905 protein-coding genes, 9 tRNA genes, 17 pseudogenes and 3 riboswitches (2 of these 934 running past the window's edge) are annotated in these 897,559 nt (G+C 63.3%); of the genes and pseudogenes, 396 read left to right on the plus strand and 535 right to left on the minus strand.

The annotated features are described in order from the left end of the window. Positions 1-152, plus strand: partial view of a TetR/AcrR family transcriptional regulator gene (locus ACKWRH_RS25985; protein ID WP_445222480.1) — the 3' portion only. It extends 457 nt beyond the left edge of the window; the window shows 152 of its 609 coding nt (coding positions 458-609); the start codon falls outside the window, past its left edge; the stop codon is at positions 150-152. Between the two features lie 327 nt (positions 153-479). Here ACKWRH_RS25985 and ACKWRH_RS25990 read toward each other — a convergent pair whose 3' ends face one another. Both ACKWRH_RS25990 and ACKWRH_RS25995 read right to left on the minus strand, forming a co-directional pair. Next, complete coding sequence (locus tag ACKWRH_RS25990; RefSeq protein WP_014494679.1) at positions 480-1,853, minus strand: PleD family two-component system response regulator; 1,374 nt, start codon at positions 1,851-1,853, stop codon at positions 480-482. A 14-nt stretch (positions 1,854-1,867) separates the two neighbouring features. Continuing rightward, complete coding sequence (locus tag ACKWRH_RS25995; protein ID WP_008566616.1) at positions 1,868-2,233, minus strand: response regulator; 366 nt, start codon at positions 2,231-2,233, stop codon at positions 1,868-1,870. A gap of 228 nt (positions 2,234-2,461) precedes the next feature. Here ACKWRH_RS25995 and ACKWRH_RS26000 point away from each other — a divergent pair, with 228 nt between their 5' ends. Continuing rightward, positions 2,462-2,773 (plus strand): DUF3572 domain-containing protein, encoded by a 312-nt coding sequence (locus ACKWRH_RS26000; RefSeq protein WP_445215836.1) that lies wholly within the window; start codon positions 2,462-2,464, stop codon positions 2,771-2,773. Next, positions 2,770-4,062: a DNA polymerase IV gene (locus ACKWRH_RS26005; RefSeq protein WP_445215837.1), complete on the plus strand. Its 1,293-nt coding sequence runs from the start codon at positions 2,770-2,772 to the stop codon at positions 4,060-4,062. Before ACKWRH_RS26000 ends, ACKWRH_RS26005 begins: the two co-directional genes overlap by 4 nt. Before the next feature lie 16 nt (positions 4,063-4,078). On the opposite strand, the gene ACKWRH_RS26010 is transcribed toward ACKWRH_RS26005, so the two are convergent. Beyond that, complete coding sequence (locus ACKWRH_RS26010; protein ID WP_445215838.1) at positions 4,079-4,234, minus strand: hypothetical protein; 156 nt, start codon at positions 4,232-4,234, stop codon at positions 4,079-4,081. 188 nt (positions 4,235-4,422) lie between these two features. Between ACKWRH_RS26010 and ACKWRH_RS26015 the strand changes: the two genes are divergently transcribed. After that, on the plus strand, positions 4,423-4,824 hold the full coding sequence (locus ACKWRH_RS26015; RefSeq protein ID WP_445222481.1) for an ACT domain-containing protein: 402 nt from the start codon (positions 4,423-4,425) through the stop codon (positions 4,822-4,824). A gap of 77 nt (positions 4,825-4,901) precedes the next feature. Here ACKWRH_RS26015 and ACKWRH_RS26020 read toward each other — a convergent pair whose 3' ends face one another. Next, complete coding sequence (locus tag ACKWRH_RS26020; protein WP_014494674.1) at positions 4,902-5,303, minus strand: RidA family protein; 402 nt, start codon at positions 5,301-5,303, stop codon at positions 4,902-4,904. A gap of 167 nt (positions 5,304-5,470) precedes the next feature. After that, positions 5,471-6,316, minus strand: a complete 846-nt coding sequence (locus ACKWRH_RS26025; protein WP_445215839.1) for a cell envelope integrity EipB family protein — start codon at positions 6,314-6,316, stop codon at positions 5,471-5,473. Positions 6,317-6,549: 233 nt separating this feature from the next. Between ACKWRH_RS26025 and ACKWRH_RS26030 the strand changes: the two genes are divergently transcribed. The 4 genes from ACKWRH_RS26030 (at position 6,550) to ACKWRH_RS26045 (ending at position 9,670) form a co-directional block, all read left to right on the plus strand. Next, positions 6,550-7,017 carry a RidA family protein gene (locus ACKWRH_RS26030; protein ID WP_014494672.1) on the plus strand — a complete coding sequence of 156 codons (468 nt, stop codon included), beginning with the start codon at positions 6,550-6,552 and terminating at the stop codon, positions 7,015-7,017. A 16-nt stretch (positions 7,018-7,033) separates the two neighbouring features. Then, positions 7,034-7,780 (plus strand): glycerophosphodiester phosphodiesterase, encoded by a 747-nt coding sequence (locus tag ACKWRH_RS26035; protein ID WP_445215840.1) that lies wholly within the window; start codon positions 7,034-7,036, stop codon positions 7,778-7,780. Positions 7,781-7,951: 171 nt separating this feature from the next. After that, positions 7,952-9,193: a GNAT family N-acetyltransferase gene (locus ACKWRH_RS26040; protein ID WP_445215841.1), complete on the plus strand. Its 1,242-nt coding sequence runs from the start codon at positions 7,952-7,954 to the stop codon at positions 9,191-9,193. Positions 9,194-9,244: 51 nt separating this feature from the next. Further along, complete coding sequence (locus ACKWRH_RS26045) at positions 9,245-9,670, plus strand: HIT domain-containing protein (protein WP_441259956.1); 426 nt, start codon at positions 9,245-9,247, stop codon at positions 9,668-9,670. Positions 9,671-9,787: 117 nt separating this feature from the next. Here the strand turns inward: ACKWRH_RS26045 and tsaA are convergent, their stop codons facing one another. The 4 genes from tsaA to ACKWRH_RS26065 form a co-directional block, all read right to left on the minus strand. Beyond that, positions 9,788-10,279: a tRNA (N6-threonylcarbamoyladenosine(37)-N6)-methyltransferase TrmO gene (tsaA, locus tag ACKWRH_RS26050; RefSeq protein ID WP_014494668.1), complete on the minus strand. Its 492-nt coding sequence runs from the start codon at positions 10,277-10,279 to the stop codon at positions 9,788-9,790. Between the two features lie 31 nt (positions 10,280-10,310). After that, positions 10,311-10,661 (minus strand): AzlD domain-containing protein, encoded by a 351-nt coding sequence (locus ACKWRH_RS26055; RefSeq protein WP_445215842.1) that lies wholly within the window; start codon positions 10,659-10,661, stop codon positions 10,311-10,313. Then, positions 10,658-11,398 carry an AzlC family ABC transporter permease gene (locus ACKWRH_RS26060; RefSeq protein ID WP_282520949.1) on the minus strand — a complete coding sequence of 247 codons (741 nt, stop codon included), beginning with the start codon at positions 11,396-11,398 and terminating at the stop codon, positions 10,658-10,660. Before ACKWRH_RS26060 ends, ACKWRH_RS26055 begins: the two co-directional genes overlap by 4 nt. 107 nt (positions 11,399-11,505) lie before the next feature. Further along, positions 11,506-12,456 carry a transglycosylase SLT domain-containing protein gene (locus tag ACKWRH_RS26065; RefSeq protein WP_445215843.1) on the minus strand — a complete coding sequence of 317 codons (951 nt, stop codon included), beginning with the start codon at positions 12,454-12,456 and terminating at the stop codon, positions 11,506-11,508. Between the two features lie 89 nt (positions 12,457-12,545). Between ACKWRH_RS26065 and ACKWRH_RS26070 the strand changes: the two genes are divergently transcribed. After that, on the plus strand, positions 12,546-13,184 hold the full coding sequence (locus ACKWRH_RS26070; RefSeq protein ID WP_445215844.1) for an HAD family hydrolase: 639 nt from the start codon (positions 12,546-12,548) through the stop codon (positions 13,182-13,184). On the opposite strand, the gene ACKWRH_RS26075 is transcribed toward ACKWRH_RS26070, so the two are convergent. Further along, positions 13,181-14,221 (minus strand): phenylacetaldoxime dehydratase family protein, encoded by a 1,041-nt coding sequence (locus ACKWRH_RS26075; protein WP_445215845.1) that lies wholly within the window; start codon positions 14,219-14,221, stop codon positions 13,181-13,183. The two genes, ACKWRH_RS26070 and ACKWRH_RS26075, sit on opposite strands and share 4 nt — an antisense overlap. A gap of 28 nt (positions 14,222-14,249) precedes the next feature. Beyond that, positions 14,250-15,266 carry a carbon-nitrogen hydrolase family protein gene (locus ACKWRH_RS26080; RefSeq protein ID WP_445215846.1) on the minus strand — a complete coding sequence of 339 codons (1,017 nt, stop codon included), beginning with the start codon at positions 15,264-15,266 and terminating at the stop codon, positions 14,250-14,252. A gap of 196 nt (positions 15,267-15,462) precedes the next feature. Here ACKWRH_RS26080 and ACKWRH_RS26085 point away from each other — a divergent pair, with 196 nt between their 5' ends. The 5 genes from ACKWRH_RS26085 (at position 15,463) to ACKWRH_RS26105 (ending at position 20,083) form a co-directional block, all read left to right on the plus strand. Beyond that, on the plus strand, positions 15,463-16,419 hold the full coding sequence (locus ACKWRH_RS26085; RefSeq protein ID WP_445215847.1) for an AraC-like ligand-binding domain-containing protein: 957 nt from the start codon (positions 15,463-15,465) through the stop codon (positions 16,417-16,419). Positions 16,420-16,518: 99 nt separating this feature from the next. Next, on the plus strand, positions 16,519-16,755 hold the full coding sequence (locus tag ACKWRH_RS26090) for a hypothetical protein (RefSeq protein WP_354095843.1): 237 nt from the start codon (positions 16,519-16,521) through the stop codon (positions 16,753-16,755). A gap of 116 nt (positions 16,756-16,871) precedes the next feature. Beyond that, positions 16,872-17,897 (plus strand): aldo/keto reductase, encoded by a 1,026-nt coding sequence (locus tag ACKWRH_RS26095; protein ID WP_445215848.1) that lies wholly within the window; start codon positions 16,872-16,874, stop codon positions 17,895-17,897. Positions 17,898-18,080: 183 nt separating this feature from the next. Further along, positions 18,081-19,502 carry an MFS transporter gene (locus ACKWRH_RS26100; RefSeq protein ID WP_445215849.1) on the plus strand — a complete coding sequence of 474 codons (1,422 nt, stop codon included), beginning with the start codon at positions 18,081-18,083 and terminating at the stop codon, positions 19,500-19,502. 122 nt (positions 19,503-19,624) lie between these two features. Beyond that, positions 19,625-20,083, plus strand: a complete 459-nt coding sequence (locus ACKWRH_RS26105; protein WP_445215850.1) for a PEGA domain-containing protein — start codon at positions 19,625-19,627, stop codon at positions 20,081-20,083. Between the two features lie 71 nt (positions 20,084-20,154). On the opposite strand, the gene clpA is transcribed toward ACKWRH_RS26105, so the two are convergent. Both clpA and clpS read right to left on the minus strand, forming a co-directional pair. After that, on the minus strand, positions 20,155-22,569 hold the full coding sequence (gene clpA / locus ACKWRH_RS26110; RefSeq protein WP_014494656.1) for an ATP-dependent Clp protease ATP-binding subunit ClpA: 2,415 nt from the start codon (positions 22,567-22,569) through the stop codon (positions 20,155-20,157). A gap of 291 nt (positions 22,570-22,860) precedes the next feature. Further along, positions 22,861-23,193, minus strand: coding sequence for an ATP-dependent Clp protease adapter ClpS (clpS, locus tag ACKWRH_RS26115; protein WP_014494655.1), 333 nt, complete (start codon positions 23,191-23,193; stop codon positions 22,861-22,863). A 450-nt stretch (positions 23,194-23,643) separates the two neighbouring features. Here clpS and ACKWRH_RS26120 point away from each other — a divergent pair, with 450 nt between their 5' ends. Beyond that, positions 23,644-23,901, plus strand: coding sequence for a hypothetical protein (locus ACKWRH_RS26120; protein WP_445215851.1), 258 nt, complete (start codon positions 23,644-23,646; stop codon positions 23,899-23,901). A gap of 146 nt (positions 23,902-24,047) precedes the next feature. Here the strand turns inward: ACKWRH_RS26120 and ACKWRH_RS26125 are convergent, their stop codons facing one another. Continuing rightward, positions 24,048-24,386, minus strand: coding sequence for a phasin family protein (locus ACKWRH_RS26125; protein ID WP_014494653.1), 339 nt, complete (start codon positions 24,384-24,386; stop codon positions 24,048-24,050). A gap of 386 nt (positions 24,387-24,772) precedes the next feature. Between ACKWRH_RS26125 and ACKWRH_RS26130 the strand changes: the two genes are divergently transcribed. Then, positions 24,773-26,617: a serine hydrolase gene (locus ACKWRH_RS26130; RefSeq protein WP_445215852.1), complete on the plus strand. Its 1,845-nt coding sequence runs from the start codon at positions 24,773-24,775 to the stop codon at positions 26,615-26,617. A 217-nt stretch (positions 26,618-26,834) separates the two neighbouring features. On the opposite strand, the gene ACKWRH_RS26135 is transcribed toward ACKWRH_RS26130, so the two are convergent. The 4 genes from ACKWRH_RS26135 to ACKWRH_RS26150 form a co-directional block, all read right to left on the minus strand. Further along, positions 26,835-27,560 carry a DnaJ domain-containing protein gene (locus tag ACKWRH_RS26135; protein ID WP_445215853.1) on the minus strand — a complete coding sequence of 242 codons (726 nt, stop codon included), beginning with the start codon at positions 27,558-27,560 and terminating at the stop codon, positions 26,835-26,837. 59 nt (positions 27,561-27,619) lie between these two features. Continuing rightward, positions 27,620-28,363 (minus strand): VWA domain-containing protein, encoded by a 744-nt coding sequence (locus tag ACKWRH_RS26140; RefSeq protein ID WP_282520960.1) that lies wholly within the window; start codon positions 28,361-28,363, stop codon positions 27,620-27,622. Between the two features lie 161 nt (positions 28,364-28,524). Continuing rightward, positions 28,525-29,385: an alpha/beta fold hydrolase gene (locus ACKWRH_RS26145; RefSeq protein ID WP_445215854.1), complete on the minus strand. Its 861-nt coding sequence runs from the start codon at positions 29,383-29,385 to the stop codon at positions 28,525-28,527. Between the two features lie 342 nt (positions 29,386-29,727). Further along, complete coding sequence (locus tag ACKWRH_RS26150; RefSeq protein ID WP_445215855.1) at positions 29,728-30,651, minus strand: division plane positioning ATPase MipZ; 924 nt, start codon at positions 30,649-30,651, stop codon at positions 29,728-29,730. Positions 30,652-30,934: 283 nt separating this feature from the next. On the opposite strand from ACKWRH_RS26150, the gene panC reads away from it, so the two are divergent. Both panC and ACKWRH_RS26160 read left to right on the plus strand, forming a co-directional pair. Continuing rightward, the gene (gene panC, locus ACKWRH_RS26155; protein ID WP_445215856.1) at positions 30,935-31,786 is read left to right on the plus strand and encodes a pantoate--beta-alanine ligase; all 852 of its coding nucleotides are present in this window, start codon (positions 30,935-30,937) and stop codon (positions 31,784-31,786) included. Positions 31,787-31,861: 75 nt separating this feature from the next. After that, positions 31,862-32,611 carry a hypothetical protein gene (locus ACKWRH_RS26160; protein ID WP_445215857.1) on the plus strand — a complete coding sequence of 250 codons (750 nt, stop codon included), beginning with the start codon at positions 31,862-31,864 and terminating at the stop codon, positions 32,609-32,611. Between the two features lie 9 nt (positions 32,612-32,620). Here the strand turns inward: ACKWRH_RS26160 and ACKWRH_RS26165 are convergent, their stop codons facing one another. The 5 genes from ACKWRH_RS26165 to ACKWRH_RS26185 form a co-directional block, all read right to left on the minus strand. After that, on the minus strand, positions 32,621-33,061 hold the full coding sequence (locus ACKWRH_RS26165; RefSeq protein WP_445215858.1) for a DUF1489 family protein: 441 nt from the start codon (positions 33,059-33,061) through the stop codon (positions 32,621-32,623). Between the two features lie 43 nt (positions 33,062-33,104). Then, positions 33,105-34,091 carry a hypothetical protein gene (locus tag ACKWRH_RS26170; protein ID WP_445215859.1) on the minus strand — a complete coding sequence of 329 codons (987 nt, stop codon included), beginning with the start codon at positions 34,089-34,091 and terminating at the stop codon, positions 33,105-33,107. A gap of 157 nt (positions 34,092-34,248) precedes the next feature. Next, on the minus strand, positions 34,249-34,440 hold the full coding sequence (locus tag ACKWRH_RS26175; RefSeq protein ID WP_014494643.1) for a hypothetical protein: 192 nt from the start codon (positions 34,438-34,440) through the stop codon (positions 34,249-34,251). 205 nt (positions 34,441-34,645) lie between these two features. Continuing rightward, entirely contained in the window at positions 34,646-35,014 is a 369-nt protein-coding gene (locus tag ACKWRH_RS26180) for a YidB family protein (RefSeq protein ID WP_445215860.1), read from the minus strand. 88 nt (positions 35,015-35,102) lie between these two features. Next, entirely contained in the window at positions 35,103-35,765 is a 663-nt protein-coding gene (locus ACKWRH_RS26185; RefSeq protein WP_445215861.1) for a glutathione S-transferase family protein, read from the minus strand. Between the two features lie 124 nt (positions 35,766-35,889). Between ACKWRH_RS26185 and ACKWRH_RS26190 the strand changes: the two genes are divergently transcribed. After that, positions 35,890-36,606 carry a DUF599 domain-containing protein gene (locus ACKWRH_RS26190; protein ID WP_445215862.1) on the plus strand — a complete coding sequence of 239 codons (717 nt, stop codon included), beginning with the start codon at positions 35,890-35,892 and terminating at the stop codon, positions 36,604-36,606. Positions 36,607-37,061: 455 nt separating this feature from the next. Here ACKWRH_RS26190 and ACKWRH_RS26195 read toward each other — a convergent pair whose 3' ends face one another. Beyond that, positions 37,062-37,211, minus strand: coding sequence for a hypothetical protein (locus ACKWRH_RS26195; protein WP_161495942.1), 150 nt, complete (start codon positions 37,209-37,211; stop codon positions 37,062-37,064). On the opposite strand from ACKWRH_RS26195, the gene ACKWRH_RS26200 reads away from it, so the two are divergent. Next, a complete protein-coding gene (locus tag ACKWRH_RS26200; protein WP_445215863.1) occupies positions 37,201-37,599 on the plus strand; it encodes a hypothetical protein in 399 nt (132 codons plus the stop codon). The two genes, ACKWRH_RS26195 and ACKWRH_RS26200, sit on opposite strands and share 11 nt — an antisense overlap. Before the next feature lie 253 nt (positions 37,600-37,852). Here the strand turns inward: ACKWRH_RS26200 and ACKWRH_RS26205 are convergent, their stop codons facing one another. The 4 genes from ACKWRH_RS26205 to mgtE all read right to left on the minus strand — a co-directional run bounded on the left by ACKWRH_RS26205 (position 37,853) and on the right by mgtE (position 41,672). Beyond that, complete coding sequence (locus ACKWRH_RS26205) at positions 37,853-38,833, minus strand: hypothetical protein (RefSeq protein ID WP_445215864.1); 981 nt, start codon at positions 38,831-38,833, stop codon at positions 37,853-37,855. 49 nt (positions 38,834-38,882) lie between these two features. Beyond that, entirely contained in the window at positions 38,883-39,701 is an 819-nt protein-coding gene (locus ACKWRH_RS26210) for an aldo/keto reductase (protein WP_445215865.1), read from the minus strand. A gap of 145 nt (positions 39,702-39,846) precedes the next feature. Then, positions 39,847-40,182, minus strand: a complete 336-nt coding sequence (locus ACKWRH_RS26215; RefSeq protein ID WP_445215866.1) for a helix-turn-helix domain-containing protein — start codon at positions 40,180-40,182, stop codon at positions 39,847-39,849. Between the two features lie 68 nt (positions 40,183-40,250). Then, positions 40,251-41,672 (minus strand): magnesium transporter, encoded by a 1,422-nt coding sequence (gene mgtE, locus ACKWRH_RS26220; RefSeq protein ID WP_039147656.1) that lies wholly within the window; start codon positions 41,670-41,672, stop codon positions 40,251-40,253. A gap of 82 nt (positions 41,673-41,754) precedes the next feature. Between mgtE and ACKWRH_RS26225 the strand changes: the two genes are divergently transcribed. Next, positions 41,755-42,561: a polysaccharide deacetylase family protein gene (locus ACKWRH_RS26225; protein WP_445215867.1), complete on the plus strand. Its 807-nt coding sequence runs from the start codon at positions 41,755-41,757 to the stop codon at positions 42,559-42,561. Positions 42,562-42,722: 161 nt separating this feature from the next. Next, a complete protein-coding gene (locus tag ACKWRH_RS26230) occupies positions 42,723-44,048 on the plus strand; it encodes a polysaccharide deacetylase family protein (protein ID WP_445215868.1) in 1,326 nt (441 codons plus the stop codon). 3 nt (positions 44,049-44,051) lie between these two features. Here ACKWRH_RS26230 and ACKWRH_RS26235 read toward each other — a convergent pair whose 3' ends face one another. Then, positions 44,052-44,426 carry a hypothetical protein gene (locus ACKWRH_RS26235; RefSeq protein WP_445215869.1) on the minus strand — a complete coding sequence of 125 codons (375 nt, stop codon included), beginning with the start codon at positions 44,424-44,426 and terminating at the stop codon, positions 44,052-44,054. Positions 44,427-44,641: 215 nt separating this feature from the next. Between ACKWRH_RS26235 and ACKWRH_RS26240 the strand changes: the two genes are divergently transcribed. The 5 genes from ACKWRH_RS26240 (at position 44,642) to ACKWRH_RS26260 (ending at position 48,246) form a co-directional block, all read left to right on the plus strand. Further along, the gene (locus ACKWRH_RS26240; protein ID WP_174770120.1) at positions 44,642-44,899 is read left to right on the plus strand and encodes a hypothetical protein; all 258 of its coding nucleotides are present in this window, start codon (positions 44,642-44,644) and stop codon (positions 44,897-44,899) included. 225 nt (positions 44,900-45,124) lie between these two features. Next, positions 45,125-46,339 carry a zinc metallochaperone GTPase ZigA gene (zigA, locus tag ACKWRH_RS26245; protein ID WP_445215870.1) on the plus strand — a complete coding sequence of 405 codons (1,215 nt, stop codon included), beginning with the start codon at positions 45,125-45,127 and terminating at the stop codon, positions 46,337-46,339. Then, complete coding sequence (locus tag ACKWRH_RS26250; protein WP_445215871.1) at positions 46,336-46,521, plus strand: hypothetical protein; 186 nt, start codon at positions 46,336-46,338, stop codon at positions 46,519-46,521. The genes zigA and ACKWRH_RS26250 overlap by 4 nt, the downstream gene beginning before the upstream one ends. Positions 46,522-46,745: 224 nt before the next feature. Continuing rightward, positions 46,746-47,375 (plus strand): DUF1326 domain-containing protein, encoded by a 630-nt coding sequence (locus tag ACKWRH_RS26255; RefSeq protein WP_445215872.1) that lies wholly within the window; start codon positions 46,746-46,748, stop codon positions 47,373-47,375. A 49-nt stretch (positions 47,376-47,424) separates the two neighbouring features. Continuing rightward, a complete protein-coding gene (locus ACKWRH_RS26260) occupies positions 47,425-48,246 on the plus strand; it encodes a DUF2182 domain-containing protein (RefSeq protein WP_445215873.1) in 822 nt (273 codons plus the stop codon). Positions 48,247-48,356: 110 nt separating this feature from the next. Here the strand turns inward: ACKWRH_RS26260 and ACKWRH_RS26265 are convergent, their stop codons facing one another. After that, entirely contained in the window at positions 48,357-48,734 is a 378-nt protein-coding gene (locus tag ACKWRH_RS26265) for a nuclear transport factor 2 family protein (RefSeq protein ID WP_028150516.1), read from the minus strand. A 277-nt stretch (positions 48,735-49,011) separates the two neighbouring features. Continuing rightward, positions 49,012-49,899 (minus strand): helix-turn-helix domain-containing protein, encoded by an 888-nt coding sequence (locus ACKWRH_RS26270; protein ID WP_445215874.1) that lies wholly within the window; start codon positions 49,897-49,899, stop codon positions 49,012-49,014. Positions 49,900-50,037: 138 nt separating this feature from the next. On the opposite strand from ACKWRH_RS26270, the gene ACKWRH_RS26275 reads away from it, so the two are divergent. Then, entirely contained in the window at positions 50,038-50,403 is a 366-nt protein-coding gene (locus tag ACKWRH_RS26275) for a nuclear transport factor 2 family protein (RefSeq protein WP_445215875.1), read from the plus strand. A gap of 71 nt (positions 50,404-50,474) precedes the next feature. Next, a complete protein-coding gene (locus ACKWRH_RS26280; protein ID WP_445215876.1) occupies positions 50,475-50,801 on the plus strand; it encodes a putative quinol monooxygenase in 327 nt (108 codons plus the stop codon). An 820-nt stretch (positions 50,802-51,621) separates the two neighbouring features. On the opposite strand, the gene ACKWRH_RS26285 is transcribed toward ACKWRH_RS26280, so the two are convergent. The 3 genes from ACKWRH_RS26285 to ACKWRH_RS26295 form a co-directional block, all read right to left on the minus strand. Continuing rightward, the gene (locus ACKWRH_RS26285; RefSeq protein ID WP_445215877.1) at positions 51,622-52,392 is read right to left on the minus strand and encodes a hypothetical protein; all 771 of its coding nucleotides are present in this window, start codon (positions 52,390-52,392) and stop codon (positions 51,622-51,624) included. Between the two features lie 76 nt (positions 52,393-52,468). Then, the gene (locus ACKWRH_RS26290) at positions 52,469-53,194 is read right to left on the minus strand and encodes a hypothetical protein (protein WP_445215878.1); all 726 of its coding nucleotides are present in this window, start codon (positions 53,192-53,194) and stop codon (positions 52,469-52,471) included. Between the two features lie 323 nt (positions 53,195-53,517). Further along, complete coding sequence (locus tag ACKWRH_RS26295) at positions 53,518-53,748, minus strand: hypothetical protein (protein WP_445215879.1); 231 nt, start codon at positions 53,746-53,748, stop codon at positions 53,518-53,520. A gap of 487 nt (positions 53,749-54,235) precedes the next feature. Here ACKWRH_RS26295 and ACKWRH_RS26300 point away from each other — a divergent pair, with 487 nt between their 5' ends. Next, positions 54,236-54,538: a hypothetical protein gene (locus ACKWRH_RS26300; RefSeq protein ID WP_445215880.1), complete on the plus strand. Its 303-nt coding sequence runs from the start codon at positions 54,236-54,238 to the stop codon at positions 54,536-54,538. 595 nt (positions 54,539-55,133) lie between these two features. Here ACKWRH_RS26300 and ACKWRH_RS26305 read toward each other — a convergent pair. The 5 genes from ACKWRH_RS26305 to ACKWRH_RS26325 all read right to left on the minus strand — a co-directional run bounded on the left by ACKWRH_RS26305 (position 55,134) and on the right by ACKWRH_RS26325 (position 58,774). Beyond that, positions 55,134-56,513 carry a hypothetical protein gene (locus ACKWRH_RS26305; RefSeq protein WP_445215881.1) on the minus strand — a complete coding sequence of 460 codons (1,380 nt, stop codon included), beginning with the start codon at positions 56,511-56,513 and terminating at the stop codon, positions 55,134-55,136. Beyond that, positions 56,513-56,764, minus strand: a complete 252-nt coding sequence (locus tag ACKWRH_RS26310; RefSeq protein ID WP_445215882.1) for a spike base protein, RCAP_Rcc01079 family — start codon at positions 56,762-56,764, stop codon at positions 56,513-56,515. Before ACKWRH_RS26310 ends, ACKWRH_RS26305 begins: the two co-directional genes overlap by 1 nt. Before the next feature lie 94 nt (positions 56,765-56,858). After that, entirely contained in the window at positions 56,859-57,194 is a 336-nt protein-coding gene (locus ACKWRH_RS26315; protein ID WP_445215883.1) for a hypothetical protein, read from the minus strand. Positions 57,195-57,392: 198 nt separating this feature from the next. Next, positions 57,393-57,893 carry a hypothetical protein gene (locus ACKWRH_RS26320; RefSeq protein ID WP_445215884.1) on the minus strand — a complete coding sequence of 167 codons (501 nt, stop codon included), beginning with the start codon at positions 57,891-57,893 and terminating at the stop codon, positions 57,393-57,395. Further along, positions 57,890-58,774: an N-acetylmuramoyl-L-alanine amidase gene (locus tag ACKWRH_RS26325; RefSeq protein ID WP_445215885.1), complete on the minus strand. Its 885-nt coding sequence runs from the start codon at positions 58,772-58,774 to the stop codon at positions 57,890-57,892. Before ACKWRH_RS26325 ends, ACKWRH_RS26320 begins: the two co-directional genes overlap by 4 nt. A 97-nt stretch (positions 58,775-58,871) precedes the next feature. Between ACKWRH_RS26325 and ACKWRH_RS26330 the strand changes: the two genes are divergently transcribed. Then, positions 58,872-59,276 carry a hypothetical protein gene (locus ACKWRH_RS26330; protein ID WP_445215886.1) on the plus strand — a complete coding sequence of 135 codons (405 nt, stop codon included), beginning with the start codon at positions 58,872-58,874 and terminating at the stop codon, positions 59,274-59,276. On the opposite strand, the gene ACKWRH_RS26335 is transcribed toward ACKWRH_RS26330, so the two are convergent. The 32 genes from ACKWRH_RS26335 to ACKWRH_RS26490 all read right to left on the minus strand — a co-directional run bounded on the left by ACKWRH_RS26335 (position 59,273) and on the right by ACKWRH_RS26490 (position 86,804). Further along, positions 59,273-60,343, minus strand: coding sequence for a phage late control D family protein (locus tag ACKWRH_RS26335; RefSeq protein WP_445215887.1), 1,071 nt, complete (start codon positions 60,341-60,343; stop codon positions 59,273-59,275). The genes ACKWRH_RS26330 and ACKWRH_RS26335 overlap by 4 nt on opposite strands. Next, positions 60,340-60,546, minus strand: a complete 207-nt coding sequence (locus ACKWRH_RS26340; RefSeq protein WP_445215888.1) for a tail protein X — start codon at positions 60,544-60,546, stop codon at positions 60,340-60,342. Before ACKWRH_RS26340 ends, ACKWRH_RS26335 begins: the two co-directional genes overlap by 4 nt. Further along, positions 60,546-60,932 (minus strand): phage tail protein, encoded by a 387-nt coding sequence (locus tag ACKWRH_RS26345; RefSeq protein WP_445215889.1) that lies wholly within the window; start codon positions 60,930-60,932, stop codon positions 60,546-60,548. The genes ACKWRH_RS26340 and ACKWRH_RS26345 overlap by 1 nt, the downstream gene beginning before the upstream one ends. Positions 60,933-60,934: 2 nt before the next feature. Then, positions 60,935-63,493 (minus strand): phage tail tape measure protein, encoded by a 2,559-nt coding sequence (locus ACKWRH_RS26350; RefSeq protein WP_445215890.1) that lies wholly within the window; start codon positions 63,491-63,493, stop codon positions 60,935-60,937. Position 63,494: 1 nt separating this feature from the next. Next, positions 63,495-63,632: a hypothetical protein gene (locus ACKWRH_RS26355; RefSeq protein ID WP_179734779.1), complete on the minus strand. Its 138-nt coding sequence runs from the start codon at positions 63,630-63,632 to the stop codon at positions 63,495-63,497. 20 nt (positions 63,633-63,652) lie between these two features. Continuing rightward, positions 63,653-63,937, minus strand: coding sequence for a phage tail assembly protein (locus ACKWRH_RS26360; protein ID WP_445215891.1), 285 nt, complete (start codon positions 63,935-63,937; stop codon positions 63,653-63,655). 63 nt (positions 63,938-64,000) lie between these two features. After that, positions 64,001-64,504 carry a phage major tail tube protein gene (locus ACKWRH_RS26365; protein ID WP_179734783.1) on the minus strand — a complete coding sequence of 168 codons (504 nt, stop codon included), beginning with the start codon at positions 64,502-64,504 and terminating at the stop codon, positions 64,001-64,003. A 12-nt stretch (positions 64,505-64,516) separates the two neighbouring features. Beyond that, a complete protein-coding gene (locus ACKWRH_RS26370; RefSeq protein WP_445215892.1) occupies positions 64,517-65,926 on the minus strand; it encodes a phage tail sheath C-terminal domain-containing protein in 1,410 nt (469 codons plus the stop codon). Between the two features lie 81 nt (positions 65,927-66,007). Then, positions 66,008-66,493 carry a hypothetical protein gene (locus ACKWRH_RS26375; protein ID WP_445215893.1) on the minus strand — a complete coding sequence of 162 codons (486 nt, stop codon included), beginning with the start codon at positions 66,491-66,493 and terminating at the stop codon, positions 66,008-66,010. Between the two features lie 2 nt (positions 66,494-66,495). Beyond that, positions 66,496-67,086 (minus strand): hypothetical protein, encoded by a 591-nt coding sequence (locus ACKWRH_RS26380; RefSeq protein WP_445215894.1) that lies wholly within the window; start codon positions 67,084-67,086, stop codon positions 66,496-66,498. Continuing rightward, the gene (locus ACKWRH_RS26385; protein ID WP_445215895.1) at positions 67,086-67,886 is read right to left on the minus strand and encodes a hypothetical protein; all 801 of its coding nucleotides are present in this window, start codon (positions 67,884-67,886) and stop codon (positions 67,086-67,088) included. The genes ACKWRH_RS26380 and ACKWRH_RS26385 overlap by 1 nt, the downstream gene beginning before the upstream one ends. A gap of 113 nt (positions 67,887-67,999) precedes the next feature. Beyond that, a complete protein-coding gene (locus tag ACKWRH_RS26390; protein WP_445215896.1) occupies positions 68,000-71,215 on the minus strand; it encodes a DUF4815 domain-containing protein in 3,216 nt (1,071 codons plus the stop codon). 2 nt (positions 71,216-71,217) lie between these two features. Further along, positions 71,218-71,856, minus strand: a complete 639-nt coding sequence (locus tag ACKWRH_RS26395) for a hypothetical protein (protein WP_445215897.1) — start codon at positions 71,854-71,856, stop codon at positions 71,218-71,220. A 43-nt stretch (positions 71,857-71,899) separates the two neighbouring features. Then, positions 71,900-72,751: a hypothetical protein gene (locus tag ACKWRH_RS26400; RefSeq protein WP_445215898.1), complete on the minus strand. Its 852-nt coding sequence runs from the start codon at positions 72,749-72,751 to the stop codon at positions 71,900-71,902. Continuing rightward, positions 72,751-73,608 carry a baseplate J/gp47 family protein gene (locus tag ACKWRH_RS26405; RefSeq protein WP_445215899.1) on the minus strand — a complete coding sequence of 286 codons (858 nt, stop codon included), beginning with the start codon at positions 73,606-73,608 and terminating at the stop codon, positions 72,751-72,753. Before ACKWRH_RS26405 ends, ACKWRH_RS26400 begins: the two co-directional genes overlap by 1 nt. Further along, positions 73,608-74,021, minus strand: coding sequence for a GPW/gp25 family protein (locus ACKWRH_RS26410; RefSeq protein ID WP_445215900.1), 414 nt, complete (start codon positions 74,019-74,021; stop codon positions 73,608-73,610). Before ACKWRH_RS26410 ends, ACKWRH_RS26405 begins: the two co-directional genes overlap by 1 nt. A gap of 53 nt (positions 74,022-74,074) precedes the next feature. Beyond that, a complete protein-coding gene (locus ACKWRH_RS26415; protein WP_445215901.1) occupies positions 74,075-74,896 on the minus strand; it encodes a hypothetical protein in 822 nt (273 codons plus the stop codon). Between the two features lies 1 nt (position 74,897). After that, complete coding sequence (locus ACKWRH_RS26420; protein WP_445215902.1) at positions 74,898-75,425, minus strand: hypothetical protein; 528 nt, start codon at positions 75,423-75,425, stop codon at positions 74,898-74,900. Between the two features lies 1 nt (position 75,426). Continuing rightward, the gene (locus tag ACKWRH_RS26425; RefSeq protein ID WP_166342184.1) at positions 75,427-75,780 is read right to left on the minus strand and encodes a head-tail joining protein; all 354 of its coding nucleotides are present in this window, start codon (positions 75,778-75,780) and stop codon (positions 75,427-75,429) included. Then, complete coding sequence (locus tag ACKWRH_RS26430; protein ID WP_445215903.1) at positions 75,780-76,223, minus strand: hypothetical protein; 444 nt, start codon at positions 76,221-76,223, stop codon at positions 75,780-75,782. The genes ACKWRH_RS26425 and ACKWRH_RS26430 overlap by 1 nt, the downstream gene beginning before the upstream one ends. A 1-nt stretch (position 76,224) precedes the next feature. Beyond that, positions 76,225-77,283 carry a major capsid protein gene (locus ACKWRH_RS26435; RefSeq protein ID WP_445215904.1) on the minus strand — a complete coding sequence of 353 codons (1,059 nt, stop codon included), beginning with the start codon at positions 77,281-77,283 and terminating at the stop codon, positions 76,225-76,227. A gap of 38 nt (positions 77,284-77,321) precedes the next feature. Continuing rightward, a complete protein-coding gene (locus ACKWRH_RS26440) occupies positions 77,322-77,684 on the minus strand; it encodes a head decoration protein (protein ID WP_445215905.1) in 363 nt (120 codons plus the stop codon). Positions 77,685-77,695: 11 nt separating this feature from the next. Then, the gene (locus tag ACKWRH_RS26445; RefSeq protein WP_445215906.1) at positions 77,696-78,994 is read right to left on the minus strand and encodes a S49 family peptidase; all 1,299 of its coding nucleotides are present in this window, start codon (positions 78,992-78,994) and stop codon (positions 77,696-77,698) included. Next, entirely contained in the window at positions 78,991-80,601 is a 1,611-nt protein-coding gene (locus ACKWRH_RS26450) for a phage portal protein (protein ID WP_445215907.1), read from the minus strand. The genes ACKWRH_RS26445 and ACKWRH_RS26450 overlap by 4 nt, the downstream gene beginning before the upstream one ends. Beyond that, the gene (locus ACKWRH_RS26455; protein ID WP_028181390.1) at positions 80,598-80,804 is read right to left on the minus strand and encodes a hypothetical protein; all 207 of its coding nucleotides are present in this window, start codon (positions 80,802-80,804) and stop codon (positions 80,598-80,600) included. Before ACKWRH_RS26455 ends, ACKWRH_RS26450 begins: the two co-directional genes overlap by 4 nt. Positions 80,805-80,856: 52 nt before the next feature. After that, a complete protein-coding gene (locus ACKWRH_RS26460) occupies positions 80,857-81,726 on the minus strand; it encodes a macro domain-containing protein (RefSeq protein WP_445215908.1) in 870 nt (289 codons plus the stop codon). Next, positions 81,723-82,229, minus strand: a complete 507-nt coding sequence (locus ACKWRH_RS26465) for a TIR domain-containing protein (RefSeq protein ID WP_445215909.1) — start codon at positions 82,227-82,229, stop codon at positions 81,723-81,725. The genes ACKWRH_RS26460 and ACKWRH_RS26465 overlap by 4 nt, the downstream gene beginning before the upstream one ends. Positions 82,230-82,442: 213 nt before the next feature. Next, positions 82,443-82,715: a hypothetical protein gene (locus ACKWRH_RS26470; protein WP_445215910.1), complete on the minus strand. Its 273-nt coding sequence runs from the start codon at positions 82,713-82,715 to the stop codon at positions 82,443-82,445. A 15-nt stretch (positions 82,716-82,730) separates the two neighbouring features. After that, entirely contained in the window at positions 82,731-84,677 is a 1,947-nt protein-coding gene (locus ACKWRH_RS26475) for a phage terminase large subunit family protein (RefSeq protein ID WP_445215911.1), read from the minus strand. 171 nt (positions 84,678-84,848) lie between these two features. Then, entirely contained in the window at positions 84,849-85,430 is a 582-nt protein-coding gene (locus tag ACKWRH_RS26480) for a terminase small subunit (protein WP_445215912.1), read from the minus strand. Positions 85,431-85,432: 2 nt separating this feature from the next. Further along, entirely contained in the window at positions 85,433-86,014 is a 582-nt protein-coding gene (locus ACKWRH_RS26485; protein WP_445215913.1) for a deoxynucleotide monophosphate kinase, read from the minus strand. Between the two features lie 514 nt (positions 86,015-86,528). After that, entirely contained in the window at positions 86,529-86,804 is a 276-nt protein-coding gene (locus ACKWRH_RS26490) for a hypothetical protein (RefSeq protein ID WP_445215914.1), read from the minus strand. A gap of 854 nt (positions 86,805-87,658) precedes the next feature. Here ACKWRH_RS26490 and ACKWRH_RS26495 point away from each other — a divergent pair. Together ACKWRH_RS26495 and ACKWRH_RS26500 are read left to right on the plus strand one after the other, a co-directional pair. Then, the gene (locus ACKWRH_RS26495) at positions 87,659-88,162 is read left to right on the plus strand and encodes an inclusion body family protein (RefSeq protein WP_445215915.1); all 504 of its coding nucleotides are present in this window, start codon (positions 87,659-87,661) and stop codon (positions 88,160-88,162) included. A 295-nt stretch (positions 88,163-88,457) separates the two neighbouring features. Then, on the plus strand, positions 88,458-89,012 hold the full coding sequence (locus ACKWRH_RS26500) for an AidA/PixA family protein (RefSeq protein ID WP_445215916.1): 555 nt from the start codon (positions 88,458-88,460) through the stop codon (positions 89,010-89,012). Positions 89,013-89,713: 701 nt separating this feature from the next. On the opposite strand, the gene ACKWRH_RS26505 is transcribed toward ACKWRH_RS26500, so the two are convergent. From ACKWRH_RS26505 to ACKWRH_RS26520, 4 genes are all read right to left on the minus strand, one after another. Next, positions 89,714-90,013, minus strand: coding sequence for a hypothetical protein (locus tag ACKWRH_RS26505; protein WP_445215917.1), 300 nt, complete (start codon positions 90,011-90,013; stop codon positions 89,714-89,716). 404 nt (positions 90,014-90,417) lie between these two features. After that, positions 90,418-91,062 (minus strand): hypothetical protein, encoded by a 645-nt coding sequence (locus tag ACKWRH_RS26510; protein ID WP_445215918.1) that lies wholly within the window; start codon positions 91,060-91,062, stop codon positions 90,418-90,420. Then, positions 91,062-91,439, minus strand: coding sequence for a hypothetical protein (locus ACKWRH_RS26515; RefSeq protein ID WP_445215919.1), 378 nt, complete (start codon positions 91,437-91,439; stop codon positions 91,062-91,064). The genes ACKWRH_RS26510 and ACKWRH_RS26515 overlap by 1 nt, the downstream gene beginning before the upstream one ends. Positions 91,440-91,491: 52 nt before the next feature. Continuing rightward, complete coding sequence (locus ACKWRH_RS26520) at positions 91,492-92,343, minus strand: hypothetical protein (RefSeq protein ID WP_445215920.1); 852 nt, start codon at positions 92,341-92,343, stop codon at positions 91,492-91,494. A 496-nt stretch (positions 92,344-92,839) separates the two neighbouring features. On the opposite strand from ACKWRH_RS26520, the gene ACKWRH_RS26525 reads away from it, so the two are divergent. From ACKWRH_RS26525 to ACKWRH_RS26580, 12 genes are all read left to right on the plus strand, one after another. Continuing rightward, positions 92,840-93,226, plus strand: a complete 387-nt coding sequence (locus ACKWRH_RS26525) for a hypothetical protein (protein WP_445215921.1) — start codon at positions 92,840-92,842, stop codon at positions 93,224-93,226. An 11-nt stretch (positions 93,227-93,237) separates the two neighbouring features. Continuing rightward, the gene (locus ACKWRH_RS26530) at positions 93,238-93,516 is read left to right on the plus strand and encodes a hypothetical protein (RefSeq protein ID WP_445215922.1); all 279 of its coding nucleotides are present in this window, start codon (positions 93,238-93,240) and stop codon (positions 93,514-93,516) included. A 44-nt stretch (positions 93,517-93,560) separates the two neighbouring features. Beyond that, on the plus strand, positions 93,561-94,028 hold the full coding sequence (locus ACKWRH_RS26535; protein WP_445215923.1) for a hypothetical protein: 468 nt from the start codon (positions 93,561-93,563) through the stop codon (positions 94,026-94,028). Then, positions 94,025-94,285: a hypothetical protein gene (locus tag ACKWRH_RS26540; RefSeq protein ID WP_445215924.1), complete on the plus strand. Its 261-nt coding sequence runs from the start codon at positions 94,025-94,027 to the stop codon at positions 94,283-94,285. Before ACKWRH_RS26535 ends, ACKWRH_RS26540 begins: the two co-directional genes overlap by 4 nt. Beyond that, entirely contained in the window at positions 94,282-94,536 is a 255-nt protein-coding gene (locus ACKWRH_RS26545; RefSeq protein ID WP_445215925.1) for a hypothetical protein, read from the plus strand. The genes ACKWRH_RS26540 and ACKWRH_RS26545 overlap by 4 nt, the downstream gene beginning before the upstream one ends. A 43-nt stretch (positions 94,537-94,579) precedes the next feature. After that, a complete protein-coding gene (locus ACKWRH_RS26550; protein ID WP_445215926.1) occupies positions 94,580-94,777 on the plus strand; it encodes a hypothetical protein in 198 nt (65 codons plus the stop codon). After that, positions 94,777-94,983 carry a hypothetical protein gene (locus ACKWRH_RS26555; RefSeq protein ID WP_445215927.1) on the plus strand — a complete coding sequence of 69 codons (207 nt, stop codon included), beginning with the start codon at positions 94,777-94,779 and terminating at the stop codon, positions 94,981-94,983. Before ACKWRH_RS26550 ends, ACKWRH_RS26555 begins: the two co-directional genes overlap by 1 nt. A 10-nt stretch (positions 94,984-94,993) precedes the next feature. Beyond that, positions 94,994-95,341, plus strand: coding sequence for an HNH endonuclease signature motif containing protein (locus ACKWRH_RS26560; RefSeq protein WP_445215928.1), 348 nt, complete (start codon positions 94,994-94,996; stop codon positions 95,339-95,341). A 15-nt stretch (positions 95,342-95,356) separates the two neighbouring features. Beyond that, on the plus strand, positions 95,357-95,776 hold the full coding sequence (locus ACKWRH_RS26565) for a transglycosylase SLT domain-containing protein (protein ID WP_445215929.1): 420 nt from the start codon (positions 95,357-95,359) through the stop codon (positions 95,774-95,776). Between the two features lie 199 nt (positions 95,777-95,975). Next, positions 95,976-96,350 (plus strand): hypothetical protein, encoded by a 375-nt coding sequence (locus tag ACKWRH_RS26570; RefSeq protein ID WP_445215930.1) that lies wholly within the window; start codon positions 95,976-95,978, stop codon positions 96,348-96,350. 116 nt (positions 96,351-96,466) lie between these two features. Further along, positions 96,467-96,724, plus strand: coding sequence for a hypothetical protein (locus ACKWRH_RS26575; protein WP_445215931.1), 258 nt, complete (start codon positions 96,467-96,469; stop codon positions 96,722-96,724). A 286-nt stretch (positions 96,725-97,010) separates the two neighbouring features. After that, positions 97,011-97,271, plus strand: a complete 261-nt coding sequence (locus ACKWRH_RS26580) for a hypothetical protein (protein WP_445215932.1) — start codon at positions 97,011-97,013, stop codon at positions 97,269-97,271. 15 nt (positions 97,272-97,286) lie between these two features. Here ACKWRH_RS26580 and ACKWRH_RS26585 read toward each other — a convergent pair whose 3' ends face one another. From ACKWRH_RS26585 to ACKWRH_RS26630, 10 genes are all read right to left on the minus strand, one after another. Beyond that, positions 97,287-99,797 carry a bifunctional DNA primase/polymerase gene (locus ACKWRH_RS26585; protein ID WP_445215933.1) on the minus strand — a complete coding sequence of 837 codons (2,511 nt, stop codon included), beginning with the start codon at positions 99,795-99,797 and terminating at the stop codon, positions 97,287-97,289. A gap of 11 nt (positions 99,798-99,808) precedes the next feature. Next, positions 99,809-100,159 (minus strand): DUF6511 domain-containing protein, encoded by a 351-nt coding sequence (locus ACKWRH_RS26590; protein WP_445215934.1) that lies wholly within the window; start codon positions 100,157-100,159, stop codon positions 99,809-99,811. Further along, on the minus strand, positions 100,146-100,412 hold the full coding sequence (locus tag ACKWRH_RS26595; RefSeq protein ID WP_445215935.1) for a hypothetical protein: 267 nt from the start codon (positions 100,410-100,412) through the stop codon (positions 100,146-100,148). The genes ACKWRH_RS26590 and ACKWRH_RS26595 overlap by 14 nt, the downstream gene beginning before the upstream one ends. Positions 100,413-100,423: 11 nt before the next feature. After that, positions 100,424-102,370 carry a DEAD/DEAH box helicase gene (locus ACKWRH_RS26600; protein ID WP_445215936.1) on the minus strand — a complete coding sequence of 649 codons (1,947 nt, stop codon included), beginning with the start codon at positions 102,368-102,370 and terminating at the stop codon, positions 100,424-100,426. A gap of 54 nt (positions 102,371-102,424) precedes the next feature. Continuing rightward, the gene (locus tag ACKWRH_RS26605) at positions 102,425-103,066 is read right to left on the minus strand and encodes an MT-A70 family methyltransferase (RefSeq protein ID WP_445215937.1); all 642 of its coding nucleotides are present in this window, start codon (positions 103,064-103,066) and stop codon (positions 102,425-102,427) included. After that, positions 103,063-103,317 (minus strand): hypothetical protein, encoded by a 255-nt coding sequence (locus ACKWRH_RS26610; RefSeq protein ID WP_445215938.1) that lies wholly within the window; start codon positions 103,315-103,317, stop codon positions 103,063-103,065. The genes ACKWRH_RS26605 and ACKWRH_RS26610 overlap by 4 nt, the downstream gene beginning before the upstream one ends. 5 nt (positions 103,318-103,322) lie before the next feature. After that, on the minus strand, positions 103,323-104,435 hold the full coding sequence (locus tag ACKWRH_RS26615; RefSeq protein ID WP_445215939.1) for a hypothetical protein: 1,113 nt from the start codon (positions 104,433-104,435) through the stop codon (positions 103,323-103,325). Between the two features lie 105 nt (positions 104,436-104,540). Beyond that, positions 104,541-105,119, minus strand: a complete 579-nt coding sequence (locus tag ACKWRH_RS26620; RefSeq protein WP_445215940.1) for a DUF669 domain-containing protein — start codon at positions 105,117-105,119, stop codon at positions 104,541-104,543. Positions 105,120-105,164: 45 nt separating this feature from the next. Further along, entirely contained in the window at positions 105,165-105,947 is a 783-nt protein-coding gene (locus tag ACKWRH_RS26625; RefSeq protein ID WP_445215941.1) for an ATP-binding protein, read from the minus strand. Between the two features lie 12 nt (positions 105,948-105,959). Next, positions 105,960-106,358 carry a helix-turn-helix domain-containing protein gene (locus tag ACKWRH_RS26630; protein ID WP_445215942.1) on the minus strand — a complete coding sequence of 133 codons (399 nt, stop codon included), beginning with the start codon at positions 106,356-106,358 and terminating at the stop codon, positions 105,960-105,962. A gap of 253 nt (positions 106,359-106,611) precedes the next feature. Between ACKWRH_RS26630 and ACKWRH_RS26635 the strand changes: the two genes are divergently transcribed. From ACKWRH_RS26635 to ACKWRH_RS26675, 9 genes are all read left to right on the plus strand, one after another. After that, positions 106,612-107,289 (plus strand): XRE family transcriptional regulator, encoded by a 678-nt coding sequence (locus ACKWRH_RS26635; protein WP_445215943.1) that lies wholly within the window; start codon positions 106,612-106,614, stop codon positions 107,287-107,289. A gap of 90 nt (positions 107,290-107,379) precedes the next feature. Next, a complete protein-coding gene (locus ACKWRH_RS26640) occupies positions 107,380-107,781 on the plus strand; it encodes a DUF7768 domain-containing protein (RefSeq protein ID WP_445215944.1) in 402 nt (133 codons plus the stop codon). A gap of 49 nt (positions 107,782-107,830) precedes the next feature. Then, the gene (locus tag ACKWRH_RS26645; RefSeq protein ID WP_445215945.1) at positions 107,831-108,055 is read left to right on the plus strand and encodes a hypothetical protein; all 225 of its coding nucleotides are present in this window, start codon (positions 107,831-107,833) and stop codon (positions 108,053-108,055) included. Further along, positions 108,052-109,206, plus strand: coding sequence for a DNA-directed DNA polymerase (locus ACKWRH_RS26650; protein WP_445215946.1), 1,155 nt, complete (start codon positions 108,052-108,054; stop codon positions 109,204-109,206). Before ACKWRH_RS26645 ends, ACKWRH_RS26650 begins: the two co-directional genes overlap by 4 nt. Continuing rightward, positions 109,199-109,690 carry a hypothetical protein gene (locus ACKWRH_RS26655; protein ID WP_445215947.1) on the plus strand — a complete coding sequence of 164 codons (492 nt, stop codon included), beginning with the start codon at positions 109,199-109,201 and terminating at the stop codon, positions 109,688-109,690. The genes ACKWRH_RS26650 and ACKWRH_RS26655 overlap by 8 nt, the downstream gene beginning before the upstream one ends. Next, the gene (locus ACKWRH_RS26660; protein WP_445215948.1) at positions 109,677-109,886 is read left to right on the plus strand and encodes a hypothetical protein; all 210 of its coding nucleotides are present in this window, start codon (positions 109,677-109,679) and stop codon (positions 109,884-109,886) included. Before ACKWRH_RS26655 ends, ACKWRH_RS26660 begins: the two co-directional genes overlap by 14 nt. Continuing rightward, positions 109,886-110,119, plus strand: coding sequence for a hypothetical protein (locus ACKWRH_RS26665; protein ID WP_445215949.1), 234 nt, complete (start codon positions 109,886-109,888; stop codon positions 110,117-110,119). The genes ACKWRH_RS26660 and ACKWRH_RS26665 overlap by 1 nt, the downstream gene beginning before the upstream one ends. Positions 110,120-110,198: 79 nt before the next feature. After that, on the plus strand, positions 110,199-110,621 hold the full coding sequence (locus tag ACKWRH_RS26670) for a hypothetical protein (protein ID WP_445215950.1): 423 nt from the start codon (positions 110,199-110,201) through the stop codon (positions 110,619-110,621). Then, complete coding sequence (locus ACKWRH_RS26675; RefSeq protein WP_445215951.1) at positions 110,618-110,842, plus strand: hypothetical protein; 225 nt, start codon at positions 110,618-110,620, stop codon at positions 110,840-110,842. Before ACKWRH_RS26670 ends, ACKWRH_RS26675 begins: the two co-directional genes overlap by 4 nt. On the opposite strand, the gene ACKWRH_RS26680 is transcribed toward ACKWRH_RS26675, so the two are convergent. The 3 genes from ACKWRH_RS26680 to ACKWRH_RS26690 form a co-directional block, all read right to left on the minus strand. Further along, on the minus strand, positions 110,832-112,187 hold the full coding sequence (locus ACKWRH_RS26680) for a DUF6538 domain-containing protein (RefSeq protein WP_445215952.1): 1,356 nt from the start codon (positions 112,185-112,187) through the stop codon (positions 110,832-110,834). The two genes, ACKWRH_RS26675 and ACKWRH_RS26680, sit on opposite strands and share 11 nt — an antisense overlap. Before the next feature lie 139 nt (positions 112,188-112,326). Next, positions 112,327-112,411: transfer RNA gene (locus tag ACKWRH_RS26685), tRNA-Leu, on the minus strand. A gap of 179 nt (positions 112,412-112,590) precedes the next feature. Continuing rightward, on the minus strand, positions 112,591-112,833 hold the full coding sequence (locus ACKWRH_RS26690) for a FliM/FliN family flagellar motor switch protein (protein WP_015685538.1): 243 nt from the start codon (positions 112,831-112,833) through the stop codon (positions 112,591-112,593). Positions 112,834-112,915: 82 nt separating this feature from the next. Here ACKWRH_RS26690 and lipB point away from each other — a divergent pair, with 82 nt between their 5' ends. Together lipB and ACKWRH_RS26700 are read left to right on the plus strand one after the other, a co-directional pair. Next, positions 112,916-113,653 (plus strand): lipoyl(octanoyl) transferase LipB, encoded by a 738-nt coding sequence (gene lipB / locus ACKWRH_RS26695; RefSeq protein WP_445215953.1) that lies wholly within the window; start codon positions 112,916-112,918, stop codon positions 113,651-113,653. Between the two features lie 198 nt (positions 113,654-113,851). Then, positions 113,852-114,558: pseudogene (locus ACKWRH_RS26700) on the plus strand (DNA helicase). A gap of 45 nt (positions 114,559-114,603) precedes the next feature. Here the strand turns inward: ACKWRH_RS26700 and ACKWRH_RS26705 are convergent. Continuing rightward, a complete protein-coding gene (locus ACKWRH_RS26705) occupies positions 114,604-115,026 on the minus strand; it encodes a tautomerase family protein (protein ID WP_445215954.1) in 423 nt (140 codons plus the stop codon). A 113-nt stretch (positions 115,027-115,139) separates the two neighbouring features. On the opposite strand from ACKWRH_RS26705, the gene ACKWRH_RS26710 reads away from it, so the two are divergent. Continuing rightward, positions 115,140-115,991 carry a LysR family transcriptional regulator gene (locus tag ACKWRH_RS26710; protein ID WP_445215955.1) on the plus strand — a complete coding sequence of 284 codons (852 nt, stop codon included), beginning with the start codon at positions 115,140-115,142 and terminating at the stop codon, positions 115,989-115,991. 8 nt (positions 115,992-115,999) lie between these two features. On the opposite strand, the gene ACKWRH_RS26715 is transcribed toward ACKWRH_RS26710, so the two are convergent. From ACKWRH_RS26715 to ACKWRH_RS26730, 4 genes are read right to left on the minus strand one after another with little or no spacing between them, the layout of a single operon-like run. Further along, complete coding sequence (locus tag ACKWRH_RS26715; RefSeq protein WP_445215956.1) at positions 116,000-116,428, minus strand: hypothetical protein; 429 nt, start codon at positions 116,426-116,428, stop codon at positions 116,000-116,002. A gap of 9 nt (positions 116,429-116,437) precedes the next feature. Next, the gene (locus ACKWRH_RS26720) at positions 116,438-117,874 is read right to left on the minus strand and encodes a TIGR01777 family oxidoreductase (protein WP_445215957.1); all 1,437 of its coding nucleotides are present in this window, start codon (positions 117,872-117,874) and stop codon (positions 116,438-116,440) included. After that, positions 117,871-118,536, minus strand: coding sequence for a DUF4166 domain-containing protein (locus ACKWRH_RS26725; RefSeq protein ID WP_445215958.1), 666 nt, complete (start codon positions 118,534-118,536; stop codon positions 117,871-117,873). Before ACKWRH_RS26725 ends, ACKWRH_RS26720 begins: the two co-directional genes overlap by 4 nt. 16 nt (positions 118,537-118,552) lie before the next feature. Then, positions 118,553-119,110 carry a GbsR/MarR family transcriptional regulator gene (locus ACKWRH_RS26730; protein ID WP_028153219.1) on the minus strand — a complete coding sequence of 186 codons (558 nt, stop codon included), beginning with the start codon at positions 119,108-119,110 and terminating at the stop codon, positions 118,553-118,555. Between the two features lie 151 nt (positions 119,111-119,261). Between ACKWRH_RS26730 and ACKWRH_RS26735 the strand changes: the two genes are divergently transcribed. Continuing rightward, positions 119,262-120,782 (plus strand): ATP-binding protein, encoded by a 1,521-nt coding sequence (locus ACKWRH_RS26735; protein ID WP_445215959.1) that lies wholly within the window; start codon positions 119,262-119,264, stop codon positions 120,780-120,782. A gap of 55 nt (positions 120,783-120,837) precedes the next feature. Here the strand turns inward: ACKWRH_RS26735 and ACKWRH_RS26740 are convergent, their stop codons facing one another. The 4 genes from ACKWRH_RS26740 to ACKWRH_RS26755 form a co-directional block, all read right to left on the minus strand. After that, the gene (locus tag ACKWRH_RS26740) at positions 120,838-121,137 is read right to left on the minus strand and encodes an acylphosphatase (RefSeq protein ID WP_445215960.1); all 300 of its coding nucleotides are present in this window, start codon (positions 121,135-121,137) and stop codon (positions 120,838-120,840) included. Then, positions 121,134-122,000: an isocitrate lyase/PEP mutase family protein gene (locus tag ACKWRH_RS26745; protein ID WP_445215961.1), complete on the minus strand. Its 867-nt coding sequence runs from the start codon at positions 121,998-122,000 to the stop codon at positions 121,134-121,136. The genes ACKWRH_RS26740 and ACKWRH_RS26745 overlap by 4 nt, the downstream gene beginning before the upstream one ends. 157 nt (positions 122,001-122,157) lie before the next feature. Further along, positions 122,158-124,173, minus strand: coding sequence for an acetyl-CoA carboxylase biotin carboxylase subunit (locus ACKWRH_RS26750; protein ID WP_445215962.1), 2,016 nt, complete (start codon positions 124,171-124,173; stop codon positions 122,158-122,160). Positions 124,174-124,348: 175 nt separating this feature from the next. Continuing rightward, the gene (locus ACKWRH_RS26755) at positions 124,349-125,419 is read right to left on the minus strand and encodes a zinc-binding metallopeptidase family protein (protein ID WP_445215963.1); all 1,071 of its coding nucleotides are present in this window, start codon (positions 125,417-125,419) and stop codon (positions 124,349-124,351) included. A 213-nt stretch (positions 125,420-125,632) separates the two neighbouring features. Here ACKWRH_RS26755 and ACKWRH_RS26760 point away from each other — a divergent pair, with 213 nt between their 5' ends. The 4 genes from ACKWRH_RS26760 (at position 125,633) to ACKWRH_RS26775 (ending at position 131,191) form a co-directional block, all read left to right on the plus strand. Then, positions 125,633-128,110: a PAS domain S-box protein gene (locus tag ACKWRH_RS26760; RefSeq protein ID WP_445215964.1), complete on the plus strand. Its 2,478-nt coding sequence runs from the start codon at positions 125,633-125,635 to the stop codon at positions 128,108-128,110. A gap of 10 nt (positions 128,111-128,120) precedes the next feature. Then, on the plus strand, positions 128,121-128,561 hold the full coding sequence (locus ACKWRH_RS26765; RefSeq protein ID WP_445215965.1) for an EamA family transporter: 441 nt from the start codon (positions 128,121-128,123) through the stop codon (positions 128,559-128,561). Positions 128,562-128,628: 67 nt separating this feature from the next. Beyond that, the gene (locus ACKWRH_RS26770; RefSeq protein ID WP_445215966.1) at positions 128,629-129,915 is read left to right on the plus strand and encodes an MFS transporter; all 1,287 of its coding nucleotides are present in this window, start codon (positions 128,629-128,631) and stop codon (positions 129,913-129,915) included. A gap of 25 nt (positions 129,916-129,940) precedes the next feature. Beyond that, complete coding sequence (locus ACKWRH_RS26775) at positions 129,941-131,191, plus strand: arsenic transporter (protein ID WP_445215967.1); 1,251 nt, start codon at positions 129,941-129,943, stop codon at positions 131,189-131,191. A 9-nt stretch (positions 131,192-131,200) separates the two neighbouring features. On the opposite strand, the gene ACKWRH_RS26780 is transcribed toward ACKWRH_RS26775, so the two are convergent. Beyond that, positions 131,201-132,565, minus strand: a complete 1,365-nt coding sequence (locus ACKWRH_RS26780) for an MFS transporter (RefSeq protein WP_445215968.1) — start codon at positions 132,563-132,565, stop codon at positions 131,201-131,203. A gap of 25 nt (positions 132,566-132,590) precedes the next feature. After that, on the minus strand, positions 132,591-133,358 hold the full coding sequence (locus ACKWRH_RS26785) for a GntR family transcriptional regulator (protein WP_445215969.1): 768 nt from the start codon (positions 133,356-133,358) through the stop codon (positions 132,591-132,593). A 174-nt stretch (positions 133,359-133,532) separates the two neighbouring features. Between ACKWRH_RS26785 and ACKWRH_RS26790 the strand changes: the two genes are divergently transcribed. Genes ACKWRH_RS26790 through ACKWRH_RS26800 form a run of 3 tightly spaced genes read left to right on the plus strand, consistent with a single transcriptional unit; the run spans position 133,533 to position 136,569 of the window. After that, positions 133,533-134,732: a mandelate racemase/muconate lactonizing enzyme family protein gene (locus ACKWRH_RS26790; RefSeq protein WP_445215970.1), complete on the plus strand. Its 1,200-nt coding sequence runs from the start codon at positions 133,533-133,535 to the stop codon at positions 134,730-134,732. A 12-nt stretch (positions 134,733-134,744) separates the two neighbouring features. Continuing rightward, positions 134,745-135,512, plus strand: a complete 768-nt coding sequence (locus tag ACKWRH_RS26795; RefSeq protein ID WP_063982668.1) for an SDR family oxidoreductase — start codon at positions 134,745-134,747, stop codon at positions 135,510-135,512. A gap of 25 nt (positions 135,513-135,537) precedes the next feature. Further along, positions 135,538-136,569 carry an L-idonate 5-dehydrogenase gene (locus ACKWRH_RS26800; RefSeq protein ID WP_445215971.1) on the plus strand — a complete coding sequence of 344 codons (1,032 nt, stop codon included), beginning with the start codon at positions 135,538-135,540 and terminating at the stop codon, positions 136,567-136,569. A 14-nt stretch (positions 136,570-136,583) separates the two neighbouring features. Here ACKWRH_RS26800 and ACKWRH_RS26805 read toward each other — a convergent pair whose 3' ends face one another. Next, positions 136,584-137,450 carry a DUF2380 domain-containing protein gene (locus tag ACKWRH_RS26805; RefSeq protein ID WP_445215972.1) on the minus strand — a complete coding sequence of 289 codons (867 nt, stop codon included), beginning with the start codon at positions 137,448-137,450 and terminating at the stop codon, positions 136,584-136,586. Positions 137,451-137,638: 188 nt separating this feature from the next. Here ACKWRH_RS26805 and ACKWRH_RS26810 point away from each other — a divergent pair, with 188 nt between their 5' ends. Next, entirely contained in the window at positions 137,639-139,024 is a 1,386-nt protein-coding gene (locus ACKWRH_RS26810; protein WP_445215973.1) for a HAMP domain-containing sensor histidine kinase, read from the plus strand. Continuing rightward, positions 139,021-139,668 (plus strand): response regulator, encoded by a 648-nt coding sequence (locus ACKWRH_RS26815; protein WP_028154958.1) that lies wholly within the window; start codon positions 139,021-139,023, stop codon positions 139,666-139,668. The genes ACKWRH_RS26810 and ACKWRH_RS26815 overlap by 4 nt, the downstream gene beginning before the upstream one ends. A gap of 13 nt (positions 139,669-139,681) precedes the next feature. Here ACKWRH_RS26815 and ACKWRH_RS26820 read toward each other — a convergent pair whose 3' ends face one another. Both ACKWRH_RS26820 and ACKWRH_RS26825 read right to left on the minus strand, forming a co-directional pair. Next, positions 139,682-140,644: an MBL fold metallo-hydrolase gene (locus tag ACKWRH_RS26820; protein WP_445215974.1), complete on the minus strand. Its 963-nt coding sequence runs from the start codon at positions 140,642-140,644 to the stop codon at positions 139,682-139,684. Between the two features lie 44 nt (positions 140,645-140,688). Continuing rightward, a complete protein-coding gene (locus ACKWRH_RS26825; protein WP_445215975.1) occupies positions 140,689-141,672 on the minus strand; it encodes a VOC family protein in 984 nt (327 codons plus the stop codon). Between the two features lie 147 nt (positions 141,673-141,819). Between ACKWRH_RS26825 and ACKWRH_RS26830 the strand changes: the two genes are divergently transcribed. The 4 genes from ACKWRH_RS26830 to ACKWRH_RS26845 all read left to right on the plus strand — a co-directional run bounded on the left by ACKWRH_RS26830 (position 141,820) and on the right by ACKWRH_RS26845 (position 146,326). Further along, positions 141,820-142,611 carry a DNA-binding transcriptional regulator gene (locus ACKWRH_RS26830; protein ID WP_445215976.1) on the plus strand — a complete coding sequence of 264 codons (792 nt, stop codon included), beginning with the start codon at positions 141,820-141,822 and terminating at the stop codon, positions 142,609-142,611. 76 nt (positions 142,612-142,687) lie between these two features. Next, on the plus strand, positions 142,688-144,196 hold the full coding sequence (mhpA, locus tag ACKWRH_RS26835; RefSeq protein ID WP_445215977.1) for a bifunctional 3-(3-hydroxy-phenyl)propionate/3-hydroxycinnamic acid hydroxylase MhpA: 1,509 nt from the start codon (positions 142,688-142,690) through the stop codon (positions 144,194-144,196). A gap of 22 nt (positions 144,197-144,218) precedes the next feature. Further along, a complete protein-coding gene (locus tag ACKWRH_RS26840; RefSeq protein WP_445215978.1) occupies positions 144,219-145,070 on the plus strand; it encodes a fumarylacetoacetate hydrolase family protein in 852 nt (283 codons plus the stop codon). A gap of 44 nt (positions 145,071-145,114) precedes the next feature. Next, the gene (locus ACKWRH_RS26845; protein WP_445215979.1) at positions 145,115-146,326 is read left to right on the plus strand and encodes an ABC transporter substrate-binding protein; all 1,212 of its coding nucleotides are present in this window, start codon (positions 145,115-145,117) and stop codon (positions 146,324-146,326) included. Between the two features lie 4 nt (positions 146,327-146,330). On the opposite strand, the gene ACKWRH_RS26850 is transcribed toward ACKWRH_RS26845, so the two are convergent. From ACKWRH_RS26850 to ACKWRH_RS26860, 3 genes are all read right to left on the minus strand, one after another. Then, the gene (locus ACKWRH_RS26850; RefSeq protein WP_445215980.1) at positions 146,331-147,173 is read right to left on the minus strand and encodes a hypothetical protein; all 843 of its coding nucleotides are present in this window, start codon (positions 147,171-147,173) and stop codon (positions 146,331-146,333) included. A gap of 204 nt (positions 147,174-147,377) precedes the next feature. Further along, positions 147,378-147,869: an SRPBCC family protein gene (locus ACKWRH_RS26855; RefSeq protein ID WP_445215981.1), complete on the minus strand. Its 492-nt coding sequence runs from the start codon at positions 147,867-147,869 to the stop codon at positions 147,378-147,380. Next, complete coding sequence (locus ACKWRH_RS26860) at positions 147,869-148,258, minus strand: ArsR/SmtB family transcription factor (protein ID WP_166097165.1); 390 nt, start codon at positions 148,256-148,258, stop codon at positions 147,869-147,871. Before ACKWRH_RS26860 ends, ACKWRH_RS26855 begins: the two co-directional genes overlap by 1 nt. Before the next feature lie 280 nt (positions 148,259-148,538). Between ACKWRH_RS26860 and ACKWRH_RS26865 the strand changes: the two genes are divergently transcribed. Further along, the gene (locus ACKWRH_RS26865) at positions 148,539-149,594 is read left to right on the plus strand and encodes a serine hydrolase (RefSeq protein WP_445215982.1); all 1,056 of its coding nucleotides are present in this window, start codon (positions 148,539-148,541) and stop codon (positions 149,592-149,594) included. A 66-nt stretch (positions 149,595-149,660) separates the two neighbouring features. Here the strand turns inward: ACKWRH_RS26865 and ACKWRH_RS26870 are convergent, their stop codons facing one another. Then, positions 149,661-150,497, minus strand: coding sequence for an outer membrane protein (locus ACKWRH_RS26870; protein WP_445215983.1), 837 nt, complete (start codon positions 150,495-150,497; stop codon positions 149,661-149,663). Between the two features lie 269 nt (positions 150,498-150,766). Continuing rightward, the gene (locus ACKWRH_RS26875; protein WP_445215984.1) at positions 150,767-151,471 is read right to left on the minus strand and encodes an SDR family oxidoreductase; all 705 of its coding nucleotides are present in this window, start codon (positions 151,469-151,471) and stop codon (positions 150,767-150,769) included. Positions 151,472-151,578: 107 nt separating this feature from the next. Between ACKWRH_RS26875 and ACKWRH_RS26880 the strand changes: the two genes are divergently transcribed. Beyond that, positions 151,579-152,421, plus strand: coding sequence for a GNAT family N-acetyltransferase (locus ACKWRH_RS26880; protein ID WP_445215985.1), 843 nt, complete (start codon positions 151,579-151,581; stop codon positions 152,419-152,421). 18 nt (positions 152,422-152,439) lie between these two features. Here the strand turns inward: ACKWRH_RS26880 and ACKWRH_RS26885 are convergent, their stop codons facing one another. The 7 genes from ACKWRH_RS26885 to ACKWRH_RS26915 all read right to left on the minus strand — a co-directional run bounded on the left by ACKWRH_RS26885 (position 152,440) and on the right by ACKWRH_RS26915 (position 156,260). Beyond that, complete coding sequence (locus ACKWRH_RS26885) at positions 152,440-152,892, minus strand: hypothetical protein (protein WP_445215986.1); 453 nt, start codon at positions 152,890-152,892, stop codon at positions 152,440-152,442. Positions 152,893-153,272: 380 nt separating this feature from the next. After that, the gene (locus ACKWRH_RS26890) at positions 153,273-153,563 is read right to left on the minus strand and encodes a hypothetical protein (RefSeq protein WP_445215987.1); all 291 of its coding nucleotides are present in this window, start codon (positions 153,561-153,563) and stop codon (positions 153,273-153,275) included. Positions 153,564-153,582: 19 nt separating this feature from the next. Continuing rightward, complete coding sequence (locus ACKWRH_RS26895) at positions 153,583-154,089, minus strand: curlin repeat-containing protein (protein WP_445215988.1); 507 nt, start codon at positions 154,087-154,089, stop codon at positions 153,583-153,585. Beyond that, positions 154,079-154,456 (minus strand): curlin, encoded by a 378-nt coding sequence (locus ACKWRH_RS26900; RefSeq protein WP_445215989.1) that lies wholly within the window; start codon positions 154,454-154,456, stop codon positions 154,079-154,081. Before ACKWRH_RS26900 ends, ACKWRH_RS26895 begins: the two co-directional genes overlap by 11 nt. 26 nt (positions 154,457-154,482) lie before the next feature. Then, on the minus strand, positions 154,483-154,875 hold the full coding sequence (locus tag ACKWRH_RS26905; RefSeq protein ID WP_445215990.1) for a curlin: 393 nt from the start codon (positions 154,873-154,875) through the stop codon (positions 154,483-154,485). Between the two features lie 119 nt (positions 154,876-154,994). Beyond that, positions 154,995-155,387: a curlin subunit CsgB gene (locus ACKWRH_RS26910; protein WP_445215991.1), complete on the minus strand. Its 393-nt coding sequence runs from the start codon at positions 155,385-155,387 to the stop codon at positions 154,995-154,997. A 165-nt stretch (positions 155,388-155,552) separates the two neighbouring features. Beyond that, positions 155,553-156,260, minus strand: a complete 708-nt coding sequence (locus tag ACKWRH_RS26915) for a response regulator transcription factor (protein ID WP_445215992.1) — start codon at positions 156,258-156,260, stop codon at positions 155,553-155,555. Between the two features lie 551 nt (positions 156,261-156,811). On the opposite strand from ACKWRH_RS26915, the gene ACKWRH_RS26920 reads away from it, so the two are divergent. From ACKWRH_RS26920 to ACKWRH_RS26940, 5 genes are all read left to right on the plus strand, one after another. Beyond that, positions 156,812-158,242 (plus strand): efflux RND transporter periplasmic adaptor subunit, encoded by a 1,431-nt coding sequence (locus tag ACKWRH_RS26920; RefSeq protein WP_445215993.1) that lies wholly within the window; start codon positions 156,812-156,814, stop codon positions 158,240-158,242. Further along, entirely contained in the window at positions 158,239-158,964 is a 726-nt protein-coding gene (locus ACKWRH_RS26925) for an ABC transporter ATP-binding protein (RefSeq protein WP_445215994.1), read from the plus strand. The genes ACKWRH_RS26920 and ACKWRH_RS26925 overlap by 4 nt, the downstream gene beginning before the upstream one ends. Continuing rightward, positions 158,961-160,184, plus strand: coding sequence for an ABC transporter permease (locus ACKWRH_RS26930; RefSeq protein WP_445215995.1), 1,224 nt, complete (start codon positions 158,961-158,963; stop codon positions 160,182-160,184). The genes ACKWRH_RS26925 and ACKWRH_RS26930 overlap by 4 nt, the downstream gene beginning before the upstream one ends. A gap of 50 nt (positions 160,185-160,234) precedes the next feature. Continuing rightward, on the plus strand, positions 160,235-160,552 hold the full coding sequence (locus ACKWRH_RS26935) for a response regulator transcription factor (RefSeq protein ID WP_445215996.1): 318 nt from the start codon (positions 160,235-160,237) through the stop codon (positions 160,550-160,552). Between the two features lie 283 nt (positions 160,553-160,835). After that, positions 160,836-162,701 carry an alkaline phosphatase family protein gene (locus tag ACKWRH_RS26940; protein WP_445215997.1) on the plus strand — a complete coding sequence of 622 codons (1,866 nt, stop codon included), beginning with the start codon at positions 160,836-160,838 and terminating at the stop codon, positions 162,699-162,701. Positions 162,702-162,771: 70 nt separating this feature from the next. On the opposite strand, the gene ACKWRH_RS26945 is transcribed toward ACKWRH_RS26940, so the two are convergent. Beyond that, a complete protein-coding gene (locus ACKWRH_RS26945) occupies positions 162,772-163,344 on the minus strand; it encodes a hypothetical protein (protein WP_028154483.1) in 573 nt (190 codons plus the stop codon). Between the two features lie 392 nt (positions 163,345-163,736). Here ACKWRH_RS26945 and ACKWRH_RS26950 point away from each other — a divergent pair, with 392 nt between their 5' ends. After that, complete coding sequence (locus tag ACKWRH_RS26950) at positions 163,737-164,396, plus strand: peroxiredoxin (RefSeq protein ID WP_014494579.1); 660 nt, start codon at positions 163,737-163,739, stop codon at positions 164,394-164,396. A gap of 166 nt (positions 164,397-164,562) precedes the next feature. On the opposite strand, the gene ACKWRH_RS26955 is transcribed toward ACKWRH_RS26950, so the two are convergent. Beyond that, a complete protein-coding gene (locus ACKWRH_RS26955; RefSeq protein WP_445215998.1) occupies positions 164,563-166,293 on the minus strand; it encodes a methyl-accepting chemotaxis protein in 1,731 nt (576 codons plus the stop codon). Positions 166,294-166,462: 169 nt separating this feature from the next. Between ACKWRH_RS26955 and ACKWRH_RS26960 the strand changes: the two genes are divergently transcribed. Continuing rightward, the gene (locus tag ACKWRH_RS26960) at positions 166,463-167,854 is read left to right on the plus strand and encodes a cryptochrome/photolyase family protein (RefSeq protein WP_445222482.1); all 1,392 of its coding nucleotides are present in this window, start codon (positions 166,463-166,465) and stop codon (positions 167,852-167,854) included. 66 nt (positions 167,855-167,920) lie between these two features. Next, positions 167,921-168,226: a histone gene (locus tag ACKWRH_RS26965; protein ID WP_445215999.1), complete on the plus strand. Its 306-nt coding sequence runs from the start codon at positions 167,921-167,923 to the stop codon at positions 168,224-168,226. Between the two features lie 57 nt (positions 168,227-168,283). Here the strand turns inward: ACKWRH_RS26965 and ACKWRH_RS26970 are convergent, their stop codons facing one another. From ACKWRH_RS26970 to ACKWRH_RS26980, 3 genes are all read right to left on the minus strand, one after another. Beyond that, complete coding sequence (locus ACKWRH_RS26970; RefSeq protein ID WP_212486482.1) at positions 168,284-169,030, minus strand: hypothetical protein; 747 nt, start codon at positions 169,028-169,030, stop codon at positions 168,284-168,286. A gap of 97 nt (positions 169,031-169,127) precedes the next feature. Further along, the gene (locus ACKWRH_RS26975; RefSeq protein ID WP_445216000.1) at positions 169,128-170,000 is read right to left on the minus strand and encodes a DMT family transporter; all 873 of its coding nucleotides are present in this window, start codon (positions 169,998-170,000) and stop codon (positions 169,128-169,130) included. Between the two features lie 98 nt (positions 170,001-170,098). After that, the gene (locus ACKWRH_RS26980; protein WP_063982650.1) at positions 170,099-170,545 is read right to left on the minus strand and encodes a hypothetical protein; all 447 of its coding nucleotides are present in this window, start codon (positions 170,543-170,545) and stop codon (positions 170,099-170,101) included. A gap of 291 nt (positions 170,546-170,836) precedes the next feature. Here ACKWRH_RS26980 and ACKWRH_RS26985 point away from each other — a divergent pair, with 291 nt between their 5' ends. Continuing rightward, a complete protein-coding gene (locus ACKWRH_RS26985; RefSeq protein ID WP_445216001.1) occupies positions 170,837-171,100 on the plus strand; it encodes a hypothetical protein in 264 nt (87 codons plus the stop codon). 30 nt (positions 171,101-171,130) lie between these two features. On the opposite strand, the gene ACKWRH_RS26990 is transcribed toward ACKWRH_RS26985, so the two are convergent. Then, positions 171,131-171,592: a host attachment protein gene (locus ACKWRH_RS26990; protein WP_445216002.1), complete on the minus strand. Its 462-nt coding sequence runs from the start codon at positions 171,590-171,592 to the stop codon at positions 171,131-171,133. 292 nt (positions 171,593-171,884) lie between these two features. Between ACKWRH_RS26990 and ACKWRH_RS26995 the strand changes: the two genes are divergently transcribed. From ACKWRH_RS26995 to ACKWRH_RS27010, 4 genes are all read left to right on the plus strand, one after another. Then, positions 171,885-172,163: a hypothetical protein gene (locus ACKWRH_RS26995; protein ID WP_038945498.1), complete on the plus strand. Its 279-nt coding sequence runs from the start codon at positions 171,885-171,887 to the stop codon at positions 172,161-172,163. Positions 172,164-172,300: 137 nt separating this feature from the next. After that, the gene (locus tag ACKWRH_RS27000; protein ID WP_445216003.1) at positions 172,301-172,519 is read left to right on the plus strand and encodes a hypothetical protein; all 219 of its coding nucleotides are present in this window, start codon (positions 172,301-172,303) and stop codon (positions 172,517-172,519) included. 146 nt (positions 172,520-172,665) lie between these two features. Beyond that, positions 172,666-173,631 carry a helix-turn-helix domain-containing protein gene (locus ACKWRH_RS27005; protein WP_445216004.1) on the plus strand — a complete coding sequence of 322 codons (966 nt, stop codon included), beginning with the start codon at positions 172,666-172,668 and terminating at the stop codon, positions 173,629-173,631. Positions 173,632-173,819: 188 nt separating this feature from the next. Then, positions 173,820-173,972 carry a hypothetical protein gene (locus ACKWRH_RS27010; RefSeq protein ID WP_014494567.1) on the plus strand — a complete coding sequence of 51 codons (153 nt, stop codon included), beginning with the start codon at positions 173,820-173,822 and terminating at the stop codon, positions 173,970-173,972. Between the two features lie 50 nt (positions 173,973-174,022). Here ACKWRH_RS27010 and ACKWRH_RS27015 read toward each other — a convergent pair. The 3 genes from ACKWRH_RS27015 to ACKWRH_RS27025 all read right to left on the minus strand — a co-directional run bounded on the left by ACKWRH_RS27015 (position 174,023) and on the right by ACKWRH_RS27025 (position 175,481). Beyond that, positions 174,023-174,099, minus strand: a tRNA-Arg gene (locus tag ACKWRH_RS27015). 152 nt (positions 174,100-174,251) lie between these two features. Beyond that, the gene (locus ACKWRH_RS27020; protein WP_445216005.1) at positions 174,252-174,755 is read right to left on the minus strand and encodes a hypothetical protein; all 504 of its coding nucleotides are present in this window, start codon (positions 174,753-174,755) and stop codon (positions 174,252-174,254) included. A 153-nt stretch (positions 174,756-174,908) separates the two neighbouring features. Continuing rightward, positions 174,909-175,481: a hypothetical protein gene (locus ACKWRH_RS27025; protein ID WP_445216006.1), complete on the minus strand. Its 573-nt coding sequence runs from the start codon at positions 175,479-175,481 to the stop codon at positions 174,909-174,911. A gap of 181 nt (positions 175,482-175,662) precedes the next feature. Between ACKWRH_RS27025 and ACKWRH_RS27030 the strand changes: the two genes are divergently transcribed. Beyond that, positions 175,663-176,049, plus strand: coding sequence for a VOC family protein (locus ACKWRH_RS27030; protein ID WP_028151149.1), 387 nt, complete (start codon positions 175,663-175,665; stop codon positions 176,047-176,049). Positions 176,050-176,111: 62 nt separating this feature from the next. Here the strand turns inward: ACKWRH_RS27030 and ACKWRH_RS27035 are convergent. Then, positions 176,112-176,621, minus strand: a pseudogene (locus tag ACKWRH_RS27035) (hypothetical protein). Between the two features lie 260 nt (positions 176,622-176,881). Between ACKWRH_RS27035 and ACKWRH_RS27040 the strand changes: the two are divergent. Then, positions 176,882-177,235: a GrlR family regulatory protein gene (locus tag ACKWRH_RS27040; RefSeq protein ID WP_445222483.1), complete on the plus strand. Its 354-nt coding sequence runs from the start codon at positions 176,882-176,884 to the stop codon at positions 177,233-177,235. Positions 177,236-177,243: 8 nt separating this feature from the next. Here ACKWRH_RS27040 and ACKWRH_RS27045 read toward each other — a convergent pair whose 3' ends face one another. The 10 genes from ACKWRH_RS27045 to ACKWRH_RS27090 form a co-directional block, all read right to left on the minus strand. After that, positions 177,244-179,931 (minus strand): PAS domain S-box protein, encoded by a 2,688-nt coding sequence (locus ACKWRH_RS27045; protein ID WP_445216007.1) that lies wholly within the window; start codon positions 179,929-179,931, stop codon positions 177,244-177,246. A gap of 124 nt (positions 179,932-180,055) precedes the next feature. Further along, a complete protein-coding gene (locus ACKWRH_RS27050) occupies positions 180,056-180,970 on the minus strand; it encodes a DMT family transporter (RefSeq protein ID WP_445216008.1) in 915 nt (304 codons plus the stop codon). 80 nt (positions 180,971-181,050) lie between these two features. Next, complete coding sequence (locus tag ACKWRH_RS27055) at positions 181,051-181,845, minus strand: NUDIX hydrolase (RefSeq protein ID WP_445216009.1); 795 nt, start codon at positions 181,843-181,845, stop codon at positions 181,051-181,053. A 4-nt stretch (positions 181,846-181,849) separates the two neighbouring features. Next, positions 181,850-182,803 (minus strand): dihydrodipicolinate synthase family protein, encoded by a 954-nt coding sequence (locus ACKWRH_RS27060; RefSeq protein WP_445216010.1) that lies wholly within the window; start codon positions 182,801-182,803, stop codon positions 181,850-181,852. A gap of 141 nt (positions 182,804-182,944) precedes the next feature. Then, complete coding sequence (locus ACKWRH_RS27065) at positions 182,945-183,823, minus strand: SDR family oxidoreductase (RefSeq protein WP_445216011.1); 879 nt, start codon at positions 183,821-183,823, stop codon at positions 182,945-182,947. A gap of 231 nt (positions 183,824-184,054) precedes the next feature. Continuing rightward, entirely contained in the window at positions 184,055-184,915 is an 861-nt protein-coding gene (locus ACKWRH_RS27070; protein ID WP_445216012.1) for a MaoC/PaaZ C-terminal domain-containing protein, read from the minus strand. 205 nt (positions 184,916-185,120) lie between these two features. Further along, complete coding sequence (locus ACKWRH_RS27075) at positions 185,121-185,510, minus strand: Zn-ribbon domain-containing OB-fold protein (RefSeq protein WP_018322310.1); 390 nt, start codon at positions 185,508-185,510, stop codon at positions 185,121-185,123. Next, positions 185,510-186,667, minus strand: a complete 1,158-nt coding sequence (locus tag ACKWRH_RS27080; RefSeq protein ID WP_253571758.1) for a thiolase domain-containing protein — start codon at positions 186,665-186,667, stop codon at positions 185,510-185,512. The genes ACKWRH_RS27075 and ACKWRH_RS27080 overlap by 1 nt, the downstream gene beginning before the upstream one ends. 147 nt (positions 186,668-186,814) lie before the next feature. Then, complete coding sequence (locus ACKWRH_RS27085) at positions 186,815-187,156, minus strand: hypothetical protein (RefSeq protein WP_445216013.1); 342 nt, start codon at positions 187,154-187,156, stop codon at positions 186,815-186,817. Positions 187,157-187,427: 271 nt separating this feature from the next. Continuing rightward, positions 187,428-190,919, minus strand: coding sequence for an indolepyruvate ferredoxin oxidoreductase family protein (locus ACKWRH_RS27090; RefSeq protein ID WP_445216014.1), 3,492 nt, complete (start codon positions 190,917-190,919; stop codon positions 187,428-187,430). A gap of 272 nt (positions 190,920-191,191) precedes the next feature. Between ACKWRH_RS27090 and ACKWRH_RS27095 the strand changes: the two genes are divergently transcribed. Continuing rightward, entirely contained in the window at positions 191,192-192,400 is a 1,209-nt protein-coding gene (locus tag ACKWRH_RS27095; protein ID WP_445216015.1) for a c-type cytochrome, read from the plus strand. 39 nt (positions 192,401-192,439) lie between these two features. On the opposite strand, the gene ACKWRH_RS27100 is transcribed toward ACKWRH_RS27095, so the two are convergent. Further along, positions 192,440-193,084 carry a trimeric intracellular cation channel family protein gene (locus ACKWRH_RS27100; protein ID WP_445216016.1) on the minus strand — a complete coding sequence of 215 codons (645 nt, stop codon included), beginning with the start codon at positions 193,082-193,084 and terminating at the stop codon, positions 192,440-192,442. 166 nt (positions 193,085-193,250) lie between these two features. On the opposite strand from ACKWRH_RS27100, the gene ACKWRH_RS27105 reads away from it, so the two are divergent. After that, entirely contained in the window at positions 193,251-193,646 is a 396-nt protein-coding gene (locus tag ACKWRH_RS27105) for a hypothetical protein (protein ID WP_445216017.1), read from the plus strand. A gap of 162 nt (positions 193,647-193,808) precedes the next feature. Here ACKWRH_RS27105 and ACKWRH_RS27110 read toward each other — a convergent pair whose 3' ends face one another. Genes ACKWRH_RS27110 through ACKWRH_RS27120 form a run of 3 tightly spaced genes read right to left on the minus strand, consistent with a single transcriptional unit; the run spans position 193,809 to position 195,353 of the window. Further along, a complete protein-coding gene (locus tag ACKWRH_RS27110; protein WP_445216018.1) occupies positions 193,809-194,618 on the minus strand; it encodes an isocitrate lyase/PEP mutase family protein in 810 nt (269 codons plus the stop codon). 51 nt (positions 194,619-194,669) lie between these two features. Beyond that, complete coding sequence (locus tag ACKWRH_RS27115; protein ID WP_028151163.1) at positions 194,670-195,020, minus strand: antibiotic biosynthesis monooxygenase family protein; 351 nt, start codon at positions 195,018-195,020, stop codon at positions 194,670-194,672. 24 nt (positions 195,021-195,044) lie between these two features. Beyond that, positions 195,045-195,353 (minus strand): NIPSNAP family protein, encoded by a 309-nt coding sequence (locus ACKWRH_RS27120; RefSeq protein ID WP_028151164.1) that lies wholly within the window; start codon positions 195,351-195,353, stop codon positions 195,045-195,047. 167 nt (positions 195,354-195,520) lie between these two features. Here ACKWRH_RS27120 and ACKWRH_RS27125 point away from each other — a divergent pair, with 167 nt between their 5' ends. From ACKWRH_RS27125 to ACKWRH_RS27135, 3 genes are all read left to right on the plus strand, one after another. Then, entirely contained in the window at positions 195,521-196,219 is a 699-nt protein-coding gene (locus tag ACKWRH_RS27125; protein WP_445216019.1) for a metalloregulator ArsR/SmtB family transcription factor, read from the plus strand. Between the two features lie 194 nt (positions 196,220-196,413). Then, the gene (locus ACKWRH_RS27130) at positions 196,414-197,424 is read left to right on the plus strand and encodes an alpha/beta fold hydrolase (protein WP_445216020.1); all 1,011 of its coding nucleotides are present in this window, start codon (positions 196,414-196,416) and stop codon (positions 197,422-197,424) included. Between the two features lie 302 nt (positions 197,425-197,726). Then, positions 197,727-197,966 carry a GCG_CRPN prefix-to-repeats domain-containing protein gene (locus tag ACKWRH_RS27135; RefSeq protein WP_445216021.1) on the plus strand — a complete coding sequence of 80 codons (240 nt, stop codon included), beginning with the start codon at positions 197,727-197,729 and terminating at the stop codon, positions 197,964-197,966. A 151-nt stretch (positions 197,967-198,117) separates the two neighbouring features. Here the strand turns inward: ACKWRH_RS27135 and ACKWRH_RS27140 are convergent, their stop codons facing one another. Continuing rightward, positions 198,118-198,396, minus strand: coding sequence for a twin-arginine translocation signal domain-containing protein (locus ACKWRH_RS27140; protein ID WP_445216022.1), 279 nt, complete (start codon positions 198,394-198,396; stop codon positions 198,118-198,120). A 121-nt stretch (positions 198,397-198,517) separates the two neighbouring features. Next, on the minus strand, positions 198,518-198,847 hold the full coding sequence (locus ACKWRH_RS27145; RefSeq protein WP_445216023.1) for a hypothetical protein: 330 nt from the start codon (positions 198,845-198,847) through the stop codon (positions 198,518-198,520). Between the two features lie 106 nt (positions 198,848-198,953). Here ACKWRH_RS27145 and ACKWRH_RS27150 point away from each other — a divergent pair, with 106 nt between their 5' ends. Together ACKWRH_RS27150 and ACKWRH_RS27155 are read left to right on the plus strand one after the other, a co-directional pair. Continuing rightward, a complete protein-coding gene (locus ACKWRH_RS27150) occupies positions 198,954-200,918 on the plus strand; it encodes an alpha/beta hydrolase domain-containing protein (RefSeq protein ID WP_445216024.1) in 1,965 nt (654 codons plus the stop codon). A 184-nt stretch (positions 200,919-201,102) separates the two neighbouring features. After that, positions 201,103-201,783 (plus strand): glutathione S-transferase family protein, encoded by a 681-nt coding sequence (locus ACKWRH_RS27155; protein WP_445216025.1) that lies wholly within the window; start codon positions 201,103-201,105, stop codon positions 201,781-201,783. A gap of 60 nt (positions 201,784-201,843) precedes the next feature. On the opposite strand, the gene ACKWRH_RS27160 is transcribed toward ACKWRH_RS27155, so the two are convergent. Further along, positions 201,844-201,972: a hypothetical protein gene (locus ACKWRH_RS27160; RefSeq protein WP_445216026.1), complete on the minus strand. Its 129-nt coding sequence runs from the start codon at positions 201,970-201,972 to the stop codon at positions 201,844-201,846. A gap of 202 nt (positions 201,973-202,174) precedes the next feature. Here ACKWRH_RS27160 and ACKWRH_RS27165 point away from each other — a divergent pair, with 202 nt between their 5' ends. Further along, positions 202,175-202,360 (plus strand): hypothetical protein, encoded by a 186-nt coding sequence (locus ACKWRH_RS27165; protein WP_445216027.1) that lies wholly within the window; start codon positions 202,175-202,177, stop codon positions 202,358-202,360. Next, positions 202,357-202,629: a VOC family protein gene (locus ACKWRH_RS27170; protein WP_445216028.1), complete on the plus strand. Its 273-nt coding sequence runs from the start codon at positions 202,357-202,359 to the stop codon at positions 202,627-202,629. The genes ACKWRH_RS27165 and ACKWRH_RS27170 overlap by 4 nt, the downstream gene beginning before the upstream one ends. Before the next feature lie 131 nt (positions 202,630-202,760). On the opposite strand, the gene ACKWRH_RS27175 is transcribed toward ACKWRH_RS27170, so the two are convergent. The 4 genes from ACKWRH_RS27175 to ACKWRH_RS27190 all read right to left on the minus strand — a co-directional run bounded on the left by ACKWRH_RS27175 (position 202,761) and on the right by ACKWRH_RS27190 (position 206,083). Beyond that, positions 202,761-203,507 (minus strand): protein-L-isoaspartate(D-aspartate) O-methyltransferase, encoded by a 747-nt coding sequence (locus ACKWRH_RS27175; protein WP_445216029.1) that lies wholly within the window; start codon positions 203,505-203,507, stop codon positions 202,761-202,763. Between the two features lie 80 nt (positions 203,508-203,587). Further along, on the minus strand, positions 203,588-204,073 hold the full coding sequence (locus ACKWRH_RS27180) for an adenosine-specific kinase (protein ID WP_445216030.1): 486 nt from the start codon (positions 204,071-204,073) through the stop codon (positions 203,588-203,590). Positions 204,074-204,134: 61 nt separating this feature from the next. Next, positions 204,135-204,482: a hypothetical protein gene (locus tag ACKWRH_RS27185; RefSeq protein ID WP_445216031.1), complete on the minus strand. Its 348-nt coding sequence runs from the start codon at positions 204,480-204,482 to the stop codon at positions 204,135-204,137. 68 nt (positions 204,483-204,550) lie between these two features. Then, positions 204,551-206,083, minus strand: a complete 1,533-nt coding sequence (locus tag ACKWRH_RS27190) for an acyl-CoA carboxylase subunit beta (RefSeq protein WP_445216032.1) — start codon at positions 206,081-206,083, stop codon at positions 204,551-204,553. A gap of 149 nt (positions 206,084-206,232) precedes the next feature. On the opposite strand from ACKWRH_RS27190, the gene ACKWRH_RS27195 reads away from it, so the two are divergent. From ACKWRH_RS27195 to ACKWRH_RS27205, 3 genes are all read left to right on the plus strand, one after another. Then, entirely contained in the window at positions 206,233-206,637 is a 405-nt protein-coding gene (locus ACKWRH_RS27195; protein ID WP_445216033.1) for a DUF4260 domain-containing protein, read from the plus strand. 144 nt (positions 206,638-206,781) lie between these two features. Further along, positions 206,782-207,378: a hypothetical protein gene (locus tag ACKWRH_RS27200; protein ID WP_445216034.1), complete on the plus strand. Its 597-nt coding sequence runs from the start codon at positions 206,782-206,784 to the stop codon at positions 207,376-207,378. Between the two features lie 73 nt (positions 207,379-207,451). Next, a complete protein-coding gene (locus tag ACKWRH_RS27205; protein WP_445216035.1) occupies positions 207,452-208,441 on the plus strand; it encodes a dienelactone hydrolase family protein in 990 nt (329 codons plus the stop codon). Between the two features lie 270 nt (positions 208,442-208,711). On the opposite strand, the gene ACKWRH_RS27210 is transcribed toward ACKWRH_RS27205, so the two are convergent. From ACKWRH_RS27210 to ACKWRH_RS27230, 5 genes are all read right to left on the minus strand, one after another. Then, positions 208,712-209,368, minus strand: a complete 657-nt coding sequence (locus ACKWRH_RS27210) for a carboxymuconolactone decarboxylase family protein (RefSeq protein WP_282521048.1) — start codon at positions 209,366-209,368, stop codon at positions 208,712-208,714. 63 nt (positions 209,369-209,431) lie between these two features. Next, positions 209,432-210,250, minus strand: a complete 819-nt coding sequence (blaOXA, locus tag ACKWRH_RS27215; RefSeq protein WP_445216036.1) for a class D beta-lactamase — start codon at positions 210,248-210,250, stop codon at positions 209,432-209,434. A gap of 127 nt (positions 210,251-210,377) precedes the next feature. Continuing rightward, a complete protein-coding gene (locus ACKWRH_RS27220) occupies positions 210,378-210,641 on the minus strand; it encodes an EscU/YscU/HrcU family type III secretion system export apparatus switch protein (RefSeq protein WP_445216037.1) in 264 nt (87 codons plus the stop codon). Beyond that, positions 210,638-212,230: a flagellar hook-length control protein FliK gene (locus ACKWRH_RS27225; protein WP_445216038.1), complete on the minus strand. Its 1,593-nt coding sequence runs from the start codon at positions 212,228-212,230 to the stop codon at positions 210,638-210,640. The genes ACKWRH_RS27220 and ACKWRH_RS27225 overlap by 4 nt, the downstream gene beginning before the upstream one ends. A 55-nt stretch (positions 212,231-212,285) precedes the next feature. After that, positions 212,286-213,080, minus strand: a complete 795-nt coding sequence (locus tag ACKWRH_RS27230; protein ID WP_445216039.1) for an ATP12 family chaperone protein — start codon at positions 213,078-213,080, stop codon at positions 212,286-212,288. Positions 213,081-213,154: 74 nt separating this feature from the next. On the opposite strand from ACKWRH_RS27230, the gene ACKWRH_RS27235 reads away from it, so the two are divergent. Further along, complete coding sequence (locus tag ACKWRH_RS27235; protein ID WP_445216040.1) at positions 213,155-213,601, plus strand: hypothetical protein; 447 nt, start codon at positions 213,155-213,157, stop codon at positions 213,599-213,601. 138 nt (positions 213,602-213,739) lie between these two features. Here the strand turns inward: ACKWRH_RS27235 and ACKWRH_RS27240 are convergent, their stop codons facing one another. The 3 genes from ACKWRH_RS27240 to ACKWRH_RS27250 are packed head-to-tail and all read right to left on the minus strand — an operon-like array spanning position 213,740 to position 217,735. Further along, entirely contained in the window at positions 213,740-214,942 is a 1,203-nt protein-coding gene (locus ACKWRH_RS27240; RefSeq protein WP_445216041.1) for an RluA family pseudouridine synthase, read from the minus strand. Positions 214,943-214,994: 52 nt separating this feature from the next. Then, the gene (locus ACKWRH_RS27245; RefSeq protein ID WP_445216042.1) at positions 214,995-216,332 is read right to left on the minus strand and encodes a replication-associated recombination protein A; all 1,338 of its coding nucleotides are present in this window, start codon (positions 216,330-216,332) and stop codon (positions 214,995-214,997) included. Continuing rightward, positions 216,329-217,735, minus strand: a complete 1,407-nt coding sequence (locus ACKWRH_RS27250) for a DegQ family serine endoprotease (protein ID WP_445216043.1) — start codon at positions 217,733-217,735, stop codon at positions 216,329-216,331. Before ACKWRH_RS27250 ends, ACKWRH_RS27245 begins: the two co-directional genes overlap by 4 nt. A gap of 313 nt (positions 217,736-218,048) precedes the next feature. Between ACKWRH_RS27250 and ACKWRH_RS27255 the strand changes: the two genes are divergently transcribed. Then, positions 218,049-219,680: an OprO/OprP family phosphate-selective porin gene (locus ACKWRH_RS27255; RefSeq protein WP_445216044.1), complete on the plus strand. Its 1,632-nt coding sequence runs from the start codon at positions 218,049-218,051 to the stop codon at positions 219,678-219,680. A 41-nt stretch (positions 219,681-219,721) separates the two neighbouring features. On the opposite strand, the gene ACKWRH_RS27260 is transcribed toward ACKWRH_RS27255, so the two are convergent. Further along, entirely contained in the window at positions 219,722-220,105 is a 384-nt protein-coding gene (locus tag ACKWRH_RS27260) for a winged helix-turn-helix transcriptional regulator (protein WP_028151187.1), read from the minus strand. Between the two features lie 133 nt (positions 220,106-220,238). Between ACKWRH_RS27260 and ACKWRH_RS27265 the strand changes: the two genes are divergently transcribed. Continuing rightward, a complete protein-coding gene (locus ACKWRH_RS27265; RefSeq protein WP_445216045.1) occupies positions 220,239-221,252 on the plus strand; it encodes a zinc-binding alcohol dehydrogenase family protein in 1,014 nt (337 codons plus the stop codon). 138 nt (positions 221,253-221,390) lie between these two features. On the opposite strand, the gene ACKWRH_RS27270 is transcribed toward ACKWRH_RS27265, so the two are convergent. The 33 genes from ACKWRH_RS27270 to rpsL form a co-directional block, all read right to left on the minus strand. Then, positions 221,391-222,179: an SDR family NAD(P)-dependent oxidoreductase gene (locus ACKWRH_RS27270; protein ID WP_445216046.1), complete on the minus strand. Its 789-nt coding sequence runs from the start codon at positions 222,177-222,179 to the stop codon at positions 221,391-221,393. 211 nt (positions 222,180-222,390) lie between these two features. Then, positions 222,391-223,230: a c-type cytochrome gene (locus ACKWRH_RS27275; protein WP_445216047.1), complete on the minus strand. Its 840-nt coding sequence runs from the start codon at positions 223,228-223,230 to the stop codon at positions 222,391-222,393. A 120-nt stretch (positions 223,231-223,350) separates the two neighbouring features. Next, positions 223,351-223,767: a 50S ribosomal protein L17 gene (rplQ, locus tag ACKWRH_RS27280; protein ID WP_014494513.1), complete on the minus strand. Its 417-nt coding sequence runs from the start codon at positions 223,765-223,767 to the stop codon at positions 223,351-223,353. 123 nt (positions 223,768-223,890) lie between these two features. After that, entirely contained in the window at positions 223,891-224,922 is a 1,032-nt protein-coding gene (locus ACKWRH_RS27285; protein ID WP_008136316.1) for a DNA-directed RNA polymerase subunit alpha, read from the minus strand. A gap of 110 nt (positions 224,923-225,032) precedes the next feature. Then, the gene (gene rpsK, locus ACKWRH_RS27290) at positions 225,033-225,422 is read right to left on the minus strand and encodes a 30S ribosomal protein S11 (protein ID WP_007603045.1); all 390 of its coding nucleotides are present in this window, start codon (positions 225,420-225,422) and stop codon (positions 225,033-225,035) included. Between the two features lie 121 nt (positions 225,423-225,543). Then, positions 225,544-225,912, minus strand: coding sequence for a 30S ribosomal protein S13 (gene rpsM / locus ACKWRH_RS27295; protein WP_014494511.1), 369 nt, complete (start codon positions 225,910-225,912; stop codon positions 225,544-225,546). 187 nt (positions 225,913-226,099) lie between these two features. Then, the gene (locus ACKWRH_RS27300) at positions 226,100-226,993 is read right to left on the minus strand and encodes an adenylate kinase (RefSeq protein WP_445216048.1); all 894 of its coding nucleotides are present in this window, start codon (positions 226,991-226,993) and stop codon (positions 226,100-226,102) included. Positions 226,994-227,269: 276 nt separating this feature from the next. After that, positions 227,270-228,601: a preprotein translocase subunit SecY gene (gene secY / locus ACKWRH_RS27305; protein WP_071912844.1), complete on the minus strand. Its 1,332-nt coding sequence runs from the start codon at positions 228,599-228,601 to the stop codon at positions 227,270-227,272. A 148-nt stretch (positions 228,602-228,749) separates the two neighbouring features. Then, positions 228,750-229,235, minus strand: a complete 486-nt coding sequence (gene rplO, locus ACKWRH_RS27310; protein ID WP_014494508.1) for a 50S ribosomal protein L15 — start codon at positions 229,233-229,235, stop codon at positions 228,750-228,752. Positions 229,236-229,310: 75 nt separating this feature from the next. Next, complete coding sequence (rpmD, locus tag ACKWRH_RS27315; protein ID WP_011088137.1) at positions 229,311-229,505, minus strand: 50S ribosomal protein L30; 195 nt, start codon at positions 229,503-229,505, stop codon at positions 229,311-229,313. Positions 229,506-229,530: 25 nt separating this feature from the next. After that, positions 229,531-230,127 (minus strand): 30S ribosomal protein S5, encoded by a 597-nt coding sequence (gene rpsE, locus ACKWRH_RS27320; protein WP_014494507.1) that lies wholly within the window; start codon positions 230,125-230,127, stop codon positions 229,531-229,533. Between the two features lie 47 nt (positions 230,128-230,174). Beyond that, positions 230,175-230,537 carry a 50S ribosomal protein L18 gene (rplR, locus tag ACKWRH_RS27325; RefSeq protein ID WP_007603036.1) on the minus strand — a complete coding sequence of 121 codons (363 nt, stop codon included), beginning with the start codon at positions 230,535-230,537 and terminating at the stop codon, positions 230,175-230,177. 11 nt (positions 230,538-230,548) lie between these two features. Next, positions 230,549-231,082 (minus strand): 50S ribosomal protein L6, encoded by a 534-nt coding sequence (gene rplF / locus ACKWRH_RS27330; RefSeq protein WP_028152982.1) that lies wholly within the window; start codon positions 231,080-231,082, stop codon positions 230,549-230,551. Positions 231,083-231,098: 16 nt separating this feature from the next. Continuing rightward, positions 231,099-231,497 carry a 30S ribosomal protein S8 gene (gene rpsH, locus ACKWRH_RS27335; protein ID WP_014494505.1) on the minus strand — a complete coding sequence of 133 codons (399 nt, stop codon included), beginning with the start codon at positions 231,495-231,497 and terminating at the stop codon, positions 231,099-231,101. Between the two features lie 14 nt (positions 231,498-231,511). Beyond that, entirely contained in the window at positions 231,512-231,817 is a 306-nt protein-coding gene (gene rpsN, locus ACKWRH_RS27340; protein WP_014494504.1) for a 30S ribosomal protein S14, read from the minus strand. A 46-nt stretch (positions 231,818-231,863) separates the two neighbouring features. After that, a complete protein-coding gene (rplE, locus tag ACKWRH_RS27345) occupies positions 231,864-232,421 on the minus strand; it encodes a 50S ribosomal protein L5 (protein WP_011088141.1) in 558 nt (185 codons plus the stop codon). Continuing rightward, positions 232,414-232,728 carry a 50S ribosomal protein L24 gene (gene rplX / locus ACKWRH_RS27350; RefSeq protein ID WP_014494502.1) on the minus strand — a complete coding sequence of 105 codons (315 nt, stop codon included), beginning with the start codon at positions 232,726-232,728 and terminating at the stop codon, positions 232,414-232,416. Before rplX ends, rplE begins: the two co-directional genes overlap by 8 nt. After that, positions 232,728-233,096 carry a 50S ribosomal protein L14 gene (gene rplN, locus ACKWRH_RS27355; RefSeq protein ID WP_007603030.1) on the minus strand — a complete coding sequence of 123 codons (369 nt, stop codon included), beginning with the start codon at positions 233,094-233,096 and terminating at the stop codon, positions 232,728-232,730. Before rplN ends, rplX begins: the two co-directional genes overlap by 1 nt. 84 nt (positions 233,097-233,180) lie before the next feature. Further along, positions 233,181-233,429, minus strand: a complete 249-nt coding sequence (rpsQ, locus tag ACKWRH_RS27360; protein ID WP_445216049.1) for a 30S ribosomal protein S17 — start codon at positions 233,427-233,429, stop codon at positions 233,181-233,183. A 13-nt stretch (positions 233,430-233,442) separates the two neighbouring features. Beyond that, complete coding sequence (rpmC, locus tag ACKWRH_RS27365) at positions 233,443-233,649, minus strand: 50S ribosomal protein L29 (protein ID WP_011088144.1); 207 nt, start codon at positions 233,647-233,649, stop codon at positions 233,443-233,445. A 5-nt stretch (positions 233,650-233,654) separates the two neighbouring features. Next, positions 233,655-234,068: a 50S ribosomal protein L16 gene (gene rplP, locus ACKWRH_RS27370; RefSeq protein ID WP_008136349.1), complete on the minus strand. Its 414-nt coding sequence runs from the start codon at positions 234,066-234,068 to the stop codon at positions 233,655-233,657. A 30-nt stretch (positions 234,069-234,098) separates the two neighbouring features. Further along, the gene (rpsC, locus tag ACKWRH_RS27375; RefSeq protein WP_014494500.1) at positions 234,099-234,824 is read right to left on the minus strand and encodes a 30S ribosomal protein S3; all 726 of its coding nucleotides are present in this window, start codon (positions 234,822-234,824) and stop codon (positions 234,099-234,101) included. Between the two features lie 18 nt (positions 234,825-234,842). Continuing rightward, positions 234,843-235,229, minus strand: coding sequence for a 50S ribosomal protein L22 (rplV, locus tag ACKWRH_RS27380; protein ID WP_008136353.1), 387 nt, complete (start codon positions 235,227-235,229; stop codon positions 234,843-234,845). A gap of 10 nt (positions 235,230-235,239) precedes the next feature. Beyond that, the gene (gene rpsS / locus ACKWRH_RS27385; protein WP_008136357.1) at positions 235,240-235,518 is read right to left on the minus strand and encodes a 30S ribosomal protein S19; all 279 of its coding nucleotides are present in this window, start codon (positions 235,516-235,518) and stop codon (positions 235,240-235,242) included. Positions 235,519-235,530: 12 nt separating this feature from the next. After that, positions 235,531-236,364 (minus strand): 50S ribosomal protein L2, encoded by an 834-nt coding sequence (gene rplB / locus ACKWRH_RS27390; protein WP_028152985.1) that lies wholly within the window; start codon positions 236,362-236,364, stop codon positions 235,531-235,533. 12 nt (positions 236,365-236,376) lie between these two features. Further along, positions 236,377-236,679 (minus strand): 50S ribosomal protein L23, encoded by a 303-nt coding sequence (locus ACKWRH_RS27395; RefSeq protein ID WP_007603019.1) that lies wholly within the window; start codon positions 236,677-236,679, stop codon positions 236,377-236,379. Beyond that, positions 236,676-237,296 (minus strand): 50S ribosomal protein L4, encoded by a 621-nt coding sequence (rplD, locus tag ACKWRH_RS27400; protein ID WP_445216050.1) that lies wholly within the window; start codon positions 237,294-237,296, stop codon positions 236,676-236,678. The genes ACKWRH_RS27395 and rplD overlap by 4 nt, the downstream gene beginning before the upstream one ends. Before the next feature lies 1 nt (position 237,297). Beyond that, a complete protein-coding gene (gene rplC, locus ACKWRH_RS27405) occupies positions 237,298-238,011 on the minus strand; it encodes a 50S ribosomal protein L3 (protein WP_445216051.1) in 714 nt (237 codons plus the stop codon). A gap of 53 nt (positions 238,012-238,064) precedes the next feature. Further along, complete coding sequence (gene rpsJ / locus ACKWRH_RS27410; RefSeq protein WP_002712302.1) at positions 238,065-238,373, minus strand: 30S ribosomal protein S10; 309 nt, start codon at positions 238,371-238,373, stop codon at positions 238,065-238,067. Between the two features lie 83 nt (positions 238,374-238,456). Beyond that, positions 238,457-239,647 carry an elongation factor Tu gene (gene tuf / locus ACKWRH_RS27415; protein ID WP_014494497.1) on the minus strand — a complete coding sequence of 397 codons (1,191 nt, stop codon included), beginning with the start codon at positions 239,645-239,647 and terminating at the stop codon, positions 238,457-238,459. A gap of 40 nt (positions 239,648-239,687) precedes the next feature. Next, complete coding sequence (fusA, locus tag ACKWRH_RS27420; protein ID WP_282521065.1) at positions 239,688-241,760, minus strand: elongation factor G; 2,073 nt, start codon at positions 241,758-241,760, stop codon at positions 239,688-239,690. Between the two features lie 30 nt (positions 241,761-241,790). After that, positions 241,791-242,261 (minus strand): 30S ribosomal protein S7, encoded by a 471-nt coding sequence (gene rpsG, locus ACKWRH_RS27425; RefSeq protein WP_028152987.1) that lies wholly within the window; start codon positions 242,259-242,261, stop codon positions 241,791-241,793. A gap of 15 nt (positions 242,262-242,276) precedes the next feature. Next, on the minus strand, positions 242,277-242,648 hold the full coding sequence (gene rpsL, locus ACKWRH_RS27430) for a 30S ribosomal protein S12 (protein WP_007603006.1): 372 nt from the start codon (positions 242,646-242,648) through the stop codon (positions 242,277-242,279). Positions 242,649-243,331: 683 nt separating this feature from the next. Here rpsL and ACKWRH_RS27435 point away from each other — a divergent pair. After that, positions 243,332-244,441, plus strand: a complete 1,110-nt coding sequence (locus ACKWRH_RS27435) for an FAD-dependent oxidoreductase (RefSeq protein ID WP_445216052.1) — start codon at positions 243,332-243,334, stop codon at positions 244,439-244,441. Here the strand turns inward: ACKWRH_RS27435 and ACKWRH_RS27440 are convergent. From ACKWRH_RS27440 to ACKWRH_RS27495, 12 genes are all read right to left on the minus strand, one after another. Next, positions 244,360-246,387: an ABC transporter ATP-binding protein gene (locus tag ACKWRH_RS27440; RefSeq protein ID WP_445216053.1), complete on the minus strand. Its 2,028-nt coding sequence runs from the start codon at positions 246,385-246,387 to the stop codon at positions 244,360-244,362. The genes ACKWRH_RS27435 and ACKWRH_RS27440 overlap by 82 nt on opposite strands. Positions 246,388-246,519: 132 nt before the next feature. After that, entirely contained in the window at positions 246,520-248,583 is a 2,064-nt protein-coding gene (locus tag ACKWRH_RS27445; protein ID WP_445216054.1) for an FAD-dependent oxidoreductase, read from the minus strand. A 192-nt stretch (positions 248,584-248,775) separates the two neighbouring features. Continuing rightward, positions 248,776-252,972, minus strand: coding sequence for a DNA-directed RNA polymerase subunit beta' (gene rpoC, locus ACKWRH_RS27450; protein ID WP_445216055.1), 4,197 nt, complete (start codon positions 252,970-252,972; stop codon positions 248,776-248,778). 129 nt (positions 252,973-253,101) lie between these two features. Next, complete coding sequence (rpoB, locus tag ACKWRH_RS27455) at positions 253,102-257,220, minus strand: DNA-directed RNA polymerase subunit beta (protein ID WP_028152884.1); 4,119 nt, start codon at positions 257,218-257,220, stop codon at positions 253,102-253,104. 485 nt (positions 257,221-257,705) lie between these two features. After that, entirely contained in the window at positions 257,706-258,083 is a 378-nt protein-coding gene (gene rplL / locus ACKWRH_RS27460; protein WP_028152883.1) for a 50S ribosomal protein L7/L12, read from the minus strand. 54 nt (positions 258,084-258,137) lie between these two features. Next, complete coding sequence (rplJ, locus tag ACKWRH_RS27465; RefSeq protein ID WP_445216056.1) at positions 258,138-258,656, minus strand: 50S ribosomal protein L10; 519 nt, start codon at positions 258,654-258,656, stop codon at positions 258,138-258,140. A gap of 584 nt (positions 258,657-259,240) precedes the next feature. After that, entirely contained in the window at positions 259,241-260,194 is a 954-nt protein-coding gene (locus ACKWRH_RS27470) for a 2-hydroxyacid dehydrogenase (protein ID WP_445216057.1), read from the minus strand. A gap of 118 nt (positions 260,195-260,312) precedes the next feature. Further along, a complete protein-coding gene (gene rplA / locus ACKWRH_RS27475; RefSeq protein WP_014494487.1) occupies positions 260,313-261,005 on the minus strand; it encodes a 50S ribosomal protein L1 in 693 nt (230 codons plus the stop codon). 6 nt (positions 261,006-261,011) lie between these two features. Beyond that, positions 261,012-261,440 carry a 50S ribosomal protein L11 gene (gene rplK, locus ACKWRH_RS27480; RefSeq protein ID WP_006611824.1) on the minus strand — a complete coding sequence of 143 codons (429 nt, stop codon included), beginning with the start codon at positions 261,438-261,440 and terminating at the stop codon, positions 261,012-261,014. 131 nt (positions 261,441-261,571) lie between these two features. Beyond that, the gene (gene nusG, locus ACKWRH_RS27485; RefSeq protein ID WP_129268045.1) at positions 261,572-262,132 is read right to left on the minus strand and encodes a transcription termination/antitermination protein NusG; all 561 of its coding nucleotides are present in this window, start codon (positions 262,130-262,132) and stop codon (positions 261,572-261,574) included. Beyond that, the gene (secE, locus tag ACKWRH_RS27490) at positions 262,132-262,323 is read right to left on the minus strand and encodes a preprotein translocase subunit SecE (protein WP_007611620.1); all 192 of its coding nucleotides are present in this window, start codon (positions 262,321-262,323) and stop codon (positions 262,132-262,134) included. The genes nusG and secE overlap by 1 nt, the downstream gene beginning before the upstream one ends. 345 nt (positions 262,324-262,668) lie before the next feature. Beyond that, positions 262,669-262,744, minus strand: a tRNA-Trp gene (locus ACKWRH_RS27495). A gap of 152 nt (positions 262,745-262,896) precedes the next feature. Between ACKWRH_RS27495 and ACKWRH_RS27500 the strand changes: the two genes are divergently transcribed. Further along, on the plus strand, positions 262,897-264,120 hold the full coding sequence (locus tag ACKWRH_RS27500; protein WP_445216058.1) for a serine hydrolase domain-containing protein: 1,224 nt from the start codon (positions 262,897-262,899) through the stop codon (positions 264,118-264,120). A gap of 150 nt (positions 264,121-264,270) precedes the next feature. Here ACKWRH_RS27500 and ACKWRH_RS27505 read toward each other — a convergent pair whose 3' ends face one another. Together ACKWRH_RS27505 and ACKWRH_RS27510 are read right to left on the minus strand one after the other, a co-directional pair. Then, positions 264,271-265,038: an SDR family NAD(P)-dependent oxidoreductase gene (locus ACKWRH_RS27505; RefSeq protein WP_028152878.1), complete on the minus strand. Its 768-nt coding sequence runs from the start codon at positions 265,036-265,038 to the stop codon at positions 264,271-264,273. Positions 265,039-265,107: 69 nt separating this feature from the next. Further along, entirely contained in the window at positions 265,108-265,806 is a 699-nt protein-coding gene (locus tag ACKWRH_RS27510) for a histidine phosphatase family protein (protein ID WP_445216059.1), read from the minus strand. Positions 265,807-265,940: 134 nt separating this feature from the next. On the opposite strand from ACKWRH_RS27510, the gene ACKWRH_RS27515 reads away from it, so the two are divergent. Then, positions 265,941-266,726 (plus strand): SDR family NAD(P)-dependent oxidoreductase, encoded by a 786-nt coding sequence (locus ACKWRH_RS27515; RefSeq protein WP_445216060.1) that lies wholly within the window; start codon positions 265,941-265,943, stop codon positions 266,724-266,726. 594 nt (positions 266,727-267,320) lie between these two features. Here the strand turns inward: ACKWRH_RS27515 and ACKWRH_RS27520 are convergent. Continuing rightward, positions 267,321-267,803 carry an anthrone oxygenase family protein gene (locus tag ACKWRH_RS27520; protein ID WP_445216061.1) on the minus strand — a complete coding sequence of 161 codons (483 nt, stop codon included), beginning with the start codon at positions 267,801-267,803 and terminating at the stop codon, positions 267,321-267,323. Between the two features lie 94 nt (positions 267,804-267,897). Here ACKWRH_RS27520 and ACKWRH_RS27525 point away from each other — a divergent pair, with 94 nt between their 5' ends. The 3 genes from ACKWRH_RS27525 (at position 267,898) to ACKWRH_RS27535 (ending at position 270,337) form a co-directional block, all read left to right on the plus strand. After that, entirely contained in the window at positions 267,898-268,548 is a 651-nt protein-coding gene (locus tag ACKWRH_RS27525) for a TetR family transcriptional regulator (protein ID WP_445216062.1), read from the plus strand. A gap of 104 nt (positions 268,549-268,652) precedes the next feature. After that, positions 268,653-269,840 (plus strand): acetylornithine deacetylase, encoded by a 1,188-nt coding sequence (gene argE, locus ACKWRH_RS27530; protein ID WP_445216063.1) that lies wholly within the window; start codon positions 268,653-268,655, stop codon positions 269,838-269,840. Positions 269,841-270,031: 191 nt separating this feature from the next. Beyond that, positions 270,032-270,337 carry a hypothetical protein gene (locus tag ACKWRH_RS27535; protein WP_445216064.1) on the plus strand — a complete coding sequence of 102 codons (306 nt, stop codon included), beginning with the start codon at positions 270,032-270,034 and terminating at the stop codon, positions 270,335-270,337. Positions 270,338-270,704: 367 nt separating this feature from the next. On the opposite strand, the gene ACKWRH_RS27540 is transcribed toward ACKWRH_RS27535, so the two are convergent. Together ACKWRH_RS27540 and ACKWRH_RS27545 are read right to left on the minus strand one after the other, a co-directional pair. Further along, entirely contained in the window at positions 270,705-271,763 is a 1,059-nt protein-coding gene (locus ACKWRH_RS27540) for a phosphotransferase family protein (protein ID WP_445216065.1), read from the minus strand. A 148-nt stretch (positions 271,764-271,911) separates the two neighbouring features. After that, positions 271,912-273,147, minus strand: a complete 1,236-nt coding sequence (locus ACKWRH_RS27545; protein WP_014494478.1) for an acyl-CoA dehydrogenase family protein — start codon at positions 273,145-273,147, stop codon at positions 271,912-271,914. Positions 273,148-273,356: 209 nt separating this feature from the next. Between ACKWRH_RS27545 and ACKWRH_RS27550 the strand changes: the two genes are divergently transcribed. After that, positions 273,357-274,019: a TetR/AcrR family transcriptional regulator gene (locus ACKWRH_RS27550; protein WP_445216066.1), complete on the plus strand. Its 663-nt coding sequence runs from the start codon at positions 273,357-273,359 to the stop codon at positions 274,017-274,019. Between the two features lie 4 nt (positions 274,020-274,023). Here the strand turns inward: ACKWRH_RS27550 and ACKWRH_RS27555 are convergent, their stop codons facing one another. The 13 genes and pseudogenes from ACKWRH_RS27555 to ACKWRH_RS27615 form a co-directional block, all read right to left on the minus strand. Next, a complete protein-coding gene (locus ACKWRH_RS27555; RefSeq protein WP_038942317.1) occupies positions 274,024-274,416 on the minus strand; it encodes a RidA family protein in 393 nt (130 codons plus the stop codon). A 98-nt stretch (positions 274,417-274,514) separates the two neighbouring features. Continuing rightward, on the minus strand, positions 274,515-274,730 hold the full coding sequence (locus tag ACKWRH_RS27560) for a hypothetical protein (protein WP_014494475.1): 216 nt from the start codon (positions 274,728-274,730) through the stop codon (positions 274,515-274,517). Positions 274,731-274,954: 224 nt separating this feature from the next. Then, positions 274,955-276,184 carry a CaiB/BaiF CoA transferase family protein gene (locus ACKWRH_RS27565; protein ID WP_445216067.1) on the minus strand — a complete coding sequence of 410 codons (1,230 nt, stop codon included), beginning with the start codon at positions 276,182-276,184 and terminating at the stop codon, positions 274,955-274,957. Between the two features lie 219 nt (positions 276,185-276,403). Then, positions 276,404-277,090 carry an outer membrane protein gene (locus ACKWRH_RS27570; protein WP_445216068.1) on the minus strand — a complete coding sequence of 229 codons (687 nt, stop codon included), beginning with the start codon at positions 277,088-277,090 and terminating at the stop codon, positions 276,404-276,406. 136 nt (positions 277,091-277,226) lie between these two features. Next, positions 277,227-278,432 carry an MFS transporter gene (locus ACKWRH_RS27575; protein ID WP_445216069.1) on the minus strand — a complete coding sequence of 402 codons (1,206 nt, stop codon included), beginning with the start codon at positions 278,430-278,432 and terminating at the stop codon, positions 277,227-277,229. A gap of 125 nt (positions 278,433-278,557) precedes the next feature. Next, positions 278,558-279,400, minus strand: a complete 843-nt coding sequence (locus ACKWRH_RS27580) for a 3-keto-5-aminohexanoate cleavage protein (protein WP_445216070.1) — start codon at positions 279,398-279,400, stop codon at positions 278,558-278,560. A gap of 120 nt (positions 279,401-279,520) precedes the next feature. Next, entirely contained in the window at positions 279,521-280,918 is a 1,398-nt protein-coding gene (locus ACKWRH_RS27585) for an MFS transporter (RefSeq protein WP_445216071.1), read from the minus strand. 360 nt (positions 280,919-281,278) lie between these two features. Further along, positions 281,279-281,482, minus strand: coding sequence for a hypothetical protein (locus tag ACKWRH_RS27590; RefSeq protein ID WP_282521087.1), 204 nt, complete (start codon positions 281,480-281,482; stop codon positions 281,279-281,281). A gap of 10 nt (positions 281,483-281,492) precedes the next feature. Next, positions 281,493-282,827 (minus strand): PQQ-dependent sugar dehydrogenase, encoded by a 1,335-nt coding sequence (locus ACKWRH_RS27595; protein WP_445216072.1) that lies wholly within the window; start codon positions 282,825-282,827, stop codon positions 281,493-281,495. Then, positions 282,824-283,276 (minus strand): DUF2231 domain-containing protein, encoded by a 453-nt coding sequence (locus ACKWRH_RS27600; protein WP_445216073.1) that lies wholly within the window; start codon positions 283,274-283,276, stop codon positions 282,824-282,826. Before ACKWRH_RS27600 ends, ACKWRH_RS27595 begins: the two co-directional genes overlap by 4 nt. A 63-nt stretch (positions 283,277-283,339) precedes the next feature. Next, positions 283,340-283,504: pseudogene (locus ACKWRH_RS27605) on the minus strand (GDP-L-fucose synthase); the annotation flags it as partial. A 293-nt stretch (positions 283,505-283,797) separates the two neighbouring features. Continuing rightward, the gene (locus ACKWRH_RS27610; protein WP_445222484.1) at positions 283,798-285,735 is read right to left on the minus strand and encodes a vWA domain-containing protein; all 1,938 of its coding nucleotides are present in this window, start codon (positions 285,733-285,735) and stop codon (positions 283,798-283,800) included. Positions 285,736-285,934: 199 nt separating this feature from the next. Beyond that, positions 285,935-286,525, minus strand: a complete 591-nt coding sequence (locus ACKWRH_RS27615; RefSeq protein ID WP_445216074.1) for an RNA polymerase sigma factor — start codon at positions 286,523-286,525, stop codon at positions 285,935-285,937. Positions 286,526-287,282: 757 nt separating this feature from the next. Between ACKWRH_RS27615 and ACKWRH_RS27620 the strand changes: the two genes are divergently transcribed. Together ACKWRH_RS27620 and ACKWRH_RS27625 are read left to right on the plus strand one after the other, a co-directional pair. Further along, entirely contained in the window at positions 287,283-287,435 is a 153-nt protein-coding gene (locus tag ACKWRH_RS27620; protein ID WP_156527619.1) for a hypothetical protein, read from the plus strand. A gap of 382 nt (positions 287,436-287,817) precedes the next feature. Then, a complete protein-coding gene (locus tag ACKWRH_RS27625) occupies positions 287,818-288,000 on the plus strand; it encodes a hypothetical protein (RefSeq protein ID WP_445216075.1) in 183 nt (60 codons plus the stop codon). 1,357 nt (positions 288,001-289,357) lie between these two features. On the opposite strand, the gene ACKWRH_RS27630 is transcribed toward ACKWRH_RS27625, so the two are convergent. Next, positions 289,358-291,196, minus strand: coding sequence for an ATP-binding protein (locus ACKWRH_RS27630; RefSeq protein ID WP_445216076.1), 1,839 nt, complete (start codon positions 291,194-291,196; stop codon positions 289,358-289,360). A 483-nt stretch (positions 291,197-291,679) separates the two neighbouring features. Between ACKWRH_RS27630 and ACKWRH_RS27635 the strand changes: the two genes are divergently transcribed. From ACKWRH_RS27635 to ACKWRH_RS27660, 6 genes and pseudogenes are all read left to right on the plus strand, one after another. Then, complete coding sequence (locus tag ACKWRH_RS27635; RefSeq protein ID WP_445216077.1) at positions 291,680-292,078, plus strand: HupE/UreJ family protein; 399 nt, start codon at positions 291,680-291,682, stop codon at positions 292,076-292,078. Positions 292,079-292,085: 7 nt separating this feature from the next. Beyond that, a pseudogene (locus tag ACKWRH_RS27640) lies at positions 292,086-292,205 on the plus strand (HupE/UreJ family protein); the annotation flags it as partial. Between the two features lie 56 nt (positions 292,206-292,261). Beyond that, complete coding sequence (locus ACKWRH_RS27645) at positions 292,262-292,441, plus strand: hypothetical protein (RefSeq protein WP_445222627.1); 180 nt, start codon at positions 292,262-292,264, stop codon at positions 292,439-292,441. A 106-nt stretch (positions 292,442-292,547) separates the two neighbouring features. After that, positions 292,548-293,582 carry an amino acid ABC transporter substrate-binding protein gene (locus ACKWRH_RS27650; protein WP_439035013.1) on the plus strand — a complete coding sequence of 345 codons (1,035 nt, stop codon included), beginning with the start codon at positions 292,548-292,550 and terminating at the stop codon, positions 293,580-293,582. Positions 293,583-293,601: 19 nt separating this feature from the next. Next, on the plus strand, positions 293,602-294,492 hold the full coding sequence (locus ACKWRH_RS27655) for a L,D-transpeptidase (protein ID WP_445216078.1): 891 nt from the start codon (positions 293,602-293,604) through the stop codon (positions 294,490-294,492). Between the two features lie 636 nt (positions 294,493-295,128). After that, complete coding sequence (locus tag ACKWRH_RS27660) at positions 295,129-295,332, plus strand: cold-shock protein (protein WP_354081238.1); 204 nt, start codon at positions 295,129-295,131, stop codon at positions 295,330-295,332. A 146-nt stretch (positions 295,333-295,478) separates the two neighbouring features. On the opposite strand, the gene ACKWRH_RS27665 is transcribed toward ACKWRH_RS27660, so the two are convergent. Beyond that, complete coding sequence (locus ACKWRH_RS27665; protein ID WP_445216079.1) at positions 295,479-295,877, minus strand: hypothetical protein; 399 nt, start codon at positions 295,875-295,877, stop codon at positions 295,479-295,481. 667 nt (positions 295,878-296,544) lie between these two features. On the opposite strand from ACKWRH_RS27665, the gene ACKWRH_RS27670 reads away from it, so the two are divergent. After that, positions 296,545-296,787, plus strand: coding sequence for a hypothetical protein (locus ACKWRH_RS27670; protein WP_445216080.1), 243 nt, complete (start codon positions 296,545-296,547; stop codon positions 296,785-296,787). Between the two features lies 1 nt (position 296,788). On the opposite strand, the gene ACKWRH_RS27675 is transcribed toward ACKWRH_RS27670, so the two are convergent. Together ACKWRH_RS27675 and ACKWRH_RS27680 are read right to left on the minus strand one after the other, a co-directional pair. After that, positions 296,789-297,166 carry a hypothetical protein gene (locus tag ACKWRH_RS27675; RefSeq protein WP_445216081.1) on the minus strand — a complete coding sequence of 126 codons (378 nt, stop codon included), beginning with the start codon at positions 297,164-297,166 and terminating at the stop codon, positions 296,789-296,791. Between the two features lie 622 nt (positions 297,167-297,788). Beyond that, positions 297,789-298,038 (minus strand): annotated as a pseudogene (locus ACKWRH_RS27680) (recombinase family protein). 502 nt (positions 298,039-298,540) lie between these two features. On the opposite strand from ACKWRH_RS27680, the gene ACKWRH_RS27685 reads away from it, so the two are divergent. Continuing rightward, positions 298,541-298,975, plus strand: a complete 435-nt coding sequence (locus tag ACKWRH_RS27685; RefSeq protein ID WP_445216082.1) for a hypothetical protein — start codon at positions 298,541-298,543, stop codon at positions 298,973-298,975. Positions 298,976-299,097: 122 nt separating this feature from the next. On the opposite strand, the gene ACKWRH_RS27690 is transcribed toward ACKWRH_RS27685, so the two are convergent. Continuing rightward, positions 299,098-299,685, minus strand: coding sequence for a TetR/AcrR family transcriptional regulator (locus tag ACKWRH_RS27690; protein ID WP_445216083.1), 588 nt, complete (start codon positions 299,683-299,685; stop codon positions 299,098-299,100). Between the two features lie 62 nt (positions 299,686-299,747). On the opposite strand from ACKWRH_RS27690, the gene ACKWRH_RS27695 reads away from it, so the two are divergent. The 8 genes and pseudogenes from ACKWRH_RS27695 to ACKWRH_RS27730 all read left to right on the plus strand — a co-directional run bounded on the left by ACKWRH_RS27695 (position 299,748) and on the right by ACKWRH_RS27730 (position 306,456). Next, the gene (locus ACKWRH_RS27695; protein WP_445216084.1) at positions 299,748-300,797 is read left to right on the plus strand and encodes an alpha/beta fold hydrolase; all 1,050 of its coding nucleotides are present in this window, start codon (positions 299,748-299,750) and stop codon (positions 300,795-300,797) included. 479 nt (positions 300,798-301,276) lie between these two features. Continuing rightward, positions 301,277-302,146, plus strand: a complete 870-nt coding sequence (locus ACKWRH_RS27700; protein WP_445216085.1) for an alpha/beta fold hydrolase — start codon at positions 301,277-301,279, stop codon at positions 302,144-302,146. A 35-nt stretch (positions 302,147-302,181) separates the two neighbouring features. Beyond that, positions 302,182-302,670: a VOC family protein gene (locus ACKWRH_RS27705; RefSeq protein ID WP_445216086.1), complete on the plus strand. Its 489-nt coding sequence runs from the start codon at positions 302,182-302,184 to the stop codon at positions 302,668-302,670. Between the two features lie 85 nt (positions 302,671-302,755). Beyond that, entirely contained in the window at positions 302,756-303,250 is a 495-nt protein-coding gene (locus ACKWRH_RS27710; RefSeq protein WP_445216087.1) for a cupin domain-containing protein, read from the plus strand. A gap of 50 nt (positions 303,251-303,300) precedes the next feature. After that, on the plus strand, positions 303,301-303,522 hold the full coding sequence (locus tag ACKWRH_RS27715) for a hypothetical protein (protein WP_445216088.1): 222 nt from the start codon (positions 303,301-303,303) through the stop codon (positions 303,520-303,522). Between the two features lie 297 nt (positions 303,523-303,819). After that, positions 303,820-305,355 (plus strand): MFS transporter, encoded by a 1,536-nt coding sequence (locus tag ACKWRH_RS27720; protein WP_445216089.1) that lies wholly within the window; start codon positions 303,820-303,822, stop codon positions 305,353-305,355. A 325-nt stretch (positions 305,356-305,680) separates the two neighbouring features. Beyond that, positions 305,681-306,050: pseudogene (locus tag ACKWRH_RS27725) on the plus strand (Hsp20 family protein); the annotation flags it as partial. Between the two features lie 76 nt (positions 306,051-306,126). Continuing rightward, positions 306,127-306,456, plus strand: a complete 330-nt coding sequence (locus ACKWRH_RS27730; RefSeq protein ID WP_445216090.1) for a hypothetical protein — start codon at positions 306,127-306,129, stop codon at positions 306,454-306,456. 86 nt (positions 306,457-306,542) lie between these two features. Here the strand turns inward: ACKWRH_RS27730 and ACKWRH_RS27735 are convergent, their stop codons facing one another. From ACKWRH_RS27735 to ACKWRH_RS27860, 26 genes and pseudogenes are all read right to left on the minus strand, one after another. Beyond that, positions 306,543-306,767, minus strand: coding sequence for a DUF2274 domain-containing protein (locus ACKWRH_RS27735; RefSeq protein WP_445216091.1), 225 nt, complete (start codon positions 306,765-306,767; stop codon positions 306,543-306,545). A 3-nt stretch (positions 306,768-306,770) separates the two neighbouring features. Continuing rightward, positions 306,771-308,054: a TrbI/VirB10 family protein gene (locus ACKWRH_RS27740; protein ID WP_445216092.1), complete on the minus strand. Its 1,284-nt coding sequence runs from the start codon at positions 308,052-308,054 to the stop codon at positions 306,771-306,773. Continuing rightward, positions 308,051-309,061, minus strand: coding sequence for a P-type conjugative transfer protein TrbG (gene trbG, locus ACKWRH_RS27745; RefSeq protein WP_445216093.1), 1,011 nt, complete (start codon positions 309,059-309,061; stop codon positions 308,051-308,053). The genes ACKWRH_RS27740 and trbG overlap by 4 nt, the downstream gene beginning before the upstream one ends. A gap of 11 nt (positions 309,062-309,072) precedes the next feature. Next, positions 309,073-309,777, minus strand: coding sequence for a conjugal transfer protein TrbF (gene trbF / locus ACKWRH_RS27750; protein WP_445216094.1), 705 nt, complete (start codon positions 309,775-309,777; stop codon positions 309,073-309,075). Positions 309,778-309,780: 3 nt separating this feature from the next. After that, entirely contained in the window at positions 309,781-310,950 is a 1,170-nt protein-coding gene (trbL, locus tag ACKWRH_RS27755) for a P-type conjugative transfer protein TrbL (protein WP_445216095.1), read from the minus strand. A gap of 11 nt (positions 310,951-310,961) precedes the next feature. Next, positions 310,962-311,711 carry a P-type conjugative transfer protein TrbJ gene (gene trbJ / locus ACKWRH_RS27760; protein ID WP_445216096.1) on the minus strand — a complete coding sequence of 250 codons (750 nt, stop codon included), beginning with the start codon at positions 311,709-311,711 and terminating at the stop codon, positions 310,962-310,964. A gap of 35 nt (positions 311,712-311,746) precedes the next feature. After that, positions 311,747-314,338 carry a conjugal transfer protein TrbE gene (trbE, locus tag ACKWRH_RS27765; protein ID WP_445216097.1) on the minus strand — a complete coding sequence of 864 codons (2,592 nt, stop codon included), beginning with the start codon at positions 314,336-314,338 and terminating at the stop codon, positions 311,747-311,749. Beyond that, entirely contained in the window at positions 314,332-314,589 is a 258-nt protein-coding gene (locus tag ACKWRH_RS27770; protein WP_445216098.1) for a VirB3 family type IV secretion system protein, read from the minus strand. The genes trbE and ACKWRH_RS27770 overlap by 7 nt, the downstream gene beginning before the upstream one ends. Next, entirely contained in the window at positions 314,586-314,954 is a 369-nt protein-coding gene (locus tag ACKWRH_RS27775; RefSeq protein ID WP_445216099.1) for a TrbC/VirB2 family protein, read from the minus strand. The genes ACKWRH_RS27770 and ACKWRH_RS27775 overlap by 4 nt, the downstream gene beginning before the upstream one ends. A gap of 17 nt (positions 314,955-314,971) precedes the next feature. Then, positions 314,972-315,910 carry a P-type conjugative transfer ATPase TrbB gene (gene trbB / locus ACKWRH_RS27780; RefSeq protein WP_445216100.1) on the minus strand — a complete coding sequence of 313 codons (939 nt, stop codon included), beginning with the start codon at positions 315,908-315,910 and terminating at the stop codon, positions 314,972-314,974. Between the two features lie 37 nt (positions 315,911-315,947). Next, positions 315,948-316,499 (minus strand): CopG family transcriptional regulator, encoded by a 552-nt coding sequence (locus ACKWRH_RS27785; protein ID WP_445216101.1) that lies wholly within the window; start codon positions 316,497-316,499, stop codon positions 315,948-315,950. Positions 316,500-316,511: 12 nt separating this feature from the next. Further along, positions 316,512-318,533 (minus strand): conjugal transfer protein TraG, encoded by a 2,022-nt coding sequence (locus ACKWRH_RS27790; RefSeq protein WP_445216102.1) that lies wholly within the window; start codon positions 318,531-318,533, stop codon positions 316,512-316,514. A 312-nt stretch (positions 318,534-318,845) separates the two neighbouring features. Next, positions 318,846-318,977, minus strand: coding sequence for a hypothetical protein (locus ACKWRH_RS27795; protein ID WP_445216103.1), 132 nt, complete (start codon positions 318,975-318,977; stop codon positions 318,846-318,848). A 78-nt stretch (positions 318,978-319,055) separates the two neighbouring features. Next, entirely contained in the window at positions 319,056-320,201 is a 1,146-nt protein-coding gene (locus ACKWRH_RS27800) for a nucleotidyltransferase family protein (protein ID WP_445216104.1), read from the minus strand. A gap of 129 nt (positions 320,202-320,330) precedes the next feature. Then, positions 320,331-322,301 (minus strand): relaxase/mobilization nuclease RlxS, encoded by a 1,971-nt coding sequence (gene rlxS / locus ACKWRH_RS27805; protein ID WP_445216105.1) that lies wholly within the window; start codon positions 322,299-322,301, stop codon positions 320,331-320,333. A 585-nt stretch (positions 322,302-322,886) separates the two neighbouring features. Continuing rightward, positions 322,887-323,934 (minus strand): annotated as a pseudogene (locus ACKWRH_RS27810) (IS110 family transposase). Positions 323,935-324,220: 286 nt separating this feature from the next. Continuing rightward, complete coding sequence (locus tag ACKWRH_RS27815) at positions 324,221-328,363, minus strand: hypothetical protein (RefSeq protein WP_445216106.1); 4,143 nt, start codon at positions 328,361-328,363, stop codon at positions 324,221-324,223. Continuing rightward, positions 328,336-329,724 (minus strand): lipase/acyltransferase domain-containing protein, encoded by a 1,389-nt coding sequence (locus ACKWRH_RS27820; RefSeq protein WP_445216107.1) that lies wholly within the window; start codon positions 329,722-329,724, stop codon positions 328,336-328,338. The genes ACKWRH_RS27815 and ACKWRH_RS27820 overlap by 28 nt, the downstream gene beginning before the upstream one ends. Positions 329,725-329,914: 190 nt before the next feature. Next, the gene (locus tag ACKWRH_RS27825; RefSeq protein WP_445216108.1) at positions 329,915-330,454 is read right to left on the minus strand and encodes a S26 family signal peptidase; all 540 of its coding nucleotides are present in this window, start codon (positions 330,452-330,454) and stop codon (positions 329,915-329,917) included. Beyond that, a complete protein-coding gene (locus ACKWRH_RS27830; protein ID WP_254137934.1) occupies positions 330,444-330,662 on the minus strand; it encodes a helix-turn-helix domain-containing protein in 219 nt (72 codons plus the stop codon). The genes ACKWRH_RS27825 and ACKWRH_RS27830 overlap by 11 nt, the downstream gene beginning before the upstream one ends. A 177-nt stretch (positions 330,663-330,839) precedes the next feature. Next, positions 330,840-331,658 (minus strand): DNA -binding domain-containing protein, encoded by an 819-nt coding sequence (locus tag ACKWRH_RS27835; protein WP_445216109.1) that lies wholly within the window; start codon positions 331,656-331,658, stop codon positions 330,840-330,842. Positions 331,659-331,758: 100 nt separating this feature from the next. Beyond that, on the minus strand, positions 331,759-332,082 hold the full coding sequence (locus ACKWRH_RS27840) for a DUF736 domain-containing protein (RefSeq protein ID WP_445216110.1): 324 nt from the start codon (positions 332,080-332,082) through the stop codon (positions 331,759-331,761). 1,037 nt (positions 332,083-333,119) lie between these two features. Further along, a complete protein-coding gene (locus ACKWRH_RS27845) occupies positions 333,120-334,085 on the minus strand; it encodes a hypothetical protein (protein ID WP_445216111.1) in 966 nt (321 codons plus the stop codon). Next, positions 334,076-334,936: a hypothetical protein gene (locus ACKWRH_RS27850; RefSeq protein WP_445216112.1), complete on the minus strand. Its 861-nt coding sequence runs from the start codon at positions 334,934-334,936 to the stop codon at positions 334,076-334,078. Before ACKWRH_RS27850 ends, ACKWRH_RS27845 begins: the two co-directional genes overlap by 10 nt. Continuing rightward, positions 334,933-335,805, minus strand: coding sequence for a DUF1353 domain-containing protein (locus ACKWRH_RS27855; protein WP_445216113.1), 873 nt, complete (start codon positions 335,803-335,805; stop codon positions 334,933-334,935). Before ACKWRH_RS27855 ends, ACKWRH_RS27850 begins: the two co-directional genes overlap by 4 nt. Before the next feature lie 90 nt (positions 335,806-335,895). After that, a complete protein-coding gene (locus tag ACKWRH_RS27860) occupies positions 335,896-336,966 on the minus strand; it encodes an SLOG cluster 4 domain-containing protein (protein WP_445216114.1) in 1,071 nt (356 codons plus the stop codon). Between the two features lie 131 nt (positions 336,967-337,097). Here ACKWRH_RS27860 and ACKWRH_RS27865 point away from each other — a divergent pair, with 131 nt between their 5' ends. Next, positions 337,098-338,012 carry a S1/P1 nuclease gene (locus ACKWRH_RS27865; RefSeq protein ID WP_445216115.1) on the plus strand — a complete coding sequence of 305 codons (915 nt, stop codon included), beginning with the start codon at positions 337,098-337,100 and terminating at the stop codon, positions 338,010-338,012. An 89-nt stretch (positions 338,013-338,101) separates the two neighbouring features. Beyond that, a complete protein-coding gene (locus ACKWRH_RS27870) occupies positions 338,102-338,740 on the plus strand; it encodes an SGNH/GDSL hydrolase family protein (RefSeq protein ID WP_445216116.1) in 639 nt (212 codons plus the stop codon). A gap of 86 nt (positions 338,741-338,826) precedes the next feature. On the opposite strand, the gene ACKWRH_RS27875 is transcribed toward ACKWRH_RS27870, so the two are convergent. The 6 genes from ACKWRH_RS27875 to ACKWRH_RS27900 all read right to left on the minus strand — a co-directional run bounded on the left by ACKWRH_RS27875 (position 338,827) and on the right by ACKWRH_RS27900 (position 344,755). Next, positions 338,827-338,976 carry a hypothetical protein gene (locus ACKWRH_RS27875; protein ID WP_445216117.1) on the minus strand — a complete coding sequence of 50 codons (150 nt, stop codon included), beginning with the start codon at positions 338,974-338,976 and terminating at the stop codon, positions 338,827-338,829. Positions 338,977-339,331: 355 nt separating this feature from the next. Then, entirely contained in the window at positions 339,332-340,291 is a 960-nt protein-coding gene (locus ACKWRH_RS27880; protein WP_445222485.1) for an ArdC family protein, read from the minus strand. A 650-nt stretch (positions 340,292-340,941) separates the two neighbouring features. After that, positions 340,942-341,478: a hypothetical protein gene (locus ACKWRH_RS27885; protein ID WP_445216118.1), complete on the minus strand. Its 537-nt coding sequence runs from the start codon at positions 341,476-341,478 to the stop codon at positions 340,942-340,944. Positions 341,479-341,512: 34 nt separating this feature from the next. Continuing rightward, positions 341,513-342,151 (minus strand): acyl-homoserine-lactone synthase, encoded by a 639-nt coding sequence (locus ACKWRH_RS27890; RefSeq protein WP_445216119.1) that lies wholly within the window; start codon positions 342,149-342,151, stop codon positions 341,513-341,515. A gap of 193 nt (positions 342,152-342,344) precedes the next feature. After that, positions 342,345-343,073, minus strand: a complete 729-nt coding sequence (locus tag ACKWRH_RS27895; protein WP_445216120.1) for an autoinducer binding domain-containing protein — start codon at positions 343,071-343,073, stop codon at positions 342,345-342,347. 158 nt (positions 343,074-343,231) lie between these two features. Then, a complete protein-coding gene (locus tag ACKWRH_RS27900) occupies positions 343,232-344,755 on the minus strand; it encodes an aldehyde dehydrogenase family protein (RefSeq protein WP_445216121.1) in 1,524 nt (507 codons plus the stop codon). A 189-nt stretch (positions 344,756-344,944) separates the two neighbouring features. On the opposite strand from ACKWRH_RS27900, the gene ACKWRH_RS27905 reads away from it, so the two are divergent. Further along, entirely contained in the window at positions 344,945-346,009 is a 1,065-nt protein-coding gene (locus tag ACKWRH_RS27905) for an alcohol dehydrogenase (RefSeq protein WP_445216122.1), read from the plus strand. A 45-nt stretch (positions 346,010-346,054) separates the two neighbouring features. Here ACKWRH_RS27905 and ACKWRH_RS27910 read toward each other — a convergent pair whose 3' ends face one another. From ACKWRH_RS27910 to ACKWRH_RS27935, 6 genes are all read right to left on the minus strand, one after another. Next, positions 346,055-347,230 carry an ABC transporter substrate-binding protein gene (locus ACKWRH_RS27910; RefSeq protein WP_445216123.1) on the minus strand — a complete coding sequence of 392 codons (1,176 nt, stop codon included), beginning with the start codon at positions 347,228-347,230 and terminating at the stop codon, positions 346,055-346,057. Further along, a complete protein-coding gene (locus ACKWRH_RS27915) occupies positions 347,230-348,000 on the minus strand; it encodes an ABC transporter ATP-binding protein (RefSeq protein ID WP_445216124.1) in 771 nt (256 codons plus the stop codon). Before ACKWRH_RS27915 ends, ACKWRH_RS27910 begins: the two co-directional genes overlap by 1 nt. After that, positions 347,997-348,758 (minus strand): ABC transporter ATP-binding protein, encoded by a 762-nt coding sequence (locus tag ACKWRH_RS27920; protein WP_445216125.1) that lies wholly within the window; start codon positions 348,756-348,758, stop codon positions 347,997-347,999. The genes ACKWRH_RS27915 and ACKWRH_RS27920 overlap by 4 nt, the downstream gene beginning before the upstream one ends. Beyond that, complete coding sequence (locus tag ACKWRH_RS27925; RefSeq protein WP_445216126.1) at positions 348,755-349,606, minus strand: branched-chain amino acid ABC transporter permease; 852 nt, start codon at positions 349,604-349,606, stop codon at positions 348,755-348,757. Before ACKWRH_RS27925 ends, ACKWRH_RS27920 begins: the two co-directional genes overlap by 4 nt. Continuing rightward, a complete protein-coding gene (locus tag ACKWRH_RS27930; RefSeq protein WP_445216127.1) occupies positions 349,606-350,478 on the minus strand; it encodes a branched-chain amino acid ABC transporter permease in 873 nt (290 codons plus the stop codon). The genes ACKWRH_RS27925 and ACKWRH_RS27930 overlap by 1 nt, the downstream gene beginning before the upstream one ends. Before the next feature lie 72 nt (positions 350,479-350,550). Continuing rightward, a complete protein-coding gene (locus ACKWRH_RS27935) occupies positions 350,551-351,510 on the minus strand; it encodes a polysaccharide deacetylase family protein (RefSeq protein WP_445216128.1) in 960 nt (319 codons plus the stop codon). A gap of 87 nt (positions 351,511-351,597) precedes the next feature. On the opposite strand from ACKWRH_RS27935, the gene ACKWRH_RS27940 reads away from it, so the two are divergent. From ACKWRH_RS27940 to ACKWRH_RS27965, 6 genes are all read left to right on the plus strand, one after another. Beyond that, positions 351,598-352,293, plus strand: coding sequence for an isochorismatase family protein (locus ACKWRH_RS27940; RefSeq protein ID WP_445216129.1), 696 nt, complete (start codon positions 351,598-351,600; stop codon positions 352,291-352,293). After that, the gene (locus tag ACKWRH_RS27945; protein ID WP_445216130.1) at positions 352,283-353,059 is read left to right on the plus strand and encodes a maleate cis-trans isomerase family protein; all 777 of its coding nucleotides are present in this window, start codon (positions 352,283-352,285) and stop codon (positions 353,057-353,059) included. Before ACKWRH_RS27940 ends, ACKWRH_RS27945 begins: the two co-directional genes overlap by 11 nt. 151 nt (positions 353,060-353,210) lie before the next feature. Beyond that, positions 353,211-353,726 (plus strand): MarR family winged helix-turn-helix transcriptional regulator, encoded by a 516-nt coding sequence (locus ACKWRH_RS27950; RefSeq protein WP_445216131.1) that lies wholly within the window; start codon positions 353,211-353,213, stop codon positions 353,724-353,726. Between the two features lie 74 nt (positions 353,727-353,800). Then, entirely contained in the window at positions 353,801-355,315 is a 1,515-nt protein-coding gene (locus ACKWRH_RS27955; RefSeq protein WP_445216132.1) for a 4-hydroxyphenylacetate 3-hydroxylase family protein, read from the plus strand. Between the two features lie 100 nt (positions 355,316-355,415). Further along, positions 355,416-355,922 carry a flavin reductase family protein gene (locus tag ACKWRH_RS27960; protein WP_445216133.1) on the plus strand — a complete coding sequence of 169 codons (507 nt, stop codon included), beginning with the start codon at positions 355,416-355,418 and terminating at the stop codon, positions 355,920-355,922. Between the two features lie 49 nt (positions 355,923-355,971). Next, complete coding sequence (locus ACKWRH_RS27965) at positions 355,972-356,565, plus strand: site-2 protease family protein (RefSeq protein WP_445216134.1); 594 nt, start codon at positions 355,972-355,974, stop codon at positions 356,563-356,565. A 77-nt stretch (positions 356,566-356,642) separates the two neighbouring features. Here ACKWRH_RS27965 and ACKWRH_RS27970 read toward each other — a convergent pair whose 3' ends face one another. Beyond that, positions 356,643-356,909: a metal-sensing transcriptional repressor gene (locus ACKWRH_RS27970; protein ID WP_445216135.1), complete on the minus strand. Its 267-nt coding sequence runs from the start codon at positions 356,907-356,909 to the stop codon at positions 356,643-356,645. A gap of 844 nt (positions 356,910-357,753) precedes the next feature. On the opposite strand from ACKWRH_RS27970, the gene ACKWRH_RS27975 reads away from it, so the two are divergent. The 3 genes and pseudogenes from ACKWRH_RS27975 to ACKWRH_RS27985 all read left to right on the plus strand — a co-directional run bounded on the left by ACKWRH_RS27975 (position 357,754) and on the right by ACKWRH_RS27985 (position 362,797). Further along, positions 357,754-359,730 carry a carbohydrate porin gene (locus tag ACKWRH_RS27975; RefSeq protein WP_445216136.1) on the plus strand — a complete coding sequence of 659 codons (1,977 nt, stop codon included), beginning with the start codon at positions 357,754-357,756 and terminating at the stop codon, positions 359,728-359,730. A gap of 16 nt (positions 359,731-359,746) precedes the next feature. Next, the gene (locus tag ACKWRH_RS27980; RefSeq protein WP_445216137.1) at positions 359,747-361,480 is read left to right on the plus strand and encodes an ABC transporter permease; all 1,734 of its coding nucleotides are present in this window, start codon (positions 359,747-359,749) and stop codon (positions 361,478-361,480) included. A 13-nt stretch (positions 361,481-361,493) separates the two neighbouring features. Beyond that, positions 361,494-362,797 (plus strand): annotated as a pseudogene (locus tag ACKWRH_RS27985) (ABC transporter ATP-binding protein). 792 nt (positions 362,798-363,589) lie between these two features. Here the strand turns inward: ACKWRH_RS27985 and ACKWRH_RS27990 are convergent. Next, positions 363,590-363,814, minus strand: a complete 225-nt coding sequence (locus ACKWRH_RS27990) for a hypothetical protein (RefSeq protein ID WP_445216138.1) — start codon at positions 363,812-363,814, stop codon at positions 363,590-363,592. 39 nt (positions 363,815-363,853) lie between these two features. On the opposite strand from ACKWRH_RS27990, the gene ACKWRH_RS27995 reads away from it, so the two are divergent. From ACKWRH_RS27995 to ACKWRH_RS28030, 8 genes and pseudogenes are all read left to right on the plus strand, one after another. Continuing rightward, positions 363,854-364,204, plus strand: a complete 351-nt coding sequence (locus tag ACKWRH_RS27995; RefSeq protein ID WP_445216139.1) for a hypothetical protein — start codon at positions 363,854-363,856, stop codon at positions 364,202-364,204. Positions 364,205-364,342: 138 nt separating this feature from the next. Beyond that, positions 364,343-364,534 carry a hypothetical protein gene (locus ACKWRH_RS28000; protein ID WP_445216140.1) on the plus strand — a complete coding sequence of 64 codons (192 nt, stop codon included), beginning with the start codon at positions 364,343-364,345 and terminating at the stop codon, positions 364,532-364,534. Further along, entirely contained in the window at positions 364,531-364,683 is a 153-nt protein-coding gene (locus tag ACKWRH_RS28005; protein ID WP_445216141.1) for a hypothetical protein, read from the plus strand. The genes ACKWRH_RS28000 and ACKWRH_RS28005 overlap by 4 nt, the downstream gene beginning before the upstream one ends. Next, on the plus strand, positions 364,671-364,826 hold the full coding sequence (locus tag ACKWRH_RS28010; RefSeq protein ID WP_445216142.1) for a hypothetical protein: 156 nt from the start codon (positions 364,671-364,673) through the stop codon (positions 364,824-364,826). Before ACKWRH_RS28005 ends, ACKWRH_RS28010 begins: the two co-directional genes overlap by 13 nt. A gap of 895 nt (positions 364,827-365,721) precedes the next feature. After that, positions 365,722-365,948 (plus strand): annotated as a pseudogene (locus ACKWRH_RS28015) (hypothetical protein); the annotation flags it as partial. 636 nt (positions 365,949-366,584) lie between these two features. Then, positions 366,585-366,722 (plus strand): tyrosine-type recombinase/integrase, encoded by a 138-nt coding sequence (locus ACKWRH_RS28020; RefSeq protein ID WP_445222486.1) that lies wholly within the window; start codon positions 366,585-366,587, stop codon positions 366,720-366,722. Between the two features lie 530 nt (positions 366,723-367,252). Then, the gene (locus ACKWRH_RS28025; RefSeq protein ID WP_445216143.1) at positions 367,253-368,569 is read left to right on the plus strand and encodes an O-antigen ligase family protein; all 1,317 of its coding nucleotides are present in this window, start codon (positions 367,253-367,255) and stop codon (positions 368,567-368,569) included. A 270-nt stretch (positions 368,570-368,839) separates the two neighbouring features. Next, on the plus strand, positions 368,840-370,123 hold the full coding sequence (locus tag ACKWRH_RS28030; protein ID WP_445216144.1) for a cellulase family glycosylhydrolase: 1,284 nt from the start codon (positions 368,840-368,842) through the stop codon (positions 370,121-370,123). A gap of 79 nt (positions 370,124-370,202) precedes the next feature. On the opposite strand, the gene ACKWRH_RS28035 is transcribed toward ACKWRH_RS28030, so the two are convergent. Then, entirely contained in the window at positions 370,203-371,756 is a 1,554-nt protein-coding gene (locus ACKWRH_RS28035) for a hypothetical protein (protein WP_445216145.1), read from the minus strand. A gap of 226 nt (positions 371,757-371,982) precedes the next feature. Between ACKWRH_RS28035 and ACKWRH_RS28040 the strand changes: the two genes are divergently transcribed. After that, positions 371,983-372,264 carry a hypothetical protein gene (locus ACKWRH_RS28040; protein ID WP_445216146.1) on the plus strand — a complete coding sequence of 94 codons (282 nt, stop codon included), beginning with the start codon at positions 371,983-371,985 and terminating at the stop codon, positions 372,262-372,264. A gap of 12 nt (positions 372,265-372,276) precedes the next feature. Here the strand turns inward: ACKWRH_RS28040 and ACKWRH_RS28045 are convergent, their stop codons facing one another. The 3 genes from ACKWRH_RS28045 to ACKWRH_RS28055 form a co-directional block, all read right to left on the minus strand. Next, positions 372,277-373,275, minus strand: coding sequence for a glycosyltransferase (locus tag ACKWRH_RS28045; RefSeq protein WP_445216147.1), 999 nt, complete (start codon positions 373,273-373,275; stop codon positions 372,277-372,279). A 153-nt stretch (positions 373,276-373,428) separates the two neighbouring features. Further along, a complete protein-coding gene (locus tag ACKWRH_RS28050; protein WP_445216148.1) occupies positions 373,429-374,913 on the minus strand; it encodes an undecaprenyl-phosphate glucose phosphotransferase in 1,485 nt (494 codons plus the stop codon). A 361-nt stretch (positions 374,914-375,274) separates the two neighbouring features. Next, entirely contained in the window at positions 375,275-375,940 is a 666-nt protein-coding gene (locus ACKWRH_RS28055) for a transglutaminase-like cysteine peptidase (protein ID WP_445216149.1), read from the minus strand. Positions 375,941-376,405: 465 nt separating this feature from the next. Between ACKWRH_RS28055 and gmd the strand changes: the two genes are divergently transcribed. From gmd to ACKWRH_RS28100, 9 genes are all read left to right on the plus strand, one after another. Next, the gene (gene gmd, locus ACKWRH_RS28060) at positions 376,406-377,503 is read left to right on the plus strand and encodes a GDP-mannose 4,6-dehydratase (RefSeq protein WP_445216150.1); all 1,098 of its coding nucleotides are present in this window, start codon (positions 376,406-376,408) and stop codon (positions 377,501-377,503) included. Then, positions 377,484-378,446, plus strand: coding sequence for a GDP-L-fucose synthase family protein (locus ACKWRH_RS28065; protein ID WP_445216151.1), 963 nt, complete (start codon positions 377,484-377,486; stop codon positions 378,444-378,446). The genes gmd and ACKWRH_RS28065 overlap by 20 nt, the downstream gene beginning before the upstream one ends. A gap of 134 nt (positions 378,447-378,580) precedes the next feature. Next, positions 378,581-379,774: a polysaccharide biosynthesis/export family protein gene (locus ACKWRH_RS28070; RefSeq protein WP_445216152.1), complete on the plus strand. Its 1,194-nt coding sequence runs from the start codon at positions 378,581-378,583 to the stop codon at positions 379,772-379,774. A gap of 67 nt (positions 379,775-379,841) precedes the next feature. Continuing rightward, positions 379,842-381,212, plus strand: coding sequence for an O-antigen ligase family protein (locus ACKWRH_RS28075; RefSeq protein WP_445216153.1), 1,371 nt, complete (start codon positions 379,842-379,844; stop codon positions 381,210-381,212). A gap of 159 nt (positions 381,213-381,371) precedes the next feature. Then, positions 381,372-382,007, plus strand: coding sequence for a hypothetical protein (locus ACKWRH_RS28080; RefSeq protein ID WP_445216154.1), 636 nt, complete (start codon positions 381,372-381,374; stop codon positions 382,005-382,007). A 96-nt stretch (positions 382,008-382,103) separates the two neighbouring features. Continuing rightward, positions 382,104-384,428 carry a polysaccharide biosynthesis tyrosine autokinase gene (locus ACKWRH_RS28085; protein ID WP_445216155.1) on the plus strand — a complete coding sequence of 775 codons (2,325 nt, stop codon included), beginning with the start codon at positions 382,104-382,106 and terminating at the stop codon, positions 384,426-384,428. A gap of 8 nt (positions 384,429-384,436) precedes the next feature. Continuing rightward, the gene (locus tag ACKWRH_RS28090; RefSeq protein WP_445216156.1) at positions 384,437-385,198 is read left to right on the plus strand and encodes a hypothetical protein; all 762 of its coding nucleotides are present in this window, start codon (positions 384,437-384,439) and stop codon (positions 385,196-385,198) included. A gap of 36 nt (positions 385,199-385,234) precedes the next feature. Then, positions 385,235-386,401, plus strand: coding sequence for a glycosyltransferase family 4 protein (locus ACKWRH_RS28095; protein ID WP_445216157.1), 1,167 nt, complete (start codon positions 385,235-385,237; stop codon positions 386,399-386,401). Positions 386,402-386,587: 186 nt separating this feature from the next. Further along, the gene (locus ACKWRH_RS28100; RefSeq protein ID WP_445216158.1) at positions 386,588-387,379 is read left to right on the plus strand and encodes a WecB/TagA/CpsF family glycosyltransferase; all 792 of its coding nucleotides are present in this window, start codon (positions 386,588-386,590) and stop codon (positions 387,377-387,379) included. Positions 387,380-387,704: 325 nt separating this feature from the next. Here ACKWRH_RS28100 and ACKWRH_RS28105 read toward each other — a convergent pair whose 3' ends face one another. After that, positions 387,705-388,082, minus strand: a complete 378-nt coding sequence (locus ACKWRH_RS28105; RefSeq protein WP_445216159.1) for an H-NS histone family protein — start codon at positions 388,080-388,082, stop codon at positions 387,705-387,707. A gap of 1,468 nt (positions 388,083-389,550) precedes the next feature. Continuing rightward, a pseudogene (locus ACKWRH_RS28110) lies at positions 389,551-389,709 on the minus strand (glycerol-3-phosphate dehydrogenase); the annotation flags it as partial. Between the two features lie 63 nt (positions 389,710-389,772). Here ACKWRH_RS28110 and ACKWRH_RS28115 point away from each other — a divergent pair. After that, on the plus strand, positions 389,773-390,519 hold the full coding sequence (locus ACKWRH_RS28115) for a class II aldolase/adducin family protein (protein WP_445216160.1): 747 nt from the start codon (positions 389,773-389,775) through the stop codon (positions 390,517-390,519). 283 nt (positions 390,520-390,802) lie between these two features. Here the strand turns inward: ACKWRH_RS28115 and ACKWRH_RS28120 are convergent, their stop codons facing one another. Beyond that, entirely contained in the window at positions 390,803-391,210 is a 408-nt protein-coding gene (locus ACKWRH_RS28120; RefSeq protein ID WP_445216161.1) for a LysR substrate-binding domain-containing protein, read from the minus strand. Between the two features lie 674 nt (positions 391,211-391,884). Here ACKWRH_RS28120 and ACKWRH_RS28125 point away from each other — a divergent pair. Beyond that, a complete protein-coding gene (locus ACKWRH_RS28125; protein WP_445216162.1) occupies positions 391,885-393,135 on the plus strand; it encodes a hypothetical protein in 1,251 nt (416 codons plus the stop codon). 72 nt (positions 393,136-393,207) lie between these two features. On the opposite strand, the gene ACKWRH_RS28130 is transcribed toward ACKWRH_RS28125, so the two are convergent. Next, positions 393,208-393,281 (minus strand) — tRNA-Gly (locus ACKWRH_RS28130). Between the two features lie 332 nt (positions 393,282-393,613). Then, positions 393,614-396,031: an ATP-binding protein gene (locus tag ACKWRH_RS28135; protein ID WP_445216163.1), complete on the minus strand. Its 2,418-nt coding sequence runs from the start codon at positions 396,029-396,031 to the stop codon at positions 393,614-393,616. A 310-nt stretch (positions 396,032-396,341) separates the two neighbouring features. Here ACKWRH_RS28135 and ACKWRH_RS28140 point away from each other — a divergent pair, with 310 nt between their 5' ends. Then, positions 396,342-397,055 (plus strand): substrate-binding periplasmic protein, encoded by a 714-nt coding sequence (locus tag ACKWRH_RS28140; protein WP_445216164.1) that lies wholly within the window; start codon positions 396,342-396,344, stop codon positions 397,053-397,055. A gap of 10 nt (positions 397,056-397,065) precedes the next feature. Here ACKWRH_RS28140 and ACKWRH_RS28145 read toward each other — a convergent pair whose 3' ends face one another. Both ACKWRH_RS28145 and ACKWRH_RS28150 read right to left on the minus strand, forming a co-directional pair. Beyond that, on the minus strand, positions 397,066-397,269 hold the full coding sequence (locus ACKWRH_RS28145; RefSeq protein ID WP_445222487.1) for a hypothetical protein: 204 nt from the start codon (positions 397,267-397,269) through the stop codon (positions 397,066-397,068). A 25-nt stretch (positions 397,270-397,294) separates the two neighbouring features. After that, positions 397,295-397,504 carry a hypothetical protein gene (locus ACKWRH_RS28150; RefSeq protein ID WP_445216165.1) on the minus strand — a complete coding sequence of 70 codons (210 nt, stop codon included), beginning with the start codon at positions 397,502-397,504 and terminating at the stop codon, positions 397,295-397,297. 166 nt (positions 397,505-397,670) lie between these two features. On the opposite strand from ACKWRH_RS28150, the gene ACKWRH_RS28155 reads away from it, so the two are divergent. Then, positions 397,671-398,051, plus strand: a complete 381-nt coding sequence (locus ACKWRH_RS28155; protein ID WP_445216166.1) for a YciI family protein — start codon at positions 397,671-397,673, stop codon at positions 398,049-398,051. Positions 398,052-398,060: 9 nt separating this feature from the next. Here the strand turns inward: ACKWRH_RS28155 and ACKWRH_RS28160 are convergent, their stop codons facing one another. After that, positions 398,061-398,651 carry a TMEM175 family protein gene (locus tag ACKWRH_RS28160; protein WP_039147407.1) on the minus strand — a complete coding sequence of 197 codons (591 nt, stop codon included), beginning with the start codon at positions 398,649-398,651 and terminating at the stop codon, positions 398,061-398,063. 128 nt (positions 398,652-398,779) lie between these two features. Here ACKWRH_RS28160 and ACKWRH_RS28165 point away from each other — a divergent pair, with 128 nt between their 5' ends. Beyond that, the gene (locus tag ACKWRH_RS28165) at positions 398,780-400,837 is read left to right on the plus strand and encodes an ATP-dependent helicase (RefSeq protein ID WP_445216167.1); all 2,058 of its coding nucleotides are present in this window, start codon (positions 398,780-398,782) and stop codon (positions 400,835-400,837) included. Between the two features lie 62 nt (positions 400,838-400,899). Here ACKWRH_RS28165 and ACKWRH_RS28170 read toward each other — a convergent pair whose 3' ends face one another. From ACKWRH_RS28170 to ACKWRH_RS28180, 3 genes are read right to left on the minus strand one after another with little or no spacing between them, the layout of a single operon-like run. Further along, positions 400,900-402,147: an amidohydrolase family protein gene (locus ACKWRH_RS28170; protein ID WP_445216168.1), complete on the minus strand. Its 1,248-nt coding sequence runs from the start codon at positions 402,145-402,147 to the stop codon at positions 400,900-400,902. Between the two features lie 12 nt (positions 402,148-402,159). Next, positions 402,160-402,663, minus strand: coding sequence for a GAF domain-containing protein (locus ACKWRH_RS28175; RefSeq protein ID WP_445216169.1), 504 nt, complete (start codon positions 402,661-402,663; stop codon positions 402,160-402,162). Then, a complete protein-coding gene (locus ACKWRH_RS28180; protein ID WP_445216170.1) occupies positions 402,660-404,018 on the minus strand; it encodes an MFS transporter in 1,359 nt (452 codons plus the stop codon). Before ACKWRH_RS28180 ends, ACKWRH_RS28175 begins: the two co-directional genes overlap by 4 nt. A 114-nt stretch (positions 404,019-404,132) precedes the next feature. Between ACKWRH_RS28180 and ACKWRH_RS28185 the strand changes: the two genes are divergently transcribed. Further along, positions 404,133-405,056, plus strand: a complete 924-nt coding sequence (locus ACKWRH_RS28185; protein WP_445216171.1) for a LysR family transcriptional regulator — start codon at positions 404,133-404,135, stop codon at positions 405,054-405,056. A 140-nt stretch (positions 405,057-405,196) separates the two neighbouring features. After that, positions 405,197-406,228, plus strand: a complete 1,032-nt coding sequence (locus tag ACKWRH_RS28190) for an LLM class flavin-dependent oxidoreductase (RefSeq protein WP_445216172.1) — start codon at positions 405,197-405,199, stop codon at positions 406,226-406,228. A 25-nt stretch (positions 406,229-406,253) separates the two neighbouring features. Here the strand turns inward: ACKWRH_RS28190 and ACKWRH_RS28195 are convergent, their stop codons facing one another. Continuing rightward, positions 406,254-406,496 (minus strand): GIY-YIG nuclease family protein, encoded by a 243-nt coding sequence (locus tag ACKWRH_RS28195; RefSeq protein WP_445216173.1) that lies wholly within the window; start codon positions 406,494-406,496, stop codon positions 406,254-406,256. A gap of 94 nt (positions 406,497-406,590) precedes the next feature. Then, positions 406,591-406,676: transfer RNA gene (locus ACKWRH_RS28200), tRNA-Tyr, on the minus strand. A 206-nt stretch (positions 406,677-406,882) separates the two neighbouring features. Here ACKWRH_RS28200 and rlmB point away from each other — a divergent pair. Further along, on the plus strand, positions 406,883-407,713 hold the full coding sequence (rlmB, locus tag ACKWRH_RS28205; RefSeq protein ID WP_445216174.1) for a 23S rRNA (guanosine(2251)-2'-O)-methyltransferase RlmB: 831 nt from the start codon (positions 406,883-406,885) through the stop codon (positions 407,711-407,713). A gap of 124 nt (positions 407,714-407,837) precedes the next feature. Here the strand turns inward: rlmB and ACKWRH_RS28210 are convergent, their stop codons facing one another. After that, complete coding sequence (locus ACKWRH_RS28210) at positions 407,838-408,374, minus strand: hypothetical protein (protein WP_445216175.1); 537 nt, start codon at positions 408,372-408,374, stop codon at positions 407,838-407,840. A gap of 70 nt (positions 408,375-408,444) precedes the next feature. Beyond that, complete coding sequence (locus ACKWRH_RS28215; protein WP_445216176.1) at positions 408,445-408,930, minus strand: hypothetical protein; 486 nt, start codon at positions 408,928-408,930, stop codon at positions 408,445-408,447. Positions 408,931-409,237: 307 nt separating this feature from the next. Here ACKWRH_RS28215 and ACKWRH_RS28220 point away from each other — a divergent pair, with 307 nt between their 5' ends. The 8 genes from ACKWRH_RS28220 to ACKWRH_RS28255 all read left to right on the plus strand — a co-directional run bounded on the left by ACKWRH_RS28220 (position 409,238) and on the right by ACKWRH_RS28255 (position 418,190). Further along, the gene (locus ACKWRH_RS28220) at positions 409,238-409,711 is read left to right on the plus strand and encodes a hypothetical protein (RefSeq protein ID WP_445216177.1); all 474 of its coding nucleotides are present in this window, start codon (positions 409,238-409,240) and stop codon (positions 409,709-409,711) included. A 380-nt stretch (positions 409,712-410,091) separates the two neighbouring features. After that, positions 410,092-411,360, plus strand: a complete 1,269-nt coding sequence (locus ACKWRH_RS28225; RefSeq protein ID WP_445216178.1) for a tyrosine-type recombinase/integrase — start codon at positions 410,092-410,094, stop codon at positions 411,358-411,360. 317 nt (positions 411,361-411,677) lie between these two features. Beyond that, complete coding sequence (locus ACKWRH_RS28230) at positions 411,678-412,313, plus strand: hypothetical protein (RefSeq protein WP_445216179.1); 636 nt, start codon at positions 411,678-411,680, stop codon at positions 412,311-412,313. Between the two features lie 402 nt (positions 412,314-412,715). Continuing rightward, a complete protein-coding gene (locus ACKWRH_RS28235) occupies positions 412,716-412,943 on the plus strand; it encodes a hypothetical protein (protein ID WP_445216180.1) in 228 nt (75 codons plus the stop codon). A 95-nt stretch (positions 412,944-413,038) separates the two neighbouring features. Beyond that, positions 413,039-413,431 carry a helix-turn-helix transcriptional regulator gene (locus ACKWRH_RS28240; protein ID WP_445216181.1) on the plus strand — a complete coding sequence of 131 codons (393 nt, stop codon included), beginning with the start codon at positions 413,039-413,041 and terminating at the stop codon, positions 413,429-413,431. A gap of 72 nt (positions 413,432-413,503) precedes the next feature. Continuing rightward, on the plus strand, positions 413,504-416,029 hold the full coding sequence (locus ACKWRH_RS28245; RefSeq protein ID WP_445216182.1) for a phage NrS-1 polymerase family protein: 2,526 nt from the start codon (positions 413,504-413,506) through the stop codon (positions 416,027-416,029). Positions 416,030-416,168: 139 nt separating this feature from the next. Then, entirely contained in the window at positions 416,169-416,936 is a 768-nt protein-coding gene (locus ACKWRH_RS28250; RefSeq protein WP_445216183.1) for a hypothetical protein, read from the plus strand. Between the two features lie 219 nt (positions 416,937-417,155). Next, complete coding sequence (locus ACKWRH_RS28255) at positions 417,156-418,190, plus strand: IS110 family transposase (RefSeq protein WP_445216184.1); 1,035 nt, start codon at positions 417,156-417,158, stop codon at positions 418,188-418,190. Between the two features lie 525 nt (positions 418,191-418,715). On the opposite strand, the gene ACKWRH_RS28260 is transcribed toward ACKWRH_RS28255, so the two are convergent. Further along, complete coding sequence (locus ACKWRH_RS28260) at positions 418,716-419,750, minus strand: IS110 family transposase (protein ID WP_445216185.1); 1,035 nt, start codon at positions 419,748-419,750, stop codon at positions 418,716-418,718. A gap of 499 nt (positions 419,751-420,249) precedes the next feature. Here ACKWRH_RS28260 and ACKWRH_RS28265 point away from each other — a divergent pair, with 499 nt between their 5' ends. The 4 genes from ACKWRH_RS28265 to ACKWRH_RS28280 all read left to right on the plus strand — a co-directional run bounded on the left by ACKWRH_RS28265 (position 420,250) and on the right by ACKWRH_RS28280 (position 422,637). Further along, complete coding sequence (locus tag ACKWRH_RS28265) at positions 420,250-421,134, plus strand: hypothetical protein (RefSeq protein ID WP_445216186.1); 885 nt, start codon at positions 420,250-420,252, stop codon at positions 421,132-421,134. Positions 421,135-421,375: 241 nt separating this feature from the next. Further along, on the plus strand, positions 421,376-421,810 hold the full coding sequence (locus ACKWRH_RS28270; RefSeq protein ID WP_445216187.1) for a hypothetical protein: 435 nt from the start codon (positions 421,376-421,378) through the stop codon (positions 421,808-421,810). Beyond that, positions 421,797-422,141: a hypothetical protein gene (locus ACKWRH_RS28275; RefSeq protein ID WP_445216188.1), complete on the plus strand. Its 345-nt coding sequence runs from the start codon at positions 421,797-421,799 to the stop codon at positions 422,139-422,141. The genes ACKWRH_RS28270 and ACKWRH_RS28275 overlap by 14 nt, the downstream gene beginning before the upstream one ends. Next, complete coding sequence (locus tag ACKWRH_RS28280) at positions 422,131-422,637, plus strand: hypothetical protein (protein WP_445216189.1); 507 nt, start codon at positions 422,131-422,133, stop codon at positions 422,635-422,637. Before ACKWRH_RS28275 ends, ACKWRH_RS28280 begins: the two co-directional genes overlap by 11 nt. A gap of 421 nt (positions 422,638-423,058) precedes the next feature. Here the strand turns inward: ACKWRH_RS28280 and ACKWRH_RS28285 are convergent, their stop codons facing one another. The 3 genes from ACKWRH_RS28285 to ACKWRH_RS28295 form a co-directional block, all read right to left on the minus strand. Then, on the minus strand, positions 423,059-423,703 hold the full coding sequence (locus ACKWRH_RS28285; protein WP_445216190.1) for an MAE_28990/MAE_18760 family HEPN-like nuclease: 645 nt from the start codon (positions 423,701-423,703) through the stop codon (positions 423,059-423,061). Continuing rightward, entirely contained in the window at positions 423,681-424,754 is a 1,074-nt protein-coding gene (locus ACKWRH_RS28290; protein WP_445216191.1) for a DUF262 domain-containing protein, read from the minus strand. The genes ACKWRH_RS28285 and ACKWRH_RS28290 overlap by 23 nt, the downstream gene beginning before the upstream one ends. A 128-nt stretch (positions 424,755-424,882) precedes the next feature. Further along, a tRNA-Thr gene (locus ACKWRH_RS28295) sits at positions 424,883-424,958 on the minus strand. Positions 424,959-425,289: 331 nt separating this feature from the next. Between ACKWRH_RS28295 and ACKWRH_RS28300 the strand changes: the two genes are divergently transcribed. Together ACKWRH_RS28300 and ACKWRH_RS28305 are read left to right on the plus strand one after the other, a co-directional pair. After that, positions 425,290-425,592 (plus strand): hypothetical protein, encoded by a 303-nt coding sequence (locus ACKWRH_RS28300; RefSeq protein WP_445216192.1) that lies wholly within the window; start codon positions 425,290-425,292, stop codon positions 425,590-425,592. Beyond that, positions 425,589-426,665, plus strand: a complete 1,077-nt coding sequence (locus ACKWRH_RS28305; protein ID WP_445216193.1) for an AAA family ATPase — start codon at positions 425,589-425,591, stop codon at positions 426,663-426,665. The genes ACKWRH_RS28300 and ACKWRH_RS28305 overlap by 4 nt, the downstream gene beginning before the upstream one ends. Positions 426,666-427,315: 650 nt before the next feature. On the opposite strand, the gene ACKWRH_RS28310 is transcribed toward ACKWRH_RS28305, so the two are convergent. Next, positions 427,316-428,071, minus strand: a complete 756-nt coding sequence (locus ACKWRH_RS28310; protein ID WP_445216194.1) for a hypothetical protein — start codon at positions 428,069-428,071, stop codon at positions 427,316-427,318. A gap of 661 nt (positions 428,072-428,732) precedes the next feature. Then, complete coding sequence (locus ACKWRH_RS28315) at positions 428,733-429,236, minus strand: DUF4760 domain-containing protein (RefSeq protein WP_445216195.1); 504 nt, start codon at positions 429,234-429,236, stop codon at positions 428,733-428,735. Positions 429,237-430,074: 838 nt separating this feature from the next. Between ACKWRH_RS28315 and ACKWRH_RS28320 the strand changes: the two genes are divergently transcribed. The 9 genes from ACKWRH_RS28320 (at position 430,075) to ACKWRH_RS28360 (ending at position 439,252) form a co-directional block, all read left to right on the plus strand. Beyond that, positions 430,075-431,691 (plus strand): hypothetical protein, encoded by a 1,617-nt coding sequence (locus ACKWRH_RS28320; protein ID WP_445216196.1) that lies wholly within the window; start codon positions 430,075-430,077, stop codon positions 431,689-431,691. A 171-nt stretch (positions 431,692-431,862) separates the two neighbouring features. Next, positions 431,863-432,387, plus strand: a complete 525-nt coding sequence (locus ACKWRH_RS28325) for a hypothetical protein (protein ID WP_445216197.1) — start codon at positions 431,863-431,865, stop codon at positions 432,385-432,387. Further along, positions 432,380-433,561 carry a phage portal protein gene (locus ACKWRH_RS28330; RefSeq protein ID WP_445216198.1) on the plus strand — a complete coding sequence of 394 codons (1,182 nt, stop codon included), beginning with the start codon at positions 432,380-432,382 and terminating at the stop codon, positions 433,559-433,561. The genes ACKWRH_RS28325 and ACKWRH_RS28330 overlap by 8 nt, the downstream gene beginning before the upstream one ends. Beyond that, positions 433,558-434,073, plus strand: a complete 516-nt coding sequence (locus ACKWRH_RS28335) for an HK97 family phage prohead protease (protein ID WP_445216199.1) — start codon at positions 433,558-433,560, stop codon at positions 434,071-434,073. The genes ACKWRH_RS28330 and ACKWRH_RS28335 overlap by 4 nt, the downstream gene beginning before the upstream one ends. A gap of 11 nt (positions 434,074-434,084) precedes the next feature. After that, a complete protein-coding gene (locus ACKWRH_RS28340; RefSeq protein WP_445216200.1) occupies positions 434,085-435,212 on the plus strand; it encodes a phage major capsid protein in 1,128 nt (375 codons plus the stop codon). 265 nt (positions 435,213-435,477) lie between these two features. Continuing rightward, positions 435,478-435,696 (plus strand): hypothetical protein, encoded by a 219-nt coding sequence (locus ACKWRH_RS28345; RefSeq protein ID WP_445216201.1) that lies wholly within the window; start codon positions 435,478-435,480, stop codon positions 435,694-435,696. 82 nt (positions 435,697-435,778) lie between these two features. Continuing rightward, positions 435,779-436,654: a bifunctional DNA primase/polymerase gene (locus ACKWRH_RS28350; RefSeq protein WP_445216202.1), complete on the plus strand. Its 876-nt coding sequence runs from the start codon at positions 435,779-435,781 to the stop codon at positions 436,652-436,654. 149 nt (positions 436,655-436,803) lie between these two features. After that, positions 436,804-437,889: a nucleoid-associated protein gene (locus tag ACKWRH_RS28355; protein ID WP_445216203.1), complete on the plus strand. Its 1,086-nt coding sequence runs from the start codon at positions 436,804-436,806 to the stop codon at positions 437,887-437,889. Continuing rightward, the gene (locus ACKWRH_RS28360) at positions 437,846-439,252 is read left to right on the plus strand and encodes a hypothetical protein (protein ID WP_445216204.1); all 1,407 of its coding nucleotides are present in this window, start codon (positions 437,846-437,848) and stop codon (positions 439,250-439,252) included. The genes ACKWRH_RS28355 and ACKWRH_RS28360 overlap by 44 nt, the downstream gene beginning before the upstream one ends. Positions 439,253-439,701: 449 nt before the next feature. On the opposite strand, the gene ACKWRH_RS28365 is transcribed toward ACKWRH_RS28360, so the two are convergent. Both ACKWRH_RS28365 and ACKWRH_RS28370 read right to left on the minus strand, forming a co-directional pair. Next, positions 439,702-440,340, minus strand: a complete 639-nt coding sequence (locus ACKWRH_RS28365; RefSeq protein ID WP_445216205.1) for a hypothetical protein — start codon at positions 440,338-440,340, stop codon at positions 439,702-439,704. 109 nt (positions 440,341-440,449) lie between these two features. Further along, on the minus strand, positions 440,450-440,686 hold the full coding sequence (locus tag ACKWRH_RS28370) for a helix-turn-helix domain-containing protein (RefSeq protein ID WP_445216206.1): 237 nt from the start codon (positions 440,684-440,686) through the stop codon (positions 440,450-440,452). Positions 440,687-440,740: 54 nt separating this feature from the next. Here ACKWRH_RS28370 and ACKWRH_RS28375 point away from each other — a divergent pair, with 54 nt between their 5' ends. Next, positions 440,741-440,932, plus strand: a complete 192-nt coding sequence (locus ACKWRH_RS28375) for a hypothetical protein (protein ID WP_445216207.1) — start codon at positions 440,741-440,743, stop codon at positions 440,930-440,932. 10 nt (positions 440,933-440,942) lie between these two features. Beyond that, the gene (locus ACKWRH_RS28380) at positions 440,943-442,511 is read left to right on the plus strand and encodes a recombinase family protein (RefSeq protein ID WP_445216208.1); all 1,569 of its coding nucleotides are present in this window, start codon (positions 440,943-440,945) and stop codon (positions 442,509-442,511) included. Between the two features lie 10 nt (positions 442,512-442,521). Here ACKWRH_RS28380 and ACKWRH_RS28385 read toward each other — a convergent pair whose 3' ends face one another. The 5 genes from ACKWRH_RS28385 to ACKWRH_RS28405 all read right to left on the minus strand — a co-directional run bounded on the left by ACKWRH_RS28385 (position 442,522) and on the right by ACKWRH_RS28405 (position 448,358). After that, a complete protein-coding gene (locus ACKWRH_RS28385) occupies positions 442,522-442,935 on the minus strand; it encodes a GFA family protein (RefSeq protein ID WP_445216209.1) in 414 nt (137 codons plus the stop codon). A 20-nt stretch (positions 442,936-442,955) separates the two neighbouring features. Then, positions 442,956-444,788, minus strand: coding sequence for an outer membrane protein assembly factor BamB family protein (locus ACKWRH_RS28390; RefSeq protein ID WP_445216210.1), 1,833 nt, complete (start codon positions 444,786-444,788; stop codon positions 442,956-442,958). Positions 444,789-444,893: 105 nt separating this feature from the next. Continuing rightward, positions 444,894-445,607, minus strand: coding sequence for a class I SAM-dependent methyltransferase (locus ACKWRH_RS28395; protein ID WP_445216211.1), 714 nt, complete (start codon positions 445,605-445,607; stop codon positions 444,894-444,896). An 81-nt stretch (positions 445,608-445,688) separates the two neighbouring features. Next, positions 445,689-446,408, minus strand: a complete 720-nt coding sequence (locus tag ACKWRH_RS28400; protein ID WP_445216212.1) for a class I SAM-dependent methyltransferase — start codon at positions 446,406-446,408, stop codon at positions 445,689-445,691. Positions 446,409-446,660: 252 nt separating this feature from the next. After that, a complete protein-coding gene (locus tag ACKWRH_RS28405) occupies positions 446,661-448,358 on the minus strand; it encodes a methyl-accepting chemotaxis protein (protein WP_445216213.1) in 1,698 nt (565 codons plus the stop codon). A 218-nt stretch (positions 448,359-448,576) separates the two neighbouring features. Here ACKWRH_RS28405 and ACKWRH_RS28410 point away from each other — a divergent pair, with 218 nt between their 5' ends. Then, positions 448,577-448,795, plus strand: coding sequence for a hypothetical protein (locus ACKWRH_RS28410; protein ID WP_445216214.1), 219 nt, complete (start codon positions 448,577-448,579; stop codon positions 448,793-448,795). Positions 448,796-448,798: 3 nt separating this feature from the next. Here the strand turns inward: ACKWRH_RS28410 and ACKWRH_RS28415 are convergent, their stop codons facing one another. Continuing rightward, positions 448,799-448,963, minus strand: coding sequence for a hypothetical protein (locus ACKWRH_RS28415; protein WP_445216215.1), 165 nt, complete (start codon positions 448,961-448,963; stop codon positions 448,799-448,801). A gap of 102 nt (positions 448,964-449,065) precedes the next feature. Here ACKWRH_RS28415 and ACKWRH_RS28420 point away from each other — a divergent pair, with 102 nt between their 5' ends. Next, the gene (locus tag ACKWRH_RS28420; RefSeq protein ID WP_445216216.1) at positions 449,066-449,452 is read left to right on the plus strand and encodes a hypothetical protein; all 387 of its coding nucleotides are present in this window, start codon (positions 449,066-449,068) and stop codon (positions 449,450-449,452) included. 296 nt (positions 449,453-449,748) lie between these two features. After that, complete coding sequence (locus ACKWRH_RS28425; protein WP_445216217.1) at positions 449,749-450,003, plus strand: hypothetical protein; 255 nt, start codon at positions 449,749-449,751, stop codon at positions 450,001-450,003. A 44-nt stretch (positions 450,004-450,047) separates the two neighbouring features. On the opposite strand, the gene ACKWRH_RS28430 is transcribed toward ACKWRH_RS28425, so the two are convergent. The 4 genes from ACKWRH_RS28430 to ACKWRH_RS28445 form a co-directional block, all read right to left on the minus strand. After that, on the minus strand, positions 450,048-450,290 hold the full coding sequence (locus ACKWRH_RS28430) for a DUF6719 family protein (protein ID WP_038935984.1): 243 nt from the start codon (positions 450,288-450,290) through the stop codon (positions 450,048-450,050). A gap of 251 nt (positions 450,291-450,541) precedes the next feature. Further along, complete coding sequence (locus tag ACKWRH_RS28435; protein WP_445216218.1) at positions 450,542-451,249, minus strand: outer membrane protein; 708 nt, start codon at positions 451,247-451,249, stop codon at positions 450,542-450,544. A 287-nt stretch (positions 451,250-451,536) separates the two neighbouring features. Beyond that, the gene (locus ACKWRH_RS28440) at positions 451,537-451,971 is read right to left on the minus strand and encodes a hypothetical protein (protein WP_445216219.1); all 435 of its coding nucleotides are present in this window, start codon (positions 451,969-451,971) and stop codon (positions 451,537-451,539) included. Between the two features lie 212 nt (positions 451,972-452,183). Next, positions 452,184-452,552, minus strand: a complete 369-nt coding sequence (locus tag ACKWRH_RS28445) for a His-rich protein BRANT (RefSeq protein WP_445216220.1) — start codon at positions 452,550-452,552, stop codon at positions 452,184-452,186. Positions 452,553-452,803: 251 nt separating this feature from the next. Between ACKWRH_RS28445 and ACKWRH_RS28450 the strand changes: the two genes are divergently transcribed. Both ACKWRH_RS28450 and ACKWRH_RS28455 read left to right on the plus strand, forming a co-directional pair. Beyond that, positions 452,804-453,346 carry a tetratricopeptide repeat protein gene (locus tag ACKWRH_RS28450; RefSeq protein ID WP_445216221.1) on the plus strand — a complete coding sequence of 181 codons (543 nt, stop codon included), beginning with the start codon at positions 452,804-452,806 and terminating at the stop codon, positions 453,344-453,346. A 110-nt stretch (positions 453,347-453,456) separates the two neighbouring features. Then, a complete protein-coding gene (locus ACKWRH_RS28455; RefSeq protein ID WP_445216222.1) occupies positions 453,457-454,845 on the plus strand; it encodes a serine hydrolase domain-containing protein in 1,389 nt (462 codons plus the stop codon). Here ACKWRH_RS28455 and ACKWRH_RS28460 read toward each other — a convergent pair. Then, the gene (locus ACKWRH_RS28460) at positions 454,832-456,400 is read right to left on the minus strand and encodes a S10 family peptidase (RefSeq protein WP_445216223.1); all 1,569 of its coding nucleotides are present in this window, start codon (positions 456,398-456,400) and stop codon (positions 454,832-454,834) included. The genes ACKWRH_RS28455 and ACKWRH_RS28460 overlap by 14 nt on opposite strands. Before the next feature lie 249 nt (positions 456,401-456,649). Between ACKWRH_RS28460 and ACKWRH_RS28465 the strand changes: the two genes are divergently transcribed. After that, positions 456,650-457,429: an NAD kinase gene (locus ACKWRH_RS28465; protein WP_014494357.1), complete on the plus strand. Its 780-nt coding sequence runs from the start codon at positions 456,650-456,652 to the stop codon at positions 457,427-457,429. Between the two features lie 13 nt (positions 457,430-457,442). Here the strand turns inward: ACKWRH_RS28465 and ACKWRH_RS28470 are convergent, their stop codons facing one another. The 3 genes from ACKWRH_RS28470 to ACKWRH_RS28480 are packed head-to-tail and all read right to left on the minus strand — an operon-like array spanning position 457,443 to position 458,882. Beyond that, positions 457,443-458,027, minus strand: a complete 585-nt coding sequence (locus ACKWRH_RS28470) for a hypothetical protein (RefSeq protein WP_445216224.1) — start codon at positions 458,025-458,027, stop codon at positions 457,443-457,445. A gap of 34 nt (positions 458,028-458,061) precedes the next feature. Further along, the gene (locus tag ACKWRH_RS28475) at positions 458,062-458,316 is read right to left on the minus strand and encodes a helix-turn-helix domain-containing protein (RefSeq protein WP_135216513.1); all 255 of its coding nucleotides are present in this window, start codon (positions 458,314-458,316) and stop codon (positions 458,062-458,064) included. 2 nt (positions 458,317-458,318) lie between these two features. Next, entirely contained in the window at positions 458,319-458,882 is a 564-nt protein-coding gene (locus ACKWRH_RS28480) for a DUF2975 domain-containing protein (protein WP_445216225.1), read from the minus strand. A 172-nt stretch (positions 458,883-459,054) separates the two neighbouring features. Between ACKWRH_RS28480 and ACKWRH_RS28485 the strand changes: the two genes are divergently transcribed. Continuing rightward, entirely contained in the window at positions 459,055-459,600 is a 546-nt protein-coding gene (locus tag ACKWRH_RS28485) for a response regulator (RefSeq protein ID WP_008549760.1), read from the plus strand. Between the two features lie 31 nt (positions 459,601-459,631). Next, positions 459,632-460,210, plus strand: coding sequence for an Hpt domain-containing protein (locus ACKWRH_RS28490; RefSeq protein WP_445216226.1), 579 nt, complete (start codon positions 459,632-459,634; stop codon positions 460,208-460,210). 235 nt (positions 460,211-460,445) lie between these two features. On the opposite strand, the gene ACKWRH_RS28495 is transcribed toward ACKWRH_RS28490, so the two are convergent. The 4 genes from ACKWRH_RS28495 to folE form a co-directional block, all read right to left on the minus strand. Beyond that, positions 460,446-461,621 (minus strand): DUF2336 domain-containing protein, encoded by a 1,176-nt coding sequence (locus tag ACKWRH_RS28495; protein ID WP_445216227.1) that lies wholly within the window; start codon positions 461,619-461,621, stop codon positions 460,446-460,448. A 242-nt stretch (positions 461,622-461,863) separates the two neighbouring features. Then, entirely contained in the window at positions 461,864-462,883 is a 1,020-nt protein-coding gene (locus tag ACKWRH_RS28500) for a lytic transglycosylase domain-containing protein (protein ID WP_445216228.1), read from the minus strand. Between the two features lie 134 nt (positions 462,884-463,017). Next, positions 463,018-463,440 carry a phosphoribosyl-AMP cyclohydrolase gene (hisI, locus tag ACKWRH_RS28505; RefSeq protein WP_028150232.1) on the minus strand — a complete coding sequence of 141 codons (423 nt, stop codon included), beginning with the start codon at positions 463,438-463,440 and terminating at the stop codon, positions 463,018-463,020. 46 nt (positions 463,441-463,486) lie between these two features. Further along, a complete protein-coding gene (gene folE, locus ACKWRH_RS28510; RefSeq protein ID WP_354117657.1) occupies positions 463,487-464,179 on the minus strand; it encodes a GTP cyclohydrolase I FolE in 693 nt (230 codons plus the stop codon). A 241-nt stretch (positions 464,180-464,420) separates the two neighbouring features. Between folE and ACKWRH_RS28515 the strand changes: the two genes are divergently transcribed. After that, positions 464,421-464,876, plus strand: coding sequence for an iron-sulfur cluster assembly scaffold protein (locus ACKWRH_RS28515; RefSeq protein WP_445216229.1), 456 nt, complete (start codon positions 464,421-464,423; stop codon positions 464,874-464,876). 112 nt (positions 464,877-464,988) lie between these two features. Here ACKWRH_RS28515 and ACKWRH_RS28520 read toward each other — a convergent pair whose 3' ends face one another. Continuing rightward, positions 464,989-465,885 (minus strand): hypothetical protein, encoded by an 897-nt coding sequence (locus ACKWRH_RS28520; RefSeq protein ID WP_445216230.1) that lies wholly within the window; start codon positions 465,883-465,885, stop codon positions 464,989-464,991. A 248-nt stretch (positions 465,886-466,133) separates the two neighbouring features. On the opposite strand from ACKWRH_RS28520, the gene yidD reads away from it, so the two are divergent. Together yidD and ACKWRH_RS28530 are read left to right on the plus strand one after the other, a co-directional pair. Next, on the plus strand, positions 466,134-466,475 hold the full coding sequence (gene yidD / locus ACKWRH_RS28525) for a membrane protein insertion efficiency factor YidD (protein ID WP_445216231.1): 342 nt from the start codon (positions 466,134-466,136) through the stop codon (positions 466,473-466,475). Positions 466,476-466,576: 101 nt separating this feature from the next. Continuing rightward, positions 466,577-466,786: a hypothetical protein gene (locus ACKWRH_RS28530; RefSeq protein ID WP_085405563.1), complete on the plus strand. Its 210-nt coding sequence runs from the start codon at positions 466,577-466,579 to the stop codon at positions 466,784-466,786. A 128-nt stretch (positions 466,787-466,914) separates the two neighbouring features. On the opposite strand, the gene ACKWRH_RS28535 is transcribed toward ACKWRH_RS28530, so the two are convergent. Together ACKWRH_RS28535 and ACKWRH_RS28540 are read right to left on the minus strand one after the other, a co-directional pair. After that, entirely contained in the window at positions 466,915-468,129 is a 1,215-nt protein-coding gene (locus ACKWRH_RS28535) for a hypothetical protein (RefSeq protein WP_445216232.1), read from the minus strand. 2 nt (positions 468,130-468,131) lie between these two features. Then, positions 468,132-469,499: an APC family permease gene (locus ACKWRH_RS28540; RefSeq protein WP_445216233.1), complete on the minus strand. Its 1,368-nt coding sequence runs from the start codon at positions 469,497-469,499 to the stop codon at positions 468,132-468,134. A gap of 329 nt (positions 469,500-469,828) precedes the next feature. Between ACKWRH_RS28540 and ACKWRH_RS28545 the strand changes: the two genes are divergently transcribed. Then, the gene (locus tag ACKWRH_RS28545; protein WP_445216234.1) at positions 469,829-471,154 is read left to right on the plus strand and encodes an alpha/beta hydrolase; all 1,326 of its coding nucleotides are present in this window, start codon (positions 469,829-469,831) and stop codon (positions 471,152-471,154) included. Between the two features lie 168 nt (positions 471,155-471,322). Continuing rightward, the gene (locus ACKWRH_RS28550) at positions 471,323-471,649 is read left to right on the plus strand and encodes a hypothetical protein (RefSeq protein WP_445216235.1); all 327 of its coding nucleotides are present in this window, start codon (positions 471,323-471,325) and stop codon (positions 471,647-471,649) included. 41 nt (positions 471,650-471,690) lie between these two features. Here the strand turns inward: ACKWRH_RS28550 and ACKWRH_RS28555 are convergent, their stop codons facing one another. Next, positions 471,691-472,068 (minus strand): hypothetical protein, encoded by a 378-nt coding sequence (locus ACKWRH_RS28555; RefSeq protein ID WP_445216236.1) that lies wholly within the window; start codon positions 472,066-472,068, stop codon positions 471,691-471,693. A gap of 90 nt (positions 472,069-472,158) precedes the next feature. After that, positions 472,159-473,328 (minus strand): MFS transporter, encoded by a 1,170-nt coding sequence (locus ACKWRH_RS28560; RefSeq protein WP_445216237.1) that lies wholly within the window; start codon positions 473,326-473,328, stop codon positions 472,159-472,161. 186 nt (positions 473,329-473,514) lie between these two features. On the opposite strand from ACKWRH_RS28560, the gene thrS reads away from it, so the two are divergent. The 3 genes from thrS to ACKWRH_RS28575 all read left to right on the plus strand — a co-directional run bounded on the left by thrS (position 473,515) and on the right by ACKWRH_RS28575 (position 477,537). Continuing rightward, positions 473,515-475,557 carry a threonine--tRNA ligase gene (thrS, locus tag ACKWRH_RS28565; RefSeq protein ID WP_445216238.1) on the plus strand — a complete coding sequence of 681 codons (2,043 nt, stop codon included), beginning with the start codon at positions 473,515-473,517 and terminating at the stop codon, positions 475,555-475,557. 93 nt (positions 475,558-475,650) lie between these two features. Next, complete coding sequence (locus ACKWRH_RS28570; protein ID WP_282521145.1) at positions 475,651-476,214, plus strand: nitroreductase family protein; 564 nt, start codon at positions 475,651-475,653, stop codon at positions 476,212-476,214. A 63-nt stretch (positions 476,215-476,277) separates the two neighbouring features. Next, on the plus strand, positions 476,278-477,537 hold the full coding sequence (locus ACKWRH_RS28575) for a serine hydrolase domain-containing protein (RefSeq protein ID WP_445216239.1): 1,260 nt from the start codon (positions 476,278-476,280) through the stop codon (positions 477,535-477,537). Here ACKWRH_RS28575 and ACKWRH_RS28580 read toward each other — a convergent pair. Further along, positions 477,523-479,985: a putative bifunctional diguanylate cyclase/phosphodiesterase gene (locus ACKWRH_RS28580; protein WP_445216240.1), complete on the minus strand. Its 2,463-nt coding sequence runs from the start codon at positions 479,983-479,985 to the stop codon at positions 477,523-477,525. The two genes, ACKWRH_RS28575 and ACKWRH_RS28580, sit on opposite strands and share 15 nt — an antisense overlap. A gap of 474 nt (positions 479,986-480,459) precedes the next feature. Continuing rightward, on the minus strand, positions 480,460-481,320 hold the full coding sequence (locus tag ACKWRH_RS28585; protein ID WP_445222488.1) for a LysR family transcriptional regulator: 861 nt from the start codon (positions 481,318-481,320) through the stop codon (positions 480,460-480,462). Between the two features lie 120 nt (positions 481,321-481,440). Between ACKWRH_RS28585 and ACKWRH_RS28590 the strand changes: the two genes are divergently transcribed. Continuing rightward, entirely contained in the window at positions 481,441-482,415 is a 975-nt protein-coding gene (locus tag ACKWRH_RS28590) for a zinc-dependent alcohol dehydrogenase family protein (RefSeq protein WP_445222489.1), read from the plus strand. A gap of 44 nt (positions 482,416-482,459) precedes the next feature. Here the strand turns inward: ACKWRH_RS28590 and ACKWRH_RS28595 are convergent, their stop codons facing one another. Together ACKWRH_RS28595 and ACKWRH_RS28600 are read right to left on the minus strand one after the other, a co-directional pair. After that, positions 482,460-482,690, minus strand: a complete 231-nt coding sequence (locus ACKWRH_RS28595; RefSeq protein WP_014494328.1) for a hypothetical protein — start codon at positions 482,688-482,690, stop codon at positions 482,460-482,462. Between the two features lie 264 nt (positions 482,691-482,954). Then, complete coding sequence (locus ACKWRH_RS28600) at positions 482,955-483,938, minus strand: aldo/keto reductase (RefSeq protein ID WP_445216241.1); 984 nt, start codon at positions 483,936-483,938, stop codon at positions 482,955-482,957. 103 nt (positions 483,939-484,041) lie between these two features. On the opposite strand from ACKWRH_RS28600, the gene ACKWRH_RS28605 reads away from it, so the two are divergent. Next, positions 484,042-484,935, plus strand: coding sequence for a LysR family transcriptional regulator (locus ACKWRH_RS28605; protein WP_445216242.1), 894 nt, complete (start codon positions 484,042-484,044; stop codon positions 484,933-484,935). 131 nt (positions 484,936-485,066) lie between these two features. Here ACKWRH_RS28605 and ACKWRH_RS28610 read toward each other — a convergent pair whose 3' ends face one another. After that, the gene (locus ACKWRH_RS28610; RefSeq protein ID WP_445216243.1) at positions 485,067-486,140 is read right to left on the minus strand and encodes a hypothetical protein; all 1,074 of its coding nucleotides are present in this window, start codon (positions 486,138-486,140) and stop codon (positions 485,067-485,069) included. 244 nt (positions 486,141-486,384) lie between these two features. On the opposite strand from ACKWRH_RS28610, the gene ACKWRH_RS28615 reads away from it, so the two are divergent. Then, positions 486,385-487,428 (plus strand): patatin-like phospholipase family protein, encoded by a 1,044-nt coding sequence (locus ACKWRH_RS28615; protein WP_445216244.1) that lies wholly within the window; start codon positions 486,385-486,387, stop codon positions 487,426-487,428. A gap of 6 nt (positions 487,429-487,434) precedes the next feature. On the opposite strand, the gene ACKWRH_RS28620 is transcribed toward ACKWRH_RS28615, so the two are convergent. Beyond that, positions 487,435-487,863: a CBS domain-containing protein gene (locus ACKWRH_RS28620; RefSeq protein WP_445216245.1), complete on the minus strand. Its 429-nt coding sequence runs from the start codon at positions 487,861-487,863 to the stop codon at positions 487,435-487,437. 190 nt (positions 487,864-488,053) lie between these two features. Beyond that, a complete protein-coding gene (locus ACKWRH_RS28625) occupies positions 488,054-488,860 on the minus strand; it encodes a rhomboid family intramembrane serine protease (protein WP_071912648.1) in 807 nt (268 codons plus the stop codon). A gap of 468 nt (positions 488,861-489,328) precedes the next feature. On the opposite strand from ACKWRH_RS28625, the gene ACKWRH_RS28630 reads away from it, so the two are divergent. The 3 genes from ACKWRH_RS28630 (at position 489,329) to ACKWRH_RS28640 (ending at position 491,472) form a co-directional block, all read left to right on the plus strand. After that, positions 489,329-489,883: a PAS domain-containing protein gene (locus tag ACKWRH_RS28630; RefSeq protein WP_445216246.1), complete on the plus strand. Its 555-nt coding sequence runs from the start codon at positions 489,329-489,331 to the stop codon at positions 489,881-489,883. Between the two features lie 63 nt (positions 489,884-489,946). Further along, entirely contained in the window at positions 489,947-490,369 is a 423-nt protein-coding gene (locus ACKWRH_RS28635) for a cupin domain-containing protein (protein WP_445216247.1), read from the plus strand. Between the two features lie 308 nt (positions 490,370-490,677). Next, positions 490,678-491,472 carry a Crp/Fnr family transcriptional regulator gene (locus ACKWRH_RS28640; RefSeq protein WP_445222490.1) on the plus strand — a complete coding sequence of 265 codons (795 nt, stop codon included), beginning with the start codon at positions 490,678-490,680 and terminating at the stop codon, positions 491,470-491,472. A gap of 277 nt (positions 491,473-491,749) precedes the next feature. Here the strand turns inward: ACKWRH_RS28640 and ACKWRH_RS28645 are convergent, their stop codons facing one another. Together ACKWRH_RS28645 and ACKWRH_RS28650 are read right to left on the minus strand one after the other, a co-directional pair. After that, the gene (locus tag ACKWRH_RS28645; protein WP_445216248.1) at positions 491,750-492,235 is read right to left on the minus strand and encodes a phasin; all 486 of its coding nucleotides are present in this window, start codon (positions 492,233-492,235) and stop codon (positions 491,750-491,752) included. Between the two features lie 535 nt (positions 492,236-492,770). Further along, entirely contained in the window at positions 492,771-493,157 is a 387-nt protein-coding gene (locus ACKWRH_RS28650) for a COG4315 family predicted lipoprotein (protein WP_282521159.1), read from the minus strand. 147 nt (positions 493,158-493,304) lie between these two features. On the opposite strand from ACKWRH_RS28650, the gene ACKWRH_RS28655 reads away from it, so the two are divergent. Beyond that, positions 493,305-493,811, plus strand: a complete 507-nt coding sequence (locus ACKWRH_RS28655; protein WP_445222491.1) for a GNAT family N-acetyltransferase — start codon at positions 493,305-493,307, stop codon at positions 493,809-493,811. 127 nt (positions 493,812-493,938) lie between these two features. Next, positions 493,939-494,235 (plus strand): hypothetical protein, encoded by a 297-nt coding sequence (locus tag ACKWRH_RS28660; protein WP_445216249.1) that lies wholly within the window; start codon positions 493,939-493,941, stop codon positions 494,233-494,235. A 77-nt stretch (positions 494,236-494,312) separates the two neighbouring features. Here ACKWRH_RS28660 and ACKWRH_RS28665 read toward each other — a convergent pair whose 3' ends face one another. Further along, the gene (locus ACKWRH_RS28665; RefSeq protein WP_445216250.1) at positions 494,313-496,286 is read right to left on the minus strand and encodes a DEAD/DEAH box helicase; all 1,974 of its coding nucleotides are present in this window, start codon (positions 496,284-496,286) and stop codon (positions 494,313-494,315) included. A 284-nt stretch (positions 496,287-496,570) separates the two neighbouring features. On the opposite strand from ACKWRH_RS28665, the gene ACKWRH_RS28670 reads away from it, so the two are divergent. Continuing rightward, positions 496,571-496,924 (plus strand): cupin domain-containing protein, encoded by a 354-nt coding sequence (locus ACKWRH_RS28670; protein ID WP_445216251.1) that lies wholly within the window; start codon positions 496,571-496,573, stop codon positions 496,922-496,924. A 14-nt stretch (positions 496,925-496,938) separates the two neighbouring features. Here ACKWRH_RS28670 and ACKWRH_RS28675 read toward each other — a convergent pair whose 3' ends face one another. The 5 genes from ACKWRH_RS28675 to ACKWRH_RS28695 form a co-directional block, all read right to left on the minus strand. After that, a complete protein-coding gene (locus ACKWRH_RS28675; RefSeq protein WP_445216252.1) occupies positions 496,939-497,451 on the minus strand; it encodes a hypothetical protein in 513 nt (170 codons plus the stop codon). 113 nt (positions 497,452-497,564) lie between these two features. Next, a complete protein-coding gene (locus ACKWRH_RS28680; RefSeq protein ID WP_445216253.1) occupies positions 497,565-497,981 on the minus strand; it encodes a VOC family protein in 417 nt (138 codons plus the stop codon). 105 nt (positions 497,982-498,086) lie between these two features. Beyond that, entirely contained in the window at positions 498,087-498,569 is a 483-nt protein-coding gene (locus ACKWRH_RS28685; RefSeq protein WP_445216254.1) for a DUF5680 domain-containing protein, read from the minus strand. A gap of 3 nt (positions 498,570-498,572) precedes the next feature. Continuing rightward, entirely contained in the window at positions 498,573-499,724 is a 1,152-nt protein-coding gene (locus tag ACKWRH_RS28690) for a zinc-binding dehydrogenase (RefSeq protein ID WP_445216255.1), read from the minus strand. A 131-nt stretch (positions 499,725-499,855) separates the two neighbouring features. Beyond that, positions 499,856-500,494, minus strand: a complete 639-nt coding sequence (locus ACKWRH_RS28695) for a Clp protease N-terminal domain-containing protein (RefSeq protein WP_445216256.1) — start codon at positions 500,492-500,494, stop codon at positions 499,856-499,858. Between the two features lie 326 nt (positions 500,495-500,820). Between ACKWRH_RS28695 and ACKWRH_RS28700 the strand changes: the two genes are divergently transcribed. After that, on the plus strand, positions 500,821-501,300 hold the full coding sequence (locus tag ACKWRH_RS28700; RefSeq protein ID WP_445216257.1) for a GNAT family N-acetyltransferase: 480 nt from the start codon (positions 500,821-500,823) through the stop codon (positions 501,298-501,300). Here the strand turns inward: ACKWRH_RS28700 and ACKWRH_RS28705 are convergent. Continuing rightward, positions 501,284-502,045, minus strand: coding sequence for a class I SAM-dependent methyltransferase (locus tag ACKWRH_RS28705; RefSeq protein ID WP_445216258.1), 762 nt, complete (start codon positions 502,043-502,045; stop codon positions 501,284-501,286). The genes ACKWRH_RS28700 and ACKWRH_RS28705 overlap by 17 nt on opposite strands. Before the next feature lie 69 nt (positions 502,046-502,114). Between ACKWRH_RS28705 and ACKWRH_RS28710 the strand changes: the two genes are divergently transcribed. The 6 genes from ACKWRH_RS28710 (at position 502,115) to ACKWRH_RS28735 (ending at position 507,808) form a co-directional block, all read left to right on the plus strand. After that, on the plus strand, positions 502,115-502,714 hold the full coding sequence (locus ACKWRH_RS28710) for a LysE family translocator (RefSeq protein ID WP_445216259.1): 600 nt from the start codon (positions 502,115-502,117) through the stop codon (positions 502,712-502,714). A 33-nt stretch (positions 502,715-502,747) separates the two neighbouring features. After that, positions 502,748-503,554 carry an alpha/beta fold hydrolase gene (locus tag ACKWRH_RS28715; protein WP_445216260.1) on the plus strand — a complete coding sequence of 269 codons (807 nt, stop codon included), beginning with the start codon at positions 502,748-502,750 and terminating at the stop codon, positions 503,552-503,554. Between the two features lie 155 nt (positions 503,555-503,709). Next, the gene (locus ACKWRH_RS28720; protein ID WP_445216261.1) at positions 503,710-504,957 is read left to right on the plus strand and encodes an MFS transporter; all 1,248 of its coding nucleotides are present in this window, start codon (positions 503,710-503,712) and stop codon (positions 504,955-504,957) included. Between the two features lie 50 nt (positions 504,958-505,007). Continuing rightward, positions 505,008-506,174: an MFS transporter gene (locus ACKWRH_RS28725; protein WP_445216262.1), complete on the plus strand. Its 1,167-nt coding sequence runs from the start codon at positions 505,008-505,010 to the stop codon at positions 506,172-506,174. Positions 506,175-506,242: 68 nt separating this feature from the next. Then, positions 506,243-506,854, plus strand: a complete 612-nt coding sequence (locus tag ACKWRH_RS28730) for a PilZ domain-containing protein (protein ID WP_028154094.1) — start codon at positions 506,243-506,245, stop codon at positions 506,852-506,854. 330 nt (positions 506,855-507,184) lie between these two features. After that, on the plus strand, positions 507,185-507,808 hold the full coding sequence (locus ACKWRH_RS28735) for a transglutaminase-like cysteine peptidase (RefSeq protein WP_445216263.1): 624 nt from the start codon (positions 507,185-507,187) through the stop codon (positions 507,806-507,808). Positions 507,809-507,926: 118 nt separating this feature from the next. Here the strand turns inward: ACKWRH_RS28735 and ACKWRH_RS28740 are convergent, their stop codons facing one another. The 3 genes from ACKWRH_RS28740 to ACKWRH_RS28750 all read right to left on the minus strand — a co-directional run bounded on the left by ACKWRH_RS28740 (position 507,927) and on the right by ACKWRH_RS28750 (position 511,756). Further along, positions 507,927-509,690: a CYTH and CHAD domain-containing protein gene (locus ACKWRH_RS28740; RefSeq protein WP_445216264.1), complete on the minus strand. Its 1,764-nt coding sequence runs from the start codon at positions 509,688-509,690 to the stop codon at positions 507,927-507,929. 451 nt (positions 509,691-510,141) lie between these two features. After that, on the minus strand, positions 510,142-511,497 hold the full coding sequence (locus tag ACKWRH_RS28745) for an amidohydrolase family protein (protein ID WP_445216265.1): 1,356 nt from the start codon (positions 511,495-511,497) through the stop codon (positions 510,142-510,144). 19 nt (positions 511,498-511,516) lie between these two features. Next, complete coding sequence (locus tag ACKWRH_RS28750; RefSeq protein WP_445216266.1) at positions 511,517-511,756, minus strand: hypothetical protein; 240 nt, start codon at positions 511,754-511,756, stop codon at positions 511,517-511,519. Between the two features lie 371 nt (positions 511,757-512,127). Here ACKWRH_RS28750 and ACKWRH_RS28755 point away from each other — a divergent pair, with 371 nt between their 5' ends. Further along, complete coding sequence (locus tag ACKWRH_RS28755) at positions 512,128-512,337, plus strand: hypothetical protein (protein ID WP_445216267.1); 210 nt, start codon at positions 512,128-512,130, stop codon at positions 512,335-512,337. A 17-nt stretch (positions 512,338-512,354) separates the two neighbouring features. Here the strand turns inward: ACKWRH_RS28755 and ACKWRH_RS28760 are convergent, their stop codons facing one another. Next, positions 512,355-513,062 carry a GntR family transcriptional regulator gene (locus ACKWRH_RS28760; protein ID WP_445216268.1) on the minus strand — a complete coding sequence of 236 codons (708 nt, stop codon included), beginning with the start codon at positions 513,060-513,062 and terminating at the stop codon, positions 512,355-512,357. Between the two features lie 268 nt (positions 513,063-513,330). On the opposite strand from ACKWRH_RS28760, the gene ACKWRH_RS28765 reads away from it, so the two are divergent. The 6 genes from ACKWRH_RS28765 to ACKWRH_RS28790 all read left to right on the plus strand — a co-directional run bounded on the left by ACKWRH_RS28765 (position 513,331) and on the right by ACKWRH_RS28790 (position 518,916). Then, positions 513,331-514,317: an ABC transporter ATP-binding protein gene (locus ACKWRH_RS28765; RefSeq protein ID WP_445216269.1), complete on the plus strand. Its 987-nt coding sequence runs from the start codon at positions 513,331-513,333 to the stop codon at positions 514,315-514,317. Between the two features lie 42 nt (positions 514,318-514,359). Then, positions 514,360-515,649, plus strand: a complete 1,290-nt coding sequence (locus ACKWRH_RS28770) for an ABC transporter substrate-binding protein (protein ID WP_445216270.1) — start codon at positions 514,360-514,362, stop codon at positions 515,647-515,649. A 4-nt stretch (positions 515,650-515,653) separates the two neighbouring features. After that, positions 515,654-516,613, plus strand: a complete 960-nt coding sequence (locus ACKWRH_RS28775; protein WP_445216271.1) for an ABC transporter permease — start codon at positions 515,654-515,656, stop codon at positions 516,611-516,613. Between the two features lie 3 nt (positions 516,614-516,616). After that, positions 516,617-517,495, plus strand: a complete 879-nt coding sequence (locus ACKWRH_RS28780; protein ID WP_445216272.1) for an ABC transporter permease — start codon at positions 516,617-516,619, stop codon at positions 517,493-517,495. 20 nt (positions 517,496-517,515) lie between these two features. Further along, positions 517,516-518,247 (plus strand): aspartate/glutamate racemase family protein, encoded by a 732-nt coding sequence (locus ACKWRH_RS28785; protein WP_445222492.1) that lies wholly within the window; start codon positions 517,516-517,518, stop codon positions 518,245-518,247. A 177-nt stretch (positions 518,248-518,424) separates the two neighbouring features. Then, the gene (locus ACKWRH_RS28790; RefSeq protein WP_445216273.1) at positions 518,425-518,916 is read left to right on the plus strand and encodes a hypothetical protein; all 492 of its coding nucleotides are present in this window, start codon (positions 518,425-518,427) and stop codon (positions 518,914-518,916) included. A 234-nt stretch (positions 518,917-519,150) separates the two neighbouring features. Here the strand turns inward: ACKWRH_RS28790 and ACKWRH_RS28795 are convergent, their stop codons facing one another. Both ACKWRH_RS28795 and ACKWRH_RS28800 read right to left on the minus strand, forming a co-directional pair. Next, positions 519,151-519,492: a hypothetical protein gene (locus tag ACKWRH_RS28795; RefSeq protein WP_445216274.1), complete on the minus strand. Its 342-nt coding sequence runs from the start codon at positions 519,490-519,492 to the stop codon at positions 519,151-519,153. 103 nt (positions 519,493-519,595) lie between these two features. Further along, positions 519,596-519,901: a hypothetical protein gene (locus tag ACKWRH_RS28800; protein WP_445216275.1), complete on the minus strand. Its 306-nt coding sequence runs from the start codon at positions 519,899-519,901 to the stop codon at positions 519,596-519,598. Between the two features lie 158 nt (positions 519,902-520,059). Here ACKWRH_RS28800 and ACKWRH_RS28805 point away from each other — a divergent pair, with 158 nt between their 5' ends. Then, positions 520,060-520,224, plus strand: a complete 165-nt coding sequence (locus ACKWRH_RS28805; protein WP_445216276.1) for a hypothetical protein — start codon at positions 520,060-520,062, stop codon at positions 520,222-520,224. On the opposite strand, the gene ACKWRH_RS28810 is transcribed toward ACKWRH_RS28805, so the two are convergent. Together ACKWRH_RS28810 and ACKWRH_RS28815 are read right to left on the minus strand one after the other, a co-directional pair. Then, positions 520,221-520,751 (minus strand): gamma carbonic anhydrase family protein, encoded by a 531-nt coding sequence (locus tag ACKWRH_RS28810; RefSeq protein WP_041958647.1) that lies wholly within the window; start codon positions 520,749-520,751, stop codon positions 520,221-520,223. The genes ACKWRH_RS28805 and ACKWRH_RS28810 overlap by 4 nt on opposite strands. Positions 520,752-520,879: 128 nt before the next feature. Continuing rightward, positions 520,880-521,209: a DUF6949 family protein gene (locus ACKWRH_RS28815; RefSeq protein WP_014494286.1), complete on the minus strand. Its 330-nt coding sequence runs from the start codon at positions 521,207-521,209 to the stop codon at positions 520,880-520,882. A gap of 223 nt (positions 521,210-521,432) precedes the next feature. Here ACKWRH_RS28815 and ACKWRH_RS28820 point away from each other — a divergent pair, with 223 nt between their 5' ends. Further along, positions 521,433-522,140 carry a hypothetical protein gene (locus ACKWRH_RS28820; RefSeq protein ID WP_445216277.1) on the plus strand — a complete coding sequence of 236 codons (708 nt, stop codon included), beginning with the start codon at positions 521,433-521,435 and terminating at the stop codon, positions 522,138-522,140. 195 nt (positions 522,141-522,335) lie between these two features. Continuing rightward, on the plus strand, positions 522,336-522,737 hold the full coding sequence (locus ACKWRH_RS28825; protein ID WP_445216278.1) for a PaaI family thioesterase: 402 nt from the start codon (positions 522,336-522,338) through the stop codon (positions 522,735-522,737). An 80-nt stretch (positions 522,738-522,817) separates the two neighbouring features. On the opposite strand, the gene glyA is transcribed toward ACKWRH_RS28825, so the two are convergent. The 5 genes from glyA to ACKWRH_RS28850 form a co-directional block, all read right to left on the minus strand. Next, positions 522,818-524,119: a serine hydroxymethyltransferase gene (glyA, locus tag ACKWRH_RS28830; RefSeq protein WP_445216279.1), complete on the minus strand. Its 1,302-nt coding sequence runs from the start codon at positions 524,117-524,119 to the stop codon at positions 522,818-522,820. Between the two features lie 63 nt (positions 524,120-524,182). After that, complete coding sequence (locus ACKWRH_RS28835; RefSeq protein WP_445216280.1) at positions 524,183-524,977, minus strand: amino acid ABC transporter ATP-binding protein; 795 nt, start codon at positions 524,975-524,977, stop codon at positions 524,183-524,185. Then, complete coding sequence (locus ACKWRH_RS28840; protein ID WP_445216281.1) at positions 524,974-526,107, minus strand: amino acid ABC transporter permease; 1,134 nt, start codon at positions 526,105-526,107, stop codon at positions 524,974-524,976. Before ACKWRH_RS28840 ends, ACKWRH_RS28835 begins: the two co-directional genes overlap by 4 nt. After that, positions 526,104-527,297 (minus strand): ABC transporter permease subunit, encoded by a 1,194-nt coding sequence (locus ACKWRH_RS28845; RefSeq protein WP_445216282.1) that lies wholly within the window; start codon positions 527,295-527,297, stop codon positions 526,104-526,106. Before ACKWRH_RS28845 ends, ACKWRH_RS28840 begins: the two co-directional genes overlap by 4 nt. Positions 527,298-527,350: 53 nt before the next feature. After that, entirely contained in the window at positions 527,351-528,379 is a 1,029-nt protein-coding gene (locus tag ACKWRH_RS28850) for a transporter substrate-binding domain-containing protein (RefSeq protein WP_445216283.1), read from the minus strand. Positions 528,380-528,572: 193 nt separating this feature from the next. Here ACKWRH_RS28850 and ACKWRH_RS28855 point away from each other — a divergent pair, with 193 nt between their 5' ends. After that, positions 528,573-529,490 carry a LysR family transcriptional regulator gene (locus tag ACKWRH_RS28855; protein WP_445216284.1) on the plus strand — a complete coding sequence of 306 codons (918 nt, stop codon included), beginning with the start codon at positions 528,573-528,575 and terminating at the stop codon, positions 529,488-529,490. A gap of 202 nt (positions 529,491-529,692) precedes the next feature. Here the strand turns inward: ACKWRH_RS28855 and ACKWRH_RS28860 are convergent, their stop codons facing one another. Together ACKWRH_RS28860 and cysE are read right to left on the minus strand one after the other, a co-directional pair. After that, positions 529,693-529,911, minus strand: coding sequence for a DUF3126 family protein (locus ACKWRH_RS28860; protein ID WP_007602550.1), 219 nt, complete (start codon positions 529,909-529,911; stop codon positions 529,693-529,695). A gap of 124 nt (positions 529,912-530,035) precedes the next feature. Then, positions 530,036-530,860, minus strand: coding sequence for a serine O-acetyltransferase (cysE, locus tag ACKWRH_RS28865; RefSeq protein ID WP_014494283.1), 825 nt, complete (start codon positions 530,858-530,860; stop codon positions 530,036-530,038). Between the two features lie 277 nt (positions 530,861-531,137). On the opposite strand from cysE, the gene ACKWRH_RS28870 reads away from it, so the two are divergent. Next, complete coding sequence (locus tag ACKWRH_RS28870) at positions 531,138-532,514, plus strand: hypothetical protein (RefSeq protein ID WP_445216285.1); 1,377 nt, start codon at positions 531,138-531,140, stop codon at positions 532,512-532,514. Here the strand turns inward: ACKWRH_RS28870 and ACKWRH_RS28875 are convergent. Then, entirely contained in the window at positions 532,500-533,255 is a 756-nt protein-coding gene (locus ACKWRH_RS28875) for an alpha/beta fold hydrolase (protein WP_445216286.1), read from the minus strand. The genes ACKWRH_RS28870 and ACKWRH_RS28875 overlap by 15 nt on opposite strands. A 37-nt stretch (positions 533,256-533,292) precedes the next feature. Then, complete coding sequence (locus ACKWRH_RS28880) at positions 533,293-534,429, minus strand: hypothetical protein (protein ID WP_445216287.1); 1,137 nt, start codon at positions 534,427-534,429, stop codon at positions 533,293-533,295. Positions 534,430-534,759: 330 nt separating this feature from the next. Here ACKWRH_RS28880 and ACKWRH_RS28885 point away from each other — a divergent pair, with 330 nt between their 5' ends. Both ACKWRH_RS28885 and ACKWRH_RS28890 read left to right on the plus strand, forming a co-directional pair. Further along, positions 534,760-535,005 carry a zinc-finger domain-containing protein gene (locus ACKWRH_RS28885; protein ID WP_007602543.1) on the plus strand — a complete coding sequence of 82 codons (246 nt, stop codon included), beginning with the start codon at positions 534,760-534,762 and terminating at the stop codon, positions 535,003-535,005. Between the two features lie 19 nt (positions 535,006-535,024). Then, positions 535,025-536,227: an FAD-dependent monooxygenase gene (locus ACKWRH_RS28890; RefSeq protein WP_445216288.1), complete on the plus strand. Its 1,203-nt coding sequence runs from the start codon at positions 535,025-535,027 to the stop codon at positions 536,225-536,227. Between the two features lie 21 nt (positions 536,228-536,248). On the opposite strand, the gene ACKWRH_RS28895 is transcribed toward ACKWRH_RS28890, so the two are convergent. Continuing rightward, positions 536,249-536,674 (minus strand): twin-arginine translocation pathway signal, encoded by a 426-nt coding sequence (locus ACKWRH_RS28895; protein WP_445216289.1) that lies wholly within the window; start codon positions 536,672-536,674, stop codon positions 536,249-536,251. A gap of 175 nt (positions 536,675-536,849) precedes the next feature. Between ACKWRH_RS28895 and ACKWRH_RS28900 the strand changes: the two genes are divergently transcribed. Next, a tRNA-Leu gene (locus ACKWRH_RS28900) sits at positions 536,850-536,938 on the plus strand. Between the two features lie 17 nt (positions 536,939-536,955). Here the strand turns inward: ACKWRH_RS28900 and ACKWRH_RS28905 are convergent. From ACKWRH_RS28905 to ACKWRH_RS28930, 6 genes are all read right to left on the minus strand, one after another. Further along, positions 536,956-537,453: an RICIN domain-containing protein gene (locus ACKWRH_RS28905; RefSeq protein WP_445216290.1), complete on the minus strand. Its 498-nt coding sequence runs from the start codon at positions 537,451-537,453 to the stop codon at positions 536,956-536,958. A gap of 19 nt (positions 537,454-537,472) precedes the next feature. Next, entirely contained in the window at positions 537,473-538,066 is a 594-nt protein-coding gene (locus tag ACKWRH_RS28910) for a class I SAM-dependent methyltransferase (RefSeq protein WP_445216291.1), read from the minus strand. Further along, positions 538,066-538,992: an SDR family NAD(P)-dependent oxidoreductase gene (locus ACKWRH_RS28915; RefSeq protein ID WP_445216292.1), complete on the minus strand. Its 927-nt coding sequence runs from the start codon at positions 538,990-538,992 to the stop codon at positions 538,066-538,068. Before ACKWRH_RS28915 ends, ACKWRH_RS28910 begins: the two co-directional genes overlap by 1 nt. A gap of 2 nt (positions 538,993-538,994) precedes the next feature. Then, positions 538,995-539,546, minus strand: a complete 552-nt coding sequence (locus tag ACKWRH_RS28920; RefSeq protein ID WP_445216293.1) for a TetR/AcrR family transcriptional regulator — start codon at positions 539,544-539,546, stop codon at positions 538,995-538,997. 384 nt (positions 539,547-539,930) lie between these two features. Then, positions 539,931-541,214, minus strand: a complete 1,284-nt coding sequence (locus tag ACKWRH_RS28925) for a hypothetical protein (protein ID WP_445216294.1) — start codon at positions 541,212-541,214, stop codon at positions 539,931-539,933. Positions 541,215-541,462: 248 nt separating this feature from the next. Then, positions 541,463-542,242, minus strand: coding sequence for a crotonase/enoyl-CoA hydratase family protein (locus ACKWRH_RS28930; protein WP_445216295.1), 780 nt, complete (start codon positions 542,240-542,242; stop codon positions 541,463-541,465). 98 nt (positions 542,243-542,340) lie between these two features. Here ACKWRH_RS28930 and ACKWRH_RS28935 point away from each other — a divergent pair, with 98 nt between their 5' ends. Beyond that, complete coding sequence (locus ACKWRH_RS28935) at positions 542,341-542,922, plus strand: TetR/AcrR family transcriptional regulator (RefSeq protein ID WP_445216296.1); 582 nt, start codon at positions 542,341-542,343, stop codon at positions 542,920-542,922. Between the two features lie 180 nt (positions 542,923-543,102). Beyond that, a complete protein-coding gene (locus ACKWRH_RS28940) occupies positions 543,103-544,305 on the plus strand; it encodes a multidrug effflux MFS transporter (RefSeq protein WP_445216297.1) in 1,203 nt (400 codons plus the stop codon). Positions 544,306-544,508: 203 nt separating this feature from the next. Here the strand turns inward: ACKWRH_RS28940 and ACKWRH_RS28945 are convergent, their stop codons facing one another. Together ACKWRH_RS28945 and ACKWRH_RS28950 are read right to left on the minus strand one after the other, a co-directional pair. After that, the gene (locus tag ACKWRH_RS28945; RefSeq protein WP_445222493.1) at positions 544,509-546,104 is read right to left on the minus strand and encodes a glycosyltransferase family 39 protein; all 1,596 of its coding nucleotides are present in this window, start codon (positions 546,102-546,104) and stop codon (positions 544,509-544,511) included. A 229-nt stretch (positions 546,105-546,333) separates the two neighbouring features. Then, positions 546,334-547,944, minus strand: coding sequence for an ABC transporter substrate-binding protein (locus ACKWRH_RS28950; protein ID WP_028154710.1), 1,611 nt, complete (start codon positions 547,942-547,944; stop codon positions 546,334-546,336). Positions 547,945-548,210: 266 nt separating this feature from the next. Between ACKWRH_RS28950 and ACKWRH_RS28955 the strand changes: the two genes are divergently transcribed. The 9 genes from ACKWRH_RS28955 (at position 548,211) to ACKWRH_RS28995 (ending at position 560,091) form a co-directional block, all read left to right on the plus strand. After that, entirely contained in the window at positions 548,211-549,341 is a 1,131-nt protein-coding gene (locus ACKWRH_RS28955) for a M20/M25/M40 family metallo-hydrolase (protein WP_445216298.1), read from the plus strand. A gap of 96 nt (positions 549,342-549,437) precedes the next feature. Then, a riboswitch (glycine riboswitch) is annotated at positions 549,438-549,541 on the plus strand. A 3-nt stretch (positions 549,542-549,544) separates the two neighbouring features. Then, positions 549,545-549,658: riboswitch (glycine riboswitch) on the plus strand. Positions 549,659-549,725: 67 nt separating this feature from the next. After that, positions 549,726-551,027 (plus strand): D-amino acid dehydrogenase, encoded by a 1,302-nt coding sequence (locus ACKWRH_RS28960; RefSeq protein WP_445216299.1) that lies wholly within the window; start codon positions 549,726-549,728, stop codon positions 551,025-551,027. A gap of 181 nt (positions 551,028-551,208) precedes the next feature. After that, positions 551,209-552,150, plus strand: coding sequence for an ABC transporter permease (locus tag ACKWRH_RS28965; RefSeq protein WP_014494267.1), 942 nt, complete (start codon positions 551,209-551,211; stop codon positions 552,148-552,150). 19 nt (positions 552,151-552,169) lie between these two features. Beyond that, entirely contained in the window at positions 552,170-553,057 is an 888-nt protein-coding gene (locus ACKWRH_RS28970; protein ID WP_028150021.1) for an ABC transporter permease, read from the plus strand. 14 nt (positions 553,058-553,071) lie between these two features. Further along, positions 553,072-554,721, plus strand: coding sequence for an ABC transporter ATP-binding protein (locus ACKWRH_RS28975; protein WP_445216300.1), 1,650 nt, complete (start codon positions 553,072-553,074; stop codon positions 554,719-554,721). A 213-nt stretch (positions 554,722-554,934) separates the two neighbouring features. Continuing rightward, positions 554,935-556,440 carry a M81 family metallopeptidase gene (locus ACKWRH_RS28980; RefSeq protein WP_445216301.1) on the plus strand — a complete coding sequence of 502 codons (1,506 nt, stop codon included), beginning with the start codon at positions 554,935-554,937 and terminating at the stop codon, positions 556,438-556,440. A 13-nt stretch (positions 556,441-556,453) separates the two neighbouring features. Continuing rightward, positions 556,454-557,617: a M20 aminoacylase family protein gene (locus ACKWRH_RS28985; RefSeq protein ID WP_445216302.1), complete on the plus strand. Its 1,164-nt coding sequence runs from the start codon at positions 556,454-556,456 to the stop codon at positions 557,615-557,617. A gap of 2 nt (positions 557,618-557,619) precedes the next feature. After that, positions 557,620-559,041 (plus strand): amidase, encoded by a 1,422-nt coding sequence (locus tag ACKWRH_RS28990; protein WP_445216303.1) that lies wholly within the window; start codon positions 557,620-557,622, stop codon positions 559,039-559,041. Positions 559,042-559,200: 159 nt separating this feature from the next. Then, positions 559,201-560,091, plus strand: coding sequence for a crotonase/enoyl-CoA hydratase family protein (locus tag ACKWRH_RS28995; protein WP_014494261.1), 891 nt, complete (start codon positions 559,201-559,203; stop codon positions 560,089-560,091). Between the two features lie 107 nt (positions 560,092-560,198). Here ACKWRH_RS28995 and ACKWRH_RS29000 read toward each other — a convergent pair whose 3' ends face one another. From ACKWRH_RS29000 to ACKWRH_RS29010, 3 genes and pseudogenes are all read right to left on the minus strand, one after another. Continuing rightward, the gene (locus ACKWRH_RS29000; RefSeq protein WP_445216304.1) at positions 560,199-561,176 is read right to left on the minus strand and encodes an NADPH:quinone oxidoreductase family protein; all 978 of its coding nucleotides are present in this window, start codon (positions 561,174-561,176) and stop codon (positions 560,199-560,201) included. Further along, on the minus strand, positions 561,176-561,784 hold the full coding sequence (locus tag ACKWRH_RS29005) for a 2-hydroxychromene-2-carboxylate isomerase (protein ID WP_445216305.1): 609 nt from the start codon (positions 561,782-561,784) through the stop codon (positions 561,176-561,178). Before ACKWRH_RS29005 ends, ACKWRH_RS29000 begins: the two co-directional genes overlap by 1 nt. Positions 561,785-561,918: 134 nt before the next feature. Next, positions 561,919-562,619 (minus strand): annotated as a pseudogene (locus tag ACKWRH_RS29010) (glutathione S-transferase N-terminal domain-containing protein). 134 nt (positions 562,620-562,753) lie between these two features. Between ACKWRH_RS29010 and ACKWRH_RS29015 the strand changes: the two are divergent. Together ACKWRH_RS29015 and ACKWRH_RS29020 are read left to right on the plus strand one after the other, a co-directional pair. Continuing rightward, on the plus strand, positions 562,754-563,776 hold the full coding sequence (locus ACKWRH_RS29015; RefSeq protein ID WP_071912555.1) for a methionine synthase: 1,023 nt from the start codon (positions 562,754-562,756) through the stop codon (positions 563,774-563,776). Next, positions 563,776-564,006: a hypothetical protein gene (locus tag ACKWRH_RS29020; RefSeq protein WP_038959595.1), complete on the plus strand. Its 231-nt coding sequence runs from the start codon at positions 563,776-563,778 to the stop codon at positions 564,004-564,006. The genes ACKWRH_RS29015 and ACKWRH_RS29020 overlap by 1 nt, the downstream gene beginning before the upstream one ends. A 39-nt stretch (positions 564,007-564,045) precedes the next feature. Here ACKWRH_RS29020 and ACKWRH_RS29025 read toward each other — a convergent pair whose 3' ends face one another. The 3 genes from ACKWRH_RS29025 to ACKWRH_RS29035 form a co-directional block, all read right to left on the minus strand. Then, complete coding sequence (locus tag ACKWRH_RS29025) at positions 564,046-564,666, minus strand: hypothetical protein (protein WP_445216306.1); 621 nt, start codon at positions 564,664-564,666, stop codon at positions 564,046-564,048. A 140-nt stretch (positions 564,667-564,806) separates the two neighbouring features. After that, positions 564,807-565,334 (minus strand): xanthine phosphoribosyltransferase, encoded by a 528-nt coding sequence (gene gpt / locus ACKWRH_RS29030; RefSeq protein WP_445216307.1) that lies wholly within the window; start codon positions 565,332-565,334, stop codon positions 564,807-564,809. A 38-nt stretch (positions 565,335-565,372) separates the two neighbouring features. Then, positions 565,373-566,110 (minus strand): competence/damage-inducible protein A, encoded by a 738-nt coding sequence (locus ACKWRH_RS29035; protein WP_445216308.1) that lies wholly within the window; start codon positions 566,108-566,110, stop codon positions 565,373-565,375. 279 nt (positions 566,111-566,389) lie between these two features. Here ACKWRH_RS29035 and ACKWRH_RS29040 point away from each other — a divergent pair, with 279 nt between their 5' ends. The 7 genes from ACKWRH_RS29040 to ACKWRH_RS29070 all read left to right on the plus strand — a co-directional run bounded on the left by ACKWRH_RS29040 (position 566,390) and on the right by ACKWRH_RS29070 (position 573,251). Next, positions 566,390-567,808 carry a circularly permuted type 2 ATP-grasp protein gene (locus ACKWRH_RS29040; protein WP_445216309.1) on the plus strand — a complete coding sequence of 473 codons (1,419 nt, stop codon included), beginning with the start codon at positions 566,390-566,392 and terminating at the stop codon, positions 567,806-567,808. Positions 567,809-567,812: 4 nt separating this feature from the next. After that, entirely contained in the window at positions 567,813-568,757 is a 945-nt protein-coding gene (locus ACKWRH_RS29045) for an alpha-E domain-containing protein (RefSeq protein WP_028150006.1), read from the plus strand. Between the two features lie 169 nt (positions 568,758-568,926). After that, entirely contained in the window at positions 568,927-569,775 is an 849-nt protein-coding gene (locus tag ACKWRH_RS29050; protein ID WP_014494250.1) for a transglutaminase family protein, read from the plus strand. A gap of 149 nt (positions 569,776-569,924) precedes the next feature. Beyond that, complete coding sequence (locus ACKWRH_RS29055) at positions 569,925-571,124, plus strand: flavin-dependent monooxygenase (RefSeq protein WP_445216310.1); 1,200 nt, start codon at positions 569,925-569,927, stop codon at positions 571,122-571,124. 54 nt (positions 571,125-571,178) lie between these two features. Continuing rightward, complete coding sequence (locus tag ACKWRH_RS29060) at positions 571,179-571,586, plus strand: carboxymuconolactone decarboxylase family protein (protein WP_028154692.1); 408 nt, start codon at positions 571,179-571,181, stop codon at positions 571,584-571,586. 114 nt (positions 571,587-571,700) lie between these two features. Further along, positions 571,701-572,459 (plus strand): proteasome-type protease, encoded by a 759-nt coding sequence (locus ACKWRH_RS29065; RefSeq protein ID WP_028150003.1) that lies wholly within the window; start codon positions 571,701-571,703, stop codon positions 572,457-572,459. A gap of 33 nt (positions 572,460-572,492) precedes the next feature. Then, positions 572,493-573,251, plus strand: a complete 759-nt coding sequence (locus ACKWRH_RS29070; protein ID WP_135216890.1) for an SDR family oxidoreductase — start codon at positions 572,493-572,495, stop codon at positions 573,249-573,251. Positions 573,252-573,485: 234 nt separating this feature from the next. Here ACKWRH_RS29070 and ACKWRH_RS29075 read toward each other — a convergent pair whose 3' ends face one another. After that, positions 573,486-574,724 (minus strand): MFS transporter, encoded by a 1,239-nt coding sequence (locus ACKWRH_RS29075; protein ID WP_445216311.1) that lies wholly within the window; start codon positions 574,722-574,724, stop codon positions 573,486-573,488. Between the two features lie 159 nt (positions 574,725-574,883). On the opposite strand from ACKWRH_RS29075, the gene ACKWRH_RS29080 reads away from it, so the two are divergent. Then, positions 574,884-576,134: a NupC/NupG family nucleoside CNT transporter gene (locus ACKWRH_RS29080; protein ID WP_445216312.1), complete on the plus strand. Its 1,251-nt coding sequence runs from the start codon at positions 574,884-574,886 to the stop codon at positions 576,132-576,134. A 117-nt stretch (positions 576,135-576,251) separates the two neighbouring features. Here the strand turns inward: ACKWRH_RS29080 and ACKWRH_RS29085 are convergent, their stop codons facing one another. Both ACKWRH_RS29085 and ACKWRH_RS29090 read right to left on the minus strand, forming a co-directional pair. Then, complete coding sequence (locus ACKWRH_RS29085) at positions 576,252-576,791, minus strand: cupin domain-containing protein (RefSeq protein WP_071912540.1); 540 nt, start codon at positions 576,789-576,791, stop codon at positions 576,252-576,254. 161 nt (positions 576,792-576,952) lie between these two features. After that, positions 576,953-577,240 carry an usg protein gene (locus tag ACKWRH_RS29090; protein ID WP_014494242.1) on the minus strand — a complete coding sequence of 96 codons (288 nt, stop codon included), beginning with the start codon at positions 577,238-577,240 and terminating at the stop codon, positions 576,953-576,955. A 378-nt stretch (positions 577,241-577,618) separates the two neighbouring features. Here ACKWRH_RS29090 and ACKWRH_RS29095 point away from each other — a divergent pair, with 378 nt between their 5' ends. From ACKWRH_RS29095 to ACKWRH_RS29105, 3 genes are all read left to right on the plus strand, one after another. Next, complete coding sequence (locus tag ACKWRH_RS29095) at positions 577,619-577,933, plus strand: co-chaperone GroES (protein WP_008139213.1); 315 nt, start codon at positions 577,619-577,621, stop codon at positions 577,931-577,933. 45 nt (positions 577,934-577,978) lie between these two features. Then, a complete protein-coding gene (gene groL / locus ACKWRH_RS29100) occupies positions 577,979-579,619 on the plus strand; it encodes a chaperonin GroEL (RefSeq protein WP_445216313.1) in 1,641 nt (546 codons plus the stop codon). Between the two features lie 146 nt (positions 579,620-579,765). Continuing rightward, entirely contained in the window at positions 579,766-580,053 is a 288-nt protein-coding gene (locus tag ACKWRH_RS29105; protein WP_445216314.1) for a GIY-YIG nuclease family protein, read from the plus strand. A gap of 71 nt (positions 580,054-580,124) precedes the next feature. Here the strand turns inward: ACKWRH_RS29105 and lepB are convergent, their stop codons facing one another. The 5 genes and pseudogenes from lepB to ACKWRH_RS29130 form a co-directional block, all read right to left on the minus strand. Then, positions 580,125-580,871 (minus strand): signal peptidase I, encoded by a 747-nt coding sequence (gene lepB / locus ACKWRH_RS29110; RefSeq protein ID WP_445216315.1) that lies wholly within the window; start codon positions 580,869-580,871, stop codon positions 580,125-580,127. A 164-nt stretch (positions 580,872-581,035) separates the two neighbouring features. After that, positions 581,036-582,199: pseudogene (locus ACKWRH_RS29115) on the minus strand (slipin family protein). Positions 582,200-582,525: 326 nt separating this feature from the next. After that, positions 582,526-582,591, minus strand: a tRNA-Asn gene (locus ACKWRH_RS29120). Between the two features lie 4 nt (positions 582,592-582,595). After that, a tRNA-Phe gene (locus tag ACKWRH_RS29125) sits at positions 582,596-582,665 on the minus strand. A 193-nt stretch (positions 582,666-582,858) separates the two neighbouring features. Next, on the minus strand, positions 582,859-583,692 hold the full coding sequence (locus ACKWRH_RS29130; protein ID WP_445216316.1) for a LysR family transcriptional regulator: 834 nt from the start codon (positions 583,690-583,692) through the stop codon (positions 582,859-582,861). 128 nt (positions 583,693-583,820) lie between these two features. Between ACKWRH_RS29130 and ACKWRH_RS29135 the strand changes: the two genes are divergently transcribed. The 3 genes from ACKWRH_RS29135 (at position 583,821) to ACKWRH_RS29145 (ending at position 586,527) form a co-directional block, all read left to right on the plus strand. Next, positions 583,821-584,414: a cysteine hydrolase family protein gene (locus ACKWRH_RS29135; RefSeq protein WP_445216317.1), complete on the plus strand. Its 594-nt coding sequence runs from the start codon at positions 583,821-583,823 to the stop codon at positions 584,412-584,414. 12 nt (positions 584,415-584,426) lie between these two features. Then, positions 584,427-585,065, plus strand: a complete 639-nt coding sequence (locus ACKWRH_RS29140; protein ID WP_445216318.1) for a glutathione S-transferase N-terminal domain-containing protein — start codon at positions 584,427-584,429, stop codon at positions 585,063-585,065. A gap of 109 nt (positions 585,066-585,174) precedes the next feature. Beyond that, positions 585,175-586,527 carry a caspase family protein gene (locus ACKWRH_RS29145; RefSeq protein WP_445216319.1) on the plus strand — a complete coding sequence of 451 codons (1,353 nt, stop codon included), beginning with the start codon at positions 585,175-585,177 and terminating at the stop codon, positions 586,525-586,527. A gap of 39 nt (positions 586,528-586,566) precedes the next feature. On the opposite strand, the gene ACKWRH_RS29150 is transcribed toward ACKWRH_RS29145, so the two are convergent. The 7 genes from ACKWRH_RS29150 to ACKWRH_RS29180 form a co-directional block, all read right to left on the minus strand. After that, a complete protein-coding gene (locus ACKWRH_RS29150) occupies positions 586,567-588,003 on the minus strand; it encodes an NAD-dependent succinate-semialdehyde dehydrogenase (protein WP_445216320.1) in 1,437 nt (478 codons plus the stop codon). Positions 588,004-588,015: 12 nt separating this feature from the next. Beyond that, a complete protein-coding gene (locus tag ACKWRH_RS29155; RefSeq protein WP_028147410.1) occupies positions 588,016-588,663 on the minus strand; it encodes an ATP-binding cassette domain-containing protein in 648 nt (215 codons plus the stop codon). After that, entirely contained in the window at positions 588,664-589,365 is a 702-nt protein-coding gene (locus ACKWRH_RS29160) for an ABC transporter ATP-binding protein (protein ID WP_445216321.1), read from the minus strand. Then, positions 589,362-590,105 carry an ABC transporter ATP-binding protein gene (locus ACKWRH_RS29165; RefSeq protein ID WP_445216322.1) on the minus strand — a complete coding sequence of 248 codons (744 nt, stop codon included), beginning with the start codon at positions 590,103-590,105 and terminating at the stop codon, positions 589,362-589,364. Before ACKWRH_RS29165 ends, ACKWRH_RS29160 begins: the two co-directional genes overlap by 4 nt. Further along, positions 590,102-591,145 (minus strand): branched-chain amino acid ABC transporter permease, encoded by a 1,044-nt coding sequence (locus tag ACKWRH_RS29170; protein WP_445216323.1) that lies wholly within the window; start codon positions 591,143-591,145, stop codon positions 590,102-590,104. Before ACKWRH_RS29170 ends, ACKWRH_RS29165 begins: the two co-directional genes overlap by 4 nt. A 3-nt stretch (positions 591,146-591,148) precedes the next feature. Beyond that, positions 591,149-592,069, minus strand: coding sequence for a branched-chain amino acid ABC transporter permease (locus ACKWRH_RS29175; protein WP_445216324.1), 921 nt, complete (start codon positions 592,067-592,069; stop codon positions 591,149-591,151). A gap of 103 nt (positions 592,070-592,172) precedes the next feature. Further along, positions 592,173-593,420 carry an ABC transporter substrate-binding protein gene (locus ACKWRH_RS29180; protein ID WP_445216325.1) on the minus strand — a complete coding sequence of 416 codons (1,248 nt, stop codon included), beginning with the start codon at positions 593,418-593,420 and terminating at the stop codon, positions 592,173-592,175. Positions 593,421-593,604: 184 nt separating this feature from the next. Here ACKWRH_RS29180 and ACKWRH_RS29185 point away from each other — a divergent pair, with 184 nt between their 5' ends. Both ACKWRH_RS29185 and ACKWRH_RS29190 read left to right on the plus strand, forming a co-directional pair. Continuing rightward, positions 593,605-594,438 (plus strand): MurR/RpiR family transcriptional regulator, encoded by an 834-nt coding sequence (locus ACKWRH_RS29185; RefSeq protein WP_028147416.1) that lies wholly within the window; start codon positions 593,605-593,607, stop codon positions 594,436-594,438. A gap of 22 nt (positions 594,439-594,460) precedes the next feature. After that, positions 594,461-595,285: an SDR family NAD(P)-dependent oxidoreductase gene (locus ACKWRH_RS29190; RefSeq protein WP_445216326.1), complete on the plus strand. Its 825-nt coding sequence runs from the start codon at positions 594,461-594,463 to the stop codon at positions 595,283-595,285. A gap of 60 nt (positions 595,286-595,345) precedes the next feature. Here the strand turns inward: ACKWRH_RS29190 and ACKWRH_RS29195 are convergent, their stop codons facing one another. Beyond that, a complete protein-coding gene (locus ACKWRH_RS29195) occupies positions 595,346-596,428 on the minus strand; it encodes a DUF2778 domain-containing protein (RefSeq protein WP_445216327.1) in 1,083 nt (360 codons plus the stop codon). Positions 596,429-597,087: 659 nt separating this feature from the next. On the opposite strand from ACKWRH_RS29195, the gene ACKWRH_RS29200 reads away from it, so the two are divergent. Together ACKWRH_RS29200 and ACKWRH_RS29205 are read left to right on the plus strand one after the other, a co-directional pair. Beyond that, positions 597,088-597,612, plus strand: a complete 525-nt coding sequence (locus tag ACKWRH_RS29200) for a FecR domain-containing protein (protein ID WP_445216328.1) — start codon at positions 597,088-597,090, stop codon at positions 597,610-597,612. A 61-nt stretch (positions 597,613-597,673) separates the two neighbouring features. Continuing rightward, complete coding sequence (locus ACKWRH_RS29205; protein ID WP_445216329.1) at positions 597,674-599,560, plus strand: CHASE2 domain-containing protein; 1,887 nt, start codon at positions 597,674-597,676, stop codon at positions 599,558-599,560. Positions 599,561-599,573: 13 nt separating this feature from the next. Here the strand turns inward: ACKWRH_RS29205 and ACKWRH_RS29210 are convergent, their stop codons facing one another. From ACKWRH_RS29210 to ACKWRH_RS29225, 4 genes are all read right to left on the minus strand, one after another. Then, a complete protein-coding gene (locus ACKWRH_RS29210; protein WP_445216330.1) occupies positions 599,574-601,076 on the minus strand; it encodes a glycosyltransferase family 39 protein in 1,503 nt (500 codons plus the stop codon). A gap of 6 nt (positions 601,077-601,082) precedes the next feature. After that, positions 601,083-602,216, minus strand: coding sequence for a glycosyltransferase family 2 protein (locus ACKWRH_RS29215; RefSeq protein WP_445216331.1), 1,134 nt, complete (start codon positions 602,214-602,216; stop codon positions 601,083-601,085). A gap of 271 nt (positions 602,217-602,487) precedes the next feature. After that, positions 602,488-602,688 (minus strand): hypothetical protein, encoded by a 201-nt coding sequence (locus tag ACKWRH_RS29220; protein WP_445216332.1) that lies wholly within the window; start codon positions 602,686-602,688, stop codon positions 602,488-602,490. A 154-nt stretch (positions 602,689-602,842) separates the two neighbouring features. Then, positions 602,843-603,226, minus strand: coding sequence for a hypothetical protein (locus tag ACKWRH_RS29225; RefSeq protein ID WP_445216333.1), 384 nt, complete (start codon positions 603,224-603,226; stop codon positions 602,843-602,845). Positions 603,227-603,326: 100 nt separating this feature from the next. Between ACKWRH_RS29225 and ACKWRH_RS29230 the strand changes: the two genes are divergently transcribed. Together ACKWRH_RS29230 and ACKWRH_RS29235 are read left to right on the plus strand one after the other, a co-directional pair. Then, positions 603,327-604,163 carry a DUF72 domain-containing protein gene (locus ACKWRH_RS29230; RefSeq protein ID WP_445216334.1) on the plus strand — a complete coding sequence of 279 codons (837 nt, stop codon included), beginning with the start codon at positions 603,327-603,329 and terminating at the stop codon, positions 604,161-604,163. Between the two features lie 9 nt (positions 604,164-604,172). Then, positions 604,173-604,634 carry a DUF488 domain-containing protein gene (locus ACKWRH_RS29235; protein WP_445216335.1) on the plus strand — a complete coding sequence of 154 codons (462 nt, stop codon included), beginning with the start codon at positions 604,173-604,175 and terminating at the stop codon, positions 604,632-604,634. A gap of 15 nt (positions 604,635-604,649) precedes the next feature. Here ACKWRH_RS29235 and ACKWRH_RS29240 read toward each other — a convergent pair whose 3' ends face one another. From ACKWRH_RS29240 to ACKWRH_RS29285, 10 genes are all read right to left on the minus strand, one after another. Next, positions 604,650-605,564: a PhzF family phenazine biosynthesis protein gene (locus ACKWRH_RS29240; RefSeq protein ID WP_445216336.1), complete on the minus strand. Its 915-nt coding sequence runs from the start codon at positions 605,562-605,564 to the stop codon at positions 604,650-604,652. 132 nt (positions 605,565-605,696) lie between these two features. After that, the gene (locus ACKWRH_RS29245; protein WP_445216337.1) at positions 605,697-606,596 is read right to left on the minus strand and encodes an amidohydrolase family protein; all 900 of its coding nucleotides are present in this window, start codon (positions 606,594-606,596) and stop codon (positions 605,697-605,699) included. Positions 606,597-606,618: 22 nt separating this feature from the next. Next, complete coding sequence (locus ACKWRH_RS29250) at positions 606,619-607,860, minus strand: MFS transporter (protein WP_445216338.1); 1,242 nt, start codon at positions 607,858-607,860, stop codon at positions 606,619-606,621. Positions 607,861-607,909: 49 nt separating this feature from the next. Continuing rightward, complete coding sequence (locus ACKWRH_RS29255) at positions 607,910-608,641, minus strand: GntR family transcriptional regulator (protein WP_445216339.1); 732 nt, start codon at positions 608,639-608,641, stop codon at positions 607,910-607,912. Positions 608,642-608,768: 127 nt separating this feature from the next. Then, positions 608,769-608,996 carry a hypothetical protein gene (locus tag ACKWRH_RS29260; RefSeq protein ID WP_445216340.1) on the minus strand — a complete coding sequence of 76 codons (228 nt, stop codon included), beginning with the start codon at positions 608,994-608,996 and terminating at the stop codon, positions 608,769-608,771. 145 nt (positions 608,997-609,141) lie between these two features. After that, positions 609,142-610,449 (minus strand): adenylate/guanylate cyclase domain-containing protein, encoded by a 1,308-nt coding sequence (locus tag ACKWRH_RS29265; protein ID WP_445216341.1) that lies wholly within the window; start codon positions 610,447-610,449, stop codon positions 609,142-609,144. Positions 610,450-610,478: 29 nt separating this feature from the next. After that, positions 610,479-611,642 carry an ABC transporter permease gene (locus tag ACKWRH_RS29270; protein ID WP_445216342.1) on the minus strand — a complete coding sequence of 388 codons (1,164 nt, stop codon included), beginning with the start codon at positions 611,640-611,642 and terminating at the stop codon, positions 610,479-610,481. After that, entirely contained in the window at positions 611,639-612,571 is a 933-nt protein-coding gene (locus tag ACKWRH_RS29275) for an ABC transporter ATP-binding protein (protein WP_445216343.1), read from the minus strand. Before ACKWRH_RS29275 ends, ACKWRH_RS29270 begins: the two co-directional genes overlap by 4 nt. Further along, entirely contained in the window at positions 612,568-613,356 is a 789-nt protein-coding gene (locus ACKWRH_RS29280) for an HlyD family secretion protein (protein WP_014494207.1), read from the minus strand. Before ACKWRH_RS29280 ends, ACKWRH_RS29275 begins: the two co-directional genes overlap by 4 nt. Next, positions 613,353-614,042 (minus strand): TetR/AcrR family transcriptional regulator, encoded by a 690-nt coding sequence (locus ACKWRH_RS29285; protein WP_094184412.1) that lies wholly within the window; start codon positions 614,040-614,042, stop codon positions 613,353-613,355. Before ACKWRH_RS29285 ends, ACKWRH_RS29280 begins: the two co-directional genes overlap by 4 nt. 109 nt (positions 614,043-614,151) lie before the next feature. On the opposite strand from ACKWRH_RS29285, the gene ACKWRH_RS29290 reads away from it, so the two are divergent. From ACKWRH_RS29290 to ACKWRH_RS29300, 3 genes are read left to right on the plus strand one after another with little or no spacing between them, the layout of a single operon-like run. Beyond that, on the plus strand, positions 614,152-614,487 hold the full coding sequence (locus ACKWRH_RS29290) for an ArsR/SmtB family transcription factor (RefSeq protein WP_018645834.1): 336 nt from the start codon (positions 614,152-614,154) through the stop codon (positions 614,485-614,487). After that, positions 614,484-614,957 carry an SRPBCC family protein gene (locus ACKWRH_RS29295; protein WP_445216344.1) on the plus strand — a complete coding sequence of 158 codons (474 nt, stop codon included), beginning with the start codon at positions 614,484-614,486 and terminating at the stop codon, positions 614,955-614,957. Before ACKWRH_RS29290 ends, ACKWRH_RS29295 begins: the two co-directional genes overlap by 4 nt. 15 nt (positions 614,958-614,972) lie before the next feature. Continuing rightward, positions 614,973-615,386 carry a GFA family protein gene (locus ACKWRH_RS29300; protein WP_445216345.1) on the plus strand — a complete coding sequence of 138 codons (414 nt, stop codon included), beginning with the start codon at positions 614,973-614,975 and terminating at the stop codon, positions 615,384-615,386. Positions 615,387-615,516: 130 nt separating this feature from the next. Here the strand turns inward: ACKWRH_RS29300 and ACKWRH_RS29305 are convergent, their stop codons facing one another. From ACKWRH_RS29305 to ACKWRH_RS29345, 9 genes are all read right to left on the minus strand, one after another. After that, positions 615,517-615,906: a DUF4189 domain-containing protein gene (locus ACKWRH_RS29305; protein ID WP_445216346.1), complete on the minus strand. Its 390-nt coding sequence runs from the start codon at positions 615,904-615,906 to the stop codon at positions 615,517-615,519. 223 nt (positions 615,907-616,129) lie between these two features. After that, positions 616,130-617,734, minus strand: coding sequence for an NTP transferase domain-containing protein (locus ACKWRH_RS29310; RefSeq protein ID WP_445216347.1), 1,605 nt, complete (start codon positions 617,732-617,734; stop codon positions 616,130-616,132). After that, a complete protein-coding gene (locus ACKWRH_RS29315; protein WP_445216348.1) occupies positions 617,731-618,432 on the minus strand; it encodes an XdhC family protein in 702 nt (233 codons plus the stop codon). The genes ACKWRH_RS29310 and ACKWRH_RS29315 overlap by 4 nt, the downstream gene beginning before the upstream one ends. Before the next feature lie 2 nt (positions 618,433-618,434). Next, a complete protein-coding gene (locus ACKWRH_RS29320; protein WP_007602422.1) occupies positions 618,435-618,758 on the minus strand; it encodes an XdhC family protein in 324 nt (107 codons plus the stop codon). Between the two features lie 11 nt (positions 618,759-618,769). Then, a complete protein-coding gene (locus ACKWRH_RS29325; protein ID WP_445216349.1) occupies positions 618,770-619,972 on the minus strand; it encodes a vWA domain-containing protein in 1,203 nt (400 codons plus the stop codon). A gap of 140 nt (positions 619,973-620,112) precedes the next feature. Beyond that, positions 620,113-621,021 carry an AAA family ATPase gene (locus tag ACKWRH_RS29330; RefSeq protein ID WP_014494196.1) on the minus strand — a complete coding sequence of 303 codons (909 nt, stop codon included), beginning with the start codon at positions 621,019-621,021 and terminating at the stop codon, positions 620,113-620,115. Between the two features lie 62 nt (positions 621,022-621,083). Next, positions 621,084-621,890, minus strand: coding sequence for an FAD binding domain-containing protein (locus tag ACKWRH_RS29335; protein WP_014494195.1), 807 nt, complete (start codon positions 621,888-621,890; stop codon positions 621,084-621,086). A gap of 32 nt (positions 621,891-621,922) precedes the next feature. Continuing rightward, the gene (locus tag ACKWRH_RS29340) at positions 621,923-622,408 is read right to left on the minus strand and encodes a (2Fe-2S)-binding protein (protein WP_027560187.1); all 486 of its coding nucleotides are present in this window, start codon (positions 622,406-622,408) and stop codon (positions 621,923-621,925) included. 135 nt (positions 622,409-622,543) lie between these two features. Next, positions 622,544-622,990, minus strand: a complete 447-nt coding sequence (locus ACKWRH_RS29345) for a CoxG family protein (RefSeq protein WP_282523152.1) — start codon at positions 622,988-622,990, stop codon at positions 622,544-622,546. A 169-nt stretch (positions 622,991-623,159) separates the two neighbouring features. On the opposite strand from ACKWRH_RS29345, the gene ACKWRH_RS29350 reads away from it, so the two are divergent. The 3 genes from ACKWRH_RS29350 to ACKWRH_RS29360 all read left to right on the plus strand — a co-directional run bounded on the left by ACKWRH_RS29350 (position 623,160) and on the right by ACKWRH_RS29360 (position 625,907). After that, entirely contained in the window at positions 623,160-624,515 is a 1,356-nt protein-coding gene (locus tag ACKWRH_RS29350; protein WP_445216350.1) for a 3-carboxy-cis,cis-muconate cycloisomerase, read from the plus strand. A gap of 75 nt (positions 624,516-624,590) precedes the next feature. Then, on the plus strand, positions 624,591-625,373 hold the full coding sequence (gene pcaD / locus ACKWRH_RS29355; protein ID WP_085404329.1) for a 3-oxoadipate enol-lactonase: 783 nt from the start codon (positions 624,591-624,593) through the stop codon (positions 625,371-625,373). Positions 625,374-625,514: 141 nt separating this feature from the next. Next, positions 625,515-625,907 carry a carboxymuconolactone decarboxylase family protein gene (locus ACKWRH_RS29360; protein WP_445216351.1) on the plus strand — a complete coding sequence of 131 codons (393 nt, stop codon included), beginning with the start codon at positions 625,515-625,517 and terminating at the stop codon, positions 625,905-625,907. On the opposite strand, the gene ACKWRH_RS29365 is transcribed toward ACKWRH_RS29360, so the two are convergent. Both ACKWRH_RS29365 and ACKWRH_RS29370 read right to left on the minus strand, forming a co-directional pair. Then, complete coding sequence (locus ACKWRH_RS29365) at positions 625,869-626,405, minus strand: hypothetical protein (RefSeq protein WP_014494189.1); 537 nt, start codon at positions 626,403-626,405, stop codon at positions 625,869-625,871. The genes ACKWRH_RS29360 and ACKWRH_RS29365 overlap by 39 nt on opposite strands. Before the next feature lie 182 nt (positions 626,406-626,587). Further along, complete coding sequence (locus ACKWRH_RS29370; RefSeq protein WP_212453679.1) at positions 626,588-626,761, minus strand: hypothetical protein; 174 nt, start codon at positions 626,759-626,761, stop codon at positions 626,588-626,590. Positions 626,762-627,053: 292 nt separating this feature from the next. Here ACKWRH_RS29370 and ACKWRH_RS29375 point away from each other — a divergent pair, with 292 nt between their 5' ends. The 5 genes from ACKWRH_RS29375 to ACKWRH_RS29395 all read left to right on the plus strand — a co-directional run bounded on the left by ACKWRH_RS29375 (position 627,054) and on the right by ACKWRH_RS29395 (position 632,149). Next, positions 627,054-627,971, plus strand: a complete 918-nt coding sequence (locus ACKWRH_RS29375; protein ID WP_445216352.1) for an ABC transporter permease subunit — start codon at positions 627,054-627,056, stop codon at positions 627,969-627,971. 11 nt (positions 627,972-627,982) lie between these two features. Beyond that, positions 627,983-629,302: a high-affinity branched-chain amino acid ABC transporter permease LivM gene (livM, locus tag ACKWRH_RS29380; RefSeq protein WP_445216353.1), complete on the plus strand. Its 1,320-nt coding sequence runs from the start codon at positions 627,983-627,985 to the stop codon at positions 629,300-629,302. Continuing rightward, positions 629,299-630,132 (plus strand): ABC transporter ATP-binding protein, encoded by an 834-nt coding sequence (locus ACKWRH_RS29385; protein WP_445216354.1) that lies wholly within the window; start codon positions 629,299-629,301, stop codon positions 630,130-630,132. Before livM ends, ACKWRH_RS29385 begins: the two co-directional genes overlap by 4 nt. Further along, the gene (locus ACKWRH_RS29390; RefSeq protein WP_014494184.1) at positions 630,129-630,869 is read left to right on the plus strand and encodes an ABC transporter ATP-binding protein; all 741 of its coding nucleotides are present in this window, start codon (positions 630,129-630,131) and stop codon (positions 630,867-630,869) included. The genes ACKWRH_RS29385 and ACKWRH_RS29390 overlap by 4 nt, the downstream gene beginning before the upstream one ends. A 161-nt stretch (positions 630,870-631,030) precedes the next feature. Further along, positions 631,031-632,149: a branched-chain amino acid ABC transporter substrate-binding protein gene (locus tag ACKWRH_RS29395; protein WP_445216355.1), complete on the plus strand. Its 1,119-nt coding sequence runs from the start codon at positions 631,031-631,033 to the stop codon at positions 632,147-632,149. A 74-nt stretch (positions 632,150-632,223) separates the two neighbouring features. Here ACKWRH_RS29395 and ACKWRH_RS29400 read toward each other — a convergent pair whose 3' ends face one another. Then, positions 632,224-632,610, minus strand: a complete 387-nt coding sequence (locus ACKWRH_RS29400) for a response regulator (RefSeq protein ID WP_038933973.1) — start codon at positions 632,608-632,610, stop codon at positions 632,224-632,226. Positions 632,611-632,805: 195 nt separating this feature from the next. On the opposite strand from ACKWRH_RS29400, the gene ACKWRH_RS29405 reads away from it, so the two are divergent. Next, entirely contained in the window at positions 632,806-635,658 is a 2,853-nt protein-coding gene (locus ACKWRH_RS29405; protein ID WP_445216356.1) for a PAS domain S-box protein, read from the plus strand. 58 nt (positions 635,659-635,716) lie between these two features. Further along, positions 635,717-636,715: a P1 family peptidase gene (locus ACKWRH_RS29410; protein ID WP_445216357.1), complete on the plus strand. Its 999-nt coding sequence runs from the start codon at positions 635,717-635,719 to the stop codon at positions 636,713-636,715. A 214-nt stretch (positions 636,716-636,929) separates the two neighbouring features. Here the strand turns inward: ACKWRH_RS29410 and ACKWRH_RS29415 are convergent, their stop codons facing one another. Then, positions 636,930-637,718 (minus strand): EF-hand domain-containing protein, encoded by a 789-nt coding sequence (locus ACKWRH_RS29415; protein WP_445216358.1) that lies wholly within the window; start codon positions 637,716-637,718, stop codon positions 636,930-636,932. A 252-nt stretch (positions 637,719-637,970) separates the two neighbouring features. Between ACKWRH_RS29415 and rpe the strand changes: the two genes are divergently transcribed. Next, positions 637,971-638,672, plus strand: a complete 702-nt coding sequence (gene rpe / locus ACKWRH_RS29420; protein ID WP_135215441.1) for a ribulose-phosphate 3-epimerase — start codon at positions 637,971-637,973, stop codon at positions 638,670-638,672. Between the two features lie 502 nt (positions 638,673-639,174). Continuing rightward, positions 639,175-639,366, plus strand: coding sequence for a hypothetical protein (locus tag ACKWRH_RS29425; RefSeq protein ID WP_014494175.1), 192 nt, complete (start codon positions 639,175-639,177; stop codon positions 639,364-639,366). Positions 639,367-639,372: 6 nt separating this feature from the next. Here ACKWRH_RS29425 and ACKWRH_RS29430 read toward each other — a convergent pair whose 3' ends face one another. The 5 genes from ACKWRH_RS29430 to ACKWRH_RS29450 form a co-directional block, all read right to left on the minus strand. Next, complete coding sequence (locus ACKWRH_RS29430; protein WP_445216359.1) at positions 639,373-640,806, minus strand: serine/threonine protein kinase; 1,434 nt, start codon at positions 640,804-640,806, stop codon at positions 639,373-639,375. Positions 640,807-640,811: 5 nt separating this feature from the next. Further along, complete coding sequence (locus ACKWRH_RS29435; protein WP_445216360.1) at positions 640,812-641,552, minus strand: metallophosphoesterase family protein; 741 nt, start codon at positions 641,550-641,552, stop codon at positions 640,812-640,814. Between the two features lie 117 nt (positions 641,553-641,669). Next, on the minus strand, positions 641,670-642,275 hold the full coding sequence (locus tag ACKWRH_RS29440; RefSeq protein ID WP_445216361.1) for a hypothetical protein: 606 nt from the start codon (positions 642,273-642,275) through the stop codon (positions 641,670-641,672). Continuing rightward, the gene (locus ACKWRH_RS29445; protein WP_445216362.1) at positions 642,268-642,954 is read right to left on the minus strand and encodes a hypothetical protein; all 687 of its coding nucleotides are present in this window, start codon (positions 642,952-642,954) and stop codon (positions 642,268-642,270) included. The genes ACKWRH_RS29440 and ACKWRH_RS29445 overlap by 8 nt, the downstream gene beginning before the upstream one ends. Beyond that, on the minus strand, positions 642,951-643,721 hold the full coding sequence (locus ACKWRH_RS29450; RefSeq protein WP_445216363.1) for a MotA/TolQ/ExbB proton channel family protein: 771 nt from the start codon (positions 643,719-643,721) through the stop codon (positions 642,951-642,953). Before ACKWRH_RS29450 ends, ACKWRH_RS29445 begins: the two co-directional genes overlap by 4 nt. A 200-nt stretch (positions 643,722-643,921) precedes the next feature. Between ACKWRH_RS29450 and ACKWRH_RS29455 the strand changes: the two genes are divergently transcribed. From ACKWRH_RS29455 to ACKWRH_RS29470, 4 genes are all read left to right on the plus strand, one after another. After that, positions 643,922-645,292, plus strand: coding sequence for a sensor histidine kinase (locus tag ACKWRH_RS29455; RefSeq protein WP_445216364.1), 1,371 nt, complete (start codon positions 643,922-643,924; stop codon positions 645,290-645,292). Between the two features lie 7 nt (positions 645,293-645,299). Continuing rightward, a complete protein-coding gene (locus ACKWRH_RS29460) occupies positions 645,300-645,950 on the plus strand; it encodes a response regulator (protein WP_028158452.1) in 651 nt (216 codons plus the stop codon). 218 nt (positions 645,951-646,168) lie between these two features. After that, a complete protein-coding gene (locus tag ACKWRH_RS29465) occupies positions 646,169-647,200 on the plus strand; it encodes an MBL fold metallo-hydrolase (RefSeq protein WP_445216365.1) in 1,032 nt (343 codons plus the stop codon). A 102-nt stretch (positions 647,201-647,302) separates the two neighbouring features. After that, positions 647,303-647,593, plus strand: coding sequence for a hypothetical protein (locus ACKWRH_RS29470; protein ID WP_445216366.1), 291 nt, complete (start codon positions 647,303-647,305; stop codon positions 647,591-647,593). Between the two features lie 36 nt (positions 647,594-647,629). Here ACKWRH_RS29470 and ACKWRH_RS29475 read toward each other — a convergent pair whose 3' ends face one another. Next, positions 647,630-648,217 (minus strand): TetR family transcriptional regulator, encoded by a 588-nt coding sequence (locus ACKWRH_RS29475; protein WP_445216367.1) that lies wholly within the window; start codon positions 648,215-648,217, stop codon positions 647,630-647,632. 569 nt (positions 648,218-648,786) lie between these two features. Between ACKWRH_RS29475 and purB the strand changes: the two genes are divergently transcribed. Together purB and ACKWRH_RS29485 are read left to right on the plus strand one after the other, a co-directional pair. Continuing rightward, on the plus strand, positions 648,787-650,094 hold the full coding sequence (gene purB / locus ACKWRH_RS29480; RefSeq protein ID WP_445216368.1) for an adenylosuccinate lyase: 1,308 nt from the start codon (positions 648,787-648,789) through the stop codon (positions 650,092-650,094). A 118-nt stretch (positions 650,095-650,212) separates the two neighbouring features. Continuing rightward, positions 650,213-651,385, plus strand: coding sequence for a M20 aminoacylase family protein (locus ACKWRH_RS29485; RefSeq protein ID WP_354175015.1), 1,173 nt, complete (start codon positions 650,213-650,215; stop codon positions 651,383-651,385). 66 nt (positions 651,386-651,451) lie between these two features. Here ACKWRH_RS29485 and ACKWRH_RS29490 read toward each other — a convergent pair whose 3' ends face one another. Beyond that, a complete protein-coding gene (locus ACKWRH_RS29490; protein ID WP_445216369.1) occupies positions 651,452-653,305 on the minus strand; it encodes an ATP-binding protein in 1,854 nt (617 codons plus the stop codon). Positions 653,306-653,503: 198 nt separating this feature from the next. On the opposite strand from ACKWRH_RS29490, the gene ACKWRH_RS29495 reads away from it, so the two are divergent. Then, positions 653,504-654,865, plus strand: a complete 1,362-nt coding sequence (locus tag ACKWRH_RS29495; protein WP_445216370.1) for an ABC transporter substrate-binding protein — start codon at positions 653,504-653,506, stop codon at positions 654,863-654,865. A 69-nt stretch (positions 654,866-654,934) separates the two neighbouring features. On the opposite strand, the gene ACKWRH_RS29500 is transcribed toward ACKWRH_RS29495, so the two are convergent. The 3 genes from ACKWRH_RS29500 to ACKWRH_RS29510 form a co-directional block, all read right to left on the minus strand. Beyond that, complete coding sequence (locus ACKWRH_RS29500; protein WP_445216371.1) at positions 654,935-656,260, minus strand: LVIVD repeat-containing protein; 1,326 nt, start codon at positions 656,258-656,260, stop codon at positions 654,935-654,937. A gap of 183 nt (positions 656,261-656,443) precedes the next feature. Beyond that, a complete protein-coding gene (locus tag ACKWRH_RS29505; protein ID WP_445216372.1) occupies positions 656,444-658,285 on the minus strand; it encodes a caspase family protein in 1,842 nt (613 codons plus the stop codon). Positions 658,286-658,457: 172 nt separating this feature from the next. Then, the gene (locus tag ACKWRH_RS29510; RefSeq protein ID WP_445216373.1) at positions 658,458-660,365 is read right to left on the minus strand and encodes an acyl-CoA synthetase; all 1,908 of its coding nucleotides are present in this window, start codon (positions 660,363-660,365) and stop codon (positions 658,458-658,460) included. Between the two features lie 247 nt (positions 660,366-660,612). Between ACKWRH_RS29510 and ACKWRH_RS29515 the strand changes: the two genes are divergently transcribed. Both ACKWRH_RS29515 and ACKWRH_RS29520 read left to right on the plus strand, forming a co-directional pair. Next, complete coding sequence (locus ACKWRH_RS29515; RefSeq protein ID WP_445216374.1) at positions 660,613-661,725, plus strand: SecDF P1 head subdomain-containing protein; 1,113 nt, start codon at positions 660,613-660,615, stop codon at positions 661,723-661,725. 260 nt (positions 661,726-661,985) lie between these two features. Continuing rightward, positions 661,986-662,792 (plus strand): Crp/Fnr family transcriptional regulator, encoded by an 807-nt coding sequence (locus tag ACKWRH_RS29520; protein WP_028147473.1) that lies wholly within the window; start codon positions 661,986-661,988, stop codon positions 662,790-662,792. 13 nt (positions 662,793-662,805) lie between these two features. Here the strand turns inward: ACKWRH_RS29520 and ACKWRH_RS29525 are convergent, their stop codons facing one another. Together ACKWRH_RS29525 and ACKWRH_RS29530 are read right to left on the minus strand one after the other, a co-directional pair. After that, positions 662,806-663,447 carry a glutathione S-transferase family protein gene (locus ACKWRH_RS29525; RefSeq protein ID WP_445216375.1) on the minus strand — a complete coding sequence of 214 codons (642 nt, stop codon included), beginning with the start codon at positions 663,445-663,447 and terminating at the stop codon, positions 662,806-662,808. 179 nt (positions 663,448-663,626) lie between these two features. After that, positions 663,627-664,178 carry a cytochrome b gene (locus ACKWRH_RS29530; RefSeq protein ID WP_445216376.1) on the minus strand — a complete coding sequence of 184 codons (552 nt, stop codon included), beginning with the start codon at positions 664,176-664,178 and terminating at the stop codon, positions 663,627-663,629. Between the two features lie 170 nt (positions 664,179-664,348). Here ACKWRH_RS29530 and murI point away from each other — a divergent pair, with 170 nt between their 5' ends. The 6 genes from murI to ACKWRH_RS29560 all read left to right on the plus strand — a co-directional run bounded on the left by murI (position 664,349) and on the right by ACKWRH_RS29560 (position 669,281). Then, complete coding sequence (gene murI, locus ACKWRH_RS29535) at positions 664,349-665,146, plus strand: glutamate racemase (RefSeq protein WP_445216377.1); 798 nt, start codon at positions 664,349-664,351, stop codon at positions 665,144-665,146. A gap of 62 nt (positions 665,147-665,208) precedes the next feature. Continuing rightward, positions 665,209-665,982: an HpcH/HpaI aldolase family protein gene (locus tag ACKWRH_RS29540; protein WP_445216378.1), complete on the plus strand. Its 774-nt coding sequence runs from the start codon at positions 665,209-665,211 to the stop codon at positions 665,980-665,982. A gap of 69 nt (positions 665,983-666,051) precedes the next feature. Continuing rightward, positions 666,052-666,435 carry a cupin domain-containing protein gene (locus tag ACKWRH_RS29545; RefSeq protein WP_445216379.1) on the plus strand — a complete coding sequence of 128 codons (384 nt, stop codon included), beginning with the start codon at positions 666,052-666,054 and terminating at the stop codon, positions 666,433-666,435. Positions 666,436-666,541: 106 nt separating this feature from the next. Further along, a complete protein-coding gene (locus ACKWRH_RS29550) occupies positions 666,542-667,309 on the plus strand; it encodes an acyltransferase (protein ID WP_445216380.1) in 768 nt (255 codons plus the stop codon). 199 nt (positions 667,310-667,508) lie between these two features. Then, positions 667,509-668,126, plus strand: a complete 618-nt coding sequence (gene rpsD / locus ACKWRH_RS29555) for a 30S ribosomal protein S4 (RefSeq protein WP_018316575.1) — start codon at positions 667,509-667,511, stop codon at positions 668,124-668,126. Between the two features lie 87 nt (positions 668,127-668,213). Then, the gene (locus ACKWRH_RS29560) at positions 668,214-669,281 is read left to right on the plus strand and encodes a threonine aldolase family protein (protein WP_445216381.1); all 1,068 of its coding nucleotides are present in this window, start codon (positions 668,214-668,216) and stop codon (positions 669,279-669,281) included. 63 nt (positions 669,282-669,344) lie between these two features. Here the strand turns inward: ACKWRH_RS29560 and ACKWRH_RS29565 are convergent, their stop codons facing one another. The 4 genes from ACKWRH_RS29565 to grxD are packed head-to-tail and all read right to left on the minus strand — an operon-like array spanning position 669,345 to position 672,824. Further along, complete coding sequence (locus ACKWRH_RS29565) at positions 669,345-670,607, minus strand: serine hydrolase domain-containing protein (protein ID WP_445216382.1); 1,263 nt, start codon at positions 670,605-670,607, stop codon at positions 669,345-669,347. Between the two features lies 1 nt (position 670,608). Beyond that, a complete protein-coding gene (locus ACKWRH_RS29570; RefSeq protein ID WP_445216383.1) occupies positions 670,609-671,895 on the minus strand; it encodes a serine hydrolase domain-containing protein in 1,287 nt (428 codons plus the stop codon). Between the two features lie 46 nt (positions 671,896-671,941). Beyond that, entirely contained in the window at positions 671,942-672,493 is a 552-nt protein-coding gene (locus ACKWRH_RS29575; protein ID WP_445216384.1) for an O-acetyl-ADP-ribose deacetylase, read from the minus strand. A 4-nt stretch (positions 672,494-672,497) separates the two neighbouring features. Further along, on the minus strand, positions 672,498-672,824 hold the full coding sequence (grxD, locus tag ACKWRH_RS29580) for a Grx4 family monothiol glutaredoxin (protein WP_014494143.1): 327 nt from the start codon (positions 672,822-672,824) through the stop codon (positions 672,498-672,500). A gap of 240 nt (positions 672,825-673,064) precedes the next feature. Between grxD and egtB the strand changes: the two genes are divergently transcribed. Further along, the gene (gene egtB, locus ACKWRH_RS29585; RefSeq protein ID WP_445216385.1) at positions 673,065-674,363 is read left to right on the plus strand and encodes an ergothioneine biosynthesis protein EgtB; all 1,299 of its coding nucleotides are present in this window, start codon (positions 673,065-673,067) and stop codon (positions 674,361-674,363) included. Positions 674,364-674,412: 49 nt separating this feature from the next. After that, positions 674,413-675,384 carry an L-histidine N(alpha)-methyltransferase gene (gene egtD / locus ACKWRH_RS29590; RefSeq protein ID WP_445216386.1) on the plus strand — a complete coding sequence of 324 codons (972 nt, stop codon included), beginning with the start codon at positions 674,413-674,415 and terminating at the stop codon, positions 675,382-675,384. Positions 675,385-675,409: 25 nt separating this feature from the next. Here egtD and ACKWRH_RS29595 read toward each other — a convergent pair whose 3' ends face one another. Both ACKWRH_RS29595 and ACKWRH_RS29600 read right to left on the minus strand, forming a co-directional pair. Beyond that, positions 675,410-676,603 carry a low temperature requirement protein A gene (locus tag ACKWRH_RS29595; protein ID WP_445216387.1) on the minus strand — a complete coding sequence of 398 codons (1,194 nt, stop codon included), beginning with the start codon at positions 676,601-676,603 and terminating at the stop codon, positions 675,410-675,412. A gap of 25 nt (positions 676,604-676,628) precedes the next feature. Next, positions 676,629-676,865, minus strand: a complete 237-nt coding sequence (locus ACKWRH_RS29600; RefSeq protein WP_028147489.1) for a BolA/IbaG family iron-sulfur metabolism protein — start codon at positions 676,863-676,865, stop codon at positions 676,629-676,631. A gap of 179 nt (positions 676,866-677,044) precedes the next feature. Between ACKWRH_RS29600 and ACKWRH_RS29605 the strand changes: the two genes are divergently transcribed. Together ACKWRH_RS29605 and ACKWRH_RS29610 are read left to right on the plus strand one after the other, a co-directional pair. Then, positions 677,045-677,404 (plus strand): DUF427 domain-containing protein, encoded by a 360-nt coding sequence (locus tag ACKWRH_RS29605; protein WP_014494138.1) that lies wholly within the window; start codon positions 677,045-677,047, stop codon positions 677,402-677,404. A 57-nt stretch (positions 677,405-677,461) separates the two neighbouring features. Beyond that, positions 677,462-678,565 (plus strand): alpha/beta fold hydrolase, encoded by a 1,104-nt coding sequence (locus tag ACKWRH_RS29610; protein WP_445216388.1) that lies wholly within the window; start codon positions 677,462-677,464, stop codon positions 678,563-678,565. A gap of 39 nt (positions 678,566-678,604) precedes the next feature. Here ACKWRH_RS29610 and ACKWRH_RS29615 read toward each other — a convergent pair whose 3' ends face one another. Further along, positions 678,605-678,778, minus strand: a complete 174-nt coding sequence (locus tag ACKWRH_RS29615; RefSeq protein WP_148742381.1) for a DUF1328 domain-containing protein — start codon at positions 678,776-678,778, stop codon at positions 678,605-678,607. A 184-nt stretch (positions 678,779-678,962) separates the two neighbouring features. On the opposite strand from ACKWRH_RS29615, the gene ACKWRH_RS29620 reads away from it, so the two are divergent. Beyond that, the gene (locus ACKWRH_RS29620; protein WP_445216389.1) at positions 678,963-680,150 is read left to right on the plus strand and encodes an acyltransferase family protein; all 1,188 of its coding nucleotides are present in this window, start codon (positions 678,963-678,965) and stop codon (positions 680,148-680,150) included. A gap of 149 nt (positions 680,151-680,299) precedes the next feature. Here the strand turns inward: ACKWRH_RS29620 and purL are convergent, their stop codons facing one another. Then, a complete protein-coding gene (purL, locus tag ACKWRH_RS29625) occupies positions 680,300-682,510 on the minus strand; it encodes a phosphoribosylformylglycinamidine synthase subunit PurL (protein ID WP_445216390.1) in 2,211 nt (736 codons plus the stop codon). A 185-nt stretch (positions 682,511-682,695) separates the two neighbouring features. Between purL and ACKWRH_RS29630 the strand changes: the two genes are divergently transcribed. Both ACKWRH_RS29630 and ACKWRH_RS29635 read left to right on the plus strand, forming a co-directional pair. Then, positions 682,696-683,175, plus strand: a complete 480-nt coding sequence (locus ACKWRH_RS29630; protein ID WP_038933935.1) for a PaaI family thioesterase — start codon at positions 682,696-682,698, stop codon at positions 683,173-683,175. Positions 683,176-683,250: 75 nt separating this feature from the next. Beyond that, the gene (locus ACKWRH_RS29635) at positions 683,251-684,210 is read left to right on the plus strand and encodes a DMT family transporter (RefSeq protein WP_445216391.1); all 960 of its coding nucleotides are present in this window, start codon (positions 683,251-683,253) and stop codon (positions 684,208-684,210) included. A gap of 101 nt (positions 684,211-684,311) precedes the next feature. Here the strand turns inward: ACKWRH_RS29635 and ACKWRH_RS29640 are convergent, their stop codons facing one another. Together ACKWRH_RS29640 and ACKWRH_RS29645 are read right to left on the minus strand one after the other, a co-directional pair. Then, a complete protein-coding gene (locus ACKWRH_RS29640; protein WP_445216392.1) occupies positions 684,312-685,667 on the minus strand; it encodes an NAD(P)H-dependent oxidoreductase in 1,356 nt (451 codons plus the stop codon). 212 nt (positions 685,668-685,879) lie between these two features. Further along, positions 685,880-686,770, minus strand: coding sequence for a LysR substrate-binding domain-containing protein (locus ACKWRH_RS29645; RefSeq protein ID WP_445216393.1), 891 nt, complete (start codon positions 686,768-686,770; stop codon positions 685,880-685,882). 280 nt (positions 686,771-687,050) lie between these two features. On the opposite strand from ACKWRH_RS29645, the gene ACKWRH_RS29650 reads away from it, so the two are divergent. Further along, the gene (locus tag ACKWRH_RS29650; RefSeq protein ID WP_445216394.1) at positions 687,051-688,073 is read left to right on the plus strand and encodes a TRAP transporter substrate-binding protein; all 1,023 of its coding nucleotides are present in this window, start codon (positions 687,051-687,053) and stop codon (positions 688,071-688,073) included. A 14-nt stretch (positions 688,074-688,087) separates the two neighbouring features. Further along, positions 688,088-689,940 (plus strand): annotated as a pseudogene (locus ACKWRH_RS29655) (TRAP transporter large permease). A 38-nt stretch (positions 689,941-689,978) separates the two neighbouring features. Here ACKWRH_RS29655 and ACKWRH_RS29660 read toward each other — a convergent pair. The 3 genes and pseudogenes from ACKWRH_RS29660 to purQ form a co-directional block, all read right to left on the minus strand. Then, a pseudogene (locus tag ACKWRH_RS29660) lies at positions 689,979-690,715 on the minus strand (tetratricopeptide repeat protein). A 176-nt stretch (positions 690,716-690,891) separates the two neighbouring features. Next, positions 690,892-691,882: pseudogene (locus tag ACKWRH_RS29665) on the minus strand (tripartite tricarboxylate transporter substrate binding protein BugD). Continuing rightward, a complete protein-coding gene (gene purQ, locus ACKWRH_RS29670; RefSeq protein WP_445216395.1) occupies positions 691,879-692,580 on the minus strand; it encodes a phosphoribosylformylglycinamidine synthase subunit PurQ in 702 nt (233 codons plus the stop codon). Before purQ ends, ACKWRH_RS29665 begins: the two are co-directional and overlap by 4 nt. Positions 692,581-692,751: 171 nt before the next feature. Between purQ and ACKWRH_RS29675 the strand changes: the two genes are divergently transcribed. Then, entirely contained in the window at positions 692,752-693,768 is a 1,017-nt protein-coding gene (locus ACKWRH_RS29675) for a magnesium and cobalt transport protein CorA (protein WP_445216396.1), read from the plus strand. A 13-nt stretch (positions 693,769-693,781) separates the two neighbouring features. Here the strand turns inward: ACKWRH_RS29675 and purS are convergent, their stop codons facing one another. Next, positions 693,782-694,021 carry a phosphoribosylformylglycinamidine synthase subunit PurS gene (gene purS, locus ACKWRH_RS29680; RefSeq protein WP_014494125.1) on the minus strand — a complete coding sequence of 80 codons (240 nt, stop codon included), beginning with the start codon at positions 694,019-694,021 and terminating at the stop codon, positions 693,782-693,784. 12 nt (positions 694,022-694,033) lie between these two features. Then, positions 694,034-694,801 (minus strand): phosphoribosylaminoimidazolesuccinocarboxamide synthase, encoded by a 768-nt coding sequence (gene purC, locus ACKWRH_RS29685; RefSeq protein ID WP_172782948.1) that lies wholly within the window; start codon positions 694,799-694,801, stop codon positions 694,034-694,036. Between the two features lie 319 nt (positions 694,802-695,120). On the opposite strand from purC, the gene ACKWRH_RS29690 reads away from it, so the two are divergent. Then, the gene (locus ACKWRH_RS29690; RefSeq protein ID WP_014494124.1) at positions 695,121-695,444 is read left to right on the plus strand and encodes a DUF1476 domain-containing protein; all 324 of its coding nucleotides are present in this window, start codon (positions 695,121-695,123) and stop codon (positions 695,442-695,444) included. A 116-nt stretch (positions 695,445-695,560) separates the two neighbouring features. Here ACKWRH_RS29690 and cynS read toward each other — a convergent pair whose 3' ends face one another. Both cynS and ACKWRH_RS29700 read right to left on the minus strand, forming a co-directional pair. Continuing rightward, the gene (gene cynS, locus ACKWRH_RS29695; protein ID WP_445216397.1) at positions 695,561-696,049 is read right to left on the minus strand and encodes a cyanase; all 489 of its coding nucleotides are present in this window, start codon (positions 696,047-696,049) and stop codon (positions 695,561-695,563) included. An 89-nt stretch (positions 696,050-696,138) separates the two neighbouring features. Beyond that, entirely contained in the window at positions 696,139-697,707 is a 1,569-nt protein-coding gene (locus ACKWRH_RS29700; protein WP_445216398.1) for an alpha/beta fold hydrolase, read from the minus strand. 148 nt (positions 697,708-697,855) lie between these two features. Here ACKWRH_RS29700 and mddA point away from each other — a divergent pair, with 148 nt between their 5' ends. From mddA to ACKWRH_RS29715, 3 genes are read left to right on the plus strand one after another with little or no spacing between them, the layout of a single operon-like run. After that, positions 697,856-698,605: a methanethiol S-methyltransferase gene (gene mddA / locus ACKWRH_RS29705; RefSeq protein WP_445216399.1), complete on the plus strand. Its 750-nt coding sequence runs from the start codon at positions 697,856-697,858 to the stop codon at positions 698,603-698,605. Then, positions 698,602-699,579 (plus strand): NADPH:quinone oxidoreductase family protein, encoded by a 978-nt coding sequence (locus ACKWRH_RS29710; protein ID WP_445216400.1) that lies wholly within the window; start codon positions 698,602-698,604, stop codon positions 699,577-699,579. The genes mddA and ACKWRH_RS29710 overlap by 4 nt, the downstream gene beginning before the upstream one ends. A gap of 34 nt (positions 699,580-699,613) precedes the next feature. Then, complete coding sequence (locus ACKWRH_RS29715; RefSeq protein ID WP_445216401.1) at positions 699,614-700,363, plus strand: PaaI family thioesterase; 750 nt, start codon at positions 699,614-699,616, stop codon at positions 700,361-700,363. A gap of 74 nt (positions 700,364-700,437) precedes the next feature. Here ACKWRH_RS29715 and ACKWRH_RS29720 read toward each other — a convergent pair whose 3' ends face one another. Continuing rightward, complete coding sequence (locus ACKWRH_RS29720; protein WP_445216402.1) at positions 700,438-701,637, minus strand: TrmJ/YjtD family RNA methyltransferase; 1,200 nt, start codon at positions 701,635-701,637, stop codon at positions 700,438-700,440. Between the two features lie 353 nt (positions 701,638-701,990). On the opposite strand from ACKWRH_RS29720, the gene ACKWRH_RS29725 reads away from it, so the two are divergent. After that, complete coding sequence (locus ACKWRH_RS29725) at positions 701,991-703,202, plus strand: NADP-dependent isocitrate dehydrogenase (protein WP_028147510.1); 1,212 nt, start codon at positions 701,991-701,993, stop codon at positions 703,200-703,202. A 99-nt stretch (positions 703,203-703,301) separates the two neighbouring features. Next, on the plus strand, positions 703,302-703,805 hold the full coding sequence (locus ACKWRH_RS29730; RefSeq protein ID WP_445216403.1) for a DUF3455 domain-containing protein: 504 nt from the start codon (positions 703,302-703,304) through the stop codon (positions 703,803-703,805). Positions 703,806-703,809: 4 nt separating this feature from the next. Here ACKWRH_RS29730 and ACKWRH_RS29735 read toward each other — a convergent pair whose 3' ends face one another. Together ACKWRH_RS29735 and alaS are read right to left on the minus strand one after the other, a co-directional pair. After that, positions 703,810-705,036 (minus strand): cyclic nucleotide-gated ion channel, encoded by a 1,227-nt coding sequence (locus tag ACKWRH_RS29735; RefSeq protein WP_445216404.1) that lies wholly within the window; start codon positions 705,034-705,036, stop codon positions 703,810-703,812. A 6-nt stretch (positions 705,037-705,042) separates the two neighbouring features. After that, a complete protein-coding gene (gene alaS, locus ACKWRH_RS29740; RefSeq protein ID WP_445216405.1) occupies positions 705,043-707,721 on the minus strand; it encodes an alanine--tRNA ligase in 2,679 nt (892 codons plus the stop codon). Between the two features lie 232 nt (positions 707,722-707,953). Next, positions 707,954-708,042, plus strand: a riboswitch (glycine riboswitch). 146 nt (positions 708,043-708,188) lie between these two features. On the opposite strand from alaS, the gene gcvT reads away from it, so the two are divergent. Genes gcvT through gcvP form a run of 3 tightly spaced genes read left to right on the plus strand, consistent with a single transcriptional unit; the run spans position 708,189 to position 712,602 of the window. Then, a complete protein-coding gene (gcvT, locus tag ACKWRH_RS29745) occupies positions 708,189-709,337 on the plus strand; it encodes a glycine cleavage system aminomethyltransferase GcvT (RefSeq protein WP_445216406.1) in 1,149 nt (382 codons plus the stop codon). 11 nt (positions 709,338-709,348) lie between these two features. After that, complete coding sequence (gene gcvH / locus ACKWRH_RS29750; protein WP_445216407.1) at positions 709,349-709,717, plus strand: glycine cleavage system protein GcvH; 369 nt, start codon at positions 709,349-709,351, stop codon at positions 709,715-709,717. 17 nt (positions 709,718-709,734) lie between these two features. Further along, positions 709,735-712,602 (plus strand): aminomethyl-transferring glycine dehydrogenase, encoded by a 2,868-nt coding sequence (gene gcvP / locus ACKWRH_RS29755; RefSeq protein ID WP_445216408.1) that lies wholly within the window; start codon positions 709,735-709,737, stop codon positions 712,600-712,602. Between the two features lie 127 nt (positions 712,603-712,729). Here gcvP and ACKWRH_RS29760 read toward each other — a convergent pair whose 3' ends face one another. Both ACKWRH_RS29760 and recA read right to left on the minus strand, forming a co-directional pair. Next, positions 712,730-713,725 carry a hypothetical protein gene (locus ACKWRH_RS29760; protein ID WP_445216409.1) on the minus strand — a complete coding sequence of 332 codons (996 nt, stop codon included), beginning with the start codon at positions 713,723-713,725 and terminating at the stop codon, positions 712,730-712,732. A 98-nt stretch (positions 713,726-713,823) separates the two neighbouring features. Continuing rightward, the gene (recA, locus tag ACKWRH_RS29765; RefSeq protein WP_445216410.1) at positions 713,824-714,912 is read right to left on the minus strand and encodes a recombinase RecA; all 1,089 of its coding nucleotides are present in this window, start codon (positions 714,910-714,912) and stop codon (positions 713,824-713,826) included. 591 nt (positions 714,913-715,503) lie between these two features. Here recA and ACKWRH_RS29770 point away from each other — a divergent pair. The 7 genes from ACKWRH_RS29770 to ACKWRH_RS29800 all read left to right on the plus strand — a co-directional run bounded on the left by ACKWRH_RS29770 (position 715,504) and on the right by ACKWRH_RS29800 (position 722,140). Continuing rightward, entirely contained in the window at positions 715,504-715,671 is a 168-nt protein-coding gene (locus ACKWRH_RS29770) for a hypothetical protein (RefSeq protein ID WP_445216411.1), read from the plus strand. Between the two features lie 1,101 nt (positions 715,672-716,772). Next, on the plus strand, positions 716,773-716,973 hold the full coding sequence (locus ACKWRH_RS29775; protein ID WP_445216412.1) for a hypothetical protein: 201 nt from the start codon (positions 716,773-716,775) through the stop codon (positions 716,971-716,973). A 738-nt stretch (positions 716,974-717,711) separates the two neighbouring features. Then, positions 717,712-717,888 carry a hypothetical protein gene (locus ACKWRH_RS29780; RefSeq protein WP_445216413.1) on the plus strand — a complete coding sequence of 59 codons (177 nt, stop codon included), beginning with the start codon at positions 717,712-717,714 and terminating at the stop codon, positions 717,886-717,888. A 588-nt stretch (positions 717,889-718,476) separates the two neighbouring features. Further along, the gene (locus ACKWRH_RS29785) at positions 718,477-719,490 is read left to right on the plus strand and encodes a glycosyltransferase family 2 protein (RefSeq protein WP_445216414.1); all 1,014 of its coding nucleotides are present in this window, start codon (positions 718,477-718,479) and stop codon (positions 719,488-719,490) included. A gap of 1,472 nt (positions 719,491-720,962) precedes the next feature. Continuing rightward, positions 720,963-721,199, plus strand: a complete 237-nt coding sequence (locus ACKWRH_RS29790) for a DUF6894 family protein (protein WP_445222494.1) — start codon at positions 720,963-720,965, stop codon at positions 721,197-721,199. A 334-nt stretch (positions 721,200-721,533) separates the two neighbouring features. After that, positions 721,534-721,725: a hypothetical protein gene (locus tag ACKWRH_RS29795; protein WP_445216415.1), complete on the plus strand. Its 192-nt coding sequence runs from the start codon at positions 721,534-721,536 to the stop codon at positions 721,723-721,725. A gap of 124 nt (positions 721,726-721,849) precedes the next feature. Beyond that, positions 721,850-722,140 (plus strand): hypothetical protein, encoded by a 291-nt coding sequence (locus ACKWRH_RS29800; protein ID WP_445222628.1) that lies wholly within the window; start codon positions 721,850-721,852, stop codon positions 722,138-722,140. Between the two features lie 880 nt (positions 722,141-723,020). Here the strand turns inward: ACKWRH_RS29800 and ACKWRH_RS29805 are convergent. Together ACKWRH_RS29805 and ACKWRH_RS29810 are read right to left on the minus strand one after the other, a co-directional pair. After that, a pseudogene (locus ACKWRH_RS29805) lies at positions 723,021-723,179 on the minus strand (DUF2798 domain-containing protein); the annotation flags it as partial. 7 nt (positions 723,180-723,186) lie between these two features. After that, positions 723,187-723,438 (minus strand): hypothetical protein, encoded by a 252-nt coding sequence (locus ACKWRH_RS29810; protein ID WP_445222629.1) that lies wholly within the window; start codon positions 723,436-723,438, stop codon positions 723,187-723,189. A gap of 438 nt (positions 723,439-723,876) precedes the next feature. Between ACKWRH_RS29810 and ACKWRH_RS29815 the strand changes: the two genes are divergently transcribed. Continuing rightward, positions 723,877-724,065 (plus strand): hypothetical protein, encoded by a 189-nt coding sequence (locus tag ACKWRH_RS29815; RefSeq protein WP_028158398.1) that lies wholly within the window; start codon positions 723,877-723,879, stop codon positions 724,063-724,065. Between the two features lie 147 nt (positions 724,066-724,212). Next, entirely contained in the window at positions 724,213-724,452 is a 240-nt protein-coding gene (locus tag ACKWRH_RS29820; protein WP_014494096.1) for a DUF6894 family protein, read from the plus strand. A gap of 3 nt (positions 724,453-724,455) precedes the next feature. Here ACKWRH_RS29820 and ACKWRH_RS29825 read toward each other — a convergent pair whose 3' ends face one another. Beyond that, on the minus strand, positions 724,456-724,710 hold the full coding sequence (locus ACKWRH_RS29825; RefSeq protein WP_085404272.1) for a hypothetical protein: 255 nt from the start codon (positions 724,708-724,710) through the stop codon (positions 724,456-724,458). A 102-nt stretch (positions 724,711-724,812) separates the two neighbouring features. Further along, positions 724,813-725,109: a hypothetical protein gene (locus tag ACKWRH_RS29830; RefSeq protein ID WP_445216416.1), complete on the minus strand. Its 297-nt coding sequence runs from the start codon at positions 725,107-725,109 to the stop codon at positions 724,813-724,815. 363 nt (positions 725,110-725,472) lie between these two features. Here ACKWRH_RS29830 and ACKWRH_RS29835 point away from each other — a divergent pair, with 363 nt between their 5' ends. Continuing rightward, complete coding sequence (locus tag ACKWRH_RS29835) at positions 725,473-725,937, plus strand: PaaI family thioesterase (protein ID WP_445216417.1); 465 nt, start codon at positions 725,473-725,475, stop codon at positions 725,935-725,937. 123 nt (positions 725,938-726,060) lie between these two features. On the opposite strand, the gene ACKWRH_RS29840 is transcribed toward ACKWRH_RS29835, so the two are convergent. Then, a complete protein-coding gene (locus tag ACKWRH_RS29840) occupies positions 726,061-726,354 on the minus strand; it encodes an HdeA family protein (RefSeq protein ID WP_014494092.1) in 294 nt (97 codons plus the stop codon). A gap of 178 nt (positions 726,355-726,532) precedes the next feature. Here ACKWRH_RS29840 and ACKWRH_RS29845 point away from each other — a divergent pair, with 178 nt between their 5' ends. Beyond that, a complete protein-coding gene (locus ACKWRH_RS29845; RefSeq protein WP_445216418.1) occupies positions 726,533-726,781 on the plus strand; it encodes a PilZ domain-containing protein in 249 nt (82 codons plus the stop codon). A 46-nt stretch (positions 726,782-726,827) separates the two neighbouring features. Here the strand turns inward: ACKWRH_RS29845 and ACKWRH_RS29850 are convergent, their stop codons facing one another. Both ACKWRH_RS29850 and ACKWRH_RS29855 read right to left on the minus strand, forming a co-directional pair. After that, on the minus strand, positions 726,828-728,876 hold the full coding sequence (locus tag ACKWRH_RS29850; RefSeq protein WP_445216419.1) for a pyrroloquinoline quinone-dependent dehydrogenase: 2,049 nt from the start codon (positions 728,874-728,876) through the stop codon (positions 726,828-726,830). After that, positions 728,877-729,101 carry a hypothetical protein gene (locus ACKWRH_RS29855; RefSeq protein WP_028152662.1) on the minus strand — a complete coding sequence of 75 codons (225 nt, stop codon included), beginning with the start codon at positions 729,099-729,101 and terminating at the stop codon, positions 728,877-728,879. 151 nt (positions 729,102-729,252) lie between these two features. Here ACKWRH_RS29855 and ACKWRH_RS29860 point away from each other — a divergent pair, with 151 nt between their 5' ends. Further along, on the plus strand, positions 729,253-729,657 hold the full coding sequence (locus tag ACKWRH_RS29860) for a hypothetical protein (protein ID WP_445216420.1): 405 nt from the start codon (positions 729,253-729,255) through the stop codon (positions 729,655-729,657). Between the two features lie 114 nt (positions 729,658-729,771). Continuing rightward, positions 729,772-730,101, plus strand: coding sequence for a hypothetical protein (locus tag ACKWRH_RS29865; protein WP_445216421.1), 330 nt, complete (start codon positions 729,772-729,774; stop codon positions 730,099-730,101). A 59-nt stretch (positions 730,102-730,160) separates the two neighbouring features. On the opposite strand, the gene ACKWRH_RS29870 is transcribed toward ACKWRH_RS29865, so the two are convergent. Both ACKWRH_RS29870 and ACKWRH_RS29875 read right to left on the minus strand, forming a co-directional pair. After that, positions 730,161-730,628 carry a DUF6691 family protein gene (locus tag ACKWRH_RS29870; protein ID WP_445216422.1) on the minus strand — a complete coding sequence of 156 codons (468 nt, stop codon included), beginning with the start codon at positions 730,626-730,628 and terminating at the stop codon, positions 730,161-730,163. A 5-nt stretch (positions 730,629-730,633) separates the two neighbouring features. After that, on the minus strand, positions 730,634-731,062 hold the full coding sequence (locus ACKWRH_RS29875; protein WP_445216423.1) for a YeeE/YedE family protein: 429 nt from the start codon (positions 731,060-731,062) through the stop codon (positions 730,634-730,636). A 161-nt stretch (positions 731,063-731,223) separates the two neighbouring features. Between ACKWRH_RS29875 and ACKWRH_RS29880 the strand changes: the two genes are divergently transcribed. After that, positions 731,224-732,393, plus strand: a complete 1,170-nt coding sequence (locus ACKWRH_RS29880) for a GNAT family N-acetyltransferase (protein WP_445216424.1) — start codon at positions 731,224-731,226, stop codon at positions 732,391-732,393. Between the two features lie 7 nt (positions 732,394-732,400). Here the strand turns inward: ACKWRH_RS29880 and ACKWRH_RS29885 are convergent, their stop codons facing one another. From ACKWRH_RS29885 to deoC, 10 genes are all read right to left on the minus strand, one after another. Continuing rightward, positions 732,401-733,066 (minus strand): DsbA family oxidoreductase, encoded by a 666-nt coding sequence (locus ACKWRH_RS29885; RefSeq protein WP_445216425.1) that lies wholly within the window; start codon positions 733,064-733,066, stop codon positions 732,401-732,403. 76 nt (positions 733,067-733,142) lie between these two features. Beyond that, positions 733,143-733,964, minus strand: a complete 822-nt coding sequence (locus tag ACKWRH_RS29890; RefSeq protein ID WP_445216426.1) for a helix-turn-helix domain-containing protein — start codon at positions 733,962-733,964, stop codon at positions 733,143-733,145. A gap of 430 nt (positions 733,965-734,394) precedes the next feature. Then, on the minus strand, positions 734,395-735,486 hold the full coding sequence (locus ACKWRH_RS29895) for an ABC transporter ATP-binding protein (protein WP_445216427.1): 1,092 nt from the start codon (positions 735,484-735,486) through the stop codon (positions 734,395-734,397). An 85-nt stretch (positions 735,487-735,571) separates the two neighbouring features. Beyond that, positions 735,572-737,011 carry an extracellular solute-binding protein gene (locus ACKWRH_RS29900; RefSeq protein ID WP_306326732.1) on the minus strand — a complete coding sequence of 480 codons (1,440 nt, stop codon included), beginning with the start codon at positions 737,009-737,011 and terminating at the stop codon, positions 735,572-735,574. Positions 737,012-737,060: 49 nt separating this feature from the next. Then, positions 737,061-738,098 carry a carbohydrate ABC transporter permease gene (locus ACKWRH_RS29905; protein ID WP_445216428.1) on the minus strand — a complete coding sequence of 346 codons (1,038 nt, stop codon included), beginning with the start codon at positions 738,096-738,098 and terminating at the stop codon, positions 737,061-737,063. Then, complete coding sequence (locus tag ACKWRH_RS29910) at positions 738,095-738,970, minus strand: carbohydrate ABC transporter permease (RefSeq protein ID WP_445216429.1); 876 nt, start codon at positions 738,968-738,970, stop codon at positions 738,095-738,097. The genes ACKWRH_RS29905 and ACKWRH_RS29910 overlap by 4 nt, the downstream gene beginning before the upstream one ends. 7 nt (positions 738,971-738,977) lie before the next feature. Continuing rightward, positions 738,978-739,901: a ribokinase gene (gene rbsK, locus ACKWRH_RS29915; protein ID WP_445216430.1), complete on the minus strand. Its 924-nt coding sequence runs from the start codon at positions 739,899-739,901 to the stop codon at positions 738,978-738,980. Between the two features lie 5 nt (positions 739,902-739,906). Then, positions 739,907-740,362: an RbsD/FucU family protein gene (locus ACKWRH_RS29920; RefSeq protein ID WP_014494077.1), complete on the minus strand. Its 456-nt coding sequence runs from the start codon at positions 740,360-740,362 to the stop codon at positions 739,907-739,909. Positions 740,363-740,445: 83 nt separating this feature from the next. Continuing rightward, the gene (locus ACKWRH_RS29925) at positions 740,446-742,836 is read right to left on the minus strand and encodes an aldehyde dehydrogenase family protein (protein ID WP_445216431.1); all 2,391 of its coding nucleotides are present in this window, start codon (positions 742,834-742,836) and stop codon (positions 740,446-740,448) included. A 2-nt stretch (positions 742,837-742,838) separates the two neighbouring features. After that, a complete protein-coding gene (gene deoC, locus ACKWRH_RS29930) occupies positions 742,839-743,756 on the minus strand; it encodes a deoxyribose-phosphate aldolase (protein ID WP_245344240.1) in 918 nt (305 codons plus the stop codon). 340 nt (positions 743,757-744,096) lie between these two features. Here deoC and ACKWRH_RS29935 point away from each other — a divergent pair, with 340 nt between their 5' ends. Continuing rightward, a complete protein-coding gene (locus tag ACKWRH_RS29935; protein ID WP_445216432.1) occupies positions 744,097-744,891 on the plus strand; it encodes a DeoR/GlpR family DNA-binding transcription regulator in 795 nt (264 codons plus the stop codon). Between the two features lie 80 nt (positions 744,892-744,971). On the opposite strand, the gene ACKWRH_RS29940 is transcribed toward ACKWRH_RS29935, so the two are convergent. The 12 genes from ACKWRH_RS29940 to ACKWRH_RS29995 form a co-directional block, all read right to left on the minus strand. Then, complete coding sequence (locus ACKWRH_RS29940; RefSeq protein ID WP_445216433.1) at positions 744,972-746,123, minus strand: substrate-binding domain-containing protein; 1,152 nt, start codon at positions 746,121-746,123, stop codon at positions 744,972-744,974. A 101-nt stretch (positions 746,124-746,224) separates the two neighbouring features. Continuing rightward, positions 746,225-747,217, minus strand: coding sequence for an ABC transporter permease (locus ACKWRH_RS29945; protein ID WP_445216434.1), 993 nt, complete (start codon positions 747,215-747,217; stop codon positions 746,225-746,227). Further along, on the minus strand, positions 747,214-748,794 hold the full coding sequence (locus ACKWRH_RS29950; RefSeq protein ID WP_445216435.1) for a sugar ABC transporter ATP-binding protein: 1,581 nt from the start codon (positions 748,792-748,794) through the stop codon (positions 747,214-747,216). The genes ACKWRH_RS29945 and ACKWRH_RS29950 overlap by 4 nt, the downstream gene beginning before the upstream one ends. 732 nt (positions 748,795-749,526) lie before the next feature. Beyond that, positions 749,527-750,930, minus strand: a complete 1,404-nt coding sequence (locus ACKWRH_RS29955; protein WP_445216436.1) for an amidase — start codon at positions 750,928-750,930, stop codon at positions 749,527-749,529. An 86-nt stretch (positions 750,931-751,016) separates the two neighbouring features. Further along, positions 751,017-751,778, minus strand: a complete 762-nt coding sequence (locus tag ACKWRH_RS29960; protein WP_445216437.1) for an SDR family NAD(P)-dependent oxidoreductase — start codon at positions 751,776-751,778, stop codon at positions 751,017-751,019. A 47-nt stretch (positions 751,779-751,825) separates the two neighbouring features. Then, the gene (locus ACKWRH_RS29965) at positions 751,826-752,551 is read right to left on the minus strand and encodes an ABC transporter ATP-binding protein (protein WP_445216438.1); all 726 of its coding nucleotides are present in this window, start codon (positions 752,549-752,551) and stop codon (positions 751,826-751,828) included. Then, positions 752,541-753,260 carry an ABC transporter ATP-binding protein gene (locus ACKWRH_RS29970; RefSeq protein WP_445216439.1) on the minus strand — a complete coding sequence of 240 codons (720 nt, stop codon included), beginning with the start codon at positions 753,258-753,260 and terminating at the stop codon, positions 752,541-752,543. The genes ACKWRH_RS29965 and ACKWRH_RS29970 overlap by 11 nt, the downstream gene beginning before the upstream one ends. Before the next feature lie 2 nt (positions 753,261-753,262). Beyond that, positions 753,263-754,336 (minus strand): branched-chain amino acid ABC transporter permease, encoded by a 1,074-nt coding sequence (locus ACKWRH_RS29975; protein ID WP_445216440.1) that lies wholly within the window; start codon positions 754,334-754,336, stop codon positions 753,263-753,265. A gap of 12 nt (positions 754,337-754,348) precedes the next feature. Then, entirely contained in the window at positions 754,349-755,215 is an 867-nt protein-coding gene (locus ACKWRH_RS29980; RefSeq protein ID WP_445216441.1) for an ABC transporter permease subunit, read from the minus strand. A gap of 98 nt (positions 755,216-755,313) precedes the next feature. Continuing rightward, positions 755,314-756,555 (minus strand): urea ABC transporter substrate-binding protein, encoded by a 1,242-nt coding sequence (locus tag ACKWRH_RS29985; RefSeq protein WP_071912298.1) that lies wholly within the window; start codon positions 756,553-756,555, stop codon positions 755,314-755,316. Positions 756,556-756,589: 34 nt separating this feature from the next. Next, positions 756,590-757,588 (minus strand): acetamidase/formamidase family protein, encoded by a 999-nt coding sequence (locus tag ACKWRH_RS29990; protein ID WP_445216442.1) that lies wholly within the window; start codon positions 757,586-757,588, stop codon positions 756,590-756,592. A 17-nt stretch (positions 757,589-757,605) separates the two neighbouring features. Then, on the minus strand, positions 757,606-759,006 hold the full coding sequence (locus tag ACKWRH_RS29995) for an amidase (protein ID WP_445216443.1): 1,401 nt from the start codon (positions 759,004-759,006) through the stop codon (positions 757,606-757,608). Between the two features lie 409 nt (positions 759,007-759,415). On the opposite strand from ACKWRH_RS29995, the gene ACKWRH_RS30000 reads away from it, so the two are divergent. Continuing rightward, on the plus strand, positions 759,416-760,591 hold the full coding sequence (locus tag ACKWRH_RS30000) for a transporter substrate-binding domain-containing protein (protein WP_445216444.1): 1,176 nt from the start codon (positions 759,416-759,418) through the stop codon (positions 760,589-760,591). Next, positions 760,588-761,163, plus strand: coding sequence for an ANTAR domain-containing response regulator (locus ACKWRH_RS30005; protein WP_445216445.1), 576 nt, complete (start codon positions 760,588-760,590; stop codon positions 761,161-761,163). The genes ACKWRH_RS30000 and ACKWRH_RS30005 overlap by 4 nt, the downstream gene beginning before the upstream one ends. 183 nt (positions 761,164-761,346) lie before the next feature. On the opposite strand, the gene ACKWRH_RS30010 is transcribed toward ACKWRH_RS30005, so the two are convergent. Further along, positions 761,347-762,081 (minus strand): IclR family transcriptional regulator, encoded by a 735-nt coding sequence (locus tag ACKWRH_RS30010; RefSeq protein ID WP_445216446.1) that lies wholly within the window; start codon positions 762,079-762,081, stop codon positions 761,347-761,349. Positions 762,082-762,171: 90 nt separating this feature from the next. Here ACKWRH_RS30010 and ACKWRH_RS30015 point away from each other — a divergent pair, with 90 nt between their 5' ends. The 10 genes from ACKWRH_RS30015 (at position 762,172) to ACKWRH_RS30060 (ending at position 771,733) form a co-directional block, all read left to right on the plus strand. Next, entirely contained in the window at positions 762,172-762,852 is a 681-nt protein-coding gene (locus ACKWRH_RS30015; protein WP_445216447.1) for an RraA family protein, read from the plus strand. 2 nt (positions 762,853-762,854) lie between these two features. Continuing rightward, positions 762,855-764,117, plus strand: coding sequence for a 3-isopropylmalate dehydratase large subunit (locus tag ACKWRH_RS30020; protein WP_445216448.1), 1,263 nt, complete (start codon positions 762,855-762,857; stop codon positions 764,115-764,117). Beyond that, on the plus strand, positions 764,114-764,611 hold the full coding sequence (locus ACKWRH_RS30025) for a LeuD/DmdB family oxidoreductase small subunit (RefSeq protein ID WP_445216449.1): 498 nt from the start codon (positions 764,114-764,116) through the stop codon (positions 764,609-764,611). The genes ACKWRH_RS30020 and ACKWRH_RS30025 overlap by 4 nt, the downstream gene beginning before the upstream one ends. After that, a complete protein-coding gene (locus ACKWRH_RS30030; RefSeq protein ID WP_445216450.1) occupies positions 764,608-765,786 on the plus strand; it encodes a pyridoxal-phosphate-dependent aminotransferase family protein in 1,179 nt (392 codons plus the stop codon). The genes ACKWRH_RS30025 and ACKWRH_RS30030 overlap by 4 nt, the downstream gene beginning before the upstream one ends. A gap of 31 nt (positions 765,787-765,817) precedes the next feature. Continuing rightward, positions 765,818-766,825 carry an extracellular solute-binding protein gene (locus ACKWRH_RS30035; RefSeq protein ID WP_354114846.1) on the plus strand — a complete coding sequence of 336 codons (1,008 nt, stop codon included), beginning with the start codon at positions 765,818-765,820 and terminating at the stop codon, positions 766,823-766,825. A gap of 4 nt (positions 766,826-766,829) precedes the next feature. Further along, positions 766,830-767,891 (plus strand): ABC transporter ATP-binding protein, encoded by a 1,062-nt coding sequence (locus ACKWRH_RS30040; protein WP_445216451.1) that lies wholly within the window; start codon positions 766,830-766,832, stop codon positions 767,889-767,891. Further along, the gene (locus ACKWRH_RS30045; protein ID WP_354114848.1) at positions 767,888-769,525 is read left to right on the plus strand and encodes an ABC transporter permease; all 1,638 of its coding nucleotides are present in this window, start codon (positions 767,888-767,890) and stop codon (positions 769,523-769,525) included. The genes ACKWRH_RS30040 and ACKWRH_RS30045 overlap by 4 nt, the downstream gene beginning before the upstream one ends. A gap of 17 nt (positions 769,526-769,542) precedes the next feature. Continuing rightward, positions 769,543-770,598: a threonine aldolase family protein gene (locus ACKWRH_RS30050; RefSeq protein ID WP_445216452.1), complete on the plus strand. Its 1,056-nt coding sequence runs from the start codon at positions 769,543-769,545 to the stop codon at positions 770,596-770,598. 455 nt (positions 770,599-771,053) lie between these two features. Beyond that, positions 771,054-771,284 carry a hypothetical protein gene (locus tag ACKWRH_RS30055; protein ID WP_175618045.1) on the plus strand — a complete coding sequence of 77 codons (231 nt, stop codon included), beginning with the start codon at positions 771,054-771,056 and terminating at the stop codon, positions 771,282-771,284. A gap of 50 nt (positions 771,285-771,334) precedes the next feature. Next, entirely contained in the window at positions 771,335-771,733 is a 399-nt protein-coding gene (locus ACKWRH_RS30060) for a hypothetical protein (protein ID WP_445216453.1), read from the plus strand. Between the two features lie 131 nt (positions 771,734-771,864). Here the strand turns inward: ACKWRH_RS30060 and ACKWRH_RS30065 are convergent, their stop codons facing one another. Next, a complete protein-coding gene (locus tag ACKWRH_RS30065; RefSeq protein WP_445216454.1) occupies positions 771,865-772,422 on the minus strand; it encodes an SET domain-containing protein in 558 nt (185 codons plus the stop codon). Between the two features lie 162 nt (positions 772,423-772,584). Here ACKWRH_RS30065 and ACKWRH_RS30070 point away from each other — a divergent pair, with 162 nt between their 5' ends. Continuing rightward, complete coding sequence (locus ACKWRH_RS30070; RefSeq protein WP_445216455.1) at positions 772,585-773,190, plus strand: hypothetical protein; 606 nt, start codon at positions 772,585-772,587, stop codon at positions 773,188-773,190. On the opposite strand, the gene ACKWRH_RS30075 is transcribed toward ACKWRH_RS30070, so the two are convergent. Beyond that, positions 773,187-773,792: a DUF6321 domain-containing protein gene (locus ACKWRH_RS30075; protein WP_445216456.1), complete on the minus strand. Its 606-nt coding sequence runs from the start codon at positions 773,790-773,792 to the stop codon at positions 773,187-773,189. The genes ACKWRH_RS30070 and ACKWRH_RS30075 overlap by 4 nt on opposite strands. 48 nt (positions 773,793-773,840) lie before the next feature. Continuing rightward, positions 773,841-774,578, minus strand: a complete 738-nt coding sequence (locus tag ACKWRH_RS30080) for a TetR/AcrR family transcriptional regulator (RefSeq protein WP_445216457.1) — start codon at positions 774,576-774,578, stop codon at positions 773,841-773,843. A 106-nt stretch (positions 774,579-774,684) separates the two neighbouring features. On the opposite strand from ACKWRH_RS30080, the gene ACKWRH_RS30085 reads away from it, so the two are divergent. From ACKWRH_RS30085 to ACKWRH_RS30110, 6 genes are all read left to right on the plus strand, one after another. Next, positions 774,685-776,082 (plus strand): carotenoid oxygenase family protein, encoded by a 1,398-nt coding sequence (locus ACKWRH_RS30085; protein WP_445216458.1) that lies wholly within the window; start codon positions 774,685-774,687, stop codon positions 776,080-776,082. A 74-nt stretch (positions 776,083-776,156) separates the two neighbouring features. After that, complete coding sequence (locus ACKWRH_RS30090) at positions 776,157-776,420, plus strand: hypothetical protein (RefSeq protein WP_445216459.1); 264 nt, start codon at positions 776,157-776,159, stop codon at positions 776,418-776,420. A gap of 76 nt (positions 776,421-776,496) precedes the next feature. Continuing rightward, positions 776,497-777,072, plus strand: coding sequence for a hypothetical protein (locus ACKWRH_RS30095; protein WP_445216460.1), 576 nt, complete (start codon positions 776,497-776,499; stop codon positions 777,070-777,072). A 14-nt stretch (positions 777,073-777,086) separates the two neighbouring features. Continuing rightward, positions 777,087-777,638, plus strand: coding sequence for an inner membrane-spanning protein YciB (locus ACKWRH_RS30100; RefSeq protein WP_445216461.1), 552 nt, complete (start codon positions 777,087-777,089; stop codon positions 777,636-777,638). 107 nt (positions 777,639-777,745) lie between these two features. Further along, a complete protein-coding gene (locus tag ACKWRH_RS30105; protein WP_445216462.1) occupies positions 777,746-778,042 on the plus strand; it encodes a hypothetical protein in 297 nt (98 codons plus the stop codon). A 14-nt stretch (positions 778,043-778,056) separates the two neighbouring features. After that, positions 778,057-778,977, plus strand: a complete 921-nt coding sequence (locus ACKWRH_RS30110; protein ID WP_445216463.1) for an SH3 domain-containing protein — start codon at positions 778,057-778,059, stop codon at positions 778,975-778,977. 148 nt (positions 778,978-779,125) lie between these two features. On the opposite strand, the gene ACKWRH_RS30115 is transcribed toward ACKWRH_RS30110, so the two are convergent. After that, complete coding sequence (locus tag ACKWRH_RS30115) at positions 779,126-780,781, minus strand: fumarate hydratase (RefSeq protein ID WP_445216464.1); 1,656 nt, start codon at positions 780,779-780,781, stop codon at positions 779,126-779,128. Positions 780,782-781,027: 246 nt separating this feature from the next. On the opposite strand from ACKWRH_RS30115, the gene ACKWRH_RS30120 reads away from it, so the two are divergent. From ACKWRH_RS30120 to ACKWRH_RS30130, 3 genes are all read left to right on the plus strand, one after another. Further along, entirely contained in the window at positions 781,028-781,501 is a 474-nt protein-coding gene (locus ACKWRH_RS30120) for a hypothetical protein (protein WP_445216465.1), read from the plus strand. Between the two features lie 330 nt (positions 781,502-781,831). Then, on the plus strand, positions 781,832-782,002 hold the full coding sequence (locus ACKWRH_RS30125; RefSeq protein ID WP_014494035.1) for a hypothetical protein: 171 nt from the start codon (positions 781,832-781,834) through the stop codon (positions 782,000-782,002). A gap of 117 nt (positions 782,003-782,119) precedes the next feature. After that, complete coding sequence (locus ACKWRH_RS30130; protein ID WP_445216466.1) at positions 782,120-782,794, plus strand: methyltransferase family protein; 675 nt, start codon at positions 782,120-782,122, stop codon at positions 782,792-782,794. A 293-nt stretch (positions 782,795-783,087) separates the two neighbouring features. Here ACKWRH_RS30130 and ACKWRH_RS30135 read toward each other — a convergent pair whose 3' ends face one another. Both ACKWRH_RS30135 and ACKWRH_RS30140 read right to left on the minus strand, forming a co-directional pair. After that, positions 783,088-783,795, minus strand: a complete 708-nt coding sequence (locus tag ACKWRH_RS30135; RefSeq protein ID WP_445216467.1) for a glutathione S-transferase — start codon at positions 783,793-783,795, stop codon at positions 783,088-783,090. A 199-nt stretch (positions 783,796-783,994) separates the two neighbouring features. Next, positions 783,995-784,381: pseudogene (locus tag ACKWRH_RS30140) on the minus strand (lectin); the annotation flags it as partial. Between the two features lie 3 nt (positions 784,382-784,384). Between ACKWRH_RS30140 and ACKWRH_RS30145 the strand changes: the two are divergent. Beyond that, entirely contained in the window at positions 784,385-784,612 is a 228-nt protein-coding gene (locus ACKWRH_RS30145; RefSeq protein ID WP_445222495.1) for a helix-turn-helix domain-containing protein, read from the plus strand. Positions 784,613-784,622: 10 nt separating this feature from the next. Here the strand turns inward: ACKWRH_RS30145 and atzF are convergent, their stop codons facing one another. The 9 genes from atzF to flgB all read right to left on the minus strand — a co-directional run bounded on the left by atzF (position 784,623) and on the right by flgB (position 793,633). Then, the gene (atzF, locus tag ACKWRH_RS30150) at positions 784,623-786,008 is read right to left on the minus strand and encodes an allophanate hydrolase (RefSeq protein WP_445216468.1); all 1,386 of its coding nucleotides are present in this window, start codon (positions 786,006-786,008) and stop codon (positions 784,623-784,625) included. Positions 786,009-786,176: 168 nt separating this feature from the next. After that, positions 786,177-787,193, minus strand: coding sequence for a Tim44 domain-containing protein (locus ACKWRH_RS30155; RefSeq protein ID WP_445216469.1), 1,017 nt, complete (start codon positions 787,191-787,193; stop codon positions 786,177-786,179). 217 nt (positions 787,194-787,410) lie between these two features. After that, complete coding sequence (gene cckA / locus ACKWRH_RS30160) at positions 787,411-789,993, minus strand: cell cycle histidine kinase CckA (protein WP_445216470.1); 2,583 nt, start codon at positions 789,991-789,993, stop codon at positions 787,411-787,413. A 154-nt stretch (positions 789,994-790,147) separates the two neighbouring features. Beyond that, positions 790,148-791,227, minus strand: coding sequence for a flagellar biosynthesis protein FlhB (flhB, locus tag ACKWRH_RS30165; protein ID WP_445216471.1), 1,080 nt, complete (start codon positions 791,225-791,227; stop codon positions 790,148-790,150). Positions 791,228-791,234: 7 nt separating this feature from the next. Then, the gene (gene fliR, locus ACKWRH_RS30170) at positions 791,235-792,005 is read right to left on the minus strand and encodes a flagellar biosynthetic protein FliR (RefSeq protein ID WP_445216472.1); all 771 of its coding nucleotides are present in this window, start codon (positions 792,003-792,005) and stop codon (positions 791,235-791,237) included. A 17-nt stretch (positions 792,006-792,022) separates the two neighbouring features. After that, on the minus strand, positions 792,023-792,286 hold the full coding sequence (gene fliQ, locus ACKWRH_RS30175; RefSeq protein WP_014494021.1) for a flagellar biosynthesis protein FliQ: 264 nt from the start codon (positions 792,284-792,286) through the stop codon (positions 792,023-792,025). A gap of 173 nt (positions 792,287-792,459) precedes the next feature. Further along, the gene (gene fliE, locus ACKWRH_RS30180; protein WP_039152240.1) at positions 792,460-792,768 is read right to left on the minus strand and encodes a flagellar hook-basal body complex protein FliE; all 309 of its coding nucleotides are present in this window, start codon (positions 792,766-792,768) and stop codon (positions 792,460-792,462) included. A gap of 16 nt (positions 792,769-792,784) precedes the next feature. Next, positions 792,785-793,210, minus strand: a complete 426-nt coding sequence (gene flgC / locus ACKWRH_RS30185; RefSeq protein WP_445216473.1) for a flagellar basal body rod protein FlgC — start codon at positions 793,208-793,210, stop codon at positions 792,785-792,787. Between the two features lie 18 nt (positions 793,211-793,228). Beyond that, positions 793,229-793,633 (minus strand): flagellar basal body rod protein FlgB, encoded by a 405-nt coding sequence (gene flgB / locus ACKWRH_RS30190; protein WP_445216474.1) that lies wholly within the window; start codon positions 793,631-793,633, stop codon positions 793,229-793,231. Between the two features lie 349 nt (positions 793,634-793,982). On the opposite strand from flgB, the gene ACKWRH_RS30195 reads away from it, so the two are divergent. Both ACKWRH_RS30195 and fliP read left to right on the plus strand, forming a co-directional pair. Next, the gene (locus ACKWRH_RS30195; RefSeq protein ID WP_445216475.1) at positions 793,983-794,951 is read left to right on the plus strand and encodes a flagellar biosynthetic protein FliO; all 969 of its coding nucleotides are present in this window, start codon (positions 793,983-793,985) and stop codon (positions 794,949-794,951) included. Next, complete coding sequence (gene fliP / locus ACKWRH_RS30200; RefSeq protein ID WP_028158333.1) at positions 794,948-795,706, plus strand: flagellar type III secretion system pore protein FliP; 759 nt, start codon at positions 794,948-794,950, stop codon at positions 795,704-795,706. The genes ACKWRH_RS30195 and fliP overlap by 4 nt, the downstream gene beginning before the upstream one ends. Positions 795,707-795,934: 228 nt before the next feature. Here fliP and ACKWRH_RS30205 read toward each other — a convergent pair whose 3' ends face one another. From ACKWRH_RS30205 to ACKWRH_RS30225, 5 genes are all read right to left on the minus strand, one after another. Continuing rightward, positions 795,935-796,171: a hypothetical protein gene (locus tag ACKWRH_RS30205; protein WP_445216476.1), complete on the minus strand. Its 237-nt coding sequence runs from the start codon at positions 796,169-796,171 to the stop codon at positions 795,935-795,937. 81 nt (positions 796,172-796,252) lie between these two features. After that, positions 796,253-799,960 (minus strand): tetratricopeptide repeat protein, encoded by a 3,708-nt coding sequence (locus tag ACKWRH_RS30210; protein ID WP_445216477.1) that lies wholly within the window; start codon positions 799,958-799,960, stop codon positions 796,253-796,255. A 231-nt stretch (positions 799,961-800,191) separates the two neighbouring features. Next, positions 800,192-800,386: a hypothetical protein gene (locus ACKWRH_RS30215; protein ID WP_445216478.1), complete on the minus strand. Its 195-nt coding sequence runs from the start codon at positions 800,384-800,386 to the stop codon at positions 800,192-800,194. A 36-nt stretch (positions 800,387-800,422) separates the two neighbouring features. Further along, positions 800,423-801,235, minus strand: a complete 813-nt coding sequence (locus ACKWRH_RS30220) for a tetratricopeptide repeat protein (RefSeq protein ID WP_445216479.1) — start codon at positions 801,233-801,235, stop codon at positions 800,423-800,425. A 105-nt stretch (positions 801,236-801,340) separates the two neighbouring features. After that, the gene (locus tag ACKWRH_RS30225; RefSeq protein ID WP_445216480.1) at positions 801,341-802,033 is read right to left on the minus strand and encodes a FecR family protein; all 693 of its coding nucleotides are present in this window, start codon (positions 802,031-802,033) and stop codon (positions 801,341-801,343) included. Positions 802,034-802,401: 368 nt separating this feature from the next. Between ACKWRH_RS30225 and ACKWRH_RS30230 the strand changes: the two genes are divergently transcribed. After that, complete coding sequence (locus ACKWRH_RS30230) at positions 802,402-806,136, plus strand: VCBS domain-containing protein (protein ID WP_445216481.1); 3,735 nt, start codon at positions 802,402-802,404, stop codon at positions 806,134-806,136. Between the two features lie 22 nt (positions 806,137-806,158). Here ACKWRH_RS30230 and ACKWRH_RS30235 read toward each other — a convergent pair whose 3' ends face one another. The 5 genes from ACKWRH_RS30235 to fliL form a co-directional block, all read right to left on the minus strand. Continuing rightward, the gene (locus ACKWRH_RS30235; protein WP_445216482.1) at positions 806,159-806,356 is read right to left on the minus strand and encodes a hypothetical protein; all 198 of its coding nucleotides are present in this window, start codon (positions 806,354-806,356) and stop codon (positions 806,159-806,161) included. A 663-nt stretch (positions 806,357-807,019) separates the two neighbouring features. Beyond that, complete coding sequence (locus tag ACKWRH_RS30240) at positions 807,020-807,781, minus strand: MotE family protein (RefSeq protein WP_445216483.1); 762 nt, start codon at positions 807,779-807,781, stop codon at positions 807,020-807,022. A gap of 9 nt (positions 807,782-807,790) precedes the next feature. Further along, positions 807,791-808,237 (minus strand): DUF6468 domain-containing protein, encoded by a 447-nt coding sequence (locus ACKWRH_RS30245; RefSeq protein WP_014494008.1) that lies wholly within the window; start codon positions 808,235-808,237, stop codon positions 807,791-807,793. Further along, positions 808,234-809,436, minus strand: coding sequence for a flagellar motor switch protein FliM (gene fliM / locus ACKWRH_RS30250; RefSeq protein ID WP_014494007.1), 1,203 nt, complete (start codon positions 809,434-809,436; stop codon positions 808,234-808,236). Before fliM ends, ACKWRH_RS30245 begins: the two co-directional genes overlap by 4 nt. A gap of 19 nt (positions 809,437-809,455) precedes the next feature. Next, positions 809,456-809,956 carry a flagellar basal body-associated protein FliL gene (gene fliL / locus ACKWRH_RS30255; protein ID WP_212095498.1) on the minus strand — a complete coding sequence of 167 codons (501 nt, stop codon included), beginning with the start codon at positions 809,954-809,956 and terminating at the stop codon, positions 809,456-809,458. Positions 809,957-810,337: 381 nt separating this feature from the next. Between fliL and flgF the strand changes: the two genes are divergently transcribed. The 4 genes from flgF to flgH are packed head-to-tail and all read left to right on the plus strand — an operon-like array spanning position 810,338 to position 813,822. Then, positions 810,338-811,099 carry a flagellar basal-body rod protein FlgF gene (gene flgF / locus ACKWRH_RS30260; RefSeq protein WP_445216484.1) on the plus strand — a complete coding sequence of 254 codons (762 nt, stop codon included), beginning with the start codon at positions 810,338-810,340 and terminating at the stop codon, positions 811,097-811,099. 16 nt (positions 811,100-811,115) lie between these two features. Beyond that, positions 811,116-811,904 carry a flagellar basal-body rod protein FlgG gene (gene flgG / locus ACKWRH_RS30265; RefSeq protein WP_014494004.1) on the plus strand — a complete coding sequence of 263 codons (789 nt, stop codon included), beginning with the start codon at positions 811,116-811,118 and terminating at the stop codon, positions 811,902-811,904. A gap of 10 nt (positions 811,905-811,914) precedes the next feature. Beyond that, on the plus strand, positions 811,915-813,054 hold the full coding sequence (gene flgA / locus ACKWRH_RS30270; RefSeq protein ID WP_445216485.1) for a flagellar basal body P-ring formation chaperone FlgA: 1,140 nt from the start codon (positions 811,915-811,917) through the stop codon (positions 813,052-813,054). Between the two features lie 3 nt (positions 813,055-813,057). After that, positions 813,058-813,822: a flagellar basal body L-ring protein FlgH gene (gene flgH, locus ACKWRH_RS30275; protein ID WP_445216486.1), complete on the plus strand. Its 765-nt coding sequence runs from the start codon at positions 813,058-813,060 to the stop codon at positions 813,820-813,822. Positions 813,823-813,969: 147 nt separating this feature from the next. Here flgH and ACKWRH_RS30280 read toward each other — a convergent pair whose 3' ends face one another. Both ACKWRH_RS30280 and ACKWRH_RS30285 read right to left on the minus strand, forming a co-directional pair. Continuing rightward, positions 813,970-814,749: a 2-keto-4-pentenoate hydratase gene (locus ACKWRH_RS30280; protein WP_445216487.1), complete on the minus strand. Its 780-nt coding sequence runs from the start codon at positions 814,747-814,749 to the stop codon at positions 813,970-813,972. Positions 814,750-814,846: 97 nt separating this feature from the next. Next, positions 814,847-815,875, minus strand: a complete 1,029-nt coding sequence (locus tag ACKWRH_RS30285) for an SDR family oxidoreductase (RefSeq protein ID WP_445216488.1) — start codon at positions 815,873-815,875, stop codon at positions 814,847-814,849. A gap of 94 nt (positions 815,876-815,969) precedes the next feature. Here ACKWRH_RS30285 and ACKWRH_RS30290 point away from each other — a divergent pair, with 94 nt between their 5' ends. After that, a complete protein-coding gene (locus ACKWRH_RS30290; RefSeq protein WP_445222496.1) occupies positions 815,970-816,368 on the plus strand; it encodes a winged helix-turn-helix transcriptional regulator in 399 nt (132 codons plus the stop codon). 298 nt (positions 816,369-816,666) lie between these two features. On the opposite strand, the gene dksA is transcribed toward ACKWRH_RS30290, so the two are convergent. Further along, on the minus strand, positions 816,667-817,032 hold the full coding sequence (gene dksA / locus ACKWRH_RS30295) for an RNA polymerase-binding protein DksA (protein WP_008554760.1): 366 nt from the start codon (positions 817,030-817,032) through the stop codon (positions 816,667-816,669). Positions 817,033-817,245: 213 nt separating this feature from the next. Then, positions 817,246-817,857, minus strand: a complete 612-nt coding sequence (locus ACKWRH_RS30300) for an NAD(P)-dependent oxidoreductase (RefSeq protein WP_445216489.1) — start codon at positions 817,855-817,857, stop codon at positions 817,246-817,248. 164 nt (positions 817,858-818,021) lie between these two features. Here ACKWRH_RS30300 and ACKWRH_RS30305 point away from each other — a divergent pair, with 164 nt between their 5' ends. Further along, the gene (locus ACKWRH_RS30305) at positions 818,022-818,393 is read left to right on the plus strand and encodes a winged helix-turn-helix transcriptional regulator (RefSeq protein ID WP_071912203.1); all 372 of its coding nucleotides are present in this window, start codon (positions 818,022-818,024) and stop codon (positions 818,391-818,393) included. A 157-nt stretch (positions 818,394-818,550) separates the two neighbouring features. Here ACKWRH_RS30305 and ACKWRH_RS30310 read toward each other — a convergent pair whose 3' ends face one another. Next, positions 818,551-818,964: a flagellar assembly protein FliX gene (locus ACKWRH_RS30310; RefSeq protein WP_445216490.1), complete on the minus strand. Its 414-nt coding sequence runs from the start codon at positions 818,962-818,964 to the stop codon at positions 818,551-818,553. 270 nt (positions 818,965-819,234) lie between these two features. On the opposite strand from ACKWRH_RS30310, the gene ACKWRH_RS30315 reads away from it, so the two are divergent. The 4 genes from ACKWRH_RS30315 to ACKWRH_RS30330 all read left to right on the plus strand — a co-directional run bounded on the left by ACKWRH_RS30315 (position 819,235) and on the right by ACKWRH_RS30330 (position 821,756). Beyond that, positions 819,235-820,359, plus strand: a complete 1,125-nt coding sequence (locus ACKWRH_RS30315) for a flagellar basal body P-ring protein FlgI (RefSeq protein WP_445216491.1) — start codon at positions 819,235-819,237, stop codon at positions 820,357-820,359. Continuing rightward, positions 820,359-820,727 (plus strand): flagellar assembly peptidoglycan hydrolase FlgJ, encoded by a 369-nt coding sequence (gene flgJ / locus ACKWRH_RS30320; protein ID WP_445216492.1) that lies wholly within the window; start codon positions 820,359-820,361, stop codon positions 820,725-820,727. Before ACKWRH_RS30315 ends, flgJ begins: the two co-directional genes overlap by 1 nt. A gap of 11 nt (positions 820,728-820,738) precedes the next feature. Next, a complete protein-coding gene (locus ACKWRH_RS30325; protein WP_445216493.1) occupies positions 820,739-821,236 on the plus strand; it encodes a hypothetical protein in 498 nt (165 codons plus the stop codon). 157 nt (positions 821,237-821,393) lie between these two features. Next, positions 821,394-821,756, plus strand: coding sequence for a hypothetical protein (locus tag ACKWRH_RS30330; RefSeq protein ID WP_445216494.1), 363 nt, complete (start codon positions 821,394-821,396; stop codon positions 821,754-821,756). Positions 821,757-821,807: 51 nt separating this feature from the next. On the opposite strand, the gene flaF is transcribed toward ACKWRH_RS30330, so the two are convergent. The 3 genes from flaF to ACKWRH_RS30345 form a co-directional block, all read right to left on the minus strand. After that, positions 821,808-822,176, minus strand: a complete 369-nt coding sequence (gene flaF / locus ACKWRH_RS30335; RefSeq protein ID WP_445216495.1) for a flagellar biosynthesis regulator FlaF — start codon at positions 822,174-822,176, stop codon at positions 821,808-821,810. 290 nt (positions 822,177-822,466) lie between these two features. Continuing rightward, the gene (locus tag ACKWRH_RS30340) at positions 822,467-824,074 is read right to left on the minus strand and encodes a flagellin N-terminal helical domain-containing protein (protein ID WP_445216496.1); all 1,608 of its coding nucleotides are present in this window, start codon (positions 824,072-824,074) and stop codon (positions 822,467-822,469) included. Positions 824,075-824,318: 244 nt separating this feature from the next. After that, the gene (locus tag ACKWRH_RS30345) at positions 824,319-825,890 is read right to left on the minus strand and encodes a flagellin N-terminal helical domain-containing protein (protein WP_445216497.1); all 1,572 of its coding nucleotides are present in this window, start codon (positions 825,888-825,890) and stop codon (positions 824,319-824,321) included. 323 nt (positions 825,891-826,213) lie between these two features. On the opposite strand from ACKWRH_RS30345, the gene flbT reads away from it, so the two are divergent. Next, positions 826,214-826,639 (plus strand): flagellar biosynthesis repressor FlbT, encoded by a 426-nt coding sequence (gene flbT / locus ACKWRH_RS30350; RefSeq protein ID WP_445216498.1) that lies wholly within the window; start codon positions 826,214-826,216, stop codon positions 826,637-826,639. Positions 826,640-826,718: 79 nt separating this feature from the next. Here flbT and ACKWRH_RS30355 read toward each other — a convergent pair whose 3' ends face one another. The 9 genes from ACKWRH_RS30355 to ACKWRH_RS30395 form a co-directional block, all read right to left on the minus strand. Beyond that, positions 826,719-828,218: a pyridoxal phosphate-dependent decarboxylase family protein gene (locus ACKWRH_RS30355; protein WP_445216499.1), complete on the minus strand. Its 1,500-nt coding sequence runs from the start codon at positions 828,216-828,218 to the stop codon at positions 826,719-826,721. Beyond that, positions 828,215-829,468, minus strand: coding sequence for an ATP-grasp domain-containing protein (locus ACKWRH_RS30360; protein ID WP_445216500.1), 1,254 nt, complete (start codon positions 829,466-829,468; stop codon positions 828,215-828,217). Before ACKWRH_RS30360 ends, ACKWRH_RS30355 begins: the two co-directional genes overlap by 4 nt. Before the next feature lies 1 nt (position 829,469). After that, complete coding sequence (locus ACKWRH_RS30365; RefSeq protein WP_445216501.1) at positions 829,470-831,119, minus strand: hypothetical protein; 1,650 nt, start codon at positions 831,117-831,119, stop codon at positions 829,470-829,472. Further along, a complete protein-coding gene (locus ACKWRH_RS30370; protein ID WP_445216502.1) occupies positions 831,109-831,891 on the minus strand; it encodes a hypothetical protein in 783 nt (260 codons plus the stop codon). Before ACKWRH_RS30370 ends, ACKWRH_RS30365 begins: the two co-directional genes overlap by 11 nt. A gap of 71 nt (positions 831,892-831,962) precedes the next feature. Beyond that, a complete protein-coding gene (locus ACKWRH_RS30375) occupies positions 831,963-833,837 on the minus strand; it encodes a flagellar protein (RefSeq protein WP_445216503.1) in 1,875 nt (624 codons plus the stop codon). A gap of 20 nt (positions 833,838-833,857) precedes the next feature. Further along, positions 833,858-835,741 (minus strand): flagellar hook-associated protein FlgK, encoded by a 1,884-nt coding sequence (gene flgK / locus ACKWRH_RS30380; RefSeq protein ID WP_445216504.1) that lies wholly within the window; start codon positions 835,739-835,741, stop codon positions 833,858-833,860. A gap of 34 nt (positions 835,742-835,775) precedes the next feature. Further along, entirely contained in the window at positions 835,776-838,055 is a 2,280-nt protein-coding gene (locus tag ACKWRH_RS30385; RefSeq protein WP_445216505.1) for a flagellar hook-basal body complex protein, read from the minus strand. A 291-nt stretch (positions 838,056-838,346) separates the two neighbouring features. Next, positions 838,347-838,859 carry a peptide-methionine (R)-S-oxide reductase MsrB gene (gene msrB / locus ACKWRH_RS30390; protein WP_445216506.1) on the minus strand — a complete coding sequence of 171 codons (513 nt, stop codon included), beginning with the start codon at positions 838,857-838,859 and terminating at the stop codon, positions 838,347-838,349. 86 nt (positions 838,860-838,945) lie between these two features. After that, entirely contained in the window at positions 838,946-840,403 is a 1,458-nt protein-coding gene (locus tag ACKWRH_RS30395; RefSeq protein WP_445216507.1) for an NAD(P)/FAD-dependent oxidoreductase, read from the minus strand. Between the two features lie 93 nt (positions 840,404-840,496). Here ACKWRH_RS30395 and ACKWRH_RS30400 point away from each other — a divergent pair, with 93 nt between their 5' ends. Both ACKWRH_RS30400 and ACKWRH_RS30405 read left to right on the plus strand, forming a co-directional pair. Continuing rightward, positions 840,497-841,033 (plus strand): SixA phosphatase family protein, encoded by a 537-nt coding sequence (locus ACKWRH_RS30400; RefSeq protein WP_445216508.1) that lies wholly within the window; start codon positions 840,497-840,499, stop codon positions 841,031-841,033. 59 nt (positions 841,034-841,092) lie between these two features. After that, positions 841,093-841,518 carry a universal stress protein gene (locus ACKWRH_RS30405; protein WP_028148535.1) on the plus strand — a complete coding sequence of 142 codons (426 nt, stop codon included), beginning with the start codon at positions 841,093-841,095 and terminating at the stop codon, positions 841,516-841,518. 150 nt (positions 841,519-841,668) lie between these two features. Here the strand turns inward: ACKWRH_RS30405 and ACKWRH_RS30410 are convergent, their stop codons facing one another. After that, positions 841,669-841,905 carry a DUF1127 domain-containing protein gene (locus tag ACKWRH_RS30410; RefSeq protein WP_445216509.1) on the minus strand — a complete coding sequence of 79 codons (237 nt, stop codon included), beginning with the start codon at positions 841,903-841,905 and terminating at the stop codon, positions 841,669-841,671. Positions 841,906-842,090: 185 nt separating this feature from the next. Between ACKWRH_RS30410 and ACKWRH_RS30415 the strand changes: the two genes are divergently transcribed. Next, on the plus strand, positions 842,091-843,434 hold the full coding sequence (locus ACKWRH_RS30415; protein ID WP_028148537.1) for an aminotransferase-like domain-containing protein: 1,344 nt from the start codon (positions 842,091-842,093) through the stop codon (positions 843,432-843,434). A gap of 69 nt (positions 843,435-843,503) precedes the next feature. Here the strand turns inward: ACKWRH_RS30415 and ACKWRH_RS30420 are convergent, their stop codons facing one another. Beyond that, positions 843,504-844,103 (minus strand): YdcF family protein, encoded by a 600-nt coding sequence (locus ACKWRH_RS30420; RefSeq protein ID WP_445216510.1) that lies wholly within the window; start codon positions 844,101-844,103, stop codon positions 843,504-843,506. A 62-nt stretch (positions 844,104-844,165) separates the two neighbouring features. Then, positions 844,166-844,753 carry a hypothetical protein gene (locus tag ACKWRH_RS30425; RefSeq protein ID WP_445216511.1) on the minus strand — a complete coding sequence of 196 codons (588 nt, stop codon included), beginning with the start codon at positions 844,751-844,753 and terminating at the stop codon, positions 844,166-844,168. A gap of 79 nt (positions 844,754-844,832) precedes the next feature. Between ACKWRH_RS30425 and ACKWRH_RS30430 the strand changes: the two genes are divergently transcribed. Then, the gene (locus tag ACKWRH_RS30430; RefSeq protein ID WP_028158298.1) at positions 844,833-845,267 is read left to right on the plus strand and encodes a hypothetical protein; all 435 of its coding nucleotides are present in this window, start codon (positions 844,833-844,835) and stop codon (positions 845,265-845,267) included. A 3-nt stretch (positions 845,268-845,270) separates the two neighbouring features. Here the strand turns inward: ACKWRH_RS30430 and ACKWRH_RS30435 are convergent, their stop codons facing one another. The 3 genes from ACKWRH_RS30435 to ACKWRH_RS30445 form a co-directional block, all read right to left on the minus strand. After that, positions 845,271-847,670, minus strand: a complete 2,400-nt coding sequence (locus ACKWRH_RS30435) for a bifunctional diguanylate cyclase/phosphodiesterase (RefSeq protein ID WP_445216512.1) — start codon at positions 847,668-847,670, stop codon at positions 845,271-845,273. A gap of 119 nt (positions 847,671-847,789) precedes the next feature. After that, positions 847,790-849,208 (minus strand): MFS transporter, encoded by a 1,419-nt coding sequence (locus ACKWRH_RS30440; RefSeq protein WP_445216513.1) that lies wholly within the window; start codon positions 849,206-849,208, stop codon positions 847,790-847,792. 141 nt (positions 849,209-849,349) lie between these two features. After that, the gene (locus ACKWRH_RS30445; protein WP_445216514.1) at positions 849,350-849,856 is read right to left on the minus strand and encodes a YciE/YciF ferroxidase family protein; all 507 of its coding nucleotides are present in this window, start codon (positions 849,854-849,856) and stop codon (positions 849,350-849,352) included. A gap of 444 nt (positions 849,857-850,300) precedes the next feature. Between ACKWRH_RS30445 and ACKWRH_RS30450 the strand changes: the two genes are divergently transcribed. From ACKWRH_RS30450 to garD, 8 genes are all read left to right on the plus strand, one after another. Next, positions 850,301-851,383: a lysylphosphatidylglycerol synthase transmembrane domain-containing protein gene (locus ACKWRH_RS30450; RefSeq protein ID WP_028148544.1), complete on the plus strand. Its 1,083-nt coding sequence runs from the start codon at positions 850,301-850,303 to the stop codon at positions 851,381-851,383. A gap of 90 nt (positions 851,384-851,473) precedes the next feature. Then, complete coding sequence (locus ACKWRH_RS30455) at positions 851,474-853,423, plus strand: hypothetical protein (RefSeq protein ID WP_445216515.1); 1,950 nt, start codon at positions 851,474-851,476, stop codon at positions 853,421-853,423. 405 nt (positions 853,424-853,828) lie between these two features. Beyond that, on the plus strand, positions 853,829-855,181 hold the full coding sequence (locus tag ACKWRH_RS30460) for an MFS transporter (protein ID WP_445216516.1): 1,353 nt from the start codon (positions 853,829-853,831) through the stop codon (positions 855,179-855,181). 123 nt (positions 855,182-855,304) lie between these two features. Then, positions 855,305-856,210 carry a LysR substrate-binding domain-containing protein gene (locus tag ACKWRH_RS30465; RefSeq protein WP_445216517.1) on the plus strand — a complete coding sequence of 302 codons (906 nt, stop codon included), beginning with the start codon at positions 855,305-855,307 and terminating at the stop codon, positions 856,208-856,210. Between the two features lie 130 nt (positions 856,211-856,340). Further along, positions 856,341-857,285, plus strand: a complete 945-nt coding sequence (gene kdgD / locus ACKWRH_RS30470; RefSeq protein WP_445216518.1) for a 5-dehydro-4-deoxyglucarate dehydratase — start codon at positions 856,341-856,343, stop codon at positions 857,283-857,285. A 26-nt stretch (positions 857,286-857,311) separates the two neighbouring features. After that, on the plus strand, positions 857,312-858,655 hold the full coding sequence (gene gudD / locus ACKWRH_RS30475; protein WP_445216519.1) for a glucarate dehydratase: 1,344 nt from the start codon (positions 857,312-857,314) through the stop codon (positions 858,653-858,655). A 19-nt stretch (positions 858,656-858,674) separates the two neighbouring features. Continuing rightward, positions 858,675-860,123, plus strand: a complete 1,449-nt coding sequence (locus ACKWRH_RS30480; protein WP_445216520.1) for an aldehyde dehydrogenase family protein — start codon at positions 858,675-858,677, stop codon at positions 860,121-860,123. Between the two features lie 141 nt (positions 860,124-860,264). Continuing rightward, the gene (gene garD, locus ACKWRH_RS30485; RefSeq protein WP_445216521.1) at positions 860,265-861,806 is read left to right on the plus strand and encodes a galactarate dehydratase; all 1,542 of its coding nucleotides are present in this window, start codon (positions 860,265-860,267) and stop codon (positions 861,804-861,806) included. 117 nt (positions 861,807-861,923) lie between these two features. Here the strand turns inward: garD and ACKWRH_RS30490 are convergent, their stop codons facing one another. Both ACKWRH_RS30490 and ACKWRH_RS30495 read right to left on the minus strand, forming a co-directional pair. Next, positions 861,924-862,664, minus strand: coding sequence for a hypothetical protein (locus tag ACKWRH_RS30490; RefSeq protein WP_445216522.1), 741 nt, complete (start codon positions 862,662-862,664; stop codon positions 861,924-861,926). 3 nt (positions 862,665-862,667) lie between these two features. Continuing rightward, the gene (locus tag ACKWRH_RS30495; protein ID WP_445216523.1) at positions 862,668-863,561 is read right to left on the minus strand and encodes a MipA/OmpV family protein; all 894 of its coding nucleotides are present in this window, start codon (positions 863,559-863,561) and stop codon (positions 862,668-862,670) included. 350 nt (positions 863,562-863,911) lie between these two features. On the opposite strand from ACKWRH_RS30495, the gene ACKWRH_RS30500 reads away from it, so the two are divergent. From ACKWRH_RS30500 to ACKWRH_RS30515, 4 genes are all read left to right on the plus strand, one after another. Continuing rightward, positions 863,912-864,592 (plus strand): response regulator transcription factor, encoded by a 681-nt coding sequence (locus ACKWRH_RS30500; protein ID WP_445216524.1) that lies wholly within the window; start codon positions 863,912-863,914, stop codon positions 864,590-864,592. Next, on the plus strand, positions 864,589-865,953 hold the full coding sequence (locus ACKWRH_RS30505) for a sensor histidine kinase (protein ID WP_445216525.1): 1,365 nt from the start codon (positions 864,589-864,591) through the stop codon (positions 865,951-865,953). Before ACKWRH_RS30500 ends, ACKWRH_RS30505 begins: the two co-directional genes overlap by 4 nt. Before the next feature lie 193 nt (positions 865,954-866,146). Beyond that, the gene (locus ACKWRH_RS30510) at positions 866,147-866,416 is read left to right on the plus strand and encodes a hypothetical protein (protein WP_254121323.1); all 270 of its coding nucleotides are present in this window, start codon (positions 866,147-866,149) and stop codon (positions 866,414-866,416) included. A gap of 192 nt (positions 866,417-866,608) precedes the next feature. Then, positions 866,609-868,867 carry a TonB-dependent siderophore receptor gene (locus ACKWRH_RS30515; RefSeq protein WP_445216526.1) on the plus strand — a complete coding sequence of 753 codons (2,259 nt, stop codon included), beginning with the start codon at positions 866,609-866,611 and terminating at the stop codon, positions 868,865-868,867. A gap of 8 nt (positions 868,868-868,875) precedes the next feature. Here the strand turns inward: ACKWRH_RS30515 and ACKWRH_RS30520 are convergent, their stop codons facing one another. Further along, entirely contained in the window at positions 868,876-869,232 is a 357-nt protein-coding gene (locus ACKWRH_RS30520; RefSeq protein ID WP_445216527.1) for a hypothetical protein, read from the minus strand. Between the two features lie 399 nt (positions 869,233-869,631). Between ACKWRH_RS30520 and ACKWRH_RS30525 the strand changes: the two genes are divergently transcribed. Then, positions 869,632-870,732: a hypothetical protein gene (locus tag ACKWRH_RS30525; RefSeq protein WP_445216528.1), complete on the plus strand. Its 1,101-nt coding sequence runs from the start codon at positions 869,632-869,634 to the stop codon at positions 870,730-870,732. A gap of 260 nt (positions 870,733-870,992) precedes the next feature. On the opposite strand, the gene ACKWRH_RS30530 is transcribed toward ACKWRH_RS30525, so the two are convergent. After that, positions 870,993-871,604, minus strand: coding sequence for a DUF2147 domain-containing protein (locus tag ACKWRH_RS30530; RefSeq protein ID WP_445216529.1), 612 nt, complete (start codon positions 871,602-871,604; stop codon positions 870,993-870,995). Positions 871,605-871,711: 107 nt separating this feature from the next. Then, on the minus strand, positions 871,712-872,740 hold the full coding sequence (locus ACKWRH_RS30535; RefSeq protein ID WP_445216530.1) for an NAD(P)/FAD-dependent oxidoreductase: 1,029 nt from the start codon (positions 872,738-872,740) through the stop codon (positions 871,712-871,714). A 182-nt stretch (positions 872,741-872,922) separates the two neighbouring features. Between ACKWRH_RS30535 and ACKWRH_RS30540 the strand changes: the two genes are divergently transcribed. Then, entirely contained in the window at positions 872,923-873,390 is a 468-nt protein-coding gene (locus tag ACKWRH_RS30540) for an acyl-CoA thioesterase (RefSeq protein ID WP_063982232.1), read from the plus strand. A gap of 15 nt (positions 873,391-873,405) precedes the next feature. Here the strand turns inward: ACKWRH_RS30540 and ACKWRH_RS30545 are convergent, their stop codons facing one another. Both ACKWRH_RS30545 and ACKWRH_RS30550 read right to left on the minus strand, forming a co-directional pair. After that, the gene (locus ACKWRH_RS30545) at positions 873,406-873,726 is read right to left on the minus strand and encodes a 2Fe-2S iron-sulfur cluster-binding protein (protein WP_014493954.1); all 321 of its coding nucleotides are present in this window, start codon (positions 873,724-873,726) and stop codon (positions 873,406-873,408) included. A 166-nt stretch (positions 873,727-873,892) separates the two neighbouring features. Then, on the minus strand, positions 873,893-874,267 hold the full coding sequence (locus ACKWRH_RS30550) for an Hpt domain-containing protein (RefSeq protein WP_445216531.1): 375 nt from the start codon (positions 874,265-874,267) through the stop codon (positions 873,893-873,895). A gap of 393 nt (positions 874,268-874,660) precedes the next feature. Here ACKWRH_RS30550 and ACKWRH_RS30555 point away from each other — a divergent pair, with 393 nt between their 5' ends. Further along, positions 874,661-880,369, plus strand: a complete 5,709-nt coding sequence (locus tag ACKWRH_RS30555; protein WP_445216532.1) for a negative regulator of septation ring formation — start codon at positions 874,661-874,663, stop codon at positions 880,367-880,369. Positions 880,370-880,445: 76 nt separating this feature from the next. On the opposite strand, the gene ACKWRH_RS30560 is transcribed toward ACKWRH_RS30555, so the two are convergent. From ACKWRH_RS30560 to ACKWRH_RS30590, 7 genes are all read right to left on the minus strand, one after another. Continuing rightward, complete coding sequence (locus ACKWRH_RS30560; RefSeq protein WP_445216533.1) at positions 880,446-881,099, minus strand: response regulator; 654 nt, start codon at positions 881,097-881,099, stop codon at positions 880,446-880,448. Further along, positions 881,096-884,647: a hybrid sensor histidine kinase/response regulator gene (locus ACKWRH_RS30565; protein ID WP_445216534.1), complete on the minus strand. Its 3,552-nt coding sequence runs from the start codon at positions 884,645-884,647 to the stop codon at positions 881,096-881,098. Before ACKWRH_RS30565 ends, ACKWRH_RS30560 begins: the two co-directional genes overlap by 4 nt. A gap of 136 nt (positions 884,648-884,783) precedes the next feature. Further along, a complete protein-coding gene (mctP, locus tag ACKWRH_RS30570; RefSeq protein ID WP_445216535.1) occupies positions 884,784-886,274 on the minus strand; it encodes a monocarboxylate uptake permease MctP in 1,491 nt (496 codons plus the stop codon). Beyond that, positions 886,264-886,440: a DUF3311 domain-containing protein gene (locus ACKWRH_RS30575; protein WP_122406560.1), complete on the minus strand. Its 177-nt coding sequence runs from the start codon at positions 886,438-886,440 to the stop codon at positions 886,264-886,266. Before ACKWRH_RS30575 ends, mctP begins: the two co-directional genes overlap by 11 nt. 220 nt (positions 886,441-886,660) lie before the next feature. Further along, positions 886,661-887,542, minus strand: coding sequence for an MlaD family protein (locus ACKWRH_RS30580; protein ID WP_445216536.1), 882 nt, complete (start codon positions 887,540-887,542; stop codon positions 886,661-886,663). 16 nt (positions 887,543-887,558) lie between these two features. After that, positions 887,559-888,341 (minus strand): ABC transporter ATP-binding protein, encoded by a 783-nt coding sequence (locus tag ACKWRH_RS30585; protein ID WP_445216537.1) that lies wholly within the window; start codon positions 888,339-888,341, stop codon positions 887,559-887,561. 2 nt (positions 888,342-888,343) lie between these two features. Then, positions 888,344-889,477 (minus strand): MlaE family ABC transporter permease, encoded by a 1,134-nt coding sequence (locus ACKWRH_RS30590; protein WP_445216538.1) that lies wholly within the window; start codon positions 889,475-889,477, stop codon positions 888,344-888,346. A gap of 143 nt (positions 889,478-889,620) precedes the next feature. Here ACKWRH_RS30590 and dgcA point away from each other — a divergent pair, with 143 nt between their 5' ends. Continuing rightward, a complete protein-coding gene (dgcA, locus tag ACKWRH_RS30595; protein WP_445216539.1) occupies positions 889,621-890,616 on the plus strand; it encodes an N-acetyl-D-Glu racemase DgcA in 996 nt (331 codons plus the stop codon). Here the strand turns inward: dgcA and ACKWRH_RS30600 are convergent. Beyond that, positions 890,586-891,782 (minus strand): MFS transporter, encoded by a 1,197-nt coding sequence (locus tag ACKWRH_RS30600; RefSeq protein WP_445216540.1) that lies wholly within the window; start codon positions 891,780-891,782, stop codon positions 890,586-890,588. The genes dgcA and ACKWRH_RS30600 overlap by 31 nt on opposite strands. Positions 891,783-891,857: 75 nt before the next feature. Between ACKWRH_RS30600 and ACKWRH_RS30605 the strand changes: the two genes are divergently transcribed. Continuing rightward, positions 891,858-893,213: a hypothetical protein gene (locus ACKWRH_RS30605; RefSeq protein ID WP_445216541.1), complete on the plus strand. Its 1,356-nt coding sequence runs from the start codon at positions 891,858-891,860 to the stop codon at positions 893,211-893,213. A gap of 218 nt (positions 893,214-893,431) precedes the next feature. On the opposite strand, the gene ACKWRH_RS30610 is transcribed toward ACKWRH_RS30605, so the two are convergent. Together ACKWRH_RS30610 and ACKWRH_RS30615 are read right to left on the minus strand one after the other, a co-directional pair. Beyond that, positions 893,432-894,202, minus strand: a complete 771-nt coding sequence (locus ACKWRH_RS30610; protein WP_445216542.1) for an SDR family NAD(P)-dependent oxidoreductase — start codon at positions 894,200-894,202, stop codon at positions 893,432-893,434. A gap of 138 nt (positions 894,203-894,340) precedes the next feature. Then, positions 894,341-894,700: a hypothetical protein gene (locus tag ACKWRH_RS30615; RefSeq protein WP_445216543.1), complete on the minus strand. Its 360-nt coding sequence runs from the start codon at positions 894,698-894,700 to the stop codon at positions 894,341-894,343. A gap of 147 nt (positions 894,701-894,847) precedes the next feature. Between ACKWRH_RS30615 and ACKWRH_RS30620 the strand changes: the two genes are divergently transcribed. Further along, a complete protein-coding gene (locus ACKWRH_RS30620; protein WP_445216544.1) occupies positions 894,848-895,231 on the plus strand; it encodes a VOC family protein in 384 nt (127 codons plus the stop codon). A gap of 121 nt (positions 895,232-895,352) precedes the next feature. Then, positions 895,353-897,035, plus strand: coding sequence for a Na/Pi cotransporter family protein (locus ACKWRH_RS30625; protein ID WP_445216545.1), 1,683 nt, complete (start codon positions 895,353-895,355; stop codon positions 897,033-897,035). A 92-nt stretch (positions 897,036-897,127) separates the two neighbouring features. Here ACKWRH_RS30625 and ACKWRH_RS30630 read toward each other — a convergent pair whose 3' ends face one another. Beyond that, positions 897,128-897,334: an RbsD/FucU domain-containing protein gene (locus ACKWRH_RS30630; RefSeq protein WP_445216546.1), complete on the minus strand. Its 207-nt coding sequence runs from the start codon at positions 897,332-897,334 to the stop codon at positions 897,128-897,130. Between the two features lie 214 nt (positions 897,335-897,548). Between ACKWRH_RS30630 and ACKWRH_RS30635 the strand changes: the two genes are divergently transcribed. After that, positions 897,549-897,559: the 5' portion of a caspase family protein gene (locus ACKWRH_RS30635; protein WP_445216547.1), read on the plus strand. The gene runs 1,825 nt beyond the window's last position; only the first 11 of its 1,836 coding nucleotides appear in the window; the start codon lies at positions 897,549-897,551; its stop codon lies off the right edge, out of view.

Here is an 897,559-nt window from a genome sequence, read left to right on the forward strand (position 1 = left end):
ATGGCTCGATCGCGCAGGACCTCGTGCGCGACGACCCTGCGATGGCCCGCGCCGCGAAGGAAGCGGCCAAGGTGCTGCTGCGGAATGCGGGGGTGGATGTGGGTGATGCGGAGAAGCAAGCCGTGACGCACAGCAAGCGCACGCCACACTGAGCACTGCTGCCGCATCACTCGGTGTCATCACCCGCGAAAGCGGGTGATCCAGTGTTCCAGAGACAGTGGGGCTAGAACCGAGAAGCCGCGGCGTACTGGATTCCCCGCTTTCGCGAGGAATGACAGTGGAGCTTGTGGGGACGCGACGACACCTGACTATACGTCAGGACCAATTCGCGATCCTACCAAAATGCTCCTGTTTTGCCCGACGTGTCAAATGCCTGTGCAACCGGCATAGGCCGCCTTGCTGCCTGCGCAAGCCATTGATCCGACTAACGCCGGCTACTGTGCATGGGGTTGTTTTCGCATTTTTATGCGCAGGCGGCCTCACGCCGCCTGCGACACCACCCGATTGCGGCCGTCGTGCTTGGCGCGGTAGAGCGCGGTGTCGGCGCGCTTGAGGACGTCGGCGACCGCCTCGCCCTTCTGCTCAAGCGTGGTGAGGCCGATCGAGATCGTGACCTCGATGCGCTTGGTGCCCTTGTGGACGGCGAACGGCTCGCCCGCGATCGAGCGGCGCAGGCGCTCGGCGACCATGCCGGCGACGTGGAGATCGGTCTCCGGCATCACGATGACGAACTCCTCGCCGCCGTAACGGCAGGCGAGATCAATGCCGCGGATCGATTTTCGCACGCGCACCGCGAACTCGCGCAGCACGTCGTCGCCGGCGTCGTGGCCGTAATTGTCGTTGATCGACTTGAAATAGTCGATGTCCAGAATCATCAGCGCCAGGGGCTTGCCGCGGGTCGAGGCCTGCTCGGCGAGCGTCGCCAGATGGCTCTCCATGTAGCGGCGATTGTGCAGGCCGGTGAGCGCGTCGGTGATCGCCATCTCGATCGAGTTCTGCACGTTGTCTCGGAGATGATCGGTGTAGCGGCGGCGGCGGATCTGGGTGCGGGCGCGCGCCAGCAGCTCGGTCTTGTCGATCGGGCGCAGCAGGTAGTCGTTGACGCCGATCTCGAGGCCGCGGAGCAGCCGCGTCGAGTTTTCGGGGTCCGCGATCGCCAGGATCGGCACGTGGCGCGTGCGCTCCAGCGAGCGCGCCTGGCTGCACAGCCTGAGGCCGTCGAAATTGTTGAGGTCGAGCGAGACGATCAGCAGGTCGTAATTGCCCTCGGCGGCGTGGAACAGCGCCTCCGTCGGGTTCGGCTCGACGTCGATGGTGTGCTCCGCGGCGAGGATCGTCGCCAGCCGCTCATAGGAGGACTGCCGGTCGTCGACCAGCAGAATGCGGCCGCCCCGGCCGGTGTCGGCCACGGCGCTGCGCTCGGGCGCCTGCATGCCGATCTCGAGCGAGGTGATGGCGCGCATGCGCAGCTCATCGGTCATCATCTTCAGCCGCGTCAGCGAGCGCACGCGTGCGATCAGCACGACGTCGGAGACGGGTTTTGTCAGGAAATCGTCGGCGCCGGCTTCCAGCCCGCGATTGCGGTCGGCGGGGCTGTCGAGCGCGGTGACCATCACGACGGGGATGTGGTGCGTCGCCGGATCGGTCTTCAGGCGGCGGCAGACTTCAAAGCCGTCCATGTCGGGCATCATCACGTCGAGCAGGATGATGTCGCATTCGGCGCGGCTGGCCAGCGCCAGCGCCTCGGTGCCGTTCGAGGCGGTCATCACGTCGAAATATTCGGCGGACAGGCGAGCTTCGAGGAGTTTGACGTTGGCGGGAACGTCATCGACAACCAGGATACGCGCGGACACTTTGAACTCACTTCCTATCCGATAAAACGCCGGACCGTCTCAATGAATTTGCCGACCGAGATCGGCTTGGACAAATAGGCCTCGCAGCCGCCCTCGCGGATGCGCTCTTCGTCGCCCTTCATCGCGAACGCCGTGACCGCGACGACGGGAATGGCACGCAGCTCCGGATCGTCCTTGATCCAGCGCGTCACCTCGAGGCCCGAGACCTGCGGCAATTGGATATCCATCAGCACGAGGTCGGGCCGCATCTTGCGAACGAGGTCGAGCGCCTCGTAGCCGTTGCTGGTGCCGGAGGTCTGGTAACCGTGCGCCTCCAACAGGTCGCGGAAGAGCTTCATGTTGAGCTCGTTGTCTTCCACGATCAGGACGGTCTTAGCCATCCCGCCCTCCTGATTGGCACGAAGCCCTATACATGTGACGCCTCAGGCGCCGCTCGCCGGCGCTTCGAAAACTGGATTCAAACTAGCCTCAGATTCGCTTGAGTTTCGTTAAACCCGAGGGCCGACTTTCTGCGATGTGGTTTCCAGTTGCTTGTCGGCGGTCTTGAGACTCGGGCATGATGGCTGCAAAGTAGACACCGAAAGTTAATGGAAAGGCAAACTGGCCCCTTGAAAAAGCCTGTTCACAACCCTCGCGAAGTGGCTGAAATCGTTGCAATTCAGGCCCTCTCTTTCATTGCGAGCGAGCCCGAGAGGCTCGGCCTGTTCCTGGCTGAGACAGGCGTCGGTCCGGAGACTCTGCGCAATGCCGCCTCGGACCCGAATTTCCTCCTCAGCGTGCTCGATTTCGTGATGCGCGATGACGCCACCGTGAAGGCCTTTGCCTCGACCGCGGAGCTGCATCCGACCAACGTTGCTGCGGCGCGGCAGGTGCTGGGCGACGCGCTCGGCGACCCCTCCTGGGAGCGCGACGTGCCGTGACCGTTCCTGATACGGTCGGGCCCCGCTGCTTCTGCCGGGATTGTCTGGCCGATCTGGATATGGGCGTGCGGCGCTGCTCCGCCTGCGGTTCCCCTCGCCTCGTCCGCCACCGCGCGCTGTCGAGCCTGACCATCGCCCATATCGACTGCGACGCCTTCTATGCGACGGTCGAGAAGCGCGACAATCCTGACATCGCCGACAAGCCCGTCATCATCGGCGGGGGCAAGCGCGGCGTGGTATCGGCGGCCTGCTACATCGCGCGGACCTATGGCGTGCGCTCGGCCATGCCGATGTATAGGGCGCTCGAGGCCTGCCCGCACGCGACCGTGATCCCGCCCGACATGGCGAAGTACGTCCGTGTCGGCCGCGAGGTGCGCCAGGCCATGCAGGCGCTGACGCCGCTGGTCGAGCCGCTCTCGATCGATGAGGCCTTTCTCGATCTGTCGGGCACCGAGCGGGTGCACGGCATGGTTCCAGCCAAGGTACTCGCGCGGTTCGCGCGCAACATCGAGCGCGACATCGGCATCTCCGTGTCGGTCGGCCTGTCCTGCAACAAGTTCCTGGCCAAGATCGCCTCCGACCTGGACAAGCCGCGCGGCTTTGCCGCGCTCGATCAGGAGGAAGCCCGTTCGATGCTGGCGGAGAAGCCGGTCGGCTTCATCTTCGGCGTCGGCCCGGCCACGCAGGAGCGCCTGGTGCAGCGCGGCTTCCGGATCATCGCCGACCTGCAAAAGGCCGACGAGATCGAGATGATGCGGCAGTTTCCGAGCGACGGCCGCAGGCTGTGGCGGCTCGCCCGCGGCATCGACGACCGCCGCGTCGAGCCCGATCGGGGCGCCAAGACGATTTCGAGCGAAACCACCTTCGAGACCGACATCCGCGATTTCGCGACGCTGGAGAAGATCCTGTGGCGGCTGTGCGAGAAGACGTCGTCGCGGCTGAAAAGCAGCGAGCTTGCCGGCTCGACCGTCACGCTGAAGCTGAAGACTGCCGATTTCCGCCAGCGCACTCGCTCGCAGTCGATCGCAGCCCCGACGCAGCTTGCCGCCAAGATCTTCTCGATCTGCCGCGAGATGCTGGCGAAGGAGATCGATGGCACCCCCTTCCGCCTGATGGGCGCCGGCGTCAGCGCGCTGCGCGAGGGCTCGCCTGCCGACGACACCGATATGCTTGACCGCCGTGCCGCGCACGCCGAGCGCGCGGTGGACAGTCTGCGCAAGAAGTTCGGCAACTCCGCCGTCATTCGCGGCATCGCGTATGATGGCCCTGAAACAGGACAGCAGGAGTGATCGAGTCCTGCTCAATTCAGTCGCGTTCGAAGATCCGTGCACCGGGATAGACACGCCGGGCATACTGAACGACCAACTGCCGATCCTGAGTCGCCAGGAACGGAGTTCGGATCTGACAAGACCCGACGATGAGGTGCCACAGGCCGTTGAGCTTTCCAATCATGACGTTCATTTGAGCTTCCTCGCAGTGACCCGAGTAGACTCAAATTGTAAGAATCTCCCGCCGTCGCCCAATTGTACCAGCGTAAGGTCAGCGTATGAGAAGGATTGGAAGAGATATACAAAGGTATGTTGGCAAGCCCCCTATCAGGTTCCGGCGCTGATGGGTTTCCATCCGAACGCGCTGAGAGGCTGACCATCGTGACAGGCGAACGCGACCTCGACGCGCTGTTGAGGAACATGAAGCCGGAGCTGCTGGACGGCATCTTCGTGTTTTGCACGATCCCACCCAGCGAGCCCATTCCCGCAGCGGTCAACCCGCTGCTGACGTTCCGCGAGCAGGAAGGAACCACGCTGGTGATCCTGCGCGAAGAAGCCGAGGCGTCGGGCTTACGCTACGCGTTTGCCTCGCGCCTGATCACCCTTACGGTTCACTCTGCACTCGACGCGGTGGGCTTCCTGGCTGCGGTCACGGCCCGCCTGGCCGAAGCCGGCATCAGCGTGAATGCGGTGTCGGCCTTCCACCACGATCATCTTTTCGTGCCTGCTGACAGGGCCGATGAAGCGATGGCTGTTTTGCGAGCTATGTCCGCGGCAAAGTAGGATGGGTAGAGCGAAGCGAAACCCATCGAGCACAAAGGTGATGGGTTTCGCTTCGCTCTACCCATCCTACGGTCGTTTCAATCCGCGACCGCCACCGCCTCGATCTCGATCAGCCATTCCGGCGCGGCGAGCGCGGAGACGCCGACGAGGGTGCTGGCCGGCGGCTCCATGCCCTCGAAGAAGGCCGAGCGGGCCTTGCCGATGATCGGGCGCAGCTCCGGCTTGTAGTTCACGACGAAGGTCGTGATCTTGACGATGTTGGCGTAGGTCGCGCCGGCCGCCTTCAGCGCATGGCCGAGATTCTGCATCACCTGCGTCGTCTGCGCGGCAATATCGCCCTCGCCGACGATCCGTCCCTCCTCGTCCACCGACACCTGGCCAGAGATGTAGATGGTACGCGCACCGGAAGCGGTGACGACGTGGGAATAGGCGGGATTGTGATGCAGGCCGCTGGGGCGGAGATGGTCGAGCTTGGGCATGGTGCTTGCCTCCCGGGTTTGTGGTTGGGAGGGAGCGTAGCTGGGGACGATGACAAGGGCTAGCCCGTCATTGCGAGGAGCTCTTGCGACGAGAAATCCAGACTGCTTCCGCTGCGGGATTCTGGATTGCTTCGCTGCGCTCGCAATGACGAAGGAGAGACAAGCCCTCAATTGCAGGGCTTGCTGTCCTTCACGTCGAACTTGCCCATCGCGCCGGAAATCACAAAATCGTTGTAATCGAGCACGAGCTGGCGCGAAACGCCGTTTTCGTAGAGCTCGAACGCCATCGCGTAGACCGGCGTCTGCTCACCTTCCTTCTGCTGGGCGTCGCGGTCGAAATAGCTGACGGTGATCGGCCAGCGCTTGAGCGACTTCATGTGCTCGTCCGTGGTCGACGGGTCGGCCGAGGTGGCGCGCTCGGCGGGAATCGGCTGACCGATCACGGTCAGCGTGTTGTAGACCTTCTGGCCGTCGTCGGAGCCGTCATAGACCGACAGCTCGAGCAGCGACTTGCCCTCCTTGGCGGCGGCAATGATGCGCTGGATCTGCTCGGTCGGGAACACGATCTTGCCGTCGAGGGTGAAGCTCTTCGGCGCCGGCAGCTTCAGCTTGACGTTGATGTGGTCGCCGTCGCGCTCGGCCGAACCATCGACCCGGCCGGCGTCGGTCTCGTTCATCCGCGTCTCGATCTTGAAGCGGTAGCTTTTTCCTGCGGCGTCCTCCCAGGAGTTGGAGCGGAGGTCGCTGAGCGTGAGCTTGCCCTCGCCGCTGTCGAGCTCGGAGACCTGGCGGAATTCGGAGGTGTAGCCCTCGCACGAGCTTCCCGTGAAATTGTAGAGGATGCGGCCGCGCGCGCTGTTGACCGAATTGGAGCGCGATTTGACGAGGCTGAGGTCATAGAGCGCCTGGTGCGCAAGGAACGGACCGCTGGCAGCCTGCGCTCCACCGCCTGCGCCGAAAGCGGCCGCCGCGAGCGCCATCACACCAAGCGAAGTCCGGAAAAGGTGCACCATGTGTCATCCCTGGGGAAAGCGCAGATTCGACATTTTAATGACCGTTCCATTGCGTCGCAACTGAGGCCGTTTCACGTAAAGTTGCGGCCCCCGCCTTGAACCTGCTGCCCGGCCACAACAAAATGCAGTCGCTCCGGTTGCTTGCATGTGGCGGCACGATGGGCGAAACAGGGCGCGCCCGGCCTCCAAACGGACGCAGCCGGGCGGATGAAATTTGGACAACGAGGTCGAACATGGCGGGCACGGTCGAGCAGAAACTGGCGGAACAGGGCATCAAGCTGCATGAGGCCCCCACCCCTGTCGCCAATTACGTGCCGTTCGTGCGCACCGGCAACCTGCTGTTCGTCTCCGGCCAGGTCTGCTTCGACCCCGCCGGAAAGCTGATCGCCAAGGGCAAGCTCGGTGCCGGCGTTTCGATCGAAGACGGCGCTGCCGCCGCACGCGGCTGCGCCGTCAATCTGCTGGCCCAGGTCAAGGCGGCGCTCGGCGACCTCGACAAGGTCGTGCGTGTGGTGCGCCTCGGCGGCTTCATCAACTCGGCACCCGACTTCCTGGACGGGCCGAAGGTGCTCAACGGCGCCTCCGACCTGATGGTAGCCGCCTTCGGTGACAAGGGCCGCCACGCCCGCACCACCGTCGGCGTCGCCTCGCTGCCCGCGGACGCAGCGGTCGAAGTCGAAGGCGTGTTCGAGGTCGCCTGACACGGAGCTGACGGCGTTGCGCGCCCCTGATTGGCTGACAGCCCGGCCGGTCGCCCATCGCGGCCTGCATGACATTTCCCGTGGCATCGTGGAAAACATGCCGGGCGCGGTGCGGGCTGCCATCGCAGGCAATTTCTCGATCGAGATCGACATCCAGCTCTCCGCCGACGGCGAGGCCATGGTGCATCATGACCACGCGCTCGGCCGTCTCACCGAGATCGCCGGCGAGGTGGTGTCGAAGACCGCGGCCGAGTTGAAGGCAGTCAAGTTCAAGGACACGGACGAGCGGATGATGTCGCTCAGCGATCTCTGCGCCATGGTCGCTGGCCGCGTGCCGCTGGTGATCGAGGTGAAGAGCCATTTTGGCGGCGACCGCAAGCTGGTGAAGCGGATGGCCGAGGTGCTGGCGTCCTATCAGGGCCCCGCCGTCGGCATGTCGTTCGATCCCGACCAGGTGCTGGCGCTGCGCGAGCTGCTCCCCTCCCGCCCGCGCGGCATCGTCGCGCAGCGGACCTATGAGGACGAGTACTGGGCGAAGCTGACGCAGGCGCAGCGCGACAGCATGCTGTACCTGCGTCACGGCTTTCAGACCCAGCCGCATTTCGTCGCCTTCAAGGTCGACCACCTGCCGGCCCCCGCCCCCTGGATCGCCCGCAACGTCCTCGGCTGCGCCCTGCTCGGCTGGACCGTGCGCACCCAGGAGCAGCGGACGCGAGTCGGGCAATATGCGGATCAGATGATCTTTGAGGGGTTCGTGCCGTAGGGGCTCCCTCCGCCGTCATTGCGAGGAGCCCTTGCGACGAAGCAATCGAGAATCCCTCCACGGAGACAGCCTGGATGGCCTCGCTGCGCTCGCAATGACGGCGGTGGTGGCCGCTAGACCTGCGTTCCCGCCCTCTTGAAGTCGCTGCTGCAATGCACGATCTTGGGCACGATGGCATCATCTGAAATCACACTCGAGGCTGTACCCTCGATTGGCGAGGTATCTGCGGAGGATTGGGACGCCTGTGCCAATCCCGACAAGGCTTGCAACGGGCATGGCGCGGGAACCTCATCCGGGCTTCCAGGCGATTCCCCCGGCCTCTCAAAACCCGCCTATAACCCGTTCGTCTCGCACGCGTTTTTATCCGCAATTGAGAAATCGGGTTCGGCCACCATCCGCACCGGCTGGGGACCGCGGCATCTGGTGGCCAAGGTCGATGGCCGCGTCGCCGGGGTCGTGCCCTGCTATCTGAAATCGCATTCCCAAGGCGAGTACGTCTTCGACCGCGGCTGGGCGGACGCCTATGAGCGCGCAGGTGGACGGTACTATCCGAAACTCCAGGTCTCGGTTCCCTTCACCCCGGCCACCGGGCCCCGGCTGCTGGTCCGCGACGGCGTCGACCGCGAGCGCATCGCTGAAGCGCTGGCGAGCGGGCTGGTGGCGCTGTGCGGCGTCAGCAAGGCCTCCTCTGTGCACGTGACCTTCGCGCGTGAGGCGGAGTGGACGCGGCTCGCCGGGCACGGCTTCCTCCAGCGCACCGATCAGCAGTTCCACTGGCATAACGAGGGATTTGCGACCTTCGACGATTTCCTCACCACGCTCAATTCGCGCCACCGCAAGTCGATCAAGCGCGAACGGCGTGATGCGCTTGCAGCCGGCATCACCATCCACTGGCTCACCGGCAGCGACATCACCGAGGATGCCTGGGACGCCTTCTTCGAATTCTACATGGAGACCGGCTCGCGCAAATGGGGCCGGCCTTATCTCACGCGCGAATTCTTCTCGCTGATCGGCGAGACCATGAGCCAGGACGTGCTGCTGGTGATGGCCCGCCGCAACGGCCGCTGGATCGCGGGCGCGATCAACTTCATCGGCTCGGATACGCTATTCGGCCGCAACTGGGGCGCGGTCGAGCATCATCCGTTCCTGCATTTCGAGGTCTGCTACTATCAGGCGATCGATTTCGCGATCAAACACGGCCTCGACAACGTCGAGGCCGGCGCACAGGGTGAGCACAAGATCGCGCGCGGCTACCTGCCGCGGACGACCCATTCCGCCCACTTCATCGCCGATCCCGGCCTGCGCCGCGCCATCGACGATTACCTCAAGCGCGAGCGCGCCTATGTCGCCGAGGCCGGACGGGAGCTGGCCGAGCTCGGCCCGTTTCGGAAAGGCGTCGACGAGGCGCCTTGACGGTTTGCCACGGCTGGTGACAGTAAGCGCAAAATTCGAGGAGCCGCCGCCATGACCGCCTACGACCCCAACAACATCTTCGCAAAGATCCTGCGCGGCGAGTTTTCCTGCCACAAGGTCTATGAGGACGAGCATGTGCTGGCGTTCCTCGACATCATGCCGCGGGTATCGGGCCACACGCTGGTGATCCCGAAGGCCCCTGCCCGCAACATCCTCGACATCAAGCCTGATGACTACGCCCACGTCGCCCGGGGCGCGCACAAGATCGCGGCCGCCGCAATGAAGGCGTTCGAGGCCGACGGCATCACCGTGCAGCAGTTCAACGAGCCCGCCGGCGGCCAGGTGGTGTTTCATCTCCACATGCACGTGATGCCGCGCCACGACGGCGTGGCCATGCTGCCGCCCGCCAGCCGCAAGGAAGACGTCAAGGTCCTGGAAGAGAACGCGGCCAAGCTGATCGCGGCGCTGAAGAGCTGATCGTCATTCCGGGGCGCGCGAAGCGCGAACCCGGAATCCATTCATCCACTGTCTCTGCCGCACAATGGATTCCGGGCTCGACGCTTCGCGTCGCCCCGGAATGACGCAGGAGAGACTTCACTCCGTCTGAAAATCCCCTGCCTGCGGCGCGGCCAGCGGCGTGAATTCGCAACGATCCGGCTTAATATCGATCAGCGGCGTGTTGTCGATGCAGTCGAGCCCGCGCACCAGAATGGCATTGCCCTCGATGCCGACGAGCTTGACGATCGAGGTGCCGATCGGGTTGGGCCGGACCGGTGAGCGCAGCGAAAACGTGCCGCGGGTCTTCTCGTTGTTCTTGGGGCTTTGCAAGACGATGTCGCGGCGCGACTTGTCGAGCCAGTAGAGCACTTCGAGATTGCTGTAGAAATCGACGCCCTTGATGGCCGGCACGAACGGCTCGAAGATCTCGAGCCGGCACACCGGGCCGTCCTGACGCCCCTGTCGCGGCGTCTCCATCCGCGAGGTCCAGGGCGTGCGGATGCGGCCGATGAAGACGAGGCCGGCATCCTCCGTCGACGGCAACTCGATGGCGACCTCACCCTCGCGGAGCTCGTTTTCGCGAACCATATTTCCAGTTCCTTGCTGTTCGCCGGTGGTTTTAGCCTAACCACCACTTCCCGGCCAGCATGAAGACCTCGCCTGTGACCACGCCCGCGAAGATCGAGCGGCGGGTCAGCAGGAAGACGATGATGCTTGCGCCGACCGCACCATAGCGCAAGACGTCCGGCACGCTGGCGAGCGCCCCCGGCGGCTCCACCACGATCTGGGCGATGACGCCTGCCAGGATGGCGGTGGCGACCGCCCTCACCCAGACCAGGAGCTCCGAGCCCTCGTCGATGCCACCGCCGAACCACAGGCCCAGCATGCGCCATATCTGATTAGGAACAACGCCGGCGACGAACAGCACGACAAGCGCATGCCAGTCGCCGATGAGCTGCGCAAAGCTCATGCGCGCACCTCCCGCCACCAATGCACGCCATAGGCGATCGTGCCGGCCACGAGGCCACTGACGAGGATGTCGAGGCCGGAGTTCATCTTTGCGGCAATCGGATAGAGCAGAACCCCGAGCGTCAGCGCGACGACGTCGGCGACCTCGCGGCTGTTGCGCGCGGTCGAGAACAGGAACGACAGCGGCGTCAGCATCAGGATCGCCGCGCCAAGCGTCTGCGTCAGGTTGGCGGCAAGGAAATAGCCAACGGTGTTGGCGGTGAGACATACCGAGACCAGGCCGAAGCCAAGTCCGTTGACGAAGGCGATGCGCCGCTCGCGCGGCACCTGCGGCAGGAAGCGATGACATTCGACCCACAGCGTCACGGCGGTGAGATGCGCCGCAAAGAACAGCTCGCGCCGCTTGGTCGTCGGCGTGCGCATCAGGGGCAGCACCGAGACCACCATGGGAAACAGCCGGATCGCGCTGACGGTGACTGCGATCGCCGATTGGATGATGGTCGCGCCGGAGCCGAGCGTGGTGATCAAAATGATCTGCGCGGGGCCCGCCCAGACGAACAGCGTCGAGCAGAGCGCCCAAAGCAGGCTGAAATGGGTGTCGTGGGCGAGCGCGCCGATGCCGAGATAGGTCGCGAACAGGACAAGCGTGAGGATCGTCTGCGTGATCGAGCGCAGCCCCCACGCAAAGGCTCGCCAGGGACTTTGCCATTGAGGTGAATCGAGCGGAGGAAGCGCCACGGGGAGTTTTGGTCGGGGTTGCGGAATCGTGCCCGCATAACGGGCAATGCCGCGGCCGACGTCAAGGAAGCGCGCGGCGGGGCTGGCATGCGCAGGGGAGAAGTCCCCTACCCGCTCACACCCCGGTTCTTCAGCACGAAGCAGGCACCGCCGGCCTTCCGTATCCGGCCGCACAAATCATCCGCCTCGTTGCGCGTATCGGCGCCGATGCGCACCTGATAGAACGCACGCGTGCCGCGGCTGCGCATCACCGAACTCAGCAGGCTCGGATCGCGCTCGCCAATCACCGCGGTCAGCCGCGTGACGGCGCGGGAATACATCGCCAGCGCCCGGTTGCGGTCGAAGCCGGCAGCGAGCTGTACGCCCCAGACCTTTGCGGCAGCGAGCTCCACATGCTGTTCGAGCTCGGCGACGAAGGCATTCGGCGCGCGCTTCAGAAGCGCCATGAGATCGCGGCAGCTCGTCGGCGGCGAACTCGGCGGCCCCTTTCTGGTGCTGCCGACCTTGGCCCAGGCATCGACACTCGTGCCGGTGATGGCGAATACGTAGTTGCGCGTCTGCTCCGGCATCGGACCGGTACCAGCGAGCCATTCCTGCACCCGGCGCGGGCCGGCGTTGTAGGCAGCAGCCGCAAGACCGAGATTGCCGAACTGGTTGCGCAGCTCGTTCAAGAACTCCGCCGACTTCGGCAGCGCCTGCACCGGATTGAAGGGATTGAGCAGCCCGCGCTCGCTGGCAGTGCCCGGCATGAACTGCGCGATCCCCTGCGCATGCTCGCCGCTGCGCGTCATGGGCCCCACGGCATCGGCCTGGAATCGGCTTTCCTGCCAGATCACGCGTGCGAAGAATTCCAGCGGCAGATTGGCATCCCGTGCGGCGGCCTCGACGATCAGGCAGATCGATTCCCGCGTATCGCTCTCGCGCACGGCTGGCTTCTCCGGTGGCATCGCGAGCTCCTCGACGCTCGGATGTACGAACCGGCTCGGCGCCTCCTGGCCAAGCGCCGGCCACGCCGCGACGGCGTGGCACAACACAGCGAGAACCCGGGCTAAGCGCATGGCCTCCACAATACCGGACAAATCGGACCTTGACTTGGGGGCCCAGCCAACTAGCAACGGGCGACGATATCAACGCCGGTCCCGCCCTGATGGTTACAATCTATTTTGATCTCGACGGCACGCTGACCAACCCAAAACCCGGGATCACCCGCTCGATCCAGTACGCGCTGGAGCGGCTGAACGTCGCGGTGCCGAGCGAGGATGAGCTGGTCTGGTGCATCGGCCCGCCCCTGCATGCGAGCCTGGAAAAGCTCACCGGGAGCTCGGAACTCGCCGACCGCGCGCTCTTGCTCTATCGCGAGCGTTTCAGTGACGTGGGCCTGTTCGAGAACGAAGCCTATGCCGGCATCATCGACACCCTGACGACGCTTGCCGCGACAACACCGCGCATGTTCGTGGCGACCAGCAAGCCCGCGGTCTATGCCAACCGCATCGTCGATCATTTCGGCTTGCGGCCGTATTTCGAGCGCGTGTTCGGCTCCGAGCTCGACGGCACGCGTGTCGACAAGCGCGACCTGCTGCGCTACGCGCTCGTCGAAGCGAAGGTCGACCCCGGCAGCGCGATCATGATCGGCGATCGCAGCCACGACGTGATCGGCGCCCGCACCAACGGCATGACCGCAATCGGCGTGCTCTATGGCTACGGCAGCGAGGCCGAGCTTCGGGATGCCGGCGCGCATCACATCTGCGCCGCGCATCCCGAACTGCTCGGCCACTGCGCAGCCTAGGCGCTGACGGTCTCGACCGCCGCCAGCATGCCGGTCTTCGAATGGCAGTTCAGATATTCAAAGAACTGCTCGTCCGCGGCGGCCACCGTGACCTCGTGATAGAGCCGTAGCTTTGCCGACGGCCCGAGCGTCGACAGATATTTCATCGCCGCGCCGAATATCTTGACGTGGGTCGGATGCGACTCCGCCCAGCGCTCCAGTGCGGCGAGGCTCTTCCACCAGCTCTGGCCGTAGGACTTTTCGCTCACTTTGCCGTCGGCGGAGAGCACCTGCATGTAGCGGTTGGCATAGCAGCCGATGCCAAGCCCGTTGTCGCGCAGGAAATCCATGCCCTCGCGCAGCACCGGCTCGACGTCGTCGAGGTAGAGCTTGCGCTCGGATGCCTCCGTGTCGCTCCAGTCCTGCCCGGAGCGGATCAGGCAGAGATTGTCGTGCGCCTTCACCCGCAGCCGCGCGCCGTCGCGGATCAATTCCGGCGCGCCGCCCGGCGTCATCGGATCAGTCTGCGACAGCGGAATGCGATCGCGCATGCCGCCCCAATAGGCGTGCTCTTGCACCTCGCCGCTCATGCCGTCGGCGATTGCGGCCACGCCCTCGGGCCGGTCGAGCGAGGAGAACAACGTCTCGTGCCGGGCGACCGAGGGACGCAATACCTCGATGAAGGTGCCGACGCCCTCGCGCCGGTTCTCGGTCCAGGCCGCGCGCGCCGGTGCAAACCAGGTGTCGAAGCGCGCGACGTCGTCCCAATAGGCAACCGACACGACGGTCTCATAACCGGCGCGATCGACGTAGCGGGCGCGATCCCAATGCGAAGGCCCGCCCTCGGCAGCAAACCGCGCCGCGATCTCGGCGAGTGCCGCCGTCGCGGCCGCCGGCGCAGCGCCACGATACTGCACACCGAAATAGGCCATCACGACGCGGCTCACGGCGGGCTTGTAGCGCGCCACGAACGACGGATATGGCGGCTGGTAATCGTCCGGCACGCGCTTGTGGCGCGTGCGCTGGGTCTCGAGATGCAGAGGAATTGCGGATTCCATGATCGTACCCTCCCCTTGATCCCGGCGATCAGCTCGCCGCCGCCGCGACGTCCGTGGGCTCAATGGTGTCGACCGGCAGCGCGAACTGCTCGACGCGCTGGTATCGCTTCTTGTTGAGCAGGAGCCGCGTCACGTCGGGCCGCGAATAATGCCCGGCAGGATCGGCGGCGTTCTTGGCAACCCCGATGGCGCCGAGATCGATCTCGGCAATCAGCAGCCCTTCCTGGTCCGGCGCCAGCTTGTCGCCGATCTGGCTGCCGTCGGGACCGTAGATCGCGGCGAATCCGCCGCCCACATGCAGCAACGCATTCTTGTCCGGCCGGTCGCAGAGCTCATCGATCATGGCCTGCGAGACCGTCGCGCATGGCGCGAGCACGAAGCAGGAGCCTTCCACCGCATAGACGCGCGAGGCGGCATTGTTGACCTCGGCGCCGAGCGCCGGCGCAAAGGGATCGTAGAGCGAGAAGCTCGGCCAGGCCGCGACATGCACCTGCTCGTTCTGGGCGTACATCGCATATTTCGACAGTGGCTGGAGATGCTCCCAGCAGCACAGTGCACCGATGCGGCCGATGTCCGATCTTGCGTGGACGGCGAGATCGCTGCCGTCACCCTCGCCATAGACCGTGCGCTCGGCATGGGTCGGCCGCAGCTTGCGGCGCTTTGCGATGGTCTCGCCGTCAGGCCCGATCAGCCATTGCGCCAGATAGAGACTGCCGCCGTCGCGCTCGGACAGGCCGAGCACGGCGGTGAGCTTTGCCTTGCGCACGGCGTCGCGCAGCCGCTCGGCCTGCGGACTGTCATAGGACAGCGAGTTGTCGAAGTAGCGCTGCACGAAGCCGCGGCCGATCGCCCAGGCCGGCGAGTCCATCCAGATATGCCAGGGGTAGCCGGGGATGAAGGCCTCCGGAAAGGCGATCAGCTTGGCGCCGTTCTCGGCCGCGTCCCTGATCAGCGCGATCGACTTGTCGATCGAGGCGTCGAGATCCAGCCAGGCCGGCGCCGCCTGCACCACCGCGACCTTGTATTTCGGATGTTCGATACCCATTCCCGCCTCCATTGCCGGTTGATCGGAAGCCACGTCCGATGCAGTCTATTTGGCCAAGCCACCCGGCCGGGCGCTCGACCGCAGTGGAACAAAAACTCGACTGGCCGGGATCGTCGCCGGGTACGGGATTTGCCTTCGGTCTGGCTGGATCTGCGCCGACATTTGGTTTGCAGGATGTGAAAGGGAGGCTGTCCAGATGCCAATCCAGTTCACGACAGACGGCAGCCCCGGCTACCGGCGGCTGGCGCTGTGGCAGGACATCGTCTGCGACGTCTTCGTCGGGCTCGACTGCAAGTCCGACCTCGGCAGCGCCTTTCGCGGCTCGGTCACGCAGGCCCCGCTCGGCAAGGCCGTGTGCTCCGAGGTCTGCTCCGACCGCCAGCACGTGTTCCGGACGCCGTCCCGCATCGCGCGTTCGGATCAGGATTTTGTCCTGGTCGCGCTCGGCAATCGCGGCAACGGAGGCGTGGTGCAGGACGGCCGGGAGACCGTGATCCATCCCGGCGAGTTCGCGCTCTACGACACGACGCGTCCCTATGAGCTGAAGTTCAACGACGCCTTCACGCAGACGATCTTCAAGGTGCCCCGCGAAATGCTGCAGCGCCGGCTCGGCGCCACCGAGACGCTCACCGCGATGTCGTTCGGCGCCGATGTGCCGCTCGAACGGCTCGCCTATGATTTCATCTTCAGGCTTTGCCAGAGCGCGGACCGACTTGCCCCGGACAACGCTGCGGCGTTGTCGGAGCAGGCCGTCGATCTGCTCGCGATGGCGCTGAGCGAACGGCTCGGCAAGACATCGCTGCCGTCCTCCACCCATCGCTCCGCCCTGCTCTATCGCCTGAAGGCCCACATCCGCGCTCATTTGGCGGATCCCGACCTCTCGCTGTCGGAGGCCGCGGCTGCACTCGGCATCTCGCCGCGCTATGTGAACGATCTCCTCGCCGACGAGGATACCTCGTTCCAGCGCCATGTGCTTGCCGAGCGTCTCGCCCAATGCCGGCGTGACCTCGCCTCGCCCGTGCTGGCCCATCGCCATGTCAGCGAGATCGCCTTCGCCTGGGGCTTCAACGACCTCTCGCATTTCGGCCGCGTTTTCCGCGAGCATTTCGGAATGTCACCGCGCGACTTCAGACAGAGCCAGTTGCGGCACTGAGATCCAGCCAGCTATCACCTTGAGCCTTCGCTGCAGGCGAAGGCAAGGCTCGTCAATTCCAGATTGCCTTGTCCGGCTGCGCGCATCAGGCTGGCGTGCATGAGGACTCACGCCACCATAAGCGGATCGGAGCTGTTGCTGGGTGTGATCGCGATCAGGCTCGCGGTGCTGGTCCTGGTGGGCTGGGGCCTGACGCTGCTGCCGCGGCAGGCGCGTGACGGCGAAGCCGCCTGCTTCCCCTCGCCCGCAACCAGGGTCGAGGTTCAGTCATCGGTGAAGTCGCCCGGCGCGCGCGTTGCCGATGCAGCATTCGATGACATGCGTCTGCACGACTAGGCCATTCCCAAGCAAGGCCGGTATGTGAGCGCGTGATAGGACGCGGCCCGCGCTTGCATTACCATCGCCCCCCAAGGCCGCACCGATCAACCAGCGGCCAGCCGAGGAGCATATCGATGGAATACCGACGCTTGGGCCGATCCGGCCTCATGGTGCCCGCTTTGAGCCTGGGAACGGGCACCTTCGGCGGCGTCGGCCGCCTTGCTGCATGGGGCACGACGGACGCGACCGAGGCACGGCGCCTTCTTGATATCTGCCTCGATGCGGGGGTGTCGATGTTCGACACTGCCAACGTCTATTCGCTCGGCGAATCCGAGCGCGTCCTCGGCGAGGCCATCAAGGGCCGCCGCGACAAGGTTCTGATCTCGACCAAGGCCACCTTCCGCTTCGGCGATGGGCCCAACGACATCGGCTCGTCGCGGCAGCATCTGCTCGCGGCCATCGACGGTTCGCTGAGCCGGCTCGGCACCGATTACATCGACCTGTTCCAGCTTCACGGCTTCGACGCGTTCACCCCGCCTGAAGAGGTACTTACGACTCTCGACGTGCTCGTGCGCGCCGGCAAGATCCGCTATGTCGGCGTCTCCAACTTTTCGGGCTGGCACCTGATGAAGTCGCTCTCGGTTGCCGACAAGCATGGCTTCCCACGCTATGTCGCCAACCAGACCTACTACTCACTGATCGGGCGCGACTACGAATGGGAGTTGATGCCGCTCGGCGTGGACCAGGGGCTCGGCGCCGTGGTCTGGTCACCGCTCGGATGGGGGCGCCTCACCGGAAAAATCCGACGGGGTCAACCGAAGCCCGAGGTCAGTCGCCTGCCCAAGACCGCCGATTTCGGCCCGCCCGTGCCCGATGAGCACGTCTATCGCGTCGTCGAGGCGATAGACGAGGTCGCCAACGAGACGGGCAAGAGCGTCTCGCAGATCGCGCTGAACTGGCTGCTCCAGCGTCCGACGGTCTCGACGCTGATCATCGGCGCGCGCAACGAGACGCAGCTGCGCGAAAATCTCGGCGCGGTCGGCTGGACATTGACCAAGGACCAGATCGCAAAGCTCGATGCCGCGAGCAAGGTGACCTTGCCCTATCCGTACTGGCACCAGCGCGGCACCTTCTCCGACCGCAATCCGCCGGCGGTGTAGAGACGGTCAATTGCCCGACCGCTCGGCGCCCCGAGCCCTCGCGAAAGCGGTCCCGACCCGTTTTCCTGTGCCGGAAGGCCTGCTTCCGGCACAGGAACTGTCCGTGTCCTGCCGGGTTGCGATCCATCCTGCAATTTCCTAATCCGGGGATGAATCACGGCTCCAATCAGGCGCGCCTCCATCATGTCGTCTGCCCCGATCGAGCATGCCGACGGCCTGCCGCAGCCGCAGCGCAACCAGGCGGTGCTGACGATTGCGCTCGGCATCATCATGGCGGTCGTCGACAGCGCCATCGCCAACGTGGCGCTGCCGACGATCGCAGCCGATCTCGATGCGAGCCCGGCCTTCTCGATCTGGATCGTCAATGGCTACCAGCTCGCGATCACGATCTCGCTGCTGCCGCTGGCGTCGCTCGGCGAGATCGTCGGCTATCGCCGCGTCTATCTGGCCGGACTCGTACTGTTCACGCTCGCATCCGCCTTCTGCGCGCTGGCGCATACGCTGCCGCTGCTGACGATCGCGCGCATCATCCAGGGTTTTGGCGCCGCCGGCATCATGAGCGTCAACGCGGCTCTGGTGCGCTTCACTTATCCGCGCAACCAGCTCGGCCGCGGCATCGGGATCAACGCGCTCGTCGTCGCCTTCTCGGCCGCGGTCGGCCCGACGCTCGCCGCGGGCATCCTGGCGGTCGGAACCTGGCCCTGGCTGTTCGCCATCAACGTCCCGCTCGGTGCAGTGACGCTGGTGCTCGGCCTGCGCAGCCTGCCGCACACAAAACCCGCCGGCCATTCCTTCGACTGGCAGAGCGCAGGACTGTCCGCGATCACCTTCGGCGTCGGCATCGCGGCCGTCGACAGCGTCGGTCATGGCGAGGCCGCCATCACCTGTCTCGTTCAATTCGCCATCGCCATCGTCGCTGGCGCGCTGCTGATCTACCGCGAAACCCACATGAGCTCGCCGCTACTGCCGGTCGACCTGTTGCGCATCCCGGTATTCGCACTGTCGATTGCGACCTCGATCGCCTCGTTCTGCGGACAGATGCTGGCCTTCGTCGCGATCCCCTTCTACCTCCAGAGCCGCTTCGGCTATTCGGCGGTGCATATGGGCTTGCTGATCACGCCATGGCCGATCGCGGTGGCGTTCGCAGCCCCGCTCGCCGGCCGTCTGGTCGAGCATTATCCGGCCGGCCTGCTCGGCGGCATCGGGCTCACGCTGTTTGCCTGCGGCCTTGGCGCGCTCGCCTTCCTGCCTGCAAGCCCGACGCCGCTCGACGTGATCTGGCGGATGGCGCTGGCGGGGGCCGGCTTCGGCCTGTTCCAGACCCCCAACAACCGCACCATGATCGCGGCCGCTCCGCGCGAGCGCGCCGGCGGCGCCAGCGGCATGCTGGGCACGGCGCGCCTGCTCGGCCAGACCACCGGCGCGGCGCTGGTGGCGCTGCTGCTCGGCCGCTACCCGACTGAGGGGACCAGGATCGCGCTCCTTGCCGGCGTCGGATTTGCGCTGTGCGGTGCAGTGCTGAGCATGCTGCGGCTGTCCCCCGCGGGCGCGCGCGGCGCCGAGCACGTCCGGGTGCAGGACGACCAGCGCCTGCGCGGCGAATAGCTCACGTCCAGGTTCGGCTGTTCTCGCGCGCAACTTGTGCGTGGCTTAACTATCTGGACCAACGACGTATTGCCCTCCCGCTCCGGTTGCGCTTCATTGACGCGGGGAATAAGGGGCATTTCATGCGTTCATTTGGAATTGTGGCGCTCAGCGTCTTGCTGGGCGGCTGCGCGTCTGTCACGCGGGGCACGACCGAAAACATCAGCATCTCATCGACACCGTCGGGCGTGGAAGCCGTCGTCAGCGGAATGGAAGTTCCGACCACCTGCACGACGCCGTGCTCCGTCGTGGTCAAGCGGAATGCGGATATCTCGATCACCTTCCAGAAGGAAGGCTATGAACCGCAGATCGTGCCGCTCAGCCGCGACATACCGACCTCCGGGGCCGCCGGCTTCGCGGGGAATCTTTTGCTCGGCGGTGTCGTCGGCATGGGCGTCGATGCTGCCACCGGGGCGGCCACCGATCACAAGCCGAATCCTGTCATCGTGACCATGCAGCCGTCGGCTCCTGCCCGCGCGCGGCCACCCGCGCCGAAGAAGCCACGGCCGCCGGCGGCGCCTGCGCCCGACACCGGCACCTAGCGCCTCGCAACTGCCACGCAAACAAAAAGGCCGGCTTTTCAGCCGGCCTTTTCAATTCATACCGCTCGCAATCAAGCCTTGACCAGCGGGCCCTTCGAGGTCGGCCCCTTCGAGCCGCCGGAGCCGCCACCGCCCGGCTTGGACTTGCCCGGCGGACGCTTGCGGGCGCCGGGCAGCTTCTCCTGCTTCGGCGTGATCGGACCGTCGAGGAACTCGAACCCGATCTTGTCCTTGGTCTCGTCAGCCTCGTCCTTGACCAGGACGACGCGGACGTGGCCGCCACCCTTGAGCTTGCCGAACAGCACCTCGTCGGCCAGCGGCTTCTTGATGTGCTCCTGGATGACGCGGGCCATGGGCCGTGCGCCCATCTGCTCGTCGTAGCCATGCTGGACCAGCCAGGTCTTGGCGGGCTCGGACAGTTCGATGGTGACGTCGCGATCGCCGAGCTGCGCCTCGAGCTGAAGCACGAACTTCTCCACGACCGTACCGATCACCTCGACGCTGAGATGGCCGAACGAGACGATGGCATCGAGACGGTTGCGGAATTCCGGCGCGAACTGCCGGTTGATCGCCTCGTGGTCGTCGCCTTCCCGCTTCGAGCGCGTGAAGCCGAACGCCTGCTTGGCGAGATCCGAAGCACCCGCGTTCGTGGTCATGATCAGGATCACGTTGCGGAAGTTGACCTGCTTGCCGTTATGGTCGGTGAGCCGGCCGTGATCCATGATCTGGAGCAGCACGTTGTAGAGGTCGGGATGCGCCTTCTCGATTTCGTCGAGCAACACCACGCAATGCGGATGCTGGTCGACGCCGTCAGTGAGCAGACCGCCCTGGTCGAAGCCGACATAGCCGGGAGGCGCACCGATCAGGCGCGACACGGTGTGCCGCTCCATGTATTCGGACATGTCGAAGCGCAACAGCTCGACGCCGAGCGACGCCGCCAGCTGCTTCGCGACTTCGGTCTTGCCGACGCCGGTCGGACCCGAGAACAAATAGCAGCCGATCGGCTTCTCCGGCTCGCGCAAGCCGGCACGCGCCAGCTTGATCGAAGCGGCAAGCGACTCGATCGCCTTGTCCTGACCGAACACGGTGCGCTTCAGGGTCTGCTCGAGATGCTTGAGCACCTCGGCATCGTCCTTCGACACGCTCTTCGGCGGGATCCGCGCCATCGACGCGATCGTGGTCTCGATCTCCTTGATGCCGATGGTCTTCTTGCGCTTGTTCTCGGCCACCAGCATCTGCGCCGCGCCGGACTCGTCGATCACGTCGATCGCCTTGTCGGGCAGCTTGCGGTCGTGGATGTAGCGCGAGGAGAGCTGCACCGCGGCCTCGATCGCCTCATTGGTGTACTTCAGCCGATGGTAGTCCTCGAAGTAAGGCTTGAGACCCTTGAGGATCGCGATCGCGTCCTCGACCGTCGGCTCGTTGATGTCGATCTTCTGGAAGCGCCGCACCAGCGCGCGGTCCTTCTCGAAGTGCTGGCGGTATTCCTTGTAGGTGGTCGAGCCCATGCAGCGGATCGTGCCCGAGGCAAGCGCCGGCTTGAGCAGGTTCGACGCATCCATCGCCCCGCCCGACGTCGCGCCCGCACCGATCACGGTGTGGATCTCGTCGATGAACAGGATGGCGTTGGGATGCGCTTCGAGCTCCTTCAGCACCTGCTTCAGGCGCTCCTCGAAGTCGCCGCGATAGCGCGTGCCCGCGAGCAGCGTACCCATGTCGAGCGAGAACACGGTCGCAGCCGCAAGAACCTCCGGCACCTCGCTGTCGACGATGCGCTTGGCGAGGCCCTCCGCGATCGCGGTCTTGCCGACACCGGCCTCGCCCACGAACAGCGGATTGTTCTTCTGCCGGCGGCACAGCACCTGGATCGCTCGGTTGATCTCGGAATTGCGTCCGATCACCGGATCAATCTTGCCGTCGCGCGCCTTCTTGTTGAGGTTGACGCAATAGGTCTCGAGCGCTTCGCCCTTCTTCTTGGCGTCCTCGGTACCCTTTGCCTCGGTCTCTTCGTCGACGCCGCGCACCGGCCGCGCCTCGGAGACGCCCGGCCGCTTGGCGATGCCGTGGCTGATGTAGTTGACGGCGTCATAGCGCGTCATGTCCTGCTCCTGCAGGAAGTACGCGGCATGGCTCTCGCGTTCGGCGAAGATCGCGATCAGCACGTTGGCGCCGGTCACCTCTTCGCGACCGGACGACTGCACATGGATCACCGCGCGCTGGATCACGCGCTGGAAACCGGCGGTCGGCTTGGCGTCGTCGGCGCCATCCGTCACCAGATTCTCGAATTCGGTCTCAAGATAATTGACGAGGCTCGTACGGAGCTTGTCGAGATCGACGCTACAGGCGCGCATGACGGCGGCTGCATCGGAGTCGTCGATCAAAGAGAGCAGGAGATGCTCGAGCGTCGCGTATTGGTGATGACGCTCGTTTGCGATCGCCAGCGCACGATGCAGGGATTGTTCAAGGCTTTGGGAAAAAGTCGGCATTCGCGTCCTCTATGGCCCCCACCATCATGATCGCCATCGCCCGGTCAGGCAACAACAACCTTTGTCACATATAGTTATACAAGATCGCGGCGAAAGACCGGTTCCGCGACTCAAATGGGCATTACGCGCCCACGGCATGCTCGATGCAAAACCCGTTCCGATTTGGGCAGAACTACCCATTCGGGCAGGATTGACGCCGCTGATTTTCGTGGGATCACGCAGCAGGATGTGCTGCCGTCACATACGGCACGAACAGAACCGATCTGAATAACTCTGGATTTGGACGCCCAGTTATTTCTTTTCCATCACGCATTGCAGCGGATGCTGGTGCTTGCGGGCGAAGTCCATCACCTGCGTCACCTTGGTCTCGGCGATCTCGTAGGTGAATACGCCGCACTCGCCGATGCCGTGATGATGGACATGCAGCATGATCTTGGTCGCGGCCTCGATGTCCTTCTGGAAGAACTTCTCCAGCACATGGACGACGAATTCCATCGGCGTGTAGTCGTCGTTCAGGATCAGCACACGATACAGGTTCGGCCGCTTGGTCTTCGGCTTGACCTTGGTGATGACAGACGTATTCGGCCCCGTCGGTCCGCCCGAACGGTTCTCGTCATTGCTCATACGAGGAGCGTGGGCAGCGGCTTGCGCGGACAGGTCTAGTCTGAAAGTCAGGTGCGGCATGGCTCAGGCGTTCAAATTCCCCACAGAAGCGAGTGACGGTCAGCCGCGCGGCCCCGCCCTTCGGAGCTTTGCACGGGCGCACCGCCTTGTTGGATCGCCGCTTCCAACCGGTCCGGTCAAGCCCGGCTCGATTGTAAGGAATATGGGCCCGCCCCCGGCTCGCCGCAAGCGTGCAACGGTCTGGCCAATATGGTCGAGGCAGTCCCGATTCCCGGTCCGGCGATCCCGGCCAAGGTTAGTCAATCCGGACCGATTTGACAAAAGTTTCGGCCGGCACCGTTTAGAACATCTTGACCAGGAACCCGGCCGTTAAGCGGCAGCGGCGATCTCGCGGGATACCTCCGGTTTTCTACGGTCCAATCGAGCTGCCGTTCAATCGCGTGGCGCCTGGTGCGCCTGCGCGTCGCCACGCCGCTCGACGACACCGGCTCGATGGCCCAGGACGGCAAGATGTCGGCGATGCCGACGGCCGCGAAGAACCTGGTCGATCAGCTTGGCGGACTCGTGCTCCTCGCCGACGGTCTCGATGCGCAGAACCGCCGGTGGTACAGCAATGCCTCGCAGATCGACACGCAGCGGAAGAAGCTGCACGACGACGCCAAGGCGGCGAGCATTGCGCGAGCGGCATCGACAAGTTCTGCCTGGTGATGTCGGCGAGTCAGACCGTGTGGGGTTGACGTCGGTACGTCGCTGTCGAAGCTGCGCGTGGCGCGCTGAAGCGGATCTCTGTCGCGACAACAAAAAAGCCCGGCTGAACCAGCCGGGCTTTTCGATTCCAGGAGTTCCAGAGGACGTTAGTTGGCAGCCGGGGTGAACTTCGACACGATGGTCTCGACCGGCTTGAACGCCTGCTTGGCGAGGTCGCTGTAGAGGCCGGCGATCTTCTGCGATTCCGCAACGAAGGTCTCGTAGCTGGAACGGGCGAAGTCGGTCTGCGCTTCCACGGCCTTGTCCAGCGACTTCACGCCGGAAAGCTTCTCGACGAAGGACTTGGTGTCTTCGAACGACTTCTTGGTGTAGTCGCCATACGCGCTGGCAATCGCCTGGAGGCCATGCTGCATCGAGGTGGCGGAAGCAACGCACTGCTCGAACTGCTCTTTCCCGTAGCTCTGAAAGTCTTCAACCTTGAACATTTCGGATCCTTTTCCCTGGCTTTCGTCGGAAGCCCCGGCTCCCTGACTCCGCCCAAAAATAGTGCAACGCACAAAAAAGTCAAGAATCTTGTGCGACGCACAAAACTAGATGCAAATCGCTGAGATTCCCGGGGTTTCCCGCAAGGGTTCCTTAAGCTTTTGGAAACCGCGGACCCCTACCCTGATTCCCTGGACGTGTTCAGCTTCCGCGAACGGTCAAAAGCCGTTCGAGAACATCACCTTAGCCAGAACAGCGGCTCAGGCCCAACGTTTCCCGCAGCGAACACCAGCGGAGAGACAGCCTGAGCAGGTAATGATCCCGGGTCGAGTGGGCACAATTTCGCCTCACGGGCCGGTGATCAAGTCAGAAACGGGGACGGGGTTTCATGCTTCGTAAAAACTTGTCTTCCTCGCGCTTGGCGCGGGTTGGCGTTTTCGGGCTTCTTACGGTCACCGCCGTAGTCATCTTCACCGATGCTGCCGAAGCACGGCGTCACCGCCGCCATTACGCGCACCACCGGGTGCAGCGCGATGTGTCCGACAGTTCCAGCCCGAAATTCGCATCGATCATCGTCGACGGCAATTCCGGCTCCGTGCTCCAGGCAACGAACCCAGACGGAATCCGTCACCCCGCCTCGCTTACCAAGATCATGACGCTCTATCTGCTGTTCGAGCGCCTCGAGTCCGGCAGGATGAAGCTCGACACCGAGATGCCGGTCTCGCAGCACGCCGCCGATCAGGATCCGACCAAGCTGAACCTGCGTGCCGGCCAGACCATTCGCGTCGAGGACGCGATCAAGGGTCTCGTCACCCGCTCCGCCAACGACGCCGCCGTGGTCATCGCCGAAGCGATCGCCGGCGACGAGGACGACTTCGCCACCATGATGACGCGCAAGGCGCGCTCGCTCGGCATGTCCAGGACGGTCTACCGCAACGCCAACGGCCTTCCCAACGACGAGCAGGTCACGACCGCACGCGACCAGGCCACGCTCGGCCGTGCCATCCAGGAGCGCTTCCCGCGCTACTACCGTTATTTCGCGACCTCGACCTTCAATTGGCGCGGACAGTCGATCCGCAACCATAACCACCTGCTCGGCAGCGTCGAGGGCGTCGACGGCATCAAGACCGGCTACACCCGCGCCTCCGGCTTCAACCTCGTGACCTCGATGCGTCGCGGCAACCGCCACCTGATCGGCGTAGTGCTCGGCGGCCGCAGCGGCGGCTCGCGCGACGCCACCATGCGCAACCTGCTCGCGGAGAACCTCGAGAAGGGCGCGACCACCCACACCGTCGTCGCTGTCACCGAGCGCAACGGCGCAGACGCCAGTACCGACGTCGCCGATGCATCGGAGACCCCGGCCCGTCCCGCTCCGCAGGTCCAGCAGGCCGCGGCCGCCCCTGCCCCCGAAACGGCCCCGCAGCGCCTCGCCTCGCGCCTCTCGGCGCTGGCGGCTGCGACCGCCGCGATGCCGCCGGCTCAAGCCAGGCCGGACACCAGCAAGCCTGAGGTTCGCCCGACTGAATCCAGGATCGAGCCCGCGCCGCTCACCAATGGCGTGATCTCGAGCCAGCCGCTCTCCATCATCCCCGGCTCGTCCGAGCCGATGAAGCCGGTCCGGGTGAAGACGGTTCAGGTCAAGGCCGGCGCCGTGAAGGTCGCCTCCGCCGCGCCGGCTCAGGTCGCACCGCAGGTCACGAGCACGATTGCGGCCCGCTCCGACGTCGCGGAGACCTCCGGCGCCGTCGTCGCCCGCGCCGATCTCATCAACAAGCCCGAGATGGCGAGCCAGCCGGAAGCGCCGAAGGCCGAGCTCGCCCGCACCGAGATGCCCCGTCAGCCGGCGGGCTTCGGCACCGGCAATGGCATCCTCGGCGTGCTGCCGGCCGCAACGGCCCCCGCCCCGACTGCTGCGAAGCTCGCTTCGGCCGATCCGGCGCCGCAGCCGATCCAGATGAGCGCCACCACCAAGCCGGTCGTCACCCATAGCGGCTGGATCGTCCAGGTCGGCGCACTCGAGAGCGAGAACGAAGCCCAGCAGCGCATCGACGCCGCCCGCAGCTCGGCCCGCGGCCTGCTCAGCAAGGCCGACCCGTTCACCGAGCCGGTCCTCGCCAAGGACAATCGCAAGCTTTACCGGGCCCGTTTCGCCGGGCTCGAGCGGGACCAGGCCGAAGCCGTCTGCCGCGCCCTGAAGCGCGCCGACATCTCCTGCATCACCGTCCGCAACTGATCTGTCGTACCGCTCCAATCAAAATGCCCGCGCCTTGCGCGGGCATTTTTGTTTGGGGATGCGGCGACGCCAGTTCCGCGACAACTTCTCGTCAAGGATTTACGGTTAAAACTTTACTCAAGGGATCGACCACGCCGACAAAGGCGGGCATCGGGGCGACAGCAGACAGAGCAAGCGGAGCTTACGCGGTACGGGCGTTTGTAGCGTAGTGCCGGAGTTAGCCGTTATGCGTGCGAAGCAGAGTATCCTTGGCCTCGTTCACACGGGCAGCGAGATACGTCGAGCCCCCCTGGTCGGGATGGAGTTTCTTCATCAGGGACTTGTGCGCCCGGCTGATGTCGTCGCGCCCCGCGCCCGGCTGCAGGCCAAGGATCTGATAGGCTTCCTCCGCCGTCATTTTGCCGCTCGGCGCCGTGCGGCGCTGCCGCCCTGCCGCATCGCCCTGCGCGTTCTGACGCCAAGCGGGAAACCGGCGGTCCAGATAGCTTTCAAGTAAGGCCACGCTCTCGGCGTCAAACGCCGGGACCATCGCCAGCAGGCTTGCAAGATCGAACTCGTCGAGATTGCGCCCGGCATAGGGCCCGGCGACGATCTGGCCTGAGAGCTGGCCAGAATCGTGGTCGAGCCGCATGTCCAGGAATTGCGAGCGCACGCGCGAGGCCTGGCCGGACGGCCGCGTTGCGCCACCGCCAAACAGCCCGCCGATATTGCCGAAGCCGGCATTCGCCAGCGGCGTCCAGCCCAGGAGCCCGGCGCCGAAAATCCCGAGCGGGATCGCCACCGCCAGCTCGCCCCGCAGGCCCGTGAACGCTGCGACCGCGAGCGCCACCACGCCACCACCGAACTTGATGGTGCGCGCCAGCACCGCCGGATTGGCGGAGCGGAACATCTGGAGCAGCAGATAAAGCGTGATAACGGCGACGGCGCCGGCGATCAGGGTCATGGCCGGAATATAGTCGCCCTCACGGCAAAATGCATGGCGTCCGTCTCCAACGCGGGCCGCTACTTCATCTGCCCGATCAGCTTGGCCGCGCCGCTCGCATTCTTGGCGAGTTTCAACAGCGCCTCGCGGCCGCCGGCGGCATAAGCCGCGGCAGCGCGCAGCAGCTCGCGGAGCTGCGCCGCCGCGCCGGGATCGAACCGGCACCAGGCCCCGCCGGTCAGCCGCGCGATCTCGCGAAAGGCCTGCTCGGCCACGGCGTCGGCGCCTTCCTGAAACACGAACACGGGCACCTTGAGCATGCCGAGCTCGCCGGCCTTTGCGCAGAGCTCGTCGACCTTCTCCTCCATGGCATCGCCGACGAAGACGACCGCACGCACGCCCGAAGCGACCGCCTCGCGCCGCACGTCGCTCAGCACCTTGCCGATCTGGGTGTCGCCGCCGCGACAGTCGATCTTGCTCATCAGCGTCGCGAGCTTCGCGCTGTCGGAGATCCAGCCCGTGGCGCGACACTCGTTCAAGCCGCGATAGTAGACCAGCCGGATGTCGAGGCTGCCGATCGCTGCGGCCTCGCGGAACATGTCCGCCTGGAGCGCGCAGGCCATGTCCCAGGTCGGCTGCCGGCTCATCGTCGCATCCAGCGCGAAAATCAGTCGCCCCTTCGCGCCGGGGGCATGCGGCGACAGCGCCCGCGCCTTGGCGACGAACGCGGCGATGTCCTCCGCGGTGCTGGCTTGAGGCAGCGTGCCGCCGGTTTGGCTCGAGACGGCATCACGGCCACGCGGTTTGACGGGTTCGCCGGGCATCCCTGCTCGCTTCTTGCGTGAGCGGCTAATGTGGATAGCGCCTGCGGTCCGGTCAATGTGCAAAGCCTCCGCGGGCGGATGCCGGCGGAGGCTTTGCAGGTCGTGCAGACGATCGGAGCGGTGTCGGTGTCAGCTGGTGTTGGTATCAGCTGGTGTTGGTATCAGCTCTTGGCCGGCGCCATCAGAGCAACCGGACCGGGCTCCAGGATATTGGGCGGGGCCGAGCGCGTATCGACGGGCGCCACGGCGCTGTCGCTATCGCTCAGGAACTTGTCGAGCATGCCCTGGATCGAGTTCTTGGCCGCATCCGGACCGGTATCGCGCATGTCGTTGTGCTGGAATTCGGTCTTCACGACCTGGATGCCGGCCTTCTCGCATTCCTCGTCGGTCGGGATGACACCCGCGTCGGTCTTGAACTGCGGATCCTGCGAACGGAACGACAGGATCTTGAACTTGCCGGCGGTGACGAACGGCACGCGCAGATTGTCGAGCGTGACGACCTTCTTGACCTCATCCGGATACTGCTTGGCGAAATACATCGTGATGTCGCCGCCCATGGAGTGGCCGACCATCGTCACCCTGTCGTAATCGGCGTTGGGCTGAACCTTCTTCATCTCCTGCATGGCGAGATGGATGTTGGCAACGCCGCGCAGGATCTGCGGCAGCCGGCCGACATAGAGCTCACCGGGCTTGGTCACCATGGGAGGATCGGTCGGCAAATCATGCTGCGGGCTTACGACCATGTAGCCGCGCGCCGCGAAGATGTTGGCGAGGAAGCCGTACTCGGTATTCTTGACGGTGTTGCCGTGATTGACCACGGCAACCGGCAGCGTGATCATGCCGGCATTGGCCTGCATTTCCTTGTCGCGGCGAACCGCGATATCGACAGGCACGGGACGGTTGTCGCGCGAGGCGTCGTAGAAGGTGATGGTCTCGTGCTTGATCGCCCACTTGCTCGCCGTGAAATAGGCGACGCCGCAGAGGGCACTGACCGAAACCAGAACGGCAATTCCACGCTTCATTTTCGTCCTCAGCCTCAGGCTCTTGCGGCCTGAATCCCTGTTGAAAATCGTGTTCTTCCGGGGCTCTTCGGCCCCTGGTCGCCTATTCCCTAATATATGTCACAGCCGCGTGACAGGAAGGCTAAATATTGTGAACCGTCAGCCCTTTCATTGTGCGGCGCACACGTTTCTTGGGCATCCCGTTCTCAGGCGGCCATGTCAGGTGCAGGCCACCATCCGCTGCAACCGGTCTCGATTGGGTTCAATTTCACGGTAAACACAGGGTGAAACGGCTAAGCCCGCACTCAGTTCCGGCGGGAACCGGCAGCTTCAATCGGCCGGAAGTAGCGATATACCGCCGCCTCAGGCGCCGAGGATGTCGTGGACCTCGAGCGGCTTGTCGACCTGGCTGAACCACTCGGCGCGATTTGCCGCACGGCGGCGGCCGCGTTCGTCGAGCGGCAGCTTGAGCTGGCGGAGCAGGCCAGTCACCTCTTCCCGCGCGGTGAGATGGCCAAGGTTGGGCCGCATGCCGAGCGTGGCCTCGTCGATCTCGTCGAGCGCGGTCAGGCCGCGCGGAAAAAATTCGCGATAGACGACGCGCTCGGCGAAGCCGTCGACGTAGCGGAAGCCGAGCCGTAGCGACAAATCCTTGAGGCCCTCGGCGACGAGCTGCTTGTTGCGGGAGCCGAGCATCGACAGGCGGTTGCGCACGACGATCCAATCGGTGCTGGAGCCGTCGAGCTGGCGCCGCTTGCGCCTGACATCCCCCACCATCTCGGCATAGTGGCTCTCGCCCGTCACTGCGTAGTTGGCGGGATCGACGGTGCCGAGCACGTCGAAATCGAGGAAGCTGTCGTTGATCGGCGTGACCAGCGTGTCGGCCATCGAGTGCGCCAGACGCATCAGATAGCTGTCGGTGCCCGGCGTATCGATGACGATGAAGTCGAAATTGCTCTCGACCGCCGAGACCGCCTCCATGAACTGCAGGAACTCGGAATTCTCGTTCTCGGCAATCTGCATGGTCTCGCCGAGCTTGATGCAGCGATGCACCGGCAGCTCGAGGCCGAGGCCGGTGCGGCGCGCCCAGGCGGAACGGTTGCCGATGTAGCGGGTAAAGCTCTGCTGACGGCAGTCGAGGTCGATGGTGGCGACGCGCTGGCCGGCCTTCAGCAGCGCGACCGCGATGTGCAGGGCGGTGGTCGACTTGCCGGAGCCGCCTTTTTCGTTGCCGAGCACGACAACATGCGCCGAGCCGGATTGGCCTTGGCTAGCCTGCACAAGCATAGTGATCCTCAACACCCCTGATGAATATCTTCGAGTTGACCGCGTCTGCGGTCAAGTGAAATGCGTGACAGTAAATGCAAATCGCAGCGCGCCGTTGTTCGACATGAATCGCGCGCCTTCTCTCGCTGTGATTCAGCCCACGATGTCGCGAGATGGTGCGCGGCCTCGCGCGGGATGCTGTGCCGCATCCGAATGCATGGCGTCCACGATCGGCGCTTGTTAAGGTTAGCCGGCCGGGCGCCGGGACGCGCCCGCTTCCCATCCCCAACCCTGTCGAGTCCTGATGTCACGAAGCCCCTTGATCGCCCGCACGGTCCCCGCCTTGCGACGCGCCGTCGACAATCTTCGCAAGCGAAAGGCCACGATCGCGCTGGTCCCGACCATGGGGGCGCTCCATGACGGGCATGTGTCGCTGGTGCGCCTCGCCAAGCGGCGCGCGAGTCGCGTCGTGGTGTCGATCTTCGTCAACCCGACCCAGTTCGCCCCGACCGAGGACTTTGGTGCCTATCCGCGCACCTGGAAGTCCGATCTCGCCAAGCTCGCCGCCGAGGACGTCGACATCGTCTGGCACCCCGGCGCCGAGGCGATGTATCCGGACGGCTTTGCGACCCGCATCGTGCCGGAGGGGCCGGCGCTGGCCGGGCTCGAGGACCGCTTCAGGCCGCACTTCTTCGGCGGCGTCGCCACCGTCGTCGGCAAGCTGTTCACGCAGTGCCGGCCGGATGTCGCCATCTTCGGCGAGAAGGACTTTCAGCAGTTGCGGGTGGTGACGCAGATGGCGCGTGACCTCGACCTCGGCGTCAAGGTGACCGGCTCCCGCACCGTGCGCGAGCGCGACGGGCTCGCGATGTCTTCGCGCAACGTCTATCTTTCGCCGGAGGAGCGGCAGACCGCGACCACGCTGTACCGCGCCATGAAGGACAGCGCCGGGCGCATCCGCGCCGGCGAAGCGATCGCATCCGCGATGGCGCGCGGCGCCGGGATGATCACGGCGGCCGGCTTTGCGCTCGACTATTTCGAGGCGCGCCATGCCGAGACGCTCGCGCCGGTCACCTCGCGCAAGGACGGCCCGTTGCGGATCCTGGTGGCGGCCAAGCTCGGCACGACCCGGCTGATCGACAATATCGCGGTGTAACCGCCAGGGTCGATCTTGCGCGTTGCCTCGCCCGGATGGATGATCGGCGCGAGCAAACGAGCCGGCTGGCAGGGCATGTCATTCATCCGCACGATGATCGTGAACGGCGTGCTGGCGCTTGTCGCCGCGACTGCCGCCCAGGCACAACAGCGCCCGCCGATCGGCCTGTACGGCTCGCCGCCGGATGCGATGATCTTCTACCTCGCCCATGGCCCCGCGGGGGCTTGCGGACCGGGCTGCTCCGACTGGATCGCCGCCGAGGGCACGGTGCAATGGGACAGCTACAAGCGGCTGATCGCGATTCTCGATCGCCAGGCGGGACACAAGCTGCCGCTCGTCATCCATAGCTGGGGCGGCTCCAACCTCAATGTTGCGGTCAGCATGGGCCGCATCCTGCGCGACCGCGGCCTGGATGCCACCGCCGGCGCGACCGAGGTCGAGGCCTGCGCCGGCAAGCCGGAGGCCGATTGTTTTGCGCTGAAGCGCCCGGGCGGGCCGCTCGACGCCAAGGTGTCCTTGCCGGATCCGGCATGCGATTTCGCGTGCGTCCTCATGCTCGCCGGCGGGGTGCATCGCAGCCTCCCGCAAGGTGCGACGGTGGTGCTGACCGGCCGCTCCATCCGCAATCGCCGCGCGCCCAACGTGGCGCCCGAACAGCGCGAGAGCCTGACGGCGATCTTTGGCGAGCAGTATCGCAAGTACCTGCTCGAGATGGGCGTCGAGCCCGAACTGGTCGACATCATCGACGCCATCGGCGAAGGCGGACGTCCGGTCGTGATGCCGCCCTCCGACTGGGCGCGGCTGCACATCGTCACGTCGCCATGAGCGGCCGCGTCAGAGCAGTCCGAGATCGCGCAGCTCGCGCCGCATCGGCTCCGGCATCGCCGCGATCGAGCCGGCGGCCGACTTGCCGAGATCGGGCGGCACGGAATCGTCGCTGAGGTAGCGCCAGCCCTGGAACGGCCGCATCGGCCGCGGCGATACCGAGATTACCTTCGGCTGCATCACGATCCGGCAACGGCCGATGCCGTCCTTGTCGCGGAACGGCTCGATGCCGATGATCTTTTCACGCGCGGCGATCTCGCCCTTGATCACCCAGTAGAGCGATCCGCCCGCCAGGATCTCGGCGTCGCGCTTGGGCACCATGCGGGTGATGTGGATGTGATGTTGCGGCAGACCTTTCTTCTTGGCGGTCTGCATCCGTTCGGCGACCCACCCCTTCAATTCCTTGATGGAGTCGCAGCCGACGGCGAGCTTGATCAGATGTAGCGGCATGCCCCCAGCATTAGCCGGGCAGCCACGCATTTGGAATGCCGAACTATTCGTTATCCGCAGCCGCAGGAGCCGGAGCCGGCGGGGCGAGCGGAACCGGTGCTGCGGCCGGCGCACGCGCGGCCTTCGGCGCCGGCGGCTTCTTCGCAGCCGGCGCCGCTGGAGCAGCGGCTTGCGCCGAGGTCGGAGCGGACGCGCGCGGCGCCGAGGCTGCGCCTCCGGCAGGCGCAGCCTGTCGCACCGCCGCCGTGGGCGGCTCCGGATTCATGATGCTCACCGGCGGCGTCGATGACGCGCTCGGAAACTCCGCATTGGTCGGCCTGCCCGTCGGCATCGATGTCGGCATCCCGGCAAGCGCCGCGGTGGCCGGCATCGCCGGGGCCGTTGCGGGCGCGTTCCAGCCCGGCGAATAGCGCGCGACCAGCGTGTCGTAGAGATGGGAATCCATGTTGGCGGCGACCCGCTGCTGATCGGTCAGCGAGCGGAACGCGGGGCAGTCGAACTGCGTGCAGCCGTCGCGCGCGACCAGCACCTGCGCGACGAGGCCGTAGCGGTCGCGCTCCAGCGCCTTGCGCAGCACCTTCATGTCCAGCGTCAGGCTCTTCTCGGCGGTCGCGGCATCGCCGAGCGTGGTGAGCCGGTCGATCCGTGCGGCGGTGTAGGAGACGGCCGCAGCTGCCGCGTCAGGCGAGCCGAACAGCGCCTTCTCGCAACCAATCGCCACGGCATTGCCGGCGAGATCATCGAGACAGGACAGCGCCGGCAGGCTGGCGACGACCGCGCTCTGCGCGCGCGCCTCGCCCGGGGCCGCCTCCTCCGCCGGACCATAAACGCGCACGGTGGCAGCCACGGCGATGGCGATGGAAAGCAGCGAGATGACGGTCAGCGCGCCGTTGGCAACCGACCTTTCGGCGCGCAGTAGCGTGATCAGGAGAATCAGTCCGAGGAAGCCGGCGGCTACCAGGATCATCCACGTCGGAACGGCCTGCGAGCGCCCGATCTGGTCGAACGAAGTGGCCCATGCCCAGTTCATGCGCGACGTCCCCTCACGCGAGCAAAGAGCGAATGGTCAAAGCGAGCCCCCACGAGTCGGCAACTGCCCCCTGTTCACCATGTCGAGGCGAAGGGGGCCTTTTGACGGCGAGCGAAGCGAATTCGTCCGCGATGTCAACGCGCGGCACCGTCATCCGTCAGGATTGGGCGAGCTGGCTTTCCTTGGCGACGCGCTCGAAGGCTTCAGTCGAGCTCTTGATGCGGTACTGGCAGTCGTCGCCATCCGTCGGCAGCAGGCGGATGATCTCGTATGAGCCACTCGCAGCCGGGCGCGCGACGTTGCTGGCAGTGAACAGTACGCGCGTTCCCACGGGGAATTTATGCTTCAACGCCCATCTCCATGACTCAAACAGCGCCGGCCGTGCCCAGGGTCCCACTGCGACGGACCGGCTGAAAACCCGGTGTGACATATAGCACGCGATGCGGCGTTTTGGCCAGCGGTATACAGGCATGGCAAATAGGCCGATCCGGCAGTATTTTCAGGACGATAGTGCGGGAACCGGTGAGTGGAGGATACCGCCGGAACCCGCTCCCTCAGGCGGTGTGGGGCAGATGCCCCTCCGGGCTTGCCTGGTCCACGGCCTTGGGCAGTTCCTCGGCCAGAATCTGGCCGAGCTGGTCGATCGGGATGTTGTAGCGTGCAGCGAGCTGGCGAACGGTGTCGTTGCCGAGCACCGCGCGGAGCTGGTCGGCCGAGATCGGCAGGTTCTGGCCGTTGCCGAGCCAGGATTTGACCTGGTCACCGAAGCCGGACTGCTGGAGCTTGGCGACGATTGCGCTGAGGCCGCCCTGATTGTTGCTGCCGAGCACCTCGTTCAGCACCGCGGGCAAGACCGCGGCGCCGAGCTGGCCGAGCGCGCCGCGAAGCGCGGGGTTGTTTTCCAGCGAGTCCAGAATTCCCATGACCGTGCCCTCTCCCAAGCGGTCCTTCACCGCGATTGAGCGCCGCCAGCCTGCAGACCGTCAAGCGGCGCCCGATCACATTCGCGGGTTAGACGTTCTCGAATCTCTCGATGACAAGCGTTTCGGCGATCCCGTCGCGGGTCCATTCCTGGAACGCCGGCAGCGCCATCATCGTGTCCATGTAGGCCCTGGTCTCCGGCGTGACCTCGATCGCGTAAGTGCGGAAACGGTGCACGACCGGGGCGTACATCGCATCCGCCGCACCGAAGCGGCCGAACAGGAACGGTCCCTTTGCACCGTAGCGCGCCCGGCACTCACGCCAGATCTCCTGCACGCGCGCGATGTTGGCCTTGGCGTCCGCCGACAGCGTCACGGCGCCCACGGGGCGGTGCAGGTTCATGCCGCATTCGTTGCGCAAGGCCATGAAGCCGGAATGCATCTCGGCGCACACCGAACGGGCGTGTGCGCGGGCGGCGACATCGTCGGGCCACAGCTTCGCGTCCGGATAGCGCTCGGCGATGTACTCGATGATGCTGAGCGAATCCCACACCGTGATGTCGCCGTCGACCAGCACCGGCACCTTGCCGGCACGGCTGAAGGACAGGATCTGATCCTTGTCCGCAGGATTATCCGTGTAGAGCGGAATGACGGTCTCGACGAAGGGGATGTCATTGGCGCGCAGTGCGAGCCATGGCCGCATCGACCATGACGAATAGTTCTTGTTTCCGATCGCGAGCTTGAGCGCGGCCATGTCGCTGGTCCTTCCCTAGGTCCTCTGGATCCGGCTGCTTTTAGCGCCATCGCCTGCCGCCAATCAATCGTTGCCGCACCCGGCCGCGCGTGGCAATCGTTGCGACCTTCGCGAGGAGTGAGACATGGGCAGGCATTGGGTCGACATCACCGCGGTCGGCTTCTTCATCATCGAATGGCTGGTCTATGCCCTGACGCTGGAGCACTCGGCCTATGGCCGCGGCAGCCTGTCGGCGCGCATGAACCGCTATCGCGAGGTCTGGGTCCGCCGCCTGCTCGACCGCGACACCCGCATGGTCGACATGCAGATCATGGCCTCGCTCCAGAACGGCACCGCCTTCTTCGCTTCCACCAGCCTGTTCGCGCTCGGCGGCGCGCTGGCACTGCTGCATGCCACCAACGACGCCATCACCATCCTCGCCAAGCTGCCGATCGATCTCAGCCCCTCGCCCGCGCTGTGGGAGCTGAAATGCGTCGGCCTCGTGCTGATCTGCGTCTACGCCTTCTTCAAATTCGCTTGGGCCTATCGCCTGTTCAACTATGTCGCGATCCTGTTCGGCGGCATGCCGCCGGCTGACCTGCGCGACACGCCCGAGGCCGAGGCCCACGTCATCCGCACCTCGCGCCTGTTCGAATCCGCCGGCCGCCACTTCAACCGCGGCCAGCGCGCTTTCTTCTTCGCGCTCGGCTATCTCGGCTGGTTCGTCAGCCCCTGGGTGCTGTTCGTGACCACGGCGGCGGTGGTGATCGTGACCTGGCGAAGGCAGTTCGCGTCCAGTGCCTGGGCGGCGATGGCGCCGGAGCTGGTGGATGGCGATGAGGGGCCGAGGCGCGGTCATTGACCCCGGCTCTCTCCACGTCGTCATTGCGAGCGCAGCGAAGCAATCCAGAATCTTTTCGCAGCGGCAGTCTGGACTGCTTCGCTATGCTTGCAATGACGACACGACTGGCTCCCTCACTTCCTGCGCATCGTCCCGGACCGGCAATCGAATCTGGCCACAGGCCGATCCATCTGCCAGAGCTCCACGTCGCGACCGTCGACGAGCCGCTCCGCGGAGCTGATCGCGGCTTCATCATCGATGCAATCCATGTGGATCATTCTGATGGGACGATCGTGTAGTCCCACGATCAACGCACGGTAAGCGGACATTTTTGTCTCCAGGCAAGGCGCGATAGCAAGCGCGGGCCGGAAGAATGGCGCTGACGGCATTTGAATGCGATGGGGAGTGCATCGTCTGTTTATAAGCGCCGCGTAAGTTTCCGGCAGCGAGCGGCCGAGGGCGGTCCTATGCCGATCCTATGCAACCGCGATCGCGCCAATCTCGAAATCATACAGCATCCGGCACCATATCCGCTCCGTCGCGCAAGCTCGCGCGGCGTAGCGAACTGGTGAAATGATGTCGAACTCAGGGGTCAGCGACAGGATCATCGATCCGATGATGGCCATCGCGAACTGCTCGACGCGGCAGCGCATCGTCGTGGTCGGCGCGAAGAGCATGGAATTGGTGATTGAGCTGCATCGTCGCGGATATCTGCTGGCGGCGGCGGCAGGTAATTGCGGCCGGCCGGCAGGTCAATATGAAGTCGCGCTCGTGGATTGGCGGCGACGCACGCTTCACGCACTCGATGCGACAGTGGATTGGCTCGACGATTTTCTGAGCCCCCGCGCCGCGCTGGTGATCTGGCTCGATGCGCAGAAGGCGGCTGCGAAGGACACACTTCGTGCCGCAGTGACGAAGCGCGGCTTCGTCGTCCTGCAGGGCGCCGAGCATCCATGCGGCAGCGTGCTTCTGGCGCGACGTTCGGAGGCCATCCCCCTTCGGCAGGCCGCGTGAACATCCGCCGGAACTCATGGATTTGATCCGATGCCAAAATCGAAGATTCGACGCGCCGTCATTCGCGAGTGGATGGCTCTCGCGCCGGCGCAGCGACGGTCCGCCGAGCAGGCCGGCGCGTTTGCACGGCACACCATCGAAAGACTTAGCTTGCCACGCAGCCGGAGAACGCCGCAGGCCGTGATCATGGCATGGCTGAAGCCCCGAACCGGGAGGCCTTAGCTCGCAGGGTGGACAGAGTGGAGCGAGCCGCCTACCCTCCGCCGAAATCCCGCGGCGAGAACGGCAGGTCCAAGATCTTCCATTCGCCGTACTTGTCGGCCGGCAGCATCTTGTAGGGCTGGCAGGCCTGGAGCGCTGCTGTCGCGGACTTCACGATGGCCACGCCCTTCGCGGATGGCGGAGCTTCGATCAGGATCGGCGGGCGCGCCAGCGTGCCGTCGGTGGCGAACACCGTGCGCAGCTTGATGTTGACGTTGTCGGTCGGGTCGACCCCGGCCGGCAGCTTGGCGCAGCTCTTCAGGTGGCGACGCAGCGCGGCGATGACCTCGGGTGGCAGCTTCGCTGCGATTGAATCCTTGGCATCGCCGCCATCGTCCTTGGGCGCGTCTTTCGGCAGCTCCGGCGGCAATTCCGGCGGCAGGCCCAGCATGACGCCGTACTTGACCGTCACGTCAGGCTCCGGCGCCTGATACGCCGGCGGCGCTGCCTGTGGCTGCTGCATCGCTTGTGGCGGCGGCTGTTGCGACGGCGGCTGCGGCATCGCCTGAGGCGGCGGTTGTTGCTGCGGTTGCGGAGGCGGTTGTTGCGACGGCTGCGGCTGTTTAGGCTGCGGCTGCACATTGGCCTCCCGCTGCTTCGGTGCCTGTGAGGGTTGCGGCTGCGGCTGTTTCTGCTGCGGTTCAGGCGAGGCCTGCGGTGACGGCGACGGCGCCGCGGCCTGCTGATTGGTCTCAGGCTTCGGCGCGGCTTCCGCCTTGTCCTTGTCGGTGAAATCCAGCTTCGGCAGTTTCAGGTCCGGCAGCGGCTCCGGCGGCTTCTCCTTCGCTTGCTCCTGAGCCTTCTCCTCCTCCTGCTTCACCTGCTCCGGCGTGACGATGTCCACCGAAACAGTCTCGGGCGCCGCGGCGTGAAACGGATGGACTTCGCTGATCAGGATGATCAGCGCTACCAGCGTCAGGTGCGCGACCGCCGACGCTGCAATGTCCGTCCGTATGATCTTCCGCAGTTCCATCGATCGATCTTGGGTTGCCACGCCGGTCCTAGCATACAGCAGCCCCCTCTCAATCCCATTTTGGCGCGAAGCCGAAATCGGTCAGGCGGCCCTTGGGATTTGCCAGCGCGGTGATCTGGGCCATCTCGTCGTCCGAGAGCTCGAAATCGAAAATATCGATGTTTTCCGACAGACGTTCGACGCGCGAGGTGCGCGGGATCGCGGCGACATTCTGTTGCACCAGCCAGCGCAGGCAGATTTGTGCCGGCGTCTTGCGATGCGCGCGGCCGAGCCCAGCGAGTGTCTGGTCGGCCTTGACGCGGCCCCTGGCGATCGGGCTGTAGGCGACCAGCGCGAGGCCATGCTGGTCGCAGGTGGCCCTCACCTTCGTCTGGTCGAGATAAGGATGATATTCGACCTGGTTGCAGACGAGCGGCTCCGGCGAGAGCGCCACCGCCTGCTCGATCAGCGCCACGGTGAAATTGGAAACGCCGATGTGGCGGGTCAGGCCCATGCGCTTGGCATGCGACAGCGCACCCAGCGTCTCCTCCAGCGGCACGTGCGAATTGGGCCAGTGCAACAGCAGGAGATCGACGGAGGAGAGTCGCATCCGGGCGAGGCTCTCCTTGACCGAGCGTTCGAGATCATGAGGCGCGAAATGGTTGGTCCAGACCTTTGTCGTGAGGAAGATGTCGTCGCGGCGCACGCCGGAGCCGCGCAGGCCGTCACCGACCTCGCGCTCATTATCGTAGACCTGCGCAGTGTCGATGTGGCGATAGCCGAGCCGGAGCGCCTGCTCGACCACGCGGCCGCAAGCGCGCCCGCTCAGCTCCCAGGTCCCGAGCCCGATCGCCGGTATCCTTGCGCCATTGGCCTCGACGAACAGCATGAGGAATCCTCTCTGTTGCGATCGCCTCAAAACATCATCCGGGCGCCATTATGGACCCGGCCCGTGACACTGCCAACGGACGACGCCGGCGCCGGACCGGATATTCAGGGCAATGCTAACGGGAGGTTCGCGCGTGGCCTTGACGTCAGGCTTTGGCGAGCGCCTGGAACACGGTGTCCGGCGCATGCGCGATCACGGCGAGCAGCGCGCGGGCGGGTCCTCGCGGGGCGCGCTTGCCCTGCTCCCAGTTGCGGATAGTCTCGACGGGAACGCCGAGCTTGGCGGCGAACTCCATCTGGGTGAGGCAGGCGCGGCGGCGCAGAGCGCGCACCGCAAGCGAGCTGGCATCATCGCCAGGGGCGGCATTGGCCGCCGGCTCGACCGGCAACGGCTGGATTGGAAACGACTGGACCGGAAGCTCCTGCCCATCCCGCAACTCGACGACCCGTCCGTCCGCCTTCAGCCGCAACCGCATGTCCATTCCCCCAAGCACGGGCGATGATGCGGCAGGTCGCTTAAGTTCGGATTAAAGATGGTTGCCCGTCGCCCCTACCTCAAGCCGAACCACAGCGTCGCGATGCCGAGGAAGGAGAAGAAGCCGACCACATCGGTCACCGTCGTGACGAACGTGCCTGACGCGACCGCCGGATCGGCCCTGACACGTTCGAGCGCCATCGGGATCAGGATGCCGCCGAGCGCGCCCGCGACGAGGTTGCAGACGATCGCAAGCCCGATGACGATGCCGAGGCCCGGGATCTTGAACCAGGCCACCGCCGCGATGCCCGTGATCAAGGCGAAGGCAAGGCCGTTGACGAGCCCGACCAGGCCTTCGCGCATCACCACCCGCCAGGCGTTGGAGGAGCCGAGCTCGCGCGTCGCAAGCGCGCGCACCGCGACCGTCATGGTCTGGGTCGCGGCATTGCCGCCCTGGCTCGCGACGATCGGCGCGAGCACGGCGAGAGCGACCATCTTCTCCAGCTGCCCCTCGAACAGGCCGAGCACCGAGGATGCAAGAAAGGCGGTGGCGAGATTGACCAGCAGCCAGTTGAACCGCGCCCGCGCAATGGTGAACACGGTGTCGGAGAGTTCTTCGTCGCTGTTGACGCCGCCGAGCGCCTTGAGGTCTTCGTCCGCCTCCTCCTCGATCACGTCCACGACGTCGTCGACGGTGATGACGCCGACCAGGCGATCCTGGGTATCGAGCACCGGTGCCGCGACGAGATTGTACTTGCCGAACATGCGCGCCACCTCCTCCTGGTCCTCAAGGACGGAGACGCGGCGGCGATCCTCGTCGGTCAGCTCGGCAAGCGCCACCGGACGGCGGGCGCGGAGCAGGACGTCGAGCGAGACCGCACCCTGCCAGTGCTGGTCCTTGTCCACGACGTAGATCTCGTAGAAGCGGTCGGGCAGATCCGGCGTCTCGCGCATGTAGTCGATCGCCTGGCCGACGGTGAAATCCTGCGGCACCGCGATGAACTCGGTCTGCATCCGGCGGCCGGCGGAATTTTCGGGATATAGCAGGCTGCGCTCGAGCGCGACGCGCTCCTGCAACGGCAGCTTCTCGAGGATCTCCTCCTGCTCCGCCTCGTCGAGGGTTTCCAGCAGCTCGACCGCGTCGTCGGATTCGAGCTCGCGGACGCCTTCCGCAACGGTCTCCGGCGGCAGCTCCTCGAGGATCTCCTCGCGCACGCCCTCGTCGAGTTCGTTCAGTGCCGAGAAGTCGAAGTCGCGCCCGGTCAGCTCGACCAGGCGAACGCGGTGGTCGGGCGCGAGAGCTCCGATCAGATCGCCGAGATCGGCCTCGTGCAGCTCGGCGACGCAGGCGCGCAGCGCGGCGCTGTCGCCGGCCTCGATCGCATGGGCAATCTCCTCGACGAATTCGTGACGAATTTCGCCGTCTTCATTGCGCATCGGAACGTGGTCGAGTACCGAGGCCTCGGCGGATGGGGCACCGTCCATATGTTCATCCATGGCGCGCCTCGCCGTTTGACAGGTTGGAACGAGTGGTCTGAGCTGACGGTCAGGCAATACCCACAAGCGAACTGCGAGCGCAATGGCAAAGATGCTTCGGCTGAAATGGATGTCGATCTCGGTGGGCGCGGTCTTCGCGGGGCTCGCCGGCATCGCCGCTTCGGAGGCCGCGGATTGCCCGCGCAAGGACGCGCTCGGCACCTCGCGCGTTCTGAGCGTCGACGCCAAGACCACGCCGCGCGTCGGCCTGAAGAGCTTTCCGCAGACGCTGCCGCTCGCCGATCACGAGGTCGTGCTGACCTTCGACGATGGCCCGCATCCGCCGACGACGTCGAAGGTGCTGGCGGCGCTGGCGCAGGAATGCGTGCGCGCGACCTTCTTCCTGATCGGCCTGCACGCCTCCGAACATCCTGACATGGTCAAGCGCATTGCGCGCGAGGGCCACACCATCGGCCACCACACCTGGTCGCACCCGTTCATGGCGCGGATCCCGTTCGAGAAGGCGAAGAGCGAGATCGACCGCGGCATCGCCGCCGACGAGACGGCGCTCAAAGGCCTGTCGACGACGACGCCCTCGACGCCGTTCTTCCGCTTCCCCTATTTCGAGGGGACGCCAGCGCAGCTCGACCTGCTCCAGTCGCGCGGCATCGTCGTGTTCGGGGCCGACCTCTGGGCCAGCGACTGGAACGAGATGACGCCGGAGCAGGAATTGAAGCTCGTCACCGAGCGCCTCGCCGCCGCCGGCAAGGGCATCATCCTCTTCCACGACCCCAAGGCACGCACGGCCGCGATCATGCCGGCCTTCCTGCGGTACCTCAGGGACAACGGCTATCGCGTCGTTCACGTCGTGTCAGCGGGCACGTCACAGAAGAGCGCCGAAGCGCATTGATGCCGTAATGTCACGGCGGCGCAAAATGGGGTGATTTGGGCCCTATTAACAGTCTGTTCATGCTACGGCATGCAAAGATGCAGAAGGTATTGCGCCTGAACCGTTTCTCGGCGTCTCCGACCAATTAAGGCGGCAGTCGCGCAAGGAGGCAGACGAGGTTCATGATCGGAAGTAGCGTTGTTGTTCGGACGCGATCGTGGATCGTCCTCTATCTGGGGCTGTTGGTCGTCGGTTCACCGGCGGCCCTTGCCGCGGACTGTCCCGGCCATCCGGACGCGCTCGGGACCTCCCGCACCCTCGTGGTCGATCCGCGCGAGCATCCGCGCATCGGCACCATGCAGTACCGCGAAACGCTGCCGCTGAAAGACCATGAAGTCGTCCTGACCTTCGACGACGGTCCGCTGCCGAAATATTCGAACCAGATCCTCAAGATGCTCGACGACGAGTGCATCAAGGCGACCTTCTTCATCATCGGCGAGCAGGCCAAGGCGAACCCGGAAGGCGTGCGCAAGCTGATTGCCGCAGGCCACACTGTCGGCACGCACAGCATGAACCATCCGCTGACGTTCGACCGGATGCCGCTCGACAAGGCCGAGGCGCAGATCAACGGCGGGATCGAGTGGACCTCGGCCGCGATGACCGATCCGTCCAAGCTCGCGCCGTTCTTCCGCATTCCCGGCCTGATGCGCGCCGAAGGCGTGGAAAACCTCCTGATCTCGCGCGGCATCCAGGTCTGGAGCGCCGACTTCCCCGCCGACGACTGGCGCCATGTGTCGTCCGACCGCGTCTATCAGCTCGCGATCCAGCGGCTGGAGGCCAAGGGCAAGGGCATCCTGCTGTTGCACGATATCCAGGCCCGTACGGTGGCGGCGCTGCCGAAGATTATCCGCGACCTCAAGGCGCGTGGCTATCGCATCGTGCATGTGGTGCCCGCGACGGCCGACCGGCCGGCGACGGCGACCACGCCGGTGGAATGGCTGCTGCATCCGCCGACCGAGACCGTGCCGATCGCACGCTGGCCTTCCGTGCCGAACTTCGTGTTCGCGCAGACCGAGACGCTGCCGGCGCCCTCGCTTGCCGACCTCAACGCGCAGACCGAGCATCAGCCGCTGCTGCCGCGCAAGACCATGGCGCTGGCGAATGTCGCGGCGACCCTGCCCGTGCCCGATCGCGATCTCTTTGCCATCCCGGAGGGCTCGGTCGAGGTCCTGCTGTCGACGACCTTGTCGCGGCGCGCCGCGACGCGGCTGGCGATGGCGGCCGAGACGCCCCGTACAACCAAGGGCAAGGCCGGCAAGTCGCGCGGACATCGGACCGTACACGCGGCGCCGGCCGGAGCGAAGCATACCGCGCAGGCTACGGGCACGGCCCCCAAGAGCATTGTCCCCAAGAGCACGGCCAAGAGCACGGCCCCCAAGGGCGCGGCACCGAAGAGTGCCGTGACGCATCCGACCCGCGTCGCCAGCCTGAAGAAGCGCGCGCAGTAAGCTCTACTGCCGCATGATGTTGGCGACGCAGAGCAGCACGATCAGCGCCAGGAAGAACAGGTCCATATAGGACTTGAGCTCGCCGTCGCGACGCAGCCGGGCAACGTCGGCCACGACCTGCTTGCGCGCGTTCGTTGCGCCCGAACCGTCATTGATCGGAGCCTGCAGGCGCCTGGTCTCCGCCTCGAGCTTCTCGATCTTCTGGAAGAAATAGAACGCACGCAGCGTCGAGGCCGCGCGCATGCCGGCATAGACCAGCACCAGGATCGCGAGGATCGCCCGGTTCTGGTATTTCTCCATGAAATTCAGGCTGAAATAGACCATCGCCATGAAGGCGAAGTTCGTCACGAAGCGGTAGACGAAGCTAAGAAAGACCATGCTGGCTCCAGCCCTGAGCGGTGCGACCCGTCTACGCCATCTTTATTTCGACAAAGATACGATCGCCGGCCGCCTTTTAGCCACGCGCGTTCATAATGCAAGCGAGAGTACCGGGGCCTGCGTGTTCCACGTAAACGCGAGGTTGCCAGCTGCGCGATGGAGATTCGCCGGAAGCTACAGTACATTGGCGCAGCCACCGCATGTGGGGTCTGCCGATGCCGAAGAAGGGAATCACGGGCCACGACGACTGGGTGCTGACCGAGGCCCTGGCGACCGCGCTCGTCGCGCTGGAGCAGCTCGAACCAAAACACCAGCCGAGCGCGCATATGGACGACATCCGCAAGATGCTGGCGAACGGCAAGGAGCCGTCGGCGGTGAGCCTGCATCTCGCCCAGGCCAAATGCCGCCTGTTTCCGGACACGGATCCGCTCGAGATCTACCGGGAATACGGGATCGGCGACGAATATGGCTGAGAGGCCCGCACGGGTCCTTCGAGCGCGCTGCTGCCTGGAGCTGAGCGGCAGCCAATCGCCACAACGATCATCCACCTCAATGTTCGCGTGAATTTCAGCTGAGCCGCGAAACAACTTGACGACTGCGCCGCCAACGAATGTAATGTTATAACATTACATATCTGATCCCAATGCCCCTCCCCAAGCGTCACCGCACTATCCCCCTGAAAAGGCTCTTCGATCTCCATGCAAAAACTCCCCGTCACCGTCTTGTCCGGCTTCCTCGGGGCTGGAAAGACCACTTTGCTGAACCACGTCCTGAACAACCGGCACGGCCTGAAGGTGGCTGTGATCGTCAACGACATGAGCGAGGTGAACATCGATGCGGATCTGGTTCGCGATGGCGGTGCGAACCTGTCCCGGACTGACGAGAAGCTCGTCGAGATGACGAACGGCTGCATCTGCTGCACGCTGCGCGACGACCTCCTGAAGGAGGTGCGCGCCCTCGCAGACAGTGGCCGCTTCGATTATCTCTTGATCGAATCCACCGGCATCTCCGAACCGCTGCCGGTTGCGGCGACCTTCGATTTCCGTTCCGAGGACGGCGAAAGCCTCTCCGATGTGGCGCGTCTCGACACCATGGTCACCGTGGTCGACGCCGTGAACCTGCTCGGGGATTATTCGTCGACGGATTTTCTCGATCAGCGCGGCGAAGCACTGGCGAACGACAAGCGGACGCTTGTCGATCTCCTCGTCGAGCAGATCGAATTTGCCGACGTCATCGTTCTCAACAAGGTCGATGACGCGTCGCCCGCACAACGCGAGGCAGCCCGGAAAATCGTCCGCGCGCTCAACCCGGAAGCGGACCTGATCGAAGCCAACCACAGCCGGGTCGCCTTCGATCGCATTCTCGACACCGGCCGGTTCGACTTCGAGCGGGCGCAGCAGCATCCGCTCTGGTTCAAGGAGCTCTACGGCTTTGCCGATCACGTGCCGGAGACCGAAGAATACGGCGTGACGAACTTCGTCTATCGCGCGCGCCGGCCGTTCGATCCCGAAAAGTTCGACAAGTTCGTCAGGGAGCCCTGGCCCGGCGTCATTCGCGCCAAGGGACATTTCTGGCTTGCAACGCGCCCGCAATGGCTTGGCGAGATCAGCCAGGCTGGCACGATCACGCGCACACAGGCGCTTGGCTTCTGGTGGGCAAGCGTACCCAGGGAAAGATGGCCGGATGATCCGTCCTGGCGGAAGCAGCTGCGCGCGAACTGGAACGACATCTACGGCGATCGCCGCCAGGAAATCGTGTTCATCGGCACCAGTATGGATGAAGGTTCGCTCCGTGCCCGTCTGGATGCCTGCCTCGTCCCGGGAAAGCCGGCGATGAACGTCACGGAATGGGCGAAGCTCGCAGACCCCTTCCCGGTCTGGCGCCGCGCTGACGAAGCCGCGGAACGCGAATGACCAACGTCGTTCAATTTGTTCCGAAATCCGAGCTCGAGCGGCAGCGCCTCATCCGTGAGGCGCGTGCGATCTACGACAGCATATTCCCGCCGGTCACCGTGTGCGCCGGGCATGCGGATGACCGCTCAGGCCAAAGCGCGCCGCCCGAAGCGGTCGCCGAAAGCCAACCAAAACAACGGTGAGGCTGAAGGTGGCGCGTTCGGAGGGCGGTCGCATTTATTGAAGTTTCAATGGCTTGCGGAAATGGGCAAAGAGTTTGGGTGGATCTCCAGCTGATAGGTGCTGTTTCCGGTAGATTGACCGAGCCTCACAATAGCTTGCGGGACTTCGCCACGCGGCGTAACTTTCAACTCCACGTAGCTCCTTCGAAAGTAATCTAACGGGTTCGGCCTAGCGGGAGATAGCGATGGCGGATGTCCCATGGCACCTTTCCGGCGACTACTTCGAGAATTGCAGTTGCAGCATCGTGTGTCCCTGCCTCGTGTCGGCGGCTCCCCCGCTGACTTCGCGACCGACCGAGGGCTTCTGTAACGTACCGCTGATCTTCCACGTCGAGAGCGGCCGCTATGGCAACATCGAGCTCGATGGACTCAATGTCCTGGTTATCCTCCACGCGCCGGGGATCATGGCAGACGGAGATTGGTCGGTGGCCGCCTATATCGACCAGCGCGCCAACGATGAGCAGACCGAGGCTCTAGCTGCGATCTTCACCGGCGCCGCCGGTGGTCCGATGGCCGCGTTCACACCGCTAATCAGCAAGAACCTGGGGGTTCGCAAGGTCCCGATCACATTCCGAATCGAGGGCAAGACGCGGTCCGCGGAAATCCCTGATATTCTGCACATGTCCGTCGACCCGTTGCCGACCATGCATCCGAGCGGGGAAATGTGGGCCAACATCGGCCATCCAGTCAGCCCTGACAGGATGGTGATGGCAGTCGGCGCCGCCGGTAATACGTTCAGTGATCATGGCATGCGCTGGGACAATTCCGGCAAGAACGGCCTCTATGCGCCGATCCGCTGGTCGAACCAGGCGTGATGCAACTCCTGACCCGGCCTTGCGAGAAGGCCGGCAACACTTATCGCAAATGACCGACGGCCCCCTGGAAACCGTGCTGCGGCGCGATCGCTGGATCGTCGGCGGCGCGATCGGGATCATTGTCGCGCTGGCATGGGGCTATGTGCTCTGGCTCGCCAGGGACATGGACATGGGCGGCATGGACATGACCGGGTTCCGCATGATCCCGGCCGGGATCGGAATCATGTTGCCGGCGAGCGAGCCATGGCGAGCGATCGAGTTCGCGTATGTGTTGCTGATGTGGGTGGTGATGATGGTCGGAATGATGGCACCCTCGGCCGCGCCCATGATCCTCATGTACGCCCGCGTGGGTCGACAGGGGAAAGCGCAGGGCAAGCCGTTCGCTGCGACCGGCTGGTTTGCGGCCGGTTATCTCCTCGCCTGGGGCGGCTTTTCGCTGGCGGCAACCCTACTCCAATGGGCGATCGAGCGGGCAGTCCTGCTGGATTCCCGGATGACGATCGCCAGCAATCTGCTCAGTGCAATGTTGCTGATCGCGGCGGGAGCCTATCAATGGACACCGCTCAAGGACGTCTGTCTCGCCCAATGCCAGTCGCCATTTCTGTTCCTGATGCGCCACGGCGGCTTTCGCGACGACCTGCGAGGCTGCCTGCTGCTGGGGCTCCGGCACGGAGGCTATTGTGTCGGCTGCTGCTGGGTCTTGATGGCGCTTTTGTTCGTAGGCGGGGTGATGAACGTGCTCTGGATTGCGCTTTTGGCCCTGCTCGTCCTGTTGGAGAAACTTACGCCGATCGGACGATGGATCGCGCGCGCCGCCGGCATCGCGTGTGCGAGCGCCGGCGTCTGGCTACTGGTGTCGTTGCCGCGGTGAAGAGCAACCTGCTTGATGTTCAGTTCGAATTGCCATCGGCAACACCGCAAGTGCAATTCGACCTTACTGTTCCTCACCAATGAGTATCCCAGCGTTCGCTGCATCCCGGCCTATCGCGCCGCGGGCGCCGGAGCGGCGTCGACAAAGCCGACGACAGACTTGAAGCGGCCGTCGTCGGCAATGAAGGCGAAGTCGGTGCCTTTGATGTAGAGCGGTGCATCCGCAGTGGCGCCCGCGACCCAGGAGAAGCGGACATGGTCATGATGGGCTTCAATACCGCTCGCGAGATTGAGCCGATAGCCAGGAAACTGCCCCTGGGCCTTCGCGATCATGCCGTCGATGGAGTCGTGCCCGCGCCCATCACGAACTCTGTCGACATAGGTGCCGTCCTCGGTCCATGTCGCGGCGACGAGATCGCGCCGTCGCTTCGCGTCCCGCTCGTTCCACGCCGCCAGATACCGCACGACGATGTCGTTGACGCCGACCATCTTGTCTCTCCCATCGCTTGCTCGCTCGGCTGCGACCGCGCCTGACGAAAGCCGCGCGCCAAGCGCGGCCATCGTTGATGCCATCAGAAGATTACGCCTGTTCATTCTGTTCTCCCTCGAGCTGCCCCCTGCATCGTTCGCGGCGAGCCCCTCGCTGCTGCGCCAGGGTGCGCCGAGCAGTGGAGAGAGTCGATGATCTCGCAAGTCAAATTGTCTGCTCGGAGAACGCGTGCCGCCTCTGCCCCTCGACGACACACGTGGAGCCCGACCAGACAGGTCAACCAGCCCTGGAGGTGAGCGGATTGCTCGCAACCGACAATCTGGTCTCCTCGACCATGTCGTTCACAATGGCGATCGTGGCCTCGTCGGCCGGAAACAGCATTTCGAGAGCAAGCTCCGACAGCGTGACATCTGCGGGTGCACCGAAAACGGTCGTGGTGTTCAGGAACGAGACTCCGCCGAGACGGGTTTGAACACGAAGTGGCGAAACATATCGCTGAGGACCATCTCGCGATGCGAGCGCCACGCTCCCCTTGGGAGCCGGGTAGGACGATACTTCGGTCAAAAGAGCCTGGATGACGGGATCCGCCCTCGCCTCGATCTGCTGCTTCAGCACCGTGACGGTGTGGGCGCGCCACTCGACGAAATTCTCGATACGCGGTCCCATGCCATCGGGATGCAGGATGAGGCGCACGGCGTTGACCGGACTGCGAAGCAGTTCCGGAGAACACCCCTCGTAAAGCTGCGGCAGCGCCGCGTTCGACAGGACGACGTTCCAGTGTCGGTCCAGCACATACGCCGGATAAGGAAGGTGGACCCGGAGGACCTGCTCCATCGCGGATTTGGCGGATGACATCTCTTCGAGAGACCTCTCGGCGAAGGCGGGCGAAAAGCCTGCGGCGAGCAGAAGCACGTTTTGATCCCGCAACGGCAGGTTCAACTGCTCAGCCAGGCGGTGGACCATCTCCCTGCTCGGACGCGAACGACCCGTCTCCAGATATGACAGATGCCGGGTCGAGCTGTTTGCGGCCAGCGCAAGCGCCGTCTGCGACAGCCCCCTGCTGCCCCGCCACCTCCGTAGCAATACGCCGAATTCAACTGCGCGGCCGGACATGCGACATCCTACCAAGCGCCGCGTCCGCCACACCATGACCTCCGAGGTCATATTCGCGCCGCACGTCGGCGTGTTTTTGACCTGCGAGGTTATCGACCGAGCGCGGTCGCGTGAAGCACCCTTTCCCGGGCCTGGCGAAGGTCCGAGCCATGGCGCTGAGGCAGGACCAATCATGTCGAGGAGATCATCATGGAAAGCCCAAGCAGTCTGGCCGACCGTTACGTCGCCGTCTGGAACGAGACCGATACGGAGCGGCGCAAGAGCCGGATCGCGGAACTGTGGGGCCCCGAGGGGCGGCACTATGTCGGCGACCGCAAGGTCGAAGGCCGGGAAGCCCTCGAGCGACGGGTGCGCGAATCCCATGAGAAGAACGTCAGGAACAATGGCAACCGGTTTCGAGCGGCCGGCGATACACGCCGGGTGCACGACACCGTGGTCTTTCACTGGGAAATGCTTCCAGCCAGCGGAGATTCCGTTCTGGCCCGCGGGCTCGAATTCCTCGTCGTGGACGACAGCGGAAAAATCGTCGCCGACTACCAGTTCTTTCCAGCCTAAGGGACGACCGCCGTGCAAACGCTGGTCCGTCGCCGGCAATCACGCCCGAACACATGCCGAGGAGAAGCACCGTGCCGGTCACCTATGTCATCAAGTTTAACGTCGTGCCCGAGCAGCGCACGAATTTTCTGCGGCTGCTCGGGGCGGTGCTCGACGCGATGAGAAACGAGCCGACGTTTCATCAAGCGGTCCTGCATCGCGATCCGGCGTCCGAAAATCGCTTCATGCTCTACGAGACCTGGGAGAGCCATGACGAGGTCGTGAACGTTCAGATCAAGCGACCCTATCGAGACGCCTGGCATGAGGCACTTCCCGCACTGCTCGCACGCGATCGCGATATCGAGGTTTGGGAGTCGCTGCGGAGCGACTATGCTCGAAGTCTTCTGAGCTCCAATTGACGGCGTTACAGCGTCGCCAGCGGAGACTCTACCGCACGAGCGCGGCGTGCCACCTGGTATCCCGTGTCCGGCGTCTGCATCAACTTCCAGGGGGCTTATTGGCGCAATTCGCGCCGCAAAAGGGCGGCTTTCAAGCCACCCGGAAACAACACTTAGATTTCAATTGGTTACATGCCTTGGTGCGCTCGGAGGGAACCATTTTGCCGCAATACTATTTGATTTTATTGAAGAATTTAGCCCGAGAGAAGCGCTCTGTATCCCAAACTGATCCCAATTTGTATCACAGTAGCGCACCTCGATTCCAAGGCAGTTGGACGACAAAGGGCACCCGGTTTCCCGTGGTGCCCCTCTCGTCAGAACAGCCGCGATAGCACGGCCACAATCCAAGCCACGGGTAACGAGCACCCAAAGCCAAGACGGTAGGACGTACCGCCGGGCCTGCTGGCTTCGAGAGTGAGCAGCACAGTCATGTGCCCCCCTTTCTCGTTGCTTGATGCGGCTTGGGCGATAGAGATCATCCCAAACCAGAAGGGGAAACCTTCGGTGACGAACACCAAGCGGTTGACCAGCGGCGATAGGGATTTCGAGCTATATATAGACTCCGCGACCCTACCCACGCTTCGTCTAATGTTGGAAAGTAGGGATCGCTCCTGAGTCGAGCAAGGCGCAGCCGTGTAAATCCGTGCACGCAACTGCAAGTTCCTTGTAAGCCGTTGGTTGAACTAGCGAATAAAAATAGCCCGCAGCCTTCACACGGGAGAGGTCCAAGGTTCGATCCCTGTTTGGCCGCGCGGAGATTGAAATATCTTCGGCATGGCGACTACTCGCCGACTCCCCCTTCCCGCTCATTGAAGGATTTAATCAAATCGGCGTCGGGGAAGTGCGGCAACTTATGAAGCTCTTTGCGCTCCCGCTGTAGCTTCATGAGCCGCTCGACATGGTGGGGGATGATGTTCGCCTTCAAATAATCGTCGTCGAATGGCTTAATCACGCCCGCCTTCTCATCCCACTTCCCCGGCCGCTGCGCATCGGTCATCAGGCGGAACAACATATCGACTTCCCGCACCTCGTCCAACAACGAACACATGATCTTGTAGAGCGTGGTCAGGGCGTCGAGCGAGACCAAAATCTGATGGCTCTCTTTCGCATGATCGACGTACGCGCCGATGCCCTGTGAATGGTCGTAAATGTGGTGATGGATGACGGCATTTCGGTAATTGCGACATTGCAAAACTTCGTCGAAACAATCTTTGATGCAGTTTTTGGCTTTGTCATCCAGCAACGTCGAGCGCTCATAACACTCGCGCAGCAAAGCAAGTTTTGCCTTCAGGCCCAGAGCATTGTCGGTTGCGATTTGAAGCCAGAACGGTGTTGTAGAGAACAGGATGTGGGAGCCAATGAAATCGATATGCGCCTCAATTTGATTTGTTCTCAAAGCGATTGCGCCAATTTCGGCTAATTGCTCGGCCGAATAAGCCTGCTTCGGGTCGAACTCGATCTTGTGCGGCCGCAAACTGAGGTCGGTTGGCGGTCTACGCTTCATCCGTTCCTGGCCGGTTGGAAGAGTGCTTTTCTTTGATATCCTCGCCATGTCACGCACCCTAGCGCGGGTTGGATCTCGTGCTGGAATTATGAGTACACTTCCTAAGACTCAACGCGAAGCCTCGTTATTTCATCAGCCATGCAACAAGGCCGATCACGATCATAGCTCCGGCAGTTATCCATCCTCGAATCCCAATATCGGAGGAGGAATTGCTTAGAATGGGTGAGCCGAGGCCACTCTTAAGATAATTCGCGAGCGCCCCAGCAGCGGTTACCGACTTGTTTTTCGGCAAGTCCGCCTCTGCTCGGATGCTCTCCGCTTTTTTCAAAGCGAGATCATACGTTGGCTGGATACTCAGCCAAGCTGGCCAACTGTTGCCGCTGCGGTGTACTCCCACTTTGTACCCGCCCGACATCATCGGCAGGTACTTGTTTGGCAAGTCTCCGCGGAAATCGACGACGACCTCATCCGCTGTCCGTAAAATCTCTGCTCGTCTCTCATCATTCGCAGCCAGCGCCAGCGACAGACATTGCACGACGGCCTCATCTACAAAATTATGAAAGAAGCCAATCTCCCCATCAATGAACTTCGACCAATCGTCTTGGGACCACTCTGGCATGAGATAGCGAGGCAATCGCACGGGTATAGTGATAATGCCGTGGTCCCGGGACGCTTCCACGCCAAGGCTCAGCTCCCGTCGGTGCTCACCGGGTTCAAGCGGCGCTGGGCTCGCGGTCCTTGCACTCCCAGCGTCCTCAAAACGCGCCACGAGTCCTTTGCTGCCGTTCGGGACAAAGCGGACGTTGGAAACACACTCGTCCAAGTTTTGATCCGTCGAAATCAGGGCCATTAGCCTCTCCCACTACCCCTTCAGACTATCGTCTGAGCGGGCTGCAATTTCTTAGTACAGCTCGTCGCTGTGAAGCTCGTCTGGTTCTGCTCTTTCGGGAAAATGTAGCCGATAGGCCTCCCGTCGATTTACAAACCTGTTGGTTGACGTGACAAACCCCTGGTCCTCTCCATGTGGTTGTTCGCCGTGATACCCATCCATCGCTTGCAGTGCGCGGATAGCATCATTGTGCCGGTGGCCCCTGATGACCTTTCCATTGGCGGCACGAACAGCAGCGCAAATGATCACCTCAATATTTGAGTCGGACATCAAGAGACCCCCGTCTAGTTGCAATTCGTGTACAGCGTATTGCCTACCTGATTGGTGATGCAGTTGGTTGGCCTTTGCGTCGGCGCGGGCGTCGTCGGCATGTAGTACGGCTGAGGCGGCGGCGGTTGGCGAGCCTGCTGCGCCAGCAGCCATTGCGCCGCAAACTGGCGCTGCTCGGCTGTCGGCGGCTCAGCTGCGCACCCCGTCAACAGGATCGATATCCCGAATACAAATGCTCGCTTCATGATGATCCCCCTTCAGGCACCATCTACGGGTAGCCGGACAGTTTCAAGGGGATTTGCAACTCGTCACGTGGCGTATTCAACCACGGCATGCCGTTGGGGGCGGGGCGAAGCTCCTGGCGCGGCGTTCGGAGGGAATCACCGCGCGCTGTTGTCAATAGCAACGAGACCCGCTCGGGTCTCCCCGGCGGGTCTCTCAAAGCCGTGTCGCCCACGGCTCCCATATCGTCCTCAAGGCATTTTTGTGGATCGCAGTCGTCGGAACGGTTGCGACACTGTTGCGCTGCCGGGCGGGTACGAAGGCCGCCGTCAAAACAATTTCGGGTCTCGGATTAAGGGCTCGAAAAGGTGACATGAGAGAAGGGGTTTACTTCTTCATGGCTGTACTCCAAGTCAGTTGCGGAAGTCGTCCGCCTCAACGGCGATGGCTTACAGTAGCGATTAGGAGGCCCGTGACATGCCCATTCGAGTAGCCCTTGCAACCGCCGCCGTGATCGCCACGGTCGTCTCCGCGCACGCGGCAAAGCGATTGGAAGTCGGGCAATCCGGCGTGCTGCACACGACCGCCCTGGCCTGCCCTACGCTCGAAGGTTTGCAGGCCGTGTTGAAGACGGCGAAGGCGGACTTTGATGCGGGTCTCGCGAAGGGCGCGGCCGAAGGATGCAAATCATACGGCAAGGGGATGGATGTCTTCGTTGTCGAAGTCCCCAACGCTTACGTCGCGTGCATTCGGCCGAAGGGCGAGAAGTCCTGCGTGTGGACCGCGCAGGATCGCGTTCACGCGCTCGATTGATCAGTTGTCCTTCAGACGAGACTTCTGAAGGATCGGGGCGATGGTCTCCCAAACCTCTGCGTTTTGGATGCGCTGTTGCTTGTCAGCGACCTCTCGCTTCGCTGCCGCATTAGCGCGCTCCCGCTCACAGCAGAGCGTCTTGGTGCAGCGGCCATCCTGACATGGCTCTTCGGACTCTGGACAATCGAAGTTCCGTTGCACCCGCCGCCTCCCTTGCGAAGCTAACCGGCCGACATTAGCATATCGGGCGGTAGCGGAGGCTGACTTTTTTGCAAGATAGAATCGTAAGCCGAAGAGCAAACGGCGATGTCGTTCAGGTTCACACAATCGCTCGCGGCGTGAACGCCTTCGACTATGGGAAGCGATTAGCCGAGCGGGATGTTGCCGACCACAGCGCGGTTGCGACTTACACGATAGAGCTTGGCGAGTACCCGAAGGAAGTGCTGTACGTTGCCGTCAGCACCCCTTCTCGATGGGACGACTTAAAGGCGCGCTACACCTAGCTTCAGGCCAGTTCGTCGGTGTAGCCGGAGAGCTCGCGGTCGCCGGGGAATTTGCCGCCGAACGCGAGGATCGCGTTCACGCAATCGACTGACTAGGCTCCGGGGCGAGCGGCGTATTCGAGCGCCGCCGCTCCGAGGTTCACGGCGAGAGCCGTCCCAACCACGTTGACAATGTTCTCCGGCGACATGGTGCCGCGCGTGCCAAGCTGCGTGTTGTTCGCACCGCTCGCGAACGTCGCCGAGAGCGAGCGGCGCACATAGTCGGCTCCGAAGGTGAAGTTCGTCGCCGCTCCGTTGAGCAGTCGCATCGCCATGTTGGCCGTGACGGCGGGGTCAATCGACTTCCCCGTCCACGCCATGTTGGCGACCTGCCCGTTGATCGAGGCGTCTGCATCGCGGGTGACGAGAGTGAAGTCAGCACTCGTATTGCCATCCCCACGGTCGAGGATCAGGCGGTACGGCTGGCGCCCTCCCGCGACCGGAGGTCCAACGATCTCGCCCGCCTTGAAGACGCGAGAGTAGCGCCACTGAGTAACAGCCGGGATCGTGTAGGTCTGCATCTCATTGACGTTGTACGGTGCCGCCGAGTTGGGCGCGCCGCCGAACATATGATAGTAGCCATCGCTCACGACCTTGAGTGACGTGCCACTGACAATCAGCCCCTCAACGGCCTGCGCGCTATCGAGCAGCCAACGATTGACAAGTTGGTCCTTGGCGATGTCCCAAGCGAGCAACATGCCCGGCGACCCGTTCGCGCCAGCGGTGAGCCACAGATACCCGGCAGCCCCTCGCGACGGGTCCACGCAGATATGGTCGATGGGGCCGCCCCATCCACCGTTGAAGTCGGCATATCGCAGCATCACGCCGTTCAGCGTCACGCACCAAACGTCGCCGCTGGCTGAATCGCCCGCCCATAGCGCCTGACGAGCGTCGTCCCAGTCGAGCGCGTTCGCGACGAACGGCAAGACCAACGGGGCACGCGGGACTGAGCCGTCGCGGTTCATGAAGTAGACGTTGTTGTTCGCGCCGCTGACATAGGCGAGGCAGCGCAGCGCGCCCGCCTTGACAAACGTGACACCCTGCAAACCGCCGATGCCTTGCACCGTCTGGATTTGCGAAACCAAGGTCGAACCGTCAGCCGACAGCCGCACGATGCTGGTCGGCGTCGTGACGCCGCCAGAGCCGCGCGTCCCTCCGAAGTTGCCGACCCAAACGTCGGTGCTATCCGGGTCCTGGCAAAAGCCCGTGCAGGTAAATCCCTTCCCGGCTTCGCCGCCGGGAATGTCGGGCAGCGGCTGCCTAGCCCCAACGACCAACGTCGCGCCGTTCGAGAACACGCGGGGGATCGCCGCTCCCGTGCCGCCGGTGAGCCATGAGAACTTCGACACGTCCTCAGAATAGGACAGGAAGTTCGGCGGCAGGGCCACCCCTGCAAGCGGGTATGACAGCCCGATCCCGAACCCGAGGCGCATCAGATCGCCCCTTCCAACCCCGTCGCGGTCGCGGCCGTGACGTGCGTGGCCCAAATGGTCCGCGTTTCACCGGCGGCGAAGTTCATCACGCGGCTCGCGCCGCCGCGCTTCAGCGTCACGGTCACGTTGCCAGCGGTGTTCGCGCGGATCGCCCGAATGGGCTGCGCGAGGGGATTTGCACCCGGCACAATGGGCACCCAATCGATTGCGGGACCATCGAAGGGGACGGCAAAGGGGTTCTCACGAGACACGGGCAAGTCCTTTCAAATAATTCAGACACATGAGAGCCCGCTACGCACCGCAGCGCGAGATCGGTTCAGTAGCCCATATTCCAGTTTTCCATGCTCACTTTGCTTTGCCTTGCGAAACGAGAAACTGATCGAAGCGAGCGCCGATGCGATCCAACGCCCCAACCAACCGCTCTTCGATCCGGTCGATCAGTTGGACGGTCGCGTATTCCTGCGCGACCTTCTCGCGGAAATGCGCAAGATCGCGTTCGGTCGCAGCGGCGAGCCGCTGCGCTTCGGCGGCTGCGGCCTTCGCCTCATTGGCGATGGCCTGCCCCGCCTTCGCGGACGCCTCGTTCTTCGCGTGCGAAACCGCATTGCGGATAAGAAGCGCGATGATCGCGCCAGCGCCGGTGCCGAGCAGGCCGATGAGCCATTCAGGAATCGTAATCATTTGACTTCGCCGGATGCCTTGAGGCGCACTTTGCGCACATTGTTGCGGGAGATTCGGAGACGTTTGTTCGCTTCCTTCCGCGCCGACTCTTCGAGCTTCCAAGCAACACGCGCGTCCATGCCGGGGGCAGTCTTTGGCGCTGGCACTTCGTCAAGGACGAGCGTGGATTCGTGGGGGACCGCGAAGTCCGGCGACGGTCTAACGCTTTCCGTGGTCTTGCACGCGGTCAGTGAAATCGTCAGGAGTGAGCAGGCAAGCAGCGTTCGGCCGAGCCTTGAGGCGTTTTTCATAGTCATCGATTTCGTCCTGTGCTTCCAAGGCGCGCTGCGCCGCTTCGTCCCGCTGCTTGCTGGCCGTCTCGGCGGCATCGAGCGCCAGATCAAGGCTCGACTTCTGCCGGGCGATCACGTCGTCGCGCGCCGCGATTTGATCGCGAAGGATCTTCGCGTCGGTGCGATTGTCGGCAGTTCTGAAGCCGAGCAGGAAGACGAGAGTCGCGAGGGCGACGATGAAGACGAGCTTCGCGGTCTTGGCGTAGCCGCCAAGCAGCGTGCTCACGATGGGCAAGTAGCCGACCACTGCGGCCACGACGATCAACAGGCCGAGGGCGGACAGCGCGATCTCGGAAGTCGCCGCCGCCCAAAGGAAGTCGCTGATCGCCGTAGACGCGAAGGCGTCCATGAACCGCTGTTTGATCATTCCCTCTCCAACCAAATCCAGAGGGCGAGGCCGATCAGGATGAAGGTGCCCAGGGCGACGATGACCTTCCAATCCTGAAGCACGCCCAGGAAGGACGTGATGGACAGGCCACCGAACAGGCCGGACGCAGCCGTGAGCTTGCTCTTGATGAACGCTTTCAGCCTGCCGGGCGCGGTCGCACTCTCGTCACGGACATCGCTGTGCGGTTCGAGTTCGACCTGCTCTTCACCGGCTTCGTCGGTATCGTGGCGCTCGCCGTCTTCCGGCGTCGCCATCAGCCCCACCGGATGGTAAGGCAGCGCCGAAGCCCTCAACTGATCGAGCGGATAGAGCGGGTTGGTGTCGATCTTCCGACCGGGCGAGATCATCCAATGCGTGATGATGTCCTCGATCTTGAAGGTCTGCGCGAGCGCGAAGCACAGGTCGGTGACGGCCGCGATCTGCTCGGGGCTGTAGTGCAGCCAGTAGCCCGCACCGTGCGCCGTCGTCTTCGCATACTCGACCTTCAGCGACGGGTCCTTGTTCGTGTCGATGGAGCAGATTTCGTTCTTGTAGACGCCCTCCGACACCTTCTGAAGCTTGCCGGGGTTGTCGATCTCGATGCCCACCGCGTAGCTGTTCATGAACTTCAGCCCCTTCCATTGGGACTGACCGGCATGCCACGCCACGACATTGAACGGCACAAGCTGAGTAATCTTGCCCTGGCGGCTCACGACGACGTGCGCCGAGACCTTCGCCGCCGGATTGGTCAGCCACGAAATGTCGCCGTCGTCCTTAAGACCCGAAGCGGTATCGTGGATCACGATGAAGCGCGGCTTCAGAGCGCCCCCGTGGTTCGGGCTCTTCAGGAACGGCAGTGCCGCGCCGTTCCGATAGCCCATTCCGTTCTTGATGCTGATCGAGATGGTGCTCTCCAGTGATTGAGAACACCTTCGCCTATCGTTCCGCAGTTGACGGGACCGTTTCAGTAGCCGTAACTTGCTGACGCTCGATTTTGTCTTATTTTCTTCTAATTCGAAGCTGGGGGATATGATGCCGCGATTTTTTGTTTGTTATGACATCAAGAAAACAACGCCTGATCCGCATCCGGTCTTACTTGATCTTGCAAACGATTACGGCTTCGATGTGTGGCTAACCATGGAGGATGGGGAGATCAAGCGGCTTCCAAACACCACTTTGGTAGGGTCTTTTCCACTGGTGGAAGAAGCCCTCAACGCGTTTAAGAAGCTTGTTGCGGCGACTGCCAAAAAAATCGGACAGCCGGTTGTGGTGGAGAAGGTTCTGACAATCAAATCGGCCGGTGCGCGACTTCGATCTGACAAAAAGAAGCGCAAGACTGACGCACTACGCCTGATTGAGCTAGTGAAGAAGTCGCGAGGCTAATCGCCACCCCCACCACCCCAAAAGTCGTCGCTTCCCTCGCCAGCGGTCTCGCAAGAGATGCGCGTCGTGAGGCCCTGATCGTTCAGGCGATGCGTCGCCGACTTGATCGTGTAGCTGCCGTCGCAGTCGGGATCGAAGCCGATGGCCGTGAGCCCCGCCCCGGCGAACATCTCCGTGCGCCCGAGGAAGTTGGCGGCGAAGACCTTCTTGCCGCGAGCGAGCGCGCCCTTCGTGGCCTTGGCCTGCGCCTCCGCTTCTTCCTTCGTCTTGAAGAGCTTGCGGCTGCGGAAGACCGGCGAGCCGCCGCCTTCCTTCACCCACTCCCGCTCGCCCTTCTTGACGTTGTGCCACGCGGCTTCGACGGACTTGTAATCGCCGCGCGTCGAGCCGGTGCAATCCCAATCGGTGACACCGATCTCGGTCAGCATGAAGACAGGGGCCGCGCCGCCGCTAGGGAGCACGCCAGAGCCCGCTTTGTTGAAGATGACCTTTTCATCAGCCAGCTTGAAATTCGCGCCCACGCGCCCCGCCAAGCGCGTGAGGAAGTTCAAATCGGACTCGCTCGACTGATCGATGTGGTCGATCTTGATCCCACCGACCTCGCCGTTGACGATGGCCGACAAGCCGTTGCGCCCGGCGATGTACTGCACGATGTCATCGACGCTCTTCTCATGATAGGAGCGCGACTTCGGCGACTTGATCTCGGTGGTCAGACCGGCGGCCTTGGCCGTCACGGACATGATCTTCGGCCGCCCCTTCTTCGTCCACGAGTCGATCAGGAAGGTGCCCATGTAGTTGACGCCGGTCTCGACGAAGCCGAGCGAGACCTGAAGCTTCGAGCCCTTGCCCGGCGACGGGATGTATTCGCGATTGTCGATCTCAAGCTCGCAGCTATCCGACTTCTTGCCTTCGTTATCCTGAACGGTCAGCGAGAGCAGCGGACCGCCGCCCAGGACGCCGCCGGGGATGACATGGCCGCCGCCTTCCAAGGGCAGGCCGAACGGTGCCGGGATCAGGTTGGCCGTGATGTCGCGGCCGTCGAGCAGGATGCGGGCAGCGGGCGTCACGACCAAATCCTCGCGGCGGTGTTCACCTTCTTCACGACGAAGGCGGGAATGTTGATGGTCATCCCCTGGGGCAACTTCGTGCCCTTCGCAGCGAGGCCGGGGTTGGCACGCAGGATCGCCTCCGTCGCGCCGTGCGTGACGCCGAAGCGGTTGTAGGCGATCAGGTCAACCGTATCGCCTTCGATAGTCGTGTACTGCTCCATCAGACGTATGCCTTCAGTTCAACGGTGAACTCGATCTTACGGGGAGCACCGTCAGACATCAGGGTCTCTTGCCCCTCCCTGATCTTCTCGATCACGTAGTTCCCGAGATACCGACCGAAGCCGGTGACAAGCGGGAGCGGCTGCCCGAGCCCGGCCTGCGCGCGCATCTGATCGACCTGCCGCAACCCACCGCGATAGTGCGGATAGATCACGCCATCGAGCGAGATCGTGTCCTCGCCGGGACCGACGTACTGCGGTGCCGGGGCCATGCCGATGCGTTCCGTTGACGGCCAGCGCCATGAAGAAGTCCGGTCGAACTTCGAATAGGCGGCGGTGCTGATCGAGAAGCGGTACGCGCCGAGCGCGAGAAGGACGGTGCTGTTCATGATCAGTCGCTCAAGAGTCCACGCTGCTCAGACTCGAGCCGCGCGAAGGCCGCGTAGACCGCGTCTTCAGCCGCCCGACGAACGTCGTTGGGGTTGCCGCCATTGACTTGGACGGTGATCTGCGCCGTGTTGCTGCGCGACACCGTCGTGCTGTTCTCGGCGGAACTGGCGACCGCCGCTGCGCCGTCCGAGGTCAAGCTGCGAAGCTTGTCGTTGGGCTCGATACGGCCGGACATGCCGGGGACGAAAAGCTCGGGACCTTGCTCGCCGACAAGATACGGCCTGCCGTAGCTCACGGGGCCGCCCAACGCGCGAGCGCCAGCGATGGGCGCAGGGGCCGCGCCGCCCGCCGGGGCTCCCTTGCCGCCGCCGCTGCTAAAGATACCCTTGATGGCGCTGCCCAGGGACATCGCCTTGTCGATGGCAGCCCCGAAGAAGCCAATCACGCTTTGGATCGCGGAGATGACCTTCTGCACGCCTGCCGCCGCGACGCCGCCGACAGTCTCGCCCCACTCGCGCCACTTCGCGCCGGTCGCGTCGAGCGGCCCGAGCAATTGCGACAGCCAGTTGTAGACGGACGCCAAGCCATCGGCGAGCGCCTTCACAGTCGGGCCAGCCGGGCCGAGACCCGCCATGAAGCCAGCGCCGAACCCGGCGAAGAACTCCTTGATGCCCGCCCAATTGTTGTAGACCCACACGCCCAGCGCCGTCAGAGCGACGACCAGCGCCGTGATGATCAGACCGACCGGGTTGGCGACCAACGCCCACATGGCGATCCCGATGGCGCGCAGGGCCGTCAGGGGGAAGAGCAGGATCGACCGCCCCAGGGCGAGCAGAGAGCCGCCCAGGGCCGACAACGTTGCCCCTGCCCCAAGAGCCGTCAGCATGCGGAAGCCCACTGCCATGGCTGCCAAGCGGCCTACAGCGGCAGCCCCGACGCCAGCGATCACACCGGCGAGCAACCGGAACGGCAAGAGCATCCCGAGCACCGCGAGATTCATCCCGCGCATCGCGAGCAGAGCGACGCGACCGAGCGCGCCCAGGACGAACAGCAGCGGACCGGCAGCGGCAGCCGCAGCGGCGAAGTAGACGCCGGTCTTCAACAAAGCCGGGCTGGTCGCCGACAACTTTTGCAGCGTGTCCGCGACTTTCGTGAAGGCGTTGGCGATGTCGTTACCGACCGCGTCCACAATCGTGTTGCGAAACTTCTCCCAGGCAGCGCCCAGCTTGAGAAGAACGGCGGGCAAGCCCTGGTTGGCGATCTTGTATTGCCGCGGTGAATAGCCGTCCGACTTCTCTTCGACTTCTTTGATCATCGCGGGCAGATCGGCCTTCAGCAAGGCCATGTAACGCGAGATATGACGCGCTTCGAGGATCTGTGCGATGTCGCCGGTCGTCGCGACACCGTCGTCCATCTTCTTCTTCAGATCGGTCATGAACTTCGTGATGTCCACCTTCGACCCTGCCGCAGCGACGGCATCGTTCACCGAGTCCGAAATCTTGTCGGCATCAACCGCCGACGAACTACCGATCGCCCCCTGAACGGCCTTCGTGATCGCGGCCGACAACCCGGCATGATCGCCCCTGTTGTTCTTGATCGCGTCGGCGATCTGCCCTTTCACGCTGCTCGCGTCGATGCCGTCTGCCTTCAGGTTTTCGAGCACCGTGTCCGCCGTCACAGGGCGCGCCTGGGTGTAATCGGACAGGTTCATGCCGATCCGGCTCAATGCCTTCATCCCGCCCTTCGGCATCTTGACCAGACGCACGATGGCCGAGCGCAGCGCGACGCCAGCTTCGGAGCCGAGCACACCGGCCTTCGCGAACGCCATGACCATCGCCGTGACGGAGTCGAGCGAGTTGCCGGTCGTCGCCGCGACACCGCCTGCATACTTGAACGACTCCGAGATGTCCTTCATGGACGCGACCGTGGACACGGCTGCATAGACCATGCGGTCGGTGACGATGGTCGAAGACTTCACCGCCTGATCATAGGTCTTCATCGGCATGCGAAACTGCGTCAGCGTCTTGCTGAGCGACGCGCCGACATCGGCAGGCGTCATATCGCCCGCCAGAGCGGACGCGGCCAAGACCTGTTCGAGCGCGCCCTTGGCCTGCTCGAACGTGAAGCCCGCCTTCAGAAGCTCGGTCGCAGACTTCAGGATGCCCGTCGCACCACCGGCGTCATATCGACCGGCCATGTCCTGCGCCATCTTCGAAAGCTCGACGCGCTGTTCTTTCGTCGCTTCGCCAAGCGCCTCGACCATGTTGCCCGCCTTGGCGAACTCGGCGGCGTCCTTGATCATGCTCGCACCGAACCACGCAGCGGGCGCAGTGACGCCCAGCGATGCGTTGCGGCCATGGCGCTGCATCGCGGCCATGCGCTTCGAAGTGTTGGCAAGATGATTGTTCACGGCCGCGAACGGCGCGTTCATTTTTGCAGCCATGCCAGCGAGCGAAGCTCCCAGGCTGTTGACCTGGGTCTTCGCTGCGTTGACTGCGGCGTTGAGGCTGGGGCTGACCTTGCCCCCGATGTTGACGAAAACGGAGAAGCCGGTCGCCATGTTACTTTGCCTTCATCGCCTTGTTGATGTCGGCCTGAAGCTTCGTTGCGTCTTCAAGCCAGCCGTAGAAGTCGTCGAGGGACATTTCCTCGACCTCCGAGATCGAAAAGCCGCCCTTGGTCAGCCGAATGAGCGTCAAAATCCCCTTGCGGAGATCGCTTAGCTCGACTGACCCCCACGAAAAGCATCGAGTTGCGTGCCCAGCTTGAAGGCGTCGATCTCGTCAAGCTCTGCGATCACGTCCGGCGAGACGTTGCAGAGGTCGGACAGAAGCAGGATGCCCTTGTCGGCATCATGACCCTTGAACTTCGCGGCCTTCAGCGAGTCCTTGGTCTTCGGCCGACGCATCGTCAGCGACGTGTAGTTCTTGCCATCGACCTCGAACGGGAAATCAAGCGTGATCTCCACGGACAGTCGCAGGTCTTTCTTCACTTCGTCAGTCACAGTTCAGTTCTCCCGCTTAATTGTGGCCGACCCGCCGTAGCGAGGTCGGCCGTTGGTGGTTCGTTACATGCCCATCGCAGTGCGGATGGAGGCAAGCTGATCAACGCCGTTGACGACGCGGATCATGTTGTCGATGTCGATCTCGACGACGACGGTGTCCTGAATCTGAATCTTCAGATACCGGATGGACATCTCGGCTTCGTTCTGCGTCAGGTCGCCTGCTTTCCAGGTGCCCAGCGTGTTCTTCTTGAAGCCGCCGTGCAGATCGACAGTCATCGGGACCGCAGTCTCGCCGTCGCGCTGAAGAGCGCCGCGAAGCTGGATACGGGCGGCGTTGCCGTCCATGTTGCCCCAAAGGCCGAGAATCTGGTTGGCATACTCGCCGAAGGTGAACTTGGCGCTCAGAGTCTCCAAGCCCATGTCCAACTCGACATTGCCGTCCATACCGCCGCCACGATACTCTTCGGTCTTCACCGAAAGCTCGGGCAGTTCGACTTCGGAGATGCGACCGGCGTAACCGACGCCGTTCACGAAGCTGTTGAAGTTGCGAAGTACGCGCGGGATCATCTTTCGTCCCCGTTATGCGAAGAGGTTGCGGATGTAGTCCGAGACGAGATGCGACCGGAAGGTCACGCGCTCGGCCGGGTACGGCGGGGTGAAGTCATACGAGAACGTCACATGACCCTGCGAGATGTCGGCTTCGGTGTTGAACTCGGGATCGACCCAGCAGTCACCACCGAGGATCGCACCGCGCACGCGAAGCTGGCGCATGTACGCCTTCACCGATGCGGTCACGTCCTCGAAATACTGCTTGGTGATCGAGCGATCCACCGCCCAGCGATGGGCCTTCGCGATGGAGATGTCGATCATGTCGCCGGTACGCGAGACGGACAGGAAGGCGAACTTCGGATCGGCCGAGCAGGTGCGGTTGCCCCACAGATACCAGCCTTCGTCGCGGATGAACGTCGCGATCTCATTCTCGTTGAGAATGTTCGCGCGGCTGTTCTTGTCGCCGTAGGCGTAGTCGATGGGACGGCCCAGGCCGCCGATGCCATAGACCTCTTTGTTCGACGGCGACTCCCAAAAGCCCTTCTCGTTGTCCACGCGCGAGATCAGGCCCGCCACTCGGGCGGACGAGTGTTCGAGCGCGTAGGTGCTGGTCTTCACGGACCAACCCGAGACGGTCGGATCGACGATGAACACGCGGCGCGTGCCGTGGTCGTTTCGATAGGCGAACGCAGCGGCATCGGTGGTCGAGGGACCATCGGCGATGATGTGCGCCTTGAAGCCATCAGCCAGTTGCTTCAACTCGCTGACGACCGGGTTCGCCGAAGCGCCGATCTGGATCGTGATGGTCGCGCCGGTGCCGTCGCCGGTGACGGTCGCGGTCAGCGGCGAGACGATGCCGAAGCCGAGCGAGTCGAACTCAAGGCCGGTGATCTTGCCGCCGGTGATGATCGGCTTCGCGGTCGGCAGCACCGCGCCCGCACCGCCGCCCGTGAAGGCCACGGTCGCCTGGGTGTAGCCGTTGCCCTGCGCGGTCACGGTATGACCGGCCACGCCGAGCGGACGCTGATGCGTGAAGCCGGGTGCGATCAGGATCATCGGGGACACGCCGCACTCGGCTTCGGCCGCGCGGAAGACGTGAATGCCGGTGAACGCGCCGGTGTCGGCGTCAACACCGCCGATGATCTTGGAAAGCTGCTCGTTCTCGGTCTGCGCGTCTGCGACGCGGACCGCGACGATGAGCGCACCGCCCTGGTCGTAAATCGAATCGATGGCCTGCGGCAGACTGCCGGTCGCGCCGATCATGGCCGCCGCCTGACGACGGTTGACGAGTACGGGAGTGTCGAGGGGGAACGCCACTTCGTTCGCGAGGGGAGCGGTGCCGATCAATCCGATGACGGACGAGCGGACGGTCTGGATCGGCCGGGGGCCGCTATCGACGACGACAGTCTCGACGCCGTGAAGGAAATCGGTAAGGGACATCTGTTCTCTCAATCCTCAGTATTGGGATTGAGCGTACCCTACCGATCACCCTGCCCGGCGTCGGGACCGTTTCGGTATCCCTTACTGGATGCTCTGCGCAAGGGTGAAGAGCGCGATAAGCTCCGCTTCGCTCTTGTTCAAATGCTCGGCCGTGCCGACAACGAACGGATGGTTGCTTTCAAACTCGGTCGTCCATTGCCAGCTATCTTGCACGTCTCGCGACTGCGACGCCACGTACTCTTCGATCTCGTCGCGAATGCCAAGCATGTTCATCGCGAGCCGCAGTTGCCGGGCGCTCGCCTTCAACGGCCGGGGCGGGCTCAGCCGGGTAACGAGTACCTGTTTCACCACGCCGCCCAGGCGCTTGATGCTGGCGCTAACGATCTCATAGCCTTCGGGCGGGACCGCCTGGGTGACTCTGTAGACGCCGATCTCCGCGAGGTCAGCGTCAGACCAAAGCTCGACGACTTGCCAGCCGTGTTGGACGTCGTCGATGACGAACGTCTGGCCGAACGCGACTTGGGTGAAAACGCCCGGCTTGGTCTCCTGAACGACAATCTTGTCCACGTCTAACTCCATTGAATGTTAGCAGATGCGTTTGCGCCTGCGTTGCCCGTGGCGAACGCGCCCCAACCGCCGCCGCCACCTACGCCACAAGTGAGCGTGTAAGACGCTCCCGGTACGGGTGCCCCGGCAGCGCCGAAGGTGAAGATTGATCTGACAAAGCCGCCGCGCCCGCCCGGCGTTCCGTCCCATTGGTTGCCGTCTTCGGCGTTGAAGTGATAACCAGCGCCGCCCGCGTTACCAGCGCCAGCGCTGTTAGCGTTGTTACCTCCTGATGCGCCGCCGGGGCCGCCAGCAGCACCCGGAAAATTCACGCCATTCCAGTTGCCAGAGCCGCCGCCTCCCGCCGCCACCATGGACACACCGGCTCCAGAGAACGCGGACGTGCCGCCAGTGCCGCCGAAGTATTCGTTGGCGCCATCGTCGATACCGCTCAAGCCAGCGCCACCACCGCCAGCACCGGCAATCGTCACCGTGAGAGTATTGTAATCAGGGATGATGATGCCGTAGGTGCCGGGACCGTAGTTGTTGCCGCCGGGGACTACGGGAGGCCGCACGAAGCTGAACACCGGCCGAACAAGAAACGGAAGGATCATTAGGAGACCTTCCAACCGCCGCCCGAGAACCAACCGGCGAAGTTGAACACGCCAGAATAAATCAGCGCGACTCCGTTCGCCGTCGTCGCAACGGTCGGCACCATGCCGTTCGGCCAAAGCCAATAGGTCTGCCAACTGATCGTGCGACCGCCGGTGGGGTCCTGATAGATCAGCAGGTCGAGCGGCTGCCCCTTCTTGAAGTTGACCTGGGTGAACGTTACAGCCCCGACAAGGACCATCCTGAAGCGCGAGCCGTTGTTGCCGTCGAGCGTGACCGTGCCGCTAACGTTGCCGAGATCGACATAGTCGGCGGCAGCCCAGGCGGCATCGACCGTGACCGCACCGGCGTTCGTGTTGTTGCGAATCTCGGCCGTCGTCGCAACGTTCTTGGTCGAGACGCTACCGAGTCCCAGGTTCGTGCGGCCGTTGGACTTTAGCGTGGCATCCAAACCCTGCGCCGCCGTGTCGATGCGGAGCCGGTTGCCGAGAGAGGACAGGATCGCATTGATCTGCGTCATGTCGGTCAGCTTCGCGGCGATCTCGACAAGCGTGTCATAGGCGGGATCGACGCCGCCCTTCAGGTCGTTGATGGCAGTCGTGACGGCGGTCGAGATCGCCGCGCCATACTCGCCAACGATGGTCGTGTGCAGCGCCGACGTGGCCGACGTGATCATGTCCATGACGCGCTTCACAACCGGCACGGCGACCTGCGTCGTGCCCGCAGTTGCTTCGGCGGCCGTGGCGAGGCGCACGGTGCCTTTTTCCGTCTCGGACGCGGGGTCCACGATCATCGCTTCCATGTCTTCGCTGATCGCCGTGAGGCGTCACGAATCCGCTGCGCGTCCTCACGCGCAACGTTGTCGGGGTGCGGAAGCGGATAGCCGCGCTCGGTGGTATCGTTCGGCATGGTCGATTAACCCGTGGTGGACTTGACAGCGACTGCGCGGATGTTGCGTGCGTTCGAGCGAGCAGCGGGGCCGCCGCTGATCTTCACATACGCGCGCGAGACCGAGAGATTGACGTGGTCGAGCATGTACTGGCGCTCTTCCCAGCCGTCGCCGAGCGGCGTGGCCTTTTCGAGCGTCAGCGCATTCGAGGCCGACCACACCGGCAGGCCAGCGTTGACGCCGGTCTGGATTTTCGCCTCGAACGTGGCGGTGCCGGGCAGATACACGTCGAGGATCAGCCGGACCTTCGAGTCGGTGCCCGCCTCGAAGGCGCGCGTGATGTAGTCGCCGTCCGCCTGGATCGCGCCCGCCACAACCTGAACGTAGGGCAGCATGACCGGCCAGAGGCTGGTCTTTCCGGTCACGCGCAGACGGACCTTCAGCGTGCCGGTGATGGCCTGCGGAAGCGAGACGTTCACAGCCGGGGCCGTCACATACTTCGCGCCGTTCGGGGCCTCGAACTCGACCTCAATAGCGGTGCCTTCGGGGCGCTCGGCGGCGAGCAGCGGCATCAGGTCCGAGCAATTCACAACCGGCAGATCACCGACTTCGATGGTCTTCACGGCTTGGGTGAACTTGGCGCAGCGCAGGCGGAAGCCCAGCGAGCGGCCCGGCTTGGGCAGCCAGGTACGCGAGTCCGAGCCGTCGAGGAAGGTTCCGAGCGGGAAGGCGTTGCTGGTCACCCATCCGTTGATCTGGTCGAAGCCGCCCAGGTCGGCGATGGCGACCGAATGGTTCGTGTCTTCGGTCAGAAGCGTGATCGCATAGCTGCGATCCTCGCGCAGCGTGACGGGACGTTCGAAGGCGGCGAAGGTCCAATCGCTTTCGACGCGGGGCGCAACCGAGAGCGGGTCGATGACCTTCACGGTGTTCATGTCGAGGATCGACTCGGCGACGACGCGCTCGGTCGGAAGGCCAAGCTCGACCTCGCGGATTTGGACCCGCACCGGCTTGCTCTTGTCGCCGACCTTGGTGAACTTCACGTCCACGCCGAGCGCCTGCCGGGGCTCGCTCAGACGGAAGGTCTGCGCAAGCGGGTCGGCGCTATACCAATAGGTGGTGACGATGGTGCGTTCGTTGGTGATCGTGGTCAGCCAGCCGTATGCGGTATAGAGCGCATTGGCAGACGAACCGCCGACGCCCTCGAACGCAACGTGTTTCACGCCGACCGGAACGTTCGCCGGAATCTGGAACGCCGAAGTCAGCGTGCCATTGCCGTCCGCGCGGATGGTGCCCGCCGGGGTCACGTCGATGTCGTCGAACGTCACCTTCTTCAGGACTTCGTTGTAGCCCCACTTGTGGATCGTGAAGCCGACCGAGCGCTGCCGGATGGTCTCTTCCGCGACCGTGGCGTTGTTGACGATGCGATCCGTCGTCTCCGTGGTCGTGCCGATCAGCGGGCCAGCGGCGAAGTTCGTGCGCTGCCAAGCGACGCGAGACGTGAAGACCGAGGTCCAAACGTCCTGCGTGTCGGTCCAAAGATCGACGGAGGGATCGAGCGCGACATCGGTCGCCGGGGGGCCGAACGACGCATAGGGGTTAATCTTCGACTCGCCGGTGATCTGGCGCTGCTCGAACACGCTCTCGAACGTGTACGTGAGCGCCGTGTCGGCAGGCATCGTCGTGACGGTCGGGATGATCGGCAGCCAGAGCAGGCCGCCAAAGATCGCGCCGGTCTGAGGAAGGCCCTGATCGCGCATGTCGTCGTCGAGCATCGGATCGACGAACACGCCGCGCTTCGAGGCGACTTCCTTCCGATCCACGTCGCGCTGAAGCCGCTCTTCGGCAACCAGCGCGTAGAGATCGCTGACCATCGTTTCAAGGCTGCGCAGATCGGCGAAGGGCATGCGGACGGTCGCGACCTGCTTGATGGTCGGGACGAGACCCCAATTGTTGTAGACATCGGCCAGCTTGTGCAGCGTCGGCGCGACGGTCGTCGGCTGCGGCGCGTAAAGCGAGCTAATGCCCTTCAGGTAGGAGATCACGCCTTGCTGATCGACCACGATGGCGTCATAGCGCGGCAGCTTCGTCTCGTACTTGATGAACGCGGTCGTGTCATCGGCCGCGCCGGTGATGTCGAAGCCATCGCGCGTGATGTTGGTCGGGACCGCGTTGGTCAGGTAGCGATACGTGACCTGATAGGTCGAGCCCGGCGCAACTTCCGCACCGCTCGGCGACCAATCCACGGCCGCGCCGGTCAACTTGTAGTCGGAGGTCGGCGCATAGGTGGTCGCGCCCTGCTTGACCTGACGGATCGAGAGGACGGTGGGATCGGGCAGAGTATCGGAGGCCCCACTGAAGTTGCCATGCGTCAACGTCACCGTCTTCTCGGCGATGATCGTCACTTCCTTGATCGAGGCGATGGGCGCGAACCGCACCTTGATCGTCTGCGAGCCGGAATTGACGGCATGCGGCTCGTCATCGAGCAGCATGATCTCGGGCTCTTCGGTAACGCGAAGGCGCGCGGAGGCGGGCCGGGTCCGCTTGTAGCCCCAAACGTTGATCGTGCCTTCCGAGATGGTGAAGGTCTGCTTGCCGGACTCGTCGAGGCCGAGCGCCTTTACGTTGAAGCCCTCCACGACGTAGCCGCCGTGCGCCTCGCGGTCATAGCGCGCGAGCAGGTTCACCCAGGCGTCATCCATGCCGGGCTCGTTCGGAGTGTCGATAGTGCCGTCCTTGACGGTATAGATCGGGAAGAAGTCGCCTTCCTCGCCGTCGCCCTCATAGCCCCAGCGGCCGAGCATCGCGAGCGCCGATGCGCCCGGCTCGCCCTGTGCGCGCGTGCCCGGAGCCATACCCTTGAGGGTCGGATCGTTCTCATAGGTCACGGTGAAGGTGCGGAGCCGAATGCCGATGACGACAGTGCCAACGGCCGAGATGACGAAGCTGCGGGCGTCGATGCTATGCACCGCGCCGCGAATGTAGACCTTGGCCGCCGCCAACTTCGCCTCGACGGTTGCATTGATGATCGGCCCGAGCACGATGGCCCCGCCGCTGACGAGCGAACCGTCACGCCAGAACGCATCGGCGACGCCCTTCAGGCGGTTCGCTTCGATGTCCTGAATGACGTTCAGTTCGTTGCTCGTCAGGAATCGATCATAGTGGGCCACCATCCGCTGATAGCCCTTCGCCGGATCGAAGGTGTTGATGTATGCCGGGAGGGTATCGCGAGCGTCAGCCATTTTCAGATCACCAGAACGTAAGAGAATCCCTGCCGCTCACTCGGGGAGCGAACCTTGCCCGCGAAGCGGTCGAGCAGGAGCAAGTATCCCGGTTCGGCGACCTGATCGGGAGTCAAGTACAGTTGCCCTTCAGGCACCCCGGCCTTGCGCGTGCCATCGACGAAGATGCCGACTTCGCGGATCGTTTCGGTTGCCGCTTCGAGGTAATCGAAGAGCACGCTGCAATAGAGATAGCGAGTCGCCGTCGTCGAGATCGTCCAACGCGCGCCGCCCGGCGTGCTGATGTTGCCGTTGTCATCCGGCACGACGAACTCCACCGACGACGCGATGCGACGGCCCACTTCGTTGACCAAAGCGGTCTCGCCGGAACCAAGCTGCGGCGTTCCATAGACGACATGCGCCTGTACGGTAGCGCCGGACACGATCTGACCACCGTTGATGCGCGTCACCGCGCCGGTGTTGGCGTTGAACGTGTAGTCGCGCGGCGTCTCGAACGTGAGAGCGCTATCGACACTCTTCACGGCCAGCGTCGAGATCGGCGCGTGGTCGAGCATGAAGCGCTCGGGCGAGCCCGAGAACGAGAAGTTCTTCACGTCGGTCTGGCCCCACCACGAATCCCCTCGCCCCCAGGCGAAAAACATCGAGCGAGACTTCAGCGCGGCGGCGAGACCTTCGCGCCCGCTATTAACCAGAAGTGCCATTGGGTCCTCCGTAAATCGTGTACTGTTCAATGTTGGAGTAGGAAACGCTCGGCCACGGCACGCGCGGCCAAGGAATCGGAACGTCTTTCGCGTAGTCGATCTGCTCGCCCGAGAGCGAAGCCTGAATGGCGACGACGGAGGGCTCGACGACCTCGCCATCGAGCATCGAGCGGTCGAGCACGAAACCTTCCTCGAAGCGTGCGACGCCCTCCACGGTGCCGTAGAGTCCGCCGTCCATCTCGACGTTGAAATCGATCTCCCCGCCGTGCTGCTTGCCGAACGAGAGCTTGGGCTTGATGCCGGGGAGATAGACGCCGGACCAATCGTCGAGCAGCGCACCGTCGAGGCGCATCATGTCGAGCCGGATCGGCCGGATGTCATAACCGCCATAGATGCGGCCCAGGACGCTCGACGCCTTCTTCGAGAGGTTCGCCAGCCCGATCAGGTTGAGCAGCGTGTCTTGGTCAGGCCGCTCCGTGAGCCCGATCTGGAACAGGCCCCAGCGCACCGCGCCGTGGTCGCCGCGCTCATAGAAGCCGTCGAGGCCCAGCCAATCGAAGACGATCTCATAGGCTTCCACGCGGCCACGGAGCGTCTGCCAGCGCTTGCCTTCCTTGTAGAGCATCTGATGGTCAGCGACGAACTCTGCCGCGTCTTCGAGGCCCCAATGGCGCAACAGCCACGGCAGAACGTCTTCGGGGATCGCGTCGAGGTAGCGCACGTCGATGATCGACTGCACCAACGCGGCATAGCGCGAGCGCGAGTCGTTGGTTCGGACAACGGACCGCTGAAGCGGCGTCGTGTTGCGCGGGACGATGTCGATCAGGTCGGTCATCAGTAGGACCGACCCTTGAAGTTGAGCTTGACGGTGCCGAGCGCCACGGCCTCATTGGGCTCCGCGCGCGTGTAGTCGTCGGCGGCGGGCGTGATCATGACGATCCGGCGGACGCCGGACGTGCGCAGGGACGCGATCACGAAGTCGGCCGTGAAGTCCCACCCCAGACGGCGCGCCGCAGCGAACTCGGTCTTGAGGCGATCTTCGGCCGCCTGCAACTCGCTCGCCGGGGCTTCCGGCAAGAGCCATACATCCGCCTCGACATTGACGACGCGGATCACGGCCGGAACGACCGCGATGTGATCGTTGTCGCCGCGAACGAGCGGGTCGTTGAGCGCAGCGGTGACGGTCGCAAGCAGATCGGCGCTGGCGACGCCGTCGCCTTCGCTGGACAGGATCGATACCTTGACCCCGCCCATAGCATCGCCCGTAATGCCAACGTCGGCCACGCGGAGCGGGTCGGCAGCGAAGGCGTACCTTTTGTACCAATTGTCGGTGAAGCCGCCCTGCCCCTTCTTACGCTCGCGCAGACGGCGTCGCAGATCGTCGAGGGACTCGCCATCGGCTTGCGTCATGTTCCAATCGGACGCCTGCGCGATCAGGTCCGCGCCCTGCCCAAAGTCGAGCAGCGTCGCGCGGAACGTGTCGTTGAGCGACGTGACATAGAGCAGATCGCCATAGGCGGCATGGCGGCAGAAGTTGTTGATCGGGTCCGAGCGCAGCATGTACGTGTCCCAATCGAGACCGGCAGTCTCAAGCAGGCCGCGCATCTGCGTCAGGCGGGCGTCGAACAATGCCTGGAACGCGGGCTCGCGCTCGATGACAGGCAGCGGCAGGTTCGGGAGCGGCGCGTCCATCAGACGTAGCTCCCGACGACCATGTTGTCAGAAAGGATCACGCGGCCCCGCGCGTCTCGGGCTTCCGAGTAGTCGCCGAGATGGCCGCGCGGGTAATAGATGCCCTCGATATCGAATTGGGCATGGCCCTGATCCGTCATGTCGGAAAGCTCCATCTGAATGATGCGGAAGCGAGGCTCTTCAGCCATCAAGGACTCAGGGCTCTTCCGATTGATCGCTTCCGGCACGGCCGCGTAGAAATCGATCAGCGTGACGGGCGACACGGCATGGTCAACAAGGCGCGGCATCTTCGAGCCGAAATCGCGGGCCATAACGAGCGAGTTCAGCGAAGTGCTCAGAATGGTCGCAATCGACTGCCAGACATCGTCGATGCCTTCGAGAGGCTTGCCGGTGTTGAGGTCAATGGTCGCCATAAGGCGCACCGTGCCGCGTCGGCACGGTCCCTTACAGCCTGATCCGGTCGCTCTTATTTCGACCGGACCGCCTTCGCGGGCATATCGCTGACGATCTCGACCGGGATCGCAGGCCGGTCTTCCTTGCTGCTCGCGCCCAGGTACGTCATGCCCGCCAGGACGATCTCGCCCGCTTCGTGCTCCGACGTTTCTGCCGTGGACGTGAAGGTATCGCCCGCCTCGATCTCGACGTTCTCTTCCATCTCGATCTTCAGGTTCTTCGCCTTCAGCGTGATCGTGCCTTCCTTCATCACGATTGAGCAGCCCGTGCCCTCAATCGTGATGGTGCCCTTGTCCTTCAGCCCCTTGATCAGCCAGTCTCCCGTAGAGCGGTCGTAACTGATCTCGCCAAGGATTTCGTCTTCCTCGCCGTCCTGCCCGTCCTCGCCACCTTCGCCGCCGTCTTCGCCACCCTCGCCGCCCTGACCGCCCTTGCTCTTCGGCTTCGCGAAGATTTTGCGCCAGACACCCGCCTTGTCGGTCGTTTCCTTCTCGTCTTCATTCTCGGGCGTATAGGTGCCCGCCGGATAGACCTGCGCCGTCGCAAGCTCGCCTCCTTCGGCAAGCAGGACGACCTTCTCGTCTTTCTCAAGGAAGTGCGTCTCGCGGTCGCCCTTCGCGCGCATGCCGCCCGCCGGGAGCCAATCCGTGATGTTGTGGTTGTCTTCGTCGTTCTCGTCACCGATCAGGACGCGATACGCGGGGGGCTGGCGCTTGTAGTCCACTTCCTTGATCTTGCCGAACTTGACGACATCCTGCGCGCGACGATCGATGTCGGTCGCCTCCGGGTCGGACACGCCGCCGGTGCTCGCGGGATCGCGCAGAAACTTGACCATGCTACTTTCCCGCCAGGAAGTCCGCCATGTCGGCGTCGAGGTTGTCCGCCGCGGCGCGGGGACGCCATGCGGTGCGATAGATGACCTGCCAAACGAGGCCGATAGCGCCGATGGGACGCTTGACCTGCTCGGTGATCACGTCGATGTCGGACTCGAGCAGCCGCAGGCGGGCGGACTCAAAGCCGGGGATCACGAAGCCCTCGAACGCGGCTTCCATTTGCTCGGCGATGTCGTCGAGCTTGTCGTCAACGGTCTCGCCCCCGAGCAGCATGGCCTCCGTGACAAGCGTCAACTCGCGCTCGATATAGGTTGCGTCGCCCTCGACCCCGTAGTCCTTCTCGGGGTTGTACTTCTCCATGCGCGCGTAGACGAGAATGGCCGGGCCATCCTCTTTCAACTCTTCCTCGTTCACGGGAGCCATGCGGCTCGCGTACACGCGGCTCTGCGCGGCCGTGCGGTACTCGCCGTCAACGCTATCGGCAAGCCGGGCTCGAAACGCTTCGCGGATACGCTTGCGAGGATGCGCCATATCAATCGTTCGCCATGAGCAAGAGCAAGGTCAGGCCGGTGCCATCCGGTCGCTTGTCCTCGATCCGATATTCTTGACCCTTGATGGTCAGCTTCTCGCCCTTGCGACCGCCCTTGTTCAGGTCGGACGTGCGGCAGAGAAACGTCGGGCCGGATGACGTGACGCTCGCGCCCATCTGCATCTGGAATTGCGTCCCGTTCCAACGGTTCGGATTCCAGTTGCTGCCTTCGTCGTCGAACTGCCCAGGAATGTCCTTCGGCTCGACGGCTGGATCGCGGCTCACATAAGACGCCTCAACCCCGAACTCGTCGGGGTTGAGGAAGATCAGCAGATCGTTGTCGGTCTCGACCGGCATCAGACGCCCGATGCACGAAGCGCCAAGGCAGCGTCGATATCGGCGTCGGTGATGTCGAACCCGACGATCTCTTCAATCGGCTTCCGCTTCGGCTTACCCGAGCGAGGGCCGGACTTGAAGAAGTCCTTCTTCTCGTCGAGCAGGTCGATTGCGGACGAGATGTCCACGATCCGAGTGCTCGCGCCGTCCGTCTGATGCGAGGCGGGAGGGACTTCATCAGCGGACGGCGCGTCGCCGGGGGCATCACCGGCGGACTCGATACCAGCGAGCGTGCTGGCCGAACCCAGGGCGATCTCGGCCACGGCCGAGACCTGTTCGTCAGCGAGCTTGACGCGAGCAGGCCCGAGGGCCTTCGCTTCATTCTCGCTCATTTCGATAGCGGTGCCGGGCGGAAGATACCGCCCGTCACGCTTGATCGTTACGAGGCCGCGATAGACCGGCATCTCACTTCACCTTCGCGCCCAGGGTGCCGTTCACGCGGTAAGGCGCGATCAGCGGGGCGGACTGGCCGAGGATGTACCGCACGGACGGGTCCTCTTCCTCCCAGGACTTCACGAAGAAGTCGCGGGGCTGGATACCGGCCTTGAGGTCCATGATCGCGCCGAAGTGACGGACGCCCTCGATCTCGCGCGAAGCCATCACGACTTCACCGGCCGGGAGCACGTCCTTCTCGACGTTGTCGAGCGGATCGACGTACTTGTCGGCGTGGACCCACAGGCGATAGTCGCCGAACTGCGCAACCAGACGGATGCCGGGGGTGATCAGGATCGGGCCGAGCGAGGCGCGAGCCGATTCCAGAGTCGCGGCGGTCATGTCGATCTGAAGACGCATCGCCTTGGCGACCGCATCGGTGTCGGGACCGGCCAGCTTGGCGCGGATGGTCTTCCACACGTCGCTCGCCATGATCACGTCACGGCAGGTCAGCGACGAATGATCGAAGATCATCTGACCCCAATCTTCGATGTCGTCGAGCGGGTTGACGGCGACATTGTCCCACTTGTCGGTGCCGGTCAGGACGATGCTCAGTTGAGCGTCGCGACCGAAGTCAACAAGCTGCTCGGGGTAGTCATCGCCCTTCAGAACGATCTTGCCGGTGCGCAGGACTTCGGCCGACATGACTTCCAGGCGGCGGGTCCACATATCCAACTGCTCGCTCAGAGCGAAGCCGATGGACGCGGCAAGCCGCTGCTCGGGCGACAGACTGCCGCCGATCTTCTCGCCTGCGCGGCGCTTGAACTGACCCTGGGGCTTGAAGACGCGCTTGTCCTTGAGGTAGGCCGGGGACAGGGACTGCGTCTTGAAGCCAGCTTCGCGGATCACCTTGCCCGCGACGATGGGCGAGACGAGCGGCGAGATCAGGCGACGACCCTTGACCGAGTCGAACTTGATGTCTTCGGTCTCGGAGGTCTCGGTGGTGGTGAAGAAGGTGTTGAGGAAGAACGCCGGGTTGAGCGGCAGTTCCTCGACAACACGGTTCAGGGCGGTGGTCGAAAAGAGGTCCATAGGTCGGGCTTCCCGTTTTGCTTTCGTGGTTGTCTCGGTTAGCCCATCGGCTTAACGAGCCAGATCGACTTCGTGCGGAAGACCGCATCCACCGACCCGAGGGTGTGACCGGCGCCGAGGATCAGCTTGTCCTGATCGACTTCGCCAGCGATGTAGACGACGACCTCCACGTCAGCGGAGGTCGCATCGACCTGCTCACTGAGGATCGCGTCGGGGACCTGCGAGCCGTCCGTCGCGGCCGCGATGGACTTGAGGTACTTCTTGTCGGCCGTGATCTGGCCGAGCACGGTGCCCTTGCCGAGAACGCCAGCGCCCGACTTGACCGTCACCTTGCGGGCGCGGTGATGGCCGAGCATGAGCATGCTCGGGACGTACTCGCCTTCGTTCTGAAACTTCGCCACGTTGCGGCTCCTTACTTGCCGGTCGCGAGCTTCATCGCGCCGAGAATTGCGTTGACAGCGGCTTCGTCACCCTGCGCCCTTTCCTGACCGCTCGACGGGGCGACGCCAGAGTTGGCTTCGGTGTCCGTCTTGATGTCAGCGGCGCGCTCGGTGCGCTTGGCCTTTTCAGCGGCTACGATCATGGCCGAGAACTCGTGAGCCGAAGAGCCCGTTTCGATAGCCTTTGCGGCGTGGTCTTCGTAACCCGGCAGGGTCAGGCCCATGATGTCGGTGACGCGCTTGCGCTCGACGGTGCGAGCTTCGGCGGCGAGATCGACGGTCTGCTCGGTGGTGGCCTCGACGGTCGTCGTGGTCACGGTTGCGGTCTCTTCCGGCTTGGAGTCAGCGGCCGTCGCGCCCGGTTCAGTCTTCATCTCTTCCTCGTTGGCTTGGCCGGTAGCGGCCGGATTGAAGGCATAGGATGCCTTCGGGCTTTCACCGCGAGACAAGCTCGCGAGAACCTGTTCGAACGTCGCGACTCCATCGGCCATTCCGGCATCGACTGCCGCCTTGCCGATCAGGACATCGCCCTGTCCGAAGTGTTCGAGTGCATGTTCGACGCTCACACCGCGATACTTCGCGACCGTCTCGACGAACACGGCGGCCATTGCGTCAACGCGCGCTTGCACGCGGTCGCGGCCTTCCTGGGTGTTGATGTCAACGCGCTTGTAGGGCGACTGCGAAGACACGAACTCGATGGTCTTGATGCCTCGCGCCGCGTCCTGCGCAGACGTGTCTCGATAGCCCGCGACGACGCCCATGGAGCCGAGCGCGGCGGTCGGCCCGATAATGAACTCGTCCGACGCGGTGCCCAACCAGAACGCAGCGGAGGCCGCCTGATCGCCTGCATACGAGACGATGGGCTTCTTGCCGCGCACTTCGTTGATCGCCGTGGCAAGCTCCGCAACGCCAGCGGCCTCGCCCCCAGGCGAATGAAGGTTGAGCAGGATCGAGCGAATGGACGCATTGTCCATCGCGGCCTGAAGGTCGCGGCGCACGGTCTCGTAAGCGGTCGCTCCGCAGAACGTCGTCATGAGGTTGGCGCGCTTGAACAAGGGGCCAGCCACGTCGATCACCGCGACGTTGCCGCGCCGCGTCGCGCGCTCGGACCGCTCAAGCTCTTGGCCGCGATAGGCTTCGAGCATCTGCGGCGTGATCTGAGTCTCGCGCGCGGCGATCTCCATGACCTGACGCAGAGCCCCCTCTTCCATGGCCCAATTGGCCGTGACAGCTGCGTCGAAGATCAGCGGGTTGCGGACGTTGATGGTCATTGCTTTTTCTCGGGCTTCTTCGGGGCGGGCTTGTCGGTGCCGTCGCCCTTCTGTTCGATGTCTTCGTTGACGCGAGACCCCATGCCGGACGGCGCGAGAACTTCGGGTTCGAGCTTCGCTGCCGCGCGAGCGGTATGCTCGCGTGCGCGCTGCGCCGTGGTCTGCTCGAAGTCGTCGCCACCGCGCTCGATGATGACCTGCTCGATGGTGCGAGCGCCCAGGCTGACGGCCTCGGTCTCGGCCTTCCATTCCTTGAGCGGGTCGAGGATGATCCGCGCCGGGCCGATCCACTGAGCGCCGAGCCACGCCGCGCGCTTGACGGGATCATTGAAGAAGCCGGGCGCGTCGATCAGACCGGCGTTGATCGCATCGGTCAGGAACCACTCGTAAACGGGCGCGCAGAAGTTGCGGACGAGCCAAGTGCGGCGGTCGCGGAAGAACTGCGCGGCCATTTCCAGAGATGCCCGCGACGCGCTGTAGCTCGCCGTGAAGTGCATCATGAGCAGTTCGAACGGGATGGACAGAGCGACGCCGATCTGCCTCACGACCGATTGAAAGAACGGGTCGAAGTTCGCAGTGTTCGCGGGCTGCGCAGTCTGAATCTCTTCGTCGGTGCCGATATCGACGATGGTTCCCGGCCCCATGGTCACGTCGTTCGCCCCCATCCCAGGAAGGCCAGGCGTAGCGCCAGCAAAGCCGTCGTCGCCCGAGGTTTTCAGGAAGACGGTGAAGAACGAAGACACGACGGCCTTCATCAACTCGGCTTCGCTGTAGCGGTCGAGTTGCTTCAGGATTTCGATGACCGGAGCGAGCGCAGGAATGCCACGGTTCAGGCCGGGGCGCATGCGCTCGAAGATATGGAGCACCATCTGCTCGCCCGACTTCTTGCCGAAGGCCGGGATTTCGGTGAAGCCGTTGACCGTATAGGTCTGGCGCTCGCCGGGGTGTTCGTTCAGGACGATGTAAGCGACCGGAGCGCCGTCTTCGTCGATCCTGACGCCGTCACGGATCAGGTACTCGCCTTCCAACTCGCTCGGGGTGGCGACGCGGTCGGCCTCGATCACGTTGAGCGCGAGCGGCACGACGGCGTTGGGGCGCTTCGGCGTCCGGCGCAACACGAAGGTGTCACCGGATTCGAAGACGGCGCTGAAAACGAGGCCCTGAAGCTCATAGAAGTTCTGCGTGAGCGTGATGTCGCAGAGCTTCGACTGCGCCCAAAGGTCAAACAGCGTCTCGGACTTGCGCTCCCACAACTCGGCGGCTTCCGGCGACATGCCGAGCAGCTTCGGGTTCAGCTTCGAGCGCACGCGCAGGCCGGAGCCAACAACGTTGCTCTTCGAGGTCTGCCTTGCGCCGGTGGCGATGGGATTGTTGCGGCCGAGATCGCGAGAGCGGCTGCGCAGCGTGGGAAGGTCGCCCAGGGTGTCGGAGTCGGCCGAGCCGGGATGGGTCTTCCACGCCTTCAGGGCGGCGCGGTTCGAGCGCGCACCGGCGTATTGGCCCATGTAGTTGAGCGAGAGGCGCGCATGATAGCGGCGCGTCGCGAAGTTCGGTGCGACGCCCGCCAGGAAGCGGTCCATAAGGGTCGGCGCGACGGGCTTAATCACAGCGGGATCACCCGCTGGGTACGAATGCCGCCGCGCTTGGCCCGAGCGGCCTGCTTTTCGAGGCGTTGAGCGCGCTGATCGAGTTGGCGCAGATCGGCGCGCCAAAGCTCACGATCCTTGATCGTGTAACGCTGACCGTTCTGCTCGACCGTGTTGATCGAGTTTAGGGTCTCTTCAAGCTGCTCTTCGACGGTCTTTGCCATGGCCCGAAGCTACGGGACATGGCTCGCTTGCAAGAGATCGTTCCGATCTCCTTTAGTGATGCAGGCTCAACGCGAGATAATCTCGAACTTCAAACAGATTCACTTCATAGCGCTTTGCATCCTCGGGATGCACGACGATAGCCAGTTTATTTGCGAACACCTTCTCTTGAGAAGCATCAGCAAAGGACTGAGCGATTAGCTCGATCACTTTTCTACGCGGCAACTGCAACCGCCCTCGACCCGTGCCTAGTGCGGGAATTGCCAGTTCGCCTATTTCACCTTGACGCCCCACGAACTCCCATAGCTGCTCCAGAGAGATAGTGATCTGCGATTGGTTTGACTGCGCAGTCCCATGCTCATTCAGCTCTGACATGGCAAGAAAATAGAAGTTCTTGCCATGCGCCGGAACCTTAACGACCGTGCCGAACGGATACCGTTTTTTGTTTCCGGGACTGATTGCGTCGGTGTACGGCACTCCTACCAATGCCTTTTTAAGTTGCTTATCGAGTTCGTCGGTCTTCCCTTCAAAAAAACGGGTAACAACTTGGCCCTGTACGCTCTTCGGTGAAATAAGTCCGCTTGCCATGTCCGTATCGAAAGTCGTGTTTGTGCTAACGACTATGTCTTCTTTGCTGTTCAGCAAGTCACCGATACGCACCTCATAACTGAAATCCTTTTTGGGGATTTTGTAAGTAACCTTCAGCACGGGCCTGCGCGACAGCAAAACCCATATCCCAGAGAACAGGAGCATCGCCCAAAAAGTTATCCCCGGCAGCGTGTCTCGCGGTATCACCTTGAACGAATCGAGAAGTCCGATGATCAGATTTTGCGTGCCAAGAGCTTTCAGAAAATCAGCACCGGCCTGCTTCGAGAATACTGCGTACTTCCAATATGATCGTGTTAGGTATGACCCGAGCCTCATGTACCGACGCCCAGCTGTTGGTAAACGGAGTCGTTGTACCGGTAAGCTCCACTCTCGCCCTTTTCGCGATAAGATTTATGACTGCTCGGCCAGTTGTCCATCGCATATGAAATCATCTTTTGGCTAAAAGGGACAAAGACCGCTAGCTGATCCTTGATTGCAGGCGGGCATCGACCATCACTCTGCCGAGAGCCGTTGAGGTTCACGCCGATTATTGGCAGGTCTAGGCGCAGAGCGACTTCCATTTCCCATTTGACGAATTTAGTTAGCAGCCTTGTTTTCTCGCCGATGAGGACGATGAGTAGTTTCGAGTTAGCGAACCGTTCGCGCAGTTGCCGCTTGATGCTTTCTTCCTGACTTGAGTCACGCGCAGTATTCAGGTCGTGCGCATTATTGAAATTGAAGTCATGGTGTTCGTTGTCTTTCCATGCCTGCATCAGTCGATAATAGCTCATGTCGGTATCACCGTCGAAACAGATGTAAGTCTTGTTGCGATAGGCCATCGCAAGATTCCTTCTTCTAGGCCGGGCCGGAGGAGGATGAACCGATTCGGGGGCCACGACCCTGGCCAGTTCAGGGCGAAATGCAATATGTTCAGTGAATAAGATGGGACGCCGCAAGTTGCTTCGACATCTGTCCACAACTTCAGAAAAAACACAAGCGGAGGCCGAATCTCGCGCCCCTGCTCACTCAGCCAATTCGAAACCAGATAGCGCCTATCGCGCTCGCTTGGGCGCTTCTTTGAAGATCGCGACATCGTCGGGCGGCACTCCCCCGGCGAGATAGATGCGCAGAAGCATCTCGATAGTGCCGGATACGGCCGACTTGCCCTTCTCCATGTTGTAGACATGGTCGGTCCCGTGGTCTTCCGAGAGACCCAAGGCGCGAACGAGCTCTTGCGCAGTCAGCGCGTTGCCGCCCGGCTTCCACATCCTGCCCAGCTTTGCGCGGGCCTCGCGCACGTCTTCTCCGGTCATCATGCTCTTCATCTAGTCGGTCAATCCTTAACTTTCAACGCCACGACTGCGGACGCGCCGCCGCCCAAGAACGGCCTGGGGAGCCGCAGGGGTCGGTTCATCGCGCACAACAGACTGTTGCGGGGCTGCATTCAATGCGTTTGCCGCTGCCATGCGCAGGGCCATCAGGCGGCGCTCCATGTTGATCCCGAGCGAGAGCCGCGCCGCGATGTTGTAGACGCGCAGATCCAGCGGTTCGTTGCGCTGATGGACCTTGTGCCATTCCTTCAGCACAAAGCCGCGTCTGTCCGTCTTCAAGACGGCTTTTTCGGCGGTCAGCCCCTCGAAGAACTTCTTGTCATAGTTTTCGAGCAGCGGGTAATGGCAGTAGCCGGGACCGGGCTCCTTCAGTTCGAGGCGCTTGTAGTGCATGTCCTTGGCCTGATCGACGCCGAGCACGAAGATCGTGACGTTCTTCGCCTTGTTGACCGTGCCCTTCACCGGCCAGATGGGGCGACCGGGTCCGCCGATGCCCTTAATGGCGTAGACGCGGCGAGCGATGCGCGGACGCACGAAGTTGTAGACGTGCTGCGTGAAGTGGCCGCCAGAGTCGATGCAGGCCGCTTCCACGCGCATTTCGACGCCGGACGGATGCTTGAACGTGCGCAGCAAGGCCGTATCGACGACCTCCCAAAAGCCGGGAGAATTGGGCGCGCCATAGTGGACCTTGTAGTCGAGCGACCACGATTCATCGTCCTGGCCCCAACCGCACCACTCGATCTCGGCGCGGTCGTCCTGAATGTCCACCGATCCGGTGATGCAGCCGACGCCGCTCGGAAGGATGATCGAGGCGTCATACTCTTCGCGGCGAGCATAGATCGAGTCCGGGTTGGCGCGCTCGCCTCGCTCTTCCCACGTTTCCGCGAGGCGCGTGTTCACCCAGGTCTTCAGACGCTCGGGGTGCTTCTTCACCAACACGAAGTCGCGCGCCATCTCGCCCAGGGCGCGCCAAGGCGATGCGATGCGGTTCAGGTGGAAGCCAGCGTGGCCCTTCACTTCCGGCTTCGTAGCGATCCACACGCCGCGCTGGATCGCCTTCAGCCGCTCGGCCTCGCTCCATCCGTGATCGCACAGTTCGCCGGTGTCGGGGTCGCTGTATTCGCAGTGATAGCGCGCCGCGAGCGGATCGTTGTCGGGCCAACGGACCTGCGCCCATCGCAGATGTTGCATGTGAGCGCACTTCGGGCACGGCACGAAGAAGCGGCGCTGATCGCTTTCCTCATAAGAGGACTCGATGCGCGACGCGCCCTTGATCGTCGGCGTCGAGACCAGCGCGATCTTGCGATTCCAGAACGTCGTCGTTCGCTCGATGGCGAGCGAGACGGGGTCGCCTTCCTTACCGGCGCTCGCCTCATAGCGATCGACTTCGTCGCAGAGCAAAATGCGGATCGGACGCGACGCGAGCGATGCAGGCGAGTTTGCGCCCGCCATCGTGATATGGCCGCCCGCATATTTCTTGTGAAGGATCGTGTCTTCGGAGTCGCGAGCGCTGTTGCCGAGCTTCGCCGCGAGCGCAGGCGTGTCGCGGATCATCGGCGCGAGACGATCCTTCGAGTAGGCTTCGGCCATCTGCAACGTCGGTTGCAGAATGAGCATCGGGCAAGGATCGAGATGGACGTGGAAGCCAGCCACGTTGTTGATGACTTCGGTCTTCACCGTCTGCGCCGCGACCATACAGGTGATGATCTCGATCTCAGGATCGGCGAAGGCATCCATAATGCCGCGCGACGGCTCCACGCGCGCGGTTGACCACTTGCCGGGCTCGGAAGACGCTTCCGGCGACAGCACGCGGTATTCGTCGGCCCATTCGGAGACGGTCAGCTTCGGCGGCGGGCTGAAGCTTTGCGCAATGATTTCGCGGACCTGCGCTCGAAGCCGCGCTTCATAGGCGGCATCGTCACTGAACTCGTCAACGACTGCGACGGCAGAGGTCATCACGCATCCGGCTTGCGTTGATATTCAGGGCACCGCTGACGTGCATCGGTGGGTTGATCGAAATTGACCGACGCCGCGCGTTGGCAGACGCCATGCCACTCCCCTTCCCGTTTCCAGGCGGTGCAGACTTCGCAACTGTTCGGCGGCCACTTCATCCAAGAAGGCTTGAACTCACTCGTCATCTTCTTCTTCGTTCTGCTCGATGGGTTCGGACGGCGGCTCGGCGTGAGGCTCTTCCTCAACCGGGTCGTCCACCGTCATCTTGATTTCGTTGAGTGCTTCGAGGATCAGCCGCTCAACTTCGTTGACCAGCTTCTTCGTGCCGTCAGGCGCGCCGACTTCGAGTTGAATGGCAGGCCGTAGTTTGGATGGGATGCCGAGCAACCGGGCGCGCGCGTTCGCGATCTCGTTCGAGAGCACCTTGGCGACCATGGCGATGGGGCGGACAAGCTCCATCTTCGTCGCCAATTCCAACTCGGACAGCTTCGCTTTCGCGATCTCATTGCGAAGCCGCGCCTTGTCGATGGTGATCTCTTCGCCGCCTTCCTTCAGCGTCGCAGCCGTGTGCGCCTTCCGCTCGGCTCGCTCGCGTGCGAGCAGCCACTTCAGGACTTCTTCGGTGTCGAACTCGAACTGCTTGCCACGGCCGCCGTGCGACTTGACCGGCATTCCGTTCTCGACCCATGCGGAAATCGTCGGCAGCGAATAGCCGAAGATGTCCGCAAGCTCTTGTCGGTTGACGGTCTTGCCCATGATCAGGCGAGCACGTTGCTGCGGTCCGTGCGGGCGACCAGATCGGCGACGACGATGTCCATCTGCCGGAAGGTGGACGCCATGTCGCCCTGGTAGTTCATGACGCTGCGATGCGCTTTGACATCGGCCTGCGCCTGCTCGGTGCGATGTTCCTGGGGGATCAAGCCGGGGCGAACGATCTCGATCACCCATCCGCCCATGCGGTCGATGGCCTCGCCCTCATTGGCGTGACGCACGTCCTCGAAGACAACGCGCTTCGGCGCTTGCATGTAGAGCACGTCGGTCTCGGTCCCGATCCAGAAGTCCGATCCCATGTGATCGCGGCCCCAAACGCCGCCGAGCCCTTCCATGGCGTGCCGGGGCGACTTGCCGCCCAGCCAGGGCGTCGGCTGCTCCTTCAGGTCGCCGTCGATCATGCGCTCGATGGTGGCTTCGTCGCAGCGCCGGTAGCGCAGGTAGGCGCGCAGCATGCCCTTCAGAGCGCCAGCGAAGCGCCCCCGTACAAACCCGTGATTTTCGATGAGATGGCGGGCCACGGTGGTCTTGCCGGACCCGATAAGGCCCTTGAGGCCGATAACGATCATGGATGGAGGCTCCGATTAAGAGCCATACGGTCTCAATCGGTATAGTTTCTTTCGAGCGTGTTTTGGTCTCCCTTGGCAGCGACGGACGGACGCCGGACCAAAACATCAATTTAGCCCATGAAAATCGCCAATCGGATGTTATCCGGGGGCAGGCCGGGTTGTGCTGGAACCCCCGGCTCCACAACCGAACCGAGAACAAAAAGTCACTTTTGAAATTTTATATCTGCCAGAGTCGGGCGGTCGCGCGTCACCCGCAGCCCTAACCCGGTCGGAAGGACCCAAATACCCTTTCGGCGCAATATAGCGTTGGAGAATCAGGACCGAACGACTTGGAGAGTCCGCGGTAAGTGGCAGCGAGCGTAGTCTGGTAAGATCGCCTCGCCGTTCTGCGAGCCCCCGGTTCTAGCGCGTCCAAGGCGTGAAGCATTCCAGATATTCAGGCCACGCGGACTCGGGTTGGTCATTTTCACAAGGTCTGCTCGTGTGCACGGTACCCTTTGCACTGCTAGGCTGATCAGTCTCTCGGCTGATCGGCACGCTCATGAATGAACTCCTCATATCGCTCGGGACTAACCTCCTTCAGGCGATCCACCGCGCGTACAGCGTCCAGAAGAGCTGTATCGCCGTGGCTTTGTTTGATCTCCTCCAGGCTTTCTACCATTTCCTTCAGTTTGCCGATTCGTTCGTCCGCCTCTTCTTGTTCCACCTTCGTGAGCGTAGCAAGCCGCAGCTCTGCCTTAGACGCTGGTTGCAGGATGCCCTTGGAAAGGATCTCGATCCATTCGCCCAAGCTGTGCCTCTAAATATCTCCTTTTCGGCGTCCGAAACTCTAAGAAAATTTGGTGCAATATCTTGAGTAACTGACCCGCTGAGTGGCGCAAAGAACGGAAAACTCAACCAGGAGAACCAATTTGGATTGGGGTTTGCCATGTTAATATTCTCTCGCCCACTGAGTTGGCATTCTTCCTTAGAAGAGATTATCGCAGCTTCTTTTTAGCCCCGCGACGCGGTGTCGTAGGCGGATGCAATTGGCACGCCACGCTTTGCGAGCCGCGCGTCGAGAGCGAAACCAGTTTCTTCGCGGCGCGATCTGAAATCGCGGCCCGCTTGTCGCGGCTTGCCGCAAAACGTCTTAAGTCCTACGCGCATGAATGCGACAACATGAACATCTTGTTGCGCGTGACGGCGATCGGACTAGCTGCTTTCTCGAGGGGTGGTATGCGCGCCCACACGACGGAGTTGGATAAACACGAAGACCGAAAGCTGTCACCCATAAGGCACATTACCCAACTCGAGGAAGCACTTACGGCGCGGGCCGTTGATTGCTCTCGGGAACTCTATCGCGCTCTCCATCGGCCGATTTCAAACTTGCGACGTGGCAGCTAAAGCGCCATCCCGTCGATCTCAAATGAACCCCTCTTCCTTGGCACGGCAAATGCAGTCTTCTACGACGCGCACAACCTGAGGAGAAATCATCTTATGATCACATACGACTCTCAAGCTTACTCGGCAGCGTAGTAAACTCCAGATGAACCGCTAAGCAGCGCAATTCAACGAACGACGTTATCAGCCATCGCAATGGTTTACAGCGATAGGTTGCCTCTCGGCGAAAGCCGAACATCCTCTTTGCAATGGAGATGCCTAATGTCCAGAGTCACAGACGTTCTCGTTGCCTTTGATACGGAAACCATTCTTCAGAAGTACTCGAATCCGAGCAAGAAGCCGGACAGCCCCACTCTCATTGATTTCCGCCATGTCTACATGATCACCAATCAGGACAACGTGATCAGTGGGCAAGCGGGCGGCGAGCTCGACCTGAAGGCACAGGTCGGGGATTTGATTCGTTGGCGCGAGACCAGCCTCTCCCTTGGATTCGAAAAGTCAGTGATCTTCTATCGCTTCATCGGAAACGTAGGGAACGAGCTGATCTCGACGCCGACCCCGCGGAAGGCGGAGGCCTCGTTTGCACATCCCAATCCTAGCAATCCGTCCGTGCCTACATGTCAGACAATTGCCAACTATTATTGGTCCTCGGAAACTTTGGCTATCGGACGAGTCACCTACCATTTCAACTTCATGATCGTCGATCGCAAATGCAGCGCGCTGGGATACTTCTCGTGGGATCCGTTCATCACCATCCACAATTGATGTGGATGATCACCAGGGCATCGAAGGAACCGCACGGCGGGGCAACGGCCATGATTCCAGCCACCCTCGACGCCGAGGGGAGCATGAAATGGTAGGTGCAAAGCTTGCGGTCCGGACGCGTAGCGACCTCATCCGTCGTCCCTGGCGGATCGGCCTTCTCGACCAGCTGTCGCTTCTTCGCGTTGCTCTCGAATGAGCCGATCCGCCGTCAGCACCATCCAGCGCGGCCGCCCCCAAGCACTTGGCAAGCTTGGCGGTCGCCGAGCATCGCGCAGTCGGAGGAAGGGAAACAGTAATGGCCAAAGAGAGGCGCTCAACCAAGAGAGAGTGCTCCGAGTCTCACGTTGCCGTTCTGCTCATCGTCGACGCAGAGACACTGCTGTCACGGTATTCGAATGTCAGTCTTTCGCCCGATGCGCCCGTACCCATCGACAGTGAGCATCTCTACGTCCTGGCCGCGCGCGATGGCGGGCCGCTCGGGAGCAATGACGGCCATCTCGATCTGGTTGTCACGCCTGGCGTCCATCTGCGCATCCGTGGAAATGCCCTGGCCTTGAGAGGCGAGCATATCGTCGTGCTTTATGGAATCGCGCAGGAACATGCTGATGTTCTTTCGCTCTTTGAGCTTGTCCAGCGCCCAGCCTTGACCGTCGCGACACCCAACTTCGAGAAGTTATTACAGCCAGGTAACCAACGCATCGACGACTATTTCTGGCAGAGTCGAGTGCTGGCCGATGGTGTGGCGCCTTGCGATCTGAACTTCATGGTCTTGAACAAGGCCTGTTCGGTGCTAGGATACTTCCGATGGCGTCTGCAGATCAACGTCGCGGGTCTCAGGGAGGTGCCATAGTCGGGCTGCTCCGGGCGCGGTCATTCAATCCCGAACTCAGCTGGAAGTTCTGTGGGGACTACTGGAATAACCAGTTCTCGGAATGTCGCTCGGCCTGTTTAGCGGTTGAAATTCCATCTATCGACGAGGGTTGCTACAGGCCGCGCCGCATTGGGCCGACCCACTTCCAACGGCTCCTCGATCCGACCGTATGTTTCGACAATGTGTTGCGTCGTAAGGTGGTGGCCTTGCGTTCTCGCCTCCGCAATGTTGGCAAGCCGACGACCGGAGGGGAAGGTTAGGCGAGCGCAGATATTGAAGTGAGGGTATTTGCCTCGGATTCTCGGGTGCAATTCAGCGGCAACTGCTACATCGGACGCAGCAATGTGCCTGCCGCCCCAAACCTCTATGATCTTGTCTAAGCGGTATAATCGGCCCAACATCCTCTTAGTTAGTATTTGTGCGTCCAGCCATTGATAGGCAATCCTCACACAGTCGTCGTGTTCATCCTCAACTCTTGCGTGTTGATAGTTGACACGCTTTTTAGCGCCCGCAATTTCGGCTGCTGAGAGCACGGTTATCGCGTTCGACATCGAGAACATCGTCCTGGAGAACATCGTCCTGCTGACACACTCGCGAGGTTAGTCTTCACGGCCGTCGGAAGTTACTACCAAGCTTGGTAGTTGCTAGTCGCACAAACGACGCTCATTTAGGTTTTTCAGCTAATCCTCCACGCTGCCGTAATACTCGCAGTGCTGAATGGTGATCCTACCTTTCGGGTTCAGGACTGCACCCGGATTAGATAGGCTCTCGTCGCCACTCGCGGTTATTGGCGAAGGGGCCGAATCTGAAATGCAGCGCCACCCGATTTTCGGCTGTCGAACGATCTCAACATATTCCCCTACCTCGTTCTCAATAGCATAAATGTACTCAAACCCTGGGAAAGCCGGGATGATCGGCGCTAATGCTTCGCTGTTCCGGTGGAAATCGCCGATCACGACTTCGGTGAAGCCGTCGGTCAAATGAACAATCGAAAGCTCAGCTCCGTATTCGTTCTTGCCTCCGTGGCTGACATGAATGATGTGTCGCGGGTTGATGTTTGTGATACTCGTAATGCCGTCACCCCTCGATGGTAGTCGCTCTGACATCGGTGATGTTGCGCGCGCAAGTTAGCGCGTCGATGCAACGATCGCGCCATTAGGCAGCGCGCCCGTCTTCGCGAGCCTGGCGTGCATGGTCACCGTGACGAGAAGATCAAACTTACGCTAATGGGGTTACGCGCCGACTACGGCGGTGCCGCTTAGATCAGCATGCCTCCCGAAGGCAGAGACTGCAGGCGGTTTGTAAAGCAGCTCCTGACCGTTTCGAGCGGCGCGGGAGGCCGGGACATCCTAAGTCAACTGGGTGCATCGAGAATTTTACTCCCTCACCGGCTCGACGCGTTGAAGATTGCACGGAAGAAGTGATGTTCGAAGCGAGCGTGAACGACGCCCTTCACCGCGCCGAAGAAATCCCAATTCTCGTTGATGACCGCATGCGCTTGAACCTTCGCGAGGAATTGCAGCGGCGTTCGCTTCTTCGTCTTGCGACGAACGACCAACACATTGCCGCCCTTCCCTACGATCTGGAACGGCTTCCGCTTGTTGCCTTCCATGCGCTTCAACTGGCGACGCACCACGGTATGAACCGGGGCGCGGCCAATGGAGCCGTAGGGTTTGATCAGGATGCCGCCGGTCGCGAGACGGCCGCTGCTATTGCGCTTCGAGTGGATCGAGAGCGCGTTGTCGGGATACTTCTCCTTGCCCGCACCGATGACATGGCGCTCCATGTACTTGTCGATGGAGCCAACCACTGCCGTGAGATTGCCACCGTTAGCGGGGCGAATGCGAATGCCGCTGACCACCCACGGGCGGCGCAGGACGAAGATGCCTGGGATTTGGACCTTCAACGCCTCTTGCGCGTCCTTCGCGGTGAAGGTCAGCGCCTTGGCAGTTGCGGTGTTGACGCTACGATCACGAAGCTGATCCAGCCGGTCGAGCATTCCCTTCGTGAGCGTGAGCGTGATCTGCACTACAGATAGCTCCGCACGATCCGCTCGACTTCGTCAGCGAGCTCTTCGGGGGTGGGAGCCTTCGCCGTGATGACGGTGAAGCCGAGAGCCTGAAGCTTCGGATGACGTTCCTTCTGCGCCTTCGAGCGCGATCCCTTGGGCGTCTTCAGTTCGATGCTGAGCAGAAACCCGCCGGTGATATAAACGCGAACGTCGGGCTCGCCCGCCGTGAGGCCCGTGACCTTGGCTTCCATGCGCTCGCGTCGCGAACGCTTGGCGCGGTTCATATCACCGGCACAGGTGATCGGAAGCCCGTCATCTTCGAGCTTGTGAAGGCGCGCGATGACTTCAGCCTGATAGCGCCACTCGGGGATGGTATCGACGATGCGGGTTTCCATGCGCGAATGCTCGCGCAGATCACCGCGTCGGAAGAGACTGATCCGGTCGCCGTCAGGAAAGGATCAAACGACCGCCCTCGCCGATCAACGGCTCGCCGTGCTTCGCCATGAAGTACCGCGTCCCCTTGCGTCCGCGATCCGACGTGCGGACAACCGCCGAGCGGATCACGCCCATGTTCTCGAACATCTCGCCGATGATGGTCACGCGGTCGCGAGCGATCTTGCCCTTGTTGGCGATCTCATAGGCGGCAATGCCCGTTGCGCCGGCGGCTTCGACATAGGCCATCATCCGCTCTTCGTCGGTCAGATTGCGGGAGAGCCGCTGCCTCCCCTTCGGCTGCTCGACCACGGGCTCAGAGCCCGCCGGGGTAAGGTCGGGCTGCGTCTCCGCGATGACGGGCATCGTATGCGGCCTATCGAGCCAGAGCGCATCACGGAGCGCCGTAACGGGAATGGCGGGGTGTTTCTTGGCGAACGTCCGGCAGAGCGTCATGAGCTTCGTGGCCTCGACCGCGATGGCGTACCTGATCTCGGCCTTCGCCGCCTGATGTTCGTTCCAGGCACCGCCGGGATCGGTCCCGAGCAACAGCCTGATCTTCAGGAACGTCGGATGCGCCTGGGTGAGGAAGCCCGCCAGCGAGGGGTCCATGAGCGGCGCTTGCTCGATGCCGAGCGCCTTCGGCCGACCTCGACCGGGACGCATCGTCGTCGGGAACACTCTGCCGTGTCCCTGCCGCATCGAGAGCCAGATCAGTTTCTTCCGGTGCAGATACCGAGCGATGCCCTCTGCCTCGCTAGGATGGCACGGCAGAGCGTTGGCGAAGCCAACGAAGGACCATCCATCGTCGGGCACGTTGAGGAACGCCGCCTTGGCGTCCCACTCTCCCATGACCTTCCTGCGCATCGGATAATATCCACTTCGATCCGTCGAACTCGCACTTCCATCCGTCGCGAGCGATAATGTCAACTGCGGTTTCGGGGGTTTCTCCCCTATATATAGAGGTAACGTATTTCACGCATATCTTCTACAGACTATATTACAAGTATATATTACTATTATATACGTAGGAGAAACCCTCCAAACCCCCTTTAGCCCGCGCCGGGAATAGGGGGTTTTGTTTTCAGGGGTATTCCTCGAAAACCCAAACCCCCCTCATTTCGATAATATGGAGTTGGCGATTTCTATGCGCGAGATCGGCCTGCTATTCACCGTTCGCTAACCATCGGCCTGCGGCCATCCGTCAACATCCCTATCAAAACCATTGCGCGACGGATCATCCTTCGTATATCCGTTGAGTCACGCGGGACCGGCCTGATTCACGCCGGACGGGACGGGAAATCCACACCGCACATCGCCGATCTGAACAACGCCCATCGGGGCGAACGGGAGAGCTTTGCCTATGTCTCAGAACTATCCGAACACGCCGGGATCGAAGGGCGGGGGCGCTTCGAAGGACGCGGCCGAGAAGGTCGTCACGAGGGCTGCGAAGCTCCGCATCGCGATCCTCGAACTGATGCTCAAGGGCTACCGGCTGACCGCTGACGAGATCGCGGCTCAGATGCGCGAGAGCGTCTTGGCGATCCGCCCCCGCGTCTCGGAACTCGTCACGAAGGGCGACCTGATCAAGCTGAAGGATCGCCGCAAGAACGTCAGCGGCATGACGGCTCACGTCATCCGCCACAAGGACAGCCTGACGGCCGTCGATCTCCCCCAGCCCTCCACCGCAAAGCCGCGTCGCTCCGCGCCGCAGGCAATGCATTCCGACCAAAACGCTCTGTTCGGCTGAAGGGGATCGCCATGACCGACTTCCAACTCACGCACTGCGAACGAATGCTGGCCCGCCGCGCGCTCGGCCTCGAACACGGCGGCTCCGTCAACCGCAACTTCGTCGCTGCTCACGCCAACGGCGAAGACATCGGCACCGCCCAGCGCCTTGTCGGAAAGGGCTTCATGGTCCGCAACCCGGATCGCGACTTCGGCTCGATGCGCGTCTTCGCCGTCACCGCCGCCGGAGCCAAGGCGCTCGGCAAGAAGCTGCCGCCCGCTCACGTCGTCCTGCCCGCCAACGCCGCCTGAACCCAATCCCAACCTGCAAGCGATCCTTGCAGGTTCACCCTCCCATGAAAGCCATCACCATGCTTCGCCTCTACACCTTGCTCGCCACCGGCGGCTTCGGCCTCTGCCTCGCGCTCGACGCGACCCTCAACGGCTACGCGACGGTCGCCTGCATCTTCACCACCGCCGCCATGGTCCTCATGCTGTTCGGTTGGTTCGACCTGCGGTCGTCCATCGCGACCAAGGCGCACAACGATATCCTGCGCGAGAACATCAACACGCTGATCAAGCTGAACGCCAAGCGCGCAGCCGAAGCGGCGTCGCTCCTTCACGCGCTGATCAACATCCGCGACGGGCTCCGCGAAGGCATGGGCCGCGAGGGGATGATCGAGGTCATCGAAGACGCGCTCGCCGAGCATCACGATCCGGCCACTGCCGCGCAGTTCTGCATCGAATGGCTGAAGGCGTTGGGCGTCCCTCCGATGGTCTCCGTCCCCGCTTCGACCGTCAGCGGAAAGGTGGTCCAGTCATGAACGGCCCCAACACCGGCCTGCTCGCGGTCGCCCAGGCGTTCGTTGACCGGACCTATACGCAGCAAGCCGATGCCCGGCAGAAGTCCATGGGCCTCGCCTACGTCACCGCAGAGCGTACCGACCTCGCCCGCGAGATCGCCGCGTTCACCGAGCGGGCTCAGAACAAGCGGATCGCCGAACTCGAAGCGAAGCTCGCCGAGAGCGAGAGGCGCATCAACGCCCTTCGTTCTGCTGTTCGCATGGAGGGTTTCGCGTGAGGACGTTGGTCCGCCTTCCGATCTCACAGGCGGCCTTCGCCGAGATCGCCGCCAAGCTGCGCGCCGCTGACTACGGCCACTGCTTTCTGACCACCGGCGAGATCGCGATGGATGGCATCGCGGTCGAGCCCGATCCTAACGCCTTCATGCCGCCGGGCATCGTCGAGGTTGATCCGAGGGACATCAGCCGCGACCGCTTCCGCGAAATCTATGATCTCGACAACTTGGGGAACGACAACTGTGAGACTTGAGAGCTTCCAAACCGTCGCCGAACTGATCAAGGAACGCGACTACATGGCCGGCCTGCTTATCCGTCTTGGATCGGAAACCAAGATCACGATCAAGACGCCAATGCAGAGCAACCAAGACCTGCGCCCCAATATGGTTGAGCGCATGCTGCCCGACATGAAGCTGGTCATCGAGCAGGCCATCGCCGTCGTTGACGAGAAGCTGGCCGGGCTCGGCGTCTACAGCGGCAAGGAAGCCGCGTGATGGCGCGCATCCTGACCAACGTTGACGTGAAGATCGTCAACCGCACTCGCGAGAACGGCAATCCGTTCACCGAGTTGCTGCATACCTGGGTCGAGGGCGGTCAACGCCGCTCGGCCCTGTCTCGCGTGCCGTGGTCGATCACCGACTCGCCGCACAATCGCGCGTTCCAGATCGAAGCGTTCAAGACGCGCCAGTTGCGCACTTAAGGCGATCCAAATGAGCGCGCGCCGAGACAAGATTCGCGAGAAGGTTATGTCTCGCGTCGAGATCGTTCAAGGAACGGTGCTCGACACACCCTGCCACATTTGGACAGGGCCAACGTCGGGAAGCAAAGGCAGAGGGAAGGACTACGCGCGCATGTGTCTCGATGGCGGCACCATGGCCGTCCATATCGTGATGTACGTGCTCGAACACGGTCCGATCCCTCCGCGCAAGCAACTCGATCATCGCTGCCGGACACGCCGCTGCGTGAACCCGGATCATCTGGAAATGGTGACGCACAAAGAGAACATGCGTCGCCGAGACGAGGCCAAGCGCTTCGAGTGTGAAGCCGTAGCGGCCTAGTAGGAGAACGACAACATGAAGCGCCTTCTGAGCGCGGTCGCAATCGCGGCCGTGATGGGAACCTCTTTGCCTGCGTTCGGGTCCGACCTTCGTTCCATGATCGATGCCGCCGCAGACGCGCAAGGCATCTCTCGCGCCATCGCCCAGGCGGTGGCCAAGGTCGAGAGCAACTACAACTGCCACCTTCGCGGAAGCGCTGGCGAGCGCGGGATCATGCAGGTTAAGCCTGCGACCGCACGCGAAGTCGGTATCACCGGGAACCTGTTCGACTGCGCCACCGGCATTCGCGCTGGCATGGCCTACCTCCGCATCGCGATCTCGCGTGGCGGCTCGGGATGCGCTGGCGTGAGCCTTTATCAGCGTGGCGTCTACGCTCGACCGCGTTGCACCGCCTACGGCCTGAAGGTGATGCACGCAGCGAGCGCGGTGCATTAGCGCATCGCCCCGCTGCATTGGCGAAACTCCGGTTTGATACGGAAACTTTTTTCCGAGACTTTAACCGTGTGTTTCATTGACGGATCATCCGGCGAACAAATAGAAATATACCCAAGACGCGGAGCGAATCTGCGCCTTGGGTGGCATCACACCCAGCTAGTATCGTCGGGGGCTGCCCGACAGAAAAGGACCGTCAATCGTGAATAACCGGGGCGACGTGCTCGCGCTTGCCATGGCGTTGAGCGCAGGGGAAGAAGTGACTCTTGGGCCAACCGACAGCGCCTTGTGCGCGGCGGCCCTCACGTTCATGGCGAACGAGCAGAGGAAGGCCGGATGGCTCAAGGCCATGCGGGTACCCGTTCTGCTCACCGCAGCAGCGCTCGGCACCGTCGCGCTCGGCGGATCATCCATCGGCAACACGAACACCCAGGTCTCCATGATGGAGCTTGCCGATGTGCCGGTCGCACACTTCGAGACGGTCGTTCGCCGCCATATCAAGGCGCTCCCCCACTCCTCGCCCGAGTCGCTCAAGGCGCAGCGGATCGCCAGTTCGTTTCCCTTGGGCGACAGCTAAGCCGCCCCCCCCCACCACAATGATTTAAGCCCGCTTCGCAGCGGGCTTTTTTTCCTCTTGAGAGGACGGCCGGTGATTGTGGTACGGTTCTAGCTCCCGAGTATGGAGAGCGGTGAATGAGCGATAAGACGAAGAGAACGCCTGAGCTAGATAATGTCAAAACAGCCACGGCCATTTTGTTTGCGGCGCTTGTGAAAACATTGGACGAAATGCACCCCGGCTTAAAACAGACTTTCGTTGCTAAACTCGACGAAGGCTACGCCAAAATCCGCAACGACAGCGACGACCTGAATGCCTTAGAGACGCTATCGTGGACCCGCACGATGATCACAGGCTTCAACCTTTCGGAAGAGTCGAAGCCGTTTTTCGATTAGTCACGGGAAGTTGTAGTTGACTATTGATGCGACGCTAGGCTTATGAACCTCAACGTCGGCCGACGTTTTGGCTACTGCCCCCAAGGAGGTGATCCGCCATGGAAATCACCCTAAGGGTTGACCCCCGTCTGGTAATCGCATTCGCGATGTGGCTGGGGTCGTAAAGACCCTGCAATCCCTCGCTAGGAAGGGTAATGCCGTCTCCAATCGGAGACGGCCACCCTGCCTTGAATTGAGCGCAAACCGCCCCACCTATCTGAGGTTTATTCATTTTGGAGGGACAGCATTGCCAATTCCCCACGTTCATCCGTCTGAAGCTGAAGACTTCGAGAACCTCGTGAAACGCGCCAAGCGTTCGCTCGATGACTTCGAGATTTCGGCGACTCCCGAAGAGCCCGTGACGCGCGAGGCCAACGTCATCTCCCCGGTCTCGGGGGGCATCACGATTAAGAGCAAGAAGACGGGCCAGTCTCGCACCTATCGGACTGGCCACATGTCGAATTGGGTGATGCAGGCTTACGGCGACGTAGAAGCCGGAGTGCTTTAGAAGCACTCCGCTTCATCACAGCGCGAACCACCGATGGGACGGCCGCCCGCCGGTCTTGGTCGTGGCGAACCGCTGCTCGATCTGCTTGGACTCGAGAAGCTGTTGGGTGATGTCGTTCAGACGGCGCAGGTCGAACTCGCCGTTGACCATCTTCTTCAGGGTCGAGCTAGTCACGCCAACCGATCCCGCGTCCTTGATCCAGCGGCGGACCTTCAGGTACTCGGCCTGCTTATCGTTGAGCGCCAGGCGGTCGCTGACCTCAACGATGCACTGCCGGGTCGAAAGCTCCATGAGCTTCGCCGCCCAATTGACCAGATCGAGCGCGAGCACCGGCCGGGTCGGGTCGATGCCGATGGCGACGATATGGGCGATGCGCAGGGCGACCTCCATGGTGCGCGTCCACAAGGCCGCCAGATCGGGCGAACACGCCTCCCCGCGCCGCTTGAATGCCAACCGCAGCTCCATCCACCGTTCCTTCGCGCCGACGCCCCAATCGGCCACGCGAGGCCGCAGGATCGGACGCGAGGCCGAGTCCGGCAGATTGCCAGCGCCGTTGTGGGTGATGATCGCCTTACAATCCTCAATCAGCTTGGTCGGCGGTTCGAGGCCCATCGTCGGCTCGACGCCATCGACCGGGTCGCCGGTGATCGTCAGGACAAGCCAGCGCGGCAGGAAGCCGTCCGAGATGCCCTTGCCGGACATCGCGGGCCAGAAGTCGAACGGCGTGGACGTGCCATAGATCGAGAAGTTGGGATTATAGATCGGGGTCGCGGCTTCGGCGGCCGACGCGGCTCCCTTGTAGACGGAGTCGGCAGAGGTAAACATCTTCATGAGCATCTGCCGAATGCTCGACTGATGCGTCCCTGCCCGGCGATCCATGATCTTCGAGACGAAGCCGCCCATTTCGTCGATCATCGAGAGTACCGAAGGATTGTGCTCGATGGCCTTCCGCAGCGCCGAATCCGACAGGTACTCTTCCGGCCCGAGATATCGATCGAGCCCGGCTTCAATGGCGAGCCGACCGAGCGCCTTGCGGGGATAGTCCTTGCCGTAGCCAGCCGGGGCCAGGGCAACGATGTAGAGATTGGTGCGCAGGTTAGTCGGCCCCGCGTGATGCCGCCCAGCGAGCGCCCCAATGAACGCCAGAGCAGGCCCGAGGGCGAGCGGACGCGACGGGCTCGACGTTGACGCGACGATCCAATCCATGATCTCGCCGACCAATCCCGGCGGATGGCACAGAGCCTCCAATTCCGCCATCGTGGGCGCGACTTCGTTGTGATCGGTATCCGTAGCAGGATCTTCAGCAGCCTCGCCAGCGGGCTCCGCAACCACCGTAGCGGGCGCGTTAGTGACCTGTGCGAGAGCCGCGACCTGATAAGGCACCGGCGGGTTCGCCTTGACCCACGGAGTAAGTCCGCCCGCCATCTGGCGCTCGACCCAAGAGCCCGGCTCCATGCTCGGCGCGGCCTCAAGGATGGCCTTCTCGCGCTCCGCGATGCGGGCGGCGTCACGCTCGGCGGCTTCCACCATCTGCGCGGCTTCCTTCCGGCGCGAGCGCAGGTCGATCTCGACGCCGAAGTTATAGCCAAGCTGCTCGCCCAGCCATTGCACGGCCGCGTCGCGCTGCGCTTCGCCAAGCTCCATGACCTTCATCACGACGTTGATGGGCGTGAAGGTCTCCATGGTGCCGAAGTCCTGAATGCCGCTCGGATCGAACGACAGGTTCGGATGGCGCTTTGCCATCGTGCGGCCCGAGCCCGACGAACGCCACGGCGCGACCGCCCGGTACTTGGCCCCGAGCCAACGCCCCTTCGGCAGCGCCAGCTTGCCCACCCAGGCATGCAGGTTCGACAGCGCGTCTTCGTTCAGCTTGCGGAAGAAGTCCGTCGAATGGACCTGACTAACATCGGGGATGTCAGACGGAGGCTCATGACGCCGGTCCGCCTGGGGATCATATCCATACGCCTTCAGGACTTCGCCAATGCGCTCGGCGATGTCGTCAGGCAACTCAGTCAATTCACTGAGGCGAACGTCCATCAGCGTGTCGTCGGTCCACCAATAGTACGGTTCGCCGGTGTCGGGATGGATCGAGGGCGGCAACACGGTCTGCTTGCCTTCGGAGAGCAGATCGACAAGGCCGACACGTTCGGGCGTGCGGAAGTTGCGCGAGCGGATGTTATCCGAGTTGCCGCGATAGAAGAGCGAGATTCCCTTCTTGCCCTTCTTCTGAACGTTCGAGTGCGGGAGCATTTCGAGCAGCGCGTCCATCGCGGGCTCGAAGTCGATGTCGATGCAGATCAGACCAAGGCCGCAGGCCACGCCAACACCGGCGTTCGGCCACTTCGACCAATAGTTGATCTGCAACTGGCTCGGCCGCGTGGTGCAGAAGTCGTTCCACCCCTTGTAAGCTTTCCAGTTATCGTCGGAGAACTGGCCCGGCAACTTGCTGTTCGGCATGATCGGGATCGGGTTGTAACCGTTCTCGTAAAGACCCGGTCCCGATTGTGCGAATGGCGATTCGATCATGTGGAGTTTCCTTAGAAGGGAGCGACGGCAGCGGTGACACGCTTGCGCATGTTCTCGCCGTATGAATTGAGGATGGTGGTCAGGAAGTTGCCCCACTCCTTCTCGGTCAGGTCGGCCAAGCTGAACTTGCCCAGGCGTTCGAGGTACGCGCCAGCGTCAGCGCCAGCATCTTGAAGCGCGAGGCTTTCGGTCGCAGTCAGAGTCTTCGGCTGCATGTGGAAGACGGCCTTTCCTAGTGAGATACATTCAAGCTCTTCGCAGAGCCAAAGGATCGGCTTGCCACCCTTCGGGGCGTAGCCAATACCGGTTGCTTCGCGGCGGCAGACACCGCAGCAAACCGGTTCAAGATCAAACACGCGCATTGTTGTCATTGCTCGCTAGACGTTGACGGATCACGCGCTTGATCTGCGACACACAGTTGTCGGCCGACCGGCAATCACCGGCGCTCGACGGGAAGAAGAACTTGACCGTCTTCCCCTCGCCTAGCTGCACAACAACATACGGATGCTTCCCCGCCATCAACGGCTCGAACGAGTAGCCGTGCTGCGTCAGGTAGGCGCTTAGCTTCTGATACGACTCATTGCGCCGTATAGCCTTGTGAAAGTTATTCCCCATGATCGCCCCCTTCAGAACGGAATGTCGTCGTCGAGATCGGTGTTGTCCCAAGGCGCGCGCGTCTTCGGCAGCGGCGGCGTGATCTGCGCATTCCAAGGTGCCGTGGTGCGAATCTGCACGACCGGCTTAACGTGCCCAGGCATCACGGCGCGGTGGTTGTCGTTCGCTACCGGGGGCTGAGTTGACCAAGGCTTCGGCTGCGCAGCGACGGCCGCACGGTACTCTGCCGCCCGCTCGTGCTTCCCGTTGAGCTCAAAGTTGCGAGCGATCATGTCGTCGCGGCTCGGCGGCACCGATACGAACGACTGCGACGTGCCTTCCGGCGCGAGATCACCCAGCTTGCGAGCGACGATCTCCCAATGCTTGCCGTTCGCCTTGATCATGATCTCGGCGGTCTCGCGAAGCTCTTTAGCCCGCGCGAAGGTATCCGAGATCGTGAACGGCGCGTCGTCCTGGCCGCCGTGTTGCTTCCACCACTTCTCGAACTTCACGCGGGCATAGCCCTGATGCTCGGGGCAAATCCATTCCTTGTGAGAGACGGAGCCGCACAGATACTCGACGCGGATGCTCGGCGTGCCGCCCGGCTTGTCGTGGCGATAGAACGTGCGCCGCTTCACCGGCACCCAATCCGGCTTCGACGTTGACATAATCGGCGTCACGTCGGCCGTCTGCTTGATGTTCTTCTCGACATCACGCTCGAACTTGTGACCGCAGTCGGGGCACTCGCTGAGACCGGCGAAGATCAGCGAATGACACGTCGGACATTCCTTCACCGGGGCCTCGCCACCACCCTTCCCCGGCTTACGAATCGTGACGCGATCAATAGGGCCGTGGCGTCGGACGTTGCCGCCGAAGTCGAGAACGAGACAGTCTTCCTTGCCGTTGCGGATGGACTCTTCGTAAGTGTCGCCCAAGAGCCGCGTTCCGCGTCCGCACATCTGGACGTAAAGCTGCGTGCTATCCGTCGCCCGCAACAGCGCAATCAGATCGATGCGCTTGATGTTCGTGCCGGTCGTGAGCACGCCGAAGTTGGTGACGGAAGTAAGCTTGCCGGACTTGAGGTCTTCAAGAATCCGGTTGCGCTCGCCCTTCACAACTCCGCCATGGATTGTTTCGCATGAATAGCCGCGCTCGCGGATCGCGTCACGGACATGGAAGGCGTGTTCAACGCCAGCGCAGAACAGAAGCCATGACTTGCGCGGCTTCTCATTGCTGGTCGCGTAACCAATGATTTCATCGACCGCCGCCTTCGTGATCTCGCCCTGGTCGAACACAGCCTTGAGCGACTTGTCGGTGAACTCGCCGCCGGAGCGACGAAGCTTGCTTAAATCGACCATCGTCTTCGCGGTGGCGGTAGCCTTCGAGACCAGCGGGCACAGGAAGCCCTTTTCGATAAGCTCGCGGATCGAGATTTCGTAAGCGATGGCGTCGAACAACGCATCGTCGCCCTCCGTGAGGATGCCGGAGTTGGTCCGATACGGCGTCGCAGTCAGGCCCAGGATCAACATCTTCGGGTTGATCAACTTCAGCGCGGCGATGAATTTGCCGTACATGGTCTCCGCGTCCGGCGGCAGCATGTGCGCTTCGTCGATGATGAGCAGATCGACGTGACCGATGCGGGCGGCGTGCCTCCACATCGTCTGAATGCCGCCGAAGACGATCTGCGCGTGCGCCTCTCTGCGGCCGAGGCCAGCCGAGAAGATGCCAGCCGGAGCGAACGGCCACAGCCCCATCAGTTCGGCGTAGTTCTGTTCGATCAGTTCTGAAACGTGCGTCGCCATGACGATGCGCGTCTGCGGCTCGAAACCGATCATCTCTTCTGTGATGGTGCCGAGCACCGGCGACTTGCCGCCGCCGGTCGGGATCACGATCAGCGGATTGCCGTCCGGCTTCTCGCCCCAATAGTCATAGACCGCGTCGATTGAGTCCCGCTGATAGTAACGAAGTTTGAACGCCATCAGTGACGCACTCCCGCCAGATGCGGACGCGCGTGCAACACCGCGAGCGGATCGTTATGCTGCATTGCGGCCCCCGAAGAGTGAGTTGTCGTTGGATGCGCGAGCCGGATGGCCCGGAAGGTGGAAGAGGTTCGGGACGCCGCCGGTCTTGCCGACTTCGTTGCCCCATTGGTGCCAACCGGCGCGTGCGTGACGCGCGAACAGTTCGATGTACGGACCATCGAGAAGGCGTTCGATGCGGTTGTAGGCTTCGAGCGGCTTGGCCGAGTGCTCGCCGCGCGGCGCGAGGATCGTGCGATCATTCGGATCGAGATCGAGGATCAGGCGCTCGACGCCCTTCCCGTTGCGCTTCGGCTTGCCCCGCGTGCCGAACAGGCAAATCTCGCGGTTGGCTCGAGTCCAATAGCCCATGCCCATGTGCGGGCGCAGAGCACGGCCGACCTTCACGTAGTAAAACAGGCCTGTCTTGTAATCGAAGCCCCACTCATTCAGCACCTTAATGCCTTCGTCGATCATCGTATCGATGACCCAAAGGCCGCAGGCCGCGTCATCCGGCACGATCTCACGCACCGGCAGCGCCTTAATCTCGGGGAGCGGCATGCAGTCATAGTGCTCTTCGGGCGAGCGCTCTTTGCCTTCCTCGCTCCACGTCTCGAACTGCCAAGCCGGGTCCGCATATACGAACGGAAACTTCATCGCAGAATCTCCGTCAGGTCGGGCTCGCGCTCGGTCAAGAGCCAATCGCCAGCGGCACGGGTGCGAGGTTCGTAACCTTCGCGATACGGCTTCGTCTTCTGATGCGTCGCATTGTGATGGTAGTCGCAGTAGGACTTCTCGGTCGGTGCGCCGCAGACGAAGCCGTGCATGCCGGACTGCCCAGGCAGGAAGTACATGCACTGACCGCTCTTCGTGTCGTTGAAGCGGGTCTTGGACGGATAGGCAGACATGCGCGTTATTCCCCTTGCGCTGCGTAGTGATCGGTCAGGCGGATGAACTCGGCGAAGGTGATCTCTTCGCAGAAGGGTTCGGTGTCGCGAGGATCGGGATCGCCGGGGAGCGTGGCGAACAGGCTTTCGCTTTCGGGATGGTGCCAGTAGCGACGTTCGGGGTCGGGCTTCACGCCATCGCGCCACTCACGGCCATCGTGCAGCGTGTAAAGAGCCCACTCTTCTTCATCGCTCGCCTCGATCATTTCGCCTGGGACAAGCGACGGCAGGAAGAGATGCGCAGGACAGGCTTGCTTCTGCTCGGCGAGCGACAGCGGCTTATTCCAGCGGGCGCAGGACCATGCGGCGTCGCCAAACATCTCGGGCGTGGCGTGGATGCAGGTCCGGCACGAAATGCGAGCGAACGAATGCTCATGGCAGTTCGCAAGATGGTTGCACATCGTCCGGCACTTGAAGGCCATCTTGGCGTTCGGGTCGTCGTGTAGGCGCGGCGGCGGGTTCGCGTACTTGATGATGCGCTCGGCGCGAGCAAGCAGCCGGATCGCTTCAGCGTGGTCCGTCTCGATGCGCTCGCAATGGACTTCGCCGGTATTCTTGTTTCGGCAGATGTAAAGGCCGCGCTCAAAGCCGAAGAGATGGCAGTAGGTGTTCAACTGCACCCAATGCGTGAAGTAGCCCTCACGGACGCCAAGCTTCTTCACCTTGTCCCAATAGGTATCCTTCATGGACTTGGCTTCGACGACATGCCACGTCTTGGGCGCTTCCGGCAGGCCGAGCACCTTGCCGTCCGTCTTGCCGCGAACGTGGCCCGAGATCGCCGTCACGCGGTATTGCTTGCCGCGAGCGTCGAACTCGTCCACTTCGCAGCCGATCATGCGCAACGCGTTGAGCAGCCGCGTCTCTTCGATCTCGCCGGTCTCGAACGTGATTGCCTTCAGGCCGTCGATCACTTCGGGCTTCGAGGCCCAACGGAAGGTGTACCAAAGTGCCCGCTCGCACTCTTCACCAAGCAGCGATATCGAGATGCCGAGAGAATCCCACGCCTGACTGCGCGACTTCGCATAGGCGGCATAGATGGCTTCGGTGGTGGCACTAAAGGGACGCGGGATCGGTGCCATCAGGCAAGCCTCTATCGTTCGCGCCGAAGCGCGTTTTGCAGACTGATTTGTCGGGGGGATGGAAGAAGGTGCCGGGGCCGAAGCCCCGGCGTTAGGCGCGTCGTCTTAGGCGGTGCGCTGCCAAGGCATCGTGCGGCCACCGCCACCGGCGGCGGGCGTGGTGGTGGTCTTCTGCGCCTGGGTGGTGGTGGTCGCCGTGGTGGTGGCGGTCTGCTTCACGTTGTCGTTGGCGGCGGCCTTGCTCGGCGGCGGTTCGTTCGCGTTGCCCGCATGGATGAACTTCTTCACGACCATGCGTTCCTTGTCGCTTTGGTCGCGAGCCTTGTAGGTCTCGACATCGAGATCAGCGTAGAACGGCTGGAACAGAAGCTGGTCGGTGTCGGTCAAGTTGGCCTTGCCGATGCCGGTCGCTTCGGCGAGCGCCGCCAACTGAGCCTGACCGATCTTCTGCGCGGTCAACGTCTGATGGGTGACGTTGATGTTGCCGTAAATCTTCACGCCGGCGAAGTCGCCCTCGACGATTTCCGCCTTGTAGTCGAAGAGATCGCCGGTGTTCTTCGAGTTGCGCTTGACCTCGCCCTCGACGATGTTGAGCAGGTATCGGTCGCGGGGGATGATTTGTCCGCCGCCGCCTTCTGCGTCCTTCTCGTTCACGTCGGCGAGGCTTACGTTCAACTGTGCCATGTTTATCTCCTATGGCGTTCGAGTGTTGTGGGTATTGGTGGCTGGTTAGGCGGCTTCAGCGAGGGGCGCAGGCAAGAACTTGGCGAGCGCCGCGTAGCCTTCACCCTTCTTGAACTGCATCTCAGCGGGCATGCTAAAGCGGTTGCCAGCGATGAAGCCGGGCCGCTCTTCGAGGAACATCCAGCGAGCGCCGCCGCCTTCAGCGTGCGTAAGCTGCTTGTTGAAGCCCGCATCGACCTTCTTGATCGAAGCCTTGAAGTTAAGGAACGCGATCACGTCGCTGTTCGCTTCGATGATGTCGGCCGCGTCCTTGTGGAGGTTGACGCGATAGCGCGAGTACGGATCGGTCGTCGGCGATTCGAAGCGGCTGATATCGCAGTGACCGAGTTGCACCACGGCCATCTGCTTTTGCGAGCGCAGCGTCATGATGCCGTCGATGTATTCGAGGAAGATCGTCGCCGCGATCTTGTAGCCCTTGCCGTAGCCGGGCTCTTCGATGGTCTTCCAACCATTGCGAGCGCAGGCTTCCGCGCGGATGATGTTTTCGAGACCGGTCGTCGAGTCGAAGATTGCCGTGGCGTAGTTGTGATCTTCGTTGACCATCGCGCCGATGGCCTCGCACAGGTCGTTGTAGTTGCGGACTTCGATGGTATCCGCGACGATGCCAGCCGGGACGCTTTCGCCTGCCGCCGTCTGAATGAACACCGGACGCGGAAACTCCGCAGCCAGAGACGACTTGCCGATCTTCGGCACGCCATAGATCGTGATAATCGGCTGGTCTTCGGCAGCGGACTTCTTCTTGATGCTGCCCTTCAGTGAGATTGCCATGTGGCTCCCCGGTTAGTGCTCGACAGGGGCGTCGAGCTTCAAAGTCTTCGTCCACACAAGCCGATCAACAAGCCGGTAGCCGGTGCGGTTGATGGTCTCGATGAGGACGGAGTGATCTTCGGTCTTCGACCGGATGCGCGACATGAACACGTCCACGCTATGGGACGGCCGATCTGCGGTGCCGTACAGGATGAGCATCGCCATCTGTTTCGTGACGATGTCGTTGGAGAGCAGCGCCAGGAACAGATCGCGTTCCTTGGGGGTCAACCGCCAGTTGGTAGGCAGAGCGCCGGAGGCGAGCATCGACTTTCGCAGGTCGGCTAACTTGCGTTCGAGCACGCCGACGCGCTCGGCCAGTGCCTCTTTCGTCTGATCTTGAGCCAATTCCATCCGTCGATTACCGCTTGACATCCGTCGCTTATCCGGCTTTATGCCGAATCAATTGGCAACTTTTCCGTGAAACCGTTGAACTTTATCTAACGGACAGAGTTGGTGATGTCAACGGACGACAACGGATGGCGAACAAAATTCATCGGACGATCCGTCGCGGCGAAACCTAAATTGGGTGTTAGTCTTCGGGTAGCGAACCGGAAACGAATGATTTAGAGAAGGGTTTATTAGGATGGTGATCAGCAGAGTACGCAGGGAGAGCATGAAGTCGAGATTGGACGACAAGCGCCCAAAGGCGCACCCAGCGCTCGACACAATTAAGACCCGTGTCGAAGAGCGCGTTGCGGCGGCTGGGGTTTCTAGGAATGAAGCGTCACGCCGGGCCGGTCTTGGTTTAAGCTACGTCAACGATCTTCTTTCCGGCAAATCATTGAACCCGACGCGCGAATCGCTCGCGAAGCTCGGGCAAGTCCTTGATACCGACGCCGACTATTTCTTCGGTACGCAGAACACTCCTAAAACAAGCTCGCTCCCGCCGTCTAACCTGCTTTCGGTGGAAGCGCCCGTGATGGCTTCGGGCGCGATTCCACTATTCCATATCGGCCTGCCCGATCCAGACGGGTTCTTCCCGCTTGCGTCAGAACGTCGAGCGTCTTGGACTTCACCGCTGGTTGCAAGTCGAGAAGTCTACGCCATCACTGTTCCCGACGACTGCATGGCTCCGCGTTACCGTATGGGCGAAATTGCCATCGTGAGCACGAACAAGCCGGTGGTTCACGGAGGCTTCGCCGTTGTGAGACAGAAAGACGACCGAGTTGCGATTCGTCAGATCGTTTCGATCTCGACAGACAAGATCGTCGTGCGTTGCCTCAACGGCGAAACGGACATTGACCTTCCCCGCTCCCAGGTGAAGGCGTTAGAGCGTATTATAGGTTCTTGTGAATTAGTCTGATCGTTTTATCCGTTGCCATCCGTCGCTATCCGTTGACATAACGGATAGACACCCATATGGTCCGTTGCCGCTCGGGAGAGGCAACGGACCATGCAAAGCATCAAACTCGTAGTTTTGGAATCGCCCTACGCTGGGGCGGTTGACGACAATGTCGCCTACGCGCGGCGTTGCTTGAAGGATTGCGCACTGCGCGGTGAGAGCGCCCAGGCATCGCACCTTCTTCTCACTCAAGTTCTCGACGACACCGACCCGGAAGAGCGCGCGTTGGGGATCGCGCTCGGCCTCGCTTGGCGATCCGTCGCCGCATACTCGGTCTTCTACACGGATCGGGGATGGTCGAACGGCATGAGGGCTGCGCTCGATAGCGCGATCCTCGAAAATCGCCCCTTCAAGCTGCGCGCGTTTGGTCGAGTGCAGTTTCCGAGCCGCTACTTTCTGCCGCTCAACATCTATGAAGCCATCGACCAAACGCAGGCTCCCGCCCATGCGTGAGCCCATGTCGGTCGCGGATAAGCTCGCGCTTCTGCGGGCGCACGCCGCCTTGGGCGAAGGCGACTCAATGGTCGCTCGCCGCCATCTCGCAACGCTCAACGACATTGCGATCCGTGACGAGATCGACGCGGTGATCCGCGCAGGTCTGCATGACGACGCTCTGAATCGCCTGCGTCTCTTCACCCATCCGAAATTTCCGTCCGCCGCCGAGTGCGAGAAGCACGTCGGTAGCGAGCGCCACTTTCACACGACCAAACAATGGAGCCTTCTGTGAAGTTCAAAATCAATCGTGACACTCTCGCCGACATCGTAACGCGCGGCGTATCCAGCGCGCCGAAGAACTCGCCCGCTGTGATCGCCAACAACGCGCGTATCGTTGTTCAGGATGGCACGATCTCCATCGCCACGACCGACTTCGAGATGATGGTCGAGGCGACCGGCACTTGCGAGGTCGAGGCTAACGGCGCGACCACCATCGACGCGATGAAGCTGAAGTCCGTCGTGGACCGGCTGCCGAAGGGCGTCGATGTCACCTTCACCATGGACACGGCAAAGTACGAACTGATCGCCAAGGCAGGCCGGTCCCGCACCACCTTCCCCACCCTCGCCGCTGAAGACTGGCCTGCTCGCGACTACGCCATGGATGGCGCACAGTTCGCGCTCGAAGGCTCCGATCTCGTCCGGCTGTTCGGTCACACCGCCCAGGCGCTTTCGACCCTGCCAAACTCGCCGATGCAGGGCGTCTTCCTTCACGTCGCCGATGATGGCAAGCGGCTCGCCGCCGTTGGCACCAACGGCACCATCCTCTTCAAGGCGACCGTCCCTGCGCCGGACGGTGCCGAAGACATGCCGATGAACGACAACCGTCCCGGCGTGATCCTCTCGGCCGAGACGGTCAACTCCGTGCTGCGGCTCTTCGGCAAGGCCGACGTGGTGAACGCAGTCGTCAACGCCAACTCGGTCTTCTTCTACACCGACACGACTCGCTTCTGCTCTTCGCTGTTGGTCGGCACCTATCCGAACTACCTGCCGCTGGTCTCGGCCCCGGCCCCCGAGAGCATCGTCGTCAGCCGCGAGTCGTGCGCGAGCACGGTCGCCCTGCTCGAAACGTTCGCCCTCAAAGAGTTGGGCCACCGCTTGCAGTGCGCCGGTTCGGAGGAAGGCTTCGTGATCGCGGTCGGCAGCCAGACCGGCGGCAGCGTTGACGTTGTCGAGGCGACGATCAACGGCGAGATCGCAGCGTTCGGCATCAACGGCATGTTCATGAAGACGATGCTCAACTCGTTCCGTGCGAGCAGCATCGCGCTCCACCCCGACCATCGCAATCGTCGCATCATGTTCCAGGCGGATGACGAACATCTGACCGGCGTCATCGCCATGATGAACATCGCGACCGATCTGGCCTCTGGTCCGAAGCATGAGTAGGACCCGCGACCGCGCCAACCGGCGCACCGTCACGATGCCCGATCGCGTCGGGCCTCATGTGAAACTCGTCTTCGCAGAGATGGCGCGGCTCCGCGTCACCTATGACGAGACCGAGGAAGGTTCCGGCGTCCGCCGCGCTTCGATCAAGGCGTGGCGACGCAAGAACAAGCCGGGTCTCGAGTCTCTCGAAGCGGTGCTTGGCTTCCTGGGGTGGGACTTCGTCGCGGTGCCCCGCGCGAAGGTTCTGCCCGAGGAAGTCCGCGCGGAGCTTCAGCCCGTCGCCGACAAGCTCGGCCTGACCATGCCGCAGACGGTAACGGCTCTGATCGAGATCGTCACCGGCATCCACGAACGCTTCCCCTTCCTCCGCGACCCGACTGCGATCAAGCCGGTGCGGTTCAAGGGCAAGCGGAAAGATCGCCTGACTATTCACCCCGACCAACACTCGCTCTTGCAGGAAGCCCCGACCCATGTCGCTCACTGACATCAACGATATCACCACGCAGCGCATGGTCGAGGCGGCGCGCTCGCGCAACGCGAAGCCCGAAGTGGAGTCGGTCGCGCTCGCTCTTCTCGACGCCCACTTCCGAACCTTCGAGATCAACATGCGGATCGACGCCGTGATCGCGGCCGTGCGCGGCGTCACGCGCAACGTCGAAGTCGAACGGGACGTTGCCTGATGGCGAGCAACTTCGCGTGGCTTGGAGACTGCCGCCTGATCGACGGGCAGGTCTTCATCGCTCGACCTCGCCCCGCCTCGCGTCTCGACAACGAGACGCTAAAGGAACAACTTCGCCGGGACGCCGTCGATCCCGAGAAGGCAGAAGATCGCCGCGTGAACATCGCGGCAAAGCAGGCCAAGCGTATGCGCGGCGTCGTCGTCGAGGTTAGGAGGAAGAAGATCAATGGCTAAGAGTTACAGGTCGCGTCTCGGTCAGGCTGTGTGTGACGCGAGCAATGAGCACGACGGCGCGTTCCGCTTCGATGCCGACATGCGGATGATCGCTTCCAAGTATCAGGTGTCGCTCGACGACCTGAAACGCGGCGTGGCGGACGTTCTCGCAGAACGCGCCGAGACCCGTGAGCGCGAACACAAGGCCGAGGCGTCCGAAGTGCTCGACGAGATCGGCGAGGCATTGGAGTCGCGCGGCTACGCGCACATGACCAACGGCCGCGACATCGGTGCGCTTCTCGATCAACTCGACTGCACGAAGCGCGCGCTCGATCTCGCCGTGGCAATGCTCGCGCCGTATGAGCCGGGCCATAGCTGCGCGGTGTCGGACGAGTTTGTCGCGCTTGCGGCCGTCTCCACCGGCGACACGACGCCCCAGGTGATGGAGGTCATTGACCGACCGCGCGACCCGGCGTCCTTCAATGCCGTCCCGGTCAACCTCGAAGTGGTCGTGTCGCGATGAAGGCCGCCAACGACAACGCCATCGGCAGGATTTCCGCCGATGGCGAGATCACCATCGAAACGCTCGAACGCTGCCTCGACCGACTTGCTATCGCCATGGAGCGGGCACCGCAGGGCGGCGAGGTCTACCTGCCGATCTTCGAACGGCTTGAGGCCGAGATCGAGACGAAGAAGGCGAGCGAGTCCACGATGGCTCGCGCGCTCCGTCGCGTCAGACGATAGATTTGTCGAACGGATAGACGATCTTCATCAACTCTTCCTGATATAGCTTCAGCGATCCGCCCGAGCCATACTGCTCGCGGTCGATGGTATGCCCCATCAGAATCTTCCGCAGTTCGTCGTCGATCCGGCCTTCCTTCAGGCGATCCTCGAACGTGTGCCGGAAGCCATAGAGCGTTTCCTTGCCGGTCGGCTGTAGCTTGTTCTCCTTGAGGAAGCTGTTCACCGTCGCCGACAACGTGTTGCCGCTTTCCCGATAGCGCTCGAAGCCGTCAGGGTGCAGCTTCATCACTTCGAGCGCGACGCCGACCAACGGGATGCGGCGGACCGACGACACGGTCTTCACTTCATGCGGTTCGTCGGGATCGAACGATGGCTCGACAAGGATGTGCGGCACCTTGTCGTGGAGCTTGATGCGATCCTTCCGCAGATAGCGAAGCTCGATTGGGCGAGCGCCTGTCTCGATGCTGACCAAGACGATATGGCGCGCGTCGGCGTTCAGGCCAGCGAGCGCTCCGGGCTTTAGGATCACGTCGCGGACCCATTCAATCGGAAACGGCAGCCGGCGCTTCTTGAACTTCTGATTGAAGGTCAGGCCCTCGAATGGATTGGCCCTGCCATCGACGCCGATATGGGCATAGTAGCGCTTGTATAGGATGCTCATGTCGCCCAGGCGGCGCTTGCCGAGCGAGGCCGACTTCTTCGCCGCCTTGGCATCCTTCGGCGCGATCAGCCCCTTGAAGTGCTCGAACATCTTCTTCGCATGGTCGCGCGTGATGTCTTCCATCGCGAGGTCTTCGCCGACGACCTTGGTGAAGGCTTCGACGGCGTACTTCTTGACCTTCTTCCACGCCTTCTTCTGCTCTTCGCTCTTGCCGACGATCTCGACCGCTGCGATCTCATTGCAGTAAATCTCGAAGGCTTCGGAGACCTTGACCCGTGGCCGGTCCACGCCGCCCAGGACGGCCGTCTCGACCGCCACCGGCGTCCGCAGATCAGAGATCGCAGCGAAGCGCCTGACGAGGTCTTCGATGGGTAGCTGCGCCACTTCCACCGCCGGGCGGTAGGCGAACCCAAGGGCCTCTGCACGGGCTCGGGAGACCTTATGAGCGGCCATCGCCGCGTCGGTCTTGCCGTCCGTCAGCATGGACGCCCACAGGACGTTGTCCGCTTCTTCGAGGATGTCCCGCTGAGCCCTGGCCTTCGCGAGGTCGTCTGTCTTGAGGGATTGCCGGATCACCGGCGCACGGTCTTCGAGATGCACGACGACCTTCGGGACTCGCCGCCAGTAGTAATAGACGCCGTCCCGCATGAGCAGAAAGCGATCCTGATTTTCCTGTCTTACCAAGCTGCGCTCCCCGCGCGTGTATCACAGAACATATCCCGATTTGTATCACACCAACCGCGAGAACGGGAAGAGACGGAAAGACACCGCGAGGATTTCGCTGCGTTTTCAATCAGATAACAATTTGGGGAGGGCCTGTGTTTGGTGCGCTCGGAGGGACTCGAACCCCCACGATTTTACTCACTGCCACCTCAAGGCAGCGCGTCTACCAATTCCGCCACGAGCGCTTTGGGGATGCCGGCTTAGGGCTTGCGGCCTGCCGGATCAACGGCGCCGATCTAACAAATCCATCAGAGGGGTACAAGCCTGCAAAGGCCCAGAATTCCACAAGCTTGGCAGGGAAAATCCGGACCCCTCCCCGGATCGGCCCTATCGTGTGCCCCGGCCCTACCGGGTACCCGGGCCGCTATCGCGTGCCCGTCGTGCGCGGCAGCATCTGCTTGACCTCGACCGCGATCCGGTTGCGGTCGACCAGCACCACGCCGGAGGCGACCGGCAGATTGTTGGCGAGAACCTTGACCTCGTCGGCCTCGGTTGCGTCCAGCTCGATGATGGCGCCGCGGGAAAGACGTAATACTTGATGGATCGGCATGGTGGTCGTCCCGAGGACGACCATGAGATCCACGGTGACTTTATCGAGAGTGGGCACTGTCAGGACCGCCGCAACTTGGGACTTAAGCCAAAGGACTTGGCATTTGCTCCCCAGATGATCACCACGTTATGGTTAGCCAATGGTTAATTCGCCTCAAAACCCCCGCCAAGACCTCGATTTGACGTCGTTTTCCGCCTCCACCGGCGAACCCGTGGAGTGGCGAATCTCGGACGCGCCGGTGCCCTATCCGGAGGCCGTGGCCGCCATGGAGGCGCGAGTCGCTCAGATCGCCGCCGGCGAGGCGCCCGAGCTGGTCTGGCTGCTCGAGCACCCCCCGCTCTACACCTCCGGCACCTCGGGCAAGGAAACCGACCTGCTCGATCCCCGCTTCCCGACCTTCGCCACCGGGCGCGGCGGGCAGCTCACCTATCACGGGCCCGGCCAGCGGGTGGCCTATGTCATGCTCGACCTCAAGCGGCGCCGGCCGGACGTCCGGGTCTATGTCGCGAGCCTGGAGGAATTGATCCTGCGGACGCTTGCCGCCTTCAACGTCCGCGGCGAGCGGCGCGAGGACCGGGTCGGCGTCTGGGTGAAGCGGCCCGACAAGGGGCCCGAGCACGAGGACAAGATCGCCGCGATCGGCGTGCGGCTGAAGCGCTGGGTCTCGTTCCACGGCATCGCCATCAATGTCGAGCCGGAGCTGTCCCATTTCGCCGGCATCGTGCCCTGCGGCGTCGCCGACCCCCGCTACGGCATCACCTCGCTGGTCGATCTCGGCCAGCTCGTGACCATGGCCGATGTCGACGTCGCGCTCCGGCAGGCGTTCGAGGAGCTGTTCGGGCCGACCCGCGCGCTGGTGGCGGAAGCGGCCGTCTAGCGTTTCCTGTTGGACGCACACCGCCCGCATTCTCCGCAGGCGCGGAATCGGCTACGATCGATTCCGGTGCCGCCCACGCCTCCCCCCTCCGCCGGGAAAGCAGACATCATGCCGGGCGAATAGATCATCGGACCGACTGTTCGAGCGCCAGGCATAAGGAGGGATTGCGCTTTCTGCTCGCAATGGGAGGTTTTGACGATGAGACTCTCTGCGCCGATCTATCATCTGAAGCGACGAGCCAAGCGCCTGTCGCGCGAGGAAGGCATTCCGCTCCACGACGCGCTTGACTGCATCGCTGCGACGGAAGGGTTTTCCGCCTGGAGCATGCTCGCGGCAAAGGCCGCCGCACTCACGCCCGCCAATCGCCCGCAATTCCGCCCGGGCGATCTGGTGCTCGTGGGCGCGCGCCCCGGTCAGGCAAGACCCTGATGAGCCTCGAACTTGCCGTGGAGGCCATGAAGTCGGGCCATCGCGCTGCGTTCTTCTCGCTCGAATACACCGAGAAAGACGTCTTCGACCGCTTGCGGGCGATTGGCGTGGACCCCGCGCAATTCGCGGAGATGTTCGAGATCGACTGCTCCGACGCCATCAGCGCCGACTACGTCGTCAAGCAGATGGCCGCAGCGCCTCGTGGCACGGTCGTGGTGATCGACTATCTGCAACTGCTCGACCAGAGGCGGGAAAATCCTGATCTCGCTGTTCAGGTGCGCGCACTGAAATCCTTCGCGCGCGACGCCGGGCAGATCGTCGTCTTCATCTCGCAGATCGATCGATCCTATGATCCGTCGGTCAAGCCGTGCCCAGACCTCGACGATGTCCGGCTGCCGAACCCGCTGGACCTCAAGCTGTTCGACAAGACGTGCTTCATCAACAACGCCGAAGTCCAGTTCCGCGCGGCGAGCTGATGGCTTCAGGCCGCGGGTGAGATTCTTCACCCGCGGCTTGCGACCTCACGCCGCCTGCAACGCAACTTCGAGCTTGCCGGCAATGTAACGCCGCTCCTGGGTCAGGCCGCCAAAGCCGTAGGCGTCGCCCTTGACCTCGTCGACATGCAGGTACGTCTCGGGATGCAGCGGGCCCAAAATCTCGGCCATGCGCTTGAACATCGCGGCGAGATAGGTCGCCTTCTCGTCCTTGGTGTTGGTGCCTTCGCTGACATGGATGTCGATCCAGTAGCTGGCAAGCTTCTGCTCGGCGAGCGACTTGCCGCCGGCGAACCAGTCGCTCGCCTCGACCGATTTCACGATGATGGCGGTGACCTTGGGATCCTTGTGCAGGATCTTTGCGGTGAGCTCGGACACGGCGTTGGCGATATCGGCCTTCAGCGACGGCGACTGGCGGGAGGTGGTGTAGGACACGGTGATCAGCGGCATGGTCGTTCTCCTCAAGATGCTGCGCGGAGTTTGCGCGGCGTTGGTGAGAAGCTAGACCTTGCCTCGTCATTTTGGTATCTTATCCTTGTTGATACCAGTGATAACGATACGAAATGACAGCAACCCTCGACATCGCCACCATCAAAGCCTTCCTGCTGGTCGCCGACCTCCAGAGTTTTACGCGCGCCGCCGAAGCGCTCGGCACGACGCAGGCCGCCGTCAGCCTGAAGCTTCAGCGGCTGGAGACATTGCTGGGAAAACGCCTCGTCGAGCGCTCGCCACGCGCGGTCCGGCTCACCGCCGAAGGCGCCGCGTTCCTCGACCGCGCCCGCGCGCTGATGGAGGCGCATGACCGTGCACTGTCGGGCGAGGCCCCGGCCGCGCAGTCGCTCTCGCTTGGCATCTCCGATCACGCCGCGGGCCCCGAGCTGGTGCCGCTGCTCGAACGCCTGCACGCGATGTCCTCAAGTCTCACCCTCGCCGTCACCATCGGCTTCTCGCGCGAGATGCAGGACGCTTACGACGCAGGTCAGCTCGATGCCGTGATCGTCCGCCAGGAAGGCAGCCGCCGCGGCGGCGAAAAGCTGGCCGAAGACGAGTTCGGCTGGTTCGCCGCGCGACGCTTCACCCTGCCGAAGGGTGAGCCGCTACCGCTCGCAACCCTCGCCCCGCCCTGCGGCGTCCGCGCCATCGCCGTGCGCGCGCTCGACAAGGCCGGCCTCGCCTGGCGCGAACGCTTTGTCGGCGGCGGCGTTACGGCGGTCGTTGCGGCCGCGCTCGCCGGGCTTGCAATCGCACCGCTGGCGCGGCGGATCGCGCCTCCCGGCCTGGTCGACATCGGCCCTGCGCACAAGCTGCCCAAACTCGGCAGCTCGAAAGTGATGCTGCATTCGAAGGTCAGCGATCCCGCCAAGCTGACAGCGCTGCGCGCGGTCGCTGCGACGTTCCGGAGCGTCGCGGCTTAGCTCGCAAGTCACCCCTTTTCCGTGCCGGCAAATCTGCCTGCGACATACCAATAACCCAACCCGGCGAAGCAGCCGGCGACCACGAACAGCCAACCCAGTTCGGCGAATGAAGCGAAAGAGCGGTAGAGCGCCATCTGGCTCGCGGCTCCGATCAAGCCGCCCGCAGGAATAAAGAATGCGAGCGATCGGATACAAAACCGTTCGCTCAGCCAGATAGCCGCAATCGACGGAATACCACTGAGCACGCAAACGAAGAACAAGATCAGTGGCACGCCGATCACGATTGCGGAGACAAAATTCAACGGGGACATCGGGGTGACGCGATTGAAGCCGGCCAACGCCAGGAGGAACAGGAGGAACAGCTCGATAACGGCCGTCGCCGTGAGGCATCCGCCAAGCCAGCCTCGTGTCGTCCGGGCGCAGGTCTCGCAAGCCATGACATCAACTCACAGGATCGCCTCAAACGCGCTGCGCAGCGTCTCGTGCCTGAACACAAAACCGCGGCTCAGCGCCTTGTTGGGCAGCACGCGCTGACCGCCGAGCAGGAGTTCGTCGGCAAAGCCGCCGCCGATCCGGCGCAGCAGGCCGCCGGGGATACGAAACACCGCGGGGCGGTGCAGGCGACGGCCGAGCTCTTCGGTGAATTTTGCATTGGTGACGGGGATCGGCGCGGTGGCGTTGACGGGCCCAGTGAGATCGGGCGTCGCCATCACATAGGCAATCAGCCGGATCAGATCGTCGCGCTCGATCCAGGACATCCACTGCCGCCCGGTGCCGAGCGGACCTCCGAGGCCGAACTCGAACGGCGTCAGCATGCGCGTGATGAAGCCGCCTTCGGTGCCCAGCACGAGGCCGATGCGCAAACAGACCACGCGGACGCCGAGCTCCTCGGCCGGCCGCGCCGCCTTCTCCCAGGCCGCGCAGAGCTCGTGGCTGAAGCAGGCGTGAGACTTGGCCGATTCCGTCAGCACCTGGTCGGCCCACAGGCCGTACCAGCCGATCGCGGAGCCACTGACGAGCACCTCCGGCTTGCGCTCGAGCCGCGCGATCAGTTTTACGACCTCGCCGGTCATGTCGATGCGGGAGGCAAGAATCTTCGCGCGCTTCGCCTCGGTCCAGAGGCCGTTGCCGATCGGCTCGCCGGCAAGATTGACGATGGCGTCGATTGGCGTGTCCGCGGCGAGCTGATCAAGGCTGGTGATCAGTGTGACCGGCGGCGGCAACATCTCGGCCTTGGCGGGGTTGCGGATCAGCGCGATGACGTGATGCCCTGCCCCGCTGAGGCTCGCCGCAAGGCGGCTGCCGATGAAGCCGGTCGCGCCTGATATCAGCACGGTCTTGCGGCCGGGTAGCTTTTCGACGAGCCCGTGCGCGGGCACGCTTTTCATGCGGCCGAGCCGACGCATCGCGGCAAAATCCCTGACGCCGCACAGCGCCGCGCCGACCGCGCAGGCGGTCGCGGCGATGCTGAGCAAGTTCTGATACAGGACGGTCGCGCCAAACGGCTGCATCCCCCAATCGATCAGCACCGGCAACAGCAGCACCAGGATGGCGCCGTAATTGATCGCGAGCAGCGTGTGATTGATGCGCTCGCTCGGCGGCAGTTTCCGGCTCAGATCCTCCTCGACGAAATCCATCAGCGTGATCACGATCTCGGCGACCAGGACTGCCACGATCAGCAGTGCCAGCACGCCATGGACTTCGAGCCAGCCAAGCACAAGGAACAGCAGCGCATAGAGCATGTTGCGGATCCCGTGCAGCTGCAGCTCGAAACGCTGCGACGGGCGCCAGGCCAGGCGCTCGGTGAATTCGTGGTGATAGAAGGTGTCGAACACGCCCATCACGATCTGGATGGCGATGAGGGTCCACAACAGCGGCGTCATGATACGGCCTCCCTGAAGACGGCGGACTGGTGGATCAGCGCGCCGTAACGCGGGTGAGTGACATCGAGGGTGAAACGAAATGCGCCTTCGCCGAGATCGCTATGCGTCACCGTGAGATCGCCGGGCGTGAGCCATTGCGGCAGCGGGATCCACAAGCGTCCGAGCTGGAGTCCGTAACCGGCACTACGGAAGGTCAGCACCTGTCCCTCGACCGCGATGCGGAGCGCCATCGAGACGCCGAAGCCAACATACTCTTCGAGCCCGGTCGGGCCGGCAAAACGCTTGGCGGAATGGATCACCTGCGGAAAGCCGCGCTTGCGCGCGCCGATGCGGGTCCAGGTCTGGCCGCCGGTCGCGCCGTCCTCGGTGACGGTCACAATCATGGGGGCACCGGTGTCGCGGCCGGTCGGCAGCGGTCCGCCGATCAGGCGGGCGGCTTGCGCGAACCACCAGCCGATGTCGCTGAAGCTGACCTCATCGACCACGCCGACATAGACGACGCTGTCGCCGTCGGCGACGCGTTTTGAAAAGCGCCGCCAGGTCGCGAGCGGCAGCCGGCCCCAATCCTCGTCCGACAGCAATGCTCGGAAGCGGCGGTCGTCGAGTAGTTTGACGTGAACGGAGGGAGATGCGCTGGAGCCTGATAATCGAGCCGACGTCATCGCACCCTCCTCAACGTTATTTGGCTTTGCCCAGCGGCAGCAGGTTCGCGATCTTCTCGCCAAGCCGCATCAAGGCGACCAGCCGCGGGCGCGGCACCTTCAGCATCTGCATGAACCAGTGGTCGGCGAGTTCGGTGAAGGCGAGCATCTCCTTCAGCCGTTTGGCTGCGACCGGATTGATGGTCGGATCATCTGCGGCATCGGACACGCACGCCCTGAGCGCCGTGATCGCCGGATCGAGCTCCCGCTCCTTGCGCCGCGCCGCGATCCGGGCCGCAACCTCCCAGATGTCGGTCTCGGCCTCGTAATGGTCGCGGCGGTCGCCGAGGATCGGCACCCGCCGGATCAGATTCCAGGCGAGCAGCTCCTTCAGCGAGTTCGAGACATTGGAGCGCGCCATGCCGAGCGTGTCGGCGATGTCCTCGGCCGTCATCGGCGCCTCGGCGAGATAGAGCAGCCCGTGGATCTGGCTGACCGAGCGGTTGACGCCCCACCCGTCCCCCATGTCGCCCCAATGCAGGATGAAGCGCTCGACGGCGGCGGGCAGTTTCTTCTTTCCGGTTATTTCTGTCATGACAGAAATATCTGACGGACGCGACTGATTGTCAAGAGCGCTCGGCGGCTTGCGTCCTGCATACCGTCCGTCGTATTTGCCTAAAAACGACCCAGAGAACGGGAACCAAACGCCCTTCCGGGCGTTTGCCCGGGTTCCAGGCGGGTTGAGAATGACGACAAAGTCCAGTCAACAGAGAGACTTGTTCGAAAGCGAGCGCAGTTTTCGGCTGTTGGTGGAAGGAGTCGCGGACTACGCGCTCTACATGCTCGATCCCACCGGGATCATCACGAGCTGGAACATCGGCGGCGAGCGGATCAAGGGCTATTCGCCCCAAGAGATCCTCGGCCAGCATTTCTCGCGCTTCTACACCGAGACCGATCGCGCCAACGGCAAGCCCGCGCGTGCCCTCGGCATCGCGCGGGACCACGGCCGCTACGAGGAGGAAGGCTGGCGCGTCCGCAAGGATGGCACGTTCTTCTGGGCAAGCGTCATCATCGATCCGATCTACGAGCACGGCGCCCTGGTCGGCTTCGCCAAGATCACCCGCGACATCACCGAGCGGCGCAATTCGCAGCTCAAGCTCGAAGCGATGCAGAGGCAGCTTGCCGAGTCGCAGAAGTTCGATGCGCTCGGACAGCTCACCGGCGGCGTCGCGCACGACTTCAACAACCTCCTGATGATCATCAGCGGCAGCCTTCACATCCTCAAGAAGCGCGATGAGGACGAAGCCAAGATTCAGCGCGCGATGTCCGCGATCGAGACCGCAACCAAGCGCGGCGCCGCACTGACCGGCCAGCTCCTGACCTTCGCGCGACGGCAGAGCGTCAATCCCCAGGCGATCCGCCTCGGCGACCGCATCGAGGCGATCCGCGAAGTGCTTCACGCCGGCGTCGGAAGCGCCGTTCGTCTCGCCTTCGACATCGACCGCGAGGTCTGGTCGGTCAAGACTGATGTCTCCGAGCTCGAGACAGGGCTGCTCAATCTCGTCATCAACGCTCGCGATGCCATGCCCGACGGCGGCACGGTGACGGTCGGCGCACGCAACGTCGTCCTGGATGATCCGCTCCACCGCGGCGAGTTCGTCGCCATCACCGTCGCCGATACCGGGCTTGGCATCCCCTCCGACGTCGTCGACAAGATCTTCGAGCCGTTCTTCACGACCAAACCCGTCGGAAAAGGCACCGGCCTCGGCCTGTCGCAGGTGCACGGCTTCGCTCATCAGGCGGGCGGCACGGTCAAGGTCGCAAGCGAGCTCGGCAAGGGCACGACCTTCACCATCCTGCTGCCGCGCGAAACCGCGACCGCACCAATCGATATCCCTGAAGCGGTACCGGTTCCCGGCAGCGGCACCGTGCTGCTGGTCGAGGACAATCCCGACGTCGCGATCGTCAGCATCGGCTTGCTGGAGCAGCTCGGCTATCGCGTGCACCGGGTTGCCGACGCCGAGTCCGCCTTGCGCGAACTCGAGAAGAACGGCGTCGACTTCGTGTTCACCGACATCGTGATGCCCGGCAAGATGGACGGGCTCGGTCTCGCCCATCATCTGCGCCAGACCCGCCCTGGCCTGCCGATCCTGCTCGCAACCGGCTACAGCGAAGCCGCCGCCGATGTCCGCGGCGACTTCCCGATCCTGCGCAAGCCCTACGAGATCCACGAACTGAGCGAGGCGATCTCGAAGCTGCCAAGGTGATAGCACCAAGCTTCCACAGCGTCATGGCCGGGCTTGTCCCGGCCGGAGAGCGCACCTACACCGTCGGCAACACCGAAAACGCTTCCCCCGCCCTGCGCAGATTCAGCTCATCGACACTCGCCGTCTCGCTGGTGACGCTGTCCACGCGCGAGGACGGCGGGCCGTGGCGGCACAGCGCGACCATGTCGGCGACGTGCTTCGGTGTGCCTGCGAAAAGCGCCTCCACGCTGCCGTCGCGGCGGTTGCGGACCCAGCCTTCCAGCCCGCACGTGGTGGCTTGATACTCGACCCAGGCCCGATAGCCGACGCCCTGCACGCGACCGCGGATCATGACCTGGAGGATTGCCTGACTCACTTTTTCAGCCCGAGAAAGTCGGCGCTGCGCGCCTTGACGTCGGCCTCGCGCATGACGCGGTTGGTCAGGTCCGGCGATGGCAGTCCTTTGAGGTTCTTCGGCGGCGTACCCTCGCGCAACGCTTTCTGCGTCTCGTAGACGGCCTGCGTGGCAGCCGCGATCGGCGCGTGGCCCTGAAGCGCGATGCGCACGCGCTGGTTCGCGAGATAGTCGATCGCGTTCAACTCGTCCGGCGCACCGCCGAGCACGATCGGAAGGCGCGTAGCGGCGACGATCGCCTCGAGCTCGGCGCGCGACTTGATGCCGGTGAAGAACAGCGCGTCGACGCCGGTTGCCTCATAGGCCCTGGCGCGGCGGATCGCATCCTCGATCGAGGTGACCGAGGCAGCTCCAGTACGGCCCATGATGACGAGCGAGGGATCGCTGCGGCCATCCAGCGCCGCCTTCATCTTGCCGACGCCTTCTTCCAGCGAGATCAGCTGTGTCTTTGCCTCGCCAAAGGCGGCCGGCAGCAGCGTGTCCTCGATGGTGAGGCCGGCGGCGCCAGCGGTCTCCAGCTCCTGCACGGTGCGGCGCACGTTGAGCGCATTGCCATAGCCGTGATCGGCATCGACCAGCACCGGCAGCGTCGCCGCGCGCGACATCCGCCGCATCTGCTCGGCAAGCTCGGTGAGCGTGATCAGCGTGACATCGGGGTCGCCGAGCACCGCGAGCGAGGCCACCGAGCCGCCGAACATGCCGAGCGGAAAGCCGAGATCTTCGGCGATGCGGATGGAGATCGCGTCATAGACCGAGCCGGGATGAACGCAGGCCGAGCCGGTCAGGATCGAACGCAGTTTTTCGCGGCGGGAACGAAAGGCCATGGTGCCCTCTCAACTGTTGCGACGCAGCCGCAACATACTCCGTCATTGCGAGCGCAGCGAAGCAATCCAGAATCTTTCCGCAGACGCAGTCTGGATTGCTTCGCTGCGCTCGCAATGACGGTGTTGGTGGGGCCAGTGAGGGCCCCACTCACTTGCTTTACGCAAACTCCAGAATCAGCGCGTCCACCGCGAGCGTCGCGCCCGCACTGGCGTGGATCTTCTTCACCGTACCGTCCTGCTCGGCGCGGAGCACATTCTGCATCTTCATGGCTTCGACCACCGCGAGCGTCTCGCCGGCCTTGATCTCCTGCCCTTCGGTCACCGCGATCGAGACCACGAGGCCCGGCATCGGGCAAAGCAGCTTCTTGCCGCTGTCGGAGGCCGTGGTCACCGGCATCAGCCGGGCCGAGGCTGCTTCCGCCTCGGTCCAGACATAGACCGGCACCTCGACGCCCTGATGCGCAAGGCGGATGCCGTTGGCGATCGGGCGCGCCTGCACCGCGACGAAATGGCCGTCGATGGTACCCTGCCAGACCGGATCGCCCGGCTTCCACGGCGACTGCAGCAGATGCGCGTTGCCGGCCTTGCCTTCGGCATCGATGAATCGGATCGCGATGGCCTCGCCTTCGCGGGCGACCTCGAGCAGAATCTCCTGGCGGTCGAGCCAGACCGCGCGGCGACGCTCGCGCTGCACGATGCGGCCGCCCATCTGGCCCGAGATCTGCCGCTTGCGCTCCCCGAGCACGTGGTCAATGGCGGCGCCGACCGCCGCGATCCGCCGCGCGACCTCGCCTTCGGGCACGCGCACAGCAAAGCCCTTGGGGAATTCCTCGGCGATGAAACCGGTCGAGAGCCGTCCCTCGCGCCAGCGCGGATGGTGCATCAGCGCCGACAGGAATGGGATGTTGTGCCTGATACCCTCGACATAGAACGAATCCAGCGCGGTGGCCTGCGCCTCGATCGCGGCCGCGCGCGACGGCGCATGCGTGACGAGCTTGGCGATCATCGGATCGTAATGGATCGAGATCTCGCCGCCCTCCTGCACGCCGGTGTCGTTGCGCACGGTGATGCCGTCCTGGCTGGCTTCGGCCGGCGGGCGATACTTCACGAGGCGGCCGATCGAGGGCAGGAAGTTGCGGAACGGGTCCTCGGCGTAAAGGCGGGATTCCACCGCCCAGCCGGTGAGCGTCACGTCCTTCTGGCTGATCGCGAGCTTCTCGCCCGCGGCGACGCGCAGCATCTGCTCGACGAGGTCGATGCCCGTGACGAGCTCGGTGACGGGATGCTCGACCTGAAGGCGCGTGTTCATCTCCAGGAAGAAAAAGCTCTTGTCCTGCCCCGCGACGAACTCGACGGTCCCGGCGGAGTCGTAGTTCACCGCCTTGGCCAGCGCGACGGCCTGCTCGCCCATCTTGCGGCGGGTGGCCTCATCGAGCAGCGGCGACGGCGCCTCCTCGATGACCTTCTGGTTGCGGCGCTGGATCGAACATTCGCGCTCGCCGAGATAGATGACGTTGCCGTGCTTGTCGCCCAGCACCTGGATCTCGATGTGGCGGGGATCGACGATGAACTTTTCGACGAAGACGCGGTCGTCGCCGAACGAGGCTTTCGCCTCGGCCTTTGCAAGGTTGAAGCCCTCGGCAACCTCGGCCTTCGAATGCGCGATGCGCATGCCCTTGCCGCCACCGCCGGCGGAGGCCTTGATCATCACGGGATAGCCGATCTCGTCGGCGATCTTCACCGCGTGCTTGTCGTCCTCGATGACGCCGAGATAGCCCGGCACGGTCGAGACCTTGGCCTTCGCGGCGGCCTTCTTGGATTCGATCTTGTCGCCCATCGCGGCGATCGCGCCCGGGTTCGGGCCGATGAAGACGATGCCGGCGGCCTCCAGCGCGCGCGGAAACGCCTCGCGCTCGGACAGGAAGCCGTAGCCGGGATGCACGGCCTCGGCGCCCGTCTTGCGGCAGGCCTCCACGATCTTCTCGATCACCAGATAGCTCTCGGCGGCTGCGGGCGGGCCGATCAGAACGGCCTCGTCGGCCATCTCGACATGGAGGGCATCGCGGTCGGCCTCGGAATAGACCGCAACCGTCTGAATTCCCATGCGGCGAGCGGTCTTGATGACCCGGCAGGCGATTTCGCCGCGATTGGCGATCAGAATGCGTTTGAACATGCTTTTCTTGAGTCTCGACCTTGGGCGGGACCCTTCCCTGGCCGTTGGGGCCTGCGGGGACGGGCCGTGTGACCCCCGTGGTACATCAAAATCGGCCGGAGGCAACGGTCTAAATCCGCGCCCTCTGGCGTACCAGCGCAAGACCGAAATGAGCCTGATGAGCCCATGAGCGGACCTACGGCTTCGCGGCCTTGGCCACGTCCCTGACCAAGCCGTGAATGAAGCCCAGCTTGCCGACCACGGCCGGAGACAGGATGAAGGGATAGAGGTCGCGCAGCCCCATGGCGCGGTTGACGCTGTTGATGGCGAAGGTGAAGGGCAGCCATGCATTGACGAGCGCCTCGACGTCCCTCGTCTCATAGGGGTTGAAACGGATGCGCGCCGTCAACTCCCCGTCGCGATCGACCCTGGGGCGCACCTCCATCCCGAACTCGGAGGCCATCTCCAGGGTATCGACGATGTGGAGGTAGTGCGCCCAGGTCTCGGCGAAATCCTCCCAGGGATGCGTGGTGGCGTAGGCCGAGACGTAGGTCTGCTGCCAGTCCGGCGGCGCGCCGTCGGCATAATGGAGCTGCAAGGCCTGGCCGTAATCGGCGGAATCGTCGCCGAACACGGCGCGGCATTGCTCCAGCCTGTCGCCCTCGCGCACCAGCACGTCCCAGAAGTAATGGCCGACCTCGTGGCGGAAATGTCCGAGCAGCGTGCGGTAGGGCTCGCCCATCTCGAGCCTGCGCCGCTCGCGTTCGATCTCGTCGGTCTCGGTCAGCGCGATCGTGATCAGGCCGTTATCGTGGCCGGTCATGATCCTCTGCCCGCTGTTCGGATCGTCGGCGAGGAAATTGAAGATCAGCCCATGTTCGGGATTTTCCTGCCGGGTCTGGAGCGGCAGCTTCCAGCGGATCAGGGAATAGAACAGCCGGTGTTTCGCCACCTCCAACTCGCGCCAGCCGGCGAGCTGAACCGGATCGGACAGATCGGGCACGATGCCGTTGTGGCGGCAGGCGCGGCAATAGCCGGTGGTATCGCCCGCATCCGTCAGCCAGTTGCACGCATCGTACTCGGCATTGCGGCAGAGCATCCGCCCCTTGCCCTTGTCGGCGAGCGTCATCCAGGCCGCGCCGTCGGGCTCGATCGCCGACATCGTCTCCTTCTCCGGCAGGAACGCGACGCGGTGGCCGCAGCGTTCGCAGGCGCGGTTCTCGAAATAGAGGACGTTACCGCAGTCCTGGCAGACAAAGAGCTTCAAGATTTAGCCTCTTCGGGAAGGGAGTTTTATGATTAAGAGTTGCGGCGCCTCGCAAATACGCTCACGGGGGCTCATCGTTCCAACATTCGGGAACAAATAGCCAGACCCGGCGTTCGTTCATACCCGCCCCTGCGATCGGTGGGCCCTTTCCGTCCTTATCCCCTTTTGAGCAATGGCTATCACGCTTCGTCTGTGGGAATATCGGCCCGGCACGTGCGCTCTTGCATCACAACGGCCGACACCTTGAACGATCCCTTGCCCGATATCACCGCCGCCGAAAGGCTGCGCCAGCACCTCGAGGAGATCGCGCGCGAGCGCGACAACGCCTATCACGCGCTCCAGGAGCGCGAGGCAGAGCTGGCGCGTATCCAGCGCATCGGCAAGGTCGGCGGCCTCGAGGTCGACTTCCGCGAAGGCTTCAAGAACCGCCGCTCGCCCGAATATCTGATGCTCCACGGGCTGCCGCCTGAGGCCGCCGACGAGTCGCATGAGGATTGGGTCAACCGCATCCATCCCGAGGATCGCGACGCCGCGGTCAAGCACTTCCTCGATGCGCTGGCCGGGACGAACGAAGACTACACCGCCGAATACCGCATCATCCGCCCCAACGACGGCGAGATCCGCTGGATCCGCGTTGTCGCCAAGTTCGAGCGCGACAGCGACGGCCGCGCCATTCGCCTCGTTGGCGCCCATATCGACATCACCGCCCAGGCGCTCGCGCGCGAGACGCTGCGCGAGAGCGAGGAGCGTTTCCGGCTGATCGCCGACAGCGCGCCGGTGCCGATCTGGGTCACGAAGCTCGACCGCACGCGCTCCTTCGCCAACCAGGCCTATGTGGACTTCGTCGGCCTGCCCTACGACCAGGCCATCGCCTTCGACTGGCGCAAGGTGCTGCATCCCGACGACCTGCCGCATGTGCTGCAGCAATCGGTCCAGGGCGAAGCGTCGCTGAAACCGTTCGTGCTGGAGGCGCGCTACAGGGACGCATCCGGCGAATGGCGCTGGCTGCGCTCGGAATCGCAGCCGCGCTGGGACCCGACCGGCAAGCATATCGGCTTCATCGGCGTCGCCCACGACATCACCGTCGCCAAGCAGGCCGAGATCGAGCTGCGGCAACTCAACGAGACGCTGGAAGAGCGTATCGTGGAGCGCACCGCCCAGCTTGAATCCAACGAGGCGCGGCTGCGCGCCATCCTGGAGACCAGCAACCAGTATCAGGGCCTGGTCAATCTCGAAGGCGAACTGCTCTATGCCAACAAGACCGCCCTCGACGGCATCGAGGCGAGCGCCGCGGACGTGATCGGCAAGCCGTTCTGGGACACGCCCTGGTTCACTGGCACCCACGGCATGAGCGCAACCGTGCGCAAGGCCTTCGACACCGTGCTCAGAGGCGAAGCGGTGCGGCTGGAGATGCGCCTGCGCCTGCCCATCGGAGAGCGCGATTTCGACTTCGGCATGCGTCCGGTGCTCGACCGCCACGGCAACATCACCGGTGCGGTGCCCGAGGCCGTCGACATCACCGAGCGCCGCCGCGGCGAGGAAGCGCTGCGGCAGTCGCAGAAGATGGAGGCGATCGGCCAGCTCACCGGAGGCGTCGCCCACGACTTCAACAATCTCCTCACCATCATCCGGTCTGCGACCGACTTCCTGCGCCGCCGCGAGCTGCCGGAAGAACGCCGCCGCCGCTATGTCGACGCCATCTCCGACACCGTGGAGCGCGCCTCCAAGCTCACCGCGCAGCTTTTGGCCTTTGCGCGCAGGCAGCCGCTCAAGCCACAGATCTTCAACGTCGGCAGCCAGGTCGAGGGCGTGGCGCAACTGGTCCGGCCGCTGGTCGGCGGCCGCATCGAGATCAGCGTCGAGGTGAACGATGCCGACTGCTTCACGGTGGCCGACATCGCGCAGTTCGAGACCGCGCTGATCAACCTCGCCATCAACGCCCGCGACGCCATGGATGGCGAAGGCCGCCTCACCATCGCCGTGCGCAAGGTCGCGGGCATCCCGAGCCTGCGTGCGCAGTCGGCGCGCGGCGGCGACTATGTCGCGATCTCGGTCGCGGATACCGGCGACGGCATCGCGCCTGAATACATCGACGCCATCTTCGAGCCGTTCTTCACCACCAAGGAGGTCGGCAAGGGCACCGGCCTCGGCCTCAGCCAGGCCTTCGGCTTCGCAAAGCAGTCGGAGGGCGACATCGCGGTGACGAGCGCGCGCGGCGAAGGCGCGACCTTCACCATCTACCTGCCGCAGGCGCGCAGTCCTGCCGCGGAGAAGGACGCTGCGGCACTGACCAGCGAAGCCGCCACCACCGGACGCGGCTATCGCGTGCTCGTGGTCGAGGACAATGACGACGTCGGCCAGTTCTCGACCGAGCTGCTGGAAGACCTCGGCTATGTCGTCCGCCGGGTCGCCAACGCCAATGCGGCGCTCGGCATTCTCGGTGAGAACGAATTCGCCGTCGACCTCGTCTTCTCCGACGTCATCATGCCCGGGATGAACGGCGTCGAGCTCGCCGGCATCATTCGCGAGCGCTATCCGGGCCTGCCCGTCGTGCTCACCTCCGGCTACAGTAACGTTCTCGCCGAGAACGCGCATCGCGGGTTCGAGCTGATCCAGAAACCGTATTCGGTGGAGTTGCTGTCGCGCATTTTGCGCAAGGCGATCACGGAGAAGCTGTCGGTGGCGCGGTGAGAGATAACCGATGAAACCCGCCCTCTTTTCCGCCTGGCAGACCTGGGCGCTGCTCTCGGCCTGCTTTGCGGCGCTGACCGCGATCTTCGCCAAGGTCGGCGTCGAGAACATCAATCCGGATCTGGCGACGTTCATCCGCACGATCGTGGTGCTGCTCGCATTCTCGGTGCTGCTGTTCTTCACCGGCCAGTTCGCGGTGCCGTCGGCGGTCTCGTCGAAGACCTGGCTGTTCCTGGTGTTGTCCGGGCTTGCGACTGGCGCATCCTGGCTGTGCTATTTCCGTGCGCTGAAGCTCGGCCCCGCGACACTGGTGGCGCCGATCGACAAGCTCAGTGTCGTGCTGGTGGCCCTTTTCGCCTTCGTCTTTCTCGGCGAGCGTCCGACTGGACAGGGCTGGCTCGGCATCGCCATGATCGGCGCCGGCGCGGTGCTGCTGGCCGTGAAGTTTTAGGGACGGAACAAAGCTGGCGTGAGATCGGTTTCTGGCCGGTCGTTTCCCAGCCTTGATCGAGAGACCGATGCCGAGCCAAGCCTCCCATCACCCCGCCGACCAGACGAGACGCGCCGGCCGCGCGCTGGATGCAGCCAACTTCTTCCTCGCCGACGTCCGCGACGGGCTCGGGCCTTACCTTGCCGTCTATCTCCTCACCGAGCAGCACTGGGACGAGGCGCGCATCGGCCTCGTGATGTCGATTGCGACCATTGCCGGCATCATGGCGCAGACGCCGGCTGGCGCGCTGATCGATGCGACTCGGGCGAAGCGGCTGGCGATGGTCATCGCCGCCATCATGGTGACGCTGGCGTCACTGTCGCTGCCGCTGTTTCCCGCCTTCCTGCCGGTCGCGGTCTCACAAGGGATCGCGCAGGCCGCCGCCGTGATCTTTCCGCCGGCCATCGCCGCCGTCTCGCTCGGCATCTTCGGCCATGCCGCCTTCACCCGGCGGATCGGCCGCAACGAGACCTTTAATCACGCCGGCAATGCAGTCGCCGCCGGGCTGGCGGGACTTTCCGCCTATTGGTTCGGTCCGACCGTGGTGTTCTACCTTCTCGCCGCCATGGCGGTCGCGAGCCTCGTGAGCATTCTCGCGATCCCCGCCCGCGCCATCGACCACGACCTCGCCCGCGGGCTGCACGACGCCGATACCGGTGACCGGCCGGAACAGCCCTCAGGTCTCGCGGTGCTCCTGACCTGCCGCCCCCTCCTCGTCTTCGCGGTCTGCGTCGTGCTGTTTCACCTGTCCAACGCGGCCATGCTGCCGCTGGTCGGGCAGAAACTCGCGCTCCAGGACAAGAACATGGGCACCAGCCTGATGTCGGCCTGCATCGTCGCAGCCCAAATTGTGATGGTGCCGTTCGCGATGCTGGTCGGCGCGAAGGCCGACCGCTGGGGCCACAAGCGCTTCTTCCTCGCCGCATTGTTGATTCTGCCCATTCGCGGCGCGCTCTATACGCTCTCCGACAATCCGTTCTGGCTGGTCGGCGTGCAGCTTCTGGACGGCGTCGGCGCCGGCATCTTTGGCGCGATCTTCCCCGTCATCGTCGCCGACCTCATGCGCAACACCGGCCGCTTCAACGTCGCGCAGGGCGCGGTCATCACCGCCCAGAGCATCGGCGCGGCGCTGTCGACGACGCTTGCGGGCCTCGTCGTGGTCGGTGCCGGCTACAGCGCGGCGTTCATCACGCTCGGCGCAGTCGCCGCGATCGGTGCCATCGTCTGCCTCCTCGCTTTGCCCGAGACCCGGCATGGTATCTTGCAGGCACAGGGGAAGACAGCGGCTCCAGCATCGGTTATCGCTGCCGAATGAACCGACCAAACCTCAAGGACTGAACGTGCCGTCTGACGCCATCTGGGCCTGGAGCATCATCTTCGCCGCGACCGCAGGCGTCATCATCCGGCCTTTTCGCCTGCCCGAGGCGATCTGGGCCGTGATCGGCGCCGGCGCCCTGGTGCTGCTCGGGCTCCTGTCGTGGCAGGATGCGCTCACGGGCATCGAGAAAGGCGTCGACGTCTATCTCTTCCTGATCGGCATGATGCTGATCGCCGAGCTCGCCCGGCTCGAAGGCCTGTTCGACTATCTTGCCGCGCTTGCGGTGGAATATGCAGCCGGCTCGCCGCAGCGGCTATTTCTGCTGATCTATCTCGTCGGCACGGTCGTCACCGTGCTGCTCTCCAATGACGCAACCGCGATCGTGCTGACACCCGCGGTCTACGCCGCGACGCGCGCGGCCGGCGCCAAGCCGCTGCCCTATCTCTTCGTCTGCGCCTTCATCGCCAACGCCGCAAGCTTCGTGCTGCCGATCTCAAACCCGGCCAATCTCGTCGTGTTCGGCTCGCGCATGCCGCATCTGACCGAATGGCTGCGTCAGTTCGCCCTGCCCTCGCTCGCCTCGATCGTGCTGACCTATGTCGTGCTGCGCTTCACCCAGCATCGCGCGCTGAAGGAGGAGACCATCGAGCGCCGCGTGCCGCACAAGGTGCTCAGCCGCGGCGGCAAGCTGACCGCGATCGGCATTGCCGCGATCGGCGTCGTGCTGATCACGGCCTCCGCGCTCGACAAGCAGCTTGGCCTGCCGACCTTCATCTGCGGCGCCGTGACGACCGGCCTCGTGCTGCTGCTCAGCCGTCAGTCGCCCATGCCGGTGCTGAAGCACGTGTCCTGGAGCGTGCTGCCGCTGGTCGGCGGGCTTTTCGTGATGGTGGAAGCACTGGTGAAGACTGGCGTGATCGGCCATCTCAGCGCACTTCTGCACGAGGCCGTCGCGCAGTCCGTACCCGGGGCCGGCTGGAGCGTTGGGATCGCCACCGCCATCGCCACCAATATTGCCAATAACCTGCCGGTCGGCCTCGTCGCCGGGTCGATCGTGGCCGCCGATCACCTGCCCACCTCGGTCGTCAGCGCCATCCTGATCGGCGTCGACCTGGGACCGAATTTCTCGATCACCGGTTCGCTCGCAACCATCCTGTGGCTGGTCGCTCTGCGCCGAGAGAAGATCGACGTCGGCGCCTGGCCGTTCCTCAAGCTGGGCCTGCTGGTGACGCCGCCGGCCCTGATCGCGGCCTTGGCTGCCGCGATCAGGTAACTTGCGAGATCAGTCGTTCTCGTAGCCGTAGACTTCCGGCAGGATGAAGATTGCGGCGAGCAATCCGATCAGCGGGAAGATCGCGACCATCAGCGTGGCATTCGCCTGGCCGATCGCCGCGAACACCGTCGGGAACAGGAAGATCGCCAGGAACGACGGCAGCTTCACGAACATGTAGGCGAAGCCACTGGCCGTGCCGCGATACTTGGGCTTGGCGACCATGGTCGGGATCGTCATGCAGTTCGACGCGTCCCAATAATGGCCCCACAACATGGCGGCGGCCGCGAACGGCAGCAGGATCTTGTTGTCGGTGTAGAGCGCGAAAGCCGCGACCAGCAGCGAAGCCAGCACGATGCCGAAACCGGCGATCGCGATGCCGCGGTGGCCGATCTTCGGCGTCAGCAGCGGTCCGACCCAGCCGGACAGAGCGGCGAAGCTGAACAGCGCCATCGTCACCAGATTGATGCCGAGCACGCTCGACACGCCAACCATGACAAAGAGTACCGGCAGGTAGAACGCAAAGGTCGAGAACTCGCTGCCCTGCGCGAAGCAGGCGATCCAGCCGTAGACCGTGGCGCGCCAGCGGATCGGATCCTTCTTGAGATCGGCGAGGAACGCGCGGGTCGAGACCTTCGGCACCTCCACGTCATGGTTCGGCAGCATGTCGAGATTGTCATTGAACATCTCGCGCGCGACCTGCTTGGCCTCGCGGTAGCGTCCCTTCTGCACCAGCCACACCGCCGTCTCCGGCACGTCGTGGCGCATCACCAGGATGATCAGCGCCGGCAAAGCGCCGAGGCCCAGCGTCACGCGCCACAGCATCTCGTGCTGCATGTCGGTCAGCAGGAAGATCACGATGACGCCGATGGTGAGCACCTCACCGACCGCGAACATGAACTGCCAGCGATTGCCCATGACCTCGCGCTCACCCTTGGCCATGGATTCCATGATGTAGGTGTAGCCGGTCGAAATATCCGAGCCGAGCGGAATGCCGAGCAGGAAGCGGATCACGATGAGCCAGGTGACGTTCGGCACGAAAGCCTGCGCCAGCGCCAGCACGATGAACAGCACCATCGTCACCAGGAACATGACGCGGCGGCCGATCTTGTCGGAGAGCCAGCCGCCGAGCAGCGCGCCGATCAGGGCGCCGCCCTGCGTGCCGGCTGCAGCGAGACCGAGCATCAGCGGATCGGGATTGTACTGCTCCTTGATGAAGATCAGCACGAAGGCGATCGAGTAGAGATCCCAGGCTTCGACCAGGATCGAGGCCATCATCAGCCAGCCGACCTTGTTGCCCTTGGGACTGTAGTTCGTGATGAGGTAGCGGACCGCGGCTTCGCTCGCGGTCGGTTGTGGCATCGCCATCGTTGACATCTTTGGTCCTCTCTTCAAAACTCTCTTACGTGCCGAGCAGCGGCTCGATGCTGCAATCGAGCAGGCGCGGATCGATCCCCGCCTCCATGCCCGTGAACATGTGGTCCATGTAGTCGATCAACGCATCGCTCGCCTTCACCGCGTCCTCGACATGGCGGCCGGCGACCGCACCGAGAATGGCGAGGTGGCGATCGATCGTGCCCGACAGATCGGCCTGTCCCGGCATGAAGCGATGGTGGATGTAGCCGATGCGGCGGTACAGCGTGTGCAACGGCCGCAGCGTGTGCACCAGGAAGGGCTCGCCGGCGGCTTCCAGCACCAGCGCGTCGATGCGGCGATCGATGCTGTTGAATTCGTCGAGGGTCAGGGTGGCGCGGCGTTCGCGCAGCAGACGCTCGATGTGCAGCGCCTGATTGCGATGCGACAGGCTGGCGCGATCAGCCGCGAGCCGCACGACAAAGCGCTCCATGTCGCGGCGCAAGGCCAGAAGCATCCGCTCGCGCGCAAGGTCGATCGGCGCGATGTGCAGGCCGTGGCGCGGACGGATGATGATGAGCGTGTCGGCGGAAAGACGATTGACGGCGTGATGCACCGGTGTGCGCCCGAAGCCGGTGATGTGCTGCAATTCCAGCATCGTCATGAATTGTCCGGGCTTGAGCTCGCAGTGGACGAGCAGCTCTTCGATCTTCTGATAGGCCAGCTCGAAGAAGTTGAGCCGGTTGTGCCGGGAGGGCTTGCCCTCGCCGTCGTCCGCGTTTCTCACCACCTCGAGCGCGCGCTTGCGCCGTGCCATGTCGTCCTCCTGTCAGTCGCGCTCTCATTGCTGGGTGGCGCCTTAGTTGTGGGACCCTTAAAACATGTTGTGATATATTACAAGCAGGCGTAAGACGTTCGCGCGACCTGCAACATGTTGCAGTGCGAAATGAGACGTCAGGCGCGAGGCGCCTGTGATGGGAGGATTGTTGCCGTGAAGATCACGTCAATCGAGACGCTGCGCACCGAGGAATTTTCCAACGTCATCTGGGTGCGCGTCCACACCGACACGGGCATGATCGGTCTCGGCGAAACCTTCTATGGCGCGGGCGCGGTCGAAGCGCAGATCCACGACACCTTTGCCGGCCGCCTGCTCGGCCGCAATCCGCTGCACATCGAGGCGATCCATCGCGACATGCTGAACCTGCCGATGGCGCAATCCTCGACCGGCGTCGAATACCGCGCGGCTTCTGCGATCGACATCGCGCTATGGGATCTGTTCGGCAAGATCTGCAATCAGCCTGTGCACCAGATGCTCGGCGGCCTCTGCCGCGACAAGCAGCGCATCTACAACACCTGCGCCGGCACCCAGTATGTCCGCTCCACCAATATCAGCCCGGTCGCCAACTGGAATCTCGGCGCCTCCAAAGGCCCCTACGAGGACCTCGACGGCTTCATGCACCACGCCGACGCGCTGGCGGAAAGCCTGCTGGAGAGCGGCATCTCCGCGATGAAGATCTGGCCGTTCGATCCGGCGGCACAGGAGAACAAGGGCCTTTACATCACCGCAGCCCAGATGAAGCGGGCGATCGAACCGTTCGAGAAGATCCGCAAGGCCGTCGGCGACAAGATGGAGATCATGGTCGAGCTCCATTCGCTTTGGAATCTGCCGACCGCCAAGCAGATCGCACGCGCGCTCGAGCCCTACAAGCCGACCTGGTACGAAGACCCGATCCGGATGAACTCGCCGCAGGCGCTGGCCGAATACGCCCGCTCGACCGACGTCTGGGTCTGCGCCAGCGAGACGCTGGGCTCGCGCTTTCCCTACAAGGACATGCTCGACCGCGACGCCATGCATGTGGTGATGGCGGATCTGTGCTGGACCGGTGGCTTGACCGAAGGTCGCAAGATCGCGGCGATGGCCGAGACCTATCACCGCCCGTTTGCGCCGCATGACTGCATCGGCCCGATCGGCTTCATCGCCGCCATCCACATGTCGTTCAGCCAGCCCAACACGCTGATCCAGGAATCGGTACGCGCCTTCTACAAGGGCTGGTACAATGAGCTCGTCACCACGATGCCCACGATCAAGGACGGTTTTGTCTATCCGATGGAAGGACCGGGCCTCGGCGTCGACCTTCTGCCCGCCGTATTCGACCGCTCCGATCTGACCGTGCGTCGCTCCAACGTCTGAGGATTTCTTGAGATGAGCACCGCCCTCTTCGACCTTTCCGGCCGCACCGCACTCGTGACCGGCTCCTCCCGCGGGCTCGGCCGCGCCATTGCCGAGGGCATGGCCAAGGCCGGCGCCAAGATCATCATCAACGGCGTCGACCCCAAGCGAGTCGAGCAGGCCGTGGCCGAATTTCGCGCCGCCGGACATCAGGCCGAGGGCGCCGCCTTCAACGTCACCGACGAGCCGGCGATCGTCGCGGCCTTCGAGCGCTTCGACCGCGAAGGGCTTGCGGTCGACATTCTCGTCAACAATGCCGGGATCCAGCACCGCAAGCCGCTGGTCGAGTTCACCACCGACGAATGGCGCAAGGTGATCGAGACTGACCTCACCAGCGCCTTCGTGATCGGCCGCGAGGCCGGCAAGCGCATGATCCCGCGCAAGCACGGCAAGATCATCAATATCGGCTCGCTCGGCAGCGAGCTCGCACGCCCCACCATCGCGCCCTACACCGCGGCGAAGGGCGGCATCAAGAACCTGACCCGCTCGATGGCGGTGGAATGGGCCCAGCACGGCATCCAGGCCAACGCGATCGGCCCCGGCTACATGCTCACCGACATGAACGAGGCGTTGGTCAACAACACCGACTTCAACAACTGGCTGATGGGTCGCATCCCCTCCAAGCGCTGGGGCAGGCCTGACGAGCTCGTCGGCGCCGCGATCTTCCTGGCGTCGGACGCTTCGACCTACGTCAACGGACAGATCATCTATGTCGATGGCGGCATGATCGCCGCGATGTAACCGCGAACGCCAAGGGAACGAGACCATGCGCGCCGTCGTCATCCACGCCCCGAAAGACCTGCGGATCGACAGCTATCCCGATCCAGAACCCGCTCCGGGCGAAGTCCGCGTCAAGATTGCGAACGGCGGCATCTGCGGCTCCGATCTGCACTACTACCATCACGGCGGCTTCGGCGTCGTGCGCATCCAGCAGCCGATGGCGCTGGGCCACGAGATCGCGGGCGTGGTCGCGGCCGTCGGTGACGGCGTCACCAATGTGAAGCCGGGCACGCGCGTCGCCGTCAATCCGAGCAGACCGTGCGGCCAGTGCCTGCATTGCCAGGAAGGCATGCGCAACCAGTGCCTCGACATGCGCTTCCTCGGCAGCGCGATGCGCTTCCCCCATGTGCAGGGCGGCTTTCGCGAATTCATCACGGTCGATGCCACGCAGGCGGTGCCGATCGCGGACAAGCTGACATTGGCGGAAGCCGCGGTGGCCGAGCCGCTCGCGGTGTGCCTGCATGCCGGCAAGCAGGCCGGCCCCCTCCTCGGCAAGCGCGTGCTGATCACGGGTTGCGGGCCGATTGGTGCGCTGATGATCCTGGTGTCGCGCTTCGGCGGCGCATCCGAGATCGTGGTGACCGATGTTGCCGACGCACCGCTCGCGGTCGCAAAGAAGCTCGGCGCCACCCACGCCATCAATGTCGCGACCGATGCCACAGCGCTCGATCCCTGGCGCGCCGGCAAGGGCGTGTTCGACACCCTGTTCGAGGCCTCGGGCAACCAGGCCGCGCTTCGCACCGCGCTCGACGTACTCCGGCCCGGCGCGACGCTGGTGCAGCTCGGTCTCGGCGGCGAGATGACGCTGCCGATCAACTCCATCGTCGCCAAGGAATTGCAGCTCCGCGGCACCTTCCGCTTCGACCCCGAATTCGAGCTCGCGGTGCGGCTGATGGGCGAAGGGCTGATCGACGTGAAACCGCTGATCACGGCCACCATGCCGTTCGAGAACGCGGTCGCCGCGTTCGAACTCGCCAGCGACCGCTCGCAATCGATGAAGGTGCAGCTGACGTTCTAGGGCAAGTATCGCCGCTACTGGCTCCCGATCAGCTTATCGCTGACCAGCCGGACCGCGCCCCGTTTCCACGAATAGTCGGCACCCATGCGCAGGCCGCTGTCGCCATGCGACAGCACCGCACCGGTCCTGGCATCGCGGACCTGGAAGCCGAGCGTGTATTCGGTGCGGCTGACCCGCCGCACCACGCCGATCAGCGACTGATCCGCGCCGAGCTTTTGCGCGATCGCCGCCTCGCAGCCACCGCAATCCCGCAAGGCGCGCGCCTTGACCGCCTCGCCGCCGGCATCAACGATGCGGTAGCGGCCGGATTGACCCAGCGCCTCGCGCACGCTGCCGGTGACCTCGGCCAGATATGACGCATCCGACGCGGCCGAAGTGCCCGCTGCGGCGGCGGTCGTGTCCTCAAGCTCGAAATCGAACACGGCCAGCGCGACCGGCGCGGGCGTGGCGAGCGCGGCCATGATTTCGCGAGACACGAAAATCTCGGCACGCTCCCATGATTCATCACTGTCGCCACGGAAGGTGTAGAGCTTGTCCATCACGAGCTTCTTGGCGCCGACGTCGATCACGGCGACCTTGGCCCATTGCACCAGCGTGCTCGTCTTCTGGATGCCGCCGATGACCTTGAATGCCGCACCGTCCTGGGCAGCCGGCACCGGCCGGTAGCGGCCGTCCGCACTGATATCCCGCCTGAGCGCGGCCATGAACGCCGACAGCCGCCGCTCGTGCGCGGCGGTCTGGTTGGCAGGCTCGGCCGACGTATCGGTGTAGCTGAAATCGTCCATGGCAACGCCGATGGCATCCTCGGCACCGGCAGGCGAAGAGGCCGCCGGGAGGACGAAGAGGAGGAAAGCAGAGAGGATCAAGCTGATACGGCGCATGCGGGCCTCGTGTGATGGAGCGGCGGCGCAATCTGGACGGCAGCCTCAGGTCATGCAGCTGCGCTGGTCCCGGCCAAGGCCGGGAAAATTTCACGACGTTGCACTGCGGTAAGCGCGGCGCTTTGCGCCGCTTGCGTTCTGCCGTTTAATGCTGGGGCGACAATTCCGTTCGCGCCAGGTGCCCGCCGATGTGGAACCGCCCGAGGTTCGATCTCAAGGTCCGTCTGACATTGCGCGTGGCCGCCATATCGGCCGCGTGCTTCGCCGCGATCTCCGCCTATTTCCTCATCACCGCCGACCGCGCGGCCCATGCGCGCCTCGACGACATCGCCGCCATCGTGGCCAAGACGCTGGAGCTGCAACAGGGCAAGATCCAGTGGGTGGCGAGCCCGCGCTCGGACTTTCCCAACCTCGACCCCGTTTCGGCCTACGTGATGACGCCCGGCCTGTGCCTGGCGTTCCGCGGCGTGAGCGGCGACATCCTCCAGCGATTCTGTAGCGGCGCGCCGATACCGGCGAACCCGCCGCCGCAGGTCTTCGCGGCCTTCTATCGCAGCCTGTTCGACCCCGGCCGCGAGGCGGCACGGCCCGTGATCGTGCGTGGAACGAAACTCGGCGAGACCGTGGTCTCGGTCGACCCGGCGGTGCAGACGGCCGACGCCTGGCACGAGGCCGGCCGCCTGATGCTCGCACTTGCAATCGCACTGCCGCTGCTATGCGTCCTGGTCTACGCCGCACTGGCGCGTGCGCTGCGCCCCACCCGCATGATCCGCTCCGGCCTCGAACAGATCGCCGCCAATGACCTTTCGACGCGGCTGCCGCCGTTCGATCTCGCCGAGCTGTCGGCGATCCGCGACGTCTTCAACCATCTCGCCGAAAGCCTCGACACCGCGCTGGCCGAGCGCAGCGAGCTGACGCGGAAATTGATCGCACTCCAGGACGAGGAGCGCCGCCATCTCGCGCGCGAGCTGCATGACGAGTTCGGCCAGTCGCTGGCCGCCATCCGCGCGCTCGCCTCCTCTGCCCGCCAGACCGCCGTACAGGACTGCCCCTCCCTGCTCGGCGAGTGCGACGGCATCGCGCGGACCGCAACCGGCATGATGGAGACGCTGCGCGGCGCGCTGTTCCGGCTGCGCCCGCCCGACGTCGAGGAGCTCGGGCTCGTGGCGAGCCTCGAAGGCCTGGTCGCGGGCTGGAACGGGCGTAGCCGCGGCCAGACACGGTTTTCGATCCGGTTCGACGGTGCGTTCGCGACCCTGCCCGCCACGATCAGCGCGAGTCTCTACCGCATCGTGCAGGAGGCGCTCACCAACGCCGCCAAGCATGCCGGCGCCACACGGGTCAGCCTGGAGCTCGCGATGCGTGCCGACGAGATCGCACTTGCGATCGACGACGACGGACGGTCGAACGATCCCGCCGCAAAATCCGGAATGGGCCTGCTCGGCATGCGCGAGCGCGTTGCGGCCCTGCGCGGCCAGTTGAGCTTCGAGGCCGCGCCGAACGGCGGCTCCGCGCTGCGCGTGGTCATTCCGCTTGCAGGCCTCGATCGGCAGCCACTGGAGCGCGCGGCATGAGCGCGGCCGATGCGACCATTCTGCTGGTCGACGACCATTCCGTCGTTCGCGAGGGCTATCGCTCCGTGCTCCAGAAGCAGCCCGGGCTTCGCGTCGTCGCCGAAGCGGCCGACGGCGCCGAGGCCTACCGTCTCTTCAAATCCGAGGCGCCCGACCTCGTCATCATGGATCTGAGCATGCCCGGCATCGGCGGCATCGAGGCCGTCAGGCGCATCAGGCAATGGGACAAGGCGGCACGGATCCTGGTCTTCACCATGCACGAGAATGCCGGCTTCGCCGTGCAGGCGATCCGCGCCGGCGCGCGGGGCTATGTCACCAAGACCAGCCCGCCCGAGACGCTGGTGCGCGCCGTGATGGACGTGCTCGCCGGCAAGATCGCCATCAGCCCCGACATCGACCACGAGCTCGCGCTCAGCCGCATTAGCGGCGAGAGCTCGGCCGCCGACGTGCTCACGCCGCGCGAGTTCGAGGTGTTGCGGCTGCTGCTCGCCGAGAACACGACGGAGGAGATCGCCGAGACGCTCCATGTCAGCCCGAAGACGGTGGCGAACCTGCACTCGCTGATCAAGGACAAGCTCGGCGTCGGCTCCGACATCGAGCTGGTCCGGCTGGCGCTGCGGCAAGGAATATTGACGGAGGTCTGATCTCGACGAAAGCTTAAGGCTCCAGCTTCGCTCCGTCAGGTGCAAATGCCTCGACCGTGTCGCCGATCCTGAACGACATCATGTCGCGGCCGACCAGCAGCGGCCCCTTGTAGGCGGCCTGTGTGCGCAGGATCAGCGGCTCCTCCGGAATGTCGGGCCCCGGTTTCACCGTGCCGAACACGATGTGGGAATAGACGGCGAGCTTTGGCTTGGCGGATGCAAAGATCTGGCCGGCTTCCTCGGGTGACGTGTGGTGCGCCTGGATGTCCTTATAGACCGGATTTCTGACCAGCAGCTCCGGCTCGATCACCGCAACCTCGTGGATCAGCAGATCGGCGCCTTCAGCCGCCTTCGCGATGCGCTCATCGTATTTGGTGTCGCCGGACAGCACGATCTTGTGGCCGCCATATTCGACGACATACCCGAACGACGGCTTGATCTTGTCGCCATGGTTGACCTCGATCGCGGTGACCTTGACGCCGTTGTTGTCGTAGACAGTTCCGGCCTCGATATCCTTCGCGGCGAACTCCACAGCCTTCGGATCGAGATGCTCGTCGTCGATGCGAATGCGGATGTCGTCGGCGAACGCCTTGGTCAGGTTCTCCGTCATGGCGACGGTGCCCTTGGGGCCGTAGAGCTTCATCGGCCCCTTCCGCGAGGCCCATGGCGTGGCGAGCCAGCCGGTCAGCCACATGTCGGGCAGACCGACGAGGTGGTCGGAATGCATATGGGTGATGAAGTTCGCGGTGATCGCGCCGAGCGGGATCTTCAGCTTGTAGAGCTGCATGGTGGAACCGCGGCCGAGATCGAACAGCAGTTTTTCACTCCCCGCCTCCACCAGCGTCGAAGCGCTGAAACTGGTTGGCCGCGGCGTCGGCACCCCGGTGCCCAGCAATGTCACCTTGATCGGTTCGGCTGAGGCAGAAGTGCTGAACGCGAGCAGCACAAGGCCCGCCCTCAAGAGGGTCTTGAGCATAGTGTTCTTCCCTGGATGTCAAATTGTTGCCGCGTGGCCGCGGATCATTCGCGCGCGACCACTGCGTCGAGCCATGCGCAGTTGAGCGGCGGAACGCGCGGGTCGGCGACACGGACGCCGCGGGCCGCCGCATCCAGCCGCATGTCGCGCAGGCGCTTGCGCGGCTCCTCCGGCATGTAAAGGCGCTCGTGGCCCCACAGCGAGGGCCCGTCAAAGGTCTCGTGCGGCTGCCAGGTCTCGGGATCGATCACGCGCCCGCCCCAGCCATATTCGATGAAGAAGCCGGACGGCGTATTCACGTAGAACGAGGTCATGTGGTCGTTGGTGTGCCGGCCCAGCGTGTAGGCGATGCGGCCGTCGTCCATCTGCGCGAGATCGTAACCCTGCCCGACATCGTCCAGACTGCCGAGCTCTACCATGAAATGATGCAGCGCCTTGCGCCCCGAGCCGACCATCGCAAAGGAGTGGTGACGGCCGTTGACGTGGAAGAAGTAGAGGCCATAGGGCTTGAGGCCGAAATCGGAAACGTGGAAGCCGAGCACGTCGCGATAGAACGGCACCAGCGGCTCGACGTCCTCGACATTGAGCACGACATGCCCCATGCCGAGCGCACCGGTGCGGAAACCCGAGATAGGCCGGCCCGGCTTGAATGGCTCGCTCGCAAGCTCCGGCTTGCAAAAAGCCTCCAGCCGGTTGCCGGCCGGGTCAGTGAACGCGATCAGCTCGGTCACATGCCGCTCGTCGGCCAGCGCGCGTGAGCCGCGCGTCACCTTGACGCCGTGGCTTTCCAGCCGCCCCGCCAACTGGTCAAGCTCGGCGGTCGAGGGAACCTCCCAGCCCATCACCGCGAGGCCGGCGTCGCTGCTGCCATCGACGATCAGGCGCTGCCTGCGATCATCCATGCGGAAGGCGCGCATCTTGCCGCCGCGATCGACCTGCTGCATGCCGAGCAACCCGGTCGCCATCCGGCCCCACTGATCGAGCTGGGATGAATTGATCCCGATATAGCCGAGCGCGGTGATTTCCATCGACGTCCTCCCGAGGGCATCGCATTCGCCGCACTGCGGCGAACTTGATACCGGCCGCGCGCGATCCTACGGTGGCGTCCCGCAATCGCTTCGCGTTCGCAAAGACGATAGTCGCGCCGCGATCGGCTACAAGGGAGGAAATGCGAAGTGTCCAAGGAGCGGACGCGGAACGGACAACCGCGGCAATCGGAGGGCGTCCGCGCCTTCAAGCGCGGGTTGGACGTGCTGCAGGAGGTCAACCGCTCCGGCGGCATCCGTGCCGGCGACGTCGCGCGCGCGCTCGACCTACCCCGTCCCACGGTCTATCGCCTGCTCGAAACGCTGGAGGAGCTCGGCTATGTTGCCCGCAGCGCCAGCGACGACCGCTTTCGCGTAACCCGGCGCGCGCTCAGTCTCGGCGACGGATACGATCCCGGCGTGGTGATCTGCCAGGCCGCCGCACCTTTTCTCGCGGAACTGAGCAAGACGCTGGTCTGGCCGGTCGATCTCTCCACTTACGAGAACGCCGCGATGGTGGTGCAGGAGACCACCCATTCCCGCAGCCCGCTCTCGATCGACCGCGGCATGATCGGCAAGCGCCTGCCGATGTTGCGGACGTCTGCGGGCCGCGCCTATCTCGCCGCGTGCCCGGCCCGCGAGCGCGACCTGATCGTCAATCATCTCCGCCGCATCGACGAGGCCGACGACCGTCCCTTCCTCGACCAAGCCCGCCTCGACCAGATGATCGCGGAGACAGCCGCTCGCGGCTACGCGATCCGCAGCCAGGGCGAATACAATCCGAAGACAGCCTCGATTGCCGTTCCCATCGCGCGGAACGGCGCTGTGTTCGGGTGTATCTCCATCATCTGGATCCGCTCGGCTCTGGGGATCGAGGAAGCGGTGGCGCAGTTTGCAGCGCAACTTCAGGAGACGGCATCCGCCATTCCGGTCGAGGTGTAGGCGGGCCCGTCCGCTGGGCGGACACTTGGCGCGGCGGCGTTGAACGGGCGGCACGGCTTGGGGAAGAGATAGCCCCATGCAAGATAAATCCGCCTCCGAAGAGTTTGATGTCCTGATCGTCGGCCGTGGCCCGGTCGGGGCCACGCTCGCCAATCTGCTCGGCCTTTGCGGCGTGCGGACGCTGGTACTGGATCGCGAGGCGCGGACCTATCATTTGCCGCGCGCGGTGCATTTCGACGACGAATGCATGCGCGTGTTCCAGACCATTGGCCTCGCCGACGCGATCCTGCCGCAGACCATCCTCAGCCCCGGGATGCTCTTCCTCGACGCCGACGGCCGGATGCTGCTGGACTGGTCGCGGCCGCAGACGCTGACGCCGATGGGCTGGAATCTCAGCTACCGCTTCCACCAGCCCGATCTGGAGGACGTGCTGCTCGGCGGCCTTGCGCGCTGGCCGCATGTCACCTTGCGGAGCCGCTGCGACGTCTTCGCACTCGATCAGGACGAGACCGGCGTACGCGTCCGCTACGAGGACCTTTCCAACGGCAGGCTCACCGAGGTCCGCGCTGCTTGTGTCGTCGGCTGCGACGGCGCGCGTTCTCTCGTTCGCCGCTTCATCGGCTCCGGCATGGACGATCTCGGCTTCCACGAGCGCTGGCTCGTGATCGACGTTCTGCTCAAGCGCGAGCGCGACGATCTCGGCGACTACAGCCTCCAGCATTGCGATCCGCGGCGGCCTGCGACCTATGTGCGCGGCACCGGCACGCGGCGGCGCTGGGAGATCACGGTTCTTCCCGGCGAGACCTCCCAGGATGTCGCGCAGCCGGCCAAGGTCTGGGAGTTGCTGTCGCGCTGGGTCACCCCCGACGATGCGGAGCTTGAGCGCGCAGCGGTCTACACCTTTCATTCCGTCATTGCGCAGCAATGGCGGAGCGGACGGCTGCTGCTCGCGGGCGACTCCGCGCACCAGACCCCACCCTTCCTCGGCCAGGGCATGTGCGCCGGCATCCGCGATGCCGCAAACCTCGCCTGGAAACTTGCTGCGGTCATACGCGAGGGCGTCGCGTCCGATCTGCTCGACACCTATCAGAGCGAGCGCCAGCCGCACGTGCGCGAGTTCATCGAGCTTGCCATTCGCCTCGGCGGCGTCATCAACACCAAGGCGATCGAAGCGGGCCTTGCCGCCGGGCAAGCGCGCGACAATGCGCCGGTCAAGCTCGAGGTGAAAAAGCCGCTGCTCGGCCCGGGGCTCGCACTCGGCGATCTGCCTATTGCCGGACATCTCGCACCGCAATTCATACTCAGCGATGGCGCCCGCTCCGACGATCAGACCGGCTACAGGCATGTGTTGCTCGTCGAAAGCGCCGCCACGCTCCCGTCGCATCTGGCTCATTCACAGGCAGGGCTCAATATCCTGACCAGCGATGATGCAGAGGGCATCGGACCCTGGCTCCGCGAGCACGGCGTCATCGCCGCGCTCGTTCGCCCCGACCGCTACATTCGCGGTACTGCCCGCAACGAGACCGAACTCGGCCGGCTCATCGCCGCCATCACGCCTCCAACCCACGTGCCGTCCGCGGCCTGACCGAACCTCTCAAGGACATCCTATGAAGCTGCTCTCCTTCATCGCCGACGGCCGCACCTCCTTCGGGGCCGTCAAGGACAATGGCGTCGTCGATCTCGGCGTGCGCATGGCGGGCTGCACCACGCTGCGACAGTTGCTCGAAGCTGGCCGCGTCGCCGAGGCGGCAAAGCTAGTGGCATCCACCGCGCCGGATCATCCGCTTGGCAGCATTGCCTTCGCTCCCGTGATCCCCGATCCCGGCAAGATCATCTGCGTCGGCCTCAATTATCGCGATCATGTCGCCGAAACCGGCCGCACCGTCACCGAGAAGCCGGCGCTGTTCGTCCGCTTCCCCTGCAGCCAGGTCGGCCATCTCCAGCCCATCGTGAAGCCGAAAGTGAGCGACGATTTCGACTATGAGGGCGAGCTCGCGCTCGTCATCGGCAAGGAGGGCCGGCATATCCCCGCAGGCCGCGCGCTCGACCATATCGCCGGCTATTCCTGCTACAACGAAGGCAGCATCCGCGACTGGCAACGCCACACCAGCCAGTTCCTCTCCGGCAAGACCTTTGCCGAGAGTGGCAGCTTTGGTCCGTGGCTGGTGACGGCGGACGAGATTCCCGATCCGTCCAAACTGACCTTGCAGACACGGCTGAACGGCACTGTGGTGCAGGACACCACCACGGATCTCCTGATCACAGGCATCCCCGAGCTGATCGCCTACATCTCGACGATCTGTCCGCTCGTCCCCGGCGACGTCATCGTGACGGGCACGCCGGGCGGCGTCGGCGCCAAGCGCACGCCGCCGCTGTGGATGCGCCCCGGCGACACCGTCGAGGTCGAGATCTCCGGCATCGGCACCTTGCGCAACAAGGTCATCGCCGAACCGGCCTGACCGCCGACGCCGCTCAATCAAACATAACAACATCAGGAAACGCCATGGTCCCCCTTCGCACGACATCCGCCGCCACTCTGCTCATTGCGCTGGCGCTCGCAGGCCCCACCGCGCGCGCCGAGATCAAGGGCGACGCCATCCGCATCCGCGTCCTCACCGACATGAACGGCATTTTCGCGACCGCCATGGGCCCGGGCTCGGTCGAGGCGGCGCGGATAGCGGCGGAGGAGTTCGGCGGCAATATCAACGGCAAGCCGATCGAGATCCTGCAGGCCGATCACCAGAACAAGCCGGACCTTGCGGCCTCGCTCGCCCGCAAATGGTTCAGCGACGGTGTGCAGGCGATCGCAGACGGCGGCAGTTCCGGTGCGGCGCTCGCGGTGCAGGAGCTGGTGCGAGGCAACGGCAAGATCTTCCTGGTCTCCGGCGCCGGCGCCAACCAGCTCACCGACGAGGCCTGCGCACCGACCAGCGTGCAATGGACCCAGGACGCCTACTCCACCGCGACCGCCGTGGTCTCCGGCATCATGCAGACCAGCAGGGAGCCATGGTTCTTCATCACCGGCGACTATGCTTTCGGCCATTCGATCGAGGCGACCGCGCGCGAGCGCATCGCCGCGCTCGGCGGCAAGGTTGCCGGCAGCGTGAAAGCCCAGCTCGGCACGCCCGACTACTCGTCGTTCCTGCTTCAGGCCCAGTCGTCCGGCGCAAAAATCCTCGCGATCAACGTCGCCGGCGACAACGCCACCGCGATCAAGCAGGCGGAGGAATTCGGGCTCGCAGACCAGGGCATGAAGATCGTGCCGATGTCGTTCCAGAACGTCGACATCGCGGCGGTCGGCCTGAAGGCGACGCGCGGCGATCTCATCGTCACCTCGTTCTTCGAGGACGTCTCGCCGGCCGCCCGGAAATTCTCGGACGCGTTCTATGCCCGCCGCAAGGCGATGCCGTCACAGATCCAGGCGGGCGTCTATTCCGCCGTGCGTCACTATCTGCAAGCCGTCAAGGACAGCGATACGGACGACAGCGCGGCCGTGATGGCCAAGATGAAGGCGACGCCGGTGTCGGATGCGTATACGCCGAACGGTCGCATCCGTGAGGACCAGCGCATGGTGCACGATCTCTATCTGGTGCAGGTCAAGACGCCGGAAGAGTCCAAAGGTCCCTGGGACTTCGTCAAGCTGGTCGCAACCATCCCGCCCGACCAGGCCTTCCGTCCGCTCGACCGCAGCAAGTGCAGCCTGGTCGGCAGGTAATCGCTCAGGCCAGATAACGCGTGAGATAGCCTTCCATCGCGTAGAGCGCGCAGAGCGCGAGGCTCGACCAAACCGCAGCGGTGAAATACAGGAACATCCAGGTCAGCTCGCCCTTCCAATGCGCGATGTCGTGGGTCACCACCCAGCGCGTCGCGACGTCATGCAGGCCTTCGAGGAAGCCGAGCAGCCTGTTGCCCTCTTCATGCCCTGCCCGCCAGCGGCTGAGATACATCGGCACGTCGACGGTGACGAGGAAGGCGAGGAAGCAGGCGATGCCGATGATGCCGACGATCAGCGCCCAGCGCACCGGTCCCTGGAATTCCGGCATGAGGCGGCACAGCGCGATGCCGGCGAGGAAAAACGTCACCGCCCACAACGAATTCTCGATCGCGTTGTAGAGGAAGTTCGTGGTGACGACCGCGTACCAGGAGAAGCACTCCGCAATGATGATGATGGGCACGATCACCAGCGCGATGTTCACCGCGGTCTCGGCCCCGGTCATATGACCTAGCTGATGCAGAATGATCGCCCATTGCGCGACGAAGCACAGTTCGGCCACGGTCGCGACGGTGCGGCCGACGAACACGCTGGAGAGCCAGGTGTCGAACAGGCAGATGCGCTGCACGTCGGCGCGCGGCAGGAACGATCGGAATGCGCAGCCGAACACATAGCCGGCGCAGAGCAGGAACATCAGCCCGATATCCGAACCGCCGCCGGCGCTGCCGGCAACCGTCGGATAGAACTCGCGGTACAGCATGAACCAAACGAGAATGTTGGCCGCACTGACAAGCGTCAGGGACCCCCACCACCACGCGAGGGGATTTGACCGCGCCTGCCACTGCAACATGAATCGCTCCGCCGTAACCGATATGACATTTAGCGGTAGCAATTCTGTCATAAATCGGCGGCACGACGCGACAAAAATCTACGTTATGGCGCTGTCATAATTGACCTGCGCGCTGTCATATTCGCGAAGGCGACGGCTCTCCCCATGCGTTTCCGAGCTTATTCCGGGGCGCCTCTTCGAGGCCCCCGGAATAACGCGGGGACTCTATTTCTTCATCCCAGCAACATACGCCGCGAGCTTGTCCAGCGTCTGGTAGCCGTACTCGACGGCACCGAAGCCGATCATGCCGTCGCGCTGCTCGGTGCTCGACGCCAGCTGCCGCATCATCAGAACCGTCTTGCCGTTGGCCTGCTCGGCAAAGGTGACGGTGAAGCGGAACATGCCGGGATCGTCGTCCTGGTCGACGCCGTGATCCATCTCCATCAGCGACGGCCGCTCGATGCGGCGGAAGCGCATGCGGTTCGGATAGACGGTGCCGTCGGGACCGATCATGTTGAAGCGCCAGACGCCGCCGACACGCACGTCGATCTCGAAGGTCTCGAGCTTGAAGCCCTTCGGCCCGAACCATTGCGGGAGATGTTTTGGATCGGACCACGCCTCGAACACCAGATCGCGCGGCGCGTCGATCACGCGCGACATCACGATCTCGCGGTCGATCGACCATTGCGACAGAGCGGGATTGGCAGAATTCGTCATCACTCAGAACCTTTCCGTTTGGTTGTGCGGGACGGTCGCTTGGCGGCCGCCCTCTCCTTCTCTTTCTTCAGTTGCATGACGTAAGCCTCGAACCGGTCGAGCCGCGCCTCCCAGATCGCGCGCTGCTGCTGGAACCAGTCCTCCGCGCCGACGAGCGCGTCCGGGCTGAGACGGCAGGTGCGCACGCGGCCGGATTTCTCCGACTGAACGAGCCCGCTCGTCTCCAGCACATGGATGTGTTTCATGAAGCTCGGCAGCGCCATCTCGAACGGGTCGGCGAGCTCGCCAACCGACGCCTCGCCGGCGCAGAGCCGCATCACGATCGCCCGCCTTGTGGGATCGGCGAGGGCTGCGAAGATCTGGTCGAGCTGGGACAATTGGTTAGCCATGAAGCTAACTATAGACCCTCCACCGCCCGGCGTCAATAATTGTTAGCCCACAAGCTAAGTATTTTTCCGCAAGCCACCGCCGGCGGAACCCACAACGCGCAATCGTGAATTGGGGCACCCGGCCCTCCCAGTTAGAAGAGACAGGGGGCGCTTCGCATCAAGCGTCAGAGCCGTGCCGTCTGTTGTCACCTCATCACACCTCACCCGGCGGGCGTTCACCCGGGCTGCGCTCGTTCCGCTCGCGCTTGCCTGGCCGCGCCACGCATCCGCGGATTCCGACATGATCGCGCAGATGCGCGACATCGTCGCCAACGAGCTGGCGCCGACCATGACGCCGGACCAGCCGGGCGGCCTCGCCGCCGCGCTCTATGCCGGCCGCCATGTCGAGTTCTTCAACTACGGCTTCGCCGACGACGCCACGCGAAGACCGGTCACACCGGATACGCTGTTCAACCTTGGTTCGCTGCGCAAACCGTTCGAGGCGACGCTGGTGGCGCTGGGCTCGCTCCGGAATGAATTGCGGCTCGACGACCGCCTGTCGAAGTATCTGCCCGAGCTCACCGGAGACTATGTCCGCCGCGTCACCGTCGGCCAGCTCGCCACGCACACGTCGGGCATGCTGCTTTCGACCGACCATCCGCCCTGGCCGAACGACTCGTTCTCGCAGACGCAGTTCATCGACATGTTCAACGCCTGGGAGCCGCAGGCCGGCGAAGCGCCCGGCAGGCAGCGCGTCTACAGCCATGCCTGCTACGTGCTGCTTCAGCTCGTGCTCGAGCGCTGCTACGGCGCTCCCATCGCAACCCTGTTCGAACAGCGCATCCTTGGCCCGATCGGCATGAATGCGACCTCTCTGCCGGAGCGCGGCGAGGACAACCGCGCCGTGATGGACGCGGCGTGGATGCAGCGCGTCGTGCAAGGCTATTCGGATCAGGGCATGGCGATCGGCCCACCCGGCAACCAGCAGAGCTATTTCGACTTTCCCGGCGCCGGCCAGATGTTTTCGTCCGCGCGGGATCTCGCGACCTACGTCGCGGCCTGTGTCGACGGCCGCTCGGTCGATCCGCATTTGCGCGAAGCGCTGCGGATGACGCAGCGCGAGACCTTCCGCGTCGACGACAAATTCGGACAAGGCATGGCCTGGGAGACGGTTCACCTCCCCGGCGCGACCATCGTCGACAAGCCCGGCGGCCTCAACAATGCCTCCGGCTATCTCGGCCTCGTCCCTATCAGGCAGGTCGGCTTCGTCCTGCTCGCCAATCGCGGCGAATACCCGCACGAGATCGTTCGCTACAAGATCCTGCCCGCGCTGGCGAAGCTCGTCGCCTCGCTCTGAACCGTCTCTCGAAACAGAAGCCCCGGCAGAGCCGGGGCTTCCCGCGCCAGGTCAGGAACGGGATGCTCAGTACCTGGCGACGACCGGTCCGCCGAACTTGTAGTTCACGCCGACGCGCATGATGTTCGACTTGAGATCGACCGAGTGGGTATAAGCGTTGCTCGGAGACGGAGTGGTGCCTGCGAAGGTCATCAGATTGGTGCTGGTTGCCGAGACCTTGCCGAGATCGACATAGAGGTATTCGGCCTTGAGCGACCATCCGCCGCCGAATGCATATTCGGTGCCGACGCCTGCGGTCCAGCCGACGCGGGTATCGCGGATCGTTCCGGATTCGGTCGCGCCACCGATGAACGTGTCGGTGAAGTTGAAATTACCCTTCACCTCGGCGATCGCTGCACCGCCTGTGCCGTAGATCAGCCAGGTCGGAGCCGCGAGGAAACCGATGCGACCGCGAATGGTGGCGAGCCAGTCGGCCGAGACCGATGAATTGACAGTGAAGGTGTCCGGCGCGCAGCAAGGATACAAGGCCGTGCCGCTCGCGCTGCCCTTGAAACCGAAATAGTTGATGTCGCCTTCGAGGCCGAGCACGGCGTGGTTGACCTGCCAGTTGTAGCCCGCGGTGAAGCCGCCGGTCACGCTGGAGCTGTTGACGCCCTGCGCACCGACCGCGTTGATCGCGGGGACGCTGCTGGCCGCAAAATAGCCGGCCGGCGTCCAGATGGTCGAGGTGTTCAGATCGGCATTGCCCCACTGCCCGCCGACATTGCCGCCGACGTAAAAGCCCGTCCAGTTATAGGCTGGCGCCATCGCCGGCGCCTTGGTGTATTGCGCCGCGAGGTCGGCCGCATGCGCGGATGCGGTGCCGAGCGCAATTGAGGCGACCGCCAGCAAAAACTTCTTCATTCCAGTCTCCATGCCCCCCGCGATTGACGCTCGCGTTTCAAATGCGCACCGGTGGGAGCCATCCGGCGCAGATTGGGGATAGGCGGAGCATGTCTGTTCGTCTCGGTCTGCGGCGCAGTTCGTATGGACTGTGACGTAGTCGGTGACTTATCGCGCAAGACCAGCGACGAGTGTGACCCGAACGCCACGCGCCGCAGCGGCGCACCGCGCAAGCCGCGCGTCGCGTTAGGACAAGTGCCAAGAATGGCGGAGCGAAGCCGCGCGCCGACTCAGACCGAGCGCGTCAGTCCGCCGTCGACGCGGATATTCTGGCCGGTGATGTAGGCGGCACCCTCGGACGCGAGGAACGACACCGTCGCCGCGACCTCCTCGACCTTGCCGTAGCGCTTCATCGGCACGCTGTCGCGGCGCGCGTCTAGCTGCGGCAGGCTGTCGATCCAGCCCGGCAGCACGTTGTTCATGCGGATGTTGTCGGCGGCATGGGTGTCGGTGAAGATCTTCGTGAAGGCGGCAAGGCCTGCGCGGAACACCGCAGAGGTCGGAAACATCGCGCTCGGCTCGAATGCCCAGGCGGTCGAGATGTTGATGATGGCGCCGCTCTTCTGCGCCTGCATCACCGGCGTCACCAGCCGGGTCGGCCGGATCACGTTGAGGAGATAGGTGTCGAGGCCGGTGTGCCACTGCTCGTCAGTGATCTCCGTGATCGCCGCGCGCGGCCCGTGGCCGGCGCTGTTGACGAGCACGTCGATGCGCCCCCATTTGGCCATCGCCCCGTCGACGAGCCGCTTCAGATCATCGTTCGACTTGTTGGAGCCGGTGACGCCGAGGCCGCCGAGCTCGACTGCCAGCGCCTCGCCCTTGCCGGAGGGCGACAGGATCGCGACGCGAAAGCCGTCGGCCGCGAGCCGCCGCGCAGCCCCTGCCCCCATGCCGCTGCCGCCGGCGGTGACCAGTGCGACCTTCTCTGCTGCCATGATCGATCATCCCTTGCGATGGAGTTGAGGCGGGCCGCTGGCCCGGCCTATCATGGGGCCTTCTACCGCCGGACCTGCCGCCAGGTCCACCGCCGAAGGCATCCGTCATGAGCGATCTGCAGATCCGCAATTTGCGCCCCGAGGAGATCGCCACCGCCGTCGACTGGGCCGCGGCCGAGGGCTGGAATCCGGGCCTCGGCGACGCCGCCTGTTTCGCGATCCCGGACAAGCAAGGCTTCTTCGTCGGCGAGATCGACTGCGAGCCGGTCGCGACAATCTCCTGCGTCAATTACGATGATCGCTTCGCCTTCCTGGGCTTCTACATCGTGCGCTCAGGCTTTCGCGGCGCGGGCCACGGCCTGCGCATCTGGAACGCGGCGATCGCGCATGCGGGCACCCGCGTGATCGGGCTCGATGGCGTCGTCGCGCAGCAGGACAATTACAAGAAGTTCGGCTTCCAGCTAGCCTACGCCAATATCCGCTACGGCGGCATCGTCGCCGCGCCGCCGAATCCGCCCGCCGATGTCGCAGCGCTCGACAATGTCCCGTTCGCGCTCGTTGAAGCCGACGACGCGACCGTCTTCCCGGCTGCGCGCAGCACCTTCCTGCGCGCCTGGATCAACACATCAGGCCATCTCGGCGGCGCGCTGCTGCGAGACGGCAAGCTCGCGGCATGGGGCGTGATCCGGCCCTGCCGGACCGGCCACAAGATCGGCCCGCTCGTCGCCGACGACCGCGGAGCGGCGGACGCGATCGTGCAGGCGCTGGTGGCGAGCGCAGGCGGCGGCGAAGTCTTCCTCGACGTCCCCGCGATCAATCGCGAGGCCATTGCGCTCGCGGAATCGCTCGGGCTCAAGCCGGTGTTCGAGACGGCGCGGATGTACACAGGGCCGATCCCGCCGCTGCGGATCGACCGCGTTTTCGGCGTGACCAGTTTTGAGTTGGGCTAGCTGAGCGGACTAGGCCGCTCAGTAGCAGCGCATGATGTTGACCGTGTGCTCGCCGCCGCCGCGGCCGGGCACCGTCACCTGCTCCGTCGGGCAGCTCGGCACATAGGGCCGGTCGGACGGCACCACGTTCGGTGGGAAGCGATGGGTCCAGTCCCAGGGAACGTCGTACGTATAGGTGTAACGCACGTCGGTGGAGGCCGGCTGCCCGGCATCGACGAAAGGCTGGTTATAGCCTCCGTTGTCGTAGAAGAACCCGCCGCCGCCCGGCCAGTAGACCCAGGGCGTGTTGCGGCCGCGGAACCGGGCTCCAGGAGCGATCTGCGGACGCGCGATCGCGCCGGAAGGCGCGGCGCCCATCCCGTGCGCGGCGGTGGCGGTGGCGCCGGGCCTGGCAAAACCGTCATTGGCAGAAAGGAGCAGCGCGGCTGCGCTGAGCGAGGCGAACAGCGCCCCATATGATCTGGACATCATGATACGCACCAACTCGTTTGGCTTAGGCGGCTCCCCACCACACGCTAGGCCGGGCCGTCACCCACCCGCAAACGTATAATTAATTGTTGGTTAAGGCACGGGATTAACGGGGTACCCGGTGCGGCAGAACGCCCGGGATTCTCCGCCGATTTCAGGCACTTCGCTCCGGGGCAGGCCGTCATCATAACCAGCTGATCGGAGTTCATCGCCTACGGCGCGCTCAACGGCACCAATCATCCCGCGCCGAGCTCGACGCAGGGCGATGTCGGCCCTGAAGGCAACAACAATGGCACGCTAACCGGCGTCTACCGCAACTGGTAAGTCGGCTTGCTATCTTGCAATGAGGCCCAACGTCCCTGTGGACGGTGGGCTTCCGCGTGTCAGCGCCCCTGCTGCTTGCGCAGCCAATCCAGCATGTCCTGCGGATTTCCGGTGCCTTGCGACACGATCGCGGTGTTTCCACCGCTGCGGCGATAGACCGTGGTGCGGCCCGGCTCTTTGTCGATCTTGACCTCGGCCTGCGCCGGATCACCGCTTTGCGTGATGACCGCCGTCCCATTCTCGTCCTGAACTACGGTCGTCTGGCCGTCACTGGTCTCGCCGGCGCCAGCCGGTCCCGCTGCGATCGCCGCCATGATGCTCACTCCCGATGCGAGCAGAAAAAACTTCATGTCACACCTCTCGTCTCGATCATCGAGCGAACTGGAATATCGCCAGCCAGTTGAAACGTCCCAATTGCCTCACCGTCCCCGTGTTCATGTCGCCGATCTGGAGCAGGAGGGCATTCGTGGAGTTGCCGATCTGGGTAACGTTGGCGGTGTTGCTCACGCCGGCCTGGCCGATCAGCGCGTTGGTGGTGCCGCCCACCTGGATCACATCGACATAGTTGCGGATCCCGTTCTGGACAATCGTCGCGTCGACTGTTCCGGTGCCGCCAATCTGGATCACCCGCGCGATATTGATCCGGCTGTTCTCCTCGATCGTGACCGGCTGGACGTTGTTGCCGAACTCCACGACCGTCTGGATACTCACGTTCCTGTTCGTCACGCCGCGCTGCACGGATCCGGCCGATGCCTCGGACGCAACGCCAATGGCGACGAGCAACGCCGCCAATGCCAAGAGCTGTCTACCACATCTCATCGCCTTCCCCTGGTACACTTCCGACCCAGACGAGGTCGCGCCCAGCTCACGGGCCATGCTGGACAACCGATGCCGAGTTGAACGCACCGAACTGGGACAGGAAACTGCTGGTCGACTGGCCGGTCTGGCCTATGAACGCAAAGTTGTTCACGCCCCCCTGCCCGACCGAGGCCGACGCCGTTCCGCCGAATTGCAGGATTCCGGTCGCGTTGTTCGTGCCGTTTTGGGTGACGGTCGCGCTGGTGTTGCCGCCGATCATAAATACGCCCGCCATGTTGAGCTGGCTGTTCTGGTTCAGGACCACGGGCGGTCCCCCGACCGACACGATGGTCTTGATATCCGCGCTCTGCGCGCTGGCCGATCCGGAGCCTGCGCAACAGAGCGCGAGAAGTACGACACACGCGACGCCTGGAAGATGTCTCATGACATGCCTCGTCACTGGAGCTTCGCTCAAGGAGCCTGCTGGAGAATCGTCGAGCCGTTCAGGATTCCAAGTTGAGCTAGTCCGGCGGCGTTGTTTGCTCCGATCTGGCCGATCAGGCTCGAATTGATGCCGCCGACCTGGCCGGCCACCGCGGTGTTGGTCGCCGTTGCGGTGGTGCCGCCCTGCCCGATCACCGAAGTGTTGACTGTGAAGAGCGAGCCCATCTGCAAGGTGGTCGCCTGGTTGGTCGCGCCGAACTGCAGCGTGGTGGCACTGTTGTTCGTGCCTCCGCTCTGCGAGATGAAGGAAGTGTTGGTCGTGCCAAATTGCAGCACGCTGGCCGAGTTGCCGGCCTGGGCATCGACAGAGGTCAGCACGCTGAGTGTGACGAGTGTCGCGACGAGACATTTGATCCGCATTTCATTTCCTCCGCGAAGGTCGGCGAACGGCCGCTCACCTGGTCGGCGTCCGATTGCGGTGCTTTTGAGAATGGCGCGGACGCGCCGAGCTGTGACGCGTCCGGCCAAACGGGGCTGGCTCAGTGCTGCACAACGGTGCTGGAGTTCGCACCGAAGATGATGGAGAGCTGTCCAACGCCTGCGCTGTTGCTCGGCGGGCCACCGATCGACTGCTGCGTGATCGAGCTCGTGTTGTTGAAGAAGGCGACCTGGCCAGTGTTGGCCGTATTCGAGGCGCCGACCTGGATCACCGTGCTGCCGTTGTTGAGTGACGGAGTGGTCGTGCCCTGCATGGTGCTGGCATTGTTCAAGATGCCGAGCTGGACGGTGGTCGAGTTGTCATTCACGGTGCCCTGCTGATTTACGGAGGAGCCGTTCACGACGCCGACTTGCACCACGGTTGATGTGTTGGCGGCCTGGGCAGCCGACGACAGAGCGAGCACGGCAACGGAAGCAAAAAATAATTTGCGCATGGAAAATCCCTTTCTAGCCGAGTGTCTGACTGGGTTCAGATGCCATCCTGGAGGAGATCGACATCGTGGGATCACTGTGAACCGATCCCGCGCAGTGCGACAGACTGCAGTTCATGCTAATCGGTACGGACTAGACGATGCGCGACATGTTGCCGCCAGCAAGCTCTAAAGCTGCGCTCGCACCCTGCTGAAGCGCGCCGTTTCCTGTTCGCGATCCATGCTATCGATCAGTTTCAACATCTCGATCGGCGAACGGAGCCCGAGCTTTCGCATCATCCTGGCGCGATGGACTTTCACCGTCACGTCGCTGACATCAAGCTTTGCGGCAATCTGCTTGGCGATGAGCCCTTCCGCCATCAACATCATGATTTCCCGCTCCCGGGCTGTCAGCGTCTCGAGGCGCTGCCGCGCCTCGCACAGCATGCCCTCACGCTCCAGGCGCCTGCGGTCACGCTCGATGCCATGCCTGATCGCGTCGAGCATCTCCTGCTCGCGGAAGGGCTTTGGCAGAAACTCGATCGCACCGCGCTTCATCGCCTCGACCGAGACACGCACGTCCGAGTACCCGCTGATGAAGACGATCGGAATGGACACCCCCGATTCAGCCAGCCTGCGTTGAAGCTCGAGACCGGTCGGCGACGTGCCCGGGAAACGGACGTCAAGCACTAGGCAGGAAGGTCCACTGGAAAGGCTCTCGGTGAGAAACTCGTCCGTTGAGGCAAACAACCTGACCTGATGTCCGGTCTCCTCGCAGAGACTGCCAATCGCATTTCGAATCAGAATTTCATCATCAACGACATAAACTGTGGCTTGATTTGAACTCATGGCAACAAGCTCCCCGAGTTGGGGCTCGATGGTCCTCCAGCGAGCCATCCAGAGTAGTTGCAAGCGATAACAAGGTGCTTGAATGCATCGGTGAGGGCCGACCGGGTCGCGAAGGCCCGCCGCGTCCACTTCTTAGGGCCAACACCCGGTCGACATGAGTGAAGGCGTTCACACATCGGGCTTCGTGATCGGAGGGCGTGGACGTCGCCGTCTGCAGCGTCATGGCGAAACGCCGTAACGAGAGTGGGCCAATCAGGCATCGCGACAGTGATATCGCCAACTGCGTCATGGCGTCGCCATTCATGCGCAAACTTGAACGTCGTTAGCCAGTGGCTTGGGCCAGACCAGACGAAACGTTCAGTCAGCTATCGAGTTCGATACCGCGTGCTTCATTTTGAATACGCCCGGTATACGCTCCGTGCAAGTTGCAGAAGTTCGCGGCCACATACTTTACTTCTTTTTCGTGGAGCGCACCCGTCCTTCGCCCTAAGAACAGGGACATACTCTCGAGGCGCTATTATTGCCTCGGACGATATACAACCATAGCGAGATATTTGATCTGTCCGCTCTCATCGTCATTTCAAGAGGCGGGTTTTGATATGCGATTTGTGCCAATCATTGTCTTGCTCGGAACTGCATCCGGCCTCGCCGCACTCTACGCTGCGGCGCCAGACGTCATCTCGGGCGCTACGGTGAATGCGGCAGACGGGATGGCCCGCACCTATGAATCGACGAAGCAGTTCCTCGGGCCGGGCGGGCACGAGTCCCCGACCTTTGGGGCGGACACGCCAGTGTTCCGCTACGCCGCGATCCAGCGCGGCAGCATCGAGCAGACCATCACCGTCACGGGCGCGCTGCAACCGGTCAAGACGATCGAGGTCGGTTCTCAATTGTCCGGCCAGCTCGCGCGGGTCTATGTCGACTTCAACGACACGGTCAGCAAGGACCAGCCGCTCGCCCTGATCGATCCCCGCAGCTTCGCGGCCAAGGTCGATGAAGCCAAGGCGGCGGTGGCGGTCGCCAACTCCTTTGTCGAACTTGAGCGGGCCAAGTTCGATCGTGCCAAGATTGATCTGCAAAACGCCAAGGGCAGCAGAGACGTGCTTGCGGCCAAGCTCGAGAGCGCCCAGGCGGTCAAGGCGTCAGCTCAGAAGACATTGCAGCGCAAACTGGCGCTCCAGGCGCAAAACGTCGTGGCGACAACGGCGGTGGATGACGCCCAGACAGAGTTCACCGCAAGGCTCGCCCAGGAGCGCGAAGCCGAAGTCCTCATGTCCCTGAACGCCTACTCCGTCGAGGGCGCGCAGGCCGACGTTCGCCGGATCGAAGCCGAGCTGGAACAGGCCAGAATGGCAGTGCCGGAGAAGGCAGCCGTGCTTGCGGCGGCCCAGGCCGATCTCGATCGCACCGTGATCCGCTCGCCGATCGACGGCGTCGTGGTCGGCAGATTCGTCAACGAGGGCCAGACATTGGCGGTCGGCCTCGAGTCGCGCACGACCTTCGTGGTCGCCCACCGCCTGGAGGACATGGAGATCCACGCGCAGGTCGACGAAGCTGATATCGGGCGCATCACGTCCGGGCAGCGCGCTCACTTCACCGTGGATGCCTATCCCGACCGCCGCTTCGAGGCGTTGGTCCGGCAGGTGCGCAAGGCGCCGCAGAACCAGCAGCATGTGGTGACCTATACCGTCGTCCTGTCGACCTCCAATCTCGATGGCGCGCTGCTGCCTGGAATGACCGCCCTGGTGAAGATCGTGATCGAGCGGCAGGACGACGTTCTAAGAGTGCCGCTGGCCGCACTGCGCTTCCAGCCCTCCGGCGCGCGGCAGGACACGACCGCCGGACGCAACGGAGTCTGGGTGCGCACCGCCAGTGGATCGCTCGTGCGCATCCCGGTGACCGTTGGCACGGCCGGCACCGAACAGGTCGCGCTCAAGAGCGGAGAGCTCGTCGAGGGCAGCCAGGTCGCCGTCGGTCAGGCAATCCCGCCGGCCGGCATGAAATTTCTTGGAATCAGGTTCGGATCATGACAGCGGTCCTGCCACTCATCAGTCTCCGATCCGTATGCAAGACTTATCGCGCGGATGGGGTCGCGGTCGTCGCGGTGCGCAATGTCAGCTTCGACATCAATCAGGGCGAGATCCTCGCTGTAATGGGTCCCTCCGGCTCCGGCAAATCGACGCTGATGAACATGATCGGCCTGCTCGATCTCCCGAGTGAGGGCGCGATCCATCTCGAAGGAGCGAATGTTGCCAGCCTTTCGGAGGACCGCAGATCGTCCCTGCGCGCCCGCAGCATCGGCTTTGTATTCCAATCCTACAACCTTCTCGCGCGCCACAACGCCATTGAGAATGTAGCTCTGCCGCTCGTCTATTGTGGGATAGGCCGCAAGGAGCGCCTTCGCCGCGCCGAGCAGAGTCTGGAAGTCGTCGGAATGCTTCGCCGGGCGACTCACTTTCCACGCCAGCTCTCAGGCGGCGAGCAGCAACGCATAGCGATCGCCCGCGCGCTGATCACGTCCCCGCTGCTCGTGCTTGCCGACGAGCCGACCGGCGCGCTCGACAGCCGCACCGGCGCCGAAATCCTGGCTCTGTTCGCTGCACTCAACCGGACCGGCCAGACCATCGTGATGATCACACACGATCCTGGCATCGCGACGCAGTGCCGGCGCATCATCCGCCTGCATGACGGAGAGCTCGTTGGCGACGAAACGCAGGTCCCGGTGCTGCCGAAACGGGGCGTTGCGTCATGACGCTGCTACAGGGCTTTCAGATCGCACTGCACGCGCTGCGCCTCAACCCGTTGCGCAGCTTCCTCACCATGCTCGGCATCGTGATCGGCGTCGCTTCGATCGTGACCGTTTTCGCGATCGGCTCCGGCGCCCAACTTCGCCTGCAGGAGCAGATCCGCTCGATCGGTTCCAACGTGCTGATGATCACGCCCGGCGCGGTCTATCAGGGCGGCGTGCGCCTCAAGGAAGGTACCAAGCTGACGATGACCGAAAGCGACGTGCAGGCCATCCTAGAGCAGATCCCTGAGATCCAGGCCACGGCCGGCTCGATCGCCGGAACGGCACAGGTGATCCACGAGAGCAAGAACTGGAATACGACGATCAACGGCACGACGACCGGGCACTTCGTGGTGCGCGACTGGCAGCTCGTGTCTGGGCGCTATTTCTCCGGCGCCGAAGAGGCCGCCGCTGGAAAGGTCGTGATCCTCGGAAGCACGGTCGCGCGCGAGCTGTTTGCGCCAGGCGACGATCCGATCGGCGCGCAGATCAGGATCATGAAGGTCCCGCTCGAGGTCATCGGAGTTCTTGATCGCAAGGGACCGGCGCAGGATGACGTCGCCTTCGTTCCCCTGGCGACGGCCAAGCTGCGGTTCCTCGGCAGTGCGAGCAACATCAACCGGGATTCCGTCGCCTATATCATCGCCAAAGTGGCCGTCGACGGCCAGATGGCGGGAGCCCGATCGGAGATCGAAAGCCTGCTGCGCCAGAGGCATCGAATTCTGACCGGTCAGGAAGACGACTTCAAGGTCCAGGATCCGGCCGCCGCCATGGAAGCACAGCAGGGCGCGATCCGCACCGTAGCGCTTCTGCTCGTCGCCATCGCCTCGGTCTCGCTGCTCGTCGGCGGTATCAGCATCATGAACGTCATGATCGTATCGGTCACCGAGCGCACCCGGGAGATCGGCATCCGCCGCGCGCTCGGCGGGCGGATGCGGGACATCCGTCTCCAGTTTCTCTGCGAAGCGCTGGTTCTCTGCCTTCTCGGGGGCGCCATCGGCGTCGTCGGTGGCATCACGCTCTCGATGACGGTCGCACGCATGGCCGGGTGGATCACCTCGGTCGACGGCGAGGCGATTGCGCTGGCCCTCGTCTTCTCGATCACGACCGGCCTCATCTTCGGTTTTTATCCCGCACACAAGGCGTCCAAGCTCAGTCCAATCGAGGCACTCAAGACGGAGTGAGTACATGCTGGGGTGGCCACGTCAGCCCAAAGGCCAGGGAGGAGCAAGCCATGGGTCCATATCCGAATGATTTGATTACACCGACGCCGCGTGAGCGCGAACTGATGACGCTCATCGCGCGCGGAATGCAGAACAAGAACATCGCCTACGAGCTCAAGATCTCGGAGAACACGGTGCGGGCGCATATCGGCAACATCATGCGCAAATACCGCCTCCATAATAGAACCCAGATCGCGATCGCGTTTGCGCTGCACGCAGCGCCTTCGGCGCTACACAGGGATCTTGCCAATGCCGGAGGCTATTCGGCGGCAACGAAGCCCGCGCAGGCAGTTGCACAAAATCCACGGGTGCAGACCGCACCAGAATGACGACTGGCCCTCGCTCCAGACATCCCGTTGCAATTGATTTTCGCAGTTTGAATTTGAAGATTTGATTTCGACCACACGCTTAAGCCGTGAGGTCATTCAGGCGCCGCGCAGAGATTCGTGACGGCTGCGCAGCGGACGCAATAGTCGGATCATGGCAACGAGGCCGCCCTCCCCATGCCTATCGCATAGCTATTTGCCCTTGTAACAAAACTGTCACACAGCAAAACTAAACGATTGCCGGGGCCGCGGCCGCGGCCATTCGCCTCACCGCAGGGAGATCTTGATGCGCCGTTCACTGGTGTTGCTGTCCGCCGGACTGACAGTCTTGTCCACCGGACTTTCGACAGGACCTGCCTCTGCCCAGAACAACACGCCCCGAAACCTGATCCTGTTCATTCCGGACGGTCTGCGCGCGCTGAAGGTGACGCCGGAGACCGCGCCGGCGATGGCCGAGGTTCGCGACAAGGGCGTCAACTTCAAGAACTCGCATTCGCTGTTCCCGACCTTCACCATGGCCAACGGCTCGGCGATGTCGACCGGCCATTATCTCGGCGATACCGGCGTGTTCTCCAACACGATCTGGACTAACTATACGTCCGTCCCCGCCGGCGACACCGTGGTCCCCTTCATCGAGAACGACGCCGTGCTCGGCGACATCGACGAGCATTTCAAGGGCGACTATCTCAACGAAGAGACGATTTTGAAGATGGCCCGCGACAAGGGCTTCAGCACCGCGGCGATCGGCAAGGTCGGTCCGACCTACCAGTTCGACCACACTGACAAGCCCGAAAAGGCCGGCCTGCATTCGGTCGTGTTCGACGACTCCACCGGCGGCAAGAACGGCGTGGCGCTGTCGGACGAGGTGAAGGCGGCGCTGACCAAGGCCGGCCTGCCCCTCGCCACGCCGCCGCGCGGCGACAATTCCAAGGCGGGCGATGCCAAGACGCCCGGCACCGTTGTCGCCAACGTCGCGCAGCAGGCTTATTTCGCCGACGTCGCCGCCAAGGTCGTGCTGCCGATGTTCAAGGCGCGCAACAAGCCGTTCGTGCTGGTGTTCTGGTCGCGCGATCCCGACGGCAGCCAGCACAACACCGGCGACAGCCTCAACCAGATCAAGCCCGGCATCAACGGGCCGACCTCGATGGCCGGCATCAAGAACGCCGACGACAACCTCGCCCAGCTCCGCAAGGCGCTGGACGAGCTTGGGCTGGCCGCCAACACCAACATCATGGTCCAGGCCGACCACGGCTTCTCGACGATCTCCAAGGAGAGCAAGACCAGCCCCTCGGCCAAGGTCAGCTATGACGACACGCCGAAGGACTTCTTGCCGATGGGCTTCCTGGCGCTCGATCTCGCGAAAGCGCTCGACCTGCCGCTGTTCGACCCCAACGACAAGAACGCCGCCGTCACCGGCAACGCTCACCCGAAGGCCGGCAACGGCGTGCTCGGCAAGGATCCAACCAAGCCCGACCTCGTCGTCGCCACCAATGGCGGCTCGGACCTGATCTACCTGCCGAACAAGGACAAGAAGCTGGCGGCAAAGACGGTCAAGGCGCTGCTCGAGCAGGACTACGTCTCCGGCCTGTTCGTCGAGGACTCACTCGGCCGCTTCCCGGGCACGCTGCCGCTGTCGAGCATCAATCTGCGCGGCAAGTCGGCGACACCGACGCCGTCGATCGTCGTCAACTTCCGCTCCTATGCCAGCGATTGCGGCGAAGCGCCGACGAACTGCTCGGTGCAGGTCGCCGACACCGTGCTGCGCCAGGGCCAGGGCATGCATGGCAGCTTCAGCCGCGGCGACACCATGAACTTCATGGCCGCCATCGGTCCGGACTTCAAAGCCGGCTATGTCAGCCAGATCCCGGTGAGCAATGCCGACGTCGGCATGACGGCCGCCCAGCTCATGGGCCTGCGCGGCTCGCAGAACGGCGGCCTTGTCGGCCGCGTGATGTCGGAGGCCCTGCCCAACGGCATCGTGCCGAAGGCCTATACCGGCACGCTGAAGTCCAAGCCCGCCGAGGGCGGTCTGGCGACCGTGCTGAACTTCCAGCGCGTCGGCAGCCAGCGCTATTTCGACGCCGCCGGTTTCCCGGGCCGCACGCTCGGACTCGAGCCGGACGGCGGCAAACAGAAAACGGCGGGGAAATAACCCCGCCGCTGTCTGTCGCGCCTCGCAAGGGGCGCGACAGTCTCGTCTAACTCTTACATTCCCAGATCTTTTACATGCCGATGTCGAACACATTCGGCAATTGACCCGCCAAAGGCAGCGCAGTCGCGCCCAGGAAGGTCGCCACCATCGCCATCAGGCGACGGTTGTTCTGGCGCTTGCCGCGCATCTGTCCGGCGATCCACTCCAGCATCTCGCTGTTGACCTTGGCGGCGTAGGACGGCGCCCAGCTCTCGATCTCGGACTCTGCCGACAGCGCGACGCTGCGCGGCGGCACCTTCAGGCCCGAGGCGCTCGCGGCGTAATGGGCAACGGCCTTGGCGAGCAGGTCGTCGAACCGGCCGCCATCGGTGCGCTCGGTTGCGGCTTCATTGATCTCGAACAACGCCTCGGCTTCGGCGCGGCTGACCGGCTGGTCGTTGACGGCCGTGGCGGTCAGGATGCGCGCGCACCAGGCGGTGTCATCGGCATCGAGCGAGCGGGAAAAGTGGACCCGGCCCTTGGTGGTCGGGCCTTCGCCCGTGATCACGCCGTCGCGCACGACGGTCAATGCATGAGCCGCGGTATCGCGGCAGGACGGTTCGAGGGACGGCGACTCAACAGACTTATGCGCAGCGGCAGACATAGTTCACTTCCAGATTTCTTCTGATCGACCAGCATTTTCATGCGGGCGTAAAGGGGTGGTTAATGATTCGATACGGGGATCGCGACTTTTCTCAATGGTTGCCGATTAGTCGCTACGAGGACCATTTCGGTTCCGGAGGCGTCGGGGCGAGCGTGATGCGGGTCATAAACGGCTTTATGGGGGCAATCGAGACCGTACGGCTCCGGTCGAGATGTTTCGTCGCAGGCGCCGCTGTAACAGAAAGGTGCTAGGAAATCGGCCCTTCAGAGAAGGAATTCACATTTTACTTGAAGCGGTTCACTTGACGTTCACTTGGGGTCGCGGAGAGCCTATACTGACCGTGACGACCAAAGATAAATTCTCAAGTAACTTCAATGAGATGAGGTAGAACCATGACACTTCCGATCGGCACCACCGCGCCCGACTTCGAAGCCGAGACCACCGAAGGGAAGATCAAGTTCCACGACTGGATCGGCAATAGCTGGGCACTCCTGTTCTCGCACCCCAAGGACTTCACGCCGGTTTGTACGACCGAACTCGGCGCGCTTGCCAAGCTGAAGCCGGAATTCGACAAGCGCGGCGTCAAGCTGATGGGCCTCTCGGTCGATCCGGTCGACCGCCATTCCAAATGGTCGGAGGACATCAAGGAGACGCAAGGCGCCGCCCCCAACTACCCGATGATCGGCGACACCGACTTCAACGTCTCCAAGCTCTACGAGATGCTGCCGGCCTCGACCTCGGGCGATCCCCTCACCCGCACGCCGGCCGACAACCAGACTGTCCGCAACGTCTTCATCATCGGGCCGGACAAGAAGATCAAGCTGGTGCTGGTCTATCCGATGACCACAGGTCGGAATTTTCAGGAGATTCTGCGCGTCATCGACTCGCTTCAGCTGACGGCGAAGCACCGCGTCGCCACGCCGGCCGACTGGACGCAGGGCGAGGACGTCATCATCGCCGGCTCGGTCTCCAACGACGAGGCGAAGACGATCTATCCGCAGGGCTGGAAGGAACCCAAGCCCTACATCCGCATCGTGCCGCAACCGAAGTGACTTTTGGCGGTCGCGGATGGCGACCGCAAAAAAGTCATCCCGGGGCTATGCGTCAGCATCGAACTCAGGTGCACAATTGCGCACCTGAGGATCTCGAGATTCCCTGGTGCGCCATTGCGCACCAGGGTTCGATCCTGCGGATCGCCCCGGAAATGACTGAGTTGGATTAGGCCGCGTGCACGCGGTCGAGGAAGCTGTCGACCTCGGCCTTCAGATGCAGGCTCTCGCCTGACAGCGCCTGGGCAGAGGCAAACATCCGGCTCGAGGTCTCACCCGTCTCGCTCGCGCCCTTGGCGGCGTAACGGACATTGACCGCGACATCGGCGGTGCCGGAGGCCGCAGCGCGAACGCTCGCCGCGATGTTGTGGGTGGCGCTCCTCTGCTGCTCGACTGCGGCCGAGATCGAGCCCGCGATGCCGCTGATGCGCTCGATGGTTTGGCCGATCGCCTTGATGGCGGTGACCGATTCCTCCGTTGCAAGCTGCATGCTGGCGATCTGGTTCGAGATCTCGTCCGTCGCCTTGGCGGTCTGGCCGGCGAGCGTCTTGACCTCCTGGGCCACCACCGCGAAGCCGCGGCCGGCGTCCCCGGCGCGCGCAGCCTCGATGGTGGCGTTCAGCGCCAGAAGATTGGTCTGCTCCGCGATCGAGGTGATCAGCTTGACGACGTCGCCGATGCGCGCCCCCGCCTCCGAGAGCTGCGTCATGCGCTGATCGGTGGCTTCGGCCTGCCGTACCGCCTCGGCGGAGATCTCGTTCGATTCCTGCACCCGGCGGGTGATCTCGGAGATCGCCTGGGACAGTTCGTCGGAGGCCGAGGCCGCCGTGCGCACGTGCTCGGAGGCGTTCTCGGAGGCGCCGGCCGACTGCGCCGACAGATCGGCGGTGGAGCGCGCGGTGTCGGTGAGTTGCCGCGCCACCCGCTCGAACTCACCGGAGGAGTTCAGCACCTTGTCGAGGATGCCGCCGACGCTGCCGCGGAACTGCTCGACGAAGTTGCGCAGCTCCGCCTTGCGCTGCTCTGCCGCGGCAGCCGTGGCCGCGGTCTGCTCGCTGCGCAGGCGTGCCCGCTCCAGCGAGTTGCTCTTGAATACGGCGACCGTACGGGCGATCTCGCCGATCTCGTCGGCGCGATCCTCGCAATCGATCTCGACGTCGCTCTTGCCTTCGGCCAGCGCCGTCAGCGAGCGCGTGACCGAGGTGAGCGGCCTGGTGACACGGCGGACGACCAGCAAGGTGAGGACCAGGACCAGGAGCGCGGCAATGCCGGCCGCAATCGCCATGCTCTCGATGGCCTGGGTCAGCATGCTCTCGAGCTGCGCCATCGGGATGCCGACATAGAGAATGCCGACGACCTTGCCGGTGGCATCAGCGACCGGGAAATAGGCGGTCATGAACGTTTTGCCGAACAGCGTGGCCGGGCCCTTGTACGCCTCGCCGCGGCGCAGGACGGCCTGCCCGGGATGATCGGCGGCAAGCTGGGTCCCGACAGCGCGGTCGCCGTTCTCCTTCTTCACGTTGGTCGAGCGGCGGACAAACTGCCCGCTCGCATCGTCGAACACGAACAGGGTCGCGTTGCCGCCGACATAGGACACCGCGCGATCGACGATGGCGTGATCCCTGAACTCCGGCATTTTGGGAATCTCGGCGCGGGCCAGCCCGCCATCCCGCATCGTGATCTTCGCGTCGGGAACGACCTCGGCAAAAGCCAGGGCCAGCGTGCGCAAATTGGCCTCGATGTCGCGCAGCGCACGATCGTTGAAGGCGGAGGTGAGCGACCAGTAGCCGGCGCCGACCACGAGCGCCGTGTTCACGGCGATCAGCAGCACGGCGCACAGGACGGCCTTGGTACCCAGCTTGAATTGCGGCAAGAGCTTTGCCGTCGCACGGTTGGACATGAATGGAACTACCCCCGGAATTCTTGCATATTCATGCAATCGGCTTACGACCGAATTAACGACGGTTCACACCGCCGCACGCGGCATGCTTGCCAAATTGTAAACGAGGCCTGCCCTGACCACGCCAAGCGCGCCGCCTGTCATCGTCTGGTTCCGCGATGACCTCCGCCTGTCCGACCATCCCGCCCTCCATGCTGCCGCCAAGACAGGCGCGCCGGTGATCTGCCTCTATGTGATGGATGAGATGGCCGGACGGGTGCCGGGCGGCGCGACGCGCTGGTGGCTGGCGCAGTCGCTGCGGGCGCTCGGCGCCGAGATCGCAACGCGCGGCGGATCTCTGATCCTGCGCAAGGGGCCGGCGGCCAAGGTGATCCCCGAAGTGGCGCGCGAGAGCGGAGCCGCAATGGTCTACTGGAACGGGGTCGCGCAGGCGCCACACCAGGCCGTCGAGAAACAGCTCGAAGCGGCGCTGGCAAAGCTCGGCGTGGACTCGCAGAGCTTCCCGGGCGACTTGCTGGTCCCACCCTCGGCGATCCGCAACAAGGAGGGCCGCGGCCTTCGCGTCTTCACGCCGTTCTGGCGGCGGGTGCTGTCGCTGGGCGACCCGCCCAAGCCTCTGCCCGCACCGCGGGAGCTACGCCCCGCGCCGCGGCTCGCCAGCGACGCGCTGGAGAGCTGGACGCTCGAGCCGACAAAGCCCGACTGGGCTGGCGGCCTGCGCCAGACCTGGACCCCGGGTGAAGCCTCGGCCCGCGTACGCCTCCGCGACTTCCTCAAGCACACCGCACGCGTCTATGTCGGCGATCGCGACCGTCCGGATCGCGAGGGGACTTCAAGCCTGTCGCCTCACTTGAGGTTCGGCGAGCTCAGCCCGCGCCAGGTCTGGCACGCCGCGCGCTTTGCCGCAGCGGAGAATCCTGCGATCGGGCCCGGCGTCGAAAAGTTCCTGAGCGAACTCGGCTGGCGCGAGTTCTGCCGCCATCTCCTCCACGATCACCCGAGCCTTGCCACCGAAAACCTGCAAACGAATTTCGATGGCTTTCCCTGGAAGGGAGACAAGAAAGCGCTCGCCGCCTGGCAGCGCGGACGCACCGGCTATCCCATCGTCGACGCCGGCCTGCGCGAGCTCTGGCGCACCGGCGTGATGCACAACCGGGTGCGGATGGTGGTGGCGTCCTTCCTGGTCAAGCATCTCCTGATCGACTGGCGCGACGGCGAGAGCTGGTTCTGGGACACGCTGGTCGATGCGGATGCCGGCAGCAATCCCGCCAACTGGCAATGGGTCGCCGGCTGCGGCGCCGACGCTGCGCCCTATTTCCGCGTATTCAATCCAACTCTCCAGGGCGAGAAGTTCGATCCTGATGGAGCCTATGTCCGGCGCTGGGTGCCCGAGCTGAAAGACGTGCCGTCCAAGCTGATCCACCAGCCCTGGCAGGCTTCACCGATCGAGCTTGCGAGCGCGGGCGTCACGCTCGGCAAGACCTATCCGCAGCCGATCGTCGATCACGCGAAGGGGCGCGAGCGCGCGCTCGCCGCCTACGCAAGGATCCGCAAAGGTTGAGCGCTGCTTTGACACGATTTTGAAACCCGCTATCGTCATCGCTCCATACAAACCGTGGGGGACGATATGGACGACGAGAAGCCGATCACCGAACAGGCGCTGGACACGATCACCACCGCCGTGGAGACGACCAAGGACGCCGCTGTCACCGCCGTCAAGCAGGTCAGGAAAGCCGCCAAGAAGGTCGCGAAGAAAGTAGCGCCGAAGAAGGCTTCCAAGAAGAAAGCCAAGAAGGCATCCAAGAAATCTGCGAAGAAGGCTGTAAAGAAGTCGTCGAAGAAGGCGGCCAAGAAGACTGCAAAGAAGGCCACCAAGAAGTCTGCGAAGAAGGCTGCCAAGTCGAAAAAGAAGGCTAGGAAGGCCAAGCGCTGATCGCAGCGCTCGAGCAGGTCTCCGGGTGCGGGCGCGCCCGGAGACTTCTCCCGCCCCCTACCCTCGCCGCTTGGCGGCGCGCCGGCCCGGGTGGTGCTCTCCCTTCGGATCGCGGAATTCGCTGCGATGGCCGCGCCGGTCCTCCTTGGCGAAGCGCCTCCGCTTCTCGGGTGAGCCGAACTGCTTGATCACCTTCCGGCCGTTGACCTTCTTGATGACATAGCCGCCTTCCGTCATCGAGAACGGCGCCTTGAGCGACCCCATATGGTCGAATTTGGTGCCGCGGGGATGCTCGAACGGTTCGAACCAGGACGGATAGACGAAGTTCGACATCGGAAAGCCGTTGACGAGAAAAGACTCCTCTTCCACGGCGTCGCAGACCTCGTAGGCATATTGGGTGTGCCGGGTCTTGTCGGCCCACAGGTTGGCCATGGGATCGAGCACCATCTCGAACAGTTCGTGCGACGCCGCCAGGCTGACCGGATCGTCCTCGCCGAGTGCCTTCAAAAAGATCTTTGAGATCGGCTGGCCGCGGTGCGTCAGCTCGTGCCGCCCGAGGAAGTTCTTGTGGGTGGCGTCGTCAAAATAGAGCAGCTGCCAGTCCGTCGGCTTCGGCTTGCGGGTGACGTCGAGGTCGATGGGATAGCCCCAGACCGGCAGGAAATGCTCGTCGTAGCATTTCTGGAGCGCCGCTGTGAGCCTCCCCATCATCCGCTCGCTCATCATCTCCTCCGCGTAGTTGATGCAGGCAATCCGGACCGGCCTCAAGGACCTGCCGAGCAGCGCGCGTCTCGCTTTTTTCATGGAAATCACCTTGCGAAAGGGAAGCTGAAATCAGTCCAGCCTAGCACGAGCGCGCACCGCACGTCAGGGATGTATTCCGACGCACTAGCCTGCCTGACTAGAAACGCCGGTTGACCACGAACACCGCCGCCGCGCACATCGCCATGCCGGCAATCGCCAGCGCATCGAGCTTCTCCCCGAACAGCAGATAGGCCATCAGCGCCGTGACGGCGGGCACCAGGTAGAACAGGCTCGCAACCGAGGTCGCCGCAGCGTGGCGGATCAGCCAGTACAACAGCCCGATCGATCCGATCGAGAGCGCCACGGCGAGCCACGCAAGCGCGAGCACGAACTCCCGCGTCCAGTGCACCACGCGGTCCTCGAACAGGAAGGCGCCGACAGCGAAGAAGACGGTGACGGCGACATATTGCACGAGATTGCCGGCGCGCCAGTCGATGTGGTTGCAGTAGCGGCGCTGATAGAGCGTGCCGAGCGTGATGCTGATCAACGAGACCACGGAGGCGAGCCAGCCGAGCCCGGCCTCGCCGGTCATCGGGCGGCCGTGCAGGATCAGCACTACGCCGCCGAGGCCAAGCACGAGCCCCGCCCATTGCACCGGCGTCACGCGTTCGCCGAGCCAGCGGTTGGCGATGGTCGAGGTCAGGATCGGCTGAAGGCCCGGAATCAACGCCGAGAGTCCGGCCGGGATCGAATGCGCGATCGCAATCGCTGTGCCGCCGAGATAGAAGCCGTGGACGAGAATGCCGGCAACGGCGCTATGCGCGACGTCGACACGGTCCGGCCATTTCGGTCGCGCAATTGCTGCGATGATCCCCATCAGGCCGACCACGATCGCCATGCGAATGGCGAGATAGGTCAAGGGATCGGCGTTGTTGATGACGTATTTGGTGCCGATGAATCCGGTGCTCCAGAGCACGACGAACAGGATCGGCGCGGCGCGGGCGGTCAGGGCTTCTTGATTATGGTTCATTGCCGCCCTCATTGCCCGACCGGGGCCTGTGCGGCAATGCGAATTTCCAGACGAGCGATGCTGCGCTGCGACGGACAGCGGGCGCGCAGCTCAGCCGCTCACCATTCTTCCGGACAGGGGTCGATGATCTTCCAGAGCTCGACACCGTTCTTGATCTTCTTCATGTCGGTGGTGAGCCCGCCATTGCGGCGGATCCAGTCCTTCACCGTGTTGGGGTAGTAGGACATCAGGTCGGACGTCCCCTCCGCGCTGGTGACCTTGATGCCGAAGGTGAAGGCCTTGTCGTAATAGGCCTGATGGAAGCCGAGGCTGGCGCGCGGCGTCACGCAGATCTTGTTCATCGGCACCATGCCGAGCACCAGGGTGCAGGCCGAGTTGCAGATGCCGTCGATGATGACGCGCTCACCCTTCTCGCGGACGCGCTTGTACTTGGCCTTGTACTCCTCGACGTAGCCGCCGTGGTCACGGGTGATGTGCAGCTCGGCGCGCGCCGGCGTGGCGGCGGCGACGGAGAGCAACAGCAGGCTCAAAAGCGTGATGCGCATGGTGCGTGACGGCGAAAGCCTTCAGGAATGGACCGGCCTCGAAGGACCCCCAAAGGGCCGGCGACAGGATTCTTAAGCGAATTCTCTTTGGCCATACTTGTGTGGGGAATTCGTTAAGCATCCCGAAAAGGCCAAAAATGGGCAGCCTTCGACCCTCCTTCCGGCAATTCTGTCACACCCACCCGGGAATCTGCGGGATTGGCCCCGATTTCCGGGCGCTGGACGGGTGTTCCGGCCGCCCGAAATGGCTATAAACACCTGACCTATTCGCGCCGGTTCCGGAGAATCGAGATGAGCACGTTGAAGCTTGTAGCCGCGGTTGCTGCCCTGTCGGCCGCAATCCTCGCCCCCAGCCTTGCGGAGGCGCGGGGACACCACCGGTACCACCGCCACTACACCAACCCGCTGCCCTACCCGATCAGCTATCTGCACAATTACGGGCCCGGCATCACCCCCGGTACCTTTGCCTATTACGACGGCCCATCGACCAACCGCTGCTACCAGAGCGCGGCCACTTATATCGGCCAGGACGGTCGCCGGCACCCCTGCTTCTGAGGAGCGCTGGCGCGTCCTCTGCGGGTGCCGCTATTTGGCGGCGCCCGACAGCAGCAATTGCTTCTCGATCTCGTAGACCGGCAGCTTGACGAGGTCCTTGCCGACCTCGCCCTGAAGCGCCTTGCGCACCACGACCGAATAATCGGCGCGGATCATGCCGAGCGCGCGTGGTGAGGCCACCATGGTCAGGGCCGAGGTCTCGCCCGCGCTGACGGCGGCATCGAGCCGGCCGGCCAGGCTCCGCAGGAAGGCGCGCTCGGCCTCATCGTGCCAATCGGTCTGCTCAACCGAGCTGCGCGCGCCGCCGACGGCGGCGTTCAGCCGGCCCGGCGCATCGGCCCCTTGCGCACCGGTCGAGGGATTGGGCTGCTCATGCACCTCCCGGGTGTGGAGGTTCGGAAACATCTCGTCGCCGAGGTTTTCCAGAATGAGTGCCTTGCGCCCGTCGCACACGATCAGCCAGTCACCCTTGTCTATTCTCATCTTGTCCATCTCGCGAGCCTGCTCTTCGAATTCCTCGAAGCGCTGGCTCCGGCAAGATTAAGGATGAAGTTGTGCCGGCGATTTGCGCAGGATCAAGGATGAACGCGATGTCCTGCCACGCAGCGCCAGTACAAGCGCAGCATTGGTCACGCGCGCGAACCTCGGATAGTCTGGCAAAGCGAAAGGTCAGGCCTGCGGCGAGCTTGCTGAAGATTTGTTCATCAGCATTACATTTCGGTTCCGCCACAATTTGATCAGAACAACTTCGATATCCTGTATTGCGTAAGCAGAGGAAGACATCATGAATCTCAAGACTGGCCTCGTCGCCGCATCCCTGTTCGGTGCCATCATGGCATCGCCGGCGGCGTCCGCCATGCCCATCGCGCCCGCACCTGCGACGCCGCAGGTCTCCGACGTCGAGCAGGTCCGCATGGTCTGCGACGCCTGGGGACGCTGTTTCTGGCGCCCGAACTATTATGGGTATTACGGCCCGCGGCCGTATTACGGGCCCCGGTATTATGGGTATGGGCCACGCGCCTATGGGCCTCGCTATTACGGACCACGCTATCGCCGCTGGTGATTTCTGAAGGGGCCCTCGGGCCCCTTCGCTTTTGCGAGATCGCGCGTTGCGTCCATTCGCGTGCTCGCGGTGCGTAGAGCGATTCCAAAACTGATCTAGATCAAAGATGAAATTCGCCGTGCCGCCATTCTACGTCGATGGCGGATTTCATTGTTTTCCGATGCCCCCAGACGGGCATGAATGTGCAGACGCATCTCGAGAGGCAGCCAAAGCTTGACGAGCAGAGGCCTGACGAGCGGAGGCTTGAGGGGCGGCGGCTCGAGGGACGGAGCTTCGAGTCCTTCGCCTGTCCCGCCTGCACGCGTCTCCATTTCATCGACCTCGCCTCAGGCCAACCGATGAACCGGGACCGTTGACGGTGACATCGACCTGCCGCGCCGCGTGGCATGATGTCCGCAATACTACGGCCCGGAATCCGGTTTACTGAATCATCCTGTTTCGCCATTGATTGCGATGTATTGAATTTCATTTAATTGTCACATTTCAGCATCCGGCCAGAAGCATGTTCTTCGACGCTCTCGCCCCCTCCTCCGCCCTCCAGTTGATCCGGTTTTCCGATGTCGACGCGTTTCGGCCAGCCGAGTCGATGGAAGACGCCCGCAGCATTCCGCTCGACGTCGCCAACTTCGCTGCAGCGCGCGCGATCGTGAACCTGCCGGGGTGCCGGATCATCGTGGCGAGGTCGTTTGCGCGGATTCTCGATACCGCCTATCGCGCACCGGGCGGCATGGTGATCCTGCCGATGACCGACGATCTGCGCGCCAGCTCGAGCGGGATCGATCTCGACTCGCGCTTTTTCATCGCGTTGCGCGGCAATCATCATTGTCATTTCGTCGAGCATCAGACCAATTACCACGCGCTGATCATGTTCTCCCCCGCGCTCAGGGATCGCGGCTGGTTCGATCGCGCCGATTCATTGTGGGTTCGCATCGCGGACCCCGTGGCGCATCTCTACGCGCGTCAGCTTGTTCTCGACATCCTGCGGACCGCGTCCATAGAGCCGCACATGTTCGAAACCACAGAGGTCGCCGCGCATCTCCAGGAGGGCCTGCTGCTCGCCCTCGACGACCTGTTCCAAATTGACCCGTCGTCTGACCGCACCGCCCCGAATGCAGGCGCGCGATCAGCCAGGCTCGTGCAGCAGATCGACGATTACGTCGCGGCCTATCCGACCGCTCCGATCTATACGGCCAATCTCGCCGGTGAGTTGGGCGTTTCGGTCCGAACGCTCGGCGGCGCGGTGAGCAAGGTGCGCGGCATGAGTCTGCATCAATACATCCGCCTGAAGCGGCTGTGGGCCACACGCTCGCGGCTCCTGAAGGGCGGCGGCGCAACGGTCGCCACATGCGCACGCGCCCAGGGATTTCATCACCTCGGCGAGTTTGCCGCGGCCTACCGCGCGATCTTCCACGAGGCGCCCTCCGACACGCTGGCACGGGCCCGGCACACCGGTTTCTCTGCGAACTGACACCGCAGGCGCGACGCCGATGGCTTGCCTTGACCACGCGTCGGGCGGCTATGGAACAGGTTCCCTCGAATGACGTTGTCAGGTCCGAGCAGTGCGCCGCCAGCCAGCCCCGCGGGCGCGCTGAGAAACCCCGCACGCCCAACGCGCGGGGTTTTTCTCGCCGTCAATCAAGTGGTTCAGGGAAGAGAATGTCCATCAACCGTAACGTCCTGTTTCTGATCATCGGCGCTCTGGTCGTCACGGCAGCCGTGCTCGGCTACAACCTCTACCAGGCGAAGAAACAGCCCGACGGCCTGCAGATCAATGTCGGCCCCAATGGGCTGAAGATCCAGGGCAAGTAAGGGGACCCGCGGATCGAGCCGGCCGGGCCTCGAGGCTCCGGCCTGGCAAGTGGCGCGCTCGGAGAGATTCGAACTCCCGACCCTCGGAATCGAAATCCGATGCTCTATCCAGCTGAGCTACGAGCGCCCCGGCCCGGTCATTGGGCCGCAACCGAGAAGCGCCGGACCGCGGCTGGCAAGCCAGCACACCGGGCGACGTTCGGATTGGTTCGAATTAGCAGAGAGACTGACCAATAAAAAGCCCTTCCCGTCTCGTTTCGAGACGGGTCAGAGGCGTTCCTACCAGGTGCTGTTGAAGAAGCCGAACTGCGGCCGCTGCGCCACCATCATCATCGGGCGGCCCTGCTGCGGCGCCGGATGCGACCTGGCGACCTTGCGCTTGGGCTGAGCCGTAGCCTGCGGGGGCTGGGCCTGGGCTTGCGGCTTGGCATCGGCCTTCCTGGCGGCATCCTTCGGGGCCGGCGTAAACTGGGCGAAGGTCTCGCGCACCCGCGCCTTGGCCGACATCTCGGCCAGTCCCGGCGAAGCAGCTTCCTGCACCGACGGCTGAGGCGCGACGACCGCAGCGGTCTTCACTGCGGGTGCGGCAATCGTGGGCTGGCTGGTGTCGAGCACGACACGCTCAGGCAAATGGCGATCCGACCGGATCCGGATCAGCGGCTGATCGTTGCTTGCGGTGACAATGGCCGGTGCGCCCGGTTGCGATGGCAGAACGTAACCTGCCGCGAACAACAGTGCGAGCAAGGCTCCACCGACGAAAACGAAGTACCTGAAAATGGGCATCGGCCACGCTCCGCCCCCCGCATCCCCGCGTGGGCTCTTCGCCTTAAACAGGCGATACTCTAATTGGTTCCTGCACCCGGCCCTTGGTTCAAATGGCAACGCCAAGTTTTTCGGCCAAGGGTTGCGGACAGTAACTTTTCCGCTACCAGGAACTTACGCGCGCCGTGCGGCGACCAGCGAACACTTCGCCTGATCGGCGTTAACGTTGATGAAGCCGACAGGCACACGCGCAAAGGTCTTGCGGCTCTTCATCGTTACCGTGTCGGCAAGCACGCGGCTGCGGTCGGTGAGATGACTGCCATCGCGCCGCGTGAACGCGCAGACGATCTCCAGATCCTTAACGGCATAGTCATTGTCGTTTCGCAGCGTGAACGTCACCAGCGCCTTCGAGCCGAGCCCGCCACGGCGCCAGGTCTGCGATGAGATTTTGAGGCGATCGAGTTCTGCCGCAGCTGGAGCCTGAGCTTCGGCAATCGGCGAGACCGCCGCCGCCGCACTGCCTGGAGGTGCCGGTTCGACCGTTGCCACGTCAGACTTCATCGGCTCGGCGCTGTTGCCCCTGGAGAGCGGCAGCAGCATCCACACGCCGCAGCCGACGATGATCGCCGCCAGTAGCCAGAGCAGGCTTCGCCCGAACGAGACGCTCGCGATCGTCACAGCTCGCGCCAGGCGCTCGCCGCTCCCGGCGAAACGTCCCCACCCGATCCAATCAAACCTGGCGTTCATGGCTACATCACCGACCGCGGCCGGAGCCCGTTCGACGACGGACTCGGCCACTGCTTACCTTAATCCGGGAGACGAACTAAGGTTCCCGCGCTCATGCCGAGTCGGCAAGGACGGTGGCGATCACCAGCCAGGGCCGCTAACATGCGCTGCAACATCGAAGACCCCGTTGGGAGAACATGAAATGCCAGTCGTCGTCACTTGGGATCACGTCCATCTGCGCAGTCCCGATCCGGAGGCCACAGCGGCCTGGCTGCGGGACATCCTCGGCGGCGAGATTGTGCGCGCACCGGGACGGATCGACGTGAATCTCGGCGGCGCAAAGATCTTCATCGCATCGCTCGAGGGCGACAACGCCGTCAACCCGCCGCCACCGCACCCGCATCAGGGCCTCGACCATTTCGGTCTCACCGTGAAGGACATCGACGCCGTCGCGGCCGAGATCAAGGCCAAGGGCGTCACCTTCACGCGCGAGCCGACCACGATCCGGCCCGGCGTGCGCATCTGCTTCATCCGCGGCCCGGAAGGCATCTCCATCGAGCTGCTCGAGCGCGACAAGAAATATACCTGACCCGTCGCCTCATCTGGCGCCTCATCTGAGGTCGACGAGAAGCCGGGCGTGCTATCGCCCGGCTAACTCATGCTGCCGGGCATAAAGCAGCGGATGGCGACGCCCATGTAACCGTAGATCGGCCACACCATGGTGCGCCCGACCCGGTTCGGCTCCGAGATGACGGCCTCCTCGGGCACGTCAACCCAGACAAGTTCCTGCTGCTGGCCGTCGAGCACGTGGCCCAAGCGCGGGATGCGGACACGATAGTGTCCGTCCTTGCTCTCCCAGTCAGTGTCCGAGAGCGCTGAGCCGTCGGGCATCGGAGCAGCAAGGCCCCTTGCCGCTGCGCAGGCCGTCGAACCACGCCTTCAATTCGGCATTGGTGTTGACGAACTGGCCGCGGTCGCGCGCATGGCCCGAAGAGGCTGCGAGCGCGATCAAGGCCAGGGCGCAAGCGAGGCTGGCCTTGCTTCGCCAGCGTGGCGCACCGCCAGTCGGCCGTTGTGTTTCGCAAATCGTGGGACGCACATCGTGGGACGCACACTGTACAGACGCGGCTCATCGCCGCCGGAATCGATCCAGTTGCTCACGTTTGTCTTGCTCCAGCACCCCGCGGCCAGTGCAACAATGGTCATGCATTTCGCGGGCCAACTTGATTCGCAACGACGGGCCTCGCGTCATGATCAGACCGTCATGATGGTGTCATAGACAAGCCGGGACAACTACGGCTGGCGGCAGCAAGATCGCACCGCCGCCCGGCAAACTGCCGCGTTGCGCGCGGGAACGCGCTTTGGCATAAAAGCTCTACCGGTTACGCCGTTGGGCGATGGCGGCCGGCCTGTGGGACGTGATGAAGAACGGCCTCTATTCGATTCACGTGAACCTGCTCGATGGTCGAGCCGGCAAGGGCAGCGGCGTGATTCTTTTTCGCGACGGCAAGATCCTTGGCGGCGATGCCTACCTCTATTACACCGGCAGCTACGTCGTGAAGGACGACCACACCTTCAAGGGCGAGGTGCTGGTGCAACGGCACACCTCGCCGCGTGGCGATGACAATCCGCTGTTCGGCGGCCCTGCCCCGGTCGGCATCGGCGTCAGCGGGACCTACACGGACACCCGCGCGGAGATGACGGGCACAGCGCTCGTCGGCAAGGCCAGCCTGATTTTCGGCGCCACGCTGCACAAGCTCGCAGAAGCCGATTAGGCGCGGGACTATTCCGCAGCCTGCTCGAGCGGCGCGGTGCGCGGCAGGATGATCTGGATGCGCGTCCCCTCGCCCGGCTCGGAATCGAGATCGAGTCGCCCGCCGAGGCGATTGGTGACGATGCTGTAGACGATGTGCAGTCCGAGGCCGGTGCCGCCCTGGTCGCGCCGCGTCGTGAAGAACGGATCGAAGGCGCGGCGGCGGACGTCGAGCGACATGCCGCAGCCATTGTCCGAGAAGATGATCTCGACATTGTCCTTGCCGGACTCGCGCACCTGGATGTCGATGATCCCCGGCCGGCCGTCCGGGAAGGCGTGCGCCACCGAATTGAGAAACAGATTGGTCAGCACCTGGCCATACGGGCCGGGATAGCTGTTCATGGTCAGGCTCGGCTGGCACTCAACGTTGAGCGTCAGATTGTGTTTGCGCAGGCCCGGCCGCAGGCTCATCACCACCTGCTCGGTGAGGTCGCCGAGATCGAAGCTGCGCTGGTCCGAGTAGTTGCGGTCGGCCGCGACCTGCTTGAACGACTGGATCAACTCCGCCGCGCGGTTCAGATTGGAGACGAGCTGCGAGGACGCATCGCGGCTGGTGTTGAGGAAGTCGTTGAGCGTGGAGCGACGGAGCTCGCCGCGCTCGACTTCGGAGGTGAACATCGCGGTCTTGCGCTCCAGCGCGGATGCGACCGTGAGGCTGATACCGACGGGATTGTTGACCTCGTGGGCGACGCCGGCGACGAGCCGTCCGAGCGCGGCGAGCTTCTCCGCCTCGATCAGCGAGGCCTGGGTCTCGCGCAGGTTTCGCAACGCGGTCTCGGCGGATTCCTTGGCTTTGCGCATCTCCTGCTCGCCGCGCTTGCGCTCGCCGATGTCGAGCGCCACGGTGACGATCCGCTCGATCTCGCCGTCGGCATCGAGCAGCGGCAGCTTGTTGACCAGCCATTGCCGCATGTTGCCGGAGGCGTCCTTGTACTCCTCTTCGTAGAAGCCGAGACCTTTTCGAAGCCTGAGCACCCGCTTGTCGTTCTCGTCGGTCTTGGCTGCGCCGTAGCGCGACATCAGATCCGCGGTGGTGCGGCCGAGCGCATCGGCGGGCTCGATGCCGAAGATGCCGGCCATGTAGCGGTTCATAAGCACGTAGCGCAGCTCGCGGTCCTTGACGTTGATGACCGCGGGCACGGTGTCGATGACCTGCTGGAGCAGGCGCCGGCCTTCGGCGATGGCGTCTTCCGCCCGCTTCTGGTCGGTGATGTCGCGCAGCGTGCCCTCGTAGCGGACGATGTTGCCCGCCTCGTCCCGCACGCCCGTGGCGCTGTCGGAAAGCCACAGGATGTTGCCACTGCGCTGGCGCACCTGGTACTCGAACTCGCGGACGATGCCGTCGCGCGCCATCAGCCGCTGATATTCGGCGCGAGCCTCGGGGTGGACGTAGATGGTGTGGGCGATGTCGTTGATGCTGTCGATGAGCTGCTGCGGGCTGTCATAGCCCATCATCCGCGCCAGCGCCGGATTGGCGTTGAGGAGATCGCCGGCCGGCGTCGTGACATAGATGCCGTCGACCGAGCCCTCGAACAGCTTGCGGTAGCTCTCTTCGGCCAGGCGCTGCTCGGTGAGCGCCCGCACCGCCGCCTCGCGCGCCATGTCGGCCTCCTCCAGCGCGCGGCGGAACACTTCGGCCGCGCGCGCGATGTCGCCGATCTCGTTGTCGAGGTCGGCCGACGGGATCGAGGTGTCCTTCTCGCCCGCTGCGAGCGCGCGGATGGATCTCGCGATCTTCGCAAGCGGCCGGACAGTCCGCCGCACCACGAAGCCGGCCGCGAGAATGCCGATCAAGACGCCGATGGTGCCGAACACGATGCTCTGCCACCGCGCCTCCGTCAGCGTGCGGGCGAAATCGCGCGACAGCACGTGGCCGCGCCTGGCGCTGACCTCGCGCAGGAGTTCCGTGACGCGGCCGATCAGGCGGCCCTCGGTGCCCAGCACCTCGCGGTCGATATCGGCGATCTGCCGCTCCCGGACCGCCACCGCGATGATGGCCTCGGCATAGTCGTTCACGGCCGTCTTCAGCCTGGCGTCCGCGATGTCCATCGCTCGCATTCCCTGCGCGGCCTGCTCGGCGGCGGACGGGTTGCGCGCGAGCAGCCCGAGCGCGATCTGGCTCTGCGCCTCCGACAGGCGGGAGGCGAGCTCGCGGTCCGCCGCGGCTCCGACGGCCACGTCGAACCGGTCGCGCAGCGGCGGCAGGCCGGCGAGCAGCTGGGCGCGGCGGTCGATCAGGGTCGAGATCCGCTCGAGGCCATTGCGATAGGTCGCAAGGCGTTCGGTGACCCCGTCGATCATGTCCTGCTGTTCGGGCGCGAGCTCGATGCGGGTCTTCTTCAGGATGTCGCTGAGCGTCGCGGCCGCCTCGCCCACCTGCTTGAACTGGGTGCCGGCGCCGGGATCGGTGACGAAGTCGCGCGCGGCGAGCCGCAGCTCGTTCATGCGGCGGTCGATGTCCTCGGCGAGGTCGCCGACGCTCTGGAGCCGCTGCAACTCGGCGAAAGTCGTATCGATGTGCCGGATCGCGATCACGCTCGCGGTCGAGGTGACGATGATCACCGCCAGCACCAGGAGGAAGCTGCCGAAGGTGAGCTGGCCGATGGAGAGCGAGAATGTTCGCTTTTTCTCAGGGGTCGGCGTCAATTCGGCGGACATTGGGGCTTTTGAGGACCGGGCTATTGGAGGCCCAATATACGATGGTTTGCGGCCCCGGGGGAACATGCCTCGAGCTGCCGAATATCCTTAATATCGCGAGCCCGCCGCCCTTGTCCCCTCCCGATTATGACGTTTTGACACTGGCCGGCCGCCGGGCCGGGATCGTCATGGCGGCGACGCCGAGGACGACGCAGGCAAGCCCGATCCAGGCGGTCCGGCTCAGGGTTTCGCCGAGGAAGGCGACACTGATGGCGACCCCGATGGGCACGCGCAGATACGCCTGCGCGGTGGTGCCGACCGAGCCCAGCGTCTGGATCAGGCGGAAGTAGATCGCGAACGCCGCCGCAGTCGAGAAGGTTGCCAGCGCGAGCAGCGCCAGCACGGAACTCAGCGAGGGCGACAGCGTCCAGGGCTGTTCGACGATCAGCGAGGCCGGGATCAGCGCCGCCGCACCCGCCAGCAGGGAGCCGGCGGCCGGTGCCATCGGATCGAGACCTTTAAAACTGCGGCCGAAGATCGCGGCGCAGGCGTAGCAGATGGTGGCAGCGACGATGGCAGCCTCCGCGACCAGGCCATTGCCGACGTCGTGGAAAGCGTCGACGCCGACGATCAACAGGATGCCCGCCATGCCGGCAACCACGCCGAAAAGTTTTCGCGGCGTCGTCACCTCGTGGCGCGTGACGACGGCCGTGAGCAGGAAGGTGAAGATCGGCCCGGCCGAGTTGAGGATGGTGGCGAGCGACGCGTCGACATGGCGTTCGCCCCAGGCGATCAGCGTCCACGGGATGACGCTGTTGAGGACGGCCTGGAACGCGAAGCGCTGCCAGGTCGCGGCATCCGTGGGCATCCTGATGCCGCGCGCCCACATGACGACGAGCAGCAGCAGACCGGCGATCGTGGTGCGCGCCGCGATCAGCGTGATCGGCGGAATGGTGGCGACGCCGAGCTTGATGAAGGTGTAAGAGCCGCCCCAGAGCGTTGCGAGCGTGACCAGCAGCGCCAGCTCGACGGCGATGTTGGGGTCCCGTCCCTTGTCCATTTTGCACGTCCCGTCCATTCGCGATGGACGGAACCTAGCGCGTCCGTGGCCGCCAATACTTCGTTTGGTATCGAAGTATCCTAGCCGACCGCCCCGACCTCGAAGACCTCGCCGTCATAGCCGGCTTCGCGGGGAATGCGGAGCTGGCGACCGGTTTCGGTCTTGGTCATGACCGGCATGACCGTGACGACCGACATGCCGCGGGCGTGCTCCAGCGCGGCGCCCACGCTGCCCTGCTTGGCGAGCCGGATCAGGTTGCGCGTGGTCGGGAACGGCAGCTTGAAGCGGCCGCTCTCGCCGCCCTCCACCGCCTCGCGCGGCGACACCCAGATCGAGTCGGTCGACTCCCGGCCGTCATGAGCGCCGAGCTGATCGGGCGGTGCGGCCGCGAGGAAGAACCAGGTGTCGAACCGCTTCGGCATGCCCTCCGGCGTGATCCAATGCGCGTAGGGCACGAGCGTATCGAGCGCGAGCTGGAGGCCGTTGTCGGCCAAGATGCTCAGGAAGCTGATCTTGTGCTCATTGAGGGCGACGCGATGCTTGTCGGCGATCTCGCCGGCGCGCCCGGCATCGATCGGCGTGCCCGAATCCTTCGCCCGCGCCAGCAGGATGCCGCTCTCCTCAAAGGTCTCGCGGATCGCGGCGATCCGAAATCCGCGATCCGATTCACTCAGGCCCTCGCCGCCCGAATAGAGGTCGGAGCGGGCGACGATCTCGTTGTCGCCGGCATCGACGCTACCGCCGGGAAACACCAGCGCGCCCGAGTTGAACTCGATCTGATGATGGCGAACCATCATGAAGACCTCAATCTCTTTTGCGCCGTCACGGAGCAGAAGGATGGTCGAAGCCGGGCGTGATGCTGATGTCTCTGGCATTCCACTAACCTGCGGCGCTGGATTGCGGGCCAAGATTGGCGCGCTTGTCGACGCGGGCGACGCGGGACAGGAGGTAGTCGACCTCCGCCTTCGCCGCCGGCGTGATGGTCGCGCCCGGCTTGCGCTGGGCGCTGGAGGCGATGATGCCGCGCTTCTGCAGCACGTGCTTGCGCACCGCCAGACCTGCGCCCGGCTGCTGCTCGTAGCGGATCAGCGGCAGATGCGCGTCGAACAGATCATGCGCAGCGTCGCGCTTGCCCTCCTTCGAAAGGCGCACGACGTCGATCAGGAGCTCCGGGAAAGCGTAGCCGGTCATGGCGCCGTCGGCGCCGCGCTCCATCTCGAAGTCCAAAAAGAGTCCGCCATTGCCGCAGAGGATCGAGAGCGGACGGAGCGAGCCGTCCTTCTGGAAGTTGCGCAGCGTCGAGATCTTTTCGAGACCCGGCCAGTCCTCGTGCTTGAGCATCACGCAATTCGGATTGTCGGTGACGATCTTGCGGATCACCGCAGGGGTGAAGATCACCGAGAGCGTCAGCGGATAGTCCTGCAGCACCCAGGGCACATCGGGCCCGATCGCCTCCGCCGCCTGCTTATAGTAGCCGACGATCTGGTCGTCGGTACGGAGCAACGGCGGCGGCGCGATCATCACGCCGGCCGCGCCGGCATCCATCGAGGCCTTCGCCAGCGAGCGCATCGTGGCAAAGCCCGGCGCGGAGACGCCGACGATCACCTGCATCTTCTTGGCGCGCTTGACGAAGCGCACCGCCACCTGCTCGGCCTCCGCGGCATCGAGCTTCGGCGCCTCGCCGAGGATGCCCAGCACCGTGACGCCGTCGCAGCCGACCTCCTCGTAGAAATCGGTCAGGCGGTCGATCGAGCGCTCGTCGATCCGGCCGTCATCGTGGAACGGTGTCGGCGCGATTGCGAAGGTGCCCTTGGCATCGGCGGTCAGTTTCATCAGTCCTTTATCCTCTATTGTCGTTCCGGGGCGCGACGCAGTCGCGAGACCGGAATCCATAACCACGATCCGAAGTATGGATCCTCAGATGCGCAATTGCGCATCATAGCTCACGCTTCGCGTGCCCCGGGATGACGGCCTTCAAAACCTCCGCGCCCCCATCTTGATCTGTTCCTCGGAGAAGAAGATCTCCTTGGCGTGATCGGCGATGTCCTGGGCCTTCCAGCCAGAGTGCGGCGGTTTCCAGCCGTCCATTTCCATCATCCGCATTTCGCGCACGCCGCGGGGCCCGGACACGCCCAGCACCTTGCCGGTCTGGTCGCCCGACAAGTCGCTGACCATGTATAGCACGGCCGGCGCGATGCCGTCCGGCCCCAGCGCCGCACCGGGGTTCTCCTTATAGCGGGGCAGGTCTGCGGTCATGCGGGTCAGCGCGCCCGGCGCCAGCGTCCAGATCCGGATGTTGTACTTGCGACCCTCGATCGCCAGCACGTTGGACAGGCCCCAGATGCCGCCCTTGGCCGCGCCGTAATTGGTCTGGCCGAAATTGCCGATCAGGCCTGACGTCGAGGAGGTGTTGACGATGACGCCGCCGCCGTTTTCCCGCATCCAGCGAAACACCGGCATGGTGCAACAAAAGGTGCCCTTCAGATGCACCTTGATCACCTTGTCCCAGTCGGATTCGGACGCCTTGGCGAAGGTCTGATCGCGCAAGATGCCGGCATTGTTGACGAGGATATCGGCGCGGCCGAAATGCTTGATCGCGTCGTCGAACACCGACTGGCCGCCCTCCATGGTGGAGATATCGGCGCCGTTGGCGACCGCCTTGCCGCCCTCAGCCTTGATCGCGTCGACCACGAGCTGCGCCATCGACTTGTCGGCCCCGGAGCCGTCACGGGGACCGCCGAGATCGTTTACGACGACGGACGCCCCTTCCCGCGCGAACAGTTTTGCGTAGGCCTCACCAAGCCCCCCGCCCGCGCCGGTGATCAGCGCAACCTTGCCGTCGAGTAGTCCCATGGTGGCTTCTCCCTGTTCTTGTTTCTTCTTCACCTCTCCCCGCGTGCGGGGACAGGCCTGAAATCAAGCGCAGCTTGATTTCAGGGTGAGGGGGAGCCTCCGCGAACTCATCTCTCACCGTCCTCATGGAGACTCCCCCTCACCCCAACCTCTCCCCGCATCCGCCTTCGCCCGAAGGCGGGCTTCGGCGGACAAGAGAACGGGGCGAGGGAGTGAAACGCCGGTGCCGACCTAACCCAGCTCCGTCTTGCCGTTCTTGATCACGGTGACGCCGCGCGACTTCACCTTGGCTTCGAACGAGATCACGTTGCCGTCCTTCCAGAGGTCCATGGTCACGGTCTCGCCGGGATAGACCGGCGAGGAGAACCGCGCGACGTGCTGGCGGAAGGCGGAGGCGTCGTAGTCGGCATAGGTCTGGAGCACGCCGCGGCAGGTGATGCCGTAGGTGCACATGCCGTGCAGGATCGGACGCGGAAAGCCGGCCTTCTTGGCGAACTCGGGATCGCTGTGCAGAGGGTTGCGGTCGCCGCAGAGGCGATAGACCAGCGCCTGGTCGGGGCGCGTGACGATATCGATGGTCCTGTCGGGGCTCCGGGTCGGTATTTTGTGCGGATCGGGCTGGGTCAGGTTCGGCCCGCCAAAGCCGCCATCGCCGCGGGCGAAGCGCGAGGCGACGAGCGTTGCCAGCTTCTCGCCCTTCTCGTTCTTGAGCACGGTCTGGTGGCTGATCACCACGCCCTTGTCCTTGCCCTTGTCGTAGACCTCGACAACGGAGGAATCGGCCGTGATGTTCGCGGCCACCGGCAGCGGCTGATGGAAGGTGATGTCACGCTCGCCATCGACCACCATGACGCGGTTGAGGTTCATCTCGCCCGGCCCCGAGCCCCAGGCTGCGACGGACGCAAACGTCGGCACCACCTTGAGCGGCCGCGGCGTAAACGTGCCCTCGTTGACGAAGGCGAGCTCGTTCTCGTCCATCGGATCGGCGCCGAGGCCGATGCCATAGGCGTAGAGCATGACCTCGCGATCGCCATAGGCGTATTTCTGGCCGATGTTTTTGAGGCCTTTGAGTTCTTCGTATCTGGCGGACATTTTTCTGGTTTCCTCCCGGTCTCTCCGCGAGCAGCGGCGCTCGTTAATGTGCCCTCTCCCCTTGTGGGAGAGGGCCGCGAGAGCCGTGCGGCAAACTCATTTGGGTGAGGGGTTGGCTCCTCAGAAAAAGCCTCTCTGCGGAGCGATACCCCTCATCCGGCGCTTCGCGCCACCTTCTCCCGCAAGGGGAGAAGGAAGAAAGCAACTACGCCGGCGTGAAGAACGGCAATGGTGCGCCGTCGGTCGGCTTGAACACCACCTTCACCTTCTGGCCGATCTTGAGCTTCTCGAGATCGCAGTCGACGAAGTTGGTCTGCACCGACGGACCTTCCTTCAGCGTGACGTAGCCGATCGCATAGGGACCGGTCGGCGACTTCCGCATCAGGCTCCAGGTGTAGATCGTGCCCTCGCCCGAAGCCTCCTCCCACACCGTCTTGTCGGAGTAGCAGAACGGGCAGATCGAGCGCGGAAAGTAGTGCGCCTCGCCGCAGGCGGTGCAGCGCTTGATCATGAACTTGCCCTGCTTGGCCGCATCCCAGAACGCCGCGGTCTCTGGATTGGTCACCGGTGCCGGATACTTTTTCGTTTCGCTCATCACACGCGCTCCAGAATCGCCGTCGAGGCGGCGTGGCGAACGCCCAAAAGGCCGCCGGTGCCGTGGGCGATGGCGAGATCGCAATTCTTGACCTGCACCTTCGGATGCGCCTCGCCGCGCAGCTGCCTGACGGCCTCGATGATCTTGGTCATGCCGCCACGGTTGACGGGGTGGTTGCTGCAAAGACCGCCGCCGTCGGTGTTGAACGGCAGCTTGCCGACGCCCGAGATCAAATTGCCGTCGGCGACGAACTTGCCGCCCTCGCCCTTCTTGCAGAAGCCGAGGTCCTCGAGCTGCATCAGCACCGTGATGGTGAAGCTGTCATAGATCGAGGCGTATTTGATGTCCTTCGGCGTGATGCCCGCTTCCTCGAACGCGCGCGGGCCGGACCAGATGCCGGCCGAGTACGTGAGATCGAGATCCTTGCCGCCGCGCGGGCCCTTCATCGCCTCGCCATGGCCGATCAGCTTGACCAGCGGCTTCTTCAGGCTCTTCGCAATCTCCGGCGTCGTCACGATCAACGCGCCGCCGCCGTCGGAGACGACGCAGCAATCCATGCGATGCAGGGGATCGGAGATCATCGGCGAGTTCAGGACGTCCTCGACGGTGACGACGTCCTTGAGCATCGCATGCGGATTGTATTGCGCGTGATGCGAGGCCGCGACCTTGATCCAGGCGAGCTGCTCGCTCGTGGTGCCATAGTCGTGCATGTGGCGCATGGCACACATGCCATAGGCATTGTGCGTGGTCGCACCGTAAGCGGACTCGAAATCGGCTTCCGCGCCGGCTGCGCGCGGCGGCATCACGCCGGTGCGCGGCTTGCCGGCGAGCGTGATCAGCGCAATCGAGCACTTGCCCGCCGCGATGGCTTCAGCGGCGTGGCCGAGATGGATGATGTAGGAACAGCCGCCGGTCTCGGTGGAATCGACGTGGCGGAGTTTTTTGGTGTTCAGGCCGAGATAATCGACCATCGGCCAGGCACCGCCCGGTGCATCGCCGGCGCAGAAATAGCCGTCGACATCGTCCTTGGAGAGCCCGGCATCCTCGATCGCGCCCTTGGCGACCTCGGCATGGAGCTGGGCGGTGGATTTGTCCGGCGCATGCCGGGTCGGGTGTTCGTAGATCCCGGCAATGTAGGCCTTGCCCTTGATGGTCAAAACGTCAGGTCTCCGCGCTCGCGTTTCTTCTTGCTCCGTTTTTCTGAACCGCGGGGGCCAGCTTGGCAAGCGCGGAAATATTCCGTCGGGCGAGAGGGCAGCGGATGGGCGCAAATGGCCATTTGGCCTGTCATCCTAGGTGGCCCGTCAGTGGTGCATCAAAACGATGATTGGCGCTGGAGATGTGCCGTCCCACATGGCCGCCACGTAGCAATAACGGTCGGGGTAGTCGTCGAGATCAAAACGGGTCGCGTCCGCAGCCACCAGCCGACCTTTGACCTCGCTCCTCCAGAATGAAAATCGATCGGCAGCCGAGATCCACCGCAACGGCTTGCCGACATCAGCAACCACGAAGCTCGCTCCGTTTTGCAGGAGCTGCACGATCTTAGCCGCACCAACTCTTTCAGCCGGCTGTGAATCCATTAGACCCACGTTCGTCCAGAGCTCAGCAAGCGGCAGGCGTGTCACAATACGACGAGCCCAATCCATGCCTCACCTCAAGTCCTATTCTCGCTGGCACAAACAACTCACCAACGCGGAGCAAAATCCTAAGGATGTTTTGCCCGACGGCACAAGCGCTTTTTCTTTTTATCGGAAGATGCCATTTTGTCGAAAACAACCCCATGCACAGTAGGGCGGTGGTTGATTTCAAAGAAGAATTCGTAGGGTGGGTTAGCCGAAGGCGTAACCCACCTCTTTGGTTTTCCGCGGTGACAGAAGGGTGGGTTACGCTAACGCTAACCCACCCTACGAAACCGTCCTACTCCGCCGCGATCTGCCGTGGCGCGGGCGGCGGGCTTGCGAGGTCGGCGGCGAGCTGGGCGTAGCGGGCCTTGGCATCGTTCACGGCCTTTTCCTTCACCGGGCCGTAGCCGCGGATGCGGTCGGGCAGTGACAAGAGCTCGACGGCGGTGTCGACGGTGAGCGGCGACAACAGGCCGAGGACGGTGGCGACGTCCTTCTCGTAGCCCACGATCAAATCGCGCTCGAGCTTGCGGTCGGCGCTGTGGCCGAAAATGTCGAGCGGCGTGCCGCGCAGGAATTTGAATTTCGCCAGCACGCGGAAGACCTTCAGCATCCACGGGCCGAAGGCGCGCTTCTTCGGGCGGCCGAGCGCGTCGACACCACTGCTGAGGATCGGCGGGGCAAGGTTGAAGTTGAACTTGAAGTCGCCCTCGAACTGGTCGCGGAGCTGCTGCTCGAAAGCACCATCGGTGTAGAGGCGCGCAACCTCGTATTCGTCCTTGTACGCCAGCAGCTTGGCGTAGTTCACCGCGACCGCGCGCGGCAGCGCATCGTCATAACCGCCCTGCTTGGCGGCATCGCGAACCTGATCGACCAGCTTGCGATAGCGTTTTGCCAGGCGGCCGCTCTGGTACGCGGTCAGGTGCTTGGCGCGATGCGCGACGACCTCATCCAGCGTCATTGCGTCGAGCGTCTTCGGCGCAACTACCTCGTCCGTCCCCTTCAACATGTCGGCGAGGCGCTGGGGATCGGCGACCGCGAGGCGGCCGAGGCGGAAGGCTTCCTTGTTCATCTTGATCGAGACGCCGTTGACCTCGATGGCCTGCTCGATCGCTTCGGCCGACAGCGGGAAGAGGCCCTTCTGATAGGCGTAGCCCATCATCATCATGTTGGTGGCGATCGAGTCGCCGAGGAGCTGCTCGGCCGGCTTGGTGAAATCGAAGAACACGGAGTCCTTGTGCAGCGCCGTCTCCAGCAAGCCATTCAGCTTGCGGGTCTGGAAGTTGAAGTCGCGGTTGAGGACGAAGTCGGCGGTGGGAATGACGTGGCTATTGATGATGCCGCGGGTGCGGCTGGTGTCGCAGAGCGAGATCGTGTCCTTGGCGACCGCGACCACCTCGTCGGCAGCGAGCACGACGTCGGCCGTGCCGGTGACGATGCGCGAGCAGGTCACCTCGGCCGGATGATCGGACAGGCGGACGTGGCTGAGCACCGCCCCGCCCTTTTGCGCCAGGCCCGACATGTCGAGGATCATCGAGGCCTTGCCTTCGATATGTGCGGCCATGCCGAGCAGCGCGCCGATCGTGAGCACGCCGGTGCCGCCAACGCCGCCGACCGCGATGTTGTAGGGCTTGTCCAGCACCGGCCGAGACGCGGGTTCCGGCAGCTCGCCGATCTCACCGAGATCGGCCGGCGCACGATGGCGCGGCTTGCCGCCGTCAACGGTGACGAAGGACGGGCAGAAGCCCTTCACGCAGGAATAGTCCTTGTTGCAGGACGACTGGTTGATGGCGCGCTTGCGGCCGAACTCGGTCTCCAATGGCTCGACCGAGATGCAGTTCGACTGCACCGAGCAGTCGCCACAGCCTTCGCACACCGCCGGGTTGATCATGACGCGGCGTGCGGGATCCTCCATCAGGCCGCGCTTGCGGCGGCGGCGCTTTTCGGCGGCGCAGGTCTGCACGAAGACGATCGCCGAGGTGCCCTTGTACTCGCGGCACATCTTCATGACGTTGTCGAGTTCGTCGCGGTGATACTTCTTCACGCCGGGCGCGATGGTGTCGGCGGGATAGGCATCGGGCGTCTCCGAGACCAGATAGATCTCGCGGATACCTTCGGCGTGGAGCTGGAACGTGATCTGCTGCGGCGAGAGATCGCCGTCATGGCGCTGGCCGCCGGTCATGGCCACGGCGTCGTTGTAGAGGATCTTGTAGGTGATGTTGGTCTTGGAGGCGACCGCCTGCCGGATGGCGAGAAGGCCCGAGTGGAAGTAGGTGCCGTCGCCGAGATTGGCGAAGATGTGGTTCTCGTTGGTGAAAGGCGCGATGCCGACCCACGGCACGCCCTCGCCGCCCATATGGGTGAACGTCTCGGTCGAGCGATCCATCCACAGCGCCATGAAGTGGCAGCCGATGCCGGCCATGGCGCGGCTGCCTTCGGGGACTTTCGTGGATGTGTTGTGAGGGCAGCCGGAGCAAAAATACGGGGTGCGGGAGACAGGCGCCGTCGCCTGCATTTGCGTGGCCTGGCGGCCGTTGAACCAGTCGGCCTTGACGCGGAGCATCTCCGCAATCTCGGGGTTGAGATTAAGTCGAAGCAGTCGCTCGGTGATCGAGGTCGCAAGCGAGGCGACGCTGAGCTCGGCGGCAAAGGTCAGGAAGCGCTTGTCGTGCTCGTCCATCTTGCCGACGATGCGCGGGCGGACGTCGTCGCGCCAGTTGAACAGCTCCTGCTTGACCTGGTTCTCGACGATCTCGCGCCGCTCCTCGATGATGAAGATCTCTTCGAGGCCGACCGCGAACTGGCGTACGCCTTCCGGCTCCAGCGGCCAGGGCATGCCAATCTTGTAGAGGCGAAGCCCGATCTTGGCGGCGACCTCCTCGGTGATCCCGAGCTCGCGCAGCGCCTGGCGGACGTCCTCATAGCTCTTGCCCGACGCCATGATGCCGAAGCGGGCGTTCGGCGAGTCCATGGTGATGCGGTTGACCTTGTTGGCGCGCGCAAAGGCGATCGCGGCAAAGCCCTTGTAGTCCTGGAGGCGGCGGTCCTGCTCGAAGCGGTCGTCGGGCCAGCGCAGATTGAGGCCACCGGGCGGCAGCTCGAAATCGGGCGGGATGATGAAGGGCTTCATCTCGTCGGTAAGGTCGATCTCGGCGGTGGTCTCCACCGTCTCCGTGATCACCTTCATGCCGACCCAGCAGCCCGAGTAGCGCGACATCGCGATGCCGAGCAGGCCCATCTCGATCATCTCGTGGATGCTGGACGGATAAAGATACGGCATCAAAGCCGACATGAAGGCGTGGTCGGACTGATGTGGAACGGTGGAGGATTTTGCACCGTGGTCGTCGCCGGCCAGACACAGCACGCCGCCGTTCTTGGCCGAGCCGGCGGCATTGCCGTGGCGGAACACGTCGCCGCAGCGATCGACGCCGGGGCCCTTGCCATACCAGATGCCGACGACGCCATCATATTTGGCGCCGGGCGAGAGGTTAAGCTGCTGCGAGCCCCACACCGCGGTCGCCGCCAGATCCTCGTTCACGCCGGGCTGGAACTTGATGTTGTACTGCTCGAGATGCTTTCGCGCCGCGAAGAGCTGCTGGTCGTAGCCACCGAGCGGCGAGCCGCGATAGCCGGAGATGAAGCCCGCGGTGTTGAGGCCGTTGGCGCGGTCGCGCCGGATCTGGGCCATCGGCAACCGGACCAGGGCCTGGATGCCCGTGGTGAAGACGTGTCCGGTTTCCTGGGTGTATTTCTGGTCGAGACTGATCGGACCCTGGTTGATACCCATTCTTGTCCTCTTCCGCCCTTTTGAGCGTTTGGCCACTTAAGCCGTTGCCTGCCCGTTGTTTTTAGCTAGGGCGCGCCGACCAACTCCGCCACTCTATGTCGGATATTTAACGCTCCGCATCACAAATCTGGACCAAAGGAAGCGCCGGGTAAAAATCGCAATTTCGTGGCTGCAAAGGCATCGGCGATTTTCAATTTGTGTCACCATACCCCCGCCATCGCGAAACGACGTGAGGCTCCTATCCGGGCGATTGGTCGCAGGGGAGGCTTTCGATGCGAATGATTCTGGCTGTTGTCGCATTGTGCAGTGCAATTGCGAGCACGGCCCGCGCCGCCGAGCCATCGCCGGAGCTGATCGCCTATGGCAAGGCGCTGGTCGAGGCCGGCGACTGCGCGGGCTGTCACACCGCCGATCCGGCAAAGCCATTCGCGGGCGGAAAACGCATCGATACGCCCTTCGGCGCGATCTACGCGCCGAACCTGACGCCGGATCGTGACACCGGGATCGGCGCCTGGACCGATGCCGATTTCACCCGCGCGGTGCGCACCGGCGTCGCGCCCGACGGCTCGAACTATTACCCCGCCTTCCCCTATCCCTATTTCACGAAGGTGACGAAGGACGACACGCTGGCGATCCGGGCCTATCTCGGAACGCTGGCGCCCGTCGCGAGCCGCAACAAGCCGCCGGAGCTGCGCTGGCCGTTCGGCTATCGCGGCCTGATGCGGGTCTGGAACGCGATGTATTTCAAGCCCACCCTGTTCGAGCCGGACCAGAGCCAGAGCGCTACGTGGAACAGGGGCGGCTATCTCGTCACCGGGCTCGGCCATTGCGGCGCCTGCCACACGCCGAAGAACTATTTCGGCGCGGACAAAACTGCGCAGGCGCTCTCGGGCAACGAGGTCGGCGGCTGGTACGCACCAAGGCTCGATGGCGCCGCGCGCACCGGGCTGAAGTCGTGGAGCGTCGAGGACATCACTGAGTATCTCCAGAGTGGCCGCAACGCCAAAAGCCATGCCGGCGGGCTGATGGCCGAGGTGGTCGTCGGCTCGACCTCGAAGATGAGCGATGCCGATGTGCGCGCCATCGCGGAATATCTGAAGAGTCTGCCGCCGTCGCGGCGCGAGTCGATCGTGACGCCGCCCGACGATGCCGAGATGAAGGCCGGCCAGGCCGTCTACGCAAAACTCTGCATCGCCTGCCATGAAGCCGACGGCTCCGGCGCGCCGCGCATCTATCCGCCGCTGCCCGGCAATGCGCTTCTGCAATCGGTCAATCCGTCCTCCAGCTTGCGCATCATCCTCGACGGCGCCCACACCGTGACGACGCCACGCGCGCCCAACACCGGCGAGATGCCGGGCTATGCCAAGCAATTGTCCGACGAAGAGATCGCCGCCGTGACGAACTACATCCGCAATTCCTGGGGCAACGCCGCGCCGCTGGTGACCGCGGCGCAGGTGGCGAAGGCGCGGAAGGCGCCGTAGCTCTCACCTCCGTCATTGCGAGCAGTGAACGAAAGAGCCCTACCGCTCCTCGCCTTCCGTGAACACGAATTTCGGCATCTCCCATTTGTAGCGCACCGCCAGCAGGCGGAAGCTGACGCCGAGGACAAACGTCAAGATCGTCCAGAGCTCCGCATTGAGTTCCAAGCCGAAGGCGGTGGCGTAGAACAGGCCGGTCGCCACCGAAACGGTCGCGTAGAGCTCGGAGCGGAACAGCAGCGGCACATCGTTGCAGAGCACGTCGCGCAGCACCCCGCCTGCACATCCGGTCACCATGCCGGAGACGATGACGATCGGCAGCGCGGCATTCGTCTGCCAAGCGATGTCGCAGCCGGCCATGGTGAAGACGACGAGACCGATGGCATCGAGCACGATGAAGGCCAGCTTCAGCCGGTGCACGAGCCGCGCGATCAGGATGGTGAGGAAGGCCGCGCCGCCGGCCAGCGCGAGATAGATGGGATGAGCGACCCAGGTCAGCGGATAGTGCCCGAGGAAGAGATCGCGCAAGGTGCCGCCGCCGAGCGCGGTGATACAGCCGAGGAAGCAGACGCCGAGCCAGTCCATGCTCCGGCGGCCGGCCGCGAGCGCGGCGGTCATGCCTTGCGCTGCGACCGCGACCAGCGACAACAGATGCAGCACGCTATCGCTTGGCGGCAAGCTCCACATCGCCTTGTTCCCTTCCCCATCGATGGAACCGACACGCACGGTTCCAAAATGAACAGGTTCCCGATTCCTCGCGCAAGGGCAACATGCGACGAAAGCACTAAGGAGGGCGGAACAGAATCTCGCATCTAGCGGTTGTCCAGCCGCAATAATCGAGGAGACAAAATCGATGGCTGACGACCGTTTTCCCAACGATCCGTATCGCCCGAATCTCGCCGATGATGAGTATGTCCGTGCGGCGCGACGGGATGCCGAGCTTCAGGCCGATCCCGAGCTTGGCGAAGGCCCCGCCTCCAGCGGCAAGGTAGCCTTGTTCGCAGTGGCGATCGCCTTGGTACTGGGTGCCGTGTTCTACGGACTGAACAACACGAGCACCGGCAACCAGGCCAGCAACACGCCGGCGACGCAGACCGCCCAGCAGGCTCCGCCTGCGAATCCGGCCACGCCTCCCGGCATGCGCGACGTGACGCCGCGCAACAACACCGGACCCGGCGTGACCACGGGTGCTGCCCCGAGCAAGCCGGCCGCGCCTGATCCGGCCGCCCCGTCTGAGGGCGCGAAGTAACGACAACAGCTGTCGTCGCCCGGCTTGACCTGGCGACCCAGTATTCCACCAGCGGCGGAGATTGAATCGAGAGGCCGCGGCGTACTGGATGCCCCGCTTGCGCTGGGCATGACACCGAGAGGATGAGAGAGCGGCGGGAGCTTACATCCCGCCGCTTTTCGTTTAGCTGAACATCTTGTTGAGTTCGCCGCCGGAATAGCCGGTGCCGAGCTCGGTAAAGGTCCCCTTCTCCGCCATCTCCTTCGCGGCGCGCATGAAGCCGCCCCAGGCGGCGCGGGCGAGCGAGCCGCCGACGCTGATGCGGCGCACGCCGAGGTCGGCGGCCTCCTGCAAGGACAGGCCGGGCGCGCCGATCAGCAGGTTGAACGGCTTTGGTGCGACAGCCTTCACCACGGCGGCGATGTCCTCGCGCGTCTTCAGGCCCGGCGCGTAGAGGCAATCGGCGCCTGCGTCCGCATAGGCCGTGAGCCGGTCGATGACGAGCTTGAGGTCGGTCACGCCCCACAAATACGCCTCGCAGCGGCCGACCAGCAGCGTGCCGCTGTCGCCGATCGCCTTGCGCGAGGCCTTGATGCGCTCGACCGCCAGCGCGCGCTCGTAGAGCGGCTTGTCCTTGTCGCCGGTGGAGTCCTCGATCGAGAGGCCGGCGACGCCGGTGCGCACACCGCGCTCGACATTGTCCGCGACCTTGTCCGGCTCGACGGCGAAGCCGCCCTCGAAATCCGCATTCACGGGGATGTCGACGGCCGAGCACAATGCTGCCAGATGCTGACAGACGTCGTCGACCGTGACGTGGTTGTCGGCCTTGCCGATGGTCCAGGCAAAGCCCGCGCTCGATGAGGCCAGTGCCTTGAAACCGAGAAGCTGCAACGCCTTGGCGCTGCCGACGTCGACCGGATTGGGCAGGATGAAGCAGCCGCTCTCGTGCATTGTCTTGAACGTCGCGCGCTTGTCAGCGGTTGTCACATGCATGTTTCTCTCCCTTGTTGGCCGCGCAGAGATAAGGCCGCGCAAATGCAAACGCTAGTGCGCGTCGTGGACGGCGCGGCTGTCCTTCGGCGCCTGCTCGCGATCATTCATGCCGTAGTCGCGGATGACGCTGGCGATGCGCAGGTGATAATCGGCAAAGATCTTCGCCCTGCCCTTTGCCTGCGTGCGCCGGTGCTCCATCGTGTTGCGCCAGGCCTGGACTGCTGCCTCGTCCCGCCAGAACGACACCGACAGGATCTTGCCCTTCTCGGTCAGGCTTTCAAAGCGCTCGACCGAGATGAAGCCATCGATGGTTTGCAGGATCGGCTTCAGGTCGGCCGCGAGGTCGAAGTAGTCCTGGCGATGTTCCGGCTTGGGCCAGACTTCGAAAATCACGGCGATCATGGGCGTCTCCTTTGCGTTGGCGGTCTACAATACCACCTTGCGCAGGAAGGTGCGCTCTTCCGCCAGGATGAATTTGTTCTCCTCGGCGAAATGGAAGTTAGCCATGCCGTCCGCGTCCTGCCGCAGCCGGGCGCGATAGGCCTCATAGGCGGCCAGACTCTCGAAGGTGATCAGCGCAAACGCGATGTTGTTGGTGCCCTCATGCGGCATGAAATAGCCGATCAGGTCACCGCCGCATTTCGGGATGATGGTGAGCCAGCGCTTCGAGTATTCCTCGAACTGCGCGCGCTTGAAGGGATCGAGCTGGTAGCGGATGAAGACGGTGACGGACATGATGGGGCTCTCCTGTTTCCACACCGTCATTGCGAGCGCAGCGAAGCAATCCAGGAATCCCTCCGCGGGGACAGTCTGGATTGCTTCGTCGCTGCGCTCCTCGCAATGACGACTTGGTGAGAGGCTACGCCCTTGCCCCACCGCGATGCTTCGGCTACCATCGAAGCATGAAATCGGGTCCCGACATCGCCATGATTGCCTCGCTGGTCGGCGACCCCGCCCGCGCCAACATGCTCACTGCGCTGATGAACGGCCGCGCGCTGACGGCGAGCGAGCTCGCGCAGGAGGCCGGCATTACGCCGCAGACCGCGAGCTCGCATCTGGCCAAGCTCGAGGCCGGCGGGCTGATCGAGCCGGAGAAGCAGGGCCGCCACCGCTACTACCGCCTCACCGACGATGACGTCGCGGGCGTGCTCGAAGGCCTTGCGGGGCTTGCCGCGCGGACCGGCCACATGCGCGTGCGCACCGGACCGAAGGATCCGGCGCTGCGGCGCGCGCGGATCTGCTACGACCACCTCGCCGGCGATCTCGGCGTGCAGATGCTCGACAGTCTACGCACGCGAAACCTGGTCAGGCAGAAGAAGCAGGACATCGAGCTGACGCCTGAAGGCGAGCGCTTCCTCGCAAAGCATTTGCAGATCTCGCCCGACATGCTCACCCATCCGCGCCGTCCGGTGTGCAAGGCGTGCCTGGACTGGAGCGAGCGGCGCCATCATCTCGCCGGCACGCTGGGCGCCGCCATGATGCAGCGTTTCGCCGAGCTGAAATGGGCCGCGCGCGACGCCACGCCCGGCAGCCGCGTGGTGAATTTCACCCGTACCGGCGAGAAGCAGTTTGCGACGCTGTTCGGGACTGGGAAGGATTGATCACGCCAGGTGCGTGAGATCGCACGTTTGCGTGTGAACCACGGCTTCCGTCACGGCCGGGCTTGACCCGGCCATCCATCGCTTTAAGCGCAGTGTGGTTCCGAGGCGATGCGCAACATCGAACTGGAACTTCGAGATTCCGGGTTCGCGTCTTCGACGCGCCCCGGAATGACGGCTCCAATTACGAGATCTTCATGAACCGCATCCTCCCGGTCGCGCTTGCCGCCGCCCTTCTCACCGCCCCGCTCTCTTTCGCTTACGCCGCCGACACCACCCCGCGCGAGCCCTACGGCATCGCGCTCGAAGGCTTTGCCTATCCCTATCCCGTGCATCTGCTGCCTGTCATCAATGACGGCGAGCAGCTGAGCATGGCCTATATGGACGTCGCGCCCGAGCGGTCGAACGGCCGCACCGTCGTGCTGCTGCACGGGCGCAATTTTCCGTCGAGCTACTGGGCGCCCGTCATCAAGATGCTGAGCGAGGCAGGCTTCCGCGTCGTGGTGCCGGACCAGATCGGCTTCGGTAAATCCTCCAAGCCGCAAGGCGAGCTGCACTTCGACACGCTGGCGCGCAACACCATCGCCCTGCTCGATCATCTCAAGATCGACAAAGCCGAGGTCGTCGCGCATTCGCTCGGCGGCATGCTGGGCGTGCGCATCGCGCGCGCCTATCCGGATCGTGTCGCGCACCTTGTTCTCACGGCCCCAATTGGGCTGGAAGACTACCGCCTTTACGTGCCGCCGACGCCGACCGAGAAGATCATCGAGAGCGAGGACAAGCTCACCGCGGACGGCTACCGAAAACAGCTCCAGACCAACTATGCGATCAAGCTGCCTCCCGACGCGATCACGCCGTTCGTCGACGCCCGCTTCAACATGAAGGGCAGCCCCGATTATCCACGCTGGCTGCGCGCCTTCGTCAGTTCCGGCCAGATGATCTATCGCGAGCCGGTCGCGCACGAGGTCGCGCTGATCACCGAGCCAACGTTGTTCATCATGGGTGCCGACGATCACAACGCGCCGGGCCGGCCACTCGCACCGGAGGCGCTGCGCGCGAAAATGGGCCAGAACGCGGAACTCGCGAAAGCGCTTGCGGCCAAGATGCCGAACGCGCGGACCGAGGTCATTCCCAATACCGGTCATCTCGTCTTCCTGGAAGCCCCTGAAAAGTACCGTGAGCTGGTGTTGGGCTTTCTCGGCCGCTAGAGCGTTTTCGAGCGAACTGGATACCGGTTCGCACGAGGAAAACACGTCAGAACAAAGAATCCAGGGCGCCGTTTCGATTCCATCGGGACGGCGCTCCAACGCCATTTCTGTCGCCTGAAGCCGCATGAGAAGAAACGTTCATGCCGCATTCAGGTCATGATTGGCAGGTTTGGATCGCGACGTGTCGGCACGCCCCAGATTTAACGTGTCGAATCGTGTCTTTTGATTCATTGTGCGCCGCAAGCGCCAATTCCCCAAGAATCTGCCCCAAAAACCTGCCCAAGGACAAGAAGGAAGCTCAGATGAAATACCTGTTTGCCGCCGTGATGCTCGCCAGCGCGGTCGTCGGTTTCAGCGAAGCGGCCAGCGCTGCTGGCGGCTGCGGCCCCGGCTGGTACCGCGGCGCCTATGGCGGCTGCCGTCCGATGCGCGGCCCGGCGGTGGTCGTCGCTCCGCGGGCTCCGGTCGTTGTCGTCGCGCCGCGTCCGCGCGTCTGCCCCTACGGCTTCCGCTGGTACGCCGGCCGCTGCCGTCCGTTCTGATCTCTTCTTTTCGCATTACAAAGTGGCCGCGCGGCGAAAGCCTGCGCGGCCATTTTCTTTTGAAGGCCTGACGTCTCATCGTGGAGGGGCCGCGCCGAATAAAAACGGGGACCGCAATTGCGGTCCCCGTCCAGACTCGGCCGATGCGAGCTTACCAGTGATGGCGGCGGTGCCAGCGCCGGCGATGCCAGCCCCAATGACGGTGACCCCAGCCCCGGTGGCGGCCATGCCAGTGCACCTGTTCAGGCGTCAGCTTGGAAGCTTCCTCACTGGTGGTGACGGCGGGATGAGCGTCGGGATTGCCTTGCGGCGTGCGCGCGGGATCACCGAGCGGCTGCGGCGCCAACGGCGCAGCTTGTGCGGCCGCCGTCAACGTCGCGGCTCCAGCCGCGACGCCGAATGCAAGTTTCAAAAAGTTCCGACGCTCCATGACATGTCCTCTAGGCTATCGAGCAAGTGATGCAGAGGGAGTGTCGCGGTCACGATATGAACGGAAGCTGAATCGCATCTTCAGATTCATGACATGGGTGTCAGGGACAAGCGGACTACGGCTACGCTCCGACGTCCTGCTTCGCAAACTCCTGCGCCAGCACCAGCGTCTCGCGCGTGCGCTTCACATCGGGCCAGTCGCGGTTGAAATCGGCGACGAGCTGCTTCAACGCATCGCCCTTCAGCATCGCAGCCAGCTTGGCCTCGTCATCGAACTGATACATGGCCTGATGCAGCGAGGGATCGTCCAGGCTCCAGAACCGCCAGGCCTTAGCTACGCCGAACGCCTTCACCGCGTCGGGCACATGCGCGGTCTCGTACCATGTGTCGAAGGCGGCGCGCTTGCTGGCGTCGGTGACGGTGGCGCGAACGACGAAGTAGGCAGCAGGCATGTGTTTCCTCCCGTTGTTTGGCCGCAGCATAGACGGTTATAGTCGCGGCAACAAAAAGCCCGCGCGACGGAACATTCGGATCGCGCCGATGGGGGAAGGAACGGCCATGCGCAGGATCATCACGGGCCTCGTTGCGGTCACCTGCCTGTGGCCAACGGCCTCGCTCGCCGAAATCGTCCGCTTCGACATCCTCGCGCGCGAGCCCGCCTTTGCCGGGCGCAGCTTTGGCGATGTCGGCACCTATGAGCGCATCACCGCGCGCGCGACCTTCGCGCTCAACCCGTCGGACGATCGCAACGCCGTCATCACCGACCTCGCGATCGCGCCGCGTAGCTCCGACGGCAAGGTGGCAGCCACCGCCGACGTCGTGATCCTGCGACCAACCGATCCCACCCACGGCAACGGTACGCTGCTGCTCGAGGTGCCCAATCGCGGCCGCAAGCTCGCGCCGCAATTGTTCGACGATGCCGCCCAGCCCGGCGCCAACAATGCCGACAAGGCCGAGGACGCCGGCATCGGCTTCCTGCATCGCCAGGGTTTTACGATGGTCTGGGTCGGCTGGCAGGGCGACATCCCCTCCAAGCCTGGACAACTCGCGCTGACGGCACCGGTGATCAAGAACATCGCTGGACCGGCACGCGAAGAAGTCGTCTTCGACAACACGACCAATCCCGTGCGCGCGACGCTGACCTGGCCGGCGACTGATGCCGCCGACCTCAAGGTCTCCGTGCGCGCCGCCTGGGCCGATGCACGGCAGGCGCCCTCCGGCCTCGTCGCAAAGCTCGTCGATCCCGTGACGGTGGAGATCACCCGGCCCGACGGTTTTGATGCCGGCGCGCTCTACGAGATCACCTACACCGCGCGCGATCCTGTGCCGCTCGGCATGGGCTATGCCGCCGTGCGCGACGTCGTCAGCTTTCTCCGCCACGACGAGACCCAGGCGAACCCGCTGCTGAACGGCCTGCATCCCTCCGTCAGCCGCGCCATCGGCTTCGGCGTGTCGCAATCCGGCCGCTTCCTGCGCGACTTCCTCCATCTCGGCTTCAACGAGGATCTCCAGGGACGCACCGTGTTCGACGGATTGATGCCGCATGTCGCGGGCACGCGGCGGATGGCGACAAACGTCCGCTTCGGCCAGCCCGGCCGCAACCCGCGCCATCCGCAGGATCCGGCGTGGCAGGCCGATCTGTTCCCCTTCACCTATGCGAGCCTGAGCGATCCCTATTCCGGCAAGACCGACGGCCTGCTTCGCCGCTGCGCGCTCTCGGCGACGTGCCCGAAGGTGATGCAGACCGACAGCGAGCACGAATGGTGGGCCTCCCATGCCTCGCTGCTGGTGACCGATCTCTCAGGCAACCACCTTGATCTGCCCGACAACGTCCGCGCCTACATGATCTCGGGCACGCCGCATTTCGCGGAAGCCGCCGACGTGATGAAAAAGGGCGTGCCCGCGATGTCGCTGCCGCAGAACCCGATGCATGCGGGCATGCCGATGCGCGCGCTGCTCACCGACCTCAACGCCTGGATCAGCGACGGCACCAAGCCGCCCGCAAGCCGCGTCCCCATGCGCGCCCACGGCACGCTGGTGCCGGCGCAAGGCGCGGTGCCGATGGATATCCCTGGCCTGCCCTTTGCCGGCATCCACACGCTCGCTGCCTTCTCCGATCAGAGCGTGCTGCCGCCCAAGGCGATCGGCCGCTACCCCGTGTTCGTGCCGAAGGCGGACAATGACGGCATGGCCATCGCAGGTATCCGCCAGCTTGCGCTCGCGGTGCCGCGCGCGACTTACACCGCGTGGAATCCGCGCGCGCAAGGATTTGGCCCGACGGCGCTCTATCCGCTGCAAGGCGCGGTGGTGCCGTTCGCACCGACGGAAGCCGCACGAAAGGAAGTGCATGATCCCAGGCCGTCGATCGCGGAACGATACGCGGATGATGGGGCGTATGTGGCCGCGGTGAAGCGAGAGGCCGCGCGGCAGGTGGCGGAGCGGATTTTGTTGCCTGAGGATGCGGAGCGGGCGGTTGAGGCCGCGAAGCAGGGAAAGCTGGCGAAGCTTGGGCCGGTCCCGTAGGGCGGATTAGCGAAGCGTAATCCGCCAACGCCTCTATCCGGCGAAGCAGGCGTTGGTGGATTACGCCAGCGGACTGCGCTTCGCGCAGCCGCGGGCTAATCCACCCTACGAAAAAACATCTTACCCCGCTGTCGGAACGCCCGCCCTTCATCCGTCCTATGTTCAGACAGCACGGAGACACCGCATGCCCGACCTCACCCTCACCACCTTCGACTGGGTTCCCGAGATGCCGCGCGGTTTCGTGCGCGACCTTCGTGTGCGCTGGGCGCTCGAAGAGGCCGCGTTGCCCTATCGCGTCGCGAGCGTGCCGTTCGGCCCGCGGGATGCCGCGCATTTCGCGCACCAGCCCTTCGGCCAGGTGCCGTGGCTGATCGACGGCGATCTCTCGATCTTCGAGAGCGGCGCGATCCTGCTGCATCTGGGTGAGCTCAGCCCGGCATTGATGCGCACCGGTCCACGCGGCCGCAGCGACACGGTCGAATGGGTGTTCGCGGCACTCAATTCGGTGGAGATGCCGGCCCTGCCCTGGACGATGTTCAAGTTCACCGGCAGTGACGATGGCTCACCTGCCGTGAAGTTCGTCGACGACTTCCTCAAGCTCCGCCTCAAGCACATGGAGACGGTGCTGGCCGACCGCGAATGGCTGGCGGGGCCCTTTTCCGTCGCCGACATCCTGATGTCGGACGTGCTGCGCGTCGTCGATAAATTCGACGGCCTGGCGGAACATCCGGCCTGCCGCGACTACGTCGCGCGCGCCACCGCTCGCCCGGCCTTCGCCAAGGCCCACGCCGACCAGATGGCGCATTTCGCCGCGGCGGACGCGGCACGTAAGAGCGACCATAGGGCGGGTCAGGCGCCCCGCTGACCAGTCGCGTTTGAAATCGGCAATCAGCCCCACCGATGGATCCGTCGCACGACAGAACCGTCACGCTTTCATCGTCCCGAGCGATCTTACTGCGTCCAGCAGATGTTCCCTCTCATACCAGCGATCGAACGCGGCGCGTTTGCCGGCGTTGGTGACGGTGGTGCGGACGATGAAGAAAGCGGTGGGCATGCGGGTTCCTCCGTGGAAGCTTTTGTGACCCAACAACGCTGACAACAAGGAACTTAGCAGCGGACAAGCATTGACGCGACGCAGCGCGGCGCACCAGCTGTCATACTTTGTTCAAAGACCGGGCCGAAGATTCCGGACACCACATGAGGCGGGCTGGGGTCGTCCTGCATGGATCAAATCCATCAACCCAGAGGAGACAGCCATGGCAACCAAAGTAAAACCGGTTCCCGAGGGATACCACACCGTCACGCCCTATCTCGTCGTCGATGGTGCGGAGAAGATCATCCGCTTCATGAAAGACGCTTTTGGAGCCCAACCGGTCTTCGAGCCGCTGATGCGGCCCGATGGCAAGGTTGGACATTCAAAATCGGAAATTCCATCATCATGATTTCCGATTCCTCGGAGCGCGCACAAGCAACATCCACGATGCTGTATCTCTACGTACCGAACGTGGATGCAGTCTATCAGAAGGCGCTCAAGGCCGGCGGCGCATCGGTGATGGAGCCCGCCGATCAATTTTACGGCGACCGCAGCGGCGGCGTGACGGATCCGGCGGGCAACCGGTGGCACATCGGCACCCATATCGAGGATGTATCTCCGGCCGAACTGAAGAAGCGTGCGACGGAGGCCATGAAGCAGCAGAACAAGGCTGCGTAGACGAAGCACGCGCTTCGCAGCCGCAGGGCGGATTGGCGTTAGCGCAATCCGCCAATCTGTCGTTAAAAAAGTGGCGGGTTACGGCTTCGCCGAACCCGCCCTACGCGTTCGAGCTCGACCGTTGCGCGCATCTAGTTCTGTGAACGCGTAAAGGGGACAAAACGCACGAGGGCAACGGCGCGCGTCGTCGTCTTGCCGGGTGCAATTTTTTCGACGATCGTGAGCTGCTGAGTGGTGTACTCGGCTCCCACCGGCATGACGAGTCGGCCACCCACGTTGAGTTGCTCGATCAACGGCGGTGGCGCATGCCCGAGCGCGGCCGTCACGACGATAGCGTCAAACGGACCGCATTCGGGCCAGCCATCGTAGCCGTCGCCAAGCCTGACGCTGACGTTGTCATACGCGAGGTCTCTCAGTGTCTTCGTGGCGGTCTCGGCCAATTGCGGGATGATCTCGATGGTGCAGACCTTTCGCGCCAGGCGCGCAAGGATGGCGGCCTGGTAGCCCGTACCTGTGCCGACTTCGAGCACAATTTGATCGGGCGCGACTTCGGCCAAATGGGTCATCAAGGCCACGATATAGGGCTGCGAGATGGTCTGGCCGAGGCCGATCGGTACCGGACTGTCGGCGTAGGCGATCGCGCAGGACCGCTCGGGGATGAACAGATGGCGCTTGGTTTGCGCCATGGCCTCAAGCACCCTCTCCGACAGGCCTTGCCGTCCCAAGCCACTTCCCGCCGACCGGGCGTGGGCCCGGATGGTTTCGACCATGGCGGCGCGTTCACGGACGCATTGATCGTCCGGTGGTGCATCCTGGGCGGCCGCCTCCCATGCAGCGACAACCATGGCAAACACGTGCAGCAAGGCCTTCATGATCATGCGCTCTCCACGAGATACGCAATTGGCGTCGACCGCTTGAGCGCAACGCGTGCATCCGGCCGATGACCGGGATCCAGTCGTTACAGCTTGTAGCCGATCTTTCGCAGCAGGTCTTTCCGCCACGCAATGTCCGCGTCGGTCTCAACGCCCAGCGGCGAGCCGCCATCCACCACGCCGAGCACGCCGCGGCCGAGGTCCGTTTGCGCGACGATCACCTGTGTCGGATTGGCGGTCGCACAAAAGATGCGGCAGACCTCCGGCACCGCGCGCACGGCAGCCAGCACGTTGACGGGAAAGAATCCGTCACCCAGGAAGATCAGAAAAGTGTGTCCGGCACCGATGGCCAATGCGTTGTCGCGCGCGAGGGTGAGAGCAGGTTCGTCGTTCCCCGACCAGCGCACCAGCCGCTTGCCGGAAGCTTCGCAGAATGCCAGTCCGAAGCGGATGCCCGGCACCGCACCGACCAGCGCCTCGTGGAGGTCTTCCACGGTCTTGATGAAATGCGACTGGCCGAAGATGAAGTTGGCGGCGTCCGGCTTGACGATGGGCACCACGGTGAGTTCCATGGCTGCGCTCCTTGTCCAACGCCAGTCATGGTAGGCCCCCGGCAGGCGATTGCAAGGCGCTTCACATCAGCTTCATGGGCGTATCAGTGACCAGACGAAGATCGATCCTGCCAATCAACGCTGAGCGGCGCGCCTCCGCAGCGCCAATCGCGTCGTCCGTCTGCCGCAACGTGCTGATGTTCGAACCGAGCGACACGATCCCGCCCAGCACCAGGGCGATCGATCCGAGCCCTGCGGTGAGACCCGCGCCGAACAACCCGAGGATCGTGATCAGCAGCAGCGCACCGCCGCCGCTGATGGCGATCTTGGACGCCAGGATATACTTCCGGCATCGCTCGGCGATCTCGGCGAGCCGCTCGATCCGATCTTCGATGTCGGAGATTTCGTCGGTCGGATCGTCTTCGGTCATAGGATCTCGAAGTCCACACTATGCGGGCGAACAGCCTTGGGCCCCGCATCACACCTCGTCAAACAAAATCACAACGGCAAATTGTCGTGCTTCTTCGCCGGCGTTTCCACCTTCTTGTCCTTCAGCATCGCCAGCGCCCGCGCGATCCGCTTGCGGGTCGAGTGCGGCATGATGACGTCGTCGATGTAGCCGCGTTCGGCGGCGATGAAGGGGGACAGGAAGCGGTCTTCGTATTCCTTGGTGCGCGCCGCGATCTTGTCGGGGTCGCCGATGTCTGAGCGGAAGATGATCTCGACCGCGCCCTTGGCGCCCATGACGGCGATCTGGGCGGTCGGCCAGGCGTAGTTCATGTCGGCGCCGATTTCCTTGGAGGCCATGACGTCGAAGGCGCCGCCATAGGCCTTGCGGGTGATGATGGTGACCAGCGGCACAGTGCACTGCGAATAGGCGAACAGCAGCTTTGCGCCGTGCTTGATCAGGCCGCCATATTCCTGCGCGGTGCCCGGCAGGAAGCCCGGCACGTCGACGAAGGTGACGATCGGGATGTTGAAGGCATCGCAGAAACGGACGAAGCGCGCGGCCTTGCGCGAGGCGTCGGAGTCGAGCACGCCTGCCAGTACCATCGGCTGGTTGGCGACGAAGCCGACGGTGCGGCCGGCGATGCGGCCAAAACCGGTGACGATGTTCTTGGCGAAGGCATCCGCGATCTCGAAGAAATCGCCCTCGTCCACGACCTTCAGGATCAATTCCTTCATGTCGTAGGGCTTGTTCGGATTGTCGGGGATCAGCGTGTCCAGGGACATGTCGACGCGGCCGATGTCGTCGAAGCTCGGCCATTCCGGCACGCCGTCGGTGTTGTTGGACGGCAGAAAGTCGATCAGGCGACGCATCTGGAGAAGCGTCTCCACGTCATTCTCGAAGGCGCCGTCGGCGATCGAGGAGCGCGTGGCGTGCACCGAGGCGCCGCCGAGCTCTTCGGCCGTGACCACCTCGTTGGTGACGGTCTTCACCACGTCGGGGCCGGTGACGAACATGTAGCTGGTGTTCTTCACCATGAAGATGAAGTCGGTCATCGCAGGCGAATAGACGTCGCCGCCGGCGCAGGGGCCCATGATGACGGAGATCTGCGGGATCACGCCCGAGGCGAGCACGTTGCGGCGGAACACATAGGAATAGCCGGCGAGCGCGGCGACGCCCTCCTGGATGCGGGCGCCGCCCGCGTCATAGAGGCCGATGATGGGCGCCCTCGCCTTCATCGCCATGTCCTGCAGCTTGGTGATCTTCAGCGCGTGGGTCTCGGACAGCGAGCCGCCGAACACGGTAAAATCCTTGGCGAACACGAACGTCTTGCGGCCGTTGACGGTGCCCCAGCCGGTGACGACGCCGTCGCCGGGCACCTTGCTCTTCTCCATGCCGAACTCGGTGGAGCGGTGCTCGACGAACATGTCGAACTCCTCGAACGATCCCTTGTCGAGCAGGAGCTCGATGCGCTCGCGCGCGGTCAGCTTGCCGCGGGCGTGCTGCGCTTCGATGCGCTTCTCCCCGCCGCCGAGCTTTGCGCCGGCGCGACGATCTTCAAGGGCGTCCAGGATATTCTTCATTTGCTCCCGCCAGTTCTTAGCCTAAATGCGATTGCCGGGGGTTCTAACACGGCATTTTGCGGGCCGGGAAGCCGCTTTCGGCACCGCAGGGCTGCCTTGCCGCAGCGGGAAAGCGCAAGGAATTACAAAGTTTTGCCTGGGAGACGACGATGGATGAGGTAACGGCCGAGACGGGCGCGGCGACCGGCGGCGTCAATATCCTGCTGCGGCTGGAAGGCCTGACCCTGTTCACCGGGATGGTGATGCTCTACGCCTCCTGGGACGGCTCGTGGCTGGTGTTCGCCCTGCTCTTCTTCGTCCCCGATCTGAGCTTCCTAGCGTACCTGGCCGATGCCAGATTCGGGGCGCTGGTCTACAATGCCGCCCACAGCTACATGGCGCCGGTGGCGCTGCTGACGCTGGGCTTCGGCTTCGCCTCGCCCCTCACGCTGTCCATCGCCTTGATCTGGCTCGCCCATATCGGCATCGACCGGGCGCTCGGCTATGGCCTGAAATATTCGGCCGGGTTCGGCTTCACCCATCTCGGGCGGATCGGCCGCCAGAAAGATGCCTGAGGGAATTGCCACCTTTTTGTCGGTCCCGGCCGGTTGACCGGGCCGGCCGATTCAGGCTTGCTCCCCTTCACGATCAGGCGCCGAATGTTGCGTGAGCCCAGTCGGTACGGCGGCGGTCACCACGTCTGGCTGCAAGCATCACCCATGTCCGCCACGGTCGTCCCTCTGCCGCCGAACTCATCGTCCGAGACCACCGACTTCCTGCGGCGGATGGCCAGCATGGTGTCGGGGCGCAACGGCGAGATGCTGCTGCGCGCGGCCGCGCTGATCGAATCGCTCAAGCAACGGGCGATGTCGGCCGAACGGCTGTTTCACGAGCAACTGGAAGAGAACAAGCGCCTTGTAGAGCTGCGCGAGGCGACCGAGCTCGCCTCGAGCGCCATGGTCAGCCAGATCGCGGCGCTGGGGACCCAGCTCGCCGAGGTGACCGCGGCCGCGGCGGCCGAGCGCGCCGCGTTCGACGCCGAGCGCGGCAAGCTGCTCGGCCTGATGCAGGATGCGGAAAGCCATATCGGCAAGCTCACCACCGAGCTCGAGACGTTGCGCGCCTCCGTCGACAACTTCAACGACACCGTGGTCTCGGTGCCGCTCGAGGTGCTGCGTCTGGCACGCACCCAGTTCGATGTCCTCTCCGCCGGCTTTGCCCGCAAGGGCGACGTGATCTCGGAGGCGATGAGCGAGATCGGCGGCTTTGCGATCGACCAGGCGCTGACGGCGAAGAAGGCAGCCGATAAGGCCTGAGGTCGTCGCGCATCAAATTGACAGCGCGCAGGTCCGTTGTTCTACTCCATGAAAATCTTAGGGGAGGATCACGATGCCGACGGCATTCCGCGTCGCTATGGCGCTCTGCATTTCGCTGTTCGCCGGTAGCGCCAACGCGCAATCCATGCCGAAGGAAGTCGCCACCCGCGCCGAGATCTACCCGATCCCCTCGCTCACCCTCTCCGACCAGCAATTCCTCAGCGGCGATACGGCGGCCGGCAAGCCGGTGACGGTCGCCGGCGAATTCCGCGTCGCCCAGGGCACCGGCAAGCTTCCCGTCGTGGTGCTGATGCACGGCTCCAGCGGAGTCGGCGCCACCACCGAGGCCTGGGTGCACGCTTTCAACGCCATGGGCATCTCGACCTTCGTGATCGACGGTTTTACCGGCCGCGGGCTGACGGTGGTGGGGCCGAACCAGGCCCTGCTCGGCCGCCTCAACCTGATCGTCGACATCTACCGCTCGCTCGAGATTCTTGCGAAGCATCCCCGCGTCGATCCTGATCATATCGTGCTGATGGGCTTCTCGCGCGGCGGACAGGCGACGCTCTATGCGAGCCTCGATCGCTTCAACAAGCTCTGGAACAAGTCCGGCGTCCAGTTCGCCGCCTACATCCCGTTCTATCCGGATTGCTCGACGACCTATGTCGGCGACGCCGAGGTCGCCGCGCGCCCGATCCGGATCTTCCACGGCACGCCCGACGACTACAATCCCGTGACGAGCTGCAAGGCGTTCGTCGAACGGCTCAAGGCGGCCGGGCGTGATGTGGTGCTGACCGAATACCCCGACAGCGCGCACGGCTTCGACAGCGGCCTGCTCGGCGTCAGCGCAGTTGCGGTGTCGGCCAACGCGCAGACCGTGCGCAACTGCAAGATCAAGGAGGGCGACGGCGGCGTGCTGATGAACGGCGATACCAACGCGGCCTTCACCTACAAGGATGCCTGCGTCGAGCTCAACCCGCATGTCGGCGGCAATCCCACGACGGCCGCGGAGTCGCGCAAGGCGGTGATGGAGTTCTTGCAGGCATTGTTCAAGCTGGGGTGAGACTGCCCAGCTTGCGTCGATGCCGTAAGGTGGGCAAAGCGAAGCGTGCCCACCAAATTGCACGAACACGTCGAGAGATGGTGGGCACGGCGCTGCGCGCCTTTGCCCACCCTTCGGACTGACGTTGGAGCCGACATCGGCGCCACTTACTACGTCATTGCGAGCGCAGCGAAGCAATCCAGAATCTTTCCGCAGCGGCAGTCTGGATTGCTTCGTCGCTTCGCTCCTCGCAATGACGCGCGGAGAGAAGCATGCTCGCAATGACGAGCCTTACGGCTCGCCCGGCTTGAACGGCTCCTGCTTATCCGGCGGCACCGTCTCTTCCGCCATCGCCAGCAGCATCGCGACCATCACGTAATTGCCGGCGAGCGCGGTGAGATCGACGATCTGCTGATCATTGAAAGTTTTCTTGGCGCGCGCATAGGTCTCGTCGCTGACCTTCTTTGTCGTGGTGAGCTCGGTGACGAAATCGTAGACCACCGCCTCGTCCTCGGCCATCTTCGACGGGCGCTTGTTGGCCTTCAGCTCCGCGATGATATCTGTCGACAATCCCGCCTTCGCCGCCAGCGGCGCGTGCGCGAACCATTCCACCTGCGAGCGCCACTGCCGCCCGATGATCAGGATCGCGAACTCATTCAGCTTGGTCGGGACCGAGGTCTCCCAGCGCAGATAGTAGAACAGGTCGAACAGGCGCTGGCCGAGCACGGGGCTGCGGATCATCGGATTATAGGGCCCGCCGATGCCGACGCTCGAGACCTTCATGATCTGCTCGCCGAGCGGCTTCTGCTTGGCGTCGAGCTGGTCCATGGTGAGCTGCGGAAAGCGCGGCTCCTTGCTGGTGGCGGGTGCGGCAAACATCGTGGCGGCAAGCCAGCCACCCGCGGCGGCCAACGTGAGCGACGACAGCCAGAGTGGCGTTGAATTCATTTTATCCTCCCGACCTTTTCTTTTGTTTGGTAGGAAGGATGCTAGCAGGTTCGTACGCGCCAGCTAGATCGCGCCGATCTCGGCAAGGCAGGCTTGCGTCAGCGGCATGCGCTCGCCGACGAGACGCGGCTCCTTGCAATCCATGTTGAGCGCGAACACGGTGTGCGCTTCGCCTTTCTCGGCCCAGCCGACCATCCAGCCGAGCGACGGCTCGCCGCGCTCGGCTCCTAACAGCCCGGACTTGGCACGAATGACGCTATCGCCAACCTTGGTCACCGGCAGGATGTCGGCGACGAGATCCTGGCTGCGCTTGCTGATCGGCAGCGCGCGGCGGCGCAGCCGGTCGACGAAATCGATCTGCTCGACCGGGTCGATGCGCAAATTGCCGGCGAGCCAGAACTGGTCGATGCCGCCGCCGATATCGCGATTGCCGTAGTCGAACATGTCGACATACTTTTGCATCCGCTCTTGCCCGATCCGGCGCGCGATCTCCTGATAGACCGGCACGGCGCTGACCGCGATGGCGCTGCGCATCGTGTGGTCCTTGTTCCAGGCCTCGATCGGCCGCTTCACGCCGTCCCAGGGGAACACGTCCTTGTCGGGATCTGCGACCACGCCGGTCTCGAGCGCAATCAGCGAGTTCGGGATCTTGAAGGTCGAGGCCGGCAGCTTCGCTTCGCCGGAACGGTCCTTGTCGCTCGCGACGATCAGATAGTCCTCAACCTTGTAGCCGACGAAGGTGCCCGATGTGCCGAGGTCGGTGAAGCGCTTTGCGAGGCTGTCGCGAATCTCGTTGCGCGGCGGCGCGACATGGGCAAGCGCACGCTGCGGCACGGTGGCGGCTGCGGCAAGAAGGCCGAGGGTGGAACGGCGGGTCAGCAAGAGCGGTATCCGTTGAGCAACGAAGATGACCGCGACCATGCAGCCGCTATCGTGGTGAAACGATGACAGGTTATTTCTTGAGCATGATCTTGTCGGAAAACCGCTGCACACTTTGCCGGATCATGCTCTACCGCCCCCGGCCCGCCAGCCGCAGCACGAACACCAGCACTTCGGCGACGGCCTTGTAGAGGTCCGGCGGGATCTCCTCGCCGAGTTCGACCTTGGAGAGCGCGCCGGCCAAAATCTCGTTCTCTTCGATCGGGATGTCGTTGGCCTTGGCGATCTCGACGATCTTTTCGCCGATCGTGCCCTTGCCCTTGGCGACGACGACGGGCGCGTTGCCGCCCTTCTCGTAATGCAGCGCAATTGCGAGCTTGGATGGATCGCTCATGTGGCGCGATCCAGGAAGTGGCCGGCGCGGGCCGGCGCCGGCTGCGGCGGCGCGCCGTCGCGGACCAGTATGTCGCCGGGCTTGAGCTCGGCGCGCGTCAGGGCCTGGTTGAGCTCGCCGATACCGGCGCGGAGCTGCTGCGCGGTCGCCGGCCGCTCCGCCCACATCCGCACAAAGGTCTTGTCGCCGTTGAGCGTGATCAGCGCGTGCACGGGACCGGCCGGCTCGACATTGAGCGTGAAGCGCGCACGCCAGGCGCGCTTGGCCGGATCGGCGGATTCGTTGCCGCCATCACGCGAGATCTCGAACTGCGCCATCGCGGTGCCCTGCGGGGTCGCAAAGGGAATCTCGAAATTCCACTGCGGCACGGTCGGGTCGATGCGATGGCCGGAGGCGTCGGTGCGATCGGGGAGCGAGGCGACCTGGAGCAGCGTTTGACGCGCGATCGCGGCATCGGTGTCGTCGAGCAGACGGTGCACCGTTGCGGAGAGCGGCGTATCCGGCGCGAGCGATGGCGATGCGATCGCCTGCGGCGCCGGCAGCGCGCCGCGGAACGGCGGCGGTGTCGCGCGCGCGGCGGCCTCGAAGAGGTGACCATCCGGCACGGCCTTGTTCGAGCCGGGCACATTGCCGGTCATGCGCGGCAGGTTTTGCGTGACCTCCTGAAGGAGGGCCGCGGCAAGGTCGGCGGACATGGTTCGCGGCATCGCGGTCTGCGGAGCGCCGCCGGCGATGTCGGCGAGCACAGCGGCCGCGAGATTGGCGCTGCGCGGCATCTGCGGCTGTTGGGCCATATCGAGCTCGGTTGACGACGATGCAACCTGAGCCGGCACGGCGGCGACCTGCGGTGTCCCGGCCGTAGCGATCGCGGTGCCTTGCACCTGTGGAGTGGCGGTCTCGAGCGTGGCCAGCGTCTGGCGCAGCACCAGCAGCGCGGCCTTCAGGTCCGGCATCGTGCCGGAGGACGGCGTCGCACCTGCGGCGAGCGAGGCCTCGAGAAACAGGCCGGACTTCTGGAAGGCGGATTCGATATCGCCGCCATCGATCCCGGTGTTGAGCGGCGTCTGCTGCGCCAGCACGTCCAGCACCGCCTGCTTCAGTCCCGCCGGCAGATCGCTGCCGGTGACGACGGAGGCGAGATTGGCGAACAACGGCGCCTGGCTGCCCTGTTTTGTAACCGCCTCGGCCGAAGCCACGGTGACGGCGATCTGCTCCAACGGCGTCAGCGTGTTGTGTGCGGTCGTCGCGGATGGCGCAAGCGGCGGGCTGTCCACGAGCGAGGCCGCCCGCGGCGTCAGCGTGATCTGGTCGGCCGTCGCCTCGCCTGCCCCGTTCATGATGGCGAGCCTGATGGTGCCGTCGTTCTGCGACACTGCGAGCTGGAGATTTTGCCCCGGTGTCAGCGACACCTCGGACATCACATCCATCGACAGATTGGCGATCGCGATCCGCACCAGATTGTCGGCCATCACGCTGACGACCCTGGCGTCGACGACGCTGCCGGCCTGGAGCACAAGATCGGGTGTCGCCGCATCAGCCACGGGGCTGGCGGCACTGACGGGAACGATCGAGCTTATCGGCGTTGGCATTTCAGGGGCTCGTGGAACGCTGGCCCCACCCTAAGGCCCCGTCGTAAACCTCTCGTTAAGGACCTTGGTCAGCTTGCGGTTTCACGGCCGCCAGAACCGCCACGGCGGCCTGAAAATCCTTCAGGCGGGCGGCGCGGCGGGCAGCCGCCTCCTCGTCCACGCCCCATTTCTCGGCGTTCCAGTCCTCGTCGACGTGGGCGGCGGCCCAGACCTGGCCGGCATCGCGCACGCCATGGGCGAGCGCCAGCGCCAGCAGCGCCGAACCGGTCAGGGTCGTCACCACGTGGAGCGCCGCGACCGACCAGGGATCACCGGGGAGCGCGGCGCGGGCGGCATGAACGGCCTCGTCCGGCTGCTTCACATGCATGATGCCCTCGGACAGGATGAAATGCGCGCCCAGCGTCTCCGCGGCCCAGAACAGCACGGGGTCCCAATGCGCGGCCTCGCGGGCGACCAGCCCTTCGGGGTGGCCGGCGCGATAGAACAGCAGGTCGGTCTCGAAGTATTTTGCAAGGTCGTCGCTGACGAGCTCGACGCGATCGATGACACCCTCGACGACGCTGTTGGCGATCCGCGTCAGAGGCATGGTCACGGGATCGATCGTCTCGCCCTGAGCCGCCCATTCCGCGGCCACAGCATCGGCCAGCGCGCGCGACGGGATCACCACTTGGCGGGCCGATGGCGTCCGGATCGGCCTGCCGTCCAGCGTGATGGCGAAGCCGCCCTCGGCCTCGGCCACGCCCGCCTCCTTGTAGAAGCGCTTGCGCTGCGGCGTACGCGCGGCCTGGCGCACCGCCTCCTGCGGATCGAGCGGGGACCGCCCCGCAACCTCATCGAACAATTCGCGCATCTCGTTTCGGCCTCGGTCTCTGAATGCTAGGCTTGTAAGCCAAGACCGGCGGCTGATAAAGCGAGCGGCAACGCATGAGGGAACTTGCGGGCATTGTGGCCCTGCTCGCCGGGCTCTGGCCGGCCGCGACGGACGCCGGTTTCCGTACCCCGGAATCGCTGGTCCGCAATGTCTACGCGCATTACGGCGATGGCGCGCCGGAACTGTCGAAAGGCCTGCCGCGCGATGCCGCCTCCGCCCGGCAATTCTTCGACCCCAGCCTGCGCAGGGCCTGGAGTGCGCCGAGGGTCGAACCCTACGACTTCCTGGTGCAGAGCCCGAGCTGGAAGCTCGGCCCGGTCGCGATCGCGGTCGTTCGCAGGCAATACGACAAGACCTATGTCGCGGCGGATTTCGACAATCGCGGGCGGCAGGTGACGCTGAACTTCGTCCTGGTCAACGGACCCGAAGGCTGGCTGATCACGGATGTCGAGAGCCCGCATGACAGTCTGCGGATGTTTCTGGAGCAGTTTCGGAAGTGAGGGCGCCAGCCACCGCTGTCTCCATTCCGTCATTGCGAGCGCAGCGAAGCAATCCAGAGTTTCTCCGCGGAGGGAGTCTGGATTGCTTCGTCGCGAGAGCTCCTCGCAATGACGGAGGCTAGTAACGAGGCTCAGCCCCTACTCTTCCGGCGCGTTCTCGATCGGATCAAACCGGCTCGCATCGAGCCCCAGCAGATTCCACGACTGCTGCATGTGCGGCGGCAATGGCGCCGTGGCGTCGATCACGCCGCCGCGCGGATGCGGAATGACGATGCGGCGCGCGAGCAGATGCAGCCGGTTTTGCAGGCCGCCCGGCAGCTGCCAGTTCTCGATGTTGAAATATTTGGGATCGCCGACGATGGGGTGGCCGATATGCTCCATGTGGGCGCGCAGCTGATGGGTGCGACCGGTCACGGGCTTGAGCGACACCCAGGTCAGCTTGTTGCCGGCGGTCTCGACCACCGCATAATACGTCACCGCGTGGCTCGCGCCCTCGTCGCCATGCTGGGCGATGCGCATGATGGTGTCGTCCTCGCTCTCTTCCTTCGCAAGGAAGGTCGAGATGCGGCCCTGCTTCGGCTTCGGCAGACCCGGCACCAGCGCCCAATAGGTCTTTCGCGCGGACCGCGAACGGAAGGCGCCGGTCAGATGCGAGGCGGCAAATCGCGTCTTGGCGATCAGCAGGCAGCCCGAGGTCTCCCGGTCGATCCGGTGCACGAGGCGCGGCTTCTGGCCCTTGGAATCGCGCATCACCTCCAGCATCTGGTCGATGTGCCGTGTCATGCCCGAGCCACCCTGCACGGCGAGACCGGCAGGCTTGTTCAGGACGAGGACGTCGTCGTCCTCGTAGATCGTCATCTCCTTCAGCGCGGCAAGCGTCTTTTGGGCGCCTTCCGACAGCTCACCGGCGGCCTTCGGCGTGTCGAGCTTCAACGGCGGAATGCGGACGCTCTGGCCCTCCTCCAGCCGATCCTTGCTGTCGACACGCTTGCCGTCGACGCGCAGCTCGCCTTTGCGGACGACGCGCTGGATGTGGGAGAACGACAGGCCGGGAAAGCGCGCTTCGAGAAAGCGGTCGACGCGCATGTTGTTCTCGTCAGCCGTCACCTTGACGGTCTGCACCTTGGTCGGCAGCAGCGCCTCGACGGGCTTTGCCGGCGCAGACGCTTCGGGCGCACTCTTGGGCGGCCGCCGCTCGGTATGCTCGCCTGCAAAGCGCGGCGGCTTGCCGCCCGGACGCGGCCCCGCTGTCTTCGCGCTACGCGCCTTGAACGGGCGGGCTTCCTTGCGCTCGTCGCGCGAACGGGGCTTTGAATCGGTTCTTTTGATGCGGCGGCTCATGGCAGCCTGCGTACCCTAAAAGCCGACTGCCGTCACGGCGAAATGGCCGATTCTAGCGCGCGCCGCCCCGCTCCTTCCGCAGCTTGGCCCAGTAATCCAGCCGCTTGCGGATCTCGCGCTCAAAACCGCGCTCGGGCGGGTCATAGAAGGTCTGGCGGCCCAGGGCTTCCGGAAAGTAGTCCTGGCCGGAGAAGGCGTCGGGGGCGTCGTGGTCGTATTCGTAGGCCGCGCCGTAGCCCTCCGACTTCATCAGCTTGGTCGGGGAATTCAGGATGTGCTTTGGCGGCAGCAGCGAGCCGGCCTGCTTGGCGACCTGCATCGCCGTACCGAAGGCGGTGTAGACCGCGTTCGATTTCGGTGCGGTCGCGAGATAGACCACGGCCTGCGCGATCGCGAGCTCGCCTTCGGGATGGCCGAGGAAATCGAAGGCGTCCTTGGCGGCATTGGCGATGACGAGCGCCTGCGGATCGGCAAGGCCGATGTCCTCGACCGCCATGCGCACGACGCGGCGGGCCAGGAACAGCGGGTCCTCGCCGGCATCGAGCATGCGCGCGAGGTAATACAGCGCAGCGTCGGGATCGGAGCCCCGCACCGACTTATGCAGCGCCGAGATCAGATTGTAGTGACCGTCGGCCGACTTGTCGTAAATCGGCGCGCGGCGCTGCAGGATCTCCTGCAACTGCGCCGCGTCGAAAATCTCGTCCGCCCGCGCCGAACGCCAGACCTCCTCGACAAGCGTCAGCGATGCCCGGCCGTCGCCGTCGGCCATGCGCACCAGCACGGCGCGCGCCTCGTCATCGAGCGGCAGCTTGCGGCCCTCGACCTCTTCGGCATGCGCGAACAGTTTTTCGATCGCGGCGGCATCGAGCGAGCGAAACACCAGCACGCGCGCACGAGAGAGCAACGCCGCGTTGAGCTCGAAGGACGGGTTTTCGGTGGTGGCGCCGACCATCACGACGGTGCCGTCTTCCATGACTGGCAGAAACGAATCCTGCTGGGCGCGATTGAAGCGATGCACCTCGTCGACGAACAGCAGCGTGCCCTTGCCCATCTCGCGGCGGGCGCGCGCGGCGTCGAACGCCTTCTTCAGGTCGGCGACGCCGGAGAACACCGCGGAGATCTGCTCGAAATGCAGATCCGTCGCATCCGCCAGCAGCCGCGCCACCGTGGTCTTGCCGGTGCCGGGCGGGCCCCAGAACACCAGCGAGCCAAGCGTGCGCGTCTCCAGCATGCGCGTCAGCGCGCCGTCGGGACCGAGGATATGGTCCTGGCCGACGACCTCCGACAGCGCGCGCGGGCGCAGCCGGTCCGGCAGCGGATGCGGAGCCTCGTGGTCGAGCCCCGCCGCGGCGAAGAGAGTTGGCGTCTCCTGTGGGCGCTTCGGGCTCATCCGCCCAGCGTGACGTTGATCTGCTGGCCGCCACGTACCAGCGTGATGCGCCAGATCCGCGGCCGTTCGCCCGCCGCCTTTTCGAGGTCGGCGGTCTTGCCGATCTTCTGGTTGTTGACGGCGAGGATGATGTCGCCCTTCTGGAAGCCGACATTCGCAGCCGCGCTGTCGCCGCCGAGATCGGTGATCACGACGCCTTCGGTGTCGGCGTCCAGATGCAGCTCGTCGGCAACCGCCGGCGTGATGGTCGAGACCTTCGCGCCCTGGAACGGCGAGCGCGCGGTGACGACGAGTTCGTTGCGGCCGGAGTCGGGTGCGGTCTCGAGCCCGATCGTGACCTTGAGCGGCTTGCCGCCGCGCTGCACGTCGATCTGCGCGGTGCCGCCGAGCGGACGCGTGGCGAAACGGTAGTCGAAGGCGTTGGGATCATCCACGGTCTGGCCGTCGATCCCGGTGATGAGATCGGAGGATTTCAGGCCGGCCTTGGCCGCGGGGCCGGTCGAGACCACGCTTGCGACCAGCGCGCCGGTCGGCGAACGCAGGCCGAGGCTCTCGGCGATCTCGGGCGTCACCGCCTGCAATTTCGCGCCGAGCCACGGCCGCTTCACCGCCTTGCCTCCGCTCTTGGCGGAGGTGACGACGACGCGCACCATGTTGGCGGGAATTGCAAAGCCAATGCCCTGCGAGCCGCCGGAGCGCGAATAGATCGCGGTGTTGATGCCGGCGAGCTTGCCGCTCATGTCCACCAGCGCACCGCCCGAATTGCCGGGATTGATCGCCGCGTCGGTCTGGATGAAGAACTGGTAGTCGGTGATGCCGACCTGCGTCCGCGCCAGCGCCGAGATGATGCCGTGCGTCACGGTCTGGCCGACGCCGAAGGGATTGCCGATCGCGAGCACGACGTCGCCAACCAGCAGCTCGTCGGAATTGGTGAAGTCCAGCGTCGGGAATTTCTCCTTGGTGTCCTTCAGGCGGAGGACGGCAAGATCAGTGCGCGGATCCTTCAGCAGGATCTCCGCCTCGAACTCGCGCTTGTCCGAGAGCGACACCTTGACCTGGTCAGCGCCCTCGATGACGTGGACGTTGGTGACGACGAGGCCGGAAGCATCGACGATGACGCCCGAACCGAGCGAGCGCTGCATCTGCTCGGGCTGCTGGCCCGGCACGCCGAAGAAGCGGCGGAAGATCGGGTCGTCCAGCAGCGGGTTGCGGTTCTGCACCACCTTGGCGGCGTAGACGTTGACGACGGCCGGCTGCACCCGCTGCACGATCGGCGCATAGGACAGCCGCAACTCGGCGGGCGAGGACGGGACACGGCGGTCCTGCGCGGCGGCCGGATTGAGGTGGGCTGAAAACGCTATGCACAATGCCGTGATGACGGCGGTCCAGGTCGATCGAAACATTCCTACCTCTCGGAAAAGACGCCGGAATATAGGCGCCTTCGCCCGCCAATAGAAGGGCGCCAGGCGGCATTATTCAGCCGCCTTTCCGGTGTGTCCGGCGTGCAAGTCCTGCGTGCGAAATGACAATTTACCTGGGCGGTGGATTGGCATGATGCGCGTCATCCAGCATTGTGGTGTCGAGCGGATTCGGTTGCGGCGAATTGGCATCAGTGGGAACCGCGCAACCGGGCGCAGCGTCGCGGGACAGTCATCGTTCATACCTAGGCTCTCCCGTTACGACTTGGGGAAGTTCGTCAAACGATGGAGTCATGATGTGAGCAGGACAAGACTTGCAGCCACCGCGATTGGTCTCGCCGGTGCGCTGGCGGCCTCGCAGGCCCAGGCCCAAACGGCGAGCAGCAGCGATCAGGAGATCGCTCTGCTGAAGCAGCAATTGAAGATGCTGGAGCAGAAGCTCGACAAGCTCCAGAGCCAGACCGCCGCCAACACGGCGGCCACGGCGAAGGCTAGAGTCGAAGCAAAGGCGGAGGCCAAGGCCGAAGCGCGCTCGGAGGCGAAAGCCGTCGTCGCCAACGCCAACGCCGCGATCCCGCTCAAGGGACCGGTACCCGTCTCCGGTGCTGTCGTGACCATGCCGAACAACCGGCCGACCATCTGCACCGCCGACGGGGCGAACTGCGTCGCCATCACCAGCCGCGTGCACTGGGACGTCGGCGGCTACAACTATCGTCCCAACACGGCGGCGACCGTGCCGCAGAAGCTCGACAGCGGTGAGAACATCCGCCGTGCGCGCATCGGTGTCGTCGGCAAATTCCTCGAAGACTGGAATTTCGCGCTGATCTACGATTTCGGCGGCTCGTCCGACGGCTTTGGCGGCACGGGCGCCGCCGGCGCGACCCCTGTCGGCTTCCTGCCGGGCGGAGGCACGTCCGGCATCGAGAACGCTTGGGTGAGCTACACGGGGCTGAAGCCCTTCGGCGGCAAGCTGTCGATCGAAGCCGGCGTCATGGACCTTGCCTGGACCCTGGACGAATCCACGAGTTCCAACGACATTCCCTTCATGGAGCGCGCCTCGGTCGGCTTGATCGCGCAAAACATCGCCGCCGGCGACTTCCGTTCTGCGATCGGCGCGCGCTGGTACAATGACGTGTTCTGGGCCGGTGCTTACGTGACCGGCCCCACCACGGGCGCCATTCACTCGGCCTCGAGTGTTTCACCTCCCGGGACCAGCGAGCAATATGGCGCGATCGCCCGCGTTGCGGGCCAGGTGGTCAGCGGTAATGGCTATTCGGTGCATCTCGGCGGCGACGCGGAATGGCTGATCCAGCCGCCGCGCAATCTGATAGCGAACACGCAAACGCTGACGCTCAGCGACCGGCCCGAGCTGCGCATCGACCCCACCACACTGATCTCGACCGGTGCAATTGCCAATGTCGCGGGCGCCCAGGTCTATGGCGTGGAAGCCGCAGCGACCTATGGATCGCTGTACCTCCAGGGCGAATACTACTGGTTCAACATCGATCGCAACGCGAATACCAGCGTGCCGCTGATCGGAGCGCCAAGCCTGAAATTCCAGGGCGGCTATGCGGAAGCGGCCTACGTTTTGACCGGTGAATCACGCAAGTACAATCCGTCGAATGCCGCCTATGGCGGCGTCAAGCCCGATCATCCGTTCTCGCTCGATGGCGGCGGCTGGGGTGCCTGGGAGATTGCCGGCCGCTACTCCACCATGGATCTGAACAATCAGCTCGCGACCGCCGCCGGCATCGCCGGCGGACGCCAGACGGTCTACACGCTGGCGCTCAACTGGTACGTCAACGGCAACGTCCGCTTCATGCTCGACTACCTGCATGGCACGGTATCGAAGCAGGCTTCGCCGATTTCGACCGCTGATGTCGGCTCGAAGTTCGATGCGATCGCGATGCGCACGCAGTTCGCGTTCTGACGCAATCTCTTCCGGGAGCGGCACGATCCGCTCCCGGAGAGTTACGCTGCGCGCTTCGGCTTCTTGACCGGCTCCGCTTCGGGCGGCGGCGCGCAGGACAGCCGTTGCTGATGGCTCTCGCCCCAGGCCTTCAGGATGTCGATCACCGGCCGCAGGCTCTCGCCGAGCTCGGAGAGGCAATATTCCACGCGCGGTGGCACCTCGGCATAGACCTTGCGGATGACGAGCTTGTCCTCCTCCAGCGCGCGAAGCTGCTTTGTCAGCATGCGCTGGGTGATGCCGGGCATCCGTCGGCGCAGTTCGCCGAAGCGCTGGGTCCCGTCCTGGAGGTGGTAGAGGATCACGCCCTTCCACTTGCCGTCGATCAGGTCCAGCGTCGCCTCGACCGAGCAGCCGGGACGCCGGGTAAAATCTCGCCGCTTCATGCGTGTTTTCCCAATAGTATCCAAACAGGGACTATATCCCCGAATTTACAGTACTTGCCAAATCGGGGCTAGCGGGACAGTTAGCGGGCCAGGCGCACGTCACAAGCTACGCGCCATTTGATGGAGACAAGCCATGAAGGCCGTCGGCTACAAAAAATCGCTTCCGATCGAGGATCAGGACGCGCTGATCGATTTCGAGACCGCAAAGCCCGAGCCCAAGGGGCGCGATATCCGCGTCGCCGTGAAGGCGATCTCGGCCAACCCGGTCGATTACAAGGTACGCAAGCGTGCCGCCCCGCCCGAGGGCGAGACGAAGATTCTTGGCTATGACGCGGCCGGCGTCGTCGATGCTGTGGGTCCGGACGTCACGCTGTTCAAGCCGGGCGACGAGGTGTTTTACGCCGGCTCGATCCTGCGCCAGGGCACCAATTCCGAATTCCACCTGGTCGACGAGCGCATCGTCGGCAACAAGCCGAAGAGCCTGTCGTTCGCGCAGGCCGCAGCCCTTCCCCTCACCTCCATCACCGCCTGGGAACTGCTGTTCGACCGGCTCGGCGCGTTGCCGGGCAAGAGCGTCGATCCGCGCACGCTGCTGATCACGGGCGGCGCCGGCGGCGTCGGCTCGATCCTGATCCAGCTTGCGCGCCGCCTCACGGGCCTCACGGTGCTCGCGACGGCGACGCGGCCGGAATCGCAAAAATGGTGCCTCGACCTCGGCGCGCATGCCGTGATCGACCACGGCAAGCCGATGAAGGAGCAGATCGAGAAGCTGAAGCTGCCGCCGGTCGCGCTGGTGGCAAGCCTCACCTTCACCGACCAGCACTACAAGGCGATCGCCGAGTTCATGGCGCCGCAGGGCAAGTTCGGCCTGATCGACGATCCCCCGGAGTTCGCCGTGAGCACATTCAAGGGCAAGGCGATCTCGGTACACTGGGAATCGATGTTCACGCGCTCCTCTTTCCAGACGCCCGATATGATCGCGCAGCATCATTTGCTCAACGACGTCTCCGACCTCATCGACAAGGGCGTGCTGCGCACCACGCTCGACCAGACCTTTGGCACGATCAACGCGGCCAACCTCAAGCGCGCGCATGCGTTGCTCGAAAGCGGCAAGTCGCGCGGCAAGATCGTGCTGGAGGGGTGGTAGGCGCGACAACGCCGGCCCGTAGGGTGGGTTAGCGCCGCGTAACCCACCTCTTCTGCCGCTTCGGAAACACACAGTGGTGGGTTACGCCAGCGACTGCGCTTCGCGCAGCCGCCGGCTAACCCACCCTACGAACGCGTCTCATGCGATCGTATTGACGATACCGCCTTCCGCGCGCAGCGCCGCACCGTTGGTCGCGGACGCTTCTTTCGATGCGACATAGACCACCATGTTGGCGATTTCGTCGACGCTGGCGAAGCGCTGGATCAGCGAGCTCGGGCGGTGCTGCTTGACGAAATTGGCCGCGGCCTCATCCACCGACTGCCCATTCTGCTTGGCGAGATCCTTCACGAAGGTCTCGACGCCCTCCGACATGGTCGGACCCGGCAGCACGGAATTGACGGTGACGCCGGTGCCGCGGGTGAGCTGCGCGAGGCCGCGGGCGACCGAGAGCTGGGCCGTCTTGCTCATGCCGTAATGGATCATCTCGACGGGAATGTTGAGTCCGGACTCCGATGAGATGAAGACGATGCGGCCCCAGTTGCGCTTGAGCATGCCCTTCATATAGGCCCGCGACAGCCGCACGCCGCTCATGACGTTGACCTCGAAGAAGCGGCTCCAGTCCTCGTCGGGGATCTCGAAGAAGTCTTTTGGCTCGAAGATGCCGGCGTTGTTGATGAGGATGTCGACCTCCGGCAGCGCTGAGACGAGCGCCTTGCAGCCCGCTGCGGTCGAGACGTCGGCGGCGATGCCGCGGACCTTGACGCCCGCCCCTTCCAGCTTGCGCACGGCGGCATCGACCTTGTCCTGGCCGCGACCGTTGATCACCACGCTCGCGCCCGAGCCCGCAAGGCCCTTGGCAATGGCGTGACCGATGCCGGCGGTGGAGCCGGTCACGAGGGCGGTCTTTCCGGAAAGGTCGATCTTCATGAATCATCTCCATTGTTGCTGAAGCGGATATCGTGTCCAGCGCACGCCGCTTCAATCACCACAAATGCGAAATCGTAGGGTGGGACAAAGCGACTTGTCCGCCGTAGCTCGAAGAGCGAAGGCGGAAGCGTGCCCACCTTTTCGACACGAGTTGAAAGCGAAATGGTGGGCACGGCGCGCGAAGAGCGCACCTTTGCCCCACCCTACGGCACTATTGCCGCGGCGGTAGCGTCCTGAGAAACGCGACGATGGCATCGAGGTCCTGCGCTGTCATGCTGGCATAGGCAGCATAGGCCATCGGCGGCTTGAGCTTGTGGCCGTCGCGCGCGATGCCTTGCGTAATCGCACGTTTGATTTCGTCGTCGCTCCAGCCGCCCAGGCCGGCCGCGGGATCCGCGGTGATATTGGGGGAGATGGATTCGCCCCACGGCCCCTTGAATGTCCGGCCGCCCTTGCCGCTGGCACCCGCGAAGTCATGCACGGCGGACGGGCCCTCCGGCGTGTGGCATTCCAGGCAATGGGCGATGGTCAGGAGATAGCGGCCGCGCGCGAGCTTGTCGGAGATATCGGCCTCGGTCGCCTGCTTGCCGGCATAGGTCGGCGTTTCCGGCTTCAGCGCGATCCTGTATTCCGGCGCCGGCGTTTCGTGGCGCACTGCGGGGACTGAGCGCAGGTAGGCGGTAAGCGCATCAAGATCCCGGGCCGTGAGCACCGTGTAGAACGCGGTCGGCATGATCGGCGCGACCTTGGTCCCGTTCGGCCTGTTACCGCTGACCAGAAACCGCTTCAGCTCGGCATCGCTCCAGTTGCCGATGCCGGTGTCCTTGTCCGGCGTGATGTTGGAGCCGGTGACCTTGAAGGCAGGCTCATCGAAAACCTGGCTGCCGCCCGCGAGCGCGCGCGAGAGATCGAGACCCTGCGGCCCACGCGGCGTGTGGCAGTTGTGGCAGACCATCACGCTGTTGACGAGATAGGCACCGCGTTCGACCAGCGTCTCGCCGGAGGCCGGCGACATCAACAGCGCCAGCGCGATCCCAAGCACAATCCTCATCGACAGCCCCCCGGCCGGAATCGCGTTCACCAGACGATGCGTGGCATGAGATATCCCCGGGCCATACAAAAAAGCGGCGCCCAGGGGCGCCGCTTTCTGAAAACTGAGGTACCGGCCGGCTTACGCCGCCTCGGCTTCCTTCTCCTGCACCGGACCGGAATCCTGGCCCTTGGCATCGACGTCGCGGTCGACGAACTCGATCACGGCCATCGCAGCGTTGTCGCCGTAGCGGAAGCCGGCCTTGATGATGCGGGTGTAGCCGCCCTGGCGGTCCTTGTAGCGGGGCGCCAGCACGTCGAACAGCTTCTTGACCTGGTCCTTGTCGCGCATCTCGGAGATGGCCTGGCGACGCATGGACAGGCCGCCCTTCTTGCCGAGAGTGACGAGCTTCTCGACGATCGGACGGAGCTCCTTGGCCTTGGGCAGCGTGGTGACGATCTGCTCGTGCTTGATCAGCGCGGCGCACATATTGGCGAACATCGCGCGGCGATGCTCCGCCGTGCGGTTGAGCTTCCGATGAACCTTGCCGTGACGCATGTAACTATTCCTTAGTTTGAAACTGCCGCGACGGTTCGTCGGACATGTTGCTCAGGTGGGCTGCCTGCGTTCGCCCATTAAAAATCGTGGCCGGATATCTCCGGCCACGACGATGACGTCAGATCAGTAATGATCCTCGAAACGCTTGGCGAGCTCGTCGATGTTCTCCGGCGGCCAGCCCGGCACTTCCATGCCGAGGTGCAGACCCATCTGGGCCAGCACTTCCTTGATCTCGTTCAGCGACTTGCGGCCGAAGTTCGGGGTGCGGAGCATTTCCGCTTCGCTCTTCTGCACGAGGTCGCCGATGTAGACGATGTTGTCGTTCTTCAAGCAGTTGGCCGAACGCACCGACAGCTCGAGCTCGTCCACCTTCTTGAGGAAGGCCGGGTTGAAGGCGAGGTCCGGGATGATCTCCTGGGCGACTTCCTTGCGCGGCTCTTCGAAGTTGACGAACACGTTGAGCTGATCCTGCAGGATGCGCGCGGCGTAAGCCACGGAGTCATCCGGCGAGATCGCACCGTTGGTCTCGATCGTCATGGTCAGCTTGTCGTAGTCGAGGATCTGGCCCTCGCGGGTGTTCTCGACCTTGTAGGAGACCTTGCGGACCGGCGAGTACAGGCTGTCGACCGGGATCAGGCCGATCGGCGCGTCCTCGGGACGGTTACGCTCGGCGGGCACGTAGCCCTTGCCGGTGGCGACCGTGAACTCCATGCGGATCTCTGCGCCCTCGTCGAGCGTGCAGATCTGGAGGTCAGGGTTGAGCACGACGACGTCGCCCACGGTCTGGATGTCGCCGGCGGTGACGACGCCCGGGCCCTGCTTCTTCACGACCATGCGCTTGGGGCCTTCGCCCTGCATCTTGATCGAGATGTCCTTGATGTTGAGCACGATGTCGGTGACGTCCTCACGGACGCCCGCGATCGAGGAGAACTCATGCAGCACGCCGTCGATGTGCACCGACTGCACCGCCGCGCCCTGGAGCGAGGAGAGCAGGATGCGGCGCAGCGCGTTGCCGAGCGTCTGGCCGAAGCCGCGCTCGAGCGGCTCGGCGACGATGGTCGCGAAACGGTTCGAATCGCTACCGGGCGTGACCTGGAGCTTGTTCGGTCGAATCAGTTCTTGCCAATTTTTCTGGATCGTCACTGTTTCACCCATACAGGCCAGTCAAACTGCTGTTGCAGACACTGGCGTTGGAGAAAGGCCGCGATCATTTCCGCGGCTTTGCAAAAAGTCAACGCGGGCGCCGATGCGCCCGCAACTTGGTCTCAAACGCGCCGACGCTTGCGGGGACGGCAACCGTTGTGCGGGATCGTGGTTACATCGCGGATCGAGGTGACGGTGAAACCCGCGGCCTGAAGCGCGCGGAGCGCCGACTCGCGGCCCGAACCGGGACCGGCGACTTCGACTTCCAGCGTGCGCATGCCGTGCTCCTGCGCCTTCTTCGACACGTCCTCGGCGGCAACCTGCGCGGCGTACGGGGTCGACTTGCGCGAGCCCTTGAAGCCCATCGTGCCGGCGGAAGACCAGGCAATCGTGTTGCCCTGCGCGTCGGTGATGGTGATGGTCGTGTTGTTGAACGACGAGTTCACGTGCGCGACGCCGGAGGCGATGTTCTTGCGCTCACGACGACGAACGCGGGTGGCTTCCTTGCCCATAGAGTACCTTTCCTGGAGATCTCAAACGCCGCCGTAATGCCAGCGGCTACACCTGTGGAACGAAAGGCGTGTGGCGAACGGGTCTCCCCTTTCGCCACACGCCGCGATTGGATTCGAAAACTTACTTCTTCTTGCCGGCGATGGCCTTGGCCGGACCCTTGCGCGTACGCGCATTGGTGTGGGTACGCTGACCGCGCACCGGCAGGCCGCGACGATGACGCAGGCCGCGATAGCAGCCGAGGTCCATCAGACGCTTGATGTTGATGCCGACCTCACGACGCAGGTCGCCCTCGACGAGATAGTCGCGGTCGATCACTTCGCGGATCTGTAGCACTTCGGCATCGCTGAGCTGGTTGACGCGACGATCCTCAGGGATCTTCACCTTCTCCAGGATCTCACCAGCGATCTTCTGGCCGATGCCATGGATATACTGGAGCGCGATCAGCACGCGCTTGTTGGTCGGAATGTTCACGCCGGCAATACGGGCCACGGCCTTCTCTCCTGTTGCCGATCCCTCGTCAGGAACCGGTCTTTAAGTGCTTGGTTTCTCGGGCAGGTGTTCACAAACGCGAACACGACGCCCACCCCTGGTCTTCCTGGGGCCCGGCATCGTTTGAAACTATCCGACTTGGATGCGGGGCTTATTAGGGGATTCAGGGGGCTTTCGTCAACCGCTGCTAGCGCTTAGCTCGCTTTTTCGTGACCTTTTTTGCGGCCTTTTTGGCACCTTTTTTGACAGCCTTCTTGGCGGTCGTTTTGGCTGCCTTTTTGACGGTTTTCTTGGCCGTTTTCTTGGCCGCCTTCTTGGCGCTCTTCACGGCCTTCTTGGCGGCCTTTCTAGCGGATTTTGGCGCCTTTTTGGCGGTTTTCGCGGGCTTTTCGGCTGCCTTGGCCTTCTTGGCACCTTGCTTGGCACCTTTTTTGGCGGGCGCCGACTTGGCCGCGCTGCGCGCATGGGCCTTGCCATGCGACTTGGGCTCAACCGCCCCGAGGGCCAGGAGCTGGCGATGAATGGCCCGGGTGACCTCGTCGATGGCCATCATGCCGTCGATGGTCGAGAGCTTCCGCCGCTCGGAATAGTAGTGAATCAACGGTTCCGTCTGGCTGCGGTAGCTGGCGAGTCGCTTGGTCAGGACCTCCGGGGTGTCGTCGACCCGGACCTCCTCCCCGCGCTCCCGCATCTGGGCGACGCGAGTCTCGACGCGACTCAGCAGCGCGCTCTCGTTGACGCGGAGCTCGACCACGGCGTCGAGCTTGAGATGCTTGTGCTTGAGCAGCTCATCCAGCGCCTCGGCCTGCGGCACGGTGCGCGGGAAGCCGTCGAGGATGAAACCGTTCTTGGCGTCCGGCTGGTCGATGCGGTCGGAGATGATTCCCACTACGATCTCGTCGGGCACGAGGCCGCCGCTGGCCATGATCTCCTTGGCCTTCAGCCCGACCGGCGTTCCCGCCGCGACGGCCGCGCGCAGCATCTCGCCGGTCGAGAGCTGGACGATGCCATAGCGCTGCACCAGCAGCTGCGCCTGGGTCCCCTTGCCCGACCCCGGCGGTCCCAGAAGTATAATTCTCATCGGCGTACGCCCCCCGGATTGGTGAGCGATACGTCGCGCACCTGTGTTTGAAGTCCAATGACAGTGCAAATCATAATCGGCGTCGCACCGCTACCCATATCATAGGGGAGCAAATGCCAGGACGCCAAGAAGGCCTTTGAAATCAGTGATTGCGTCGCAGGGAGAGCAGCTCTGCCGATGTCTTGGAATGGCTGACTGGTCGCCTCGGCGGGCGCCGCGCGTTGCTCGCGCGGCGAATCGGCGGCGCTGTCGCGCCGCCCTCGGGGAACGCCGCGCTTAGCGGCGGCGGCCGCGCAGTTTCGACTTCCGGATCAAGCCCTCATACTGATGCGCCAGCAGATAGCCCTGCACCTGCGCCACCGTGTCCATGGTGACGCTGACAACGATCAGCAGCGAGGTGCCGCCGAAGTAGAACGGCACCGAGGCGTAGGAGATCAGGATTTCCGGGATCAAGCAGACGATCGCCAGATAGACAGCGCCGAGCACGGTGATGCGCGACAGCACGTAGTCGATATATTCCGCGGTGCGCTCGCCCGGGCGGATGCCCGGAATGAAGCCGCCATGCTTCTTCAGATTGTCCGCGGTCTCGGTCGGGTTGAACACGATCGCGGTGTAGAAGAACGCGAAGAACACGATCAGCGCGAGATACATGATCAGGAACAGCGGACGGCCGTGGCCGAGCTGGGTCGTGATCCACTGGAACCATTCCGGCCCGCTGCCGGCGTTGAAGTTGGCAACCGTGGTCGGCAGCAGCAGCAGCGAGGACGCGAAGATCGGCGGGATCACGCCCGAGGTGTTGAGCTTGAGCGGCAGATGCGAGGACTGACCCTCGAACATCTTGTTGCCGACCTGGCGCTTCGGATACTGGATCAGCAGCCGGCGCTGCGCGCGCTCCATGAACACGATGAAGGCAATCACGGCGACCGCCATGATGATGACGACCAGGATCAGGCCGGTCGACATCGCGCCCTGACGGCCGAGCTCTAGCATGTTGGCGAGCGCCGCAGGCAGCTCGGCGACGATGCCGGCGAGAATGATCAGCGAGATGCCGTTGCCGATGCCGCGCGAGGTGATCTGCTCACCCAGCCACATCAGGAACATGGTGCCGCCGGTCAGCGTGATCGCCGTGGACAGACGGAAGAACATGCCGGGGTCGCTGACGACGTTGCCGGCGCCCTCGAGGCCCACCGCGATGCCGTAGGACTGGAACGCGGCCAGGATCACGGTGAGATAGCGGGTGTACTGGTTCAGCAGCTTGCGGCCGGACTCACCTTCCTTCTTCAGCGCCTCGAGCTGCGGCGAGACCGTGGTGAGGAGCTGGATGATGATCGAGGCCGAGATATACGGCATGATGTTCAGCGCGAAGATCGCCATGCGGTGGATACCGCCGCCGGCGAACATGTTGAACATGCCGAGGATGCCGCCCGCCTGGGAGCGGAACACCTGTTCCCAGATGTTGGGATCGATGCCGGGCAGCGGGATATAGGTCCCGAGCCGATAAACGAGCAGCGCACCCAGGGTGAACCAGATGCGCTTCTTCAGTTCGTCAGCCTTGGCAAACGCACCGAAATTGAGATTGGCTGCCAGTTGTTCCGCTGCAGAGGCCATCTTGGACTTTCTCCCGCCGCCTATTGCGCCGTCATGCCCGCGGCCGGGCTACTCTAGCGGACGCCGGACATTATCTGGGGCTCGGCTTCGATAAGTCCACGTCCCACACGCGTAAAGGCCCGCGAGCCGCGGGCCAATGACGCAGTTGTTACGCCGCCTCGCCTTCTTCCTTGGCAGGGGCGAGGATCTTCACCGAGCCGCCGGCCTTCTCGACCGCGGCGATCGCGGTCTTCGTGGCGCCATGCACTTCGATGTTGAGCTTGGACTTGAGCTCGCCGCGGCCGAGCAGCCGCACGCCGGCCTTGGCGCGGCGCAGCACGCCGCCCTTCACCAGGGCCTCGACGTTCACGACGCTGCCGGCGTCGATCTTCTTGGCATCGACCGCCTCCTGGAGCCGGTCGAGATTGATCTCGGCGAACTCGACGCGGAAGATGTTGTTGAAGCCGCGCTTCGGCAGACGGCGATGCATCGGCATCTGGCCGCCTTCGAAACCCTTGATGCGCACGCCCGAACGCGCGGTCTGGCCCTTGCCGCCGCGGCCGGACTGCTTGCCCTTGCCCGAACCAATGCCACGGCCGACGCGCATACGCTTCTTGCGCGAGCCGGCGTTGTCGGCGATATCGCTGAGCTTCATCGCCCTGCTCCTTGTTTCTTGCGCATGATCTTCACCGAAAACGGGTGCCCGCTTTTCGGGATCCTGCGCCTTTGCTTACTTCTCGTCGACGATGCGAACGAGATGGTGAACCTTCTCGATCATGCCACGAACCGCCGGAGTGTCCGGCAGTTCGCTGGTGCGGCCGATCTTGTTGAGCTTGAGCCCGATCAGCGTCGAACGCTGCGAATGATGGCGGCGGATCGCGCTGCCGGTCTGCTCGAGCTTGATCGTCTTTGCGGCCTTGGCCATGGGAGTCTACTCCGAAAAGCTTCCGTTAGTCGGCAGCCGCCTCGGCGTCACCGCCGATACGGCGGGACTGGAGGGTGGACACCTTGATATTGCGGCGGGCTGCGACCGAACGCGGCGAATCCTGATGCTTCAGCGCGTCGAAGGTTGCGCGAACCATGTTGTAGGGGTTCGACGAGCCGATCGACTTCGCGACCACGTCCTGGACGCCGAGCGTCTCGAACACGGCGCGCATCGGACCGCCGGCGATGATGCCGGTACCGGCCGGGGCTGCACGCAGGTAGACACGGCCCGCGCCGTGACGGCCCGCGATGTCGTGATGCAGCGTACGGCCCTCGCGCAGCGAGACGCGGGTCAGGTTGCGCTTGGCGGACTCGGTCGCCTTGCGGATCGCCTCGGGCACTTCGCGCGCCTTGCCGTGACCGAAGCCGGCGCGGCCCTTCTGGTCGCCGATCACGACGAGCGCTGCGAAACCGAAGCGCTTGCCGCCCTTGACGACCTTGGCCACGCGATTGATGTGGACGAGCTTGTCGACGAACTCGCTGTCGCGCTCCTCGCGCTCCCTGCGTTCACGTCCGCCGCCGCGTTGATCGCGTCCACCACGTTGTTCGCGTTCAGCTGCCATGGTTTTTCCAATCCTTCAGAGGCTTGCGCCTCAATCCTCAAATTCCGTTAGAAGCTCAGCCCGCTCTCACGCGCCGCGTCGGCAAGAGCCTTGACGCGCCCGTGATAGAGATAGCTGCCGCGATCGAACACGACTTCCTTGACACCCTTCTCGGCGGCGCGCTCGGCCAGCAGCTTGCCGACCGCCTTCGCCGCATCGATGTCGGCGCCGGTCTTGCCGCCGTCGCGCATCGACTTCTCGAGCGACGAGGCAGAGGCCAGCGTCTCGCCCTTCAGGTCGTCGATGACCTGGGCGTAGATGTGCTTGGACGAGCGGAACACCGACAGGCGCGGACGGCCGCCACCGGAGCGGCGCAGCTTCAGCCGCACACTCCGCTTCCGCCGGGCATTCGTAACCTTAGCTTTCGACATGACCGGCTCCGTTACTTCTTCTTGCCTTCCTTGCGGAAGATGAATTCGCCAACATACTTCACACCCTTGCCCTTGTAGGGCTCCGGCGGACGATAGGAGCGAATCTCGGCGGCGACCTGGCCGACACGCTGGATGTCGCTGCCGGTCACCGTGATCTCGGTCGGCTTCGGCACGGTGATCGTGATCCCTTCCGGGATCGCGTAGACCACGTCGTGGCTGTAGCCGAGCGCCAGCTGCAGGTTCTTGCCCTGCATCGCGGCGCGGTAACCCACGCCGGTGATTTCGAGCTTCTTCTCGAAGCCCTTGGTGACGCCTTCGACCAGATTCGCGACCTGGGCGCGAGCGGTACCGTACAGGGCCCGCGCGCGGTTGGTCTCGAGCCGCGGCTTGACCTTGATCTGGCCGCTCTCGAGCTTCACCTCGACGTCGTCATGGACGACGAACTGAAGCTGGCCCTTCGGCCCCTTCATCTTGACGGTCTGCCCATCGACGGTCGCGGTAACACCCGACGGAACCGCCACAGGCCTTTTGCCAACACGTGACATGGATCAAAAATCCTTCTCAGAACACCGTGAAGAGGACTTCACCGCCCACATTCGCGTCGCGCGCGCTGTGGTCGGCCATGATCCCCTTCGGCGTCGACAACACCGAAATGCCGAGCCCGTTGTTGACCCGCGGCAGGTTCTTCACCGAGGCGTAAACGCGGCGCCCGGGCTTGGAGACTCGTTCGATCTCGCGGATGACGGGCTCGCCGTCGAAATACTTCAGCTCGATCTCGATCTCGCTGCGGCCCGAGGAGTGCTCGAGCGTGGCGTAACCGCGGATGTAGCCCTCGGACTTGAGGACCTCCAGCACGTTCTCGCGCATCTTCGAACCAGGCGTGGACACCTTGCTCTTGGAGCGCATCTGCGCGTTGCGGATGCGGGTGATCAGATCGCTGATTGGATCGTGCGTAGACATCTAAACGACCCTCCTTACCAGCTGGACTTCACGAGGCCCGGGACCATGCCCTTGGAGCCAAGGTCGCGCAGCGCGATACGGGACAGCTTGTTCTTGCGATAGTTCGAGCGCGGGCGGCCCGACAGCTCGCAACGCAGACGGACGCGGGTCGCCGACGAATTGCGCGGCATTTCCGCAAGCTTCAGGGTCGCGGCGAACCGCTCCTCCATCGGCAGCGTCTTGTCGGCGATGATCGCCTTCAACCGCTCGCGCTTCGGGGCGGCGTTCTTCACCATCCGCTTGCGCCGGTTGTTCTTCTCGACTGAACTCTTCTTTGCCATGCTTGGCTCCTGGGTATCCGCGTTTGAGAGGCTTTAGGTCAGCGTCTCACTGCCGGAACGGGAAATTGAAAGCGGTCAACAAGGCCCTCGCCTCTTCGTCGGTCTTGGCCGTGGTGCAGACGGTGATGTCCATACCGCGGGCTTCCGTGACCTTGTCGAAGTCGATCTCGGGAAAAATGATGTGCTCCTTGATGCCGAGCGAGTAGTTGCCGCGGCCGTCAAAGCTCTTCGGGTTCAGGCCGCGGAAGTCGCGGACGCGCGGCAGCGCGACCGTCACCAGGCGATCGATGAACTCGTACATGCGGGCCTTGCGCAGCGTGACCTTGCAGCCGATCGGCTGGTTTTCACGCAGCTTGAAGGTCGCGATCGCGATACGCGAATAGGTCACGATCGCCTTCTGGCCGGCGATCTGGGTCAGCTCGGCAGCGGCGGTCTCGGCCTTCTTGCGGTCGTTGACGGAATCGCCAACGCCCATGTTCAGCACGACCTTGTCCAGGCGCGGAACCTGCATCACGTTCTCATAACCGAACTTCTCGGTCATCGCCGTGCGGATCTTCGCGTCGTATTCCGCGCGCAGGCGCGGCGTGTAAGCGGCCTCAGCCATCGATCTCAGCTCCCGAGCTCTTGGCGATGCGGACCTTCTTGCCGTCCGCCAAAATCTTGAATCCGACGCGGGTCGGCTTTCCGTCCTTGCCGACATACGCGATGTTGGACAGTTGGATCGGCGACTCCTTCGAGATGATGCCGCCCTCCTGGGCCTGCGTCTGCTTTTGGTGACGCTTGACCATGTTGATGCCGCGCACGAGCGCCGTGCCGGCGGCGGGACGCACCTCGAACACTTCGCCGGTGCGGCCCTTGTCGCGACCGGTCAGCACGACGACCTTGTCGCCCTTGCGGATCTTGGCAGCCATCACAGCACCTCCGGCGCGAGCGAGATGATCTTCATGTGGTTCTTGGCGCGCAGCTCGCGCGGCACGGGCCCGAAGATACGGGTGCCGACCGGCTCGGACTGATTGTTGATCAGGACGGCGGCGTTGCGGTCGAAGCGGATGACCGAACCGTCGGCGCGGCGAATGTCCTTGCGGACGCGCACCACAACGGCCTTCATCACGTCGCCCTTCTTCACCTTGCCACGCGGAATCGCTTCCTTGATCGAGACGACGATGATGTCGCCGATCGTGGCGTAGCGGCGCTTGGAGCCCCCGAGCACCTTGATACACATGACACGGCGTGCGCCAGAATTGTCGGCCACGTCGAGGTTGGTCTGCATCTGAATCATTGATGCACCTCGTCCTCTTTCTCTTTGCGCCAGCCCAGCCGGCGCTCAACATTTCCCTGAAGTCAGTCGGCTAAAGCCAACAGATCAGGCGCTTTTCTTGTGTTCGCCCCGGATCACGACCCAGCGCTTCAACTTCGAAATCGGCTTCGATTCCTCGATCCACACCATGTCGCCCGGCTTGAACTCGTTGCTCTCGTCGTGCGCGTGATAGTTCTTCGAACGGCGGATCGTCTTCTTGTAGATCGGGTGCGTGAAGCGGCGGTCAACGCGCACCACGATGGTCTTGGCTTGCTTGTTGCTGACGACCACGCCCTGCAAAGTACGTTTCGGCATCTTCGTAAGCCTCTTACTTCTTCTTCGCGCGCGTCTGCGCGGCGACGGTCTTGATCCGGGCGATGTCACGGCGAGCCTCGCGCAGGCGCGAGGTGTTCTCGAGCTGCCCGGTGGCGCGCTGGAAGCGCAGGTTGAAGCGCTCCTTCTTCAGGTTCAGGATGGCGTCATCCTGCTGGTCGGGGCTCATCGCGCGGATGTCTTCGATCTTCATCTGTGCCATGGCCATTACTCCGCAATGCGCTCGACGAAGCGCGTCTTGATCGGCAGCTTGGCGGCCGCCAGGGTCAGCGCCTCACGCGCCGTCTGGGTGTTGACGCCGTCGATCTCGAACAGCACCCGGCCCGGCTTGACGCGCGCGACCCACAATTCCGGCGAACCCTTGCCGGAGCCCATGCGGACTTCGGCCGGCTTCTTCGACACCGGAACGTCGGGGAACACGCGGATCCAGACGCGGCCGGCACGCTTCATGTGGCGGGTCAGCGCGCGGCGAGCGGCTTCGATCTGGCGCGCGGTGACGCGCTCAGGCTCGGTCGCCTTCAGGCCGAACTGGCCGAAGGCCAACGTCGCGCCCGAAGACGCAACGCCGTGGATGCGGCCCTTGTGCGCCTTCCGGAACTTCGTTTTCTTAGGTTGCATCATGGCTTTAAGCCCTCAAATTCCTGTGCTGGCTCAGGCCGCAGCCGTATCGCGGCGCTGACGGCCACCACGATCACCGCTACCACCCGTCTCGCCTTCGGCCATTCTCTTGTCCTGGGCCATCGGATCGTGCTCGAGGATCTCGCCCTTGAAGATCCAGACCTTGACACCGCAGGTGCCGAAGGTCGTGAACGCGGTCGCAACGCCGTAGTCGATATCGGCGCGCAGCGTGTGCAGCGGCACGCGACCTTCGCGGTACCACTCCATGCGCGCGATTTCCGCACCACCCAGACGACCCGAGCAGTTGATGCGGATGCCTTCCGCGCCGAGACGCATCGCCGACTGCACGGCGCGCTTCATGGCACGGCGGAACGCCACGCGGCGCTCCAGCTGCTGCGCGATCGACTCGGCCACCAGCGTCGCATCGAGCTCCGGCTTGCGGATCTCGACGATGTTGATGACGACGTCGGACGAGGTGATGTCCGCGACCTTCTTGCGCAGCTTGTCGATGTCGGCGCCCTTCTTGCCGATCACCACGCCCGGACGAGCCGAGTGGATGGTGACGCGGCACTTCTTGTGCGGACGCTCGATCACGATGCGGGCGACGGCCGCCTGCTTGAGCTCCTTGTGCAGGATCTCACGGATCTTGACGTCCTCGTGCAGCAGCTTGCCGTATTCCTGCTTGCCGGCGAACCAGCGGGAATCCCAGGTCCGGTTGATGCCGAGACGCAGACCGATCGGATTGATCTTTTGACCCATCGTGTGCTCCTGCGTCCCTTAGGCCGCTGCTTCGGCTTCGACCTGACGAACGATGATCGTCAGCTGCGAAAATGGTTTGTAGACACGGCCCGAGCGGCCACGGCCGCGGGCGGCAAAGCGCTTCATCACGAGGCCGTTGCCGACGAAGGCCTGCGCCACGACGAGATCGTCGACGTCGAGGTCGTGATTGTTCTCGGCATTGGCGATAGCCGATTCCAGGCACTTCTTCACGTCGACCGCGATCCGCTTGCGCGAAAACTGCAGATCGGCGAGCGCAGCAGCCGCCTTCCGGCCGCGAATGAGCTGGGCGACCAGGTTGAGCTTCTGCGGGCTCACCCGCAGCATCCGGGCGACCGCCTTGGCCTCGTTCTCGGCGAGGCTCCGTTCGCGCTTAGGTTTGCTCATCGTTTAATCCTCAAGCCTTCTTGGCTTTCTTGTCGCCGGAGTGGCCATGGAAGGTCCGGGTCGGCGAGAACTCGCCGAACTTGTGACCGACCATTTCCTCGTTGACGGCAACCGGTACGTGCTTCTGACCGTTGTAGACGCCGAAGGTCAGGCCGACGAACTGCGGCAGGATCGTCGAGCGACGGCTCCAGATCTTGATGACGTCGTGACGGCCGGACGCGCGGGCGGCATCTGCCTTCTTGAGCAGAGAACCCTCGACGAACGGGCCTTTCCAGACTGAACGAACCATGTCCGGCGTTCCTTACTTCTTCCGCTTGTGGCGGCTTAGGAGAATGAATTTGTTGGTCGACTTGTTGCTGCGGGTCTTCTTGCCCTTGGTCGGCTTGCCCCACGGAGTGACCGGGTGGCGACCGCCCGAGGTACGACCTTCACCACCGCCGTGCGGATGGTCGATCGGGTTCATCGAAACACCGCGGTTATGCGGCTTGCGGCCCAGCCAACGGTTGCGGCCGGCCTTGCCGATCGAGGTGTTCATGTGATCCGGGTTCGACACCGCGCCGATCGTGCCGCGGCAACGGCCGTGCACCAGGCGCTGCTCGCCCGAGTTCAGGCGGATGATCACGTAGTCGTGGTCGCGGCCGACGAGCTGGGCGTAGGTGCCGGCGGAACGAGCGAGCTGGCCGCCCTTCCCGATCTTGACCTCGATGTTGTGGATGATCGTGCCGACCGGCATGTTGCCGAGCGGCATGACGTTGCCCGGCTTCACGTCGACATAGTTGCCGGCAACCACGGAATCACCGACGGCAAGGCGCTGCGGCGCCAGGATATAGGCCTGGGTGCCGTCTTCGTACTTGACCAGCGCGATGAACGCGGTGCGGTTCGGATCGTATTCCAGCCGCTCGACCGTCGCGGGCGCATCGACCTTGTCGCGCTTGAAGTCGACGATGCGCAGCGTCTGCTTGTGACCGCCGCCGCGGAAGCGCACGGTGATGCGACCGGTGTTGTTGCGACCGCCCGAGGAGTGCTTGCCTTCGGTGAGCGCCTTGACCGGCTTGCCCTTGTAGAGGGCCGAACGATCGACCATGACCAGCTGGCGCTGGCCCGGCGTCGTGGGATTGAACTTTTTCAGTGCCATCGTCGTACGACCTTACAGACCGGTGGTCACGTCGATCCGGTGGCCCTCTTCGAGGGTCACGATCGCGCGCTTGCTGTTCGACTGCGAGCCGAGATTGCCGCGGAAGATCTTGGTCTTGCCCTTGCGGACCAGCGTGTTGACGCTCTTGACCTTGACGTCGAACAGCTTCTCGATCGCTTCCTTGATCTGCGGCTTGGTCGCCTTCGCGGCCACCTTGAACAGGACCTTGTTGTGCTCCGAGGCGATCGTCGCCTTTTCGGTCACGACCGGCGACAAGATCACGTCGTAGTGGCGAGGCTCGATGTTCTTCGTCATTTGAAGCGCGCCTCCAGCGCATCGATGGCGGCCTTGGTCAGAACGAGCTTCTGACGGCGCAGGATGTCATAGACGTTGATGCCCTGGATCGGCAGCACGTCCATGTTCGGGATGTTGCGGGCCGCAGCGGCAAAGCCGTTGTTGAGCTCGGCGCCGTCGATGATCAGCGCGTTGGTCAAGCCGAGGCCCGAGAAGTGGCCGAGCAGCGCCTTGGTCTTCGCGGCTTCCAGCGCGGCCTTGTCGATCACCACCAGATCGCCGTCCTTGGCCTTCGCCGACAGCGCGTGCTTGAGGGCAAGCGCGCGGACCTTCTTCGGCAGGTCGGTCGCGTGCGAACGCACCACCGGACCGAAGGCACGGCCACCGCCGCGGAACTGCGGCACGCGGGCCGAGCCGTGACGAGCACCGCCGGTGCCCTTCTGCTTGTACATCTTCTTGCCGGTGCGCCAGATCTCGGCGCGGCCCTTGGCCTTGTGAGTGCCGGCCTGACGCTTGTTGAGCTGCCACTGCACGCAACGCGCAATGATGTCCTGGCGCGGCTCGAGGCCGAAAATGGCGTCGGAAAGCTGGACCGAGCCGGCTTCCTTGCCTTCGAGGGTCGTGACCTTCAATTCCATCTCACGCCTCCTGCGCAGCCGGAGCGGCGTCCGCTTCGCCAGCAACCTTGAACTTGCCGGGCTTCGGAGCTTCCTTCGGCAGCGGCTTCTTGACGGCGTCGCGCACACGGATCCAGCCGCCCTTGGAGCCGGGAACGGCGCCTTCGACGAGGATCAGGCCGCGCTCGACATCGAGCTGAACGACTCGAAGGTTGAGCGTGGTGATGCGGTCGACACCCATGTGGCCGGGCATCTTCTTGTTCTTCCAGGTCTTGCCGGGGTCCTGACGGCCACCGGTCGAACCGATCGAGCGGTGCGAGATCGACACACCGTGGGTGGCGCGCAGACCGCCGAAGTTCCAGCGCTTCATACCGCCGGCGAAGCCCTTACCGACCGAGGTGCCGGTGACGTCGACGAACTGGCCGACGACGAAGTGGTCGGCGAGGATCTCGGCGCCAACGGGGATCATGGCATCCGCGGAGACGCGGAATTCCTCGACCTGCCGCTTCGGCTCGACCTTGGCGACCGCGAACTGGCCGCGCTCTGCCTTGGGCATGTACACGGTCTTACGGCTGCCAGAACCAAGCTGGAGCGCGACGTAACCGTTCTTATCTTCAGTGCGGTGGCCTACGACCTGGCAATTGCCGAGCTTCAGCACGGTCACGGGGATATGTTCGCCGGCCTCTGTAAAGACCCGCGTCATCCCGACCTTTTGTGCGATCACTCCGGAGCGCATCGGCGTGCTTCCTGTTCTTTCTGTCCGCTAGTCGCGAACGTGATCCAAAAATCTTAGAGCTTGATCTCGACGTCGACACCGGCGGCCAGGTCGAGCTTCATCAAAGCATCGACGGTCTGCGGGGTCGGATCGACAATATCGAGCAGGCGCTTGTGGGTGCGCATCTCGAACTGCTCGCGGCTCTTCTTGTCGACGTGCGGCGAACGGTTGACGGTGAACTTCTCGATGCGGGTGGGCAGCGGAATGGGTCCGCGGACCTGCGCGCCGGTGCGCTTCGCCGTGTTCACGATCTCGCGGGTCGACGTATCGAGGATACGATGGTCGAACGCCTTGAGACGGATACGAATGTTTTGGCCGTTCATTGCCGTGCTTTCTCTAGTGAGTGGCGAGTAGCGAGTAGCGAATAGAATTCCCTATTCGCCACTCACCATTCCCTATTCGCTTGTTACTCGATGATCGAGGCGACGACGCCGGCGCCGACGGTGCGGCCGCCTTCGCGGATCGCGAAGCGGAGCTTCTCTTCCATCGCGATCGGCACGATCAGGTGCACTTCCATCGCGATGTTGTCGCCCGGCATCACCATCTCGGTGCCTTCCGGCAGATGCACGACACCGGTCACGTCGGTGGTGCGGAAGTAGAACTGCGGACGGTAGTTGGTGAAGAACGGGGTGTGGCGGCCGCCCTCTTCCTTGGTGAGGATGTAGGCCTCAGCCTTGAACTTGGTGTGCGGCTTGACCGAACCCGGCTTGCACAGCACCTGGCCGCGCTCGACGTCCTCGCGCTTGGTGCCGCGGAGCAGCGCGCCGATGTTGTCGCCGGCCTGGCCCTGATCGAGCAGCTTGCGGAACATTTCGACGCCCGTGACCGTGGTCTTCTGCGTGGCGCGCAGACCGACGATCTCGATTTCCTCGCCGACCTTGACGATGCCGCGCTCGACACGGCCGGTCACGACGGTGCCGCGGCCCGAGATCGAGAACACGTCTTCAACCGGCATCAGGAACGGCTGGTCGACCGGACGCTCCGGCTGCGGGATGTACGAGTCGACGTTCTTCATCAGCTCAAGGATGGCCTCGTGGCCGAGCTTCTTGTCGGAATCTTCGAGAGCGGCGAGCGCCGAGCCCTTGATGATCGGGATCTTGTCGCCCGGGAAGTCGTACTTCGAGAGCAGCTCGCGGACTTCGAGCTCGACGAGCTCAAGGAGCTCCGGATCGTCGACCATGTCGCACTTGTTGAGGAACACGACGAGCGCGGGCACGCCGACCTGGCGGGCGAGCAGGATGTGCTCGCGGGTCTGCGGCATCGGGCCGTCAGCGGCCGACACGACCAGGATCGCACCGTCCATCTGGGCGGCGCCGGTGATCATGTTCTTCACATAGTCGGCGTGGCCGGGGCAGTCGACGTGGGCGTAGTGGCGGTTCTGCGTCTCATACTCGACGTGCGCGGTCGAGATGGTGATGCCGCGCGCCTTCTCTTCCGGCGCCTTGTCGATCTGGTCGTACGCGGTGAACGTCGCACCGCCGGTCTCGGCGAGGATCTTGGTGATCGCCGCGGTCAGCGACGTTTTGCCATGGTCGACGTGACCGATGGTGCCGATGTTGCAGTGCGGCTTGTTACGTTCAAACTTTGCTTTGGCCATTTGACTCTCCGTTCAATCGTCAGCTCTGGACCGACGACAATCAGGCAAACTTCTTTTGGACTTCTGCCGACACGTTGGCCGGCGCTTCTGCGTAGTGGTCGAACTGCATGGTGAAGGTCGCGCGACCCTGGCTCATCGAGCGCAGGTTGTTCACGTACCCGAACATGTTCATGAGCGGCACCATCGCGTTGATGACGTTGGCGTTGCCGCGCATGTCCTGACCCTGGATCTGACCGCGCCGGGAATTCAGGTCGCCGATGACCGAGCCGGTGTAGTCTTCCGGGGTCACCACTTCGACCTTCATGATCGGCTCGAGCAGGACGGACTTGCCTTTCTGCAGCGCTTCGCGGAATGCCGCGCGCGATGCGATTTCGAAGGCGAGCGCCGACGAGTCGACGTCGTGGTACTTGCCGTCGACGAGCTGAACCTTGACGTCGACCACGGGGAAGCCCGCGACGACACCAGAGCTCATCACGCTGTTGAGGCCCTTTTCGACGCCGGGGATGTATTCCTTCGGAACCGCACCGCCGACGATCTTGGACTCGAACTCGTAGCCCTTGCCGGGCTCGTTCGGCTCGACCACGATCGACACTTCCGCGAACTGACCGGTACCGCCGGTCTGCTTCTTGTGGGTGTACTTGACCTCGGCCTTCTTGGTGACGCGCTCACGGAACGCAACCTGCGGCGCGCCGATGTTGGCGTCGACCTTGTAGGTACGCTTGAGGATGTCGACCTTGATGTCGAGATGGAGTTCGCCCATGCCCTTGAGGATGGTCTGGCCGGACTCCTGGTCGGTCGACACGCGGAAGGACGGATCCTCCGCGGCGAGCTTCGCCAGCGCCACGCCCAGCTTTTCCTGGTCGGCCTTGGACTTCGGCTCGATCGCGATCTCGATGACCGGCTCGGGGAATTCCATCTTCTCCAGGATCACCTGCTTGTCGGGATCGCACAGCGTGTCACCGGTGCGCGCTTCCTTCAGGCCGGCCAGCGCGACGATGTCGCCGGCATAGGCTTCCTTGATGTCCTCGCGGTTGTTCGCATGCATCAGCAGCATGCGCCCGATGCGCTCCTTCTTCTCGCGCGTCGAGTTCACGACACCGGTGCCACTCTGCAGGACGCCGGAGTAGATGCGGCAGAAGGTGATGGTGCCGACGAACGGGTCGTCCATGATCTTGAACGCGAGCAGCGCGAGCGGCTCCTTGTCGTCCGCCTTGCGCACGACCTCGTTGCCGCGGTCATCGGTGCCCTTGATCGCGGGCACGTCGATCGGCGACGGCAGATAGTCGACGACGGCGTCGAGCAGCGGCTGCACACCCTTGTTCTTGAAGGCCGAGCCGCACAGCACGGGATAGAACGCGCCGGTCAGCACCGCCTTGCGGATCAGCCGCTTCAGCGTCTCTTCGTCCGGCTCCTTGCCGTCGAGGAAGGCAGCCAATGCGTCGTCGTCGAGCTCGACGGCGGCTTCCACCATCTTCTCGCGGTATTCCTTGGCCTGCTCGACCATATCTTCCGGGATGTCGACATAGTCGAACTTCGCACCGAGCGATTCATCGTTCCAGATGATGCCCTGCATCTTCACGAGGTCGACGAGACCCTTGAAGTTGTTCTCGGCACCAATCGGAAGCTGGATCGCGATCGGCTTGGCGCCGAGGCGGTCAACGATGTCGGCCAGACACTTGAAGAAGTCGGCACCGGTCTTGTCCATCTTGTTGGCGAAGACGATGCGCGGAACCTTGTACTTGTCGCCCTGGCGCCAGACGGTCTCGGTCTGGGGCTCGACGCCCTGGTTCGAGTCGAGCACGCAGACGGCGCCATCGAGCACGCGCAGCGAACGCTCGACTTCAATGGTGAAGTCGACGTGGCCGGGGGTGTCGATGATGTTCAGGCGCTTGCCGGCCCAGAACGCGGTGGTGGCAGCCGAGGTGATCGTGATGCCACGCTCCTGCTCCTGCTCCATCCAGTCCATCGTCGCGGCACCTTCGTGCACTTCGCCGATCTTGTGGCTCTTGCCGGTGTAATAGAGGATGCGCTCGGTGGTCGTGGTCTTGCCGGCATCGATATGCGCCATGATACCGAAATTGCGGTAGTTCTCTATGGCATGAACGCGAGGCATGGGCTGTTCCTTAGATTCCGTGTTTCGCCGTTACCAGCGATAGTGCGAGAAGGCGCGGTTGGCTTCCGCCATCCGGTGCACGTCTTCGCGCTTCTTGACGGCGTTGCCGCGGTTGTTCGATGCATCCAGAAGCTCAGCCGAGAGCCGCTCGGTCATCGTCTTCTCGTTGCGCTCCCGCGCGGCCGAGATCAGCCAGCGGATGCCCAGCGCCTGCCGGCGAGTCGAACGAACCTCGACCGGAACCTGGTAGGTCGCGCCGCCGACGCGGCGGGAGCGAACCTCGATCGTCGGCATGACATTCTCGAGTGCCTGCTCGAACACGCCGAGCGGGCTCTGCTTGGTCTTGGCTTCGATGATACCGAACGCACCGTAGACGATGCCTTCGGCGACCGACTTCTTGCCGGCGTACATCACCGAGTTCATGAACTTCGTGACGATGATGTTCCCGAACTTCGGATCCGGGAGAACTTCGCGCTTTTCCGCTGAGTGGCGACGAGACATTGAGCTGGTTCCCGCTTACTTCGGACGCTTGGCGCCGTACTTCGAACGACGCTGCTTACGGTTCTTGACGCCCTGGGTATCCAGAACGCCGCGGAGGATGTGGTAGCGCACGCCGGGCAAGTCCTTGACGCGGCCGCCGCGGATCATGACCACCGAGTGCTCCTGGAGGTTATGACCTTCGCCGGGGATGTAGCCGATCACCTCGAAGCCGTTGGTTAGGCGCACCTTGGCGACCTTACGAAGCGCCGAGTTCGGCTTCTTCGGGGTCGTGGTGTAGACGCGGGTGCAAACACCACGCTTCTGCGGCGACTGCTGCAGCGCCGGCACCTTCTTGCGCGACTTCTGCACTTCACGCGGTTGAGCGATCAGCTGGTTGATCGTCGGCATCCTGGCCTTACCCTTTGTTCTGCCGCGGCCCCTTCCGGGTCCGCTTTCTTGGCGCGGCCCGTTGCCGGAGCCGCAATTCTTTTCGGGCCACCCGCCCGACGAGGCCGCCTCGCACGGAACAATCCGCACAAAGCGAAATTGCGCCAACCGCTCCATCACCGAGCGGAAAGCGTTACGACGCCACAGAGGACCGCAGTTTCAGGCCATTCAGCACAAAGCTGCGGCCCGCGCACCGAGGTCATGCATCCGAATTCGATCTCAAGAGAACGAGCTCAAGAGACCTAAAATCGCACTGGCATTGCCTAGCTATGATCGACAGCGTTTGAGCGGCATTCGTCGAGGTTGGTGCCCGTCTTAGCGATCCCTGAGGATCCGATCCCTGGAGATCAACGGGTGGCCCGTTCCGACGCTGGCGACGCTCACCGCCTGTCGTTAAGTGAGGCGCTTTCTATAAGTGAGAGTCGGCCAAGTCAAGGTGAAACGACAGTCAGAAAACGCTTCTGCCACCTGACGAAATCGCTGTTTGCCCGCACTCACTGCGCCTTCCGGATATGGGTACCGGACGCCTGTTCCGCCAGCCCAAAAGTAATTTATATCCGGGCAAAATGTACTTTTATAACCGTTGCTAAGGCTTTTTTTCCTGCTGATGCGTCAATCTGCCACCTGCGGCAGAGATTTGCACCATGCGGTACACCGACATTGCCATTATCGGCGGGGGATTGTCCGGCTCGACCGCCGCCGCAATGCTCGGCCGCGCCGGCATTTCGACGGTGTTGATCGACCCGCATGAGAGCTATCCGGCGGACTTTCGAGTCGAAAAACTCAGTGGTCACGTCCAAGTCGAGCGATTCCTGAAGACCGGGATCGGAGAATCGGTGCTGCGCCGCGCGACCTTTGCCGGCGAAAACTGGATCGCCCGCTTCGGCCGTTTGCTCGACAAGGCGCCGAGTCGGCAGTTCAACATCCTCTACGATTCCCTCGTCAACGGCCTGAACGTCGGCCTGCGCCACCAGCTCGGCATCGCGCGAAAGGTCATCAGCGCCTGCCATTCGATCTCGATCGGGTTCGACGTGGTGCCGGCGGGGCGGAATTCGTTCGACTTCCCGGCACTGACCTATTTCTCGGAACGCCCGAGCGACCGAATCCCCTACATCACGCTGTTTCCGACCGGTCCGCGGATGCGCGCCAATCTGTTCGTCTATCGCGGCCTCGACGACCCATGGCTGCGCGAGCTGCGCCGCGCGCCAGCCGAGACGCTGAACGCCGCCCTGCCCCGGCTCAAGCGCATCACAGGCGCCTTCGACATCGCCGGCGAGATCAAGATCCGTCCGGTCGACCTCTATGTGAACGACGCAAGCGGCCAGCCCGGCCTCGTGCTGGTGGGCGATGCGTTCTCGACCTCCTGCCCCGCCGCCGGCACCGGCTGCGACAAGGTCTTCACCGACGTCGAGCGGCTCTGCAACGTCCATATCCCGGATTGGCTCGCCTCCGACGGGATGGACGGGGCCAAGATAGCCAGCTTCTACGCCGATCCGGTCAAGCGGGCCTGCGACGAATGGTCGGCGGCGAAGGCGTTCGAGTTCCGCTCAGTCTCGACCGCGACGAGCCCCTACTGGACGGCGCAGCGCTGGGCGCGCTTCATCGCTTGGTCAGTTCAAGGCTTGCTGCGGCCGCTCGGAGGAGCAATTCATCTGGAGCCGAACTTCCTCGGTCACGCCTCCTCATCATCCTCGTCCTCATCATCCTCGTCGAGGTCGTCTTCATCGTCATCGTCGCTGTCGTCATCGGCCTGAGCCACAGCGCCATGCGGCTGGTGGATCTGGTCGTTCCACAGCTTGCGATAGGTGCCGTTCCTGGCGAGCAGCTCGGCATGCGAGCCGCGCTCGATCGCCCTGCCCCCTGAGATCACGATGATCTCGTCCATCTCGACCACGGAGGTCAGGCGATGGGTCGACCAGATCATGGTGCGCCCCTTCGCGACCTTCAGCAGCGTACGGTTGATCGCGGCCTCGGTGGTCTGGTCGAGCGCCGAGGTGGCTTCGTCCAGCAGCAGCACGGAAGGGTTACGGATGACGGCGCGGGCGATCGCGATGCGCTGGCGCTGACCGCCCGACAACGTATCGCCGCGCTCGCCGACCGGCGTGTCGTAGCGCTGCGGCAGGCTCATGATGTAGCGGTGGATCTCGGCCTTCTTGGCGGCGTCCTCCACCTCCTCGTCGGTCGCCCCTTCCTTGCCGAGCCGGATGTTCTCGCGAATCGACATGTTGAACAGCATGTTCTCCTGGAACACCACCGCCATGCTCCGGCGCAGCGAATCCAGCGTCACCTTGCGGACGTCGACGCCGTCGATGGCGACGCGCCCCTCGTTGGGCACGTACAGCCGCAGGATCAAATTGAGCAGCGTGCTCTTGCCGGAGCCCGAGGGGCCGACGATGGCGATGCGCTTGCCGGCGTTGAGCTTGAGGCTGAGATTGTCCAGCACCGGCGTCTGGCTGCCTTCGTACTGGAACGTCACGTGGTCGAAGGTGATGTCGTTGGTGATGCGCGGCAGATCGGGCGCGCCGGGACGATCGGCGCCGCGCGTCGGCTCGTCCAGCAGCTCCTGCATGTGGCGGATCGCAGCGGCCGAGGAGATCGACACCGGGATGAAATGCATCACGTGGGCGATGTTGTAGGAGACCTCCCAGAACGCGCTCTCGAAGGTGACGAAGGTGCCGATGGTGATCTGGCCCTTGGTCGCGAGATACGCGCCGATCGCGAGCACGACGAGGTGCAGCAGCAGCACCGAAATGGTGACCGTCCGCTCCACCATGGTCGACAGGAACGCAGCCGAAGCGATCTTGCGGCGGGTCTCGTCATTGCGGAAGGTGAAGAAGCCGAACATCTTGCGCTGCAGGCTGAACGCCTTGATCACGGCCTGCGCGGCCACGTTCTCCTGCACCATGCCGAGCAGCGCGCTCTCGTTCTGCTTCTGCTCGTAATTGGCCTGCACCGCCTTCGGGGTGAGGATGCGCGGCCCGATCAGCGTGATCGGGAACACCAGCAGCGCGACCGCGGCGAGCTGCCAGTTCAGGAACACCATCAGGATGATGCCGGCGATCAATTCCAGGAACGGCAGCGCTGCACTGTTGGCGAAGGTCTTGACCGAGCCCTCGAAGGCCGAAAGGTCGACGGAAAAGCGCGACAGGATCTCGCCGCGCTTGGTGCGGCCGAAATAGGCCGCCGGCAGGTCCTGGACGTGCTCGAACAGGCGCTTGCGGACGTCGGAGATGATGCAGGCAGCCAGCCTGGCGTCCCAGCGCTCGTACCAGACCGCCACGATCGAGGTGAAGATGCCGGCGACCGCAAGCACGCCGAGGATCTTGTAGAGCGCCTGGAAATCCTCCTCGCCGAGCGCGTCGTCGATCAGGTACTTCAGGCTGAGCGGCATGATGACGTTGAACAGCGTCTCGACGCAGACGCCGAACGCCACGAATGACAGCATCCGCTTGTAGTTGGACAGGAAGGGCTTGACGAAACCCAGGATGGTCGCGAGCGCGCCTGCGGCCTCGCGCGCGGTAAAGACGACGAGCTCCTCGTCCTCATCGTCGTCGTCGAGCTCCAGCTCGTCATCCTCCTCGTCTTCGTCGTCCTCGTCGTATTCGAGGTCCGGCTTGACGGGGACAAGCTTGTCGTCGAGGTCGGCCGCCTCTTCCGTGGCGAGTTTCTGTTTGTCGGGCGGGAGGGGCTTGGACGCCATAAAACCAACCGATGCTGACGGCCGGCATGACCGCGGAGAAAGCAGGAAATAGCGGCAACCGCTATCGCACCGATTCTATGCGATCATGACGAATTCGGCAAAGCAATTGGCTAGGCCGGTCCGATCCTGTCTCTAGTCGTCGTCCTCGTCCTCGACCTTGTCGAAGAAGGAATAACGCAGGCTGTCGGCGTCGGCGTACCACTGGCCCGGGCCCTTGTTGGCGGCAAGCGTCGCCTCCCAAAGCGCATCGGTGCAGTCCTTGCGATGCATCGACAGGTCGAAGCCGTTGCCGAAGAACAGCTCGGACCATTCCCACCAGGTGCCGAGCTTCTTGACGCCGCGCAGCAGGTCGTAGCGGTCGATCACCACCGAAGCCATGTCCGAGGTGATCGAGCCGAACACGAGGCCGGTCTTGACCACGCGGTTCAGTTCACGGATCGCGCGGACCACCTGCTTCGGGGAAACATGGCAGAGGCTCGTCTCGAACACGAAGTCGAAGGCGCCGTCCTTGAACGGCATGTCGGTGATCGAGCCGAGCTTGTTGTACTTCTTCAGCGCCTTCGGCGTCCTGGCGTGGATGGCGCGGTTGTTCTCGATGCCGAAGGCGCTGATGCCGCGATCGCGCAGCGCACCCACCAGTTCGCCGCTGGCCGAGCCCGCGACCAGCAGCTTGGCGCCCTTGGCCTTGCCCCAGACGATGCCGATCAGCCTGGTGAGATAATCGGGATCGGTGAAGTGGCTCCAGGCTTCGCTGTAGGGACCGAGGCCGCGATAATTCTCGAAATAGTCGCGATCGATTCTGTCCGAGACCGGCTCGCCCTCCTCCTGTGTGCGCTCGCGGCGCAGGCGCATCATCTCGGTCAGGATGATGTCGGTCGCCGCGTCCGAGGAGTCGAGCAGACCGTTCAGCGTGGAGTCGAACAGATAATCGCCGACCACCACGATGCCGGGATGCTCCTTCGGCTCCGGCCGGTGATTGGTCATGACGTCGCGCACGGGCAGACCGCCGGGGATGGCGTTCACCGACGACAGCCAGCGGTGGATCTTGCCTTCCACGAAATGCGAACGCGCATCGCCGAGCGAGGCGGGCAGCGATTTCAATGCGGCGTCGATCAGCTCCTGATCCGACAGATTGGCGAAGGCCAGCGCGTCGGAGCCGGGAATCAGCCAGTTCAGCACGCCGTGCTTGCCGACGTCGTGGCGCGCGCCCTCGTTGTAGACGCAGCAGCCGCCGAAGGCTTCCGACATGAACCAGGCGCCGGAAATCTTCTCGCCCCAGAACGGCGCGTCGAACAGGATCGAGACGCGCAGATAGTGCGCGGGACGATCGAAATACGAGACATGCTTGACCATCGACTTGCGGAGCTGCTCGCCTTCCCAGCCCATGGTCGCGAGCCACGAATGCGGCAGGCAGACCAGCACGAGATCGAAGTCGCGCGTCTCCGGCCCCTTGCCGTTCATCATCTTGAGCTGGTAGCGGCCGGTCGGCGCCTTGCCGACGGTGAGCACGCGGTGATTGAGCTGGATGTCGGCGTTGACCTCCGACTGCAGGCACTCGATCAGTTGCTCGTTGCCGTTCTGGATGGAATAGAGGCCGATATAGCCGTCGACGTCCATCAGGTAGTTCTTGAGCGCGTTGAGCCCGTTGGTGTTGTGGCTTTCGGTCGCGATGTCGGAGCGCGCCATCACCTTGAAGAAGCGCTTTGCGGTTTCGTCCTCGACCTCCTCGTCGAGCACCTGCTCGGCGGTCTTGTAGGCCCAGGGATTCTCGTTGTCGTGCGCGCCGACGCCCTCGTAATATTCGATCGGCGACATCGCCTCGGCGCAGCGCTTGCGGAACGCCTCGATCGCCGCCGCAGTCTTGGCGCCGTATTTGCGGCGCATGCCTGCGACGTCGTTGAGGAGCTCGCCGCCGAACTGCACCTGCTCGGCGTCCATCGGTATGGTCTGAAGTCCGAAATGCTGGATCAGCTCGCGCAGTGGATCGGGACCCGTCATCGAGTAGTCGTAGATCTCGGCAACGCCGGCCTCGTACATCGCCGGCGCGGAATCGAATTTGCGCGTGACGATCTTGCCGCCGAGCCGGTCGGAGGCCTCGTAGATGGTGATGCGGCAGAGATCGCCGAGCTTACGCTTCAGGTACCAGGCGCTCATCAGCCCGCCGGGGCCGCCGCCTACGATTGCGAGATCAAGCATATGAGTTCCGTGGTCTCCGGCCCTGCCCCCGTCACGGGACCACCGGTCTAAGTTCCCTTAGCAGAAGCGCTTTTGCGGCTGAAGGAAAGATGAACAAAGGTTGATCCTGCACCGCAACAGGCAAACAAAGCAGCAAAAAGGCCGGCTTGCGCCGGCCTTTTCATTGTCCTCGGTATTCCTACGGATGAACGATTATTCCGCAGGAGGCAGCGCAGGAAGCTCCGCTTCCGGCGCGGGCGACACGACGGCCGCCTGCTTCTCGCGCTCGTCCAGGATCAGCTTGTCGCGCTTCATCGCGACTTCGCGGATCTTGGCCATGGAGGCGCCGGTGCCCGCCGGGATCAGCCGGCCGACGATGACGTTCTCCTTGAGGCCTTCGAGCGGATCGACCTTGCCGTTGACCGCCGCTTCCGTGAGGACGCGGGTGGTCTCCTGGAACGAGGCCGCCGAGAAGAAGGAGCGGGTCTGAAGGCTCGCCTTGGTGATGCCGAGCAGAACCGGCGTTCCCGTAGCGATCTTCTTGCCCTCTTCCTTCGCCTTCTCGTTGAGCGCGTCGAACTCGATCTTGTCGACCTGCTCGCCGGAGATCATGTCCGTGTCGCCCTGGTCGGTGACTTCCACCTTCTGGAGCATCTGACGGACAATCACCTCGATGTGCTTGTCGTTGATGAGCACGCCCTGGAGCCGGTAGACCTCCTGGATCTCGTTGACCAGATAGGCCGCGAGCTCCTCGATGCCCTTGACCGCCAGGATGTCGTGCGGCGCCGGGTTGCCTTCCACGATGAAGTCGCCCTTTTCGACGACGTCGCCGTCCTGAAGGTGGATGTGCTTGCCCTTCGGGATCAGGTACTCACGTGCCTCGTCGGTCTTGTCCATCGGCTCGATCGAGATGCGACGCTTGTTCTTGTAGTCGCGCCCGAACCGGATGGTGCCCGCGATTTCGGCGATGATCGCCGCATCCTTCGGACGCCGTGCCTCGAACAGTTCCGCCACCCGCGGCAGACCGCCGGTGATGTCACGCGTCTTGGCGCTTTCGGTCGAGACACGGGCGAGGATGTCGCCCGGATTGACCTTGGCTCCGACGTCGACCGAGAGAATCGCGTCGACCGACAGCATGTAGCGGGCATCGCCGCCACGGGCGAGCTTGAGCACCTTGCCGTCCTTGCCCTTGACCACGATGGCCGGACGCAGGTCCGCGCCGCCGCGGGTCGAGCGCCAGTCGATGACCACGCGCTTGGCGATACCGGTGGCCTCGTCGAGCGTTTCCGAGATCGACTGCCCCTCGACCAGATCCTCGAAGCCGATGGTACCTTCGACTTCGGTGAGCAGCGGACGGGTGTAGGGATCCCACTCGACGATGCGCTGACCGCGCTTGACGGTGTCGCCCTCGTCGACATGCAGGCGCGAACCGTACTGGATACGGTGCGTCGCACGCTCGGTGCCGTCGGCATCGACGATCGCGATCACCATGTTGCGGACCATCGCGACCAGGTGACCTTCGCTGTTGCGGGCGATGGCCTTGTTCCGGATCACGATCTTGCCGTCGAAGTTGGATTCGACGAACGACTGCTCGTTGAGCTGCGCCGCACCACCGATGTGGAAGGTGCGCATGGTCAGCTGGGTGCCGGGCTCGCCGATCGACTGCGCGGCGATGACGCCGACGGCTTCACCGTGGTTGACCGGCGTGCCGCGGGCGAGGTCGCGGCCATAGCACATGCCGCAGATGCCGTTGACGAGCTCGCAGGTCAGTGCCGAGCGGATCTTCACCTCCTGCACGCCACCCTGGTGGATGGCGTCCAGATGGCTCTCTTCCATCAGCGTACCGCGCTTGATGATCACCTTGCCCGAGCTGTCACGCACGTCTTCGCAGGCCGTACGGCCGAGGATGCGCGAGCCGAGCGAGGCAACCACGGTGCCGGCATCGACGATGGCGCGCATCTTGATGCCGAGCTTGGTGCCGCAGTCGTTCTGCGTGATGATGCAGTCCTGCGCCACGTCGACGAGACGACGGGTCAGGTAGCCCGAGTTCGCGGTCTTCAACGCGGTGTCCGCGAGGCCCTTACGGGCGCCGTGGGTCGAGTTGAAGTACTCGAGCACCGAGAGGCCTTCCTTGAAGTTCGAGATGATCGGCGTCTCGATGATCTCACCCGACGGCTTGGCCATCAGGCCGCGCATGCCGGCGAGCTGGCGCATCTGGGCCGGCGAACCGCGGGCACCCGAGTGAGCCATCATGTAGATCGAGTTGATGTCGGCATCCGCCCCGCTCGCCGTCTTCTTGGTCGAGGAGATCTCCTTCATCATCGCCTTGGCGATTTCTTCCGTGGCCTTCGACCAGGCGTCGACGACCTTGTTGTACTTCTCGCCATGGGTGATCAGACCGTCGTTGTACTGCTGCTCGAAATCCTTCGCCAGCGTACGGGTGGTGTCGACGATCTTCCACTTGGAGTTCGGCACGACCATGTCGTCCTTGCCGAACGAGATGCCGGCCTTGAACGCGTTGTAGAAGCCGAGCGCCATGATGCGGTCGCAGAAGATCACAGTCTCCTTCTGGCCGCAGTGACGGTAGACCTGGTCGATCACGCCCGAGATTTCGCGCTTGGTCATCAGCTTGTTGATGATCTCGTACGAAATCCGCGGGTTCTTCGGCAGCAGGTTGCCGAGCATGACGCGACCCGCGGTGGTCTCGATCCAGCGCGTCGAGACCTTGCCGGTCTCGTCCATGCCCTGCCACCGATACTTGATCTTGGTGTGGAGGTGGATGACCTTCGCGTGCAGCGCGTGCTCGAGCTCGGCCATGTCGCCGAAGATCTTGCCCTCGCCGGGCAGACCTTCGCGCATGATCGAGACGTAGTAGAGACCGAGCACGATGTCCTGCGACGGCACGATGATCGGCTGGCCGTTCGCCGGATGCAGGATGTTGTTGGTCGACATCATCAGGACGCGCGCTTCCAGCTGCGCTTCGAGCGACAGCGGAACGTGCACGGCCATCTGGTCGCCGTCGAAGTCGGCGTTGAACGCGGCGCAGACCAGCGGATGCAGCTGGATCGCCTTGCCCTCGATCAGCACGGGCTCGAACGCCTGAATGCCGAGACGATGCAGCGTCGGTGCGCGGTTGAGCAGCACCGGATGCTCGCGGATGACCTCGTCCAGGATGTCCCAGACCTCGGGCCGCTCCTTCTCGACCAGCTTCTTCGCCTGCTTCACGGTGGTGGACAGGCCCTTGGCGTCAAGCCGCGAGTAGATGAACGGCTTGAACAGCTCGAGCGCCATCTTCTTCGGCAGGCCGCACTGATGCAGGCGCAGCTCGGGACCGACCACGATCACCGAACGGCCCGAATAGTCGACGCGCTTGCCGAGCAGGTTCTGACGGAAGCGACCCTGCTTGCCCTTGAGCATGTCGGCGAGCGACTTCAGCGGACGCTTGTTGGCACCCGTGATGACGCGGCCGCGGCGGCCGTTGTCGAACAGCGCATCGACCGCTTCCTGAAGCATGCGCTTCTCGTTGCGGATGATGATGTCGGGCGCACGCAGCTCCATCAGCCGCTTCAAGCGGTTGTTGCGGTTGATGACGCGGCGGTAGAGGTCGTTGAGGTCCGAGGTCGCGAAGCGGCCGCCGTCCAGCGGCACCAGCGGACGCAGGTCCGGCGGAATCACCGGAACCACGGTCATGATCATCCATTCCGGCTTGTTGCCGGAGTGGCGGAACGCTTCAACGATCTTCAGGCGCTTGGCGAGCTTCTTGTGCTTGATGTCGGAGTCGGTCTCCTGCATCTCGAGGCGCAAGGTGGCTTCGAGCTTCTCGAGGTCCATGCCCTTGAGCAGCTCGCGGATCGCTTCCGCGCCGATCATGGCGGTGAAGGAATCCTGGCCGTACTCGTCCTGCGCCTTCAGATACTCGTCTTCCGACAGCAGCTGACGGTCCTTGAGCGCGGTGAGACCCGGCTCGAGCACGACGTAATATTCGAAGTAGAGGATCCGCTCGAGATCCTTCAGCGTCATGTCCAGCAGGAGGCCGATGCGCGAGGGCAGCGACTTCAGGAACCAGATGTGGGCGACGGGGGCCGCGAGCTCGATATGGCCCATGCGCTCGCGCCGGACGCGCGACAGCGTGACCTCGACCGAGCACTTCTCGCAGATGATGCCCTTGTACTTCATGCGCTTGTACTTGCCGCACAAGCACTCGTAGTCCTTGATCGGCCCGAAGATGCGGGCGCAGAACAGGCCGTCGCGCTCGGGCTTGAAGGTACGGTAGTTGATGGTCTCCGGCTTCTTGATCTCGCCGTAGGACCAGGACAGAATCTTCTCAGGAGACGCGATCGAAATCCGGATCTGGTCGAAGACCTGAGCCGGAGTCGTCGGGTTGAAGAGATTCATAATTTCTTGGTTCATCGTCTTCTCCTCGCGTGCCGGTCGCCTACGGCCGCAAATTCGAAAATCACTCAATCGGGGCGCCCTGCCCTCAAGGCCTCGGGAGGGGCGCCGATGCCCGGCCGTGAAGGCCGGGCATGAAAGGTCGTATTACTCGGCTGCTTCCGACGTCGGCGCCGGTCCCACCTTGGAGTTGTGCAGGTCGACGTTGAGGCCGAGCGAGCGCATTTCCTTGACCAGCACGTTGAACGATTCCGGAATACCGGCCTCGAACGTGTCGTCGCCGCGAACGATCGCCTCGTACACCTTGGTACGGCCGGCGACGTCGTCCGACTTCACCGTCAGCATCTCCTGGAGAGTGTACGCCGCGCCGTAAGCCTCGAGCGCCCACACTTCCATTTCGCCGAAGCGCTGGCCGCCGAACTGCGCCTTGCCGCCCAGCGGCTGCTGGGTGACGAGCGAGTACGGACCGATCGAACGCGCGTGGATCTTGTCGTCCACAAGATGGTGCAGCTTGAGCATGTAGATGTAGCCCACCGTCACCTTGCGATCGAAGGCATCGCCGGTACGGCCGTCATAGACGGTCGACTGACCCGAAGCGTCGAGACCGGCAAGTTTCAGCATCTCCTCGATGTCGGCTTCCTTGGCGCCGTCGAACACCGGCGTCGCGATCGGCACGCCGCGGCTCAGATTGTGACCGAGCTCGATCAACTCGTTGTCGTTGAGCGACTTGATCGTCTCGTCCTCGCCGTAGACCTTCTTCAAGGTTTCCTTCAGCGGCTTGATGTCCTGCTTCGACAGATAGGCATCGACCGTCTGGCCGATACGCTTGCCGAGGCCGGCGCAAGCCCAGCCGAGATGGGTCTCGAGGATCTGTCCGACGTTCATGCGCGAGGGCACGCCGAGCGGATTGAGCACGATGTCGGCATGCGTACCGTCTTCGAGGAACGGCATGTCCTCGATCGGCACGATCTTCGACACCACGCCCTTGTTGCCGTGACGGCCGGCCATCTTGTCGCCGGGCTGGATCTTGCGCTTCACTGCGACGAAGACCTTGACCATCTTCATCACGCCGGGCGGCAATTCGTCACCGCGCTGAAGCTTCTCGACCTTGTCGAGGAAGCGCTGTTCCAGCCCCTTCTTCGACTCGTCGTACTGCTTCCGCATGGCCTCGATCTCGGCCATCAGCTTGTCGTTCGGCGAAGCGAACAGCCACCACTGCGACTTCGGGTACTCCTCGAGCACCGCACGGGTGATCTTGGTGTCCTTCTTGAAGCCCTTCGGGCCCGCAATGCCCTGACGTCCTTCAAGGAGCTCGGCAAGACGGTTGTAGACGTTGCGGTCCAGGATCGCCTGCTCGTCGTCGCGGTCCTTGGCCAGACGCTCGATCTCTTCCCGCTCGATCGCCAGCGCACGCTCGTCCTTGTCGACGCCGTGACGATTGAACACGCGCACTTCCACGATCGTGCCCTGCACGCCCGGAGGAACGCGCAGCGAGGTGTCGCGAACGTCGGAGGCCTTTTCGCCGAAGATGGCGCGCAGAAGCTTTTCTTCCGGCGTCATCGGGCTTTCGCCCTTCGGCGTGATCTTGCCGACCAGGATGTCGCCGGCGCGCACTTCCGCGCCGATGTAGACGATACCGGCTTCGTCGAGGTTCTTCAGCGCTTCTTCCGAGACGTTCGGAATGTCGCGGGTGATTTCCTCAGGGCCGAGCTTGGTGTCGCGGGCCATCACCTCGAATTCCTCGATGTGGATCGAGGTGAAGACGTCTTCCTTCACGATCCGCTCGGAGAGCAGGATCGAGTCTTCGAAGTTGTAGCCGTTCCACGGCATGAACGCGACCAGCACGTTGCGGCCGAGCGCGAGCTCGCCGAGATCGGTCGACGGACCGTCGGCGATGATGTCGCCCTTCTTGACGATGTCGCCGACCTTCACCAGCGGACGCTGGTTGATGCAGGTCGACTGGTTGGAGCGCTGGTACTTCATCAGACGGTAGATATCGACGCCCGACTTGGTCGGATCGAGATCTTCCGTGGCGCGGATGACGACGCGGGTCGCGTCGATCTGGTCGATCACGCCCGAACGGCGCGCCGCGATCGCGGCGCCCGAGTCACGCGCAACCACGCCTTCCATGCCGGTGCCGACGAACGGCGCCTCGGCGCGAACCAGCGGCACCGCCTGGCGCTGCATGTTCGAGCCCATCAGCGCGCGGTTGGCGTCGTCGTTCTCGAGGAACGGGATCAGCGCCGCGGCGACCGAAACGAGCTGCTTCGGCGACACGTCCATGTAGTCGACCTTGTCCGGCGTCACCGGCAAGACTTCGCCGGCGTGACGGCAGACCACGAGATCCTCGGTGAAGCGGCCCTTCGGATCGAGCGGCACGTTGGCCTGCGCGACCGTGTAGCGGCCCTCTTCCATCGCCGAGAGGTACACGACCTCGTCGGTGACGCGGCCGTCCTTGACCTTGCGGTACGGCGTCTCGACGAAGCCGTACTTGTTCACGCGCGCGAAGGTCGCGAGCGAGTTGATCAGGCCGATGTTCGGACCTTCCGGCGTCTCGATCGGGCAGATGCGGCCGTAATGCGTCGGATGCACGTCGCGCACCTCGAAGCCGGCGCGCTCGCGGGTCAGACCGCCCGGTCCAAGCGCCGAGAGGCGGCGCTTGTGGGTGATCTCCGACAGCGGGTTGGTCTGGTCCATGAACTGCGAGAGCTGCGAGGAGCCGAAGAACTCGCGCACGGCGGCAGCCGCCGGCTTCGCGTTGATCAGGTCCTGCGGCATGACCGTGTCGATGTCGACCGAGGACATGCGCTCCTTGATCGCGCGCTCCATGCGCAGCAGACCGATGCGGTACTGGTTCTCCATGAGTTCGCCGACCGAGCGCACACGGCGGTTGCCGAGATGGTCGATGTCGTCGATCTCGCCCTTGCCGTCGCGCAAATCCACCAGCGTCTTGATGACGGAGAGGATGTCTTCCTTGCGCAGCGTACGCTGGGTGTCGGGCGCATCGAGGTCGAGGCGCATGTTCATCTTGACGCGGCCGACCGCGGACAGGTCGTAGCGCTCGGCGTCGAAGAACAGCGACTGGAACATCGCCTGCGCCGAATCCAGCGTCGGCGGCTCGCCCGGACGCATCACGCGGTAGATGTCGAACAGCGCGTCCTCACGCGTCATGTTCTTGTCGGCCGAGAGCGTGTTGCGGATGTAGGCGCCGACATTGACGTGGTCGATGTCGAGCAGCGGCAGTTCCTTGTAGCCCTGCTCGTTGAGGGCCTTCATCGACTTGTCGGTGATCTCTTCACCGGCTTCCGCGTGGATCTCGCCGGTCTTCGGGTTGACGAGGTCCTCGGCGAGATAGTTGCCGACGAGTTCCTCATCGGACAGCCGCAGCGCCTTCAGGCCCTTCTCCTGCATCTGACGCGCACCGCGCACGGTGAGCTTCTTGCCGGCCTCGAGCACGACCTTGCCGGTGTCGGCGTCGATCAGGTCGTTGATGGTCGAGTAGCCGCGGAAACGGTTGGCGTCGAACGGAACGCGCCAGCCTTCCTTGGTCCGCTTGTAGAGAATCTTCTTGTAGAACGTGGACAGGATCGCCTCGCCGTCGAGGCCGAGCGCGAACATCAGCGACGTCACCGGAATCTTGCGGCGACGGTCGATACGCGCATAGACGATGTCCTTGGCGTCGAACTCGATGTCGAGCCAGGAGCCGCGATACGGGATGACGCGGGCGGCGAACAGCAGCTTGCCCGAGGAATGGGTCTTGCCCTTGTCGTGGTCGAAGAACACGCCGGGCGAGCGGTGCATCTGCGAGACGATGACGCGCTCGGTGCCGTTGACGATGAAGGTGCCGTTCATCGTCATGAGCGGGATGTCGCCCATGTAGACGTCCTGCTCCTTGATGTCCTTCACCGACTTCGCGCCGGTTTCCTCGTCGATATCGAACACGATGAGGCGCAGCGTCACCTTGAGGGGTGCCGCGAAGGTCATGCCGCGCTGACGGCACTCGTCGACGTCGTATTTCGGCTGTTCGAACTCGTAGCGGACGAATTCCAGCATCGAGGTGCCCGAGAAGTCGGAGATCGGGAACACCGAGCGGAACACCGCCTGCAGGCCCTCGTCGAGACGCCCGCCCGCGGGTTCGTCGACCATCAGGAACTGGTCATAGGACGCCTTCTGAACCTCGATGAGGTTCGGCATCTCGGCAACTTCCTTGATGTGTCCGAAAAACTTGCGAACGCGTTTGCGACCGGTGAATGTCTGCTGCGCCATCGTGGCCTCTCATTTCGTCGCCCGCTCTGGGCGCGCCGTCCGGGACGCGGCTGCCGCCGCTCCCCGGGTTGAATTTTTCGAACCCGTTTCGGGGACTAAAAATCCAGTTTCAGGCCGTCATGTCCTGAATCTGTTCTTCAGACCTTCAAAACGCAAAACGACGCGCGGGGCGCATAGGCACGCCCGCCCGTCTCAACGATTGTCTTCACGGACTGCAAAAGCCCGAAATAGCCTGCTCTCCCAACGGCTTACAGGGAAATCCGGCATCCCTGCCCACCGCGCTTTCGTGCTGCCGAACCGATATGGGGCGACAATAGTGAAGATTCGAGGGGTTAACCCTCAAATCCTCACACTTTTTCGTGTTCGGCCTGCGTCGGGGCGTTCCGTCGCACGCCTTTTGCATATTGCCCACCCCTTTGAGAGGGTGGACCGAGACCCCGGTCTCGCTGATGCTCGCCCCGGGATCTCGCGCCAGTAAGCGTTGCTTACTTGAGCTCGACCTTCGCGCCAGCCTTCTCGAGCTGGACCTTGATCTTCTCGGCTTCGTCCTTGTTCACGCCTTCCTTGACAGGCTTCGGCGCGCCCTCGACGAGGTCCTTTGCTTCCTTCAGGCCCAGGCCGGTGATGGCGCGGACTTCCTTGATGACCTCGATCTTCTTGTCGCCGGCGGCGGCAAGAACGACCGTGAACTCGGTCTTCTCTTCAGCCGGAGCGGCGGCAGCGCCACCACCAGCCGGGCCGGCCACGGCGACAGCCGCGGCAGCCGAAACGCCCCACTTCTCTTCGAGGAGCTTCGCGAGTTCGGCAGCTTCGAGCACGGTGAGGCTCGAGAGGTCGTCAACGATCTTCTGCAAGTCAGCCATTGTTCAGTTTCCTTGAATGTAAGTCTGGTTCGGGTTTGAGTTTTGCGAAGTGCGTCAGGCCGCTTCGCCCTTTGAGGCATGAGCCTGGATGACGCGCGCGAGCTTGCCCGCGGGCGCGTTGGCGAGCTGAGCGAGCTTGGTCGCCGGGGCCACAAGCAGGCCGACGATTTTTGCACGCAGTTCGTCAAGCGACGGCAGCGAGGCCAGAGCCTTCACGCTGTCGACATTCAGGACGGTCTTTCCCATCGAGCCGCCGATGATGACGAACTTTTCATTCGTCCTGGCGAATTCGACGGCGACCTTCGGCGCCGCTACCGGATCGTCCGAAGTGGCGATCACGGTCGGCCCCTTCAGCATGGGACCGATGGCAACGACGTCAGTGCCTTCAAGAGCAATTTTGGCGAGACGGTTCTTCGAGACCTTCACCGAGGCACCAGCCTGCTTCATCTGCATGCGCAGCTTCTGCATCTGGGCAACGGTCAGGCCGGAATATTGAGCAACGACCGCGACGCTCGTGGTCTTGAAGACCCCATTGAGCTGTTCGACCGCTTCCTTTTTTGCCGCTCGTTCCACAGCAAGCTCTTTCCGGTTGGCGGTCATCGCGAGAAGCGGGACCGCCGGGTTGCACCCATCGTCCCACCCAAAACCTGAACCTCGGGGCCAAAACCCCTGGGACACGCGCCGGGCGAGACGACAATTCAAAGCCTGCCCTCCGGGAGCCCTTAAGGCCCACGGCGTGTCGAGGTCCGAACCAGACCCGTTTCGCAAGCCAGCCGTTAAAGCTGGGCGCGAAGTGAAATCCGGTCTTCACCCGTCTATGCAGGCCATGCGATTAAGCCGTTGAGAAATCGAAATTTCCCGCGAGCGCCTGCAGTCTTGGACAGGACAAGGTCAGCCGGCGAACCGCCCGACCCCTGCCCGCACTCCACCAACTGACGGGTTTTCTTTCCTTCTCGGGCAAATCCTCACGGACGTCCTGAAAAGGAATGATCTCCTGTCTTGTCGGGTTTTCGGAATGCGTGCACGAACGCGCCAGCCGAGGCCGGCACGTCCGGAAGCGGTTCTTTAACCGCTCGGAGCCCGCTTGCCAAGAGCAAAATTCGCACCAGTTCCAATCCGTTGCCGGCCGGGCTTGAGGCGGCCCGACAAGGGCCGACTTAGGCCGATTTGACCGCGTATGGCAGCGGCTTGCCCGCGAAGAATGCCGCCAGGTTCGCCAGCACGCAATTCTGCATGGCGACGTGCGATTCGAGGGTGTGGCCGCCGATATGCGGGGCGAACACGACATTGGGGAGCGCCGTCAGCGCGTCGGGGGCGTGCGGTTCCTTCTCGTAGACGTCGAGGCCGGCGCCCGCGATGGTCCTGTCGGAGAGCGCCGCGACCAGGGCCTTCTGGTCGATGACGGAGCCGCGGGAGATGTTGACGACATAGCCGTGCTCCCCGAGACGCCCGAGGATATCGGCGTTGACGACGTGCTGGGTCTCGGCCCCTGCCCGGACCGCGATCATCAGCACGCTGCACCAGTCGGCGAGCGCCTCCAGCGTCGGGAAATATTGATAGGGCAGATCGTATTTGCTGCGGCTGAAATAGCCGACCTCGCTCTCGAATGCGGCGCAGCGCGCTGCGATCTTGCGGCCGATCTCGCCCATGCCGTAGACGCCGATGCGGCGGCCGGGCATGCCCGCCTGCGGCCGCATCATCGGCGACTGCTTTGAGCCGGCCCAATCGCCGCTGCGGACATATTGGTCGGCGACCAGGATCCGCCGCGTCGTCGCCAGCATCAGGGTCATCGCGATATCGGCGACGGAGGCCGCGTTGGCGCCGGGGCTGTGGCCGACCGCGATGTTGCGCGCGGCGGCCGCCTTCAGGTCGACGCCGTCATAGCCCGTACCGTAGCAGACGATGGCGCCGAGCTTTGGGAACAGGTCCATCGCCTCAGCCCCGAGCGGCGAGCCGCCGGCGGTGAGCATCGCGCGGATGCCGCCGAGCTCATCGGCCGAAAACACCTCGCGCGCCGGCTTGCCGCCGGTGTCGAGCAGTTCGAACCGCTCGGCGAAACGCGCCATCATCGTCTTCGGGAAGCGCGAGTAGATCAGGACCTTGTCAGCCATTTTTTCTTGTTTCCCGGTTCTTGTTTCCGATGAACGCCACAAACGACGAGGGGCGGAATCGGTTGCCCAATTCCGCCCCTCGCCTCATGCAATTTCCAAACCTCAGCCGAGGCAAGCCTTAACCGAGAATGGTGCCCGGCTCGACCTTCACGCCCGGGCCCATCGTCGAGGACACCGCTACGCGCTGGATGTAGGTGCCCTTGGAGCCAGCCGGCTTCGCCTTCGAGACCGCATCGGCGAGAGCCTTGATGTTCTCGACCAGCTTCTCCTCGGAGAACGAGGCCTTGCCGACGCCGGCCTGCAAGATGCCGGCCTTCTCGACGCGGAACTCGACCGAGCCGCCCTTGGCTCCCTTCACCGCACCGGTGACGTCCATGGTCACGGTGCCGATCTTCGGGTTCGGCATCAGGCCGCGCGGGCCGAGCACCTTACCGAGACGGCCGACCAGCGGCATCATGTCGGGGGTGGCGATGCAGCGGTCGAAATCGATCGAGCCGTTCTGCACCTTCTCGACCAGGTCTTCGGCACCGACGACGTCGGCGCCCGCAGCCTTGGCCTCATCAGCCTTGGCGCCGCGGGCGAACACGCCGACGCGGAGCGTACGGCCGGTACCGTTCGGGAGGGTCACGACGCCGCGGACCATCTGGTCGGCGTGACGTGGATCGACGCCGAGATTGATCGCGACCTCAATGGTCTCGTCGAACTTCGCCTTGGCGCGTTCCTTGACCATCTTGATGGCGTCCGCGAGCGGGTAAAGCTTTTCGCGGTCAACACCTTCGCGGGCTTTGTTCAAACGCTTTCCGATTGCCATGACCGCTTACCCCGCCACTTCCAGACCCATCGAACGGGCAGAGCCCTCGACCATCTTCATGGCCGACTCGATGGAATCGCAATTGAGATCCTTCATCTTCTTCTCGGCGATCTCGCGCACCTGCGCCTTGGTCACCTTGCCGGCCTTGTCACGGCCCGGCGCCTTCGAGCCGGACTGGATCTTGGCGGCCTGCTTGAGGAAGAAGGACATCGGGGGCGTCTTCATCTCGAACGTGAACGAACGATCGGCGTAGATCGTGATCACGACGGGAATCGGGGTGTTCTTCTCTTCCTTCTGGGTCTGGGCGTTGAACGCCTTGCAGAACTCCATGATGTTGAGACCGCGCTGACCGAGCGCGGGACCGATCGGGGGCGAGGGATTCGCCGCACCGGCCGGGACCTGAAGCTTCAGGTATCCGGTCACTTTCTTTGCCATGTATCACTCCTGTTGTGCCGGCCAGGCCGGCGGTTTCAGGTTCGTGGTCTGGGTCGGATGCGGCTGGCAACCGCCCTCTCCCTCCCACGGCCTCTTGCTAGCGTGAGACCGAAGCCTCACGCCTCAATCGATCAGACCTTCTCGACCTGACCGAATTCCAGTTCGACCGGCGTGGCGCGGCCGAAGATCGACACCGCGACCTTCACGCGCGAGCGCGCCTCGTCGATTTCCTCGACCACACCCGAGAACGAGGCGAACGGGCCATCGGCCACGCGCACGTTCTCGCCGATCTCGAACGACACCGACGCCTTCGGCCGTTCCACGCCCTCCTGCACCTGGTGCAGGATGCGCATGGCCTCGGCTTCCGAGATCGGCATCGGCTTGTTCTCGGCGCCGAGGAAGCCCGTGACCTTCGGGGTGTTCTTGATCAGATGGAACGCCTCGTCGGTCAGCTTCATCTTCACCAGCACGTAGCCCGGGAAGAACTTGCGCTCGGCGTCGATCTTGCGGCCGCGGCGCACTTCCGTGACCTTCTCGGTCGGAACCAGCACCAGCTCGAACAGCTCCTCGAGCCCGCGCTGCTTGGCCTGCTCGCGGATCGATTCGGCGACCTTCTTCTCGAAGTTCGAGTAGGCGTGGACGATGTACCAGCGCTTGTCGGTCGATTGGGTTGCAGCGGCTGCTGTTGCCATCAGTGAATGCCCAAAAGGAAGGTGATGAGGTAACGGATGATCTGGTCGGCGGCGAAGAAGAAGATCGAGGCCACGGCGACCATCACGAACACCATGATGGTGGTGATCGTGGTCTCACGACGGGTCGGCCAGGTGACCTTGGCGGTCTCCGAGCGCACTTCCTGCAAAAACTTGAACGGGCTCACTGCCATCGTTTGATGTCCAACGTCCGTCGACAGACGCGAATGAATTTCAGGGATCCGAACAGCCGCCGTTGGCCCAGCCCTCTGTCTCGAAGGATGAGCCGGGAAACCGGGCTCGATTGTTCGGGGATTTCAAAGCCGCGCCGGAAATCCGCGTCTAACGGGCCGACTGCGAGTGCGGGGTAGATACTGCGGATGGGGCCAAAGGTCAAGATGTGGGCTGCCCGGGACACGCGCGGCCGAGGCCAGCGGACCCGATCCGGATCAAGGGCTTACCCGGTCCGCATGATCCACGGTCCGAGCTTGTCAGCCCGCCGCCGTCCTGCCTCTCGATCCTGATTGTCTGGGATTAGCTGGCAGGAGTGGCAGGGCTCGAACCTGCGACCCCCGGTTTTGGAGACCGGTGCTCTACCAATTGAGCTACACTCCTACGGACCCTCGCGTCACCGCACGGATCAGGGGCGCTTTCAAGCACAGGGGGCGGCTGGTTTGCAAGGGTGAAGCGCGCTGGCTTCGCTTGTTTGTGCCGCGCCTTCTGGGCCACAGTTCATTCCCGATAATGATGTGCCTCCGGGAGTGAACATGACTGCCACAGCCGCCGCCCAAGCCGCCACCGCGCCGAAAACCCCGCCTTTGCCCGAGGCCAGGCCGGAAACGCTGGGCCTGTCGCGCCCTCGCCTGCAGGCGATGTCGGACGCCTTCAAGCGCGCGATCGACAAGGGAACCATCCCCGGGGTGACCGTGCTGGTCGCCCGGCGCGGCCAGGTCGGCTGGTTCGAGGCGCTCGGCAAGCAGAGCCCGACCGGCTCCGCGCCGATGGCGCTTGATTCGATCTTCCGGATCTTCTCGATGACCAAGCCGATCGTGTCGGTCGGCGTCATGGCGCTGGTCGAGGATGGCCACCTGCTGCTTGCCGATCCCGTCGCCAAGTTCATTCCGGAATTCGCCAACCAGAAGGTCGGCGTCGTCAACGCCGGCAAGCTGGAACTGGTTCCACCGAAGCGGCCGATGACGGTGCAGGACCTGCTCCGCCACACCTCTGGTCTCACTTATGAGCACCAGGGCGACGGCCCCGTGCACAAGCTCTACCAGGAGTCCCGCGTGCGCAGCCGCAAGATCACCAATGCCGAACATGCCGCGCTGGTCGCGAGCTTCCCGCTGGTCTGCCATCCCGGCGACGAGTTCAACTACAGCCGCTCCACCGACATCCTCGGCCGCATCATCGAGGTCGTCAGCGGCAAATCGCTCGGCGCCTTCCTCACCGAGCGCATCCTCGCGCCGTTGCAGATGACTGAAACCGCCTTCTCCACCAGCGAAGCCAATGCCGGCCGGCTCGCTCAGCCGTTCGAAGCCGATCCCTGGACCGGCGACAAGGTCGCGCTGTTCAACATGCTCGAGCAGCCGGTGATGGAGTCCGGCGGCGGCGGCCTGGTCTCGACCACGATGGACTATGCCCGCTTCGCGCTGATGCTGCGCAACGGCGGCACGCTCGACGGCAACAGGATCATCGGCCGCAAGACGCTGGAGCTGATGGCATCCGATCACCTCGGACCGCACGTTGTGACCAACGGCACACTGCTGTCGCCGGGCCACGGCTTCGGCCTCGGCTTCGCCGTGCGCCGCGAGGCCGGCATCGCGCCGTTCCCCGGGAGCGTCGGTCAGTATTTCTGGAGCGGCATTGCGGGAACGTTCTTCTGGATCGATCCGAAGGAGGATCTGTTCGTCGTGTTTATGTCGCAGGGACCGGGGCAGCGCGACCACACGCGGACGCTGGTGCGGGATCTGGTTTACGCGGCGGTGGATTGAGGTCCGCTCTCGTGCCCCGGACGCGACGCAGCGCGTAGCGGTGCGTTGCTGAGCCGGGGCCCACGTCTCCGCGATCTCGAGCTCGGCTTTCTGGGTCCCGGCTCTGCGCTGCAGCGTTACACGCTGCAGCGCGTCCGGGACACGAGACCGTCAACTAATCGTCGCGCCGCCATCGATCACCATGGTCTGGCCGGTCATGAAGTCGCCGGCCTTCGATCCCAGGAACACGGCGGCGCCAGCGATCTCGTCGGGGATGCCGATGCGCAGCAGCGGCGAGCGCGAGGTCGAGGCCTTCAGGTTCTCCGGATTGTCCCACAGCGCCTTGGCAAAATCGGTCTTGATCAGGCCGGGCGCGATGCAGTTCACGCGGATGTTGTGCTTGCCGTATTCGCAGGCGAGGTTGCGCGCGAGCTGCATGTCGGCCGCCTTCGAGATCGCGTAGGCGCCGAGGATGGTCGAGCCTTTGAGGCCGCCGATCGAGGACACGATGATGATCGAGCCGTCCTTGCGCTCGATCATCTGTGGCACCACCATCGAGATCAGCCAGTTGTTGGCGACGATGTTGTTGTCGAGAATCTTCCTGAACTGATCGTCGGAGATGCCGGCGAGCGGACCGTAATACGGGTTCGACGCGGCGTTGCAGACCAGCACGTCGATCTTGCCGAAGGCGCGGTTGCTCTCGTCGATGAGATTTTGCAGATTTTCCTTCGACGAGATATTCGCGGCGATCGCAACCGCGGTGCCGTTGCCGAACTTGTCGTTGATGCCCTTCGCAACCTGGTCGCAGACATCGGCCTTGCGCGAGGAGATCACGACCTTGGCGCCGTGCTCGGCCATGCGCTCGGCGATCGCAAGCCCGATGCCGCGCGTCGATCCGGTGATGACGGCGACTTTCCCCTTCATGTCGAACAAGGTCATGCTTCTCTCCCAGATTATGGTTTGATTGGCTTGAAGCCTACACCGCGTCCGCGCGTGCGGACAACGGTGTCAGGCGAGCTTCTTCACTTCCGGTCCCGCCGGCTGATGCATCTCCGCGTGCGCATCGTCGGCGATCCACGGCTGCTGGTTCACCATCGGCAAACGCCAGACCGAGCGCTCGGGGCTCGAGAAATAATCGAGCCGCGTGATCGACACATTGTCGATGTCGAATGACAGCGCCCGCTCCACCTGGCCGTCGAGCGCGAGGCCGATCGCCGCCTTGATGGTGCCGCCATGCGCGACCGCAATGACGTCCTGCCCGCCTGCCTCGTTGTTGATCCGCTCAACGGTACGGCGCGTGCGGTTGTAGAGATCCATAAAACTTTCGCCGCCGGGCGCGGGCTCGTTGATGTCGGCGAACCAGCTCGAGCCAACGGGGCGGCTGGCGATGAACTGGGCGCGGTTCATACCTTGCCAGCGGCCAAGATTCTGCTCGGCGAGATCCGCTTCCCATTTCATCGACGCAGGCTTCGGGTAACCGGCCGCCCAGATCGCTTCCGCGGTCTGGTGGGTACGCATCAGATTGCTCGAATACCAGACCGCCTTGCGTGGCAGCACCTTGGCAACAGCGTTGAAGACGTAGGTGTCGCTGGTGTCGCAGGCGAGATCGCTCTGCCCGTAAATGTTGCCGCCGTCATTGCGCACCGGCGCATGACGAACCCACCACCACCGCGTCGTGACCACATTGGGCTTGTCTGCGCTTGTCATCGAAACTCTTCCATCCCGTTTGATGTCGCTGTACGTCAGGTGTGAACGTGTCTCAAGACACTTTACCGTTTGAAATCTTGTTTGAAATTCCGTCGCGCGGCAAGCGTCGCGCAGCATACCAAAGGGAGAAACACATGGGCCGTCTGCAAGGCAAATCCGTCATCATCACCGGCGCCGGCAGCGGCATCGGCCGCGCCGCCGCTCTCCTCTTCACCAGGGAAGGCGCCAAGCTGATCGCGGTCGACCGCACCGAGGCGGTGAAGGAGACCGTCGACGAGGTGAAGAAGGCCGGCGGTGTCGCGGAAGCCATGGTGGCCGACGCGGGCTCCGAAAAGGATGTCATGGCCGTCATCGACAAGGCGGTGAAGACGCACGGCCGGCTCGACGTGATCTGGGCCAATGCCGGCGTCTCCGGCGGGCTCGTGCCGCTCGGCGAGCAGACCGTGGAACAGTGGCAGGAGGTGCTGCGCGTCAACCTGATCGGCCCGTTCCTCGCGGTGAAGCATGTGATGCCGCACATGGTGAAGCAGCAGTCCGGCGCGATCGTGCTCACGGCGTCCGTCGCGGGCCTCAAGGCCGGCGCCAGCGGACATCCTTATGCGGCGAGCAAGGCCGGCGTGATCAGCCTGGTGCAGACCACGGCGTATTCGCTCACCGGCACCGGCGTGCGCATCAATGCGGTGTGCCCGGGCCTGATCGAGACCGGCATGACCAAACCGATCTTCGACCGCGCCAAGGAGCGCGGCACCCAAGACAAGATCGGCCAGCTCAATCCACTGAAGCGTCCCGGCCAGCCGCACGAGCTCGCGGCGATGGGGCTGTTTCTGGCCAGCGACGAAGCATCGTATGTGAACGGCCAGGCGTTCCCGGTGGACGGTGGTCTCACCGCGTCGATGCCGTATACGGGCAAGCCGGTCTGACATCCGCACTCTCCCGTGTCCCGGACGCGCTGCAAGGCCTCTTAGCGTTGCTGCGCAGAGCCGGGATCCAGAAAGCCACAGCAACCGCTGTTGCATGGGCCCCGGCTCTGCAGCGCACCGTCGAAGAGACGCTGCGCCGCGTCCGGGGCACGCCATCGGAGTTTTCGCGCACACCTGTCTCCCCATCGTCATTGCGAGCGCAGCGAAGCAATCCAGACTGCCGCTGCGGAAAGACTCTGGATTGCTTCGCTGCGCTCGCAATGACGGAGTGCGCGGTGACGGCGTCGTTCCATTCATTCGCATCTCAATCGCAGTTCGTAGGATGGGTAGAGCGAAACGAAACCGATCACACTTTGCCTACGCGGAAGCATGATGGGTTTCGCTTCGCTCTACCCATCCTACGCCCCGCAGACACACCTTCGCATCCTCGCGGCTTGTTTTGCCCGTCGGGCAGCGCAAGGGATTGTGGGTGCGTAGGGTGGGTTAGCCGAAGGCGTAACCCACCACTGTTCGCCTCCGCGGTGAAAGACGTGGTGGATTACGCCAGCGACTGCGCTTCGCTCAGCCGCTGGCTAATCTACCCTACGAAACCGGCTACGCGACGAGCCCCGCGATGAACAACCCGCTCGCGACCACCGACGCAACCGTCCGCACGTGGTTCCAGAACGTCCAGTCCTTCAGATACGCCGCCCACACCACGCCAGCCTCCGGCGCTGACGGCTGCACTGCGGCGAGCGCGTTGTTGAGCGGGACGTTGAACACCATCGTCACCACGAACATGCCGATGACATAGAGGCCGCCGCCGGCGATCATGCTCACTGCCCCCGGCTCGCCGACGCGCAACGTACCCATCACCACCAGCGCCGCGCCTGCCACCGTCGTGCCGAGAAACAACGGCATGAACAGCGAGCGCACGATATCGACATTGATCGCGTTCATCACGGCGATGCCGGCCGCCTGGTCGAGCCGGCCGAGCGCGGTCATGATGAAGGTCGAGAACGCGAAATAGATTCCGGCCATGAGGCCGCAGCCGATCGCCGAGAACCAGAGCAATCCGGTCGTGAACCCCTGCCACATGCTGCCGCCTCCTACAATACGATAAACTCTCGCATTTGATAAATGCGATAAACTCTCTTATTTCTGACGTCAAGCGCAGATGGCGGGAATCGGGATGCCGGAACGGAAAAGCAGGACGGACAAGACGACGCACGCGGCCGCGCGACGCTCGCCGCTGGTGCCGACGCAGGAGCGAAGCCGGGAACGTTTCGACCGCATCCTGACCGCTGCGGCCGAGATCCTCACCGAGAAAGGCAGCGACGCCTTCCGGATGAGCGACATCGTCGAGCGCACCGGCATCGCGTTCGGCTCGCTCTATCAATATTTTCCGGACAAGAGCACGGTGATCGGGACGCTTGCCGAACGCTGCAATGTCATCGGCCGCGAATGCGTCCAGCGCGACCTCGCCGAGATGAAGAAGCTATCCGACCTGCACGCTGCGCTGTGCCGCATCACCGACGGCTATGACCAGATGTTCCGCGAGCATCCCGTGATGCATCACATCTGGCAGGCGACGCAGGCCGACCGAAGCTTGCAGAAGATCGACGAGGAGGATGTGGCCTTTCTCGCCGGCCTCTTGCGCGAGGCGCTCAAGCGCGTCGCGCCGAAACAGCCCGCCGCCGCCCTCACCTCCTTCTCGCAACTGGCGATGATCCAGATCGCCGCCGCGGTTCGTCACGCGATCGCCTTGCCGCCGGCGGAGGCGCGGCGTACGCTCGAGCTGTTCAAGCGAATGCTGCCGAAAGATCTCTCCGCACTCGGCTGAGGTTCAGCGAAAGCACCCTTCGCGATCCGATTTGCCCGAACCGCCACTCCGTTGGTATGTTTCGTGCAGGCGGCGAAGCCATCCTCCATCTCATGAACGAGACAATGCCCAACCCGATTTTCCCGAGTTCACGACCCGATCGCATTCGCAACCTGCTCGCCGACCTCGTCGGCTTCGACACCGTCAGCGACCGCACCAATCTGCCCTTGATCGCCCATATCGAGAGCTATCTCGCTTTCCTCGGTGTCAAGGGCGAGCGCATCGTCGACGAGACCGGGCAGAAAGCCTCGCTCTGGGTCACGATCGGACCGGAGGACCGGCCCGGCCTCGTGCTGTCGGGCCACACCGACGTCGTGCCGGTCGTGGGCCAGGACTGGAGCCACGATCCGTTCAAGCTGGTCGAGCGCGACGGCAAGCTCTACGGCCGCGGCACCACCGACATGAAGGGTTTTGTCGCGGTGTGCCTCGCCATGGTGCCGGAGATGCTGGAAGCGAAGCTGACGACGCCGATCCATCTCGCCATCTCCTATGACGAGGAGATCGGCTGCGTCGGCGTGCGGCCGATGCTGCGCGAGGTCGCGAAGAAGAAGATCAGGCCGCTCGGCGCCTTCATCGGCGAGCCGACCGAGATGAAGGTCATCATCGGCCACAAGGGCAAGCACGGCGTGCGCGCGACATTCCGTGGTCTCGCCCGCCACTCCTCGATCGCACCCGACGGCGTCAACGCAATCGAATACGCGGCCGAGCTGATCACCGAGATTCGCCGCCGCGCCGTGAAGCTTGCGGCCGCACGATCGAATGACAGCCTCTACGACGTTCCGCATTCGACGCTGCTGACCAGCATCGTGCATGGCGGCGCCGCGCTGAATATCGTGCCCGACACCTGCACGGTGGATTTCGAATGCCGCGGTATCGGCATCACCGAGTCCAGGGAGGTGACGGATGCGATCGTCGCCTGGGCCAAGGCCGAGCTCGAGCCGGAGATGAAGAAGCAACATCCGGAGTGCGGCATCGATTTCGAGGAGATACTCGATTATCCCGCGCTCGACACCGACGCCGATGCCGCGATCGTCACGCTCGCCAAGAGCCTTGCGGGTCGCAACGACCACGCCAAGGTGGCGTTCGGCACCGAAGCGAGTTTGTTTGCCAGCATGGCCGATGTACCCTCAGTCGTGATTGGCCCCGGCTCGATCGCGCAGGCGCATACGCCGGACGAGTTCGTGGAGATGGCGGAGTTGGAGAAATGCGCAGGCTTCGTGGAAAAGCTGATTGCGCATTGTGTGAAGGGCTGACCCGCAAGGTGGGTACTACAGGAATTGTCACGCCCCGTCACCGGCTCGCTTTCGGTGAGCCCGATGACAGGCTTCCCCGGGAAGGGCGGACAATGATGCGCCTTTCCCACCCTGCGGGCGCTGATTTGCCCGACAGGCAAGGCTCCCCTCTGCTAAGCTCCAGACTCTCGCCTAACCGAAGGGAGAACTCCATGAGGGCCATCGCACTGGGCGCACTCGGTGCCGCGCTGGTTGCGTCCGCCGCTCCCGCCGCGCCGCTCAACGCAACGACGATCGGCTCCGCCGAAGTCTCCGACGTCGACCAGGTCGGTCTGATCTGCAACGAGTATAATGGACGCTGCTGGCGGACCCGCGGACCACGCTATGTCCTGCGCTACTTTGACGACCCCAGCTACTTCCCCGGCCGGGGCTACAACTACTACGCCGGTCCCGGCTATTACAATCGCGGATACGGCGGCTACTACTACGGACCGAGGTTCAGCATTCGCGCCTGGTAGCAGGCCGATCACCAGCGGCGCTCGACGCCGTCGTGTCGAAGGAGAAGGACATGAACAGCGAGCGCAGGATGTCGACATTGATGGCGTTCATCGCCGCAACCGTTCAGCATTAGCTCCGTAGGGTGGGCAAAGCGACTTGTCCGCCGTAGCTCGAAGAGCGAAGGCGGAAGCGTGCCCACCGCCGTCTCCGCAATCGCGAAGAGAAGGTGGGCACAGCGCTATGCGCTTTTGCCCACCCTACAAGAGCTGGCGTAGCCCGCATGAGCGCAGCGATATGCGGGACCGCTGTCCCGGGTGTCGCTTCGCTCACCCGGGCTACGAATCCCCGAACGAAAAAGCGCGGCCATCGGCCGCGCCTTCGTCGTCCCTAAACCGCGCCCGCCTTCTGCGCGTATTCCCACGACGCCTTCGACAGCGGTACGGTGCGCTTGGCTGACTCCAGGGCCTTGGCGTTGGCGGCGGTGCCGTCGCGGACGCGGCCGGCGATGCCTTGGGTGATGCCCGCGAGGCGGAACAGGTTGTAAGCAAAATACCAGTTGAGATCGGGCACCGTCATCTTGGTGACGTTGCAATAGATCTGCGCGGCCTCGTCCACGCTCGGGATGTTGAGCGCCTTGAGGTCGGCGCCGTCAAGGCCCGGCATGATCCACTGCATCAGGAGATAGGTGAAGTCGGCCATGGGATCGCCAAGCGTCGACAGCTCCCAATCGAGCACGGCCTGCACGCGCGGTTCCGTCGCGTGGAAAATCATGTTGTCGAGGCGATAGTCGCCGTGGACGATCGAGACGCGCGCCTGCTCCGGCACGGTCTTGGGCAGCCATTCGGCAACCTTCTCGAACTCCGGAATGTGCTGGGTCTCGGACGCCCGATACTGCTTGGTCCAGCGGTCGATCTGGCGCGCGAAATAATTGCCGGGCTTGCCGAACTCACCGAGGCCGATCGCGACGGGATCGAACATGTGCAGCTTGGCCAGCGTCTCGATCTTGCTGGTGAAGATCTTGCGGCGATCTTCCGGCGTCTGGCTCGGCAGCGTCGGATCCCAGAACACCCGGCCGTCCTCCATCGACATGATGTAGAAGGCGGCGCCGATGACGCTGTCGTCCTGGCACAGCGCGTAGGCGCGCGCGACCGGAAAACCCTGCTTTCCAAGGGCTGCGATGACGCGATATTCGCGGTCGACCGCGTGCGCCGAAGGCAGCAATTTGCCGAACGGCTTGCGGCGCATCACGTAGGAGCGGTTCGGCGTGTTCAGCCGGTAGGTCGGATTGGATTGGCCGCCCTTGAACTGGAGCACGACCAGCGGGCCTTCATAGCCTTCGACGTTGTCGCGCATCCAGGCTTCGAGCCGCATCTCGTCGAAGCGATGACGCTCCTCGACCGGCTTGGTGCCCGAGAACTCTTCGTCTTTCCTGACGCCGTCAGCCACGGTGACGCTCCCTCTTCAGTCCTGACCATTTCAGGTCGAGCATGATCCTAATCGGTAACCGCTGACGCACTTGCGTCAAGCGGTCATTCCGAATGCGGATCATGCCCTGTCGTTTCTTCAGATCGGGAGCGCCGCGCGGCCCTCCCTCTTAATGACTGGGAGAGTTGGCATACTTCCGAACTTCGAGCCTGGCAATGGCGCGATTGTGCACCTCGTCCGGACCGTCGGCGAGCCGCAGCGTGCGGATGCCGGCGTAGTCCTTGGCAAGCCCCGCTTCGTCCGAAACGCCCGCGCCACCAAAGGCCTGGATCGCCTCGTCGATGATCTTCAGCGCCATGTTGGGTGCTGCGACCTTGATCATGGCGATCTCGGCCTGCGCGGTCTTGTTGCCGACCTTGTCCATCATGTCGGCGGCCTTGAGGCAGAGCAGACGCGTCATTTCGATGTTGGTGCGAGCCTCGCCAATGCGCTGCTCCCACACGCTGTGCTCGACGATTTTCTTGCCGAAGGCGGTGCGCGACATCAGACGCTTCACCATCTTCTCCAGCGCCTCCTCGGCCTTGCCGATGGTGCGCATGCAGTGGTGGATGCGGCCGGGACCGAGGCGGCCCTGCGCGATCTCGAAGCCGCGGCCTTCGCCGAGCAGGATGTTCTCCTTGGGCACGCGCACGTTCTCGAGCAGCACCTGGGCGTGGCCGTGCGGCGCGTCGTCGAAGCCGAACACCGGCAGCATCTTCTCGACCTTGATGCCGGGGGTGTCGAGCGGAACCAGGATCTGCGACTGCTGCTGATGCTTGGCCGCCTTGAAATCGGTCTTGCCCATCAGGATCGCGATCTTGCAGCGGGGATCGCCGACGCCGGACGACCACCATTTGCGGCCGTTGATGACGTAGTGATCGCCGTCCTTCTCGATGCGGGTCTCGATGTTGGTGGCGTCGGACGACGCGACCGCCGGTTCCGTCATCAGGAACGCCGAGCGGATCTCGCCGTCCATCAGCGGACGCAGCCATTTGCGCTTCTGCTCCTTGGAGCCGTAGCGCATGAACACTTCCATGTTGCCGGTGTCGGGCGCCGAGCAGTTGAACACTTCCGAAGCCCAGGAGATGTGGCCCATCTGCTCCGACAGCAGCGCGTATTCGAGATTGGTCAATCCCGCGCCGCGGAATTCGTCGTCCTCATGCTCGTTCGGCGGCATGAACATGTTCCAGAGGCCTTCGGCCTTCGCCTTCTTCTTGAGGTCCTCCAGAACCGGGATCACCTTCCAGCGCTCGCCGCTGTGATCCTGCTCGTTATAGATCGGCACCGCCGGACGCACGTGCTTGGTCATGAACGACTGCACGCGGTCGAGCCATTCCTTCTGCTTGGGGGACAGATCGAAATCCATGGGACGCTCCTCGGTCTCTCTTTGCAAAGCTGTTTTGCGCCGGACTGTCCTCCCGCCGCACGCGCCCCGCAAGCGCGAATGCTTGCGGACGCCTCGGAACCGGTTCGCGCGCTGCGAACCAGCCCCGATTGCGGATTGACTTTCTCCGGCCTTCAAACGATAGTTTCATACAAGTGTTTGAATTGCAACTCCCTCCCTGAGGGGTATCCATGGCCAGCGATCATACGAGGTCTGCCATTCTCGCCGCCGCCGAACGGCTCTATGCCGATCGAGGCTTTGGCGACGTAACGCTGCGCGACATCGTCGCGGAGGCCAACGTCAACCTCGCGGCGGTGAATTATCATTTCGGCTCGAAGGACGAATTGATCGCGGAGCTGTTCGTCTCGCGCTCGATCGCCACCAACCGCGAGCGCCTGCGCGAATTGAAGGCCGCGGAAGAGCAAGGCGGTGGTCGCGCGCCGATCGAGGTGATCTTGCGCGCGCTTGTCGGCCCGACCTTGCGCGGCTGCCTGGGTCCGGAAAACCAGCGCTCCACCGCGGCGCGCTTCATGATCCGCGCCTCGATCGAATCCGTGCCGCCGATCCGCCGCATCAAGAACCGCGAGATCGACCACTTACGGAAATTCGCCGGCGCCATGCGACGGTCCCTGCCCGACCGCAGCGACGTCGATATCTATTGGGGCCTGAACTTCGCGCTCGCGATGGCACACCACACCATCCGCGAGAGCGAGCGGTTGACGAAGCTGTCGGAAGGCAAATGCGATCTCGACGACGTCGAAGACGTCGTCGCGCGCGTCGTCAGCGTGGCGACGATGGCGCTGACGGCGGGGCGGACCGAGACGAAGGCGCCGTCACGGGTTGCAGCGCGTTAGCGCCTCACATCATCGCGATGCAATCGATCTCGACGTCGAAGGGGCCGAACCATTCCGGGGTGCAGACGAAGATGCGCGCCGGCGGATCGATTGGGAAATAGCGCGCATAGATCGCGTTGAAGACGGCGAAGTGCTTTGTCGAGGTGCAGTAGACGTTGCACTTCATGACGTTATCGAGGGAGGCGCCTGCCGTCTCGAGGCAGAGCTTCATCTGTTCCATGATGATCTCGCTCTGCCGCGCGATTGGCATCCCCCCGATCTCGCCCGTCTCGGGGTCGAATGGCGGCAGGCCGGCGACGAAGATCATGTTGCCGGCGCGCGTGACCGGCGAGGTCGGCGCCTTGACGCGGTCGAGAAAGGACGAGATCGGTTCGACGCGGAGCGCTTCGCGTTTCATCGGCGGCCACCTTCGGTTCGAGCGAGACTGGCGCCTTGCTAGATTATTTTGCAGCCGGCATGCTTCGCTTCTGATCGAAGTGTGGTCGTGGCAGCGGGTTACACCCGCTGCGGCATCTCCTCGGCCTCTTCCTTGGCGAGCAGCAGCAGCATCTCGATGCCCATCTCGCCTTCCTGGGGCGAGCGGATGAACTTTATTTCGTCGGCGCTTTGCCGAAGCGCGGCAATGATGGCGACGGCCTGATTGGCCGTTGCTGCTTCGGTCGCCAGAATTGCCTTCTGGTCCTTGGCCTGAAACCCGATCGTGTAGGACATGCGTTCCCTCCCGGACTTGCGTCGGGAGCATCGCACCAGAGTCGGGCGCAAAGCGGAAGCCTGTGCGAGTACGGACCGGGTTTATCTGGGGATTGCGCGCAAGCCTCGCGCAAGGCCGAGCATGGCGCAACCGTCGTCCCAGGCCGGTCAGGATCGCTGTCGCATGCGCGCCAGCTCCGCATTGGTCTTCGCCGGCGCGCCCTTGGGAGGATCAGGAAGCGAAGCTAGATGATTCCCTGCTGCTTCAGCTGCTCGATCTTGCCGGCATCATAGCCGAGCTTGCCGCCGAGCACCTCCTGGGTGTGCTCGCCCAGCAGCGGCGGAGCGCGGTAATTCTCGATCGGGGTCTCCGAGAGGGTCAGCGCGTTGCGGATCAGCGAGAGATCGGGCTCGAACGGATGATCGACCTTCACCCGCATGCCGCGCGACTGGACGTGCGGATCGGAAAACACCTGCTCGAAATTGTTGATCGGGCCCGACGGGACGCCGGCCTCCTCCAGCTTTTCGAGCCAGTAGGCCACCGGCTTCTTCAGGAACAGGCCGGCGAAGATCGCCATGATCTCCTTGCCGTGCACGACGCGGTCGTTGTTCTTGATGAAGCGCTTGTCGTTGGCGAGCTCCGGCTCGCCAAGCACGGCGCAGGTGCGCTGGAACTGGCCGTCATTGCCGACCACCAGCATCAGCTCGCCGTCGGTGCAGCGGAACACGCCGGCCGGCATGCCGCCATTGCCCCAGGTGCCGCGGCGCGGCGGCATCTTGCCATTGACGAGGTAGATCTGCAGCCAATGCGACAGCGATGCGATGACCGTGTCGAACAGGCAGACGTCGATGTGCTGTCCCTGCCCGTCATTGGCGTCGCGATGGTACAGCGCCGAGAGAATCCCGATCGAGGTGTTCATGCCGGTCATGTAGTCGACGATCGACGGGCCGACCTTCATCGGACCCTCGCCGGGCTCGCCGTCGATATGGCCGGTGACGCTCATCAGGCCGCCCATTGCCTGCAGGATCGCGTCATAGCCGGCGCGCCGCGCGTACGGGCCGGTCTGGCCGAAGCCGGTCACCGAGCAATAGATGATGCCGGGGTTGATCGCCTTGATCGTCTCGTAGTCGAGGCCGTAGCGCTTGAGATCGCCGACCTTGTAGTTCTCCATGAAGACGTCGACATCCTTGGCGAGCGCGCGGATGATCGCCTGCCCCTCGGGCTTGGCGATGTTGACGGTGACCGACTTCTTGTTGCGGTTGGCGCAGAGGTAGAACGAGTTGTTGTTGTTGGCCTTGCCCTCGGGATCGGTCAGATAAGGCGGGCCGAAGGCGCGCGCGTCGTCGCCGGTGCCCGGCCGCTCGATCTTGATCACCTCCGCGCCGAGATCGCCCAGCATCTGGGCCGACAGGGGCCCGGCCAGCACGCGGGTGAGGTCAAGGATCTTGATGCCTGAGAGCGGCAAGGCCGACATATCGATTTCCTCCGGGAACTGGATATTGGCGCGGCGGCCTTAAGCCCTGGCCGCGCTCCCTGCGGATACACCATTTTGGAGTTCTGAGCACTGCGTTCGGGGCATACGGCTATCCATCGCCCGGCAGCAGGAGCGGCCCTGCGGCGGGCGAATTTCCGCGCCACGGCTATCACGCCGGCGCCGGCGCTCCGCCACGGCGATCCGCGCCGCTGATGACGGCTAGAACCTGACGCTGATTCCACCGCGCACGGACTGGAAGCGAGGATGCTGTTCGTAGCTCCCGACGTCGGGCCAGTCGAAGCGGGACGTGCCGAAATCGCTATAGCGATATTCCAGGCGCGCCGTAACCCGATTGGTCAGCGCCGCTTCTCCGCCGACGCCTGCGGTCCATCCGGTCTTCGAAATGTCGGCATCCACCGTGGGAACTGCCAATGTCGACGTCCACCGGTACTTCAGCTCGGTGAACGCCAAGCCACCCGTCACATAGAGCAGCAGGCGCTCAGTCGGTGTAAAGCCGAGCCGTCCGCGAACGGAGGCCTCCCACTCCTTGCGCGCGTCGTATCGGAAAAACGGGATGTTAAATCCGCCGTTCACCGGGCCCACGTCTACATCGGCCTCAAGGCCAACAACGAGCCTGTCCAATTGATGGTTGTAGCCCACATGGACACCGCCGAAGCCGCCGTCCGCGCGGAACCCATGCGTGAAGCCGGTCGGAGGCCCGCCCAAGAAGAATTCGACAGTGCGATCCTGGCTCCACGCGTAACCACCTTGGACACCTGCATAGAAGCCAGTCCATGCGAAGGGCGACACGGCGACAGAGCGCACTGCCTTAACGGGCAAGTCGGCAGCATCTGCAGCGACGGCGGAGCAGGCCAGCGCGGCGAGGCAGATCAGCGTGCGTTTCATTGCAAATTCCAGCCCATGGGATGACGATTCCAACTCTAGCGGGTTCCCCCCGCTTTTGCTGTGGCGGCCGGGCGACACTCGGTGAAAACGAATAGGAAGCGACCGGCAACTCGCGGCAACCGACGTGCCGCCGACCTCACACCGCACCGGCCGCGGCCGCGTGCGGACGGCGGCGGCTGAGCAGAAGCAGGATCATCACGGCCGCACAGGAACAGACGAAGGTGAGACCGAGCGCGCCGCGGCTGCCGAACTGGGTGAGCAGGCCGGCAAGAACGGGCGGCGAGATGGCGGAGGCGAGATTGAGCGGGAGCGCGATCATTGACGACGCCTTGGCGAACTCGGCCTGATCGTAGAACACCAGCGGGATCGTCGCCCGCGCCACCGCCATGGCGCCGCTGCCGGCGCCGTAGAGCAGGATGAAGACCGCGACCGCCCAGGTCGCCCCCTCGCTCAGCATCAAGAGCAGCATGGCCACGGGCAGCGCCGTGCCGGCGACAAGCCCCGTCGTAATGCCGTCCCAGCGCCCGCCGCCGAGGAAATCGAGCCCGCGGGCGCTGACCTGGATCACGCCAAGCATCGAGCCGAAGGCGATCGCCTGCGCCGGCGCCAGCCCCTCGGCCCGCAGCAATTCGATGAAAACGGCACTCAGGCCGAAAGTGACGAAGGCATTGACGGTGATCGCGGCGACGACGAGGCCGAACGTGCTCCGCGGAATCGACAGCGTATTGGCTTGTTTTGCGGGAGCGGTGCCCCCCTCCTTCGCGACGGCCCGGCGCGGAGTTGCGAAAGCGTAAAGCGGAAGCGAAACGAGAAACAGCATGGCGGCGTAGACGAGGCAGGTGCCGCGCCAACCGAAATGGCCGCTCAGGAATGAGGTGGTCGGCCAGAAGATGCTGCCGGACAGTCCCGTGACCAGCATGAGCGCGCCAATCGCGCTCTTGGCCTGTCGCCCGGCGACCTCGTTGAGCATGATATAGGCGCCGGTCGACAGTGTGGCGCTGCCGCCCATGCCGAGGATGACCCAGGCCACGAAATAGAGCATCGGCTCGCGCGCAAAATACAGAAGGACATAGCCCGGCACGGCCACGACGGTGCCCACCATCATCACCTTGCGCGCGCCGTGCCGCGCAAAAGCCTTGGCGAGCCAAGGCGCGCACAGGCCCATGGTGACATAAAGCGTCGAGGTGCCCGCAAACACCATCGGCAGACTCATGCCCAGATCGGCCGCGAGGTCACGGCCGACGATGGGCGGAAGACCGATCGTGCCCCATCCAATGAGCTGGGTGATTGCAAGCACCAGCAGGACCCCGATGAGCCTGCCGTCAGATTTCAAGAACCGCATTCCGATCGTCGCCCGCCCCAGCTGCATGCCTGCGCACAGACACGTCATAGCGGGAGTCTTGATAACGGAAGTCCTGTCGCAGCGGAACGCCGGCCGCCGAATGGCAGAAGGCGGCCGGGAGCATGTCAGCAGGAGGCAGTAGCCCCTGCAATCCCGAGCACGGATCGCGCCTCGGCCGCGGTCGCGATGCGCCGGCCGTGGCGCGCGACAGCCTCGGCGGCGATGGTCACGAGCTCGGCGTTGCTGGCGGCGAGGCGCGCCTTGTCGATCCTGATATTGTCCTCGAGTCCGGTGCGCACCGCGTCGGCGCCCCGCGCAAGCGCCCAGCCCATGACCTCGGCCTGATGGCGTCCGATCCCGGCCGCCGTCCACGTCGCTTTCGGGATCAGCCGCTTCAGCTCTCCCAGGAGGATGTCGAGGACATGCTCGTCGGCCGGCATCGCATTCTTGACGCCCATGACGAATTGCACGTGCGGGCGCGCGTCGATCAGCCCTGCCTCGATCAGGCGACGCGCGCCATGCAGATGCGACAGATCGAAGATCTCGATTTCCGGCCGGATGTCACCCGCCTTCATGCCGGTGGCGAGGGTGTCGACCAGGGCGGCGCTGTTCTCGTAGACGATCGTCGGAAAGTTCACCGACCCTGTCGACAGCGAGGCCATGTCGGGCTTCAGGTAAAGCGACGATCCCCGCGCCGAGGGATCGCGGCCGCGCCCGCCGGTCGAGAACTGAACGATCATCCCCGGACAACGCTTTTTTATCCCCTCCTGCACCTGCGCGAAACGCGCAGGGTCGGAGGACGGCGTCTCGTCATCGTTTCGAACATGGATATGGGCAAGCGTGGCGCCGGCCTCGAAGGCCTCCTGCGTCGACTCGATCTGCTCGGACGGCAAGATCGGCACCGCCGGATTGTCCTTCTTGCGCGGAACGGAGCCGGTGATGGCGACAGCAACAACAACGGGGTTCATCCCTTGACCTCATGATGATCGTGCTCGCGCGCACAAAAATTCGAATCGCAATCTCGTACCGCATCGAGCCCTGCCGCTGCAAACATCATCGATCGCAGCAGCAGGCTCCTTGCGTGCCCTTCAGGTCGGAATTGCGGCCGCACCGTTCGCCGCCTCCGCACGCTGCCGCTCATAGTCGGCCCGCGGCATCGGAACGGCCTTGGGATTGCCGAGATCGTCGATACTGACCCGATAGGTCTCCCGGGCCGTGACGGCCGCCAGCGCCGCGATGACAGTGATACCGAAGGCGATCGCCCCCACCGTCAAGGGGATATTGTCCGAGCCGGGAGGCGCCACGGTCGCAAACAAGGCCGGAAGCAACGCGGTGATGGTCGTTCCGATGTTCTGCGAGATCGCCATCGCCGACACCCGAGTGCGGGTCGGAAACAGCTCCGGGTAGAAGCTCGGGAAGATCGCGTTGTAGCCCTGGTAGACCACACCCCACATCAGGAGCGACAGCAGGATCGCGAGCGGCACATTCCTGATGCTGATGGCATAGAGATAACCGAAGGCGAGCAAGCCGGAGAGAAGCGCGCCGACGATGATCGGAGGCCTGCGGCCGACTTTGTCGGAGAGGTTGCCGACGAAGGGAATGACGAACACCGCCAGCATGTTTCCGAGCACCGGGATCCACAGATAGACGTCCTTGGCAAAACCGATGCCATAGGCCGGCTGCACTGCGTAGGCCGCACCGAAGATGGTCGCAACCACCGGAATGACGTTCATCAGAGCCATGCAGATGACCCTGAGCATGTCGCGCCAGCTCAGCTTGATGGCCTGAACGATGGGCGCCCGCGGCGTCTCGCCCCGCTCGCCCTCCCGGGCGAACGCAGGGGTCTCGTCGACTTCGCGACGAATGATGTAGCCTGCGACGATGACGAAGAAGCTGAGCAGGAACGGAATCCGCCATCCCCAGCTGTTGAATGCGTCGGTCGGCATATAGGCCGCCAGCGGCAGGAAGACGGCTGCCGCGAGGATTTGTCCGGCCTGCACGCCCTGAAGGGCGAAACTGGCATAGAAGCCGCGCCGGCCGAACGGCGCATGCTCCAGGATCATCGAGCTCGCGCCGGAGATTTCACCGGCCACGGCAAATCCCTGCACGAGGCGCAGGATGACGAGCAGGATCGGCGCCAGGATGCCGACCTGCTGATAGGTCGGCAGGATACCCACCGCCATCGTCGAGATGCCCATCAGGAACATGCAGACGATGAGAACGGTCTTGCGGCCATGGGTGTCGCCCCAATGTCCGAGAACGAAGGCACCGATCGGCCGGGCCACATATCCCACGCCATAGGTCGCCAGCGATGCGACGATGGCGACGGTGGGATTTTCCGACGGGAAGAAGATTTGCGGGAAGATCAGCGACGCGGCGGTCGCGTAGATGAAGAAGTCATAATATTCGAGAGCCGAACCGATCCAGCCGCTCGCAGCAGCCTTCCTGGACTGACTCATGTGATGGATCGCGCGAGTCGTGGTCATCGCAGAAAATTCCTCCACTGGGTTTGCTGACGTCCCGTTGTCGGGCTTCGCTGGAAATTGGGCAGCATTCTCCGGGCGCTCTGCCGACTTCCGCGAGCGCTTGTCACTGCCGATGGGTATGCGATTGGTTGCGACAATAGGCTTTCGCCGGGCTAACACAATTACCCAGTTATGCGATAAACCTAACATGATGTTATTTTCGCGCGGGGCGCTCGCCTCCGCCTTAGCGGTCACGCGCGCGGACCGGCTCGACATGCAGTCACGGGAAATCAGTCACGCGGATTGAGGGGTCGCGCGAATAGAGCGTGTCGTCGATCGCCCGCGGGGCGCAGGCGGCTGAGGTGACGAAGTTAGCCGAAGTTAGCTTCCCAGCGCGGTCTCTCCCGGCTCGCGCCCGGGCACGCTGACGTGAACCTCATGGCCCTGGCGAAGCGCCAGCGAGGCCGCGGCAACTGCCGACTCGAACGCAGCTTCCTTCGTCGCGTATTTGCTTTTGACATCGCCGTCATGCAGCACGCCCCATTCGTCCTCGACCGGCACGATCGCGTATTGAGCAAGGCCCATCGTCCAACTCCTATCGCTGCGTGACCTGCGGATGGGCTGCCGTCACCCGCCACACGGTGTTGCCACTGTCGTCGGCAACCAGCAGTGCGCCGGTCTTGTCGATGGCGACGCCGACGGGACGGCCGCGTGCCTGATTGTCACTGTTGAGGAACCCGGTGACGACGTCCTGCGCAGGTCCACTCGGCTTGCCGTCTGCGAACGGCACGAACACGACCTCGTAGCCGTTCAGCACCTGCCGGTTCCAGCTGCCGTGCTCGCCGACGAAGGCGCCGCCGCGGTAAGCTGCCGGAAGGCTCGTGCCGGTGTTGAAAGCCATCCCGAGCGGCGCGACATGCGAGCTCAGCGCGTAGTCCGGCACGATGGCCTTGGCGACGAGGTCGGGCCGCTGCGGCTTGACGCGGGGATCGACGTGCTGGCCGTAATAGCTGTAGGGCCAGCCGTAGAAGCCGCCGTCCTTCACCGACGTCATGTAGTCGGGGACGAGATCGGGACCGAGCTCGTCACGCTCGTTCACTACCGTCCACAGCGCGCCGGTCTGCGGCTCGAAGCTCAGCCCATTGGGATTGCGCAAGCCGCTCGCAAAGATGCGCCAGCGGCCGCTGGCGCGATCGACCTCGAGGATGGCGGCGCGATTGTGCTCGGCCTCCATGCCGTTCTCGGTGATGTTGCTGTTGGAGCCGACGCCGGCATAGAGTTTCGAGCCATCGGGGCTAGCGACCAGGCTCTTGGTCCAGTGATGGTCGATCGGCCCGCCCGGCAGCGGCGTCAGCACCGTGCCCGGTGCGGTGATTTTCGTATCGCCCTCCGTGTAGGGATATTTCACGATCGCATCGGTGTTGGCGACGTAGAGGTCGTTGCCGACCAGCGCTACGCCGAACGGCGAGTTGAGATGGTCGAGGAAGACGCTTTGCGTGTCCGGCACGCCGTCGCCGTTGGTGTCGCGCAGCAGCGTGATGCGGTTGCTCGGGCCCGTATCGCCGCCGGAGGTCGCCCAGGACTCGACATAGCCCATCACGATCTCCTTGGGCCGCTTGATCGCGGCACCCTTCGGCGCCTTGGATTCCACGACCAGCACGTCGCCGTTGGGAAGTACGTAAAGGAAGCGCGGATGCTGCAGGCCCGTCGCGAATGCCTTGGCCTGCAAGCCCTGTGCAACCGTCGGCGTCTCGTCCTTCTTCCACCCGACGATGCGCGCGATGTGCATCGGCGGCAGCAGATATTGCTGAATCTCAGGCAGCTTCGGATTGGCGCCGATCTGCGCTTTGGGATCACCGCTGCCGTCATCGCAACCGGCGAGACACAGAAGCGAAGAGCACAGCAATGTGCGGACAAGCAAGGACGTCATCGCGCAACTCCGACGCCGTGGCGGTACACCATCGCCCAGCCGAGCCAGCCGGTGACCGGCAGGATCAGGACGGTGATCACCGAAAGAATGAGCCCGGTCGGCCACACCGAGGTCCAGCCATCACGCGTGTGGATCAGCACATTGACGATCGCCAGGATCAGCGCCACGGCGTTGCCGATCAGATGCGGCCAGGCCGGAGCCTGCGCCCGCACCAGGCGATTGCCGAGGAAATCGGTCAGGCCGGCGATCGCCGCCAGCACGCCGAAGATGACGCCGACCACCAGAAGCCAGGCGGAGAAATCCGCCCACATGATCTCGGCGCTGACGACATAGGCAATGTCGGTCAGCAATGCCCCGATGAAGCATGCGATCGGTATCGGCACCAGCATCGGATGAATCGGATGACCCGCGATTTGCGCGGTGGAGCGCACGCGCACGGCTTCTTGCACGGTCGGCCTCGTGTGGCTTTTCGCCCTGCCCGACCGGCCAACTCTTGCTTGCGGTGAAGGTTCCTACTCTCGCGCCGCCACCGGCAAGGCGTGATACGCCGCATAGGCGCGCCTCAAGCCATCGTGAAGCGACGTCCCGGCGCGCCAGCCGAGCTTTTCGAGACGCCTGACGTCGAGCAGTTTGCGCGGCGTTCCATCGGGACGCGAGCTATCGAAACTGATCTCGCCGCAGTCATAGCTGGCTCGTGTCGCTGTGTTGGCACTCCTGTGTCGAGTGCAGCACCCTTGCTGCCCCTACCAACACCGTCGCCAAAACAATTCCACCCAAGGCTCACCGACCTGTGAACTTTGGTCGTCACGAGCGGCGCGTCCACGGTGTGGCGCCTGGGCCAACCAGTGGCGGCACGAATTTTCCGGCCTTGATGGCTTCGCATCGGGTTCGGAGGGCTGGAAGCGGAAGCAACTTTTGCTCCGCTTCCTGTCGATGCCGAATGGGCGCGCTGGCCTAAATCGAAAAGTGATCACGGTCGCAACGGCTGCATTGCGCTCGCAGTTTTGGCCGCGCGCACCAACTGAAGGAACTCGGAGCGATAGCCGTAAGGATCGTCGCCGCGCGCGGCCGAGGCGATACGGAGCACGTCGTCATAGCCGAACCGGCCGGTGTGCTTTCCGCCACGTAGAATCTCGCCGAACGCGGCAACACTGGTTGCAAAGCGGGCATCGAGTGGCGCGTCCTCGAAGCGGCCGTGTTCCGATGCGCGATCGACGGGGGTGCTGACCAGCACGCTTTGATCGGATCGCGGCAGCTTGTAGCGGATCTTGACGAAGGCATATTCGGCCGGCGACGGTGAATCGCTCGCCGGGGCTTGCGCACCGTATCGAAGATTGTCGACTACGCGAGGCCCGCCGACAGGCACGATGTCGTAGAGCGCCGTCACGGTTTGCCCCGAGCCGACGTCGCCGGCATCGACTTTGTCATTTGAGAAATCGTCGCGATTGAGAAGTCGCGTCTCGTAGCCGATGAGCCGATATTCGGCGACGGTTGCCGGATTGAACTCGACCTGGATCTTCACATCCTTGCCGATCGGAAACAGCGTCGAACTTGCCTCTTCGACCAGCACCTTGCGTGCCTCGTTGATCGTATCAATGTAGGCGGCGACGCCGTTGCCGTTCTGCGCCAGCGTCCGCGCCAGCGCGTCGTTGTAATTGCCGGCACCAACGCCGAGCACAGACAGGAAAATGCCCTTTTCGCGTTGACGCTCGACGAAACCTTTCAATTCATCCTTGTTCGTAATTCCGACATTGAAGTCGCCATCGGTGGCGAGGATGACACGATTGACGCCGCTGGCGTCAAAGTTCTGCTCTGCAAGCGCATAGGCTTGCCTGATGCCTTCGGCACCCGCCGTGCTGCCACCCGCCTCGAGCCGATCGATCGTCGCCAGGATTTTCGCTTTCTCGGACACGGAAGTGGGATCGAGCGCCGTGCCGGCATTTCCGGCATAGGTCACGATCGCGATGCGGTCCTCGGGTTTCAGCTGGGTAACGAGCATGGCGAGCGACTGCTTCACGAGCGGCAACCGGTTCTGAGGCGCCATCGAGCCCGATGTATCGATCAGGAAAACGAGATTCGCGCGCGGTCGGCTCGTCTGTTGCAGCGCATAGCCTTTGACGCCAATGCGAATGAGCTTGCGGCCTTCAGCCCAGGGGTTCGGAAACACGGCAACGTTGGCCCGGAACGGTTCGCTCGCCGATGCGGGGGCTTCATAGGCATAGGGAAAGTAATTGATCAGCTCCTCGGTCCGAACGGACGCGGCCGGCGGCAGGACATTGCGGTTGAGCTGTGCGCGGACGAACGCGTACGACGCCGTATCGACATCAATGGAGAATGTCGAGACGGGTGCATCGCGCGCGACCTTGAAGGCGTTTTCCGGCGCATTCGCAAACTTGTCGTGGCCGACAGGCTCGGACATAGCAGGAACACGCTCGCGCTGGTCCCGAAAGACTTCGACCTGCGACAGCAGCAACGCAGACGGCGAGCGCGCGTGCATTTGATCGTTCCGGCCTCTAAGAGCGTACATTTCTGACGGTGCCCACTGCATGGGAGCCCTCGACGCCGTCGCGGGAGGCGCCCTCGGAGCGTCCCGGCTGGCAATCAGATTTTCCACGCGCGGCTTGACGGGAGGCGGCGCCGCGGCAGCCGAAGGCGCGGCGGTTTCCTGGCTGGGCTTTCCGGCCTGAGTGGCGGTTTGGATTTGCGTTTGCGGCTGGGCCTGGCTTTCGCTTTCCTTCTTTGCTTGCACTGTCGAAGGAGCTTGAGCGACGTCGTTGCTCGCCATCTTCTGTTCGACGGGCGCAGCGACGTCCTGCAGCTGCGGCGACTGCATGAGATGGAGATAGGTGCCCGATCCGGCAACAATACAGGCCAGGCTGGCGGCCAGGAGATATCGCGTACGCTTCATGACAAGCCTCTCGCGTGACGGCCGCAAGGGCGCGGCGGTTCGCTCGATGAGACGGATGTCGGTCGGCATTCCTTGGCCGTCGTCGGCGTTTTTTTCCTCGGCGCTTTTTTGATCGAAGCGCAGCAGCGCCTCTTGCACAGCCGCGGCACGCGTGTCCGGCGCAGGCGACGGAGGGTCGGGCAAACGCATGATGTTGTGCTCAGTACTCATCGCCGATGTCCTTCGCGAGACCCGCCTGTCGCCTCACTTCGTGCATGCGCCCGGAGATCGTCGACTCGGAGACGCCCAGGGCTGTGGCCGCCTCCGCGTGCGTCATGCCTTCACCGACCACAAGCACGACCGTCTCCCGCAGCAGCGGCGAAAGCCGCGCCAGCTCGCTCGCGAGCCAGCTGCGACGAAACAGATCCCGGCCATCCGGCGGCGCCGCCATTTCGGCAAGAACGGCGAGATGGCCTTTCAGGCGCGTCAACGTCGAATGACGCCGATGGTGGTCATGGCAGGCGTTGCGCACGATACCGACCAGCCAGGTTGTGAACTTCGCCTCCCCCCTGAAAGAACCGATCCGTTCCACGAGCGCGCAGCAGACATCCTGACAAATGTCCTGCGCGTCGGTCTGGGAGCCGGTCATGCGCCACGCGACGCGGTGCATGAGGTCGTAGTGACGCCGCAACAAGGCTTCGAATGCAGCACGGTTGCCCTGCGTGGCCAGACTGACGAGGTCGTCATCCGTGGCGCCGCCATCCGGCGGCTCAGTCACCTCTGCGGTCATAAGCTGAATGGCGCCCCCCATGCCCTTTCCTCAAAGCCGACAGGATTGAGCAAAACAATTGGGACCGTTACCCGGTCCCCCGGGCAGTCCCGTCCTGGACCGCGACCGCATGCGCTTTACCATAGTAGTTCCACCCATAAGCCGGGGCGCCGGGAGGAGATTTTCCGGGCATTCACGAATTGAGACGAACGAGACGCCGGAGTCCTTGGGCCAGGTTTGAAAAAATTCCGGACGGCACAACACCAGGGCCTTACAGCGCTCTGTGGCGGCAGCAACGCAAGCATCGCGGCGGCGAACACGGTCCGGGCGACCATGCCCAGGATTTCCAGGCGGGTCGGCGCGGCGCGGTCCAATTAGCCTCGCTTCAGCCGGTCGCATACGGCGAAGCTAGGAGGGGGTCGCAAACCGGGATTCTAACTGGTTGCCTTTCGCGGTTCTTTTCCAGTGCGGGGAATACGAAAGCTATTAAGAGAGGCGCGAAACGGTCGATCGGAAAGCGAGCATCAGAACGTGCAAGCAGCCGATTTGTCAGAATGAAATCTGACCCCTCTCGCTAAATCCTCAAAAATTTGGAGCGGGTGAAGGGAATCGAACCCTCGTATTCAGCTTGGAAGTCTCAAATTATGCTAGTGCTTTCCTCAACGGCTCTGACATTTCCAGCACATTCTACCTATTGAAATCATTGCAATATTTTCAATTGTCAGAATGACGACCGGGCTGCCATTAACCCTTCATTAAGCATGCGACGCCAACCTCCCCGAAAATAAGGGAGTCGCAAATGGCAATGTTTCGAATTCAGCTCGCCGACGGCGAGCGGAACCTGAAGACCGACCTCAAAGCTCTGAACGAGGACTCGGCTCGCAGCGCTGCGGAGAAATGGTTCGATGGAGCTCGCTGGCGCATCGTCGCTATCCGGCGCTTGTCGGACTGAGCTCTTATTCTATCCTTTTCGGTCGCTTCACGCGGCGATCTAAGTCTCGAGCCGATTCAAACGTAAGGCCACCGATCGGCCTCAGGCTCTGTACTGGTACAGCACCTGCGGCCGGCGCCGCGCCTTTCCGCACGATCAGCACGACACTCCGTCCTTTAGCACGACCGAAACGCCGTGAAAGAAGGCTTCAACCGGTCGGTGCCCCTCGACTGCTGGGTGCGGACCAAGCGTACTTCGTCGCTCCATAAACGCCAACTCTCTAGGGTCCACGTCACCACGCCTCGCCTATGAGCCAGGCATTGGAGCGCTAGACAACTCCCTCGCTTGAACAATCCGCGCGCCTCACGCCAAATCCTTACGATACGGGGGATATTCAACGATCATGCACCAGCGCCTACACGACCTTCCGCTCGAAGGGTTCGCGATCATTGTAGATGGCCACACGAAAATGACCTTCTCCACCAGAGAAGGCGCGCACAGAGCGGCCATCGAGCTGAAAGACCGGTTCCCGGCAATCCAAATCAAGATCTACGACGCCGCAGCTAAGCACGCTGAATTCACCTGACGAGATGATGGCTGCTACGGTTTGAGCTTGCTGCTATCAATCATCGGGCGACCTGACGCTCCAACCTTAAACTGCCCAAACACGATCGGAATTCATGGTCTTGCTTGCCGGTTGCGCAAGCAACCGGACTAGGCACGCGCCAATGAGCGGGGGAAGGCGCTCAAGGGCGCCGCCTGCGGCGCTTGCATTGCCCTTGACCGCCGTGGGGTCGCAGACCCCAACTGCGTGCGCGCAGGCGCATCGCGACAGGTGAGATGGCACCCGCAAGAGCGTGAGCATACCCTGCCCAAGCGAGAGCCGCGCACCTCGAGGGGGCGCTGTCGACGGTAAGGCAGCCTTGGTGGCGGAGGCTTTCACGCTTGTCCCTCTGGAAGTCATCGTTTGTCGGAAACGGCCGTTGGCCGGGTAACGCGCTCAAGACCGTAATTCGTTGAGCGAACAAGGAAGAGCGAGCGGCTGCGTAGATGACGTAGATCGTAAATGCGAGGCGCAGTCGCTGAACCGCACTCCGCCTCCGCTATTGCCCCTTCGAGCAAATACCTGCAGCTAGTTGTTCTTGGCTTCGTACGCACGGATCAGCGCTAGATTCATCAAAACGCGCTCACTGAGTGAAGATGCCTCTCGTTCGGCATCGTTCCCGCTGACACCATCGGAATGGCGCCCCGTCTCAAAACTAGCGAACTCCTCGCGATCGCTGTCTACGACCCAACGAAGCCGACCGATCGATTTCCTCGAGCTTTCCACGGCAATGCACCCCGCGTCGGCGGCCCGGCACACTGCCCCCGCCGATAAGTGTGCCGGGCCTAGCCAGTCAACGCTGGTCGAATCCTGACCGGCTAGCGTTGATATTGGGGCCGCAATGTGATTTTGGGAATTGTTTGGCTGCAACACCCGTTAGAATTCGCCGAGGTCGTGCGACGCAGCGCAGATCTTCGCCCGACGTGCCGATCCAAATCCAAGCTTTAGTCTGAACGAATGGTGCCAGCATCGGCCGCCAACAGGCTAGAATCGAGCTTGCAACTAGCGCGTCGAGGACCTCGGTCGATTTCTAGCGTTGGTACTATCGAAGCCTTCGACTCCCGCTCCATCGCTATTCAGCCCCCTGCCCCAGCGACGGAGCGGGACAGGAGGAGATCGACTCTCTGAGGGCCGGATATGCCCAACTCACAAGAAGCAATGCCGAGGGACCTCGAGGCGCCACTATCGGTGCCTGCGCCCGACCGCGATCTGCACAGCAAGCACGCTCGTCTTGCGCCCGTGGCACTTCTCACGAGCAAATTTGAAGGGTGATGTGTGCAACCGCATTTTACTCGGGCGATATCCAGTGAATGCGAGACATGGAACGAGATGGAAGCGATCACATAGCTGAATCCCTTTTCCTCGGTTCTGATCGCAGATCTGCTGATCGATCATCATTTATCGCACCCGCTGCGCCGATTGGCCTTTCGTTTCCAGGGGCGACCAGCGGAAGTGTCATAGAGATCGAAGTCCCCTTCCCAAAGGCGGAAACCAGCCTGATACGGCCGCCCAGTTGCTCGGTCACGAGGTTATGGACGATGTGAAGGCCGAGCCCGGTACTGCCCTTCGCCCGTCGCGTGGTGAAGAAAGGATCGAACACGTGTCGCTGGGCATCCTCCGAAATGCCAATTCCGTCATCAGAAAAAGTAATCTCCACGAAGTCGCTGCCGATGCGGGCTGCCTCAATCAACATGTCGCCGCAAGATCGGTCAGCAAAACCGTGGGTAACGGCATTGAAGATCAGGTTCGTCAACACTTGACCGTAAGCGCCCGGATAGCTCACCATGATGATGTCGGGGGGAATATCGAGCGCCAGGGGACCGCGAGGTTTAGGCAGACCGGGAACGACGCTGGCCACGATTTGCTCGGTTGCAATCCTGAGGTCAAAGCTGCGGCGATCTGCAAGATTGCGATCGACGGCAACTTGCTTGAACGCCTGAATCAGCTTGCCAGCGCGCTCCAGATTGGCAACCAGCTGGTTGGCGGCGTCGCGGTTGCTGTCGACAAATTCCGAGAGGGACGAACGGCGCACAGGACCGGAGATTATCTGATTGGCAAACCTTGAGCAGCGTTGTGCAAGTGTCGAGGCGACCGTCAAGCTAGTACCAACAGGGCTGTTGAGCTCGTGTGCGACGCCCGCAACAAGGCGCCCGAGTGCGGCGAGTTTCTCCGTCTCAATGAGATAGCGCTGGGTTTCGCTGGCGTGCAGCGCCGCTTCGGCAATCCTCCGTTTGTCGCGGATTTCGGCAAACAGTGCCGCCAGTAGCGATGCGCCGATGGCCACAAGCAAAATGCTGACCTGCGCTGCAGCGACGCGCTCGTCTATCGCAAGGGTGGGATTGCCGAAATAGCCAATGCCAAAGGTCGTCGTCCAAACGATTGAAAGACTGACGATGAAAGCCGCAGCTGCGGCAAAAACCGGCCGGCATCGCGCTGCGAGCCATAGCAGCGGCGCAAAAAGGACAGCGACTGGTCCGACGTTTGCCAGAAGGTCCGAACGCAGGAAAATGGCCAGCGCGCTCACCAGCGCCAACATCGCGACGATTAAAGCGCCCTCCAGAAGCTCGGCCACGGGCAGCCGGTCCCGCGCAGCTGAGGCGAACTCGATGAGCAATGGCGCAACGACGATGATCCCCAGTGCGTCAGATGCGAACCAATGCTGCCAGGTAACCCATATCGGAGTGGTCGCACTGTGAAAGAACTTGAATACAACAGCCCCACCGACGCCGGACACGGCAGTCGCGACGGATGCTGCCCCGACCAATGCAATCACGTTGCGCGGCTTGGCCAACGTGAAGCCGGAACCATGGTAACGGTCGATCAGCCATGCCGCGAGCCCGGCCTCGAAAGCATTACAACAGCCGAAGAGAATGGCACCCCAGAGATTTCGATCGCCAAGCAGGTTCGCCAAAATGGTCGCAGCCATCGTGCCGAAGATGACCGGTAGTCGCGCGCGGGCCCCCAGGACGATCAGAGCGCCTGCCGACACACCCGCCGCCGGCCAGAACACTGCCACGCCCTCCGGCTTGGTCAGCAATTCGAGGCTAAGCCGCGCAGCGGTGAAATACGCAATAGCGATAGCAAATGTGAGTGTGATGACGCCTGCCCACTTCGTCGGATCAAACGCGGCGGGCATCGCTCGTTGAATCTTCGTGACTTTTGCCGCGAGGTCGGACATGGGCGGGTCTACCGAAGGTTCCAGATATACTGACGGAACCATCCGCAGGCCTCAAGTGGCCTGAATATGACAAACTCGAGGCAGCGTCCGCTCCCAGCCCATCAGCGAAGTGGCGACACCTCGATTGGGGGCCGCTTGGTGGGGTGGAGTGGACTGACTTTGCTCGCTCTGAGTTCTTCGCATTTTGACCCGGAAGGGACTTCGTCAAGCGAACGCATCCGTTGCAGACGATCTGTACCACGCGTACCGTCGCCGATGCCGATGCAAGGAACCCCAATGACTGATCGAGAAAAAATCTAATTGCCCTTCGCGAAAAGCCTCTGAAGACTTTCGAAATCATGAAGCGCGTGAACATAATGCATCAGGACGACTGCCAATCGCTCCTGTTAAAGATGCGTGACGACGGCGCCGTGAAGTTCGATATTCACAAGGGACATTGACTCGCTGCGTGACAAGGTTCGCTTGGTCACCAGCGGCTGGTAGATGCTTTCAAGTTCCTTTCAGCGGAGAGAACGACTAGCCGACTTCGAGCGGTTTTTCTCTTGGCTGGCGCGTATCAAAACATTCGGTGGCGCGGTGCAGCCGAACGGCCAACACCCACCCGGACGTCGTTCGTCGTTGAGGCCACGCCCGACGCGGGCGAGGTCGCGGCCAGCTATTTGCACCTGGGCGTCGAGCATATCCTGTTCGGTTTCGATCATCTGTTTTTTTGTTCTGGCACTGGTAATTCTCGTTCGCGACGGACGCCGCGTCATCGTGACCCCGACGGCTTTCACCCTCGCGTATAGCCTCACGCTTGCCACGGCATCGCTCGGTTTTGTCAGTGTGCCGGGCCCGCCCCATCGAGGCCGCCATCGCGCTCAGCATCGTGCTGGTTGCTGAGGAAAACGTGAACGGGCGGCGCGGCAGACCATTGTTCGCGGCGCGCTGGCCATCGCTGATCGCATTCTCTTTCGGGCTGCTGCACGGACTCGGTTTTGCCGCGGCGCTGGCCGAAGTTGGACTGCCCCAGCATTCGCTTCCGGTCGCACTTCTGTTCTTCACTCTCGGCATAGAAATCGGACAATGGCTTTCGTCGCCGCGATTATGGCGGCGATCTGGATTCTCTGCCGCGCAATCGCACTTTACGCGAAGCCGACATTGGTCCCACAGGCGGTCAATCGGCTAGATTTTGCTGTGGCTTACGCGATCGGGACAATGGCGGCCTTTTGGCTGATCGAGGGGACCTATGCGTTTTTCGTCTGAAGGCCGCGCCGTTCTGCAGCGTATTGGTAGTCGTTCGGGTTGTGCTAGCCTGCTGACATTCCTTTGGCCGCAAAACGCTGTGGCCACCACTTGTCGTGAGACTGGCATGCCCGACTTCAGGAAGCGCCCCATCATCCTCGCGGCCGTCGTGTTGATGGCTATGATTGTTGCGGGGAGCCATCCCGCCCGCGCGCAGACCCTGAAAACCGTCAAAGAGCGCGGTTCGCTGAATTGCGGTGTCAGCCAGGGACTGCTGGGATTTTCCAGCATGGACGACAAGAGCAACTGGAGCGGTTTCGATGTCGACATATGCCGGGCGGTTGCGGCAGCGATTTTAGGCGATCCCGCCAAGGTGACGTTCACCCCGCTCGATGCAACCTCCCGCTTCGCGGCGCTGCAGTCGGGCAAGATCGATTTGCTATCGCGCAACTCGACCTGGACGATGTCGCGGGAGAGTTCGCTCGGTCTGATGTTCGCCGGTATCGCCTATTATGACGGTCAGGGCTTTCTGTTGCGGCGGGATACCGGGATCGACACCGCGTTGCAGCTAGGAGGCAAGACGGTTTGCACCCAGACCGGCACCACCAGCGAACTGAACCTGACGGACTATTTTCGCACCAAGGACATGGCACTGAAGGTGCTGGCACTCGACACCGCGGAAGAGAGCCGAAAAGCCTATGATGATCGCAAATGCGACGTGCTGACCAGCGACGTGTCGCAACTCTACGCCGAGCGCCTCAAGCTGTCCGCGCCTGACAGCCACATTATCTTGCCGGAGGTGATTTCGAAGGAGCCGCTTGGGCCCGCGGTGCGGCAAGGCGACGACCAGTGGTTCAACTTGGTGAAGTGGACACTCTATGCGGTGATCAATGCCGAGGAATTGGGCGTCAAGTCGGCAACGGTCGACGACGCCGCGAAATCGCAAAATCCCGACATCAGGCGCCTGCTCGGCGGCGAAGGCGAGTTCGGCGAGCAACTGGGCCTTACAAAGGATTGGGCCGCTCGCGCGGTGCGCGCAGTCGGCAATTACGGCGAAATCTACGAGAGAAATGTTGGAACGCAGTCGAAGCTCAGTATCCCGCGCGGACTGAACGGGCTCTGGACGCAGGGCGGAATTCAGTACGCGCCTCCCGTCAGATAATTCCTTTTGGGGGCCGACCATGGACGTGGATTATTATGCGCTGATCACGAAAGCCGTCGCAGGCAAAGACGCCACGGCGCGCGACCGGATTTACAAGGACGCCTTTGGACTGATCACGCGATCCCACCTCACGCGCGAGGCCGCGTCGTCGCACGCCGCCGCGCTGGAGGACGCCATCCGGCGGATCGAGGATGACATGGCCGCCGAGGAAGCGAACGCCGCGGCTGAAATCAACGAGGTGTTGTCGACGGGGAGGAACTGGAAGCCGCTCGCCATCGGCGCGGCTGCGCTCGTTGCTGCCATCGCCGCGTCCGCCTTGCTCTACGTCTATGTCGCTATTAAAGGACCGGCCATTGTTGCCAGCAATGCCGCATCGCCGCCGCCCAAGGTGCAGCGTGTGCGCGAAGAGGCCGTCATGGCGGATCTCAAGCCTGGCGTCGATGGCGGCTCCACAGGCGAAGGCCTGCCGTTCGCGCTACAGCGACAAGTGGTCTTTTACCGGACCACCGTCGTTCCCGGCTCGATCGTGGTCGACCGCGAAAACCGCTTTCTCTACCTAATCGATAACAACAATTCCGCGCGCCGCTACGGCATCGGGATCGCGCAGGCCTGCCAGAAGGGCGGCAGCTTCTTCCGCATCGCAAACAAGCTGGAATGGCCGGACTGGCAGCCTTCCGCTACGAGTAGCAGGGACACCGAAGCCTTGCAGGCGTCGGCCGGCCGTCCCGGCAGTTTCCTCGGCGCCCGCGCACTGTTGCTCGACAAGCCCGGACTGCTCATCCACGGCACGAATTCGCCGAAGACGATCGGCCATCTCGTCTTTTCCGGATGCATTCGGCTGGTGAACGACGACGTCGAGGATTTGTACCGGCGGGTTTCGCTGGAAACGCGGGTCGTCTTCATCACCTAAACAACTCGCGATATAGGCAGGAGTCAGGGTGGGCTGGACAACGCCTTACGTCCACACACGGCCGATAGTGTTGCAAAAGTCGAAAATCGAACGGCCCAAAAAACCTCGCGAAAGTAGATTTTTAGACTTCTCCGCTGCGGCGTCGCTATTCAGCTCCGCTACGAAGGTCCGTGGTCGATTTCGGATGAAACGATATGGTCCCTCACGTCGCCGCGCGTAAAACGCATCAACGGCTCTAAGAATTTTCGTTCGTCACCTCAAAAAGACTTTTGCAACTCAATCGGCCCTTAGCCGACCGTTGGCCAAGCGTGTGGCCATATCGGCTTCTTGGGGCAGACCGGCCCCCATCGAGATTGGGCGCAATCAACGCTTTTGCCCCCCAGCGTCCTAAGCGAGGTGATGTATCGGCCGGCATCGCGCAATGTGACCAGCTTACGGCCGGCTACCTCAATCGGACTTTCGAACAGCCGCCCCCAACCCCGTTCTGCCATTCAACGCTCTCCTGGCCATTAGATCGTCGGCGGATTAGGGCCCGTCGTTGAGCGCACCGCTTTCCGGTTCATCATAGCGGGCCCTTTGTTTCGCCAGATTTCTAACCCCATCCTTTCAAATTTCGAATTAATGGGGAGAATCGACGTGGCTACAGGGACGGTGAAGTGGTTTAACGCGACAAAAGGCTATGGGTTTATTCAACCTGACAAAGGCGGCAAAGACGTATTTGTCCATATCTCGGCCGTTGAGAGGGCCGGCCTGAGCAGCCTCAACGAGGGCGCTAAGGTCAGCTATGAACTAGTCACGGACCGCGGCAAGGAATCCGCCGGAAATCTTCGGGTTGGATAGAGTTTGCGAGGCCCGCCGGTTCACGCTGGCGGGCTACTTCACGATCCGATATTTCTTGGGCGCCTTGCGTCTTGGTGGTGTGTCCGGCGTACGCTGTTTTCCGAGGTCTCAAACAGAGGCAGGAAATAATGTCAGCTACAGAAATCCTAAAGAGCGCATTCGCGCTCACCCTTTATATTGCGGCGACAACGACGACGCTCGCAATCGCCCAAGAAGCGACATTTTCCGAAGGCGAGCGACTTGGCCTTGCAGCTTGTTTGTCCAAATGCCCCGATAACGACAAGGCATGCAACAATCGATGCATCTCGAATTCTCAAACCAAGGGCCGTGTGTGGGGCGACGATGTGCGCGTTTGCATTAGGGGTTGCCGGGTAGGCACCCAAATGAAAAATCAGATATTTGGTTGTATAACGGGCTGCCGCCTTGATCGGATCGTGCGGTAGAAGCCCAGCGATATTCTCGCCGGCATCGTGCAGCGTCACCAGCTTGCCGCCAGGCACTTTGATCGGATCGTAAAATGGGCGGCCCCAGCCCCGATCTGTCATTCCTTGCGCGTAGCGCTACGGGCGCTTTGTTGTCCACAGTGTCGATCGCGACACACCGCATCGGCGCGACTCGCCGTAGGCTTTTGCGGCAGTTCCCCACGGATCGACCGGCTTCTGGTTCGGAACATTGTTGAGGGAGCGTTAGGCGCGCTCAGCCCGATCCTCGTCCGCCGGCGATCAGGGCAAACAAGACGGTGACGGCGATTTTGCGCATCGAGAAACTCCCGTTCTGCGACGAGCATAACATCGCGCAGATTGCGGCATTAACGCAGCGGAGCGTGAGCCGGGATGACGATGATCGGACGATGCGCACGCCAGATTGATCCGCACTGAGTGCAACGTAATGGCCGCAGCGCTAGTCCGCGGCAATAGACCAGGACGCCAGGCACGGCCATCTCGCGCATCTGGCCGAAGGCGATCTTTTGAGGCCGCAATCCCGCGATCAAAGCGGCGTCCCATCGAGCCTGCAAAGTATCGATTCCTAGCGGCGCGGAACGAGCGCGAGCTACTGCCCGCCTAGCCCGCCTAGGGGCAATAACAACGACCCTTGCCCCGGTCATCATCGCAGCATCACGACCGTAGTTTTCGGCCCAGTAATGCGGCGTGGGCCCCCACCGATCGTGCAGACACCACGATCTCGAAGCCGATCGTTGATGCCCTAGTCGCCGTGCTCGTCGCGCGGCAAATCGATCACCTCGTCGTAGATCCGTTCGTCTCCTCCCATGACGCCTCGGAGAACGACAACACGGCCAAGGACCACATCGTCAAGGCATCGGGTTGGGTCGACGCGCCCTACCGCAGCGGCCCATCGAAGAACTGGCGCAAGTTGAAAAACCCGGCGAGCGAGGCGGCGCGCTGCGAGGGCGAAAGGAATGCCGGTAAGGCTGCGGGCCATGCGCCAATTGTTTGAGTCAATGCTGCCGGAAATGTATACGACGCTGCTGGAGAGATGCCGCAAACGATCCTGGGCGCGGGCTGGCTGTGAGATCAGTCGAAACCGACTGACACAGCCTGTCAGCCCGACTGCGCCAGGCGTCGCGATCCTTCTTCACGTCTGACAATTCGTTGCGGAGCAGCTTGATAATTTGGCACTGGGTGTCGATCTGCGCCTGTAGCAGAGCCACTTCCGCCCGTTCCCAACCCGCAGCGTCTTGCCCCACTGACAGGTCGGCGGCATGTCCCTCGGCTGCTCCAAAGGCGTATACGCGGTGCAACAGCAACTCGGCGGTGTCGATCTGGCCGATGTTCAATTCCCCGGATACCGTGGCAGCTTCCTTTAGGCTCAACATGATGGGCCTCGTTTCAGGTCGCCCCCCGGGCAACCTCCCAGACTGGACTTAATCATTCCTTAACCTTGGACCCACTCCTTCCCGGTCGAGGTGGGGATTCGTCGCCCGGCCATTTCACCGACCGCCCAATGGCAAATTGTCCCGATGCGCCAACGCTTTGAGCAAACCGAGCTATCATTGCCCGTTGACGGTCTTGTGATCCCGCCGATGATGCCGGGCCATCCCCATGGGGCTCCACGGCGCGGCGGCTCGACGGTGCAGTGAGGGCACCCACGAAGTAAAAAAGGCCCGGCTAGTCCGGGCCCCATTGCACGCCATTCGCGTCGGTGAGTTGTGAGTTCAAAGGCCAAAAGACTAACCGATTGCGAGACGCCGGCTCACTGACGAATCAGTAACGCAATTTGTCGATGCAATTGAGGCCAATGATGGCGCAGCCAGCCATAATTTCCGGTATTTCCGAACGTCTGCTCGAATTCGGGCCCGGATGGAGAACCCCTTCCCGCTCTAAACCTGGTGACCAGACGCGAGATGATCGAGTGGTGAACCCCGTAGGATCGCGCCAGCTTGCCGCCGATCTCAGCGTCACGATGACGCTGGATCGCTTCCGCTTGCTAGTGGCCGCTCAAGCGTGCTGGCGGCCGAACTGCCTACCTTTGGCCTTGGCACGCGTGCGGCTCTCGCTGGTCCATCCGATGATCAGCTCACGCTCCAACTCGGCGAGGCCGCCGAGCGCGGTCAGGATCAGACGACCGTGCGCGTTGCAACGACGCGCCTCGCTCACTGATCTCCGAAACCGGATTCAACAGATCGCGGGTTGATCGCGCCAAGCGATCAATTCGTGTGGCCAAGATGACATCGCCCGGAGCGAGCACGGCGATCCGCAGAGCTCGGCGGCTAGTGCGTACGGATGTAAGACTCCTTCGAATGAAGGCATCCGTAGTTTATCACCGTAGCAAATTACGCGAGCTGGAAGCGCAAAGTAGAATTCCGCAGAGATACCAATGTGGTGAATCGTCAAATGCGGAGGAGTGGATATCCGCAGATCTTAGAGAATCGGCCTGCAGACGTTGTTTCCGGACTTACTGTTCGTATGGTGCGTCGCGGAGTATGCATCCAGAGCGTGCTAATTGGAGTCGAACTGGACCACTAGTGAATGTTGGCTACTGCCGTTGGGGCATCGGCAGGGGTGAGCCCTACCCTAGCTAGCCTGCACAGTCCGCTACAACCTGGGCCAGGAGCCGACTAGTTGGTAAGTTTCGCGTTTGAACTCTCCCGCGCCGTCAGTACTGTGATTGGATTGCCAATTGCCTTTCCCGCCGCGCGGATGGGGTCGATGAACAGATTCGCGGCCGAGTTCAAACCAAATGGACCACCATGTCCTCTAGCTCCAACGCCAGCATCGCCAAGAAAGCGCGCACCAAGGCTGAGGCAGATTTTGCCACCTGGCTCATGATGGCCAAGCTCGGTGGTTTCGATAACCTGCCGTCCAGCGCCCAAAGCTTTCTGACTAACTATCGAACTCGGCTCGAGACAATGAGCGAGGCCGAGTCCACGGCCCTAGCCGTTCGCGAGGTCTACAGCGCTTATTACAGCGAGATGGGAGGCGTAGGCGCAGCACCGGAACCAAAGGCTCGGACGCCAACGGCAGAGGGCAAAGTCGTGCGGTCCCAGAGACCGCCTAGACCTCAACCCGGTCAATCGGTTGCGCACCATTCGACGAGCCCAATGACCCAAAAATCCCTCCCGGCACTGCTGATTTTGGCGGGCATAGTGGCACTGGTTGTCGCATTCAGATTTCTAGCCCAGTAAGACCGCCCGCGGATTGTGTGCGACGTCCGCTTTTCCGCCGATAGCGACCAAATAGCGGACATCGTGCACTTCGCATTGGGGCCAACAGCGGATCGCAAACCCTGCTCCCAAACTCCTTTCTGTCACCCAGGCCAATTTTGCAGCGCCATCTCGGCGACCTGAAGCAACTCCTTGTGGTTTGCACCGCCTGCGGACAGAACGGCCATCCCGTAAACGACTGCCGACAGGAAGTGAGCGATACCGGCCGGATTGCTGTCCGCGGGCAAATCGCCCTGAGCTTTTGCGCGGTTGAGACGTTGCCGGAGCGCACGCTCGCCCGCGGCTCGGTTAGCAATCAACTCTTGGCGAATCGGTTCTGCTTCCTCGCCACACGCCAACGCGCCCTGCACTCCGAGGCAGCCGGCCGGCGTTCGCTTGTCTCCGAAGAGATCCGCAGCACCTTCCAGCAATTCACGCGCTACGTCATACGCTGAGGCAGCGTTGAGCGCCTTCTGTCTGTACGTCACGATGTTCGATTCGTAGCGCTCAAGCACACTTCGGAACAGCGCCGCCTTGTTGCCGAAGGCGGCGTAAAGGCTCGGGCGCGTAATGCCTAAAGCTTCAGTCAAATCGGAGAGCGACGTTCCCTCGTAACCTTTTTGCCAGAACAATTCCATTGCGCGATCAAGGGCCACTTCGGTGTCGAATTCGCGCGGTCGACCATTCGCCATTCGGGTCCTTCCTTCCATAATAACACCCAGCAAACATTTGAGTTGACACCTGCCGGTCTCCTGTGTCGATCTATACCGAGCAGTATATAATATCTTCGCTGAACATCAACATTGAAGAGGGCCCGGCCGCCGTGTCGTGTATCACCAAGATTGGAGAGCCGCCCGTGTCGCGTTCGTTCCGTCAACTATCCAGTGTTCTTCGCGCCATGACTGTCATCCTAACTCTCTTGGCTGGCAACGCGGCGATGGCCGAGATCAAGCCATTCCCGTCGAGTTTTCGCGCGCAGCAGATGTCTGTGACCGGAGGCACCCAATACGTCCGCATCGGAGGACAAGGGCCGGCGGTCCTGTTGCTGCACGGCTTCGGCGACACGGGAGATATGTGGCAGCCTCTGGCAGAGGCTCTTGTCAAGGATCACGCGGTGATCATTCCCGATCTGCGCGGCATGGGCTTGTCGTCGCATCCTGAGGGTGGATATGAGAAGGTCGCGCAGGCGCGTGATCTCACCGCCATTCTCGACCAATTGAAGATCAAAGAGGTCGTTCTGGTCACGCACGACATCGGCAACATGGTCGGCTACGCGCTGGCGGCCCAGTATCCTGACCGCATCATCAAATGGGTTGCCATGGACGCGCCGCTCCCCGGACTCGGCACCTGGTACGCGCAACTGACCAATCCCCAACTGTGGCACTTCAATTTCCGAGGTCCCGATGTCGAGCGCCTGGCCGCCGGCCGCGAGCGCATCCTGCTCGATCGCTTCTACAACGATCTGTCAGCCAATCCCGCTGCGATCGACGAACAGACCCGAGATCACTACGCGGCGCTCTACGCTCGTGCAGGTGCCATCCACGACGCCTTTAGCGGACAGTTTGCTGCCTTCACCAAGGACGGCGAGGACAACAAGGCGCTGTTCGCAAAGACTGGAAAACTGCGGATGCCAGTCTTGGCTATCGGTGGCGATCGTTCCTTCGGAACATTGATGAGCGCAGAGTTGGCCGATGTCGCGAGCAACGTCAACGGTGCTGTCATAGCCAATTCCGGACATTGGATAATGGAGGAGCAGCCTCAACAGGCCATCGGCATCATTGTCCCGCTTATCGACGGCAAGTAAGGCTGCCATTCGCGGCTCGCATGCGATCGAGTTCGGATTCAGTGCGATCTCGATAGACTTCGGATAGAGCGCCAACTAGACCCACGGCGCTTTTGATTACCGCCTCGCAGTTCGCCTGGTGCAGCCAGTTCAAGCAGCACCGGCAGAGAATGACATGGTTCGACAGTTGCATCGCACTTCGCGCTGCAAGGTGAATGACTGTTTTCGTCGGAGATTCCCGGCGTCGCACACTCACATCAGGGCAAGCGAAATGCCTCCTGCTCACTATGATATCGCGGTTGCGACCTTTGTTAGTGGCACCATCGAATTCGCCGTGTTGAGAGACGCCGCTCTGTTGGCCACACCGTACACATCCGTCGCAATGGCAGCCATTGTGTTGCTGATCGCCTCGAGGGTGCTCCATCAGCAACCGGCGATCGGTAACGTGACGGCCGGCCACTTCGCACCATCCTGAAGCAAGTCCAACGATGAGGTTCGCTATGCAAGATTCTAGAAGCAACTCGGTCGAGTTGACGCACAAGCGCGCCAAGACCAATGGTGTCACGCTTCACTACGTCACGGCGGGCCACGGCCCGGTTGTGCTTTGCATGCATGGCTGGCCGCAGAACCACCGCGAGTTCCTGCCGATCATCGAGCGGCTTGGTGACAGATATTCGTTCATCGCGCCGGATCTTCGCGGCTACGGTGACAGCGACAAGCCGCATGAAGGCTATGAGCCGAAGACCATCGCCGAAGACATGATCGGGCTCTTGAATGCGGAGAACGTCGAGCGATTTCACATTCTCAGTCACGATTTGGGCGGCCCGCCGTCGTTGGCGTTGGCGTATCTGGCTTCAGACCGAGCCTTGTCGCTCGCCACGATCGAAACCCCGTTCTTCGGACTAAGCCACCCCGGGTACGTGGATCCGCGCGTGCCCTACTGGCACCTCGGCATGCACATGAACATGGATATCACGAGGTTCCTGATTGAGGGACGCGAAGAGCAGTATCTGCGGCATTTCTTCCGCGACTTCGCCTACAATCCGAATGCGGTGTCCGAGGACGAAGTCCAGTTCTACGTCATGCAGATGCGGCAGCCGGGCAATCTTCGCGCGAGCCTCAATCACTATGGCTACATTCCGCAGATGGCCGAACAGACGAAGGAGTTGACCCGAAGCAAGCTTACCGTGCCGATGCTGTCGTGGGGTGGCCGGCGATCGTTCGGCGATCACTGCTTCGAGTGCGCCAAGGCGATCGCCAACAGCGTGCAGGGCGGCGTCATCGAACAGTGCGGACACTGGGTCTTCGAGGAGAATCCCGAGTTTGTCGTCGGCCAGTTGAAAGAGTTCTGGCCGAAATATGATGGCTGATCGCCATGAACAGTAGCCAGACAACCGATGCGTCCATGGCCGGCCTATCGACGCGCGGCCAGGCGTTCAGGATCAAGAGCGTAGACCATACGGGATTCACGGTCGCGTCGCTGGACGAGTCGCTGAGATTTTGGGTCGATGCGATGGGCTTCCGTCACCTCTACACTTGGACGTTCGAACCCGGACCGTTCATCGAGCAGTTGGTCGGTGTGCCGGGCGCGGCCATGCGCCTTGCGATGGTCGAAGGCCCGGGCCATAGCATTGAACTCCTGGAATACACCTCGCCTCCAGAACGGCCGGCCTACCGGCCAAGATCATCGGACGTGGGCTCCGTCCATCTGGCCTTCTATGTCGAAAACATCGATGCGCTGCTTGGCCATATCGCGGGCTTTGGATGGCTACCGGTCGGCGAGGTCCAGACCGTTCAATCCGGCGAGCGCAACGGGCTTCGCCTGATCTACGTGCGCGGCCCCGACGGGGTCACGATCGAGCTTCTCCAACTCCCGGAGGACGCGCCGAAATAGGCGACGACGCAAGCCCAACGTCCCGGCGGGAGGACGGACAACAGCAGAGTTCACTTCGCTTCAACAAAAGTAGAAAGGATGAGTAATGAAGATCTCGCGAGTCATAGCCAGCGTGGCGATTGCACTGGCCGCAACGGCAGCGTCAGCGCAGACCGCTGCCCCCAAGCTTCCCGATTACGCAAAAACGCTCGCGGAGCTAACGGCCGCGCCCGCGACCGGCGGCGCCGGTGGATCCGGCAATGCCAAGGTCGAGGTGGTCACGATCCTCGGTGATGCCTCCAAGCCGGGGATCTACACGCAGCTTCTCAAGGTCGGGGCCGGAGCGCAGATCCCGGCGCATCACCATGCCGGCGATCGGGTTGGTACGGTACTTTCGGGCACTTGGCACTTCGGCTACGGCAGTGAATTCGACAAGGCCAAGCTGAAGACGCTCCCCGTCGGTTCAGTCTACACCGAGCCCGCGAACGAGCCGCATTTCGCGATGACCGGTAATGAGCCCGTGATCGTCATGCTCACGGGTACCGGGCCAACCGATACGGTATACGAAAAGCCGGGCGACGATCCGACGCGAAAACCCTGAGGTCTCTCTGCAAGAGCTGGAGATGCCAAGCCAAGTGCACGGGGCTCGGCATGATCAGAGTGGGCGGCGACGTCGAGCGCCGCCCCAGGGTTGACGTGACCACGGAGCGGCTGCGCGTAATCGCCGAACTCATTGATCGTGGCGAACTGACGACATACGTTGGTGCGGTCCTGCCTGTCAGCGATACGAGAGACGCGCACATGATGTTGGAAGGCCGACGAGTGGTTCTCAACGTAGACACAGCGCACGAAATCAAGGCGACCGGTCATTGATCGGCCGCCCTCTCCCGGCCTACACCATGGTGGTGCCTGGTCGGTGTCAACCGTCGGTGTGAGCGTCCGCCGGTACTTGTCGAGAACTGGTCAGAAGAAGTAGTGCATCCGAGCTTCGACAGGCTCTGCCGCCGAGATCCAGCGTATTAGCGTTGTTCAGCTCAGGGCTAAAAGCGCGACCTTTTACGAGCTGAGCTGAGCGGGTCGTTTGTCAGACATGGTGGCAACGACCAACAGGTTGCGGATGGTGTACTCCAAGTGCGCGCTAGCCGGCGTAACCTCCTTCTTGAGCGTCCAATGGTTGGATTCATGCGAGCGCCCTGCGACGCCGGTGTTATCGAGGCAACACCGGCTTTTGATGCAGCCTTGTCACAGAGACGCAAGTGGCTGACGCTTATCGCCACGATAGTCGGGTCAAGCATGGCGTTGCTCGACGGCTCAGTAGTGAACATCGCTTTACCGGCAATCCAGCAGGCGCTGCATGCGGATGCGACCGCGACGCAGTGGATCGTCAACGCCTACCTGCTCTTGCTCGGCGCGTTCGTGCTTATCGGTGGCTCGGCGGCAGATCTTTATGGCCGACGTCGAGTTTTTATTCTGGGCGTTGCGGTATTCATCGTCGCCTCGATCGCATGCGGGCTCTCACCGAACAATGTGGTGCTTGTCGTCAGCCGCGCCGTTCAAGGTTTGGGGGCCGCACTGTTAGTGCCGGCTAGCTTGGCGATGCTAGGGGCAACCTTCGGCGAGCAAGAGCGGAGTCAGGCAATCGGGATCTGGGCGGGCGCAGCAGCATTGATGATGGCAGCGGGTCCGTTGTTGGGAGGCTGGTTGGTCGATCAGGTATCCTGGCGGGCGATCTTCCTCCTCAATGTCCCGCTCGCCATTGCCGCAGCTGGGCTTGCGCTTCGTTTCGGCTGCGAAAGCAAAGATCCCCGGGCGAACCAGCTCGACTGGGGCGGTGCCGCCTCTGTGGCGCTTGGCCTTGCTGCGATTACATGGGGTTTGAGCGCCATCCCAGCGATGGGATTTCAGGACAAAACAGTGCTGGCCGCCCTGGGAGTAGGAAGCGCTTTCCTAACATCATTCGTCGCAATCGAAGCTCATCTCCAAAAGCAGGCGATGATGCCGTTGTCGCTCTATCGATCACGCAATTTTGCAGCAACGAATGTATTGACGCTGTTGCTCTACTTCGCGCTCGGAGGCGCGCTATATTATCTGCCGTTCGGCTTGATCCGCCTTGGTAGCTACTCGGCGACACAAGCCGGCGCGGCGTTGCTGCCTTCTGCCCTGATAATGGGATTCGGGTCATTGTTCGCTGGAGCGATTGCTGACCGTTTGGGGGCGCGCCTACTGCTCACTGTTGGGCCCGTCATTGCGTCCTGCGGGTTAGCGATGCTCGCGTTCATCGATCTCAGGCAACAATCTTACTGGGTCGGCGTTTTTCCGTCGATGCTCTTGCTGGGCGCGGGGATGGCAATCACGGTTCCGCCGCTGACGTCAACCGTGATGGGCGCCGCCGGTAAAGCCCACGCCGGCATTGCGTCGGGCGTTAACAACGCGGTCGCTCGAGTAGCTGGGTTGCTAGCGGTTGCCGCGCTCGGGGCGGTGTTCTTTGATGATTTTTCGCATCATCTTACCGGAACGACGCCTGCGCAAGCCATCGAAGCGTTAAACGTCGTGATGTCTGGGCAGCCCGGCGCTAACGCGGAGGCGATTGCCGCATTCGAGCGTGCACTACATGTGACAATGCTGGTGCCCGCGAGTTGTGCCGCACTGGCCGGTCTCGCTGGCTGGGTGTGGATCGAGCCGGACAGTGTACGTGCAAGCAACTAAGATGCTGCTGGCGACCAGATATCTGACTTACACAACTTGGTGCAGGATCGTTCCACAACACTAGAGAAGTCCGCCTTGGGTCAAAATGCGAAGAACTCAACGTGAGCAAATCTAGTCCGCTATATCCCCTTGAACAAAACCCAAGCTGCGCCAGGCTTCACTGTGGAAGCGATGATGACATCCGGGCCAGATGAACAAGCCTGCGATCATCTTCACCATTGTGGGCAATTGGGCCTTTGAAGCTGGAATTCCGAGGCTATACGCAAAGCGGCTCGGTTCACGAGAGCCCGGTGCGGCGAAGCCGCACGCGCCCTAACGGAAAGCCGCTACCGAGGAAAGTTATCCCCCCTACAATATCGAGCGGCTGGCCGAAGACCGCTATCAGATCACGCTAGAGGTGGCGGGCTTCTCGCCCGACGAAGTCTTCATCACGGCTGAGCAGAATGTCGTCACGATCGAGGGCGGCAAGACCGAGAAGGCCGAGCGCGAGCTTCTATACAGGGGGATCTCGACCCGTCATTTCAAACGCCAGTTCAACCTGGCGGACTACGTCCAGGTCAAGGGCGCAACGTTCGACAACGGCTTGCTGAAGATCGAATTGGTTCGTGAAATACCGGAGGCCATGAAGCCGCACCGCATCGCGATTGCCGGCGCAACGTCTTCAGGCAACGCACCAGATCGAGGCCAAAGCGGCCCAATTCAACCCCATCGAGCAACGCCGCGCGTCAGCCGACACGCGGCATCCAACTCGTCTACGGAATGGAGGATACCATGCGGCCGAGGACCGCTTCCGACGATAACCTCATCGACTTCAACGCCATGCTGCATCCCGGGACTGTGTTCGATCATCCGAGGGATGTGCTGGCCGCCCCTTCGCTGTCGACCTCGGAGAAACGCGCCATTTTGGCATCCTGGGCGTCCGACGCATCGGCCATCGCCTCCTCCCCGTCCTTGCGGGCACCGACGGGACTGAAAGCGCCAGTCACCATCGACGATATTTGCGTAGTTCTACTGCGCCCAACTATTCAGCTTAGAAATTTCACTCAGTTGCGACATTATGTGCTCGCCTGGCCGCTCAATTCAACCCAAAATTGCCACTGATCAGCTTGCTGGCCGGAGCGCACAGCCCATTGGCTAGGTACGGACGAGCGCCGAGGTTTAGCGGTCCCCCGCATTACTGATCGCGGCTACCACTTTGCTCTTGCACCCCTGCCATTTCTGCTTCTCTTGAAGGAAGGATCGCTATCAAGAAGCGCCTCGAGCATAAACGGTATCAGCTCAACCACTTCTTCCTTATTTCCGTAGGTCTCGGCATAGAAGTCAGCATACTCTCTCAGCCGTTGCGCAAGGCTCGGCGTCAGTACAACGCTCATCTTCACCGGCGTCCGATCGGGCAGTTTTCCAAGCTTCATTCCTCACTTGCCCTTCGTCATCGCCTGAAAGTCCGAGTACGGCTTCAGCACCAGATCCTTCGAAACAATCACCCGTAGCGGCCAACCCGGCCGCACCGTGATCGTCGGCTGCACATCGAGCTCCCGCCCCACCAGGCGCTGACCAGCGCGATTGGTCGTCTGCTGCGCGCTTTCCCGCAGCGCTTTCACGAGATCGCTCTCGTCGTTCCCGAGCGATAGTTGTGTCCCCACCCCGATCAAACTGGCCAAGGCCACGCCCTTGAGCAATTGCCAAGTATGGAAGTCCACCTCATCCTCGAGCCCGGCATAGCCTGCGATGTCTGTAGCCGGGAGGCTCTCGATTACAATGGAGTTGCCGTTCGGCACGATGAGGCGCGTCCAAACGACCAACGCCCGCTTCTGACCGAAAGCCACGACGCTATCGTATTTGCCGACGAGACGGGTCCCCTGCGGGATCAGAAGATGCTCACCGGTCACGGTGTCATAGACGTTTTCGGTCACCTGGCCAATCGTTGCCCCCGGCAGATCAGAATTCAGGCCAGTCACGAGGCTAGCCGGGATGATCGATCCCGCCATTAGGGCATAGGTTGATGGAGCTGGTTTAAGCGCATGAGGATTGGTGGTTTCTGTGTCGGCTTTTGCCGCCAGGAAGGCCAGCTTTCGCGCCTGCGAAGATGGAATAATTTCGCTGGATCGATCGACCATGGCCTGAGCCGTCTTTGCTAGATCAGCGGCCGAAGGCCCGGCGTCGGCTGTCGCCGGTCTGAAGGCGGAAGGGGTAGCTGCTGGCACGTCGGTCGTATTGGTCTGCTTTCGCTTCTCCTGCTTTTCCGACAACCGGACAAACAGGGCGGACTCCTTGGCCTGTTGAGCAATGCGCGTTTGCCGGATCCGCTCGGTTCTCTCGGCGTCCTCCTCTGGGCTAGTCCGAAAGCCGCCGTCCAAACCCACGCCTGCCCTCTTTTCATTTTCGGCAAAGGCACGGCCTATGTCCCCCGGCGACGGCGGCCCGAGCCGAGGCGTTGAAGGCGTGAGGTTTTCGTACGACTTCGGCAGTTTGCTGAGGCCTTCGGCCGTTTGCTTCCGGTCGGTGTTGTAGAGCTCCGCTCGATCGGCCGACTTGAACACTCGCAAAGGACGGAGCGCGACGATGACCGCTCCGGCGACGAACAGCGCGGCAACGGCGCAGCCGATCATCAATGCACGCCTGTTCAGGCGCCGGACAGGCCGCGGCCGCGCGCGTAGTTCGAGGGGCTCTGGCGGATCTTGGATTGAGCTGTTCGTCATGAGGCACTCCCGGTGCTGAAGGTTTGCGACACGGGCCGGGCGTCGATGCGGATGATCCGCACGGTCCGCTGCGGATTTTCGCCGAGACGAAGCTCGGCAGCACCGAACATCCGATCGACGATGTAGTACGAGCCGCGAACCCGATAGTTGACGAGGTTCGGCCGGCCGTCGGCACCAGCAACGAACAAGGGCGGCGCTTCGCCCTGGGAGAGACCGGACGGCATTTGGATATAGACCTTTCGGCCATCATCGAACGCCCGCAGCGGACGCCACGGCGGATCGTCTCCTTCGATGCGATAGCGGAAATTCAGGCTATCGAGCCGCACACCTCGATCCGCGACTCGCTCCTCATTCTCCTGAGCGGCGGCATTCTGCTTGTGAAGAGCAACAAGAGTATCTGTCGGATAAGTCCACGAAATTGAGGCCATGTAGGTCTGCTTGGTGGACACGAGCTCAAGGTGATAGGCGCGCCGGTCGGTCAGGACGACCAGGTTGGTCTGAATGTCCGGAAGTGTCGGCTTGACCAGGATATGCACCCGTCGGGCGGTCCCCTGCCCGCTCGCGGTATCGCCAACGACCCAGCGAACGGTATCGCCGGTTGAGACGTCGATCAGCTCTTCGCCGGCTTGAAGCACGATCGTCGAGACCTTCTCAGGGCTGGCGTAGAGCCGGTAGAGCGCGCCTTCTGTCCAGGGATAGACTTGGATTGCGTTGATGTATCCGGCCTTGGTGGGCTCCATCCTGGCTTCTTTGTTCGCCTTCGCGATCGCCTGCTCAGGAGGCAGTTTCTCGTCCTTCGCCGCCTTGGTCGGATACGGCTTCAACTGACCGGGCAGCGGCAAGACCTTTGGCGTTTCAACAACAGCAACTGGTTTTGGCGGATCCGCTTCCGGAAAGCCACGCTCGAACGTCATCTCGTCATAGGGCGCCTCGAGGTTCAGCTTGGTGGCACAGCCGCCGAGCAGGAGCGACAACGTCAGGACGCTGGCCGACGCGAGCTTGATCATGGCAACAGAGTTCATTTTGCGTCTCCGATGAGGTCACGCGACCAGTTGAGGGAATGGACGTAGAGGCCGAGCGGGTTCTTCCGCAGCGTTTCGGCATCCGAGGGAGGCTTGAGGACCGTGGTAACGAGGCCGGTAAAGCGCTCGGTCTTTGAGATCACGCCGTTCTCGTAAGTGTTCTCTTTCCAGCGGATCTCGAAACTGTCGCTGGAGGCACGCACGACGGACGTGACTTCAGATGTCACCGTCTTCGACCCGATCTTCGTGAAGGGATCAGCTTCTCGCGCATAATCATTGAGAGCCTGCGCACCGCGATCCGTGACGAAGTCATAGGCTCGCAACCAATTCGCTCGGACAATGACTGGGTCAATCGACAGCGAGCGAACGTTCTCGATAAATCGCGCCAGGAAGTGCGCGATCTGTGCGTCCGACGGCTGATACGCCTCGAGTGCTGGACCAACCGCGCGGACTTCGCCGAGCCTATCGACCTCGACCACGTAAGGGACGACGCCGGATCGAGCAATTTGAGCGAAGATGGTCAAACCGAGAATGCTGGAGAGGCCGATAGCCGCCAACGCAGCTAGCCGCCAGTTGCTAGCCTGCACACGAGCCGAGCCTAGGCGCTGGTCCCAGACCTGGGCTGCCTTCTGGTAGGCGGTGACCGGTTCAGGCGTCTCTCCATATCGCACGGATGCGCGCTGAAAGGGGTGAGCTGCCATGGTCTATTCCTCCCCCAGCTTGGGACCCGACGAATGGGCACCCCTGTCACCCTCTTTCAGGGTATGAGCTGCAACCTGCGCCGCCTCTCTTGCCTGCCCTCGACTTGGCATCGCGGGCGGACGAGCGCTCCCGGAAGAGGCTCCGCCGCCAGTCGCGCCACCACTTCCTGCGCCCGGGATTTGACTTGCGGCCGAGGTCTCAGCCGGGGTACCGGCTTGGGCCGCCCCTGAAAGCGAAGCTGCAGAGCGGACCGCGGCGACAGAGCCGCTTGCGCCGCTTGCAGCAGCACGCAGACCGCCCATCGCAACTGCGCCACCTCCGATCACGACCGCTGCAGCGCCCGCGGCCGTTCCAGCCGCCGCACCCGCGCCAAGCTGAGGTGCGCCTGACACCAAGCCAGCGGCGATGCCTGGTCCAAAGATGCCGAGGCCGAACAGTGACAAGGCCGCAAGGAGCAGGCTCATGGCCGATGCGATGTCGATTGGCCGCGTCAATGTGTCAGACAGTTGGCCGAAGATGGTCGAGCCAATACCGATGATGATTGCCAGAACCATCACCTTCACACCCGAAGCGACCACGTTGCCGAGCGTCTTCTCCGCCAGAAAGGCGGTCTTTCCCCACAGCGCGAATGGTACGAGGATAAAGCTTGCGAGCGTCGTCAGCTTGAACTCGATGAGCGTGACGAACAACTGCACGGAAAGCACGAAGAAGGCGAGAACGATCAGGATCCAGCAGAACAGGAGGATCAAGATCGTTGGCAGATTAGTCAGGACATCGAAGCCCGAGAATTGGCCGGTCTCCTCCAGAAGAGGATGAGCTGCTGTAAACCCAGCTGCCGCGACAAAGCCCGGGCGAGCCAAGTCGGCCGCGCTGAGCGCGCCGCCTGACGCCTTCAACCCAATGCTGGTGAAGGAAGCGAAGACGATATCGGCGAGATTTTTGAAACTTCCGATGATGAACGCGAAGGCCCCAACGTAGAGAACCTTCTTGGCCAACGTGACCATGATATGGTCGTCGGCCTTCAGACTCCAAGCAAGTCCGGCAAGCGTTACGTCGATACCGATTAGGGTCGAGCTCAGGAATGAGACGTCGCCCGACAGAAGTCCGAAACCGGAGTCGATGTAGCGGGAGAACGTCTCGGTGAAGCGATCGATGACAGAGAGATCAGCCATGGTGTCTTCTCCTACTTTCCGCCGGAGTAAGCATGGCCGTCCCCGACGAAGCGCGTGAACCGCTCCTGCGCAGCGGCAACGGAAGCCTGCTGTTCCGCGGCCCGTAACGTCTCCGCTCGGGCCTGAGTCAGGAGCAATATCTGCGCCTGCAAACTCTGTTTGGTCTGGAGCCCAAGCAGTTCATTGCCGGACTGCTGCGCCTGCAAGGATCCGACGGCAGCGGAGGAATTTGCCATCAACGTGCGAAGGGTCTGGCCGTCCTCGTCAAGACTTGAGGCAATTGTTGCCTGTGTCACCAGAGCTTGCTTCAACCCCTGATAGGTGTTGTCCCAGCGTGACGTTGCGTCCTGCACCATGAGGTTGGAGGAAGACGAAGCGCTGTACTGGCGCGGATAGAGACGCTCGAAATCGCTACGAGCCTTGTCGACGTCGAACGAAATGCCTTTCGCTTGCGCGACCAGGCTGTTGAGCCGATTGATCGTGCTTGTCAGTTGGCCCACGACGCTGCTCGGCAGGCTCGTGAGGTGGCGCGTCTGATTGATCAGCACCTGCGCCTCGTTCTCGAGGCTCCTGATCTGATTGTTGACCTGGTCCAGCGCGCGAGCCGCACTCAGCAGAGTTTGGCTGTAGTTCCAGGGATCGTAGACGATGGACTGAGCATGTGCATGGCGCAGTCCCTCAACCCCGACTACGCCGGAGATGATGACGGTGACGACAAGCATACGGCGCGAGACGAATCCGCGCGTGCGGGATCGCAGCATGGGCAACTCCAAGTTTGGCTGGTTTGGATGGCGCGCTAAGACGACAGCGCTTCTTCGAAGGTGCTTATGAGATTGGCAGCCCAGTGAAGGTCTCGCTCCGCGAGATATCGCTTGGCAAAGTGGTGGGGGCCGGAACGCGACAAAACTGTCTCGATAATCCGCTGATCCTCGGGCGAGGAAGCTGCGACCAGAGCTAGCGCCACCGGTCCAAGGCCAAGCTCGAACAAGCGGTTTCCGGCGCGAGACTGGAGGTAATAGTCCCGTTTGGGAAAGGCCTCCCCGATCAAGCGGATCTGCATGTCATTCAGACCAAACCGGCGATAGGTCTCCGTTTGGGTCGGCTCAAGCGCTCGGGGATTAGGTAGGAAGATCCGTGTCGGACAGGACTCGATGATCGCCGGCGCAATCTGGCTTTCGGCGATATCGGCGAGCGACTGGGTGGCAAAAATGACGGCCACGTTCTTCTTGCGTAACGTCTTCAGCCACTCCCGGATGCGGCTTGAGAAGAGCGGATCGTCGAGAAAGACCCACGCTTCGTCCAGCACCAGCAGAGTGGGCCGGCCGTCAAAGCGGCCATCGAGGGTATGAAAGAGATATGTGAGAACCGGCGCGACCAAGCCGGGCAACGCCATCAGCTCATCCATCTCGAAGGTGAGCACGTCGGCACCGGAGAGACGATCCGCATCCGCGTCGAGAAATCGCCCGTATGGTCCTTCAAGCGTGTACGGCTGTAGCGCCTGCCGCAGTGTGTCGCGCGCAAGCAAGGCGACGAGCCCGGTCATCGTCCGCTGGGACGCAGGCGCGGAACCAAGGCTCTTGAGTGCGGACCAGAGAGCTTCCTTAACTTCGGGCGTGACCTCGACCTGCTCATGGGCGAGCACACCGCAAAGCCAGTCCAGCGCCCAGAGCCTCGCCCCCTCCTCCGCAACATCCTTCAGCGGTTGGAAGGCAATGCCGGCCTTGGCTCCCAATTCGTACCAGGCTCCCGCCAAGGCGAGCGTCGTGGCACGCGCAGAGCGGCCCTTGTCGAACGTAATGAGTTGGGCCCCGGGATATCGCCGGAATTGAAGGGCGAGCATCGAGAGCAACACCGATTTGCCGGCTCCGGTCGGGCCAACGATGATTGTATGCCCGACGTCACCGGCGTGCAGCGAGAGCCGAAACGGGGTGGCCCCCTTGGTCTTCGCGATCAGAAGCGGCGGTCCGTCGAGGTGATCGCACCGTGCGGGCCCAGCCCATACCGCCGAGAGCGGACACATATGAGCGAGATTCAGAGTGTGGACGATCGGTTGACGAATATTGGCGTAGGCCTGCCCCGGGAGACTGCCGAGCCAGGCTTCCACCGCATTGACGCTTTCGCGGATGACCGTAAAGCCTCGGCTATTGATCACCCGCTCGACGGACCGGATCTTCTCATCAGCCTGCCGAGCGTCTTCGTCGGTGACAGTGACCGTCGTCGTGACGTAACCGAATGCGACCAGGTCGTCGCCGAGCTCGGACAGTGCGTCGTCGGCATCCAGAGCCTTGTTGTTGGCATCGGTGTCGAGGAGTGCGGCCTGCTCGTTGAACATGACCTCTTTCAAGATCGCACCGAGCGACTTTCGCTTGGCAAACCACTGCCTGCGATACCGCGACAGTGTTGCGTTCGCCAGAGTCCGATCGAGCGGCAGAAACCGGGTGGCCCAACGATAGGGAACGCCGAGCCTGTTCAACTCATCGAGCAAGCCTGGAAAGGTCACCGCCGGGAAACCGAGGACAGTCAGCGCGCGAAGATGGCTTCGACCAATCGCTGGCGATAAACCACCAGTGAGAGGCTCGTCGCTAAGGAAGCAGTCGAGATAGGCCGGGATCTCGGGAACGTTGACCGGGTGCCGCTTGGTCGAAACGCAGCTGTGCAAATAGGTCAGCGTCTCCGCGTCGCTCAGAGGCCAGATTTCTGGCAAAACTGATGAGAGCAGGTCGATTGCGCGGTCACTCTCCTGGATGAACCGCTGAAGATGATCCCAATAGCCCTGCTCACCTCGCGGTAAGCTCCGGCGACCTTCGGTCCCCGGGGATTGTCCGTCGCCGCCGTTTGCTGGCTGTTCTGGCAAGTCGGGGTGGACGAGATACTTGCCGCGATTGCTTTGCGCTTCGCCGGTCGTCGCACTGTCCCCGCCCTTCGGCCGCTCCAGGAACAGCCCCTCGAGCCGAGAGACCCGCTCAGCCGGCGGCAGGTACATCAAGGTCAAGTGCAGCACGCTCTCGAAGTGCTGTCCACGTGGCCGTGACGGATCTTCCCAGGCGATGCCTCCGGCGCCCTCGAATGCCGCACGCCGCTCCTCATCGATTAGCCAGGACACCGCGTCGGGAAATTGTGAGCGCGGATACTCGGACGCCCCGATGCGCGTGGCGTCAAAGAACAGCGCCCACCCCGACCCGAACCGTTTCAGGACGTTGTTGACCCGTGAGGTTACGCTCATCAGCTCAGCTTCGGTCGCGCTGTCAAGGTCGGGGCCCCGGTAACGTATCGTGCGCTGAAAGCTGCCGTCCTTGTTCAGGACGACGCCCGGCGCGACCAGGCATGCCCATGGCAGCCAATCCGCAAGGCGATGCGCTTGACTACGGAATTCTCTTAAGTTCAGCATGCGAGCCAGCCCTTGTGCTTTGTATGGCGGACGGTGACTTCGACGAAGGCCGGATCGCGCTTGGCGAGCCAGACCGCAAGGCTGTGACCCACGATCCATATCAAGAGGCCCGGAAGCCAGAGCCGCAGGCCAAGCGCCAACACCGCCGACAGCGTGCCGATGAGGATGGCGGCGGCGCGTGGCGCGCCGCCGATCAGAATGGGCTCGGTGAGCGAGCGATGAAGTACGAGCTCGACTCCTGCTGCTTTCATGGGATCAACGCACCGCCGCCGAACGAGAAGAACGAGAGAAAGAACGAGCTGGCTGCGAAAGCGATCGACAGGCCGAAGACGACCTGGACCATCTTTCGGAACCCGCCGGAGGTGTCTCCGAAGGCGAGCGAGATGCCTGTCACTGTGATGATGATGACCGCGACGATCTTGGCTACGGGCCCCTGCACGGACTCGAGGATGCGCTCGAGCGGGGCCTCCCATGGCATGCCCGACCCCGCCGCATGCGCCGACGAAGCAGTCAGGAGAAAGCAGGTGGCCGTCGCGGTCAGTTCCGCGACACGAAGTCCGCGCGTCCGCTGACAGCGAAGGCACGAACGCAGGTATGGACGCAGTTGAGTCAGCATCTTGCAGTCTCCCTGGATCAAGAACGATGAACGGTGTTTGGAAGTCCGGGCGGGGTCTCGAGCAGGTAATCGCCTGATGAATCGAGGCCCCTGAGTTCGGCAATCGTCTCGATCCGCCTGGCGGGACCTCGTCCCTTGATGAACACGATCAGGTCGATGGCCTCACCGATGAGACGACGCGGAACCGTCGCGACGGCCTCCTGGATCAGTTGCTCGATCCGGTAGAGGGCGGCTCGCGCCGAATTGGCGTGGACTGTGGCGATGCCGCCGGGGTGGCCAGTGTTCCAGGCCTTCAGCATGTCGAGAGCTTCGGCCCCTCTGACTTCTCCGACGACGATGCGGTCGGGACGCAAACGGAGCGTCGATCGCACGAGATCGGCGAGGCTTGCCACGCCTGGCTTGGTCCGCAAGGTCACTGCGTCTTTTGCGTCGCAGCGCAGTTCGCGGGTATCTTCAATGATGATCACCCTCTCCCCAAGACCCGCAATCTCGGCCAGCAGCGCGTTGGCGAGGGTTGTCTTGCCCGAGCCAGTGCCGCCGGCGATCAGGATGCTGCGCCCTTCCTTCACCGCGGCCGTCAACACGTTGGCCATGACGGGCGAAACAGTTTGTGTCCGAACGTAATCAGTGAGACGAAATGTCGTTGTGGCTGGCTTGCGGATAGCAAAGCATGGCGCCAGAGAGACCGGAGGCAAAACGCCCTCGAAGCGTTCGCCTGTCTCCGGAAGCTCGGCCGAAATGATAGGGGACGTGCCGCTCGCCTCCGCGCGAACGTGGCTAGCGACCAAGCGGATGATCCGCTCGGACTCCTGTGGCGTCAGGACCACGCCCGTGTCGGCGCGGCCTGAACCGTGCCGATCAAGCCACAACTTCCCATCAGGGTTGACCATGACCTCGACAACGTCGGGTTCTTCGAGCGCGACGGCGATGGCCGGCCCCAGTGCGGTCCGCAGCATGCCGCGGCGTCGTTCCCGGGTCTCGGACGAGAGGAGATCAGACATTTCCGACCTCCTCTCGCCCAGCCGGAGAATGCTCCGGCGGCTCACCCGTCGCGTTTGGCGCGCGGGATCCGACATCATTGGGTTGGGCGGTCCCTAGAGGGGCGCCCTCCTCCAGGCTTCGCATGAAGAGGTCTGGTTTCGAGGCGCTGACACGATCCATGACGTCGGCAACAAGCCGGCCACCGGAGGCGACCCGTTTGCCGACCTGAGCGACAAACATTTCGAACCGCTCGCGCCCTAAAGCGCGCGCGGCGTCCTGATCGCCTGTAGGCAGTGGCGGAGTGATCGTCAGGTAGTAGCGAACGAAGAGTGCGATGGTCTCAGCCATGACCGAGAGGTCGCGGTCGGCTCGTTCGAGTTGCCGGCTCACGCGGTCAAGCCTTCGGATCAGCGCCGCGTCGCCACTTGTGTCTCGCTCTGGATTGAGAAAGCGGTCGAGCGCGGCGTCCACGATGGCCGACTTGTTGCTGCCAGGACGCTTTGCGGCAAGTTCCAATCGCTGAGCGACGCTATCGGAGACGTAAGCCGAGAGTTTCGGTTTCATGAGTACAGCTCTTCAAAAGGAAGGAAGAAGGTCGTCGTCGTCGCGGGTGACAACGTGCGCTTGGCGCACGGAGCTGGATGAGCTTGCAGCCCGTTGCATTTGGTTGCGATCGGCGGCTGTATCTTCGTCATCGTCGAGCAGACGCTCCTCGACGAAACGACCTTCACTCACACGCGGGGCAGCCTCGCCAAACAGTGGCAATTGTTGTTTGAGACCTCCTTCTGCGCCATCTTCCTGCATCAGGTCGCGGTACGGGGTCGTCGCGAGGCGAAGATCGACCGCGCGGGTCTGTCCGCCCCAGTCGTCGGCGCGCGCTTCAGGACGATCGCGATATTCGGCACCGTCGAGCTCCGGCGGCCGATGCAAACGACCGACGAAATTCGCATCCTCATAGTGGCGCAGCTTGGAAGCTCTGACTGGCGCCAGGCCCGAGACGAGGATGATGGCCTGATCGGGTGGCAACTGCATCACCTCTCCCGGAGTCAAGAGTGGCCGAGCGGTCTCCTGGCGGCTGACCATGACGTGTCCGAGCCACGGCGCGAGCCGATGGCCTGCATAGTTGCGTTGCGCGCGGAGCTCAGTTGCCGTCCCTAAAGCGTCCGAGATTCGCTTTGCTGTGCGTTCGTCGTTTGCGGCAAAGGCAATACGGACATGGCAATTGTCCAGGATCGCATTGTTTTCGCCGTAGGCTTTCACGATCTGATTGAGCGACTGCGCGATGAGATATGCTCGGATGCCATAGCCAGCCATGAAAGCTAGCGCGCTCTCGAAGAAGTCGAGTCGGCCAAGCGCTGGAAACTCATCCAACATCATCAAGAGCTGACGCTGCTTGCCATTTTCAGCGTTCAGCGCTTCGGTCAGCCGGCGACCGATCTGATTGAGGATCAGCCTGATCAACGGCTTGGTCCGGCTGATGTCTGACGGGGGAACGACCAGATACAGCGTCACCGGCTTGCCTGCGCTAACCAGATCGGCAATTCGCCAGTCGCAGCTCTCAGTGTTGTGGCTGACGATAGGATCGCGATAGAGCCCTAAGAAGCTGACGGCCGTCGAGAGGACCCCCGAGCGCTCGTTCTCTGATTTATTGAGAAGCTCGCGCGCGGTCGCGGCCACCACCGGATGGACCTTCGGCTCCTTCGCCGTTCCAAGGTGGTTCGTTGCCAGCATGATCCTGAGGGTCTTCTCAAAGGACTGCGCGGGATCGGCCAGGATCTCGGTCACCCGCGTAAGCGTCTTCTGCTGTTCTGCATAGAGGACGTGAAGGATGACGCCGACCAGAAGCGAATGGCTGGTCTTTTCCCAATGGGTGCGACGTTCGAGCGCTCCTTCGGGATCGACGAGGATATCGGCGATATTCTGGATGTCGCGGACCTCGGCCGCTCCTTTACGGACTTCGAGCAAAGGATTGTAGCGGGCACTTTTCAGGTCAGTCGGATTGAACAACAGGCAATGCGAGAACCTTGAGCGCCAGCCCGCCGTCAGTTGCCAATTTTCGCCTTTGATGTCGTGAACCACCGCAGACGAGGTCCACGACAGCAGCGTCGGCAATACGAGCCCGACACCCTTGCCCGAGCGCGTTGGCGCAAAGCACATCACGTGCTCCGGTCCATCGTGCCGCAGATAGTTATTCTCAAGGCGCCCGAGGAATACACCCTTAGCGGTGAACAGGCCCGCGGCCTTGATTTCCTGCACCTCTGCCCAGCGGGCCGAACCGTAGGTCGTTACGAGTTGATTTTGGCGTGCCCGCCACACCGAATTGACGATCGCAAAGAGCGCGCCGGCGATCCCGCCGGATGCCGCGATAGCACCGCCCTCTTCGAAAATTTCAGGTGCATAGGCCTCATAGGCGAACCACCATTCGAACAACCGCCAGGGCAGATAGATCGGATAGTTGGCAATCAGAAACCAGGGATCACCTAGCCGTTGCTGAAACCCGAGGCTGGCCGCAGTCCATTGGGTTGCTCCCCACGTCGATGCGGCAACGATGCCGAAGACGACGGTAATTTGACCAACATAGATTTTCGCCGGAAACATTCGCTGCCACCCGCTCGATGTGAGCGGCGCGATGAGAACGGTGAATCCGGCAAGCCTTCAATTGAAATAAAAATGCGCGCTGGCGATGAGCGCCAACCCGATCGAACACGATAGGATCAACCCACTCGAAGAGAAAATTCGATACAGCATCGTCGAACGTTTCAACAGAGTGTGATCGGTTAGCGCAAGTAGGATCAATTCGCACGCATGCAAGGCAGCGCCTTACAACGCGGCGGCTCACTTACCTTGAAGCGGCACGACTCGCCTCGGCAAGTGGTATTTGCCGCGAAGCGCTAGAGCTCAATGCTTCTTCTAATGGGACCAAATTGCGCTGCTCAGCAGCAGCGCAAGGTGCTCTTTGATCCCCCCGATAGCCGCGATCGGCTTGTCTTTGCCGACGATGCTGAACATCATCATCATCGGCATCAACATCAGCAGCAGCATGCAGATACAGGTTCGATGATCAGCCGGTCGGATATGCTCAGTACGTTCTGTCGGCTGTTCACCGCATTTGCCTGCAATTCATTCCGCCGTCTCTGCGCCTTCGCCGGTTGGCGGCTGTGCAAGATCGTAGTCTTCGGGATTTGAGCCTATCTCCCTTATCCCCTTCGCGAGCTCAGTTCGGAGAGAGGTCTGGAAATCCTCATCGTAAGTCGCGATGCTCGCGCGGATCTCTGTTTTCCAACGAACACCACGATCCCAGGCCTCCACGAAGGCCGATGCGAGGTCGGCATGCTGACGATTAGCGACCATGGCTTCGATGATGGATTTTGCCTGGAGGCGATCCTTCGAGCTTTTCGCGCTCGGATCGCCGTCGATCTTCCGGCGGGATCCGACAATCAGCTTGTGAACGGCGTAGCGTTCCGGTGATGGAATGAGAACTGGCACACCGGCACCATGCAAAAGCACCGCGCGGACAGGCTGGTGGATGAGGAAGTCGAGGAATCGCAGCGGAAATGCTGAGGCGCCGCCCAACGCCGGCATGTGAACAGGCTTGCCTGCCTGGTCATCGGACCATTGGTTGGGTGTGAGGAATTCGACTTTGAAGTTGGTTTCCTTGGAGACGAACTGAGTTGAGACCCTGCTGTCCGCCTGACTCGGCACCTCGCGAAACGTCGGATCGACCTCCTGCAGGACCTGCAGGATGGGCGGGATGGAGTCCTTGATGGCCACCGAAATCTCGTGGAATTGCGCAAAGTCGGCATCGCCGGTTTGCATGGCGACTGCATCGAGGCGCCGGCCGAGAATGGCAGAGTAGCATTGGTAAGCGACCGTACCGACGAGGACTCCCCTCATTCGGAAGAAGCCGGCTTTCGCCAATTGTTCGACGACTTGGCCTGCGAGCGCGAGCGGACGCGGCAGGTAGGCCTCGCGGACCAGTGTGGAGACGAGACGACGGCGTCCTTTGATGTCCGCCTTCAGGTCCTTGAAGGCTTCGACCCTTTTTGTGATTTCGGGATCGTCCACGGGACCGACATAGCTACGATCCTGGCCGCCGCCATCGGACTTGGGCTTGTCGAAGTACCAGTACTTCTTGCCCTTGACCTCGACAGCCACGAACCTGCCGTCCGAGGAAAACTCGGATGTAAAACTCTCGTCGAGGCTGCGCTGGACCAGCTCCGAATAGAGGGTCTGGTACGAGATATCGAGGGGTTGGGTTGGAGCCATGGCGGGTCCCTCAGTTATACTATTTTCGCGAAAACAGTATAACTTCTGGAACTCGCTCACAAGGCCAGTTATACTATTTTTGCGGAAATAGTATAACTATTGTAAATCAGAGGTTTACCGTCAGTTTTCCTAACTTATACCCAAACCGCGCTTTTGCCCGATCGACCAGGATATGCCGCCCCCACCAACGCTGCCGGTCACAAGCTGTCCGCGCGCCCGCTCCAGGACAGGTCGCCATGGCACCAGCGCAAAATCGTGCGATCGCTCAATCAGGGCGAAGCGACCGCTGTTCAGCGTCAGCATCCGCCGGTAGGTACCGCTGACGCTATCGCCGGGCTTCACATCGCGAAATTCGAGCCCGGTCCGAGCAGAGATATCCGATGCAGTCCGCGCCAACTCACGCGCCTCAAGTGTCCGCAGCATATTCCGCGCATAGCGGACCTGCCCCTCCTCCTCCATTGCGAACCCTTGATCGATGAGCCATTGCCGTCTCGTGCGGAGCGCTGCTTCGACTTCCATGCCGAACCCCATGGACGCGAACGCGTCATGCTCTTTCGAGACGAGCCTACGATCGAGCCAGGTTGGGCCCAATGCTTGAGGCAATTCCTCGAGCCTTTGCCACGAGAGAACCGTGATCTGCACGGGATCACGCGACCGGTGCAGCGCTTCGTATCGAAGCGCCCGGTCGAGGTGATCTGCACCTACACTCCAGCTTCCCTCAACTGATCGGCTCACCAACCCATCCTGCCGCATCGTCTCCAGACGCCGCACATGTGCCGCGATAAATTCGCCGGAGGCCTTCGGGTCGAACTCCCGATGCAACTGATCGCTGTAGATGCCGCGATTAGCGTCCGCGATCTTCGCAATTGTCCGGTCGATCTCACGTGGCTCGGCAGACCGCAATCTGAGCTCGACGATGGTATTCCGCACGGGCGCGTCGTCATGACTGGCTAAAGCGCCAATCTCGGCATAGTGCGTTCGTCCATCTGCTCCATCGATCACGACATAGCGGCGCTCGCTAAGTTCATCCGAGAATCCCTCGCCGACAATCCGCCCGATCACGCGCTGATCATCCCGCCCCGGATCGAAAATGACATAGTTGCCGGCAGCCCTTGCAATACCTGCCTCGCCGAGTTCGCGATGCATGGTCTTGATGATGTCGCCCCGCTCTCCTATCCGCCTGAGCTTTGGCTCAAGCTCGGCATCGATACGCCAACGACCAGGCTTCTCTTCTTCAGCCAGTCCCATTCGCTCAAGCGTTCGTAGCCGCCCTGTTCGAGCGGCTTGCCAGGCGGTGTCGCTCTGGCGTCGCGCCCCGGCATCCAAATGGCCGTTGGAAGCATCGCGCATGATGGCCCGGTCGAGGCGAGTGAACCGCTCGGCCGTCACCTCACGCTGAAGCTTGCGAGCCGCCTCGATCTCGGTTTCAGGGCCGAGCTCCCGGGTGACGAGGTCGGCTGCCCGCGCGCGCAAGCCGTGCGAGATGTAGTCGCGCGCGATGACAAGATCCTCTCCCCGGTCGTCTTTGCCACGCAGCACCAAATGGGTGTGAGGATGCCCCGTGTTGAAATGATCGGCTGCGACCCAGTCAAGCTTGGTGCCAAGATCCTGTTCCATCTGACGCATGAGGTCGCGCACGAACGGTTTCAGGTCGTCCAATTCCGCGCTGTCCTCGGGCGCGACGATGAAGCGGAATTGGTGGCGGTCGCCGGCACTGCGCTCAGTGAACGCCTTGGCGTCTGCGCGGTCGATCTCAGCATCGTACAATTCGCCTGGCGCTCCCTCGCGCGTGACGCCGTCGCGCTGAACATAGCGCAGGTGCGCGCGGACGGCACCTCTCTCGCCGGATTTGATGCGCACGATGCGTGCCTTGACCACAACGCGCCGTTGGCCTGTCGCACGGCCGCGTCCGGCAAGCGTTGTGCCCTGGGCATGACCACGGCCAATCCTGCCACCCGTGAATGACGAGGCTCGCCGCGAGCAGGCGCCTGCCTTCTGAGCCTCCTGGCGGACGCGCCGAAGATAGCTGGCCGCTCTCTTCACTCGTCGATTGCCGACCCTGCCAAGCTTGACGTCGAATTCGTCGTCGATCTCGTCCATGATTTTGCGTCCGCCTCAATAGCGCGACCGATATGTGGGGTGATTGGGAGCGCGCCAAGACGCAGACGCAATTATGAAGGAACACCATCGCGATAGGCGTGGTCTGGCGACATCGCGCATCTCGGCGGCGCCAAATCTGGGATGTGCAGACAATGACTTAGGCGCTCTCCGGCGCCAGTGCTTTTATCTTGCCCTCTTAATCGGTCGTCTGGTGCGCTTCATCTCACCCATTCTCGCTTCCTCTCTCTGCTGTGACAAGACCTTTGCTTCGACGCCACAAAGCTGGATGACGAGCGAGAGTCCGGGTGCGCCGTGCACTCTTGCGCGCTCATCGACGGCACAAAATCGCTGCAGCAAGGCAGCGCGCAAGCCGTCGCGGCGCATCTTTCCATCGGTGTGACGGAGCCACATCACAGGCACTGCTGCGTGGTCCAGGCGCCCCGCAAAGGGCGTGGCCACAAAGCAAGATAACGTGCGTTCCGTCGTCGTGGATCTGCACCAGGTCTCATCCGCTCAGCGCGGAGCTCCGTGTTCAAAACGTCGCGTTCATTAGCTCAACGATCTCCCAAATCGGACCCTGCGAGCTCACGCGAGGGGCGCGAGCAGCCTGCGTTCCTTGACGGCGGCGCGTGCGCTGACGTCCGCCTTGGCGGCGTCCGGATCACCACAGTAGAACGTGCCATCGACCCACATCGCGTGCATGATCACGGCGAGTTTGCGTGCCACCGCGACGGTTGCCTTGCGGTGCGAGGTACGTTTGGCGAGCATCAGACCCCAGCTCTTGACCTTGTCCTTCTTCTTGTAGCGGGTCAAAAGCGCGCTCGCCGCCTCGTACAGCGCGCGCCGAACATCACCGTCGCCGGCCTTGCTGATCCGCCCCTGCACGTCGATCGAGGAGCCGGACTGCCAACGCCGCGAGGTCAGGCCAAAATACGCCGCGACGTCGCGCGAGCGCCTAAATCGGGAAGGATCATCAACCGCGGTCATGAAGCTCAAGGCCGCGATCGGGCCGACGCCGGGAATCTGCATGAAGCGCCGGCACAGCTCATGGCCGGCGACCAGCTTCACCACCAGATCGTGCAGCCGGCAGTACTCTTTCCACAGCGCGGCGCGCGCGTTCAGCATGGCATCGATCAGCTCACTGACCAGCCCATCGTGCGCCACCGCCTCGCGCAAAACCGCCCCGCCCGACTCGGTTCAGGCGGATGCCAAACGCCTTCAGCGAGTGCCGGACCGCGTTCTCGAGGTCCAAAAACTTGCGCTTCAGATTGCGCCGATGGGTCAGCAACAGCCGCAGCCGGTAGCACGCTTCGCTCTTGATATGCGCCTTGCGGAACCAACCGATCCGCATGATGTGGGCGATGCCGAGCGCGTCCGTCTTGTCGGTCTTGTTGCGCTGCGCGTTGAGCGCCGCGTGGACGTGCAGTGTCTCCAGACACACCGCCGGCAAGCCCAGTTTTAATAGCTCCGGATGCAGCCAGGGCGACAGCGCCCCGGCCTCATGACCGAGCCGCCGCAGCCGGGCGAGATACGGTTTGAGCGCCGCCTTGATCGCCTCCGGATCGGTCACGACCGCGGTTTGCAGGGCCACCTCCCCCTTGTCGTCGACCACGCAAATCGCGCTCTCGTCCATGCCGACATCCGGTCCACAGAACCATTCGCACGCCTCCCGCGTTGCTGAGGCGGCGCAGTGTGGGGGATATTCAGCCGCCGAGCCGCGCGATCCGCCGCGAGTTCCGGCGCAGACCGATTACGGGCGGCATTCCCGACTTCCCATTAACTGGTGCCCTGCCTCTAGTTTTTGGGAGACATATGTGCTGTCGCAAGAGCGGTTTGCAGCACTCAATTGGGTCGGCTGGCGACCAAAGCTGACTAGCGGCAACGCTCCGCGCAAACTCTGAAGGTTCCGAATTGCCCAATTACGCGTCCGGATCGATAATTAGAACGCCGCGGTTCACGCCTACGACAACACCGCCGTTGCCGTCCGACGCAAGCGATGAAACACCGTCCTGAATCGCAATCGTATCAATCGGAATCGCGCCGTTAGACTGGACTTCCCAAATGCGAATGCTGCGATCCCAGCCCGCGGAGAACAGAAAGAGCCTGCTATCTCTTTCGCAGAACGCTACGGCATTCACGCCGTCGGCATGCCGTCCAAGCGGTTCACCGATGGGCGTCCGCGTATCGAGCATCCACAGCCAGACGAGCCCATTCTGGTCACCTCCTGCGACCACTGGGCGCCCGGCCAAGGAGCCCAGCGCCATTGCATTGAACCAATACCAATCCGTCGTTAGGTCGTTCCCAACTACTTCGCCGGTGATAGTATCGAAGACCTTGATCGTGTGGGGACTTCCCGCGGACACCACGACCGACCTGCCAGCGATTTCGCCAAAAGCAGCTTCATGCACATTCTCCTTTCCTTCTAGCAACGTCCGCTTCTTCGTTGCACTCGAGTCGGGTCTCCACAGCCGAACTGTTCCGTCAAAACTACCAGAAACGATCAATGTATCGCGACTATCGCCGGATATAGCCACCGAACGAATCGACGAGGTATGTCCAAGCAACGCCAGGCCAATCTGAGCTCCGGTCTGCGCATCCCAGCGCCGAATGGTATGATCGTCGCGCGCTTCGACAACAATTGTCTTGCCCCTCACATCGCCAATCGCGATTGCATTGATCTCACCGTGCGACCTACCACGATTGGGGTTCTTCCTCCTGCTCCAGGTCTTTCGTACTGTCTCAATGAATCGTCGAACCGGTCTTTCATGAAATTTTTTGATGTGCCGACCTGTCTTTCCGTCCCAAAGTCGGATCCCATCACTGCTTGCTGATACAACCATGGGCTTGCCTGATGCATTGGCCGCGGCAACAGCAGAGACGTCCTGCACGTGCAAATTGGCGTCAACATCGGTCGCAGTATTGAGCATGCCTAAGTCCCACAGCCGAACGGTCTGATCCGATGCGCCAGAAAGAAGGATCAGCCGATTATCTAGAAGGCCAAACGCCGCTGACTTCACCCAACCAGCATGCCCCGACACCGGAACACCAACATTCTGCCCAGTCACGCCATCGCACAACCTAATCGCATTATCCAGACAGCCGCGAGCAATGAACGGTTGATGCAATGTGGCCAGCGCTATTGCGCCACATCTTAAATCGATTGCCGGACTTCGACGCGACAGCGAGTGTCCGGTATTTGCGTCAAACACCCTTATTCGGCCGTCCGTTGTCGCGACCACGATCGCCGTGTGATCGAACAACTCTCCGATCGCAATCGCGTTGAAGAGTCCCAAGCGGATATCGATTGCGGGACCAATAGGAGTAAGCTCAAGGGCATCGTAGAGCCGAATCTTACGCGCTCTATCGGCCGCCAAGCAGACTGGCCGGCCATCAACCGTCCCGACCGAGAGAACGTACGGTGCATTAGAGGGGTACTTGTCCTTCTTTAGCCACTCACCTTTCCGAACGTCGAAGAGGCTCACCGCTCCGCCGCCAATCGCGACAATCACGGGCCTATCGTTCAAGGACGAGAGCGCAACGGCTTGGGCCCTAAAACCAGTAAGCGGCTCACTCTCAGCTCGATGTACCTGCAAAGGACTACCAATGGCCAAACCGTTGCGCGCATCCCATAATCGCAATGAACCAAGCTGATCAAGCGACACGACGGTCGGCCGACCGTCAATTTCTCCAAAGGCAACGCCACCTACTTCTGCATGATGATGGCCTATCACGCGATGAGGTGCAGTCGGTCTGACCCTGGCCCATCGGCAGCGCCACGCGACTGGGACGGGCGGCGCCAACTCGACGGCAAATTCCGGGTCCTCCATTTGCGCGGTCAAATGGATAAGCGGCAGGCGCTCTGCCGGCGTTCTCCCAATTAAGCGGTCAGAGACCCGGGAATAGATCTCGCCGGCGCGCCAAGATTCACCGTAGGGTTCGTTCCAGATTAACTGCGCGAGACGAACGGGGTCAGCCACGGCGAGAAACCCCGCATCGCCGATAAGTTTGTGCAGGAGGCCGGCCTTCGCAGCATGATCGGCAAGATATCGCCAGAGATATCGATCGGCCTCCAACCATTGCTCGCCAGTTATTGTGCCGCCAAGAGCGCTGACGATTCGAGCCTGCACGCCTGCGGCTCCTCGCCCAAATTGATAGTGATCGGCCAGCGACTGATGTGCTAATCGATAAACAGCCTGACCATCCTCTCCCGCCTCGACGATATGCCAACCGGCCCTACCAAGCACCCAAGCGACATCTGCATCGCTGTATTCTATTGTCTCGCGCGAGCTAGCACTCGCGACCGCAGCCCATACATGCCGGCTCAATCCCTGTCCTTCGGCCCATGCGAGGGCCTGCAGCAAGTCATTGACCCGCGTTTCGCTCCCGCCAAATCGGGCGCGCAGATCTTGCTCAAATGCAGCGAGCGCGGTCGCTGGTAACTCTCCCTCGATATCTCCTCGCTCACGGATCGTGCGCGAGACGATCCGCGCGTAAAGAAAGACACCATTTGAGCGCGCAGCGACACGACCTGCGATCGATGCCAACCAGTCAGGCCCTTTCTTACGCAAGGATTCCACATCCAGCAGGCGGCGGTAGACGTACTCGCGGATATCGTCTTCGCTGGCGGCTTCGTCGTCGAGATCATAAATGAGCGCCTCGCGGCCAAATGCCTTTCGCAATCGCTCGTGGCGTTCTTCCGTCTTGGGAACTACTGATCCATCGAGGCTGCGGCGCGTTCCAACAAGCACGCGAACGGCGCGAATATGCGTCAATGGACCAATCAGGTCGGAGGCAATTGTGGCACTATGTCCTTCCGCGGCTTCGTCCAATGCGTCGAACACGACGGTTATGGCTGGCCGGTCGAGCGCAATAATCTTGGCGAGCACCTCGTCAGCGCGGACTGCGTCGACCTCGGGCAACTCGATTCGCAAAGCTTTGCAGAGCGCGCGAGCGCACTCGTCCAACGTCTTGCCTTTTGCATGAATTGCGACGTCAATGATCCCAAGGGGTGGAAGGCTTCTCTCGTCTGGGCTGAGCTCTCCCGCTTCAACCAAGCGTCGTCGATACTCATCGTCGGACAGCAAGACGATACGACCTATCACCGCCGATTTGCCGGATCCTGCGGGCCCGGTGACGATGCACAGGCCGAAACCACGACCGTTAAGCCAATTGATCAGTTCGGTCTGTATCCGCTCGCGCCCGGTGAAATACCAACCTTGCTCACCTACTTCGACCCCGCGCGCTGCAAGGTTGAGCGGCGCAGCAGCCTCGGAAGCCGACAGGCGCCAAGTACGCTCTTCAACGTTTTGCGCAGGAAGCCCGGCACGATAGCGGGGGTTTGGCAGAATCTCCGCTTGCGAACCGCCGGCCCGAAACTGCGGGTTGCTAAAATCTTTCGGCATGAGGGCGATGCACGCATCGCTAAGGTCATCTGGCTTGATGTATTCGCTGTTGTCCGTCCATCGTCGCTGCTCGGGAGAAAGCTGTGGGTGAAGCAGCGCGTCGCGAAGGGCGGAGAGGAAGATATTATCCTTGGCCCTTTCCAGGCCGTGAGCGGATGCCAGGATTGCAAAGGAAAACTGCTTGTTCGGCGCTTGCGTGCCAAGAGCCTTATCCAACTCCTTTACGATGTCATTTGTTCCCAGGCCTGCATGGCAGGAGTCGACGATCAAGAGGATGGAGCGTGCCTTAGACTGCGCAATAACAGCTCCGATTGAAGCCGTATCTACCGCGTTGTCGAAGTCGATACTGTCCTTCGGCGTATCGCGGCAGATGAGATAGTGTTTCCCAAGCTCATTCTTGCCATGGCCGGTCCACAATGCGACAGCGCGTGATCCGGCCGGTAGCCCCTTAATCCACGCCGTCAGATTTTTTCTGATTTCGTTTGCCGTACCACCCGTGATAAGTTGTGCGTCGCCAATCTTGTACTCGCTGTTTCCCAAATCGGCCGCGAGACTGACGGCGCTTGAAGCCGCAGCTTCGAGACTTTGCCAATGATCGTACTTTGTTTGAGTGACAATGAGTGCATGGGCCTTCATGGCGGCGCGCCCACCGTCGCCCATGCCAAGGTCCAGTCGGCGACGGGATCGAGGGGAACGAGGGGGGACGCTGACCCAACGGTAATGCGATGTGCCCCGGGGGCCAGGCCATCGAGGGTCACACTGTAAGTCCCATCGCCTAGTGTCTTCATCAACTTCGGCGGGCTAGTTTCAGCGCCCTCTTCATCGTGGGCTGTGACCTGAAGTGCAAGGCCTGCATCGCCGCCGACCGACCGGACGTTCACCAGGAATGGCATTCCAGCGTCGACGGTTTCCGGAACCCCGAGACCAAGTCCGCTCTCAACTCCCATGAATCCGCCAAGCTGATCCGACATCATCCCAAACAGCTGCTTAAGGATGGAATCCGTCGATTGCAGGAGCGCATGCGATTGCGAAGCAAAGATCGCGGCGCCGTCATCATTACCCCACTCAGGCGGATGGGCGCACGGCCGTGGCACTGTCCCATCGCCGCCATAGTCGGTGCCCTTGTGATGAAGAGAAGATTCAATTTTGCCATTACGCAGGAGCGCTGATTGCTTCGTGGGCTGGTCAATTCCCTTGATCGCAAACGTCTGGAACGTGGGATTGGCCTCGACACTATTGTTGATTCGCTCGTGGAACTTGAAGGCTTGCGCGAGATTGCCACGGTCGAGTTGCTCGGGGAGGAGGTCGGTGGCGATCTTATCGAGTTCTGCCAATTCTCCCTGACCCACATCGAGACATTTGTAAGTCGGAAGCAGTTCGTAGACTGATGGAAAACTCCGCACCAGCTCTCCGAGCGACAGACCCAGCGCTTTGAACGATAGCCCGTTCACCAATGTCTCAAGGGCATTGATCGAGCCGCCATAAGGCGTGCCGACGGTGATTAGTTTTCGGGTCAGATCACGGCCGCCAAGCACCTCGCAAAAGTGACGGGCGATCAGGCCACCCATCGAATGGCCGATGAGGATTAGCTTGGCTCCGTTATTTTGCGAGAGTTTGCGCCAACGTTCGAGAGCCGGGACGACCAGCTCCGCGAGCCGGGTGGCGTTGTGCTCGCTGGAAAGGCGCCAGTCATAGGGAAATTCAAGAAAGTTGCCAGCCTGTGTAGGGGTGGCGATTGTGATCGTGAAACGCTCACGAATGAAGGCGGCCCAGCGACCGTAGCCGTCAGCCTTCCAAAAAGTTGGCAACACGGCCAGCTGCGGCAGCACGTAGGGAGCAGTGACGCCGTCCTTTGGGTCACCGGCACCGAGCCCTTTCGGAAGTTTGAGTTCGGTAACTGAACCCTTCAAGTGAAAGAGATTTTTGAGGGCTGTTCGTCCAGAGGCCGCCCAAATTTCCTTTCCATCCTTGACCAAAACTGAACCCATCAGTCCAGGAATAAGGACGATCAGGTCAGACATAGGCTGTTGCTGCGGCATGTTCTGCACTCGCGGAAAATCAATCGATGACCTTCAAAAACGTAACGCAAGCAATCGGGTAAATTAAAACCTACAATAGAAGGAGAGCGCAACGTTTTTTTGGACGCGATCCGGCTCTTGAATCGGACCGCCACCTCGCTGTGCCGAACTCTGAAGCAAGTTGACTGTTGAGCTATATGGGAGGGTTCCATGTCCAAAGGGGACGTGCAGCCCCGATGATATCGCACCGAAGCACCGGCCCGAAGTACCTCGAGTCGAACGAATGCGGGTGCGGCTGCATCAGGAAGTACTCCCCATTGACGAGCCTGAAGCATCCCTCCCAAGATGGCAGCGGCCGCCCTGCCCGGTCCTTTTCCTGGACCTCGGCGGTGACCTTGCCGTTGATCGAGACGGTCCCGATCGGCGTCGTGGCGCGGCAGACTTCATCGCCGGCGCCGGCCACGACCTGCTTGAGGAGCGGCACAGGCGCCGGCAAGACCTCATGAGCGAGGAGCAGGAGTTCGATCCCCGGCGATGGCCTGTAGACAGCCAGTTCGCCTCGCGCCGGCGCTCGCGGCTCGACGTAATAGAAGCCGAACGGCGCGCTGCCGGAAGCGTTGTAGATCACAAGAGGCTCCTGGGGTGCGAAGGACACCAGGGCTGCGACGGTGCTGGCGGACATGGCCGACAGTACGGCCAGCTGGCGCCATGGTCTGTTGCGATCAATCAGCATCGGAGGTCGACCTCCGCTTGCTGGCCTCGGAATACTCGACGAGGTCTTCGATGTGATAGCGGACATAGCGTCCGTGCTTGCGATAGGCTGGGCCCCTTCCGTCGACCCGCATTTTCTCGAGGGTGTTCTTGGTCAGCCGCAGCCAGGCGGCAGCTTCCTTGGTGTTGAGGAAAGGCTTGTCGGAAGCCTTGTCATCCTGTCCCGTCATTGCAGAAGTGTTCCTTCCTACAGACACGCAACCCGTGAGTGTGTGAAGAAGCGTCGTCCGATCGGGGGCAATTTAGGGAGTGGCGATATTTCGCCCGGCGCATTTCGCCACTAGCGCGCGCAAAATTGGTCTAGCGAGCGAGGAACTGAGCCAGTCAGCTATTTCGGTAAGTTCTGGTTAACCCAAGAGATCTCGGTAGCCGCCCTTCATCAGCTCGGTGCCCTTTGCGACAAGCCGTCGCGTGCGGTCCTTCAAGAATTGACTATGGCTGCGCCAGTCCTCAGTGACTTTCTTCTCTCCGAAGATCGTCATTGCGATCTCCCGATACGTCTTGCCGCGAAGGCTCTCATCGAGCGCAATGAGCGCATGCTGCAAACGCTCGTCATTCGCAAATGGTGGCCTTTGCTCCTTCTGGAAGCTAGGTTCTGCGAAGCGCTTCAGCTGCTTCAAGAGCTCTGTCTGCGCGACAATATCGGCAAGGTCGTTCAGCTCGAACACCGGAGCAAAGGGCAGTGTCAGGACCCGCAAGCCATGTATCGCGATGGGAACGTGGACGCCACCGCCCTTCATCAGCACGAGCGGCACGCCATCGACACCAATGACCGCGTGTCGGTCCACCCGGAAATTTGCCAGGGTCAATGAAGCGGTTTTGCTTTCCGGCGTCGGCCTGGTCGCGTTCACGCGAACGATCCGTTTGAGGGCATTCGCGTGCCAGAACACGGGCGCCTGATGGGCGCCGAGGCGCGGATCGGCGAAGGCCGAGAGGCCCCATTTCTCGGCACGGGGAAAGCGCCGCGGCAGGCGCAACAGGCGCGTGCCGTCGATCAAAGTGATGCACGGCAGGTGCCGCGGCACAGAGGAACGCCAGTCGGCCTTGTAGTCCTCGTTTCTGCGCAGGAATTCCCATGCCCAGTCGCTCCCGTCGTACGCGACGAGATTGCAGGCAGCGATGTTGTCGCCGGCGTCGCGGCGCGAATGCGAGATCGGATTGGTCAATGGATTGCCCCGTCGAGAATGTCCTCCTTCCAATCGTTCCGGTCAATCGGGGTGCAAGAGAGCGGCCCCCGCGGGAGTTGCCCGCGGGAGCAGTTCGTCGTCAGTCGACCGGGTTCCAGATCAGGGCGAAGACGCTGTCGTCGTCCTGACCAGCAGCCCGTCCGAGATTGGCGTAGAGCTTGCGCGGACCGAACTCGGGCGCCGCCAGTGAGAGGCTCACATAGTCCTTGCCGCTGTTCTCGCCGCGGCGTATCCAGCCTGCCCCGATCTCGACGTTCCCCGTCATGACGCGAAAATCGGGATGGGTGTCTGCGGTCTTGTCGCGGTTGGGGATGATGTCGATGTCGGCCCGGATGGAGACGGTGCGGAGCTGGCCCTTGTAGCTGCCATTGTCGTTCTTGGTGACGTATCCGATTGCGGTCATGGTCTTGTCCTCTTGTTGTTCGCGAGGAGCCGATCCCCTCGCGATGGCAAGACCGTGATGGGGAGCGTAACGCCTTCGAACCCGCGCCTTTCGCGGGGCGTAGCGCATGCGGAGCACCTGAGCCGACGGCTTTTTTGAAGCGAAGCGGCCGCGAGGAGCCGGACTTGTCCGGCGGGGAAAAAAGCCGGCTGCGAGGGTTTTGGCAGGCGAGACGCTTCCCATAGGTCTCTCAGCCACCCGCAGGGAGATCGGACCCGCAGGCAACAAGAGGACAAAATTTGCCCAACAGGCCGCCACCGAGAACGACCGCCGGCACGAGGGTAGCTCGCGAGATTCTCTGCATGCAGGCGGCGACGATCCCCTCGGGAATAGCCGCCCGAGCCCATCGCGGCTTCCGCGTCACGACCCAAGCCGTCGAGAGCAGAGCACCCGGATGTCGCCCGTCGGAAAGATCGCAGCCAAGACCATGACTTCTTTGCTCCAAACGCTTGAGGGCTGCCCTTAAGCTCTCGAACATTCGACGGTGGCCAGACAGGAATGACAGTCCTTCGCCCGCGATGGCTCTCCGATCATCAGGCGACGAGTTGGGTCGGCGAGCGAAAGTCGTGGGGACCATTTTACTCGGTGATGCCGACTGGCGATCGGGAGGACTTCTCTGCTCATGCATACGCACAATAAGCCCGTCAACGACTCGAACGCCGAGTGAAACCGCGCCGCCGGTGTCAATTATGCAAATCCGATGTACATTGGTTTATGTGCAAACCGATTCCCGGTCTGCATTTTCTTTGAGGATTGACGGAGGGCTCATGGCCAAGAAGGCGAAGAAGACTGCTGCGAAGAAGACCGTGAAGAAGGCCAAGAAGAAGAAGTAGTTCTTCTGCCGAAGAGCTAAGCTTCATTCCAGCCAAGTTGCCTCTTGCGGATCACTTCCGCACTGTTTGAGCCTCGGCGTTGGCCGGAATGATCGCTTCAATCGTTGAGCCGGATCGCGCGTCACGCGGTCCGGCCATTTCGCTTCTTCTAGGTCCGTGCTCCACCTAATTCTTGGCATCCACGACGACCTTGCCGTCGGCTCCTGCTCGTCCATCGCGACCGTTCGCAGCAGCTGGACCGGGTGCGCCATCATGCCCCTTCCGCTGCTCCTCCCGCCCGTCACACCCCTTCGCTCCACGACCGCCGTAACCGAACTTGCCGGCTGCTCCCGCGCTACCCGCCAATCCCTTTTCGCCGGGCCGTCCCCCCGAAACGTCGACGACAATCTGTTTCGAAAGCATCTCTCGGACATTGCCTTCGATACTTGAAGGAACGGCGAGCGTTACGGTGCCGCCGACACCGCCGTCTCCCCCATCGCCACCGCGGCCTGCGCTTCCGCCGTTTCCGCCGTTTCCGCCATCGCCAGGCCCAGATGCGCAACCGAACGGCTGTCCGGGTATTGCTCGCCCGCCTTGCTCGCCATTACCGCCCGCCGCGCCATCACCACCATCTTGCCCGGGAGTCCCGTTGCTTCCGTGCGCGCAGATCTTGATTGATCCTCCCGCAAACTCCGCGAAGGCCAGATCTATCGATCCCGCGTTTTGTCCTCGCGCGCCGACGGTCCCATTTGTACCATCGCCTCCGTTCGGTCCGTTTCGTCCGGCAGTCGCATCGCCCGGGCCGTTGCTGCCGGGACCGCGATCAAAAGGATTGGCCGAAGCGGGCGAATTGGCCTTGGCAGGTTTGGAAGTCGTGGCAAGGCAAGACGCCGTCAAAATCTCCGCAGATCCGACAATCTTGAGGGATCTTTCAGCACTGATGAGACGGCTCCCGTCTCCCTCCAGGATCAATCGAGCGCCATCCATGAGCACCAGATCACCCGAACACAGGTCCTCGGTGATCGTCCGCTCGCCGCCGATTTCGGTACCTTGGCAGGGCAGACCGGGATAGCAGACTTGTTCGCAGGCCGCAGCCGCGACACGCGGCATCGACAGCAGAACGATGAGAAGAACGAGTCGCACTACTTGCATACGTCATCTCCGACGTTGCGGACCTGAGGGGCCGACAGTTGGCCATCGAGCAGAGCAAGGCCGATCGCGGATGCGCGGGGCGCACCAAGTGTCGGCGAGCGTTGGGCTTCGATATAGCCCTTCATCATCATGGTGTACCGCTCGGCCGGTGTGCCGTGATGTAAGCAGGGGCGGAAGTTGAAATCTCCAAGATTCAGGATCGTATCGGAGAACCTGCGCAGAAGATCCTCGGGCCGTCCGTAACGCTCTTCCGCTCTCGCAAGGGAGAAACCCGCCATATAGTCGGCGTGAAGTTCGATATCGCGGAGAGGCCGGATGATGCCGCCTGCTTGAATGAATGAGGTATCACCTTGATCGAAACACCGACTGAACTGGAAGGCGTGTCCGAGCTCATGGGCCAGGATCGCAAAAAGCATATTATCTCCCGACGGAGCCTGCCCCTTGACGATCGCATCTGACTTGCTGAGCAGCACAACTTCCTTATCGCTCCCCGAGAAGTGCCGATCGACCGTACGCCACGCCGGGCTTTCGGCGAGCATGATCTCTGGCCGATGAGGCGCGGGCAACTCCAGCGCGGCGCATAGCCTGCTCGCGGCAACTCCCATATTGGCTAGAAACTTCTCCGCCCCAACATAGTAGGCTTTTTGGTTCGCCCGCTCGCGCGCTATCTCGTCCTTCTGGGCAGCGATTGCGGCTTGCGAGGGAGCGGAAGCGTAGAGTACCGGAGGCAGGCAGGACGCAATTTCCTCAGCGCGCGCGGTCTGAGAAAGCGCGGGAACCGGGTGTACGGAGGCGGCAGCCAGCAGGCCGATGACCGCCCTGCGTGAAAGTCCATCAGGGCGACTCTTCACCGAACATTCCCCGGAAACAGTCCCGGAATAGGCATGTGGTCAGGGACGACCGTTGTGGTCTCCGACAAGCCGAAGTCTTCATAGCGGCTGACGGGCGCCGACGACAAAATCGCTGCCTTGCGGGTGATCGATCGTGTTCTTGGAATTGGCGGCCTGGAGTCCGCAAGTTTCTCTATCTGATCGAGTGAGATATCGCCCTTGCTCACCTTGTCGGCGACTTCGTCTAGCTCACTCTTTGCACCCGGGACGTCCTTCTCTTCGACGATCGGCCTTTCAACCGACAGCTCGACAGAGGTCGCCTTGACCGACGCACAGAACTTTCCGATTGACGAATCCGGGACGCAGGGCACGATTTCGGTTACCGACCAGCGCGGGCCGAAACGCCAAACCGCATAATACATGAGCTTGGCCTTTACCGTGCTGACTCCGCCCGTGATCATCGCATCGTAGAAAACGCGATGGACCTTTTCCCACGCGCGATACTTTCGATCGCAATAGAAGTCATGAATGACAGCAGCGCGTCGGTACTGCCCTTCGAATGGCCCACCAATGATCGACCAAAGAGGCCGCGGGATTGACGCCCCGTCGGTCACTAGCCCCTTCTCGGCCTGCCACATGTTGCCGGAGGGATCGACATATCCGAAAGGTTGGCCGAGCGTGAACCTTAGCCCATCTGGATCCAGATCCAGAAGCACCAACTCGCCGACGAAGTGATCGACAGGCTCCGCCCACGCAACCCCGCCAGTTCCAACAGTCCCGGCTAAGGCTAGCGCGGTCGAAAGTAGACGGCGCCTCGTCAATACCGGTGCAAAAGGGCCGTTCAGGTCCGTCAAGTCCGGGCGAGATCGCAAGAGACGGATTGGCTTCATTGGTCGCATCCTTCGTCGCGGATATTCGTCAGCTACCTGCCTCTCAAGAGGCGGGCTCAGCAGCAGTTAGCGCCAGGCAGAATTTCGCAATCAGGCAGAGAAATTCAGCATAGCGGCGAGCTCGTGCTGAGCCTTGTGCACTCGGGTTTCGATCAGCGCTGCGATTTCATCGAACTTTGTCGTGAACTTCACCCGCTGCAGGATCTGAGTGGTGTCCTTGCGGCCATAGCGGAAGATCCGCTCGAGGACGTTGCGTACATCGATGCCGGGGCGTGTCACCCCACTGACGTCGAATTCGGCCTCTCGTTGCCAAAAGCCATCCGGATCGAAGAAAATCATTGGGATGAAATCGTCCACCGTCGTCGCGTAAAAATTGAGTTCGACGTCCTGAAAGACTTCGCGCAACGCGCCGCCCCCGCCCTGGGCGTAAACGATGCCCGCTCGCGACTGCGCGATCAGCGCCTCCTCGCGTATGCTGTTCTGAAAATATTTGGCATAGGCGCCTGCAAACGGTGTCGAAGGCTCAGATCCATAAAACCAGGTCGGAATTGCAAGGCTCTCTCCCCGATGCTTCGGAGCGCGGTCCCTTACTTCAAGGCCCTTGTTGAGCCATCTACCGGCGCCTTTCGCGGCCTCCTCATAACCAGGTGCAAGGTCTCCGGTTTTCGTCAAAATGTCACCAAGCCCCTTCGGCAGCGACGGCTCCTCGCCGAGCGTGACGAGGGCTTGGGCAAAAGCCGCATCATCGGCATAGGCGAACGTAGCGCCAACGTGAGTGGCTTCCATTGCGCCGGGCCCGCCCCCCGTGACGAGCAGATAGCCGCGCTGCGTCAGGTAACGCCCCAGCTCAGCAACCGCTCTATAAGCCGAATGCCGGCGTGAAAGGCTGTGTCCGCCCATTACGCCGACCAACGTAGGCTCAGTCGGGCGTGTCAAGAATGTCTTCAAAGCCTCCGCAATGCGTGCGTCGTGCTCGGCTTGAGCAAGCCTGATTTCGAGCGTTCGCGGCGCCGCGGTACCGTCAGAAATATAACGGCGATAGGCACCGAAGTCCCAAGACTTGACGAAGGCCAATTCGTCGCCTGGATCATATCCCTGCAATAGATCGCCAATATCGTAGAGCCTGTCCGGTTTTCCGTAGTCAGGTAGCTCGCCAGCCATCGATGTCGGCCTTCAAATATGGGCGCGTCGAAAAAAATCATTTTGAGCGATGGATTGCAATATGACGGACGTTCTAGCTAAAGTCGAGCCATTGGATCAAAAATATTCATCGCCGGACCGGAGAGCGAGTGATGGGCAATCGATTTCCTTTCTCGAAGAGCTGCGTTTTTCTCACCCTGATTTTCACTATTTTTGCCTCTGAGGCGTGGGCCTGGGGTGAGGAAGGTCATTCGATCGTCGCCGAAATTGCTCAACGGCGGCTGTCGCAGAACGCGGCACAGGCCATAACGCAAATCCTCAAAGCCAATTCTAACGCAACGCCATATGCGACGCCGTCGCTCGCATCGATTTCAACATGGGCCGACGAGGTTCGCTACGACAACGGCAAGCCGAACGGGACCTACAACTGGCATTTTGTCGATATTCCAAGGCAGAATGCGCATTACGATCCGGCGACTGAGTGCCCGAAGGAAAAGCCCGAGCAAGGCGATTGCGTGATCAACGAGTTGTCGCGCCTGCGAAACGAGTTGCGTTGCACGGCCGGCGATCAGCAGCTTCGTGCCCTCAAATTCGCCGTCCACTTCGTGGGCGACATACACCAGCCCTTCCACACGATCTGGGAGAATCTCGGGGGTAACGGAATCACATTCACCACCGATAAGTTGCAATTCAAGGGAAAGACTTGCTCGGCCGACAAGTGCTCGACGCCACCGGACAATCTCCACAAGATGTGGGACACAACGATGATCCGAGCGATGGAGTATAATTGGCCGACCTTTGTTGATGATTTGGAAGCGGGCTGGCTGACGAGCGATGCAGCCAAGAACGATAACAAGGATGATCCGGTCGCGTGGGCCGAGGATGCCCACAATGCGGCGATCGCCCTCAATATCTGGCTAGATGCCGGCGCGACCGTTGACCAGGCCTACTATGACCGTGTCACTCCGCTTATCAGCCAACAACTCGGTTTTGCAGGCATAAGGCTTGCGCGATACCTGAACGACGCCTTTAGTTCTTCGCAGTGCCCTTACACTCCGCACCAGTAACGTTGCGTAACATTGGCAATCGGGAGATCAAGATGCCGGAAACTCCTAGCTGCGATACGCCATCTGAGCTGACTTTGCTGGGGCAGCCATTGCCCCGGCTCGCAGAGGCGCTCCGTGGGACAGGCGACATCAGCTTCGTCGCCATTGGTTCTTCCTCGACTTTTGGCGAGGGAGCAAGCCCCGGAAACGGTTATGTCGACAGGCTTGCAGCCGCACTCGCAGTCCGCTTTCCGGGACGCAACTTCGTCAAGCACAATGCCGGCGTAAACGGCGATGAAGCGCCGAATGAAGCCGCCCGGTTCAAGAAGGAGGTCATGTCGTTTAATCCGGCCTTGGTGATTTGGCAGGTCGGAACCAATGCGGCCTGGAAGGACTATTTTCTGGACGATGTCGGAGCAGCCATTCTCCGGGGCATCGATCATCTGGCGCAGGCCAAGGCCGACCTCGTCCTGATGAATCTCCAATACGCCCCTGCTCTGCTCCAGCCTGACGAGACACCGACGGCCGCCACGCAAGAGATGCTTCGGATCATCGAGATGATCGCGGCAGAGCATGACGTCGCGTTGTTCCGCCGCTTCGAGATCATGCGCAATTGGCACGTCGAACGCGGTATCCGGATGGATCAGATGATCAGCAATCGCGACGGCAATTGGCTGCACCAGAACGATTGGAGCTACAACTGCATAGCCGAAGCCCTTTGCGCCGGCTTGGTCGAAGCGGCTGTCTGAGTCCAGGCGCGTTTGCTGAAATCGAGCGCCCGCGCAAACGGCGCCATGTTAAACCGAACCGGTGTTCCTGCTCTTCGAACTTGCGCCTAGTCGAATCCCCTCACGACCAATGCGAGGCAGGAGCACAACACCGCCGTCGAGGTCAGCGTCGAGACGGTAACGACGATCTGGGCGAGGCAGATGCGCCTTAGCTTGATCGCGTACGGCTCGGGAAAGACCTTCGACGGATGTGCCATGGTCGGCTCCATGATACGGTGCGACGCACCGCCTGGATCGACTCATAGGGCGAGTCGCGCGATTGGCTTCCGGCTATATTTGCGAGTCCCCGGATTGACTCGTCCGCGACTCGCGACGCGATAAATCCGGGCGCAAACAAGTGTTCGCGACCGAATCGTCGTCCTCAGCCCCCCAGTAAACAAAGGATTAATGATTTCGCAGACGCGCGCAAGCAGCAGAGGTTATGCGGCCCATATTGCCCGCGACTTCAAAAGATGACATTGCGGCCGCGGAGCAGATCGAGAAGGCCTCAACGAGCTTCGACATCTCGCCGCGGCGAAGCGTCCGGAGCAGGCTGCCCACCGAGGGCTCCACTCAGGGGGCTGCCGCCTCCACTGCTGTCGAATGGTTGCCCGGGCCAAACGCGAGGAGGAAGTCGGCCGCCTTGGACGCCTTGCTTGCCGCCTGAAAAATCGCCCGGCTGTCGTCGCGAAGAACGTCCAGCCATGAGCCGAGATAGTCGGCATGGCGGACGGTCGGCTTGATGCTGAGAGCTGCGCAGATGAAGGCTGCCGTCAGTTCGGCTACGAGTTCTTCCTTGGCATAAGGTTTGGAGCCGAAGGCACCCGAGAGGTCGCGGTTCAAGCGATTGGGGTGACCGGTCCAGTGTCCCAGTTCGTGAAACAGCGTCCGGTAGAAGTTGATCTGCTCGAAGAAGGCAGCCTGCTGCGGGATATGCACGCGATCGGTTGACGGCGCGTAGAAGGCCTCGCTGCCGCCAATGCGGATATCGGCAAGTGTTGCGGCTGCGAGCGCTTGCGCTTGCGGCACGATCTCGCATTCCCCTGCGGGAAGCGCTTCCGCGGTGAGATGGTCCGGCAGGTGCTCGCACTGGTCGAGGTTGAAAACAGTGTAGCGGCGCAGGAAAGGAATGGCCGCCTCGCCCTCGTCCTTTTTGGTTTGTCCAGCTTGCCCCTGCCCATCCCGGCCGCGCTTCGGAATGAAGCGGTCGGCGTAGCAGACCGTCACGCCGTGTTCGCCCTTGCGTACGGAGGCGCCGAGGTTTGAGGCCTGATTGAAGGTCAGCCAGCGCTGCGAGGAAAAGCCGCTCTTAAAAAGCTTGCTCCAGAGGATCAGGATATTGATCCCGGAATAGGCCTTGCCCGTCGCAGCGTTCCGCGGCAGCGAGAACGCGAGCTGATCCCCCTCCACTCCCCAAGGCCGCGCCCATGGGAAGATGCCAGCCTCCAGATCGGCGACGATGTGCGTTGTAATCTCCTCGTAGAGGCTCAGTTTCGGCTTGGTCGTTTCATCGCGTCGGTTCTTCGTGCCCATGACAATCTCCATTCGCCCTTCTTCCGCGCCCTGCCCCCGGAAGGCGGGGTGGGCGGCGAAGAGCGACCGGAAAGCCCCGAACATTTGAGGCGGGCTGCACCGGAACGGCCGAAGCGCAGCGGAGGACCGCGCCCAAGAACAAAGCGTGCAAGGAGAGATCGAGACGGGCGCGGTTGCGGCCTGCCGGTTCGGGGCTATGCGGGAGCGCCGTCCACCCCGCCTTCAGGGGGCAACTCAAATGCGCCGGCCGCTCCGCGGCCGGCTCCGCAAAACGCGCCAGTGGCGGTGCTTCCGGACCAAGCGCCCATGAGATTTTCCGTCCACACACTTAGGGCCCGGACGATGCCTTCCCACAGAGGGTGCTCGAGCTCAGGCGCCGCTTCCACCCAATGGACGCACTCACATAGTCTCTGCATTTATGGCTCGGGTGATTCCTCGTAAGCGTTGCTTCCCAAGCGTCTCCTTGGAGGCCGTTGCTTCCAATGCGTCGTTTCGAAGGCGCCGCGTCCCGGACAACACCTCCTGGATCTCGCTTCCATCCCGACGGCGCTGTCCTTTGCGTCAGGGATCGAAGCTGGTAGGCCGAGACCGTCTTGGGCTCGGTTCACGAGAGCCCGGCCCGCAAGCGAAAGGTTGCGGAGGGCGCCCGCTTAAGAGAGCAATTGCTGGATCCTGAGCGTCAACGCTCGATCATCACGGGCCACGGCCCACTCGAACAACGTCTGGCGAACTGTCGTCGTGAGGATGCCATGATGCGCCAGGCGATTTACGACAAGTTGGCGATCGGCTTCTCTTCTCGCGAATGCCAGATCCGAGAGTAGCCGCACCTCATACCCCCGTGTCGCGCCTTCGATCGCTGCAATCAGCACGTCCTCTTCCAGATACAAGCCGCCGAAAAACACGATTCCGACGTGCGCATCCGCAAGATGTGCGGCAAAGGCCGGATCTCGCCATGGCGATAGAGCCTCAGATTGGAAATGCTCGGTCGCGGCGGCGACCTCTGCAGAAAGCGAGCTCGGCCGATAATCGCCAAACGCGATCAACTGCACGCCAAGAAGATCACGGCAGGTCGGGAGAAGTGCCAGGGCTTCAAAGCATCGTATGGCGAAAGCCTCAGCCCCTCCCGCTACGCTGCCTCGCGCGGGATTAAGCAGGACGACACGGCTCTGGCGGGGATCTGCCAGCAAGATCCAGGCTCCTTGGGCGCGAGGCATAATGTGGTCAAGCAGCTTTGCGGCCCTCGGGCAGCTTGCGCACAACTGGCCCCGTAAGGCCCGCCTGCCGGTACATCGCCTCGAGCGCCAGGTCGGAGTCTCTCAGATAACCCGCAAGCGCAGTCGTCTGACCGAGCTTGCGCGGTTCAGTCAATCTCTCGAGCGGCCAGTATGCGCGCCGCAGGATGCGCTCCATTCGCACATCCGTGACCGTGACAATCGCATTTGCACCCTTGGCACGCATCGTTTCGATCATTGCCGCAAAAAGCACGAAGGTTGCGCGATTGAATCCGCGTTGCCCGAGTTCGGCGACACGTTCGGTGTCGATGCAAAATCGCGAACTCTCGAGGACGAGTTTGCTTCTTGGCGCCTCCTTGTCTCCAAGCAGCATGGGAAACGTATCCGCGAGCATGGTTGGGCCGGTGGTGGGGAGCAGTCTGACGCATCCGAGGACGACGTGGTTATCTGAGACGACCAGGACATGGGTCGGTGCCAGGGCATCGTAGATGTCGATCTCGAGATCGCCGGAGACCGAGACCGTCCAGTCCAGCCGATCCCTGAACACCCGACGGCGCAGGCGGAACATTTGCGCCAGCAGGTCGAGCTGGGATCCGGTTTGGCGATGGTCGAGCGTAATGGCGTGCATGGCGAACTCCGTTGGAAGGGAGCTCACCAGACCAGAGCAAGGCGTTTGCGGCGCCTGTGCTATTTTACAGGTTCATGACCGCACCGAAACTTGCGCTAGCGTCAGCAAACAAGCGTCAATTTTTCCACTTGGGTTCAATTTGCCGAACGTCTTGACGCGTCGCGGCACCGGTCGGCCGAGAGATCGAAATCCGTCAGGGCAGAAGTCTTTGCCGCATCGCCAGCGCGACGCAGTGGGTGATAGACGTGGCGCCGAGCTTGCGGCGGGCGTTTTCGAGATGAAACGCCACCGTGCGAGGCGTGATGCCGAGGATCACGGCCGTCTCAGAAACGGTCTTGCCGAGCGCCGCCCATGCCAAGCATTGCCGTTCGCGCTGACTGAGGATCTGGACGCGCTGCGGCTCTTCGCTGATTGCGGGCCGGCCGCGCAGGTGCGTGTGGAAATAAAGGCCAAGCAGCTGGACGACGTCATGGGACGTTGCGGGCAGCATGTCCGGCTCCATCAGGGCGTCATCGGTTGCGACAGTGAAGGCCGCCATGCGGCCGAACCCTGCCCTGATCGGCACTGTAATGCCCGACTTGATGCCGAACTCGGTCGCCTCCTGAAAAAAGCGGACCTGTTCCCGGCTTGCGGGGCGAATTGACCCGGAGGATGCTCCCCAGGTGAAGGTCGTGTGTTCACTTCGTGCCCGGAGCACGACGGGGTCGAGCCGCTGATATTGGCGGCGCAAATATCGGCTCGTCCAGGATTTCGGATATGATGAGATGAGCTTCAGCGAGCTGTCGACGATGTTGAGATAGGCAAACCAGCGAAAACCGAGCCCGTGGCACGCGCGCGTGGCGATGCGCTCGAACTCACTGTCGTCTACGGCCGTCTGAAGGGCATCAACGAACTCCTGGAAGATGTTTTCTGTCCAGTTCATGGCTGCCTGGATCCAATTCATGGGGTTGCGAGCCCGGTTGCTCGCTCAGGAGTTCATCTGAGGCCGATCTCCAACGCTACGCAGCGGCAACGAGCGGCGGCCTCAAGCCACAGCGGCTTGAGGCCTGCCGTCAATTCGGCGAAGCCGTCTTGTTCGGATCAGAGGCGGATACATCCGTCCCAGGGAGAGGTCCCTCCCCAGTTAACGCACACGCTCTGCCTTCGCATGTAACCTTTCCAGGCGTCAGACCCGGCCGTGCGTCCGCCGCCCGTCTCCTTCTCACCACCGAACGCCGCACCGATGTCCGCGCCAGTCGTTCCCATATTCACTCTTGCTATGCCGCAGTCGCTCCCTGCGGCCGACAGGAACAGTTCGATATTGGAGAGATCCGTGCTGTGAATGCCCGAGGATAGGCCTTGCGGCACGCTATTGTTGATGCGGATGGCTTCCTCAAGCGTGTCGTAGCCGAAGACGTAGACGATCGGCGCGAACGTCTCCTTCTGAACCGACGACAGGTCGTGGGGAATATCTGTGATCAGCGTCGGCTCGACGTAATAGCCCGGCCGCTCGATACGCTTGCCACCAAACACGACCCTGCCGCCAGCGTCCCGCGCGTCGCGGACGGCCCTCTGGAAAAGCATTACCGCATCGCGGTCAACCAGCGGACCGACGATCGTTTCGGCATCGCGGGGATCGCCGACCTTGATCTGGCTGAACGCCTGCTTCAGCAGCGCCACGAGAGGCTCGGCAACCGATCGCTGGACAATGACACGTCTTGTGCTCGTGCAGCGCTGACCGGTCGTTCCGATTGCGCCGAAGGCGATGCTGCGTGCCGCCAGCTTGAGGTCGGCCGTCTGATCGACGATACAGCCGTTGTTGCCTGAACATTCAAGCAGATATCGGCGTCCCAAGGTGCTTCCGACGATATCTGCGACCCTGCGGCCAACGCCACTCGATCCAGTAAACGACACCAAGGCAACACGCTTGTCGTAGACGAGGAGTTCGGCCACGCTGTTGTCGCCTGGCATGAAGAGCGAGAAGACGCCGTCGAGCTCGAGCTCCTTCATTGCCCTGTTGCAGATCTGCTGCACGCCGAGCGCGGTCAGCGGGACCTTCGGACTAGGCTTCCAGATGACCGTGTTGCCGCCAATCGCCGCCAGGAAAGCATTCTGAGCCCACACCGAAGCCGGGAAGTTGTAAGCGGTGATGACGCCGACGACGCCGAGCGGCAACCACTGATCGTACATGCGGTGCTTGCTGCGCTGCGACTGCTGAACGGACCCGTACATCATGCGGGATTGGCCGGCCGCCATCGTCGCCATGTCGATCAACTCGCGGATTTCGGCCTTGGCCTCGCTGAGGGCCTTACCGGTGTCGACGACGATGAGAGCAGCGAGATCGTCGAGGTGCTCGGCGGCCAACGCGCCGATCCGGCCAACCAACTCTCCGCGCCTCGGCGCAGGAACAGAGGCCCAATCGACTTGCGCGGCCTGGGCACAGCGAATGACGCGCTCGTAGTCACGCTCATTCGCACCGGCAATCGTCGCCACGATCTTGTCTTCGGCTGGATACACAGCGTCGAATGGAATTCTGTCCGCGGTTGCGCTCCACCCGTCTCCATGGGCGTAAGCGCCCGAGTTCAAAGGACCGATATCGAAGTTCTTCAAAGCCGGCTCAAACATCCAAAACTCCATTTAGTTATTTAACAAAGCTAACTATATTGCTATAGATGCGTCACCGAGATGTCAAGCGGACCGCGCCCGACGCTTGCTGCTTCAACAACCAGATCAGATTGCACACGGGAAGAATGCGCCACTGATCGGGAGCGGTGGCCGACATGTCATCCGGACTCACCCACAACGGAGGAAAACTTGAAAAGTCTTGCGCTCACCCAATACCGGGGTCCCCTCGAATGCATCGAAACGACGACACCGGTCCCCAGAGGCAGTGAAGTTCTTCTGAAGGTCGACGCCTGCGGGGTTTGTCACACTGACCTGCACATCTGGGAGGGCGGCTACGACCTTGGTGGCGGCAAGATGATGAAGATGTCCGACCGGGGCCAGGAGCTGCCGCACACGATGGGCCACGAAGTCGTTGGCGAGGTCGTCGCAGTTGGCGAAGAGGCAATGGGCTTTGTCGAAACGGGCAGGAATTATCTGGTCTATCCGTGGTTCGGATGCGGCGAGTGCCAGGTCTGCAAGAACTCGGACGAGCATCTGTGCCCAACTCCCCGATATCTCGGCGTTCTGCGTCCCGGCGGCTATGCCGACCACGTCCTGGTCCCCCACCCCCGGTACCTCATCGATATCCCCACAATCTCGCCGGAACAGGCCGCGCCCTATGCGTGCTCGGGCCTTACGGCCTATTCGGCCCTGAAAAAGCTCGGCCCTCAGGGATTGAGGAAGCCAATCCTGATCGTAGGAGCTGGCGGGCTCGGATTGATGTGCCTCTCGCTGCTGAAGGCGATGGGGCGATCGGGCGCGATCGTCGCGGACATTGACCCCCAAAAGCGGCACGCCGCGCTGGCTGCGGGGGCGATTGCTGCGCTCGATCCGACCAAGGACGACTTCGCCAGGCTGGTTGCCGAGTCTGCCGATGGAGGCATCCACGCGATCATCGACTTCGTGGGATCTCCGGCTTCGTGGGATCTGGCCATGACGACCCTCGCCAAGGGCGGAACATATGTGATTGTCGGGCTCTACGGCGGAGAGCGCACCCTCCCCCTGGCAACAATGCCTTTGAGAGCTATCACAATATCGGGCTCGTTCGTGGGGAGCCGGCGCGACCTGATCGAACTGATGGCTCTGGTACGGACCGGCGTCGACCAGATGCCGATCGTGACCCGCCCACTGGAAAGCGCCCATGAGACGCTGACTGACCTGAGGGAGGGCCGTATCGTTGGACGAGCCGTGCTGGTGCCGGGGCGCTCGTCGTAACGATTTGATCGGGCGGTGCCGGCAAGTCGGCACCGCCCGATCCGTCTAGTCGCCCGTGCGCTGATCGAATAGCGTCCACCGCCCGCCCTTGGCCTCAAGCACGTAGATGGGCTTGATCGCATCGCCATTCTCACGGAACGTGATCTTGCCCCCGAGCGCCGGATAATCCCTCATTTTCCGCAATTCGTCCTTCATGGCAGCGCGCTCGGCTGCGAGTTTTGAGTGCTCGCCGGTGACCCTCGCTCGCTTCATGGCCTCGGCATACATGTAGACGATGTCGTAGCTGGATATGTCGGTCTGGTTCGGCACAGTCCGGCCGATCTTGGCGGCCTCTGCTCTCACTGAAAACGATTTTGCAAAGGCACGGACGGCATCATTCAGGTCGCTGTAAAAGGGCGAGCCGATGATCGTCCCCTCGCCGGCATCCCCGAACCGGACTGGGAGGTCTGGATCTCCGACGGTCGTGCCTGCGAACAGGCGCGCGTTGACGCCCTGCCGCTTCATTTCTTTCGCGAGGTTGATCATGGCCTCCGGCGGCGCCCCGACGCCGACGATATCAGGTTTCAGCTGGGCCAGTTTCGACACCTGCGCCGACATGTCGAATGCCTTGTACGGAAAATCGACGAAGCCGCTCACGGGAACTTCGATCTTCAACAGGGCCTCCGGCAGCACCGCCGTACCGACCGCCTTGGATACGGCGTCGTCCGTCGCGTAGGCAATGGCGGCCGTCCTCATGCCCAGACCCTTTGCCCGCATCACCGAAAGAACAGTTTCGATGACCAGGCCTTCATCGACGGTGTTCCGGAAGGCAAATTTGAATGGGGCCGCCACTCCCGGCGCTGACGATGACATCGACATCTGGGCAATGCCGAGACGCTCCCCGGCAGAGAACGCCACTCGCGCCTCACTCGAAGAGAATGGGCCGACGACAGCGAGCGCTCCGGCGTCCCGCGCAAATTGTTCGACCGCCAGAACCGCCTGCTTCGGGTCCCCTGCCGTGTCGAACTTGACGACCTTGAGCGGAAGGCCATTCACGCCACCGGCGCGGTTAATCTCGTCAACCGCCAAGTCCACCGCAATCTCATTCGCATTCGCAACACTTACGAATGTGCCGGTCCGTGCCATTGACAAGCCGAGAACGAGATCGTCCTCATGCGCATAAGCGGCCGACGCAAACGCGGCGGCCATCAGCAGTCCGATCAAGCCAGTTTTGTAGTTCATCATCGCCTCCCTATCGACTTCCTCATGTGAGCAACCTCTGCCGCCTCATGCGCTGAACCACCGAGATAGGCTTCCTGCAGCCGAGAGCTTCCTGCGATCGAAGCAGCATTTCCTTGCATGACGACGCGCCCGAGCTCCAGAACCGTCGCCTGGTGTGCAATCTTCAAAGCATTTGCAGTGTTCTGCTCGACCAACAGCACGCTGAGCCCTTCGCGGTTGTATTCACGGATGAGGTCGAACAGTTTCGCGACAAACAGGGGTGACAGGCCCAGAGATGGTTCATCCATCATCAGAAGCCGCGGCTTCGCCAGCATGGCGCGGCCAAGCGCCAGCATCTGTTGCTCGCCGCCAGACAAGCAGGACGCGCTCTGGCCGCGACGCTGAGCGAGATTGGGGAACCGGTCGTAGATATTGTCGATCTCTTGCCGTATGGCAGATTTGTCCTGCCGCTTATGAGCACCGAGCAGCAGATTCTCCTCGATGGTCATCGACACCAGGATTCGACGGCCTTCCGGTACGAGGACAAGCCCGCTCTCGATGCGCCGATGAATCGGGTACCGAGTAACGTCGGTGTTCGCAAAAAGGACTGTTCCGCTCGTTGGCGAGACGGCCCCGAGGATGGAATGAAGGAGCGTGCTCTTGCCGGCTCCATTCGCACCGACAACCGTCACGATTTCCCCACGTGCCACCTGCAGGGAAACGTCCTTAAGTGCCTCGACCCGTCCATAGCGGGACGACAGATTCCGGATGTCGAGAATGCAGTCGCTCATGCTGCCTGCTCCGTTCCCAGATAGGCCTCACGAACTTGCTCATCCGTCCTGACTTGGTCGAATGACCCTTCGGCGATCTTGCTACCGAAGTTCAACACGACAATCTTATCGCACATCGACCGGATGAAATGCATGTCGTGCTCGATCACCAGGAGCGTCGTTCCCCGTTCCTTCAGGATTTGGAGGTGACCGTGCAGCTCGCGTGTCTCCGATGCATTCAACCCCGCCGCGGGCTCGTCCAGCATGAGAATTGATGGCGAGGATAATGTTGCGCGGATCAAGTCGACGCGCTTGCGAACCCCGTAGGGAAGCAAGCCGACAGGTTCGTCGGCATAGTCACGCAGACCAAATGCGGCAAGCTCATCCCTGGCCGCACGGACCCATTTGTGATCGCGAATGAGCCGAAATGGCCGGAGCACATCGAGCGACCACTTCAAGGTGACGTGCTGCCCGATCAGCAGATTATCGATCACCGACAGGCGCGGTATCAGGCGAATGTTCTGAAAGCTCCGCGCGATCCCACGCTTGATGCGATGCCGGGATGGGAGATCACCGATGTCTTCCCCATGAAATCGGATGCTTCCGGAGCTGACCTGGTACACCCCGCTGATGAGGTTGAACACGGTCGTCTTTCCAGCGCCGTTGGGACCTATCAGCGCGGTCGCGGTTCGCTCGGGCACATCAAACGACAAATCGCGCACGACTTCGAGACCGCCGAACGACTTCGATAGATTTTGGACGGAAAGGAATCCGGTCATGACGCAGTTGTTCCACCCTGTGCCGCAGTCTGCGCGCGACGGCGCGAAAGTCCGCGTGTGATCAGTCCCTGCGGACGCAGGGCCATGAAGATGATGATGAAGAGTGCAAAGATGGCGTATCGCCATTGAGAGCTTGATCTCAGCGCTTCAGGCAGAAGCGTGAAGATCGCCGCACCCACCAGCGGCCCCCAGACCGATTGCGTACCGCCTAACAGCACGTACAGGACGGTGTACGTGCTCAGCATCACGCCAAAATATTGGGCCTCGATATAGTTGAAATAGTGCGCATAAAGCGCGCCGCCTATCCCGGCGATTCCTGCCCCTACCGTCAGCGCGGCAATGCCGATGGCCTTGACGTTTAGTCCCAGCAGGTCGGCGACCAGAGGGTCGCTTTTAACGGCTGCAAAGTAGATCGTTACTCGCGTCGTCGACACCAGGCCGACGAGAAAAACAACGACAGCAGTTGCGGTGACAACGAGAGAGGCCTCGATGTGGACCGAGACCGGATAGCCCGCGGCGCCGCCAACCACTTCGAGGTTGAGGAAGATCGCGGAGATCACTTGGCCCAACGCGAAGGTCGCAAGTGACAAATAGATGCCCTGGGTCCTGAGTATTGGTGCGGCTATGGCGATCGCCAGGATCGCCGCGGCTCCCCCGCCGGCCCCGACAGCAGCCAGCACAGGCCAACCACATTCATTGGTCAAATAGGCTCCAGCATAGGCGCCAATCGCCATAAACCCGGCAATGCCGAGATTGAGCTGCCCGGCCGCCATCGGAAGATAGACCCCATACGCCGCGATGGTGTTGAGCGCGAGCAGCACGATCAAGCCAGTCTGATAACCTGACATCAGAGCTTCTCCCTCGCTGCGGCCGCCCCAAAGAGACCTTCAGGCCTTGCAATCAGCAGGGCGAGCAGCAGACCGTAGACGCTGATATTGACGAAGTCGGCGCCAAGGAACTGCGTTGACAGGATCTCGACCAAACCGATCAGAAGACCGCCGGCGACCGCGCCCCAAATATTGCCCATGCCCCCGATGATCATTGCGCTGATCCCCTTGAAGCCGATGCTCTCCCCCATTGTCGAGGAGACCTGGAGATAGCTGATGGCAAAGAGAATGCCGCCGATGCCGGTAAAGACCGCACCCAGCACGAACACCCTCGGGACAACGGAGCCGACATTCACGCCAAGAACCAAGGCAGTGCGCCGGCTCTCGGCGATCGCCCTCACCTGACGGCCAAGGTTTGTGAAGTGCAACGAGATGGACAGCACAACGACGAATGCGAAAGACAAAGCGAGGCTCAGCGCCTGGGCTCCGCCGACGATGATTGATCCGGCTCTGAAATTGAAGTCGGCAATGAGAGCAGGAAACGATTGTTGGTCCGATCCCAACCAGAGAACGACGAGGTTCTCAAGCAACACCAGGAAGCCGAGTGAGCTGACGAGCGGAACTTCCGGGTCACTGTCGCTGCTCGGTCGGTAGGTTAGCAGATAGACCGAAAGGCCGATGATCGCGCTCGCCACGAGCGCCAGGCCAAATGCGAGCAACCAATGCTGGCCGCTCTTCAGCGCCGCCCACGAGACCATTCCGGCAATCATGAAGATTCCCGGAATGGAAAAGTTGAGAAAGTTGAGAACACCGATTGCCAGCGTGAAAGCCACGGCAATCATGACATAAACGCCTCCAAGCATGAGGCCGTTCACGATCTGCTGGGCAATCATGACTCTCTCATCCCTTCGACCGACGTGAAATCAACAAGCCTTCGCAGCGCCATATCGAAATTTCCTTGAGGATCAGACATCGCTCACGCGATGCGCGGTTTGCGCGGACGTAACGCCGGTGTCAGCGGCATCGGGGCTAATGAGGGTGCCCTTCGGCAGAGCGAGCGCGTGCTCGGCAATCTTGCCTGACGTCGTGATCCAGATCCTGTCGCGGTGGGATGCGATATGGGCGAGCGCACGTCGCAGTTCCCTGGTCCGGTGCGGTTGCCCCATGACGAAGGTGTGGAGTGCGGCTGAGAAGACGAGCGGATACTTCTCGGAATCCTGCAATTGCTGCTCGAAGGCATCTATCAGCAGATCGGCAAACTCCGCGTCGCTGACCCTTCTGTTGAAGACAGCCGGCAGGTCGTTCAGCTCCATGGACGGGTACGGCACGCTGAGAATGGGACCAAGATCGGTCCTGAACAGCTGCGGTTGCTCATCGTAGAACCAGTCGAGCATGTAGCCGAAGCCCTGTTCGACCAGCAGTTCGGGCGTTTTCGTGCTTTGCGATATGAAGGGTCCGAGCCAACCTTGCGGAGCGATCCCCTCCTCTTTTTCGAAGCGCCGCCGAACTTCTTTCAGCATCTCGCGTTCCTCCTCTTCGCTCATGTCGATCTGCCGCTCCGAATTGGTGCGGCCGTGACCGACGAATTCATCGCCTCGCTGCCGGAATGCGGCCATGAGCGCGGGATAGGCGTCGTAGACGGCCGTATTGGCGAGCACGGACAGCGGAATGTCGAACTCTCGGAAGAGGTCGAGCAGGCGCCAGACGCCGACCCGGTTTCCGAAGTCTCGATAGGCATACCCCCGATGAAACGGAGCGGCCGGCATCGTCGTGAAGTCCGGCCCCGGATTCCGCCCGAACTCGAAAGCCTCGATGTTCAACGCAAAATAGACCGCAAGCCGTTTGCCATCGGGCCATTCGTAGGTCGGCCGCTGCGTAATGGGCACAAACGGATACCGGTTCATCTTGGTGTCAAACTTGGCCATGGGCCCTCCACGCTTCCTCTATTGACCGCCACGCTATCGGACGATATTTAGTTTTGCAAACTATTTTTCTGAGAAGGAGGTTTGACTGTGCGACCCTGGGATAGCGTCATCACCGGCGAGGATCAGCGTAGATACGATGCAGCTGGCTTTGGCCGTGCGGCAGGCATCGGGTGCAGACCTGCGCTCCTGATCATCGACGTGCAGTATCGAACGACCGGCTCTATTCCGATGCCGTTCTGGCAGGCAGTCGAAGAGTATCCCACGTCATGCGGCGACGTCGCATGGAAAGCTGTTGGGCATATCAGCAGAACGCTCGAACTATTCAGGAGGAAGCGCTGGCCTGTCCTTTTCCCACATGTCGCGCCGAAGGTTCGGCAAGATGGTGGCCGGCTCGCAGCAAAAGTCCCGGCGATCATGACGATCCCTCCGGTCGGATACCAATTTGTCAGGGAAGTTGCCCCGATCGACGGTGACATCCTGATCCCAAAGAAGCATCCCAGCGCATTCTTCGGCACCACGCTCGCAAGCCATCTCATAGACCTCAAGGTCGACAGCCTCGTCATGACGGGCTGCACGACATCGGGCTGTGTTCGTGCGAGCGTGGTCGACGCCTTCTCCTACAATTTCCACGTCGCGCTGCCCGAAGAGTGCGTCTACGACCGCAGCCCGGTCGCTCACGGCGTGAATTTGTTCGACATGGCGCAGAAATACGCCGACGTCCTTCCCACCGACGAATTGCTTCATACCCTTGCCAAATTGACGGAGCGCGATGATGTCCAATGATTTCGAATATGGATCCGGAGGGATCGTCGGTTTCGCACCGCCGCAGTCCAATCCGACCGTGGAGCCTGAAATGGCTACTCTCATGCCATCGGACGTGCTCACGCTGACGACCCGCCTCCGCGGCGACCCGAACGACGCCCGAAAGAGGTTCGCAGACTATTTGTTCAACTTGGGAGAGAGCCTGGAGGGGTTCGGCGCGATCAGGCTCGGAGCCTTCGGCTTCGCGTGCACGGCAACGACCTATCTGCTCGGCCAGGACGAAGTGAGCCGAAAGTTCGAGCAACTCTCGCGGCTTTACGGCTACCCGATCCTTTCCTCGGCCGAGGCCATCGAACTCGCCCTCACCGAGCTCGGAGCACAGCGCATCGCGCTTTTCGGCCCCTATCCTGCCTGGCTGCAGGCAGCCTCATTCTCCTACTGGTCGCAGGCGGGATTTGATCTGGCTGCGAAGGGCGGAATCGACCTGGGCAGCGGCTCGGGCTCCTCCAATACGCTCGACATCTACAAGCTTCGGGCCTCCCGGGTCGTTGAAGCAGTCCTCCGCCTGGATTGGCAATCGGCAGATGCGATCGTCCTGACCGGGACGGGTGCTCCGACCTTGCGGGCCATTCCGGACATCATGCGCGCCACGGGCAAGCCGGTCCTCTCCTCCAATCTTTGTCTGGGCTGGGCCGTCCTTAGGGCCATAGGCCACCGGGCCGCGCTCCCTGTTGAGGGGGATCAAAGCGTGCTAATCGACGGGTGGCCCGCGAGGGTGGCAAGGTAGCGATTCGTTTGCTGCGGGCATTTGAGGAACAGACGGAATGACAAAGTCCAAGGAGCGCGCAACGAAGGCCAAACCGGCTGCGATCCGGCCTCGCGTTCCTCAACTTCCGCCGACGATTTCTCGCGCCGCCCTGATGGTTGACGGGACCGACATGCTGGTGCGCATGATTACCCACCAGCATTTCGTGCTTTCGGGCTTGCTCGAGACCGTGCGCGGGGGATTTGCTTCCCTGATCGGGCTTTCGTCCTTTCAATATGTGCTCATGCAGGCGGTCGGGCGCCTTTCCGACAAGCAGCAATGGACTGTCCGGTCGATCGCGCGCGAGATGCACATGACCGACGCTTATGTGAGCGTCGAGATCGCCGACCTCGTCGAAAAGGGCTACCTTGCCAAGATCGTCAACCCCGACGACAGGCGCGTCAGTTTTCTCGAATTGACAGACAAGGGCGTCTCCTCGCTGACGGCAATCGCGCCCATACAGCAAATGGTCAATGACGCACTCTACGGCCATCTCGACAGCCACAGCGCCCTCACCTACTCCAATGAACTCAGTGTCTTGATCTCCCGTGCAGAGAGCGCGATTTCAGTCCTGAAAGATGTCGCCGCTGACCAGCGCGAGGCTGCGCTACGGCAGCCCCCCAAGCGTCGCAGGCGCACTGCACGATAGGCGTCAAGAGCCGGCTTGACACCAGTGCCCCTTCATTTTATTTAGTTTACTTAACTAATATTGGAGAAAACACAATGCTCAGAACTGGCGCCAACTATCTTCGATCCCTCAAGGACGGGCGCGAGATCTACCTTGGAGGTCACCTCGTCGATGACGTGACGACCCATCCCGCCTTTCGAAATTCGGCCCAGAGCTTCGCGCGCCTGTTCGATCTCAAATGCGATCCAGAACATGCTGGTCGGCTCTCCTTCCTCGAAGATGGACAGCGCCACAGCTTCTACTTCAAGCAGCCACGGTGCCGAGAAGATCTCGAGTTCCGCATGGCAGGGCACAAAGCCTGGGCCGACGCCAGCTATGGGCTGTTCGGCCGATCGCCGGACCACGTCGGATCGTTCATCACCGGCATGACCTGCCGCCCCGAAATATTCGACGTCCCGAACCATGGCTTCCGGCAACACCTCCTCGACTATTACACCTATATTCGTGACAACGATCTCTATGTCAGCTACGCGACCCACCCTCCGCAGGGAGCGCGCAATTATTCATCCGATGCCGCCTCGTCTTTCTTCAAGTCGCCGGCACTTCATGTTTCGGCCACGGACAATGAAGGGATCACTCTCCACGGAATGAAGACGCTGGCCACAGGCGGCGCCTTCTGTGACGAGATCTGGATCGGAAATCTGACACCGCTGGCTCCTGATCGAATCAAGGAAGCCGTCACCTGCGCTGTGCCTGCCAATACACCAGGATTGTCGCTTTGGTCGCGACGTTCGATGGAGCAGGCAGCTCCTAACGCCTTCGACTATCCCCTCTCCTCTCGCTTCGATGAGAGCGACTGCATGCTCGTCTGTGACAATGTGAAGGTGCCCTGGTCCCGCGTCTTCACGATTGGCAATGTCGATCTCAGCCGCGCGATCTACATGGAAACGGGTGGTCACTACTTCGGAAACCATCAGTCCAACGTCCGTTTCTGGGCCAAGCTGCAATTGATCGTTGGGCTTGCGAACAAGATCGCAAAATCCGCCGGCGTTCGGGGAATTCCGGCGGTTCAAGAGACGCTCGGACGGCTTGCCGCCATGGAGGCGACCATCGCCGGCCTTATCGCCGGTCAAATCGCCGATCATCAATCCGTCGGCGACGGCTACGTCGTCGTTAACCAGCGCTACATGTATGCTGCGCTCAGCTGGTGCCAGGACAATTACGGACTGATCTGCGCAACCGTCAGGGAGTTGATGGGCGGCGCGATCTTTCAGATGCCGGCCGACATCTCGATCGTTGAAAACGGCCAGATGAACGCTCTTTTCGAGACCTATTGGTCAACCGAGCACGAGAGCGCACTGGACCGGATGAAGCTCTACAAGCTGGCCTGGGATCTACTGGCCTCGGAATTTGGCGCCCGGCACGTCCAGTACGAGAACTTCTATGCAGGCCCCCCGTTCCTCGTTCGAGCCCATAGCATGAGGCTCGCACCCTGGTCCTCGCTCGATCAAACCGTCGACAAGCTGATGGCCAGCTACAGCCTCCCATCCGACGCCACGCCAGCTCGCGTCATCCCTTGGAAACGCGACGCGGTCACGCCTGCCAAATGACAGCAACGACCGCGCCCTTCCCGGTCTCGGAAGTCATCCGAGACCGCGAAGCTGGCAGGTCTATTGAATCCTTCTAGGTGATCTCGGAGCAAGGAGAGCCATGACCTTCGACAGTAGGCAATTCCGTGACGCGCTTGGCCAATTCCCAACCGGGGTCATCATCGTGACTGCGACGACCGACGAGGGCGAGCAAATGGGTATGACCATGAGCTCGTTCAACTCGGTGTCGCTAGATCCTCCGCTGGTCGTTTTCAGCATTCACCTTGGTGCCGCCAGCCTTGCAAAGTGGCGCTCGTGCCGCAGATACGCGATCAACGTGCTCAGTGAAAGCCAGGAAGAGCTCTCAAATCGGTTTGCCCGGGCCAAGAGCAGCAAATGGGATGGTGTCCGGTCGATCAAGGGTCATTTCGACACCCCGCTTCTTCCCGGTGTGCTGGTCGCTTTGGAATGCGAGCAGTACGCACGCCACGATGGGGGCGACCACGAGCTCTTCGTCTCACGGGTTCTTGCAATTCACAAAGCCCCGGATGGGCTCGGGCGACCTCTCGTTTTCGCAAAGGGACGCTATTGGCAGCTCCAACCGGAGGGGCCCAATTTGGGCTGCTGACCTTATGTGGCATGCCCTCGTCCTCGCCGCCGGCGGATATGGCACACTCGTGGTTCACGAACTTGGCCACCTCTACGCGGACCGCGCAGTTGGCCACAACGCCGTGACGGTAACCATTGGATTGGGGCAGACGATCGTCCGATTTGCCGACCCCTCGGGTACAGTCTGGGCATTCCAGCCTCTACCGGTTCGATCCGCCTGCGGATTTTTCGACGAGCCGGTTCCGCAGGTGCGCCGATCCCTCAAGGGCGCAAAACGGCCCAAGGCATTTCGGAGCCTGGGTCTGCGGGAACGCGCCATTATCCTGCTTGCCAGCCCGCTCGCGAATGCGACCCTGGCGTGCGTCCTGATCCTTGCGACCTACGACCAGGATCCCAACTTCACTTTTGCCCGCCTTGGAAAGACTGGCAGCGGCATCACCTTACTGATCGGCTTCCTCTCGGCCGCGCTCTTCAATCTCTTGCCGATTCCGCCTCTCGATGGCGGCCGCCTGGTCATGCTCGCGGTCGAGGCCTTAACCGGTAACGTCGTCGAGATTGAGCATGAGCCGCAATTGTTCAGGTGGGGAACGAGCATATTGTCGATCGTAGCCTTGTTCGGTGCTCTCCTCTTCTTCGCGCTGCCATCGCTCGTTATCGAGTGACGGGCGGCATCGACATGACTGACAGCGTCACCTTCACCTGTCTGCCCAGCTCGTCCAAGAGGGGATCCCCGTTCGCCTCACAAATATTTCGCGATCAGATTGAACTCCTTGAGAATCGCTTTGTTCTTTGCGCTCGCCGTGCCAACCGACCGTTCAAGGCTGTGACTGAGATGATCGTGAATGAGCATTTTCTTGGCACTTTCGATCGCTCCTTCAACAGCCCGCAGCTGCTGCGCGATTTGAGCGCAGGGACGCTCCTGTTCGATCATTTCGATGATTGTCTCGAGATGGCCGTTAGCTCGCTTAAGACGGCGCGCGATGGACTCGTGTACGTGATCTGGCATCGTTCCTCCTATCCTCCCCCGGAGGATCGTCGCTATCCTGGTGGGAGGATAGCAACATGTGCTTGACTCCGCCGAATTGCAAGACTATGCCGCTGACCAATGCCGGATGCATACCGCGCCTGGCAGATGACAAACAGACGAAGAGCCATGGGCAGTACTCGCTATTGCACACTCCTTCCGCAGGAAGCAGCTGTGCCGCAAATCATAGACAAACGCGACAACGACGCCGGCGTGAGATCTCGCGACCCCAGATAAGTGGTCGCATTCCGCTCACTGACCTGCCGCGTGTCGCGGAGGTGGAGGTGGGCGATGTTGAAGACATCAGCACGAAAATACTGGCTTGGATTCCGGCGGACGTCGCTGGAATCGCGATGTTCTATTGCCGCCAACGACAATTTCTCGCCAGCCGAGGCCAAGCGAACCACGCACCGCGGCTTGGCGCAGCGCGTGCGCATTGTCTGTCGCTGGTCGCAGACCGCCGATGGATTGACCTGTCGCTGGCAGGTCGACACCCCTGCAATGTCACAACGAGATAGTCGGACACCGGCGCGTCAAAACGCGGTGGACCGGCCCGATCGCGCTGGCTTGTGTGCCCAATGGTGATCGAGACCAGCGCAGTCCTTGCAAGACTACGCCGTGTGGCTGCAGTCGCTGTCTTACGACTAGCCCGCCACTCGCTGCGCTTGGTCATGACCCTTCATGGTCAGCAGCGGCTGTCCCGGCGGGGGCTCGCCGCGCTCCTGTCTGGGACACGATCGCTCGAGCGGGTCGGAATTTGGCTGGCATTGGGACGACGGCGAAAGCGCTGAACGCATTGGAATTGGATAAATCGAGAGTGTTCGTGATGAAATATGCGCTCTTCGTTGGAGGTCTTGCAACGAGCCTGGCCTCCGCCTGCGCTGCGGCAGGCGACCGGCCATCCCCGGGGTGGGATGATTTCCGATTGTACCAATGGACAGGCTTCTATGTCGGCGGTCACTTCGGCTATGGCGTCGCGAGCTTCGGCCCTGGCGCCAATCCCCTGCCCGAGCAGGGCGTCCTCCTGCCGCACAGCGCAACCGGGCTCAGCGGCGGCTATCAGCTCGGCTATAACAGGCAGCTCGCCAACCGCGTCGTGCTCGGTATTGAGGCTGATGCGACGTTCACAGCTCCGCTTGACGGTCTGGCACTCGCGCGTTCGCCGGTGCCCTTCAACACCACGATCGACTATGTCGGCACCGTGCGCGGTCGCGTCGGTTACGCCTTCGACCGGTTCATGCCTTACATCACCGGCGGCGTCGCCTGGGGACACACACACATCAACGTCAACGATGCCGACGGTGTCACGCCGCTATTCCCGGTTGGCCACTACCAGGCCGGATGGACCGCGGGCCTCGGTCTCGAATACGCCGTCAGCGGCAATTGGACCGCCAAGGCCGAATACGAATATGTCGACGTCTCCCGCAAGACATACGACCTCGCCGGCTTTGGCCTCGACAGCGTCGACGTCGATCCGCGCATTCATCTGTTCAAGCTCGGCCTGAACTATCAGTTCGGCGATACGCCCTGGATGCCGGTCGTCGGCAAGACCAAGCTGCCTGAAACCGACGATTGGAACGTCCACGCCCAGACCACCGTGCTGCCGCAAGGCTATGGGCCGATCCGTTCGCCTTATGCGAGCCCGCAGAGCCTCCCCGGTGGCGGCCAATTCCAGGCGACATGGACGACGACGGCGTTCCTGGGCGCAAAACTCTGGGACGGCGGCGAGTTCTATTTCAATCCCGAGCTCGCGCAGGGTTTTGGCCTCAACGGCACACTCGGCCTTGCCGGCTTCTCCAACGGCGAAGCGCAGAAGGCCGGCGCGCCGTTCCCAAAAATCCGTGCGCAGCGGTATTACCTCAAGCAGACCTTCGGCCTCGGCGGCGAGCAGGAAGCGGTCGAGGACGCGCCGAACCAGCTCGCGGGCAAGCGCGATATCGACCGGGTCACGCTGATCGTTGGCCGTTTCGCCGTCGGCGATTTCTTCGACGGCAACTCCTATGCAAAGGATCCGCGCGCCGATTTCATGAATTGGGCGATGTGGTCGTCTGGCGCCTACGACTTCCCCGCCGATCTGCCCGGCTATACCCGCGGCGCGGTGGTCGAGCTCAACCGCAAGGACTGGACGATCCGCGCCGGCCTGTTCCAGGTGCCGTCAGCGCCGAACAGCGACGTGCTGACCTTCAAGACCGGCGGCACGGTCGTCGAATTCGAGGAGCGTCATACGCTTCTCGAGCAATTCGGCAAATTGCGCGTCGGCGTCTTCGCCAATAGCGGCAACACCGCGAACTACAATGAAGTTGTTACACAGGCAGCGGCCAACCCAGCACTCGACATCAACGACATCACGACGGCAAACCAACGCACGCGCTCCAAATACGGCTTCTACGTCAATCTCGAGCAGCAGATCGCGGGCGACGTCGGCCTGTTCGCCCGCGCAAGCTGGAACGACGGCCAGAACCAGATCCTGTCCTTCACCGACATCGACCGCAGCCTGTCGGGTGGCCTGTCGATCAAGGGCAGCCGCTGGGGGCGTCCGGATGACACGGTCGGCGTCGGCGGTGCCATCAACGGCCTGTCGGCCGCGCATCGCGACTTCCTTGCCGCCGGCGGCGTCGGTCTCCTGATCGGCGACGGCCGTCTCAACTACAACAACGAGCGGATCCTCGAGGTCTACTACGCTTATTCGCTGATCAAGGGCGTGACAATGACCGCCGACTATCAGCTCGTCGTCAATCCCGCCTACAACGCCGATCGCGGCCCAGTCTCGATCTTCTCGGGGCGCTTTCACGCGGAATTCTAACTGAGAGGACCGCATCGTGAGGCTGCAGGATATTCGCACAACCACAATCGGGTTGGCAGCACGTCCCAATATCTGGGACGTAGTGACGCTGATCCTCATCATCGGCGCCATGGTGCTGATCGTCTATGGCGGCAAGCAGACCGTCGCGCCCCTGTCCGAGCTGGACCGCACGCCCGTCTCGCTCGATCCTTCAAACCTGCCGCTCTATGCCTTGCGCACCACGTTGCGGATGCTGCTGGCGATGGCATGCTCGACGGTCTTCACCTTTGTCTATGCGGCGATTGCCGCCAAGAGCCGGCGCGCGGAGATGGTGATGATCCCGCTGCTGGACATCCTCCAGTCGGTGCCGATCCTCGGCTTCCTCACCTTCACTGTCGTCTTCTTCATGAATTTGTTTCCGGGGCAGGTGCTGGGCGCCGAGCTCGCCTCTGTGTTTGCGATCTTCACCAGCCAGGCCTGGAACATGACGTTCAGCATGTACCAGTCGATGCGCAACGTGCCGAAGGACCTCGAGGAGGCTACGCAAAGCTTCCATTTGTCCGGCTGGCAGCGCTTCTGGCGCCTCGACGTGCCGTTCGCGATGCCGGGACTGATCTGGAACGCGATGATGTCGATGTCGGGTGGCTGGTTCTTCGTGGTCGCCTCGGAAGCGATCACCGTCGGCACGACCACGGTGACCTTGCCGGGAATCGGCTCCTATGTCGCGCTGGCGATTCAGCAGCAGGATTTGCCGGCGATCCTCTACGCCATGCTGGCGATGCTGCTCGTGATCATCGCCTATGATCAGCTGCTGTTCCGCCCCATCGTCGCCTGGGCCGATAAATTCCGCTTCGAGCAGACCGCCTCAGGCGAGGCGCCGGCCTCCTGGATGCTCGACCTGTTCCGCCGGACTCGGGCGCTGCGTGCGCTGACCCTTCCTTTCGCGGCGCTGAGCCGCGCGATCTCGAACTTGCGCATTCCGCTGCCGAAGCTGCCGCCCGCGGCAGCAGGCAAGGTCCAGACTTCACGCCTCGTCGATACGGTCTGGATCGCATTGATCCTCGCCGGCACGGCCTATGCCGCCTGGCTGACGTATCGCTATCTCTCAGCCAGTCTCGGAATGTCCGACGTTCTTGTCGTCATCAGGGACGGGCTCATCACATTGTTGCGCGTCGCCGTCCTGATCAGCCTCGCCACGCTGGTTTGGGTGCCGGTCGGGGTCTGGATCGGCCTTCGCCCGAAACTGGCGGAACGGATTCAGCCGCTGGCGCAGTTTCTGGCGGCCTTCCCGGCCAACCTCGCCTTTCCCGTCTTCGTCCTCGCCATCGTCCACTTCAAGCTTGCCGCCGACATCTGGCTGAGCCCGCTGATGATCCTGGGCACACAATGGTACATCCTGTTCAATGTCATCGCGGGCGCCAGCGCCTTCCCGAGCGACCTGCGCGAGGCCGCGAGCAGCTTCCACCTCAGCGGATGGCGGTGGTGGTTCAAGGCGATCCTGCCCGGCATCTTCCCCTATTACGTCACCGGCGCGATCACCGCGTCCGGTGGCTCCTGGAATGCGTCGATCGTCGCGGAGGTCGCAAGCTGGGGCGACACGCATCTGAAGGCCACCGGGCTCGGCGCCTATATTGCTTCCGCCACGGAAGCCGGCGACTTCCCGCGCGTCGTGCTTGGCATAGCCACGATGTGCATCCTGGTGACGTTGTTCAATCGTCTGGTCTGGCGGCCGCTCTATGCTTTCGGCGAGCGTCGCCTGCGGCTCGGTTGACGAGGAGACCATCATGCTCGATCAACCCTCTGCGCTCATCGACATCCGCGGTGTCTGCCGGTCCTTCCCGAAAGGCAGCGGCGAACAGCTCCTGGTGCTGGACAAGGTCGACCTGACGATCCGCTCGGGCGAGATCGTCGGCCTGCTCGGTCGCTCCGGCTCCGGCAAGTCCACCTTGCTGCGGATCATCGCCGGCCTGGTCAGCCCGTCTGCGGGACAGGCGACCTGTCGCGGCGAGACCATCGTCGGGCCGCCGAACGGCGTCGCCATGGTGTTCCAGTCATTCGCGTTGTTTCCCTGGCTGACCGTGCTCCAGAACGTCGAACTCGGACTCGAAGCGCTGGGCGTCGATGCCACCGAGCGCCACAAGCGCGCCCTTGCTGCGATCGACCTGATCGGCCTTGACGGGTTTGAGTCCGCCTTCCCGAAGGAACTGTCGGGTGGCATGCGCCAGCGCGTCGGCTTCGCCCGTGCGCTGGTGGTGCATCCGGACCTCCTGCTGATGGACGAGCCGTTCTCGGCTCTCGACGTCCTCACGGCCGAGACGCTGCGCACGGATCTGATCGACCTCTGGATCGAGGGCCGGTTGCCGATCAAATCGATCCTGATGGTGACGCACAATATCGAGGAGGCGGTCCTGATGTGCGATCGCATCCTGGTGTTCTCATCCAATCCGGGGCGTGTCGCCGCCGAGATCAAGGTCGACATGCCGCATCCGCGCAACCGGCTCGACCCCCATTCCGGCAGCTCGTCGACAGCATCTACGCGCGCATGACCCAACGCGCCGAACCGAAGGCGCCTCCCGTCGAAGGCATCCTGGGCTCCGGGGTCGGCATGACCCTGCACCACGTATCGTCCAACGTGCTGTCGGGCCTGATCGAGACACTGGCGGGGCCGCCATATCACGGACACGCCGACCTGCCCGTGCTCGCAAGCCAGCTCCGACTCGAGGCCGACGAGATCCTCCACCTCGGTGAGTCCCTGCAACTGCTGCGTTTCGCCCAGCTGAGCGAAGGCGACCTGATGCTCACCGACACGGGCAAGCGTTTTGCCCATCTCGAAACCGACGCACGCAAGAAGCTGTTCGCCGAACATCTCGTCACATACGTGCCGGTGATGGGATTGATTCGCCGCGTGCTCGACGAACGTCCCTCCCATACCGCCCCCGCGGCACGGTTCCGCAACGAGCTCGAGGACTACATGTCCGAGGACTATGCGGACGAGACGCTCAGGACCGTGGTGTCCTGGGGACGTTATGGCGAGCTGTTCGCTTATGACGAGCAGTCGGAGACGTTCAGCCTCGAAAACCCGGGCTAATAAGCTGCTGGGGTCGAGCTCGCCCCACGGGTCGAAGCCAGCAAAGCGCCGTTGGACGCATCCTGATCAACGGAAAGGCCGCCCTTGCCGCCCGGCTGCCGCAACAGCATCCGGAGAGTATCGAGCGCTCAGGGAGGACTGACGATCAGCCTACCCGTGGTGTTCGGCCGTACTCACGGTTGCCCGTTGCCGAATTCCAACGCGCTTTTTCCAGACATCCGGCTGCGCATGCAGTTGACCGATCGGGGTGTGAGCATTCTTGATGAGCACGTCGATGTCGCGGTGCGCGTCGGCGAACTATCCGACATCAGCATGATTGCGACGCGAGTCGGGCTCATTCGACAGGTGCACCGTGCCAGTTCCGCTTACCTGAAGAAACGAGGGGTGCCGAAGACACCGGTTGATCTGGCAGCGTCGCTAGCATCCAGGACGGCCGAGAAATGCAATGGCAGCAGCCCGACCTACCGTTGGCTCAAACGACCTGGATCAATAGCCCGTCGTCACGCAGGGAGGCTGCTTCCAGGGTGCGGTGGCGAATGAGCCAACGTCCGGCTCCCGTACGCACGGCCGGGGTCTTGGTGGAGGCCGAAGCGGATGTCGGCGGCGAACGCACAACTGACAAATGCAATGACGATCGCGACTATCCGCTTAGCTGAGGACAATAAGCCGTCCCAGACTACGTGCTCCTACCCATAACCGGACAAGAGAGACGGCAATTTCGATTTTCTAAGAAGGTGCAAAACAAGCACCGAATGGAGCGGTTCGACACAGCGCTCGCATTGGCTCAATCGCTCAGCGAACGCCTAACCACGGAAAGCCGTGCTTCGCCGTCCAAGCCAGCGCGGCCGAACAAGCAAGGGAAAACAAGCCGCCCCAAAGCCAGGAACGCTCGCGCGCGGCGCTGATTGAGCGCAGATACAAAAAAGCTCCGAGCAAAGTTCCGTAGTTTTTTCGGAAGTCTCCGTTGAGCTTTGCGATTTTTGACAGTTCGGAAGCCGCGTCGATCTTGTCGGCCATTTGCCTGCTGTTCCCTGGAGCAATTAGGACCAGCACCCTATGAACCACTGTTTTGCCCGACGGAGCAAGCAAAATTTCGGGATATCGCAATTATCCTCAGACTCAATGCACGCACATCGCATCAATGTACTGGTCGCCCAACCCGGAAGTCGCAGTGTCGCAGCCCGAAGGCTGGTTGAACTCGCGACGACTATTGAAGCTGTCCAGGACGGCCGCATCCACATCGGGAAGGTCAACGCGCCCTTCCTTTACATGCTAAAGGCCAGTGGCTCGGAGTTTGGGGCCGGCATCAAGCATGCAGTTGAATGCGGCTGGCTCGAACAGCACGAGAGCGGGACCTATGTCCGGCTGATCGGCACCAGCGCAAAAGCGGCCCCAGCAAAAGACTAAATTGCCGGGGCCGTTGGAGGCTACCTTGGCGGTAATGGGGTCGCCAGGTGGTCACGAGCATAAGAAAAACCGGCAATCAGATCTGTCTGCTTTTGCACAAAGCGGTATAGTTCCAGATCGGGAACGGAACCGATCGCAATGAAGGACATGCAGGCTCAGTTGGAAAAGCTCCGCACGGATGCTGCCGAGTGCGCCTTGATCCGCGATCTGGCAACCGAACCCAAGAAGCGAGAACTGTTCACCAAGCTGGCCGAGCATCTGACAGTTCTGGCCGACGAGGTTGAACGCGCCATTGCCGCCGCGGGACCTGAGCTGAAGCGGAAGCAATGACCGAACGAGGCTGGGGTCGGCGTTTCGACGATCCAATCGCGATCGGCGATCGCGTACTGGTCACGCTGCTCGACGCCGGCGAGTACATCGCGTCGCTGCCGAAGAAAGAGCACTCGGCGCCGGAGTGGCAGCGGCCATGCAAGCCTTGATCCTGGTGGCGGAAGGCTGCAGCCCGACGATGTTCGCCCGGATCGGCATCATGCGGGCATTGAACCGTCACTATGTCCCTGAGTTAAACCCAAAGGGAAAAGAGCCGCACTGGGGCCGGCGCAAGCTGAAGAGGGATCAATGACCGTCTGGATCTACGATCAGGGCAAAGAGTTGATGGTGTCGCGACTTAGGAAGCTGCCAAGGTTTGGCTCGATGAAAACGATCCGGAGGGCGTGGCCTTCGAGTACGACGTGGTGGGCTTGTCAGATTGAGCCGCGTCATCTGTAACGCGGGGTCCAATGGGAAAAGCCGCAGCGTGGTTCCAGCCCCCACTGCGGCATTCCCGGACATACTAAGAACTGGTGATCAAATCGCGCCGGTGTTCTTTCAGTAGAACACCCCGTTCCGAAAATGGAGTCCGGACAACTACCGGAATCCGGCTTTCTACGTATTGTCACTAGGAGGACCGACATGGCACGACATGTCGATTCCAGCCCCGATGCTCCCGGCTGCCGATCCAATTGCGGATTAGAGCGCCGGGAGTGCTGGGCCCGCCAGCGATCGAAAGCAAAGGAAACTCAACTGAGGCCGGCAGCTGAGCCTGCCTACCTCTGCTCGTACCTCGCTAGCGACGCCAGTCTATCGAGTTGGCCGGCCAAACCCACATAAGTTCGGGCAATGTTTTTCAGGACGGCGGCGCGATTTTTGGAAATGCCGCCCGCGCCAGAAAGTCTCTTGTAGTGGTCAGCATGTTCTTGGCACTCAGCACTGTTGATCAACGTCTCAGCCTTCCTGTTGCCCGCGCGGGTCGTGGGAGCGCCCTTCCCCGCTGGCTTGCCCTCTACCATGTTAGGTCCCCTTAAATCAGGTTCGGACACTGGGTTAGATACGGACAGCGCCGGCTTGAGTTTGAAAAGGAACCACAACGGCGGACGAATATTTGAGTCGTCGCTGTCTCGCTGCCAGAGCTGGCAGAGCGGCCCTGGCCTACCCCCTTGATCCCTCCGCAGCCGGGGCCGTCTCTTCGTCTTTGTCGTATCGGAGTCGCGTATGCGTCGATCGTGCCGGCCGACCGCCTCGACCGCGACATCTATCTGGTGCTTGAAGACTTCGGCGCGCGCGCCGGTTGCGCCTGGCATGAGACGGATGAGGCCGACAGCGACCTTGAGGGCGTCCTGCAAATCTCCTGTCCGGCCAGTACGCCTGTCCAGTCCGAATTGTATCCTTCAATCCTGTCGAGGGGTGGTCCCGCGATGCGACTTCTTGATCTCGCAGTGCACACGTAGCGCACACGAAATCGGGGTGGAGTGCACACCCAATGCCGACCTTTACGAAGCTCAAGTGTCTGGAAGCTGGCGCGTTCAAGTCAGGAGGAAGAACGAGTACATCGCCAACGCCTTCGTACGACGGCGAGATGCCGAAGAGTGGGCACTTGATGTGGAGCGCTCAATCGATCGAGCCGCTCCGATCCGACGCTCCGAGCCGGAGCAGCCCAAAATCCTCGCCGATTTGATCGCGCTGCATCTCGACGATCTTGCCCAAATCGGCAAGCCAGTTCGACGATCGAAGTCCATGGTGCTTAAGGCGCTTAAAACCTCCCTTGGACGGGTAAACCTCCAAGACATGACCCGCGAGAGATTGGTCGAGTTCGGACGGAAGCGAGCCGCACAAGGCGCCGGCCCAGCCACCCTTGCGATTGATTTTGCGTTCATTCGAGCGATCCTACTCCACGCTGCGGCGGTCCAAGGGCATCGATGTCTCTGCCGAGAGTGTTCAACTGGCCCGAGCTGCCCTCAAACACCTCGACCTCGTGGGAAAATCAAACGACCGCGATCGCCGTCCCACTTAGGACGAGCTGGACCGATTAATCGGATACGCGGAATCTAACCCTCAACAGTTTCTGCCGCTCGGAAGAATCGTTCGCTTCGCAGTCGCGACTGCGATGCGCCAAGCGGAGATCTGTCGGATAGAATGGTCTGACGTCGACATGAAGCGAACCATGCGGTCCATATCGGACGAGGTTGCTGCTTCGGGGTGATATTTGATAGTCCTGCCTGTTCTTCCGGTGTTGGGGCAAGGTCAGTCGAGAGAAACGCAGCAACAAGTTCGGCGACTAGTTCTTCCATCGCATAACCTTGTCGCCGAAACGCTTGCGCCCAAAGTCGCGGTTTCCCTACTTGGAGGCCGAGAAACGGGCTCGGGGAGTGCAGCTCATAGGGCGCGGCCCGCATAAAGCGGTTGGAGAGTTACGGCGGGTCAAAAGACCGACCGTGCCAGTCGCCGCTGGGCTCATTTTAATCTTGTTTCGCAAACCATTAAATATTAATTTTCCTTGGTATTTCAAATGTGCTCTAGCAGTATTCGGGGATTTCTCGTCGTTTACGATTTGTCGCAGACATTCGCATCCCGACGAATCCTCAGCGTTCGTCGCACAAGACCAGTTGGATCATGCAACGAAATTCGTCTTTTCATAAAGCCAGCTATTATCGGCTCAAGCCTCAGCGACCTAAAGAAAATTCGGGACTGCCCTCAGTCCCGTCACCGGTCTCGATCATTTCCGGAATTTGCATGATCGCGATGATCGGCGGATTTGCACTGCAGATTGCCGGCATCGACACCGGCCGTCCGATGGACCTCGGTGCAGATGGCTCCCTTCGCAGCCAAATTGTGCTGAGCCTGTGCTATTTGGTTGCGATACTTCTCCTGATCTCGTCCAATTTCTGGACAACCATTCGTCATAGCTGGCCTGTGTTTATCCTTCCCCTGCTGGGCTTCCTATCAATGTTGTGGTCGCCCGACCCGCTGCTGACTCTGCGAAAGAGTGTTGCCCTGTCGGGGACCGTACTTTTTGGAATTGCCATTTGCTCAAAGTTTGGAATAGTGGGCTCGTTGCGTTTATTCCTCTGGACGCTGTCCTCTATTATCGTTGCAAGCTTCGTCTGGGTCTTCGTTTTTCCTTATCAGGGTGTCCATCAGGCCACGGATGTTTTTCCTTTCGAGGCGGTACATGCGGGTTCTTGGCGCGGCGTGATTGGCCATCGGACCGCCTTGGGACAGCTTGCCGCGCTGTCGTTCGTACTCGTCCTCTTTTATGGCCGAGTTGCCTTCACAAGCTATGCAGTTCGTATAGCGATTATCACGATCAGTCTTGCGTGCCTGGTCGGAGCCAATTCCGGCGCCGCCTACGCCGTAGCGGGTTTCATGCCCGTCTTGCTGGCCACGCTGGTGCTCGTGGGTCGATGCTCATTCCAGATTCGAATAGCCGTATTGCCGTTCCTCACGCTTGCGCTTCTGATGATCGCATTATTCGGCGGAGATCTTGCGGCGCTCACACTCAATGCTCTTGGAAAGGAGCCCGATTTGACGGGCCGAGTTCCGCTGTGGGGTTACCTTATTGGGCTGGCCGACCAGCGCCCGCTCCTTGGCTACGGTTTCGCGGCAGGTTTTACCAAGATCGTTTCACCTCAGATCGAAGGTATTGGATACGGGCAATTCCTCAACGCGCATAATGGCTTTATGGAGATACTCATTTCGTTCGGCTATATCGGACTCGCATTATGCTTGGTCGTGCTCGCCTTGCAATTTTGGATCGCGGCGCGACTTCTGATATCCGGAGATGAAGAGAGATCGCTCATCAACGCGTTTCCGTTAGCCATTTTCATTTATGTGATTGGGGCCAACGTTGTAGAGTCGGCATTTCTAGCCCCAAATAGCTGGTATACGGTCTTGCCGGCGATGGCGATGGTGACCGCCAGCTCCGAGCTTTCTGCATTGAGACACTTGGGCGCACGTTCCGAATCGCTCAAGAGTCGCCCCGGACCGTTCAAGCACCAGCACAGGCGAGAGCCCAGCCGACGATTGGGAGTTAGCTCCAACCGCGCCTAGCCGCGCGGCGGCTCCGATCAACTCCTAACGCCGGAACGTCCGCTAAGATCGCCCCGTGGCCCCTAGAAATCAAATTTGTCTACGCCGAAGTATTCTCCGCGGGCCGCAAAATGCCAACACGGAGGTAGCTCGGACCTCCACCCCGTAGGGTTCGTCGATAGCCTAAGATTGGGCATTCCATTGAACGCTTGTCACTTTCCAAAACTACGGACGATGGCGATGGTTACAGCTCTTGCCATCTGCTGCTCGTGTCTTCCTTCTCACGCGTCCATGCAGCAGCTGCAGCTGAGCGATGGCCCTGCCTTCTCCGACAATCAAAAGACCCTGGTCTGTTTAAACACATTTCAGCCATTCGGGTACGGCTTGTCGATCGGCCCCCCAGGATCGGCTGTTTACGACGAGGATCCCTTTCGAAACGGCGGCTCCGACCAAGCAGTCATGCCGAAGTCGCGGCTCGCTTTGATCAACTCGTCTGGCTTTGACTGCCTCAGAATGGTGATCGACGTTGGCGCGTTGATGTCGGCTCGTTCAGAGACCTTACTTGACGCATTAGTTGCGCAGATAATCACCGGCATTTCTCGGAGAGTAGACAGTGGACTGAGGGTCATAGTGGATATTCATCCCTTCCCTCGAGGCGCTCATCCGGTCTCTGGCTTCGCGGATGTTGACCTGCTCGATGGCGAGACTGGAGAAAAGTTTCAGCGTTTGATCCACGTCGTCAGCAAGCTTGCCGTTTTCATCGGGGCGCGCTTTCCGCCGGATCTGGTTGCCATTGAGCTCTTCAACGAACCCCCCTCACCTGCCTCATTCAAGGGTCAGCGTCCCTGGAATGAGCAAATCGAATACTACTGGAAACAGATCCGCCTGATCCTGCCGACTCACACATTAATCGTGGCCGGAACCGGCTTCGCAGAGCTCGACGGATCGGTCAGCGGAGACTCGTCAGCGGGTGTTGTCAATTTAAGGCCCGAGCGCTTTGACACAAACACCGGCTATGCGATCCACCCTTACGAGTCCGCCACCTTCACGCATCAAGGGTATGCCGGGTTCTTTTCTCATGTCGGCGGCCTTGAGTTTCCTGCTGCCATGGACCGAGACGGCAAGCTCGCCGCTGAGAATACCTTTCGAAGAAACGTGGCGGCCGATCCAAATCTGACCCGCTCGGCGAAGTCGCAGCTGATCTACGACTTTCTGTACCGAACGGTTCACAGCTACAGCTTCGAGCAGTACAGGACAACCTTCGGCAACGCGGAGCTATTGTTGAAGAGAATGAACGTCGTGAACGATTGGGCCGACCTTCGTCACCTGTCACGCAAGCAAATCATGAATACGGAGTTCGGCGTAAATCGCGACCAAGCTGGTTGCGTCGGAAAAGCTCCCGCGAAAAGCGCCTTCAATTTCCTCCGGGCAATACGGGACAACTCGTTTACAAGCAGGATAGGACTGATAACCATCCATCAGATGCAAGGCGATTGTTTTGCGATCTCTTCTGCCGCTCCACCGTTCGCATTCGAAACGGATATATTGGAGGCCCTGAGGCTGCCGGGAAGGTAGGTTCTCGGTGCCCCCTTACGTTGAGCAGCCGAAACCGTGGCTCGATCGAACGGCGCCCTGAAGGCGAGCCCACCGATCGCTATCGGGCCCAGCGCATGATCGCCTGACTCAGGGACTGCAGGGACGATGGCATGATCAGACTGAGACTGGCGACCTCGTCCTTACGCAGTGGGCGCACAACAAACACTGTCAAGAGAAAGAGGCCTGTAGCCAGCGCGGCCAAGGTTAGGTTTCCGAAGTCTGGTCGGGCGTATCGAGTAAGCAAAGCAAATAGAACGGAGCCGCCTGCCGCTGCTCCGACTTGGAGCGAGCGAACGGGGTCTATTGCCCGCCATGTCTCGACGCGTCGATGGACTAGCATAATGATTCCGATACGGATTGCACTTTCTGTGAGCGGAATGAACAGAACTGCGAGAAGACCCCAACGATCTGCAGTCAAGTAGAGGGCTGCGACCCCCAGGAGCGATACCGGCCAGAGCGCGAGGAAGACGGTGTGCCTAAGCTGAACGCTCGTAACAATCTCGCATATCCGGTAAATGGTCTGAGACAAGAGGATCAACATGACCAATGGGAGCAAGTAGTAGTACGGCGAATACTCCGGTCGTGATACCACCGCGATGATCTCTCGCCCCGCGAGGCCGGTAAGAATTGAGAAAGCCAGAAAGCAGACCAACTCAAGCTTGAACACCAGCGAAAGCGAGGAAAACACTCGCGCAGGCGTCATCGTGAACCTGGCGAACAAGGGTTCCAGACTTGGAAGGATCATCAGACCGGGAAACGCTCTTTGAATCGAAACGCAAAGCCCTTGCGCAAACGAAAATGCGGAAAACGTAACAATATCGAGCCCGCCTTTGGCAAATATCCTGACAACCGAAGGACTGGTAATCAACCAACCAATGTTAGACGCATAGATCGATGCAGCGAAGAGCGGAGCATCCTTCGCGCTCAGGCGGGGCAATCGCTGCTCGTTTCCCGCGATCAGAAGACCTGCGACGTGCGGCCTGAGTCCGATCAACTTTGACAGTATGATGATCACCGCAACGAATGTCGTCACAGCCGATATCTTGATCACAGCCGCGCCGCTCATCTCGTGACCGGAGAGAGCAAGAAGGAGCACGCATGCGCTTCGCAAAAGGACATCGACCGTTCCCGAAATTGCGGTCGTCGCGTGGACGATCCAGCTTTGCGCCAACATCTCTAAATCGGTCGTCACCGCATAACTCGCGTACCAAACAGCGAAAGCGCAAAGCGTCAGCACTCCTTCGCCCATCAGCAACGTGTCTCGCGCGAATGTCGTGAGCAGACCAATTGCACCGAACGCGACCAGAATAGACCCTCCTCTTACAAGAGCCATCCTCTTCAACAGTGCCATGAGGCCGTGATAGTCACCATCCGCTGTGAGCGACGGAACATATCGCAACAACGTGCGATCGATGCCGAACGACAGTACTCGCTCCATCGTCAAAAGGATGGCAAGGAAAATGGCATAAGTCGCGTAGCCGCTCGGCGACAGCGTTTTTACCACAAGGATCTGAAAGACGAAGCCTAGGAACAGATTGACGAACTTGAACGCGTAGTGGATCTGGAACGCGCGATGGATATTGATGTGTTTAGGTGGCGCTTCGCTATTCACGGCTCAACGAATCCGCAGAGAAAATCCAAACCGAGATCACAGGCATCGCGGGCATTCACGTTGGTTGCCGCCTTTCACCATCCGTCGTCAGCGACAGAGCGCGCACCCTGGCGCCATCTGGAATGCTTACTCCGCCCAAAACCGCTGCATAGCAACCAAACTCGACGCCGTTGCCCACTGAGGGGACCGCGCTTGAGCTTTCACCTTTATTTCCCAACGTCACGCCGTGCCGCAGAATGCAGTCGTCTCCGATCTGCACGTCGGGGTGAATGCATATGCAAAATGGATGAAATATCCGCAAACCCCAACCGATCCGGGTTCGCGCCAGGATGTCGATCTTGAAGAAAAAGCATACCGTTTTGTAAAGACAGTTCGAGAGAGCGTAGAGGACACGCGTCCTATCAAACCGAAAGAAGAAATTCGTCAAACGAAAAGAGGCAATGAATACCCTTACTCGGATCGACTTGTTTTCTCGCAGCTCCCTTCGCAGATTATCCAGGAACATTGATTTCGCTCATGATCACGACAATCGCAGCGTTTCGACGGTGAGCGGCTCGAGAGGAGAGGTTCTACGCCTGAATAGCCCAAAGAGCATGCCTATCGTGAAAACATGCCAGCCAACAACCATATAAATTCCATTCGAAAGCGATTTTTTCCAAACCGTTAATGCCGCGATGATGGCGGCAATTCCAAGAAACGCCAAGGTAACGCTCGCTGCGCCGTAAGACGTGAACAATGCTAGCGATGCAAAGGCAGACCAGTATCCGAGAACAGCGACCCAGAGCTTGAATTCGCGAAGCGATCGTATCACGCGCGCGAAGTACCCCGCATTGACCGATGCACGCAGCATTTCGCCTGGTGCGAAAATGTATCCCATCTTCACACGGTGAAAAAGCAAGCGGTAGGTGCTAATAGTATGACCAAAGTGCCTGGCAGCCGGAACATTCAACCGCACAAGTCTCCAGCCGCTAGACCGAAGTCGGGCTCCAAGATCGAACTCCTCGTACCCGTGTAGATTTCGATCCGTTAAGTAGCCGAGCGCATCAATCGCGGCCCGTCGATAGAGGCCTCCGCCCGCCAGGCGATCAACCTCGCCTATTGGATTCAAGTGGGAAAGATTCCGCGCGCGGTTCTTGAATTCGATATTCTCCGTCGACATCTCGTCGATGCTGCCCCCTACCCCGGCTACATCGCTGTGCTCGTTGAGGAAGGCCAAAGCAATTTGTATGAACTCTTTGTCGATGATCATATCTCCATCCATGAGATAGAGAAAGTCGCCCTTGGCGTGTGCGTAGCCGATCTGCGGACCCGCTCCGCAACATCGCTCGCTGGCGTTCACCATCCTGAAGATCGAGATTGGATACGGCAGAGCATATTCGAGTGTCTTGTCTACGGAAGCGCTATCGACGAGCACCACCTCGTCTTCCGGACTCGGAAGCGCCGCCAAGGCGCTCTCGATCGCCGATGCGATATGCGCCTCCTCATTGTAAGCCTTGATAATAATACTCACGCGCGTCACGAAAACTCACCTGATTCAGCGTAACGGAGAACGACAAAGCGTTTGCGTCCGACAAAATGCAAATCGATCACAGACCGCCGTCGGATGCGGGCGCAATTTGCCGTCAATTTAACGTTTGATTACGAATTGGCGAGTCCCGACCCTTTGCGATGCTTAATAGGCGTTTCGCGCGCTCGCAACCTCAATGCTCGTCCGGAACAGGATCTTTAGATCCAACAACAGGCTCCAGTTGTTGATATACCAGAGATCGAGCTCCACCCGACGCTGCATTTGCTCCAGCTGACGGGTCTCGCCACGAAATCCATTCACTTGGGCCCAACCAGTGATGCCCGGCTTTACGTGATGGCGAAATGCGTAGTCCGACAACACTTCCCCATACTGGATATCATGCACCAATGCATGCGGCCGCGGCCCGACCAGCGACATGTCACCCTTCAGGACGTTGAAGAGTTGCGGAAGCTCGTCGACGCTCAGGCGGCGCAAGTGACGACCTACTCGTGTTACTCTCCGATCGAAGCGAGTGGCCTGGACAACCTTGTCGGCGTCTTCGGCCACGGTCATGGTACGGAACTTTAGAATCCTGAACGGCCTCACGTTGAAGCCGTTTCGTCGCTGACGGAAGAGGACTGGTCCCGCGGAATCCAATTTGATGGCAATCGCGGCAATTAGGAGTGGCGGCCAGAGCAAAAGGAGCAGCACCAAGGCACCAACGACGTCAAACCCACGTTTCAAGAATTGCTCGACGCGGGAGAGTGGGCCGCGCTTGATTTCAATCGCAAAATTTGGCTGCCAGGCAAACGTGAGATTTCGCGTCAGATCCCGAACAATCTGATCCGGGAGCAATTGAACTGGAAGCGGCGAAGCCCGCATGCGCTCGCGTACGAGTTCAAGCCTCCGCGGCTCACTCCAGGAAACCGCCAATACGATCTCTTCGGCCCCTTTTTGCCTTGCACTCTCCATAGCTAGATTGAGTACGCTCAGCTCACTGCGGTTTAGCTGCATCATCGATAGGCTGGGGCTTGGAAGAGTTAAGCGGTCGATTTCACTCAGGCCAAAATGCCTCAATAGCTGTTCGCCGTCTAACGCAGCCAATTCGTCTTGTGATCCAACGAGGACGGCTCGACGACCAACGAGCAGTCCTTCGGACACGACGCCTTTAATTGCGCGCGTGACAGCCCACCGCGCGACTGGCAACAACGTCGCCGCCAAAGCGACAAAGCTGAGAATCGAACCACGCGAGAAGATCGCGCCAACTTTGAGTAGGAACGCCAGCACGGCTAGTAAGAGGCCGACGACAAGCCAACGAATGATGATTTTCCGGTAGCCGGTATGTGACGAAACAATCGAGCTGAATTGGTAGAAACCTGCTGCGTGCGCCATCCACAAGTAAAGGATCGCCGCAATGCTTCCCGACAACGCAAAGGCATCGAGTCTACTGACAACCAGGCTCGAGAACGCTTGATAGATAGAGCAGCCCAGGATGCTCGATGCGATAATGACAAGAAGATCGACCGCCGCGCAAAAGTACCCCGCCACCGCGTGAGGAAATCGGAGGCGCGGCGTCCTGCTTGCTGAGCCGACGCTATCAGAAAGGACGATCGTCTCATTCGACGCCAATTCGCCGCTACTGTTCGACATGAGAAATCACTCAAAAATACCTGATCCGAAAAGCTCACTTGGCAAACAAGCCTGCTTTGATCATATTTTTGATTGACTGTTAAATTAATTTTCGATTAATTCCGATTTAATTTCGGTGCAGTGTGCCGCGGCGACGGACGGTCGTTCGCCCTTCGAAGCACGCCGATTCCCACGCACCAAATGGCTGTCGGCGAGGACGCTTAGAGTTTAGGCCGGCACTTTTGGGAAATTGAGGCCATATTGCCTTAGCCAATGCGGGGCTAGCGGGCCTTCGATCGTGACGGCCGAACAGCTCCCGCCTTCCAAGTGGCTGCCCATCGGTCCGCACCGAGGCTTTCGGCCCTGGCGCCAAATGGTGATATTAATCGAGATCGGTCTTAATAGCCTCGAAACTTGCCGTCCGCTCACGCCTTGGGCTCAACGACACGATGGTGGCCCAAAGCCGGGGATCTCCCACCGTCTGCATTCGGGCGAACCGATAAGGTGTCCTCGACCACACTCGGATTTCAGCGGTCAGGCTATCGAGAACGAGATCCGCCGACTCCGTCCGGACCACCAGAACAAGGTGATGCGCGCCTGAGGAGGTAGAGACCTCGCTGAGAAGCAAAGCTCGCGCCGGCCAGCCTCGCGCCAACAGCGCATGCCGTTTAGTCACCGCATAGTCGTTACAGTCGCCGTTTCGCGGACCAACGATCCAGGCCTCTGTTGCGAGGCCGCCAAGATTGGCCGTTGGTACGATGGCGCTATTTGCCGCGTTGTTTACTTCGACGAGATCGGACCATCGCGACGAAGTCAGCTTAACCGGCCCCCCACGAAAGACTAGCCTTCGAACTCTGCACTCCGCCGGGTAATCGATGCAGAACCGCACATGAGCCATCGGCGCCAACGCCGGCCCACTGAGCTGAATCCGATCCAATTGCGCTCGCAAGCCGCGCGACATGTTGGATATTCCCGCATTTGCTCGATCGGAGATTGCGGCAGATAGCAGCGCAACCGCCACCGCGGCAATTTTTGGAATCTTACGCATGTCGAATTACTCCCCCGCATTCCCGGAAGCATCATGCGCATGGGCAATTTGAGATTTGGCTCTTCTTTGTTGAAGCTTTTTAGCCAACTGTCGCGAACTTTATTAACCAACCGCCCCTTCGGCTGCACCGACGCCTGCGAAGGCTAAGGCGATTGTCGCTCCGCATGCCGCGGGCGGACACAGAGCAGGTGAAGATGCCTTGTGCAGCGCGCGGCTTTGGGAAAGCTGCTTGACCGCGGCCAGCAGGTTTAGGGTGCTGCGGTTCCCGGCGACATAGCTTCCTGAAATCCGGGAATCATTTAATTTGCGGCAGTGGCGCTGCGACGCATTGGAATTTGCCGCTGAGAATTAAGTATTTTTGATCGATTTGATACAAAACGAAATTATACCCCGCTATGTTGATCTCCGGAGATGGATTTCTGACTTCATCCAGGCCGAAGTTGCGAAGAGATTACGAGGAGATGAATGCTTTCGGGAAGTACACCCAAGGCCTCGAAACAACGTGTTGCGTTGATTAGCGGCATTACTGGGCAGGATGGAGCCTATCTGGCCGACTACCTTCTTGGCCTCGGCTACACCGTGCACGGCATCAAGCGGCGGTCGTCCTCGTTCAATACCGCGCGGGTCGATCATCTCTATAAGGATCCGCACTACGGCAACGCGCCGTTCCTGCTGCACCATGGCGACATGACGGATTCGACCAACCTGATCCGGCTCATGCAGCAGGTGAGGCCGACCGAGATCTACAACCTCGCCGCTCAGAGCCATGTCGCCGTTAGCTTCGAAAGTCCGGAATACACGGCAAATGCTGACGGAATCGGCGTTTTGCGTTTGCTGGAAGCGATTCGGATCCTCGGCATGGAGAAGGAAACGCGATTCTATCAGGCGTCGACCTCAGAGCTTTACGGCCTGGTACAGGAAGTGCCGCAAAGAGAAACGACGCCGTTCTACCCCCGATCGCCCTATGGCGTTGCCAAGCTATATGGCTACTGGATTACGGTGAACTACCGAGAGGCGTACGGCATGTACGCTGCAAACGGCATCCTGTTCAACCACGAGAGTCCGATGCGCGGCGAAACCTTCGTAACGCGCAAGATCACGACCGGCGTGGCCCGTATCGAGTTCGGCCTCGAAGGCACGCTCTATCTCGGCAACCTCGAGGCCAAGCGCGACTGGGGCCATGCGCGCGATTACGTCGAGGGCATGCACCGGATACTGCAGGCGGACGCGCCTGATGATTTCGTGCTAGCGACCGGAGAGACACGCTCGGTTCGCGAATTCGTCGAACTGGCCTTTGCGGAAGTCGGCCGTACAATCGAATGGCGCGGCAGAGGTGTCGAGGAAACTGGTGTAGACCGGACTTCAGGCAAAACCGTCGTGCGGATCGACCCCAGGTATTTTCGCCCGACAGAAGTCGACCTCTTGATCGGAGACGCAAGCAAGGCGCGCGAAAAACTGGGATGGCAACCAAAGATCCCGTTCGCTCAGCTGGTGAAGGAGATGATGGCGAGCGATCTAGCGATCGCCAAGCGGGAGGTCGCCAGTGGCAGACATCCCGTTTGAGCTCCGGGGCCGGCGGGTCTTCGTCGCCGGCCATCGTGGGATGGTCGGTTCTGCGCTGGTGCGCCGGTTGGCGCGCGAAAATGTGGAACTACTGACCCTGCCCCGCAGCGAGGTCGACCTGCGCGATCAGCCCGCGGTAAACGCTTGGTTCGCCCGCAAACGCCCGCACGTAGTGTTCCTAGCGGCCGCGAAAGTCGGTGGTATCGCCGCCAACGACAAGCTGCGCGCGGAATTCCTCTACGACAATCTGGCAATCGCAACCAACGTGATACACGCTGCCTACATCAGTGGGGTCGACAAGCTGATGTTTCTCGGCTCGTCCTGCATCTATCCCCGGCTCGCGCCGCAACCGTTGCGCGAGGACTCGATACTGACCGGTCCGCTTGAGCAGACCAACGAGCCTTATGCGATTGCCAAGATCGCCGGCATCAAGATGGTCGAGGCCTACCGTAGCCGATACGGCGCCGATTTCATCAACGTGATGCCAACCAATCTCTATGGCGTCGGGGACAATTATCATCCCGAATATAGCCACGTGGTGGCCGCCTTGATCCGCCGCTTTCACGAGGCGAAGGTCTCGGGTGCAAGGAACGTCGTGGTCTGGGGGACCGGCACGCCGCGCCGGGAATTCCTTTGTGTCGACGACCTTGCGGACGCCTGCGTCCACCTGGTGAAGGTTTACTCTGGCGATGAGCCGGTCAATATCGGCACGGGGGAAGACATCACCATCGCCGACTTCGCCCGCCTCGTCGCCGCAGTGGTCGGCTATACCGGCAAAATCAGCTTCGACCCATCGAAGCCCGATGGTACGCCGCGCAAACTGCTCGATGTCGCAAAGATCACCAATCTCGGCTGGCGCGCGATCACTCCGCTTGCCGAGGGCATTGGGCTCGCCTACCGGGCGCATCTTGATCGGCCGTTCTTCGACGAAAATAATCCCTAATCGTCGCACGCAGGAGTATTTAATGTGGCATAATTGCCACAAGCCTTTATTTAATTTAATCGCGACTGTCATGTTTAAAAAGCGGGATCTTGGTGACCCATCTGAGGGGTGATAATAGCGCCTCGGGGGATTTAATGAATTCATTTAAATGTACGTTGCTGCTGGCATTTTGCCTTGGCCTGAGCGCATGTTCGATCCTGCCTACGTCAGGACCGGCAGAATCCGACGTCCGGGCCGGGCAAAAAGACCCGGCGAGCCTTCCCTATGCATTCGCTCCGATAACTCCGAGAGTGTTGGAAACGCTGGTAAAAAACTCGCAGCGAATTGGCGCGGTATATCCCGATCGCCGCGCCCCCAAAGAAATTCTGCTTGGTGTCGGAGATGTCGTCTCTGTAACCATTTTTGAAGCGGCTGCGGGCGGCCTCTTCATCCCGAGCGAGGCGGGGGTTCGTCCCGGAAATTTCATTGCGCTTCCGAACCAGGCGATCGATTTCAAGGGAAATATCTCGGTCCCCTACGCTGGGTTGATTCAGGCTAAGGGACGCACGCCAGAGCAGGTGCAACGCGCAATCGTTGGCTCGCTCAAGAACCGAGCCATTGACCCCCAAGTCGTCGTGGCCGTGATCGAACAACGAACGTCGTTGATCAGCGTGCTGGGCGAGGTCAACAGTCCGGCACGGTTTCCGGCGAGCGCTGCCGGCGAACGCCTTCTGGACGCCATAACACGGGCTGGTGGGCCGAAGGGACAGGGATTCGACACCCGCGTCATGCTGGAACGTGAGGGAAGGCGTGCCGACGTCCCCTTTGGGGCGCTCGTCGAAGATCCCTCCAACAACGTCTATGTTCATTCGTACGATACGGTTTATGTCTATCGCCAACCGCAAACATTCGTTGCATTCGGAGCGGCCGGCCAGCAGGGACAGTTCAATTTTGACGCTTGGCAGGTTTCTCTCGCTGAAGCCGTCGGCAAAGCGGGTGGCCTGAACGACACCCTTGCAGATCCGGCTTCTGTCTTCCTCTACCGGGGCGAGACCAGGAAGGTGGCCGAAGAGTTAGGTCTAGATACCTCAAAATATCCGGGGCCGATCATACCCGTGATCTACAACGTCAACTTCCGCGATCCCGCTGGCTATTTCCTTGCTACCCAATTCGAGCTTCATAACAAGGATGTCCTATACGTCTCGAATGCGAGTTCGGTGGAAGCTGCCAAGGCAATGCAGCTCTTCAGGCTGACCGTCGCAACTGTTAATGATCCCATTGTTGCGGCGACAAACGCATATATCCTCAAGTCAGCGATAAAAGGCACGACCAATTTCGTCGTGCAATGATCCAACGACGAGGTCAAAGCAGAAATCTATTGAAGTCGCATCGGGGGAGATTGGTAAGGTTCGCTTGATGTCGCAGACCCGAACTTCAGCGTGGATCTTGTTCCTTGTCGTGGCTCTAGCACCCTTGCCCTTCGGGTCGATGGATGCTTCGGTCGGGGCGCTTTGGTGTATTGTTCTCGGTGCTGCCGCCATCATGGCCTCGCCCGACCGCCTCCGGCGCGATCACGCCCCCCTCTTTTTCGTCCTCGGAATTGTTGTTGCGGCCTACATGGTGGTTCTGCATGAACAACTTGCAGTATCCCCCTGGTTCAGTGCGTTGCGCCCCTCGCCTTTGTGGATGCGAACCAGCGAGTTACTGGATGTTCCGCTCGCTTCAACGGTATCCATTGCGCGCCATCAGCCGATCTATGCGCTTGGAGCTCCCTTTATCGTTGTTCTCACCATCATCTGCGGCGTCATCGTCGGGTGCGACCGAAGCTACGCGACCCGGTTGCTCAAGGTTGTTGCTTGGTCCGGAGCTACGTACGCGATATTCGGCCTTGCGTCGTTCCTGATTAACCCGACAAAAGTGCTATGGGTCGAGAAAGAGGCTCATCTCACTTACCTGACTGCTACGTTCACCAACCGGAACACCGCGGCCGTGTATTTCGGCAGCTGTTCGATTGTATGGCTTCTATTTACGTCTGAAAGCATTCGTACTTTCGTTAAACAGAACGGGTTCACTTGGCGGCAGGTCTTTTCTCGGATTCTCTCCGAGGCACCTCGCGACGTCCTGCTACCGTTCTTCCTGTTGTCACTTTGCGTAATGGCGATGTTCATGACGGGCTCCAGGGCTGGGATTGTTCTCTCCCTCGCCGGTCTCATCCTCGCGCTCCTCCTGTACCTCTATCGAGATCTACCGGGGCGGTACGGGGCCTTCATTGCCTTCGTTATCAGCCTCGGTGTGGTGATCGCTCTCCTCCAGATACTGGGGGCTGGCGTAAGCGGACGATTCAGCGCCGAAGGGCTTTCTGATGCGATGCGGCTCGATACCTACCGGTCAACCGTAGCGAGTATCGCGGATCATCCTTGGCTGGGTACCGGCCTTGGAACCTTTCCCTCCATGTTTCCTGCTTATCGGTCCCTCCACGGATCGATGTGGGGGACGTGGGATCGCGCTCACAACACGCTGCTGGAGATTGCCTCTGAAGGAGGCCTACCGCTTGCGATTACGATCGTTGCGGCCTGGTCCTTGGCTCTCGCAGTCCTGATAAGAGGGATAAGGGTGCGTAGGCGAGATCGTATCGTTCCCATCGCCGCATTGGCGATTTCGGCGGTCGCTTTGGCTCATTCCCTGGTGGATTTCTCGATCCAGGTACCCGGATTTGCCATCACGGTATTCGCGCTTCTGGGGGTGGGACTGAGCCAGTCGTTTCCGAGCGGTAACCAGGTTCAATGAGCCCCGCGCTCGCGCGCCTCGACCCATTTGGCGGGATTTACGATATTTAAACTTCAACCGCCCGCTGAGCGATCGGGCGCGCGGACCAATTGTGTCTACCTCCCCACCGTGATATTGATTTTTTATTAAATTTCTTCGTGAGTTAATAGGAGATTTATCGTGCCATTTGATTTTCGTCACAAATGTGCATTTGCCGCCACTGGCTGGATCCTGATACTGGCTGCCGTGGGGCTCTCCGCGCATGAAGCTTCGGCACAACCTTCCCTCAGCTCGGTCGATTTTCAGAGCAATCCTGGAGGCGTACTCGAGCGAAACAAGGATGGAGGCGCCATCCTGCTGACATTGATTCGAAATCTCGCGGTCGATGATCCGGCAACGCTATCGTCAATTTTAACTCTGCTATCGACCGCCAACAAGGATCAAAAATTGGCGATCGGTGCAGGGCTCGCTCAAGCAGCCAAGATCGTGGTTGTCTCTAATCCAACCTACGCCAGCGAAATTCAACAGGCGATAGCCCGGACAAAGGATCAGGACGTCGTTCTCGCTTTCGCGGCCGCATCCGGAGATCAGCCGACCGGCGAAACGGGTGCGGGTGGCGGCGCGGGCGGCGACGCAGGCGGCGGATCTGGCGGACAGACCGGCTCCACGAACAGGTCGTTCGGGACGCCATCTGTGCAATCGATTGGACAAGGTGGAGTGACGACCGGAAACTTCTCAATTTCATCGGCTGTATCCAGCGCCTCAGCCCCCAGTTCAAACACGACAAGCAGGATATCGAACAGCGTAAGCCCCTAGACCAGCACTTACTCCCGATCGCCAGCATTCGTTGATGAAGCGCCACGCTCGTCGGTTATTCGGCGACGAAATTTCCCATTCGAACGACCGCCCGCCTTGGCGCAGCACGTCGATCATCCGAAAGTCCCCATGTTATATTCTGAAAAGTCACGGGTCGATTTTGAGCTGCCGCGACCGCCTGAATCGGCGGCAGAAGGCCTCAATCGCTTTGTTGGATTCTTGCAACGCCAGTACTTGATCATATTGATCACGGCACTCTCGATCCTTGCCCTCGGCCTCGTATATGTGGCGACCGCGCCCCCTCGTTTCACAGCCCAAACCACCCTGATCATAGACACCCGCAAGGTCCAGCTCTTTCAACAGCAATCCATTCTGGGAGACATCCCGATCGACTCGGCGTCGGTAGAGAGCCAAATAGAAATATTGAAGTCGGAAAAGGTAGCACTCTCCGTAATTAAAACGCTTCATTTGATTGAAGATCCGGAGTTTTCCGGATCACGATCCGGACTTTTCTCCTCGGCTTTTGGTTTGGTGTCCGCCGTGCTCGGCTCAAGGGACACCGCTTCGGACTTCGAGCTTACTCGGTCGGCGATCCGGACCTTTCAGTCTCAACTCAACATCAAGCGGATTGGCTTGTCATATGTGATTGAGATCAGCTTCAAGTCGCTAAGCCGCAATCGCGCCTCGGAGATCGCCAACGCAGTAGCCGAAGCCTATATCGTCGACCAGCTAGAAGCGAAGGACCAAGCGACCCGACGAGCAAGTGCCTGGCTGCAGGATCGCATCGGTGAACTGCGCAATCAGGCAACCTTGGCGGAGCGTGCTGTTGTCGACTTCAAGGCAAAGAACAACATTGTAAACACCGGCGGCTCCGGCGGGCGGCTCGTCACAGAGCAACAAGTATCCGAACTCAACAGTCAGGTCGTGGTCGCACGGGCGCAAACCTCAGAAGCCAAAGCCCGGCTCGATCGGATCGAAGCGGTATTGCGAGCCGACTCTCCTAGTTCAACGGTCAATTCAACGGTAGCAGACGCCCTCAAGAGCGAGGTCGTGACGAAGTTGCGTTCGCAGTATCTGGATATCGCAAATCGCGAAGCGGATTGGGCACGCCGGTACGGAACGAGTCACCAGGCAGCCATCAACCTTCGAAGTCAAATGGCTGAGATTCAGAACTCAATTCTTAACGAACTTCAGCGCCTCGCCGAAACCTACAAGAGTGATTATGAGATCGCCAAACAACGCGAGGCTGGCGTTCAGCGCGAGTTGGAGAACGCAGTCGACCAATCGAAAACGACGAACCAGGCACAGGTGTCATTGAAGGAGCTAGAGAGCGCCTCCCAAACCTACCGAACGCTCTATGACAACTTTCTGCAGCGCTACATGGAGTCGATTCAGCAGCAATCGTTTCCAATCAGTGAAGCGCGGGTGATCTCTCAGGCAACACCTCCGACGCAAAAAAGCGATCCAAAGCCGGCCCTCGCGCTCGGCCTCTCCGGACTCGGAGGACTGATTCTGGGACTTGGGTTAGCGATCTTGCGCGATCTTTCAGATCGAGTGTTCCGCACCGCCGAACATGTCGAGGCGGAACTCAATGCCGCATGTATTTCACTCGTCCCAAAGATAGGCAACGGAAAGACTCCTCGCGACACTTTGGATAACCGGGTGGCAACAAGCAACACCGGCCATCGAACTATCACGAGAAGTCGAGGCTTGATCTGGACCGCTTCCAACGATCCATTCTCGCAATTCTCGGAAGCAGTCCGGGCGATAAAGTTAGCCATCGATTTGAGCTGGGATAAAAAATCCTCCAGGGTTATTGGAATTACCTCGGCGATCCCGAACGAGGGCAAATCGACATTGTCAGCGTCGCTCGCGCAGCTCATCGCCCAGACCGGAGCAAGGGTTCTATTGGTCGACTGCGATTTGCGAAACAGCGCGCTCTCCAACCGCCTCGCTCCGGCGGCCGAATTTGGAATCATCGACGGGATCATGGGCCAAAAGCAGCTTTCCGAGCTTCTGTGGCGAGACTCGACGACGAATATGTCCTTCCTGCCGGGCGCTGTCGGCTCTGAGAGCGCAATGCATCCCAACGAGCTTCTGCGCTCGAGTGCAGCCAGCCAATTCTTCGACGTTCTTCGTGAGCACTACGACTACGTTGTGGTCGATCTTTCGCCGCTTGCGCCGGTCGTCGACGTACGTGCGACCACCCAACTCATGGACGCTTATATTCTTGCGATTAGGTGGGCGCATACGAAGTTCGATGTCGTCGCCCAAGCGCTCAAGTCGGCACCAGCAGTTCAAGATAATATGCTTGGAGTGGTGTTGACCCAGGCTGACGCTAAATCGCTGCAGGTTTATACGGGATACGGGAATGTGTATTATGGCGAGAGGCCAAACTCGTCATTTTTCAATGCACGATAAAGTATCGAATGCTCGACTTTTTTAGAACGCACGGCTCTTTGCTTGTGCGCGTCCTAGTGGTCGGCCTTGCCCAGATCGCGATAGTCTGGGGATGTTGGACGCTCCCGCTGTTTTGGAATCAAGGTTTCGATGAATCGGTCGCGCGCGAAATAGTTTCTGGCCGCGCGTTTCGGCCGGAGGTCCTTTCGCGGCTCAAGTCGGACCTTGATGCGATCGAGCAGTCGACATACTGCAGAGCTTCCGCCACCAGAAGTGCAGCAATCATTCGACTGAGGATTGCCGAGCAGACACTCTCGATGGACAAGCCCGGGACCGTCGACCAGGAGTTCGATGCACTGCGAAGGGCCCTCTTCACCACACTGTCCTGTTCGCCGGCCGATCCGTTCTCGTGGCTCGCACTCTTTTGGCTGAGCAACAATCAGATTGGCTTCAAGTCCGAAAACCTCGAGTACCTGCGTCTGTCGTACGAACTTGGTCCTAGTGAAGGATGGATTGCGTTGAAGCGAAATCATATCGCATTTTCCGTTTTCGAGGCGTTGGATCCCGTTCTGGCGAAGATGACGATCAAAGAATTTATTCAGATCCTGAATACCGGCCTCTACATGGAAGCTGTTGAAATATTCACCGGTCCGGCGTGGCGCGTTCGCGATCAGATATTACCACTGCTAACCCAAGTTCCGATACGCAACCGCGAAGTCTTCGCGAATGTACTTCGCAATCGGGGCTACGAAGTCATCGTGCCCGGCGTATCCGACCGACGGTATCCTTGATCCCTACCCGGATCGATTTGACATGCGGAGACCAATTTGATTTCGCCCTCGACCCAAAATGATTCAATGCTCCGCAGCGGCGAAGAACGCAGTTTGCACCTGAATAATGGCCGACTTCGCGTGGCTGTTGCGACGCCGCTTGGTCTCGATGGACGAGGTGGTATCGATCGCCTAAACGACAGCATATTTGAGGCCATTGAGCAGCAACAACCGTGCTTGAGCATTGAGACTAACCGCCTGGTCACGCGAGGTCAGCGCGGGCTCATCGTGGCCCAATTTGTTTTCGCCAATGCTCTGTTGAAATTTGCGTGGCTCGTCCTTTTTAGGCGCATTGACGTGCTGCACATACACCTATCGAACTGGGGAAGCAGTTATCGAAAGACGGTCATGGGGGCAGCAGCTCGCCTCCTGAGAGTTCCCTACGTGGTCCATTTGCACGGATCTGGATTTGACGAGTTTCTGGCGGTTGCCCCAACCTGGTTGGCGAGAGCCGTTGACCGTCTTTTTCTGAAAAGTGGGCAGATCGTCGTACTCGGGGAGTATTGGGCTCACGCCGTTCTGACACGTGTACCTCAGGTCCGCGACAAGATCACGGTTCTGCCCAATGCTACGAAGCTAAGTTCGAAACCGCAACATCAAGCGTCCGATTCACGGATAAGAATCACGTGCTTGGGTCAGCTCGGCGAGCGCAAAGGTACCCCGCAGCTGATAGCTGCATTGCAGATGTTGTCGCAGAGACAGGACTGGACGGCAACGATTGCAGGCGACGGCTCCGTTGAAGAAAGCCGTAGGGCTGTGGCGAAACACGGTCTCGTCGGCAGGGTGCTTATTCCGGGCTGGTTGAGCTCTGAGCAAGCCGACGATCTTCTTTGCAAGACCGATATCCTGGCGCTCCCCTCGCACGCCGAAAACCTCCCCATGGTGATATTGGAAGCCTTCGCCCACGGCGTGCCAGTGATATCCACCCCCGTTGGCGCAATTCCGGAAGTCATTACCCCTGAACGAAACGGCTTCCTAGTGCCGGCGGGTGATGCGTCGGCCTTGAGCAGAGCGATCGAACGATTGATCGAAGATCCCGAGCTACGGTTGCGGTTAGGAAACGCCGCTCGAGAAGATCAAGCTCAACGATACGAAATCAACTCCTATGTCGAGAAACTAACTGCCGTCTGGCGGAAAGCGTCCTTTATTCGCAAGTCAATGTGACCGCCACAACGCCAAGAATCGTGGTCAACGGCGCGTCATACAATTTTAGATTGCTCAACAAGCCGCCCCTCCCCTTAGCGTTAAACTCGAGGAAATCGATCGCGCATCTAGAAATCTATTTATTTTCCGGATTAAATATGCATTAAATGAGACATAAATTTTTTGATTTATGTCTCGGGTGTTTGAGTGAATATTAATGTCGATGTAACTGCGGCGAATTGCGTACCACTGTCTCAGGCGCTGGTGGTAGGCACCCCCGTCTCGACAATCAGTCTGGACCAACTCCTCGCCGCTTTTGAGATGTGGACCCGAGACTCGCAGGACCGATATGTCGTCTTTCGCGATGTGCATGGCATCATCGCTGCGCGCAATAATCCGCAGTTGGATCTTGCTCACCAAGCCGCCGATATTGTTGCGCCTGATGGAATGCCCTTGGTTTGGGCTCTTCGAGCGGCGGGAGACGGTCCGGTGTACCGCGTCTGCGGCCCGGATGTACTACCCGTGGTCTGCCAACACGGATTGTCGCGAGGCTGGCGTCACTATTTCTACGGTGGCGCTGAGGGCGTCGCAGACCTCCTTGCTGAAGCACTCGTCAAGAAATACCCCGACCTAAAGATTGCCGGAACGCAATGTCCGCCCTTCCGCCCTCTCACCCCTGAGGAGGATGAGACCGCTTGCGCAAAAATTCGAGCTGCTGCGCCCGATTTCATTTGGGTGGGACTTGGAACGCCAAAGCAAGAAATCTGGATGCGCAAAAACAAGGGGCGATGCGGTGGCGCAATTATGCTCGGCGTTGGTGCAGCGTTTGACTTCCACGCCAACCTGGTTCGGCGGGCGCCATCGTGGATGCAACGGAGTGGGCTGGAGTGGGCCTATCGCCTTTTCAGCGAGCCAAAGAGACTTTGGAAAAGATACCTGGTAATGGCGCCCATGTTCGTGGTGTTGGCGGCACACGAAATAGTCAGAAGGCGATGGTAGTCAGGAAGGTTAGGGACAAATGGCGTCTCGGATCGAACCGTTGTCGAATTCGCGACAATTCTGCGGGCGAACGTTGCGGTTTATCGCAGTTACGTGACGAGGTGGACGCCTCGGCGCGAGCAGCACTACCTTGATAATCACCTGACGATCGCGCCGTTTACAACAAGCCCAACCGATTTTTCCAAGGGATCCCTCCCAACCGGCTGCGATAGCACCTGGGGCAGCTTACAGCGGCTCGACGGACGCACACTCGCGCGGACCATTAAGAACCCAGGCCCGCGTCGAAACTCGCACAACGTTTTGCGTCAACCGCAACATCAAATCGTCAGGCGGATTTACGACGCACAGTTGCATTGCGCTTGTTTGTGTTGATTAGAAAATCAACCAACTTCCGACCTGCCTTGAGATGAGGAACCAGCCACCTTGGTTGCTTACCGCGGCCAGACCACGTCTCGGATGGGTCGTTTGGATTTTGGTACTTGGGAAGCACCGGCGGATACTTCCGGCGATCATTGGCCTTCAGCGGTCTGCCTGAAATCCTGGGCTTTTCGATCTGGGAGCCCCCACTAAGCTTCGCAAGACGCTCCTCTAGTCCCTGCTTTTCCAGTAAAATCCGTTCAGACAAAATACTGCAAACTTCCTCGTGAAGTTTCCAGAGTTCGTCGATGGATAATGATTTCAAATCGAACGTGCTTGGCCGCATTTTTCGCTCACAATTGATGAAACAAACATCGTTCCACCAAATCTCGTAATAGTGCCTGGGTGTATTCCGGCTACGCACCAGAAGTTGCAGTGTTTCTCTGCCCGTCCCACTTATGTAAACAGCAGGCGATTCGGGCAATATTGCGCATGCGTAAACTAGAAATACTCTGCTGGTTGGAAATAAATTGGTAAAATCTCTGCCTTGAATTGATGCGATCGCCTGAGCGGAAGGCTTCCTTACCTAAAGTGACCCCCACACTCTGATTAAACTTTGCGCAGTCTTTGTTGACGATCCAAAGAAGCCGGCGGCATTGCCGGCGCATTGAGGCGTGCAACAGCATTCGGATTTACGAATTTTGCCAATACCAATATAATCCATTCAAAACATCGCGGCGACGGCAATTAAATGGATCGGAGACTACTTCTTAAGGCGTATCCCGTTCGGATCGCATCTTCCCCAGCGCGATCGTGCCCCCCTCTCGCTCCGGCCTAGCCGTCGTGTCTGGGATGACCAAACTCGCAACGGCCGACGCTCCGCTGGCTGGATATGAGATACGATACTTCGGCAGATACTAACGACTTTCGAGCAGCAGAAAACGGGGCCTATCCTGCGGCAGCAAGTGAGCGGTACCATGCTGCTCACACGAGAGGTGTGTCGTCGGCTCGACGCGTAGTAAGGTTGACTTATTAGCTTAACGTATGAATTTAATTGCGTTGCCGTTCGAATATATTATCGATCGGCGCGAGACGATTGCCCACCCTCCACATCGGCAAAGCACGCAGCTGCATATTTCGTTCTGCTTTGCCCTCAGCTATCAGAAGAAAAGAAAATGGTTTGGAAATGCATAGAACCCGTTGATTTGGCGCGTCAATTTCGGGAATTGGTCGACTTACGAAGGAAGGTCGGTGAGGCGGAAGCTAAGAAACTCAAGCAATCTTCTCAATCGAGGCGCGACGTTCTCCAGAAGCCAAATCGTGGCCCTTCGAGACGCGTTAAACGGCCAAGCAGCCGTGCATCACGCTAGCTTGCCGACGGGTGATTGCCGTAAAAATACGGGGAATCAAAATCTGCAAACACTGCATTAATCTGACGGCCACCCGGAAAAGCGCCGGGCTGGCAGGTGGGGCTGAGGCTTAAGTCCGGCTGCCCCAACCGCGTGGCACGCCTACATTCCATTTAATTTCATTCGATGATTTGAGAACTTTGGATCGTGTGGCTGTTTATTGGGTTATCGCTCATCTCATTGGTCTTCATCGCAGCCGCCTTCGGCGTGTACGTCGCTTTTGATCTTCCCGAAGATATCTATTTCGACGAGGACTAGGCGAGGAGGCGAGCTACACGAAACTATCTACCTATCCAGCGCTCCGCGGAGACTACGGCAACAGGTATTCTCCCACGCGCGACCGGTTAGATCACCTGCCGGTTCGCCTACATTACCGGTCCGGTTTAGGGGCATCGCGCCGACGAGTTAGATGCAGCTGGCAAATGCGTGCCGTTGCGCCACCGTCAGATGCAGGCCATGCTTGGTGCGACGATCCAGAAAGTCCTGAGGCTCCTTGGCCCACTCGGTCTCGCGTAGAAACGCAGCCTCACGTTCGTAAAAGTCTCCACCGAAATGCCGACCGAGGCCTCGAAGAGCGCCTCGTAGTCGACCAGCGGGCCCTCGATCGAGACCTCGCTCCACGCGCTCATGCCGCACACGGTCGTGTTGCATGTCCATTCGGTCAATACCATCGCCTGGGCGGTGCGGACCGATGCGCGGGAGGAGTTTACCAGACGACTGGAAGGACTAGCCTGGCGCTGGCTCGACTATCACCATCCGGGACTGCCGCTCGCCAGCGTCGTGAATCATACGCTGAGGCAGGACAAAGCGGATGTGCTTATCCTTGGTAATCATGGGCTGGTGGTCGGTGCCGAGACCTGCGCCGGCGCAGAGGCTCTGGTCGACGAGGTCGAGAGCCGCCTTGCGCTTGCGCCGCGCTCCGCAACTACCTCAGATGAAGATGCGCTTCGCTCAATCTGCGCCGGCACGGCGTATCGCCTGCCAAAGGACCCGCAATGCCATAGAATTGCAATCGATCCTTTCAGCCGCGCGATTGCGACCAGCGGTTCGCTTTATCCGGATCATGTGGTCTTCCTCGGTTCGGGCTTACCCGTTCTGGAACGGGTTGAAGACTTTCGCGCTCCCACATCACGAGTACGGCCCGACGGGTTGCCGCACCCGGTCGCGCTGCTCATTCCAGGCCTCGGTTGCGTTGCTCGCGAGGATGCAAGCGACGGCGCCGAGGCGATGCTGAGCTGTCTCGCCCTGGTGACCTGCCGCTTGCCTCTCACTGCGCAAGTCCGCTTTCTAACGCGGGACAATGAGTCCGCCTTGGTGAATTGGGATGCCGAGCGATATCGCCAGCGACTGACCGCAAATCGCGGAGCTGACTGAACAAGCGATTTTGTACCTCCGGTCGCGAAGCCCTGCGCATGAGCAAGCTCCAGCAACCGATGTCGAATTAGATCCAATCAGACACAGTGCCATCCCACCAATTACAAAACAGAAGACTGCCCTCCCACGTGAAGCATTTTCGACTTTCCTCCGACCAAAACCCGGGCCGCCATCGACGACAATCCGATCATGCGACTAGGGAAAGGCAGATCGGCGTCGCGCCGTCCAGCCTGGTCGACGTCCAGGTCCTCTGGCGCCATTCGACGCGGCATGTTGATATCGTTCACACCGGTAAAGGTTGCTCGCGGCTTAGTTCGATCAGCAGTTGGCGCAAGTGGCTCGTCAGTTGCCGCTTTCGCTCGCTCTCCATGAAGCCGATTTCCCGCCTGCCGTCAGGAAAGCCGAGATGGTCGATCCTGAGCCTTGGGTTCTCCTCCCAGGAAGAGAAGCGGCCGAGTGGTACGATCGTTACCCCGGCGTCTTGCTCGACCAGTTCGACCAGCGTGCGCGACAACTGCATTTCGAGGCTCTCACCGAAGGTGATTCTCTTATCCTTCAAGAACCTGTCGAGCAATGCTCCGGTATATGTGGTGAGAGTAGGACGAAGGAACAGGCGCTCGTGCATCAGGCGCTCCCTGTCGAGGCCCTCCGTCAACTGCATCGAGGCAATGCGGCAGACGGGCGAAGCCATGAACGCGAAGTTCAAGGAAACGAGCTTGGGCGGATTGGCGGTCAACCTGCCGGAATGTTGAGCTCTACTGGCCTTGCAGCCCACCTTTCCGCGCGTCGAAAATTTGCGCTGGTTTCACATCATCCAAAAGCGACGGTCCCCACTTGCCCTCGATAGATTTTTCTTGATCACTCGGTGCACACGTCGTGCACACACCGCCTTCTAACTAATTGAAAAAATTTGAACTCTCGGTCCAATCCATCATTGGGGAAGTTTAAGCGAGCTTCAGCCATACAACAGCGACCATGTCCAACCTCACTTCACCGCCTTTGCTATCTCAACGAAATATGATCGTTAGCCTCTCCTGCGATTGCTCTTGCTTACTCCGAATCTAGAACCCTTCAGGTGCCCCACCATGCACCAAGCTTCTTCTACTTTCAGTGGAGCGATCACTGCGGGTCATGATTGAATGAACTACCAACTGCGCCTTCGCTTCCGCACCCACCGGCTTGGATGTCGAGAGTCCGATTTACTGAAGCAGACATTAAGCGCGCTGTTAGAGGTGTCCTCGACAGTGGTGGCAAAGTCGCGCGCGTCGAGATTTGGCCCGACGGGCGCATTTCTGTGTTGATACGAGAAGAGAGATCGATTCAAATCGATCCCGAGGACGACCCGGAGGTGTCCAGGAGACTGCTGTGACAAGAGTTGGGCGATCTGCGCTACCGCTACCTAGATACACCCTGCGTAAGCGTCTTAAGGACGGCGACGTCGCCTACTTTTTCAATATTCCGACTTGGGCGCGTAAGCGCGGATGCTCGATCGAAAACGAGGCTCTTGGCACCGACTATGGTTGGGCCGTTGCGCGCACAGAACAGATCCTGCTTCCGGCTTTCGACAGTTGGCGCAGCGGCGGCGAGGACGCCAATCCAACAGGAGCCGGGGTTGTCGTCGGCACGTTGGATTGGATGTTTCACCTCTATCGTCAAACCTGGTCTCTGCCGACAGCCAAGCGGCTGCAGCCTCTGAGCTTGGGCCAACGCCGGGTTCACGAGACCGGGATCAAGATGATCTGCGAGTACATCTTGCAGGACGGGCGACGATTGGGCGTTCGCAGAGTCTCAAGCATCGACACCGCCTTCGTCGACGAGCTCTTTGCCAAGCTCCTGTTCAAAGACGTGAACGGCGAGAAGGTGGAGCGACGCACGACCGTCAACCATGCGATGAAGACTGCCCGCACCGCTTGGAATACCATCTCTCGGGCGCACCCAGGTGCGTTTCCACCGCGCAATCCGTTTGAACGAATGGGCTTGCAATCGACGGCGCGAGAAACGCCGCACGCCACTTTTGCCGAGCTCACGGCGTTCCGCTCCAAGGCGGTCGAGATGGGCTATCCGTCTTTAGCCACCGCGGCCTTGATCGGCTGGGAATTGCTTCAACGCGAAGCACACATCTTTATTCGCTTCATGGCTGACCACTACCGTCCGCCAAATCGTCCCGACCATGCCTACGTCATCAATTACAAGACGAGCACCGGTTCGTGGGAGCCACTTTTCAGCGCGAAAGGCGCCCCACTCTATCCCGTCCTGATAGCTGAACTCGATGCCATCAAACAGCTCAGGCCGACTGGCGGCTTGATGTTACGGCGTGACGGCAGCGGCAAACCTTGGTTCAGCAAGGGGGAAATGTTGACGCAGGTCCAGCGCATCACGAAGAAGATTATCTTAGGCGCGGGCTTGCGGCCTGAATTGACGTTTACATCTTTCGGCCGGCATGGCGGCACCACGGAAGCGAGCGCATCGGGGCTCACGGAGACCCAGTTGATGAAGAAGGGCCAGTGGTCATCGACTAAAGCAATGGCGAATTATCTGCACGATGACGATGAAGCCAAGCAGGATGCGCAAATGAAACGCATCAAGCGACGAGCCAGGCAAGCGAAGAGAAAGTGAACGTTTGTCAGAATGAAAAAGTGCGATCTGTCAGAACGAGACAGGCTTGGCGGGCTAAATCATTGAAATCATTGGAGCGGGTGAAGGGAATCGAACCCTCGTATTCAGCTTGGAAGGCTGCTGCTCTACCATTGAGCTACACCCGCATCACCGGCTCCCTAACACGACCGCGCGGCAGTCTCAACTGCTCCGGGCCGGTCTTTCCCGTCTCGCGGACAGGCTTGTTCCCGCTCCGCGGGGCGCCCCTTAACGGCGGCGGGATTTCGCCCTATATTGAGAGTCCCGAAACCAACGAAAGGAGGTGATCCAGTGTCTTATCTCAAGCGCTGTCACCTCGCTGGGATCGCCCGCTAGGCTTTGACGAAAGGCCTGGCATCGGGGCGCTCTCAGCCCTGGACCAGCGAGCAAGAAATCGGGCGCGACGGGGTCTCCCCGCCGCGCCTTTTTCGTGGGTGGCGCCTGCATGGATGAGCTCCGCTCAGGCCGGCGGCTCGCCTGCAAGGACTTCTCGGATCTTCTGCGACAGCTCCGATTTCCGGTACGGCTTCCTGAGCAGCGCCACGCCGGGATCGAGATGTCCCTCGTGGACGATGGTGTCGTCGGTGTAGCCGGAGGTGTAGAGCACGCTCGCCCCGGGCCGGCGGAGCCGGACGGCTTCGGCCAATTCCCGTCCGTTCATGCCGCCGGGCATGATGATGTCCGTGAACAGCAGATCGAATTTGACGCCCTGGTCGACCAGCGCAAGCGCGGCGGCGCCGTCGCTGGCGGCGAGCGTGCGATAGCCGAGGGTGCCGAGCTGGGCGATGACATAGCCCTGCACCAGCGGATCGTCCTCGACCACGAGGATCGTCTCGTGCCCGCGTGCCGCCGCCGGCGACTGAACCGGCGCCGTCCTGGCCAGCGCCTCGCCCTTCGACCGCGGCAGGAACAGCCGCATCACCGTGCCGCGCCCCTCCTCGCTCTCGATGACGACGGTGCCGCCGGTCTGGCGGGCAAAGCCGTAGACCATGCTGAGCCCAAGTCCGGTGCCACGGCCGACGCCCTTGGTGGTGAAGAACGGCTCGAACACGCGTTCGCGGATGTCGGCCGGGATGCCATGACCGGTGTCGGCCACCGCGATCATCACGAAGGCGCCGCGCATGACATCGCCGTCGCTGGCACCGCTGGTGCCGTCGAGCTCGCGGTTCGCGGTCTCCAGCGTGAGCCGGCCGCCGCCGCCCTGCATCGCGTCACGCGCATTGACGGCGAGATTGACGATCGCCGACGAGAGCTGCGACGGATCTGCCATCGCTGACCAGGCGTCGTCCGCGAGCCGGGTCACGATCTCGATATGCTCGCCGAGGATCGGCTTGAGCAGCTTCGCCGTTTCGACCACGAGTGCGTTGACGTCGATGTCGCGGGGCTCCAGCGGCTGGCGGCGCGCGTAGGTCAGGAGCTGCGAGGTGATCTCGGCGCCGCGCGCCGCCGCATCGTCGATCAGCTGTGCGATCGCGGCGAACTCGGGCTTGTCGGCAAGCCCTTCCTGGATGATCTCGATGGTGCCGGTGATGACCGTGAGCACGTTGTTGAAGTCATGAGCGACGCCGCCGGTGAGCTGACCGATCGCGTCCATCTTCTGGGATTGGCGCAGCCGCTCCTCGGCCTCGTGCTGCGCCGTGAGGTCGGTGGCCGACCCGCGATAGCCCATGAAGCGTCCGTCCGCGGCGAAGATCGGCTGGCCGTTGACGTTGAAATGATGCATGCGGCCGGCCACGTCGCGCCCGCGATACTCGAACTTCCGGAACGGCTCGTGGCGGTCCAGCGTCGCCACGTGCGCACGCCATTTCTCAGGCTCGGCGTCGCGATCGGAGGCGGCATCTGTGCGGTGCTTGCCGACCAGCGCCTTGTTGTCCATGCCGAAGGCGCCGGCCCGGTCGGATACGTAGGTGAACCGATGATCCGGTCCGGTCTCCCAGAACCAGTCGGACGCGGTCTCGGCATAGTCGCGGAAACGCTCTTCACTGGCACGCGCGTCCTCTTCGGCGCGCCGGCGGATATTCAGGTCGCGCTCGAGATTTGCGTTGGCCTCCCGCAGCTCGCCATAGGCGCGCTCGAGGTTCGCGCACATGGCCTTGAAGGCGTCGATCACCTTGTCCAGTTCGTCGGGATCGCGGGGCGGCCGGCGCTCGAGGTGCAAAGGCGGCGGCGGCCGCGACAGGCTGTATTGGCCGACGAACTCGGCGATGGCGACCAGATGCCGTGTCACCAGCAGATGGAACATGTAGATGATGAACAGCGAGACGATGAAGGTCTTCGCTGCCTGGCTTGCCAGGATGATGAGGGCCCGGTTCAGCAATTGCTGATAGACCTCGGCCAGCGTCGCCTCGACATGGAGCAGACCGATCGGGCGTGCCTTCCCCTGGACGCTGTAGTTCAGCGGATAGTCGCGTGTCACCGCCGAACGGGTGCCCGGCTCGCCGACCGCGACACGGATCGGATTGGGACGATCGGCGATCTCACGCACCTCGGCGGCGCGGATGTCGGGCAGCCGCAGGATGCCTTCGAGCTGGAGCTTGAGCTGGTTCTGGTCGAGATTCCACAGGCTCTCGCCGAGGCTGCCGGTCGAGCTGCGGCCGATCTCGTCGAGCCGCGTATCGATGAGCCCGACCTCGCGGTGGTAGTCGAGATAGAGCTGAAGGGCAGTCAGCATCAGCGTGACGATCGAGGAGAACAGCAGCACGGCGGCCAGCAGGCGCGGTCCAACGCCGCTGCGCAACCAGTCGAAGATCCGCGACAGCAGCGTCCCGGTCATCGCTGGCGCAAGTGCGGGGCCGATCCCGCTCAAATCCTGCTTCGCGGCCGCCGGGGGACCGGCGCGGCTGCTGCGCTTGGGGTCCTCGTCGCCTGCGTTGCCCATGCACCACGTCCCCGGAATGGCGGCCCCCTGCTCCGGACGGCGGGTCGCAGCCGCGAGCAATTCGACAGTTGAAATTCTCTCATCACGCGACCTGCGTGGCGATCCTGCCGGCCCATGGGCGGCTTGGCGGGGTCTGATCTTGCGCCCAGCAGCGGGATTCCCGCGCAAACTATCACTTCGCGTACTGGAATGACATTGGTTAAAGTCCGCAGTCGCCAGCAAGACGGGCGAGCGGTGCGGCCGCCCCCCCCCCGGTGGATCGCGGCCATCCGAATCCAATGGTAGCTATGCAGGATAAAGGAGACGCGTCATGTGGCGGATCATCGTCGCCTGCCTGTCATTGCTCGCCACCGCTCCGTCGCACGCGCAGGAGCTGATCCGGCTGGCGCGGATCGCCGACATCCCCGATCAATATGTCGGCGGCGAGATGCTGCGGGCCGTCTACGCCAAGCTGAATATCAAGCTGGAGTTCGAGGACGTCCCCGGCAAGCGCGCGCTGGCGCTGTCGAGCGCCGGCGAGGTCGATGGCGAGATCCAGCGGATCGGAACGCTCTCCAGCGACTACCCGACGCTGATTCAGGTGACGCCGGCGATCAACTACATCGAGCCGGCGGTCTTCGCGACGAAACTCCGTTTCGACGTCGCCGGCTGGAATTCGATCAGGGAGTACAGCATCGGAATCGTCCGCGGCGTCGGCTCCTCAGAGGCCGGGACGCGCGGCATGTCCCGCGTCACCGCGACCACCAGCCTCGAGAACATGATCAGGATGCTCGACGCCGACCGTTTCGAGCTGATGGTCACCGACCTCTTCAGCGGGCTCGTCGCGGTGAGGAAACTCAATCTGCAGGCCAGGATTGTCCCGCTCTCGCCACCGCTGGAGCGCATCCACATCTACCATTATTTGCACGAACGCCATCGCGATCTGGTGCCGAAGGTCGGCAAGGTGATCGCGCAGATGGAAGCGAGCGGCGAGCTGGCAACGCTGCGCGGGGCGCTGGTCAAACAGGTCCTGAGCGCGCCGTGACGGCGCCGGCTCAGCCCGCGCGAAGCCGCTCATGCAGGGCAACGGCGGCAATCAGCACGCCGACGCACCAGGCCATGACCGCCCGATGAGGCTCGTCGCCGAGCAGCACGGTGATGATGCTCGTCAGCAGGCACGGCGCGATTGCCTTCCCCGTCCGGCTCATCAGAGCAAGCAGGAACGGCATCGTCGCGATCGATATTTGCAGGACGTCCATGTTGAAGACGGTGTCGCCTAAGGCGTCAGAAGCCACACACATTGAGCGCGCGCGGGCGTTTTCCGCGGCGGCTTTCGACGATCCGCTCGCCGCCGTTCTCGGCCGAGCTGCCGTAATAGCGATGGTGGCCGGACTGGTCGTGCAGATCCACGGCTTCCGACTTTCCCGCCCGACGCGCGTCGCAGATGATCTTGATGGTCGACATGGCCGCCTCCGAAGTGTTCTTGGTGGCCATCAGTCGCCTCGGCTTTGGGCAGCGTTCACCTCCGAGGGCGGCAATCGGGTTTCAGGACGGTTTCGTCGCAACTTGCGCGACGCAATATGTTAGTCTCCGGGATTGTCGGTATCGGCGGCGCTCATACATCCTTCCGACTGCGAGCTCAAAAACAAACGAGGTGACGATGCTTTACGCCATCCTGGCCTACCACGTGGAAGACGAGATCTTATCCTGGACGCCGGAGCAGGACGCCGCGGTCGTGGCCAAAGTGATCGAGGTTCAGGCGCCCTTGAGGGCAAGTGGACACCTTGGGCCGGCCGCCCGTCTGGATGAGACCCGAAAGGCGCACACCTTGCGCGGCCCCGGCGCGGGCATGGTGCTGGACGGCCCGTTTGCCGAGACCAAGGAGCAGCTTCTCGGCTTCCATCTCGTCGACTACGATACCGATGAGGAAGCGATCACGGCGGCGCGGAAGCTGCGCGAGGTCAACCCGTCGGCGGTCTACGAAATCCGCCCGGTCAAGCTTTACGTGCCGGTCGACGGGTTCGGCGCGACAAAAGGGTGAGCCGCCACCTCAAGCGCCTGGCCCGGTCGGTGCGACATAGAAGCGCTGGATCAGCAGCCCGCCGAAGGCGATGAACCACACGAAGGGCGCGACGTGCGGCGCGAAGGCCGCAACGATCGTGCCCGGAATGAACACCAGCAGCGGAAACATCGAGGCCATGATCTCGTGGCGCCAGCCGCCCAAAATCGTCCACCACAGCCAGGCATTGAGGCCGGCGATCGCGGTCAGATGCAGGCCGTAGAGCACGGCCACCGCGCTGCTCATGCTGTAATTGGTGTAGAGGCCGTTGGTCACCGGCAGCAGCACGATCGACAGCAGGAAGAACAGGTTGAGGATCACCATGCCGCGGCTGCCCACGGGCTGGCGCGCGAGCCGGCGGTGGTGGCTGATCCAGAACACGCCGGCGATGATGAAGCTGAGCGCGAGACCGGCAAGCTTGCCGGAATAGACATGGGCGAGATCGCTCCAGCTCGGTGCACTGGTGAACACCGCGGCCTTGGGCAGGTCGTAGGCGAGTAGCGTCATGGCGACACCAAAGATGGTGTTGCTGAGCGACTCCAGCCGCCGCATCTCGAACTGGTCGGGCTTGAGCTCGGTCATGCCGGTTGCGCGCTTCTCGGGCTGGAACTTCGGGCCGTCTTGTCCCTAGGTCTTAACATTGGTTCCGTCCAGCCGCATTGCGATTCGCGCCGGGATCGCCGACTCTCTCCCTTTCACCGGGGCGATTCGTGGCGACATATCTGGACACGCTCAATGCGGAGCAGCGCCGCGCCGTGGAGCATGGCGTCGCCGATGGCGCGACCGTGGGCGCCCCCCTGCTCGTCATTGCCGGCGCAGGCTCCGGCAAGACCAATACGCTCGCCCATCGCGTCGCGCACATGATCGTCGCAGGCGCCGATCCACGACGCATCCTCCTGATGACGTTCTCCCGCCGCGCCGCGGCCGAGATGGCCGGCCGGGTCGAGCGCATCGCACGAAAGGTGCTGGGCGAGAACAACGCCGCGATCATGCGCGACGCCCTCACCTGGGCCGGCACGTTCCACGGCATCGGCGCGCGGCTCCTGCGCGAATATGCCGAGCGGATCGGCGTCGATCCAGCCTTCACCATCCACGACCGCGAGGATTCCGCCGACCTGATGAATCTGGTCCGGCACGAGCGCGGCCTGTCGAAGACCGAGAGCCGCTTTCCCGCCAAGGGCACCTGCCTGTCGATCTACTCGCGCTGCGTCAATGCCGAGATGGAGATCGAAAAAGTGCTCGGCCAGCACTATCCCTGGTGCGCGGGCTGGGCCGCCGAGCTGAAGGGCCTGTTCGCGGCCTATGTCGAGGCCAAGCAGGCCCAGCACGTGCTGGATTACGACGACCTGCTGCTCTACTGGTCGCAGATGATGAGCGATGCGCTGATCGCCGAAGAGATCGGCGGCCGCTTCGATCACGTGCTGGTCGACGAATATCAGGACACCAACCGCCTGCAATCCTCGATCCTGCTGGCGCTGAAGCCGGATGGACGCGGGCTGACCGTGGTCGGCGACGACGCGCAGTCGATCTATTCGTTCCGCGCCGCCACCGTCCGCAACATCCTGGATTTTCCGCAAAGCTTCTCCCCCCACGCCGAGATGATCACACTCGACCGCAACTACCGCTCGACCCAACCCGTGCTGGCGGCGGCCAACGGCGTCATCGGGCTAGCGCGCGAACGCTTCACCAAGAATCTCTGGACCGACCGCACCTCGTCGCAGAAGCCGCAGCTCGTCACCGTCCACGACGAGGCCGACCAGGCGCGCTACATCGTCGAGCAGGTGCTGGCCAACCGCGAGCAAGGCGCGCTGCTCAAGCACCAAGCGGTGCTGTTCCGCACGTCCTCGCATTCCGGTCCGCTGGAGATCGAGCTGACCCGCCGCAACATCCCCTTCGTCAAGTTCGGCGGACTGAAATTTCTCGATGCCGCGCACGTCAAGGACGTGCTGGCGCTGCTGCGCTTTGCCGAAAATCCGCGCGACCGCGTCGCCGGTTTCCGCATCCTGCACCTGCTGCCGGGCGTCGGCCCCGCCACCGCGCAGCGCGTGCTCGACCAGATGGCGGAGAGCACCGACCCGCTTGCCGCCCTCGGCCAGCTTGCGGTACCGCCACGCACCGGCGCCGAGTGGACCGACTTCGTCCGCACGGTCGCAAATCTGCGTTACTCGGAATGGCCGACCGATCTCGAGCGCGTGCGGCTCTGGTATGAGCCGCATCTCGATCGCATCCACGAGGATTCCGAGACGCGCCGCGCCGATCTCATGCAGATCGAGCAGATCGCCAGCGGCTATGCCTCGCGCGAAAAATTCCTGACCGAGCTCACGCTCGATCCGCCGGATGCGACCAGCGACAAATCAGGTCCTCCGCTCCGCGACGAGGACTATCTGATCCTCTCCACCATCCATTCGGCCAAGGGCCAGGAATGGAAGTCGGTGTTCGTGCTCAACGTCGTCGACGGCTGCATGCCGTCGGATCTCGGCGCCGGCACCTCGGCCGAGCTCGAGGAGGAGCGCCGCCTGCTCTATGTCGCGATGACGCGCGCCAAGGACGATCTGCACCTTGTCGTGCCGCAGCGCTTCTTCACCCACGGCCAGCAAGCCAAGGGCGACCGCCACGTCTACGCCTCGCGCACCCGCTTCATCCCGGAATCCCTCGTCTATCTGTTCGAGCGCACCGCCTGGCCGAAGGCCGCCGCCGGCGCGGCCCGCACCACGGCGCAAGGGCCGAAGATCGACATCGGCGCGCGGATGCGTGGGATGTGGCGGTAGCGCCGACCTGTTTTGACGCGTTTTCTTTACGCGAACCGGTATCCACTTTGCTCGAAAACGCTTTAGGCGTTCAGCCGGTCAAACCGGACCTTGCCTGCCTTCATCACCATCGGGATGTGCTCGCCCTGACCGAGCAGGCAGGCCACATCGCGCAGCGGGTTGCCGTCGACCACGAGCAGGTCCGCAATAGCGTCGGGCGCAATCCGGCCGAGCTTGCCCTCCATGCCGAGCACTTCGGCGCCGATCAATGTCGCGCTCGCGATGACGGAGCGCGCTCCTAGAATTTCGGCACGAATGCGGAATTCGTCGCTCTGGAGGCGTTGAGAAGCTCCAAGCAGGTCGCTGCCAAATCCCATCTTCACCCCGGCGTCGCGATAGATCGCGAGCGAACGCAGACCGGCGTCGCGGACATCGGCGATCTTGGCCACGCTCTCCGGCGGCAGGCCGTATTGGGCGCCCTCGTTGGCCAACGCCTCGTAGGTGACGAGGGTCGGCACCACATAGGCGCCCTTTTCGGCCATCAGGCGCGCGGTCGGAGGATCGACCAGATTGCCATGCTCGATTGTGCGCACGCCGCAGCGAACCGCGCGTTCGATGGCGGCAGCGGTGTAGGCGTGGGCGAGCACGTAGGTCTGGCGCCCGCGCGCTTCCTCGACGATGGCGCGGATTTCGTCCTCGGAGTAGCCGAAGGCGCCGACCGGATCGGTCGGTGAAGCGACGCCGCCAGACGCCATGATCTTGATCTGGTCGGCGCCCATCTGGAGCTCCTCGCGTGCCGCCCTGCGCACGCCGTCGACGCCGTCGGCAACGCGCGCCAGCGCCCCAACCCGCACGCAGCAGGGACACGGGGCATCGCTCGCGAGGTAATCCGAGCGGGCCCGCATGTCGCCGTGGCCGCCGGTCTGGCTGAGCGCGCGGCCGGAGACGAACAGCCGGGGGCCGTCGGTCAGGCCGGTCTCGATCGCCTGCTTCAGCGCATGGCCGGCGCCGCCGGCGTCGCGAACGGTGGTAAAGCCACGCCGCAGCATGCCACGCAGCAGCAGCGTCGAGCGCAGCGTCACCAGCACGTTCGGCATGTGCACCTGCTGCGCCAGGTTGAGCTCAACGGCGATGGCGTGCACATGCAGGTCGATCAGGCCGGGCATCAGCGTCTTGCCCTTGAGATCGATGGTACGATCGGCGGCGGCCTGGATCGGCCGGTCCGAGACCTCCTTGATCAGGCTGTCTTCGACCAGCACATCATGGCCTGCCAGCAATTCCGCCTGGAGCGGATCGAGCAGTGCGGCGTTCTTGAAGAGGATGCTGGGCATCGCGGAATCCTGTCAGGTGTCGGCCGGCGCAAGCAGCGCCGGCAAGGTGAGCTGGGCGAAGGGAAGGCACGCGGCGACATCGTCCTCGGCGTACCAGCCCGCCTCGTGAAGCAGATTGAGCGAGCCGAGCGTACGGCCGCGCCAGCGCACGGGCATATTGAGCACGCTCGCGCAGCCGAGCGAGGCGATCAACTCGTGGTCGGAGAACACCTTGCGCAGATCATCCCGCGTCCGGCCGATATAGGCCTCGCCGCGGTCGAGCACGGCCTCGGTCCACGGGCCCGGCGCGAGGCGCTTGCGTCCGCCGGTCGGGTACGGGCCGGGAAGATTGGAATAGACTCGCGCAGCTTCGCCGCTGTCGCCGTCGTAGGTCAGGATCGTGAACAGCTTGTGCCCGATCGCCGACTTCACGGCTTCGTCGAGTGCCGCGAACAGTGCATCCGGCTGATCCGCCCTGCCCTGCGCCGACGCGACGGCGCAGAGCCAGGGGTCAGCTGTAACTTTCGTCCGCGTCATGCAACTTCACCCGCCGCGATCTCTTCCAGCGAGCGGCCGCGCGTCGGCACGCCCATCAGCACGACGGTGACTGCCCCGAGCAGCAGAACAGTGGTGGTGACCCCGAATACGCCGGCGAAGCCGAAATTCGGATAGAGATAGCCGACCAGGATCGGCGAGACGATCGCGCCGATGCGGCCGATTGCGGAGGCGAGCCCGGCACCCGTGGTCCTGACCGGCGTCGGGAATACTTCGGCGGTATAGGCATAGACGCCCGCATAGGTGCCGTTCATGAACAGGGACAGGAAGATTCCCGCCGCCATGATCTGCTGGTCGCTTTGCGCGAAGGCGAGCCCGAGCGCGCTGGCGCCGCCGAGCATCATGTAGGACGCGATCGTCGCCTGCCGGCCGATGCGCTCGTTGAAATACGCGGCGCTGAAATAGCCCGGGATCTGCGCACAATAGATCGCGATCGAATAGGCGAAGCTCTTGGTAATGCTCATCCCGTTCTGGACCAACAGGCCGGGGATCCAGACGAAGAAGGAATAATAGCTGAAGGTGATCGCCAGCCACATGATCCAGGTCATGATGGTGATGCGCGCCTGGCGGCCGGCGAGCAGCGCCGCGAAATTGGCGAGCAACGTTCCGGTAGCTCCGGCCGGCGCCGTCGCTTCGACGACCGGCTGCGGCAGGACATGGCCTGCGCGCGCAAAGCCTGCCTCGATCCTGTCGAGGACGGCTTCGGCTTCCTTCTCCCGTCCCCGGCTTTCGAGCCAGCGCGGCGATTCCGGCAGTGCCCGGCGCCACCACAGCAGCATGACGACCGGCACCGCTGTGATCACCAGCACGATGCGCCAGCCGTTCTCGTAGGCGGGAACGATAAAGTAGCCGAGCAAGGCTGCGGCGACGAAGCCGAAGGAGAAGAAGCCGGCGAGTGCGCCGGTAAAGCTGCCGCGATAACGCCGCGCGACGAACTCCGCGAGATAGGGCGCGATGATCGCGCTCTCCGCGCCGGTCCCCATGCCGGCGACAACGCGGGCGGCAAAGAAGGACGGCCAGGTATCGACCATCGCGCTCACGATCGATGCCGCGCAGTAAAGCGCCAGCGCCGACATCATCACCGCGCGGCGCCCGATCAGGTCACCGAGCGTACCGGCGAACAACGCGCCGAACAGGAAGCCGATATAGGTGCTGCTGCCGAGCACGCCGATCTGCACGCTCGACAGGTTCCAGGCAGTGCGCAGCACAGGCAGGATGAACGCCAGCACGGCTGCGTCCATCGCGTCGAATGCGTAGCCGAGCCCGCCCATCAACAGCAGATGCGTATGGAAACGCGCGAATGGAAGGCGCTCGATGCGCGCCGAGATCATCGACATGAAAGTCCCCTCAGTCTTGGCGGCCCGGCGCTCCGCGTGTCTCTTGGGGAACCATAGACAAAGTGACATTATCGTCATAATTTATAATCATGATCTAATATATCACCACGGTGAATGTTTGTGTCGTTCCGCGCGCTCGACCTCAACCTCCTGAAAGTCTTCGAGGCGCTGATGACCGAAGGCAGCGTCACCCGCGCGGCGAGCGCGCTGACGATGACGCAGCCCGCGGTCAGCAACGCGCTCGCACGCCTGCGCGACGCGCTCGGCGATCCCCTGTTCGTCAGGTCCGGCACCGGCATTCGTCCGACCCAGCGCGCCGTGGTGCTGTGGGAGCCGATCGGCGAGGCGCTGGAAAGCGTCCGTGGCGCGCTCGACGAGCAGGTGTTCGATCCCGCCCGCGCGCAGACCGAGTTCAGCCTGTCGATGTCGGACTACGTCGCCTCGCTGGTGATGCCGAACCTCCTCGGTCATCTCGGCAAGGTCGCGCCCAAGGCGCGCATCCACACCGTGCCCAACACCATCTTGGAGATCGCGGATCAGCTCGAGGACAACAGGGTCGATTGCGTGCTGAGCGTCTATGTCAATGAGGCGCAACAGCCGGCCGCCATTCGCTCGCGCTCGCTGTGGACGGTCGACTACGCCTGCTTCATGCGGCGCGGCCATCCGCTCGCGGCGATGAAGCGGCTGAGCACGCGCAGCTTCCTCAACGCGGGGCACGTGGATGTGAGCCTCGCCGGCAAGACCTTGCCGTCCTACGATCTTTTCCTCGCCTCGCGCGGGCTGTCGCGCAACCTGGTCGCGACCGTCAATCATTACAGCGCCGCCTACGAGGTCGTGCGCCAGTCCGACCTGATCGCCGTGCTGCCGAGCGATCTGCGCTCGCAATCCCGGCACGCGCCGTTCCTGCACGCCATGCCGCTGCCACTCAAGGCACCGCCGCGCATCGTCAGCCTGTTCTGGCACCAGCGCAACGACACCGTACCGGCGCAGCGCTGGCTGCGCGAGACTTTGGTCGAAATGTTCGCCAGGTCCGCTTGATCCGGCCGGCACGGTGAAAAACTGGAAACCATGCCTTTCCCGCAGCAGCATTGTCGAAGCGGCCTCCGCACCCTAGCTGCACAGCAAACATTTCCCACATGCGGGCGCCGCTCGCGCCCCCCTCCACAGAGACCTGATCGATGATCGCACCGCTTCAATTCGGACTGGACACCTTTGGCGACGTCACCAAGGACGGCACAGGCGCCATGCTTCCGCATGCGCAGGTGATCCGCAACGTCGTCGACGAAGCCGTGCTGGCCGACGAGCTCGGCCTCGACTTCATCGGCCTCGGCGAGCATCACCGTGCCGATTTCGCGATCTCCTCGCCCGAGACCGTGCTCGCCGCGATCGCGTCGCGCACCAGGCGCATCCACCTCGGCTCGGCCGTGACGGTGCTGAGCTCGGACGACCCCATTCGCGTGTTCCAGCGCTTTGCCACGCTTGATGCGCTCTCCAACGGCCGCGCCGAGGTCATCCTCGGCCGCGGCTCCTTCACCGAATCCTTTCCGCTGTTCGGCTTCGACCTGCGCGCTTACGAGGCACTGTTCGAGGAGAAGCTCGATCTGTTCACGGCACTCTTGTCGCAGCAGCCGGTGACCTGGGAGGGCAAGCTGCGTCCGCCGCTGAAAGAGCAGCTGGTCTATCCGCCGGTCGAGAACGGCCGGCTTAAGACCTGGATCGGCGTCGGCGGCAGCCCGCAATCGGTGGTGCGCGCCGCGCATTACGACCTGCCCCTGATGCTCGCGATCATCGGCGGCGATCCCGCGCGCTTTGCGCCTTACGTCGATCTCTACCACCGCGCTTTCAAGGAGTTCGGCCGCCAGGCACAGCCGATCGGCGTGCACTCGCCTGGCTACGTCGCCGAGACGGACGAACAGGCGCGCGAGGAGCTGTGGCCCGACTACAAGGCGATGCGCGACCGCATCGGCAAGGAGCGCGGCTGGCCGCCGATGGGCCGCGACGAGTTCGTCAATGAGGCCGAACGCGGCTCTCTCTATGTCGGCTCGCCGGAAACCGTCGCGCGCAAGATCGCCAAGACCGCAAAGGCGCTTGGCATTTCGCGCTTCCAGCTGAAGTATTCGGCGGGGCCGTTGCCGCACGAGAAGCTGATGAAGAGCATCGAGCTTTACGGGCGGAAAGTGGTGCCGATGGTGCGGGAGATGATGGGGTGAGGCGATAGTCCGTTTTCGCTTTCGCTCACCAGAATCTCTTCTTCGCGAAGGCGTGGCCCGAACCCGACTTCAAATAGCGTTCGAAGGCTCTCGCCTTCTCGATATCTGAGAAGGCCACATAGGTAACCAGCTTCCAAGGCATGTATTTGGAGGTATGCGGAGACTTGCCCGCGTTATGATCCGCTAGCCGTTTTTTGAGGTTCGCCGTCAGGCCAATATAGCGCTGACCGCCGAATGCGTCGCTCTCCAGAAGATAGACATAGTGCATGGGGCCGCCCTCCTTCGCCAAGGCTTCGGAGGGCATCCTGCTTCGCGCAGTTGAAGGCTGCAAATCCTGCGAAGCGCGTCAGCGCGAAGCAGGATGGTGGGGGAGGCAGGACTCGAACCTGCGAAGCCATGAGGCGGCTGATTTACAGTCAGCTCCCTTTGCCACTCGGGACACTCCCCCGCTCGATGGCAGCACAATCGGGCCGGACCTTGCCGGCGACCGAAGACGGCCATGGAACGTGAAGGCCGCGACAGCCCGGATGGGGGCGCGACCGGGCGCGTTTATGGGCGATGCGGTGGGGCAAAGTCAACCGAGGCGAACAGCTAAAATCGCCCCCGAAGCCGCCCAAATTGCCATATTCCGGGACCCGTGACACAAGCGAGCCCATGAAGGATCGAAAATTCACCTCAAGGGGCCCCCGCGGCGGGGCTAAGCCCTTCAACAGGCCCGGAAAATCAGCCGGTCGGCCGGCCTGGCGCGACCGCGATTCGCAGTCCGACGGACCGGTCATCCTCTATGGCTGGCACACCGTGACCATGGCGCTCGCCAACCCTCAGCGGCAGATCCGCAAGCTGACGCTGACCGAGAACGCCGCAAAGCGCCTTGCGGACGAAAACATCGCGACCCGTGTCACGCCCGAGATCGTCCGGCCCCAGGAGATCGACCGCCTGCTGTCGCCCGACGCCGTGCACCAGGGCCTGCTCGCCGAGGCCGACGCCCTGCCCTCGCCCGACATCGAGACCCTGGAGCAGGAAGGCATGGTGCTGGTGCTCGACCAGATCACCGATCCGCACAATGTCGGCGCCATCCTGCGCTCCGCAGCAGCGTTCGCGGTGAAGGCGATCGTCACCACGGCGCGCCACAGCCCCGAGGCAACCGGCGTGCTGGCCAAGGCCGCCTCCGGTGCTCTCGAGTTGGTGCCAATGGTGACCGTGCAGAACCTCGCCCGAGCGCTGACCGCGTTGAATGAACGCGGCTTCCAGACCGTTGGGCTGGACAGCGAAGGCAGCGAGGACCTCTCGAACGTCACGCTGCGCGAGCCGCTCGCGCTGGTGCTTGGTGCCGAAGGCAAGGGCCTGCGACAATTGACCCGCGAGACATGCAGCGTCGTGGCACGGCTCGACATGCCCGGCGAGATCAAGAGCCTCAACGTCTCCAACGCCGCCGTGCTCTCGCTCTATGTCGGCGCGAGCCGTCTCGGGCTGATGAAGCGGTAGAGCGTTTTCGAGCGACGTAGATACCGGTTCGCGTAAAGAAAACGCGTCAAGCCAAGAATCCAAAAAACAAAACGCCCGTCCGCATCATGCGGACGGGCGTTTCGTTGGCTCAACCGATCAAGGATCAGTAATAGCGGCGCAGCACGCGATGGCCGCCGTAATAGTACGGCGCGGGGCGGTGGGCGTAGCCGTAGCGCTGACCGTAGCCGTAGTGCGCACGCGGCAGATAGCCGTAACGCGGGCCATAGCCGTAGCGATACGGACGGTAGTACGGGCGGCGGTAGGGATAGGCCGCCGGCGCTTCGACGGCGGCGGCGCGATAGCCATAGCCGTAGCCGTATCCATAACCACGGCCGTAGCCGTAGTTGGCGGGCGCGACGACTGCGTCCTCACGATAGGTCGGGTACGGCGCGAAGGCGCCGGGGCCGGTGTAGGTCGGGCCCTGGTTGACGTAGTAATACTGAGTGGTCGGCTCGGCGAGGTGCTCAAAGCCCCAACCGCCATAGCCCGGGCCATAACCCCAGCTACCGCAACCCGTGTTGCAGCCGCTATAGACCGGCGCAACCGGTGCGCACGTGCTGAAGCCGCAAGCCGCGGCGGGCGCGGTGGCGACGAACATCACGGCAGCCGCCGCAACCAGTCCCGAAATCATCTGACGCATTACTCTCTCCTGTTGATTTTAGTATCTTGGATTTTTTCTCTTGGATTTTTTCTTGGATTTTTGACGTTTCTTAAGTTGGCGGCCTTCCGGGCACCTCTGCATGCGGCCGCGGCCGAGGACGCCGCGGACGGTCATTGATCTCAGGCGCAAAGATCACCGGCGGCGGATTGACGGGCACGTCCATCTGCGGCGGCAGCGGCGCCGATTGCGCACCCCAGCTCTGGTGATAGCTCTCGGCGGGCCTGGGCAATTTTCGGTTCGCGGGCGGCTCGACCTCGAGCCGGCCGTAGCCCGGCCGCAGGCCCATGGTCGGATAATAATGGCCGACGTCCTCGGGCTGCCGCTCGGCGATGTAGCGCCCGCCATAGATGGTCGGCTGCACCTGGACGTTCTTGCCGAGGCCCCAGACACCCTCGACCACGCTGTAGGACGCGTCGATGTTGTTGATGATGATGGGCACGCCCGGGCGGCCGGGAACGACGATATCGAAGCCGCCGCCGGCAAACGCCGTCGCGGGCAATCCGATCAGAAAGGCAGCGAGCGCCACAGCGCGCATGGAAGGATCCCGGTTTATCCGACGCTCAACCTATCTGATCGCCACGCGGAGAGGGTTAAGGCCCTCTCACCAATTTCCGGTAAGCCTAACGTGCAAGGGTCGACAGCGGCTCAAATGCCGCAAGCTGCGCTAGCGAAGCGTTAACGGGGCGCGAACCCACCGCGCATGCTGGAGCGTACGAGGTTGTGTGGCACAAACTGCACATCCTGGGCGGGCTCACGTCGATGTGACCCCACATGCGAGAATCCGCGGAACGACTGCAGGATGGCGCGCTTAGCACAGGTCTCAACAACATGGAGAAAATGCCATGACGAGCCTGAAGCTTCTTGGCTTGGCCGCGATCGTCGCGTCCACGCTGGCAACACCGGCCTTTGCGCAAACGACAGTCGACAATTCGGGCCGCTGCACGGGGCTCTTCCAGGATCTCAATTGCCAGAATCTCGGCCCCGCCGATCCCACCACCGATCGCGCCTATCGGCGTCGGCACATGGCCCGCGGCCAAGTGGATCCGAATGACGGAACTCGATCGGGCTTCTGGCCGGTAGACACCGCGGGCGCAGTTGCTGGCGCCGCCGTCGGTACCGCGGCAGCTGTTGCATCCGCGCCGTTCCGCGGCTGGGACAATTCCTACGCCTATGACAATTCCGGTGGGTATGCCGGCGGCCGCAGCGAAATGGGCTGGTACGGCAATTGGGATACCTACGCGGCCCGCAACGGCATCGTTTGCCGGCCCGGCACCTGGTACAAGGGAGCGGACGGCCTCCAGCACATCTGCCAATAAGGCCTTCATCCATCGAGTTGAACGGTTTCAGGCCGCCCTACGGGGCGCCTGTTTCATGCCGGCGAAACGCACCCCTCGGGTTCTGGCACTTTCCACCCAAGTCTGATATTGCGGCGCGCATGGGCGGACGGCTCCGGCACATGCCGGTCCCCGCCCCGCTTCATGAGCGTGGCCGGCTTAGCTCAGCGGTAGAGCAGCGGTTTTGTAATTAGACTTCGGCGAATTTGGCTGAGTTTGGTTTGGTCTTATTGCGGTGACTTTAGCGGTGAAATTGCTGTTGATTCAGTCGTTTATGGTTCCGTTGAGCGTCGGCTAGTGTATGGTTCGGTATGCCACGATGAGGCCGCCGGAATTACCCGGCCGGTTACCCGGACAAATCGATGCTCCCCGCACAGCACAAGCGCGCCGCCGCGTTCATCAAGAATTTGAAGGCTACCGAGGCCCGTCAGGAAGTCCCCGACGATGCTGTAAGCGGCCTCTACCTCATTGTGCAGCCCTCTGGCGCGCTGTCCTGGGCAGTCCGGACCAAGCTGGACGGCAAGGCCGCCAAAGTCACCCTAGGCCGCTATGACGAGGAAGGTTCTGGCTTAGAGCGGATCGAACGGCCGTCCAGCAAGCAAGTTCTAAACATCACCGAGGCGCGGGCATTGGCCGCTCGTGTGAAAGCCGATGCAAAGCGCGGACATGATCCACGCCAATCCAAAACCGAGCGCTTTAGCCTCGAATATTGGCTTGATGAATTCATCAAAACCGCTCGCTCAACCGGGTTCAAAGGCAAGCCGGTCAAGGCCTCCACAGCGGACGAATACGATCGCATCATCAAAACGGACATCAAACCGCATTGGAAACACGTCACCGATATCCGCACGCTCGATTACCGGGACGTTGAAAAACTACTCGAGAAATTGACGCCCGGCGCGCGACGAAACGCATTTGCGGTCTTGTCCACATTCTTCCGTTGGAAACCTGTTGGTCGGATGATCGGCAAAAACGTGATCGAATTCGCACAGTCACCGCCGAAGCCACAGAGCCGCGACCGTGTTCTTTCACACGATGAAATTAAAGTCGTATGGAATGCTGCAACAGCCTGTGACTATCCATTCGGGGCACTGGTCAAACTGCTCTTGCTGACTGGTCAGCGACGCGACGAAATCGCGAACCTGAAATGGTCCGAACTGTCTGACACGCTCGATACGATCACGTTTGAAGGATCGCGCACTAAAAATGGTCGCGCCCATATGGTGCCGCTTCCGCAACTGGCAACCGCGATCATCAAGACGCTACCGCGAGTGGCACTCTCATCCGACAAGATGTCCGACTACGTTTTCACAACGATCGGCACCACACCATTTAGCGGCTTTTCTAACGGAAAGGTTGCCCTTGAAAAGCATTGCGATCCGGCACTGCCAGATTGGCACCTGCATGATTTGCGTCGGACGGTTTCAACCGAACTCGCGAAACTCCGTGTGACACAGGAAGTGACGGAAGCAATTCTGAACCACAAATCAGGCAAAGTCAGCGGCGTCGCAGCGATCTACAATCGCTATGAATACGCTGACGAAAAGCGAGAAGCCTTAAACCTATGGGCCGATCGATTGCAAGAAATCGTCATTGACCGACCGCGCCCAAGGCTTGTTGTGTCTCAATAGTGTAACTGCGATGGTTGCGCTTACTGAGCTGCTTGTTGCCGTGCGCGATGTTGCCAGTGTGGTTGCTCCCATCTTAGACCTATGCCTTCAGCGAGCTTGTCTCTCACAAAAAAGCAAGCTCTCAAAGATTACGCAATACGCGACCTGCAGGATTTTGCATGGGAGGAATAATGTCTGAACAGTCACCATCGACGACCAAGTTCCAAGATCGATACTGCGCATTTCTAGACATATTGGGGTTTTCTAATCGTGTGCGAGAGTTGGAGGCGTGCTGGGACGAAGCGATATACGCCAGACTCGAATCGTGCCTAAATTTTATGTCGAACGAACAACATGAAGCGGCTTACGGATCAGATCTGCCAATTTACGTACTTGAAGCCGATCATGTGATCGAAAAGGAACTCGGTGACCCCCGGCTGACTTACATCTCCGACTGCATAGTTATTTCAACCGCTCGCACGGCCGAAGGGTCTACGGCATTGTGCCGGAAGGTGACGAAAATTTGGATTGATCTGCTGTGGGATGGTTATCTTTGCCGTGGTGCCATTTCCGGCGGGCCGCTTATACACGAACGCGGCTTCTTGCTTGGGAGCGCCTATATGGACGCGTTCAAGTTAGAAAGCGAAGCAAGCGTACCACGAGTGATCATCGACAAGGGACTTCGCGAGATTTACGATAACTACCCGTCTCGATTTCCACTTTACCCACCTACGATCGAAAAGAGTTCTGATGAGTATCTTTATTTGAGATATTTTCCTTTTCAATTCTTTCCTCCTTACGCTTTTGATTGGAGCACCTACTTACTGGCCGCCAGGCGACACTTGCATCGAGGGCTCACTGAGTCGCCAGAGCGCATCCGCTCAAAATTCAGTTTTGCGAAGGACGAGTTCAACTTTGCAGTAAACACCTATAGGGGGATGTTGGACCCACTTGTTCAGCCGATAGAAGATTGATGCGGCTTATCTTGCACAGATAGGTTTCGTCAGAAAGACTATTAGTCGCTCGCGGGAGCGGGTGTCGGCGACCGATAGGCAAGCTTAGATTGATGGCATGATGCTGCTTCTGCGCGGTGCCAACGTCCCAGGCCACGTTAATGCCGAATAGTCACCCGGCTATTTGAGCATCGGTTATAGAATTAGATGACCGATGCTCCGAACAGTAGTGATTTCAATGCGATGATTCCCGCGCCCAACAGTGCGGGTGACGTCTCGGGTAAATTCATCGCGCAATAGCCCCTTGGCACACGTCAGCAGCGCGGCCGATCCGACAAGCCTGTGTCACCGTTGCATCGAAAGCGGTAGCGTACCACTATACTGCAAGTCGGTATTCTCAGTTTGAAATTAGGGGCGGTAGAAATGGAAGATGACGACATAGTCCCCTGCCTCAAATGCGACGTCGAAATGGACCTTCAAGGCCCCAACGACGCAACACTGAACAAATGGGCTGCTGATGCACTTCGCCGGCTAGCAGATTCGCTTGAGAAGAATGAGCTTGAATCCGGGCATCACGATTTGAAGGACAGCGTCGGGAAAACAATCGGCACGGTCTACGTTGACTATTACGGGCATGATGAGGCGATTTGATGCCCCGAACCACGAACGTTGGCGGTGAAGGGTTTTCACCCTGTTGATTGTGGCGCCTCGCGCTTGACGAACCATACTCATTAAATCATTTTCGATTGGTCACGACGCGGATGCGTCGGGCGCAAGGGTCGGATGGCCCCAGTCGCGGTAAAGACGCGGCGCGCGGCGGGCGGATGCCTGCGAACCCCCTCAACAACATCATCAGGTCATCCGCCATGACATCAACGGTCCTGCTCGTTGACGTGAGCACGCACGCGGCATTCGCGCCCAGCGACATCCTCGTAAATTCCAAGACTGCCAGGACAATGCTCGGCAACATCTCGCACGCGACGCTACATTGCTGGCAGCACGGTCTACACCATCGCACGCGCAACAAGATCATCCCTCCGCTGGCGGACTTCCCCGCCCCGGTCATGATCAGCGGTCGGCGCTACTGGCGCCGGTCCGACCTCGAAACGTTCATCAACGGCCGCGCCAGCGCCGCCTAGCGCCGAAAGGAAAAGGCCCCGCCAGTGGCAACCCGGCAGGGCCCCTAATCATCGCTTTTTTAGGAAAGCATCATGACTATACACGGTCGCGTCGCGCGTCTCAACTGCGCGTCTCTAACCGGCGTCACTTTGCGCGCATTCGATAGCGGAAAGCCGCCTGCAAGCCTCGCCGATCCTCTCGCGGGACTGAAAACCCTTCCGCAATGGGTACTGTGGCGACTTGAGCAATACGACGGTGAACCGAAACCGCGCAAAATCCCTTACGATCCGAAGACGCTTCAACGCGCCGACACGACCAATCCGACAACATGGGCGAGTTTCGAAACCGCGACGATGATCGCAACCATCAATCCGGAATTCCGCATAGGCTTCGTATTCACCTTGAACGATCCGTATATTTTCATTGACCTGGATGGGTGCCGTGATCCGCAAATCGGCGAATATAACGATGAAGCAACGCATATTTGCTCGCGCTTGTTTCCGGGCGTTGCGATGGAGGTTAGTCAATCAGGAACAGGCTTGCACCTGATCATGAGAGGCGACAAAACCCAATTCGGCAATCGTCGTAACAGATGGGGCGGCCGATTTGAGTTTTATCAAAACAACCGCTTCGTTGCGATTGCAGGCAACCAATGGATTGGTAACGCCGACCTAGAGCAGACGGCATCGCTACAAACATTCCTGCCAGTTCGCGAACATAATCATGACAATCAAGAAACCGAAACTATCCGCGACCCACGATGGTCCGGGCCGGAGGATGATCAGGAATTATTGGCCCGCATATTTGCATCTGATGACAAGATGTCTGCGGAGCGAATTACCGAACTGAACGACGCCATCGTGCGCGATCCGAGCAACTTTGTCGCGAAAGCTCAATTCGACATCTTAAGCCGCCGCGTTCCGTTCGCCGCACTATGGAGCGGCGACGCAAATGTATTGAACCAATTCTATCCGTCGTCGGCAGGAAAGCCATTCGACCACAGCGGCGCGGACTTGGCGCTTATGAACAAGCTCGCATTCTGGACCGGCAAAGATCATGTACGAATGATCCGGCTTTTTGGCATGTCCGCATTGGGCAAGCGCGATAAATGGTGCAATCGGGCATATTATCGCAATAGGACGGCCAGCAGCAGCAACGTGGCGTGCCGCGACGTATATCGTGGCACCAATCAAGAGCGACGCGACAAACAGCGCCAAGAGAACGAGCGCATTGGCGAACAGCTTGAATTCGACATCACAACAAAGCTGATTACGCTTGATGAAATGATCAACGATTTCTTGTTCGTCAGCGGTGTCGGTGCGTCGGGCGGCGTAGCGAATGCAAAGACGCTGAACGTTCTATCTGTTGCGGTTGCACGCAACGAATACGCACCGTCGAAACACCCGGTTGAATACACCGATAAGCGAACAGGCGGAACAAAGACGAAATTGGTTCCGGCATTTGAGCAATGGCTACCGCACGAAAAGCGCAAGCGCGTTGACAGCGTTACATGGAAGCCCGAAGGCGGCTCGATTTGCGACGTTCCGGAAAAGGTTGGTCTGAGCGGGTTCAATACGTGGCGCGGACTCATCAAACCAACGTGGCACGATCATTTCATCAACGATGACCAACTACGCGAACGATGGCTGACCAGATGGCGCGAACATCTTGCCTATCTTGTGCCCATCGAAACCGAACGCGGTTTGTTCGAACGTTGGCTCGCACATATTTTGCAGCACCCCGGCGAGAAGGTCGAAACCGCTTGGTGCTTCGTCGCCAACATGACCGGCATTGGTCGAAACTGGCTTGGCGGCGTTCTCTCGCGAGTGCTGCGCGGCTATGTGCTGAACAATGCGATTTTGGATGTTGTTCTAGACGGCAAGTTTAACGGTCGAATGTCGCGCAAGCTGTTGATGATCGTTGATGAAGCCAAAGCAGGAATGCGCGGCCCGAACACATGGGCGCTGTCCGAGAAACTAAAGACGATGGTCAATCCTGATTTCCGCGAGATCAACGAAAAGCACGGACTGGAATGGGTTGAACACAACGCAATGCGTTGGCTTGTGTTTTCGAACAACTGGGACGCCCTACCGATTGAGCGCGACGATCGGCGATGGAACATCGTTGAAAATCCGATAAAACCGCAGTCAACCGCGTACTACAAAGACATCTATGACCTTGTTCGGCGCGATGAATTCATTGCGGCGGTATGGGCGCATTTGTCCACGCGGTCGCTTGAAGGCTTCAACGTCGGTGATCGATCGATGAACAATGCCGCGCGCGACAGGATGCTCAACAGCGTTTCGACCGATCTTGAACAGGCGCTAAAGGAATTCAGAGACCAATGCAGCGCCCAAGTCGTCGATTACACCACTATCGAAAACTTTCTCAGGCAACGGGCACTCGGCGAACAACTCAATCGAGCCGCGATCCGACGCAACCTGATGAAGCTTGATATGATCTATCTCGATAAGCGTATTGGAACTGGCAATGACAAAAGACGCATGATCATCGTTCGCGACTTGAAACCAGCCGATGTCTACGACAACCCGGCCCGCTGGCTGGCATCTGCAGCCCACAACGCCGCAACAACCTTTTTCAATCGGTCATCGGAATAGTCATCAAGCCCGGCTTGCGCCGGGCTTTTTGTTGCCATCCCGGTCACAGGTGCGGCTTCCTAGGGCGTGCATCCATACTTGAAGTGTATCGCACTTCGGCTACAATCGACGGTCGTCTGTAGTCATGGAGGGGTACGTCATGGATAGCAGGCAACGCCAACGACTGAATCTATGGTGGAAAAAGTGGAGCCCATTAATTGTGGTTGTCGCCGCTGGAGGGTGGACGGTCATAACCGCCCTCGTTGCCGGCTCATGGAGTGTTTATCAGTTCAAAGAGAACACGCAGCAGTTCTACACGAAACTGGAGCGTGACAGGGTAGAGGCTGAAACGATTCGTCGGTCACAGGTTCAAGAGGCGGAGAAAGCGCGAATTGCGGCGGCTGCGGAGGCCGAGAGAAACAGAGCTGCAACTGAAAAGGAAAACAGCGCTTCGCGGCGCATTGAGGCTCAGAAACCTTTTTTGGAGAAGCGCCTTGCCGCCTATCTTGAAGCGGTACGGGTATCAAGCAGGCTGACCGAACTCGATCTGCAAACCGACAGCGAAGTGTGGAAAGAAAACGCTCGAAAGTTTTTTCAGTTGCGCTGGGGCGAGCTCGAAATGGTCGGTGACTTGGGAATACGTAACGCGGCGCGGCTTGTCGGAGAAGAAATAAATCACGTTATCGACTTTCCGTTGGAAGACCGCCACAATCTCCGCTGGTCAGTCGAGTGTCTTGCTGACGAACTAAGGTACTCACTTGAGCACACCTGGGGACTGCAGAAGGATTTGCGTAGGGAAACAGTTTACATTGATTTCGTTCCAAAGCTTCCGAGCGGCTGCACCGAAGGCAGAGACCCTGCTCTAGCGCCGCCAGGTATGAGGATCGGGATGGAACGTGGCCCTCAATCCAGATCTAATAGTCAATAGCTTTACCGCTGGGAGTTTTATCCGGCTGCTGCATCTTAGTAGTAGCAGCAGCGGCGGTACGCCCGCCATCTTCCATGAGCTGCGAATGTCCGCTTACTTGGGCGGTGCGGACGAAGCTATGCCGGAAGCTGCAAGATAGATTCATGATGGGGTGGACGCCCCGCCGACGGCATCGATGTGCCAAAGTGGAGGTGTTGGCACCACTTAAGGGAGGCGTCCGTGGCAGAGGTTAGCATAATCGGTCTAGATATCGCCAAGCATGTTTTCCACGTTCATGGCGCGGACGGGGAAGGACGCGCTATATTCAGCAAACGGATCAGCCGAGGAAAGCTGCTGGATTTCTTTGCAGCCCAGGCGAGTTGCACGGTAGCTCTGGAGGCATGTGGCGGAGCCCATCACTGGGCCCGGCAGCTCGCCCAGCTTGGCCATGAAGTTCGGCTGATCCCTCCCGCCTACGTAAAGCCGTTTGTGAAGCGTCAAAAGAATGACGCGATCGATGCCGAGGCGATCTGCGAAGCAGCGCAGCGGCCGAGCATGCGGTTCGTGGCCGTGAAGAGCGAACAGCAACAGGCGGCGGGTCTGGTGTTTCGGACCCGTGACCTGTTAGTGCGGCAGCGAACGCAGCTCATCAACGCGATCCGGGGACACCTCACTGAATATGGATGGGTCGCACCTAAGGGGCCGTCGCACGTGACGATGCTTACCGACCTGATCGAGGAAGAAGAGATGGCCAGCTCGCTCCCCAAAGCGGCCCACGCCATGTTCCGATTGATGTTGGACCTGCTGACCGACCTCAATGGCAAGGTCGCGGACCTCGACCAGGAAATCGCGCGACGTGCTCGCGAGGACGAAGTATCGCGCCGGCTAATGACCGTTCCCGGCATTGGCCCAATCTCCGCCACCGCGATCGCCGCTCTAGCACCGCCGGCCGAGACCTTTGCCAAAGGCCGTGACTTCGCCGCTTGGTTGGGTCTCACGCCTCTTCAAAGATCGACAGGCGGCAAGCAGAAGCTCGGTGCGACATCCAAGATGGGCGAACGCACGCTCAGGCGCCTCCTCATCATCGGCAGCAGCGCGGTCGTGCAACAGGCAAGCAAACGCGGCGCGCCAAGGGGTTCGTGGCTCGAACAGATGCTGGCTCGCAAACCGCGCATGCTGGTGACCATCGCGCTCGCCAACAAGATGGCGCGGATCGTCTGGGCGCTACTTGTAAAGCAGGAAAATTACAGGGCTCCGGTCGCAGCCAAGGCGTGATCTTGGTGGGCCTGAGGTCGTCAGAGGTGTAGTCGGTCGAAGGAGGGTATGGTGCAACAGTCGGCGAGACGGGGCCGGAAGAACCAGATGTACTCATCGTGCCTAGAGCACGCATTTATGATTTGGTTCCGGTCCGCGAACTCCCATACAGGCCCGCAGCTCCATCGCTGCATCAGAGGCCGGACAGATGGCAGCATCCGACTACGTGCCAATCTTCCTCAAAAACCGCTTGCATCTGGCGGGGCGTCCACAGATGAGTACACGCCCTTCTGTAATGGGCCCGATGATGTCAAGCCTCCCGAGTGAACGTCACGCCGCCGAGCTCATGCTTCTGTCCGTGGTCGACGCCTGGCCGCCACATCATGCTGTCAGAGGGAGCGGTGAGCCTATCTAGATACGCGTGGTTCGTCAGACGACGGCCACTGGGCGTGTAACGGCTTCACCGGATCCACCGTCCCGGCGACGGGACTTCGGGCATTGGGCTTCAGTTCAGCCCGGTTGCGTTCTTAATTTCCTCCGCCTGTTCTATGCCGCTATCGGCCCCGCTTCAGCCCATCGGTAAGTTGTGCCGTCGACCCAGATCCGATGCAAGATCACTGCGAGCTTACGTGCCAGGGCGACTTTTGCGCGCTTCGAGCCTCGCCGTTTGGCGACGTCCATCCCCCAGCGCTTGAGTTTCGAGAACCGTGTGATACGCGATAGCAGAACGTTGGCGGCTTCATACAAGACCGTCCGCACCGTCTCATCGCCGGCCAGCGTGATTCCGCCCGTGACGTCCTTTTCTCCCGATTGATATTTCTTTGGTGTGAGCCCGAACAGCGCGCCTGCTGCCTTTGACTTTGCAATGCGCTTAGGATCATCAATCGCCGATTTGTAGGTAATAGCCACTAGGGGACCAACGCCTGGCACTGTCATCAGCCGGCGACAGACCGCATCGTCACGCACAGCTGCCAGCACAGCCTTGTGTAGCCTTCCGTATTCTGCCTTCAGGGTCGATCGCGCCGAAAGCATCGCATCGGCAATGCGCTCCAATGTCGCCTGGCCCGCAACCAGCTCTCGAATCCGCGCTTCGAAATTCCTTCGCGTCACCGGACCAACCTTCAGACCGAAGCCGCGCAAAATCCCTCGGATACTTAGTTCTACATCGATGAGCCGCCCGAGAAGCTGTTTGCGTGCGATCAGGAGTGCCCGGATCTCTTGCGCGTCAACCGACTTTACGTGTACCGATCGATACCACCCCATCCGGATCAACTGGGCGATCCCGCGGGCATCCTTCCGATCCGTCTTAACCGTCATTGCAGACAACGCGGCCTTCACGTGCCGCGTTTCCAGCAGAACTGTTTCGAATCCTGCACCTCTCAGGCCCGCATGCAGCCATTGCGACAGCGGCCCAGCCTCCAGCCCGATCCGCTTCACTGCAAAGCCGAGCGCCTCAAAAAGCTCAACTAAGGCGCCGGGCTCGCTTGCGACCTTTGCTTCCCTCAGGATCTTACCCTGGGCGTCCACAACACACACGCTCGACAGTTCCAATGACACGTCGATTCCGGCATAATTGTCCACGGCTGTCCTCCGTCTCCAGATGCTTGGGGCCGACTCAAATCGTGACCCCGTTTCATCATCTATCGGGGGACAGCCACCATCATGACCCCTTGCTCGGAGCCGGGCCCATTACCGCATCTAGTTTTCGCTTTTCTGTTTCTGGACAGCTTGGACAGCGTCTCTGCTCCTCTGCAGAAAAATACATCAGGGATGTTTTACGGCGTAGGGAATAGGAGACCTGTCCAAGCTGTCCAGCCGAAATTATGGAAAAGAACGACCATAGTTTCACGAGACTGCAACTGTGATCGGAATTGCGATCAGGGTTGTGAGATTTCCCCCGGCTGCTACCCGCGCAAATTCAGTATCACGCAAACACAGCAATTTAAGCGCTTTCGCGTTGACGCGCTTCAGTTTGCTGAACCGATGCTCAACAACGTTGCGATGGTTAAGCGATGATCGTTGCGGTGGACATCGCGTCATCTTTCGCGATGAAGTTCACATGTAACTATTTGAAATTGCTGTGATTATCGCGTTGATCGATCCCCGCGAATATGACTTGATCAGAACACAGGACGCGCGCGCCGCGCATCAAGTCATCCGAAAGGGAAATCCGGAAATGCCAATGCTCCAGACCAGCAACAACGAGACCGGGCGGGGAAACATTCTCGGTCTCATCGACACCCGAACCCAGCAACGCGCGCAGGTGTTCATCCCGACTGCGTTCGCCAAGGATACGCCGCTCGCAGGCCCAGCGGCTGGCGTGTACGTGGGGATTGCAGGCGGCAACGTGGAGATCGCCCAGGCATCCGCTCGCTTGTTACCGGAAGCCCTCACGGAGCATCTGAAAGCTTCCCTGCCCGCGATCCTGCGCGTTCCCTTCAACACGTTCTGTAAGGCCATCGCAGATTTCCACGCCAGCAGCGAGAGCATTCGCGTTGATCTCTCAACTCCCGCGCCCGAGACGCCGGCCACGCGGCCCATACGCAATCGCTCCGTGAGGATCTTCGATGCGGCGAGCCCCTCGGGTAGGGTGGAATTGGCACAGGACTCCAAACTTGAACAACTGTCCGGCCTTGTTGCCGCAGGCGCACTTTCCGCGCTACCCCCAGAGGTGGCAGCGCTGGTAATGGACAAATTCATGGCGCTGCGCTTCGCCGCTCGCCAAGGGCTAGCCGCAAAATACCCGGTGCGTGCATCCGCCAGCAACCCGGTCGCAATCGGCAGTGATAACGACGCTATGATGCAGGAAGCGAACACGTTTGTTGCCGCGATGAAGGTCAATGCGCGCACCGTTGAGCAAGCAATTCAGATTTGCCGCGATGTAATTACGTGGCTGTCACTCGCTTGCCAGTGCACCACAGACGAAGCCTTCGCCTTGCTGACCGCACCGAAGAACGCGAACTAATCCGCAATGCGTCTACGTGGCCCACAATTGCCGCCCTGTGTGGTGCTTCGAATAGCACCACACATTGACGCGGTTGCGCTCCGCGCGGCACTGCGGGCCACGAACGCAACGCTGCACTACTGGCGCACGGCGCACGGCATGCCGAAATCTGTGCGCTCCGGAAACGCCTCGTTGACTGATACGCAGGCTCTGGCGTCATGGCTCTATCGGCACAACATCTCCGTTCGGTGGATTTAAACCTATGAACGCACCGCCCAACTTCGCCGTAATTCTCGGTAAATCATCGGTCGCGAAAGACGAACGGGGCCGCTTCGTATCCGGACCGGGCAATACCGGGAGGCCACGCGGATCACGCAACAAACAATCCGCCGAGTTGATGAAAGTTGTCCGAGCGATGGGCAATCGCGCTGTCGCCAATCTGTCCGACGCTCTGGACGCTAAAGAGCAATGGGCAACAACTCTGGTGCTTCGTTACTGCTTACCGAGCGCACGCACGCAAGAAATGCACGGCGCTGAACCGGAAGATATCAAGGAGGCGTTTATTGCTGGCGACATTTCAGCGGATGAAATGAAAGCGATTGCCACCGCAATTGAGAAACTGAAATCAGTCGCGGATATCGACGACTTGCGCGATCGCCTTGGCGAATTGGAACAATTTCTAAATGCCAATAAGTGATCGCGACCGCAGCAGGCTTGCTGCACTCATTGCGATCGTGAAGCCTGCCCGCAGCCTCGCGGCGAAGCTTGAAACGCTAACCGGTGAACAACGCGATTATTGTGAAAGATGGAAAGCGAGCAACGAGCGATGGTTTGAACGGTGCAAAGCTAAGCATGATGACGAAATCGAAATTCAAGCGCGCCCATACGCACAAATGCTTGAAGGGTCTGGACCGCCATCGATGCGCCGCGACGTAGAAACCGCGCTTTTCGACGAAACACCAAGGATACTGTTGACCGACACGGAAGCCGACGCGGCCCGCAAATGGAGTATCTACAATGATCAATGAAGCAAACACGGCGATGCGCGACCACTGCATTGTGCATGGTATTGTCGATAATTCGCCGCTTCGCGATGTGCGGATTTACAAGGTGTTTCACCCGCACCCAATGCTCTACTCATTCAATCGCGATGGCTTGATGCATTTTGCGATCGCAGCGGAATATGACCGCAGGAATGGCAAATATGCGTCCAATCGAAACGCCGTCATTAGAAAATGCGAGGCGCTCTATCTGGACAAATATCAGAGCGAGCCAGCGCGCGAGGTACAGTTTTTCGCCAATGTCACGACGCCTGATCTTTCGATTAGCCGCGAAACATTTCTTCGCATCGTACACCAGCACATCTTGACCACACCGGATCATTCGTTTGAAACACCGAAGAACTTGCAGTTGTTTTTCGAAAAGCAAACCAATTCGTTGAACGACGCTGAGCGGCTGTTCAATGACTACGTGGATCAGCTGGCAAGGCGGTTTCCAGACAAGTGCCGCGAATGGCGTAAATAGACCGGCGATCGGGCGGGCCGTCTTTCAATCGTCCAAGGCAACAGAGGCACCCATGGCGACGAATCTTAGCGACAACGATCACCGTGAGATTGGCGCGCACATTTTCGAATACATTCAGGAATTACTAGCAAAGGACGGCGACAGAGCCACCATCACACTTCACGCAGACCATATGAGATCGCTGGATAGATTCGTGATTTCCCAAATCGAATGCCCCGGCAGTTAGTCGCTGTGCGAACGGACGACCGCGATGAAAATCGCTAGTGGGGCCGAGTGCTGCAGTGATCTGCGCGGAGTGGGCGCGCGCGGCTAACCCCAGGTTCACGACTGTGCAGGCGTCGCAAATCGGTACACCGTGTTGGTGATATGATCATTGATGTTGGGCTACTAAAGGCATTTGCTTTGCGGTGTTTGAGGGGTTTTATCTGCGATGTCGAGCGCCGTTGACGCAATGGTGGTCGAAGACTTGAATAAGCAGTAAGCAGACACTCCGCATCTGTTGGGCGATGTGAGTTATTTCCGCGCGGGTATACCGTCTGCCGATGTCGCTTGCCTTCTCTGTTCCGTGCGCGATCAGATTTCGGTGGCCGACGACCTCGTTGATTCTGCCAATGTGCGCGCGTCGTCTGACCGGCAATCGTTTGATCCCAAATACTCGAAAGATCATTTGCAGTTGGGTATATCTAAAGTGCGACCCATCGTGCGGAATGACACTGTTGCCCGCAGCATCAAACGGCGTTTTCGATAGCGCTTTTTCGAATAGGCTAAGCCGATTTTCCCAAACCTTTCGTTCGCCTCCATCCCGCAGCGAGCTGAGTTCGGCATCTAATGCGAGCGCCAGTAGCGAAGGAATCAGGTCCTGCAGGCGATGGTTATGCGTGCGGATGGCGTCAATTGCGGCTCTCACTACGCTGCTCACCGTGTATTCGTAAGCCGCATATGCTTGGACAAAGACTAGACCTTTGGCAGTTGCGCCTTCATCACCCTGAAACCCCTTCGTTAAGCGAAAGAAAGACTCGATGGCGGCGAACCTCGCCTCAACTTCAGCTTTGATTTGAAGGAACATAGGCCTGTCCTAGGAATCGATCCCGACAGAACTCGATACGCCCCCTTACTGCACCCCGATCATTCGTTGCACCGGTGGTGTAGGAACGAAGTTCGTCGCAATCGATCCAATCTCCAAGGCCCTGAAGCTTGAGATGGTTTGTTTCTCTCAGTGCCAGCGCGGCACCAACGGCAATGCCTTCATAGAGATTGAGGGGAGTGCGACCCTTGCCACCTGCTCGGAAAAGTCCTTTGGGGAATGCCTTCGCGAGTTCGGCAAACACTTTTTCAAATTCTGTTTCGTGAGGCGCGGTAGCAAAAGATTTGCTCGCGTCACGCATGTAGTTATCGAGAAAGTCTTTGACGCTGTGGTCGAATTTTTTATAACGGTCGAGAAACGCGAAGTAGCGCAGAACGCATTCTTCCCGTGTTCCGTCGCCTTCCTGCTTTTTAGTTAGCTTCACGACGGTGTTGAAGTTTTTGTTCTTCGCAAGTGTGTCCAGCAGCGTTGCGAACGGGCCGTAGAACACACAGTCGCGAATTTCTTGATTCGTTAGCTCAATTCCGCCTGTATTCAGTCGCTCGAATAGGTCGATGCGAACTATCTTGTCGCTCTTGTCATTTAGGGTAACGACCTTGAGCGGACGCGTTCTGAAATGTAATTGAATGTTTGCAGGCAATTCGTCGAATGTTGCGTCATTGAACTTGGCAATCTTTTTTAGATTTTCGAGTTTCAGCGGCTCGCCAAGCCCGAGCTTAGCCCTCAGTTTGGCGTCGCCTGCAAACTTCACCAATGAACTGAGCCGCTGCACGCCATCAACAACTTCCCAAGTGCTGTCGATGTTTGTTGCCATGAACAGATTAGGGATAGGGATACCGAGCAGCAAAGATTCTATCAATTCGGAGCAGCGCTCGCTGTCCCAGCGAAACTGTCGCTGATAGACGGGGGCTACTGAGATTTCGCCGTCCTTCAGCATCCGCAGAAGTTCTTGGACCTGTATGTCGAATGTGTCGAAATCGACAGTGCGCCGCTGTTCGCTCAGTTGTTGCGCCAGTTCTTCTGCGGTGGCCATGTCGGGTTAGTCCTAGGGTGGTCCTGCGGGATCATAACGCGCTGATAGGTGGAGGAAACCGCCTTCTGCAACCATCCACACGACATGCGGTATTGTTGGTTCTTGGAGCGGGATTGGCAGGTGGGAATTGGTGCTGGCAGCAGGGATCGAACCCGCGACCCCGTGATTACAAATCACGTGCTCTACCAACTGAGCTATGCCAGCGACGGCCCCCGGTCATATCAGAACAGCGCCGATCGGGGCAATGGATCGCTGCGCATTTACCCAGTTGGTTACCCAGATGAATTCGAAAATATCTATCTATTTGAAATATCACCGACAATATCGATGAAGCCACGGTTTTGTAAACCGAAGGTCGGGGGTTCAATCCCCTCAGCCGGCACCACCGATTTAGCCGACAAGAACAGACACGGCACATTTAGCTTCGGTATCTGGTCCGAATAGCTCGGACCTATCCATCAACCCGCCGCGCACGGCGGGTTTTTCTTTTCGTGCGCCACCGGCCGGGTGCTTCCGACCAATTTCAACGGAAACAATGACTAGAACCGAGATCGAGGCGGCGATTTACGCCAGCCTCAAGAGAACCGCGCGTTGGCGCCGAACCATTGCCCAACGCTTCCCGAACGATCCCCGCAATATGGCAGCCGCTGATCGGCTTGGCGACCTAGCTAGACAGGTCTTTCTGACAGGCGAACAGTGCGCCGCCCTCGCTCCCCATTTCGACGATAGCGAGCGCTGGAATGATGTCCTGTCCGATACCAGCCGCGCGGTTGGCATCCGGCCGGGTCTCGATAGCTTCGATGCATACGCGCAACGCCTGATCGGTGCTCTGCAATGAATTGGGACCAATTCCTTACCGCTGAACTCACCCGCAACCCGTTGCCGGTGATCGACCCTCGCGACTGGCAGGACAAGCCGGTACCGCCGCGCGACTGGCTAGTTGACGGCCTGATCCCTATGCGGGTGGTCACGCTCTATTACGGCGACGGAGGAACCGGCAAGACGCTAACCGCCATGCAGTTGATTGCGGCGACAGCCCTGAAGCTCGACTGGTTCGGCAGGCCGGTGGAAAAGCCCGGCCCCACGCTGCTCTACACGGCCGAAGACGAGGCCGACGAACTGCACCGCCGCTTCGCCGCTATCGTCGCTCAGAGCGGCCACCAGTTGCGCGACCTTGAAGGGGTGCGTGTGATACCCATGGCCGGATTGGACCCTACACTGGCCACGCAAAGCGCTTCTGGCGGCATCTCAATGACAGGCCAGTTTGAGAAGCTTAAGAAGGCGGTTGAAGAGCACAGGCCGCGTCTGGTGGTGATCGATCCCGCCGCCGATGTCTTCGCTGGCGACGAAATTAAGCGCGTGCAGGTTCGCCAGTTCGTGCAGAAGCTTGCCAAGCTCGCCCTGGACAACAATTGCGCCGTGCTGTTGCTCGCGCACCCGTCGTTGACGGGACTAACCACGGGCCGTGGTACGTCAGGCTCAACGGCTTGGTCGAATAGTGCCCGATCGCGCCTGTACCTCGAAATGGACAAGGACGATCCTGATCGCCGCGTGTTGCGGGTGATGAAGGCAAATCACGGTCGCGTCGGCGAGGAAATTGCGCTGCGTTGGAACGATGGCGCGTTTGTTCTTGATCAGGGCGCTGATGGCGCGGCTGTTAGTCTGGCCAACCGTGCCGCTGATGACGTATTTCTTTCGACCTTCGTCAAGCTCACGGCCCAAGGCTACCGGTTGAGCCCCAAGCCGTGTGCGACGTATGCGCCAAAAATGATTGCTGAGAACGTCAAGGGCTACACGAAAGCCAAGATGAAGGAAGCGATGCAACGGCTGATGGACGCGGGCGTACTGCGCATCGAGACACAAGGGCCGCCGTCGCGGCGGTATGACATGTTGGTAACAACAGTCCACTGAAGCCCGCGAGCGGTACCCACGAACGACGTGGCCATCTTTCAGGTACAATGACTTGAGGGATGGCAACGCTATCGCGCAGGCGTGGCACTCATCTTGCTACGCTTCCGCCGATTTTGATATGCGACAAAGCTTCCGATAAGTGTTGCCAACGCGATAAATATTGCAAGCCAGGAAGCAAAGAGAACGATGTGGGAAACACTCAATGAGATGTCTGTCCATAGCACATCGGTCCGATTTCTAATTTCATTTAGTTCGCGCCCACCCAATAGCGGACACTTATCACCGAACTCGTGCAATGCGATTGTCGTACACGCGTAGCCTCTGACGACTCGCTCCGAGCTATTTAGAAGGGGGACTGTTAGCAATCTAAACAGAACGCTGTAAATGAGTGAGGAAAGGATCAAAAAGCCAAAACTCCACAACATAACTCGGCTCACGACCTGCTTCTTCGGCGAAGTCAGATGTTGGTACGTCATTGCAAGGACAACTAGCTGAGTGACAGAAGTGATTCCCGCGACCGCCATCGGATGCGAAGGTGGAGCTAACGAACCCAGAGCACCCAGAAACGGAACGACACCCGAGGTTACAGCCCAAGCGGAAAGCTTGCCATAATTCTTCAACAAGTCGTCGAACGATGCCATGCTCGGTGCCTAATTGACGACCCATCGCTTCACGCTGTCAGGCGTATCACTGAAATCTTTTCGCCGGGGTTCAGTGGAAGAGCCATCGCTGCGCTCAACTTGATACCAGTATGCTCCATCGAAGGTTGCTTCCTCACCGTGATTCAACGTGTTCCAAAGATTGCATTCCCTGAACTTCTTTGGATCAATTCCCTGCGATGCACAGAAGGTGTAGTATAGAGCTTCGATGTATCGAATCCTTCTCCCGGGCGGCTGTATCACAACGGTAACAGTATGGCCGAAGGTGCCACCACACTCTAGCTCCCAGGATATTCGGGGCAGTCCAGGCTTCGTCTGCCGATACGCTGCAAGCTTCGTTTTCAGCGCTTCAATGTCGTTTCCATAAAGGACTCTGGAAACATTGCCTCCCCGGATTCGCGCCAACTGACGCTGTTCAGCATCTGCCAAGCTCTTTTCCCAAACAGACGGCGGATACTTTGCCCATCGTAAAATCCTGTCCGCCTGAACCGTTTCTGCCGCGAGGAATCCCATCGCGGTTATCTGGTCATCTTTTGATCTGAATACTCCAGCGTCTTGCACGCATGGAAAATCAATCTCGCTTCCCGGCCGTCCAGTCCACTCATGTAATTCATTGCCTATCACTTGCTTCAGCAACGCATATTGTGCAGACGTATCGGCGCGCACTCGTTGTGTGGAAGTTTGCGCCTGAGCAGACAACACCGACAACCAACCTCCAAGAACAACCGCAACTATCCTGTGCAACATGGGATTCTCCAAATGAATTGGACGCTTCCCGACTGCGATGAATACAAAGGCGGCTAGCGTTGACGGTAGTGCGAGCGCACTGCTTACTCGCTCTGGGCAGATAACCCGGCGGCTAAGCCACCGGACGGCACACAGCGCGCGGGCGGCCCGGCCGGGGTAGGACTTCACGGTTTAGCTGCCTCACTCGAGCTTCATTGCTCGCAGCAAACTTCAAACTTCCATTCTATCGCAGATTTGGGAATGCGGGCTTTGGCAGCCTCGACAAGACTCAGCAAAATCTGCTGGAGACCTTTTGACTCGCAACCACAGCCCGTACGCTTATTAACATCCAAAAACAAGCTTAGGTTACGCTCATCGCCGTTAGCGCGCAACCGGTCAGGAATGTGGACTTAACACCGAACTATTCCTTCGCACCCTCGCTTCGCACTGCTTCGAACCCCTTCGCACTCATGTGCTTCGCACCCCCCTTATACCCCCGGCCGGTGCGAAGCCCGGCCCCGGTCTCCGAAGACCGGGCCGGACATCGCTCTAGCTCGTTGTCTCAGCCGAAAGTTGGCTTCAGCGCGCGAAGCGTCAACGTCTGCTACGGGCAAAAGCCAGAACTCAAGCGGTCCCAGTCGAACGGGCTCTTCTTTCGACGGCGGCGTTTCCGCCTTGTGGTTCAAAACCGCAGCGCCGAAATTTCGGTTTCGGCTAACGTCCTGAAGCGATTTTGCATTCGCAGAGCAAACGAGTTGAACAGCCGAAAATATGGGTCGCCGTGATAAGTGGTTACCGTGTCATAAAATCTCGCCGCATCGATACCAATCGTGTAGGCAGCTAGGTCGTCGCTCATAAGCCCAGAATTGATCATAATCGCTATCTCTTCGAAGAAACCCATGAATTGCTGCAACTCATAGTCAGACGGCTTCGGCAAGCCAGTCGAACTGTGTTGCTCGCTGTAAATCCATTGCCTCACCTTGATTAGCGCGTCCTCTTCTCTGTATCGCTTCTGGAACTCCTGAAACTTCTCGAACCTGCTTAGTCGATCCTTTGCTACTTCAAGTTCGTGGTCCCGCTTCTTTTGACTTCGATAAACCCAAACTCCCCAAAGAAACGTGCAAATCGCGATTATGGCGGCGACCGACGCGGTAATTGCTTTTACTGACTCGGATGTTAGGTCCACCTGGCTTCTCCGGCTAACCCGGTCTCACAATCTTTAAGTGTATCATTGCCAAGCCGAGCCGTCGATGGCCGCTATGGGTCGCAGGCAGACATCACTTCCCGTAGAGTCGTGGCTATCGAACATCTCGACGTATGGACACTCCACGATGGTATTCCATCTTCGTCGGCAGCCTGTGGCCGCGCCCCACGCCGCGAATTTGCAATTCTCAATCATCAGAAATTTTTCCGGCACGCAAAACGCGCACTTCTTGCACCCGCTAGTTGATCAACGCGCGATGGCCGAGAAAATGTCTTTCTGTTCAACCTGCATTTCTACTCGGAATTGCCCTTTTACCGATTTTAGGTAAAACCGAACTTCGTTTGCCTTTGACACAATTTCAAGATAGGACGCGGCACGCTCAGCCTCGCAGCGAACGTTGACTATCGCTCCTGCCACGACGCAAATCATTGGATAGGCATGATGAAACACAACGAAGACGCCACTTACCGATCCATGATTCAGTTCGGTTATTACCCCGACGAACTAATGGTGCGATATCTGCAAGCCGCGATACATGAACGACCTGAGGCGACGCAGGCCGAACTTCATCTTGTTGCGCTCGCGGGTGTGGAGCTATTCGGCGAACTTCTGAAGCATCGCGACGTAAACGAAATTCGGGTGCTCGCTTGGACCACTGAGGCTCGGCGCAGACCCGATTGGTCCGCCCCAATCTAACAGGCACCGGTCCTACATATCGTCAATCGCGGCTTGACTGCGCTCGCAGGTCTATCTGCTTGATCAAAAATTAACCCAACAACGCGCTCGTCGTGAGTGCGAACGATGATGCATTACCGACACCATGGCGAAACATGCTGGCGCTCAAACTCCAAAGAACCACCACCGCTTGCAACATGAGAGGATGGAAATTCGTAAGCGCAACGAATTAGAGCAGCTTGAAAGTGAAATGGCCGAGTCACCTGATGATATCGGTGCTACCTGGTCCGAGACACAATTGAATAAGCTATTCCGTACTCCGACAGTTCGCCAGCACAATACGGGCGATGGCGCATCGTTCGTCGAGTACAAGCGTCGCGTTCGGACCAAGCCAAGGTGTAACTTACAGATATCGAAGCCGCGCGGGCACAGCTTGGCCCCGCCGATCCCGGTCAATGATGGCGTCACCCTACGCAAGGTGCGGGGCGACGACGGCGCGTGGCGTGACGCTGTAGACCGATGGTCAACCGACCATCTCGCACCCCCGTCGGAGCTTTGCAACATTGTCGATATCTATCGCGTCGAATTTCCTCAGGAACAATACCCTGATCACGATCTATTTCGGCGAGCGCCCCGCAATGCTTCGCCCAGCCGCGAAAAAGACTCACGCGTACTCTTGCCACTGTTGCTCTATTTCGATCTGCACCGATCTACCGAACCATTGCAAACCAATTGGGGAGAGATTGACCCTCAAAAACTATTCGCGGAAGAATATGACCGTTCATCGCCGCTGCCGGACCGTGATCCCGATGCTGAATTAGAACTGAGACCTAGTTGGCAAGAGCTACAAGCTCGCTTTGATACCCCAGATATTGAGTATGCATCACGTTGGGTACGTACCGCCCCATTGTTGGCGAGGGTCGGCTATGTTTCACAGCACCGAAATGAAATGATCATACCTGTCGGCGGCAACGTCCTATATGCCGAAACGATCGGAAGCGGCGCGCGGATTATCAGGCTAGATGATCCTTCTGCTAGGCGTCACTTGCCGATATTTCGACTAGGTGATCTCGAATTCGCAACTGAAAGACACCAAGGTGGTAACACGCCACGACTTGGGCAATTACTCAACTACAGCAATCATCCCGTAAAAGACGCCTACGGCACACCCAAGGGACCGCAAAGCAAAGGTAGCGATCCACACTTTTGGAAGCCGTTGTACCCCCGTGCGACCTTCACCGGCGGCTTGCCTTATGACGTGTACTCCTATGATGAATTGCAATTCGGGTACTGCTTTGGTTCGAAGAGCGCAGCACCCAACGATCTACAGCCCTTTGACGATGTGGTGCAACGAAAGCTAGACAGAACGCATCTTCGAAAGCGTCTCAGCGCTAAAGAGCGGCTTGTTTCGGACATGCTCGTATGGAGCGAGCACACCACGAAACTCGCTGGAAGCTACGCCGATATCGGGGAAGCATACCTTGGCCACCCCGCCTCCAAGCGGACGTACCATCGATATGGCCTAGCTGCGGTCAAATGGGTCTCGCGGGCGATAGCCGACGCTCTTGTGTCAGTTTCTGCCGACTCGCCACGTCTTATCAAAGGAAACGCTCAAAGCTGGTCAAGCGTTAGCGCCCTGCACGATTGGCAGCGACGGCCTGCACCGGCGAACCGATTCCATCCCATGCTTTGGACGATCTTCCGGCCGAACAGCGTATGGCGGCTACAATGTTGCAGTCGCGCAACACGTCATGCCGAATGAGCGGCGACGCGTCATATTCTGACAACTCGCAACGTATTTTATTAGGGGGATCAATTCTTCGCCCCTAGCCCGACTCCGTTCTTAGTGACCTAAACGGTGTCGGGCTTTCATTTTTCAACCCCTCCGTTTGTGGCAGTCGCAGGCCGCCCAAGACTTACGAAAGGATATGCCGTGACAACGGCGAAAGAGCTTATGGAAGGTACGGCGCTAGTAACCGGCTTAGCGCTACCAAACGTTCAAGCGGCGAAGCGTCGCTTAATTGAAGCCGGTATCTGGGAGTCTGCTACAGGTTCTCACATCCCGGTCATGAATACATATTCGTTAGTGATGCTGTTGTTTGCCTTGCTCGCGGACGTTCCAGGAAAGGACATGCTCAGCGCAGCTTGTTCCTATTACGGCTTGGTCAATGACGAAGGCGACTCGCTTGGCGAAGTGCTCACGCGGTTGATTGACAGCTTCAAAGGTCCAAATGCCGTCTCGGCCATGGCCTATCGATCACGGCTTGAAGTGGATTGCAACTATCCGCGCGCACTATTGTCTCTTGAGACAAGAGACGGACAGCTTGAACTAATCTTCGGCCCGCAGTCGAAGAAATGGACGGACGCGAAGGTCCGACGATCGATGACGATCAGCGGAAAGTGCCTCTTCGACCTCGCTATTGGGCTCCATTACAATCGGTGGCCAGATCGTGTTTGAGTTCGTTAACAGGTTCTTCAAGAAATCATTCTCGGTCGCCGAACCATTCCACTTTCATCCGCACACCTCATCGGGGCTCGCAGTCGATCCGCATTCAGCGATGCGTGTGCCCGCCGTCAATGCGGCAGTTCGTGTAATCGCGGAATCTGTCGCCTCATTGCCGGTCAATGTGCTCAAGCTCAACGGCGATAGCAAAACCGTCGATCGTGACGGTCCCGTTTTTCGGTTAGTTCACAGTGAGCCGAATGACTTTCAGTCTTCTTACGAACTTCGGCTTCAGGTTCAGGTTGACACGCTTCTTAGAGGCAATGGGTACATCTACGTCAATCGCGCGGGTGGCGTTCCGCTCGAACTGATCAGATTGCCGCCGAGCACCGTCACCACGAACTATGACGTTGTAACCGGCGAACCCGTGTACTCGGTCCACGACGCTGCCGGAGGCACCCGCACCGTCCCGCATACGGATATGATCCACATACGCGCGGTGAGCGTGGATGGCATCGTTGGAACAGCGCCCATTCAGCATGCGCGCGAAGCCATCGGCTTAGCGCTCGCCATGGAGCAACACGCTTCGAGCCTTATGGGCAAAGGCGCAAGGCCGGGTGGCATCCTGAAGCTTAAGAGCCGACTGGACGATAAGACGCGGGAACGCTTCAAAGAGCAGTGGCAACAGTTCGTTGGCGGCAGTGCGAATTCGGGACGCACCGCCGTCTTGGATTTTGATGCAGACTTCACCCCGCTGACGTTTTCTAGTGTTGATCTGCAATTCACCGAACTGCGAAAGTTCCAAATCGAGGAGATCAGCCGCGCTTTCCGCGTGCCGCCGCATCTTCTAAGTGAAATGGGCCGCGCTACCTGGGGCAATTCGGCGGAAATGAATCGGTGGTTCTTGGACTCGACTCTGATGCCTTGGCTTCTGCAATGGCAGGGCGTTCTGAACCGCATTCTTTTCACTCCGGCAGAACGCGCAACGCATTCGATTGAGTTCGATACTAGCGCGCTCACTCGCGCCAACCTTCAAGCGCGGACAGAAGCCTACAGCGCGGCAGTAGGCGGGCCTTGGATGACTCCGAATGAAGCTCGGGCTCTTGAAAATAAGCCACCCATCGACGGCGGCGACAGGCTGATTGCCGCCAACGACGATTCACCATCAGAAAGGACACGCGCCGCATGAAAACAGGCGCACTATTTGACTTCGACACCAAGTCGCTGAGCGACGACGGGACGTTTTCCGGCTACGCCAGCCGCTTCGGGATCACCGACTTGGGCAGAGACGTTGTGATGCCGGGTGCGTTCACAAAGACGCTCCTGCAATCACCCGGCAAGATCAAGATGCTTCTACAGCATGACACCGCACGGCCGGTTGGCGTGTGGAAGTCATTGGTTGAAGATTCATTCGGCCTAAAGGTCACCGGTCAACTGGTTCTGGACTCGACGCAAGGTCGCGACACCTACGCGCTCTTGAAGGCGGGCGCACTTGACGGCTTGTCGATCGGGTACGTCTCGAAGAAAGATTCGTTCGATCGGACCAAGAACGTCCGGCGGCTCGAAGCCGTCGATCTTTTTGAGATCAGCATCGTTACGTTTCCCATGCTGCCTTCCGCGACAGTCGAACGTGTCAAGAGCCGCACCGACTTCACCCGGCTGGTACAGGCCATTAACGCCGCACACGCGGCCATTCTCTAAGGAAATTCATTTTGACTACCGCAACTACAGCCCGCCTTGAGACCAAGGCGGCAGATGATTTCGCTCACGTTGAAATTGCTCTGGCCAGGTTGGCCGAAACCGTCAACACAAAATCGGCAGCAAACGACAATCTCAAAGGCCGACTCGATGCGCTCGAACTGAAGATCAATCGACATGGATTGGTTGCAGCGAATGATAACAATGCCGCTGGCCCCGAACGTAAGGCGTTCGACTCGTATCTTAGGCGCGGCGAAGAGACCAAAACCTTGCGCGTGGCCGACGATACGGCAGGCGGCTTCTTCGCACCCGAATACTTTCAGGCGGAACTAGACCGCAACCTTGTTCTCTTCTCACCCATTCGAGCGCTCGCGCGGGTAATTCCGACGAGTTCCGGCGCCGTGCTTTGGCCGAATAGGCAATCCGGGATGACTGCGCAGTGGACGGGAGAGACAGCACCGCGCCCCAGCACGACCATGACGTTTGGCGAACGTCGCTACACCGTCCGCGAATTGAGCGCATACGTCGATGTCTCCAATCAGATGCTTGAAGACGCCGAGATGGACATCGGCGCGATGCTCAATTTCGAATTCGCTGAGTCCTTTGGGCAGGCCGAGTCGGCAGCCTTCGTCAACGGCGCAAGTATCCTGTCACCTGCGGGCTTCATGCAGGACACGACGATTGGATATACCGCGTCCGGGTCTCCCGGAGCGATTGCAGACGCGAACGGCCAAGCGGACGGGATCATTGATCTGTACCATTCGGTCAAGACGCCGTACCGAGCGAATGCAGTTTGGGGAATGAACTCCAACACGCTAAGCGCCGTGCGCAAGCTTAAGGATAAGAACGGCGATTACCTGGCCTCCATGCAGGGCGTGAACAACGCTCCGGCAACCACCTTGCTCGGTCGGCCAATTGTAGAAATGCCTGACATGCCCGACGTTGCCGTTGGATCGTTTCCGATCATCTTCGGTGAGTTCGGCGCGGGCTACCGGATTTTCGATCGTGTCGCGCTATCGATCATGCGTGATCCCTATACGCAGGCTTCGAACGGGCTGACCAGGTTCTGGGGGCGTCGCCGCGTGGCCGGTGGCGTTGGCAAGGCTGAGGCACTGCGCAAGCTGAAGGTAGCCGTTAGCTAAGGTCCCACGAACGGCCGGTGGTTCGCCACCGGCCAAACTTTCCAGAGGGGGGCCTTCGACCGGCTCCCAGATGAAGATTCACGAACTCCAATTTCAGGATTCCAAATTGAGAACCCGAACCCCTACCGCCGTCCTAGAGGCGCGCGGATCATTCGCCCGGCACCCTGAGAGGCGGCGCGAGCGCCAAGATGAACCCCGACCGGATACGCCCCTTGGAGACCCGCCTACGCGGCTCTGTGCGGCTGAGAAGACGGCTTGGACGGAAATGCAGGCCGAAGGATTTTGGCTCACCAGCGCCGACGCCATGATGGTTGAGATCGCCGCCAACCTGATGTCTCAGCAACGAAGCGGCCAGATCGATAACCCCGCACGCGCGCTCTTGGTGTCCACGCTGATCAAGCTCGGCTTTGGCCCGACAGAGCGCGCCAGGATGAAAGTCATACCGCAGAAAGAAGAGGCAAATCCGTTTAATGAATTCGTTTAGCCCTTACGCCAGCGCGGGCGCTCGCCTAATTGAATGCGGCCATTCGGCTATCCCTGTCATGCCGGGAACGAAACGACCCGGCATGTACACTCTAGGTGCGTGGCGCGGCACGTCAGATTGGACTCGTTTCTGCAATCGGCTTCCGACTGAGATCGAAACCGACATTTGGGATAAGTGGCCCGATGCCGGTGTCTGCGTGGCAATCGGCCACCAGCTTAAAGTCATTGATATCGACACCGACGACGGCGCTCTAATGGGCGCTGTCCTTTCGGTGCTGCCGTACAGCGATGTGATCAAACGCGGCGCCAAGGGTTTCAGTGCATTCTATCGTGGCTCGCCTGCGATCGTATCGCAGCCCTTCAGCGTCGGCAAAGAACGTGTGGTGGATTTGCTCGCCCACGGCCGCCAGGCGTTGGTTCCGCCGACGATCCATCCAATCACCAACCTTCCCTACGTTTGGAATGGCACAGACTCACTTGAGAACACTTCGATTGATCACCTGCCGGAGCTTCCTGATGAGGTGGCAGAACGGCTTAAGGCAGCATTGGCTCCGTTCGGGTACGAACCACCAAGGGCCTATGAGACGGGCGAAGGCGACACCCTATGGCGCGAGCTAAACGACACGGCCTTGCGCAACTTGGACCGCTGGGTGCCTGCGTTGAATCTTCCGGGCACTTGCAGATCAGGCAAAGGTTATCGCGCGATTGCGGCTTGGCGTGGTGTCGAGAACGCAAACCTCTCCTTCCACGCGGAAGGAATTCGAGATTGGGGCGCCGATGAGCCGCATACACCAATCAATATCGTGATGTTGGCCAGCGCGTGCGATCTCTACAGGGCTGTTGATTGGCTCACGAAGCAAATTGACTTCAAGCCTTCGCTTCCGGCTGCCAATGATGGCTTCGACGTATCGGCGTTCAGTAGCAGGCGGCGACACCCCTCGTTCACCGGAACCGGTTAGCTTCACCGAATCAGCCAGCTAGACACCGCCATACGACTATTGACAGATGTGAACGTTCTTGTTATGTTCTTATTTCTGATTGGTTGCAACCAGAAATCTCTGCTACTTGGACCTCTGGCGCACAGGCGTACCCGGGGGATCGTTTCGTTATGGGGCTCCTAGATCAAGAGTTGCTGGATGGCATCACCATTCAGCGAATGATTTTTCATGTCGTCGGTCCAAGTGACGATGACTTGCAATTGATGGATGAAATCGATGCTTCCGGCTTCGATGACTTCTTTCTAGCGCGCATTCGCGAAACGAATGTCGGCAATCGTTTCAACTTCATCGGGCCGGACGCAGGCGTTCGCCCTTCCCTCAAATCGATAGCAGATAATGCAACGAAGTTTGTCACAAGAACAAAACAACTGACCGAATCATTTCATGGCGCTCACAAAGTGGCGCCCATGTCATCGCGCGGCGCCTTTATTGTGGCGCAGCTTGGTGGCCTCAATGTCCCAGCATTCGCGCTCATCAAGCTCGATGATCAAACGGTGCTGCGATATCAGCAAACGAAAAAGGCAGACGGCAGCATTCGCGCAAAGGTGACGGAGGTAGACAATACATTCATCGAAGATCGCAAGGCCATGCAAAAGTCGGCACTGATCGTACTGAATGAAGATCAAGATGGCGGCCAGCTTGCTGTTTACGATCGTGTCAACAAGCGTAACGTTAGTGAGTATTTCAAAACCTTCTTGGGAGTCCGTCGTCTTTATACGCCCACGGACGCGACCGGTCGTCTTGTGGATGCCTTCGCCGACAGCGTGCGCAAGTTCAAGTCATTGATGCCCGACACCGTAAAGAACAACTGGCGAAAAAACTTGCACGATGCCGTCCAAGCGCGCGAGACCATTGAGCCGGGAGACGACTTGAATGTTTTCGGCTCGCAAGTCTTCGGTGCGTTCTGGCAAGATGACAGTTTTCGCAAACACATCGATCGGTCACTTCATCACAAACGCATTTCAGGTGAAGTTATCGAAATCGACAAAGAACGTGTCAAACCACCGCCCATGCGGAGACTGAAAACACGCGAGAATGTTCTAATCATCTATCCCAAACAATTAGAGGACGCGGGTGACGCGCTTGTGAGGGTAGACAGGCATTCCGACGGACGCGCCACAATTACGATTCGAACGTCAGGAATTGATGACGATGACCTCGCAGATGAGACTGCTAGCCGTCGGCTTGCGCAGTAACAGCGTTTCGCCGCCGACCGAGACTTGCGATATTTTTCAGCAAAACGTCAAAGTCGGCGGTCTCAACCATTGGAAACAGTTGCAATCCATTAGATCGGACGCTGCGGCGTTTGGAGTTACCATAAGCGTTACAGATGCCGATCTTGATGATGAATACGATCTGCTCGGCGAGCAGATCGAGACGTTTTCTGATCGGACCTTCTCGGTTCGAATCGTCAAGCTACGGTCAGAGCGCGCGCTGAAGTTCTTGACGATTGATGGACTTGATCAGTCGATTCGATCTGATGCTTCACGGCTTGAAGAAAGCAGCGAAGTCATCGTCGCCGAACTTCCCTCTGAATTTAAGTGCGACCAAGCGGGCATCAAGATTGGGCCATGGCCAGACGATTGGGCTGGCACAACGGCCGACCAGGAAGTGACTATTCGTCCACGTCGCCTAGTCAACGACATGTCCGGCAAAGGGTTGCTGCCAGCCTCCCCGCGCGTCTGGATCGTTGATGACGACACTGATGCTTGGTGGTCCGATCGAATTCGGCAAACGGCAATACGGCGTCTTGCCTTGTGCATTCCTGACGCCATTTCGCTCGATAGCGATGGTCGTGCTTTAGCGCATGTTCGCGCTGGTCGAAAGATTACAGCCGAAATCGAACAAGACACCACCAAGGAAAGCGATCGGGCTTTTCACATTCTTCTATCGGAAGTTTGCCGTTGGATTTATTTTGAGGGCCCTGACGCCGAGACTCGACATAGTTTGCTTGCGGCAGAATTGGTAAGGCTCTTCCCTCCTGACGCGTCGTGGTTGCGGGGGCTTAGAGAGGCATTGAACGGGAGTCTCGAAGCCGCGCGGACGGCCTATAGATTGCATCTACAGGCGAAGGGTGTCGATGCGCTTAAACTGATGTCTGACCTTCGAAAAGGTCTGTCCGATGACGTTCGATCTCTAGGCAACAACACGGCTTCACTCTCTTCTGGCCTCTGGCGCGATGCAGCGGTTGCCTTTGGCGTTGTCGTCCTGAAAGCAACGACGGCAACCTTGGGGTTTTGGCTCATTTGGTTTGCTATAGCTTATTTGGTAGCTAGTTGTGCTTTTACGGTGGTCGCCGCCACCAGTGCCGTAAATGCAATTGCAGAGAATGAGAAAAGCTTCCGATCCCGCCTGTATGCGCCACTTCTCCTAGAAAAAGACTATGAAGAGCTTGCAGCAAGGCATTATCGCACGGCCTTGAAAAGCTTTAAGTGGTACCGCTTCTTTGTTGTTGTTGCGTACGGGATAGCGATCGTGGCGCTAGCATGGCTTGCTCAATCATCGATTGCGCAAGAGAACCTTTTCCGGTTCGTCGCTACGCACGTTCGCCAAGTATAGGTCCCGGTTTCATCCGACTCTGAGAGAGATACTGAATGTATCGCGCTGCCGTAACGCCACTCTATGTCGCAGGCTTGCTACTATGCTTCACGTCTTCTCCCTCAAGGGCTGAAATGACAGCTTCGGAGCTATTGAAACGGTACGATTTTGGCAGCCCTACCGATCGGGATTACTTCGAAACAATAGTATCGCAGAATCAGAATGGAATATCGTGGGCAAACTCGTATTTGGAGTCGATACGGAAGCAAACGCCGCTCTATTGCACCCCCGATCACCTTGTTCTAACTGGATCACAAATTATCGACATGCTGCGGCGAAATATTAAGGACAAACCGGAAGATGGGAATCTTCCCTTCGGAATTGCCATACTATACGTGAATATAAAGGTCTTTCCGTGCAACGCCGCGAACTCGCGCCAGAAATAGCGTTCGGCCTCAGCGATCTGGACATCACGGAGACGGCGGCAGCGGCGGCGGTGAATTCCGATTTGGTCCGATGTAACCGACGACGCTAGACCATCGGATATTAATCAAGCCGAAGTCTGTATCTACGCTCAGAAACTCGTCTCCATTGTGTGAGTACAGGCGCTCGCGCTTGATTGGCATCAGATACCCATTAACGAGGTCTGCCTGCGTTAGCCTGTTTTGTGACAACACAGCGTCTTGCTGCTTGCGCGATAAGGGGGCGATACTTTGATAGTCATCGACTAAGGCTGTTGATGACCAAGAAGCGGGCAACGGCCTGTCGCTGTTCGTGACATCCTTCATCCGAAACAGTAACCCTTGCGCATACATTGCATCTGTTTGCCGGTCGGCTTCTGCGAACATCTTCAAGCCGTTCTTTCGGGCCGCATCAGAAGCCACACTTTCGAGAAAGCCCAGCGCCGCACCCGCGCCGATGGCCCAGGTTGGGGAGCCAATAAATCCGATTCCGGTTGATACGCCGCCCATCTTTGAAGCGGCTTCCGACCTAAGGCCGCTGATGATGGCGATGCTTTCAGTCGGGTACAAAGTCACGCCGTGGATTTTGAGCGTTTGGCCGGATGAAAGAACCGCTACAGCATCACTGCCGTCACTATCGTTTCGCATGATCGCCTTCTAGCTTCACCTAAGATTGGCAAGTATTTATCGTTGCAGGTTGATTTCTAGTGAAGCGCATTCGCCTGCGAAAATCGGAGGTGGCGTTGCCAGTCAGGCTCTAGCCTTCTCTCAGCCGAACGCCAACGCCCTTCCCGCCCTTCGCTGGAATCAATTCAATGCCCGCGTCCTCAAGCGCCCGCTGAATTGCCTTTAAATTTGCGGCTGTCGTTTCACGCCGTTCACTCTCAAAATTCTTGACGGTAGCCACGCCGAGCGTCGCAGCAGCGGCTAGATCGGCTTGCGTCCAGTTCAGAAGGCCGCGCGCGGCGCGGGATTGCTGCGGCAAAATACTCAAAATGTCACCAGAAGGATCATTGGATTCTTTTTATATCTATCATAAGGTGCGTGAATGATCGACTCTAATCTCCATCCTGCGACCAACGGTGGTCACAGATACACCGACCATGGCAGTGCAGCACTGAAGATCGAGGATGATGAAACGAAGGCCGCGCTGGACGCGTTCGTGATCGCATTGGCGAAGCACTACGCGCGAATCGACCATTTGGAAATGGAAGCAGCCAATGACAATACACTCCAATAGCGCGCCTAGAGTGGCCATTTATGCTCGCTATTCGTCCGATCTGCAAAACGATAAGTCAATTGAGCAGCAAATTGGTCTTTGCGAAGCGTATGCAGCCAAGAACGGCTGGCAGGTCGTTGATCGGTTCGAGGATCGAGCTAAATCGGGTGCATCTGTCTTCGGTCGGCCTGACTTCATCAAGATGGTTGAGGCCGCCGATACCGGCCGGTTTGATATCGTCCTATCGGAAGATTTAGACCGGCTTTCCAGAAGTCAACGCGACACTGCCGAACTCTTCGAAGAAATGTCCTTCAAGGGCGTTGAGATTTACACCTGCTCGGATGGCCGCATCAACGAAATGCACGTCGGCATCAAAGGTGTGATGAACAAGCTCTTCCTAACGAACCTTGCCCAGAAGGTGCGGCGTGGACAGAAGGGCGTACTTGACGAAGGGCGCAATCCAGGTGGTGACATTTATGGCTATCGTGTCCGCAAGGGCGAAGCTGGAGTCCTTGATATCGACCCCGAGACCTCAAAGGTTGTGAAACGAATATTTGAGGAATACGGAAACGGGGCTTCGCCTCGAAAGATTGCCGCCAATCTTAATCAGGATGGGATTCCATCCCCTCGCGGCGGTGTGTGGAACGCGTCAACCATCAACGGCAATATTGCGCGGGGCCAAGGCATCTTACTGAACGAGCGGTACGTCGGCCGAGTTGTTTGGAACAAGCGCAAAAATTTCAAAAACCCCAAAACCGGTAAGCAGGTTCGGCGCGACAATCCATCTTCCGATTGGGTTTACAAAGAAGTGCCCCACCTTCGTATCATAGACGACAAGCTCTTTGGCCGGGTTAAAGAGCGGCGAATGGAGGCCGGAACACCTTCCGCACGCAGGGCACCAAAATCGACCCGATTGCTGTCCGGTTTGTTACGCTGCGGCGCTTGCGGTTCTGGAATGACATTGGACGGAAACGATCGGAGTGGTCCCCGCATAAAGTGTAGCCGACACAGAGAAAGCGGAAGCTGTTCGAATGGCGCAAAATACTATGTGGAGAAGATCGAAAGCCTAGTTGTTAGACGACTGAACGAAAGCATCGATAACCCCGAGCGAATGGGCAAATTCGTTGAAGCCTATGTGTCCGAAAGGCGCGCACAGTCCGCCGCAGCGACCAAGAACAAAGCGAAGCTCGCATCCCGGCTAACCGTCTGCAAGAAGGAAATGGACCGTCTGATTGACGCCGTAAAAGCCGGGGTATTCGAAGCGCACGAAGTCGCACCGAAAATCGCAGCCAACCGACAAGAAGCGGCCAACCTAGAAAGTGAAATTGCATCGGCTGACGAGTCGATATCCAAGGTCGATTTGCACCCGGCTTCCATTGCCCGGTTCAAGACCCATTTGACCCAGTTATCCGGTCTCGAAGAGAAACCTAACGAAATCCTCCGGGACAGCATACGCTCATTAATCGACAGCGTAACCGTCCTGCCCCGACGAGCCGGTGAGGATTACAGGGTTGAGTTGAGGGGGCGGCTCTTTGTCCTCTTAGGGGAACCGGATTGTCGGCTAAACAGGGTAATCCCCTCAGCCGGCACCAGCGCTTGAGGCGGATACCTCAGCTTGCATTCTTCGGTGCACTGCTTTGCTTAAAGTGCTTCGCACCGTTGATTTCGACCCAGCCATGTTTCGACTGCTCGAAAACCGATCTTTGCGGAGCCGGGAAATTCGGGTCCGCTATCGCGCCGACGGCGACGCCGATCATCCCTGGCAGATTGTCCGCCTTCCAGTAGACCGTCGAACCGCAATTGGTGCAAAAATAGCTGCGGACGTTGCCGCCGCTCGCGGCCTTGCGAACGTATTCGCTTGGGGTCCCCGAGATCGTGACGGCCTCAGCCGCGTAGAAGGCACCGACGCCGAAGGGCGCACCGGTTCGGCGCTGGCAGTCCATGCAGTGACAAGCAACGACCGCGCGGGATGGCCCCGCGAGCGACAATGCAACGGCGCCACAACTGCATCGGGCATCGCTCATCGCGCCTCCCTGCCTCGCGCTCACTCCGTTCCCACCTCGAACGCCAGCAGCACGTTGCCGGCGACACCGCTCCATTGGCCGTAGCCGGAATTGGTATAGAGCATGCCGCCGGCGATGACCGGCCCGGGACCGTCGATTGCGCCGCCATGGGCGGGGACGCCGTTGACGGCCTTGTAATCCTGCGCGGTGTCGAACTCCCAGAGCAGCTTGCCGTCGCTGGCATAGGCACGCAGGAAACCGCTGACGCCGCCGGAGAACACGACGCCGGGGATCAGGCTCACCGCCGCCGACAGCGCGGGGCTGCATTGGAGACGATCGCCACAGGCGACCGGAGGCACCTCCATCACGACTCTCCCGCTGGCGAGATCGAGGCCGAACAAGCCGCCGCCTTGCGTGGAGTCGAGACGTCTGGTGCCGTCACGCAGGAAACGCACGTCGGAGTTCGCGACATAGATGTGATCCTGATCGGCCGCCGAGCCCCATTCGCTGCCGCCAAGCGCACCGCCCTTCCCAATCCGCGTCTGCCACAGGATCTTGCCGCCGTCGTCGGGATCGAGCGCGTGCACGACGCCGGATTTCTGTGCGATGGCAAGAACGCGCCTGCCGTCGCGCAGGGTCACCAGGATCGGTGACTGGCCGAAATCGTGGTCGGGTCCGTGATCCTCGGGACAATTGGTCTTGTCCGCGCCGTAGCATGCCACGACATAAGCGTCCTTCGGTGTGGCCTGCTGGCTCCAGAGCAGCTTTCCCGTCGCAAGATCGAAGGCGAGAATCGCGTCACTCATTGCGGATGGCGGATTCGAATAGGAATTGCTGGTCGCGACATAGATCGCGCCGCGCTTCACATCGATCGTCGGCGCCGACCAGATCGCGGCACCGGACGGGCCGAACAGCTGCACGCCCTTCGCGTTCTTGTCGGTCGGATGCGGCACTTCCGGGATCGTATAGGCTTGCCAGACCGGCTTGCCGGTCGCGGCTTCCAGCGCCACCACGCTGCCGCGGAAGGTGCAGCATTCGTAAGAGGCTTGCGAGCCGGCGGCTTCCTCGAGCGAGGACACCGGCACGTAGAGCACGCCGGAATGCAGCACCGGTGCGCCGGTGATGCGCGCGGCCGGATGCTCCTCGACCTTGGTCTTCCAGATCACCGCCCCCGTCAGCGCGTTCACGGCATAGGCATTGGCACGCAAATCACCGAAGAAGATCGCGAACTGATCGGAGCCGGGAAGCGGTGCGACCGTGATCGCGGCGCGCACCGCCACATCGATCGCGAACGTCCACAGCGTGCAGCCGCTTCGCGCGTCGAGCGCGTGCACCTTGCGGTCGGTGCCGCCGATGAACAGCAGGCCGCCCATGATCGTCGGCGGCGCAAAGGATACCGAGGCGCCGGCAAACGCGTAGGCCCATTTCAACCGCAGGCGCGGCACCTGCGCCGCGGTCAGGCCCGCCATGTCGGCCGGCTGGAAGCGGCTGTTGTTGAGGTCGACGCCCCACCCGTTCCAGCGTGGACCGTCGAGCGGTTGCGGAAAGCCGCTGATCTGCTGCGTGCAGCGGCCCTGCCCGTCGGACGCGCTGCTGATCGCGGCCTTGCCGGTGACGAAAGCAGCAATCGCGCGACGCTCGTCGTCGCTGCGCTCCTTCGCCATCGCGGCCATGCTGCCGGAGGTCAGCGTCCCCAGCACGTGATCGAACGACATCGCCCGCATGGCGCCGCGCGCGGGCGCGCGGTTCTGGGCATCGCCGGCATCGTGACATTGCGCGCAGTGCGCTGCGTAGAGCGCAGCGCCGTCCTGCTGCGCCAGTGCCGGCGCGGAGCACCAGATCAACAGAGCGGCTACGACAAAACTCGGCCTCATGGCGTTCTCCGGCATCGTCGGCACGCGGCCCAAAGATCACGTCACACAACCTGAAGTGTATCGCCAGTGCGATCGCGGACGCAATGGACGTTCCGCCTGCGTCTGTCACATCGCCGTGGCCATGCGGACGCGACCGGGCAATTCATCCAGACGCCATAGGGCAAGGCTCTTGTCGCGCCAGCCGCCGCCACCCTCCTTGCAACGCTCGTTGATCAGCGCGCGCGGCGAGGGCCAGTTGAACGGCGCCCTCGCCATCTTCAGCGCGCGCCAATCGCCATCCGCGCAGTCGCGATTTGCATCCCATTCGGGAAATGTCGTGACCAGCAGGAAGCCCGCGCCGCTCTCGGCAAAGCGGGCAACGGCGCGCGCGATGTTGTCGAAGCTCAAATGAACCAGGCAGTCCCGGCACAGGATGACATCCGCGCGCGGCAGCGCATCGCGCGTGATGTCGGCAACGAGAAACCGGCCGGACAACTCGCCGCCGGCCACACGCCGGCGATTGGTCTCGATCAGCGACGGCACGATGTCGATGCCGGTGTAGTCGATGTCGAACTTGATGCGGCCGATCCAGCCGGCATCGCCGCAGGGCGCATCGAGCAGCGAGCGCGCGCCGAGCCGTTGCAGCAGGGGAGGAAGCTCCTCCCGGAGCGCGGCGGTTGCCAGGTCCTCCGAGCCGAGGCCCGAGACGGATGTGGCCGCGCCCCACAGGTTGGTCCGCTCGATCCGCTCGAACCGCGCGGCGAGATCGAGGCCGTCAAAGTTCTCGCGGTCCGCAACGAAGCGCTCGTGGGCGAGCACGGGTGGACGATTGGCGATCATCGGGCGGGACTCGCGTCAAGATTCCGTCGCGGACCCACTATACAGCCGCAGCGTCGCCTGCGAAATCGCCGGCCGCTTCCCTCAGGCCGGCTTCTGCCACTCCATGATGTGGAAATAGGGCACGCGGCGATGAACGGCATTCCTCTCGGGATCGCCGCCTGCGGGCTCCGGCTCGACGAACAGACGCAGTTGAAGGCCGTGATCGAGCAACAGCGTCATGTAGGTGCCGAGCGGACGATGCCAGTTCTGGATCCGGATGCCGCGCCAGCTCACCCAGATCGGCCGCTCCTCCATGTAATGGTCGATCGAAAATCGCGGGATACCCTCGCCGTCCCGCGTCCAGCCGTCGGGCTGGCCAGCGGTGTTGAAGCTGGTCAGGTTGGCGATCAGCAGCGTGCCGCCCGGCCGCAGCGCCGCCACCATCTTCGCGATGGCCGCGCCGAGGTCGGGCACGTCGATCAGGCTGAGATAGCTGACGACCAGGTCGAATTCCGCACTGAGCTCCATCGTCTCGGCGCGGCCGAGCCGATAGTTGCCGGTCGGGTCCAGCTCCCTGGCGCGCGCAAGCAACGCTTCGGTCGGATCGAGGCCGGTGGTGCGGATGCCGACGCGCTGCATGATGCGGCAGAAGCGCCCCTCCCCGCAGCCAACGTCGAGCGCATTGCGAAAGCCGCGCCCTTCAATCCGCGCTTGCATCGGCGCGTCCAGGACGAAGCGGCGGCCATAGTCGCCGTCTTCCCCCTGCTCTATGATCCAGGCGGCCGCGGACGCGGCCCAGCCGTCGCTGACGTCCTCGTTCATGGGTCGACCTACGGGAATGGTGTTGGCCGCGCGTATCGGGCTGCGCGGCTACTGACCACGGATTGGATCAGAGTTCAACATCAGGTAGCCTGCGCATCCGATGCGCTCGACCACCAGCAAAGAGAAGGCCAAAATCGTTGCCGGCGCCGTGACGGCCGTCGTCATGACGGCCATGCTGTTGGTGTTCGCGCTCGGCCTTTTGCTTCCGCATTAGGCGCGGTGAACGCGGCGGACGAGTGCCGCCGCGCACACTTACGCCGCGCGCACCGTGCGGAGGAATTTTCCGACTTCGTCCTTCAGCCGGTTGCTGTCGGTCGCCAGCATCTTGGCGGTCGAAAGCACCTGCGAGGACGCCGAGCCGGTCTCGGCCGCGCCGCGCTGCACGTCGGTGATGTTGGTGGAGACCTGCTGGGTGCCGTGAGCGGCCTGCTGCACGTTGCGCGAGATCTCCTGGGTCGCGGCGCCCTGCTCCTCGACGGCCGCGGCAATGGTGGAAGACACCTCCGACAGCCGCTCGATCGTCGCGGAGATGTCGCGGATCGCGTTGACCGATTCCTGGGTCGCGGTCTGGATGCCGGAAATCTGCTGGCTGATCTCGCCGGTCGCCTTCGCCGTCTGCTCGGCCAGCGTCTTCACCTCGGAGGCGACGACCGCGAAACCGCGGCCGGCCTCGCCGGCACGTGCCGCCTCGATCGTGGCGTTCAGCGCCAGCAGGTTGGTCTGGCCGGCAATCGTGTTGATCAGCTCGACGACGTCGCCGATCCGCGTCGCCGCGATCGAGAGTTCGCTGACCCGCTCGGTCGTGGTGCGCGCCTGGGTGACGGCTTCGCCCGCCATCCGCGCGGATTCCTGCACCTGCCGGCTGATCTCGTTGACCGAGGACGACAGCTCCTCCGTGGCGGTCGCAACCGACTGCACGTTGCCGGTGGCTTCACCCGAAGCGACCGCGACCACCGAGGTCAGCTCCTGCGCGCGCTGCGCGGTGGTGGCCAGCGTCGAGGACGACGCTTCGAGTTCGGTGGAAGCGGACCCGACGGTTTCGATGATCTCGCCGACCGCACGTTCGAAGCCATCGGCCAGGTTGACCATGTCGCGACGGCGCTGCTCGGCAGCCTGCTTCTCGATTTCGAGCTGCGCAGCCTTGAGGCGTTCGACCTCGAGCGCGTTGGTCTTGAACACTTCGACGGTCTTGGCCATGTCGCCGATCTCGTCGCTCCGGCCCTTCTCGGGCACCTCGGTCTTGAGATCGTTGCGGGCGAGACCCTCCATGGCGAGCTTGAGCCGGGCGATCGGCCGGGACATCGCATTGAGGCCGATGAACAGTGCGATCGCGATGCCGACGATCAGGCCGCCGGCGCTGACGCCGATCACGGTCCAGGTCGCGGATCTGGCGTCGCGGTTGATGGCTTCCTTGCGGTTGCTGACCGCCTGTGCGGACTCGGTTACGAACTGGACGATGCGTGCGAGAGCCGCGTCCAGCACCGGATCGCACTCCTTGTGCGCACGTTCGGCGGCCTTGGCATTCTCCTCCACGCTGCTTGCCTGCGCGCCGGCCTGGAGTACCGGATCGCAGCTGGCGAACGCGGCCTTCAGCTGGTCCCCGATGCTCTTGACCTGGCTGGCGCGCGACCGGTCGTCCTGCACGGCCGCATCGAGGTACTGGCCGATTTCGCTGCGGTTCTGGTTCGCGATCTTGAGACGGCCAGCGTTGCCAGCCTCCGTCGCCTCAGTGAAGACCGCATAGAGCGCGGCATGATAGGTCTCGGCGCGGCGCTGGGCCCGCGTCAGGTTGAGCGCCGAGGATTGCGCGGCGGAGAGTTCGGCAAATCCGTCGACAGTCGCCGAAAGTTCGCGCGCCGCGAAGCCGGCGACGGCGAGCATCGCGCAACCCATCACCGCCACGATCAGCGCGACCTTCCACACGATTTTCAGATTGTTCAAAAAGCCCATCACAGCCGCCCCACTGCTTCTGCCGACGCATAATCCCAGCAACGGGCATTGGAACCGGCGGACGTTAAGATTTGATGCCAAATGCCCCGAGTAGTCTTACGGAAAAATAACTATTCGGGGGGTCGACGTAAGCTTCGTGTAAGCTTCAGCCAGTTTTGGGGGCGTGATCCGGACATGACCGGCCGGAACCGGTCGCTGGCGTGAGCCGTTGTCGGCCCATGCGGATCAAGGAAGAAAACCGAAACATGTTTCTGCTGGCGACGGTGACGCTGTGCTGTGTCGCCGTGGCCGGCACCGTTGCGCTGTTCGAACTGGCACCAGGGCCGGCTCCGGCAACGCAGGTCGCCGAACGCGCGGCGATCGACGTTACGGCTTCGACGCCGGTCCGGGTGGTCGGGGCGCCGTTCGAGCCCAACATCAACCCGCGCGAGCGCTAGCGCTCACGTCGGCGATGCCTCCGTGCCCGCCTCGGGCCGGCCTTGGGCCCGCGCCAATTCCTCCACGAACGCGATCACCTCCGCCCGCTTGTCGGGCGGCAGCGACAAGAACGCACGGACGAGCCTCAGGCCCTGTGCTTCGTCGGACTTGTCTGTGTTGACGTCCATTCCTCACTGTCGGGCGGGCGGGAAAAATATGCAATCCCCAGCCGGACACCTCCTTGATTCGGCCGGCCAGCTTTGCTGGAATAGCTCCAACAGAGGTGGACCATGAAGTGGATCAGCGAGCGCGACGCACTGATCGCGCAGACGATGGCCTTCGTCCAATCGGTAACCGGCAAAAAGGATCATCCGCCGGAGAGACCGACGGCTGCACCGGACGTGCCGGTGGGGACCGTCACGGTCGAGACCGTGGCGGTCGAGACCTTCGCGGTCGAGATCAAGCCGCCGCAAGTCGTGCCGCACGCCCCGCCCGACATAATCCCACCAGCACGGACAAGCGGCGATTTCCGCTCCGAGATGCAGGCCCGCATCGCCAATTTCCGCAAGCATCAGGAGCGATTCGAGCGCGAGCGGGAGGAGTATTGCGCGGCGACCCTGACCAGGCTCCGCGCGGCCATTCGTGACCCCTCCCTCCGTCCGCCAGCCGAAAACTAAGGCCGGCGGTCGATCAGACACCTACAGCCAGGACCAAACCAACCAGAGATTGGCCGCACAGGCGCTGAGCAATCCCAGCGTCAGTGGCAGCAGCATGTGCCCGCAGCAGGTCTTGAGGTCGGTCGTCATGGCGGAAAACATCCGCTGATTCCGGCAAATGAGTCCCAGGGATTCTTTTTTTTGGGATTCATGACTCGTTAAAGACTCAGGGCCCGCGGCTTAGATCACGCCCCCGTGATCGTCCCGGAACCCCTTGCCCCGTGAAGCCGTTAACGCGCTTTCCGGGAGCGGGAAGAATGCCCTACGCCCTGTTCTGCAACGACGCCCAAATCAGCAAGGCCTATCCCAGCGAGGCCGACGTCTGGCAGCTCGCGCAGCAAAGCGGCCTCGTCGTGGATGTCAGCACCGACGACCAGCGCCACGGGCCGCGCCGGGTCCTGGACAATGACTACGAGATCAAGCCCTGCCGGGCCGCCCAAGGCGAGGACCCCGCCAGAAACAAGGCCGAGGCCGAACAGCAGTCGAGGATCGAGCTTGAGCTGAATTCCTGAGGTCTGGCCGCAAGCCCAACGCGTATCTCAGGAGAAGGGATCTCTCAGGGGGTCGCGGTCGCCAGCGAGGCCTGCTCGCCCGCCAGCACCACGCAGGCCTTGCGGCGGTGCAGCCCGCGGATCGCCCCTGTTACCTTCAGCACCTTGCCGGATGGGCAGGAAGCGTCCTTGACGAAGGCGACCTCATAGGGTGCCAGCATCAGAGGCTCGGATTTGAGGATTGTCTGTGCAGCGCACGGCAGGGAGATGAAGCACGAGAGCACTACTGCCGACACAAAGATACGCATGTCCGTCGTCCCACCAGCCCGGTAATTCTCATATAACGCCTTCCGGAGCGCGAGTTCCGTAGGCGGCAAAAATTATTTTTGCTTTACGCCAGTCCCATGACGCGCGTGAGAACGCGCGCGCCAGACCGTTTGCTTGCAAATGACGCGCCAGATGGTTCACGCAAAGCAAACAACAGACTGGCACACAAGGGCCTGGCAAACGAAAGGCCGGCGTGAGCCGGCCTTTGTCAGGTCGTAGTCGCTGTTGGGCGTCAGTAGCGCGAGGCCGCCGGTCCGCCCCAGCCGAAGCGGTAGTTCACACCGACCTTGACGGTATGCTCGTCCTCGCGGCCCCGGACGCCGACGACGTCGGCCGGACCGGAGGTGAAGGTCGTGCTGCCAAAGTTGTAGTACTGGTACTCGGCCTTGGCCGACCAGCTCGGTGCGAACATGTATTCGAGGCCGGCACCGACAGTATAGCCGTCCTTGTTGTTGCCGGTGGCGGTGAAGGGCTGCGCCACGCCGGCGACGTTGACGCCGAGGCCGCCATTACGCCAGGCGTAGCCGCCCTTGGCATAGACCAGCGCCGGTCCCCAGGTGTAGCCAATGCGGCCGGTCACCGACCCGAGCTGGTCGGTGTTCGACGTCACCTGCGTCCCCAGCGGGAATGTGACACCGTTGTTGTTGGTCGGCAGCCAGGAATACTGGGCCTCGATACCCACCACCCAATTGGGCGCGAACTGGTAGTCGAAGCCGCCCTGCACACCGTCCAGGAAGCGGGCGTCGCTCGACTGGAAGCTGCTGTCACCGGCGAAGGCGCCGCCGACATGGCCGCCGATATAGAAACCGGTCCAGTTGTAGATCACCTGCGGCGGCGTATAGACGGGCGCCTTGGTATAGGTGCGTTGCTGCATGTCGGCCGCGGCGGCCGGTGCAGCCAGCGCCAGCAGAGCAACGGCGCCCAGCAAAATCCTCTTCATGATCATCCCCGTTCTTTCAAATTCGACACTCAGGAAACAACGTGGCGTGAATTAGGTTGCTTCGCGGCGATGCCGGAACGTTGATCGTTCGTCACTGTGACGGGGTGGCAACAACGCGATTTTGTTCCGTCACGCCTGCTTGCACCGACTGTTTTCGTCGTCTGCGCAAGGCGGGCTGTAACGATCTGTCGCAAGGCAAACCGGCCCCGTTCAAAGCTCGCCAAATTGTGATCCAGCGGCTCCGGCGGCCTCTGTCCTAGCACCTGCCGATGAAGGCCGGCTTTGCGCTACCGCGTCATCTTTTCCAGTTCCGGAAAGGGTGCGTAAACCGCACCGGCGCAGAGCTCGCCGGCGCGATCGACGATGCGGTCGCCCCGCCCGTTGACGAAGACGGCGGCCCGTTCGCGCATCCCCTTGTAGCTGCCGTCGGTCTCGCGTGGCGTGAAGTGCAGGCAGGCGACGTAGAACTGCCGTCCGCCGATCTCGCGCAGCACCGGATCGGCCATGCCGGCCTCGCGCACGCCGACGGGATTGTTGAGGTAAGCGCGCATCAAGGCCAGCGTATCACTGCGAAAATTGTCGGGGAACGGCTGCGGCCCTCCCGCCTGGATCCCCCCCATCAGGGATGGACGATCACCGTCGCTGCCGAAACATGCCGCGAGCGCCAACGGCAATGCCAGAACCAACGCCAGGATCACCGCACGCTTCGCCAATCGCCCCACAGGCCACGCTCTCCGCTCGATCAGACTCGGAGGATGTTCTAGCCCCAAGGTTGCAGGAAGGGAATTCGGTCCTGCTCGTATGCTGCCCAAATAACGCACCGCCCCGCCGCCGGCGCCCGCGCTTTCGCGCTGACGCCGAGACGACGGGCCGGGCCTGAATTCCGCACGCGGCGGCGGGCAATGCCAGGGATGCCGCCGCGCCGGATCAGTCGTTAGCTGCGCTTGTCGATGGCCGCCGGCTTGGTCACGTCAGGCTGCGCCTTCAGCGATTTCTTGGCCGACAGATGCTTGTTGTGGTGGCGATGCGTGCGGACGGCCTTGTGCTCGTCGGGCGTGACCGCGGCATTGGCGTTCATCGCCTTCGACTTGGTGTCCACCTTGGCGTCCGCCTTGACGTCGGCGGCCTTCGTGTCGGCCTTGACGCCGGCCTCGGGTTTCGCGGCGGTGGTCGACGCCTTGGTCTGGCTCTGGTCCGCCTTGATCACCGGCGCGGTCGTGGTGGTCTTGCCGGCTTCAGCGGCGAAGGCCGGCGCTGCGATCACGGAAGCGGCGAGCAAGGCTGCGGAAATGGTCTTCAACATGGTCGGTCTCCTCTTGGAAGGATCTTGAGGCGGCGCCCTCTCGCCTACTCTTCGATCGTGGGTGGGAGCCTAGGCGGCGCGCGCTGAACCCAGTCTGAAGTCCTCTGCAGGCTTCTGTTCATCTCGATGACAAGTTTGTCATCTGCGGATGGGCGAATAGATCGTGCGAAGTGGGAATGTTTTTGCCCGATGGGTGTTCCGGTCTTTGGGCAATCGTGTAGGATCGCCACGTTCCATTCGGGAGAAGATAGATGCGCAAACTTTCCATGCTTCTGGTGCCGGGGCTTGTCTCGATGGCGTTGGCCGCCGGACCGATGCTGACCAGCGCCTACGCCGCGGGCAGCGACGAGCCCTCGCCGCCGCCGAAGTCGGACAGCTCGGCCAAGAAGGGGAAGAAGAAGAGCTCCTCCATCAGCGATCCCAAATTCCTCGCGGCCTATCGCACCGCCTACACCACGATCTACGACGGTCACGACTACACGAGCGCGATCGGCCAGCTGAAGTCGCTCAAGCGCGACGACGTCGCCGACGTCGCCAATCTGATCGGCTACTCCTATCGCAAGCTCGGCGACTACCAGTCATCCAAGGTCTATTACGAGCTGGCGCTGAAGGACGATCCGAACCACGTCCGCACCTGGCAGTATTACGGCCTCTGGCAGCTCGAGCAGGGCAACCGCGAACAGGCGCAGTACCACCTGAACAAGATCGCCTCGCTCGCCGGCACCGACAGCTCCGAGTATCGCTCGCTCGCCGCGGCGCTCGACAAGCCGACCGGCGCGACGCTCGTCTACTGAGACATCGCGTCTTTGAACTAAGCGAACGGGCACAACCTCGGGGTTGTGCCCGTTCTGCTTTCTCGGTTAGCCTCTCGCATCAAAGTGCTCCCCTCGCAAATTGGTGCGCAATGGATACGTGGCTGCGATCCGCGATCGACTACATCGGCTCCTGGATCGAATTGCAACAAACGACATTCCAACAGCCCGGCGTCATCGTCGCATTTGCCCATCGCGGCGAAATCATCGCCGAGCACGCCTTTGGTCTTGCCAATCTCGACACAGGCGAGAAACTCACCCCGCGCCACCGCTGCCGCATCGCCTCGCATTCGAAGAGCTTCACCTCCGCCGGCATCATGAAGCTGCGCGACCAGCGCAACCTCCGGCTCGACGACACGATTGGCCAATATATCGGCGGCCTGCATCCACGCGTCGCCGACACGACGATCGCACAGGTGCTCTCGCACAGCGCGGGGCTGACGCGCGATGGCGCCGATTCCGGGCAGTTCATCGACAACCGTCCCTATCTCAACGCCAGGGAGTTGCTCGCGGAATTGAAGCTGCCGACCGCGATCGAGCCGGGGACGCGGTTCAAATATTCCAACCACGGCTTTGGCCTGCTCGGCCTCGTCATCGAAGCCGTGACGAAGGAGCCCTACTCCGCCTGGATCAAGCGGGAGATCATCGAGCCCTCAGGCCTGCGCGAGACTGAGCCGGATGCGCCGCTTCCCAAGGGCGCATCGTTCGCGCGCGGCCACACGCGAAAAGTGCTCCTGGGCGAGCGTTGCGTGATCCCCGGCGACAATCCGACGCACGCGATGGCGTCCGCCACGGGCTTCGCCGCCACCGCCGGCGATACGGCCCGCTTCTTCGCGCAGCTTGCGCCCAACGCCAGGAAGAGCGTGCTCTCAGTCGCAAGCCGCCGCGAAATGACCCGGCATCACTGGCGCATCCCGCAGAGTTTCGAGGCCTATTACGGCCTTGGCATCAACGCCGGCAAAACCGACGGCTGGGACTGGTTCGGCCATGGCGGCCATTTTCAGGGTTACATCTCCCGGACCTGCTCCATCCCCGCTTGCGAGCTCGCGATCAGCATCCTCAGCAACTCGATCGACGGCGCGGCGCCGTTCTGGATGGACGGCGCGATGCAGATCCTGCGCGTGTTCAGGACTCGCGGCGCACCCGACCGCCGCGTGCGCGACTGGACCGGCCGCTGGTGGACGATCTGGGGCGCAACCGATCTCGTCCCCGCGGGCAACCGCGTGCTGGTCGCCAATCCGCAGTTCAACAATCCGTTCATGGATGCCGCCGAGATCGAGGTCACCGGCCGCGACACCGGCAAGCTCGCCTGGGCTGCCGGCTATTCCAGCCACGGCGAGCCGGTGCGCCGCGTCCGCGACAAGCGCGGCAAGGTCAGCGACATCTGGATCGCCGGCGCCAACATCAAGCCGGAGCGTGTCGTGGCACAGGAGATCGCGCGGAGATATCCGCCACGCAAGCGGCGGCCTACTCTCGGATAAGAGCCTCGACCTCGCTCCGAAACGCCTGCCGCGAGCCGTCGCGCGAATAGAACATGTGGCCGCCGGGATAGACGACGAACTTGACCCGCTGCGTTGCGAACGCCGGGAGCTGGTCGAGCACCCGCTTCGATCCGAAATAGGGCGTGGCGAGATCGAACAGGCCGTGCGCGACCAGCACGTTCAGCTTTCCGTCGGTGGCGAGGATCTGGCGCAGCTCCGACACCGACTGCGGCGGGTTGATGCCACGGCCGAAATCCCAATTGCCCTCGACGGCGCCGTTGAGGACTTCATAGGAGCCATCCGGCCGCCAGTTGAGCTTGCGCGTGAGAACATCGACGGCCGCACTCGTCAGCGGCGCCTGGAGCGCATCGCCCGAGGGATCGCCGAACCGGGAGCTGTTCGAATCCGGATAGGGATCATAGCCTCGCACCGAGGCGTCGTAGCGCCCTGTCACCTTGCCGTTCTTGCGGTCGAACTCGCGGCGGAATTCACCGACGTCGAAACGGCCGGCGAGCCGGCGGCTCACGGCCTGGTCGATCCCGGTGAGCTCGGCGACCTTGTCGGCAAGGCGATTGGCGGCCTCCTTGTCCGCCTCGCCCTTGACGAGGTCGGCCAGGAACTCGCCCCGCGCGTAAGCCTCGACGTCGGCGAGATCGGCGCGCTTGACCGGCCCCTTGGCTTCGCGCGCCACCGCGACATAGCTCGGCAGCGTCGCGACATATTGCAGGAGGCTGGTGCCGGTGAACTCGCGGAAGTCCAGGAGCGGCGACACCAGGATCAATCCCCTGACGCCGACGCCATGCTGGAGCTGCAACTGGCGCACGACCTTCGGCCCGCGAATGCCGCCATAGCTTTCGCCGGCGACATATTTCGGCGAAGTCAGCCGGTCGTGCTTCTCCAGCCAGCGGCGGATCACGAGCGCGATCGAATTGACGTCGCCGTCGACGGAGTAGAAGGACTTGCGCGCGTCCTCGCCGCTGGCAACGAAGCGGCTGTAGCCGGTGCTGACGGGATCGATGAAGACGAGATCGGTGAAGTCGAGCCACGTCTCCGCGTTCGGCTTCACCGCGGGTGAGGCGGACGGCGACAGGGCCTCGCCATCGAGCGGCAGCCGCCACGGACCCGCAGCGCCGAACTGGAGCCATGCCGAGGACGCGCCGGGCCCTCCGTTGAACAGGAACGTCACGGGGCGCGTCGCGCGGTCGGCACCATCGAGCTCATAGGACGTATAGGCAATGTCGGCGAGCGGCTCGCCCTTGCCGTCGAACACGCGGATCGAGCCGGCAGTCGCGGTGAAGTCGAGTGCACGGCCCGGCAGATCGAGCGTCTGCTTCGTGGTCGAATCCGACGGAAGACGATGCGGCTCGGCGGCGGACGATGAACCCTGTGATGCGCCTGGCGCATTGCCGCCGCGCCCACCCTTCTGCCCCGCCGGGGCCGTCGTTTCGGCGCGCGGCTGCGGCGGATCGTCCGCGCGGGCAAATCCGGCGAGCGCGAAAGTCGACACCGCCAGTACCAGGGCCGCGCGGCGGAGCACCGGCAAACGCATGACCATGATCGTTCTCCTTGTCCGGCTGCGAGAGCCGGCGAGCATCGAAAGGCTAGCGAGAAATTGCGACGGTTTGGGGATAGCCGGTCCGATGGCGCCTGAAGAAGCCGGGCGGGCACAAATCGACCCGGATTTGCCCAGAATCGGGATGGGCGCTGTTTGCCTTGAACAGTGGTCCTTCTCGACAATGGAGGCCCAGGTCGTATAGACGAGCCCGGCGGAACTTTCTCCAGCCAGCGGCCCTGCCCGGAAGCCATGACCAAGCCAGCGCGATACAACCGGATCGCCTTCGTCGCGAGCCCAAGCAGCGAGGCGCAAACCGCCTTCGGCCAGCTCACCCGGGACTATGGCAATTGCGACCCGAAAGACGCCGATGTCGTGGTCGCGCTCGGCGGCGACGGACTGATGCTCCAGACGCTGCACCAGAACATGCACTCGGGAAAGCCGATCTATGGCATGCACCGGGGCACCGTTGGCTTCCTGATGAACGAGTACTCGACGGTCGACCTTCGCGCCCGTCTCGAGGCGGCGCAGGAATCCGAGATCAACCCGCTCCTGATGCGCGCGACCGACGTCAATGACCGCGTTCACCTGCATCACGCCATCAACGAGGTCGCCCTGTTCCGGCAGACCTATCAGGCCGCGCGCCTGCGCATCCTGATCGACGAGCGCGAGCGCATGCCCGAGTTGATCGCCGACGGCATCATGGTCGCGACGCCCGCCGGCTCCACCGCCTACAATCTGTCCGCGCAGGGACCGATCCTGCCGATCAACGCCGCGCTGCTGGCGCTGACGCCGATCAGCGCCTTCCGCCCGCGCCGCTGGCGCGGCGCGCTCCTGCCCAATACGGCTTACGTCGTGATCGAGGTGCTGGAGGGCGACAAGCGGCCGGTGGCGGCGGTGGCCGACCATGACGAGGTGCGCGATGTCCGCCGCGTCGAAGTCCTGTCCGACAAGACCATCTCGATGCGCATGCTGTTCGACCCCGGCCATAGCCTGGAAGAGCGCATCCTGCGCGAGCAGTTCGGCTACTGAGCGCCGGCGCGGATCACTGGCCGCAAGGCTGAATCGATTCCAGGCCGCCCGCCATGGCGGGATCACCGAGCAGATCGAAATTCCTGACGACGGGAACGAAGCTCTTCGTCTCCGACGTCATCAGATAGATCGTGACAGGCAGCGATCCCTGCGGCGCCGCATTCGCGCGACAGAATTCCCTGGCTGCCACGCCGAGCCCCATCGACCCGCGTTTGCCTTGCTTCCCCTGCTCGACCATCGACGCACGCAGCGCTTCGAAGCGCGCGGCATCGCCCGGCGACAAGCGAAAGGCGTAGGTTGAGGAGCCCTGCGGTGGCGCAAGCAGGCCGGCGCGATCTCGCGGGTCGCTCAACTCCATCATGGCGAAGCTCGTCCTGGTCTCGGCCTCGCCGGCCACTTTAGTGACGACGTCGAGCTTGACGCCGCCCGAACGTGGCCGCAGCACGTCAGGCAATTGCACGGCGACGCGCAGCATCGACAGATCCGTCGTCCTGGCATCGATGCGGGCAAGCGGCGGGATCGATGTCAGCGGCACCGAGCTGCAACCGGCAAGCATGAGCGCAGCCGCGCTCGCAAGAACACGCGTCAGGCGGTTCATCGCAGGCATCTCCAATCTGGACTTGAAGGATTGGCTAGGCTGATTTCCGGCCGGCCCCGCGCGGCTCCAGCGCGTCGTCCGCGTTCTCGGGGACATATTCCAGGATATCGCCGGGCTGGCAGTCGAGCACGGCGCAGATCCGCTCGAGCGTGTCGAAGCGGATACCGCGCACCTTGCCCGACTTCAGCAGGGAGACGTTCGCCTCCGTGAGCTCGATGCGCGCGGCAAGCTCACGCGACCTGATCTTGCGCCTGGCGAGCATGACGTCGAGGTTGACGATGATCGGCATGGTCAGATGATCTCGCTGTTCTCGTGCCACACGCGAACGGCATCGGCCATCACGGTTGCGAAGGCGACGAGCGCGAGGCCGCTCAGCACCGACAGCACATGCGACTGCTCGATGCCGAACATGACCACGAGCTCGCCCGGCTGGTTGGCCCGCGTCAGGTTGATCGTGGTGAGCATCTGCACCAGCGGCGACATCAGCGCGTTGGCGATCAGCGCGAGGCCCATCCGGCGGATGCGCCAGGCGTTATCGGTCACGAAGACCTCGCCGCGCGCGAAACGGGAGAACAGCATCGAGAGCTGCAACAAGGCGTAGAGAACAGGCACAAGTCCGATCAGGCTGATCAGGGCGCCGGCGAGGCGCGTACTGAGGTTGAGTGTGAAGGGCCGCGCCCCCAGCGAGGACTGGGTCGCGATCCAGTGCCGGAGCATTTCGTCGCTCGACCAGAGCAGCGGCACCGCAAGCACGGCGCCGGCGACGCACAGGAGCGCGCCGACGGCCACGATCCGTCCGATGCGCCGCAACCGCGGCTCGACCGGCGCAGGAAAAGGAAACGCGACGACGCTCATCGGATTAGCTCCCATTCAATTGTATATTTTTATTGTTTTACAATAAAAAATGGCATAATTACGATATTAAACCTTTCCCTCGTCACGTACGCCGCGAAATGGCGACAGCAACCCTTCCTTAACCCCCGCCGCGATATGGTTAACGAAAGTTGACCGCTCTGGCCCAGGCGTCATGTTCCGCATCGATTTCAACAAGCTGCGCTTCCTCGTCTGCGACGACAATCCGCACATGCGCCGCATCCTGCGGACGCTGCTGCACTCCTTCGGCGCGCGCGAGGTCTACGAGGCCGAGGACGGCGCCACCGCGCTGGAAATGTACAGCCATTACGTGCCCGACATCGTGATCACCGACTGGGCGATGCCGATCTTCGACGGGCTCGAGCTCGCGCAGATGATCCGGCAGCCGGAATCCAAGGGCAATCCTTACGCGCCGATCATCATGCTGACCGGTCATTCCGAGAAGCGCCGCGTCACGGTCGCGCGCGATGCCGGCGTCACCGAATTCCTGGCCAAGCCGATCTCCGCCAAGGGCCTCTACCAGCGCATCCTCAACGTCGTCGCCAATCCCCGGCCCTTCATCAAGACCAAGACCTATTTCGGTCCGGACCGGCGCCGCAACACCAACTCCGCCTATATGGGCCCCGAGCGCCGCGTCGGCGAAAAGCACGAGGTGCTCCAGCAACCCTCGCTGCTCGACAAGGCTCGTTCCTCCATCTAGCGCAACGTCTCACACGATCGGGGCAGACATCATGGCGAAGAACGGCGCAAAGGACATTGAGGTCACGGCCTTCGCCACGCACCAAGTGATCACGCAGCCCAATCCGCTGCGCAAGGTTCTGCGCCGTGTCGAAGAAAAGGACCTGGACGATCCGGTCGCCCGCGCCGAGCAGGCGCTCGCGGGCCTCGCCGGTGAGTTCAAGGACTGGATGACGACCGAGGTCAATCGTCTGTCGGCCGCCTACGTCGCTATCCGCCATGAGGGCTTCACCAAGGAGCGGCGTGACGAGCTGTTCCGCGCCGCGCACGACATCAAGGGCGACGCTGCGACGTTCGGCTATCCGGCGGCGGCGGGAGTTGCGGAGAGCCTGTGCCGCATCATCGAGCACGCGCCCAATCTCGACAAGGTGCCGGCCGAGCTGTTCACGCACCACATCAACGCCATCCTCGCCATCGTGCATGAAAACACCAAGCTCGACAGCATCAGCGTCTCGGCCGAGCTCAGCCGCCGCCTGCGCAAGGTCGCCGACGACTATCTCGCCCACGTCAACCGCGACCGCCCCGAGCATCTCGAGGTGATTTTGGCACCGAGCATCGTGCCGGCGGAGTAAGAACTCCGCTCTCTCCTTTCGTCATTGCGAGCGCAGCGAAGCAATCCAGATTCTTTCCGCGGAGGGATTCTGGATTGCTTCGCTGCGCTCGCAATGACGGAGTGTGGGGGTGCTCTATCGCCACAATCAGCATCGCAGGGTGAGCAAAGCGGAGCGTGCCCACCCTTCAGCCTGGATGATGCAGAGAAATGGTGGGCACAGCGCTGCGCGCCTTTGCCCGCCCTACGGCATCTCGTTATGCCGCAATCAAATCATCATAGATCGGATCAAGCGCGTCATCCGCGACGAGCTCGTCGCAGAACAGCCTTGCCTCCTCGCGCGCGGATTCCGTGGCGAAGCGGCGGAGCAGGACCATCAGGGGTTCGGTGACGCCGCGGTCGGTCTCGCAATGGGTCAGCACGCGTTCGACCATGCGCCGGCGCAGCCGCGCCGCGCCGTCGTCGGTATCGACAAAACCTTGCTCGTGGCAGGCATCGAGCGCGACCTGGAACGCCGCAAAGGTCGCCTCGGGAAGTCCGGCACGGCGGAGCAGCGCGTGCAGGCTGTTGCCGCCACGGTCATGCAGCAGCGCGCAGACGCGTGCCAGCGGCAGGTCGGCGAGTTCGGCGAGTGCCGCGTCGAACAGATCGAGATTGCTCGACAGCAGCGCGCGCAGGATGAGGCCGGCGGTGAGCTGGCCCGTGATGCGCAGGTGGCGCACGAGGCCCTGCATGTCCTCGCCGCGCGAGCGCACCGCGATGTTCATGGTCGAGCGGTCGCGCGCCTCGGTCGCGATGCGCTCGGCACGATCGGCGCTCAGCCAGTTCCGCGCCACGACGAATTGCGCAAGAGTCTCGGAGAGCTTGGCCACCAGGGCTGCGCGCGTCGCGGCCGGCAGATCCTCCAGCACCAGCATCGCCTCGCGGATCGCGGCGAGATGTCCGTGACGCTCGACGATGCGGTCCCAGGAGAACGGCGCAAGCTCGGCGTGGGGGTTCTCGATCAGCTCGAGGGCTGCCGCTGCACAGCCGACTTCGGCAATGGCGGCGCAGACCGATACCGGCAACGCGATGCGGCGGGCGACCGCACATTGCACCTCGTCATTGCCGGTTGCGACGATGTCGACGAGATCGGCGTCGATCAGCAGCGGCGAATGTTCGAGCACGGGCAGCGCGACGGTCGGCTGGTCCGCCGACAGCGCCCGCACGATCGACGCCGGCGCATCCGGGCTGCGCGCAAAGGCCTCGGCCATCGCCTGCCGCACCAGCGGCGAGGGATCGTCGAGCAGCATCAGGAGCGCGCCTTCGGCCGCGATACGGTCGTCATGGGAAAGGTCTGAGATCAGCCAGGCCCGGGCCAATGCCCGCGTCGCCTCGGCCCGCTCGCCGGCGGGCGCCGTCCTGATCCAATTGATAAACTGCCGAACGATCATGGTGCTTCCGGCTTACGCAACGAAGACGAAGCGGTGACGGCTTGTCACCTGCAACACAAAATAAACCACGACGCTTAACAAAGCGTTCACCATAACTGGCTGGTTTTATTGACGTTTTGTTAAGGGAACAAAGCCGCCTGCCGCACGTGCCCCGGACGCAGCGCAGCACGTCCTGGTGCGCTGCTGAGCCGGGGTCACAATGTTCGAGAGTGGCCGGAGAGCGGGTTATTCGCGCGACGATATCAGCTCGAGAACGTACCGCTGCGATCGCTGAAAAGATCGAGCGGTTGCGGCGGACGCACGTCAGGCGTCGCCGATGCGATCGAGGCAAGCGAGGCGTTGTTGCCCCACAATTTCTGCACCGTGGTCGAAACCGGCTGCGTGGTATCGCCGGGCTGATAGATCGAGCGGAATGCGGGTGTGATCGGCGTATTGTCTGCAACCGTTGCCGACGACGTCGCACTCACCGGCGTCACGCCGCGCGCCTCCGGAAAGGTCTGCAGATAAGCGGCATTGTCGATGACAGGCGCGCTGGGCTGCACGCCGTTGGCACTTGCGACCTGCGTCGTGGATGGCATGTCGCCATACATCGCCATTGCGCTGCGGGTCGTCTTCGAATTCGCCGCGCTGGCGTAGCGCGCGTCGAGCACCGAATAGACCTCGGAGATGCTGCGCGCGCGGCCGTCCCTGGCGTAGAAGATCGAGCGGTTGGCGGAGGCCGCGTTGGGAAACAGCCGCGCGCCGACCGCTTGCGGATTGTCCTCGGCATTGGCGATCAGCTTTGCGGCGCCGCCGACACCCATGAAATGCGCCATGTAGAGTTCGCTGTCAGACGGCCTGCGGCCGAGCAGTCCGGTGAGCTTGAAACTGTTCGACTGCGTCAGCGCCGCGGCCATGGTGGAGGCGGCTTCCGGATCGTCGCGCAGCTTCATGATCGACCGCTTCATGGCGGGATCATCGACAGCGTAGCTGCCCGACGATGTCCTGGTGATGGCGTCGGAATAATTGCCATAGCCGAGCTGGGTGCCCGCCTCCTTCACCGTACCAAGCCAGGTCTGGTCGATGAACTGGTAGAGCCCGTGCGCGGACGACGTGGTGGCTCCCGCCGTCGGATCGAAATCCGATTCCATCTTGGCGGTGGTCAGCATGTACTGGAAGCTGACGCCCGTCCGGTTGGAGACCTGCTTGATCGCGCCGGCGACGCGTGCCCGCGACGGATCGAGACCCGTCGTCTGGGAGGCACTGGAATTGTCGACCGACATGATGGAGTGCCCGCCCCGCGGCGTTGAGCGACGCCGGCAATTCGGCGCCTGTCGTCTCACCGTGGGACAGGTATGGTTAATGCGGGGTTAATCTGCTCGCCGTCATTCCGGCCCGAACCCGGGGTGACGGCCGGCTATTTCTTGTAAACGGCGTCCGGATCAAACAACCTGTCCGCATCGACAAAGACCAGCTTCGCTCCGCCGCCCTCTGCCTCGACCTTGCGGTAAAAGCAGGACCGGCGGCCGGTGTGGCAAGCCGCGCCGATCTGCTCGACACGGATCCAGACCGCGTCCTGGTCGCAATCGGTGCGGATCTCGACCACGCGCTGGGTCTGACCCGACGTCTCACCTTTTCGCCACAAGGCATTGCGCGATCGGCTGAAGTACCAGGCCTCGCCGGTCGCAATCGTCTTGCGCAGCGCCTCGTCGTTCATGTGCGCGACCATGAGCACGTCACCGGTGGCAACGTCGGTCGCCACGCAGGTCACGAGGCCGGCGGCGTCGAACCTGGGCAGGAAGGCGAGGCCTTCCTCGATCTCATGGGAGTGAGCGGACACGGGCGTCCTCGCTTGGAGCATGACGCGGACATAGACCTTCGCGAGGTCAGCGCGTCGCGCCTCGCACCAGGGACAGGAAGCGGGCTTGCTCCGCCGGATTGTCGCGGAACATGCCGGTGAAGCGGCTGGTGAAGGTCGAGGCACCATGCTTGGCAACGCCGCGCACCGACATGCAGGTATGCTCGGCCTCGATCAGCACGGCAACGCCGCGGGGCTTGAGGATCTCGTCGATGGCCGCCGCGATCTGCGCCGTCATGTGCTCCTGGGTCTGGAGCCTGCGGGCGAAGATGTCAGTCAGACGCGCAAGCTTCGACAGGCCGACGACGCGTTCCACCGGCGTATAGGCGATGTGCGCCTTGCCGTAGAACGGCATCATGTGATGCTCGCACTGCGAGGTGAACTCGATGTCGCGCACCAGCACGAAGTCGTCATAGCCGGCCGTCTCGCCGAAGGTGCGGTCGAGCACCTCGGCCGGGCACTGGTGGTAGCCCTGATAGAGCTCGTCGAAGGCCTCGACCACACGGCGCGGCGTGTCGAGCAAGCCTTCGCGCGCAGTGTTCTCGCCGATATAGGCGAGCAGCGTCTTCACGGCTGCTTCCGCCTCTGCGCGCGCGGGGCGCGGCTGGTCGGCGCGGACGGCGGCCGCGAGGAATTCGGCAGGGTCGAGCTCAGCCGGGCGACTCTCGGGCTGGCGGTCGGAGGGCTTGCCCGGGCGGATGGATTTGATCGTAGCGTCCATGTCTACTCCGTTCGACGGCCTCACGGCCGGAGTGTCACCGGCAGACGGGGCGGCAAGCCGCCGGACGCCTGAAGAGAAACAGTTTTGGCGAAAAAGGCCCTTGGGTCATCACGCCGGCAGCGCAGATCTGGACGCTGCCGCCGCACCGCTGGACTGTTTTTCCGCGAGTTCCGCCCCTATATAGGACCGTGGACGGCGCCCGCCAAGGCCGATCCGGTGCGGAAGTGTTGGACTCCATCACATGCTGAACGACATCTATAACAAGCGGATCATCGAACTGGCCGGGAATATTCCACGCCTCGGACGGCTGCCGGAGCCCGACGCCACCGCCACCGCCCACTCCAAGTTGTGCGGCTCGACCGTGAAGATCGACCTCAAGATGGAGGGCGACAAGGTCACCGACTTCGCCCATGACGTGAAGGCCTGTGCCCTCGGACAAGCCTCTTCATCCATCATGGCAAGTCGCATCGTCGGCTCGACCGCGAGCGAACTCCGCGAGTTACGCGAAACCGTTCGCAAGATGCTCAAGGAGAACGGCGCGCCTCCTGAAGGCAAATGGGAAGAGATCAAGTTCCTCGAGCCGGTCCGCGACTACAAGGCGCGCCACGCCTCGACCCTCCTGACCTTCGATGCCGTGGTCGATGCCATCGGCCAGATCGAGGCGAAAGCCAAGCAGCCGGCCACGGCGCAGGGCTGATTTGGTCGAGGTCATTCCGGCGCGCGCCGGCGCGGACCCGGACGCTCACGCTGCGACATCTGAATTCCGGCTTCGTCGCTTTGCGACACCCCGGCATGACGATTAGGGAATCCTACTTCTGCGAGCCTGCGCTTTGCGCCGCACCGGTCGGCACCACGGCCTCCGCCGTCTTGGTCGACTTGATGGGCTGCGGTTCCGCTTCCGCGCCGAACCTCGCCTGCGTCTTCGGCGCAAGTTCCGCCACCGCGGGCGCCGTGACGTCCACATGCGGCAGCACGTCGGCCACCAGATTGGTGGTCACGAGATTGGTGAGCTGCAGCTCGCCAGCATCCAGCTCGTGCAGATCTTCCCACGGCGGCACGCTGAGCGCGAGCGAGAGCAGATCGCCGGCGCCGCCCATATCGAACGTGTATTTGGCAAGCCGGCCGATGTCGCGTTCCACGATCATCAGGTCCTGCGCGCTGTAGCTCGCCGCCTTTGCATCGTCGGCACGATCGCCCATCCAGATCTGGTGGACCCGGACATGAGCGGCTTCCGGCACGTAGCGCTTCTTGCCGGCCAGCAGCAGGAACACGCACATCGATTCGCAATAGGCTTCGGGCGCAACCGCCGGACGGGCCGACTGCCCGCCGCGGTTCTGAACGCTGATGCCGACCGTGGTCGAAAGTCCGAGATTGCGGAAGCGCCGGCCGAGCGTGATCGCGTCGTTGACGGAACCGCCGCTGGAATCGAGCACCACAGTCGCGCCGCCAAGCTGGCGTCCGCGCGAAAACTCCTCGAAATCCCTCGGCGTATCGGCGGTGATGATGCCGACCGCGCTGACCCAGCCGCGGCAGTTCGGGTCGCAGGCGACCCAGTTGAACTTCATCGGCAGCTTGCGCTCTTCGAGGGCGGCACCGGCATGAGCCGTTGTGCCGGTCGTGGCGACAGCTCCGAAGAGCGCGGCGCCAAGTGCGGCGGCCCCAAGTAACAACCAGCCGCGACGATCAAGGGAGTTCAGAAGTCTCAATCTGGTTCCTTCCCCAAGCCCCAAAGCTCCCCCAACAATCCTCGGTAGCGCCCTCTGAGTCCATCATACGGGCGTATGTTTCTACACACGGACGTCATAAAAATGGTATCCGGGGGAATACAGATCGTCCACAGGTAGTTGCTGCACTGCTCCCAAAAAGCACGATAAATATGGCGCAGAAACAACAACTTGCGGTTCCCTGCGCCGGAACCGCGCAATACCTCGCTCACGATCGCAGCACAGCGCCCATGAAGCATTCAGCCTGCGAGCACTGTTCCACTCCCATCGTCGAGGGCGCGCTCCGGCTCCCCCGCCGATTCGGCCGCGCACTGATCTGGCTCTACCGCCACACGCTCTCGCCGCTTGTCGGCTACAATTGCCGGCACCTGCCGACCTGCTCGGTCTACGGCGACGAGGCGATCGAACGCTTCGGGCTGTGGGCCGGCGGCTGGATGACGCTCGCGCGACTGCTTCGCTGCAATCCTTTCGGCACCTCGGGCATCGACAACGTCCCCCTCACCGCACCGCAAGGCGCGCGCTGGTATCTGCCGTGGCGCTACGGCCGCTGGCGCGGCGTCAACGCATCCTGAATATCACCAGGAACGCCGCGGTGCTTTGCGCATCGCTGCCTTGAATGGAACCGGAACTTCCCCCTCGCGTTGTTGTGATGCTCCCACGGGAGGAAACAAGAATGCGCTGGAAAATCAGCCCTCATTTTCACTTCAGGCTTGGTCCACATCCTGGTTCCAGAGGGCATCACGACCCCAGAACCCTCGACATGATTGCCATCATTGCGCTGCTGGCGCTCGTGGTCGGCTCCGGCTGGTATCTGGCGACGAGCCTTGCCACGGCGCCGAGCACCACGGCCTTCATCGTGCCGAGCCAGAGCGTGCACTGGTAGGCTGGACGTTAGAGATCGAGCACCAGCCGACCCTTATCGGGTTTGGCGACATACCATCAGATAGCGTTCGCGTTCGTACGGCCGGTTGTCATCGCCCCGAGCCCGTGACACCCGCCTCAACAGACAACCTAGCGAAACCAGAAAAAGCGCCCGGGCTGTGGCGGGATCGACTCGGGCGGCCGCAGGCGCTTCGGACGCGGCGGCTTTGGCGACGGCTCGGCGGACGATGTGTTCTCCGCAGCCGGCGCCATCTCGCTTCCCGGCACCCTCACCGACAGCAGCAAGTTCGATTCATGCGTCCGCCAGCGATAGCCGACGCCGAAATCGATCGGCTGGGCGCGCGTGAACAGTTCGGCGTAGCGCTCCTGGTAGCGGCCGGGGAATTCGTCGATCGGTCCGAGATAGCGGCCGAACGGGAAGAACCGCCATTGTTGCGCATTGTAGTTCGCAAGCGGAATGCCGGAATCGTCCTGGATGATGGTTGCGCTGTTGGCAAGCAGCCAGTTGCGAGCGACGGTGAAGTCGCCCTTGTGGAGGAGATAGGACGCGCTCTTGAGCAGGCTGTTGCCTGGGCCGAGCGTCCCGCAGAACTTCAGGAAGCCTGCGGCCCGCGCGCCGGCATTGGAGAGATCGGTCGAGAAATAGTACAGCGTGCGCGCCTCGCCGTCGCTTCCGGCAAAGGTGATGCGGACACCGCGCGTCGCGTTCCGTCCCGGATTGTCGCCTCCCGTATGCACCCCACCCTTGTCGTCTAGCGCAATCATTTCGACATTTCGGATCGTCTTGCCGGAGCGCGCGAGGAAGACATAGAGGATCGGCAACGTGCCGTTGACCTGGTTGGCGTGCAGGTCGACCTTCATGTGCTTGGTGATGAAGAAGGAGAAGCTCAGGATCGAGCCGAGCGAACGCTCGACATTGTAGAGCGCGGCACCGACCGAGCCGCGCGGCAGCCGCGTCAGGTCGGGCACCGCGCCGACCGGCTCCAGCGCACCGAGCACGTAGGTGCTGGCCTTGGAATAGAACGCGTTGGCGTAGAGGAAGTCGGGGCCGCTGAACAAGTAGAACATGGTCGGCCGGGGCGCGGCCAGATTGACGTCGGCCCAATTGCGGATCTTCGAGAGCTGCCGCTGCTCGAGCTGGGCGAAGGCGCCGTCGAAGAACTTTGCGTGGCGCTGCCAGCCCGGGTCCTTGGTGAGTGGCACCAGCGGCGAGTCCGGCGAAGGCTGCATGCCCGCGAGAAAGCGCGCGGCATCATCGAAGGTGACGTCGGCGGCACGTGCAGACGAGACGGCCGCGGCCAGCAGGGCAAGAGCGACGGCCGCAATTCTCAGGGGTCGAAACATGTCTATTCGCGGTGTGATGACGTGCCAGCGGCGACCGGCCGCCTGCGGAAAGCAGCATAGATCAACAGGCCCGAGAGCATCAGGAGCATCCCCGCCAGCGACTGCACCGGCCGCTCGGTCAACAGGTAGTACATCATGAACGCGGTCACGAGCAGGAAAGCGAGCGGCGTGAACGGGTATCCCCAGGCGCGATAGGGCCGCGGCAGGTCGGGATCGGTGATGCGCAGCTTGATGACGCCGGCGACCGTGAAGAACGAACAGAACAGCAGCGCGAACTGGATGAAGTCGAGCACCGCCTCGAAGCTGCGCGTGAACAGCAGCAGATTGGCGACGGCAAGCTGAAACAGGATGGCATAGGCCGGCGCGCCGCTCACCGATCGCTTCGAGAACACGCGCAGGGCCGGAATGTCCTCGCCCATGGTCATCATCACGCGCGGGCCGATCCACATCATCGCGCTGATCGAGGAGATCAGGCCGACGCAGATCATCGCACCGACGATCCGGCCGCCGAGGCTGCCGAAGATCGCGCTGCCGGCGACGCTGGCAACATCGAGCTGACCGGCCAGCGCACTGACCGGCGTGGAATAGAGAAACACCGCGTTCAGCGCGACGTACAGGACGAGCACGATCAGCGTGCCCGCGAGCAGCGCGCGCGGCAGATCTCGCTGCGGCATGTTCATCTCGCCGATGATGTAGGTCGCAGCATTCCAGCCCGAGAACGAGTACATCACGAAGACGAGGCCGATCGCGAAGGGCGGGCTGACGATATGCGCGAGATCACCCGGCTGCGGCGTGAAGACAATCGGCTGCGGCGTGCCGATGACGAAGCCGGCGAGCAGGAAGGCGACGATCAGCACGACCTTGAGGATGGTCGAGATCAGCTGGAAGGTCGAGGAGTGCCTGACGCCGGTCAATTGCACGATCGAGACCAGCCACACCACGCCGATGGCAAGCGGGATCGGCGGCAGATCGGGGACGACCGATTTCGCGTATTCGCCGAACGCCATCGCCGCAAGCGCGACGGGCGCTGCGAAGCCAACCGTCGCCGAGACCCAGCCGGCGAGAAAGCCGAAGGCTGGATGGTAGGCGCGGCCGAGGAAATTGTACTCGCCGCTCGAGCGCGGAAACATGGCGCCGAGCTCGCTGTAGGAGAACACCCCGCACAGCGCGACGATGCCGCCGACGGTCCAGAGCAACAGGATCGAGAAACCGGACGGGATGTCCTTGACCTGGAAGCCGAGGCTGGTGAAGACGCCGACCCCGATCATGTCGGCAACGACGATGGCGGTCGCGACCAGAACGGAGACCCCCGGCCCGTTCCCCATGAGCCGGCCAGTCCAGGGCGCGGGTCCCACATCTGATGCCGTCATCGGGGTCCTCAACCTCAGGCCTCACGTGTCGTGGGGAGCATCGTGCAGTCTGGTCCAGTCAATTCAAGCAGGGTTAACAAGGGTTAAATGAGGCGTATGGAATCGGTATTGCGGCACCTTTTGTGCACGATCCTGAGCAATAAAGCCCCGCAAACACCGGAGAATCCCGTTTCGCACCCCCACAATCAGGACACGATTGCATGGTCCCTTTGAGTATTCCGGATTTGGGGAAGTTTCTCCGGACACTTAACGTCGCCTAAACGCCAGTCGGCTCAATTAGCTTGAATATTGCCGCTGGGCTTGTGGACATGACTTGGGGTCATGGGTGGATGGTCGGGGCCGCTCCGAAACTGAGAGCTGACATTCGTGCTGATCGGACCCTGTCCGGCGCGCGCAGTGGCGCGCTCCGGATCGCGCTGGTCTCAGCCTTGGTGCCGCTGTCGCTCACGCTGGTTCAATGCGGCAAGGCCCCCAACCCGGCGGCGCTCGCGGCGAACTCGCAAGCCAACGTTCAAATCGTAGCGAAGACCAATCCTCATGTCGCAAGCAGCGACACATTCGAGGATCGCTTCCCCGCCCCGCAATTCAAGGAGCGCTTCCCGTCAGCGAGCGAGAGTCTTCTGCAACGGCAGATGTCGGACTTCTCGCCCAAACGCGCCGTCCAGCAGCAGCCTCAGTCGGAGCAGGCGCCGTACAAGGTCGCCTCACTCGCACCGCACGTCCCATACCAGCGTCCGGCACGCGAAGACCTGACGACGCTCGTCAGCATGAAATCGTCGGCCTTCCCCTATTTCGGCAACAACCCCGCCTCCGACGCACCGTTCCTCAACATCTCCAAGGGCGATCGCCGCGGCCACCGCAGCTATTCCGGGCGCGTCTACTGGCAGGACGAGACCTACAGCGACAGCCGCGTGCTGATGCACGTGCCCGAGCATTTCGACGTGCGCAAGCCGGGCGTGATCGTGGTGTTCTTCCACGGCAACGGCGCAACGCTGGAGCGCGACGTGCGCGACCGCCAACTCGTACCGCAGCAGGTCACCGATTCCGGCGCCAACGCTATCCTGCTGGCGCCGCAGATGGCGGTCGATGCCGCCGATTCCAGCGCCGGCAAGTTCTGGCAGGCGGGCGGCCTCAAGCGTTTCATGGAAGAGTCGGCGACCCATCTGGCCCGGCTCACCGGCGATCCCAACAACGCCCGCGCCTTCGCCAACATGCCGATCGTGATCGTCGGCTACAGCGGCGGCTTCCTGCCCACGGCCTGGAGCCTCGAGGTTGGCGGCATCAGCGACCGCGTCCGCGGCGTCGTCCTGCTCGATGCCGTCTACGGCGAAATGGACAAGTTCGCCTCCTGGATCGAGAGCCACCGCTCCGGCTTCTTCGTCAGCTCCTACACCCGCTACACCGCGCGGCGCGACCGCGAGCTGATGAGCACGCTGCGGCAAAAGGGCATCAGCGTCTCCGAGGACATGGACGGACCGCTCCGTCCCGGCAGCGTGGTGTTCGTCGAAACCGGCGACGGCATCACGCATCGTGATTATGTGACGCGCGCCTGGACCCGCGACCCGCTCAAGGACGTACTGGTGAAGATGTCGGCGACGCCGTCGTTGGCGCTGACGCGCGTTGCGTCCACCAATCCGGCCGCATCGAGCCGCTAACCGATATTGCGCGCGTCGGCATTTGGCCGCGCTGCCCGCTATTGTCGCAGGCTTTGATCAAAATGTGATGTTGATGGCCGACATCCCCGGGAGGCACCGGATTGCTTCCGCCGGCAACGATCATAATTTGCCGGCCAAGTTTTAGCTTGAATTCTGCGGGGACAGACGGTGCGTCAGGGACTGTACAAGGTCAACTTCCACACGGTTCATGGAACCGGCTGCGGCGTCGTCTATGTGACGGATGGCAAGATGCGCGGCGGCAATTCCGCCTTCGCTTTCATCGGGACCTACGTCGGGGAAGGCGACAGCATCAAGGTCAAGATTTCGACCCAGCGCTACAACGACGATCCGTCCTTCAAGCCGCTGTTCGGGCACGACAGGATCACCCTGACGCTGGCCGGCCGTGAGGACGGCGGCACAGCCGAATTCGAAGGCACCGCGCTGCAAGTGCCGGGCGTTGCCTTCAGGGCCGTGCTCAGCCGGATCAGCGACTAGCCGTCCGGCTTTCTCAGCTCTTGATCTTCAGGTCTTGACGTTCAGGTCTTGGGCAGCTTTGGAATGCTCTCGGCAAAGCCGTTGAAGCAGGCCAGCCGCTCGTCTTCTTCCTTGAAGAAGCGGCAATCGGCGTAGCCCTTGGCCTTGGCCGGCTTCGGCTTCGGCGCCGGCGCGATCACGGCGTCGTAGCAGTTGAGCCGATCCTTGGTGCCGTCATCGAGGTCGAGGCAGGCCTGGAGCCGTGCTGCAATCGACTGCGGCTTGCCCTTCGGCGCTGCGGCCGGCTTGGCCGCAGCCTCTTTGGTCCCTTTCGGCTGGACCTGCACCAGCGGCTTGTCCCCCACCATCGGTGGCTTGTCGGCTTGCGCAAACGCGGAGGCTGAATAGAGCACCGCGGCAACCGCCAGAATCATCCTCATTTCAGTCAACTCTCTTTGGTCCCCATGCCTCGCCTTCTAGCGCTCCCGCGCGCGGTTTGCCAAGCACCTTGCGCAGACGAAAACGCGGAGTCAGGCGGCAGCAACCGGCCGGGGCCGGGTCAGAACCACCAGGATCAGCGCCAGGACGACGAAGCCGACCGCGACGAAGCCGAGCGGATGCAACAGCTCGCGGGCGAACAGCAGCCCGCCGATCGCGGAGCCGACGGCCTGGCCGATATAGAGGACGGAGGTGTTGAGCGCGACGGTCGCCGATGCAAGCGGCGGCGCAGCCGCGACCAGCCGCACCTGCTGCATCGAATTGGTGGAGGCAAAGCCGAGGCCCCAGATCGCGACCGCGAGCGCCATCAACACCAGGCTCCCCGCGCCGAGCGCCCAGCCGGTGATGCCTGCAAGCAGCAGGCAGGTGAACAGCAACGAGGTTCGGTAGGGTCCCCAGGTATCGACGATGCGGGTTGCGATGACGACGCCGAGGAAGCCGCAAACACCGTAGATGCCGAACACCATGCCGATTGCATCCGGGCCGGCGTCGGTGAGCTTCTTGAGCAGCGGGCCCATGAAGGTGAACACCACGAACTGCCCGGACATTTGCAACATCGTGATCGCAAGCAGCAGCAAAATCGTCCTGCTGCGGCCGACCGCGCTCCAGGTCTTCAGGTCCACCGGCGTGCCCTTCAGGCCCGCAGGCAGGCGCAGCAGCAACAACAGGAAGCTGACGCAGCCGAGCACGCCGATCGCACCATAGGCCGCGCGCCAGCCATAACGGCTGGCCATGAAAGTGATCAGCGGCAGGCCAACGGCGGCGGCGAGCGACCAGCCGAGAAAGATATAGGCGATCGTGCTGCCGCGCCGCTCCACCGGCACGATCAGCGCCGCCGTCCCGGCCGCCTGCGGCGTATAGAGTGCGCCCACCGCGAGCATCACCAGGCGGATGATGAGGAGGCTCGTGTAGTCGGGCGCAAAGGCCGAGGCGAGATTGCCCAAGGCCAGCACCGCAAGCGTCGTCGCAAGCAGCGTCCGCCGGTCGATGCGGCTGGTCAGCCAGGCTGTCAGCGGCGAGCCGATGCACAGCGTGATCGCGCCGAAGGTAATCAGGAGCCCGGCCGCATGGATGCTGACGTCGAGCCCCGTTGCCAATTCCGGCAGCATGCCCGCCGGCGCCAGCACCGAGCAACCGGTGACGAGATTGCCGAGCATCAGGGCGGTTGGCGTGAAACGGCCGGCGGCGGGCGGATTTTCCATGCAAATGCATGTAGAGCAGGCCTGCGGCCAGTTAAAGGGCGCGTTGCGAAATAGTTGGAGCATCGCCCAAGCTTTTGCGCGCGACTTTCTTGGAAATGCCGGATTGCACAGGCCGAATCGCCTGATATATCGCTCGTTCCCGCTTACCTGCGCTCGTTCGCAGGAGTGAGCCTCAGGAGAAAAGCAATGACGGACCAGCCCAAATCCGAATCCGGCTTTCAATACAGCCTCAGCAATCTGAGACCCGTGACCCCGCCGGAAAAGATCACCCTCACCTTCCCCGACGGCGCCCGGCGCGAATACGCCAAGAGCACCACCGGCCTCGAGATCGCCAAGGGCATTTCGCCGTCGCTGGCCAAGCGCACGGTCGCGATGGCGCTCGACGGCGTGGTCGCCGACCTCGACGATCCCATCGAAGCCGATGCCAAGATCGAGCTGATCAACCGCGACGATCCGCGCGCGCTCGAGCTGATCCGCCACGACTGCGCCCACGTGCTCGCCGAAGCCGTGCAGACGCTGTGGCCCGGCACGCAAGTCACCATCGGTCCCGTGATCGAGAACGGCTTCTACTACGACTTCTTCCGCAACGAGCCGTTCACGCCGGAAGATTTTGCCGCGATCGAGAAGAAGATGCGCGAGATCATCGCGCGCGACAAACCCTTCACCAAGGAAGTCTGGGACCGCGAGAAGACCAAGCAGGTGTTCCGCGACAAGGGCGAGGCGTTCAAGGTCGAGCTGGTCGACGCCATTCCCGGCAACGAGCCGATCAAGATCTACTACCAGGGCGACTGGTTCGATCTGTGCCGCGGCCCGCACATGACCTCGACCGGCAAGGTCGGCAACGCCTTCAAATTGATGAAGGTGGCCGGCGCCTATTGGCGCGGCGACAGCAACAACCCGATGCTGACGCGCATCTACGGCACGGCGTTCGCCAAGCAGGAGGACCTCGACGCTTATCTGAAGCAGATCGAGGAAGCCGAGAAGCGCGACCATCGCAAGCTCGGGCGCGAGCTCGACCTCTTCCACTTCCAGGAAGAAGGTCCGGGCGTCGTGTTCTGGCACCCGAAGGGCTGGACCATCTTCCAGCAGCTGATCGCCTATATGCGCCGGCGCCTCGCCGGCGACTACAACGAGGTCAACGCGCCGCAGATCCTCGACAAGGTGCTGTGGGAGACCTCGGGCCATTGGGGCTGGTATCGCGAGAACATGTTCGCGGCGCAGTCGGCCGGCGACGAAGCCGAGGACAAGCGCTGGTTTGCGCTGAAGCCGATGAACTGCCCCGGCCACGTGCAGATCTTCAAGCACGGCCTGAAGAGCTACCGCGACCTGCCATTGCGCCTCGCCGAGTTCGGCGTGGTGCATCGCTATGAGCCCTCCGGCGCCATGCACGGCCTGATGCGCGTGCGCGGCTTCACCCAGGACGACGCGCACGTCTTCTGCATGGAAGACCAGCTCGCCGACGAGTGCCTCAAGATCAACGACCTGATCCTGTCGACCTATGCCGACTTCGGCTTCACCGGCGATCTCACGGTGAAGCTCTCGACCCGGCCCGAGAAGCGCGTCGGCACCGATGCGATGTGGGATCATGCCGAGCGCGTGATGGCGACGGTGCTGCGCGAGATCCAGTCGCAGAACAATCACATCAAGACCGAGATCAATCCGGGCGAAGGCGCCTTCTACGGGCCTAAGTTCGAATATGTGCTGCGCGACGCCATCGGCCGCGACTGGCAGTGCGGCACCACGCAGGTCGACTTCAACCTGCCGGAGCGGTTCGGTGCGTTCTACATCGACCATGACAGCGGCAAGAAGGCGCCGGTGATGGTGCATCGCGCGATCTGCGGCTCGATGGAGCGCTTCATCGGCATCCTGATCGAGCACTATGCCGGCAATTTCCCGCTCTGGCTGTCCCCGGTGCAGGTGGTGGTCACCACCATCACCTCGGAGGCCGACGAGTATGCCAAGCAGGTGCTGGAACAGGTCCGGCGCGCGGGGCTTCGGGCCGAGATCGACCTGCGCAACGAAAAGATCAACTACAAGGTCCGCGAGCACTCGCTGGCCAAGATTCCGGCGCTGCTCGTGTGCGGGAAGAAGGAGGCCGAGACGCAGTCGGTCTCGGTCCGCCGACTCGGCAGCGACGGCCAGAAGGTGATGACGACGGTGGAGGCGCTCGCCGCCCTCGTCGACGAGGCCACCCCACCGGACGTCCGGCGGGCGCGCGACGCGGCCTGATCCCTGAAATCGATCTAAATTCGCTTCCGGTTGCGGGCGTGCATGCTTATGTCGGCATGGCACGCCCGACGACCAGCCGAAGAGGACATCGCAGTGCCCGACGCCATCGAACTCCTGAAGACCCGTCGCTCGGTCAAGCCGCGCGAGATGACCGGGCCCGGCCCCTCCCCCGCCGAGCTCGAAACCATCCTCACCATCGGTGCGCGCGTGCCCGACCACGGCAAGCTCGCGCCCTGGCGCTTCATCATTTTCGAGGGTGACGCCCGCGAGCGGGCCGGCGAGGTCATCGCGAGGGTCTTTGCCCGCAAGAATCCGGACGCGCCGGCGGCGAACGTCGAGACCGAGCGCAAACGCCTCACCGACGCGCCGCTGGTGATCGGTATCGTCAGCTTCACCAAGCCGCATCCGAAGGTGCCAGCGTTCGAGCAGGAATTGTCGGCCGGCGCCAGCGTCATGAACATTGTCACGGCCGCGACCGCGCTCGGCTACGGCGCCTGCTGGCTGACCGGCTGGTTCGCCTTCGATCGCGACGTGCTGGACGGCCTCGGCCTCAAGCCGGACGAAAAGCTCGCCGGCCTCGTTCATATCGGCACGCCGACCAAGCCCAGCGAAGACCGTCCGCGACCGTTCCTTTCGGAAATCGTGACGCGTTTTTAATCGATGTATTGTTGACGCCTCCAACGTCTTGCGGCTTTGATCCCGGCGAGGGAGGAAGCCCGGATGAAGCGTCGTGAATTTCTGGTTGGGGCCGCGCTTTTGGCCGGCAGCATGGCGCGAAGCCGCGCCGCCGACATCCCCGCTCCGTCGGCCGACGGCCTCGATCGCATCACCGCCTTCTTCGACAACGAGGTGACGAGCGGCCGGCTGCCCGGTGCAGTGATCCTGGTCCAGCAGCACGGCAAGCCGGTCTATCTGAAGACCTTTGGCGTGCGCGACACCAGGACGGGCGTCGCCATGACGCCCGACACGATCTTCGCCATCCACTCGATGACCAAGCCGATCACGTGTCTCGGCGCGATGATGCTGATCGACGAGGGCAAGCTCGCGCTCACCGACCCCGTGTCGAAATACGTCCCGCTCTTTGCCGACACCAAGGTGGGCGTGGAGCCGGAAGGCACCTCGAAGGTCGAACTCGAGCCGCCGATCCGTCCTGTCAACATCGAGGATCTGCTGCGGCAGACCTCGGGCATCAGCTACGACTATATCGGCGCCCCATGGGTGATGCAGGTTTACCAGGCCGCCAACATTTTCGAGGGGCCCTTCAACAACAGGCAATTCGCCGACCGCATCGCCAAGCTGCCGCTCACGCGCCAGCCCGGAACGCTGTGGCGCTACGGCCATTCCACCGACGTGCTCGGCGCCGTCATCGAGATCATCTCAGGCCAGACGCTGTATGAATTCCTCAAGCAGCGCATTCTCGATCCGCTCGGAATGAACAGCACCAAATTCGTACTGAAAACACCGGAGGAGCGCGCCCGGATGGCGCGGCCGCTGCCGAACGACCCGGTCCTGCTCGCCGGCGAGCGCGACCGCCTCGCCCATCCCGAATGGGAATCCGGTGGCGGCGGGTTGCTGTCGACCATCACCGACTATCAACGCTTCTCCCAGATGCTGCTCAATGGCGGCGAGTTCGAGGGCAAGCGTTACCTCAGCCCCGCCGTGTTCAAGGCGATGACGACCGATCACGTCGGGCCCGGTTCGGGCGTGGGGCGCGACTATTTCTATTTTCCGGGCGACGGCTTTGGCTATGGCTACGGCATCGGTGTGCGCACCGATCCCGGCAATGCGAAGCCGCCGCCGGCCGGATCGATCGGCGAATTGAAATGGGACTCAGGGAGCGGCACCTATTTCGGCGTCGATCCCAAGCTCGACATGGTCTACCTCTTGATGCAGCAGACCCAGAACGAGCGCAGTCGCATCACGCCCGCCTTCAAGGAACTGGTCTACGGCTGCTATCCCGAAGGGCTACGCCGCCCGTGAGGCGCGCTGGCCGAAATCGGCAAGCAGCTTGGCGATGTCTGCGGCGGGCCGCGCCGCGCTGAACAGAAAACCCTGCACCTCGTTGCAGCCTTCGGCGCGCAGCCAGTCGAGCTGATCCTCGGTCTCGACGCCTTCAGCCGTCGTGGTGATGTTGAGGCTGCGGCCAAGCCCCGAAATGGCGCGCACGATCGCGACGCAATCGGGCCGCTGCGCCAGATCCTTCACAAACGAACGGTCGATCTTGATCTTGTCGAACGGGAAGCTACGGAGATAGCTGAGGCTGGAATAGCCGGTGCCGAAATCATCCATGGAGATGCTGACGCCGAGCTCGCGCAATTGATGCAAGATTGCAAGATTGGCGTCGGTCTCCGCCAGGAAGATCGACTCGGTGATCTCGAGCTCGAGTCGCTTCGGCGACAGGCCGGATTGCGCAAGCGCGGAAATCACGACCTGGACCAGGTTGCGGCTGCGGAATTGCGCCGGCGACAGATTGACCGCGACCTTGACGTCGACAGGCCATTTCACCGCCTCCGCGCAGGCCTCGCGCAGCACCCACTCGCCGAGTTGGGTGATGAGGCCGATGTCCTCGGCGACCGGAATGAATTCCGCCGGCGAGATCATGCCTTTGTCGGGATGACGCCAGCGCAACAGCGATTCGAAGCCGGAGATGCGGTCGGACGCGATCGACACCAGCGGCTGGTAGTGCAGCTCGAACTCGCCATTGGCGAAGGCGCGGCGCAGATCGAGCTCCATGTCGCGGCGCTTCTGCGCCTGGAGGTCCATCTCGCGCTCGAAGAAATGGTGCACGCCGCCGCCGTCGGACTTCGCCCGGTACAGCGCCATGTCGGCATTGCGCATCAGTTCCTCCGACGTCGTGCCGTCGCCGGGCGACAGCGCGATGCCGATGCTGGCGCCGATCACCATCTCCTGGCCGTCGAGGTCGTAGGGCGCCTTCAGCATGTCGATCAGCAAGGTCGCGCAGGCGCTGGCTTCGTTCGGCGAGACGTCGGCTGCCAGGATCACGGCGAACTCGTCGCCGCCAAGCCGGGCCGCGAGATTGCCGCCGCGCACCGCGGTGGTGAGGCGTTCGGCAACTTGCTTCAGCAGGCGATCCCCCACCGGATGCCCGAAGGAATCATTGATGTTCTTGAACAGGTCGAGATCGATATAGAGCACGCCGACCCGTTTTCCGCCGGCCTGGTCGAGCGCCTGCTTCAAGCACTGCTGGAAATGTTCGCGGTTCGGCAGATCGGTGAGCCCGTCATGGTGCGCCATGTGGGCGATCCGCGCCTCGGCCTTGCGCCGCTCCGTGATGTCGACCACCGCGACCAGATAGCCGTCGCGATCGTCGAAGGCGACGCGGCGACCGAAAGTGAGCACCTCGATCTCGCTGCCGTCGGCGCACAAATGGCGCCAGTTGCGCGAGGAATGATAGGTGTCGCCGATGCGCTCGAGCGCCTCGGCGTGGCTGTCCCACTCGTCCTCGGGCCAGATCTCATGCAGCTTCATCCGCAGGAAGGTGGCGCGGCTGTAGCCGTAGTGCTGGACCGCGGCATCGTTGACGCTGAGAAATTCCTTGGTCTGTGCCTCGAACACCCACATCGGCATCGGGTTGTTGTCGAACAGCAGGCGAAACGAGGCGTCGCGCCGCTTCAACGCGGTGACGTCGGAGATCGTCAGCGAGACCAGATCGGCGAAGGCGGTGGCACTGAGCCGAAGGTAACGTCCGTCGTCCTCGATCTCGAGCTGCTCGCCGCGGCCGCCGGAGACGACCTTGAGCAGGAAGTCCATGATGTCGGGCGAGGCCAACAGCGTGTTCCCCTCGCCGATCCGCCGCCACAACAGGCCGGCGCTCGCGACCTTCAGCAGCGCACCGGCGCTCTTGTTGTGATGCACGATCTGGAGATCGAACGGCTTGCCCGCGGCATCGCGCAGCGTCGCCAGCGAAACCACGGCGTCATCGGTCGACGAGAAGATCGCGTCCAAAAGATTGTATTGCGCACCGCGCTCGTTGATGTAGGCACCAACCAGCGTGGCGCCCCAGCGCGAGGCGGTCGGCAGCGCCAGCACATCGTAGGTCCGGACCATGCCGTCGCGCACGCAATGGGCGCTTGCCTGGTGCGGACGTCCGTTCTCGAGCGCGCTCGCCACAGCTTCCGACAGCGCCGTGGCGCAATCGGGCGAGAGCTCGGCGACCGGGATATCCCAGCGCTCCTCGCCGAGCCATTTCTGCACGTATCGCCCGCTGCGCGACAATTCGAGCGCGCCATTGTTCTTCAGCAACGCGATGTGGTCGGCGAGCCGTCCGAGGCTGCCAAGCATCACGTCCTCATAGCGCGGCAGCCGTTCGCCCGGCTTCAGCGCGGCACGCCATTTGCGTTGAAGCACCGGGATGTCGTCAAACATTTCGGCGGCCGGTTTTCCCGGCATCTTCTTCGCGGCAGTCATTGCAGTCCCCAACGCACTTTCCCAGGGCATCCAATGCAGCCGCGCTTAATGCCGTGTAAAAAGGACGCAGTCGCGGGTTCCATTCGGCGATTATGACAGTTTTAAGTCAGGTGTTGGTTAGTGGCCGTTAGAGACTATGACGGTTGCCTAAAATGCGATGCGTGCGCGCGAGACTGAAGTTATGGCGCACAGCTGCTTCATCCTCGTCATTGCGAGCGCAGCGAAGCATCCAGACTGCCGCCGCGGAAAGACTCTGGATTGCTTCGCTGCGCTCGCAATGACGGAGGGTGGGTGACAGTTGGTAGAATGGGTAGAGCGAAGCGAAACCCATCACACTTTGCCTACGCGGAAGCATGATGGGTTTCGCAAGTGCTCTACCCATCCTACGCCCCGCAGACACACCTTCACATCCTCGTGGCTTGTTTCGCGAGAGCGGACACGGTGGTCTCCGGATTGCGATTTGCTCGATCCGGGCTACGGAGCTGTGCCCGCCAACCTTTCAATCACCAGATCGAGCAGCGCGCGCAGGCGCGCCAGGCGCCTGAGATCGCGGTGATAGCCGACAAACGTGTCGCGGCCGGGCGGCGTCGCGCCGATGTCGAGCGCGACGAGACGGCGGTCGCGGTCGCCGAGGGGGCGTGGCAGCACGGCGAACCCGCCGCCGCCGGCACACAGCTCTGCCTGCGCCTGCCGGTTGTTGCTGCGCGAGGCGATCTCCGCATTCGGCAGCGTGCGCTTCAACCAGATCGCATCTGGCATGTCGGCGAATTCGGCATTCATGGTGACGACACGGGCGCCGCTTCCGTCGCCGGCGCGCGGCGGCTTGCTGCCCTTCCTGCCATAGAGCGCGTAGGGAATGTGGAGCAGTTTTCTCGAGATCACCTCGGGTTCGCTGAACGGCTTGATGCGGAAGACGAGATCGGCCTCGCGCCGCGGCAGGCTATAGAGGCGCGCGTCGGTCAGGAGCTCGACGATCACCTTGGGATGGCGCTTGCCGAAGGCGGCGATCACCGGCGACAGCATCACCGTGCCGAACCAGTCCGACGACGACAGGCGCAGCATGCCGTCGAGCTGCGTCTCCACACCCGAGGCGTGGCGCTGAAGCGCGAGCGCCTCCTCCTCGATCCGCTCGGCGTGGCGCAGCACGGCGGCGCCCTCGTCGGTCAGCACAAAACCATCGGCGGTGCGCTGAAACAGCGTTTGTCCCAGCGCGGTTTCGAGCGCGCGAAGCCGCCGCCCCATCGTCGGCTGGGTCTGGCCGATCTTGCGCGCGGCAGCCCCGAGTGTGCCTTCGCGCGCAATCGCCAGGAAGACGCGCAGATCGCTCCAGTCCATCGAAATGACCTCATACAGAAATGCACGATCATCGCACATTCTTGTTCCTTCTCATGCAAAAATTCATGAGCATATTGGAACCGACAACGGAGCAAGACGATCATGACGAGACAATCGACGATGCGGGCGGCGATCCTGGAGACCCACAACGCGCCGCTGCGCCTCTCAACCGTCTCCACGCCCGAGGTCGGGCCGCGCGAGGTGCTGGTGCGGGTGCATGCGAGCGGGGTCAATCCGCTCGACGCCAAGATTCATGCCGGCGCGGCAGCACATGCGCGTCATCCGCTACCCGCCATTCTCGGAATCGATCTCGCCGGCGTGGTCGAGCAGACCGGGCGCGACGTGACACGCTTCAAGCCGGGTGACGAGGTCTATGGCATGACCGGCGGCGTCGGCGGCGTGCCGGGATCTCTCGCTGAGTTCGCCGCGGTCGATGCCGACCTGCTGGCGCTCAAGCCTGCCAATCTCAGCATGCGCGAAGCGGCCGCCCTGCCGCTGATCTTCATCACGGCCTGGGAAGGTCTGATCGATCGCGCGGCGCTGAAGGCCGGCCAGAAGGTTTTGATTCATGGCGGTGCCGGCGGCGTCGGCCATGTCGCGATCCAGATCTCGCGCGCCTTCGGAGCAGATGTGTTCGCGACCGGTTCGGCAGCGCAGCGCGCCACCATCGAAGGCTTTGGCGCTGTATTTATCGACCGCGGCACTGCGATCGAAGCTTACGTTGCAGAGCATACCAGCGGCCGCGGCTTCGACATCGTCTACGACACCATCGGCGGCAAGGTGCTCGACGCCTCCTTCGAAGCCGTGCGCCGTTTTGGCCATGTGGTGAGCGCGCTTGGCTGGGGCACGCATGCGCTTGCGCCGCTGTCGTTCCGCGCCGCCAGCTATTCCGGCGTGTTCACGCTGCTGCCGCTGCTATCAGGCGAAGGCCGCGCGCATCACGGTGAGATCATGGCGGAAGCGACGCGCCTGGTTGAAGCCGGCAAGCTCGCGCCGCTGGTCGATGCAAGGCGCTTCACGCTGGAGAGTGTTGGCGATGCCTACGCTCTGATCCGGGATCACGCCGTCAAGGGCAAGCTGGTCGTCGACATCTGAGGTGGGGCTCGTAGCCCGGATGGAGCTGTCTGCTGCACCCGCCGCTAGTCCTCGCTGGCCGCCGCGGAGCGATTGCGCAGGTAAGCCTGCGACAGCAGGAAGAACAATGCGCGCTCGCCATGATACTTGGCGGACGGCCGGGTGCGCTCGAAGCCATCGGCAAATATCTTGCCGGACTGGCACACCTGCCATCGCCAGCCAAACCGCTTACGCCTGGTGATGATCACTTCAAACATGCCGACGGGCTTGGTCCCCTGCTTCTGCCGGTCTCGCAAGGTCTACGCCTGCTCCGGCCTCCCCCGTTAGACGGATGCCCGACATATAGCGCAGCAGGACGGAAAGAGAATAAAATTGATTATCGGAAATCCGTATCTTCCACCGCCTATGACGAAGTCGCGACGCTTGTGGAATAAGCCTGCGCTGGCGGTGTTTATCGATTTCTTCGACGCTGCCTGGTCGCGCTGGCAAAGGTATTCAAGTCGGAACACAAGACGCGTATGCCCGGTAAGCGAACGCTCACCGGGCATTCACGCCGCAGCTCAGCGGCCGACTCGCGCCTGGAGATGCGCAGGATAGCGGTCGCCCTGCACGGCTACCTTGGACAGCACCCCTGCAATTGCAGTGAGATCCGCGTCCGACAGGGTCACTGCGGCCGCGTCGAGATTTTCCTCGAGCCGGTGCAGCTTGGTGGTGCCGGGGATCGGCACGATCCACGGCTTCTGCGCGAGCAGCCAGGCCAACGCGATCTGCGCCGGCGTCGCTTTCTTCGTTGCGGCGATCTCGCCGAGCAGATCGACGAGGGTCTGATTGGATTTGCGTGCGCTGGATGAGAAGCGCGGCACGATGTTGCGGAAGTCACTCGCATCGAACGTCGTGCTCTCGGTGATCGCGCCGGTGAGAAAACCCTTGCCGAGCGGACTGAACGGAACGAAGCCGATGCCGAGCTCTTCCAGCGTCGGCAAAATCTCCTGCTCCGGCTCGCGCCACCACAGCGAATACTCGCTTTGCAATGCGGTCACGGGCTGTACCGCGTGCGCGCGGCGAATGGTCTGCGCGCCCGCCTCCGACAGGCCAAAATGCAGCACCTTGCCCGCCTGGATCAGGTCCTTGACCGCGCCAGCGGTGTCCTCGACCGGCACGTCGGGATCGACGCGGTGCTGGTAGAGCAGATCGATGCGATCGGTCTTGAGCCGCTTCAGCGCCGCCTCCGCCACCGCCTTGACGTTGGCGGGCCGGCTGTCGAGCCCGGCCTCGACCTTGCCGCCCTTGAAGCCGAACTTGGTGGCGATCACGACCTTGTCGCGGAATGGCTGAAGCGCCTCGCCGAGCAGCTCCTCGTTGGCAAAGGGCCCATACGCCTCGGCGGTGTCGAAGAAGGTCACACCGCGCGCGCGGGCGGTCCTGATCAGCGCGATCGCCTGCGACGTCTCGGTCGCCGGGCCATAGCCGTAGCTCAGGCCCATGCAGCCGAGGCCCAGGGCCGAGACCTCGAGGCCGCTTTTGCCCAGTTTTCGCATCTGCATCGTCAGCTCTCCTTGAAGTGCGTGTTCGGCAGCGAATTTAGGCCACGCGCCGGCCTGCGATTAGATGATAAAAGCGGTATGTACTGATGAGATGGATTCATGAATGACCCGCACCAACGTCAATGACCTCCTGGCCTTCCTTGCGGTCGCGCGCGAGCGCAGCTTTACCCGCGCGGCAGCCCAGCTCGGTGTGTCGCAGTCGGCGCTCAGCCACACTGTGCGCGGCCTGGAGGAACGGCTCTGCCTGCGGCTGCTCACCCGCACCACCCGCAGCGTCGCGCCAACGGAAGCGGGCGAACGTCTGCTCCGCAATGTCGGGCCGCGCTTTGTGGAGATCGACGCAGAGTTGTCGGCGTTGACCGCGCTCCGCGAGACGCCGGCAGGCACCGTCCGCATCACCACCGGCGAGCACGCCGCGCAGACGGTGCTGTGGCCGGCGATCGCAAAGCTGCTGCCGCGCTACCCCGATATCAAGGTCGAGCTCGTCGTCGACTATGGCCTGACCGATATCGTCGCCGAGCGCTACGACGCCGGCGTACGCCTCGGCGAGCAGGTCGCCAGGGACATGATCGCGGTGCGGATCGGGCCCGAGATGCGCATGGCCGTGGTCGGCGCGCCCGCCTATTTCGCCGCGCGAGGCAAGCCGAAGCTGCCGCAGGATCTCACCGAGCACAATTGCATCAACCTCCGTCTGCCGACCTATGGCGGGATCTATGCCTGGGAGTTCGAGAAGCGCGGCCGCGCCATGAAGGTGCGGGTCGACGGCCAGCTCGTGTTCAACACCGGCCTGCTCAGGGTGAATGCCGTGCTGGCGGGGCTTGGCCTTGCCTATATCCCCGACGATCTCGTCAAGCGCGAGATCGCCGACGGCCGGCTGATCCGCGTGCTCGCCGACTGGTGCGCACCGTTTGCGGGCTATCACCTCTATTATCCGAGTCGGCGGCAGCCGACGCCGGCGTTCGCCGTGCTGGTGGAGGCGCTGAGGTATAGGAAGTGAGGGGCGCGGCCCTCCTCCTCGTCATTGCGAGCGCAGCGAAGCAATCCAGAATCTTACCGCGGAGGGACTCTGGATTGCTTCGCTGCGCTCGCAATGACGATGTGGAGAGACCCGACGCCATATCGGCCAGATCAGCGCGCGACCACTTCCACTTCGCCGTCGACGCCGTTGACGACGTTGAAGCCGCGCTCGTAGACCTTGCCCTCGTTCTTGGCGATGGCGCGGTATTCGCCTTCGGAGAGCACGACGCGCGGGAAGGCGCCGATGGATTCCTTGATGACGTCGCCGCCGGGGGTCAGCACCGACCAGGCGGTGTTGGCGAGCGCCTCGCCGCCCCTGTCGCTGACCAGCTTGAGCGTGATCACGGCGGCGCGGTGGGTGATGGTGACGTCGGTGAGCTTGCCGGCCTGGACGCGGATGTCCGAGCGCACCACCGAATTGGCGTCGCCATAATTGGAGATGATGTAGTAGGTGCCCTCCGGGATCAGCACGACGTCGCCGGCGGCGACGTTCGGCACCAGCGAGGCGCGCTCGCCGGACTCGAACTGGCTGCCCTTGTAGATCGCGAACGAGATCTGGTTCTGCGGAATGCGGCTGGTGCCGACGCGCCCCTCGATGCGCAGGCCGCCGGCCGGCAGCACGAAGGATTCGCGGTCGGTCTCGGCCTTCAGGCTGACGGTGCGCACCGCGCTGACGAGGCCAAAGGCGACGTGCACGACGTAATTGCCCGGCGGCAACACGATGTTCGGCGTGGCGTTCCGATCCTCGCGGATCAGCTTGAAGGTGCCGTTCTCGTCAGGACGGTCGGCAAACACGCGCCAGACCAGGCCGCTGGTGATCGCGGGTGTGTCCTTGCCGTATTTCGCAGTCAGCGACAGAACGCCCTGGCCGGGCACGGCCGCGTTGAGCGGCGGGGCCGCCGGCACGGTGCTGACCGCGGGCGGCGGCATGCTGGGCGTATTCGGCTGGAGCAGGGTCGGCGGCAGGCTCGGCGGCGCAGCGCCCGGGCCGGAGGGGGGCGCGAGGCTGACAGCGCCGCCGGGGTCGGGCACCGAGGCGGGCGGCACCGGGGGCGGGCGATCGGAGAAAAGCTGCGCCTGCGCAGCATTTTGACCAAGGGTATAGAGGCAAGCAGCAAGGATCAACCTCGGCAGCAGCGATGTGCTGCGCCGCCATCCGATGATGCCGTCACCCCCGAGAGTCATGCCACCTGCTTTTCACCGAAAACGCGGCAAATTCAAGCCTCCGAATCCCCAGGGGATACGGCCCGATACGGTTCTTTGGAACCCGGTTGACGCCTGCGTGATTAAACGGGAGGCAGCTGGTCCTCGCCACACTCCTGCCCCCTGCTTCCCGAACGGTATAAACCATGCTTTGCCCTCGTTCTGGCGGAGCGGAGGTACGGCGCCTACTCTGGTGTGAGGGCTGGCCCGGGGTAGGAGGGTTTCGGTGCTTGATATCTTGAAGGGTCGGGGCGTGAACGGCTCCAATGGAGAGAAGGTCGGTCTTGGCAGCGTGCGACGGCCGGTCATTGGCCTGGCGCTCGGCGGTGGCGCAGCGCGCGGCTTTGCCCATATCGGTATCCTGAGAACCCTGGCCGCCAACGGCATCGTGCCTGACGTCGTGGTCGGCACCTCGATCGGCGCCGTGGTAGGCGGTCTCTATGCGGCCGGCCGGCTCGATACGCTGCAGGAGTGGGGACGCAGCCTGCAGGGGATGCGCAACATCCTCGGCTATCTCGACATCCGATTGAGCGGCTCCGGCCTGATCGGCGGTGAGAAGCTGGCAACCCGGCTCGAGGATGCGGTCGGCCAGACCCTGATCGAGGATCTTCCGATCAAGTTCGCCGCCGTCGCAACCGAGGTCCGTACCGGCCACGAGATCTGGCTGACGCGCGGCCGCGTGGTCGACGCCATGCGCGCCTCCTACGCCCTGCCGGGCATCTTCTCGCCGGTCCTGATCGGTGACCGCTGGCTGGTCGACGGTGCGCTGGTGAATCCGGTGCCGGTCTCGGCCGCCCGCGCGCTCGGCGCCGAAATCGTCATCGCCGCAAATCTTTCCAGCGACATCTTCACCCATTCCACGACGATCTATTCGCACGGCGCGGTGCCCGAGACGGTCCCGCCCGCGGCCGAGGCGACGACGGCGAAGCGGCGCTTTCCGCGATTGTTCTCGCCCGAGAAAACCATGAAGCGCGAGTTCTTCGGCGGCGCCGGACGGCCAGGCATCTCCTCGGTGATGGTCGACGCCTTCAACATCATGCAGGACCGCATTACCCGCGCGCGCCTCGCCGGCGATCCGCCCGATCTCCTGATCACGCCGCGGGTCGGTCATTTCGGCTGGTTCGACTTCCACCGCGGCGAGGATCTGATCGCGCACGGCACCCGCGCCGCCGAGCGCGCGCTGGAGTCGATCCAGGAGGCGATCGAGGTGCTCGCGCCGGCGCCCGCGGGCCACGCGCCCAAAGCGGGCGAGTCCAAGGCAGACGAGTGAGGCCGCTCAGGCCGTCTTGATGTAGTCGCGCAGGGCTTCCTGCTCGGCCTCGTATTCCTGGACGCGGCGCTTGACGATGTCGCCGATCGAGATCAGGCCCACCACCTTGCCGCCGTCGAGGACGGGCAGATGGCGGAACTTGCCGGTGGTCATCGTCTCCATCAGCTCGGCGACCGTGTCGGTCTCCTTGCAGGTCACGACCTTGCGGGTCATGACCTGAGAGACCGGCTCCTCCAGCGCGCCGGCGCCGCGCTCGCCGATCACGCGCACGATGTCGCGCTCGGACAGGATGCCTTCGAGCCGGCTCTGGTTCATCACCAGCACCGCGCCGATCTTCTTCTCGCCGAGCAGTTTGACCGCGGCAGCCAGCTTGGCGTCGGGCTCGACGCTCATGATCTGGTGGCCCTTAGTGTTGAGAATGGAACGTACCGTCATTGTCGGCCTCCCTGAATCGGATCCGTCCGCATTTCGCGGTCCGGACTTGATCTTCGAGTCTTCAACTAACAGTTTAGGCGCCGGTTGCACGCTGAGGCGCTTTGCGAAGCATCGCCGCTAGCGGCTTGTCGCTTCGGAACATTCTTCTCGGGAATGATGGATGAATTCGGGCGGCGCCGCAAGCGCCGCTTCAAATACGGTTTGAAATGTCCTGTGATGACGCATCCGCAGCATCGTTTCGCACGCGCGGCACGGGATCGAACAGCGCGAACAGCAGAAGGCCCGCGAAGAAACCGCCGATATGTGCCTGCCAAGCGACGCTCGTGGTTTCCGAATCGACGCCGATCGCGCCGACCCCGAAGATGATGTTGACGCCGAACCAGACGGCGAGGAAACCGACCACCCGCCCGTCGCGCAGCGCGCGCGACAGCGGCAGAGCCGGAACCCTTGCGGCGGTATCGGCGTCTGATCGGCTGAACGACAGGAAGCTGCCGCGGACAAAGGCAAAGCGGATCGCCGCCGCCATCGCGCCGGACACCGAGGCCGAGGCGCCGATCATCGGCGCCACCGCGTGCTCATGGGTGACGAGATGGGCGAGCGCGCCGGCGGCTGCCGTCACCGCGAGAAACAGGAAGAACCTGATCGCGCCAAAGCGCCGCGCCAGCGCGCTGCCGAACGGCAGCAGCCACAGCACGTTGAAGCCGAGATGGGTCAGATTGGCGTGCAGCAGCGAATAGGTGACGAAAGTCCAGACCTTGGCGCCGGCCCCGCCGGGGATCTGCAAATTGAGCAGCGAGGAATCGTACCGCTTCGGGATGAAGCCGAAGACGTCGATGGTCCAGTTCTCGAGCTCCGGCGGCAGCAGCACCCGCAGATGGATCACCGCCAAAAGGAGGATGTAGGCGGTCAGCGCGACCGGCAGCGTCAGGATCGGCTCGCGCGGAGCTTCCTCGACAACGGCCGGCAGCTCCGGCGGAGAATCTTGCGGGGAATCCAAGGCAGCTTCGCTTTCAGGCGCGATCGGAGCGACAGGCTTAACGACAGGCCTTGGAGATAGTCGCCTTTGCCGGCCTTGCGCAAGTGCACAAAAGGAAAAGGCAGGGCCCTGGGAAAGCCCTGCCTGTCCGTGTCGGTCTTCCGGTACCCAGAGGAATAAGGTGTATCCCCACCCCTCCCCGCGGCCCGCGACCAAACTGTTTGACGCCCGTGTACAGGCCCCGCCGAGAACCTGGATGAAAGCGGCGAGGCTTGCGACCGCGATCACCATAGCAGCGGGGCTGCCGGACGGAAAGCGCATAGTTAATTTAACGTTAACGACGCAAAGACGGCCTCCGGGGGCACGAAAACGCCTCCACGGCATGGACGCTGCAAATCCCCTCCTGCACAACAACGAGAGGGATCGCGGGTGCACTGAAGCGGGACAGGTTTGTCCCGCGAGCTAGCGCCCCGGGGTAAGCGTTCAGTCATGAAACATCCGTCGAGCCGCGCGTTCTTCGCGTATTGGGACAAGAAGCGCGGCACTGCGCGGGCCCCTGATCGGGCCGATATCGATCCGGCCGCGGTCCGCGGCCTGCTCGGCGATATCTTCGTGCTGTCCTGCGAGCAAAACCTCGGCTTCCCGTTCCGCGTCGCCGGCACGCGCGTCTGCGCGCTCGCGGGGCTCGACCTCAAGGACCAGAGCTTTGCGGCGCTGTTCACCGAGGCCAGCCGCAGCGAGATCGAGGAGATCACCACCATCGTCGCCGACGAGACGTTAGGTGCGATCGCCGGAATCACCGCCGCGCGCGAGGACGGCACCAAGGCGCATCTCGAGCTGCTGCTGCTGCCCTTCAACGCCCGCCCGCATACGCCGGTGAGTGTCACCGGCGTGCTCGCACCGTTCAACGACGAATGCGGCGCGTTGTCCGCATTCGCCCTCACCTCCTGGCGCTATCTGCACCAGCCGGAGAAGCTGCTGCCGCGCGCAATCCGCAAATTGCAGATCGCGCGCGGGCTGATGGTGTATGAGGGGCTGAGGTAATTTTCGCTCCGATGTGGGCGAACGACGCGACTTCGATGCAACCTCTCACCGGATGACACAGCCATGTCCGACATGATCGATTTCGGTACGCTTCAGCTCCGCTTCCTGCACAGCAAGGACGACACCGGCGGCAGCGTCGACATCTTCGAAATGGCGCTCCAGCCGAATGCGCGGATGCCGATCCCGCATTATCACGACCGTTGGGACGAAACCATCTACGGGCTGTCCGGCGTATCGACCTGGACGATCGACGGCAAGCAGAACGATCTCGGCCCCGGAGAATCGGTCTTCATCAAGCGCGGCATCGTGCACGGCTTTACCAACCGTTCGACGGGCCCGGCGACATGCCTGTGCATCCTGAGCCCCGGGGTGCTGGGCCCGCAATATTTCACGGAGATGAGCGCACTCCTGTCGGCCGGCGCACCACCCGATCCCGCGAAGATGAAAGAGACGATGCTGCGCTACGGATTGGTGCCGGCTGCGTGAGCAAGGCTTGCCGCGCCGGCTGATCGCGTAGCCATCTGCCCGCTGCAAATCGTTCGCGGGCTGATGGTGTATGAGGGGCTGAGGTAGAGCAACGCTCGTGCCGTGCGCGCAGCGTGGGCAAACGGCCCGATCATCATCGCTGGAGATGGCGACGGACGCGCCGGCGCGCAGGCTTGCGATCCACCATCGGAACCTTACCTGCGCTGGTACGTTTTTCTGTCTGCCGGGCAAGTGTCTGCACGGCAACGCGGCTCGGCGGAGCCGATGCGTTTGCTAGCCGCCGGGCCTCCGTCGAGGGACGATTACCCGTGATGGAGCACGCGACCAGAGTTGGTAATCGCCTGTTAGCTGCTTTACCGCCGGCCGACTTTGCCTTGCTTGCACCGCATCTTCGGAAAGTACCGCTCCAGCGCGACGCAGTCCTGGTTCGATCGGGCGACCGGATCGAACACCTTTGCTTCCCGTGCAGCGGCGCGATCGCCCTCATCATGGAGTTGCCGAACGGGCAGACGGCCGCGACCGCCGTGATCGGCAACGACGGCGTTGTCGGCCTCATGACGGCGCTCGGCCCCGTACGATCTCCCCTGACAGCGGTTGTCCGCGTGGCCGGGACCGCACTGCAGATCTCCCCCGCGCGATTTCACGCGACGCTCGCGCGCAGTCCCGCCCTCGCAAGCGCGGTTCAGATCGCCGCCAGGGCGATGATGACGCAATTCCTGCACGTCGCGGCCTGCAATGCACTGCACTCCGTCGAAGCGCGCCTCGCCCGCTGGCTGCTGCACATTCACGATCGGACGGATGGCGGCGGTGACGTCCTGCCCTTGACGCAAGAGACGTTGTCGGAATTGCTCGGCGTCCGGCGTACCACGGTCACGCACGTCGTCAGCGCACTTCGCGCGTCAAGGGCAATCAAATCCAATCGACGCGGCCAACTCGAGATCGACAGGCGCCGGCTCGAGGTCGTCGCATGCGAATGCTACAAGGTGATGAGCCGCAGGATCGATCGGATCGTCTCGCAGGATGCCGTCAGGCTGCTTCACGCCGTGCCCGCGCGGAACGGCTGCCCACCCCCGGACCTCCCGTTCGCCAAGACCGATTCATAGACCCAGGCCTCCCTGGCGAACCATTCGTGCGTCGCCGCGCACATCCCGCAATATGTGCGCGAAAAGAACACCGTACTGCTCCGAAATCTTTCACGATCCATCTCGATGCCCGTCGAAATGGCGCGGCCCGTTTCCGGGCATTTAATCATCACCATACCCATCCTGATTTCCTCCAGCTTGGCATCACCTCACGGCAAGGCTTCGCCGCCTCGGCTGAACGGCGTCTCTTCTGGCGAAGACGCTCGTCCAGCCGATCCACGCGGCCGGTCGCCTCGATTCAAGCAGCCCTATGCAGAACCCGGTTGAAGCTCTTCTTGATCGGCTCGGCCGTCTCGGTTGCGACCTTCTGGGCGAGGTCCCAAAGCTCCCGGTTTTGGCGAGAAGCCGCTTCAAAGGTCTTGCGGCTGTGGGTGGTGGAGAGGTTCACGACATCCGCGAACGACTTCGCATTTGCAAGCTGGGACATGAATTCCAGCGCGGAGCTGGTATTGATGTTTGATATTTCGATGACCTTGGTGCCGTAATCGGCGGCACGCGTGGCATTGGTCGAACAGGCTTCGCGGAGAGCTTCGTTGATCTCGTCGGAAGCCGCCTTCATCCGCTCTAAATTTGCCTTGGCCCGCGCGGCGCCTTGCTCGGCGAGATCGCCGAAGATCGCCTGGAAGTTGAAAAATGGCAGGTCGAACCTGGGCATTGCACCGCCATTCGCCGGCCCATTGACCGCAGCGGCGTTCGTCTCGGCTTTCAGATTGGCATCATTCATGGTCATTCATTCCCTCACGCGAAACCAGATAATGGATCGAAGACTCCCAGAAGCTCCCTGGTGCGGGCTGCACCGGGAAACCCGTGCCCCTACTCTCAAGATGGAGGGATGCTGCTGCCGATGTGATGCTCTCGCCCCCGCCGGAGCCAACTATGACCAACCAAAGTAGGGTCTTCGGTTCGCTTTCGGACTCTCGACTTGAATAAATTCGATCCAAGCGACAACGCGCCACGGGCGGCGTTTTGCTTCTTTGAAGTTGTCGCGATGACTTCCGCCAACTTGAGATCAGTCCGGCGAGCGGTTCGGAGACGCCGGCGCTGGTGGCCTTCCTCTGGGTGCACGGCGTGGATTCCGCCGTTTCCAGATGGCGCCCTGTCATTGGTTGATTGCGAGTTGATGGAGCCGCTCCGCAGCGCACCGCATTGAACGATACATCGCATCGCCAATACGGCGCTGTGCTGCGTCCGGGCACGAGACCGGTGGCATCTCGTCAAATTTCAGACACCACCTCGTATTCCCCCGGCGGATTGTCCGCTCACGGCATCGCCAGGTGCCAGGCACCGTTCAGAAAGCCGTCGCCGGTGATGTCGCCGGGCTTCTGGTCCTTGGCGAAGGTGTAGAGCGGCTTGCCCTTGTAAGCCCACTGCCTGGATCCGTCGTCGCGCGTGATGACGGTGTAGCCGTCGCCCGCGGCATCGCTCGCCTCGGCCTTCAGCACCGGCCAGTTTGTCGCACAAGGTCCGTTGCAGGCCGACTTGCCGTCCGCATCCTTGTCGAAGGTGTAGAGCGTCATGCCCTTGGCGTCGGTGAGCACGTTGCCCTTGTCGGACTTGCCGGTCTTGGTCGGCGGCGCGGCGAAGGCAGCGGGGATGATGGCGAGCGATACGGCGAGCGTGAGCGCGAGGCGGATCGAGGACGTCATGGTATCTCCTGTCATGCAATTGGCTTGCATGGGGTAGGACGCCGCGCAACGCTTCGTATTCCTGGGATCGCGGCAAAGATATTTTTCGCTGCGCACATCGACGCGACGGAATAAACTGGAATGGGTGAGACCGACCAACGGACCGACATGAGCAAGCCGCATTGGCGTCCCGCGCGCGCCTCCGACCTGGTCGCGATCAGCGCGATCGCAGCGCGGATCCATCCTGATCTTCCCGAGAGTCCCGACGTGTTCGCGGAGAAGATGCGGCTCTATCCCGATGGCTGCCGTCTGCTCATCGCCGACGAAGAGATTGCCGGCTACGGGCTCGCGCATCCGTGGAAGCAGCACCGCATTCCACCGCTCAACGGCTTGCTGCAAAAATTGCCCGATGATGCGGATTGTCTCTACGTGCATGACGTCGCCGTGCTGCCCGATTTCCGCGGTGGCGTCGCGCGCGATTATGTTGCCGCTATCGAGAAGCTGGCGCGCGCATCACACATCACAACGCTCGCACTGGTCTCGGTCTACGCCACACGGCCGTTGTGGGAGCATCTCGGCTTTCGGCCCGTCGCGGCGGATGCGGAAGCGCGCGCAAAGCTCGTCTCCTACGGCGAAGGCGCGACCTACATGCTCCGCGACCTCGCTGCGACATAACGTCCCCTGCCCGGCCGCCCCGGCTCACGCGGGCGTGAAGCCGCCCCTCGAACCGGCTTCGATCAGCCCCCGTCGAAGGTGCGCGCGGGCCGTTCTGGTCTCGCCGAACCGAGACTGGAGAATTTCCTTGAAACTCACATTGTCGAAAGTCGCTTTGATTGCATTCGCTGCGGCGGCCGCGTTCAACGCGACCAGTGCCAACGCGGCGCAGGTCCGGACCTATGGCTGCGATTCCGCATTCTTCGAGGGCTGCGGTATCCTGGTCGAGACGTCGACCCCGGGCAGCAGAAGCCGCGTCAACCTCACTCACGACACCTCGCCCATCTACATGAAGCAGACCGACCCCCGCTACAGCTCGGCGATGCGTGATGCCGGCGGTGGCGGCGGCGGCGGAGGTGGTGGCGGGGGCGGCGGTGGCCGCTGAGTTCGCAGCTGACTTTTCAGATGATGCCGCCGGCGTAATCCGGCGGCATCATTGCTGTCTGCACGGTCAGGCGCAGTTCAGCCCCGATGCTTTTTCTTCGCCTTCTTTTTTCCAGGCGCGCCCTTTAACGGCCACGGCGTGACCGCCGGCTCGGCACGGCCAGGCTTGTTCTTGTGCTTCTTTTTCTTTCCGAACGAAGGGGCATCGTCGAATTTCGGCCTGCGCTCGCCGTGAGCCTTGTCGCGGGGCTTGAATCCAGCAGCATCGCGCGGGCGATCGTCGCGACGTTCGCGATGATCGCTGTCGCCGCTCTCGCGCCGGGGCGGCCTTGACCGCTCTTCCGAAGGCGCCTGCCGCTGCGGCGCATCCGTCATCGGTTCGAGGCGGATATTGTCTTCCTTGTCCGGACGCTTGATCTTGGCAGCGAAGGATTCCGCGACCCGCTCGGAAATTTCGAACTCGGTCGTCGTGTCCATGATCTTGATTGCGCCGATGTCGCCCTTGTCGATACCGCCGCGGCGGCAAATCATCGGCAAGAGCCAGCGTGCTTCCGCATTCTTTCTTCGTCCGATGTTGGCCCGGAACCAGACACTGCCGTCCGCCATGCCGTGTTTCGCCGACGATTTTCCTGATTTGGGTCGAGGCCTTTCGGGGCGATCATCGCCGCGCGAAGCACGGGCATCGTCGCGCGGTGCGCGGACATTGTCGCGCCCGCGATCGTCGCGCGGCCGGCCGGCTCGCTCGCCGGGATCGATGATGTCTTCGGGCGACGGCAGCCGCGCGCGATAGAGCCGCGCGAGTGCGGCCGCGATATCCTCGGCCGACCTCTCGGCCAGCAGCGCCTGCGCCAGCACCAGATCGTCCGCGGTCGTCTCCTCGGTGAACAACACGTCCTTCATGCGCTCGTGATCGAGCTTGCGGATTTCCTCCGCTTGCGGCGCGGTGCCCCAGACCGCCTCGATACCCGAGAGATTGAGCAGCAGCTCCGCGCGCCGCCGCCGCGCGGGCGGCACCAGCAGGACGCTTGTCCCCTTGCGGCCCGCACGACCGGTGCGGCCCGAGCGATGCTGCATGACCTCGGCATCGTTGGGCAGGTCGGCATGGATGACGAGGTCGAGGCTCGGCAGGTCGATGCCGCGGGCGGCGACGTCGGTCGCCACGCAGACGCGGGCGCGTCCGTCCCGGAGCGACTGGAGCGCCGTGGTACGCTCGTTCTGCGTCAATTCGCCTGATAGCGCGACCACGGAGAAGCCGCGCTCCAGCAGCGCCGCCTGCAAATGCCTGACGCCATCGCGCGTGCTGCAAAACACCAGTGCGCTCGGCGACTCGAAGAAGCGCAGCACGTTGACGACGGCATGTTCGACATCACCGGGGGCGACCCGGATGGCGCGGTACTCGATGTCGGCGTGACCGCCTTCATCGCCGGCGACCTCGATCCGAAACGCCTGCTGCTGATATTGCTTGGCCAGCGCCACGATGCCGCGCGGAAACGTCGCCGAGAACAGCAAAGTACGGCGTGTGTCCGGCGTGGTCTTGAGGATGAATTCCATGTCCTCGCGAAAGCCGAGATTGAGCATCTCGTCGGCCTCGTCGAGGACGACCACCTTCAATTCCGAGATGTCGAGACGGCCGCGCCGCAAATGATCGCAGAGCCGGCCGGGCGTGCCGACGACGATATGAGCGCCCGCCGCAAGCTCGCGCTGCTCGCGCCGCGGATCCATGCCGCCGACGCAGGAGACGACCCGCCCGCCGGCATGTTCATACAGCCACGCCAGTTCGCGCTGAACCTGCAAGGCGAGTTCGCGGGTCGGCGCCACGATCAGGGCGAGCGGCGCCCCGGCCTGCTCGAACCGCTCGGCATCGCCAAACAGATCCCTGGCCATGGCGAGGCCATAAGCGAGGGTCTTGCCGGAGCCGGTCTGGGCCGAAACCAGGAGGTCGCGGTCGGCGGCTTCGTCCGCGAGCACGGCGAGCTGGACGGGAGTGGGTGAATCATAGTTCCGCTCGGCCAAAGCGAGGGCGAGCGGCGGGGTCAGGGCCGGAAAAGACACGGGATGGAGAACCTTGGTTAATTTCAGGCGCGGAACGGTGAACCGGCGGACCTGAGTTGCGTGCGCGGCAAACGGCCCGGCCGCACGCTGGATGTGATCAGGGCGCTCTTTACGCCAAGTGCTCTGAAATCACCATGCCTATGATGCATGGCTTGACGGAAAGAGCCGCGCCTGAAGGTTGCGGCGGACGTTCGCGGCCACCTCGACCGGTTAACGGATACGATCTTGCCGTGCCGGCCGTCCGATCCCAAATCGTGCCTCACGAGAGAGCAGCGGGGTGAAACATGGCCGACAAAATATCGCTCGCCGACAAACTCGCGACCTTTGGGGATTTCTGGTCGCCGCGCACGGTCACGACCTTCAACGATTGCGACGTGATGGTGGTGAAGGTGAAGGGCGAGTTCACCTGGCACAAGCATGACGACACCGACGATTTCTTTCTCGTCCTGAAAGGCAGTCTCGACATCGAATTGCGGGATCGCACCGTGACGCTCGGTCCGGGCAAACTCTATGTCGTGCCCAAAGGTGTCGAGCATCGCCCGGTGGCACGCGAGGAGGTTCACCTCATGCTCATCGAGCCGACCGGCACCCCGAACACGGGCGACAAGGCCTCCGCCGCAGCACGCAAGCTCGCGTAAAGTCTGCGGCGGGTCTAGTCCCTGGAGGTCACCAGCTTGCTGAAGCGGCCGATCAGCCTTGCTCTCACCCACGCCACAGTGTCTCTCGCCGCGCGGCTCAAGGCGCGGACGGCGCGCCAGGCTTCGGTTGCCTGCAGCCACGCCTTCATCTCGGAGAACTTGCCGTACGCCCAGGCGAACGCCGGAATCCGCATCAGCTTGTCGCGCGTAAGATGGAACAGGCGCTCGACCAGCACGAGCTTGAGCAGTTCGCCGATGATGAAAGTCACGGCACCGCTGAGGACCTGACCGGTTGCCGCAAGGTAAGCCGCCACCGGCTTGATCGGCTCCAGAATGATCACGGGCACGGAAAACAGGGCGAGCGAGGGATAAGGGGGCAGCGACCTGATCCAGGCCCGCAACCGCTTGAATTCAAAATGCCGCCCAATCCAGCGCGAAATTGGCCGCGCCACGGCCATGAAGACCGCATCCACTAGGAAGTAGATGGCGGCCAGGATGTAAGTGACGGGCTTCAGGATTCGCTTCACGATACCTCTCCCGCAAAGTGAAAAGCCGGAACCTGGGCCTAAGTTTCACCTCGGCGTGAATAGTTGGAGGATTTCCGATGGAACTTTTTGGGCATCGGTCGGCCTCTGCGCGCTCAGAGCTCCGCATAGACCTCCAAAAGATTGCCATCGGCATCCCGGAAGAACAGCGTCCGATGCCCAAACGACTGGTTCGTCGGCGGCGAGAGCAGCGCAACGCCGTGCCGTACGAGTTCGTCGGCGCATGCATCGACCTCAGCCGCGGAGACCTTGAAGGCCAGTTGCAGCGAGGCGCTGCCCGCCGGTGTCGGCGCGTCGGCCGCGGTCCGGCTCGGTCGTGCCAGCGCCAACGTATTGCCGCCCAGGCCGTATTCGATCCAGTTCGGCGAGAGCTCGCGCAGCAGCGGAAAGGCGGGAACGTCCTCGTAGAACCGGCGCATCGCCGCCATGTCGCGCACGAAGATGACGGTGTAGTCGATCGCGCGAATGGCGTGGAAGGGGGAGCGGGTGCGCGGGTTAGGTTCGTCTGTCATGGTAGCCCTCATTCCAATCTCAGGCTGGTAGCCCGCATGAAGCGGAATGCGGGACCGGCGGCCCCGGATTACGCTTCGCTCCATCCGGGCTACAAGGTTCAAGAACTATCGCAACAAACCACCGCTATAGCGCAACTCGTACAGCGGCGCGCCATCGTGCCGCGAGATCGTCTCGACGCCATGGAAACGGTCGAGCGAGCCTTCGACCTCGTTGCGGTAGATCATGCCGCCCTGCTGGAACAGGCGCGGCCCCCGATACGGCTCCTCGACCCGTACGCCCAGCAGCGCCTGGCGCAGGAATTTGTAGACCTCGTGCAGCGTGTCCAGATCCGTGATGTCCGCGCGGGCGCCGCCGCTGTAGCTCATCGACCAGATGACGCGGTCATCCCGTGACACGGTCTCTTGGCCAACGAAAAATCCCATCCCGAAATAGATATCGCGATAGGCATAAGGTGGCGCGCGATGTTCGAGCTGCTTGGAGCCGGCGAGCAGCGGCGCGGCCACGGTCGCGTCGTCGTCCAGCCCCGCATAGGTGCGCCGCTTGGCTTCGACCAGAAACGCTGCGAGATCGGCGGGAATGGACGGCATTGTCTAGTCCACCAATTCCGGCCACGGCACGATGGTCGATTTCACCGTCTTCATCGCCATCGCATCCCTCACCGCCTGCGCGACGCCCGCTTCCGTGAACGGATAGATCGTCTGCATCTTCAGCCAGGGATATTTGTCACGGGTGCGGTAGAGCATGTCGACGCCGAGCGGCAGATCATTGCCGGTAAAACCCCAGGAGCCGAGCACGTTGAGGTCCTTGGTGCAGATGCGGTGCCAGGAGGTCTCGATCGAGCCGGCATCGGTGAACTGACCCATCTCGACATAGGTGCCGCCGTCGCGGAGCATCTCGATGCCTTCGGGGCCGGCGGTCGGATGTCCCGAGCAATCCATCACGAGATCGGCGCCGAAGTGGCCTACGATCTCGCGCACACGGGCGATGCGCTCCTGCGGCGATTTGATCTCCTCGATGTTGACCGTCGCCTCCGCGCCGAACTCGCGCGCGAGCTTGAGCCGCGGCTGTTCCGGCGCGCCGACGCAGATCACGCGCCCCGCTCCCATCTCCCTGGCGGCCGCGACCGCCAGAATGCCGATCGGACCCGAGCCCTGGATCACCACCGTGTCGCCCCAGGAAAAACCACCAGCGCGACTGGCGCGGTTGAAGGCGCGGATGCAGGAGGTCAGCGGCTCCGAGAGCGCGCCCAGCCGCAGCGACATGTCGTCGGGCAGCTTGTAGATCTTGGTGCCCGGCAGCATCTCGAGATCGACATAGACATATTCGGCCCAGCCACCCCACATATGCGGCGCCTTATCGAAGCCGAGATAGCGGCCGTAATAGACCGGCGTCAGGCATTTGTTGGCGGTCTGCGGATAGTGGATGCAGTAATAGCAGTGGCCGCACGGCATCAGCGGCGGGATCATCACTTTTGATCCGACCTTCAACGGCTTGCTCATGAAGTCCTCGGTGAATTCGTCGCCGCATTCGACGACGATTCCGCCGAGCTCGTGGCCGAGCGTGAACGGCCAGGGCAGCGGCTTCGGCCAATGCCCTTTGAGAATGTGCAGATCGGTGCCGCAGACGCCGCAGGCGCCGACCTTGATCAGCGCGGCTTTCCGGCCGACCTTTGGCCATGGCACGGTCTTGATGACGGGCTCCGAGCCCGGCCCTGCGTGAGTGCAGACGCGGATCTGGTCCATGGCTGTTTCCTCGCTGCCCGCTTGTTAGGTTTGATTGGTGCGGGCGACGATCAGCCTATGACACCCGTGCGGCGTTGCAAATACCAAGGCGTGTGTCTCAAGCGCCGAGCCAGAAAAGGCTTCCCGCTCTCTCAACTTGCGCGAGGAGGCGCTCTCTCAAGACCTTCGCCAGTCATGCCCTGCTCGCTCAGGAGCCAAACCGCAGGACTTGCAGTTTCGCTGAACATGGTCGCCAGCACGTCCAGACCGCTCGTTTCACGTTTCAGGCTGCGCACGGTCGCACGATGCACCACACGTCGAAATGCAACGGTCGGCGTCGTGTCGCGCTCGTCGCGGATCATCACCCAAGTGCTCAGCTTATCGTCGATATAGGAGACTGTGGTTCGCCTCAGGGCTTCGAGGTCGACCTCGCTGGCCTTCATCACTTCCGAGGCATCCGGATCGTCCAGCAGCGCAAGCAAGAGATGCTCCAGTGTCGCGAACTCGTGCTTTCGCGCTTTGGCGTAAGTGAGAGCCCTGTTCAGGGTGAGATCCAGCTCCCGGGTAAATCCTGCAGGCCACTTGATGCTCGCACGCGGTGGCTCGGTCGAGGCCGTATCAGACGCGGGCGATCCGCGTCGGATCGTGGCCGCAAGCGTATTCCAATCAGCCAGGCCAAACAGCTCGGCGATTAGCTCAAGACTTTCGGCGACCGAAATCTTGAGGCCTTTGGAGGCGAGTGAGGCGCGTAGCGTGCGCGCCATAGCCTTGGCATCGCGAAAGTCGCGCATGGCTGACTCCTTTGCTTGAACACTTCGGGAAGCCAGTGCTTGCGTTGCTGACCCGTTGTTCGGCAAAGGGGCCAAGACGATGCATGAGATACGTTCACCATCCCGTAAGGGGTGCAAGCGGCAGGTCGTATCTACCCGTAAGAAAGGTGGCTCGCCGGCCGCCAAGTGTCAATAGCGACGCCCCGCGCCCCCCGTAAATGGCTTACACCCGGACGCTGGGTTAGGATGAGACGGCTCGTAGCCCGTATGTCGCAGCGTGGAATGCGGGACCGGCGGCCCCGGATTACGCTTTCGCTCCATCCGGGCTACGATCGAGGATGATGCCGATGCTGCGTGACTATCAGCCAGCGGATGCGGACGCGATCGTGCGCGTCGCGCTGGCGGCTTTCGCGGAGTTCGAGCAGCACTATTCCGACTGGCTGTTGTTTACGGCCCATGTCGCGAAGATGCCGGAGCTTTCCAAGACCGGCGAGATCATCGTCGCCGAAGATGGCGGCCGGATCGTCGGCGCCGTGGCCTATGTCGGTCCGCAAGCCCCGAAGCCGGCGTTCTTCGATCCGTCGTGGCCCATCATCCGCATGCTGGTGGTCGATCCGGCCACGCGCGGCAAGGGCATCGGCCGGCAATTGACCGAGGAATGCCTGCGCCGCGCCGAGCGCGACCAGTCGTCGGTCATCGCCCTGCATACGACGCCGATCATGACGGTGGCGCTGCCGATGTATCTGCGGATGGGATTTGCGAAGGTTCGGGATGCGCCGGACATTTTGGGCGTGCCGTATGCGGTTTACGTCAAGTCGCTTGGATAGGTCCGCAGACACATATCTGCCGCATGCTTCCCGCGATCAGCGGGCTGCGATCGAAATCGCCGAAGCGTTCAATGAGGCGCAAGCCGCCCGAAGCCACGAGCAGCGGCATCTCCTGCGGAAAAATGTTCCGCATCCGCAGAGGAACCTGCCAAAAGTCCTTCTTCGTTTCGTTCGACCAGTACCATTCCACATGCCTGATTTGGGTGAGCGGATCGTAGCTCGCGGTCTCCTCGACAATGAGAGTGCCAAGCGCATCGTGGACCAAAGTGCCGATCAACTCGCGCTTGTTGGGATCCGAGTTGAGCATGGCGATATTCGGCAGGAACGCGTCAAACACCAGCCTGCCCTTCTGCGACAGATGTCGGCCGACCGATCCGAAGAAGCCCCTGAAGTCGTCGATGCCATGCAGGTGCAGGATCGAATTCATCGCGACGATGATGGTATCGAAGGTCCGCCCCCCGAGATCGAAATCCCGCATGTCCAGCTGGACCAGATCGAGCTCGACGGCCTGCGCCCTGGCATGGCTCCGCGCGCGCTCCAGCATCTCCGCGGACAAATCAGCCCCGACGACCTCAAGCCCCGCCTGCGCCAGCGGAATGGTCAGGCGGCCGCTGCCGCACGCAAGATCGAGAACGCTGCCGCCGCGCTCGCGCGCCGCCGCGACATAGAAGCCCTCGAGGACCGGGTCTCGCGGCGCCATCAGGTCGTACAGATCGGGGCGATCGTAGAGGCTGTTCATTTCCATCAGGCAATTGTACGGAATGAACTGTCAGAATAACAGGCACCCGACCTCAGTGTCGGAGGGGGCTTCGCAATGGACATGGTCGCGCTCGGCATCTTCCTGACTGCGGCCGTGGGCTTGCTGGGATCGCCAGGTCCCGCGATCGCGGCGCTCATCGCGGTCGGCCGCGCCCGGGGTTTTGTCGGAGGACTGCCATACTTTCTCGGACTTCAGGCGGGTCTCGCAATCGCCGCCGGCGCTACCGCTGCAGGGCTGTTTTCCCTGCTGACGACATTTCCGTCGGCCTTGCGCGTCATGACGATCGCCGCCACGGTCTACCTCCTCTATCTCGCCTACAAGATCGCATCGTCTCCGGTCGGAGACACCGCCAAGGCAGGCAACGGCGCGCACGCTTCGCCTGCGGCGGGGTTTCTGCTGGGCATGACGAACCCGAAGGCCTATCTGGCATTCGCGTCCCTGCTGGCGTCATACACCTTGATCAAGGGCAGCGCGCAGCACGACGTCTTCGCGAAATGGATCCTACTGGTCGTGGTCATGATCGCGGTGGACATCGTCTGGCTCTATGTCGGGGTCTTCCTGCGCGGATTGATACTGTCACCAAATGGCGAGCGCGCGCTCAACGTCACGCTCGGACTGATGGTGCTGGTCGCAGCCGGATTGGCATTTGTCTAGCCGGGTCGGCCTCCTCTCGAATGGTTGCCTGAAATGACGAACTGGATTCGCGGCACCAGCCAAGCGAACGGCATCGAGATCCATTATCTGAGAACAGGCGGAAACAAGCCGCCGCTGATCTTGTTGCATGGATTGACCGGCAGCGGAGCCTGCTGGACGCCACTGGCACGCACTCTTGAAGACAGATTCGACGTCATCATGCCCGATGCGAGAGGTCATGGCGCATCGAGTGCACCATCTGGCGGCTATCTGTACCGCGATCTCGCAAACGACGTCATCGGCCTCATCGAAGCGCTTGGGCTTGCCGCCCCGGTGCTGCTTGGCCACTCCATGGGCGGCATGATTGCTGCGATAGTTGCAAGTGAGGTCGGTACGGCCATTCGCGGCGTTATCCTGGCGGATCCGACGTTCCTAACCCCCGAGCGCCAGCGCGAGGTTTACGAGAGCGATGTCGTGGAGCAGCATCGCCGGCTTCTCGGCCGGGACAAGGTTGAGGTGCTGGCCGAGGCGCGGCAGCGGCATCTGCACCGTTCGCTCGAGCTGCTTGAGCTGATCGTCGAAGCGAGGCTGCGGACCGAGATCAGCGCCTTCGAGGTTCTCACACCGCCAAACCCGGATTATCGCGCTTTGGTCGGCGCCATTGCAGTGCCGAGCCTGCTTGTCATCGGAGACAATGGCGTTGTTTCCGTTGAGACGGCGCGGGAGCTACAGGGACTCAATCCACGGCTTCACTATGAGCTCATACCGGACGTCGGCCATGGGCTGCCATATGACAAGCCGGATGAACTTGCGGCGGCGGTCAGGTCGTTTCTGGAGACGGTGGTTGGGTCCGCTTCGTAGCCCGCATGAGCCAAGCGACATGCGGGAAAACTACATCAACACCCCGGATGTCGCTTCGCTCATCCGGGCTACGGGTCCACGGCGCCACACACCCAATTGTCTTGAGCCGTTGGCGTCGAACGTGTAAGGCCGCAACGTCCCACCCAGGTGATCGCTTGAACCCCCTTCCCCAAAATCCTGTTGTCGCGTCCGGATCGTTCGCGGCGATGAAGTCGGTGCCGTACCGGCTCCAGTTCATCGCCTATGTGCTGGCGATGATGGCGGACAATATCGAGCATGTGATCAGCTATTGGGTGGTGTTCCAGAAATTCCATTCGCCGACGCTGGGGGGCTTTGCCGTGCTGTCGCACTGGCTGCCATTCCTGCTGTTCTCGGTCGCGGTCGGCGGGCTCGCCGACCGGTTCGATCCGCGGCGTATCATCCAATGCGGCATGCTGCTGTTCATCGTGGCCTCGGCCGGATGGGGCTTCTTCTTCATCACCGATACGATCCAGATGTGGCACGCGATGCTGCTGCTGGTCATCCATGGCTGCGCCGGCGTGCTGTGGCAGACGCCGAACCAGTTGCTCCTCTACGACCTCGTCGGCCCCGCGGATCTTCCGAGCGCTGTACGCCTGAATGCGATGGCACGCTATCTCGGCATCCTGGTCGGCCCCGCCGTCGGCGGCGTCATTATGCTCACGCTGGGCACCTCGCACGGCATCATCTTCAACACGCTGTTCTACCTGCCGATGCTGCTGTGGCTGTTCTGGGCGCCGGTGCGCGACAAGAGCGCCGCGGTGCGGCGCTTCGCCGTGCGCGGCCTTGCCGATATCGTGCTGACGATGCGTGCCATCGGCACGCAGCCGGTGCTGACCGCAATGACGTGGCTCGCCGGCCTCACCTCCTTCATGATCGGCAACGCCTATCACGCCCAGATGCCGGGCTTTGCCGGCGATCTCGGCCATGGCGATCCCGGCGTCTCCTACAGCGTGCTGCTCGCGGCCGACGCGGCAGGTGCACTGCTCGCCGGCATCGCGCTGGAATCCTGGGGACGGTTGAAGGGCACGCCGCGCACCGCGATCACGCTGGCCATGCTGTGGAGCGTGGCGCTGCTCGGCTTCGCCGCGGTGCGGATCTATCCGGTCGCGATCGTGCTGCTGTTCTTTGCGGGTTTCTTCGAGCTGTCGTTCAACACCATGGCGCAGGCGCTGGTGCAGCTGAACGCACCGTCCGACATCCGCGGCCGCGTCGTCGGGCTCTACAACATGGCCGGGCTCGGGATGCGGGCCTTCAGCGGCATCACCGTCGGGCTATCAGGCGCGGCGATCGGCATTCACTGGTCGCTCGGGCTCTCGGCCGCGGTGCTGCTGGCGCTGCTGTGTCTTCTCCATGGGCGCGCGACGAGGAAGACAGCCGGTTGACTCTCGTCCCTCCCCACCGCACCCTCGATATGGCCTGAGGAGATGAGGCGTTGCGCAATCGCTGGGGCATTCTTGCGATCCTGTTCGTCGTGCGCCTCACCATCGCGTTCCAGTTCCAGAGCGTGGCCGCTGTTGCGCCGTTGCTGCAACAGACTTTTGGCGTCGGGCTCGCCGATATCGGCATCCTGATCGGACTCTATTTCACCCCCGGCATCGTGCTGGCGCTTCCGGGCGGCGCGATCGGCCGGACCCTTGGCGACAAGCCGACGACGATCGCAGCGCTGCTGCTGATGACCGCGGGCAGCCTGGTCATGGCAACCACCGACGTCTGGGCCTGGCAGATGGCGGGCCGGCTCGTCTCCGGCGCCGGCGGCGTGCTGCTGACGGTGCAGCTCACCAAGATGGGCACCGACTGGTTCGCCGGGAAGGAGATCGCGACCGCGATGGCGATCTTCGTCAACTCCTGGCCGGCCGGCGTCGCGATCTCGCTGCTGATGCTGCCGGCGATCGGCACGGCCTATGGCGCAAGTGCGGTGTTCCTGACGGCGGGCGCACTCACGGCAATCGGTATTGTGCTGATCACGCTCTATCAGTCGCCGCCGGGAGCCACAGTCAGCGCGGCCGGCCCAGGCCGGCTCGATCCCCTCGCGCTGCTGGCGGTGATCGTCGCGGGCCTGATCTGGGGACTCTTTAATGTCGGCTTCGCCATGATCTTCTCGTTCGGCCCCTCCCTGCTCGCCGAGCGCGGCTGGAGCATTGCGGCGGCAGGCTCCGCGATCAGCCTCGTGATGTGGCTGTCGGTGATCTCGGTGCCAGCAGGCGGCTATCTCGCCGACCGCTTCAAGCGTCCGCTCACCCTCGCGATCGTGGCCAGCCTCATCGTGGCCGGGCTGCTGGCCTGGTTGCCGCGATCGGATGCGGTGATCACGGTCCTCGTCCTGATCGGCCTGATCGGCGGCCATCCGGCCGGCCCGATCATGAGCCTGGCGGCCCGCGTGCTCGCGCCGGAAACAAGGGCGATCGGCATGGGCGTGTTCTACACTCTCTTCTATGCCGCGATGATGCTGGGGCCGGCGGTGGCCGGCCGGCTGGCCAAATCGGCCGGAACGGCCGCGGTTGCACTCGACCTCGGTGCGCTGACGGTGCTGGCCTGCCCGCCGCTGATGTGGCTTTTCGAGCGCATTGTGTCTGTCCGTAATCGCCGCGCCCAATCCTAACGCGGCATTAACCCTGTGCACCTTAGGGTCGTGCCGGACTCCGCCAGGCGGGGGGTCGGGTTGTGAAAATGGCGTTGGCGAACAAAAAATTTCTTCCGGCCGCCGAGGAACGACGGCGTTTCCAGCGGGTGAAGGTCCACCTGCTCGGCCGCTACATGCTGCCGGACCGCCGGGAATTCCCCTGCCAGGTGATCAACATGTCACCGGGCGGACTGGCGCTTCTGGCCCCCGGCATCGGCAATGTCGGCGACCGCGTGGTCGCCTATCTCGACCATATCGGCCGTGTCGAGGGCAAGATCACCCGCATCATCGACAACGGCTTCGCCATGACGGTCGGTGCGACGCCTCGCAAACGCGACAAGCTGGCGGCTCAGCTCACCTGGCTCGCCAACCGCGACATCCTCAACCTGCCGGAGGATCGCCGCCACGACCGTATCGTGCCGCGCAACCCGATCGCGGTGCTGACGCTCGAGGACGGCACCAAGATGACCTGCCGCATCATCGACCTCTCGCTGTCCGGCGCCGCCATTGCCGCGGAGAACCGCCCGCCGCTGAAATCGATCGTGCTGCTCGGCCGCGTGCAGGGCCGCGTGGTCCGAAACCTCGAAGACGGCTTCGCGCTGGAGTTCATGCACGAGCAGCCGATCGAGACACTCGAAGAGAGCGTTACCGCGCGGTAAAGCGCGACGACGCCAAAACCACTGTATTTCCTGCCCTGAAGGCGGCCTCCGCAATGCGGACGCCGCCTTTTTCGTGTCCGGCGACCGCCTCGCGCGGGTTAACGCGAGGGCTGCGTGCGCGTGCAAACAACAGTTCCGCCAGCGTTTCCGCGTTAATAGATAAAATTTGAATCAATTGAAGTTATTTCAAATCTTAGTCGAACTTGATTCAAGTATAGATCAAATTAATCGCGCCTTTTACTTGCATTCGTCTCGACTTGACTTGGCCGATTTAGCCGCAACTCAAAAGCTCCGTGCGAAATGTGGTCCCAACAAGAAACGGGGGCCGCAATGTTGGACTTCAGGGGACAGGGGAAAGGGCTGGCACTGGCTGCCATGCTCTTCGGGATCAGCGCGGCAGCGCAGGCCGGCGAAGGCCGTCTGCTCTACGCGAGCCTCGGCGACACCACGCGTGCGCCGATCGGCTGGGTCGAGTTCTGTGCGGATAATTCCGCTCAGTGCCAGGGCGCGCCGACGCAACCGCGCGACATCGTGATGTCGCAGGCCGCATGGCGCGACCTCGTCAAGGTCAATCGCTGGGTCAACGAGACCGTCAAGCCTTTGACCGACCAGGAGCACTGGGGCGTGATCGAGAAGTGGTCGCTGCCGACCGACGGTTACGGCGACTGTGAAGACTACGTGCTGCTGAAGCGCAAGATGCTGATCGATGCCGGATGGCCGCGCGAGGCCCTGCTGATCACCGTCGTGCGGGACAAGAAGGGCGAAGGACACGCGGTGCTGACGGTGAAGACCGACAAGGGCGAGTTCGTTCTCGACAATCAGAACGAGAACGTCGTTGCCTGGACGGAGACCGGCTACCGCTTCGTCAAGCGCCAGTCACAGAGCGATCCCAACGTCTGGGTCTCGCTCGGCGACACCAAACCGGCGGTCTCCACCGCCAGCGCCAAGAACTAGCACTCAGGAAAACGAGTTACGCGGCCCGGTCACATCCCCACCCCTCCCCGTCCCAGACCGGTTCGCGCGCGGCCAGCCATCCCCCAATGGCTGGCCGCAACTTTTTTGGGGAGAGCAATCAGCCCTGCGACGACCACGGCACGCACGCGGCGGTGAAATCGCGCCACGCGCGTTGCAAGGCGGGCTGCACGCTGATCGATGCTCGTGCCTGCCAGCCGGCGATCGCCGCGGCCGCGATGGCGCTGTCGGGTTCAGTACCGAGCCCATCAAGCAGCGATGCCGTGACCGCCATGTCGTTGAAGGCGCCAAGCTCCTCCTGCAAGGCGGCGAGCCTGCGCGAGAAACGTCGCGCCGACTTGCGATCCTCGTACAGCGGCAGCAGGAACTCGCTGAGATAGCGCAGCCGCTTGGTCGCGAGCCGCACCCGGTGCAGCTCTTCTGCAGGAAGCGACTTGAAGCGGCGACCGCGCTTGAGCACCTTGGCGTATTGCTCCGACAAGATGCGCCGCGCGAAGTCGACGGCAGGTTCGGCGAGCTGGCCGAGATCTTCGGCGGCAACGTCGTTGCGCCAGCCCCGCGTCTCGATCCAGTTTCCGAGGCCGATCAGGAACACGGCGCAGCGGCGATCGTCGAGCGCATCATGCGCCTTGCGATAGGCGTCCGACTGGCGCTCGGCCGCAGCCCGGCCCAGCGCATCGAATCCGGCGACCAACGGACAAGCCTCTGCGATCGTCGGCAAGGTCTCGAGCTGGAACACGTCCCAATCACGGGCCGCGGACAGGTCTTGCGCCAGCCATTTGGCTTCCGTCCGCAGCGCGTCGAGATTGCTGAGCGCGCCGACCGATCGCATCAGGTCGAGCGCCGATCGCAGCCGGCGCAGCGAGACGCGGAGTTGATGCACGCCTTCCGGGTTGCGCCCGTCCTCGGCGGCCGGCAGCGACTGAAGCAGATGGAGGAAGCAGGAGCGCAGGATCGTCGCGAAGGCCTCGTCGAGCGTGACCGACGCATCGAGGCGAAGTTTTCGCGGGCGACGTGCCGGGGGCGGCTTGTCGGCGGCAAGATCAAAGCCGCGCGCCGACTTGGTACGGATGGACGGCTTCACCGCGCCCTGCTCCGCGAGCCGCAGCGCGACCTCGTAGATCGTGCTGGCGCTGCCGCTCTTCAGCTCAAGCTCGATCTCGCTCACTGGCATCGTGCGATCACCAGCCGTCAGCTCGCCTTGATCGAAGGCGATATCGACCGTGCCGGACGGCAAGTCGATCATCCTCGCATGACGACGGATGTCGGCGGTGAAGACGGCTTCGAGCGGCTGCGTCACGAGGTTGCTACGAAGCTTCTCCGGAATGAAGGGCATCGCCAGCGCGAGATCGGGCGCAAGCGACGATACGCTCGCCTCCCACTCGCCACGGCGCAACGGATCGTCCACGGCGTCCGTCTTCACCGTCTGCACGAAGCGCGCGCCGCTCTGGCGGACACGCAGGCTCAGGCCATTGCGCCGAAGCAGGCGCTCGGCCGTGTCGTAATAGACCGACTTGAGATGCTTGCGCGTGCCCTTGTTGCGCGCGTTGGCCGTGATGACCGGCGCGGCGTTGAAATGCGCCATGCGATCGGCATCGACGAGAAGCTTGAGCTCGATCTCACCGGCGGGACGCGCAGCAGTGCCGGTCTGGGCTGGCTCCGGTGCGGGCGTCGTGTCTTGCGATGGCGTCTGATCAATCACAGCGCCCTCGACGATCGCATGTTCCGCGCTGGACTCGGCTGCGTCACGTTGCCTGAGGAAGCCGGCGACGACTTGCGTTCTCTTGTTCCTGTCCTTGTGAACAGGATTCCCATCCGGCGCGCTCATGGTTTTGCGAGCCGGCGTAGCGTCTGATTTCAACATTTCCCGTGACATGACAGTTTGATGACAGAGCGCAGCATATAGCTCGTCAGGCCCGCGAGGAATAGCAACGTTACGTCGCAACGCATCATCGTCCACATGCGACATGCTCGTCGCTAGAGATCGGGCAGGACTGTCATAATTCGTCTGGCGTGACGAATTAAATTGCCGCCGCGTACAGTAAGTGATCGAATTGATAGCGAATCTCGTCGTTCTCGAAACCGAGATGAACGCGTCAGCGAGCTTGACTCATGCTAGCAGAGAAATTCTTTCTGGTTTTGGAGACGCTCAGAAGTCACGCCTCCGATGATGACAGACGGGAGATTGTGACAAGCCCCGCGCGGCCTCCTGCACCCCCTGCGATCGCAAACGGCTCCCGACCAGGAAAGCCGTTTCCTGACGAGCGAGACTAGAAGCGATCGAATTTCGCGGGCTCACACCTGCCATGCGCGCGTCAGTGCGCGAGCCTGTTCTTGTAGATCCTGCCGTCCTTCATGATCACCACAAAATTCTTCGCGGGATCTTCGACGAGCTTGATGTCGTCGAGCGGATTGCCGTCGACCAGCAGGAGATCGGCGAGCGCGCCCTCCGCCACCACGCCAAGCTTGCCCGGATAGGGATTTCGCGGGCCCGACAGGCTCAACAATTCGGCGTTGGTCGACGTCGCCATCGTCAGCGCTTCGGCCGGCGTATACCAGCGCGTCAGCGCAGCCAGCATCGCTCCTTGCCTGTCCGCCAGCGCCTTCGAGAACAGGACGTCGGTGCCGAACGCGGTCTTGATGCCGTATTTTTTCGCCAGCGCATAGACACGGTCGGTGCCGGCAACCACCTGCCGCATCTTGTCCTGTTCCGAAGGCCCGAGCGCGGCAGCCATGGACATATCCAGGAACGGCTGGGTGCTGAGCCAAATTCCCTTCTCCGCCATCAGCTTCGCGCTCGCCTCGTCCATGAGATGACCGTGCTCGATGCATCTGACGCCGGCCGCGATCGAGCGCTGGATCGCGACCGGCGTATAGGCGTGCGTGGCGACGTAGGTGCCCCAATTGTCGGCGGCTTCGACGGCCGCGCGCAATTCGGGCTCGGTGAAGGTGGAGACGTCGAGCGGACTGAAGGGCGACGCGACGCCGCCGCCCGCCGTGAGCTTGACCTGCGAGGCGCCCTGCATCAGCTGCTCGCGCGCCCGCACGCGCACCTCGTCCGGACTGTCGGCGACCATGCTGCCGCCGATCCGCTCCATGCGGCTGAGCATGCCGCCGATGGTTCGCGGCAGATCGGAGAGCTGCCGGAAGTCACCATGACCACCGGTGATGGTGATGATCGCGCCGGACGGATAGATGCGCGGGCCAGCGACGAGGTCCTCGTCGATGGCCTGTTTGAGGCCGAAACTCGGGCCTCCCATGTCGCGTATGGTGGTGAAGCCGCGCATCAATGTAGCCGTTGCTTCGCTGGCGGCGAGCAGATTGTTGTAGCCGACATCGCCCGCGAGCGCGGCCATCGGTGTCGGGCGCACCAGCATCGCATGCCAATGCGCGTCGATCAGCCCCGGCATCAGCACGCGTCCGCCGCCGTCGATCACTTGAGCGGCGGCCGTGATGTCACTGGCCGAAATCTTCTCGATCGTCTTGTTCCGGACGAGGACGCTCGACGGTGCGGAGAGTGCACCAGCCTTGCCGTCGAAGATCCTGACATTGCGGAACAGAACGGCGGAGTCCTGCTGCGCCGATGCCGGCGGCGCGGCGAAGGCCGTTCCGATCGCCGCAAGCAGTGCCGCGACCCTCAACAGGCCGGCCGACATCGTCGTACCCCCCATGCTTAATCTCCGCGCAAAACTACGCCGCACGAGCGGCCGGCGTCCAGGCGAACGTTAGCCACCCGATACCGTGGGACAACAAGTCAGACCAGCGCGATGGTACAGCAGGCAAAGCCGTAGCGGCCGATTTGCCGCGGCGTGGCCGCTCATAGACATTGACGATCAGCATCACCAGCGATTGCACGGTGTCCGCATCAGGCAGATGGCCGGTCGAGACATAAGCCGGCTCCCGCTCCTCGACGACCGAACGCAACGCCATTGCAATACTCCACAGAACGGATTTGGCTCGTGCCAATCCCGCTCCAGAACTCAACCGCGCGACGGTAGTTGATGCTTCCTGCCCAACAGAGTCAATTTACAACCATAGGGCGATTCTGCAATTCAGCTATCCGTCTGCGGTGAAAGCGCACCGCCGCAAAATTTATCCAGGGAATATTATGCAATTGAGTAAGGGCAGCTGTCTCATATACATCGAATTCAAATCAAATGTAGACGCCGCGAGATTCTAAGATCAACGCCAGATTGCAACTTGCGCATTCGGGAGTACGATCCGCACGGACCGCGCGAGAGGATGATGGGGCATGAGGGAGCCTCGAAGGCAGGCCCGACATCAAGTGGACGAGGCATGACATGGTGGCACAGACGAGTGACGGATACGTTCTGCTGACCAAGAAGCTCGGCGGGCTCTTCGCAATCATCATCGGATGCCTGCTGACCGCCGTCGGCGTGACATTCGAATCCACGGGCATGACGATTCTGGGCGTGCTGTTTCTTGCGCTCGGCGCCGTTCTGCTCGTGCTCAAGATCGTCAGGCGAAACCAGGGATCGCCGCTGCCCTAGCCGAAAGGCGCGCTTGCTCAGGCGCCCAGCACGTCGGCGAGCCGCAGCTCATCGGCGGCGGGATCCTTCAGGAACAGCTCGGCCTCGATCTCGTCCAGATGCGACAGCATCTGTGCGCGCGCGGCCTGCTTGTCGCGCTTGCGGATCGCGGCGACGATGCCGGCGTGATGATCGGTGCCGCAGGCCGGTGTGTCGTGGCGACGGTAGAGCAGGATGATGAGCGAGGAGCGCGCGATCAGCTCTTTCAGGAAGCCGAGATAGATGCTGTGGCCGCTCATCTCGGCGACGAGATGATGAAACTCGCCGGAGAGCCGGACCGAGGCGCGCGCGTCACCGCGCAGCTCCGCCTCGCGCTCCTCGGTGAGATGCTGCTGGAGGCGATCGATCCAGGCCGGTGACACCGCATCGATCGCGTGATCGACGATGGTGGGCTCGATCAGGCGGCGCGCCTCGAACACCTCACGGGCGTCGCCCGGCGTCGGCCGCGCGACGAAGGCGCCGCGGTTCTTCTCGATGTTGACGATGCCTTCATGCGCAAGCTGCTGGAGCGCCGTGCGGACCAGCGTGCGGCTCGCGCCGTAGATCTCGCCGATCTCGTCCTCACCGAGCTTCGTACCGGGCAGCAGGCGATGCTCGAGGATCGCGGCGGTCACCCCCTCCCTGATACGGCTGACGCGATCGCTCGCATCTGGCGTGTCGGATTTCGGGCGAGTTTTGGCGGCCATCAGTTCGAAGGGTTGGGTGTGAGGGCTCGATCGGCGACGTTCGGCCTTGAATGTTAGTCGACGACCTGTATCCAATCACAGGCGAAAGTTTATACAATCCGCGCCCGTTTTGTGTGCAGCGAGGGAGACGGGTGCTGGGACGGCCGAAGGCGGCGGATTCGATCTAACGACCTGACTCTGCTGCACAGTTCTGGAATTCAGCCGGCCAAGGGCGGTTGGCACGGACCTTGCGGAGAGACGGGAGCATCGCCCCTCCCTTGGACACGCCATGGCCACTCCCGCCGCTCTCGAACTGGTCGCCGTCACCAAGCGCTACGACACGACGCTGGCGGTCGACAGCGTCAATTTGAAGATCCCGGCCGGGACCTATTGCTGCCTGCTCGGCCCCTCCGGCTGCGGCAAGACCTCGACCTTGCGGATGATCGCGGGCCATGAGGCGGTTAGCAAAGGCGACATCATTCTCGGTGCGCAGAACGTCACCGACCTCGAGCCCGCCAAGCGCGGCACGGCGATGATGTTCCAGTCCTACGCGCTGTTTCCGCATCTGACCGTGCTCGACAACGTGGCGTTTGCTCTCAAAATGCGCGGCGTCGACCGCGCGACCAGGCACAAGCGCGCCGGCGAATTGCTCGAGCTGGTGGCGATGACACCCTATGCAGACCGGCTCCCGGCCCAACTCTCCGGCGGCCAGCAGCAGCGCGTGGCGCTGGCTCGCGCACTGATCACCGAGCCGCAGATCCTGCTGCTCGACGAGCCGCTCTCCGCGCTCGATCCGTTCCTGCGGGTGAAGATGCGCGGCGAGTTGAAGCGCCTTCAGCGCGAGCTCGGCATCAGCTTCATCCAGGTCACCCACGGCCAGGAAGAAGCGATGGCGCTCGCCGACCACATCGTGGTGATGAACCAGGGCCGGATCGAGCAGCAGGGCACCGCGCGCGACATCTTCCACCGCCCCCGCACCGAATTCGTGGCGCGCTTCATCGGCGGCCACAACGTCCTCAGCGATGCCGGAAACCTCATCGCCGTGCGCGCCGATCAGCTCGGCATCGCGCCGTTCGCCGAGGGCGCGTTCGGCGCACCGGCGCTGCTGACCCAGACCGAGTACCAGGGCTCCTACATCGCCGTCTCGCTCACGCTCGACGACGGCACCGCCCTGTTCTCCCACCTTCCCGAGGCCGCCTTCGACATTCACCCGTTCCGACCGGGCGATCGCGTGCTGGCCACCTGGGATCCTGCCAAGGCGCAACGCCTGCAATAGCGCCGATCGATCACTGGAATGCGCAACAGAGGAGTGACTGATATGACCGAGACCACCAGGACGAAGGGCGTCAGCCGCCGCACGCTGCTCAAGAGCACCGCGGGTCTCGCGGGCCTCGCCGCCGGCTCCGGCGCCATCACCGGCTTTCCCTATGTGAAGTCGGCCGATGCGAAGGTGCTGCGCTATCTCGGCACCGCCGTGAACGAGGGCGACGACATCTCCAAGCAGTGCCTCAAGGACACCGGCATCAAGATCGAATACATCACCGCGACCACCGACGACGTCACCAAGCGGGTGATGACCCAGCCCAACTCCTTCGACGTGCTGGACACCGAATATTTCTCGCTGAAGAAGATCGTGCCGTCGGGCAACATCCTTGCCCTCGATGCCAGGAAGATCAAGGAATTCGACAACATCACGCCGGTCTTCACCAAGGGCGAGACGCCCGGCGGCAAGAAGATCGGCGCCCAGGGCACGGCGCCCTGGAAGGTGCTCTATCTCGAAGGCAAGGACTCCAAGAAGTTCGCAACGTCGGCGACCGAGTTCGTCACGCTGATCCCGACCGTCTACAACGCCGATACGCTCGGCATCCGTCCCGACCTGATCAAGCGGCCGATCAGCTCGTGGTCGGAGCTGCTCAATCCCGAATTCAAGGGCAAGGCCTCGATCCTCAACATCCCCTCGATCGGCATCATGGATGCCGCGATGGTCGTGGAAGCCACCGGCAAGTACAAATATGCCGACAAGGGCAACATGACCAAGGAAGAGATCGATCTCACCATGAAGGTGATGACCGAAGCCAAGAAGGCCGGCCAGTTCCGCGCCTTCTGGAAAGATTTCAACGAGAGCGTCAACCTGATGGCATCAGGCGAGACTGTGATCCAGTCGATGTGGTCGCCGGCGGTGACCAAGGTGCGCTCGATGGGCATCGCCTGCACCTTCCAGCCCCTCAAGGAAGGCTATCGCTCCTGGGCCTCGGGCTTCTGCGTCTCCAAGGGCGTGTCGGGCGCCAAGCTCGAATGGGCCTATGAGTTCGTGAACTGGTTCCTGTCCGGCTATGCCGGTGCCTATCTCAACCGCCAAGGCTACTACTCCGCCGTGCTCTCCACCGCGAAGGCGCATATGGAGTCCTACGAGTGGGCGTACTGGATGGAAGGCAAGCCGGCCGAGAAGGACATCAAGGCGCCCGACGGCTCGCTGCTCGAGAAGGCCGGCGCGGTGCGCGACGGCGGTTCCTACGAGGACCGCATGGGCGGCGTCGCCTGCTGGAACGCCGTGATGGACGAGAACGACTACATGGTCCGCAAGTGGAACGAGTTCATCGCGGCCTAACGTGATGGACACGTCGGAAGACATCCTGCAGCAGGCGTCCCCGGGCTTGATCCCGGGGGCGGGCACGGCGCGCGCCGCGAAAGCGACGCGCCTGTCGCCCTCCTTCATCTCCTGGCTCCAGGCCGGGCCGATGATGCTGGTGTTTCTCGCCTTCTTCCTGATCCCTCTGGTCTTCGTCGTCATCGTCTCCTTCTGGGACTACAACGAATACCAGTTGCTGCCGGCCTTCTCCGGCCGCGGCTACACCGATACATTCGAGGGCTGCATCGCGCAGCTCCCCGATCTCTGCACCATCGCCAAGACTTATCTGAAGACGCTGAAGCTCTGCTTCCTGGTGTGGGTCATCACGCTGTTCATCGGATTCTGGGTCGCCTACTTCCTCGCCTTCCACGTCAAGTCCAAGACCTGGCAGATGGGATTGTCGCTGCTCTGCACGATCCCGTTCTGGACCTCCAACGTCATCCGCATGATCGCCTGGATCCCGCTGCTCGGACGCAACGGCCTCGTGAACTCCGGTCTGGTCAAGAGCGGATTGATCAACCATCCGCTGGAATGGCTGCTGTTCTCCGAATTCTCCGTGGTGCTGGCGCTGGTCCACCTCTTCACCTTCTTCATGGTGGTGCCGATCTTCAATTCGATGGTGCGCATCGACAAGTCGCTGATCGAGGCGGCCTATGATGCCGGCGCCACCGGCTTCCAGACGCTGGTCAACGTCATCATCCCGCTCTCCAAGCCCGGCATCGTGATCGGCTCGATCTTCGTCATCACCATCGTGATGGGCGACTTCATCACCATCGGCGTGATGGGCGGCCAGCAGATCGCGGCCGCCGGCAAGATCATCGAGACGCGGGTGAACGCGTTGCAATTCCCGGCTGCCGCCGCGAACGCGGTGATCCTGCTCATCATCACCTTCCTGATCATCACCATGATGTCGCGCATCGTCGACATCAAGAAGGAGCTCTAGAGCATGAAGGAAGGACGCCCGCGCTCGTTCTACGTGCTCGCGATCTTCTTCGCTGCCTACGTGCTGTTTCTCTACGGCCCGATGATCGCGATCTACGTCCTCTCGTTCCAGGGCCCGCAGGGCGGCCTCACCTTCCCGATGAACGGCGTGTCGACCTTCTGGATCGCAAAACTGTTCCAGGGCACCGGCATCGTCGATCTCGGCGCGGCCTTCCGACGCTCGCTGCTGCTCGGCGTCATCGTGATGATCGTCACCGTTGTGCTATCAGTCGCCGCCGGCATGGCCTTCCGCCGCAAGTTCAAGGCGCAAAACATTTTGTTCTACTCGGCGATCGCGAGCCTGATCGTGCCCTCGATCATCACCTCGCTCGGCATCTCGCTTGAATTCCGCATCATCGACGACCTGATCAAGGCGCATTGGAACGAGAATTTCGAGACCTCGATGGGCCTGCTGACCTCGGGCTTAGGTGCGCACCTGACCTGGACGCTGCCGTTCGGCCTGCTCATCATGTTCGCGATCTTCAACCGCTTCGATCCCAGGCTCGAGGAAGCCGCGCGCGATCTCGGCGCGACGCCGTGGCAGGCCTTCCGTCATGTCGTGCTGCCGATCATCCTGCCCTCCGTCATCGGCATCGGCCTGTTCGGCTTCACGCTGTCCTGGGACGAGCTTGCCCGCTCCAGTCAGGCAATCGGGGCGGTGAACACGTTGCCGCTCGATCTCCAGGGCCTCACCACCACCGTGACGAACCCCGACATCTATGCGCTCGGCACCGTGATCTCGGCGGTGTCGTTCACCGTGATCGCCCTTGCACTCGGCACCATCCACATGCTCAACAAACGGCAGGCGGCCAAGGGCTCGGATGCCGGCCAAGGGCTTGTCTGACAAGGGGCTTGTCTGAACTGATGCGGCTGCACGTCGTCAATCCCAACACCACCGCGTCGATGACGGCGAAGATCGCCGCTGCGGCACGCAGCGTCGCCCTGCCCGACACATTGGTCGACGCGCGCCAGCCCGCGATGGGCCCGGTCTCGATCGAGGGCTTTTACGACGAAGCCTTCGCCGTGCCCGGCATGCTCGGCTGCATCCGCGACGCCGACCGCGACGGCGCCGACGCCCACATCATCGCCTGCTTCGACGACACCGGCTTAGATGCCGCGCGTGCCGCCGCGAAAGCGCCGGTGATCGGCATCGGGGAAGCCGGCTTCCACATGGCGAGCCTGATCGCCGCGCGCTTCGCCGTAGTGACGACGCTCGGTGTCTCCATTGTGCCAATCGAGCATAATCTGCGGAAATACGGCCTTGCCGAGCGCTGCGCTCGCGTCCGCGCCGCCGAGGTCCCGGTGCTCGCGCTCGAGGAGCGCAATATTGATGCTCTCGGCAAGATCTCCGCGGAGATCACCGCCGCGGTCCGCGACGATCGAGCCGAAGCCATCGTGCTCGGCTGCGCCGGCATGGCTGACCTCGCCGCCGAGCTCGCCGCCACACATGGCCTGCCCGTGGTCGACGGCGTCGCCGCGGCGGTCACGCTGGCAGAATCACTGGTGCGGCTGGGACTGAAGACCTCCCGGCTCGGGCCCTATGCGGCGCCGCGCTCGAAGAGCTATTCCGGACCGTTTTCGCCGTTCCAGCCTTGATCCCGGCTCTTTTCGGTGACCTTCAGGGGCCTCAAGACCAGCTAATTGCTGGTTTTTTGCCGTTAGCCTCTTTTTGGTCCCATTTGTTGCCGAATGGTAACACTTTCGGGACGTCCCGGCGACATCTGGTTGCCGCTCTTCGCCACTCACCAAGTTTCAATTTGGGTTTTGTCAGCGATGATCGATCTCGCCCAGGACAGGCCGTCCAACCCCCTCCTTCGCCTCGGCGCCCAGCCAATCGCGCTGACCGCCGCTGCCCTCCTGCTGCTCATCGCCGGCGTGACCTCGATCGCGATCTGGCGCGCCTATACCGGTGCAACTCCTGAGACCGACCGGGTGGTGGCGTCGCGGCAGCTCCAGGCCCGCACGGCCCAGGCGTCCGAGCAACTCGTCGAGAAGACCAAGGGGCTGGAGGCGACCCAGCAGGAATCGATCGACCAGCTCCAGGTCGTGCAGGACCAGCTCCAGACGATGAAGAAGCTGCTTGCATTCCAGCAGGCCGACACCAAGCGACTGTCCGAGCAGGTCGCAACCCTGAACGAGTCCATCGACGGCTTGCGGCAATCCTTTGCCAGTGCCCGGGCCACGGAGGCGGAGACGCCCTCGGTTACCCGCAGGAAACCGTCGCGCCGCGTTCATGCCAGCGCCCGCAAGCGCTCGCGCGGCTAGCCGGGTCAGGGTCTGCGACTTAAATTTTTCCACTTGTGAACTGGATCACATTCCCCCGTATGATTCCGCGCCATGCTGCCGGCTACCGGATGGCGTGAGCCGATTTCAATGTCCGGGGCTGGCAAGGTCGTTGACGGTATACTGCGTCAACGGCCTTGTTCTTTAATGGGCTAGCTTGAGCCCCGCTCCGATGGAATCGGAGCGGGGCTCAAGCTTTTTGCAGCTGTCAGAACGCTATTCGCAGACATCCACACGGCGGACACGCCAGCCTGCCGGCGTCATGACGCGCTTCCGCGCCACGTAACAGCCACCGTAACCGCCGTCGTCATAGCCGGTACCATAGTAATAGGGATCGCCGTAACCATAGCCGTAGCCGTAATAGCCGCCATAGTAGCCGGTGCCGGCGAGACCTGCCCCGATCGCCACTCCGGGCCAGAAGCCGCCGCCACGCCAGTGACCGCCATGGCCCCAGCCGCCGCCGCCATGACCGAAACCGCCACGCGCCTCGGCCGCCTGCGGCGCCGACAATCCGACTGCCGCAACGGCCAAGGCCGCCATCATCATCTTCCGTAACATCACTCGATCCTCCGCGTGGAGACGTTCCACGCTTCAAAGCGGGACCAAGCTAACGTCACCCGCGCCTTCCTGACAGCCTCACTGTCTCACTTCCGCGCGAGCATCAGCAGCCGCGGCAGATGCCCTTCACCTTCTTGTCGAGCAGCTTGTTCTCGGCATTGACGGCGGCATCGGCAGATCCGCCTGTGGCCGCGCCGGTGGTGCCCCCGCGGGACGCGCCGGATGATTGCGCCGTACCGAGGCTGTTGGTGCCGGGCGGCGGCGCCGGGGAGTTGGCGACGCCTCCCGCCGATCCGCCGGACCCGGTCGCGCCGCCGGTCGTTTGCGCGAACGACACCGCCGGCATCGCGGCGAGACTGAGGATCACGATCAAGGTCTTGATTGAAGTGTTTGCAGGCGACGGGGCCATCGGCAATGCTCCTTTGGCTGTCAACGGTCCCGCCCAGGACGCGTTCCGGAACAAATCCCGTCACATCAGCTTGAAAGCGAGGATGGAGGCGCGATCAGCGCAAACAAGGACCCTGCCAAGTGGGCTGCGCGTTCCAAAGCCAGAAAGGCCAAACCACGATGACCGATCGCGATCCTTTTGCAGAGGGCGAACGCGCCGCGCGCGAAAACATCCCGGCCGAAGCCAATCCCTACTCGGACGGCAGCGATGAGCATGCGCTGTGGTCGGCTGGCCACGAGAAGATTGCGGGCACTATGGAAGCCCGCGAGTCCGAAGGCAGTTAGCCGATCCGCTTCAGGCCTTTCTGGAAACGCGGGCCGTTGGCCACGTAGAACCTCGCCGCACTCCCCATCTTCTGCACCTGGGCATCGTCGAGCGTGCGGATCACGCGCGCGGGCGAGCCGATGATCAGGGAGCGTTCGGGAAATTCCTTGCCCTCGGTGATGACCGAGCCCGCGCCGACGATGCTGTTGCGGCCGATCTTCGCGCCGTTCATCACGATCGAGCCCATCCCGACGAGCGCGCCCTCCTCGATCGTGCAGCCGTGCAGGATGACGTTATGGCCGACGGTGCAGTTCTTGCCGATGACCAGGGGAAAGCCGAGGTCGGTGTGGCAGGTCGAGCCATCCTGCACATTGGCGCCCTCGCCGATCTCGATCCATTCATTGTCGCCGCGCAGCACGGCGCCGAACCAGACGCTCGCACCGGGCTTCAGGCGCACGCGGCCGATCACGGTCGCGGTCTCGGCGATGAAGTAATTCCCGTCGGCCGGAAGATCGGGTGCCTGTCCGTCGAGCTCGTAGATCGCCATGAGGTTCTCCTGTCGCGTCAACCCCAGCCATAGCGAAACGGCGACGCCGAGGCAAAGGGCCGCCGCGCCACGCAGCCTGGGACGCCGAGCGTCCCTGGGAACGCAGGGCGTCCCGTGCAACGGAAGCGTCAGACCAGAACGCCGGCCGCGCGCAGCGTCATCAGGAAGAAGGTGCCGCTCATCATGCTCCAGAAGCCGGCGATGACGGTCGCCATCATCACGAATTCGACGCGGCGGCTTTCCACCCGCATGCCGCGCAATGTGTTGCGCATGATGATGAAGGGCGCCGCGAAGACCAGGAACGGAACCGCGGCAAACGTCTTCGGCGCCACGCCGTCCTGCAACAGGCCGAAGCCTGCCGGCCGTTGCGCAAACGCCTGGTAACCGTTGACGAGCGCGCCCGCGAGCGCGAAACCGATGCAGATCGAGAACAGAGAATTGAAGGCTTCAGGTGTCATCGGAACGGTCCGCCCTTACGCAACGCCGGAGCCTTCCTGTGACAAAGAGTGCCGGTTAACGCTACATTATCCTTAAGGGAAGGTTAACAGCGGTGGCCGATCCGCGCAGGGCTCTCCCCCGCCCCGGCGGTCGGGAACGCTCCGCGAATTCGCCGCCGCATGGCATATTCGCCGCTGATTCGTCGGCCACCGGCCGACTTCCCGGTTCGACTTGCGCAAGCTCATGACGATGTTTTCGGCAACTCCCCTTAGGTCCTCCAGGACGCACCCTCGGGCGCATGTCGTCCCGATCGTGCTCGGCGGCACTGCGGCGCTGGGCGCGGTGGCGCTCGTCGCCTATTTGCTGTGGCCGACCTGGGGCTCGGGCGGCGCGAATGCTCCGGATCGGCTGCCGGTGAGTGTCGGCGGCACGCTGTTCAACGTTCCCACGACCGCGATCCGGATGAAGATCCAGCGGCACTCCGGGCCGCAGGAGCGCATCGATCTCGACTTCCTCTACCCTTCGCTTGAGCCGCCGGGCGCGCCGAAACATGTCACCGCCGACACCGTGGAAGAGGCGATGCAACCGATCGACCGTGTCTTCCTGTCGATATCGGCGCATCACGATGCGCTGGCGCCGGAGCAGCGAATAGCCACGATCTATCCGCGCTATCTCGACCAGGCCGCGACCAGTGCGGCGGACGGGCTGACGATGCGGATGTTCCGCGCCGACACGCCCTATGGCAGCGAGGACTTCTATTCCGCCGCAAGCCCCGCGCTGACCGCACGCTGCACGCGCGATGCGGCGACACCCGGCATGTGTCTCTCCGAGCGCCGTGTCGGCGGCGCCGATCTCACCTTCCGCTTTCCGCGGAGCTGGCTGTCGCAATGGCGCGATGTCGCGGAAGCGCTGGACCGGCTGTCAGCGCAACTGCGCGGACCAAAGGGATGAGCGCGGATTTCCGCCCTGCCGCGAGATCGGCTGACGGGACGGACCGGAGGCCCCAACAAAAAATATCGAAAACAACCCCATGCACAGTAGCCAGGCATCGGTCACGACTTCGTCTTTTTCGAAGTCCAACTTGACGCGTCGGGCAACACAGGAGCAGAACGGCATCATGGGGAGGTCGATTTGAATGATGCGGCAATGCATCTCCCACCCGGCGCCCAGTTGCTTGGGCGCGAATGGCTGGGGTTTGACGAGACGGGCGAAATCGCTCTGATCCGCTTCCAGGCTCAGCCGTCCTTCACCAACAGGCATGGGACGATCCAGGGCGGCTTTCTGGCCGCGATGCTGGACTCGGCCATCGGAATTGCCGCTTTGGCGGCGCTCACGGCCGATCTCACGGTCGTGACGCAGAATCTCGATACGCGCTTTTTGAAGCCTGCCGGCGTTGGGCCGATCACGGCACGGGCGCGGGTGGTGGAGCGGACGGATCGTGCCATCATCGTGCAGGCCGATCTCGTCGACACCAAGGGCATCACGGTCGCCGACGCCACGGCGCGGCTGCGGATTCTCAGGAAAAAGACCGATCCTGAGGGCACGTAGCGTTCCCGTCGATATGCGGTCGAGGGGTGGAGACGCCCGGGGCGGAACTGCCCCGGGCGCCACGTCGGCCGCATGCTGGATCAATCGACGAAGGATGGAATGGGATGGGCGTTGGCCAGATCCCTCAGCCCGCGAAGCCGCGCGGGGTCGACGGAAGCGCTCGGGCCGGCACGCAAGATCTCGGCAACTTCGCGACCGAGCTTCCTCGTCTCGGCTACGTCGAAGCCGCGGATCGTCAATGCGACGCTGCCGAAGCGGAAGGCGGTGCGCGGCTCTCCAGCTTGCCCCGGCGCACGCATGGCGTTGCCGATGACACCATAAGCACCGAGCCCCGCCACCAATTCCGGCTGCGTCCAGCTTTCGCCGGTGTAGGCCATGATCATGTGCGAGTCCGTGCCTCCGGTGTAGAGCTCGATGCCACCCTCCTCCAGGCCCGCAGCGAAAGCCTTCGCATTCGCGACGACGTCGCGCATGAGCTGCGCGAAAGCCGGGCGGGTAATCATCTCCATCTGCACGGCCCGCGCCGCGATCATGTTCGAAGCTGCCGGCCCTTGCAGGCCGGGATAGACAGCGGCGTCGATGGCGGCGCCGAAGCGCTCCTTGGCGAATACAAAGGCGCCGTTGCGCGGTCCGCACAAAGTCTTCTGCGTCGAGCTCGTGGAAACGTCGGAGAAGGGAACGGGATTGGCATGGAGGCCGGCCGCGATCAGTCCCGCGACATGGGCAATGTCGGTGAAGAGCAGCGCATCGACCTCGTCGGCGATGGTCTTCAATCCCGCGAAGTCGATCTCGCGCGGATAGGAGGACGGGCCGGCGAGCAAGACATGCGGCCTTGTCTTGCGTGCGAGGTCGCGGGCCTGATCCAGATCGACCGCGCCGGTGCGGGTCACGCCGAATGAAACCACCTCGCGGTTCGCGCCCGTGATATGGCGCATGGCGCCGTGGCTGACATGGCCGCCGGCGAGCTCGTCGAAGGTCAGCAGCCGCGCGCCTTCGGGAGGCAGGATCGCGCGCAGGACGGCGACGTTGGCAATGGTCGAAGACAGCGCCTGCACATTGACGTATTCGGCGCCGAAGATCGCCTTCGCCCTGTTGATCGCGAGGTTCTCGATCGCGTCGAGTTCTTCGCAATTGGCGACGCTGCGCCGGCCGGGCAGTCCCATCGGCGCGCGGTTGACGAGATGGGTCCCCTCGATCTGCCGCAGGCCGAGTGGCGCATAGGAGGCGGAAGCGATCATGTTGAGGGACAGCGCCTCCCTCTTGCGGTCCTGATCGATCAGCGCGACGACGTCAGCGCCGGCCTGATGGGCATCAGCACCAAAAAGGCTGTGCCAGTTGACGTCGGTCGAATGGGCCTGAGCTGCGCCCGTCGCAAGTGACATGTGTCATCCTCTTTCTAGGTGGTCGGAATTCTGCGCTCTTTCTGCGCGGCGGTGGCGCCTTCGTCAGTGACGAAGCACGCGCGAGAGAAAGGTTCGGGTTCGTTCGTGCGTCGGCCGGTCGAATATCTCGGCCGGCGTGCCGATCTCCAGGATCCGTCCGTGATCGATGTAGACGACGCGATCGGCGACCTCGCGGGCGAAACCCATCTCGTGGGTCACGATCATCATGGTCATGCCTTCGCGCGCGAGCTCGCGCATGACGTCGAGCACTTCGCCGACCATCTCGGGGTCGAGCGCCGAGGTCGGCTCATCGAACAGCATGATATGCGGCTCCATCGCCAGCGACCGGGCGATTGCGACGCGCTGCTGCTGACCGCCGGAGAGCTGGGAGGGAAGCTTGTGGGCGTGGTCGCGCAAGCCCACCCGATCGAGCAGGCGCAACGCGTTCGCCCTCGCCTCGTCGGGCTTGCGGCCGCGCACCCGGATCGGCGCAATCGCGACATTGTCGATCGCGCTCATATGCGGGAACAGATTGAACTGCTGGAACACCATGCCGACGCCCTTGCGGATCCTGGCCAATTCCTTCTCACCGCCGATCGCGAGATCGGCCTCCGTCGGCATGTTGAAACCGTCGACGGTCAGGCGCCCGCTCTGATACATTTCCAGGCCGTTGACGCAGCGGATCAGGGTCGACTTCCCCGAGCCGCTGGCGCCGATGACGACGACGACTTCGCCGCGCCCGACGTCGAGATCGACATCCTTCAGAACATGGAACGCTCCAAAGGACTTGTTGAGGCGGCCGATGCTGACGATGATTTCGCGCGATACGGCGGGTACCGGAATCTGGATGGCATTCATCGTGATCCCCTTGCGAGATGGGCTTCGAGGCGGCGCGAGGCGTAGGTGATGGCCCCGCCGATGGCGAGATAGACGGCGAAGAGAAAGACGTAGATCTCGTAGGTCCGGCCGCTGTTCTGTGGATCGGCGAGGATCATCTGTCCGGCGCGCAGGAAATCGGTCAGGCCGATGATGAAGACCAGGGTTGCGCCGTTGAAGGTGTCGAGGATCTGTCCGACCAGCGAGGGAACGACAACCCGCAGCGCCTGCGGCAAGACGATATCGACATTGAGCGTCCAGCTGCTCATGGCGAGCGACTTGGCCGCCTCGATCTGACCCTTCGGCACCGCCTGAAGTCCGCTGCGGACATATTCGGCGACATAGGCCGCGAAGAACAGCGCGAAACCGGCCATGCCGCGGAGCAGGCCCGGCACGGAGGTGTCCGGCGCCAGCAGCGGCACGATGATCCAGATCCAGTAGACGACGAGGATCAATGGCACCGACCGCATCGTCTCGATATAGGCGGTCGAGATCACGCGCAGGCTGGTGATGCGGCTTTGCCGGCCGAGCGCAAGCAGGATGCCGAAAGGCAGGGTCAGGATCGAGACTGCGATCGTCAGGACGACGCTGAGCAGCAGACCGCCCCAGACCTCGAAGCCCGGCGGCGAGAGCACGACGAAGATCGCGACCACGCCCGCAAGAAGTCCGGATAGCACGATGCGTTGGTCCACATTCGTGCGATGCACGCTAGCCCATACCGCGATGCCGAGCGCAGCGCTGGCGGCGGCAAGCATGCCGGAATGCACGTCAATCACGGCTGCCAACGCCGCCGCGATCAAGAGCGCGACCGATGCGACGGCCGTCAGCGCAACTCGCCCCGGGCGGAGCGATAGGCCAAGACCCGCACCGAACATCATGCAGAGCGTCGCGACGGAGAACCACGCCCGCCACAACTGGTCGGCGGGATAGATGCCGGTCATCAGCACCTTGAAGCTGCCGCCGACGACTTGCCAATGCGCCTGGACCAGCGCCCAGTACGCAAAGGCATAAAGCGCCCAGGCCAGCATCGGGATGACGACAAGCGAAAGCGCGGCATCGAACGGCTTGGCGAAGAGATTGCGGTGAACCCACCGCAGCGCGACCGTGGTCATCGCGCCCTCCGTCCATTGACGCGCACGTTGATGCCGTTCACGCAGGCGCTGATGATCCAGCTCAGCGCGAGGTAAGTCAGCATCACGATCACGACGCCTTCGAGGTTTCGCCCGGTCTGGTTCGAGACGGTGCCGTAGACGTTGAACAGGTCAGGGAAGCCGATTGCGATCCCGAGCGAGGTGTCCTTCGTCAGGCTGATATATCGGTTGGCGAGAGACGGCAGGACGATCCGGAAGACCTGGGGAAGGATGATGTCGCGCAGCGTGTGGGACCGCGACAATCCAAGCGAGGCAGAGGCTTCCCATTGCCCTTTCGGCAAGGCCTCGATTGCGCCGCGGACGATCTCGGCGACATAGGCGGAGCTGTTGACGACGATCGCGATGAGAAGTGCCGTCATTTCCGGTGAGATGGCAAAGCCTCCGCGCGCGCCGAACCGGGTCGCGACCGGCAGGTCGAGGCCGAGAGGGAAGCCGACGACAGCGGTTGCGATCATGGCCGAGAGCGCCGCCGCCAGGAGGGTCAGCCGGAGGCGCAGCCCGCGCAGAACCACGCAGGCGACGACCAAGGCGAAGGCGGTAGCGAGCAATCCCCAGGACGCAGCGCTGGTGCGCTCGGAGATCGCGAGGCCGGGAAAGAACACACCCGAACGACTGGCAAGGAGGCCGCCGAACCAGTTCGAAGCGGCGTTGGCGGGAGGAAACCGCAGGACCACCGCAAAATACCAGAACACGATCTGGATCAGCAGCGGCGTGTTGCGTATGGCTTCGACCAGTCCAAAGCAGAGGTTGCGCACCAGCCAGTTGGTCGAGAGCCGGCCGATGCCGACGAGCGTCCCGAACATTGTGCAGAGGAGGATCGCCGAGAGCGCGACCTTCAGGGAATTCCATAGACCCGCAAGTAGTGCCTGGAGATTGCTGTGGGAGGGCGAGAAAAGCTCCAGCACCGGCCAGTTGCCGTCACGTGACAGGACGAAGCCTTCGCTGAGACTGAAATTCGCGACATTGCCGAGATAGCCGAACGAGAACTGGATGCCCTTGCGGGCGAGCGCCTCACGAACCGCGAGGCCGAGCCAGACGACGAGTCCCGCCACCACCATCACAATCGCGGCCTGCAAGAGCCATCTGGACGCGATCAGCAGGCCGCGACGCGCCGGCGGGATGCTGTGATATTCGGCGATCTCTGTGCTCACGACGCCCTCCCGGGATCGGGGCGAGCCATTCGGCTCGCCCCTGACCATGTGGCTCAGTTCCACGGAGGCGAGTACTCGGCGCCGCCCTTGGTCCACATCGCGTTGGGCGTGCCGGCACGATCGATGAAGTATGGTGTCTTGGGTCCGAGATTACGGTCGTAGATCTCGCCGTAATTGCCGACGGACTTGATCATGCTGACGACGAAATCGTCGGCGACGCCGAAATCCTTGCCGAAACCATCCTTCACGCCGAGGAATTTCTGCACGAACGCGCTCTCGTCCTTCATCCTGTCGGCAAGATTGGCTGTGGTGATGTCCCACTCCTCCGCCTGGAACAGCGCGAACGTCGCCCAGCGCAGGAGATTGCGCCATCTGGAATCGTTGGCGATGACGAAGCCGGCGAATGGGGACTTGTTGAGAGTCTCGGGCAGGATGGTGAAGTCGTCCGGCTTGGGCGAGTTGCCTCGCCAGGCTGCAAGCGCAGATTTGTCCGTCGACATCGCGTTGCAGCGATCGCTCTGGAGCGCGCCAAACAGCTTCTCGAGATTCTCGAAGGTGAGAACCTTGGTGGTCTTGAAACCGCGCACGCGGACGAAGCTGGCGAGCGTGGCTTCGGTGCCGGAGCCCTGCGTCGTGCAGATCGTCGCGCCGTCCAATTCCGCGACGGATTTCACGCCGGACGCCGCTTTCACCATCATCCCGGTGCCGTCGTAGAAATTGATCGGCAGGAAATCGATGCCGATCGCGGATTCGCGCACCGGTTTGACGGTCGTATGTGCAAAGACGACGTCGGCTTGTCCGGTCTGCAAGGCGTTGAAGCGGCTCTTGTCGGTGACGATGACGAAATTGACCTTGCTGGCATCGCCGAGAACCGCTGCCGCCATGGCGCGGCAGAAATCGGCATCGAGGCCTTCGATCTTGCCGGTCTTGGTATTGAGGTAGCCGAAGCCTGGGGCCGTGTTGTCGGTGCCGCAATTCAGCACGCCACGCTGCTTGACGTTGTCCAGGACGGCGGCGGATGCGCCTGACGCCCACAGCGATGCCGCGGCGAACGCAGCGACCAGAAATTTGGAACGAGCCATCCGAGAATCCCTCTGTTGTCGTCGTCCGACGCATCTCAGCCGGGCATGGGATCTGCTCCTCTTGTGAAGGGCCCGAACTGCTCTGGGAATGAAGGCTACAGGCGCAAAACAATTCTGGTCTACTTAATTAATTTCGCGATATACATTAGAAGATATGCATGATTGCCTTTTGGGCATTTGTTGGAGCCAATGGATGGATTTCGCCCGCCTCCGCACGCTTCGTGAGCTTTCGCTGCGAAAAACAATGGCAGCCGTCGCTGAAGCCTTGCTGATCTCTCCGTCAGCCGTTTCGCAGCAAATCGCGCAGCTCGAGGACGAGACCGGGGTCGAACTGGTGGAACGCAGGGGCCGTGGCGTACGGCTGACGCCGGCTGGGCAGCGACTGGTGGATCATGCCGGCCGGGTCATCGGCATCCTGGAGGAAGCGAAGACTGATCTTGCGGAGTTGAAGAAGACCGTCGCCGGCGAGTTGCGCGTCTCGGCATTTCCCTCGGTCGCCGCATCTCTCATTCCGCCGACGATCCGCGCGATGTCGGCTCGCTTCCCCGATCTGGCGACGATATTCGAGGAGCTCGAGCCCGACGACAGCCTGGCCGCGCTGCGCGCCTGGCAGACGGACGTCGCGATTGTCGACGACCTCACCACGTCGGCGAGCCTCTCGGAGACGCAGGTCGAGATGCTGCATCTTCTGGACGACCACCTCCACGTCATGCTGCCGCGTGACCATCCGCTAGCTGAGCGGCCTCATCTCACCTTGCCCGAGCTTGCGACGGAGCGATGGGTTCTCGACACGACGTCCGCCACCTATTCGGACGTGATCGTCGGCGCTTGCCGCAATGCCGGCTTCGATCCCATCGTCAACGCCCGCTGCCACAGTTTTGAAGTGGTCAGGGCCATGGTCGAGGCGGGCTGCTCGGTCTCGATCAATCCGGGGCTACGCGGGCGCGATCATATCGGCACGTTGCGCCTCAAAGAGATCCGGCCGATCATCACACGACAGATATTCGTGGCGTTCCGCACCGGTGAAAGGCGCAATCCGGCGATCGCCGAATTCGTCGACGAGATTCGAGCGGTGGCGACGTCGATGACGGGTTCGGCAGTGAAGGGCTAATCCCCGTCATTACGAGCGCAGCGAAGCAATCCAGAATCCCTCCGCGGAAGGACTCCGGATTGCTTCGCTGCGCTCGCAATGACGATGTGGAAAGAGCGCGCCTCGATCTTCGATGCGTGCCCCGGACGCCGTGCACAGCCGGGACACGAGAGAACGCCGCGCGCGGCGAAGACTCCGCTTCGCGCGCAATGGCGAGAGGCGACTATTCCTGATCGACGAGATCGTCCTCGAGGATCGCCATCTGGAACTGGAACGAGCGATCATCATCCTCGTCATCGACGAAGAGCACGCCGATGAACTCCTCACCGATATAGACCTCGGCGGAATCATCCTTCTTCGGCCGCGGCACGACGCGGATCTTGGGATTGCCGAATACGCGCTTCAGATACGCGTCGAGCTTCCTTACTTCCTTGACGTCCACGGCAAGTCTCCAATCGAAATCTGGGTTGGCGGGGTTTTAGGACGAGACGCGACGAACCGCCAGCATGAATTGCCAAAGAATTTGGGGACGAACAGGGCCGCAGAATCCGGCCCTTTTCTCTCGCTCAAAGTCCCATCGCGTTGATCATCTGATCCATGGTGCGCGACGGCTCGGCGCAGCCGGCCTCGCCAACGATCTTGGCGGGCACACCGGCAACCGTGACGTTGTGCGGCACCGGCTTGACCACGACCGAGCCGGCGGCGATGCGCGCGCAATGACCGATCTCGATGTTGCCGAGTATCTTTGCGCCGGCGCCGATCAGGACGCCGTGACGGATCTTCGGATGGCGGTCCTCGTTCTCCTTGCCGGTGCCGCCGAGCGTGACGCCGTGCAGGATCGAGACGTCGTCCTCGATCACCGCGGTCTCACCGCAGACGAAGCCGGTGGCGTGGTCGAGGAAGATGCCGCGGCCGATGCGCGCGGCCGGATTGATGTCGGTCTGGAACACCGCGGACGCGCGGCTCTGGAGATAATACGCAAAGTCCTTGCGGCCTTTCAGATAGAGCCAGTGCGCGAGGCGATGGGTCTGAATGGCGTGAAAGCCCTTGAAGTAGAGCAAGGGGTCGATGAAGCGGGAAGTCGCGGGATCGCGGTCGTAGACGGCGACGAGATCGGCGCGGAAGGCGTTGCCGAGATCGGGGGCCTCGCGCAGCGCCTCGTCATAAGTCTGGCGAACGAGATCGCCCGACAGTGCGGAATGATCGAGCCGGTCGGCGAGACGATGGATCACCGAATCTTCCAGGCGACTGTGATGCAGCACCGTCGAGTAGATGAAGGTCGCAAGCTCCGGCTCGCGATGGACGATGTCCTCCGCCTCGCCGCGGATCCGATCCCAGATCGGATCGAGCGTTGCGAGCTTTCCTCCCGGACTGACCTGATGCACTGCCATAGGATCTGCTCTTTCGAATTGGCTCATTTTGCTGGCTCTATACCACAGTCTAGCCGACGAAGTCCCGACGGGCTTGCCTGAGAGTGAACAGTGAGTTGCTCCGCGAAAGCACGCCAACGCCTTGAAACACAACAGTTTCTTCTGACGCCCCCAGGCGGCGAGGTCGGCTCAAAATGGTCAGGGTTTTGCCAAATTCAAGCCGGGCACCATCAAACTATTGGTGAATTCCGCCTCGACGGTTATTGCGGGCATGGTCGGGGAACACGACGGAGCGGATTTGAGCATCACCACCGATCAATTGCGCGCGGGCGCCGCGGGTACCTTTTGGCTGCGGCTGGCGGCGGTGGGACTGCCCCTCCTCTTGATCGCGCCGGCGTTCTGGAACGGCTATCCGCTGTTGCAATGGGATACCGGCGGCTATCTGGCGCGCTGGTACGAAGGCTATCTGGTCCCGAGCCGCTCCACCGTGTTCGGCCTCTATCTGCACTACGGCGAGAATTTCGGCTTCTGGATCAATCTCGCGGTCCAGTCGCTGGCAACGCTGTGGCTGTTGCAACTGACGCTGCGCGTACTCGGGTTGATGCAGACGTCTCGCTTCGTCGCGATCAGCCTCTGCCTGATCCTGTCGACCGCACTGCCCTGGCTCGCGAGCATGCTGCTCACGGACATCTTTGCAGGGCTCTCGATCCTGTCCCTGTTCTTGCTGGTCGTCGGCGCGAGCCGGACGTCGGGCCTCGAAAAGATCTCGCTGTTCGTCTTCACCGCCTTTGCCGCCGCAACCCACAGCGCCACACTCGGCGTGCTGCTCGGTCTCTGCGCCGCCGGATGGATGGTGCGGCCGTTCCTGGGGAGCCGTCTGCCGCTCGCCGGATTAGCGCAGGCAAGCCTCACCATCGTCGCCGGCGGCCTGATGCTGGTGTCGGCAAACCACGCTCTGTCGGGCAAATGGGCCTGGACGCCCGGCGGCTATGGCGTCGCTTTCGGACGCATGATGCAGGACGGTATCGTCGCGCGCTTCCTCGACGATCATTGCCCGCGCGAGCACTACAAGCTCTGTCCCTATCGCAACCAATTGCCGGCAACCGCCGACGAGTTCCTGTGGGGCAAGAGCATGTTCAACACGCTCGGCCGCTTCGAAGGCATGAACGACGAGATGGGCTATATCGTCGTGCATTCGCTCGCCGACTATCCGGCGTGGCAGGCCGGCGCGGCGTTGCGGGCGATGGGCCAGCAATTGCTGCATGTGGCCACCGGCGAAGGTGCCAGCGTCTGGATCGGACACACCTACGGCATCATCGAGCGCTACATCCCGGCGCAGGTCGCGCCGATGCGCGCGGCGCGGCAACAGAATCACGGCCTCGATTTCGATCCCGTCAACTGGCTGCACGTTCCCGTCGCGCTGGCCTCGATGCTGGCGCTGGTCGGGCTGCTCGCGCATGCGCTCGCAAGCCGCCGGCTCGACGATCTGACGCTGCTGGCGGCAACCGTCACGCTGGCGCTGCTCGGCAACGCCTTCATCTGCGGCGTGATCTCGGGTCCGCACGACCGCTACGGCGCACGGATGGTGTGGGTCGCGACCTTCGTGGCGCTGATGGCGCTGGCGCGTCGTTTCGGTGACGACCAGCCTGACGACGAGACCTCAGCCGCGGCGTGACAGGAAGTCGAGCACGCCGGTCTTGTAGACCTTGTCGCCGACCGCGCGCATGTGGTCGCGGTTGGGGATGTCGAGCACTTCCGATCCCGGGATGATGGCGCCGAGCGCGCTGGCGGATCCTGCGACATCGTCGGTGCTGCCGACCGCGATCAGCACGGGCACGTCGATGCGCGCGGCCTCTTCCTTCGTCATGAGGTCGCGGGTGCCGCGCAGGCAGGCGGCGAGCGCACGATGGTCGGAACGGGTCTGATCGGCGAAGGCGCGAAACGTGCGGCCGACCGGATCGGTGACGTCGTCGAGCGAGGGCGCCTCCAGCGCCTTCGCGACGTTCTCGCCGGGCCCGGTGCCCTCGATCAGGCCGCCGATGCCGATGCCGCCGAGGATCGCCGAGCGCAGGCGCTGCGACTCGTTGAGAGAGAGCCAGGCCGTCATCCGTCCGCCCATCGAATAGCCCATCATGTCGGCCTGCGGGATCGCGAGGTGATCCATCAGCGCGAGCACGTCGCCGGCCATGGTCGGGATCGAGTACTGCGTGGGCTCGTAGAGCTTTGCGCTTTCGCCATGGCCGCGATTGTCCAGCGCAATGACACGGCGGCCGTTCTTGCGCAGTTCCGAGACCCAGGTCGGATAGACCCAGTTCACGTTCTTGCTCGAGGCAAAGCCGTGCACCAGGATGATCGGATCGCCCTCGCCTTCGTCGAGATAGGCAATTTCAACGGCGCCGTTGTGAAAGCTCGGCATCAGCAGTTCCGCGGTCTTGAGGGGGAGAGGCTTGATCTTAGGCCGTGACGGCCGCATTCGCCAGTGCAGCTTCGGCGACGATCTTGGCACGGCGAAGGCGCCGCGCCCGTCTGCGATCGCACCAGGCCTGGGTCAGGCGCTCCGTCGCCGCCTTGATCGAGGACAGCAGGCCAAACAGCGTCAGTGCCGCGCCGAACAGCCAGAGCGCCAGATCGAACATGCCGCCGACGAGCAGCAGCGCGCCGCGGCCGAGCAGCTTCATGATCGCGCGGGTCTTGCCGCCCTGCGCTTCCGCCAGCCGGGCCGCGCGCGCGACGTCCTTCGGGCCTTCGGCGATGCGCAGCGTATCCATGGCGCCGCGCGTGCCGGTCTTTTCGGCAACCCGGGTGACGTCCTTGCCGAGCCGGACCAGCGCACCGGCCTTCTCGGCACGGAACGCGGCCTTGATCGCGCTCGCGGTCTCGCCGGGGCGGAACACCGAGCCCTTGGCGACGGCGTTCTGGAGCATCGGCGTATCGACCACCTCGCGCGCCGACCGGCCGGCCCATGCGGCAAGTCCCTCGCCGAGCCGTCCGACCTTGCGGGCATCCTTCACCAGCGTCAGTCCGGCGCGAACAGGCGCAGCACCACCAACGGAGACGTAGGTCACGGCCGTCACGGCAAGGCCCGCGGTCGCAAGCCCCAGCACCAGGCGATCGGTGTCCTCGCCCATGACAAGGTGCTTGCCCTCGCGCACGACGTCCCTGATGTCGCCGATCACGAAGAGATCGCCGGCGACGGTTCCGGACAGGCTCGCGACATCGTCGGCGTTGCCGGTGACGAGGCCGGTGGCGAACCGTTTGGCGAAATGCCCCGTGGAATTTTCTTCCTTGACCGCATCGCTCACGCGGTTGAGGAGGTCGTCGGGCAGCGCGATGTTGCGTTCACGCGCCAGCGCGACAAAACTGTCGGCGAGATCGGCGTCGCCGGCGGCAAGCGCGGCCTCGATATTGTCCTGAACCAGGCGGTCGTTCTGCCGCAGCAGCGCATCGAGCTTGAGCTCGGAGAGCGCCGCCGGATCGTCCTGGGCGGAGAGGAGCGCGCCGGCCTCGCGGGCATGCGGCGCTACCTGCGCGAGCATGAAGCTGCACGCCGCAATACCGATCAACGCCGTGCCGATTCGCAGCCACTTCATGCCAAGAGTCATACCAAGAGTTGTGCCAAGAGCCTGGACGATCCCGAGATCATTGCGCCTGATGGTTCGTCTTTCGTCGCAATTCCGCTCGTCCAAAGACATAGTATGCCAAAATTGCGACACAACGTCCCCGACGAAAGAAGGGCTTCTCTCAGGCCGCAAGATTGTGTCGAATTTGCATGAGCAAATGAGCATGGGGCAATTGCGAACCTTTCGGTTCCGCTGGACTAGCAATCATCTGCACCCAACAGTATGGTCCGCGGCGCCTCAAAGATGCCGCGTCAGTGTTTGATTGTGTCTGCCGCCATTGCCACTCCAGGATGAACTACGATGTCCGACCATGTCGTCCCGCACTTCCATAACGATGCCGGTGTCCCCGTCATCGAGATCGGCTCGCAAGAGTTCATGTGCGTCGGCGCCAACCCTCCGTTCGATCATCCGCACGTCTTCCTGGACCTCGGCAACGACAACGAGATCATCTGCCCCTATTGCTCGACGCTGTACCGTTTCGCCGCCGACCTGAAGGCCGGCGAAGCCCGTCCGCCGGAATGCGTGCTGAAGGACAAGGTGGCCTGACCGTTCCCATCGGTCAGGGGTGGCGCTCTCCCGAACGATTGTCATCGCCGGTGCCGGCATAGGTGGACTGACGGCCGCGCTTGTGCTCGCAGCCCGCGGCTTCCGCATCGTCGTGCTGGAAAAGGCCGAGCGGCTCGAGGAAGTCGGCGCCGGCCTGCAACTCTCCCCAAACGCCAGCCGCGTGCTGGTCGAACTCGGCCTCACCGAGCGGCTCAAGCGAAGCGCCGTCACGCCTGAGGCGCTCTGCGTCATGAGCGCGCGGGCTGGCGGCGAACTGCTGCGCATGCCGCTTGGCGAAGCCGCTTCCGCGCGGGCCGGCGCGCCCTATTGGGTGGTGCATCGCGCCGACCTGCAATCCGCGCTGGCCGGTGCGGTCTCCGACCATCCCGATATCGACCTGAAGTTAGGTGCGACCTTCGAGGACGTGGCGCCCCACGCCAAGGGGCTGACGGTTGTCCATCGCAGCGGCACGATACGCCGCAGCGATCTCGCCAGCGCACTGATCGGCGCCGACGGCATCTGGTCGACGGTACGCCAGCATCTGTTTCCCGGGGTGCAGCCGCGCTTCTCCGGCCTGATCGCCTGGCGCGGCACGCTCGATGCCACGCAACTGCCGAAGGATTTTACCGCGCGGCGGGTGCAACTCTGGATGGGGCCGAATGCCCATCTCGTCGCTTATCCGATCGCCGGCGGGCGCCAGATCAACGTGGTCGCGGTGCTGCCGGGGACCTGGAACAGGCCCGGCTGGAGCACGCCGGGCGACCCGTTCGAGGTGATGGACGCCTTCGCGGCGCCGCGCTGGCCATCGCCGGCCAGGATGATGCTCACGGCCGTCGACAATTGGCGCAAATGGGCGCTGTTCGGCGTGCCCGACGGCTGCCCCTGGAGCGATGGACCGGTCGGCCTGCTCGGTGACGCCGTGCATGCGATGCTGCCATTCGCGGCCCAGGGCGCCGGCATGGCGATCGAGGATGCCGCCGTGCTCGCCCGACACCTGAGCCTCGAGGCTGCCGAGAGTGCGGCCGGCATCACGGCGGCGCTCAAGCAATATGGCCGCGCGCGGCAGGCGCGGGTGCGGCGGGTGCAGCGGACGGCGCGGCAGCAGGGCCGCATCTATCATCTCGGCGGGCCGTTCGCGATCGCGCGCGATATTGCGATCCGCGCGCTCGGCCCGGAGCGCATGCTGGCGCGGCAGGACTGGATCTACGGCTGGCGGCCGTGATGGGGGCGCAGTCGTGCCGGCTCAGCGAACGGCGCTGCCGGATCGCGGGGCGGGCTTGATGACCGGCGGCTGCGGCGCTGAGGCCGTCGGCGTTGCATTCGGCGGCGTCTCCCGGCACCTGTTGCGGCGCCAGGCCTCCTCGACAAGTTGCGACTGCCCGCGCACCGCGATGTAGTCGTTGCGATAGGCGAGTTCGGACACGACCGCGCCTCCCGCCCCGGTCTGCGCCTTGTCCATCAGTCTCTGCAAATCGGCGGTGCGGGTGGCGAGCGCCTTACGCTCAGCCTCGAGTTGCTTGCAGTCGTACAATTCGTACTTGCCGGGATCGGCAAAGGCCGGTGCGACCGTCTCGGTCATGCCGGCGCAGCCGGACAGCGCCGCGCCCGCCGCGAGCAGCGCCAGAAATGCGCCCGAGTCGCGCAGGCGAGAGGAAAACGAAGCAGCCATGCCGGATGAATAGTCCCCGTGGATTGAGAATGCCTAAAGCAACAACAGATGTCCGGATTGAGGCTTTGCCTTGCGCAGCCGGCTCGCTTAAGGAAGAACCGCCCATCCGGCCCGCGAAACGCACCAATTCCAGACGGCCGGAGGTGGACTTAACTAGTTGATCTCGTTGGATCAAGCGGGCATGGCGGAATTGGTAGACGCAAGGGACTTAAAATCCCTCGGCGCGCAAGCGCTGTGCCGGTTCGACCCCGGCTGCCCGCACCACGAGTTCTGACTGGACACTAGAACCACGGGTTCTGCTCGATCAATCTCCACCGCTGAGAGCTAGAGTTCTGTCGTGGCAAGAGGACGATTGGCGAGTTCGTCTCAGGCGACGACGCCGTGATGAACAAGGGGGCGCCCTTGAGCTTGATGAGATACGCACCGCCCTGCTCCGGGATGAACTCCCAGTTTTGCGTGTTCGCGCCGCCGAGCGGCTGCTGCCACAGGGTAGTGCCCGGCGCGGGTGCCGCAGATGGCTCCAGGGTTTTGGAAGTGTGGAGATTACGCAACTGATAGGTGTTGCCTTCGATCCGAACGAATTGCCAAGTCATGCACTTCCAGCTCCAGTGATCGTAGAGAATGATCGCGTTGCCATCACTGGTTTTCGCTGCGTAAGGCCGCAGGTTCTTACCCGATTGAAGGTTTTGAATGGCGTACGTGTCTCCGGCTTGCTGGGCATGCGATGCACCGGTCAGCGCCAGGTAGAACGCGATGAGCCGCAGGGCGAAATTGTTCATGATGTCGATTCTGCCCGGGCTAGATCATGGAGGCGAGCGGTTGGCGGCGTCGGATACGGTAGACCGACGCAGGCGGAATGTTCAGCGCCGTACGTCCGACCAAACTTGCCTTGAGTCCCAGACGGTCAAGGATTGGCCGAGGCACGGGGCAGCTCATTCCGTAGGTGAACTGATAGAAAATGCCTCCCTCTCGCATGTGACGAAATGCGCCACTCAAAATCGCCATCACTTTGCGGGGCGACATCGACAGCAAGGGCAAACCGCTGACCACGGCACCGGCTGGAGCCATGAAGGGCTTATATTGGCATAGGTGGGACGCATCCATCCACAGCACCCGAGCATTTGGAAAACGCCGCTGAAGCAAACGCATGAAATCCGAGCCGTACTCAATCAGAAGCAAATCCGACTCTGCGATGCCTCGGCGCAGCAGCGCTTGCGTAAAGACGCCCGAGCCCGGCCCGAGTTCGATCACTGGTCCGTCACCGGGCTTGATCTCGCCGGTCATCAGGCGTGCAAGCGTCTGCCCAGATGGCGCAACGGCGGATACGCGTATCGGATCCGCAAGCCAGGCACGGAAGAAGTTGAAGAAGTCGCTGCAAGTCGTGGCCGTCATTACGCCGCCTCTCCAGCATCAAATACAAGAGAGATGCCCGACATCCGTTCAAGCTCGTCGACCAGGATGCGGCCGGCTTCTGCATCGTCTGCGAGAAGCGCCGTCTTGTCTTCGGACGGGTGACCTCGCAGTCTCATGAAGCCGCCGGGGCCATAATAGCCGCCAGGCCCCACATTTTTCGAGGTCGCGGCCATGAGCGTCGGCTCAGCCCCCATCGCAGCGTCCTGGATGAGCGGATAAAGCGCAAACACCGACAGCAACATCAGCGCGCTGGTGTCCGCGAACAGATTCGTTTTCGACGCACCCGGGTGGCAGATGACCGACAGCAGCCGGTCGCCGGCGCGCCTTTGTAACTCTCTCGCAACCAGGACATTTGCGAGCTTCGTTTTCGCGTAGGCCTTGATGGGCTTATAGCCCTGCTTGGAATCGAGGTCCGCGATGGGGACCGGCCCCCCCATGGCGTGGGTGCCCGACGCCACGGTCACGACGCGTGGCGCAGCCGATCGAAGCAGCGCAGGCAGCAGCAAAGCCGTCAGACGGTACGGGCCCAAGACATTCGTGGCAAACTGCATCTCGTGACCGTCGACGCTTTCCCGGCGATTTGGAAGCGCCATGACACCGGCATTGTTGATCAGCACATCGATCGGCCGCAATGACGCCAGCTGGCTCTCCGTAAAAGCTTTCACCGACGCTGGATTCGAGAGATCGAGCTTACCGGTGTTCACCTTGGCATCTGGCACGATGGCGAGGATGCGACGGGCTGCATCTTCAGCCTTGGCGGCGTTACGGGAGGCGATTGTCACCTCCGCCCCGGCGCGGGTCAGCTCCAGTGCCGCATGCCAGCCAATGCCGCTGTTGGCACCGGTCACGATAACGCGCTTTCCCGCCAGAGAAGGGATGTCCTTCAGCGTCCATGCCTTACTCATACTTACGACTTTCGTTTGTTGATCGATGGTGTGAAGCGGTCAGCCAGAATCTGAACGCGTTGCTCCAGCACCGCCGTGGTGGGCTCATCGCCGAGAAGTCCATCCAGCGCGAGCAGGAAAACTTCTGCGGCATCGTTGTCACCGCCAAGGATTTTCGCGACGCATTCCATCGCCACGCGCCGGTGCAGCGCTTCAATTTCAGGGTCCAGACGCTCGCAGACATCAAAAAACTCACCGGCCATCGGCGCGCCGACCATGTCAGCCCAGGGCTCGACCACCATGAGCCTGCACACGTCAACGAGACGCTCGCGCGGCGGTCTCACGGTCGCCGCGGCTTGCTTCGCAGCCGGGTGGCGGGATATCAGCCAGTCAGCGAAGACGGCCGTGAAGATGTCCTCCTTATCCTTGAACGTCCGATAAAGGAGCGTGCGCGAAATCCCGGCTCGCCTGGCGATGTCGTCCAGCGACGTTTTCGAGAAGCCGAAATTCAGAAAGTACCAGCGCGCCGCCGCAAGGATCTTCAGGCGGCGCGCCTCGGCTTCGTCCTGGGTCAACCTGTTCGTCATATTTACACTATGACATTAAATATATTTTTTGTCAACTTAGACCTATACGACATGTGCTCGGCATCGTCTGCGCATTGACGTTCGTTGTGCTGGAGCTGTGGCAGCGAAGTTCAACGCGCGTTCCGCTCGAGGCGCGCCTGCTCAAGTTGGTCCGGCGGGAAATCGACGCGGCGACCTGGGAGGTCAGAGGGCGCGAGCAGCTGAGGCACCCCATCAACGACAGGGGCGGGAAAGAGGACTACACCGGCGAATATGTGAGCCTCCACACGAGGCCGTAGGCTGTTTCCAGGTAGGGTCGCGTCTTCTGCGGCGCGCGCAGAAGCCAGCGCGATCGTCAGTGGTTCACCCCCGCCTCAGCGGACGAGGCGACGCCTATGAGGTCGCACCTTCCGTCTCCAGCCGCTTCGGCTCGGCGCGAAAGTCGAGCAGCAGGATCCAGAAACTTGTCAGCGCGATGATGAGCAGGATGAAGCTGCCCTCGAATGCCGTCCCCAGAATCGAGATCAGTGCCGGAAAGGCGAGACCGACGGCGAGGAACGCGGCAAGTGCCAGGGCCGGAAGATCGACGACGAGGATCGCGGCATAAAGCGCGAGCTCGAAGAAGGCATACTCCTTGAGGCGCGGCGAGCTGAGATAGAGCGCAAACATCGCGAACACCGTGATGCGCATGGCGACGCGGGGATGATCGATCAGCCAGCGATCCAGTCGCGTCAGAAGTGATCCGCCTTCCTGCGCCGGCTCGCTCGTGACCACGCGCAGGATGGACAAAGCGAACGGCACCAGCACGAGCGCGAGTGCTGCGAATGCATATGTCGCGAACGTCGCCGCCTTGCTGCCACCGAGGCCGGCAAAGTCCATGAGGTCGCGCGCCGCCAGCAGCAGCGACGGATTGATCTCGAAGAGATCGACGAGATGCTGGTCGGGGATCTTTCCGCCCATCGCCAGTTGCCAGCTCGCGAACAGCTCGGGGTACATCAGCCGCGATATCAGGATCGGCAATGCGAAGCTGAACGCCGCAACCGCGATCAGCGTGAGCTTGCGGCCGCGCGGCAGCGGCAGGAAATAGAACGCGGCCAGCACGGGAAAGAACACCAGCTTGAACGACGTCACGAGGCCGAGCAGCGCGGCACCCGCAAGACGCAGCGAAGCGCTGCGGTCCTCCGACCCTGCGGAGGCAGGCAGGGAGAGCAGAAACCTCAGTGCAATTGCGGTCAGCACGCCGCTCAGGATCGCGAAGTTGCCGGACGCCTGCACCCATTCGAATCCGACGAACGCGCCGAGCGTGCAAAGCACCCTCAGCCCAACATCGCGCGCGCCCGGGCGCGTTCGGCCAAGACCGGGCAAGAGGAGCCCGCAAAGCACGGCGAGGACAGGAAAGATGCCCTTGTAGTGATCGACCAGAAGTCCACCCGCGCACAAGGGTCGGAAGACATCCAGCGTCACCGGCAGATAGGGATAAGAGAGCTTGGTGCCCTTCAGGTTCTTGACGAAATAGGGATCGAGCCCGCTGGCATACGCATCGACCGCCGCACAATTGACGCGGGTGTCCCAGCCATATTTCATATCGAGCACGGCGTCGTTGGCGAGATTGCCGAGCACCAGCAGTGCTGTCAGTGCGATCAGGCAGGCAAGCCAGAAGTTCCGCCGCGAAGCCATGTCGGCCGAGGGTTCCAACCATCGTGCTGCACCGGTGACATCGGACACAATCGGATACCTTGTTGGGCCAGGTTTCTCCCGGCGCGCACACGGCGCCAGGCCGCCCCACCATGGACAGGATGGGTTGCGGATTCATCTCCCCTGTGCGTTGCGCTCGCGCTTATGGTGAATCCCTGGTTGCCAGCGCTCCGCCTGGACGGGGGAACCGGTTCCCTATCGCCACAACCGCCAGATCCACCGCACCACCCCTACCGCGACGAGCGAGCGGCAAGCCAGGCATCGAGCGCTTCGCGCGTGTCCCGCGTCGCCGCCATGCGTGCGAACTGCTCGCTCTCGATGGCGAGTCCTTCCGAGATCGAGACGTTGAGGCCCCGCGTCGCGGCGGTGATGACGCGGGCGACCGCCAGGTGCGAATGCCGCGCGATGCGGTCTGCCAGCGCGAAGGCTGCGTCCAGGAGCTGCCCGTGCGGCACGACCTGGTTGACCAAACCAATCTCATGAGCCCGTTGTGGTGAAAACGAATCTCCTGTCAGGAGATATTCGAGCGCCCGCTTCCGGCCTGCGATCCGGGGCAGGCGCTGCGTGCCGCCGAAGGTCGGCGTGATTCCGATCGCGATCTCGGGCTTGGCAAAGCTCGCCCGCTCGCTCGCGACGGCGAGATGCACGGCTTCCGTGATCTCGCAGCCGCCGCCGAAGGCGATGCCGTTCACGGCGGCGATGATCGGCTTCGGAAACGCCTCCATGCGCGCCGTCATCGCCTGCCCGCGCCGTACGAAGGCCTTTACCGCCGTGTCCGGCCCGCATCTCACGCTCTCCGAGAACTCGGCGATGTCGGCGCCGGCCGAGAAGGCGCGGTCGCCCGCCCCGGTCAGGATCACGGTGCGGATATCGGCATCGTCCTCGATACGATCCAGGATCGCCATCAGGCGGTCGACGAGGGCGTAGCTCAGCGCATTGAGCTTGTTCGGGCGATTGAACGTCAGCAGCGCGACAGCGCCTCGCGTTTCGGAGAGTACGAGATCGGACAAATGCAGGCTCCTTCCAGGTCGAATTCCAGGTCGAACAGGCGCGGAAGTCAGCCACAGCGGTCTTGTCGTGTATACTCACTAGGCAGTATACATTGGCGATGTCAGGCAAAGGCGACACCACACGCGAGCAGATCGTCATCGCGGCGACGCGCCTGTTCTATGGCGAAGGCATCAGGGCGGTGAGCATGGACGCGGTCGCCGAGAAGGCCGGCGTGACCAAGAAGACGCTCTATTATCACTTCACCAGCAAGGACGAGCTCGTCGCCGAGACCATCGCGGCCAGGGACCAGCCGACGCTGGAGCTCTATATGCGCTGGTTCGCCGAGACCGAGGGCACAGTCGCCGACAAGGTCCGCGGTCTCTTCGCAAGGCTCGGACGCTCCATGGATACGCCGCGATGGCGCGGCTGCGGATTCCTGCGCACCATCGCCGAGCTCGCAAACACGCCGGCACATCCCGCGGTCAAGGCCGGCGCGGCGCACAAGAAGCGTTTTGAAGCGTGGCTCGAAGCCGAGTTGCGCGAGCATGGCGTTGCCGGTGCAGCGCCGCTCGCGCGCCAGCTCGTGATTCTGCTCGACGGCGCCACGACCGTGATGCTGATCCATCGCGATCTCGACTACGTCGACACCGCGGGACGCTTGGCGCTCGGCCTGGTCGAGCAGGCCCTTAGCGCACGATGATGGACGAGGCAGCCCTTCCCGAGCCCGGCGACATCACCAATTCTTGTGCACCCGCCTGTCAGCCATCCCGAAACATGGGTTGTGCGACGCAGCATAACCGCTAGAAAAGCCTCTGATTTTCAGAGGTGAGCTTTGTCCGACGTCAATGCCGACGATTGGGTGTCCTCGGGACACCGGCCCATGGGTTTTCCAGAATTCGTCATCGTGATCGCGTCCATCATGGCGCTGAATCCGCTTGCGATGGACATGATGCTGCCGGCGCTGCCCAACATCGGGGCAGCCTTCGCCATTCCCAACGCCAACCATCTTCAGCTGGTGCTCTCGACCTTCCTGATCGGCTTCGGTGCCGGCCAGTTCGTCATGGGCCCGTTGTCGGACCGCTTCGGGCGCCGCCCGGTGCTGCTCGGCGGCATGGCGGTCTATGCGGTGGCGAGCGTGCTGGCGGTCGCCGCGCCCTCGTTCGAGACGCTGCTGCTGGCGCGCGCGCTGCAAGGGCTCGGCACGTCGGCAACGCGCGTGATCGCGACCTCGATCGTGCGCGACTGTTATGTCGGCCGCCGGATGGCGAGCGTGATGTCGCTGGCCATGATGGTGTTCATCGCGGTGCCCGTGATCGCGCCCTCGTTCGGGCAGGCGGTGCTGCTGGTCACGCAATGGCGCGGCATCTTCGTCGTACTGATGCTCTACGGACTGCTCGCGCTCGCATGGAGCGTGCTGCGGCTGCCTGAGACTCTTCCCGAGTCCGAACGCAGGTCACTGGCGCCCGCAGACGTGCTGTCGGCGTTCCGGCAGACCGTGACCAACCGCCAGACCATCGGCTATGCGACGGCCGCCGGCAGCGTGATAGGCGCGCTCTTTGCCTATGTGTTTTCGGCGCAGCAGGTCTTCACCGGCATCTATCATCTCGGCCACTATTTCCCGATTGCCTTCGCCGCGATCGCGGCCGGCACCGCCATCGCCGGCTTCCTCAATGCGAAGCTGGTCGGACGGCTCGGCATGCGCGTGATCTCGCACGGCGCGCTGACGCTCTACACCGCGGTTGCGGGCGTGATGCTGCTGACGGAAAGCCTCGGCATGCTGCCACTCTCCTTGTTCATGGTGCTGTCCGCCCTGATGATGTTCTCGTTCGGCATGATGGTCGCGAACTTCACCGCACTGGCCATGGAGCCGCAGGGCCACATCGCCGGCACCGCCTCCTCGCTCTACGGCTCGATCACGACGCTGATCGGCATCGTCGTCGGCATGGCGATCGGGCAGAGTTTCGACGGCACGCTGCTGCCGTTCTCGGTTGGCTTCTTCCTGTCGACGCTGGCGGCGCTCGCGATCGTGCTGGTGGTGGAAAGGGGACGCCTGTTCAAGCCGCATCATCGTCCCATCGCATGAGGAACTTCCCGGCCACCTCGATGTTGTACTGCAGCAATTCGAAAGGCCGCCTCATGGAACCGGAACATCGCGAAGACAATACCACCCCGGATCGGGCGGAAACGGAACGCCCGACGTCGGGCGCCGACCGAACTGCGTTCACTCCCCCCTTCGCGAGCGAAGGCCTAGAGCGGATCCGCGACAGCCATTGCTGAGCGCCAAGCCTAGTCCGGCGGACGCCTGCTGGCGCTGAAATCCTGCGCGGCGCTCTCGGGCGTCGCGCTGCTCGCCCGCGGCGGCACGATCAGCACGACCACGTCCCGCGTCAGGCCGGGCTTGCCCCATAGCGTCGCCTGCACGGTGAACTGGCGCTTGACGAAATGCTCGGCGCGCGCGGACACGGACTCCATCCACCTGCCGCAATAGTCCTGGCCGCTGAAACAGAGCGCGGCCCAACCGCGATCCAGTGTCGTCTTTCGCGGCATGCCCCATGTGTACTGAAATTCGAACGGCCGCGCGTAATACGGATGGTCCGGACCGTAGAACGCGGTCGCAAAGGCCAGCGAATCGTCGCCACTGACGGCGCTGAGCGGCTCGCCGGTCAGCTCGTGCCATTCCCGGGTGAGCTCGTTGGCTACCTGCGCGTAGAAATTCCGGCCCTCTTCATAGCCGTGATTGTTGCGATAGACGGCGTGAATCGGGGCGGCGACGAAGACGGCGGCGAGCCCAACGATTGCGGTCATGACCGCGACATTGACGGTGTAGAATCTTTCGATCGGGTAGCGCGTGCCGCAAACGATCAGCACGACGAACAGGAACAGCCCTTGCAACGCCCATAGCGACGGCAGATCGGTGCCCATCGCCAGCGACGTCAGGACCGGCAGCACGATCGTGCCGATCGCAACGTAAAAAAGAAGCCGCAGGCCGGAACTCATCGCGGCGAAGTCGGCTGCAAACTGTTTCAGCCGCGTGCCCGCGATGAACACCCAGATGACGGCCGATACGCTGATGGCCGCCACGAGCCCGAGCAGGAAGTTCTGCACCTCGCCGAGTGAGCTCACGAAGTTGCCGTTGGCGTGCGCCATCGCGTAGGTGAAGGCCAACGCGCCCGTCGTCGCGAGCCAGTGGATATGCGGCAACAACACCGCGAACCCGATCACGACCGATATCCACGGCGAAGCGGACGTGAAATAGGCGCGGCGCGCGGGATGAGCCAGTGCGGCAAATGCAAAGCTTGCCACGAGGAAGACCGAATAATATTTGCCGACCATCGCCAGCGCCGTCGTGCATCCTACGGCGACCGCCCAGGCCGCGCTGCGGGTCTCGAACGCGCGCAGAAAACACAAGGTCGCGAGCGGCCAGAGCGCAAGCAGCACCGCATTGGCGTTGAAGCGCTGGGCATGGAATTGATAGGCCGGCGTCAGCATCAAGAGCAGCAGCACCAGGATGCGCTTGTGCCCGGTCACGAACTGCCGTGCGATCCGGTCGACGAAAAACAGGGCGAGCCCGGCATTGGCCATCGCCATCAATTGCAGCGACCAGTCGCTGAGCGGGAAGACCGAGGTCCACACCGCCGTAACCCAGCCCATCAGCGGCGGATGCTTGTGGTAGCCCCACGCGAAATGGCGCCCGAGCGTCCAGGCCTCGAGGGTATCAGGGTGCAGGCCGCTGCCGGCATAGGCGACGGCCAGATAGACCGTCCAGAGCGCGACAAAGCACACAATGAGAAGCGGCACGGCCCAGCCCGTCTCGACGCCGTCGAGCCAGCGCAGGAGAGGCCGCCGCCATCGCGCCGGCTCGCGATCGGACCGCTCGGCCATCGCCTGAAGTGCAAAATCAATCGACACAGGACTCAATTGCAGGAAGGAAGTGATGCGCAAACGGCGCACATCTATTTCAAGTCAGAAACAAATAGCAATGATTGGAAACTGGAAGAGTTAAAAGCTGACGCGAGGCTGACAAACGAAAACGGCGCCGCTGATGACAGCGACGCCGTGTAACGCTCGGACCGGAGGTGCGAGATGCACCTTCCCTTACCTCGACTTGGCCTTACTCGGTCTTGTCGATGTTCCAGAACAGCGGCGTCGCCGGGCCGTCGAGCACGCCGGTGAGCGACTTCCGCCACGCGCTCGGCGCCAGATACTGGCCGAGCGGCACGTAGATCACCTGGTCATAGGCTTCCTTCTGGATCTCGGCCGCGATCTTCTTCTGATCGTCGAGCGAGGCGGCGCGGACGAAGTCGTCCTTGAGCTTCTCGATCTTGGCGTTTTCCGCCCAGCCGAACCAGCCCTTCTTGCCCTGGCCGCCGATCGACAGATTGGCGATCGGGTTGGACACGTCGGCACTGACCCAGTTGGTGAAGAACATGTTCCAGCCGCCCTCCTTCGGAGGCTTCTGGCTGGCTCGCCGGCTGACCACCGTCTGCCAGTCGGTCGCCTGCGCGTCGACCTTGAAGCCGGCCTCGCGGAGCAACTGCACCGCGACCGTCGGCTGCGCCTTCAGCGTCACGACGTCGCCGGGCACCATGACCACGACGGGCGTGCCGTCATAGCCGGACTCGGCGAGCGCCTTCTTGGCTTCCGCCATGCCGTTGCCCTTGACCAGCGATTCCGAGCCGACGTCGGTCGCGAACGGCGTGTCGCAGATGAAGAACGCACCGCAGATCTTGTAGTATTTGGGATTGCCGACGAGCGCGTCGAGCACGTCCTTCTGGTTCATCGCCAGAAGTGCGGCACGGCGGATCTTCGGATTGTCGAAGGGCGGATAGAGGAAGTTCATGCGCCCAAGGGTCTGGTAGCCGAATTTGTTCAGCGTCTCGACCTTGAGGTCGGCATTGCCTTCAAGCACGGGCAGCAGATCCCACGGCGGCACTTCCATGAAGTCGATGTCGCCCGATTGCAGCGCGTTCACTGCGGTCTGCGCATCCGGCATGGTGATCCATTCGACGCGATCGACCTTGACCAACTTGCCTCCGGCAGTCCAGCTCGACGCCTCCTTGCGCGGCACGTAGTCGGTGTTCTTGACGTAGACCGCCTTCACGCCGGGCTGGAATTCGCCCTGCACGAACTTGAACGGGCCCGAGCCGATCTGCTCGGGGATCTGCTTGTCCGGCGGCGTTTCGGCGAGACGCTTCGGCATCATGAAGGCGACGCGCGAGGACGGCTTGCCGATGGATTCGAGCACGAGGCCGTAGGGCTCCTTCAGCTTCAGCGTGATCGTCTTGGGGTCGGTCGCCTCGATGCTCGCAGTAAACTGCATCATCTGCTGGCCCATGCCGTCGACCGCGGCCCATCGCTTCAGCGAAGCAGCGCAGTCTTCCGCCGTCACCGGCGTACCGTCGTGCCACTTCAGGCCGTCGCGCAGCGTGAAGGTGTAGGTGAGCTTGTCGTCGGAGATCTTCCAGTCCGCCATCTGCGGCTGGATCTTGAAGTTCGAGTCCGTCGCGATCAGCGTGTCGTAGACCATGTAGCCATGGTCACGCGTGATGTAGGCGGTGGTGAAAATCGGATCGATGATGCGCAGATCCGAATGCATCACCGCAGTGATGGTTTTGCTGGCGGCGGCAAGTACCGGCGAGGCCATCGCCGTCGAAAGCGCAACGACCGATAGCGCAAGTGTGGAGGCGAACGCGCGACGCCCCCGGCGCATCAAGCTCAACATAAACGTTTCTCCTGACGTGAAACTGTTCAAAGGCAGGTTATTGGTTGAGCATTCGGTTCGTTCTTTAGGCGAACTAACCTCATGCGATGCCTTTGTCTTTTGAGACTTGCAGACAGTGCTGAGCGCGTCAATCCGGTTTCGCTGCAGCCCCAAGCGGCGCGCTCACGGGCTCCACAAAGATCGGTTTGGCTCTACAACGCTTTCCGCCAGTCCTATCCACGCCAATGCAATGCGCGTTCCATCTTTCAAGCCTGAGAGACATTAAGATGAATCCAGCCAATCTTCCCTTCGATTCCGAGGCGATGCTCCAGGGCCTGCGCGCCTGGGTGGAATGCGAGAGCCCGACCTGGGACGCGGGTGCCGTCAACCGCATGCTCGATATCGCAGCGCGGGATATGGCAATCATGGGTGCGACGATCGAACGCATCGGCGGCCGACAGGGCTTCGGCGGCGTGATCCGCGCGCGCTTCCCGCATCCGAAACAGGGCGAGCCGGGCATCCTGATCGCCGGGCACATGGATACCGTCCACCCGGTCGGCACCATCGAGAAGCTGAAATGGCGGCATGAGGGCAACAAGTGCTACGGCCCCGGCATCTACGACATGAAGGGCGGCAACTATCTCTCGCTGGAAGCGATCCGGCAGCTGGCACGCGCTTCCTTCACCACGCCGCTGCCGATCACCGTGCTGTTTACGCCCGACGAGGAAGTCGGCACGCCCTCGACGCGAGACATCATCGAGGCGGAAGCCGCGCGCAACAAATATGTGCTGGTGCCCGAACCGGGCCGCGCCGACAACGGTGTCACCACCGGACGTTACGCCATCGCGCGTTTCAATCTGGAAGCGACGGGCCGACCGAGCCATGCCGGCGCGACATTGTCGGCTGGACGCTCGGCGATCCGCGAGATGGCGCGGCAGATCCTCGCCATCGACGCGATGACGACGGAGGATTGCACCTTCTCGGTCGGCGTCGTGCACGGCGGACAATGGGTCAATTGCGTTGCCACGACCGCCACCGGCGAGGCGCTGTCCATGGCCAAGCGCCAGGCCGATCTCGACCGCGGCGTCGAACGGATGCTGGCGCTGTCGGGCACGACCAATGATGTTACGTTCAAGGTGACGCGCGGCGTCACGCGCCCCGTATGGGAGCCTGACGCCGGCACCATGGCGCTTTACGAGAAGGCGCGCGGCATCGCCAAATCGCTAGGCACTGAGCTGCCGCATGCGAGCTCCGGCGGCGGCTCCGACGGCAACTTTACCGGCGCGATGGGCATCCCGACACTCGACGGCCTCGGCGTGCGCGGCGGCAACGGCCACACGCTGGAAGAATTCATCGAGGTCGACAGCCTGGTCGAGCGCGGCCGCCTGATGGCGGGTTTGCTGGCGACGCTGGAGTAAATTGAATCAACTTCGCACTGCACAATGCGTTGGCAGTCGCGGTTTGAAATTTAGCCTTGTCCAAAAATGAGGCGTATCGTACTGCTCGATAGTCCACGCGACGATGCGGGAGAGATTGCAACGAAGGTTTCGGCTTTCGTTGCGGCGCCGACGGAGCAACCGCCCCGGAAACTCTCAGGCAAAAGGACTGTATCGTCAGGACGATCTGGAGAGAGGCGGCACGATCTTGGGATCGCGACGTCCACCGAAGGGGATAGTCTGGAGCTGACCTCGCCGAGGCCCGCAACGGATCAAGCTCTCAGGTAACCGTGACAGATGGGGCGCCGCCAACGGCCTTTGGCCGGCGGTTAGCCTATCCTTACTCACGGGAGCCCCGAACCTGCCATGACCCATATCGCCATCATCGGCGCCGGCATCACCGGCGTAACGACCGCCTATGCCCTGCTCGAACGCGGATACAAGGTAACGGTGCTCGACAAGCACCGCTACGCCGCGATGGAGACCTCCTTCGCAAATGGCGGACAGCTCTCCGCCAGCAACGCCGAAGTGTGGAACAGCACCGCCACGATCCTGAAAGGCCTGCGCTGGATGTTCCGGCGCGATGCGCCGCTGCTGATGAACCCGCGGCCGAACTGGCACAAATATTCGTGGATGAGCGAGTTCGTCGCCAATATCGGCAACTACCGCGCCAACACGGTTCAGACCACGCGGCTCGCGATCGAGGCCCGCAAGCATCTGTTCGAGATCGCGGAGCGCGAAGGCATCGACTTCGATCTCGAACGCCGCGGCATCCTGCACATCTATCACGACAAGAAGGGTTTTGAATCGGGCCTGCAGGTCAATGCGCTGCTGAAGGAAGGCGGGCTCGATCGCCGCCCGGTGACGCCGGAGGAGATCCGCGCCATCGAGCCGACGCTGCGCAAGGACTATTATGGCGGCTTCTACACGCCGTCGGATGCGACCGGCGATATCCACAAGTTCACGCGCGGACTTGCGGAAGCCTGCAAGCGGCGCGGCGCGACCTTTATCCATGAAGCCAACATCGATTCCATTGCTCAGGCGGGTGGCGGCTTTGTCATCGGCTGGGCTGATCTTTCCGCAACCGATGCAGTCGCGTCCGCGCGCGGCATGCTGAAGGTGGACGGCGTCGTGGTCTGCGCGGGCGTGGCCAGCCGGCACTTCGCCACCCTCCTCGACGAGCGCGTCAACGTCTATCCGGTGAAGGGCTACTCGATCACCGTGCAGCTCGACACCACCGAGAGCCGCAACGCGACGCCCACCGTGAGCCTGCTCGACGAAGCCGCAAAAATCGTCACCAGCCGGCTTGGCGCGGATCGTTTCCGCGTTGCCGGCACCGCCGAATTCAACGACTTCAACCGCGACATCCGCGCCGACCGCGTGCAGCCGCTGGTCGACTGGGTGCGCAGCAACTTCCCCGGCGTCGAAACGTCAAAGGTCGTGCCCTGGGCCGGGCTGCGGCCGATGATGCCGAACATGATGCCGGTGGTGCGCGCAGGACGGATGCCGGGCGTGTTCTTCAACACCGGCCACGGCCATCTCGGCTGGACCTTGTCGGCCGCGACCGCGCAGATGATTGCCGGGACCATCGACGGCTGGCGCGGGCTCAACGCACCGCCGACCGCACCGTCACTCAGGGTTGAGCGCGAGTTCCGCCATGCATCCTGAGTGGCCGATATCGGAGGCTCGGCGCCCTCTTGCGACCGCCCTGCCCTTGGCACACAATTTGCCCCGAAACGTCGGCTTCTCCGGCCGGCTTTCCAGCCCGAGTGACAGGCGTGCATGATAGACAGAACCGATTCCACGGGGGCCTCCCGGCCCCACAAGTTCCGCAGCCGGAGATAGGTGCATGCTAGGTTATCTCATTCGCCGCGTTCTGGCCGCGGTGCCCGTGATGGGCGTCGTCGCGCTGTTCGTCTTCCTGCTGCTGCGGCTGACGCCGGGCGATCCGGCCGCAATTCTCGCCGGCGATAACGCGACGCCGGAACGGCTGGAACGCATCCGCGACTCGCTCGGCCTCAACGAGCCGCTGATCGTGCAATTCATCACCTGGGTGAACAAGCTGCTGCACGGCGATCTCGGGACGTCGCTGATCTCCAACCTGCCGGTCATGAAGATGATCAGCCAGCGCGTCGAGCCGTCGATCTCGATCGCGCTCTCGACGATCATTCTTGCCGTCATCGTCGCCGTGCCCCTGGGCGTCATCGCGGCGTGGAAGCACGGCACCTGGATCGACCGTTTCGTGATGGGCCTCTCCGTGCTCGGCTTCTCCGTGCCGGTGTTCGTGGTCGGCTATCTCCTGATCGAGGTCTTCGCGATCGACCTGCGCTGGGTGCCGGTGCAGGGCTTCCGCAGCATCTTCAACGGCTTTGGACCGTTCTTCGAACGCATCATCCTGCCGACCTGCGCGCTCTCCTTCATCTACATCGCGCTGATCGCGCGCATGACGCGTGCGGCGATGCTCGACGTGCTCGGTGAGGACTACGTCCGCACCGCCCGCGCCAAGGGCATCAACGAGGTCGCCGTGATGATGCGCCATGCGCTGCGCAATGCCGCGGTGCCCGTGATCACCGTGATCGGCACCGGCTTTGCGCTGCTGATCTCCGGCGTCGTCGTCACCGAGAGTGTGTTCAACATCCCCGGCATCGGCCGCCTCACGGTGGACGCGGTGCTGGCGCGCGACTATCCGGTCATCCAGGCGATGATCCTGCTGACGTCGCTGATCTATGTCGTCGTCAATCTCCTGATCGACGTCGCCTACACGCTGCTCGATCCCCGGATCCGGTACTGAGGCAAGGATACCAACAAAAATGTCCGTCGATAGCCTCCCCCAGTCGTCCATTCCGATCACGTCGCCGCTGCGGCCGCGTTTCGGATTCCTCACCTCGACGCCGATCATCGCGGCGGCCACGATCTTGCTCGCGCTGATCGTGCTGGTCTCGATCCTGGCGCCGCTGATCGCGCCGCACGATCCGGTCCAGCTCGCGCCCTCGCAGCGGCTGAAGCCGGCCTCGGCGCAATTCCTGCTCGGCACCGACGCCTATGGCCGTGACCTCTTGTCACGCGTCATCTATGGCGGCCGCATCTCGCTCCTGATCGGCATCGGCTCGGCGATCCTGTCGATCGTCATCGGCCTTGCGATCGGCCTCGTCTCCGGCTTCTTCAAGCTGGTCGATGCCGTCCTGATGCGCGTCATGGACGGCCTCATGGCGATGCCGAGCATCCTGCTCGCGATCGCCGTGGTGTCGCTGTCCGGCGCCAGCATCTGGACCGTGCTGGTCGCGATCACCATCCCCGAAATACCGCGCGTGGCGCGCCTGGTGCGTTCGGTCGTGCTGTCCGCGCGTGAGGAGCCCTATGTGGAAGCCGCGATCTCGGTCGGCTCCAGCCTGCCGAAGATCATGTGGCGCCATCTGATGCCGAACACGATCGCGCCGCTGATCGTCCAGGGCACCTATGTCTGCGCCTCCGCGATCCTGACCGAGGCCATCCTCTCCTTCCTCGGCGCCGGCATCTCGCCAGAGACGCCGACCTGGGGCAACATCATGGCCGAGGGCCGCCAGTATTTTCAGCTCAAGCCGACGCTGATCTTCTGGCCGGGCCTGCTGCTCTCGATCGCCATCCTCAGCATCAATTTGATCGGCGACGCCGCCCGCGACGCCCTCGATCCCCGCATGAAGCAGCGGGAGGGCAAGTGATGACGGATCAAGTGATGACCAACCCAGTCCTCGACATCAACAATCTCGTCGTCTCCGTCGGCAAGAAGCCGAAGGGTGCCAACATCATCGACGGCATCTCGATCCAGGTGCACAAGGGCGAGACACTGTGTCTCGTCGGCGAAAGCGGCTCGGGCAAGTCGGTGACCTCGCTCACCACGATGGGCCTGCTGCCGAAGGGCACGCTGGTTCCGACCGGCGGCAGCGTCAAGCTCGTCGGCGAAGAGATTCTCACCGCGACCGATCGCCGCCTGCGCCAGCTCCGCGCGACGCAGATGGCGATGATCTTCCAGGAGCCGATGACCGCGCTCAATCCGGTGGTGCCGGTCGGCCGTCAGATCGACGAAGTGCTGCGCGCCCACACCGATCTCGACGCCAAGGCGCGGAAGAAGCGCATTCTCGACATGATGGAGCAGGTCCGCCTGCCCCAGGTCGAGCGCATCTTCGCTTCCTATCCGCATCGCCTCTCCGGCGGCCAGCGCCAGCGCATCATGATCGCGATGGCGCTGGTGCTGGAGCCGAAGCTCCTGATCGCCGACGAGCCGACCACCGCGCTCGACGTCACCACGCAGAAGCAGATTCTCACGCTGATCCGCGACCTCCAGCGCGATCACGGCACCGCCGTCCTGTTCATCACCCACGACATGGGCGTGGTTGCCGAGATCGCCGACCGCGTCGCTGTGATGCGGCAGGGCCGGCTGGTCGAGACCGGTCCGCTCGAGACCGTGCTGCGCAACCCGACCATGGAGTACACCCGTAATTTGCTTTCAGCGGTGCCGAGCCTGGTGCCGCGCGCGGCGCGGCCCGAGACCAAGGAGCCGGTGGTGCTGGAGGCCAACGAGCTCGGCAAGGTCTACAAGGAGCGCGCCTTCTTCGGCAAAGGCCGCGAAGTCGTCGCCGCCGACAAGGTCACGCTGACGCTGCGCAAGGGCCGCACGCTCGGCATCGTCGGCGAGAGCGGCTCGGGCAAGTCCACCGTCGCGCGGTGCATCGTCCGCCTGATCGATCCGACCTCCGGCGGCGTGCGCCTTGCCGGCCGCGAGATCGCCGACATCTCGCGCCGCCTGCTTCAGCCGCACCGGCAGAAGATCCAGATCGTGTTCCAGGATCCCTATCGCTCGCTCAACCCGCGCATTACCGTCGGCGAGAGCATCGCGGAAGGCCCGATCAATTACGGCACCCCGCATGCCGATGCGATGAAGCGGGCGCGCGAACTGCTCGAGCTCGTCGGCCTGCCCGCGGACGCAGTGACGCGCTATCCGCACCAGTTCTCCGGCGGCCAGCGCCAGCGCATCGCCATTGCGCGGGCGCTCGCGCTCGATCCGGACGTGCTGGTCGCGGACGAAGCGGTGTCGGCACTCGACGTCTCGGTGCAGGCCCAGGTCCTGGAACTGCTCGACGAGATCCAGAAGCGGCTCGGCATCGCCATCCTGTTCATCACCCACGATCTGCGCGTCGCAGCCCAGATCTGCGACGAGGTCGTGGTGATGCAGCACGGCCGCGTCGTCGAACAGGGCCTGGCCGCCGAGGTGCTGACCCATCCGAAGGAAGCCTATACCAGGGCGCTGCTGGAGGCCGCACCGGGCCGCGGCTGGGATTTTGCGAACTTCCGGCCAGTGTCGGAAGGCGTGGCTGCGACGGCTTGATCCGCATACTCCGTCATTGCGAGCGAAGCGAAGCAATCCAGACTGCCGCCGCGGAAAGATTCTGGATTGCTTCGCTTCGCTCGCAATGACGGGTAGCGACCATCATCATTCGAAAATGACTTAAAGCCATGCGCGGCGGCATGGGCTCCTCGCTTGCCCCCGCCTCGAAGCCAAGGCTAACGTCGCGCACTTTCAAACGCTGGACCAGGATTAATGACACGTATCGCCGTCGGCGGCTTCCTGCACGAGACCAACACGTTCGCCCCGACGAAGGCGACTTTCGCGGACTTCCAGCATGGCGGCGGCTGGCCGGCCATGACGGAAGGCGCCGACGTATTGAAGGTGATGCGCCGCATCAATGTCGGCCTCGCCGGCTTCGTCGACAGCGCCGAAGCGAATGGCTGGAACCTCATTCCGACGATCGCCTGCGGCGCAAGCCCGTCGGCGCATGTCACCAGGGACGCCTTCGAGCGTATCGTGAAGGTGATGGTCGACGGTATCGCCGCCGCCGGCCCGCTCGATGCGGTCTATCTCGATCTGCATGGCGCGATGGTGACCGAGCATCTCGACGACGGCGAAGGCGAGATCTTGGCGCGCGTGCGCCGCGTCATCGGCAAGGACGTTCCGCTCGTTGCCAGCCTCGACCTGCACGCCAACGTCACGCCCGAGATGATGGAACACGCGGACGCGCTGATCGCCTACCGCACCTATCCGCATGTCGACATGGCCGAGACCGGCCGCGCCTCCGCAAGGCATCTCGCCCTGTTGCTGCAGACCAAACAGCGCTTTGCAAAGTCGTTTCGCCAATTGCCGTTCCTGATCGCGATCAGCTGGCAATGCACCAATGACTTTCCCACCAAGGGCATCTACGAAAAACTTGCCGCGCTGGAGAGCGACGCCGTTCCGACGCTGTCTTTCGCGCCCGGCTTCCCCGCCGCCGACTTCCGCGACTGCGGCCCGAGCGTGTTCGCCTATGGCAAGACGCAGGCCGATGCCGACCGCGCGGCCGATGCGATCGTCAAACTGATCGAAAGCCACGAGGACGATTTCGACGGCAAGATCTGGTCGCCCGACGACGGCGTGCGCCATGCGATGGAACTCGCCAAGGGCGCGAGCAAGCCGATCATCATCGCCGACACCCAGGACAATCCCGGCGCCGGCGGTGATTCCGATACCACCGGCATGCTGCGCGCACTGGTGCGCAACAAGGCGAGCGCCGCGACCGGCGCGATCTACGACCCGGAATCTGCCAAGGCCGCGCATGCGGCCGGCGTCGGCGCCACCGTGACGCTGTCGCTCGGCGGCAAGTCCGGCATTCCCGGGGACGAGCCCTATCGCGAGACCTTCATCGTCGAAAAGCTCTCCGACGGCCGCTTCATCGCGCCTGGCCCCTATTATGGCGGCCGCGAGATGGAAATGGGTCCCTCCGCAGCCTTGCGCATCGGCGACGTCCGCGTCGTCGTCTCCTCGCACAAGGCGCAGCTCGCCGATCAGGCGATGTATCGCTATGTCGGCATCGAGCCGACTGCGCAAAAGATTCTGGTCAACAAGAGCTCGGTGCACTTCCGCGCCGATTTCGAGCCGATCGCGGAAAAGCTGATGATCTGCGCCGCGCCCGGCGCGATGCCGGCCGACACTGCCACCCTGCCCTGGACGCGGCTGCGTCCGGGCATCCGCATCAAGCCGAACGGCCCCGTTTTCACACCCCCATCACGCTAACCGGACAGGACACATGCCCACGATCGACCGCATCGACGGCTATGCCGACGAACTCACTGCTATCAGGCGCGACCTCCACGCCCATCCCGAGATCGGCTTCGAGGAAGTGCGCACCTCCGGCATCGTCGCCGACAAGCTGAAGAGCTGGGGCATCGAGGTGCACCGCGGTCTCGGCGGCACCGGCGTGATCGGCGTCATCAAGGGCAAGGGTTCCAGCGGCAAGCGCATCGGCCTGCGCGCCGACATGGACGCCCTGCCGATGGAAGAGAACACCAATCTGAAATGGAGTTCGAAAATCCCCGGCCGCTTCCACGGCTGCGGCCACGACGGCCACACCACCATGCTGCTCGGCACCGCGCGCTACCTCGCCGAGACCAGGAATTTTGACGGCACCGTGCACCTGATCTTCCAGCCGGCCGAGGAAGGCCTCGGCGGCGCCCGCGCCATGATCAAGGACGGGCTGTTCGAGAAGTTTCCCTGCGACGAGCTCTATGGCCTGCACAACGCGCCCGACCTCAACCACGGCGAGATCGCGATCCTGCCCGGCCCCGCGATGGCCAGCGCCGACTTCTTCGACCTCCGCATCACCGGCTATGGCGCGCATGGCGCGATGCCCGAACGCTCCAAGGACGCGGTGATCATCGCGACCACGCTGGCGCAGGCGATCCAGACCATCGTCAGCCGCAACGTCGAGCCGCTGCAGGCCGCCGTCATCTCGATCACGCAGATTCACGCCGGTTCCGCCTACAATGTCATCCCCGGCGAAGCGCATCTCTGCGGCACCATCCGCACCTTCTCGGATGAAGTCCGCGCCCTGATCGCCGAACGCATCCGCACGATCTGCGCCGGCATCGCGAGCGCCTATCAGTGCGTGATCGAAGCTGACATCCGCGATACCTTCGGCGTGCTGGTCAACCAGGTCGAGCAGTCCAAGGTGGTCGAGGAGGTCGCGCGCACCGTCGTCAACCCCGCCAACGTGATCACCCGCGCCCAGCCGAAGATGGGCAGCGAGGATTTCGCCGACATGCTGCAAACTATTCCCGGCGCCTATTTCTGGGTCGGCCACGACGGCTCGGTGCCCGTGCACAATCCCGGCTTCGTGCTCGACGACAAGATCCTGCCAATCGGCGCCAGCATGTTCGCCCGGATCATCGAAACGCGCATGCCGGTAGGTTAGCAATGCACAAGAAGAGCGTCGAAGAGGCCGTCACCTCGCTGCACGATCTCTCCGCGGTCGATCTGATCGCGGGCTATCGGGCCAAGCAGTTCTCGCCGAGCGAGGTGCTGGAGGACGTGCTTGCGCACGTCGCTGCGTGGGAACCGCATCTCAAGGCGCTCTACGCGTTCGATCCCGACAGCGCGCGCGAGGCCGCGAAGGCCTCGACCGCGCGCTGGAGCGGGGGCGAGCCATCAGGCGCGCTCGACGGCGTGCCTGTGACGGTGAAGGACAACATCGCGACCAAGGGCGTGCCGGTGCCGCTCGGCGCCGCCAGCGTGAAGCTCGTGCCGGCCGAGAAGGACGCCCCGCCCCCTGCGCGACTGCGCGAGGCCGGTGCGATCATCTTCGCAAAAACCACCATGCCCGATTACGGCATGCTGTCCTCGGGACTCTCCAGCTTCCACGCGCTGGCGCGCAATCCCTGGGACCTCTCCAAGAATCCCGGCGGCTCCAGCGCGGGCGCCGGCGCGGCGGCTGCGGCTGGCTACGGCCCTTTGCATCTCGGCACCGATATCGGCGGCTCGGTCCGCCTGCCTGCGGGCTGGTGCGGTCTCGTCGGCCTGAAACCGAGCTTTGGCCGCGTGCCGATCGACCCGACCTATGTCGGCCGTGTCGCCGGTCCCATGACCCGCACGGTCGACGATTGCGCGCTGATGATGAGCGTGATTGCAAAGCCCGACCGGCGCGACGGCATGAGCCTGCCCGCCGAGCCTCTCAACTGGAAGGGCCTGGAGAAATCCCCGCGCAAACTGCGCATCGGCCTGATGCTCGATGCCGGCACCGGCCTGCCGGCAGAACGGCCGGTCCGCGATGTTGCAGTGAAAGCCGCAAAGGCGTTCGAATCCGCAGGTAGCGTCGTCACCGAGGTCGACGGCATCCTGACCCGCGAGATGCTCGACGGCCTCGACAATTTCTGGCGCGCACGGATGTGGGACGATCTGGCCAGGCTGACGCCGGCAGAACAGGCAAAGGTGCTGCCCTACATCTTCAAATGGGGCGCATCCGGCGCAAAGCTCTCGGGTGTGGATGTCATCCGCGGATTCAACCAGACCATGGCGATCCGCGCGGCTGCGTCAAAGCTGTTCTGCGAGCTCGACTACGTGATCTCGCCGACCGCGCCGAACGTGAACTATCCGGCGGACTGGGCTTCACCCACCAACGATCCCATGAGGCCGTTCGAGCACATCTGCTATACCGTCCCGTGGAATATGTCGGAGAACCCTGCCGTCTCCATCAATGGCGGCTTCGACGCCAACGGCTTTCCCATCGGCGTGCAGATCGTCGGCCGCCGCTTCGATGATATCGGCGTGCTCGGCATGGCCAAGGCGTTCGAAGGCCTGCGCGGCGCACAGAAGCCCTGGCCGAGCCCGCCGGCGCAGTAAACACTCTCTCGTCATTCCGGGTTGCGCCCTCTTGGCGCAAGCCCGGAATCCATTCATCCGCACAAGTGATGCGGAGAAATTGGATTCCGGGTTCGCGCTTCGCGCGCCCCGGAATGACGTGCTAGAGAGACCGACAAGAAACAAGGGAAGGAAACCACCATGGCGTATGAGACCATCAAATACGAGGTCGCCGAGCAGATCCTCACCATCACGCTGAACCGGCCCGACAAGCTCAACGCCTTCAATGCGCAGATGCAGGCCGAGCTGATCGACGCGTTCGACGCCGCCGACAAGGACGACGACGTCCGCGCCATCATCGTCACCGGCGCCGGCCGCGGTTTTTGCGCGGGCGCCGATCTCTCCTCGGGTGCAGATACCTTCGATCGCGATGCCCGGCGCGGGCCGGTGAAGCGTTTCGCGGACGGCAAGGTCGATTACAGCGATCCGCAGGTGCGCGATGGCGGCGGTCAGGTGACGCTGCGCATCTTCAAGTGCCTGAAGCCCGTGATCGCCGCCGTGAACGGCCCTGCCGTCGGCATCGGCGTCACCATGCAACTCGCGATGGACATCCGCATCGCCTCGGATGCCGCGCGCTTCGGCTTCGTGTTCTCCCAGCGCGGCATCGTGCCAGAGGCCGCCTCGAGCTGGTTCCTGCCGCGCATCGTCGGCATCTCGCAGGCGCTGGAATGGTGCTATTCCGGCCGCGTCTTCCCGGCCCAGGAAGCGCTCGCCGGCCGCCTCGTCAGCAAGGTCGTCGCCCCGGATGATCTGCTGCCGACCGCCCGCGCGCTGGCCAAGGAATTCGCTGCCAAGACCGCGCCGGTGTCGGTCGCCCTGATCCGCCAGATGATGTGGCGCATGATGGGCGCGGACGATCCCATGGAAGCCCACAAGGTCGACAGCCGCGGCATCTACACGCGCGGCCGCTCGGACGACGTCAAGGAAGGCGTGGTGTCGTTCCTGGAGAAGCGCCCGGCGCAGTTCAAGAACAAGGTGTCGAGCGATATGCCGGACTATTTTCCGTGGTGGAGCGAGCGGGAGTACAAGTAGCTTCGTAGGGTGGGTTAGCCGAAGGCGTAACCCACCTCTTTACGTTCCGCAGACACAGAAGTGGTGGATTACGCTTCGCTAACCCACCCTACGATTCAACAGCACCGTCAATCCATCACCAGCGCCACCCGCCCGATCGCCTTGCGGTCGATCAACAGCCGCATCGCCTTCGCGTAATCCTCGAGCGGCAGGCGATGCGAGACGTTGGGGCGCAGCTTGCCTTCTTCCGCCCATTGCAGCAGCGCCTTGAGCCGCACCTCGCCGAGCGCCGGATTTTTCCGCACGGCTTCACCCGCACGCACGCCGAGCACGCTGGCGCCCTTGATCAGCAACAGGTTTGTCTTCGCCGAGCCGATGCCACCGGTGAAGCCGATCACCAGCAGCCGCGCGCCCCAGGCGATGCAGCGCATCGAGTTCTCGAACACCTCGCCGCCGACGGGATCGAAGACAACGTCGGCGCCACGGCCGTCGGTGATGCGCTTGACGGCATCGCGAAACGGCTCGCGGTCATAGCGGACGAGATGATCGGCGCCGCGCGACTTCGCAATGGCGAGCTTCTCGTCGCTGGAGGCCGTCGCGATCACGGTCGCGCCCAGCATCTTGCCGATCTCGACCGCGGCAAGCCCTACGCCGCCGCCGGCACCATGCACCAGCAACACCTCGCCCGGCATGACCCGGCCGCGATCGATCAGCGCGTGATAGGCGGTGCCGTGGCCGGCGAGATAGGTCGCGGCTTCCGCATAGTCGAACGTCGACGGCATCGGCGTGAGCTGCGACGGCGTCACCACCGCTTCGTCGGTGAAGGCGCCATGGCGCATCTTCACGATGACCTTGTCGCCGACTGACACGCCGCTTGCCTCTGCGCCCACCTCGGTGACGTCGCCGGCGGCCTCCATGCCGGGCGTGAACGGCAGCTCCGGCTTGAGCTGATATTCGCCGGCCGCCATCAGCACGTCCGGAAAGTTCAATCCGGCGGCGCGGATCGCAACGCGCACCTCACCCGGTTTGACGGCGCGTGACAGAAACTCCTCCAGCCGCAGCGCCTCAGGCGCGCCGAGCGCGTGGCAGACGACAGCCCGCACCATCAGGCCGCACTCGCCTTGCTGCGTTCGAGCGCCTCGCGGATCAGCGGCAGGCGGTCGTTGCCAAAGTACATGTCGGTCTTGCCCACGAAGATCGTCGGTGAGCCGAAGCCACCGCGTGCCACGACCTCTTCCGTGTTGGCCTTGAGCTGGTCCTTGATTGCCTGCTCGGAGATGCCGGCAAAGAACTTCTGCTCGTCGACACCGACCTTCCTGCAGATCTCGGCGAGCACGGCGTCCTGCGAGATGTCCTTGTCGCCGCCCCAATAGGTCTCGAACACGGTAGTGGCGAACGGCACCATGTCTTTCCCCAGCCAGATGCAGCCGCGCATGGCCTTCACGCTGTTCACCGGAAACACCGTCGGCGGCATCTTGATCGCAAGCCCGGCCGAGCGCGACCAGTCGGCGAGGTCCTTTTTCATGTAGCGCGCCTTCAGCGGCACCGGCGTCTCGCGCTGCGCGTAGACGCTCGGATTGACCGTGTTGAAGATGCCGCCGACCAGGATCGGCCGCCAGATAATCTCGGCCCCCAGCTCCTTTGCCAGCGGCTGGATGTTGTGGAAGGCGAGATAGGTCCAGGGGCTGGAACAGTCGAAGAAGAATTCGATCATGGCGTTTCCTTTGCTTTCGTCATTCCGGGGCGCGCCCCCTTGGGCGCGAACCCGGAATCCATTTCACCAATTTTATTGCGGCCCGATGGATTCCGGGTTCGCGCTTCGCGCGCCCCGGAATGACGGCGTTGCCGTCACTTCTTTCCCAACACTTCCTTGGCACGCTGGCCGAACATGATCTTGCGTGATTCCTCGTCGAACGGCTCATTCACGAACTTGCCGATCGCAAGCCCCGCCTGCACCTGTGGCCTTGCGCGCACCTCGGCGTACCAGCGTTTCACGTTTGGATAGTCGTCGAGCGTAAAGCCCTGCGCCTTGTGGTCATGGTCCAGGGGAAGCAGGCGATGTCCGCGATGGAATAGTCGCCGGCGACATAGGCGCCGGTCTTGGCCAACTGCCGGTCGAGCACGCCATAGAGCCGCGCGGCCTCGTCGCGGTAGCGCTCAATCGCATAAGGGATCTTTTCAGCAGCATAGAGCGCGAAATGGCCGTGCTGGCCGAGCATCGGCCCGAGGCCCGCCATCTGCCACATCACCCACTGGATGGTCGTCGAGCGGCCACGCAGATCGCTGGTCAGGAAGCGGCTGGTCTTTTCCCCGAGGTAAATCAGGATCGCACCGGTCTCGAATGCCGAGAACGGCGCGCCGCCGTCGGCGGGCGCGTGGTCGACGATCGCGGGAATGCGGTTGTTCGGAGAGACCGCCAGAAACTCGGGGCTGAACTGCTCCCCGGCGCGGATATTGACGGGCTTCACGTTATAGGGGAGCCCGAGTTCCTCCAGCATGATCGAGATTTTCCAGCCGTTCGGCGTCGGCGCGTAATAGAGGTCGATCATGACCTTTCCCTTGGCCTTTCCTTTGGGCCTTCCCTGTCGTCGCCGATGGAATAGAGAGCGACTTTTGTTGTTCTGTACCTTGACGTTAAGACATGGCAGGAAGGGGCGCAACACAACCTGCCGGGAGAGCCGCCATGCTGTTTCCAACCACGATCGCCGGCTCCTTGCCGAAGCCGGAATGGCTTGCCGAGCCCAACATGCTCTGGGCACCCTGGAAGTCGCAAGGCGCGGAGCTTCTCCGCGCCAAGCGCGACGCGACGATGCTTGCCGTCAAAGTCCAGGAGGATGCCGGCATCGACATCGTCACGGAGGGCGAGCAGGCCCGCCAGCATTTCGTGCACGGCTTCCTGGAGAAGATCGACGGCATCGACTTCGCCCACAAGGTCGAGATGGGCATCCGCAAGGACCGCTACAAGGCGATGGTGCCACAGGTGGTCGCGCCGCTTCAGCTCAAGGGGCGTGTTCATGCCGACGAGGCGCGCGTGGCGCGCACGCACACGAAGAAGAAGCTGAAGTTCACCCTGCCCGGCCCGATGACCATCATCGACACGATTGCGGACCGTTACTACGGTGATCGCGTCAAGATGGCCTTTGCCTTCGCCGATCTCCTCAACGAGGAAGCCAAGGCATTGCAGGCCGACGGCGTCGATCTCGTGCAGTTCGACGAGCCCGCCTTCAACGTCTACATGGACGAGGTCAACGACTGGGGCATCAAGGCGCTGGAGCGTGCCGCGCAGGGGCTGACCTGCGCCACCGCCGTGCACATCTGCTACGGCTACGGCATCAAGGCCAACACCGACTGGAAGGAGACGCTCGGCAGCCAGTGGCGGCAATACGAGCAGATCTTTCCGGCGATCGACGCGAGCCCGATCCAGCAGGTCGCGATCGAGTGCCGCAATTCGAAGGTGCCGCTCGATTTGCTCGCGCTGCTCAAGACCAAGATCGTGCAGGCCGGCGTGATCGACGTCGCCAGCGACACGGTGGAGACGGCCGAGGACGTCGTGCAGGTGATCGACGCGGTGTCGAAGTTCGTGCCCAAGAGCAACATCATCGCCACCACCAATTGCGGCATGGCGCCGATGCGGCGGGAGATCGCCGAGGCCAAGCTGATGGCGCTCGGCGCCGGTGCCGCGCTGGCGCGCGAGAAGCTGGGGTGATGGTGCTCCGAACGGCACTCGTCGTCACGGCTCTTGCGGGGATCACGTTCGCTGCGCGCGCGGAGGATCGCTCCGTGCTGTTGAATTGCAAGGCCATGGTCGAGCGCGCGTCGAAGGATACGGGTACGGCAACCGAGGCTGAGCTCACCCGCTGCCGCCAGATCATCCGCGAATGGGCGCTGCGCGATGCGCGGACGACAGTGGATGAGCAAGGGCGGCCGCTGAAATAGCCACACGCTCGCTGCGTTCCGTCCCCCTTGCGGGGACGGTTAGGCGCGGTGCGCGCTGGGGTGCAGCGTGACCTCATAGCCGGCGCTCATCGCGCGCAGCGTCGATGGCGGGGTCAGCAACTGCGCATCGTCGAGCTCTCGCGCGCCTCCAACATAACCCGCCGCCGACCACAACAGCGCCCCGCCCTGCATCAGCAGAAAGCTTTCATCGCCCTGCTGCAGCATCGCGCCGTCTGGAAGCTGCTCGAGCGGCACCAGCAGCGCGTGAAGCCGCTTCTTGCCGTGATCAAGCCGCTCGTGGTGCAGCACCGTGTCGATATCGTGCATGCGGACATCACGGACGCGGTTGCCCTTCTCCCAAGCGGCCCGGAAGCGATTGGCATCGTCACGGCGGCAGTAGAAGCAGGGGCGATGGCCGGCGGCGAGCGCGGTGGCCTCGTCGAGGAAGAACAGCTCGGTCCAGCTATGCGTCGCCATCACCTCGCGGCGGCGGCCGCGGAATTCGCAGGTACAGGTGAGCCATGCCGGCGACGACCAGCGCCTCTTGAGTAGCATCCTGGTCGCGGGATCATGGATGATGCCGCGATTGCCGGTGAACAGGCCCCGGTGCGGCGTGGCGATGATGTCGCCGGTCGGCGTGACACGGTTTTGCAGGGGCATGGCCACCTCCACCTGTCATTGCGAGCGAAGCGAGGCAATCCAGAAATGCGTCTGCGGAGATAGTCTGGCTTGCTTCGTCGCTTCCGCCTTCGCTCTTCGAGCTACGGCGGACAAGTCGCTCCTCGCAATGACGGCGATCGTCACGCCGCGCCGTCGCGCAGCGGCGGATGGTAGGACAGCGCGGTGTCCCAGGGGAAGAAGATCCAGGTGTCCTGCGAGACTTCCGTGATGAAGGTGTCGACCAGCGGACGTCCCTTCGGCTTGGCGTAGACGGTCGCGAAATGCGCATCGGGCAGCATGTCGCGCACCAGCCTGCCGGTCTTGCCGGTGTCGACGAGGTCGTCGACGATCAGAAGCCCCTTGCCGGTGCCGCCGCCGAGCTTCATCGCCGCATCGGACATGCCCTTGAGGACCTGGAGCTCGCCCTGCTTGTCGTGGTCGTAGCTGGCGATGCAGACCGTATCGATGATGCGGACACCGAGCTCGCGCGCCACGATCGCGGCCGGCACCAGACCGCCGCGGGTGATCGCGATGACGGCGTGGAACGGGCCGACCTCGTTGAGCCGCCAGGTCAGCGCCCGGCAGTCGCGGTGGAACTGGTCCCACGAAACGGGAAAGGCCTTGCCGGCCCGCTCCTGCGCGCTCAGCTCCGGTGCTTCACCAGCCATTGTTGTCTCCTGCCAATCTTCATCCGGCAGCCTTTCTGCTACCGGGTGATGTTCAATCCCGCCAGCATTTCCTTCACCGCTGCCATCGCCGCTGCCAGCTTGTCCGCGTCGCGCGAGCGCACCACCAGATTGGTGTTCGGCTTCTGATCTTCGTCCATGAACGGATAGCTGCCGATGATGGTGTCGGGATGGGCGGCGGCGATCGCCCGCAGCGGGCCGCCGATGTCGCCTTCGCGCGCATTGGCGCGAACCGATTCGGAGAGCATGCGCACGCCCGACTTCAGCTTGGGCGAGACGATGTCCATCATCGCCTGCATGATCGAGGGCACGCCGGCCATCACGATGACGTTGCCGATCTTGAAGCCGGGGGCGAGGATGGTGGCGCTCTGGATCAGCTCGGCGCCGTCGGGGATGCGGGCCATGCGCAGGCGGGCCTCGTTGAGGTCCTGCTCGCTCCAGCGCTCGCGGAAGCGGGCGACGACCTCCGGATGGTGGTCGATGCCGACGCCGAACGCCTTGGCGACGCTGTCAGCGGTGATGTCGTCATGGGTCGGCCCGATGCCGCCGGTGGTGAAGACATAGGTGTAGCGTTTCCGCAGTGCATCCAACGCGGCGATGATATCGTCCTCGTCGTCGGAGACGACCCGGACTTCCTTCAGGTCGATGCCGATATTGGTCAGGTATTCGGCGATGAAGCCGATATTCTTGTCTTTGGTGCGGCCGGACAGGATTTCATCCCCGATGACCAGAATGCCCGCCGTGACGATGTCGCTCATACCTTTAAGTCCCTCACCTGTCGGCCCGACTTTGCCGAGGTAACGCGTTGAAGTCACGCGGTTTTGCTGCCGAAATAAGCAGTCCTCAGCCATTTTTTGAGGCAGCCCTCCCGGCTGTCCCCGGCAAATGCCACAACTCCATGCTTATCGCGCTGGCCCAGCCCTTGCTACCTCCTCAGAGTCATGCACTCTTGCCGCATGGCCAGGACGTTGCGGTCTTCACCAAGGCCTGGCGACCTGTCGAATGGCGCTACGCCTTGCGGAGACAAGTCGGGATCTATGGCAGTCGCGTTTGATGAAATGAACATTCCCGGTGGGGACCTTCGCCCCGCCTATCAGGAGCTGGCGCGCTGGCTCAAGGAGACGCCTCCCGAGGCGCTCGAATATCGCCGCCAGGAGGCCGAGCTCCTGTTCCGCCGCATCGGCATCACCTTTGCCGTCTATGGCGATTCCGAATCCACCGAGCGCCTGATCCCCTTCGACGTGATCCCGCGAATCATGTCCGGCAAGGAATGGGCGCTGCTGGAGAAGGGCCTGAAGCAGCGCGTGCGCGCGCTCAACATGTTCCTGCGCGACATCTATCATGGCCGCGACATCCTGCGCGCCGAGATCGTGCCCGACGACCTGATCTTCCAGAACCCGGTGTTCCGCCCCGAGATGAACGGCCAGCAGGTGCCGCACGACGTCTACGTGCACATCGCCGGCATCGACATCGTCCGGGTCGATGCCGAGGACTTCATCGTGCTGGAGGACAATGCCCGTACGCCGTCGGGTGTGTCCTACATGCTGGAAAACCGCGAGATCATGATGCGGCTGTTTCCGGACCTGTTCGCCCGCCACAGGGTGGCGCCGGTCGAACGCTATCCGGACGAGTTGCTCTCCGCCCTGCGATCGGTGGCGCCGCACAGCGCCTCCGGCGAGCCGACGGTCGCCCTGCTCACGCCCGGCGTCTACAACTCGGCCTATTACGAGCACTCCTTTCTTGCCGACAAGCTCGGCATCGAACTGGTCGAAGGCCGCGACCTCATCGTCAAGAACAACGAAGTGTTCATGCGGACGACCGAGGGGGTGAAGCGGATCGACGTGATCTATCGCCGCGTCGACGACGACTTCATCGACCCCCTCACCTTCCGCCCCGACTCCGTGCTCGGCGTGCCCGGGCTGATGTCGGCCTATGCGGCCGGCAACATCACGCTCGCCAACGCGGTCGGCACCGGCATCGCCGACGACAAGGCGATCTACTCCTACATGCCGGACATCGTGAAATTCTATCTCGGCGAGGAGCCGATCCTGAAGAACGTGCCGACCTGGCGCTGCCGCGAGCCGAAGGACCTCGCCTACGTGCTCGACAATCTCGGCGAGCTCGTCGTCAAGGAAGTCCACGGCTCCGGCGGCTACGGCATGCTGATCGGTCCCGCCGCGACGAAAGCGACGATCGAGGCCTTCCGCGAAAAGCTCAAGCGCGAGCCGGAAGGTTTTATCGCGCAGCCGACGCTGGCGCTCTCGACCTGCCCGACCTGTACGGCAAGCGGCCTCGCGCCACGCCACGTTGACCTGCGGCCCTTCGTGCTCACCGGCAGCAAGAGCACGACGATCGTGCCCGGCGGGCTGACACGGGTCGCGCTCAAGGAAGGCTCCCTGGTGGTGAATTCGAGCCAGGGCGGCGGCACCAAAGACACCTGGATCCTGGACGAGTAGTCAGATGCTGTCGCGTACCGCCGAAAACCTCTACTGGCTCGCCCGCTATGTCGAACGGGCCGAATATCTCGCGCGCACCATCGATGCGACGCTGCGCGTCACCGCGCTTCCCGCCGCCTATATCGGCAAGACCAATGAATGGGACTCGGCGCTTCTCACCGCCGGCGTCGCCGCGAGCTTCTATCAACAGTATGAAGTAGCCAACGAGCACAACGTCGTCGACTACCTCTCGTTCTCGGCAAGCAATCCATCATCGATCAGGAACTGCATCGAGGCGGCGCGGCTGAACTCGCGCTCGGTGCGCACCGCGCTCACCAGCGAGATGTGGGACACCATCAACTCGGCCTGGATCGAACTCCAGGAGGTCTGGAGCAAGGGCACCTCCACGCGCGAGGATCTCGCAAAATTCCTGCGCTTCGTGCAGGAGACTTCGCTGCGCTTCGACGGCTCGGCCTACCGGACCATGCTGCGCAACGACGCCTACTGGTTCTCGCGGATGGGCGTGCATCTGGAGCGCGCCGACAACACCGCGCGCATCCTCGACGTGAAGTACCACGTGCTGTTGCCCGAGGAGGAGCATGTCGGCGGCCCGCTCGACTTCTATCAGTGGAGCTCGATCCTGCGTTCGGTCTCGGCGCTGACGGCCTATCACTGGGTCTATCGCGAGACGCTGAAGCCGTGGCTGATTGCGGACCTGCTTATCCTCAACGACACGCTGCCGCGCTCGCTGGCAAGCTGTTACGGCAATCTCGTGCGCAACCTCGACCAGATCGGCGTCGCCTATGGCCGCCAGGGCCCCGCCCAGCGCCATGCCCGCGGCATCCGCAACCGGCTGGAACACAGCAATATGAACGACATTTTCCAGCACGGCGTGCATGAATTCATTCAGGAATTCATCACGGACAATTCCAGGCTGGGCGAAATCATCACGAAGCAGTATCTGATCTGATGTCCCCCGGCTGACGAAAACGGGATATCGTCATGGCCGGGCTTGTCCCGGCCATCCACGTTCTTGCTTTTGCGCGGCGAGGAAGATCGTGGATGCCCGGGACAAGCCCGGGCATGACGAGCTTCTTCGTAGTAGGCAGCGGGTCTAACCACTAACTTCACGGTCCACCATGCGCCTGCGAATCCAGCACACCACGACCTATCGCTACGAGCCGCCGGCCACCAGCGTGATCCAGATCCTGCGCATGACGCCCGGCAGCCATGACGGGCAATATGTGGCGGAGTGGCAGATCGACGTCTCGACCGACACCAAGCTCGACACCCATGAGGACGCCTTCGGCAACGTCACCCATGTGCTGTCCTGCGGACCCGTCGGCGACATCAAGATCACCGCCGAGGGCCTGATCGAGACCCACGACACCGGCGGCGTGCTGCGCGGCGCCGACGAGCGTTTTCCGGCCGGCATGTTCCTGCGCGCCACCGACCTCACCACCGTCAATCCGGCGATGACGGCGGTCGCGCGGCAGTTGCGCAGCGAGGCCGAGAGCGACACGCTCGGCTTCCTGCACACGCTGATGACGCAAATCAGCGATCACATGACCTTCGACGAGGATCCGACCAACAGCGGCACCTCGGCGGCGGAAGCGTTCACGCTCAAGCGCGGCGTCTGCCAGGACTACGCGCATATCTTCATCGCCTGCGCCCGCAGCGGCGGCGTGCCGGCGCGCTTCGTCTCCGGCCATTTCCTGCGCTCCGACGGCACGGTGCACCAAGATGCCGGCCATGCCTGGGCGGAAGCTTACGTCGACGGTCTCGGCTGGGTCGGCTTCGATCCCGCCAACTGCATCTGCACCACCGACGCCCATGTCCGCGTTGCGATCGGGCTCGACTATCTCGGCGCAGCCCCCGTGCGCGGCACCCGCTATGGCGGCGGCGCGGAGACGCTGACGGTGGCCGTGAAGGTCGAGCAGGCCGGCCGCGGCGGGCAATCGCAGTCGCAGTCACAGCGGCAGAGCTAGGCGCGGCGGTATCTCGTCACGAGGCATCTGCGGCGCAATCACGTCGCAGCGTTACGGCTGTAATCGACGACCGCCGCGCTGAAACCGTCCCGTAGCGCCATCTCTTCAACCTCCGTTGTGATCCGATTCCGCAACAGAGGTTGAGACAGATGCGGCTTCACGAAAAGAACAAGAAGCATTCCGTGCCCCTGCGCGATCCCCACCAAGACGTTCTTGCGGGGATCCGGGAGTTGGCTCCCGAGATCAAGGCACGCGCCGCGGAGATCGAAGCCGCACGCCGCGTCCCGCCCGACCTCGTGGAACGACTGCGGTCGATCGGGCTCTTCCGGATGTTCGTTGCGCGCAGCCATGGCGGGCTGGAGCTGGATTTTCCGGCCGGACTGGAGGTTATCAAGGCACTGGCCCGTCTCGACGGCTCGCTCGGCTGGATCGCGACTGTCGCCGGAGCGAGCAGCCTCTTCGTCGCCGCGTCACCTCTGGAATTGTACCAGCGCATCTATCAGGACGGACCGGATACGGCGATCTGCGGCTCGTCCCAACCGGGTGGAACAGCAGAGCGCGTGGCCGACGGTTATCGCGTCAAAGGCCGCTGGCCGTTCGCCAGCGGTTGCACGCATGCCGACTGGATCGGCGGGTTCTGCATTGTCACCGAGAACGGCAAACCGGTCCCCGGCCCGCAGGGCAAGCCGCTGCTTCGCGTCGTTGCACTGCCGGCGCGCGACTGGGAGATCGAGGACACCTGGCACGCGGCGGGGCTCAAGGGCACCGGCAGCCATCACGTCACGCTGCGGGAGACGCTGGTTTCCGAAGCCCATTTCTTCGATCTCGATGCCGCCCCGCGCCAGTCGGGTCCGCTCTATCAGGCGTTGCGGCAATGGCTGCCATTGGTGCACGGCGCATTCTCGGTGGGGATGGCCGAAGGCACCGTCGATGACCTGCTCGCGCTGGCCGCTACCGGAAGGCAGCAATTGTACGCGGCCGTGCCGATGCGGGAGTCCGAGATATTCCAGTACGATCTCGGACGGATTTCCGCCGACCTCGGAGCCGCGCAGGCGTTTCACCAGGTCCAGGCCGCCAGCCACTGGCGTCACGCGCTGGCGGGAACGCTGAACGACGAAGACCTGGTGATCGAGGGGGCCCGATCCGCGACCTGGCTCGCCACGACCTGCGTCGGCATCGCGGATGCCTGCTTTGCGCTGGCCGGCGCCAGCGCTGTCTACGACAGCTCGCCGCTGCAGCGGCGCCTGCGCGACCTTCACGTCGCAGCACAGCACGCTCACGCGCAGCAGCGGCAATATGTCGACGTCGGCAAGCTGGCGTTGCGTCGTTCGGCCGGACATGCCGGCTGAGGGCTCGAGCCGTGCTACACTCGCGGGATCAGACCTGACCCCGCGAGGTATCCCATGGCGACCGTAAAGCTGCTTTCGGACGATGAGCTCTCCGCCGAGGCGCGCGCCGTTTTCGACGATATCCGCAAGGTGCGGAAGTCGGACTTCGTCAACAATTTCTGGCGCGCGCTCGCGCATGATCCGAAGACGCTGCGGCGGACCTGGGAGAGCATCAAGGAGGTGATGGCCCCGGGCGCGCTCGATCCCAAGATCAAGGAAATGCTCTACGTAGCGGTTTCCATCGCGCACGGCTGCAGCTACTGCATCCATTCGCACACCGCCGGCGCACGGGCCAAGGGCATGACCGAGGCCGAATATGGCGAGATGCTCGCCATCGTCGGCATGGCCGCGGAGACCAACCGGCTGGTCACGGCGCTCGGCGTCCCCGTCGACGAGGCGTTTCTCGTCGATGCCGCGGACTGAGCGGCAGGGATAGCCGTTTCGCCGGCGAATGCCGACCTCCCCCGGGGAATCGGGGGTTTCATGCCTCCCCGAAATTGGCTAGTAATTCCGCGCAAACGCGTTCGGGGACTGGAAATGACCTATTGTTGCGGAATCCTGGTTCGGGACGGTCTGGTGATGATCGCCGACACCCGCACCAATGCTGGGCTCGACAATGTCTCGACCTTCCGCAAGCTCCACATCTTCTCGAAACCCGGCGACCGCATCATGGCGATCGCCAGCGCCGGCAACCTCGCCATCAGCCAGTCGGTGCTGTCGACGCTGACCGAAGGCCTGGAGGACCCCACCACGGGCGAGGTCGAGACGCTGATGAATGCGCCGACCATGTTCCAGGCCGCCCAGCGCATCGGCCGGGCGATCCGGGCGGTGCACGCGACCGAAGGACCCGCGCTGAGATCCGAAGACGTCTCCTTCGACGTCTCCTTCCTGTTCGGCGGCCAGATCAAAGGCGCGCGCATGCGCTTGTTCATGGTCTACACCGCCGGCAATTTCATCGAGTGCACCACGGACACGCCCTACCTGCAGATCGGCGAGCACAAATACGGCAAGCCGGTGCTCGACCGCGCCATGCATTACGACGTCGAGCTTTACGAGGCGCTGAAGACCGGCCTGATCTCGATGGACTCGACCATGCGCTCCAATCTCGGCGTCGGCCTGCCGATCGACGTGCTGGTGGTGCGCGCAGACGCCTGCGATGCCGATCTCAACCACCGCATCGAGGCAGGCGAGCCCTATTTCCACGACCTGCGCTCGCGCTGGTCGGCGGCCTTGCGCGCGGCGCATCAGAACATTCCGCGGCCGCCCTACAAGAACGAAAAAGAACCAAAAACCTGACAGCCAACTTGAAGAGAGAAAAGGCAGGAAACGATGAGTGAAGCAAACAAGATCGCAGTGGTGACGGGTGCCGGCACCGGTGTCGGGCGCGCGGCGTCGCTGGCGCTGATGAACACCGGCTTCACCGTGGTGCTGGTCGGGCGCCGGCTTGACATGCTCGAGGAGACCGCGAAGCTCGGCCCCGCAGGCAAGAGCCTGTGCGTCACGGCCGACATGACCAAGCCGGACTCCATTGCCGCGCTGTTCGACAAGGTCAAGGCGACCTACGGCCGACTCGACGTGCTGTTCAACAATGCCGGCATGGGCGCGCCGGCGGTGAACTTCGAGGATCTCAGCCTCGAGCAGTGGCAGGCCGTGGTGAACACCAACCTCACCGGCCCGTTCCTGTGCACCCAGCACGCCTTCCGCATCATGAAGGACCAGAGCCCGCGCGGCGGCCGCATCATCAACAACGGCTCGATCTCGGCGCACGCGCCGCGTCCGTTCTCGGCGGCCTATACCTCGACCAAGCACGCCATCACGGGCCTCACCAAGGCCTCCAACCTCGACGGCCGCATGTACGACATCGCTGTCGGCCAGGTCGACATCGGCAATGCCGCGACACCCATGACCGACCGCATGGTCAACGGCCCCGGCGTGCTGCAGCCCGACGGCACCACCAAGCACGAGCCGCGCATGGACGCCAAGGCGGTCGGCGACGCCGTCGCCTACATGGCCGGCCTGCCGCTCGATGCCAACGTGCTGACCATGACGGTGATGGCGACCAAGATGCCGTTCGTCGGACGGGGCTAAGGTCTCTCTTCCCTCTCCTCGCTTGCGGGGAGAGGGCCTGACTCAAAAAACTGAAAAACAACCCCATGCACAGTAGACTCCGGTCTCGCCCTGCCAACGGGGTGAGGCCGGCTAAATCCCTGTGCTGCTTCCACAATCGTCATTGCGAGCGCAGCGAAGCAATCCAGACTGTCTCTGCGGCAAGATTCTGGATTGCTTCGCTGCGCTCGCAATGACGGGGGAGAGAGCGGAGCCCTACTCCAAACTCTCCACTTGCCGCAGGCTCGGAAACAGCTTCATCCACAGCAGTGCCACCGCGATCGTGCAGACGCCGCCGAGCACGGCCGCGGGCATCGCGCCGAGCAGCGCGGCTGCGACGCCGCTCTCGAACTGGCCGAGCTGGTTGGAGGCGTTGATGAAGAGGAAGTTGACCGCGCCGACCCGGCCGCGCATCTCGTCGGGGGTTGAGAGCTGCACCAGCGAGAAGCGGATCACGACGCTGATCGTGTCGGCCGCGCCGAGAATGGCGAGCGACAACACCGACAGCCACATCCAGGACGACAGCGCGAACACGACCGTGGCGACGCCGAACACGATCACGGCCTGGAACATGCGCAGGCCCACATGCCGCGAGATGGCGTGACGCGCCAGCACCATGGTCATGAGCAGCGCGCCGACCGCGGGCGCAGCGCGCAAGATCCCGAGCCCCATCGGGCCGGTCTGGAGGATGTCGCGGGCATAGATCGGCAACAGCGCGGTGACGCCGCCGAACAGCACCGCGAACAGATCGAGCGAGATGGTGCCGAGGATCGCCGGGTTGCTGCGGATGAAGCGAACGCCGGCGAAGATGTTGTCGGCGTCCGTCCCCTCCTTGGAGACCGCCTGCGGGCGCGGCCGGATGAAGCCGGTCAAAATCATCCCGAGAATCCAGAACAGCAGCATCACGGCATAGGCAAGATGCGGCGCGACCGCGTAGGCAAAGCCGCCGAGCGCCGGCCCGGTGATGGTCGCGACCTGCCCCGCGCCGCTCGCGACTGCGGTTGCGCGCTGGAGCGATCCCTGCGGCGCGATCAGCGGCAAGAGAGCCGCGGTGGTCGGGCTCTCGAAGGCGCCGGCAATGCCGAGCACGAAGGTCGCGATGAAGATCTGCACCTCGCTGACCGCGCCGAGATAGGTGACGATCGCGAGATAGAGCGCGGTCGCGGCTTCCACGAGCTGGCAGAGCTGAACCACGCGCTTGCGCTCGAAACGGTCGGCGGCATGGCCGGCGACGAACACCAGAAGCGCGGTGGGCAGGAACTGCACGAGGCCGACCATGCCGAGGTCGAAGGCCGAGCCGGTGAGATCATAGATCTGCCAGCCGATCGCGACCGCCGCGATCTGGCTGGAGAAGCGCGACAGGCTGCGCGAGAGCAGGAAGAACAGGAAGGCGCGGTGGGAGAGAAGTGCGCGGGCGGTGACCGGCGGATTCGAGGATATCGGCTGCTCTGTCATCGCCTCTTGGGTCACGCTTGGACCGTCCGCCCCCTGATTTCGACCTGCCCCGCGTGGCTGACGCAGGCCTGCTTGTCAACAGCGGGCGGCTCCGGCGGCCTTCCGGCATTGCGTTTGCAACGCACGCGCGGCCATAATCATTGAGGGTTTGGGGACATCATGCTTCGGCTGCAATCGGCACTCGGCGTTTTCGCATTGCTATTGATCGCCTGGGTGCTGAGCGAGAATCGCCGCGCGGCCTCGGCTCGCCAAGCAGCGATCGGGCTTGTCGCAACCTTCGTCACCGCGGTCGTGCTCCTAAAGGTGCCCGTCGTCGCGCGCGCCTTCGGCGCCATCAACGACGCGGTCGGCGCAATCTCGGCGGCCTCGCGCGCCGGCTCCTCCTTCGTGTTCGGCTATATCGGCGGGGGCACCCTGCCCTTCGACGTAAAAGTGCCGGGCGCCGATTTCATCCTGGCGTTCCAGGCGCTGCCGATCGTGCTGGTCATGAGCGTGCTGACGACGCTCTTGTTCTATTGGCGCGTGCTGCCGCCGGTCGTGCGCGGCATGGCCTGGCTGCTGGAGCGGACGCTGGGCGTCGGCGGCGCGGTCGGGCTCTCGACCGCGGCCAACATCTTCCTCGGCATGGTCGAGGCACCGCTGTTCGTGCGGCCGTATCTGGCGCAGATGACGCGCAGCGAATTGTTCCTGGTGATGACCGGCGGCATGGCCGGCATCGCCGGCACGGTGCTGGTGCTCTACGCGACGCTGCTGGCGCCGCTCATTCCCGATGCCGCCGCTCATTTCGTCATCGCCTCGGTGCTGGGTGCGCCGGCCGCGATCCTCGTCAGCCTGATCATGGTGCCGGAGACGTCAGACAAGCGCACCGGCGGCGCGCTGGAAGATCCTGAGATGGACGTCTCCGGCCCGATGGACGCGATCGTGAAGGGGACCAGCGCGGGGATCGAACTGCTGATCAACATCGTCGCCATGCTGCTGGTGCTGGTGGCGCTGGTCTATCTCGTCAATGCCATCCTCGGCCTGCTGCCCAATATCGGCGGCGCCGCGATCTCGCTGCAACGGCTGCTCGGCCTCGTGATGGCGCCGGTGTGCTGGCTGATGGGATTGCCCTGGGATCAGGCGGTGACCGCCGGCAGCCTGATGGGCACCAAGACCGTGCTCAACGAATTGATCGCCTATGTCGACTTCTCAAAACTGCCGCCCGATACGCTCGATCCACGCTCGCGCCTGATCATGCTCTACGCGATGTGCGGCTTCGCCAATTTCGCCAGCCTCGGCATCATGATCGGCGGCTTAGGGGTGATGGCGCCGGAGCGGCGCGAGGAGATCAACGCGCTCGGGCTGAAATCGATCGTGTCGGGGACGCTGACGACGTGCCTGATGGGGGCGGTGGTGGGGGTGTTGAGTTAGGCTCTCTCCGCCGTCATTCCGGGGCGCCGCGAAAGCGGTGAGCCCGGAATCCATCGGGCGTCAGCACATGCGGAGAAATGGATTCCAGGCTCGCACTGCGCGCGCGCCGGAATGACATCAGGCCTTCAACTCCACCGTCCTGAACTCCGCCGGCAGGATCACCTCCAGCAGCTCCACGTCATCCGAATAGTCCAGGATCATGTGCTTGATCTTCGGCGGCTGGGTCCAGGCGCTGCCTTCCTTCATCAAGGTCTCACCCTGACCGTCCATGTAGGTCTTCACCCAGCCCTTGAGCACGTAGACCATCTGGAATTCGACGTCGTGGAAGTGCAACTTCGACACCTCGTTCGGATCGCAGGGGCCTTGCAGGCGGATCACGTGGGCTTGCGCGAGGCCGTGGCTGGCTTCGGCGATGCCGAGGTCGCGATACTTGGCGTAGGCGCGCAGGCCATCGGCCTTGAAGTCTTCCTCGCGGTGATGGCTGATGGCGATGCGCTGCTTGGGACGGGCGGGCTTTTTCGGGGCGGCCTTTGCCGGTGTCGTGCGCGCCTTCGCCTTCACCGCCTTGCGCGCCGAGGATCGTGCCACGGCCTTGGCTCCGCTCCGCTTCTTCACCGCGGCCTGGGCTGCGCTGCGCGATTTTGTTTTCTTGGCCATGGCCGGCCTCCCTGTTGTTATGGGCGGAGGCTAGCACAGAACGAGATATCGTAGGGTGGGCAAAGCGAAAGCGTGTCCACCATTGCCAGATGCAATCGCGGAGAGATGGTGGGCACGGCGCGAGCGCGCCTTTTGCCCACCCTACGATGCCAGCGCGCTGCTCAATGCAGCCGGAACACGCCATCCACGGCGCGCAGCTCGGCCGGCTTGATCAGCTTGGAATGCGCGACGGTGACCGAATGGAGCGGACCGTCGAGCTTCTCCTGCCAGAACGCCAGGAAATCCTTCAGCGCCGGAAATTTCGGAAACATGTCGTAGTTCTGCCAGACGTAGGTCTGGAGAAGCGAGGGATGATCGGGCATCCGATAGAGAATTTGCGCCGTCGTCAGCCCGTAACCCAAAAGCTGTTTCCGGAAATCCTCGGAAACGCCCCCACTCCGCAAGCCCATGCCAACCTCCTTTGCAGGAGCGCATTCAAGGGGCGGCCTGGTCGGTGTGCGCCTTACGAGCCACCCGGTGCTGATGCGCTCACATGAGAGAAATGTGACGCAAACTGACAATCCATCTCAAGCCTAAAAGTTTAACAAGCTGTTGAAATTCAATGCTTTAGCAGCAGAGACGGCTCCGTGCTAATACGGTCACCGGGCGGGTTAACGATGGTAAAGAGATTCTGGCACCCAGGCCTTCAGAGTGCCGATTTTTCTGCTAGAAGCCCTTGCCCCCGCAAAATTCCTGTCCTATTTCAGCCTCGCCTGTGCTAGCACTCGCGGGCACAGACTGCTAACGACTAAAAATTCCCAACTCGTGCAAATACTTAGGAGGACTGCATGAAATTCCGTCCGCTTCACGACCGCGTCGTGGTCAAGCGCATCGACGCAGAAGAGAAGACCGCTGGCGGCATCATCATTCCCGACACTGCCAAGGAAAAGCCCTCCCAGGGCGAAGTCGTCGCCGTTGGCCCGGGTGGCCGCGACGAAGCCGGCAAGCTGATCCCGATCGACCTGAAGGTCGGCGACCGCGTGCTGTTCGGCAAGTGGTCCGGCACTGAAGTCAAGATCGACAACGTCGATCTGCTGATCATGAAGGAAAGCGACATCATGGGCGTCCTCGACGTCCCCGCTTCCAAGAAGAAGGCGGCCTAAGAGCCCCTCTCTCCCTCCAGTCAAACATTCCAAGGAAAGATCCAGATGGCAGCCAAAGAAGTCAAATTCTCGGTTGAGGCGCGCGACAAGATGCTGCGCGGCGTCGACATTCTCGCCAACGCGGTGAAGGTCACGCTCGGTCCGAAGGGCCGCAACGTCGTGCTCGACAAGTCGTTCGGCGCTCCCCGCATCACCAAGGACGGCGTCACCGTCGCCAAGGAGATCGAGCTCGAGGACAAGTTCGAGAACATGGGCGCGCAGATGGTGCGCGAAGTCGCCTCCAAATCCGCTGACGCGGCCGGCGATGGCACCACCACCGCCACCGTGCTCGCAGCAGCGATCGTGAAGGAAGGCGCCAAGTCCGTCGCCGCCGGCATGAACCCGATGGACCTCAAGCGCGGTATCGACCTCGCGGTCGAAGCCGTCGTTGCGGACCTCGTCAAGAACTCCAAGAAGGTGACCTCGAACGACGAGATCGCCCAGGTCGGCACCATCTCGGCCAACGGCGACGCGGAGATCGGCAAGTTCCTCTCCGACGCCATGAAGAAGGTCGGCAACGAGGGTGTCATCACCGTCGAGGAAGCCAAGTCGCTCGAGACCGAGCTCGACGTCGTCGAGGGCATGCAGTTCGACCGCGGCTACATCTCGCCCTACTTCGTCACCAACGCCGACAAGATGCGCGTTGAAATGGACGACGCCTACATCCTCATCAACGAGAAGAAGCTCTCCTCGCTGAACGAGCTGCTGCCGCTGCTCGAGGCCGTGGTGCAGACCGGCAAGCCGCTGGTCATCGTCGCCGAGGACGTCGAAGGTGAAGCGCTCGCGACCCTGGTCGTGAACCGCCTCCGTGGCGGCCTGAAGGTCGCGGCCGTCAAGGCTCCGGGCTTCGGCGATCGCCGCAAGGCCATGCTGCAGGACATCGCGATCCTGACCGGCGGCCAGGCGATCTCGGAAGATCTCGGCATCAAGCTCGAGAACGTCACGCTCAACATGCTCGGTCGCGCCAAGAAGGTGATGATCGACAAGGAGAACACCACGATCGTCAACGGCGCCGGCAAGAAGGCCGACATCGAGGCGCGCGTGGCCCAGATCAAGGCGCAGATCGAGGAGACCACCTCGGACTACGACCGTGAGAAGCTGCAGGAGCGTCTCGCCAAGCTCGCAGGCGGCGTCGCGGTGATCCGCGTCGGCGGCGCGACCGAGGTCGAGGTGAAGGAGCGCAAGGATCGCGTTGATGACGCGATGCATGCGACCCGCGCGGCGGTCGAAGAAGGTATCGTCCCGGGCGGCGGCGTCGCCCTGCTCCGTGCCTCCGAGCAGCTCAAGGGCCTGCGCACCAAGAACGACGACCAGAAGACCGGCGTCGAGATCGTGCGCAAGGCGCTGTCGGCTCCCGCTCGCCAGATCGCGATCAACGCCGGTGAAGACGGCTCGGTGATCGTCGGCAAGGTGCTGGAGAACAAGTCGTACACCTATGGCTTCGACTCCCAGACCGGCGAATATGCCGACCTCGTCAAGAAGGGCATCATCGACCCGACCAAGGTGGTCCGTACCGCGATCCAGAACGCAGCTTCGGTTGCGGCCCTGCTGATCACCACGGAAGCCATGGTCGCCGAGCTGCCCAAGAAGGGCGGCGCCGGTCCGGCGATGCCCCCGGGCGGCGGCATGGGCGGCATGGACTTCTAAGGTCCAACCACCTCAAGAACTACGAAACCCCGGCAGCGATGCCGGGGTTTTTGTTTTCGAGTGATACACTCTATGGTAGCATTATTCTTCCGTCATTCCGGGGCGGCGCAAAGCGCCGAGCCCGGAATCCATTTCACCACTTGCTCATGGCCTATTACGTCTACCTCCTCGCCAGTAAGAAGTACGGCACGCTCTATGTTGGCGTGACGAACGATATCGTCCGCCGCACTCACGAACATAAGAGCAAAGTCATTGCTGGGTTCAGCAAACGATACTCTGTCAGCCGATTGGTATGGTTCGAGATCTATGACGATCCCGTCACTGCGATCACGCGCGAGAAGGAACTGAAGAAGTGGCGGAGGGAATGGAAAATCCGGCTTATTGAGGAGAAGAATCCTCAGTGGATTGATCTGTATCCCCAAATTACGGTCTGACCTCGCCGATCAATGGATTCCGGGCTCGGCGCTCCGCGCCGCCCCGGAATGACGGCCGGGACGGCGGGGCCTCACCACACCTTCCCCAGCCGCTCCATGTGCGGCTCGCCGTCTTCATCGAGCGACCAGAAGATCCGGGTCACCCGCCCGACGAGGTTGTCCATCGGCACGAAACCGATCGTTGCCATCACGCGGCTGTCGCTCGAGTTGTCGCGGTTGTCGCCCAGCACGAAGAAATGGCCGGGCGGCACGGTGTAGACATTGGTGTTGTCGTAGTAGCCGTTCTCGACGCAGTCGTAGGTGATGTAGGAATTGCCATTGGGCAGCGTCTCGCGCCAGCGCTTGACCTTGACGCTGCCATCCAGACCGCAGGCGGTGCCGGCGAGCCCGTTTGCGAGCGCGACGCGCGTCACCGGTCTGTCATTGAGGAAAAGCTGTCCCTGCCGCATCTGGATGCGGTCACCCGGCAGCCCGACCACGCGCTTGACGTAGTCGACCGAGGTGTCCTTTGGCGTGCGAAACACGACGATGTCGCCGTGCTCGGGATCGGCCGCGAAGACACGGCCCGAGATCCAGGACGGCGCGAAAGGAAAGGAATAGCGGCCGAAGCCATAGGCATATTTGGCGGCAAAGACGTAGTCGCCGACCATCAGCGTCGGTGCCATCGAACCCGACGGGATGTTGAACGGCTGATACAGGAAGAAGCGAAACAGGAACGGCGGCGACCACAGCACCGGGATCAACAGGATCAGGACGACGATCGCCTTCCATTCCCGCGGCCGCGGCGTAGGGCGGATCGTTTGCTCAAGAGTGGTCATTCGCTTGCCATGATCGAGATTGTGGTCGTCACCGTGAGATTACGCAACCTTCGCGCGCGTGCAATACCCCACTCAGGGTTTTGGTCGCGCGGGCTTGCGCACGCGTTCATCGCAAGCGTCGACAATGGACATATGAAGGGCCGCCCGTGGGCGGCCCTTCTGCTTCATGCGCTCTCGGGCGCCTTCAGGCGCACGAGCCGGGTCAGGAGGGCATCGAGGCCCTCGCCGTTGCCGGCATGGAGGTCGATGCGGCCGACCTTCTCGACCAGCCGCTCCAGCGACTCCAGCTCCTTGAGCCGCAGCAGCAGGGGGTTCTCCTCCATCAGGCGGGCGGTGTTCAGGAGCGAACGCGTCGCCGCGGTCTCCTCCTGCCGTCGGATCAGGTTCGCCTTCGCGACCCGCTCCGCCTCCACCACCTTGTTCACCAGCTCCCGGATCTCGCCGGGCAGGATCACATCCTTGACGCCGAGCTCGGTCACCTCCACGCCGGACTCTGCGACGCGTGCACGCACATAGTCGCGCAGCTCCGCATCCAGCGCCGCCTTCGCGGACAGCACCTCGTCCAGCGTCCGGCCCGCCACCGCCTCGCGGATCGCGAACTGCACCAGCCGGTACAGCCACGCATCCACGTCGGGCACGGTCGCAACCGTGCGCTCGGGATCGACGACCTGCGGAACGCCGTCAGCGTCACCCGCAGCGCGATGCGATCCTTGGTCAGCATCTCCTGCGCGGTGATCTCGACCGCCTGGGGCCGCAGGTCGAGGCGCTTCACCTCGATCTTGCGGCCGACGGTCCAGAAGGCGTGCCGGCCGGACGCAAGCCGCTCCACGAGCCGGCCCTCGACATAGAGCAGGCCCGCCTCGTGGTTCTCGACCACCGCTTCCATCACGACGGTCGAGCGGTTGCGCTCGATCATGGTCAGGTGCCGCGCGCCAACCCGGGGATCGGCGGACACATCGATGTGCTCGACATCGATGCGGGTCGCGACCTTCCAGTAGACGCGCACCTGCCAGGGCGTCATCAGATGCACGGGCCGGCCGTCGAGGCTGACGATGGCGATCTCGTCCGCCTTGGTCTCGATCGCCTCGAACAGCTCCGCGGCCAGATCAGGCCGCGCGGCCTTCAACACCGCGTAGCGATCCGCAGAGAATTCGCTGCGGACCACATCGAGCACCTCGGCCTTCAGCTCGTGCAGGGGATCGAACAGGCGATGCTTGCCGGGCGCGAGCACGCGCACGAGCTGTCCATTGCGCGTGAGCAACGCACGCTCGCCATCCTTCACCGTCACGTTCAGCATCAGCAAGTGCCAGGTCACGACACGCCTCCATCATGTTGCCTCCGGCCGAACGCGGCCGGATAGCGGGTTTCGTTTGCAAAGGACGTGAGGACGCGGACGACGCTTCCCGGGAAATCAGCGGGCCGGGGCTTGAGCTTGCATGATGACGGGCGCACGCGCGCGATCGCTCGACGCGTGTCGAGCGGTCATGCGGAGCCACCCGGCATCAGCGCAAGCGGTATCTACCCGCGGCGCAAAGCCGGTCTCACAGTGTCGTTGTTCGGACGAAAGCCTTTTGGGCAATGCGGCCGGACGGCGACTGAAGCGCGCGTCCGGTCCCCTTCAGAGGTATCAGCTTTTCAGGCTGAAACGGAGCGCTGGAGCGGGATTCGAACCCGCGTCACGATGAGTAACAGTCATCTGCTCTACCAAACTGAGCTATCCTTTGTGCAAGAGACCGGAATCGAACCGATGCCTTCGGGTGTTCAGCCCGACGCTCTCCATGAGCTACGTCCTGCGTTTGCCCTTCATTCGGCGGAACACGAAACCGCAGAGCGGCCCGCGCCAGTCGGGATCTCAGAGAGCCCGAACCCATGGCCTAGCGAAGGAGGGCGCTAATAGACGAAGCACGTTCGGGTTGCAAGGGGGAAAGCCAAGATTTTTCGTCACGCACTCCGCACTGTGACGCGATGATCACAATGCGATGTGACGTCAACCGCGCGACGTTTCCTGAAAACACGCCCTCACCCAGTCGATCGTCACACGCGTCGCGGGATCGCGCTTGAGATGGTTCTGCACCAGCAGCCAGGCGTCGCGCCGCTTCGGCAGCAGCGTGGCGCGCAGGCGGCGATCGCCGAGCAAGTCCGCGCAAACATACTCCGGCAACACGCCGGCGGCCCGATGCGCGCGGATCAGGTTACGGATGACGCGAACGTTGTCGGTGACGCAGCGCGCGCGGGCTTGCTTCATGCGCAGGAATTGCATCTCGGGAATGGCACCGAGCTCGTCCGGATAGGCGCACAGCACCGGCTCGCCTTCGGTCGCAACAGGCTCGAAATAATAGATGCGGATCTCGCCGAGCCTGGAGATCGCGAAGTCACCCTTGTCGGGTTTACGCAGCCGGATGGCGAGATCGGCCTCCCAGCGCGAGAACTTGACGTTCTCGCTCGAGGTGAGGAATTGCAGCGTCAGGCCGGGATTGGCGCGCAGGAAGTCGCTCGCGCGCGGCGACAGCACCTCCTCGGCGAACGTGTTGGTGGAGGCGATGCGCAAGCGGCCCACCGGACCTGCCAGGCTCGTGCCGACGCGACCGATCTCGGCGGCATGTGCGGCCATCGCCTCGACATGGGCCAGCACCGCCTCGCAACTCCGCGTCGGCCTGCGGACACCGTCGGCGGCCTCGAACAGACGCAAACCGAGCGTGCGCTCGATGCGCGACAGCCTGCGCCCGACCGTCGTCTCGTCGATGCGCAGCCGCGCGCTGGCGCCCGCGTAGGTGCCCTCGTCCCTGACGGCGGCGATGATACGCAGATCGTCCCAGTTCATTGCGTCAGGTTATACCGGCCGGGAGCAGCCTGCAATATCGCAGCCACCCGCTGCAATATCCCTGCATATCGGCAGGCATTCCCGGAGCTATGTTTGTGCAGCCTTTTTGCCCCGGAGATTTCCAGACCATGACGACCGCAAAGACCCTGCTGCAGCTCGCCGGTGCCGATCTCAACCCGCCGCGTCTTGGCGACGCCGCGCTGGTGCTGATCGATATCCAGAACGAATATCTCGCAGGCCCCCTCGCTTTGCCCGACGCCCGGCCCGCGATCGCGCGGGCGGCTACGCTCCTGGCACGGGCACGCGAGAGCGGAGCCGCGATCATCCATATCGCCCATCGCGGCAAGGCCGGCAGCCTGTTCGATCGCGGCGCCGACCGCGGTGCCATCGTCGCCGAGCTGAGCCCCCGTGCCGGCGAGCTGGTGATCGAGAAGGAGTTGCCGAATGCGTTTGCCGGCACTGATTTGCAGACGCGCCTTACCGCAACCGACAGGAAGAACATCGTACTGGCCGGTTTCATGACGCATATGTGCGTCAGCTCCACCGCCCGCGCCGCGCTCGACCTCGGCTTTCGCACGACGATCGACGCCGACGCCTGCGCCACGCGCGACCTGCCCGACGGCCGCGGCGGCGCGCTGGACGCCCGCACCATCCACGAGGTTGCGCTCGCCGAGCTGTCCGACCGCTTCGCGATCATCGCGCGCGGCGATGTGCTGAAATAACGGAGCAACGCGATGCTGCAGCTCTATTTCTCGCCGATGGCCTGCTCGCTTGCGAGCCGCATCGCGCTGATGGAAGCCGGCCTCGATGCGCGCTATCACCTGGTGCATCTCCGGACCAAGACGGTCGCGGACGACGACAGCGATTTCCGCGGCGTGTCGCCGAAGGCCGCGGTGCCGGTCCTGGTGCTGGACAACGGCGACCGGCTGACCGAAAGCGCGGCGGTGCTGCAATACATTGCCGATCTGAAGCCGGAGGCGGGCCTCGCGCCCCGGTCCGGCGATCCCGACCGCTACCGCCTCCAGGAATGGCTGAGCTTCATCGGCGCCGAGATCCACAAGGCATTCCTGTTTCCGACCTTCTGGTACGAGGACGACGGCTCGCTCGCCAAGCCGCGTGCAAGGATCGCACAGACCTTGTCGGTGCCATCGGCGCATCTCACGGACCGCGAATTCCTCGTCGGCAACGGCTTCACCGTCGCGGATGCCCACCTCACCTGGGCCCTGCTGCTGCTCCGTCCCGCGGGCGTCGACATCGCGCAATGGCCAAGCCTGTCGGCCTATCTCGCGCGCATGCAGGCGCGGCCCGCCGTGCGGGAGGCGATTGCGACCGAGACGGAGCTACGCAAGACGGTGGCGGCAAACCCGGCGTGACAGGATGTCACGGTCGCCAAATCTGACGGGTCCACAGCGAGGGCATTGATACCGACGCGGCATGCGCTAATCTGGGAGATATTTTTCGATATTTCCCTGGAAGGCATTCATGCGTACTCCTTCTGGCATTTTGCGTCAGTTTTTCCTGACCCTCCTCGCCCTCTGGCTGAGCCTTGCCCCCGCATCCGCGGACACGCGGGTCGCGCTGGTGATCGGCAACGGCGCTTATGTCTCTACGGCGCAGCTACCCAACCCGTCGCATGACGCCGAAGACGTCGCAGCCTCGCTCAAGCGCAGCGGTTTCGAGGTCTTCCAGGGTATCGACCTGCGCCAGGCCGACATGCAGGACCTGACCATTCGCTTCGCGCGCGCCGCCAGCCGCGCCGATGTCGCGATGTTCTATTACAGCGGCCATGCGATGCAGTACAACGGCGTCAACTATCTGATGCCTGTCGACGCCGTGCTGACGGATGAAGCAGACTTGAAACGCTTCGTGCGGGTCGACGACGTCGTGAACGATTTGCAGCAGGCCAAGAATTTGCGCATCCTCGTGCTCGATTCCTGCCGCGACAATCCGCTGGCCGAAACCTTGAAGCGCTCTGCCGGCTCGACGCGCGCCGCCTCGATCGGAAGGGGCCTCTCGAAAGTCGAGGCGCCGCGCGGCACGATCGTGTCGTTCTCGACGCAATCAGGCCAGGTTGCCGCCGATGGCACCGGCCGCAACAGCCCCTACACGACCGCGTTCCTGAAGCACATCGAGGAGCCGCAGGAAATCGGCGACGTCTTTCGCGACATCAGCAGCGACGTCTATGATTCCAGCGGCAAGACCCAGCTGCCGGAGCTCTCGCTGTCGATCATCGGCAAGTTCTATCTGAATGGACCGGTGTCGGTCACGGTCGCGCCGGCGGCCCCCCAAGCTGCACCGAAGGCCGATCCCTGCGCGGCCGCCGAGGCGCACTGGAAGGCCGCTGAGGGCATCGGCACGCTGGGTGCCTTTGAGGATCATCTCGCGAGATTCCCGAACTGCATCTTCGCCACCCTCGCCAAGGCACGCATTGAAGGCCTGAAGCAGAAAGTGGCCCTGGCGCCTTCCGGCAACGCCAGAACCACGGGAAGCAAGGATTTCGACGGCAATTGGGACGTGACGTTGAACTGCCCGGCTTCCGGCAAGGCGCAGGGCTTCACCAGGCCCCTGGTCGCCACCGTGACCAATGGCGTGTTTCACGCCGAGGTGCAGGGTCCGGGCGGTGTCAATCGGCTGGAGATCGACGGCCAGATCCCCGCGGACGGCAAGACGACCTTGAGCGCGCGCGGCACGACGGGGGCGAGCACCTACACACTCAACAACCTCGCGCCCGGCTCGCCTTACGCCTTCACGGTCGACGCGCAGTTCGATCGCACCCGCGGCAGCGGCAAGCGCAACGAGGCGCGTGCCTGCAATCTGGTTTTCGTCAAGCGCTAGGCCGCGCGACGATCGCGCGGCTTCGCCTGCAACGCCCGCTCACACGCCCGTCTGGCTGATGAACTTCGTGTTGAAGTAGCCTTCCATCGCCTCGGTGCCGCCTTCCGAGCCATAGCCGGAATCCTTAATCCCGCCGAACGGCACTTCGGGCAGTGCCAGACCAAAGCTGTTGATCGACATCATGCCGGCCTCGACTGCCGAGCCGATTGCGGCCGCCGTCTTGGCCGAGCTGGTGAAGGCGTAGGAGGCAAGGCCAAAGGGCAGCCGGTTCGCCTCCTCGACCACATCGTCGAATGACGAGAAGCGGGAGATCAGGGCGAGCGGGCCGAACGGCTCCTCGTTCATCGCGCGCGCATCCTTCGGCACATCGCTCACCACGGTCGGCTCGAAGAAATGGCCCTTGTTGCCGACGCGCTTGCCCCCGGTCTCGAGCCTGGCGCCCTTGCCGACGGCATCCTGCACCATGCCTTCGATGGCGGTGACGCGGCGCGGATTGGCGAGCGAGCCCATCTTGGACTCGGGATCGAGGCCGTTGCCGACCTTGAACGCCTTGGCGCTGTCGACGAATTTGTCGACGAATTCGCGGAACACGTCGTCCTGCACCAGCATTCGCGTCGGCGAGATGCAGACCTGGCCCGCGTTGCGATATTTCGCCGCCGCGAGAATCTTCGCGGCCGACGCGACGTCGGCATCCCCAAAGACGATCGCCGGCGCATGACCGCCGAGCTCCATGGTGGCGCGCTTCATGTGCAGGCCCGCAAGCGCGTTGAGCTGCTTGCCAACATGGGTCGAGCCAGTGAAGGAGATTTTTCGGATCACCGGATGCGGGATCAGATATTCGGAGATTTCCGACGGCACGCCGTAGACGAGGTTGATGACGCCATCGGGCACGCCCGCGTCGGCGAACGCGCGGATGAGCTGCGCGGGCGAGGCTGGCGTCTCCTCCGGCGCCTTGACGATGATCGAGCAGCCGGCGGCGAGCGCTGCGGAAAGCTTGCGCACGACCTGGTTGATCGGGAAATTCCACGGCGTGAAGGCCGCGACGGGGCCGACCGGCTCCTTCATCGCGATCTGGTAGATGCCGGGGCCGCGCGCGGGGATCAACCGGCCATAGGCGCGCTTGGCCTCCTCCGCGAACCACTCGATGATATCTGCCGCGGCCATCGCCTCCATCTTCGCTTCACCGAGCGTCTTGCCCTGCTCCATCGTCAGTAGCGGCGCGATCTCATCATTGCGCTCGCGCATGATCGCCGCGGCCTTGCGCATGATCCGGCAGCGCTCGAAGGGGGCAACGTTACGCCAGACCTTGAAGCCGGCGGAAGCGGCGGCGAGCGCCTCGTCGAGATCGGACTGGCCGGCATGCGCAACGGTGCCGATCACCTCCTCGGTCGCGGGATTGCGCACCTCGATGACTTTGCCCGAATGGGCCGGGCGCCATTTGCCGCCAATGAAAAGCTGGGTGTTCGAATAGGCCAACGGAGTCTCCTTTTACGTCGAGCTGTGACAGATGGCGTCCGCGGCGCGCGTCATCTCCGGTCCGAGATAGAGGCGGAAGCGCGGTTCGGCGGCGAGCGTGCGGAAGTCCGCCATTCGCGTCACCCCGCCGCCGGCGACGAACAGGAATTGCCCGGCGATCTCGGCGAGGATGTCGAGGTGCCAGCTGGCTGTCGGATGCATGCAGAGGATGACCAGCCTGCCCTCGTCGCGCAGCTTGCGGAAGAAATCGAGCATGAAGCCGATATAGCCGTCCTGCAGGTTGAACTGCGGCTCGTCGAACAAATGAACCAGCGGCGTCCGGGTTGGCGACGGCGCCAGCAAGGCGGACGGAATACGCTTGCGGAACCGCCTGACCTGATAGGACTGGTGATAGTGGATCGCGAGCCGGTCGCGCTCGCGATATTTGACGCCATGGATATCGGTGCCCGCGACCAGCACGCGGCCCGAGGTCGGCGCGTTGGAGCCGGTCATCATCTCGAACAGCGTCGTCTTGCCGGCGCCGTTCGGCCCGACCACGCCGACGATGCCCGGCTCCTCCAGCGACAGGTTCGCCTGAAGCGTGAACGTCGGACGGCGGATGACGCGGCCCCTGGTGTAGACCTTGCGGACATCATCGAGGACGAGCAGCGGTGCGGCCACTTATTGTACTCCCAGCAAGCGCTGCCGAAGGGCGCGATCATCGCGCAACGTCGCGGCCTCACCGGTCCAGACGATCCGGCCGCGATCGATCACCGCAGCATGGTCGGCCACCGACAGCGCGATCTCCGCATTCTGTTCCACGACCAGCGAGGCGATCCCCTCCTCTTTCATGCGCAAAATGGTGGCGAGCACGTCGCCGACGATCTTTGGCGCAAGACCCTGGCTCGGCTCGTCGAACAGGACCAGTCCCGGCGAGCCGACCAGCGCGCGCGCAATCGCGACCATCTGCATCTCGCCGCCCGACAGGTTCTCGCAGTCGCGCTCCATGAGATATTCGAGCGGCGAGAAGATCGCGGCGGCCTCCTTGACGCTCCAATTGCGAAAGCGCGTGCGCTTCTGCGCGATGGTGAGGTTGCGTGCCACCGACAAGGTCGGGCACAGCCGCCGGTCGTCGGGCACCCAGCCGATGCCGGCGCGCGCGATCTCGTGGGTCGGATCGCGCGTCACGTCATGCCCGTCGAAGCGAACCGCGCCGCGGCGCGGCCGCGTCAGACCGAGAATCGAGCGCAGCATGGTGGTCTTGCCGGCGCCGTTGGGCCCTAGCAGCGCAAACACCCTGGCGTGCTCGATAGCGAGCGAGGCGCCGAACAGCGCCTGGGTCTCGCCGTAGAAGGTATCGACCGCATCCACTTCGAGGATCATGCGAACTTCCCGAGATTGGAGCGACGCACCCATTCGTTCTGCTGCAGCTCGTGCGGCGTGCCGCGCGCCACCACCTGGCCCCAATGGATGACCGAGATGCGATCGGCGAGCGAGAACAGGAATTCCATGTCGTGCTCGATGGCGACGATGGTCAGTTGGCCCTTCAGGCGCGCCACCAGCGCTGCCAGCCGCTGCACGCCGTCGGAGCCGAGGCCGGAGGTCGGCTCGTCCAGGCACAGCACGCGCGGGGCCTGCGCGAGCGCGACCGCGATCTCCAGCGCGCGGCGGTCGCCATAGGACAGGTCCTTGGCGCGGACATCGCCCTTGTCGGCAAGCCCGACCGCGGCGAGCGCTTCGGATGCCTGCTCGGCAAACCTGGGGTCTCCGGCGGCGGCGCGTGCGATATCGAGGCCACGGGCGCGAAATTCAGGCAGGCCCATCATGACGTTGTCGCGCGTGGAAAACTCGTCGAACAGGGTCATGATCTGAAACGAGCGGGCGATGCCCTTGGCGGCGATGCGGTGCGGGCTCAATCCCGTGACATCCTCCCCGCCGAGCAGGACTCGGCCGCGACTCGGTTTCACCCTGCCGGTGAGGACGTTGAAGAAGGTGGTCTTGCCCGCGCCGTTGGGACCCATCACGCCGTGAAACTCGCCCTTAGCCACCGCGAGATCGACGCTTTCCAGCACGACGCGATCGCCGAAGCGGACGTGCACACCTGCGGCCTCGATCATGCTCATCGCCCGCCCCCGACCAGCAGACGCATCGCGGACGTGCCACGCCGCCGCAACGCGTTAAGTGAGTGCCGCTGCACGGCGGCCGAGAGCGCACCAGCAATGCCTTCCGGCCGGAACAGCACGATCGCAATGAACAGCAGACCGAAATAGAGCATCCAGGCATTCGTCAGCGCGCCGATCACGTCGCGCGCGGTGAGGAAGAGAAACACGCCGATCACCGGCCCCCAGAAGCTGACGAGCCCACCACCGACCAGCGTCATCATCACGACGTAGCCCGATTGATGCAGGCTCATGACATCGGGAAATGCGGCGAGCTGCGCCATCGCGAACAGTCCGCCGGCAAAGCCGGACACGGCCGCCGACAGCGCGAACACCGATGCCTTGTAGAGCCACACGTTGTAGCCGAGATGGGCGGCGCGAACCTCGCTCTGCCTGATCGCAGCGACCACGCGGCCATAGGGCGAGTGTACCAGCCGCCATAATACGGCGGTACCGACCGCGAAGACCGCGAGCACGAAATAGTAGAACGCGACATTGTCGGTGAGATCGAACGACACCAGCCCGAAATCGGCCGGCAGCCGCTTGATCTTGAGAAGCCCATCCTCACCGCCGGTGATGCGGTGCGACTTGATCGCCAGCGTCCAGAAGATCTGGCCGAACGCGATGGTCATGAAGGCATAATAGATGCCGCGCCGGTGCGAGATGAACAGCGCCACCAGCGCGCCGGCAAGCCCCGCGACCACGGCCGCGGCAGCGAGACAGATCCAGAGATTGGCGACAATGTCGAACTGACAGAGCCCGAACGCATAGGCGCCGATGCCGAAATAGGCGCCATGTCCGAACGAGGGAAGTCCGGCCGTGCCCAGCACCAAGTTGAACGCAAGCGCATAGAGCGACCAGATCAGGATCTCGATCCCGAGATAGGGATAGAGCCCGATCCGCGTGATCCAGAGCGGCACCGTCGCAAGCACGAGCCAGAGCACCAGCATCGTCGGCGTGACGAGGCGCGCGGCGTCGGATGAAGAATTTGATCCCACAATCATTCCCTAGGCCTCGAGCACGCTTTTCTTACCCCACAGGCCGCGCGCGCGGAACGTCACGACGGCAACGAGCAGGATGTACATCGACAACAGCGACCATTCGGACGCGTAGGCGCCGGCAAGACCGACGCACAGTCCGACCAGCAGCCCCGCCACGACCGCGCCCCAGAAGCTGCCGACGCCGCCGAGCACGATCACCAGGAATGCGGGGATGACGGCATCGACACCCATATGCGGACGAATGCCCCAGATCGGCGCGACGATGATGCCCGCGATCGCGGCCAGCATCGTGCCGAACACGAACACCAGCAGCCGCAATCGCGACAGGTTGATGCCGAGCGCGCGGACGATCTCGCTGTCATGGGCACCGGCCTTGACCGTTGCGCCGAACGAAGTCTTTTCGATCAACAGCCAGACCAGGCCGATGATCCCGGCCGCGATGCCCGCCGCGTAGAAACGATAGGTCGACCAGATCAGATCGCCAAACAGGAAGCCGCCGTTGATGGCGGACGGCACCTGCAGCACATAGTCGCGCGTGCCCCAGACCAGGCGGATCAACTCCTCGATCACCATCGCTGCGCCGAAGGTCAGGAGAAGTCCGTAAAGTGGATCCTTGCCGTAGGTACGCCGCATGCAAAGCTCGATCAGCATGCCGACGAGACTGACGATCACCGGCGCGATGACGAGCGTCGCGGCATAGCGCCAGCCGAGCGGGAGCGCGAGCCACAGCTTGGCAAGATCTGCCGGCAATGGCGGGCGCGGTCCTGTCAGTTGCATGGCGACATAGGCACCGAGCGCGAACAGGGAGCCATGCGCGAGGTTAATCTGCTCCATCAGCCCGACGATGAGCATGAAGCCGAGCGCGATCAGCGCGAACAGGAGGCCTAGCGTCAGGCCATTCAGAAGATGCGGAAGAAGGTCGAACAAGGTTTTGGTTCTCGCAACTGGCATTGCTCACCCGAGCCCCGAAGGCCCGGGCCAGCGGCGCGCGACTTGCGCGCCGCTCGTTCCAAGACGCGACACACCGTCTCTACGAGTCGACGGTCGGCACCTGCTCGTAGGGCGTGAGCTTGCACTTAGCCGGAGCAGCGTCATCGGCGGCGGATTTCGGCTCCGTCCAACTGATGATCTCGAACAGATCGGTGTTGTCGGCCGGCTTGGCGTTGCGCCGCGCCAGATAGATCGTCTGCTGCATCTGATGCGTCATGGGATCCATGTAGGCGTCGAAATGCTGCATGCGGTCGGTCGCGGAGACCTTGAGGCTCTCGAGCTCCTTGATGATCTTGACGTTGTTGGTCGACCCTGCCCGCTCGATCGCACGGAGCAATTCGCGCGTCGACATGTAGCCGTTGTAGGACACGTTCCCCGGCACCGGGATCGGCCCGTCCTTGTTGGCGGCCTGCCACTTCTTGACGAACTCGGCGACGCCGGGCAGTTGCAGCTTGTGATACCAGGTGGTGCCGAACACGCCGAACAGGCTGTCGGGCGCGCCCCAGACATCGGGCCAGTCCTGCTGGTTGTTGATCCAGGCCGGCTTGCCGTCGAGCTTGAGCTGCGCCACCTGCTCGCGCAGCGCCTTGATGTCGTCGCCGCCGATCGCAGTCGCGACCACGTCGGGTTTTGCTTGTTGGATCTTCAGAAGGTAGGCGGTGAAGTCGCGGGTGTTCTGAGGCACCAGCAGATTGTCGATGATCTTGCCCCCGGCAGCCTCGACCTGCGCCTTGGTCGCGGCAGACGTGGTGTGACCCCAGACGTAGTCATTGGTCAGCAGCATCCAGTTCTTGCCGATGGAATCGACGGCGTTCTTGACCGATGCCTTGGAGAAATTGGTGCCGTTGCCGTCCCAGACGAATTTCACGCGCGAGCAATTCTCCCCGGCCTCACTCGGCGCGGAGGAATTGGTGTTCATGTAGATCACGCCGTATTTGCTGGCGACCTGGGTGATGGCGTTGGCGACGCCGGAATGCAGCGCGCCAATCAGGATGGTGCAGTCCTCGCGGGTGATGAATCGTTCGGCGACGCGGCTGCCTGTCGCCGGCGTCGTCTCGGTGTCCGCGGTGATGAACGAGACCTGGCGCCCGAGCACGCCGCCTTTGGCGTTGAACTCGTCGATCGCCATCTTGATGCCGCGGAAATCATCCTGGCCGCTGTTGCCGTATTGGCCGCTGGCGTCGCAAGTCAGGCCGAGCTTGATCGGCTTGGCGGCGCCTTGCGCCCACGCGTGATTCTCTTTCCACGGCCCAAAGAAGCTGCCGGTGCCGCCGATGACGCTGGCCATCAAGCTGCCCTTCAGAACGCTTCGCCGTGAGATCTGACGCCCTCTCATCGTTTCCTCCCGTTTTCAAAGTCTTTTGCTTTTTTCTGCGATTAGAATATTCATTCCATTTATTATGTAAAGTGGAATATTTGATCCAAACGGTGAAATGCCGTTAAACATGCGACCGATCCGGAGACCCGAGACGATGAACAAGGCACAAGGCGCGATGAGCTACGACGAGCTGCGCGGCGCCATTGCGCAGCGGCACCGGGCGCTGTCCGGCCGGCTGCAGCAGATCGCGGAGTTCGTGCTCGATCACCCGACCGATGTCGCGCTCGGCACGGTGGCGGAGGTGGCGCAGCGCTCGGGCGTGCCGCCGTCAGCGATCGTTCGCTTCGCGCATGCGCTCGGCTTTGGCGGCTTCACCGAGATGCAGCAGGTGTTTCGCTCCCGCCTCGTCGCCGGCGTCGCGCCAAGCTACAAGGCACGGCTCGCCCGCATGAAGAGCGAGGAGAAATCGGTGCTCGGCCGCCAGCCGGCCGCGGTGCTGTCGCGCTTCGTCTCGGAAGCGCAATCGGCGCTGGTGACGCTGAGCCAGTCCGTGCATGCGCGCGAGCTCGACGCCGCGACCGCGATCCTCGCCAAGGCGCGCGACATCTATCTGCTCGGCCTCGGCGGCTCGTTTCCGGTTGCGACCCACCTCGCCTACGTGCTGCGCAAGCTCGGACGTCGTGTCGTCCTGCTCGACGGCACGGGCGGCAGCATCCACGAGCAGTCGCATGCCGCGACCACGGAGGACGCACTGGTCGCGATCAGCTTCCGGAACTACTATCCGGATACGGCGCGCTTGTTTCCCGAACTCGTTGCGCGCGGCGTGCCCACGATTTCCATCACCGACAGCCTCTTGAGCCCGATCGTCGAAGGCGCGAGCGTCGTGTTCGAGATCCAGGACATGCCCGAGCCGGCGCTGCGTACGCTGGTCGCACCGATGTGCCTCGTGCAGGCGATGGCTATCGGGCTCGATCTCGCGGCGGACTGACATTCACAACAGGAAAAAGATCATGACATCGCATGACACGACGAAGATATTGGCAGGCAAGGTCGCGCTGGTGACCGGCGCGGGACGCGGGCTCGGACGCGCCTTTGCGGAGAAGCTCGCCGCGCTCGGCGCCGATGTCGCCATCCACGGCATGCGCGAGAACGGGCCTGCGGAATATGGCGAGGGCACCACCCTCACCGCGGTCGCCGCAGAGATCGGCCAGCAATTCGGCGTCCGCAGCCAGCGCGTGCTCGGCGATCTCACCAGGGGCGATGACATCGCGCGCGTGATCGCCGAGACGGAAGCAGCCCTCGGCCCGATCGACATCCTCGTGCACAATGCCGGCGGCGACATCGCAGCCGCCGGTGGCAAGCCCGACCCGAACGACGCAGTGAACATCAAGGAGGCCGATGTGCGCGCGGTGCTGGAACGCAATCTGCTCTCGACCATCCTGACCTGCCAGGCGGTCGCGAAGGGAATGATGGAGCGGCGGCGCGGCCGCATCGTCACGCTCGGTTCGGTCGCCGCGTTCAAGGGCCGCACGCAGGGCTCGATCTATGCGGTGTCGAAGGCCGGCGTGACCCACTACACACGATGCCTGGCCGACCAGCTGCGCGCTTACGACATCGCCGTCAACTGCATCGCACCCGGCGATACCCGCACCGGCCGTTTCCTCGGCACGCGCGTGGTGGACCCCGACAGGATGGTCGAGACCGGCACGCTCGACCGCATCGCGACCGTCGATGAGGTCGCGCGCGTCGTCGAGTTCTTTGCAGGTCCCATGGGCGCCTTCGTCTCGGGCCAGGTGCTCAGGATCGACGGCGGCGGACAATGCTGGCCGGGTTGAAGCAGAAAAGAAAAGGGCCGCTGCAAGCGGCCCTTTGAGATCATCGCGAATTGACTGAGCTCACTCGACCCGCGCCAGCACCGCGAGCTTGCGGATGCCCTTGTTACGGTAGGCGTCGAGGAACGCGTAATAGTCCTTGAACGACACGCAGCCGTTGGAATCGCCGTTCGGCCCGAGCATGAAGGTGTGGGCGAGCAGGCCGTCGCGGCCGTAGATCGCGCTCTCGCCGCCGATCGGGGTCAGGCGCAGCGCCGGCACGCCATGGAACAGCGCTTCGCGCGGCTTCAGCGTGTAGATGTGCGGCGGCGTCACGCCGCGCATGCGGACGCGCGAGGAGCGCGGATCATCGAGATTGGAGCCGAGGCCGGAATGCGCCTCGAGCTTGGTGCCGTCGGGCAGGTAAACCATCTTGGCGGTGATGTCGTAGACCGCCGTGTCGCGCTCATAGGGCGCCGAACCGCCGAGCATGGGGTTCTGTTCCCGCGGCGCGATGGACGCGGTCACGCTGGCATCAGCCGAGGCATAGGCCAGCAGCCCGCCGGACGGCTCGCGCTTGCCCCAGAGCTTCTCGACCATCGACTGGCGCGGACCGGTGATCGACATCACCGCGGCCTTGGCGCGATCGGCAAACGATTTTGGCTTCGCCTCGGGCGTCGGCACGATCTCGGCCGGATCGGCCGAAGCCAGTTGCATCTGCGCATCCGGCGCGCGCTTGCCCTTGTCCGCAGTCTTGTCAGCAATCTTGGCCGGCGCCGCCGGCTTCAGCGCGTCCGCGACCTTCGCGATCACGCTCTGCTTGGGGGCGTCCTTGACGACGGCGACCTGGGTTGCGGGCGCGGCACTCGCCGCATTCGACGCCACGCCTTGCGTCGCGGCCGCGGCAAAGCGCTCGTTGAACATCTCGCGCGAGATCGGGGCTGCGACCTGGAGCCGGTCGGGCAGCAGCGCAAAGGTGTCCCTGATGGCCTCGCCGGCCTCACGCAGCGCCACACTGGGCGCGCGCTTGATCACGGGCTCGTCGTAACCGATGCTGCCGACGGTCGGATAGACGCTGGCGCCGAAGACGTTGCTGTAGATGGTCCAGCCGGCGCCCATCACGACGCAGCCGATCGCCGCGGCGCCCAGCCAATTGGTGGTGGTCATTTTCCGGGAAGGCTTCCGAAGTGAATTCTTGGACTTCCGTGCCGCGTTACTCTGCGCAGCGATACTCGTACTCATTCGCCTTGCGTCCAGGACGGTGTCACTCAGTCCCCCTTCGAAGTGCCGCTGGTCACGATCCGGGAACAGCATCTCGCAGGAGGTCGGAGCGTCATTAAGGCGACTTTTAGTTAAATGCAGATTAAGTTCGGGCAGATGTGAGGCACCGCGTTCACGCTGTCCCATTTCGAGAAAAAAGTCCGCAGAACTACGGACTTAGGAGCGTCTGTTAACCATAATTCTCGGCCGGTTCGGCACGTTCGACGGACGTCACAGGCCGCCCCTCTAAGGCCATCCAACCAAGTCGTTTTCGTGGTCTTCAATACCCGGACAATAGCGGGGAAGCGTTGCGCGAGGCTGGTGCGCACTGCGCCCTCTCGAGCGGGTGTCAGCAGGGCGGCGGCACGGCCCGTCCCACATCACACATCGCGCACAGAGCGTTCACGTGGCACGGCGCCCTGACTGAAAGTTGATCGTGTCGGACTGGAAAAGACCGCACCGAGGAAATAGCTGCGAGAGCGGCACTTTTCAGCAGCCTCTGCGTGTGATACGGTACCGTATCAACATCGCTTTGAACTGTGCCAAGCACGCAAACGGAGGCTGGCATGAGAGGGATCGCGGGCGCAGGCATTTTCGCTCTGGCGTGGTTGTTTCAGTTGATCGGGTCTGCGAATGCACAGCCGGCTGCCCATGTCGGCTGCAGGGCATCGCCATCGGCTGCGGGCACGCAAGTCTGGCGCTGCGACAACGGCATCACCATCGTTGCGGAAAACGGCGCCAGATTTGAACTTAAGGACGCCAACCGCGACGGACATATTGACTCCGTGGAGTTGAGCAGCAAGGCGCTGCTGATCGAGGTGCCCAAGAAGCCCGGCGGCAATCCCTTCAAGGTGCTGACGCCGCAGGCGATCGCCGCAGTGCGCGGGACCAAATGGGCCGTCGATGTCGCTGAGGCCAAGACCGCCGTCTTCGTCGCCGACGGCCGTGTTGGTGTGAGCCGCAGGGCCCGTGGACGCGGCGTCGTGCTCGGACCGGGCCAAGGCGTCGATGTCGAGGCAACGGGTCCGTTGACCGTCAAGACGTGGGGCCAGCCGCGCGTCGACGCGCTGATGGCAAGACTGGGTCAATAAGGCCTGGACAATTAAGGCCCGCGCAGCAACGCCCGGGCGACAAAGAAGATTGCAGCACGTAATGACCAGACGCGTTCAGATCCTGGTGGCCCTTATTCTCACCGCGCTGTGGGGCGCGGGCATTTTTGCTGCGCACGCCAACGGTCATCTGCGCTTTCTCGATCGGCTCGAGGCGACGCTGACGGATTGGCGGACCCAGGTCCGCGGCGTGCAGGCTCCGCCCGATCTCGTCACCATCGTTGCGATCGACGACACCGTCGTGAAACGCGGCGGCAGCTATCCGCTGCCGCGCGCCGATCTCGCGCGCGTCGTCGACACCATCGTGCAGTTCAAGCCGAAGGTCGTCGCGATCGACCTGCTCCTGGTCGACCGCAGTGCTGCGATCGGCGATGCGACGCTGGCCAACACGCTCGCCACCGGTCCCATGGTGCTCGCCGCCGCGGCGATCTTCCCGACCGCCAGCGAGACTGTGGCGCCGGACGGCGAAGGCCCCCTCGCCGCGCTGCCGCAGGCCGAGCGCTTCCTGCTGCCGCTGCCCGCCTTTGCCGATCACGCCGAGGTCGGCGTCGTCAACGTCGCGACGGGGCAGTCGGGCTCGCCGCTTTCGGTGCCGATGCTGTTCCGGACCCGCGACAAGGTCGAGCTGTCATTTCCCTTGCGGGTCGCGGCGCGCGCGCTCGACAAGCCGCTGACGATCGCGCCGGATCATCTCATGCTCGGCGATCGCGCGGTGTCGACCGACAGCGATTTCGCGCTGCCGATCACCTATTACGGCCCGCGCCGCACCATCCGCACCGTCAGCGCGCAGAGCATCTTCGACGGCACGCTCAATCGCGCGACGATCGAGAACCGCATCGTCGTCATCGGCGCCGCGGTCGCCGGCGGCGGCGACTTCTATCCGACACCGTTCGATTCCCTGATGCCCGGCGTCGAGGTGATCTCGACCGCGATCACCCATCTCGTCGCCGGTGACGGCATCGTGCGCGACCGCAAGGTCCACATCGCCGACGCGCTTTTCGCGATCCTTTTGCCGATGCTGCTGGTCGGCTTGCTCGCCTGGCGGCGCAGCGCGCCCGGCATCGTCGCGGCCGCCGCGGTGATGATCGCCTGGGCCGGGCTCAATCTGTTCGCCTTCACGCACGGCGTTTGGCTGAACGCCGCGACGACACTTGCCGCCGCGGTGCCGCCGGTCGCGGTCTTTGCCGGCGTGCAGCTGTGGGCCGGCGGCCGCCGCACGCAATATTTTGCCGCCAAGAGCAGGTCGCTGGCGCAATTCCAGGCGCCTGCCGTGCAGGAATGGCTGGCCCGCGATCCGAATTTCCTGTCCAGGCCGGTCCGGCAGGATGCGGCCGTCGTCTTCATCGATCTCTCAGGCTTCACGGCGCTGAGCGAAGGGATCGATCCGGACGAGCTCCAGGATCTTCTGAGGGCGTTCCATGCGCTGATCGACAAGGCCGCGGTCGATTGCGGCGGCCTGATCACCGGCTTTCTCGGCGACGGCGCCATGATCCTGTTCGGACTGCCACACGCGACGCCCGACGACGCGGCGCGCGCGCTGCAATGCTCGATCGACCTGTATCGCAGCGTCGATCGCTGGATCGCTTCGCTGCCCCCCGCCATCCGCGGCCAGCTCGGTTTCAAGATCGGCGCGCATTTCGGCCCGATCATCGCCTCCCGCCTCGGCGAAAGCCACCAGCACATCACGGCGACCGGCGACACGGTCAACGTCGCGAACCGCTTGATGGAGGTTGCCGCCCAGAACTGTGCGCGGCTGGCGCTCAGCGATACGCTGCTGGATGCCGCCGACTTCCACGGCGCTCCCGACGGTATTCTGTCAGGTCCCCTGCTCACACAGGTCCGCGGCCGCTCCGGCGTCGTGACCGTCTGGTTCTGGCGCGACCAGAACGGGCCCAGCCAGGCCGCCGCCAGGGCCGAGATGATCGACTGATTTTTGGGGCCGCCTACCGCGCTTCCGGCGGCGGCGAGCGGTCGAGCACGTCGCCCTTGGCGCCTTCGAGCAGATCAATGTCGTAGGTCTCGACCACAAGCAGCCCGCGCTTGCGCTGCAATTGCGCAATTTGCGTCACCTTCGCGAAGAGCCCGTCGAGGGCGGGATGGCCGTCCGGACGCAGCTCGTCGACAGAGATCAGCTTGCCGGCAAGCAGCTTTGGATCGGGCTCGGGCATGTTGACCCAGCGGATGCGCTGGTTCTGCTGCAGCACGCAGGTGCCGCGCGGCAGATAGAAGGCGAGCCAGCCCGTGGTGCCATAGTCCTGCGCGAGCACGCAGGTCGCGCCACTGCGCGCGCGCACCGCTTCGATTTCGGCGGCGAGCTCGCGCCAGCCGACGCCGACGCTGCGCACCGTCGCGTCGCGGCGATAGCCCGACAGCCAGCCGGTGTTGGCCTGCACGATCAGCGCCACAAACATCACGATGCCCACGGGTGCGGCCCAGCGCAGGCAGAAATCCGCGAGGCGCCGCGCGCGTGGTTGCCACTGCACGAGACTGGCGGCGGCAGCCGCGGCAACGATGAAAGGCGGATAGACCGGCGCGAACCAGTTGGCCTCGACGCGGGCATGCAGCGAATGCCAGACGAAATAGGCGACGACGGTCCAGAACAGCGCCTCGATCAGCACACGCGAAGCCAGTGCGCCGGCCCGGCGCCAGGTCAGCGCGTGCAGGCCCATCGCGCCGAGGATGAAGACCAGCGGCGTTGCGAAGGCGATCTGGGTCGGGATCAGCTCGGCGATGAAGACGGGACGGAAGTCCTCGATCTTCGCGCGGCCGAGCTGCTTTACGAACGAGACCCATTGATGATCCGCATTCCACAGGATCACCGGTGAGAACAGCGCGAACGCAACGAGACCGCCGAGATAGGGCCAGGGCGAGAGGAACCAGCGCCGCAGTTTCGGCACGGCCGCAAGCCAGATCAGGATCGCAGCGCCAAAGAACATCGCGGTGTATTTCGACAGCAGCGCCGCGCCGACCGCCGCGCCGACGGCGAGCCACCAGACGCCGCGGCCGGTCTCCAGCACCTTGGCGAGGAAGAACAGCACGAAGCTGGAGGCGACCAGCAGCGGCGCATCGGGCGTCACGATCAGCGTGCCGACCGAGGCCATCATGGTCACATTGAGCAGAATGGCGCTGGTCGCAGCCACCCGCGCGCCGCCGAACAGGATGGCGGCGGAGCGGTAGATCGCGTAGCTCATCGGCAGCGCGAGCAGGATCGAGAACACGCGGACGCCGAACTCGGTGTCGCCGGCGATCAAGGTGCCGGCGCGGATCACATAGGCGACCATCGGCGGGTGGTCGTAATACCCCCCGGCGAGGTTCTTCGACCACATCCAGTAATAGGCTTCGTCGAAGGTGATGGGCGTGAACGCGGCCGCAACCAGCCGCAAGCCGACCAGCGCGACGATCACCAGCGCGGTATTGCGGACAATCCGCGCGTCAGCCCCGCCCATGTCGAGCTATTTCTTGCGCCAGACGAACAGTCCGGACATCGCGTAGTTCCACACCACGCCCATCAGCGCGCCGGCCATGCCGGCCAACCACCAGATCGGCTCCTGGTCGTAGACCGAGAAGGCGACGCCGACATTGGCGAGCAGACCGACGCTGCACACGATGTAGAAGGCGATCAGGCCGCGCAGCAGCGCAAAGCCCTTCAGCCGCTGGTCGCGATAGGTGAGGAAGTTGTTGAGGACGAAGTTGCTGGTCATGGCGACGACGGCGCCCGCGGCCTGCGCCTCCGCGAACGGCGCCTTGAACAGCTGAAGGGCGATGAACAGCGTCGTCAGATGCACCACGAGGCCGATGCCGCCGACCATCGCGAACAGGATGAAGCGCAGCGAGACGGCATCGTTGGTGAACTTGGCCAGCACCAGGCCGAGAAAATCCAGCGCGACCATGGAATCGAGCTTGCTCTCGCCGTGCTGGCGCTGACCGAACGTGTAGGGAATTTCGACCGCTCGCAAGCCACCGTTCGCGCTCGCGACGAGGTCGAGCAGGATCTTGAAGCCGTGCACCGACAGCTTCGGCGCGAGCTCCTCGAAACGGTCGCGGCGAACCATGAAGAAGCCACTCATGGGATCGGCGATTTCGACCCGCAGCACCTTCCTTGCGACCTCGGTCGCCAGCGCGCTGGCGCCAGCGCGCTGCTTGTTGAAGCCTTCGCTCTTGTAGCCCTCGATGTAGCGGCTGCCGACGACGAGATCGGCCTGGTCGCTTGCGAGCAGCAACAGCATCTTCGGCAGTTGCGTCTCGTCGTGCTGGAGGTCGGCGTCGATCACGGCCACATAGGGCGCGCTGGAGGCCAGGATGCCCTCGATGCAGGCGCCCGACAGGCCGCGGCGGCCGATGCGGCGGACACAGCGTACGCGGTTGTCGCGCTGCGCCAGCGCGCGCACGACGTCCCAGGTGCCGTCGGGCGAATTATCGTCGACGAACACGACTTCCCAGGCGACGTTGACGAGCGTCGCCTCCAGCCGCCGGTACAGCACCGTGACGTTGTCGCGCTCGTTGAACGTCGGGACGATGACCGACAGTTCCGGCGCCTCTTGAGCCTGCGGGGGAGTGCCGGAGCCCGGTCTGATCGCTTCATTCATGACGGCAGCGTATATCCGCCGCGTCCTGCGCTGCCAAGACGTTGCGCTGCCAAGATCTACCGAGCCGGGGGTCTCTGGGGAAAGGCCCAAAAAGGGCCCAAAAATGCCGACGACCCCGGAACGGCGGACCGCGCGTACATCCGGCGCAAGCCCAAGCTATTCCAAGGTCGTTCCAGCGCCGGAGGTTTCGCTCAACGTCGCCGTTACAAGCCAGATAGGAACGGCAAAACGGCTCCGCAAGGGGGCATAGAGGCTCTTTTTCAGACCCTTGCTAGTTCGGGACTTCCTTGATCACCGGCCCACGCGGCGCGGGGGCGGCCGGGACAGCGGGCGCCGCCGCCGGAGCCGGCTCGGCCTTTGCCGGCCTGGGCGGCTTGCCGTACTGGCCGATCGGCCCCAATACGACGGCGGCCGCAAGCACGACCGCCGCGACGATCGCGCCCAGAATGCCACCCACCGACTCAGACGACATGGAAGCCCATCCCTGTTCCAGATGCCTCCAGTGATACCATGGATGCGCGCGGAGCTGGAAGAGCCCCCGGCGGACCGCGAATAGCGAATGGTTCGTCGCGAACGAGGAGCGCTGGCTTACGTGCCCTATTCGCGATTGGCCATTCGCCACTGCCCTACTTTGTGGGCGGTCTGTGCTTGACGAAGGCCGTCACGATGTCCTTCTGCGCCGACTCGACCGCCCTGTTCGCGGTGGCGAGATGGGCGCCGGCATCGATGTTCGGATATTGCGTGGTGAGATAGTCGAGCAACGCCACCCGGTAATATTGCCGCTCCGACGGACAGGCGCCCGCGACCGAGCGGCCGAAATCCTGTTCCGACATTCCCTGATTGGAGTCGCGCGAATATTCCCGCGCCAGGCAATGCCAGTAATCGTCTCGGCCCTGCATGGCGAGCTTCTGCGCGCCCTTGGCATCGTCGTCATCGTCAGCCATTGCAGAACAAGTCATGGCAGCAGATGTCATCATGACGAGCGCCGCTCCCACCATCAGCATCCGCATTCTTGTTCTCCTTTTGCGCGGGTCCCGTTGCGACCTTAGACGGGACGGCGCAACTGGCCAATCACATCTGGTTTGATTAGGATGAGGTCCCTCCCCGTCGATGCGAGACCCTCCCGTGGCCAAAGCAAAAACCGCGTCCAAAAAATCCGGCAAAATCTTCATCGGCGTCGGCGGCTGGACCTTCGAGCCCTGGCGCGGCGTGTTCTATCCGGAGAAGCTCACGCAGGCCAAGGAGCTGTCCTATGCCGCCTCGAAGCTGACCTCGATCGAGATCAACGGCACCTATTACGGCTCGCAGAAGCCAGAGAGCTTTCGCAAATGGGCCAGCGAAGTGCCCGATGGTTTCGTGTTCTCGGTAAAGGGACCGCGCTTCGCCACCAACCGCCGCGTGCTCGCCGAGGCCGGCGATTCCATCAAGCGGTTCTATGATTCCGGCGTGCTGGAACTCGGCGACCATCTCGGACCCGTGCTGTGGCAGTTCGCGCCGACGAAGAAGTTCGACGGCGCCGATTTCGGCAAGTTCCTCGAGCTGTTGCCGCGCAAGCTCGAGGGGCGTGCGCTGCGCCATGTCGTCGAGGTCCGCCACGACAGTTTTTGCGCGCCGGACTTCGTCGCGCTGATCCGCGAGTTCGAGACACCTGTCGTGTTCGCCGAGCACGGCAAATATCCGGCGATCGCCGACGTTGCCGGCGACTTCGTCTATGCACGGCTCCAGAAGGGCGATGACGAGATCAAGACCTGCTATCCGCCAAAACAGCTCGATGCCTGGGCCAAGCGCTTTCAGGATTGGGCCGAGGGAAGTGAACCCGACGATTTGCCGAAGGTCGACAAGGCCAAGCCGAAGAAAGAGCCGCGTGACGTGTTCGCCTATGTCATCCACGAGGGCAAGGTGCGCGCACCGGCCGGCGCCATGGAACTGATCGCACGGGTGAGCTGAGGATGGTTCATGGCAAAGGCGAAAAAGCTCTTCACCATCGGTTATGAACAGACCCCGCCAAAGGCGGTGCTCGACGCGCTGGAAGAGGCCGGCGTCAAGCTCGTGGTCGACGTGCGCGCGGTGACCTCATCGCGCCGGCCCGGCTTTTCGAAGAAGCAGCTTGCCGCGGGCCTCGACGAGCGCGGCATCGCCTATGTCCATCTCGCCGCGCTCGGCACGCCGAAGGAGGGCCGGCTCGCCGCGCGTAGCGGCCAATACGATGTGCTGGAGAAGATCTATTCAAAGCACCTGAAGACACCGCAGGCCAGGGAAGAGATGGACGAGCTCTCGGCGCTGGTGATGAAGGCCGGCCCGGTCTGCCTGCTCTGCTACGAGCGCGATCACACCCATTGCCACCGCCAGATGATCGCGGAGATCATCGAGGAGCGCGATGGCGTGGCGGTGAGGAATTTGGCGGGGCGGCAGGTGTAGCCAGCCCCATCCGGGCTACAGGTTCCCCTCCAGCCTAAACGTCCCCTCCATCACCTGCACACAGCTGCCGCCGACATGAGCGGACGTGATCTTGCCATCCTGCTTGCGCACGCGCGTCCGGAGGATGCTTGGCCGTCCCATGTCAAAGCCCTGGCCGACGGTGAGCTTCAACTCGCCATCACGCGCGGGATCGAGATCGGCAAACAGCGCGGCCGCGGCGACCGTCGCGCTGCCGGTGGCGGGATCCTCGACGAGGCCGCTGGCGCCGCGCATGAACATCCGCGCCTGCCGATCGCAAGGCGCCTCCGCTGGCGGCACGTCGCGCGTGTAGAACCATACCGAGCGGGCGCCGTCCCGCGGCAAGACCTTGCCGTAGGCCGCCGCATCGGGCCGGGCGCGCTTGAGCGCCTCGCGCGAATTCAGCTCCATCACCAGAAACGCGTTTCCGACGCTGACGATCTGCGGCGCGTGGCTGTCGACCTTGATGTCATCCGCACCGAGCGAGACGCAGCTTGCAGCTTCAGCGGCAGACAATTGCGACAACCGCGCCAAAGGCTGGGGCGCGGTGAGCTCGGTTCTGACCACCCGGCCCTGCTCTCTCACGATCTCGACCGGCACGAGCCCGGCCTTCTCCTCAAACAGAAGGCGCGGCTTCAGCTCTTTCGCCGTCGAGGCCAGCACGAAGGCGGTGCCGACATTGGGATGGCCGGCAAAGGCAATCTCCAGCACCGGCGTGAAGATGCGCACCTCGGCGTCATTGGCCTTGTCGCGCGGCGGCAGCACGAAGGTCGTCTCGGAATAGTTGAACTCGGTCGCGATCGCCTGCATCTGCTGCGTCGTGAGCCCGCCGGCATCGAGCACCACGGCGAGCTGGTTGCCGCCGAAGGCGCGGTCGGTGAACACGTCGACGGTGATGTAGCGGCGCTGCATCTTCACTTCCTCATGAAAGTCGCGGCCTCAACCGGCCGCATCGCCGGCAGTCTACAGGCCGGCGACATCGCTCGTCATGCCCCAAAATTCGGAGCATTCGGAGCAATCGCGCGAGGAGATCAGGAGGGAGAGTCAGAAGCGAAAGAACTGATACGGCGATGCGAGCACCTGGGCGCGCTCGCTGTCATCGACGATCAGCACATCGAGAAACTGCCGATTTTTCGCGTAAGCCTGCGACGCCTCGAACTGCGTGTGAGGCCAGTCGCTGCCCCACAGCAATCGATCCGGGCCGTAAGCCTTGCGCAGCAACGAATAGGCCTCCTTCGCAAAACTCTCGCCGCTCGCACCGTTGCGATACGGCGCCGAGATCTTGACCCAGACATTTCGCGTCGCGCCGAGCTTCAGCACCGACTGGAAGCCGGGATCGGCGACGCCGAGTTTCGGATCCGGCAACGCATAGTGATCGAGCACGACAGTGACACCATGATCGAGCAGCTGCGGCGCCAGCAGTGCGAGGTCGGACGCGTTGCGCTGGAGCTCGACTTGCCAGCCCACCGATTTCACGTGTCCGAGCAGCGCCTTCCATTCGCCGGCAGCGAGATCGGGCAAGGGCTGGCCGACGAGATTGAGGCGGATGCCGACGACGCCGGCGCGATCGAGCGCGCGCAGTTCGTCCGCGGTCACGGAAGGATCGACCACCGCGATGCCACGCAGGCGTCCGCCGGCCGTCTTCAGGCTCTCGACCAGATAGGAATTGTCGGTGCCGAGAAAGCTCGGCTGCACCAGCACGCCATTGCTCATGCCATTGCGGTCGAGCTGCTCCAGATACAGCGCCAGCGGCGCATCGTATTCGGGGGCATAGCGCCGGCCGGGCGCGAGCTTGAGGCCGCGGTGGAAGACATGGGCATGGGTATCGATCGTCGGCAAGCTTGCCTCACCCTTCACTCGGTTCGCGACGGCCGTGGCCGACACGAGGGATACAAGGCCTGCGCCGAATTGGCGGCGCGTCAGGCCACGCTCGCGGGACATCATGGTGACTGCTCCCCATCCGGCGTCAGGCGCGCGTCGCCGCGGCTTGTTCGAAAACCTTGCCGCGGGTTTCGGGCAGCAGCACCACCGCGATCAGCACCAGCGAATAGGCGAAGGCCGCATCGATGCCAATCGCCGGTCCGAGCCCGATATGGTCGCTGAGATAGCCCACGAGGAAGGGGAACGCGGCGGAGACGATGCGGCCGAAATTGTAGCAGAAGCCGACACCGGTGCCGCGCACGCCGGCCGGATAGAGTTCGCTGAACAGCGCCGCCATGCTGGCGGGAATGCCGGCGGAGAAGAAGCCGAGCGGAAAGCCGAGCACCAGCATCTCGCCATTGGTCAGCGGGGCGAAGATGTAGATCAGCACGGTGACGATGCAGGCGCTGGCGAAGAAGGCGACATTGGCCCTGCGGCCGATACGGTCGCTGATGATGCCGCTCGCGACGCAGCCGCAGAAGAAGGCGACGATGATCACGGCGAGGTAGCCGCTGGAGCCCAGCACCGACAACTGCCGCACTTCGCGCAGGAATGTCGGCAGGAACGTGGTCAGGGCCGCGTAGCCGCCGTGGGCGCCGATGCCGAACAGGCCTCCGATCAGCGTCGAGCGCAGCACGTCGCGATGGAAGATGCCCGAGAGCGTGGCGAAGAACGGCGTCTTGTCGGCTGCGACCGCGCGCGGCGGCTCCTTCAAGCCGCGGCGGATGAAGATGATGAGGAGCGCGGGCAACAGCCCCAGCGCAAACAGCAGCCGCCAGGCGATGTCGGCGGGTGCATAAGTGAACACGAGGGCCGAGAGCAGCACGGCTGCGCCCCACCCCACGGCCCAGGCGCTCTGCACAGAGCCCAGCGCCTTGCCACGATGCTCGGGGCGGATGATCTCGGCCATCAGCACCGCGCCGCAAGCCCATTCCGCGCCGAAACCGAGGCCCTGGATCGCCTTCAGGATCAGGAGCTGGGTGTAGGTCATCGCGAACGCGCAGGCGAAGGTCGCGAGCGCAAAGGTCGCAACGGTAATCTGAAGCGCCTTGACGCGACCAAAACGATCGCCGAGTGCGCCGCCGAGCCAGCCGCCGAACGCGCCGAAGAACAGCGTGACCGAGCCGAGCAGGCCCGCATCGGCCTTGCTGATGCCAAAGGCGGCGATCAGCGCGGGGATGGCAAGGCCGAACATCTGGACGTCGAGCGCATCCAGCGCCCAGCCGCCAAAGCTTGCCCAGAACGTGCGCCGCTCAAGCGGCGAGCTTTCGCTGTACCAGTTTGACATTTTTCCTACCCTGTACTCGTTATTGCTTGATGTCGTTGAAAGGTCGCTCTCACCTGATCTCGGCGTGGTAGCGGAACCGGTCGGCCGGCCCGCGCGACCTGCGCCATTCGATCGGCCGCCGCTCCAGATCGAGCGCGAGGCGCTCGATCACGATCAATGGTGCGTGCGCTTCGAGGCGCAGCAGGCGCGCCTGCATCTCGTTGGCGGTTTCGACCGTCAGGATTTCCTCGGCCGACACCACCACCTCCCCGCAGCGCTCCTCGTAGAGCGGATAGAGCAGGTCGCCGAATTCGGCGGTGTCGATCTCCAGGATCGGCGCGAAGCGCGATTGCTGGAGCCAGATTTCTTCGGCGAGCAGCGGCACATCGTCGATCAGGCGCAGACGCGACAGGCTGATCACGGGCTCGCCGACAGGGATGCGCAGCGCCGACGCAACGGCCGAATTCGCCGGAACGCTCTTGCGCCGGATGATGCGGCTCTTCGGCACGCGCCGCTCGCCGCTCTCGGACTGGAAGCGGAAGAAGCGGAATAGCGAGGAGTTGAAGCGCGCCCGGCGCACGAAGGTGCCGCGGCCCTGCTGGCGCTCCAGCACGGCATCCGCAACGAGCTGATCGATCGCTTTACGCACGGTGCCGATGGCGACGCCGTAATGCGCCGCGAGCTCGGCCTCCGACGGGATCGGGTCGCCCGGCCGCCATTCATTGCGGTTGATCCGCGCGGCGAGGTCGTCGCGCAGGCGCTGGTAGCGTGGCAGGCGGTCGTCGTGCGGAGCCGAATTCATGTAGTCATATAGATGACTAGATGAAATGCGAGTCAAGCGCTACTAAAATACCGCCACGACGACGACCGTTGGCGCACAACGCCGGGCTGGCACACTTTCGCCAGCCCGGCTTCGTCTGCCACGTTCGTTAGTAGGCGTACGAATACGGATAAGAGGCCTCCGTGTTCGGCAGGCAGGGCGGCTGATTGTAGGGCGCAGAGGCGTATGCGCCCTCTGCCGGCGCCCTGACGCAGGAGTCGGTCATCGCCTGAGTTGCAGCGGCGCGCGTCGGGGCAATGTGGCGCGCAGATGCGGCCTGCGTCTGGGAGACGGCGGCGGCGATCAGCGCGGCCGCAACGATGGTCATTCGGGTCATTGGCTTTCTCCGGATTGCAAACGGAAGGCGAGATGTTTCGGCTTCCACCGTGCGAGATCCGAAAGCTACCAGAGATCGTTCATCACGCGCGTTCAACGGACCGCGACTCCACTTCAACGAAACGCGACTCGCATTTGAAGGCGCGTCATCCCAATTGAAACACCGCCACCTTGTGCTCGTAGCCGCGAACCGCGACCTCGCCGAGCGCGACGGCGTCCTCACCGTCGTCGCCGAGCGCCTCGCGGACGGACTCGGAGATCAGGAGCTGCGAGCCGAGCTCCTTGTTGAGCGCCTCCAGCCGCGAGGCGAAGTTCACGGTATCGCCGATCACCGTGTACTCCTTGCGCCGGGGCGAGCCGATATTGCCGGCAACGACCTCGCCGAAATGGATGCCGATGCCGATCCGCAGCGGCCAGCTCGTTTGCGCGTTGATACGGTCCATCGCGGCCAGCATCTCGCGCCCTGCGGCAACCGCGCGGTGCGCGGCGTCGGAGGCCTCCAGCGGCGCGCCGAACAGGGCGAGGAAGCCATCGCCCAAAAACTTGTTCACGATGCCGCCCTGACGATCGAGGATGTCGACCAGCACAGCGAACGCGCCATCGAGCCGGTCAACCACCTCCTGCGGGGTGCGCAACCGCGCGCCGGCGGTGAAGCCGCGGAAATCGACGAACATCACCGCGACGCGGCGAAGGTCGCCGCCCGCGCTGGGTCCCGCCGCCATCAGCCGCTCCACCACCTGCGGCGAGACATGCTGGCCGAACAGGTTTGTCACCCGGTCGCGCGCGGTGGCCGCCACAATGCTCGCAGCAAATTGCCGCCGCAACCGCGCGCCGACGGCGCCCGCGAGCACGCCGCAAATCAGGATGATGGTGCTGCGCACCACGTGAAAGTAGATCAGGGGCTCGCCGGCGTCGTTGGCCGAATTGTAATACAGCGCGACGGCCAAGAGTTCGGCTGCGGCCACAAATCCAGTGAAGGTGGATAGCCAGAAATCGAGCCGCAGCGTCGAAAGAATGACGAAAATGAAATAAACCAGTGGCAGCACGAAACCGAGCGCCTGGCTCGCGCCCATGCTGCGAATCTGCAGGATCAGAATGATCGTCGGCAGCGACGTTTCGATGAGAGCGCCGATATAGCGCCTGATCACCGGCAGGTCGCGATCGAGCTTGAGGTTTCGCCTGATCTGGCGGTGAATCCAAACCTCGAAGAGGATGAACCCCGTCAAGAGAATGTATTCGTGGACGAGGCCCTCCGTCCCGCGCCAGACCCGATTCACGAGAGCAGGGTCGATCAGGTAGGTTGCGGTGAGGAACAAGATCATGACGCAGCCGGTGATGATCAGTGTTCGCACGCGCAACAGCTCGGTGCGCAGCACTTCCCGCGTCAGCTCGCGCTCGAAATCCTCCGATAGCACGGCGTGTTGCCGGGTCTTCCTGCTGGCAAACCTGACCATTCCACCCCTCGATTCCGGGGCATTCTGCCTCAATCCAGCGTGCGGCGGAAGCGCGTCACCGCGATGGTCATGGCGACCAGCATCAGGATCGCCAGCGCCAGCGCGTCGAAGTGCAAATTCTGCATGGTCGCGCCCTTCAGCATGATGGCGCGGACGATCCGCAAGTAGTGGGTCAGCGGCAGGCATTCGCCGAGATATTGCGCCCAGACCGGCATGCCGGCGAACGGGAACATGAATCCGGAGAGCAGAATGCTCGGCAGGAAGAACATCATGGCCATCTGCATGGCCTGGAGCTGGTTTTGCACCACCGTCGAGATGGTGTAGCCAATCGACAGATTTGTAGCGATGAACAAGGTCGACAGCAGCGCGAGCAGGAACAGATTGCCGAGCAAGGGCACGCCGAACAGGCCGACACCGATGCCGATGATGAGGAAGGCCTGAAGGAAGCCAACCAGCACATAAGGAACGATCTTGCCGAACATCACCTCGACCGGCTTGATCGGCATCGACAGCAGGCTCTCCATGGTGCCCCGCTCGACCTCGCGGGTGACCGAGAGCGCGGTGAAGATCAGCATGGTCATGGTGAGGATGGTGCCGACGAGGCCCGGCACGATATTGAGGCTGGACGACGCGGCCGGATTGTAGCGCGCATGCGCGCGGATCTCGAACGGCATCTCGGGCGGATTGCCGATATAGAGATCGTGCGCAAGCGCGGTCTGCACGACCATGCCGAGCGAGCCGAGCGCGGCGCTGGCCGCAACGGGATCGGTGGCGTCGGCCGCAACCAGCAGCGCCGGCCGGTCGCCGCGCCGCACCGCCCGCTCGAAGCCGCGCGGAATCTCGACGCCGAACAGCACCTTGCCCGATTTCAGCAGGTTGTCGAAATCGTCGACGTCGTGCACCTCGTAGATGAAGCGGAAATAGGCGGTGTTCTCCAGCGCCTTCAACACGGAGCGGGCAAGATCCGAAGCCTCCTGGAGCAGTACCGCGCTCGGCAGATTGTGCGGCGTGGTGTTGATGGCATAGCCGAACAGCAGAAGCTGCATCACCGGCAGCATCACGATCATCGCGAACGAGACGCGGTCGCGCTTGAGCTGGATGAACTCCTTGACCAGCATCGCATAGGAGCGCTTCCAGAAGCCGAAGCGCTCGCGGATCTCGTGCGCGGGTGCGGGGTGATCGGCGGCGCTCATTGGAAATTGTCCCTAGAACGGCTCATCAATTCGATGAACACGTCTTCGAGCGAGGGCGATGATTTGTGCCAGTGCAGGCCGCCCTTCTCGCGCCACGGCGCGATGCTGGCCTCGAGCGCGGCGACGTCGCGCCCGGAAACGTGCAGCGAAGTGCCGAACGGCGCCACCATGTCCACGCCGGGCTTGCCGGTGAGCGCGGCCGTGAGCCCGTTGAGCTCCTCGCCCGTCACGGTGTAGGTCGTCAGAGCGGACTTCGCGATCACCTCCTCCACCGTGCCGTGGGCCAGGAGATGACCGTAGGCGATGTAGGCGATCTCGTGGCAGCGTTCGGCCTCGTCCATGTAGTGGGTCGAGACCAGGACGGTGAGGCCGTCGGCCGCGAGCGCATGGATCTCGTTCCAGAAATCGCGCCGCGCCTTGGGATCGACGCCGGCGGTCGGCTCGTCCAGCAGCAGCAGTTTCGGACTGGGCAGCGTGCAGGCCCCGAGCGCCAGGCGCTGCTTCCAGCCACCGGAGAGCTCGCCCGCGAGCTGCTCCTCGCGCCCCGTCAGCCCGAGCCGCTTGATCATGTCGCGCGCGGCGCCGCGTGCGTCAGTGAGGCCATAGAGCCGCGCGACGAATTCGAGGTTCTCGCGCACCGAGAGGTCCTGGTACAGGCTGAAGCGCTGGGTCATGTAGCCGACCTGGCGCTTGATCTTTTCGGCATCGCGCCGGATGTCGTAGCCGAGGCAGGTGCCCTCGCCGCTGTCGGGCGTGAGCAGGCCGCACAGGATGCGGATGGTGGTGGTCTTGCCCGAGCCGTTCGGCCCGAGGAAGCCGTAGATCGAGCCGCGCTTCACCTGCATCGACAGGTCGTGCACGACCTCGCGGCCGCCAAACGACTTGGTCAGGCCCTTGACGTCGATCGCGATGCCGTTGCCGCCGTTCATCGCTTGTCCGCCACCGGCGTTTTTGGATTGAGATAGACGTCGATCGGCTGTCCGACCCGCAGGGCATCGGGCCGCGAGGGCCGCGCCTGGATCAAATAGACCAGCTTGTTGCGCTCATCGAGGCTGTAGATGACAGGCGGGGTGTATTCGGCCGAGGTCGCGATGAAATAGATCTTTGCAGTGAGATCCGCCGCGCAATTGTCGCAAGAGATGCGCACCGTGTCGCCGATCGCAAGCTTCGGCAGCTCGGTCTCGGGCACGAAGAAGCGCAGCTTCATGTTGCCGGGCGGCATGATCGAGAGCACCGGCCGCTGCGCCGCCACCATCTCGCCCTCGCGGAAGTAGATCTGCTGGATGGTGCCGGCAACGGGCGCAAAGCCCCTGCGCCGCGCCATTCGCGTCTCCGACGTCGCGACCCGCGCTTCGGCGACACGCAAGGACGACACGGCGGAATCGAGATTGGCCTGCGTGCCGGAGCCGGTCTTGTTCAGCGAGGCCGCGCGATCATAGGTCTGCTGCGCATTGGCCAGTGTCGCCTTGTTCTGATTGAGGTCGGCAAGCTGGAGATCGTCGTCGACGGAATAGAGGGCATCGCCGACCTTCACCTCGTCGCCCTCGCGGACATTGAGCTTCGTCACCCGGCCCGCTTCGTCCGGGCTGACGAAGATCATGTCGGCCTCGACCCAACCCTGAAATCCGGGATCGCGCTTGTCCTTGCAACCGGCAAGGCCGGTTGCCAGCACGGCGGCCAATGCAAACACGGAAATTGCTCGTGACGACCTCATGTCGTCCTCCGTTCGCCAAAAATCAAATCGAGATGGACGCGCAGCATGTCCTGGGCGTCGAGCGGCGCGTGCCGCGCAAACAGGCTCTGCCAGATCACCGCGATCATCGCGGGTGCGACCAGGATCTGCGGATAGCGCGCGAGGTTCTTCTCGCGGATCTCGCCGCGGGCAATGCCGAGCTCGATCAGCGCGCGCATGCCGGCGATCCCGCGCGAGACGACCTCGCGATAGTAGAAGTCGGCGACGGACGGAAAGCGCGGCCCTTCCGCCACGATCAATCGCACGAGATCTCCTCGCCTCGTGCCGATGACCTCCTTGAGGAAGTTACCGGCAAAGGCCTCGACGAGATCGCGCACCGAACCCGTCGGCGGCGGCAGCGCATTCAGCTTCGCCACGACCGGCACGATCACAGTTCGCACCAGCTCCTCGAACATCGATTCCTTGTCCTTGAAGTGCAGGTAGATCGTGCCCTTGGCCACGCCCGCCCGCTTGGCGATATCGTCGAGCCGCGTCGCGGCAAAGCCACGCGCGATGAACTCCTCCATCGCCGCTTCCACGATGGCCGACCGACGCTCGGCCGCACGCGTGGCACGGTTCGACGCGGGCGCAGCGTCGGCGGGCGCACGGCCCTTCGCATCGGCGCGAGCTGCGGTTGGCGTAGCTGCTTTGGTTGGCTTCTTTGTCATGCTCCATTTATGACTGACTAGTCAGTCATAGTCAAGACAGCGATTCAACTCTACGCAAGCCAACAAATTAGTATTGACTAATTCATTAGCCTTTGCTAATTGAAGGCCCATGATCGAAGCCGCCCCAAACCCCGTCACCACCGTGATGCGCGCCCTCGCCGATCCGACCCGCCGTGCCGTGTTCGAGCGCGTGTTCGAGAGCAAGGAGATCAGCGTCGCCGACCTCACACGTGGCAGCGGCGTGACGCAGGGCGCAATCTCGCAGCATTTGAAGTCGCTGAAGCAGGCCGGCCTCGTCGCCGAGCGCGCCGAGGGCCGCAATGTCTATTACCGCGCCGCGCCGCAAGGACTCGAACCGCTGGTCACCTGGATGGACCATTACGGCGTGTTCTGGCGCGAGCGCTTCCAGAATCTGCGTGACCTCTTGAAGGAGATCGATCCGTGAGTGCAGCCGAGTTCAAAGCCGAGACAAAAGACAGTGTCCAAGACATTGTTTTGGAGGAGGTCTTCCCTCACGCGCCCGAGACGATCTGGAAGACGCTGACCAGCGCCCAGTTGATCGCGCGCTGGCTGATGCAGCCGACCGGCTTCGAAGCCATCGAAGGCAAGGCCTTCACCTTCCAGACCACGCCGGGCGGCAACTGGGACGGCGTGATCCATTGCCGCGTTCTCGAAGTCGTACCGAACCGGCGCCTCGTCTATGCCTGGAAAGGCGGCGACGAACGCAACACCGGCTACGGCGCGCCGCTCGATACCGTCGTGACGTGGTCCCTCACCCCGGTCGAAGCCGGCACGCGGATCCGCCTGGTGCATGCGGGCTTCGTCATGCCGAGGAACGAGTCCGCCTACACGGTCATGAGCGGCGGCTGGAAGAAGGTCGTCCGCCAGCTCGACGAGATCAGTGGCGAGAAGTAAGTGGGAGATCTTTCGATGACCAAGCCTTTTACCGGCGGCTGCGCCTGCGGCGCGATCCGCTATTCGATTCCGGGTGAGCCGCTGTTCAGCAATCACTGCCAGTGCCGGGATTGCCAGCGCGAAAGCGGCGGCGGCCACGGCTCGTACATGACCTTCGCACGCGCCGGCGTCACGGTGACGGGCGAGGCGAAGCATTGGGACATGGTCGGCGACAGCGGCAATGTGAAGACGCGCGGCTTCTGCACGCAGTGCGGCTTGCCGGTCTACATGACCTTCGCCGCAATGCCCGACATCTTCACCATCCGCGCCGCGAGCCTCGACGAGCCCGCCCGCTACAAGCCGCAGGTGGTCACTTACGCAGCGCGCGGGCATGATTGGGACCGCCTCGATCCAGACCTGCCGAAGTTTGCGGGGATGCCGCCGGGATGAGGCGGCTGTATTTGGAGTGTCGAAGTCTCGGCATCGTCATGGCCGGACTGTCCCGAATGTCATTCCTGACGCAATGCTCCGGTCCGCGCATCGCGCGGTACCCCTTGCATCGCCAATGACAGCAGGAGGATTATCCCTTGGCGTCGCAGGCCCAGGCGCGGATCACGCATTCCTTGCCGCCGTATTTGTAGCACTCGCGCGTGGCGGCATTGAGCGAGGCCGAGATCTTCGGCTTGACGGCATAGCCATAGGCGCCGCAAGGGTTGGACATATCGACCGACATCGCGGCGCAGGCGCGCTTCATGGTCACCGTCGTGCAGTCGCCCTTGCACTGCTTGTGAGCGGCGGCACGGGCCTCGTGCTCGGCGCCGTAATCAAAAGCCTGGCCATAGGCCCCGCACTTGCCGACCGCAAACGCACCGGCCGCATGCGCATCCGTGATGTAGCGAGCGCCGGCGACACAAACCGACAGCGCAAAGAAAAACATCGCGCAACGGCGCGCGACGACATTCGAAGCCATGGAAAAACCCCTCCCCCCAAGGCAGGTGGAAGGAACTCTAAGCGGTGGTCGTTTCCAGATGGTGAACGGGTGGTTGAAAACGGCGCCTTGGGAGGTGCCGTAGGGTGGATTAGCGAAGCGTAATCCACCTCTTTTGTTTCCGCACAGACACAGTGGTGGATTACGCCTTGCGGACTGCGCTTCGCGCAGCCGCAGGGCTAATCCACCCTACGCAGCTACGGCACTATCCGCGCCGTGCCGCTTCCAGCGCCTGCGGCGTGTCGATGTCGAGGAAGGCACTCTCTCCATCCACGGGGACTTCGGCCACCGCTTCGGTGTGCTTGGCGATCAAATGGCGCGCGCCGACGTCGCCGTCGAGCGTCATCAATTCCCTGAAGAAACGGCGCGACCACAGCACGGGATTGCCGCGGCGCCCTTCGCTGACTGGCACGACGATGAGGTTGCCGCGGTCCGGCGCAAAGCCGTCGATGAGACGGTCGATCAAGCCGGCATCGATCAGTGGCATGTCGCCCAAACAGACCACGGCGCCGTCGCAAGCCTCAGGCACGGCCGCGATGCCGGCCTTGACCGAGCTCGCGATGCCACCGGCGAAATCCGGGTTGCGGACGAACTTCACCTTCAAGCCCTGCAACGCCTGCTCGACCAGCTCGGTCTGATGGCCGGTGACGACGATCACCTCGGAGGCCTTGGAGGCCAGCGCCTGCTCGGTCGCGATCCGCACCAGCTTCTTGCCGTCGAGCTCGGCGAGCAGCTTGTTCGGTCCGCCCATCCGGGTCGAGCGGCCCGCCGCGAGCACGATGGCCGCGACCTGGCTGTTGCCCTCGATCGCGGGTTCTGCGCGCGGCTGCGGCCGCGTGACGATCTCCATCAGGAGGCCGCCGACGCCCATGCCCATCAACTCGGAACGCGTAACCTTGATGCCGGCGAGCAGCCGCATCAGCACCCAGTCGAAACCGTTTTCGACCGGAGAGCGTGCGCAGCCCGGCGCGCCCAGCACCGGCACCCCGCCGGCCCGCGCGATCAGCAGCAGATTGCCGGGGTCGACCGGCATGCCGAAATGCTCGATCTCACCGCCGATCTCGGTGACGGCCGCCGGAATCACGTCGCGGCGGTCGGCGATTGCGGACGCCCCGAACACGATGACGAGTTCCGCACCAAGCCCGAGCAATTCCTTGATCGCGGCGGACAGCGCCCGCTCCTCATGCTGCACGCGCCGCTCGGCAATGATGCTGGCGCCGGCCGGCGCGAGCCGCTCGGCGGTCACGCGCAGCGTCTTGTCGATCACCTTCGACGAGAGGCCCGGCAGCAGCGTCGAGACCACGCCGACGCGCTTGATGACGTAGGGCGCGATCTTCAACACGTCGCTACCCGCCGCCTTCACCGCGGCATCGCGCAAATTGCCTTCGACGCCGAACGGGATGATCTTGACGGTGCCGACCATCTCGCCCTCGACCACCGGCTTGTAGGCGGTGAGCGTCGCAAAAGTGATGGCCTCGTCGATGTTGTTGATGCGGTCGACCGCGGCGCGGTCGATCACCAGCACGCCCGGGCGCGCGGCGAACAGGTTGGCGCGGCCGGTGAAGGCGCGCTCGACATGAATGCCCTCGCCACCGACCGCCAGCGCGATGCTGGCGGCGGCGACATCCTCGGAGACGTCGCCCTCCTCCATGCGCACCACCACGACGTCCTTGATGCCGGCGCGCGTCAGCGCCTCGACCTCGGCCGGGCCGATCGTCGTGCCTTTCTTCAGCACCAGCGGACCCTGGCGCAGGGTGTGGACGGTCACCCCGCCGATCGCATCCTTGGGGCTCGCCGGTCCGAATTTCATGCCGCTTCTTCTTTTTCTTTGGGAGGCAGGCGCAGCACCGCCGTGATCTCGGCCATGATCGACACCGCGATCTCGGACGGCGAGACCGCGCCGATCGCCAGCCCAATGGGCGCGTGGATGCGCGCGATATCGCTGTCCTTCGCGCCCTGCGCGCGCAGCCGGTCGCCGCGCTTGGCATGCGTCTTCCGCGAGCCGAGCGCGCCGATATAGAAGCAGTTGCGCTCGAAGGCGTGCAGCAGCGCGGGATCGTCGATCTTCGGATCGTGCGTCACCGCGACGAAGGCCGTGTAGGCATCAACATTGAGCGGCGGCAGCGCCGTGTCGGGCCATTCGGCGACCAAGGGAATGTCAGGGAAGCGCTCCGCGCTCGCAAACGCCGTACGGGGATCGACCACAGTGACGTCATAGCCGAGCGAACGCGCCAGCGGCGCCAAGGCCTGGCTGATATGGACCGCGCCGACGATGACGAGCTTTGCGGTCGGTGCGTAGACGTTGAGGAACAGTTTCTTGCCGCCGGCTTCGACACTGGCGCTCTTGCCCATGCGAAGCTGCTTGTCCAGTTCGGCCCGCAGCGGGTCTTTTGCAAAATCCGCAGCCTTCACCAGACGCTGCTCGCCGGTCTCGGTGTCGGTCACCAGAATCGCCGGCCGGCGCGCGGCGCGCTCGGCGTTGAGTTCGTGCAGGATTGCGAGCTTCACGGCTAGCCGACCTTCTCGACGAAGACGCGGATGGTGCCGCCGCAGGACAGCCCGACATTCCAGGCCGTCTCATCGGCAACGCCGAACTCCAGCATCCTGGGCTTGCCGCTCTGGATCACGTCCATGGCCTCGGTGACCACGGCGCCCTCGACGCAGCCGCCGGAGACCGACCCCAGAAACGTGCCCTCGTCGTTGATGACGAGGCTCGAGCCCGCCGGGCGCGGCGCCGAGCCCCAGGTCTCGACAACGGTGGCCAGCGCGACGCCCCGGCCGGCCTTCTGCCAATCCTCCGCCGCCTTCAGAATATCCTCGTCGCGATCGAGCATGGCTTAACCTCTCAAGCTGCGGAACGGATCAGGCTGCGGTGATGCGGCGGCAGCGGCCGGGAGAGCGTGGTGATCAGCTCCTGGATCGAACTCAAATTATGTACCGGGCGGAATTCGTCAACGTGCGGAAGCATCATTTTGATGCCCTGCGCCTTGGCCTCGAAGCCGCCGAACCGCAGAAGCGGGTTGAGCCAGATCAGCCGGCGGCAGGACCGGTGCAGCCGGTCCATCTCGAAGGCGAGCCTGGAATCGGCCTCCCGCTCCAGCCCATCGGAGATCAGCAGCACGATGGCGCCCTGGCTCAGCACGCGCCGCGCCCACAATTTGTTGAAGTTGTGCAGCGAGGCCGAAATCCGGGTGCCGCCGGCCCAGTCCTCGACCGAGGCCGAGCAGCTCGCCAGCGCCTCATCCGGGTCACGCTGGCGCAGCGCCCGGGTGACATTGGTCAGCCGGGTACCGAACAGGAACACCGAGACGCGCTTTCGCGCGTCCCCGATAGCATGCAGGAAATGCAGGAACAGGCGGGTGTACTCACTCATCGAGCCCGAGATATCGAGCAGCGCGACGATCGGAGCCGGCTTCTCGATGCGCCCGAGGCGATGGATGTCAACGATGTCACCGCCGGTGCGCAAGGACGCGCGCAGCGTGCGGCGCAAATCGAGACGAAGCCCGCGGGGATCGGGCCGCTGCCGGCGCGTCAGAAGCTCGGCCTGCGGCAGCCGCATCCGCTCGACGGCGTGGAGCGCTTCGGTGATCTCAGCCGCGCTCATCTGCGCGAAATCCTTCTTCTGAAGGATCTCCTTGTCGGAGACCGACAGGCGCAGATCCTGCTCCTGGTGCTGCGGCGTCTCCGTCATCCGCGGCTGCGACATCGCCTCCTGCACGCGGCGGGAACCGGCCTGCGGCTTCTTCTTGGCCTGCTCCGGCAACGGCACCGAATCCAGCATGTGCTTCCACTCTTCCGAGGCGCGGAAGAACAGGTTGAAGGCCTGCCTGAAGATCAGCGCATGCTCGTGGCGCTTGACGAATATCGCCTCCAGCGTGGTGAAGACGTCGGCGCGGTTGCCGATGTCGATTACCTGGAGCGCGCTCATGGCATCGATGACGGCGCCCGGCCCGACCGGCATGCTGGCCGCACGCAACGCGCGGGCGAAACCGACGATGTTGTCGGCGAACTGCTCGGTCTGGTCGGGCGCAAGGTGGTTGATGGCCATGGTCTCGTATCCATCCCCTCGTCATTCCGGGGCGCGCCACTTGGCGCGAGCCCGGAATCCATACTCCCGATCGTGGTTATAGATTCCGGGCTCGACGCTGCGCGTCGCCCCGGAATGACGGGAGTACTAGTGACGCAAGATCAATTCTCGCTCGTCGCTTCCTTCAGTACCTTCTGCAAGGTATCGCCCTGCATCCGGGTGATATCGTCCTGGTACTTGAGCAGCGCCCCCAGCGTGTCGCCGACCACTTGCGGGGTCAGCGAGCGGGCGTCGAGCTCCGACAACGCAGTGGCCCAGTCGATGGTCTCCGCGACACCAGGCGACTTGTAGAAATCCTGGTTGCGCAGCGCCTGGACGAAACGCACGACCTGCTGCGACAGCTTGGCGGAGATGCCGGGCACGCGCGTCTTGACGATCGCGAGCTCGCGCTCGGCTTCGGGATAGTCGACCCAGTGATAGAGGCAGCGCCGCTTCAGCGCGTCATGGATCTCGCGGGTACGGTTGGAGGTGATGATGACGATCGGCGGATGCGGCGCCTTGACGGTGCCGAATTCGGGAATGGTCACCTGGAAGTCGCTGAGGATTTCGAGCAGGTATGCCTCGAACGCCTCGTCGGCGCGATCGAGCTCGTCGATCAGCAGCACCGGCGGTCCCGCAACGTCGGGCTCCAGCGCCTGAAGCAACGGCCGCTTGATCATATAGCGGTCGGCGAAGATGTCGGACGAGAGCTGATCGCGGTCGGTGTCGCCGGCGGCTTCCGCCATCCGGATCGCGATCATCTGCGCGGCGCTGTTCCACTCGTAGACGGCGGAGGAGACGTCGAGGCCCTCGTAGCACTGCAGGCGGATCAGCTTCCGCCCCAGCGCCGCCGACAGCACCTTTGCGATCTCGGTCTTGCCGACGCCGGCTTCGCCCTCCAGGAACAGCGGCCGGCCCATGCGCAGCGACAGATAGGTCACCGTCGCCAGCGATCGCTCCGCGAGATAACCGCGCGAAGTCAAAAGTTCGAGCATCGCATCGACCGATGCCGGCAGGGCCGTGAGAGTCATGAAAAAGCCAGTCTCGCTACGCCCTCACCGGGGACAAGTTTGGGCCGAGGCGTGAGGTTCACTCACTCCTTGGCATTGGCGGCATCGAGGGCACGCCGCGTCAGCACCCCGATGAGATGCGCACGGTATTCGGCGCTGCCGTGGATGTCGCTGTTGAGGCCTTCCGCCGGCACCTCGATGCCATCGAGCGCCTTCGCGGCGAAGCGCTTCTTCAGGGCTTCCTCGAACGCGGTGACGCGGAACACGCCTTCGGAGCCGGCACCGGTGACGGCAACGCGCACGTCCGAAGGACGCCGCGCCACGAACACGCCGACCAGCGCATAACGCGAAGCCTGGTTGCGGAACTTGATGTAGGCCGCCTTCTTCGGCAGCGGGAACATCACCTTGGTGATGATCTCGTCGGCTTCGAGCGCCGTCGTGAACAGGCCCTGGAAATACTCTTCCGCCTTGAGGCGGCGCTTGTTGGTGACGATGGTGGCGCCGAGTGCGAGCACCGCGGCCGGATAGTCCGCGGTCGGATCGTTGTTGGCGAGCGAGCCGCCGATCGTGCCCTTGTGGCGCACGGCGGGGTCGCCGATCTGGCTGGCAAGATTGGCCAGCGCCGGGATCGCCTCACCGACGATCGCGGAGCTCGCGACCTCGGCATGCCTGGCGGTGGCGCCGATCACGAGCGCGCGGCCCTTCATCTCGATCGTGTTGAGCCCCTCGATATGGGAGAGGTCGACCAGATGCGGGGGGCTGGCGAGGCGCTGCTTCATGACGGGAATCAGCGTGTGGCCGCCGGCGATCACCTTGGCGTCTTCGTTCTTCACCAGGAGATTGGCCGCCTGGCGAACGGTCCCAGGGCGATGGTATTTGAATTCGTACATCTGAATGTCCTGATCGCAGAATGCGCGCGCGGTTAGGCGAGATCGGATTTCGCCATCGCCTTGGCGCCGGCGGAGATCGAAGCGACGATGTTCTGGTAGCCGGTGCAACGGCAGAGATTGCCTTCCAGCTCCTCGCGGATGGTGTGGTCGTCGACCTCGTGGCCCTTGCGATGGACGATGTCGATCGCCGTCATGATCATGCCCGGCGTGCAGAAGCCGCATTGCAGGCCATGGTGCTCGCGGAAGGCCTCCTGCATCGGATGCAGCGGCGCGCCGTCGGCGGCCAGTCCCTCGATCGTCTTGACCTCGTGGCCGTCGGCCATCACGGCCAGCGTGGTGCAGGACTTCACGGCCTTGCCGTCGAGATGCACGACACAGGCGCCGCACTGCGAGGTGTCGCAACCGACATGGGTGCCGGTCAGGCGCAGATTCTCGCGCAGGAACTGCACCAGAAGGGTGCGGGGATCGACGTTGGCCGTGACAGGATTGCCGTTCACGATGAGGGAGATTTTTGCCATAAGCACTCTCTATCAGCGCCCCGACGGGTCCCGTCGAAGCGGTTCTTATAATTATTCCAACCCATCATATGGGCCATTATGCCCGGGGGCAACATCGCCCCGGACGCAAGGCGCCATGCCGAAAGGCGATAGCCTTCAGCCCTGTACCGCCTTGGCGAAGTTCGCGAAAAATTCGTCGGCCAGTTTCTTGGCGGTGCCGTTGATGAGGCGCTGGCCGAGCTGCGCCAACTTGCCGCCGATCTGCGCCTCGACCTCGTAGGCGAGCAGCGTACCGCCGTCCTTCTCCGCGAGCTTGACCACGGCCCCGCCCTTGGCGAAGCCGGCGACCCCGCCCTCGCCTTCGCCGGAGATCTTGTAGCCGTTCGGCGGGTCGAGATCACTCAGCGTGACCTTGCCCTTGAAGCGCGCCGACACCGGTCCGACCTTCATTTTCGCGGTCGCGCGAAAGCCGCCGTCGTCGGTCTTCTCCAGCTCTTCGCAGCCGGGGATGCAGGCCTTCAGCACCTCGGGATTGTTGAGCTTCTCCCACACGGCCTCGCGCGGCGCCGCAAGCTGGACTTCGCCGTTCATCGTCATGGCCATGGGGTACCTCCCGGATGCTTCGCTATAATGTGCTCAAGTAACGCACGGAGGCCGCAAAGGAAAGAGCAGCCCCCGGCCACGTGCAATGCATATTCGCAACTGCAAAAAGCTTTGCGCTGATGGTTTGGGATTGGCAGAGCCGGGGCATGGTGATTAGGTCCGGCGCAACATGAGCACAGCCCTCTCCCCCCTGCTCGCGCCGATGCTGTCGAGCGCAGCCATGCGCGCGGTCTGCGACGACCGGTCGACCCTCCAGAACATGCTCGATTTCGAGGCAGCCCTGGCACGCGCCGAGGCCGCCACGGATGTGATTCCCGCATCCGCGGTGGGCCCGATCGAAGCCGCGTGCAAGGCTGATAGCTTTGACATGGCCGCTCTGGGCGAGGCCGCGACGCGATCCGGCAATCTCGCGATTCCCCTGGTCAAGGCGCTCACGGCCAATGTCGGCAAGGCCGATGCGGAGGCCGCGCGCTACGTCCATTGGGGCGCAACGAGCCAGGATGTCATCGACACCGCGACCATGCTCACGCTTCGCGCCGGCATCGATGCACTCGATGCCGATCTCAGCCGCGCCATCAAGGGCTTTGCCGCGCTGGCGCGGAGCCATCGCAATACCGCCATGGTGGCGCGGACCTGGCTCCAGCACGCGCTGCCGATGCCGTTCGGGCTCAAGGCGGCGGAATACGCATCAAGCCTTGCCCGCGCCCGCTGCCGCCTGCGGCGGCTCTCCCGCGAGGGTCTTGCGCTGCAATTCGGCGGCGCGGCCGGCACGCTCGCGGCTCTCGGCGACAAGGGGCTCGTCGTTGCAGAGCGACTGGCGCAGGAGCTCAACCTGCCGCTGCCGGAAGCGCCCTGGCACACCCATCGCGACCGGATCGCGGAAGCAGCATCATGCTTTGCGATTCTCGCCGGAAGCTGCGGCAAGATCGCGCGCGACGTCTCGCTGATGATGCAGACCGATGTTGGCGAAGCGTTCGAGCCTGCCGGCGAAGGCCGCGGCGGCTCCTCGACCATGCCGCACAAGCGCAACCCGGTCGCAGCCGCGAGCGCGCTGGGCTGCGCAACCATGGCGCCGCAGCTCGCCGCGACGATTTTTGCAGCCCAGGTGCAGGACCATGAGCGCAGCGCCGGCCCCTGGCACGCGGAATGGCCGACGCTGCCGCAATTGATGCTGGTCGCCTCGGGCGCGCTCGCCGCCATCGTCGACATCGCCGAGGGCCTCGACGTCGATGCCGCGCGCATGCGCAGCAACCTCGATGCGACGCATGGGCTCATCATGGCGGAAGCCGTCACGTTTGCGCTGGCCGACAAGATCGGCAAGAGCGATGCGCATCATTTGATCGAGGCCGCGAGCAAGCGCGCGGTCGCCGAAAAGAAGCATTTGCGCGAGGTTCTCGCGGCCGATTCGCAGGTCACCGCGCATCTGCCGCCGGAAAAAATTGCGGCATTGTTCGAGCCGATGGCCTATCAAGGGGCTTCCCAAGCCCTGATCGACCGGCTGCTCGACAGCCTCGAGCGGGATTGATTGTTTGAGCATGATCTTTTTCGGAAAACCGCTCCGCACTTTTCCGGATCATGCTCCAGAACGGAGACGCCCAGCATGCCCATGATCGATGCCGACGGTTGCCTGATCAACGTCTCCGTCGAGGGCCGCGACGGCGGGCCGACGCTGATGCTGTCCAATTCGCTCGGCTGCACGTTGCAGATGTGGGAGCCGCAGATGAAGGCGTTGACGCAGGTGTTCCGCGTCATCCGCTATGACCGCCGCGGCCACGGCAAGTCCAACGTTCCGCCCGCCCCCTATACGATGGAGCGCTTCGGCCGCGATGTGCTGGCGATCCTCGACGACCTCAACATCGAGAAGGTGCATTGGTGTGGCCTGTCGATGGGCGGCATGGTCGGGCAGTGGCTGGGAGCCAATGCGCCGGAGCGGTTCGGCAAGCTCATCCTCGCCAATACCTCCTGCTACTACGCCGAGCCGACCAAATGGCTGGAGCGCATCGACGCGGTGAAGAAGGGCGGCATCGCGGCGGTGGCCGATGCCGTGATCGCGGGCTGGCTGACCCAGGATTTCCGCGAGCGCGAGCCGCAGATCACGGCGAAGATGAAGTCGATGCTGCTCGCCTCCCCGGTCGAGGGCTATCTGGCCTGCTGCGAGGCGCTGTCGACGCTCGATCAGCGCGAGCTGCTCGCCAAGATCAAGAGCCCGACGCTGGTGATCGCCGGCCGCCACGACATGGCGACGCCGATCTCGGCGGGTGAGCTGATCCGCTCCAACATTCCCGGCGCCAGCATGACCATCATCGACGCTGCGCACATTTCCAATGTCGAGCAGCCGCACGCGTTTACCGACGCGGTCGTGGGCTTCTTGACGCAACGCTAACCGCAACCGTCATTGCGAGCGCAGCGAAGCAATCCAGAAATCCCTCCGCGGTGACATTCTGGATTGCTTCGTCGCTTCAGTGCAAAATTGCTCCGCAATTTTGTCACGAGCTCCTCGCAATGACGAAGAGGAGGAAACACCATGGACGACCAGAAGCGCCGCGATGCCGGCATGAACGTGCGTCGGAAGGTGCTGGGCAATGCCTGGGTCGACAAGTCGATCGCGGGCCGCAATGCCTTCAACACCGACTTCCAGGACATGATCACGCGCTACGCCTGGGGCGAGATCTGGACGCGGCCGCATTTCGACGAGCGCACGCGGCGCGTGCTCGTGATCGGCACCATGGTCGCGCTGGGGCAATGGGACGAATTCCGCCTGCATGTGCGCGCGGCGCTCGCCGATGGTGGCTTCACCCCCGACGACATCAAGGAAATCCTGCTTCAGCAGGCAATCTATTGCGGCGTGCCGGCGGCGAACCACGCCGTCAAGGAAGCCTCAGCGATTGTGCAGGAGCTCGGCCTGCTCAAGAGCTAGCGGCGCGGCGGTCTCGACGGTTTTCTGAACGATCTTGGGCGCCGGCGCGGGCCGTTCGATCACCACCACGATGGCAGCGCCGAGCAGCAGCAGGAGCTCGGTGGCATGCAGCCGGAGCGCGGCCATCTCGCCGACCTTCGAGGCCATCAACATGCTCGTAAACGAGATGAGGCTGCCGATCGCAAGCGCAATGCCGAGCGCCTCGTCGCTGCCGCCATTCTTGCGGACGCGGGGAATGCACAGAAGCGCGAGATAGATGGCAAAGAACGCCACCACCGTCAGCCGGCCCAGCGCCAGCAGCCAGGCGGCACGCACCGTGCTCATCCCCGCCATCTGGAGATGGTCGCTGAGGAACAGCGCCACCGCGACACTCGGCCGCTCGTAAAGGCCGTGCACCGGTGCCACCATGATGTTGAAAGCCACGAGCGTCCAGGCCGGGATGAAATAGGCCGCCAGCAGGGCGCCGTTGACCGAACCGATCCGCCAATTCCTGAACATGCCGCTTCCCGCTTCGCCAGCTTACGCGCCTTCCATGGGAAGGCTTTGCCGAGGAGCTAACTCGCATCAGACTATGGCGGCAATTTAAACCCTTTGTTTACCTTAACCGGCCGGCCGGGCGGCGCGCCCAAGGAAAAAGGCCCCACCTCCCGGCGGGACCCTCTTCACTCCTGGCTCCGAAATTACTTGTCCTGACCGTGCTGGCCGCCCTGTTGCTGGCCGGGCTTCTCGCCCTGGCGCTGCGGATCCTGCTGCTGCTGTCCGGGTTTCTGGCCGCCGCCCTGCTGCTGACCGGGGCGCTGCTGGCCGGGGTTCTGAGTCTGCTGGCCCGGATTCTGGTTCTGCTGCTTCGTCATTGGGGAAAACTCCCTTGTTGGACGTCAGAACGGAGAGAACCGCCGGCATCCGATTTGGTTGCTCCACGGAACCCGGTTCCTCGCACCTGCGGAACCGAAGAAGATGACATCCGTAGCGAAATGACCTCTGTACAAGCCTTTATGCCGAGGCGTGGCCAGTTGCAGCCGCCAGTTCCCTCCTGTTACAAAACGAGAAGAATGCTTAGGGGCTGCCGGGGCCCGAGAAGAAACTCAATCACACACTCTCTCGAAGAGCTCCTTTGAGCCGCGTCAGGTTTGGTAACGGCAGCCCATGGATTATTTCGCCCAGCAGCTCATCAACGGTCTCGTTCTGGGCTCGATCTACGGCCTGATCGCCATCGGCTATACGATGGTCTACGGCATCGTCGGCATGATCAATTTCGCCCATGGCGATGTCTTCATGATCGGCGGCTTCATCGCCCTGATCACCTTCCTGATCCTGATCTCGCTCGGCCTGACCGCGATCCCGGTGATCCTGCTGCTGGTGCTGCTGGTGTCGATGGCGATCACCGCGCTCTATGGCTGGACCATCGAGCGCATTGCCTACCGGCCCCTGCGTCATTCCTTCCGCCTCGCCCCGATGCTGTCGGCGATCGGCATGTCCTTCGTTCTGACCAACTACTCGCAGGTCGCGCAAGGCGCCCGCGTCAAGCCGATCCCGCCCTTCATCACCGGCGGTTACACGCTGCATGAGAGCAACGACGGCTTCGTCATCCAGCTCTCCAACATCCAGATCATGGTGGTCGTCACCACCGTCGTGCTGTTGGCACTCTTCACCTGGCTGGTGTCGCGTACCCGGCTTGGGCGTGACATGCGCGCCTGCGAGCAGGACCAGACCATGGCCGCACTGCTCGGCGTCAACGTCGACCGCACCATCTCCATGACTTTCGTGATCGGCGCTGCGCTCGCCGCGGTCGCCGGCCTGATGTACCTGCTTTATTACGGGACGGTCGATTTCTTCATGGGCTTCGTCGCCGGCATCAAGGCGTTCACCGCCGCCGTGCTCGGCGGCATCGGCTCGCTGCCGGGCGCGATGCTCGGCGGCCTCGCGATCGGCCTGATCGAGACGTTCTGGTCGGCCTATTTCTCGGTCGGGTACAAGGACGTCGCGGCGTTCTCGATCCTGATCGTCGTGCTGATCTTCATGCCGACCGGCCTGCTCGGCCGTCCCGAAGTCGAAAAAGTCTGACGGTCGCGCGCGTGACAGTTTCCTCGAGCAATACGGCCAAACCTGCAACGGGCATTCCCGCTCTCCTCAAGACCGCCTTCATCAACGCGCTGATCGCACTGGTGCTGTTCTCGCTGATGGTCGGCATCCGCACCGAGGCGGGCTCCGACGGCCAACTCACCTACTGGACCCGCTTCGGCGAGCTCGCCTCCCTCGTCGCCGCCGTGTTCGGCGGCTCGATCGTGCTCGAGCTCTTGCGACAGTGGATCGGTCCCAGCGGCACCGACAAGCTGGTGCCACCGGCTGTACGCAGCGGCATGTCGTTTCTGGGCCGCTACCTGGCGCCCGCGCTTCTGATCTTCACGGTGCTTGTGCCCGTGATCTTCTATGATCAGCGCTATATCCTCGACCTCGCGATCCTCGTGCTCACCTATGTCATGCTCGGCTGGGGGCTGAACGTCGTGGTCGGGCTCGCCGGCCTGCTCGATCTCGGCTACGTCGCCTTCTACGCGGTGGGCGCCTATTCCTACGCGCTGCTTGCCACCAATTTCGGCTGGTCGTTCTGGGTCTGCCTGCCGCTTGCCGGCATTCTTGCCGCGTTCTGGGGCGTGCTGCTCGGCTTCCCCGTGCTCCGCCTGCGCGGCGACTACCTCGCCATCGTGACGCTCGCCTTCGGCGAAATCATCCGCCTCGTCATCATCAACTGGCAGGAACTCACCGGCGGCCCCAACGGCGTCTCCAGCATTCCGCGCCCCTCGTTCTTCGGCATCCCGCTGGACAACAGCGACAACGGGCTCGCCGCCAGGCTCGGCATCGAATATTCGCCGACCCACCGCATCGTCTTCCTGTTCTATCTGATCCTGGCACTCGCGCTGCTCACCAACTGGGTGACGATCCGGCTGCGTCGCCTGCCGATCGGCCGCGCCTGGGAGGCCTTGCGCGAGGACGAGGTCGCCTGCCGCGCGCTCGGCATCAACACCACGACCACCAAGCTCACGGCGTTCGCGACCGGCGCCATGTTCGGCGGCTTTGCCGGTGCGTTCTTCGCGACGCGCCAGGGCTTCATCAGCCCGGAATCCTTCACCTTCCAGGAATCGGCGCTGGTGCTCGCCATCGTCGTGCTCGGCGGCATGGGCTCGCAGCTCGGCGTCGCGCTCGCCGCGCTCGCCATGATCGGCGGCTTCGAGCTGTTCCGCGGCCTCGAGACCTATCGCATGCTGGTGTTCGGCATGGCCATGGTGCTAATCATGATCTGGCGGCCGCGCGGCCTGATCGGCCATCGCGCGCCGACCGTGTATCTGACCAAGGCGCAGGCGATCTCCTCCGACCTCGTCAAGGAAGGGCACGGATGAGCGGCGACAAGATTCTCGACGTCGACCGGCTGACCATGCGCTTCGGTGGCATCGTCGCCGTGCACGACCTGTCGTTTGCGGCCGAGCGGAAGAAGATCACCGCACTGATCGGACCGAACGGCGCCGGCAAGACCACCGTGTTCAACTGCATCACCGGCTTCTACAAGCCGAGCGGCGGCGCCATTCGCCTCACCCATGACGACGGCAAGGTGATTGCGCTGGAGCGGCTGAACGATTTCCGCATCGCCAAGCAGGCCAAGGTGGCGCGCACCTTCCAGAACATCCGCCTGTTTCCCGGCATGACCGCGCTGGAAAACCTGATGGTGGCGCAGCACAACGCGCTGATGCGCGCCTCCGGCTTCACCTTTCTGGGCCTCGTCGGCGCGCCCGGCTACCGCGACGCCGAAAAGCGCGCGATCGACCTCGCCACCGACTGGCTGAAGCGGGTCAATTTGCTCGACCGCGCCGACGATGCCGCCGGCAATTTCGCCTATGGCGACCAGCGCCGGCTCGAGATCGCGCGCGCGATGTGCACCGAGCCGGCGCTGCTGTGCCTAGACGAGCCTGCCGCGGGTCTCAACGCGCGCGAGAGCGCAGCCTTGAGCGAGCTCCTGCTCTCGATCCGCAACGAGCTCGGCACCTCGATCCTGCTGATCGAGCACGACATGTCGGTCGTGATGGAGATCTCCGACCACATCGTGGTGATGGACCATGGCGTCAAGATCGCGGAAGGCTCTCCGCGCGAGATCCGCGACGATCCCAAGGTGATCGCCGCCTATCTCGGCACCGACGAGGAAGAGGCCGTGGCGGTGATGGAGAGCGGGTCGTGACGTCGTCCGCCCCCCTGCTGTCGATCCGGGGCCTGCGCGCCGCCTACGGCAAGATCGAGGCGCTAAAGGGCGTCGATGTCGAGATCAGCGCCGGCGAGATCGTCGCGCTGATCGGCGCCAACGGCGCCGGCAAGTCGACGCTGATGATGACGATCTTCGGCAAGCCGCGCGCCCGCGCCGGCCAGATCCTGTACGAAGGCCGCGACATCACCGACGTTCCCACCCATGAGATCGCCCATTTGCGCATCGCGCAATCGCCGGAAGGCCGTCGCATCTTCCCGCGCATGAGCGTGGCGGAAAACCTCCAGATGGGAGCGGATGCCACCGGCTGCACCGACGCCGAACGCGAGGCCACGCTGCAACGCGTGTTCACGCTGTTCCCGCGCCTGAAGGAGCGCTACGCCCAGCGCGGCGGAACGCTGTCCGGCGGCGAGCAGCAGATGCTGGCAATCGGCCGCGCCCTGATGAGCCGCCCCCGCCTGCTTCTGCTCGACGAGCCCTCGCTCGGGCTGGCGCCGCTGATCGCGCGCCAGATTTTCGATGCGATCCGCACCCTGAACCGCCAGGACGGCCTGACGGTCCTGATCGTCGAGCAGAACGCCAACCATGCGCTGAAGCTCGCCCATCGCGGTTACGTCATGGTCAACGGCCTGATCACGCTGGCCGGGACCGGCGCCGAGTTGCTGCAGCGCCCCGAGATTCGCGCCGCCTACCTGGAAGGCGGCCGGCACGGCTGAGGCTGCCCGACGGCGGCGCACGTGCGGCCGAATATGGCGAGATATCTCCGCCATTGCCCGTATTTTGCCGGTGACTTCTCCCGAGATTCATTCGAGAATGGTGCCGGTTTGAACCGGGCATACCCGGCAACTTCCACAGGCGACCACCCGCGAGGTATCTCATGAAATCACTGAAGCTCATCGGTCTGGCATTCGGCGCATCGATCGCGCTATCGAGCGCGGCGTTCGCGCAGGATGTCACCATCGCAGTCGCCGGCCCGATGACCGGCGGCGAGTCCGCCTTCGGCCGCCAGATGAAGAACGGCGCCGAGTTGGCCGTGGCCGATATCAACGCCGCCGGCGGCGTCAACGGCAAGAAGCTCGCGCTCAACGTCGAGGACGACGCCTGCGATCCCAAGCAGGCGCGCTCGATCGCCGAGAAGATCGCCGGCGCCAAGATCCCGTTCGTCGCCGGGCACTATTGCTCGTCGTCGTCGATCCCGGCCTCGGAAGCCTATGCCGACGGCAACGTGCTCCAGATCACCCCGGCCTCCACCAACCCGCTCTTCACCGAACGCAAGCTCTGGAACGTGGCGCGCGTCTGCGGCCGCGACGACCAGCAGGGCCTGATCGCCGCTCAGTACATCGCGAAGAACTTCAAGGGCAAGAACATCGCGATCCTCAACGACAAGACCACCTACGGCAAGGGTCTCGCCGATGAAACCAAGAAGGCGCTCAACAAGGCCGGCATCACCGAGAAGATGTACGAGTCCTACAACAAGGGCGACAAGGACTTCAACGCGATCGTGTCGCGCCTGAAGAAGGACAACATCGACCTCGTCTATGTCGGCGGCTACCATCAGGAGTCCGGGCTGATCGTGCGGCAGATGCGCGACCAGGGCCTCAAGACGATACTGATGGCCGGCGATGCGCTCGCCGACAAGGAGTTCGCCTCCATCACCGGCCCAGCCGGCGAAGGCACGCTGTTCACCTTCGGCCCTGATCCGCGCAACAAGCCGACCGCGAAGAAAATCGTCGACGCCTTCAAGGCCAAGAACATCGACCCCGAGGGCTACACGCTCTATACCTACGCGGCGATGCAGGTCTGGTCGCAGGCGGCCAAGAAGGCCGGGACCACCGACGCCAAGAAGGTCATGGAGGCGATGAAGGCCGGCAAGTGGGACACCGTGATCGGTCCGATCGAGTATGACGCCAAGGGCGACATCAAGCAGCTCGACTACGTCGTCTACAAATGGGACGCCAAGGGCGGCTACGCCGAGATCAAGGGCAGCGGCACCTGAGACAGGATGCCTGACCTTTTAATCAGATCAATCCAACGCCCCGGTTCGCCGGGGCGTTTTCTTTCGCCGTACGGTCACACGGCTGCGGAGAGCTCGCCGCCGGCCGCAGCCTGGGCCTTGTGGAGCGCCTGCAGGAGATCGTTCGGCCGAAATGGCTTTTGCAAGCACACTACGTCGGCCAGACCAGGCGCCTCGCCCATGAAGTCCAGGGCGGTCATGCCGGAGACCGCGACGATCGGAAATCCGGGAACTCGCTCGCGAATGGCCACCATGACGTCGACGCCGCTGGTGTCGGCCAGGAAAATATCGACGATCGCTGCATCGAAAGCGCCCTCGCTGAAGGCTTTCAGGCCCGCTGCCCCGCTCTCGGCTTCGACGACGTCAAAACGGTTGACCCGAAGAACGATCGCGACCATGGCGCGGACCTCCTTCTGGTCGTCGACAACGAGGACACGGCGCATGGGAACAACTCCCGGATACGTATCATTATTTGGTTCAATTCACCGCAAGTGCCCGGCAAGGCAGTATGAGTCCGTCCCGGTAAATCACCTCTTACCAGTTACCCATTCCAAGTCCCACTCCAAGTTAAGTAAGCTGTAACCTTCGGTTGAGTCGCATGCGCTTTCTGTCAGGATGCGCGCCCGGAGCGGGCTACCATGCGGGTAGCGGCTTCCCGGCCGGAAGAGATTGACGTAGGAGGTGATCATGCCGGCTTACGAGAGATCGACGTGCTAGCGCCTAACGACCGAAGCACATTCCTGTCGACCTTGCCGGCTACGCGAAGCGATCGCAGGGCGGCATTGGCGATCGTCGGCATCTCCGCGATCCTGTTCGCGCTGGCCGTACCGTTTGCGGGCTTGCCGCTCGTCCAGGTGCCGGCCTTCGTGGCGAGCTACCAGTCGGCGCTCGCTGTCAGCGACATCATCACCGCCGTCTTGCTGCTGTCGCAGTTCGCCGTACTGCGCAGCCGCGCGCTGCTGCTGCTGTCAACCGGCTATCTGTTCACGGCGGGCGCCGCGATGACCCACGCCGTCACCTTCCCCGGGCTGTTCGCCCCGGCCGGATTGTTCGGTGCAGGCTCGCAGACCACCGTCTGGCTCTACATGATCTGGCACGCCGGTTTCCCGCTGTTCGTGCTGGCCTATGCCTGGCTCAAGGACGGCAACGGCGGCAACAGGATTGCGGGCGCGACGGCTCCCGCGATCGCTCTCTCCGTCGCCGGCGTGTTCGTCGCGTTGACCGTGTTCGCCTGGCTGGTGACTGCGCAGCACGGCCTGCTGCCGGTCCTGCTCAAGGACGGCCACTACACCCCCACCATGATCGGCGTGGTGTCGTTCGTGTGGTCCCTGAGCTTCGCGGCGCTGGTCACGCTGTGGTTTCGCAAGCCGCACACGGTGATCGACGTCTGGCTCATGGTCACGATGTGCGCATGGCTGTTCGACATCGCGCTGTCGGCGATCGTCAACGTCGCGCGTTTCGACCTCGGCTTCTATGCCGGCCGGCTCTACGGCCTCGGTGCGTCGAGTTTCGTGCTCGCGGTGCTGCTCATCGAGAACGTGCGTCTCCAGGCCAACACGGCAGGCATGGTCGGCGCGCTGCAGCGGCAGTCGAGCTCGGAGCGGAACTATTATGCCGAGCGCGAGCGGCTGTTCAGCGCCGTCGTCGAATCCTCCAACGACGCCATCATCACGAAGTCGCTCGACGGCACCATCACGTCCTGGAACAAGGCGGCCGAGCGCGTCTTCGGCTACTCCGCGAGCGAGGCGATCGGCCGCCAGGTCGATATCATCATGCCCGAGGGCCAGCGCGAGGAAGTGGCCGAAATGCTGGCCCGCACCCGCAACGGCGAGGTCATCGACCAGCACGAGACCGTGCGGCTGCACAAGAGCGGCCAGCCGATCGACGTCCTGCTGAGCCAGGTCCCGCTGCGATCGACCGACGGCAAGATCATCGGCGCCTCCAAGGTCGCTCGCGACATCACCGAGCGGAAGCGGGCGGAATCCGCCCTCAACCGCGAGATCGAGGAGCGCCAGCGCATCTTCGAGACCTCGCAGGACCTGATCCTCGTGACCGACGGTTACGGCAATTTCATCCAGATCAGCCCGAGCGTGAAGGACATCCTCGGGTTCAAGCCGGAGGACATGATCGGGCACAGCGCCATCGAGTTCATTCACCCCGACGACCTCGACAAGACCCGGGGCGAGATGCGCGCGGCGCGGCGTGGCGCGGTCAAGCGCAGCTTCGAGGCGCGCTACTACCACTACGACGGTCACGAGGTGACGCTGAACTGGATGGGCACCTGGTCGGAGCCGGTGAAGCGCCATTTCTTCATCGGCCGCGACCTCACCGAGAAGCAGGCCGCGGAGGCCCAGTTCAGGCAGGTCCAGAAAATGGACTCCATCGGCCAGCTGACCGGCGGCGTCGCCCACGATTTCAACAACGTACTGACCGTCATCACCGGCACGATCGGCATCCTCGCGGATGCGGTGGCCGACCGTCCCGAGCTCGCCGCCATCACCAAGCTGATCGACGACGCCGCCGAACGCGGCGCGCAACTGACCAAGCACCTGCTCGCCTTCGCCCGCAAGCAGCCGCTCCAGCCGCGCGAGATCGACGTCAATGCGCTGGCGCTCGAAGCCGCCAAGCTGCTGCACCCGACCCTCGGCGAGCAGATCACCATCATGCCGCAGCTCACCGAGGATGCCTGGCCGGCGCTGGTCGACCCGGGCCAGCTTTCCACCGCGATCCTCAATCTCGCCCTGAACGCGCGCGACGCCATGCCGGACGGCGGCACACTGGTGCTGGAGACCCGCAACATCTTCCTCGACGACGGCTATGCCAGCATGAATCCCGACGTCGTCGCCGGCAGCTATGTGATGATCGCGGTCAGCGACACCGGCACCGGCATTCCACCGGACCTGATGGAGCGGGTGTTCGACCCGTTCTTCACCACCAAGGAGGTCGGCAAGGGCACCGGGCTCGGGCTTAGCATGGTGTTCGGCTTCGTCAAGCAGTCCGGCGGCCACATCAAGATCTACAGCGAGGAAGGCCACGGCACGAGCGTGAAGATCTACCTGCCGCGCTCGAGCGGCGTGCAGGAGACCGAGTACGAGTCGCTCCAGAACGTGCCGATCGCCGGGGGCGACGAGAAGATCCTGATCGTCGAGGACGACGCGCTGGTACGGCAATATGTCGTGACCCAGATCAAGAGCCTCGGCTATGCCGCGCTCGAAGCCGCCAACGCCGCCGAAGCCCTCACCATCATCGATGCCGACAAGGGCATCGACCTGCTCTTCACCGACATCATCATGCCGGGCCACATGAACGGCCGCCAGCTCGCGGACGAGGCGGTGCGGCGGCGTCCCGACCTGAAGACGCTGTTCACCTCGGGCTACACCGAGAACGCCATCGTCCATCACGGCCGGCTCGATTCCGGCGTGCTGCTGCTGGCCAAGCCCTATCGCAAATCCGAGCTTGCCAAGATGCTCAGGACGGCGCTGGCGAGTTGAGCGCGCGGCATCGGTGCGCTATCGCTGATGGCGCACTTTTTCAGCCGACGGAGCCGCCTTGAAAAATCTCCTCACCGATATCGCCGGCGTCCGGGTCGGCCATGCCGGGGATGCGAAAATCGCCTCTGGCACGACGGCGATCATCTTCGATGCCCCGGCGGTCGCGGCGATCGACGTGCGCGGCGGCGGGCCCGGCACGCGCGAGGATGCGCTGCTCGATCTTGCCAGCACGGTCGAGCGCGTTGACGCGATTGCGCTGTCCGGCGGCTCCGCCTTTGGCATCGAAGCCGGCGGCGGCGTCCAGGCCTGGCTTGCCGAACAGGGCCGCGGCTTCCGGATTCGTGAGGCGGTGATCCCGATCGTGCCGGGCGCCATCGTGTTCGATCTGCTCAACGGCGGCGACAAGGCCTGGGGTCGCTTCGCGCCCTATCGCGATCTCGGTTACGCGGCAGCTGTGGCCGCGGGCCACGATTTCGCGCTGGGCAGCGTCGGCGCGGGCCTCGGCTGTACCACCGCGACCTTCAAGGGCGGGCTCGGCTCGGCCTCGGCGGTCCTGCCCAACGGCATCAAGGTGGCCGCCATCATGGTCGTCAACGCGGTCGGCAGCGCAACCGTCGGCGAGGGACCGTGGTTCTGGGCGGCGCCGTTCGAGGAGAACGGCGAGTTCGGCGGGCGCGGCCTGCCAGCCAAGTTCACGCCGGACATGCTGGCGATGCGCATCAAGGGCGGCCCCGCCGCGAGCGCGCGCGAGAACACCACGATCGGCGCCGTCGTCACCGATGCCACGCTGACCAAGGCCCAGGCCAAGCGGCTGGCGATGATCGCCCACACCGGATTTGCCCGCGCCATCTATCCGGTGCATGCCCCGACCGACGGCGACGTGCTGTTTGCGGCGGCGACCTGCGAGAAGCCGATCGAGCCGCTGGTCGGCCTCACCGAGCTCGGCACGGTCGCCGCCAACGTGGTCGCGCGCGCGATCGCGCGCGGTGTGTACAGCGCGACGGCGCTGCCGTTTGCGGGAGCATTACCGGCGTGGAAGGACCGCTTCGGCGCGTAAGGGGCACGCGCCTCTCACGACATATCGCGCGTCATCGCCCGGCGAAGACCGGGCGATGCAGTATTCCAGAGACAGTTGTGATTGAACCGAGAAGCCGCGGCGTACTGGATGCCCCCGGTCCCGGCTCCGCCAAGGCTACGCCGGGGCCACTAGGGTGCTCGGCCGCCGAAGCTTTAGCGAAGGCGGCAAGCCGGGACATGACAGCGAGTGGGCGTCAGATGCTCATCGACATCGACGAGCCGGCGGCCGCTGAGGCGCCTTGCCCCTGCCCGCCTTGCCGCTGCATCAACTGCGCGAACAGATCGTAGGCCGAATTACGGGAGCTGGAGGCGCCCGGGACCGTCGTCGACATCTTGAAGCCGTCGGCGTAGGTGACGGTGGTGGTGGTCGAGCCATCGGCGGCGGTCGTCGTGGTCGAGGTCGATCCGCCGCTCGACTTCGAGGCGGAATCCGATCCGTCGCCGGAGCCGCCGGCACCGTGGGCATGGTGGCCGTGATGACCGCTCTTCAGCGCCTTCGACATCTCATCCAGACTGACGCTGCCGTCGGAATTCGTATCCATCTTCGAGAACACGTCATCGGCCTGCGCGAGGTTGGTGCCGCCGGCCCCCAGCGCGTTCTCGAATTCGGACTTGGTAATCTTGCCGTCGCCATCCCCGTCGATCTGAGAGAACAGGTCCTTCAGCGCAGCGTCCCGGCTCGTCGAGGTCGAAGACGTCGAGCTCGACGAGGTCGAGCTGGCCGCGCTGCCGGTGCTGTCCGTCGACTGGCTTTGCGCGGCGAACAGCGCGTTCATCGTCTCCGGCGAGATCTGCGGAGTTTTGCCCGCGTTGACCGACGAGGTCGCGTTGCCCGTCGTGCTGCTGCCGCTGTCGATCGCGAACGGATTGGTCGGCGCGCTCTGCGAAGACCCTGTCTTCTGGGTCGACGAGGACGATTTCGAGTTCGTCAGCGACTGGATCGCGTCGAGCGCAGTCGATACGGCGCCAAGGGCGAACAACATTGCACAACTCCAACCGATGCGGCACGCCGCAGCCAATGTTCTGACGGTGATGTCAGCAAGCGTCGTGCCAGCGCAAAAAGCTCAATGAAATCCGCCTTCGCGACGCCTGGCGCGGCTCGGGAACACCGGCAATTCATGCCGGTCGCGGCAGAAATTTCCGCCCACAGGAAGCACGCCACCCCTGCATTGCCCGGCTGAGAGGCCCATGTTAGGCGAACATCATCTTTCACGGCCGCCACGGGACACCGCGCCATGACCCAAGCCTTCACTCCCCGCCCCCTGGCCATCGCGCCCTCGATCCTCGCCTCGGACTTCTCCAAGCTCGGCGAAGAGGTGCGCGCGGTGGACGCGGCCGGCGCCGACTGGATCCATCTCGATGTGATGGACGGTCATTTCGTTCCCAACATCTCCTACGGCCCCGACGTCATCAAGGCGATGCGCCCGCACACCAAGAAGATCTTCGACGCGCATCTGATGATCTCGCCCTGCGACCCCTATCTCGAGGCCTTCGCCAAAGCCGGTTGCGACCACATCACCGTGCATGCGGAAGCCGGTCCCCATCTGCACCGCTCGCTCCAGGCGATCCGCGCGCTCGGTAAGAAGGCCGGCGTCTCACTCAATCCGGGCACGCCGATCAGCGTGCTCGAATACGTTATCGACCTCGTCGACCTCGTGCTGGTGATGTCGGTCAATCCCGGTTTCGGCGGCCAGGCCTTCATCCCCTCCGCGATCGGCAAGATCCGCGACATCCGCGCGATGACGGCGGGACGTCCGATCGACATCGAGGTCGATGGCGGCGTCGGTCCCGATGTCGCGGGTCCCCTGGCCGCTGCGGGCGCCAATGCCTTCGTGGCCGGCACCTCCGTGTTCAAGGGCGGCACGCAGGAAGCGTACAAGACCAACATCGCCGCGATCCGCAACGCCGCGGCAGGTGCACGCGGCGAAGCGATCTGAGGCGCAAGCAAGACATTCGCTGAAAGGCTGCGGATCTTGCGGGTGTTGCGGCGCGCAATGCCTAAAATTGCAATCTTAATCCGTACTCCTCCGGGCTTCCCTGATTCGCGCAAATCACCGCTAGTGATTCTTGCCTGTTTTCGCGGGAGCACATCATGACGACGACCCTGGTTTGGACTGGCGTGGCGTTGTGGCTTGGTTTCAGTGCGTTTGTTGTGTTTGGCCCATCGGCCGGACCGGCGAGGGTGCCGGCACGTTCGGCCCGCATCGTCCGTCGCGACTGGTATCGGGCCTGAGCCCATGCAGATCGCGCTCGTGAAGCGTCAAGCGAAGCGCAGGTGCCGCATCCCGCGGCGCCCGCATCCTGACCTCGACTATTTCTTCGGTCGGCTCGAACGCACCGAAGGCGAGAGGCGCGACGACACCGGGCCCGAGATGGCGGACCTGGATCCCCCGCTCCGGTCACCGCGCCGGCATTGAATTCTATTCTGGACCACGCCCGATGAAACCGCACTGCCCGAACTGCCTGAAGGAAATGACCAAGGCATCTGCGTCGCGTAACCTCTTCAATTGCGAGCCCTGCCGCGAGATCATCCAGTATTTCGGCGGCGGCGCGGATCACGGCGAGCCCGGCCCGCAATTCTGCTGGCCGATCCGCCGCAAGCGCTCCGTCCACGCCGCCCACGCGGCGTGATCTTTCCTAGCCCCACACGACGCCGGCGTCTGGTTTCGCCGCAGCCATCCGCGGCGGCCGCACCACAGTGACGGTGCAGGCCGCCTCCGAGGCCACCTTGGCCGAGACGCTGCCGAGCAGCGTGCGGCGGAACGAGCTCTGCCGCGCGCCGATGATGACGTGGTCGACCTGGTTGACCTCGGCGAATTCCAGCAGCGCCGCGGCGGGGTCGACGGCCTCCAGCACGTGAACCGACAGCCGGCTCTCATCCAGCTTGAGCGGCGTCGCCCAATGCCGGAGCGCGACCAGCCGGTCGATATGCTTGTTGGAGCCCTGCTCGTCGAGCGTCCGGTCGATCGCGATGCGGTTGAGCTTGAGCACGTTGACGCAGGCAAGCCGCGCCGACGGCAGCGTCGCGAGAATGCGCTCGGTCGTCACGCGCAACGCCTCGTTCAGTTCGCCCGCGCCTTCCACCGTGTCGAGCGCGACCGCGAGGATCGGGCTGGAGGCGATTTGCGCGGCGACGTCCGATTTCGCGCGCGGCGCCATGACACCCAGGTTGAAGCGCCGCCGCCAGGCGACGCTTAACGGGTCGCGCTTCAGCCGTTCCGAACGCGCGGTGAGCTTGACCTGGTCCGGATGAGCGAGATCGAAGGCGAGCTGGGATGCGGTCGGATAGCGCCACACCGGCTCGATCTCGAGACAGCGCAGCACCACCTCCTGAAGCCAGGGCGGATAGTCCGCGCGCAATTCGCGCGGCGGATGCGGATCGCGCCACAGCCGGCGACGCATCGCGCGCAGCGTCTCGCCCTCGCCGAAGGGACGCTCGCCGGTGGTGAAGAAATAGAGCAGCACGCCCAGCGAAAACAGATCGCTGCGCGGATCGTCGCGCACCCCCAACAACCGCTCGGGCGCCATGTAGGGCGCGGTGCCGTAAGGCAGGCGGAATTCTTCCTGCAACAGGTCCGGCAGATGGTTGTGGTGCGACAGGCCGTAATCGATCAGGACCGCCTCGCCGCTATCGCGGAACATGATGCTGCTCGGCTTGATGTCGTGATGGATCACGTTCTGCCGGTGCAGATCGGCCAGCGCGGCGGCGATCTTCGCGACGAGCTGCCGCGCCTCCTCGTATGGGAGCGGCAGATCGGGCAGCCGCTTGTAGAGCGTGGTCCCGGGAATGCGCTCGATCACGGCGTAGGCCTGGTGCGCGAAGTCGCCGGTGCCGAAACACGAGGGCACGTGCGGCCCGGCGAGCCGCGGCAAGATCATCATCTCCATCTCGAACGAGACGATCGCGGCGGGGTCCTCGCCCTCCGACACCCGCGGAATCTTCATCAGCAGCGGCACGTCGATGGCGGGATGGGTGACGGTCCACAGCGTCGCCATGCCGCCGGCATGGACGCATTCGCCGATGGTGTAGCCGTCGATCTCGGCGCCTGATTTGACCAGGGATTGCGGCATCGCCGTCAGCGTCCCTGCGACAGCCGGTCGGCGAGCCAGGGCGGCAGGCCGTTCTCGCGAATCTTGTTCGCCGCGCTCGCAATGTCATAGGGCGCGCGGCAATAGGTGATCTGGCACGACACGGTGTCGAACAGCACGAAGGCTGCGGACGGATCGCCATCGCGAGGCTGACCCACCGAGCCGAGCACGGCCAGCCATTGCCGCCCGCGCAGCAGCGGCACGGAAACGTCGGTCTTGGGCACGAGGCTCGTCATCTTCGCCGTCACCGACATCGAATAGAGCGCCGGGCGATGGATGTGGCCGCAGAAAGTGACATGGGCGGGCGTCGATATCAGGCTCTTGGCGGCATCCACCGTCGAACGGACATAGTGCCAGCGCTGCGGGCTCGAGGCCTCCGAGTGGACGTAAAGGCGCTCCTTCTCATCCACCAGCATCGGCAACTCGGCGAGGAACCGCCGCTGCGCGACGTCGAGCCGCCCGCGCGTCCATTCGATCGCGATCTGCGCCTCCGCATTCATGGCTTCGGTCGTGGTGTTGACCGCCTCGTCATGATTGCCGCGGATGGCGATGGCGCCCTCCCGGACCAGACCCATCACGGTATCCACGACCCATTCCGGATCGGCGCCATAGCCGACGAAATCGCCGAGCAGGACGAACCGCTCCGCGCCCTTCGCGCGGGCAACCTTCAGGCAGGCCTCGAACGCCTGCCGGTTGCCGTGGATATCCGAGAAGACAGCGAGAAGCACGCACCCTCCACCCCAAAGGCCTTATCGGAAGCCGATAAGGCCAAATTGAGGGACGTCAAGAAGATGCGCCAGTGCCGGTGCGTTTTCCAGCGTGCCCCTGAGGCGATGGTGAAGAGCCTATTGCTCGTCCTTCGGCGGCATCCTGGGCGGCGGAATCGGGGTGAACACCGCGCCTTGCGCGCCGGCGGGTGGTGCCAGGAATTCGCCGGTCGAGGAATCGCCGCCGCTGGTCTCCAGAATGGTCTTGGGCGTCACATATTCCCGGACCATGTCGATCAGACTGCCATCGCCGCCGCCAAAATCGGCGGCGCGGCCGCCTTGCGGATGTCCCAGCGCGATCTCGTTCTCCGCGGCATGGGTCTTGTCGGCCAGCCTGTCATTGTAGGGCACACGAAAGGCGCGCGGGATGCCGCTCGGCCGATTGTCCTCGTCGAGCTGCTCGACCCAGAGATAGATCGAGCCGGGATCGCCCTCCAGCGAATGCGGCTCGACGATGCGGGCCTTCAGCAGCTTGAAGGTGGCGGGCAGCCGGTCGGCGCTGGCCCAGCCCAGCAGCCCGCGCATCTCGCTGAAGCTGACGACATAGAAGGCGCTGGTCACGACCACCGCGACGGCCTTCAACGACCAGTGCAGCCGCGCATAGACCAGCACCACCAGCAGCAGCGCGCCGATGACGGCGTAGGCGACCGACAGCGTGAGGATGACCGTCTGCAGGCTAGTCACGGCGCACCCTCACGGCGTTCTTGCTCACCCCCGTCCGCGGGTCGAGATCGGCGCCGTTGCGCCAACTGCTGCGGAACGTCTCCAGCAGCGATTTCGGCCGCTGGTCCACATTGATGACCTTTCCCTCTGCATCGAGCCGGAACCGCACCGCGGTCTTCTCGTCGCCGGTGTGGTCGAGCGTGAACTTGTTGTCGAAGACCACCTGCGCGGTCGGATTGAGCTTCTGCACCTTCACATTGGCCTGGACCGGTTCGCCGGTCGTCGCCACGAAATGCGAGACGTTGACGGTGTATTCGCCGGCGACGATGCCGCGCACGGTGACGATCTCCTCGCGGATCGGCGAGGCGATCTTCTTGCCGTTGACCATGATGAAGTCGTTGGCCCCGCCCCGGTCGTCGCGATCGAGCGTGAGGAAGCCGGCTTCGCGGTGGCGATACCAGGCGATGTTGCCGGCGGGATCCTGCACGAACAGATCGAGATCGTCTGGATGGCTGTCCGGCCAGTCCAGCGTGATCATGAACTCGGCCTTGGAATCGATCTTGCCGTCCTTGGCATCGGGCGACACCGCGAGAAGCGCGAGGAAGAACAGGAAGGCGATCACCTGGAGCGCCTTGAACAGCATCACGCCCAGGGGATCGAACGGCTCCTCGCGCGGATAGAGACCGAAATCATCCATCATGACGCGGTTCCAGCGCCTTTGCGTTCCAGCACCGGCGTCACATAGGTCTCGGTCAGCACCACCGCGTCCGAGAACACCCGCTGGGTCGCGGCGTCCAGCATGTAATACTGGATGCGGACCAGGATCGAGCCGACGAGGCCCGCCAGCGTGGTGTACATCGCGACCGCCATGCCGTCGCTCATCAGCCCCATCGAGGAGCGCATCGCGACCTTGTCGGCGGCATCCAGCCCCGCGATCGGCGCCAGCATGATGATGAAGCCGATGATGGTGCCGAGCAGGCCGAGCTTCATCAGCGTGTCCGAGACGAAGGCACCGAACCCGTTGGAGCCGCGCAGGCGGTCTGCCAGCGTTCGCAGCAGCAGCGTCTGGTCGACCGCCCGGTAGTCCTGCGCGGCCGCTTTCGTCACGAGGCTCTCGATGTGGTCCCGCACCAGCCCGCGTGGCAGCGCGGCCGCGCTGGCATCGAGCGCCTTGCTGCCCCCGGGCGCCGCGAGCACCGACCGGCACCGCCGCGCCGCCGCGCCTTCACGGGCAATCGCCCGTGTCCGCAGGAAGCAATGGCCGCAGGTGACGACATAAAGCAGCGCGATCACGCTGGAAATGTAGGTGCGGTCCGAGGTCAGCATCAGGCGGATCAGGCCGAAGCGCCACAGCAGCACGACGGCGAAGATCGACAGCCCGGTGAAGATCATCCAGAACAGCAGCGCGCTGCGCTCGGATGGGTCGGCAGCAGACCCCGCGATCGGTCCAATCGTCATCGAACTCATGCTGCACTGCTCCTGGCTTGCAGGGATCGGCCTGCAACGATTCCACCCCGATTAGATCAAAGCCGCCGCGCGCGGTCCAAAGAGCCATGCCCAATCCAGCTTGGGAAATTTGCCCGAGCTGCAATCCGGCCCAAACCCCGCAATTGGCAAGGCACGGCGGCGTTGTTAGGCTGACCTTACCAAACGTTGAGGGTGATCGCATGCGCCTCGTGCTTCAGCTTGTCGCCCGTCTGCTTCTCATCGTCGCGCTCTGCCTTGGCGCTGCAACCGTCTGGGCCACGTTCGACGCCTATCGCAGCGTCGACCGGGCGACCGCGGCCTCGGCGCAGCGGGTCGCGCAGGCGCTTCAGGCGCTGTACTGGCACGAGTTCTTGTTGCGCAGCAGCAGAACGCGCGAGCAGCTCTTGCCGGTTCCGGAGTGGCGCACGCTGGAGACGATGAAGCTGATCTCGCCCGGCGTCTGCGTCGAGTTCCAGCCGGCCATCGCATTCGAAAGGCCGCTCTGCGGCCAGAGCGTGGGGCTGGGCAAGACGCCGCCGCACTGGTTCACCGCGATCGTACCCATCTTCCTCGGCAGCCACGCCGAAGTGATAAGGCCCGTCAGTCCCCGCGCGGCAGCCGCCGGAACGGTCGTCGCGACGCCGGATGCCGCAGCGGCCATCTCGCTTGCCTGGGAGTATCTCCTCAACGTGGTCGATGTCGCGCTTCTGATGGCGGCGGCGATCGCGCTGCTGGCGTCGCTCGCCATCGCGCACGCGCTGGCGCCGGCGCGCACCATCGTCACCGCGCTCCAGCGCATGGCGCGGGGCCAGTATCGCACGAAACTGCCGCGCTTCCGCTCCATGGAGCTGGCGATGATCGGCAGCGCGGTCGGCGAGCTCGGCGGCCGGCTGGAGGAAGCCACCGAACAGCGTGCGGCGCTGACAAGGCGCCTGATCGAGATCCGTGACGACGAACGCCGCGCGCTCGCCCGCGAGCTGCACGACGAGTTCGGCCAAAATCTCTCCGCCATCCTCGCCTTCGCCAACACGATCGAGACCGCCAGCGCGAAAGAGAGCAAGGATAACGGAATCGCGCAGGACGCGCGCATGATCTCGCAGGCCACCCATCATCTGATGGCCTCGCTGCGCGATGCGCTCAAACGCCTGCGCAATCCCCTGCCCGAGGAGCTTGGGCTCGAGGCCAGCCTGGTCAATCTGGTGGACAGCTGGCGCTCGCAAAGCGCAGCGCAGCCGACCATCCGGCTCGACCTCAAGGGCGACCTCACCGACATCAGCGGCCCGGCCGCCACCACCGCCTATCGCGTGGCGCAGGAATGCCTGACCAACGCACTGCGCCACAGCTCGGCGCGCGAGATCTCCTTGCGCATCGAGCGGCGCGCCGGTGACGACGACGCGTTGCTGATCCGTGTCGAGGACGACGGCGGCGGCGATGCCGCACGCGTGGCGCAGTCGGCCGGCTTCGGCCTCACCGGCATCCGCGAGCGGGTCGCGGCGGCCGGCGGATCGCTGTCGATCCTGCCTGCGCGAGGAGGCCTCAGCGTCGCCGCCACCATCCCGCTCGCAGCGTGAGGCCGACATGAGCGAGGTCGCGGCAACAGGCATCTCCGTGCTGCTGGTCGACGATCATCCGATCGTGCGGCAAGGCTACCGCCGCGTGCTGGAAAGCCAGGGCGATCTCCATGTCGTGGCGGAAGCCGACAATGCCGCGGACGCCTACGGCGCCTTCAAGGCGCACGACCCTGATGTCGTCTTGTTGGATATCTCGATGCCCGGCGCGAGTGGGCTGGAGGCGATCCGCAACATCCGCGCGCGCAGCCCGCGGGCGCGCATCCTCGTCTTCACCATGCACAACGAAGCCGTGCTGGTGAAAGCCGCCTTCAGCGCCGGCGCCAGCGGCTTCGTCACCAAAAGCAGCGAACCCTCCGCGGTCGTCACCGCGATCCGCAGCGTTGCGCGCGGCGAGCGCGCCATGAGCGACGACATCGCGCATATCCTGGCCGAGGACAGCCTGTCGGCGGGCTCGGCGCTGGACCAACTGGGTGAGCGCGAGATCGAGATCCTGCGCCAATTCGCCGGCGGCGCGACGACCGAGCAGATTGCCGCGCATCTCAATCTCAGCGTCAAGACGGTGCAGAACTATCATTATTTGATCAAGACCAAGACCGGTGCGCGCACCGATGCACAGCTCGTGCGGCTGGCAGCGAGCTGCGGGCTGACGCGGATCTAGAGCTTGGCGGCTGGCGCCTATCTGGTTCCAACCGCTCCAACGAAGGTCTCCAGTCGATCTCAGATTGTGCTAGGCTCGATCGCAGCCACGGCATCCGGCACGCGACCGCCGATGGATGTCTGTTGGGCTCCGATCTCGACGCGGGCCTTTTGGCCCGGCTCTTTCGAAGCCGCCCTCGTTCCCGTTGTATGTTTTGCACGACAACAGGAGACGCTTCCATGCACATCAGGGACAGTCTTCTTGCCGCACTGATCGCCTTCAACGTTTTCGCGATCGGAACCACCGAAAGCGCAGCAGCCGAGGCGAAAGACCAGATCACCATTCTTTATGACGCCTTCGGCACAAATGACGCGATGACAAAGGACTGGGGTTTTTCCGCCCTTGTCGAAGTCGCGGGAAAACGCATCTTGTTCGACACGGGTAACGACCCCGAAATCTTCGCGGCAAACGTGAAGGCCAGGGGTGTCAACCTCTCGAACCTCGACTTTGTCGTTCTTTCGCACCGCCACTCCGATCATATGGCGGGTTTGTCCTACGTCCTGAGCGTCAATCCGACCGTCAAGATCTACGCGCCTAGGGAAGGATTTGGCATCTACGGCTCTTCACTGCCTTCCGGCTTCTTCCGGAAAGACGAGGCCTTGCCGCCGGAGATGCGGTACTATGGAGGCAAGCCCCCAGCGGTGATGAAGTTCGGCTCGGCATGGGCCAACGCAAACTTCGAACTGATCGATCAAACGACCGAGATTGCCCCTGGCATCACGCTGATTTCGCTGATCTCCGACGCGCCCGGGACAAGAGAACTCAAGGAGCTGTCTCTGGCCGTCAACACCGCAGAAGGCGTAGTTCTTCTGGTCGGTTGTTCGCACCCCGGGATCGAGCGCATTGTCGAAGCGGCGACCGGTATCAATCCCAGGATTCATCTCATCGCCGGCGGATTCCATCTGGTCGTGGCGCCTGACGAGGCAATCGCGAAAGTCGTTACCGCTCTGAAGGACAGGTTCAAGGTCGACAGCGTAGCACCGGGACATTGCACCGGTGAGCCGACTTTTGCCGCGCTCAAGAAGGCGTTCGGCGACAGCTATCTCTATGCCGGCCTCGGCACGTCGATTCCGGTTGGAACGAATGGAAATGCCAGACGCGGAGAAGGTCCGACGCTTGACGACCTTGCGACTTATCGGAAACTGGCCGGGCGCGAAGACCCGTTCGGCATATTGCGGTCGCGCGGCCAGCGGTCGGGATCCGCGCTCTAGCGCGGCGGCGTGCAGTTCGCACTTTTATCCAGCGCTTGAGGCGAGCGGAATGGAACCGACACCGTCGCGCTTTGGTTAGCAGCAGAGTGAAGGAGTTGCGCCATGACTAAGGCCATGCACCGAACGGTCGTCGATCCTCCGCTCCTCACCGTGGGCGAGCTCATCGACGAACTCTGCCGCTTGCCAGATACGGCCGTCGTCCACTTCCGCTGCCCCGCACTCGATCAGGAGCTTACATTCTACCGCATTCGGAAGCGGTCAAAGGACGCTGTCGAAATCGCGGTGAACACATATCCGGAGAGCCCGCCGGTTGTCCCATCTTCCAACGGAAGGCAATCAACCCGCTCGCCTCCCCTTCGCGAGGAGGCCCTGCTGCACAAGGCGAAAGGCTGAATCGGCGGTTCCGCGTTTTGGAGGGAGCGTGTCGGTCTAGGCCGCCTTCAACCCGCGCAGCACCAGCGCCAGGGTCGCATCGACACGGGCGGGCAGATCGGCATCCTTCCACTCGTCGGCGTGGGCCGGGTGGTGGAAGCGGACGGTGGCATCGAAGATGGCGCGGGCGGTGGCCTTGACGTCGCCCACCTCGAACACGCCCTGCTTCACGCCGTCGGTCAGGATCGACGCGATCTGGTCGATCATGGTGTCCTTGTGGCACTTGACGGCGGCGCAAGCCTCGCGCGCCAGCGTCAGATAGGTGTCGAACATCTCGGGATCGTCGAGCACGCGCGAGCGCTTGGCGGCGAACAGCGTGCGCAGCCAGCGGTCGAGTCGCGCCTGCGCCGGCCCCTGCTCCTCGGCGATCGCCAGCAACGGCGCGTCGATGCGGTCCAGCCAGCGCTTGGCGACGGCCTCGCGCAGCGAGGCCTTGCTCGGGAAATGGCGATAGACGCTGCCGTGGCTCACATCGAGCGCACGGGCAACGTCAACCACGGTGGCCTTGGCAAGTCCGTAACGCCGCAGAACGTCCTCGGTGACTTCGAGGATCCGCTCCGGAGTCAAGATCACGGCTTCATTCATGCCAGCACCATGTTCCCGTTGAGGGCTCAGTTACCCGGCGATGGAGCTGCTTCCGAAGCGCCCGTGCCGGTCGTTTCGGAAAGCTCTCGCCTTAATGAGGCAGTTTTGCAGCCTGCGCCGCGATCTGGCGCGCGACCAGTAAATTGAGCCAATGCCCAATCGTTCCGGTGAAGTTGATGATTTCGGTCGTCATTGTCTTAAGTCTCCATTCGTCCGCGGTCCCCACCGCCGAATTACGTCCCGCGATCCGCAAGTGTTGCGGACCTCGGGCTCCCTGGGCGGGTCACCACGGGACGCCCAATCGGAGCGTCCGACAACGGATATACACGCCTCGCTGACAGATTTCAATATCTGTCAGTCAATGATCCGTGATTGACAGTTAATTTTTGTGGGCGGCATCTCCTCAGCCTGGGCTAGTCGGGGGGGCGGTGGATAGCTCGCCCATCACCCTCGCCCGGGGTCCAGATCGTTTGTTTCGCCCTGCCCGCTCTGCTAAATCACGGCGTAAAAAGCATTTTGGCCGGTCGCCGCCCTCTTGGGCCGCCCGCCCACCTTCCTGGAGCAGTCTGATGATCCCCCGCTATACCCGCCCGGAAATGGCCTCGATCTGGGAGCCGCAGACCCGGTTCAAGATCTGGTTCGAGATCGAGGCGCACGCGGCGGACGCCCTCGCCGAGCTCGGAACGATCCCCAAGGAGGCCGCCAAAACGGTCTGGGCCAAGGCCAAGGACGCCACTTTCGACGTCGCCCGCATCGATGAGATCGAGCGCGAGACCAAGCACGACGTCATCGCCTTCCTAACCCACCTTGCCGAAATCGTCGGCCCCGAGGCGCGCTTCGTACACCAGGGCATGACCTCCTCGGACGTGCTCGACACCTGCCTCAACGTCCAGCTCACCCGCGCCGCCGACCTCCTGCTCGCCGATCTCGACAAGGTGCTGGCCGCACTCAAGAAGCGCGCCTTCGAGCACAAGATGACGCCGACCATCGGCCGCAGCCACGGCATCCACGCCGAGCCGGTCACCTTCGGCCTCAAGCTCGCTTATGCCTATGCCGAATTCACACGCGCCAAGGAGCGCCTGATCGCGGCACGCAAGGAGGTTGCGACCTGCGCCATCTCCGGCGCCGTCGGCACCTTCGCGCAGATCGACCCGCGCGTCGAAGAGCACGTCGCCAAGGCGATGGGCCTCGTCCCCGAGCCGATCTCCACTCAGGTCATCCCGCGCGACCGCCACGCGATGTATTTCTCGACGCTTGGCGTGATCGCCTCCTCGGTCGAACGTATCGCGGTGGAAATCCGCCACATGCAGCGCACCGAGGTGCTGGAGGCCGAGGAGTTCTTCTCGGAAGGCCAGAAGGGCTCGTCCGCGATGCCGCACAAGCGCAACCCGGTGCTGTCGGAAAACCTCACCGGCCTCTCCCGCATGGTCCGCGCCTATGTGACGCCGGCCCTGGAGAACGTCGTGCTCTGGCACGAGCGCGACATCTCGCACTCCTCCGCCGAGCGCATGATGGGCCCGGACGCGACCGTGACGCTCGACTTCGCGCTGGTGCGCCTCGCCGGCCTGATCGACAAGCTGCTGGTGTACCCCGCCAACATGCAGAAGAACCTCGACCGCCTCGGCGGCCTCGTGCATTCGCAGCGCGTGCTGCTGGCGCTGACCCAGAAGGGCGCAAGCCGCGAGGAGGCCTACAAGCTCGTGCAGCGCAACGCCATGCCGGTCTGGCGCGGCGAAGGCGACTTCCTCCAACTCCTGAAGAAGGACGCTGAAGTGAAGAAGTATCTCACCGACGCCGAGATCGAGGAGCAGTTCGACCTCGGCTATCACCTCAAGCATGTCGACACGATCTTCAAGCGCGTGTTCGGCGAGAGCTGAGCGCGCGTCCGTAGAAACTGCAGGGTGGTTAGCCGCAGGCATAACCCACCATTCCTGGTGACACGGCGGTGGGTTACGCTACGCTAACCCACCCCACGAACAAGAAACGGATCCCCTCATGCCCATCGTCAACCGCGTTGCCGCCCTCTCCGACGAAATGGCCGCCTGGCGCCATGACTTCCATGAGAACCCGGAGCTGCTCTACGAGGTCCATCGCACCGCCGGCATCGTCGCCGATCGCTTGCGCGAATTCGGCTGCGACGAGGTGGTGACGGGCATCGGCCGCACCGGCGTCGTCGGCGTGATCCGCGGCCGCAAGTCCGCCTCCGGCAAGACCATCGGGCTGCGTGCCGACATGGACGCGCTGCCGATCATGGAGACGTCGGGCGTCGCCTACGCCTCCAAGGTTCCCGGCAAGATGCACGCCTGCGGCCATGACGGCCACACCGCCATGCTGCTCGGTGCCGCCAAATATCTCGCCGAGACGCGCAATTTCGACGGCACCGCGATCATGATCTTCCAGCCTGCGGAAGAAGGCGGCGGCGGCGGCAAGGCGATGGTCGAGGACGGCTTGATGACGCGCTGGAACATCCAGGAAGTCTACGGCATGCACAACATGCCGGGCCTGCCCGAGGGCCATTTCGCGACCACGCCCGGCGCGATGCTGGCCTCCTCCGACAACATCCAGATCATCGTCCACGGCAAGGGCGGCCACGCCGGCGCCGGTCCGCACAAATCTGTCGACAGCGTGCTGATCGGCTCGCAGATCGTCAACGCGCTGCAGTCGATCGTCGCGCGCAACGTCGATCCGCTGAAATCCGCCGTCATCTCGATCACGCAATTCCACTCCGGCACGGCCTTCAACATCATCCCTGAAGTCGCCGAGCTCGGCGGCACCGTCCGCACGCTCGATCCTGAAGTGCGCGATCTCGTCGAGCGCCGCATCGGCGAGGTCGCCGAGAGCGTCGCCCGTGCCTATGGCGGCTCGGCCGAGACCAAGTACACGCGGATGTATCCGGTGACGATGAACCATGCGCGCGAGGCCGGCCTTGCCGCCGACGTCGCCCGCGATATCGTCGGTGCCGAGCGCGTCAACGACAAGTTCATCCCGATGATGGGCGCCGAGGACTTCTCGTTCATGCTGGAAGCACGTCCCGGCGCGATGATCCTGGTCGGCATGGGCGACGGCAACGAGTGCCATCACCCGGCCTATGTCTTCAACGACAACATCCTCGGCCACGGCGCCTCCTACTGGGCGCGCCTGGTGGAGACGCGGATGCCGGCGGGCTAGCTTTGCTTCGCGGCAGCCGTGGCCCAAGCGACATCCGCGCCAAAGGGCCACGCCACGCGGAGCCCGTCATCGAGCCGCAGAGCGTTGCCCCGTTGGCTCATCCGCCTCCAGCGGGCGAGATGCGGTCTCGTCTGACGCGAGAGGCAGGGTGAACTGGAAGAAGGCGCCGCGCGGCTCGTTTGCGCCGGCCCACATCCGCCCGCCATGTGCCTCGATGATGGAGCGGCAGATGGCGAGACCCATCCCCATGCCTGTGGGCTTGGTGGTGTAGAAGGCTTCGAACAGGCGATCCACGTTCTTCGGATCCAGCCCCGGACCGGAATCCCGCAAGGTGACGTGGACGCCGTCCGACGCATCCCAACCGGTGCTGATCAGCAACTCCCGTCCCTCCTCGCCGACCGCGGCCATCGCCTCGATCGCGTTGACGATCAGGTTCAGCACCACTTGCTGAAGTTGAACCCGGTCGGCCTGAATCGGCGGCAAGCCCTCGGCAAATTGCGTTCGCACCGAGACGCCGTTCTTGAACGCTTCGCTGCGTGTCAGCGCGATGACCTCAAGCACCGCCGGGTTGATCTCCAGAGTCTCCTTTTGCGGGGGCGCGTTCCTGATCAGCGCCCGGATCCGGCCGATGATGTCGCCGGCTCGCATGCCGTCACCGGTGATCCAGTCGAAGGTCTGTCGAACCCGCTCCAGATTCGGCGGTTGCGCCTCCAGCCAATTCACCCCGGCCTCGGCGTTCGCCACGATCGCGGCGATCGGCTGGTTGACTTCATGGGCGATCGAAGCGGTCAGCTGCCCCATCGTGGTGACGCGATTGGCGTGCGCGAGCTCCATCAGCGCTTCGCGGTAGCGCCGCTCGTGTTCGCGGCCTTCGGCTTCCGCCCGCTTGAGAGCCGTCAGATCAAGGACGAAGCCGACGCCATGATCCGTACCTTCTCCGAACATGGTCCCTCCGATCAGCACCGGCACACGGCTTCCGTCCTTCCGCACATACTCCTTCTCGAATGGCTGGGCCGTCCCGACCCGCTTCAGTTCCGTCACGGTCTGCAAGTCGCGGTCGCGCCATTCCAGCGGCGTGAGGTCGGTCCGATGCAGGCGCCCTGCGGCGAGATCTTCCCGGTCGTATCCCACGATGCGCAGGAAGGCATCGTTGGCCTCGAGAATGCGCCCCTCGACTTCCCAGATGATGATGCCGATGATGTTGGCGTCGAACAGACGTCTGATCTTGATATCCCGTGCCGCGACATCACTCTGGAGCTGGATGTTCTCCTCGGTCGCCTCTCTCCGCCGTTTCGCTTCGAGCCGCGCGAGCGCCAGCGCCGCTGCGGCCAGCGCGACGACGAGCACAACGGCGCCGGCGATCAGCCAGGTCCAGCGTTGCTCGAATGCTTCGGCGCGCGCCTCCCGGTCGGCGAGCCGAAAGCGCTCGTGATCCACCATCTGGTCGATTTGCGAGCGGACCTCGTCCATGCTGCGGATCATTGCAAGCGCGGCCAGCCCGGACGTGCCGGCCGTCTTCAGCAGCGCGTCGATCTCGCGCAGCGTGGCTGTAACGGTCAGCGCCAGATGTCCGGCCCGAAGGCCCTGCAACGGATCGTCCGCCACCAACATCTGCAGCGCCTGAGCCTCCCGCCGTACACTTTCGTCAGAGACGCCGTAGGCCTTGAGGTAGGCGGGGTCGAGGGTCATGAGATACCCGCGCCTTTCAGTCTCCAGTTCCGCGACGATCGCCCGCAGCCGATCGAGCGTTTCGAGGACCTGGCGGCTATGCTCGATGAAGTGATGAGCTGCTTGCCGCTCCTGCCAATATTGCAGGCCGAGGAAGCTGGTCGCGCCAAACAGGGTCACAAGCACTGCGACCGCAAGGATCAGCGGACGAGCAAACCATCGCAGAGGCAGGGCCCGAACAGGAACGGACATTGGCCGTAGGTCTTCGATGCTCGTGTGACCGCGCGTGTTCTGGTGCCGACGCCAGAGCATGATGGGACAATAGCACGGATAGAGAGGGCGGGAACCCGACATTCATCGGATACGGAGGTGAGGCCGTGATGTCGCAGGGCTGCGGTCCCGTGCGTGTGCTATGAATGAATGCCCTTGGTTGATTCAAGGAGCATCATCATGGCACAGGGTGAAAACTCATTGGGCCATCCGGCGAGCCGGCGCAGTTTCATCAAGGGACTGGGGGCGGCTGGCGCGGGCCTGACCGCGCTGCCGCGCTGGAGCTTTGCCGAGGATTCCGCTGCGGCTAACGCCAACGCCGGGATCGACTGGAAGCAATTTGCGGGACAGACGATCGCGCTTTCGGGCGCGATCCATCCGTGGTCGAATGCGATCGCGCCGCTGTTGCCGGAGTTCACCATACTGACCGGCATCAACATCACCGTCGATTTCCAGCTGGAAACCACCTACCTCGGCGCGCTGCCAATCAGGCTCGCTCGCGGCAGTAGCACGCCCGACGTCTTCATGTTCACGACCTATGGCCAGGGCATCTCGAACGGATGGCTGGAGCCGCTGAACGGCTATTATTCCATGAGGTCGTTGACCGACCCCGCCTGGTATGACGAGAGCGACCTGCTCAAGACGGCTCGAGCCTTCCCGCTGTGGTCGGACGGCGAACGGTACGCCGTCCCGATTACCTCGGAGGCGATGACCCTGTTCATCAACAGGGATGCGCTGGCGGCCAAGGACCAGCCGGTCCCCCAGACTTTCGACGAACTGCTTGTCACCGCCAAGGCGGTCAAGACCAACGGGATGTCGGGGATCGCCATGCGGGCCCAGGCCGGCGGTAATTCCTCCCCACCGGCCATGGGCTTCCTGTTCTCCTACGGAGGGGCCATGGTCGAGCACAACAGGGTCGCTTTCGCGAGCCCGGAGGGGATCGCGGCCGTGGAGATGTACGGACAGTTGCTCAGTCAGGCCGGGCCTGCCGGCGTCGGCAGCTACGAATGGTACAACGTGCTGGACGACTTCCTGCAGGGGCGGACGGCCATGGCAATCGACAGCAGCAACTTCGCGACCGACATCTCCAATCCAGCGAAAAGCCGTGTCGCCAAGCAGGCCGGGTTTGCAACCTTTCCGCATCTCGCCGGTCGCGGACCCGTCCCCTTCATGTCGCACTGGCAGGCATGCATCAATTCCAAATCGCGAAACAAGCGAGCGGCCTTCCTGTTCCTGCTCTGGGCGACGAGCAAGGCGACCTCGCTGCAGACTGCTGCAGCGGGGCTGGCGACGACACGCGTGTCGGCCTGGTCGAGCGAGGGCTTCAAGAAGGCGTTCGGCTCGCAAGCTGCCGAGGCGGCGCTGATCAATTTGCAGAATGCCGATGTCGACCGTGCCAAGGCGATCCTTTTCCATCCGCAATCGAGACCGATCCTCGACGCCTTCATGATCGGCGTCAATGAAGTGGTCAACGGTGCGAAATCGGCGAAGGATGCGATGACCGGCGCAGCCGAAAGGGCCAATGCGGCGATCCGCGGGTAGCGGCGAGGCGTCACCCGATCGGAAGAGGTGGCCACGGCGGACAAGTCGCCGACTCCCGTTGCGCGGCGATCACCCCTGATATTGCAGCACGTGTATGCCGGCGTTCCAGTCGGAGACGAACATCAGCCCGTCGGGCCGCACATAGGCATCGCAGGTCTTGGCTGCGAGCGCGACGTTCGGGCGGGGGTCGATAAGCTTTTTCGGTGCCGGCGGCACCCAGTACGCGATCTCCTTTGGCGCAAACGCGTCCCTGACGTCGAACACCCTGACGCCGGCGTTGTTGTAGGTCGCGAAGATCGTCTCCTCGCTCTGGAACGAGCCCGGCCGGTTCTCGTGCAGATTATGTGGACCGAAAGTGCCGTCCGTGCAGAAATCGCGGTCGCGCGGCGTCGGCAGGGTTGCGATCGGCACCGGGTTTTCCGGCGCGCGCACGTCGAGAACGAATGTGTGGAACAGGCCCTTGGCGCATTTCTCCGCATTCGCCTCATCCGCGACGATCGCGAGCTGTCGCTTCGGCAGCGGCAGCGGCGTATGGGTGCCGCCGGCGAAGGGCGGCGACCAGTTGATGTGCGACAGCAGCTTTGGATTCGTGGGATCGCTGATATCGTGGATGGTGAAGCCGCCATCGCGCCAGGCGGCGTAGCCTCGATCACCCGCCGTGATCATGTGATGGAGCGCAAAGCGCTTGCCCTTTGGCGTCGCCGGCTCACCAGCCGCGCGGTTCATGCCCGGCAGCCACCATTTCGCGACGATCTCCGGCTTCGTGATGGCCTTGAGATCGACCACGCAAAGGATGTGGTCGGTGAAGCCGTCAAGATGCGCCGACACATAGGCATAGCGGCCGCCCGGCCACCACAGCCGGTTGATGCCGAAGCCGGGCATTTCAAGGAAGGCGATCTCGCGCATCTCGTTCGGTTTCGAGATGTCGTGGATCGAGAGGCCGGAGCGGAATTTCTTGGCCTTGGTGATGCTGTCGACCAGCGTGTTCTCGAAATAGCCGCGCATGTTGTCGTAGGACTGCATCGCGACGATATTGGCGCCGTTCGCAAGCAGCAGCAGGTCTTCCGCCACCTGGAGATGGTGGGTGCGGGTGTATTGTCCCGCGGTGAAGAAATTGACCGGCTTGAGCGCACGCGGGTCGGAGGCGTCGAGGATCGTCACGCCGTCGCTGAACATGTGCCCGACATAGACGTGCTGCCGGTTGAACATCACCTGCACGCTGTCGGGCCGGCCGCCGATGTCGCTGTAGGAGATGTGCTTGATGCCCTTGCCGATGCCTTCTGGCGGAATGTCGGCCTCCGACGCCGATGCAGACCTCGACCACCCCGACAGCGCAGCCGATCCGAACACGGCCGACAATTGCTGAAGGTGGCGGCGGCGCGAGAGTTGAGACATTGGTTTCCCCCCATTTTTTTGGGGGGATGATGCGCGCTTGCGGCAAGGCGCGCAAGCCTCGTGTCGTCCGCTCTCGCCTACGTCTGCACCCTCTTGTGCCGCATCACGAACGGGATCGCCGGAACGCAAACGGCAATGAACCTTAGCGCGATCATTGGTGGCCCCGAACGCGATGCTTGGCCATCAATTGCAGACTTCGCCGGGTATTTTAACGCTGGGATTCGAAGGATGGTTGACCGTCCCGAGGCGGCATCCTTTGGCGATCGCCCTGCACCCGGCGCCATTACAGATCATTTGCCCGCTCGCCTGAGGCGCCGGCGGTGCGGCGTCGCTCTGCTTGCGGTCCTGGTCGCGGCGTCTCGAATCCTCCCGCGTTGCGACCGGCTTCTTCTCCTGGATCTTCTCGCACTCGTTATCGTCACCGACGCGATAGCCGGCGCGGCAGGTGATCTTGACACATTGATCGCCGTCGGCCTTGAAGCCGAAATTGCAGACGAGCGGGCAGATCCGTCCCGGCTTCGCCTTCAGCGCATCGAGTGCGTCGATACCTGCGACCTTCACGTCGAACTGGGTGCCGGCATATTTGTTGAACAGCGTCAGCGAGCGCTGTGCGGCTGCGTTCCAGTCGCCATCGGCGGCAGTTGACAAGCAGCCGACACGTCGCAATTCGCTCTGTACGGATTTTGTCAGGTCGGCCGCCGATAATGTAGATGCCGGCGCTGGCGACAGGGCTGCAACTTTTTGCTCGACCTCAGGCATCTGGCGATCGGGCGCCGGCTTTGCAGCCTGCTCCGCTTTCTCGGCGGCCTGTTTGGCGGCAAGCTCGGCCCTGGCCTTCTCGGCCGCCTGCTTCTCGGCCAGAGCCTTCGCAGCCGCAGCCTCGGCCACCTTGCGCTGCTGCTCGGCCGCCTCAGTCCTCGCCTGCTCGATTTGCTTTTGCTTCTCCGCCGCGATCCGCGCGTCCTCAGCCGCCTTGGCCGCTGCGGCCGCTTTCTCCTGCTCGGCCTTCTGGGCACGCTCGGCAACGAGCCTCGTCTTTTCCTGCTCGGCCGCCTTCGCTTTTTGTTCGGCCGCCGCGCGCGTCTCCTCGGCGCCAATCTTGTTCAACTGACCCTTGGCGAGATTGGCATAGAACCCCTCGGGGTATTGCGCCAGAAACGCTTCCCAGGCGTCGCGCGTCGCAAGCTGGAGCGCGAGCTCGTAATCCCTGCGCACGGCATCCTGCGGATTGGCCTGCGGCCCCGTAGCAACCGGCTTGGCAGGAACGAGAGGCACGTCATCGCCGCCCAGCGAGCCATACACGAAGGGTTCCTGTTTGTTCGCGGTGCTCTTCAGCACATCATCGCGCACGAAGCCGAATGCCTTGCGCAGGTCCAGGCCCGGCTTCGGCAAATGCTCGACCAGCGCCGTGGCGAACGGGCTGTTTCTGGAATCGCCGTCGGACGCCGTCGAGCCCGCTTTTGCGGCGAAGGCGATCATGGTGTTGGGGCTGGTCGGCTCGACCTTGGCCAATCCGCGGCCGATCGCGCGCGAAGCCAGCGCACGCTTCATCGTCTTCGAAAACGGGTTGTCGCGGCAGGCGTCCAGGATGATCAGGCGCAGCTGCTTGGCCGGCTCCACCGCGAACAGCGCGCGCTCGACTGGAATGGTCTCATCGAGAACGTCGCCATCCGTCTCCAGCGTTGCGTCGGTCGGGATGAGATAGTTGGCTCCGTCGAGCTCGATGCCGTGGCCGGCGTAATAGATCACGGCCATGTCCGCATCGCGCGTCCTGCCGGCAAACTCACGCAACATGCGCCGCATCTCGCTGGCGCTGAGATCCAGCCTGACGTCCACGGAATCGAAGCCGGCCTTCTTGAACATGCCGCCGACCAGGGTCGCATCGTTCACGGGATTGCCGAGCTTCGGCGCGCTCTTGTAGGCGGAATTGCCGATCACAAGCGCGACCCGCCGGTCGGCATGCGCCGGTCCGCAGGCAAGGCCAAGGGCAAATATAAGCAAAGCAAATAATCGAAACGGAATCACTTGCAGTCCCCCCGGGTGCAATTCCACGAGACTATTCGGAAGCATTGCCAAATGCCAATTCCTCCCTATGTGATATCCATCACACAACGTCTCCGGGAGGCTCTATCGAGAGTGCGGCGAAGCGCCACCCTCTCCGGTCTGCTCAGACCAAAGCCTGATCCAGTTTGGCTCCCTACGCCTGCACCACCTCGTGCCGCATCACGAATGGCGCGAGCAACGTGTGCACCTCACCGGCCACCACCTCGCGTTGGTCCGCCGACAGGTTTGTAAGCGTCACGGTTGCGATCGAACCGTGGCTGCCGTGCGCGCCGACCTTCACCCTGCAGTCGATGCCGCGCTCAGTGAGCGGCGACAGCACCTTGGCGAACACGCGCTGCGCGGCATCCCAGCGCAGCTGTGGCTTGAACACCTTGCCGACGCCGGTCACCGGCATCGGATCGATCGGAATGACCTGCACCGGAACGGCCGCGCGCTCCGGCGTGCGTTCGCGCACCCAGGCTTCCAGCTCGCCCGGCTCGACCTTGGCGCCCGGTTTCAGCTGCACATAACCGACCGGCAATTCACCGGCATAGGCGTCGGGCTGGCCAACAACGGCGGCGAAGCCGACGGCGGGATGGCGAAACATGATTTCTTCGATCGGCGCGGGATCGATATTGTGGCCGCCGCGGATCACGAGATCCTTGGCGCGGCCGGTGATCCAGAGGTAGCCGTCGGCATCGAGACGTCCGAGGTCGCCGGAGTTGACCCAGACCTCATCGACGAACGCGCCCTTGTTGTGCTCGTCGTTGAGATAGCCGCCGAACACGCCGGGCCCGGCCATGATGACGACGCCGATTTCGTCGGCTGCGCAGTCGCGGATCAGGCGGCCGTCAGCATCGAGCTGCACGATGCGCACGCGCGCGTAAGGCATGGGAAGGCCGACCGAGCCGAGCCGGATCGGTCGCGACGGATAGGCCAGCGTATGCACGCTCGAGGTCTCGGTCATGCCGTAGACCTCGACCACCGGCAGCTTCAGCTTCTCCTGGATCGCCGAGCCGACCGCGACGGGAATCGCCGAGCCGCCGCCGGCGGCATATTTCAGGCTGGATATGTCCGCATTGCCTGGCGGCACCGCAAGCGTGGCCGCGAGCACCGTCGGCACGCTCGACAGCGCCTCGGGCTTGAAGCGCTCCACCAGCCCCCAGATGTTCTTCACCGAATTCGGGTTGCGCCAGCCGCTCGGCGACAGCACGACCATTGAGCCGCCGGCGGACAGCGTCAGCAACACCTGCGTCAGCGATCCCCCGACATGGAATAGCGGCATGCCGAACAGCATGTTGGCGCCGGGCTTCGACTTCAGCAGCAGATTGAGCGCCCAGGCCTGATAGACCTGATTGGCATGGGTGTGCCGCACGAGCTTCGGCGTGCCGGTGGTGCCGCCGGTGTGGAAATAGGCGGCGATGTCGCCGCCCAGAATCTTGCGCCCGCTGATAAGCCGGTCGGACGGCTGCTGCTTGATCAGGTCGCTGAAGGCGAAGATGCCCTTGTCCGGATCGCCTCTTCCGAACACCTGCACGACCGCCTTGAGGTGTTTGAGCTGCGGACGGATCTGCTCGACCTTCTGCCAGATGTCGGTGCCCGGCATCGGCCCGAGCGCCACCAGGATTTTTGTGTTCGCGGCTTCCAGGATCTCCGCGATCTGGTGCGGCTCGAGCAGCGGATTGACGGGATTGGCGATGCCCGCGGCCTCGGCGCCGAACAGCGTCACGAAGGCATCGGGCACCAGCGGCAGCATGAAGCTGACGACGTCGCCCTTCTCGACGCCGAGCGCGTGAAACATGTTGGCGGCCTGCGTGACGCGCGCGACGAAATCGCGATAGGTGACCATCACAGGCGTATCGGCCGGATCGGCGTTTTGCAGGAACTGGATCGCCGCGCCGTCGGGATTGCGCGCCGCACCGAGCCTGATGGCGTCATAGGTGCTCTCGGCCGCGACGCGATCGGCGTAAGGGACCTGCTCGAAGGCCCGGACCTCTGCGTCCGTCGCGAAGTCCGGATAGTCGTCGCCGATGAACCGATCGAGCGCGTGGATGCCCGCCATGGAATTCCGTCCTCCCTCAGATGCATTTCCCCGCCCCCTGTCTTTTGACATTTTGGTCGGCGAGGCCTCGGCCGATAGCCGGTCGAGCGCGGACAGAATGATGGATGATTGAGCGTTCGTCCATGGCCGAGCGGCGACGGTCGTAGCACTCGTATTCGAGGCCATTGAACCTCCCCGCGCGATCCCGGGACCAAGAACATGCATCGGACTCCCCTGCCAGCGTCCTGCCGCAAGACTTGAGGAAATCATGACCAAGCCCCCGCGGCACCGCATCACACGGCTGGTTGTCGCGCTCGCCGTGACTTCGGCGATCATGACTTCAGCGATCATGACTTCGGCGATCGTCCTGCCCCGCGCGGCGCGCGCCGAGGACGGCCAGTTCGACAAGATGCGTGCCAGGATCGCCGCCTTCGTCGCCGACAAGATGGAGAAGCTGGGCGGCTCGCGCATCATCTACAAGGTCGATACCGACGGCTTGCGCGAAAGCGTCGTCACGGATTTGCGCGACGATGTCTACAAGACCCTGCGCGAGGGCAAGATCGCCTTCTCCGGTCTTGCGATCCGCGACGCCGGCGTGGAGGTGAAGATCGCGGATGCCAAGGGCCGCGAACAGCTCGCACGCAAGCTCGCGTCAGCCGCGGAGGGATTGCCATCGCATGCGCTCACGGTGACCGATGGCGGCGACGGACTGGTCAGGCTCGCGCCGACCGATGCCGCATCCACGGCACGGCTGCGCGATCTCGTCGAAGATTCCATCGCCATGATCGAGCAGCGCCTCAAGGATGCCGGCATCAACCTCGCCAGCGTCCAGCCGGATGGCACGGATCGCATCCGCATTTTCATCCCGGGCATGAGGGAGCCCGCCCGCGTGACCGCGGTCTTCGCCAGGAAGGTCAAGGTCAGCTTCCGCCTGATCGACCTCTCGATGCCGGCGGAGCAGGCGCAATCCGGCACCCCGCCCTCGGGCACCGAAGTCCTGCCCGGCTTCAAGGACGAGCGCGATTACCTGGTCGCCAAGGACAGCGCGCTCGACGGCGACGACATCAGCTATGCCGGCCCGGGATTTGCCAGCGGCACGAAAGACCCGATCGCCTCGTTCCGCTTCAACGGTCGCGGCACGCGGCGCTTTGCACACGTCACCGAAGAGAACATCGGAAGGCCCTTCGCCATCGTGCTCGACGGGAAGGTGATCTCCGCCCCCGTGATCCGCGAGCCCATCACCGGCGGCTCGGGCCAGATCTCCGGCAATTTCACCCTGGAGGAAGCCAATAGCGTCGCGATGTTGCTGCGCGCCGGTTCGCTGCCGGGGCACCTCGACCTCGTCGAGCAGCAGGTCGTGCAACCCGCCGCCAAGCCGTAATGCTGGTCGCCCCGCGCCCCTGCCCCGTCGGGGCGCCACGGTCCACGCCGCCGAAACCCGCGCCGCCGGGGCCCCGAATCACCGGCGCGCCACGGCCATGCTCACAACCAACGGGCAATTGCCGAAACGCCCGATCAGGCTAAAATTTGCCTCTTGCGGCATGGCGGCCGAAGGCTTCATTTCAAGCGGTCGTCATTCGATTTCGGCTATACGTGTCGAGCATACCGACCAGGACTGAAGGCCTTACGCGGGGTTAGTACATGCCGTCCGGCAGCGCAGACATTTCCTCGATCCTCGACCGCATTCTCGATGCGGCGACGGACAACCTCAGGATCGCAAAGATCCTGGTCCAGATGGGCCTCGATCCCAACAACGTCACCTACGACGCGATCTTCAACCGCCTGCTGGAGATCTTTGTCCAAAACATCACGCTGGCCAATCTGTTCGCCGCGGTCGGCGCCGGCTTCTTCGTCGCCACCCTCCTGATGCGGACGATGGTGCCGCTGCGCGTCGCCAACATGGTCGGCTGTGCGTTCTTCGCCGTTTTCGGCGCGCTCTCGGCCAACGTCTCGACCTTCCTCCTCTATCTGTTGCTGCTTCCGATCAACGCCCTGCGCCTGCGGCAGATGCTCAAGCTCGTCAAGAAGGCGCGCCATGCGGCCGAAGGCGACATGTCGATCGAGTGGCTCAAGCCGTTCATGACCGAGCGCAAATATCGCAGTGGCGATACGCTCTTCAAACTGGGCGATCCCGCCAAGGAGATGCTCCTCACGGTCACCGGCAAGTTCCTGGTCAAGGAGATCAATGTCGAGATCGGGCCCGGAGCTCTCATGGGAGAGCTCGGCTTCCTCACGCCGGACAACCGGCGCACCGGAACGATCGAATGCGTCGAGGACGGACAGGTGCTGACGATCACCTATGACCGCTTGCTCGAGATCTATTTTCAGGACCCGCAGTTCGGCTATTACTTCCTGGTGCTGACCAGCCAGCGCCTGCTGCAAAACATCGATCGCTTGCAGAAGCAGCTGGCGAGCGAGCGGGCGGCGACCACGAACCGGATCGCGTGAACCGGGCGGCCGCTCAGCTCAGCAGCAGCGCCATTCCCGGATCGCCCTTCTCCATTGCGCGCCGATAAGCCGCCCGCGCGCCGATACGGCCGAGATAGTTCACCACGTTCGGGCAGCGCGACAGATCGTAAGGCTGGAAATAGCGCATCGTGGTGAGCGAGAAGCCCATCATGATGTCGGCAGTGGTGAAGGTGTCGCCCGCCAGATATTCGGCGTCGCGAACACGTGCATCGACCAGGTCGAAGGCGCGGTCGGTGCGCCCTCTGCTCGCGGCCAGCATCGGATTGTCCGCCGCGAGCTTGAGCCGGTTCAGGATCATCAGCCGGCCCATACCGGCCTGCAGCGTGCCGTTGGCGAAGTGAAACCAGTACAGGAACTGCGCGAAATCAGGATGATCAGGGCGGAGCGCAAGGCGTCCATCGCCGTATTTGGCCATGATGTAATCGACGATGGCGCCGGACTCGGCGAGCACGAGGTCGCCGTCGGTGATCACGGGCGCGCTCCCGATCGGATGCAGCGCCTTGTAGTCGGGCGGCGCCAGCATGGTGACGGAATCGCGCGCGTAGCGCTTCAGTTCGTAGGGAATTCCCAGTTCCTCGCAGAGCCAGACGATGCGCTCGGATTGCGACTTGCCGAGATGGTGGACGGTGAGCATGGCGTCTCCTGCGACCGTGAGTTGGACCTGCCGTGACGCCGCATCTTAACCCGTCATTGCGAGCGCAGCGACTTGTCCGCCGAAGCGTCAGCGAAGGCGGAAGCAATCCAGACTGCCACCGCGGAGAGACTCTGGATTGCTTCGCTGCGCTCGCAATGACGACGTGGGGAGAGCGTCCCTTACCCCACGTCGTCTGCCACCATCCGCGCCACGACGCGGTCACGGCGTATGAAGTGGTGCCAGAGGGCAGCGATCACGTGAATCGCGATCAGCGCCAGCAGCACATAGGCAAAGAGGATGTGGCGGTCCTCATAGGCGCCCGCCGCCGCACGGTCGGGAGAGGTGAACTGCGGTACGTGAAACAGGCCGAAGAAGTCGGAATAGTCGGGCGTACGCGCGCCGGAATGCGCCCAGCCCAGCATCGCGACCAGGATAACCACGAGATAGAGCGCGCCGTGGCTGACATGGGCCGCGATCTTCTGCCAGCGCGAGGTTTCGGGCGGCATCGCGGGCGTCGGGTTGACGGCGCGCCAGGCCAGGCGCAGCACGGTCAGCAGCAGGATCACATAGCCGATATCGGCGTGGATCGAGCGGTAAAGGAAGCGGTCGGGACGCGCCGGGATGTGGTTCATCCACCAGCCGAAGCCGATCATGGCGAGGATGGCCAGCGCCAAAATCCAGTGCAGCCACCGGGAAACGCTGCCCCAGCCGTTACTGGTATTTCTGATCATGTCGGCTCTCCGGAGTTTTGCGGATATATCCCCGTCCGCAGCGCAGCTGCTGATAGCGGGAACTTGCGGTAACCGTGAAATTGAATCGTTCCAAACTGGTCCCAAACGGGCCCCGCCGCAAAACCGCCCCAAAAACCGAATGGTAACCATGGTGCCCTTAAGGTAGCGACGTGACCTATTCCCCGACGATCCTGGTGTTCGATTCCGGCCTTGGCGGACTCACGGTGCTCCGCGAGGTCGTGGCCGCGTGCCCGGACGCGCATTACGTGTATGTCGCCGACGATGCCTTCTTCCCCTATGGCCACCACAGCGAGGACGAGATCATCGCCCGCGTCGTGCCGCTGATGGGCGAACTGATTGGCACGCACGATCCTGACCTCGTCGTCATCGCCTGCAACACGGCGTCCACCCTGGTCCTATCTCACTTGCGCGCCGCTTATTCCCTGCCCTTCGTCGGCACCGTGCCGGCGATCAAGCCGGCCTGCGCGCAGTCGAAGACCCGCCGCGTCTCGGTGCTTGGCACCAAGGGCACGGTGAAGCGCGAATACACCAAGGCGCTGATCCGTGATTTCGCGCTGGGTTGCGAGGTGACATTGGTCGGCTCGCCCGAGCTTGCCTCGCTGGCAGAAGCCGCGCTCAGCGGCCATCCGATCAGCGACCGCGACATCCTCGCCGAACTCGCCCCCTGCTTCGTCGGTGATCCCGCGGACGCGACATCGCGCACCGACACCGTGGTGCTCGCCTGCACGCATTATCCGCTGCTGCTCGACCGGATGAAGACGCTCGCGCCCTGGCCGGTCGAATGGATCGACCCCGCGCCCGCCATCGCCCGCCGCGTCTCCGACCTGCTCGGCGCGCAAATCGGCGGCATTGCGCAGTCCGGCGCCGAGATGATCTTCACCTCGAACCGCGTGCATGGTCTCAGCCAAACCCTGACTCCGTTCTTCGGCGGCCGCGCGCTGGCCTGACTTTTCGCAGACACGGCCCGCTGCTAGGCTTCGCCGTCGTCACTTTTGCGCAAGGTCATTCCATGTCGGTCCCCGCATCGCCGCTCAACCGTCTCCGCCAGCTCTGGAGCGAAGGGCGTCCCGCCTTCGGCGCAATCGCGACAATCCCGAGCGTGCAGACCGTGCAGATCATGGCGCGCTCGCTCGATTGGATCATCGTCGATCTCGAGCATGGCCCGATTGGCTTGACCGAAGCACATGCGATGATCGCCGCCACGACAGGCACGCCGTGCACGCCCCTGGTGCGGATCGCGGCGAACGAGCCGTGGCTTGCGAAAGCGCCGATGGACATCGGCGCCTTCGGCATCAATTTCCCGATGATCACCAATCGCACCGAAGCCGAGAAGGCGGTGCGCAGCGTGCGCTATCCGCCACGCGGCGATCGTCTCTGGGGTCCGTTCCACGCGCCGTTCCGCTGGGGCAAGTCGATGCCGGACTATATGGCCAGCGCCGACGACGAGATGATCTGCATGATCACCATCGAGCATGTCGAGGCCGTCAATCGCATCGACGAGATCATGGCGACGCCGGGCATCGACGTCGCGGTGATCGGCCCCGGCGATCTCGCGACGTCCATCAACAAGCGGGGGCAGATGGACGAGCCGGAATTGCTGGAGCTGGTCGCCCGCGCCGAGGCCGGCATCCTCAAAAGCGGCGTGCCGATCGGCGGCGTGGCCCGCACCGCAGACCAGGCCAACGCCCTGGTCGATCGCGGCTATCGCGCGATCGCGCTGGGTTTCGACTGGTCGCTGTTCCAGCGCGGCATCATGGCGGCGTTCGAGGGGATCAAGCGCTAAACGAGCCGATCGCGGCCTTGCCGGGAACTGGGGCGCTGCTAGGGTCGGCGGTTCCAGGGAGGAAGAACCATGCTCAAAAAGACTTTGCTCGCTCTCGCCTTTACCAGCCTTGCCCTTGCAGCCTTCGCCCAGCAGACCGGCATCAAGCGGACCCCACTGCAGAAGCTCGAATATCCAGACGGTTACAACACCATCACCGCCATCGCGGAGGTCCCGGCGGGAGGCGCGGCCGGACGCCATACCCATCCTGGGGTCGAAACCGGCTACGTGCTCGAAGGCGAGCTGAATCTCCTCATCGACGGCCAGCCGCAGAAAACCCTGAAAGCCGGGGATTCCTACCAGATCCCGGCAGGCGTCGTGCACGACGCCAAGGCTCATGGCGACAAGGCCATGAAAGTGCTTGGAGTTTACATCGTCGACAAGACCAAGCCGCTGGCTTCGCCGGCGCCCTGATGCGGCGAACCGACCCGTCCCAGGCGGGTTGGTTCGTGCTAGAGCACGCGGCGAGCGGGAATCCCGCTCGCTGCACATTTTTTAAGCCGCGGGGAACCGGAGCGCGATGCGCGGGACATCCAAGACCATTTCGCTGCCGCGCCGTCTGATCTGCGACCTCATGCGCGCCTCGATGGACGTGCCGTTCGTCTCGCTCTCCCGCTCGCTCAATATCCGCCCCCTGTTGGAGGCGCGTGCCGGAGCGATGGCGCCCGCCGGATGGGCCGCGATGTTCGTCAAGGCCTTCGCCCTGGTCGCCAGGGACGAGCCGGTCCTGCGCACCGTCTACGCCAAATGGCCCTGGCCCTCGCTCTACGAGCTGCCGAAGAGCGTGGCACTGGTGGCCGTCGCCCGGGTCGAGGACGGCGAGGAATGCGTGATGCCGCAGCGAATCGCGGCCCCTGAGGCCATGACGCTGGCCGCCATCGACGCCGAGATCCGGCGCGCCAAGACGGAGCCGATCGACGATATCCCGATGTTCCGCAAGATCATGCGGGCGACCCGCCTGCCGCTGCCGCTGCGGCGGCTTAGCTGGGCGGTCGGGCTGAATTTCGGCCGGCAACGGGGCAACTGGTTCGGCAGTTTTGCGGTGAGTTCGGTGGCCGCCTATGGCGGCGGCGAGCTCCATCCCATCACGCCCGGCCCCTTCATCGTCAGCTATGGGGTGGTCGAGGGCGACCAGACCATCCATGTCGTGATCCGCTGGGACCACCGGGTCACCGACGCCGCCCCCATTGCCCGGGTCCTGACCCGGCTGGAACAGGTCCTGAACACTGAAATCGCTGCCGAATTGCGCGCGGCCGGCCCGAAGCCGATCCGGGCGGTCCGGACGTGATTTCGGGGCTATTCGCATTGACAGAACGGCCCAAACTCACCTAAAAGCCGCCTGCTCGCGGGCCGATTTCGGCCCGCGAAGCGTTTCGCGACCCGTGGTCCTCTCCCTTAAGCTTTGGGGATCGGACCTGTCAGTGCCGGGCCCAGCCCGTCACACAGGAGGGCGCGTTTCCTCAAACCATGTACCTGAAGAGGACGCGATGACTAAGCGCAGTGAGGCGAAGTACAAACTCGATCGCCGTATGGGCCAGAACATCTGGGGCCGCCCGAAGAGCCCCGTGAATCGCCGCGAATACGGCCCCGGCCAGCATGGCCAGCGCCGTAAGGGCAAGCTCTCCGACTTCGGCGTGCAGCTGCGCGCCAAGCAGAAGTTGAAGGGCTATTACGCCAACATTTCCGAACGTCAGTTCCACGGCATCTATGTCGAGGCGAGCCGCCTCAAGGGTGACACCGGCGAGAACCTGATCGGTCTCCTGGAGCGTCGTCTCGACGCGGTCGTGTACCGCGCCAAGTTCGTCTCCACGATCTTCGCCGCGCGCCAGTTCATCAACCACGGCCACATCAAGGTGAACGGCCGCAAGGTCAACATCTCGAGCTACCAGCTCAAGGTCGGCGACGTGATCGAGGTCAAGGAAGCCTCCAAGCAGCTCGCCCACGTGCTCGAAGCCAGCCAGCTTCCCGAGCGCGACACCCCCGACTATCTCGAAGTCGACCACGGCAAGATGACCGCCAAGTACGTGCGCATCCCCGGCCTCTCCGACGTGCCGTTCCCGGTGCAGATGGAGCCGCATCTGGTCGTCGAATTCTATTCGCGCTAAGATCGGACTATCGAAAGGCCCCGGTTCGCCGGGGCCTTTTTGCTTAAGAGCCACGTCAGTGGCCGTCCTGCCTTCAGGAGGCGTCGCATGCTCTATACCCCTCCCCCGATCGATCCCAAGGCGCCGCCGGTGCGCATCAATCTGCTTTCGGACACGCAGACCAAGCCGACGGCTGCGATGCGCGAGGCGATGGCGCGGGCGGAGGTCGGCGACGAGCAGGTCGGCGACGATCCGACCGTGAACGCACTGTGCGAGCGCGTCGCCGCGCTGCTCGGCAAGGAAGCCGCGGTCTACATGCCCTCAGGCACGATGTGCAACGTCACCGCGACGCTGGTGCATTGCCGTCCCGGCGACGAGATCCTCGCCCACGAGAGCGCACATATCATCGCCCGCGAAGGCGGCGCGCATGCCGCGATCGGCGGCTTCCAGGTCACCCAGCTCAAGGGACCCGACGGCCAGTTCACGCCGGAGACCTTTCGCAAGGCACTGCATCCGCGCACACGCTACCAGCCGCCGCAGACCGTCGTCAGCGTCGAGCAGACCGCCAATATCGGCGGCGGCACGATCTGGAAGAAGGCAGCGCTCGACGAGATCGTCGCGATCGCCAAGCAGCACGGCCTCGTCACCCACATGGACGGCGCGCGCCTGCTCAACGCCACGGTAGCAAGCGGCATCTCCCCGCGCGACATGACCGCGGGGTGGGATTCGGCCTGGATCGATTTCTCCAAGGGCCTGGGCGCGCCGATCGGCGGCGTGCTCGCGGGGACCCGCGCCTTCATCGATGCGGTGTGGCAGTGGAAGCAGCGCCTCGGCGGCTCGATGCGGCAGGCCGGCGTCTGCGCGGCCGCCTGCATCTACGCACTCGACCATCACGTCGATCGCCTCGCCGACGACCACGCCAATGCGCGCGCGCTCGCCCACGGGCTGTCGCAGATCGCAGGCATCGAGGTGCAGGAGCCCGAGACCAATCTCGTGTTCTTCAAGCCTGATGGCGCCGGAATTGCCGGCGACAAGATGGTTGCCGCACTGCGCCAGCGCGGCGTGACGCTCGCGATGATGGACGGCCGCATCCGCGCCTGCACCCATCTCGACGTCAATGCGGCCCAGGTCGAGGAAATGATCGGGTACGTCAGAGAGATCGTGCGCGGGGCGTAGTCAGAGCGTTTTCGAGCGAGGTGGATACCGGTTCGCGTAAAGAAAACGCGTCAAAACGAGAATCTACCGCCCCATCGCCTGATAGATCAGCGTCTTCAGCGCCAGCTGAATCCGGCCACGCTGCGACGGGGTCTGCACCATGAAGATCCCGAACAGATCGTCTTCGGGATCGATGAAGAAGAAGGTGCCGCCGACGCCGTCCCAGCGATATTCGCCAAGCGGCCACGATGTCCCCGATGGCACCGAGGTGCGCACGGCGAAGCCGAGGCCGAAGCCGGAGCTTCCGCCCGGATAGTAATTCTGATCGCGCGCGATCTCCGTCTCGGGGCCGATATGATCCGACGCCATCAGCGCGATGGTCTCCGGCTTGAGATAGCGCCGGCCTTCATAGCTGCCGCCGTTGAGCAACATCTGCGAGAAGCGCGCGTAATCACCGACCGTACCGACAAGGCCGCCGCCGCCCGACTCCCACCTCAGCGGTTGCCGGGGATCGCGTATCTGCGTCATCGGGCTGATCGCGCGATCCTGCGGCATCGGCTCGGCGACGCGCGGCCACTTGGCAGGATCGGCGACATAGTATGCAGTGTCCGTCATCCCGAGCGGATCGAGCAGCCGCTCCTTCTCGAACCCGAACAGAGATTTCCCCGATATGACCTCGACGATGCGGCCGAGCACGTCCGTGGAGTGGCCATAATCCCAGTTCGTGCCGGGCTGTTCGGCGAGCGGAAGCGCGGTGATCTTCGCGACGAGTTCGGCGTTGGTCAAAGCCTTGTTGTCGAAGAGACCGGCGTCGGCATAGAGCTTGTTCACCAAGCCCCCGCCATAATAGCCGTAGGGCAGCCCGGCAGTGTGGCGCATCAAATCCTTGATCGTCACGGAGCGACTGAGCGGCTCCAGCGCCAGCGCAACCTTGCCGTCCTCGGCCTTCGTCTCGACACCGACCTTCATCCTGCCAAAAGCCGGAATGTACTTTGCGACGGGATCATCGAGCGAGAGCTTGCCCTCCTCGACCAGCATCATCGCCATGACTGTCGTGACCGGCTTCGACATCGAATAGAGCCGGAAGATCGTGTCCGCGCTCATCGAGATCTCGGTTGCGACATCGCGGACGCCGAAATTCTCGTAATAGACCGGCTTGCCGTGCTGCTGGAGCAGCAGGATCGCGCCCGGAAACGTACCGGCTGCGACCTCGCTCCTGATGTAGTCGGAAACCTTTGCCAGACCTTCTGGCGAGAAAGTGTGGGCGCGCCCCTCGGAGCCCGCCTGCGCCACCACTGCACCGAACAAAAGAACGAGCGCCGCGATCAGCGCGCGGCGCCCGAACATGTCACTTCTCCATGGCTTCATAAACCAACTGCTTCAATGTCCGCTGCACGCGCTGGCGCTCGGTCGGGGTCTGCTCCAGCAGCACGAAGAACATGTCCTGCTTGGGATCGATGACGAAATAGCAGCCTGAAGCGCCGTCCCACTTCAATTCCCCGAGATCGCCGGGCGGCGGCGGCTTGGCGTTGCCGGGATCGGTGCGGACCGCAAGGCCAAGGCCGAAGCCGAACCCGTCGCCGGGGAAATAGAAATAGTCGCGACTGACCCCCGAGGTCGGGCCGATTTGATCGGTCACCATCAGCTTGAACGTCTCGGGCTTGAGGATGGTCTTTCCGTCGAGGCTGCCGCCATTGAGCAGCATCTGCGCAAAGCGCTCATAGTCCGCCATGGTCGTAACCATGCCGCCGCTGGCGAATTGGATTTTTTTGACAACCGTCGGATCGTTGATCCGGCCGACGCGAAAATCGGCGTCATTCGGCACCGGCTGCGCCAGAAGCTTCTGCTTCTCCGGGGCGGTGACGAAGAAGCCGGTGTCGACCATGCCGAGCGGATCGAGCAGCTTCTCCCGCTCGATCTCGAGCAACGGCTTGCCGGTTGCGACCTCCATGACTCGCGCCAGAATGTCGGTGGAATGGCCGTATTGCCACAGCGCGCCCGGCTGGTTGTGCAGCGGCAGCTTTGCGATGCGCTCGGCGAACTCGGCGAGGTCGAAATCGCCGGCGTAGATATTGGCCTCGCGATAAGCCTTGCGGACCAGGCTGTCGCCATAGAAGCCGTAAGTGACGCCCGAGGTGTGCGTCATCAGATCGTGCACCGTCATCGGCCGGTTCGGTGGTACGAGCTCGAGCGACTTGGTGCCGTCGTCGGCCTTCTTCTCGACGCCGACCTTCACGTTGGCGAAGGACGGAATGTACTTCGAGACGGGATCGTCCAGCTTGATCTTGCCGTCTTCGATCAACTGCACCGCGACGACGGAGGTGATCGCCTTGCTCATCGAAAACAGGCGGAAGATGGTCTTGTCGGTGATCGGCGCCTTGCTCTCCACGTCTTGCACGCCGAAGGCTTCGCGAAAGACGGGCTTGCCGTGCTGCTTGATCAGCACGGTCGCGCCGGCGATCTTGCCGGTCGCGACCTCGTTCTTGAAGAACTCGCTGACCTTGGCGAGCTTGTCCTGATTGAAATGCGCGCCGGCCGGAATCTCATAGGTGCCTTCGGCGCGCGCGAGCGACATCGCACCCAGCGACACCAGTGCGCCGCAAACGAACGCACGCAGTCCGAAATGTGAATTCATATCCCCTCCCCGAAAGGTGGCCGAGCGGAGTGTACTGACCGCGTCATCAGGCACAAGGGCTGGCGTACCGCGCCAAAACGTCAGTGTGGAGCGCGGCGCTTGTCTCCGAGAAACAACAGAATATGACGTGGGTGACCAGCGGCGCAGCCGGCAGGGCTTCAATGGCCGTGTGGACCGCAATGTTCGCGGCCTGGTCGGTCGGAAAGCGATATACCCCGGTCGAGATCGCGGAGAAGGCTAGAGAGTTCAGTCTATTGGCCTGGGAGAGCTCCAGCGCACGGCGATAACAGGAGCGCAGCGCATCCGCCTCGCCGTGGCTGCCGCCGTGCCAGACGGGGCCGACTGCGTGGATCACATGTCGCGCGGGCAGACGGTAGCCCTTCGTGATCTTGGCATCGCCGGTCGGGCATCCCCCGAGCGTCCGGCACTCGGCCAGAAGCTCGGGACCGGCAGCGTCGTGGATTGCGCCATCAACGCCGCCTCCGCCCAGTAGAGACGAATTTGCGGCGTTGACGATGGCGTCAACGCCGAGTGTCGTGATGTCAGCAACGATAACCTCGAGCTCGGCACCGCCGATGCGGCGCGTCAGCCAGGTCACCCGATCAAGCCGCGACGGCGACGCCCTTCTCGGAGAAGAGCTGCTGCAGTTCGCCGGCCTGGAACATCTCGCGGACGATGTCGCATCCGCCGACGAACTCGCCCTTCACATAGAGCTGCGGAATGGTCGGCCAGTTCGAATATTCCTTGATGCCGTTACGCAGTTCGGCGGATTCGAGGACGTTGAGGCCCTTATAACCAACGCCGATGTGGTCGAGGATCTGGACGACCTGGCCGGAGAAACCGCACTGCGGAAACTGCGGCGTTCCCTTCATGAACAGAACCACGTCGTTCGACTTCACTTCGTTGGCGATGAATTCCTCGATGCTCATATCCATGTCCTTCCGGGGCGGAGCCCTCAACGATTCCCTCGGGCCGGCCCAGCCGATTTAACCCGATACCTGCCTATATATGTAGCCCAAACCGTTGTGCATCCAAAGTAAAATGGCGGCGAACACCCCTTGGGCGGCCGGTCCAGGCCACGCCGGCCCCATTACATGATGCCACGAATATCATCGCCAGGGAGGACTTTCATACCGTAACGGAGCCCTTATCTAGGACGAACCCCGGTTTTGGAACCGGGCAACGCCAACAACGTTCTCTTGTTCTGTCTGGAGAAAAACGTGACGAAACAAGCCTCCGCTACGGCCACCCCGCCGCTTTCGTCACCGTCGGCCGACCCGAGCGGCCTCGCCCAGGGGCTGGAAGAGGCGTTTCTCACCGTCCGCAACGAGACCGAGCGCCGAGCCGCGCCGCTGTCGCCGGAAGACCAGCAGATTCAATCCATGCCGGATGCGAGCCCCACGAAATGGCATCGGGCCCATACCACCTGGTTCTGGGAGCAATTCCTGCTCGGCGAACACTGTCCCGGCTACCGGCCCTTCCACCCTGATTTCGCTTTCCTGTTCAATTCCTATTACGTCAGCGCCGGCCCGCGTCATTCCCGCAATCACCGCGGCGACATCACCCGCCCCAGCGCCGATCAGGTCGGCGCCTATCGAACATATGTCGATGCAGCCGTCGTCAAATTCTTCCGCGAGGTCGGTGCGGACAAGCTTCGCGAGATCGCACCGCTGGTCGAGGTCGGGCTCAATCACGAGCAGCAGCATCAGGAATTGATGTTCACCGACATCCTGCATGCCTTCGCGCAGAACCCGATCCCGCCGGCCTATGATCCGGACTGGCGCTTCCCGGCTTCGACACGCGCGGGTGAGGATTGGCTGACGCTGAACGAGGGTATCCACACCGTCGGTCATGTCGACGACAGTTTTCATTTCGACAACGAGAAGCCGGCGCATCGCGCCCTCGTCGGTTCGGTCAGGGTCGCACGCAATCTCGTCACCAACGCCGAGTGGCTCGCCTTCATGCGCGACGGCGGTTACCGGACCGCAACGCTGTGGCTGATGGACGGCTTTGCCACCGTCAACAATGAAGGCTGGGACGCCCCCGGCCATTGGCGCGAGATCGACGGCCAGTGGCACATGATGACGCTCGCCGGCCTCAAGCCGGTCGATCCGGATGCGCCGGTCTGCCACGTCAGCTATTACGAGGCCGATGCGTTTGCGCGCTGGGCCGGAAAGCATCTGCCGACCGAGATGGAATGGGAGGTTGCTGCGCGCGCCGGCCAGCTCAACGACGCCTTCGGCATCGTCTGGCAGTGGACGCGTTCTTCATATTCGCCCTACCCCGGCTATCGCGCCATCGAAGGCGCGCTCGGGGAGTACAACGGCAAATTCATGATCAATCAGTTGGTGCTGCGCGGCTCCTCGCTTGCAACTCCCGAGGGCCACAGCCGTATTACCTATCGCAACTTCTTTTATCCGCACCATCGCTGGCAGTTCACGGGACTGCGGCTCGCCGACTACGAATAAAAATCATCCGACGACAATACGCGCCGGACAGCGCGTTCAGGAGAGTATCATGAATGTGCACGCCAGCGCTTTGGCCGAAGCCCATCTCCCCGACGAGCAGACCACCGCCTTCGCCCGCGAGGCCATCGAGGACCTGTCGCAACAGCCGAAAAAGCTGTCGCCGAAATATTTCTACGACGCGGCCGGATCGGAGCTGTTCGAGGCGATCACGCGCCTGCCGGAATATTACCCGACGCGCACCGAGCTTGCGATCCTGAAGGAGCGCGGCAGCGAGATCGCGAAGATCATTCCGCAGCATGCGGCGCTGGTCGAGTTTGGCGCCGGAGCAACCACAAAAGTCCGCCTGCTGCTCGATCACTGCAAGTTCGCGGCCTATGTGCCCGTCGACATCTCCGGCGACTTCCTGAAGGCGCAGGCGAACGGCCTGAAGCGGGACTTCCCCTCGCTCGGCATCTATCCGGTGGCGGCCGACTTCACCACGCCGTTCGAGTTGCCGAGGGCAGTCGCATCGATGCCCAAGGTCGGCTTCTTCCCCGGCTCGACCATCGGAAATTTCGAGCCGCATGAGGCCCAGGCCTTCCTGAAGAGCGCCCGCAAGATCCTGGGCAAGGGCGCGCAGATGATCATCGGCGCCGACCTCGAGAAGGAAGAGCGCGTCCTCCACGACGCCTACAACGATGCCGCCGGCGTCACCGCCCGCTTCAACCTCAATGTGCTCGTGCGCATCAACCGCGAGCTCGGCGGCAATTTCGACCTGTCCGCCTTCACCCATCGCGCGATCTACAACCGCGAGCGGCACCGGATCGAGATGCACCTGATCAGCAAGAAGAGCCAGACCGTGCGCCTGCTCGGCACCAGCTTCTCGTTCCGCCCCGGCGAGAGCATCCACACCGAGAACAGCTACAAATACAGCCTCGAGCGTTTTGCTGCGCTGGCGCAGGGCGCGGGCTGGCAGGTGCGCGAAAGCTGGACGGACGCGGCGAAGATGTTTTCGGTGCACGCGCTGGAGGCGGCGGAGTAAACGCTCCGGCGCCAGTGGCGCCGGGTCAATGCTCCGCAGCCTCTTCCGGAGAAGATCCCAGCGACAGCGACTCCCACGCCGCGACCACGATCATGATCACCGTCGTCGCGACCGACAGCCAGAGTGGCGAGAGATCGGCGGCGAACCAGCACAGCACCGCGAGCGCGATGATGCCGATGCCGTGGGAGAGCTGGAGGAAGCCGCGGATCGCGTGCTTGAACAGGATGGTGCCGACCAGGAACACCAAGGGACCACCGACCGTGCTCACGATGGTCCTGATGTCGGAATGGCCGGTCGGATGCTTCAGCACCAGTTCGTCCGACACCGCGGTCAGGATAATGCCGGCGATGATCGGCATGTGCAGATAGGTGTAGGCGAGCCGCGCCAGCCGGCCGGATTCGCTGGATTTCGAGATGCGCTCGGAGCCGGCCTCCGCGCCCTTGTGAAAATAGACCCACCACATCGCGATGCTGCCGACCAGCGCCGAGACGAAGGCCAGCATGTTGCTCGCGGTCCACTCCAGCTCGGCGAAGGTCGCACCGTTGACGACGACGGCTTCGCCGAGTGCGATGATGACGAAGAGAGAGCAGCGCTCGGCCATGTGACCGCCTTCGACGGCCCAGGCCTCGACCGACGAGAAGCCCAGCTTCGGGACCCAGAAGCGCGCTGCGGGCGAGACGTATTCAATCGTCAGCGCGGCAATCCAGAACCACAGCCGCGCCTCGTCGTGCGCAAGGCCGCCGAGGATCCACAACACCGCGGAGATCGAGAGCCACGTCAGGATACGAATCGCGTTGTGCCGCACCAGAATCCGGTGGCGCGGGGTCGCGAACAGCCAGAACGCGGTGCGTCCGACCTGCATGGTCGCGTAGGCGATCGCAAACCACAGGCCCCGCCCCTCGAAGGCGGTCGGGATCGTGGTCGACAGCACGAGGCCGCCCAGCATCATCAGGAAGAGCAGGATGCGGACCGGGGTTAGCTCGGGATTGAGCCAGTTGGTGACCCAGGCGGTGTAGACCCACACCCACCACACCGCGAGGAACAGCACCGTGACGTGCACCGCGCCGAGCGGGGTGAAATGGTGCAACAGCGTGTGCGAGACCTGAGTGACGGCGAAGACGAAGACGAGGTCGAAGAACAGCTCGGCATTGGTGACGCGGCTGTGCTGGTTCGGAGCGATGACGCGAAACATCGCGCCGCGAGGATTGTCCGCAGCCATCGTCATCCCCCGTCACGCGATCAGATCAGGCCCCGGGTACCCCGGTTTGCAGCGCCAGAGCATGCAGCACGCCGCCCATCTGGCCTTGCAGGGACTGATACACGATCTGGTGCTGCTGGACGCGGGACTTGCCGCGGAAGGATTCCGAGATCACGGTCGCGGCATAGTGGTCGCCATCGCCGGCGAGGTCACGGATCGTCACCTCGGCATCGGGGATCGCTGCCTTGATCATCGCCTCGATATCGTGGGCGTCCATGGGCATTCGGGTCTTGCTCCTGTCTCGGCTTCGAATCGCTTGCCGGGGTCCCCGGACCGGCAGGGCCAAACTTAGCGTGAACGGCCTTCTACGTCACGCATTCCGGCACTATATCCCTGATCCCATCCGGATAAAGGCACGACAAAGTGCCGCGCGCGGCAGATTGATCGAAAAGGCGTGAAATCATGAAGCTTCCAGGGCCCGACCACCCCATCACCATTACCCAAAATCCCCGGCGCGTCCGCGTCACGGCCGGCGACATCGTGATCGCCGAGACCAGCAAGGCACTGATCTTGAAGGAGGCCAAATATCCGGCGGTGCAATATGTGCCGCGGGAGGACGCCAACATGGCGCTGCTGGAGCGCACCGACCGCGTCACCCATTGCCCCTACAAAGGGGACGCGAGCTATTACAGCGTCAAGGCCGACGGCAAGACGCTCGACAACGCGATCTGGACCTACGAGACGCCCTTCCCCGCGATGACGGAGATTTCCGGCCATCTCGCCTTCTATCCGGACAAGGTGAAGATCGAGGAAGTGGGGTAGGCTCATCGCGCCGGGGCGATCGTAGGTCGCTTCCTCTCAGTCGACACAAGGCTCAAGATGCCGCGCAAAGCCGCAAGACTGATTGGGGTCTCGTTGCTGGGCGTGGCCGCCATCCTCATTGTGGTGGCCGCCGCCGGACTGGGTTTTCGCGCCTATCGCCAGCATCTTGCTGCCGAAACCCTCGCGATCCGCTCGCCGAAGGGCGTGCAGGAGGGAGGGTTCGTCGACATCGGCGGAATCAAGCAATGGATTCAAATCCGCGGCGAGGATCGGGATAACCCGGTCCTCCTGTTCGTCCACGGCGGGCCCGGAGGGTCCAGCTGGCCAATGTCGTCGGGTTGGCGCCCCTGGGAAAAGCACTTCACCATCGTGCAATGGGACCAGCGCGGCACCGGCCGCACGTATGGCGCCGCCGGAGACACGCTGGCGCCAACCATGACACTGGAGCGAATGGCGCAGGATGGCGTCGAGCTGGCCGAGCATCTGCGCACGCATCTGCACAAGGACAGGATCGTCCTGGTCGGGCATTCGTGGGGCTCGTTCCTGGGAATTCACATGGTGAAGCAACGCCCGGATCTGTTCTCGGCCTATGTCGGCACGGGCCAGGTGGTTGGCAGGACGACCTTCGAGAAGGCATTCGAGCTCACGATCTCGCGCCTGCAGCGGCTTGCGGCATCCGCCAACAATCCCGAAGCCTTGGCGGAATTGGCGCCGATCGCTTCACAGCCGACCCTCACCCCGGAAAATCGCCTGATTGCGGACAAATGGAGCAACGCGCTGGGTCTGCCGCCCGCCGGTGGCTTCCAGTTCGCCGGCCCCATCCCGCCGCTCTTCATGCCGGATGTCTCCCTGCTCGACTTGTACAACTGGCGCAAGGGCGTCGCCTTCTCGGCCAAATATCTGACCGGACGGAACGGGCCGATGTTTCAGAGCGACATGGCCTCGATGGGATTCAGATCGCCGATCCCCATGTTCTTCATTGAGGGTGACGCGGACGGCGTGACGCCTGGCGAACCCGCCGAGCAATATTTCAAGGAGATCACGGCCCCGCATAAGGAATTTGTTTGGGTTCGCGGCGGCGATCATTTCATTCCGTTCGATCGTCCTGAAGAGTTCTTGGCCGAGCTGATGGCCCGCGTCATGCCATTCGCAGGCAATTGAGGGCCGGCGCGCCGGCTCCCGATTCGAGCGGCAGCCCGGCTACGCCCTGAAGATCGTGAGCCCCAGTATCAGCAGCACCAGGAAGATCACGACGAAGATATAGAACAGGAAGCGGGCGACATCGGCCGAGGCGGCCGAGATGCCCGTGAAGCCGAGCACGCCGGCCACGATCGAGATCAAGAGAAAGATCAGCGCCCATTTCAGGATCGTCATAACCAACTCCGACTAAAATGCCGCATGTTTTTGCGGCCCTCAACCCATTCGCGAACGCTAACTTCGCTGCACGGAACTGGTTCCTGAGGGCGCTCCGCAGGCAAGGCGCGGCACAAACTGCGCTTGCTGAATCGGGTTCCCGGCGGCACAGTCCGGCGAGCGCAGGAGCGCAATCGGGGCGACCATGATGACGATGTCACATTCCGCGACGATCGGCGCAGAGGCGCAGGCCGCGCCGAAGGCCAAGGCGCGCAATCTGTCGCTCGATCGGACCCGCACCTTCCTCACGCTGGTGGTGCTGCTGCACCACGCCGTCATTCCCTACACCTATTTCGGTCACACCGACCCGGCGTCCTGGATCGGCTTCGACATCGTCGTGCTCGCCACCGACAGCTTCTTCATGGCGATGTTCTTCTTTCTGTCGGGATTGTTCACGTGGTCCGGCATCGCACGCAAGGCACCACAGGTTTTCCTGCGCGACCGCCTGTTGCGGCTCGGGCTGCCGTTCGTAGTCGCGGCCTTCACGGTCATCCCGCTCGCCTATTACGCGATCGCGCTGCGGCACGATCCCGAGCTGACCTTCGCTTCGTTCTGGTGGAAGACGATCACCGTCGGGCCCTGGCCAAGCGGGCCGATCTGGTTCGTGTGGGTGCTGCTGGCGTTCGACCTCACTGCGAGCCTGCTCTACCGGGTCTCAGCCCACCTGGTCGATCCGGTCAACAGCATTTCGCTGCGCGGATTTGACCAGCCGGCCGTGTTCTGGCTGCTGCTCGCCGTCGTCACGGCCGTCGTTTACGTGCCCGCGCTGGTCCATTTCGGGGCCAACAAATGGTTCGAGTTCGGACCGTTTTCGGTGCAGGCGAGCCGTATCCTGCTCTACTTCGCCTATTTCTTCATTGGCGTCAGCGTCGGTGCCGCCAACTTCGATCGCGGTATCCTCAGCGCCGAAGGGCAGTTGCCGAAGAACCGATGGGTGTGGGTGATCGCCACGCTGGTCCCCTACTGCCTGATGTGGTGCATGATCTACATCAAGCGCGCAATCCTGGGGAATCCCAACGTGCTGCCGGACTGGTATCAGGCGATCTACGGCACGTTCGTCGTGCTGTTCTCGGCCGCGATCCTGCTCGCGATCCTCGCCTTCTTCCTGCACCAGAAGTCGCCGGGGCCGAACCTGCTCGACCGCATGCAGGCGGACGCCTACGGCATGTTCCTGGTGCACTACCCGATCGCGCTGTGGATCCAGTATGTGCTGTTCGACTACGGATTGCCGGCGATCGTGAAAGCGGCGATCGGCTTCGTGCTCACGGTGATCCTGAGCTGGGGACTGACTGCGGCACTGCGGAAGATTCCGGGCGCATCGCACGTGTTGTAGAGGCCAAGGTCTCTCCACTCGTCATTGCGAGGAGCTCTTGCGACGAAGCAATCCAGTCTGCCGCCGCGGAGACGGTCTGGATCGCTTCGCGGAGCCTGTCATCGTGCCGCGCTTCGCGCGGACCCGGTGGCTCGCAATTAGAAAGCGCCTTACGCCGCCTTCCCGCTCATATATTCCGGCAGCCAGCGCTCGAACGATTTCCGCAGGCTATCGATCGACACTGGCGCCTCGCCCGCGATCGCGATCGCATCGCCGCCGGTGGTGCCGATGCGCACGCAGGGCACTTCGCAGCCGCGCATCTTGGCCAGCACGCGGCCGGCTTCCGCTTCCGGCACGGTGACGAGATAGCGCGCCTGATCCTCGCCGAACCAATACGCCTGCGAGACGAGCGACGTCGGCGCCGCCAGCAGTTTTGCGCCGATGCCGCTGGCCATTGCCATCTCGGCGAGCGCGATCAGCAGGCCACCGTCCGAGAGATCGTGCACCGCGGTCGCGGTGCCCGCATGGATCATGCCGCGCACGCAGTCGCCGTTGCGCTTCTCGGCCCCGAGGTCGACCGGCGGCGGCGCCCCCTCCTCGCGACCGCAGATGTCGCGAAGGTAGACCGACTGGCCGAGCCAGCCGTGGGTTTCGCCGACCAGGAGGATCGCCTCGCCCTCGGCCTTGAAGGCCAGCGAAGCGGACTTGGTGAAATCGTCGAGCAGGCCAACGCCGCCGATCGAAGGCGTCGGCAGGATCGCGCGGCCGTTGGTCTCGTTGTAGAGCGAGACGTTGCCGGACACGACCGGGAAGTCCAGCGTGCGGCAGGCTTCCGAGATGCCCTTCAGGCAGCCGACAAACTGGCCCATGATCTCGGGCCGTTCAGGATTGCCGAAATTGAGATTGTCGGTGATCGCGAGCGGCTTGCCGCCGACCGCGGTGATGTTGCGCCAGGCTTCCGCCACCGCCTGCTTGCCGCCCTCGAACGGATCGGCCTCGCAATAGCGCGGCGTGACGTCGACGGTCAGCGCCAGCCCCTTCGGCCCGTCCTGCACGCGCACCACGGCGGCGTCGCCGCCGGGACGCTGCAAGGTGTTGCCGAGGATGACGTGGTCGTACTGCTCCCAGACCCAGCGCTTGCTGCACATGTCGGGCGTGCCGATCAGCTTCTCCAGCGCGGCACCGACGCCCATCGGCGCCGGCACCTCGCGCGCGTGCACGACCGGCAGCGCGGCAGAAGGAATATGCGGGCGGTCATAGAGCGGCGCCTCGTCGCCGAGCTCCTTGATCGGCAGATCGGCCATCACGTCGCCGCCATGCTTGACGACAAAGCGCTTGCTCGGCGTGGTGTAGCCGACGACCGCAAAGTCGAGGCCCCATTTCTTGAAGATCGCCTCGGCTTCCTTTTCCTTCTCGGGCTTGAGCACCATGAGCATGCGCTCCTGGCTTTCCGAGAGCATCATCTCGTAGGCGCTCATGCCGGTCTCGCGCGTCGGCACCGCATCGAGATCGAGGTCGACGCCGAGGTCGCCCTTGGCGCCCATCTCGACCGCCGAGCAGGTCAGGCCCGCCGCGCCCATGTCCTGGATCGCGATGACGCAGCCCTTCTCCATGATCTCGAGGCAGGCTTCCAGCAGCAGTTTTTCGGCGAAGGGATCGCCGACCTGCACGGTCGGGCGCTTCTCCTCGGACTTGTCGTCGAATTCGGCCGAGGCCATCGAGGCGCCATGGATGCCGTCGCGGCCTGTCTTGGAGCCGAGATAGACGATCGGCATGTTCACGCCGGAGGCGGCCGCATAGAAGATCTTGTCGGCATCGGCGAGGCCCACGGCCATCGCGTTGACGAGGATGTTGCCGTCATAGCGGGTGTGGAAGCGGACCTGGCCGCCCACTGTCGGCACGCCGAAGGAATTGCCGTAGCCGCCGACGCCGGCGACGACGCCGGACACGAGATGCCGCGTCCTGGCATGCTCGGGCGCGCCGAAGCTCAGCGCATTGAGGCAGGCAATGGGCCGCGCCCCCATGGTGAAGACGTCGCGCAAAATGCCGCCGACGCCGGTGGTCGCACCCTGGTAGGGCTCGATGTAGCTCGGGTGGTTGTGGCTCTCCATCTTGAAGACCACGGCCTGGCCGTCGCCGATATCGATGACGCCGGCATTCTCGCCGGGGCCCTGGATCACCCAGGGCGCCTTGGTCGGCAGGCCGCGCAGATGGATGCGCGAGGATTTGTACGAGCAGTGCTCGTTCCACATCGCCGAGAAGATGCCGAGCTCGGTGAAGGTCGGCTCCCGCCCGATCAGCTTCAGGATGCGCTCATACTCGTCGGGCTTGAGCCCGTGGGCGGCAACCAGTTCGGGGGTGATCTTGGGTTCGTTCTTCATGGATTCGGGGCTTTCGGCGGCGTTTTGCCGTTCTTAGGAAGATCGGGGGCCTACGAAAAGCCCTTTATGGCGCATTTTCCCGCTGTCCCACGTTTTGCGGGCAGGCGGTCGGCGGGAACGGGAATTGCAAGGCGCTGACGGATCGGATTTAAGGACTAAAGACCCGTAATTGAAGGCCCATTTCCTTGCACGAATTGACCAAAGTCCCCTCCACCCGCCGCCCGGACCTGCACGTCGCCACCGATGGCGAGTTCACGGGTTGGCGGACCTGGATTCGCGACAGTTTTGAGAGCCATATCGGCCCGTTCTGGCACAAGATCGAGGAAGACGGCAGCGTCCGCTCGGCCTTCCGGGTCGAGAAAAAGCACCTCAACGGCTCCGGAAACGTCCATGGCGGCTGCTTCATGGCGTTCGCCGACTATTGCCTGTTCGCGATCGCCACCCACGAGCTGGATGGCCCGGCCGTGACGACGAATTTCGCCTGTGATTTCCTCGACGCGGCCCGCGAGGGCGAGCTGGTCGAATGCGTCGGCGAAGTGTCCCGCGCCGGCGGCTCGCTGATCTTCCTGCGGGGCAAGCTGACCTCGGCCGGGCGGCCCCTGTTCACCTTCTCCGGGACGATCAAGCGGGTGAAGCGGAAGCCGGCCCTCCAGCCAAACGCATAGCTCGACGCCTTCCCTTTTCGCGTTCCCTCGCCCAGACTTGCGACAAGCGCTTTGGCGCGGGGGAGCAGGAACAAGGTGCCGCAGAGCACATCGTCGGGCCGCACGGCGGCCGCCGCATCGTCGTCGCCATCCATCATCGCCACCGGTGCGCGCAACTGGCGCGACTACGCGCTGCTGTTCGCGCTCGCCTGCTGCTGGAGCTCGACCTATCCGCTGGCGAAGCTCGCGCTTCCCACGATCCCGCCCGTCACCTTCATCTCGGCGCGCTCGCTGATCGCAGCCGCCTTTCTGTTTGCGATCCTGTGGATGCGCGGCCTCAAGCTGCCGACCGACGTGAAGGCCTGGAAGCTGTTTGCGACCCAGCAGCTGATCAACTCGACCTTCCCGTTCCTGATCATCACCTGGTCGCAACAATATGTCCCGGCGTCGAACACGGTGGTGCTGGCCTCGACGACGCCGATCTTCGCCTTCCTGATCACCTCGCTGATCACGCGGCATGAGCCGGCCACGCTGCTGAAGCTCGCGGGCGCAATTCTCGGCCTTGCCGGCACCATCGCCATCGTCGGGCTGGACGCGCTGCGCGGCTTCGGCAGCGAGATCGTGGCGGAGATCGCGATCCTGCTCGCCACCATCTCCTTTGCCTGCGCGACGATTTTCGGCCTCAGGCTCTCCGAATACGATCCGATGGTGGTGGCGACCGGCTCGCTGCTGTTCGGTGGCCTCGTGCTGCTGCCGCCCTCGCTCATCATCGACCAGCCCTGGACGCTGCACCCGACGCCGACGGCGATCGTCGCCACCATCGTCATGGGCATCGTTTCCAGCGCGCTGGGGCTGATGCTGTTCTACGTCTGCCTCGGCCGGCTCGGCACGCTGACCACGAACGCACAAGGCTATCTGCGCATTCCGATCGGCGTCGGATTGTCCGTGCTGTTGCTCGGAGAGAGCGTGCCGTCGAACCTCGCGCTGGGACTGCTGCTGGTCATGGCCGGCGTCGCCGCGATGACGGTGCCGGCGGAACGGCTGAAGCTGCGCTAGCGCGGTACGGAGAGCACGGAACAATAGCCCAAAGCGCGATGACGAATCCCGATGTCATCGCGCTTTGGTTGGGCGCGGGCCGAGCCCCGCCGTTGTACCGATCAAGCAGCCATGTTTGGTTGCCGGAAGGCCGCTTCCATCTCGCGGCGCACCCGCACGGCGAGACTATTGGGATCGTACTCCACGTCCTCCCATTTCAGGCGCTGACCTGGCGCGATATCGGTCTTGAGCTTGACATGGTGGGCGAGGCCGAGCGGCAGGTAGCCATGCTTCAGTGAAGCGTCGGCGGGGGTCTGTTTGCCCCAGACGCAGAAGCCGCCCTCGCCGTCGAGCATCTCGCCGGCCTTCAGCTTGCGCTTGGCGGTCGCGACGACGTCTGAATTGAACACGACCGGCGCACCGGTCGGCTCCTTGCGCAGCGCCGCGGAGGCGACGGAGATGCCGAGCTCGAGCCCGATCATATGGATCGGCCGGTACAGCGAGGCATATTTGCCGGTCTTGTCCGGCAGCATGCTGTATTCGCGGAAGCACTCCTCGGAATAGGCGCTGTCGGTCTCGAACACGACATAGGTCCCCATCACGAGGCTCTGCGGCACGTCGGTGCCGTCGCGATAGACCGAGGACGTGACCTCGGTGACCCCTGACTTCTCCAGCATGCCGCCGTCGGATTTCGGCTTGCAGATTTCGGCGTGCTCGAACCGCGTCGCCGGCGGGAACGACAGGCCCTCGCTCTGCGCATGCAGCCCGGTCGCATTGCACACCGCCGTCATCTCGATGCCCGACTTGGTGCCGTCGACGAAGGAGTTGAACATCTTCGGGTTGATCGAGTTGCGATCTTTAATCTTCATGTATTTGTCGAGGATGTCCCAGACCGTATCCGGCGTCGACTGGTGATAGGTCGGGTGATAGCGCGTGCCCTTGCCGGCGGCGACGACCTTGAAGCCGGCCGCGCGGGCCCAGTCGACGTGATCGGCGATCAGCGCCGGCTGGTCGCCCCAGGCGAGTGAATAGACGACGCCGGCCTGCTTCGCCTTGCGCGCCAGAATCGGGCCTGCGACTGCGTCCGCCTCGACATTGACCATCACGATGTGCTTGCCGTTCTCGATCGCCTTCATCGCGAAGCGGATGCCTGCGCCAGGATCTCCGGTCGCTTCGATGATGACCTCAATGGCGGGATGGGTGATCAGGGCGTCCGCATTGTCAGTGACGATCGTGCGGCCGTGCTTCAGCGCATCGTCGATCGTAGCAGCCGCATATTGCTCCTCGGGCCAGCAGCCGAGCTTGAGCTGCGAACGGGCGCGGGCCGTGTTCAGGTCGGCGACACCGACGAGATGCATGCCGTCGGTCTGGCGTACCTGCGACAGGAACATCAGGCCGAATTTTCCGGCCCCGATCAGGCCAATGGTAACAGGCTTGCCGGCCGCCTTGCGCTCCAGCAGCATGCGATGGAGATTCATCTGGATTTCCTTAAGCGTTCCTCGGGTGACGGCGTTGTTGCAGCCGTGAAGTCCGGCCGCGCTCGCCTTGCACGGAAACGTTAGGCAGCGACGAATCCGAGGGCAATTCAGATTATCTGCCGCGACGATGTAGGCACGCTAAACAATCCGCGCGTCTTGGCTCTTAGTTTGCGCATGATCTCTCTCGGAAAACCGCCTCACACTTTTCCGGATCATGCGCGCGCGCTCCAGGCGTCGCGTTCCCGACGCAACCAGTCGAGGAAGGTGCGGGTCTTGCGGTGGCGCAAATGGCCGTGCGGACAGACGATCCACTGCGTGGTCAGCGCGACCTCCGGCGGGTTCTTCACGGGGCAAACCAGGCGACCGTCACGTAATTCGCGCCAGGCCAGCAGCTCGCTCTCCAGCCCGATGCCGAGGCCGTCGACGGCAGCGTCGATCGCCATGTGGCTGCGGTCGAACAGCACGCGCTTCCAGCGTTCCGCAGGCTCGATGCCGGCCTCCGTGAACCAGCGCGGCCATTGCATCTGCGATTTCACCGAATGGATCAGCCGGTGCTCGAGCAGGTCCTGGGCTGCGAGACTGCCCGCCGCAAAGGACGAAGGCGCACACAGCGGAAAGAACCGCTCCTTGCCGAGGCTTTCGACGAACAGGCCGGCCCAGCCGCCCTCGCCGTGGCGAATCTCCAAATCGACATTCTCCTTGCGGAAATCGGTCGGCTCATTGGTACCGTCGAGCCGCAATTCGATGTCCGGATTGGCGTCGACGAAGCTGGCAAGCCGCGGCAGCAACCATTTGCTCGATACGCTCGGCGCGGCGCGCACCGTCAACGTGGTGGCCGAGCGGATGCCGCGGACATGCTGCGTGACGTCGGTGACGTGCTCGATCTCGCGGCTGATCATCTCGAAATAGCGCTCGCCGGCCTCGGTCAGCGTGATGTTGCGCCCGACCCGCGAGGTCAGCGCCGTGCCGAGATGCAGCTCCAGCGCCTGGATCTGCTGGCTGACGGCCGACGGCGTCACCCGCAATTCATCCGCCGCACGGGAAATGCTGCCCGCGCGCGCCACCGCGTGGAAGACGATGATGGCGCGGAAGGGTATCTGCATCAGGAAACCTTTTAGGCCAGCTAAAGTGACGGCGAATATAATTCAATTGTCGTGCATGACCAGCGATCTAGGCTTCAACCTCAAGGCAACCCGCGACAGACGGGTGCCGGCGAGGAAACAGGACGGCGCAGAGCGCCGGTCCGCCCGGGGGAAGGAACGCAAGGCCAAGCCTTTCACCAGACAAGCGATGTTGACGACACCGGCGCGGCAAAGCCTGCGCGCCGCAACGATTACGTGCGCCGACAAAGGCGCCGAACGAAGCCATCAGGGAGGACCAACGATGTCGGGCAAGAACCACACGATTTCACGCCGCAACTTCATGGTGGCGGCTGCGGCCGTTCCACTGGTCGCGATCCGCACCCGGCCGGCGCAGGCCGCGGAGTTCGAATACAAGCTCGCCACCGGCCAGTCGCTGACCCAGCCCATCAACACCCGCCTCGATCAGGCCGTGAAGCGGATCAGGGAAGCGAGCGGCGGCCGGCTGGAGATCAAGTTCTTTCCCGCCTCGCAGCTTGGCTCGGACACCGATCTCCTGACCCAGATCCGCAGTGGCGGCGTCGATTTCCTCAACATCGCGGGCTCCGTGCTGTCGACGGTGGCGCCGACCGCCGGCATCGCCAATGTCGGCTTCGCATTCTCGGACTACGGCCAGGTCTGGAATGCGATGGATGGCGACCTCGGCAAGCTGATCGCAACCCAGATCGAGAAGACCGGCGCGCTGATGGTGGCCAAGCCCGCCGACAACACGTTCCGGCAGATTTCGTCGTTCACCAAGCCGATCAAGACGCCGGCCGACCTCGACGGTTACCGCATCCGCGTGCCGGTGTCGCCGATCTTCACCTCGCTGTTCAAGTCGCTCGGCGCCAACCCGACCTCGATCAACTTCAACGAATTGTACACGGCGCTCCAGACCCATCTCGTCGACGGCCAGGAGAACGGCCTCGTCACCATCGAGGCCGGCAAGATCTACGAGGTGCAGAAATACATCTCCGAGACCAACCACATCTGGGATCCGTTCTTCATCCTCGGCAATCGCCGCTCGGTGAAGGCGCTGCCCGACGAGTTGCAGGCGATCGTCCGGCGTGAGTTCGACCAGGCCGCGATGGAGCAGCGCGTGGACACCGCAAAGCTCAATCTGACGCTGAAGGACCAGCTGACCGCCAAGGGCATCACCTTCGCGGTCTCCGACAAGGAGGCGTTCCGCAAGGGACTGTCGGCCGCCGGCTTCTACAAGGAATGGCGCGCCAAGTTCGGCGAAGACAATTGGAAGACGCTGGAGGCCGCGGCCGGAGCATTGGCATGAGCGCCGTGGTCGGCATGCCGGAAACGGTCACGCTCGGCGAAGCACAGCCGTTGCGCGGACGCTGGCTGGAGCAGTCGCTGCGCTGGCTGGTCGAGATCCCGGCGGCGATCGCCGTCGTCGCCGAAGTCGTCATCCTGTTCGCCGGCATCGTCGCGCGTGCAATCTTCCACCGGCCGATCATCTGGTCGGACGAGTTGGCGTCGATCCTGTTCCTGTGGCTGGCGATGCTCGGCAGCGCGATCGCCGTGCAGCGCTCGGCGCATATGCGCCTGACGTTCTTCACGTCGTATCTGTCGCCGCGCGCCGAGGCGTGGGCCTCGACGCTCGCCGCCGGCGGGGTTGCGCTGTTCCTCGCGATCATCCTGCATCCGGCGCTGGATTATGTGGAGGACCAGGCCTTCGTGGAGACGCCGGCGCTTGGCTGGTCCGGCATGGTCCGCGCGGCCGCCATCCCGGTCGGCTGCATCATCGCGCTCGCCAGCATCTGCCTCACGCTCGTCAAGCGGTCGGCAAAGGACCTGCTTGCCGTCGCCGTCCTGTTTGCGGCGATTGCCGGCGTGCTCTATCTCGCAGGTCCCTCGCTGAAGTCGCTCGGCAACTGGAATCTGCTGATCTTCTTCGTCGGCCTGCTCGGCTGCGCCGTGATGGCGGGCGTGCCGATCGCGTTTTCCTTTTGTCTGGCGACCGTCGCTCTCCTGCTGACCACGACACGGACGCCGCTGCTGGTCGTGGTCGGGCGGATCGACGAGGGCATGAGCTCGCTGATCCTGCTCGCGGTGCCCCTGTTCGTGCTGCTGGGACAATTGGTCGAGCAGACCGGCATGGCGCGCGTCATGGTCGCGTTCCTCGCGTCCGTGCTCGGCCATGTCCGGGGCGGGCTGTCCTACGTGATGCTCGGCGCCATGCTGCTGGTCTCGGGCATTTCCGGCTCCAAGACCGCCGACATGGCGGCGATCGCGCCGGTGCTGTTTCCCGAAATGCGCAAACGCGGCATGAAGGATGGCGAGCTGGTGTCCCTGCTCGCGGCATCTGGTGCGATGAGCGAGACCATTCCGCCCTCGATCGTGCTGATCGCGATCGCCTCCGTCACCGGCGTGTCGATCGCGGCCTTGTTCACTGCGGGCATCCTGCCGGGGATCGTGCTGGCGATCGTGCTCGCCTTCGTCGCGCGCTACCGGGCAGGCGCGGAGGAGAATGCCGCGATCAAGGTCGCGCGAGCGCCGATGTCGGTGGTGGCGAAGACGTTGTGGGTCGCCTTGCCGGCGCTGACGCTGCCGTTCCTGATCCGCAGCGCGGTGGTCGAGGGCTACGCGACGGCCACCGAAGTCTCGACCATCGGCATCGCCTATTGCCTCGTGCTCGGCTTGATCATCTATCGCGGCAGCCTCTCCTGGAAGAATGTGCTGCCGATGCTGGCTCGCTGTCCGGCTCGATCCTGTTCATCGTGGGCGCTGCGAGCGCGATGGCCTGGGCGCTGGCGCAATCCGGCTTCTCACATGATCTGGCGGCGCGCATGGCCGGCGTGCCGGGCGGCACTTACGGCTTCCTGCTGATCTCGGTGGTCGCCTTCATCGTGCTCGGCAGCGTGCTGGAAGGCATTCCGGCGATCGTGCTGTTTGGTCCACTGCTGTTTCCGGTGGCAGCCCAGTTCGGCATCAACGAGGTGCACTATGCGATGGTCGTGATCCTCGCCATGGGCCTCGGCCTGTTCGCGCCGCCGTTCGGCCTCTGCTACTACGCAGCCTGCAGCATCGGCGGCGTGTCGCCGGATGCCGGCATGCGCCGGATCTGGATCTATCTCGCCTGGCTGTTCCTGGGCCTGCTGCTGATCACCTTCGTGCCCTGGATATCGCTGGTGTTTCTATGAGACTCCCGACCTGAAGCCATTCCGCCTGGCATGCCCGTTCAGGTCGAAATCTGCTTCTCGGCGATCGAGAGCCACTCGGCCTGCGCCTCGCGCAGATATTTGGGCGCGCGCCGCATCTGGATCAGGAGCTCGTTGAAGACCACACGTGCCTCGGCGCTGCGGCCGACCATCTGGAGCAGCAGGCCGTAGCGCACCCGTGCCTCGGCGCCCGGGAAATACCCGGCGACGGCGTGATATTCCTCCAGCGCCTCGTCTAGCCGGCGACCTCGGCGAGCGCGCGGGCGTAGAGCAGGTGCGCGTCGGCGGAATCGAAGTCCGGCCATTGCTTCTGAAGATCGTCCAGCGTCGCCAGCGCATCGGCCGGACGCTTGGCGGAAAACGCCGCCTGCGCCTTGCCGAACGCGTAGGCGGGATCGTGGCCCATCGGCAGTGCCAAAATGTGATCGTAATGCTGCTCGGCTTCACCGTAGCGCCCGATCTTCACGCACTCCTCGGCCAGCGCCGCACGGTTGGCGATGGTATCGGTGACAGCCAGCCGGTCGGAGAGCTCGCGATAGCGCTTCTCCGGATCGAGCCGATTGGCAACGCGTTGGCGCGCCTGCCGCGCGCCGGGGCTCGAAAACCATTCCGGGATGAGCTCAACCGCGATATAGGCGAGCGCGCCCATCAGCGGCACCAGCAGGATGATGAAAGCCCAGGGCCGCAATCGCCCGGTTCGCGACGCGTGGTAAATCAGTGTGATATCGAGCAGCAGAACGACCAAAGCGACGGGCATGTGACATCCAGGAGCACAACGACAGCGCACGCTTCCTGATATCGCAACTCGTGCGGCGAAACAACTTTGAGTTGTTCGCCTCCGCAGAAATCAGCGACCGACGCGCGCCTTGATGGCGACGAGGAGTCAGTCGTCTCAAGCGCGATTGAGGTTCATGAGACAGCAAGCCAAAGCTGCTATTGCTTGGCGTCGTCCGCCAGCATCTTCCGGTACTTCTCGACGTCGCGCGTCACGAGCTTCTGGAGCACCTCGGGCGTATGCTCGTCGGGATCGGGCGCAACGGTCGACAGATCGGCAAAACGCTTCTTCACCGCGTCTGTTTCCACCGCGGTGCGCGCGGCTGCATTCAGCTTGGCTGATGACAGCCTGCGGCGTGCCCTTGGGCGCGAACAGGCCATTCCAGCCCTGCGCCTCGAAGTCCGGCAGGCCCGCTTCCGCCGAGGTGGGCACATCGGGCAGCGTGGCCAGCCGCACGGTCGAGCCGACCACCATGCCCCTCACCAGCTTGTCGCCGATCGACTGCGAGACGGAGGCCGCGGCATCACAGACGCCGTCGATCTGGCTGCCGATCGCATCCGTGAGTGCGGGCGCCGCGCCGCGATAGCCGACCAGCGTCGCATCGATGCCGGCGGCCGTCACAAAGCTCTTGCAAATGAGGTAATTCGACGAGCCGACACCGGCATGGCCGAGATTGATCTTGCCCGGGTTGGCTTTGGCATAGGCGATGAACTCTTTCAGGTCCTTCGCCGGGAAATCCTTGCGCAGCGCGATGATACCGAACGTCTTCGCCACCATGGCGATCGGCACGAAGGAGTCAGGCGTGAACGGCAGTTTTGGATAGATCGTGTAGGTCGCGGCATTGGTGCCGGCGTTGCCGATCGCGATGGTGTAGCCGTCAGGCTCGGCGCGGGAGGCGCGCGCCAGCGCGGTCGAGCCGCCGGCGCCGGCGACGTTCTCGATCACGATGGTCTGGCCGAGCGCGATGCCCATCTGCTCGGCGACCGTGCGCGCGATCACGTCCGACGTGCCGCCGGCCGCGAACGGCACGATCATGGTGACCGGGCGCTTGGGGAAATCCTGCGCGAAGGCGGCGGTCGCGAGCGAAAATGTCGCGAGCGACAGCGCCGCGATCGCGGCGAGAGCCCGCTTCCCCACGAACGAGATCACGCTGCCTTTTCCAGATGGGCAGTGAGGCCGGCGAACAGGCCGCGGCCATCGGTGCAGCCCATGATGTCTTCGACGTGGTTCTCCGGGTGCGGCATCATGCCGAGCACGTTGCCCCTGTCGTTGACGATTCCGGCGATGGATTGCGCCGCGCCGTTGATGTTGCTGATATCGTCGACCACACCCTCGGCCGAGCAGTAGCGATAGAGCACCCGCCCCTCGCCTTCGAGCCGCTTGATGGTCTCTTCGTCGGCCTCGTAATTGCCCTCGCCATGCGCCACCGGCACGCGGATCACCTGGCCCGCATTGTAGCCGCGGGTGAACGGCGTGTCGGAACGCTCGACGCGCAGATGCACGTCGTGACAGATGAACTTCAGCCGTGCGTTGCGCATCAGGACGCCGGGCAGCAGGCCGGACTCGCAGAGGATCTGAAAACCATTGCAGACGCCGAGCACGAGACCGCCCTTGGCCGCATAGTCGCGCACCGCGTCCATCACCGGCGACCGCGCCGCAATCGCACCGCAACGCAGGTAATCGCCGTAGGAGAAGCCGCCGGGCACCACGACGAGGTCGGTGCCCGCGGGCAGCGACGTCTCGGCGTGCCAGACCATCGCGGGCTCGCTGCCGGAGATCAGCCTCAATGCGCGCGCCATGTCGCGCTCGCGGTTGATTCCGGGAAAGACGAGGATGGCGGCTTTCATGGTTCGGGTTCCGACGGTGATGGGAATCGGGCTGGCCAAGGAGGGCCAAAATCGTGAAGAGACATAGCCATTTGACGGGGATTTTACCAGTGCTAGCCTCGCCGGGCGGCCTTGTACACAGGCCATAGCCACGGCACTTTTTGCCTGACGATCTTGCCCGGGATTGAAGCCATGAACGTCCCGTCGCTGCCCGCCTCCGCCTCCGAACCGGTGTCCACTCAGGGCGTCATCGCTGCCGGCGCCTATGTCGACGGCCGGCGCGTCGCCAATATCGCCATCAGCGACGCTTCGAGCTGGCGGGCCAAGCCCGGCCACGTGGTGTGGATCGGGCTCCACGAGCCTGACATGGCGCTGCTCGGCGCCGTGCAGAAGCAGTTCGACCTGCACGACCTTGCCATCGAGGACGCCAACAACGCCCATCAGCGGCCGAAGATCGAGCAATATGGCGAGGCCCTGTTCATCGTGGCGCGGACGGCGCAACTGATCGAGGGCCGGATCGCTTTCGGCGAGACGCACATCTTCGTCGGCGAAGGCTATCTGGTCTCGGTGCGCCATGGCGCCTCGACGTCCTACACGCCGGTGCGCGAACGCTGCGAAAGCTGCCCGCGGGCGCTGGCGCGCGGTGAGGACTACATCCTCTACGCCATCCTCGATTTCATCGTCGACAACTACTCGCCCGTGCTGGAGAGCATCGACGAGGAGGTCGAGGGCATCGAGGACGACGTCCTCTCCAAGCCGATCAGCAAGGAGCAGATCGAGCGGCTCTACATGCTGCGCCGCGACCTGTTGCGGCTCAGGACCGCGATCGGCCCGCTGGTGGAAGTCTGCCGCCGGCTGGAGCATGACGAGCTGTCGATGGTGCGCGCGACGATGCAGCCGCTGTTCCGTGACGTCACCGACCACGTCAGGAACATCCAGGAGCGCATCGATTCCATGCGCGAAGTGCTGGCCTTCGCCTTCGAGGCGAGCCTGCTGGTCGGACAGGCGCAGGAGACCGCGGTCTCCAAGAGGCTCGCCTCGTGGCTCGCCATCATCGCGATCCCGACCGCGCTTGCTGGCATCTACGGCATGAACTTCAAGCACATGCCGGAGCTGGATTGGGAGTACGGCTATTACCTGCTGCTCGGCGTGATGCTCGCCTCATGCGCCGCGCTCTACTGGCGCTTCCGCCGCGTCGGATGGCTGTGAAGCGCCGCGCGGGCTAGACGATCTCGACCCGATAATTCTCGATCACGGTGTTCGCCAAGAGCTTGTCGGCGGCCTCCTTCAGCGCGGCTTCGGCCTTGGCCTTGTCGGCGCCGGCGAGCTCGATGTCGAACACCTTGCCCTGGCGGACGCTGGCGACGCCGTCGACGCCGAGCGACTTCAGCGCGCCTTCGATGGCCTTGCCCTGCGGATCGAGGATGCCCGTCTTCAGGGTAACGGTAACACGTGCCTTCACGTCAAATCCCTCTTAGCTCTTCACCAGCACCGGGCCAGTACCCTGCGGACGCTCGTTCTCCATGAGGATGCCGAGGCGTTTTGCGACTTCGGTGTAGGCCTCGAGCAGGCCGCCGAGGTCCCTGCGGAAACGGTCCTTGTCGAGCTTCTCGTTCGACTTGATGTCCCACAGACGGCAGCTATCCGGTGAGATCTCGTCGGCGACGATGATCCGCATCATCTCGTTCTCGAACAGCCGCCCGCACTCCATCTTGAAGTCGACGAGGCGGATGCCGATGCCGAGGAAGAGGCCGGTGAGGAAGTCGTTGACACGGATGGCGAGCGCCATGATGTCGTCGATCTCCTGGGGCGTCGCCCAGCCGAACGCGGTGATGTGCTCTTCCGACACCATGGGGTCGTTGAGCTGGTCGTTCTTGTAGTAGAATTCGATGATCGAACGGGGCAGCTGCGTGCCCTCCTCGATGCCGAGGCGCTGCGACAGCGAGCCGGCGGCAACGTTCCGCACCACCACTTCCAGCGGCACGATCTCGACCTCGCGAATCAACTGCTCGCGCATGTTGAGGCGGCGGATGAAATGGGTCGGCACCCCGATGTCGTTGAGGTGCTGAAACAGGTACTCCGAGATCCGGTTGTTGAGGACACCCTTGCCCTCGATCACCTGATGCTTTTTCGCATTGAACGCGGTGGCGTCATCCTTGAAGTGCTGGATCAGGGTACCGGGCTCCGGGCCTTCGTAAAGAACCTTTGCCTTGCCTTCATAAATACGACGCCGACGGCTCATGGGGATGTACCGTGTTTTGTTGAAATCCATGTATTTGGTGTGCTCCGGTTACCAGGTTACGACCCACAGCGGAGCTGCCGTGAACGGCTGGGAACCCGTCTATAACCCCTTGGAAACAGAACGGGAACCAAGCCTTCAGGCAACCTATCCGATTGGCTGTCCCAGCACAATCGATCCGGCCGTCCGGCATCAACTTATACCGTCTTGCCTGCGGCTTAACGGCTCGTTGTTTTGCCGATTCGTGCCCCCTATCTAGGCATGCGCCGGGGCCGTCGCAACGACGGCCACCGTATCCAGTCAGCAGGGAATTGGAAAAGGCATGAGCAGTTTGGACAAGCGCGAGGAAGGCTTCGAGAAGAAGTTCGCCCTCGACGAGGAGCAGAAATTCAAGGCGGAAGCCCGCCGCAACCGGCTGCTCGGCCTTTGGGCCGCCGAGAAGCTCGGCATCACCGGCGAGGCCGCCACCGCCTACGCCAAGGAAGTGGTCGCGGCCGATTTCGAGGAGGCCGGCGATGCCGACGTCCTGCGCAAGGTCATGGCCGATTTCGCCGCCAAGAACGTCGCGATCACCGAACAGGCGATTCGCGCCAAGATGAGCGAATTGATCGCCGTGGCGGCGGCCGAGGTGAAGGCGGGGAAGTGACACGAAGCGTCACTCCGGGGCGCGCGATAACGCGAACTCTGGTGCGCAATTGCGCACCAGAGAATCTCGAGATTCCGGGTTCGGTCCTTCGGACCGCCCCGGAATGACGTGCGGGATCACCCCTCTTTGAAGCCGTATTCCGGCACATTGCCGCTGGCGCCGTAATATTTGTACGGCAGAAACTTGCCGCTCATGGTGATCTTGACGCGGTCGCCCTTCGGGTTGGCAACGCGCTCCATTGCCATGTCGAAGTCGATCGCCGACATGATGCCGTCGCCGAATTCCTCCTCGATCAGCGCCTTCCACGCCGGACCGTTGACCATCACCATCTCGTAGAAGCGATAGATCAGCGGATCGGTCGGCGGCATCGGCGTGCCGGTGCCGCGCATCGGCACCTCGTTGAGCATCGCGGTCTCGGCCTTCGACAGGCCGAACAGCTCGCCGGCATTGGCGGCCTGCGGTTTCGTCAGCTTCATCTGGCCGAGAATCGCACCGACGATCAGCACCTCGGAATAGCCGCCGACCTTGTCGCAGATGTATTTCCAGCTCCAGCCGTTCTCGCGCTTGATGTCGAGCAGCTTTTCGGTGAGGTCTTCGCGTTTCATGTCGGGGTCTCCCTTGGCCAGGCATCGTGTCACGTCGTTTGTGCCGCTTTGGGAGGCACGAAACGTGCCAATAAATGAGGCTTGAGGCGTCATCGCCTCGACCTCCCCTCACGCGGTAAAGCCTCCGTGAACCGCTTGATCGCCTCAAGCACCGGCTGCTGGTCGCCGGCAAAGAACCAATGGTCATTGCCGTCGAGCTCGACGAATTCTGCACCGGTGATCCGGCTCGCGATGTCGCGCCCGGCCGCGATCCGCACGGCCTTGTCGTCCCGCCGATGCAGCACCAGCGTCGGCACCGCAATCCGCGCCAGAAGGTGTCGCACGTCGGCATCGCGAAAGGCCTCGAGCACGGCGGAGATGCCGCCGGGACTGGACGCCGCGCGCAACAGTCCCGCCCACCAGGCACGGGCCTGCGGATCATTGGCCAGGCTCGGCGCGAAGGCTTCGATCCCGACCGGACCGCCCCATTGCGCAATCAGGTGCTTGCTCCAGGCGTCATACTGGCTGGCGCGCAGCGCGTGCGGATAGTCCTCCGACCAGCAGCCCTTGGCCAGTGCGCCGAACAGGATGAGCCCGGCCACATGGCGGGATTGCTCGACCGCAAATTTGATGCAGGCCGGCCCGCATTCGGATGCGCCAAACAGCACGACGCGGCGCGAGTCCGCCGCCCGTAGCACGGTGCCGATGTCGTCCGCGGTGACGTCGATGCCGGGGGCCGATCCGACCCGGTCGGATAGGCCGATGCCGCGGCGATCGAAAACGATCAGCCGCCCAAGCCTCATCAATGAGGCCAGGAACGTCCGGCTCGGAGGGTTCTCCCAGGCGCGTTCCACATGCGAGACGAAGCCGGGCATGACCAGGATGTCGAGCGGACCGCTGCCATAGGTCTGATAGGCCAGATGCACGCCGGCGCCCTCCACATAGCGTGTCGCTGGAAGCGCATCGCGCAGCGGCGCGGCCGCGCGGCTCATAAGCGCTTCGGTCTCGGCTTCCGGCGCGACGCCAAGCTCGTCGCGCAGCCGCTGCGCCAGTGCCGCGTGATGCCGTTCCGCCGCGCTTCGGTCGCCGGCCAGCAGCAGGCTGCGGATCAGATGCCGGCCATACACCTCGCTGAGCGGATCGAGCTCGACCAGACGGCCCGCATGCACTGTCGCGGCGAGATGATCGCCAGCAGCATTCCTGTCCTGCACCAGACGCTCGAACGCCTGCACGAGCCGTCCCCGCAACGCCTCGCGGCGAAAGAACGCCCAATCGTCGAACTCAGGACAGTCGTCCGGAGAAAAGCCCGCCAGGAAGTCGCCGCGATAAATCCGGCAGGCCTCTTCAAAGTTGCCGCGGTCGCAGGCGCGCTCGAACTGATGCGAGTCGATCTTCAGCTCGACCTCCGGAGACCAACGCAAGCTCGTGCGGTCGGTCTCGAAAACCGCCTGGCCGAGCTTGAGCTCGACGCGGTGAAGCAGACGCCGCAATCGCGCGAGGCCCGTCTCGCGGGGAGTCTCGGGCCATAGCAGCGTGGCAATGACGTCGCGCGCGACGGGGCCTTTGGCTTCCGCGAGATAGACCAGCAGCGCAAGCCCCTTGCGTAAGGCCAGCTTGATCGGGCGGTCGTCGGCATGGACCTCGGGGAACCCGAACGTGCCAAGTGAAAAGGCCGTCATGGAGATCCTCCCTCCCCGGTCGGCGCCCCCGGGGGACGCGCAGGGGACGGTCCAGCGATAGCAGTCAGGCCAGATCGAGCCCGCTCGCCAGCGAGCAGTTCATGCTCCTGAATGCGGCACCGCCGCCATCGGTACAATAGGAAAAACCATGTTCGCTCGCCTCGCAATCCTGCTCTACGCCATCGTGAGCTACGCCGTCTTCACGGCTTCATTCCTCTACGCGCTCGGTTTCGTCGGCAATTATGTCGTGCCCAAGTCAATCGACACGTCGATCGACGCCGGCGCCCCCGCGAATTTGGGTGAGGCCATCGTCGTCAACCTGCTGCTGATGAGCCTGTTTGCAATCCAGCACAGCGTCATGGCACGCCCGGCCTTCAAACGCTGGTGGGCGGGAAGCCTTCCCATCGCCTGCCAGCGCAGCACCTATGTGCTGCTCTCCAGCCTGATCCTCCTGCTGCTGTTCTGGCAGTGGCGTCCGATCCCGGCGCCGATCTGGCAGGCCAGCGGAATTACAGCGTGGCTCCTGACCGGCGTGCATTGGCTCGGCTGGCTTATCGCGTTCGCCTCGACCTACATGATCGATCATTTCGATCTGTTCGGCCTGCGCCAGGCTCTCTTCGCGTTGCGCGGAGCCGAGATATCAGGTCAATCCTTCCGGACGCCGCTGCTCTACAAGATCGTGCGGCATCCGCTCATGCTGGGCTTTCTGCTCGCGTTCTGGGCGACACCCGAGATGACCGCCGGCCATCTGCTGTTCGCGATCGCGAACACGGCCTACATCCTGGTCGCCCTGCAGTTCGAGGAGCGGGATCTGATCGCCGAGTTCGGCGCGACCTACCAGGACTATCGCCGGCGCGTTCCGATGCTGTTGCCGCGCATTTTCGGAGCGCCCCGATGAAAGCGGTTCTGTGCAATTCGTTCACTGGCCCCGCGGATCTGCGCCTCGGTGAGATCGATGCGCCGCGGCCAGCCGGCGACGAGATCCTCATCGACGTCCACGCGGCGTCCGTGAGCTTCATGGACCAGTTGCTGGTCTCGGGCCTCTACCAGATGCGGCCGCCGACGCCCTTCGTGCCCGGCACGGAAGCTTCCGGCGTCGTCGTCGCGGTCGGCGACAAGGTCACGATGTTCGCACCCGGCGATCGCGTGGCCTGCAGTGCCTGGACCGGCGGCTACGCCGAACGGATGATCGCGAAGGAATCCAAAAGCGTGCGGCTACCGGATGGCGTCGCGTTCGAAGCCGGGGCGACGGTGCTGCACAATTACGGCACGGCCTATTATGCACTGGTTGAGCGGGCTCGGGCGCAGCGTGGCGAAACCCTGTTCGTCACCGGTGCGGCCGGTGGGGTCGGCCTTGCCGCCGTCGACCTCGGCCGTCATCTCGGTCTGCGCGTCGTCGCCGGCGTCGGCTCCGACGACAAGGCCGCCCTGGTGCGGCGTTACGGGGCCAGCGATGTCGTCAACTATCGCAGCGAAGATCTGCGCGACCGGATCAAGTCGATCACATCGGGAGAAGGCATCGATGTCGGTCTCGACAACGTCGGCGGCGCGATCTTCGAGCAGATGGCCCGGCTGATGAAATGGGGCGGACGGTTGATGCCGATCGGCTTCACCAGCGGCGCGATTCCACAGATCCCGATGAACCTGCCGCTTCTGAAGAACTATTCCATCCTGGGTGTGTTCGCCGGCGCCTGGGCGGAGAAATTCTCCGCGGAGGCCGCGCGCATGAATGACACGCTGGTGCAATTGCTGGCCGACGGAAAAATCCGTCCACATATCGATCGCGTCCTCCCTTTGCAGGAGGCCGGCGACGCCATGCGCGCCTTGGCCAATCGCGCGGTTCAGGGACGAATTGTTCTCAAGATCAGGTAGACTGCGCCCCGACCAGGAAGAGAGGACAGAACCGATGACCGAGATCATCATCGACAAGCGCTTTTGCGGTCCTCCGAACTCCGGGAACGGCGGCTATGTCTGCGGCCGGCTGGCCCGCCACATTTCCGGCGGCGCCGAGGTGACGCTGCGCGCGCCGCCTCCTCTCGACAAATCGCTCGATGCGGCCGCGACCGCCGACGGCACATGGGAGCTTCGCGACGGCGCCAAGGTCGTCGCGACCGGTCGCGCAGTAAGCGTCGAGCTCGCGCGCCTTGAGACAGCCCGTTTGCAGGAAGCACGCGCAGCCGAATTGCTGGCGCTGTTCAAACCGCACGAGCATCCGCTGCCGAACTGTTTCGTCTGCGGTCCCGCAAGAGCGAAAGGCGACGGCCTGCGCATCTTCGCCGGCCCGCTCAGCCGTCATGGACAGCTTCCCGTTCTCGCGGCGACCTGGATGCCGGATCAGAACCTGGCCGCCGAGGATGACCTCATCGCCCCCGAATTCCTCTGGTCCGCGCTCGATTGCCCCACCGGCTTTGCCTGCAATTTTGATCAGCAGAGCGGCAGCTTCGAGAAGACCCCGCTCCTGCTCGGACGGATGTCAGCGCGGATCGAGGCCCGTCCGCGCCCCGGCGAGCCCTGCATCATCACGGCTTGGCCAGCCGGCCGCGACGGCCGCAAGCGGACCGCCGAAGCTGCGGCCCATGATGAAGCCGGAAAGCTGCTGGCCGTGGCTCGTACGACATGGATTGCAGTGGAACGCGAGGTGCAACTGGGGCGATAGATGCGTAATCCACCACTTTGGCCGCGGCACGAGAAGAGGTGGATTACGCCTTCGGCTAATCCACCCTACGAGACCTACGCGCTCTGCTCGATCATCCCCTGCAACCGCACCAGCTCCGCCTCGAGGTCCCGCTCCACATCCGCGGCCCGGATCTCCAGCACGCGATAATCCCGCGCCTCCAGCCACGTCCGCCGCGACGCGCGATCTGCCGCGATCGTCTCGCCCTCGCCCGGGTTGACCAGCTCGATCGCGATCCGGTGCGCAAACGAGACGAAGTCCGGGATGTGGCGCCCCACAGGGGTCTGGCGCTTGAACTGGCCTGCGAAGCGGCGGTCGCGCGTGAGCGCCTGCCAGAGCAGACGCTCGGCATCGGTCGGGTTGCGGCGGAGCAGGCGGGCGAGGCCGCGCACGGTCGATCCGCTGTCGGGCACGCCGCCGCCCTGGCCGTGCTCGGCCAGCAGCGCGCGCAGGCGGGTGGCCTGCTCGCCGTCCAGCACGCCGCCCTTGGCCGGGCCCTTGCGCCCCTCCGCGATCGCCATCACCACCCCGTGCAGGGTGTGCATGTCCTGCTTGGTCGGCTCCATCCGGCTGAAGATGTTGCGCAGGTTGACCAGCATGGTGTCGCGCTTCTCGGCCGGGCGCAGGAATTCGACCCGGTCGAGCTCGCGGATGAGGTTGTCGAAGAAGGCCTGCATCTGGTGCTGCGAGGCGCGCTCGGACCGCTCCGGCATGGCGTGCGGCAGCTCGCCCGACGTTACCCGCTTGAACCATTCATAGCCGACCAGCAGCACGGCCTGGGCGAGGTTGAGCGAGGCAAAGCCCGGATTGACCGGGAAGGTGATGATGCGGTTGGAGAGCCCGACCTCCTCGTTGGTCAGCCCCCAGCGCTCGCGGCCGAACAGGATGCCGGCCTTGCCCCCAGTCGCGATGTGCCCCGAGATTTCGGTCGCCGCTGCCTCGGGCCCCACCACCGGCTTGGCCTGGTCATGCGGACGCGCGGTGGTGGCGAACAGCAGGTCGAGATCGGCGACGGCCTCGCCGACCGTGTCGAACAATTCGACCTTTTCCAGAATATAGTCGGCGCCGGCCGCGGCCCGCTGGGCGGCGATGTTGGGCCAGCCGTCGCGGGGATTGACGATGCGCAATCGGCTGAGCGCAAAATTGCCCATGGCGCGCGCGGCCATGCCGATGTTTTCGCCAAGCTGCGGCTCGACCAGGATCACGATCGGACCGTCGAGGGAAAGGCCCGCCTTGCTCTTGTCAGTCCCCGACATCTCGTTTCGCTTTCACACTGGTTCGCAAGGCCTTGGGTTCTCAAGGCCTTGGCAAGGCGCTCTTCAGGAATTGATTCAAAGCCGGCCCAAGGGCCGGCCGCCCGTTCGCCTGTCGTTTGCCTGTCCTGACGAAATTCTCAAGGGAAATAACGGGTTGGATTCGACTTTTGAATCTCTTCTGAGGCCTGAGGCCCGCCCCTGCGGCAGGGCCCGTCCCGCCCCCCATCTGGGCAAGCTGGATGAGCTAAAAGTGCATAATCCCTTGGCTTTCGCCCGCTGCAGTCCGGTGCTAAGAGGCGGCGGATATTCCCGTGGCGCGCCAAAAGCGCCGTTCCCAAGAGGCTTCCCCGATCATGGCAAAAATCAAGGTGTCCAACCCCGTCGTCGAACTCGATGGCGACGAGATGACCCGGATCATCTGGCAGTACATCAAGGACAAGCTGATCAACCCGTACCTTGATGTCGAGCTGCTCTATTTCGACCTGGGCATGGAGTACCGCGACGAGACCAACGATCAGGTCACCATCGACGCCGCCGAAGCCATCAAGAAGGTCGGCGTCGGCGTCAAGTGCGCCACCATCACCCCGGACGAGGCCCGGGTGAAGGAGTTCAATCTCAAGCAGATGTGGAAGTCGCCGAACGGCACCATCCGCAACATCCTCGGCGGCGTGATCTTCCGCGAGCCGATCATCTGCAAGAACGTGCCGCGCCTGGTTCCCGGCTGGACCAAGCCGATCATCATCGGCCGCCATGCCTATGGCGACCAGTACCGCGCCACCGACATCAAGTTCCCCGGCAAGGGCACGCTGACGATGAAGTTCGTCGGCGAGGACGGCACCGTCATCGAGAAGGAAGTGTTCAAGACCCCGGGCGCCGGCGTCGCGATGCAGATGTACAATCTCGACGATTCCATCATCGACTTCGCCCGCGCTTCGTTGAACTACGGTCTGCTGCGCAACTACCCGGTCTATCTCTCGACCAAGAACACGATCATGAAGGTCTATGACGGCCGCTTCAAGGACATCTTCCAGGACGTCTACGAGCGCGAGTTCAAGAAGGAATTCGACGCCAAGGGCCTGACCTACGAGCATCGCCTGATCGACGACATGGTGGCCTCGGCGCTGAAGTGGTCCGGCGGCTATGTCTGGGCCTGCAAGAACTACGACGGCGACGTGCAGTCCGACACGGTCGCGCAGGGCTACGGTTCGCTCGGCCTGATGACCTCGGTGCTGCTCACCCCCGACGGCAAGACCGTGGAAGCCGAAGCCGCCCACGGCACGGTGACCCGCCATTACCGCGAGCACCAGAAGGGTAAGGAGACCTCGACCAACTCGATCGCGTCGATCTTCGCCTGGACCCGCGGCCTGTCGCACCGCGCCAAGCTCGACAACAATGCCGAGCTCGCCAAGTTCGCGAGCACCCTGGAGAAGGTCTGCGTCGACACCGTCGAGGAAGGCTACATGACCAAGGACCTCGCGCTCCTGGTCGGCGCCGACCAGCGCTGGCTCTCGACCACCGGCTTCCTCGACAAGGTCGCGGAGAACCTCACGAAAGCGTTGGCGTAAGCCCGCGCATTATTTTCCTCTGGTCGGGGTTAGACATCATTATGGGCCGCGCTTGGGCGCGGCCCATTCATTTTGACACCCGTTGCGCGGAGGCCACCCATGTCCATCGTCAAGTTCGCCGTCCCCTACCTGCTGCTCGCGGCCGTGGCCGGACCCGCCGCAGCCGCGGAGCCGCTCCCCGACGCCATCGCCGCCCCCGGCGAGAGCGTCGTGCTTAGCGTTCACGCCGAAGGCGCGCAGGTATATGAGTGCAAGGCGGGCACTGACGGCAAGCTTGCCTGGGCCTTCCGCGAGCCGGTGGCGACGCTGCTCGCCGAGGGCAAGACCGTCGGCCGCCACTATGCCGGCCCGAACTGGGAGCTCGCCGACGGCGGCGCCGTGGCCGGCAAGGCCATCGGCAACGCGCCGGGCGCAACCGCCGCCGATATCCCCTGGCTCAAGCTGGAGGTCTCCTCGCGCCGCGGCAACGGCGTGCTGACGCCGGTCACCACCGTCCAGCGCATCAACACCCACGGCGGCAAGCTCGACGGCGCTTGCGACAAGGCCGGCGAGTTCAAAAGCGCGCCGTACGCGGCCGACTACATTTTCCTGAAGAAGGGCTGATCGCTTAGCGGTCGGCGTCGTCGCGCTCCGCCTGCGCCAATTCTGCCGCCGCAAGATCGCCGGTCTCCTCGAGCCGTGCCTTCGCGGTCTGGTGGACGTGGGCGGCGAGCGTCGGCATGCGCTCGATCAGGGCGTGAAAGTCCTGGGCGTCGAGCACGAGCAGCCGCGTCTTGCGCGTCGCCGTCACCGTGCCGCTGCGTTTTGTCTTATGCAGCAGCGCGATCTCGCCGAAGAAGGTGCCGTCGGCAAGGCGCACCTGCTGGCTCGGCAGGGCGATCTCGACCTCGCCGGCGGTGATGAAATACATCGACGAGGCGACATCGCCACGGCGCACCAATATCTCGCCCTGCTCGATGGTGCGGGCGCGGAGCAGCCGCATGATGTCGGCGATCTCCGCGGCCGAAAGATGCGAGAACAGCGGCACGCGTGCCAGCATGCCCCACGTGACGACGAAATCGCGCCGCCTCACCTCCTCGGCAAAGGCGGTCGAGATGATCGCGACCGGCAGCGCGATCATGGCAAAGCCCGAGATGATCGCGAACACCGAGATGAATTTGCCGAGCGCTGTCACCGGCACGACGTCGCCATAGCCGACGGTGCCGAGCGTCACGATCGCCCACCACATCGCGTCTGGAATGGTGCCGAGCTTGCTGGGCTGCACGTCGCGCTCGATGGCGTAGAGCAGCGAGGCGAAGGTCAGCACCACGCCGAACAGGATGACGATGCAGCCGATCAGCGCCCGCCGCTCGGCATGGACGGCCGCGAGCAGTGAGCGCATTGCCGGCGAGTACCGTATCAGCTTGAAGAACGGCAGCACGCCGAGCCCGGCCAGCGTCGCATGCCGGCCCGTGGCGAGCACGATCGCGGCAGGGAGGAACGCCAGGAGATCGATGATGCCGAGCGCGGAGAAGGCATAGCCGAGACGGTCGGCGAGCGCCGAGCCCTTGCGCGGCGTGTGGCCCGCCACGGTCCACAGACGCGCGGCATATTCCAGCGCGAACACGATCACGGCGAGGATGGTGATCGCCGAGAACAACGTGCCGAATTGCGCATCCAGGTCCGGCACCGAGGCCAGAATCATCGCTACGACGTCGAGCACGATGACGCCGATGATGATCTGGATGAAGCGCGACCCGACCGAATAGGCCAGCGGATCGTGCTCCAGCAATTCGTAGAGGCGATCCCTCAAATCGGGATCGCGAAGGCCACGTCCTCGCGGAACGGGGCGCATGGGATTTTAAGCGCCTGCCATCGCTTTTTCGATCGCAGCGAGCGCCTCGGGCGCCTTGGCGCCATCGGGGCCGCCGGCCTGCGCCATGTCGGGCCGGCCGCCGCCGCCCTTGCCGCCGAGCGCTTCGGAAGCGACGCGCACCAGGTTCACGGCATTGAAGCGCGCGGTGAGATCGGCGGTGACGCCGACCACGATCCCGGCCTTGCCGTCCTCGGTGACGCCGACAATGGCGACCACGCCGGAGCCGATCTGCTTCTTGCCGTCGTCCGCAAGGCTCTTGAGATCCTTCATCTCGATGCCCTCGACCGCGCGCGCCATCAGCTTGACGTCGCCGACCTCGCGCACGCCTGCGGCTGCGCCGTTCCCGACGGATGTACCGCCGCCCATCGCGAGCTTCTTGCGAGCGTCGGAGAGCTCGCGCTCGAGCTTCTTGCGCTCTTCCATCAGGGCTGCGATGCGCGCAGGAACGTCGTCGATCGAGGTGCGCAGCTCGTTGGCCGCGGTCTTCGCCAGCGCCATGGTCTCGTTGGCGTGCCTGCGCGCATAATTGCCGGTCAGCGCCTCGATGCGGCGCACGCCGGAGGCCACCGCGCTCTCGCCGGTCAGCGTGATCAGGCCGATATCGCCGGTGCGCTTCACATGGGTGCCGCCGCAGAGCTCGACCGACCAGCCGAGCGCATTGGCACCGCGCTCGCGCGCGGTCCTGCCCATCGAGACGACGCGGACCTCGTCGCCGTATTTCTCGCCGAACAGCGCACGCGCACCGGCCTCACGCGCTTCGTCGACGCCCATGACGCGGGTCGTGACCTCGTCGTTTTCCAGCACGACGTCGTTGGCGATGTCCTCGACGCGGGCAAGCTCTTCCGCCGTGATCGGCTTCGGATGCACGAAGTCGAAACGCAGCCGGTCGGGCGCCACCATCGAGCCGCGCTGGGCGATGTGGTCGCCGAGCACCTGGCGGAGCGCCTCGTGGATGAGATGCGTCGCCGAATGATGCGCGCGGATCGAGGAGCGCCTGCCGTGATCGACCTCGAGCTGCAGCGCGGTACCGACCTTCAGCTCACCGCTCTCCACGGTGCCGACGTGAACGAAGAAATCGCCGAGCTTCTTCTGCGTGTCGGTGACGCGGAACTTGATGCCGCCCTCTCCCGTGAGCACACCGGTGTCGCCGACCTGGCCGCCGGACTCCGCATAGAACGGCGTCTGGTTGAGAAGAAGCGCGCCGGTGTCACCGGCCTTGAGGCTGGCGACTTCCTGGCCGTCCTTCACCAGCGCCGACACTACGCCTTCGGCGCTCTCGGTCTCGTAACCCAGAAATTCGGTGGCCCCGAGCTTTTCGCGCAGCGGGAACCAGATTGCTTCGGAAGCCGCTTCGCCAGAACCCTTCCAGGACTCGCGCGCCTTGGCCTTCTGGCGCTCCATCGCGTCGGTGAACGAGGCCTGGTCGACGCCGATGCCGCGCGACTTCAGCGCGTCCTGCGTAAGATCCAGCGGGAAGCCGTAGGTGTCGTACAGCGTGAAGGCGACGTCGCCGTCGAACATGTCGCCCTTCTTCAAGGACGCGCTCTTCTCGTCGAGAATGGCGAGGCCGCGCACCAGCGTCTTGCGGAAGCGGGTCTCTTCCAGCCGCAGCGTTTCCTCGATCAGATTCTCCGCGCGCATCAGGTCGGGATAGGCCTGGCCCATCTCGCGGACCAGCGCCCACACGAGGCGATGCATCAGCGGCTCCTTGGCTCCCAGCAGCTGCGCATGGCGCATCGCGCGGCGCATGATCCGGCGCAGCACATAGCCGCGGCCCTCGTTCGAGGGCAGCACGCCATCAGAGACGAGGAAAGCGGAGGACCGCAGATGGTCGGCGATGACGCGGAACGAGGCGACGGTCTGCTCGTTCGGCCCGCTGCCGAGCGCGGACGCGGTCGCATCGATCAGATGGCGGAACAGGTCGGTCTCGAACACGCTGTCGACGCCCTGCATGATGCAGGCCATGCGCTCCAGCCCCATGCCGGTGTCGATCGAGGGACGCGGCAGATCCACGCGCTCCTCCTTCGTCACCTGCTCGTATTGCATGAACACGAGATTCCAGAATTCGAGGAAGCGGTCGCCGTCCTCTTCCGGCGAGCCCGGAGGTCCGCCCCAGATGTGGTCGCCGCGGTCGATGAAGATCTCCGAGCACGGCCCGCACGGCCCCGTATCGCCCATCGCCCAGAAATTGTCCGAGGTCGGGATGCGAATGATGCGGTCGTCGGAGAAGCCCGCGATCTTCTTCCAGAGGCCGGCCGCCTCGTCGTCGGTGTGGTAGACGGTGACGAGCAGCTTGTCTTTCTTGAGCCCGAACTCCCGCGTGATCAGGGTCCAGGCCAGCTCGATCGCGCGCTCCTTGAAATAGTCGCCGAACGAGAAATTGCCGAGCATCTCGAAGAAGGTGAGATGGCGCGCGGTGTAGCCGACATTGTCGAGGTCGTTGTGCTTGCCGCCGGCGCGCACGCATTTCTGCGACGTGGTGGCGCGCTGATAGGGCCGCTTCTCGACGCCGGTGAAGACGTTCTTGAACTGCACCATGCCGGCATTGGTGAACATCAACGTGGGATCGTTGCGCGGCACCAATGGCGAGGACGACACGATTTCGTGGCCGTTCTCGGCAAAGAAGTTCAGAAAGGTCGACCTGATCTCGTTGACGCCGCTCATGTTCATCCAATCGGGTGTGCTTGGACCCGCGATACGCCATCCAAACCTGGCATTTGGGCTGATATCTGCGGGTCAAAGCGCTTTTAGACAAGGCCAGCTGCGCTGTCCAGAAACTGTGCAAGGAGATCAGTGAGTTGCCGCAGGCGCTCAATCCCGTTGCAATCCCGTTGAAAGCCGCAACGGCCGCGTTGACAGGCTTGGCCGGGCTGTGGTCTGTACCCATCTGTATCGTACGGCCACGTCGGGAGAGACCGGCTTTGGTGCCGGCGCCGAAGGAGCAACCGCCCCGGAAACTCTCAGGCAAAAGGACCGCGTGGCTTTGACGACATCTGGAAAGAGGCGCCGATGGGCTTAAGGCCCGGACTGCGTCCGCCGACGGGATAATACTCTCAGGCACAGCGACAGATGGGGCTTCGACTGGTTGCTACCGGGGAATTGTCCCCGGGGAACCACCGAGGGCCCCCGTAATGCTTGCGCGCGACGACCAAGATTCCCTCAAACATACGCCCCTTCACGGGCTTCATGTCTCCCTCGGCGGCAAGATGGTGCCGTTCGCGGGCTATGACATGCCTGTGCAGTACCCTGCGGGCGTCCTGAAAGAACACCTCCATACCCGCAGCCAGGCCGGCCTGTTCGACGTCTCCCACATGGGCCAGCTCGCGCTTCGGCCGAAGTCGGGCAAGGTCGAGGACGCCGCCCGCGCGCTGGAACGGCTGGTGCCGCAGGATATCGTGGCGATTGCCCCGGGACGGCAGCGCTACGCCCAGTTCACCAATCCGGACGGCGGGATTCTCGACGATCTGATGGTCGCCAATTTCGGCGATCACCTGTTCCTGGTCGTCAACGCCGCCTGCAAGGAAGCGGACGAGGCGCATCTGCGCGCGCATCTCTCGGACGACTGCATCATCGATTCGCTTCAAGACCGCGCCCTGATCGCGCTCCAGGGCCCGAAGGCGGAAGCCACACTGGCGAAATTATGTGCAGAGGCGCCCACCATGAAGTTCATGGATGCCGGCCCGCACAAGGTTGCCGGTCTCGACTGCTCCGTCTCGCGCTCCGGCTATACCGGCGAGGACGGGTTCGAGATTTCGGTCCCCGCGGCCGATGCCGAGCGTCTCGCCAAAACGCTGCTGGACAATCCCGACGTGATGCCGATCGGGCTCGGTGCGCGCGACAGCCTGCGGCTGGAGGCCGGGCTCTGTCTTTACGGGCACGACATCGACACGGCCACCACGCCGGTCGAGGCCGCGCTGGAATGGTCGGTGCAGAAGAGCCGCCGCAGCGGCGGCGCCCGCGCCGGCGGTTTTCCCGGCGCCGAAAAGATCCTGGCTCATTTCGACAACGGCGCGAGCCGCCGCCGCGTCGGCCTGCGCACGGAAGGCCGCGCGCCGGTGCGCGAGGGCGCGCTGCTGTTTGCGGATGACGCGGGCGGCGAGCCGATCGGAAAGGTCACCTCGGGCGGTTTCGGCCCGAGCCTGAACGCGCCGGTTGCGATGGGCTATGTGCCCACCGCATCGAGCGCGCTCGATACAAAACTCTTCGCCGAGGTGCGCGGCCAGCGGCTGCCGCTCACGGTCGCCGCCATGCCTTTCGTGAAAAACACCTACAAACGCTGAGGACTGAGAAAATGACCACGACGCTGTACACCTCCGACCACGAATGGCTGGCCATCGACGGCGACGTCGCCACCGTCGGCATCACCGACTACGCGCAGTCGCAGCTCGGCGACGTCGTGTTCGTCGAACTGCCCAAGGTCGGCCGTGCGCTGAAGAAGGCGGAAGCCGCCGCCGTCGTGGAATCGGTGAAGGCCGCCTCCGACGTCTACGCGCCTGTTACGGGCGAAGTGCTCGAGACCAACGACGCGCTCGCCGCCGAACCGGCGCTGGTGAACTCGGACGCGCAAGGCAAGGCGTGGTTCTTCAAGATCAGGATGGCCGACAAGAGCGAGCTCGGCGGCCTCATGGATGAAGCCGCCTACAAGGCCCACACGGCTTAAGGACAATGGAGCAAGCGATGACCGCGCACCGTAAATCCAGCGGCGAGACCGCCGCCACCTTCGTTCGCCGCCACATCGGCCCGTCGGCGCGCGACGTCACCGCAATGCTGGAGGCCGTCGGCGCCAAGAGCGTCGACGCGCTGATGGCGGAGACGCTGCCGGCCTCGATCCGGCAGGCCACCCCGCTCGATCTCGGCAAGCCCTTGAGCGAGACCGAGGCGATCGCGCACATGGCCGGGCTCGCGCGAGAGAACCAGGTCTTCACCTCGCTGATCGGCCAAGGCTATTCCGGCACGGTTTTGCCCGCGGTGATCCAGCGCAACATTCTGGAGAATCCCGCCTGGTACACGGCCTACACGCCCTACCAGCCCGAGATCAGCCAGGGCCGGCTGGAGGCGCTGCTCAACTTCCAGACCATGATCTGCGATCTCACCGGTCTCGACGTCGCCAACGCCTCGCTGCTGGATGAAGCGACCGCCGCGGCGGAAGCGATGGCGCTGGCGGAGCGGCACTCGCAGGTCGAAGCAAAGGCCTTCTTCGTCGACAAGGACGTGCATCCGCAGACGCTGGCTGTGATGCGCACCCGCGCCGAGCCACTGGGCTGGACCCTGATCGTCGGCGATCCCCTCGCCGATCTCGACAAATCCGACGTGCTCGGCGCGCTGCTGCAATATCCGGGCTCCTCGGGCGCGTTGCGCGATCTCAGGCCCGCGATCGCGACCTTGAAGGCCAAGGGCGCGCTCGCGATCGTTGCCGCCGATCTGCTCGCCCTGACGCTGCTCGCCTCGCCCGGCGAGCTAGGGGCCGACATCGCGATCGGCTCGGCGCAGCGTTTTGGCGTGCCGATGGGCTATGGCGGCCCCCACGCGGCCTATATGGCGGTGCGCGACGCGCTGAAGCGCTCGCTGCCCGGCCGCATCGTCGGCCTCTCCGTGGACTCCCGTGGCGCGCCTGCCTATCGCCTCGCGCTGCAGACCCGCGAGCAGCACATCCGTCGCGAGAAGGCGACCTCCAACATCTGCACCGCGCAGGTGCTGCTCGCCGTGATCGCCTCGATGTATGCGGTCTATCACGGCCCCGAGGGGCTTGCGCAGATCGCGCGCAATGTGCATCGCCGCGCCGCCGTGCTCGCCGCCGGCCTGCGCAAGCTCGGCTTCGCGCCGCAGTCGGATAGCTTCTTCGACACGCTCAGCGTGGATGCCGGTGCCAAGCGCGCCGAGATCGTCGGCCGTGCCGCCGCCGAGAAGATCAATCTTGGCGTCGGTGAGACCCCGTTGCGCATCGCGCTCGACGAGACCACGACGCCGGCGACCGTCGAGGCGGTCTGGCGCGCATTCGGCGGCACGCTCGCCTATGCCGAGATCGACGCGACCACGCGCGACGCGCTGCCGGAGGCGCTGAAGCGCACCACCGCTTTCCTCACCCATCCCGTGTTCCACGCGCATCGCTCGGAAACCGAGATGCTGCGCTACATGCGCAAGCTCAGTGATCGCGACCTCGCGCTCGACCGCGCGATGATTCCGCTCGGCTCCTGCACCATGAAGCTGAACGCGACGACCGAGATGATGCCGCTGACCTGGCCGGAGTTCGCCTCCTTGCATCCGTTCGCGCCGCGCGAGCAGGCCAAGGGCTACCACGCGATGTTCGCGCGGCTGGAAAAATGGCTGTGCGACATCACCGGCTATGACGCGATCTCGCTGCAGCCGAATTCGGGCGCGCAGGGCGAATATGCCGGACTGCTCGCGATCCGCGGCTATCATGCCGCGCGCGGCGAGACGCACCGAAAAATCTGCCTGATCCCCTCCTCCGCCCACGGCACCAACCCGGCTTCGGCCGCGATGGTCGGCATGGACGTGGTGGTGGTTGCCTGCGAGAAGAACGGCGACGTCGACGTCAACGATCTCCGCGCCAAGGCGGAGAAGCATTCGAACGATCTCGCCGCGGTGATGATCACCTATCCCTCGACGCATGGCGTGTTCGAGGAGCACATCCGCGAGATCTGCGACATCGTGCACGACCATGGCGGCCAGGTCTATCTGGACGGCGCCAACCTCAATGCGCAGGTCGGCCTGTCCCGGCCCGGCGATTACGGCGCGGACGTCAGCCATCTCAACCTGCACAAGACGTTCTGCATCCCGCATGGCGGCGGTGGCCCGGGTATGGGCCCGATCGGCGTCAAGGCGCATCTCGCGCCGTTCCTCCCCGGTCATCCCGCGACGAATGGGGACGCACCGGTCGGTCCGGTCTCGGCCGCGCCGTTCGGCTCGGCGTCGATCCTCACCATCTCCTACATCTACATTCTGATGATGGGCGGCGACGGCCTGAAGCGCGCGACCGAAATCGCGATCCTCAACGCCAACTACATTGCCGCGCGCCTCGATGCGCACTTCCCGGTGCTCTACAAGAACCACAAGGGCCGCGTCGCGCACGAGTGCATCATCGATCCCAGGCCGCTGAAGACGACATCCGGCGTCACCGTCGACGACATCGCCAAGCGCCTGATCGATTACGGCTTCCACGCCCCGACCATGAGCTTCCCGGTCCCGGGCACGCTGATGATCGAGCCGACCGAATCGGAATCGAAGGCGGAGCTGGATCGGTTCTGCGACGCCATGATCGCAATCCGGAAGGAGATCGCCGAGGTCGAGGCCGGCCGCTTCAAGATCGAGGCTTCGCCGCTGCGAAACGCCCCGCACACCGTGCACGACATCGCGGACGACGATTGGAAGCGCGCCTACACCCGCGCCGAGGGCTGCTTCCCCGCGGGCACATCGCGCACCGACAAATATTGGTGCCCGGTGGGGCGTGTCGACAACGTCTATGGCGACCGCAACCTGGTGTGCTCGTGCCCGCCGGTCAGCGACTACGCGGAGGCGGCGGAGTAAGGGATCGTAGGGTGGGTTAGCTGGCGGCTGCGCAAAGCGCAGTCCGCTGGCGTAACCCACCACTTCGGTCTCCAGGGAAATAGAAGAGGTGGGTTACGCTGACGCTAACCCACCCTACAGTCCCGGCTCAAGGCGCCACCAGCGAACGGCTCTGCGCATCCCACCGCCAGAGCCGTTCGTTGGTGAGAAGCGTGCCACCCCACCAGCGTCTGATCGGGTTATGCCGGCGGAAATCCTCACGGCCTTCCAAAATTGCTTTGCCAAACTCTGTCAGAGACAGCCGACTCCGGCGATAGGCGGCGTTGCGACCTCGCGCATCATGTGGGGCGAGCGTCGCGAGTTTCGGATCGAGACCCGCGAGCGCCGGCATCGGGCCGCATGCAAGCCCTTCGAGCAACGGGCCCAGCTCCCACTGATCGAACACGCGCGTTTCGAGCGGCCCGCCCGGCTGGAACAGCTCCTTGGTACGGTTGTGCCCCCTGGCAATCAGGTCGAGAAGCCGCGCTTCCGTCGCACCCAGTCCGGTTATCGGAGACGGCAGTTCTGCCAGCAATGCTTCCAGGGCCGGCTTCAGGAAAGGCAGCCTGGGCAATTCCCTGCTCAGAAGCCCGAAACAAAGTTCAGGCGTCGGCGCCCGATAGGCTTCCCAAGCCATGTTGGCGATCTCGAAGTCGCAGTCCGCGACCTCCGATTCCCGCACCGTACGATCGCGAAGCTCCGTGCCGTCCGCTCCGCGCAGATCGAAATTGACACGTCGCAATCTGAGACGATCGGTGATCGATGAATGGGACCGCAAATAGTCGAGGATCCAGATCAGTTGCAACTGACTATTAGGCTCAGGGTCGAACCACAGCTCGATGAGATCGACGCCATAGGTCTCGCAAAACCAAATCAGGCCAGTCTCCTTGTGCGCGAGACCGGTCTGAGGCAACCGGCCAACAAGATCGGACCAACGCACCTCCGGATCGCCTCTGACATAGCCTCCCGTCAGGTATTGCTGGAGGTGGTGCGAGGTAGGCAGCGGCCCTGACACGAATCGAAAGATCAGCGGGACGACCATGTCGGCACGATCCGCGTAGGCAAGACCAACGCCGGACGAACTGGTCAGGATCACACGCTTCATTGCCGACGCCCCTCCCCCCAAACGAAACGGGCACTGACGACGTCGGCAACTCAACGTCCTCAGCGCCCGCTCCTCGCGAAAGTTCTTCGCGTTAGGACTTACTCGTCGCCCGGCTCCTCGCCGTCGGCGTCGCGCTCTGGCGTGCCGGCAAGAATCTGCTCGGCGATCAGGCCGGAGTTCTGGCGGATCGAGGTCTCGATCTTGGCGGTGATGTCGGGGTTGGCCTTCAGGAACGCCTTCGAGTTTTCGCGGCCCTGGCCGAGGCGCTGGCTGTCATAGGAGAACCAGGCACCGGACTTTTCGACGATGCCGGCCTTGACGCCGAGATCGAGGATCTCGCCCATCTTGGAGACGCCCTCGCCGTACATGATGTCGAATTCGACCTGCTTGAAGGGCGGGGCCAGCTTGTTCTTCACCACCTTGACGCGCGTGGTGTTGCCGACCACTTCGTCGCGCTCCTTGATCGCGCCGATGCGGCGGATGTCGAGGCGGACGGAGGCATAGAATTTCAGCGCGTTGCCGCCAGTCGTGGTTTCCGGCGAGCCGTACATCACACCGATCTTCATGCGGATCTGGTTGATGAAGATCACCATGGTGTTGGATTTGTTGATGGAGGCCGTCAGCTTGCGCAGCGCCTGACTCATCAGACGGGCCTGGAGACCCGGCAGCGCATCGCCCATCTCGCCCTCGAGCTCGGCCTTCGGCACCAGAGCCGCGACCGAATCGACCACCAGCACGTCCACCGCACCCGAGCGCACCAGCGTGTCGCAGATTTCCAGCGCCTGCTCGCCCGTATCCGGCTGCGAAATCAGGAGTTCGTCGATGTTGACGCCCAGCTTGCGCGCATAGACCGGGTCGAGCGCGTGCTCGGCGTCGATGAAGGCGCAGATTCCGCCCTTCTTCTGCGCTTCCGCCACCGTGTGCAGCGCCAGCGTGGTCTTGCCCGAGGATTCCGGCCCGTAGATTTCCACGACGCGCCCCTTCGGCAGACCGCCGATCCCGAGCGCAATGTCGAGCCCGAGGGAGCCCGAGGACACCGCCTCGACATCCATCGACCGGTCGTTCTTGCCGAGCTTCATCACCGAGCCCTTGCCGAACTGGCGCTCGATCTGGGAGAGCGCGGCGGCCAGAGCTTTACTCTTGTCCATGGAAGATCCTTCGACGATACGCAGGGCAGTGTTGGACATTGGGTCGTGCTCCTTATGGCGAGGATTCGCTAGAGGGACAAACGATTGGCGGGGCAGGCCGGCGATAAAACCAATGTACCCTATTTGTTCTAGGTTCGCAATATGTTCTTTTGCGGGTGTGGGGTACTGTGAAACGATCTCGTCTCCTACCCGTATCTATTGGGCTGGGGGATTTCAGTGCCCAGTTCGACGCAGCGCCGCCAAGCATCCATTTGAGCTTGGTCGCGTTGTGCTGTTGAACCTTCTCGTCATCCATTCGGACTAATCGATATCCGGGATTTTGCTAATCCCTCTCGGGGCTGGAACGCCGCCGCCTGCGCTTCATTTCAAGCGGGCGGCGTTTTCATTTGTGTCCTAATCTGCCAGATCGGGGGTCCTAGTTAGGACAGCACCCGGATTTTTGGCGCTGGCCTGTTTCCGGCCTCGATGGCCTGATTTGAAAAGGACAGCGGCCCGTTTTGTTCTCGGGACTACGATCGGTGTATCCGCGAGCCGAACGTCGCCGTCATAAATCCGCAATCCCTAGCGAATCTTTTGGGGTGTCTGGCCTGTCTGAGGATGGTGCCGCTAGTCGTTGAGGGAGTCTGGGTGATGACGGAAAACACGCAGCAGCAGGCGGACAGGCGCAATCGGCTATTGGAAGCTGCCGCGCAGGAAATGATCAAATTCGAACAGAAGGAAAATGAGTTCCGCAGGCGCGATCGCCAGGAGCGTGCGGCGGAGCTTCGTCTGCCTTTGGATAAGATCAACGTCCACTGAGCGGCGCCGACAGTTTCACACGACTGTCATGGCACGTTCCTAGCATTGTCACGCGACGGGGGTCCGGCGCGCGGCTCTCCGTCCAACCTCGGCCTAGACCACCAGATGGGCGGAGAGCTCGCCGACCTCCTGAACCACCGCGGCACGCCCGGGTTAGCTCGGTATGTATCGCATCTGGTATTTTTTCGCCTTCCTCGTCGTGACCGGGATCGGCTTCGTATTTCTGGTCACGATAACCCGCTTTGTGGGCGGATGAAGCAAGGCCGCCTCAGTTGGCGGCCTGACGGGAACGACTCTCCGACAAAAGCGATTGAGATTCCGGTCTGTGGCGCGACACTCTCGCGCCATCCACCCGGAACGGTCCATCGTACAATGCGCGCGTTGGCGATGGGCCGGGTCTCGTGAGGCCGCCTCGGTTGGCGGCCTCTTTCGTTTCGTGAAGTCTTCCTTCTGCCAGGGAAGCCCCCTTCGTATCGACTGGTTGATCCCGATGGACCATCTTGAAGATGCGGAGCTTAGCAAAGCGCCCCGTTGCGGCGTCGATAAACCCGGCAACATCGGCGGACTTCAAGATCGGCAGACCTTATGAACGTTTGCCGCGATGAACGTTGCCGCGTCCGTTCTCTGGGCTTTGGCGACACGCCCACCCCAACAACATGGCGCTCAATTGCGGGCGGAGGGTGCTGTCCGTATTTGGCCCCCAGTGTCCCAGGTTGAATTCGGCAGTGTCCCGCAACGTGACATAAAGCCTTGGCACAGGTTGTGCAGACTAATCGTTACCGGGGTTTTGCATCGACCTCTCCGGGGCTGGAAAGCCGCCGCCCGCGCTCATTTTAAGCGGGCGGCGTTTTTATTGATGTCCTGATCTGACAGAGCTCGTGTCCTAATTGGGCCGGCACTCGGATTTTGGCGCTGGCCTGTTTCCGAACGCGGTGGCCTGGTTTGATCCTGGGAGCGTCCCAGTTCGAGAAGTTAACATTCGGCAAGGAACCCAAATTCTCGCCGTGCTATTTTCATTCATCACAGAACGGACCGTGGCTTTTATCTGTGATGAGAACGCCATTAGCGCTCCCGCCTTCCTCTCATGGAAAGGAGCGCGCCATGTTCAAACGGCGTCGTTTCAAGCAACAGCTTACGTTTCAGGACCGCCTGTCCGCATGGGCGAAGCAGCTCGAAGAGCGGGCCGCGAAACTTCCGCCGGGTGCAGATCGTGAAGCCCTCGTCAGGAAGGCCCGCCAAGCCGACGTGGCGAACCATCTGGACGAGTGGGCGAAGTCGCCGGGCTTGCAGCCGCCGAAGTAAGGCCCATGATCAAGCAGCCTCACATCAATCCGTATTCAGTTCACGCGCGTATCTGCCTTGGCATCGCGGCCTTCGGCGCCGCACTGTTTGTTGCAGCGCTCTTCATGGGTGTGCGGTAACGCCGCCACTGACTTCAGTCAGGCCACCTGTCCTGATACGCGACACAAAACCTTGGCACAACTTGTGCAACATCATCCTCACCGGAGCTTTGCGCTAAACCCACCGGGGCTGGAAAGCCGCCGCCCGCGCTCATTTTAAGCGGGCGGCGTTTTTGCTTCTGCCACTCATAAATTTCTCAGTGTCCTAATTCGATTTGCCGCGTGTCCTGATTGGGACGGCACCCGGATTTTGGTGCTGTCCTGTTTCCGACCTCAGCGCCCCATTTCGAGATGTGAGTGGCCGGAGTTGTGTACACTTTTGAACAGAACTCGCCGGCTCGAAGTGCGTTAATGGAGCATCACAGACCGGATCGTGGCTTTTATCTGTGATGAGATCGCCCATCACAGCGCTCCCGCCTTCCTCTCATGGAAAGGAGCGCGCCATGTTCAACCGGCGGCGTTTCAAACAGCAGGTCACTCTTCAAGATCGGCTAGCAGCTTGGTCTAAGAAGGTTCAAGAGCAGGCCGGCAAGCTTCCACCGGGTCCGGCACGAGAGGCCCTGATTAGAAAGGCGCGGCAAGCCGACGTTGCGAACCATCTGGACGATTGGGCGCGATCTCCCGGCTTGCAGCCGCCGAAATGAAGGACTTCCAGGCTTCAATCGAAAAGCTCCGGAAGGACGCGGCAGAGGCCGCCCTGATCCGCGACCTTGCGACTGACAAGGTCAAGCGCGAAATGTACGACAGACTGAATCTACATTTTAACAGGCTGGCCGATGAGGTCGAGCAAGCCATAAAGTCCAGCGGAGCAAAGTAAGGCGCCTCAGTTGGCGGCCTCTTTCATTGATGTCGCTTGTTTCCGGCCGCAGTGCCTCAAGTTGAATTTCGAAGTGGCCTGATTTGGTTTCTCTTGGCGCATGGACTGCGCCGTGCAACTCCGTCATTTGGATCAAGTCCAGCGGCACGTCGCCAAAGGCAAGCGGCAGCATCTCGCCGAGCAGAAAGAGCGCATTGCGGACCTTGCTACGTCAGGCCCGACGCCAGCGAAGCACGCAAGCTGCTAGACAACTCCTACGCCTCGCAGGCGCAGCATATCCAACACAGTGACCGCATCCCGAGAGCGTTGGAACAGTAGGACTACAGCCTCATCTATAGATCGGTGAGGCCCGTGGCACACACTGCACACACGGTAAACTTACCACAGTCGGCCGCTTCGAAACGTCGCGGCCTGCGGGAACAAATGTCATGCGAATGGACGATGACCGCGTCCCAATCGTCTCCCTAGCATTTACGCGCCTCGTTCGCTCGATTCGAAAACGTTCAAGCTGCTCTGCGAACAGGCTCAAGCCGAAGAAGGGTCTGCCACTTCCAGCCACGACCGCTTCGATCAACGAGGTACGACTGAATGGATCAATTGTACGCCGAGCGGTTCGATAGCTCCCAGAGTTCGGAACACCGCCCATTCATTTCGGTGGCAATACCCACCTTCCGTCGACCGGAGATGGTGCACCGTGCGATTGAAAGCGTGCTGCAACAGGAGCACGCCGACTGGGAAATGGTGATCAGCGACGATGAAGGTCCAGAGGGCGCGACTTGGAGCATCCTGTCCGAGCACGCGCGGAGCGACCCGCGCATTCGCGTTATCGAGAACCACCGCGGCCGGGGCCAGGTTGAGAATACCAACAACGCGATGCTCGCATGTCGCGGCGACTGGATCAAAGTGTTGCACGACGACGACTGGCTCACGCCAGGATCGCTTGCGACTTTTGCGGAATTGGCGAGGACGTATCCCACCGCTGCGTTCATGACCTCCACATCTCATCTCGTTCAGGACAGCGGCATAAAGTACCGGCGAGGACGCCAAGTTTATCTGTATTCGGGCCAGCAGTGCCTGACGGATCTCTATCTGGCGGGCAAGACCCGATTGCTTGGGATTGTCCCGTCGACCCTGCTGATCAACGGCAAGGTCATCCGCGCCGGTTGCCTGATGCGAAACTACAAGTCGATCAGTTGGGGCGTGGACCAACTGTTCTTTCTCGATCTCGCCCGCCAGGGCGACATGGTGGCGATCGACGACGGTCTTGTGTTCTACGACACGACCAACCACGCGAGCATCACGGCATTGGGATCGTTCCCTCAGATTGACCAAGAGACCATCGAACTCAAGCACCTCGCCTGGAGCCTTCTGGAGGATAAGCGCGGACTTCCCGATCCTGAAACGATGGTGCGTGCATTGCGGGTTGCCCGGCTGCGCACACGGATCCTTCAGCAGCCCCTGAGCGCAACGATCCGCGATGCGCTTCAAATCTTGCGCCCCTCGGTTTTGAAGGCGGCCAACCTGGCGATCCGAGCCTGGGCGCGTGCACCGGGTGCGATTGTAACCTTACCGGGGATCGCTCATTGCACGGATTTCTTGTGAGATCATTCGGCAGTTCCGGTGTCAGACTTGCCACAGCTGCGTTTGGGACACCGAGATAGGTGACCGAAAATCAGTCCCCCCAAAGCCGCTCCCGTCTCCCGATCCGGAGCGCACCGGGCAAGCCCGACAGGCCGCCAAAGAGCAAGCCGACGCCCCCGGGAATTCATCCGAAAGCTTCGCAAGATGAATTAAGGCCGTCTCGGTGGCGGCACATGCGAAGGCGCAGCAGGGTCTGCCGTGGCCCATCGGTCGCGGGAATTTTTGGCAATGCGGCGGACTTGACTGCCGCTCGCCCGCATAGACATCGGGCGCAGCCCAAATGGACCGCCGGCCAATGGGAAGTGCGACGCCCAGGCCAGCGGCTCCAAGGGATGGCTTGAAGGGATGGCTTGAAGGGATGGCTTGAAGGGATGGCTTGGGCCCAGGCTCAGTCGTTCACTGGGCTAGCCAGAAGCTGATGCAGCAGCCGTTCGGCCTGTCCCTGTCAGATTGGCCGCAAACTCTGTTTCAATGATCGCCAGGCCCTTGCGCTCTCGGTCGGAGATACTCCAACCGATGCCACCCATCCGAATGAAAAAATCTGCTCTGCGAGGGTGCTCGGTCAGGCAAATACGCACGTCCCCGTCGTCTGCCAATTGAAGACGATAGGGAAACCATGCCGCCCTCGAGATGCATTTGCGCATGTGAATGCGGGTCAGGAAAATTTGGTAATTATGTGCTGAAACGAACAGAGGCGCGGTGAGGGTCGACTAAACTCGGATTCGCTTGGTCTTTGCCAAGGGCCAAGCATCCCCAAGCGGCCCCGGCCTTCACCCCTATCAAGCCCCACCGGCCGGGGCCGTCTTCAGGGACGAGCCTGTTTCCTGGCCTGGTGGCCTTGGATTTCGGGAGTGACCCGTTTGTGGCGCAGAACACAACCTGACGACGAATACCTGTGGTAGGATGCGAGGCATTGCAACGCCAAGGGTCGTCAGCGCCCCGCGTGGGAACCGTATTAGGGTTGGGCTGTTGACCCGTTTCATAGATGGGCTCAATTATGATCGACGCTGCTAAATGCGAGGAACTCGCAAATCAATACAAGGCCCTCTCTCAAGCATCCGGGGTTTCGGCGGAGAGGGCCTTCCTGTTGAAGAACATCGCGCGGAGCCTCACGGGCGTGGCTAGCCAATTGGATAGGCTGGCCGCCCTTATGAGAGACGAAGCAAGGGTCACGCCGCCACAGCTTTAGCTGGACGCAAAGCGGATCGAGACCGTCCGTAAAAGCAGCTATGATTAACCTGGTTCAAGGCGCCCCGCGTCCGCATCTACCATTGCCCAACCTGCAAGCGGCGGTACTGGAATTCTCGTCGGCCAACGGGACGCCAACCACGCCTCGGGGTTGGAACAGCACCCGGATTGCTGCCGCCGAAATAATTAGGAACGGTCCTCTCAAGGCGGGGTTGGCGGCGATACTCTCTCCGAGAGGCGGCGCGATGGTCCGGTACTTTTTCGATATCCGAGACGACACCGGCCTCTATGCCGACGAAGAGGGATTGGAGTTTCAAACCCAGCGCGAAGCAGAGATCGAGGCGACGCAGACACTGAGCGGCCTCGCGCGCGACTTGGCGGCACACGAGGATCGAACAGACGTTGCGATCGAAGTCCGCACCGACGCCGGGCGGGTGTTCCAGGCTGCCCTCATCTTCGAGCCGCCGACGACGAAGCAATAGGCCGCCACAGCTCGCCACATTGGGCGCGCACGTCGCGACGGAGCAAGACGCCTCAGTTGGCGGCCTCCCCGTCTCACCATGTATCGATTTAGTCCCGGGCGCCCTTTGAAGGGGTCCAACTTGATCGGCCCATTCCCCGGAGCGCTCGCCCGACCCCCATCCGGGATAAGCGATCTACCCCACTCTGCCCCATCACTTTGCCCCATCTCAGTCCGCCGCGCGGGCGGCGGTTCGTCGTCATGCCTCCGATCGATTTGAATTGGAAGCTACAGTATGTAACGCTAAATTCAGTAGCACTACTTTTCGTACCATTCGAACAACCTCAGGAGGCATGATGAAGGCAATCCTCAAGATCGCCCTGGCGCTGTCTGTCCTCGCCGGCTCGGTGTCGGCCCAAGCCCAGATATCGAATACCGCGACGGCATCGGGCGGCCCGAAGGTCGGCGCAAAGGTGACGAAGAAGTCTCAGTTGCACGACGGCTGCCACAGCCGGTACGCCCAGATGATTGGCAAGCCCTGCCATTAGAAGCCCTGCTGTTAGAAGCCCTGCCGCTAGCGGGCAAGCGATTCAAAGATGATGAGAGGCCGCCTCGGTTGGCGGCCTTTTTGATTTTTGCCGATCCTCCGCATCCGTCGCCCTTCGACTGAAGATGACGCGCATCAAAGACGCAGCCGCTGCCCGCCGTCATAATTCCGCAATCCTGCGGCATCGAACCTTTTCTGCGGTGTCCGGCTTTCTTCGGGATGTGATCGCAACGATGGGGACCTGGAACATGACGGAAGACACGCATCCCAGTGCTGTCAGGCGCAATCACCTCCTGGAGGCGGCGCACGAGGAGATGGTGAAGTTCGAGCGGAAGGAAAACGAGTTTCGCAAGAAGGACCGCGAAGAGCGCGCCGCCGAACTCCGCCTTCCCCTGGGTGAAATCAAGGTCCACTGAGCCTGCCGACTGGCATCGGATCTGACCAAGGCTGCCCCGCGATGGGCGGGTAGCCGCTGTCCCGGCCGTCGGGAATGCGTGTCGCAGACGTGGGCCGGCAGAGCCAGACCCTGTTCATGTCGAGGACCCGGCATTGCGCGTCGGGGGTCCGCGTTGCGCGCGGCAATGGTAGCCAAATACCTTAACTAAGCCATTGATCGCACAACGAAAGCGCCCGACCCCCTACTGTGCATGGGGTTGTTTTCCATGTTTTGAAAGGGCGCGGCGGCGTCCTGGGTGTCCACCCAGGATCGAAGCGCCTGCTTTAGCCCGGTCCGGCCTCGACTGTCGTCCGCCGGTGCGCCTTACAGCAGCGCCAGCAGCACGAGGCCGATCACCAGCACGACGAAGCCAGCCGCCGTCGCGGCGGCGAATGACCGCTCTACGTTATCCATGATGCCACCCCGCTGCCGGCGCACCACGTTTCCCCCATGGCGTCGCCGACGATGCGAAATCTCGCCGAGGGGTGTGGCTCCAGTGGTGCGATCGGGTGGCCAAATTGGGACGCGTGCGGGGCCAGTCTGCGGCTTCCCGACGCGGATTTCGGAGCCGCCGTCAGGCACCCGTAAGCCTGGTCTCCTAGTCTGGCTGTGCCCGGTGGACCAACACCGGGCCTCCATACACAGTCGAGGACCCCGCTCCGCCCAGAGCGGGGTTTTCTGTTTGAGGGCGCGGACACGCGGCAAGGTTCAAAGCCGATCTGCCGGCCCTGTCAGGCTGTCGTAAGCTCAACCGGCTAGGGTCATCTGGCTACGGTGTTGCAGCCCAGCACCTCAGCCTCCAATAACCTTTCACCCGCTTGGCTCTCCCCAAGCGGGTTTTTTCATACGTGCCGGCCACCTCATCGAGCTCTCTCCTCTCGCGTCAGCCGTAGCGAGAAGGCGCGGATCGCAGGCGCTGCGAGCAGCACGATCGGCAGCATCGCGGCCTACGCGATCAGCCACGACATCATCCAGTGCGCGAGGAAGACCGTCGCGGCAGTAGCGGGAAAGTTGGCCAGCGTTGGATCAGTGCCGCGAATCGGACAGCGGCGCGCGCCGCAGCGCGTCAGTACAATCGGGCCGGCTCGATAGCCCTTCGAAACGCCAGAACGTGACGACGCTGGTTTCGCCGCACTCTTCGCAGACGAGCTTCTCGTCACCGAGCATGAAGCGCGCGCGCTTGAAGCTCGATGCGGACGCGGGATGCCGGCAATGGGGACAGGTCAGCGAGAAATTCCGTGCACCCCAGCGCAGCACAAGATGACTCAGCCAGCTCACACCTTCCCCTTCGTGACATCGCGTTCGAACCGTCATTCACAAGCAGAGCATAGATACATGACACGCAAAAGTGGCAATGTGTCGACCACACCTGTTCGCTTCGAACGCGGCGGCAACGCGCGCCGCTTTGGGTTCCACAAGATACGGGAATCCGGATCGCGCTTCGCAGCGATGTGTCAAATGCGCGGATCCCGCGTTCCGTGGTTCTCCGACCATGAACAGAGTTCCTCGGCGTGGCACGGCAAGACCGGGTGAATTGCCATGCCTTGCTCGAATTCCGTGCACGGTTTTCGGAACCTAATTTCGTTTGTTTCGGACCGCGCGCGGTTCCAAAGATTACCGTGAACTACCCAAGGCTTACCGCCAAATTTCGCTTGTCGCAGGAATATGGTCACGCCCAACATGTTCACCGGTGATGGGTGAATCGTGGAGGCGACCATGAATCACAGGGGCGTTGAGTTCACCGTTGCCAAGACGGCGCTTCCCGGAGTCTGGCAGTGGCAGTTCCGCATCGGTGACGAGATCAGGACAGGCAAGACCGAGACGAAGATCGATCTGCTGGCGATCCGGCGCGTGCAGCTGCGCATCGATCGGGAGCTGAAGGCGATCGGGCGCAAGACCGCATGAATGGACCACCCGAGCCGGGTTCAGCAGCCACGCGCGCCCGCGAGGTGTGGTCCGTAGCGGCCCGGAATTGATCTGTCCCGGGTTTGGGATTGCACTGCGCGCGCCCATGGCCCGGGAGGCGGGACCATCATGTGACCGGTGCCAGCCATGCCGCTCTACTTCTTTCGAATTCGGAACGGCCGCTATTCCGGCTGCGCGGACCAGGCGACGGAATTTGCCGATCGCGATGCCGCCTGGAAGATGATGACCAGCATCTGCGCCGACATGGCCGCCGGCCTCGCGCGCAAGCTCAACGAAAATTCCGAATGGCACATGGAGTTGCTGGACGAGGCCAAGGAGCCCGTGTTCCGGATCCGCATCGTTGCGGAATCCTTCGAGGAGACTTGACGCCTAGTCGGCGCTGGGCAGCCGCCGCATGGTGAATTCGATGTCGCCGCCCGGCAGTTCGCGCCAAGTCTCGACCGCGCTCATATAGCCGGCCTTGGGATAGCGGGCGAAGAAAGCCTCCGCCCTCGCCCGCGCCGCCGGGCGCGGCAGAGTGAATGTCTCACGCAAAAAGCCATCGCCGCCGCGCTCGCCCGGCTTGCCGCCCATCTTGCGCCGGCGCGCCATCCGCTCGGCGAGATCCCGCGGACGATCGGCCATGCCGTTCCTCCTCAACGCAATACGCTCTCGGAGATGTAGGAAGCAGGCCGGCCGAAGAGGAGTCCCGGCCGGAGGCATCAGCGCCTCCGGTCGGGCAGAAGGTCAATTGGCGGTCGTGCCGGACTTCTTCTTTGGCGCGCTGGTTGCGGCCGATGCCTTCGGCGCAGCCGCCTGCTTTGGCGGGTCGGAACGCATGCCGCCCCAGGGATCGTTGGACGCCTTGGAGTCCGGAATCTTCTTCAGCGTTTCCTTGTAGGCCTTGTCACGCTCGGCTTCCGCGGCCTTTTCCTCGGGGGACTTGCCCGGGCCTTCCTGCAGCAAATTGAGATTGGGCATTTGCGCGTAGGCCGGTCCCGCCAGCACGGCCAGCAGCACCGCCGCCATACGGAAAAGCTTCATCATTGACTCCTTGATCATCCATGAAGGGCGGGTCAACCGCGCCTTGTCGTTCTTGTCAACGGCCCGCCAAGGCCGAATGGCGCGCTAGAGCCGGTCCGATCTGCACGATTTCGGCGCCTGCAGCCAGTCGTCCCAAATCGGGCCGCATCTGGTGCACCCGTCCAGCGCGAGACCCAGCGCTATCAGCCCAAACACGAGGACACACCGACGCAACATCGCCCACCCGTTCCCAAGCCCGGTATCATATCGGGCCAAGTCAGGCATTTTCAAGCCGACAGAGCCGACCGAAGACCGGGTGACTTCGCCGCGCCGATGCGCGCAGAATGGCCGAAACATCCAGCAACACAGGGGGGACCGACAGCAATGCCATCGCAGCCAGAAGCCGAGTTCAGCATCGCTGAGGCCAGACGCATACTCGGCGAGGTCTTTGCGCCCTGGGTCCAGGATCTCAACCTCGCCGTCGAGCGCCTCGAGCACCTGCCGCCGCCGGACGAGCCGGACTGGCAGCCGGGCGCGCTCCTGCGCATGCCATTCTCGGAGCGGCTGTGCCGCAACGGCGGCGTGGTGTGCGGCCAGGCGCTGATGGCGCTCGCCGATACCGCGATGGTGATCGCGAACCTCGCCGCCAATCGCGGCTATCGTCCGATGACGACGGTCGACCAGACCACGCATTTCATGCGCGCGGTCTCCTCCTCGGATGTGCTCGCCGACGCGCGCGTGGTGCGACTCGGGCGCACCATGAGCTTCGGCCGCGTCACGCTGCTTTCGGCCTCCGACAACAAGCAGGTGGCGATGGTGTCGAGCGCGTTCGCGATGCTGCCGGGCTGAGCATCATCCCAAAAGAAGAGAGCCGCGTGAGCGCGCAAGGCGCTCCACGGCTCTCCGATCAATTTCGCATCGAAGCGAGGGACTGAAGCGCGATTGCGTCCGCGCTTCAGTCAGCTTCAGGAATTACTTGCCGAGAATTTCGTCAGCCGCGGTGACGACGCTGACGGTCGGATTCTTTCCGCAATAGGCACCGAACTTCTTGGCGTTCTCGATGAACACCTCGGTGTCGATGATCGCGTTGTCCTCGTCGCCCTTGTACCAGCCGTCCATCCAGGTCAGCACGACCGCGATGTTGTCTTCGCCGCTCTCGAGGAACTGCTTGCAGGTCATGGTCGAGAGGTCCCACTTGACGGCGTGGGCGGGCATCGATGACAGCGAGAGCGCTGCGGCGAACAGAAGCGATAGCGTGGTCTTCATCAATATCTCCATCGGCGCGTAACGCCATAAAGGAAGGGCTTGTGAGGAAAGTCGGCGGGAAGTGACTCACCGCTCCAACGTCGTAAACGAAGTCTGAAGCGCTGTGCAAGTAGCGCCAGTATTGAGTTTATTTCAACGTAATTTCTATGCACTACTTCACAATCATCGTTATGGATTAATGCCGATGATCGAGAAACGGGCAGCGCAGCGTTACCGTGTTTTCAAGGGTGGAACGATCACCTTTGAAAGCAGCGGCATCGCGTGCACGGTGCGAAACATGTCGGAAGGGGGCGCGGCGATCGAGCTCGATTCCCCCGTCATATTGCCGCAATCATTCACGCTCTCGATCGCGCGCGACAATTTCGTACGGAATTGCCGCACCATATGGCGCAATGACAGGCGCATCGGCCTCGCTTTCGTACGATAGCGCGCGCGATGTGAACAACCGTTCGCATCGCATACACAACGCAGCATCATGCTTGCTTTATACGACGTCGACGACGCCAGCGCAGGCTCGCGATGATCAGCACGATGATCGCGAACGCAATTGCTGACGACGACACCCAAAATCGTCCGCCCGGACGATCGATGGTGCGCGACCATAGCGACGGCCCTTCACCCGGCCGCGCCAGGCGAAACGCAACGACGCTGTCGCCGATCGAGGTGCCAACCTCGGAGTGGCCGCCGGCGCCGATCGCGACATACTGCTCGCCCTTCCAGAGATAGGTCATGGGGTTGGCGACGCCGGGCACCGGCAGCCGGCCTTGCCACAACTCCCAGCCGCTTCGCGCATCGAAGGCGCGCAGATAGGCATCCATCGCGCCGGTGAAAACGAGACCGCCCGCGGTGACCGCGAGCCCGTTGACGAGCGGCGCGCCCCACGGCAGCGGCACGCCGAGCGGCGCAAGATCTTCCGTGGTGCCGACCGTCGAACGCCAGAGGATCTTGCCGGCCTTCAGATCGACCGCGACCATCTCGCCCCAAGGCGGCTTGTTGCAAAGCAGCCCGAACGGCGACGTCACCACCGCACGCGACATCGCAAACGGCGCGCCCTTCTGCTGGCCGAAATCATGACCGGGCGGCGGATCGAATCCAGCCGCCTCCGCACGCGGAATCAGCTTGATGAGATGAACGGCGCGGGCGGTGTTGGCGTAGAGGATCTGGTTGACCGGGTCGAAGGCTGCGCTACCCCAGTTGACGCCGCCGCCGGTGAAGGGAAACTCCGCCGTGCCTTGCGTCGAGGGCGGCGTGAACAACCCCTCGTTACGTGCCCCCGCGAACTGCCTTTCGCAAGCAGAGCGCCCCAGGCCAGGGAGGAGCGAGAGCGCATCCTCAGTCGAGATTTTTTGCGATGTCAGCGGCGGCACATGCGTCGGGACTGGCTGCGTCGGCGACAGTCGTTCACCTTCCGCGCCGCCTTGCGGCACCACGCGCTCTTCCACCGGCCACACCGGCTTGCCGGTATCGCGGTCGAGCACGAAGACAAATCCCTGCTTGGTCGGCTGAATCACGACATCGCGCTGGCCGTCCCCGGTTTCGATACGCGTGAGCGTCGGCTGCGACGCGAGATCGTAATCCCAGACGTCGTGATGCACGGTCTGGAATGCCCACACGAGCTCGCCGGTCTCGATGTGCAGCGCGACCACCGAATTGGCGTGCTCGTTATTGCCCGGCCGCTTGCCGCCCCAAAAGTCCGGCGACGGCGAGGACGTCGGCAGGAAAACCAGCCCGCGGGCCGCATCGACCGACATCGGCGCCCAGACATTGGCATGACCGCCTTCGATGCCGTCGCGCTTGAGCGGCTCGAAAGTCCAGCGCGGCAGGCCGCTGCGCGCATCGAACGCGCGCACCACGCCGCTCGGCGCGTCGACGCGGCGGTTGTCGCCGATCGCGGAGCCGACCACGACGACACCGCGGGCGACCGCCGGCGGCGAGGTGATCTGGAATTCGCCGGGCCAGTCCAGCTTCATGCCTATATCGGGCCTGACCTCACCGCCAGTGCCGAAACCGGCGCAGGGAATCCCGGTCTTTGCATCGAGCGCGATCAGGCGGACATCGTTCGTGCCCATGAAGATGCGCGACCGACAGGCGGCATTCGCGGGCGCTTCATCGTCGATCCAGTAGGTCACGCCACGGCAGACATAGCGGTTGGCGGGCCGCTGGTTGGTCGCGATCTTCGGATCGAAGCGCCATTTCTGCGCGCCCGTGCCGGGATCGAGCGCGATCACCTCATTGAAGGGCGAGCAGAAGATCAGGCTGTCCTCGACGAATAATGGTGTCGCCTGGAATTTGGTTCGCCGCATCACCTCAGGCGGCCGCGCCGCGAGATCACCGGTATGGAATTCGAAGGCCCGAACCAGATTGCCGACATTGTCGGGCGTGACCTCCCGCAAAGGCGAGAAGCGTGAGCCGCCGGGATCGCCGCCCCAGCTCTCCCAGGCGATGCCTGGCCACGACGAAAACAAGAGGAACACGATGGCGGCTGCCGACTGACACAGACGGGTCGCCAACGTCCCCCTCATTTATTTGGGCTTCTTGGCAGGTTCAGCGGGACGGGCTCCGCTCCACGGGTCGTACTTCTCCTTGGGCTCCGGAATGCGCTCGAGCGCGGCCTTGTAGGCCTTTTCGTCGACCTTGGGCTTGTTGTCCGACTTCGCTTCGTTCGGCTGGCCTCTGCTGCGGCCCTGCGCCTGCGCCGACGCAGCCGTTAGTGCGAGCACTGCGGCCGCGATGACCAAGATCCTCATTGATTCAATCCCCCTCGCCTGGGGCACAAATTAGCCTGCAACCCCGCAATAGCAAATGCCGGGGGGCCGCGATTTCAGCAAATCTTGATCGGCCGGGACTTTGCCGGATCGCATTCCTGCCTATCTGTTGTCCGGCGGGGGACCTTCACGGATGTTGCGGATTGTTGCTCATGCGGCGCTGCTGGCCAGCGCCCTCGCACTCGGTTCTTGCGGCTTCGCCGACAGCCGCGCGCCGGTGCCCGAGTTCATGCGCCTGAAGGAAGCCGAGCAGCCGCCACCCGAAGCGCCCCCTGACGTCAAGCGCGTGGTCCGCGAGCAGATCAACGTGGTCTTCCTCAACACGTCCTATCCGCGCGAGGTGCACGTCGCCCCGCCCCATCGGGAGGTGCGGGGACCGGGCTGGACCGCCTGCGTCCGCGCGCAGCTCACCTCCGCCACCGGCTCCACGCTCGGCACCCAGATTTACATCGTGACGATATCAGGCGGAAAAGTGGTCGATCGCCGCCGCGCGGAAGCCGACGACATCTGCGGGACGGAAAGCTACGAGCCGATCTAGGAACAAATCACGCCGACACGCGCTCCGGTTCCGGGAAAAACCTGTAGTTCGCCCCGGAACGATCACCGCCTCCCCTTCTTGTTACCCCCGAGGGCAGTTTCGGAGGAGGACACGATGAGGACATTCACGATCGCACTGCTGGCTGGCGTCGGCGCCCTCGCTGCGGCGAGCGGCGCGAAGGCCGCCGATATCTACACGACCAGCGAATACACCAGCCCGGATCTCATTCAGCAGGTCCGGATGGTCTGCGACGATGCTGGCAATTGCTATCGCACCCGTGGCGGCTCGCGCGTGATCGTGCGCGACTCCTATGCGACCATGCCGCGCGATCGCTATTACGAGCGCCGCACCTATCGCGACTGGGACGATGGTCCGCGCGGCGGCGTCGGAATTCGGGCGCCCGGCGTCAGCGTTGGAGTCGGTGTCGGCGGCGACCGCTGGTAGTCACTGAAGCTGTGACAGGGCAGGACCGGACGAGATCCACTCGCCCGGTCCTGTCCATGTCAGGTTTCGAGCGGATCGGCCGGCGTGGCGAAGCGCGTTGACGACGGGAGCTGCGCGATGAAGCGGGCGAGCGCCATGCCGGCACACATCGCGGTGACGAAGATGAAAGCGGACGCCGAGCCAAATCCGAGCGCGGTGAGCGCAGGGCCCGGACAAAAGCCTGCGAGCCCCCATCCGATGCCGAAGACGGCAGGACCGGCGATAATTCTCGGATCGATGTCCTTTCGCGTCGGAACGTAGAAGCGGTCGGCGAAAAACGGTCGCGCGCGTTTCAAGACACAGCTGAAGCCGACGAAGGTTACCGCGACCGCACCTGCCATCACGAAGGCGAGGCTCGCATCCCACGTTCCGGCGGGAATTCCGGCGACGTCCAAGAAGTTCAGCACCTTTGCCGGATTCGACATGCCGGAGACGATGAGCCCGATACCGAAGACGAGGCCGATCGCGAATTGAATGAGGATTGCCATCGTCGTCAGCCCCAGTGCCGCATCACGAAGACAGTGGCGATGCCCGCCGACATGAAGGAGATGGTCGCGACCAGCGACCGCAGCGACAGCCGCGACAGGCCACAGACGCCATGGCCGGACGTGCAGCCGCTGCCCCATACCGCACCGAAGCCCGTGAGCAATCCGGCGACGATCAGCACCGGCGTTCCCGCCGCGATCGTTTGCACCGGCAGGCTTCCGCTGACAATCCGCACCAGGATGGGCGCGGCGACGAGGCCGGCGACAAAAGCGAGCCGGCCGGCGAACTCGCGGTCCTCGTAAGGCGGAAACAGCCGCGCCACGATGCCGCTGACACCGGCGATCCGTCCCGTTGCCCACATCAGGAGCACGGCGGACAAGCCGATCAACCCGCCACCAAGGAGCGACGCCATCGGCGTGAAAGGTGTGGCGATCATTGTGATCCTCCAGGTCGAGAGCTTCCATCATGGCATGCCGCGGCCTGCCGCCCGAATGCTCAATGAGACGTTAATATTACCATTCGAATTGAAGCGGCGTCCCAACGGAATTTTCCAATCTTTGCGCTAAGCATGACCTTCTGAACGGGGAACGACGGGACGTGGTCGATATCGCGCATCAGGCAGCGATCAATCCGGCATCGGCAAGGGCTGCCGCGGCAACGCGCGCGCTCGTCCCCCTCACGTCCATCGATCCCGGCCAATGGCGCGCGCTCGCCCAGCGCGTGATCGAGCCGAACGGCTATTACCTGCCGGGCTGGGAGCTCGCCGTGAGCGAGGCTGCACGCGGCCGCACGGACGCCTCGGCGCTACCCGCATTCGACGGCTCGTCGGCGCGGCTGATCGGGTTGATGCCGGTGGTCTCGCTCTGGCGCGCCTGGAAGATCCCCCTGCCCGCGCTGGTGAGCGCGCATCCCTATGGCACCCTGTGCAGCCCGCTGATCGACCGCGATGCGCCGATCGAAGCGGCCGCGCGGCTGTTGCAGCAGGCGCGTGAGGCCGGCGCGCATGCGCTCGTGCTGAACGACGTTGCACTCGACGGCGCGGCGATGAGTTCGCTCAAGGACGTTCTCAATCGCGACGGCCTGAAGCCGCGTATCCTCTCCTCCTACAACCGCGCCAGCCTCGACGCGACGCAGGACGGTGAAACGCTGTTGCATGGCGCGCTCGGCGCCAAGAAGCTCAAGGAGCTGCGTCGCCAGCGCCATCGCCTCGAAGAGCACGGGCCCGTCGCCTTCGAGGTCGCGCGCAAGCCCGACGAGATCGGGCCGGCACTCGAAACATTCCTGCAACTCGAGGCCAGTGGCTGGAAAGGCAAGCGCGGCACCGCGCTGATCCAGCATGCGGGCGATGCGACTTTCATTCGCCGCGCGGTTCCCGCGCTGGCAGAGACCGCGCAGTGCGAGGTCATCACGCTGCGCGCCGGCACGACGCCGGTGGCAGCCGGCATCGTGCTGCGCCACCAGGACCGCGCCTTCTTCTTCAAGCTCGGTATCGACGAACGCTTTGCAAGATATTCGCCGGGCGTGCAGCTCACGCTCGACCTTACCCGGCATGTCTGCGCCGATCCGGCCATCGCCAGCGCGGACTCCACCGCGAGCGCCGACCACCCCATGATCAACCCGATCTGGCGCGGTCGCTTCGCCATCGGCGACCTGCTGATTCCGCTGCGGCGTCACGATCCGGTCGTCGCGCTCATTCACGCGGCGCTGGCTGGCCTCAACGTCGCGCACGACGGCGCGCGACGCGTGGTGCGTCTGCTCCGCAAATAAGCGAAAGCTACTCTGCCGCCTGCGCGTTGATCTCCGCCGAGACCTCGCGAATGGCGCGGGCGAGCAGGTTCGGATCCTGCGCGCCGGAGACGGCGTATTTCTGCGCGAACACGTAGGTCGGCACGCCGGAGATACCCTTCTCGGCGGCCTCCTGCGCATCAGCCGACACGCGCGCGACGTCCTCGTCGGTGGCGAGGCGCTTGCGGACGTCGTCGGCATCGAGGCCGACGTCGGCGGCCGCCTGCACCAGTACGTTCACGTCAGTGAGGTCGCCGCCGTCGCGGAAATACAGCTCCATCAGCCGCTGCTTCATCTCGGGCGCCTTGCCGATCGCCTCGGCCCAGAGGATCAGGCGGTGACAGTCGGTGGTGTTGGGCTGGCGCGCGACCAGCTCGGGCTTGTAGACGAGGCCCTCCTCGCTTGCAGCCGCGACGACGCGGCCGGCAATGCCCTTATAGGCTTCGACCGAGCCGAACTTGGTGGTGAGATAGTCCTCGCGGCTGATGCCCTCGCGCGGCACCCAGGGATTGAGGAAAAAGGGACGGAAACTGAGTTTGACGGGAACGTCGGGCACGAGCGCGAGCGCGCTCTCGATCCGGTGCTTGCCGATATAGCACCAGGGGCACACCACGTCGGAGACGACATCGATCTGGAGCGGTTTCAACGTGCTCATAGCGCCTCCTTCGGGCGATGCGGGTTTGACCCAAGATAAGCCGAAGATAAGCCGAACCCGCCCCGAGGCAAGGGCGCTAGGTCATAGCTGCTGCCATCTGCTTGAGCCGCTCGGCGGTGCGCTCGTCCGCCGGGAAGAACGTCTCCAGCGCCAGCTCCGACAGCGTGATGTCGACAGGTGTGCCGAACACCATGGTGGTGGAGAAGAAACTTAGTATCTCTCCGCCACGGCGCAGCTTGAAGGGAATTGCGACATTGTCGCTCGACAGCGGCCCCGAGCGCGCCGGGATGGGGTAGCTCTTGAGGTCGTTATAGAGCTTGATCAGCTCAGGATCGGCCGTTGCCTCGCATTGCCGGTGCAGCCGCTCCAACAGGTGCCCGCACCATTCCGCGAGATTGACGGTGCGCGGCGCCAGCGCTTCAGGGTGAAACGCGAGCCGCAGCACGTTGAAGGGCTGGCCGAGCAGCCGCTGCGGGATGCCCTCGAGCAGCGGCGCCACCATGCGGTTGGCGGACACCAGATTCCAGTGCCGGTCATAAGCCAGTGCCGGGTTGGGCTCATGCGCCCTGAGGACGAGGTCGATCGCCTGGCGAGCCGATTTCAAGGCGGGATCCTCCAGCGGGCGCTGCGGAAACGCCGGCGCATAGCCGGCCGCGACCAGCAGCACGTTGCGTTCGCGCAAGGGCACCTCGAGACGTTCGGCGAGCCTGAGCACCATGTCGCGCGAGGGCGCAGCGCGGCCGGTCTCGACGAAGCTCAAATGCCGCGCGGAAATCTCGGCCTCGCCTGCCAGATCGAGCTGGCTCATGCGGCGGCGTTGCCGCCATTCGCGCAAATGGTCGCCGATATGGACCGGCTGGCTGCGTTCGGCCTGTGCCGTCGATGCGTGTGCGTTCATGCTAGAAAACCTAGCATGCCGATTTCAGCCCTTCCATTACCCGCGAGGTAATGAAAATTGGCATGTAACCATCTGAAATCGCTTGATCTCTTTTCGCAGACTCTGCTCGACGCCACCAAAAATACCAACATTTCAAAGCCAACTACCGACGATAAAAATATTGGCGAGCTGATTGGTCACCGACCAGCAAGGCCCATGACTGTTCGCAGCCTGCTCAAAAATCGTCGGTCTGCTTTTCTCACCGACGACATCAGCTGCCTTCTTGCCCTACTGACCTCGACTTGGACGACCGGACGCGCAAAGTTTTGCGAAGAAGGGTGCAACGTCGCCCGCATCACGTGCGAGCTCGCCGCAGCGCAAGTGACCGCGATGAGGCATGCGCACGCTGGAGTAAAGATTAGGGATTACCTGCCCGCCAGAGGACCGCCGCCTATGAAACGGCCTCCCCGGAAACCTTGTCGAAAAGGTGCGTTCGCTCCAGATCGATGGCGACATCGATAGGGCGATCCGGCGCCGCAGACACACCGACCTGCATCTGAGCCGTGAATGGAAATGCGCCCACGGTTCCAATCACGAGAGTATGCGGCCCGAGCGGCTCCACGTCTTTAACCATCATGCGGACGGAGGAGCCCGATGGCGCATCTTGCCGCAGCACGTGGTCGGGCCGCACGCCGAGCACAACCGGCTTGCCGATGCTCCCTGCATAGGCCGCCTCTCGGGATTTCGGAAATCTCAACGCCGTACCCGAGGGTTCGGTGAAGATCAGTGCACCGTCGCGAGCGGCAATCTCCCCGTGGATAAAATTCATGCTGGGCGCGCCCATGAAGCCCGCGACGAAGAGATTGCTTGGTTTCTCATAGATCGTGATCGGATCAGCCGCCTGCTCGATGCGGCCGCGATTCATCACAACGACCCGATCGGCCATGGTCATAGCTTCGACCTGATCATGCGTGACATAAACGATCGTCTTGGCGAGACGACGATGCAATGCCTTGATCTCGGTCCGCATCTCGATGCGGAGTTTGGCGTCGAGGTTTGACAATGGCTCGTCGAACAGAAACACGTCCGGGCTGCGCACGATGGCACGGCCGATAGCCACGCGCTGACGTTGCCCACCGGAGAGCTGCTTGGGCCGACGGTCCACGTATTGCTCGAGGTCGAGAACCCGCGCCACGTCCTCGACGGCTTTCGCGATATTGGCGCGCGACTCGCCCCGCGCCTTCATGCCGTAGCCGATATTCTCACCAACCGTCATATGCGGATAAAGCGCATAATTCTGGAACACCATCGCGCAATTGCGCAAGCCCGGGCGCAGCTGCGTCACATCGCGATTACCGATACGAATGGTTCCGCTGGTGACCGTCTCCAGTCCCGCTATCATGCGCAACGTCGTGGTCTTGCCGCAGCCGGATGGTCCGACAAGCACGACAAACTCCTCGTCGGCCACACTCAGATTGAGCCCCTCGATGATCTTGTAGGGCCCATATGCCTTGCTGACGTTCTCGATCTCGACGCGCGCCATGGATTCCTTTTTCCGTCCCCTATATCGACGGCCAACAAAGCCCGGATGATGCTCACGCATCATCCGGGGCAGTCTCCGCGGGAAGCTAGTTCTTCGGTGAGAGGCCCATCGCCGCGCGATAGGCGGCGAGCTGCTTCGCGCGGCCGAACTCATCGGTCAGGCGATTCCATTCCTTCGCGACCGCGTCAAGCGCGGCCTGCGGCGTGGTCTGGCCGGCCAGCGCCTTGCCAAGCTCGATCTCCACAACCTCGGTGTAGGAGAAATAGCCGGGCAGACGCATGTCGAGCGCAACGTTCTTGCCGTTAATGGAGTCGGCCTGGGCGCCCAGATATTCCTTGGCTTCCGTCGGCGAGAAGATCTTGCTCCACAACTCCAGATTCGTGGTGTGCGACTTGCGGTATGGGTTGACACCCGTGCCACCGGTAATCGCGGCCTTGCCGGAGACTTCAGGGCTTGTCAGCGTCTTGACGAAATCCCATGCCGCCTGCTGGTTCTTGCCCACCTTTGGCACGGCAATCTGCCAGCCTCCGAACGCCATGAAGGGTGCCGGCAGCACCGCCGGAAACTTGTCCCACTTCTTGGTTTTGGCGTTCCATATCTCGTCAGAGCCGGGCAGCACCGCAGAGCCCACCTTGCCGGAAATCTTCGATTGCTTGGGGTCGGCGGCGATCACGCCGGTGTCGCCCCAACCGATCGACTCGGCCACCTGGCCGCCGGCCACGGCGGCATTGACCTCGCCGAACGAAAAGTTCAGCGCATTGGGCGGGCCAAGCTTGGAAGCACGAATATATTCCTCCAATCCCTTCACCCAGCCCGGATTGTTGATCTGGGCATCCATCGTTTCGGGGTCGAAGAACATCGCGCCCGGATAGTTCGGGTTGTTGGTATAGGCCGCCGCGTGGCTGAAGAAGAACCAGAACTGCTGGCCACCGCGACGGAAGGCCTCCGCCGTGCCCCAGAGTCCCTTGTCGGGGCGCTGAAAGAACTCCGCGATGTCGAGATACTGCTTCCAGGTCTTTGGCGGCGCCAGGTCGTAGCCGTACTTGGCCTTGAAGGCGTCCTTCTCCTTGGGATCGCTGAACAGGTCGGTGCGATAGGTGTAGGTGTGAACGTCGCCGTCCATCGATTGCGAATAGATCTTGCCTTCCCACACCATCAGGCGCTCACGGTAGGCCGGCTCGACATCGTCCCAATCCTTGCCGGACTGCATCTCTTTCGGCATCTCGCTGAGATAGGTGACGAAGTCGGGCAGCCAGGCCGGCGCAAAGCTGACCAGATCGAACGTCGCGTCCGATCCGGTAAGCGATGTAACGATCTTCGGGTAGAGCTCTGACCAGGGGAACTCGACCACATTGACCTTGCCGCAGGTCTTCTTGGTCCATTCGTCCGCGCCGAGCTTGAGCGCGGAGGCGATATACGGTCCGGTCTGCGACGCCACAGTCAGGGTGACGCCGGAGTAATCCGGACTACAAGCAGCGTTCGCCTGGCTCGCGGTGCAAGCCATCGCGAGCGAGGTGGTCAGCATCAGAAACGTCCGTCGCAACATCGTCTAGTCCTCCCTACATAGGTTTTTGCTATTTGATCGCTCCGAGCAGCAGGCCCGACCGCATCATGCGGCTGAGCAGACCTGCCATGATCATCATCGGAATGATGGCGACGAGCGCCGCGGCCGAGATCGCCCACCATTCGTCGCCGCGCTGGCTGTTCTGTCCCGCCACCAGGATCGGCAGCGTCTGCCATCTGGAATTGGTCAGGAACAGCGCGAACAGGAACTCGTTCCAGACGAAGGCGAGCGTGATCATGAAAGTCGCCAGCAGCCCGTTCATCGACATTGGCACCACGATGCCGAGGAAGATGCGCCAACTTGGCACGTTGTCGACCATCGCGGCTTCTTCGACCTCGATCGGAATGGCCTCGAAAAAGTCGCGCATCAGCCAGACCACGATCGGCAACGAGAACGCGACGTAGCACAGCGTCAGGCCGACATAGCTGTCGATGAGCTGGAAGCCGAGCCGGCCGATTTCGCTGTAGAGGAGATACAGCGCGAAAGCCGTGACGATCGGCGGAAACATGCGCTGGCTGACGAACCAGAACAGGATGTCTTCATTGCCGAGGATCGGCCCCGGCAGCGGCAGGCGGTTGGCCAGGATTGCAGCGGCAAGCGCGATCGGGAACGCCAGCAGCAGCGCCTGCGCGCGGGTGAATCCGAGCGAATTGTTGAATAGCAGATAGCCGCCGAGCGCGAGCAGGAAGAAGATCAGGCCGGCGCCGAAGCGCACCCTGAATTCGAACCGCACCAGCGCATAGGCCGCCATTGCGCCGACGGCAGTCGCGATCGCCGCCGCCGACAAGCCGACGATTGTCGAGTTCAAAAAGGTCCGGAAGAACTCGCCACGGATACCTTGATAGAGATCGATGAAGGGCTGCAGGGTCGGCGTGAAATCGACGAACGGAATATAGGTCGGGCCGCCGACGACGCCCGGCGGGGTCTTGAATGCCGTCACCACCACCCAATAGAGCGGAAACGCCGTGATCAGGCACCATACGAAGACACCCGCCGCGACCAGGCGGCGGCTCCAGCGCGACAGTCCGGTAAGGCCCTGCCCGCTCATCGGCGCTTCTCCAGATGCGGCCGCAGCAGCGCCAGATAGGTGACGCCAATGATCGTGATGGCGATCAGGAACAGGAAGCTGAGCGCCGACGTGTAGCCGAGATTGAACTTCTTGAAACCCTCCTGATAGGCGAACAAGGTCAGGGTTTCGGTGTCCACACCCGGTCCGCCGCCCGTCATCACGAATACGGTGTCCATGATCTTGTAGCTCTCGATCAGGCGGATGAAGACGACCGCGGCGGAGATCGGCAGCATCATCGGAAAAGTGATGCCCCAGAACTGTTGCCAGGCGCTGGCGTTCTCGAGCTCGGCCGCCTCGTAGACATCTTCGGGGAGCGTTTGCAGGCCCGCCAGCATCATCAGGATGACGAACGGGGTCCACTGCCAGATCTCAACGGCGATGATGCAGGCGAGCGCCCAATGACCGTTGGTGAGGAACGGCAGGTTCGCCATGCCGAACATGGACAGGAACTGGTTGAGCGGCCCCATGGTCGGATTGAAGATCATCCGAGCGACAAGCGCGACGGCAACCGGGGCCAGAAGCATGGGCAGCAGCAAGGCCACGCGAAATAGCCGTTCACCCGGAACGCGCGCGTTCAGCGCAAGCGCAACGCCAAACCCGATCACGTATTGCAACCCGACGGCAATGAACGCGATCAGCGTCGTCGTGAAGATCGCATTCCAGAAGCGCGGCTCTTGCAGGAGCGTAGCGTAATTGCCGAGCCACACGACTCGCGGCGGGATCGGCGGAATCAGGCGATAGCTGAGGAAGCTCGTGGTGAACGAATAGATCAGCGGAAAGATCGAGATCGCCAGCACGACGAGCACCGCCGGCCAGATGAAGACATGCTTGATCGGATCGTTCCGCATCATGAGCAGATCATCCCTTCAACAGGGCTTCAATCTCAGCGCGCCGCGGCATGGCAGGCGCAGTCCCCGCGCGCGTCACGGAAATCCCCGCCGTGGCGGAACCGAAGCGCGTCGCGTCCAGGGGATCGGCACCGCCCGCAAGCGCTGCAGCGAAGCCGCCGACGAATGCATCGCCCGCGCCCGCGGTTTCGACCACCTTGCCGGCGGCGAACGGGAGCACGTGAAGCGAGCGATCTCGCCCGTGAAACAGCGCCCCGCGTTCGCCGAGCGTGATCAGCGCGGTGCCCGCTCCCTTGGCCAGCAACGCGTCCCCGGCGCGGCGGGCGCCGGCAAGATCGCTCACCGCGATTCCCGTCAGCGCTTCCGCCTCGGTCTCATTGGGAACGACGTAGTCGCACAAGGCAAACAGGCCATCGTCGAATTTGACCGCGGGTGCCGGGTTGAACACGGTGATGCTGCCCGCAGCGCGCGCGATCTCGAGCCCGCGCTGCGCGGCCGCGACCGGTTGCTCGAGCTGTGTCACGAAGACGCGGCTGGTGCGGATCGCATCCGCCGCCGCGTCGACTTCGGTGGGGCTGAGACCGTCGGCCGCTCCGCTCACCACGATGATGGCGTTGTCGCCGCGTGTCTCGTGGACATAGATGAAGGCGGCGCCGGTCGGCGCCTCCGCAGTCCTGGCGACGCGCGGTCGAATGCCCTCGGCTTCCCACGTCTTGATGGCAAGATCACCGAAGGCGTCGCGGCCGATCCGGGAGATGAAGGTCACGTCCGCGCCCGCGCGCGCAGCGGCCACGGCCTGGTTCGACCCCTTGCCGCCCGGTCCCATGGCAAATTCCGAACCGGCGATCGTTTCACCGATCGCGGGCATGTTGCCGGCCCGGAAGGCCAGATCGACGACGAAGATGCCGAGCACTGCGACGCCAGTCTTGCTCATGGTCGTCACTCTCCGTCCGGCGCGATGACGCCCTTGGAAAACAGGAAGCAGCCGTAGAAGCGCCGCTCTCCCGTGGCGATCACGCAGTAGGCCGTCTTGGCCTTTTCATAGAAGGCATGACGCTCGACCCCGACCAGCGGCCAGGAGCGTCCCTCGGCGCGGTCGATCGCGGCCTGCACCTCGCGCTGCACCGGCGGCACCTCCTGGGGCTGGCCGACAATCTCCATGCGGATCGCGGCATCGTCGACGAACGTATCGAGCGGCAGCACCGAGAGGATGGCTTCGATCGCCTTTGCCGTACTGACGTTGTCGATGCGAAGCAGCTCGCCGAACACGGTCTGGCGCGCGATGGAGTCGGCAGGAAAATTGGTGTCGCACACCACGAGGCGGTCCCCGTGCCCCATTGCGCGCAAGGCATAGAGCACGTCGGCATTGAGCAGTGGATTGATGCCCTTGAGCATGTTGCGTCCCTCCCTTGTCTTCAAAAAATCGCCCGAACTCTGATGGTCCGGATGCCAACCCGTATCACCGCAAGGTGACGTCTTTAGTCCCCATAGGGAATCCAGATGTTCTTCACCTGCACCGCGTGGCGGAGCAGGATCGGACCTTCGCTCGCCACCCGGTCGTACCAATCGAGCGCCAGCCCGTGGTCGACCAGCGTGCGCTTGAGGTTGCCGATCGACAGCCGCTCCGCAGCAGTCGAGGCCTCCTGCGAGCCGAACACCCAGAGCGCATCGACGTCGTCATGCTCGGCAAGGACCTTTGCGAGCACATCGCGCTCGCCGGTGACGATATTGACGACGCCTGCCGGCACATCCGACGTCTCCAGCACCTGATAGAAATCGGTCGCTGCAAGCGGATGCCGCTCGCTTGGGACGGCGACGACGCGGTTGCCCATCGCAATCAACGGTGCCACCAGGCTGATGAAGCCCAGCAACGGGGCCTCGTCCGGACAGGCCACCCCGACCACGCCGATCGGCTCGTGCATGGCAAGCGCCACGCCGCGCAACGGCGGTGCATGGATCGTCCCCTCGTATTTGTCGGCCCAGGCCCCATAGCTGAACAGCCGTTCGATACTCGCCTCGACCTCCGCGCGCGTCTTGGCGGGCGAAACGCCGGTCATATCACCGATGCGCCGGGCGAACTCGTCGCCACGCGCGGACAGATTCTCGGCAAGGTAGTAGAGGATTTGGGCGCGATTATGCGTCGTCGCCCGCGCCCACCCCTCGGCCGAGCGCGCGGCGGCCACCGCGTTACGGATATCCTTGCGATTGCCCTCGCCGGCTTCGCCGAGGTGCTTCCCCTTCGGCGACAGCACCGCGCGCGAATAATTTCCGTCGGGACGAACCTGCTTGCCGCCGACGAACAGCTTGGCGGTTCGGTCGATCGACGGCGTGCCAAATCCGGCGCCGTCGTTAGAAGCTGCCGGGGATGGCGGCGGCACCTTCGCCCGCGCCTTCCGCCCGCTCCAGGCTTTCGGCTTGAGATATTCGTAGAGACCTTCCCGGCCGCCCTCGCGACCGAAGCCGGACTCGCGATAGCCACCGAAGCCGACGCTGGCATCGAACAAATTGGTCGCATTGACCCAGACCACGCCGGCCTGGAGCTTCGGCGCGATATCGAGCGCCAGCCCGATGGTCTCGCTCCACACGCTGGCGGCAAGGCCATAGCGCGTGTTGTTGGCGAGCATCACCGCCTCGTCCGGCGTGCGGAACGTCATCGCGACCAGCACCGGGCCAAAGATCTCCTCGATCGCCACGGTCGATGACGGATGTACGTTCCAAAGCAAGGTCGGGGGATAGAAGCATCCCTCAGCGGGGATCGGCCCCGGCGCCTGATACTTCTCGGCGCCCTCCTTGACGCCAGTTTCGACCAGCGCCTTGATCCGCTCGAGCTGCACCGGTGCGACCACCGCGCCCATGTCGATCGCCTTGTCGAGCGGCGGACCCACGCGCAGCGTCTCCATGCGGCGGATGAGGCGCTTGCGGAATGTCTCTGCGATCCCTTCCTGCAGCAGAAGCCGCGATCCGGCGCAACAGACCTGGCCCTGGTTGAACCAGATCGCATCGACCACGCCTTCCACGGCGCCATCGATGTCGGCGTCGTCGAACACGATGAACGGCGACTTGCCGCCGAGCTCGAGCGTCAGCGACTTCCCGCTGCCTGCGGTCGACTGACGGATCAACCGCCCGACCTCGGTCGACCCCGTGAAGGCGATCTTGTCGACACCGGGATTTTCGACCAGCAACGCGCCGGCGGCGCCATCACCCGTCACCACATTCAACACACCGGGCGGCAGGCCGGCTTCCGCCGCGAGCTCGGCGAACAGCAGCGCGGTGAGCGAGGTGAATTCCGCCGGCTTCAGCACTACGGTGTTGCCGGTCGCCAGCGCGGGCGCGATCTTCCAGGCCAGCATCAGCAGCGGAAAGTTCCAGGGGATGATCTGGCCGATCACGCCGACCGGGACATGGTCGACGAATTCGCGGTCCTGCAATTGCGCCCAGCCGGCGTGATACAGGAAGTGGCGCGCAGCGAGTGGCACGTCGAGATCGCGGGTTTCCCTGATCGGTTTGCCATTGTCGATCGCTTCCAACACCGCGAACAGACGGGCATGACGTTGCAGCATGCGCGCGAGTGCATAGAGATGACGGGCACGACCGTGACCCCCGAGCTTGGCCCATGACGACTGCGCCGATCGCGCGGCGCCGACGGCAGCCTCGACATCCGCTGCGATGCCTTGCGCGATCTTGGCCAGCGTCTTTCCGGTGGCAGGCTCGATCGTCGCCAGATGCTTGCCCGAAGCGGGCGCGGCGAATTTACCGGCAATGAAATGCCCAAACGTCGCGTCGTGCCGCTTCAGCCAGGCGCGCGCCTCGCCGTCCGCCTCGGGAGCGGGGCCATAATCCATGGTCTCGTAGTAATGTGCGATACTCATGCTCAGCCCACGGGATGACGGTTGAAGGCCGAGTAGCGGCCGGTGACGTGATGCTCGAGCTGACGCTCGATGTCGGCGAGCAGACTCGAGGCGCCGACGCGGAACAGATCCGGCTCGAGCCAATCGCGTCCCAACTCCTCCTTCATCAGGAACTGGTAGTTGAGCACATCCTTCGCCGTCGAGATTCCGCCGGCCGGCTTGAAGCCGATCTTGAAGCCCGTGCGCTCCTCATAGACCCTGATCATGCGCAGCATCGCCAGCGTCACCGGCAGCGTGGCATTGACGCCTTCCTTGCCGGTGGAGGTCTTGATGAAGTCCGCGCCGGCCATCATGCAGACCATCGACGCCTTGGCGACGTTGCGCAGCGTTTTGAGGTCACCGGTTGCCAGGATCGTCTTCAGATGCGCATCGCCGCAGGCTGCGCGGAAATCCCGGACCTCGGCGTAGAGCGCGCGCCAATCTCCGGTCAGCACATGCTCACGCGTGATGACGATGTCGATCTCCTGCGCACCGTCCCTGACGGACGCCTCGATCTCCTTGAGTTTCAGATCGTGCGGCACGAGACCTGCAGGAAATCCAGTCGAAACAGCAGCGACCGGAATGTCATACCCATCGAGCGCTTCGACCGCGGTTGCGACGAAGCGGTGATAAACGCAGATCGCGCCCGTGTGCAGCCGGCGCCCGGCAAAACCGAGTGCCTCGAGGAGGTCACTTCGTATCGGCGCCCTCGCCTTGGCACAGAGGCGCTTCACCCGTTCGGCCGTATCGTCGCCGTTGAGTGTCGTCAAATCGATGCAGGTGATCGCCTTGAGCAACCACGCCGCCTGCGCGTCCTTCTTGACGGTGCGCCGGCCCGGCAGGCTCGCAACGCGGCGCTCGGCGGCGGACAGATTGATCCGGATATCATCGACCCAGTCCATCTCGAGCGCGCGGCCGCTGTTGCGCACGATCGGATGCGGATGATTGTGATCCCGCGCATGGGGCTGCGCCGGCACCGCGGATGGATTTGATATCAAGACGCCCTGCGCCATCGGTACGCCGCGCAATGCTAGCGAATCGGCTGAAACGGCAGATAGATTGAGTGTGCCGATTGCAACATGCGATCCTCCCATCCCCTGCCCGCTGGAGCTTCTGCTGCCTGCCATCGCGGACAGCGAAACGTCCTTCGGATCAGATGTTATTATTGTAACAAATTGACGTTGCCAAACTCACATCATTGTAAGATCATTGTCAACCGGATAAGCAAGCTCGGTGACGAAAATGACTGAGACACCGACCGCACGCCCCAGCGAGACCCGCGCCCAGCGGCTGCAACGGCTGCGCCGCGCCGTCGAGACGAGCGGCGCGCTGCATCTGAAGGACGCCGCAGAGTTGCTGAAGGTGTCGGAGATGACGGTCAGGCGCGACCTTGCCGGGCCCGAGGCGGCGCTCGCCCTGCTCGGCGGCTACGTCGTCAACGCGGCGTCGCCGACCGGGATCAAGTACACATTCGAACAGGAAATCGACCAGCACACGCAGGACAAGCGCCTCGCCTGCCGATCCGCAGCCGCCTCGATCAAGGAAGGTGACACCATATTCATCGACTGCGGCACCACGATGCAGTCGCTGGCGGATTGTCTGCCTGAGGACATGCCTCTTTCGGTGATCTGCTATTCGCTGAACGTCGCCTCGATCGTCACCCACCGTCCGGCGACGCAGGTGATGCTCATGGGCGGGCTCTACCATCCGTCCTCGCAGTCGTTCTCGTCGGATGACGGCCTGTCCTATCTGCGGCGGCTCGGGGTCAACAAGGCTTTCATCTCGGCCGGCGGCCTGCACTGGACCCGCGGCGCCAGCTGCTCGAATTTTCACGAAGTCGCCATCAAGCAGGCCGTCATCGCTACCGCGATGGAGAGCATCCTCGTGGTCGACGCCAGCAAGCTCGGCAGCCTCAAGCCGGCGTTCTTCTCCGACGTCAGCTCATTCTCGCGGATCATCGTCGGAGGCTCCGTGTCGGCAGACACGCGCAAGCACTTCCGCAGCCTTCCCGTCGAATACGTCACCAGCACGGCCTGATCCGGACGGGGGCTGGTTCGCCCGGATCAGGCTTGCTGAGCGATGCGCGGTCTCGGTGGATCACACATCGCTGTTTCAGGCTAGTTGCAGGCGGGCTTCGCCTTTTTGCAGGCATCCGTCAGCTCGGCCGGCGGGTCCTTCTTGAATACGGTCTTGTAGGACTCCAGCACATTCGACTGCGTCACCGGCAGCGACTGCACACCGATCCAGCCAGGCGTTTCCTTACCCAGCAGCGCGTTCATCATCGCCATCGCCTCGGCGACGCCCTGGTCGTAGGGACGCTGCGAGCCGGTCGCCTTCAGCGGCCCGCCCTTGGCAATCTCGATCGCCGATTGCAGACCGAGGTCGACCGTCGTCATGGGAATATCGATGCCCTGAGCCCGCATCGAGCTCAGCGTGTCGAGCGCCGGCTGATCCCACACCGCGTACAGTCCCTTGACGTCGGGATTGCCGGTCAGGAAGTCGCCCGCGATCTGCGAGACCTTCGGCGGATCGGTGAAGTCGACCTGCTTCATCTTGATGTCGGGCCGGTTTGCTTTCATCCACTCCCGCACGCCCTTGGTGCGCTCGTTGGTGCTGAAATAGTCGACGCCGAAATTGACGAGACCGATGGTGCCGCCCTGCGCCACGCAGGATGCCAGGATCTGTGCCGCGATCTGGCCATTGCCCTGGCTATCGGCCGAGACCATCGTCGCATATTCCTCGGGATGCTTCAGACCAGTCGGGATGCTGTCCATCAGCACGAGCTTGATGCCGGCCTTGGCGATCTTCTTGTAGGTCGGCGCGGTCGCGGTGAAATCGACCGGAATCGATATGATGCCGTCCGGATGCTGCTGGATCGTATTCTCGATATCGGCAATCTGCTTGTCCACCTGATATTCGGCGGACGCGACGCCTGTCACCGTCACGCCGTACTTCTTCAGCGTATCGGTGATGCCCTGGATCTGGAGCTGCGACCAGTCGAGGTTGACCGTCTGCATGGAGATGCCGACTTTGAAGTTCTTCTCCTTGATCTTGGCGGCGTCGGCCTCCGACAGCGCGAGCACCTCGGGGGAAGCCGCCTTTTCGCCGTGGGGTCCCTGGCCGACGATCGACTTCGGCCCGAGCTTCGCGAGATCGACACCCTTGACACAGGTCGCGGGCACTTCGCCGCGAGCCGACGGGATCATCGAGAGGGCGGCAGCGGCCACCAACGCAGTCAAAGGCAAGGTTTGTCGCAAGATTGGCTTCATTGTTTCCTCCATTTTTTGGTCGCCGATTCACCGGAGGGCCAGCGACCTTGCCCCTACCCACGCAGCGCAATGAACTTGTTGTTCATGCGCCGCGCCTTCGACTAGCGTTTCGTGAAAGCAACCGCGGCAACGATGATCGCGCCCTTGATCACGAGTTGCATCGGCGAGCTCACGCCGAGCAGAACAAGGCCGTTATTGAGCGTGCCAATGATCAAGCTGCCGAACAGCGTCCCCAGGATGTAGCCGCGCCCGCCGAACAGGCTGCAGCCGCCGAGGATCACCGCGGCGATGACGTCGAGCTCCATGCCCTGCACGACATCTGGCCGCGCAGCATGTGAACGCGCCGACAGCACCAGCGCCGCCAATCCGGCCAGCGTGCCGGTCAGGACAAAGGCCGCAGTCGTGATCCGTTTGGTGTTGATGCCGGAATAGAGCGCCGCGGTCGGGTTGCCGCCGACCGCGTAGATGCGCCGGCCGAACACGTTATAGTGCAGCAGCAGGATGCCGACGATCATCGCCGCCAATGTCCAGGCGATCGGAACTGGTATGCCGAGGAACGTGCCTTCGCCAAATATCGCGAAATAGGTCTCGTTGGTGATGATCACCGGCTTGGTGTTGGTCACCATCATCGCCAGTCCCCGCGCCATGCTCAGTGAACCCAGCGTAACCAGGAACGACGGGATCGATAGCTGCGTGGTCAGGATGCCATTGAGCAGACCGACCAGCGCACCGGTGCCGAGCCCGGCCACGGCACCCACGATCCAGTTGTTGTTGATCTGGCTCATCGCGAGAGCGGCCGCCATGCCCGACAGTGCCAGCGTCGAGGCAACCGACAGATCGATCTGACGCGCAATGATAATGAAGGTCATGCCGACTGCGATGATCGACACCAGCGTGGTCTGGCGCCCGATATTCAGGAAATTGTCGACCGAGAGAAACCAGGGCGAAGACAGGCTGAACACGACCAGCAAGATCACGAAGGCGATGTACAGCATGTACGGCCGCTCGCCCCGCAGCAAATTCTGGAGAATCTTGCGGCGACGATCAGATCGGGTCGACGAGGCGACCACGTTGGGAGCAGTCAGTTCGGTCATGCGGGAAGCTCTTGCAAGTGACCTGGCCCGGAGGCCTGGTACATCTGGAGGAGATGATGCAGCTCTTCGGCGTCATCGATCTCGCCGCGCGACAGCGTACGAGCCACACGCCCGTTGACGATCACGGAGATGCGGTCGCAGAGCTCGATCAATTCGACGAGATCGGACGAGACGACCAGGACCCCGCTGCCGTCGCGGACGGCATTCCGGATCACGGCATAGATTTCCTCGCGTGCGCCCACGTCAACGCCGACCGTCGGTTCATCCAGGAGCAGCACGCGCGGCCGCGGATCATTCCATTTTCCGAACACGACCTTTTGCTGGTTGCCGCCGGAGAGCGTCCTGACGAGGCTGAACGCGCCCGGCGCTTTCACCGAAAGCCTGGCGACCGCGGTTTCCGCACGCCTGGCGGCGGCGCGTTGCTGCATCCAGCCCCAGCGCGAGAAATGGGGAATTCGCGGCAAGGTGACGTTTCGCTCGATCGAATGGTCCAGGACCAGACCCTGCACATGCCGGTCTTCCGGCACCAGCGCGATGCCCTGCTCGATCGCATCGGCAGGCCCTCTCGGCAGCCATCGCCGGCCCTCGATCTCAATTGCGCCGCTCTCGAGCGGCCGGAGGCCAAACACTGTCTCCAAAATCTCCGTGCGGCCGCTGCCGATCAATCCGGCGAGGCCGTGGATCTCGCCCTTCAGCACGGACAGATCGACGGCGCGAAGCCGGTCGTTGGACACATCGAACAGCGACAGAAGCGGCGACGGATCCAATTCACGCTTCGCGGCAGGTTCGATGCGCGGGCCCGTGGGTGCCGATCGATCGGTTCCGACGATCGCGTTCACCAGCCGCTTCATGTCGGTCTCGGCGGTGACAAACGTGCCTGCGTTAGCGCCATCGCGCAGCACCGTGACGCGCTGCGAGATCTCGAACACCTCATTGAGCCGATGGGTCACATAGATCACGCCGACTCCGCGGCGCGTCGCCTTCCCGATCGCATCGAACAGGATCCGGACCTCATCCGATGTCAGCGAGGAGGTCGGCTCATCGAGGATCAGAAGCCGGACCTCGCCCATCAGCGCCTTGGCGATCTCCGTCATCTGGCGATAGGCGAAAGGCAGCGAGCCGACAGCCGCTCTCGTATCCAGGGGAATGCCGAGCTCGTTCAGGAACGCCTCGGCCCTGGCCATCAGCGCGCGCTGCCGGACGAAGCCGAAACGCGCACGCGGCTCACGGCCGAGCAACAGATTGTCCGCAACGCTCAAGGATTCGACGAGGCTAAGATCCTGATAAACGACAGCGATCCCCGCCTCGCGCGACTTCGCCGGGCTGTCGAATTCTACCGGCCTGCCGGCGATCTCGATCGTGCCGCTGTCGAGGGCATGTACACCGCTGAGAATCTTGATCAGGGTAGATTTTCCCGCGCCGTTCTCGCCCAGTAGCGCATGGACCTCGCCGGCGCGAACCTCGAGGTTGACGTCACGCAGCGCTCGCACGCCGCCAAAGCGCTTGTTGATGCCACTGACCATCACAAGCGAGGTCGATGGCCGAGGTTCTGCTGCAACCGAACCGGACAGTTCCAAACTTTCCTCCCGTCGCCCCGCAAGACGCTGGTACGATGGTGACATGTTGTTATTTTTGCAACTTATCCTGTTATAATTCTATCATCTCCGCCGACCTGTCAATGGCGGATCACGTCGCGGGGCCCGATCTAGCCCTGGCCCTATCTCGATTTGTGCGGTTGCGAACGTCAGTACAGACAGCCGGCTTTCCCAGCGCGGATCTGTTCAACATCAGGAACGGGCCAAAGCTTCACGACGCGCTCCATCCGGTCATGGCGGCAAGCATCCGATCATCAAAGCTAGAGGAGGCAGGCCCCGCGATCGATCAGCGCAAGCGTGTGCCGACTGAAAGGTAGATGCATAGGCGACGCGTGACAGCCATGGCGATGAGGCGGCCTTAGCCAAGCACACCGCGCGCGACACTTCGCTCCAATCCGGTGGATGATAATGCCTGCGATACGTCGTGCTCGTCGCGTCATTCCCGCCGCGCGGGATTACTATAGAACGCTACGTGAATTTCACTACTCGTCGCGCCCCTGCACGAGCAACGGCGCTGATCGCGCACGCGCGGGCCCTCTCGGCGACCGCCGGCTGGCAACTGACCCCCTTGGGTACTTTTCATCAGTCCACTTCCATTGCACTTGCCCATCAGTTCCGCCGACGATTTTTCGTTTCGACGTGCTCGGTGTCTCCCCGCTCTGAACTCGACCCATGATTGATTTTCGGATAGGCACCCTAGAATTCCGAAGATCTTCATTCGCCAAGGGCGCGTCGCGTGTGCCAATCTGTCACTGATTGGAAAGCATACCCGGCGCGGGCAAGCATGTCCTCGGACAGATGCGGGCCGACGAGCTGCATGCTGAGCGGCAACCCGTCCGCCGCGATGCCGTTCGGCAGCGTGATGGTCGGGCTGCCCGAGAAGTCGAACACCGCCGTGAAGCGCAGGATGCTGAGCAGCACGTTCGGATCGGCGCCGTATTCGCCCATCCTGGTCAGCGTTGGAATCGGCACGGGCATGGTCGGAATCAGGAGCAGGTCAATATCGCCGAACAGCGCCGCGAGGCTGCCGCAGAACTTCAACCGCTCATGATGGATCTGAGCGATCTCGACGCCGCTGATCGATCTGCCCTGCTCGATCAGCTGCGCCAGATCGGGACCGTATTCCGACCTCCGCGACGGATAGGTCTCGAGATGCGCCTCTGCAGTCTCGATGGAGCACATCGGAATCCACATGCTTACGAGCTTCTGGTAAGCTGGGAACGTGACCTCACGAATATCGGCGCCGAGGTGCGCAAGCGTGCGCTCAGCTTCCAGCAAGGCGGCGACCACCTGCGGATCGATCCCCTCTTGGGTATATCTGCGGTCCACTCCGATTCTGAGACCGCGTATGCCGTCCCCAATGTTAGCAAGATAGTTCGGCACCGGCGCCTGAAGGGCGGTCGGATCATTGACATCTGCGCCCGCGATGACGCCGAGGATGGCCGCGGCATCGGCCGCGCTCCGACACATCGGCCCGACATGGTCGAGAGAGTCAGCCAGCGGGAAGACGCCGTGGCGGCTCACACGTCCCCAGGTCGGCTTGATCCCGGTCAGCCCGCACGTCGCCGACGGAAACCGGATCGAGCCGCCGGTGTCGCTGCCGATCGAGCCAAAGCAAAGTCCCGCCGAAGTGGCCACGCCCGATCCGCTTGAGGAGGAGCCGACCCAGTAGTCGGTCCCCCAGGGATTGAGCGGCGCCTGGTCGTCGGGATGATGGCTTGTATACGCGCCCTCGGTCATTTTTAGCTTGCCGAGCGTGACGGCGCCGGCGTGCTCGAGCCGGTCCACGATCGTCGCGTTGAAGGAGGGTACGAACCGGGCATGGATTGTCGTGCCGCCGGCGGTCGGCGCGAAGGTGGTGTAGCAGAGATCCTTCAGTCCGATCGGCACGCCGTGCAGCGGCCCGCGCCAGATGCCTTTGGCAAGCTCGGCGTCACAGCGCTTCGCCTGCGCCAAGGCCCGCTCGGCAAGCACCAAGGCATAACCGTGAAACTTGCTATCGAGCTTCGCGATCCGGCTCAGCATTGCCTCGGTCACTTTCGAGGGCAGAAGTTCACCCCGGCGAAACAGCTCGGAAAGTTCGGTGATCGATTTGTAGTGGATTGGATCTGCTGACATCTGACAGCCCTGCTGTTGTCGGAAACGGCTTCGCCCACCGGCGCCGCAGACGGCCCGGTCTCGTGACTGCGCTGCTCAATAAGCGCCTAGAACTGCACCCCGCGCGTGAGGGCACCATCAACCACGAGGTTGGTCCCCGTAATGAAGCTCGCGGCCTTGCTGGCAAGGAACACCGCACCGTTCGCCATTTCCTGCGGCGTGCCCATGCGGCCGGTCGGGTTGAGCGCAAGCGCGGTCTTGTACAGCTCGGGATTGCCGTCCTTGATCTGATTCCAGACACCGCCCTCGAAATAGGTGTTGCCCGGCGACACCGAATTTGCGCGGATGCCTTTGCCGGCAAGCTGAAAGGCGAGCCCCTGCGTGTAGTGAATGATCGCGGCCTTGAACGTGCCGTAGGGGCCGCTGGCGAAATCGACTTCGCGGCCCGACACGCTGGAAATGGTGACGATCGCGGCGGCCTTGCTCTTCTCCAGATACGGCATCGCCGCGTTGACCAGCCGCACGGTGCCCATCATGTCGGTGGAGAACTCCTTCTCCCAGCTCTCTTCGTCCTGCCCGATCGACAACGCGCTGACATTGGCGACGACAATGTCGATGCCGCCGAGCTTGGACGCCATATCCTCCACCCAGGCCTTGAGCGCCGGGCCATTGGAGACATCGACCGAACTGCCAAACGCAGCAACGCCCTTCGCCTCGATCGCAGTGACTGCGCTGTCGACATCCGACTGGTTACGCGCACAGATGCCGACATTAGCACCTTCGGCCGCGAAGGTGTCGGCGATCGCCCTGCCGATGCCCTTGGTGCTGCCGGTGACGAGAACCTTTGCTCCCTTGAGTCCCAGATCCATGTCCATTCCCTCCCTATTGACGACTTGAAAACATGCCATGCGGCCGTTCAGAGCAGGAGCTGCTCGCGGACATTGTCCTCGTTGACCTCGCCACCCGCCAGCGACTGCGTGATCTTGCCCTTCTCCATGATGTAACAGCGCTCGGCGATCGCCAGGATCGTGTCGAGATTTTGCTCCACGAAGATGATCGTGGTGCCGAGCTCGTTCCGGAACGATCTCAGCGCCTCGCAGATGTGCTGAACGATCGAGGGCTGGATGCCCTCGGACGGCTCGTCCAGGATCATCAAGGACGGATTGCCGATCAGCGCGCGGCCTATGGCGAGTTGCTGCTGCTCGCCGCCCGACATGGTGCCTGCGGCCTGCCGCCGGCGTTCTTTCAGCCGCGGAAAATACTCATAGACAAGCTCCGGCAGCTTCTTGCCGTCGGGACCGCCGATCAACTCGCCGACCTGGAGGTTTTCCTCGACGGTCATCTGCGGAAAGACATCCCGCCCTTGCGGGATGTATCCGAAGCCCGCCCTCGCCCGCGCGTCGGCTTCGAGCTTTGTGACGTCCTGCTCCATGAAGCTGATCGTGCCGCGCCAGGTTTGCAGCAGGCCGATCAGGCACCGCATCAGGGTCGACTTGCCGACACCGTTACGGCCGATCACGCCGACGATCTCGCCGCGCGAGACCGACATGGTGACACCCTGCAGGATTGGCGTCGCACCGTATCCCGCCCATAATTCCGATACTTCAAGAATCCGGTCGGTGGGCGTGGGTTTAGTGAGCATGGGTCTTACCGAGGTAAATTTCCGCGACGTTTTCGTCCTGCAAAATGGTTTCGAGATTGCCGCGCGCAAAAATCTTGCCGAGATGCAGCACCGTGACGCGCTGGGCGACCTGGCGCACGAAAGCCATGTCATGCTCGACGACAAGCACCGTCATGCCCTCGGCATTGAACGACTTGATCAGTTCGCCGGTCTTGAACGTTTCCTCCGGCGACATGCCGGCGGTCGGCTCATCCAGCAGCAGGAGCTGAGGCTTCAGCGCCAGCGCCATCCCGATCTCGAGCCATTGCTGCTGGCCATGCGATAGCGCACCCGCGAGCTTCTCGCTGTCCGGCTCGAGGTTGAGCAGTGCCAGCAGGCGACCCTCCTCGGCGATGCGTTCCGCGCCGGACAGTCGCTCCTGGAGCGCGATCTGGATGTTCTGCAGGACCGGCAGTTCCTTGAACACGCTCGGAGCCTGCATCTTGATGCTCATGCCCCGCTGCACGCGTGCGTAGGGACGCTCCTTGGTGATGTCGACGGCATCGAACAGGATGCTGCCCTGGCTCGGCGGGTAGAGACCCACGATCAGCTTGAACAATGTACTCTTGCCGGCGCCGTTGGGTCCGATCAGGCAGTGGACCTCGCCGGCGTTGACCGTGAGGTCGACGTCCGAGACTGCGGTCAATCCGCCAAAACGCTTGGATACGCCTTTGACTTCGACCAGCGCCATGATCAGGACTCTTCCGACTGCAAGCGACCAGCCTCCGCCATGACGGGGCTATCATCGCGCCGCCGACGCCCGCTCCACCAGTCGGCAGCAAGCTTGCCGATGCCGAGCACAAAACCCTGCGGCGCCAGCATCACTGTGGCAAGGAGCAGCGCCCCCATCAGCACCAGCGCTGCCTGCTGGCTGTAGACCGTGATGGTCTGAAAGCCGAACAGCAGCAGGAACGATCCGACCAGAGTTGCGGTCAGATCGCTCCGTCCGGAGAAAGCCACCCACACGATCGGCATCGCTGCCGCCGGCAGACCGATGCTGGACGGCGTGATGAACTGTCCCCAGGACGTGTACAGCGCACCGCTGAGGCCTGCGAGGCCGCTGCCGATCACGAAGGTCAGCAGCTGGTATTTCCGAACGTCGTAACCCAGCATCTCGGCGCGCTGCGGGTTTTCGCGCGTCGCCACGATGACGTTGCCGATCCCCGAATTCACCAGCATGCGCAACGCGAGATAGACGACCACGATCAGCGCGATCATGACGTAGTAGAGCGCCGATCCCTCGATATAGAAGTCGCCGACGGCCAGCGGGTCCATGCCCTTCATGCCGTTGAAGCCATTCAGCCGCGCCGGGCCGATGTGCCATTCCGGCCCCGCCGTCTGGCCGAGGAAGAAGGCAAGCACCAGCGTCGCAGACAGCGTCACGATCCCGAAGAAGATGCCGTTGATGCCACCCCAGATCATGAAGTAGCCGAGGATGCCCGCCGCCATCATTGCCAGGACAACGGACAGCGCGAGCGCGGCGATCGTTGCGGTGCCGCCGCCCATGTTGATCGCAAGCACGCCGTACCCGTAACCGGCGATGCCGAAGAACAAGGTCTGGCCGAACGACAGCATCCCGCCATAGCCCCACATCAGGCAGAGGCCGAGCGCCATGAAGATCCAGATCAGAAAATAAGCGAAATTTCCGACATCATAGGAGTCCGCGAACAGCGGATAGCTCAACGCACCTGCCAGCACGACAAGAAAGCAAGACCAGAAGATCCGTCCGCGTCCGAGCGTCTGTGGGCCTTCGAGCAGCTTGAACATCAAAGTTTCCCTTTAGCGCCCACGGCGAACCAGCACGCTGGAGAGCCCTTCGGGCAGCACGCGAATGATCAGAATGACAGCAACCAGCATGCCAATCTGTCCGATGATCTGACCGTAGCTTGCGTTCAGCGCCATCCGAATGATCGCCAGGAACACCGCGGCCGGCGCCGTTCCAAGCAGCACGTTCGCCCCTCCGATTACGACCGTAACGAAGCTTTCGACCACGAAGGTCGCTCCCATGGTCGGAATCAACGTCATCGTTGGCGCGTAGAGCGCCCCGCAAAGTCCGGCGAGGCCGGTGCCGATCCCGAAGCTGATCGAATAGATGCGGCCCGTTCGCGCGCCCAGCGCCTTCGCCATCGCAGCGTTCTGCATCGTCGCCCGGGCGATCACACCAAAGCGCGTCTTCATGAAGACGATGTAGAGACCGCCCAGCACGGCCACCGCGCAACAGAACAGCACCAGACGATAGGTCGAAAACGTATAGCCGCCGATCGCGAAGCTTCCTTCGGGCGTTCCGATGCCCCGCACGGCTGAGCCGACAATCAGGAGCAGCGATTGCGTCACAATGAGGCTGAGCCCCCAAGTGGCGAGCAGAGAATCCAGCGGCCGTTTGTAGAAGCGCCGCACGATCAGGAACTCGACGGCGACACCGATGAGCCCGGCCGTCAGCGCGGCCAGAATCTGGGCGACCGCGAGCGGCACGCCCAGATTCACCAAGCCGACTGTAACATAGGCGCCGCACATGATGAATTCACCATGCGCCATGTTGATGACGCCCATCATGCCGAACACGATGGCGAGACCTGCGGCCGAGAGAATGAGGAACGCGAACACGTCGGCGAACTGATAGAATACCGAGAATATTTCAGCCGACATCTTGGTCCCTTTGCCGATCCCGGCGCCGCATCGTTGCGGCGCCGGCCTTGTTCAAGAACGCAATTCTCAACACGAGCAAGATCCGCGCCCGTCAGGCGTCACGATTTCTTCGGGAGATGGCTCGGCGTGTATTGGTCCTTGTCGTTCTTCTTGGTGAGATCGCAACCGATCTCGCCAAGCCAGTAAGGCTGGATCGTCCCATAGTCCTTCTCGACCTTCACTTCATGCTTCGGCCCGACCGAGATCAGGCGCATGCGGTGCGAGGTGTGCTGGCTCTTCGGATCGATGCAGACCTTGCCTTCGGGTGCATCGATGCAGGCATCGCCTGTCGCGATGACCTTGCGCATGTCGTCGAGCTTGATCGACTTCGCCTTCTCGACCAGCGCCTTGTACATGTAGAGCGCATTATAGGCATTGTAGCCCATGTCGTTGATGTAGAGCTCGTCAGGGAATTTCGCGTGCCAGCGCTTCTTGAATTCGGTAGCCTCCGGCGTGTCGATCTCCTCGAACCAGTTCGCGGTCGCATGCATGTTGTTGAGCGCCGGCGGCTTGAACCGCTTGTGCTCGAAGCCGAGCATGACCTTGATCGACGAACCCATCGGCAGGTTGAGGTTGGCCGCGGCCGCCTGCTCGAAGAACGAATCCTGGGCGGCACCGACGTTGATCGTGAGCAACCAATCCGGCTTCGCCTTCTGGATGTTCTGGATCGTCTGTGCGAACTGCGACACGCCGAGCGGAATGAACTCCTCGCCTACGACCTCGCCGCCGAGATCCTTCATGATCTTGCGGTTCCACTCGGCCGAGATTTGACCGAAATTGTAATCGGCGGCAATAACATAGACCTTCTTGCCGAACTTCTCGACCATCCACGGGATCAGCGTCGAGAATTGCTGCTCGGGCACCGCGCCCATGCTGATCATGCTGGCGTCACAAACTCCGCCTTCGTACTGGTTGGTGTAGAAGTACGGCGTGCTGGTGCGATCGACGATCGGGCGCAGTGCCTCGCGCGAGGCCGAAGTAATGCCGCCGATCAGCACGTCGACCTTGTCGCGGTTGAGCAGTCGACGGCCGAACTCCTGATAGCGGGCGTTGTCGCCCTGCGGATCAAGGTGAATCAACTCGATCTGTCGCCCCAGGATGCCGCCGCTCTTGTTGATCTCCTCGACAGCCAGCTGAGAGCCGTGCAGCTTCGGCATACCCATGAAGGCGAGGTCGCCTGACACATCCTCGAGCAGACCCACTTTCAATGGCGGTTCCGCCGCCCGAGCAACACTCACCCCCGCCGCTGTACCGAGCATGGCGCCGAGCAAGACCATTCCGAGCTTACGTCCCGAATTCATCGTGATATCCCCTGTTTCTGAAAGCGGCTGGATGTCATGGCTTGAGGTAATTCTTCAGGATCGATGCCCCCATCGTGTATTTGGGGTCGACCATGTTGCCGAGCCGCATGCGGCCGGCCTGGCTGAGCAGCATGTAGGCGTCGATCTCGTCGAAGCCGTAATCGGCCGCCATCCACCGCACGAGCTCGCGATAGGCGATGCGCGCCGCGTCTTCCAGCGGACGCGCACTTCCGATCGTCATGATGAAGTCCTTCGTCTCGAGCCGGGGCCAGGCGAAGCTCCAGTTCTTGATCAAGTCGACCTGCAGCGTGACAGTCGCGCGCTGCTCCATCGCCACGCCGGAGAGCTCGCCGTCACCTTGCGTCGCATGGCAGTCGCCGACGTAGAGCATCCCGCCATCGGTGTGCACCGGGAAATAGATGATCGCGCCGGGGGCGACGTCGGGCAGATCCATGTTGCCGCCGTGGTAATCCGGCTGCAGCGAGGAGATCGCCTCGATCTCCGGCGAGACGCCAATGGTACCGATGAACGGCTCGTAGGGCAGCGTAATCCTGTCGTTCCAGCGCACGCCGTTCCTGTCGACATGCAGCTTCTTCACGCGTTCCGGCAGCGGCGGATTGAGCAGCGCCGTCGAGCTTGTCCCGACGAGTCCGCCGAATTCCGGAATGATACAGGTCGTACCGGCCGGCTGTTCACCCCGTGTCTCGACGTCGCGGATGTAGACCGCAAGGCAATCGCCCTTCTTGGCGCCCTTCACGGCGATCGGTCCACATTGCGGGTTCAGATAAGGAAAGTTCAATTTGGCGGTGGGGCTGTCGCTCTCGCTGGTGAGCACACCGCCGAACGCATCCTCTGTCTCGACAACCACCACTCCGCCGGGGTCGATCGACAAGGTCGGCTTGGCATAGGGACCGTAGACGTAGTGGAAACCGCCCTGCTGCTCGATCGTCAGGCTATGCGTCGTGCCCGTCGCGCCTTTGGCGACCGCACGCTTGGCCATGATGGAATTTTTCAACCAGTCTTCAGCGGACATGCGATTGGCTCCTCAACTCAGATCCCGGGATGACGCTTGTGCCAGTCGGTAACGCGCTGGAACGCATCGCCCGCGCGAACGAGGCCGGCCTCATCGAAGTGACGACCGACGAACTGGAGGCCAACCGGACCGCCATTCGCGGCGAAGCCGCCGGGTAGCGTCACGGTCGGGCTTCCCGTCATGTCGAACGGGCATGTGAAGCGAAGCAAGCCTGCGATCAGCGAGGCGTCCTCGCCGAGCGACGCCATCTTGGCGAGCGTGGGGGCGGCGAATGCCTGGGCCGGCACTGCGAGGAGATCGACCGATTCGAACAGAAGGCGGACGGCGCCACGAAACGCTTCGCGCCGGAGCACGATCTTCTGATAGTCCATGCCGGACTGCTGCCGACCGAGATCGAGCAGGCCAGCGAGTGCCGGGCCGTACTCGTCCTTGCGCGCGGGATAGGTGTCCTCGTGCGCGACGGCGACCTCGATGCCGCAGAGCGGGAACCAGTCGTCGATGACCGCCTTGGGATCGGGGAACGTGATCTCCCTGATCTTCGCACCGAGATCGGCCGCTACACGCAGACCCTCGCTCAACACCTTGGCCGCATCGCCATCGGTGCCTTCGCTGGTCCAGCGCCTGTCGACGCCGATCGTCACGCCGCGAAGGTCGCCGGACAAACTGGCGAGATAGTCAGGCACGGGCAGCGGAACCGACGTCGTGTCCTTGGGGTCCTGACCCGCGATCACGCCGAGGATGGCGCCGCAATCGACCGCGCTCCTTGCCATCGGGCCGATATGATCCAGCGTCGCCGCAAGTTCGAATGCGCCGTAGCGGCTGACGCGTCCCCAGGTCGGCTTGAGCCCGGTGACGCCATTAGCCGCGGACGGAAAGCGGATCGATCCGCCCGTGTCGGTGCCGAGCGAGCCGAAGCAGAGGCCCGCCGCGGTAGCGACGCCGGAGCCGCTCGAGGATGCACCGGACCAGAGATCCGCGTTCCACGGGTTCTTCGGTGGGTCGATCTTCGGGTGATGATCGGCGTAGGCGCCCTCGGTTTGCTGCAGCTTGCCGAGGATGATGGCGCCGGCATCCTTCAACCGCGCGACGACGGTCGCATCCTCGGCTGGGCGGAAATCGCGATGAATCGTCATACCGTGCGCCGCTGGTGCGCCCTTGGCCCAGCAGAGGTCCTTGACCGCAACCGGAACGCCATGCAGCGGTCCCTTGACCTTGCCCGATGAGATTTCCTTCTCGGCCGCGGCCGCTTCTGCCAGGGCCGAGTCCGCCATCAGATAGGCGTAGCTCTTGAGCTTTACGTCGAGCTGTTCGATCCGCCCGAGCATCGCCTTGGTAACTTCGACCGGCGACAGCTTCTTGGCTTGAATCTGCTGTCCGACCTCGACGAGCCCGAGATAATGAAGATCTGTCATCGCCATCGTCTCCCCACGTTTTGGCCGACGCAAGCGCAGGCATGGCAATCGTCGCGCGCGCCATCGGCTTGGCGACGCGGATGCATCGCCAATTTTCTTAGCGGCAAAACGAAAAAAGCCACCCGTCCCTCGCGAATGAGGTGACGAATGGCTCAAATGCCGCGTCTATGATCTATCGCATCGGATCCGGAATCGAACGAAGCACTTTGTGCAGAGACCAGGACGTCATCGGCCAGATCAGCGCACGCAGGGTTCGAGTGGAAGCCCGTAGTACAAAATTCTAAGGATGTGCGTAGCACCTTGTCAACGAGGCCAGTTGCACAAATTTCGCAATGTGCATGCGCAGCAAACCAGCATCCCCTCTTGCACCAACATCAGTCATGATGATTTCCTGTCGCGTCGCCGAAAGCCATACATGACAAAGCCGTCCGTTCCCGTTGGTATCATCTGTTCGCAGTCCGGGCCTTATCAGGCCATGGGCCGCGAGATCCTCAAGAGTGCCATGATGGCGGTCGACGAGATCAACAACCAAGCCGAGTTCGACTTCTCGATCGCCGCTCATATCCGCGATCCTCGCGGCATCATCTCCGAATACCATACGGTCTGCGACGACCTCATCCGCAATGTCGGCGTCGAGCACATCATCGGCTGCTATACGTCGGCATCGCGCAAGCAGGTCTTACCGATCGTGGAGCGCACCGATCGTCTACTTTGGTATCCCGCGCGCTACGAGGGCTTCGAGTGCTCCGACAACGTCATCTATGTCGGAGCATCGCCCAATCACAACGTCTTGCCACTCGTCCGTTACGTGCTCGACAATTTGTCGCGCGAGATTTTCTGCGTCGGCTCCAACTACATTTGGACATGGGAGACCAATCGCGTCACCCGCGAATTGGTGAGCGCGGCAGAAGGCCACATCCTGGCCGAACGGCTGCTCGAGCTCGGCGAAGGCGCCGTCGGGCATATCGTCGACGAGATCATCCGCCGCAGGCCGCCGATCGTGTTCAACACGTTGGTCGGAAGCTCGAGCTACGACTTCATCCGCGCCTTCCGCGCCGCCACCGAAGCTGCCAGCCTCGACATTCCGATGTTGAGCTGCAGCTTGTGCGAACCGGAACTCGCGATCGTCGGACCGGCCTCGGCGGGCTGCATTACATCATCGGCTTATTTCGAGAGCATAAATCTGCCCGAGAACCGTGCATTCGTCGCACGTTGGAAAGCGCGCTACGGCGAGGATAGTAGCCCCTCCGTCGACGGACAATCCGCCTACGTCGCCGTCTATCTGCTGGCCCGCGCGCTGCAGCGGGCCGGCACGACTGATATCGGCGAGGTCAGGCGCGCCGCGGCCGGTTATCGCTACAATTCGCCGCAAGGACCGGTCTGGATCGACGGCAGCAACAATCATTGCGTCCTTACGCCGCGGCTGGCAGTCTCTAATGCGCGGGGACAGTTTGACATTTTCTGGGAAGCCGACGCGCCCGTTAAGCCTGATCCTTACCTGACGCAGCTCGACGTCGCCGCCAGCCCCTTCAGGGAGACCTCAAGAGGCGGCACATCGCCGAATGCGCCGCATTTGCGGGTGGTGAAATGAGCAAGCTGTCTTCATTCTCGCTGCGCGGACGCAAAGCACTCGTCGCCATCAAGGACGAACGCGACGCATCGATCGTGCGACGCCAGTTTGAACGTCTCGGGATCGACAGCACTGCATGGGCGCCCGGCGAGGCGATTGACTTCGCGCCTGACGTGACATTGATCGACGATGAACTGCTTCCACTTGAAGCCCCGTTCCTGGGGCGCTGTCCGGTCATCGCCCTGCTCGGCACGGAGACGCCGAGCCGCTTAAAGCTCGTCTTCGACCTCGATCCGGCGTCGTTCTTAGTCAAGCCGCTACGCTCGGCCGGCATCTATGCGGCAGTCGTCATGGCATTTGAGCGAAACGAACGCACCAACGACTTGAAGCAGCAGATCTTCAAACTGGAGCAGCGTCTGCGATCCCGCCGCATCGTGCTTGCCGCCGTTCTTCAGGTGATGCACTCGCATGCGCTCGCCGAGCCCGCCGCTTTTGCGTTGATCCGCAGAGCCGCCATGGAACAGCGCAAGACGATCGAAGAGCTATCGGCAGAGATTGCGGCAAAGGGCATTCCCCCACGCGCAACCGGCTAGCTCACTTCCATACGTGTGCATTCCTTACCGCCTCGGCAAAACCGCGTATCGTCGGACGCGGCGGCCGCGCCTCGCAGAAATTTGCCCGAGCGAGAGAATTTCACTTCGATTCCGAGGAGGGCGGAAGCCCGACCACCCACAACGCCCCCGAGAAAGACGCCGAGACCCTCCGCAGGGGCGGCGTCAGGGAGAGCCTGTTTCGGCCGATGGCAGAGTGATGATCCGCGGCGCGCCGACCTCGCGGGGCAATGGCGCGCCGAGCACAAGAGAGAGCCGATACGAGGCGTCGGTGAGCCGGGACGCCAGCGCCTGGAGGTCGGCCTGACGGATGCGTTCGATTGGGCCGCTCACGGTCATGGCGCCCACCAGCGCTCCGTCGTGGCCGAAAACGGCGGTGGAGAGGGAGGCCGTCACAGCGTCGTAGATTCCGGAACTGACGAAGACCTGCACGCCGCCATCCGTGCGGTCTGCCCAGCGCGCCGTCCGCAGCACTTGTCCCGTCGAGGTCAAATCGAGTGGCGCGAGATTTGTGGGCCGCGCGACGTCCCGCACGAGCTGCGGCGAATCCACCCGAAACAGACAGAGCCGGCTATCGCGTTCACGCACGTGGAACGCACTGCTCTCCAACGTCTCCTGGCTTAGCCGCTGAAGGACCGGCAGCACATGCTGTTCGAGATTGAAATTGGCCCGATAGGTGGTGCCGAGCTGGAATGTCTTTGCGCCGAGCGCGTAGCGGCCGTCGCTGAGGCGGACGACGTAGCCGGCTTCATCCAGCGACACCAGCGAGCGCATCACGGTCGGTTTCGCCAAGCCCGTGATCTTGGCGATGTCGGCCAAGCTGCGCGACCCGGCTCCAGCGAAGGTATCCAGGATCGCCAACGCCCGTTGCACGGCGGCGACCCCTTGCGTCTTGGGCATCGAAAATCCCTGTCCTGCCGATTTTCGGTTGACCTCGGTTCGTCACCGTTACACTATGCGTAACGGCGTTCCATTTTCAATGGGGTTGATATGGCCGTAGGGTTCAGGATCCTTTCCCGCAAGCGTGTTGTCGCAGGTGAATGGGTCGAACGGGCTCGCGCCCTTCCGGTCGCCAATATCAGCGATGTGATGTCGCGCATGGCCGCGGGCGGTGCCACGCTTCGGCCGATGCATGCGGTTGGCGGCATGGCCGGTCCGGCTTTGACCGTGAAGACGCGCCCCGGCGACAATCTGATGGTCCACAAGGCGCTCGACATCGCGGTTGCCGGCGACATCATCGTGGTCGATGCTGGCGGCGACCTCAGCAACGCAATCTTCGGCGAGATGATGCTCGCGCAGGCCGCCCGGCGCGGCGTCGCCGGCATCGTTATCCATGGCGCGATCCGCGATGCCGCTGCGATCCGGGCGAACCCACTTCCCGTTTTCGCGGCGGGTGTCACCCATCGCGGTCCGTACAAGGACGGTCCGGGCGAGATCAACGGACCGATCGCGATCGGCGGCATGGTAATCCAGTCCGGCGACTTGGTGCTGGGCGACGACGACGGCGTGCTGGCCGTCGCCATCGACGATTGCCGAGCAGTGATCGAGGCCGCCGAAGCCAAGCAGGCTGCCGAGACCAAGCAAATGGCGGCGATCGAAGCCGGTACGCTCGATCGTAGCTGGGTCGACGCCTCGCTCCGCCGTCTCGGCTGCGAGATGCCAGAGGTCTAGCGATGGCCGGGCGCACGATCTCCGAGAAGATCCTCGCTCGAAAATCCGGGCAGGATGCGCACGCCGGGGACCTCGTGGTCTGCGAGGTCGATTGCGCGCTCGGCACCGACGGTTCGGTCCCGATGGCGCTCGATTATTTCAAGGCGATGGGCGGGGAAAGCGCACGCGATCCCAACCGATTGGTCTTTGCACTCGACCATTACGTCCCGGCGACGAGCCCGAAGACGATCGAACTACACCACCTCATGCGAGACTTTGCCAAGCGGTTCGGCATCACACTGCATGAGGCCGGCGAAGGAATCGGCCACCAGCTGATCGTAGAGAACGGCCGCGCTCTGCCGGGTGGTTTGGTCGTCGGAGCCGACAGCCATGCCGTGACATACGGGGCACTGAATTGCTTTGCGACCGGGATCGGCTCGTCCGATCTCGCCGCGGTCATGCTGTGTGGCCGGATCTGGCTGCGCGTGCCGGATTCGATCCGCGTCGTCCTGACCGGACAACTGCCGAGCGGCGTCTATGCGAAGGATATCGCACTGGCCCTCGCGGGCGTGCTCGGCGCTGACGGTGCCGCCTATCAGGCACTCGAATTCGCAGGACCGGGTGTCGCCACGCTCGCGCTGGAGGACCGCCTCGTCCTGAGCAATCTTGCGGTCGAGATGGGCGCGAAGACCGGCATCTTCCCGGCCGATGCTGAAACCGTCGCCTATCTGCAGGGCCGCACCGGCCAGGCTTTCGAACCGATCGCAGCGGATCCGGATGCGCACTACAGCCGGACCGTGGAGATCGCGCTTGATGCCCTCACGCCGCAGATCGCGTTGCCGCATCTGGTGGATCAGGTCGTGGCGCTCGAGGATGCGGCCGGCACGCCGGTACAGATGGTCTATCTCGGCACCTGCACCGGCGGCAGGTTACGCGACTTCCATCAGGCCCTCGCCGTGCTCGAGGCGGGTGGAGGCGTCGCGCCCGGCGTGCAGCTCGTGGTCACGCCGGCATCGCGCGAGGTCCGCGACGCCATGGCGGCCGATGGCACGCTCGACGCCCTGGTCGGCTTCGGCGCCACCGTGGTCGAGCCGGGCTGCGGCTCCTGCTGCGGGACCTGCGGGGTGATCCCCGGCGACGGGGTTTCGGTGATCTCGACCGCCAACCGCAACTTCAAAGGCCGCATGGGCAACGCCAAGGCATCGATCTACCTCGCCTCCCCGGCAGCTTGCGCAGCCGCCGCGACCCGCGGTGTCGTAACCGATCCTCGCGAGGTGTCACGATGACAGCCCTGCGAGGACGCGCGCGACTGGTCGGCGACGACGTCAACACCGACTCCATCATCAGCTCGACCCGCAAGCGAGAGAGCCTCGACCCCGCCGTTCTCAGGCAATTCCTGTTCGAGCATGTCGATCCGACCTTTGCAGCTTCTGTGCAACCCGGAGACATCCTGGTGGCGGGCAAGAATTTCGGTTGCGGCTCGGCCATGGAAGTCGCCGTCACGACAGTACTCGGCGCCGGCATTCCGGCGGTGCTGGCCCGAAGCTTCTCGCGCACCTATTACCGCAACGCCATCAACAACGGCCTGCTGCCGCTCGTCTGCGATACCGGCGGGATTTGCGAGGGCGACATCCTGATCTCCGACGGCACCGGCGCGATCCGCAACGAACGCAGCGGCGAGACGCTCAGCCCGGAGCCGCTGCCGCCGATCATGCGGGCGATCCTGCGCGCGGGCGGCCTCGTTCCCTACATGCGTCAGAACGGTGACTTCAAGCTATGACGATCACAGACACTCCGAGCGCCATTGCTTCGACGGGATACCGTCTTCGGCTTCCCGGTCCAACCGAAGTGCCCGAGCGGCTGCGGCAGGCGATGGCTCGGGTGATGGTCAACCATCGCGGACCCGAATGCCGGACTGCAATCGGCGAGGCGGAGGAGATGATCCGCCCGATTTTAGGCACGACGAACCGCGTCCTGTTCTTCGCCAGCTCCGGAACCGGCGTTATGGAGGCTGCGCTCGTCAACGTGGCCGGACCGGGCCATCGGATCCTCGTGATCGAGCATGGCCAGTTTGGTGAGCGTTTCACCACCATCGCCAAGGCCATGAACATCACCGTCGACACGGTCGCGATCGAATGGGGCCAGACGATCGATGTCGCCACGGTGGAGGCTCGGTTGCGCGAGCACCCCTATCGAGCCGTCGTCGTCGTGCACAATGAGAGCTCGACCGGGATCGTGGCCGATCTCGCGGCGCTTGGCGCACTCGTGCGCGACCGGCCAACGCTGCTGATCGCAGATTCCGTCAGCGGTCTCGGCGGCATCGAGATGCGGCAGGACGAATGGGGCGTCGACATCGTGGTCTCGGCATCGCAGAAAGCCTTGATGTGCCCGCCCGGCCTCGCACTTGCCAGCGTGAGCGCCAAGGCGTGGCACGTGATCGGGCAGGACGAGCGGCGATCGACCTTCTATTGGGATTTCCGTCGCGCGCTGAAATCCGCAGAGCAGAACGAGACCGCATTCACGGCACCGGTGAGCCTCATCTATGGCCTGCGTGAGGCCCTGACGATGATGCATGAGGAAGGCTTCGGCAATGTGCTCGCGCGCCACAAGAAGCTCTCGGCCGCGCTGCGCGCGGGCGGCGCGGCGATCGGACTCGCAGATTTTTGCCGCGATGAGCCACGCTCGAACACAGTCGTGGTTTTCAAGGTCCCCGACGGGCTCGAAGGCGGAGCCATCGTGCGGCAGCTCTACCAGGATCACCGCACGGTGATCGCGGGCGCCCGCAACCGTCTCTCCGGCCGTGTCATCCGGTTTGGCACGATGGGTGCTTTGAGCGCGGGGACCATTCTGACCGACCTTCTGCATCTCGAGGACGCACTCACGAAGCTCGGCCTGCCGATCGAACCCGGCGCCGGGCTCAAGGCTGCCACCGAGTACCTCGCCGCAAACGCATGAGCAATCGCTGAACCCACGAGGGCGAACCACGATGAGATCTCCTGCCTCCATCCTCGCCCGAGTCGTGACGCTCGCGGCATCGCTGTTCGCGGCCGAGCTGGCCTCGGCCCAGCAGAACGTCGTGCTCTATTCGGCCAACGACGACACCGTGAACAAGCTTGTCGCCGAAGGCTTCGCCAAGGCGACCGGAATCAAGGTCGACGTGGTCTCGACCGGATCAGGTGTGCTGGTGCGCCGCGTCGCGTCCGAGGCCGCCAATCCGCAGGGCGACGTGATCTGGGGCGTCAGTGCGACGCTGCTGCGGCTGGCGAGCCCGCACCTTCAGGCTTACGCGGCGAAGGGCCGCGAAGCCGTGCCGGCGCAATTTCGCGATCCAAACGACCTTTGGCTGGGCACCAACATCCAGGTCGTTGTGATCGGCCAGAACACCAAGGCGATCGACAAGGCCAGCGGGCCCAAAGCCTGGGCTGACCTCCTCGATCCGAAATGGAAAGGCAAGCTCGCCTTTACCGACCCTGCCAATTCCGGCTTCTCATATGCGGCCGCGACCACGCTTCTCTCGCTGTGGGGCGCGGACGACGCAGCCTGGACCAAGATGGACGGGCTGCTTGCGAATGCGAAGGTGCTCAACCGCTCGACCCAGGTCTTCGACGGGATCGGCAGCGGCGAATATCCGCTTGGTATCACGCTCGAATATGCCGGCTTCCTGTGGGCCCATAACGGTGCGCCGGTGAGCGTCGCCTATCCAGCCGAGGGCACCTATGCGGGCGTCGAGGGCGCGGCCATCCTGAAAGGCGGACCGAACCCCGAGCCTGCCAAACGGCTGGTCGACTATCTGGCCAGCAAGGAAGTCCAGGAGATGTTGCTGAAGGCGACGTTCCGGCGCCCTGCCCGTCAGGATATCGAGCTCGAGGCAGTCGCACCGGGGATGCTGCCGTTCTCGGCGGTCAAGGTGCTGCCCTATGACGACACCAAATGGGAAGCGGCCCGTCGCGACACCCTCGCGCGGCTGAAGACCACGATCCAGAACACGCGCTGATCCGATGACCGGGATCCGGATTGAAAACCTGACCCGCACCTTCGGCGCGGTGCGGGCCGTGGACGACATCTCGCTCGACATCAGGCATGGCGAGCTGTTCACGCTGCTTGGGCCGTCAGGCTGCGGGAAGACGACGTTGCTGCGCATGATCGCAGGCTTCGTCGATATCGAATCCGGCTCCATTTGCTTCGACGACCGGCGCATCGATGCTCTGCCCGCGCATCGCCGCGACACCGGCATGGTGTTTCAGAACTACGCGATCTTCCCGAACCATACCGTCGCCGGAAACGTGGCCTACGGGCTGAAGGCCAGGAAGGTCCCGGCTGCCGAGATCGCATCGCGCGTCGATAAGGCGCTCGAGCGGGTGCGCCTTGCAGGTTACGGTCCACGCTCGCCACACCAGCTCTCGGGCGGTCAGCTGCAACGCGTGGCAATCGCCCGCGCGCTCGTGATCGAACCTGCCGTGCTCCTGTTCGACGAGCCCCTCTCCAACCTCGATGCGCAGCTGCGCACCGAAATGCGGATCGAGGTCCGGCAGCTGCAGCAGGCGCTCGGTTTGACCGCGATCTACGTGACGCACGATCAGGAGGAGGCCCTTGCCATCTCCGATCGCATCGCCGTCTTGCGTCACGGCAAGATCGAGCAAGTGGACACGCCCGAACGCATCTATCGGATGCCGCAGACCGCCTTCGTCGCCGAGTTCCTCGGTTCGACCAATATGGTGCCGGGCATCGCTGGAGCTTTCGACGGCCGCAACACCAATGTCGCGGCAGCCGGAACGGAGTTCTCAGTCAGAGGTGAGGTCGCAGCGCCGGGGGCACCGGTGTTGCTGTCGGTCAGGCCGGAGGCCCTGCGGCTGGGAGACGGTTCCGGTGGCTCGCTTGTGCATGCGCGTCTGGCGCTGCGTGAATTTCTCGGCCCGGTACAACGCCTCCACGCAACCCTGCCGGACGGCACCCAGATTCGGATCTCGGCGCTCGGCGGCCAGGCGCTCGATCTCTTGCCCGGCGCGCCGCTTACCCTTGCTTATGACCCTGCCCAGATCACGGCGTATCCGGCGCCATGAAACGCTTTGCCACCATCGTGACGCTGGCGGCCCTGGTTCTGCTCGCGGTGTTTCTGCTCTACCCCTTGGCGCTCGTTCTGGATGCGAGCATACGGATCGACGGCACAGGCGGCCTGACACTTGGGAACTATGCGGCGATTGTGAAGAGCCGCTACTATCTCGGCAGCATCGGCAACAGTCTGCTCTGCGCCGCGCTCGCGACGGCATTCGCATGCGCGATCGGCATCCCGCTCGCCTTCTGTCTTGCCCGGATCGACATACCGGGCCGCGCGCTCCTCCTCACACTTGCGTCCTTGCCGCTGGTCCTGCCCTCGTTCGTCAGCGCCTACGCTCTTGTTCTGCTGTTCGGCCATGCCGGCGTCGTCACCACCGCTCTGCGCGGGATCGGCATCCCGATCGGATCGATCTACGGCGTGCCCGGCATCGTCATCGTGTTCACGTTGACGCTCTATCCATACGTCGTCATGCCCGTGCTGGCCGGCTTCCAGGCCGTCGACGCGTCGATGGAGGAGGCAGCGCGCAATCTCGGCGGTTCACGGCCCTATGTGATCCGCACCGTGCTGCTGCCCATCGTGATGCCGGCGATCCTTGCCGGCGGACTATTGGTGTTCATTGAGGCACTGGAGAATTTCGGCGTGCCAGCGGTGCTGGCTGAGGACCGGCCGTTCCTGGCCGTCGACATCTTCAAGCTGTTCGCCGGCGAATCTGACGCCAATCCGGCCGCGGCGGGCGCACTCAGCGTGCTCCTGATCGCCTGCACGGCGATCGCGCTGCTCGTTCAGCGGCACTACCTCGGCAAGCGCAGGTTTTCGACCAATGCCCGCAGCGCGCCCGCGAAGCTGCCTCTGACGCCGGGACTGCGGCTCACGGCCACGATCGTGAGTTGGGGCATTGTGATTGCCTCGCTGCTGCCGTTCGCGGCCGTATTGATGATCTCCCTCCTGCGCTTTCGCGGCCCTGTCCTGACCTGGGAGTTCGGATTGGGCAATTACGCCACCCTATTGTCGGGCTCCTATCGGCCGCTGCTCAACACGCTGACGCTCGCCAGCATCGCGGCCGTCGCCACCATGCTGATCGGCGCTCCGATCGGCTATGTCGTGGCCCGGCACCGCTCGCGCCTGTCGGGATTGCTCGATTTCGTCGGCATGGTGCCGTTTGCGGTCTCGGGCACGATCCTGGCGATCGGGCTCATCATCGCGTTCAACAGCGGTCCCTTGATTCTGACCGGCGGCTGGCTGATCCTGGTCATCGCCTATGTCGTCCGCAAGCTGCCCTTCGCGATCCGGTCGTCGTCGGCAATCGTGCATCAGCTCGATCCCTCGCTCGAGGAAGCCTCGATCAATCTCGGGGTCTCGCCAAGCAAAACCTTCGCGACCCTGACCGTGCCGTTGATGGCCAGCGGCCTTGTCGGCGGGCTGGTGCTGGTCTGGATCACCGCGGCATCCGAGTTGAGCGCGACCATTGTGCTCTATGCGAGCGGCTGGGTCACCACGACCGTCGTGATGTACCATGCCATCGAGGGCACCGGCGCGGGTCTGGCGGCCGCCGCGGCCGCGGTGCTTATCCTTGTCACCGCAATCCCGTTGCTCCTGATCAATCGGCGCATCAACAAGCAGGAATCAACCGTGATATGACGGCAGGACAGGACGGTATGAACGACGCAGCCCCGACGCTCCCGAATTTCCGCAGCGACAATGTCGCGCCGGTCAGTCCTGAGATCCTGCGGGCGATCGCGGAGGCCAATCGCGGCCCGGCCGCCGCTTACGGGGACGACGATTATTCGAGATTGTTGAATGAGCGCCTCTCGACGCTGTTCGAGACCGATGTCACGGTATTCCCGGTCTCGACCGGTACGGCGGCCAACGCCTTGTCACTCGCGACCTGCGCGCGCCCCTATGGCGCCATCTATTGTCACGAAGAGGCGCATATCCACACCGCGGAAGGCGGCGCGACCGAAGCCTTCACAGGCGGCGCGAAGCTCGTCGCCATGTCCGGCCGAAACTTTCGGATCGAGCCGTCGAGCCTGCGCGAGGCGCTGGGCCGGGCGGCCTGGGGAGTTCGCAACCGCTCCCAGCCCGATGCGGTGTCGATCACTCAGGCCAGCGAATATGGAACAATCTATCCCCTCGCCGAGATCGCCGAAATCGGAGCAATCGCCCACGAGAGGAATCTGTCGCTGCACATGGATGGCGCCCGGCTCGCCAACGCGCTGGCGCGGCTCGATTGCAGCCCGGCCGACATGACCTGGCGCGCCGGCGTCGACATACTGTCCTTCGGGGCGACCAAGAACGGGGCGATGTCGGCGGATGCGATCGTGGTGTTCGACCAGGATCTCGTCGAATCCCTGTCCTATCGGCTTCGCCGCGCCGGCCAGACTTCGTCGAAGATGCGCTTTGCGTCTGCACAGCTGCTCGCCTACGTCGAGGATCGCCTTTATCTGCGGCTCGCGGCGAAGGCCAATACCGTGGCCGCGCGTCTTGGAGCGGGTCTCGCTGCGCTGCCCGACGTTCAGCTCATTGCGCCAGTGGAAGCCAATCTGGTTTTCATCAACCTGCCCGCTTTGGCCATCAACCGTCTTGCAGCGAGCGGGCTGCAATTCGCGCGACGGGGCCAGGACGTAATCCGGTTCGTAGCTCGCTTTGACAGCACCGAACAGGAAGCCGACGAGGTCATCGCGCTCGTCCATCGCGCAATTGCAGGAGGCTGAGAGCGATCATTCCTTAACCGATCATTCTGCAGATAGTTGCCCCGTCCAACGTCACCCACGCGTCTACAGCCTTCCAATTTTCGATTGCAGCTCCTGCGCAACAAGAGCATCGCTAAGCAAGCGACACACGCTCAACCAACTGCCACGCCCGTTAGCTGTACTGAGATCTTCTTTGATCTCCCGGTGCACACGTCGCGCACACGCTGCCTTCTAACCGATTGAAAAACTTGAACTCTCGCTCCAATCCATCATTGGACAGATCGCACTGACCATTCGCGGAAGCCGACCGGCGGCAAATCGTATGCGTTGGCAGCAACAACTCAAGACCGCGAACTCATGAGCTATGGCAGCATCACGTCGCCAAACGCTGTCGCGAACGGGCGCATTTTTTTACCCGCGAGGTAATCGAATTGGTCCCCGCCACGGCGCATCTTCGGTCGCAACAGGAGATGACCATGATCGCGCTGCTGCTCTACCGGACCATCGCAGACCACCTTGTTCCCTGGGCCGTGACGCTCGCGACCCGCATGCTGGCGCGCAGCCTCAACATGCCCGAGCCGCTGGTGCATTCGACCGGCGACTATGTCGTCGCGCAGGTCACAGCCTTCGAGCACGGCGTCGGCAAGAGCCTCTGCCCGTTCCGCCTCGCCCGCCTGCTCCGCGCCTGGTGGCGCGGACGGCACTGAATTCACCCCCAAGATTCCCCCCCAAGCCTACCCCAAGCATGGAGACCACGATGATCGATGCATCCACCTTCCTGCGCCGCGCGCTTCTCGCCGACACCATCTTCAGCGGCGTAGCCGCCCTCGGCTTCACCTTCGGCGCGGGCGCGTTCGCATCGCTGTTCAACCTGCCTGAAGCGCTGCTGCGCGAGACCGGCCTGTTCCTGATCGCCTACACCGCGCTGGTCGGCTGGCTTGCCTCGCGCGCCTCCGTGGCGAGGCCGCTCGTGCTGCTGGTCGTGGTCGGCAACGCGGCCTGGACGGTCGGCAGCATCGCGCTGCTGTTCTCGGGCGCGGTGTCACCGAATCTCGCTGGCGAGCTCATGGTCGTGGCGCAGGCGATTGCGACCGGCGTGTTTGCCGAGCTGCAATTGGTGGGATTGCGAAAGAGCGGGAGTGTGGTGGCGGCGTGAGGCCACATCACTCGCTGTCGTCGCCCGGCTCGACCGGGCGACCCAGTATTCCGAGACAGTAGACGCATGCGGATAGGCTGCGGCGTACTGGATGCGCCGCTTTCGCGGGGCATGACACCACGGCTAAATGGCTACGCTCGCGCGCGACCGTTCTTCTTGCCAACGGCATGGCCGTTGAGCTTCTTCTTGCCGGCCTTCGCGCCCGCCTTCTTGGCCTTGGCTTCCGTGCGCGCCTTCACCTTGGTGCGTTCGGCGCGGGCCTCGGCGCGCAGCTTCTTGCGCTTGGCCTCGCAGGAAGGGCATTTGCAGCCGATCGGCTTCAGATAGGCTTTGAAGTAGTCGGTGCCGTAATCGTAGTTGATCTCGTCGCCCGGCTCGATGTTCCTGATGGCGCGGATGAAGACCTTGCGCTCGCGCGGCCGGACGTCGGACTCGGCGTTGGGGCGGCAGGAATGGTTGATGTAGCGGGCGAGGTTCTTGCGCACCGAGCCGTCGATGGTCCAGCGGCCGTTGAGCTCGAACAGGTACTTGTTCTCGATTTCGTCATGCGCGGGAATCCGCGAGTCCAGGATCGGTCCGAAATAACGGATGATCCGGGTGCCCTTCTTGATCGGCATGGTGGCGAAGAGGCCGAGTCCGGTCTTGGAACGGCCGACACGATAGGATTTGCTGGGAGCGATGGCTGGCATGATCGAGAGAAATGAGGACGCGAATGAGGCCCGATGCCTCAAGCGAAGCCGCCCTTCTAGAACGATTCCGCGCCGCTGTCAGGTACATCTCGCCTTTGTTTGAACCTTGCCCACAATGAAGACGTCTGATGGAGCGAGTTCCCTCTGTATCGAGGCGTCGTCATGAAGCGTATCGCGTTCCTTTGCCTGACCGTGCTGCTGACTTGCCTGAGCGCGGGTCACGTCGTCGCCCAGTCCATGGGCAGCACCTACTCCTCCACAGCGCCAAAAGACTGCCGCCAGATCGGCAAGCCCAGCGAGCTCGACGGCAGCACCACGCGGGTCTGCCCGGGAAAAAACGGCCTGATCGTGCTGATCGCCGAGGATGATCTGCGCGAAATCGTCTCGGTCGGCCGCAACCGCAAGGCCGCAGCGGAGGAACCGGCGGCAAAAGTCTGGTTCGCGCCGTTCAATTCATCGGAGGCCACCGTCGAATGGCGTAGCGCGGGCACGAAGCCGTTTGCCATGATCCAGCGCTGGCACATCGCCGATAGCACCGATCCCGACAAGCAGGGACGGCCGAACACCAAGGCCATGCTCGTCGTGACGCGGCTGCCGCCGGGGCCGGTCTGCCACGTGGCCTATGTCGATGCCATCGCCAACCCCACCGCCAATGAGCTCGCGCGCAAGGCGGCCGACGATTTGGCCCGCGGCTTCACTTGCGGCAAGGACGAGGTGAAGATTGTCGGCACGCGTGGACGCGCGGTCGAACTCACGACAATGCGCTAGCCTCTCGCCTTGGTGCGCCGATAACGCGCCAGCAGACGCTCTCCCTTCGCCGCAACGCGCCGTGCCGCCGCGACTGTCTTCGGGACAGGCTCGCCCCAGGCATGGGCCGACAATGCGTGGCGGGTCGGCTGCCCCTTGGCGTCAACGAGCGGTGGCAATTTTGCGCGGCCATAGAAGCGCACCGCCCAGCTTCCCTTGCGCCGCATCTCCTGCGGAGTCATCTCGGATGCTTTCTTGGTGACGCCGGGCCGCAAGCGAGCCCCCTGCTTGCGCGCAAAAGCCTTGCGGCCCGCTGCGGTCAGGCCGCCGCGCGGATCCTTTTCCCGTACCGATGCACTGCGCTTGCGCGAGGATTTTGCCGTCTCCTTCGCCGCACGCTTGCGGGTCTTCTTTGCTGATTTCTTCTTCGCTGACTTCTTCGCCTTCGAAGTCTTCTTGGCTGCCATGCGCATGTTGTCCACGAGGTTGGGATAGCGGCGCCCGGCCCGGCGGGCGCGCGCCTTCGCCGCCGATTTCTGCGCAGGCGTGAGATGCTTTGACGCCTTGCCCGCGCGTTTACGCGAGTTGGCGCGTTTCCAGGGTGCGCGGGGTGTTCTTGCCATGCGGCGTCAACGCCCGACAACGGCAAGGGTTGCGTTCGCCCCTGATGATCAGGGGCCGGGCAATTTCCCCGTGATGGGCGCCGTCAGCATCGCCTCGAGCAACTGTTCGGCCGTCGTCCCCTCGGGCAGCCGCCCCAAAATATCTTCGAGACGGCCGTCGAGCAGCAGCATGGTGAAGCCGTGCACCATCGACCATGCGCGCGCGATCGCGGCGCCCTGGTTCAGCGTCAGCGAATCTTCGCTGATCTGCTCCTGCCGCATCATTCCGATGGCATTGGCGAGGCCGGCGAAGGAGGCCTCGGCCGCCTCGTGCAGCGAGGGCCTGGAATAGTCCAGTCGTTCGGTGCGGAACATGATGCCGTACATGCCGGGATGGGCCTGCGCATAGGCGACATAGGCCTTCGGCCGCGCCAGCGCGCGCTCCAGTGGCGTCGTGGCGGCGTCGCAGGACGAGGCCATCGCCGCGTTGAACTGGCGGAAGCCGACGGCCGCGAGCTCGCTGAGCAGGCCGGTGAGATCGCCGAAATGATGGGTCGGCGCGGCATGCGAGACGCCCGCCTCACGCGCCACTGCGCGCAACGTCAGGCCGGACAGCCCGTCGCGCTCCAGCACCCGTTCGGCGGCCTGGAGCAGCGCCTCGCGCAGGGCGCCGTGATGATACGGCGTCTCCGTCTTCGCTACTGCCGGACGGCGTGCGGAACGCGCCTGCGCGCTCGCGGCCGACGATGTTTTGCTCGGGGTACGCGGCTTGCGCGCTGTTTCGCTCTTGGTGTCGCTCTTGGCCATTTGCAAGCTATATGACGCAATATTGACAGTGTAAAGATTTCACTTGACGAATCCGGCGATCGGCATTATTCGATCTTTACGATGTAAAGATAGGGAGGGATACGCCGTGCAGCATGACGCCGTCACCGAGCGCCGCAACAATATCGCGCCGATTCCGTTCGAGGCCGACGCGCCCTTCCTGAAAATCGTCGGGGAATTGCCGCGCGATCTGAACGGCGTGCTCTATCGCAACGGTCCCAATCCGCAGTTCGATGCGCCCGGTGCGCACTGGTTCGTCGGCGACGGCATGCTGCACGCCTTCCACCTGGAAAACGGCCGCGCCAGCTACCGCAACCGCTGGGTCCGCACCCCGAAATGGCTGGCCGAGCACGATGCAGGCCGCGCCTTGTTCGGCGGCTTCGGCCGCAAGCTGCCGGATGCCCCGCAAAACCTCACCGACGGCGGCGTCGCCAACACCAACATCATCTTCCATGCCGGCAAGCTTTTGGCGCTGGAAGAAGCGCATCTGCCGACCGAGATCGAGCCGGGCACGCTGGCGACGCGCGGCTATCACAACTACCAGGGCCGCGTCGCCGGCAGTTTCACAGCGCACCCGAAGGTCGATCCGGTCACCGGCGAACTCGTGTTCTTCGGCTACAGCGCCGCGGGCCCGCTGACATCAGCCCTCTCCTACGGATCGATCGATGCCGCCGGCAAGGCGACGCGCTTCGAACGTTTCGAAGCGCCCTATGCCAGCATGGTGCACGACTTCATCGTCACCGAGAACCATGTGCTGTTTCCGATCCTCCCGATCACCGGCAGCATGGAGCGCGCGATGAGCGGACGGCCGCCTTATGCCTGGGAGCCGGACAAGGGCGCCTATGTCGGCGTGATGAAGCGCAACGGCACCGCCAAGGACATCGTCTGGTTCCGCGGTGAAGCCTGCTACGTCTTCCACATCATGAATGCGTGGGAGGACGGCAACCGCATCATCGCCGACGTCATGCAGTTCGAGGAAGCGCCACTGTTTCCGCATCCCGATGGCCGGCCGACGGATCCGGAGAAATCACGCGCTCGCCATTGCCGCTGGACGTTCGATCTCTCAGGGAAGACCGACCGCTTTCAGCAGACCTATCTCGACGATCTCACGGGCGAATTCCCCCGCATCGACGACCGCCGCGCCGGATTGAAAAGCCATCACGGCTGGTACGCCTGCGCCAATCCGCGGCTGCCGATGTTCGGCGCGCTATCGGGCATCGTACATGTTGACGGCAACGGCAGACGGCTCGGTCATTATCTGCTGCCGGCCGGCGATACCATCTCCGAGCCGGTGTTCGTCGAGCGATCGAAGGATGCGGCGGAAGGCGATGGCTGGCTGCTCGCCGTAGTCTGGCGTGCGCGCGAAAACCGCAGCGACCTCGCCGTGTTCAACGCCACCGATGTCGAAGCCGGCCCCGTTGCGCTGGTGCAGCTCGGCCACCGCGTGCCCGACGGCTTTCACGGCAATTGGGTGGCCGCGCAGTAACTCTTGTCATTCCGGGGCGCGACGAAGTCGCGAGCCCCGGAATGACATCGCGGATGTCACCAAAGAGGCCTCGCATGTACATGCCCTCGATCACCGCAGGTTGCCTTGCCGTCCTCGCCCTGGCCTGCGCCGCGCTCGCACTCCGGATGATCCGGCTGCGACGGAGCGGCCATGTCATCTTCAACGGCGGCATCTTGCTCTCGGTCGGCCTCCTGCTCGCCGCCGCGCTGCCGATCCTGTCACGCCTGCCCTGGGCGGAATTCGCCGAAGAGGCGTCCGACCAAGCCATTGCCGCCCTTCACTTTTTGGAAGTTACCTATGTTATTTTGACACTGTAAAGATTTCGCTTGACCCGGCACCGCTCCTGATTTACGTATCTTTACATCGTAAAGATTAGCCAGACCGAGGCGGCTCATGGCGATTTTCCTGATCCTCGCGCCCTACGGCGCCTACACTTTCCTGATGCTGGTGACCTCGGCCACGATCAGCGTGTTCGCCGCGTCTGCGATCTGCCTCGCCACCATCACGGTCGATGTCGCGCGCGGCCGTTCCGTGAAGATCCTGGCGATGGGCTCGGCGATCGTGTTCGCCGCAATCGGTCTCTACCTCGCGCTGATCGACCCGAAGCTCGGCACGCTGGGCGTCAAGCTGTCGGTCGACATCGGCATCTTCGCCATCTCGCTCGGCTCGATGCTGGTCCGCCACCCGTTCACGCTGCAATATGCGGTTGAAACCGTCCCGGCCGAGACGGCGGCGATGCCCGGCTTCCTCACCGCCAACTACGTCATCACCGGCGCCTGGACCGCCGCCGCGCTGTTGATGATGGCCGCCAACATCGCGCTGCTCTACGTCCCCGGCCTGCCGCTCTGGTCGGGCCTCGCGGTCGCCTTCGCCGCCCGCAACAGCGCGATCTACTTCACAAAATGGTATCCCGAGTATCGCCAGATCAAATATGCTGCGCCCGCCGCCGCGCTGCCCCACACCCATTGAAGACAGGACAGACGATGAAAGACGTATTCCGCCGGCTCGTCTCTGATTTCCTCTCCACCATCGTCTTCCTGGCAATCTATCTCGCGACCGACAACGTCATCCTCGCGACCGCAGTCGCGATCCTCGGCGCCATCGGCCAGGTGGTCTGGTCGCGGATCAAGGGCCAGACGCTGGGCTACATGACCTGGGCGAGCCTCGGCCTCGTCATCGTGCTCGGTGGCGCAACGCTGCTCACCCACGATCCGCGCTTCGTGCTGGCAAAGCCGGCGATCGGGCACGTCGCGATCGGCTTCATCATGCTCAAGCGGGGCTGGATGCTGCGCTACCTGCCGGCGATCGTGACCGAGACTATTCCGGAATATGTCACCGTCGCGGGCTATGCCTGGGCAACGCTGATGTTCGTACTCGCCGCGGGCACCGTCGCCGTCGCCATGACGGGGGACATGAAGCTGTGGGCCTTCTATGTTTCGGTGGTCCTGATCGGCGCGAAGATCGCCGCGTTTGCGATCCAGTACGTGGCCTTCCGCCTGCTCGTCGGCGGCCGCATTCGCGCAGCCCGCGCTTAAGGGCGCGTCAAAGAGAGCGTTAGGCACGTCCCCCGAGTTAGGTTATAGGCGTTCCTGGCTCACCTTGCGGATTGTCGCAGGCGCCGGGAAAAAGTTGGGAGACACGAATGGCCGTGGACGGCAACTGGACTCTGACCATGACGACGCCCATGGGCGAGCGCAAGGCCACGCTGACCTTGCTGAGCTCCGGCGGCACACTGACCGGAACGCAGGGCGCCGACGGCAATTCGGCCGAGATCTTCGACGGCACCATCAGCGGCGACGCCGTCAACTGGAAAGTCTCGATCACCAATCCGATGCCGTTGACGCTCGAGTTCATCGGAACGGTGTCCGGCGACAGCATGAGCGGCGAGATGGGCATCGGCCCGATGGGCAGTTTTCCGTTCACGGGCGCGCGCGTATAGGCTCGTTGCGAACCGTGCGCGTGCTCCGTCTCATCGCGGCAACGATCCTGTGTGTCGCGACGCAAGCGGCGCGCGCGGATGAAACCGAACCGGCGTGGCGCGCAAGCGCGCTCGCCATGGTGCCGGCTGGCTATGTCGCCGGCACGGCCTACCGGACCGAAGGATCGACCGGCTATCTCGCCGTCTATCCGGCCTCGTCGAACGATCCGAAGACACCGGCAAGCGTGTTCGCTGCGCGCCAGGCCCTTGTCGTCACGCTGACGCCGGATGCGACGCGCGCGGTCTCGGCCGAGCTGAAGCCGCGCAGCGGGCCGGATCCTGACAACGACGATACCGATTTCGCAAAGCTCCACGCCGATCTCGCCGCCAGGCGCGCAACGCTGCCCGACGGCACCGAGCCCTGCGATCTCGGCGCCTGGTCCATCGACAAGGACTTGAACGGCCTCAATGTGCGCGCCGAGCTCTCGGTGAAGGCGCGCGTGCTCGGCACGCTGCCGCCGCCCTATCGGTTAAAGCTCGGCGGCGCCGAGAACACGCCCGATGGAGGATGGCTCACCGAATTCCGTATCATCGGCTTCAAGGACGGCTGGTTCCTGATCGAAGGCGCCAAGCCGCCGGGCAAGGATTACGAGGACGAGAAGAGATATCCGCGCAGCGCGCCAAAACCCTATGCGGGGCGCGGCTGGGTCGCCTCCAACAAGGTCGGCGCGTCCTATGCCAACGGCGCCACGCGCATGGGCGGACTTTTCCAGGCGCCGTTCGTCGATGCGAAATGGATGCCGGCCCAGCGCGAGCTCGGCGGCGAAATCGACACCGACGGCGGCCCGAAGCGCATCTTTGCCTGCAGCGGGATCTGGAGTCTGGTCGAGAGCGCAGACGGCGTCCGCGGCTGGTGGCGCTCGCTGTGCTCGAACCAGGTTACGAACTGTAGTTAGGGAAATAGAGCGGGCTAACACCGCTCTCGTGTCCCGGACGCGGTGCAGCGCGTAGCGCTGCTCCGCAGAGCCGGGTCCCATGCCGCCACCTGGACCCCGGATCTGCAGCGCATCACTTCGTGCTGCGCAGCGTCCGGGGAACACCTCGTCAGCCCAAATTCAGCTCCTTGAAGAAGTCGTTCCCCTTGTCATCGATGATGATGAACGCCGAGAAGTCGACGACTTCGATACGCCAGATCGCTTCCATACCGAGCTCGGGATATTCGAGCACCTCGACCTTCTTGATGCAGTGCTCGGCGAGGTTCGCCGCCGCACCGCCGATCGAGCCGAGATAGAAGCCGCCATACTTCTTGCAGGCCTCGCGCACGGCAGGCGCGCGGTTGCCCTTCGCCACCATCACCATCGAACCGCCGGCGGCCTGGAACTGGTCGACGAAGGAATCCATGCGGCCCGCGGTGGTCGGGCCGAACGCGCCGGAGGCGTAGCCCTCGGGCGTCTTGGCGGGACCAGCGTAGTAGACCGGATGGTTCTTGAAATAATCCGGCAGCGGCTCGCCCCTCTCGAGGCGCTCGCGCAGCTTGGCGTGCGCGCTATCGCGCGCGACGATCATGGTGCCGGTCATCGAGACCCGCGTCTTGGTCGGGTACTTCGAGAACGTCGCCAGGATATCCTTCATCGGCTGGTTGAGGTCGATCTTGACGACCTCGCCGCCGAGCGACTGCTCGACCTGCGGCAGATACTGCGCCGGGTTGTGCTCGAGCTCCTCCAGATAGACGCCGTCTTTGGTGATCTTGCCGAGCACCTGGCGGTCGGCCGAGCAGGATACGCCGAGCCCGATCGGCAGCGAGGCGCCGTGGCGCGGCATGCGGATCACGCGCACGTCGTGGCAGAAATACTTTCCACCGAACTGCGCACCGACGCCGAGCGACTGCGTCATCTTGTGGATTTCCTGCTCCATCTCGACGTCGCGGAAGGCGTTGCCGTCGGGCGAGCCGTGGGTCGGCAGCGCGTCGAGATAGCGGGCGGAGGCGAGCTTCACCGTCTTCATGCACAGCTCGGCCGAGGTGCCGCCGATCACGATGGCGAGGTGATAGGGCGGGCACGCCGCGGTGCCCAGCGTCAGGATCTTCTCCTTCAGGAAGGCGAGCAGCCGGTCCTTGGTCAGCACCGAGGGCGTGGCCTGGAACAGGAAGCTTTTATTGGCAGAGCCGCCGCCCTTCGCCATGAACATGAACTTGTAGGCGTCGTCGCCCTCGGCGTAGATCTCGCACTGCGCCGGCATGTTGTTGGCGGTGTTCTTCTCCTCGTACATCGACAAGGGCGCGACCTGCGAGTAGCGCAGATTGCGGCGCAGGTAAGCGTCGCGCGCGCCTTCCGACAGCGCCGCCTCGTCGTCACCGTCGGTGATGACGTTGCAGCCCTTCTTGCCCATGATGATCGCGGTGCCGGTGTCCTGGCACATCGGCAGCACGCCGCCGGCCGCGATGTTGGCATTCTTCAGGAAGTCCAGCGCGACGAACTTGTCGTTCGGGCTCGCCTCGCCGTCCTCCAGGATCGCGCGGAGCTGCTTCAGATGGCCGGGGCGCAGATAGTGGTTGATGTCGCCGAAGGCCGCCTCCGACAGCGCCCGCAGCGCCTCGCGCGACACCACCAGCATGTCCTTCCCCAGGACCTTCTCGACCCTGATACCCTCGGCCGTGATCTTCTTGTAGGGCGTCTCGTCCTTGCCCAGCGGGAACAGCGGGGTGTGCTTGTAGGGCGGAACGGGTTTTGCGGGATCGGGGAAGGCGGTGGGAGCGTTCATGGGCAAATCTCGGGGTTTTGGAGCCCTCGCGGGCCTCTAAGCGTAGAAGCGTTCTAAGCTTTTTTGCCGCGAATGGAAGGCGTTCTGGCGCGGCCGAGGCATCCCGATTCGGCGTCACGACGGCCCTTTTTGGTTGCCGTCGGCCGGGCGCAAACTGGCGATGACCGTCCCCGGCAGGCTCTGGGTGCACCCCTTGCGCTCGGCGCGCGACGAAGGTTGAATGCGCGGCCTAAGGGGCTTTTCATCATGATTTTCAAACTGAACGTCCGCGGCGCGATCCTGGTCGCCGCCGCCATCACCGGCCTTGTGACCCTCGCCTCGCCTGCCCGCGCGGATCGCTGCGATGACAGCGCCAAGGAGCTGGCGAACCAGGTCGAGCGCCTCAAGGTGAATTTCCGGGCCGCCAACACCGTCTACCTCTCGCACCCGGCGGCCAAAGAGCTGTCCGTGGGTTGCCGCGGCGACAGATATTCCATCGAGCTCTATGCCAAGGGCGATCGCAAGCCCACGCCGGAGTTCTTGGCGCTGGTGGGTTCGATGGCGGCGATCGTCTTCACCGTCACGAAGGACGACACCACGACGGGCGCGACGCGCTGCCTGAAGCGGATGGGACTGTTGCGCGGCGACAAGGTCGTCATGCGCTACCGACGGCTCAACATGGAATGCACCCGCACCAAGACGGATGCGTCAATCGCGATCACGCGCGGCAAGGACGAATAGGCGGCACTCGCTTTCTCCTCGCACGCAGTGTCCACGTGACGCGCGCTGTCGCCACATGCTCCGTCATTGCGAGCCAATCGGTCCGCGCGAAGCGCGGCCCGATGACAGGCTCCGCGAAGCAATCCAGAGTCTTTCCGCGGTGGGATTCTGGATTGCTTCGCTGCGCTCGCAATGACGGGGAGAGGGCCGCGGTCCTCTCAAATCGTGCACTCGCGGGACCAAGGACGGCATCCCACCGCACCAACTCCCTCACATTTTAACGATTGGCTTGACGGAAGCTTCGCTCCTCGCGGCGCAGGGTCGATTGATTCCATCTGTGAGGATTTGTGGATGAGCGTCTCTACCGTTGCGCCGCCGCCGATCGCGATCGTGGTGCCGAGCTACGACACGACCAAGCAGCAGGACGACCAGAAGACCAAGGACAACGACCCGACCTACAAGCCGCCGCCGCCCGCGCCGCTGCCGCCGGGTCAGGGCACGCGGATCGATCAGCTCGCCTGATCAGGGCCGGTCAAAGATGAAACGCCCGATCCGGTCGATCGGGCTTTTCGCGTGTCCGGCCGCATCTTCGCCGGATAGCGGGACCAATATCGTGCGCGGCTACTCTGGAACCTGCGCATGATCGCAAAACTGCTGTTGCAGAACACGATCACCACCGTCGCGATGGGCGCGCTGCTGTTCGCTTGCGCCGGGACTTTGCACTGGCCTTCGGCCTGGGTCTTCCTCGCCACCTGCGCCCTGCTCGGCCCGCTCTGCGGCTGGTGGCTTTATCGGGTCGATCCGGCGCTGCTCGCCGAACGTCTGCGGCCGGTCCTGCAAAAGGACCAGCCCGCCGCCGACAAGGCCTTCATGGCCGTCTTCGTCATTGCGATGCTGGCCTGGCTGGCCGCAATGGGGCTCGACCGGCGCACGCAATTCTCCGACATGCCGGTTGCGTTGCAGGCGCTCGGTCTCGTGCTGTTCGTCCTCTCGACGCTGTTCATCCTGTGGGTGTTCCGCGAGAACTCGTTCGCCGCGCCCGTGGTGAAGCTCCAGGCCGAACGCGCACAACGCGTGGTCTCGACGGGGCCTTACGCGCAAGTGCGCCATCCCATGTACAGCGGCATGATCCTGTTCTTCGCCGGCGTGCCACTGCTGCTGGGCTCGAGGTGGGGCCTGGTGATGGTGCCGGTCATCCTCGTCTTGTTTGCGATCCGCATCGGCATCGAGGAGCGCACGCTGCGCGAGGGCCTGCCGGGCTATTCCGACTATATGACGCGCGTGCGCTACCGCCTGCTGCCCGGCGTGTGGTGAGGGCGCATCACCCCCCTCGGCACTGAAAAGCGTTCTCTCTCCTCCGATCGACTGACTTCGCCGCAACCGAACCTCGCTAGAGGGAACCTCGCGCCACAACGGGAGACGCGACGATGTTCTGCAAGCCCCCTGCCCCGACGAGCCCGATCTCGCTCTCGTTTCCGACTCTTCAGACGATCGAGTGGCTCCGAGGCCTTTAGCGCCGCTCGGAGCCACGACGCGTTCGGGCGATTGATCGCGCTCGAAACGGCCGGTCCCGAACGCGGGCTGCCGCCAGCCTCCGTCCGGACCGGCTAATGATCGAGCTCGCGATAACGGCGGAAGATGCCCTGTTCGTTGAAGGGGATCCGGCGCGCGCTCGCAAGATAGGACTTGATGTTCGGCCGCGCGGCGATGCGGTCATGCAGGCCGACGAGGCCGGGAATGTCGGCCTCGAACGACTTCATGCGTTTGGGAAAGGCGTAGCGCAGCCCATCGACGATCTGGAACAGCGAGAGATCGACGTAAGTCAGCCTGCGACCGGTGACATAGGCGCCGCCATTGCCCGCGAGGAGCTCCTCGAAATAGCCGAGATATTTCGGCACGCGCTCGCTCCAGAAATCGGCGGTGCGCTTCTTCGCCGGCGGCTTCTGGTCTTCATAGTACATCGAAGGCCCGAGCGGATGATGGGTGTCGTGGATCTCGACCACGAGATCGGTGATGGTGAGCTGAAGCTGGTGCACCCAGAGTTTCCCCTCTTCCGTCTTCGGCGCGAGCCCATGACGGGCGCCGAGATAGAGCAGGATGTTGGCGGTCTGGCCGATGACGAGCTTGCCCGCTTTCAGGAACGGCGGCGCGAAGGGCGGCGTGCCGCCATGCGCGTCCATCATCTTCATCATCGCAGCTGTGCCGCGCGCCCCCCGCGCGACGTCGACATAAGCCGCCCCCGCCTCCTCCAGCGCCAGCCGCACATATTCGCCGCGGCCCTGGATCTCGGGCCAGTAATAGAGCTCGTATTTCATGGGAGGGGTCCGTGAGCGTGGAAGCGGTCGGACCAATGTAGCATGTGGCCGAAGGTTCCGTGAGAGCGATGCGGAACGGCAGCACCACATACTCCGTCATTGCGAGCGCAGCGAAGCAATCCAGAATCTTTCCGCGGAGACAGTCTGGATTGCTTCGCTACGCTCGCAATGACGCGGGGAGACAGCTGCGCGCCCTAACTCAATTCGCCGCGAAACAATACAGCAGGCCGTCGCCGCCGGTGCTCTTCAGATCGGCCTGCGAGCAGCCGCCGTCAGGACCGCGCGAGGGGTGAGAGCTGTTCCAGGACTTTGACGGCTCGTCGTCGCGCAGGCCCTTACGATCGGCATGGCCGACGACCGCCGCGCCCTGCGCGCTCGACGTCCAGTTCCTGCAGGTCTTGTCGTCACCCGCGGCAAAAGCGCTGCCGTCCGGTTGCGATCCCGTGAGGATATCGTGCCGGTTCGGCGTGTCGCCGGCGCCGTTGATGACCTCGCCCTTCTCGCTGAGTGCGGTCTGCTTGGTGAGATTATTGGCCGCGCCGTGCAGGTCGGCAACGTCCTTGGCAATCACCGCACCCTTGGCATGCGGCTGCATAGCCTGTTGATCTTCCTGTCGCACGTCTACGGCGTGAAGCGCGACGGCGAGATCGTCATCGGGATGCCGTTTACCCACGGCGATCTCGCCAATCTTATCGGATCCACCCGCCAATGGGTGACAGTACAGCTCGCACGGCTCCAGGAGGAAGGTGTGATCAGGTACGACAGATCCGTGATTTCGATCCTGGATCTTTCGACGCTCGGGCAAGAGATGGAATAAATTCCGCCCTTCAGCCGCCAGACTTCAATTCGAACGCCGCTCGGCCTGCACTGGCCTCGAACCGCCGCGCCAGTCCGATCAGCGCGCGATCATGCCAGGCCGGCGCCAGAAGGGTCACGCCCATGGGCATGCCGTTCGGCAATGTCGCGTTCGGAACCGCCACGCCGCAGAGATCGAGCAGATTGGCAAAGTACGAGTAGTAGCCGAGCCGATTGTTGAGGGTGATCGGATCGCGATCCATCTCCTCCAGCGTGAACGGCCGCGGTGCGGTCGGGACCACCAGCGCATCGATACCCGCAAAGATCGCCTCGGCGTCGCGGCGAAGCCGGTGCAACCGGTGAATGGCACCAAACGTGTCGATCGCTGAATAGCCGGCGGCCGAGCCCAGCACGGTCCTCGTGACATCAAGCAGGGAGCCGGAATCGATGTCTATAAGCGAAGCGATAGCCGAGTGCCGCTCCGCGACCCAGGGCCCGCTGAACATCAACTCCCCGGCCCGGCGGAACGGCGCGAAGTCCACCTCGATCGCCGTTCCCCCGATCTGCGTGAAACGCTCGCAGGCACGCTCATAGAGCTCGCCGCACTCCGGCATGCCGAAGCATTCGAGATCGGCGGACGCGATGCGGCCGAGCCGGAAGGATGGCACCGTCCCTGTGGCGAAAGAAAAGGCCCTGGGCAAGCGGCTGTAGGGATCTTCGAAATCGAACCCTTCGATGATTTCGATGATCGCCTCGCCGTCGCTGACGGTGTTGCAGAACACCGAGACGCAATCGATCGTCGGGCAATTCGGCACCAGCCCGCGTGATGACACCAGCCCAACGGTTGGCTTGATTCCGACGATGTTGTTGAAGCCGGCAGGTATGCGGCCGGACCCGCCGGTATCGGTGCCGAGCGCGAACGCGACGTGCCCGGCCGCGACGGCGACCGCGGACCCGGAACTGGAACCGCCCGCAATATAACGCGCATCGGCAACCGACGCGCAGGGGCCATAGGGCGAACGCGCGCCGGACAGGCCTGTGGCGAACTGATCGAGATTGGTCTTTCCGAGGCAGATGGCGCCGGCCGCGGTGAGGCGTTCGACGCTGTGCGCGGAATGCCAGGGCGTGTAGCTGAACGCCGGGCATGCCGCAGTGGTCGGCATTCCCTCGACATCGATATTGTCCTTCACACCGAAGGGAATGCCGAGCAGCGGAAGATTTTCGCCTGTCCGCGCGCGCGCCACGAGCTTACGGCATGCCTCGAGCGCCTCCTCGCGCGGGCGGAGATAGATCCAGCAATTGCGGTCGCGCTCGGCCTCGATCCGGTCATACGCCGTTTCGATCGCCTTCAGCGGCAGGGACGAATTCCTGGCAATGGTTTCGTGATTTGTCCTGGAGCGCGCGACAGACTGACTCACCGAATATCTCCCTCTCTAACCGGCAGGCGCGAAATTGCGGGAGCTCTGCGCGGCCAACAAGCAATTAAGTGCTTCGCGCAAATGGTCGGCCGTATCAGGATATAAGCGGCTCAAAGAAAAAGGGCGCCGTGCCGAAGCACGACGCCCTTGTCTTTAATCTGCGTACGATCAGTTGGTCTGCTGGATCGCCGACAATTCCCAGCCGCTGCCCGGACGGCGGGCAAAGGTCCAGATCTCGGTGGCCTCGCCCGGCTGCTCGCTGCCGGCGACAACCGTACCGCTGTTGCGGTCCAGCGTCTTGTCGGTGAGGGCGAAGCGCAGCGCCACCGTGGCGTATTCGGTCTCGCCTTCGCGCCAGGCTTCCGCGAGGTCGCCCTGCAGCAGCTTCACGTTGCTGGTCTTGTTGACGACGTTGCGCGCGCGGTTCTGGTTAAGGTCCTGCTCGAGATAGGAGACCATCTCCGGCGTCGCGAGCGTGTGCAGCTTGGCCACGTCCTCGTTCGACCAGGCGGTCTGGACATCGCCGAGCAGGCGCTCGAATGCCTCATAGTCATCAGGCTTGATCTCGAGCGGTGCGTTGTTGGCGCCGAAGCCGAAGCCACCAAGTCCACCACCGAGGCCGCCGCCACCGAGGCCGCTGCGGTAATTCGTCTGCGGTCCCGGACCGCTACCTGCGTCAGCATTGGCGTAGGCCGCCTGCTGCGTATGGCGGCGCTGCCACCACGACATCGCAAGCCGCACCACGACCACCACGAGCACGATCTGGATGATCAGGCCCAGGATCGACGACAGGCCGCCGAGGCCACCGAACAGGCCGCCGCCGAACAGCATGCCGAGCAGGCCGGCACCGAGGAAGCCGGCCGCAAGGCCGCCCATGAAGCCGCCGGCGCGGCCGAACAGGCCGCCGCGCGCGGGCGCGGCAGCAGCCGAGTTCATGCCGGCACCCGGCTGGGTGTAGGTCCGGTTGAACTGCGAGGTCGAGCCCGGCGCGGTCGTCGTCGAAGGCGGCGCCGAATAGGTGCGCGAGCCGCGCGAACCCGACGACATGCCACCACCGACGCGGGCGTCGGCGGACGAAATCACCAGCGCGGTCGGCAGCGCAAGCGCCAGCATGACGGCGAGGGTCTTGAAGAGAGTGCGGGAGCGTTGCGAGAAAGTCATGTGCGTTTCCCAAATCCCCGGCATGGGGACGTGCTCCTAAGATGGGCAGACTTCCCGAAAAGTGAAGCCGGTTTCGGAACTTATGGCTGCGGCCCTCAGTCGCGGGGATGTGGCAAAAGCCCATATTTGGCGGGGGTTTGGCCGGGGGTGCTGAGGAACCGCGGTCGCGGGTTACCGGCGGGCTTACGAGGCGAATTCCGCTTTTCCCCGTCATTGCGGAGAACGTGACAAGCGCGCGCCCTCATCCCGCCTTTGCCATCGTCTCCTTCACGGCCGCCACGAGCTGGCTGAGCGTGAACGGCTTTGGCAGGAAGTCGAATTGCTGGCCTTCGGGCAGGCTCTTCTCGAAGGCGTCCTCGGCGTAGCCGGAGACGAAGATGAACCTGATGTCGGGATTCTTCTCGCGCATCGCCTTCAGCAGCGTCGGGCCGTCCATCTCAGGCATCACGACGTCGGAGACGACGAGATCGATCGCACCGCTCTGCTCCTCCAGGACCTCCATGGCCTCGACGCCGTTCTCGGCCTCGACCACGGTGTAGCCGCGCGAGCGCAGGCCGCGTGCGTTCAGCGCGCGCAGGCCCTCTTCGTCCTCGACGAGAAGGATGGTGCCCTGTCCGGTGAGATCGGTGCGCGGCTTGGCCTCCGCCGCCGCAGGCGCGGTCTCCTTCGCGGCGCCATTGGTCGCGCCGACCACTGCTGCGGGCTGCTCCTGCGCCTCGGGCTCGGCGTGATGGCGCGGCAGGAAGATATGGAACGAAGTCCCCTGCCCCGGTTCCGAGTCCACGTAAATGAAGCCACCGGTCTGCTTGACGATGCCGTAGACGGTGGACAGCCCGAGGCCGGTGCCCTTGCCGACTTCCTTGGTCGAGAAGAACGGCTCGAAAATCTTGTCGCGGATATCGGCGGGGATGCCGGTGCCGGTGTCGGCGACCTCGATCCGCACATAGTCCGCGGCCGGCATGCCCTTGTAGGCGAGCTTGGCGGCTTCTTCCGCGGTGACGTTGGCGGTGCGGATGATCAGCTTGCCGCCGTCGGGCATGGCGTCGCGCGCGTTCACCGCGAGGTTGACGATCACCTGCTCGAACTGGGAGACGTCGACCTTCACCGGCCAGAGATCGCGGCCGTGAATGGTCTCGTGCTTGACCTTCTCGCCGATCAGCCGGCGCAGCAGCATGGCGAGGTCGGAGAGCGCATCGCCGAGGTCGAGCACCTGCGGCCGCAGCGTCTGCCGCCGCGAGAACGCCAGCAGCTGCCGCACCAGCGTCGCGGCGCGCGTCGCGTTCTGCTTGATCTGCATGATGTCCTGGAACGACGGATCGGTCGGCTTGTGCGCGTTCAGCAGGAAGTCGTTCGCCATCATGATGGCGGAGAGCACGTTGTTGAAGTCGTGGGCGATGCCGCCGGCGAGCTGACCGACCGTCTCCATCTTCTGCGACTGGTTGATCTGGTTCTCCAGCGCACGCCGCTCGGTGGTCTCGAGCATGTGCACGATGGCCGCCTCGGCGTCGTTCTCGGCGGCATCCACCGGCGTGACGAAGAACTGGCCCCAGCGCTCCTTGGTTCCTTCGAGCGCCACCTCGACCGGCGCGACGTCGGCCTGGCCCTCCGCGGCCTGGTTGATGGCCGTGATCAAAAGGTGCCGGTCGCGCGAATTGACCGCACCGAAGATCGACTTGCTGGCGCTGTCGAGCCCGAGGGCCTGCCCGAGCTTGGCGTAGCGCGCGTTGGCGCGCACGACGTTGCCGCCGCGGTCGACGGTCGCGATCGCCATCGGGGTGTGGTCGAAGAAACGCATGAAGCGCACTTCGGCGGCGCGGTCGGGATCGCTGCGCTCGTCGCGGGCACGGCTGATGACGAGCGTGCGCGACGGCCCCGGCGCGCCGTCGGCGCCGAAGGCGAGCTTGTGATAGAGCCGCACCGGCATGGTCTTGCCGGTGCGCATGCGCAGGTCGATGTCGAAGACTTCCGTCTTCACCTCGCCCGGCACCGCCACGATCGCGGTGAGCAGCGAGGCGCCATCGCCGGAGACGATGTCAGTGAGCTTCAGCCCGCCCGAACCGATCTCGGCGAGATCGTAGTCGAGCCAGTTCGCCAGCGTCGCGTTGACATAGGCGAGCTCGCCGGCCGGATTGACCGAGAAGAAGCCGCAGGGCGCGTGATCGAGATATTCGATCGCGTGCTGGAGTTCCTGGAACACGTCCTCCTGGCGCTCGCGGTCGCGGGTGATGTCGGCGATCGACCACACCGCGTATTTCGCCTCGCGCTTCCCGGTGCCGAGCGGGCGCACCCGCATGCGCAGCCAGCGGCCCTGGCTGCCGTCATGGCCGGAGATGCGCACCTCTTCCTGCTGCCGTTTTCCTTCGCGCGCGGCCTTGAGCAGGCGGAACACGGCTTCGGAGACGTCGGGGTTGCCGATGAAGACGCGCTCCACGGGCCGCACCTCCTGCGGTCCGCTTGCGCCGGTGAGCGTCAGATAGGCGGCGTTGGAATAGACCACGTGGCCGCGAGGATCGGTCACGGCCAGGCCGTCGAAGGCGTGGTCGGCAATGCGCCCCATCACGGGATCGTCGAGACTGCGGTCGACGAAGCGGATGATGCCGGCGGCGAAGGCGAACAGGTTGAACAGGCCGACCATCGCCAGCACGGCGAGGATGCCAAGGATATAGGGCTGCGCCTGCGCGCGCCCGAGCGTCATCAGCCCGACGGCGACGGCGACGAGGCCGGCGGCCACCAGCAGCACCAGCGCAATGCTGCCCGAGCGCGGCGACGGCTCGTGCGCCGCAACGGGCTCGCGTGTGAGTTCGTGGTCGGTCTCGGCAGTCATTTCAAGCTGGCACAGCCTGTCGGCAGAGAATCAACGCGCTACGGGGCGCGTGGGGTCCTCCCTGCCTGAATCGGACCCGCAGGCGCAAGGGCAGCAAGGGCGAAAGGTACGCTGATTCCCAGATTACGGCCATTTCCGGTACTTTTCGGGTATTTTATCCGCGTCCGACGCCGAATCCGTGCTTCAGCCGCATGACGTAACCGATGACCTCGGCGACCGCATGGTAGTGCTCGGTCGGGATTTCCTGGTCGATTTCGACGGTGGCGTAGAGCGCGCGGGCGAGCGGCACGTTCTCGACGATCGGGATGTCGTGCTCGCGAGCGATCTCCCGGATCTTGAAGGCGAGGTTATCGACGCCCTTGGCAACGCAGATCGGCGCAGACATCCCGCGCTCGTAGGACAGCGCAATCGAATAGTGGGTCGGGTTGGTGATGATCACGGAGGCCTTGGGAACCGCCGCCATCATGCGCTTCTTGGAGCGCTGCTGGCGCAATTGCCGGAGCTTGCCCTTGATGTGCGGGTCGCCTTCGGACTGCTTGAACTCTTCCTTGATCTCCTGGAGCGACATCTTCTGCCGCTGGAACCAGCTGCGATACTGGAAGAAATAGTCGCCAATGGCGATGATCGCGAGCGCCGCGACCACTGCGCCGAGCAGATGAATGGTCAGGCTGGTGCTGGCGCCCAGCATGGCGGCCGGATCGAGCCTGACCATCGCCTCCATGCGATGGCGCTCCGGCCACAGGACCACGGTCATGACCGCGCCGAGCACGATCAGCTTGCCGAGCCCCTTGAGGAAGTTCGCGGCCGCCTGCTTGCCGAAGATGCGCTTGAAGCCCTCGGCCGGTGACAGCTTGCTGAATTTGGGTTTCAGGGATTCGGCCGACCAGACCAGGCGATGCTGGAGCACGTTGCCGGCAATCGCCGCCAGCACCAGCATCAGCAGGGGCACGCCGATTGCTGCGAGCACGGCGACCTCGATCTGCTGCATCAGCGCGAGCAGAGCCCTGCCGTCGGTCTTGATCATCCAGGAGTTGGCGAGCAGGTTGCGCATCGGCGTCACCAGCCCGCTGCCCACCGAGCCCGAGAAGGTGGAGACCACGAGCGTGCCGCCCGCGATCATGAACCAGGTGTTGATCTCCTGGCTCTTGGCGACGTCGCCGCGTTCGAGCGCCTCTTCGAGACGCTTTTGTGTCGGGTCTTCTGTTTGACTGTCGGGATCGTTGTCGTCTGCCATCGATCACCTATCTGAGCGGCATCATCTGGTGCATGACACCGATGAAATAGTCGAGATACGTGCCCATCATCGCGGTGAGCACCACGGCGAGCACCAGGAAGCCCACGAAGATCGACAGCGGCACGCCGACGAAATAGACCTGCATCTGCGGCATCAGCCGCGCCAGCACGCCGAGCCCGATGTTGAAGACGAGGCCGAACACCAGGAACGGTCCGGAAAGTTGCAAGCCCAGGCTGAACGCCGCGGCAAAGGCGCGCGTCGCCAGCGAAGCGACGTCGCCGCTCGATACGGTCTCGCCGGGCGCGAAGATCGTGTAGCTGTCGTTCAGCGCGGCGATCACCAGATAATGGCTGTCGGTGGCAAACAGCAGCGTCACCCCGAGCATGGTCAGGAAATTGCCGACCAGCACGCCCTGCTGTCCCTGTGTCGGATCGACCGAAGTGACGAAGCCGAGCCCCATCTGCTGCGCGATCACGGCGCCCGCGACCTGAAGCGCCGACAACGTCACGCGCGCGGTCGCCCCCAGCACGATGCCGATCACGATCTCATGCAGCATCATGACCAGCAGCGGCGCGATCGAGCCCATGTCGACCTGGTAGGCGTTGCGATGCAGCGGCAGGATGATCAGCGTGAGCAGCAGCGCGATCGCCAGCTTGATCCGCGTCGGAATGTTGGTCTCGCCCAGCCCCGGCAACAGCATCACCATCGCACCGACCCGGGCGAAGGCGAGCATGAAGGAAGCGGCGAGCGCCGGCAGCAGCGAGACGTCGATGCGCATGTCGGGCGCATTGTGCCTCAGCCGCCGATGATTCGCGACGAGATCCGCATCATGTGGGAATGGAGTGCGTCGGCCATGAACGGCAGCGCCAGCAGCATCGTGGCGAAGATGGCCAGGATCTTCGGCACGTAGATCAGCGTCTGCTCCTGGATCTGCGTCAGCGCCTGGAACAGCGACACGACGACGCCGACCACGAGGCCGACCACCATCAGCGGCGACGACACGATCACGATGGTCCAGATCGCATCACGCGCGACGTCGAGGGTCTCAGGTCCGGTCATGTGCAGAATTCCTTGTTCATTTCTCGCCTCCTCACCGCTGTTCCGAGCGAAGCAAAGGCTTATCCCCGTCTTTGCGAGCGCAGCGAAGCAATCCAGACTGTCGCCAGCGGAAAGATTCTGGATTGCTTCGCTGCGCTCGCAATGACGATTGGGGCGAGCGCGAGCGCCAAAAATCAGATCGGCATCTTCATGATGTCTTCATAGGCCGCGATCACGCGGTCGCGGACCGAGACCAGCGTGGACACCGCGACGTCGGTGTCGGCGACCGCCGTCACCACGTCCATCACGTTGGCCTTGCCGGCGGCCATCGCCACCGTCTGGGCGTCGGACTTGCGGCCGGACTCCATGACGCTGCCGACGGCGTCTTTCAGGAGCGACGCGAAGGACTGCCCGCTCGCTTCGCCGCCCTTGCCGGCGCCGCTGTTCTCCAGCACGCGGGCGAGGTTGGCATAAGCATTGGCTGCGATTGTCGGTGATGCCATGGCTCAAATGTCCTGTTCAGCTCTTGAGGATGTCGAGCGTGCGCTGGATCATCCGGCGCGTCGCACTGATGATGTTGAGATTGGCCTCGTAGGACCGCTGCGCGTCGCGCATGTCGGTCATCTCGACCACCGAGTTCACGTTGGGATATTTGACGTTGCCGGTCGCATCGGCGGCTGGATTGTTCGGCTCGAATTTGGTGCGGAAGTTCGACTGGTCCGGCTTGATCTTGCCGAGGGTGACGACCTGCGCGTCGAGCGTGCGGTCAAGCGCGGAGGAGAAGGTCGGCACCTTGCGCCGGTAGGGATCGCCGCCTGATGTCTGCGAGGTCGAATCCGCGTTCGCGATGTTCTCCGAGATCACCCGCATGCGCCCGGCCTGCGCGCGCAGGCCGGAGGTCGCGATCGCCATCGAGCGGGCAAAGTCGCTGCTGTCATTCGCCATGATGCGCTTCCTCTACCTCTAACCCTTCCCGATCGCGGTCTTGAGCAGACGCAGGCTCTTGGAATACAGCGAGGTCACCGCCGCATAGTCCATCTGGTTGCTGGCGGCCTTCATCATCTCTTCCTCGATATTGACCGCGTTGCCCGCGGGACGGGTCTCGAAACCTGCATTCCTGTTCTGGTCGAACGCCGAGGCAGCACCTGACGGCGTCATGTGGGAGCCGCTGGTGCGGGTGAGCGCCAAGGGGCCCATCGAGCCCGTGACCGCCCCCGCCTTGTCGAGCTTCGGCTCGACGAGGTCGCGCGGCCGGAATTTGGGCGTATCGGAATTGGAGACGTTCTCGGACAGGACGCGCTGGCGTTCCTGGTGCCACTGCATCTTGGTGCGAAGCGCCGACAGCTCCGGGAGATCGTTGATGGACATCGTTGCGGCTCCTTCCGCCTCTCGGACCAAAGGCCCGAAGCTAGGCAGAATTTGCCGCGTGTATGGTTAACAGGTGGTTAAAGATGGCGTCGATGCATGCCCCTTGACGGAACACCACTTTGCGCCCCCGTGATTCTACGCATCCAAAAGTGGCATTAACCCAACCGTTTGGCGGGCCATGCACAGGCCAAGAAGTCGTTTTGGATCGAGCGATTCATAGGTTATTAAGAGCTGGGGACGGCAAAACTTGCCGTGGGACGTTAAGAAATCGCAGTTTGGGGCATCCCACGCCGATGGTCGGCGCGTCTGACCATGGGCACGAGAAAAGCGCCATTTGTCGGGGACAAGTATGCAAGGCAGCCCAATCACCTTCATCGTGGCGTTCATCGTCGTTCTGGCGTTGATCGGCGTCGCCGCATGGTTGGTTCGCCGATTCGCCACCAGCCGGCTCGGTGCCAACACCCAGCGCGGCCGGATGCCCCGGCTTGCCGTGATCGATGCCGCAGCGGTCGATGGCCGGCGCCGCCTGGTGCTGGTCCGGCGTGACAATGTCGAGCATCTCCTGATGATTGGCGGTCCCACCGACATCGTCGTCGAGCCCAATATCGTGCGCGCCGCGCCCGGCCGTGACCAGCTTCCGCAACGTTCCAATGCCGCCGAACCGCCGCGCCTTGCCCCGATGCCCGATACCAGCAGCTGGACCGACGAAGCTCCGCGGCCCGAACTGCTCGATCATCCCGAACCGCAAATGCCCGAGCCGCCGCCGCGTCCGCGTCCCTCCTTCGCCGACGAGGTACGCCGACCCGCTCCCGCACTGGCCGAGCGCCGCAACGAACCGCCACTGGCCGGCTTTCCGCCTGAGCCGATCCTGCCGCCGCGCCCCGAGCGCGAGGCACGCCCCGAGCCGGTTCCGCCGCGCATCGCCCGCAGCGAGCCTCCGCTGATGCCACGTCCCCCGCGGCAGAGCGAGCCGGTGAAAGTGCCGCCGGTGCGCGCCGAGCGCGCGGCCGCGCCACCGCCTCCTCCGCCCGCGCCGCAGGCTCCACCCGTTCCGCCGCCGGCCCCCGCTCCTGCCGCGCCCTCGAACGCCGAGCAGAATCTCGCCGAGATGGCGCAGCGTCTCGAAGCCGCGCTGCGTCGCCCCGCCGGCGAGACGGTTGCGCCGGAGCCGCCCGCGCCACCGCCGCCCCGCGCCGCACGCAGCGAGCCGCCAGCACCCCCGGCTCCGCCCGCAAAGCCGGCCGCGGAGAAGACCAGCTTTGAAAATCTCGAAGACGAGATGGCCTCGCTGCTCGGCCGTCCGAAGCCGTCTTCGTGAGGCTGCCGGCCCTCCCGCGTAGAGTTGTTTTTCTTTCTGTCCTGATCGCCGCGGCTTCGCTCGCGATGCCTGCGCATGCGCAGGACATCAGCATCAATCTCGGCGGTCAGGGGGGCGGCGGCGTCACCGAGCGCGCGATCCAGCTCATCGCGCTGCTCACGGTGCTGTCGATCGCGCCGTCGATCCTGATCATGATGACGTCATTCACGCGTATCGTGGTCGTCTTGTCGCTGCTGCGCACCGCGATGGGCACGGCGACCGCGCCGCCGAACTCGGTGATCATCGCGCTCGCGATGTTCCTCACCTTCTTCGTGATGGGACCTGTCCTGCAGAAGTCCTACGACGAGGGCATCCGCCCGCTCGTCGCCAACCAGCTTGGCGTCGAGGATGCGCTCCAGCGCGCTTCCGTCCCCTTGCGCGGCTTCATGCAGAAGAACGTACGCGAGAAGGACCTCAAGCTGTTCCTGGATCTCTCCGGCGAGCCGCCGCCGGCCACGCCGGATGACCTCGCCCTGCGCATCCTCGTCCCCGCCTTCATGATCTCCGAGCTGAAGCGCGCCTTCGAGATCGGCTTCCTGCTGTTTCTCCCCTTCCTGATCATCGACCTCGTCGTCGCCTCCGTGCTCATGTCGATGGGCATGATGATGCTGCCGCCGGCAACGATCTCGCTGCCGTTCAAGCTGATCTTCTTCGTGCTGGTCGATGGCTGGTCACTGGTGGCGGGAAGCCTGGTGCAGAGTTACGGGGGCGGATAACTGCGGCTCCATCCGCCGTCATGCCCCGGCTTGCCGTCTTCGCTGAAGCTTTGCCGGCCGAGCGCCCTGGTGGGCCCGGCGTAGCCTAGCGGAGCCGGGACCGGGGCATCCAGTACGCCGCGGCCTTTCGATTTCATCACTGCGGTCTCTGGAATACTGGATCGCCCGATCGAGTCGGGCGATGACACCGAGAACGTGGCGTACAGTGAGACGGCGTCGACAGCGCCCCTACCCCTCCACGTCATATTGCTTGCTGAGGTGATCGCCGATCTGCACCAGCATGGCGACGCTTTCGGGGAAGCCCGGCTTATCCGTCGCGGCCTGGTCGGCATCGGCGCGGAATTCCCAGCTGTCGCCGTCGCGGACGATCGAGAAGACGAGGTCATCCGGACCATCGGCATGGACCTTCAATTCGGCCCGCGCCATGGCGATGAGTTCGGCTTCGGTCTTGGCAGGCTTGCTCATATCGACGCTCTCCCGGCATGAAGACGCGCAGGTTGCCGCTTCAACGGGCACCTGTCGAGAGGCCTCGTGGTAGCAGGGTTCCTACCGCGTCATCTTGATCTGCCGCACGACGGGGATCGTGGGCAGCGAGCCGGTGTGGTCGGCCTCGTCCTTGGCTTGCGGCGAGGCCGGCGCGCGGGCGGTTGCGTCGGGGAAGCGCTGCTTCATCTCGCGCAGGAAGCCGTCGAGCGTGTCGACGCTGGCAGCGAGCTTGGCGATCTCGGCGAATTCGGCGCTGGAGGACGCTGCCGGCTTGCTCGCGATGTCGAAGGCGACCCGGTCCGCACTCTCGCTCATCAGCGGCGCATATTTCTCGCGGAAGCGCGACAGGCCGATCGAATCGTCGGCAAGCGCATAGCCGACGGCGGCGCGGATGATGTCGCTCTTCTCCACCGCGTTGAGCGGCTTGAAGTCGCGGAAGCGGTCGCCGTAATAGAGCTCGATCTGCTCGGCGGATTCGCGCCAGCGCCGCGCCGCCCAGAAGATGTCGGAGCGCAGGCGGAGCACCTCGCGCCCGGAAACGTTCGAGACGATGTCGAGCGCGAGATCGTGGCGGCCGACGTCGCTCTGCGCGCGCGCCTCGAGCAGCAGCCGCTGCTGCCGCAGCTCGCCGGAGAGATCGCTGATGCGGCTCGCGCGCAGCGCCGAGATCGCCATGTCGGGCTTGCGGTTGGCGAGGTAGATCATGGACAGGCGCGCGGCGACCTGGGCGCGGGCTGCGCCTTCGAGGCGATGGTCGACCTGGTACTGCAACAGCTCGGCGGCTTGGTCGAGCAGGTCGATCGAGGCGAGACGGTCGGCGAGGCGGCGGATCAGCTCGTCGCCGCGGCGGCCGATCGGCGTCAGCTCGCGGAACTCGTAGAACATCCCGAGCGCCTCGACCGGCGGCAGCTCGTCGCCCTTGGGCCCCAGGAAGATCTGCGTGAACAGGTCGGAGGCGAGGTCCTGCGCCTGACGCGAGGCCTCGGCGTTCGGCTGGAGCCTTGTCGCTGTGCGCGCCGCCCTGAGCGCGTCCCTGTAGCGCCCGTTCTCGGCATAGATCTGCGACAGCATCTGGAGCGTCTTGACCTCGATCGAGTCGCCCCGCCAGGTCATCGACAGCGTCTCGAGCTCACGCAGCGCGTCTTCCTTGCTGATCTCGTCGCGCTTCTGCCGTAGCGCCACTTCGAGCTGCTTGGCCTCGGCCGCCGCCTGACGATCGTTCGAGGCGACCGCGAATTTGTAGTCGTCGAGCGCGTCCTTGTCGTGGCCGAGCGCCTCGGCGAGCCGGCCGCGCAGCACGGCGAAGCCGGGCGCCGCCTCGGGCGATATGCCGACCACCTCGATCTCGCTGCGGCGCTTGGAGGCGCCGGCATAATCCTTCACCTCGAGCGAGGCGCGCATCGCCTCCATCGTCACGATGCGCTGGATGTCGATCGGCAGCGAGGCGATGGCGGATTCGACGTTCTTGAACTTCTCGCGCGCATCCGCCCACTTGCCCTGGCGCGAATAGGCGAGCGCCTTCCAGAGTTGGGAATCGTGGCTGTTACCGATCACGGGATTGGCGAGGTCCTTCAAGCCCTGCGCTGGCCGGCCGATCAGGATGTTCGCGATCGCATGCATGATCAGCGCGCCGCTCTCCTCCTTGTTGAGGGGATCGGCCAGCATCAGGTCGGTCATCGACTTGGCTTCGTGGTACATGGCGCGCGACATGTAGAACTGTGCGAGATCGAGCCGCGGCAGCGAGCGCTGCGCCGGCTCGACGGCCGCGATCGCCGTGATCAGACTACTCTGGCGCGTCCAGAAATCCTCCGACTGGCCCTTGCGCCAGCCTTCCGGACTGAATACCGGCCGCACCGCGGTCGGCGCGCGCTCGGCGGAGATATCGACCGGCGAGAGCGTCAGTCCGCCCTTCTTGCCGAGAATGACCTTGTCGGATCCAACCTCGACGCCGACCTCGTCGGAGTTCGGCCGGATCGCGATGCCGTGCGCGGATTCGAGCAGCGAGAGATCGACGAGATCCTGCCGCTTGATGAAGCCGCGCACCGGCCGCTGCCCGGTGACGACATAGAGCGTGTCGCCGGCGTCGGGATCGGTCAGCTTGTGCAGCAGGCCCGGATTGGCGAAGGGGATCGCGATATTGGCGAGCGCGGGGTCGGTGATGTTGCGCGACATCATCAGCGGCAGCGGCGTCGCCTGGATCTTGTCGGCGAGCGTCAGGAGCCAATTGGTCTCCTTGCCGACCTCCTCGCTCGTCAGCGAGTAGACCAGCGGCCGGGTGAGACGGATGCGGACCGCCTGCCCCTTGTCGAGCGGCATGCGGCTGACCTCGCCGATCATCGCACCGCCCCGGCTGCGGATCGCCTCGACGTCGATCGGCTTCGGCGTATCGAACACCAGCCACACCGTATCGCCGCGGCGGAACGCCGCCGCAGGTGTTGCCACCTGAAGCGGGAAGATCACGCGCAAGCCATCGCTGTCGCGGCGGACATCGACGCTGGCGACGGTGGGCTGCGGCGCGGTCGGCGCCTCGGCAGGTGCGGCCTTGACGCTTTCCTTGACCGGCTCCTTTGCAGCCTCCTTCAAGACCTCCTTGGGCGCTTCGACGACGGCAGGCGCCATCGGCGCGACGGGAGCGGCCGGCGCGGCGGCCTCCGCGGGCTTGGGAGCTTCGGCCGTGGGAACCGGCGCAGGCTTCGATGCTTCGACGGGCGGCATCGCCGCCGGAGCTTCCGGCTTCACCTCGGGTTTGACATCGATCTTCGATTCGCGCGCGATCGTCTCGGACGTCGGCGGCGCGATCTCGCGATGGACCTCCTTCGGCTTCTCGGCCGCCGGCTTTTCCGGAGCCGGTCCATGGCTTTGGGCCACTGGCTTTGCCTGCGCGATCACCGCCTCAGCCGTCGCCGCGGTCTTGCCCTTGTCGGGTTGGAAGGAGATGTCGACGACGTAATTCTTCTCGTCGCGGAAGGAGTGCACGTCCGAATCGCCGATCAGCGCGATCTCGACACTGGTCTGGTCGATGTCGGACTTCTGCTTGATCGAGGCGACGTTCGGAGGCGCGGCGACGACGGCGTCCGCCAGATCGAAATTGAGGCCAGCATTGAACGCAAGCGTGAGCTTCTGCTCGTTGAGCACGGAGGAGACGCCGACGCCGTCGGGCATCTCGAACACGAAGCGCACGAAAGTCGGCTGCACCGAGGCGCGCACACGGATCTGCGGACGCTTCTTGGTCTCGGCCGCGGCGCGCTGGGCGCGCAAGGCCCGTTCGGCGACACGCGCACGCTCGGCCAGTTCCTTGACCACGTCCATGGGCAGGCTTGGCGGCGGCCCCTTCCAGCCCTCCGGCAAGAGATCGATGAAGGTGCGCTCGCCGGCGTTCATGGTGTTAACGGTGACGCGCCGCGCCAGCGACAGGCGGATGGCGCTGCCGTCGGGATCGCGGCGAGCAGAATTGACGTAGTCGGGCGCACCTTCCGGAACGCGATCGACGGGAACGTCGACCGCCCGGTCGAAGCGAATGATGAGAATGGAGCCGGCCGTCGTCACCTCGGAGGGAACGTCCTCGCCCAGCTTGATCACCAGACGGGCAAAGCCGCCACCGGCCGCGAAGGTCGCCTCGCCCCGGACCACATCGGCGGCGCGGGCGGGCGCACCGAGGCCGACGAGCAGGCAGGCCGCCAGCACGGGTGCCTTGCGGACATGACGCGACAGCCCCCGCGCCAAAGCGCGGGCTCGCGACATAAATCCAGCGGCAGCCTTCTGCGCCATTGGCGACGTTTCTTCCAATTCGGCGGTCCATGCCGGCACTGGCGCCGGCCCGTGCCGTCGACTGTAGGTTTTGCCAATTAAGGACTTGTTAATGCTGTAATGACGAATTCACCCGGCACAGTGCGTCGCGACGCCTGCTTGCGGGCTCGGGCGTTCGTGCTGCGAAATCTGGAGAGCAAGTGGTTAAGGAGGTGTTAACATCCCGTCGTCCGCACCCATCAGGAATGCCGATCAAACCCCGCGATTGGCCGGTAATGCATTCAACTTGCCTCGCGCTTCGCGAATTGACTGCAAGGTCAATCGCTTTTCCGAGATTCGGCGCTCGATGTACTCACGCTCGAGATCCGTCAGCGGCGTGTTCAACAACCGCTGATAGCGGCGAATGCTATCGTCGTGAGCCCGAATGAGCGCGAACCTTGCATCCATATTCACCTCCGATTCGTTCCGCCTCACCGGGCCAACTCAGTCGTAATCGACGCCATAACGCGCGAACTCGTCGCCGATGTTCTTCTGAATTGTCCTAGCAGTCGAAATGTCAGATTTTCCGCCGATCGCATCGCCTTGCTTCAGCTTGGCAAGGCCGCGGCCAAACAGCGCGCTCGCCAGTTCCGGGGTGGCTCGCAGGGCAGAATTGTAGTCATCGATCGCCGCACCGAACTCACCCATCTTCAGGTGGATCAGCCCACGCGAGTCGTACACGGCAGCGCTGGTCGACCCCGATTGAAGCGCTCTGTCGCAATCCTCCAACGCTTCTCGCGAGGCACCCAGAACCGCCCGGGTCCAACATCGTCCGCTCCATGCCGCCCGCGAGGCGGGCTGGAGACGGATTGCCTCGTCGTAATCATGCGCCGCGCGCTGGTGGTCGTTTTTCTTCAGGTAGGCTCCGGCGCGGTTGACGAAGGCAGCGCCGTAGCCGGGATCGAGCTTGATCGCATCGTCAAAGGCTTCGATCGCGAGCTCATATTCGCGTCTCCTCAGGTGAGCCACGCCGCGGTTGTTGAAGGCCTTTGCGTATGTCGGATTGAGTGCGATCGACTGATCGAAATCGCTGATGGCGCTGTCGTAGTCGCCCTTTGCAGTGTAGGCGTTGCCGCGATTGTTGTACGCGATTGCCAGAGCTGCCGTCGAGCCTGGACGCGCCTGTATGAAAGTCGTGCAGGCACCGATCCGGGCATCGAGCGAGGTGGTACCCGTCCCGTTGCACAGTTCGATATTGCTGAGATAGCTGTCCTTCACCTTGGAGCTTTGGGCCACGACCGGCAAGCCGACCAACATCAGGACGACAAGCGCCAGTCCGCCTTCGGCAACGGAGGATCCTGGTTTCATGTCAGGCTCCCGATCTTCTGAGATCTGGCGATTGCACCGGCTGGGACCAATTCTCTAGCAGCCGCGGCAGATGTTCAGATTGAGCCTTCGCTCGGCCCTTTTCTCGGGTGGGCGTGTCCCCGCAGCGCCGGGCTTCTTCGCATATTTGTCCTTGCCCTCTTCGATCAGAGTGGAGAACTTGGTGGTCCCGTCGTCCGAGATTTCGACGTGAGGTGTGGTGCCTCGAATGCCCATCGTCGCGACCGGCGTTTCGATCTTCATGTCGCCGGTCTTCGCAACCTGGCCGGCAACAAAAACGAACGTACCCTTGGTCAGGTTGAAGACTGTCGAATTGGACTTTCCACCCGGCTCGTAGACGTATTCGTCCAATGTCATGCGGGCGTTGCTCGACAAGTTGAACGAAGTTCCATCCACGAAGTTGATGCCGACTCGACTGTCGGCACCGGTTCGAACCAAATCGCCCAAATAGACGAGATCACCGATCTTCGTCTGGATGGGTTCGCCCCCGACGTTTGCCTGGACAATGGCGGCGCCCGCATGCTCGATGATGACCGAGCCATCGGCTGTCACAACTTTCCCGATTGGCTTTGACGACGAGTCCAGCACAGCACGCCGCGGAGAATCGTCCTGCGCCTGAACCGGGCGGGGTGACGAGGCGGCCAGCGCAAGCACGAGACCTGCCACGAGAACAATCGTTGCACGAGTGCCCATGGCTTCCTCCTTTTCGAAGATATGATCCTCGAGCATCCGAACGGCTCCGACAGCGCCGGCGAAAGCCATCGGGGATAATGGCAGACCAGCCACCGCAAACCACGACAGCCAAAATGGTTATTGCGGGGTAATCCGAATGGCTGATCGCCGTGTCCAAAAGAGTCACTATCCGCGCCGGGCAATTTCAAACAGCCTTCGGCGCTGAAAGCGGTGCCGTCGGCGAAACGACAGCAATTCTGCCGTGATCGGCTCGGCGGAATTCTGGGAAACCACGTCTTTTAGCGGGCATGGCTGAGGTTGCCGGCACAAAATTGTTCCCGATCGCGTGACGCGGCAGGCCGGCCAAGATGCGGCGGCATAGGGCGACGCCTGAGGCCGACCGCTCGGGCAATCGAGGTTGAAAAATGGCCGTCACGTCCACTGGAGAGCACGGGGACGAGCGCGAAGCGGCTGCGGGCCTGCATCGCCGCGTGAAGACGGCGAAGAGCAATCCTCCTGATGTACCCGCTATTCAGTCTCATGAGCGAGCCTCTGCCGGCCGTTTCGGGATGCTGTCGCTCACGGCATTGCTCTTCTCGATGATCAAAGAGGTCAGGGCCGCAGACCCGAACGCAACGTTCCTGGACGACGATACGATTACATACAAGGACTTTGCACACGGCGCGTTCGAGCTCACGACCAAGGAATCAACCCCGCGGCACATCATCGTCGAGGACCCCGGCCAAACGGTCGTGCTGAGCAAGGTCGGCTCCGGGCTTACCGTGAACCAGCTCGACAACAGCCCCACGCGCATGGAGGAGCTGCGGGTGGCCCAGCAGGAGGCGCTCGAAAATTTATCGAAGGGATTTGGCAAGAACGGGTCCGGCACGCCTCCGTTCGTCGAATCTCTGCCGCTGGAGCCGATCAATTTCATAGCGCCCGCGGCGCCAAACGCACTGCCACCGTTGCAACCGATCATCGTCACGGTGCCCGACATCATCACGCCCGTGCGGACGCCGCCGATCTTGAATGCGCAGGCGGGCCCGCTTGAACTCGACACGGTCGTGTTCGACGTCTTCACCGCAACAACGGGAACGTTCAGCGCCAGCAGCTCCAGCTCCAACGCCGCACTGACTTTCGGCATCAGTGGAGGCGCTACGGGCGCTACCGCGCTGCAGGGAGCGATCTACGACGTATCGAAGACCAGCTCTTATGGCACGCTTTATCTGAACAGCACGACTGGCGCCTATGCCTTCGTTCCCGACAGTGGCGCGATCAATGCGCTGAAGGCGCCGACCACCGATAGCTTTGTGATCACCGTGTCCGACGGGTCGCTTTCGGCTGAACAGGCCTTCACGATCAACATCAACGGAGCCGACGACGCGGCGATCATCTCCGGCACGACGACCGGCGCGTCAATCGAACTCGGCGGCGTCGCCAATGCCGTATCCGCCCCAGCTGCCACAACCGGCAAGCTTACGGATGTCGACGTCGACGACCCCGCCAATACTTTCGCGGCCGTCAAGTCCCCGACGAAGAGTGCACACGGCTACGGCACGTTCACGATGACCGCCGATGGCGTCTGGAGCTACACGCTCGATCAATCCAACAGCGCGGTGCAGGCTCTCAACGTCGGCCAGACGCTGACCGACACCTTCACGGTGACCAGCATCGGTGGGACCCCGCAGTTGATTACCATCACGATCAACGGCTCCAACGATGCTGCCGTCATTTCCGGGACGACGACCGGCACCCTAACGGAAGCCGCGTATGGGAAGCCCGGGACCTCGACCGCGACCGCGACCGGCAAGCTTGCAGATGCGGATGTCGACAATACCCCCGACAGCTTCACGCCGGTGACCTCGCCAAGGGCGAGCGACCACGGTTACGGTTGTTTCCGGATGACGGCTGACGGCGTCTGGACCTACACACTCGATAACACCAATTGCGCCGTGCAGGCGCTGAACGCCTACGACACCCTAACCGACACCTTCACCGTGACGACCATCGACGGCACCGCGCAGGTGGTGACGATCACCATCCACGGCGCGAACGATCCGGCCATCATCCGCGGCTGCATCACTGGCTCGGTGACGGAGCCCGATTGCGGGGAACACGGCAAGCCGACGGCGAGCGGCAGACTGACTGACACCGACGTCGACAACGCACCCAATACGTTTACGCCGGTCTGTTCGGCGACACCGAGCGCGGGTGGCTACGGCACTTTCACGATGACCGCCGCCGGAGTATGGACCTACACGCTCGACACCGCCAACTGTGCCGTGCAGGCGCTGAACGTCTGCGACACCCTGACCGACACCTTCACCGTGACCACCATCGACGGCACCGCGCAGGTGGTGACGATCACCATCCACGGCACGAACGATCCGGCCATCATCCACGGCTGCATCACCGGCTCGGTGACCGAGCCCGATTGCAGGGAATACGGCAAGCCGACGGCGAGCGGCAGACTGACTGACACCGACGTCGACAATGCGCCGAACACATTCACGCCTGTCACTTGTGCGACACGGAGCGCGGGCGGCTACGGCACTTTCACGATGACCGCCGCCGGTGTGTGGATCTACACGCTCGACACCGCCAACTGTGCCGTGCAGGCGCTTCCTTCCTGCGAGACTTTGACCGACACCTTCACGGTCACGACCATCGATGGGACGGAACAGGCCATAGCCATCACAATCCACGGTGCCGACGATCACGACCATTTTGGCCACGCGGCAGCTCCCGATACCGCCTATCCGCCCCACGCCGCCGCGCTCCCCGAAGACAATACGGCTGCGGGAGCTTTTGCCGCCGGTCCGACGGTGGCTGCGAGCACTCATGACGCAAACACTGATGGCATCAGTGTCTCCGCCGAAAGTCCGGATCATGGCAAGATCGGCACAAACGGCGGTTGCGACACCTGTCACGACGGGCACGAACAGACCCTTCTTGCCGGCGGCTCCAGAGACGATCATTTCGTCTTTGCCTCGACGTCAAATTCCAGCGCAGCGCGCCCTGATATCATCTCTGGTTTCAAGGCAGACTCTGAGCGGAGCGACCTGATAGCGCTCGGCGCGCTCACCCTCTCCGTGCTGGCACTCGACCCCTCCAGCACGACGGTGCCCGCACATACGATCGCCTGGCTCTACGACAGCTCGGCGAACCAGACCATCGTTTACGTCAATCCGACGGATCAAAGCCTGACCATCGGCGATTCCAGTCTGGTGGAAATTCATCTCGACGGCTTCTCCACCGTCCAGACGTCGGATTTCATGCTCGCGCTGGAAACGTCCGGTCATGCGATGGCAACCGAGCCGGCTAATCTGGAACCGGGCGCGGACAACGGCGCGACCGATAACCCGACGACGGCGAGCAGTTTCTCATCAGGCGAAATCGTCCATGAGCGAGCCGCCCTGATCGACGGATACGGGCCCGGGCAAGCCGCGAAGGCGAGCGCGTGCAGGTTCGATGCCGATTGCGACCGGATCGCCCTCGTCAGGCACACCGAGTTCATTCAGCCCGACGATACGAACACGCGATCGGACGCGTCCACCAGCAAGAACGTGGTCTCCGCGGCAAGCCACGCGCCGCCCGTCAACCAGCTTCATCCCACAGCAGCCGCGGAGGATAGGTTCGTATTCGACAAGCCGACACCGTTCGACAGCGGCAAGGAGATCGCGCCCGCTCGGGAGAGCGTGGCCGCCAAGGACAGCGGCCCGGTCACACCGTCCACGGTCGACCCGAGCATCGATTCCGGCCCAGACTCCATCGAGACGTCACGCCACGAAAATCACTCGCGTCAGCATCATGGCGACCCGATAGCGGAGAACGGCCTTCCTCGAGGTGCTTCGGTTCCCCTCGGGGACTCTTTTCACTTCAAGCAGCACGGCTCTGACGGTTCGGGTGACATTGCGCCCGTGGCCTGGCACGCGGCGGTCGAACCCTACGCCACCACGGATGGCGCCTGGCATGGCCATCATTCAGAGCTCAGCGCAGGATTGGACGATCCTTCGGACCCGTCCGGTCATCACGAACATGCTGGCGGCGTCCACGGATCCAGGGCGGCGTCGATGCCTGAATCGTCCCCGCCGCATATTGATCCGGCTCACGGTGCGGGCTCAGGTCACGCCCACGTGCCGCACGATCTGATCGTGTGATGTCCTCAGGGCGATTGTATCTTCAGTGTTGTTTTTCCGTGCAATCCGACGCGACGGAGCCGTCCCGCTCGGGATACGCATCGTCAGTGTCGCCATCCTCTTCTTGCGGCGGCAATGCATGCTGATGGTCAAGCGCGGATGTCCAGGCCAACGTCATCGCCGCGATGAGCAGCCGATTGACGGCTTCGATTGCGCGTTCTGCTACGGACGAGTAATTCATGGCTTCCGCCCGCGCGGCTGATTGCCGATGGCGGGAGCCTAGGACGAACTCTCCAGCACCACTGTACTCCAGTTCACAGTTGCACGCGTCAACTCATCGCAGTCTCAGAGGATGCCGCTTGCTTCAGCTGCATCTGCAACGCGAGCCGACGAGCTTCGTGCGGCAAAGACGTCAAGCTCGCGGAGATCAGCCCACTCCCCGGCGCGTTTGATCTGCGTACTTGGTTGCCGAGCAGGCTCGCACAACCTCAGAGGTGTTGCGGTCCATCAACGACTCTGAATCAAATGTGATCATTGCGATGCGAATGCGATTGGTCAACTTTTTTGGGGGAGCAATCAATGAGCGGAGAAGCCAACTGTATTGTATGTAGCCAGGCAAGAACGGTCGTAGCCGTCTTTCCAATCGCGCGGGGCTATGCACTGAAGGTATACGAGTGCTCTTGCTGCCACAGCACCCTTCATCTCGTGACTCGCACGACGAAGGCTGCGCTGATCAGGCAGCACTGCGAGACCCTCCTTCCCGTCGAGAAGCCGCCGAGCGCGACGGGTCCCAGGGTTCAACAGCGGTTCGCGAACTAGACATGCAAGGCGTCTAGCCGCGTACAGGCCGAACGACCGCGCGATTGCGCTCAGGCTGCCGGAGCGCGCCGCGCCTCCGGAGCCCTCAATTCGGCTTTTGCGTCGGCTTGCCGTCGATCTTGGGGAGATCGCCGGCCGCGGCCGATTGATCGCCGCCGCCATTGGCCCGGCGGGCCATCTCGACCGTCAGCCGCTCGGCGGCCTCCGGCGACATCACGCCCATGATGTCCGACATCTTTCGCGGCGCGATCTGCGAGGCGATCTCGATCAGCACGCCCATCTCGAGCCGGTCGAACACCCGTGCGGCGTCCTTGGGCTTCATGCCCTCATACATGGTCACGAGGCCCTTCATGCGCTGGGCTTCGGCGGCCTTCTGCTCTGCCTGGGTCGCGGAGATGCGGGATTCCACCGCCTTCATCTCCTCCACCTTGTTTTCGATGCGCTTCTCGGCCGACTTGAGCAGGCTCTCGCGGATGTCGATCTCGCGCTGGCGGGACTCGATCTCCTGGCGGCGTGCCTGCAAGCGCTCCAGGATCGCGCGCTCGGAGGCCGAGACCTGCGGCTGGGCCTCGTCCATCTTGATCACGGTGCCCTCGGGTTTGGTCTCGGGCGCGGCGGGCTTCGGCGCCTCCTTCGGCGCGCCGTGGGTAGATCCCGTGATATCGGGGTCTTCCCGCCCCGTCGGAAAGTTCAGATTCTCCTGCGCCCAGGATTTCTTGATCTGGCTCGGCTGGTAGTCGAAGACATAGCCGCCATTGATCACGAGGCCCACGACCTTGAGCGTGGCTAGCCCTGCGACGGCGACGAGGACGACCGGAATGACGCGGATGTTACGAAAGGATTTCATACCCTGACTTTATGCCGCAAGGCCGTTGGATCGTCGGCGCTCGGAGAAGGCTTCGGCCGCAGCCGCCACCGCCTTCGCCGATGAGGGTTTGGCCGCGGGCACCGCGGCCGTTTCCGGGCTCGCCGCAGGGCGCGCGGCGATCGCGATCTTGGACAGGCGCCGCACCACGTTGTCGGCTTCGCCGAGCTGCTTGTAGAGCTGGTCCGACATCTGCGTCGCCGCCGCCAGCTGGCTGCCGAGGTTCTCGTTGACGTCGCGCACGGCGAGCTTCAGCCCGCCGATCGCGCGCTCGGCGATCTCGGTGGCGGTGATCAGCTCGCCGATGACCGCCTTCAGCGAATGCTCGTCCGCCTTCAGCCGCGTCAGCCGCTTGTTGAGCATGACACAGTAGACGATGGTCAGCATCAGCAGGATAGCCACCAGCGTCTCGATCGCCATTCCCAGGGAGTGGTTCATGGGGCCTCCATCATCTTGTTCTGCTCGTCCACCTTCTCGAACATCGCAAGTGTCGTACTTGGCTTGCGCAGGGGTTTCGTCACCCGTATCGCGACGCGGTCGCCGACCCGGCCCATCCGCCCCTCGGTCAGGGTGACGTCGCCGCAACGCACGGTCACGTTGGCATCCGCGCGCATGTCGAGCGGCAGGGTGTCGCCGACCTTGAGCCGCATCAGCTGCTTGAGCGGGATTTCGGCCTCGTAGAGCACGGCGTCGACCGCGATCTCGGCCTGGTTGATCTCGGTGGCGAAATGGCCCTCCCAGATCGTGTCGCGGCCGAATTTTTCGCCCATGAACATCTGGAGCAGGACGCCCCGGATCGGCTCGATGGTCGCGTAAGGCAGCAGCAGCTCGATGTTGCCGCCGCGATCTTCCATGTCGATGCGCAGGCGCACCAGAATCGCGGCGTTGGCAGGACGGCTGATCGCAGCGAAACGCGGATTGGTCTCGAGCCGGTCGATCGTGAAGGTGACCGGCGACAGCGGCCGGAACGCCTGCTCGGCGTCGGCCAGCACCACCTCAACCAGCCGCTTGACCAACTCGGTCTCGATCGTGGTGTAGGGCCGGCCCTCGATGCGGAGCTGGCTCGCGCCGCGGCGGCCGCCGAGCAGCACGTCGATCATCGAATAGATCAGGCTGGAATCGACCACCGCCATGCCGAAGTTTTCCCACTCCTCGGCCTTGAACACCGAGAGAACGGCCGGCAGCGGGATCGAGTTCATGTAGTCGCCGAAGCGCACCGAGGTGATGCGGTCGAGCGAGACTTCGACGTTGTCGGAGGTGAAATTGCGCAAGGAGGTCGTCAGCAGCCGCACCAGGCGGTCGAAGACGATTTCGAGCATCGGCAGACGCTCGTAGGAGACCATCGCTGAATCGATGATCGCGCGAATGCCGGAATGGTCGTCGAGCGTGACGTCGCCGACCGCGAAGCCGAGAAGATTGTCGATCTCCTCCTGCGACAGCACCCGCTCGCCGGAATTCTTGCCGGCGCCGAGATCGCGGCTGCCGTCCTCGACCATGGCCGCCCATTGCAGGGCCATGGTCTCGGATAGTTCGTTTTCGGCAGCAGCCTTCGCGGCCTCGGCGGGATCCTCGGAATCAAGCGAGGCCTCCCATTGGGCGGCAATTGCATCCTGGTCTGGTTGGTCGGTGCCCGCCATGATCCCTAGCCCGTCATGCTCACTGGATCACGACTTCCTTGAACAGCACCGCGCTGACCTGGATCGGGGCGACCGCCGCGTTGACGCGCTTGGTCAGCTCTTCCTTGAGGCGGAAGACGCCGGCGGACCCGTTGAGGTCGGAGGAGCGCAGCTCGCGCACATAGGTCTGGAAGATGTCGGTGACGCGCGGCATCGTCGGCTTGATCGCCTCGATCTGCTTCTCTTCCTTCAGCTCCAGCACGATCTTGAGCTTCAGGTATTGCACGCGCTCGCCGGGCGCGCCCGCGAGGTTGACCATGATGTCGGGCACGTCGACGAAGGCCGGCGGCTTCGGCGGCGGCGCCGCCTCGGCGTGATGCTCGTCGTCGCCATGACGGAAGAAGAAGAACCAGGTCGCGGCACCGCCGCCGAGGACGGCGAGCAGGCCGACGGCCATGATGATGAGCTTGAGCTTGTTCTTCGGCGGAGCGGCTTCCGCGCCTTCGGCGGCTGCGCCGCCTTCCGCTTCATTGTCTGCCATGGTCGATAGGCTCGCTCATCTCATAAGGGGTCGAAAGAGCGAAGCCTCCTGGCAGACAGTGACGCGATACAAATGCCCCAGCGCAGTGCGCTCCTCTTACACGCAAACGCTACGGTAATAATGGTTAACGGTTTCTTTCGATTGGGGCCTCACTAGGAAAAATCTGCCGGGCAAACATGGCTAACAGAACCTTTCTGCCGCCTCCCCGCGCCGCTCAAAAATCAGCAAAGCATTGAAATTACACCGCTTTCTGAGTTGGCACGGCTTTCGCTGAGAGAGGACCGAGGCCGGAGGGTTTGGGAGAACCTGGCGGTCTCGTTCACGGGTCGGCCAAGGCGCTTGGGAGAGCGAGGTGGCAGGCTCACTCAGGGGAGATTTCCGATGCAGAACGCGCTTCTGATCGGCTTGTCACGGCAGATGACGTTGGAACGGCAGATGGATGTCATCGCCAACAACGTCGCCAATGCCAACACCAACGGCTTCAAGGCCGACCATTCGCTGTTCGAGGAGTTTCTCAACTCGAACGCGCGTGAGGACAATTTCATCGCGTCCGACCGCCGGGTCTCCTATGTGCAGGACCGCGGCACCTTCCGCGACGTCGGCCAGGGGCCGATGGAGCCGACCAACAACCCGCTCGACATGGCGATCGACGGCAACGCGTTCTTCGCGGTGCAGGCCAATGGCGGCGAACGCTACACCCGCGACGGCAAATTCTCGCTCAACAGCACCGGTCAGCTTGTCACCTCCGACGGCAACCTCGTGCTTGGCACCGGCGGCCCGATCACCTTCCAGCCGACCGACCACGACATCAACGTCGCGCCGGACGGCACCGTCACGGTGCTCGAGGGCACCGCCAAGACCGACTCGATCCGCGGCAAGATCCGCATGGCTTCGTTCGACGATCCGGCGAAACTGACCAAGCTCGGCGCCAACCTCTACGACGTCGGCTCCGCGACCCCGCAGGCCGCCACCAAGTCGACCGTGCGCCAGGGCTACATCGAGAAGTCCAACGTGAACTCGGTCGGCGAGATGAGCCGCATGGTCGAAGTCATGCGCAGCTACACCGCCATCGCCAACCTGCTCCAGCAGCAGAGCGACCTCCACAAATCGGCGATCGAGAAGCTCGCCGACGTTCCGGCCTGATTAGGGGATCACTGACATGCAAGCGCTCCACACCGCTGCGACCGGAATGGCGGCCCAGGAACTCAACGTCCAGGTCATCTCCAACAACATCGCCAACCTGCGCACCACCGGTTTCAAGAAGCAGACGGCGGCGTTCCAGGACCTGATCTACGAGCACGTCCGCCGCGTCGGCGCGCAGGCCTCGGACCAGGGCACCATCGTGCCTGTCGGCGTCGACATCGGCGGCGGCGTCAAGACCGTCGGCACGCCGCGCAGCATGACGCAGGGCACGCTGTCGCAGACCGGCAACGACCTCGACCTCGCGATCTCGGGCGAAGGCTTCTTCAAGATCCTGATGCCCGACGGCACCTTCCAGTACACCCGCGACGGCACCTTCCAGATGGACAACCAGGGCCGCGTCGTCACCGCGCAGGGCAACCCGGTGCAGCCGACCATCACCATCCCGAACAACGCCTCCGGCCTCGCCGTCAACGAGCAGGGCCAGGTCTCGGTGACGCTGCCGGGTTCGTCGACGTCGGCCGTTCAGGGCCAGATCGGCGTGACCCGCTTCATCAACAAGGCGGGCCTCCAGCCCGTCGGCAACAATCAGTTCGTCGAGACGCCCTCTTCCGGCCCGCCGCAGGACGGCACCGCGAACTCCGAAGGCTACGGCAAGGTCACGCAGGGCAGCCTGGAGCAGGCCAATGTCGACGTTGTCTCGGAGATGAGCGACCTGATCGCCGCGCAGCGCGCCTACGAGATGAACGCCAAGGTCATCAGCGCCGCCGACCAGATGATGCAATCGACCACGGCGCTGTTCCGCTGAGGTGATGACGATGATCCGCACCACCCTCGCCGCGATCTCCGCTCTCCTGCTGCTGGCGCTGCCGGCGCAGGCCGCCGACGATGTCATCGCAGCACCGACGCTGCGCGCGAGCGTCACCGTGACCTCGGACGTGGTGCGGGTCGGCGATCTCATCGACAATGCCGGCTCGGCCGCGCTGATCCCGGTCTACCGCTCGCCCGATCTCGGCACCACCGGCGCGCTGCCGGTCGCGCATGTGCTGTCGGTGCTGCGCGCAAAGCAGGTGATCGGCGTGATGACCGGCGACATCAAGGAAGTCCAGGTCACCCGCCTCGCCCGCACGCTCGCCAACAAGGACCTCGAAACCGCGGTGGCCTCGGCGCTCGAGCGCCGCTTCGGCCTTGGCGATGCCGCCAACATCGCCGTCACGTTCGACCGCGGTGTCGCCGACATGCGGCTCGATGCCTCCAACACCGGCGCGCTCCAGCCGGTCGCAACCCGCTATGACGCCCGCAACGGCCGTTTCGACATCGCCTTCGAGATCAACAACGACAACAATCCGACGCCGACCAAGCTGCGCTTCACCGGCACCGCGATCGAGACGGTGGAAGTGGCCGTGCTGACGCGCGACATCGACCGCGCCGATCTCCTGAAGTCCTCCGACATCGCGCTGGAGCGCCGGCCCAAGGCCGAGGTCACCGGCGAGCCCGCCTCGCGCGATCGCACGCTCGGCATGCAGCTGCGCCGGCCGATGCGGGCGGGCATGCCGATCCGCGTTGCCGACATCGTCAAGCCCGACTTCGTGTCGCGCGACCAGAGCGTCACCGTCATCTACCAGGTCCCCGGGATCTACCTCACCACGCGCGGCAAGGCGCTCGAAAGCGGCGCCGAGGGCGACACCGTGAGCGTGCTCAATCTCCAGACCAAGCGCACGCTGGCAGGCATTGTCACCGGTCGCGGCCAGGTGACGATCCAGGGCGCGAGCCAGTCCGCGCCGATGGCACCTGCGGTCGAGCAGACCTCGTCGCTCAAGCGCGACGAAGCGCCCGCCCCCGTCGACACTGCAGCTTTGGTCCGGAACCTGGTCCAGGCCCCCGCGTCTCCGGCTCAGATCGCTCAGGCCCAGATTCCGCAAGTTCGCGTCCCGCAAGCTCCACCAAAGTCAGAGTAAGTCATGTCCAGGTTCAGTTCGGCTTCCCGTCTTCGTCGCGTCGCGATCTCTGGTCTGCTGCTGGCAGTTTCCGCGCTGGCGAGCGGCTGCTCCTCGATCGACCGCCTCTCGCAGATCGGCGAGCAACCGAAATTGTCGGCGATCGACAATCCGACGACGCAGCCCGGCTACAAGCCGGTGCAGATGCCGATGCCGAAGCCGGAAGTCGCCTCCTACAATCCGAACTCGTTGTGGCGCAACGGCAGCCGCGCCTTCTTCAAGGACCAGCGCGCGACCCATGTCGGCGACCTCCTGACCGTGACCGTGAACATCACCGACAAGGCCAACATCGCCAACGAGACCCAGCGCAGCCGAACCGCCAAGGAGGATTCGGGGATTACCGATTTCATCGGCAGCCAGACGGTCACGCAGCCGCTCAAGATCCTGCCCGGCCGCCTTCTCACCACCGACTCGACATCCTCCGCCGACGGCAAGGGCTCGGTCAATCGCACGGAGGCCTTGCAGACCAACGTCGCCGCGGTCGTGACCCAGGTACTGCCGAACGGCAACCTCGTCGTCGAAGGCAAGCAGGAGATCCGCGTCAACTACGAGATCCGCGAACTCATCGTCGCCGGCATCGTCCGCCCCGAAGACATCCAGAGCGACAACACCATCGATTCCAGCAAGATCGCACAGGCCCGCATCGCCTATGGCGGCCGCGGCCAGATCATGGACGTGCAGCAGCCGCGCTACGGCCAGCAAGTCATGGACGTGCTGTTGCCCTTCTAAGCCTCTCCCGAGCTCCCACATCGTGTTCGCGAACCTAGACGCGAACGACGATGTACTACGCGGCCCTCGCTAGCTCCCCTGGCGAGGGCCGCATGTACTTTGAAAAGGCGATTGGGACGACTGACGGCGGGGATTGCCGTAGCAGCCTCACGTAAACTCCGCCTCGACCGTCCCCAGCCCGTCGAGTTCCATCCGCACCTTGTCGCCGGCCTTCAGCCACAGCGTTTTCACCAGGCTCCCCGTCAGCACGAGTTGCCCCGCGTGCAGACCCTTGCCTTCGGCGGCGAGGTGGTTGGCGAGCCAGGCTAGGGCGTTGTGGGGATGGTCGAGCACGTCGGCGCCGGTGCCGTGGCTGACCTCTTCGCCGTTGACGATGGCGCGGCCCTTGACCGCCTTCAGGTCCGGCACCGACGAGCGCGGTACCGCCTCACCCAGCACGCAGCCGGCGGCGAAGAAATCGTCGGCGATCAACGTCGGCGCGCCCATCGAGTCCCACTTCACATAGCGATCGTCGACGATCTCGATCGCGGGATGATAGACGTCTACAGCCTCGCCGACCCATTCGGCCGTGAACGGCGCCTCGCCGGCGGCGAGGTCGCGCTTCAATCGCACCGCGATCTCGCACTCGACGCCGACACGGACATAGTCGGCAGCCGCGAGCTTGGCCCCGCTCTCGTACACGCCCTTCTGGAACACGCTGCCGCCGCAGGGATGCGGGATGCCGATATAGTCCTGCATCACCTGGCTGGTGCAGCCGATCTTGTAGCCGACCAGCGGCCCGACATGCGGCAGCAGCAGATCATGCAGCGCGCGCTGGACCTGATAGCCCTCGGCCTCGTCGGCGGGCGGATGGTCCAGCGCCGCGAGCGGCGCGCGGTTACGGCGCGCGAGCGCAATCGCCTTTGCGGCTTTGAGAATCTTGTCCATCGGCGCCGGCTCCCACGCTACGCAATTGAGGTCTGCACTTCAGCATCCCCGCCGGGGCGTGACAAGCGCGGGCCAAGGGACGGCGCACGGCGCGCCCTCAGCCCTTGACGAGGCCGAGCCGGATCAGGCTCTCGGCCGTCGCGAGGATCGCCTCGTCGTTGGAACGGGCCTGCCAGCCGAGCTGCGACCTCGCCTTGGCGCTGGTGGAATGCCGAACCCTTCCAAGCATCGGCACGACCGCGCGCAGCAACGGAATCCGGTTCGCGGCCAGCCGCACCAGCCAGTCCGGGGCCTGGAGCCGCGGAACCCGGCGCGCCCTGGGTCCGAGTTCCCGCCGCAGCACCCTGGCGATATCGAGGATCGACATCGTCTCACCGGAGACCGCGATGAAGCGCTCGCCTTTGGCTTCGGGCGCCGTCATCGCGCGCAGGTGCAAATCGGCCACGTCGCGCACGTCGACCACGCCGAAATAGACCCGCGGCACCGCCGGCATGGCGCCGTCGAGCAGCGATTTGACGATCTCGATCGAGCCGGAGAAGTCCGGCCCCAGCACGGGGCCAAAAATGCCGGCGGGATTGACGACGGACAATTCGAGCCCACCGCCCTCGCGCGCGATGAAATCCCAGGCCGCCCGCTCGGCTAGCGTCTTGGATTTGATGTAGGGCTGCACGTCGGCACCGTCGAGATTGGTCCAGTCGGTCTCGTCGAACGGCCTGTCGCGCGACGGATGGCCATAGCCGATCGCGCCCAGCGACGAGGTGACGACGACCCGTCTGACGCCGGCCTCGCGCGCGGCACGCAGCACCCGCAGCGTGCCGTCGCGCGCCGGGATGATCATCTCGTTCTCGTCCTTGGGAACACTGGTCGACAATGGCGAGGCGACATGGAGCACGTAATCGCAGCCGGCGACGGCCTCGTGCCAGCCGCCGTCCGCGGTGAGATCGGCAGTGAAAAAGGACACGCTTTCGGGCGATGCAGCTCCACCCTCGCGCAACATCGCCAGCACGTCGGCCTGCCGGTCCGGGCGGCGCACCGTGGTCCGCACCTGATGGCCGGCGGCCAGAAGTTGCAGGACGACATGGATGCCGACGAAGCCCGACCCGCCGGTGACCAGAACAGTGCTCATTGCCGAACTCCCCTCACTGCGCAGGCTGGGCGAATTGGTTCCGCCACCCTGCTCAAGGCCGCATCTGGTCACTATCTCCTGGGGAACAAGTAGAATGGATTTCGAGACCGGTATGGAAAACCTGACCAGCGTTTGCGACGGCGACTGCGATTGCAGCTCCGACCCTGCCCTGCTCGCCGACTTCAAGCGCGCCATCCATGCACTCGGCGGCAAGTGGAAGCTGGAGATCCTGCTCGCGCTGATGAACGGCGCCGTCCGTTTCGGCGCGTTGCGGCGATCGATCGGCGGCATCACCCAGCACATGCTGACCACGCAGCTGCGCGAGCTCGAGCAGGACGGATTGGTGTCGCGAACCGTCTTTGCGGAGAAACCCTTGAGGGTCGAATACGAGCTGACGGATGCGGCCTACGGCCTGTTGCCGGCGTTTAAGGAAATATTGAGCTGGTCCAGGCTTTATGGCGATGCGCGCCTTGTGGCGGCGCAGCAAGCCTGATTGCAGCCAAGCCTGATTGCAGCGATGTGTGAAGCTGCCGGATCGGTGCCTCAGCATTCGAGTCGATCTCGTTGATGCGACTCGCAAAACCTCGCGCACCTGAAGTGAAGGCTGTTTCGCATCCGAACTTACGTGAGCTCGGAGGAAGTGACTCTAGCCCATTGATCGTGATTCACTTTTCGCGATTGCGCCTGCGCGCTGACGCACGCCGCGGCCAGCGGCGGACAAAACGCCGATCACGGCGCGAAGCAGCGCCTTGCGTCCAAAAACAAAGAGCCGCATCGCTGCGGCTCGGACTCTATTCGTCGCGGTAGACCTTCTCGCGTTTCTCGTGGCGCTCCTGCGCTTCCACCGAGAGCGTTGCGATGGGCCGGGCTTCGAGCCGCTTCAGAGAGATCGGCTCGCCGGTGTCCTCGCAATAGCCGTAAGTGTTGTCCTCGATACGCTGGAGCGCGGCGTCGATCTTGGCGATCAACTTGCGCTGGCGGTCGCGGGCGCGGAGTTCGATGGCGCGGTCGGTTTCGGACGATGCCCGATCGGCGAGATCGGGGTGGTTCACGTTCTCCTCCTGCAGAGCCTGCAGCGTGAGCTTGGACTCTTTGAGGATCTCATCCTTCCAGGCGAGGAGCTTCAAACGGAAGTACTCCTTCTGCCGGTCGTTCATGAAAGGCTCTTTTTCGGTCGGTCGGTAGTTTTTCAACTTTTCCAAGGGCGGCCTATCTGTCTAAGCAACGACTCGCAACGGAAACGGGTCCGTTAAGCCGGGCTTATATAGTGGCCTCATGTGACAGACAATATTTCCCTGATCGTTCGGTTAGCGCCCCCAAGCCCTTGCACAGGAAGGTTTATCCTGGAGAGCCCGGGGGCGGCCGAAGGCCTAGTAACCGACCGTGAAACGCTGCCTTAGATGGGCCGGCCGCTCGATCTCGTCGGCGAGCGCAATGGCGTAGTCGGCGAAGCTGATCCAGCTTTTTCCGGTCGCATCTGCGAGAAGCTGATCGGTCCCGAGCCGGAACTTGCCGGTTCGCTCGCCCTCGATAAAGAGGGCCGACGGCGAGATGAAGGTCCAGTTCAGGTCCTTTTCCTGTCGCAGCAGCTCAAGGAAAGCCCCGCCCGCCTCCGCTTCGGCCTTGTATTGGGCGGGAAAACCGGGGGTTGTAACCAGTTTGACGCCGGGAGCGACTTCCAGGCTGCCGGCGCCGCCGACAACGAGGTAGCGACCGACACCGGACGCCTTCGCCGCGCCGATCAGCTTCAGCGGGTCGCTGGCCAGGAAGTGCACGGAACTCACGGCGACGTCATGCCCGGCCCACAGCCTGGCAAGGCCAGCCTGGTCGAGCACGTCGCCCTTGGTGGACGCGACGTTCGGCAGGGTCGCGATCTTCTCGGGGTTCCGGGCGATCGCCGTGACCGCATGGCCGCGGCGCGACAGTTCCTTGGTGATCTCCGACCCGGCCCGGCCCGAGGCACCGGCGACTGCGATTTTCATGGAAGGCTCCTTTGCTTCTTTTGGTAACTAACAGTTACTAGATATCGCAAAGGATGCTGGTGTTAAGAGAGCACTTTGTGCTTACCTGATTACGCAAGAGTAACCGGGACCCGTCACCGGCGCGCGAGCCAGCAAGGGGCCAAACGGATCGTGAGGAGCCGACGATGAAGCCAGACGTCTATGCAGCGAACTGCCCCACGCGCCAGATCCTCGACCGCGTCGGCGACAAATGGGCGGTGCTGATCCTGCTGCTCCTGCGCGAGGAGCCGATGCGCTTCAATCAGTTGCGCCGAACGATTGAAGGCATTTCGCAGAAGATGTTGAGCCAGGTTCTCAAGTCGCTCGAGCGCGACGGCCTGATCAAGCGTCACGCCATCGCAACCGTACCGGTGACGGTGGAGTATTCGATCACGCAGCTCGGGGTGACGCTCGCGGCCGCCGTCGATCCCCTGCGCGATTGGGCCGAGCAGAACCTGAAGGACGTGCTCGCCGCCCAGCGCCGCTACGATACGCAGCAGAAGGACGAAGCGGCGTAGGCACTCTCTCGAGAGTGCGCTGCTCGCCACGCCAAACTCCGCTGTCATGCCCCGGCTTGACCGGGGCATCCAGTACGCCGCGGCCTCGCGATTCAATAACGACTGTCTCTGGAATACTGGGTCGCCCGGTCAAGCCGGGCGACGACAGCCTGCCCGACTACGCCTGCCCGGCCTTGGCCAGCTCGACCTCGACGCGCAGCTCGATCTCGGACAGCACGGAATCCAAACCAGGATCGCCCGAGGACGATTTCAGGTTCGCCGCGGCATCGCGCAGCCGCATCACGGTCGAGGCGTCGAGATTGCCGGACAGTAGTCCCATCTTGAGATCGTCGAGCACGTCGAGCGCCGTCCTGCCGCGGGCGACCGAGCGCTTGCGGCGCTCGACCGTATCTTCCTCGATGCCTTGCAATGCGAGCAGCCCGTCGATGTTCGCGGCGGCCTTCGGTGCGGCAGCGCCCCGCGTCTCCTGCGCCGACGAAGTGTCAGGCAGCACGAAGGTGCCGGAGCTCGTCCGCCTGGCCTGGCTGGCCGGCGTACCAAGCGTGGTGCCGTTCGGTCCGTAGATGCGCATCGCAGGAATCCGGGTGATCGATGCCGTCACCTTCGCCGTCTTATGGTTAACGGCGCGTAAACGGCCCGGCAAAATCTGCCGACAGGCGGCAGTTTCGCTCCTCAGGGAGAACGCTCCCTGACACCGGTCGAAACAGGTTTATTCAACCTATTCAATCGCGTAACCCCGCTGCCCCGCGTTGGCACAGCACTCGCAAGGAAAGCGTCGGACCAGCTCGTCATGGGAGTGTCGTGGATGGTCCGAGATGTGAGGAGCCTCGGGGAGCAGAGGATGCCAGGCGTTCGTTGGGTGAAGATTGTTGGGGTGGCCTGCGCCGCGCTGTCAGCGCTGGCGCTCTCGGTCACGTCTGCAAGCGCGACATCGCGCATCAAGGACCTCGCCAATATCGAGGGCGTGCGGCAGAACCAGCTCATCGGCTACGGCCTCGTCGTCGGCCTCAACGGCACCGGCGATACGCTCAACAACATCCCCTTCACCAAGCAGTCGCTGCAAGCGATGCTCGAGCGCATGGGCGTGAACATCCGCGGCGCCACCATCCGCACCGGCAACGTCGCCGCCGTGATGGTCACGGGCAATCTGCCGGCCTTCGCCACCCAGGGCACGCGCATGGACGTCACCGTCTCCGCGCTGGGCGACGCCAAGGATCTGCGCGGCGGCACCCTGCTGGTCACGCCCCTGCTCGGCGCCGACGGCAATGTCTACGCGGTCGGACAGGGCTCGCTCGCGATCTCCGGTTTCCAGGCCGAGGGTGAAGCCGCGAAAATCGTGCGCGGCGTTCCGACCGTCGGCCGCATCGCCAACGGCGCCATCATCGAGCGCGAGATCGAGTTCGCACTCAATCGGCTGCCGAACGTGCGGCTCGCGCTGCGCAACGCCGACTTCACCACGGCCAAGCGGATCGCGGCCGCGATCAACGACTATCTCGGCGTCAAGACCGCCGAACCGATCGATCCCTCGACGGTGCAGCTTTCGATCCCTCCGGAGTTCAAGGGCAACGTCGTCGCCTTCCTCACCGAGATCGAGCAGCTCCAGGTCGATCCTGATCTCGCCGCCAAGATCGTCATCGACGAACGCAGCGGCATCATCGTGATGGGCCGCGACGTTCGCGTCGCCACCGTCGCGGTGGCGCAAGGCAACCTCACCGTCACCATCTCCGAGAGCCCGCAGGTCAGCCAGCCCAACCCGCTGTCACGCGGGCGCACCGTGGTCACGCCGCGCACCGGCGTCAGCGTCGTCGAGGACGGCAAGAAGTTCGCCGTCGTCAAGGACGGCGTCTCGCTTCAGCAGCTCGTCGACGGCCTCAATGGCCTCGGCATCGGCCCGCGCGACCTCATCAGCATCCTCCAGGCGATCAAGGCCGCCGGCGCGATCGAAGCCGACATCGAGGTGATGTGATGCAGACCAGCATGATCAACACCCCGCACGTCGTCACCTCCTCGGCCTTCTCGGCGGAGAGCCGCAACGGCCGGCCGGACTTCGAGCTCGCCGCCGCGTTGCAGAAGGTCTCGCCGCAGCAGCAGGCCAAGGCGCAGAAGACCGCCACCGATTTCGAGGCGATGTTCCTCAACAGCATGTTCTCGCAGATGACCTCGGGCCTGAAGGGCGAAGGTCCGTTCGGCGACACCCCGGGCACCGGCGTGTGGCGTTCGATGCTGACCGAGCAATATTCCAAGAACTTCGCCAAGGCTGGCGGCGTCGGTGTCGCCACCGAAGTCTACCGCACCCTCATCATGCAGCAGGCGAAAACGATCCGCACGGCATAAGGTCAACCGAGATGAACCACTTCAACGCCTCACGTCAGCCGGTGCAAGCGCAGCGCCCGAACACCGCACCCGGCAACGCCGAGGCGCGTAAGGTCGCCGAGCAGCTGATGGATGCGATGAACGCCCTGCTCGGACTGGTCGAGCGCGAGACCGAGCTCGTTCGCGCCGGCCAGGTCCGCGAAGCGATGACGCTCGAGAGCAAGAAGCAGGAGCTGTCGCGCAACTATGTCAGCGCCGTCAGCGAGTTGAAGACGAACCAGGCCCAGCTCGCGAAATCCGCGCCGGAGCTGCTCTCGACGCTGCATCGGCACCACGATGCGTTCCGCGCGATGCTCCAGGTCAATCTCACCGTGCTCGCGACCGCACACGCGGTCTCCGAGAGCGTGGTGCGCGGCGTCAACGCCGAGATCCAGAAGCGCAACGTGCCGAACACCTACACGGCGACGGGACGCCGCGCGGCTCCAGGTCCACGCCACATCACCCCGCTCGCGGTCAGCCGCTCGCTCTGAGCGCACGAAAACTCGCTCCAATTTTACGAAAAGCCGCGCGGCGATATCGTCGCGTGGTTAGGCACGTTTGCTTACCTGGTCTTCAATCCTGGTGTTCCATGGTTGCGTATTGAGAGGGGTTGGGATTTGACTCAGACGAGGCAACCAGGAGGCTGCCATGAGTACAGATTTCAGCATCAGGCCGGTGGGGATACCGGCCCCCGTGCAGATCATAACGACGTCCAACGCGGCGGCGAACGAGGCCGTGCAAACTGATTTGCCGGTAAGCCATGCAGTCGCAGCGAGCGATACGAGCTCCGCCGTGCGCAATGATCTGCAGAGCACCAACGACAACGTTTCACGCCAGGTGGTCTTCAACCAGCCCGCCGCGTCCTTCGTGTTCCAGGTTGTGAACGAAAGGACCGATGCGGTTGTCGATCAGTTTCCGGACGAAGCGATGCTGCGGCGGCGAGCCTATTTCCACGCGCTGGACATGAAGTCCGAGCCCCCGCGTCCACTCAGCACCGATCGCAGCGCCTGACGCTCACGCCGCGGGTCGCGACGGCCGTAGAGGTCGTTTGAACCGGGCGCGTTACGACCGTCCCGAGAGACCAGCGGCGATATTGCGATTGATCTCGATCAGCGGACGGAAGTGATCGAGCTGCGGGCTCATCAGCAGCGCCGCAGTCTGGCTCAGCACGAACACGCTGATGTTGGCGATCTTCTGCCGAACGTCGAGCGGCTGCGGATTGGTGTCGCGCATCGCCTCGCTCAGGAAGATGGTCCAGAGCTTGCGGTTGAACATCAACGCGTGCGTCGTCTGCTCGTTGAAGGGATCGGCGCTGTTGATGGCGTCCTGCAGCTTGTTGGCGGCCTTCAGGAGCGTCTGCGCCTCGATATCACGAGGAGACGCAGTGGTCGTGGCTACACGCGCGTAGGCCGAAGCAGCAGAACTCGACATCGATCACCCTGGAGGTTTCCTCGCCCGTTGTACAGGCTTAAGGATTTCTTTCCCAACCCTAGGCAGCACCGCTTAAGATTTGCTTACGTGAGAGTGCGGACGATCTCCGGACAAGTACGGGTCGCTGCATCCACCTTCACTTCAAGGCTAAATCCGAGTGCGCGCACTGTAAACGATTGCATCCATCATGCGCTGATCTGAGCTAATCGACAGTTAGCGATCTCGCTCAAAACAACGGCGAAGCCTAGGCTTCGCCGCCGTTTGATCCATCGTGTACGTCAGCGTCGCGCTTAGCGGAGGAGCTGAAGCACGCTCTGCTGCGACTGGTTGGCGAGCGACAGCGCGGAGACTGCGATCGACTGGCGCGTCGAGAGCGCCTGGCTGTTGGCCGCTTCCTCGTTGGTGTCCGCAAGCGTCAGGCTCGACGAGCCGGTCTGCAGCACGTTGATCAGGTTCTTGCTGAAGTCCTGACGGATCTGCACGATCGACAGGTTCGAACCGAGCGTCGACGCCTCAGCACGCAGCGTGGTGCTGGCCGAGTTGAGCGAAGTCAGAATGGCGTTCGCCGATTTCGAGTCCAGGAAATCAACGCCCGAGGTCAAGGCAGCAAGGTTGAGGCCGGCGTCGTTGAAGGTGACGCCCTGAATGTTCAGCGTCGAACGCCCGGTTTCGTTGAACACGAGCTTGAGCGTATCGCCGTTCAGCAGATTCACGCCGTTGTAGGAAGAGTCCTGCGCCGTGGTGTTGATTTGGGCGAGCACGTTGTTGTACTGCCCGACCAGATTGGCGCGCGTGGCTTGCGAGTCCGGGTCGACGGTGGGCGCCTGCGCGATCAGGCCATAGAAGGGCTGGCCGCTCGCCGCGGCCGTGCCGCCGATTGCGCCGATCGTCGAGGACGCCGAGTCGTTGGAGGTGACGATGTTGAGATGACCGGTCGTGTCGATCGTCGCCTGCAGGTTGTTCGCCGCCAGCGCCGCGTTGAGCTGATTGAGCGTGGAAACCTGCCCCACGCCGGCGCCGAAGGTGATGCTGGTGGCGGTGCCGCCGCCGGTGGGACCGATCGTCAACGTCTTGCCGCTGAGCGGGGGCGGAACGCGGGCGGTGGTGCCGGCAGTGAGGCCGAGCGCCGTGAGCACGTTGCCCGAGCCGGAGATCGCCAGATCCTGGCTCGTGCCGGTGCTGAGCACGAGCTTGCCGCCGGAAACGGTCGAGGCCGTGCCCGTACCCGTGATGCCGTCGATCGCGCTCAGGACCGACTGCACCGTGAGTGTGCTGCCGGCACCGATACCGATCGTGACGTTGCCGAAGGAGTCGGTGGTCGAGGTGGTTTGCGCGGTCGAGAAGGTGATCGTCTTGCCGTCGACAGTCAGGACCGAACCGTTGGTGATCGTCGTGCCGAGATCGTCGGAACCCGCACCGGCGGTACCGACCAGCTTGGTCGCGCCCGTGATCGGAGCCGCGCCGCTCGTATCGTCATTGTTGACGACGGTGCCGGTGACCGTGTTGTTGGTGTATGCCGTGCCCAGCAGGTTGTTGGCGGTCGCACCGGGGACCGCGGCCGCCGTCACGTTGGATTTGGGCGAGTACCCCGTCGGGCTCTGCAGCACCTGGCTGGCGATCGATTTGGCGCTGTCGACCAGCTTTTGCAGCGAGGTGATGCCGGTGTTCGCGGCCTGCAGCACCTGCACACCGTTGCTGATACCATCCAGGAGATTGCTGATGTCGCTGGCGCGATTGTCGAGCCCCTGTGCGGTGAAGAAGTTGGTCGGATTGTCCAGCGCCGTGTTGACCTTCTTGCCGGTTGCAAGACGTTCCTGCGTGGTAGCGAGCAGGTCGGCTGTCGACTGCAGCGACAACAGGTTCTGGCGGACTGATGCCGAGAGAACGATGTTGGACATTGGCAGATCTTCCTCTTGGAGCGCGACGCGTACGAATCGGAGCCCGCCGGTCTGGCAAATGGGCTTTTGTCTAGTTCTAGGCGCACTCCTTTAAATTAAGGTTAATGGCGGCTTAAGCCACAGGGTTAACAAGGTATTAACCGGCCAGGGTTCCCTGAAACCCGGCTCACGCCGCATCACGCGCAAAAAAACGGCGGGGCAAAAGCCCCGCCGTAATGCCTTGTTTGACGATTTTCGCCGCGTATCAGCGCAGGAGCTGCAACACGCTCTGCTGCGACTGGTTGGCCAGCGACAGCGCCGAAACCGCGATCGACTGGCGGGTCGACAGCGCCTGGCTGTTGGCCGCTTCCTCGTTGGTGTCGGCCAGCGTCAGGTTGGACGAACCGGTCTGCAGGACGTTGATCAGGTTCTTGTTGAAGTCCTGACGGATCTGCACGACCGACAGGTTCGAACCCAGCGTCGATGCTTCCGAACGCAGCGTGCTGCTGGATGCGTTGAGCGAGGTCAGGACCTTGTTGACCGAAGCGTTGTCCACGAAGTCGGTGCCGGATGTCAGCTTCGCAAGGCCGAGGCCGGCCGGATCGAAGGTGACGCCGGTGATGCTCAGCGTCGACTTGCCGGTTTCGTTGAACGTCAGCTTCAGCGTGTCACCGTTCAGCAGGTTGACGCCGTTGAAAGACGAGTCCTGCGCAGTGGTCTTGATCTGATCAATCACGTTGTTGTACTGAGCGATCAGGCTGGCGCGAGCGTTCTGCGAGTTGGTGTCTTTCACCGCGTCAGCGAAGGCTCCCGCGCCGAACAACGCGCCCGCAGCGATGGCCGTGCCGCCGATAATGGAGCTCGTCAGGTTCTGCGAGGCCTCATCGTTCGTCGTGGTGATGGTCAGCTTGCCATCCGTGCTGAGCGAAGCGGTCAGGTTGCTTGAGGCGAGCTTGGTGTTGAGCGCGTCGAGCGTGTTGACCTGGCCGGCACCGGTGCCGAACGTGATGGTCTGGGCAGCGCTGCCGTCGATCGCACCGATCGTCAGCGTCTGACCGCTGAAGGTCGACGTCGGCGCCGTAGTGCCGGCGGCGAGGCCGACCTTGGCGAGCGCTGAACCGCCGAGCGTGATGCTGCTGGAAGTGTTGCCAGCGGTGATCGTCAGCTTGTTGCCGGCGATGGACGCCGCCGCGCTGCCGCCGCCCAGAGCCGTCTTGATCGCAGTGGTCAAGTCGTCCGTGGTTGCAGCCGTGGTCGCGGTGGTGTTCAGGTTGATGGTGCCGTCCGGATCCGTGGTGACGGTGGCGGTACCAGCGCCGGCGGCCGTGACCTTGATCGTCGTGCCGTTGACGATGACCGTATCGCCAGCAGCGAAGCTACCGCCAGCCGCGGTCGTCAGGCTCGAAGCTGCGGCAAGAGTGCCGGTCGCGGTGCCGGTCAAGGTGGCGGCGGTGGTGGGGTCGCCGAGCAGGTTCGTGGCGGTCGCACCCGTGATCGCCGCCGAAGTGAAGGTCGACTTGGCAGAATAGCCCGACGGCTGCTGCAGCGCCTGGTTGGCGATCGACTTGGCGCTGTCGACCAGCTTCTGCAGGGAGGTGATGCCGGTGTTGGCAGACTGGAGCACCTGCACGCCGTTGCCGATGCCATCGAGCAGATTGCCGATGTCGCTGGCGCGGTTATCAAGGCCCTGGGCGGTGAAGAAGTTGGTGGGATTATCCAGAGCCGAGTTCACCTTGCGGCCAGTCGACAGACGGGACTGGGTGGTGGCGAGCAGGTCGGCGGTGGACTGGAGGGAGAGCAGGTTCTGGCGAACCGATGCGGAGAGAACGACGGACATACTGTTACCTTTCTGGTAGCTACGCGTCCAATCTGACCATGATTGATCAGACGACCGCCGGACCGTGCGTCCAAGCCTCTAACAATCCGTGAAATGAAACCCGCACATTTTCCGCCGCGACGCTGAAAGCCCCCTTCGAGGCCGCGGCAGACGGCTGGACATGCCGCTATCGGCCTTGAAATTGTTGCATTTTCCACCCCCGACGCCATCGTTTACGACCTGTTAACCATGTTGCGCAAGGATCGGCTCCAAATCACGAACGATCGCCCTCATCGTACGAACGCCGCGACGGATCGTTGTAAAAGGGTTGATGGAGAACAGGCATGGCTCTCAAGGTTGAGCTCAAACCGCACGAACGCATCATCGTCGGCAATTCGGTGATCACCAACACCGACCAGCGCGCCCGCCTCCTGATCGACGGCGAGAACGTGCCGATCCTGCGCGAACGCGACATCCTCACGCCGGAGACCGCCGACACGCCGGCCAAGCTCGTCTATCTCGCGGTCCAGCTCATGTACATCTCGCCGGATCCGCAGAGCCAGCACGGCACCTACTTCAACCTTGTGCGCGACATCGTCACTGCGGTGCCGAGCGCCTGGCCGATCATCGAAAGCATCAACAACAACATCATGAGCGGCGATCTCTACCGGGCGCTGAAGGATGCCCGCAAGCTGATCGCCTATGAAGAGAAGCTGCGGGACCAGTACGAAGCGACGCATCCCAAGGGCAACGTCAGCTCGGCCGCCTGATCGGCACGCATCCGCCCGCCCAAACGACAACGGCCCCGGACCATCTCCGGGGCCGTTGTCGCTTCAGCTGCGTTCCTGATCACTGCGCCGCCAGCGGCGGCGCCTCGACCTCGATCAGACCATCCCGGGCCCGCCGCACGCCGAACTCCAGCACCGCAGCCACAAGCGCGTCGATGTCCGTCTCGTCGGTACGGTGATTGACGATGGCAGCGCGGATCGCGAACCTGCCGTCCAGCGTCGTGCTCGAGGGCGCCGCAACGCCGGACTCCTGGACATCGGCGACGATCTCGCGATTGACCGCATCGTCGGCGCGATAGCGGAAGCAGACGATGTTGAGGTTCACCGGCGCCAGCAATTCCAGCCGCGGCTCGGCCAGCACGCGCGTTTCCAGATACTTCGCCAGCGCGCAGCTGCGCGCGATCACCGCACCCAGCCGGTCGGTGCCGAACGTCTTCAGCGTGAACCAGGCCTTCAGCGCGCGGAAGCCGCGTGACAGGTCGGGGCCGAGATCGCAGGGCCAGACCGCGCCCGCCGCAAGCCCCCTCGCCTCGCGGCGCAGATAGGCCGCCGGCTGCGCAAAGGCCTGCCGGTGCTGCTCGCCGTCGCGCACCAGCAGGAAGCCGGCGTCGTAGGGCACCTGCCCCCATTTATGGAAGTCGAGCGCAATGGAATCGGCGAGCTCGATGCCGCCGAGCATGGGCGCGAGCTCGGGCGAGAAGATCGCGAGCGCCCCGAAGGCGCCATCGACGTGAAACCAGATTCCCTCTTCGCGGCACAGCGCAGCGATGGCCTTGAGGTCGTCGATCGCACCGATATCAACCGTGCCGGCGGATGCGACGACGAAAAACGGCTTGAAGCCGACTTCGCGATCGATCGCGATCTGCGCGCGCAGCGCATCGACGTCGATGCGATGATCGGCATCGACATCGATCTTGCGCAGCGCATCGGTGCCGAGCCCGGCAATGTCCATCGCCCTGGAGACACAGCCGTGCGCGGCCCGCGACGTGTAGGCCGTGAGCAGCGCGCCGTCATTGCCGATGCCGTGCTGCCGCGCCAGCGTGCCGAGCGCAGCAGTGCGCGCCACCAGCACCGCCATCAAATTGGCCATCGACGTGCCCGTGACGAAGATGCCGCTCGCACTCGCCGGGAAATCAAACAGGAGCCGCATCCACGCGACGATCTGGCGCTCGACTTCGATCGGCATGTGATCGCGTCCGCCGAGATTGGCGTTGAGGCCGGCTGCGAGCATCTCCGCGAGCATGCCGACAGCAGTGCCGCCGCCATGCACCCAGCCCATGAACCCGGGATGGACGTTGCCGGTCGCATAGGGCGCGACATGCTCGGCGAATTCGCGATAGACATCGGCAAGGTCGCTCGCCTCGCGCGGCACGTCGGCCTTCAATGCCGCGCGGATGCCGTCGGGAATCGGCTGCCACACCGGCCGCGCGCGGACATTGGCTATGCCGTCGATCGCCTCGTCCAGCATGCGATGGGCGAGCGTGCGAAATTCGCTCCAGTCCTGCGGATCGAGCGAAGCATGCGCGACGGAGCTTTGCGCGTTGCGGATGATCTCGTTCATGCTGCGCTCGCCTTGCCCTCTCTTGCGTGCCGCGACAGCATCGCCGTGAACGCGGCAAAGATCTTGCGCATCTGCGGCGGCTTGTACGGAAACACGACCGGCGAATCTATGTTGTGCACGACGGCGGTGTTGTCGGCTTCGAAGACCAGTAGCTCGCGGTTCTGGTTCTCGGCGCAATCGACGATGAAATAATCGAGGCCGACGCGCCGGCTCATCTCGTCGAGGGCGGCCTTGTGGCGCGCGGCGAAGGCGCGGTCGAAGTCCAGCATGAAGACGGCCTCTTCAGCCCGCTTCTCCTCGCTGAACGCCATGTAGGCGTTGAGATACCAGATGTCCCAGCGATCGGCGATCGCCATGTGGCAGGCGTAGGGCTTGCCGTCGACCATGGCGAGACGATATTTGCGGTAGAGCCCGTCGGGGCTCACATAATCGACGAAGCGCGCGATGAAGAAATCCTGCTCCTCGCGCTCGGCGAGATAGGCCGCGAGTGCCGGCGCATCGTCGAGTTTCGCGAGCCCGACACCGGCATGCGTGCCGCGCGGCCGCGCGATCATCGGAAAGCGTAATTCGCCGGCGATGTCCTCGCAAGCGATCCGGTGCTGCGCCATATCCGTCAATTGGGCGCGCGTCGCGTGGATGGTCGATGGAATCTCGAGACCAGGGATCCCCGCCAGCAGCCGATACAGCTTGTCGCGATCGAGGCTGCCGATGAGATCGGGGCGATTGAGCAGCGGCCGCGGCCAGTGCGGCGCCGCCTTTTCGATCAGGGCGAGCGGTTCCCGGCATTCCTCGGAATCGGATGCGATCACGATGGCGACGTCGTGATCGGGCAAATTCTCCGGAAGACCGGAGCCCTTGACCACATAGAGCGTCAACAGCTCGATGTCGGAGCCTTCGAGCAGGAAATCGATCGGCGTGTTGCCGCCCATGTCGATGTCGGCCGCTAGCGCGAGCACGCGCAAGCCGGGCTTCGGAGCCGCAGCGGGCGTGCGAAACAATTGATGGAAGGTCAGCACCTCCGACTGGATCGCCAGCCCCGCCGCCTTGTCGCCGAGTAGCTGGACGATCAGCGATAGGTCAAGGCCTTCGCCCGCGTGCGCGGCCCCTTCCGTGATCCGCGTGACGAGCTGATCGCGCAGTGGCTGCAGATCGACACCTTCGAAGGCCTGGCGCGTCAGCTGCGCAAAGCCGATGCGGTCGGCACAATTCGGCACGGTCACGCCGATCGGCGCGGAAACTGGATGCTGCATCTCATACCTCGAACGCGGACTTTTCCGGCGCGGTTGCGGCTGCGCCGCGGTCAAGCAGCAGCTCGATCTTCACCAGGACGTGGGCGATGCGATCGAGCAGGTGCTGCACATTGCGTTGCGCCTGCGCCATATCCTGCGACCAGGCCTCGGTCACGAGCCGGGCGCCGACGCAGAGGCGCAGCACGGCCTGCGGCGCGTCGTCCTGCTGCTCCAGCCGGACCGGCTGGCCGATCAGGCTGCGCTGAACGGCGATCTGCCGGTCCGCCGCGCTGCCGCTGATCTCCTCGTTCATGTCACGCCGCAGCGCCCGATGGACGGCGCCGGTCTCGGCCATCGAGACCGGCTTGCCGTCGCGCAGCAGCATGAACGGAAAGATCGTGGCGTGCGCGAACTCCTCGTCGTCCCCGGCAGTCTTCTCGGTCGCCGTTACAACGGGTTGAAGCGACGGCGACAGCGCGATCATGCTGTCGATGCCGGCAGCAAGCTCGGCCAGCGCCCTGACGCGGAAAGCTCCGGGCACGGCGTAGTAGCTGCCGATCTCCGCGAGCGCCGCCTCCCAGCGCAGCCATTGTCCGAAATTCGGCCGGCGCTCGAAGCGTGAGCGCAGCGCCGTCCAGGCCATCGGCCAATCGCAGCGGCCGGCATAGTCGAAGAAGCCCGGCGCAATCCCCTCAATCCGGTCGAGCGACCGCGAAAACCCTTTCGGCACCAGCAGCGCGCCGCTGAAGGCAGGGCCGCCGAAAAATTTCGAGCCGGTGATCAGCACCATATAGCCGCGGTCGAGATAGGAGCGCAGCCGGCGGCGGCCGAGCCGCGCCTGACAGGCGTCGACGACGACCTGAACCTTGCGCGGCCAGCGCCGCGCGATCTCGTCGAGACAGGCCGCGCTCGGCGCGCGCCAGCCGAGCTTCGAGGAATCCATGATCTGAAGCAGCACGGGCGCACCTTGCGCGATCGTCGCTTCGATCGCCTCCAGCACCGCGGCATCGGTGTCGGCGCGCATCGCGATCCCCGGCCCGGCCCGAAGCAGCGGCAACGGCACACTGGCGCCGGCGAGTCCGGCAACCGCGCCATCCTTACGCACGGCAACGCCGCTCGCCGTCATGGAGCTGAAATGGTGACCGCGCGCGGTATGGGCCGTGCCGCTACCGGTCTGGTCGGCGCCGACCACGATCGTCACCGGCGGGGGGCCGAGCACCGCACGCGCCAGGAACAGGGCGTGGAGCTGGGAATCGGTGCCAGACGGCGAGAACACGACGTCGACGCGCGGCGAGAGCTGGAGATGGCCGCGCAACTCCTCGCGCATGCCCTCGCAGCGCGCATCGAAGGCGATCTCGACCTCGTCGAACAGGCACCTGTGCATCAGCTCTTCACGCGCCAGCGCGGCGCGGTCATAGGCGAGTTGCGAGATCGTCGATGCCGTCGAGGAGGCGAAATTCCATATCTCAGGTTCCGGCGAGGCCGCACAGCCATAGGCGTTGACGCGATCCCCCGCGTCGAGCGCCAGCCGCGGATCTCCGCCGGAGACGAGAAGCGTGTCCAATGGTGTGAAGAGATCGCGCAGTCGGTAGCGCGAGCCGCCGTCGAATGTGCGCTCGGGGACTGACAGACCGGATGCGCCGGCGCTCATGCCGGAAAGCTCACGCCGCATCGGCCGCTGCCGCGGGCGCGGCTGCGAATTGCGAAGCGATGTCGCCGTGGAACACCGACGGCCCGACGTGATCCAGCGAGCTCTGGATGTCGGCCCAGATCTCGCCGCCGATATCGGTCCAGCGCTTGCAGAAGGCGAAGTCCTCGGAAAGATAAGTCCCCGTCGCCGGATCGATCATGCATTCGAATAGCGCGAAGCGGTTCTGGCTCGCCGCCAGCGTGTCGTGCGAATGCTCGCGGAAGAATTGCAGGCCGGCATAGTTGGGGTGGCGGCACATCGCCTCCAGCACGTGGCGGCGGATCATCAGGAAGCCGGTGCCGGCGTAGCGCACGCGGGTAAAACCGTTGACCACCACGATGCGGTCGGGATCCTCGATCTCGAGCACATAATCGAGCGCGGCCGCCGGCACATCGGCGCGGCCGGACTCGATCGCCCGCCTCGCCTTGTCCCAGTTGACCCGCTTGATCGGATAGCAGCCGGCGACGATATCCGCGCCGCATTCGATCAGCCGGAACACCTGCTCGGGCTTGAAGCCGATATCGGCGTCGATGAACAGGAAATGGGTCGCCTTTGGATCGTCGAGGAACATCGCGGCCAGATTGGCCCGCGCGCGCGTGATCAGCGCGTCGCCGTCGCGCAAGAGCACCTTGAGCTCGAGATTGGACATGCCGTGCACGGCGCGTTGGAGCGCGAAGATCGAGCTCGCATAAATGCTCGAGACCTGCCCGCCGAAGCACGGCGTGGCCACCACCAGCTGCATCTTGTCCGACATCGACGGCCCCCGCCCCGCTCAACTCCTCACCAAAAGGTAAAGAGGCATGGTTAACGGCGTCTTAATGCCCGTTACAGGAACTTGACGAGCGAGAGCTGCGCGAGGTTCGAGGTGACCTGGTAGGACGCCTGAAGCGCGTTCTGGAGCGACAGGATCTCGCTTGCCACCTGGTCCGGCGAGGCCGATTCCGCCTGGTCGATGATGGACTGGAGCTGCGCCTTGGCCTGGGTCTGGCGCGTGCCCGCGTCCTTCATCGTGTTCTGGGCCATCGCGAGGTCGGTCTGGATGTCCTCGAGGTGCTGCTGGCCGGGCTGCTTCGTCAGCGACTGCGTCACCCGCAGGCTCAGCGCGGAGACCTGCCCGCCCGCATACTGGCTGGTCGGCGAGGTCGAAAACGTCCCGAACACGGCGATCGCCTGCAATTGCTGCCGGATTGCGTCCTCGTCGGCCTGCGCGCCATATTGCACCGTGACTGAATCATCCACCCGCGCCATCGCCGTGGAGCGCGGCGAGCCGGGCCCGTCATTGCCGGTGTACCATTTCACGGTATTGGCCGAGCCGTTGACCAGCGTCGTCGCCGAACTCGCCGGTGAAGAACCGACGCGCAATGGTGGCTGCGTCGCGGTGACCGGCGTCGAGCCGAAGCCGAGCGCGTTGAGTGCGCCCGAGTTCGAGGTCGTGATGTTGAGGCTCGCCGCGTCGTCCGTGTTGATCGTGATCGAGCCGCCATGCACGGTCGAAGGCTTCGACGTGCCCGTGATCTGGTCGATCTTGCTCATCAGCGTCTGGATGCTGTCGCCGACATTGAGCTGGTTGCCGGTCGCGCCCGAATTGACGAAGGTCAGCGTGGTGCCGTTCACGGTGATGGTGTCACCGGCGGCGAAGCCCGGCGAGATCGAATTCGAGGGGCTCGCGCCGGACAGCGCCGTAGCTCCACTGACCGGCGCCGGCGGCGCCGCCTGGTTGTTGACGGGCGTACCGATCGCGGAGCTTGCGGTGTTGAAGAAATTGTCGCCGGCCGTGATCGCGGATGCCGCGACAAGCGACGTGTTGGCGAGCTTCGTGATCGCGGTGTTCAATGCCGTATTGAGGTTCGCGGCCGTGTTGGCCGGGGTCGTCGCGTCGATCGCGAAGCTGCCCAGCGGGGTTGGCGTGGCCGTGGACGCGGTCAGCTCGACCTGCTCGGTCGAGCCGTCCGGCAAGGTGAACTGAACGCTCAGCTTGTCGCCGTCGTTGGGGTTGAGGCCGTTGAGATCGACCGAGAACGAGACAGGCGAGCCGCTCGGACCGGTCACGGTCGCGCCGGTCAGCGTCGAGGACACCGCCTTGATCTTCAGCCCGAACGGCGATCCCGCGACGTCTTCCGACACCTTGACCGAGCTCGGCGTCGGCTGCGTCTGCACCAGCCGTCCCATGCCGTTGGCGCCGAGGTCGGCGGCCTGGCGTTCCGCCATGACGGTCTTGAAGCCCGCCTGCGTGGTCGTGCCGTTGATGATGTCGCCGGCATTGGCAACCGACTGCGTGTTGAACGCCGTCCCGGAGAACAGATAGCGGTTGCCCGACTGCGTGTTGAGAACGCCGACCATCGAGCCGAACTGCGAAGCGGCCGTGTTCTGCGCGACGGTCTGTCCGTTGACGTTGAGATCCTGCGCGGTGCTTGCGGAACCGGTCTGCACCGTGTTGCGGATCGTCGTGAGCGACTGGAGCGCGGTATTGGCGAGGTTGACGTTCACGTTCACGTTCGTGATCGTGTCGGTATAGGCAGCGATGTTGGAGAGCTGCGAACGCCCGGCGATCGCAAAGCCCTCGTTGGTGCCCATCCCGGAATAGTTCTGCGACAGCTTTCCGGTCGCGAGCTGCGTCGACAGGTCGGTGAGCTGCTGATTGATGTTGCGGATCTGCGCGCCGAGGACCGACGACGAGTAGTTGATGCTGCTGATCGACATCTTTCAGAACCCTGTACTGGTTACACTTGAGCCTGGATCAACGTGTTCATCATGCTCTGCACCACCGACATCACGTGGGCGTTGGCGGCATAGGCATTCTGGAGCTGGATCAGGTTCGACATCTCCGAGTCCAGGTTGACGCTGGAGGTCGAGTCGAACTTGGCCTGGAGCGTCGAGACCACGACGCTCTGGCCCTGCTGGAGCTGGGTGGCCTGGGTCGAGGCGTTGGCCTGGATGCTCAGGAACTGCTGGAGGTAGTTCGAGACGCTGCCGGTGAAGGGCTGGTTCGCCGAGCCGAGGCCGGTCGTCGGCGAATAGGAAAACACCGCATTGGTGAGCTGCGAATAGAGATAGTCCGAGCGCGTGGTATCGCCGGCGGGCGTCACCGGCGAGGTGTTGTAGACGGACAGCCGTGTGGGATCGCTGACCAGCTGCGTGTTCACGGCGATGCGCCCGGCAAGGCCGGTCATCTGCGAGCCCGAGGCGGTGATCGCACCGGTGTAGAGCGCCTGCCCGCCGTCGGTGAACACCGCCAGTTGCGGGCTGCCCGAGGTCAGCGACGAGATCGTCTTGGTGGTCGAGGCCGAATTGACCTTGGCAAGGCCGGTATTGTCATCGGTCACCCGCAGCGTCGTGGCCGTCGCCGGCGACGGAGCGGCGGAGAACGTCAGGTGCGAGCCTGAGAGCGCGGTGTTGAGCGCGGCGGCAATCGCACTCATGCCGCCGGAGAAATTGACGCCCACCCGCATCGGGTTGGCATTGGTGGCGTTCTGGAGCGGCAGCGCCGCCGGGTCGGTCACGTTGACGAGCGTGATCTGGCGCTGGGTGTTGGTCGCCGTGTCCTTGTAGGTGATGTTGACCGTATTGCCCGGCTGCGCACCGGCAAGGTCGAGATCGAATCCGGCCGGTGGGCCCGAGACCGTGCTGCCGGCCGTGGTCTTGTCCGACAGCGCGCTCGACATCGTCGCGGCGAGCTGGTCGATCTGGTCCTGCGCCTGCACCAGCGTCTGGTCGCGCAGCTTCAGGTCGGCCGCGATCTGGCCGGAGGAGACCACGTTGTTGGCGACGACGTCGAGCTGCGAGCCGTTCGGCAGCTTGATGTTGAGCGCACCGACGCCGGACTTGGCCGGATCGATGTTGTAGAGCGAGGTCGCCGAAAGGGCGCCGGCAGAAGCAAAGGTGAATTGCGAGGCGAGCCCGGCGCCGACGAGCTGGATGCCTGTCGTGGTGTAGATGTTGGCCTGATTCGAACCGTCGGTGGTGACGCGAACGTCGACATATTTCGACAGCGTGTTGATGGCCTGGTCGCGCTGGTCCATCAGCGTCGCGGCGGACGGGTCGTTTGCCGACAAGCCCTGAAGCTTGGTGTTGATGTCGGCGACCTTCTGCATCGCCGCGTTGGCCTGCTGCGCCGACGTGCCGAGGTCCTGCTCGACATTGGAGCGCAGCGACTGGATGCCCTTGGTGGTCACGTTGAGCTGCTGGGCCAGGGCCTGCGCCGCGCCGAGGGCAACCGTCTGCGCCGACGACGAGCCCGCGCTGGTCGACAGCGCCTGCAACGCCGTGGTGAAATTGTTCAGCGCGGTTTCGAGCGTGCCGCTGTTGCCGGGCGTGCCGTAGACACTCTGAAGCTGCTTCAGGATGTTAGCCATCTGGTCGGCGTAACCGCTGCCGCCGGTCTCGGTGCGCAGCTGGTTCTGCACAAAGGTGTCGAGCTCCCGGCTGACGCCGGTCGTCATCGCCGTCGAGCCGAAATCGCCGGTGGTGACCTCGATCTGGTTCGGCCTCTGGACGACGTAACCCGGCGTCTGCGAGTTGGCGACGTTCGAGGAGACGATCGAGAGCGCGGCCTGGTTGGCACGCAGACCGCTCATCGCACTGGCGAGGGCTGAACTCAAACCCATATCACTAGCCGCCTTTGGTTACGTCACGCGCCGATCAGCGCAACACGTTCAAAAGATCCTGCACCATCGAATTCGCTGTCGTGATCACCTTGGTGTTGGCCGAATAGGCCTGCTGGGTCACGATCAGCTTGGTGAATTCGTCGGCGATGTCGGTGTTCGAGCCTTCCAGCGACGAGCCGCTGATGCTGCCCGACGCGCCGTCGATCGCAGTGCCCGACTGTTCGGTCGCGGCGTAGGCGCCGCCGTCGAGGGCCTTGAGGTAATTGGTGCCGTTGAAGTGCGACAGCGTCACCTGGGCGAGGTTGAGGTTCTGGCCGTTGGAGAAGGTGCCGACCACGAGGCCGCTGTTGTTGACGGCGACCGAGCGGAGCTGACCGGCGGCGTAGCCGTTCTGCGTGATGGTGTTGATCGTCACCGCGCCGCTGGTGCTGGCATATTGCGTCAGCCCGCCCGAGGACATGTTGAAGGCGACCGAGCCGAGCGACTGGCCGCCGACGCTGACGTTGTTGATGGTGATGCCCGATCCGCTCGGCGAGGTCAGCGAGCCGTCGCTGGCAAAGGTGAAGGCCTGCCCGGTGTTGACCCAGCCGACCGTCGTGCCGGTCGCATTCGGATCGGTCTGGTAGAACAGGTTCCAGGTGTCGGAATGGCCGGTGCCCAGTGAGGCGCTGTCGGTCTTGGCCCAACGCAGCTGCAGGTTCACCGGCGTGCCCGCGGCGTTGTAGGCGGTGACCGCACCGCCGCTGATCGATTCCTTGGTGAACGTGGCGATGTCGTTGCCGATCACGCCGCCGGTGCCGGCAGTGCCGCCACCGCCGCGGTTCTTGGAAACGGACGACGTGAAGCCGAGCGCGGCGAAGGCGCTGCTGTTGTTGGGGCTCGTCACCGTCAAGGTGGGATTGGCGATACCGGTATTCAGGGTGATCACGCCGTTGCTGATCGAAGAACCGCTCGCACCGCTGAGCGTGTCGATCTGGCTGAGCAAAGTCGCTATGGAGTCGGTGATGTTGATCTGGTTCGGAGGGGTAGCGCCGGAGGCCACGAAGGTGATCGTATTGGCAGCTCCCGTGCCGTTGACCTGGATCGTGTTGCCGACCACGAAGGGCGTCGAGAGGACTTCCGCCCCGCCGGGCTGCGCGGTGCCGCCGAGCTGTGTACCACTCGTAATCGCGGGGGTGGACAGCACGTTACCGCCGCGCGTCACGCTGCTGATGCCGAGTAATCCTGCCGCAGTGCCGCCGATCGTCACGTCGGCCGTGGTGCTGGTTGTGATCTGGATGTTGCCGCTGGCATTCAAAGTCACGCTGGAGGCGGGAACGCCGGCTCCAGACGCGATCGCGCTGAGGACATCCGACATCAGTGCGCTGGTGGGCGACTTCAGACCAACCGTGGTGACGACAGGGGGGCCCGCAACCGTCGAAACGCCCGAGACGGTGTTGTCGAAGTTGATTGTTTGGCCGTTGACCGTCAACGACTTGCCGGCCAGGTTGGTGAGAAGGCTGGTGTTGAGATGCGTGGCCAAGCCGGCATCGAGAGACGTGCTGCCAGTTGCCACCGCCGAAGCGCTGTCCAGCAGTGGCACCGAGCCGGTCGCGGTCGTCGCCGTATAGGCCGAGCGCAGATTGCCGGTAGCGGCTGCGCCGGAGACCGTCGCATTCGAATAGGGCGGCGGCGGCGTGCCGACGATCAGCGGGTTGGCGGCAAAATCAGACGGATTCAGGCCGCCGGCCGCCAGCAGCGTGCCGCTCGCCGCGGTCGAACTCGCCCCCGTGTTCGGCACGCTCGGCAGGTTCGCGGCGTACTGGATCGAGGTTGTCGCCTGCGCCGGGATGAAGTTGTTCTGGAATTTCAGGACGGACGCCACATTGCCGGTCGGGTTGCCGGTCTTGGGGTCGACCGTGACGCCCATCAAGTAGTAGCCGGCGCCATTGACGAGATTGCCGTTGGAATTGAGCTGGAAGTCGCCGCGGCGGGTGTAGTAGGTGACGCCGCTGAACTGCGGCAAGTTGTCGACGACGTTAGTCGCCTTCTGGATCGAGAAGAAGCCGTCGCCGGTGATCGCCATGTTGGTCGCGACGGAGGAGGACGAGATCGTACCCTGGGTGGTGATGGTCGCCTTGGCGTTGGCCGTCACGCCGCCCGCGACCTGCTTGCTCGGCACCGAGGCGTCGGGAATGAGATCGACGAAGCTGGTCCCGATGCCTTTGTAACCGGTGGTGGATGAGTTCGCGATGTTGCCGGAAATGTTCTGCAGCGCGTAGGACTGCGCCTGCAGGCCACCCACCGAGGTGTTCATTGCATCGAAGATACCCATAACTTTGTCTCCAGATCCGATCTCGGCGGCCGGTCGACCATGGCCGCAGTCGGAAGAGACAGTCGCAAGGGCTATGCCAATGCGGGTATTCTCAGGAAATCAATGACTTGAGTGGGCAGGCCCCGGTCCGATGACCGGGGCACAATTGCCGGGGCGGCAACAATTGCCGGGGCATCGGGTCATCCCGGGGCGGTCCGCAGGACCGAACTCAGGTGCGCAATTGCGCACCTGAGAATCGCGAGATTCCGGATTCGATGCTCACGCATCGCTCCGGAGCGACTCCAGCGAGACCTACGTGGCCGACGCGGCGACCGGGTGGAAGACCAGTCCGAAACCGTCGATGCAATAGCGCAATCCGGTCGGCTTCGGACCGTCGTCGAAGACGTGGCCGAGATGGCCGCCGCAGCGCCGGCAATGCACTTCGGTGCGCACCATGCCGAAGGTGCGGTCCTCGGTCTTGCCGACATTGCCTTCGATCGGCTGGTAGAAGCTCGGCCAACCCGTGCCGCTCTCGAACTTGGTCTCGGACGAGAACAGCGGCAGGTCGCAGCCGGCGCAGGCGAAGATGCCCTTGCGGTGTTCCTTGAGCAGCGGGCTGGAGCCTGGCCTCTCGGTGCCCTCCTTGCGGAGGATTTCATATTGCTGCGGCGTGAGCTGGGCGCGCCACTCGGCGTCCGTCTTCTCGATCTCGAATTTTTGCGTGGCCTTCTCTCCAGCCTCGGCAGGCGTTCCTCTCAGCCAGCGGAAGGCCGAAAGGCCGAACAGGCCGGCAACAGTCGTCAGCAGGATGCGGCGGTCAAACATCTCATTCTCCGTGCGCGGGGAGTCCACGCCCTGAGATACGGGCTCTAACGGCCGACGTTACACGTCCGGGCGCGGTTTTTCTCAACTTATTGCGAGACGACGTCGCCTTGCCGAGCCGGTTCCACGCCCTCGGCGGCAGGTTTCGGCGGAGGGGCCGGCCGCGGCCGGACGCCCGGCGGCGGACGGCGCGGACCGGTGCCGGCGGCCCGGTTGGCTTCGGCCAGCCGCGCCTCGCGCTCCCGGTCCTTGACGCGGGCCCGCTCGCGGTAGCGGGCGAGCGAGCCTGCAGCGGCGGAACTCGCCCTGCCCCAAACTCCCACCAATTGGCCCGCGACCCGTCCGGTCGTGCCGCCCGCCCAGACCAGTTCGAATGGCGAGAACCGCTTCCAGCGGTCGTCGCCCCACAAAATGCTGCGCGCGATCAGCTGTCCGGCCATGGCCGAGGTGTTCATGCCTTGGCGGCCGAACCCGCTCGCCACCCACAGGCCTTTGCGCAACTGGCCGATCTGCGGCATGCCGTGCACGGTCTGGCCGGTGGCGCCGCCGAACATGTCGGTGATCTCGACATCGCCGAATTGGGGGAAAATCGATCTGATCCGCCGCCTGACCGCGCTCGCAAAGCGCTGCGGACGCGCGGCCCAGGTGGTCTCGGGGCTTTCCCACATCAGGCGGTCGCCGTCGACGACACGGAAATGGTCGACCCCGTCGGAATCCATCACCGATCCCTTGAACGTCACGATCTCGTGCACGCGCTCGCCGAGCGGCGCGGTAATCCCGGCATAGCGCCAGACCGGCAGCAGCGTCTCCGATAGGCGCCTCAAGGGCGCGCCGAGGTGGATGTTGCCGGCGAGCACGATGTGGGTGGCGCGCAGCCGCGCCGAGGGCGTGACGATGCGCTTGCGGATGCCGGAATGATCGATGCTGACGACCGGCGTATCCTCGAAGATGCGCGCTCCCGCTCGCCGCGCCAGCGCTGCGAGGCCGTGCACATATTTGCGGCCGTCGAGCTGGAACGCCCGGGGATAATAGACGCCGTGGAAGTAACGGTCGGTCTTGAGCGCCTCGCGGACGCGATCCACCTGCCAGCCCTCGACCTCCGTGTCGAAATCCTCATGGAGCATCTGCAACCGGCTGATCAGCCGGTCGCCGGCATCGACGTTGGAGACCTCCAGCACGCCATCGCTTGAGCCGATGCCGGGCATGTTCTCTTCGGTGGCGTTGGCCCGGACGAACTCGGCGCCCTCCTTCGCCAGTGTCCACAATTCGCGCGCGTCCTCGAAGCCGATGCGCTCGATCAAATCGGCGAGCGGCAGCGCAAAGCCCGGCATCACGGCGCCGAGCTGGTTTCCGGAGGCGTTCCAGCCGATATGGCGGCCCTCGAGCACCGCGACGCTGGCCCCGAGCCGGGCTGCCTCCAGCGCGATGGAGAGCCCGGCAAGCCCGGCCCCGATCACGCAGATGTCGGCGTCGAGATCAAACGACAGTCGCGTGCGTTCACGAAAGCCGGCTTCTTCCTGGGACACGCTTGTGAAAGTCTCGCTCATGTCGTTTTCTTAAAGGACCGATCGGGCCCTTGTCACCTTGTCCTCAACCGGCGCCTGTAGATTATTCTGGACGCGTAACGATTCGAGAAGACCATGCGCCGTTTGATGCTGCTGCGTCACGCCAAGACCGAGACTGACGCGCCGAGCGGCCGTGACCAGGATCGTCGCCTCGACGACCGCGGCCACAAGGACGCCGCGCAGATCGGGGATTGGCTCGCCACCCATCCCCCCTTCCCCAAGGCCGTGCTGGTCTCGCACGCCGTCCGCGCCCGGCAGACCTGGGACATTGCCTGGGAGACGATGAAGGACCGCGTCGCGGCGCCGCAGGTGGAGGTCCTGCCCGAACTCTACGGCGCCGATCCCGCCCAGATCCTGGAATCCATTCGCACTGCAACCGTTCCGGCCGACCCGAAGCAGTTGCTGCTGGTGGGCCACAATCCCGGCATGCACGAGGCCGCGCTGATGCTGATGGGCGGCGGCGATCCGGCCGGCGCCAAGGCGCTCGCTCACAATCTGCCCACGTCGGGGCTTGCGATCTTCGACTTTGACGTCAAGGATTGGGGTGACGTGGCCTACCGCCGCGGCAAACTGGTGCTGTTCGTCAGCCCCAAGCTGCTTCGATCGGGTTGAGACGCGCGGGGCGCGCCGTCTCGACCGGTTGATCCAGCTTGGTCAATTGGGAGGCGCAGATGTTCAAGTCCATCCTCGTGCCCATCGACCTCGCCGACACCGATCTAGCCAAGCCGGCGCTCGCGACCGCGGTAACGCTGTCGCAGACCTGGAGCGGATCGATACGACTGCTCAACGTGCTGCCGATGACGCCGGTGATGCTCGCCGAATATGTCCCGGCCGATTTCGACGAGCAGCAGCGCCAGACCTCCGAGGAAGCGCTCGCCATCGTCGCGCGGGAGTCAGGCATCGAGACGGGGCGCATTTCCAGCGTGGTGCGCCAGGGCGGCATCTACCACGAGATCCTGGAGGAAGCCGTGCATATGAAGGCCGACCTGATCGTGATGACCTCGCACCGGCCGGCGATGCGCACCTATTTCCTTGGCTCCAATGCCGGGCACGTCGTGCGCTACGCCAAGTGCTCGGTGCTGGTGGTCAGGCATTGATCGCCACAACAAACGCCGTCATTGCGAGCGCAGCGAAGCAATCCAGCGTCTTTCCGCGTTGACAGCCTGGATTGCTTCGCTCCGCTCGCAATGACGATGCGGAGGCATTGTCACTACGCCGGACTTGCCGGGCGTGGCGGCCAAACGAACTCACAGATACCGCGTCAGCTCGGCCTTGAACTGCCCGTAGACGGCGTCCTCGATCTGGCTGCGCGTGATCCCGATGTCGCGCAAGGCGTGGTCGTCGAGCTCGTTCAGCGTCTTGACGGCAGAGCGGCGCTCCAGGCGGTCGAACAGCGCATGGGCGGCGTTGGCGAGGGCGCCGAAAAATCCGCCCGACGAGGATGGGCGTAAACTCCGCCCGGCAGTTTGCGAGATCGTGGTCATTTTTCTTCTCCGGCCTATTGTCCGCGCAGCGAAGCAGGTGCCGTTGGCACGGACGCTGCGAGCGCCTGCACCTCATTTGCCATCGGATTGCTCTCGCTCTCCTCGGCTCAATCGCGGAACTTGATGGAACTTAAATGCTCCAGTACACTACTCGGAGCAAGTAAAACATTGCTCTCGGTGCAATAATGTCCAAGTTCGAATACGTGAAGCTTGCCGATGCCATTGCGGCCGATATCACTAAGGGCACGTTAAGGCCCGGCGACCGGCTGCCGCCACAGCGCAACTTTGCCTATGACCGCGGCATCGCGGTCTCGACCGCGAGCCGGGTTTATACGGAGCTGCTTCGCCGCGGGCTCGTCGTCGGCGAGGTCGGCCGCGGCACGTTCATCTCCGGCGACATCAAGCGCGAGGTCGAGGCGTTGAGCGAGCCGCGCGACGCGCGGATCGATTTCGAGGTCAATTATCCGTTATTGCCGCAGCAATGGGCGATGATCGCCAAGAGCCTTGCCGGGCTCGAGCGCGTCGATGCGCTCGAATCTGCCCTGCGCGTCTCGACCAGCACGGGCACCAAGAGCGCGCGCAATGCAGCCGTCGCCTATCTCGCGCGCAAGGATTTCACGCCGCAGGCCGAGCAGATCGTCTTCACCGCCAACGGCAAGCAGTCGCTCGCCGCCGCGCTCGCCGCTCTCGTTCCCACCGGCGGCCGCTGCGGCGTCGAGGCGCTGACCTACCCTTACGTCAAGAGCATCGCGGCGCGGTTGGGTGTGACGCTGGTCCCGATTCCGATGGACGAATTTGGCGCGCGTCCCGATGCGATCCAGAAGGCGCATCGCGAAGCGCATCTGTCGGCGCTGTATCTCCAGCCCATCATCCAGAACCCGCTCGGCGTCACCATGAACGCGACGCGACGCGCCGACATCATGCGCGTCGCCGAGAAGCTCGATCTCACCATCATCGAGGACGCCGTCTACGGCTTCCTCGCCGACGACACGCCGCTGGCAGCGCTCGGGCCGGACCGTTGCATCGTGATCGACAGCCTGTCCAAGAAGGTCGCACCGGGCCTCGCGCTCGGCATCCTCGTCACCCCGCCGCATCTGCGCGAGAGCGTGATGAGCGCGGTGCGGACCGGCGGCTGGATCGCCTCGGGGCACGCGCTGGCGTCGGGGCAGCGGCTGATGGCCGACGGCACCGTCGCCGAGCTGACGCGGCTGAAACGGATCGACGCTGCGCGCCGGCAGCAGACCGCGGCAAGGCTGCTCGCCGGCTACCAGATCGCGGCCGACGCGCGCTCCTATCATTTGTGGCTGACGCTGCCGCCACACTGGCGCTCGCAGACCTTCGTCGCCGCAGCAGCCCGGCGCGGCATCGCACTGACGCCATCCTCGACGTTTGCAATTGCGCACGGACATGCACCGAACGCGGTACGGCTCGCGCTCGCCCCGCCCTCGCTCGAGCAGCTCGACTCCGGCCTGCGCACGCTCGTGTCGCTGCTCGGCACCAAGGAAGAGGATTTCGACTCGACGGAGTAGAGAGAGCGTTGCGAGCGAAGTGATACCGGTTCGAAAACGCGTCACGACAAGGATCCGACCCTTCGCTGCTCAGGCCGCCGGCCATTCCGCGATGAAGCCCCTCGCCTTGTACGGCTCGATCTTGTCCCATTCGTGCAGGACACGCCGGCGAAACTCGACATCGGTGTGCCAGAGCGCGCGCGGCGTCGCAAAGCTGTCGACGGTGAGCAGCATCTTCTCGGCTTCAGGCCAGTGCCGGTGCAGCGTCATCGGGTAGCGGCGCGCCGTCCAGGTGTTGCCGAGGCAGATCACGCTCCGGACGTTTCGCAGTCCAAGCGCCGCATCGACGATCGGCAGCGAGAAGATCACGTTCTCGCCGGTGTTCATCGCGCGATGTTCCTCGAGGATGAGGTCCGCCGGAATGCCGGCCGCGACCATCGCTGCCTTGATGATGGTGCACTCAGATTGCTCCGAGCCCGGCGTCACGCCACCGCTGACAATTGACCAGCGGAAAAGGCCCTCGCGCCACAGCCTCGCGGCGGTGTCGGCGCGCAAGCCAACGTCCTCGCGGGTGCCGAACATGAACAACAGATCGGCCGGCCGGAGCGGCGTATCGATCAGATGCGTGCGGTTGATCTCGACGATCTCATCCGCTGTAGGCTGGCGCCTGTTGCGATCCATGGTTGGCATAACAGCACGATGCGACACCGGCGCAGGAGCACGAAGTCACGTTTGATTGCGGCCGATTGCACCTAAGGCAGCAAGGCCTTCGGCACACGATCAAAACTGTAGCTGTGCGGCTGGTTGCGCCGCACGAAGCCGCCGACCTGCCAGGCGAACAGCGCGGCCAAACCGATGATGAACAGCGCACCGGCGAATTCGCCGATCAGGAGCGCGCGGATCAACAGCCCGGCCATGGCCACCGTCAGCACCGCCAAAAACGCCAGCACCGCCGCATAGGTCTTGCGGCCGAGGCCTGCGGTCAATTCGGCGCGGCTGCCGGCCTGCGCCATCCGTGCGTGCAGCTCGATGATGAAATCGCGAAAACCGTTGTCCTGCGGCGCCATCAGCGCTGCGGTCTGCCAGCTCGTCGACAGGATCCTGATGCGGCCGCCGCCGGTGTGGCTGAGATCGGCGCGAAAGCGGTGCTGCTGCATCGACACCGGGCGAAACGACAGCCGGATCGCCGAGATCTCGTCATAGCGCCACAGGCCGGAGCGGCCGGCGATGTGCCAGGACAGGCCCGCGTCCGTCAGCTCGAAACGATGCGCCGAGCCGATCAGCGACGCCTTGTAGGCGTAGCTCGTGACCGAAGCCGCCTCAGCTCCCGAAACCTGCATCTCCACAATCAATCCCGTCCGCGCAATCCCGCCTGCGATCGGCTTGCGCGATCGCCCTCGCCCATCCTACAAGCGGGGCATGGCTGAGACGACCTTTTTTCCGCGCCGCCTGATTCTGGGCGCCGCCGTGATCTCCGGCGTGCTGCTCGCGCTCGCGGTGCACATGCTGGGCGCGCGCTACGGGCTCGACCTCGGCGGGCTCTGGCATTCCGACACACACGAATTCATACCCGCGGGCGCAGCCATCGCCTGGTGGCTGATTGCCACGGTCGGTTTCTCCGGCGGCTATTTCACGGCGACATTGATGCAGAGCGCCGTCTCCGGGCAGATCCCGCAGCGGATGCGGCAGTTCCTGATCGCGGTCGGCGTGCTGCTGCTTGCCGGTGCGGGCCAGGTAGCCTCGGCGCCGAGCCCGATCCCGTCCGTCTCGGGCGTGCTCGCCGGGCTCGCCGCGCTATGTCTTGGCGCCGTGATGGCGTTTTGCGGCGCGCACTTCGCGCTGCGCCGCGGCTAGACCTCAGGCCGAGACGCGGAGCCGCGGCCGGTTCAGCATCAACGCGACATCGGATGCGGGCCGCGGCTTGCTGAAAAGATAGCCCTGCGCCTGGGTGCAGCCCTCGCGCCGCAGCAGCTCGAGCTGGGCGTCGTTCTCGACGCCTTCCGCCGTGGTGACGATGCCGAGGCTGCGCCCAAGGCCGGTCACGGCGCGGATGATCGCCATGGAATCCTCGCGCGTCGCAAGCTCGGACACGAAGGAGCGGTCGATCTTGATCTTGTCGAACGGGAAGCTGCGCAGGTAGCTCAGCGACGAATAGCCGGTGCCGAAATCGTCGAGCGAGATCCGCACGCCCATGGCGCGCAGCTCGTGCAGGGTGGTCAGCGTCGCCTCGCTGTTCTGGAGCAGCACCGATTCGGTGATCTCGAGCTCGAGCCGCCGCGCCGCGAGCCCCGAGGCGGCCAGCGCATCGGTCACGGATGCGATCAGGTTCGGGCTCTTGAACTGCACCGGCGACAGGTTGACGGCGACATCGACATCGTCCGGCCAGGTGGCGGCGTCACCGCAGGCGCTGCGCAGCACGAACTCGCCGAGCTGGACGATGAGGCCGGTCTCCTCGGCCACCGGAATGAAGTTGATTGGGGCGATCAGGCCACGCTGCGGATGGTTCCAGCGCAGCAGCGCCTCGAAGGCGACGACGCGACCGCTGGCGACGTCGCGGATGGGCTGGTAGTACGCCTCGAACTCGTCGCGTAGCAACGCCGCCCGCAAGTCCATCTCCAGCAGCCGCCGCGCCTGCGCGCGCGCATCCATGCCGGTCTCGAAAAAACGATAGGTGCCGCGGCCGTCCGCCTTGGCGCGGTACAGCGCGAGGTCGGCGTTCTTCAACAACTCGTCCGGATTGTCGCTGTCCTGCGGCGACAGCGAGATGCCGATCGAGACGCCGATCACGATCTGGTGGTCGTCGATTTCGTAAGGCGCAGAGATCACCTCGACGAGGCGGCCGGCAAGGGCTCGCGCCGCAGCTTCCTCGGAGCGCCCGATCTGGACCACGGCGAACTCGTCGCCACCGAGCCGCGCCACGGTGTCGCTCGCGCCGACAGTAGCCTTCAGCCTGCGACCGACTTCCTTGAGCAGCGCATCGCCGATGGGATGGCCGAGCGAGTCGTTGATGTCCTTGAAGTGATCGAGATCGAGGCACAGCACCGCGAGCTGGTCGCCCGACTTCGCCCTGCGCAGTCCCTGCTCGAGCTGCTCGTGAAACAGCACGCGGTTCGGCAGATTGGTCAGCGCGTCATGGCGCGCCATGTGCGAGATCTTGGCCTGCGCCTCCAGCCATTCGGTGATGTCCTCGAAGGTCGCGACCCAGCCGCCGCCCTGCATCGGCTGGTTGACGACGCGGATGGAGCGACCGAACCGGGTGACGACCTGGCTCGTCGTGCGGCCCTCGCGCGCGTCGGCCACGAGGCGCGCGAAGAATTCGCCCGCATCGCCCTGCCACTGGCCCTTGGCCTGCTCTTCCCGCAACACGTCGACGAGCAGGCGGCCGGCGAGCGGAATGTCGGTGCGGCCGAGCATCGCTGCGTAGCGCTCGTTGAAGAGCTGGATCTTGCCGTCCGCATCGAACATGCACAATCCCTGCGACATGTTCTCGAGCGCGGTATCCAACACGACCTGCTGGCGTCCCAGTTCGCCCTTGGCGCGGCGGTCGAGCAGAGCCGCCGCGAGCGCGATCGCGATGATCGCAGCGGCGGCGCTGGCGGTGAGGATCGACAATGAGGCCGGCGGGATCGACAGGCCGCTGATCGCGACCGCAGGATCCGGCGTCAGCTCCACGGCGCCCATGGCGGTGAAATGATGTGAGACGATGGCAAGCACCAGCAGCACCGTCGCGCCGAGCGCGCCCGCAAGGCTGTCGCGCCGCCCCGCAACGACCAGGGCAAGCGACCCGAGGACGATGCCGAGCACGATCGAGACCGTCACTGTGCCGGTCGCCCAGCCGATGTGCGCGGGAATCTCGAGCGCCATCATGCCGGTGTAATGCATGGCGGCAACGCCGCCACCAACGACGGCGCCGCCGAGCGCAACCAGGCCCGCCCGTGTCACCGACACCGAGATGCTCAGCCCGATGAAGGTGACCGCGATCGCGAAGATCAGCGACAGGACCGTCAACGGAATGTTGTAAGCGCCGCCCGCACCGGGCCCGTAAGCCTGCATCGCGATGAAATGGGTTGCCCAGATGCCGCCGCCGGCGACGACGGCATCGAGCGCGACCCACGATACGCGAGCTCCCCCGCGCGCCGCACGGGCGCGGTGGAACAGGCTGATCGCCGCCGCGCTGGCGAGCAGGCACACCGCCCCGCCGAGTGCGACCAGACGCCAGTCGTGCTGATCCGTCAGGCAGTAAAGAACTTGATACATTGCCGGCCCCTATTCCAACCGCACTAGAGCCGGCAGAGATGGACAGTCGGTAACCGGCTATGTGCCGGTTTCGGGAATGGTGAACAGAGAATGTGTGTGATTGCTCACATTGAGTGCCCTTACGCCTTTGTGTCAGGTGCATTTGCGCCGAGGCCGATCACAACGGCGGCGAGCAGCAGGACGGCCGCCGATATGATTAGCGACTGGTGAAGGCCCGTCATGAATGCACTGTCCGAGGCCACCAGCGAGCCGAACAGCGCGACGCCGAGCACGCTGCCGGTCTGCCGCGTCGCGTTCAGGACGCCGGCGGCGATGCCGGAGCGCGCCTTGTCGACGCTGCCGAGCAAGGTGGAGGTCAGCGGCGGCACCAGCAGGCCAAGTCCACCGCTGATCGCGATCATCTGCGCAAAGATCGCCCAGTAGCTGGTCCCGGCTTCGGTCCAGAGCAGCCCGAGACAGCCGAGCGCCGAGATACAGGCGCCGGCCACGATGGTCGGGCACGAGCCGATGCGCTCGGCCAGACGCGGCGCCAGCAGGTTGACGGGCAGCACTGCGCCCATCATCGGCACGAAGGCGAGCCCGGTCCACCAGGCCGACAGCCCGTTGATCCTCTGGAAATACAGGCTCAGCACGAAGATCAGGCCGTAGATCGCGATGTTGACGAGGAGGCCGACGATCGTGGTCAGGGTAAACAGCCGGTGACTGAACAGCGACAGCGGCAGCATCGGCTGCACGGTGCGGCTCTCGCGCCAGACGAAGAGCGCCGCGAATGCGGCTGAGGCAACGAATGCCGCGATCACGGCTGGATGGCTCCAGCCGAGCACGCCAGCTTCGATGATCGCGCCGGCAAGCGCGCCCAGCGCACCGATCGCGGCGAGCTGGCCGGGCAGATCGATCTCTCGCGCGCGCGACCGCGTGGTCTCGCTGGCGTAGCGCCAACTCAGCCACAAGCCGGCAAGACCGATCGGCAGGTTGACCAGGAAGATCGCGCGCCAGCCGACCAGCGTGATCAGCGCGCCGCCGACGAAGGGACCGGCAGTGAGCGCCAGGCTGGCTCCGGCGGCCCAGACCGCCACGGCGCGACCACGCTCGCGGTCGTCCGCATAGGCATGATTGAGCAGCGCCAGGGAATTCGGCACCAGGATCGCCGCCGCCAGCCCCTGCACCAGCCGCGCTGCAATCAGCACGGCCGCATTGGGCGACATCGCGCAGGCGAGCGAGGCCGCGGTGAAGATGGCGAACCCGGCCATGAAGATGCGCTTGGCGCCGATGCGATCGCCGAGCGCACCGGCGGTCAGGATGAAAGCGGCAAAGGCGATGGTGTAGGCGCTGACAACCCATTGCAGCTCGGCGACGCCGCCGCCGAGCGATTTTCCCATCGCATCCAGCGCGGTGTTGACGATGGTGACGTCGAGCTGGACGACGCCATAGCCGAGGCTCATCGCGGCAAGCATGAGGGAGGTTGCAAGGCGCGAGCCGGCACGCTGCGCGCCGGCTCCGTCGTCGAGAGGTTCACATTTGATGGTGCTGGCTCGCATGCTGCCACCTCGGTTGCAGCCCCATGCGAAACATACGCTACCGGCCCGCCGTCATGTTTCGACAATGACCGAATGATGGATGCGTCATACGCGAACGCCGCGCGGATGACCGCGCGACGCCTTTCGCGGCTACGCCCGGCCCTAGCTCGCCGCGCGCAGGTTGACCTTGCTCTCGGCGAGCGTGGTCAGCTTCCTGTCGGTCGCCTTCTCTTCTTCCAGCGTCTTGGCGAGCACGGTGGCGCAGTCGTTGCGGCCGAGCTGCTTGGCCCAGGCGATCAGGCTGCCGTAGCGGACGATCTCGTAATGCTCCGCGGCCTGGGCGGCATTGATCAGGGCGGCGTCCAGCACCGCCTTGTCGGCGACTTCACCGGCGGTCTCGTCGGCTTCCTCGATGATGCCGTCAATCGCCGGGCAGTCGACCGCCTTCACCTGCGCGCCGTGCATCTTGAACACTTCCTCGAGCCGCTTGACGTGCTGCTTGGTTTCTTCGAGGTGCGTCAAAAAGCCCTGCTTCAACTGCGGATCGGTGGCCTTATCTACCATTTTCGGCAGCGCCTTGGTGAGCTGCTGCTCGGCATAATAGATGTCCTGAAGCTGGTGCACGAACAGGTCGTTCATGGTCTTGATGTCTTTTGTGAACAGTCCCATCGTTCCGATCCTCTCGGTTTCGGGAACACGGAGGCGTCGGCTCGCACGAAAAGCCGATGATTCCGCCATGTTCGATTGCTGATGGAGCGCTAACCGGCGCACGGTACCGACGTTCCAAAAAAGCTCGCATCGCTTGCGTTGGAACAATGCCGACTGCGGGCGGACACAAAATCATGTCAAGATGCGGACGCGCGTTCCAGGCAAGTGCCTCGACTCATATGCTTAACGCGCGCCCGATATGAACCACATATGACAAAAGCGGCGGTCCACCGCAGAACCTATCGGTCGAACGCAGAACCTATCGTTGTCAAGGGCTGCACAAGTCGCTGTTTTTGCCTTAAATGAGCTACATCATGCCTAGCGGTCGAAGCCCATTTCGGGCAGTGATCGCACCCGACCGGCCAATATCTGGCCGATCGGTCTTGCCCCCCGCCGGGAGGATGAATGCACGGACTGCTGCCCGCGCTGAAGCGCGGCTTCAAGAGATGGATCGGCTGGCGACGGCTCGGCGTTGCCGCGAGCGTCTTCATCATCGCCTTCGCGATCACCACGCTTGCGCGCACTCTCAAGGACATCGATACCGGCGTCATCCTGACCGCGTTGACCGAGATTCCCCGCGGGAATATCGGGCTGGCGGCGATCTGCGTCGTCTTCGCGTTCTGTACACTGACCTTCTACGACTATTTTGCACTGCGAACGATCGGCAAGAAACATGTGCCCTATCGCATCGCAGCACTCTCCAGCTTCACGTCCTATTCGATCGGCCACAACATCGGCGCCACCGTTTTTACCGGCGGCGCGATCCGTTTCCGGATCTATTCGGACTACGGGCTGAACGCGATCGACGTCGCGAAGATCTGTTTCCTGTCGGGCCTGACCTTCTGGCTCGGTAACATCTTCGTGCTCTCGATCGGCATGGTCATCCATCCGGATGCCGCCTCATCGATGGATCAACTGCCGTCGTCGATCAATCGGCTGATCGGGCTTGGCGGCCTCGCCTCGATCGGCGCCTATCTGGTCTGGCTCTGCATGGGCGAGAAGCGCCGCGAGCTCGGCCAGAAGGGCTGGAAGGTGGTGCTGCCCTCGGCGCCGCTGACGCTGGTCCAGATCCTGATCGGCGTGGTCGATCTCGGCTTCTGCGCGACGGCGATGTACCTGCTGATGCCGGCCAATCCGTCGATCGACTTCATGTCGCTGGCGGTGGTGTTCATCCTGGCGACGCTGATCGGATTTGCCAGCCACGCGCCCGGCTCGATCGGCGTGTTCGATGTCGCCATGCTGGTCGCGCTGCCCGAATTCGGCCGCGAACAGCTTCTGGCGACCCTGCTGGTCTTCCGCATCCTCTATTTCGTGATCCCGTTCGGCCTCGCCATCTCCATCATGGGCGCGCGCGAGCTCTGGATGAACGTGGTCGAGCCCTGGCAGGAGCGGCGGCGGCTGGCCGAGGCCTGCGCGCAAGCCAACCTGCCCAAGCAGGTGGCAGCGATGGAACGCGAGCGGTCGTTGCGACAGGCCAGCAAGCGGTAAGGCGGGCGGGCGACCGTCAGACAGAGGTTGCGGGCGGGGCAGCAATGCTCTCTTATTTCCGCCTCAACTTTGCCGTTGAACACGCGGGCCATGATCCCTTTTTCCTTTCGCATCCTCCCCGCAGGCCTCCTGCTGCTTGCCGGGATTCTGACGTCTTTGCCGCTCGAGCGCGCCGCCGCGCAGGACGCCGGTGCGATGCAAATATCCTGGGAGGTGCGCAACCGCTTCCGCCTGTTCCGCGAGGAGCGCGACTTCCAGCTCCATGTCGAGAACGCGCGTAACCGCAGCATCCTCGCCGCCGAGCAGTCGCTGGAGCTCCAGAGCGAGGGCCGCGGCTGGGCCCGCAACATGGTCAACCGGCTCTGCATCGACCTCCAGGGCCGGGTCAACCAGCCCTGCACCCGCGACAACGTCAAAGAGAACTACATCACCCCGATCGACCATCCGGTGACCGTGCGCCTGACCGGTGCAGTGCCGGTCGGCGCCACCTGCGCCTGGTCGTTCGACGACGGCGACGGGCCGCAGACCTCGACCTTCGACTGCGCCGAGCCGGTCAACCTGCGCGTCCGCTACGGCAAGCAGACGGTCGCGAGCGTCGACGTCTCCTCCGGTTCCGATCCGACCCAGCGCGTCCAGACCGAGATCCAGGTCCGCGACATCTTCGTCGCCGGGCTGGGCGACAGCATCGCCTCCGGCGAAGGTAATCCCGACCGGCCGCTGGCGCTGTCGGACGAGGGCTTCTGCTTCCGCTCCTATCTCGGTACCGCCGGTGCGCAGTACTACCGGCCGAGCCGCGCCGGCTATAAAGGTGGCCGCGCCTGCGAGGCACCCGACACGCTCGCCAACTGGCAGCATTACGGCGCGCTCTGGTTCAACTCACCCTGCCATCGCTCGCTCTACAGCTACCAGACCCGCACCGCGCTGGCGCTCGCGGTGCGCTACACCCACATCGCGGTGACCTTTCTGCCGCTCGCCTGCACCGGCGCCAGCATCGGCGACGGACTGCTCGGCTCGCAACGCGCCCGCGAATGCCCGCCCGGCAAGACCGGCGTCTGCAACACCAGCGTGAACGCACAGGTCGCCGAGCTGCGCGAGGCGCTCACCGCGGCAAAAAAGCGACAACCGGACCGCACGCTCGATCTCGTGCTGCTCTCGGTCGGTGCCAATGACGTCTATTTCTCCGGCCTCGTCGCCGACGTCATCGTCGACACCGCGACCGAGCGCGCGCTGTTCCGCCGCTCCGGCGTGATGGCGGGCGTCGACGATTCCCGCGATGCGCTGGCGCGCGAGCTGCCACAGAATTTCGTCAAGCTGCGCGAGGCGCTGAAGCCGCTCGTCGGCGGCGATCTCTCGCACGTGGTCTATGTCTCCTACGCCAATCCCGCGCTCGCCGATGGTGGCGTACCCTGCCGCGGCGGCCGCGCCGGGTTCGACATCCATCCGTCCTTCAACGCCGATCCGCAGCGCCTGGCCCGCGTATCGACCTTCGTCGACACCGAATTCCTGCCGCAGCTGAAGGGGCTCGCCACCTGCACGCGCGGGGCGCTGTGCCGCGATCCCGAAGCCGATCGCATGACCTTCGTGGACTCGCACCAGGCGGCGTTCGCCGATCACGGCTTCTGCGCCCATGCGAGCAACGATCCCGAATTCGACCGCACATGTTTCGCCGAGAACGGCCAGAGCTTCAATCCCGATATCGTGAGCGCGGCGAGCCAGCCGATGCTGTGCGGCCGCAGCGCCTCGGAGTATCGCGCCTACCTGCCGCGCGCGCGCTGGATCCGCGATGCCAATGACAGCTATTTTGCCGCGATGACCTATCCGCAAGGTCTGCCGGCGGCGAGCCAGCCGACCGACATCCACGACGCCACCTGGGGCGTGCTCTCCGCCGTCTACGGCGGCGCCGTACATCCAAGCGCGGAAGGCCACGCCGCGATGGCGGACGCCGCACTGCCGGCCGCAAGCAGCGTGCTCGGCCTCGATGCCGTGCCGCCCGGCGTGACACGCGGCCTGCTCGCGCCGCTGCTGGGCACGCAGCAATAGCAGCCAAGAGCGACTTCTCTTCACACCGTCATTGCGAGCGCAGCGAAGCAATCCAGAATCTTTCGGCTGAGGGATTTCTGGATTGCTTCGCTGCGCTCGCAATGACGATTGGGGCTAACACTCTCCGCATATTCGCTTTCATCGCCCGCGGAGGCGGGCGATCCAGTACTCCGTGACGGACGTGATTGAATCGAAACGCCGCGGCGTACTGGATTCCCCGCCTGCGCGGGGAATGACAGCGGAGCAAGTGGAGCGCGTTCGCAATTTCACGATCGTTCCCCGCACCTGCCGTTCCATCAATCCAAAAACGGCATCGATCGATACTCCCTTGAACTTGGACACTTTGCCGCGCGCGCCTCTAGGAGTCGCAGTGAGGAAACATTTCGAGTTCTAAGGAGGCGCGTGATGAGCGCAGTGGTGTCCGCAGCGGACGTGAGGAGGTCTCGCGTCAGGCTGTTCATCGTGACCATGTTGTTCCTGGTCACGACCGTGAACTATGCCGACCGCGCCACGCTGTCGATCGCGGGCCCTGCGCTCTCCAAGGAGCTGCATCTCGATCCCGTCGCCATGGGCTGGATCTTCTCGGCCTTCGGCTGGTCCTATGTCGCGGCGCAGGTGCCCGGCGGCTGGCTGCTCGACCGCTACGGCTCGCGCCTCGTCTATGCCTTCAGCATCATCGTCTGGTCGCTGTTCACGATGATGCAGGGCTGGGTCGGCTTCCTCAGCGCTGGCGCTGCCATCATCGTGCTGTTCGCACTTCGCCTCCTCGTCGGCGTCGCGGAAGCGCCGTCCTTCCCCGCCAACGCCCGCATCGTCGCCGCCTGGTTTCCCGGCAATGAGCGCGGCACCGCATCGGCCTTCTTCAATTCGGGACAGTATTTCGCCACCGTGATCTTCGCGCCGCTGATGGGCTGGATCGCGCATGATTACGGCTGGCGCTTCGTGTTCTTCGTGATGGGTGGGCTCGGCGTCATCATGGGCCTGGTCTGGATCAAGACCGTCTACGGCCCGAAGGAGCATCCCGGCATCAACGAGGCCGAGTTCGATTACATCAAGGAAGGCGGCGCGCTGGTCGATCTCGATGCGCCCAAAAACGATCTGATGCAGGAGCGTGCACCCGAGTCCGGCTCCGGCTGGGATCACATCCGCCAGTTGCTCTCCAACCGCATGATGCTCGGCGTCTATCTCGGCCAGTACTGCATCAACACGCTGACCTATTTCTTCCTGACCTGGTTCCCGGTCTACCTCGTCAAGGAGCGCGGCCTGTCGATCCTGCAAGCCGGCTTCGTCGCGACGCTGCCGGCGCTGTGCGGCTTCATCGGCGGCGTGCTCGGCGGCGTCATCTCCGACGCCATCCTGCGCAAGACCGGTTCGCTCACCATGGCGCGCAAGATCCCGATCGTCGGCGGCATGCTGCTGTCGATGTCGATCATCGCCTGCAACTATGTCGACGGACAGGCGCTGGTGGTCGGTTTCATGGCGCTCGCCTTCTTCGGCAAGGGCATCGGCGCGCTCGGCTGGGCGGTCGTCTCCGACACCTCGCCCAAGGAAGCCGGCGGCGTCTCCGGCGGCCTGTTCAACACCTTCGGCAACCTCTCCTCGATCAGCACCCCGATCGTGATCGGCTACATCCTGGCCGCGACCGGCTCATTCAACGGCGCACTGCTGTTCGTCGGCGCCAACGCGCTGGTGGCCGCGTTCGCCTATCTCGTGGTGGTCGGCAAGATCGAGCGGGTGGTGCTCAAACGTTCCTCCTGAGGGCTCCCATGGGAGCTTGACCAGGCAACTCAACGGCGGCTCCTCAGCCGCCGTCTTTGTTTTTGGGGATGATCGATGCTAGAAGTGCCGGGGAAACGCCTTATCCATCTAAGGCATGTATCGATGTTCGACCTCAACCAACTCCGCTGTTTCGTCACGGTGGCCGAAGAACTGCATTTCGGCCGCGCCGCCGCGCGGCTGAACATGACCCAGCCACCGCTGTCGCGGCAGATCCAGGTGCTCGAGCACATCATCGATGCGCCGCTGCTGGAGCGCACCAGCCGCTCGGTGCGCCTGACGCCGGCGGGGCGCAGCTTCCTGCCCGAGGCAAGGCGCATCCTGAAGCTTGCGGAAAGCGCCTCGCAAGTCGCCCGCCGCATCGCGCTCGGCAAGACCGGCTCGGTCAAGATCGGCTTCACCGCGGCCGCCGCCTATGGCTTCCTCCCCGAGCTCGTCGCGGCCTGCCGCGCCAAGCTGCCCGAGGTGGACTTCTCGCTGAAGGAGATGGTCTCGGGCGACCAGTTCGAGGCGCTGACCTCGGGTCAGATCGATGCCGGCCTGCTCAGGCCGCCGATCGCGCGCCCCGAGCTGACCAGCCGCCGCGTCGTCGCCGAGCCCCTGCTCGCCGCGATCCCGAAGAAGCATCCGCTGGCGAATGCCGAGACCATTACCATCAAGGACTTCGACGACCAGCCCTTCGTGATGTACTCGCCCTATGAGAGCCGATATTTCCACGATCTGCTGGTGGCGCTGTTCACCCGCGCCGACGTGCTGCCGCGCTACGTGCAGCATCTGAGCCAGATCCATTCGATCCTCGCCATGGTCCGCGCCGGCCTCGGCCTTGCCATCGTGCCGGCCGCGGCTGCGAGCCTGAAGATCGCCGACGTGCGGCTGCGGCCGCTGAAGCTGCGCACCCGCGTCCCCGTCGAGCTGTTCATGGCGTGGCGCCGCGACGACGAGAACCCGCTGCTCTCCGCGCTGGTCAAAATCGCAGGCGAATTGTCCTCCGCGGAGGTGGCGGACGATTGATGCTCAATCCGCATCGGTCGATATAGGCTTTGGCTTGGACGCGCATCGAACGGTCTCCTAAACAACGGCGCATGGACGCGCAGGCTTCGGCCCGCGTCCTCCACAACACGCAATTAAGGGAGCAGCGCCCATGAGCAAGATGACCCCGCAGGAAATGGCCCAGAAGATCGGATCGGGCCTCCTGTCCTTCCCTGTCACGCCCTTCAAGGCGGACTATTCGTTCGATGAGGCGACCTACCGCGCCAACATGGACTGGCTGTGCGGCTATGACGTTGCCGGCCTGTTCGCCGCCGGCGGCACCGGCGAGTTCTTCTCGCTGACGCCGACCGAGGTTCCGCAGGTGGTCAAGATCGCCGTCGACGAGACCAAGGGCCGCGTGCCCGTGCTCGCCGGCACCGGCTACGGCACCGCCACCGCGCGCGAGATCGCGATCGGCGCGGAAAAGGCCGGCGCCGACGGCCTGTTGCTGCTGCCGCCCTATCTGACCCATTCCGAGCAGGACGGCCTTGCTGCCCACGTGGAAGCCGTGTGCGCCTCCGTGAAGATCGGCGTCATCGTCTACAACCGCGACAACGCCATCCTCCAGCCCGATACGCTGGCGCGCCTCGCCGAGCGCTGCCCGAACCTCGTCGGCTACAAGGACGGCATCGGCGACATCGAGCTGATGACCCGCGTCTACACCAAGCTCGGCGACCGCCTCACCTATATCGGCGGCCTGCCGACCGCGGAAACCTTCGCGCTGCCCTATCTCGACATGGGCGTGACGACCTATTCCTCGGCCGTGTTCAACTTCGTTCCGGAATTCGCCACCAACTTCTACGCCGCGGTGCGCAAGCGCGACCATGAGACCATCCACGCCGGCCTGAAGGACTTCATCCTGCCGCTGATCGCAATCCGCAACCGCAAGAAGGGCTATGCGGTCTCGATCATCAAGGCCGGAATGAAGGTGATCGGCCGCGATTCCGGCCCCGTCCGCCCGCCGCTCACCGATCTGTCCGAGCAGGAGATGGCGGAACTGACCGCACTGGTGAAGAATCTGCCCGCCATCCGATCGTCACAACAGGCTGCAGAATAACGATAGAACATAGGGAGGAGCGCACGATGGCCGAGACCAATATCGGCGGGGCACCGGTCGTCACATCGATGCAGGTGATCCCGGTCGCGGGCCGCGACAGCATGCTCCTCAATCTGAGCGGCGCGCATGCGCCGTTCTTCACCCGCAACATCGTCATCCTCACCGACAATTCCGGACACACCGGCGTCGGCGAGGTGCCGGGCGGGCAAAAGATCTGGCAGACGCTCCAGGATGCCCGCGATCTCGTGATCGGCAAGACCGTCGGCGCGATGAACAACATCCTTGCCGACGTCCGCACGGCGTTCGCCGACCGAGATGCCGGCGGCCGCGGCAAGCAGACGTTCGACCTGCGCGTGATGATCCATGCGGTCACGGCGATCGAGTCGGCACTGCTCGACCTGCTCGGCCAGCACCTCAACCTGCCCGTCGCGGCGCTGCTCGGCGAAGGCCAGCAGCGCAAGAGCGTCGAGACGCTCGGCTATCTCTTCTTCGTCGGCGATATCAGCAGGTCGAAGCTCGATTACACCAAGGGCGAGACCGGCAAGCCCGAATGGTTCAACCTGCGCCACCAGGAGGCGATGACGCCGGAGACCGTGGTGCGGCTCGCGGAAGCCACCCACGACCACTATGGCTTCGCCGACTTCAAGCTCAAGGGCGGCGTGCTCCGCGGTGAGCAGGAGATCGAGGCCGTCACCGCCATCGCAAAACGCTTCCCCACCGCGCGCGTCACGCTCGACCCCAACGGCGCATGGTCGCTGGACGAGGCGATCAGCCTCTGCAAGGACATGCACGGCATTCTTGCCTATGCCGAGGATCCCTGCGGCGCCGAAGCCGGCTTCTCGGGTCGCGAGATCATGGCCGAGTTCCGCCGTGCCACTGGCCTGCCGACCGCGACCAACATGATCGCAACCGACTGGCGCCAGCTCTCTCATGCGCTGCGCCTGGGGGCGGTGGACATTCCGCTGGCCGATCCCCACTTCTGGACCATGCAGGGCTCGGTGCGCGTCGCCCAGACCTGCCGCGACAACGGCCTGACCTGGGGCTCGCACTCCAACAATCACTTTGACATTTCGCTCGCGATGTTCACCCATGTCGGCGCCGCCGCGCCCGGCAAGGTCACCGCGATCGACACCCACTGGATCTGGCAGGACGGCCAGGCGCTGACCAAGGAGCCGCTCCAGATCAAGGGCGGCAAGATCGCCGTGCCCGAGCGGCCGGGCCTCGGCATCGAAATCGACCGTCCGGCCCTCGAAACCGCGCATGAGCTTTACAAGAAGCATGGACTCGGCGCCCGCGATGACGCTACTGCCATGCAGGACCTGATCCCCGGCTGGACCTTTGACGACAAGCGTCCCTGCCTCGTGCGTTAAGAAAATCTCGGAGGACTACATGACTGCGATCCTGAAGAACTTCATCGGCGGCGAATGGGTCGACGGCTCCGGCGTCACCAAGAACATCAACCCCTCCAACACCAACGATCTCGTCGGCGAGTACGCCAAAGCCGACAAGGCGCAGACCGAAAAGGCGATCGCGGCAGCCAAGGCCGCCTTCCCCGCCTGGGCGCAGTCGACGCCGCAGGTGCGCTATGACGCGCTGAACAAGATTTCTCTCGAAATCCTCGCCCGCAAGGAAGAGCTCGGCCGCCTGCTCGCCCGCGAGGAAGGCAAGACGCTCCCCGAGGGCATCGGCGAGGTCGCCCGTGCCGGCCAGATCTTTGCATTCTTCGCCGGCGAGGCGCTGCGCCTGATCGGCGAAAAGGGTGCCTCCGTCCGTCCCGGTCTCGACGTCGAACTGACCCGCGAGCCGGTCGGCGTCGTCGGCATGATCACGCCCTGGAATTTCCCGATCGCGATCCCCGCCTGGAAGATCGCGCCCGCGCTCTGCTACGGCAACACCGTGGTGTTCAAGCCGGCTGAGCTGGTGCCTGGCTCCGCGCACGCGCTGTCCGAGATCATCACCCGTTCCGGCATTCCCGCTGGCGTGTTCAATCTCGTGGTCGGCTCCGGCTCCGTGGTCGGCCAGACGCTCCTTGAGCATCCGGATGTCGCGGCGATCTCCTTCACTGGCTCGGTGCAGACCGGCCGCAAGATCGCGCAGGCCTGCGTTCTGTCGAACCCGATGAAGAAGTTCCAGCTCGAGATGGGCGGCAAGAATCCGCTGGTCGTGCTTGACGACGCGGACCTCAAGACCGCCGTCGAGGTCGCCGTCAACGGCGCCTATTTCTCGACCGGCCAGCGCTGCACCGCCTCCTCCCGCCTGATCGTCACCGAAGGCATCCACGACCGTTTCGTCGCCGCGATGGCCGAGCGCCTGAAGAGCCTGTCGGTGGACGACGCGCTCAAGGCCGGCGTGCATATCGGCCCCGTGGTCGACCAGAGCCAGCTCGACCAGGACCTGCGCTACATCAAGATCGGCCAGGACGAGGGCGCCAAGCTCGCCTTCGGCGGCGAGCTGCTCAAGCGCGAGACGCCCGGCCATTACCTCCAGCCGGCGCTGTTCACCGAGGCCAACAACAACATGCGCATCGCGCGCGAGGAGATCTTCGGCCCCGTCGCCGCCGTCATCCGCGCCAAGAACTACGAGGAAGCGCTGGCGATCTCCAACGACACCGAGTTCGGCCTCGCCTCGGGCATCTGCACGAGCAGCCTGAAATACGCCTCGCACTACAAGCGCAACAGCGAGTCCGGCATGGTGATGGTCAACCTGCCGACCGCCGGCGTCGACTATCACGTGCCGTTCGGCGGCCGGAAGGGTTCGAGCTACGGCGCCCGCGAGCAGGGCTCCTATGCGCGCGAGTTCTACACCACGGTGAAGACCGCCTATACCTATCCGGGTTGATAGGCTGACATCGTAGGGTGGGTTAGCCCGCGGCTGCGCAAAGCGCAGTCCGCTGGCGTAACCCACCTCTTCTGCCTCCGCGGATGAAGACATTGGTGGGTTACGCTACGCTAACCCACCCTACACTTTCGGAGTCCTCCCATGGACCAGGACGTCGCAGCGAAAGAGCAGCCCCGCTACATCAAGCTCAACGAGCGCGACAATGTCGCGATCGTGGTCAATGATTTCGGTCTTCCCGCCGGCTCCCGCTTTGCCAGCGGCCTGACGCTGCGCGCCTTCGTGCCGCAAGGGCACAAGACGGCGCTGATCGATATCGCGCAAGATCAGCCGATCATCCGCTATGGCGAAGTGATCGGCTATGCGTTGTCGCCGATCCTGGCCGGCGAATGGGTCGATGAAGCGCGCATCCGCATGCCGGAGGCCCCTGCCCTCGACAAGCTGGAAATCTCGACCGCCGTCCCCGCGCCGCTGCCGCCGCTCGAAGGCTTTACCTTCGAAGGCTTTCGCAACACCGACGGCTCGGTCGGCACCAAGAACATCCTCGGCATCTCCTCCTCCGTGCAATGCGTCAAGGGCACGATGGAATACGCCGTGAAGCGCATCCGCGCCGAGCTGCTGCCGAAGTACCCGAACGTCGACGACGTCGTGCCGCTGACGCACGCCTATGGCTGCGGCGTCGCCATCAATGCCCCCGATGCGGTCGTTCCGATCCGCACGCTGCAGAACATCGCGCAGAACCCGAATTTTGGCGGCGAGATTCTGGTCATCAGCCTCGGCTGCGAAAAGCTCGCGCCCGAACGGCTGGTGCCGGAGGGCGTCAGCGATGCCATCGTGCGCATGCAGGACGAAGCCTTCGACGGCTTTGGTGCGATCGTCGATGCAATCATGACCCAGGCCGAAGCCCGCCTGAAGATCCTCAACACCCGCACCCGCGAGACCTGCCCGGCCGCCGATCTCGTCATCGGCCTGCAATGCGGCGGCAGCGACGCCTTCTCCGGCGTCACCGCCAACCCCGCCCTCGGCTTTGCGGCGGACCTGCTGGTGCGCGCCGGCGCGACCGTGATGTTCTCGGAAGTGACCGAAGTGCGCGACGCGATCCAGCTGCTCACCCGCCGCGCCATCAACGAGGACGTCGGCCGCGCGCTGGTGCGGGAGATGGCCTGGTACGATTCTTATCTGGCCCGCGGCGGCGCCGATCGCAGCGCCAACACCACGCCCGGCAACAAGAAGGGCGGCCTCGCCAACATCGTCGAAAAGTCACTCGGCTCGATCGTCAAGTCCGGCTCGAGCGCCATCACCGGCGTGCTCTCGCCCGGCGAGAAGGCGACGCAGAAAGGCATGCTGTTCGCGGCAACGCCCGCCTCCGACTTCATCTGCGGCACGCTCCAGCTCGCCTCCGGCATGACACTGCAGGTGTTCACCACCGGCCGCGGCACGCCCTACGGTCTTGCGGCCGCGCCCGTGATCAAGGTTGCGACCCGCACCGAGCTCGCGCGCCGCTGGAAGGACCTGATCGATTTCGATGCCGGCAGCATCGCCACCGGTGAGAAGACCATCGAGGAAACCGGCTGGGACTTGTTCCGCCTGATCCTCGACGTCGCCTCTGGCCGCACGAAGCCGTGGTCGGACCGCTGGGGTATCCACAACGATCTCACGCTGTTCAATCCGGCGCCCGTGACCTGAGCATGATCCGGAAAAGTGCGAAGCGGTTTTCCGAAAAGATCATGCTCAAACAATAGCCTAAAGCGCGATGACGATTCATACCAATCTCATCGCGCTTTAGAAACCGGCCAGCCGGCTTCACTGACTGTCAATCAGATGCATGTCGCCGAGCGTGACCGGCAGACTGCGCGCGATGAGATCCGCGATCGCCGCGCGTAGCCGTTCGCTAGACGCCAGACCGTCAAACGTCTCGTCGACCGGCCCGCTCGGCCCGGCGAGCCGCATGGTGCCCGTGTTGTCGAGCGGCGCGGCCGCCCGCTTCTCGATCACGTCGAACGACTTGCCGTCGATCACGCGCACCTCGTACAGCGCGTGGATCAGGCCGTAATCCGCAAGCAGCGTGCGATATTGGGCGAGCCCGATGCCCTCGACGTTGCGGCCGTTGCCGAGCTTCGATCTCGCCCGGGTGATGACGATGTAGGCATCCAACCCTTGCGGTGCGACATCGCTGCGAACCAGCTCCTTGAACGGATCGCTGCGCAGGAGATTGACGGGCGCAACCGCCGAATCCCTGATCGCGGCAAACGCCGCACGCCGGTAGCTCACCGCCTGCACGCGAAAGCGTCCGCCGAGTAGCTTCGTCGCCTGCTGGACGATCAGCTCGTCCAGCCCCCAAGCGCTGATCGAGAGGCTTTGCCCGGCGTTGCCGAGCGCGATCAGGCCGGCTTGCGTCAGGCTCATCTCCTCGCCTATGGCCGAGACGATGCCGACGGTCTTGATCGCCTGGAGTTTCGTCGCGCGTGTTTCGAACGCCGCAGCGGCTCCGAGGACGAGGGAAGCGATTGCGCAGGCGAGACCCAAAATGACTCTGCGACGCATGGCCTATCGAATCCTGAAATCGAACGAATAGGACGCACCCACGCCGACCGTGGTCTGGTTTGACGATCCCCGCAGCTTCACGAGCGGGCTGTCTGCTGCGTCGCCCAGCAGCTTCTCGTACTCGACATAGGCATGGACTTCCCACTGCGGATTGATGCGGTAGGAAATCTGGCTGCCGAAGCCGACCGAATGCGCGCCGCCTCTGGCATCGTACATCGGCAATCCCGAGGCCAGCGCCTGCGCGGCGTCGACACCGAAATAGGGCGCGGTCGCCTTGGTGCTTTTCCAGGTGAACCGCGGGCCGGCCGAGATCGTGAGCCTTTGGATCAGCGGCACGATGACGTCGGCGGAGACATCGGCGACCGTGCCGGTATGACCGCCCATGCCCTGGCGCAATTCACTGCGCAGGCGCAGCCAGTCGACCGGAAAATATTCGACGAACCCGCCGAGCTCGTATGCGACCTTCACGTCTCCAAGGCCGGTCAGCTCGGCATATTTGTCGCTCTTGCGCGACGAGACGTATTTGAACGCAGCGCCGGCACGAAAATTGCCGACGTCGAGCAGTGCGATGCTGGCGCTGTCGCGGGGCCCGCGAAATTGGTCGACCGACCCGGCACGGCGAATGGAGAAGATCGGGATCGGCATGAGCTTCCCATTCTTCGATCCGACGAAATCCGGCGTGTACTCTCCGCCGATGCCGACCATGACGGTCCAGTTGCCGGAAGGTGACGGCAGCATCGGCACGTCGAACGGCGGGGCCGGCAGCGTGAACGCCGTCTGCGCCGATGCCGACTGCGGGATTGCCAGGATCGTGCCGAACGCGGCGAGGAAGGCGGTCAGCAAGGTCTGCTGCGCTCTCGCCGCAGGATCGAGAGCAGCTTCGTCAAAATGCTTCATTTACAGGGCCCCGGACCGGCCTTGCTGGCCTGGTCGACTCGTGTGGTTAGGAGCCACAGCATGTGGTCCGGCAAAATTGCCCCAAGATTGCAAGGGGCAAGCAGCGCCCCGATCCCTTCGCGGCGCATGCCGGGCGCGCCGCCGGATCAATATTGCCCGAACATTGCCGGACCGCGCTCACGCTCCCAAACTTTGCGCGCCGGGGCCGATCGGCGCCCGCGTTCCTGCCTTTTATTCGCCAAGCTCGCTGCCTTAATGGGAACCCTGCGCACGAGCCGGAACGCCAGACTTCGGCCAGGGAGCGTCACGCTCAGGGTTTTGTTGCCCCAGCAGAGTCAAGGACGACCCGCGTGCGCTCCCTCGTAATCGAAGACGAACCGCAGATCGGCGCCTATGTCAGCCGCCTGCTCGGACAACTGCACGGCATTGTCGACGTCGTCGGCTCGATTGCCGATGCCCGTCAGGCGCTGGACAATTTCAAATATGATCTCGCGATCGTCGACCGGATGCTGCCCGATGGAGATGCGCTCCAGGTGGTGACGGCGCTGAGCCAATCGGCGGACCGTCCCGCGATCATCATGCTGACCTCCAAGGACGCTAAGGAGGACGTCGTCGACGGTCTCAACGGCGGCGCCGACGATTATCTCGGCAAGCCGTTCGAGCCGCAGGAGCTCATTGCGCGGGTGCGCGCCGTGTTGCGGCGGCCCCGGCAGCTCGCCCCCTCGGTGCTGTCGCTCGGCAATGTCGAGCTGCATCTCGGCAGCAACGAAGCGGTGGTCGCCGACACGAAAATCCTGCTCCGCCGGCGCGAGGCGCTGATCCTCGGAGCGCTCCTGATGCGCCGCGACCGCGTCATCACCCGCGCCGCCCTGATCGAGGAAATCTACGGCTTTGACGACGAGATCGAATCCAACACGCTTGAGGCTCAAGTCTCGCGCCTGAGGAAGAAACTGACCGAACTCGGCGGCAACGTCGAGATCCGCAGCATGCGAGGCATCGGCTACATCCTGCGGCTGGCAACACCGCGATGACGTCGATCGCCCGGACCTTTGCATTGTCGCTCGGCATCGCCGCGACCACGATTTTCCTGATCATGCTCGGCCTCTTCATCTGGCGCTATCCGATGGAGGAGCGCGAGTTCAGGGCCTGCCGGGTCGTGGCTGCCGTTCTTGACCGCGCCACCGATGTCGAAGGGCAGAACCTCACGGTGCGCCCAACGCGCGCCCTCGAAGAGCTGAAGGCGGACAGCCCGAACCTCTGGTACGTCGTGTCCGCAGGCGACATGGTCAGCGAGTACGGCAGCGAACGCCGGCCTGCCCTCCCCTTCGCCTTCCCCTATCACGGGCCCGTCGGCTCGTCCGTCTTCAGCACCCTCGACCAGAACAGCACCTTCTGTCTTGCCGTCATGCAACGGGGCTCGTTGCAGCTCGCGATGATGGTCGGTGAGCCTCAAGTCCGTTTCGGCCGGATGGCGAGAAACTTTCTTATCCGCAGCGTCTTTTCGATCATGCTGCTGGCGCTGGCCTTTGCCGCGACCGTTGCAGTCGGCGCGGCGCTGGCCGCGCGTTTCGTCTCACGCGGTATCGAACGGGTGGCGCTTCGCGCGCTCGCAATCGACCCTGCGGCACCGCAAGGTCTGATCTCCCTGTGCGAGGTCCCTCGCGAGCTGAAGCCACTGGTCGAGGCGCTGAACCGCGCCTTCGGCGAGATCGACGCCTATATACGGATGCAGCGCCGCTTCCTCGGCAATGCCGCCCATCAGCTCCGCACGCCGTTGACGCTCCTCCGAGCAAAGATCGAGGACGTGCCCGAGCCGGCTCTGAAGGCCGAACTGGTGCGCGACGTCCGCCGCCTGACGTCACTGGTCTCCGCCATGCTCGACCTGGCGCGATTGCAAAATCATGCGATCGAGAAGCGACCGATCGATCTTGCCGGGATCACGCTGGACGTGCTCGCCGATTTCGGCCCCTCGGCGCTGGACGCCGGCATAGAGCTTGCGCTGGAGCACGCCGGAGAAGGTCCGTTCCTGGTGCAAGGCGTCGACGCCGCGGTACGCAGTGCGCTTGCCAATCTCGTCGGCAACGCACTCATCCACGCCCATGGTGCGCGGCGCATCGTCGCCACGCTCAGCCGCGGCAACATCTCGATCGACGATGACGGCGCGGGCCTGCCCGACGGCGCGGAGCACAGGCTGCTCGAGCCGTTTCAGACCGGCAACAGCGCGGGCGACGGCGCCGGCCTCGGCCTGTCGATCGTCCGGGAGATCATGGCCGCGCACGGCGGCGAGCTGGTTATCTCCTCCGCGCCAGGCCGCGGCACGACGATGAGCTTGCGTTTTCCCGAGGCCACCGCGACAACCAAGGCTCCGCAGCCCGATCTGCAGGCGCATTAAACGATGCGTTTCGAGCGCTCCCGCGAAACCGTCCTGAAACATTGGCGCGAAAAACTTCGTCCTCGTTTCGTCCTTTCGCATCAAGCAACCAATTTGTTCGCCGACGGCCAATCGAATGTTCGCACACGAGCGAACCTGTCACGGCATCGCCGCGACCAAACCTCCGATTGATATCTTCAACGGAGATTTTCCAATGCGCGTTCTTTCCATGATGGCCGTTGCCGGCGCCATGATTGCGAGCTCGGCCGGTGCATTCGCCGGCGAGCTTCCCTCTTACGAAGTGAAGTCGTTGCCGATCTCGGCGACGCAAGTTCAGGTGCTCGGCGGCGCCGGCGTCGAGGAGCAGTCGACTGCGCCCACGATGATCGTCGCCGGCATGCCCGCTTCCCCCGCGCAAATTTCGGTGCTGTCGCCGCGCGTCAAGCGGCTCGCGAGCGCCAACGCCGCGAGCGAGCAGCGTTGATCGGCGCTGCGCCAGGCGGACCACGTCATTCTCTCATTCACGCATCCGCGCGCCGATATCAATCGGCGCGCGCTCAACTTATATGAATACTAATTCCAAATCTGATGATTGAGGGGCCATTGCGCCTCTCCCGCACTTCAAGCACCGGATCGCGCTTGTTAGTCGTCCTTGTCGCAAATGACGGGGGCGCGAATGCCACACTATTCGAGGACGACGGCGAAATTGATCGGCGGCGCGCTGCCGCTGCTGGCGGGCTTGATGAACGCGGCGCCTGCGGAGGCGCAATCATCATCGCAGGACCTGCCTCCCGTCGTCGTCGAGCAATCGTCGTCGCGGCCGACCGCCCGCACACGTCCGGTTCGCTCCCAACAAGCCGCACAAGCCGCTAACCGTCGCCGTCAGGTCGCGCGTGCGCCGGCCAACGCCGATGCTGCGGCAGCCGACGCAGGCACCGCAGCTGAGACCGCGACGAGCCCCGTCCGGGGCTATGTCGCAACCCGCAGCGGCACCGGCACCAAGACCGACACGCCGCTGCGCGAGACGCCGCAATCGATCACCGTGGTGACCGCCGATCGGGTCACCGACCAGGGTGCGACCACCGTGCAGGAAGCGCTGCGCTATGTGCCGGGCGTATTCGCCGACGCCTACGGCGCCGACTCGCGCGGCGACTATCCGCGCATCCGCGGCCAGGACCCGAACATCTATCTCGACGGCACCCGTGTGGTGAACACCTTCAACTTCAATGAATGGCGGCCGGAGCCGTACACGCTTGAGCGCATCGAGGTTTTGCGCGGCCCCTCCTCGGTGCTTTACGGCGACACCTCGACCGCCGGCCTCTTGAACCTGATCTCGAAACGTCCGCAAGCCGAATCCGCCAACGAGATCGGCATGCAATATGGCAGCTTCAACCGCAAGCAGGTGCAGCTCGACTCCACGGGAAAACTGACCAAGGACGGCGAGTGGCTCTATCGCTTCATCGGCGTGTTCCGCGACAGCAACACGCAGACCGACTACGTCAAGGACGACCGCATCGTGCTCGCGCCGTCGTTGACCTGGCGCCCAACCAACAACACCAGCTGGATCGTGCTCGGCACCTATCAAAAGGACACCACCGGCTCCTCCACGGCGTTTCTGCCGCATGAGGGCACGCTCTATCCCGGCCCCAACGGTTTCATTCCGATCGACCGCTTCACCAGCGAACCGGGCTTCGACCGCTATCGGACCGAGACCGGCGCTGTTTCAAGCCTGTTCGAGCATCGCTTCAACGATGCCCTGATCGTGAGGCAGAACCTGCGTTATGCGCATGTCGAGGGCATCTATCACGGCCTGTATCCCGACGTGTACTCCACCCCGGACAATCCCTTTCTGGATGCCGGACGGCGCACGGTGGCGCGCTATGTCTCGGCGCGCGACAGCGTCAAGGACAATTTCACATCGGACACCAATGCCGAGCTGAAATTCGCAACCGGCGCGGTCCTGCACAAGACGCTGTTCGGCATCGACTACCGCGACTACAAGGAGCGCGCGTCCTCCGGCTCGGACTACGACACGAGACCATTCGATCTCTACGCGCCGGTCTACACCGGCGTCACGCCGCCAACCATGTCTGCCGAGCCCGATCTGCGCCAGAGCCAGCTCGGCCTCTACGCACAGGATCAGTTGCGGCTCGGACCGTGGCTTGCGGTCCTCGGCCTGCGCCACGACTACGTCACCAGCGACACGCAGGGTTTACCGGTCGAGAACTACCAAGCGACCACCGGCCGTGCCGCGCTGATGTACGAGCTGCCGTTCGGCGTCACGCCTTACGTCACCTATGCACAGTCATTCAATCCGGTGTTCGGCAGCGGCGTCTGCGCCGCGGGGGCTTGCGCGCCGCAACGCGGCGAGATGGTGGAGCTCGGCTTCAAGTACAATCCGGCGCCCGGCAACGCGGTCAATGGCGCGATCTTCGACACCACCGAGCGGAACAGGCTGGCCAGCGATCCCGATAATCCGCTGCTCTCGATCCAGACTGGCAAGGTCCGCATCCGCGGCGCCGAGCTTGAGGTGCTGGCACGGATCACGCCGGATCTCGACCTGATCGCCGCATACACCTATCTCGATACGCGCGTCGAGAGTGGCGACAACGCCGGCAAGCATGTCGAGACCGTGCCCGACCACCAGGCTTCGCTCTGGGCGAAATACCGCCTCGCTCTGCTCGGCCTGCCCGGCGTCACGCTCGGCGGCGGCGTGCGCTATATCGGTCAGTCCTGGGACGGCACCGATACGATCCGCACGCCCGACTACACCCTGTTCGATGCGATGGTCCGCTACGACAACGGGCCCTGGCGGCTTCAGGTCAATGCCAGCAATCTCTTCGACAAGCGCCACCTGACCACGTGCCTGGCTCGCGGTGACTGCTTCCTCGGTATCGGCCGCACGGTGCTCGGCAGCGTGACGTACAGATTCTAGGAACGCCCCTAAGTCATGCTGCCGGGCATGAAGCAGCGCACGCGCGGATGGCCGTCGACATAGTGCTTCCACACCATGGTGCGGCCGATCTTGTTCGGCTCGGTGATCACGGCGCCGTCGGGCACGACGACCCATTCGTCGTCGATGCGCACGCGGTAGTGGCCGCTATCGGATTCCCAGTCGACGTCGGCTATGACGTAGCCGTCGGCATCCGAGCAGCATTGCCCGAATTTGCTGTGCAGGCTCTCGAACCAGGGTTTTAGCGGCGAGTTGGCATAGCGGCCGTCGTCGCGCGCCAGCGCCGAGGTCGCAAGCAGCGCCATCGGCCCCAGCAGCGCCGCCGCACATAGTCTGGCAAGTCGCATGTCGTCTCCGCGGATCGCAATCAGCGCCGCGAGGGACAGACACCGCCGTCCGCCTTCCGCACGGTGGCGGCAGGCGTGGAGACGGCGACCCGCTCCCCAGCGGCTTTGCGACAGCTATGCAAATCTGGCGCCAGCGCGCATTCCGGAGAACTACGGCCGCACGGTGTTGCCCCGGCTGGTGCGCACGTCCTGCATGTCCAACGCGTCGGCAATTTGCCGCAGCTGTTTTGGAGGCTTTCCTTGTTCCGCGAGGACGTGTACGAAACGGCCGCGGACGCAGGCCGCTTCGTTTAATCAACTGTTTCAATTAGAGAAATCAGGTGTTGGCGTGACTGGCATTGGACCGTCAGCGCTATGAGTTCGAGAGAGTTGCTTCCTGGCCAGCAGGATCCGACCGACTTGCCCGCAAGCGAAGTGCAGTTTGCGCTCGTGATTTCGCGCATGCTCGAGACAGTGAAGGACGACGCCGAAGCCAGGCGGCAGATGGTCTACGACCTTGCCCGCTACAAGCTCCAGGAGCAGTTCACCTACGCCGACGCCAGGAACATCGACCAGATGAAGCGGGCGCTCGAGGTCGCGATCGAGGAGGTCGAAAAATTCTCGCGCGACGAGGCGCCGCTGGAGCGCTTGCCGTCACAACAGCTCACGTCGTCAAAGGCGAATGAGACAGGCGGTCTTCTGGTGTCCGGCGACGCGACCGTTTTGCGATCGAGGATCGAGATATCCCGCAGCAAGCTGCCTGTGATCTCGGGCCCGCTCCTACCGGTGATCAAGCGTACGGCGGCCATCCTGCTTGCCGTTGGCGCAGTCATCCTGATCGTCTCGCAGCGAGACAACATCGCCGCGCTGCGCCGGCAGATTTCGTCCCAGGCCTCGGAGATCGCGCAGGTATCGCCCAAGCCGGAGACGACGATCACGGTCGCCAAGCCGGAAATGATCACCCCCGCCCCGCCTCCGCCGACGCGCATATTGCCAACCGACTACGGCATCTACGCATTGATCGACGACAAATCGCTGGCGGAGTTGAATGCAACCGGCGTGATGGCGCCGGACATGCGCATCGCGATTTCACCGGAGTTCAAGAAGCCCGATCGCCCGCATCTGCCGAACGGCCGCGTCAAATTCATCGTGTTTCGGCGGGACGCCGCGAACGTGATCCCGGAGCGCGTCGAGGTTCGGGTCGTCGCGAAGATCGCCAGGGAGTTTTCGACCGATGCGGCAGGCAAAAATCTGGGCGGCGGAGAAGATGTCGGGGTGATCCGAAACTTCGCCTATCCGTTCCGGGTGTCGCCGATCCCGGGCAAGCCCGAGATGTACGAGCTTCACACCGGCGATTCAGGGCTCGAGCTTGCGCCGGGACATTACGTCCTGAGCCTGGGATCGCAGGCCTATTATTTCCAGGTCGACGGCGAGATCACCGATCCCAGGCAATGCCTCGAGCGGGTCGTCGCCGGCAACGGCACGTTCTACGCGCCTTGCAAGAAGGCACGGACGTATTGACGGTCTCTCCCCGCCATTGCGAGCGCACCACCAAACACTCAGCTGTCATCGCCCGACTTGATCGGGCGATCCAGTATTCCAGAGACAGTGCGAGGATACGGAGGGGCCGCGGCGTACTGGATTCCCCGCTTGCCGCCTACGCTGAAGCTTCGGCGCCCCTAGACTGAAGCCCCGGCGAAGCCTTGGCGTCGCCGGGTCGCGGGGAATGACAGTGGCGTGTGAGGCAACAGCCTTGACGGCAACTACGGCCGACGGCGAACCTACTGCTTCGGCGCCGGCGCCATCATGGCGCCGCCCTTCTTCGCTGCGGGCGCGGTCGCCGGCTTCGTCGTCGCGGCGGTCGCCTGTGCCGGAAGATATTTGGCGACGATGGCAGGATCGACCTGGGCGATGTTGGCGTCGGGAAGACGCGTCCAGGTCTCGTCCTTGCCGAACAGGGAAATGCCGAGGAAGCCGCGCATGGTCAGCGTCTGCCCGTCCGGGCTGACCGACATCTTGGCCTTCCAGATGTTGCCGTCGCGCGGATTGACCACGTTGCCGCCGTCATACTTCAAGCCGTCGCGCTTCATGTCGCGGATGAAGGAGAGCCCGAGCACCGGCGCGTTCTTGCGATCATCCGTGCATTTCGCACAGACCTCGTTCGGGTCGTCGCCGGGGCGCGGAAAGGTTTTTGCGATCACACCTTCGAAGATGCCGTTGTGGTCGACGAAGAGGAACCATCCCACCGTCTTGCCGTCCTCGGTCTTCTGCCAAAGACCCGCGGCGGTTGGCTGCTGCGCCTGTGCGGCAGCCGGCTTCACCGCGCCCGGCGTCAGCGCAAGAGCGAACGCGAGGAGCGAGAGCAGCCGAAAGCTGGAAAAGAGAGTCCGCATTATGATCACCTTGCTAAGCCGCCACTGCAATGGCCGCAGACTACGGCGATTTCGCGAACGGTTCCAGCACCAGAAACATGGGGCATCGCCTGCCGAACCCGGTGCCGTCAGTTGACACCGAGCTTCTTTTGCAGACTGGAGGACGAGGTCGTGTACTGGAACACGAGCCGCTTCTCCGGATAGACGTAACGATGGGCTTTTTGCGACATCAGCGCGCCCTCGTGGAAGCCGCACAGGATCAGCTTGATCTTGCCGGGGTAGGTGTTGATGTCGCCGATGGCGAAGATGCCTGATACGTTGGTCTCGAACGCGGACGTCTCGACCGGCACCAGATTGTTCTCCAGCGCGATGCCCCAGTTCGCGACCGGACCGAGCTTCATGGTCAGCCCGAAGAACGGCAGCATGGTATCGCAGGAAATTTCGCTCACGCTGTTGTCGTTGCCCTTGACGGTGGCGCCGGTCAGCTTGCCCTCGGTGCCGGACAGCGCGGTGACCTGCCCGAGCCGCAGATCCATCTTTCCGTCGGCCACCAGCGCGCGCATCTGCTCGACGCTGTGGGGCGCGGCGCGAAAATCGTCGCGCCGGTGCAGCAGCGTGATGCGCTTGGCGAGCGGATGCAGATTGAGCGTCCAGTCGAGCGCGGAATCGCCGCCGCCGACGATCAGAACGCTCTTGTCGCGGAACGTCTCCATCTTGCGCACGGCGTAGTGCACCGAGGTGCCTTCATAGGCCTCGATGCCCGGCACCGGCGGGCGCTTGGGCTGGAACGAGCCGCCGCCGGCCGCGATCACCACCACCTTGCATTCGAACACCTTGCCCGCGTCGGTGGTGCAGCGAAACAAGGGATCGCCGATCCTCTCCACCGTCTCCACCATCTCGCCGAGATGGAAGGTCGGATGGAACGGCTTGATCTGCTCCATCAGCGCGTCGGTGAGGCCCTGCCCCGAAACGTGCGGAATGCCGGGAATGTCGTAGATCGGCTTTTCCGGATAGAGCTCGGCGCACTGGCCGCCGACCTTGTCGAGGATGTCGATGAAATGCGCCTTCATGTCGAGAAGGCCAAGCTCGAAGGCGGCGAACAGACCACAGGGGCCGGCGCCAATAATCAGCACATCGGTTTTGATCACGTCGCTCATGTCGTCTCTTTATCGATCGTTATCGGTTGGACGGCGCCCGGGGGGCAGAAGTGACCCTGCCTGTCTAGCCAACGGGGATGGATCAGGGAAGGCATAAAAGCGGGAGCACCCCGCAGCCGCGCCCACTTGCCGGGTCAGGATAACTGGGCTGTAACGGGATGCGATATGACGGAGATCAATCGGTGAACGCACCAAGCCGCCTCGATACGACGCCGCGCCTGGAGGACTATCCCTATCGTCTCGGCGACAATGTCCGCTTCGGCGATCTCGATCCGAACCAGCACGTCAACAACGCGGTCTACGCCACTTATTTCGAGACCGGCCGTGTCACGCTGATGAAGAGCCCGGAATACGGGCTGACGCCGCCGGGCCTCGCCTGGATCATGGTGCGGCTCGACATCCATTTCCGCGCCGAGCTGCACTGGCCGAACACGATCGAGCTCGGCCTCGGCGTGGTCAAGCTGGGACGGACGTCGGTGACCTTCGAACAGGTGGTGTTTTCGGAAGGAAAGTGCATCGCTTCGGCGATGTCGGTCGGCGTCATGCTCGACGAGGCGACGCGGCGGCCCGCACCGCTCACCGCTGAGATCATCGAGAAGCTCAGGCCCTGGCACAAGCGCGGTATCGAGGTCGCGCCGCCGAGCATCTAATATAGCGAGGGACGATCAGGCCTGCCGTTCCGGCGTCGCCACGACGAGCCCGTCGAGCTCGTCGGAGACCTTGATCTGGCAGGACAGCCGCGAGTTCGGGCGCACGTCGAAACCGAAATCGAGCATGTCCTCTTCCATCGGCGTCGGGCTGCCGACCTTCTCGCGCCAGGCTTCGTCGACATAGACATGACAAGTTGCGCAGGCACAGGCGCCGCCGCATTCGGCCTCGATGCCGGGAATGCTGTTGCGGATGGCGGCTTCCATCACGGTCGCGCCGTTCTCGACTTCCACCGTACGGGTTTCGCCCTTGTGGTCGACAAAGTTAATCTTGGCCATGTGTGCTCGTGCTGCCGCGATGTTGCGAATGAAGGAGGGTCCGGGCTGTCCTATAACGGGTCGATCCGCCCGGCGCCATAGGGTTTTGAAGCGACGTGAATCCCGCTTCGCGGGAAGAAAACGCGTCAAAACAAAAGACTAGAGCGCGGTTTCTGACCCTGTCGCCCTAGGGCTTCAGGATCGCCTCGATGGCGGTGCGAGCCTCGGTCACCGCCTCTTTCAACGCGGCGAAGGCGTGGGGCTGGCCATGGCCGGTCCGGACCGCGGTCTCCAGGCTGGCGGCGGCATCCGCCACTGCAAAGGCGCCGATTCCGCGCGCCGAGCCCTTGAGCTTGTGGGCGAGTGCGCCGGCCTCGGCCGGCAGTGCTGCCATCGCCGCGATCAAGCGGACCGCCTGCTCGGCGAACATCGCGAGCACTTCCTGTTCCAGCTCAGTGTCCCCGAGCGTCATGCGCGAGAGGTGATCGAGGTCGAGCGGGCTGTCGATGGGTGCAAGCGGGGGCGAAGGCATCCAGTCCATCCGTTGCAGTTCAGGCGTCATGGCGCAGGCCCCGGCATCGCGCGATGTCCGCCGCTCCGGCGGTCAAGCTCCCCCCACGGAAGCATGGAAATGGTTAACGAAGTGTTTGGGCCGTTTTACGCAAATCCGCCCGCTTATTGACGAAAAGTTGCCGCAATCTGGCGAGTCCGGTGGAGAATTCCATTTATTGCTAAGGCGTTACGGCGCTATCCTGTTAACGATGATTAAGATTGTCTTAATCCCGGGCATTTCATTCGCGACGCTCTGCCAATAGGATGTTGCAGAAATTGGCGGACAAGCCGTCCGGGTGGGGACGGCTCGGGAATCCGCGCAAGCGGCATGATCCGGTCTGTGGGCTTGCGCAGCGCGGGCTCGCGGGGGGACGCGTACAAGTAACGAGGGCTCGGACTGAACATGGCGAACACTCCGAAAAAGGTCAAAGACCCCACAGAAGTTGCGCTTTCTGCGATCCAGGAAGCCCTGAACATCAGCGACACGGCCGCGGACACCAGCCGCAACGCCTCGATGCGCAACGAAACGTCGTCTCCGGTGGGGCCGCCGGCCCCCCCGATCTTCGACGAGCCGACCTTCGAGCCGCGTCCTGCCGCCAACGAGCGCGCCACCGTGTTCGATACGATCGAGGAGCCGCGCACCTCGCGCCGCGCCGCCAACGACGACCGCGAGACCATCGGCCAGTTGCTCCAGGCGCTTCAGAAGGGCCGCCCTGCCCGCAGCGTCTACACCTTCGCCACCATCTTCGCCGGCGTCTGGCTCGCAGCCTGCGCCGCGCTCACCGTCGGCTTCCTGCCCTCGATCCAGGCCGCCATGGGCCAGAGCGGCGGCGTGCTCGTCATCGCCGGCCTGATCGCGATGTTCTTCGCGCCGATCATGCTGTTCTACTTCCTTGCGAGCCTGGTCTGGCGCGGCCAGGAAATGCGCATGATCGCGCAGGCGATGGCGCAGGTCGCGATCCGCTTCTCCGAGCCCGAAGGCTCGGCATCCGATTCCATGGTCACCGTCGGCCAGGCCATCCGCCGCGAGGTCGCGGCGATGGGCGACGGCATCGAGCGCGCCATCGCGCGCGCCGGCGAGCTCGAGACGCTGGTCGCCAACGAGGTTGCGGCGCTCGAGCGCGCCTATTCCGACAACGAAGTCCGCATCCGCTCCCTGCTCCAGGACATCGCGCACCAGCGCGACAATCTGGTCGGCCAGGCCGAGCAGGTCCGCAGCGCCATCTCCGGCGTGCAGATCGATCTGCGCCACGACATCGCGCTGATCTCGGACGCGATCGCCTCGCGCGTCGACGAGGTCGCCAAGAGCATCACCGGCGCGCTGGAAGAGCGCGGCGCCCACATCACCGGCGCACTGAGCAATGCCGGCGACAACATGATCCTCGCGCTCGGCGAGCGCGGCGGCGACCTGCTCGACCGCCTCGAGGAGGCCAGCAACGAGACCACGCGCGCCGTGCTCGACGCCAGCGAGCGGCTGACCACCAGCCTCAATTTCAAAACGGGCCACGTCCACGACGAGTTCGTCGACCTCGCCGACCGCGTCCACGAGATGCTGAACGAACGTATCGACCGCATCACCGGCGAGTTCGAGCAGCGCTCCGCCGCGATCGTCGACGGCATCTCCGAGCGCACCGAGCAGGTGCACGACAGCCTGAAGAATTCGTCGGACTCGCTGCTGCTCGAGCTCGAGCTGCGCTCCAGCGACCTCTCCGCCAAGATCGACGATGCCGGCAACCGGCTCGCCGGCCACATCATGACCTCCGGCGACAAGGCGAGCGAGGCGCTCGACGCCACCGTCAACACGCTCGTCGCCAAGGTCGTCAGCCAGACCGAGACCGCGCACGACTCGCTGTCGCTGCAGATGAGCGCGTTCGACGAGCTGGTGAAGAACCAGGGCACCGAGCTGGTCGAGAAGTTCGCCCGCGACTCCGGCACGCTCGGCGCGCTGATCACCCGCCACATCTCCGAGTTCGACCGCACCGTGAAGACGTTCGGCGGCGAGATCGTCGATCGCATGGGCCAGCGCACCCAGGACATCGCCGAGAGCCTGAAGACCTATGTCGACAATTTCGATACCCGCTTCACCTCGAACGGCGGGGCGATCACGGCCGTGCTCGACCAGCGCCTGGTGCAGTTCGAGACCACGGTCGGCGAACGTGTCACCAACCTCGACTCCTCGCTGAACGACAAGATCGTCAGCCTCGACGGCACGATCGAAGGCCACCTCAAGACCTTCGACGACCAGCTCGTCGGCCGCGTCGCCGCGCTCGAACAGTCGTTCGACACCCGCGCCAAGTCGGTGACCGAAACCATCGACGGACGCCTCAACACCCTCGCCTCGTCGCTGACCGACGGTGCCGCGCAGGCGATCCAGTCGATCGACTCCCGCCTCACCCACCTCACGACGTCGCTCACTGACGGTGCATCGCAAGCCATCGAGACGATCGATACCCGCCTCAACCATCTCGCGACCTCGCTCACCGATGGCGCATCGCAGACCATCCAGTCGATCGATACGCGGCTGACGCACCTCACGACGACGCTCACGGGCGGCGCCGCGCAGGCGCTCGAATCCGTCGACACGCGCCTCACCTACCTGACGACTGCGGTGACGAACGGCGCCTCGCAGGCCGTGCAGTCGATCGACACGCGCCTCACCCTCCTGACCTCGACGCTCACGGACGGCACCGCGCAGGCGATCGAGGCGGTCGACCGCCGCATCACCGGCGTCGCCGAGATGATCGACGGCCGCAGCACCCACCTGACCGACACGGTCACGGCGCGCTTCCAGGACATCCACCAGGCCATCGAGACCAAGGTCGGCTCGGTCGCCAACGACATCGACGTGCGCGTGGCGCAGTTCGAGGACCTGCTCGGCTCGCGTGTCGAAGCCGTCGCCGGCCGCATCGAAAGCAGCGGCCGTCAGGCCAGCGAGGACATGATGTCCCGCGCCGAGATGATCTCGACCGCGATCCGCTCGCATGTCGAGGACGCCGAGCGCTCGCTCACCAACCTCGTCGTCAACACCAGCGAAACGATCCAGACCGGTGCGCGTACCGCGCAGCAGTCGCTGATGACGGTCTCCTCCGACGTCAACGCCCAGCTCAAGATGACCTCCACCGAGGTCGAGCGCGCGCTGACCGCGGTCGGCACCGGTGCTGCGAACTCGATCCTGACCAGCGCCCGCGAGGCTCAGTCGACCCTGGTCGCGGCCTCGGGCGATGCCTCCAACCAGATCAAGGGGCTCGCGGTCGACGTCGAACGCACGCTGTCGGCAGCCGGTTCTGCCACCGCAGCCTCGATCCTGGCCGGCGCCCGCGAGGTGCAGACCACGCTCGTCACGGCGTCTTCGGACGCGGCCAACCACGTCAAGACGCTCACCGCCGACGTGCAGCGTTCGCTGTCGCTGGCCGGCGCCACCACGGCGGAATCGATCACCGCCGGCGCCCGCGATGCGCAGAGCGCGCTGATCGCGGCCTCGACCGAGACCGCCAACCAGATCAAGGCGCTGTCCTCGGACGTGCAGCGCTCGCTCTCGATGGCCGGCACCTCGACCGCCGAGACCATCATGACCGGCGCCCGCGAAGCCCAGACCACGCTCGTCAACGCGTCCTCGGATGCGGCGACCCAGGTCAAGTCGCTCGCGGTCGAAGTGCATCGGTCGCTCTCGCAGGTCGGCCAGTCGACGGCCGAGACGATCACGACCAGCGCCCGCGACGCCCAGAGCACCCTGCTCTCCGTCTCGGCCGAACAGACCAGCCAGGTCCGTTCGCTGGCGGCCGAGATGCAGCGCGCGCTGGCGACCGCCGGCGGCGCCACCATCGAGGCGCTCACCAGCGGCGTGCGCGAGGCCCAGGGCACGCTGATCACCGCCTCGACGGATGCGGCAAGCCAGATCAAGTCGCTGACCACGGACATCGAGCGCACGCTGACCTCGGTCGGCGCCGACACCGCCTCGACCATCCTCAACAGCGCGCGTGAGGCGCAGACCTCGCTGACTTCGACCTCGGCGGATGCCGCAAGCCAGATCCGCACGATCTCGACCGAAATCGAGCGCGCATTGAGCACGGCCACGACCAACGCCACCAACGACATCCAGACCAGCGCGCTCAACGCCCAGAACGCGTTGATCAACGCCTCCAACGAGGCAAGCTCGCGCGTCAAGTCGAGCTCGGCCGACGTCGAGCGTTCGGTGCTTGCCGCCAGCAGCAGCTTCGGCCAGGCCATGACCGGCAAGACCGACGAGATCGTCACCTACGTGCAGCAGCAGGCCGACCGTCTGTCGAACATGATCGACGCCAAGCGCGGCGCGCTGGTGGACGCGATCGGCTCGAAGACCAGCCAGCTCACGCTCGATATCGACCGCGTCACCTCGGATGCGTTGAAGTCGATCGAGACGCGCGGCCATGCGTTCTCGCAGACGATGATGGGCAACGGCTCCGAAGTCGCCCGCACCATCAACGCGGCGAGCGAGATGGCCACCGGCGCGGTCGGCAAGTCGCTCAAGGACCTCGAACAGGCCTCCCGCTCGGCGATCGACCAGTCGCGCCAGGTCTCGATCGCGGCCGTCACCGAGATGCAGGAGACCAGCAAGATCCTGCGTACCGACACGGTGGCCCTGTTCGAGCGTCTGCGCGAAGGCAACATCCTCCTCCAGGAGGTGCTGACCGGTGCGCACGACAACCTCAACTCGCTCGAGCGGGCGCTGGTGACGCGCGTCGCCGACTTCGTCTCGGCGATGAACGACGTCACCTCGCGCAACGGCGCTGCGACGCAGAACCTGGAAGACCAGCTCAACGTCTTCAACACGAAGACCACGCGGGCCCTGCAGGACCTCGGCGAGCTGTCGACCCAGTTCGACGCGCACGGCAAGGCGCTGGTCGAGGCCGCGCAGGTCGTCGAGGTGAGCAACAAGAACACCACCGCCTCCCTCGCCGAACGCAAGCAGGCGCTGGAATCGCTCGTCACGACCATCGACCTGCGCACGGCCGATCTCGACCAGCGTCTGTCGCGCTTCACAGGCCTGCTCGATGAATCGCTGGCCGCCGCCGAAGAGCGTGCCCGCGACATCGCACGCGTCGTCGCGGAGACCGCCGGCGCAGGTTCCGCCGCGATCACCCGCCAGTTCGAGGCGGTGCGCGTGGCGTCCGAGGAGGAGCACCGCCAGACCATCGAGGCCATGCACGACATCTACCGCCAGACCACGGACGAGGCGGATACGATGTTCAAGCAGTCGACCGAGAAGTTCACCAACCTCGTCTCCAGCATGAAGCAGATGGCGTTCGAGATGCACAACGAGCTCGAAGCCACCCGCAACGAGCTGCGCCGCGGCGTGCTCGAGATGCCGCAGGAGGCCGCCGAGAGCACTGCGCAGATGCGCAAGGTGATCGTCGACCAGATCGAGGCCCTCGCCGAGCTCAACCGCATCGTGGCCCAGCATGGCCGTGGCCTCGACGTCTCCACGACGGGCCGCGCCAGCGTGCAGCGCCAGGAAGAGCCGTTGATGGCAGCCGTCGGCGCGCGCAGCACCGAGACCCGCGGCCGCGACACCGGCAGCGCCTCGACGCTGCCGCCGCCGGACCTCGGCATGCCCGCCGCCTCGCGCCGCACCGAAGCGCCTCCGGTCGCGCCCGCGGGCAACGACCAGGGCCGCGACGGCTGGCTGTCGGACCTCCTGAACCGCACGGACGCCAACCAGGGTGCTCCGACCGGACGTGAGGCCCCGCGTGGCCGCGCGGCACCCGCGCCGCAGCCGCAGGCTCCACAGGGTGGCAGCAATCCGCTGGAGTCGCTGTCGCTCGACATCGGCCGCCTGATGGACCGCAACCTCGCCGCCGAGATGTGGGACCGCTACCAGCGCGGCGAGAACAAGGCCTTCACCAAGCGCCTCTACACGCCTGCCGGCCAGAAGGCCTTTGACGAGGTCGCCCGCAAGTACCGCGCCGACCGCAACTTCAAGGGCACGGTCGACCGCTACGTCGCCGAGTTCGAGCGCCTGCTCGACGAAGTCGCCCGGGACGGCCGTGGTCCGCAGGAGCTGCGCAGCCACCTGACCTCGGAGACGGGCCTGGTCTACACCCTGCTCGCGCATGCGGCGGGTCGGCTCGGGTGATCAGCCCGTAGCGACAACGAATAGCCAATGAGAACGGAGGCCTCACGGCCTCCGTTTTCATTTGGATGTCGACGGCTCAATGGGCCCCGGGCTGGCCGAACGACAGCCGCTCGGCCAGGACGGCGGCCTGGGTACGCGAGCCGACGCCGAGCTTGCGCAGGATCGTCGAAACATGGCCTTTCACCGTCTGCTCGGCGATGTCGAGCTCGCCCGCGATCTGCTTGTTGAGCTTGCCCTCGACGATCATCGCGAGAATGCGCAGCTGCTGCGCCGACAGCGAGGCCATTCGCGCGGCGAGCTCGACATCCGCGCTCTGGATCGAGCCCCGACCGCCGATATTGGGCGGCATCCAGATTTCACCGGCGAGGATGCGCGTAATGGCGTCCGCCATCTCGGGCAGGCCGAGCGATTTCGGGATGTAGCCGGATGCGCCATAGGCAATGGCGCGGCGGATGGTGGCGGCGTCCTGCCGCGCCGAGATGATCGCGACCGGCACCGTCGGGAACTGCGCCGACAGGATGAACAGTGCGGCAAATCCCTGGATGCCGGGCATCGTCAGGTCCCACAGGATCAGGTCGATCTCGTCGGACTGGGCCGAGAGCACAGCCAACGCCTCGTCGAGCGACTGGCAGGCGATGATCTCGAGGTCGGGCAGCACGGTCGAGAGTGCGCTGCGCAAGGCGGCCTGTACCAGTGGGTGATCGTCACCGATAAGGATGCGCATGGTCACGCCGACGACGTCCTCTGTTTCCCACCGAACTGCCGGCTCAGGGCCTCGCCGCCGAGGAAGCGCCGCAGCGCCGCCGGCTTGACCGGCTTCGACAGGATCTCGCAGCCGCGCGCCCTCGCCTCCTTGCGCACCGCCTCGCGGCGATCGGCGGTGATGATCAGCGCGCGGACGTCGCGACCCGACTTCTGCCTGAGATCGTCGAGAAAGTCCAAGCCGCTGCGACCGCCGTCGAGGTGGTAATCGAGCAGCACGACATCCGGCGGACTGGCAGCGGCGGCAAGCATCGCTCCGTCGGCGTCCGCAGCGACCAGCACATGGTGCCCCCAGCCACCCAGCAGAGCCGTGAGGCCGTCGAGAATGGTCGCATCGTTGTCGAGGCACAGGATCGTCATCGCGCGCTCTGCCACTGCCGGCGCCACGCTGGCCGGCTTGCGCTGAAGCGGAGTTCCCGCTCCGCGCGCCAGCGGCACCGCGACGGCAAAGCACGAGCCACGTCCCGGCCGCGATCGGACGTCGACGGCGTGGCCCAGCAGCCGCGAGACACGATCAACGATCGCAAGGCCGAGACCCAGGCCCTTCTCCGATCCGGGCGCGAGGCGATGGAACTCCTCGAATATCCGCTTCTGGTCCTCGGCGGCGATCCCGACGCCGGTATCCCAGACTTCGATGCGCAGGTCGCCGCCGCGTCGCCGGCAGCCGAGCAGAATGCGGCCCTTGAGCGTATAGCGAAGCGCATTCGACAGCAGGTTCTGCAAGATCCGCCGCAACAGATGCGGATCGCTGTGCACAGCGATGCTGCAATCGACGACGCGCAGCGCGAGACCACGTTCGCGCGCCATTGCCGAGAACTCCACGTTCAACTGCACGAGAATATCCGCAATCGGAAATTCGAACGGCTCGGCGCGAACGGCACCGGCATCATAGGAGGAAATGTCGAGCAGCCTGTCGAGCACATGCTCGGTCGAGCGCAGTGCCGTGATCGCGCTGCTCGCCAAGGTTCGTTCCTTATCGGCGTCACCCGATTGCGACGAGGCATGCAGACTCTCGTCGAGTGCGGACAGGAACAACCGCGCGGCGTTCAGCGGCTGCAGCAGATCATGGCTGGCGGCCGCCAGGAAACGGGTCTTGTCGAGATTGGCCTGCTCGGCCTCCGCCTTCGCCTGCTCGAGCGCCTCGGTGCGCTCGCGGACGCGCAGCTCGAGATCCTCATTGGCCCGCCGCAGGGCCTCCGCCGCGCGGTGCCGCTCGGTTACGTCGGTATAGGTCGAGACGTAGCCGCCCTCCGCGACGCGATCGTAGACGATCTCGAGCACGGTGCCGTCCGGCCGCTTGCGCTCGTACAAATAGGGCCAGCTCTGCGTGGCGACGTCCCGATTGACCAGGAGCGCGGCGAACTCGGAGGCGGCATATTCGCCGCGCTCGACGTTGAAGACGATCAGCTCCGCCAAGGGAAGGCCGACACGCACGAAGTCCGGTGGCAGGTCCAGCAGCGCGATGAAGCGGCCGTTCCAGGCCGTGATGTTGAAATCGGCGTCGAACGCGCAGATCCCCTGCGGCACGCTTTCGAGCGTGCTCTGCAAGAGGGTGCGGTTGAAGCGCAACGCCTCGGAGGCCTCGTCCAGCATCGCCATCGCCTCCCGTCGCGATAGCGAGTGCCCTTCCAGCGAAGCTGCGATCACCACGCGCGCCGACGCCGCGCCGATTGCACCGGCGAGAAGATTCTCCGTGAAGCGGATCGAGTCGAGATCGACGAGGCCCGACGGATCGAGGCGCGGCCCGGCGCCGGTCGTGCGGGAAGCGCGGTAACTGTCGAAAGCCGCAGAGCCCCGCTCCACACCGACAAAACGCAGCGCCAGCGCGCGGAGATCGTCGAGACGGACCAGCACGCGCGAGGACAGCTTCGGGACCATCTCGCGCACGACGCCATCGGCATACGCCGCGGCCTGGTTGCGCTCGACGGTCGACTGCCGTCCAAGCGCCGAGAATGCCAGGAAACAGACGAGGTTGGCCGTAAGGCTCCACAAAGTGGCATGCGAGATCGGGTCGAGCCCCTCGAGGCCGAACAACGCATTGGGCTTGAGCCAGGCGAGCCGCCACGGGCCCTGGCGAATAATCTCCTCGATCGCGGGCCAGAGTGGCGCGGCCGATGGGAGCAACAGCGTGTAGGCCCAGACGAAAAATCCGACTGCGATCCCGGTTGACGCGCCGGTCTTGTTTGCGCGTTGCCAGAACAGGCCGCCGACGAACGCCGGACCGAATTGCGCGACCGCGACGAACGACAGAAGACCAATCACGGTCAATGGATAGGTCTGGTTGACCAGGCGATGCACCAGATAGGCGAGCAGCAGGATGCCGAGGATCGACAGCCGGCGCACCGCCACCAGCATCGAGGTCACCGGCTGGCTCTGCGCGCGCAGGCCGAAGAATCGCGAGCGCAGCACGAGCGGCATGATGACGTCGTTGCACAGCATGGTGCTCAGCGCGACGGAGGTCATGATCACCATGCCGGTGGCGGCCGACAGTCCGCCCAGAAAGGCGATCAGGCTGACGGTGCTCGCGTCCGCCGCAACCGGCAGCGAGATGACGTAGGTGTCGGGGTCCATCATCGCACCGAATCTGGCGAGCCCTGCCGCGGCAATCGGCAGGATCAGCAGACTGAACAGCGCCAGATAGGTCGGGTAGAGCCACGCCGCGGTGCGCGTGTGGCTCGGCGCCTCATTCTCGACGACCGCGACGTGAAACGCCTGCGGCAGGCACAGGAAGGCGATCGCCGAGATGAGGATCGTCGAAGGCCAAACCGGCTGCGTTGGGTCGAAGGTCAGTATCCCCGCCAATTGCGGGTCCGATTGAAACTGCGACAGCAGAGTGAGCGGCCCGCCGGAGAGGCCGAACAGCACGAATAGCGCGACGATCAGGAATGCGACCAGCTTGACGACACTCTCGAAGGCAATCGCAAGCATCAGCCCGCGATGATGCTCGCTGGCGTGGACATGCCGGACGCCGAACACGATCGCGAACAGCGCCATCGACGAGGCGACGCCGAACGCCGAGTCCTGCCAGAACCGGAGCGATTCACCGCCTGCCCGCTCCGGCTGGAGGATCAGATAGTCGAAGCTCTTGCCGACGGCCTTGAGCTGAAGCGCGATATAGGGAAGGACGCCGAGCAGGGATGCGAGCGTCACGAAGGCAGCAAGCGCCTGGCTCTTGCCATAGCGGGCGGCGATGAAGTCGGAGATCGAGGTGACGTTCTGGGCCTTGGCGATTGCAATCACCTTGGACAGAAGCGGCTGGCCGAACAACAGCACCAGCGTCGGCCCGACATAGATCGTGACGAAGTCCAACCCGCTGGTGGCGGCACGACCGACCGACCCGTAGAAGCTCCAGGAGGTGTTGTAGACCGCAAGCGTCAGGCAGTAGCTGATCGCGGCGGCCCAGGATTTGGGCGAAACCAGCGGCCCGTCGACGCTCCGCCGATCGCCCCACCAGGCAATCAGGAACAGCGTGGTCACATAACCAGCCGCGACCGCGAGAACGAACCACGCCTGCAAGACATCCTCACTCGAGACCGTCTGATCGCCCGCGACGAGCGGCCGAAGCGGGCGGATACTAGAGCGTTTTCAATCGCATGGAAGGCACTTTTCAAGTCCGGCGGCCGGATGTCCGGCCGCCGTTTGGAGCTTGACCTCAGGCCGCCTCGCGCGACAGCCGCGCCTGCGGCAGGCCCTTGAGCACGAGGTTGACCACGACGGCGACCACGATGTTGAGCGCGAGCGCCAGCACCCCGGTGTAGATCGCGACCTTGCCGGCGCCGAAGTCGATGCCGTGCAGCGGTTTCAGCCCGTCCGACCAGGCGAGCCAGGATCCGCCTGCAAGGCCGACGGCCCAGCCGGCCAGCAGCGCCGGGCTCGAGAACCAGTTCAGGTAGAGCCCGAACACCAGCGCCGGCAGCGTCTGCAGGATCCAGAGACCGCCGAGCAGCTGCAGGTCGAGCGCGAACTGCGTCGGCATCAAGAGGATCGCGAGCAGCGCGCCGACCTTCACCAGCATGGAGGTGATCTTGGCGACCTTCGCCTCACCTGCCGGCGTCACCTTCGGATCGACCCAAACCTTCCAGAAGTTGCGGGTGAACAGATTGGCCGCACCGATGCTCATGACGGCGGCCGGCACGAGCGCGCCGATCGCGATCGCGGCGAACGCGAAGCCCGCGAACCAGCTCGGGAACAGCGTCTTGAACAGCTCCGGCACGACGTCGTTGTTGCTGGCGAGCTTGAGGCCCGCGGCATGGCCCATGTAGCCCAGCAGCGCGAGCAGGCCGAGCAGCAGCGTATAGGCCGGAAGCAGCATCGCATTCTTGCGAATGGTGTTGCCGCCCGAGGACGCGAAGATGCCGGTCAGCGTGTGCGGGTACATGAAGGCGGCGAGCGCGGAGCCCAGTGCCAGCGAGGCATAAGGCACGATCTGCGCCGGTGACAACAGGATGCCGCCCGAGCCTTTTGCGGCAAATGCCGCGTCCGCTGCGGTGAAGATCGCGCCGTAGCCGCCGAGCTTCGACGGCACGATCGCGATCGCGGCGATCACCACGATGTAGATCATGATGTCCTTGACGAAAGCGATCAGCGCCGGTGCGCGCAGGCCCGACGAATAGGTGTAGAGCGCCAGCACCAGGAAGGCGAGAACGAGCGGTATCTCGCCGTGAAGGCCGAGCGCCTTGATCGCCACCTCCATGCCGATAAGCTGGAGCGCGATGTAGGGCATCGTCGCCAGCACGCCGGTGGCCGCGACCGCAAGCTCGAGCCCGCGCGATCCGTAAGCGCCGCGCACCACGTCGCCGGCGGTGACGTAGCCGCGCTCCTTGGCAACCTTCCAGAGCACCGGCATCACCGCGAACACGAAGGGGTAGACGATGATGGTGTAGGGAAGCGCGAAGAATCCGTAGGCGCCGACCGCATAGACCAATGCAGGAACGGCGATCACGGTGTAGGCGGTGTAGAAGTCGCCGCCGACCAGGAACCAGGTGATCCAGGTCCCGAACTTGCGGCCGCCGAGGCCCCACTCGTCGAGATGGGCGAGCGTCTCCGGCTTGCGCCAGCGCGAGGCGACAAAGCCCATGCCGGTGACGAGGATGAAGAAGGCGAGGAATACGGCGAACGCCGCGCTATCGACATCAGTCAGCACGACGCACGCTCCTGTAGACGATGTAGGTGAGCAGCGAGGTCAGCGGCACCCAGGCGAGCTGATACCAGTAGAAGAACGGAAAGCCGAACAGATGGGGCTCCCGGACATTGTAGAACGGCACGATCATCAGACCGATGAACGGCAACAGCAGCAACAGACGCACCACGCGCTCTCCTCCCCTGTGAGTGAAACGACGCGCTCTGCTTGAAGCGCGCCTTGAGCGCGATATAGCCGACAACGACGGCTGCCCCCTCCCCTACCTTGGCGCGGCCAGACCCCCATACTTTCGTATCGCGGCCCGGAAACGCACGAACGCGCACGACACCACGATGGCGCCGTGCCGATGAACCGATCCGTTCAATGATGGGATGGCGGCGGAGGCGCCGCTACTGCCGCTTGCGCTCGTTCGCTGGCGCCGGCCTCGGCGGTTCGGCCGGCGGCGGCGCGGCGGCCGGGGCGCTATTGCTGGCGCCGAACAGCACGCGGGTCGGGTTGCGATCAAAATTGTTCACGGCGCGGCTGATGTCGCCGAGGGTGCGGCGGCCGTCGGTCATCAATGCACCGGAGCGCTTGTCAAAATCCTCGGCCAGCTCGCGGATCGACTTCACCGCCTGGAACAGCTCGCCACCGTCCTTGCCGCCGGCAAGCGTGTTGAGGCCGAGCATGAGGCTGTCGGCCTTGTGCATGACGCCGTCGACCTTGGCCATCACGCCGTCGATCTTCTCGGAGTTGCGCGCGAGCGAGTTGGTGAAGGTCTCGAGGTTCTTCAGCGAGTTCTTCACCGACTCCTGATTGTCCGCGACGATCTTGTTGATGTTCTGGAGCGTGCCGCGGATCGCCTCGGTGACGTCCTGGAGCTTGTTGGGATCGGCCGTCAGCGACGGGATGCCGTCCTCGTCGAGCGGCGGCGGAGGCGCCGTCTCCTCGCCGCCCTTGAGCGAGATCGCGGCGACGCCGGTCAGGCCCTGGAATTCGAGGCCGACCAGGGTGTCCTTGCGGAGCGGGGTGTTGTTCTCGACCATGGCGAGCGCGACAACCCGCCGCGGGTTGTCGAGCTTCACCGAGACCACCTCACCCACCCGGATACCGTTGAAATTGACGCTGCCGCCGTTGCGCAGGCCCGCCGCCGGGCCCTCGAACACGACGCGCAGGGGGCTGCGCTGCTTGGTGGTGTGCAGCGACTGGAACCACAGCACGAAGCCGATCGCCGCGGCGATCACCGCCAGCGTGAACGATCCGATCAGTACGTAATTGGCCCGCGTTTCCATCAGCTACTCCGGCACCTCAGCCCATCACCGCACGGGCGCGCTTGCCGTGGAAATATTGTCTCAGCCAGGGATGCTGCGAGGCCTGCATGTCGGCGATCGACCCTGCCGCAATGATCTTACCGTTCCCTAAAACGGCGATGCGGTCGCACGCTGTGTAAAGGCTGTCGAGGTCGTGCGTTACCATGAAAACGGTCAGGCCCAAAGTACGCTGGAGCGTCCTGACCAGCTCGTCGAAATCGCCGGCGCCGATCGGATCGAGGCCCGAGGTCGGCTCGTCGAGGAACACGAGATCGGGATCGAGCGACAGCGCGCGCGCCAGCGCCACGCGCTTGATCATGCCGCCCGACAGTTCCGAGGGAAACCGATCCGCGACTTCCGGCTTGAGCCCGACCATGGTGAGCTTGGCCATCGTGATCTCGTCCATCAGCCGCTGCGAGACCCGGAGATATTCGCGCATCGGAAACTGGATGTTCTGCCGCACGGTCAGCGAGGAGAACAGCGCGCCCTGCTGAAACAGCACGCCCCAGCGGCGCTCGACGCTGCGGCGCTGCGAGGTGCTGGAGGAATCGAGGTCGACGCCGAACACCTCGATGGAGCCCGCGACCTTCGGCACGAGGCCGATGATGGTGCGCGTCAGCACCGACTTGCCGGCACCGGATGGGCCGACGAAGCCGAGGATTTCGCCGCGCTTGACGTCGAGGTTGAGGCCATCGAGCACGCGCGTCGCGCCGAACTGCACGGTGATGTCGCGGACGCGGATGATCGGATTTTGAATCGCGTTTTGGGTCTCTTGCGCCATCGTCACATCCCGATCGAGGCGAAGAAGATGGCGAACACGCCGTCCATGACGATGACGAAGAAGATGCCCTTCACCACGGAGGCCGTGGTGTGCTGTCCGAGCGATTCCGCGCTGCCTTGCACGGAGAGCCCCTCGACGCAGGCGACGATGCCGATCACGGCCGCCATCACCGGTGCTTTGACGATGCCGACGATGAAATGGTCGATCGAGATGGCGTCGCGCAGGCGCAGCAGGAAGGCTTCGGGATCGACGCCGCCATAGAGCCAGGCGACGAGGCCGCCGCCATAAAGCGCGGCCATAGCGCCGAGGAAGGCGAGGATCGGCAGCGCCAGCACCAGCGCCAGCATGCGCGGCAGCACCAGGACCTCGATCGGGTCGAAACCCATCGTGCGCAGCGCGTCGATCTCCTCGCGCATCTTCATCGAGCCGAGCTCGGCCGTGTAGGCGCTGCCCGAGCGACCCGCGACCATGATCGCGACCAGGAGGACGCCGATCTCGCGCAGCACCAGCACGCCGAGCATGTCGACGACGAAGATGTCGGCGCCGAACCTGCGGAAATGAAAAATGCCCTGCTGGGCGATGATGCAGCCGATCAGGAACGTGATCAGCACTATGATCGGCACCGCGCGCCAGCAGACCTGCTCCATGTGGTGCACGGTCGAGGTCAGGCGGAACGAGCGCGGGTGGATCAAGACGCGAAACCCCGCCGCGAGCACCGCGCCGAGCATGTCGACGAGGCCCGCAACTGTGCCGGCGACCCCGGCCACGGCCCGGCCGATCTGCTCCAGCATGCCGGTGATGGTGACCGCGCTGCTGTCGACGACCGGCGTCGCCCTGACCCGCCGCACCTCGTCCACGAGGCTCGAATAATTGGCGGAGAGCCCCGCAATCTGCGCCTCGACGGCGCCCTGGGTCAGGCTGCGGCGCAGCCGTTCGATCAGCCAGGCGCCGAAGGTATCGAGCTTGGCGACCTCGGAGACGTCGATGAAGATGCTTTGCGAGCCGCCGGCAAGCTTCTCGGCGTCAGCCACCATCCGCTCCAGGACCGGCGCGAAGCTCGCGGTCCAGGTTCCGGTGGCGCAGAGTGCCAGCGCGTTGCCCTTGGCAATCCGTTCCAGCTTCGGATCGCCGCTCAAGGTGTCCGCTCCCGTGCCGGGGCGCGAGAAACGGGTAGAATCAGATGGTTGCGCACACGCCCTTACCCAGAGAAGGTATCCCCAACTGGTTAATGTTAGTTGCTAGAGGTAACTAGCAGGTTCAGATTTCGCCAGAGTTCAAAATGACTTCCAGCAAAGTTCCGGCCCTGGCCGCGCGAATCGAGCGCTTTCCGATCGCCGGCAGTTTTACCATCAGCCGGGGCGCCAAGACCGAGGCCGTGACCGTCGTGGCCGAAGTGAGCCGGAACGGCCTCACCGGTTGCGGCGAATGCGTCCCCTATCCCCGCTATGGCGAGACCCCCGAGGCGACCCTTGCCGCCATCCAGGCCATGCAGGCGGCCGTAGCCGGCGGCCTCTCGCGAGAGGCCCTGCAGGGCGCCATGCCGCCGGGAGCCGCCCGCAACGCGCTGGATTGCGCCCTGATCGACCTCGAGGCCAAGGCGACCGGCCTGCGGGCCTGGAACCTGCTGGACCGCCCGGTGCCGGGCGAGCGGACCACCGCCTTCACGATTTCGTTGGGCACCCCCGAGGCCATGGCAGCGGCGACCGCCAAGGCGGCGCACCGACCCCTGCTCAAGATCAAGCTCGGCGGCGACGGGGATGCGGAGCGGATCGCGGCGGTTCGCAAGGCGGCCCCCGAATCCGAGCTGATCGTGGATGCCAACGAGGCCTGGACCGAGGCCAATCTGGAGCAGAATCTCGCCGCCTGCGACGCCGTCGGCGTCACCCTGGTCGAGCAACCGCTGCCGGCCGGGAAGGATGGCGCTCTGGCGCGGATCAAGCGGCCGCTCGCGGTCTGCGCCGACGAGAGCGTGCATGACCGCAAATCGCTGGCGCCGCTCCGCGAGCGCTACGACGCCGTGAACATCAAGCTCGACAAGACCGGCGGTCTCACCGAGGCGCTGGCGATGGCCGATGCGGCGCAGGCGCTCGGTTTCGAGATCATGATCGGCTGCATGGTCGCGACGTCGCTGTCGATGGCCCCCGCAATGCTGGTGACGCCGCAGGCGCGCTTCGTCGATCTCGACGGCCCGCTGCTGCTCGCGCGCGATCGCGATCACGGGCTGCGCTATGACGACAGTTTGGTCTACCCGCCGGAGTCCTCGCTCTGGGGATGAGCGATGAGTCGATGCCGCGCCGACCAGATCACCAATGCGCCGGCCGCGGCCATCGCGGCCATGACGTAGTACAAGCTGTCGCCGATGCGGGCGTAGATCGCGCCTGACGCGATCGATGTCGCTGCACCCAGCAGCCCGTTGCACGCGGCATAATAGCCCTGCCCCCGCGCGATCTGATGCGATGGCACGCGCTGCACCAGCAGATTCATTGTGCCGACGATGGTCATGCCGAAGGTGAGGCCGTGGCCGAGCTGCACGATCACGAGCAGCGCGAGCGGCGGCTCCTGCGCGGTGACGATCCAGCGCACCACGGCGCTTACCCCCCCGATCGCGATCAGCGTGGACGGATGCAGCGAGAACCGCGGCGACAGCGCGAAGACGATGATCTCGGCGATCACGCCCAGCGTCCAGAGGCCCGCGATCGTCAGTCCGCCGAAGCCGTGGAGCTGCCAGTTGATGGCCGAGAACGTGTAATAGGCGACGTGGCTGCCCTGGATCAGCGCGGCCGACGCGATGACGGCCCAGAACCCGCCATCGCGCAGCAAGGCCTTGCCGGCATGCGTCTCCGTCGTCCTTCGCCTGACATCGTCGAGCGGCTGCAGCAGCAGGCTGGCGGCGACCGCAACGACGGCCCACGCGACGATGATCCAGATCAGATCGCGTGCCGCGATGTGGTCGACGAGAAAGCCGCAGGCGAGCGAGCCCGCGGCGAACGCCGCCGAGCCCCACAGCCGCAACGGTCCGTAATCGAGCCCGTAGCGGGCGACGCCGCGCAGCGCATAGGCATCGGTGAGCGGGGTCGTCGGCGTCCACATCATGCAGGTCAGCGCATAGATCAGGAACAGCGCCAGCGGCTGCTGCTGCAAGCCGACCGCCGTGAACCCGATCGCGGTTGCCAGCACCGACACCATCATGCCGGCGCGAATGGCATGCCGCTTTTCGGCAAGAGCGGTGATCTGCGGCAGCGTGGTGAAGCGCGTGATCGCCGGCAGCGCGTTGATGAGACCGATCCAGCTTGCGTCGATGCCGATCGCCTTCAGCCAGACCGGAAAGAACGGCAGATGCGTGCCCGACACCGCGAAGACCGCCGAATAGAACAGCGCTAGACTCACGGCGAATCGCCGCTTCACGGCGGCTTGCGTGGGGATTTGTGATTCGCCTGCCATCAAACCAATTGCGATTCGGTCGATATCGTGGTGATCGTTACAGTAACGCGTAGTGATTTGCGCGACGAGATTGTCATGGCCAACGAAGCATTCGCCCTCTCGCCTATGTCTGCCCGTGCGGCCGAGCCGAACGAGCAGGATTACGACGCGATCCGCGAAGCCTTCATGGAGACCGCGCGCGGCCGCTGGTTCCTCGGCGAATATGCCAAGCGCAACCGCAATGCGGATACCCGCATGGTGCTCGATGCGGTCGCGAAAATCGAAGAAACCCTTGCGGCACAGCGACAACCGGTCGTCGAGGATCGCCTGCCCGAGGCGCTGGTCGAGATTCGCCGCGCCATCCGCGAGGCCGAGACCATCGCGATCGCCGCCTTCGATCCTGCGGCGATCGAGGCGAGCCTCGCGCCGATTCCGCGCGGCGTGCGCATCATCAAGGAGATCTCCTGGCGCTGGCGCGAGATCGGCGCCGACGGGCGAATCTGCGATCTCATTGATTCGCAGCTCGCCTCCATCGAGGCGGCTTGCGGGCAGCTATCGACCATCGACCCCCGCGTCGAGCTCAAGGCCGCATTCGATCTGCTCAGGGATCGGGTCGAGCAGCTTGATGGTGACGGCGACATAGCGCCGCAAGCGGCGGTGCATCCCGCGCCTGCGCCGGTGCAGGAAGCGCCTGTCGCAGAGGCTGCGCCTGCCGCGATGGCCACCGAAGCACCCGTGGCTCTTACGGAGGCGCCGCAGGACATCGCAGCGACTCCCGCGCCCGAAGCGGCCAACGCCGTCGAAGCACTCGCCGTTGGCGAGGAAGCAATGGACGTCGCCATCGAGCCGGAGTTCGTCGCCGGCCATCACGTCGGACCCGAAGAGGAGGTCGCAGAGGCCACCGCTTTCACTGAGGTGGCTGACCGGGTCTCGCTCGACGCCGCCGCGGACGCCGAGGACGAAGCCATACTCGATGCCATCGCGCTGGAAATGGCCGCACCCGATCCGGAGTTCGACGAGATCACCGAACCGGTCGAGCTGCGAGCGGCCATTCCGGAGCCGATGGCTGCGGAGGTCGCAGCGCCCATTGCCGCAGAGCTTCCGGAGCCGGTCGCAGCCGAGCCGGCCGCCACCGCAGTCGCGGAGGAGCCCGCCGAAGACGCGCCGATCGCGATGGACTCGCTCGCGCGCCTCACCGACGCCATTGCGGAGGCCGCCGCCGAAGTGATGGAGCAGCCGGCCCCAGCCATGGCGGCCGCCGCGACATTCGGTGCGGCGCCGACCGCGACGCTCCCGATGCCCTCGCCCTTGTCCGCGTCCCTGCCCGAGCCCTCGCTCGGCGCCACCATCCTCGCCAGCGGCATCCTGCAAAAGCCCCGCGCGGCGGCCAACGACCCCATGGCGCCAATCCGCCGCATGACCCAGGCCGAGAAGATCGCGTTCTTCTCGTAAGGGGCACGCTCGCTCCACATCGTCATTGCGAGCGCAGCGAAGCAATCCAGAGTCTTTCCGCGGAGAGATTCTGGATTGCTTCGCTACGCTCGCAATGACGGAGCAAGGTGAATCACCACGCCCGGTCTCGTGTCCCGGACAAGCTGCAACGCGCAGGCGTTGCAGCGCAGAGCCGGGACCCAGGCTGCTGCACGGGTGGTCTCGCAAACCAATCCGCGCTACGCGAAGGGGGCCTGCCCGGTCGATGCGTCGACGCCGCCGTCGACTGGCAGGTTCACCCCGTTCACGAAGCTGGCGTCGTCGCTTGCGAGAAATGCGATGACGCTCGCAATTTCCTCGGACTGGGCTGCGCGCCCCAGAGGGATACGTTCCACCAGCTTCACGAACAATTCCGGATATTGCTCCATGATCGGCATCGTCAGGTCGGTGAGGGTCAATGATGGGCACACCGCATTGATGCGCACGCCTCTCGGGCCAAATTCGAGCGCCAGGCTGCGTGTGAGATTGCTGACGGCACCCTTGGTGGCGTTGTAGAAGCTCACGCCCCGGTCACCGCCGAGCCCGCTGAGAGACGACACGTTGACGATCGAGCCGCCGCTTTCGATCAGGTGCGGAAGCGCGGCGCGCGTCATGTAGAGGACACCGTCGACATTGACCGCGAAGACGTCTCGCCACAGCTGGATCGGCGAGCCCAGGAAATCGATCAGTGCGCCCGTCCCGGCATTGTTGACGAGGATGTCGATCCTGCCGAAGCGCTGCACCACGTTGGTGACCAGACTCTCGACGTCTTCGGCGATCGAGACGTCGCCGGATCGGATCATGCAGCGATCGGTGCCCAGCTCCGCACCGACTTCGGCCAATTTGAACTCGCGCCGTCCGTTGAGCACGACAATGGCGCCTTCGCCGTGAAAGCGCCTTGCGGCTGCGGCGCCGATGCCGCTGCCGGCGCCCGTAACGATGACGACTTTGTCCCTGAACCGATCATTCATGCCAATAACTCCATCCGAACCCGCAAGGTCCGGACAAGAGCTAGGACACCGGAAAGACGGCCTGGTTTCAGCCGAACCGGATTCGGTTACGATTGAAATTTGTCGCGCGAAGCGTTCCGCGAATCGATGCGAGGCCGATCAGCCGCAGTTCCAGACCGCACCGATCGGGGTCCGCGTCCAGCACGGCCCGAAGCTGCCGCCATTGTAGCGGCCGCCGCCGAAGCCGGGCCGACCGAAATAGCGCCATTCGCCATCCCAGCCGTAATATTGGGGAACCGGGTCGATATACCAATGGCGGCGATCGCTGCGCGACATGCGGCGCATCGCCTCCTTCTGCTTGTAGAGCGGAATGCTGTTGCTCAGCGGCTGGCGATAGCCCGGCAGGAAGCCGTAGCCATGCCAAGCCTGCTTGGGACGCTTTTGAACGGGCTCAGCGGACGCGACGGCCGGCAGCAGAGACAGGATGACAGCAACGGATAGACACATAAGGCGAGACATGAACCGACCATAGACAGTCGGGAGCTGACAGGCCACTCAAATTCGAGTGCGAGACTTTTCGCCGCTTCGATTCACCGTGCTCTCCCGATAAGCTTGAAAAAGCAGCATGAGAGCTGCGCGGACAACCGCTTATTCCGGAGCGAGCGAATGCCTCAAACCCCGCCCGTCGGCGCCTTCGCCATCATTCCGAGCAACGATCTTGCCGCCGCTATAGCGTTCTGGGAGCGTCTTGGCTTCACGCGCGCGGGCGGTGACGCCGGCTACGTGATCATGAGGGGTTGGGGCTGCGAGGTGCATCTCACGCAAGCCGGCGATGGCCCGTGGCGCGTGCCCGAGCACAATCCCTTCGGCGTCTTCATTCGCACGCCCAACGTCGAGGCCATTGCCGCACGCGTGGACGATCTGATCATCCGGCCGGGCGGCGTGCTGCGCCACCGCGAATGGGGAATGTATGAGGTGGGCATCAACGGACCTGACGGTCTTCTCGTCCGGATCGGCTGGCCGTCCGATCTGATGACCTCCCGCGGCTGACGATGCCCTTCCCGAGTGGGGTAATGGCAGACGATCGCGTAACGAATGATCCGACCCATCGGGGCTTTGTTGCTGTACTGTCTGCTTCGCTATTCGTGGTGCATTGTCGCGAGGAGCATGCATGTCCACGGCGATTTCGACGCTCGGCGGGGTAGGTCTCTTCCTGCTCGGCATGACCGTGATGACGGAGGGCCTGAAGACGCTGGCCGGCTCCGCGCTGCGCGGGGTGCTCGGCACGGCGGCATCGACGCCGCTGCTTGGCTCATTTTGGGGAGCCATCGTCACGCTGCTGGTGCAGTCCTCCAGCGCAACGACGATGACGACGATCGGTCTTGTCAGCGCCGGCCTGCTGACGTTCCAGCAAGGGTTGAGCCTGGTCTTCGGCGCGAATATCGGCACCACGGGGACCGGCTGGCTGGTCGCGCTGATCGGCGTCCGTGTCTCGCTAACGGCCGCGGCGTTGCCGATGATCTTCGTCGGCGCGTTGACCAAGCTTCTCGGCCGAGGGCGAGTTTCCGGCGCCGGTGCCGCGCTCGCGGGATTTGGACTCGTGCTGTTCGGGCTGACGACCCTGCAGCAGGGCATGGGCGGGCTGGCGGAACGTTTGCACCCGGCGGACCTGCCCGCGGTCCTCGGCAGTCCCGGGACGTCATGGTGGTCGGGCCTCCTCGGCGTGCTGGCGCTGGTGGTGATCGGATTGGTCATGACCGCGCTGATGCAATCGTCGACGGCCGCCATCGCAGTGACCTTGTCCGGCTATTTCGCAGGCGCAATCGGGTTGGACCAGGCCTGCGCGTTGGTCATCGGCCAGAACATCGGAACGGCGACGAGTTCCGCGCTCGCCGCGATCGGCGCGAGCGCCACCGCGAAGCGGTTGGCCATCGCCTACGTTCTTTTCAAGCTGATCGCCGCGATCATCGCGCTGGTAGCTTTTCCCGTCGTAACGCCCTTGCTGCTGCGCGCCTCGGACACGATCGACGGCGTCACGCTGCTGGCCGGGTACCACACAGCCTTCAACGTCGTCGGCGTCGCGGTCCTGCTCCCGCTGATCAACCCGTTTACGCGGCTGGTCGAACGGATCCTGCCCGAGCGCGGCTCGCCGCTGACGCGATGTCTCGATCCTTCGGCGCTTGAGACCCCGATCGTGGCCGTCGAGGCGGTACGGCGCACGATCGCGCGCGTGCTCCTGACGGTGTGCGGTTCGGTCGAGGCGAAACTGGCGGCCCGCGCTGCACCGATACGGCTGGGAAAGGACACCGTCTCCGTGCAGGAAGCGGCCTATGCCGTGAGCCAGGCGCAAATATTCCTGTCGGATGTGGCCGGGCCACCCGACACCGACGACGAGCAACGGCGTCTCACGAGCACGCTGCACGCACTCGACCATGCATCTCGACTGACGGACCTCGCAAATGGAGGAAACAATTTCGGCTCGGTGGCAGGCGGGCCGGAGGACGTCCGCGCCGGAGAGCTATGTGCCGAGGTCATGCGGAGCGCCGCCGCGATTGCGCGCGGCGTCGCGGCGCCGCCCCGCGGATCGACGCACTTCGCGCCCGCCCCGCATGCCGGCGACATCTTGGCTGGTCCCCGCGCCGACCCGCCCGACGAGGCCATCGCCGAGTTCGAGCGTTGTACGACACAACTCCGTGAAATGCTGCGCATCCACCGCAGCGCGACGCTCGGTGCGGTGGCTAACGGAACACTGACTGCCGACTCTGCCCTCCTTCGCGTCGAGGCGGTTCGTAACCTCGAGGCGTTGTCGCAGCACGCCTGGCGTTCGGCGATCCATCTCATCGGTCGCGGCTAGCGCGTTTTCAAGCGAAGTGGATACCGGTTCGCGTCAAGAAAACGCGTCAAACAAGAATCTGGAGCCCCGTTCCGATCCCATCGGAAGGGGCTCTAGATCACGCCCTTGCGGATCAGGAAGCAGCCATAGCCCCTGCTGTCGCCGACCTGCACGACACCAAACCCCGCCGACGCCGCGCGATAGAGTTCCGGGCGCGAGAGCTTGCCGGGGCTGACGGCGCGGCCGGCCGCGCGTTCGATCTCCGCCAGCACCGCGCGCTGCACGTCGGGGACGCAATCGGGATTGTCGACCGGCGCCATCACGCGCACCGGATCGGGATCGAAATCGTAGAGCAGGTCTTTCGAGGGCCGAACCGGCGCGGCCGGTCATCGGCCGTTCACCATAGCAGGTTCCAAGCGTGATTCAGATCACGCAGCTTATCATGGTGATTGCGATCACGGACCACGGGCTCGAACGCGGCCAAGCTTCCTCGCAACCAACCTCGCATCGAGATGAGTGCCAAAGGAGCACGCCATGTTCCGCCT

This window comes from Bradyrhizobium sp. Pa8 (assembly GCF_052588265.1).

Bases quoted from the DNA above. Each gene is read 5' to 3' on its own strand.
- ACKWRH_RS30025 (WP_445216449.1), top strand. From the start codon at position 764,114: ATGACAGCCCTGCGAGGACGCGCGCGACTGGTCGGCGACGACGTCAAC.
- ACKWRH_RS29165 (WP_445216322.1), bottom strand. From the start codon at position 590,105: ATGAGCATGATCGAGGCCGCAGGTGTGCACGTCCGCTTCGGCGATCGC.
- ACKWRH_RS30460 (WP_445216516.1), top strand. From the start codon at position 853,829: ATGAGCGCAGTGGTGTCCGCAGCGGACGTGAGGAGGTCTCGCGTCAGG.
- ACKWRH_RS26845 (WP_445215979.1), top strand. From the start codon at position 145,115: ATGGTCCCCCTTCGCACGACATCCGCCGCCACTCTGCTCATTGCGCTG.
- ACKWRH_RS28345 (WP_445216201.1), top strand. From the start codon at position 435,478: ATGCAGGCCGAAGGATTTTGGCTCACCAGCGCCGACGCCATGATGGTT.
- ACKWRH_RS29895 (WP_445216427.1), bottom strand. From the start codon at position 735,486: ATGGCGCGCGTCGAGATCGAGAACGTCAGCAAGGCATATGGGCCCTAC.
- rpsJ (WP_002712302.1), bottom strand. From the start codon at position 238,373: ATGAACGGCCAAAACATTCGTATCCGTCTCAAGGCGTTCGACCATCGT.
- ACKWRH_RS29065 (WP_028150003.1), top strand. From the start codon at position 571,701: ATGACCTATTGTTGCGGAATCCTGGTTCGGGACGGTCTGGTGATGATC.
- ACKWRH_RS28090 (WP_445216156.1), top strand. From the start codon at position 384,437: ATGCTCGACTTTTTTAGAACGCACGGCTCTTTGCTTGTGCGCGTCCTA.
- ACKWRH_RS30035 (WP_354114846.1), top strand. From the start codon at position 765,818: ATGAGATCTCCTGCCTCCATCCTCGCCCGAGTCGTGACGCTCGCGGCA.
- ACKWRH_RS30120 (WP_445216465.1), top strand. From the start codon at position 781,028: ATGATTTTCAAACTGAACGTCCGCGGCGCGATCCTGGTCGCCGCCGCC.
- ACKWRH_RS29015 (WP_071912555.1), top strand. From the start codon at position 562,754: ATGCTGTTTCCAACCACGATCGCCGGCTCCTTGCCGAAGCCGGAATGG.
- ACKWRH_RS29400 (WP_038933973.1), bottom strand. From the start codon at position 632,610: ATGCGCCGTGTCCTCGTTGTCGACGACCAGAAGGAGGTCCGCGCCATG.
- ACKWRH_RS26600 (WP_445215936.1), bottom strand. From the start codon at position 102,370: ATGGCGTTCAAACTTCGTTACTATCAGCGGGACTCAATCGACGCGGTC.
- ACKWRH_RS28280 (WP_445216189.1), top strand. From the start codon at position 422,131: ATGATCAATGAAGCAAACACGGCGATGCGCGACCACTGCATTGTGCAT.
- ACKWRH_RS27615 (WP_445216074.1), bottom strand. From the start codon at position 286,525: ATGGGGGGCGCCATTCAGCTTATGACCGCAGAGGTGACTGAGCCGCCG.
- ACKWRH_RS26105 (WP_445215850.1), top strand. From the start codon at position 19,625: ATGCGTTCATTTGGAATTGTGGCGCTCAGCGTCTTGCTGGGCGGCTGC.
- ACKWRH_RS27525 (WP_445216062.1), top strand. From the start codon at position 267,898: ATGCCGGAACGGAAAAGCAGGACGGACAAGACGACGCACGCGGCCGCG.
- ACKWRH_RS28445 (WP_445216220.1), bottom strand. From the start codon at position 452,552: ATGTTGAAGACCATTTCCGCAGCCTTGCTCGCCGCTTCCGTGATCGCA.
- ACKWRH_RS29220 (WP_445216332.1), bottom strand. From the start codon at position 602,688: ATGTCGTCTGAGTCGGTGGGTGGCATTCTGGGCGCGATCGTCGCGGCG.
- ACKWRH_RS28455 (WP_445216222.1), top strand. From the start codon at position 453,457: ATGGATACGTGGCTGCGATCCGCGATCGACTACATCGGCTCCTGGATC.
- ACKWRH_RS29990 (WP_445216442.1), bottom strand. From the start codon at position 757,588: ATGTCCGCTGAAGACTGGTTGAAAAATTCCATCATGGCCAAGCGTGCG.
- ACKWRH_RS29425 (WP_014494175.1), top strand. From the start codon at position 639,175: ATGAAACCGCACTGCCCGAACTGCCTGAAGGAAATGACCAAGGCATCT.
- rplX (WP_014494502.1), bottom strand. From the start codon at position 232,728: ATGGCTGCCAAGATCCGCAAGGGCGACAAGGTCGTCGTGCTGACCGGT.
- ACKWRH_RS29255 (WP_445216339.1), bottom strand. From the start codon at position 608,641: ATGAATTCGGCTCCGCACGACGACCGCCTGCCACGCTACCAGCGCCTG.
- ACKWRH_RS27050 (WP_445216008.1), bottom strand. From the start codon at position 180,970: ATGGACAAGGGACGGGACCCCAACATCGCCGTCGAGCTGGCGCTGCTG.
- ACKWRH_RS27775 (WP_445216099.1), bottom strand. From the start codon at position 314,954: ATGCTGACTCAACTGCGTCCATACCTGCGTTCGTGCCTTCGCTGTCAG.
- ACKWRH_RS28190 (WP_445216172.1), top strand. From the start codon at position 405,197: ATGATCGCACCGCTTCAATTCGGACTGGACACCTTTGGCGACGTCACC.
- ACKWRH_RS29475 (WP_445216367.1), bottom strand. From the start codon at position 648,217: ATGAATGAAGCCGTGATCTTGACTCCGGAGCGGATCCTCGAAGTCACC.
- ACKWRH_RS26070 (WP_445215844.1), top strand. From the start codon at position 12,546: ATGGTTACAATCTATTTTGATCTCGACGGCACGCTGACCAACCCAAAA.
- ACKWRH_RS26520 (WP_445215920.1), bottom strand. From the start codon at position 92,343: ATGCGCAGGAAGGTCATGGGAGAGTGGGACGCCAAGGCGGCGTTCCTC.
- ACKWRH_RS29885 (WP_445216425.1), bottom strand. From the start codon at position 733,066: ATGAGCACGTTGAAACCGCTCCAGATCGATGTCGTCTCCGACGTGGTG.
- ACKWRH_RS26200 (WP_445215863.1), top strand. From the start codon at position 37,201: ATGATGGCCATCGCGAACTGCTCGACGCGGCAGCGCATCGTCGTGGTC.
- ACKWRH_RS29280 (WP_014494207.1), bottom strand. From the start codon at position 613,356: ATGAGGTCGTCACGAGCAATTTCCGTGTTTGCATTGGCCGCCGTGCTG.
- ACKWRH_RS28305 (WP_445216193.1), top strand. From the start codon at position 425,589: ATGAATTGGGACCAATTCCTTACCGCTGAACTCACCCGCAACCCGTTG.
- ACKWRH_RS29145 (WP_445216319.1), top strand. From the start codon at position 585,175: ATGCGTACTCCTTCTGGCATTTTGCGTCAGTTTTTCCTGACCCTCCTC.
- ACKWRH_RS26260 (WP_445215873.1), top strand. From the start codon at position 47,425: ATGACCGACGGCCCCCTGGAAACCGTGCTGCGGCGCGATCGCTGGATC.
- fliQ (WP_014494021.1), bottom strand. From the start codon at position 792,286: ATGACCGGACCTGAGACCCTCGACGTCGCGCGTGATGCGATCTGGACC.
- ACKWRH_RS28390 (WP_445216210.1), bottom strand. From the start codon at position 444,788: ATGAGGCCGAGTTTTGTCGTAGCCGCTCTGTTGATCTGGTGCTCCGCG.
- ACKWRH_RS26855 (WP_445215981.1), bottom strand. From the start codon at position 147,869: ATGACGAATTCTGCCAATCCCGCTCTGTCGCAATGGTCGATCGACCGC.
- ACKWRH_RS29310 (WP_445216347.1), bottom strand. From the start codon at position 617,734: ATGAAATTCGGACCGGCGAGCCCCAAGGATGCGATCGGCGGGGTGACC.
- rpsN (WP_014494504.1), bottom strand. From the start codon at position 231,817: ATGGCAAAGAAGAGTTCAGTCGAGAAGAACAACCGGCGCAAGCGGATG.
- ACKWRH_RS28410 (WP_445216214.1), top strand. From the start codon at position 448,577: ATGCGGATCAAGGAAGAAAACCGAAACATGTTTCTGCTGGCGACGGTG.
- ACKWRH_RS28025 (WP_445216143.1), top strand. From the start codon at position 367,253: ATGATCGCGATGATCGGCGGATTTGCACTGCAGATTGCCGGCATCGAC.
- ACKWRH_RS28560 (WP_445216237.1), bottom strand. From the start codon at position 473,328: ATGGAAAATCCGCCCGCCGCCGGCCGTTTCACGCCAACCGCCCTGATG.
- ACKWRH_RS27395 (WP_007603019.1), bottom strand. From the start codon at position 236,679: ATGACGAAGAACATCGAGCCTCGCCACTACGACGTGATCTTGTCGCCG.
- ACKWRH_RS30040 (WP_445216451.1), top strand. From the start codon at position 766,830: ATGACCGGGATCCGGATTGAAAACCTGACCCGCACCTTCGGCGCGGTG.
- ACKWRH_RS27720 (WP_445216089.1), top strand. From the start codon at position 303,820: ATGGTTGGATTCATGCGAGCGCCCTGCGACGCCGGTGTTATCGAGGCA.
- ACKWRH_RS27520 (WP_445216061.1), bottom strand. From the start codon at position 267,803: ATGTGGCAGGGGTTCACGACCGGATTGCTCTGGTTCTCGGCGATCGGC.
- ACKWRH_RS29565 (WP_445216382.1), bottom strand. From the start codon at position 670,607: ATGTTCGGGCGCCGCGCGCTGATCGCGGCGCTCGTTCTTTTGTTCGGT.
- ACKWRH_RS27270 (WP_445216046.1), bottom strand. From the start codon at position 222,179: ATGAAGATCGACCTTTCCGGAAAGACCGCCCTCGTGACCGGCTCCACC.
- ACKWRH_RS26480 (WP_445215912.1), bottom strand. From the start codon at position 85,430: ATGGGCAAGACCGTCAACCGACAAGAGCTTGCGGACATCTTCGGCTAT.
- ACKWRH_RS30155 (WP_445216469.1), bottom strand. From the start codon at position 787,193: ATGCCGGGGATTTGGGAAACGCACATGACTTTCTCGCAACGCTCCCGC.
- ACKWRH_RS27655 (WP_445216078.1), top strand. From the start codon at position 293,602: ATGGACGTGGATTATTATGCGCTGATCACGAAAGCCGTCGCAGGCAAA.
- ACKWRH_RS30630 (WP_445216546.1), bottom strand. From the start codon at position 897,334: ATGGCGCCGGTCGACAATCCCGATTGCGTCCCCGACGTGCAGCGCGCG.
- ACKWRH_RS27435 (WP_445216052.1), top strand. From the start codon at position 243,332: ATGCGGTACACCGACATTGCCATTATCGGCGGGGGATTGTCCGGCTCG.
- ACKWRH_RS29360 (WP_445216351.1), top strand. From the start codon at position 625,515: ATGGACGACCAGAAGCGCCGCGATGCCGGCATGAACGTGCGTCGGAAG.
- ACKWRH_RS29510 (WP_445216373.1), bottom strand. From the start codon at position 660,365: ATGGCGGGCATCCACGCGCTCGATCGGTTCATCGGCGACGACTATCCG.
- ACKWRH_RS28805 (WP_445216276.1), top strand. From the start codon at position 520,060: ATGACCGATCGCGATCCTTTTGCAGAGGGCGAACGCGCCGCGCGCGAA.
- ACKWRH_RS26715 (WP_445215956.1), bottom strand. From the start codon at position 116,428: ATGGCTTGCGAGACCTGCGCCCGGACGACACGAGGCTGGCTTGGCGGA.
- ACKWRH_RS29970 (WP_445216439.1), bottom strand. From the start codon at position 753,260: ATGGCGCTGGTCGAAGTCAAAGGCGTATCCAAGCGTTTTGGCGGATTG.
- fliR (WP_445216472.1), bottom strand. From the start codon at position 792,005: ATGCGCATCGACGTCTCGCTGCTGCCGGCGCTCGCCGCTTCCTTCATG.
- ACKWRH_RS27545 (WP_014494478.1), bottom strand. From the start codon at position 273,147: ATGGATTTCGATCTGTCCCCCAAGCAGAAGGAATGGCTCGACCGCGTG.
- ACKWRH_RS27900 (WP_445216121.1), bottom strand. From the start codon at position 344,755: ATGTTTGAGCCGGCTTTGAAGAACTTCGATATCGGTCCTTTGAACTCG.
- ACKWRH_RS30440 (WP_445216513.1), bottom strand. From the start codon at position 849,208: ATGCGAGCCAGCACCATCAAATGTGAACCTCTCGACGACGGAGCCGGC.
- lipB (WP_445215953.1), top strand. From the start codon at position 112,916: ATGGTTAATTCGCCTCAAAACCCCCGCCAAGACCTCGATTTGACGTCG.
- ACKWRH_RS25995 (WP_008566616.1), bottom strand. From the start codon at position 2,233: ATGGCTAAGACCGTCCTGATCGTGGAAGACAACGAGCTCAACATGAAG.
- ACKWRH_RS29405 (WP_445216356.1), top strand. From the start codon at position 632,806: ATGCGGGTAGCGGCTTCCCGGCCGGAAGAGATTGACGTAGGAGGTGAT.
- ACKWRH_RS27860 (WP_445216114.1), bottom strand. From the start codon at position 336,966: ATGGCTGGCGAGCTACCTGACTACGGAAAACCGGACAGGCTCTACGAT.
- ACKWRH_RS30455 (WP_445216515.1), top strand. From the start codon at position 851,474: ATGATCCCTTTTTCCTTTCGCATCCTCCCCGCAGGCCTCCTGCTGCTT.
- ACKWRH_RS29595 (WP_445216387.1), bottom strand. From the start codon at position 676,603: ATGGCTGCGGACAATCCTCGCGGCGCGATGTTTCGCGTCATCGCTCCG.
- ACKWRH_RS28105 (WP_445216159.1), bottom strand. From the start codon at position 388,082: ATGCGGCCAAGCACGTTCGATTTGAAATCATTATCCATCGACGAACTC.
- ACKWRH_RS30090 (WP_445216459.1), top strand. From the start codon at position 776,157: ATGTACATGCCCTCGATCACCGCAGGTTGCCTTGCCGTCCTCGCCCTG.
- rlxS (WP_445216105.1), bottom strand. From the start codon at position 322,301: ATGGACGAGATCGACGACGAATTCGACGTCAAGCTTGGCAGGGTCGGC.
- ACKWRH_RS27945 (WP_445216130.1), top strand. From the start codon at position 352,283: ATGTCCAATGATTTCGAATATGGATCCGGAGGGATCGTCGGTTTCGCA.
- ACKWRH_RS28935 (WP_445216296.1), top strand. From the start codon at position 542,341: ATGTCAGGCAAAGGCGACACCACACGCGAGCAGATCGTCATCGCGGCG.
- ACKWRH_RS27245 (WP_445216042.1), bottom strand. From the start codon at position 216,332: ATGAGCCCGAAGCGCCCACAGGAGACGCCAACTCTCTTCGCCGCGGCG.
- ACKWRH_RS28415 (WP_445216215.1), bottom strand. From the start codon at position 448,963: ATGGACGTCAACACAGACAAGTCCGACGAAGCACAGGGCCTGAGGCTC.
- ACKWRH_RS30405 (WP_028148535.1), top strand. From the start codon at position 841,093: ATGTTCAAGTCCATCCTCGTGCCCATCGACCTCGCCGACACCGATCTA.
- ACKWRH_RS26090 (WP_354095843.1), top strand. From the start codon at position 16,519: ATGAGGACTCACGCCACCATAAGCGGATCGGAGCTGTTGCTGGGTGTG.
- ACKWRH_RS26920 (WP_445215993.1), top strand. From the start codon at position 156,812: ATGCGATTTGTGCCAATCATTGTCTTGCTCGGAACTGCATCCGGCCTC.
- ACKWRH_RS26875 (WP_445215984.1), bottom strand. From the start codon at position 151,471: ATGGCAGCAGAGAAGGTCGCACTGGTCACCGCCGGCGGCAGCGGCATG.
- rbsK (WP_445216430.1), bottom strand. From the start codon at position 739,901: ATGAGCAAGACTGGCGTCGCAGTGCTCGGCATCTTCGTCGTCGATCTG.
- ACKWRH_RS27970 (WP_445216135.1), bottom strand. From the start codon at position 356,909: ATGCCAGATCACGTACACGAGTCCATCGCGCGCCGTCTTAAGCGAGCT.
- ACKWRH_RS26800 (WP_445215971.1), top strand. From the start codon at position 135,538: ATGCGCGCCGTCGTCATCCACGCCCCGAAAGACCTGCGGATCGACAGC.
- trbE (WP_445216097.1), bottom strand. From the start codon at position 314,338: ATGCTGAACTTAAGAGAATTCCGTAGTCAAGCGCATCGCCTTGCGGAT.
- ACKWRH_RS28980 (WP_445216301.1), top strand. From the start codon at position 554,935: ATGACACGTATCGCCGTCGGCGGCTTCCTGCACGAGACCAACACGTTC.
- ACKWRH_RS27235 (WP_445216040.1), top strand. From the start codon at position 213,155: ATGAGGGAACTTGCGGGCATTGTGGCCCTGCTCGCCGGGCTCTGGCCG.
- ACKWRH_RS26665 (WP_445215949.1), top strand. From the start codon at position 109,886: ATGGCGAGCAACTTCGCGTGGCTTGGAGACTGCCGCCTGATCGACGGG.
- mddA (WP_445216399.1), top strand. From the start codon at position 697,856: ATGTTCGCTCGCCTCGCAATCCTGCTCTACGCCATCGTGAGCTACGCC.
- ACKWRH_RS26420 (WP_445215902.1), bottom strand. From the start codon at position 75,425: ATGGCGCATCCTCGCAAGCGTATCCGCGAAGCGTTTCGAGCCCGGCTT.
- ACKWRH_RS28120 (WP_445216161.1), bottom strand. From the start codon at position 391,210: ATGGCTTCGCCCGTCTGCCGCATTGCCTCGATGCAGTTGACGGAGGGC.
- ACKWRH_RS30225 (WP_445216480.1), bottom strand. From the start codon at position 802,033: ATGCTCGAGGATCATATCTTCGAAAAGGAGGAAGCCATGGGCACTCGT.
- dgcA (WP_445216539.1), top strand. From the start codon at position 889,621: ATGACTTCCAGCAAAGTTCCGGCCCTGGCCGCGCGAATCGAGCGCTTT.
- ACKWRH_RS29910 (WP_445216429.1), bottom strand. From the start codon at position 738,970: ATGATGCGGAACGATCCGATCAAGCATGTCTTCATCTGGCCGGCGGTG.
- ACKWRH_RS30400 (WP_445216508.1), top strand. From the start codon at position 840,497: ATGCGCCGTTTGATGCTGCTGCGTCACGCCAAGACCGAGACTGACGCG.
- ACKWRH_RS26965 (WP_445215999.1), top strand. From the start codon at position 167,921: ATGGACGACGAGAAGCCGATCACCGAACAGGCGCTGGACACGATCACC.
- ACKWRH_RS27740 (WP_445216092.1), bottom strand. From the start codon at position 308,054: ATGACGAACAGCTCAATCCAAGATCCGCCAGAGCCCCTCGAACTACGC.
- mhpA (WP_445215977.1), top strand. From the start codon at position 142,688: ATGCAAGATAAATCCGCCTCCGAAGAGTTTGATGTCCTGATCGTCGGC.
- ACKWRH_RS27535 (WP_445216064.1), top strand. From the start codon at position 270,032: ATGAGGGCCATCGCACTGGGCGCACTCGGTGCCGCGCTGGTTGCGTCC.
- ACKWRH_RS27865 (WP_445216115.1), top strand. From the start codon at position 337,098: ATGGGCAATCGATTTCCTTTCTCGAAGAGCTGCGTTTTTCTCACCCTG.
- ACKWRH_RS27730 (WP_445216090.1), top strand. From the start codon at position 306,127: ATGCGGCCGAGGACCGCTTCCGACGATAACCTCATCGACTTCAACGCC.
- ACKWRH_RS26365 (WP_179734783.1), bottom strand. From the start codon at position 64,504: ATGATCCCGCGCGTACTTCGCAACTTCAACAGCTTCGTGAACGGCGTC.
- ACKWRH_RS28490 (WP_445216226.1), top strand. From the start codon at position 459,632: ATGGCGAAGAACGGCGCAAAGGACATTGAGGTCACGGCCTTCGCCACG.
- ACKWRH_RS29690 (WP_014494124.1), top strand. From the start codon at position 695,121: ATGAGCAGTTTGGACAAGCGCGAGGAAGGCTTCGAGAAGAAGTTCGCC.
- ACKWRH_RS28825 (WP_445216278.1), top strand. From the start codon at position 522,336: ATGCATCTCCCACCCGGCGCCCAGTTGCTTGGGCGCGAATGGCTGGGG.
- ACKWRH_RS28435 (WP_445216218.1), bottom strand. From the start codon at position 451,249: ATGAAGAGGATTTTGCTGGGCGCCGTTGCTCTGCTGGCGCTGGCTGCA.
- rplN (WP_007603030.1), bottom strand. From the start codon at position 233,096: ATGATTCAGATGCAGACCAACCTCGACGTGGCCGACAATTCTGGCGCA.
- rpoC (WP_445216055.1), bottom strand. From the start codon at position 252,972: ATGAACCAAGAAATTATGAATCTCTTCAACCCGACGACTCCGGCTCAG.
- ACKWRH_RS29185 (WP_028147416.1), top strand. From the start codon at position 593,605: ATGAACAAGGCACAAGGCGCGATGAGCTACGACGAGCTGCGCGGCGCC.
- ACKWRH_RS28585 (WP_445222488.1), bottom strand. From the start codon at position 481,320: ATGGACTGGAGCGATCTGCGCGTCTTCCTGGCGATTGCGCGCGAAGGC.
- ACKWRH_RS27100 (WP_445216016.1), bottom strand. From the start codon at position 193,084: ATGTGGAGCTTGCCGCCAAGCGATAGCGTGCTGCATCTGTTGTCGCTG.
- ACKWRH_RS26470 (WP_445215910.1), bottom strand. From the start codon at position 82,715: ATGAAGAGCATGATGACCGGAGAAGACGTGCGCGAGGCCCGCGCAAAG.
- ACKWRH_RS29240 (WP_445216336.1), bottom strand. From the start codon at position 605,564: ATGCAGCGCCGCTACATCACCGTCGACGTGTTCACCGACCGCGCCTTC.
- ACKWRH_RS28420 (WP_445216216.1), top strand. From the start codon at position 449,066: ATGAAGTGGATCAGCGAGCGCGACGCACTGATCGCGCAGACGATGGCC.
- ACKWRH_RS29610 (WP_445216388.1), top strand. From the start codon at position 677,462: ATGCCGCGCAAAGCCGCAAGACTGATTGGGGTCTCGTTGCTGGGCGTG.
- ACKWRH_RS27005 (WP_445216004.1), top strand. From the start codon at position 172,666: ATGTTCTTCGACGCTCTCGCCCCCTCCTCCGCCCTCCAGTTGATCCGG.
- ACKWRH_RS29025 (WP_445216306.1), bottom strand. From the start codon at position 564,666: ATGCCCCTGCAAAACCGTGTCACGCCGACCGGCGACATCATCGCCACG.
- ACKWRH_RS30055 (WP_175618045.1), top strand. From the start codon at position 771,054: ATGATCGCGCTGCTGCTCTACCGGACCATCGCAGACCACCTTGTTCCC.
- ACKWRH_RS28225 (WP_445216178.1), top strand. From the start codon at position 410,092: ATGCTCCCCGCACAGCACAAGCGCGCCGCCGCGTTCATCAAGAATTTG.
- ACKWRH_RS29500 (WP_445216371.1), bottom strand. From the start codon at position 656,260: ATGTCTCAACTCTCGCGCCGCCGCCACCTTCAGCAATTGTCGGCCGTG.
- ACKWRH_RS29495 (WP_445216370.1), top strand. From the start codon at position 653,504: ATGGCACAGGGTGAAAACTCATTGGGCCATCCGGCGAGCCGGCGCAGT.
- ACKWRH_RS29935 (WP_445216432.1), top strand. From the start codon at position 744,097: ATGACTGAGACACCGACCGCACGCCCCAGCGAGACCCGCGCCCAGCGG.
- glyA (WP_445216279.1), bottom strand. From the start codon at position 524,119: ATGTCACTTGCGACGGGCGCAGCTCAGGCCCATTCGACCGACGTCAAC.
- ACKWRH_RS27935 (WP_445216128.1), bottom strand. From the start codon at position 351,510: ATGGCCAAGTTTGACACCAAGATGAACCGGTATCCGTTTGTGCCCATT.
- ACKWRH_RS26055 (WP_445215842.1), bottom strand. From the start codon at position 10,661: ATGAGCTTTGCGCAGCTCATCGGCGACTGGCATGCGCTTGTCGTGCTG.
- ACKWRH_RS27500 (WP_445216058.1), top strand. From the start codon at position 262,897: ATGACTGCCACAGCCGCCGCCCAAGCCGCCACCGCGCCGAAAACCCCG.
- ACKWRH_RS26145 (WP_445215854.1), bottom strand. From the start codon at position 29,385: ATGAAGCGTGGAATTGCCGTTCTGGTTTCGGTCAGTGCCCTCTGCGGC.
- ACKWRH_RS27705 (WP_445216086.1), top strand. From the start codon at position 302,182: ATGGCCGGCCTATCGACGCGCGGCCAGGCGTTCAGGATCAAGAGCGTA.
- ACKWRH_RS29960 (WP_445216437.1), bottom strand. From the start codon at position 751,778: ATGGATCTGGGACTCAAGGGAGCAAAGGTTCTCGTCACCGGCAGCACC.
- ACKWRH_RS27180 (WP_445216030.1), bottom strand. From the start codon at position 204,073: ATGGAACTCACCGTGGTGCCCATCGTCAAGCCGGACGCCGCCAACTTC.
- ACKWRH_RS29875 (WP_445216423.1), bottom strand. From the start codon at position 731,062: ATGATCGCCACACCTTTCACGCCGATGGCGTCGCTCCTTGGTGGCGGG.
- ACKWRH_RS27840 (WP_445216110.1), bottom strand. From the start codon at position 332,082: ATGACCGCAATCGGATACGTCACCAAGAACGACAATGGCAGCTACAAG.
- garD (WP_445216521.1), top strand. From the start codon at position 860,265: ATGGACCAGGACGTCGCAGCGAAAGAGCAGCCCCGCTACATCAAGCTC.
- ACKWRH_RS30365 (WP_445216501.1), bottom strand. From the start codon at position 831,119: ATGCGGCGTGAGCTTTCCGGCATGAGCGCCGGCGCATCCGGTCTGTCA.
- ACKWRH_RS29190 (WP_445216326.1), top strand. From the start codon at position 594,461: ATGACATCGCATGACACGACGAAGATATTGGCAGGCAAGGTCGCGCTG.
- ACKWRH_RS26135 (WP_445215853.1), bottom strand. From the start codon at position 27,560: ATGACCCTGATCGCCGGCGCCGTCGCCGTTATCACGCTTTATCTGCTG.
- flgA (WP_445216485.1), top strand. From the start codon at position 811,915: ATGATCCGCACCACCCTCGCCGCGATCTCCGCTCTCCTGCTGCTGGCG.
- ACKWRH_RS30115 (WP_445216464.1), bottom strand. From the start codon at position 780,781: ATGAACGCTCCCACCGCCTTCCCCGATCCCGCAAAACCCGTTCCGCCC.
- ACKWRH_RS26285 (WP_445215877.1), bottom strand. From the start codon at position 52,392: ATGGCGAGGATATCAAAGAAAAGCACTCTTCCAACCGGCCAGGAACGG.
- ACKWRH_RS29770 (WP_445216411.1), top strand. From the start codon at position 715,504: ATGACGGAAAACACGCAGCAGCAGGCGGACAGGCGCAATCGGCTATTG.
- ACKWRH_RS28430 (WP_038935984.1), bottom strand. From the start codon at position 450,290: ATGCGTATCTTTGTGTCGGCAGTAGTGCTCTCGTGCTTCATCTCCCTG.
- cckA (WP_445216470.1), bottom strand. From the start codon at position 789,993: ATGACTGCCGAGACCGACCACGAACTCACACGCGAGCCCGTTGCGGCG.
- kdgD (WP_445216518.1), top strand. From the start codon at position 856,341: ATGAGCAAGATGACCCCGCAGGAAATGGCCCAGAAGATCGGATCGGGC.
- ACKWRH_RS26500 (WP_445215916.1), top strand. From the start codon at position 88,458: ATGGCCAAAGAGAGGCGCTCAACCAAGAGAGAGTGCTCCGAGTCTCAC.
- ACKWRH_RS29325 (WP_445216349.1), bottom strand. From the start codon at position 619,972: ATGGCCATCAACCACCTTGCGCCCGACCAGACCGAGCAGTTCGCCGAC.
- ACKWRH_RS30075 (WP_445216456.1), bottom strand. From the start codon at position 773,792: ATGGCAAGAACACCCCGCGCACCCTGGAAACGCGCCAACTCGCGTAAA.
- ACKWRH_RS26325 (WP_445215885.1), bottom strand. From the start codon at position 58,774: ATGGGCTATCGGAACGGCGCGGCACTGCCGTTCCTGAAGAGCCCGAAC.
- ACKWRH_RS27000 (WP_445216003.1), top strand. From the start codon at position 172,301: ATGGCGGATTTCATTGTTTTCCGATGCCCCCAGACGGGCATGAATGTG.
- ACKWRH_RS26675 (WP_445215951.1), top strand. From the start codon at position 110,618: ATGAAGGCCGCCAACGACAACGCCATCGGCAGGATTTCCGCCGATGGC.
- ACKWRH_RS28755 (WP_445216267.1), top strand. From the start codon at position 512,128: ATGGTGGCACAGACGAGTGACGGATACGTTCTGCTGACCAAGAAGCTC.
- ACKWRH_RS26210 (WP_445215865.1), bottom strand. From the start codon at position 39,701: ATGCTGTTCGTCGAGGCCAATGGCGCAAGGATACCGGCGATCGGGCTC.
- ACKWRH_RS28840 (WP_445216281.1), bottom strand. From the start codon at position 526,107: ATGACCACGGTCGCGCTGCGGTGGGTTCACCGCAATCTCTTCGCCAAG.
- ACKWRH_RS29205 (WP_445216329.1), top strand. From the start codon at position 597,674: ATGACCAGACGCGTTCAGATCCTGGTGGCCCTTATTCTCACCGCGCTG.
- ACKWRH_RS29085 (WP_071912540.1), bottom strand. From the start codon at position 576,791: ATGGCCAAGAAAACAAAATCGCGCAGCGCAGCCCAGGCCGCGGTGAAG.
- ACKWRH_RS27510 (WP_445216059.1), bottom strand. From the start codon at position 265,806: ATGACAAGCGCAGACAAGCCCAATGTGGTCACGACGCGGTGGTGGTGG.
- ACKWRH_RS28230 (WP_445216179.1), top strand. From the start codon at position 411,678: ATGTCGAACGAACAACATGAAGCGGCTTACGGATCAGATCTGCCAATT.
- ACKWRH_RS26185 (WP_445215861.1), bottom strand. From the start codon at position 35,765: ATGGCCGCGCTCAAGCTCGCGATCGGAAACAAGAACTATTCGTCATGG.
- ACKWRH_RS29820 (WP_014494096.1), top strand. From the start codon at position 724,213: ATGCCGCTCTACTTCTTTCGAATTCGGAACGGCCGCTATTCCGGCTGC.
- ACKWRH_RS26425 (WP_166342184.1), bottom strand. From the start codon at position 75,780: ATGCCGGTCGAGACCGACAACGATCTGCTGATCTTCCTCAACCCCGAC.
- ACKWRH_RS27200 (WP_445216034.1), top strand. From the start codon at position 206,782: ATGTCCGCCACGGTCGTCCCTCTGCCGCCGAACTCATCGTCCGAGACC.
- gcvT (WP_445216406.1), top strand. From the start codon at position 708,189: ATGCTTGCGCGCGACGACCAAGATTCCCTCAAACATACGCCCCTTCAC.
- ACKWRH_RS26820 (WP_445215974.1), bottom strand. From the start codon at position 140,644: ATGCTCAAGACCCTCTTGAGGGCGGGCCTTGTGCTGCTCGCGTTCAGC.
- ACKWRH_RS29530 (WP_445216376.1), bottom strand. From the start codon at position 664,178: ATGATCAGAAATACCAGTAACGGCTGGGGCAGCGTTTCCCGGTGGCTG.
- ACKWRH_RS29130 (WP_445216316.1), bottom strand. From the start codon at position 583,692: ATGAACTGGGACGATCTGCGTATCATCGCCGCCGTCAGGGACGAGGGC.
- ACKWRH_RS27060 (WP_445216010.1), bottom strand. From the start codon at position 182,803: ATGAAACTGACCGCCGATGCCAAGGGCACCTTCGCAATCGCGCCGACA.
- rplL (WP_028152883.1), bottom strand. From the start codon at position 258,083: ATGGCTGACTTGCAGAAGATCGTTGACGACCTCTCGAGCCTCACCGTG.
- rplE (WP_011088141.1), bottom strand. From the start codon at position 232,421: ATGGCTGAGGCCGCTTACACGCCGCGCCTGCGCGCGGAATACGACGCG.
- ACKWRH_RS26390 (WP_445215896.1), bottom strand. From the start codon at position 71,215: ATGGCTGACGCTCGCGATACCCTCCCGGCATACATCAACACCTTCGAT.
- ACKWRH_RS29275 (WP_445216343.1), bottom strand. From the start codon at position 612,571: ATGAACGGCGGCAACGGCATCGCGATCGACGTCAAGGGCCTGACCAAG.
- ACKWRH_RS29600 (WP_028147489.1), bottom strand. From the start codon at position 676,865: ATGCCCATGGACGCCCACGATATCGAGGCGATGATCAAGGCAGCGATC.
- ACKWRH_RS26525 (WP_445215921.1), top strand. From the start codon at position 92,840: ATGTCTCAGAACTATCCGAACACGCCGGGATCGAAGGGCGGGGGCGCT.
- purL (WP_445216390.1), bottom strand. From the start codon at position 682,510: ATGAAGAACGAACCCAAGATCACCCCCGAACTGGTTGCCGCCCACGGG.
- rpsH (WP_014494505.1), bottom strand. From the start codon at position 231,497: ATGTCTACGCACGATCCAATCAGCGATCTGATCACCCGCATCCGCAAC.
- ACKWRH_RS27825 (WP_445216108.1), bottom strand. From the start codon at position 330,454: ATGCTGATTGATCGCAACAGACCATGGCGCCAGCTGGCCGTACTGTCG.
- ACKWRH_RS26320 (WP_445215884.1), bottom strand. From the start codon at position 57,893: ATGATCAAACAGCGGTTCATGGACGCCTTCGCGTCTACGGCGATCAGC.
- ACKWRH_RS30060 (WP_445216453.1), top strand. From the start codon at position 771,335: ATGATCGATGCATCCACCTTCCTGCGCCGCGCGCTTCTCGCCGACACC.
- ACKWRH_RS28005 (WP_445216141.1), top strand. From the start codon at position 364,531: ATGACCGAACGAGGCTGGGGTCGGCGTTTCGACGATCCAATCGCGATC.
- ACKWRH_RS29925 (WP_445216431.1), bottom strand. From the start codon at position 742,836: ATGAGTATCGCACATTACTACGAGACCATGGATTATGGCCCCGCTCCC.
- ACKWRH_RS30435 (WP_445216512.1), bottom strand. From the start codon at position 847,670: ATGTATCAAGTTCTTTACTGCCTGACGGATCAGCACGACTGGCGTCTG.
- ACKWRH_RS26975 (WP_445216000.1), bottom strand. From the start codon at position 170,000: ATGAACCATAATCAAGAAGCCCTGACCGCCCGCGCCGCGCCGATCCTG.
- ACKWRH_RS30325 (WP_445216493.1), top strand. From the start codon at position 820,739: ATGAACCACTTCAACGCCTCACGTCAGCCGGTGCAAGCGCAGCGCCCG.
- ACKWRH_RS30245 (WP_014494008.1), bottom strand. From the start codon at position 808,237: ATGAACCACTCCCTGGGAATGGCGATCGAGACGCTGGTGGCTATCCTG.
- ACKWRH_RS27130 (WP_445216020.1), top strand. From the start codon at position 196,414: ATGAACCGCATCCTCCCGGTCGCGCTTGCCGCCGCCCTTCTCACCGCC.
- ACKWRH_RS29005 (WP_445216305.1), bottom strand. From the start codon at position 561,784: ATGATCGAATTCTTCTTCGACTGTTCCAGCCCCTGGACCTATCTCGCC.
- ACKWRH_RS30210 (WP_445216477.1), bottom strand. From the start codon at position 799,960: ATGGCGCAGAAGGCTGCCGCTGGATTTATGTCGCGAGCCCGCGCTTTG.
- ACKWRH_RS27950 (WP_445216131.1), top strand. From the start codon at position 353,211: ATGCTGGTGCGCATGATTACCCACCAGCATTTCGTGCTTTCGGGCTTG.
- ACKWRH_RS29200 (WP_445216328.1), top strand. From the start codon at position 597,088: ATGAGAGGGATCGCGGGCGCAGGCATTTTCGCTCTGGCGTGGTTGTTT.
- ACKWRH_RS26025 (WP_445215839.1), bottom strand. From the start codon at position 6,316: ATGGTGCACCTTTTCCGGACTTCGCTTGGTGTGATGGCGCTCGCGGCG.
- ACKWRH_RS30220 (WP_445216479.1), bottom strand. From the start codon at position 801,235: ATGTTGGTCGGCTTGCCGGTCGTGGCCCAAAGCTCCAAGGTGAAGGAC.
- rpsD (WP_018316575.1), top strand. From the start codon at position 667,509: ATGACTAAGCGCAGTGAGGCGAAGTACAAACTCGATCGCCGTATGGGC.
- ACKWRH_RS27610 (WP_445222484.1), bottom strand. From the start codon at position 285,735: ATGAAGCGTACGCGATATCTCCTGGCCGCCAGCCTGGCCTGTATTGTT.
- ACKWRH_RS29920 (WP_014494077.1), bottom strand. From the start codon at position 740,362: ATGCTCAAGGGCATCAATCCACTGCTCAATGCCGACGTGCTCTATGCC.
- ACKWRH_RS28185 (WP_445216171.1), top strand. From the start codon at position 404,133: ATGTTTGTGTCGTTCCGCGCGCTCGACCTCAACCTCCTGAAAGTCTTC.
- ACKWRH_RS28400 (WP_445216212.1), bottom strand. From the start codon at position 446,408: ATGAACGAGGACGTCAGCGACGGCTGGGCCGCGTCCGCGGCCGCCTGG.
- ACKWRH_RS26870 (WP_445215983.1), bottom strand. From the start codon at position 150,497: ATGAAGAAGTTTTTGCTGGCGGTCGCCTCAATTGCGCTCGGCACCGCA.
- ACKWRH_RS29160 (WP_445216321.1), bottom strand. From the start codon at position 589,365: ATGATCCTCGAAGTGGATGCGGTCGATACCTTCTACGGCGAGACCCAG.
- ACKWRH_RS26630 (WP_445215942.1), bottom strand. From the start codon at position 106,358: ATGTCAAGCGGTAATCGACGGATGGAATTGGCTCAAGATCAGACGAAA.
- ACKWRH_RS28650 (WP_282521159.1), bottom strand. From the start codon at position 493,157: ATGACGTCCTCGATCCGCCTCGCGCTCACGCTCGCCGTATCGCTCGCC.
- flgK (WP_445216504.1), bottom strand. From the start codon at position 835,741: ATGGGTTTGAGTTCAGCCCTCGCCAGTGCGATGAGCGGTCTGCGTGCC.
- ACKWRH_RS27795 (WP_445216103.1), bottom strand. From the start codon at position 318,977: ATGCTGCTGCTGATGTTGATGCCGATGATGATGATGTTCAGCATCGTC.
- ACKWRH_RS29955 (WP_445216436.1), bottom strand. From the start codon at position 750,930: ATGTCAGCAGATCCAATCCACTACAAATCGATCACCGAACTTTCCGAG.
- ACKWRH_RS26215 (WP_445215866.1), bottom strand. From the start codon at position 40,182: ATGGACATGCGGTTGCGGCTGAAGGCGGACGGACGGGTCGTCGAGTTG.
- ACKWRH_RS30045 (WP_354114848.1), top strand. From the start codon at position 767,888: ATGAAACGCTTTGCCACCATCGTGACGCTGGCGGCCCTGGTTCTGCTC.
- ACKWRH_RS26890 (WP_445215987.1), bottom strand. From the start codon at position 153,563: ATGAAGTTTTTTCTGCTCGCATCGGGAGTGAGCATCATGGCGGCGATC.
- ACKWRH_RS30125 (WP_014494035.1), top strand. From the start codon at position 781,832: ATGAGCGTCTCTACCGTTGCGCCGCCGCCGATCGCGATCGTGGTGCCG.
- ACKWRH_RS28350 (WP_445216202.1), top strand. From the start codon at position 435,779: ATGTACACTCTAGGTGCGTGGCGCGGCACGTCAGATTGGACTCGTTTC.
- ACKWRH_RS26495 (WP_445215915.1), top strand. From the start codon at position 87,659: ATGTCCAGAGTCACAGACGTTCTCGTTGCCTTTGATACGGAAACCATT.
- ACKWRH_RS27690 (WP_445216083.1), bottom strand. From the start codon at position 299,685: ATGGCGAATGGTCGACCGCGCGAATTCGACACCGAAGTGGCCCTTGAT.
- ACKWRH_RS28365 (WP_445216205.1), bottom strand. From the start codon at position 440,340: ATGCGAAACGATAGTGACGGCAGTGATGCTGTAGCGGTTCTTTCATCC.
- ACKWRH_RS29035 (WP_445216308.1), bottom strand. From the start codon at position 566,110: ATGAGCGACATCGTCACGGCGGGCATTCTGGTCATCGGGGATGAAATC.
- ACKWRH_RS28010 (WP_445216142.1), top strand. From the start codon at position 364,671: ATGCAAGCCTTGATCCTGGTGGCGGAAGGCTGCAGCCCGACGATGTTC.
- ACKWRH_RS28195 (WP_445216173.1), bottom strand. From the start codon at position 406,496: ATGCACTATGTCTATCTTCTGGAGAGCGACGCATTCGGCGGTCAGCGC.
- ACKWRH_RS26895 (WP_445215988.1), bottom strand. From the start codon at position 154,089: ATGGCCCGTGAGCTGGGCGCGACCTCGTCTGGGTCGGAAGTGTACCAG.
- ACKWRH_RS30330 (WP_445216494.1), top strand. From the start codon at position 821,394: ATGAGTACAGATTTCAGCATCAGGCCGGTGGGGATACCGGCCCCCGTG.
- ACKWRH_RS26850 (WP_445215980.1), bottom strand. From the start codon at position 147,173: ATGTTGCAGTGGCAGGCGCGGTCAAATCCCCTCGCGTGGTGGTGGGGG.
- ACKWRH_RS28150 (WP_445216165.1), bottom strand. From the start codon at position 397,504: ATGGCCACCAAGAACACTTCGGAGGCGGCCATGTCGACCATCAAGATC.
- trbG (WP_445216093.1), bottom strand. From the start codon at position 309,061: ATGATCAAGCTCGCGTCGGCCAGCGTCCTGACGTTGTCGCTCCTGCTC.
- ACKWRH_RS29615 (WP_148742381.1), bottom strand. From the start codon at position 678,778: ATGACGATCCTGAAATGGGCGCTGATCTTTCTCTTGATCTCGATCGTG.
- ACKWRH_RS26980 (WP_063982650.1), bottom strand. From the start codon at position 170,545: ATGCGCATCACGCTTTTGAGCCTGCTGTTGCTCTCCGTCGCCGCCGCC.
- ACKWRH_RS28270 (WP_445216187.1), top strand. From the start codon at position 421,376: ATGAACGCACCGCCCAACTTCGCCGTAATTCTCGGTAAATCATCGGTC.
- ACKWRH_RS26560 (WP_445215928.1), top strand. From the start codon at position 94,994: ATGAGCGCGCGCCGAGACAAGATTCGCGAGAAGGTTATGTCTCGCGTC.
- ACKWRH_RS26020 (WP_014494674.1), bottom strand. From the start codon at position 5,303: ATGCCCAAGCTCGACCATCTCCGCCCCAGCGGCCTGCATCACAATCCC.
- ACKWRH_RS28310 (WP_445216194.1), bottom strand. From the start codon at position 428,071: ATGTTGCACAGGATAGTTGCGGTTGTTCTTGGAGGTTGGTTGTCGGTG.
- ACKWRH_RS28735 (WP_445216263.1), top strand. From the start codon at position 507,185: ATGTTGGACTTCAGGGGACAGGGGAAAGGGCTGGCACTGGCTGCCATG.
- ACKWRH_RS29270 (WP_445216342.1), bottom strand. From the start codon at position 611,642: ATGAGCGCCGCCGATCACCCCGCACCCGCGCACGAGATCCGCGAGCGC.
- ACKWRH_RS28450 (WP_445216221.1), top strand. From the start codon at position 452,804: ATGCGCAAACTTTCCATGCTTCTGGTGCCGGGGCTTGTCTCGATGGCG.
- ACKWRH_RS26100 (WP_445215849.1), top strand. From the start codon at position 18,081: ATGTCGTCTGCCCCGATCGAGCATGCCGACGGCCTGCCGCAGCCGCAG.
- ACKWRH_RS26605 (WP_445215937.1), bottom strand. From the start codon at position 103,066: ATGAAGTTTCCGTTCGTATATGCGGACCCGGCTTGGCAGTTCGAGACG.
- ACKWRH_RS30465 (WP_445216517.1), top strand. From the start codon at position 855,305: ATGTTCGACCTCAACCAACTCCGCTGTTTCGTCACGGTGGCCGAAGAA.
- ACKWRH_RS26250 (WP_445215871.1), top strand. From the start codon at position 46,336: ATGACCAACGTCGTTCAATTTGTTCCGAAATCCGAGCTCGAGCGGCAG.
- ACKWRH_RS26880 (WP_445215985.1), top strand. From the start codon at position 151,579: ATGAGCGATCTGCAGATCCGCAATTTGCGCCCCGAGGAGATCGCCACC.
- ACKWRH_RS26985 (WP_445216001.1), top strand. From the start codon at position 170,837: ATGAGCACGTTGAAGCTTGTAGCCGCGGTTGCTGCCCTGTCGGCCGCA.
- ACKWRH_RS26340 (WP_445215888.1), bottom strand. From the start codon at position 60,546: ATGGAGCAGTACACGACTATCGAAGGCGATACGGTTGACCTGATCGCC.
- ACKWRH_RS29890 (WP_445216426.1), bottom strand. From the start codon at position 733,964: ATGAACGCACACGCATCGACGGCACAGGCCGAACGCAGCCAGCCGGTC.
- pcaD (WP_085404329.1), top strand. From the start codon at position 624,591: ATGCCCATGATCGATGCCGACGGTTGCCTGATCAACGTCTCCGTCGAG.
- flgG (WP_014494004.1), top strand. From the start codon at position 811,116: ATGCAAGCGCTCCACACCGCTGCGACCGGAATGGCGGCCCAGGAACTC.
- ACKWRH_RS30510 (WP_254121323.1), top strand. From the start codon at position 866,147: ATGCGCGTTCTTTCCATGATGGCCGTTGCCGGCGCCATGATTGCGAGC.
- ACKWRH_RS29225 (WP_445216333.1), bottom strand. From the start codon at position 603,226: ATGCGGATGCTGATGGTGGGAGCGGCGCTCGTCATGATGACATCTGCT.
- ACKWRH_RS29520 (WP_028147473.1), top strand. From the start codon at position 661,986: ATGCCGTCCGGCAGCGCAGACATTTCCTCGATCCTCGACCGCATTCTC.
- ACKWRH_RS28785 (WP_445222492.1), top strand. From the start codon at position 517,516: ATGCGGCTGCACGTCGTCAATCCCAACACCACCGCGTCGATGACGGCG.
- gudD (WP_445216519.1), top strand. From the start codon at position 857,312: ATGGCCGAGACCAATATCGGCGGGGCACCGGTCGTCACATCGATGCAG.
- ACKWRH_RS27575 (WP_445216069.1), bottom strand. From the start codon at position 278,432: ATGCGGTTCTTGAAATCTGACGGCAGGCTCATCGGGGTCCTGCTGGTG.
- ACKWRH_RS26730 (WP_028153219.1), bottom strand. From the start codon at position 119,110: ATGACAGAAATAACCGGAAAGAAGAAACTGCCCGCCGCCGTCGAGCGC.
- ACKWRH_RS29830 (WP_445216416.1), bottom strand. From the start codon at position 725,109: ATGAAGCTTTTCCGTATGGCGGCGGTGCTGCTGGCCGTGCTGGCGGGA.
- ACKWRH_RS28545 (WP_445216234.1), top strand. From the start codon at position 469,829: ATGGTCGGGGCCGCTCCGAAACTGAGAGCTGACATTCGTGCTGATCGG.
- ACKWRH_RS26720 (WP_445215957.1), bottom strand. From the start codon at position 117,874: ATGACGCCGCTGTTGTGGACCCTCATCGCCATCCAGATCGTGATGGGC.
- ACKWRH_RS26045 (WP_441259956.1), top strand. From the start codon at position 9,245: ATGACCGCCTACGACCCCAACAACATCTTCGCAAAGATCCTGCGCGGC.
- ACKWRH_RS28685 (WP_445216254.1), bottom strand. From the start codon at position 498,569: ATGCCGTCCATTCCCGCCGATCTCGCAGCGTTTCTGGTCGAAGCCAAG.
- ACKWRH_RS28670 (WP_445216251.1), top strand. From the start codon at position 496,571: ATGGCCGACAAAATATCGCTCGCCGACAAACTCGCGACCTTTGGGGAT.
- ACKWRH_RS26165 (WP_445215858.1), bottom strand. From the start codon at position 33,061: ATGCCGCTACATCTGATCAAGCTCGCCGTCGGCTGCGACTCCATCAAG.
- ACKWRH_RS26535 (WP_445215923.1), top strand. From the start codon at position 93,561: ATGAAAGCCATCACCATGCTTCGCCTCTACACCTTGCTCGCCACCGGC.
- ACKWRH_RS28145 (WP_445222487.1), bottom strand. From the start codon at position 397,269: ATGGACGTCCTGCAAATATCGATCGCGACGATGCCGTTCCTGCTTGCT.
- ACKWRH_RS26385 (WP_445215895.1), bottom strand. From the start codon at position 67,886: ATGGAAGCGATGATCGTGGACCCCGCGTCCGAGACGGAAAAAGGCACC.
- ACKWRH_RS28680 (WP_445216253.1), bottom strand. From the start codon at position 497,981: ATGACAGACGAACCTAACCCGCGCACCCGCTCCCCCTTCCACGCCATT.
- ACKWRH_RS29135 (WP_445216317.1), top strand. From the start codon at position 583,821: ATGACGACCGCAAAGACCCTGCTGCAGCTCGCCGGTGCCGATCTCAAC.
- ACKWRH_RS26590 (WP_445215934.1), bottom strand. From the start codon at position 100,159: ATGCGCGTGTTTGATCTTGAACCGGTTTGCTGCGGTGTCTGCCGCCGC.
- ACKWRH_RS29605 (WP_014494138.1), top strand. From the start codon at position 677,045: ATGAAGCTTCCAGGGCCCGACCACCCCATCACCATTACCCAAAATCCC.
- ACKWRH_RS30005 (WP_445216445.1), top strand. From the start codon at position 760,588: ATGAGCAAGCTGTCTTCATTCTCGCTGCGCGGACGCAAAGCACTCGTC.
- ACKWRH_RS26795 (WP_063982668.1), top strand. From the start codon at position 134,745: ATGAGCACCGCCCTCTTCGACCTTTCCGGCCGCACCGCACTCGTGACC.
- ACKWRH_RS26575 (WP_445215931.1), top strand. From the start codon at position 96,467: ATGAGCGATAAGACGAAGAGAACGCCTGAGCTAGATAATGTCAAAACA.
- ACKWRH_RS26125 (WP_014494653.1), bottom strand. From the start codon at position 24,386: ATGTTCAAGGTTGAAGACTTTCAGAGCTACGGGAAAGAGCAGTTCGAG.
- ACKWRH_RS27115 (WP_028151163.1), bottom strand. From the start codon at position 195,020: ATGATCGCCGTGATTTTCGAAGTCTGGCCCAAGCCGGAACATCGCCAG.
- flgJ (WP_445216492.1), top strand. From the start codon at position 820,359: ATGCAGACCAGCATGATCAACACCCCGCACGTCGTCACCTCCTCGGCC.
- cynS (WP_445216397.1), bottom strand. From the start codon at position 696,049: ATGAAACGCGAAGACCTCACCGAAAAGCTGCTCGACATCAAGCGCGAG.
- ACKWRH_RS28990 (WP_445216303.1), top strand. From the start codon at position 557,620: ATGCACAAGAAGAGCGTCGAAGAGGCCGTCACCTCGCTGCACGATCTC.
- ACKWRH_RS30130 (WP_445216466.1), top strand. From the start codon at position 782,120: ATGATCGCAAAACTGCTGTTGCAGAACACGATCACCACCGTCGCGATG.
- ACKWRH_RS28730 (WP_028154094.1), top strand. From the start codon at position 506,243: ATGGCGTTGGCGAACAAAAAATTTCTTCCGGCCGCCGAGGAACGACGG.
- ACKWRH_RS27195 (WP_445216033.1), top strand. From the start codon at position 206,233: ATGGATGAGGTAACGGCCGAGACGGGCGCGGCGACCGGCGGCGTCAAT.
- ACKWRH_RS27165 (WP_445216027.1), top strand. From the start codon at position 202,175: ATGGCAACCAAAGTAAAACCGGTTCCCGAGGGATACCACACCGTCACG.
- ACKWRH_RS29450 (WP_445216363.1), bottom strand. From the start codon at position 643,721: ATGAGTTCGATGACGATTGGACCGATCGCGGGGTCTGCTGCCGACCCA.
- ACKWRH_RS27995 (WP_445216139.1), top strand. From the start codon at position 363,854: ATGAACCACTGTTTTGCCCGACGGAGCAAGCAAAATTTCGGGATATCG.
- ACKWRH_RS30545 (WP_014493954.1), bottom strand. From the start codon at position 873,726: ATGGCCAAGATTAACTTTGTCGACCACAAGGGCGAAACCCGTACGGTG.
- ACKWRH_RS28180 (WP_445216170.1), bottom strand. From the start codon at position 404,018: ATGTCGATGATCTCGGCGCGCATCGAGCGCCTTCCATTCGCGCGTTTC.
- ACKWRH_RS29375 (WP_445216352.1), top strand. From the start codon at position 627,054: ATGGATTATTTCGCCCAGCAGCTCATCAACGGTCTCGTTCTGGGCTCG.
- ACKWRH_RS29515 (WP_445216374.1), top strand. From the start codon at position 660,613: ATGACCAAGCCCCCGCGGCACCGCATCACACGGCTGGTTGTCGCGCTC.
- ACKWRH_RS27175 (WP_445216029.1), bottom strand. From the start codon at position 203,507: ATGATCATGAAGGCCTTGCTGCACGTGTTTGCCATGGTTGTCGCTGCA.
- rpoB (WP_028152884.1), bottom strand. From the start codon at position 257,220: ATGGCGCAGCAGACATTCACCGGTCGCAAACGCGTTCGCAAGTTTTTC.
- ACKWRH_RS26950 (WP_014494579.1), top strand. From the start codon at position 163,737: ATGACACTTCCGATCGGCACCACCGCGCCCGACTTCGAAGCCGAGACC.
- ACKWRH_RS27875 (WP_445216117.1), bottom strand. From the start codon at position 338,976: ATGGCACATCCGTCGAAGGTCTTTCCCGAGCCGTACGCGATCAAGCTA.
- ACKWRH_RS30610 (WP_445216542.1), bottom strand. From the start codon at position 894,202: ATGAATGATCGGTTCAGGGACAAAGTCGTCATCGTTACGGGCGCCGGC.
- ACKWRH_RS29055 (WP_445216310.1), top strand. From the start codon at position 569,925: ATGCGGCTTCACGAAAAGAACAAGAAGCATTCCGTGCCCCTGCGCGAT.
- ACKWRH_RS27785 (WP_445216101.1), bottom strand. From the start codon at position 316,499: ATGAAACCGAAACTCTCGGCTTACGTCTCCGATAGCGTCGCTCAGCGA.
- ACKWRH_RS28160 (WP_039147407.1), bottom strand. From the start codon at position 398,651: ATGACCGAGCTCAAGCCCGACCAGTTCGAGATGCGGCGGCTGGAGTCG.
- ACKWRH_RS26225 (WP_445215867.1), top strand. From the start codon at position 41,755: ATGGCAAAGATGCTTCGGCTGAAATGGATGTCGATCTCGGTGGGCGCG.
- rplO (WP_014494508.1), bottom strand. From the start codon at position 229,235: ATGAAGCTCAGCGATATCGCCGACAACGCCGGCTCGCGCAAGAAGCGT.
- ACKWRH_RS27265 (WP_445216045.1), top strand. From the start codon at position 220,239: ATGAAGGCCGTCGGCTACAAAAAATCGCTTCCGATCGAGGATCAGGAC.
- ACKWRH_RS26410 (WP_445215900.1), bottom strand. From the start codon at position 74,021: ATGGCGACCATTGACCTCAACACCGGCAAGCCTCTCGAAGGCATCGAC.
- ACKWRH_RS27040 (WP_445222483.1), top strand. From the start codon at position 176,882: ATGAAGAACGGCCTCTATTCGATTCACGTGAACCTGCTCGATGGTCGA.
- ACKWRH_RS28690 (WP_445216255.1), bottom strand. From the start codon at position 499,724: ATGGACCAGATCCGCGTCTGCACTCACGCAGGGCCGGGCTCGGAGCCC.
- ACKWRH_RS28905 (WP_445216290.1), bottom strand. From the start codon at position 537,453: ATGAACAATTTCGCCCTGCGGCTCATCGCGTTCTACCTGGCGCTGACC.
- ACKWRH_RS28740 (WP_445216264.1), bottom strand. From the start codon at position 509,690: ATGTTGAAATCAGACGCTACGCCGGCTCGCAAAACCATGAGCGCGCCG.
- ACKWRH_RS26865 (WP_445215982.1), top strand. From the start codon at position 148,539: ATGATCGCGCAGATGCGCGACATCGTCGCCAACGAGCTGGCGCCGACC.
- egtD (WP_445216386.1), top strand. From the start codon at position 674,413: ATGAATGTGCACGCCAGCGCTTTGGCCGAAGCCCATCTCCCCGACGAG.
- ACKWRH_RS30530 (WP_445216529.1), bottom strand. From the start codon at position 871,604: ATGCGGACTCTCTTTTCCAGCTTTCGGCTGCTCTCGCTCCTCGCGTTC.
- ACKWRH_RS29560 (WP_445216381.1), top strand. From the start codon at position 668,214: ATGCTCTATACCCCTCCCCCGATCGATCCCAAGGCGCCGCCGGTGCGC.
- ACKWRH_RS29300 (WP_445216345.1), top strand. From the start codon at position 614,973: ATGACCAAGCCTTTTACCGGCGGCTGCGCCTGCGGCGCGATCCGCTAT.
- ACKWRH_RS27240 (WP_445216041.1), bottom strand. From the start codon at position 214,942: ATGAGCCGCCGCATCAAAAGAACCGATTCAAAGCCCCGTTCGCGCGAC.
- ACKWRH_RS26660 (WP_445215948.1), top strand. From the start codon at position 109,677: ATGTCGCTCACTGACATCAACGATATCACCACGCAGCGCATGGTCGAG.
- ACKWRH_RS30285 (WP_445216488.1), bottom strand. From the start codon at position 815,875: ATGAGCACTGTTCTGGTCACCGGCGGGTCGGGCTTCGTCGGCATCCAT.
- ACKWRH_RS26150 (WP_445215855.1), bottom strand. From the start codon at position 30,651: ATGCTTGTGCAGGCTAGCCAAGGCCAATCCGGCTCGGCGCATGTTGTC.
- ACKWRH_RS30370 (WP_445216502.1), bottom strand. From the start codon at position 831,891: ATGTCGGACAAGATGCAGCTGGTGGTGGCCACGCCGTGCTTCGGCGGG.
- ACKWRH_RS26750 (WP_445215962.1), bottom strand. From the start codon at position 124,173: ATGTTCAAACGCATTCTGATCGCCAATCGCGGCGAAATCGCCTGCCGG.
- ACKWRH_RS29995 (WP_445216443.1), bottom strand. From the start codon at position 759,006: ATGGCGATGACAGATCTTCATTATCTCGGGCTCGTCGAGGTCGGACAG.
- rpsS (WP_008136357.1), bottom strand. From the start codon at position 235,518: ATGGTTCGTTCAGTCTGGAAAGGCCCGTTCGTCGAGGGTTCTCTGCTC.
- ACKWRH_RS26295 (WP_445215879.1), bottom strand. From the start codon at position 53,748: ATGAAGCGAGCATTTGTATTCGGGATATCGATCCTGTTGACGGGGTGC.
- ACKWRH_RS28815 (WP_014494286.1), bottom strand. From the start codon at position 521,209: ATGACACCTGAAGCCTTCAATTCTCTGTTCTCGATCTGCATCGGTTTC.
- clpS (WP_014494655.1), bottom strand. From the start codon at position 23,193: ATGAGCAATGACGAGAACCGTTCGGGCGGACCGACGGGGCCGAATACG.
- ACKWRH_RS28300 (WP_445216192.1), top strand. From the start codon at position 425,290: ATGACTAGAACCGAGATCGAGGCGGCGATTTACGCCAGCCTCAAGAGA.
- ACKWRH_RS27285 (WP_008136316.1), bottom strand. From the start codon at position 224,922: ATGGGTGAAACAGTGACGATCCAGAAAAATTGGCAAGAACTGATTCGA.
- ACKWRH_RS29465 (WP_445216365.1), top strand. From the start codon at position 646,169: ATGCACATCAGGGACAGTCTTCTTGCCGCACTGATCGCCTTCAACGTT.
- ACKWRH_RS27895 (WP_445216120.1), bottom strand. From the start codon at position 343,073: ATGAACTGGACAGAAAACATCTTCCAGGAGTTCGTTGATGCCCTTCAG.
- ACKWRH_RS26140 (WP_282520960.1), bottom strand. From the start codon at position 28,363: ATGCCCGGCGAACCCGTCAAACCGCGTGGCCGTGATGCCGTCTCGAGC.
- ACKWRH_RS29395 (WP_445216355.1), top strand. From the start codon at position 631,031: ATGAAATCACTGAAGCTCATCGGTCTGGCATTCGGCGCATCGATCGCG.
- ACKWRH_RS26435 (WP_445215904.1), bottom strand. From the start codon at position 77,283: ATGGACCTCTTTTCGACCACCGCCCTGAACCGTGTTGTCGAGGAACTG.
- ACKWRH_RS30360 (WP_445216500.1), bottom strand. From the start codon at position 829,468: ATGCAGCATCCAGTTTCCGCGCCGATCGGCGTGACCGTGCCGAATTGT.
- ACKWRH_RS28360 (WP_445216204.1), top strand. From the start codon at position 437,846: ATGACCTCGCAGATGAGACTGCTAGCCGTCGGCTTGCGCAGTAACAGC.
- ACKWRH_RS28135 (WP_445216163.1), bottom strand. From the start codon at position 396,031: ATGGGCAACGCAGGCGACGAGGACCCCAAGCGCAGCAGCCGCGCCGGT.
- deoC (WP_245344240.1), bottom strand. From the start codon at position 743,756: ATGGACTGGGTCGATGATATCCGGATCAATCTGTCCGCCGCCGAGCGC.
- rplF (WP_028152982.1), bottom strand. From the start codon at position 231,082: ATGTCACGTGTTGGCAAAAGGCCTGTGGCGGTTCCGTCGGGTGTTACC.
- ACKWRH_RS26625 (WP_445215941.1), bottom strand. From the start codon at position 105,947: ATGGCAATCTCACTGAAGGGCAGCATCAAGAAGAAGTCCGCTGCCGAA.
- ACKWRH_RS26555 (WP_445215927.1), top strand. From the start codon at position 94,777: ATGGCGCGCATCCTGACCAACGTTGACGTGAAGATCGTCAACCGCACT.
- thrS (WP_445216238.1), top strand. From the start codon at position 473,515: ATGACGGACCAGCCCAAATCCGAATCCGGCTTTCAATACAGCCTCAGC.
- ACKWRH_RS28470 (WP_445216224.1), bottom strand. From the start codon at position 458,027: ATGAACCGCCTGACGCGTGTTCTTGCGAGCGCGGCTGCGCTCATGCTT.
- ACKWRH_RS26085 (WP_445215847.1), top strand. From the start codon at position 15,463: ATGCCAATCCAGTTCACGACAGACGGCAGCCCCGGCTACCGGCGGCTG.
- ACKWRH_RS30300 (WP_445216489.1), bottom strand. From the start codon at position 817,857: ATGAAAATCGCAGTCGCCGGTGCCTCGGGCCGGGCCGGGTCGGAGATC.
- ACKWRH_RS29250 (WP_445216338.1), bottom strand. From the start codon at position 607,860: ATGTCAAACTGGTACAGCGAAAGCTCGCCGCTTGAGCGGCGCACGTTC.
- ACKWRH_RS29180 (WP_445216325.1), bottom strand. From the start codon at position 593,420: ATGGCCAGCGTCATCGGCGGCACCGGCAGCTTCTTTGGGCCGTGGAAA.
- ACKWRH_RS27930 (WP_445216127.1), bottom strand. From the start codon at position 350,478: ATGATTGCCCAGCAGATCGTGAACGGCCTCATGCTTGGAGGCGTTTAT.
- ACKWRH_RS27515 (WP_445216060.1), top strand. From the start codon at position 265,941: ATGGGCCGTCTGCAAGGCAAATCCGTCATCATCACCGGCGCCGGCAGC.
- ACKWRH_RS28995 (WP_014494261.1), top strand. From the start codon at position 559,201: ATGGCGTATGAGACCATCAAATACGAGGTCGCCGAGCAGATCCTCACC.
- ACKWRH_RS28320 (WP_445216196.1), top strand. From the start codon at position 430,075: ATGGCGAAACATGCTGGCGCTCAAACTCCAAAGAACCACCACCGCTTG.
- ACKWRH_RS30070 (WP_445216455.1), top strand. From the start codon at position 772,585: ATGAAGCGTATCGCGTTCCTTTGCCTGACCGTGCTGCTGACTTGCCTG.
- ACKWRH_RS26170 (WP_445215859.1), bottom strand. From the start codon at position 34,091: ATGAACTGGGCATGGGCCACTTCGTTCGACCAGATCGGGCGCTCGCAG.
- ACKWRH_RS27560 (WP_014494475.1), bottom strand. From the start codon at position 274,730: ATGTCCTACACGATCGGGTTTCAGGCCAAGGACCAGAAGGCAATTCTG.
- ACKWRH_RS27555 (WP_038942317.1), bottom strand. From the start codon at position 274,416: ATGAAACGCGAAGCGCTCCGCGTCGAACCGATCTCGTCCTTTCTCGAC.
- ACKWRH_RS26275 (WP_445215875.1), top strand. From the start codon at position 50,038: ATGGAAAGCCCAAGCAGTCTGGCCGACCGTTACGTCGCCGTCTGGAAC.
- purQ (WP_445216395.1), bottom strand. From the start codon at position 692,580: ATGAAAGCCGCCATCCTCGTCTTTCCCGGAATCAACCGCGAGCGCGAC.
- ACKWRH_RS29050 (WP_014494250.1), top strand. From the start codon at position 568,927: ATGCGCCTGCGAATCCAGCACACCACGACCTATCGCTACGAGCCGCCG.
- ACKWRH_RS28975 (WP_445216300.1), top strand. From the start codon at position 553,072: ATGACCAACCCAGTCCTCGACATCAACAATCTCGTCGTCTCCGTCGGC.
- ACKWRH_RS29940 (WP_445216433.1), bottom strand. From the start codon at position 746,123: ATGAAGCCAATCTTGCGACAAACCTTGCCTTTGACTGCGTTGGTGGCC.
- ACKWRH_RS28480 (WP_445216225.1), bottom strand. From the start codon at position 458,882: ATGAGCGTCGTCGCGTTTCCTTTTCCTGCGCCGGTCGAGCCGCGGTTG.
- ACKWRH_RS28275 (WP_445216188.1), top strand. From the start codon at position 421,797: ATGCCAATAAGTGATCGCGACCGCAGCAGGCTTGCTGCACTCATTGCG.
- ACKWRH_RS28155 (WP_445216166.1), top strand. From the start codon at position 397,671: ATGCTTTACGCCATCCTGGCCTACCACGTGGAAGACGAGATCTTATCC.
- ACKWRH_RS27170 (WP_445216028.1), top strand. From the start codon at position 202,357: ATGATTTCCGATTCCTCGGAGCGCGCACAAGCAACATCCACGATGCTG.
- ACKWRH_RS28745 (WP_445216265.1), bottom strand. From the start codon at position 511,497: ATGGGGGGTACGACGATGTCGGCCGGCCTGTTGAGGGTCGCGGCACTG.
- gcvH (WP_445216407.1), top strand. From the start codon at position 709,349: ATGACCACGACGCTGTACACCTCCGACCACGAATGGCTGGCCATCGAC.
- ACKWRH_RS26400 (WP_445215898.1), bottom strand. From the start codon at position 72,751: ATGACCGACCTGATCGACATCGTCCCGCGCAACACGACGCCGCTTCAG.
- grxD (WP_014494143.1), bottom strand. From the start codon at position 672,824: ATGAGCATCGAGGAATTCATCGCCAACGAAGTGAAGTCGAACGACGTG.
- ACKWRH_RS28770 (WP_445216270.1), top strand. From the start codon at position 514,360: ATGACCGAGACCACCAGGACGAAGGGCGTCAGCCGCCGCACGCTGCTC.
- ACKWRH_RS28055 (WP_445216149.1), bottom strand. From the start codon at position 375,940: ATGCGTAAGATTCCAAAAATTGCCGCGGTGGCGGTTGCGCTGCTATCT.
- ACKWRH_RS27845 (WP_445216111.1), bottom strand. From the start codon at position 334,085: ATGCAAGTAGTGCGACTCGTTCTTCTCATCGTTCTGCTGTCGATGCCG.
- ACKWRH_RS29730 (WP_445216403.1), top strand. From the start codon at position 703,302: ATGTCCATCGTCAAGTTCGCCGTCCCCTACCTGCTGCTCGCGGCCGTG.
- rpmD (WP_011088137.1), bottom strand. From the start codon at position 229,505: ATGGCCAAGGCCGCAAAGACGATCAAGCTCGAGCAGACCGGCAGCGCG.
- ACKWRH_RS30535 (WP_445216530.1), bottom strand. From the start codon at position 872,740: ATGAGCGACGTGATCAAAACCGATGTGCTGATTATTGGCGCCGGCCCC.
- ACKWRH_RS30495 (WP_445216523.1), bottom strand. From the start codon at position 863,561: ATGAAGCATTTTGACGAAGCTGCTCTCGATCCTGCGGCGAGAGCGCAG.
- gmd (WP_445216150.1), top strand. From the start codon at position 376,406: ATGCTTTCGGGAAGTACACCCAAGGCCTCGAAACAACGTGTTGCGTTG.
- trbL (WP_445216095.1), bottom strand. From the start codon at position 310,950: ATGGCTGATCTCTCTGTCATCGATCGCTTCACCGAGACGTTCTCCCGC.
- ACKWRH_RS28210 (WP_445216175.1), bottom strand. From the start codon at position 408,374: ATGCGTCAGATGATTTCGGGACTGGTTGCGGCGGCTGCCGTGATGTTC.
- flgB (WP_445216474.1), bottom strand. From the start codon at position 793,633: ATGTCCATCAACGATCTCCCGGAGCTGTCGGCGCTTCGCACCAAGATG.
- ACKWRH_RS29040 (WP_445216309.1), top strand. From the start codon at position 566,390: ATGGCAGTCGCGTTTGATGAAATGAACATTCCCGGTGGGGACCTTCGC.
- ACKWRH_RS29675 (WP_445216396.1), top strand. From the start codon at position 692,752: ATGAACGTCCCGTCGCTGCCCGCCTCCGCCTCCGAACCGGTGTCCACT.
- ACKWRH_RS28645 (WP_445216248.1), bottom strand. From the start codon at position 492,235: ATGAATGATGCCAATCTGAAAGCCGAGACGAACGCCGCTGCGGTCAAT.
- ACKWRH_RS28000 (WP_445216140.1), top strand. From the start codon at position 364,343: ATGAAGGACATGCAGGCTCAGTTGGAAAAGCTCCGCACGGATGCTGCC.
- ACKWRH_RS29715 (WP_445216401.1), top strand. From the start codon at position 699,614: ATGACCGAGATCATCATCGACAAGCGCTTTTGCGGTCCTCCGAACTCC.
- ACKWRH_RS26370 (WP_445215892.1), bottom strand. From the start codon at position 65,926: ATGTCCCTTACCGATTTCCTTCACGGCGTCGAGACTGTCGTCGTCGAT.
- ACKWRH_RS26945 (WP_028154483.1), bottom strand. From the start codon at position 163,344: ATGTCTGCCGCTGCGCATAAGTCTGTTGAGTCGCCGTCCCTCGAACCG.
- dksA (WP_008554760.1), bottom strand. From the start codon at position 817,032: ATGAACGACCGGCAGAAGGAGTACTTCCGTTTGAAGCTCCTCGCCTGG.
- ACKWRH_RS29540 (WP_445216378.1), top strand. From the start codon at position 665,209: ATGTCGGTCCCCGCATCGCCGCTCAACCGTCTCCGCCAGCTCTGGAGC.
- ACKWRH_RS30065 (WP_445216454.1), bottom strand. From the start codon at position 772,422: ATGCCAGCCATCGCTCCCAGCAAATCCTATCGTGTCGGCCGTTCCAAG.
- ACKWRH_RS26910 (WP_445215991.1), bottom strand. From the start codon at position 155,387: ATGCGCAAATTATTTTTTGCTTCCGTTGCCGTGCTCGCTCTGTCGTCG.
- ACKWRH_RS26840 (WP_445215978.1), top strand. From the start codon at position 144,219: ATGAAGCTGCTCTCCTTCATCGCCGACGGCCGCACCTCCTTCGGGGCC.
- ACKWRH_RS29245 (WP_445216337.1), bottom strand. From the start codon at position 606,596: ATGATGTCCCGCGAGCGTGGCCTGACGCGCCGCCAATTCGGCGCAGGC.
- ACKWRH_RS29385 (WP_445216354.1), top strand. From the start codon at position 629,299: ATGAGCGGCGACAAGATTCTCGACGTCGACCGGCTGACCATGCGCTTC.
- ACKWRH_RS29825 (WP_085404272.1), bottom strand. From the start codon at position 724,710: ATGGCCGATCGTCCGCGGGATCTCGCCGAGCGGATGGCGCGCCGGCGC.
- ACKWRH_RS29140 (WP_445216318.1), top strand. From the start codon at position 584,427: ATGCTGCAGCTCTATTTCTCGCCGATGGCCTGCTCGCTTGCGAGCCGC.
- ACKWRH_RS29835 (WP_445216417.1), top strand. From the start codon at position 725,473: ATGCCATCGCAGCCAGAAGCCGAGTTCAGCATCGCTGAGGCCAGACGC.
- ACKWRH_RS26350 (WP_445215890.1), bottom strand. From the start codon at position 63,493: ATGGCGACCGGCTTCTCCGTTTTCGTCAACATCGGGGGCAAGGTCAGC.
- ACKWRH_RS26265 (WP_028150516.1), bottom strand. From the start codon at position 48,734: ATGGTCGGCGTCAACGACATCGTCGTGCGGTATCTGGCGGCGTGGAAC.
- ACKWRH_RS26805 (WP_445215972.1), bottom strand. From the start codon at position 137,450: ATGCGCCGTATCAGCTTGATCCTCTCTGCTTTCCTCCTCTTCGTCCTC.
- ACKWRH_RS26305 (WP_445215881.1), bottom strand. From the start codon at position 56,513: ATGCGCCTCGGGTTCGGGATCGGGCTGTCATACCCGCTTGCAGGGGTG.
- ACKWRH_RS29720 (WP_445216402.1), bottom strand. From the start codon at position 701,637: ATGTCGGGGACTGACAAGAGCAAGGCGGGCCTTTCCCTCGACGGTCCG.
- ACKWRH_RS29845 (WP_445216418.1), top strand. From the start codon at position 726,533: ATGCCGATGATCGAGAAACGGGCAGCGCAGCGTTACCGTGTTTTCAAG.
- argE (WP_445216063.1), top strand. From the start codon at position 268,653: ATGCCCAACCCGATTTTCCCGAGTTCACGACCCGATCGCATTCGCAAC.
- ACKWRH_RS29640 (WP_445216392.1), bottom strand. From the start codon at position 685,667: ATGAATCTCCATCGCATGCTGCTGGAGCGCAAGGCGGCCGGCAAGCCT.
- panC (WP_445215856.1), top strand. From the start codon at position 30,935: ATGTCACGAAGCCCCTTGATCGCCCGCACGGTCCCCGCCTTGCGACGC.
- ACKWRH_RS27120 (WP_028151164.1), bottom strand. From the start codon at position 195,353: ATGTCCGTCACCGTCTTCATCCGCTACCAGCTCGATCCCTTCAAGCGC.
- ACKWRH_RS28530 (WP_085405563.1), top strand. From the start codon at position 466,577: ATGCGCTGGAAAATCAGCCCTCATTTTCACTTCAGGCTTGGTCCACAT.
- ACKWRH_RS26460 (WP_445215908.1), bottom strand. From the start codon at position 81,726: ATGAGGCTCGGGTCATACCTAACACGATCATATTGGAAGTACGCAGTA.
- ACKWRH_RS27260 (WP_028151187.1), bottom strand. From the start codon at position 220,105: ATGAAGCGGCGAGATTTTACCCGGCGTCCCGGCTGCTCGGTCGAGGCG.
- secE (WP_007611620.1), bottom strand. From the start codon at position 262,323: ATGGCAGTGAGCCCGTTCAAGTTTTTGCAGGAAGTGCGCTCGGAGACC.
- ACKWRH_RS27630 (WP_445216076.1), bottom strand. From the start codon at position 291,196: ATGTCCGACCTCGCGGCAAAAGTCACGAAGATTCAACGAGCGATGCCC.
- ACKWRH_RS29800 (WP_445222628.1), top strand. From the start codon at position 721,850: ATGACGCGCATCAAAGACGCAGCCGCTGCCCGCCGTCATAATTCCGCA.
- ACKWRH_RS30290 (WP_445222496.1), top strand. From the start codon at position 815,970: ATGGATTTCGAGACCGGTATGGAAAACCTGACCAGCGTTTGCGACGGC.
- alaS (WP_445216405.1), bottom strand. From the start codon at position 707,721: ATGAGCGGCGTCAACGAGATCAGGTCGACCTTTCTGAACTTCTTTGCC.
- ACKWRH_RS28220 (WP_445216177.1), top strand. From the start codon at position 409,238: ATGACGAGCCTGAAGCTTCTTGGCTTGGCCGCGATCGTCGCGTCCACG.
- ACKWRH_RS29330 (WP_014494196.1), bottom strand. From the start codon at position 621,021: ATGACTCTCACGGCCCTGCCGGCATCGGTCGATGCGATGCTCGAACTT.
- ACKWRH_RS30580 (WP_445216536.1), bottom strand. From the start codon at position 887,542: ATGGAAACGCGGGCCAATTACGTACTGATCGGATCGTTCACGCTGGCG.
- ACKWRH_RS26255 (WP_445215872.1), top strand. From the start codon at position 46,746: ATGGCGGATGTCCCATGGCACCTTTCCGGCGACTACTTCGAGAATTGC.
- ACKWRH_RS30205 (WP_445216476.1), bottom strand. From the start codon at position 796,171: ATGAGCAAGCCTGCCAAGACCGAAGCCGAACTCATCGCCATGGCGCGG.
- ACKWRH_RS29525 (WP_445216375.1), bottom strand. From the start codon at position 663,447: ATGCTCACCGTCCACCATCTCGGCAAGTCGCAATCCGAGCGCATCGTC.
- ACKWRH_RS28795 (WP_445216274.1), bottom strand. From the start codon at position 519,492: ATGTTACGGAAGATGATGATGGCGGCCTTGGCCGTTGCGGCAGTCGGA.
- recA (WP_445216410.1), bottom strand. From the start codon at position 714,912: ATGTCCAACACTGCCCTGCGTATCGTCGAAGGATCTTCCATGGACAAG.
- ACKWRH_RS30235 (WP_445216482.1), bottom strand. From the start codon at position 806,356: ATGAATTACTCGTCCGTAGCAGAACGCGCAATCGAAGCCGTCAATCGG.
- ACKWRH_RS26160 (WP_445215857.1), top strand. From the start codon at position 31,862: ATGTCATTCATCCGCACGATGATCGTGAACGGCGTGCTGGCGCTTGTC.
- ACKWRH_RS28895 (WP_445216289.1), bottom strand. From the start codon at position 536,674: ATGGCTGCTTCGTTTTCCTCTCGCCTGCGCGACTCGGGCGCATTTCTG.
- ACKWRH_RS28335 (WP_445216199.1), top strand. From the start codon at position 433,558: ATGAAAACAGGCGCACTATTTGACTTCGACACCAAGTCGCTGAGCGAC.
- ACKWRH_RS26010 (WP_445215838.1), bottom strand. From the start codon at position 4,234: ATGAACGTCATGATTGGAAAGCTCAACGGCCTGTGGCACCTCATCGTC.
- purC (WP_172782948.1), bottom strand. From the start codon at position 694,801: ATGAGCCGTCGGCGTCGTATTTATGAAGGCAAGGCAAAGGTTCTTTAC.
- ACKWRH_RS26550 (WP_445215926.1), top strand. From the start codon at position 94,580: ATGGCCGGCCTGCTTATCCGTCTTGGATCGGAAACCAAGATCACGATC.
- trbF (WP_445216094.1), bottom strand. From the start codon at position 309,777: ATGGCAGCTCACCCCTTTCAGCGCGCATCCGTGCGATATGGAGAGACG.
- clpA (WP_014494656.1), bottom strand. From the start codon at position 22,569: ATGCCGACTTTTTCCCAAAGCCTTGAACAATCCCTGCATCGTGCGCTG.
- rplA (WP_014494487.1), bottom strand. From the start codon at position 261,005: ATGGCAATCGGAAAGCGTTTGAACAAAGCCCGCGAAGGTGTTGACCGC.
- ACKWRH_RS28395 (WP_445216211.1), bottom strand. From the start codon at position 445,607: ATGATCGCCAATCGTCCACCCGTGCTCGCCCACGAGCGCTTCGTTGCG.
- ACKWRH_RS27205 (WP_445216035.1), top strand. From the start codon at position 207,452: ATGCCGACGGCATTCCGCGTCGCTATGGCGCTCTGCATTTCGCTGTTC.
- rplB (WP_028152985.1), bottom strand. From the start codon at position 236,364: ATGGCACTGAAAAAGTTCAATCCCACGACGCCGGGCCAGCGCCAGCTG.
- ACKWRH_RS29860 (WP_445216420.1), top strand. From the start codon at position 729,253: ATGTTGCGGATTGTTGCTCATGCGGCGCTGCTGGCCAGCGCCCTCGCA.
- ACKWRH_RS27030 (WP_028151149.1), top strand. From the start codon at position 175,663: ATGCCAGTCGTCGTCACTTGGGATCACGTCCATCTGCGCAGTCCCGAT.
- ACKWRH_RS27160 (WP_445216026.1), bottom strand. From the start codon at position 201,972: ATGCCCACCGCTTTCTTCATCGTCCGCACCACCGTCACCAACGCCGGC.
- ACKWRH_RS30620 (WP_445216544.1), top strand. From the start codon at position 894,848: ATGCCTCAAACCCCGCCCGTCGGCGCCTTCGCCATCATTCCGAGCAAC.
- ACKWRH_RS28635 (WP_445216247.1), top strand. From the start codon at position 489,947: ATGTCCGACATGATCGATTTCGGTACGCTTCAGCTCCGCTTCCTGCAC.
- ACKWRH_RS30240 (WP_445216483.1), bottom strand. From the start codon at position 807,781: ATGAAATCCTTTCGTAACATCCGCGTCATTCCGGTCGTCCTCGTCGCC.
- secY (WP_071912844.1), bottom strand. From the start codon at position 228,601: ATGGCCTCTGCAGCGGAACAACTGGCAGCCAATCTCAATTTCGGTGCG.
- ACKWRH_RS29795 (WP_445216415.1), top strand. From the start codon at position 721,534: ATGAAGGCAATCCTCAAGATCGCCCTGGCGCTGTCTGTCCTCGCCGGC.
- ACKWRH_RS29980 (WP_445216441.1), bottom strand. From the start codon at position 755,215: ATGTCGGCTGAAATATTCTCGGTATTCTATCAGTTCGCCGACGTGTTC.
- ACKWRH_RS28610 (WP_445216243.1), bottom strand. From the start codon at position 486,140: ATGACTCTCGGGGGTGACGGCATCATCGGATGGCGGCGCAGCACATCG.
- ACKWRH_RS28285 (WP_445216190.1), bottom strand. From the start codon at position 423,703: ATGTTCCTTCAAATCAAAGCTGAAGTTGAGGCGAGGTTCGCCGCCATC.
- ACKWRH_RS30305 (WP_071912203.1), top strand. From the start codon at position 818,022: ATGAAGCCAGACGTCTATGCAGCGAACTGCCCCACGCGCCAGATCCTC.
- ACKWRH_RS26670 (WP_445215950.1), top strand. From the start codon at position 110,199: ATGCGGATGATCGCTTCCAAGTATCAGGTGTCGCTCGACGACCTGAAA.
- ACKWRH_RS28460 (WP_445216223.1), bottom strand. From the start codon at position 456,400: ATGGTCATGCGTTTGCCGGTGCTCCGCCGCGCGGCCCTGGTACTGGCG.
- rpmC (WP_011088144.1), bottom strand. From the start codon at position 233,649: ATGGCACAGATGAAGATCGAAGACATCCGCGCGATGAGCCCCGACCAG.
- folE (WP_354117657.1), bottom strand. From the start codon at position 464,179: ATGGACGCTACGATCAAATCCATCCGCCCGGGCAAGCCCTCCGACCGC.
- ACKWRH_RS26610 (WP_445215938.1), bottom strand. From the start codon at position 103,317: ATGTCTGCCTATCCGTCCAAGACCCGCTTCAACGACACGAAGAGCGGT.
- ACKWRH_RS29485 (WP_354175015.1), top strand. From the start codon at position 650,213: ATGCCCATCGTCAACCGCGTTGCCGCCCTCTCCGACGAAATGGCCGCC.
- ACKWRH_RS27620 (WP_156527619.1), top strand. From the start codon at position 287,283: ATGGCAATGTTTCGAATTCAGCTCGCCGACGGCGAGCGGAACCTGAAG.
- ACKWRH_RS29900 (WP_306326732.1), bottom strand. From the start codon at position 737,011: ATGCTGACCACCTCGCTCGCGATGGCTTGCACCGCGAGCCAGGCGAAC.
- ACKWRH_RS26405 (WP_445215899.1), bottom strand. From the start codon at position 73,608: ATGGACGCGCCGCTCCCGAACCTGCCGCTGCCTGTCATCGAGCGCGAG.
- ACKWRH_RS29975 (WP_445216440.1), bottom strand. From the start codon at position 754,336: ATGTTCAAGCTGCTCGAAGGCCCACAGACGCTCGGACGCGGACGGATC.
- ACKWRH_RS27635 (WP_445216077.1), top strand. From the start codon at position 291,680: ATGCTTTCAAGTTCCTTTCAGCGGAGAGAACGACTAGCCGACTTCGAG.
- ACKWRH_RS27445 (WP_445216054.1), bottom strand. From the start codon at position 248,583: ATGCTTGATCTCGCAATCGTAGGCGGCGGCCCCGGCGGGCTGATGAGC.
- ACKWRH_RS27580 (WP_445216070.1), bottom strand. From the start codon at position 279,400: ATGAACCCCGTTGTTGTTGCTGTCGCCATCACCGGCTCCGTTCCGCGC.
- ACKWRH_RS27880 (WP_445222485.1), bottom strand. From the start codon at position 340,291: ATGGGCACGAAGAACCGACGCGATGAAACGACCAAGCCGAAACTGAGC.
- ACKWRH_RS29855 (WP_028152662.1), bottom strand. From the start codon at position 729,101: ATGAGGATCTTGGTCATCGCGGCCGCAGTGCTCGCACTAACGGCTGCG.
- ACKWRH_RS29550 (WP_445216380.1), top strand. From the start codon at position 666,542: ATGCGCGGGACATCCAAGACCATTTCGCTGCCGCGCCGTCTGATCTGC.
- flgC (WP_445216473.1), bottom strand. From the start codon at position 793,210: ATGGCGAATGACAGCAGCGACTTTGCCCGCTCGATGGCGATCGCGACC.
- ACKWRH_RS30280 (WP_445216487.1), bottom strand. From the start codon at position 814,749: ATGGACAAGATTCTCAAAGCCGCAAAGGCGATTGCGCTCGCGCGCCGT.
- ACKWRH_RS30385 (WP_445216505.1), bottom strand. From the start codon at position 838,055: ATGGGTATCTTCGATGCAATGAACACCTCGGTGGGTGGCCTGCAGGCG.
- ACKWRH_RS27230 (WP_445216039.1), bottom strand. From the start codon at position 213,080: ATGCGCGAATTGTTCGATGAGGTTGCGGGGCGGTCCCCGCTCGATCCG.
- msrB (WP_445216506.1), bottom strand. From the start codon at position 838,859: ATGTTTGACCGCCGCATCCTGCTGACGACTGTTGCCGGCCTGTTCGGC.
- ACKWRH_RS28925 (WP_445216294.1), bottom strand. From the start codon at position 541,214: ATGGCTTCGCGGCGGAACTTCTGGCTTGCCTGCCTGATCGCACTGACA.
- ACKWRH_RS27915 (WP_445216124.1), bottom strand. From the start codon at position 348,000: ATGAGCGACTGCATTCTCGACATCCGGAATCTGTCGTCCCGCTATGGA.
- ACKWRH_RS29700 (WP_445216398.1), bottom strand. From the start codon at position 697,707: ATGACGGCCTTTTCACTTGGCACGTTCGGGTTCCCCGAGGTCCATGCC.
- fliM (WP_014494007.1), bottom strand. From the start codon at position 809,436: ATGGCGGGCACCGACCAACCAGACCAGGATGCAATTGCCGCCCAATGG.
- rpsE (WP_014494507.1), bottom strand. From the start codon at position 230,127: ATGGCAGCTGAACGCGAACAACGTGGTGGACGCGATCAACGCGGCGGC.
- ACKWRH_RS27855 (WP_445216113.1), bottom strand. From the start codon at position 335,805: ATGAAGCCAATCCGTCTCTTGCGATCTCGCCCGGACTTGACGGACCTG.
- ACKWRH_RS27190 (WP_445216032.1), bottom strand. From the start codon at position 206,083: ATGAAGAATATCCTGGACGCCCTTGAAGATCGTCGCGCCGGCGCAAAG.
- ACKWRH_RS28475 (WP_135216513.1), bottom strand. From the start codon at position 458,316: ATGCCGATCATCGTCAACCTCGACGTCATGCTCGCCAGGCGCAAGATC.
- ACKWRH_RS29060 (WP_028154692.1), top strand. From the start codon at position 571,179: ATGGCGACCGTAAAGCTGCTTTCGGACGATGAGCTCTCCGCCGAGGCG.
- ACKWRH_RS28075 (WP_445216153.1), top strand. From the start codon at position 379,842: ATGTCGCAGACCCGAACTTCAGCGTGGATCTTGTTCCTTGTCGTGGCT.
- ACKWRH_RS28850 (WP_445216283.1), bottom strand. From the start codon at position 528,379: ATGGCTCGTTCCAAATTTCTGGTCGCTGCGTTCGCCGCGGCATCGCTG.
- ACKWRH_RS26595 (WP_445215935.1), bottom strand. From the start codon at position 100,412: ATGGGGAATAACTTTCACAAGGCTATACGGCGCAATGAGTCGTATCAG.
- ACKWRH_RS27770 (WP_445216098.1), bottom strand. From the start codon at position 314,589: ATGAAAGCAGCAGGAGTCGAGCTCGTACTTCATCGCTCGCTCACCGAG.
- ACKWRH_RS29945 (WP_445216434.1), bottom strand. From the start codon at position 747,217: ATGACCGAACTGACTGCTCCCAACGTGGTCGCCTCGTCGACCCGATCT.
- ACKWRH_RS26380 (WP_445215894.1), bottom strand. From the start codon at position 67,086: ATGATCCTTCCGTTTCTTGTTCGGCCGGTGTTCAGCTTCGTGCGGCCT.
- ACKWRH_RS28965 (WP_014494267.1), top strand. From the start codon at position 551,209: ATGCTAGGTTATCTCATTCGCCGCGTTCTGGCCGCGGTGCCCGTGATG.
- rpsL (WP_007603006.1), bottom strand. From the start codon at position 242,648: ATGCCGACGATCAACCAGCTGATCGCTCAACCGCGTGAAGTGCAGAAG.
- ACKWRH_RS27150 (WP_445216024.1), top strand. From the start codon at position 198,954: ATGCGCAGGATCATCACGGGCCTCGTTGCGGTCACCTGCCTGTGGCCA.
- ACKWRH_RS27225 (WP_445216038.1), bottom strand. From the start codon at position 212,230: ATGCCAACGCCGATAAGCTCGATCGTTCCCGTCAGTGCCGCCAGCCCC.
- ACKWRH_RS29305 (WP_445216346.1), bottom strand. From the start codon at position 615,906: ATGGCTTCGAATGTCGTCGCGCGCCGTTGCGCGATGTTTTTCTTTGCG.
- ACKWRH_RS27975 (WP_445216136.1), top strand. From the start codon at position 357,754: ATGAAATATGCGCTCTTCGTTGGAGGTCTTGCAACGAGCCTGGCCTCC.
- ACKWRH_RS27090 (WP_445216014.1), bottom strand. From the start codon at position 190,919: ATGGGTATCAACCAGGGTCCGATCAGTCTCGACCAGAAATACACCCAG.
- ACKWRH_RS28780 (WP_445216272.1), top strand. From the start codon at position 516,617: ATGAAGGAAGGACGCCCGCGCTCGTTCTACGTGCTCGCGATCTTCTTC.
- ACKWRH_RS29350 (WP_445216350.1), top strand. From the start codon at position 623,160: ATGAGCACAGCCCTCTCCCCCCTGCTCGCGCCGATGCTGTCGAGCGCA.
- ACKWRH_RS27155 (WP_445216025.1), top strand. From the start codon at position 201,103: ATGCCCGACCTCACCCTCACCACCTTCGACTGGGTTCCCGAGATGCCG.
- ACKWRH_RS28425 (WP_445216217.1), top strand. From the start codon at position 449,749: ATGCCCTACGCCCTGTTCTGCAACGACGCCCAAATCAGCAAGGCCTAT.
- ACKWRH_RS28535 (WP_445216232.1), bottom strand. From the start codon at position 468,129: ATGTTTCGACCCCTGAGAATTGCGGCCGTCGCTCTTGCCCTGCTGGCC.
- ACKWRH_RS30105 (WP_445216462.1), top strand. From the start codon at position 777,746: ATGGCCGTGGACGGCAACTGGACTCTGACCATGACGACGCCCATGGGC.
- ACKWRH_RS27645 (WP_445222627.1), top strand. From the start codon at position 292,262: ATGGCTTTCGTCGCCGCGATTATGGCGGCGATCTGGATTCTCTGCCGC.
- ACKWRH_RS28620 (WP_445216245.1), bottom strand. From the start codon at position 487,863: ATGACGGTACGTTCCATTCTCAACACTAAGGGCCACCAGATCATGAGC.
- ACKWRH_RS26995 (WP_038945498.1), top strand. From the start codon at position 171,885: ATGAATCTCAAGACTGGCCTCGTCGCCGCATCCCTGTTCGGTGCCATC.
- ACKWRH_RS26445 (WP_445215906.1), bottom strand. From the start codon at position 78,994: ATGACCATCAACGTCCGCAACCCGCTGATCTTCGACGCAGCTGTCACG.
- ACKWRH_RS26290 (WP_445215878.1), bottom strand. From the start codon at position 53,194: ATGGCCCTGATTTCGACGGATCAAAACTTGGACGAGTGTGTTTCCAAC.
- ACKWRH_RS26970 (WP_212486482.1), bottom strand. From the start codon at position 169,030: ATGAAAAAAGCGAGACGCGCGCTGCTCGGCAGGTCCTTGAGGCCGGTC.
- ACKWRH_RS28235 (WP_445216180.1), top strand. From the start codon at position 412,716: ATGGAAGATGACGACATAGTCCCCTGCCTCAAATGCGACGTCGAAATG.
- ACKWRH_RS30310 (WP_445216490.1), bottom strand. From the start codon at position 818,964: ATGCGCATCTACGGACCGAACGGCACCACGCTTGGTACGCCGGCCAGC.
- ACKWRH_RS27210 (WP_282521048.1), bottom strand. From the start codon at position 209,368: ATGAATTCAACGCCACTCTGGCTGTCGTCGCTCACGTTGGCCGCCGCG.
- rplV (WP_008136353.1), bottom strand. From the start codon at position 235,229: ATGAGCAAACCTAAGCGCGAACGGAGCCTCGCCGAGAACGAGGCCAAG.
- ACKWRH_RS27470 (WP_445216057.1), bottom strand. From the start codon at position 260,194: ATGGCTGACAAGGTCCTGATCTACTCGCGCTTCCCGAAGACGATGATG.
- ACKWRH_RS28170 (WP_445216168.1), bottom strand. From the start codon at position 402,147: ATGCCCAGCATCCTCTTCAAGAACGCCGCACTGCTCGATCCGCTCCAG.
- ACKWRH_RS28800 (WP_445216275.1), bottom strand. From the start codon at position 519,901: ATGGCCCCGTCGCCTGCAAACACTTCAATCAAGACCTTGATCGTGATC.
- ACKWRH_RS29335 (WP_014494195.1), bottom strand. From the start codon at position 621,890: ATGTACGAATTCAAATACCATCGCCCTGGGACCGTTCGCCAGGCGGCC.
- ACKWRH_RS26725 (WP_445215958.1), bottom strand. From the start codon at position 118,536: ATGACGTCGGCTCGATTATCAGGCTCCAGCGCATCTCCCTCCGTTCAC.
- ACKWRH_RS30615 (WP_445216543.1), bottom strand. From the start codon at position 894,700: ATGTCTCGCCTTATGTGTCTATCCGTTGCTGTCATCCTGTCTCTGCTG.
- ACKWRH_RS26565 (WP_445215929.1), top strand. From the start codon at position 95,357: ATGAAGCGCCTTCTGAGCGCGGTCGCAATCGCGGCCGTGATGGGAACC.
- ACKWRH_RS28250 (WP_445216183.1), top strand. From the start codon at position 416,169: ATGGATAGCAGGCAACGCCAACGACTGAATCTATGGTGGAAAAAGTGG.
- flgH (WP_445216486.1), top strand. From the start codon at position 813,058: ATGTCCAGGTTCAGTTCGGCTTCCCGTCTTCGTCGCGTCGCGATCTCT.
- cysE (WP_014494283.1), bottom strand. From the start codon at position 530,860: ATGGCAGTGCATCAGGTCAGTCCGGGAGGAAAGCTCGCAACGCTCGAT.
- ACKWRH_RS27665 (WP_445216079.1), bottom strand. From the start codon at position 295,877: ATGACAGATCGGGGCTGGGGCCGCCCATTTTACGATCCGATCAAAGTG.
- ACKWRH_RS28175 (WP_445216169.1), bottom strand. From the start codon at position 402,663: ATGACGCGGACGAAAGTTACAGCTGACCCCTGGCTCTGCGCCGTCGCG.
- ACKWRH_RS30135 (WP_445216467.1), bottom strand. From the start codon at position 783,795: ATGAAATACGAGCTCTATTACTGGCCCGAGATCCAGGGCCGCGGCGAA.
- ACKWRH_RS27185 (WP_445216031.1), bottom strand. From the start codon at position 204,482: ATGACCGAAGACGATCCGACCGACGAAATCTCCGACATCGAAGATCGG.
- ACKWRH_RS27300 (WP_445216048.1), bottom strand. From the start codon at position 226,993: ATGAGAATTATACTTCTGGGACCGCCGGGGTCGGGCAAGGGGACCCAG.
- ACKWRH_RS27650 (WP_439035013.1), top strand. From the start codon at position 292,548: ATGCCCGACTTCAGGAAGCGCCCCATCATCCTCGCGGCCGTCGTGTTG.
- ACKWRH_RS27565 (WP_445216067.1), bottom strand. From the start codon at position 276,184: ATGTCGGCCTTGCCGCTCTCAGGCATCAAGATCCTTGACCTCACCCGC.
- ACKWRH_RS28885 (WP_007602543.1), top strand. From the start codon at position 534,760: ATGTCCGACCATGTCGTCCCGCACTTCCATAACGATGCCGGTGTCCCC.
- gcvP (WP_445216408.1), top strand. From the start codon at position 709,735: ATGACCGCGCACCGTAAATCCAGCGGCGAGACCGCCGCCACCTTCGTT.
- purB (WP_445216368.1), top strand. From the start codon at position 648,787: ATGATCCCCCGCTATACCCGCCCGGAAATGGCCTCGATCTGGGAGCCG.
- ACKWRH_RS29545 (WP_445216379.1), top strand. From the start codon at position 666,052: ATGCTCAAAAAGACTTTGCTCGCTCTCGCCTTTACCAGCCTTGCCCTT.
- ACKWRH_RS28580 (WP_445216240.1), bottom strand. From the start codon at position 479,985: ATGACTGCCGCGAAGAAGATGCCGGGAAAACCGGCCGCCGAAATGTTT.
- ACKWRH_RS27055 (WP_445216009.1), bottom strand. From the start codon at position 181,845: ATGCCAGAGACATCAGCATCACGCCCGGCTTCGACCATCCTTCTGCTC.
- ACKWRH_RS26065 (WP_445215843.1), bottom strand. From the start codon at position 12,456: ATGCGCTTAGCCCGGGTTCTCGCTGTGTTGTGCCACGCCGTCGCGGCG.
- ACKWRH_RS26785 (WP_445215969.1), bottom strand. From the start codon at position 133,358: ATGGCACGGCGCAAGCGCGCGCTCGAGGTGGTGAGAAACGCGGACGAC.
- ACKWRH_RS30050 (WP_445216452.1), top strand. From the start codon at position 769,543: ATGAACGACGCAGCCCCGACGCTCCCGAATTTCCGCAGCGACAATGTC.
- ACKWRH_RS29080 (WP_445216312.1), top strand. From the start codon at position 574,884: ATGCTTCGGCTGCAATCGGCACTCGGCGTTTTCGCATTGCTATTGATC.
- ACKWRH_RS27585 (WP_445216071.1), bottom strand. From the start codon at position 280,918: ATGACCACGACTCGCGCGATCCATCACATGAGTCAGTCCAGGAAGGCT.
- ACKWRH_RS26955 (WP_445215998.1), bottom strand. From the start codon at position 166,293: ATGTCCAACCGTGCGACGGCAAAGCTCTTGCCGCAATTCAAGCTGGGT.
- ACKWRH_RS26190 (WP_445215862.1), top strand. From the start codon at position 35,890: ATGGGCAGGCATTGGGTCGACATCACCGCGGTCGGCTTCTTCATCATC.
- ACKWRH_RS29195 (WP_445216327.1), bottom strand. From the start codon at position 596,428: ATGACCACCACCAATTGGCTGGGCGCCGCGGCGATCGGCTGCGTCGTG.
- ACKWRH_RS30550 (WP_445216531.1), bottom strand. From the start codon at position 874,267: ATGACGCCTGAACTGCAACGGATGGACTGGATGCCTTCGCCCCCGCTT.
- nusG (WP_129268045.1), bottom strand. From the start codon at position 262,132: ATGGCAACAGCAGCCGCTGCAACCCAATCGACCGACAAGCGCTGGTAC.
- ACKWRH_RS26205 (WP_445215864.1), bottom strand. From the start codon at position 38,833: ATGGAACTGCGGAAGATCATACGGACGGACATTGCAGCGTCGGCGGTC.
- ACKWRH_RS28605 (WP_445216242.1), top strand. From the start codon at position 484,042: ATGACCCGCACCAACGTCAATGACCTCCTGGCCTTCCTTGCGGTCGCG.
- ACKWRH_RS26585 (WP_445215933.1), bottom strand. From the start codon at position 99,797: ATGATCGAATCGCCATTCGCACAATCGGGACCGGGTCTTTACGAGAAC.
- ACKWRH_RS29260 (WP_445216340.1), bottom strand. From the start codon at position 608,996: ATGACCCGAATGACCATCGTTGCGGCCGCGCTGATCGCCGCCGCCGTC.
- zigA (WP_445215870.1), top strand. From the start codon at position 45,125: ATGCAAAAACTCCCCGTCACCGTCTTGTCCGGCTTCCTCGGGGCTGGA.
- ACKWRH_RS28515 (WP_445216229.1), top strand. From the start codon at position 464,421: ATGCTGAACGACATCTATAACAAGCGGATCATCGAACTGGCCGGGAAT.
- fliE (WP_039152240.1), bottom strand. From the start codon at position 792,768: ATGGCATCACCGACAATCGCAGCCAATGCTTATGCCAACCTCGCCCGC.
- ACKWRH_RS27910 (WP_445216123.1), bottom strand. From the start codon at position 347,230: ATGAACTACAAAACTGGCTTGATCGGACTGCTGATGGCCGCCGCGTTT.
- ACKWRH_RS29710 (WP_445216400.1), top strand. From the start codon at position 698,602: ATGAAAGCGGTTCTGTGCAATTCGTTCACTGGCCCCGCGGATCTGCGC.
- ACKWRH_RS28705 (WP_445216258.1), bottom strand. From the start codon at position 502,045: ATGGAAATGAACAGCCTCTACGATCGCCCCGATCTGTACGACCTGATG.
- ACKWRH_RS28290 (WP_445216191.1), bottom strand. From the start codon at position 424,754: ATGGCCACCGCAGAAGAACTGGCGCAACAACTGAGCGAACAGCGGCGC.
- ACKWRH_RS30555 (WP_445216532.1), top strand. From the start codon at position 874,661: ATGGCGAACACTCCGAAAAAGGTCAAAGACCCCACAGAAGTTGCGCTT.
- ACKWRH_RS28765 (WP_445216269.1), top strand. From the start codon at position 513,331: ATGGCCACTCCCGCCGCTCTCGAACTGGTCGCCGTCACCAAGCGCTAC.
- ACKWRH_RS30430 (WP_028158298.1), top strand. From the start codon at position 844,833: ATGGCTGAGACGACCTTTTTTCCGCGCCGCCTGATTCTGGGCGCCGCC.
- ACKWRH_RS29650 (WP_445216394.1), top strand. From the start codon at position 687,051: ATGTCGGGCAAGAACCACACGATTTCACGCCGCAACTTCATGGTGGCG.
- ACKWRH_RS27440 (WP_445216053.1), bottom strand. From the start codon at position 246,387: ATGGCGTCCAAGCCCCTCCCGCCCGACAAACAGAAACTCGCCACGGAA.
- ACKWRH_RS30010 (WP_445216446.1), bottom strand. From the start codon at position 762,081: ATGCCCAAGACGCAAGGGGTCGCCGCCGTGCAACGGGCGTTGGCGATC.
- ACKWRH_RS27095 (WP_445216015.1), top strand. From the start codon at position 191,192: ATGCGAATGATTCTGGCTGTTGTCGCATTGTGCAGTGCAATTGCGAGC.
- ACKWRH_RS30490 (WP_445216522.1), bottom strand. From the start codon at position 862,664: ATGCGTCGCAGAGTCATTTTGGGTCTCGCCTGCGCAATCGCTTCCCTC.
- ACKWRH_RS28385 (WP_445216209.1), bottom strand. From the start codon at position 442,935: ATGAGCGATGCCCGATGCAGTTGTGGCGCCGTTGCATTGTCGCTCGCG.
- ACKWRH_RS27025 (WP_445216006.1), bottom strand. From the start codon at position 175,481: ATGAACGCCAGGTTTGATTGGATCGGGTGGGGACGTTTCGCCGGGAGC.
- ACKWRH_RS27045 (WP_445216007.1), bottom strand. From the start codon at position 179,931: ATGTCCGCCGAATTGACGCCGACCCCTGAGAAAAAGCGAACATTCTCG.
- ACKWRH_RS27990 (WP_445216138.1), bottom strand. From the start codon at position 363,814: ATGGCCGACAAGATCGACGCGGCTTCCGAACTGTCAAAAATCGCAAAG.
- ACKWRH_RS26860 (WP_166097165.1), bottom strand. From the start codon at position 148,258: ATGGCTAACCAATTGTCCCAGCTCGACCAGATCTTCGCAGCCCTCGCC.
- fliL (WP_212095498.1), bottom strand. From the start codon at position 809,956: ATGGCAGACAATGAAGCGGAAGGCGGCGCAGCCGCCGAAGGCGCGGAA.
- ACKWRH_RS28575 (WP_445216239.1), top strand. From the start codon at position 476,278: ATGAAGCGTCGTGAATTTCTGGTTGGGGCCGCGCTTTTGGCCGGCAGC.
- ACKWRH_RS27790 (WP_445216102.1), bottom strand. From the start codon at position 318,533: ATGTTTCCGGCGAAAATCTATGTTGGTCAAATTACCGTCGTCTTCGGC.
- ACKWRH_RS27275 (WP_445216047.1), bottom strand. From the start codon at position 223,230: ATGAGGATTGTGCTTGGGATCGCGCTGGCGCTGTTGATGTCGCCGGCC.
- ACKWRH_RS30020 (WP_445216448.1), top strand. From the start codon at position 762,855: ATGGCCGGGCGCACGATCTCCGAGAAGATCCTCGCTCGAAAATCCGGG.
- tuf (WP_014494497.1), bottom strand. From the start codon at position 239,647: ATGGCCAAAGCAAAGTTTGAACGTAACAAGCCGCACTGCAACATCGGC.
- ACKWRH_RS26940 (WP_445215997.1), top strand. From the start codon at position 160,836: ATGCGCCGTTCACTGGTGTTGCTGTCCGCCGGACTGACAGTCTTGTCC.
- ACKWRH_RS29775 (WP_445216412.1), top strand. From the start codon at position 716,773: ATGTTCAAACGGCGTCGTTTCAAGCAACAGCTTACGTTTCAGGACCGC.
- yidD (WP_445216231.1), top strand. From the start codon at position 466,134: ATGAAGCATTCAGCCTGCGAGCACTGTTCCACTCCCATCGTCGAGGGC.
- ACKWRH_RS29850 (WP_445216419.1), bottom strand. From the start codon at position 728,876: ATGAGGGGGACGTTGGCGACCCGTCTGTGTCAGTCGGCAGCCGCCATC.
- flgF (WP_445216484.1), top strand. From the start codon at position 810,338: ATGCAGAACGCGCTTCTGATCGGCTTGTCACGGCAGATGACGTTGGAA.
- ACKWRH_RS27815 (WP_445216106.1), bottom strand. From the start codon at position 328,363: ATGGGCGACGGTGGGCGCGCCGCCATGAAGGCCCATGCACTCATTGTC.
- ACKWRH_RS26395 (WP_445215897.1), bottom strand. From the start codon at position 71,856: ATGTTTTTCGCCTGGGGGCGAGGGGATTCGTGGTGGGGCCAGACCGAC.
- ACKWRH_RS28215 (WP_445216176.1), bottom strand. From the start codon at position 408,930: ATGCGCGCTGTGGCGCTCGCTGCCTTTCTGATCGGATTGCCCGCGACG.
- ACKWRH_RS30095 (WP_445216460.1), top strand. From the start codon at position 776,497: ATGGCGATTTTCCTGATCCTCGCGCCCTACGGCGCCTACACTTTCCTG.
- ACKWRH_RS29235 (WP_445216335.1), top strand. From the start codon at position 604,173: ATGGCAAAGGCGAAAAAGCTCTTCACCATCGGTTATGAACAGACCCCG.
- ACKWRH_RS27925 (WP_445216126.1), bottom strand. From the start codon at position 349,606: ATGTCAGGTTATCAGACTGGCTTGATCGTGCTGCTCGCGCTCAACACC.
- ACKWRH_RS26345 (WP_445215889.1), bottom strand. From the start codon at position 60,932: ATGAACAGCACCGTCCTTCTCGCGCTCGGCGCGTACCGCTTCTCGATC.
- rplC (WP_445216051.1), bottom strand. From the start codon at position 238,011: ATGCGCTCCGGAGTGATCGCACAAAAGGTCGGGATGACGCGGGTCTTT.
- ACKWRH_RS29870 (WP_445216422.1), bottom strand. From the start codon at position 730,628: ATGGCAATCCTCATTCAATTCGCGATCGGCCTCGTCTTCGGTATCGGG.
- ACKWRH_RS27820 (WP_445216107.1), bottom strand. From the start codon at position 329,724: ATGTCTGACCTGATCGTCCTTATTCCTGGACTGATGGGTTCAGTTTTG.
- ACKWRH_RS26475 (WP_445215911.1), bottom strand. From the start codon at position 84,677: ATGACCTCTGCCGTCGCAGTCGTTGACGAGTTCAGTGACGATGCCGCC.
- ACKWRH_RS28940 (WP_445216297.1), top strand. From the start codon at position 543,103: ATGGGTTTTCCAGAATTCGTCATCGTGATCGCGTCCATCATGGCGCTG.
- ACKWRH_RS26515 (WP_445215919.1), bottom strand. From the start codon at position 91,439: ATGGAAACCCGCATCGTCGATACCATCCCCGAGTGGCGCTATCAGGCT.
- ACKWRH_RS28070 (WP_445216152.1), top strand. From the start codon at position 378,581: ATGAATTCATTTAAATGTACGTTGCTGCTGGCATTTTGCCTTGGCCTG.
- ACKWRH_RS26745 (WP_445215961.1), bottom strand. From the start codon at position 122,000: ATGGCCTTTCGTTCCCGCCGCGAAAAACTGCGTTCGATCCTGACCGGC.
- ACKWRH_RS28050 (WP_445216148.1), bottom strand. From the start codon at position 374,913: ATGTCGAACAGTAGCGGCGAATTGGCGTCGAATGAGACGATCGTCCTT.
- ACKWRH_RS27920 (WP_445216125.1), bottom strand. From the start codon at position 348,758: ATGACCGGATTCCTTTCCGTCCAAAATCTATCGAAGTCGTTCGGCGGT.
- ACKWRH_RS29865 (WP_445216421.1), top strand. From the start codon at position 729,772: ATGAGGACATTCACGATCGCACTGCTGGCTGGCGTCGGCGCCCTCGCT.
- ACKWRH_RS27735 (WP_445216091.1), bottom strand. From the start codon at position 306,767: ATGAAGCTTGGAAAACTGCCCGATCGGACGCCGGTGAAGATGAGCGTT.
- ACKWRH_RS26925 (WP_445215994.1), top strand. From the start codon at position 158,239: ATGACAGCGGTCCTGCCACTCATCAGTCTCCGATCCGTATGCAAGACT.
- ACKWRH_RS26485 (WP_445215913.1), bottom strand. From the start codon at position 86,014: ATGATCGTTATCGGCCTCAAGGGCCTTATCGGGTCCGGCAAGACCACC.
- ACKWRH_RS28500 (WP_445216228.1), bottom strand. From the start codon at position 462,883: ATGTCGGTCGACAATTCCAGTGCCTCCCAGACGACGGGTCTCGATCCG.
- ACKWRH_RS26905 (WP_445215990.1), bottom strand. From the start codon at position 154,875: ATGCGGATCAAATGTCTCGTCGCGACACTCGTCACACTCAGCGTGCTG.
- ACKWRH_RS28835 (WP_445216280.1), bottom strand. From the start codon at position 524,977: ATGAATGCCATCCAGATTCCGGTACCCGCCGTATCGCGCGAAATCATC.
- ACKWRH_RS26235 (WP_445215869.1), bottom strand. From the start codon at position 44,426: ATGGTCTTTCTTAGCTTCGTCTACCGCTTCGTGACGAACTTCGCCTTC.
- flbT (WP_445216498.1), top strand. From the start codon at position 826,214: ATGGCTCTCAAGGTTGAGCTCAAACCGCACGAACGCATCATCGTCGGC.
- ACKWRH_RS29785 (WP_445216414.1), top strand. From the start codon at position 718,477: ATGGATCAATTGTACGCCGAGCGGTTCGATAGCTCCCAGAGTTCGGAA.
- ACKWRH_RS26095 (WP_445215848.1), top strand. From the start codon at position 16,872: ATGGAATACCGACGCTTGGGCCGATCCGGCCTCATGGTGCCCGCTTTG.
- ACKWRH_RS30340 (WP_445216496.1), bottom strand. From the start codon at position 824,074: ATGTCCAACATCGTTCTCTCGGCATCAGTCCGCCAGAACCTGTTGTCG.
- ACKWRH_RS26815 (WP_028154958.1), top strand. From the start codon at position 139,021: ATGAGCGCGGCCGATGCGACCATTCTGCTGGTCGACGACCATTCCGTC.
- ACKWRH_RS27685 (WP_445216082.1), top strand. From the start codon at position 298,541: ATGTCCTCTAGCTCCAACGCCAGCATCGCCAAGAAAGCGCGCACCAAG.
- ACKWRH_RS26040 (WP_445215841.1), top strand. From the start codon at position 7,952: ATGGCATCATCTGAAATCACACTCGAGGCTGTACCCTCGATTGGCGAG.
- ACKWRH_RS29470 (WP_445216366.1), top strand. From the start codon at position 647,303: ATGACTAAGGCCATGCACCGAACGGTCGTCGATCCTCCGCTCCTCACC.
- ACKWRH_RS26620 (WP_445215940.1), bottom strand. From the start codon at position 105,119: ATGGCACAGTTGAACGTAAGCCTCGCCGACGTGAACGAGAAGGACGCA.
- ACKWRH_RS26315 (WP_445215883.1), bottom strand. From the start codon at position 57,194: ATGATTACGATTCCTGAATGGCTCATCGGCCTGCTCGGCACCGGCGCT.
- ACKWRH_RS29840 (WP_014494092.1), bottom strand. From the start codon at position 726,354: ATGAAGACCACGCTATCGCTTCTGTTCGCCGCAGCGCTCTCGCTGTCA.
- ACKWRH_RS26075 (WP_445215845.1), bottom strand. From the start codon at position 14,221: ATGGAATCCGCAATTCCTCTGCATCTCGAGACCCAGCGCACGCGCCAC.
- ACKWRH_RS28790 (WP_445216273.1), top strand. From the start codon at position 518,425: ATGATCGATCTCGCCCAGGACAGGCCGTCCAACCCCCTCCTTCGCCTC.
- ACKWRH_RS29725 (WP_028147510.1), top strand. From the start codon at position 701,991: ATGGCAAAAATCAAGGTGTCCAACCCCGTCGTCGAACTCGATGGCGAC.
- ACKWRH_RS27570 (WP_445216068.1), bottom strand. From the start codon at position 277,090: ATGAAACGCACGCTGATCTGCCTCGCCGCGCTGGCCTGCTCCGCCGTC.
- ACKWRH_RS29735 (WP_445216404.1), bottom strand. From the start codon at position 705,036: ATGCGCCCCGTTCCGCGAGGACGTGGCCTTCGCGATCCCGATTTGAGG.
- ACKWRH_RS28540 (WP_445216233.1), bottom strand. From the start codon at position 469,499: ATGACGGCATCAGATGTGGGACCCGCGCCCTGGACTGGCCGGCTCATG.
- ACKWRH_RS28030 (WP_445216144.1), top strand. From the start codon at position 368,840: ATGCAGCAGCTGCAGCTGAGCGATGGCCCTGCCTTCTCCGACAATCAA.
- trbJ (WP_445216096.1), bottom strand. From the start codon at position 311,711: ATGCTGCGATCCCGCACGCGCGGATTCGTCTCGCGCCGTATGCTTGTC.
- ACKWRH_RS28760 (WP_445216268.1), bottom strand. From the start codon at position 513,062: ATGGCCGCCAAAACTCGCCCGAAATCCGACACGCCAGATGCGAGCGAT.
- ACKWRH_RS27070 (WP_445216012.1), bottom strand. From the start codon at position 184,915: ATGTCCGCCAGATACGAAGAACTCAAAGGCCTCAAAAACATCGGCCAG.
- ACKWRH_RS29070 (WP_135216890.1), top strand. From the start codon at position 572,493: ATGAGTGAAGCAAACAAGATCGCAGTGGTGACGGGTGCCGGCACCGGT.
- ACKWRH_RS29340 (WP_027560187.1), bottom strand. From the start codon at position 622,408: ATGGCAAAAATCTCCCTCATCGTGAACGGCAATCCTGTCACGGCCAAC.
- ACKWRH_RS29985 (WP_071912298.1), bottom strand. From the start codon at position 756,555: ATGAATTCGGGACGTAAGCTCGGAATGGTCTTGCTCGGCGCCATGCTC.
- ACKWRH_RS27250 (WP_445216043.1), bottom strand. From the start codon at position 217,735: ATGTTTCGATCGACCTGGACCGCCGTCATCACGGCATTGTGCATAGCG.
- ACKWRH_RS28630 (WP_445216246.1), top strand. From the start codon at position 489,329: ATGAAACATCCGTCGAGCCGCGCGTTCTTCGCGTATTGGGACAAGAAG.
- ACKWRH_RS26080 (WP_445215846.1), bottom strand. From the start codon at position 15,266: ATGGGTATCGAACATCCGAAATACAAGGTCGCGGTGGTGCAGGCGGCG.
- gpt (WP_445216307.1), bottom strand. From the start codon at position 565,334: ATGGCTGGTGAAGCACCGGAGCTGAGCGCGCAGGAGCGGGCCGGCAAG.
- ACKWRH_RS29075 (WP_445216311.1), bottom strand. From the start codon at position 574,724: ATGACAGAGCAGCCGATATCCTCGAATCCGCCGGTCACCGCCCGCGCA.
- ACKWRH_RS27145 (WP_445216023.1), bottom strand. From the start codon at position 198,847: ATGCCTGCTGCCTACTTCGTCGTTCGCGCCACCGTCACCGACGCCAGC.
- ACKWRH_RS26900 (WP_445215989.1), bottom strand. From the start codon at position 154,456: ATGAGACATCTTCCAGGCGTCGCGTGTGTCGTACTTCTCGCGCTCTGT.
- rplP (WP_008136349.1), bottom strand. From the start codon at position 234,068: ATGATGCAACCTAAGAAAACGAAGTTCCGGAAGGCGCACAAGGGCCGC.
- ACKWRH_RS29455 (WP_445216364.1), top strand. From the start codon at position 643,922: ATGCGCCTCGTGCTTCAGCTTGTCGCCCGTCTGCTTCTCATCGTCGCG.
- flaF (WP_445216495.1), bottom strand. From the start codon at position 822,176: ATGTCGAGTTCTGCTGCTTCGGCCTACGCGCGTGTAGCCACGACCACT.
- ACKWRH_RS26770 (WP_445215966.1), top strand. From the start codon at position 128,629: ATGCCGAGCCAAGCCTCCCATCACCCCGCCGACCAGACGAGACGCGCC.
- ACKWRH_RS26430 (WP_445215903.1), bottom strand. From the start codon at position 76,223: ATGCCGGTCTATCGCGGCCTCGTAACGATCAAGCGTGACGGGCGGTAT.
- ACKWRH_RS27020 (WP_445216005.1), bottom strand. From the start codon at position 174,755: ATGCCCATTTTCAGGTACTTCGTTTTCGTCGGTGGAGCCTTGCTCGCA.
- ACKWRH_RS29345 (WP_282523152.1), bottom strand. From the start codon at position 622,990: ATGGCCATGACGATGAACGGCGAAGTCCAGCTTGCGGCGCCGCGCGAG.
- ACKWRH_RS30420 (WP_445216510.1), bottom strand. From the start codon at position 844,103: ATGCCAACCATGGATCGCAACAGGCGCCAGCCTACAGCGGATGAGATC.
- ACKWRH_RS30345 (WP_445216497.1), bottom strand. From the start codon at position 825,890: ATGTCCGTCGTTCTCTCCGCATCGGTTCGCCAGAACCTGCTCTCCCTC.
- ACKWRH_RS28710 (WP_445216259.1), top strand. From the start codon at position 502,115: ATGGACATGGTCGCGCTCGGCATCTTCCTGACTGCGGCCGTGGGCTTG.
- ACKWRH_RS27065 (WP_445216011.1), bottom strand. From the start codon at position 183,823: ATGGGACTACTCGACGGCAAGGTTGCGCTGATCACCGGCGCGGGCGGG.
- ACKWRH_RS28555 (WP_445216236.1), bottom strand. From the start codon at position 472,068: ATGAGGATGATTCTGGCGGTTGCCGCGGTGCTCTATTCAGCCTCCGCG.
- ACKWRH_RS28875 (WP_445216286.1), bottom strand. From the start codon at position 533,255: ATGCCGAGCTTTCACAACGGCGCCGTTGAAATTGCCTATCTCGACGAA.
- ACKWRH_RS27960 (WP_445216133.1), top strand. From the start codon at position 355,416: ATGACCTTCGACAGTAGGCAATTCCGTGACGCGCTTGGCCAATTCCCA.
- rpsC (WP_014494500.1), bottom strand. From the start codon at position 234,824: ATGGGTCAAAAGATCAATCCGATCGGTCTGCGTCTCGGCATCAACCGG.
- ACKWRH_RS26935 (WP_445215996.1), top strand. From the start codon at position 160,235: ATGGGTCCATATCCGAATGATTTGATTACACCGACGCCGCGTGAGCGC.
- ACKWRH_RS26230 (WP_445215868.1), top strand. From the start codon at position 42,723: ATGATCGGAAGTAGCGTTGTTGTTCGGACGCGATCGTGGATCGTCCTC.
- ACKWRH_RS28465 (WP_014494357.1), top strand. From the start codon at position 456,650: ATGACCAAGCCAGCGCGATACAACCGGATCGCCTTCGTCGCGAGCCCA.
- ACKWRH_RS30315 (WP_445216491.1), top strand. From the start codon at position 819,235: ATGCCAGGCGTTCGTTGGGTGAAGATTGTTGGGGTGGCCTGCGCCGCG.
- ACKWRH_RS29780 (WP_445216413.1), top strand. From the start codon at position 717,712: ATGAAGGACTTCCAGGCTTCAATCGAAAAGCTCCGGAAGGACGCGGCA.
- ACKWRH_RS30480 (WP_445216520.1), top strand. From the start codon at position 858,675: ATGACTGCGATCCTGAAGAACTTCATCGGCGGCGAATGGGTCGACGGC.
- ACKWRH_RS29645 (WP_445216393.1), bottom strand. From the start codon at position 686,770: ATGCAGATACCCTTCCGCGCCATCATCGTCTTCCACGCGGTGGCGCGC.
- lepB (WP_445216315.1), bottom strand. From the start codon at position 580,871: ATGACCACTCTTGAGCAAACGATCCGCCCTACGCCGCGGCCGCGGGAA.
- ACKWRH_RS30625 (WP_445216545.1), top strand. From the start codon at position 895,353: ATGTCCACGGCGATTTCGACGCTCGGCGGGGTAGGTCTCTTCCTGCTC.
- ACKWRH_RS26530 (WP_445215922.1), top strand. From the start codon at position 93,238: ATGACCGACTTCCAACTCACGCACTGCGAACGAATGCTGGCCCGCCGC.
- ACKWRH_RS29230 (WP_445216334.1), top strand. From the start codon at position 603,327: ATGCGAGACCCTCCCGTGGCCAAAGCAAAAACCGCGTCCAAAAAATCC.
- ACKWRH_RS29020 (WP_038959595.1), top strand. From the start codon at position 563,776: ATGGTGCTCCGAACGGCACTCGTCGTCACGGCTCTTGCGGGGATCACG.
- ACKWRH_RS30415 (WP_028148537.1), top strand. From the start codon at position 842,091: ATGTCCAAGTTCGAATACGTGAAGCTTGCCGATGCCATTGCGGCCGAT.
- ACKWRH_RS30515 (WP_445216526.1), top strand. From the start codon at position 866,609: ATGCCACACTATTCGAGGACGACGGCGAAATTGATCGGCGGCGCGCTG.
- ACKWRH_RS29215 (WP_445216331.1), bottom strand. From the start codon at position 602,216: ATGAATGAAGCGATCAGACCGGGCTCCGGCACTCCCCCGCAGGCTCAA.
- ACKWRH_RS27715 (WP_445216088.1), top strand. From the start codon at position 303,301: ATGATCAGAGTGGGCGGCGACGTCGAGCGCCGCCCCAGGGTTGACGTG.
- ACKWRH_RS28375 (WP_445216207.1), top strand. From the start codon at position 440,741: ATGATCGACTCTAATCTCCATCCTGCGACCAACGGTGGTCACAGATAC.
- ACKWRH_RS28715 (WP_445216260.1), top strand. From the start codon at position 502,748: ATGACGAACTGGATTCGCGGCACCAGCCAAGCGAACGGCATCGAGATC.
- rplR (WP_007603036.1), bottom strand. From the start codon at position 230,537: ATGTCGAAAGCTAAGGTTACGAATGCCCGGCGGAAGCGGAGTGTGCGG.
- ACKWRH_RS30445 (WP_445216514.1), bottom strand. From the start codon at position 849,856: ATGGGACTGTTCACAAAAGACATCAAGACCATGAACGACCTGTTCGTG.
- ACKWRH_RS28820 (WP_445216277.1), top strand. From the start codon at position 521,433: ATGACGATGTTTTCGGCAACTCCCCTTAGGTCCTCCAGGACGCACCCT.
- flhB (WP_445216471.1), bottom strand. From the start codon at position 791,227: ATGGCAGACGACAACGATCCCGACAGTCAAACAGAAGACCCGACACAA.
- ACKWRH_RS29370 (WP_212453679.1), bottom strand. From the start codon at position 626,761: ATGACGAAGCAGCAGAACCAGAATCCGGGCCAGCAGACTCAGAACCCC.
- tsaA (WP_014494668.1), bottom strand. From the start codon at position 10,279: ATGGTTCGCGAAAACGAGCTCCGCGAGGGTGAGGTCGCCATCGAGTTG.
- rpsQ (WP_445216049.1), bottom strand. From the start codon at position 233,429: ATGCCGAAACGTACTTTGCAGGGCGTGGTCGTCAGCAACAAGCAAGCC.
- ACKWRH_RS29460 (WP_028158452.1), top strand. From the start codon at position 645,300: ATGAGCGAGGTCGCGGCAACAGGCATCTCCGTGCTGCTGGTCGACGAT.
- ACKWRH_RS27830 (WP_254137934.1), bottom strand. From the start codon at position 330,662: ATGACGGGACAGGATGACAAGGCTTCCGACAAGCCTTTCCTCAACACC.
- ACKWRH_RS28405 (WP_445216213.1), bottom strand. From the start codon at position 448,358: ATGGGCTTTTTGAACAATCTGAAAATCGTGTGGAAGGTCGCGCTGATC.
- ACKWRH_RS29905 (WP_445216428.1), bottom strand. From the start codon at position 738,098: ATGAGCGGGCAGGGCCTTACCGGACTGTCGCGCTGGAGCCGCCGCCTG.
- ACKWRH_RS27590 (WP_282521087.1), bottom strand. From the start codon at position 281,482: ATGGGCCTTGCTCAATACGCGATCGTGCCGGTCGAGGACGAATGGGGC.
- ACKWRH_RS29170 (WP_445216323.1), bottom strand. From the start codon at position 591,145: ATGATTGTGGGATCAAATTCTTCATCCGACGCCGCGCGCCTCGTCACG.
- rpsG (WP_028152987.1), bottom strand. From the start codon at position 242,261: ATGTCTCGTCGCCACTCAGCGGAAAAGCGCGAAGTTCTCCCGGATCCG.
- rpe (WP_135215441.1), top strand. From the start codon at position 637,971: ATGACCCAAGCCTTCACTCCCCGCCCCCTGGCCATCGCGCCCTCGATC.
- ACKWRH_RS30425 (WP_445216511.1), bottom strand. From the start codon at position 844,753: ATGCAGGTTTCGGGAGCTGAGGCGGCTTCGGTCACGAGCTACGCCTAC.
- ACKWRH_RS26885 (WP_445215986.1), bottom strand. From the start codon at position 152,892: ATGATGTCCAGATCATATGGGGCGCTGTTCGCCTCGCTCAGCGCAGCC.
- ACKWRH_RS26930 (WP_445215995.1), top strand. From the start codon at position 158,961: ATGACGCTGCTACAGGGCTTTCAGATCGCACTGCACGCGCTGCGCCTC.
- ACKWRH_RS27675 (WP_445216081.1), bottom strand. From the start codon at position 297,166: ATGTTGAGCCTAAAGGAAGCTGCCACGGTATCCGGGGAATTGAACATC.
- mgtE (WP_039147656.1), bottom strand. From the start codon at position 41,672: ATGGATGAACATATGGACGGTGCCCCATCCGCCGAGGCCTCGGTACTC.
- rplD (WP_445216050.1), bottom strand. From the start codon at position 237,296: ATGGAATTGAAGGTCACGACCCTCGAAGGCAAGGAAGCCGGCTCGGTC.
- ACKWRH_RS26915 (WP_445215992.1), bottom strand. From the start codon at position 156,260: ATGGCTCGCTGGAGGACCATCGAGCCCCAACTCGGGGAGCTTGTTGCC.
- ACKWRH_RS28750 (WP_445216266.1), bottom strand. From the start codon at position 511,756: ATGGCGTTGCGTTCGGTCGTCGAGGAGCGGGAGCCGGCTTATGTCTCG.
- ACKWRH_RS26030 (WP_014494672.1), top strand. From the start codon at position 6,550: ATGGCGGGCACGGTCGAGCAGAAACTGGCGGAACAGGGCATCAAGCTG.
- ACKWRH_RS29790 (WP_445222494.1), top strand. From the start codon at position 720,963: ATGGTCCGGTACTTTTTCGATATCCGAGACGACACCGGCCTCTATGCC.
- ACKWRH_RS26705 (WP_445215954.1), bottom strand. From the start codon at position 115,026: ATGCCGCTGATCACCGTGTCCTACACCACCTCCCGCCAGTCGCCGTCG.
- ACKWRH_RS26540 (WP_445215924.1), top strand. From the start codon at position 94,025: ATGAACGGCCCCAACACCGGCCTGCTCGCGGTCGCCCAGGCGTTCGTT.
- fusA (WP_282521065.1), bottom strand. From the start codon at position 241,760: ATGCCTCGCGTTCATGCCATAGAGAACTACCGCAATTTCGGTATCATG.
- ACKWRH_RS27800 (WP_445216104.1), bottom strand. From the start codon at position 320,201: ATGGCTCCAACCCAACCCCTCGATATCTCGTACCAGACCCTCTATTCG.
- ACKWRH_RS29285 (WP_094184412.1), bottom strand. From the start codon at position 614,042: ATGACAAAGAAGCCAACCAAAGCAGCTACGCCAACCGCAGCTCGCGCC.
- ACKWRH_RS28910 (WP_445216291.1), bottom strand. From the start codon at position 538,066: ATGACGGCCACGACTTGCAGCGACTTCTTCAACTTCTTCCGTGCCTGG.
- rlmB (WP_445216174.1), top strand. From the start codon at position 406,883: ATGAAGGATCGAAAATTCACCTCAAGGGGCCCCCGCGGCGGGGCTAAG.
- ACKWRH_RS27010 (WP_014494567.1), top strand. From the start codon at position 173,820: ATGTCCATCAACCGTAACGTCCTGTTTCTGATCATCGGCGCTCTGGTC.
- ACKWRH_RS27890 (WP_445216119.1), bottom strand. From the start codon at position 342,151: ATGCACGCCATTACGCTCGACCATCGCCAAACCGGATCCCAGCTCGAC.
- ACKWRH_RS29210 (WP_445216330.1), bottom strand. From the start codon at position 601,076: ATGGGCGGGGCTGACGCGCGGATTGTCCGCAATACCGCGCTGGTGATC.
- ACKWRH_RS29430 (WP_445216359.1), bottom strand. From the start codon at position 640,806: ATGCCGCAATCCCTGGTCAAATCAGGCGCCGAGATCGACGGCTACACC.
- ACKWRH_RS30520 (WP_445216527.1), bottom strand. From the start codon at position 869,232: ATGCGACTTGCCAGACTATGTGCGGCGGCGCTGCTGGGGCCGATGGCG.
- ACKWRH_RS30000 (WP_445216444.1), top strand. From the start codon at position 759,416: ATGACAAAGCCGTCCGTTCCCGTTGGTATCATCTGTTCGCAGTCCGGG.
- ACKWRH_RS28985 (WP_445216302.1), top strand. From the start codon at position 556,454: ATGCCCACGATCGACCGCATCGACGGCTATGCCGACGAACTCACTGCT.
- ACKWRH_RS28955 (WP_445216298.1), top strand. From the start codon at position 548,211: ATGAATCCAGCCAATCTTCCCTTCGATTCCGAGGCGATGCTCCAGGGC.
- ACKWRH_RS28960 (WP_445216299.1), top strand. From the start codon at position 549,726: ATGACCCATATCGCCATCATCGGCGCCGGCATCACCGGCGTAACGACC.
- ACKWRH_RS28915 (WP_445216292.1), bottom strand. From the start codon at position 538,992: ATGAGTAAGGCATGGACGCTGAAGGACATCCCTTCTCTGGCGGGAAAG.
- ACKWRH_RS30410 (WP_445216509.1), bottom strand. From the start codon at position 841,905: ATGACCACGATCTCGCAAACTGCCGGGCGGAGTTTACGCCCATCCTCG.
- ACKWRH_RS26810 (WP_445215973.1), top strand. From the start codon at position 137,639: ATGTGGAACCGCCCGAGGTTCGATCTCAAGGTCCGTCTGACATTGCGC.
- ACKWRH_RS26415 (WP_445215901.1), bottom strand. From the start codon at position 74,896: ATGGTCAAGTTTCTGCGCGATCCCGCGAGCACCGGCGGCGTGTCCGAC.
- ACKWRH_RS26655 (WP_445215947.1), top strand. From the start codon at position 109,199: ATGAGTAGGACCCGCGACCGCGCCAACCGGCGCACCGTCACGATGCCC.
- ACKWRH_RS26615 (WP_445215939.1), bottom strand. From the start codon at position 104,435: ATGGCACCGATCCCGCGTCCCTTTAGTGCCACCACCGAAGCCATCTAT.
- ACKWRH_RS27550 (WP_445216066.1), top strand. From the start codon at position 273,357: ATGGCCAGCGATCATACGAGGTCTGCCATTCTCGCCGCCGCCGAACGG.
- ACKWRH_RS30230 (WP_445216481.1), top strand. From the start codon at position 802,402: ATGGCCGTCACGTCCACTGGAGAGCACGGGGACGAGCGCGAAGCGGCT.
- ACKWRH_RS29045 (WP_028150006.1), top strand. From the start codon at position 567,813: ATGCTGTCGCGTACCGCCGAAAACCTCTACTGGCTCGCCCGCTATGTC.
- rplQ (WP_014494513.1), bottom strand. From the start codon at position 223,767: ATGCGTCACGGCAAGGTTCATCGGAAGCTCAACCGCACGGCGGAGCAT.
- ACKWRH_RS27595 (WP_445216072.1), bottom strand. From the start codon at position 282,827: ATGACGTCCTTGCTTGTCCGCACATTGCTGTGCTCTTCGCTTCTGTGT.
- ACKWRH_RS27220 (WP_445216037.1), bottom strand. From the start codon at position 210,641: ATGAGCGATCCATCCAAGCTCGCAATTGCGCTGCATTACGAGAAGGGC.
- ACKWRH_RS27955 (WP_445216132.1), top strand. From the start codon at position 353,801: ATGCTCAGAACTGGCGCCAACTATCTTCGATCCCTCAAGGACGGGCGC.
- ACKWRH_RS28590 (WP_445222489.1), top strand. From the start codon at position 481,441: ATGCGGGCGGCGATCCTGGAGACCCACAACGCGCCGCTGCGCCTCTCA.
- ACKWRH_RS29570 (WP_445216383.1), bottom strand. From the start codon at position 671,895: ATGAATTCACATTTCGGACTGCGTGCGTTCGTTTGCGGCGCACTGGTG.
- ACKWRH_RS28970 (WP_028150021.1), top strand. From the start codon at position 552,170: ATGTCCGTCGATAGCCTCCCCCAGTCGTCCATTCCGATCACGTCGCCG.
- ACKWRH_RS26195 (WP_161495942.1), bottom strand. From the start codon at position 37,211: ATGGCCATCATCGGATCGATGATCCTGTCGCTGACCCCTGAGTTCGAC.
- ACKWRH_RS29445 (WP_445216362.1), bottom strand. From the start codon at position 642,954: ATGATGGATGATTTCGGTCTCTATCCGCGCGAGGAGCCGTTCGATCCC.
- ACKWRH_RS28600 (WP_445216241.1), bottom strand. From the start codon at position 483,938: ATGCAGATGCGAAAACTGGGCAAAAGCGGCCTCGAGGTCTCGGCCCTG.
- ACKWRH_RS28655 (WP_445222491.1), top strand. From the start codon at position 493,305: ATGAGCAAGCCGCATTGGCGTCCCGCGCGCGCCTCCGACCTGGTCGCG.
- ACKWRH_RS27135 (WP_445216021.1), top strand. From the start codon at position 197,727: ATGAAATACCTGTTTGCCGCCGTGATGCTCGCCAGCGCGGTCGTCGGT.
- ACKWRH_RS29095 (WP_008139213.1), top strand. From the start codon at position 577,619: ATGAAATTCCGTCCGCTTCACGACCGCGTCGTGGTCAAGCGCATCGAC.
- ACKWRH_RS28140 (WP_445216164.1), top strand. From the start codon at position 396,342: ATGTGGCGGATCATCGTCGCCTGCCTGTCATTGCTCGCCACCGCTCCG.
- ACKWRH_RS30585 (WP_445216537.1), bottom strand. From the start codon at position 888,341: ATGGCGCAAGAGACCCAAAACGCGATTCAAAATCCGATCATCCGCGTC.
- ACKWRH_RS26780 (WP_445215968.1), bottom strand. From the start codon at position 132,565: ATGTCAACGATGGCGATGCCACAACCGACCGCGAGCGAAGCCGCGGTC.
- ACKWRH_RS29320 (WP_007602422.1), bottom strand. From the start codon at position 618,758: ATGCTCGATCGCGACGAGGATATTCTGAAGGCGGCGGAGGATTGGCAG.
- ACKWRH_RS29265 (WP_445216341.1), bottom strand. From the start codon at position 610,449: ATGGTCAGGTTTGCCAGCAGGAAGACCCGGCAACACGCCGTGCTATCG.
- ACKWRH_RS29490 (WP_445216369.1), bottom strand. From the start codon at position 653,305: ATGTCCGTTCCTGTTCGGGCCCTGCCTCTGCGATGGTTTGCTCGTCCG.
- ACKWRH_RS28695 (WP_445216256.1), bottom strand. From the start codon at position 500,494: ATGCGCGACTTTCGCGATGCCAAGGCTATGGCGCGCACGCTACGCGCC.
- ACKWRH_RS28495 (WP_445216227.1), bottom strand. From the start codon at position 461,621: ATGATCGTTCGGCAGTTTATCAATTGGATCAGGACGGCGCCCGCCGGC.
- ACKWRH_RS29815 (WP_028158398.1), top strand. From the start codon at position 723,877: ATGAATCACAGGGGCGTTGAGTTCACCGTTGCCAAGACGGCGCTTCCC.
- ACKWRH_RS28775 (WP_445216271.1), top strand. From the start codon at position 515,654: ATGGACACGTCGGAAGACATCCTGCAGCAGGCGTCCCCGGGCTTGATC.
- ACKWRH_RS26465 (WP_445215909.1), bottom strand. From the start codon at position 82,229: ATGGCCTATCGCAACAAGACTTACATCTGTTTCGACGGTGATACCGAC.
- ACKWRH_RS30100 (WP_445216461.1), top strand. From the start codon at position 777,087: ATGAAAGACGTATTCCGCCGGCTCGTCTCTGATTTCCTCTCCACCATC.
- ACKWRH_RS30195 (WP_445216475.1), top strand. From the start codon at position 793,983: ATGCAAGGCAGCCCAATCACCTTCATCGTGGCGTTCATCGTCGTTCTG.
- ACKWRH_RS29415 (WP_445216358.1), bottom strand. From the start codon at position 637,718: ATGTTGTTCGCCCTTGGCGCCGTATCGACTGCGCTCGACGCGATCCAG.
- ACKWRH_RS29620 (WP_445216389.1), top strand. From the start codon at position 678,963: ATGATGACGATGTCACATTCCGCGACGATCGGCGCAGAGGCGCAGGCC.
- ACKWRH_RS28950 (WP_028154710.1), bottom strand. From the start codon at position 547,944: ATGTTGAGCTTGATGCGCCGGGGGCGTCGCGCGTTCGCCTCCACACTT.
- ACKWRH_RS30600 (WP_445216540.1), bottom strand. From the start codon at position 891,782: ATGGCAGGCGAATCACAAATCCCCACGCAAGCCGCCGTGAAGCGGCGA.
- ACKWRH_RS27625 (WP_445216075.1), top strand. From the start codon at position 287,818: ATGCACCAGCGCCTACACGACCTTCCGCTCGAAGGGTTCGCGATCATT.
- ACKWRH_RS30450 (WP_028148544.1), top strand. From the start codon at position 850,301: ATGCACGGACTGCTGCCCGCGCTGAAGCGCGGCTTCAAGAGATGGATC.
- ACKWRH_RS27125 (WP_445216019.1), top strand. From the start codon at position 195,521: ATGAAATCGGGTCCCGACATCGCCATGATTGCCTCGCTGGTCGGCGAC.
- ACKWRH_RS30505 (WP_445216525.1), top strand. From the start codon at position 864,589: ATGACGTCGATCGCCCGGACCTTTGCATTGTCGCTCGGCATCGCCGCG.
- trbB (WP_445216100.1), bottom strand. From the start codon at position 315,910: ATGCTGCGGACCGCACTGGGGCCGGCCATCGCCGTCGCGCTCGAAGAA.
- ACKWRH_RS26180 (WP_445215860.1), bottom strand. From the start codon at position 35,014: ATGGGAATTCTGGACTCGCTGGAAAACAACCCCGCGCTTCGCGGCGCG.
- ACKWRH_RS29965 (WP_445216438.1), bottom strand. From the start codon at position 752,551: ATGCTCACTAAACCCACGCCCACCGACCGGATTCTTGAAGTATCGGAA.
- ACKWRH_RS27700 (WP_445216085.1), top strand. From the start codon at position 301,277: ATGCAAGATTCTAGAAGCAACTCGGTCGAGTTGACGCACAAGCGCGCC.
- ACKWRH_RS27105 (WP_445216017.1), top strand. From the start codon at position 193,251: ATGGCTGACGACCGTTTTCCCAACGATCCGTATCGCCCGAATCTCGCC.
- ACKWRH_RS30015 (WP_445216447.1), top strand. From the start codon at position 762,172: ATGGCCGTAGGGTTCAGGATCCTTTCCCGCAAGCGTGTTGTCGCAGGT.
- ACKWRH_RS30355 (WP_445216499.1), bottom strand. From the start codon at position 828,218: ATGAACGAGATCATCCGCAACGCGCAAAGCTCCGTCGCGCATGCTTCG.
- ACKWRH_RS26765 (WP_445215965.1), top strand. From the start codon at position 128,121: ATGAAACCCGCCCTCTTTTCCGCCTGGCAGACCTGGGCGCTGCTCTCG.
- ACKWRH_RS30030 (WP_445216450.1), top strand. From the start codon at position 764,608: ATGACGATCACAGACACTCCGAGCGCCATTGCTTCGACGGGATACCGT.
- rplK (WP_006611824.1), bottom strand. From the start codon at position 261,440: ATGGCAAAGAAAGTGACCGGATACCTGAAGCTTCAGGTCCCGGCCGGT.
- ACKWRH_RS26270 (WP_445215874.1), bottom strand. From the start codon at position 49,899: ATGACCTCGGAGGTCATGGTGTGGCGGACGCGGCGCTTGGTAGGATGT.
- ACKWRH_RS29090 (WP_014494242.1), bottom strand. From the start codon at position 577,240: ATGGGCTTGCGGAGTGGGGGCGTTTCCGAGGATTTCCGGAAACAGCTT.
- ACKWRH_RS26640 (WP_445215944.1), top strand. From the start codon at position 107,380: ATGCAAAGCATCAAACTCGTAGTTTTGGAATCGCCCTACGCTGGGGCG.
- ACKWRH_RS27110 (WP_445216018.1), bottom strand. From the start codon at position 194,618: ATGCATGTGACAACCGCTGACAAGCGCGCGACGTTCAAGACAATGCAC.
- ACKWRH_RS27075 (WP_018322310.1), bottom strand. From the start codon at position 185,510: ATGAGCGAAACGAAAAAGTATCCGGCACCGGTGACCAATCCAGAGACC.
- ACKWRH_RS30375 (WP_445216503.1), bottom strand. From the start codon at position 833,837: ATGTCGATCAGCAGCATCAACTACTCGTCGTCGGTCCTCGGCGCGCAG.
- ACKWRH_RS28115 (WP_445216160.1), top strand. From the start codon at position 389,773: ATGCCGCACACGGTCGTGTTGCATGTCCATTCGGTCAATACCATCGCC.
- ACKWRH_RS27140 (WP_445216022.1), bottom strand. From the start codon at position 198,396: ATGGAGCGTCGGAACTTTTTGAAACTTGCATTCGGCGTCGCGGCTGGA.
- ACKWRH_RS28485 (WP_008549760.1), top strand. From the start codon at position 459,055: ATGTTCCGCATCGATTTCAACAAGCTGCGCTTCCTCGTCTGCGACGAC.
- ACKWRH_RS26735 (WP_445215959.1), top strand. From the start codon at position 119,262: ATGACGACAAAGTCCAGTCAACAGAGAGACTTGTTCGAAAGCGAGCGC.
- ACKWRH_RS30080 (WP_445216457.1), bottom strand. From the start codon at position 774,578: ATGGCCAAGAGCGACACCAAGAGCGAAACAGCGCGCAAGCCGCGTACC.
- ACKWRH_RS28355 (WP_445216203.1), top strand. From the start codon at position 436,804: ATGGGGCTCCTAGATCAAGAGTTGCTGGATGGCATCACCATTCAGCGA.
- ACKWRH_RS26455 (WP_028181390.1), bottom strand. From the start codon at position 80,804: ATGGCAAAGACCGTCGAAGAGCAGCTTGAAGAGACCCTAAACTCGATC.
- ACKWRH_RS30605 (WP_445216541.1), top strand. From the start codon at position 891,858: ATGGCCAACGAAGCATTCGCCCTCTCGCCTATGTCTGCCCGTGCGGCC.
- ACKWRH_RS26240 (WP_174770120.1), top strand. From the start codon at position 44,642: ATGCCGAAGAAGGGAATCACGGGCCACGACGACTGGGTGCTGACCGAG.
- ACKWRH_RS29365 (WP_014494189.1), bottom strand. From the start codon at position 626,405: ATGTTCAGGAATTGGCGGATCGGTTCGGTCAACGGCGCCCTGCTGGCG.
- ACKWRH_RS29000 (WP_445216304.1), bottom strand. From the start codon at position 561,176: ATGGTGCGGGCTGTCGTCTGCCACGCGCTCGGCGCGCCTGAGGCGCTG.
- ACKWRH_RS26130 (WP_445215852.1), top strand. From the start codon at position 24,773: ATGCTTCGTAAAAACTTGTCTTCCTCGCGCTTGGCGCGGGTTGGCGTT.
- ACKWRH_RS26990 (WP_445216002.1), bottom strand. From the start codon at position 171,592: ATGGACAAGATGAGAATAGACAAGGGTGACTGGCTGATCGTGTGCGAC.
- ACKWRH_RS26710 (WP_445215955.1), top strand. From the start codon at position 115,140: ATGACAGCAACCCTCGACATCGCCACCATCAAAGCCTTCCTGCTGGTC.
- rpsK (WP_007603045.1), bottom strand. From the start codon at position 225,422: ATGGGCAAGGAAGCCACCCGCGTTCGTCGTCGTGAGCGCAAGAACATC.
- ACKWRH_RS29105 (WP_445216314.1), top strand. From the start codon at position 579,766: ATGGCCTATTACGTCTACCTCCTCGCCAGTAAGAAGTACGGCACGCTC.
- ACKWRH_RS28810 (WP_041958647.1), bottom strand. From the start codon at position 520,751: ATGGCGATCTACGAGCTCGACGGACAGGCACCCGATCTTCCGGCCGAC.
- ACKWRH_RS29290 (WP_018645834.1), top strand. From the start codon at position 614,152: ATGATCGAAGCCGCCCCAAACCCCGTCACCACCGTGATGCGCGCCCTC.
- ACKWRH_RS28855 (WP_445216284.1), top strand. From the start codon at position 528,573: ATGGATTTCGCCCGCCTCCGCACGCTTCGTGAGCTTTCGCTGCGAAAA.
- ACKWRH_RS28700 (WP_445216257.1), top strand. From the start codon at position 500,821: ATGCTGCGTGACTATCAGCCAGCGGATGCGGACGCGATCGTGCGCGTC.
- ACKWRH_RS30215 (WP_445216478.1), bottom strand. From the start codon at position 800,386: ATGGATGCAAGGTTCGCGCTCATTCGGGCTCACGACGATAGCATTCGC.
- ACKWRH_RS27710 (WP_445216087.1), top strand. From the start codon at position 302,756: ATGAAGATCTCGCGAGTCATAGCCAGCGTGGCGATTGCACTGGCCGCA.
- ACKWRH_RS27505 (WP_028152878.1), bottom strand. From the start codon at position 265,038: ATGACCTTGTTCGACATGAAGGGGAAAGTCGCCGTCATCACCGGATCG.
- ACKWRH_RS28945 (WP_445222493.1), bottom strand. From the start codon at position 546,104: ATGGCCGAGCGGTCCGATCGCGAGCCGGCGCGATGGCGGCGGCCTCTC.
- ACKWRH_RS26825 (WP_445215975.1), bottom strand. From the start codon at position 141,672: ATGGAAATCACCGCGCTCGGCTATATCGGGATCAATTCATCCCAGCTC.
- ACKWRH_RS29760 (WP_445216409.1), bottom strand. From the start codon at position 713,725: ATGAAGCGTGTGATCCTGACCAGTTCGTCCGGCGTTGGTCTTGCCTAC.
- ACKWRH_RS28245 (WP_445216182.1), top strand. From the start codon at position 413,504: ATGACTATACACGGTCGCGTCGCGCGTCTCAACTGCGCGTCTCTAACC.
- groL (WP_445216313.1), top strand. From the start codon at position 577,979: ATGGCAGCCAAAGAAGTCAAATTCTCGGTTGAGGCGCGCGACAAGATG.
- ACKWRH_RS27085 (WP_445216013.1), bottom strand. From the start codon at position 187,156: ATGGATTGGGCTCGTCGTATTGTGACACGCCTGCCGCTTGCTGAGCTC.
- ACKWRH_RS30395 (WP_445216507.1), bottom strand. From the start codon at position 840,403: ATGAGCGAGACTTTCACAAGCGTGTCCCAGGAAGAAGCCGGCTTTCGT.
- ACKWRH_RS28880 (WP_445216287.1), bottom strand. From the start codon at position 534,429: ATGAAGTGGCTGCGAATCGGCACGGCGTTGATCGGTATTGCGGCGTGC.